Source organism: Streptomyces sp. NBC_00287 (assembly GCF_036173105.1).
Lineage (GTDB): Bacteria > Actinomycetota > Actinomycetes > Streptomycetales > Streptomycetaceae > Streptomyces.
The window spans coordinates 734,050-1,654,896 of sequence record NZ_CP108053.1; the positions used below are offsets into that span (position 1 = coordinate 734,050).

At 70.4% G+C, this 920,847-nt stretch carries 740 protein-coding genes, 1 tRNA gene, 3 rRNA genes, 23 pseudogenes, 2 CRISPR repeat arrays and 4 riboswitches (1 of these 773 only partly in view); of the genes and pseudogenes, 367 read left to right on the top strand and 400 right to left on the bottom strand.

Features of this window, described 5'->3' with window-relative positions; genetic code table 11:
- The first annotated feature begins 84 nt into the window (after window positions 1–84).
- Genes OHT76_RS03655 through OHT76_RS03665 form a run of 3 tightly spaced genes read left to right on the top strand, consistent with a single transcriptional unit; the run spans window position 85 to window position 2,053 of the window.
- Window positions 85–690: a sulfite oxidase-like oxidoreductase gene (locus OHT76_RS03655; RefSeq protein ID WP_328869261.1), complete on the top strand. Its 606-nt coding sequence runs from the start codon at window positions 85–87 to the stop codon at window positions 688–690.
- On the top strand, window positions 683–1,438 hold the full coding sequence (locus OHT76_RS03660; RefSeq protein ID WP_328869262.1) for a ferredoxin reductase: 756 nt from the start codon (window positions 683–685) through the stop codon (window positions 1,436–1,438). Before OHT76_RS03655 ends, OHT76_RS03660 begins: the two co-directional genes overlap by 8 nt.
- Before the next feature lie 33 nt (window positions 1,439–1,471).
- Window positions 1,472–2,053 carry an Rv1733c family protein gene (locus OHT76_RS03665; RefSeq protein ID WP_328869263.1) on the top strand — a complete coding sequence of 194 codons (582 nt, stop codon included), beginning with the start codon at window positions 1,472–1,474 and terminating at the stop codon, window positions 2,051–2,053.
- On the opposite strand, the gene OHT76_RS03670 is transcribed toward OHT76_RS03665, so the two are convergent.
- A complete protein-coding gene (locus OHT76_RS03670) occupies window positions 2,054–3,433 on the bottom strand; it encodes an 8-oxoguanine deaminase (RefSeq protein ID WP_328869264.1) in 1,380 nt (459 codons plus the stop codon). It abuts the gene before it with no gap.
- Between the two features lie 104 nt (window positions 3,434–3,537).
- On the opposite strand from OHT76_RS03670, the gene OHT76_RS03675 reads away from it, so the two are divergent.
- On the top strand, window positions 3,538–4,506 hold the full coding sequence (locus OHT76_RS03675; protein ID WP_328869265.1) for an acetylxylan esterase: 969 nt from the start codon (window positions 3,538–3,540) through the stop codon (window positions 4,504–4,506).
- Between the two features lie 17 nt (window positions 4,507–4,523).
- Here the strand turns inward: OHT76_RS03675 and OHT76_RS03680 are convergent, their stop codons facing one another.
- The gene (locus OHT76_RS03680) at window positions 4,524–5,411 is read right to left on the bottom strand and encodes an aldo/keto reductase (protein WP_328869266.1); all 888 of its coding nucleotides are present in this window, start codon (window positions 5,409–5,411) and stop codon (window positions 4,524–4,526) included.
- A gap of 31 nt (window positions 5,412–5,442) precedes the next feature.
- Entirely contained in the window at window positions 5,443–6,477 is a 1,035-nt protein-coding gene (locus tag OHT76_RS03685; protein ID WP_328869267.1) for a zinc-dependent alcohol dehydrogenase family protein, read from the bottom strand.
- Window positions 6,478–6,808: 331 nt separating this feature from the next.
- Here OHT76_RS03685 and OHT76_RS03690 point away from each other — a divergent pair.
- A pseudogene (locus tag OHT76_RS03690) lies at window positions 6,809–7,462 on the top strand (MmyB family transcriptional regulator); the annotation flags it as partial.
- On the opposite strand, the gene OHT76_RS03695 reads toward OHT76_RS03690, so the two are convergent.
- Entirely contained in the window at window positions 7,451–8,365 is a 915-nt protein-coding gene (locus OHT76_RS03695; RefSeq protein WP_328869268.1) for a helix-turn-helix transcriptional regulator, read from the bottom strand. The pseudogene OHT76_RS03690 and the gene OHT76_RS03695 sit on opposite strands and share 12 nt — an antisense overlap.
- Window positions 8,366–8,537: 172 nt before the next feature.
- Here OHT76_RS03695 and OHT76_RS03700 point away from each other — a divergent pair, with 172 nt between their 5' ends.
- The 5 genes from OHT76_RS03700 to OHT76_RS03720 all read left to right on the top strand — a co-directional run bounded on the left by OHT76_RS03700 (window position 8,538) and on the right by OHT76_RS03720 (window position 13,651).
- A complete protein-coding gene (locus tag OHT76_RS03700; RefSeq protein ID WP_328869269.1) occupies window positions 8,538–9,941 on the top strand; it encodes an MFS transporter in 1,404 nt (467 codons plus the stop codon).
- A gap of 36 nt (window positions 9,942–9,977) precedes the next feature.
- A complete protein-coding gene (locus OHT76_RS03705; protein WP_328869270.1) occupies window positions 9,978–10,826 on the top strand; it encodes an aldo/keto reductase in 849 nt (282 codons plus the stop codon).
- A 13-nt stretch (window positions 10,827–10,839) separates the two neighbouring features.
- Entirely contained in the window at window positions 10,840–11,514 is a 675-nt protein-coding gene (locus OHT76_RS03710) for a flavodoxin (RefSeq protein WP_328869271.1), read from the top strand.
- Between the two features lie 147 nt (window positions 11,515–11,661).
- Window positions 11,662–12,936 (top strand): FAD-binding oxidoreductase, encoded by a 1,275-nt coding sequence (locus tag OHT76_RS03715; RefSeq protein WP_328869272.1) that lies wholly within the window; start codon window positions 11,662–11,664, stop codon window positions 12,934–12,936.
- A gap of 16 nt (window positions 12,937–12,952) precedes the next feature.
- A complete protein-coding gene (locus tag OHT76_RS03720; RefSeq protein WP_328869273.1) occupies window positions 12,953–13,651 on the top strand; it encodes a flavodoxin in 699 nt (232 codons plus the stop codon).
- A gap of 58 nt (window positions 13,652–13,709) precedes the next feature.
- Here the strand turns inward: OHT76_RS03720 and OHT76_RS03725 are convergent, their stop codons facing one another.
- The gene (locus OHT76_RS03725; RefSeq protein WP_328869274.1) at window positions 13,710–14,726 is read right to left on the bottom strand and encodes a LacI family DNA-binding transcriptional regulator; all 1,017 of its coding nucleotides are present in this window, start codon (window positions 14,724–14,726) and stop codon (window positions 13,710–13,712) included.
- 217 nt (window positions 14,727–14,943) lie between these two features.
- Here OHT76_RS03725 and OHT76_RS03730 point away from each other — a divergent pair, with 217 nt between their 5' ends.
- A complete protein-coding gene (locus OHT76_RS03730; RefSeq protein WP_328869275.1) occupies window positions 14,944–16,683 on the top strand; it encodes a cellulase family glycosylhydrolase in 1,740 nt (579 codons plus the stop codon).
- A 79-nt stretch (window positions 16,684–16,762) separates the two neighbouring features.
- On the opposite strand, the gene OHT76_RS03735 is transcribed toward OHT76_RS03730, so the two are convergent.
- From OHT76_RS03735 to OHT76_RS03760, 6 genes are all read right to left on the bottom strand, one after another.
- A complete protein-coding gene (locus OHT76_RS03735) occupies window positions 16,763–17,428 on the bottom strand; it encodes an NADPH-dependent F420 reductase (RefSeq protein WP_328869276.1) in 666 nt (221 codons plus the stop codon).
- Between the two features lie 135 nt (window positions 17,429–17,563).
- Window positions 17,564–20,704: a family 78 glycoside hydrolase catalytic domain gene (locus OHT76_RS03740; RefSeq protein WP_443049709.1), complete on the bottom strand. Its 3,141-nt coding sequence runs from the start codon at window positions 20,702–20,704 to the stop codon at window positions 17,564–17,566.
- Window positions 20,701–23,886 (bottom strand): family 78 glycoside hydrolase catalytic domain, encoded by a 3,186-nt coding sequence (locus OHT76_RS03745; RefSeq protein WP_328869277.1) that lies wholly within the window; start codon window positions 23,884–23,886, stop codon window positions 20,701–20,703. Before OHT76_RS03745 ends, OHT76_RS03740 begins: the two co-directional genes overlap by 4 nt.
- A gap of 63 nt (window positions 23,887–23,949) precedes the next feature.
- Complete coding sequence (locus OHT76_RS03750; RefSeq protein ID WP_328869278.1) at window positions 23,950–25,221, bottom strand: ABC transporter substrate-binding protein; 1,272 nt, start codon at window positions 25,219–25,221, stop codon at window positions 23,950–23,952.
- Between the two features lie 49 nt (window positions 25,222–25,270).
- Window positions 25,271–26,092, bottom strand: coding sequence for a carbohydrate ABC transporter permease (locus OHT76_RS03755; protein WP_328869279.1), 822 nt, complete (start codon window positions 26,090–26,092; stop codon window positions 25,271–25,273).
- Complete coding sequence (locus OHT76_RS03760) at window positions 26,089–27,036, bottom strand: carbohydrate ABC transporter permease (protein WP_328869280.1); 948 nt, start codon at window positions 27,034–27,036, stop codon at window positions 26,089–26,091. Before OHT76_RS03760 ends, OHT76_RS03755 begins: the two co-directional genes overlap by 4 nt.
- Before the next feature lie 317 nt (window positions 27,037–27,353).
- On the opposite strand from OHT76_RS03760, the gene OHT76_RS03765 reads away from it, so the two are divergent.
- The 3 genes from OHT76_RS03765 (at window position 27,354) to OHT76_RS03775 (ending at window position 30,310) form a co-directional block, all read left to right on the top strand.
- Window positions 27,354–28,391, top strand: a complete 1,038-nt coding sequence (locus OHT76_RS03765) for a LacI family DNA-binding transcriptional regulator (RefSeq protein ID WP_328869281.1) — start codon at window positions 27,354–27,356, stop codon at window positions 28,389–28,391.
- 169 nt (window positions 28,392–28,560) lie between these two features.
- Window positions 28,561–29,706, top strand: coding sequence for an ABC transporter substrate-binding protein (locus OHT76_RS03770; RefSeq protein WP_328869282.1), 1,146 nt, complete (start codon window positions 28,561–28,563; stop codon window positions 29,704–29,706).
- A 13-nt stretch (window positions 29,707–29,719) separates the two neighbouring features.
- Entirely contained in the window at window positions 29,720–30,310 is a 591-nt protein-coding gene (locus tag OHT76_RS03775) for a response regulator transcription factor (RefSeq protein ID WP_328876446.1), read from the top strand.
- Window positions 30,311–30,435: 125 nt separating this feature from the next.
- Here the strand turns inward: OHT76_RS03775 and OHT76_RS03780 are convergent, their stop codons facing one another.
- Window positions 30,436–30,831, bottom strand: coding sequence for a hypothetical protein (locus OHT76_RS03780; protein ID WP_328876447.1), 396 nt, complete (start codon window positions 30,829–30,831; stop codon window positions 30,436–30,438).
- Between the two features lie 58 nt (window positions 30,832–30,889).
- On the opposite strand from OHT76_RS03780, the pseudogene OHT76_RS03785 reads away from it, so the two are divergent.
- The 7 genes and pseudogenes from OHT76_RS03785 to OHT76_RS03815 all read left to right on the top strand — a co-directional run.
- A pseudogene (locus OHT76_RS03785) lies at window positions 30,890–31,156 on the top strand (DUF2199 domain-containing protein); the annotation flags it as partial.
- Window positions 31,157–31,189: 33 nt separating this feature from the next.
- Window positions 31,190–31,681, top strand: a complete 492-nt coding sequence (locus OHT76_RS03790) for a DUF6228 family protein (RefSeq protein ID WP_328869283.1) — start codon at window positions 31,190–31,192, stop codon at window positions 31,679–31,681.
- Between the two features lie 373 nt (window positions 31,682–32,054).
- Complete coding sequence (locus OHT76_RS03795; protein WP_328869284.1) at window positions 32,055–33,344, top strand: MFS transporter; 1,290 nt, start codon at window positions 32,055–32,057, stop codon at window positions 33,342–33,344.
- 91 nt (window positions 33,345–33,435) lie between these two features.
- Window positions 33,436–35,103: an IclR family transcriptional regulator domain-containing protein gene (locus OHT76_RS03800; protein WP_328869285.1), complete on the top strand. Its 1,668-nt coding sequence runs from the start codon at window positions 33,436–33,438 to the stop codon at window positions 35,101–35,103.
- A gap of 116 nt (window positions 35,104–35,219) precedes the next feature.
- Window positions 35,220–35,546: a carboxymuconolactone decarboxylase family protein gene (locus OHT76_RS03805; protein WP_328869286.1), complete on the top strand. Its 327-nt coding sequence runs from the start codon at window positions 35,220–35,222 to the stop codon at window positions 35,544–35,546.
- A 13-nt stretch (window positions 35,547–35,559) separates the two neighbouring features.
- Window positions 35,560–35,979, top strand: coding sequence for a (R)-mandelonitrile lyase (locus OHT76_RS03810; RefSeq protein WP_328869287.1), 420 nt, complete (start codon window positions 35,560–35,562; stop codon window positions 35,977–35,979).
- A gap of 288 nt (window positions 35,980–36,267) precedes the next feature.
- Window positions 36,268–37,011: a GntR family transcriptional regulator gene (locus OHT76_RS03815; protein WP_328869288.1), complete on the top strand. Its 744-nt coding sequence runs from the start codon at window positions 36,268–36,270 to the stop codon at window positions 37,009–37,011.
- A 56-nt stretch (window positions 37,012–37,067) separates the two neighbouring features.
- On the opposite strand, the gene OHT76_RS03820 is transcribed toward OHT76_RS03815, so the two are convergent.
- Both OHT76_RS03820 and OHT76_RS03825 read right to left on the bottom strand, forming a co-directional pair.
- Window positions 37,068–37,793 carry a class I SAM-dependent methyltransferase gene (locus OHT76_RS03820; protein ID WP_328869289.1) on the bottom strand — a complete coding sequence of 242 codons (726 nt, stop codon included), beginning with the start codon at window positions 37,791–37,793 and terminating at the stop codon, window positions 37,068–37,070.
- A 5-nt stretch (window positions 37,794–37,798) separates the two neighbouring features.
- Window positions 37,799–38,362, bottom strand: a complete 564-nt coding sequence (locus OHT76_RS03825; protein WP_328869290.1) for a PadR family transcriptional regulator — start codon at window positions 38,360–38,362, stop codon at window positions 37,799–37,801.
- 69 nt (window positions 38,363–38,431) lie between these two features.
- On the opposite strand from OHT76_RS03825, the gene OHT76_RS03830 reads away from it, so the two are divergent.
- The 4 genes and pseudogenes from OHT76_RS03830 to OHT76_RS03845 form a co-directional block, all read left to right on the top strand.
- On the top strand, window positions 38,432–38,830 hold the full coding sequence (locus tag OHT76_RS03830; protein WP_328869291.1) for a nuclear transport factor 2 family protein: 399 nt from the start codon (window positions 38,432–38,434) through the stop codon (window positions 38,828–38,830).
- A gap of 41 nt (window positions 38,831–38,871) precedes the next feature.
- Window positions 38,872–39,699, top strand: coding sequence for a class I SAM-dependent methyltransferase (locus tag OHT76_RS03835; RefSeq protein ID WP_328869292.1), 828 nt, complete (start codon window positions 38,872–38,874; stop codon window positions 39,697–39,699).
- Between the two features lie 233 nt (window positions 39,700–39,932).
- Window positions 39,933–41,060 (top strand): transcription termination factor Rho, encoded by a 1,128-nt coding sequence (rho, locus tag OHT76_RS03840; protein ID WP_328869293.1) that lies wholly within the window; start codon window positions 39,933–39,935, stop codon window positions 41,058–41,060.
- An 84-nt stretch (window positions 41,061–41,144) separates the two neighbouring features.
- A pseudogene (locus OHT76_RS03845) lies at window positions 41,145–41,981 on the top strand (D-alanyl-D-alanine carboxypeptidase family protein); the annotation flags it as partial.
- 86 nt (window positions 41,982–42,067) lie between these two features.
- Here OHT76_RS03845 and OHT76_RS03850 read toward each other — a convergent pair.
- The gene (locus OHT76_RS03850; protein WP_328869294.1) at window positions 42,068–43,423 is read right to left on the bottom strand and encodes a glycosyltransferase 87 family protein; all 1,356 of its coding nucleotides are present in this window, start codon (window positions 43,421–43,423) and stop codon (window positions 42,068–42,070) included.
- Window positions 43,420–44,814, bottom strand: a complete 1,395-nt coding sequence (mptB, locus tag OHT76_RS03855) for a polyprenol phosphomannose-dependent alpha 1,6 mannosyltransferase MptB (RefSeq protein ID WP_328869295.1) — start codon at window positions 44,812–44,814, stop codon at window positions 43,420–43,422. The genes OHT76_RS03850 and mptB overlap by 4 nt, the downstream gene beginning before the upstream one ends.
- Before the next feature lie 168 nt (window positions 44,815–44,982).
- Here mptB and OHT76_RS03860 point away from each other — a divergent pair, with 168 nt between their 5' ends.
- Complete coding sequence (locus OHT76_RS03860) at window positions 44,983–45,804, top strand: MOSC domain-containing protein (protein ID WP_328869296.1); 822 nt, start codon at window positions 44,983–44,985, stop codon at window positions 45,802–45,804.
- Between the two features lie 68 nt (window positions 45,805–45,872).
- Here the strand turns inward: OHT76_RS03860 and OHT76_RS03865 are convergent, their stop codons facing one another.
- A complete protein-coding gene (locus OHT76_RS03865) occupies window positions 45,873–46,556 on the bottom strand; it encodes a TetR/AcrR family transcriptional regulator (RefSeq protein WP_328869297.1) in 684 nt (227 codons plus the stop codon).
- 99 nt (window positions 46,557–46,655) lie between these two features.
- Here OHT76_RS03865 and OHT76_RS03870 point away from each other — a divergent pair, with 99 nt between their 5' ends.
- From OHT76_RS03870 to OHT76_RS03895, 6 genes are all read left to right on the top strand, one after another.
- Window positions 46,656–47,594, top strand: coding sequence for an NADP-dependent oxidoreductase (locus OHT76_RS03870; RefSeq protein WP_328869298.1), 939 nt, complete (start codon window positions 46,656–46,658; stop codon window positions 47,592–47,594).
- Window positions 47,595–47,644: 50 nt separating this feature from the next.
- Entirely contained in the window at window positions 47,645–48,325 is a 681-nt protein-coding gene (locus tag OHT76_RS03875) for an SDR family NAD(P)-dependent oxidoreductase (protein ID WP_328869299.1), read from the top strand.
- Window positions 48,326–48,415: 90 nt separating this feature from the next.
- A complete protein-coding gene (locus OHT76_RS03880) occupies window positions 48,416–48,787 on the top strand; it encodes a DoxX family protein (protein ID WP_328869300.1) in 372 nt (123 codons plus the stop codon).
- A 41-nt stretch (window positions 48,788–48,828) separates the two neighbouring features.
- Entirely contained in the window at window positions 48,829–49,011 is a 183-nt protein-coding gene (locus OHT76_RS03885; RefSeq protein ID WP_328869301.1) for a hypothetical protein, read from the top strand.
- A gap of 26 nt (window positions 49,012–49,037) precedes the next feature.
- Window positions 49,038–49,676 carry an NAD(P)-dependent oxidoreductase gene (locus tag OHT76_RS03890; RefSeq protein ID WP_328869302.1) on the top strand — a complete coding sequence of 213 codons (639 nt, stop codon included), beginning with the start codon at window positions 49,038–49,040 and terminating at the stop codon, window positions 49,674–49,676.
- Window positions 49,677–49,739: 63 nt separating this feature from the next.
- Window positions 49,740–50,789 carry an LLM class flavin-dependent oxidoreductase gene (locus OHT76_RS03895; protein WP_328869303.1) on the top strand — a complete coding sequence of 350 codons (1,050 nt, stop codon included), beginning with the start codon at window positions 49,740–49,742 and terminating at the stop codon, window positions 50,787–50,789.
- A 37-nt stretch (window positions 50,790–50,826) separates the two neighbouring features.
- Here OHT76_RS03895 and OHT76_RS03900 read toward each other — a convergent pair whose 3' ends face one another.
- Window positions 50,827–52,131: a hypothetical protein gene (locus OHT76_RS03900; RefSeq protein ID WP_328869304.1), complete on the bottom strand. Its 1,305-nt coding sequence runs from the start codon at window positions 52,129–52,131 to the stop codon at window positions 50,827–50,829.
- 62 nt (window positions 52,132–52,193) lie between these two features.
- Window positions 52,194–52,847: a DNA-binding response regulator gene (locus OHT76_RS03905; RefSeq protein WP_328869305.1), complete on the bottom strand. Its 654-nt coding sequence runs from the start codon at window positions 52,845–52,847 to the stop codon at window positions 52,194–52,196.
- Between the two features lie 74 nt (window positions 52,848–52,921).
- Here OHT76_RS03905 and OHT76_RS03910 point away from each other — a divergent pair, with 74 nt between their 5' ends.
- On the top strand, window positions 52,922–53,782 hold the full coding sequence (locus tag OHT76_RS03910; protein ID WP_328869306.1) for an aldo/keto reductase: 861 nt from the start codon (window positions 52,922–52,924) through the stop codon (window positions 53,780–53,782).
- A 10-nt stretch (window positions 53,783–53,792) separates the two neighbouring features.
- Here the strand turns inward: OHT76_RS03910 and OHT76_RS03915 are convergent, their stop codons facing one another.
- The 13 genes from OHT76_RS03915 to OHT76_RS03975 all read right to left on the bottom strand — a co-directional run bounded on the left by OHT76_RS03915 (window position 53,793) and on the right by OHT76_RS03975 (window position 66,998).
- Window positions 53,793–54,734: a glutaminase gene (locus OHT76_RS03915; protein ID WP_328869307.1), complete on the bottom strand. Its 942-nt coding sequence runs from the start codon at window positions 54,732–54,734 to the stop codon at window positions 53,793–53,795.
- Between the two features lie 88 nt (window positions 54,735–54,822).
- Window positions 54,823–56,235: an aspartate ammonia-lyase gene (gene aspA / locus OHT76_RS03920; protein WP_328869308.1), complete on the bottom strand. Its 1,413-nt coding sequence runs from the start codon at window positions 56,233–56,235 to the stop codon at window positions 54,823–54,825.
- 140 nt (window positions 56,236–56,375) lie between these two features.
- Entirely contained in the window at window positions 56,376–57,392 is a 1,017-nt protein-coding gene (locus OHT76_RS03925) for an asparaginase (protein ID WP_328869309.1), read from the bottom strand.
- Between the two features lie 43 nt (window positions 57,393–57,435).
- The gene (locus OHT76_RS03930; RefSeq protein ID WP_328869310.1) at window positions 57,436–58,893 is read right to left on the bottom strand and encodes an amino acid permease; all 1,458 of its coding nucleotides are present in this window, start codon (window positions 58,891–58,893) and stop codon (window positions 57,436–57,438) included.
- Window positions 58,890–59,567 carry a FadR/GntR family transcriptional regulator gene (locus OHT76_RS03935; RefSeq protein ID WP_186284096.1) on the bottom strand — a complete coding sequence of 226 codons (678 nt, stop codon included), beginning with the start codon at window positions 59,565–59,567 and terminating at the stop codon, window positions 58,890–58,892. Before OHT76_RS03935 ends, OHT76_RS03930 begins: the two co-directional genes overlap by 4 nt.
- 159 nt (window positions 59,568–59,726) lie before the next feature.
- On the bottom strand, window positions 59,727–60,563 hold the full coding sequence (locus OHT76_RS03940; protein ID WP_328869311.1) for an undecaprenyl-diphosphate phosphatase: 837 nt from the start codon (window positions 60,561–60,563) through the stop codon (window positions 59,727–59,729).
- Window positions 60,564–60,627: 64 nt separating this feature from the next.
- Window positions 60,628–60,987, bottom strand: coding sequence for a fluoride efflux transporter CrcB (gene crcB / locus OHT76_RS03945; protein WP_328869312.1), 360 nt, complete (start codon window positions 60,985–60,987; stop codon window positions 60,628–60,630).
- Window positions 60,984–61,340, bottom strand: coding sequence for a DUF190 domain-containing protein (locus OHT76_RS03950; protein ID WP_328869313.1), 357 nt, complete (start codon window positions 61,338–61,340; stop codon window positions 60,984–60,986). The genes crcB (OHT76_RS03945) and OHT76_RS03950 overlap by 4 nt, the downstream gene beginning before the upstream one ends.
- Window positions 61,337–61,798 (bottom strand): fluoride efflux transporter CrcB, encoded by a 462-nt coding sequence (gene crcB, locus OHT76_RS03955; protein ID WP_328869314.1) that lies wholly within the window; start codon window positions 61,796–61,798, stop codon window positions 61,337–61,339. The genes OHT76_RS03950 and crcB (OHT76_RS03955) overlap by 4 nt, the downstream gene beginning before the upstream one ends.
- A gap of 60 nt (window positions 61,799–61,858) precedes the next feature.
- Complete coding sequence (locus OHT76_RS03960; RefSeq protein WP_328869315.1) at window positions 61,859–62,812, bottom strand: SMP-30/gluconolactonase/LRE family protein; 954 nt, start codon at window positions 62,810–62,812, stop codon at window positions 61,859–61,861.
- A gap of 2 nt (window positions 62,813–62,814) precedes the next feature.
- Window positions 62,815–63,102 carry an ArsR family transcriptional regulator gene (locus OHT76_RS03965; RefSeq protein ID WP_328869316.1) on the bottom strand — a complete coding sequence of 96 codons (288 nt, stop codon included), beginning with the start codon at window positions 63,100–63,102 and terminating at the stop codon, window positions 62,815–62,817.
- 195 nt (window positions 63,103–63,297) lie between these two features.
- Complete coding sequence (locus OHT76_RS03970; RefSeq protein ID WP_328869317.1) at window positions 63,298–64,857, bottom strand: glycoside hydrolase family 53 protein; 1,560 nt, start codon at window positions 64,855–64,857, stop codon at window positions 63,298–63,300.
- 119 nt (window positions 64,858–64,976) lie between these two features.
- Entirely contained in the window at window positions 64,977–66,998 is a 2,022-nt protein-coding gene (locus OHT76_RS03975) for a beta-galactosidase (protein WP_328869318.1), read from the bottom strand.
- A gap of 184 nt (window positions 66,999–67,182) precedes the next feature.
- Here OHT76_RS03975 and OHT76_RS03980 point away from each other — a divergent pair, with 184 nt between their 5' ends.
- From OHT76_RS03980 to OHT76_RS04000, 5 genes are all read left to right on the top strand, one after another.
- Window positions 67,183–68,502 (top strand): ABC transporter substrate-binding protein, encoded by a 1,320-nt coding sequence (locus OHT76_RS03980; protein WP_328869319.1) that lies wholly within the window; start codon window positions 67,183–67,185, stop codon window positions 68,500–68,502.
- Window positions 68,499–69,422, top strand: coding sequence for a carbohydrate ABC transporter permease (locus OHT76_RS03985; RefSeq protein WP_328869320.1), 924 nt, complete (start codon window positions 68,499–68,501; stop codon window positions 69,420–69,422). Before OHT76_RS03980 ends, OHT76_RS03985 begins: the two co-directional genes overlap by 4 nt.
- Entirely contained in the window at window positions 69,419–70,324 is a 906-nt protein-coding gene (locus OHT76_RS03990; protein ID WP_328869321.1) for a carbohydrate ABC transporter permease, read from the top strand. Before OHT76_RS03985 ends, OHT76_RS03990 begins: the two co-directional genes overlap by 4 nt.
- Window positions 70,321–71,352, top strand: coding sequence for a LacI family DNA-binding transcriptional regulator (locus OHT76_RS03995; protein WP_328869322.1), 1,032 nt, complete (start codon window positions 70,321–70,323; stop codon window positions 71,350–71,352). The genes OHT76_RS03990 and OHT76_RS03995 overlap by 4 nt, the downstream gene beginning before the upstream one ends.
- A gap of 64 nt (window positions 71,353–71,416) precedes the next feature.
- A complete protein-coding gene (locus tag OHT76_RS04000) occupies window positions 71,417–71,656 on the top strand; it encodes a Scr1 family TA system antitoxin-like transcriptional regulator (protein WP_328869323.1) in 240 nt (79 codons plus the stop codon).
- A gap of 143 nt (window positions 71,657–71,799) precedes the next feature.
- Here OHT76_RS04000 and OHT76_RS04005 read toward each other — a convergent pair whose 3' ends face one another.
- The gene (locus OHT76_RS04005) at window positions 71,800–72,330 is read right to left on the bottom strand and encodes a hypothetical protein (RefSeq protein WP_328869324.1); all 531 of its coding nucleotides are present in this window, start codon (window positions 72,328–72,330) and stop codon (window positions 71,800–71,802) included.
- Window positions 72,331–72,332: 2 nt separating this feature from the next.
- Entirely contained in the window at window positions 72,333–73,256 is a 924-nt protein-coding gene (locus tag OHT76_RS04010) for a hypothetical protein (RefSeq protein WP_328869325.1), read from the bottom strand.
- A 250-nt stretch (window positions 73,257–73,506) separates the two neighbouring features.
- Between OHT76_RS04010 and OHT76_RS04015 the strand changes: the two genes are divergently transcribed.
- On the top strand, window positions 73,507–74,478 hold the full coding sequence (locus OHT76_RS04015; protein WP_328869326.1) for a helix-turn-helix domain-containing protein: 972 nt from the start codon (window positions 73,507–73,509) through the stop codon (window positions 74,476–74,478).
- Window positions 74,479–74,611: 133 nt separating this feature from the next.
- Here the strand turns inward: OHT76_RS04015 and OHT76_RS04020 are convergent, their stop codons facing one another.
- A complete protein-coding gene (locus OHT76_RS04020; protein WP_328869327.1) occupies window positions 74,612–75,307 on the bottom strand; it encodes a flavodoxin family protein in 696 nt (231 codons plus the stop codon).
- Window positions 75,308–75,490: 183 nt separating this feature from the next.
- On the opposite strand from OHT76_RS04020, the gene OHT76_RS04025 reads away from it, so the two are divergent.
- Window positions 75,491–76,387, top strand: a complete 897-nt coding sequence (locus tag OHT76_RS04025; RefSeq protein ID WP_328876448.1) for a LysR family transcriptional regulator — start codon at window positions 75,491–75,493, stop codon at window positions 76,385–76,387.
- A 22-nt stretch (window positions 76,388–76,409) separates the two neighbouring features.
- Here OHT76_RS04025 and OHT76_RS04030 read toward each other — a convergent pair whose 3' ends face one another.
- From OHT76_RS04030 to OHT76_RS04040, 3 genes are all read right to left on the bottom strand, one after another.
- Complete coding sequence (locus OHT76_RS04030) at window positions 76,410–76,565, bottom strand: hypothetical protein (protein WP_328869328.1); 156 nt, start codon at window positions 76,563–76,565, stop codon at window positions 76,410–76,412.
- Window positions 76,566–76,623: 58 nt separating this feature from the next.
- A complete protein-coding gene (gene rox / locus OHT76_RS04035) occupies window positions 76,624–78,114 on the bottom strand; it encodes a rifampin monooxygenase (RefSeq protein ID WP_328869329.1) in 1,491 nt (496 codons plus the stop codon).
- 193 nt (window positions 78,115–78,307) lie between these two features.
- The gene (locus OHT76_RS04040) at window positions 78,308–78,466 is read right to left on the bottom strand and encodes a hypothetical protein (protein WP_328869330.1); all 159 of its coding nucleotides are present in this window, start codon (window positions 78,464–78,466) and stop codon (window positions 78,308–78,310) included.
- A 184-nt stretch (window positions 78,467–78,650) separates the two neighbouring features.
- Between OHT76_RS04040 and OHT76_RS04045 the strand changes: the two genes are divergently transcribed.
- From OHT76_RS04045 to OHT76_RS04055, 3 genes are all read left to right on the top strand, one after another.
- The gene (locus OHT76_RS04045) at window positions 78,651–79,001 is read left to right on the top strand and encodes a VOC family protein (protein ID WP_328869331.1); all 351 of its coding nucleotides are present in this window, start codon (window positions 78,651–78,653) and stop codon (window positions 78,999–79,001) included.
- Window positions 79,002–79,073: 72 nt separating this feature from the next.
- Window positions 79,074–79,463 carry a MarR family winged helix-turn-helix transcriptional regulator gene (locus OHT76_RS04050; protein WP_328869332.1) on the top strand — a complete coding sequence of 130 codons (390 nt, stop codon included), beginning with the start codon at window positions 79,074–79,076 and terminating at the stop codon, window positions 79,461–79,463.
- Window positions 79,464–79,554: 91 nt separating this feature from the next.
- Window positions 79,555–80,538, top strand: coding sequence for an AraC family transcriptional regulator (locus tag OHT76_RS04055; protein ID WP_328876449.1), 984 nt, complete (start codon window positions 79,555–79,557; stop codon window positions 80,536–80,538).
- 238 nt (window positions 80,539–80,776) lie between these two features.
- On the opposite strand, the gene OHT76_RS04060 is transcribed toward OHT76_RS04055, so the two are convergent.
- Complete coding sequence (locus tag OHT76_RS04060; RefSeq protein ID WP_328869333.1) at window positions 80,777–81,178, bottom strand: SseB family protein; 402 nt, start codon at window positions 81,176–81,178, stop codon at window positions 80,777–80,779.
- Between the two features lie 167 nt (window positions 81,179–81,345).
- Between OHT76_RS04060 and OHT76_RS04065 the strand changes: the two genes are divergently transcribed.
- Window positions 81,346–81,939 carry an AMIN-like domain-containing (lipo)protein gene (locus OHT76_RS04065; protein WP_443049712.1) on the top strand — a complete coding sequence of 198 codons (594 nt, stop codon included), beginning with the start codon at window positions 81,346–81,348 and terminating at the stop codon, window positions 81,937–81,939.
- Between the two features lie 4 nt (window positions 81,940–81,943).
- Here OHT76_RS04065 and OHT76_RS04070 read toward each other — a convergent pair whose 3' ends face one another.
- Window positions 81,944–82,417, bottom strand: a complete 474-nt coding sequence (locus OHT76_RS04070; RefSeq protein WP_328869335.1) for an SRPBCC family protein — start codon at window positions 82,415–82,417, stop codon at window positions 81,944–81,946.
- Window positions 82,418–82,577: 160 nt separating this feature from the next.
- Here OHT76_RS04070 and OHT76_RS04075 point away from each other — a divergent pair, with 160 nt between their 5' ends.
- Window positions 82,578–83,783: a glycosyltransferase gene (locus OHT76_RS04075; protein ID WP_328869336.1), complete on the top strand. Its 1,206-nt coding sequence runs from the start codon at window positions 82,578–82,580 to the stop codon at window positions 83,781–83,783.
- 96 nt (window positions 83,784–83,879) lie between these two features.
- Here OHT76_RS04075 and ribB read toward each other — a convergent pair whose 3' ends face one another.
- Entirely contained in the window at window positions 83,880–84,545 is a 666-nt protein-coding gene (gene ribB / locus OHT76_RS04080; protein ID WP_328869337.1) for a 3,4-dihydroxy-2-butanone-4-phosphate synthase, read from the bottom strand.
- Window positions 84,546–84,664: 119 nt separating this feature from the next.
- Window positions 84,665–84,793, bottom strand: a riboswitch (FMN riboswitch).
- A 145-nt stretch (window positions 84,794–84,938) separates the two neighbouring features.
- Window positions 84,939–85,553 (bottom strand): NAD(P)H:quinone oxidoreductase, encoded by a 615-nt coding sequence (wrbA, locus tag OHT76_RS04085; RefSeq protein ID WP_328869338.1) that lies wholly within the window; start codon window positions 85,551–85,553, stop codon window positions 84,939–84,941.
- Between the two features lie 162 nt (window positions 85,554–85,715).
- Between wrbA and sigJ the strand changes: the two genes are divergently transcribed.
- Complete coding sequence (gene sigJ / locus OHT76_RS04090) at window positions 85,716–86,654, top strand: RNA polymerase sigma factor SigJ (RefSeq protein ID WP_328869339.1); 939 nt, start codon at window positions 85,716–85,718, stop codon at window positions 86,652–86,654.
- Between the two features lie 8 nt (window positions 86,655–86,662).
- Here sigJ and OHT76_RS04095 read toward each other — a convergent pair whose 3' ends face one another.
- Both OHT76_RS04095 and OHT76_RS04100 read right to left on the bottom strand, forming a co-directional pair.
- Window positions 86,663–87,433 (bottom strand): isoprenyl transferase, encoded by a 771-nt coding sequence (locus OHT76_RS04095; protein WP_328876450.1) that lies wholly within the window; start codon window positions 87,431–87,433, stop codon window positions 86,663–86,665.
- A gap of 175 nt (window positions 87,434–87,608) precedes the next feature.
- Window positions 87,609–88,325 (bottom strand): AfsR/SARP family transcriptional regulator, encoded by a 717-nt coding sequence (locus OHT76_RS04100; RefSeq protein ID WP_328869340.1) that lies wholly within the window; start codon window positions 88,323–88,325, stop codon window positions 87,609–87,611.
- Between the two features lie 279 nt (window positions 88,326–88,604).
- Between OHT76_RS04100 and OHT76_RS04105 the strand changes: the two genes are divergently transcribed.
- The 7 genes from OHT76_RS04105 to OHT76_RS04135 all read left to right on the top strand — a co-directional run bounded on the left by OHT76_RS04105 (window position 88,605) and on the right by OHT76_RS04135 (window position 94,656).
- Window positions 88,605–91,091, top strand: coding sequence for a S8 family serine peptidase (locus OHT76_RS04105; RefSeq protein ID WP_328869341.1), 2,487 nt, complete (start codon window positions 88,605–88,607; stop codon window positions 91,089–91,091).
- A 274-nt stretch (window positions 91,092–91,365) separates the two neighbouring features.
- The gene (locus OHT76_RS04110) at window positions 91,366–91,557 is read left to right on the top strand and encodes a hypothetical protein (protein ID WP_328869342.1); all 192 of its coding nucleotides are present in this window, start codon (window positions 91,366–91,368) and stop codon (window positions 91,555–91,557) included.
- An 85-nt stretch (window positions 91,558–91,642) separates the two neighbouring features.
- Window positions 91,643–91,855, top strand: a complete 213-nt coding sequence (locus tag OHT76_RS04115) for a hypothetical protein (RefSeq protein ID WP_328869343.1) — start codon at window positions 91,643–91,645, stop codon at window positions 91,853–91,855.
- Between the two features lie 41 nt (window positions 91,856–91,896).
- Window positions 91,897–92,100, top strand: a complete 204-nt coding sequence (locus tag OHT76_RS04120; protein WP_328869344.1) for a hypothetical protein — start codon at window positions 91,897–91,899, stop codon at window positions 92,098–92,100.
- Window positions 92,101–92,165: 65 nt separating this feature from the next.
- Window positions 92,166–92,555 carry a hypothetical protein gene (locus OHT76_RS04125; RefSeq protein WP_328869345.1) on the top strand — a complete coding sequence of 130 codons (390 nt, stop codon included), beginning with the start codon at window positions 92,166–92,168 and terminating at the stop codon, window positions 92,553–92,555.
- Between the two features lie 80 nt (window positions 92,556–92,635).
- Window positions 92,636–93,049, top strand: a complete 414-nt coding sequence (locus tag OHT76_RS04130) for a hypothetical protein (protein ID WP_328869346.1) — start codon at window positions 92,636–92,638, stop codon at window positions 93,047–93,049.
- A complete protein-coding gene (locus OHT76_RS04135) occupies window positions 93,049–94,656 on the top strand; it encodes a trypsin-like serine peptidase (protein WP_328869347.1) in 1,608 nt (535 codons plus the stop codon). The genes OHT76_RS04130 and OHT76_RS04135 overlap by 1 nt, the downstream gene beginning before the upstream one ends.
- A 25-nt stretch (window positions 94,657–94,681) precedes the next feature.
- Here the strand turns inward: OHT76_RS04135 and pdxR (OHT76_RS04140) are convergent, their stop codons facing one another.
- Window positions 94,682–96,193, bottom strand: coding sequence for a MocR-like pyridoxine biosynthesis transcription factor PdxR (gene pdxR, locus OHT76_RS04140; RefSeq protein ID WP_443049713.1), 1,512 nt, complete (start codon window positions 96,191–96,193; stop codon window positions 94,682–94,684).
- 30 nt (window positions 96,194–96,223) lie between these two features.
- On the opposite strand from pdxR (OHT76_RS04140), the gene OHT76_RS04145 reads away from it, so the two are divergent.
- Window positions 96,224–97,162 carry a DMT family transporter gene (locus tag OHT76_RS04145; RefSeq protein WP_328869349.1) on the top strand — a complete coding sequence of 313 codons (939 nt, stop codon included), beginning with the start codon at window positions 96,224–96,226 and terminating at the stop codon, window positions 97,160–97,162.
- 208 nt (window positions 97,163–97,370) lie between these two features.
- On the opposite strand, the gene OHT76_RS04150 is transcribed toward OHT76_RS04145, so the two are convergent.
- Window positions 97,371–98,570 (bottom strand): serine hydrolase domain-containing protein, encoded by a 1,200-nt coding sequence (locus OHT76_RS04150; protein ID WP_328869350.1) that lies wholly within the window; start codon window positions 98,568–98,570, stop codon window positions 97,371–97,373.
- A gap of 333 nt (window positions 98,571–98,903) precedes the next feature.
- On the opposite strand from OHT76_RS04150, the gene OHT76_RS04155 reads away from it, so the two are divergent.
- Complete coding sequence (locus OHT76_RS04155) at window positions 98,904–99,611, top strand: methyltransferase (RefSeq protein ID WP_328869351.1); 708 nt, start codon at window positions 98,904–98,906, stop codon at window positions 99,609–99,611.
- 27 nt (window positions 99,612–99,638) lie between these two features.
- Here OHT76_RS04155 and OHT76_RS04160 read toward each other — a convergent pair whose 3' ends face one another.
- The 7 genes from OHT76_RS04160 to glyA form a co-directional block, all read right to left on the bottom strand.
- Window positions 99,639–100,031 (bottom strand): VOC family protein, encoded by a 393-nt coding sequence (locus OHT76_RS04160; RefSeq protein WP_328869352.1) that lies wholly within the window; start codon window positions 100,029–100,031, stop codon window positions 99,639–99,641.
- 137 nt (window positions 100,032–100,168) lie between these two features.
- The gene (gene purU, locus OHT76_RS04165; RefSeq protein ID WP_328869353.1) at window positions 100,169–101,032 is read right to left on the bottom strand and encodes a formyltetrahydrofolate deformylase; all 864 of its coding nucleotides are present in this window, start codon (window positions 101,030–101,032) and stop codon (window positions 100,169–100,171) included.
- Window positions 101,032–101,646 carry a sarcosine oxidase subunit gamma gene (locus OHT76_RS04170; protein ID WP_328869354.1) on the bottom strand — a complete coding sequence of 205 codons (615 nt, stop codon included), beginning with the start codon at window positions 101,644–101,646 and terminating at the stop codon, window positions 101,032–101,034. Before OHT76_RS04170 ends, purU begins: the two co-directional genes overlap by 1 nt.
- A complete protein-coding gene (locus tag OHT76_RS04175) occupies window positions 101,639–104,476 on the bottom strand; it encodes a sarcosine oxidase subunit alpha family protein (protein WP_328869355.1) in 2,838 nt (945 codons plus the stop codon). The genes OHT76_RS04170 and OHT76_RS04175 overlap by 8 nt, the downstream gene beginning before the upstream one ends.
- Complete coding sequence (locus tag OHT76_RS04180; protein WP_328869356.1) at window positions 104,473–104,754, bottom strand: sarcosine oxidase subunit delta; 282 nt, start codon at window positions 104,752–104,754, stop codon at window positions 104,473–104,475. Before OHT76_RS04180 ends, OHT76_RS04175 begins: the two co-directional genes overlap by 4 nt.
- A 10-nt stretch (window positions 104,755–104,764) precedes the next feature.
- The gene (locus OHT76_RS04185; protein ID WP_328869357.1) at window positions 104,765–105,985 is read right to left on the bottom strand and encodes a sarcosine oxidase subunit beta family protein; all 1,221 of its coding nucleotides are present in this window, start codon (window positions 105,983–105,985) and stop codon (window positions 104,765–104,767) included.
- Window positions 105,982–107,286: a serine hydroxymethyltransferase gene (gene glyA / locus OHT76_RS04190; RefSeq protein WP_328869358.1), complete on the bottom strand. Its 1,305-nt coding sequence runs from the start codon at window positions 107,284–107,286 to the stop codon at window positions 105,982–105,984. Before glyA ends, OHT76_RS04185 begins: the two co-directional genes overlap by 4 nt.
- Before the next feature lie 95 nt (window positions 107,287–107,381).
- Between glyA and OHT76_RS04195 the strand changes: the two genes are divergently transcribed.
- The 3 genes from OHT76_RS04195 to OHT76_RS04205 all read left to right on the top strand — a co-directional run bounded on the left by OHT76_RS04195 (window position 107,382) and on the right by OHT76_RS04205 (window position 109,860).
- Window positions 107,382–108,047 carry a GntR family transcriptional regulator gene (locus OHT76_RS04195; RefSeq protein WP_328869359.1) on the top strand — a complete coding sequence of 222 codons (666 nt, stop codon included), beginning with the start codon at window positions 107,382–107,384 and terminating at the stop codon, window positions 108,045–108,047.
- Between the two features lie 172 nt (window positions 108,048–108,219).
- Window positions 108,220–108,354 carry a hypothetical protein gene (locus tag OHT76_RS04200; protein ID WP_328869360.1) on the top strand — a complete coding sequence of 45 codons (135 nt, stop codon included), beginning with the start codon at window positions 108,220–108,222 and terminating at the stop codon, window positions 108,352–108,354.
- A 330-nt stretch (window positions 108,355–108,684) separates the two neighbouring features.
- Window positions 108,685–109,860: a cytochrome P450 gene (locus OHT76_RS04205; RefSeq protein ID WP_328869361.1), complete on the top strand. Its 1,176-nt coding sequence runs from the start codon at window positions 108,685–108,687 to the stop codon at window positions 109,858–109,860.
- A 125-nt stretch (window positions 109,861–109,985) separates the two neighbouring features.
- Here OHT76_RS04205 and OHT76_RS04210 read toward each other — a convergent pair whose 3' ends face one another.
- From OHT76_RS04210 to OHT76_RS04225, 4 genes are all read right to left on the bottom strand, one after another.
- Window positions 109,986–110,555 (bottom strand): hypothetical protein, encoded by a 570-nt coding sequence (locus OHT76_RS04210; protein WP_328869362.1) that lies wholly within the window; start codon window positions 110,553–110,555, stop codon window positions 109,986–109,988.
- A 235-nt stretch (window positions 110,556–110,790) separates the two neighbouring features.
- A complete protein-coding gene (locus OHT76_RS04215) occupies window positions 110,791–111,267 on the bottom strand; it encodes an acyl-CoA thioesterase (protein WP_328869363.1) in 477 nt (158 codons plus the stop codon).
- A gap of 2 nt (window positions 111,268–111,269) precedes the next feature.
- Window positions 111,270–111,656: a nuclear transport factor 2 family protein gene (locus tag OHT76_RS04220; RefSeq protein ID WP_328869364.1), complete on the bottom strand. Its 387-nt coding sequence runs from the start codon at window positions 111,654–111,656 to the stop codon at window positions 111,270–111,272.
- A 136-nt stretch (window positions 111,657–111,792) separates the two neighbouring features.
- Complete coding sequence (locus OHT76_RS04225) at window positions 111,793–114,519, bottom strand: ATP-binding protein (RefSeq protein ID WP_328869365.1); 2,727 nt, start codon at window positions 114,517–114,519, stop codon at window positions 111,793–111,795.
- Window positions 114,520–114,698: 179 nt separating this feature from the next.
- On the opposite strand from OHT76_RS04225, the gene OHT76_RS04230 reads away from it, so the two are divergent.
- Genes OHT76_RS04230 through OHT76_RS04245 form a run of 4 tightly spaced genes read left to right on the top strand, consistent with a single transcriptional unit; the run spans window position 114,699 to window position 116,968 of the window.
- Window positions 114,699–115,640: an SDR family NAD(P)-dependent oxidoreductase gene (locus OHT76_RS04230; RefSeq protein WP_328869366.1), complete on the top strand. Its 942-nt coding sequence runs from the start codon at window positions 114,699–114,701 to the stop codon at window positions 115,638–115,640.
- A gap of 9 nt (window positions 115,641–115,649) precedes the next feature.
- Window positions 115,650–115,796 (top strand): hypothetical protein, encoded by a 147-nt coding sequence (locus tag OHT76_RS04235; RefSeq protein WP_328869367.1) that lies wholly within the window; start codon window positions 115,650–115,652, stop codon window positions 115,794–115,796.
- A 31-nt stretch (window positions 115,797–115,827) separates the two neighbouring features.
- Window positions 115,828–115,998: an ester cyclase gene (locus OHT76_RS04240; protein WP_328869368.1), complete on the top strand. Its 171-nt coding sequence runs from the start codon at window positions 115,828–115,830 to the stop codon at window positions 115,996–115,998.
- A gap of 52 nt (window positions 115,999–116,050) precedes the next feature.
- Window positions 116,051–116,968, top strand: coding sequence for an NADP-dependent oxidoreductase (locus tag OHT76_RS04245; protein WP_328869369.1), 918 nt, complete (start codon window positions 116,051–116,053; stop codon window positions 116,966–116,968).
- A 46-nt stretch (window positions 116,969–117,014) separates the two neighbouring features.
- Here OHT76_RS04245 and OHT76_RS04250 read toward each other — a convergent pair whose 3' ends face one another.
- Window positions 117,015–117,872: a helix-turn-helix transcriptional regulator gene (locus OHT76_RS04250; RefSeq protein ID WP_328869370.1), complete on the bottom strand. Its 858-nt coding sequence runs from the start codon at window positions 117,870–117,872 to the stop codon at window positions 117,015–117,017.
- Between the two features lie 225 nt (window positions 117,873–118,097).
- Between OHT76_RS04250 and OHT76_RS04255 the strand changes: the two genes are divergently transcribed.
- On the top strand, window positions 118,098–119,468 hold the full coding sequence (locus tag OHT76_RS04255; RefSeq protein ID WP_328869371.1) for an MFS transporter: 1,371 nt from the start codon (window positions 118,098–118,100) through the stop codon (window positions 119,466–119,468).
- A gap of 63 nt (window positions 119,469–119,531) precedes the next feature.
- On the opposite strand, the gene OHT76_RS04260 is transcribed toward OHT76_RS04255, so the two are convergent.
- The 4 genes from OHT76_RS04260 to lnt (OHT76_RS04275) form a co-directional block, all read right to left on the bottom strand.
- On the bottom strand, window positions 119,532–121,454 hold the full coding sequence (locus OHT76_RS04260; protein ID WP_328869372.1) for a helix-turn-helix domain-containing protein: 1,923 nt from the start codon (window positions 121,452–121,454) through the stop codon (window positions 119,532–119,534).
- Window positions 121,455–121,522: 68 nt separating this feature from the next.
- Window positions 121,523–122,323 carry a 3-hydroxybutyrate dehydrogenase gene (locus OHT76_RS04265; RefSeq protein ID WP_328869373.1) on the bottom strand — a complete coding sequence of 267 codons (801 nt, stop codon included), beginning with the start codon at window positions 122,321–122,323 and terminating at the stop codon, window positions 121,523–121,525.
- 54 nt (window positions 122,324–122,377) lie between these two features.
- Window positions 122,378–122,857, bottom strand: coding sequence for an NUDIX hydrolase (locus OHT76_RS04270; RefSeq protein ID WP_328869374.1), 480 nt, complete (start codon window positions 122,855–122,857; stop codon window positions 122,378–122,380).
- A 10-nt stretch (window positions 122,858–122,867) separates the two neighbouring features.
- Entirely contained in the window at window positions 122,868–124,478 is a 1,611-nt protein-coding gene (gene lnt, locus OHT76_RS04275; protein ID WP_328869375.1) for an apolipoprotein N-acyltransferase, read from the bottom strand.
- Between the two features lie 224 nt (window positions 124,479–124,702).
- Here lnt (OHT76_RS04275) and OHT76_RS04280 point away from each other — a divergent pair, with 224 nt between their 5' ends.
- Window positions 124,703–125,770, top strand: coding sequence for an O-antigen ligase family protein (locus OHT76_RS04280; protein WP_328869376.1), 1,068 nt, complete (start codon window positions 124,703–124,705; stop codon window positions 125,768–125,770).
- 2 nt (window positions 125,771–125,772) lie between these two features.
- Here the strand turns inward: OHT76_RS04280 and OHT76_RS04285 are convergent, their stop codons facing one another.
- Both OHT76_RS04285 and OHT76_RS04290 read right to left on the bottom strand, forming a co-directional pair.
- Complete coding sequence (locus OHT76_RS04285; protein WP_328869377.1) at window positions 125,773–126,318, bottom strand: hypothetical protein; 546 nt, start codon at window positions 126,316–126,318, stop codon at window positions 125,773–125,775.
- Between the two features lie 88 nt (window positions 126,319–126,406).
- On the bottom strand, window positions 126,407–127,192 hold the full coding sequence (locus OHT76_RS04290) for a glutamate racemase (protein WP_328869378.1): 786 nt from the start codon (window positions 127,190–127,192) through the stop codon (window positions 126,407–126,409).
- Between the two features lie 39 nt (window positions 127,193–127,231).
- Here OHT76_RS04290 and OHT76_RS04295 point away from each other — a divergent pair, with 39 nt between their 5' ends.
- Window positions 127,232–128,413 (top strand): glycosyltransferase, encoded by a 1,182-nt coding sequence (locus OHT76_RS04295; RefSeq protein WP_328869379.1) that lies wholly within the window; start codon window positions 127,232–127,234, stop codon window positions 128,411–128,413.
- Here the strand turns inward: OHT76_RS04295 and OHT76_RS04300 are convergent, their stop codons facing one another.
- Window positions 128,414–129,673, bottom strand: a complete 1,260-nt coding sequence (locus OHT76_RS04300; protein WP_328869380.1) for a TerD family protein — start codon at window positions 129,671–129,673, stop codon at window positions 128,414–128,416. It abuts the gene before it with no gap.
- A gap of 300 nt (window positions 129,674–129,973) precedes the next feature.
- On the opposite strand from OHT76_RS04300, the gene OHT76_RS04305 reads away from it, so the two are divergent.
- The 4 genes from OHT76_RS04305 to OHT76_RS04320 all read left to right on the top strand — a co-directional run bounded on the left by OHT76_RS04305 (window position 129,974) and on the right by OHT76_RS04320 (window position 134,633).
- Complete coding sequence (locus tag OHT76_RS04305; protein ID WP_328869381.1) at window positions 129,974–130,402, top strand: DUF6643 family protein; 429 nt, start codon at window positions 129,974–129,976, stop codon at window positions 130,400–130,402.
- A gap of 42 nt (window positions 130,403–130,444) precedes the next feature.
- Window positions 130,445–131,272: an MOSC domain-containing protein gene (locus tag OHT76_RS04310; RefSeq protein ID WP_328869382.1), complete on the top strand. Its 828-nt coding sequence runs from the start codon at window positions 130,445–130,447 to the stop codon at window positions 131,270–131,272.
- Between the two features lie 161 nt (window positions 131,273–131,433).
- A complete protein-coding gene (locus tag OHT76_RS04315; RefSeq protein WP_328869383.1) occupies window positions 131,434–132,042 on the top strand; it encodes an Rv1733c family protein in 609 nt (202 codons plus the stop codon).
- A 152-nt stretch (window positions 132,043–132,194) separates the two neighbouring features.
- Window positions 132,195–134,633, top strand: a complete 2,439-nt coding sequence (locus OHT76_RS04320) for a right-handed parallel beta-helix repeat-containing protein (RefSeq protein WP_328869384.1) — start codon at window positions 132,195–132,197, stop codon at window positions 134,631–134,633.
- Here OHT76_RS04320 and OHT76_RS04325 read toward each other — a convergent pair.
- Window positions 134,603–136,936 carry a hypothetical protein gene (locus tag OHT76_RS04325; protein WP_328869385.1) on the bottom strand — a complete coding sequence of 778 codons (2,334 nt, stop codon included), beginning with the start codon at window positions 136,934–136,936 and terminating at the stop codon, window positions 134,603–134,605. The genes OHT76_RS04320 and OHT76_RS04325 overlap by 31 nt on opposite strands.
- A 279-nt stretch (window positions 136,937–137,215) precedes the next feature.
- Between OHT76_RS04325 and OHT76_RS04330 the strand changes: the two genes are divergently transcribed.
- Window positions 137,216–138,046: a DeoR/GlpR family DNA-binding transcription regulator gene (locus tag OHT76_RS04330; RefSeq protein ID WP_328869386.1), complete on the top strand. Its 831-nt coding sequence runs from the start codon at window positions 137,216–137,218 to the stop codon at window positions 138,044–138,046.
- A gap of 52 nt (window positions 138,047–138,098) precedes the next feature.
- Window positions 138,099–138,575, top strand: coding sequence for an SRPBCC family protein (locus OHT76_RS04335; protein ID WP_328869387.1), 477 nt, complete (start codon window positions 138,099–138,101; stop codon window positions 138,573–138,575).
- A 1-nt stretch (window position 138,576) separates the two neighbouring features.
- On the opposite strand, the gene OHT76_RS04340 is transcribed toward OHT76_RS04335, so the two are convergent.
- Entirely contained in the window at window positions 138,577–139,701 is a 1,125-nt protein-coding gene (locus tag OHT76_RS04340; protein WP_328869388.1) for a PLP-dependent cysteine synthase family protein, read from the bottom strand.
- Between the two features lie 317 nt (window positions 139,702–140,018).
- On the opposite strand from OHT76_RS04340, the gene OHT76_RS04345 reads away from it, so the two are divergent.
- On the top strand, window positions 140,019–140,342 hold the full coding sequence (locus OHT76_RS04345; protein ID WP_328869389.1) for a hypothetical protein: 324 nt from the start codon (window positions 140,019–140,021) through the stop codon (window positions 140,340–140,342).
- Between the two features lie 186 nt (window positions 140,343–140,528).
- Complete coding sequence (locus OHT76_RS04350; protein ID WP_328869390.1) at window positions 140,529–141,068, top strand: ATP-binding protein; 540 nt, start codon at window positions 140,529–140,531, stop codon at window positions 141,066–141,068.
- 322 nt (window positions 141,069–141,390) lie between these two features.
- On the opposite strand, the gene OHT76_RS04355 is transcribed toward OHT76_RS04350, so the two are convergent.
- From OHT76_RS04355 to OHT76_RS04365, 3 genes are read right to left on the bottom strand one after another with little or no spacing between them, the layout of a single operon-like run.
- Window positions 141,391–143,952, bottom strand: coding sequence for an ABC transporter permease (locus tag OHT76_RS04355; RefSeq protein WP_328869391.1), 2,562 nt, complete (start codon window positions 143,950–143,952; stop codon window positions 141,391–141,393).
- The gene (locus OHT76_RS04360; RefSeq protein ID WP_328869392.1) at window positions 143,949–144,698 is read right to left on the bottom strand and encodes an ABC transporter ATP-binding protein; all 750 of its coding nucleotides are present in this window, start codon (window positions 144,696–144,698) and stop codon (window positions 143,949–143,951) included. The genes OHT76_RS04355 and OHT76_RS04360 overlap by 4 nt, the downstream gene beginning before the upstream one ends.
- On the bottom strand, window positions 144,695–144,976 hold the full coding sequence (locus tag OHT76_RS04365) for an SHOCT domain-containing protein (protein WP_328869393.1): 282 nt from the start codon (window positions 144,974–144,976) through the stop codon (window positions 144,695–144,697). Before OHT76_RS04365 ends, OHT76_RS04360 begins: the two co-directional genes overlap by 4 nt.
- Before the next feature lie 164 nt (window positions 144,977–145,140).
- Here OHT76_RS04365 and OHT76_RS04370 point away from each other — a divergent pair, with 164 nt between their 5' ends.
- From OHT76_RS04370 to OHT76_RS04385, 4 genes and pseudogenes are all read left to right on the top strand, one after another.
- Entirely contained in the window at window positions 145,141–145,716 is a 576-nt protein-coding gene (locus OHT76_RS04370; protein WP_328869394.1) for a TetR/AcrR family transcriptional regulator, read from the top strand.
- An 8-nt stretch (window positions 145,717–145,724) separates the two neighbouring features.
- Window positions 145,725–146,291, top strand: coding sequence for a DUF4865 family protein (locus OHT76_RS04375; protein WP_328869395.1), 567 nt, complete (start codon window positions 145,725–145,727; stop codon window positions 146,289–146,291).
- A pseudogene (locus OHT76_RS04380) lies at window positions 146,288–146,516 on the top strand (hypothetical protein); the annotation flags it as partial. The gene OHT76_RS04375 and the pseudogene OHT76_RS04380, both read left to right, overlap by 4 nt.
- Before the next feature lie 158 nt (window positions 146,517–146,674).
- Window positions 146,675–146,863, top strand: a complete 189-nt coding sequence (locus OHT76_RS04385) for a DUF1272 domain-containing protein (RefSeq protein ID WP_328869396.1) — start codon at window positions 146,675–146,677, stop codon at window positions 146,861–146,863.
- Between the two features lie 11 nt (window positions 146,864–146,874).
- Here the strand turns inward: OHT76_RS04385 and OHT76_RS04390 are convergent, their stop codons facing one another.
- Both OHT76_RS04390 and OHT76_RS04395 read right to left on the bottom strand, forming a co-directional pair.
- Window positions 146,875–147,324: a nuclear transport factor 2 family protein gene (locus OHT76_RS04390; protein ID WP_328869397.1), complete on the bottom strand. Its 450-nt coding sequence runs from the start codon at window positions 147,322–147,324 to the stop codon at window positions 146,875–146,877.
- A gap of 85 nt (window positions 147,325–147,409) precedes the next feature.
- Complete coding sequence (locus OHT76_RS04395; RefSeq protein WP_328869398.1) at window positions 147,410–148,870, bottom strand: ketol-acid reductoisomerase; 1,461 nt, start codon at window positions 148,868–148,870, stop codon at window positions 147,410–147,412.
- Window positions 148,871–148,953: 83 nt separating this feature from the next.
- Here OHT76_RS04395 and ilvY point away from each other — a divergent pair, with 83 nt between their 5' ends.
- Entirely contained in the window at window positions 148,954–149,832 is an 879-nt protein-coding gene (gene ilvY, locus OHT76_RS04400; protein ID WP_328869399.1) for an HTH-type transcriptional activator IlvY, read from the top strand.
- Here the strand turns inward: ilvY and OHT76_RS04405 are convergent.
- A complete protein-coding gene (locus OHT76_RS04405) occupies window positions 149,799–150,506 on the bottom strand; it encodes an SDR family NAD(P)-dependent oxidoreductase (RefSeq protein WP_328869400.1) in 708 nt (235 codons plus the stop codon). The genes ilvY and OHT76_RS04405 overlap by 34 nt on opposite strands.
- Window positions 150,507–150,609: 103 nt before the next feature.
- Here OHT76_RS04405 and OHT76_RS04410 point away from each other — a divergent pair, with 103 nt between their 5' ends.
- Window positions 150,610–151,449, top strand: a complete 840-nt coding sequence (locus tag OHT76_RS04410) for a helix-turn-helix domain-containing protein (RefSeq protein WP_328869401.1) — start codon at window positions 150,610–150,612, stop codon at window positions 151,447–151,449.
- Here OHT76_RS04410 and OHT76_RS04415 read toward each other — a convergent pair.
- Both OHT76_RS04415 and OHT76_RS04420 read right to left on the bottom strand, forming a co-directional pair.
- A complete protein-coding gene (locus tag OHT76_RS04415) occupies window positions 151,435–152,679 on the bottom strand; it encodes an ROK family protein (RefSeq protein ID WP_328869402.1) in 1,245 nt (414 codons plus the stop codon). The two genes, OHT76_RS04410 and OHT76_RS04415, sit on opposite strands and share 15 nt — an antisense overlap.
- 36 nt (window positions 152,680–152,715) lie before the next feature.
- Window positions 152,716–153,387, bottom strand: coding sequence for an alpha-ketoglutarate-dependent dioxygenase AlkB family protein (locus tag OHT76_RS04420; RefSeq protein WP_328869403.1), 672 nt, complete (start codon window positions 153,385–153,387; stop codon window positions 152,716–152,718).
- Window positions 153,388–153,445: 58 nt separating this feature from the next.
- Here OHT76_RS04420 and OHT76_RS04425 point away from each other — a divergent pair, with 58 nt between their 5' ends.
- Window positions 153,446–154,579 carry a methyltransferase gene (locus OHT76_RS04425; RefSeq protein ID WP_328869404.1) on the top strand — a complete coding sequence of 378 codons (1,134 nt, stop codon included), beginning with the start codon at window positions 153,446–153,448 and terminating at the stop codon, window positions 154,577–154,579.
- Here OHT76_RS04425 and OHT76_RS04430 read toward each other — a convergent pair.
- Together OHT76_RS04430 and OHT76_RS04435 are read right to left on the bottom strand one after the other, a co-directional pair.
- Entirely contained in the window at window positions 154,569–155,423 is an 855-nt protein-coding gene (locus OHT76_RS04430; RefSeq protein ID WP_328869405.1) for a class II fructose-bisphosphate aldolase, read from the bottom strand. The two genes, OHT76_RS04425 and OHT76_RS04430, sit on opposite strands and share 11 nt — an antisense overlap.
- A 110-nt stretch (window positions 155,424–155,533) precedes the next feature.
- A complete protein-coding gene (locus tag OHT76_RS04435) occupies window positions 155,534–156,415 on the bottom strand; it encodes an SIS domain-containing protein (protein WP_328869406.1) in 882 nt (293 codons plus the stop codon).
- A 127-nt stretch (window positions 156,416–156,542) separates the two neighbouring features.
- Here OHT76_RS04435 and OHT76_RS04440 point away from each other — a divergent pair, with 127 nt between their 5' ends.
- On the top strand, window positions 156,543–157,322 hold the full coding sequence (locus tag OHT76_RS04440) for a DeoR/GlpR family DNA-binding transcription regulator (protein WP_328869407.1): 780 nt from the start codon (window positions 156,543–156,545) through the stop codon (window positions 157,320–157,322).
- Window positions 157,323–157,399: 77 nt separating this feature from the next.
- Window positions 157,400–159,238 carry a glycoside hydrolase family 15 protein gene (locus tag OHT76_RS04445; RefSeq protein WP_328869408.1) on the top strand — a complete coding sequence of 613 codons (1,839 nt, stop codon included), beginning with the start codon at window positions 157,400–157,402 and terminating at the stop codon, window positions 159,236–159,238.
- A gap of 2 nt (window positions 159,239–159,240) precedes the next feature.
- On the opposite strand, the gene OHT76_RS04450 is transcribed toward OHT76_RS04445, so the two are convergent.
- Entirely contained in the window at window positions 159,241–160,191 is a 951-nt protein-coding gene (locus OHT76_RS04450; protein WP_328869409.1) for a hypothetical protein, read from the bottom strand.
- Between the two features lie 169 nt (window positions 160,192–160,360).
- On the opposite strand from OHT76_RS04450, the gene OHT76_RS04455 reads away from it, so the two are divergent.
- The 3 genes from OHT76_RS04455 to OHT76_RS04465 all read left to right on the top strand — a co-directional run bounded on the left by OHT76_RS04455 (window position 160,361) and on the right by OHT76_RS04465 (window position 164,029).
- Window positions 160,361–160,582 (top strand): heavy-metal-associated domain-containing protein, encoded by a 222-nt coding sequence (locus tag OHT76_RS04455; RefSeq protein ID WP_328869410.1) that lies wholly within the window; start codon window positions 160,361–160,363, stop codon window positions 160,580–160,582.
- A 29-nt stretch (window positions 160,583–160,611) separates the two neighbouring features.
- Window positions 160,612–162,837, top strand: coding sequence for a heavy metal translocating P-type ATPase (locus tag OHT76_RS04460; RefSeq protein WP_328869411.1), 2,226 nt, complete (start codon window positions 160,612–160,614; stop codon window positions 162,835–162,837).
- Between the two features lie 139 nt (window positions 162,838–162,976).
- Complete coding sequence (locus OHT76_RS04465; RefSeq protein ID WP_328869412.1) at window positions 162,977–164,029, top strand: glycerophosphodiester phosphodiesterase family protein; 1,053 nt, start codon at window positions 162,977–162,979, stop codon at window positions 164,027–164,029.
- Between the two features lie 114 nt (window positions 164,030–164,143).
- Here the strand turns inward: OHT76_RS04465 and OHT76_RS04470 are convergent, their stop codons facing one another.
- From OHT76_RS04470 to OHT76_RS04480, 3 genes are read right to left on the bottom strand one after another with little or no spacing between them, the layout of a single operon-like run.
- On the bottom strand, window positions 164,144–164,896 hold the full coding sequence (locus OHT76_RS04470) for a cupin (RefSeq protein ID WP_328869413.1): 753 nt from the start codon (window positions 164,894–164,896) through the stop codon (window positions 164,144–164,146).
- Entirely contained in the window at window positions 164,890–165,801 is a 912-nt protein-coding gene (locus OHT76_RS04475) for a PmoA family protein (protein ID WP_328869414.1), read from the bottom strand. Before OHT76_RS04475 ends, OHT76_RS04470 begins: the two co-directional genes overlap by 7 nt.
- Window positions 165,798–166,913: a Gfo/Idh/MocA family protein gene (locus OHT76_RS04480; protein ID WP_328876451.1), complete on the bottom strand. Its 1,116-nt coding sequence runs from the start codon at window positions 166,911–166,913 to the stop codon at window positions 165,798–165,800. The genes OHT76_RS04475 and OHT76_RS04480 overlap by 4 nt, the downstream gene beginning before the upstream one ends.
- A gap of 308 nt (window positions 166,914–167,221) precedes the next feature.
- Between OHT76_RS04480 and OHT76_RS04485 the strand changes: the two genes are divergently transcribed.
- The 3 genes from OHT76_RS04485 to OHT76_RS04495 are packed head-to-tail and all read left to right on the top strand — an operon-like array spanning window position 167,222 to window position 168,976.
- Window positions 167,222–167,431, top strand: coding sequence for a hypothetical protein (locus OHT76_RS04485; protein WP_328869415.1), 210 nt, complete (start codon window positions 167,222–167,224; stop codon window positions 167,429–167,431).
- On the top strand, window positions 167,409–167,984 hold the full coding sequence (locus tag OHT76_RS04490) for an RNA polymerase sigma factor (RefSeq protein ID WP_328869416.1): 576 nt from the start codon (window positions 167,409–167,411) through the stop codon (window positions 167,982–167,984). Before OHT76_RS04485 ends, OHT76_RS04490 begins: the two co-directional genes overlap by 23 nt.
- Window positions 167,981–168,976, top strand: coding sequence for a hypothetical protein (locus OHT76_RS04495; protein WP_328869417.1), 996 nt, complete (start codon window positions 167,981–167,983; stop codon window positions 168,974–168,976). The genes OHT76_RS04490 and OHT76_RS04495 overlap by 4 nt, the downstream gene beginning before the upstream one ends.
- A gap of 3 nt (window positions 168,977–168,979) precedes the next feature.
- Here OHT76_RS04495 and OHT76_RS04500 read toward each other — a convergent pair whose 3' ends face one another.
- Together OHT76_RS04500 and OHT76_RS04505 are read right to left on the bottom strand one after the other, a co-directional pair.
- Window positions 168,980–170,209 (bottom strand): DegT/DnrJ/EryC1/StrS family aminotransferase, encoded by a 1,230-nt coding sequence (locus tag OHT76_RS04500; protein WP_328869418.1) that lies wholly within the window; start codon window positions 170,207–170,209, stop codon window positions 168,980–168,982.
- Window positions 170,210–170,508: 299 nt separating this feature from the next.
- Window positions 170,509–171,630 (bottom strand): GNAT family N-acetyltransferase, encoded by a 1,122-nt coding sequence (locus tag OHT76_RS04505; protein WP_328869419.1) that lies wholly within the window; start codon window positions 171,628–171,630, stop codon window positions 170,509–170,511.
- A 259-nt stretch (window positions 171,631–171,889) separates the two neighbouring features.
- Here OHT76_RS04505 and OHT76_RS04510 point away from each other — a divergent pair, with 259 nt between their 5' ends.
- Window positions 171,890–174,109 (top strand): WD40/YVTN/BNR-like repeat-containing protein, encoded by a 2,220-nt coding sequence (locus OHT76_RS04510; protein WP_328869420.1) that lies wholly within the window; start codon window positions 171,890–171,892, stop codon window positions 174,107–174,109.
- On the opposite strand, the gene OHT76_RS04515 is transcribed toward OHT76_RS04510, so the two are convergent.
- Window positions 174,088–176,181 (bottom strand): glycoside hydrolase family 36 protein, encoded by a 2,094-nt coding sequence (locus OHT76_RS04515; RefSeq protein ID WP_328869421.1) that lies wholly within the window; start codon window positions 176,179–176,181, stop codon window positions 174,088–174,090. The genes OHT76_RS04510 and OHT76_RS04515 overlap by 22 nt on opposite strands.
- Window positions 176,182–176,251: 70 nt before the next feature.
- Between OHT76_RS04515 and OHT76_RS04520 the strand changes: the two genes are divergently transcribed.
- The 5 genes from OHT76_RS04520 to OHT76_RS04540 all read left to right on the top strand — a co-directional run bounded on the left by OHT76_RS04520 (window position 176,252) and on the right by OHT76_RS04540 (window position 182,971).
- Window positions 176,252–177,283, top strand: a complete 1,032-nt coding sequence (locus OHT76_RS04520) for a LacI family DNA-binding transcriptional regulator (RefSeq protein WP_328869422.1) — start codon at window positions 176,252–176,254, stop codon at window positions 177,281–177,283.
- Window positions 177,284–177,338: 55 nt separating this feature from the next.
- Window positions 177,339–178,661, top strand: coding sequence for an ABC transporter substrate-binding protein (locus OHT76_RS04525; RefSeq protein ID WP_328869423.1), 1,323 nt, complete (start codon window positions 177,339–177,341; stop codon window positions 178,659–178,661).
- Between the two features lie 2 nt (window positions 178,662–178,663).
- Complete coding sequence (locus OHT76_RS04530; RefSeq protein ID WP_328869424.1) at window positions 178,664–179,587, top strand: carbohydrate ABC transporter permease; 924 nt, start codon at window positions 178,664–178,666, stop codon at window positions 179,585–179,587.
- Window positions 179,584–180,411 carry a carbohydrate ABC transporter permease gene (locus tag OHT76_RS04535; protein WP_328869425.1) on the top strand — a complete coding sequence of 276 codons (828 nt, stop codon included), beginning with the start codon at window positions 179,584–179,586 and terminating at the stop codon, window positions 180,409–180,411. Before OHT76_RS04530 ends, OHT76_RS04535 begins: the two co-directional genes overlap by 4 nt.
- A gap of 85 nt (window positions 180,412–180,496) precedes the next feature.
- The gene (locus tag OHT76_RS04540) at window positions 180,497–182,971 is read left to right on the top strand and encodes a CBM35 domain-containing protein (RefSeq protein ID WP_328869426.1); all 2,475 of its coding nucleotides are present in this window, start codon (window positions 180,497–180,499) and stop codon (window positions 182,969–182,971) included.
- Between the two features lie 48 nt (window positions 182,972–183,019).
- Here OHT76_RS04540 and OHT76_RS04545 read toward each other — a convergent pair whose 3' ends face one another.
- Window positions 183,020–184,639: a thiamine pyrophosphate-binding protein gene (locus OHT76_RS04545; RefSeq protein ID WP_328869427.1), complete on the bottom strand. Its 1,620-nt coding sequence runs from the start codon at window positions 184,637–184,639 to the stop codon at window positions 183,020–183,022.
- A complete protein-coding gene (locus tag OHT76_RS04550; protein WP_328869428.1) occupies window positions 184,639–185,421 on the bottom strand; it encodes a cyclase family protein in 783 nt (260 codons plus the stop codon). Before OHT76_RS04550 ends, OHT76_RS04545 begins: the two co-directional genes overlap by 1 nt.
- A gap of 111 nt (window positions 185,422–185,532) precedes the next feature.
- On the opposite strand from OHT76_RS04550, the gene OHT76_RS04555 reads away from it, so the two are divergent.
- Together OHT76_RS04555 and OHT76_RS04560 are read left to right on the top strand one after the other, a co-directional pair.
- Complete coding sequence (locus tag OHT76_RS04555) at window positions 185,533–186,066, top strand: hypothetical protein (protein WP_328869429.1); 534 nt, start codon at window positions 185,533–185,535, stop codon at window positions 186,064–186,066.
- Window positions 186,067–186,133: 67 nt separating this feature from the next.
- The gene (locus OHT76_RS04560) at window positions 186,134–186,640 is read left to right on the top strand and encodes a hypothetical protein (protein ID WP_328869430.1); all 507 of its coding nucleotides are present in this window, start codon (window positions 186,134–186,136) and stop codon (window positions 186,638–186,640) included.
- Here the strand turns inward: OHT76_RS04560 and OHT76_RS04565 are convergent.
- The 6 genes from OHT76_RS04565 to OHT76_RS04590 all read right to left on the bottom strand — a co-directional run bounded on the left by OHT76_RS04565 (window position 186,635) and on the right by OHT76_RS04590 (window position 196,308).
- A complete protein-coding gene (locus tag OHT76_RS04565; RefSeq protein ID WP_328869431.1) occupies window positions 186,635–187,231 on the bottom strand; it encodes a TetR/AcrR family transcriptional regulator in 597 nt (198 codons plus the stop codon). The genes OHT76_RS04560 and OHT76_RS04565 overlap by 6 nt on opposite strands.
- 29 nt (window positions 187,232–187,260) lie before the next feature.
- Complete coding sequence (locus OHT76_RS04570; protein WP_328869432.1) at window positions 187,261–189,318, bottom strand: galactose-binding domain-containing protein; 2,058 nt, start codon at window positions 189,316–189,318, stop codon at window positions 187,261–187,263.
- Between the two features lie 75 nt (window positions 189,319–189,393).
- Window positions 189,394–192,549 carry an amidohydrolase family protein gene (locus OHT76_RS04575; RefSeq protein ID WP_328869433.1) on the bottom strand — a complete coding sequence of 1,052 codons (3,156 nt, stop codon included), beginning with the start codon at window positions 192,547–192,549 and terminating at the stop codon, window positions 189,394–189,396.
- A 108-nt stretch (window positions 192,550–192,657) separates the two neighbouring features.
- Entirely contained in the window at window positions 192,658–193,299 is a 642-nt protein-coding gene (locus OHT76_RS04580) for a Rid family hydrolase (RefSeq protein ID WP_328869434.1), read from the bottom strand.
- Window positions 193,296–194,906: a flavin monoamine oxidase family protein gene (locus tag OHT76_RS04585; protein ID WP_328869435.1), complete on the bottom strand. Its 1,611-nt coding sequence runs from the start codon at window positions 194,904–194,906 to the stop codon at window positions 193,296–193,298. Before OHT76_RS04585 ends, OHT76_RS04580 begins: the two co-directional genes overlap by 4 nt.
- 253 nt (window positions 194,907–195,159) lie before the next feature.
- A complete protein-coding gene (locus OHT76_RS04590; protein WP_328869436.1) occupies window positions 195,160–196,308 on the bottom strand; it encodes a DNA gyrase subunit B in 1,149 nt (382 codons plus the stop codon).
- Window positions 196,309–196,622: 314 nt separating this feature from the next.
- Here OHT76_RS04590 and OHT76_RS04595 point away from each other — a divergent pair, with 314 nt between their 5' ends.
- The 3 genes from OHT76_RS04595 (at window position 196,623) to OHT76_RS04605 (ending at window position 200,964) form a co-directional block, all read left to right on the top strand.
- Entirely contained in the window at window positions 196,623–197,267 is a 645-nt protein-coding gene (locus tag OHT76_RS04595) for an RNA polymerase sigma factor (protein ID WP_328869437.1), read from the top strand.
- Window positions 197,264–198,250 (top strand): CU044_5270 family protein, encoded by a 987-nt coding sequence (locus tag OHT76_RS04600; protein ID WP_328869438.1) that lies wholly within the window; start codon window positions 197,264–197,266, stop codon window positions 198,248–198,250. The genes OHT76_RS04595 and OHT76_RS04600 overlap by 4 nt, the downstream gene beginning before the upstream one ends.
- 83 nt (window positions 198,251–198,333) lie before the next feature.
- Window positions 198,334–200,964: an NACHT domain-containing protein gene (locus OHT76_RS04605; RefSeq protein WP_328869439.1), complete on the top strand. Its 2,631-nt coding sequence runs from the start codon at window positions 198,334–198,336 to the stop codon at window positions 200,962–200,964.
- Between the two features lie 30 nt (window positions 200,965–200,994).
- On the opposite strand, the gene OHT76_RS04610 is transcribed toward OHT76_RS04605, so the two are convergent.
- Both OHT76_RS04610 and OHT76_RS04615 read right to left on the bottom strand, forming a co-directional pair.
- Entirely contained in the window at window positions 200,995–202,473 is a 1,479-nt protein-coding gene (locus OHT76_RS04610) for a glutamate--cysteine ligase (RefSeq protein ID WP_328869440.1), read from the bottom strand.
- Window positions 202,474–202,598: 125 nt separating this feature from the next.
- Window positions 202,599–203,039 (bottom strand): helix-turn-helix domain-containing protein, encoded by a 441-nt coding sequence (locus OHT76_RS04615; protein ID WP_328869441.1) that lies wholly within the window; start codon window positions 203,037–203,039, stop codon window positions 202,599–202,601.
- Between the two features lie 74 nt (window positions 203,040–203,113).
- Here OHT76_RS04615 and OHT76_RS04620 point away from each other — a divergent pair, with 74 nt between their 5' ends.
- The gene (locus OHT76_RS04620) at window positions 203,114–203,965 is read left to right on the top strand and encodes a class I SAM-dependent methyltransferase (RefSeq protein ID WP_328869442.1); all 852 of its coding nucleotides are present in this window, start codon (window positions 203,114–203,116) and stop codon (window positions 203,963–203,965) included.
- Window positions 203,966–204,061: 96 nt separating this feature from the next.
- Window positions 204,062–205,222 (top strand): MFS transporter, encoded by a 1,161-nt coding sequence (locus tag OHT76_RS04625; RefSeq protein ID WP_328876452.1) that lies wholly within the window; start codon window positions 204,062–204,064, stop codon window positions 205,220–205,222.
- A gap of 80 nt (window positions 205,223–205,302) precedes the next feature.
- Here OHT76_RS04625 and OHT76_RS04630 read toward each other — a convergent pair whose 3' ends face one another.
- Window positions 205,303–205,842: a DM13 domain-containing protein gene (locus OHT76_RS04630; protein ID WP_328869443.1), complete on the bottom strand. Its 540-nt coding sequence runs from the start codon at window positions 205,840–205,842 to the stop codon at window positions 205,303–205,305.
- 138 nt (window positions 205,843–205,980) lie between these two features.
- Here OHT76_RS04630 and OHT76_RS04635 point away from each other — a divergent pair, with 138 nt between their 5' ends.
- Window positions 205,981–206,715, top strand: coding sequence for a maleylpyruvate isomerase family mycothiol-dependent enzyme (locus OHT76_RS04635; RefSeq protein WP_328869444.1), 735 nt, complete (start codon window positions 205,981–205,983; stop codon window positions 206,713–206,715).
- A 12-nt stretch (window positions 206,716–206,727) separates the two neighbouring features.
- On the opposite strand, the gene OHT76_RS04640 is transcribed toward OHT76_RS04635, so the two are convergent.
- The gene (locus tag OHT76_RS04640) at window positions 206,728–207,105 is read right to left on the bottom strand and encodes a MarR family winged helix-turn-helix transcriptional regulator (protein ID WP_328869445.1); all 378 of its coding nucleotides are present in this window, start codon (window positions 207,103–207,105) and stop codon (window positions 206,728–206,730) included.
- Window positions 207,106–207,190: 85 nt separating this feature from the next.
- Between OHT76_RS04640 and OHT76_RS04645 the strand changes: the two genes are divergently transcribed.
- Together OHT76_RS04645 and OHT76_RS04650 are read left to right on the top strand one after the other, a co-directional pair.
- Complete coding sequence (locus OHT76_RS04645; protein ID WP_328869446.1) at window positions 207,191–208,675, top strand: MFS transporter; 1,485 nt, start codon at window positions 207,191–207,193, stop codon at window positions 208,673–208,675.
- A gap of 275 nt (window positions 208,676–208,950) precedes the next feature.
- A complete protein-coding gene (locus OHT76_RS04650; protein WP_328869447.1) occupies window positions 208,951–209,235 on the top strand; it encodes a DUF6332 family protein in 285 nt (94 codons plus the stop codon).
- On the opposite strand, the gene OHT76_RS04655 is transcribed toward OHT76_RS04650, so the two are convergent.
- The 3 genes from OHT76_RS04655 to OHT76_RS04665 all read right to left on the bottom strand — a co-directional run bounded on the left by OHT76_RS04655 (window position 209,196) and on the right by OHT76_RS04665 (window position 211,902).
- Window positions 209,196–209,861 carry a response regulator transcription factor gene (locus tag OHT76_RS04655; RefSeq protein WP_328869448.1) on the bottom strand — a complete coding sequence of 222 codons (666 nt, stop codon included), beginning with the start codon at window positions 209,859–209,861 and terminating at the stop codon, window positions 209,196–209,198. The genes OHT76_RS04650 and OHT76_RS04655 overlap by 40 nt on opposite strands.
- On the bottom strand, window positions 209,858–211,075 hold the full coding sequence (locus tag OHT76_RS04660; protein ID WP_328869449.1) for a sensor histidine kinase: 1,218 nt from the start codon (window positions 211,073–211,075) through the stop codon (window positions 209,858–209,860). Before OHT76_RS04660 ends, OHT76_RS04655 begins: the two co-directional genes overlap by 4 nt.
- Before the next feature lie 92 nt (window positions 211,076–211,167).
- Window positions 211,168–211,902, bottom strand: a complete 735-nt coding sequence (locus OHT76_RS04665) for a TetR/AcrR family transcriptional regulator (protein WP_328869450.1) — start codon at window positions 211,900–211,902, stop codon at window positions 211,168–211,170.
- Window positions 211,903–212,088: 186 nt separating this feature from the next.
- Between OHT76_RS04665 and OHT76_RS04670 the strand changes: the two genes are divergently transcribed.
- Together OHT76_RS04670 and OHT76_RS04675 are read left to right on the top strand one after the other, a co-directional pair.
- Window positions 212,089–212,538: a nitroreductase family deazaflavin-dependent oxidoreductase gene (locus tag OHT76_RS04670; RefSeq protein ID WP_328869451.1), complete on the top strand. Its 450-nt coding sequence runs from the start codon at window positions 212,089–212,091 to the stop codon at window positions 212,536–212,538.
- A gap of 67 nt (window positions 212,539–212,605) precedes the next feature.
- Window positions 212,606–212,920: a DUF6980 family protein gene (locus OHT76_RS04675; RefSeq protein WP_328869452.1), complete on the top strand. Its 315-nt coding sequence runs from the start codon at window positions 212,606–212,608 to the stop codon at window positions 212,918–212,920.
- Window positions 212,921–212,960: 40 nt separating this feature from the next.
- Here OHT76_RS04675 and OHT76_RS04680 read toward each other — a convergent pair whose 3' ends face one another.
- Window positions 212,961–214,199, bottom strand: coding sequence for a geranylgeranyl reductase family protein (locus OHT76_RS04680; RefSeq protein WP_328869453.1), 1,239 nt, complete (start codon window positions 214,197–214,199; stop codon window positions 212,961–212,963).
- 193 nt (window positions 214,200–214,392) lie between these two features.
- Here OHT76_RS04680 and OHT76_RS04685 point away from each other — a divergent pair, with 193 nt between their 5' ends.
- A complete protein-coding gene (locus OHT76_RS04685) occupies window positions 214,393–215,748 on the top strand; it encodes a dipeptidase (protein WP_328869454.1) in 1,356 nt (451 codons plus the stop codon).
- Between the two features lie 10 nt (window positions 215,749–215,758).
- Here OHT76_RS04685 and OHT76_RS04690 read toward each other — a convergent pair whose 3' ends face one another.
- From OHT76_RS04690 to OHT76_RS04705, 4 genes are all read right to left on the bottom strand, one after another.
- Window positions 215,759–216,796 (bottom strand): NUDIX hydrolase, encoded by a 1,038-nt coding sequence (locus tag OHT76_RS04690; protein ID WP_328869455.1) that lies wholly within the window; start codon window positions 216,794–216,796, stop codon window positions 215,759–215,761.
- Window positions 216,797–216,932: 136 nt separating this feature from the next.
- Window positions 216,933–217,124 carry a hypothetical protein gene (locus tag OHT76_RS04695; protein ID WP_328869456.1) on the bottom strand — a complete coding sequence of 64 codons (192 nt, stop codon included), beginning with the start codon at window positions 217,122–217,124 and terminating at the stop codon, window positions 216,933–216,935.
- A gap of 44 nt (window positions 217,125–217,168) precedes the next feature.
- Window positions 217,169–217,312 (bottom strand): hypothetical protein, encoded by a 144-nt coding sequence (locus OHT76_RS04700; protein ID WP_328869457.1) that lies wholly within the window; start codon window positions 217,310–217,312, stop codon window positions 217,169–217,171.
- Between the two features lie 719 nt (window positions 217,313–218,031).
- A complete protein-coding gene (locus OHT76_RS04705) occupies window positions 218,032–218,979 on the bottom strand; it encodes an ROK family protein (RefSeq protein ID WP_328869458.1) in 948 nt (315 codons plus the stop codon).
- 192 nt (window positions 218,980–219,171) lie between these two features.
- Here OHT76_RS04705 and OHT76_RS04710 point away from each other — a divergent pair, with 192 nt between their 5' ends.
- Window positions 219,172–220,221 carry a LacI family DNA-binding transcriptional regulator gene (locus OHT76_RS04710; RefSeq protein ID WP_328869459.1) on the top strand — a complete coding sequence of 350 codons (1,050 nt, stop codon included), beginning with the start codon at window positions 219,172–219,174 and terminating at the stop codon, window positions 220,219–220,221.
- A gap of 7 nt (window positions 220,222–220,228) precedes the next feature.
- A complete protein-coding gene (locus tag OHT76_RS04715; RefSeq protein WP_328869460.1) occupies window positions 220,229–221,020 on the top strand; it encodes a hypothetical protein in 792 nt (263 codons plus the stop codon).
- Here the strand turns inward: OHT76_RS04715 and OHT76_RS04720 are convergent.
- Complete coding sequence (locus tag OHT76_RS04720) at window positions 220,966–222,531, bottom strand: protein kinase domain-containing protein (RefSeq protein WP_443049907.1); 1,566 nt, start codon at window positions 222,529–222,531, stop codon at window positions 220,966–220,968. The genes OHT76_RS04715 and OHT76_RS04720 overlap by 55 nt on opposite strands.
- Window positions 222,532–222,696: 165 nt before the next feature.
- Window positions 222,697–223,983, bottom strand: a complete 1,287-nt coding sequence (locus OHT76_RS04725; protein ID WP_328869462.1) for a DUF6986 family protein — start codon at window positions 223,981–223,983, stop codon at window positions 222,697–222,699.
- Window positions 223,984–224,185: 202 nt separating this feature from the next.
- Between OHT76_RS04725 and OHT76_RS04730 the strand changes: the two genes are divergently transcribed.
- Entirely contained in the window at window positions 224,186–225,091 is a 906-nt protein-coding gene (locus tag OHT76_RS04730; RefSeq protein WP_328869463.1) for an endonuclease/exonuclease/phosphatase family protein, read from the top strand.
- A gap of 62 nt (window positions 225,092–225,153) precedes the next feature.
- On the opposite strand, the gene OHT76_RS04735 is transcribed toward OHT76_RS04730, so the two are convergent.
- The 4 genes from OHT76_RS04735 to OHT76_RS04750 form a co-directional block, all read right to left on the bottom strand.
- Window positions 225,154–226,116 carry an electron transfer flavoprotein subunit alpha/FixB family protein gene (locus OHT76_RS04735; protein WP_328869464.1) on the bottom strand — a complete coding sequence of 321 codons (963 nt, stop codon included), beginning with the start codon at window positions 226,114–226,116 and terminating at the stop codon, window positions 225,154–225,156.
- Window positions 226,117–226,170: 54 nt separating this feature from the next.
- The gene (locus OHT76_RS04740; protein ID WP_328869465.1) at window positions 226,171–226,959 is read right to left on the bottom strand and encodes an electron transfer flavoprotein subunit beta/FixA family protein; all 789 of its coding nucleotides are present in this window, start codon (window positions 226,957–226,959) and stop codon (window positions 226,171–226,173) included.
- A 219-nt stretch (window positions 226,960–227,178) separates the two neighbouring features.
- A complete protein-coding gene (locus OHT76_RS04745; RefSeq protein WP_328869466.1) occupies window positions 227,179–227,688 on the bottom strand; it encodes a flavin reductase family protein in 510 nt (169 codons plus the stop codon).
- Between the two features lie 115 nt (window positions 227,689–227,803).
- On the bottom strand, window positions 227,804–228,211 hold the full coding sequence (locus OHT76_RS04750) for a thioredoxin family protein (RefSeq protein ID WP_328869467.1): 408 nt from the start codon (window positions 228,209–228,211) through the stop codon (window positions 227,804–227,806).
- 174 nt (window positions 228,212–228,385) lie between these two features.
- Here OHT76_RS04750 and OHT76_RS04755 point away from each other — a divergent pair, with 174 nt between their 5' ends.
- A complete protein-coding gene (locus OHT76_RS04755) occupies window positions 228,386–229,114 on the top strand; it encodes a lysophospholipid acyltransferase family protein (RefSeq protein WP_328869468.1) in 729 nt (242 codons plus the stop codon).
- On the opposite strand, the gene OHT76_RS04760 is transcribed toward OHT76_RS04755, so the two are convergent.
- From OHT76_RS04760 to OHT76_RS04780, 5 genes are all read right to left on the bottom strand, one after another.
- The gene (locus tag OHT76_RS04760; protein WP_328869469.1) at window positions 229,111–229,803 is read right to left on the bottom strand and encodes a B3/B4 domain-containing protein; all 693 of its coding nucleotides are present in this window, start codon (window positions 229,801–229,803) and stop codon (window positions 229,111–229,113) included. The genes OHT76_RS04755 and OHT76_RS04760 overlap by 4 nt on opposite strands.
- Before the next feature lie 13 nt (window positions 229,804–229,816).
- Window positions 229,817–230,389, bottom strand: a complete 573-nt coding sequence (locus OHT76_RS04765) for a transglutaminase-like domain-containing protein (RefSeq protein ID WP_328869470.1) — start codon at window positions 230,387–230,389, stop codon at window positions 229,817–229,819.
- Window positions 230,390–230,464: 75 nt separating this feature from the next.
- Window positions 230,465–231,535, bottom strand: a complete 1,071-nt coding sequence (locus OHT76_RS04770) for a threonine aldolase family protein (RefSeq protein WP_328869471.1) — start codon at window positions 231,533–231,535, stop codon at window positions 230,465–230,467.
- Window positions 231,532–232,284, bottom strand: coding sequence for an SDR family oxidoreductase (locus tag OHT76_RS04775; protein WP_328876453.1), 753 nt, complete (start codon window positions 232,282–232,284; stop codon window positions 231,532–231,534). The genes OHT76_RS04770 and OHT76_RS04775 overlap by 4 nt, the downstream gene beginning before the upstream one ends.
- 35 nt (window positions 232,285–232,319) lie before the next feature.
- Window positions 232,320–233,717: a DUF6421 family protein gene (locus OHT76_RS04780; RefSeq protein ID WP_328869472.1), complete on the bottom strand. Its 1,398-nt coding sequence runs from the start codon at window positions 233,715–233,717 to the stop codon at window positions 232,320–232,322.
- A 393-nt stretch (window positions 233,718–234,110) separates the two neighbouring features.
- Here OHT76_RS04780 and OHT76_RS04785 point away from each other — a divergent pair, with 393 nt between their 5' ends.
- On the top strand, window positions 234,111–234,794 hold the full coding sequence (locus tag OHT76_RS04785; protein ID WP_328869473.1) for a glycerophosphodiester phosphodiesterase: 684 nt from the start codon (window positions 234,111–234,113) through the stop codon (window positions 234,792–234,794).
- A 3-nt stretch (window positions 234,795–234,797) separates the two neighbouring features.
- Here OHT76_RS04785 and OHT76_RS04790 read toward each other — a convergent pair whose 3' ends face one another.
- On the bottom strand, window positions 234,798–235,334 hold the full coding sequence (locus tag OHT76_RS04790; protein ID WP_328869474.1) for a GNAT family N-acetyltransferase: 537 nt from the start codon (window positions 235,332–235,334) through the stop codon (window positions 234,798–234,800).
- A 73-nt stretch (window positions 235,335–235,407) separates the two neighbouring features.
- Between OHT76_RS04790 and OHT76_RS04795 the strand changes: the two genes are divergently transcribed.
- Window positions 235,408–235,800 (top strand): VOC family protein, encoded by a 393-nt coding sequence (locus OHT76_RS04795; protein WP_328869475.1) that lies wholly within the window; start codon window positions 235,408–235,410, stop codon window positions 235,798–235,800.
- Between the two features lie 76 nt (window positions 235,801–235,876).
- Complete coding sequence (locus OHT76_RS04800; protein WP_328869476.1) at window positions 235,877–236,644, top strand: VOC family protein; 768 nt, start codon at window positions 235,877–235,879, stop codon at window positions 236,642–236,644.
- 62 nt (window positions 236,645–236,706) lie between these two features.
- Here the strand turns inward: OHT76_RS04800 and OHT76_RS04805 are convergent, their stop codons facing one another.
- Window positions 236,707–237,225 carry a MarR family winged helix-turn-helix transcriptional regulator gene (locus OHT76_RS04805; RefSeq protein WP_328869477.1) on the bottom strand — a complete coding sequence of 173 codons (519 nt, stop codon included), beginning with the start codon at window positions 237,223–237,225 and terminating at the stop codon, window positions 236,707–236,709.
- A 150-nt stretch (window positions 237,226–237,375) separates the two neighbouring features.
- Between OHT76_RS04805 and OHT76_RS04810 the strand changes: the two genes are divergently transcribed.
- Window positions 237,376–237,903 carry a DUF5134 domain-containing protein gene (locus OHT76_RS04810; protein WP_328869478.1) on the top strand — a complete coding sequence of 176 codons (528 nt, stop codon included), beginning with the start codon at window positions 237,376–237,378 and terminating at the stop codon, window positions 237,901–237,903.
- Between the two features lie 33 nt (window positions 237,904–237,936).
- Here OHT76_RS04810 and OHT76_RS04815 read toward each other — a convergent pair.
- Window positions 237,937–239,152 (bottom strand): annotated as a pseudogene (locus tag OHT76_RS04815) (RNA-guided endonuclease InsQ/TnpB family protein).
- 347 nt (window positions 239,153–239,499) lie between these two features.
- On the opposite strand from OHT76_RS04815, the gene OHT76_RS04820 reads away from it, so the two are divergent.
- From OHT76_RS04820 to OHT76_RS04830, 3 genes are all read left to right on the top strand, one after another.
- Complete coding sequence (locus OHT76_RS04820; protein WP_328869479.1) at window positions 239,500–240,210, top strand: phosphatase PAP2 family protein; 711 nt, start codon at window positions 239,500–239,502, stop codon at window positions 240,208–240,210.
- Between the two features lie 9 nt (window positions 240,211–240,219).
- A complete protein-coding gene (locus OHT76_RS04825) occupies window positions 240,220–240,942 on the top strand; it encodes an HAD family hydrolase (RefSeq protein ID WP_328869480.1) in 723 nt (240 codons plus the stop codon).
- 158 nt (window positions 240,943–241,100) lie between these two features.
- Window positions 241,101–241,778: a TetR/AcrR family transcriptional regulator gene (locus OHT76_RS04830; RefSeq protein WP_328869481.1), complete on the top strand. Its 678-nt coding sequence runs from the start codon at window positions 241,101–241,103 to the stop codon at window positions 241,776–241,778.
- Window positions 241,779–241,780: 2 nt separating this feature from the next.
- On the opposite strand, the gene OHT76_RS04835 is transcribed toward OHT76_RS04830, so the two are convergent.
- Entirely contained in the window at window positions 241,781–242,263 is a 483-nt protein-coding gene (locus OHT76_RS04835; RefSeq protein ID WP_328869482.1) for a DUF6214 family protein, read from the bottom strand.
- Between the two features lie 198 nt (window positions 242,264–242,461).
- Between OHT76_RS04835 and OHT76_RS04840 the strand changes: the two genes are divergently transcribed.
- On the top strand, window positions 242,462–243,805 hold the full coding sequence (locus OHT76_RS04840; RefSeq protein ID WP_328869483.1) for an FAD-dependent oxidoreductase: 1,344 nt from the start codon (window positions 242,462–242,464) through the stop codon (window positions 243,803–243,805).
- A 72-nt stretch (window positions 243,806–243,877) separates the two neighbouring features.
- A complete protein-coding gene (locus OHT76_RS04845; RefSeq protein ID WP_328869484.1) occupies window positions 243,878–245,209 on the top strand; it encodes a nucleobase:cation symporter-2 family protein in 1,332 nt (443 codons plus the stop codon).
- Here the strand turns inward: OHT76_RS04845 and OHT76_RS04850 are convergent.
- The 3 genes from OHT76_RS04850 to OHT76_RS04860 all read right to left on the bottom strand — a co-directional run bounded on the left by OHT76_RS04850 (window position 245,206) and on the right by OHT76_RS04860 (window position 251,393).
- Window positions 245,206–249,480, bottom strand: coding sequence for a cation-translocating P-type ATPase (locus OHT76_RS04850; protein WP_328869485.1), 4,275 nt, complete (start codon window positions 249,478–249,480; stop codon window positions 245,206–245,208). The genes OHT76_RS04845 and OHT76_RS04850 overlap by 4 nt on opposite strands.
- An 8-nt stretch (window positions 249,481–249,488) precedes the next feature.
- Window positions 249,489–249,947: a hypothetical protein gene (locus tag OHT76_RS04855; protein ID WP_328869486.1), complete on the bottom strand. Its 459-nt coding sequence runs from the start codon at window positions 249,945–249,947 to the stop codon at window positions 249,489–249,491.
- Window positions 249,948–250,091: 144 nt separating this feature from the next.
- Window positions 250,092–251,393 (bottom strand): extracellular catalytic domain type 1 short-chain-length polyhydroxyalkanoate depolymerase, encoded by a 1,302-nt coding sequence (locus tag OHT76_RS04860; protein ID WP_328869487.1) that lies wholly within the window; start codon window positions 251,391–251,393, stop codon window positions 250,092–250,094.
- Window positions 251,394–251,695: 302 nt separating this feature from the next.
- On the opposite strand from OHT76_RS04860, the gene OHT76_RS04865 reads away from it, so the two are divergent.
- Window positions 251,696–252,469 carry a pectate lyase gene (locus OHT76_RS04865; RefSeq protein WP_328869488.1) on the top strand — a complete coding sequence of 258 codons (774 nt, stop codon included), beginning with the start codon at window positions 251,696–251,698 and terminating at the stop codon, window positions 252,467–252,469.
- 63 nt (window positions 252,470–252,532) lie between these two features.
- Here the strand turns inward: OHT76_RS04865 and OHT76_RS04870 are convergent, their stop codons facing one another.
- Window positions 252,533–253,291: a PaaX family transcriptional regulator C-terminal domain-containing protein gene (locus OHT76_RS04870; protein ID WP_328869489.1), complete on the bottom strand. Its 759-nt coding sequence runs from the start codon at window positions 253,289–253,291 to the stop codon at window positions 252,533–252,535.
- A gap of 75 nt (window positions 253,292–253,366) precedes the next feature.
- Between OHT76_RS04870 and OHT76_RS04875 the strand changes: the two genes are divergently transcribed.
- On the top strand, window positions 253,367–255,022 hold the full coding sequence (locus tag OHT76_RS04875; protein ID WP_328869490.1) for an acyl-CoA dehydrogenase family protein: 1,656 nt from the start codon (window positions 253,367–253,369) through the stop codon (window positions 255,020–255,022).
- A gap of 93 nt (window positions 255,023–255,115) precedes the next feature.
- Complete coding sequence (locus OHT76_RS04880) at window positions 255,116–257,086, top strand: HEAT repeat domain-containing protein (RefSeq protein ID WP_328869491.1); 1,971 nt, start codon at window positions 255,116–255,118, stop codon at window positions 257,084–257,086.
- 57 nt (window positions 257,087–257,143) lie between these two features.
- Here OHT76_RS04880 and OHT76_RS04885 read toward each other — a convergent pair whose 3' ends face one another.
- Entirely contained in the window at window positions 257,144–257,707 is a 564-nt protein-coding gene (locus OHT76_RS04885; RefSeq protein WP_328869492.1) for an Rv1733c family protein, read from the bottom strand.
- 214 nt (window positions 257,708–257,921) lie between these two features.
- Here OHT76_RS04885 and OHT76_RS04890 point away from each other — a divergent pair, with 214 nt between their 5' ends.
- The 4 genes from OHT76_RS04890 to OHT76_RS04905 all read left to right on the top strand — a co-directional run bounded on the left by OHT76_RS04890 (window position 257,922) and on the right by OHT76_RS04905 (window position 261,831).
- A complete protein-coding gene (locus OHT76_RS04890) occupies window positions 257,922–259,064 on the top strand; it encodes a WD40/YVTN/BNR-like repeat-containing protein (RefSeq protein ID WP_328869493.1) in 1,143 nt (380 codons plus the stop codon).
- Window positions 259,065–259,137: 73 nt separating this feature from the next.
- On the top strand, window positions 259,138–259,815 hold the full coding sequence (locus OHT76_RS04895; RefSeq protein WP_328869494.1) for a uracil-DNA glycosylase: 678 nt from the start codon (window positions 259,138–259,140) through the stop codon (window positions 259,813–259,815).
- Complete coding sequence (locus tag OHT76_RS04900) at window positions 259,812–260,789, top strand: N-acetylglucosamine kinase (protein WP_328869495.1); 978 nt, start codon at window positions 259,812–259,814, stop codon at window positions 260,787–260,789. The genes OHT76_RS04895 and OHT76_RS04900 overlap by 4 nt, the downstream gene beginning before the upstream one ends.
- A gap of 118 nt (window positions 260,790–260,907) precedes the next feature.
- On the top strand, window positions 260,908–261,831 hold the full coding sequence (locus tag OHT76_RS04905; RefSeq protein WP_328869496.1) for a sirohydrochlorin chelatase: 924 nt from the start codon (window positions 260,908–260,910) through the stop codon (window positions 261,829–261,831).
- A 66-nt stretch (window positions 261,832–261,897) separates the two neighbouring features.
- Here OHT76_RS04905 and OHT76_RS04910 read toward each other — a convergent pair whose 3' ends face one another.
- A complete protein-coding gene (locus tag OHT76_RS04910; RefSeq protein ID WP_328869497.1) occupies window positions 261,898–262,923 on the bottom strand; it encodes a lactonase family protein in 1,026 nt (341 codons plus the stop codon).
- 61 nt (window positions 262,924–262,984) lie between these two features.
- Window positions 262,985–264,220, bottom strand: a complete 1,236-nt coding sequence (locus OHT76_RS04915) for an MFS transporter (RefSeq protein WP_328869498.1) — start codon at window positions 264,218–264,220, stop codon at window positions 262,985–262,987.
- Window positions 264,221–264,320: 100 nt separating this feature from the next.
- Here OHT76_RS04915 and OHT76_RS04920 point away from each other — a divergent pair, with 100 nt between their 5' ends.
- On the top strand, window positions 264,321–265,406 hold the full coding sequence (locus OHT76_RS04920; protein ID WP_328869499.1) for a helix-turn-helix domain-containing protein: 1,086 nt from the start codon (window positions 264,321–264,323) through the stop codon (window positions 265,404–265,406).
- A gap of 66 nt (window positions 265,407–265,472) precedes the next feature.
- On the opposite strand, the gene OHT76_RS04925 is transcribed toward OHT76_RS04920, so the two are convergent.
- On the bottom strand, window positions 265,473–266,966 hold the full coding sequence (locus tag OHT76_RS04925) for an FUSC family protein (protein WP_328869500.1): 1,494 nt from the start codon (window positions 266,964–266,966) through the stop codon (window positions 265,473–265,475).
- Between the two features lie 195 nt (window positions 266,967–267,161).
- Between OHT76_RS04925 and OHT76_RS04930 the strand changes: the two genes are divergently transcribed.
- Genes OHT76_RS04930 through OHT76_RS04940 form a run of 3 tightly spaced genes read left to right on the top strand, consistent with a single transcriptional unit; the run spans window position 267,162 to window position 269,168 of the window.
- A complete protein-coding gene (locus tag OHT76_RS04930; RefSeq protein WP_328869501.1) occupies window positions 267,162–267,638 on the top strand; it encodes an Lrp/AsnC family transcriptional regulator in 477 nt (158 codons plus the stop codon).
- A gap of 19 nt (window positions 267,639–267,657) precedes the next feature.
- Entirely contained in the window at window positions 267,658–268,350 is a 693-nt protein-coding gene (locus tag OHT76_RS04935; RefSeq protein WP_328869502.1) for an HAD family hydrolase, read from the top strand.
- A 59-nt stretch (window positions 268,351–268,409) separates the two neighbouring features.
- Entirely contained in the window at window positions 268,410–269,168 is a 759-nt protein-coding gene (locus tag OHT76_RS04940) for a hypothetical protein (RefSeq protein WP_328869503.1), read from the top strand.
- Between the two features lie 144 nt (window positions 269,169–269,312).
- Here the strand turns inward: OHT76_RS04940 and OHT76_RS04945 are convergent, their stop codons facing one another.
- Window positions 269,313–270,098 carry a LysR family substrate-binding domain-containing protein gene (locus OHT76_RS04945; RefSeq protein WP_328869504.1) on the bottom strand — a complete coding sequence of 262 codons (786 nt, stop codon included), beginning with the start codon at window positions 270,096–270,098 and terminating at the stop codon, window positions 269,313–269,315.
- A gap of 83 nt (window positions 270,099–270,181) precedes the next feature.
- On the opposite strand from OHT76_RS04945, the gene OHT76_RS04950 reads away from it, so the two are divergent.
- Together OHT76_RS04950 and OHT76_RS04955 are read left to right on the top strand one after the other, a co-directional pair.
- Window positions 270,182–270,577, top strand: coding sequence for a DUF5997 family protein (locus tag OHT76_RS04950; RefSeq protein WP_328869505.1), 396 nt, complete (start codon window positions 270,182–270,184; stop codon window positions 270,575–270,577).
- A 153-nt stretch (window positions 270,578–270,730) separates the two neighbouring features.
- Window positions 270,731–272,896 carry a hypothetical protein gene (locus tag OHT76_RS04955; RefSeq protein ID WP_328869506.1) on the top strand — a complete coding sequence of 722 codons (2,166 nt, stop codon included), beginning with the start codon at window positions 270,731–270,733 and terminating at the stop codon, window positions 272,894–272,896.
- Window positions 272,897–273,041: 145 nt separating this feature from the next.
- Here the strand turns inward: OHT76_RS04955 and paaE are convergent, their stop codons facing one another.
- Genes paaE through paaA form a run of 5 tightly spaced genes read right to left on the bottom strand, consistent with a single transcriptional unit; the run spans window position 273,042 to window position 276,740 of the window.
- Window positions 273,042–274,148: a 1,2-phenylacetyl-CoA epoxidase subunit PaaE gene (paaE, locus tag OHT76_RS04960; RefSeq protein WP_328869507.1), complete on the bottom strand. Its 1,107-nt coding sequence runs from the start codon at window positions 274,146–274,148 to the stop codon at window positions 273,042–273,044.
- Window positions 274,148–274,654, bottom strand: a complete 507-nt coding sequence (gene paaD / locus OHT76_RS04965; protein ID WP_328869508.1) for a 1,2-phenylacetyl-CoA epoxidase subunit PaaD — start codon at window positions 274,652–274,654, stop codon at window positions 274,148–274,150. Before paaD ends, paaE begins: the two co-directional genes overlap by 1 nt.
- A complete protein-coding gene (paaC, locus tag OHT76_RS04970; protein ID WP_328869509.1) occupies window positions 274,648–275,475 on the bottom strand; it encodes a 1,2-phenylacetyl-CoA epoxidase subunit PaaC in 828 nt (275 codons plus the stop codon). Before paaC ends, paaD begins: the two co-directional genes overlap by 7 nt.
- A 9-nt stretch (window positions 275,476–275,484) precedes the next feature.
- A complete protein-coding gene (paaB, locus tag OHT76_RS04975) occupies window positions 275,485–275,775 on the bottom strand; it encodes a 1,2-phenylacetyl-CoA epoxidase subunit PaaB (protein ID WP_328869510.1) in 291 nt (96 codons plus the stop codon).
- On the bottom strand, window positions 275,772–276,740 hold the full coding sequence (gene paaA, locus OHT76_RS04980) for a 1,2-phenylacetyl-CoA epoxidase subunit PaaA (protein WP_328869511.1): 969 nt from the start codon (window positions 276,738–276,740) through the stop codon (window positions 275,772–275,774). The genes paaB and paaA overlap by 4 nt, the downstream gene beginning before the upstream one ends.
- Before the next feature lie 162 nt (window positions 276,741–276,902).
- Here paaA and paaI point away from each other — a divergent pair, with 162 nt between their 5' ends.
- Both paaI and paaK read left to right on the top strand, forming a co-directional pair.
- Window positions 276,903–277,316, top strand: a complete 414-nt coding sequence (gene paaI, locus OHT76_RS04985) for a hydroxyphenylacetyl-CoA thioesterase PaaI (protein ID WP_328869512.1) — start codon at window positions 276,903–276,905, stop codon at window positions 277,314–277,316.
- Window positions 277,313–278,626, top strand: a complete 1,314-nt coding sequence (gene paaK, locus OHT76_RS04990) for a phenylacetate--CoA ligase PaaK (protein ID WP_328869513.1) — start codon at window positions 277,313–277,315, stop codon at window positions 278,624–278,626. The genes paaI and paaK overlap by 4 nt, the downstream gene beginning before the upstream one ends.
- Window position 278,627: 1 nt before the next feature.
- On the opposite strand, the gene OHT76_RS04995 is transcribed toward paaK, so the two are convergent.
- From OHT76_RS04995 to OHT76_RS05100, 22 genes are all read right to left on the bottom strand, one after another.
- On the bottom strand, window positions 278,628–279,515 hold the full coding sequence (locus tag OHT76_RS04995) for a peptidoglycan-binding protein (protein WP_328869514.1): 888 nt from the start codon (window positions 279,513–279,515) through the stop codon (window positions 278,628–278,630).
- Window positions 279,515–281,062 (bottom strand): DUF6519 domain-containing protein, encoded by a 1,548-nt coding sequence (locus OHT76_RS05000; RefSeq protein ID WP_328869515.1) that lies wholly within the window; start codon window positions 281,060–281,062, stop codon window positions 279,515–279,517. Before OHT76_RS05000 ends, OHT76_RS04995 begins: the two co-directional genes overlap by 1 nt.
- A 54-nt stretch (window positions 281,063–281,116) precedes the next feature.
- A complete protein-coding gene (locus tag OHT76_RS05005) occupies window positions 281,117–283,240 on the bottom strand; it encodes a hypothetical protein (protein ID WP_328869516.1) in 2,124 nt (707 codons plus the stop codon).
- Window positions 283,240–286,920 (bottom strand): putative baseplate assembly protein, encoded by a 3,681-nt coding sequence (locus OHT76_RS05010; protein ID WP_328869517.1) that lies wholly within the window; start codon window positions 286,918–286,920, stop codon window positions 283,240–283,242. The genes OHT76_RS05005 and OHT76_RS05010 overlap by 1 nt, the downstream gene beginning before the upstream one ends.
- Window positions 286,917–289,991: a putative baseplate assembly protein gene (locus OHT76_RS05015; RefSeq protein ID WP_328869518.1), complete on the bottom strand. Its 3,075-nt coding sequence runs from the start codon at window positions 289,989–289,991 to the stop codon at window positions 286,917–286,919. Before OHT76_RS05015 ends, OHT76_RS05010 begins: the two co-directional genes overlap by 4 nt.
- A complete protein-coding gene (locus OHT76_RS05020) occupies window positions 289,988–290,368 on the bottom strand; it encodes a GPW/gp25 family protein (protein WP_328869519.1) in 381 nt (126 codons plus the stop codon). The genes OHT76_RS05015 and OHT76_RS05020 overlap by 4 nt, the downstream gene beginning before the upstream one ends.
- On the bottom strand, window positions 290,365–290,700 hold the full coding sequence (locus tag OHT76_RS05025; RefSeq protein WP_328869520.1) for a hypothetical protein: 336 nt from the start codon (window positions 290,698–290,700) through the stop codon (window positions 290,365–290,367). Before OHT76_RS05025 ends, OHT76_RS05020 begins: the two co-directional genes overlap by 4 nt.
- A 20-nt stretch (window positions 290,701–290,720) precedes the next feature.
- Entirely contained in the window at window positions 290,721–291,257 is a 537-nt protein-coding gene (locus tag OHT76_RS05030; RefSeq protein WP_328869521.1) for a phage baseplate assembly protein V, read from the bottom strand.
- Between the two features lie 33 nt (window positions 291,258–291,290).
- Window positions 291,291–292,430 carry a hypothetical protein gene (locus OHT76_RS05035; RefSeq protein ID WP_328869522.1) on the bottom strand — a complete coding sequence of 380 codons (1,140 nt, stop codon included), beginning with the start codon at window positions 292,428–292,430 and terminating at the stop codon, window positions 291,291–291,293.
- Window positions 292,423–292,782, bottom strand: a complete 360-nt coding sequence (locus tag OHT76_RS05040) for a hypothetical protein (protein ID WP_328869523.1) — start codon at window positions 292,780–292,782, stop codon at window positions 292,423–292,425. The genes OHT76_RS05035 and OHT76_RS05040 overlap by 8 nt, the downstream gene beginning before the upstream one ends.
- 9 nt (window positions 292,783–292,791) lie before the next feature.
- Window positions 292,792–293,478, bottom strand: coding sequence for a hypothetical protein (locus OHT76_RS05045; RefSeq protein WP_328869524.1), 687 nt, complete (start codon window positions 293,476–293,478; stop codon window positions 292,792–292,794).
- On the bottom strand, window positions 293,475–294,176 hold the full coding sequence (locus OHT76_RS05050; protein WP_328869525.1) for a hypothetical protein: 702 nt from the start codon (window positions 294,174–294,176) through the stop codon (window positions 293,475–293,477). The genes OHT76_RS05045 and OHT76_RS05050 overlap by 4 nt, the downstream gene beginning before the upstream one ends.
- Window positions 294,173–300,883 (bottom strand): eCIS core domain-containing protein, encoded by a 6,711-nt coding sequence (locus OHT76_RS05055; protein WP_328869526.1) that lies wholly within the window; start codon window positions 300,881–300,883, stop codon window positions 294,173–294,175. The genes OHT76_RS05050 and OHT76_RS05055 overlap by 4 nt, the downstream gene beginning before the upstream one ends.
- A complete protein-coding gene (locus OHT76_RS05060) occupies window positions 300,880–301,158 on the bottom strand; it encodes a hypothetical protein (protein WP_328869527.1) in 279 nt (92 codons plus the stop codon). The genes OHT76_RS05055 and OHT76_RS05060 overlap by 4 nt, the downstream gene beginning before the upstream one ends.
- Window positions 301,149–303,086: an ATP-binding protein gene (locus OHT76_RS05065; RefSeq protein ID WP_328869528.1), complete on the bottom strand. Its 1,938-nt coding sequence runs from the start codon at window positions 303,084–303,086 to the stop codon at window positions 301,149–301,151. Before OHT76_RS05065 ends, OHT76_RS05060 begins: the two co-directional genes overlap by 10 nt.
- 34 nt (window positions 303,087–303,120) lie before the next feature.
- Complete coding sequence (locus OHT76_RS05070) at window positions 303,121–303,900, bottom strand: DUF4255 domain-containing protein (protein ID WP_328869529.1); 780 nt, start codon at window positions 303,898–303,900, stop codon at window positions 303,121–303,123.
- Between the two features lie 42 nt (window positions 303,901–303,942).
- On the bottom strand, window positions 303,943–304,683 hold the full coding sequence (locus OHT76_RS05075; RefSeq protein WP_328869530.1) for a hypothetical protein: 741 nt from the start codon (window positions 304,681–304,683) through the stop codon (window positions 303,943–303,945).
- A complete protein-coding gene (locus tag OHT76_RS05080; protein ID WP_328869531.1) occupies window positions 304,676–305,386 on the bottom strand; it encodes a T4 family baseplate hub assembly chaperone in 711 nt (236 codons plus the stop codon). The genes OHT76_RS05075 and OHT76_RS05080 overlap by 8 nt, the downstream gene beginning before the upstream one ends.
- A 21-nt stretch (window positions 305,387–305,407) precedes the next feature.
- The gene (locus OHT76_RS05085; RefSeq protein ID WP_015662275.1) at window positions 305,408–305,932 is read right to left on the bottom strand and encodes a phage tail protein; all 525 of its coding nucleotides are present in this window, start codon (window positions 305,930–305,932) and stop codon (window positions 305,408–305,410) included.
- Between the two features lie 20 nt (window positions 305,933–305,952).
- Complete coding sequence (locus OHT76_RS05090) at window positions 305,953–307,818, bottom strand: phage tail sheath subtilisin-like domain-containing protein (RefSeq protein ID WP_328869532.1); 1,866 nt, start codon at window positions 307,816–307,818, stop codon at window positions 305,953–305,955.
- 489 nt (window positions 307,819–308,307) lie between these two features.
- Window positions 308,308–308,748, bottom strand: coding sequence for an RpiB/LacA/LacB family sugar-phosphate isomerase (locus OHT76_RS05095; RefSeq protein WP_328869533.1), 441 nt, complete (start codon window positions 308,746–308,748; stop codon window positions 308,308–308,310).
- A 14-nt stretch (window positions 308,749–308,762) separates the two neighbouring features.
- Window positions 308,763–309,335: a rhodanese-like domain-containing protein gene (locus OHT76_RS05100; RefSeq protein ID WP_328869534.1), complete on the bottom strand. Its 573-nt coding sequence runs from the start codon at window positions 309,333–309,335 to the stop codon at window positions 308,763–308,765.
- Window positions 309,336–309,419: 84 nt separating this feature from the next.
- Between OHT76_RS05100 and OHT76_RS05105 the strand changes: the two genes are divergently transcribed.
- Window positions 309,420–309,707: a metal-sensitive transcriptional regulator gene (locus tag OHT76_RS05105; RefSeq protein WP_328869535.1), complete on the top strand. Its 288-nt coding sequence runs from the start codon at window positions 309,420–309,422 to the stop codon at window positions 309,705–309,707.
- Here the strand turns inward: OHT76_RS05105 and OHT76_RS05110 are convergent, their stop codons facing one another.
- The 3 genes and pseudogenes from OHT76_RS05110 to OHT76_RS05120 all read right to left on the bottom strand — a co-directional run bounded on the left by OHT76_RS05110 (window position 309,708) and on the right by OHT76_RS05120 (window position 312,136).
- On the bottom strand, window positions 309,708–310,460 hold the full coding sequence (locus OHT76_RS05110) for a sulfite exporter TauE/SafE family protein (RefSeq protein WP_328869536.1): 753 nt from the start codon (window positions 310,458–310,460) through the stop codon (window positions 309,708–309,710).
- Complete coding sequence (locus tag OHT76_RS05115; protein WP_328869537.1) at window positions 310,457–310,843, bottom strand: rhodanese-like domain-containing protein; 387 nt, start codon at window positions 310,841–310,843, stop codon at window positions 310,457–310,459. The genes OHT76_RS05110 and OHT76_RS05115 overlap by 4 nt, the downstream gene beginning before the upstream one ends.
- Window positions 310,776–312,136 (bottom strand): annotated as a pseudogene (locus tag OHT76_RS05120) (MBL fold metallo-hydrolase). The gene OHT76_RS05115 and the pseudogene OHT76_RS05120 overlap by 68 nt, the downstream one beginning before the upstream one ends.
- A gap of 130 nt (window positions 312,137–312,266) precedes the next feature.
- Here OHT76_RS05120 and OHT76_RS05125 point away from each other — a divergent pair.
- Window positions 312,267–313,322: an NAD-dependent epimerase/dehydratase family protein gene (locus OHT76_RS05125; protein WP_328869538.1), complete on the top strand. Its 1,056-nt coding sequence runs from the start codon at window positions 312,267–312,269 to the stop codon at window positions 313,320–313,322.
- Here the strand turns inward: OHT76_RS05125 and OHT76_RS05130 are convergent.
- Genes OHT76_RS05130 through OHT76_RS05140 form a run of 3 tightly spaced genes read right to left on the bottom strand, consistent with a single transcriptional unit; the run spans window position 313,316 to window position 316,164 of the window.
- On the bottom strand, window positions 313,316–313,741 hold the full coding sequence (locus OHT76_RS05130; RefSeq protein ID WP_328869539.1) for a CBS domain-containing protein: 426 nt from the start codon (window positions 313,739–313,741) through the stop codon (window positions 313,316–313,318). The two genes, OHT76_RS05125 and OHT76_RS05130, sit on opposite strands and share 7 nt — an antisense overlap.
- 10 nt (window positions 313,742–313,751) lie before the next feature.
- On the bottom strand, window positions 313,752–315,473 hold the full coding sequence (polX, locus tag OHT76_RS05135; protein WP_328869540.1) for a DNA polymerase/3'-5' exonuclease PolX: 1,722 nt from the start codon (window positions 315,471–315,473) through the stop codon (window positions 313,752–313,754).
- Window positions 315,474–315,501: 28 nt separating this feature from the next.
- The gene (locus OHT76_RS05140; protein ID WP_328869541.1) at window positions 315,502–316,164 is read right to left on the bottom strand and encodes a dienelactone hydrolase family protein; all 663 of its coding nucleotides are present in this window, start codon (window positions 316,162–316,164) and stop codon (window positions 315,502–315,504) included.
- Between the two features lie 63 nt (window positions 316,165–316,227).
- Here OHT76_RS05140 and OHT76_RS05145 point away from each other — a divergent pair, with 63 nt between their 5' ends.
- From OHT76_RS05145 to OHT76_RS05170, 6 genes are all read left to right on the top strand, one after another.
- Complete coding sequence (locus OHT76_RS05145; RefSeq protein ID WP_328869542.1) at window positions 316,228–317,328, top strand: CapA family protein; 1,101 nt, start codon at window positions 316,228–316,230, stop codon at window positions 317,326–317,328.
- Window positions 317,329–317,423: 95 nt separating this feature from the next.
- A complete protein-coding gene (locus OHT76_RS05150) occupies window positions 317,424–318,278 on the top strand; it encodes a DUF4132 domain-containing protein (protein ID WP_328869543.1) in 855 nt (284 codons plus the stop codon).
- A complete protein-coding gene (locus OHT76_RS05155; protein WP_328869544.1) occupies window positions 318,275–323,245 on the top strand; it encodes a hypothetical protein in 4,971 nt (1,656 codons plus the stop codon). The genes OHT76_RS05150 and OHT76_RS05155 overlap by 4 nt, the downstream gene beginning before the upstream one ends.
- A 46-nt stretch (window positions 323,246–323,291) precedes the next feature.
- On the top strand, window positions 323,292–324,461 hold the full coding sequence (locus tag OHT76_RS05160) for an ATP-binding protein (RefSeq protein ID WP_328869545.1): 1,170 nt from the start codon (window positions 323,292–323,294) through the stop codon (window positions 324,459–324,461).
- Between the two features lie 4 nt (window positions 324,462–324,465).
- On the top strand, window positions 324,466–327,993 hold the full coding sequence (locus OHT76_RS05165; RefSeq protein WP_328869546.1) for a vWA domain-containing protein: 3,528 nt from the start codon (window positions 324,466–324,468) through the stop codon (window positions 327,991–327,993).
- Window positions 327,990–329,714 carry a hypothetical protein gene (locus OHT76_RS05170; protein WP_328869547.1) on the top strand — a complete coding sequence of 575 codons (1,725 nt, stop codon included), beginning with the start codon at window positions 327,990–327,992 and terminating at the stop codon, window positions 329,712–329,714. The genes OHT76_RS05165 and OHT76_RS05170 overlap by 4 nt, the downstream gene beginning before the upstream one ends.
- Before the next feature lie 203 nt (window positions 329,715–329,917).
- Here the strand turns inward: OHT76_RS05170 and OHT76_RS05175 are convergent, their stop codons facing one another.
- Window positions 329,918–331,468 carry an MFS transporter gene (locus OHT76_RS05175; RefSeq protein WP_328869548.1) on the bottom strand — a complete coding sequence of 517 codons (1,551 nt, stop codon included), beginning with the start codon at window positions 331,466–331,468 and terminating at the stop codon, window positions 329,918–329,920.
- Window positions 331,469–331,708: 240 nt separating this feature from the next.
- Between OHT76_RS05175 and OHT76_RS05180 the strand changes: the two genes are divergently transcribed.
- Window positions 331,709–332,887: a hypothetical protein gene (locus OHT76_RS05180; RefSeq protein WP_328869549.1), complete on the top strand. Its 1,179-nt coding sequence runs from the start codon at window positions 331,709–331,711 to the stop codon at window positions 332,885–332,887.
- 56 nt (window positions 332,888–332,943) lie between these two features.
- Here the strand turns inward: OHT76_RS05180 and OHT76_RS05185 are convergent, their stop codons facing one another.
- Window positions 332,944–333,246 (bottom strand): DUF6355 family natural product biosynthesis protein, encoded by a 303-nt coding sequence (locus tag OHT76_RS05185; protein ID WP_328869550.1) that lies wholly within the window; start codon window positions 333,244–333,246, stop codon window positions 332,944–332,946.
- 184 nt (window positions 333,247–333,430) lie between these two features.
- Complete coding sequence (locus tag OHT76_RS05190; protein WP_328869551.1) at window positions 333,431–334,084, bottom strand: maleylpyruvate isomerase N-terminal domain-containing protein; 654 nt, start codon at window positions 334,082–334,084, stop codon at window positions 333,431–333,433.
- 78 nt (window positions 334,085–334,162) lie between these two features.
- Between OHT76_RS05190 and OHT76_RS05195 the strand changes: the two genes are divergently transcribed.
- Entirely contained in the window at window positions 334,163–334,549 is a 387-nt protein-coding gene (locus tag OHT76_RS05195) for a hypothetical protein (RefSeq protein WP_328869552.1), read from the top strand.
- Here the strand turns inward: OHT76_RS05195 and OHT76_RS05200 are convergent.
- Genes OHT76_RS05200 through OHT76_RS05210 form a run of 3 tightly spaced genes read right to left on the bottom strand, consistent with a single transcriptional unit; the run spans window position 334,524 to window position 337,823 of the window.
- Window positions 334,524–335,480, bottom strand: a complete 957-nt coding sequence (locus OHT76_RS05200) for a GNAT family N-acetyltransferase (RefSeq protein ID WP_328869553.1) — start codon at window positions 335,478–335,480, stop codon at window positions 334,524–334,526. The genes OHT76_RS05195 and OHT76_RS05200 overlap by 26 nt on opposite strands.
- Window positions 335,473–336,246, bottom strand: a complete 774-nt coding sequence (locus tag OHT76_RS05205) for a response regulator (protein WP_328869554.1) — start codon at window positions 336,244–336,246, stop codon at window positions 335,473–335,475. Before OHT76_RS05205 ends, OHT76_RS05200 begins: the two co-directional genes overlap by 8 nt.
- Complete coding sequence (locus OHT76_RS05210) at window positions 336,243–337,823, bottom strand: sensor histidine kinase (protein ID WP_328876454.1); 1,581 nt, start codon at window positions 337,821–337,823, stop codon at window positions 336,243–336,245. Before OHT76_RS05210 ends, OHT76_RS05205 begins: the two co-directional genes overlap by 4 nt.
- A 234-nt stretch (window positions 337,824–338,057) precedes the next feature.
- On the opposite strand from OHT76_RS05210, the gene OHT76_RS05215 reads away from it, so the two are divergent.
- From OHT76_RS05215 to OHT76_RS05225, 3 genes are all read left to right on the top strand, one after another.
- Entirely contained in the window at window positions 338,058–339,044 is a 987-nt protein-coding gene (locus OHT76_RS05215; protein WP_328876455.1) for a Bug family tripartite tricarboxylate transporter substrate binding protein, read from the top strand.
- Window positions 339,045–339,166: 122 nt separating this feature from the next.
- Entirely contained in the window at window positions 339,167–339,706 is a 540-nt protein-coding gene (locus OHT76_RS05220) for a tripartite tricarboxylate transporter TctB family protein (RefSeq protein ID WP_443049717.1), read from the top strand.
- Between the two features lies 1 nt (window position 339,707).
- Window positions 339,708–341,189 carry a tripartite tricarboxylate transporter permease gene (locus tag OHT76_RS05225; RefSeq protein ID WP_328869556.1) on the top strand — a complete coding sequence of 494 codons (1,482 nt, stop codon included), beginning with the start codon at window positions 339,708–339,710 and terminating at the stop codon, window positions 341,187–341,189.
- A 27-nt stretch (window positions 341,190–341,216) separates the two neighbouring features.
- Here the strand turns inward: OHT76_RS05225 and OHT76_RS05230 are convergent, their stop codons facing one another.
- A complete protein-coding gene (locus OHT76_RS05230) occupies window positions 341,217–341,702 on the bottom strand; it encodes a carboxymuconolactone decarboxylase family protein (RefSeq protein ID WP_328869557.1) in 486 nt (161 codons plus the stop codon).
- A gap of 182 nt (window positions 341,703–341,884) precedes the next feature.
- Between OHT76_RS05230 and OHT76_RS05235 the strand changes: the two genes are divergently transcribed.
- Window positions 341,885–342,778 (top strand): RNA polymerase sigma-70 factor, encoded by an 894-nt coding sequence (locus tag OHT76_RS05235; protein WP_328869558.1) that lies wholly within the window; start codon window positions 341,885–341,887, stop codon window positions 342,776–342,778.
- Between the two features lie 47 nt (window positions 342,779–342,825).
- Here the strand turns inward: OHT76_RS05235 and OHT76_RS05240 are convergent, their stop codons facing one another.
- On the bottom strand, window positions 342,826–343,668 hold the full coding sequence (locus OHT76_RS05240; RefSeq protein ID WP_328869559.1) for a maleylpyruvate isomerase family mycothiol-dependent enzyme: 843 nt from the start codon (window positions 343,666–343,668) through the stop codon (window positions 342,826–342,828).
- A 91-nt stretch (window positions 343,669–343,759) separates the two neighbouring features.
- Between OHT76_RS05240 and OHT76_RS05245 the strand changes: the two genes are divergently transcribed.
- Both OHT76_RS05245 and OHT76_RS05250 read left to right on the top strand, forming a co-directional pair.
- Window positions 343,760–344,494 (top strand): class I SAM-dependent methyltransferase, encoded by a 735-nt coding sequence (locus tag OHT76_RS05245; protein WP_328869560.1) that lies wholly within the window; start codon window positions 343,760–343,762, stop codon window positions 344,492–344,494.
- A gap of 200 nt (window positions 344,495–344,694) precedes the next feature.
- On the top strand, window positions 344,695–345,123 hold the full coding sequence (locus OHT76_RS05250) for a VOC family protein (RefSeq protein WP_328869561.1): 429 nt from the start codon (window positions 344,695–344,697) through the stop codon (window positions 345,121–345,123).
- On the opposite strand, the gene OHT76_RS05255 is transcribed toward OHT76_RS05250, so the two are convergent.
- The gene (locus OHT76_RS05255) at window positions 345,095–345,844 is read right to left on the bottom strand and encodes an IclR family transcriptional regulator (protein ID WP_328876456.1); all 750 of its coding nucleotides are present in this window, start codon (window positions 345,842–345,844) and stop codon (window positions 345,095–345,097) included. The two genes, OHT76_RS05250 and OHT76_RS05255, sit on opposite strands and share 29 nt — an antisense overlap.
- Before the next feature lie 107 nt (window positions 345,845–345,951).
- On the opposite strand from OHT76_RS05255, the gene OHT76_RS05260 reads away from it, so the two are divergent.
- Both OHT76_RS05260 and dmpG read left to right on the top strand, forming a co-directional pair.
- A complete protein-coding gene (locus OHT76_RS05260) occupies window positions 345,952–346,878 on the top strand; it encodes an acetaldehyde dehydrogenase (acetylating) (RefSeq protein ID WP_328869562.1) in 927 nt (308 codons plus the stop codon).
- Window positions 346,875–347,951 (top strand): 4-hydroxy-2-oxovalerate aldolase, encoded by a 1,077-nt coding sequence (gene dmpG, locus OHT76_RS05265; protein ID WP_328869563.1) that lies wholly within the window; start codon window positions 346,875–346,877, stop codon window positions 347,949–347,951. The genes OHT76_RS05260 and dmpG overlap by 4 nt, the downstream gene beginning before the upstream one ends.
- Here the strand turns inward: dmpG and OHT76_RS05270 are convergent.
- Genes OHT76_RS05270 through OHT76_RS05280 form a run of 3 tightly spaced genes read right to left on the bottom strand, consistent with a single transcriptional unit; the run spans window position 347,845 to window position 351,316 of the window.
- Window positions 347,845–348,852, bottom strand: coding sequence for a VOC family protein (locus OHT76_RS05270; RefSeq protein WP_328869564.1), 1,008 nt, complete (start codon window positions 348,850–348,852; stop codon window positions 347,845–347,847). The two genes, dmpG and OHT76_RS05270, sit on opposite strands and share 107 nt — an antisense overlap.
- Window positions 348,849–349,721 carry an alpha/beta fold hydrolase gene (locus OHT76_RS05275; protein WP_328869565.1) on the bottom strand — a complete coding sequence of 291 codons (873 nt, stop codon included), beginning with the start codon at window positions 349,719–349,721 and terminating at the stop codon, window positions 348,849–348,851. The genes OHT76_RS05270 and OHT76_RS05275 overlap by 4 nt, the downstream gene beginning before the upstream one ends.
- The gene (locus OHT76_RS05280) at window positions 349,718–351,316 is read right to left on the bottom strand and encodes a bifunctional 3-(3-hydroxy-phenyl)propionate/3-hydroxycinnamic acid hydroxylase (RefSeq protein WP_328869566.1); all 1,599 of its coding nucleotides are present in this window, start codon (window positions 351,314–351,316) and stop codon (window positions 349,718–349,720) included. The genes OHT76_RS05275 and OHT76_RS05280 overlap by 4 nt, the downstream gene beginning before the upstream one ends.
- 122 nt (window positions 351,317–351,438) lie before the next feature.
- On the opposite strand from OHT76_RS05280, the gene OHT76_RS05285 reads away from it, so the two are divergent.
- Complete coding sequence (locus tag OHT76_RS05285; protein WP_328869567.1) at window positions 351,439–352,080, top strand: TetR/AcrR family transcriptional regulator; 642 nt, start codon at window positions 351,439–351,441, stop codon at window positions 352,078–352,080.
- Here the strand turns inward: OHT76_RS05285 and OHT76_RS05290 are convergent.
- From OHT76_RS05290 to OHT76_RS05305, 4 genes are all read right to left on the bottom strand, one after another.
- Window positions 352,070–352,366 carry a hypothetical protein gene (locus tag OHT76_RS05290; RefSeq protein WP_328869568.1) on the bottom strand — a complete coding sequence of 99 codons (297 nt, stop codon included), beginning with the start codon at window positions 352,364–352,366 and terminating at the stop codon, window positions 352,070–352,072. The genes OHT76_RS05285 and OHT76_RS05290 overlap by 11 nt on opposite strands.
- Before the next feature lie 98 nt (window positions 352,367–352,464).
- A complete protein-coding gene (locus OHT76_RS05295) occupies window positions 352,465–353,112 on the bottom strand; it encodes a TetR/AcrR family transcriptional regulator (RefSeq protein ID WP_328869569.1) in 648 nt (215 codons plus the stop codon).
- A 100-nt stretch (window positions 353,113–353,212) separates the two neighbouring features.
- Window positions 353,213–354,736: an SPFH domain-containing protein gene (locus OHT76_RS05300; protein WP_328869570.1), complete on the bottom strand. Its 1,524-nt coding sequence runs from the start codon at window positions 354,734–354,736 to the stop codon at window positions 353,213–353,215.
- Between the two features lie 55 nt (window positions 354,737–354,791).
- Complete coding sequence (locus OHT76_RS05305; protein WP_328869571.1) at window positions 354,792–355,289, bottom strand: hypothetical protein; 498 nt, start codon at window positions 355,287–355,289, stop codon at window positions 354,792–354,794.
- Window positions 355,290–355,645: 356 nt separating this feature from the next.
- Here OHT76_RS05305 and OHT76_RS05310 point away from each other — a divergent pair, with 356 nt between their 5' ends.
- A complete protein-coding gene (locus OHT76_RS05310) occupies window positions 355,646–357,583 on the top strand; it encodes an ATP-binding protein (protein ID WP_328869572.1) in 1,938 nt (645 codons plus the stop codon).
- Here the strand turns inward: OHT76_RS05310 and OHT76_RS05315 are convergent.
- From OHT76_RS05315 to OHT76_RS05330, 4 genes are read right to left on the bottom strand one after another with little or no spacing between them, the layout of a single operon-like run.
- Window positions 357,481–358,734, bottom strand: coding sequence for an FAD-dependent oxidoreductase (locus tag OHT76_RS05315; protein ID WP_328869573.1), 1,254 nt, complete (start codon window positions 358,732–358,734; stop codon window positions 357,481–357,483). The genes OHT76_RS05310 and OHT76_RS05315 overlap by 103 nt on opposite strands.
- 23 nt (window positions 358,735–358,757) lie before the next feature.
- On the bottom strand, window positions 358,758–359,426 hold the full coding sequence (locus OHT76_RS05320; RefSeq protein WP_328869574.1) for a maleylpyruvate isomerase family mycothiol-dependent enzyme: 669 nt from the start codon (window positions 359,424–359,426) through the stop codon (window positions 358,758–358,760).
- Window positions 359,426–360,265, bottom strand: coding sequence for a fumarylacetoacetate hydrolase family protein (locus OHT76_RS05325; protein ID WP_328869575.1), 840 nt, complete (start codon window positions 360,263–360,265; stop codon window positions 359,426–359,428). The genes OHT76_RS05320 and OHT76_RS05325 overlap by 1 nt, the downstream gene beginning before the upstream one ends.
- Window positions 360,262–361,431 carry a cupin domain-containing protein gene (locus tag OHT76_RS05330; protein WP_328869576.1) on the bottom strand — a complete coding sequence of 390 codons (1,170 nt, stop codon included), beginning with the start codon at window positions 361,429–361,431 and terminating at the stop codon, window positions 360,262–360,264. The genes OHT76_RS05325 and OHT76_RS05330 overlap by 4 nt, the downstream gene beginning before the upstream one ends.
- Window positions 361,432–361,505: 74 nt before the next feature.
- Here OHT76_RS05330 and OHT76_RS05335 point away from each other — a divergent pair, with 74 nt between their 5' ends.
- The 4 genes from OHT76_RS05335 to OHT76_RS05350 all read left to right on the top strand — a co-directional run bounded on the left by OHT76_RS05335 (window position 361,506) and on the right by OHT76_RS05350 (window position 366,960).
- On the top strand, window positions 361,506–362,282 hold the full coding sequence (locus OHT76_RS05335) for an IclR family transcriptional regulator (protein WP_328869577.1): 777 nt from the start codon (window positions 361,506–361,508) through the stop codon (window positions 362,280–362,282).
- Window positions 362,283–362,386: 104 nt separating this feature from the next.
- A complete protein-coding gene (locus OHT76_RS05340) occupies window positions 362,387–364,078 on the top strand; it encodes an ABC transporter ATP-binding protein (RefSeq protein WP_328869578.1) in 1,692 nt (563 codons plus the stop codon).
- Entirely contained in the window at window positions 364,075–365,853 is a 1,779-nt protein-coding gene (locus tag OHT76_RS05345; RefSeq protein WP_328869579.1) for an ABC transporter ATP-binding protein, read from the top strand. The genes OHT76_RS05340 and OHT76_RS05345 overlap by 4 nt, the downstream gene beginning before the upstream one ends.
- Window positions 365,854–365,889: 36 nt before the next feature.
- On the top strand, window positions 365,890–366,960 hold the full coding sequence (locus OHT76_RS05350) for an iron-siderophore ABC transporter substrate-binding protein (RefSeq protein WP_328869580.1): 1,071 nt from the start codon (window positions 365,890–365,892) through the stop codon (window positions 366,958–366,960).
- A 47-nt stretch (window positions 366,961–367,007) separates the two neighbouring features.
- On the opposite strand, the gene OHT76_RS05355 is transcribed toward OHT76_RS05350, so the two are convergent.
- On the bottom strand, window positions 367,008–367,217 hold the full coding sequence (locus OHT76_RS05355) for an MbtH family protein (RefSeq protein WP_328869581.1): 210 nt from the start codon (window positions 367,215–367,217) through the stop codon (window positions 367,008–367,010).
- Window positions 367,218–367,238: 21 nt separating this feature from the next.
- Window positions 367,239–385,886, bottom strand: a complete 18,648-nt coding sequence (locus OHT76_RS05360) for a non-ribosomal peptide synthetase (RefSeq protein WP_328869582.1) — start codon at window positions 385,884–385,886, stop codon at window positions 367,239–367,241.
- A 178-nt stretch (window positions 385,887–386,064) separates the two neighbouring features.
- Between OHT76_RS05360 and OHT76_RS05365 the strand changes: the two genes are divergently transcribed.
- The 3 genes from OHT76_RS05365 to OHT76_RS05375 all read left to right on the top strand — a co-directional run bounded on the left by OHT76_RS05365 (window position 386,065) and on the right by OHT76_RS05375 (window position 389,166).
- Window positions 386,065–387,105: a FecCD family ABC transporter permease gene (locus tag OHT76_RS05365; RefSeq protein ID WP_328869583.1), complete on the top strand. Its 1,041-nt coding sequence runs from the start codon at window positions 386,065–386,067 to the stop codon at window positions 387,103–387,105.
- Window positions 387,106–387,194: 89 nt separating this feature from the next.
- Entirely contained in the window at window positions 387,195–388,298 is a 1,104-nt protein-coding gene (locus OHT76_RS05370; RefSeq protein WP_328869584.1) for a FecCD family ABC transporter permease, read from the top strand.
- 4 nt (window positions 388,299–388,302) lie between these two features.
- The gene (locus tag OHT76_RS05375) at window positions 388,303–389,166 is read left to right on the top strand and encodes an ABC transporter ATP-binding protein (RefSeq protein ID WP_328869585.1); all 864 of its coding nucleotides are present in this window, start codon (window positions 388,303–388,305) and stop codon (window positions 389,164–389,166) included.
- Between the two features lie 12 nt (window positions 389,167–389,178).
- Here OHT76_RS05375 and OHT76_RS05380 read toward each other — a convergent pair whose 3' ends face one another.
- On the bottom strand, window positions 389,179–390,126 hold the full coding sequence (locus OHT76_RS05380) for a methionyl-tRNA formyltransferase (RefSeq protein WP_328869586.1): 948 nt from the start codon (window positions 390,124–390,126) through the stop codon (window positions 389,179–389,181).
- 122 nt (window positions 390,127–390,248) lie between these two features.
- Between OHT76_RS05380 and OHT76_RS05385 the strand changes: the two genes are divergently transcribed.
- From OHT76_RS05385 to OHT76_RS05405, 5 genes and pseudogenes are all read left to right on the top strand, one after another.
- Window positions 390,249–391,574 (top strand): lysine N(6)-hydroxylase/L-ornithine N(5)-oxygenase family protein, encoded by a 1,326-nt coding sequence (locus OHT76_RS05385; protein ID WP_328869587.1) that lies wholly within the window; start codon window positions 390,249–390,251, stop codon window positions 391,572–391,574.
- A gap of 9 nt (window positions 391,575–391,583) precedes the next feature.
- The gene (locus OHT76_RS05390; protein WP_328869588.1) at window positions 391,584–392,357 is read left to right on the top strand and encodes an ABC transporter permease; all 774 of its coding nucleotides are present in this window, start codon (window positions 391,584–391,586) and stop codon (window positions 392,355–392,357) included.
- Window positions 392,358–392,690: 333 nt separating this feature from the next.
- Complete coding sequence (locus OHT76_RS05395; RefSeq protein ID WP_328869589.1) at window positions 392,691–394,190, top strand: SulP family inorganic anion transporter; 1,500 nt, start codon at window positions 392,691–392,693, stop codon at window positions 394,188–394,190.
- A 90-nt stretch (window positions 394,191–394,280) separates the two neighbouring features.
- On the top strand, window positions 394,281–394,610 hold the full coding sequence (locus OHT76_RS05400; RefSeq protein ID WP_328869590.1) for a TfoX/Sxy family protein: 330 nt from the start codon (window positions 394,281–394,283) through the stop codon (window positions 394,608–394,610).
- A 140-nt stretch (window positions 394,611–394,750) separates the two neighbouring features.
- Window positions 394,751–394,888 (top strand): annotated as a pseudogene (locus tag OHT76_RS05405) (thioesterase family protein); the annotation flags it as partial.
- A gap of 16 nt (window positions 394,889–394,904) precedes the next feature.
- On the opposite strand, the gene OHT76_RS05410 reads toward OHT76_RS05405, so the two are convergent.
- Entirely contained in the window at window positions 394,905–395,120 is a 216-nt protein-coding gene (locus OHT76_RS05410) for a hypothetical protein (RefSeq protein WP_328869591.1), read from the bottom strand.
- Window positions 395,121–395,337: 217 nt separating this feature from the next.
- Window positions 395,338–396,234, bottom strand: a complete 897-nt coding sequence (locus tag OHT76_RS05415) for an alpha/beta hydrolase family protein (RefSeq protein WP_328869592.1) — start codon at window positions 396,232–396,234, stop codon at window positions 395,338–395,340.
- Between the two features lie 147 nt (window positions 396,235–396,381).
- Between OHT76_RS05415 and OHT76_RS05420 the strand changes: the two genes are divergently transcribed.
- Window positions 396,382–396,972 (top strand): TetR/AcrR family transcriptional regulator, encoded by a 591-nt coding sequence (locus OHT76_RS05420; protein WP_328869593.1) that lies wholly within the window; start codon window positions 396,382–396,384, stop codon window positions 396,970–396,972.
- A 178-nt stretch (window positions 396,973–397,150) separates the two neighbouring features.
- Window positions 397,151–398,653 carry an FAD-dependent monooxygenase gene (locus OHT76_RS05425; RefSeq protein ID WP_328869594.1) on the top strand — a complete coding sequence of 501 codons (1,503 nt, stop codon included), beginning with the start codon at window positions 397,151–397,153 and terminating at the stop codon, window positions 398,651–398,653.
- Between the two features lie 166 nt (window positions 398,654–398,819).
- Here OHT76_RS05425 and OHT76_RS05430 read toward each other — a convergent pair whose 3' ends face one another.
- Window positions 398,820–399,545 (bottom strand): TetR/AcrR family transcriptional regulator, encoded by a 726-nt coding sequence (locus OHT76_RS05430; protein WP_328869595.1) that lies wholly within the window; start codon window positions 399,543–399,545, stop codon window positions 398,820–398,822.
- 690 nt (window positions 399,546–400,235) lie between these two features.
- Window positions 400,236–402,176: direct repeats of the CRISPR family, unit length 29 nt; unit sequence GTGGTCCCCGCGCATGCGGGGTTGGTCCC.
- Window positions 402,177–403,032: 856 nt separating this feature from the next.
- Between OHT76_RS05430 and casA the strand changes: the two genes are divergently transcribed.
- The 16 genes and pseudogenes from casA to OHT76_RS05510 all read left to right on the top strand — a co-directional run bounded on the left by casA (window position 403,033) and on the right by OHT76_RS05510 (window position 426,052).
- The gene (gene casA / locus OHT76_RS05435) at window positions 403,033–407,751 is read left to right on the top strand and encodes a type I-E CRISPR-associated protein Cse1/CasA (protein ID WP_328869596.1); all 4,719 of its coding nucleotides are present in this window, start codon (window positions 403,033–403,035) and stop codon (window positions 407,749–407,751) included.
- Window positions 407,752–407,986: 235 nt separating this feature from the next.
- Window positions 407,987–408,718, top strand: coding sequence for a type I-E CRISPR-associated protein Cse2/CasB (gene casB / locus OHT76_RS05440; protein ID WP_328869597.1), 732 nt, complete (start codon window positions 407,987–407,989; stop codon window positions 408,716–408,718).
- Between the two features lie 28 nt (window positions 408,719–408,746).
- Complete coding sequence (gene cas7e, locus OHT76_RS05445; RefSeq protein WP_328869598.1) at window positions 408,747–409,952, top strand: type I-E CRISPR-associated protein Cas7/Cse4/CasC; 1,206 nt, start codon at window positions 408,747–408,749, stop codon at window positions 409,950–409,952.
- Window positions 409,949–410,701 (top strand): type I-E CRISPR-associated protein Cas5/CasD, encoded by a 753-nt coding sequence (gene cas5e / locus OHT76_RS05450; protein ID WP_328869599.1) that lies wholly within the window; start codon window positions 409,949–409,951, stop codon window positions 410,699–410,701. The genes cas7e and cas5e overlap by 4 nt, the downstream gene beginning before the upstream one ends.
- A complete protein-coding gene (cas6e, locus tag OHT76_RS05455) occupies window positions 410,701–411,420 on the top strand; it encodes a type I-E CRISPR-associated protein Cas6/Cse3/CasE (RefSeq protein ID WP_328869600.1) in 720 nt (239 codons plus the stop codon). The genes cas5e and cas6e overlap by 1 nt, the downstream gene beginning before the upstream one ends.
- Window positions 411,417–412,364: a type I-E CRISPR-associated endonuclease Cas1e gene (gene cas1e, locus OHT76_RS05460; protein ID WP_328869601.1), complete on the top strand. Its 948-nt coding sequence runs from the start codon at window positions 411,417–411,419 to the stop codon at window positions 412,362–412,364. The genes cas6e and cas1e overlap by 4 nt, the downstream gene beginning before the upstream one ends.
- A complete protein-coding gene (gene cas2e / locus OHT76_RS05465) occupies window positions 412,361–412,726 on the top strand; it encodes a type I-E CRISPR-associated endoribonuclease Cas2e (RefSeq protein WP_328869602.1) in 366 nt (121 codons plus the stop codon). The genes cas1e and cas2e overlap by 4 nt, the downstream gene beginning before the upstream one ends.
- Before the next feature lie 129 nt (window positions 412,727–412,855).
- A CRISPR array of direct repeats spans window positions 412,856–414,044; the repeat unit is 29 nt; unit sequence GTGGTCCCCGCGCATGCGGGGCTGGTCCC.
- A gap of 639 nt (window positions 414,045–414,683) precedes the next feature.
- A complete protein-coding gene (locus OHT76_RS05470; RefSeq protein ID WP_328869603.1) occupies window positions 414,684–415,331 on the top strand; it encodes a hypothetical protein in 648 nt (215 codons plus the stop codon).
- Between the two features lie 95 nt (window positions 415,332–415,426).
- Window positions 415,427–415,747, top strand: coding sequence for a pilin (locus OHT76_RS05475; RefSeq protein ID WP_328869604.1), 321 nt, complete (start codon window positions 415,427–415,429; stop codon window positions 415,745–415,747).
- Window positions 415,748–416,061: 314 nt separating this feature from the next.
- Window positions 416,062–417,651 (top strand): hypothetical protein, encoded by a 1,590-nt coding sequence (locus tag OHT76_RS05480; protein ID WP_328869605.1) that lies wholly within the window; start codon window positions 416,062–416,064, stop codon window positions 417,649–417,651.
- Complete coding sequence (locus tag OHT76_RS05485; protein ID WP_328869606.1) at window positions 417,648–418,739, top strand: PrgI family protein; 1,092 nt, start codon at window positions 417,648–417,650, stop codon at window positions 418,737–418,739. The genes OHT76_RS05480 and OHT76_RS05485 overlap by 4 nt, the downstream gene beginning before the upstream one ends.
- On the top strand, window positions 418,736–420,646 hold the full coding sequence (locus OHT76_RS05490; RefSeq protein ID WP_328869607.1) for a VirB4 family type IV secretion system protein: 1,911 nt from the start codon (window positions 418,736–418,738) through the stop codon (window positions 420,644–420,646). Before OHT76_RS05485 ends, OHT76_RS05490 begins: the two co-directional genes overlap by 4 nt.
- A gap of 83 nt (window positions 420,647–420,729) precedes the next feature.
- Window positions 420,730–421,498 (top strand): annotated as a pseudogene (locus OHT76_RS05495) (GP88 family protein).
- A gap of 262 nt (window positions 421,499–421,760) precedes the next feature.
- The gene (locus tag OHT76_RS05500; RefSeq protein WP_328869608.1) at window positions 421,761–424,025 is read left to right on the top strand and encodes a helicase HerA domain-containing protein; all 2,265 of its coding nucleotides are present in this window, start codon (window positions 421,761–421,763) and stop codon (window positions 424,023–424,025) included.
- A gap of 29 nt (window positions 424,026–424,054) precedes the next feature.
- Window positions 424,055–425,104: a replication-relaxation family protein gene (locus tag OHT76_RS05505; RefSeq protein ID WP_328869609.1), complete on the top strand. Its 1,050-nt coding sequence runs from the start codon at window positions 424,055–424,057 to the stop codon at window positions 425,102–425,104.
- 6 nt (window positions 425,105–425,110) lie between these two features.
- Entirely contained in the window at window positions 425,111–426,052 is a 942-nt protein-coding gene (locus OHT76_RS05510) for a C40 family peptidase (RefSeq protein ID WP_328869610.1), read from the top strand.
- A 9-nt stretch (window positions 426,053–426,061) separates the two neighbouring features.
- Here OHT76_RS05510 and OHT76_RS05515 read toward each other — a convergent pair whose 3' ends face one another.
- From OHT76_RS05515 to OHT76_RS05565, 11 genes are all read right to left on the bottom strand, one after another.
- Window positions 426,062–426,562: a hypothetical protein gene (locus tag OHT76_RS05515; RefSeq protein ID WP_328869611.1), complete on the bottom strand. Its 501-nt coding sequence runs from the start codon at window positions 426,560–426,562 to the stop codon at window positions 426,062–426,064.
- Between the two features lies 1 nt (window position 426,563).
- A complete protein-coding gene (locus tag OHT76_RS05520; protein ID WP_328869612.1) occupies window positions 426,564–426,803 on the bottom strand; it encodes a hypothetical protein in 240 nt (79 codons plus the stop codon).
- Window positions 426,804–426,928: 125 nt separating this feature from the next.
- Window positions 426,929–427,291, bottom strand: a complete 363-nt coding sequence (locus OHT76_RS05525; protein WP_328869613.1) for a DUF932 domain-containing protein — start codon at window positions 427,289–427,291, stop codon at window positions 426,929–426,931.
- Window positions 427,245–428,117, bottom strand: coding sequence for a DUF932 domain-containing protein (locus OHT76_RS05530; protein ID WP_328869614.1), 873 nt, complete (start codon window positions 428,115–428,117; stop codon window positions 427,245–427,247). Before OHT76_RS05530 ends, OHT76_RS05525 begins: the two co-directional genes overlap by 47 nt.
- Window positions 428,118–428,345: 228 nt before the next feature.
- Window positions 428,346–428,418, bottom strand: a tRNA-Ile gene (locus OHT76_RS05535).
- 98 nt (window positions 428,419–428,516) lie between these two features.
- A complete protein-coding gene (locus tag OHT76_RS05540; protein WP_328869615.1) occupies window positions 428,517–429,131 on the bottom strand; it encodes a DUF7178 family protein in 615 nt (204 codons plus the stop codon).
- 451 nt (window positions 429,132–429,582) lie between these two features.
- Window positions 429,583–429,948, bottom strand: coding sequence for a hypothetical protein (locus OHT76_RS05545; protein ID WP_328869616.1), 366 nt, complete (start codon window positions 429,946–429,948; stop codon window positions 429,583–429,585).
- 121 nt (window positions 429,949–430,069) lie between these two features.
- Window positions 430,070–430,540 (bottom strand): hypothetical protein, encoded by a 471-nt coding sequence (locus tag OHT76_RS05550; RefSeq protein WP_328869617.1) that lies wholly within the window; start codon window positions 430,538–430,540, stop codon window positions 430,070–430,072.
- Window positions 430,541–430,830: 290 nt separating this feature from the next.
- Complete coding sequence (locus tag OHT76_RS05555) at window positions 430,831–431,457, bottom strand: hypothetical protein (RefSeq protein WP_328869618.1); 627 nt, start codon at window positions 431,455–431,457, stop codon at window positions 430,831–430,833.
- 623 nt (window positions 431,458–432,080) lie between these two features.
- Window positions 432,081–432,881, bottom strand: a complete 801-nt coding sequence (locus OHT76_RS05560) for a winged helix-turn-helix transcriptional regulator (protein WP_328869619.1) — start codon at window positions 432,879–432,881, stop codon at window positions 432,081–432,083.
- Between the two features lie 36 nt (window positions 432,882–432,917).
- On the bottom strand, window positions 432,918–433,415 hold the full coding sequence (locus OHT76_RS05565) for an ATP-binding protein (protein WP_328869620.1): 498 nt from the start codon (window positions 433,413–433,415) through the stop codon (window positions 432,918–432,920).
- A 377-nt stretch (window positions 433,416–433,792) separates the two neighbouring features.
- Here OHT76_RS05565 and OHT76_RS05570 point away from each other — a divergent pair, with 377 nt between their 5' ends.
- The 5 genes and pseudogenes from OHT76_RS05570 to OHT76_RS05585 form a co-directional block, all read left to right on the top strand.
- Window positions 433,793–434,626 carry a helix-turn-helix domain-containing protein gene (locus tag OHT76_RS05570; protein WP_328869621.1) on the top strand — a complete coding sequence of 278 codons (834 nt, stop codon included), beginning with the start codon at window positions 433,793–433,795 and terminating at the stop codon, window positions 434,624–434,626.
- Window positions 434,623–434,853 (top strand): DUF397 domain-containing protein, encoded by a 231-nt coding sequence (locus tag OHT76_RS05575; RefSeq protein WP_328869622.1) that lies wholly within the window; start codon window positions 434,623–434,625, stop codon window positions 434,851–434,853. The genes OHT76_RS05570 and OHT76_RS05575 overlap by 4 nt, the downstream gene beginning before the upstream one ends.
- A 54-nt stretch (window positions 434,854–434,907) precedes the next feature.
- Window positions 434,908–435,705: an SAM-dependent methyltransferase gene (locus OHT76_RS05580; RefSeq protein WP_328869623.1), complete on the top strand. Its 798-nt coding sequence runs from the start codon at window positions 434,908–434,910 to the stop codon at window positions 435,703–435,705.
- A 344-nt stretch (window positions 435,706–436,049) separates the two neighbouring features.
- Window positions 436,050–436,373, top strand: coding sequence for a winged helix-turn-helix transcriptional regulator (locus OHT76_RS44090; RefSeq protein WP_443049908.1), 324 nt, complete (start codon window positions 436,050–436,052; stop codon window positions 436,371–436,373).
- A 501-nt stretch (window positions 436,374–436,874) separates the two neighbouring features.
- Window positions 436,875–437,300 (top strand): annotated as a pseudogene (locus tag OHT76_RS05585) (transposase); the annotation flags it as partial.
- A gap of 3 nt (window positions 437,301–437,303) precedes the next feature.
- Here OHT76_RS05585 and OHT76_RS05590 read toward each other — a convergent pair.
- A complete protein-coding gene (locus OHT76_RS05590) occupies window positions 437,304–438,563 on the bottom strand; it encodes an IS110 family transposase (RefSeq protein WP_328869624.1) in 1,260 nt (419 codons plus the stop codon).
- 459 nt (window positions 438,564–439,022) lie between these two features.
- Between OHT76_RS05590 and OHT76_RS44095 the strand changes: the two genes are divergently transcribed.
- Window positions 439,023–440,089 (top strand): IS630 family transposase gene (locus OHT76_RS44095; RefSeq protein ID WP_443049720.1). Its coding sequence is split into 2 segments (ribosomal slippage): window positions 439,023–439,466 and window positions 439,469–440,089, totalling 1,065 coding nucleotides; the frame shifts between segments, so codons are not numbered across the junction.
- Window positions 440,090–440,353: 264 nt separating this feature from the next.
- On the opposite strand, the gene OHT76_RS05605 is transcribed toward OHT76_RS44095, so the two are convergent.
- The 8 genes and pseudogenes from OHT76_RS05605 to OHT76_RS05640 form a co-directional block, all read right to left on the bottom strand.
- Window positions 440,354–441,733 carry a hypothetical protein gene (locus OHT76_RS05605; RefSeq protein WP_328869627.1) on the bottom strand — a complete coding sequence of 460 codons (1,380 nt, stop codon included), beginning with the start codon at window positions 441,731–441,733 and terminating at the stop codon, window positions 440,354–440,356.
- Complete coding sequence (locus OHT76_RS05610; protein ID WP_328869628.1) at window positions 441,733–443,010, bottom strand: MFS transporter; 1,278 nt, start codon at window positions 443,008–443,010, stop codon at window positions 441,733–441,735. The genes OHT76_RS05605 and OHT76_RS05610 overlap by 1 nt, the downstream gene beginning before the upstream one ends.
- The gene (locus OHT76_RS05615) at window positions 443,007–444,035 is read right to left on the bottom strand and encodes a ThiF family adenylyltransferase (protein ID WP_328869629.1); all 1,029 of its coding nucleotides are present in this window, start codon (window positions 444,033–444,035) and stop codon (window positions 443,007–443,009) included. The genes OHT76_RS05610 and OHT76_RS05615 overlap by 4 nt, the downstream gene beginning before the upstream one ends.
- Window positions 444,036–444,062: 27 nt before the next feature.
- Window positions 444,063–445,988, bottom strand: coding sequence for a B12-binding domain-containing radical SAM protein (locus OHT76_RS05620; protein WP_328869630.1), 1,926 nt, complete (start codon window positions 445,986–445,988; stop codon window positions 444,063–444,065).
- A complete protein-coding gene (locus tag OHT76_RS05625; protein WP_328869631.1) occupies window positions 445,988–446,677 on the bottom strand; it encodes a 2OG-Fe(II) oxygenase in 690 nt (229 codons plus the stop codon). The genes OHT76_RS05620 and OHT76_RS05625 overlap by 1 nt, the downstream gene beginning before the upstream one ends.
- A 58-nt stretch (window positions 446,678–446,735) precedes the next feature.
- The gene (locus OHT76_RS05630) at window positions 446,736–447,890 is read right to left on the bottom strand and encodes a hypothetical protein (RefSeq protein WP_328869632.1); all 1,155 of its coding nucleotides are present in this window, start codon (window positions 447,888–447,890) and stop codon (window positions 446,736–446,738) included.
- 239 nt (window positions 447,891–448,129) lie between these two features.
- The gene (locus OHT76_RS05635) at window positions 448,130–448,261 is read right to left on the bottom strand and encodes a hypothetical protein (protein ID WP_328869633.1); all 132 of its coding nucleotides are present in this window, start codon (window positions 448,259–448,261) and stop codon (window positions 448,130–448,132) included.
- 586 nt (window positions 448,262–448,847) lie between these two features.
- Window positions 448,848–449,544: pseudogene (locus OHT76_RS05640) on the bottom strand (transposase); the annotation flags it as partial.
- A 299-nt stretch (window positions 449,545–449,843) separates the two neighbouring features.
- Here OHT76_RS05640 and istA (OHT76_RS05645) point away from each other — a divergent pair.
- From istA (OHT76_RS05645) to OHT76_RS05665, 5 genes and pseudogenes are all read left to right on the top strand, one after another.
- The gene (gene istA, locus OHT76_RS05645) at window positions 449,844–451,262 is read left to right on the top strand and encodes an IS21 family transposase (protein ID WP_328869634.1); all 1,419 of its coding nucleotides are present in this window, start codon (window positions 449,844–449,846) and stop codon (window positions 451,260–451,262) included.
- Window positions 451,259–452,029: an IS21-like element helper ATPase IstB gene (gene istB, locus OHT76_RS05650; protein WP_328869635.1), complete on the top strand. Its 771-nt coding sequence runs from the start codon at window positions 451,259–451,261 to the stop codon at window positions 452,027–452,029. The genes istA (OHT76_RS05645) and istB (OHT76_RS05650) overlap by 4 nt, the downstream gene beginning before the upstream one ends.
- A gap of 234 nt (window positions 452,030–452,263) precedes the next feature.
- Window positions 452,264–453,509 (top strand): annotated as a pseudogene (locus OHT76_RS05655) (IS256 family transposase).
- 494 nt (window positions 453,510–454,003) lie between these two features.
- Window positions 454,004–455,266 carry a serine/threonine-protein kinase gene (locus OHT76_RS05660; protein WP_328869636.1) on the top strand — a complete coding sequence of 421 codons (1,263 nt, stop codon included), beginning with the start codon at window positions 454,004–454,006 and terminating at the stop codon, window positions 455,264–455,266.
- Between the two features lie 5 nt (window positions 455,267–455,271).
- Window positions 455,272–455,994: a hypothetical protein gene (locus tag OHT76_RS05665; protein WP_328869637.1), complete on the top strand. Its 723-nt coding sequence runs from the start codon at window positions 455,272–455,274 to the stop codon at window positions 455,992–455,994.
- A gap of 81 nt (window positions 455,995–456,075) precedes the next feature.
- Here the strand turns inward: OHT76_RS05665 and OHT76_RS05670 are convergent, their stop codons facing one another.
- The 15 genes from OHT76_RS05670 to OHT76_RS05740 all read right to left on the bottom strand — a co-directional run bounded on the left by OHT76_RS05670 (window position 456,076) and on the right by OHT76_RS05740 (window position 470,539).
- On the bottom strand, window positions 456,076–458,676 hold the full coding sequence (locus OHT76_RS05670; RefSeq protein WP_328869638.1) for a BTAD domain-containing putative transcriptional regulator: 2,601 nt from the start codon (window positions 458,674–458,676) through the stop codon (window positions 456,076–456,078).
- Between the two features lie 12 nt (window positions 458,677–458,688).
- Window positions 458,689–459,141 (bottom strand): pilus assembly protein TadG-related protein, encoded by a 453-nt coding sequence (locus OHT76_RS05675; RefSeq protein ID WP_328869639.1) that lies wholly within the window; start codon window positions 459,139–459,141, stop codon window positions 458,689–458,691.
- Entirely contained in the window at window positions 459,138–459,554 is a 417-nt protein-coding gene (locus tag OHT76_RS05680) for a TadE family protein (RefSeq protein ID WP_328869640.1), read from the bottom strand. Before OHT76_RS05680 ends, OHT76_RS05675 begins: the two co-directional genes overlap by 4 nt.
- A 38-nt stretch (window positions 459,555–459,592) precedes the next feature.
- Window positions 459,593–459,991 (bottom strand): TadE/TadG family type IV pilus assembly protein, encoded by a 399-nt coding sequence (locus tag OHT76_RS05685; RefSeq protein ID WP_328876457.1) that lies wholly within the window; start codon window positions 459,989–459,991, stop codon window positions 459,593–459,595.
- Window positions 459,992–460,212: 221 nt separating this feature from the next.
- Entirely contained in the window at window positions 460,213–461,106 is an 894-nt protein-coding gene (locus OHT76_RS05690; protein WP_328869641.1) for a type II secretion system F family protein, read from the bottom strand.
- Window positions 461,103–462,026, bottom strand: a complete 924-nt coding sequence (locus OHT76_RS05695) for a type II secretion system F family protein (RefSeq protein WP_328876458.1) — start codon at window positions 462,024–462,026, stop codon at window positions 461,103–461,105. Before OHT76_RS05695 ends, OHT76_RS05690 begins: the two co-directional genes overlap by 4 nt.
- The gene (locus tag OHT76_RS05700) at window positions 462,011–463,339 is read right to left on the bottom strand and encodes a CpaF family protein (protein WP_328869642.1); all 1,329 of its coding nucleotides are present in this window, start codon (window positions 463,337–463,339) and stop codon (window positions 462,011–462,013) included. The genes OHT76_RS05695 and OHT76_RS05700 overlap by 16 nt, the downstream gene beginning before the upstream one ends.
- Window positions 463,340–463,452: 113 nt before the next feature.
- A complete protein-coding gene (locus tag OHT76_RS05705; RefSeq protein ID WP_328869643.1) occupies window positions 463,453–464,271 on the bottom strand; it encodes a hypothetical protein in 819 nt (272 codons plus the stop codon).
- The gene (locus tag OHT76_RS05710) at window positions 464,268–464,789 is read right to left on the bottom strand and encodes an SAF domain-containing protein (protein ID WP_328869644.1); all 522 of its coding nucleotides are present in this window, start codon (window positions 464,787–464,789) and stop codon (window positions 464,268–464,270) included. Before OHT76_RS05710 ends, OHT76_RS05705 begins: the two co-directional genes overlap by 4 nt.
- A gap of 209 nt (window positions 464,790–464,998) precedes the next feature.
- Window positions 464,999–465,472 (bottom strand): hypothetical protein, encoded by a 474-nt coding sequence (locus OHT76_RS05715; RefSeq protein WP_328869645.1) that lies wholly within the window; start codon window positions 465,470–465,472, stop codon window positions 464,999–465,001.
- Window positions 465,473–466,035: 563 nt separating this feature from the next.
- Window positions 466,036–466,599, bottom strand: a complete 564-nt coding sequence (locus OHT76_RS05720; protein ID WP_328869646.1) for a hypothetical protein — start codon at window positions 466,597–466,599, stop codon at window positions 466,036–466,038.
- A gap of 204 nt (window positions 466,600–466,803) precedes the next feature.
- On the bottom strand, window positions 466,804–467,526 hold the full coding sequence (locus tag OHT76_RS05725; protein ID WP_328869647.1) for a 5-formyltetrahydrofolate cyclo-ligase: 723 nt from the start codon (window positions 467,524–467,526) through the stop codon (window positions 466,804–466,806).
- Window positions 467,527–467,542: 16 nt separating this feature from the next.
- Window positions 467,543–468,700, bottom strand: coding sequence for a helix-turn-helix transcriptional regulator (locus OHT76_RS05730; protein ID WP_328869648.1), 1,158 nt, complete (start codon window positions 468,698–468,700; stop codon window positions 467,543–467,545).
- A gap of 210 nt (window positions 468,701–468,910) precedes the next feature.
- Complete coding sequence (locus tag OHT76_RS05735) at window positions 468,911–470,047, bottom strand: helix-turn-helix domain-containing protein (protein WP_328869649.1); 1,137 nt, start codon at window positions 470,045–470,047, stop codon at window positions 468,911–468,913.
- A gap of 54 nt (window positions 470,048–470,101) precedes the next feature.
- Complete coding sequence (locus tag OHT76_RS05740) at window positions 470,102–470,539, bottom strand: NUDIX hydrolase (protein WP_328869650.1); 438 nt, start codon at window positions 470,537–470,539, stop codon at window positions 470,102–470,104.
- Between the two features lie 201 nt (window positions 470,540–470,740).
- Between OHT76_RS05740 and OHT76_RS05745 the strand changes: the two genes are divergently transcribed.
- The 13 genes from OHT76_RS05745 to OHT76_RS05805 all read left to right on the top strand — a co-directional run bounded on the left by OHT76_RS05745 (window position 470,741) and on the right by OHT76_RS05805 (window position 483,711).
- Complete coding sequence (locus OHT76_RS05745; RefSeq protein ID WP_328869651.1) at window positions 470,741–471,541, top strand: TauD/TfdA family dioxygenase; 801 nt, start codon at window positions 470,741–470,743, stop codon at window positions 471,539–471,541.
- A gap of 55 nt (window positions 471,542–471,596) precedes the next feature.
- Complete coding sequence (locus OHT76_RS05750) at window positions 471,597–472,307, top strand: HAD family hydrolase (protein WP_328869652.1); 711 nt, start codon at window positions 471,597–471,599, stop codon at window positions 472,305–472,307.
- Window positions 472,304–474,091, top strand: coding sequence for a hypothetical protein (locus tag OHT76_RS05755; protein ID WP_328869653.1), 1,788 nt, complete (start codon window positions 472,304–472,306; stop codon window positions 474,089–474,091). Before OHT76_RS05750 ends, OHT76_RS05755 begins: the two co-directional genes overlap by 4 nt.
- Entirely contained in the window at window positions 474,088–475,044 is a 957-nt protein-coding gene (locus OHT76_RS05760) for a thymidylate synthase (protein ID WP_328869654.1), read from the top strand. The genes OHT76_RS05755 and OHT76_RS05760 overlap by 4 nt, the downstream gene beginning before the upstream one ends.
- Before the next feature lie 6 nt (window positions 475,045–475,050).
- Window positions 475,051–476,766: a carbamoyltransferase family protein gene (locus tag OHT76_RS05765; protein ID WP_328869655.1), complete on the top strand. Its 1,716-nt coding sequence runs from the start codon at window positions 475,051–475,053 to the stop codon at window positions 476,764–476,766.
- Entirely contained in the window at window positions 476,763–477,812 is a 1,050-nt protein-coding gene (locus tag OHT76_RS05770; RefSeq protein WP_328869656.1) for a glycosyltransferase family protein, read from the top strand. Before OHT76_RS05765 ends, OHT76_RS05770 begins: the two co-directional genes overlap by 4 nt.
- Before the next feature lie 90 nt (window positions 477,813–477,902).
- The gene (locus OHT76_RS05775) at window positions 477,903–478,415 is read left to right on the top strand and encodes a topology modulation protein (protein ID WP_328869657.1); all 513 of its coding nucleotides are present in this window, start codon (window positions 477,903–477,905) and stop codon (window positions 478,413–478,415) included.
- 34 nt (window positions 478,416–478,449) lie between these two features.
- On the top strand, window positions 478,450–479,298 hold the full coding sequence (locus OHT76_RS05780; protein ID WP_328869658.1) for a class I SAM-dependent methyltransferase: 849 nt from the start codon (window positions 478,450–478,452) through the stop codon (window positions 479,296–479,298).
- Window positions 479,295–480,056 carry a phosphotransferase gene (locus OHT76_RS05785; protein ID WP_328869659.1) on the top strand — a complete coding sequence of 254 codons (762 nt, stop codon included), beginning with the start codon at window positions 479,295–479,297 and terminating at the stop codon, window positions 480,054–480,056. The genes OHT76_RS05780 and OHT76_RS05785 overlap by 4 nt, the downstream gene beginning before the upstream one ends.
- Complete coding sequence (locus OHT76_RS05790; RefSeq protein ID WP_328869660.1) at window positions 480,053–480,709, top strand: histidine phosphatase family protein; 657 nt, start codon at window positions 480,053–480,055, stop codon at window positions 480,707–480,709. The genes OHT76_RS05785 and OHT76_RS05790 overlap by 4 nt, the downstream gene beginning before the upstream one ends.
- Window positions 480,706–481,539 carry an aminoglycoside phosphotransferase family protein gene (locus tag OHT76_RS05795; protein WP_328869661.1) on the top strand — a complete coding sequence of 278 codons (834 nt, stop codon included), beginning with the start codon at window positions 480,706–480,708 and terminating at the stop codon, window positions 481,537–481,539. The genes OHT76_RS05790 and OHT76_RS05795 overlap by 4 nt, the downstream gene beginning before the upstream one ends.
- Window positions 481,540–481,567: 28 nt before the next feature.
- Window positions 481,568–482,563 (top strand): NAD-dependent epimerase/dehydratase family protein, encoded by a 996-nt coding sequence (locus OHT76_RS05800; protein WP_328869662.1) that lies wholly within the window; start codon window positions 481,568–481,570, stop codon window positions 482,561–482,563.
- A gap of 26 nt (window positions 482,564–482,589) precedes the next feature.
- The gene (locus OHT76_RS05805; RefSeq protein WP_328869663.1) at window positions 482,590–483,711 is read left to right on the top strand and encodes an adenosylhomocysteinase; all 1,122 of its coding nucleotides are present in this window, start codon (window positions 482,590–482,592) and stop codon (window positions 483,709–483,711) included.
- A gap of 253 nt (window positions 483,712–483,964) precedes the next feature.
- On the opposite strand, the gene OHT76_RS05810 is transcribed toward OHT76_RS05805, so the two are convergent.
- From OHT76_RS05810 to OHT76_RS05820, 3 genes are all read right to left on the bottom strand, one after another.
- A complete protein-coding gene (locus OHT76_RS05810; RefSeq protein ID WP_328876459.1) occupies window positions 483,965–484,942 on the bottom strand; it encodes an IS3 family transposase in 978 nt (325 codons plus the stop codon).
- Between the two features lie 30 nt (window positions 484,943–484,972).
- Window positions 484,973–486,226 carry a group II intron reverse transcriptase/maturase gene (gene ltrA / locus OHT76_RS05815; protein WP_328869664.1) on the bottom strand — a complete coding sequence of 418 codons (1,254 nt, stop codon included), beginning with the start codon at window positions 486,224–486,226 and terminating at the stop codon, window positions 484,973–484,975.
- A 572-nt stretch (window positions 486,227–486,798) separates the two neighbouring features.
- A complete protein-coding gene (locus OHT76_RS05820) occupies window positions 486,799–487,095 on the bottom strand; it encodes a transposase (RefSeq protein ID WP_328869665.1) in 297 nt (98 codons plus the stop codon).
- A gap of 144 nt (window positions 487,096–487,239) precedes the next feature.
- Here OHT76_RS05820 and OHT76_RS05825 point away from each other — a divergent pair, with 144 nt between their 5' ends.
- A complete protein-coding gene (locus OHT76_RS05825; RefSeq protein ID WP_443049721.1) occupies window positions 487,240–488,913 on the top strand; it encodes a glycosyltransferase family 2 protein in 1,674 nt (557 codons plus the stop codon).
- 18 nt (window positions 488,914–488,931) lie between these two features.
- A complete protein-coding gene (locus tag OHT76_RS05830; RefSeq protein WP_328869666.1) occupies window positions 488,932–489,300 on the top strand; it encodes a hypothetical protein in 369 nt (122 codons plus the stop codon).
- 31 nt (window positions 489,301–489,331) lie between these two features.
- Here the strand turns inward: OHT76_RS05830 and OHT76_RS05835 are convergent, their stop codons facing one another.
- From OHT76_RS05835 to OHT76_RS05845, 3 genes are all read right to left on the bottom strand, one after another.
- Window positions 489,332–489,925: a WhiB family transcriptional regulator gene (locus OHT76_RS05835; RefSeq protein ID WP_328869667.1), complete on the bottom strand. Its 594-nt coding sequence runs from the start codon at window positions 489,923–489,925 to the stop codon at window positions 489,332–489,334.
- A gap of 192 nt (window positions 489,926–490,117) precedes the next feature.
- Window positions 490,118–491,263: a DUF2637 domain-containing protein gene (locus OHT76_RS05840; RefSeq protein ID WP_328869668.1), complete on the bottom strand. Its 1,146-nt coding sequence runs from the start codon at window positions 491,261–491,263 to the stop codon at window positions 490,118–490,120.
- The gene (locus tag OHT76_RS05845; protein WP_328876767.1) at window positions 491,173–491,601 is read right to left on the bottom strand and encodes a hypothetical protein; all 429 of its coding nucleotides are present in this window, start codon (window positions 491,599–491,601) and stop codon (window positions 491,173–491,175) included. Before OHT76_RS05845 ends, OHT76_RS05840 begins: the two co-directional genes overlap by 91 nt.
- Window positions 491,602–491,741: 140 nt before the next feature.
- Here OHT76_RS05845 and istA (OHT76_RS05850) point away from each other — a divergent pair, with 140 nt between their 5' ends.
- Together istA (OHT76_RS05850) and istB (OHT76_RS05855) are read left to right on the top strand one after the other, a co-directional pair.
- Window positions 491,742–493,247: an IS21 family transposase gene (gene istA / locus OHT76_RS05850; RefSeq protein WP_328869669.1), complete on the top strand. Its 1,506-nt coding sequence runs from the start codon at window positions 491,742–491,744 to the stop codon at window positions 493,245–493,247.
- On the top strand, window positions 493,247–494,038 hold the full coding sequence (istB, locus tag OHT76_RS05855; protein ID WP_328869670.1) for an IS21-like element helper ATPase IstB: 792 nt from the start codon (window positions 493,247–493,249) through the stop codon (window positions 494,036–494,038). The genes istA (OHT76_RS05850) and istB (OHT76_RS05855) overlap by 1 nt, the downstream gene beginning before the upstream one ends.
- Before the next feature lie 422 nt (window positions 494,039–494,460).
- Here istB (OHT76_RS05855) and OHT76_RS05860 read toward each other — a convergent pair whose 3' ends face one another.
- Both OHT76_RS05860 and OHT76_RS05865 read right to left on the bottom strand, forming a co-directional pair.
- Window positions 494,461–495,915, bottom strand: a complete 1,455-nt coding sequence (locus tag OHT76_RS05860; protein ID WP_328869671.1) for a recombinase family protein — start codon at window positions 495,913–495,915, stop codon at window positions 494,461–494,463.
- A 148-nt stretch (window positions 495,916–496,063) separates the two neighbouring features.
- Complete coding sequence (locus OHT76_RS05865; protein ID WP_328869672.1) at window positions 496,064–496,486, bottom strand: secondary thiamine-phosphate synthase enzyme YjbQ; 423 nt, start codon at window positions 496,484–496,486, stop codon at window positions 496,064–496,066.
- Window positions 496,487–496,609: 123 nt separating this feature from the next.
- On the opposite strand from OHT76_RS05865, the gene OHT76_RS44100 reads away from it, so the two are divergent.
- The 5 genes from OHT76_RS44100 to OHT76_RS05885 all read left to right on the top strand — a co-directional run bounded on the left by OHT76_RS44100 (window position 496,610) and on the right by OHT76_RS05885 (window position 500,507).
- A complete protein-coding gene (locus OHT76_RS44100) occupies window positions 496,610–496,693 on the top strand; it encodes a putative leader peptide (RefSeq protein WP_313884353.1) in 84 nt (27 codons plus the stop codon).
- A gap of 80 nt (window positions 496,694–496,773) precedes the next feature.
- Window positions 496,774–497,649, top strand: coding sequence for an ABC transporter permease (locus tag OHT76_RS05870; RefSeq protein ID WP_328869673.1), 876 nt, complete (start codon window positions 496,774–496,776; stop codon window positions 497,647–497,649).
- Window positions 497,622–498,356: an ABC transporter ATP-binding protein gene (locus tag OHT76_RS05875; protein WP_328869674.1), complete on the top strand. Its 735-nt coding sequence runs from the start codon at window positions 497,622–497,624 to the stop codon at window positions 498,354–498,356. The genes OHT76_RS05870 and OHT76_RS05875 overlap by 28 nt, the downstream gene beginning before the upstream one ends.
- A gap of 24 nt (window positions 498,357–498,380) precedes the next feature.
- Complete coding sequence (locus tag OHT76_RS05880) at window positions 498,381–499,394, top strand: ABC transporter substrate-binding protein (RefSeq protein ID WP_328869675.1); 1,014 nt, start codon at window positions 498,381–498,383, stop codon at window positions 499,392–499,394.
- A gap of 42 nt (window positions 499,395–499,436) precedes the next feature.
- On the top strand, window positions 499,437–500,507 hold the full coding sequence (locus OHT76_RS05885; RefSeq protein ID WP_328869676.1) for an NAD(P)-binding domain-containing protein: 1,071 nt from the start codon (window positions 499,437–499,439) through the stop codon (window positions 500,505–500,507).
- A gap of 12 nt (window positions 500,508–500,519) precedes the next feature.
- On the opposite strand, the gene mltG is transcribed toward OHT76_RS05885, so the two are convergent.
- Both mltG and OHT76_RS05895 read right to left on the bottom strand, forming a co-directional pair.
- Window positions 500,520–501,371, bottom strand: a complete 852-nt coding sequence (gene mltG, locus OHT76_RS05890) for an endolytic transglycosylase MltG (protein ID WP_328869677.1) — start codon at window positions 501,369–501,371, stop codon at window positions 500,520–500,522.
- A gap of 43 nt (window positions 501,372–501,414) precedes the next feature.
- A complete protein-coding gene (locus OHT76_RS05895; RefSeq protein ID WP_328869678.1) occupies window positions 501,415–503,217 on the bottom strand; it encodes an ABC transporter ATP-binding protein in 1,803 nt (600 codons plus the stop codon).
- Between the two features lie 93 nt (window positions 503,218–503,310).
- Here OHT76_RS05895 and OHT76_RS05900 point away from each other — a divergent pair, with 93 nt between their 5' ends.
- Window positions 503,311–503,775, top strand: coding sequence for a MarR family winged helix-turn-helix transcriptional regulator (locus OHT76_RS05900; protein ID WP_328869679.1), 465 nt, complete (start codon window positions 503,311–503,313; stop codon window positions 503,773–503,775).
- 92 nt (window positions 503,776–503,867) lie between these two features.
- Here OHT76_RS05900 and OHT76_RS05905 read toward each other — a convergent pair whose 3' ends face one another.
- Window positions 503,868–505,256 (bottom strand): cation:dicarboxylate symporter family transporter, encoded by a 1,389-nt coding sequence (locus tag OHT76_RS05905; protein ID WP_328869680.1) that lies wholly within the window; start codon window positions 505,254–505,256, stop codon window positions 503,868–503,870.
- A gap of 182 nt (window positions 505,257–505,438) precedes the next feature.
- Window positions 505,439–507,046 carry a peptide-N4-asparagine amidase gene (locus OHT76_RS05910; RefSeq protein ID WP_328869681.1) on the bottom strand — a complete coding sequence of 536 codons (1,608 nt, stop codon included), beginning with the start codon at window positions 507,044–507,046 and terminating at the stop codon, window positions 505,439–505,441.
- 235 nt (window positions 507,047–507,281) lie between these two features.
- Between OHT76_RS05910 and OHT76_RS05915 the strand changes: the two genes are divergently transcribed.
- The 4 genes from OHT76_RS05915 (at window position 507,282) to OHT76_RS05930 (ending at window position 512,356) form a co-directional block, all read left to right on the top strand.
- A complete protein-coding gene (locus OHT76_RS05915) occupies window positions 507,282–509,156 on the top strand; it encodes an ABC transporter ATP-binding protein (RefSeq protein ID WP_328869682.1) in 1,875 nt (624 codons plus the stop codon).
- Window positions 509,153–510,970: an ABC transporter ATP-binding protein gene (locus OHT76_RS05920; RefSeq protein WP_328869683.1), complete on the top strand. Its 1,818-nt coding sequence runs from the start codon at window positions 509,153–509,155 to the stop codon at window positions 510,968–510,970. The genes OHT76_RS05915 and OHT76_RS05920 overlap by 4 nt, the downstream gene beginning before the upstream one ends.
- 621 nt (window positions 510,971–511,591) lie before the next feature.
- A complete protein-coding gene (locus OHT76_RS05925; protein ID WP_328869684.1) occupies window positions 511,592–512,062 on the top strand; it encodes a DUF5709 domain-containing protein in 471 nt (156 codons plus the stop codon).
- Between the two features lie 33 nt (window positions 512,063–512,095).
- Window positions 512,096–512,356 (top strand): type B 50S ribosomal protein L31, encoded by a 261-nt coding sequence (locus OHT76_RS05930; protein ID WP_328869685.1) that lies wholly within the window; start codon window positions 512,096–512,098, stop codon window positions 512,354–512,356.
- 20 nt (window positions 512,357–512,376) lie between these two features.
- On the opposite strand, the gene OHT76_RS05935 is transcribed toward OHT76_RS05930, so the two are convergent.
- Window positions 512,377–513,171 (bottom strand): metal-dependent hydrolase, encoded by a 795-nt coding sequence (locus OHT76_RS05935; RefSeq protein WP_328869686.1) that lies wholly within the window; start codon window positions 513,169–513,171, stop codon window positions 512,377–512,379.
- Between the two features lie 145 nt (window positions 513,172–513,316).
- Between OHT76_RS05935 and OHT76_RS05940 the strand changes: the two genes are divergently transcribed.
- Both OHT76_RS05940 and OHT76_RS05945 read left to right on the top strand, forming a co-directional pair.
- Window positions 513,317–515,830 carry a DEAD/DEAH box helicase gene (locus OHT76_RS05940; RefSeq protein WP_328869687.1) on the top strand — a complete coding sequence of 838 codons (2,514 nt, stop codon included), beginning with the start codon at window positions 513,317–513,319 and terminating at the stop codon, window positions 515,828–515,830.
- Window positions 515,831–515,849: 19 nt separating this feature from the next.
- A complete protein-coding gene (locus OHT76_RS05945; RefSeq protein ID WP_328869688.1) occupies window positions 515,850–516,719 on the top strand; it encodes an acyl-CoA thioesterase in 870 nt (289 codons plus the stop codon).
- Between the two features lies 1 nt (window position 516,720).
- On the opposite strand, the gene OHT76_RS05950 is transcribed toward OHT76_RS05945, so the two are convergent.
- Together OHT76_RS05950 and OHT76_RS05955 are read right to left on the bottom strand one after the other, a co-directional pair.
- Complete coding sequence (locus OHT76_RS05950; RefSeq protein WP_328869689.1) at window positions 516,721–517,593, bottom strand: DUF6397 family protein; 873 nt, start codon at window positions 517,591–517,593, stop codon at window positions 516,721–516,723.
- 126 nt (window positions 517,594–517,719) lie between these two features.
- A complete protein-coding gene (locus OHT76_RS05955; RefSeq protein WP_315883858.1) occupies window positions 517,720–518,133 on the bottom strand; it encodes a roadblock/LC7 domain-containing protein in 414 nt (137 codons plus the stop codon).
- Between the two features lie 97 nt (window positions 518,134–518,230).
- Here OHT76_RS05955 and OHT76_RS05960 point away from each other — a divergent pair, with 97 nt between their 5' ends.
- Window positions 518,231–518,659 (top strand): PPOX class F420-dependent oxidoreductase, encoded by a 429-nt coding sequence (locus OHT76_RS05960; protein ID WP_328869690.1) that lies wholly within the window; start codon window positions 518,231–518,233, stop codon window positions 518,657–518,659.
- 6 nt (window positions 518,660–518,665) lie between these two features.
- Here the strand turns inward: OHT76_RS05960 and OHT76_RS05965 are convergent, their stop codons facing one another.
- The 5 genes from OHT76_RS05965 to OHT76_RS05985 form a co-directional block, all read right to left on the bottom strand.
- Window positions 518,666–519,271 (bottom strand): GTP-binding protein, encoded by a 606-nt coding sequence (locus tag OHT76_RS05965; RefSeq protein ID WP_315883856.1) that lies wholly within the window; start codon window positions 519,269–519,271, stop codon window positions 518,666–518,668.
- A 171-nt stretch (window positions 519,272–519,442) separates the two neighbouring features.
- Window positions 519,443–519,856 carry a DUF742 domain-containing protein gene (locus OHT76_RS05970; RefSeq protein ID WP_328869691.1) on the bottom strand — a complete coding sequence of 138 codons (414 nt, stop codon included), beginning with the start codon at window positions 519,854–519,856 and terminating at the stop codon, window positions 519,443–519,445.
- Between the two features lie 22 nt (window positions 519,857–519,878).
- Window positions 519,879–520,316, bottom strand: a complete 438-nt coding sequence (locus OHT76_RS05975; RefSeq protein WP_328869692.1) for a roadblock/LC7 domain-containing protein — start codon at window positions 520,314–520,316, stop codon at window positions 519,879–519,881.
- Window positions 520,313–522,832: a sensor histidine kinase gene (locus tag OHT76_RS05980; RefSeq protein WP_328869693.1), complete on the bottom strand. Its 2,520-nt coding sequence runs from the start codon at window positions 522,830–522,832 to the stop codon at window positions 520,313–520,315. Before OHT76_RS05980 ends, OHT76_RS05975 begins: the two co-directional genes overlap by 4 nt.
- Before the next feature lie 42 nt (window positions 522,833–522,874).
- Window positions 522,875–523,648, bottom strand: coding sequence for an MHYT domain-containing protein (locus tag OHT76_RS05985; RefSeq protein ID WP_328869694.1), 774 nt, complete (start codon window positions 523,646–523,648; stop codon window positions 522,875–522,877).
- Between the two features lie 173 nt (window positions 523,649–523,821).
- On the opposite strand from OHT76_RS05985, the gene OHT76_RS05990 reads away from it, so the two are divergent.
- Window positions 523,822–524,421, top strand: coding sequence for a class I SAM-dependent methyltransferase (locus OHT76_RS05990; protein ID WP_328869695.1), 600 nt, complete (start codon window positions 523,822–523,824; stop codon window positions 524,419–524,421).
- 3 nt (window positions 524,422–524,424) lie between these two features.
- On the opposite strand, the gene OHT76_RS05995 is transcribed toward OHT76_RS05990, so the two are convergent.
- Window positions 524,425–525,180, bottom strand: coding sequence for an alpha/beta fold hydrolase (locus tag OHT76_RS05995; RefSeq protein ID WP_328869696.1), 756 nt, complete (start codon window positions 525,178–525,180; stop codon window positions 524,425–524,427).
- Between the two features lie 104 nt (window positions 525,181–525,284).
- Between OHT76_RS05995 and OHT76_RS06000 the strand changes: the two genes are divergently transcribed.
- The 4 genes from OHT76_RS06000 (at window position 525,285) to OHT76_RS06015 (ending at window position 528,775) form a co-directional block, all read left to right on the top strand.
- Window positions 525,285–525,815: a PadR family transcriptional regulator gene (locus OHT76_RS06000; RefSeq protein WP_328869697.1), complete on the top strand. Its 531-nt coding sequence runs from the start codon at window positions 525,285–525,287 to the stop codon at window positions 525,813–525,815.
- Between the two features lie 109 nt (window positions 525,816–525,924).
- Window positions 525,925–526,221, top strand: coding sequence for a hypothetical protein (locus OHT76_RS06005; RefSeq protein ID WP_328869698.1), 297 nt, complete (start codon window positions 525,925–525,927; stop codon window positions 526,219–526,221).
- Window positions 526,222–526,356: 135 nt separating this feature from the next.
- Window positions 526,357–527,226: a hypothetical protein gene (locus OHT76_RS06010; protein ID WP_328869699.1), complete on the top strand. Its 870-nt coding sequence runs from the start codon at window positions 526,357–526,359 to the stop codon at window positions 527,224–527,226.
- Window positions 527,227–527,389: 163 nt separating this feature from the next.
- Window positions 527,390–528,775, top strand: coding sequence for a tannase/feruloyl esterase family alpha/beta hydrolase (locus tag OHT76_RS06015; protein WP_328869700.1), 1,386 nt, complete (start codon window positions 527,390–527,392; stop codon window positions 528,773–528,775).
- Between the two features lie 67 nt (window positions 528,776–528,842).
- On the opposite strand, the gene OHT76_RS06020 is transcribed toward OHT76_RS06015, so the two are convergent.
- On the bottom strand, window positions 528,843–529,025 hold the full coding sequence (locus OHT76_RS06020; RefSeq protein WP_328869701.1) for a hypothetical protein: 183 nt from the start codon (window positions 529,023–529,025) through the stop codon (window positions 528,843–528,845).
- A gap of 273 nt (window positions 529,026–529,298) precedes the next feature.
- Here OHT76_RS06020 and OHT76_RS06025 point away from each other — a divergent pair, with 273 nt between their 5' ends.
- The 3 genes from OHT76_RS06025 to OHT76_RS06035 all read left to right on the top strand — a co-directional run bounded on the left by OHT76_RS06025 (window position 529,299) and on the right by OHT76_RS06035 (window position 534,935).
- Window positions 529,299–532,208 carry a DEAD/DEAH box helicase gene (locus OHT76_RS06025; RefSeq protein ID WP_328869702.1) on the top strand — a complete coding sequence of 970 codons (2,910 nt, stop codon included), beginning with the start codon at window positions 529,299–529,301 and terminating at the stop codon, window positions 532,206–532,208.
- Window positions 532,205–533,458, top strand: a complete 1,254-nt coding sequence (locus OHT76_RS06030) for an SWIM zinc finger family protein (RefSeq protein ID WP_328869703.1) — start codon at window positions 532,205–532,207, stop codon at window positions 533,456–533,458. Before OHT76_RS06025 ends, OHT76_RS06030 begins: the two co-directional genes overlap by 4 nt.
- A 151-nt stretch (window positions 533,459–533,609) precedes the next feature.
- Window positions 533,610–534,935: an esterase-like activity of phytase family protein gene (locus tag OHT76_RS06035; RefSeq protein ID WP_328869704.1), complete on the top strand. Its 1,326-nt coding sequence runs from the start codon at window positions 533,610–533,612 to the stop codon at window positions 534,933–534,935.
- A 56-nt stretch (window positions 534,936–534,991) separates the two neighbouring features.
- On the opposite strand, the gene OHT76_RS06040 is transcribed toward OHT76_RS06035, so the two are convergent.
- Together OHT76_RS06040 and xylA are read right to left on the bottom strand one after the other, a co-directional pair.
- Window positions 534,992–535,426 carry a hypothetical protein gene (locus OHT76_RS06040; RefSeq protein WP_328869705.1) on the bottom strand — a complete coding sequence of 145 codons (435 nt, stop codon included), beginning with the start codon at window positions 535,424–535,426 and terminating at the stop codon, window positions 534,992–534,994.
- A 160-nt stretch (window positions 535,427–535,586) separates the two neighbouring features.
- The gene (gene xylA, locus OHT76_RS06045) at window positions 535,587–536,753 is read right to left on the bottom strand and encodes a xylose isomerase (protein ID WP_328869706.1); all 1,167 of its coding nucleotides are present in this window, start codon (window positions 536,751–536,753) and stop codon (window positions 535,587–535,589) included.
- A gap of 149 nt (window positions 536,754–536,902) precedes the next feature.
- Between xylA and xylB the strand changes: the two genes are divergently transcribed.
- From xylB to adh, 6 genes are all read left to right on the top strand, one after another.
- On the top strand, window positions 536,903–538,348 hold the full coding sequence (xylB, locus tag OHT76_RS06050) for a xylulokinase (protein WP_328869707.1): 1,446 nt from the start codon (window positions 536,903–536,905) through the stop codon (window positions 538,346–538,348).
- Window positions 538,349–538,375: 27 nt separating this feature from the next.
- Entirely contained in the window at window positions 538,376–539,563 is a 1,188-nt protein-coding gene (locus OHT76_RS06055) for an ROK family transcriptional regulator (protein WP_328869708.1), read from the top strand.
- A 207-nt stretch (window positions 539,564–539,770) separates the two neighbouring features.
- The gene (locus tag OHT76_RS06060) at window positions 539,771–540,784 is read left to right on the top strand and encodes an acetamidase/formamidase family protein (protein WP_328869709.1); all 1,014 of its coding nucleotides are present in this window, start codon (window positions 539,771–539,773) and stop codon (window positions 540,782–540,784) included.
- A gap of 24 nt (window positions 540,785–540,808) precedes the next feature.
- Window positions 540,809–541,408, top strand: a complete 600-nt coding sequence (locus OHT76_RS06065; protein WP_328869710.1) for an N-acetylmuramoyl-L-alanine amidase — start codon at window positions 540,809–540,811, stop codon at window positions 541,406–541,408.
- A gap of 131 nt (window positions 541,409–541,539) precedes the next feature.
- The gene (locus OHT76_RS06070) at window positions 541,540–542,844 is read left to right on the top strand and encodes a GAF domain-containing protein (RefSeq protein ID WP_328869711.1); all 1,305 of its coding nucleotides are present in this window, start codon (window positions 541,540–541,542) and stop codon (window positions 542,842–542,844) included.
- A 296-nt stretch (window positions 542,845–543,140) separates the two neighbouring features.
- A complete protein-coding gene (adh, locus tag OHT76_RS06075; protein WP_328869712.1) occupies window positions 543,141–544,664 on the top strand; it encodes an aldehyde dehydrogenase in 1,524 nt (507 codons plus the stop codon).
- Between the two features lie 1,627 nt (window positions 544,665–546,291).
- Here the strand turns inward: adh and OHT76_RS06080 are convergent.
- Window positions 546,292–546,615, bottom strand: a complete 324-nt coding sequence (locus tag OHT76_RS06080) for a hypothetical protein (RefSeq protein ID WP_328869713.1) — start codon at window positions 546,613–546,615, stop codon at window positions 546,292–546,294.
- A gap of 16 nt (window positions 546,616–546,631) precedes the next feature.
- Between OHT76_RS06080 and OHT76_RS06085 the strand changes: the two genes are divergently transcribed.
- The 3 genes from OHT76_RS06085 to OHT76_RS06095 all read left to right on the top strand — a co-directional run bounded on the left by OHT76_RS06085 (window position 546,632) and on the right by OHT76_RS06095 (window position 549,107).
- Window positions 546,632–546,790, top strand: coding sequence for a hypothetical protein (locus OHT76_RS06085; protein WP_328869714.1), 159 nt, complete (start codon window positions 546,632–546,634; stop codon window positions 546,788–546,790).
- Between the two features lie 119 nt (window positions 546,791–546,909).
- Entirely contained in the window at window positions 546,910–547,602 is a 693-nt protein-coding gene (locus OHT76_RS06090) for a response regulator transcription factor (protein WP_328869715.1), read from the top strand.
- The gene (locus OHT76_RS06095; protein ID WP_328869716.1) at window positions 547,599–549,107 is read left to right on the top strand and encodes a HAMP domain-containing sensor histidine kinase; all 1,509 of its coding nucleotides are present in this window, start codon (window positions 547,599–547,601) and stop codon (window positions 549,105–549,107) included. Before OHT76_RS06090 ends, OHT76_RS06095 begins: the two co-directional genes overlap by 4 nt.
- Window positions 549,108–549,162: 55 nt before the next feature.
- On the opposite strand, the gene OHT76_RS06100 is transcribed toward OHT76_RS06095, so the two are convergent.
- Together OHT76_RS06100 and OHT76_RS06105 are read right to left on the bottom strand one after the other, a co-directional pair.
- Window positions 549,163–551,319 carry an MMPL family transporter gene (locus OHT76_RS06100; RefSeq protein ID WP_328869717.1) on the bottom strand — a complete coding sequence of 719 codons (2,157 nt, stop codon included), beginning with the start codon at window positions 551,317–551,319 and terminating at the stop codon, window positions 549,163–549,165.
- Window positions 551,320–551,405: 86 nt separating this feature from the next.
- Entirely contained in the window at window positions 551,406–551,861 is a 456-nt protein-coding gene (locus OHT76_RS06105; protein ID WP_328869718.1) for an aromatic-ring hydroxylase C-terminal domain-containing protein, read from the bottom strand.
- A gap of 11 nt (window positions 551,862–551,872) precedes the next feature.
- Here OHT76_RS06105 and OHT76_RS06110 point away from each other — a divergent pair, with 11 nt between their 5' ends.
- Both OHT76_RS06110 and OHT76_RS06115 read left to right on the top strand, forming a co-directional pair.
- Window positions 551,873–552,106, top strand: coding sequence for a DUF2568 domain-containing protein (locus OHT76_RS06110; protein ID WP_328876461.1), 234 nt, complete (start codon window positions 551,873–551,875; stop codon window positions 552,104–552,106).
- Between the two features lie 143 nt (window positions 552,107–552,249).
- Window positions 552,250–552,525, top strand: a complete 276-nt coding sequence (locus tag OHT76_RS06115) for a hypothetical protein (RefSeq protein ID WP_328869719.1) — start codon at window positions 552,250–552,252, stop codon at window positions 552,523–552,525.
- 841 nt (window positions 552,526–553,366) lie between these two features.
- Here OHT76_RS06115 and OHT76_RS06120 read toward each other — a convergent pair.
- Together OHT76_RS06120 and OHT76_RS06125 are read right to left on the bottom strand one after the other, a co-directional pair.
- Window positions 553,367–554,734, bottom strand: coding sequence for an RICIN domain-containing protein (locus tag OHT76_RS06120; protein ID WP_443049725.1), 1,368 nt, complete (start codon window positions 554,732–554,734; stop codon window positions 553,367–553,369).
- Window positions 554,735–554,766: 32 nt separating this feature from the next.
- The gene (locus OHT76_RS06125) at window positions 554,767–556,197 is read right to left on the bottom strand and encodes an endo-1,4-beta-xylanase (protein ID WP_328869720.1); all 1,431 of its coding nucleotides are present in this window, start codon (window positions 556,195–556,197) and stop codon (window positions 554,767–554,769) included.
- Window positions 556,198–556,819: 622 nt separating this feature from the next.
- Between OHT76_RS06125 and OHT76_RS06130 the strand changes: the two genes are divergently transcribed.
- The 4 genes from OHT76_RS06130 (at window position 556,820) to katG (ending at window position 563,125) form a co-directional block, all read left to right on the top strand.
- The gene (locus tag OHT76_RS06130; RefSeq protein ID WP_328869721.1) at window positions 556,820–558,295 is read left to right on the top strand and encodes a non-reducing end alpha-L-arabinofuranosidase family hydrolase; all 1,476 of its coding nucleotides are present in this window, start codon (window positions 556,820–556,822) and stop codon (window positions 558,293–558,295) included.
- 354 nt (window positions 558,296–558,649) lie between these two features.
- Window positions 558,650–559,657: an NADP-dependent oxidoreductase gene (locus OHT76_RS06135; protein ID WP_328869722.1), complete on the top strand. Its 1,008-nt coding sequence runs from the start codon at window positions 558,650–558,652 to the stop codon at window positions 559,655–559,657.
- Window positions 559,658–559,683: 26 nt separating this feature from the next.
- Window positions 559,684–560,736 carry an alcohol dehydrogenase catalytic domain-containing protein gene (locus OHT76_RS06140; RefSeq protein WP_328869723.1) on the top strand — a complete coding sequence of 351 codons (1,053 nt, stop codon included), beginning with the start codon at window positions 559,684–559,686 and terminating at the stop codon, window positions 560,734–560,736.
- 199 nt (window positions 560,737–560,935) lie between these two features.
- Window positions 560,936–563,125 (top strand): catalase/peroxidase HPI, encoded by a 2,190-nt coding sequence (gene katG / locus OHT76_RS06145; RefSeq protein ID WP_328869724.1) that lies wholly within the window; start codon window positions 560,936–560,938, stop codon window positions 563,123–563,125.
- A gap of 99 nt (window positions 563,126–563,224) precedes the next feature.
- On the opposite strand, the gene OHT76_RS06150 is transcribed toward katG, so the two are convergent.
- The 4 genes from OHT76_RS06150 to OHT76_RS06165 all read right to left on the bottom strand — a co-directional run bounded on the left by OHT76_RS06150 (window position 563,225) and on the right by OHT76_RS06165 (window position 569,692).
- Window positions 563,225–566,158: a hypothetical protein gene (locus OHT76_RS06150; RefSeq protein ID WP_328869725.1), complete on the bottom strand. Its 2,934-nt coding sequence runs from the start codon at window positions 566,156–566,158 to the stop codon at window positions 563,225–563,227.
- Between the two features lie 2 nt (window positions 566,159–566,160).
- The gene (locus tag OHT76_RS06155; protein ID WP_328869726.1) at window positions 566,161–567,999 is read right to left on the bottom strand and encodes an HSP90 family protein; all 1,839 of its coding nucleotides are present in this window, start codon (window positions 567,997–567,999) and stop codon (window positions 566,161–566,163) included.
- A gap of 106 nt (window positions 568,000–568,105) precedes the next feature.
- Window positions 568,106–569,095: a hypothetical protein gene (locus OHT76_RS06160; RefSeq protein ID WP_328869727.1), complete on the bottom strand. Its 990-nt coding sequence runs from the start codon at window positions 569,093–569,095 to the stop codon at window positions 568,106–568,108.
- A gap of 123 nt (window positions 569,096–569,218) precedes the next feature.
- Window positions 569,219–569,692, bottom strand: a complete 474-nt coding sequence (locus OHT76_RS06165) for a GbsR/MarR family transcriptional regulator (protein ID WP_328869728.1) — start codon at window positions 569,690–569,692, stop codon at window positions 569,219–569,221.
- A 169-nt stretch (window positions 569,693–569,861) separates the two neighbouring features.
- On the opposite strand from OHT76_RS06165, the gene OHT76_RS06170 reads away from it, so the two are divergent.
- Window positions 569,862–570,791, top strand: a complete 930-nt coding sequence (locus OHT76_RS06170) for an ABC transporter ATP-binding protein (protein WP_328869729.1) — start codon at window positions 569,862–569,864, stop codon at window positions 570,789–570,791.
- Window positions 570,788–572,395, top strand: a complete 1,608-nt coding sequence (locus OHT76_RS06175) for an ABC transporter permease (protein WP_328869730.1) — start codon at window positions 570,788–570,790, stop codon at window positions 572,393–572,395. Before OHT76_RS06170 ends, OHT76_RS06175 begins: the two co-directional genes overlap by 4 nt.
- A 144-nt stretch (window positions 572,396–572,539) precedes the next feature.
- Here OHT76_RS06175 and OHT76_RS06180 read toward each other — a convergent pair whose 3' ends face one another.
- The 7 genes and pseudogenes from OHT76_RS06180 to OHT76_RS06210 form a co-directional block, all read right to left on the bottom strand.
- Window positions 572,540–573,463: an SDR family NAD(P)-dependent oxidoreductase gene (locus OHT76_RS06180; protein ID WP_328869731.1), complete on the bottom strand. Its 924-nt coding sequence runs from the start codon at window positions 573,461–573,463 to the stop codon at window positions 572,540–572,542.
- 65 nt (window positions 573,464–573,528) lie between these two features.
- Window positions 573,529–581,253: pseudogene (locus OHT76_RS06185) on the bottom strand (beta-ketoacyl synthase N-terminal-like domain-containing protein); the annotation flags it as partial.
- 46 nt (window positions 581,254–581,299) lie between these two features.
- A complete protein-coding gene (locus tag OHT76_RS06190; protein ID WP_328869733.1) occupies window positions 581,300–594,082 on the bottom strand; it encodes an SDR family NAD(P)-dependent oxidoreductase in 12,783 nt (4,260 codons plus the stop codon).
- Between the two features lie 10 nt (window positions 594,083–594,092).
- Window positions 594,093–604,229: a type I polyketide synthase gene (locus tag OHT76_RS06195; protein ID WP_328869734.1), complete on the bottom strand. Its 10,137-nt coding sequence runs from the start codon at window positions 604,227–604,229 to the stop codon at window positions 594,093–594,095.
- 28 nt (window positions 604,230–604,257) lie between these two features.
- Window positions 604,258–617,007 carry an SDR family NAD(P)-dependent oxidoreductase gene (locus tag OHT76_RS06200; RefSeq protein ID WP_328869735.1) on the bottom strand — a complete coding sequence of 4,250 codons (12,750 nt, stop codon included), beginning with the start codon at window positions 617,005–617,007 and terminating at the stop codon, window positions 604,258–604,260.
- A gap of 57 nt (window positions 617,008–617,064) precedes the next feature.
- Window positions 617,065–622,533, bottom strand: a pseudogene (locus OHT76_RS06205) (SDR family NAD(P)-dependent oxidoreductase); the annotation flags it as partial.
- 90 nt (window positions 622,534–622,623) lie between these two features.
- Entirely contained in the window at window positions 622,624–658,056 is a 35,433-nt protein-coding gene (locus tag OHT76_RS06210; protein WP_328869737.1) for a type I polyketide synthase, read from the bottom strand.
- Between the two features lie 339 nt (window positions 658,057–658,395).
- On the opposite strand from OHT76_RS06210, the gene OHT76_RS06215 reads away from it, so the two are divergent.
- Both OHT76_RS06215 and OHT76_RS06220 read left to right on the top strand, forming a co-directional pair.
- Window positions 658,396–658,833, top strand: a complete 438-nt coding sequence (locus tag OHT76_RS06215) for a nuclear transport factor 2 family protein (RefSeq protein WP_328869738.1) — start codon at window positions 658,396–658,398, stop codon at window positions 658,831–658,833.
- A gap of 48 nt (window positions 658,834–658,881) precedes the next feature.
- The gene (locus OHT76_RS06220) at window positions 658,882–659,298 is read left to right on the top strand and encodes a nuclear transport factor 2 family protein (RefSeq protein ID WP_328869739.1); all 417 of its coding nucleotides are present in this window, start codon (window positions 658,882–658,884) and stop codon (window positions 659,296–659,298) included.
- On the opposite strand, the gene OHT76_RS06225 is transcribed toward OHT76_RS06220, so the two are convergent.
- Window positions 659,267–660,664 (bottom strand): FAD-dependent oxidoreductase, encoded by a 1,398-nt coding sequence (locus OHT76_RS06225; RefSeq protein WP_328869740.1) that lies wholly within the window; start codon window positions 660,662–660,664, stop codon window positions 659,267–659,269. The genes OHT76_RS06220 and OHT76_RS06225 overlap by 32 nt on opposite strands.
- Before the next feature lie 513 nt (window positions 660,665–661,177).
- On the opposite strand from OHT76_RS06225, the gene OHT76_RS06230 reads away from it, so the two are divergent.
- Window positions 661,178–663,973, top strand: a complete 2,796-nt coding sequence (locus tag OHT76_RS06230) for a helix-turn-helix transcriptional regulator (RefSeq protein WP_328869741.1) — start codon at window positions 661,178–661,180, stop codon at window positions 663,971–663,973.
- Between the two features lie 8 nt (window positions 663,974–663,981).
- On the opposite strand, the gene OHT76_RS06235 is transcribed toward OHT76_RS06230, so the two are convergent.
- The 4 genes from OHT76_RS06235 to OHT76_RS06250 form a co-directional block, all read right to left on the bottom strand.
- Window positions 663,982–664,767 (bottom strand): thioesterase II family protein, encoded by a 786-nt coding sequence (locus OHT76_RS06235; RefSeq protein WP_328869742.1) that lies wholly within the window; start codon window positions 664,765–664,767, stop codon window positions 663,982–663,984.
- A 141-nt stretch (window positions 664,768–664,908) separates the two neighbouring features.
- On the bottom strand, window positions 664,909–666,171 hold the full coding sequence (locus OHT76_RS06240; protein WP_328876463.1) for a phytase: 1,263 nt from the start codon (window positions 666,169–666,171) through the stop codon (window positions 664,909–664,911).
- Between the two features lie 143 nt (window positions 666,172–666,314).
- Entirely contained in the window at window positions 666,315–667,205 is an 891-nt protein-coding gene (locus tag OHT76_RS06245) for a dioxygenase family protein (protein WP_328869743.1), read from the bottom strand.
- 25 nt (window positions 667,206–667,230) lie between these two features.
- Window positions 667,231–667,665 (bottom strand): VOC family protein, encoded by a 435-nt coding sequence (locus tag OHT76_RS06250; protein WP_328869744.1) that lies wholly within the window; start codon window positions 667,663–667,665, stop codon window positions 667,231–667,233.
- A gap of 224 nt (window positions 667,666–667,889) precedes the next feature.
- Here OHT76_RS06250 and OHT76_RS06255 point away from each other — a divergent pair.
- From OHT76_RS06255 to OHT76_RS06265, 3 genes and pseudogenes are all read left to right on the top strand, one after another.
- A pseudogene (locus OHT76_RS06255) lies at window positions 667,890–668,360 on the top strand (nucleotide triphosphate diphosphatase NUDT15); the annotation flags it as partial.
- A gap of 78 nt (window positions 668,361–668,438) precedes the next feature.
- Window positions 668,439–668,798 (top strand): DUF779 domain-containing protein, encoded by a 360-nt coding sequence (locus OHT76_RS06260; protein WP_328869745.1) that lies wholly within the window; start codon window positions 668,439–668,441, stop codon window positions 668,796–668,798.
- A gap of 75 nt (window positions 668,799–668,873) precedes the next feature.
- Complete coding sequence (locus OHT76_RS06265; RefSeq protein WP_328869746.1) at window positions 668,874–670,109, top strand: phosphodiester glycosidase family protein; 1,236 nt, start codon at window positions 668,874–668,876, stop codon at window positions 670,107–670,109.
- A gap of 18 nt (window positions 670,110–670,127) precedes the next feature.
- On the opposite strand, the gene OHT76_RS06270 is transcribed toward OHT76_RS06265, so the two are convergent.
- The 6 genes from OHT76_RS06270 to OHT76_RS06295 all read right to left on the bottom strand — a co-directional run bounded on the left by OHT76_RS06270 (window position 670,128) and on the right by OHT76_RS06295 (window position 675,341).
- Window positions 670,128–670,322: a hypothetical protein gene (locus OHT76_RS06270; protein ID WP_328869747.1), complete on the bottom strand. Its 195-nt coding sequence runs from the start codon at window positions 670,320–670,322 to the stop codon at window positions 670,128–670,130.
- Window positions 670,323–670,432: 110 nt separating this feature from the next.
- Window positions 670,433–671,296: a phosphatidylinositol-specific phospholipase C/glycerophosphodiester phosphodiesterase family protein gene (locus OHT76_RS06275; protein WP_328869748.1), complete on the bottom strand. Its 864-nt coding sequence runs from the start codon at window positions 671,294–671,296 to the stop codon at window positions 670,433–670,435.
- Between the two features lie 180 nt (window positions 671,297–671,476).
- Entirely contained in the window at window positions 671,477–672,550 is a 1,074-nt protein-coding gene (locus OHT76_RS06280; RefSeq protein WP_328869749.1) for an acyl-CoA dehydrogenase family protein, read from the bottom strand.
- Window positions 672,547–673,719, bottom strand: coding sequence for an acyl-CoA dehydrogenase family protein (locus tag OHT76_RS06285; RefSeq protein WP_328869750.1), 1,173 nt, complete (start codon window positions 673,717–673,719; stop codon window positions 672,547–672,549). The genes OHT76_RS06280 and OHT76_RS06285 overlap by 4 nt, the downstream gene beginning before the upstream one ends.
- On the bottom strand, window positions 673,716–674,681 hold the full coding sequence (locus tag OHT76_RS06290) for an NADPH:quinone oxidoreductase family protein (RefSeq protein WP_328869751.1): 966 nt from the start codon (window positions 674,679–674,681) through the stop codon (window positions 673,716–673,718). Before OHT76_RS06290 ends, OHT76_RS06285 begins: the two co-directional genes overlap by 4 nt.
- A gap of 87 nt (window positions 674,682–674,768) precedes the next feature.
- Window positions 674,769–675,341, bottom strand: a complete 573-nt coding sequence (locus OHT76_RS06295) for a helix-turn-helix domain-containing protein (RefSeq protein ID WP_328869752.1) — start codon at window positions 675,339–675,341, stop codon at window positions 674,769–674,771.
- 64 nt (window positions 675,342–675,405) lie between these two features.
- On the opposite strand from OHT76_RS06295, the gene OHT76_RS06300 reads away from it, so the two are divergent.
- The 8 genes and pseudogenes from OHT76_RS06300 (at window position 675,406) to OHT76_RS06335 (ending at window position 683,011) form a co-directional block, all read left to right on the top strand.
- Complete coding sequence (locus tag OHT76_RS06300) at window positions 675,406–676,329, top strand: NAD(P)/FAD-dependent oxidoreductase (protein ID WP_328869753.1); 924 nt, start codon at window positions 675,406–675,408, stop codon at window positions 676,327–676,329.
- A gap of 30 nt (window positions 676,330–676,359) precedes the next feature.
- Window positions 676,360–677,898, top strand: a complete 1,539-nt coding sequence (locus OHT76_RS06305; protein WP_328869754.1) for an ATP-dependent DNA ligase — start codon at window positions 676,360–676,362, stop codon at window positions 677,896–677,898.
- Window positions 677,895–678,356 carry an NUDIX domain-containing protein gene (locus OHT76_RS06310; protein ID WP_328869755.1) on the top strand — a complete coding sequence of 154 codons (462 nt, stop codon included), beginning with the start codon at window positions 677,895–677,897 and terminating at the stop codon, window positions 678,354–678,356. Before OHT76_RS06305 ends, OHT76_RS06310 begins: the two co-directional genes overlap by 4 nt.
- Before the next feature lie 69 nt (window positions 678,357–678,425).
- The gene (locus OHT76_RS06315) at window positions 678,426–679,820 is read left to right on the top strand and encodes an NADP-dependent succinic semialdehyde dehydrogenase (protein ID WP_328869756.1); all 1,395 of its coding nucleotides are present in this window, start codon (window positions 678,426–678,428) and stop codon (window positions 679,818–679,820) included.
- 25 nt (window positions 679,821–679,845) lie between these two features.
- Window positions 679,846–680,082 carry a DUF6213 family protein gene (locus OHT76_RS06320; protein WP_030041549.1) on the top strand — a complete coding sequence of 79 codons (237 nt, stop codon included), beginning with the start codon at window positions 679,846–679,848 and terminating at the stop codon, window positions 680,080–680,082.
- 112 nt (window positions 680,083–680,194) lie between these two features.
- Window positions 680,195–681,271 (top strand): annotated as a pseudogene (locus OHT76_RS06325) (type III polyketide synthase).
- Window positions 681,268–682,482: a cytochrome P450 gene (locus OHT76_RS06330; RefSeq protein ID WP_328869757.1), complete on the top strand. Its 1,215-nt coding sequence runs from the start codon at window positions 681,268–681,270 to the stop codon at window positions 682,480–682,482. Before OHT76_RS06325 ends, OHT76_RS06330 begins: the two are co-directional and overlap by 4 nt.
- Window positions 682,483–682,489: 7 nt before the next feature.
- On the top strand, window positions 682,490–683,011 hold the full coding sequence (locus OHT76_RS06335; protein ID WP_328869758.1) for a cupin domain-containing protein: 522 nt from the start codon (window positions 682,490–682,492) through the stop codon (window positions 683,009–683,011).
- Here OHT76_RS06335 and OHT76_RS06340 read toward each other — a convergent pair.
- Window positions 683,008–684,234 (bottom strand): acyl-CoA dehydrogenase family protein, encoded by a 1,227-nt coding sequence (locus OHT76_RS06340; protein WP_328869759.1) that lies wholly within the window; start codon window positions 684,232–684,234, stop codon window positions 683,008–683,010. The genes OHT76_RS06335 and OHT76_RS06340 overlap by 4 nt on opposite strands.
- Window positions 684,235–684,406: 172 nt before the next feature.
- Between OHT76_RS06340 and OHT76_RS06345 the strand changes: the two genes are divergently transcribed.
- A complete protein-coding gene (locus tag OHT76_RS06345) occupies window positions 684,407–685,051 on the top strand; it encodes a TetR family transcriptional regulator (protein WP_328869760.1) in 645 nt (214 codons plus the stop codon).
- A 1-nt stretch (window position 685,052) separates the two neighbouring features.
- Here OHT76_RS06345 and def read toward each other — a convergent pair whose 3' ends face one another.
- Window positions 685,053–685,592 (bottom strand): peptide deformylase, encoded by a 540-nt coding sequence (gene def / locus OHT76_RS06350; protein WP_328869761.1) that lies wholly within the window; start codon window positions 685,590–685,592, stop codon window positions 685,053–685,055.
- Window positions 685,593–685,675: 83 nt separating this feature from the next.
- Between def and OHT76_RS06355 the strand changes: the two genes are divergently transcribed.
- The 6 genes and pseudogenes from OHT76_RS06355 to OHT76_RS06380 all read left to right on the top strand — a co-directional run bounded on the left by OHT76_RS06355 (window position 685,676) and on the right by OHT76_RS06380 (window position 691,805).
- Window positions 685,676–686,914, top strand: coding sequence for a MurT ligase domain-containing protein (locus tag OHT76_RS06355; protein WP_328869762.1), 1,239 nt, complete (start codon window positions 685,676–685,678; stop codon window positions 686,912–686,914).
- 23 nt (window positions 686,915–686,937) lie between these two features.
- A complete protein-coding gene (locus OHT76_RS06360; RefSeq protein ID WP_328869763.1) occupies window positions 686,938–687,666 on the top strand; it encodes a type 1 glutamine amidotransferase in 729 nt (242 codons plus the stop codon).
- Between the two features lie 215 nt (window positions 687,667–687,881).
- Window positions 687,882–688,907 (top strand): 6-phosphofructokinase, encoded by a 1,026-nt coding sequence (locus tag OHT76_RS06365; RefSeq protein WP_328869764.1) that lies wholly within the window; start codon window positions 687,882–687,884, stop codon window positions 688,905–688,907.
- A gap of 103 nt (window positions 688,908–689,010) precedes the next feature.
- Complete coding sequence (locus OHT76_RS06370; RefSeq protein ID WP_328869765.1) at window positions 689,011–689,961, top strand: cytochrome c oxidase assembly protein; 951 nt, start codon at window positions 689,011–689,013, stop codon at window positions 689,959–689,961.
- 59 nt (window positions 689,962–690,020) lie between these two features.
- Window positions 690,021–691,621, top strand: a pseudogene (locus tag OHT76_RS06375) (protein kinase domain-containing protein).
- A gap of 13 nt (window positions 691,622–691,634) precedes the next feature.
- Window positions 691,635–691,805: a hypothetical protein gene (locus OHT76_RS06380; RefSeq protein WP_328869766.1), complete on the top strand. Its 171-nt coding sequence runs from the start codon at window positions 691,635–691,637 to the stop codon at window positions 691,803–691,805.
- Window positions 691,806–691,808: 3 nt separating this feature from the next.
- On the opposite strand, the gene OHT76_RS06385 is transcribed toward OHT76_RS06380, so the two are convergent.
- From OHT76_RS06385 to OHT76_RS06400, 4 genes are read right to left on the bottom strand one after another with little or no spacing between them, the layout of a single operon-like run.
- Window positions 691,809–693,014: a sensor histidine kinase gene (locus OHT76_RS06385; RefSeq protein WP_328869767.1), complete on the bottom strand. Its 1,206-nt coding sequence runs from the start codon at window positions 693,012–693,014 to the stop codon at window positions 691,809–691,811.
- Window positions 693,011–694,738, bottom strand: a complete 1,728-nt coding sequence (locus OHT76_RS06390; protein WP_328869768.1) for a sodium/solute symporter — start codon at window positions 694,736–694,738, stop codon at window positions 693,011–693,013. Before OHT76_RS06390 ends, OHT76_RS06385 begins: the two co-directional genes overlap by 4 nt.
- A gap of 6 nt (window positions 694,739–694,744) precedes the next feature.
- Window positions 694,745–695,134, bottom strand: a complete 390-nt coding sequence (locus tag OHT76_RS06395) for a hypothetical protein (protein WP_328869769.1) — start codon at window positions 695,132–695,134, stop codon at window positions 694,745–694,747.
- Between the two features lie 2 nt (window positions 695,135–695,136).
- Window positions 695,137–695,886, bottom strand: a complete 750-nt coding sequence (locus OHT76_RS06400) for a LytR/AlgR family response regulator transcription factor (RefSeq protein WP_328869770.1) — start codon at window positions 695,884–695,886, stop codon at window positions 695,137–695,139.
- A 78-nt stretch (window positions 695,887–695,964) separates the two neighbouring features.
- Here OHT76_RS06400 and OHT76_RS06405 point away from each other — a divergent pair, with 78 nt between their 5' ends.
- The 6 genes from OHT76_RS06405 (at window position 695,965) to OHT76_RS06430 (ending at window position 703,351) form a co-directional block, all read left to right on the top strand.
- Window positions 695,965–696,468 (top strand): Lrp/AsnC family transcriptional regulator, encoded by a 504-nt coding sequence (locus tag OHT76_RS06405; RefSeq protein WP_328869771.1) that lies wholly within the window; start codon window positions 695,965–695,967, stop codon window positions 696,466–696,468.
- A gap of 122 nt (window positions 696,469–696,590) precedes the next feature.
- Window positions 696,591–697,403: a dimethylargininase gene (gene ddaH, locus OHT76_RS06410; RefSeq protein ID WP_328869772.1), complete on the top strand. Its 813-nt coding sequence runs from the start codon at window positions 696,591–696,593 to the stop codon at window positions 697,401–697,403.
- Window positions 697,400–698,617 carry an ornithine--oxo-acid transaminase gene (gene rocD / locus OHT76_RS06415; protein ID WP_328869773.1) on the top strand — a complete coding sequence of 406 codons (1,218 nt, stop codon included), beginning with the start codon at window positions 697,400–697,402 and terminating at the stop codon, window positions 698,615–698,617. The genes ddaH and rocD overlap by 4 nt, the downstream gene beginning before the upstream one ends.
- Window positions 698,618–698,727: 110 nt before the next feature.
- The gene (locus tag OHT76_RS06420) at window positions 698,728–701,175 is read left to right on the top strand and encodes a SpoIIE family protein phosphatase (RefSeq protein WP_328869774.1); all 2,448 of its coding nucleotides are present in this window, start codon (window positions 698,728–698,730) and stop codon (window positions 701,173–701,175) included.
- A gap of 63 nt (window positions 701,176–701,238) precedes the next feature.
- Complete coding sequence (locus OHT76_RS06425; protein ID WP_328869775.1) at window positions 701,239–702,468, top strand: PP2C family protein-serine/threonine phosphatase; 1,230 nt, start codon at window positions 701,239–701,241, stop codon at window positions 702,466–702,468.
- Window positions 702,469–702,625: 157 nt separating this feature from the next.
- The gene (locus tag OHT76_RS06430) at window positions 702,626–703,351 is read left to right on the top strand and encodes a lysophospholipid acyltransferase family protein (RefSeq protein ID WP_328869776.1); all 726 of its coding nucleotides are present in this window, start codon (window positions 702,626–702,628) and stop codon (window positions 703,349–703,351) included.
- A gap of 1 nt (window position 703,352) precedes the next feature.
- Here the strand turns inward: OHT76_RS06430 and OHT76_RS06435 are convergent, their stop codons facing one another.
- The 7 genes from OHT76_RS06435 to OHT76_RS06465 form a co-directional block, all read right to left on the bottom strand.
- Window positions 703,353–704,114: an urease accessory protein UreD gene (locus OHT76_RS06435; RefSeq protein ID WP_328869777.1), complete on the bottom strand. Its 762-nt coding sequence runs from the start codon at window positions 704,112–704,114 to the stop codon at window positions 703,353–703,355.
- Entirely contained in the window at window positions 704,111–704,791 is a 681-nt protein-coding gene (gene ureG, locus OHT76_RS06440) for an urease accessory protein UreG (protein WP_328869778.1), read from the bottom strand. Before ureG ends, OHT76_RS06435 begins: the two co-directional genes overlap by 4 nt.
- A 160-nt stretch (window positions 704,792–704,951) precedes the next feature.
- The gene (locus OHT76_RS06445; protein ID WP_328869779.1) at window positions 704,952–705,626 is read right to left on the bottom strand and encodes an urease accessory protein UreF; all 675 of its coding nucleotides are present in this window, start codon (window positions 705,624–705,626) and stop codon (window positions 704,952–704,954) included.
- Window positions 705,626–707,347, bottom strand: coding sequence for an urease subunit alpha (locus tag OHT76_RS06450; RefSeq protein WP_328869780.1), 1,722 nt, complete (start codon window positions 707,345–707,347; stop codon window positions 705,626–705,628). Before OHT76_RS06450 ends, OHT76_RS06445 begins: the two co-directional genes overlap by 1 nt.
- Window positions 707,340–707,651, bottom strand: coding sequence for an urease subunit beta (locus OHT76_RS06455; protein ID WP_328869781.1), 312 nt, complete (start codon window positions 707,649–707,651; stop codon window positions 707,340–707,342). Before OHT76_RS06455 ends, OHT76_RS06450 begins: the two co-directional genes overlap by 8 nt.
- A gap of 11 nt (window positions 707,652–707,662) precedes the next feature.
- The gene (locus OHT76_RS06460; RefSeq protein WP_328869782.1) at window positions 707,663–707,965 is read right to left on the bottom strand and encodes an urease subunit gamma; all 303 of its coding nucleotides are present in this window, start codon (window positions 707,963–707,965) and stop codon (window positions 707,663–707,665) included.
- 130 nt (window positions 707,966–708,095) lie between these two features.
- Window positions 708,096–708,725 (bottom strand): TetR/AcrR family transcriptional regulator, encoded by a 630-nt coding sequence (locus OHT76_RS06465; protein ID WP_328869783.1) that lies wholly within the window; start codon window positions 708,723–708,725, stop codon window positions 708,096–708,098.
- 138 nt (window positions 708,726–708,863) lie between these two features.
- Between OHT76_RS06465 and OHT76_RS06470 the strand changes: the two genes are divergently transcribed.
- A complete protein-coding gene (locus tag OHT76_RS06470) occupies window positions 708,864–709,829 on the top strand; it encodes an ABC transporter permease (RefSeq protein WP_328869784.1) in 966 nt (321 codons plus the stop codon).
- Here the strand turns inward: OHT76_RS06470 and OHT76_RS06475 are convergent.
- Window positions 709,826–710,113 carry a type II toxin-antitoxin system Phd/YefM family antitoxin gene (locus OHT76_RS06475; RefSeq protein ID WP_328869785.1) on the bottom strand — a complete coding sequence of 96 codons (288 nt, stop codon included), beginning with the start codon at window positions 710,111–710,113 and terminating at the stop codon, window positions 709,826–709,828. The two genes, OHT76_RS06470 and OHT76_RS06475, sit on opposite strands and share 4 nt — an antisense overlap.
- Window positions 710,114–710,210: 97 nt before the next feature.
- Between OHT76_RS06475 and OHT76_RS06480 the strand changes: the two genes are divergently transcribed.
- The 3 genes from OHT76_RS06480 (at window position 710,211) to OHT76_RS06490 (ending at window position 712,173) form a co-directional block, all read left to right on the top strand.
- Complete coding sequence (locus OHT76_RS06480) at window positions 710,211–710,837, top strand: ATP-dependent Clp protease proteolytic subunit (RefSeq protein WP_328869786.1); 627 nt, start codon at window positions 710,211–710,213, stop codon at window positions 710,835–710,837.
- Window positions 710,838–710,844: 7 nt separating this feature from the next.
- Entirely contained in the window at window positions 710,845–711,153 is a 309-nt protein-coding gene (locus OHT76_RS06485) for a hypothetical protein (protein ID WP_328869787.1), read from the top strand.
- 416 nt (window positions 711,154–711,569) lie between these two features.
- A riboswitch (cyclic di-AMP (ydaO/yuaA leader) is annotated at window positions 711,570–711,696 on the top strand.
- A 3-nt stretch (window positions 711,697–711,699) separates the two neighbouring features.
- Window positions 711,700–712,173, top strand: a complete 474-nt coding sequence (locus OHT76_RS06490) for a C40 family peptidase (RefSeq protein WP_328869788.1) — start codon at window positions 711,700–711,702, stop codon at window positions 712,171–712,173.
- 55 nt (window positions 712,174–712,228) lie between these two features.
- Here OHT76_RS06490 and OHT76_RS06495 read toward each other — a convergent pair whose 3' ends face one another.
- Window positions 712,229–712,843: a LysE family translocator gene (locus tag OHT76_RS06495; protein ID WP_328869789.1), complete on the bottom strand. Its 615-nt coding sequence runs from the start codon at window positions 712,841–712,843 to the stop codon at window positions 712,229–712,231.
- Window positions 712,844–712,933: 90 nt separating this feature from the next.
- Between OHT76_RS06495 and OHT76_RS06500 the strand changes: the two genes are divergently transcribed.
- The gene (locus OHT76_RS06500; RefSeq protein ID WP_328869790.1) at window positions 712,934–713,857 is read left to right on the top strand and encodes a LysR family transcriptional regulator; all 924 of its coding nucleotides are present in this window, start codon (window positions 712,934–712,936) and stop codon (window positions 713,855–713,857) included.
- Here OHT76_RS06500 and OHT76_RS06505 read toward each other — a convergent pair.
- The gene (locus tag OHT76_RS06505; RefSeq protein WP_328869791.1) at window positions 713,802–714,287 is read right to left on the bottom strand and encodes an ATP-binding protein; all 486 of its coding nucleotides are present in this window, start codon (window positions 714,285–714,287) and stop codon (window positions 713,802–713,804) included. The two genes, OHT76_RS06500 and OHT76_RS06505, sit on opposite strands and share 56 nt — an antisense overlap.
- A gap of 212 nt (window positions 714,288–714,499) precedes the next feature.
- Between OHT76_RS06505 and OHT76_RS06510 the strand changes: the two genes are divergently transcribed.
- Together OHT76_RS06510 and OHT76_RS06515 are read left to right on the top strand one after the other, a co-directional pair.
- Window positions 714,500–715,366 (top strand): helix-turn-helix domain-containing protein, encoded by an 867-nt coding sequence (locus OHT76_RS06510; protein WP_328869792.1) that lies wholly within the window; start codon window positions 714,500–714,502, stop codon window positions 715,364–715,366.
- 9 nt (window positions 715,367–715,375) lie between these two features.
- On the top strand, window positions 715,376–715,603 hold the full coding sequence (locus OHT76_RS06515) for a DUF397 domain-containing protein (protein ID WP_328869793.1): 228 nt from the start codon (window positions 715,376–715,378) through the stop codon (window positions 715,601–715,603).
- An 82-nt stretch (window positions 715,604–715,685) separates the two neighbouring features.
- Here OHT76_RS06515 and OHT76_RS06520 read toward each other — a convergent pair whose 3' ends face one another.
- Window positions 715,686–716,813 (bottom strand): 8-amino-7-oxononanoate synthase, encoded by a 1,128-nt coding sequence (locus OHT76_RS06520; RefSeq protein WP_328869794.1) that lies wholly within the window; start codon window positions 716,811–716,813, stop codon window positions 715,686–715,688.
- 147 nt (window positions 716,814–716,960) lie between these two features.
- Between OHT76_RS06520 and bioB the strand changes: the two genes are divergently transcribed.
- The 3 genes from bioB to bioD are packed head-to-tail and all read left to right on the top strand — an operon-like array spanning window position 716,961 to window position 720,085.
- On the top strand, window positions 716,961–718,100 hold the full coding sequence (gene bioB, locus OHT76_RS06525; protein ID WP_328869795.1) for a biotin synthase BioB: 1,140 nt from the start codon (window positions 716,961–716,963) through the stop codon (window positions 718,098–718,100).
- Complete coding sequence (locus OHT76_RS06530; protein ID WP_328869796.1) at window positions 718,093–719,373, top strand: adenosylmethionine--8-amino-7-oxononanoate transaminase; 1,281 nt, start codon at window positions 718,093–718,095, stop codon at window positions 719,371–719,373. Before bioB ends, OHT76_RS06530 begins: the two co-directional genes overlap by 8 nt.
- A 1-nt stretch (window position 719,374) precedes the next feature.
- Window positions 719,375–720,085 carry a dethiobiotin synthase gene (bioD, locus tag OHT76_RS06535; protein ID WP_328869797.1) on the top strand — a complete coding sequence of 237 codons (711 nt, stop codon included), beginning with the start codon at window positions 719,375–719,377 and terminating at the stop codon, window positions 720,083–720,085.
- Window positions 720,086–720,089: 4 nt separating this feature from the next.
- Here the strand turns inward: bioD and OHT76_RS06540 are convergent, their stop codons facing one another.
- The gene (locus OHT76_RS06540; protein ID WP_328876464.1) at window positions 720,090–722,393 is read right to left on the bottom strand and encodes a helix-turn-helix transcriptional regulator; all 2,304 of its coding nucleotides are present in this window, start codon (window positions 722,391–722,393) and stop codon (window positions 720,090–720,092) included.
- Between the two features lie 170 nt (window positions 722,394–722,563).
- On the opposite strand from OHT76_RS06540, the gene OHT76_RS06545 reads away from it, so the two are divergent.
- Together OHT76_RS06545 and OHT76_RS06550 are read left to right on the top strand one after the other, a co-directional pair.
- The gene (locus OHT76_RS06545) at window positions 722,564–723,250 is read left to right on the top strand and encodes an esterase/lipase family protein (protein ID WP_328869798.1); all 687 of its coding nucleotides are present in this window, start codon (window positions 722,564–722,566) and stop codon (window positions 723,248–723,250) included.
- A gap of 91 nt (window positions 723,251–723,341) precedes the next feature.
- Window positions 723,342–724,028 (top strand): class I SAM-dependent methyltransferase, encoded by a 687-nt coding sequence (locus OHT76_RS06550; RefSeq protein WP_328869799.1) that lies wholly within the window; start codon window positions 723,342–723,344, stop codon window positions 724,026–724,028.
- Here the strand turns inward: OHT76_RS06550 and OHT76_RS06555 are convergent, their stop codons facing one another.
- Both OHT76_RS06555 and OHT76_RS06560 read right to left on the bottom strand, forming a co-directional pair.
- Window positions 724,029–724,403, bottom strand: coding sequence for a fic family toxin-antitoxin system, toxin component (locus OHT76_RS06555; RefSeq protein WP_328869800.1), 375 nt, complete (start codon window positions 724,401–724,403; stop codon window positions 724,029–724,031).
- Window positions 724,404–724,407: 4 nt separating this feature from the next.
- On the bottom strand, window positions 724,408–724,635 hold the full coding sequence (locus tag OHT76_RS06560; protein WP_186282588.1) for an antitoxin: 228 nt from the start codon (window positions 724,633–724,635) through the stop codon (window positions 724,408–724,410).
- Window positions 724,636–724,767: 132 nt separating this feature from the next.
- Between OHT76_RS06560 and OHT76_RS06565 the strand changes: the two genes are divergently transcribed.
- Window positions 724,768–725,586 carry an ABC transporter ATP-binding protein gene (locus tag OHT76_RS06565; RefSeq protein ID WP_328869801.1) on the top strand — a complete coding sequence of 273 codons (819 nt, stop codon included), beginning with the start codon at window positions 724,768–724,770 and terminating at the stop codon, window positions 725,584–725,586.
- A 4-nt stretch (window positions 725,587–725,590) separates the two neighbouring features.
- Window positions 725,591–728,158, top strand: a complete 2,568-nt coding sequence (locus tag OHT76_RS06570; RefSeq protein ID WP_328869802.1) for an ABC transporter permease — start codon at window positions 725,591–725,593, stop codon at window positions 728,156–728,158.
- 112 nt (window positions 728,159–728,270) lie between these two features.
- Here OHT76_RS06570 and OHT76_RS06575 read toward each other — a convergent pair.
- From OHT76_RS06575 to OHT76_RS06645, 15 genes and pseudogenes are all read right to left on the bottom strand, one after another.
- A pseudogene (locus tag OHT76_RS06575) lies at window positions 728,271–728,474 on the bottom strand (dihydrofolate reductase family protein); the annotation flags it as partial.
- Window positions 728,475–728,675: 201 nt separating this feature from the next.
- Complete coding sequence (locus tag OHT76_RS06580; RefSeq protein ID WP_328869803.1) at window positions 728,676–729,335, bottom strand: hypothetical protein; 660 nt, start codon at window positions 729,333–729,335, stop codon at window positions 728,676–728,678.
- A 70-nt stretch (window positions 729,336–729,405) separates the two neighbouring features.
- Window positions 729,406–730,236 carry a glycoside hydrolase family protein gene (locus OHT76_RS06585; protein ID WP_328869804.1) on the bottom strand — a complete coding sequence of 277 codons (831 nt, stop codon included), beginning with the start codon at window positions 730,234–730,236 and terminating at the stop codon, window positions 729,406–729,408.
- A gap of 18 nt (window positions 730,237–730,254) precedes the next feature.
- Window positions 730,255–730,752 carry a CAP domain-containing protein gene (locus OHT76_RS06590; RefSeq protein ID WP_328869805.1) on the bottom strand — a complete coding sequence of 166 codons (498 nt, stop codon included), beginning with the start codon at window positions 730,750–730,752 and terminating at the stop codon, window positions 730,255–730,257.
- Window positions 730,753–730,818: 66 nt separating this feature from the next.
- A complete protein-coding gene (locus OHT76_RS06595) occupies window positions 730,819–732,087 on the bottom strand; it encodes an ROK family transcriptional regulator (protein WP_328869806.1) in 1,269 nt (422 codons plus the stop codon).
- A gap of 88 nt (window positions 732,088–732,175) precedes the next feature.
- Window positions 732,176–732,874 carry a response regulator transcription factor gene (locus OHT76_RS06600; protein WP_328869807.1) on the bottom strand — a complete coding sequence of 233 codons (699 nt, stop codon included), beginning with the start codon at window positions 732,872–732,874 and terminating at the stop codon, window positions 732,176–732,178.
- A 49-nt stretch (window positions 732,875–732,923) separates the two neighbouring features.
- Complete coding sequence (locus OHT76_RS06605) at window positions 732,924–733,328, bottom strand: winged helix-turn-helix transcriptional regulator (protein WP_328869808.1); 405 nt, start codon at window positions 733,326–733,328, stop codon at window positions 732,924–732,926.
- Between the two features lie 97 nt (window positions 733,329–733,425).
- Window positions 733,426–734,313: an AraC family transcriptional regulator gene (locus tag OHT76_RS06610; RefSeq protein ID WP_328869809.1), complete on the bottom strand. Its 888-nt coding sequence runs from the start codon at window positions 734,311–734,313 to the stop codon at window positions 733,426–733,428.
- 142 nt (window positions 734,314–734,455) lie between these two features.
- On the bottom strand, window positions 734,456–735,943 hold the full coding sequence (locus OHT76_RS06615) for a sensor histidine kinase (protein ID WP_328869810.1): 1,488 nt from the start codon (window positions 735,941–735,943) through the stop codon (window positions 734,456–734,458).
- 161 nt (window positions 735,944–736,104) lie between these two features.
- On the bottom strand, window positions 736,105–737,523 hold the full coding sequence (locus tag OHT76_RS06620) for a sulfatase family protein (RefSeq protein WP_328869811.1): 1,419 nt from the start codon (window positions 737,521–737,523) through the stop codon (window positions 736,105–736,107).
- A 281-nt stretch (window positions 737,524–737,804) separates the two neighbouring features.
- Window positions 737,805–738,833: a trypsin-like serine peptidase gene (locus OHT76_RS06625; protein WP_328869812.1), complete on the bottom strand. Its 1,029-nt coding sequence runs from the start codon at window positions 738,831–738,833 to the stop codon at window positions 737,805–737,807.
- A 35-nt stretch (window positions 738,834–738,868) separates the two neighbouring features.
- Entirely contained in the window at window positions 738,869–739,612 is a 744-nt protein-coding gene (locus tag OHT76_RS06630; protein ID WP_443049909.1) for a chitinase, read from the bottom strand.
- Window positions 739,613–739,674: 62 nt separating this feature from the next.
- On the bottom strand, window positions 739,675–740,091 hold the full coding sequence (locus OHT76_RS06635; RefSeq protein ID WP_328869814.1) for a cysteine/serine endopeptidase inhibitor: 417 nt from the start codon (window positions 740,089–740,091) through the stop codon (window positions 739,675–739,677).
- Between the two features lie 100 nt (window positions 740,092–740,191).
- Window positions 740,192–741,400 (bottom strand): beta-1,3-glucanase family protein, encoded by a 1,209-nt coding sequence (locus OHT76_RS06640; RefSeq protein WP_328869815.1) that lies wholly within the window; start codon window positions 741,398–741,400, stop codon window positions 740,192–740,194.
- Between the two features lie 238 nt (window positions 741,401–741,638).
- A complete protein-coding gene (locus OHT76_RS06645) occupies window positions 741,639–742,646 on the bottom strand; it encodes a methyltransferase (protein ID WP_328869816.1) in 1,008 nt (335 codons plus the stop codon).
- A 220-nt stretch (window positions 742,647–742,866) separates the two neighbouring features.
- On the opposite strand from OHT76_RS06645, the gene OHT76_RS06650 reads away from it, so the two are divergent.
- Window positions 742,867–744,006, top strand: a complete 1,140-nt coding sequence (locus OHT76_RS06650; protein ID WP_328869817.1) for a helix-turn-helix transcriptional regulator — start codon at window positions 742,867–742,869, stop codon at window positions 744,004–744,006.
- Window positions 744,007–744,013: 7 nt separating this feature from the next.
- Here the strand turns inward: OHT76_RS06650 and OHT76_RS06655 are convergent, their stop codons facing one another.
- Both OHT76_RS06655 and OHT76_RS06660 read right to left on the bottom strand, forming a co-directional pair.
- Window positions 744,014–744,874: an SDR family oxidoreductase gene (locus OHT76_RS06655; RefSeq protein WP_328869818.1), complete on the bottom strand. Its 861-nt coding sequence runs from the start codon at window positions 744,872–744,874 to the stop codon at window positions 744,014–744,016.
- Window positions 744,875–745,514: 640 nt separating this feature from the next.
- Entirely contained in the window at window positions 745,515–745,682 is a 168-nt protein-coding gene (locus OHT76_RS06660) for a hypothetical protein (RefSeq protein WP_328869819.1), read from the bottom strand.
- A 262-nt stretch (window positions 745,683–745,944) separates the two neighbouring features.
- Here OHT76_RS06660 and OHT76_RS06665 point away from each other — a divergent pair, with 262 nt between their 5' ends.
- Entirely contained in the window at window positions 745,945–746,118 is a 174-nt protein-coding gene (locus OHT76_RS06665; protein ID WP_328869820.1) for an IS3 family transposase, read from the top strand.
- Window positions 746,119–746,141: 23 nt separating this feature from the next.
- Here the strand turns inward: OHT76_RS06665 and OHT76_RS06670 are convergent, their stop codons facing one another.
- Window positions 746,142–746,588, bottom strand: coding sequence for a hypothetical protein (locus tag OHT76_RS06670; RefSeq protein ID WP_328869821.1), 447 nt, complete (start codon window positions 746,586–746,588; stop codon window positions 746,142–746,144).
- A gap of 30 nt (window positions 746,589–746,618) precedes the next feature.
- Here OHT76_RS06670 and OHT76_RS06675 point away from each other — a divergent pair, with 30 nt between their 5' ends.
- The 7 genes from OHT76_RS06675 to mug all read left to right on the top strand — a co-directional run bounded on the left by OHT76_RS06675 (window position 746,619) and on the right by mug (window position 753,218).
- Window positions 746,619–747,170, top strand: a complete 552-nt coding sequence (locus tag OHT76_RS06675; protein ID WP_328869822.1) for a hypothetical protein — start codon at window positions 746,619–746,621, stop codon at window positions 747,168–747,170.
- Window positions 747,171–747,296: 126 nt separating this feature from the next.
- On the top strand, window positions 747,297–747,716 hold the full coding sequence (locus OHT76_RS06680; RefSeq protein WP_328869823.1) for a GNAT family N-acetyltransferase: 420 nt from the start codon (window positions 747,297–747,299) through the stop codon (window positions 747,714–747,716).
- Between the two features lie 248 nt (window positions 747,717–747,964).
- Window positions 747,965–749,302 (top strand): hemolysin family protein, encoded by a 1,338-nt coding sequence (locus tag OHT76_RS06685; protein ID WP_328869824.1) that lies wholly within the window; start codon window positions 747,965–747,967, stop codon window positions 749,300–749,302.
- Entirely contained in the window at window positions 749,299–750,312 is a 1,014-nt protein-coding gene (locus OHT76_RS06690; protein ID WP_328869825.1) for a hemolysin family protein, read from the top strand. Before OHT76_RS06685 ends, OHT76_RS06690 begins: the two co-directional genes overlap by 4 nt.
- A gap of 67 nt (window positions 750,313–750,379) precedes the next feature.
- Window positions 750,380–751,168, top strand: coding sequence for an SGNH/GDSL hydrolase family protein (locus OHT76_RS06695; RefSeq protein ID WP_328869826.1), 789 nt, complete (start codon window positions 750,380–750,382; stop codon window positions 751,166–751,168).
- A gap of 59 nt (window positions 751,169–751,227) precedes the next feature.
- Window positions 751,228–752,670, top strand: coding sequence for an adenylosuccinate lyase (purB, locus tag OHT76_RS06700; protein WP_328869827.1), 1,443 nt, complete (start codon window positions 751,228–751,230; stop codon window positions 752,668–752,670).
- On the top strand, window positions 752,667–753,218 hold the full coding sequence (gene mug, locus OHT76_RS06705; RefSeq protein WP_328876465.1) for a G/U mismatch-specific DNA glycosylase: 552 nt from the start codon (window positions 752,667–752,669) through the stop codon (window positions 753,216–753,218). Before purB ends, mug begins: the two co-directional genes overlap by 4 nt.
- Here mug and OHT76_RS06710 read toward each other — a convergent pair.
- Genes OHT76_RS06710 through OHT76_RS06720 form a run of 3 tightly spaced genes read right to left on the bottom strand, consistent with a single transcriptional unit; the run spans window position 753,196 to window position 755,283 of the window.
- Complete coding sequence (locus OHT76_RS06710; protein WP_328869828.1) at window positions 753,196–753,582, bottom strand: hypothetical protein; 387 nt, start codon at window positions 753,580–753,582, stop codon at window positions 753,196–753,198. The two genes, mug and OHT76_RS06710, sit on opposite strands and share 23 nt — an antisense overlap.
- Before the next feature lie 56 nt (window positions 753,583–753,638).
- The gene (locus OHT76_RS06715) at window positions 753,639–754,361 is read right to left on the bottom strand and encodes an ABC transporter permease (protein ID WP_328869829.1); all 723 of its coding nucleotides are present in this window, start codon (window positions 754,359–754,361) and stop codon (window positions 753,639–753,641) included.
- 1 nt (window position 754,362) lies between these two features.
- Window positions 754,363–755,283, bottom strand: a complete 921-nt coding sequence (locus OHT76_RS06720; RefSeq protein WP_328869830.1) for an ATP-binding cassette domain-containing protein — start codon at window positions 755,281–755,283, stop codon at window positions 754,363–754,365.
- A gap of 109 nt (window positions 755,284–755,392) precedes the next feature.
- Here OHT76_RS06720 and OHT76_RS06725 point away from each other — a divergent pair, with 109 nt between their 5' ends.
- The 3 genes from OHT76_RS06725 (at window position 755,393) to OHT76_RS06735 (ending at window position 758,503) form a co-directional block, all read left to right on the top strand.
- The gene (locus OHT76_RS06725) at window positions 755,393–756,547 is read left to right on the top strand and encodes a sensor histidine kinase (RefSeq protein ID WP_328869831.1); all 1,155 of its coding nucleotides are present in this window, start codon (window positions 755,393–755,395) and stop codon (window positions 756,545–756,547) included.
- A gap of 14 nt (window positions 756,548–756,561) precedes the next feature.
- Window positions 756,562–757,224, top strand: coding sequence for a response regulator transcription factor (locus OHT76_RS06730; RefSeq protein ID WP_328869832.1), 663 nt, complete (start codon window positions 756,562–756,564; stop codon window positions 757,222–757,224).
- Window positions 757,225–757,345: 121 nt separating this feature from the next.
- Complete coding sequence (locus OHT76_RS06735) at window positions 757,346–758,503, top strand: ROK family transcriptional regulator (protein WP_328869833.1); 1,158 nt, start codon at window positions 757,346–757,348, stop codon at window positions 758,501–758,503.
- A gap of 63 nt (window positions 758,504–758,566) precedes the next feature.
- On the opposite strand, the gene OHT76_RS06740 is transcribed toward OHT76_RS06735, so the two are convergent.
- Both OHT76_RS06740 and OHT76_RS06745 read right to left on the bottom strand, forming a co-directional pair.
- Window positions 758,567–759,328, bottom strand: coding sequence for a GntR family transcriptional regulator (locus tag OHT76_RS06740; protein ID WP_328869834.1), 762 nt, complete (start codon window positions 759,326–759,328; stop codon window positions 758,567–758,569).
- A 155-nt stretch (window positions 759,329–759,483) separates the two neighbouring features.
- Window positions 759,484–760,368, bottom strand: a complete 885-nt coding sequence (locus tag OHT76_RS06745) for an RNA polymerase sigma-70 factor (protein WP_328869835.1) — start codon at window positions 760,366–760,368, stop codon at window positions 759,484–759,486.
- A gap of 196 nt (window positions 760,369–760,564) precedes the next feature.
- Between OHT76_RS06745 and OHT76_RS06750 the strand changes: the two genes are divergently transcribed.
- Entirely contained in the window at window positions 760,565–761,395 is an 831-nt protein-coding gene (locus tag OHT76_RS06750; RefSeq protein WP_328869836.1) for an alpha/beta fold hydrolase, read from the top strand.
- A gap of 117 nt (window positions 761,396–761,512) precedes the next feature.
- Here OHT76_RS06750 and OHT76_RS06755 read toward each other — a convergent pair.
- A pseudogene (locus OHT76_RS06755) lies at window positions 761,513–762,301 on the bottom strand (DMT family transporter); the annotation flags it as partial.
- 599 nt (window positions 762,302–762,900) lie between these two features.
- Between OHT76_RS06755 and pdxR (OHT76_RS06760) the strand changes: the two are divergent.
- The 5 genes from pdxR (OHT76_RS06760) to OHT76_RS06780 all read left to right on the top strand — a co-directional run bounded on the left by pdxR (OHT76_RS06760) (window position 762,901) and on the right by OHT76_RS06780 (window position 771,319).
- Window positions 762,901–764,271: a MocR-like pyridoxine biosynthesis transcription factor PdxR gene (gene pdxR / locus OHT76_RS06760; protein WP_328876466.1), complete on the top strand. Its 1,371-nt coding sequence runs from the start codon at window positions 762,901–762,903 to the stop codon at window positions 764,269–764,271.
- Window positions 764,272–764,423: 152 nt separating this feature from the next.
- Window positions 764,424–765,557 (top strand): alkaline phosphatase D family protein, encoded by a 1,134-nt coding sequence (locus OHT76_RS06765; protein ID WP_328869837.1) that lies wholly within the window; start codon window positions 764,424–764,426, stop codon window positions 765,555–765,557.
- A gap of 120 nt (window positions 765,558–765,677) precedes the next feature.
- Window positions 765,678–767,096, top strand: a complete 1,419-nt coding sequence (locus tag OHT76_RS06770; RefSeq protein WP_328869838.1) for an SWIM zinc finger family protein — start codon at window positions 765,678–765,680, stop codon at window positions 767,094–767,096.
- Complete coding sequence (locus OHT76_RS06775; protein WP_328869839.1) at window positions 767,093–769,717, top strand: DUF7824 domain-containing protein; 2,625 nt, start codon at window positions 767,093–767,095, stop codon at window positions 769,715–769,717. The genes OHT76_RS06770 and OHT76_RS06775 overlap by 4 nt, the downstream gene beginning before the upstream one ends.
- A 186-nt stretch (window positions 769,718–769,903) precedes the next feature.
- Window positions 769,904–771,319: a GNAT family N-acetyltransferase gene (locus OHT76_RS06780; protein WP_328869840.1), complete on the top strand. Its 1,416-nt coding sequence runs from the start codon at window positions 769,904–769,906 to the stop codon at window positions 771,317–771,319.
- Here the strand turns inward: OHT76_RS06780 and OHT76_RS06785 are convergent.
- On the bottom strand, window positions 771,316–772,539 hold the full coding sequence (locus OHT76_RS06785) for a trans-sulfuration enzyme family protein (RefSeq protein WP_328869841.1): 1,224 nt from the start codon (window positions 772,537–772,539) through the stop codon (window positions 771,316–771,318). The two genes, OHT76_RS06780 and OHT76_RS06785, sit on opposite strands and share 4 nt — an antisense overlap.
- 60 nt (window positions 772,540–772,599) lie before the next feature.
- Between OHT76_RS06785 and OHT76_RS06790 the strand changes: the two genes are divergently transcribed.
- On the top strand, window positions 772,600–773,091 hold the full coding sequence (locus tag OHT76_RS06790) for an Lrp/AsnC family transcriptional regulator (RefSeq protein WP_315887615.1): 492 nt from the start codon (window positions 772,600–772,602) through the stop codon (window positions 773,089–773,091).
- A 32-nt stretch (window positions 773,092–773,123) separates the two neighbouring features.
- Entirely contained in the window at window positions 773,124–774,812 is a 1,689-nt protein-coding gene (locus OHT76_RS06795) for a DUF885 domain-containing protein (protein WP_328869842.1), read from the top strand.
- A 94-nt stretch (window positions 774,813–774,906) separates the two neighbouring features.
- Here the strand turns inward: OHT76_RS06795 and OHT76_RS06800 are convergent, their stop codons facing one another.
- Both OHT76_RS06800 and OHT76_RS06805 read right to left on the bottom strand, forming a co-directional pair.
- Window positions 774,907–775,410 (bottom strand): immunity 21 family protein, encoded by a 504-nt coding sequence (locus tag OHT76_RS06800; protein ID WP_328869843.1) that lies wholly within the window; start codon window positions 775,408–775,410, stop codon window positions 774,907–774,909.
- A gap of 68 nt (window positions 775,411–775,478) precedes the next feature.
- The gene (locus OHT76_RS06805; RefSeq protein ID WP_443049729.1) at window positions 775,479–775,979 is read right to left on the bottom strand and encodes a rhodanese-like domain-containing protein; all 501 of its coding nucleotides are present in this window, start codon (window positions 775,977–775,979) and stop codon (window positions 775,479–775,481) included.
- Between the two features lie 104 nt (window positions 775,980–776,083).
- Between OHT76_RS06805 and OHT76_RS06810 the strand changes: the two genes are divergently transcribed.
- Window positions 776,084–776,530, top strand: a complete 447-nt coding sequence (locus tag OHT76_RS06810; protein ID WP_328869844.1) for an Lrp/AsnC family transcriptional regulator — start codon at window positions 776,084–776,086, stop codon at window positions 776,528–776,530.
- On the opposite strand, the gene OHT76_RS06815 is transcribed toward OHT76_RS06810, so the two are convergent.
- From OHT76_RS06815 to OHT76_RS06850, 8 genes are all read right to left on the bottom strand, one after another.
- The gene (locus OHT76_RS06815; protein ID WP_328869845.1) at window positions 776,524–779,517 is read right to left on the bottom strand and encodes an SMC family ATPase; all 2,994 of its coding nucleotides are present in this window, start codon (window positions 779,515–779,517) and stop codon (window positions 776,524–776,526) included. The genes OHT76_RS06810 and OHT76_RS06815 overlap by 7 nt on opposite strands.
- Window positions 779,514–780,677 carry an exonuclease SbcCD subunit D gene (locus tag OHT76_RS06820; protein WP_328869846.1) on the bottom strand — a complete coding sequence of 388 codons (1,164 nt, stop codon included), beginning with the start codon at window positions 780,675–780,677 and terminating at the stop codon, window positions 779,514–779,516. The genes OHT76_RS06815 and OHT76_RS06820 overlap by 4 nt, the downstream gene beginning before the upstream one ends.
- Window positions 780,678–780,775: 98 nt before the next feature.
- A complete protein-coding gene (locus OHT76_RS06825) occupies window positions 780,776–781,402 on the bottom strand; it encodes a YigZ family protein (protein WP_328869847.1) in 627 nt (208 codons plus the stop codon).
- Window positions 781,403–781,426: 24 nt separating this feature from the next.
- Window positions 781,427–781,969: a SixA phosphatase family protein gene (locus OHT76_RS06830; RefSeq protein WP_328869848.1), complete on the bottom strand. Its 543-nt coding sequence runs from the start codon at window positions 781,967–781,969 to the stop codon at window positions 781,427–781,429.
- On the bottom strand, window positions 781,966–782,691 hold the full coding sequence (locus OHT76_RS06835) for a hypothetical protein (protein WP_328869849.1): 726 nt from the start codon (window positions 782,689–782,691) through the stop codon (window positions 781,966–781,968). The genes OHT76_RS06830 and OHT76_RS06835 overlap by 4 nt, the downstream gene beginning before the upstream one ends.
- A gap of 120 nt (window positions 782,692–782,811) precedes the next feature.
- Window positions 782,812–783,582: an ABC transporter ATP-binding protein gene (locus OHT76_RS06840; protein WP_328869850.1), complete on the bottom strand. Its 771-nt coding sequence runs from the start codon at window positions 783,580–783,582 to the stop codon at window positions 782,812–782,814.
- Entirely contained in the window at window positions 783,579–784,595 is a 1,017-nt protein-coding gene (locus tag OHT76_RS06845) for a FecCD family ABC transporter permease (RefSeq protein WP_328869851.1), read from the bottom strand. Before OHT76_RS06845 ends, OHT76_RS06840 begins: the two co-directional genes overlap by 4 nt.
- A complete protein-coding gene (locus OHT76_RS06850; RefSeq protein ID WP_328869852.1) occupies window positions 784,592–785,611 on the bottom strand; it encodes an ABC transporter substrate-binding protein in 1,020 nt (339 codons plus the stop codon). The genes OHT76_RS06845 and OHT76_RS06850 overlap by 4 nt, the downstream gene beginning before the upstream one ends.
- Window positions 785,612–785,695: 84 nt before the next feature.
- A riboswitch (cobalamin riboswitch) is annotated at window positions 785,696–785,855 on the bottom strand.
- Window positions 785,856–785,948: 93 nt separating this feature from the next.
- Here OHT76_RS06850 and OHT76_RS06855 point away from each other — a divergent pair.
- From OHT76_RS06855 to OHT76_RS06865, 3 genes are read left to right on the top strand one after another with little or no spacing between them, the layout of a single operon-like run.
- Window positions 785,949–786,356: a CoA-binding protein gene (locus OHT76_RS06855; RefSeq protein ID WP_328869853.1), complete on the top strand. Its 408-nt coding sequence runs from the start codon at window positions 785,949–785,951 to the stop codon at window positions 786,354–786,356.
- Between the two features lie 46 nt (window positions 786,357–786,402).
- Window positions 786,403–787,320, top strand: coding sequence for a formylglycine-generating enzyme family protein (locus OHT76_RS06860; protein WP_443049731.1), 918 nt, complete (start codon window positions 786,403–786,405; stop codon window positions 787,318–787,320).
- Window positions 787,321–787,327: 7 nt separating this feature from the next.
- Window positions 787,328–788,545: a 4-hydroxybenzoate 3-monooxygenase gene (locus tag OHT76_RS06865; RefSeq protein ID WP_328869854.1), complete on the top strand. Its 1,218-nt coding sequence runs from the start codon at window positions 787,328–787,330 to the stop codon at window positions 788,543–788,545.
- On the opposite strand, the gene OHT76_RS06870 is transcribed toward OHT76_RS06865, so the two are convergent.
- The gene (locus OHT76_RS06870; protein ID WP_328869855.1) at window positions 788,542–788,901 is read right to left on the bottom strand and encodes an ArsR/SmtB family transcription factor; all 360 of its coding nucleotides are present in this window, start codon (window positions 788,899–788,901) and stop codon (window positions 788,542–788,544) included. The two genes, OHT76_RS06865 and OHT76_RS06870, sit on opposite strands and share 4 nt — an antisense overlap.
- Window positions 788,902–788,960: 59 nt before the next feature.
- On the opposite strand from OHT76_RS06870, the gene OHT76_RS06875 reads away from it, so the two are divergent.
- A complete protein-coding gene (locus OHT76_RS06875) occupies window positions 788,961–789,977 on the top strand; it encodes a cation diffusion facilitator family transporter (protein WP_328869856.1) in 1,017 nt (338 codons plus the stop codon).
- A gap of 2 nt (window positions 789,978–789,979) precedes the next feature.
- Here OHT76_RS06875 and OHT76_RS06880 read toward each other — a convergent pair whose 3' ends face one another.
- Together OHT76_RS06880 and OHT76_RS06885 are read right to left on the bottom strand one after the other, a co-directional pair.
- On the bottom strand, window positions 789,980–790,537 hold the full coding sequence (locus tag OHT76_RS06880; RefSeq protein WP_328869857.1) for a YbaK/EbsC family protein: 558 nt from the start codon (window positions 790,535–790,537) through the stop codon (window positions 789,980–789,982).
- A gap of 30 nt (window positions 790,538–790,567) precedes the next feature.
- Entirely contained in the window at window positions 790,568–791,140 is a 573-nt protein-coding gene (locus OHT76_RS06885; protein ID WP_328869858.1) for a cupin domain-containing protein, read from the bottom strand.
- A gap of 105 nt (window positions 791,141–791,245) precedes the next feature.
- On the opposite strand from OHT76_RS06885, the gene OHT76_RS06890 reads away from it, so the two are divergent.
- The gene (locus OHT76_RS06890; protein ID WP_328869859.1) at window positions 791,246–792,103 is read left to right on the top strand and encodes an EamA family transporter; all 858 of its coding nucleotides are present in this window, start codon (window positions 791,246–791,248) and stop codon (window positions 792,101–792,103) included.
- Window position 792,104: 1 nt separating this feature from the next.
- Here OHT76_RS06890 and OHT76_RS06895 read toward each other — a convergent pair whose 3' ends face one another.
- Complete coding sequence (locus OHT76_RS06895) at window positions 792,105–792,869, bottom strand: acyltransferase (protein WP_328869860.1); 765 nt, start codon at window positions 792,867–792,869, stop codon at window positions 792,105–792,107.
- Between the two features lie 108 nt (window positions 792,870–792,977).
- Between OHT76_RS06895 and OHT76_RS06900 the strand changes: the two genes are divergently transcribed.
- Window positions 792,978–793,487, top strand: a complete 510-nt coding sequence (locus OHT76_RS06900) for a gamma carbonic anhydrase family protein (protein WP_328869861.1) — start codon at window positions 792,978–792,980, stop codon at window positions 793,485–793,487.
- 3 nt (window positions 793,488–793,490) lie between these two features.
- Here the strand turns inward: OHT76_RS06900 and OHT76_RS06905 are convergent, their stop codons facing one another.
- From OHT76_RS06905 to OHT76_RS06930, 6 genes are all read right to left on the bottom strand, one after another.
- Window positions 793,491–794,135 (bottom strand): DedA family protein, encoded by a 645-nt coding sequence (locus OHT76_RS06905; protein WP_328869862.1) that lies wholly within the window; start codon window positions 794,133–794,135, stop codon window positions 793,491–793,493.
- Between the two features lie 75 nt (window positions 794,136–794,210).
- Entirely contained in the window at window positions 794,211–795,758 is a 1,548-nt protein-coding gene (locus OHT76_RS06910; RefSeq protein ID WP_328869863.1) for a carboxylesterase/lipase family protein, read from the bottom strand.
- Window positions 795,755–798,202: a beta-glucosidase family protein gene (locus tag OHT76_RS06915; RefSeq protein WP_328869864.1), complete on the bottom strand. Its 2,448-nt coding sequence runs from the start codon at window positions 798,200–798,202 to the stop codon at window positions 795,755–795,757. Before OHT76_RS06915 ends, OHT76_RS06910 begins: the two co-directional genes overlap by 4 nt.
- 220 nt (window positions 798,203–798,422) lie before the next feature.
- Window positions 798,423–799,835 carry an RICIN domain-containing protein gene (locus tag OHT76_RS06920; protein WP_328869865.1) on the bottom strand — a complete coding sequence of 471 codons (1,413 nt, stop codon included), beginning with the start codon at window positions 799,833–799,835 and terminating at the stop codon, window positions 798,423–798,425.
- Window positions 799,836–800,063 (bottom strand): hypothetical protein, encoded by a 228-nt coding sequence (locus OHT76_RS06925; RefSeq protein ID WP_328869866.1) that lies wholly within the window; start codon window positions 800,061–800,063, stop codon window positions 799,836–799,838.
- 365 nt (window positions 800,064–800,428) lie between these two features.
- Window positions 800,429–800,866: a DUF4442 domain-containing protein gene (locus OHT76_RS06930; RefSeq protein WP_328876469.1), complete on the bottom strand. Its 438-nt coding sequence runs from the start codon at window positions 800,864–800,866 to the stop codon at window positions 800,429–800,431.
- Window positions 800,867–801,055: 189 nt separating this feature from the next.
- On the opposite strand from OHT76_RS06930, the gene OHT76_RS06935 reads away from it, so the two are divergent.
- Window positions 801,056–802,060, top strand: coding sequence for a hypothetical protein (locus OHT76_RS06935; RefSeq protein WP_328869867.1), 1,005 nt, complete (start codon window positions 801,056–801,058; stop codon window positions 802,058–802,060).
- Window positions 802,061–802,097: 37 nt separating this feature from the next.
- Window positions 802,098–803,423 (top strand): MFS transporter, encoded by a 1,326-nt coding sequence (locus OHT76_RS06940; RefSeq protein ID WP_328869868.1) that lies wholly within the window; start codon window positions 802,098–802,100, stop codon window positions 803,421–803,423.
- On the opposite strand, the gene OHT76_RS06945 is transcribed toward OHT76_RS06940, so the two are convergent.
- The 3 genes from OHT76_RS06945 to OHT76_RS06955 all read right to left on the bottom strand — a co-directional run bounded on the left by OHT76_RS06945 (window position 803,385) and on the right by OHT76_RS06955 (window position 806,482).
- Window positions 803,385–804,224 carry a spermidine synthase gene (locus OHT76_RS06945; RefSeq protein ID WP_328869869.1) on the bottom strand — a complete coding sequence of 280 codons (840 nt, stop codon included), beginning with the start codon at window positions 804,222–804,224 and terminating at the stop codon, window positions 803,385–803,387. The genes OHT76_RS06940 and OHT76_RS06945 overlap by 39 nt on opposite strands.
- Window positions 804,225–804,337: 113 nt before the next feature.
- Window positions 804,338–805,507, bottom strand: a complete 1,170-nt coding sequence (gene tuf / locus OHT76_RS06950; protein WP_328869870.1) for an elongation factor Tu — start codon at window positions 805,505–805,507, stop codon at window positions 804,338–804,340.
- 252 nt (window positions 805,508–805,759) lie between these two features.
- Window positions 805,760–806,482, bottom strand: a complete 723-nt coding sequence (locus OHT76_RS06955) for a DNA alkylation repair protein (RefSeq protein ID WP_328869871.1) — start codon at window positions 806,480–806,482, stop codon at window positions 805,760–805,762.
- A gap of 49 nt (window positions 806,483–806,531) precedes the next feature.
- Between OHT76_RS06955 and OHT76_RS06960 the strand changes: the two genes are divergently transcribed.
- Window positions 806,532–807,281, top strand: a complete 750-nt coding sequence (locus tag OHT76_RS06960) for a TVP38/TMEM64 family protein (protein ID WP_328869872.1) — start codon at window positions 806,532–806,534, stop codon at window positions 807,279–807,281.
- A gap of 4 nt (window positions 807,282–807,285) precedes the next feature.
- Here the strand turns inward: OHT76_RS06960 and OHT76_RS06965 are convergent, their stop codons facing one another.
- Window positions 807,286–808,455, bottom strand: a complete 1,170-nt coding sequence (locus tag OHT76_RS06965) for a thiolase family protein (RefSeq protein ID WP_328869873.1) — start codon at window positions 808,453–808,455, stop codon at window positions 807,286–807,288.
- Window positions 808,456–808,548: 93 nt separating this feature from the next.
- Between OHT76_RS06965 and OHT76_RS06970 the strand changes: the two genes are divergently transcribed.
- Window positions 808,549–809,022, top strand: a complete 474-nt coding sequence (locus OHT76_RS06970) for a winged helix-turn-helix transcriptional regulator (RefSeq protein ID WP_328869874.1) — start codon at window positions 808,549–808,551, stop codon at window positions 809,020–809,022.
- On the opposite strand, the gene OHT76_RS06975 is transcribed toward OHT76_RS06970, so the two are convergent.
- Window positions 809,023–809,814 carry an alpha/beta fold hydrolase gene (locus OHT76_RS06975; RefSeq protein WP_328869875.1) on the bottom strand — a complete coding sequence of 264 codons (792 nt, stop codon included), beginning with the start codon at window positions 809,812–809,814 and terminating at the stop codon, window positions 809,023–809,025. It lies immediately after the preceding gene.
- Between the two features lie 168 nt (window positions 809,815–809,982).
- Here OHT76_RS06975 and OHT76_RS06980 point away from each other — a divergent pair, with 168 nt between their 5' ends.
- From OHT76_RS06980 to lnt (OHT76_RS06995), 4 genes are all read left to right on the top strand, one after another.
- Window positions 809,983–810,858 (top strand): undecaprenyl-diphosphate phosphatase, encoded by an 876-nt coding sequence (locus OHT76_RS06980; protein WP_328869876.1) that lies wholly within the window; start codon window positions 809,983–809,985, stop codon window positions 810,856–810,858.
- A 90-nt stretch (window positions 810,859–810,948) separates the two neighbouring features.
- On the top strand, window positions 810,949–811,128 hold the full coding sequence (locus OHT76_RS06985) for a hypothetical protein (RefSeq protein WP_328869877.1): 180 nt from the start codon (window positions 810,949–810,951) through the stop codon (window positions 811,126–811,128).
- Window positions 811,129–811,188: 60 nt separating this feature from the next.
- A complete protein-coding gene (locus tag OHT76_RS06990) occupies window positions 811,189–811,656 on the top strand; it encodes a nuclear transport factor 2 family protein (RefSeq protein ID WP_328869878.1) in 468 nt (155 codons plus the stop codon).
- A gap of 79 nt (window positions 811,657–811,735) precedes the next feature.
- The gene (gene lnt / locus OHT76_RS06995; protein ID WP_328869879.1) at window positions 811,736–813,310 is read left to right on the top strand and encodes an apolipoprotein N-acyltransferase; all 1,575 of its coding nucleotides are present in this window, start codon (window positions 811,736–811,738) and stop codon (window positions 813,308–813,310) included.
- Here lnt (OHT76_RS06995) and OHT76_RS07000 read toward each other — a convergent pair.
- Window positions 813,234–814,139: a Gfo/Idh/MocA family protein gene (locus tag OHT76_RS07000; RefSeq protein ID WP_328869880.1), complete on the bottom strand. Its 906-nt coding sequence runs from the start codon at window positions 814,137–814,139 to the stop codon at window positions 813,234–813,236. The genes lnt (OHT76_RS06995) and OHT76_RS07000 overlap by 77 nt on opposite strands.
- A 143-nt stretch (window positions 814,140–814,282) precedes the next feature.
- On the opposite strand from OHT76_RS07000, the gene OHT76_RS07005 reads away from it, so the two are divergent.
- Both OHT76_RS07005 and OHT76_RS07010 read left to right on the top strand, forming a co-directional pair.
- Window positions 814,283–814,792 (top strand): DinB family protein, encoded by a 510-nt coding sequence (locus OHT76_RS07005; RefSeq protein ID WP_328876470.1) that lies wholly within the window; start codon window positions 814,283–814,285, stop codon window positions 814,790–814,792.
- 112 nt (window positions 814,793–814,904) lie between these two features.
- A complete protein-coding gene (locus OHT76_RS07010; RefSeq protein WP_328869881.1) occupies window positions 814,905–815,387 on the top strand; it encodes a hypothetical protein in 483 nt (160 codons plus the stop codon).
- A gap of 3 nt (window positions 815,388–815,390) precedes the next feature.
- Here the strand turns inward: OHT76_RS07010 and OHT76_RS07015 are convergent, their stop codons facing one another.
- From OHT76_RS07015 to fabG, 5 genes are all read right to left on the bottom strand, one after another.
- Window positions 815,391–815,921 carry a hypothetical protein gene (locus OHT76_RS07015; protein WP_328869882.1) on the bottom strand — a complete coding sequence of 177 codons (531 nt, stop codon included), beginning with the start codon at window positions 815,919–815,921 and terminating at the stop codon, window positions 815,391–815,393.
- Between the two features lie 106 nt (window positions 815,922–816,027).
- Window positions 816,028–816,711: a uracil-DNA glycosylase gene (gene ung, locus OHT76_RS07020; RefSeq protein ID WP_328869883.1), complete on the bottom strand. Its 684-nt coding sequence runs from the start codon at window positions 816,709–816,711 to the stop codon at window positions 816,028–816,030.
- 95 nt (window positions 816,712–816,806) lie between these two features.
- On the bottom strand, window positions 816,807–818,390 hold the full coding sequence (locus OHT76_RS07025; protein ID WP_328869884.1) for an ABC transporter substrate-binding protein: 1,584 nt from the start codon (window positions 818,388–818,390) through the stop codon (window positions 816,807–816,809).
- Window positions 818,391–818,599: 209 nt separating this feature from the next.
- Complete coding sequence (locus OHT76_RS07030) at window positions 818,600–819,358, bottom strand: SDR family oxidoreductase (protein ID WP_328869885.1); 759 nt, start codon at window positions 819,356–819,358, stop codon at window positions 818,600–818,602.
- A 12-nt stretch (window positions 819,359–819,370) separates the two neighbouring features.
- Window positions 819,371–820,132 carry a 3-oxoacyl-ACP reductase FabG gene (gene fabG, locus OHT76_RS07035; protein WP_328869886.1) on the bottom strand — a complete coding sequence of 254 codons (762 nt, stop codon included), beginning with the start codon at window positions 820,130–820,132 and terminating at the stop codon, window positions 819,371–819,373.
- Between the two features lie 272 nt (window positions 820,133–820,404).
- Between fabG and OHT76_RS07040 the strand changes: the two genes are divergently transcribed.
- Complete coding sequence (locus tag OHT76_RS07040) at window positions 820,405–820,833, top strand: excalibur calcium-binding protein (RefSeq protein ID WP_328869887.1); 429 nt, start codon at window positions 820,405–820,407, stop codon at window positions 820,831–820,833.
- Between the two features lies 1 nt (window position 820,834).
- Here the strand turns inward: OHT76_RS07040 and OHT76_RS07045 are convergent, their stop codons facing one another.
- Window positions 820,835–821,251: a DUF3037 domain-containing protein gene (locus OHT76_RS07045; RefSeq protein WP_328869888.1), complete on the bottom strand. Its 417-nt coding sequence runs from the start codon at window positions 821,249–821,251 to the stop codon at window positions 820,835–820,837.
- Entirely contained in the window at window positions 821,248–822,003 is a 756-nt protein-coding gene (locus OHT76_RS07050) for a HipA family kinase (RefSeq protein ID WP_328869889.1), read from the bottom strand. Before OHT76_RS07050 ends, OHT76_RS07045 begins: the two co-directional genes overlap by 4 nt.
- A gap of 89 nt (window positions 822,004–822,092) precedes the next feature.
- On the opposite strand from OHT76_RS07050, the gene OHT76_RS07055 reads away from it, so the two are divergent.
- Complete coding sequence (locus OHT76_RS07055; RefSeq protein WP_328869890.1) at window positions 822,093–822,521, top strand: Rieske (2Fe-2S) protein; 429 nt, start codon at window positions 822,093–822,095, stop codon at window positions 822,519–822,521.
- Here the strand turns inward: OHT76_RS07055 and OHT76_RS07060 are convergent.
- Window positions 822,508–823,146: a cysteine hydrolase gene (locus tag OHT76_RS07060; protein WP_328869891.1), complete on the bottom strand. Its 639-nt coding sequence runs from the start codon at window positions 823,144–823,146 to the stop codon at window positions 822,508–822,510. The genes OHT76_RS07055 and OHT76_RS07060 overlap by 14 nt on opposite strands.
- A gap of 135 nt (window positions 823,147–823,281) precedes the next feature.
- Between OHT76_RS07060 and OHT76_RS07065 the strand changes: the two genes are divergently transcribed.
- Window positions 823,282–823,749, top strand: a complete 468-nt coding sequence (locus OHT76_RS07065; protein WP_328869892.1) for a pyridoxamine 5'-phosphate oxidase family protein — start codon at window positions 823,282–823,284, stop codon at window positions 823,747–823,749.
- Here the strand turns inward: OHT76_RS07065 and OHT76_RS07070 are convergent.
- Complete coding sequence (locus OHT76_RS07070; RefSeq protein WP_328869893.1) at window positions 823,727–824,650, bottom strand: LysR family transcriptional regulator; 924 nt, start codon at window positions 824,648–824,650, stop codon at window positions 823,727–823,729. The genes OHT76_RS07065 and OHT76_RS07070 overlap by 23 nt on opposite strands.
- Before the next feature lie 74 nt (window positions 824,651–824,724).
- Between OHT76_RS07070 and OHT76_RS07075 the strand changes: the two genes are divergently transcribed.
- A complete protein-coding gene (locus OHT76_RS07075; RefSeq protein ID WP_328869894.1) occupies window positions 824,725–825,675 on the top strand; it encodes a DMT family transporter in 951 nt (316 codons plus the stop codon).
- Here the strand turns inward: OHT76_RS07075 and OHT76_RS07080 are convergent.
- Window positions 825,672–827,003: an aminotransferase class I/II-fold pyridoxal phosphate-dependent enzyme gene (locus OHT76_RS07080; RefSeq protein WP_328869895.1), complete on the bottom strand. Its 1,332-nt coding sequence runs from the start codon at window positions 827,001–827,003 to the stop codon at window positions 825,672–825,674. The two genes, OHT76_RS07075 and OHT76_RS07080, sit on opposite strands and share 4 nt — an antisense overlap.
- Window positions 827,004–827,038: 35 nt before the next feature.
- On the opposite strand from OHT76_RS07080, the gene OHT76_RS07085 reads away from it, so the two are divergent.
- On the top strand, window positions 827,039–827,716 hold the full coding sequence (locus tag OHT76_RS07085) for a pyridoxamine 5'-phosphate oxidase family protein (RefSeq protein ID WP_328869896.1): 678 nt from the start codon (window positions 827,039–827,041) through the stop codon (window positions 827,714–827,716).
- Between the two features lie 101 nt (window positions 827,717–827,817).
- Here the strand turns inward: OHT76_RS07085 and OHT76_RS07090 are convergent, their stop codons facing one another.
- Window positions 827,818–828,819: an EamA family transporter gene (locus tag OHT76_RS07090; protein ID WP_328869897.1), complete on the bottom strand. Its 1,002-nt coding sequence runs from the start codon at window positions 828,817–828,819 to the stop codon at window positions 827,818–827,820.
- 63 nt (window positions 828,820–828,882) lie between these two features.
- On the bottom strand, window positions 828,883–829,422 hold the full coding sequence (locus OHT76_RS07095) for a Clp protease N-terminal domain-containing protein (RefSeq protein ID WP_328869898.1): 540 nt from the start codon (window positions 829,420–829,422) through the stop codon (window positions 828,883–828,885).
- A gap of 197 nt (window positions 829,423–829,619) precedes the next feature.
- On the opposite strand from OHT76_RS07095, the gene OHT76_RS07100 reads away from it, so the two are divergent.
- Together OHT76_RS07100 and OHT76_RS07105 are read left to right on the top strand one after the other, a co-directional pair.
- Window positions 829,620–829,808 (top strand): hypothetical protein, encoded by a 189-nt coding sequence (locus OHT76_RS07100; RefSeq protein ID WP_328869899.1) that lies wholly within the window; start codon window positions 829,620–829,622, stop codon window positions 829,806–829,808.
- A gap of 108 nt (window positions 829,809–829,916) precedes the next feature.
- The gene (locus OHT76_RS07105; RefSeq protein WP_328869900.1) at window positions 829,917–830,345 is read left to right on the top strand and encodes a type II toxin-antitoxin system Rv0910 family toxin; all 429 of its coding nucleotides are present in this window, start codon (window positions 829,917–829,919) and stop codon (window positions 830,343–830,345) included.
- A gap of 57 nt (window positions 830,346–830,402) precedes the next feature.
- Here the strand turns inward: OHT76_RS07105 and OHT76_RS07110 are convergent, their stop codons facing one another.
- Window positions 830,403–831,008 (bottom strand): PadR family transcriptional regulator, encoded by a 606-nt coding sequence (locus OHT76_RS07110; protein ID WP_328869901.1) that lies wholly within the window; start codon window positions 831,006–831,008, stop codon window positions 830,403–830,405.
- A gap of 140 nt (window positions 831,009–831,148) precedes the next feature.
- Here OHT76_RS07110 and OHT76_RS07115 point away from each other — a divergent pair, with 140 nt between their 5' ends.
- Window positions 831,149–831,958, top strand: a complete 810-nt coding sequence (locus OHT76_RS07115) for a PhzF family phenazine biosynthesis protein (RefSeq protein WP_328869902.1) — start codon at window positions 831,149–831,151, stop codon at window positions 831,956–831,958.
- Window positions 831,959–831,998: 40 nt separating this feature from the next.
- Here OHT76_RS07115 and OHT76_RS07120 read toward each other — a convergent pair whose 3' ends face one another.
- Window positions 831,999–832,799 carry a CPBP family intramembrane glutamic endopeptidase gene (locus tag OHT76_RS07120; RefSeq protein ID WP_328876471.1) on the bottom strand — a complete coding sequence of 267 codons (801 nt, stop codon included), beginning with the start codon at window positions 832,797–832,799 and terminating at the stop codon, window positions 831,999–832,001.
- A gap of 90 nt (window positions 832,800–832,889) precedes the next feature.
- Entirely contained in the window at window positions 832,890–834,407 is a 1,518-nt protein-coding gene (locus OHT76_RS07125; protein WP_328869903.1) for a glutamate--cysteine ligase, read from the bottom strand.
- Between the two features lie 549 nt (window positions 834,408–834,956).
- On the opposite strand from OHT76_RS07125, the gene OHT76_RS07130 reads away from it, so the two are divergent.
- From OHT76_RS07130 to OHT76_RS07140, 3 genes are all read left to right on the top strand, one after another.
- Window positions 834,957–835,541 (top strand): hypothetical protein, encoded by a 585-nt coding sequence (locus OHT76_RS07130; RefSeq protein ID WP_328869904.1) that lies wholly within the window; start codon window positions 834,957–834,959, stop codon window positions 835,539–835,541.
- Between the two features lie 328 nt (window positions 835,542–835,869).
- Window positions 835,870–836,076: a DUF5999 family protein gene (locus tag OHT76_RS07135; protein WP_328869905.1), complete on the top strand. Its 207-nt coding sequence runs from the start codon at window positions 835,870–835,872 to the stop codon at window positions 836,074–836,076.
- Window positions 836,077–836,286: 210 nt separating this feature from the next.
- Window positions 836,287–837,309 (top strand): LacI family DNA-binding transcriptional regulator, encoded by a 1,023-nt coding sequence (locus OHT76_RS07140; protein WP_328869906.1) that lies wholly within the window; start codon window positions 836,287–836,289, stop codon window positions 837,307–837,309.
- Here the strand turns inward: OHT76_RS07140 and OHT76_RS07145 are convergent, their stop codons facing one another.
- The 10 genes and pseudogenes from OHT76_RS07145 to OHT76_RS07190 all read right to left on the bottom strand — a co-directional run bounded on the left by OHT76_RS07145 (window position 837,310) and on the right by OHT76_RS07190 (window position 847,772).
- Window positions 837,310–838,347: an endo-1,4-beta-xylanase gene (locus tag OHT76_RS07145; RefSeq protein WP_328869907.1), complete on the bottom strand. Its 1,038-nt coding sequence runs from the start codon at window positions 838,345–838,347 to the stop codon at window positions 837,310–837,312. It abuts the gene before it with no gap.
- Between the two features lie 54 nt (window positions 838,348–838,401).
- The gene (locus tag OHT76_RS07150) at window positions 838,402–839,166 is read right to left on the bottom strand and encodes a carbohydrate ABC transporter permease (RefSeq protein WP_328876472.1); all 765 of its coding nucleotides are present in this window, start codon (window positions 839,164–839,166) and stop codon (window positions 838,402–838,404) included.
- A 68-nt stretch (window positions 839,167–839,234) separates the two neighbouring features.
- Window positions 839,235–840,233 carry a carbohydrate ABC transporter permease gene (locus OHT76_RS07155; RefSeq protein ID WP_328869908.1) on the bottom strand — a complete coding sequence of 333 codons (999 nt, stop codon included), beginning with the start codon at window positions 840,231–840,233 and terminating at the stop codon, window positions 839,235–839,237.
- 6 nt (window positions 840,234–840,239) lie between these two features.
- Complete coding sequence (locus OHT76_RS07160) at window positions 840,240–841,535, bottom strand: extracellular solute-binding protein (RefSeq protein WP_328869909.1); 1,296 nt, start codon at window positions 841,533–841,535, stop codon at window positions 840,240–840,242.
- A 183-nt stretch (window positions 841,536–841,718) separates the two neighbouring features.
- Window positions 841,719–842,985, bottom strand: a pseudogene (locus OHT76_RS07165) (family 43 glycosylhydrolase).
- Window positions 842,986–843,098: 113 nt separating this feature from the next.
- On the bottom strand, window positions 843,099–843,731 hold the full coding sequence (locus OHT76_RS07170) for a potassium-transporting ATPase subunit C (protein WP_328869910.1): 633 nt from the start codon (window positions 843,729–843,731) through the stop codon (window positions 843,099–843,101).
- Between the two features lie 6 nt (window positions 843,732–843,737).
- The gene (gene kdpB / locus OHT76_RS07175) at window positions 843,738–845,855 is read right to left on the bottom strand and encodes a potassium-transporting ATPase subunit KdpB (RefSeq protein WP_328869911.1); all 2,118 of its coding nucleotides are present in this window, start codon (window positions 845,853–845,855) and stop codon (window positions 843,738–843,740) included.
- On the bottom strand, window positions 845,852–847,516 hold the full coding sequence (gene kdpA / locus OHT76_RS07180) for a potassium-transporting ATPase subunit KdpA (RefSeq protein WP_328869912.1): 1,665 nt from the start codon (window positions 847,514–847,516) through the stop codon (window positions 845,852–845,854). The genes kdpB and kdpA overlap by 4 nt, the downstream gene beginning before the upstream one ends.
- An 8-nt stretch (window positions 847,517–847,524) precedes the next feature.
- Window positions 847,525–847,614 carry a K(+)-transporting ATPase subunit F gene (gene kdpF, locus OHT76_RS07185; protein ID WP_016434100.1) on the bottom strand — a complete coding sequence of 30 codons (90 nt, stop codon included), beginning with the start codon at window positions 847,612–847,614 and terminating at the stop codon, window positions 847,525–847,527.
- The gene (locus tag OHT76_RS07190) at window positions 847,611–847,772 is read right to left on the bottom strand and encodes a hypothetical protein (RefSeq protein WP_328869913.1); all 162 of its coding nucleotides are present in this window, start codon (window positions 847,770–847,772) and stop codon (window positions 847,611–847,613) included. The genes kdpF and OHT76_RS07190 overlap by 4 nt, the downstream gene beginning before the upstream one ends.
- 403 nt (window positions 847,773–848,175) lie before the next feature.
- On the opposite strand from OHT76_RS07190, the gene OHT76_RS07195 reads away from it, so the two are divergent.
- The 6 genes from OHT76_RS07195 (at window position 848,176) to OHT76_RS07220 (ending at window position 854,071) form a co-directional block, all read left to right on the top strand.
- Window positions 848,176–850,131 carry an APC family permease gene (locus OHT76_RS07195; RefSeq protein WP_328869914.1) on the top strand — a complete coding sequence of 652 codons (1,956 nt, stop codon included), beginning with the start codon at window positions 848,176–848,178 and terminating at the stop codon, window positions 850,129–850,131.
- Between the two features lie 184 nt (window positions 850,132–850,315).
- Window positions 850,316–850,714: a TOBE domain-containing protein gene (locus OHT76_RS07200; protein ID WP_328869915.1), complete on the top strand. Its 399-nt coding sequence runs from the start codon at window positions 850,316–850,318 to the stop codon at window positions 850,712–850,714.
- 171 nt (window positions 850,715–850,885) lie between these two features.
- Window positions 850,886–851,707: a molybdate ABC transporter substrate-binding protein gene (modA, locus tag OHT76_RS07205; RefSeq protein WP_328869916.1), complete on the top strand. Its 822-nt coding sequence runs from the start codon at window positions 850,886–850,888 to the stop codon at window positions 851,705–851,707.
- On the top strand, window positions 851,704–852,534 hold the full coding sequence (gene modB / locus OHT76_RS07210; RefSeq protein WP_443049735.1) for a molybdate ABC transporter permease subunit: 831 nt from the start codon (window positions 851,704–851,706) through the stop codon (window positions 852,532–852,534). The genes modA and modB overlap by 4 nt, the downstream gene beginning before the upstream one ends.
- On the top strand, window positions 852,531–853,592 hold the full coding sequence (locus tag OHT76_RS07215) for an ABC transporter ATP-binding protein (protein ID WP_328869917.1): 1,062 nt from the start codon (window positions 852,531–852,533) through the stop codon (window positions 853,590–853,592). Before modB ends, OHT76_RS07215 begins: the two co-directional genes overlap by 4 nt.
- Window positions 853,593–853,651: 59 nt before the next feature.
- Window positions 853,652–854,071 (top strand): TOBE domain-containing protein, encoded by a 420-nt coding sequence (locus OHT76_RS07220; protein ID WP_328869918.1) that lies wholly within the window; start codon window positions 853,652–853,654, stop codon window positions 854,069–854,071.
- Window positions 854,072–854,131: 60 nt separating this feature from the next.
- Here OHT76_RS07220 and gcvP read toward each other — a convergent pair whose 3' ends face one another.
- Window positions 854,132–857,017: an aminomethyl-transferring glycine dehydrogenase gene (gene gcvP, locus OHT76_RS07225; protein WP_328869919.1), complete on the bottom strand. Its 2,886-nt coding sequence runs from the start codon at window positions 857,015–857,017 to the stop codon at window positions 854,132–854,134.
- A 174-nt stretch (window positions 857,018–857,191) separates the two neighbouring features.
- Window positions 857,192–857,288: riboswitch (glycine riboswitch) on the bottom strand.
- A gap of 114 nt (window positions 857,289–857,402) precedes the next feature.
- On the opposite strand from gcvP, the gene OHT76_RS07230 reads away from it, so the two are divergent.
- Window positions 857,403–857,780 (top strand): PRC-barrel domain-containing protein, encoded by a 378-nt coding sequence (locus tag OHT76_RS07230; RefSeq protein WP_328869920.1) that lies wholly within the window; start codon window positions 857,403–857,405, stop codon window positions 857,778–857,780.
- 255 nt (window positions 857,781–858,035) lie between these two features.
- Here OHT76_RS07230 and OHT76_RS07235 read toward each other — a convergent pair whose 3' ends face one another.
- The 13 genes from OHT76_RS07235 to OHT76_RS07295 all read right to left on the bottom strand — a co-directional run bounded on the left by OHT76_RS07235 (window position 858,036) and on the right by OHT76_RS07295 (window position 873,349).
- Entirely contained in the window at window positions 858,036–859,406 is a 1,371-nt protein-coding gene (locus tag OHT76_RS07235) for a DNA polymerase IV (protein ID WP_328869921.1), read from the bottom strand.
- A 69-nt stretch (window positions 859,407–859,475) separates the two neighbouring features.
- Window positions 859,476–860,120 (bottom strand): MerR family transcriptional regulator, encoded by a 645-nt coding sequence (locus OHT76_RS07240; RefSeq protein ID WP_328869922.1) that lies wholly within the window; start codon window positions 860,118–860,120, stop codon window positions 859,476–859,478.
- A gap of 206 nt (window positions 860,121–860,326) precedes the next feature.
- Entirely contained in the window at window positions 860,327–860,800 is a 474-nt protein-coding gene (locus OHT76_RS07245; RefSeq protein ID WP_004002801.1) for a bifunctional nuclease family protein, read from the bottom strand.
- 108 nt (window positions 860,801–860,908) lie between these two features.
- The gene (gene ftsR / locus OHT76_RS07250; protein WP_328869923.1) at window positions 860,909–861,646 is read right to left on the bottom strand and encodes a transcriptional regulator FtsR; all 738 of its coding nucleotides are present in this window, start codon (window positions 861,644–861,646) and stop codon (window positions 860,909–860,911) included.
- Window positions 861,647–861,666: 20 nt separating this feature from the next.
- The gene (locus tag OHT76_RS07255; RefSeq protein ID WP_328869924.1) at window positions 861,667–862,626 is read right to left on the bottom strand and encodes an FHA domain-containing protein; all 960 of its coding nucleotides are present in this window, start codon (window positions 862,624–862,626) and stop codon (window positions 861,667–861,669) included.
- A gap of 61 nt (window positions 862,627–862,687) precedes the next feature.
- Window positions 862,688–863,521 (bottom strand): DUF881 domain-containing protein, encoded by an 834-nt coding sequence (locus OHT76_RS07260; protein WP_328869925.1) that lies wholly within the window; start codon window positions 863,519–863,521, stop codon window positions 862,688–862,690.
- A gap of 5 nt (window positions 863,522–863,526) precedes the next feature.
- Window positions 863,527–863,859: a small basic family protein gene (locus OHT76_RS07265; protein WP_003988855.1), complete on the bottom strand. Its 333-nt coding sequence runs from the start codon at window positions 863,857–863,859 to the stop codon at window positions 863,527–863,529.
- Window positions 863,856–864,767 carry a DUF881 domain-containing protein gene (locus OHT76_RS07270; protein WP_328869926.1) on the bottom strand — a complete coding sequence of 304 codons (912 nt, stop codon included), beginning with the start codon at window positions 864,765–864,767 and terminating at the stop codon, window positions 863,856–863,858. Before OHT76_RS07270 ends, OHT76_RS07265 begins: the two co-directional genes overlap by 4 nt.
- Window positions 864,768–864,865: 98 nt before the next feature.
- On the bottom strand, window positions 864,866–867,361 hold the full coding sequence (locus tag OHT76_RS07275) for a mannose-1-phosphate guanyltransferase (RefSeq protein WP_328869927.1): 2,496 nt from the start codon (window positions 867,359–867,361) through the stop codon (window positions 864,866–864,868).
- A 114-nt stretch (window positions 867,362–867,475) separates the two neighbouring features.
- The gene (locus tag OHT76_RS07280) at window positions 867,476–868,084 is read right to left on the bottom strand and encodes a CDP-alcohol phosphatidyltransferase family protein (RefSeq protein ID WP_328869928.1); all 609 of its coding nucleotides are present in this window, start codon (window positions 868,082–868,084) and stop codon (window positions 867,476–867,478) included.
- A 109-nt stretch (window positions 868,085–868,193) separates the two neighbouring features.
- Window positions 868,194–868,310: ribosomal RNA gene (gene rrf / locus OHT76_RS07285) — 5S ribosomal RNA — on the bottom strand.
- 84 nt (window positions 868,311–868,394) lie between these two features.
- Window positions 868,395–871,517: ribosomal RNA gene (locus tag OHT76_RS07290) — 23S ribosomal RNA — on the bottom strand.
- Between the two features lie 306 nt (window positions 871,518–871,823).
- A 16S ribosomal RNA gene (locus OHT76_RS07295) occupies window positions 871,824–873,349 on the bottom strand.
- The 16S, 23S and 5S rRNA genes sit together here, the layout of an rRNA operon.
- A 553-nt stretch (window positions 873,350–873,902) precedes the next feature.
- Here OHT76_RS07295 and OHT76_RS07300 point away from each other — a divergent pair.
- Together OHT76_RS07300 and ptsP are read left to right on the top strand one after the other, a co-directional pair.
- Window positions 873,903–874,352, top strand: a complete 450-nt coding sequence (locus OHT76_RS07300; protein WP_328869929.1) for a PTS sugar transporter subunit IIA — start codon at window positions 873,903–873,905, stop codon at window positions 874,350–874,352.
- Between the two features lie 79 nt (window positions 874,353–874,431).
- The gene (gene ptsP, locus OHT76_RS07305; protein WP_328869930.1) at window positions 874,432–876,102 is read left to right on the top strand and encodes a phosphoenolpyruvate--protein phosphotransferase; all 1,671 of its coding nucleotides are present in this window, start codon (window positions 874,432–874,434) and stop codon (window positions 876,100–876,102) included.
- Between the two features lie 71 nt (window positions 876,103–876,173).
- On the opposite strand, the gene OHT76_RS07310 is transcribed toward ptsP, so the two are convergent.
- Both OHT76_RS07310 and OHT76_RS07315 read right to left on the bottom strand, forming a co-directional pair.
- Window positions 876,174–877,067: a hypothetical protein gene (locus OHT76_RS07310; protein WP_328869931.1), complete on the bottom strand. Its 894-nt coding sequence runs from the start codon at window positions 877,065–877,067 to the stop codon at window positions 876,174–876,176.
- A gap of 133 nt (window positions 877,068–877,200) precedes the next feature.
- Entirely contained in the window at window positions 877,201–879,168 is a 1,968-nt protein-coding gene (locus tag OHT76_RS07315; protein ID WP_328869932.1) for an acetoacetate--CoA ligase, read from the bottom strand.
- Window positions 879,169–879,381: 213 nt separating this feature from the next.
- Between OHT76_RS07315 and OHT76_RS07320 the strand changes: the two genes are divergently transcribed.
- Complete coding sequence (locus OHT76_RS07320) at window positions 879,382–881,748, top strand: glycoside hydrolase family 31 protein (RefSeq protein ID WP_328869933.1); 2,367 nt, start codon at window positions 879,382–879,384, stop codon at window positions 881,746–881,748.
- A 2-nt stretch (window positions 881,749–881,750) separates the two neighbouring features.
- On the opposite strand, the gene OHT76_RS07325 is transcribed toward OHT76_RS07320, so the two are convergent.
- Window positions 881,751–882,287: an NUDIX domain-containing protein gene (locus OHT76_RS07325; RefSeq protein WP_328869934.1), complete on the bottom strand. Its 537-nt coding sequence runs from the start codon at window positions 882,285–882,287 to the stop codon at window positions 881,751–881,753.
- A 159-nt stretch (window positions 882,288–882,446) separates the two neighbouring features.
- Here OHT76_RS07325 and OHT76_RS07330 point away from each other — a divergent pair, with 159 nt between their 5' ends.
- From OHT76_RS07330 to glpK, 5 genes are all read left to right on the top strand, one after another.
- Window positions 882,447–882,869: a Zn-ribbon domain-containing OB-fold protein gene (locus tag OHT76_RS07330; protein ID WP_328876474.1), complete on the top strand. Its 423-nt coding sequence runs from the start codon at window positions 882,447–882,449 to the stop codon at window positions 882,867–882,869.
- 4 nt (window positions 882,870–882,873) lie between these two features.
- Window positions 882,874–884,064 (top strand): lipid-transfer protein, encoded by a 1,191-nt coding sequence (locus tag OHT76_RS07335; RefSeq protein ID WP_328869935.1) that lies wholly within the window; start codon window positions 882,874–882,876, stop codon window positions 884,062–884,064.
- A gap of 121 nt (window positions 884,065–884,185) precedes the next feature.
- Complete coding sequence (locus OHT76_RS07340; protein ID WP_328869936.1) at window positions 884,186–885,844, top strand: GGDEF domain-containing protein; 1,659 nt, start codon at window positions 884,186–884,188, stop codon at window positions 885,842–885,844.
- A 331-nt stretch (window positions 885,845–886,175) separates the two neighbouring features.
- Window positions 886,176–886,901, top strand: a complete 726-nt coding sequence (locus OHT76_RS07345; RefSeq protein ID WP_328869937.1) for an MIP/aquaporin family protein — start codon at window positions 886,176–886,178, stop codon at window positions 886,899–886,901.
- Window positions 886,902–886,923: 22 nt separating this feature from the next.
- Window positions 886,924–888,435: a glycerol kinase GlpK gene (gene glpK, locus OHT76_RS07350; protein ID WP_328869938.1), complete on the top strand. Its 1,512-nt coding sequence runs from the start codon at window positions 886,924–886,926 to the stop codon at window positions 888,433–888,435.
- 78 nt (window positions 888,436–888,513) lie between these two features.
- Here glpK and OHT76_RS07355 read toward each other — a convergent pair whose 3' ends face one another.
- Genes OHT76_RS07355 through OHT76_RS07375 form a run of 5 tightly spaced genes read right to left on the bottom strand, consistent with a single transcriptional unit; the run spans window position 888,514 to window position 896,430 of the window.
- Entirely contained in the window at window positions 888,514–889,119 is a 606-nt protein-coding gene (locus OHT76_RS07355; RefSeq protein ID WP_328869939.1) for a GTP-binding protein, read from the bottom strand.
- Window positions 889,100–892,717, bottom strand: coding sequence for a hydantoinase B/oxoprolinase family protein (locus OHT76_RS07360; protein ID WP_328869940.1), 3,618 nt, complete (start codon window positions 892,715–892,717; stop codon window positions 889,100–889,102). Before OHT76_RS07360 ends, OHT76_RS07355 begins: the two co-directional genes overlap by 20 nt.
- Window positions 892,718–892,741: 24 nt before the next feature.
- Window positions 892,742–893,137, bottom strand: coding sequence for a DUF742 domain-containing protein (locus tag OHT76_RS07365; RefSeq protein WP_328869941.1), 396 nt, complete (start codon window positions 893,135–893,137; stop codon window positions 892,742–892,744).
- A gap of 9 nt (window positions 893,138–893,146) precedes the next feature.
- A complete protein-coding gene (locus OHT76_RS07370; protein ID WP_328869942.1) occupies window positions 893,147–893,584 on the bottom strand; it encodes a roadblock/LC7 domain-containing protein in 438 nt (145 codons plus the stop codon).
- The gene (locus OHT76_RS07375; protein WP_328876475.1) at window positions 893,581–896,430 is read right to left on the bottom strand and encodes a nitrate- and nitrite sensing domain-containing protein; all 2,850 of its coding nucleotides are present in this window, start codon (window positions 896,428–896,430) and stop codon (window positions 893,581–893,583) included. Before OHT76_RS07375 ends, OHT76_RS07370 begins: the two co-directional genes overlap by 4 nt.
- A gap of 420 nt (window positions 896,431–896,850) precedes the next feature.
- On the opposite strand from OHT76_RS07375, the gene OHT76_RS07380 reads away from it, so the two are divergent.
- The gene (locus OHT76_RS07380) at window positions 896,851–897,450 is read left to right on the top strand and encodes a hypothetical protein (RefSeq protein ID WP_328876476.1); all 600 of its coding nucleotides are present in this window, start codon (window positions 896,851–896,853) and stop codon (window positions 897,448–897,450) included.
- 109 nt (window positions 897,451–897,559) lie between these two features.
- On the opposite strand, the pseudogene OHT76_RS07385 reads toward OHT76_RS07380, so the two are convergent.
- Window positions 897,560–898,630 (bottom strand): annotated as a pseudogene (locus OHT76_RS07385) (NAD(P)/FAD-dependent oxidoreductase); the annotation flags it as partial.
- Here OHT76_RS07385 and OHT76_RS07390 point away from each other — a divergent pair.
- The 6 genes and pseudogenes from OHT76_RS07390 to OHT76_RS07415 form a co-directional block, all read left to right on the top strand.
- Window positions 898,624–899,103: pseudogene (locus OHT76_RS07390) on the top strand (glycine cleavage T C-terminal barrel domain-containing protein); the annotation flags it as partial. The pseudogenes OHT76_RS07385 and OHT76_RS07390 overlap by 7 nt on opposite strands.
- A 9-nt stretch (window positions 899,104–899,112) precedes the next feature.
- Entirely contained in the window at window positions 899,113–899,268 is a 156-nt protein-coding gene (locus OHT76_RS07395; RefSeq protein WP_328876768.1) for a hypothetical protein, read from the top strand.
- Window positions 899,269–899,314: 46 nt separating this feature from the next.
- Window positions 899,315–900,441, top strand: a pseudogene (locus tag OHT76_RS07400) (aromatic ring-hydroxylating oxygenase subunit alpha).
- Window positions 900,422–901,891, top strand: a complete 1,470-nt coding sequence (locus tag OHT76_RS07405; RefSeq protein WP_328869943.1) for an aldehyde dehydrogenase family protein — start codon at window positions 900,422–900,424, stop codon at window positions 901,889–901,891. The pseudogene OHT76_RS07400 and the gene OHT76_RS07405 overlap by 20 nt, the downstream one beginning before the upstream one ends.
- Window positions 901,892–901,971: 80 nt before the next feature.
- Window positions 901,972–903,519, top strand: coding sequence for an APC family permease (locus OHT76_RS07410; RefSeq protein WP_328869944.1), 1,548 nt, complete (start codon window positions 901,972–901,974; stop codon window positions 903,517–903,519).
- 11 nt (window positions 903,520–903,530) lie between these two features.
- Window positions 903,531–904,955: pseudogene (locus OHT76_RS07415) on the top strand (GMC family oxidoreductase); the annotation flags it as partial.
- Window positions 904,956–904,959: 4 nt separating this feature from the next.
- Here the strand turns inward: OHT76_RS07415 and OHT76_RS07420 are convergent.
- From OHT76_RS07420 to OHT76_RS07435, 4 genes are all read right to left on the bottom strand, one after another.
- Entirely contained in the window at window positions 904,960–909,693 is a 4,734-nt protein-coding gene (locus OHT76_RS07420) for a hypothetical protein (RefSeq protein ID WP_328869945.1), read from the bottom strand.
- A 37-nt stretch (window positions 909,694–909,730) separates the two neighbouring features.
- Window positions 909,731–910,621: a hypothetical protein gene (locus OHT76_RS07425; protein ID WP_328869946.1), complete on the bottom strand. Its 891-nt coding sequence runs from the start codon at window positions 910,619–910,621 to the stop codon at window positions 909,731–909,733.
- A gap of 31 nt (window positions 910,622–910,652) precedes the next feature.
- The gene (locus tag OHT76_RS07430) at window positions 910,653–912,179 is read right to left on the bottom strand and encodes a hypothetical protein (RefSeq protein WP_328869947.1); all 1,527 of its coding nucleotides are present in this window, start codon (window positions 912,177–912,179) and stop codon (window positions 910,653–910,655) included.
- 89 nt (window positions 912,180–912,268) lie between these two features.
- On the bottom strand, window positions 912,269–912,976 hold the full coding sequence (locus OHT76_RS07435) for a GntR family transcriptional regulator (protein WP_328869948.1): 708 nt from the start codon (window positions 912,974–912,976) through the stop codon (window positions 912,269–912,271).
- A 132-nt stretch (window positions 912,977–913,108) separates the two neighbouring features.
- Between OHT76_RS07435 and OHT76_RS07440 the strand changes: the two genes are divergently transcribed.
- From OHT76_RS07440 to OHT76_RS07460, 5 genes are read left to right on the top strand one after another with little or no spacing between them, the layout of a single operon-like run.
- A complete protein-coding gene (locus OHT76_RS07440) occupies window positions 913,109–914,398 on the top strand; it encodes an MFS transporter (protein WP_328869949.1) in 1,290 nt (429 codons plus the stop codon).
- Entirely contained in the window at window positions 914,395–915,225 is an 831-nt protein-coding gene (locus OHT76_RS07445) for a putative hydro-lyase (RefSeq protein WP_328869950.1), read from the top strand. Before OHT76_RS07440 ends, OHT76_RS07445 begins: the two co-directional genes overlap by 4 nt.
- Window positions 915,226–915,235: 10 nt before the next feature.
- On the top strand, window positions 915,236–915,994 hold the full coding sequence (locus tag OHT76_RS07450; RefSeq protein WP_328869951.1) for a LamB/YcsF family protein: 759 nt from the start codon (window positions 915,236–915,238) through the stop codon (window positions 915,992–915,994).
- A complete protein-coding gene (gene pxpB / locus OHT76_RS07455; RefSeq protein WP_328869952.1) occupies window positions 915,991–916,608 on the top strand; it encodes a 5-oxoprolinase subunit PxpB in 618 nt (205 codons plus the stop codon). Before OHT76_RS07450 ends, pxpB begins: the two co-directional genes overlap by 4 nt.
- Window positions 916,605–917,474, top strand: coding sequence for a biotin-dependent carboxyltransferase family protein (locus tag OHT76_RS07460; RefSeq protein ID WP_328869953.1), 870 nt, complete (start codon window positions 916,605–916,607; stop codon window positions 917,472–917,474). The genes pxpB and OHT76_RS07460 overlap by 4 nt, the downstream gene beginning before the upstream one ends.
- A gap of 59 nt (window positions 917,475–917,533) precedes the next feature.
- Here the strand turns inward: OHT76_RS07460 and OHT76_RS07465 are convergent, their stop codons facing one another.
- The 4 genes from OHT76_RS07465 to OHT76_RS07480 all read right to left on the bottom strand — a co-directional run.
- Entirely contained in the window at window positions 917,534–918,385 is an 852-nt protein-coding gene (locus OHT76_RS07465) for an SGNH/GDSL hydrolase family protein (RefSeq protein WP_328869954.1), read from the bottom strand.
- Window positions 918,382–919,542 (bottom strand): glycosyltransferase, encoded by a 1,161-nt coding sequence (locus OHT76_RS07470; protein ID WP_328869955.1) that lies wholly within the window; start codon window positions 919,540–919,542, stop codon window positions 918,382–918,384. The genes OHT76_RS07465 and OHT76_RS07470 overlap by 4 nt, the downstream gene beginning before the upstream one ends.
- Window positions 919,539–920,669 carry a glycosyltransferase family 4 protein gene (locus OHT76_RS07475; RefSeq protein WP_328869956.1) on the bottom strand — a complete coding sequence of 377 codons (1,131 nt, stop codon included), beginning with the start codon at window positions 920,667–920,669 and terminating at the stop codon, window positions 919,539–919,541. The genes OHT76_RS07470 and OHT76_RS07475 overlap by 4 nt, the downstream gene beginning before the upstream one ends.
- Before the next feature lie 139 nt (window positions 920,670–920,808).
- A protein-coding gene (locus OHT76_RS07480) for a HEAT repeat domain-containing protein (RefSeq protein WP_328869957.1) crosses the window boundary here: on the bottom strand, window positions 920,809–920,847 show its 3' end. It continues 1,380 nt past the right edge of the window; 39 of the gene's 1,419 nt are visible here — the last part of the coding sequence; its start codon lies beyond the right edge, outside the window; its stop codon occupies window positions 920,809–920,811.

The following is a 920,847-nucleotide window of genomic DNA, read 5'->3' on the forward strand; positions in this document are numbered from 1 at the left end:
TCCCCTACGTTCGGACCAGTACGGTTGAATGCGCAACGTACTGATCACGGCCGTCGCGCACGGCGGTCTGGAGGCACCACCCGCATGAACGTCACCCGAGGCTTCACCGGACGCCCCCGCGTCCAGAATTCCGGCCTGCCACCGGGCCAGTACGACGCGGGCGACGACTGGCCCGTCCTGTCCGCCGAGGTCACGCCGGATCTCACGCCCGGGGAGTGGACATTCCGCGTCGACGGCCTGGTCGAGGAGCCCCGCACCTGGAACTGGGACGAGGCCCACGCGCTGCCCGGATCGGTGTACGCGGGTGACATCCACTGTGTGACGAGCTGGTCGAAGTTCGGGGTGCGGTTCGGGGGCGTGTCCCTGGACGCCTTCCTGAGTGTGGTCCGGCCCCATGCCTCCGCCACCCACGCCGTGGCCTACTCACACACCGGGTACACCACGAACCTCCCGCTCGCGGACCTCACCGGCGGGCGGGCCTGGATCGCCTGGGAGTACGACGGCCAGCCGCTCGCCCCGGAGCACGGCGGCCCGGCGCGGCTGCTGGTGCCGCATCTGTACTTCTGGAAGAGCGCCAAGTGGATCGCGGGCCTGAGGATCCTCGACCACGACGAGCCTGGCTTCTGGGAGCAGAACGGCTACCACGCGCGTGGCAACCCCTGGGAGGAGCAGCGGTACTCCGGTGACTGAGACATTCACTCCCCCGACCCGCTTTGCCGTGCCCGGACGTATCGCGGTGAGCAATCAGACCGCGGCGGTGTGGCAGAGCGCCACCATCACCGAGATCCGGCGCGAGACCCCGCACGCGTCCACCGTCCGGCTCGCGGTGCCCGCCTGGGCGGGGCATCTGCCGGGCCAGCATCTGATGCTGCGGCTGACCGCCGAGGACGGCTACGCGGCCCAGCGCCATTACTCGATCGCGTCCGCGCCCGACGATTCCGGGCACATCGAGCTGACCCTGGACCATGTGGAGGGCGGCGAGGTCTCCGGCTGGTTCCACACCGTGGCCAGGCCCGGGGACCGGGTGGAGGTACGCGGGCCCGTGAGCGGCTTCTTCGCCTGGCCCGGGGACCGGCCCGCCCTCCTGATCGGCGCCGGATCCGGGGTCGTACCCCTGATGTCGATGGTCCGCCACCACCGGGCGCACGGGCTCGACGTACCGCTGCGGCTGCTGGTCTCGGCACGCAGCCCCCAGGAACTGATCTACGCGCGGGAGTACGGCGCGGAGACGACGCCCGTGTTCACGCGGAGCGCCCCGGAGGGTGTGCCGGTGGGACGTATGGCGGCCGCACATGTGGCGCCACTCCTGGCTGAGCAGCCGAACGGTGGGTGGGAGGCCTATGTGTGCGGCTCCAACGGGTTCGCCGAGCACGCCTCGCGTCTGCTCGTCGAGGCCGGGCAGCCGGTGGACCGGATCCGCATCGAGCGCTTCGGCTGACTTCCGCGCGCGTCGGCGGGTACCCGACCGCATGTGAGGACCCGAGTACCCGGCTGGCGTCGGCGGCCCAATCCGCTACGGCGCCGGTCGGACGTCGTGGAGGCGTGGACGGTACTGGTGGTGGCCGTCCTGCTGTTCCTGGGAGCGCCGTTGGCCGGGGCCGCGGCGGGCTGGTGGGCGCATGACGACGCCCGGGCCACGGCGACGGCCCAGCGTGCCGACCGCCACCGGGTGCGCGCGGAGGTCGTCGGTTGGGGCCGGGGCACACTTCCCGCAGTGCAGGGCGTCGAGCGCAACCAGCGCGCGACCGTGCGCTGGGCGGACCGGGACGGCAGCCCGCAGACAGGCACGGTCCTGGTCCCGGCCGGCACCCACCGCGGTGACCGGGTCGACGTGTGGCTCGACTCCGCCGGCCGCAGCGTGTCCCCGCCGCCGAGCGAGACGACGATCTGGCAGCACACCGTGACGATCGGCGCCTGCGCGACGGCCGGCGCGGCGGGCCTGGTTCTCCTCGGCCACGCCCTGTTCCGCCGCGTCGCCGCCGCACGTCGGCTCGCGGAGTGGGAACGGGAGTGGGCGCGGACCGAGCCGCAGTGGAGCCGGCGGCAGGCCTGATCAGCCGACGTCCTGCATGCGCCGCGCGATCCGCCCGTGATGCCGCAGCGCCTCCGCAAGACCCGGCAACACCGGCTCGCCCCTTTCGACCAGCACCCGGCCCCCGACCACCGTCGTCCACGCGCGGGCGGGCCCGCAGCGCAGCCACGCCTCCACCGGGTCGCTCAACGCGCCCGCCAGGGCGACCTCGTGGAGGTCCCAGACCACCAGGTCGGCGCAGGCGCCGGGCCGGAGGTGGCCGAGTTCGTCGGCGCGGCCGAGGCAGCGGGCCGAGCCGCGGGTGGCGATGTCGAGGGCGTCGCGTGCGGTCATGGCGCCGGGGCCGCCGCGGTAGCGGCCGAGCAGCAGCGCCCCGCGGGTCTCCAGCCAGAGCGAGGCGTGGTCGGTGGAGGCGGAGCCGTCGCAGCCGAGGCCGACGGGCAGGCCCAGCTCGCGCATCTCGCGCACGCGCGCGGTTCCGCCGCCGATCAGCATGTTGGAGCTCGGACAGTGCGCCACACCGACGCCCGCGGCGGCGAGACGGCGCAGTTCGGCATCGTTGGGGTAGATGCAGTGCGCGACCCAGCTGCGGTCGGTCAGCCAGCCCGTGTCCTCGAAGTACTCCACGGGCCGGCAGCCGTAGGTCTCCAGGCAGTACGTGTCCTCGTCGTGGTCCTCGGCGAGGTGGGTGTGCAGACGTACGTCATGACGCTCGGCGAGTTCCGCGGTGGCGATCATCAGCTCCCGGGTCACCGAGAACGGTGAGCAGGGGGCGAGCGCGACCCGGATGAGGGCGCCCGGTTCCGGATCGTGGTGGGCCCCGATCAGCCGCTCGCTGTCGGCGAGCACCTCGTCCTCGCTCTGGGTGACGCTCCTCGGCGGCAGTCCGCCGTCCTCGACGGAGCGGGTCATCGAGCCGCGGGTGGCGTGGAAGCGGAAGCCGATGTCGCGGGCGGCGCGGATCTCGGCGTCGACGAGGAGCGGCCGGGGATGGACGTAGAGATGGTCCGACGACGTCGTGCAGCCGCCCATCAGCAGCTCGGCCATGCCGACGTACGCCGAGACGTAGACCGCTTCCTCGTCGAGCCCGGCCCACAGCGGGTAGAGCGTGGTCAGCCAGTCGAAGAGGGAGCCGTTGACAGCAGGCCCGTAGGAGCGGGTGAGGTTCTGGTAGATGTGGTGATGCGTGTTCACCAAACCCGGGGTGACGAGGCGTCCGGCGGCGGACACGGTCCGCTCGGCCTCCGGCTCACTGCCCGCCGGGCCGACCGCGGTGACCCGACCACCGGAGACGGCCACCCAGCCGCCCGCGATCTCCCGCCCGTCGTCCACGACCAGCAGTTCCGCATCCCTGACCAGCAATTCCGCGGTTTCGACCGGACCGTGGGCGGCAGACGTCATGGCGTCATCGTAGGGCCTGGGCCGGGGCAATGACCTGGCGAAAGATCCGATCACCGTCGTACCGTGTGATCATCCGCACGTCCTCCTCTCAAAGGCGGTCATCCATGGCCCTGTTCGACCTTCCGCTCGACGAACTGCGCGAGTACCGCAGCGACTCCGTCGCGCCCGAGGACTTCGACTCCTTCTGGTTCAAGACGCTCGAGGAGGCCCGCGAGCACGATCTGGACGCCCGTTTCGAGCCGGTCGACACGGGGCTGTCCACGGTGACCGTGTACGACGTGACGTTCGCCGGGTTCGGCGGTCATCCGGTGAAGGGCTGGCTGACGCTGCCCGCGGCGGCCGAGGAACCGGTGCCGCTGGTGGTGGAGTTCATCGGGTACGGCGGCGGGCGCGGACTGCCGCACGAGCATCTGCTGTGGGCGTCCTCGGGCCGGGCGCACTTTGTGATGGACACTCGCGGCCAGGGCAGCGCCTGGGGCGGTGGCGGCGGTACGGCGGACCCGGTGGGCGGCGCGCCCGCGTTCCCCGGGTTCATGACGCGCGGTGTCGATGCGCCCGAGAACTACTACTACCGGCGGGTGTTCACGGACGCGGTGCGGGCGGTGGAGGCGGCGCGTTCGCATCCGCTGACCGACGCCTCGCGGACGGTGGCGATCGGCAGCAGCCAAGGTGGCGGGATCACGATCGCGGTGGGCGGGCTCGTGCCGGACCTGACGGCGGTCGCGCCGGACGTGCCGTTCCTGTGCGACTACCCGCGTGCGGTAACGATGACGGACCGTCACCCGTACCGCGAGGTCGCCCTCTACCTCAAGACGCACCGCGGCCGCAGCGAGGACGTGCTGCGCACCCTCTCCTACTTCGACGGCGTCCACTTCGCGGCCCGCGGCCGGGCCCCGGCCCTGTTCTCGGCCGCCCTGGAAGACCAGACCTGCCCGCCCTCGACCGTCTTCGCGGCCTTCAACTCCTGGGCGCACGACGACAAGGCGATCGAGGTGTACGAGTTCAACGACCACGAGGGCGGCGGCCCGTACCACGACGCGGCCAAGCTGCGCTGGCTGCGGTCGTACGTCTGAGGGAGCGCCGTTCTGCGTCAGCGGGTGCCGAACGTGTCCAGCCCGACGTTCTCGGGGTCGGGCCCGCTGCGCAGTCCGGTGTCGAGGGCGTCGATGGCGGCCACCTCGTCCGGCGTGAGCGTGAAGTCGAAGACGTCGAAGTTCTCCGCGATGCGGTGTGCCTTGACGGACTTCGGGATCGCGCACACGCCGTGCTCGACGTGCCAGCGCAGCACGACCTGGGCCGCCGTCTTGCCGTACTTGTCGGCGAGCGCGGTGACGACCGGCTCCTCCAGGGCGCTGCGGCCGCCGTTGGGTGCCTGGGCCCAGTAGCGGGTGATCCCGCCGATCGGCGACCAGGCCTCGGTGACGATCCCGAACTGCTCGTGCAGTTCGCGCGCTTCACGCTGGATGAAGTACGGGTGCAGCTCGATCTGGTTGACCGACGGCACGACCTCGGTCTGTTCCATGAGGGTGCGCAGCAGACCCGGGGTGTGGTTGGAGACGCCGATCGCCCGGACCCGGCCGTCGGCCAGGAGCTTTTCCGCGGCCTTGTACGCGGCGAACCAGGGCTCGGGGTCCAGTGGCGCCGGCTGGTGCAGCAGATACAGGTCGAGGTGGTCCAGGCCCAGCTTGGCCAGGCTGGTGTCGAAGGCCCGCAGCGCTGAGTCGTAGCCGTAGTCCGTCAGCCACAGCTTGGTCGTCACGAAGACCTCGTCGCGGTCCACGCCCGAACGCTTGAGGCCCTCGCCGACCTGTTCCTCGTTGCGATACGCGGCGGCGGTGTCGATCAGGCGGTAGCCGTCGCGCAGTGCGGTCTCGACCGCGGCGGCGGTCTCTTCCGGGGGGCTCTGGTAGACGCCGAGGCCCAGGGCGGGCATCTGGACGCCGTTGGTCAGCTTGAGGAGCGGGGTGGTGCCGGTCATCGCTGTTCCTTGGGGGTGCGGTGGGTGGGGGTCACGGCTGGACGAGGACCTTCAAGGCCTCACGGTCGGCCATGGCGCGGTATCCGTCCGGTACGTCGTCGAGGCTGACGGTCCGGTCGAAGACGCGGCCGGGCTCGATGCGGCCCTCCAGTACGTCGGGCAGGAGTTCGTCGATGTAGGCGCGGGCCGGGGCGACGCCACCGGTGAGGGTGAGATTCCGCATGAACTCCGGGAAGCCCAGGGGCACTTCGGTGTACTGCGGTGCGCCGACCCGGCTGACCGTGCCTCCGTCGCGCACCACGCCAAGACCCATCTCCAGGGCGGGCAGCGTCCCGACGCACTCCAGTACGGTGTGGGTGCCGTCGCCGCCGGTCAACTCCCGTACCCGCTCGATGCCTTCCTCCCTGCGGTCGGCGACGACGTCAGTGGCTCCGAAGTCGCGGCCCAGGTCGGTGCGGTCCTTGTGCCGGCCCATCAGGACGATCCGTTCGGCACCGAGCCGCTTCGCGGCCAGTACGGCGGACAGGCCGACCGCGCCGTCACCGATGACCGTCACGGTCGTACGAGGGTTGACGCCGGCCGTGACGGCGCAGTGGTGGCCGGTGCAGAAGACGTCGGAGAGGGTGAGCAGCGAGGGCAGCAGCGCGGAGTCCTCGGCCACCGGCAGCTTGACCAGCGTGCCCTGGGCCTGCGGCACACGCACCGCCTCACCCTGGCCGCCGTCGATGCCGTCACGCCCCCAGGAACCGCCGTGGCGGCAGGACGTGTGCAGCCCCTCGGCGCAGAAGTCGCAGGTGTTGTCGGCCCAGACGAAGGGAGCCACGACCAAGTCCCCGCGCTTCAGCCCGGAGACGTCCGAGCCGAGCTCCTCCACGACCCCGAGGAACTCGTGGCCCATGCGCTGGCCCTGCTCCGAGGCGGGCAGGGAGCCGTAGGGCCACAGGTCGCTGCCGCAGACGCAGGAGCGGACGACACGCACGATGGCGTCGGTGGGCCGCTGGATCGACGGGTCCGGGACGTTTTCCACCCGGACGTCTCCGGCGCCGTACATCAGTGTTGCTCGCATGAGTGGGGTTTCCTTGTATCCGAATATGACGGTCCGTCAGCAACAGCGCGGGAAGCGCGTCGAGTTCGGCGTGGGCGCCATCGGTGCCTGGCCCTTCCACGATGGGCTCGGGCGAGGTGACCGCGCCCTCGGCGTTCGGCCACTCGGCGTAGAAGGCGATGCTGGGGCACACCGACAACGCTCCCTCCCACGCGTGTCACGTGCCAGACCGCGCTGAGCCGGGGAACCGCGTTCCGGGGTAACGACAGGGCCCCCAACCGCCTACCGGCCGGTTACTTGTGACCGCACACTCAACGTCATGACACGTGAGCAGCCCATAGGCGGGGGCACCGAACACGAGCACCTGCGCCGCCTGGCCCACCGCGCCGCCCGCACCGCGCCAAACCCTCCGGCCTTGCCCAGCAGGACCGTCCGGCCGGGTGTGAAGCTGCTGCTGGAGAGTCTGCGGCCGAACCCCGCGCACGTGGTCAGCCGCACCAACGATCTGCTCGCCGCCAACCCCGGCGGGTTGAGACTGCTCGCCGGGATCGACGAGTGGCCGGCCCGGCAGCGCAACCTCGCCCGGTACGTCTTCCTGCACCCCGCCGCCCGCGACCTCTTCCACGACTGGGCCGCCCAGGTCCGCGGCTGTGTCGCCCGGCTCCGCGCCCTGGCCGGCACCGACCCCGACGCCCCCGACCTGACCCGGCTCGCCGGTGAACTCCTGCTGAAGAGCCCGGAGTTCGCCCGACTGTGGGCGCGCTACGACGTCAAGGGCCAGACCCACGGCCGCAAGACCTTCCACCACCCGGACGTCGGCGACCTCACCCTCGGGTACCAGACCATGGAGCTGGAGGGCACCCCGGGACACCGGCTCATCGCGTACTACGCCCAGCCGGGCACGCCGGAGTACGACTCGCTCGTCCTCCTCGACCTGCTCGGCGCGCAGCCGGCGCAGCACAGGGCAGGCTCGTCGCGGGACGAAACCACGTCGTCAGCCGGCTGACCCCGGCTCCGCTTTCGCTTCCGGCTGCCCGGCCGGCTGCGGTGCGGTCAGGTCGAGCAGGAGCATGGCGTCGTGGTCGGGGGTGCCGGGTTCGGCGGTGTAGACGCCGAGGCGTTGGCCCGGGGTGCCTTCGATGTGCAGGCTCTGGCCGCTGAGGGTGAGGGTGCCGACCTGGGGGTGGTGGAAGGTCTTCTGGATCTTCCCGGGTCCGACGACGTCGTAGCGCTCCCAGAGCTTGGCGAAGTCGGGGCTCTTGAGCAGGAGTTCGCCCACCAGGCTGGTGAGGTCGGGGGCGTCCGGGTCGATGCCTGCCTGGGCGCGGAGCCTGGCGACACAGCCGCGGACCACATAGGCCCAGTCGTCGCCGTAGAGGGTGCGCGCGGCCGGGTGGAGGAAGCAGTAGCGGGCGAGGTTGCGCTGAGTGGCCGGCCACTCGTCGAGGCCCGCGTACAGGGCGAGGCCGCCGGGGTTCCAGGCGAGCAGGTCCATGCTGCGGCTGATGACGTAGGCGGGGTTCGGCCGCATCGTCTCCAGGACCAGCTTCAGGTGCGGGCGCACGGTCCGGCTGGGCGGCGGTGGGGACTCGGGGGCGTACCGGGCGGCCCGGGCGGCGAGTTCGCGCAGGTGCTGGTGCTCGGCGTCGTCGAGGCGCAGGGCGCGGGCGAGGGCGTCGAGCACGGAGGGGCTGGGGCGGGTCTCCTTGCCGCGCTCCAGACGGACGTAGTAGTCGATGCTCATGCCCGCGAGCGTGGCCAGCTCTTCGCGGCGCAGACCGGGGGTGCGGCGCAGGCCGCTGCCCACGGTGAGGCCGACCTGGTCAGGGCTGGTCTGGGTGCGGCGGGCGCGGAGGAACTGGCCCAGCTCCATGCCTCCGCCGCCGCTGCTGCTCTGCTCGGATGCCATAGCGTCAGTGTCACACCGCTCTGACCTGCATGGCAGACGTGTGGGGGCCCTGTCGTTACCCCTGAACGCCACCCCCCGGCATGGCCCGGCCTGCCACTGGGCCGGAAAGGGCGCGAGGCTCGATCTCTGTCAGCCCCCGCCTTTCCAGTTTTCCAGTGCAGGAGATCGTCCCGTGTCCGTGTCCGCCTCGTCCACCTCACTGCGCGCCGGAGCAGCTGGTCTGCCGCCGCGGAGCCGGTCCGGTGGGCGGATGGCCTTGGCCGCCGTACTGCTCGGATTCTTCACGATCATGGTCGACGCGATGATCGTGAATGTGGCCCTGCCGTCGATCGGGGACGGGTTCGGCAGCGGGATGACTGGGCTGCAATGGGTCGTGGACGGGTACACGCTCACCTTCGCCGCGTTCCTGCTGTCCGCCGGTGCGATCAGTGACCGCATCGGGGCCCGTCAGGCGTTCGCCGTCGGCCTGGGCCTGTTCGTGGCGGCGTCCGTGGTGTGTGGGCTGGCACCGGATCTGGGCGTCCTGGTGGCCGCGCGGCTGGTGCAGGGAGCCGGGGCCGCGATGGTCGTCCCGTCGTCTCTCGCGCTGCTGCGGGAGACCTTTCCCGACCCGGCGGAGCGCGCGAAGGCCATTGCTCTGTGGGGTGTGAGCGGCTCGGTCGGCGCGGCGGCAGGTCCCGTGGCCGGCGGGCTGCTGACGGTCATCGACTGGCGGATGATCTTCTTCGTCAATCTGCCCGTCGGCGCGGTGGCCCTGGCACTCCTCAAGCGGGCCCAGCCCTCCCCACGGCGGGAGGTGCCCTTCGACTGGACCGGCCAGGTGGCCGCTGTCGCCGCCATGGGTGCGCTGACGTACGCGGTCATCGAGGCCGGCGCGGAAGGAATCGGCACTCCACGGGTCCTGGTCGCCTTCGCCGTGGCGGTCGTGGCGGCCGTCGTCTACCTGGTCGCGCAGGCCCGTGGCCGGCATCCGATGACGCCGCTGCCGCTGCTGCGCTCCCGCACGATGTCGCTCTCGGTCGCCATCGGGTTCGCCCTGAACGTCGGCTTCTACGGGATGATCTTCCTCCTGGGGCTGTATCTCCAGCAGGTGCACGGCCTGAGCGCGCTGGCCACCGGTGTGGGGTTCCTGCCGATGACCGTGCTCACCTCCTTCATGGGCCCAGTCGCCGCCCGGCTGGCGACCCGGTTCGGTGCGCGGATACCGGTGATCATCGGTCAGAGCCTCATGGCGGGCGGTCTGCTGGCGATGGTGGCGGTGCCCGGCGGCGCCCCGGTCTGGCTGTCGGTGGTGCTGATGGTGCCCGTCGGCGCCGGTGGCGCGATGGCCGTGACCGCGCTGACGGCGCTGCTGCTGGAGACGGTGCCCGCCGAGCGGGCCGGTGTCGCGAGCGGTGTGCTGAACGCGGCCCGTCAGCTCGGTGGCGCCCTGGCCGTCGCCGTCTTCGGCGCGCTGGTCGCCGACCGGACCGGGTTCGTCTCCGGCCTGCACAGCGGTCTGCTGATCGGCGCGGCGGTGGTGGCGGTGAGCATCGTGGCCACCTGGCTGCTCGAACCGGTTCGGCGCACGCGCTGACCGCCCCCAACTTCGTACGCAAGAAAGGCAGTTCCCATGCAGTACGTCACGCTCAACAACGGCCTCACGATGCCGATCCTCGGCTTCGGCGTCTTCCAGATCGCCCCGGAGCAGACCGAACAGGCCGTCACCGAGGCCCTGGCCGCCGGCTACCGGCTCATCGACACCGCCGCCGCCTACGGCAACGAGGAGGCCGTCGGCCGCGCCATCAAGCACAGCGGCATCCCGCGCGAGGAACTGTTCGTCACCACCAAGCTGTGGGTGCAGGACACCGGCGAGGAGAACACGCGGCGCGCCTTCGAGACTTCGCTGGCCAAGCTCGGACTGGACTATCTCGACCTGTACCTGATCCACCAGCCCTACGGCGATGTCCACGGTTCCTGGCGTGCGATGGAGAGCCTGAACCGCGCGGGCCGGGTCAAAGCGATCGGGGTCTCGAACTTCTACCCCGACCGGCTCGTCGACCTGATCGACCGCAACGAGATCACGCCCGCGGTCAACCAGATCGAGACCCACCCGTTCTTCCAGCGCACGGACGACCAGGAGTTGATGCGCGAGCGTGGCGTGCAGATCGAGTCGTGGGGCGGCTTCGCCGAGGGCAGGAACAACCTCTTCACGCACCCGGTGCTCAGCGGCATCGCCGAGCAGCACGGCAGGTCCGTGGCGCAGGTGGTGCTGCGCTGGCTGGTCCAGCGGGACGTCGTCGCCATTCCCAAGTCGGTCCGCGCCGACCGGATGAAGGAGAACCTCGACGTCTTCGACTTCGAGCTCACCGACGACCAGATGGCGGCCATCGCCACCCTGGACACGGGCGGTTCCCTCTTCTTCGACCACCGCGACCCGGCGCAGGTCAGCCGGATCGGCAATGTCCGCATCCACGACTGACCAGGACTTCACCATGACCCAGAAGCAGCACATCACGCCCGGGCGGCGCACGCTCCTTCGCGGCGTGCTCCTGGGAGGAGCGGCAGTCGTGACCGGCTGTTCCACGGCCTCGCCCGACGAGAGCGAGCCGGAGACCACCGACCGGGCTTCCTCGGCGGCTTCACCCGGAAAGCGGGTGCTGCTGGCCTACTACTCCCGGCCGGGCGAGAACTTCTCCTACGGCGAGCGCACCAACCTCAAGGTCGGTAACACCGAAGTCCTCGCCGGGATGATCAGCGAGCGCATCGAGTGCGACGTACACCGCATCGAGGCAGTCGATCCCTACCCCTTCGGCTACGACGAGACGGTCGCGCGCAATGTCCGCGAGCAGGACGCCGATGCGCGGCCGGCCATCGTCGATCTCCCGTCCTCGATCGAGCGTTACGACACGGTGCTGCTCGGCAGCCCCATCTGGAACGTCCGGGCACCCATGATCATGTCGACCTTCGCCGAGAGGTACGACTTCGGCGGCAAGACGGTCTTTCCGTTCACGACGCATGCGATGAGCGGTCTTGGCTCCACCGATCGTGACTACAGGGCGACTTGTCGGGGCGCGACCATCGGCGAGGGGCTAGCGGTACGCGGCGAGGAAGTCCGGGACGCCGATGGTGCCGTCCGGTCGTGGCTGCGCCGTGTCGGCCTTCTGTAGACATCAACCAGGAACAGGGCGTCCGTGTGAAGCCGAAATACAAGGTGATCGCTCTGATCACCGTTGCCGTCTTGACCATGGCGGCACTCATCTACGTCAACCTGCAAAACGTTCGGGACACGCGCCCGCCCGGCTGGAGTTCTGGCAATGCTGCGTAAGCTGCTGTTCTGGAGTCTGGCGGTGGTGTTTCCTTTCCCGCTGGTGCAGACCTACGACTCCTTGTCCGATGATCCCGGACCCTTGAAGTTCTACGTATTCCTCGGTCTGATCGCCTATACCTGGTGGCTGTTGTCCATCGTCCTCAGCGTGAGACCGTTCTGGGTGCACCGTTTCGTGGGGCTGCCGGCTCTGTACGGCCTGCACGGGATGCTCGGCGTGTTGGCGATCGTCGCGGCGTATGTGCACCGCGAATACTCCTACTCGCCGAGTGGTCTGGCCCGGGACCTGGGGGATTGGAGTTTCTACCTGTCGCTCACCGTACTGTGCTTCGCGGTGTTCTTCATGAGCGGATGGCTGGTCGACAGATCGAGACTGCTCCTGCGGGCCAAGGGACTTCTGGAGAAGGTCTTCCGCCGCCAACTGTCCGTCTGGATTCATCGGCTCAACCTGGTCGTCGTGGCAATGATCTGGCTGCACGCCCACCTGCTCGTGAGAGTGAACCAGTACTTCGCGTTCATGGTGCTCTTCGATCTCTACACGGTGACGGCGCTGGGCCTCTACGCCTGGAAGAAGTGGATCGCGCCCGATACCTATCTGATGGGCAGCGTCATCAGCAATGACGCGCGCGGCGGTTCAACCCGCAGGGTGTCCATCGGCCTCGACAGCAAGGCAGCGGCCCTGCAACCCGGCGACTTCTTCTTCCTCCGCTTCGAGGGGTCCTCCGCGGTGAGCGGGGAATGGCATCCCTTCTCGGTGACCGACGCCGACCAGAAGACACTGACCTTCACGATTCGCCAGCACGGCGACTTCACCCGCCGCCTCGACGGCGTCGAAGTGGGAACCCGCGTGCGCCTGGAGGGGCCGTTCGGCCGCTTCGAGTCGATCATCCAGGGTCAGGACCGTGCAGCTCCGCTCGTCCTCGTCGGGATGGGCGCGGGGGTCGCGCCGCTGCTCAGTCTGGCCGCAGCGCATCACACCACGCGAAGGATTCACCTGCTGTGGGCCGTGCGCAGGCCGGAGGACGCCTACTACCGCGACGTGCTCGAGGAATACCAGGCGGCGTCCGGTAACCGTTTGCAGGTCACCATCAGCGTCGGCCGATTCCGCCGCGAAGACCTCGCCAACACGCTTTCCGCAAAGGCGATCGCGACGGGCGCGTTCTTCATTGTGGGCCCCAACCCTGCCGTGCTGGCAAACCAGCGCCTTTTGCGGCGAATTGGGGTCTCCGGACGACGAATACACCAAGAACGTCTCACCATGTAGATACGGAGTTCATACGATGACAAACACCACACGCCGCAGTTTTCTTGCGCTGGCCACCGTCGCATTGGCGGGCAGCAGCGTCGCAGGCTGTTCGATCATAGGAGGAGCAGGCGAGGCCCTCACCGACGATACGGAGTCCACGGAAACCGTCGCCCCGCTGGATAAATCGCGCACTTTGGTCGCCTACTTCTCGTTGCCGGAGACCGATGACCCCAACGGCATGAGCGAAGACGAGTCGAACAGTACGCACGTCGTTGATGGAAAGGTTCTCGGAAACACTCAGTACGTCGCCCAAATCATCGGTGAGCGCACTGGCGCCGAGGTGTTCCGTATCGAGACGGCGGAAGAGCTTCCCCTCGATCATGGAACGCTCGAAGATCTCGCACTCGAACAGCAGGAAACGGATGCGAGGCCGAAGCTCAAGGCGCTGATCCCGAACCTTGACGACTACGACACCGTGTTCATCGGCTATCCGATCTGGTGGTACGACCTGCCGATGCCGATGTACACGTTCCTCGAGCAGCACGACTTCTCCGGCAAGAACATCATCCTGTTCAGCACCCACGGCGGAAGCCGTCTGTCGGGAACCGTTGACACCATCACCGGAACCCTTTCCGACGCCAACGTGATCGGCAACGCGCTCACGATCTCGCGGGACGACATGGACAGCGCCGAAGGAGAGGTGGCCGACTGGCTCGACCGCCTCGGTCAATAGGTCGTCACCCCTTGATGGCAGCCTGGAAAGTTTCTCTGTTTCGAGTGCGACAGTTTCGTCAGTTCTTCGGCGGCGCGGTGCTGGCGCGGACGGTCAGGGTCGTCCCGATCTCCAGGCGAGCCTGCGGAGCGTCCTCGCCGCGGCCGAGGGCGAGTGCCATCTCGGTTGCCGCGACGGCCATTTCGGTCAGCGGCTGATGGACGGTGGTCAGGGGCGGTTCCACCCACGCGACCACCGGCAGGTCGTCGAAGCCGACCACGCTCAGGTCCTCCGGGATGCGCAGTCCGGCATCGCGGGCGGCTCGGTAGACGCCCAGTGCCTGAAGGTCGTTGGCCGTGAAGATCGCGGTGGGCGGCTCCGGAAGGGAGAGCAGTGCGCCGGCCGCGGCGCGGCCGTCCTCGCGGGTCAGGCCGGTGTGCACGACGAGTTCGGGATCGAGCGGCAGGCCCGCGCTCTGCAGTGCGGAGCGGTAGCCGTCCATGCGGGCGCAGCAGCACAGGACGGTCTCGGGCCCGCTGATCATCGCGATGCGTCGATGCCCCAGCTCGACCAGGTGCCGGGTCGCGGCCCGTCCTCCGGACCAGTTGGTGGCGCCGACGAACGGGACGTCGTCGGGAAGCTCGACGGTCGGATCGAAGACGACGAACGGGATCCCCTTCGCCCTCAGCTGCTCCCGCTCGGCCTCGGACAACTGGGCGACGGAAAGGACACAGTTGGGGCGCCGGGACACGGTGTCGTCCCAGGTCGCCGGGGTGCTGTCATGCAGGCCGAACTTGGAGACCAGCACGCCGACGCCATGCCGACGGGCCACCCGCTCCACTCCGCGGATGACCTCGACCGCCCACATGCTCTCCAGCTCGCGGAAGACGAGTTCCACGGTGTTGTTGCGGTTCGCGCCGGCGGGCTTGCGGTAGCCGTATCTGTTGACCAGTTCCTCGACCCGGGCGCGCGTGTCCGCGGACACCCCCGACTTGCCGTTGATCACCTTGGACACGGTCGGCACCGACACCCCCGCCGACTCGGCGATATAGGCGATGGTCACCGGCCGGGCCCCGTCGGTTCCGCGGTCCGCCAAGGTGGTCCTCCCCCCTCTGCGTGTACGGCAGCAGTCTGGCACTTCGTCCGGTCGGACAGGTAGCTAACAGCACGCCTCCTTGTTACATTCTCCGGCGCGTTTGACGAAAGTTTCCTGCGCGCGGATTCGACACGCAAAGCTCACGCGTACGACCCCCGCTTCAACTCGGCACGTCCTGCAAGCCCTTCGCCGTCCCCCACCGTGAAAGGCCCACGTGATGACGAGATTGGCAAGACTCCTGGCCCGGCGACGCGGATCCTCAAGACCCGTGCGGCGTCTGGCGGCACTCGCTCTGGCGATCGTCCTGCTTCCCCTGGTACCGGTCGCCGCGCACGCCGATACGCAACCGTCGGCGTCGGCCGGCTCCCCCGCGGCACGCAGCGCGGTGGCGGCCATGCAGCCCGGCTGGAACATGGGCAACACCTACGACGCCATCCCGGACGAGACCTCCTGGGGCAACCCGCCCGTGACCCAGGCGCTCCTGAAGAAGGTCAAGTCGCAGGGGTTCAAGAGCATCCGGCTCCCCGTCACCTGGGGCATCCACCAGGGTCCGGCGCCTGCCTACACGATCGACGCGGCCTGGATGGCGAAGGTCAAGCAGGTCGTCGACTGGGCGCAGGCGGAGGGCCTGTACGTTCTGCTCAACATGCACCATGACTCATGGATGTGGGTCAACCAGCTGTCGACCGACCACGACACCGTCCTCGCCCGGTACAACGCCATCTGGACCCAGATCGCGGCGACGTTCCGGGACACGTCGTCCAGGGTGGTCTTCGAGAGCGTCAACGAGCCGACGTTCAGCGGCACTTCGGGCGACGACGAGAACTACCGGCTGCTCAAGGAGCTCAACAGCGAGTTCCACCGGATCGTCCGCGCGTCCGGCGGCAACAACGCGAGCCGTCTACTCGTCCTGCCCACGCTCTACACCAACGCGGACCAGTCACGACTGGACGCACTGGCCGCCGAACTGACCGCCCTCAACGACCCCATGGTGGCCACGACCGTCCACTTCTACGGGTTCTGGCCGTTCAGCGTGAACATCGCCGGGTACACCCGTTTCGACGCCACCTCGGAGCAGGACCTCACCGGCACCTTCGACCGGGTCTACAACACCTTCGTCGCGCAGGGCATCCCGGTCATCATCGGCGAGTACGCCCTGCTCGCCTACGACCACAACCGTCTCGGCATCATCGAGCCCGGGGAGCAGCTCAAGTACTTCGAGTTCCTCGGCAATTACGCCCGCCAGCGCAAGTTCACCACGATGCTGTGGGACGCCGGTCAGTTCCTGAACCGCAACACGCTGCAATGGCGTGATCCGGCGCTGTTCGCCCAGATCAAGTCGAGCTGGACCACGCGTTCGGGAACCGCCTCCAGCGACCGGGTGTTCCTCCCGAAGTCGGGTGCCATCACCAGCAAGACGCTCACGCTCAACCCCAACACCACCGACTTCCAGGGGCTTTGGCACGCGGGCAGCGAGCTGCTCAGAGGCACCGACTACTCGGTCTCCGGCAACCAGCTCACCCTGACGTCCACCGCACTCACCCGGCTGGCCGGCGACCGGGCGTACGGAGTCAACGCCACCCTGGAGGCCAGGTTCTCCAGGGGCGTCCCCTGGCGGATCGACGTGATCACGTACGACACCCCCGTGCTGTCGAACGCCACCGGCAACACCAGCGCGTTCAGCATCCCCACACAGTTCCGTGGCGACATCCTGGCGACGATGGAGGCCAGGTACGAGGACGGAACCAACGCGGGCCCGGCCAACTGGACCTCGTACCAGCAGTACGACACCGCCTTCTCGGCCTACACCGCCGACGCCATCAAACTGACCCCCGAGTTCTTCAACTCGGTCAGGGACGGCTCGCGCATCACGCTCACATTCCACTTCTGGAGCGGCGCCACGGCGACGTACCACGTCACCAAGTCCGGCATCTCGGTGACCGGCACGACCGCCTGACCACAGCGCACGGGCGGCCGCTTCGACGACGGTGTCATTGTCGCGGCCGCACTGCTCCATCTGGGTGCCGTGGTACCGCCTACGGAAGCACGATCTTGATACCACTCATCCAGTTCGACCCGAGACTGCCCTGTAGGGCCATGTGGAGGAACTGGAAGCCCTCCAGTTCGCGGGCGCGGGCGAGCGGACCGGCGTCGATGACGTGCATGCCCCCGTCCCGGCCGATGCGGGCCACCTGCCCCTTGGCCTCCTCGTCATCACCCGCCAGGAACAGGTCCAGAGGAACGCCGTCGGGCAATGAGCCCGCGGCCAGGGTTCCGGCGAAGGTGGTGTTGAAAGCCTTGACCACGTGCGCGCCCGGCGCCGAGGCGGCGATCTCTTCGGCGGCGGAGGTGCCGGCCGGGACCGTGAGGCCGGTCCAGCCCGCGTAGTCCACGGGGTTCGTGATGTCGACCACGGTCTTGCCGTCCAGGACTGCCGCGTGCGAGGCGGCCACTGCCTTGGCGGCTTCGAAGGGCAGGGCCAGGACGACGATGTCGGCGGCGGCGACGTCCTGTTCGCCGCCCACGCGGACGTCGGCGTCCGGGGCGGTGCCGGCCAGGTCGGCGACGAGCTTCTCGGCCTTCGCGGTGTCACGCCCCAAGATCCGGACCGTGTGCCGGCCGGCCAGGGCGCGGGTGGCAATGCCGCGGGCCATGTTCCCAGCGCCAACGAGGGTGAGTCGCTGGGGGGTGGCGGTTGTCATGAGGGGCCTCTCGGGTCGTTCGCGGGGTGGAGGTCGGCCAGGCACGGTCGGAATCAGGTGCCCATTTGTGAGTTATCGACTCACAAATCAGTTTTAATGGATATTCCGACCGTGCGTCCTCTCAGCCGCCGCCCGTCACCGCAGCTTGGCGGTGATCCGGTATCGGCCCGACGCCAACCGGCAGACGTACTCGCCATCGGTGTAGTCGATGAAGCGCACGCCCTCCGCCCGTGCCAGTGGGGTCCGTCCCTCACGAACCGAATCGGCCGACGCCGCCGGAAGGCGCAGTACCGCCTCGCTGTTCGCGGGCACGACCACGTCGTACACAAGGTCCCTGCCGCTGTCCTCCAGCTTCCATTCGCTCTTGATCAGGCCGTACGGCGACTCGTACGAAGCCGACACCTGGGTGATCCCGCCGGTCGGGTCGATGTGGGGTTGGAGCAGGAAGCGCTTGAAGCCGGGGCTCTCCGGGTCGCGGGCGATGCCGGCCATGTACGCGTACATCCACTCCATGATGGCGCCGTAGGCGTAGTGGTTGAAGGAGTTCATGCTGACCGGGCCGAAGCCGTCGTCCTGAGAGTAGGAGTTCCAGCGCTCCCAGACCGTGGTGGCACCGTTCCGCACCGAGAAGAGCCAGGAGGGCAGGGCGTCCTGGTGGAGCAGCTTGTACGCCAGGTCCGCGCGGCCCTCGTCGGTGAGGACGGGGGCGAGGACGTTGACGCCGAGGAAGCCCACGGACAGCGTGTTCTCGGCGTACCTGACCCGGCTGCTGTTCGGGTGGGCCGCCTTGTAGGCCGCGTCGTTGCCGATGCTGTCCGCCAAGTGACCCACCAGCGTGCGGCGTTGGGCCTCTGTCTCGTAGAAGCCGAGCTTGAGGACCCACAGCAGCGCTGTCTGGCTGTTGTCCTCCGTCTTCTGGTCGGGGTCGGCGCCCGGTTCGATCGGGGAGGCCTCGCCCAGGCTGGACTTCACCGTGACGGTGCCGCCCTCGGTGCTCAGGTACTTGGTGATGAACGCCTGCCTGATACGTCCGAAGAGCCCCTCGTACTCTTCCCCTTCCGCCTGCCTGCCGGTCGCGCGGGCCATCTGGGCCATGAGCTGGGCGATGTAGCCGTAGTAGACGTCGCTCATGAGCTGGGCGCTGGTCTTCTGGGGCGCCAGCCAGTCGCCGGTGAGGGAGCCCTGGCCGGCGTAGGTGTCGCCGGTCTGCTGCCGGATCCAGTCCAGGTAGCGGGTCATCGCGGGCCAGTTGGCGTTGACGACGGTCGCGTCACCGGTCATCTGCCACACGGTCCAGGGGACGATGACACCGGCGTCCGCCCAACCGCTGCCCCCGCCGGGGAAGTTGTAGCGTCCGCCCGGCGCGACCCCGGTGAACTGCGCCTTGTCCGCGCCGTAGATGATCGCGGAGTCGACGACGGTGTCCTGGAAGTGGCTGAGGAAGACTCCGGCGTCCGCGTTGTAGAGGCCGGTGGTGGAGAAGACCTGGGTGTCGCCGGTCCAGCCGAGGCGTTCGTCGCGTTGCGGGCAGTCCGTGGGCACCCAGAGGTAGTTGCCGCGCTGGCCCCACCGTATGTTGCTCGCCAGTTGGTTGATGTCGGGGTCGTTGGTGGTGACGGTGCCGGTCTCGCGGATCGCGGAGGTGGCGACCTTTCCGGTCAGGCCGGTGATCGTGACGGTTTCCGTCGTGGTGACGGATACGTAGCGGAAGCCGTAGAAGGTCAGGGAGTCCTGGTGGGTCTCGCCCTGCCGGTCGCCCTTGAGGATGTACGTGCTGGTGGCCTTGGCGCTGCGGAGGTTGGCCCGGTACAGCGAGCCCTCCGGGCCGTCGGCGCCGGCGCTGTCGTCGTTGAGCATCTCGCCGAACCTGAACTCGACCTGCGCTCCGGCCGGTCCGCGCAGGTTGTAGCGGGCCACGCCGACCATGTTCTGGCCGAGGTCGAAGACGGCGGTCTCGCCGGCGCCGATCGTGACCGAGGCGGTGGCCGCCTTCGCGGGGTCCGTCACTGTGCGGGCCGGGTCCACGACGAGGCGCCCCCTGCCGTGGGGGCTGCCCTCCTGGCCGGTCACTCCGGTGACGACGGTGACCGACTGCGGTCGGCGGTCCCAGCGGGTCATGAAACGGGCGGTCTCGGCCGGGTGGGCGAGAAGCTGCACGTCCGGGTACTTGTCCTCGAACGCCACCCGTTCCACGTCCGACCAGGCGGAGTCGTCGAACCCGGGGGCCGTCCAGCCCGAGAGCTCCTTGCGGGCGTCGTAGGTCTGGCCGTCGTAGATGTCGTCGGCCCGGTAGGGGCCGGTGTCCGTGGTCTTCCAGCCTCCGTCCGGACGGGTGACGACCGTCTGCGACGAGCCGTCGGTGTACCGGATCAACAGCTTGGCCTTGAGGGCCAGGGCGTTTCCGTCACTGGAGTAGTAGGTACTGCCCTCGGAAGCACGGCTGTTGTACCAGCCGTTGCCGAGGACGGCGGCGAGCGTGACGGCTCGCTCCCGGGTCGCGAGGTCCGTGACGTCGTAGGTCATGTAGTTGACGCGGGCGTCGTAGTTGGTCCAGCCCGGGGGTAGCAGTTCGGTCGTGGTGCCGCCGTCCTGCGGGACGGTGACATGGCGTCCGTTGACGTAGGCCTCGTACACGCCGAGGGCCGAGACGTACAGCCGTGCCTCGCTGACCCAGTTCTTGAGGGTTGCTTCCGTCCGCAGCATGGGTGCGCCGGCGGAGTTGGGGGTCTTGCCCTTCATCCCGATCCACTGCGCCCCGTCCCATCCGGCCACGCCGTCCGTGGTCATCAGGCCGGTCTCGAAGAAGCCGGGGGACGCGGTGCCGACCTGGCGGCCTTCGGCGTCCCAGACGGTGACGGTCCAGTGATAGCGGGTCGAGGGCCGCAGGGCCTTGCCCGCGAAGCGGACGGCCACCGAGTCGGGAGAGGTGACACGGCCGCTGTTCCATACGTCGGCACGGGCACCCGTCAGCCGGTCCGGGGAACTCGCCACGAGGATCTCGTACGCGCCCTGGTTCCGCCCCCGGGCCGCGGACCGCATACGCCAGCCGAAGCGCGGCTGGGCGGCGTCCATGCCCAGGGGATCGGTGCGGTGTTCCACGGTCAGCCCCGACACCGCGCCACCCTCCGCGCGAGACGGCGCTTCGGCCGCCGTACTCGTTCCGCCTCCCATGGCACCCGCTCCTATGGTCACGGCGCCGGCCGTCGCGGCGAGCACGGTACGGCGACGGATCGCGCCGTCCGCGATGCCTTCCGCACTGCTTGCTTCATGGCTCACACCGTCTCCCTCTGGGCTTCGCGGGCCGTGAACGTGTACCGCCCCGAGGCCACGGCATAGGTGGCACGGTCGCCCCGCACGCCCCGGAACTCTGCGCTGTCACCGGACACTTGGGCCGTACGTCCGCCGGTGGGCACCCGAACTTCCGCCGTGGTGTTGGGCGGGACCTCGATGTCGAGCCGGAACGTGCCGTCCTTGCGGGTCCACTCCGCGGACACCAGCCCGTGCGGAGTGCGGTAGCTGCCCTCGACACGGGTCAGTCCGCCGACCGGGCGAGGGTCGATCACCAGCTCGCGGTAGCCGGCCTTGCCGCGCTCCTGGCGGATGCCGGCCAGGCCGCTGTGGAACCACTCCTCGATCTGGAGCAGGATCATGTGGTTCTTGGAGTTGCCCATGTCCCACTGCTCGGGAACGGTCGTCAGCCCGCCGGGGTTGGCCGCCGTGGGCGCCATGAAGTAGCCGTAGCTGGGACGGGTGTCCTCCTGGAGGACCTCCCAGAGGACATCGTCCCGGCCGCCCTCGTGCAGCGCCCTGACGATCGGCGCGAGACCTATGGTGCCGCCGCTGAGGTGCGGCCCGCCTCCGAACGGCTGGTGGGCACGGACCAGTTCGACCAGCGCGTCGAGGACCCTCCCGCGTTCGCCTTCCGGTACCAGTCCCTCGTCCAGCGCGAGCGCCTGCGCGGCCTGGGTCGCCCCGGCGCTGCCCCGCTCGCCCTCGGCGGTGTAGCGGCCGAGCGAGGAGTTGTAGAAGGCGTCGTTGAACGCGACCCTGATGTTGGCAGCGAGGCTGCGGTACTCGGACGCGTCCGCGTCGCGCCCGATGAGCGCTGCCATCCGGGCCATACGGTCGGCGATCTGGTAGTAGCCCCAGGTTCCCGTGATGCGGCCCGAGGTGTTCTCACTGGCGATCCAGTCGGCCAGGGCGGCGTTCACAAGGTAGGCGTCCGCGCCGGTGCCCACCTTCCTGGTTCTGATGAAGTTCAGAAAGGCCTGCATCTGCGGGTAGTAGCGGCTGATCAACTGCGTGTCGCCGTACGTCTCGAACAGCAGCCACGGCACCAGGACGATGCCGTTGCCCCAATTGATCTCGTCGCCGAACCGGCCGGCGTACCCCCAGTCGTACACGGGCGCCTTGAGCGCCACGTTGCCGATGTTGTCGCCCGCCCTGGACTGGCCCTCCGCCAGGTGCCGTTGCATGGTGCGCAGGTAGGCCGAGTATCCGAAGGTGCGGTGCAGGGAGCCGAAGGGCTGAACGTAGTCGGCGGGGTAGGCGAGCTTTTCGCGGCCGGGGCAGTCCGTGAAGGTGGACATGGTGTTGCTCATGGTCGAGTAACGGGCCATACGGTGAATGCGGTTGATCCGGTCGTCGGAGGTCCGCAAGGAACCGGTATCCGGCACGTCCGCGTGGATCTGTAGGCCGGTGACCGTGTCCCGGGTCGGTACGTAGCCCTCGGGCAGGCCGGTCACCTGGAGCCACTGCATGCCGAAGTAGTGGAACTGCGGGTGCCAGCTTTCGCCCCGCTCGTCGCCGTACGTCGTGTAGGCGGCGAAGATGTTGGTGCCGCGGTTGGCGCCGCCGCCCATGATCGAGGCCTGGTGGACGGTGCCGTCGGCGTTCAGCGACTCGGCGGGGTACAGCTTGACGGTGGTTCCGGCCGGGAGCGGGCCGTCGAGCCCGATCTGCGGCCAGCCGGCGAAGTTCTGCCCGAAGTCGAAGACCCACACGCCGGGTTGGGGCTGGGTGACGCTGACCGGGCGGATCCTGTCGACGACCTTGAGCGGCTCGGCCATACGCCAGACCAGCTCGGTGGTCAGGTTCGGCGGCGGGGCGATTCCGGCGTCGACCCAGCCCGTGGCGGAGCCGTCGCGCCGCCTCGCGGATGCGCCGAGGTCTGCGCCGGGGGCGGTCCAGGCGGGCTGCTCGCGGCGGGCGTCGTAGTCGGAGCCGGAGTACCAGTTGGCGAGGGTGGTCGGGCCGAGGGCCGTCTTCCACGAGCGGTCGCTGACGACGGTCTCGACCGTCCCGTCGGCCTTGGTGAGCTCCAGACGGGCGATCAGGCGTGGGGGGACGGCCGCGCCCGCGCTCGGGTCGGTGCTCGCAAGGGAGTTGCCGGAGGCGGTGACGGTGGCGCCGCTCTCGTGCCCTGAGGTGAGGCCGGGCTGGAAGCTGATGTCGGTGCTGTCGATCGCGGTGATGGTCCGCGACTCCAGGCGCTCGCCGCCGTCATCGGTGTCGATGTTGACGGTGCCGCCGACGTGGTAGTTGGCCACGCTGCTCACCTTGACGCTGGTGGCGCCCTCGGCGGCGGGCGCGACGAGGGTGCCGCTGCCCTTGAACTGGCTCTGCCACCAGCTGTACGGGGCCGTGCGGCCGGTGGCCGGGTTCGTCACGGACCTGGTCACCAGTGCCGTGCCATGGCCCAGTTCGACGCCCAGGGTGTTGTCACCGGGTCGGACGAGGCGAGTGACGTCGTAGGCCCTGTATTCGGTGGAGAGCTGGTAGTTGGAGTTGCCGGGAGCGAGCACCTCGTCGGTGACGGGCTTGTCGTTGAGCCGGGCCACGTGCAGGCCGACGCCGGAGAGGTACAGCCGCGCCCTGACGACCCTGCCCCGGTCCACCCGGAAGGCTCGGGCGAAGACGGGCAGCGGCTGGTCGACCGTGCGGCCCGGGTACTCGATCCACCGGGCCGCGCCCCAGTCGGAGCGCTTGAGGAGCCCCATCTCCCAGGCGGCGGAGCGGCTCCACGGTGTCGCGTCGCCGTCGGTGCTCCAGGCCCGCACCTGCCAGACGACCCGGTCGCGCGAGGCCAGGGCGGGACCGTGCCAGGCGATGTCGGCCTGGGCCGAGGAGCGGACCTTGCCGCTGTCCCACAGCAGCCGGCCGCTGTCGAGCTCCTCCTCCGTGCGCGCCGCGCGAATCCGGTACGCGGACTGGGTCCACCCCGCGTCGGCGCCCACCACCCGCCAACTCAGCCGCGGGGCGGGGTCGTCGACGCCGAGCGGGCTGTCCGCACGGCCGTCGACGGCGAGACCGGTGACCTTCGCGCCCCGGCTGTCGCCCGCCTCGTCGGCGTAGGCGGCCTGTACGGGGACGAGGGGCAGAGCCAGCCCTGCCGCGGAAACGGCCATGGTGCCCACCACCTGTCTACGGCTGAGTGCTCGGTTGGTGTTTTCGGGCATGACTAAACCTCCGGTTGTGCGATTCAGCTTCCGAGTGCTGTGTTGGAAAGCGGGAGAAGGGGGTCAGCTGCCGGCCTTGTAGTCGGCGTCCATTTCCTTGAGGAGCTCGTCGGGGGTGGACTGGTCGCTGAAAATCTCCTGGAGCCCGCTGAGCATGGTCTGCTGGACCTTGGCGTTGGGCCACAGCTGGTCCATGAACGGCACCGTGCGGTCTGCCCTGATGAACGTGGAGAGTTCGGTCAGGGACGGGTCGACCGCGTAGCCCGTGTCGGACAGTGCGGGCAGACCGCCCTGCTTCTCGGCGAACAGGTTCATGCCCTCGGGCGACATCACGAAGTTCACGAACTTCAGCGCGAGATCCTCGTTCTTCGCCTTGGCGTTCACGCCGTAGCCGGCGCCGGCGGCAGCCGGGATGAGGGTCGCCGAGGTGTCGTCGGTGGCGGGCAGGGCCTTGAAGGTGAACGTGCCCTGCGGGTTCTTGCCCTTGAGGAGGGCGATCACCCAGTTGCCCTGGACGATGCCGAGCGTCTTGCCGGTGGCGGCGAGCTGCTGGCTGGCCTCGTAGTTGGTGCCCAGGGGGTTCTCCTGGAAGCAGCCGGTCTTCTCCATCGTCAGGTACTTGTCCAGGGCGGTGGTCCACTGCGACTTGGCGAAGGTGGCCTCACCGGCCTGCATCTTCTGGTCGAAGTCGCGGTCCTTGCCGTAGACGGTGGTGGCCACCAGCGCGTACTGGACCAGTTGGGTCACCCAGTTGTCCTGGTTGCCCAGCGCGAAGGCGGGGGTTCCCTTGGCCTTCGCGTCCCGGCAGAACGCCAGGAGTTCGGTCCAGGTGTCGGGTGGGGTGAGCCCCGCCTTCTCCATGGCCTGCTGGTTGTAGACCGCGCCGATGCCGTTCTGGCCGAAGACGGCGTTGTAGGTCTTCCCCTCGTACTGGGCGACGGTCTTGATCGCGTCGGGCAGCTCGGCGGCCCAGGGCTGGTCGGAGAGGTCGCGCAGATAGCCGGGTTCGGCCAGGACGTAGGTGGCGGCGGGGTTGCCGTTGCCCGGCCAGACCGACATCACGTCGGGGGCGGTGCCCGAGGAGAGCTGGGTCCGTATCTGCTGCTGGTACTGGTCGGCGCCGCTGGTGGTGTGGCGGACCTTGACACCGGGGTTGGCCTTCTCGAACGCCTTGACGATGTCCTCGACGGAGCCCTGGTCGACCGAGGCGAGGGTCAGGGTCTTGGAACCTCCTCCGTCGCCGGAGTCGCCCGTGTTGGTGCCGCCGCTGCATGCGGCCAGCAGGGAGGTGGCTGTCACTGCGGCCAGCAGGGCCGCTGATGTGCGTGTCTTCATGATGTCTCCCTCGGAGAAGAAGCCGTGGGTGTCGGGTGGGAGTTGCGCGTCATCCCTTCAGCCCTCCCGCGAAGCCGTTGATGATGCTGCGCTGGAGCAGGAAGTAGACGACCAGGACCGGCACGATGCTGATCACCAGCGCGGCGAAGATGAGGTTCCAGTCGGTGACGTACTGACCGACGAACCCGGAGATCGCGACCGGCATGGTCTGCTGGGCGCTGCCGCTGAGGTACAGCAGCGGGGTGAAGAAGTCGTTCCAGACGGCGACCGTGTTGAGCACCAGGGCCGTCACGGTGACCGGCTTGAGCATCGGCAGCACCACGTGCCGGAACCCCTGGAGCGGTGTGCAGCCGTCGATCAGGGCGGCGTCCTCAAAGTCGCGGGGCAGCGCGCGCAGGAAGCCGACGTAGAGGAAGACGGTGAACGGCACTTGGAGACCGGAGTAGAAGAGGACCAGCGCCCACGGGGTGCCGAGCAGGCCGAGGTCCCGCATCGTCTGGTAGAGCGGCAGCGAGGCGAGCTGGAAGGGCAGCACCAGGCCCAGCAGGACCACCAGGTACGTGCCGCGTGACCAGCGTGCCGTGACCCGGGCCAGTGGATAGGCGGCGAGGGAGGACACGGCCAGCACGACGGCGACGCTGCACACCGTCACCAGCACGCTGTTGGCCAACGCGCCGCCGAGTGCGCCCTGTTGCCAGGCCTGCGTGAAGTTGTCCAGGGTCGGCGAGGTGGTCGGCGCGATGGGCGAGGAGCTGTCCGATGTTGGCCGTACGGCCAGGTTGACCAGGACGTACACCGGGAAGCCGACGAAGAGTGCGCATGCGATCATCGCCAGTTCGAGGGCGAGGGTGCGCGGGCGGTAGCGGTTCATGACACGGCCCTCTCGTTGCGGGCCAGCACGAGGTACTGCCCGGTGGACGCGACCGCGACGATGATCGTCAGCACCACGGCAAGGGCGATGCTGTATCCGAACTCGCCCAGGGTGAAGGCGTCTTTGTAGATCAGCGTCGAGATGGTGTCGGTCGCGTGCCCCGGTCCGCCGCCGGTCAGGGCGTAGACCTGGTCGAAGAGTTTGATGCCGCCGATGATCGACAGCATCAGGTTGATCGTGATCGCCGGTGCCAACAGGGGCCGGGTCACGGACCAGAAGCGCCGTACGGGACCGGCCCCGTCGATCTCCGCCGCCTCATGGACCTCCTTCGGCACCGACTGCAGTCCGGCGACGAAGATGACCATGGAGTAGCCCGCGAACTGCCAGACGATCACCGCGACCACGGACCACAGCGCGAGGCTCGGGCTGCCGAGCCAGTCCTGTCGCCAGCCGTCCAGGCCCACCGCACCCAGCAAGCTGTTGACAGCCCCCTGTGGGCCGAGCAGGTTCCGCCACAGGTACGCCGTGACGATCGGGGTGATCACGGCCGGGGCGAACAGGAACACCCGCAGCAGGTTGCGGGACTTGATGGCCGTGTTGACCCCGAGGGCCAGCGCCAGGCCCAGCGCGTTCTGGATGAACGTGATCGATACGGCGATCAACAGCGTGTGCCAGATCGCCTGTTTGGCGTCGGCGTCGCTGAACATGTCGGCGAAGTTGCCCAGTCCCACGAAGGAGAAATCGGGGTTCAGGCCGTCCCAGTCGGTGAAGGCGTAATACACGCCGCGAGCGCTCGGCACCAGGACGACGAAGGCGAACAGCAGCAGGGCCGGCAGCGCGAACCACCAGGGCGGGGTGGTGCGGGGTCGGCGGGTCTTGGCCACCGGTGTCGTGCGCGGTATTCGGTCGTGGTCCGGAAGGTGCTCGTGCGGGGCGAGGGTCACAGGCGGACCTCTTCCTTGAAACGTTTCAATCATTGACGCGACAGGAGCTTCGATCGGCTCGCCGACGTACGACAGCGAGCTGGTTTCTGCATCTAGGGGATGCGCTCCGACACGGGGTGCTGGCCTGGTCGTGGGTAACGTTTCCCACGAGGTGCTGCCAGACCTTAGAGAGCGTCCCGCATGACGTCAAGATGCCGCGCACGCTGCACTTCTGTTACGACTCGAGGGCAGCCCGACCTCGGTCATCGCCTTACTGATCTGTGCCTTCGTCCGTACACTCTGCGGCAACGTTCCCCACTACGCCGGAGGGCGCCCGGATGGAGCCGCCAGCACCGCAGCGTCGCGTCACGATCGTCGACGTGGCGCGTCACGCCAAGGTGTCCACGACCGCTGTCTCCAAGGTGCTGCGCAACGCCTACGGAGCCAGTCCCGAGATGCGCGCGAAAGTACGCCGGGCGATCGACGAGCTGGGCTATCGGCCGTTGACCGCCGCTCGGGGTCTGCGCGGACAGACGTACACCATCGGCGTGATGCTGCCCGACATCCGCAACCCCTTCTTCCCCGAGATCCTCGACGGGGTCACCGGCCGGCTCGCAGACACCGACTACCAGGTCTTCCTGGGCCCGGGCTGCAACGGCGAGAAGGAGGAGGCACGCGTCACGGAAGCCATGATCGACCGTGGGATGGACGGCATCATCCTGATCGCCCCTGTGTCATCGCGCGCCCATCTCGAGCACGTTGCGTCCGCCGTGCCCACGGTGGTCGTCGGACGCCACGGGCATTCCCCGGTGTACGACACCGTGACAGACGACGACGTGGTGGGCGCGTCCTTGGTCGTCGGGCATCTCGCCGGTCTCGGGCACCGCCGGATCGCCCATATCGAGCACCACGAGACCGACCCGACACGGATCGCGGAGATGCCCAACGCCCAGCGCGCGGACGGCTATCGGCAGGCCATGCGGGCCCACGGACTCGCGGAGGAGATCGACATCGTCTCCACCAGCTACACCCAGCCGGGCGGTTATGACGGCGCCAAAGAGCTGCTCGCGCGTCCGCACCCGCCCACTGCCGTGTTCGCCGGTGCGGACATCGTGGCCATGGGGGTGCTGGAGGCCTTCACCGAAGCCGGGTTGTCCGTTCCCGGGGACATCTCGGTGGCCGGCTACGACAACACGACCTTCGCCGCCTTCGGTCCGATCTCCCTCACCAGCGTCGACCAGGCGGGCGCCGAGATCGGCGACAACGCCGCGCGTCTGCTCGTCGAGCGGATCGCGGACCGTCACAGGGCATCCGTACAGGTCAAGCTCTCTCCCACGCTGGTGGCGCGGCGGACCACCGCTGCTCCTCCCGAGTAGACCGCCTGGAAGCCGCGTTCAACCGTTCGGTTGAACGCGGCTTCCACCTCTTCGGGGCCGCTTCGCTCCGTACGGACGACGCGAAGCCGAGTCCGGCCGCACCAGAATGACCATCGCCCGTGGCGCGCGCCGGGCCTTCTGAGCCACCCCCTGAGAGAGGTCTCTTCGCATGCCCAGTTTCCCCAGCAGACGACGTGTCCTCGCCGTCGGTGCCGGTGCCGCGCTCGGCGCCGGTGCGTTCGGTACGCCTCCGGCGTCGGCTTCTCCCGCCTCGTCGGGGCGTTCGGCCGGACCCTCAGCCGGGCGCGAGGAGACCAGGTCGCTCGACGAGCTCTACCGGGCCGCCCTCGCTGAGGGCGGGAAGCTCGTCGTCTACGCCGGTGGTGACACGCCGACGCAGCAGGACGGCACCAAGGCCGCCTTCAAGGACCGCTTCCCGGAGATCGATCTGACGCTGATCGTCGACTACAGCAAGTACCACGACGTCCGCGTCGACAACCAGTTCGCCACCGACACCCTCGTCCCGGACGTCGTGCAGTTCCAGACCCTTCAGGACTTCGACCGCTGGAAGCAGCAGGGCCGCCTGCTGCACTACAAGCCCGCCGGGTTCTCGAAGATCTACGACAGGTTCAAGGACCCGCAGGGCGCGTGGGTGGCCACGGGAGCCATCGCCTTCAGCTTCATGTACAGCACGGCGACGGTCGGCTCGGACGTACAGCTCTCCCCGCGCGACCTGATCGACCCGAAGTGGAAGGGCAGGATCGCCTCGTCGTACCCGCACGACGACGACGCGGTCCTCTACCTCTACGCGCTGTACGCCCAGAAGTACGGCTGGGACTGGGTGGCCGAACTCGCCGCTCAGGACGTGCAGTTCGCGCAAGGCAGCAACTCCCCGGGCGAGGCCGTCTTCGGCGGGCGGAAGGCGATCGGCGTCGGCACCGCAGGATCGGCGGTCGGGTCGTCCCCGGTGAAGTTTGTGATCGCCGAAGGGCACCCGTTCATGGCCTGGGGCCAGCGGGCCGCGATCCTCAAGCAGGCCAAGAACTCCACGGCCGCCAAGCTCTTCCTCAACTGGCAGGTGCCCACCGAGCGCCAGCAGCGGTCCTTCAACGGCTGGTCCGTGCGTACCGACGTGACTCCCCCGGCCGGTCTGAAGCAGATCTGGGAGTACCCCGACGCCCACGTGGACGGTTTCCCCCGCTTCATGGCCGACCGCGCCGCGGTGGAGCGCTGGAAGCAGACCTTCGCCCTGTACTTCGGCGAGGTCAAGGGCGACCCGACGCCCGGCTGGCTCGGGCTGCACCCGGGCTCGTAGGTGCCGGCAGGGGCTGCCGTTCCACCCGCCGGAACGGCAGCCGGACCTCGATGTGATCGCGGAGGCCGGCAGCGGCGAGGAAGCCGTACGCCTGGCGCTCGAACTGGCACCCGATGTCGTGCTGATGGACCTGCGCTTCGCGGGCACGGGCGCCGGCATCGACGGCGTCGAAGCGATCCGCCGCCTCACCGCCAAGGCTCCGGGCATGCCCGTGGTGATGCTGACCAGCTACTCGGGACGGGCCGACGTCGTACCAGCCCTCGAGGCCGGCGCACGCGGCTACGTCCTCAAGGCGGGGCCGCCGGAGGACCTCTTCCGGGCCGTGCGCAGCGCCGCCGAGGGCGGCCTGGGCCTCGCGGCAGAGGTGGTCGGCGACCTGGTCGGGCAAGTCGTCAGTCCCGCCCCGGAGTTGACCGAGCGGGAGCGGGAAGTCGTCCGGTCGATGGCCGACGGCCACAGCAACCGCGCCATCGCGGACGCCCTGTACCTCGGCGAGGCAACCGTCAAGACACACCTGGTACGCATCTACCGGAAACTCGGCGTCGACAACAGAGCGGCGGCGGTCGCGGAGGCGGTGCGGCGGGGGCTGCTGGAGCTCACCTAGTGAGCCGGTTCGGAGATGCGGGAGCAGTAACGGCGGGAGCGCTGGCTCTCCGCCTCCACCAGTTCAAACGCCTCGCCGTGCGCTGGGACCGACGCCTCGAACTCACCGGACTGAGCACAAAGGATCTACGGTGCGGACGCCTTGGTGAGCACCAGGGCCGGCGGCTCATCCGGATCGTCCTGGAAGTACACCGACTTCGGGCCCTTCGGCCAGAGCTGGACGCCACCGATCCTGCCGAGTCCGCCGTCATCGACCGTCAGGTAGATGAAGTCGCTGGCCCCCTGGCTCTCGACGAACTCCCATCGGCCGCTGAAATCGGCGGAGCCGGAGGATCTGTCGGTCGATACGTCGGTGGCGGAGAACGTCCCGTCGGACTCAAGTCGGAGCTTGCCGCCGGTCGCTTCGTTGCGGTACACGCCGGGCAACTCGTCGGTGTCGACCGAGTCCGTACACCCTGAGATGAATACCGCAGCAGCGGTCAGTGCGGTGACGAGCCACCGTCCGCGTTTCCCCCTGATCATCACGGCCCCAGCGTAGCGGCATGGCGAACAGCCGAATCGTCCTACCCAGCCCAGCCCCCGCGCAGCGGACCTATGGGACACGCCGGGACGCGAGTCTGAGAAGCCGTACTTCGGCTGGCTCACCACCGAGCTGCCGATCTACTCCCCGAGCACCATCAACCTGAAGACGAACGTCCACATCCGCCCGGTCGGCGAGCGTCCCCTCGTCGAGCTCGAGCCCACCGACCACCCGCTCGCTGTCGAACAGCGCGTCGGCATCACCATGGACCGTGTGCGCGAAATCGCCGAAGCCCTGTTTCACGGCGACGGCGATGAATCCGGATGACGATCAAGGCAGCACTGACCTAGCGTTCCGTGCATGACATCCCCGGACGGCGACCTCGATGACAAGGCCCGGGTGACCATCCGCTGCCAGGACAACTCATCCGTGGGCATGACGTTCTGCGACCGGTTCAGCTTCGACCAGGACTCCGTCCACTACACCGTAGAAGCCCGGGCACCTGGCCTGACCGCCCGTGTCACCGAGGTGGTCGCCTGGATCTGGGACAACGACCTCACCACGTTTCTGGAGGAGCTGGCCGCGGACTACCGGGGCTGGGAAGGCGAGCGGACCTGGCACACCATGGACCGCGACCTCGCCGTCTCCGCCGTCTGCCGCTCCGGCGGTTACATCGGCCTGACCTGGACTATTCGTCCCTGGCGGAGCGCGGCGGGCGACTGGAACACCTCGGTGACCACGTGGTTGGAGGCGGGCGAGCAGATGTCGTCCTTCGCAGCCGATATCCGGCACTTCCTCGCCTGGGAGCGCGCCGCCCACCCATCAGTTGATGACCTACCGCCAGGCCGATGACGCCTGGACCCCGCCAGATCGTGGCTATCGAAGTTCAGCAGTCCCACTCGTACCTGACCGCCATGCTTCCTGGCTGAGAGACGCTGCAAGTCCCCCCTCGACCAGGCCCGCGCCACCGACGAGGCCTTGACACGGTGCAGCGCGGTCCGCAAACTCACACCCCAGCGTCAGCGAAACGAATTTCGCCAGGCGAACAGGAGGGCTCGCCCCGCCGCCCAGGCGGGCGTTTCCTCGTTCGCCGCCGCGCATGCTCGTCCGCCACCGTCCCCCACCGCTCCCCTCGCTCCCCTCGCTCCCCACGACGTCGTGGGAGAAAGTGAGCAGTCCCTTGACCGCCTCCGGTTCCCCCCATGCGCCGCGCACCTTCAGAGCAGTGGCTCCGATCCTGGCTCTGTGCTGGCTGGTCGTCTTCTTCGACGGCATGGACGTCAACATCTACGGTGCCGTGATGCCGCACCTGCTCGGCGATGCGGAGCTCGGCTTCAGTACGTCCACGGCGGGCAGCGTCGGTTCGTGGACCACCTTCGGCATGCTGATCGGCGCCCTGGCCGCGGGTACGGCCACGGACTGGCTGGGCCGCAAGCCGCTGGTCACCGCGAGTGTGGTGCTGTTCTCCGCGGGCTCGGCCGTGTGCGCCCTCGCCCCGAGCGCGGGTGTGTTCGGCGCGGGGCGCTTTCTCGCTGGTCTCGGCCTGGGCGGTCTGATGCCCATCGGTCTGGCCATCGTCGCCGAGTTCGCGCCGCCGCGCCGGGCGGCGTTGGCCACGGGCCTGATGATGACCTCGTACCACGCGGGCGGCATGGCGGCCACGGGCCTCGGCCTCGCCATCGCCCCCGAGCACGGCTGGCGCTGGGTGTTCTGGGCCGGCGTCATCCCCGCCGTCGTAGCCGTTCCGCTGGTGCTCAAGTGGCTGCCGGAGTCGCCGCGCGTGCTCCTGGCCAAGGGGCGCACGGCCCAGGCGTACGAGGTCGCGGACCGGTACGGTCTGGTGCGGCCCGACGCCGAGGACGCCCCGGCGGCCGGCGCCAAGGGACGGCTGTCCACGATCGGCGCCCTGTTCGCGCCGGGCAACCGCTGGGCCACGCCGCTGTTGTGGGTCGCCTCGTTCGCCGGGCTTCTCCTCGTCTACGGCGTCTCGACCTGGCTGCCCGAGCTGATGCGCGCCTCTGGCTACAGCCTGTCCTCCTCGGTCACCTTCCTCATGGTGATCAACGCGGGTGGCATCGTCGGCATGCTGGTGGCCGGACGGGCCGCGGACCGGTTCGGTGCGGTGCGCATCTCCGCGATCTGGTTCGTGCTCACCGCCTGCGGGGCCCTGCTGCTCAAGACGCAGATGCCGCTGGGCGTCGCCTATGCGGTCGTGTTCATGACGGGCATCTGGCTGTTCAGCGCCCAGACGATGGTGTACGCGGCCACCGCCAAGGTGTACGCCCCGGCCCAGCGCGCCACCGGCCTGGGCTGGGTCGCCGGTATCGGCCGTACCGGAGCGGTGGTCGGACCGTGGCTCGGCGGGGCGGTCATCGCGGGCGGCAACCCCTCCCTCGGCTTCACCACCTTCGCCGTGGCGGCCGTGGTCGCCGCCGCCGCGATCACGCTGGTGCCGATGGCCGGGCGGTGGTCGGCGCCGCGCAAGGCGCCCGTCCTCGCGGCCGCCGTCGACTGACGCCCCCCGCCCTCGGGCGCAGAAGTACGGTGCCCGGCCGACCGGCCGGGCACCGACGTTAGGGTGGCGGCACCACCGCCACGGAGAGCCCATGACGACGCCCCTCGCCCCGCCCGCGACCTCGACGGTTCCGCCGGAGGCCGTCACGCCTCTGATCCGCGGGATCCGCGTGCTGCGGCACCTCGCGGACTCGGACGGCGAGGTAAGCCTGCGTGACCTCTCCTTCGCCACCGAGCTGCCCCGCTCCACCGTGGACCGGATCGCCGCGACCCTCGATCATCTGGGCCTCATCAGCCTCAACGGACGGGCCGTCACCCTGTTGCCCAAGGTCATGGAGTTCGGCAACGCCTATCTCGCGTCCGTCCGGCTGCCCGCCCTGCTCGGCCCGCACGTCAAGCGGCTGGCCGACGCGCTCGACGAGTCGGTGTCCCTGACCGTGCCGGACGGCGACGGTCTCCGCTTCATCCACCAGGTGACCCACCGCCGCGCCATGACGCTCAGTTTCCGCATCGGCGACCTGCTCCCCATCGAACGGATGGCCCCCGGGCCGCTGTTCGCCGCCGACTGGACGCCGCGGCAGTGGGCCGACTGGCGTGCACGGCTCGCCGCCGACCCCGCCCACCACGGGTTCCCCTCCGTGCCGCCCCGGCAGGACCCGGGAGGCGGCGGGGCCGCACTGGAGGAACGGGCCGACGCGGCCCGGGAGCGCGGCTGGGCCATCGACGACCAGATGCTCGAGCCGGGCCTGATCGCCATCGCGACGGTCGTGCGCGACGCCGACGGCCGCAAGGTGTGCGCGCCGAGCGTGGTCAGCCACACCAGCAGACACACCGTCACCTCGCTGCACGAGGCCGTGCTGCCCCAACTGCGCGCCGCCGTCGCGGAGATGGAGCACACGCTGCGTGAAGCGCCGCCCGCCGTCCCCGAGCCCGTGCCCGCCCCGGACGCCCCGCGCGGAGGAGCCGGGAAGCAGGAGGTGGGCCGGGAGTTCGTGGAATCGCTGGCCCGCGGCCTCGGCGTACTCACCGCGTTCGGCGAGGGCCGCGACACCCTGCCCCTGACGTCGATCGCCGAGGCCACCGGCCTGGCACGGGCCACAGCACGCCGGTCCTTGATCACCTTCGAGCACCTCGGCTACGTCACCAGGGACGAGCGGCACTACCGGCTCACCCCGCGCGTCCTCGACCTCGGCTTCGCACAGCAGTCCCGTACGACGCTGTCGGGGCTGGCCGCACCGCACCTCGCCGCGCTCATGCGGCAGGTCGTCGACTCGGCCTCGCTTGCGGTGCTGGTCGGGGACGACATCCAGTACATGGCGCGGGCAGCCGCGAGGCGGGTGATGAGCGTCGACATCCACGTCGGCACCCGCCTGCCCGCCTACGCCACCTCCATGGGGCGCGTCCTGCTCGCCGGTCTCTCCCCGGCCGAGCGGACCACCGCGCTCGACCGCACCGAACTACGGGCCCTGACCGACGCCACCCTCACCACCCGGCCCGCCGTCGACGCACTCCTGGACCGGGTGCGCGACGAGGGATACGCCCTGACCGACGGCGAGTTGGAAGCCGGACTGCGCTCCCTCGCCGTCCCTGTGCACGACCGAGCGGGCCAGGTGATCGCCTCGATCAACGTCGCCATGCACAGCACCCGGCGGACCCTCGACGCATGCCTCACCGAGGTCCTGCCCGCGCTGCGCGCCACGGCCACCGGGATCGAGCGGGACCTGTGGACGGCCTCCCGCTTCGTCCAGATCCCCACCTGAGCCGACCTGGGCGGGCGTGGCGAGCCAGGGAACGACAGGGCCCTCCCGGCTGGCCGGGGCGCTGGCCTGCAGCAAGACTGACTGACACCGATGCGTCCTGCTCGAAGGAGACATCCGTGTCCGATCAGCCCAGCCGCGCTCAGCAGCTGCTCGGCGATCTCGCGCCGAAGATGGTCCAGCTCACCGATGACGTGCTCTTCGGCGACGTATGGAAGCGCGAGGGCCTGTCCCCTCGTGACCGCAGCCTGGTCACCGTCGCGGTGCTCGCCGCCACGTACCGGCCGGGCCAGCTCGACAGCCATCTGAAGATCGCGCTGGAGAACGGGCTGACCAGGGACGAACTCGTCGAGGCTCTCACCCATGTGGCGTTCTACGCCGGGTGGCCCAGCGGCATGGGCGCGCTGATGCAGCTCAAGGACATCGTCGAGGACGAGAAGGCGTAGGGAGGCCACGGACATGGAACTCCTCGCGCGGAGCGCCACCGGCAAGGCCCCGGCGGAGCGGTTCACCGGCGATGTCTGGCTGACCGTGCTCACCGACGGGCAGGCACCGTCCCTGCTGACCGCCGCCCTCGTGCGGTTCACGCCGTGTGCCCGCACCGCCTGGCACCGGCACGCCCTGGGTCAGACGCTGCACGTCACCGAGGGCGTCGGCCTGGTGGCGACACGGGACGGCGCGGTCATCGTGATGCGGCCGGGCGACACCGTCTTCACCCCGCCGGGCGAATGGCACTGGCACGGCGCAGCTCCCGACCACTTCATGGCTCACCTGGCGATGGCGCAGGGCACCGGCGATCCGGAGGCCCCCGCCGTCGAGTGGGGTGAGCACGTCACGGACGACGAGTACCGCGTGGTGGCCACGCAGGCGGCGGTCTGACGGACGTAGTAGTCAATTGATGGTCAACGGCGAGCGGCACACCGTCACGGTCGACAACCGGACCTCGCTGCTGGACCTTCGAGGTATCCCAAGGAGACGGCCATCTCCCTCACCACCGAGATCATCGCCCACACGAACCACGGCGCTGGTTCCATCCACCGGACGTGACGCGGGCTGGTTTCGGCCGAACCAGCCCGGCACCCTTCCCTGCTGGTTTAGACCAATGCTAGATCTGGTGGCGCAATGAGTCGACATGGCTACGGCACGTCACCAACAGGAGGGCGCGGCATGGCCCGCACCACCCCGCACGACCACCCGCTCACCGAGGCACAGCCCCTCTACTGGCGCATCGCGACGCAGTTGCTCGGCGAGCTGAGCGACGGCACGATCCCGCCCGGCGAACGGCTGCCGGGCGAACGGCACTTGGCGCGGCAATACGGGGTCAGCAGGGAGACCGTACGGCAGGCGCTGGAGGTGCTGCGGCACGACGGCCTGGTCGCCACCGACCGGCGCGGCAGCCACGCCACGCTGCCCGGGCTGCCGGTCGAGAACCCCGCGGCGCTCACCTTCCCGGTCGGCGCCCGGGCCGCCGATCCCGGCGCCGTCGACCGCACGACGGTGACCTGGGAGACTCCCCCGCCGGGCCACGCCGAGGCCCTGGGCCTCGCCCCGCACCGCCGCACCCTCGTGCACCGCTACGAGTCCGCGGGCGCCGACGGACGCGGCCACCGTACGGCCGTCACGTCGTTCTCCGCCGTCGCACTGGCCGAGGTCCAGGAACTGGCCCGCTACCGGGACCGCGCCGACGGCTCCACCTCGGCCCAACTCCGCCGCGCCTACGACTGGATGCGCAAGGCGGGTCTGACCCTGCATCACCGGGACTCCATCACCCCGCTCGCGGGCGCACCGTCGGTACGGGTCACGCGATGCGTGCACGACCAGTACGCCCGCCCACTGGAGATCACCGAACTGGTCGTTGACGCCCGACAGGACGCACTGGTCTACGAGTTCACCCTGCCGGCGGCAGTCTGAAGGCGCCCGCTTCCGAGGGCAACGCCCGGATCACGGCGGAGATCTGGGTGTTGCCCTCAGGTCAGCCGACGCGCCACGATCATCCGGACCCGCGGACTCCCGTCCCGCCGTCGGCCGAACTCGGGAAGGGGCTCCAAGGCCACGGAGAATCCGGCGCGCTCGAGGTCCGGCACCACCTCACCCAGCCGGAACGCCCGGTAGTACATGACGAACGGCGGACGCCACACGGCATTGCGCACCCGCATCACCGCGTCGAAGCCCCACAGCATCCAGTACGCCCACGATCCCGGCCGCGGCGGAGCGACGACCGGGAAGACGAACGCCCCGCCGGGCCGCAGGACGGAGTGCACCTGGGCGAACAGCCCCGGCAGCTCGCGCGGCAGAAAGTGCCCGAAGGCGCCGAAGCTCACCGCGAGGTCGAAGGCGGGCGCGAAGGGGAGAGCGCGGGCGTCGGCACGGACGTACGACACCGGCGGCTCGGCCTTGGGCGTGCGCTCGCGCGCGACCGCCAGCATGCCCGCGCTGAAGTCGATCCCGGCGACATGGTGTCGGCACACGCGCGTGAGGACATCGATCCCGGCGCCCGTGCCGCAGCACAGGTCGAGACCGGCATCGAAGGGTCCCATGCGCTCCAGTGCCTCGGCGACGGCGTCGAGTACCGAGTCGGGGGTGCGGAAGGGGGTGTGGTCGAACTTCGGCGCGAGCAGGTCGTAGCCGCGTTCGACGGACGACAGCGCCTGGACGGCGAGTTCGCGCAGGGTGGGGCCTTCGGGGCTGAACATCGGCGTCAGCTTAGGGGAGTTCGCTGTTTGAGGACCGTGAGAACGCGCTCGCACCAGCGCCGGTTCTCCTCCTCGTAGGCGATACCGGCCAGGAGCGTGAGGTACGGGCCGACGCGGTCCGCCTCGCGCAGATAGTCCTCCTCCGTGCGTCCGGACAGGAGCCTGTCGCGGACCCGCTCGTAGCGGGCGAGTTTGCCGAGCGCCCAGGACATGCGCTCCTCGATCAGCGCGATCGTCGGCCCGGGCTCCGAGTCGTCCATGGCCTGAATCTTGATCATCAGTTCGTCGCGCATCGCCGCCGGGCGGCGTACCGGCGCGGCGGCGAAGGAGCCCAGCTCCTCCCGGCCCGCCTCGGTCAGCGTGAACATCCGCTTGTTGGGCCGGCGTTCCTGCTGCACCACCCGGGCCTCGATCAGACCGTCCTGCGTCAGACGCTCCAGCTCCCGGTAGAGCTGCTGCGGCGTCGAGGCCCAGAAGTTCGCGAACGACACATCGAACACCTTGGACAGCTCGTATCCCGACGCCTCCCCCTCCAGGAGGGCGGCCAGGACGGCGTACTTCAGCGACATATGGACACGCTAGCAGGAGGTGATTATTCTCTTCCGCACCTACTCAACAAATTTACTATGGAGGCTGCGATGCAGGCGTTCCGCGAGGCGATCGAGGCATGGGACCTCGACGCCGCCGAGGCTCTGCTGGCGGAGGACGTCGTCTTCACCAGCCCGGTGGTGTTCAAGCCGTACCCCGGCAAGGCGATCACGGCGGCGATCCTGCGCGGGGTGGCGCGGGTCTTCGAGGACTTCCGCTATGTCCGGGAGATCAACGACGCGAACGGCCGGGACCACGCACTGGTCTTCACCGCGCGGGTCGGCGACCGGGAGATCCAGGGCTGCGACTTCCTCCATGTCAACGAGGACGGTCTGATCGACGAGTTCACGGTGATGGTCCGTCCGCTGTCGGCGGCGCAGGCGCTGGCCGCCGCGATGGGCGCGCAGTTCGAGCAGATCGCCAAGGAGGCGGAGGCGCGTTCCGCCTGAGTCCCCGCCCATTCCGCGCCAGTTCGCGGTTGGATGTCCTCATGAGCACCGACGAGCACGCACGGCTGATGCGGGCCAACCAGGCGAACTGGGACGCCCGCACCCCCGTCCACCTCGCCAGCCGCTTCTACGGCCTCGACCAGGACCTCGACCCCGCCCGCTGGTTCGCCACCTTCGAATGGACGGACCTCGGCGACCTGTCCGGCCGTGATGTGCTCCACCTCCAGTGCCATCTGGGCACCGAGACGATCGCCCTCGCCCGGCGCGGGGCCCGGGCGGTCGGCCTCGACTTCTCCGCCGCCTCCGTCGCCGCCGCCCGCGACCTCGCCGCCAAGACGGGCGCCGACATCGGCTACGTACAGGCGAATGTGTACGACGCCGTGGAGGCCCTGGGCCGGGAGCAGTTCGACGTCGTGTACACCGGCAAGGGCGCCCTGTGTTACCTGCCCGACCTGGACCGGTGGGCCGGTGTCGTGGCCGAACTGCTGCGCCCCGGCGGCCTGTTGTACCTCGTCGAGTTCCATCCGCTGCTGAACTCCCTCGGCCCCAAGCCCGCTCCGGGCGAGGGGCCCGAGCTGCTGCTCCGGCACGACTACCTGGGCGGCGGCGGTCCCGTGCACCGGGACGCGACGCACACCTACACGGACGGTCCGGCCGTCGAGGGCGCCACCGACAGCTTCGAGTGGATGCACGGAATAGGAGAGGTCGTCACCGCGTTGACCCGAGCAGGACTGAGCATCCGGCGGCTCCGCGAGAGCAATGAGCTGCCGTGGCCGCGCTGGCCGCAGATGGTCCGCACGCCGTCCGGCTGGTGGCGGCTGACCGAGCCGCGCATCCCGCTCCTGTACGGAATCCTCGCCACGCGCTGAATCCCCGTGGTATCGTCCGGTTAGCACTTGTGTACGCCCAGTTCTGGGCGCCGGTGCCAGTTCTCCTTCAGTTCAGCCGGTTGCTTACCGGCTTTCTCACCACCTCGTGGCCGGCGATCCGGCCTTGTCCGAGGTTCTCCGCCGCCCGAAGGCGCCTTTGACCGCCTCGTTCCCGCGGCATCCCCTCCCTTCCGCATGTCCCATGCCGTACGTCCGTGAAAGGACCCACTCCCATGACCACCACACTCGAACCCCCAGCACAGAAGTCCACGCCCCAGACCGTCACCGGTGTGCTCGACATCGACGCGAGCGGGAAGGGCTACCTTCGCGCCGCCGACAGCCTGCTGCCCACGTCCTCCGACCTCCAGGTCTCCCCCGCCCTGATCCGCCGCCACGGCCTGCGCAAGGGCGACCTCGTCGAAGGCCTGCGAGGCGACCGGCGGACCCTCACCGAGATCGCCCGCGTCGGCGGCCGCGCACCCGACAAGAACCGCCGGCACTTCGGCGACCTGACGCCACTGCACCCCAGCGAGCGGATCCGCCTCGAACACCCGGCGGCCGGGCTCACCGGACGCGTCGCCGACCTGATCGCACCCGTCGGCAAGGGCCAGCGCGGGCTGATCGTGGCGCCACCCAAGACCGGCAAGACGGTACTGCTCCAGCAGATCGCCGCCGCGGTGGCCGGCAACCACCCCGAGGCCCGCCTGATGGTGGTGCTGCTCGACGAACGCCCCGAGGAAGTCACCGACATGCGGCGCTCGGTGCGCGGCGAGGTGTACGCCTCGACGTTCGACCGGGCGCCCAAGCAGCACATCGCGCTCGCCGAACTCGTCATCGAACGGGCCAAGCGTCTGGTCGAGGCGGGCGAGGACGTCGTGATCCTGCTCGACTCCCTGACCCGGCTGTGCCGGGCGCACAACAACGCGGCCGCCGCCGGTGGCCGCACCCTCAGCGGCGGCGTCGACGCCTCAGCGCTCATCGGCCCCAAGCGCTTCTTCGGCGCCGCCCGCGCGGCCGAGGAGGGCGGCTCGCTCACGATCCTCGCCACCGCCCTGGTGGAAACCGGCTCCCGCGCCGACGACTTCTACTTCGAGGAGCTCAAGAGCACCGGCAACATGGAGCTCCGCCTGAGCCGCGAACTGGCCTTCCGCCGGGTCTTCCCGGCGATCGACATCAACCCTTCCGGCACGCGCCGCGAGGAACTGCTCCTGAACGCGGCCGAGTTGACCGCAGTCCGTGGCCTGCGGCGCGCCCTGCAGAACAAGGACGGTCTGGAGACCCTGCTGGAGCGCATGCGCCAGACACCGGACAACGCCACCTTCCTGCGCCTCATCCAGCCGACGCTGCCGCAGGAGGCCTGAGCACACTGCGGCATCCGGGTGCTCGCACGCGACGCTCCGTCCGGGCAGCGAGGTGTGTCGGCGCGCCCTTCCTACGTTGATCATATGAAGATCGGATTCTCTTCCCGGGTGACCGTCTCCGCCTGCGCGCTCTGTGTGACGGGCCTGCTGGGACTCGCGCCCGCCGCGGTGGCCGACCGGGATGACACAGGCCCCGGTGGGGCGGAGCGGACGGGGGTGACGGCCCTTCCGCGGGCGTCGTTGCTGCATCGCTCCGGTACGCATGTACGGCTGCGCTCCGGCGCGCCCCGGGTGCCGCGGGTCTCCGCTCTGTCGTGGGTGGTCGCCGACGCCCGCACGGGCGAGGTGCTCGCCGCGCGCGACGCGCACCGCAAACTGCCGCCCGCCAGCACCCTCAAGACCCTCTTCGCCCTCACCGTGCTGCCCACCCTGCCCGGCGGGATCCCGCACAAGGTCGACGAGGAGGAGCTGTCGGACATCGGTCCGGGCAGCAGCCTGGTCGGGGTCGCCGAAGGACGTACCTACCGGGTCGCCGATCTGTGGCACGGGGTCTTCCTCAACTCCGGCAACGACGCCGTGCACGTCCTCGCGGGGCTGAACGGCGGCTGGCGTGCCACGGCCAAGCGAATGCAGGCCAAGGCCCGTGCGCTCGGCGCCCTCGACACCCGGGTGCTGTCGCCGGACGGCTACGACACACCCGGCCAGGTGTCCTCGGCGTACGACCTCGCGGTGTTCGGCCGGGCGGGGCTGCGCAACAAGGAGTTCGCGCGGTACTGCGCCACCGTCGAGGCCAGGTTCCCGGGCGGCGGCGGATGGTCGTACCCCATCCGCAACACCAACCGGCTGCTGACCGGCGCCGACGGAGTCGACCCCTACCCCGGCCTGATCGGCGTCAAGAACGGCTACACCAGCAACGCCGGCCACACCCTGGTGTCCGCCGCCCGCAAGGGCGGCCGGACCCTCGTCGTCACCGTGATGAACCCTCAGTACGGCGGCGGCCTCGCCGTCTACGAGGAGGCTCGCGAGCTCTTGGACTGGGGTTTCGCCGCGGCGGCCCGGGTTGATCCCGTGGGCTCGCTGGACGCCCTGCGGGCCAAGCCCCGTCCGGGCCCGGACGTCGTGTCCGCGGCAGCCGTCGCGGCGCCCGTGGCCGAGGGTCCGGGCTGGGCGGAGGCCTGGATGGTGGCGGGTGCCGCCGGGCTCGGTGCAGGTGCCGTAGCTGTCACGCTGCGTCCCAGAAAGAGCCGCCCGGCGGAGAGTTGACCCACCGGCAGCCACAAAAGCAGGCCGAGCGTGATCCAGACGTAGGTGTTGGAGCCGATGAACCCGTCGACGCCGGAGGCGTCGTCGAACCACAGCCACACCACGCTCGTGCACATCAGCGCGTACAGGACGGCCGCGGTCCGCGCCCGCCCGGCGCGGATCAGCACGGCGAACGACGGCAGCAGCCACACCAGGTGGTGCACCCAGGTGATGGGGCTGACCAGACACGCCGTCAGGCCCGTCAGGGCGAAGGCCGCGATCCACTCCCCGGCGGCGATCGCCCGGCCAGCCCGCCACGCCCACACGCACAGCACCAGGACCACGGCAACCGCCCACGGCGCACGGTCCGGTTCGCCGAGCCGGGCCAGGACGCCCTGGAGGGACTGGTTCGACACGTAGTCCAGGCGGCCGATCCGGGTGGTGTCCCACAGGGCCCGTGTCCAGTAGAAGCGGGAGGCGTCCGGGGTCACCCAGGCCGCCAGGGCCGTGGCGCCGACGGCCACGGCCGTGGCGACGCCGGCCGCCCGCCACCGGCGGGCCAGCAGGAGCAGGCCGATGAAGATGGCGGGCGTGAGTTTGATCGCGGCGGCCAGGCCGATGCCGTAACCCACCCAGCGTTCCCGCCCGGTGGCCAGCAGCCAGGCGTCCGTCAGGACCAGGGCCAGCAGCAGGACGTTCACCTGGCCGAAGCTGAAGGTGTCGCGCAGCGGCTCGAACATCGCGAGCGCGCAGGCGCCGAGGGCGCAGCCGAACCAGCCGTAGCGCCGCCAGTCCCGTCCGGCCAGGATGCGCAGGACCACGGCCAGCGCGCCCAGGTTGAGCAGCAGGGCGACGGCGATGGCGACGGGCAGGTCCAGCAGGGCCATCGGCAGCATGGCGACGGCGGCGAACGGCGGGTAGGTGAAGCCGTACGTCGTGCCGGGGACCAGATAGTCGTAGATGCGTCCGCCGTGGTGGATCCAGCTGTCCACGGTGCCGTGGTAGACGCGCAGGTCGAACCAGTCGCGCAGCAGCGGCACGGTCGCGGTGAACGCGGTCACGGCGGCGACGAGGATCAGCGTCAGCAGCAGTCGGCCACGGTCGGTGCGGGGCAGTCTCATGCGGTACGCCCCCAGGCCGGCGCGAGTTCCGCCTGGTGGGCCTGCCACAGCACGACCACGGCGAGCACCCCGCCGGAGACAGCGAGCACCAACTGGCCGGTGTCCGCCGGTCCCCCACTGGGCAGCGTGGCGAGCGCCAGGACGCCCGTCACGGCCGCCACCCGGTGCCGTACCGAGGCGCTGGGCGCGGCGGCGGCGATGAGGAACAGGCCCCACAGGGCGTACCAGGGGCGGATCGCCGGGCCGAAGGCGGCGACGGCGGCGAGGCTGAGGCCGAGCGCGTACACCGGGCGCACCCTGAGCCGTAGCCATATCACCGCTATGGCGACCACGGCGGCGGCGATGCCGAGCGCGTGCCAGGCTGGTACGGCGAAGGGTGCCAGGTCGCTGCCGAGCCCCTCCAGCAGGGCACGGGTGGCACGGCCGAGGAGACTGGTGAGCGCCCAGTTGTGCGGGGAGACGGGCGTGTTGAGGGCGCCGATCCAGCCGTATCCGGTTCCGGCGACGGCGGTCGCGGCGACCGTCGTGGCGGCTGCCGCCGCCGTGGTCGTCACAACGGCCCGGGCCGGGGAGCGGCCCGCCCGCACCTGGAGTACGACGACCGCGGCCAGGCCGAGCACCGCGGGCGCCTTGACCAGGGCGGCGAGGGTGACGAGTACGGCGCCCACGACCGGCCACCGGCCGAGCGCGGCGACCAGGCCCAGGCCGAGCAGGCCCAGCATGACGGCGTCGTTGTGCGCACCCGCCACGAGGTGCAGCAGGACCAGCGGGTTGAGGGCGCCGAGCCACAGCGCGGCGGCCGGGTCGGCGCCGCTGTGCCGGGCGAGCCGGGGCAGCGCGGCCGCCATCAGGGCCACCCCGAGCAGCGCGACGAGCCGCATCCCGAAGAGGCCCGCGGGGAGTTCACCCCTGGTGAGCGCGGACAGTCCGGAGGCGAGAGCGAGGAAGACCGGTCCGTACGGCGCTCCCGTGTGCTGCCACAGTGGGGCGACCTCGTCGGCGAGCGGGCCGCCGAGTTGGGACGGCCCGTGTGCGTAGACGTCGATGTGGGCGTCCACCATGGCGCCCTGCGCGAGATAGCTGTACACGTCCCGGCTGAACAGCGGCGGGGCGAGCAGCAGCGGGGCCGCCCACACGGCAAGGGTGACCAGCAGGGCGCGCGGTGTCGGCGGCTCGTCACCGAGCAGAAGGCGGCCCAGCAGCGCCCAGGCCGCTATCAGCAATACGACGCCGAAGTACACGCCGATGAGACCGAGGGCGGCCTCGGCGGACGACGGCGCGAGGAGATCCCGGACGGGGAGCGCTCCTGCGGTGCCACCGCCTGCCGCGAGGAAGGCGGTACCGGCCAGACCGAGCACCTGGCAGCGGCGGAGATCGACGGGGAAAGCCATGGCCAACACTCGGTCAGCGTGTCAACGCCGGGTGGCCGGAAATCGACGCGGGGACCTCCGGGGGGAAGCCGAAGTGTGTCCGGTGCGTGGCTGGTTTGGGGGTGTTGAATCGGAACGGCGAACAGGCACCGGCGTTCTACCCTGGCCGCCGACCGAAGGAGGCGGCACATGGCCGATGTCGTGGATCTGATCTGCTACCCCGTCAAGGGATGCGCGGGTACGTCGATGAGCGACGCGCTCCTCACTCCGGCGGGGCTCGCGCACGACCGCAGTTTCCTGGTCGTCGACGAGGACGGGGTATACCGGACCCAGCGCCGCCATCCCCTCCTCGCCCTGATCCGACCGACCATCAGCGCCGACGGCAGCCGGCTCACGCTCGACTCGCGCGGCACGTCGGTGCACATCGACGTCACGACAACCGCGCCGCGCCGGGATGTCGACCTGTTCGGCGAGGCCTTTCAGGGGATCGACCAGGGCGACGAAGCCGCCGCCTGGCTCTCGGAGTTCCTCGGCACCCCCAGCCGTCTGGTCCGCGTGCCCCCGGAGCACAACCGGATCGCCGACGGCTGGACCCCTGGCCCGTCCGGCTACGCCGACAGCAGTGCCGTACACCTGCTGACCCGGTCCTCCCTCGCCCTGCTCAACCAGCGGATGGCCGAGCCCCTCCCGATGAGCCGCTTCCGCCCGAACATCGTCGTCCACGGCGGCGACTGGGCCGCCGAACCACACGCCGAGGACCGCGCGCGCCGCATCACCATCGGCGGCACCGAACTCGGCTACGCCAAGCTCGCGGTGCGCTGCGCGGTCACCCTGGTCGACCAGGAGGCCGGGGCACGGCAGGGCAAGGAACCACTGCGCACGCTCGCGAGCTACCGGCGCGCGGCGAGTGGAGGTGTGGTGTTCGGCGCCAAGTACTCCGTGGTGCGGCCGGGGAAGCTGTCCGTCGGGGACAAGGTGGTCGTCGAGGAGTGGGGCGACGCCGAACTCTAGAGACCACCACGGCTACGTGTGGCGCGTGACCTGGTAGATCGTCTCTGACGAGAAGAGCGCGATGTGGTTCAGCTGGGGCGGGTGATGCTGACCATGGCCCGGTAGAGGGCGGTGGGTGTCGGGGCGTCGGGGAGTGGGGGCAGGGGTGCGCCGGGGGTGGCGAAGGAGCGGATCATGTGGCCCACCAGTCGGCGCCAGGTATCGGGGGCGGCGTCGCCGGCGGCGTTGATGACGCCGGCGTTGGCCATGAGCAGGATGGGCATGTCCCGGTCGTCGAAGTCCTCGCGCAGGTAGCCAGTGGCCCGGGCTCGGGCGATGAGGTCGATGAAGCCGTGGTACGCCTCGGCGCGGCGCTTTTCCAGTGCCTTGGCGGCGGGGAACGTCATGGTGAGGACGTCGGCGAAGCCACGGTCGGCAGCCTGCATCGCGCACACGGCCGTTATGTACCCGGTGAAGCCGTGCCAGGGGTCGGGGTCGGCGAGCGCCTCGGTGACGGCGTCGGCGTAGGCGTCCATGCGGTCGGCAAAGACGGCGTTGATCAGCTCCTCGCGGCTGGCGAAGCGGCGGGAGAGGGTGGCTTTGCCGACGCCGGCCTCGCGGGCGACGGACGCCATCGAGACGCCGAGTCCCTCAGTGGCGTACAGGCGGCGGGCGGCGGCCAGGATGCGGTCGCGGTTGCGTTCGGCGTCGGCGCGCAGCCCCGTTTCGGGCGTGCGGCCTGGGGTTTCGTCGGTGGCTGCGGTGTCGCTCATGCCTCCACCATATCGAACTGGAACAACCTTCCCAGTTGTGTTGTTACGCTGGGCAGAGTGGAACGGGAAGGCCGTTCCACATAGGGAAAGGTGTATGCCATGCGTGCTGTCGCACTGAACGAAGTCCCCTCCGCTCCGGCTGTGGCCGAGGTCGACACTCCCCGCCCGGAGGCGGGTGAGCTGCTGGTGAAGGTGGCGGTGTCGTCGGTGAACGGCTTCGACGCCGCGACGGCGGCGGGCTACCTGCAGGGGATGATGGAGCACCGGTTCCCGCTGGTGGTCGGCAAGGACTTCGCGGGGACCGTCGAGGCGCTCGGCGAGGGCGTGGAGGGCTTTGCCGTCGGGGACGCGGTCTTCGGCGTGGTGATGAAGCCGTTCCTGGGCACCGGCTCGCTCGCCGAGTACGTCACCGTCTCCGCCGCATACGGCGTCGCCCACGTCCCCGCGGGCCTGGACCTCAAGGACGCGGGTGCGCTGGGCCTGGCCGGCACCGCCGCCTTCGACAGCCTGACCGCCCTGAACATCGGCAAGGACGAGACGGTGCTGGTCTCCGGCGCCACCGGCGGCGTCGGCGCGCTGGCCGTGCAGCTCGCCGCCGCCCGCGGCGCGAAGGTCATCGCCACCGCCCGCCCCGGCGCGGAGGCCGACTTCGTCACCGGCCTGACCGGCGCCGACGTCGAGGTGGTGGACTTCACCGGCGACCTCGCCGCGCAGGTCCGCGCGCTCGCGCCCGAGGGCGTGGACGCTGTCGTGCACCTGGCCGGTGACGGCGCGGCGCTGGCGGGCCTGCTCAAGCCCGGCGGGCGGATCGCCTCCACGCTCGGCCTGGCGAAGGACGCCGTCGACGGCCAGGACGTCACCGTCCACTCGGTCATGGCCGACGCCAACGCCCAGACCCTGACCACGCTGGCCGAGCAGGTGGCCTCCGGCGCGCTGCGCGTTCCGGTCACCACGACCTTCCCGCTGGCACAGGCCGACGAGGCGTTCGCCGCCTTTGGCTCCGGCGCGCTCGGCAAGATCGCCGTCACCTGCTCCTGATCACTCCCGCCCCACCCGTTCACCCAGCTCCACGAGAGAAAAGACAGATCGTGTCCACCATCGCCATCATCGGCGCCGGCCCCGGCATGGGCCTGGCCATCGCCCGCACCTTCGGCCGCCGCGGCTTCGACGTCGCCCTGATCTCCCGCACCCAGGACAAGCTCGACGCCCTGGCCAAGCAGCTCGGCGAGGAGGGCATCACCGCCCAGGGCTTCGCCGCCGACGTCATGGACCGGCCCTCCCTGACAGCCGCGCTGGAGGCCGCCAAGGCCCGCTTCGGCGCCATCGACGTCCTGGAGTACTCCCCGGCCCCGCACACCCCGAGCCCCGGCATCACCATCGTCGCCCCCTCCGAGGCGACCGTGGCGAACCTCCAGCCACAGATCGAGTACAACCTCTACGGCGCCGTCGAAGCCGCGCGTGCCGTGCTGCCCGCGATGCGTGCGGCCGGCACCGGAACGCTGCTGTTCACCACCGGCGGCGGCTCCGTCGACCCCATCCCGATGCTCGGCAACGTCAACGCGTCCGCCGCGGCCCTGCGCAACTGGGTCATCAACCTGAACAAGGAACTGACCGGCAGCGGCGTCTACGCGGGCCACATCGCGATCGGCGTGTGGATCGGCGACGGCGGCCCCGAGGGCATCCCCAGCGCGACGCCCGAGCAGATCGCCCCTCTGTACTGGGAGCTGCACGAAGCCCGCGACCGCGCCGAGGCCGTTTTCACCGGCTGACCACAGCCGCACCCCCTGGGAAGGGGCCGCCTCACGGCGCCCCTCCCGGCACAGCTCCTTCCTCCTCTGATCTCTTGAGGACCTCGTGCTGTGAACGTCTTCCTGTGGATCGTGCAGGCCGTGCTCGCGCTCATGTTCGCGATGGCCGGTGTCATGAAGTCCACCCAGCCCAAAGCCAAGCTCGCCGAGAAGCTCCCCTGGGTCAGTGACTACTCGGCCGGCACCGTCCGCTTCATCGGCGTCGTGGAGCTCGCCGCCGCGCTCGGGCTGATCCTGCCCGCGGCCACCGGCATCGCCCCGGTCCTGACTCCGCTGGCCGCGACCGGTCTGGCCGTGGTCATGGTCCTGGCCATGGTCGCCCATGCCCGCCGCAAGGAGCCGCAGGCGATCGGCTTCAACGCCGTCCTGCTGATCCTGGCCGCCCTGGTGGCCTGGGGCCGCTTCGGCCCCTACAGCTTCTGACCCGCCGCTATATCCCCGTCACCGTCACCCTGGGCCGGCACATGTCCGACACCCTCATCTCCTTCTACATGCGCTCGCCCACCGGCTTCGACATCGAGTTCGGCGCCGGCGGCGAACTCCTCCCGGACGACTTCGTGCAGACCAGCCCCTCCACCTCCGAAGCGTGGGGCCACAAGTGCGTCGCCGACGGCTGGGCCCCCACCGTCCGGCCCCTCACCCTCTGACCCCCACACCTCAGGAGCAATTCCTCATGCGTGTCACCGTCTTCGGCGCCACCGGCGCCATCGGCCGCCACGTCGTCCAGCAGCTTCTGGACGCCGGCCACCAGGTCACCGCCCTCGCCCGCAACCCCGACAAGTTCACCCTCAACCACCCCGGGCTCACCCTCATCACCGGGCAGCTGTCCGACCGCACCGCGCTCACGAAGGCGGTCACCGGCGCGGACGCGGTCATCAGCGCGCTCGGCCCCTCGCTGAAGCGGTCCGCGACCGGCACCCAGCTCGCCGACGGCGCCCGCACCCTCGTCACCGTCATGGACGAGCAGAAGGTGACCCGGTTCATCGGCCTGGCCACCCCCTCGCTCGCCGACCCGCGTGACAAGCCGCACTGGAAGCACAAGGTGCTGCCCGTCATGGCGAAGTTGATGTTCCCCAACGCCCTGCGCGAACTGGAGGGCATGACCGCAGCCGTCACCAGCTCCGACCTCGACTACACCATCGCCCGCATCTCCAACCCCACCAACAAGCCCGCCACCGGCAGCATCAAGTCCGGTTTCCTCGGCCACGACAAGGTCGGCTCCGCGATGACCCGCGCGGACATCGCCGCCTTCCTCGTCTCCCAGCTCACCGACACCCGCTACCAGCGGGCCATGCCCGCCATCAGCAACTGATCCCTTCTCGCGTGGTGCCCGACACCGGGCACCACGCCCCCCTCTCCCCGTGAGGAGCGTGCCGTGGAACTCGGCATCCTGTCCCTGTCCGACCTGCAGACCGACCCCACCACCGGCCGCCTTCACGACCCGGCCCGCCGTACCCGCGAGATCGTCTCCTACGCCATCGCCGCCGACCAGGCCGGCCTGGACGTCTTCGGCCTCGGCGAACACCACAGTCCCGACTTCTCCGTCGCCAACCCCGCCGTCCCGCTGGCCGCGATAGCCCAGGCCACCACCCGTATCCGCCTCACCAGCGCCGTCTCCGTCCTCTCCACCCTCGACCCCGTCCGCCTCCACCAGGACTTCGCCTCCCTGGACCACCTCAGCCAGGGCCGAGCCGAGATCATCGCCGGACGCAGCGCCTTCCTCGAAGCCTTCACCCTCTTCGGCGTCGACCCCGCCCACTACGACGACGTCTTCGCCGAGAAGCTCGACCTGCTCCTCGCCATCCGGGAGAACAAGCAGGTCACCTGGTCCGGCCGGCACCGCCAGGCTCTCGACAACCTGCCCGTCCCGCCCCGTCCGCAGCAGGAGACGCTGCCGCTGTGGCTCGGCGTCGGCGGCACCCCCGCCAGCGCCGAGCGGGCCGCCCGACTCGGCCTGCCCATGGTCCTCGGCCTCATCGGCGGAGACATCCGCCGCGCCCTCCCCCTCACCGAGCACTACCGCGCCGTCGGCCAGGCCGCCGGGCACACCCCCGACACCCTGCGCCTGGGCGTCACCAGCCACTTCTACGTCGGCAAGACCTCCCAGGACGCGCGCAAGGACCTCTACCCGTACTACCGCGAGTACCTGCGGCCCAAGACACCCGGCGGCCGCGGCTGGCTCATCGACTCCGCCCAGTTCGAAGCCGTCGCGAGCCCTCTGGGCGCGCTGATGACCGGCAGCCCGCAGGAAGTCATCGACAAGATCCTCACCGAACGCGAACTCCTCGGCATCACCCGGTTCATGGGACAGATCGACTTCGGCGGCATGCCCACCGGCATGGTCAACGACTCCATCGAACTCCTCGCCACCGAAGTCGCTCCCGCCATCCGCAAGGAAGCCGCGACCGGCGTTGCAACCGCCTGACCGCGCACCGAACAGGACTTTCGCCCGCTTGGCCCGCTCAGACGAAGCGGGAGCTCGGCACCGGTCCCGACGACGACAGGTGAGCGCGGTCCCCCTGGAGCCAGGTGGCGCGTACGGCCGTGACGAACTCCGTGAGTCGCTCGTCCGGGTCGGCCGGTGCTTCGCCGTCGCCCTCGTCCGGGGTCGGGTCGGCGGCGACGATGTCCGCGGCGATCTCGGATTCCGGGCGGTCGTCGGGGGCCGAGCGCTCCACTCCGCCGTCGTCCGACTGCTGGAGTACGCCGTCCCACGGTGCCGTCGCCGACTGGTGGAGCAGCGTGATGGTGTCGGCGGTGACGGCCGGGGGGTCGGTCCAGCAGCTCGCGTGCTCGTGCAGGATCTGTCCGGGCGTCCGCTCGAAGAGCCGGCCGATGATCTCGGGATCCACGTCGTTCAGGTCGTAGGCCACGACCACGGTGTCCGCCCGCTCGGGGTCGAAGGGCAGCGCGGGAAGTCCGAGCACCTCGGCCGCGGCCAGGCCCAGGATGTGGCTGCCGCGGTCGGGCAGCAGGGACACGGACGTCGGCCGTACCCCGGCGGCTTCCAGCACCGTCTTCAGGCGCAGCAGACCGCGCAGGCACTGGTCGTGGGTGTCCTGGAGCCAGGCGTACCGGCCGGTCATGCCCGCGCCGAAGCCGTACGGTGACAGCGTGCCGAGGACGGTGCCGCCCAGGACGTACTGCCAGCCCCGCAGATCCGTCCGGTCCAGCGCGCTGACCGCCTCCGCGCTCGCCGCCCGCTCCAGCATCCGGCTCTGACGCGCCTGCGCCGACAGCCACTGCTCGTCCTCCGGGTCCGGCAGCAGGGCGTGCTGACGGCGTGCCAGGGGGAGGTCGCCAGACATAAGAGCGTTGTAGACAACGAGATAGCGGTCCGGCCAGTCGGCGAGGTCACCCTCGTACGCGGTCAGTGCCTCTACGGCCTCGCTGTGCCGCCCCTCGCGCTCGTAGGCGGAGACCAGCTCGCGCAGCGCCGCCATGGAACCCGGAACCAGACGCAGCGCCTCCCGCAGGGCGGGGATCGCCAGATAGGACACGCCGCGCTCCACGCACGCGTACCCGAAGTCGTAGAGCTCCTGCGGCTTGTCGGGACGGGAGGCGAGCGCCTCGGCCGCCTGCTTCAGGTCGTCGAACCCGGCGGCATCGGCCGCGCGGGCGACCACCAGGGCTATCTCCCCGAGGGGCAGGTCGTCGGTACCGGACCGCAGCTGGCGCAGGGCGCCGGGGATGTCCCCGGAGTCCAGGGATTCCCAGGCCTTGAGGAGTTCGGGGGACTTGGGGCGGCGGGGCTTGCGCGAGAACATGAGAGCGATCTTCGCCCGGGACGGGGCACGCTCTCAACCGTAATTAGGCGTTGGCCGACCGCTCAGCCGCTCAGCCCCAGCTCACCCGCGCGCATCCCGGCCTGGAAGCGCGAACCCGCGTCCAGGGTGTCGAGCAGTTCGGCGACCCGTCGGCGGTAGGTCCGCAGGGACATGCCGAGTTCGCGTGCGGCTGTCGCGTCGGTGACGCCCGAGCCCAGCGCGCGCAGGACCGTCCGGCTCTCCGCGTCGAGTTGGGGACGTTGCGCGCGCAGGAAGCCGTCGAGGTCGGTGGCGGCCTCCCAAGCGGCTTCGAACAGTGCGTGTACTCCGCCGACCAGGGTGGATGCGGTGGTCACGGTGTACTCGCGGCCGCCGGGGGCGCTCACGCCGGCGAGGATCGCGTACCGACGGTCGATGATGATCGTCTCGTGGGGCAGAGCGGTGGCCGCGATCCGCACCTGGGCGCCCAGGGCCACGCGCTCCTTCAGGTGCTCGCGGCTGTGCTCGTCGGCCAGCACGGCCGGGCTGTACAGCTTGCGGATCCGCTGGGTGCCGCTGTGCCGCACCCGGTCGCGAGCGGCCTGCCGGGCGCCGTGGTGAGGCCAGGTGTCGAGGTCGCGGGCGGCGCAGACGAACTCCTCGCGGACCGAGGAGAACAGATGCCCGGTGCGGGCGAGCAGCTCCAGATCACCGCGGATCGTCAGGGTCTCTGCCACGCCTTCATTCTGCCCGATGGCAGCAAACTGCCACGGGCTCGCCGTACGACCGCCCCGCCGACCAGGCTGGATGCATGAGCGAACACTTCCACCTCGGTGGCGACCTCCCGATCAACCGGTTGGGCTTCGGCGCCATGCGGCTGCCCACGAACAGCTTCCACGGCCCGGCCCGCGATCCCGAGACCGGCCGAGCCGTCCTGCGCCGTGCGGTCGAACTCGGCGTCAACCACATCGACACCGCCGCCTTCTACACCAGCGGCGACGGCACCGTGAGGGCCAACTCCCTGATCCGCGAGGCGCTTTACCCCTACCCGGCCGGTCTGGTCATCGCGACCAAGGTCGGCCCGGTCTTCACCCCCGACGGCGGCGTGGGGGCCTCCCACGCGGCAGACCTTCGCTCGCTGGTCGAGGAGAACCTCGACACCCTCGGCGTGGACCGCCCCGATCTGGTCTATCTGCGGATCGGCGGCGTCGAAGGGCCGCCGCACGGTGAGTCCGTCGCCGCACGCTTCGCGGCGCTGGCCGCGATGCGCGACGAGGGGCTGATCCGCCACCTCGGCCTGAGCAATGTCGATGCCGACCACCTCGCCGAGGCCCGTGCGATCGCACCTGTCGCCGCGGTCCAGAACCACTTCCACGCCGCCAAGCGCGATGACACCGAGGTCCTGGCCGCCTGCGAGGAGTCCGGCATCGCCTATGTGCCGTACTTCCCGCTGGGCGGCGGCATCAGCGACCTCAGCGGTGAGCGCATGTCCAAGGTCGCGGCCCGGCATGGCGCGACGGTTCCGCAGATCGCCCTGGCCTGGCTGCTCGCCCGCTCTCCCGTCGTCCTGGCCATCCCCGGCACCGGCTCCCTCTCCCATCTGGACGAGAACACTGCCGCCGGGTCGATCGTCCTCACCGATGAGGATCTCGCCGACCTCACGGCGGAGTAGGCCTCGCCGTTCAGAACACCGACAGGCCCGTGAGCGTGGTGAAGCGGTCCAGGGCCGCCACGCCTGCCACCGAGTTGCCGCGCTCATCCAGGCCGGGGCTCCAAACGCACAGCGTGCAACGGCCGGGGACGACGGCGATGATGCCGCCGCCCACGCCGCTCTTGCCGGGCAGGCCCACCCGGTAGGCGAAGTCGCCCGCCGCGTCGTACGTCCCGCAGGTCAGCATCACCGCGTTGACCTGCTTGGCCTGGCTGCGGGTCAGCAGCCGGGAGCCATCGGCGCGGACGCCGTGGCGGGCGAGGAAGCCGGTGGCCAGGGCGAGGTCGGCGCAGGAGGCGCGGATCGAGCACTGGCGAAAGTACTGGTCCAGCAGGACCGGCACCGCGTTGTCGATGTTGCCGTAGGAGGCCATGAAGTGGGCCAGGGCGGCGTTGCGGTCGCCGTGCGCGGACTCCGACGCGGCGACCTCCTTGTCGAAGTCCAGGGTCGGGTTGCCGCTCTCCTCGCGCAGGAAGGCGAGCAGTTCACCTGCCGCGTCGCCAGTACGGGTCTGCAGGCGGTCGGTGACGACCAAGGCGCCGGCGTTGATGAACGGATTGCGCGGGATGCCGTTCTCGTACTCCAGCTGCACCAGGGAGTTGAAGGGGTTGCCGGAGGGCTCGCGGCCCACGTGCTCCCACAGTTCGTCGCCCTCGCGGGCCAGGTCGAGGGCGAGGGTGAAGACCTTGGTGATGGACTGGGTGGAGAAGGGCTCGCGCCACTCCCCCACGCCGTACACCGTGCCGTCGAGCTCGGCGACGGCCATGCCGAAGCTGCGCGGGTCGCAGGCCGCGAGCGCCGGGATGTAGTCGGCGGCGCGGCCGCTGCCGGGGGTGCGCCCGATCTCGTCGGCGATGCGCTCCAGGACCGGCTGGAAGGTCTGGGACGACGGTGCAACACTCATGATCACCATTGTGCCTCCGGGCCGGTCCTGGCGCGCATTCGCAGATCAGGCGAGCAGGTCAGACGAGCGGGTCAAGCAAGCGGGTCAAGCAAGCGGGTCAGGCAAGCGGGGAGCCGCTGCCCGCGAGCACCTCGGGACGCAGCAGGCCGGCGAGCCTCTCGGCGGGCAACAGGCCCTTCTCCAGGACGAGTTCGGCGACTCCGCGGCCGGTGGCGAGGGCCTCCTTCGCGATGTCGGTGGCGGCCGTGTACCCGATGTGCGGGTTGAGGGCCGTGACCAGACCGATGGAGTTCTCCACGGTCCGGCGCAGCTCCTCGGTGTTGGCGGTGATGCCGTCCACACAGCGCTCGGCGAGGGTGAGGCAGGCCGCGCGCAGATGGGTGATGGACTCCGACAGGGAGTGCAGGATGATCGGCTCGAAGGCGTTGAGCTGGAGCTGTCCGGCCTCGGCGGCCATGGTGATGGTGACGTCGTTGCCGATCACCTCGAAGGCGACCTGGTTGACGACCTCGGGGATCACCGGGTTGACCTTGCCGGGCATGATCGACGAACCGGCCTGCACGGGCGGCAGGTTGATCTCGCCGAGGCCGGCGCGCGGACCGGAGGACAGCAGCCGCAGGTCGTTGCAGCTCTTGGAGAGCTTGACGGCGATCCGCTTGAGGACACCCGACATCTGGACGAACGCGCCGCAGTCCTGGGTGGCTTCGACCAGGTTGGCGGCGGTGACCAGGGGCAGTCCGGTGATCTCGGCGAGGTGGCGGCGGGCCGATTCGGCGTAACCGGCCGGAGCATTGAGTCCAGTCCCGATGGCTGTAGCGCCGAGGTTGATTTCATGGATCAACTCGACAGCCTCGTCAAGACGGGACCGATCCTCGTCAATCATGACGGCATACGCCGAGAACTCTTGACCCAGCGTCATGGGGACCGCGTCCTGCAACTGTGTACGGCCCATCTTGAGCACATCACGGAACTCGACGGCCTTACGGGCGAAGGCATCCTGCAGTACAGCCATCGCCTTGAGCAGTCCACGTACCGCGAAGACCGTCGATATCTTGACGGCGGTCGGGTAGACGTCATTGGTTGACTGACCGAGGTTGACGTCCTCATTGGGATGCAGGTACTGGTACTCGCCCTTCGCATGCCCCAGCAGCTCCAACGCCCGGTTGGCGATGACCTCGTTGGCGTTCATGTTGGTCGAGGTACCGGCGCCGCCCTGAATCACATCGACGACGAACTGCTCGTGCAGCTTGCCCTCCCGGATCTCCCGACAGGCCTCGACGATGGCGGCGGCCTTCTTCGCCTCCAGCAGACCGAGCTCCTCATTGGCAAGGGCAGCGGCCTCCTTTACGGCGGCCAGGGCGTCGATCAGATGCGGGTACGCGGAGATCGGGGTGCCGGTGATGGGGAAGTTCTCGGTGGCACGCAGGGTGTGAACACCCCAGTACGCGTCGGCGGGGACATCACGGTCGCCGAGCAGATCGTGTTCGCTACGGGTGACGGCGGCGGTCATGGAAGAAGGTCCACTTTCTGAGAAGGGTGAAGGTGAGCTACGTAAGGGGCGCGGGGCGTTATCGATTTGCGGCTACCGCCGCGTGGGCGCGACCAGCCACGACGGACCCGCAGCCGCATGACGGAATGTGCGGCACATTCCTAGGCGCACGGAGCAACAGCAACGGGCTCCAGCGAACGAACCGGCCGCACGAAACCGACCGGCTGCCCACCTCCGAGCAGCGCCTCTCCCTGGAACTCGGTGAGCAGCTCAGGATCAACGCCAGCCCGAGCAAGCGCCGCCGCCCCGACAGGGATCCGCGCCCGGTTGGCCCCATCGGCAATCTTCACGGCAACGGAACGCCCATCAGCCAGCGCAGCAACCTGCACCCCCTCAAAGCCGTCCTTCGCCAACAACCCCGGCACAGCCCGCATCAACGCCGCCACATCCCGCCCGGACCCGGAGGCCATCTCGGCATGCTCCCGCATCGCGTCAGCGACCCTGGCCTCGGGCGTACCGGGCGCGGCGGTGGTGATACGAGCCGCGGCTCGCGCAAGCCCGTGGAGCGAGACGGAGAACAACGGAGCCCCGCACCCGTCAACGGTCACCTGCGCAATGCGCTGCCCCGTAAGGTCCTCGACGATCTCGGCGATCGCCTGCTGCAGCGGGTGACCGGGATCGAGGTAGCCCTCCAGCGACCACCCGTTCAACCGGCAGGTGTACAGCATCGCCGCATGCTTGCCGGAACAGTTCTGGGCGAGCCGGGAGGGCAGACGCCCCTCCCGCACCCACGCGTCCCGGACGACGGGGTCGTACGGCATGTCGGTGACGTTGCCCAGGTCGTCCTCAGAGACACCCGCCAACTCCAGGATCCGCCGGGTACCGGCAAGGTGCCGCTCCTCGCCGGAGTGGCTGGCCGCGGCGAGGGAGAGGAGTTCGCCGTCGAGCGGCAGTCCGGCGCGGACCATGGCGACGGCCTGGACGGGCTTGAGAGCCGAGCGGGGGTAGAACGCGGCCTCGATGTCGCCGAGCTGGAACTGGACGTCGCCCTCGGTGCCGAGGACGACGACCGAGCCGTAGTGGATCCCTTCCACGACCCCGCCGCGTATGAGGTGGGCGACGGGGGCGTGGAGGGGTTCGCGGACGAGGGGTGCCGCCGCGAGCGAACTGCTGTACATCACTGCCTGATTCTTGGGGTGGTGGGTGTGAGCCGGGCGCGGATCACGCGTCGGCCTTACTGGATTGCGTGCGTGCGGCCCGGCTGCGGATGGCGTACCAGCCGGCGACGAGCGCGGCGACGATCAGCGGCAGGCACAGCACGGTGGTGCGGCCGGCGCCTCCGTCGGCGTACATGAGGACCAGGACGGAGGCGAGGAAGGCCAGCGTCACGAGTTCGGTCCAGGGGGAGCCCGGCAGTCGGTAGTCGGGGCGGGTGAGTTCGCCCTTCTGGGTCTTCTGCCAGAAGAGCAGGTGACAGACCATGATCATGCCCCAGGTCGCGAGGATGCCGATCGCCGCGAAGTTGAGGACGATCTCGAACGCGTCGGCGGGGACCACGAAGTTGAGGCCCACGCCGAGGACACAGATACCGCTGGTGAGCAGGATGCCGCCGTACGGGACCTGGCTGCGGCTCATCACGCCGGTGAACTTCGGGGCGGAGCCGGACATGGCCATGGAGCGCAGGATGCGGCCGGTGGAGTACAGGCCGGAGTTGAGGGAGGACATGGCCGCGGTGAGGACGACCAGGTTCATCACGCCGCCGGCCGCCGGGATGCCGATGTTGGAGAGCACGGTGACGAAGGGGCTCTCGCCCGCCTTGTACGACGACCAGGGCAGCAGCATCGAGAGCAGGACGACGGAGCCGACGTAGAACAGGCCCACGCGCCACATGATCGAGTTGATCGCCTTCGGCATGATCTTCTCGGGGTTCTCGGTCTCGCCGGCCGCGACGCCGACGAGCTCGACGGAGGCGTAGGCGAAGACGACGCCCTGGATGATCAGCAGCATGGGCAGCAGGCCGTTGGGGAAGAGGCCGCCGTGGTCGGTGATCAGGGACGGGCCGGGGGTGGTGCCGTCGACGGGGTGCTGGGTGACGAGGAGGAAGATGCCGATGCACATGAAGATCACGAGTGCGCTGACCTTGATGATGGCGAACCAGAACTCCAGCTCGCCGAACATCTTCACCGAGATCAGGTTCACGGTGAGGACGATGGCCAGGGCTATCAGGGCGAGCACCCACTGCGGGATGTCGGAGAAGATGCCCCAGTAGTGGGTGTAGACGGCGACGGCGGTGATGTCGGCGATGCCGGTGGTGGCCCAGTTGAGGAAGTACATCCAGCCCGCGGTGTAGGCGCCCTTCTCCCCCATGAATTCACGGGCGTACGAGACGAAGGCGCCGGACGAGGGCCGGTACAGGACGAGTTCGCCGAGGGCGCGCACGACGAGGAAGGCGAAGATTCCGCAGACCGCGTAGGCGATGAAGAGGGAGGGGCCGGCGTCGGCGAGGCGGCCGCCGGCGCCGAGGAAGAGGCCGGTGCCGATGGCGCCGCCGATGGCGATCATGTTGACGTGCCGGGACTTCAGGGACTTGCTGTAGCCCGCGTCTCCGGCGTCGACATGGCCGGAACGTTTCTGCACGCCTTCGTTCTGCACGCCGTCGTGCAGGGACTGCTCGCTCACGCCTCGGGTCCGCCTTCCGTGGTGGTGCTCGTGCGCGCGGGGCGCACGATGTCGGTGAGGGTGGTCTCGACGCGGTCGAGGTGGTGCGCCATGGCCTCGGTCGCGTCGTGCTCGGAACCGTCGATCAGCGCCTCGACGATCGCCCGGTGCTCGCGGTTGGACTGCTCGCGGCGACCGCCCAGTTCGTTGAGGAAGGCCGACTGACGCGCCAGCGCGTCCCGGATCTCCTCGATGACCCGGCGGAAGACCGGGTTCTGGGCGGCCTCGGCCACGGCGAGATGGAAGAGGGTGTCCATCGCGACCCACGCAGTGGTGTCCGTCTCGCGTTCCATACGGTCGAGCAGATGGGCCAGGTGGTCGAGGTTCTCCGGGGTGCGGCGCACCGCCGCGTATCCGGCGACCGGGATCTCGACGTGCCGGCGCACCTCCAGCAGATCGCTGGCCGCGTAGTCGCCGAAGGTGGGGTCCTCGACGGTGCTGGCGACGACGAAGGTGCCCTTGCCGGTCTTGGAGACGGTCAGGCCCATGGTCTGCAGGGCCCGCAGGGCCTCGCGCAGCACCGGGCGGCTGATCTCCAGGGTGCGGCACAGCTCCGCCTCGGAGGGGAGCTTGTCGCCCACGGCGTACTCGCCGCGCTCGATGGCGGCGCGCAGGTGCGCGAGCACCGCTTCCATGGCGCTGATGCGCCGGGGCGGCTGTCCGGCTGTCCGGCTGTCTGACAGGTTCACGGGAGTGATACTCCGGGTGCCGGGAGGCTGCTGTCAAGGCGGGTGAAAGGAAAGTTTCAGCCCGTGCCGGGAGTGAAAGCCGGAGTGAAAGCCACCCTCACCTGGTCAGCTGTTCAGCGCGCCGGTGCCGAGCAGCGCGAACAGCAGCAGGCCGACGACGATGCGGTAGACGACGAAGGCGTTGAAGGTGTGCTTCGCCACGAACCGCAGCAGCCAGGCGATGGAGGCATAGGCGACGACGAAGGAGACGGCCGTACCGGCCACGAGCGGCGCCACGCCCGCCCCGGCGCCGAGGGCGTCCTTGAGCTCGTACAGGCCCGCGCCGGTCAGGGCGGGGATGCCGAGGAAGAACGACAGGCGGGTGGCGGCGACCCGGTCCAGGTCGAGGAGGAGGGCCGTGGACATCGTGGCGCCGGAGCGGGAGAAGCCGGGGAAGAGCAGGGCGAGGATCTGGGAGCTGCCGACCAGCATCGCGTCCTTGAAGGAGGTGTCGTCCTCTCCCCTCTTGTGGCGGCCGAACCGGTCCGCCGCCCACATCACGCCGCTGCCGACGATCAGCGAGCCGGCGACCACCCACAGCGAGGCGAGCGGCCCCTTGATCAGCGGCTCTGCCGCCAGACCCACGGCGACGACCGGGATCGTCGCCCAGATCACCCACCAGGCGAACCGGTAGTCATGGACGTACCGCTCCTCGGGGTGGCGCAGCCCGCGCACCCACGCCGAGACGATCCGGACGATGTCCTTGAAGAAGTAGACGAACACGGCGGCGATGGCGCCGACCTGGATGACGGCGGTGAAGCCGACGACGGCATGGTCGTCGACGGGGATGCCCATGAGCCCCTCGGCGATCTTCAGATGGCCGGTGGAGGAAATGGGCAGAAACTCGGTCACCCCCTCGACGGCTCCGAGGAGGACGGCCTGACCGACGGTGATGGCGCTCATGGGATCCAGTTCCGGGGAGGGGCAGTACGGTGCACTGTCCTACCGCGCGCGGGTATGGACCGCCCTAACCCCACACCGCTTCGGCGAGCCATACGCCCGTGAAGGCGGCGCCGATCCCCACGGTCACGCTCCCGACGACGTTGCCAAGGGCGTACAGCCCCGCCCCCGTCTCGGCCAGCCGCAGGGTCTCGTAGGAGAAGGTCGAGTACGTCGTCAGGGCCCCGCACAGACCGGTGCCAAGCAGCAGCTGGACGTGGGAACTCACACTGCCGGTGAGCAGGCCGAGGATCAGACAGCCGGTGACGTTGACTGCGAAGGTGCCCCAGGGGAAGACGGAGTCGTGCCGGGACTGCACCGCGCGGTCGGTGAGATAGCGCAGGGGGGCGCCGACCATGGCGCCCGCGACGACGAGCAGCCAGTTCACGGCGAATTCCCACCTTCCTCGCGGCCGACATACCGGATGACCTCGCAGTCGTCGAGGATCACCAGGCCTTCGGTGACGAGTTCGTCGAGCTGCGGCAGGAAGGCCCGCACCCGCTCCTCGGTGTCGACGATCACGATCGCGACCGGGAGGTCCTCGCTCAGAGACAGCAGTCGCGAGGTGTGGATCAGGGACGAGGCGCCGAAGCCCTCGATGCCGCGGAAGACGCTGGCGCCGGCGAGCCCGGCGGCGTGGGCGCGGTGCACGATCTCGCTGTACAGGGGCTTGCGATGCCAGGTGTCGTGCTCGCCGACGAAGACGGTCACGCGCAGGGCACTTCCGGTCAGTCGTGTCATGACTGCCTCCGCTTCAGAACGCGGCGGGTGGTCGTCGCGGCGAGCCACACCGCCGTGAGGGCCGCGAGGAGGGTGGCTGCGAGGTAGGCGAGGCCGGTGCCGGGGTGGCCGGAGTCAACCAGCTTCTGGATGTCGACGGCGTAGGTGGAGAAGGTGGTGAAACCGCCGAGGACGCCGGTGCCGACGAAGGGGCGGACCAGGCGGTGGGCTGCCCATACGTCCGTGATGACCACCATGAACACGCCGATGACGGCGCAGCCGACGACGTTCGTCCAGAAGGTCGCCCACGGGAATCCGCCGGGCTGGAGGGGCCACCACAGGGAGAGTGCGTAGCGGGCCGTGGCTCCGAGGGCGCCGCCGAGTGCGACCGCGGTGACGACGGGTGCCTGGCCGCGCAGGACGGGCTGCCGCGTGGGGCGGGGCCGGGCGGGCAGGCTCTCGGTGTCGGGGGCTGTCATGGTCGTACGTCTCCTGCCGGGACGGCCTGATCACGGCCGGTCAACAGGGTAACGCCGGGCTCATTTCACGGGCGGCTCGCACAACGCCACCCCGTGTTCCCACAGGCTGCCGAGGACGAGGTGCCCGGCGGCCTCGCAGACGCTGGTGACCATGCGGAAGCGGGAATGGCGGCGGGCCAGGTGGTGGACGATCGCGCCGGTGTCGTCGACGGCGAGGACGCCGATGGTGCCGGTGGGGCGGAAGGGGGCGCGTACGGCGACGCGGGCGGCGGCGCGGCGAACCGCGGGTGTGGCGCGGTGCAGCAGGTCCAGGGGTGGGACGCGAGGGCCGGCGAGGGCGACCCAGACGAGGCCATCCGGGGTGCCGCGCCAGAGGTTGTCGGGCATGCCCGGGAGGTTCTCGACGAAGGGTTCGGCCTGGCCCTCCTTGGGACCTGTGAGCCAGTAGCGGGTGAGGCGGCAGGCGCCGGTCTCGGCGACGACGAGGAAGGACTCGTCGGCGCTCGGTGCGAGACCGTTGGCGAACTGGAGGCCCTCCAGGAGGACTTCGGGGGTGTCCGCGCCGGGTGCGAGGCGCAGGAGGCGGCCCGCTCCGGTGTGCTCGGCAAGGTCGCCGATCCACTGCTCCAGCGGGTAGCGGCGGCTGGAAACGGTGAAGCAGACGCTGCCGTCGGACAGCGCGACGGTGTTGCTGCAGAACCGCAGCGGCTCCCCCGCCACCGAGTCGGCGAGGATGCGCACGGTGCCGTCGGTGAGGTCGACGCGGAGCAGTCCGCGCTCGGCGTCGCACACCAACAGGGCGTCGTCCGTGAGGAGTTCGAGGCCGAGGGGGCGGCCCCCGGTCTCGGCGAGCACCTCGACGCGGGCGTCGTCGGGTTCCGTCAGTCCGTCGAGCCGCAGGATGCGCCCGTCCTCGACGCCGGTGAGCACCCGGCCGCGGGCGTCGGCCACGACGTCCTCGGGACCGCGGCCGCCGATCGCGACATACCGGCGCGGAACGAGAGCCTGGACCACCGCTACCAGCCCTTCTCAAACATGCGCGCCACCTCGGCGATGCGCACCTCTTCGCGCCGGTAGTAGACGCGCCGCCGGATCCGCCGGGCACGCAACAGGCCGATGCCGGCGAGCAGGTTCAGATGCATATCGGCAACCGCCCGGGGCACCCCGAGCTTCTGCGCGACGGCATCGACGGTGACGCCGTCCTCGACGAGGTCGCCGTGGCGCTGGGGCGGGAAGTGCGTGGCCGGATCCTTCAGCCACTCCAGGATGTCCAGACGCCTCTCGCTCACCGGTGTCCTCAACATCGCCTGCTCCTCCGTCCGATCCTCCTCGTTGCGCGTGTTCCCCACTGTCCCGCAGTCGATGCCGATATGTCCGGCACTCTCCGCGTCTTGGCCGGTACCGAACTGCCGTGCGAGACATGGCCGTTCGGGTGCGGTACGACGTGCGGGGCCCGGCCGCGCGTTCCCGCGGCCGGGCCCCTGTCTGTCATGGCGGGGTCAGCGGTGGCTGAACCACGCCATCGCCGGCAGCGCCTTGTCGTCGTAGCCGAACAGGGCCTGGTTCTCCCAGCCGTTGCCGGAGGAGGCGTCGGTGGGGTCCCAGCCGTTGCCGTTGACGGCGGTCCAGGTCGACTCCCAGTAGAAGACGCCGAGGCCGCGGCCGTTCGGGACGGCCTCCACGATGCTCGCGATGTCGTTCATCCAGCGGGTCTGGCCGGCCGTGGTGGCGGGGTAGCCGGAGACCAGTTCGCTCTCCAGGTTGATGATGTTCTCGTGCGAGTCCTCGCTGTCGAGACGGAAGGGGTAGGCCGTCTCGGCGACGAAGACCGGCTTGCCGTAGCGGGTGGCCGCGTCGTCCAGGGTCGTCTGGAAGTCGTAGAGCGTGCCGTGCCAGTAGCCGTAGTACGACAGGCCGATGACGTCGAACTTCACGCCGTTGGAGACCGCGCTGTCGAACCACCAGCGGGTGCCCGTCAGGTCACCGCCCTTGGCGAGGTGCAGGGCCACGGTGGTGGAGGAGTTGACCGCCTTGACCGCGTCGTAGCCGGAGTTGAGGAGACCCGCCAGCTGCGACCAGTTGCTCGTGGAGCCCTCGTTCCACAGCATGCCGCCGTTGATCTCGTTGCCGACCTGGACCATGTCGGCGGTGGTGCCCTGCGCCTTCAGCGCGTTGAGGACGTCGTACGTGTGGTTGTACACGTCCGTCTTCAGCTGGGTGTAGCTGTGGCCCGCCCATGCGGCCGGCTTGCTCTGGGCGCCGGGGTCGGCCCAGGTGTCCGAGTAGTGGAAGTCGACCAGCAGCTTCATGCCCTGGGCCTTGATGCGCTTGGCCAGCGCCAGGACCTCCGCCTTGCCGTTGTAGCCGTCGGCCGCGTTCACCCAGACCTTGACGCGCGCGTAGTTCTGTCCGGCGGACTTCAGGATGGCAAGGGCGTCGCCGGTCGTGCCGGAGCTGTTCTTGTACGTGCCGCCGAGGGCCTCGCTCTTGGCGAGCGAGGAGACGTCGGAGCCCTTGATGGTCGTACCGCCAGTGCCCGACGCGAAGGTCAGGTCGTCAACATTGATCCAATTGCCCGCGTTCGCGTCACTGTTGATGCTGATCGTGCACTGGTTGTTGGTGACGCTGACCGGCACGACGATCCGGATCCAGCCGCTGGCCGAGACCGGGAGGTTGGTGCGCTGTTCGGCGCCGCCGCAGTTCTTCAGGGCTATGTAGGCGGAGTTCTGCCCGCCGCCGGAGCGGACCCAGGCGGTGAGCTTGTAGTTGCCGTTGGTGAGCCCGGACAGGTACTGGTACGTCTCCACCTGGTAGGCGGAGGACGACCAGTGGCTCAGACGGTAACTGCCGCCGTGGCCACCGGACTCGGAGAACGAGGCGGCGGTCGTGCCGTACTCGGACCAGCCGGCCGGCGCGGCGGCTCCCGCGCCGTCGGACTCGAAACCGCCGTTGGTGAGCGTGCTGGCCGCCTGGGCGGTCTGCGCGGGCAGGGCGGTGAGGGCGAGCCCGGCGGCGAGCGGAAGCAGCAGGGCCTTGAGGGTGCGTCTGGGATGGAACATCGTCGTCCGTCGTCCCTTCGACGTGAATGGGGATGGGGGTACCCCTCGACCGAGCGGCCGGTGAGGGGTTCCCCTCCGCCCGCGGCTCTCGTGGCACGCGCGGGCGGAGGGGAGTCTGGTCAGCCGTCGAGCCGGACGACCCGGACGGCTCCCGCGGGCACTTCGAGGCGCCCCGCGGCTCGTTCGCCCGTGAGCAGTTCGGTGCCGTGCGCTTCCAGCGGCACCTTGGCGTCCGACGGGCTGTGGTTGATGGCGAAGAGGAAGGTGCCCGACTCGCCGGTGCGGCGGACCACTTCGACGTCGTGCGGAAGGTCGGCGCGCGGCGCGATGCTCGCGTCCTCGGCGGCCCAGCCGAGCAGGGCGTCCAGGCCGTGCGCGTCGAGGCGGGTCGATACGTACCAGGCGGTGCCCTCGCCGAGGCGGTGCCGGGTGACCGCGGGGCGGCCGGCGGTGAGTCCGTCGGCGTACGTCCACACCGTCTCGGCCTCGCCCGGCGTCACGAACTCGGTCCACACGTCGCCGGTGAGCTCGGAGCCGTCGGGGCCGGTGATCCGGACCGTGTCGCCCTTCAGCAGCGGCGAGAACTCCTCGACGGTCAGGCCCAGGACGTCGCGCAGCGGGCCGGGGTAGCCGCCCTCGTGGACGGCGTCGTGCTCGTCGACGATGCCGGAGAAGTACGACACGACGAGGGTGCCGCCGCCTGAGACGTACTCCTTGAGGTTGTTCCCGGCTGCCTCCGTCATCAGGTACGACGCGGGCACGACGACAAGGGGATAGGCCGACAAGTCGGCTTCCGGGTGGGCGAAGTCGACCGTGAGGTGGCGGTCGTAGAGGGCCTCGTAGAAGGAGTCGGCGCGTTCGCGCGGGTCGTGGTCCTCGCTGGGGCGCCAGTCGAGGTCCTGCGCCCACCAGGAGTGCCAGTCCCACAGGACGGCCACGTCGGCCTGGGTGCGGGTGGCGCGGATCGGGCTCAACGAGTCGAGACAGGCGCCGAGTTCGACGACCTCGCGCCACACCCGGGTGTCCGTGCCGCCGTGCGGGAGCATCGCCGAGTGGAACTTCTCGGCGCCGCGCCGGGACTGGCGCCACTGGAAGAACATGGCGCCCTCGGAGCCGCGTGCCACATGGGCGAGGGAGTTGCGGGCCATCTGGCCGGGGGCCTTGGCGGGGTTGCGGGGCTGCCAGTTGACGCCCGAGGTGGAGTGCTCCAGGAGGATCCAGGGCGCTCCGCCGGCCACCGAGCGGGTGAGGTCGGCGGCCATGGCGAGGTTGACGTGGGTGCGGCGGCCGTCGGTGATCAGGTAGTGGTCGTTGGTGACGAGGTCGACCTCGCGGCCCCAGGCCCAGTAGTCGACCGAGTCGCACTGGCTGAGGGCGGTCATGAAGTTGGTGGTCACCGGGATGCCCGGGGTGAGGCGGTGCAGGATGTCCCGCTCCATGACGAAGTTCTCGCGCATGGTGGCGTCGGCGAACCGCTTGTAGTCCAGCGCCTGGGCCGGGTTGCCGACGGTCGGTGTGGTGCGCGGCGGGTTGATCTGCGCGAAGTCCGTGTAGCGCTGGCCCCAGAAGGCGGTGCCCCAGGCCTCGTTCACGCCGTCGACCGTGCTGTACGTGGTCTCCAGCCAGCGGCGGAAGTGGGCGGCGCAGGAGTCGCAGTAGCAGGCCGAGACGGGGACGCCGTACTCGTTGTGCACGTGCCACATGGCCAGGGCCGGGTGGTCGGCGTAGCGCTCGGCGAGCTGGGTGGTGATGTTCGCGGCGGCGGCGCGGTAGTCGGCGTTGCTGTGGCAGATGGCGCCGCGGGAGCCGAATTCGTAGCGCACGCCGTCTTCGGTGACCGGCAGGGCCTCGGGGTGTTCCCGGTAGAACCAGACCGGCGGGACCACGGTGGGGGTGCCGAGGTCGACGCGGATGCCGTGGTCGTGCAGGAGATCGAGGAGGCGGTCCAGCCAGCCGAAGTCGTAGACCCCGCGTGCTGGCTCCAGCAGCGCCCAGGAGAAGATTCCGGCACTCACCATGGTGACGCCGGCCTCCCGCATCAGCCGGACGTCCTCGTGCCAGACGCTTTCCGGCCACTGCTCGGGGTTGTAGTCCCCACCGAAGGCGAGCCTGGTGAGGCCCCTGGGGGTGGTCTCCGGCATGGAATCTCTCCCGGGTAATCGTTCATTTGGGAACGTGCACACACAGCGGCGGCGGTGCGAGCCCAACATAACCGCACAGCAACAACCATTGACAAGTGTCCGGGATGTTTCTCTACTGTGAACGCTCACAGAAGCATGGCAGGTTCTCGCAGCAGGCGGGAACCCCAGGTCAGGGGAGAGATCCATGCCCATCACGAAGCGCAGCCGCGTCGTGGCATCCACCATCGCTGTTGTCCTCGGAGCCACCGCCCTCGCCGCGTGCGGCTCGTCCGACGACGACACCGAGGCCGAATCCGGACCGGTCTCGCTGACGTACTGGACCTGGACGCCCGGCATGGACAAGGTCGTCGACCTCTGGAACAGCGGGCCGGGCAAGCAGGACCAGATCAAGGTCACGGTGAAGAAGCAGGCGTCCGGCGACACGCTGGTCACCAAGATCCTCACCGCGCACAAGGCCGGCAAGGCCCCGGACCTGGTCCAGGCCGAGTACCAGGCGCTGCCCACGCTGGTCAGCAATGACGCGCTCGCGGACATCTCGAAGGAGACCGGCGAGGCGAAGAGCAAGTTCGCCGACGGTGTGTGGCAGCAGACGACGCTGGGCACGGACGCGGTCTACGCGGTCCCGCAGGACATCGGCCCGATGATGTTCTACTACCGCGAGGACCTGTTCAAGAAGTACAAGCTCGACGTGCCCAAGACCTGGGACGAGTTCGCGGAGACCGCCCGCAAGCTGAAGAAGGCGTCCCCGGAGACCGACCTCACCACCTTCTCCGCCAACGACTCCGGTCTCTTCGCGGGCCTGGCCCAGCAGGCCGGCGGCCAGTGGTGGACCACCGAGGGCCAGCAGTGGAAGGTCGCCATCAACGACACGGCGACCCAGAAGGTCGCCAAGTTCTGGGGCGACCTCGTCGAGGAGGGCGCCATCGACAACCAGCCGATGTACACCCCGGCCTGGAACAAGGCGCTCAACACCGGCAAGCAGATCGCTTGGGTCTCCGCGGTGTGGGCCCCGGGCACGCTGACCACGGCCGCGCCCGACACCAAGGGCAAGTGGGCCATGGCCCCGCTCCCCCAGTGGTCCGAGGGCGAGAACGTCACCGGCAGCTGGGGCGGCTCCTCCACCGCCGTCACCACGGACTCCAAGCACCAGGCCGCCGCCGCCAAGTTCGCCGCCTGGCTGAACACGGACGGCGCCGCCCTGCAGGCGCTGGCCAAGGAGAGCGGCATCTACCCCGCCGCCACCAACGCCCAGACGTCCGGCGCGTTCACCAGCCCGCCGGAGTACTTCTCGAACCAGGCCGACTTCTACACCCAGGCCGCCGAGATAGCCAAGAGCACCGCTCCGTCCGCCTGGGGCCCGAACGTGAACGTCGCCTACACGACCTTCAAGGACGCTTTCGGCAAGGCAGCCAAGGACAAGTCGGACTTCGTCGCCGCCCTGAACACGATGCAGGACGACACCGTCGCCGACATGGAGAAGCAGGGCTTCGAGGTCTCCGAGTGACCAGCGCACGCCGGCAGTCGTACGGGGTCAAGGGGGCCCCGTACGCCTTCCTCATTCCCGCGACGATCCTCTTCGCCCTGTTCTTCGCGCTGCCCATCGGGTACGCGATCTGGCTGAGCTTCCGCAAGGTGCAGGTCTCCGGGCTCGGCCTCGGGGCCGGCGCCCGCTCGGAGGTCTGGGCCGGTTTCGAGAACTACACCGACGCCCTCACCGACAGCGAGCTGGTCGACGGCGCGCTGCGGGTGCTCGGCTACGGCTGCATCGTGGTGCCGGTGATGCTGGGCCTCGCCCTGCTCTTCGCGCTGATGCTCGACTCCGACAAGGTGCGGCTCGCCCCCTTCACCCGGCTCGCGATCTTCCTGCCGTACGCCATTCCCGGCGTGGTGGCGGCGCTGCTGTGGGGCTTTCTGTACCTGCCGGACGTCAGCCCCTTCTACTTCGTGCTCGACAAGCTGGGCCTGCCGCAGCCGGATCTGCTCGACGGCGGTCCGCTCTACCTCGCCCTGTCGAACATCGCGGTCTGGGGCGGCACCGGCTTCAACATGATCGTCATCTACACCTCGCTGCGGTCCATCCCGGCCGAGGTCTACGAGGCGGCCAAGCTGGACGGCGCCACCCCGCTGCAGATCGCGCTGAAGATCAAGATCCCGATGGTGGCGCCCTCGCTGGTGCTGACCTTCTTCTTCTCGATCATCGCCACGCTCCAGGTGTTCAACGAGCCGACCACCCTCAAGCCGCTCACCAACTCCGTGTCCACGACCTGGAGTCCGCTGATGAAGGTGTACCAGGACGCCTTCGGCAAGGGTGACATCTACGCGGCCGCCGCCCAGGCCGTGATCATCGCCCTGGCCACGCTGGTGCTGTCCTTCGGCTTCCTGCGGGCCGCGAACCGTCGTCAGAAGCAGGAGGCAGCACGATGAGTTCTCTTGCCGTCCGCAAGGCCGGACCGGCGGCGGGCACCACGCCCGGCACCGCCCAGGGCCCGCCGCTGCGCAGCCGGATCGCCCTGCTGCCGACGATCACACTGCTGCTCGGCGCGATCTACATGCTGCTGCCCGTCGCCTGGGTGGTGATCGCGTCCACCAAGTCCGGCAGCGAGCTGTTCTCCACGTTCACCTTCCTGCCGGGCTCGGGCTTCACCGACAACCTCAGCGAACTGAACTCCTACCGCGACGGTGTCTACTGGCAGTGGATGGGCAACTCCGCCCTGTACGCCGGTCTCGGCGCCCTGCTGTCGACCTGTGTCTCGGCGTTCAGCGGTTACGCGCTGGCGATCTACCGCTTCCGCGGCCGGGAGACGATCTTCAACGTCCTGCTGGCGGGCGTGCTGATGCCGCCGATCATCCTCGCCGTCCCGCAGTACCTACTGCTGGCCGAGGTCGACCTGACGGACTCCTACCTGTCCGTGCTGCTGCCGCAGATCCTCTCGCCGTACGGCGTCTACCTCGCACGCATCTACGCGGCCGCCGCGGTGCCCGCCGATGTGGTCGAGGCCGGGCGGATGGACGGCGCGAGCGAGTGGCGGATCTTCAGCCGGGTCGCGCTGCCCATGATGATCCCCGGCATGGTGACGGTGTTCCTCTTCCAGTTCGTGGCGATCTGGAACAACTTCCTGCTGCCGTACATCATGCTCAGCGACGACGAGAAGTTCCCGATCACGCTCGGTCTGTACACGCTCCTCGAACAGGGCGCCAACACCCCGGCGCTGTACACCCTGGTGATCACCGGAGCGTTCCTCGCGGTCTTCCCGCTCATCGCGCTCTTCCTGGTCATCCAGCGGTTCTGGAGCCTTGATCTACTGTCCGGGGCCGTAAAGTCATGACCATGAGCAATACGGGTGGCCGACGCAGACCGCCGACGATCCACGACGTGGCGCGCGAGGCCGGAGTCTCACGGGGCACCGTCTCGCGTGTGCTCAACGGCGGCCACTACGTCAGCCCTGCGGCCCAGGAAGCTGTCAACGCCGCGATCCGCAAGACGGGTTACGTCGTCAACCGGCACGCCCGCTCACTGATCACCGGCCGCTCCGACTCGATCGGCTTCCTGCTGACCGAGCCGCAGGAGCGGTTCTTCGAGGACCCCAACTTCAATGTCCTGCTGCGCGGTTGCACCCAGGCGCTGGCCGCGCACGACATCCCGCTGCTGCTGATGCTGGCGGGGACACAGGACGAACGGCGACGCATAACGCGCTACATCACCGCCGGGCACGTCGACGGCGTACTGCTGGTCTCCAGCCACTCCGGTGATCCCGTGGCCGAAGAGCTCCGCGAGGCCGGCGTCCCGCTGGTCGCCTGCGGCAAGCCGATCGGGCTGGGCTCCAAGGTCAGTTACGTCGCCGCGGACGACCGGGACGGCGCCCGCGACATGGTGCGCCACCTGCTGTCCCTCGGCCGCCGCCGGATCGGCGTGGTCACCGGTCCACTGGACACCCCCGGCGGTGTCGAGCGACTGGCCGGCTACAAGGAGGTCCTCGCCGACGCGGGCATCGAGCTCGACGAACGGCTGATCGTCTCCGGCGACTACAGCCGGTCCAGCGGCGAGGCGGGCGCCGAGCAACTGCTCGCCCAGGCCCCGGACATGGACGCGGTATTCGTCGCCTCCGACCTGATGGCACAGGGCGTACTGACGACCCTCGAGCGGTCCGGCCGCCGAGTCCCCCAGGACGTCGCGGTCGGCGGCTTCGACGACTCCCCCGCGGCCCTGGCCGCCCGCCCCGAGCTGACCACGATCCGCCAGCCCTGGGACCGCATCAGCACCGAGATGGTCCGCGTGCTCCTGGCCCAGATAGGCGGCGACGACCCGGCCGCGGTGATCCTCCCTACGGAACTGGTGAAACGCGAGTCGACCTGACGGTCGCCCGTCGCGATGAACCCGCGCGAGCGCGCTGCCCGGCTGTCCGGCCGGCGGCGCGCTCTTGCGTTTACGGCCGGCGAGCGACATCCGAGGCTACGAGCCGCACGTCGTTCCAGGGCTCCTCCAGACCCAGGACTACGCGAGCGCGGTCCTGTCTCTCACGAAGCGGTCTACAAGGCCCGGGCTCGCATTGCCTACAGGCCCTGCTGCCCAGCGAGACGCTGCTCCTCGCACCCACGGGGGATGGTCCCGCGGCCCAGGCTTCTGGGCGATGCGGTGCACGGCGGCAATGGCCGGGTAGGAGGCCAGGCGGGCGCTGTCCTCCTGATCTTGCGAGTGGAAGCACACGATCATGATGTGCCGCGCCCGTCCGGGTTCACCCGGCCACGCCCGCCTACTGACCAGGCGGCACGACCGTGCCGAAGGGTGTGGTGCCAGGGAGGGTCACACTGCGAGGGCCGAGCATGCAGTCCTGTCGACCCACCGGTGCGAAGCTATGGCGTTGTTGACGGAGCCGAAGTTTCTTTCTCCGAGCCAGTAGTCGTCGGTGAGATTGCTGACGAATCCCTCGGCACGGGTGAGGCAGATGTGGAAATTGTGGTTCGCTCCCGTCCCCAGGTAGAACTTCACCTCCGAGTAGTTCCCCTTGTTGACGGCAGAGCTGGCCTGGTTGGCGTCACTACTCTGGAAGCTGCCGGAGCTGTCGCCCCAGTTCAGGTCGTTTCCTTCAGCCAGGCCGAGAAAACCGTCACAGTTGATCGATGAGTAGGCGGACATGTAACCGCTGACCATGTTCTCGTAGTTGTCCCAGCAGGTCCCGGGGGTCGAGGCGGAGGCACTGGGGCCGAAGCCGAGGACCGCGACCCCGGTCAGGGCCGCCACGGCGGCAGCCGAACCGAATTTAGACATGCGCATGCCAATCTCCTCTGTAGCAGGTGTCTGCTGTCCCGGCAGTCGGATGTCTGCCGGAGTCATGGTCAGGACAGGACGTCCTGGGCCTGCCGCAGGGCGTGCAGGCGCATCTTCCGGTAGGTGTCCCACTGTTCGCTGTACGGCTTCAGGGTCCTGACCCGGTACTCGCTCTCCAGGTCACGGAGCACCTTGCCCAGGGAGGACTCCACAGCGCAGGTCGCCTCGGTGACGGCGAGTTTCCTGTCGAAGGCGTCGGCTTCGGCATCCGGCATCTTCTCGACAGCCGCCGCCCTCTTCTGCCGGAGATCGTCGGGGCTGTCGAAGGACCGTCCGGCTCTCGTCATGCAGTCGGCCCACCGACGGAGCGCCTTCGTGAAGCGTTCGTCCTGCTTGAGGGCCTGGACGTAGAGGGGGAGGGCGCTCTCCACGGTCCGGCGTGCGGTGTACCAGATCGCGGCATCGCCGTAGAGTTCGGCGCGCGCTTCATTGGTGCATCCCCCGCGTGGGGATTCCACCTTGCCAAGTTTTCCGGGGAGTTTGACTGTCATCCTGTCCCTGTAGTCGCCGTCGAGAGCCCGGGTGTAACTGACACGTCCCCCCTTGGGCAGTTCATTTTGGTATATGACGGTCCGATGGGAGGTTCGGATCTTTTCGCCGCGCTCTTCGAACTCTCGACCGTATCCGTACGCCTTGGCCCACCGCACGGACTCGATGACGTAATTGCCCGACTTTCGCTCGTCAATGCTGGGCACCGGGAATTCCCAGTAGGGGAACCCCTCATCCCTCATGCATGCCTTGATGAGCTTCTGCTCGGCCCGCTCGATCTCGACGACTTCCTTGTTGGTCAGATCCCGCACCCTGGAGCCGGAGATGTCCTCCCACGGTCGCGGTTCATCAGCGCAACCTGCGAGCAGGAAGAGAACCGTCACCGTGAGCATGGCCGAATACTTCCGCCTCACCGATGTGCACCTTTCTCTGGCCTCGCCCATGGACCATAGGGTCATCGTGGGCTACGGACTTTGTCATCCGTGCAGGGACCTTTGTCAGTAGTGCACTGCCTCAAGGTGACGCCGCATCCGGCGAGGGCCCTGCACGTGCCCGTCGAAGCCGTTGTACAGCGAGATCAACTCCCGCCAGACTGATGTCGGGAACCGTCCGTGTTCGAGGGGGACTTGTGGGGGAACGGGCAGAAGTACTGCCAGGCCGGCTCTGTGACCGATGCAGACGAAGGTCTGCCTCATGAGCCCGGTCCTGGACACCGCGTTCATACCGCCGCGGGATCGGGAGGAAGTGATCCGCAACGCGGTGTGGAAATCCATGGTGGCGGTCGATATCGACCACCGTCCTGCGGCCGAGGACATCTCCGTTCGCATCGGGCTCGGCACCGTGGGGCCCATCAGGATCTGTTCGGCGCGGGCGACCGCGGTCACCCTCCGTCGCACGGAGCGGCTCGCCCGGGAGGACGAGGAGCCGGCCGTCACTCTCGGGGTTCAGATGACGGGCAGCAGCGTGGTGGTGCAGAACGGTCGCGAGTGCCTGCTGAGGCCGGGGGAATTCGCCGTCTACGAATCGATCGCTCCCTACACACATCTCTTCGAGGAGGGAGTCGACTACCGCTTCATCCGTTTCCCCCGCGCGGCACTCGCCCTCCCTGACCGGTTGCTCCGCGACATCACCGCGGTCCCGCTGGGATCCGACAATCCCGTTGCGCGCCTCGCCTTCACCTACTTCTCCCAACTGGCCGTCAGCGACGAATTACACCAGGGTGGGCACGCCGACGCCGTCGTGGAACCCAGCATCGAACTCCTGCGTGCCGTCCTGACGTCCCAGCACGGCAACGCCAGCCTGGCCAGAGCACCGTTGGAAGCGACCCTCAGCCTGCGGATCACTCAATACATCCGGGAGCACCTGGCTGATCCCGATCTGTCGGCGGCACGGATCGCCGCCGCACACGACATCTCCGTGCGTCATCTCTACGCGGTGCTGTCCCGGTCGGGCATCAGCCTCGGAGACTGGATCCGCACACGCCGCCTGGCCGCATGCAGGCGAGAGCTGGCCGGCCCGAACGGCCAACGGCTGACCATCGCGGCGATAGGACGGCGGTGGGGCTTCGCGGACGCCACCCACTTCAGCAAGGTGTTCAAACAGACGTACGGAATCTCGCCCCGGGCCTGGCGCGACCAGAACCACCCCCGCACCTCCGCGAGATGACCTCCGCGCGGCCGCGTTCCGCGTGACCGCCCTCGGACGTTCGGCCTGGGGCTGCGGTCAGGCGACATGAAGTGCTGGGCCGACAAGAGCTACCGGGGCGCCGGCGAGACTGCGGGCGGGGTGATCTGCGGGGTTAGGCGCCAGTCAGTGCTGCCGGTGCGTCGTCTGTCTCCCTGAGGGAGGCAGACAGGGCGCGGGAATCGTGTTCGGTCATCCGGGGGGTGTCGTACGGCACGGCGTTGACCCAACGCTGAGTCAGCCGGGCGATCCGCTCGCCGTACCGCTTCGCGGTGATCCGGTCGCCGCGCGATCCGGCCTGCTCCTCCCCCTGGTCGGCGTGGCTCTGGCTCATCAGACCCAGCCACGAGCCCAGCCGGTTCACATCGTCGCGGGTGCCGCCGCTCCAGTTGTTGCCAGGCATGTCGCCCACGCCGATCCACTGCATGCCCAGTTGCGCGCCGAAGACCGCCAGTTGCTCCAGGACCGCCAGCTTGTCGCCGCTCTGCGAGGCGGACATGGTGAACCCACCGGCCAGCTTGTCCTTCCACGCCTGCGTCGTGAACGGCGTGAACGCCGCCTCCATGAACGCCTTGAACACCGCCGACACGCTGCCCATCAGCGTCGGGCAGCCGAAGACGATCGCATCGGAGCGCTCGAGCAGCGCCAGCACCTCCGCATCGTGCCAACGGCCCGCGATGACGTCCTCGGGCCGAATCTCGACGAGATGTACCTGAGCGCCCGGCACCAGCCGCGCCCCGTCGGCGAGGTGTTCGGCCAGGACCCGGGTGTGCCCGTGCACCGAGTGGTAGACCACGGTCACCGTGGCCATCGGCGCATCGTGCTCACGGTCAACGTCATTGACTGTCATGTTCTCTCTTCACTACTTCCGGTCGTGAGGATCCCTGCTTGCCCAGCCATCACAACCTGCGTACGGCACGGCATCAACGCCGAACTTCACCGTGCAGCGATCGGTCACACCGATCGATCGCGTTAGCCTGGCCCCGTGGACAGGATGGAACTGGAAGCATTCGTCGCGGTCGCGGAAGAGCTCCACTTCGGCCGCGCCGCCGCGCGCCTGCACCGGGGGCAGCCCACCGTCAGCGACGCCGTCAGGCGCCTGGAGAGCGCGCTGGGCGGGCGGCTGTTCCACCGCACCAGCCGCCGGGTGTCACTGACCGATCTCGGCGAAGCGCTGCTGCCCGACGCTCACGCCACCCTGGCCCAACTACGCCGCTTCCAGCAGCGCGGACGCTCCCTCGCCGCCGGCGACCGGACTCGCACGACTCTCGTCGTCGCCCACGCCGAATACACCGGCCACCAGCTGCTGTTGCACTGTCTGCCGCAACTGCGCGACCGTTTCCCAGACGTGACGATTGTGCCGGAAGCCATGCCGACCACAGCCATCGTCACCGCTCTGCGGGCGGAGACGATCGGCCTTGGGATCGGCTGGGCGACCGGCGACGTCACCGGCGTGACCGCGAGGGTGCTGTCCACCGAGAGGTTCATGGCGCTCGTACCCGCGGCCCACCCCCTCGCCGGGCACGCCGAGCTGAGCGCGTCCGAACTGTCCACCACCGGCCTGCTCACCTGGCCTCACCAGATCAACAGCGGTCTCTGCGACCGCCTCCTGTCCGCCTTCCACATCGGCGGAGCCGACCTGCGCATCATCAGAACCGCCGACAGCGTGCACGCCATCGCCGCTCATGTCGCCGCGGGAACGGGCATCGGCATCACCGTCGAATCCGCACTCGACCACCAGCCACCCGGCCTGCGCATCATCCCCCTCACCGGCCCTTCGACCACCGCCGACCAGGTCGTCCTCACCCCCACCGAGCCGTCGGACACCGCCACGGCACTGCGCGACCTACTGCTGCACGCCTCAGCGGAGTCGCCCTCCACCGATCACTGAGCGGTGTGCATCGTGAAGTGGCTCAGCGGGGGGCGAGTTCCGCCGCGTAGGCGGCTCCGTAGCCCCGGTTGTCTCGTTGCCACTGCTCCGCGGTGGTCTGGTCGAAACCGAGCAAGCGGCTGATGACGTAGGCAGGTAGGTCCCAGGCGATCTCAATCAGGGCGGAGCGACGTGCCACTCGGCAGCGGATGTCGAGGGCCTTCAGGCGTGCGGCCAGGGAGCCAATCTCGTGACTGTCATCGTCCTCGCCGCCTGGTGGGCTTGCCGAACCAGCGGGAGAGGTGGTCGGCCAGGTCCTGCTGGTCGTCGCCGATCCAGGTGACGTGGCCGTCGGGGCGTAGCAGGACGCACGGAACATCCAGTGCCGCAGTGGGATCCGCGAGGTAATCGACCCGGTCCGACCAGCCGCCGACGGTCAGGCGTTCGGTGCGGTCCAGGAGCAGGCCGCGGCCGCGATGCAGCAGACCGTAGAGGTGGCCCTGTTTCACGTCGACGTCGGGCAGGCGGCGGCCGAGCAGGTCGGGGCCTGCGCCGAAGTCGTAGCGGATGCCGATCGCGGTGATCTTCTCGATCAGATGGCGGTTCACCTCGTCGAAGCCCATCAGTTCGGTGAGCAGCCTGCGCACGGCCTGCGGGCCCGGTTCGATGGACAGCAGTTCCGTCTGGGCGCGGGTGTTGTCCAGCACCTCCTCGGCGACCGGATGACGTTCGGCCTGGTAGGTGTCCAGCAATGTTTCCGGCGCCCAGCCGCGGACCTGGGCGGCCAGTTTCCAGCCGAGGTTGAAGGCGTCCTGAACACCGAGGTTGAGGCCCTGTCCGCCGATGGGTGGGTGGATGTGTGCCGCATCGCCGGCCAGCAGCACCCGCCCGACCCGGTAACGCTCGGCCAGCCGGGTGGCATCGCCGAAGCGGGACAACCAGCGCGGGGAGTGCACGCCGAAATCGGTTCCGGCGATGGCGCGCAGCTGTTGCTTGAAATCCTCGAGGGTGGGCGGCTGCGCGCGGTCGCTGACTCCCGCGGCGGGGACTAGGACGCTGTAGACCCCTTCGCCGAAGGGCCGGAGCCAGAATCGCTGAGGGGTCTCGCGGAGTTCGGTCGCCTTGGCGGCGATCTCCTCCTGCGGCACACCCACTTCCATCTCGCCCATCAGCGTCTCGGTCCGCGAGGGCTCGCCGGGAAAGCCGACGCCGAGCAGTTTGCGCACCGTACTGCGCCCGCCGTCACAGCCGACGAGATAGCGCGCACGCAGCAGTTCGCCGTCGGCCAGCTCGACGGTCACACCCTCGTCGTCCTGCTCGAAGCCGGCTACCGCGCAACCGTGCCGGACCTGCGCACCCATTGCGAGCGCATGCTCTTCGAGCAGGTGGACGATGACCGGCTGCGGGATGCCCAGAAGATAGGCGTGCGCGGAATCCAGGCCCTTGGGTGCGGGTTTGGGGATGGCGGCGAAGAATCCGGCGGCCGGACGCTGTCGTCCGTGTTCGAGCAGGCGATCCAGCAGTCCGCGCATCGCCATCAGCTCGAGACTGCGCATATGCAGACCGACGATGCGGACGAACGAGACCGGCTCGGTTTCCTTCTCCAGAACGAGTACCCGCACATCGTGCAGCCGTAGTTCGGCGGCCAGCATCGCGCCGGTCGGCCCGCACCCGGCAATGATCACGTCGAAGTCGCGCTCGACCGTGTCGCTCGGCGACGGCTCGGCGGTGAACTGCGAAGAGTCCATAGGTGTTGCCTTTCGGGAGTGCCTTGTTGTCGAGGCGCTCCCGGCGACACCTACGTCAATCGCCGGCCGTGACGGGAAGGAGGAGCACCCACATCGATACAGCGTTCATGGGTCTCACCTCCTCGGGCGGTGTCGCGGTCCACTGCAAGCTACAAGCCGAGCATCACCCCGTCCAACCCTTTCCCGTCGCCCGCTACTCCTCGTCCCCCCGCTCCCCCTCCGCCTGTGACGGCTCGGTCCTTGCGACGTCCGGGTGCTGCTCCTTCGCCGGACGTTCGCTCGCTTCGTCGCGTTCGCCTTCGGCCTGGGACGGCGTGCGCGAGTACCACATATCCGAGGCTCCGGATGTCATGGCGGGCCTCCTTCGTCGCTCAGCTTCCATGCTCCGCCTCGACGGGCGTGATGGCGAGACCAGGCTTGACAGCGATGCACCGGTGGAGCAAGCGGTCAGTTTCGGAGAAGCGTGCGGGGCGGCCCCGCCCTAGCGTGAAAGCACCGACGAGACGCGTCGGATCTGATCTCCCAAGGAGTACGCCATGACCGCCGGTGTTCAGACGATCATGTACCCCGTGAAGGACCTCGCCCGGGCGAAGGCCATCTTCGGCGCTCTGCTGGGCGTGGAGCCGTATGCGGACGAGCCGTATTACGTCGGCTACAAGGACGCCGGGCAGGACGTCGGGCTCGACCCCAACGGGCATGCGAAGGGCATGACGGGGCCGGTGCCGTACTGGCACGTCGAGGACATCCGAGTGACCCGCACGGCTCTGCTGGAGGCCGGTGCCGAGTCGCTCCAGGATGTGCAGGACGTGGGCGGCGGGCGGCTGATCGCGTTCCTGAAGGATCCCGAGGGGAACATGATCGGGCTGCTCCAGGACACCGAGAAGTGATCGGTCCCGGGCTGTTGCACATGCACTAGTTGCATTGTAAACAAATGGCCGCTTCGGTGCTACCGTGCAGTTATGGCAGCGAAGACGGCCGGTGCAGGGCTAGAGGAACGGTGGCGGGACATCCTGTCCGTGCACGCGCGCACGATGTGCGAGATCGACCGCGTGCTGCATCCGCACGGGCTGGGAGCGAGCGACTTCGAAGTGCTCGACATCCTCGCCACCGCCTCGCCCGAAGAGGGCGAGCAGTGCCGGGTGCAGAACCTCGTCGGACGGGTGCATCTGAGCCAGAGCGCACTGTCCCGGCTGATCGGCCGGCTGGAGAAGGAAGGCCTGGTCCAGCGGTCCATCTGCGTCGAGGACCGGCGCGGCGTCTACGTCACCCTCACCGCCAAGGGCCGTGATCTGCACGCCGAGGTGCTGCCGCTGCAGCGGGACGTGCTGGCCCGTATGCTCCACGGCTGACCCGGGGCCCGGCGGACCGTTCTAAATCCCGGCCCCCTGGGCATCATCACTCCCAGAAACCCTGTGGGGACGGGGAGACACCGACTTGGCCGTGGACGAGGACGGTACCGCCGAGTTCATCACGTACACGACGCGTTCAGTGGAGGAGAGCCACGACGCCATAGCGGCCCACTACTACGACCTCCGTCTCGAAGTGGCCGGTCCCGCCTCGGAGTTCTGCACCACCCTCGGCGTCGTCGACCTCGGCTCGCTGGTCGTGGGCGATGTGTCGTTCGGCACCGACGTGCGGATGAGCTTCGGCGAACCGGGCGTCTATCACGTGGCCGTGCCACTGGAGGGCGGCTTCCGTCTCCAACAGGGCCGCGGCGACGCCCTGTTCGCCACCCCGCAGCGGGCCCTCTTCTTCGATCCCGTATACGGCATCGCCGTCGACGACTGGGCGCCCGACTGTCACTCCCTGACCGTGAAGATCGACAAGGCGGCCGTGCTGCACAGCCTGGAGAGCCTGCTGGGCAGACCGGTACGCCGACCGCCGCGCTTCGAGCCGTACATCGACGTCAGCCGCGGACCCGGCCGCAGCTGGGCCCAGCTGGCGCGGTGGTTCCTGCTGGACAAGGAGCTCGCCCACGGACTGCTGCGCCGCCCGCTGATCCGCGGACGCCTCGAACAGACCCTGCTCGAAGGGCTGTTGCTGGCCGCCGACCACTCCTACCGGGCCGAGCTGGAGGGCCCGCCGCCACCGATGCGGCCCGCCGCCGTGAAGCGGGTCATGGACGCCGTACAGGAACTGCCCGCCGAGCCGTACGACGCGGCGCGGCTCGCGGACATCGCTCAGGTGAGTGTGCGCACGCTTCAGGAGGCGTTCCGCAAGCATGTCGGAGTGCCGCCGATGGCGTACGTCAGTGAGGTGCGGCTGGACCGCGTCCACGGTCAGCTCAGGGCGTCCGCGCCGGGCTCGACGACCGTGGCGGAGGTGGCGTACGAGTGGGGCTTCGCGCATCTCGGCCGGTTCGCGCGGCGCTATCGGGAGCGGTTCGGGGAGACGCCCTCGCAGACTCTGCGCACCTCGGGCTGAGCCCGGCCGCGCTGTTCCGCCGCGTTTTGCGGACAGACATCGCGCAAGAGGGAGCGACGCCGCCCCGGGACGGTCCTATCGTCAGGGGATCGGCGATCGTGACGCGCGGACCGAGCGGAGTCGGTGCCACTCGGACCTGCGCGAACCCATCGCCGGGACGGCCCGGCCGCTCCCCCTCCGACGCTTGGTGGCCGGGCCAGGCCCGGCCTTTGCTCTCAGGAGCCGACCCGGCCTCGTCTCAGGGCCTGGCCAGCAGCGTGCGTACGCCCTCGGAGGTGAGCGTGAGGGGGTGCGGGGAGCCGGCGTCGATGGTCAGGGACAGATCGTCGGCAGGCCACTGCGCGGCGAGCGCGCCCAGCGGCACCAGACGGTAGCGGCCGACGAACGGCAGCAGCTCGGCCATCGCGGGCTCCGAGGTGAACACCGGCACCACAGGATCCCCGTCCGGCTGCTCCAGCACGGGCAGCGCGACGGCGGCCGGGTCGGTGGCGTCCTCCTCACTGGCATCGTCCGGCACGGGCACCAGCACCTCACTCCCGGCGAGCGTGTCCAGCGCCGCGATGTCCTCATGGTTGTCGGCCAGCGCGTCCAGCGCCTGCCGGGCCGGCGTGGCGGTGTAGCGGTTCGCGGGTGTCTCCATCACAGATCCCCTGGTAGCGGCGGCGGTCGTGGGGGCCGCGTACCCGATCCGGAGCGGGACATTCATCCGGGACGTCGACATGGGAATCTTTTAGGATGTACCGCAACCATTCCCCCAAGACGGTTGTCTCCCCTGATACCAGAACCACGCACACGTCGGGGGACGCAATGCGAAGAATCAGAGCAACAAGAGTCAGAACGACCTGGATGGCACTCGCGGTCATCGCCGCCCTCGGGGCGCCGGCACTGCCCGCCGCCACCGCCTCGGCCGCCACCGCGCAGACCACGGCGTGCCCGACCGGCTGGGGCAGCCAGCCCAAGGTCCGGTCCGTCTCCACGGCGACACCGGTCGAGAACATCCGCACCGGCCGCCACGCCTGCTACGACCGGATGGTCGTCGACGTGCCGGGCGCGGGCAAGGCGGGCCTCGGCTACTCGGTCCGGTACGTCGCCCGGCTGTACCAGGACGGCTCGGGCAATCATGTACCCGTCGGCGGCGGTGCCGTCCTGGAGGTCAGGGTGGCCGCGCCCGCCTACGACCCCGAGACCGGTGCCCCCACCTATCCGGGTCGGGTGAACAGGCCCCTGCCGGGTGTCGACCTCACCGGCTATCGCACCTTCCGGGACACCCGGTTCGCCGGCAGCTTCGAAGGGGAGACGCTGGTCGGGCTCGGGGTCCGCGCGCGGCTGCCGTTCCGCGTGCAGGTGGTGACCGACCGGATCGTCCTGGACGTCGCCCACAACTGGACCGGCGCCCGCTGATCGCTCATCCGGGGCCCTGACGGCCCTCCACGAGCCCGGCGAGCCTCGCCAGGGCCATCCGCGTGCCCGTCTCGTTGTCCGCGGCGGGCACCGCGTCCGGAAGTCCCTCGTGCACCACGAGGATGTCCGTACCGCCGCCGTCCGCGTCGCTGAGGCTGGTGGTCATCGTCATCGTGCCGCGCAGCGCGGGATCCGAGGTCTCGAACTCCAGCTCCTCCACCACCCGCTCGTCCGGCACCAGCTCGGTGAAGTGCCCGTGGTAGGTATCGGTGTTCGCTTCCGACTTCCCGGCAGCTGTGGGCACGTCGTAGGTCAGCGACACGCGAAAGGCGCCGCCCACCCGCGCCTCGAAGCGGTGCACCCGCGACGTCATCCCGTCCGGCACCCGCCACCGTTCGACCGCGTCCGCGTCCAGCAGCGCCCGGTACACGGCCGCGCGCGGTGCGTTCACATGCCACGAGACGCTCGTCGAGTACATGGCCCGAACATAGCGCGAGGCGCTCATGAAAAAGGGCAAGGCGTCCTTCCTCCTTGCCATGATCAATGTATAGCCCGGTGGGGGGCTTGCGGCAAGGCCCCGTCGGTGACGCAGAATCGTCGGCCTGAGCCGGGAACTGCTGAAACGGGTGATTGACCAAGTGCGTGCGCTGTTGTCGACCTACGGGTCACGGGGGGACGTAGAGCCGCTGGCCGGACTCGCGTTGCGGTTGCGGGAACTGGGCGCGGAGGCCGTGGTGTGCGCGCCGCCGGACGAGGACTTCGCGCGGCGGCTGGCCGGGATCGGGGTGCCGATGGTGCCGGTCGGTCCGTCGGCGCGGGAGCTGACGCGCCAGGTGCCGCCGCCTTCCATGCCGCAGCGCGCGGCAGAGATCATCGCGAGCCAGTTCGAGTCGGTCGTCGCGGCGGCCGAGGGGTGCGATGTCCTGGTGGCGACCGGCGCGATGCCCGCCGCGGCCGGTGCGCTGTCGGTGGCCGAGAAGGTGGGCATCCCCTCCGTGTCGGTGACCTTCCAGCAGATCACCCTGCCGTCGCCGCACCGCCCGCCGCTGGCGTACCGGGGTCGGTCCTTCCCGCCGGAGGTGACCGACAACCGAGCGCTGTGGGACCTGGACGCCCAGAGCGTCGACGAGTTGTTCGGCGAAGCGCTCAACACGAACCGGGTGGCCAACGGCCTGCCGCCGGTGGACGGAGTCCGCGACTACGTCATCGGTGACCGCCCGTGGCTGGCGACGGACCCGGTGCTGGATCCCTGGAACGGGGCGCCCGAGCTGGACGTCGTCCAGACCGGCGCGTGGGTCGTGCCCGATCTCGCGCCGCTCCCGGCCGAGTTGACGGCGTTCCTCGACGCCGGGGCTCCGCCGGTGTACGTCGGCTTCGGCAGCATGCCCATGCACGGCTCGGCGGATGTCGCCCAGGTGGCCGTCGAGGCGGTCCGGGCGCAGGGCCGCCGCTTGCTGCTGTCCCGCGGCTGGGCCGACCTGACCTCGGTCGACGACCAGGACGACTGCTTCGTCGTCGGCGACGTCAACCACCAGGCACTGTTCGGTCGGGTGGCCGCCGTCGTGCACCACGGCGGCGCGGGCACCACGACGACGGCCACGCGGTCCGGCGCGCCTCAGGTGGTGGTCCCCCAGCTGGCGGACCAGCCGTACTGGGCGGGCCGGGTGGCCGACCTGGGCATCGGCGTCGCGCACGACGGCCCGACTCCGACCTTCGAGTCCCTGTCGGCCGCACTTCAGGTGGCCCTGGCGCCGGAGACGACCGCACGGGCGAAGGATGTTGCCGAGAGGGTCCGCACGGACGGGACGACGGCGGCGGCGAAGCTGCTGCTCGACGCCGTCTGAGGCGCGCGCCGGTCACTCTCGGCTCCCGCTGAGCCGGATCACGTCGGGCGGCGCCACGGCCGAATCCGTGGCGCCGCCGATGAGCCCTACGACGGCTCAGCGGGCGGCACCCACGGCCAGGTCGCCGGGGCGGGGGGCGTCGTGTGTGTCGCCGATCTTGTGGCGGTACTGGACCAGTTGGGCGACGGTGATCAGCGGTAGTCCGAACTCGTCTGCGAAGCGGCGCAGATCGGGCAGGCGCTTCATGGAGCCGTCGTCGTTGACCAACTCGCAGAGCACACCCGCCGGGCGGCAGCCGGCCAGGCGTACGAGATCGAGCGTCGCCTCGGTGTGTCCGGTACGGCGCAGCACGCCGCCCGGGGCGCCGCGCAGCGGAACCACATGGCCCGGTCGGCACAGGTCGCCGGCCGAGGTACCCGAGTCGGCGAGCAGCCGGATGGTGTGGGCGCGGTCGGCGGCCGAAATTCCGGTGGTGACGCCTTCCCGGGCATCGACGGTCACTGTGTACGCCGTGCCGCGCCGGTCCTGGTTGACGGAGTGCATCGGCGGCAGTTCGAGGCGGTCGCAGTCCTGCGGGGTCAAGGGAGCACACACATATCCCGAGGTGTGGCGCACCATGAAAGCCAGCAGTTCCGGCGTGGCGTGCTGGGCGGCGAAGATCAGGTCGCCCTCGTTCTCCCGGTTGTTGTCGTCCGCCACCACGACCGGCCTTCCGACCCGCACGGTGTCGATTGCTTCCTCGATGGTCTCGAGTGGGAACATCCCCGTCTCCTCCTCCGACATGGCCTGCACCAAGCGCGAACGAGGTCAGGAGCGGAAGAGCGCGACAGCCCAGGGCGCACCGGACGCGTGAACGCGCCGGTGAACGCCAGAATGCCACTACACGCAAACTCCCATCCGGACTTTAACCGTCGGCCCCGAAATTCCATCGGGTCAACCGGTCGATGGCTTCGACCGGGTCGCGGGCTTTCACCGCCGGTTCGGAATTTCACCGAACCCCGCTTGCGTTGTGTGGATCAAATTTGGCGGCTCCATGCTGCCACGGCCCTATCTGCCGCGCCAGTCTCTTCCACACCGCTTCGGCTCATAAACGCAACTTCTCAGCCGATTCCGGGTATCGCAACGGGGTTGGCACTTCCCCCCGTCTGCCGGCATTCAGGCCGCCGCGCGACCTGCCTTGAGTGCCGCCGCGATCTCCACGGTACGGCGGGCCTGGTGCCGGGCCGCCTGCAACTGGACGTCGCCCGGCGCACCGTCGCCCGCCACATGGGACGTGCCGTAGGGGTTGCCCGACTGGAACTGAACGGGGTCGGTGTAGCCGGGGGGCACGATGATGCCGCCCCAGTGGTAGAAGGTGTTCCCCAGGGCCAGCAGGGTGGATTCCTGGCCGCCGTGGGCGGTGTTGGAGGCGGTGAAGGCCGAGTACACCTTGCCCGCGAGCTTGCCCTGGAACCACAGCGGTCCCGTGCTCTCCATGAACACCCTCAGCTGGCTGGCCGGGTTGCCGAAGCGGGTGGGCGTGCCGAAGAGCACCACGTCGGCCCACTCCAGGTCGTCGTGGCTCGCGTTGGCGACCTCGGCGGTGTCCTGAAGGTGTTCAACCCACTCCTGCCGGAGGTTGATCACCTCCTGCGGGGCCGTCTCGGGCACCTTGCGCAGCCGCACCTGTGCGCCGGCCTTCTCCGCTCCCTCAACTGCCGCCTGCGCCAAGGCGTGCACGGTGCCCGTGGCGCTGTAGTAGATGACCGAGACATGCACGGATTCCGACATCGGTTCCCTCCCTCGGCCCGAACCGGGCCTGGCTAGCGTTGTGTTCATCGGGTACGACGACACAGCCCTGCGCGATGTGAGGCGACCGGCCCACCTCACAGTTCGCCGCCGTATCTCGTCGAACTGAAGGGGGACCGAGTGACCGAGGGAGTCGGCGAGACCATGACCCACGCATCCGGGGCCAAGCACACGCGGCCCGACGATCCGAGCCTGAGCGCGATCATGAGCGAGCGGCGACAGCTGATCAATCTCACCTACCGGCTACTCGGCTCGGTGACCGAGGCCGAGGATGTCGTACAGGAGACGTACACACGCTGGTACGCCATGACCCCACAGCAGCGGGAGGCCATCGAGTCGCCGGGGGGCTGGCTGACCACGGTCGCCAGCAGGATCTGCCTCGACCTGCTCGGCTCGGCACGCGCCCGGCGGGAACGCTACGTCGGCGAGTGGGTTCCGGAGCCGCTGCCCGGCCGTACCGAGTGGATCAGCGGGCGGCCGGGTGCCGCCGTCGTCGACCCGGCCGACCGGGTCACCCTCGACGAGTCGATCAACATGGCCTTTCTCGTCGTACTGGAGCGCATGACTCCGGCTGAACGCGTCGCGTTCATCCTGCACGACGTCTTCCGCTACTCCTTCGCCGAAGTGGCCCCGATCGTCGGCCGTACGGAAGCGGCGTGCCGGCAGTTGGCCTCCTCGGCCCGCCGTCGTCTGCGCGCGTCGCAGTCGGAGGCGGTCCCGGCGGCCCGGCGCGCCGATACCGTGCGGGCCTTCAAGGCGGCATGGGAGGCCAAGGACATCGAGGCGCTCATCGGGCTGCTGGCCCCGGACGCCACCGCGACCGGCGACGGCGGCGGACTCGTACAGGCGGTGCTCCGCCCGATCGAGGGTGCCGAGGCGATCGCATGGTTCTTCGCCGGGCGCAGGGACGCGGTGCCCGACCTGACACTCGTGGAGAGCATGGTCAATGGTCAGCCCGGTCTGGTCGCTCAGCTGGACGGCGTGCCGGTGTCGGTGCTGGCGTTCGACATCGCCGGTGACCGGATCAAGCAGATCTGGTCGGTGCTCAATCCCGACAAGCTCCGGCTGTGGAGGGACAGTTGACGCTCATTTCACCTGCCGTAGCGCCGGTCCCGCACCGCGTACGAACGCAACGCGCGCAGCAGGTCTATCTCACGGAAGGCCGGCCACAGGACCTCGACGAAGTGCACCTCGGCGTAGGCGGACTGCCAGAGCAGGAAGCCGGACAGCCGCTGCTCGCCGGACGTGCGGATGATGAAGTCGGTGTCGGGGCCCGCCGGGGAGTAGAGGTTGTCGGAGATGTGCTGGAGGTCGAAGTTCTCGGCCAGTTCGAGCGGGTCGCCTCCGGCGGAGACGTGCTTGTCGAAGGCCGACCTGACCGCGTCGATGATCTCGCGGCGCCCGCCGTAGCCGACCGCGACGTCGACCTTGAGGCCCGACCTGCCGCTGGTACGCGTGACGGCGTCCTTCAGGGACCGTGCGGTCTCCCCCGGCAGCAGGTCCAGCGCGCCGATGACCTCGACCTGCCAGTCCTCGTCGGCGGCGCAGATGCTCGCCACGGTCTCCTCGATGATTTCGAGCAGTGGCCCGAGTTCGGCCGGGGGCCGGTGGAGATTGTCGTCGGAGAGCATCCACAGCGTGACGTGCTCGATGTCGGCGGCGTCGCACCAGCGCAGGAAGTCGCCGACCTTCGCACCGCCCACCCGGTAGCCCTCACGGACGTCGTCGTGCCCGGCACCGCGGGCCCAACGGCGGTTGCCGTCCAGCATGATGGCGACGTGCCGTGGACGCGGCTTGCCTTCCAGCTTGCGCGCCAGCCGTCTGACGTACAGGGCTTCCAATGCCGACCGAAGCGCCCTCAAGGCCACGTGCCATGTCCCTTCGTCCCCACCAACCGCTAGTGGGGGCCACCGTATCGCCCGGCACGGAGCTTGAGCCATCGGCGCTGTTCGGGCGCCTGTGGGGGGGACTTGCGCGAGCGCCGGAACGGGACTTCAGCTGCTCGGACGATTGAGCCGTGCGGGCTGTGGCACCCCCCTAGGCCGTCGTCAGCTCCCGGATCAGCTCGGTCATCCGCTGGGACGGCGAGACCCTGAGTTCCTGTTGCAGAAGTCTGCGGTAATCCAAGTAGTGCTTGACCGCGCAGGCGACATTGCCCTCTGCCGCGTGGACCTCGATGGCGATGCGGTGGGCGGTCTCGCGATACGGGTCGACGGCGGTCGCGGCGAGGGCAGCCTGGTGCGCGGCCAGGAACCTGTCGAGGGCCAGGAAGTGCTGCGCCAGGCTCTCCAGCGCGTACAGACGCATCTGGTCCCAGCGTTCGCGTTCGAGTATCAGCCACTCGTCGTCCCACCCCAGCAGCAATGGCCGGCCGAGATCCTCGACCAGCCGGTCGAGGTCTGCGGGGGTGGCCTGCAGCCCGTCCTCCGGCTCCAGGAGTTGGCGAGCGGATGCGCACACCTCCCAGTGATCCACGGAGACGCAGGACGACAGCGCGAGACGGTGACCTTCACTGACGACCACGGTCTTCGGGCCGATCTTCCGGCTCTGACACAGGGCCGACCTCAGGTTGGCCGCGGCCCGCAGCGGAGTGCACTCCGGCCAGAGCTGCTCCGCGGCAGCCCGTCTGTGAATCCCTTCACCGCGCACGGCGAGCAGGGCGAGCAGACGCTGAGCCCCCGCCGGGACGGCGACCGAACGCCCTCCACGGATTAATTCAAATGGACCCAGGATTTCGACACGTACCGCGTTCATCACAGCTAACACTGTGCGCGACGCGTTTTTCCGCTGCAACCGCTGTAACCCCGTCGGACCAGGCACGCCCGCCGCATCAGGTACTTCAAGAATCATCGATCCGAGACCCGATAAATAATTTCGCGACACACCGAAAACGCATTCTGAACGCTCCGCGAACGCCCAAAAGATGCGCCATCAATAAATGTTCCATATTCCATCGAATATCCGAGGAACATCTTTGTGGGAAACCTGACTCGCAACGGAAAGCATCACGAGGTCTGGGGAACGGAGGATCGGATGGACGTCCGGTCGGTACTGCGCGCGGTTCCCGGTGAGGCCGGACTTCTGGGCACACCGGCGGTCACCGTCGCCGTGCTCGACGGGCCCGTCGACTTCGCGCATCCGTGTTTCGCGGGAGCGGATCTCACCCGCCTGGCCACGCTCGTGCCGGACGCCGCCGGTTCCGGACCGATGTCGTTGCACGGCACCCATGTCGCCAGCCTTCTGTTCGGACAGCCCGGATCTCCGGTGGCCGGCCTTGTGCCGCGGTGCCGCGGTTTCGTCCTCCCGGTGTTCCGGGAGTCCCCGGACGGAGGTGTGGCCCGGGTGCCACAGCTCGACCTCGCCCGGGCGGTCGAACAGGCCGTGGAGGCGGGGGCCCACGTCATCAACATCAGCGGCGGCGAGCGCAGTGCGGACGGCAGGGCGGAGGCCATGCTGGAGCGGGCACTTCGACGGTGCACGGAGAACGGGGTGCTGGTGGTCGCGGCGGTCGGCAACGACGGCTGCGACTGCCTCCAGGCTCCGGCCGCCACGCCGTCCGTGCTCGCCGTCGGGGCGACCGACGCCGCCGGCGAACCGCTGGACATCAACAACTGGGGGCCCGCCTACCGGACGAACGGCGTCCTCGCTCCCGGCCGGGACATCGAGGGCGCGGTCCCCGGCGGCCGAGTCGCCGCGCTGACCGGCAGCAGTTTCGCCACCCCGGCGGTCACCGGGGTCGCGGCACTGCTCGTGGCCCAGCAGATCGCCGAGGGCCGTGAACCGGACCCGCTCGCCGCCGGCCGGGCCATCCTCGCCTCCGCGAGCCGCCCGCCGTGCGCCCCGGACGACGCGCCCAAGTGCCGTCGACTCCTCGGCGGCCGGCTCGCGGCAGCGCGCGCCTTCGACCTCATCAGGGAGAGGGGCTCGGTCGTCCCCCAGGAGGTGCGGGGCGACCCCGTGAGCATCACCGTCGGCCCCTCGACGCCTCGGACGACCTACGCCGAACCGAAAGGAAGAGCCATCGTCATGGACACGAACGCCGTACACGCGCACGCCGGGGAGACGCCCGAGGGCCTGTCCGCGGCCGCGGCCCCGCCTCCTGCCACCACGGTCACACCGCCTGCCGAGCCGCCTCCGCCGCCCACGCTCCCTCCGCCGGTTCCCCAGACGGCCCCCGCCGTCCCCCAGGCCGCGCCGGCATTTCAACAGGCAATGCCGCAGGCGCCCCAGCAAGTCGCGGCGCCGGCATTTCAGCAAGCGGTGCCGCAGGCCGGAGTCCAGCCCGCCGTGCAGGCGATGGCACCGCCTGTTCCCCAGGGCGACGTCGCTCCGGCACCGCCAGTGGCTCAGCCCCCCTCACCTGCGCCCGTCCCGGTCGAGCAGGGCGTACGTCCCTCCTGCCCCGACTGCGGCGGCACCTGCGGAGGGGGTACGAGCGGGGCGACGGCGGCGACCATGAGCGGTCCCGTGAGTGGTCAGGGACGCCAGCTCATCTTCGCGATCGGCACGATCGGCTTCGACTACCGGACCGAGGCCCGCCGGGACAGCTTCCGGCAGCAGATGCCGGTCGAGTTCAGGCCGGCCACCGCCGACCACCCGGAGCAAGAGGTCCAGCCGAACGTCTACGACCCCAACCAGCTCCACGCCTACCTGTCGAAGAACCCATGGGCGTGCGACAAGCTCACCTGGACGCTGAACATGGACGCCACACCGCTCTACGCGCTTGAGGCGGAGATGCCGGTGGGGATGGACTGGACGCGGCCGATCATCACGGACCGCGGTGCAACGCCAGACGTGGTGCGAAGCAGCGCCGAGGCGGCCACGAGTGACAAGAGGGACCAACTGGCGGACATCGTGGACACCCTGTCGTATCCACCGGTGTCCACCGTCTACCGAACCTTCCGGGACGCCCTCGTCGGGCAGGTTCAGGACCGGAAGAGCGAAGCGTACGTCTCGCGAGTGTCGATACCGGGCGTACTGACCGACCGGACGGTGCGCCTGTTCTCCGGCCAGGTGGTCCCGGTGGTCGAGGTGAAGAGCCGCGGTCTCTACACCTGGAACGAGCACGTCTTCGTCCAGTCGGTCATGCAAGCCCTCCAGCTCAGTCCCGCGATGGAAGGCGGGTCGGCAGATCTGGAGGTGGAGAAGATGGTCCGCACCTTCCTCGACAAGATCTACTGGGAGTTCCGCAACCTCGGACAGAGCTCCGCCGACCGGGCGCTGAACTTCGCCGGCACCAACGCCTTCGACGTCGGCAGGGAAATGGCCGAAGGGATGGCGGCCAAGGACGTACCGGGCCGTGGCAGGGCCGACGACGAACCGCTTTACGCCCTGGACACCATCAACGTCTCCAAGAGCCCGTTCTGCCGCCCCGGTTCCGACTGTCAAGACGTCGTCATGACCTTCTTCGACCCGGAGAACGACCGCAGGGCGAAGCGCTCCGTCCTGTTCACCTACGACGTGAGCGACGAACTCCCGGTCAGCCTCGCGCCGCCGCACATCTTCATCGGCGGCTACTGACCCCGTACGACACACCGGATCAGGGAGACCTCATGTACAAGACACCGACTCGCCCGGCACTCAACACTCCCCTTCAGACCCCGGCGGTTCACCGCAATCCCTGGGAGGCACCGGCCGACAGGTCCGAGAACCGGGGCGCGGAAGCAGCCAGGTCGATGTGTGGGGACCTGACCGGCTCCGGCCGTGAGCTGTGCCGGGCCCTGCAGCGCGATTAGCGCCGACAGACCACCGGCGGCTCTCTGTCGTCGGCCCCCACAGGTGAGAGGAGAAAACGATGAACGACACGCGGTTCACCATCGAGGAGAAGCCCACGCGGCCCACGGCACTGCAGACGCCGTTCCAGACACCCGGGATCGACCGGAACCCCACCGTCACCCAGGGCGCCGACGGAGGCGACTCGGGCGGCGTCGAGGCCAACTTCGGCCTGCCCGACATCCTGGGCGCGGCGGCGAAGTTCCTGTTCTGAGGCTCCTCATCCCCAAGCCTCTGCGCGTCGGTGAGCGGGGCCGCACGCCCCGCCCATCGGCACAGGATCGGAAAGGACGCGCGACATGACTGACACCGACAAGTGGCGTGAGAGCTCCACCTCATCGGCCACCGCACTGCGGACGCCGTTCCAGACGCCCGCGATCGACCGGACCCCCGTCGGCTCGGCCGGCCACGGCGCCGACACCGACGGTGTCGAAGCCAACTGGGGCTGGTCCGACATCCCGTGGACGTCCCTGGGCAAGGCTGCGCGGGGTGCCCTGGACGCCGTGCTGTAGGAGCACGTGTTCCGCCAGAACCACATTGAGAGGACAGCGTCATGAACGACGAGTTCACACCGCGGCGCCCCGGCCCCGGGCCGGTCACCGCACTCCGCACGCCTTACCAGACGCCCGCTGTCGACCGGATTTCCACCGGCGTCCACGGGCAGCGGGACGACACCGACGGCGTCGAGCCCAATGTGCTGCCCATCCTGCCCCTGCTCGGCCTGGCCGGCTCGGCGATCGGCTCCCTGTTCGACTGAGTTCCGTGTCCCGGCGGCGCGGCCTGGCGGCCCACCGCCGGGACGGCGGCTGAAAGGACATCAGGATGAACAAGGAACCCAGCCCGCAGAACCGGAAGACGTCGCCGCCGCCACACGGAGCGGCACCCCGACGTGCCGCTCAGGGCATGGAGCGCGCCGAACGCGGCCGTACCCACGCCGAGGCCGCAGGTACTGCGGGCATACGGCTCGACCTGCCCATCCAGGGCGCGACCATCGAGCGCAGATGGGACCTTTATCAGCCCTATCTGCGGGTGACGGGGACGTATCAGCCCGTTGACCAACCCGAAGGAACCGTAGGCGAGTTCCTGGAGGAGCCGGGGCCGAGGTCCATGACCGGTCACGTCCCAGCGGACCCCGCCCCCTCGGCCGGCCGCGACGCCCGCGGCTGGGCCTGCCCGCCCAGCGGCCCTTGTACATGGGTCGGCCTCGTCTAGGCGGCTGAAAAATCCAGGCGGCAGGCACGGCGCCGGAGTCCCCGGCCCCGTGCCGCCGCTCCATACGGAGGTGGGAGAGCATGCCCACGATAGACGCGCCAGAAGTCGAGCAGTCCCACGAAGAGCAGCGCCGCCAAGTCGCCGACGCGGCCCGGCGCTACCGCGATTCGGCGCAGGAACGCGAGCAGGCCGAGGCTCGCACCGCGGAGGGCGTGCCCTTCCCCGACACACCGCAGGCTCTGGCCGCCCGGGCCGAGCGCATCCTCAGCCGTGGCGGCGTTCCGGCCACGGCCGTCGTCGCCCAGATCCACGCCGAACCGCTGGATCTCCCGCAGGCCCATGAGCGCATCATTGGCCTGTCCAACGACCTGCAGGCAGCGAACTTCCTGCCTCGCGGCGCCCGTGCGTCCCGTACGGTCGCGCGGATCACCCTGCGCCGCGACGGCCGCGAACTACCGCTGGGACGGGCTTTCTGGTGTCCCCTCGGCTCCTGATGACCAATCACCATGTGCTGCCGGACGCGGACTTCGCCGGAACGTGCCTCGCCGAGTTCGACGCGCAGGTCGGCATCGACAACTCCCCCGACGACATCGTCCGGGTGGAGCTCACTCCCGACGAACTGTTCATCGCCCACGAGCCGTTGGACTACGCCCTGGTGGCGCTCGCCCCGGTCGACGGGGACGTATCGCCCGGTGAGGTGTTCGGCTGGAACCGGCTCAGCGGCCGCACCGGAAAGCTGGTCGTCGGCGAACTGGTGAACATCATCGGCCACCCCGACGGCCGCCTGAAGGAGATCGCACTGCGCGACAACAAACTGATCACGCGCCTGGACGACTTCCTGCACTACCGAACGGACACGGAGCCGGGCAACTCGGGCTCCCCGGTCTTCAACGACCAGTGGGAAGTGGTCGCCCTCCATCACATGGGCGTCCCGGACACGGACGCGAGCGGACGGCCGCTGCGCAGGGACGGCACGGTGTGGCAGCCCGGCGACGGCGAGGCCGCTCTTTCCTGGGTGGCCAACGAGGGCGTACGCATCAGCTCCGTCCTGCGGCATGTGGCGTCCTCGCGCCCGACGCCCACGCAGCGCGCTCTGCTCGCCGAGATGGGTCCCGAGTCGGGGCTCGGCAGCCATGTGCCGCATGAGGCAGCGGGGCCCGAGAGCGCGCGGCCCACTGGCCTCGCCGTGACCGAACGCCGGGCCGCGACCGGCCTGCGCGCCCGGGACGGCGCCTTCGGCGGCCACCGTCACCTGGTGTATCTGCACGGCAGGAGCCAGCACGGGAAGGACCCCGAGGCGCTCCGCCGCGAGTGGGCCGCCGGCCTCAACAAGGGCCTCGCGGCTGTGGGACTGCCCATGGTCGACCCGGCCAACGCCTGGTTCCCGTTCTACGGCGATCTGATGGCCGAGTTGATGGGCTCGAAGGAGTCCCTCGGCGGTGTCCCGTCGGCCCCGGACTCCATAGGATCGGAGACCAAGGCGTACGAGCAGATGCTCTTTGAGGCGGCGGCCAGGGTCGGCATGCCGGAGGACGCCTTCGAGGGGCAGGAGGCCATGGCGGCCGAGGAGGGCCTCGACGGCGCAGTCCGTACGTTCCGGCGCGCGCTGGGCTGGGTGGCGGCCAGATCGGATCTCGACGAACGGACCATTGACGCGTTCTTCCGGGACGTGGCGAGGTATCTCAGCGACACGCGCGTGCGGGAGGCGGTGTTGGACGTCGTGTCCGCGACCATGCCAGACCGCGGCGAACTGGTCTTCGTCACGCACAGCCTGGGCACCGTCGTAGGGGTCGACCTGATGAGCCGGCTGCCGTCCGGGATCGACCGGGCCGTACTGGTGACCGTGGGCAGCCCGCTGGGCATGGACGCCGTTAACGACGGGCTCCTGACCGCCGGTCCGCACCGGCCGGGGAACGTCCGTACATGGCTCAACGCCTGGTGCCCGGCGGATGCGGTCGCCATCGGCTGTCCGCTGCGCGACAGCCGCTGGGGCAGGGTCGACCAGCCGGAGGTCGCCAACGGCAAGGACAGGGCGCACAACATCGCCGAGTACCTCGCCCACGCGAGCGTGGCGGGACCCATTGGCCGTGCACTGCGCTGACCGGCGGCTGCCGTTGCGGGGCTGGTCACCCGCTAGGGTGCAGGGTGCGCAGTGCTTCTCCGATGACGGCGATGCCCTCGTCGATCTCATGGGCGGGACCGGCCGCGTAGCCGAGGACCAGGCCGGGCGGGCCGGGGCTGATCCGGTGCCAGGACAGCGGATGCACCTTGATTCCCCGGGTGAGCGCGGCCGCGGCGAGGTCGGTGTCGCGGAAGTCGCCTGATGGGGCGTCGAAGGTGACCATCAGGTGCAGGCCGGCGGCCGCCCCGTGGACCCGGGCGCCGGGCAGGTGCCTCTCCATGGCTCGCAGCATCACGTCCCGGCGTCGCCGGTGGCGTTGCCGGACATGGCGCAGATGCCGTTCCAGTTCCCCTGAGTCCATGAGCCTGGCGAGGATCAGCTGGGTGAGGATGCCGTTGCCGAGGTCGGCGTACCGTTTGGCGGTCACCACGGCGTCCAGTCGGTCCGGTGGTACGAGGAGCCAGCCCACCCGCAGCGCGGGTGCGAGGAGTTTGGACACGCTGCCCGCGTAGCAGACGCCGTCGGGCAGCAGTGAGCGCAGCGCCGGCACCGGCGGCCGGTCGTAGCGGTGCTCGGCGTCGTAGTCGTCCTCGATGACCACCCCGCCGTCGGCCGCCCAGCTCAGCAGTTCGCGACGGCGTTCCCCGTCGAGGACGACGCCGGTGGGGAACTGATGCGCCGGCGTCAGCAGCACCGCGCCGACGCCACTGGCACGCAGCGCCCCGACGTCGAGGCCGCCCGCGTCCACGGGGACGGGGACGATCGTATGGCCGCCGTACTCCAACTGCTGGCGCGCTCCGAGGGATCCGGGGTCCTCGACGGCGATACGGCGGATCCCGTCCGCCCGCAGGAGTTGCCCGAGCAGGCTCAGGGCCTGCGCCACGCCCGCGACCACCACCACCTCGTCCGGGTCGGCACGGATGCCGCGATTGCGGGCCAGCCAGCCGACGACGGCCCGGCGGAGTGCGGGGGCGCCCTGGGGGTCGCCGTATCCGAAGTCGCCCGGGGTGACCCCGGCGAGGACAGCGCGTTCGGCGCGCAGCCAGGCGGTGCGGGGGAAGGCGGCGAGGTCGGGGACGCCCGGCGAGAGATCGATACGGCAGGGCAGGGTGCGCAGCACGTCGACGGCGCCCTCGTTGGGCGAGTCGAAGAGCGCGGGCCCGGGCTCCGCTCGGCCGTCGGCGCGCGGGCGGGGCGCAGCAGGGGCAGCCACGACCACCGTGCCGCGTCGGCCGCGACCGGCGATCTGGCCGGACTCGGCGAGCCGCCGGTAGGCCTCGGTGACCACGCCCCGGGTGACGCACAGCTCTTCGGCCAGGACTCGGCTGGCGGGCAGCCGTGCTCCGACGGGCAGCCGGCCGTCGGCGATGGCCGACCGCAGCCGGCCGGCGAGCCAGGCGGTACGCCCGCCGGGCGGCGCCTGCCCGATGTCCAACTGGAGGAAGTCCGAGCCGACCGCAACCGTGGCATACGGGTTTTTGGACCCCTTGCCGGGGTGCTCTGTGGACCTGCCCATGGCATCCATTGTGCGGCCAGGGTGGACGGTATGGACACACCTTCCGCTTCGTTCGTCCGGCTCGTCCCCGGCATGATCGGCATGGCGCTGGTCGGCAGCAGCGTCACCGTCTCGCAGGCGCTTGTCGAGGCTCCACTGTTCACCACACAGGCCGTCCGGTATCTGGCCGCGACCGCGATCCTCCTGGTCATCGCCCGGCTCGCCGGTGCGCGTCCGGTGCGGCCGCGCGGACGGGAGTGGCTGTGGCTGGCCGGGATCGCGGTCACCGGTCTGGTGTTGTTCAACGTGGCCGTGGTCCGGGGTGTCGCCCATGCGGAGCCCGCGGTGGTCGCCGTCGCGGTGGCGTGCGTTCCGCTGGTCCTGGGGGTGGTGGGTCCTCTGCTGGAGGGGCGCGGGCCGAGCCGGCAGGTCCTGCTGGCGGCACCTGTCGTGATGGCGGGCGCGGTGCTGGTCGAGGGGACCGGCCGGACCGACGCCGTCGGGGTGGCCTGGGCGGCGCTCGCCCTGGGCTGTGAGGCCGCGTTCACGCTGCTCGCGGTGCCGGTGCTGCGACGGCACGGCCCGTGGGGAGTGTCCCTGCACGCGACATGGCTGGGCGGTGTGATGCTGACCGTTCTCGGGGTGACGCTGGAAGGGCCTTCGGCCGCCCGGGAGGTGTCCGGGGCCGAGTGGGCGGCTGCCGGCTACCTGGCGCTGATGGTGACGGCGGTCGCCTTCGTCCTGTGGTACTCGACCGTACGCTCCGCGGGGGCCGGACGAGCCGGACTGCTGACCGGGATCGCTCCGCTCGCCGCAGCGGCGGTGAGCGCCGCGGCGGGCACCGGCATGCCGGGGCCGTGGGTCTGGCTGGGCATCGCCGTGGTGATCGTCGGCTTGGTCGGCGGCCTGCGGCCGGGAGGTGTCCCGGCGTCTGCTCGCGTGGTCGCCAAGTCACCTCTCCCCACCCGGGCATGGCGGCCGCACACATAGCCACGGGCCCCGACAATGGTGGCCCATCACAGGCGCGGATCAGCCGAAGTTGGGGGATGGGGTGGTCCGGGGCGAGCGCGGCGGCGATGCGCTGGGCGATCCAGTCGTCCAGGACGAGCACGCCCTTGCCGTAGTGCGTGGCTTCGGTCTGCGCGATGCAGACCTTGGCCTGGCGCTTGCTTGGCCGTGGGACGACCGGCCCGGGCCGCTAGCGCGGCGGGACCGGGCGGTCGTACACGTTCTTCGGGGTCACGATCTGGGTGATCGCCCGGGCGACCAGCGAGGACGGCTCCTGGCCCTGGTAGGTGATGTCCGTGTTCATCATCAGCACCAAGGTCGCCTTCTTCGAGGGCAGGTAGACGGTCACCGTCTCGTAGCCCGGGATGGAGCCGTTGTGCCCGATCCAGCCGCCGCTGTTGAGGATGCCCAGGCCGTAGCTGGTCCCGGGGAAGCCCGTCGGCAGCGTCTTGAGTCGCTCCGCCTGGGTCTTGGGGCTCAGCAGCGTGCCGGTGGCGACGATCTTCGCCCAGCGCCGCAGGTCGTGCAGGTTCGAGATCATGGCGCCGGCCGCCCAGGCCCAACTGGGGTTCCAGTGGGTGGCGTCGGTGACCTCGCCGCTCAGCGTTTGGTTGGTGTAGCCCTGCGGGTGCGGGTCGGGGATCTCGGCGTTGTCCGGGAAGAGCGTGTCACGCAGGTGAGCCGGGCGGAGCACTCCCTTGTGGATGACCTCGGCGAGCGGACGACCGGTGACCTTCTCGATCACCAGGCCGAGGAGGATGAGGTTGCTGTTGGAGTACTGGAACTTCTTGCCCGGGGCGGACGTGTTCTTGTGCTTGTAGCCGTAGGCAAGCAGCTCATGGGGCGTGTACGTGCCGTTCGGGTCACTCAACAGGTCGTGCTGGAAGTCGGCGTCGAAGGTGTAGGGGTACAGGCCGCTGCGCATCTCGGCGAGGTGACGCAGGGTGATGTTGCGGCCGTTCGGCACGCCCTTGACGTACTTCGAGATCGGGTCGTCCAGGCGGATCCGGCCGGCGTCGACGAGCTTGAGCAGCGCGGTGACTGTGAAGGTCTTGGTCTCGCTGCCGATGCGCACGTACATGTCACTGGTCATCGGCCGTCCGGTGGCGGTGTCGGCCACGCCGGTCGCGCGGACGTAGCTTCCCTTGCCCGGCATCCACAGTCCGACGACGACGCCGGGGATGTCGGCCTGCCGGCGGACGTCCTCGATGGCCTTGTCCAGCCGGGCAGTCAGCTTGGGTCCCAGACTGTGCTGCGGGCAGTCGTCCGTGCCGTGCCGGTCGACGCACGAGACCTGCACGGCCGCGGCGGGAGTCACCGTCATGGGGGCGATCACGGACGCCACGAGCAGGGCCGTGGCGAACAGACGGCGGGTGGGGGTACGTCGCATGACGGGGCGCCTCTTCCAGTTCAGGGGGCTTCAGACCGCAACATCACCATCGGTGCCCGGCAGAGGTCCCCGCTCCCGCACCCGTTCAGGCGAGTCCACTCGATCGGAGCCACAGGGGTCGCCGAGGCGGCCCTGTGCCCCGACCAGTGCTCACGCAGGCCCTCCCCGATGGCCGCACCCAAGCTGCGGCTCTAGCGTCGGATCACGCCCCGGTTCTTCCCGGGCCGCCGACATGCTTGGAGAACGGCCATGACTGACCCACCTGGCCACTACGGGCAGGACCTGTTCGACCCCGGCCACCCGCGCGAGTAGGAGCGGATCGACGATGCCGCGGTGGTCTACGACCCCGTCACCACCCACCGGCTCCGGGCGCTGGGAGCCGGTCCTGGCCTGCGCTGCCTGGAGGTGGGGGCGGGCACCGGCACCGTGGCGCGCTGGCTGCTGCGGGAGGCGGGCGTCGCGGAGGTGGTCGCTGTGGACCGGGACACCGGCGCGCTGGACGAACTGGCGGACCCCGGCCTGCGGGTGGTCACCGCGGATCTCACCGACGACAGCCTGAACCTGGGCACCTTCGACCTGATCCACGCCCGGTTCGTGCTGATGCACCTGCCCGAACGGCGCCGCCTCGTCTCCCGGCTGGCGAGCCGGCTGAACCCGGGCGGCCGGATCCTGCTCGGCGACGCCGTGGAACTGCCCGACGGCCTCGATGTCTCCTCCGCCTACCGGCGGACCATGGACGCCATGTGGGAGGCGCTGCGCACGACGATCGGCACCGACATCTCCCCCGTACCGGCATACCCGCACTTCCTGCGGGAGGAAGGCCTGGCGGACGTCGCCGCGGAGCTGTACTGCCCGCCCCTGGTCGCCGACGGCCCGTTGGCCCGCTTCTGGTCGGGGACCTGGCAGCGGATGCGCCCCGCGCTGGAGGCGACCGGCCGGGTCGATGCCGCCACCGTCGAGGAGGCCCTGGCCTACTTGGCCTCGCCCGGGCTCGCCGAACTCGGCCCGGGCATGCTCATGGCCTGGGGGCGCCGACCCTGAAACGGCGGCTCAACGCTCGATGGTCAGTCAGTTCTCCTGGAGCACGGAGAGAACGTTTCCGGCCGGGTCCGTAAACCACGCGATCGCCGCGGGGCCGCCGTTGCCGACCCGCACGATGCCCTTCGCGTCGTGGTCGAATTCGGAGTAGCGCTCAAGGGTCACGCCGCGGCGCTCCAGATCACCGACCGCGGTCTCGATGTCGTCCACCGGGAAGTTGAGAATCGTGAACGACGCGGGGGTGTGCGTTTCCTTGGGGTAGACGAAGACCTTGGCGCCGCTGCCGAGCTTGATGGTCAGCATCCGCATGTCCCCCTGCCCCTCCTCCGCCACCTCGAGACCGAGGGTCTCACCGTAGAACTGGCGGGCCTTGCCGAGGTCATCGACGGAGAAGCCGCTGAACGCCTGCGATTGTCCGAACATGCCGTGTGTCTCCTTCACGCGTGTGCCGACCTGACGTCTCAGGGCACACCACGCCCGCCACGGCCGGACGCACGCCGCGCGGGCGGCGTCCGGATGACCGCCCGAACTTCACCCGCACGAAGCGCCCCCGGACAGCGTCAGCGCAGCACCACCGTCCGCCTGCCCTGGACGAACACCCGGCCCTCGCAGTGCCATCGGACCGCCCGGGCCAGCGCCGCGGACTCCGCGTCGCGGCCGATGGCGGCCAGGTCGTCGGGCGTGTGGCTGTGGTCGACGTCGATGACCTCCTGGGCGATGATCGGGCCTTCGTCGAGGTCGGCGGTGACGTAATGGGCGGTGGCGCCGACGAGTTTGACGCCGCGGTCATGTGCCTGGTGGTAGGGCTTGGCCCCCTTGAAGCTCGGCAGGAACGAGTGGTGGATGTTGATGACCCGGCCGGCGAGCCGGGTGCACAGGTCGTCGGAGAGCACCTGCATATAGCGCGCCAGGACCACCAGGTCGGCGTCGAACGAGTCGACGATCTCCAGGAGTCGGGCTTCGGCCTCGGTCTTGGCCGCGGCGGTGACCGGCACATGGAAGAACGGGATGCCGTGCCAGGCGACGAGCGCCTCATGGTCGCGGTGGTTGGACACCACGGCGACCACATCGATGGGCAGGTCGCCGCTGCGGGCGCGGAAGAGCAGGTCGTTGAGGCAGTGGCCGTAGCGGGACACCATGATCAGCACGCGGGGCCGGGCGCTGGTCGGTTCGAGGTGCCATCGCATGGCGAACGGGGCGGCCACGGCGGCGAAGTCGCGCCGCAAGGTCTCCACCGTGTTCTCACCGCCGAGGGTGGCAGCGAAATGCACCCGCATGAAGAAGTGACCGTCGCGGCGGTCGCCGAACTGCTGGTTGTCGATGATGTCGCTGCCGTGTTCGAGCAGGAATCGCGAGACGGCATGGACGATGCCGGGCGCCTCGGGGCAGTCGAGAGTGAGTACGTGCTCGACCGGCGCCCCCATCAGTCCACCTCCGGACCGCGGTACTCGCTCATCGCGTCGATGAGCCAGCGCGCCAGGTAGTCGGCGAACGAGGACCGTGGCAGCAGGCGGTATGTCGGTACGTCGTCGACCTGCCAGAGCAGCACGGCGACGGGTCCCACCGTGGTGGACACCGCCCGGCCGGGGCCGAAGGCCCGGGGGTGCAGGTCCAGCGGGCAGCCCTTCTCCAGCGCCTGCCGGGCGGCCGGGCCGGTCAGCTCCAGCGTGGTGCGGTTCGCCGAGACGTCCACGACCGAGCCCGGGTCTGCGCCGAGTGCCTCCTTCAACTCACTGGCCACAGAGGCCCCTTCGGCCAGGACGAGCCACTCGTCGGGGCCGAGCCAGAGAACCGTACGGGGGCCGGCCGCAGTGGTACGGCCGCACTGCCGAGGGAGCGACGCTCCCAGCGCCTTCTCCATGCGGTCGGCCGCTTCGGAAGCGGGGTCGACACGCAGGTTCACCATCGTGAGGAACGGCCGCTCGGTCAGCGCGACGCCGCGGGCGCCCGTGACCGTCGCGGCGCGCATCCGCTGCTCCAGATGTGCCAGCGGGCTGCGGCGCAGATGCACCGGCCCTGCCTCGGTCAGCTCAGCCATCGCGCTTGGTCCCTTCGGGGTCGTAGAGGACGAAGTCGGTCACCTCGACGGGCACCAGGTCCTGGCCCACCGGGGCGAGCAGGGTCTCGCCGATCCTTGCCCGCCCGTCGGCGACGAGGGCGAGAGCGAAGGGGCGGCCGAGGGCCGGGCTGTGGTAGCTGGAGGTGACATGGCCGAGCATCGGCACGGGCACCGCCTCCAGGGTGACGTCCGGGGCGACGAGCTGGGTGCCCTCGGGCAGCCGGGTCGTACGATCGCTCGGTAGCAGTCCGACGAGTTGCTTGCGGTCGGTGCGGGCGGTGTCGGTGCGGGCGTAGGACCGCTTTCCGATGAAGTCCTTCTGCTTCGAGACCACCCAGGACATGCCCGCGTCCTGTGGAGTGACGGTGCCGTCGGTGTCTTGGCCGACGATGATGTAGCCCTTCTCGGCCCGCAGGACGTGCATGGTCTCGGTGCCGTACGGGGTGATGCCGTACGGTCGGCCGGCCTCGTGGACCTGCTCCCAGACGGCCAGGCCGTACCACGCGGAGACGTTGATCTCGTAGGCGAGTTCGCCGGAGAAGGAGATCCGGCAGATGCGGGCCGGGATTCCGGAGGCCAGGGTCGTCTCGCGGAAGGCCATGAAGGGGAACGCCTCGGCGGACAGGTCCACGTCGGGCGCGAGTTGGGCGACGACCTGGCGCGACCGGGGGCCGACCACGGCGATCGTCGCCCACTGTTCGGTCACCGAGGTGCAGTGGACGTCGAGTTCGGGCCACTCGGTCTGCAGCCATTCCTCCAGCCAGTCCAGGACCTTGGCGGCGCCGCCGGTCGTGGTGGTCATGAAGTAGCGGTTGTCGTCGAGGCGCAGGGTCACGCCGTCGTCGAAGATCATGCCGTCGGGCTTGCACATGACGCCGTAGCGGGCCATGCCGGGCTTGAGCTTCTTGAAGGCGTTGGTGTAGATGCGGTTGAGGAACTCGCCCGCGTCCGCGCCCCAGATCTCGATCTTGCCGAGGGTGGAGGCGTCCATGAATGCCACGCCCTCGCGGGCCGCGCGGCACTCGCGGGCCACGGCCGTGTCCATGTCCTCGCCCGGCTGGGGGTAGTACCAGGGGCGCTTCCACTGTCCGACGTCCTCGAACAGCGCCCCGTGGGCGAGGTGCCAGGAGTGGATGGACGTCGTCCGCTCCGGGTCGAACAACTCGCCGCGCTCACGCCCGGCCAGAGCGGCGAACGCCACCGGCGTGTACGGCGCCCGGTAGGCCGTGGTGCCGATCTCTCCCGGTGCTCCACCGAGGAACTCGGCGATCACGCCGATCGCGTTGACGCCGGAGGTCTTGCCCTGGTCGTTGGCCGTGCCGAGCGAGGTGTAGCGCTTGACGTGCTCGACGCCTCGCATGCCGGCGCCGGTGGAGCGCAGGACGTCGCCGGCGGTGACGTCGCGTTGCAGGTCGACGTAGTGGGTGTCCCAACTGCCGGTTGGGGAAGGCACCAGCCACAGGGCGCGCATCGGGCCTGCTTCGCGCCGCGCAACAGCAGACGGCAGGGCGACCGGGAACCCGGCGTCCGTCGCGGCGCGTGCACCGGCGCGGGCTCCTTCGGCTCGGCAGCCGTCGAGGTCGTACGTCCCATGGGCGGCACCGACGACCTGCTGGTTCCGTACGGCGCCGTCGGGGACGAAGGCGACCAGGTCCTCGTCCCAGCGCAGCCGTCCCTGACGCTGGCTGTGCAGGTGCACCACCGGGCTCCAGCCTCCGGAGACGGCGAGCAGATCGCAGTTGAACGACTCCGGCTCACCGGTGAATTGGCCGTCGCCGTCGAGGGCCTGGACGGTGACGCCACTGAGCCGCCTCTCCCCCGCGGTGTCGACGACCGCACTGCCGGTCAGCATCCGCACTCCGGTCGCCGCGGCGACCTCCGCGGCCCGGTCGGACAGCTCCGGGCGCGCGTCGACGACAACGGCGAGGTCGATCCCCGCGGCGTGGAGATCGGCGACCGTGTCGTAGGCGCTGTCGTTGGTTGTGCTCACCACGGCACGCGAACCCGGGGCCACGGCGTACCGGTTGAGGTATGTGCGCACGGCCGCGGCGAGCATCACTCCGGGGCGGTCGTTGCCCGCGAAGACCAGCGGACGCTCGTGAGCGCCGGTCGCCAGGACCACTTGGCGGGCCCTGATGTGCCACAGCCGCTGGCGTGAGACGCCGTCGGGAGCAGCGGTGCCGAGGTGGTCCGTACGCCGTTGCAGTGCCAGCACGTAGTTGTCGTCGTACGACCCGAAGGCTGTGGTGCGTTGCAGTACGACGACCTCGGGGGCGGCGTCGAGGGCCGCGCGGACGTCGGCGACCCAGGTGACGTCGGTGTCGGCGAGCAGTGAACCGCCGGGCTCGGGCTGGTCGTCGACGAGGATCACGCGGGCACCGGAGTCCGCGGCAGTGGCGGCGGCCGCGAGCCCGGCCGGGCCGGCGCCGACGACCAGGACGTCGGTGTGCGCGTACTTCTTGTCGTAGACGGCGGGGTCGGGGGTGGGGTCGAGCCGTCCCATCGCGGAGAGGGTCGTGGCGGTCAGTCCGTCGTACAGCTCCACGGTCGTCGCCGGCAGCATGCCCTCCGAGCACGAACCGTCGAGCTGCAACAGGGCATTGGGCTCCTCGACGCCCGCGGAGACGATGCCGCGCGGGCGGCCGCGGTAGAGCGACGGGGCGACCTCGACGAGGCCGTTCGCCAGCATGGCCGAGGCGACGGTGTCACCGGGGTGCCCGGTCAACTCCCGCCCGTCGACGGTGAACCGGAGCACGGTGCCGCGGTCGATGCGGCCACCCTGCTCGAGCCGGAAGTACTGGTCGGTCATCGGGTCCCTCCGGGGCGGGGCTCGTCGAGCCGGTAGGCGGCGAGCACCTCGTAACTTGCGGTGTCGCGCAGGACGTTGAACCAGCGGCGGCAGCCGGTGCTGTGCATCCACCGCTCGGCGAAGGGGCCCTTGGGGTTGTCGCGGTAGAAGACGTACTCGGCCCACTGCTCGTCGGTGAGGTCCGCGGGGTTCTCGGGGTAGGGGACGTGGGCCTGTCCGCCGTAGTGGTACTCGGTCTCGTCCCGCGGTCCGCACCATGGGCAGGTGATCAGCAACATGGTGTCCTCCTCAGTGGGCCACGGCCGCGGCGCCGTGTTCGTCGATCAGTGCGCCCGTGGTGAAGCGTTCGAGGGCGAAGGGGGCGTTGAGGGGGTGCGGCTCACCGGTGGCGATGGTGTGCGCGAAGGTCCAGCCCGCGGCCGGGGTGGCCTTGAATCCGCCGGTTCCCCAGCCGCAGTTGACGTACAGGTTCTCGACGGGCGTGGTGCCGATGATCGGGGAGGCGTCCGGGGTGACGTCGACGATGCCGCCCCAGGTCCGCAGCACATGCGCGCGGGCGAAGACGGGGAACAGCTCGACGGCGGCGGCCATCTGCTGCTCGATCACGTGGAAGGAGCCGCGCTGCCCATAGCCGTTGTACGAGTCGACGCCCGCGCCCATCACCAACTCGCCCTTGTGGGCCTGGGAGACGTACACGTGGACGTGGTTCGACATGACGACGGTGGGGTGCACCGGCTCGTGCAGCTCGGAGACCAGCGCCTGCAACGGATGCGACTGCACCGGCAGCCGTACGCCCGCCCGCTCGGCCAGCACGCTGCTGTGCCCGGCGGCCGCGAGGCCGACCCGCCCGGCGAGGATCCGGCCGCGATTGGTCTCGACGCCCACGACGCGGTCGCCGTCCTTGAGGAAGCCGGTGACCTCGCAGCCCTGGATCAGGTCCACGCCCATCTCGTCGGCCCGGCGTGCGAGCGCCCAGGCCACGTGGTCGTGCTTGGCGATGCCGGCCCGTGGCTGGAAGGTGCCGCCGAGGACCGGATACCGGGTGCGCGACGAGACGTTGAGGATGGGGCAGACCTTGGCGACCTCGTCCGGTTCGAGCCACTCGGCGTCGACTCCGTTGAGGCGGTTGGCGCTCACGCGACGCATGCCCTCGCGGACGTCCTGGAGGGTGTGCGCGAGGTTGAGAACGCCGCGCTGGCTGAACAGGAAGTCGTAGTCCAGCTCCTCGGGGAGCCGCTCCCACAGCTTGAGGGCGTGCTCGTAGATGGCCGCGCTCTCGTCCCACAGGTAGTTCGAGCGGATGATCGTGGTGTTGCGGGCCATGTTGCCGCCGGCCAGCCAACCCTTCTCCAGGACGGCGACATTGGTGATGCCGTGGTTCTTGGCGAGGTAGTAGGCGGTGGCCAGGCCGTGGCCGCCCGCGCCGACGATGACGACGTCGTACGAGGGGCGCGGGTCGGGGTTGCGCCAGAGCCAGTCCGGGTGCTCCGGCAGCGACTCGGTGGTCATGCCGCTTCTCCGTTCAGGTGGGGGTAGAGGGGGAAGGCGGCGGCGAGCTTCTCGACCCGGGCGCGCAGTTCGTCGTCGGGCTGTTCGCCCTTCAGCGTCTCGGCGATGATGTCGGCGACCTCCCGGAACTCCGCCGCGCCGAAGCCGCGGGTGGCCAGGGCGGGGGTGCCGATCCGCAGGCCCGAGGAGACCATCGGCGGGCGGGGGTCGAACGGCACCGCGTTGCGGTTGACGGTGATGCCGATGCGGTGCAACCGGTCCTCGGCCTGCTGTCCGTCGAGCGCGGAGTTCCGCAGGTCGACCAGGACCAGATGGACTTCGGTTCCGCCGGTCAGCACGGTGATCCCGGCCTCGGCCACGTCGTCGGCCAGCAGTCGCCCGGCGAGGATGCGGGCGCCGTCCAGGGTGCGCTGCTGACGCTCCTTGAACTCCTCGCTCGCCGCCACCTTGAAGGCGACCGCCTTCGCCGCGATGACATGCTCCAACGGGCCGCCCTGCTGCCCCGGGAAGACGGCGGAGTTGATCTTCTTGGCCAGGTCGGCCCGGCTGAGGATCACTCCGCCGCGCGGACCGCCGAGGGTCTTGTGCGTGGTCGTGGTCACGACATCGGCGTACGGCACCGGGCTCGGGTGCAGGCCCGCGGCCACCAGACCGGCGAAATGCGCCATGTCCACCATCAGATACGCGCCCACCTCGTCGGCGATCCGCCGGAACGCGGGGAAGTCCAGCCGACGGGGATAGGCCGACCAGCCGGCGACGATCAGCTTCGGCCGGTGCGCGAGAGCGAGCTGCTCGACCTCGTCCATGTCGATGCGCAGGTCGGACTCGCGCACGTGGTACGGCACGACGTTGTACAGCTTGCCGGAGTAGTTGAGGCGCATGCCGTGGGTCAGGTGGCCGCCGTGCGCCAGGTCCAGGCCGAGGATCGTGTCGCCGGGCTTGAGCAGCGCGAACATCGCCGCCGCGTTGGCCTGGGCTCCCGAGTGCGGCTGCACGTTCGCGGCCTCGGCGCCGAAGAGTTCCTTCACCCGGGCGATGGCCAACTGCTCGATGACGTCGACGTGTTCGCAGCCCCCGTAGTAACGACGGCCCGGGTAGCCCTCGGCGTACTTGTTGGTCAGCACCGAGCCCTGCGCCTCCATCACGGCGGCCGGGGCGAAGTTCTCCGAGGCGATCATCTCGAGGGTCGACTGCTGGCGGTGCAGCTCGGCGTCCACCGCGGTGGCGACATCCGGGTCGAGCTCGCTGAGCGGGAGAGCGAGGGAGGAGGTGAATGTGCTGGTCGACGAGTTCGTTGCCATCTGAGCACCATTCTGAGAGCCAACTAATGAGCAACTGATATATCAGACTGTGCGGTAAGGTATGTGAGCTTGCCGGTCAGGTCAAGGGGGCCTTCATGCAGCACGTGGCGACCGAGCCCAGCAGCGAGGAGCTGTCCCTCGCCGAACGCGCTTACCGTGTCATCCGCGACCGGCTCGTCATGCTCGAGATCCGCCCGGGCGCGCCGATCAACGAGGAACAGCTGGGGCAGTCCCTCGGCGTCGGCCGGACGCCGGTGCGCGAGGCGCTCAAGCGGCTCCAGTACGAGCGTCTGATCACGACCTACCCCCGGCGCGGCACCTTCGCCACCGACGTCAACATCACCGACCTGGCCCACATCTCCGAGGTACGCCAGGAGTTGGAGCCCCTGGCCGCAGCCCAGGCCGCGCGGCGTGCCACGGCCGCGGACCGCGCGGCCCTGACGGCCGTACTGCGGGAGTTGGAGAGCGTGGACTCCCGTCGGCGCGACGCCGCCGAGCTGATGCGCCTGGACCTTCAGGTCCACCGCGCGATCTACGCCGCCACGCACAACCCGTACCTGGAGGACACGCTCGTCCGCCACGACAACCTGGCCACCCGCATCTGGTGCCTGTTCATCGACCGCCTGTCCGACATGGCCGGCCACGTCGAAGAGCACGGACCGTTGATCGAGGCGATCGTCGCCAGTGACCCCGACAAGGCGGCACAGCTCGCCCGCGGGCACGTCGAGGGCTTCGAACGGGCCATTCGCGACGCCATCTGAGGCGCGCGCCCGGGACGCCTTTTGAGGCGCGCGCTCGGGCAGTCAGTGCGCGGCGCTCCGCGCATCCTCCGGGCGCAGTCGGGGCCTGCCCGCGAGCGTGGTCCACAGGTGCGGTGCGACGTCGTCCTCGGGAAGCTGGGCGATCATGTATCGGACGCAGCGGAAGTGTGAAGTGACGGCTGACGAGCCCCTGTTGAGCCGGCTCGCCCTCAAGAACCCCCGACTCTGGGCGTCGGTATGCACTGCGATCTCGGTGAGCAAGGTCCGCGAGTCGGCGCACCGAGCCTTCGCCAAGGCGGCCGAGTAATGAGTGCTGCAGGACTTCGTCGACGTCGTACAGCGCTGCCGGTCCGCGGGGTCTCGACGAGTTCGTCGCGGTGCGGACAGCGCAACAGGGCGTCCTCGGTGCCGACCCGGACGTGCAGGCCGAGCAGCATGGCGGCGGTGGCCGGAACGCGCCGGCGCCGACGGCCTGCGCGCTTCCCTCGGCACCCAGAAGATCCAGATCCGGCGGCTGCCGGGCAAGGCCTGAACCCTCCCACCCTTCTGCTCCCCGACGCTGCCGGGCGAGCACAGGGGTGCGGCTTGTTAGCCTCGATGGTGTGATCGATTTCCTCATGCCCGGCCGGACTGCCCGATGAGCGTCGTCTCATCCTTCCCGCTCGGTGCCGCGACCACCCTCGCCGAACTCGCCGAGGACCCGCATCCGCGACTGGCGCTCCTCCGCGCGCAGGAACCCGTGTCCTGGCTGCCCGAGCTGGGCGGCTGGCTGGTCACCCGGCGCGACCTCGCGTTGAGCGTGATGCGGGACACCGAGACCTTCACCGTCGACGACCCCAGATTCTCCACCGCTCAAGTCGTCGGCCCGAGCATGCTGTCCCTGGACGGTGAACAGCACACCCACCACCGTGAACCCTTCGCCGCTCCCTTCCGCCCCCGGGCGGTGCGCGAGGGATTCGGCTCCTTCATCGAGCTGGAGACCGACAGGCTCATCACGTCCTGGGAACCCGCAGGCAGTGTCGAACTGCGGCGCGCCTTCGCCGGACCGCTCACGGTCGCCGTCGTCACCGAGGCCCTGGGACTGGTCGGCGCCACCGCGGACACGGTGCTGTCCTGGTACGACGCCATCGTGCAGTCGGTCTCGGACATCACCGCGGGGCATACGGCCGGGGCAGCCGGTGCCGCGGCGTACGCGCAGCTGCGCACCGCCGTGGAGTCCACCGTCGCCGACCAGGACGCTTCCTCGCTTCTCGGCGCAGCCGCCGGGCGGCTGGCGCTGCCCGAGGTCGCCTCCAATGCCGCGGTCCTGATGTTCGGCGGCATCGAGACCACCGAGGCGATGATCACCAACGCGCTGCTGCACCTGCTGCGCCACCCCGACCAACTCGCCCTTGTCCGCACCGAACCCGACCTGCTGGACGGCGCGATCGAGGAGTCCCTGCGCCTCGAACCCGGCGCCGCGGTCGTCGACCGCTACGCCACCCGCGACACCGTCCTGGGCCCGGCCACGATCCGCCGGGGCGACCTGGTCACCGTCTCCCTGACGGGCGCCAACCGCGACCCGGCCGTCTTCCCCGACCCCGACCGGTTCGACGTCCGCCGCGAGAACGCGCGCCTCCAACTGGCCTTCGCGCACGGCCCGCACCACTGCCTGGCCGCACACCTGGCCCGCCTGGAGACCCGCATCGCCCTGCAACGCCTGCTCGAACGCCTCCCTGCCCTGCGCCTCGACCCGGACCGCCCCACCACTCCTTACGGTCTCGTCTTCCGCAAGCCCGCCACCCTCCATGTGCTGTGGGACCGATCTGCCTGACGCGGCGTCAGCAATCGTGTTCCAGCAGGTGAGCAACACCGCTCCCGCACGCCTTCCCGTGCCCAACCAATGCGGTGACCGCATGGGTTCGCCTGTTGTCAAGCTGCGGCTGCGAGCGGGATTGCTCAGTGGTCTTCGGTGATCTTGGTCGCGATGCCGTTGGCGACCACGACCTCGGCGCTGAGGCGGTCCCCCTTGGCGGCCCTCTCCAGTTCCGCCTCGGTGCACTCGATGCCGCCCTGTCCGCCCTCGCCGGTGTTCGAGTCGCCGCAGATGACGCCGTAGCCCCAGATCTCGGTGTCCGCGGCGAGGAAGAACTGCTGCTCGGTGCCCTTCAGGTCCGAGATCGTGAACTTGCCCGGGGCCAGATACCTCACCTGGCCCAGCCAAGTGCCGTTGACGCCCTTCCCCTTGTTGACGCCCTCGATCGTCCCCTCGGGATCTTCCGAGCCCTCCGTGCCGCCGCCGGTGCTGCCCTGGGACGTGGCCTCGGACGGGCTCGGGCCACCGCTGCCCGGCGACTTGCCGCTGCCGCTCAGATCCGCGGACGCGGACGGCATGGCGGAGGCGGAGGCCGTGGCCGAAGGCCTGGCGTCGCCGGCCGCCTCCTGGTCCGAGCTCCCACAGGCCGTGAGAGCGAGGCCTGCCGCGAGGGCGGCGACGGTAAGGGTCGTGCGGTTTCGGTTGGTGCGCATGGTGAAGCAACTCCCCGTTTTCATCGTGTGGTTGTGCAGTGTCGGCGAACCTACGGCGCCGACGGGATTGCACGGCAACCGGCGAACCGCCCGCAGTGGTCCCGCCCCCGGGATGTGGATCGTGCCCGACACCGCGACGGAGGCCGTGGCGCGGCAACGGCATCGGCATCGGCATCGGCGCGAGGACACGCCGGCGATCGGTGTCGAGAGCGGCGGCGCGCCCGGGCGCTGCAGGTCAGGTCGCCGGGGCCCGGTCAGGCATTCGTTCTTGGGCACCCGCCGAGTCGGCCGGGGTGGGGATACCGAACAGGGTCACGGCCAGTTCCCTGGTCTGCTCCGCCCAAGGTGCGGTCGTGAGGGTCTCCATGTCGATGTTGACCTCGACGCGGGTGCCTTCCGCGTGGACCGTCCCGCCGTCGGTCGACAGGACCCGGAACGCGTAGACCATGCTGCTACGCCCCAGTTTGGTCAGTTTGAACTCGACGTGCACGGGGCCGACCCTGCGGACCGGGGTGAGGTAGCGGTAGGTCTGCTCCAGTACTGCGTGCATCACGTCCGGGTGCGTCGGCACGCCGTCCACCATCGCGTACCCGCCCCGCGCCCAGACGCTGACCAGCGCCCGCTCGACCAGCAGCGGATAGCGGCCGTTGTGCAGATTGCCCATGAAGTCGAGGTCGTCGAGAAAGACCTCGGACGGTGCGATGCAGTCCATGGTCACTCCCCCGTCTCCACCATGACCTGGGTGTCCGCGATCGTCTCGAAGCGGACCGGTACGCCGTTCCGCAGCTGCCATACGTGCGCGCAGCGGGCCCACAGTGCCTTGCCGGTCTCGCGGCGGCGTCCCGCATAGTGCCCGATGACCACCACGATGTCCCCGCCGGGGACGAATGCGTCGGGGAGTACCTTGAGGTCCGCCCACTCGGTCGCGTAGCGCTCGAAGATCTTTCCCACCGCCTCGCGACCGGTGAAGCTCCCGCCGTACCAGAGGCTGCGCGGCACGACCCATTCGATCTGTTCGTCAAGACTGCAGACCAGGGCCTCGATGTCGCCCTCGGCCAGGTCCGCGTAGATCTTGGCCACTACGGCTTCGTTCGACTGCATGACACCAACTGCCTTCCCACTCCGATTTGTTCTGGGAGTTGCTGACGCAACCCGCCCAGAACCCGCCCGGAACGCGTTCGGAACCGGTTCGGCCATGCTTGCCGGTGGCCGCGAGGGCACGCATCGGTCGAACGACCTACCGATGACCGTCCGGCAGGAGTCCGTGCTCCATGGCGAACACCCCCAGACCGGCCCGCGTCCGGTGGCCGGTCTTGTCGTAGATGTGGGCCAGGTGGTGGCCCACGGTCCGGTCGGAGATCGAGAGCCGCATGCCGATCTCCCGGTTGCGCAGCCCTCGCGCCGCGAGCACGAGGACTTCACGCTCCCGCTCTGTCAACTCCTGGTCCGTACGGCTGCGTTGCTTGCCTGCTGCGCGTAGCTCGGCCGCCGCGCGGGCCGTGAACCGCTGGGCGCCCATGGCCGCCAACATCCCGTGCGCTGTGGTCAGTTGCACCCTGGCGTCGGTACGGCGGCCCTGGCGGCGCAGCCACTCGCCGTACAGGAGGTGGGCGCGAGCGAGGGAGGCGCGCATCCGGGTCCGGCCCAGGCGTTCGATTGCCGTCCGGTACAGCTCCTCCGCCGCTGTGTCGTCGGCGACCAGGGCCCTGGTGCCCGCTTCGACTCCGAGGGCCCAGTCGGTGCCGCAGGGGCGGGTCCGTGCGGAGAGTTCCTCGGCCGCGGCGAGCGCCACGTCCCGCTGTCCCAGGCGGCAGGCCGCCTCGACGACCTCCGGCAGCGCGAACACCCCGAACGCCGAGATCCGAATCTGCGCCGCCGCCTTCAGTGCCGCGGCGAGGGCAGCTTCGTAGTCGCCCGTGCCGTTGTGCAGGACCGCGCCGGCGAGTTCGGTGATCGTGACCGCGGTGGCTTCGCCTCGTTCGGCCGCCTCGCGCGCCCCGGCCTGCAGCGTCCGCGGCGCTTCGTCGGGATCGCCGCGCCAGCCTGCCAGGAACGCCGAGCCGTACGCGGTGCGCGGCGCCCCGGTCGCGTCGGCGACGGCGTCGGCCTCCGTGATGAGCGCGGCCGCCTGGTCGAAGCGCCCTTCGTGCAGGCACAGCCACGCATCGAAGTTCAGCCCGACCGGCAGCACGGCGAGCGCCCCGGCCTGGCGGGCCGCGCCGGTCAGCCGGGCGGTGAGGACCGCGAGCGCGTCGTCGTCCCAGACGCCCCACGCGGCGCGGCAGGCGAGCGGCAGCGCCCGTACGTCGTCCGCGTCCGCGTAGGCGGCGAGCGCGGCCCGGATGTCGGGAACCGCGGCGGCGAGGCCCCGCGTGAAGAGCTTCACCATGCCGTCGAGCAGGAGGTCGGCGGCGCGCGGCCGGGCCGGGCAGGGCACGCGCGGCAGCAGCGCCTCGACCTCTCCGACGACCGACTCGGCGCCGCCGAACCGCCCGGTCCACGCCGCTGCCCAGAGCACTTCGAGGAGGGTTTCGCGGGCGAGTTCCGGAGCGGACTCCGCGAACAGCCGCGCCGCCACCAGCAGTAGCGGCGGCGCCCCGCTGCCCCGCTGCACCGCGAAGGAGATCCGGCCGCGCAGCAGGGCGGCGCGGGCGCGCTGGAGACCGTCGAGCCCGGCGGCGTCGATGGCGGCGAGCAGGGTCAGCGCCTCGTCGGGGATTCCGGCGTCGTGCTTGGCCTGGGCGGCCGCAAGGAGCCGGGCGTCGCGGCGGGTCCGGTCAGGCGTCAGGGCAGCGGCCTTCTCCAGGAACGCGGCGGCCGCGGCCAGACCGCCGCGTGCCTGTGCCCGTTGCGACGAGCGCTCCAGTGCGGTCGCGACCTCTTCGTCGACGCCCGCGACGGCTTGGGCCCGGTGCCAGGCGCGGCGGTCGGGATCCGTCCGTTCGTCGGTGGCCGCGGCCAGCGCGGAGTGGGCGGCCCGGCGTGCGCGCACCGGAGCCGATGTGTAGACGGCGGAGCGAACGAGAGGGTGGCGAAACCGTACGCGCGCGCCAAGCTCGATGAGCCCTGCCGCTTCTGCCGCGGCCGCGGGGCCGAGGTCGCCGCAGGCCCGCTGCAGGAGCGCGGGATCGCCGACCGGTTCCGCCGCGGCGATCAGCAGTAACTGGCGTGCGTCGGGCGGAAGTTGGCGCACCTGGTCGAGGAAGCCCTGCTCGATCCTGGTGCTGAGGGTGTCGGGAAGGGCGTAGCCGCCCGCGAGGGACGCTGGGCCGGCGCCGCGGGCCAGTTCGAGGAGGGCCAGGGGGTTGCCGCGCGCCTCGGCGAGAATCCGTTCGCCGACGGCCGCGTCGAGCGGTGCGAGCACCTCGTCGGCGAGCATCAGCCGCGCCTCGGCCTCGGGCAGGCCGCGTACGGCAAGAGCGGGCAACGCGCGCAAGGCTTCCTGCCCGGTACCGTCCCGCAGTCCGAACGTGAAGGCCACGGCAAGGGATTCAATCCGCCGGGCGAGGAAGGCGACGACCCGCGCCGATGCGCTGTCGAGCCACTGGGCGTCGTCGACGACGCAGAGAACGGGGTGTTCGCGGGCGGCCTCGGTGAGCAGCCCGAGCACGGCGAGCCCCACCCGGAACAGGTCGGCCGTCACATCTGCGCGCAGCCCGAACGCGGCCTCGATCGCCTCGCGTTGTGTGTCCGGGAGCCGATCGACGTGCGGCAGCAGCGGCCCGCAGAGCTGATGCAGCGCCGCGAACGGCAGATCCATCTCGAACTCCACGCCTGTGGCTCGCAGTTGCTCGAACCCCGACGCCACCTCGACGCCGTGGGCGAGCAGCGCGGTCTTGCCGATCCCGGCCTCACCCACCAGGACGAGGGCCCCGCCCCGCCCCGACCGCGCCGCCGCGACGAGCCCTTCGACGGCTGCCCTCTCGCGCGTACGGGCGCGCAGCCGCACCCGGTCTTTCCCCATCGAGTCCCCCGTCGGCGTTGTCGGACCGTGCGACGCGGTCCAGCCTAGCCACGGGCCGCCCGGGCGACCGTCTCAGCGTGGTGCCGCCGTCACCAGCGTGAGCTCCGCCTTCTCCCGCCGACGGCCACGGACGCATGGTGATGTCCGTGGGGCCGAGGCATACAGACAGGGGCGCGAGCATGGAATCCCAGCAGATGACCGGGGCCGCCGGTGGTTCGGGCCAGGTCGTCGTCGTGACGGGCGCGGGCAGCGGTATCGGCCGCGCCGTCGCCGTGGAACTCGCTCGCGCCGGACATGTGGTGTACGCCGGTCTGCGCGAGGTGCGGGGCAGCCGGCGCGCCGCCGATCTGCGCCAACAGGCCGAGACCGAGCAACTCAGCCTGTCACCGGTCGAGTTGGATGTGCTCTGCGACACCGGATGCCGCAGCGCCGTCGACCTGGTCCTGGCGGAGCGCGGCCGGATCGACGTCATGGTGAACAACGCCGGGATGCTCATGACCGGTGTCGCCGAGGCGTTCACGCCGGAGCAGTTCCTGCGGATCCTCGACACCAACGCCGTGTCCTGGCTGCGCGTGAACCGCGCCGTGCTGCCGGTTATGCGCCGCCAGGGCTCGGGCACCCTCGTCCACGTCAGCAGTACGACCGCGCACATCGCCGAGCCATTCATGGCGCCGTACATCGCGAGCAAGGCGGCGGGCGAGTGCCTCGCCGAATCGATGGGCCTGGAGGTCGCGCCGTACGGCATCGACACCGTCATCGTCGTACCGGGCGCGTTCACCGAGGGCACCGAGCACTTCGCGCACAGCACCCCGCCAGCGGACGCGGCCGTCGTCGCCCAGTACGGCGAACTGCCCGACCGTGCAGACCAGTTGGCCAGCCGCCTGCACGCCATCGACATCGCACACTCGGGCACGGCCGCACGCGTCGACTCCGTCGGCACGGCCCTGGCCGACGCGCTCCGTGCCCCGCTCGGCAAGCGGCCGCGGCGCCTCTTCGTCGACCCGCAGCACAAGGGTGTCGAGGACTTCGACTCCGTACGACAGGCGAAGCAGCGCGCGTTCTTCCAGCGGCTCGGCATCGCCGACCTGCTCCAGACCACCACACGCACCACCCCGCCTTAGGAGTGAGCCATGAGCGACCGCACCACCGACGTCGAGAAGCTGATCGGAACGTTCTACGAAGCGTTCAGCGGCAGGCCCGAACTCCTCGACTCCATCGTCGCTGACGACTGGGACGACATACCCCGCGTTCAGAATCGTCGACGGGCGTGGGCCTGACGGCGACGGGTTCATCGGCGTACGCGGGGAGATGCGCGGCACGCACACCGGCGAGCTGTTCGGGGTCGCTCCGACCGGCCGCGCGTGCGCCGTACGGATCCACGAGTTCCACGAGATCAGCGGCGGCCGCGTCGTCCGCACCTGGCACCTGGAGGACTGGCTCGACTGGCTGCGGCAGGTCGAGGCCCTGCCCTCGCACTGACACCGCTGAAGAACACTCACGAACGCCCAAGAGCACAGAGAGAAGCCCAGACATGAAGTCGCTGCAGTACACCGCCTACGGAGTGCGCCCGGTCGTCGCCGACATCCCCAAGCCGTCCCCCGGACCGGGCGAGGTCCTGATCCGGGTCTCCGGAGCGGCCCTCAACCCACTGGACGTCAAGATCGGCGCAGGCCAGGTCCACGACTACTTCCCCATCGCCTTCCCCTCGGTGGTGGGTACCGACCTCGCAGGCACCATCGAGCGGATGGGGCCCGGTGTCGCCGGACGGAAGGTCGGCGATGCGGTCCTGGCCCGCACCGATCCGGCGTCCGGCGGAGCTCTCGCCGAGTACGCCGTCGTGCCCGTGTCGAGCCTCGTGGCCGCTCCGGGCGCGGTGCCGTTGCCCGCCGCGGCGGGTCTGGCGACCGCGGCCGCGACGGCGTGGCAGGTCGTGTTCGAGGTGGCGGACGTACAGCCCGGTCGTACGCTCCTCGTGCACGGCGGGGCCGGCGGCGTCGGCGGGTTCGTCGTCCAGTTCGCGCGCAGGGCAGGCGCGCGGGTGGTCACCACGGCGTCATCGGCCGGCGCGGCCCTCGCCGGAAAACTCGGCGCGCACGAGGTGATCGACTACACCACGACGGATTTCCGCACCATCGTCCCGCACGTCGACGTGGTCGTCGACCCGGTCGGCGGCGCCACCGAGGCCGCGTCGCTCGACGTGCTCGGACCCGGCGGGCTGCTGATCGCCCTCAACGTCCCGCCCAACGCCGAACGGGCCGCCGCCCGTGGTATCCGCGCCGAGTTCCTCTTCCACACCTCCGACGCCGACCGCCTCGCGAAGGTCGCGGCCGCGGCCGACGAGGGCCTGGAGATCGTCGTCGACCGTACGGTCCCCCTCGAGGACGCCGCCGCGGCGTTCGACCATCTCGCTCAGGGGCATGCGAAGGGCAAGGTGATCGTCCGCCCCTGAGCTCCAACGCCCGCCCCGGACAGGGGAGTTCACCGCCCCGGGGAGTTCAGCGGCGCAAGGAGATGTCCGTAGCGACATCCTGACCGCCCAGAACATCAAGCAGCGCGAGCTTCTCCGCCGACTCCCCGCCGAGCGGAGCGGTGAACCACAACAGCCGCTGCGTCCCGTCCTCACTGAGCAGACTGAGGCAGTCGAGGGTGATGACGCCGAGTTGCGGATGCACGAGCCGCTTACGGTCGGACCGGCGTACGGCGACTTCCTGGCGCGCCCACAGACCGGCGAACTCCTCACTCGACGACAGCAACTCACCGATCAGGCCCGCGACTTCGGCGTCTTTGCCACGCCGGGCCGCCACCGCCCGCAGGTCGGCCACGAAGACACGTGACTGGTGGTCGTGTTCGTCCGGGTGATACCGGCCGCGGGCATCCGGGTCGGTGAACCAGCGGTACACGAACCCGGCCTCACGGCCGGTTGCCGCACCGGCCGGCCCGAGCAGCGCGGTGGCGAGCCGGTTCTGGACGAGGGTGGCATGCAGATCGGTGATCACCGCCGCGGGCGTCGCGGGCAGCCGCTGAAGGAGATCCAGCATGCCGGGATGTACATGCGCGGCCAAGCTGTGCCGCGGCGGCACCGGGCGGCCGGCCAGGAAGTACAGATGCGCGCGCTCGTCCCGTGTCAGCCGCAGGGCACGGGCGAGCGCCGCCACGATCTGCTCCGAAGGCTGCGCACCGCGCCCCTGCTCGAGCTGGTTGTAATAGTCGACCGACACCCCAGCCAGTACGGCCACCTCGTCCCGGCGCAATCCCGGGACCCGGCGTCGGGCGCTCACCGGCACACCCACCTCATCGGGCTGGATGCGGTCGCGCCGCGACCTCAGGAACTCACCGAACTCACGCAGGTCCATGGCAGCCATTGTGAAGCGGTGCCGAGCCGGAAGGGAGGCGGCGCCTTCACCACCCAGCCGGAAAGCCGACGGACTTCTCAGCAGACGAAGAACCTGCTGGCATAGTGGTCCGACGCATAACCCGGCCCCGAACTATGTTGTCCCACCACATGTGCGCCTGACCTGCGTGTTTCTACGGTGTGCCGACACGTACCCGTCCCCACCGCACACGAGGAAGTGGCGCACATGGCCTCCGCAGCATCCGCTCCCCCAACTCCAGCCAGTCTGAAGCGCATCGTCGCCGCCAGCCTCATCGGCACAACTATCGAGTGGTACGACTTCTTCCTCTACGGTGCCGCCGCCGCACTGGTCTTCAACACGCTCTTCTTCCCCGACTCCGACCCCCTCGTCGGCACCCTGCTCTCCTTCCTCACCTACGCCGTCGGATTCGCCGCCCGGCCCATCGGCGCGCTCGTGTTCGGGCACTACGGGGACCGGCTGGGACGCAAGAAGCTGCTCGTCCTCAGTCTGCTGCTGATGGGCGGCGCCACCTTCGCCATCGGGCTGCTGCCCACCCACGAGACCATCGGCAGCGCCGCTCCGGTGCTGCTGACCGTGCTGCGGCTGGTCCAGGGCTTTGCGCTCGGCGGTGAGTGGGGCGGTGCCGTGCTGCTGGTGTCCGAGCACGGGGACGCGCGGCGGCGCGGCTTCTGGGCGTCGTGGCCGCAGACCGGGGCGCCCGCAGGTCAGCTCCTCGCCACCGGCGTGCTGGCCGCCCTGACGGCGCTGCAGAGCGACGCCACGTTCGAGTCCTGGGGCTGGCGCGTGCCGTTCCTGCTCTCCGGCGTACTGGTGATCGTCGGGATGTGGATCCGGCTGTCGGTCGACGAGTCACCGGTGTTCAAGGCGGCGCTGGCGCAGGCCGAGGCGCGCAAGGCCGAGCAGATCGTCGAGAAGATGCCGCTGGTCGCGGTGTTGCGGCACCACTGGAAGGACGTGCTCATCGCGATGGGCGCGCGGATGGCCGAGAACATCTCGTACTACGTGATCACGGCCTTCATCCTGGTGTACGCCGTGGACCACACCGGTCTGGAGAAGCAGACCGCCCTGAACGCCGTCCTGATCGCCTCCGCGATCCACTTCGCGGTGATCCCGGGCTGGGGCGCACTGTCCGACCGCTGGGGCCGCCGTCCGGTCTATCTGCTGGGCGCGATCGGGATGGGCGCCTGGGCATTCCCCTTCTTCGCCCTCGTCGACTCCGAGAGCTTCGGCCTGCTGATCGTCGCGGTGACGGTGGGCCTGATCTTCCACGGCGCGATGTACGCGCCGCAGGCGGCGTTCTTCTCCGAGATGTTCGCGACCCGCATGCGCTACTCGGGCGCGTCGATCGGCGCGCAGTTCGCCTCCGTCGCGGCCGGGGCTCCGGCGCCGCTCATCGCGACGGCGCTGCTGGTGGAATCCGACGGCTCGACCCTGATCTCGCTGTACCTGCTGGCCGCGGTGGCCATCACGCTCGTCGCCCTGGCGGCGGCCCGTGAGACGCGGCACCGCGATCTGTCGCAGATCGGCGCCACCGACTCTCCGCAGGACGCCACGGACCCGGCCTCGGTCCGCTGACCTTGAGCGGCTCAGCCCCCGACCGTCACCTCGGTCGGGGGCTGATTCATGTTCCTGAACCGCTCACCCCGCCAGCCGGTGCAGCCGCAGCGCCAGCTGGATCTCCAGGGCGCGGGCCGGGCTCTGCCAGTCGTCGCCGAGCAGACGGCCGACGCGCTCCAGGCGCTGGGCGACCGTATTCACATGGACGTGCAGGTCGTCCTTGGTGCGGGCGGGGCTCATCCCGCTGGCGAAGTAGGCGTCGAGGGTGCGCACCAGATCGGTGCCGCGTCGTTCGTCGTAGGCCACGACCTGGCCGATGGTGCGCTCGACGAAGCCGGTGATGTCCCGGTCGCCGGCCAGCAGCAGTCCGACGAAGCCGAAGTCCTCGGCCGCGGCACCGTCCCCGCGGCGCCCGAGCAGCTGTAGGGCGTCCAGGCAGCGGCGGCCCTCCTCGTAGGCGGCGGCCACGGCGTCGGGGTAGGTGGCGAGGTCCTCGACCGGGGCGGAGGCGCCGACGGTGACCGGCTCGTGGACGGCGGTGCCCAGGTGGTGGGCGGTGCGGCGGGCGGTGTCGGTGGCGGTGTCGCCCGCTTCCAGGGGCAGCAGCAGGACAGTGCCGCCGTCCCGGGCCGCGGCCAGGCCGTGCCGGGTCGCGGCAAGATGCGAGGCGGCGGACCACAGGCGCCGACGGGCGTCGGCCTCCTGGTCTGCGCCTGCCGGGGGGCCGTCGAGGCGGGCGGCGAGGACCACATGGGTGGCGTCCAGGTCGGCCTCGAGCCGGGCGGCACGCTCGCGCAGCAGGCGCGGGTCGCGGTCACGTCCGTTCAACAGGTCGTCCAACAGCTCGCCGCGGACCCGCTGTTCGGCCTCGGCGGCCGAGCGCCGGGCGAGCAGCAGCAGCGAGGTGACCATGGCGGCGCGCTCCAGGGTGCGCTGGTCGACAGGGTCGAGTCCGGGGTGGCCGTGCAGCACGAGCGCGCCGAGGAGTTCACCGCCCGCGGCCACGGCCGCGATCCAGTCGTCCTGGTGCCGTACGGCGTGGCCTTCGGCGCGGGAGGTCTCCAACGCGCGGGCCGGGGCGCTCTCGGTGAACTCGACGGTGCCGTCGAGGACTTCGGCGACCGCGGCGGCCACGTCGTGTACTCCGCCGCCGCGCAGCACGAGTTCGGCGAGCCGGTCGTGGACGTCGGAGGCGCGCTCGATGACGCCGCTGCGGTCCCGGATGATCTCGTTGGCCCGCTCCAGATCCGCCAGGGCCGAGCGGGTCTCGGTGAGCAGGTTGGCGGTGTCGATGGCGGCCGCGGCCAGGGCGGCGAAGGAGCCCAGCACAGCGATCTGCTCCCGCTCGAAGACCCGGGCCCGCCGGTCCGCCGCGAACAGCACGCCGATGACGTGGTGCCCCAGCATCAGCGGCACCCCGCAGATCGCCACCAGGCCCTCGTCGCGCACACCGGAGTCGATGCTTTGGGTGTGCCGAAACCGGTCGTCCTGGAAGTAGTCGTCGGTGACATAGGGGCGCGCCGTCTGGGCGACGAGGCCGCCGAGCCCTTCCCCCATGCCGAGGCGCAGTTGCTGGAAGCGAGCGGCGACCGAGCCCTCGGTCACCCGCATATAGGTGTCGCCGCGCTTGGGGTCGTTCAGGCTGAGGTAGGCGACATCGGTGCCGAGCAGCGATCGGGCACGCTGCACGATCGCCTGGAGTACGGCGTCCAGGTCCCGCAGGCCCGCCAGGTCGTGCGCCGTCTCGAACAGCGCCGACAGTTCGGCCTCGCGTCGACGTCGTCCCTCCAGCTCCGAGCGGACCCGCAGCGCGAGCAGCTTCGCCGCCTCCAGCGCGGCGATCCGCTCGGCGGGCTGTCCCTCGGCGCGGGCGAGCAGCACCGGCTGCTCGTAGGCGTCGGCCGAGGCGCCTCGGGCCAGCAGTTCGAGGAACGGTGCCTGGGCACCGCCGTCCGGCGAAGGGCCGGCGGAGCGCTCTGCGGACTGCACGTGATCGCGGGACATGCTCACAGGATTCCTCATCACACCGCCACCGGGTCAGCCCCTGTGGACAACCCGGGGCGCGCGACCGCTCAGTGCGCCGTCCAGCCGCCGTCGAGAACGAGCGACGTGCCGGTCACGAAGGAGGCCTGCGGACTGCACAGATACGCCACCGCCTCGGCGACCTCGTCCGGCTCGATGAGCCGCTTGAGCGCGCTGTCCTGCAGCATGACGTCGGTCAGGACGCGCTCTTCGGGGATGCCGTGGGCCCGGGCCTGGTCGGCGATCTGCTTCTCGACCAGGGGGGTGCGCACATAGGAGGGGCACACACAGTTCGAGGTGACGCCATGGGGGGCGCCCTCCAGGGCGGCGGTCTTGGACAGACCCTCCAGTCCGTGCTTGGCGGACACATAGGCCGCCTTGTAGGCGGAGGCCCGCAGCCCGTGCACGGAGGACACATTGACGATACGGCCCCAGCCCTGGCCGTACATATGGGGCAGGGCGCCGCGGATGAGCCGGAACGGTGCCTCCAGCATCACGGTGAGCACCGTGTGGAAGACATCGGGCGGGAACTCCTCCAGAGGGCGCACCAGTTGCAGTCCGGCGTTGTTGACGAGGACGTCGGTGCCGGCCGCGGCGAGTTCGGCGGCGTCGAGGTCGGTGAGGTCGAGGGGGTGCGGCTCGACCGTGCCCGCGAGGCCCCGGCACTGCTCGGCGAGCGCCTCCAGGCCCGCGGCGTCCCGGTCGACCGCTCTGACCTTGGCCCCGGCGGCCGCGAGCCGAAGCGCACAGGCGCGGCCGATGCCACCGGCGGCGCCGGTGACAAGGGCGGTGCGGCCGCCGAGGTCGAGCGAGGGAGCGGGGGGTGCCGGGAAGGCGTTGGACGCGGTCATGCCCCGACCCTAGGCAGCGCTTGCGCCTCGACCCATGTGGTCAGCACCCATACTTCAGTCGGAAGTCGTGGTCTCGAACCATGTGGGTTCGTCGGACAGGGCCTGTTTGATCCGGAACAACTGGCGTTCGCCCATCGTGGGCAGCCCATCCACGTCGAACCAGCCGACCTGCAACGACTCGTCATCGTTCACACGCGCCTCGCCGCCGACGGCCCGGCAGCGAAAGGTGATGTCCATGAACTGGCACTTGTCGCCGTTGGGGTAGGCGACCTCTTTCCCGGACCGGACAAGGACGACGCGTTCGACGACGCAGTACACCCCCGTCTCCTCGTACACCTCCCGCACGGCAGCGGTCGCGGGCTGCTCACCGGGGTCCGGGATCCCCGAGATCACCGTCCACTGGTGGTTGTCCGCCCGCTGCCCCAGCAGGACCCGGCCTCCGTCGTCGAAGACAACGGCGCTCACTCCGGGCAGCCACAGCAGCTGGTTCCCGGCGGAGGCCCGGATCGTACGAATGAAGTCAGGTGTAGGCATGCCCTCGACCCTAACGGGCCGGTGCGGCCTGCCTCTTGCGCAAACCGGCGCCGATCGCCCAGCCGAGTCCGCCCGCGGCGACCAGCACCAGGGCGATCTCCGGCAGGATGCCGAGCCGTGTGGCGGGCGTCTGGGAGGAGCGCAGGGGCACCTTCTGCACCAGGGAGTCGGCCACGAACATGCCGGTCTTCTGGGTGATGGTGCCGTCCGGCATGATGATCGCGCTGACGCCGCTGGTCACCGGGACCGTGACGGTCCGGCTGTGCTCCACGGCCCGCACCCGGGACATGGCGAGCTGCTGGTAGGTCATCTCGCTGCGGTCGAAGGTGGCGTTGTTGCTCGGCACGGAGATCATCTGCGCGCCGTCGGTGACGGTGTCGCGCACCGCCCAGTCGAACGCGGCCTCGTAACAGGTGGCGAGGCCCACCTTGGTGCCGTCGATGGTGAACACACCCGGTGTGCTGCCCCGGCTGAAGTCCTGGCGGACCATCGACGTCCACTCGGAGTTGATCGCCCCGATCATCGACCGCAGCGGCAGGTACTCGCCGAACGGCTGGATCTGCCGCTTGTCGTACGTCTGGAGCGGTCCCTCGACCGGGTCCCACAGGATCTGCTCGTTGAGCAGCTTGCCGTCGCGTTCCACGACTCCGCCGACCGAGATCGGCACCCCGATGGCCTTGGCTGCCGTATCGATGACCACGCGCGCGTCGGGGTTGGCGAAGGGGTCGATGTCGGAGGAGTTCTCGGGCCACAACACGAAGTCGGGCTTGGCGACCTTGCCGGCCTTAATCTCGGCGGCCAGCCGCTCGGTCTCCCGCGCGTGGTAGTCGAGCACGGCCCGGCGCTGGGAGTTGAAGTCAAGACCCGCGCGCGGCACATTGCCCTGGATGACCGCCACGGTCACCGTGCCGTTCTCGGCCTTGTCGCTCACCAGCGGCCGGGCGGCCAGCGCACCGGCGAAGGGAACGGCGACGCTCAGCAGCGCCACAGCCGCGGCGGACCGCTGCACGGCCCGGGTGCGCCGCTGGTCCGCGGCGAGCCGGATCACCTCGCACAGGCCGAAGCCGCACAGGACGACCGCGAACCCGAGCACCGGGGTGCCGCCTACCGCGGCGAGCGGCAGGAAGACGCCGTCTGCCTGACCGAAGGCGATCTTGCCCCAGGGGAAGCCGCTGAACGGCGCACGCGCGCGTGCCGCCTCCCCGGCGATCCACAGGGCCGCGGCCCACACGGGCCAGCCCGGCAGCCGGGAGACCGCGGCGACGCCCGCGCCGACCAGCGCGACGAAGATCGCCTCGATGACGACCAGCGCGATCCAGGGACCGGGGCCGACCTCCACGCCCGTCCACACCAGCAGGGGCAGCAGGAAGCCCAGGCCGAAGAGGTAACCGAGACCGAGGCCCGCCTTCCAGCTGCGGCCGCGCAGCAACCAGCCGAACCCCGCGAAGGCCGGCACGGCCAGCCACCACACAGTGCGTGGCGGGAAGCTGACGTAGAGCAGCACTCCGAAGAGCGCCGCGGCGAGAGCCGGAAGCAGGCGCGCGAGCCACACCCGGCGCGGGGCGGGCGCGAGCGGATTCACCTGGTCCGACTCGTCCACGGAGGTTGCGGTGACGGTCACTGTGGGAGTGTACGGCGGTTGACCTTGGCACCGACAGCGCGGTCCAGGGGGCGGCGGCGCCCTGTGTGCCGCATCGTTCCTGCCCAAGACGTCCACAAATCGTCCATCAGCCGTTACGGTGTGCCGGAGCAAGTGTCGTACGAGCCGGTCAGGGCCGTGTCGTAACGTTTCGTCACGGTTGTGGGGGCGACCGGGTAGCGGGGGTCGGGGTGGGTGCCACGGGGATGACGTCTGCGGCCGGTTCTGAGGGCGCCAGAGACATCGGAGAAAGACGAAACGTTTCTGACGCGGCGGGCGTCGTGGTGCTCGGCGCCTGCGCCACCTGGTCCCTGGTCACGGCCGCGGTCCAGGACGGCCGGCCCGAGGGCGTCCTGCTCGCGATCCTGGCGGTCGCCGCCGGTTACGCGGCGGGCCGGATCGGCGGAACCCTGCTGCCGGTCGCCGTACCCTGCGCCGCGGCGCTGGCCGGAGTGGCCCTGACGGTCACCCTCCCCCGGCTCGGCCCGGACCCCGAGATCATCCCGCCGCTCGGCCACGCCGGTGCCACCGCCGCCCTGCTCACCCTCTCCGCGGGCGCCGCCTGCTGCGCCGCCTGGGCCACCACCACCCCTGCCCTGCGGCTCGCCCTGCGCCTGCTGGCCGCCGGCATCGCGGTGACCGCGGCCGCCCTCGGCTCCACCACCGGCTTCGTCGTCTGCTCCGCGGTGCTGCTGTGCTCCCTCGCCGCCGACCGAATGCCCCACCGCGGTGTCGGCATCGCCGGACTGGCCCTGACCACGGCCCTGGTGACCGGCCTGACCTGGGCGGTCGCCGGAAAGGCGGTGCCGGACGGGCTCACCGCGTCGCTGGAGGGCCAGCTGACCGGGCACCGTCTGGACCTGTGGCACGACGCCCTGGACCTGGCGCGCCAGGACGCCGCCCTGGGCGTGGGCCCGGGACGGTTCGGGGAGCTGAGCACGACGGCGACCAGCACCCTGCTCTCCGACGGCAAACCGCACTCGGCGCCCTTGCAGCAGGCCGCCGAGCAGGGAGTCGTCGGAGTGGTGCTGCTGGCGGCGGCGTTCGGCTGGGTGCTGTTCGCGCTCTGGCGGGCTCCCCGCCCGACCCCGGTCGTACTCACCGCGGGCGCGGCCCTGACGGGTCTCGCGGCGATCGCCGCGGTCGGCAACGCGCTCAGCTTCACCACGGTGTCCGTCGGCGCGGGACTCTTGGCCGGGCTGGCCACGGCCCGCCCGATGCCCGACGCGTCAGCCGCCGACGTGCCGGAGGCACGCCCCCACCGCGCCGTGTGAGCTCAGTGCGCCGCGCCGGGAGTGCCCGCGCGCAGCCGGTCCCTGATCACCCGCACCGCGGCCTCGGCGTCGTCCACGGTGATCGTGAACGTATGCCCGTCCCACAGCCGCAGCACCACACCCTCACCACGCCGTACGACGACCGCGGTGCCCTTCTCGGGCCGCCAGCGGTAGCCCCAGCCGCCCCAGTGGCGCGGGGTCACCAGCGGGTCGAAGTCCGCGCCCGCGACATGCGACAGCGGGATACGGCGGCGCGGCACACCCATGTGGCCGCAGCGCACCTCGAGGCACTCCTTGTCGACCTTCAGGGCGACATGCACGAACGCCAGGGTGCCGAAGAGCACCAGCAGGCCCGCCGCGATGCAGCCGACGACGGCCATCGCGAGCGGGGCGACGCCGGAGGTCCAGGCCGAGTCGACGGCCAGCTCGATGCCGAGCGCCATGCAGGCGGCACCGACCAGCGCCAGCAGCCATTGGACGCGGTTGGTGGCGCGTCCGGTCCAGACGTCGGGGTGCGGCGCGTGTTCGCCCTGGGGGTGCTCCCTCATGGCAATGAGGTTACTCAGGTTTCGCTGCGCGGGTACCTCGTTGCGCAGGGTGACTGGTCCGGGTGGGCGTCCTTCTGCCGGCCGTCGGTCACCGAGTCGGGGTGACCGTCCGGAGCAGTTGGCCTTCCTCGTAGGCCAGGGCGGGCTCGGGCAGGGTGCCCTCGCGTCCGCTCAGCAGCACCGTGAGGCTGCCGCTGACGTCGGCCTCGGGCGCGGGTTGCGCGCCGATCCGGCGCAGCGCCTGGGCGGCGACCGCTCCGGCGGAGCCGTGCAGGACGAGCGGCGGCAGGCCGGGGCGCTGCACGGCGGCGCGGATGCGCTCGGCGACCAGCTCGTAATGGGTGCAGCCCAGGACGACCGTCGTCACGTCGTCGGGGGTCAGGGCGGCGGCCGCGGCGACGGAAGCGGCGATGGCGTCCTCGTCCGCGTGCTCCACGGCCTCGGCGAGCCCGAAGCAGGGCACCTCGGTGACCGTCACACCGTCGGCGAAGTCCTCGATGAGGCCCCGCTGGTAGGCGCTGCCGGTGGTGGCGGGCGTCGCCCAGATCGCGACGGGTCCGCCGCCGGCCGCGGCCGGCTTGATCGCGGGGACCGTACCGACGACCGGAATGGCCGGTTCCAGGCGGGTGCGCAGGGTGGGCAGCGCGTGCACGGTCGCGGTGTTGCAGCCGATGATCAGGGCGTCGGGCCGGTGCGCCGCGGCGGCCTCGGCGACGCCGACGGCGCGCTGGATGAGGTCCTCGAGGGTCCGCTGACCCCAGGGCATGCCGTCCGGGTCCAGGGAGAGGACGAGATCTGCGTCGGGCCGCAGCCGTCGTACCGCGGCCGTGGCCGCCAGCAAGCCGATTCCGGAGTCCATCAGCGCGATCTTCACCCGGCCACGATAGACGATGGCCCCTTGCGGGCCCCTCCCGTGGGGCAGACTGCGCGAGTGAGCGCCTTCGTGTGGATCGCCGTCGGATCACTCGCCGCCTGGCTGTGGCTGCTGCTCTGTCAGGGCTTCTTCTGGCGCACCGACATCCGGCTGCCGCCCCGGCGCGAACCACGCGCGTGGCCGTCCGTCTGTGTCGTCGTACCCGCGCGTGACGAGGCGGCCGTGCTGCCCGACAGCCTGCCCTCGCTGCTCGCCCAGGACTATCCAGGGCGGGCCGAGATCTTCCTCGTCGACGACGGAAGCTCCGACGGCACCGGGCAACTGGCCCGCGAGCTCGCCGAGCGGCACGGCGGACTGCCGCTGACCGTCACCTCCCCCGGTGAACCACCGGCGGGCTGGACCGGCAAGCTGTGGGCGGTGCACCACGGCATCGGCCTGGCACGCGCGCGTGCACCCGAATATCTGCTGCTGACGGACGCCGACATCGCGCACGCGCCCGACAGCCTCAGACAGCTCGTCGCGGCGTCGGACACCGGCGGCTTCGACGCAGTCTCGCTGATGGCCCGGCTGCGGGTGGAGAGCGTCTGGGAGCGGCTGGTCGTGCCCGCCTTCGTCTACTTCTTCGCGCAGCTGTATCCCTTCCGCCGGATCGGAAAGAAGGGGACACGCACCGCGGCCGCGGCGGGCGGCTGCGTCCTGCTGCGCACGGAGGCGGCCGAGCGGGCCCGGATCCCGGACGCCATCCGGCACGCGGTCATCGACGACGTGGCGCTGGCCCGGGCCGTGAAGAGCGGCGGCGGGCACATCTGGCTCGGTCTCGCCGACCGGGTGGACAGCGTGCGGCCGTATCCGCGCCTGCACGACCTGTGGCGGATGGTCTCCCGCAGCGCGTACGCGCAACTGCGCCACAACCCGCTGCTGCTCGTCGGTACGGTCGCCGGGCTCGCGCTCGTCTACCTGGTGCCTCCGGTGGCCCTGGTGGCGGGGGATGCGACGGCGGCGACGGCCGGTGGGCTCGCGTGGCTGGTGATGACCGGGACGTACCTGCCGATGCTCCGCTACTACCGGCAGCCGCTGTGGCTCGCTCCCCTGCTGCCGTTCACCGCGTTCCTGTATCTGCTGATGACGGTCGACTCCGCGCTGCAGCACTACCGGGGGCGCGGTGCGGCCTGGAAGGGCCGCACCTACACCCGCCCGGATGCCGTGCCCGACGAGGGCTGACTACTTGCGTCCTGGCGTCCAGTTCATGCCCCAGCCGTACGCGTAGTCGACCGTCCGCTGCGGGCTCACGCCACGCTCGGGCACCAGATAGCGGGCCTCGCGCTGGACGACGAGATCGCTTCCGGTGTTGGTGATCAGGGCCAGCGCGCACACCGTCGAGGGGACCGTGCACTCGTCGAGCGAGAAGTCGACCGGGGCGCCGAACTGGGGCGTGAGGGTGACCGTGGCGTGCAGGTCGGCGAAGGAGCGCGCCCCTTCGTAGATGGTCACGAAGACCAGGATGCGCCTGAAGGCCCGCTGCTGGTCCAGGTTGACGGTGAGGTTCTCGCCGGTGGACACGGCTCCGGTGCGGTCGTCGCCGTCGAGGTGGATGTACGGCGGCTGGTGCAGGGAGCCGTAGGCGTTGCCGAGGGCCTGGACGACGCCCTTGCTGCCGTCGGTGAGCTCGTACAGGGCGCACAGGTCGAGGTCGAGGTCGTTGTGCATGGCGACCGGGCGGCCCAGCTTGCTCGCCCAGCCGGAGAACTGCTTGCGCACCTCCCAGTTGAGGTTCACACGCAACGCGCCCGAGGTGCCACCCTGCTTGGTCAGCGAGACCGCGGGGGCCGCCTTGGTGAGCGTCACCTTGCTGAGGCTGACCGGGGGTGCCTGGGGCGGGGGCGGGGCGGCCGGCGGCATCGCGGGCGGCGGAGGCATCGTCACGGCGGGGGTGACGGGCGGTGCGGCGGGGGCCGCCTGCTGGGGCTCGTCCACCGTGATCCCGTAGTCGGTGGCCAGGCCCTCCAGGCCGCTGCTGTAGCCCTGGCCGACGGCGCGGAACTTCCACGCGCCCTGCCGGCGGTAGAACTCGCCCAGCACGAAGGCCGTTTCGACGGTGGCACCGGTGCTGTCGAAGCGGGCGACCGAAGTGCCCTGGGCGGCGTCCTTGACCTCGATGGCGAGATCGGGGACCTGGCCGAAGGAGCCGCCGTCCGAGGAGGCGGCGAGGATGACCGTCTCGATCGCGGGCTCCACGCGCGCGAGGTCGACCAGCAGGCTGTCGGTCACCCGGCCGCCGGCGTCCCGCTTGCCCTCGTGCCGGACCGCGCCCGAGGCGTGCACGGCCTGGTTGTAGAAGACGAAGTCCGCGTCGGAGCGGACCTTCCCGCCGACCAGCAGCAGCGCCGAGGCGTCCGCGTCCGGCACCCCCGGCCCGGAACGCCAGCCCAATTCGACGCGAAGCGCCGTCGTCGGCACCGGAACATTCGATCCTTTCGGCATTGACATGTCCGCCCCCATCACGTGTCAGCGCGCCAGGTCACACCCCGGCTGGTCCATTCGGTTCTGTACAGGGTCAACCTATTCCCCGCGCGCGGGGAACATCCACGAGAGGCCCGCGAAGATCGCTGGCCAACCGCCGGTAACCCGCCAGGAACTTGGCCTTTACAGGATCAGAAGGCCATTCGGCGCCCTTTTTTGCCAAGTTCGCTCGCATTGGGGATCCCACGTCACCGCGGACACGGAAAACAACCCTCTTATCGGTCTCCCCAACCAGCACATCGTGGGCTTAACTTATGTGCCATGACCTCCCCCCGCTCCACCTATGGCGGCGGCTACTACTCCGCCTCCTTCCCGGACACCCCGATCTACGACTCCCTCGTCGCCGAGCGGGGTACCCCGCAGATCGCCCCGATCCGGGTTCCCGCCGCCTACGACGCCCCGGGCAGCCACCTGCCCGCGCTGCCGTCGGCACTGCCGGCCCTCCCGGCCGCACCGTCCCAGCCCTCCTACGGCTACCCGCATGCGCAGCAGCCCGCGCCGCTGCAGCAGGCCCCCGCGGCGTACATCCCGCAGCAGGCGGCCGCGCCCCGCGGTTATCCCGGTCCGCAGCCCCAGCAGCCGCGCCCGGCGGCTCCCCAGGGCTACGAGGCGATGCGTCCCGCGGCGCCCCGGCCCGCGGCGCCGGTGTACCAGGACCCGTACAACAACCAGCAGTACCGCGGCTACTGAGCCGTTCCCCGGCCGGTCGGTGCCACCTGGCACGATGACCCCATGGGGAATACGCGACTGCAGTCGATACACGTTCATCCGGTCAAGGCGTTCCGGGGCACCGCGCCCCGGGAGGCCGTCGTGGAGCCCTGGGGGCTGACCGGTGACCGTCGCTGGATGCTGATCGACGACGGGGGAAAGGTCGTCACACAACGCCAGCAACCACGCCTCGCGTTGGCCGCCGCCGAGCTTCTGCCCGGCGGCGGCCTTCGGCTGTCCGCGCCGGGGATGGACCCGCTGACCGTTCCGGTGCCCAGGCCTGCCGCGACCGTCACCGTGGAGATCTTCAGCGACAAGGTCGAGGCCGTGCCCGCCGAGGACGCCGCCGTGCACGCCTGGTCCAGCGCCTACCTCGGCATTGACGTACGCCTCGTGCACATGGACGACCCGGCCACGCGTCGGCCCGTCGACCCGGACTACGCACTGCCCGGTGAGACCGTCAGCTTCGCCGACGGCTACCCGCTGCTGCTCGCCTCGACCGCCTCCCTCGACGCCCTCAACTCCCTGATCGCCGAGGGCCGGCACGCGGACGAGGGTCCGCTGCCCATGAACCGCTTCCGGCCGAACGTCGTCGTGTCCGGCACCACTGCCTGGGCCGAGGACGACTGGTCCCGCCTCGCCATCGGCGAGGTCGCCTTCCGCGTCGCCAAGATGTGCGGACGGTGCGTCGTCACCACCACCGACCAGGGCACCGCCGGGCGGGGCAAGGAGCCCCTGCACACCCTCGGACGGCACCGCCGCATCGGCGGCAAGCTCGTCTTCGGGCAGAACCTGGTGCCGCTGACCGGCGGCACGATCCGGGTCGGGGATCCGGTCGAGATCCTCGCCTGACCCCTTCGGCGGGAACCCCGGGCACCGGCCTGCGCGTTGAGCGTTTCGCGAGTAGTTCATGAGATTCTCGGGCGCAGGTGATTTCGCTCTCTCTTCGGCCGAGATCGCGCGTGAGCGGCTCCCCGGGGGGTTATCACGGAGCGGGAAGGGGGTGCGGGAGAGTGCGAGCGATCAGCGGGCTGTGGCGCTGGCAGCACAACCCACTGCGCCGGGCGACCGATCTGGCCGAGGCCTGGGTGGCGCTGACCGCCCTGCTGCTCATCCTCGTCCTGGCCCCCGTGGCCGCCACCGCCGTCGGCACCCTCGCGCAGGACGCGCTGCAGGAGTCGGTGCGCGAACAGCGCGCCTCCCGGCACCTGGTGACCGCCACCGTCGCCGACACCCTGGGCGACTCCCCGCTGGAGACCGACCCCGAGACCGCCGCCTCCGGCCGGGAGGTCCGCACCCGCGTGCTGGCCGACTGGACCGCCCCGGACGGCACCCGGCGGCACGGCGCGGTCACGGCACGGATCGACGACCCGCAGCCCGGCGACCGCTTCACGATCTGGACGGACCGTCAGGGCCGCCTGGCGGCCCGCCCGCTGGACTCCGCGACCGCCACCACCCATGCCGTGCTGGCCGCCTTCGGCGCGGCTCTGCTGGTCATAGGCATGGTCGAGTGCGGCAGACGGCTGATCGTCTGGCGCATGGTCCGTCGCCGGTACGCCCGTTGGGACCAGGCCTGGGACCGGGCGGGACCGGACTGGGGCCGCACCGGCGCCGGCAGCTGACCGCCTTCCGCCTCTGGTCAACCCGAGACCTGCGCGCACGCTACGGTGGACCGGCCGAGTCTTCGGCGACGACCCGCGCGAGCAGGGGTGGCCGACGCGCCCCGAAGGCGAACGAGCCATCAGTACGACCGAGGTGGGGGCACAGCAACGCCATGGCACAGGGCACGGTCCAGGTGACGCACACCGGCACATCGCGGTGGCGGCGCCGCACGGGTGAGTACGCATCGCTCGCCGCAGCGCTTCAGGCCGCGGCCGACGGCGACGTCCTCACCGTCGCGCCCGGCACCTACCGGGAGAACCTCGTCGTCGAGCGGCCGGTGACCCTGCGCGGACCCGAGGGCTCCCCCGGCTCGGTGCGGATCGCTCCCCTGGACGGTGTGCCGCTGACCGTGCGCGCCTCGGCGGTGATCCAGGACCTGCATGTGGAGGGCCAGGACTCGGCCGCGCCCGCCCTGCTGGTCGAGGACGGCGCGCCGGAGCTGGTGGACATCCGTGTCGTCACCCGTTCCGCGGCCGGTATCGAGGTGCGCGGCGCCGCCCGGCCGACCGTGCGGCGCTGCACCGTCGACAACCCCGCGGGCATCGGCATCGCCGTACTCGACGGCGGGGGCGGCGTGTTCGAGGAGTGCGAGGTCGTCTCGGCCGGCCAGTCCGGGATCGCGGTGCGCGGCGGGGCCCACCCCCGTCTGGAGCGCTGCCGGGTGCATCACACCTCGGGCGCGGGCCTGACCGCGACCGGGGAGAACTCCGCGCTGGAAGCGGTCGGTTGCGAGATCTACGAGGTCCGCGGCAGCGGGGTGCAGATCACCGGCCGGGCCACCGCACACCTCACCGACTGCGATGTGCACCGCACCACGGCGGACGGGGTCACCCTCGACACGGACGCCGTGCTGACCCTCGCCGACTGCCGTATCCACGACATCCCGGAGAACGCGGTCGATCTGCGGTCCCGTTCCGTGCTCACCCTGACCCGTACGACGGTGCGGCAGTTCGGGCGCAACGGCCTGTCGGTGTGGGACCCGGGCACGCGCGTGGACGCCAACCAGTGCGAGATCTTCGACAGTACCGGCGACTACCCGGCCGTCTGGGTCAGCGACGGCGCCACCGCCGTACTGGACTCCTGCCGGGTGCACGACGTGCCGGACGCCCTGTTCGTCCTCGACCGGGGCTCGCGCGCGGATGTCGTCGACAGCGACCTCTCCCAGGTACGCAACACGGCCGTGTCGGTCAGCGACGGCGCCACCGCCCAGCTCGACGACTGCCGGATCCGGGACGCGGCCACCGGCGCCTGGTTCCGCGATCACGGCAGCGGCGGCACCCTCGCCAACTGCACGCTGGACGGCGTGCAGACCGGCGTGATCGTCACCAAGGGCGCCGACCCCACCATCGAGCGCTGCACGGTCGACTCCCCCGCGGAGGCCGGCTTCTACGTCTCCGCGGGCGGCCGAGGCAGCTTCCTGAACTGCCGGGTCACGGGCAGCGCGGGCTACGGCTTCCATGTGCTCGACGGCTGCCGGACGACGCTCAAGAAGTGTCGTACGGAGCGCTGTGCGCGTGGGGGTTACGAGTTCGCGGACGGCGGCGCCGACGCGGGCTCCGGGACCGGGCCCGTGGTGGAGGAGTGCACGAGCGACGAGAGCGCCGGGCTGCGGCAGCCGAACGCGCCCCGCGAGCCGGCCGTGCAGACGGCAAGTCAGTCGCCGGGCCTGCTCGGCGCGATCCCCGGCCAGCGGGCCACCGAACAGGAGCCGCTGATCGCCCCGGTGGCGCCGGAGCCGTCACGGACCTCCAAGGCTGTCCTTGGTGAACTGGACGCGCTGGTGGGCCTGGACAGCGTCAAGCGCGAGGTGCGCGCGCTCACCGACATGATCGAGGTGGGCCGGCGCCGCCAGCAGGCGGGCCTGAAGGCCGCCTCCGTCAAGCGGCATCTGGTCTTCACCGGCTCCCCCGGCACCGGCAAGACGACCGTCGCCCGGCTCTACGGCGAGATCCTCGCCTCCCTCGGCGTCCTGGAGAAGGGCCATCTCGTCGAGGTGTCCCGGGTCGATCTGGTCGGCGAGCACATCGGCTCCACGGCGATCCGCACCCAGGAGGCCTTCGACAAGGCCCGCGGCGGGGTGCTGTTCATCGACGAGGCGTACGCGCTCTCACCGGAGGACTCCGGCCGGGACTTCGGCAAGGAGGCCATCGACACGCTGGTGAAGCTGATGGAGGACCACCGGGACGCGGTGGTGGTGATCGTCGCGGGCTATACGGCGGAGATGGAACGGTTCCTTTCCATCAACCCCGGTGTGGCCTCCCGCTTCTCACGGACCATCACCTTCTGCGACTACAACCCCGAGGAACTGCTGCGGATCGTGGAGCAGCAGGCCGAGGAGCACGAGTACCGGCTGGCGCAGGGCGCCGCCGAGGCCCTGCTGAAGTACTTCACGGCGCTCCCCAAGGGTCCTGCGTTCGGCAACGGCCGCACCGCGCGGCAGACCTTCGAGGCGATGGTGGAGGCGCACGCGAGCCGGGTCGCCCAGCTGGAGGAGCCCAGCACGGACGACCTGACGCTGCTCTACGCGGAGGACCTGCCCGGGTCGTCCTGAGCGCGCGGGGCGGGCAGGCCGGGCCGCAGGCGGGCCAGCAGGCGTTCGCGTTCCTCGGCGAAGGCCGGGTCCGCCTGGTAGTCGGAGTGGCCGAGGATCGGCGCGGGCAGGGGATGCAGTTCGGTGCGGCCGTAGGCGAGGGGGTCCTTGAGGGCCTCGCGGTCCACCTCGGGGCCGCACTCGCCGGGCAGCAGGACGGGGCCGCCGATCGGGTCGGTGGGCCGGTGCAGATTGCGCCAGCAGTCCACGTCGTGGTGCAGGGCGCTGAGCGCGGCCGGGCCGAAGTGGGCGGGGAACCAGCGGCCGTAGAGGCGCTCCAGGGGTGAGCCGTAGGTCAGCAGGGCGACGCGTTTGCGGACGGACGGTTTCAGCTGCCAGGCGGCCGCCGCGGCGAGGACGCTGCCCTGCGAGTGACCGGACACGACGAGCCGTCCGCCCGTGGCCTTTGTCCAGCTCGCCATCCGCCAGGTCAGGTCGGGCACCGCGCGCTCGGCGTAGCAGGGCGGGGCGAAGGGGTGGGCGGCGCGCGGCCAGAAGGTGCCGACGTCCCAGAGGATGCCGATGGTGCGGCGGGCGGAGGCGTCCTTGTAGGCGCGCCGGCCCCAGGTGACGAACAGTATGAAGCCGAGGCCGATCAGCCAGGAGCCGAGCGCCTGGGCGGTCTCGGCGCCGCCCTGGACGAAGGCGTGCGCGGGCTCGGAGGCCTCGGCCGGGGTCTTGTCCGTGGTCAGCGCGCCCACCAGGGCTCCCGCACCCAGCAACAGGGTCGCGGTGGAGACGACACCCACGAGGAGCGGGCCCCGGTCGGTGAGGGTCGCCATCGCGCGCGTGCGGGCGATACGGCGGCTGCGAGTGCTGTCCTTGGGCTCACCCTGGTAGTCGCGATCCACCGTGGCCCGTTCGATGCGGGCGAGCCGCGCCGTGCGCCAGCCGAGCCAGCCGCACAGCAGCAGGACCAGGACGAGCAGCGGTGGGATCACGGAGGCCTGCCAGGTCAGCAGCACCGGCGGACCGGGGATCGACGCGCGCGTGCCGTCCAGCCAGTCGGCCACGCGCTGGGCGACGCCGCCCGACATCACTCCGCCCAGGGCGCAGGCCAGCATCGCGACGGCCGGCCCGCCCAGGCCCCGCATCACGGCACGGCGATCGGGGTGGGTGCGATGCAGGGCGTAGGCGATCACACCGAGGACGATCACGAGCAGGCCCTGGACGAAGGCGAGGGCGCCGAAGGTGGCGTCGCCGGGGAGTCGGCCGCTCGACGTCCACTCCCGCCGCTGCCAGGCGGCGTAGAGCAGGGTGAGGGCCAGCAGGGCGAGCGAGGCGAGCGGCAGGCGCCGTACGAGATGGTCGTCGAGCTGCTGGTCGAGGCGGTGCTCGCTGCGGCCCCGGCGGCAGACCACCCAGACCACGACGGCCGCCGCCACCAGGAGCACCGCTTCCAGGAGGCGGCCGAGGGCATCCAGGGCCGTGGGACCGCCGGAGTCGTGGTCGAAGCGGGCCGCGGGCAGGCCGGTCGCGGCGGCGACCGTCAGCAGGCCCGCCGCGGTGTGCGCGGCGCGCAGGCGGGCGACCAGGCGGCGGCCGTACCAGAAGCCGGGGCGGCCAAGCGCGGTGCGGTCGGTGTCCTCGTCGGGCTCCCGGCCGCGGGTCAGCGGCTCCTGGGACTCGTACGCGCTCCAGGTGCGGTGGGAGAGATACCAGAGCAGGCCGGTGAGGGCGAGCGGCACCAGCGCGGCGAGGGCGAGGCGGCGGCCGGGCAGGCTCCACCAGCCGGAGTCGGAGGCCTCGGGCGACAGGAAGCCCAGCCAGGAGTGCCGCTCGGCGCACGCGCGGGTGCCCGCGCATTGCCAGGCGGTCAGATCGAGGGCCACCTCGCAGGCCGCCGCGACGAGCAGCACCGTCAGGGACAGTCCGGCGAGCCGCACCAGCAGGCCGTAGAGGCGGACCGTGCGGACCCGGCCGCGGGCGCTGGGGCGCATCCAGTGGGCGAGGTTGACCACCATGAACGGCAGCAGCAACAGCCACAGGGCGCGGGCGCCGTTGCCCGAGGTGAGGTTGCACCAGACGTAGGCCTCGGGGACCGGTCGGTCACGGTAGTCGTCGGGGCGGGACTCGGCGTCGACGTCATCAGCGCGCCGGAAGACGGCCGCGGTGTCGTCGCCGGTGATCCGCTCCGTGCGGGGATCGCCGAGCATGTCCTCGGGCGTGGTGCCACCCACCCCGTGGACCAGAAGCTCCAGGGCGATGTTCGCTTCCTCCGGCCGCGCCGCGGCGGCCGAGGCACGTTCTGGCGCGCGCTCCACTGTTCGCACTTCCCCCGTGACGAGCCGTCGGCTTGTGTCCGTGCGGGCACCAGGATCTCCGCTCGGCGGGCGGCTCACACCCCTCGTCACGGAATCTCCCCGATCCGGGTGACAGGTGAGGTGCGGGTGACATGCGCGCGTCGGGCCGGTCGGTGGCGCATGCCGTGCGACGGCGTGCAAGGATGAGACGTCCGTGCACCGGAACGGGGAGAACATCCTTGTCGCAGCGGGTGCACAGGGCGGGTCGAACAGCTTGAGGCGAAAGGAACCGGAGCGTACGTGAGTGAGAATCAGAACCTCCTCGCGGAGCAGCGCCGCGCCCTGATCCTGGACGAGGTCCGGCGCCGCGGCGGGGTCCGGGTCAATGAGCTCACCCGCAAGCTCGGCGTGTCGGACATGACCGTGCGCCGCGACCTCGACGCGCTGGCCCGCCAGGGCGTGCTGGAGAAGGTGCATGGCGGCGCGGTCCCGGTGATGGAGGCGAGCACCCACGAGCCGGGCTTCGAGGCCAAGTCGGGCCTGGAGCTGACCGCCAAGGAGGACATCGCGCGGGCCGCGGCCGAGCTGGTGGCCCCGGGCGCGGCGATCGCACTGTCGGGCGGTACGACGACGTACGCCCTGGCCCATCAGCTGGTGGACGTGCCCGACCTCACCGTCGTCACCAACTCGGTGCGAGTGGCCGATGTCTTCCACGTCGCGCAGCGCACCTCGGGACCGCGCCAGGGCGCGGCCACCGTCGTACTGACCGGCGGCGTGCGCACCCCCTCCGACTCACTGGTCGGTCCGGTGGCCGACCAGGCCATCGCCGCGCTCCACTTCGATGTGCTGTTCCTCGGTGTCCACGGGATATCGGTGGAGGCCGGTCTGTCGACACCGAACCTCGCCGAGGCCGAGACCAACCGCCGTCTGGTGCAGTCGGCGCGCCGGGTCGTGGTGATCGCCGACCACACCAAGTGGGGTGTGGTGGGGCTGAGTTCGTTCGCGGCCCTGCACCAGGTGGACACGCTGGTGACGGACCGCGGATTGGCGGCCGAGGCGCGTGCGGAGGTGTCGGAGCATCTGCGGCGGCTGGTCGTCGCCGGTGAGCCCGAGGACACTACAGACAGCTGACGCACCGTCAGCTAGATTGACGCTTCCGGCCATTGCCAAGGGGGTTGCGTCCATGCTCCGCCGACTGCGGCACGAGGGACTCGACTTCGTCGAGACCGCTCCGGTACGGCTCGTCTTCGCCCGCGAGATCTCCGCCCCGCCCGACGCCGTCTTCCACGCCCTCGCCGAGGACGTGCCCGGCTGGGCGGAGTGGTTCTCGCCGGTCACACAAGCCGAGCCGGTCCAGGACACGCGGCCCGGACGCCGGATCCGCCTACGGGGAGGCATCCGCTTCCAGGAGACCGTCCTCGCGGCCGACAAGCCCGAGGTGTACGCCTACTGCGTCGACGCGACCAACGCGCCGGGCCCGCGCGCCCTGGTCGAGGAGTGGCGCCTGGCCCCGGCCGGGACGGGCACGCGCGTGCAGTGGACGTTCGCGGCGGACGGCTCGGCACCCTTCCGGATGGTGCTCAAGGCCGCGCGGCCCGGTCTGGGCCGAGCGTTCCGCGACGCCGTCAACGCGCTGGACCGACGGCTGGCGAAACACTGAGTCAGGAGGGCCAGACGCCCGTCTCCAGCAGCGACTCGATCGCCTCCGTGTACGGCTGGATGTCCAGTCCCTGCTCGGCGAGCCAGGCGTCCGAGTAGTACTTGTCGAGGTAACGGTCGCCCGGATCGCACAGCAGCGTCACCACGCTCCCCTGCCGCCCCTCGGCCACCATCTCAGCGACGATCTTCAGCGCGCTCCACAGCCCGGTACCCGTCGAGCCGCCCGCCTTACGGCCGATGGCCTTCTCCAGCGCCCGCACGGCGGCCACACTCGCCGCGTCCGGGACCTTCATCATGCGGTCGATCGCCCCGGGCACGAAGCTCGGTTCCATCCGAGGTCTGCCGATGCCCTCGATCCGCGAGCCGCAGTCGCAGGTGACGTCCGGATCGCCGGTGGTCCAGCCCTCGAAGAAACAGGAGTTCTCCGGATCGGCAACACAGATACGCGTGTCGTGCTGCGTGTAGTGGACGTACCGGGCGATGGTCGCCGACGTACCGCCGGTGCCGGCCGTGGCCACGATCCACGCGGGCACGGGATACCGCTCCAACTCCAGCTGGCGGAAGATCGATTCGGCGATGTTGTTGTTGCCGCGCCAGTCCGTGGCCCGTTCCGCGTAGGTGAACTGGTCCATGTAGTGGCCGCCGGTCTCCACCGCGAGACGGGCCGACTCCTCGTACATCGTGCGCGGATCGTCCACGAAATGGCACTGCCCGCCGTGGAACTCGATCAGACGGATCTTCTCGGCACTCGTCGTGCGCGGCATGACCGCGATGAAGGGCACGCCGATCAACTTCGCGAAGTACGCCTCGGACACCGCAGTCGAACCACTGGACGCCTCGATCACCGGACGGCCCGGCCGGATCCAGCCATTGCACAGACCGTAGAGGAAGAGCGAGCGGGCCAGACGGTGCTTGAGGCTCCCTGTCGGGTGGGTCGACTCGTCCTTCAGGTACAGGTCGATGCCCCACTTCTCCGGCAGCGGGAAGCGGAGCAAATGCGTATCCGCCGAGCGGTTCGCATCGGCCTGAACTTTGCGGACGGCCTCTTTCAGCCAGGTCCGATAGACGACGTCGGTGTGGTCGACATCGAGGGTTTCGCCGGTCCGGGTCTGCTGGGGGGTGCTCACGGCGGGCTCCTTACGCTTCGCGCCGACGGCGCCGCGCGCGGCCGACGCCCCGATCATAGACACCTTCCGCACGCTTCTCACCTGCATAAACACACCTTTGGGAACCTCAAAGACCACCCTGGGGACAGCCGGGTGGGGGCGCATTCACGTGAGTGCTCCGGGCCCTGCTCCCCCACCTCGCCGTACGCACTGGTGCTCCACGCCGGGTGCGGGCAGACTGCACCGAGGGCGCACACTGGATCACGAACACGCGCCGGACCTCGCCCACGCAGGCCCATCGGTCCGGCGGACCGACACGCACAAGGGGGCGGGGCGGCATGGCGGAGCCGGAGTTCACGGCCACGGGCGTGCGGATCGGGAAGCGGCTGCGCTCGCTCACCCGGGCCGGACAGGTCCGGATCAGCGGCGGCCGGCTTGAGTTGCTCACCAGCTACGGCAGCGAGATCGACAGCGCGCCGGTGCAGGCGGTACGGGCGTCCAAGCCCTGGTTCGCAGCGGACGACCGGGCACTGGCGGACCTCAACGGCAAGCGGTACCTGCTGACCCTGGGCGACCACGACCCGGCGCCCGGCGAGCCCGGTCCGCCCGCGGCACGCCGGTTCATAGAGGCGGTACGGAAGGCAGCGGGGCGTAACCGCTGACGTACGGCGAGTTGCGGTACCGCACCCCCTGCGTCACGCTGGTCTCACGTCACTTAGGGTTTACCGGCGATAACGCTGCGAACCAGCCCGCCGGCCACGACAGCAGGCGGCCGTTGTACGCAGGCACCCTGCTGGATCGATCCGAATCCCGTGTTCTTCCGGACCTCAAGTCGGGGAGTCGCAGCCGTGATCAGTCACCCAAGCAGGCACTGCACGGTGGAGCTCCAAGCCCTGCCGTCGCGGATCGGCCAGGTCCGCAGAATCGTATCGGCGCAGTTGCGCTACTGGCATCTGGATCCCCTGATAGACCGGGCGGCGCTCGGTGTGACAGAGCTGTTGACCAACGTCCACCAGCACGCACAGCCCGACAAGACGTGCACCGTGGAGATCGAGCTGCTGCTCGACCGGCTCATGGTCTCCGTGCACGACCACGACCCGCGTCTGCCGGTCGTGGAGGACATCGATGCCGTCGCACCGCTCGCCACCTGCGGGCGGGGGCTGGCGATGGTGGCCGCGGTCAGCGACAGCTGGGGCGTACGGCCGGACGGCGAGTCGGGCAAGGCCGTGTGGTTCACGCTGCCTACGCCGGCGTCGGCGCGAGCGGCGGCGCGTCCGCTACGACGGGCCGTGCTGGACAAGCCCGCCCACCGGTTCACGGATGTCGGGCCGCGTGTCGACCTGCGTCGGCCCGAGCATGCTCCCGCCCGATCGGCCGTTGTCGGCTGATCGGGCGGTGAGAGGTTTTGCCGGTGAGAGGTTTTGCCGGTGAGAGGTTTTGCCGGTGAGAGGTTTTGCCGGCGGTGAGAAGTTTTGGCTGACCGTGTGAAGTTTGGCTGACGGTGAGGGGTTTTGCGTGCCGTCAGCCACTTTGGGTCGGTCGCCTTCGGGGCGCTTTTTGCCGGTGTCGAGAAGGCGATCGTGCTCAGCCCTTCGGGCCTCCGCGCTCCCCCAGAGGGGGTACCCCCAGCCTTCTCGACACCGGCGCGCCCCTGCGGCTCCCTCCCGGCCGGTGGCCGGGATATCGGCGCCCTTGGTTGGCTTCTTGGCCTTACTCCGTGGCTATTGCTCGCAGTACGTCCAGTCGTGCCGCTCGCCTTGCCGGGCGTAGGCCTGCCAGGGCACCTGCCGTGACTCCTACCAAAGCCACTATGGCCAGTTGGAGTGGTGGCATGGCGAAGGCGAAGGCGCTGTCGCTTGCTCCGTCCGAGGCCTTGACCAGGACCCAGCCCAGGAAGGCGCCTAGGGCCAGGCCGCCTGTTGTGCCGAAGGCGGCCACGAGGACCGACTCCCAGCGGACCATGGCGCGCAGTTGGGAGCGGGTCTGGCCTACGGCCCTCAGCAGGCCCAGTTCGCGGGTGCGTTCGTGGATCGCCAGGGTGAGAGTGTTGGCGATTCCGAGCAGTGCGATGAGGACCGCGAGGGCCAGGAGCGCGTAGACCAGGGTCAGCATCATGTCGATGGCGCCTGCCGAGGACTGCGCGTACTCGTCCCGGGTCTGGACGTCTGGGTTGCCGTAGTCGGCCGCTACCTTCTCTACGGCCGTCTTGCCCGCGTCCTTGCTCACGCCGTCCGCGAACGAGACGGCCACGAGCGTGTCGGCGTCCTGGGTGCGGTGTGGGGCCCAGGCAGCGCGGGTGATGACGTAGTCACCGGCCAGTTCGGACTGTCCGTAGACCGCTCGGACGGTGAAGGTCTCGGTGCGGCCGTCGGTGAAGGTCAGGCGGGTTGTGTCGCCCGTGGTCAGGTGCTGTTTGTCGGCCTCGTTCTCGGTGATGGCGATGCCGTCCGTGCCCAGGTCGCGCAGTGAGCCGCGGATCTCGCCGAGGTCGAAGGTGCGTTCCAGGGCCATCGGGTCGGTGACGGTCAGCGCGCGTCCCTTCCCGTCGACTTCCGCCACTCCCCGGCCGAGCCCTACCGCGGTGTCCACCTCGGGCAGTTGCTGCACCGCGTCGGCGAGGCGAGGGCTCAATCCGCTGCCGCCCGCGCCGAACGAGGGCGCGCTGACGGCTACGTCGCCCGCGAAGGAGCGGGAGACGGTCTGGTCCATGGTCGCCTTCAAGGAAGCCCCGAACACCGTGAACAGCGACACCACGGCCACGCCGATCATCAGGGCGCTGGCGGTGGCGGCCGTTCGCTTCGGGCTGCGCAGGGCGTTGCGGCGGGCCAGGCCGCCGGTGACTCCGCGCAGTCGGCCGAGGGGGCCGCCGAGGATCCGGATCGCCGTGGTGGAGGCGACCGGGCCGAGGACTACGAAGGCGGTGAGGGCGAGGATGGCGCCTATGCCCGCCAGCCAGATGTTCGGCGACAGCAGGACGCCGTTGAGGGTGACTCCGATCGCCAGGGCCGCCAGGCCCAGGCTGGTGACCGCGCGGACTCGGGAGGCTCCGGAGGTGTCGACGGCCGTCTCGCGCAGGGCGGCCAGGGGTGCGGTGCGGCCTGCTCGGACGGCGGGCAGGAGCGCGGAGCCGAGGCAGACCACTACGCCGACCGCGAGCGGCAGTGCCATCGAGACTCCGCTGATCACCAAGTCGCCCTCGGGGAACGGGAATCCGATCGCCGGGAAGAGTGCCTGGAGTCCGGCCGCGATGCCGATGCCGCCGGCCAGGCCCGCCAGAGATGCGGTGACGGCGACGGCGGTCGCCTCGACGAGGGTCGATGCCGTGACCTGGCGGCGGGAGGCGCCGAGGGCGCGCAACAGGGCGTTCTCGCGGGTGCGTTGGGCGACGACGATGGCGAAGGTGTTGTGGATGGAGAAGGTCGCTACGAGCAGGGCGACGCCGGAGAAGACCAGGAGGAAGGTGGTGAAGACGGTCAGGAACTGGCCGGAGATCATGTCGGTGTTCTCCTCGGCCGACTCCTGACCCGTGATGGCCTCAACTCCCTGCGGCAGGGCGGGAGTCAGCCGGTCCACCAGTTCCTGCTGACTTACGTCGGGTCCGGCCCGGACGAGAATGGTCGCTGCCTCTCCGGGGCGGGCGGTGAGGTATTTCTCGGCGTCGGCGCGGGTCATGCCGGTGTAGGTCACCTGCGCCATGCCTTCCTCGCCGCCGAAGGTCGCGAGGCCGACGATGGCGACCTCGACCGGGTCGGGCGTGCGCAGGGTGGTCGTGTCGCCGATGTTCAGGTCGCCGCGCTCGGCGGTCCCCCGGTTGACGACCACCTCGCCGGACTTCTGCGGGGCACGGCCCTCGGCGAGTTGGTACGGGTTGAGCTTCGGGTCGGTGATCCAGTTACCGGCGAGGGTGGGCGGGCCCTGGCCGCCGATGGGGTCGCCGTCGCGGCCGATGAGCTGGCCCGCGCCCTCGATGTCGGGCTCTGCGGCGGCCACGCCCGGGACCTGTTCGAGGGTGTCGGCGAGGTCGGTGGCGACCGGTTCCCGTACGCCCTCGCTCTCGCCCGGTGTGGTGATGGCGTCGGCGCTGCGGACGACGGCGTCCGTGCCGCTGGTGGCGTTGCCGAACATGGTGTCGAAGCTGGCGCGCAGGGTGTCGCCCATGACGAGCGTTCCGGCCAGGAAGGCGACGCCCAGGAACACCGCGACGAACGTACCGGCGAAGCGGCGCTTGTGGCTGCGCAGGGAGGACGCGCTGAGGCGGACGGAGGCGTTCATGAGGGCACCTCGAAGGCTTTCATGCGGTCCAGGACCTTGTCGGCGGTGGGCGCGGTCATACGGTCGACCAGGCGTCCGTCGGCGAGGAAGACGACCTCGTCGGCGTGGGCGGCGGCGACCGGGTCGTGGGTGACCATGACGACCGTGCGCTGCGTTTCGCGTGCCGCGCGGCCGAGCAGGCCGAGGACCTCGCCGCCGGAGCGGGAGTCGAGGTTGCCGGTCGGTTCGTCGGCGAAGACGATGTCGGGGCGGCCGGCGAACGCCCGGGCCACGGCGACGCGTTGCTGTTGTCCGCCGGAGAGCTCGGCGGGCCGGTGGTGGAGCCGGTCGCGCAGGCCGACGACGTCGATCAGCGCGTCGATCCACTCCGGGTCGCCCTTGCCGCCCGCGAGGTCCAGCGGCAGCGTGATGTTCTCCGCGACGGTGAGCGTCGGCACCAGGTTGTACGCCTGGAACACAAAGCCGACGCGGTCGCGGCGCAGCAGGGTCAGGCGCCGGTCGTCGAGGGTGCCCAGCTCGGTGTCGCCGATGTGGGCGGCGCCCGAGGTGAGGGTGTCGAGACCGGCGGCGCAGTGCATCAAGGTGGACTTGCCGGAGCCCGAGGGGCCCATGATCGCGGTGAAGCGACCGGCCGGGAAGTCGACGCTCACCCCGTCCAGGGCCCGGACCGCGGTGTCGCCGCTGCCGTAGACCTTGACGGCGTCGACGACCCGGGCGGCCGTGCGTGCGAGGGTTGTGGCGGTCATGCCGCACCGCCCTTGCCCGTACGGCCGAACTGCTCGTCCAGGACGGACAGCCGGCGCCAGTACTCGTCCTCGTCGATCTCGCCGGAGGCGAAGCGGTGGCCGAGGACGGTGATGGGTGAGTGGTCGTCGACGGAGGGCCTGCGGGGGCCGCCTCGGCCGCGCCAGACGGTGCGACGCAGGAACGTGATGCCGCCGATGACCACAGCAGCCCAGATGAGCGGGAAGAACAGGATCCAGGGGCCGGGGCCGCCGTCCGCGAAGTGCGCCAGGGTCTGCATCTCTAGTCATCTCCCGAGTCGGTACGGATGGGTCTTTCGGTGATGTCTCGAGACTCCCGCCGGGGAGGGGGTCGGGTCGTCGTACGGGCAGCGGCAGTGCGCGTACCTCGCGGGGAGTAGGTGAGGGGTTGGCCGCTGCTCCCTGGATTCCTGTAACTACTAGTATGTACAGTGAGCGTATGAGCACCCCAGAGCGACTGATCGAGGCCACGCGTGAGCTGCTGTGGGAGCGCGGCTACGTCGGTACGAGCCCCAAGGCGATCCTCGAGCGCTCCGGCGCCGGGCAGGGCAGCATGTACCACCACTTCAAGGGCAAGTCCGACCTCGCCCTGGCCGCGATCCGGCGGTCCGCCGAGGAGATGCGGGCTACGGCGGAGGGAGTACTCGGTTCGCCCGGGACGCCGTACGAGCGCATCGAGGCCTACCTGCGGCGCGAGCGTGATGTGCTGCGCGGCTGTCCGGTCGGGCGGCTGACCATGGACCCGGAGATCGTCGCCAGTGACGAGCTGCGCGCCCCGGTCGACGAGACCCTCGACTGGCTGCGCGAACGCCTCGCCGGGATCGTCGAGGAGGGCAAGGAACAGGGGCAGTTCGCGCCCGGTCTGGACGGCGAGGAGATCGCGGCGGCGATCGTGGCGACCGTCCAGGGCGGCTATGTCCTGGCCCGCGCGTCGGGGTCACCGGCCGCCTTCGACACCGGGGTCCGGGGGTTGCTCGCCCTGCTCCGTCCTGCCGACTAGGGGGTTTTGTGCACGCCATGCAGTACGAGATCACGCTGCCCGCCGACTACGACATGGGCGTCATCCGACGGCGTGTTGCCGACCGGGGGCATCTGCTCGACCGATGGGAGGGGCTCGGTCTGAAGGCCTACCTGATGCGGGAGCGCGGGGTGCACGGCTCGATGGTCAGTCAGTACGCGCCGTTCTACCTCTGGAACACCGTGGAGGGCATGAACTCCTTTCTGTGGGAGGGGGGTTTCCAGGGGATCTGCGACGACTTCGGGCGGCCTTCGGTGCGCGGGTGGACCGGGCTGGCGTATGAGGAGGGCGGCGGCTCCCGCGCGTGTGCGGCGGTTCGGCGGCGGCAACCGGTGCCGGACGGGGTGCCGTTGGCCGAGGTCGTCGAGGATGCGGTGAGCGAGGTACGGCGGCTCGCGGCGCAGGAGGGCGTGGTGCTGGCGGCGGCCGGTGTGGACACCGGGGCCTGGGAGTTCGTGCACTTCTCGCTGTGGGAGCAGGAAGCGCCCACAGCTGAGGGGGACTTGTTCGAGGTATTGCATCTGTCGACGCCCGAGCGGGATCGTCTGGCGCGGTGAGCGTCGTGCGGGCCGTGCTCGGGGATGTGGCGCCCGAGCGGCTCGGGGGTGTGCGAGGCGCACGAACATCTGTTCCTCAGCAGTCCCCGGCTGCCCGGGGAGGTCTGCGTCGGCGAACTCACCGCGGGCATCGGCACATCAGGGGTCCGGGCAGGGCTGGTGAAGGTCGCCGGTGGCGACCTTCTGTGCGGGGAGTTGGAGGTGCCGCCGCGGGTGATCCCTGGTCCGGGGGATGCTCGTCGAGAATCCGGCGCGGGCCTTCGTCGTCGACTGGTCTTGAGCGTGGCCCGATCGTGTTGATCTTTGTCCCGCCGAACACTTTCGGCCACGCCTGGCGCGCGGAGGATGGAAGGCGACAGACGAAGCCGAGGAAAGGCGCGAACATGGCCCTGGAAATGCGCGACCGCTGCGAGCGCTGTGAGACGGCGGCTCTGCCCGCCGACGGGCCCGCCCGCATCTGCTCCTACGAGTGCACCTTCTGCGTGCCGTGCGGCGAGGCCATGCGGGATGTGTGCCCCAACTGCGGTGGCGAACTGGTCCCGAGGCCCCGCCGCGCAGCTCCCTCGGCGTAGGGCCGTCGATCTCAGTCTGTCGGGGTTGGCACAGCGCAGGCATCGGCGATGGCTCGCGTGTCCCAGTAGAACGGACGGACTTCGCTGATCCGCCCGTCCTTGACCGTGATCGCTTGCAGAATCGGGAAGTTGAGTTCGCGGCCGGTCGCGCGAGCGCGAGCATGGACCTGTGTGAGCACGACCGCAGTCTCGCCCGTGGCAAGAAACTCCTGCTCCACCATGTCGAACGACTCCCACACCTCTCCCATTCTGAGGAAGAACTGCGTCATGCCGTCGTGCCCGCGCCAAGTGCCTCCATAGGGCAGAGCATCTGCTTGATGCAGTTCGACATCCGGCGCAAAGAAGGGGGCGAGCAGGTCGAACGAAGCCTCGCCAGGGCCTCCTGCCGCCAGGTACTCCGCCTCAGCCGCATACATACCGTTGAGAACGGTCGCTGACTCCGTAGTGGATGACATCGTCATGCCACCAGCATGAGCACCACAGCAGGCCCTCGCTGGCGGCCATCAGACGTCGTTGTGCTGCGCGGTCGGCAGGTCCGCAGCACGCCTAGCCCACCGCAATGTCCACGGCCGGCCTGAGCTTCGCTGCCGCGGCCAGGGCCTGATGGACGGGGTGGGTGTCGAAGGTCGTCAACAGGGCGGGGTCCGCCGGGTGTTGAGAGGCCGGGTAGGCGATCTGTTCGTATGCCGACTGGAAGCGCGGGCCCCAGCGGCGGGCGCCGAGGCGGGCCGTGCGGGAGCAGTTGTCGACCATGTGGGCGACGTCCCGTGCGTGCATGTAGGGCAGCAGGGAGTCGACGGCCTCGATGACCGACTCGTTGACGATCTCCGACCAAGGGTGACCGCGTTCGGCGAATTCGTCGATCTGGGCCAGCATCGTGGCGACGAACACCCCCGCAGTGAACGGCTCGACAGGCAGCGGGTGTTCGGCTCTGCGGGCGCGCACCTGGTCGCCGTACGACCACATCGGTGCGCCGCCGATCTCGCTCATCGGGCGTGAGCCCAGGCGTCGTTCGGCCAGGATGACGCTGCGCAGTTCGGTGCCGTCGGCGACTTCGTCGTAGATCTCGGCGATGATTTCGCGCGCGGGGGCATAGGTCGCTGTGTACGCGCGGTCGAAGATTTCCCGCCCGTCGGCGTCCAAGTCCTCGCGCACCGCCCGCAGTCCGGCGCGCGAGATCGTGCGGGCGATCGGGCCGGTCACGTTCTCGCAGGACTTCTCGTACGCGCTCACCTCGTCGTCCCCGGCCAGCCGGAAGCGCGTGAACAGGCTCTCCACCATGCCGTGCACGGCGCCGAGCAGGATCGCGCGTTCACCGACGATGTCGGAGAGGTACTCGCTGTCGAGGGTGGTGCGGAAGGTGTACGGCGAGCCGAGCGCCACCGACCAGCCGAGCGCGAGGTCGACAGCGCGGCCGTCGGGGTCGGCGTGTACGGCGAAGCTGCTGTTGATTCCGGCGCCGTTGATCTCGGCGCCCTGCTGGTAGAGGCGGCGCACCGAGTCGCCCATGCCCTTGGGGCAGACGGCGATGACCGGGTGTCCGGCGGGGAAGTCGCCGCCTGTTTCCCGCAGATGGCCGAGGAGGAAGCCGTGGGAGAGGCCGATGGCGGCGCCCGGCTTCAGGGCCGCGAAGATCTCCGGGTGGTGGGTGGCGAGTGCGGCGTCCGCGATGAGCAGGATCACCAGGTCGCTGTCGGCTGCCACCGCGAGCCAGTCGCCGAGGGTGCCGTCGTCCTCGGTGAAGCCGTGGGCGCGGGCGTCGGTGGCCGAGCGGGAGCCGGGGCGCAGGCCGACGGTCACGCGAATGTCCGTGCCGGATAGGGAGTCGCGCAGGTTGAGAGCCTGGGCGCGGCCCTGGGGGCCCCAGCCGATGACGCCGATCCGGTCGACGCCCGCGAGGGCCTGCGGCAGGAGCGGGAAGAGGTGTCTGCCGCCGCGCAGGACGGTCTCGGTGCCGCCGGGCACGTCCATCGTTTCGAGGGGGAAGACGCGGGAGGTGTAGGTCATGGTCGAGTTGTAGGCTCCGCCCGAGCGTTGCGGCAAGCGCAACTTCTGCAGCGCGGTGTTGCGGATAGCGAAAGGCGCAGGTCATGCGGGACGATCACCGGGAGCTGCGGCTCTTCCTTCACCTCGCGCAGACCCTGAACTTCGGGCGGACCAGCCTCGACTGCCATGTCAGCCCGGCGACGCTGACCCGGACGGTGCAGCGCCTGGAGGCCGATCTCGGGCATCGGCTCTTCGACCGGGGCCCGCGCGGCGTCTCGCTCACCGCCGAGGGGCACCGCTTCCGGGAGTACGCCGTCCAGGCGCTGGAGTTGTGGCGCGCCTACCGCGAGGAGCATCCCGACCCGGCCGAACTCACCGGCCGCGTCGCCCTGTTCGCCACCGTGACGGCCTGCCAGGCCCTGCTGCCCGACCTGTTGGCGCCGTTCCGGGCCGCCCATCCCCAGGTACGGCTGGATCTGCGCACCGGTGACGCGGGGGCGGCGCTGGCCCGGCTGGACGAGGGTGAGGTCGACGTGGCCGTCGCGGGGATCCCGGCGCGGTTGCCTGAGGCGCTGGTGAGCCGGACGGTCGCGGTCACCGAACTGGCCTTCGTCACCGCCCGGGACCGACCGGATCCCGGGCTCGACGGCCCGTTCGTGCTCCCCCACCGCGGGCTCGTCCGGGAGGCCGCCGACCGCTGGTTCCGGGCCCGGGGCACGGTGCCCGACGTCGCCTGCGAGCCGGACGGCCACGAGGGCCTGCTGACGCTGGTCGCGCTGGGCTGCGGCACGGGCGTGGTCCCCCGCCTCGTACTGGAGCACAGCGCGGTCCGCGACCGGCTGTCTGTCCTCCCCACCGATCCGCCGCCGGAGGACTTCCCGATCGGGCTGTGCGTACGGCGGGCGGATCTGCGGCGGCCGTTGGTGGCGGCGCTGTGGAGCCTCACGGCCTACCAGGGCAGCGGGCCGTCCGCGGAGAAGTAGCCGCCGGTCGGGCCGTCCGCCCTCAGCTGGGCCGCCCTGACGATGATCTCGGCGCCCTGCTCGACGGTCTGGGTGCCCGTGCGCCCGTTGAGGTCCGTAGCGGTGAAGCCGGGCTCGACGGCGTTGATCCGCATCTCGGGGAACGCCTTCGCGTACTGCACGGTGATCATGTTGATGGCCGTCTTCGAGGCCGGGTAGGCCACGCCCGGATAGAAGTGCGACGGTGAGGCCGGGTCGGACAGCAGGGACAGGGAGGCCAGGCCGCTGCTGAGGTTGACCACGACCGGCGCGGCCGAGCGCTGGAGCAGCGGCAGGAAGGCATGTGTGACGCGGACGACGCCGAAGACGTTCGTCTCGAACACCTTCCGCAGCTCTTCGGCCGTGGTGTCCGCCGCGCCGATGACGCTGTTGTTCTCGCCCCTCCCCTCGATGCCCGCGTTGTTGATCAGGACGTCGAGTCCGCCTTCGGCCTCGATGGTCTTGGCCGCCGCCGCGACGGACGCGTCGTCGGTGACGTCGAGCTGGACGAACCGTGCGCCCAGTTCTTCGGCCGCCCGGCGTCCGCGCTCCTCGTCGCGGCTGCCGATGTAGACGGTGTGGCCTGCTGCGACGAGTCGGCGGGCGGTCTCGAAGCCCAGGCCCTTGTTCGCTCCGGTGATGAGTGTGGTGGTCATGCCCTCAAGACTCCGGCGCGGCGGCGCGGACAGCCAGCCGTCCCCTCTTCCTGGGACTGGCGGTACCAGGCAGCCGTTCCGCGGACGGTGTTCACTGGAGGGCATGACGGCAACGGAGTTCGGGCAGGCGCTGCGGCGCTGGCGGGACCGTGTCGCGCCGGGTACGGCCGGGCTGCCGGTCGGCGGACAGCGGCGGGCGGCAGGGCTGCGCCGGGAGGAGCTGGCGCTGCTCGCGGGGATCTCCGTGGACTATGTGACCCGCCTCGAACAGGGCCGGGCCGTCAATCCTTCGGCGCAGGTCGTGGAGGCGCTCGCGCGGGCGCTGCGGCTGTCGGCGCAGGAGCGGGCGTATCTGTTCCGGCTGGCCGGTCTTGTGCCGCCGGGGCCCGAGACGGTGCCCGCGTATCTCACGCCCAGCGTCCAGCGGCTGCTGGACCGGCTCGTCGGCGTTCCCGTGGGGGTCTACGACGCCGCGTGGACCCTGCTGCTGGCGAACCCGCTGTATGCGGCGCTGATGGGCGATCCGTCGGGCCGGCGGGGGTTCGAACGCAACGGTGTGTGGCGCAACTTCCTCGGCTCGGGAAGCCGGGTGCGGCAGACGCCCGAGGAGCGGCGGGAGTTCGAGGCCCTGCTGGTCGCCGATCTGCGGACGACGGTGGCCCGGTATCCGGCGGACCGCCAACTGCGGCGGCTGGTCAACGAGTTGCGCGCGCACAGCGAGCGGTTCGCCGAGCTGTGGGACACGGGCGTGGTGGGGACGAACCCCGGCGGGCACAAGACGATCGAGCATCCGCAGGTGGGCCCCTTGACCCTGGACTGCGACATCCTCGCGGTGACGGGCAGCGATCTGCGGATCATGGTCTATACGGCCGAGCCCGGCACCGAGGACGCCGAAAGGCTCGCGCTGCTCGATGTCGTCGGCACCCAGTCACTGGTGGGTTAGTGCCCCCAGCGGATCGTCCAGCACCGGCTGCCAGGCCAGCTCGGCGGCGCCCACCAGGCTGTTGTGGTCGAGTGTGCAGGCCAGGATGGGGACGCCGCCGCTCTGCCCCCACAGGCTGCGGTCGGCGACCACCGCGCGCAGCCGGCCCGGGTCGGCGTCCAGGAGGGTCCGGTGCAGGCCGCCGAGGATGATGCGGTCGGGGTTGAGGATGTTCACCAGGCCTGCCAGTCCGAGGCCGAGGCGGTCGATCAGTTCCTCGGTGGCCGTGCGGACGGTCCGGTCGTCGTAGTGCTGCCGGATCAGGTCGTTGGCCTGTTGCAGCAGCGAGACCTCGGGGCCCGGGTCGCGGCCTGCCGCGGTGAGCAGGGCCAGCGGATCCGCCTCGACGTCCAGGCAGCCTCGGCTGCCGCAGTGGCAGGGGCGGCCCTCGGGGTTCACGGTGAGGTGGCCGACCTCCAGGGCGAGCCCCGAACTGCCGGTGTGCAGCCGCCCGTCGAGCACCAGCGCGCCGCCGACGCCCCGGTGTCCGGTGGCCACGCACAGCAGATCCCGGGCGCCGCGGCCCGCGCCGTGCCGGTGCTCGGCGAGCGCGGCGAGGTTGACGTCGTTGCCCGCGAACGCCGGGCCGGTGAGCCCGGCGGCGCGTACGCACTCCGCGAAGATCCGGCGGACGGGCGCGCCCACGGGCCAGGCCAGATGCAACGGGTTCAGGGCCAGACCGTCCGGTTCGGCCACCGCGGACGGCACGGCGAGCCCGGCGCCCACGCAGCGCCGTCCTGTCGTACGCAGCAGATCCGCGCCCGCCTCCACGACGGACCCGAGGACCTTCGCCGGGTCGGCGTCGACGGTCTCGCAGCCCGGCGCGGTGGCGACGATCCGCCCGCCGAGGCCCACCAGCGCGGCGCGGAATCCGTCGGCGTGCACCTGGGCGGCGAGGACGACGGGGCCGTCCTCGGCGACTTCGAGACGGTGCGAGGGGCGGCCCTGGGATCCGGCCGCCGCGCCGGGCCTCGCGTCGACCCGGATCAGCCCGAGCGCCTCCAGTTCGGCGGCGACCGCGCCGGCCGTGGCCCGGGTCACGCCGAGCTCCGCGGTGAGCACGGCCCGGGTGGGGGCGCGTCCGGTGTGCACGAGCTCCAGCGCGGGCCCGAGCGCACCGCGTCCCCGGTCCAACCGCGTCCTTGAGGTGGTCCCTTCCCCCGCCGGCCGGGGGTCAGCCTTGCCGCTCATGAGGGCGAGTCTCCCATGATCCGTTGCAGCTCATGCCTACAGGCCGCTCACTCTGAGCGTGATGTTCAACCGCCCGCTCAGCCCCAACTCGGGCGGCGCCGTGCCCGGGTACACCTTGGGCACCCCGTGATACGCGAGCCGCGACGGTCCCCCGAACACGAACAGATCCCCGCTGCGCAGCTCAACATCCGTGTACGGGCGGGCCCGGGTCTCGGTGTTGCCGAAGCGGAAGACACAGGTGTCGCCGAGGCTCAGGGAGACGACCGGAGCGTCCGATTTCTCGTCGCTGTCGCGGTGCATGCCCATGCGGGCGTCGCTGTCGTAGAAGTTGATCAGTGCGATGTCGTACGGCGCTGTCTCCGCGCTCGGGGCGATGTCGTACGGCGCCGGCCCCTCCCCCAGCGCGTCCCGCACCGCCTCCCGGCCCAGCTCCCCCAGCCAGTCCGGGAAGGGCTTCACCGGGGCGCCGTCGCCGTCGACGACCGTGCGGGCGTAGCCGTACGGATACCAGTGCCGGCCCAGACAGACCTGCCGCGCGGTCATGGTGCCGCCGCCCGGGGTGCGGACCGTGCGCAGTCCGGCGGGTGGGCGGGCCCAGTCCCGGCAGGCCGCGAGCAGCTCGCGCTGCCGGTGCGCGTCCAGCCAGTCCGGTATGTGCACCGCGCCCGGCGCGACCGTGGTGCGGGCCCTGGGGAACAGCTCGTCCATCTCTCCATCGTGCCCTGAGCTGCGGCTCGGCTAGCCTGGTCGCACGATGAACGACCGTATGACGACTCCCTGGGGCGAGCTCGCCCTGGCCCGCTTCCCCGAGGACCCGCGCAACCGGCTCCGTGCCTGGGACGCCTCCGACGAGTACCTCCTCCGGCATCTCGCGGACCAGGAGATCCCGCTGTCCGGCACGGTTGTGGTGGTCGGGGACCGCTGGGGCGCGCTGGTCACGGCGCTGGCGGGGCACCGGCCGACGCAGATCACCGACTCCCACCTCGCCCAGGAGGCGACCCGGGCGAACCTGGCGCGGGCCGGTGTGGAGCCCGGTGCCGTGCGGCTGCTCACCACGCAGGACCCGCCGCCCGAGCGGATCGATGTGCTGCTGGTGCGGATCCCGAAGAGCCTGGCCCTGCTGGAGGACCAGCTGCTGCGGCTGGCGCCCGCCGTGCATGCGGACACGGTCGTGGTCGGCACCGGGATGGTGAAGGAGATCCACACCTCGACGCTGAGGCTGTTCGAGCGGATAATCGGCCCGACCCGGACCTCCCTCGCCGAGAAGAAGGCACGGCTGATCTTCTGCACGCCCGATCCGGCGCTGGAGCGCGGCGCCAATCCCTGGCCGCACAGCTATGAGCTGCCCGACGGTATCGGGGCGGTCTCCGGCCGTACGGTCGTCAATCACGCGGGCGTCTTCTGCGCGGACCGGCTCGACATCGGCACCCGGTTCTTCCTGGCGCATCTGCCGGACAGCCGCGGCGGCCGACGGGTGGTGGACCTCGGCTGCGGCAACGGCGTGGTGGGTACGGCGGTGGCGCTGGCCGACCCCGAGGCCGAGGTGCTGTTCGTCGACGAGTCCTTCCAGGCGGTGGCGTCTGCGGAGGCGACGTACAAGGCGAACGGGGTGCCGGGGCACGCCGAGTTCCGGGTGGGCGACGGTCTTGCCGGGGTGCCGGCCGGCAGTGTCGACCTGGTGCTGAACAACCCGCCGTTCCACTCCCACCAGGCGACCACCGACGCCACGGCGTGGCGGATGTTCACCGGGGCGAAGCGCGCGCTGCGGCCGGGTGGCGAGCTGTGGGTGATCGGCAACCGGCATCTCGGGTACCACGTGAAGCTGAAGCGGCTGTTCGGGAACTGCCAACTGGTGTCCGGGGACCCGAAGTTCGTGGTGTTGAAGGCCGTCAAGCGCTAGTCACCGTGCGGATGATTCCGGCCACCGCCCGCACCATCGCCTCCCTTCCGACGCTCAGGTAGGTGCGCGAGTCGACCGCCTCGGGGTGCGCCGCGAGGTAGGTGCGGATGGCCCCGGTCATCGCGATGTTGAGGGCCGTGCCGATGTTGACCTTGGCGATGCCTCCGGCGACGGCCGTGGTGAGTTCGGCGTCCGGTACGCCGGAGGAGCCGTGCAGGACGAGGGGGACGTCCAGGGTGGCCGCGAGCCGTTTGAGGCGGTCGTGGTCGAGGGTGGCGGTACGGGTCGTCATCGCGTGGGCGCTGCCGATGGCGACAGCCAGGGCGTCCACTCCGGAGTCGGCGACGAATGCGCGGGCCTGGGCGGGGTCGGTGCGGGCGCCGGGGGCGTGGGCGTCGAGGGCGGGCTGTCCGTCCTTGCCGCCGATCTGGCCCAACTCGGCCTCGATCCAGAGCCCTTGGGCGTGCGCCCAGTCGGCGGCGGCCCGGGTCGCGGCGAGGTTCTGGGCGTAGGGCAGCCGGGCCGCGTCGTACATCACGGAGCTGAATCCGGCACCGGGTGCCTGGCGCAGCAGGTCGTCGCTCTGGACGTGGTCGAGGTGCAACGCGACGGGTACGGCGGCGCGTTCGGCGGCGGCGACGGCGGACCGGGCGAGCGGGAGCAGTCGGCCGTAACGGAACTTGACGGCATTCTCGCTGACTTGGAGGACGACGGGCGCCTGCGCGGACTCGGCGCCGGCGATGACGGCCTCGATGTGTTCGAGCGTGATGATGTTGAAGGCGGCGACGGCGGAGTGCTGTGCGGCGGCGCGGGTGACGAGCTCGCCGGTGGTGACGAGGGGCACGGCTGGTCCTTCCGTGGACGTCGGGGATGTCCGCGTGGTCGGGGATCGCTGCGACGTCCGGGATGTCGGCGGCGTCAGGGATGTCGGCGGCGTCAGGGATGTCGGCGGCGTCAGGGAGCGAGGATCACCGAGCGGGTGAGGTGGCGGGGTCGGTCCGGGTCGAGGCCGCGGGCCCGCGCGACGGCGACCGCCAGGCGCTGGGCGCGGATGAGTTCGGCGAGCGGGTCGAGGGTGCCCGCCACCCACGTGCCACCGGTGGCGCGGACCTGTTCCTCCAGGCCCTCGGGCGGTTCGCCCAGCATCCAGGTCGCGGTGCCGTGGGTGGTGATGCTGATGGGGCCGTGCCGGTACTCCATCGCCGGGTAGGACTCGGTCCACGCCTGCGCGGCCTCCCGCATCTTCAGCGCGGCCTCATGGGCGAGACCCACGGTCCAGCCGCGTCCGAGGAAGGTGAACTGCGTGCTGTCGACGAGGCCTTCGGGCAGCGGAGCGTCGAGTGCGGCGCGGGCGTCGGCGACGACTGTGTCGGTGTGCAGGCCCAGGTGGGCGCGGAGCAGGGTGAGCGCGGTGGTCGCGAACCGGGTCTGTACGACGGACCGTTCGTCGGCGTAGTCGAGGACGACGACGTCATCGGCGGCCGCCATGACAGGTGTCTCCGGGTCGGCGGTGATCGCGGTGGTGCGCGTACGGCCCCTCAACTCCCTCAGCAGTTCCAGCACTTCGGTCGTGGTGCCGGACCGGCTGAGGGCGACGACCCGGTCGTAGGCGCGCAGTCGCGGGAACTCGGACGCGGCGAAGGCGTCCGTCTCGCCCTGGCCCGCGCCCTCGCGCAGGGCGGCCGCCGACTGCGCCATGAAGTACGAGGTGCCGCAGCCGACGATCGCGACTCGCTCCCCCGGTGCCGGCAGCGCACCGCCGTGCGCCGCCGCCTGTGTCGCGGCCCGTGCCCAGCACTCGGGCTGGCCGGCCAGCTCCTCTTCGACGTGGGTCATGCCCACCCCTCCCCTGGTTTGATTTGATTTTTCTTGCAAGATATAGCGAGTTTTCGAGCAGAATCAAGCATTCACGCGAAGTGGGGGTGCGCTAGGGTCGCCGGGAGATCGAGGAACGGAGGTGCGGATGTCGCGCGACGCCCGCTGGAAGTCACTGCTGGAACTGCTCGTCGAGCGCGGCCGTCTGGACGTCGAGGAGGCCGCCGCCGAGCTGGCGGTCTCGGCCGCCACGATCCGGCGCGACTTCGACCAGCTGGCCGAGCAGCAGATGCTGGTGCGCACCCGGGGCGGCGCGGTCGTCCACGGGGTCTCCTACGAGCTGCCCCTGCGCTACAAGACCGCCCGGCACGCCTCGGAGAAGGAGCGCATCGCCAAGGCGGTGGCCGCACTGGTCGCACCCGGCGAGGCGGTGGGCCTGACCGGCGGCACGACGACGACCGAGGTGGCCCGCGCGCTGGCCGTGCGCGGCGATCTGGCCTCCGGTTCGCCCGCGCTGACCGTGGTCACCAATGCGCTGAACATCGCCAACGAGCTTGCCGTACGCCCCCAGTTCAAGATTGTCGTGACCGGCGGGGTCGCGCGCCCGCAGTCGTACGAACTCATCGGGCCGCTCGCGGACGGGGTGCTCGGGCAGATCACCCTGGATGTGGCGGTGCTCGGTGTCGTCGCCTTCGATGTGGCGCACGGGGCGGCGGCCAACGACGAGGCGGAGGCCGCGATCAACCGGCTGCTGTGCGAGCGTGCGGGGCGGGTGATCGTCGCTGCCGACTCCAGCAAGCTGGGGCGGCGGGCGTTCGCCCGGATCTGTGCGGCGGACGCGGTGGACACGCTGGTCACCGACACGGCCGCCGGTCCCGACACGGTCCGGCGGTTCACGGAGGCGGGCATCGAGGTGGTCACGGTCTGACGCCGTTGCGGGCCACACGGTGCCCCCTTTCCGCCTAGGCTGGTGCCGTGGCGGTGTCGGGGGCCAGGGAGGCTGCGATGAGCGGAACAGGACCGAGCGACCAGGACGCCCCAGGGGCTTCGCGCTATTTGCCGATCGCCGAGCACGGTCTGATCGGCGATCTGCGCAGCGTGGCCCTGGTGGGGACCGACGGCACGATCGACTGGTACTGCTGCCCGGCGTTCGACGCGCCGAGCGTGTTCGCCGCGATCCTCGACTCCGAGCGCGGCGGGGCCTTCGAACTGGCGGCGGCTGTACCGGCCCGGACCAAGCAGTTCTACTTCCCGGACACCAACGTCCTGATCACCCGGTTCTTCACCGAGGACGGCGTCGGCGAGGTGCAGGACTTCATGCCGGTCGACGGCGACTCGGTGGAGACGGAGCGCCATCGGCTGATCCGGCGTGTGCTGTGTGTCCGCGGCTCCATCCCGTTCCGCACCCGCGTGGCCCCGCGTTTCGACTACGGCGCCCAGCCGCACTCCGTCCGGATGGCCGGGGACGTGGCGGTGTTCGAGTCGGCCAAGCTGTCGCTCGGGCTGACCGCGACGGTGCCCCTGGAGGTCGACGGCCTGGATGTGCGGGCCGAATTCAAGCTCGCCGAGGGCGAGTCGGCGGTGTTCGCGCTGGACCAGGTCGGCGGCGAGGTGACACCGCGCCGGTGCGCCCGTACCGAGGCGGAGGAGCAGTTCAGCACCACGGTCGCGTACTGGCGGCACTGGCTGTCCGCGTCCAAGTACCGGGGCCGCTGGCGGGAGATGGTGCACCGCTCGGCGCTCACCCTCAAGCTCCTCACCTACGCGCCGACCGGCGCGATCGTCGCCGCGCCGACGACGAGCCTGCCCGAGCAGCTCGGCGGCGAACGCAACTGGGACTACCGGTATGTGTGGGTGCGCGACGCGGCCTTCTGTGTGTACGCGCTGCTGCGTCTTGGCTTCACCGGCGAGGCCGAGGCGTTCATGAACTTCGTGACCCGGCACGTCAGTCCGGGCGACGGCAAACCCTCGGGACCGTTGCAGATCATGTACGGCATCGACGGCCGCACCGACCTGGCCGAGCGCGAACTCGACCATCTGGAGGGCCACCAGGGCTCCGCGCCGGTCCGTATCGGCAACGCCGCCGCCGAACAGCTCCAACTCGACATCTACGGCGCCCTGATCGACTCGATCTACCTCTACGACAAGTGGGCCAAGCCCATCTCCAGCGACCAGTGGGACGATGTGTGCGCGCTGGTGGACTGGGTGTGCGACCACTGGGACCAGCCGGACGAGGGCATCTGGGAGACCCGGGGCGGCCGTAAGAACTTCCTTTATTCGCGCCTGATGTGCTGGGTGGCGATCGAGCGGGCGATCCGCATGGCCAACCGGCGTGGCCTGCCCGCCGACATCGTCCGCTGGCGCAACTGCCGGGACACCATCTACCGGCGCATCATGAGCAAGGGCTGGTCGGAGTCGCGTCAGGCGTTCGTGCAGCACGAGGACGACGACGTGCTGGACGCGGCCGTACTGATGATGCCGCTGACGAAGTTCATCGCGCCGACGGACCCGAAGTGGCTGTCCACCCTGGACGCGCTGACCCAGGATCTGGTGTCCGACTCCCTGGTCTACCGCTACGACCCGATGGCCAGCCCCGACGGACTGCGCGGCGACGAGGGCACGTTCTCCATCTGCTCCTTCTGGTACGTCGAGGCCATGGTCCACGCCGGCCGCGTCGACGAGGCCCGCCTGGCCTTCGAGAAGATGCTCACCTACGCCAACCATCTGGGCCTGTACGCCGAGGAGATCAGCCACACCGGTGAGCAACAGGGCAATTTCCCGCAGGCGTTCACCCATCTCGCACTGATCAGCGCCGCTTTCAATCTCGACCGGGCGCTGGGCTGACATCAGTGGCCGTGCGCGGGTGCCTCCTCGTGCGGGGCGGCCTCCTCCGACGCCGCGGCCGCTCCGGTGCGGACCGTGAACGCCGCGGTGCGGACCTCCCCGTCGTGCTTGAAGTCCAGGAAGAGGCGGTAGGTGCCGCTGCTCGGCGCGGTGGCGGTGAAGGAGACTCCGGGGCCGGGCTTCGTCTTGCCGTCGCCGGGTTCGCCGTTCGGGTGGACGTGCAGGTAGGCGAGGTCGCCGGAGCGCAGGGCGACCAGGTGGCCGTAGGCGCCGAGGTAGGGCTGGAGGTCGGTGACGGGCTTGCCGTCGCGTGAGACGTTCAGCTTCAGCTCGCTCGCCGCGCCGAGGCGCAGGGCGCCGTCCAGGCGGACCTCGTAGCCGTCGACCTCGGCCGTGGCCTTCGGGGCCGGGAGGTTCTGGGGCTCGTACGAGCCGGAGGCGGCGAGGTCGGCGCCGAGGGTCAGGTTCTCAGCGCCCTTCTTCCCGGGGGTGAAGTCGGCGAAGACCCGGTAGCCGCCCGCGCGGGGCAGGTCGACGGGGGTGCTCCAGGTGCCGTCGGCGGCGCGGGTCGGGTGCAGATGGCGGTAGGTGACGAGGTCGCGTGAGGCCACGATGAGGTGGAGTTCCTTGTCGTGCTCGCGCTGGTAGGCGGTCACCGCGCGGCCACTGTCGTCCCGTATGACAAAGCGCAGGTCAGCACGGTCGCGGGCGGCGACGGTCGGGGTCTTCAGATCGAGGGTGTAACCGCCCTCGGAGATCTGCAGGCCGCCGGCTGCCGCCTCTTTCTGCCCGCCGTCTCCCGCCGGGCTCGGTGACGCCTCACTGTGGCTCTCGTGCCGTGCGGGCGCGGGATCCTCCCCGACGGGTCCGACGCCCTTGCCCACGCCGTAGGCGGTGCCGAAGGTGGCGGCCAGGCCGGCGGCGAACGCGGTGATCTTCAATCCTGCATGCATGACGAGCTCCTCGGTCTCAGGTCTCTATGCCACCTCACGATACCCCTGGGGGGTATGAAGTCAACCTGGGATCCCGCTTGCTTTCGATACCCCCCATGGGTATACATGGAGTCGTCGGCGGGGGTACCCCCACCCGGTATATCGGCCAGATCCTATCCAGGAGGCACCCATGTCCACCCAGACGATCACCACGTACGCCGTCTCCGGCATGACCTGCGGCCACTGCAAGGCCACCGTCACCAAGGCCATCGGCGAACTGGACGGCGTGACCGGCGTCGAGGTCGACCTGGAGAAGGGACAGGTCACCGTCAGCAGCAGCACCGAGCCGGACGACACGCGCGTCGCCGAGGCCGTCGACGAGGCCGGTTACGAGCTCACCGGCCGCGCCTGATCCCGCCCGCCCCACACGAGGAGCAGTCAATGACCACCACGACCGACACAGAACTCACCATCGGCGGCATGACCTGCGCCTCGTGCGCGGCGCGCATCGAGAAGAAGCTCAACCGCATGGACGGCGTCACCGCAACCGTCAACTACGCCACCGAAAAGGCGAAGGTCACTTACGGCGGTGACGTCTCCGTCGACGATCTGATCGCGACCGTCGAGGCCACCGGGTACACCGCCCAACCGCCCACGCCCGAACCGGAAAAGGCTCCCGAGCACGACGAACTCCGGCCGCTTCGGGAGCGGTTGGTCACCGCCGTCGTCCTGGCCGTCCCCGTCATCGCGATGGCCATGATCCCCGCCCTCCAGTTCGAGTACTGGCAGTGGCTGTCCCTCACCCTCGCGGCGCCCGTCGTGACGTACGCCGCCTGGCCGTTCCACAAGGCCGCGTTCACCAACGCGCGGCACGGCGCGGCCACCATGGACACCCTGATCTCGGTCGGCACCTCGGCCGCATTCCTGTGGTCGCTGTGGGCGCTGTTCTTCGGCACCGCGGGCCAGCCGGGCATGACGCACCCCTTCGAGCTGACCATCTCCCGCAGTGACGGCTCCGGGAACATCTATCTGGAGGCGGCGGCCGGGGTCACCGCCTTCATCCTGGCCGGGCGGTACTTCGAGGCCCGCTCCAAGCGGAAGGCGGGCGCCGCGCTGAAGGCGCTGCTGGAGCTGGGCGCGAAGGATGTCACCGTGCTGCGTGACGGACGTGAACAGAGCGTCGCGGTCGGCGAGTTGAAGGTCGGCGACCGGTTCGTCGTACGGCCGGGCGAGAAGATCGCCACCGACGGCGTGGTCGTCGAGGGCTCGTCCGCCGTCGACGCCTCGATGCTCACCGGCGAGTCGGTGCCGGTCGAGGTCGGCGTGGGCGACGGTGTCACCGGTGCCACGATCAACGCGGGCGGACGCCTCGTCGTCGAGGCCACCCGAGTCGGCGCCGACACCCAACTGGCCCGGATGGCCAAGCTGGTGGAGGACGCGCAGAACGGCAAGGCGGCGGCACAGCGGCTCGCCGACCGGATCTCCGCCGTCTTCGTCCCGATCGTGATCGCCCTGTCCCTGGGCACCCTCGGCTTCTGGCTCGGCAGCGGCTCCGGCGTGGCCGCCGCCTTCACCGCCGCGGTCGCCGTACTGATCATCGCCTGCCCCTGCGCCCTGGGCCTCGCCACACCCACCGCGCTGATGGTCGGCACCGGGCGCGGCGCCCAGCTCGGCATCCTGATCAAGGGACCTGAGGTACTGGAGTCCACCCGCAAGGTCGACACCGTCGTCCTCGACAAGACCGGCACCGTCACCACCGGCCGGATGACCCTGCTCGCCGTGCACACCGCCGACAACACGGACGAGGCCGAAGTCCTGCGGCTGGCGGGCGCGTTGGAGCACTCCTCCGAGCACCCGATCGCCCGAGCCGTCGCGGACGGCGCCCTGGAGAAGCTGGGTTCACTGCCCGTGCCGGAGGACTTCGCGAACGTGCCGGGGCTCGGTGTGCAGGGCATCGTCGATGGCCACGCGGTCCTGGTGGGCCGGGAGCGGCTCCTCGAGGAGTGGGCCATGGAACTGCCGGCTCAGCTGGCGCGGGCCAAGTCCGAGGCCGAGGCGGGCGGTCGTACCGCCATCGCCGTGGCATGGGACGGGGAGGCACGGGCGGTCCTGGAGGTCGCAGACGCCGTGAAGGAGACCAGCGCGGAGGCGATAACCCGGCTGCGGGCGCTCGGTCTGACGCCGATGCTGCTCACCGGGGACAACCGGGCCGTCGCCGAGTCGGTCGCACGGCAGGTGGGTATCGCGCCCGAGCACGTCATCGCGGAGGTGCTGCCGCAGGACAAGGTGGACGTCGTCAAGCGGCTGCAGGGCGAGGGCCGTTCGGTGGCGATGGTCGGCGACGGCGTCAACGACGCGGCCGCCCTGGCCCAGGCCGACCTCGGTCTGGCGATGGGCACCGGCACGGACGCGGCGATCGAGGCCGGCGACCTGACCCTGGTCCGCGGTGATCTGCGGGCCGCGGCGGACGCCATCCGGCTGGCCCGCCGGACGCTGGGCACCATCCGCTCCAACCTGTTCTGGGCCTTCGCCTACAACGTCGCTGCCCTGCCGCTCGCCGCGGCCGGACTGCTCTACCCGATGCTCGCCGGAGCGGCCATGGCCTTCTCCTCGGTCTTCGTGGTCGGCAACTCGCTGCGGCTGCGGTCCTTCCGGGCCACTGCCTGACGACGGGAGCCTGCGCCCTCCGCCCCACCGGGCGGAGGGCGCTTCAGCGTTCGCCCAGCATTCACTCCTGGGCTGTTGAGCGCTTCTGCCGTAGAAATAGCGTCGTCTGGTCGTCCGAACCCACACGATCGAGGTTGCGATGTCCTCAAGACATGTCCTCGCCGGCCTGGCGCTGGTGCCGCTGCTCCTCTCCCCGGTGGCGGCTCACGCCACGACGTACGATGCGCAGAAGACGCGGTTCGACCTCCAGGCCCACCGCGGCGGACTCGGTATGACGACCGAGTCCTCGCTGGAGGGCTTCGCCAAGGCCCTGCGCCTCGGTGTGTCCACGCTGGAGCTGGACACCCAGATCACCAAGGACGAGAAGGTCGTCGTCACCCACGACCGGCAGGTCAGCGCCACCAAGTGCCGGGACACCGCGCCCCTCGTGCCGGGCGACCCGATGTATCCGTACGTCGGCAAGTACATCAAGGACCTGACGCTGGCCCAGATCAGGACCATGAACTGCGGCTACCAGCAACTGCCGGGACACCCCGAGCAGGAGCAGATCGACGGGCTGCGGATGATCGAGCTGAAGGACGTCCTGAACCTGGTCAAGCGCTCCAAGGCCCGGCAGGTCACCCTCAACGTCGAGACGAAGGTCGAGGCGGGCGCCCCCGAACAGACCGCGCCCCGCGAGCTGTTCGTGCGCCGGGTGTACGAGGAGATCCACCGCTCCGGCATCGAGCGCCAGGTCACCATCCAGTCCTTCGACTGGGGCGCGCTCAAGGCCATGCACAAGCTCGCGCCCAAGTGGCCGCTGGTGGCGCTCACCAACTACGACTTCCTCCAGGTCGGCAAGCCCGGTGCCTCCCCCTGGCTGGGCGGGATCGACGCCGACGACTACGACGGCGACTTCGTGAAGGCCGCCGACTCGCTCCCCGGCGTCACCACCCTCTCCCCCAACTACGGCTTCCCGCAGAGCGGCAAGGTCGGCGACCCCGGCTTCCGCTTCTACGCCGACGCGGCGATGGTCGAGGCGGCACACGCCCGGGGCCTGAAGGTCGTCCCCTGGACCTGCGACGACCCGGCGACCGTGGAGGCGCTGATGGACGCCGGTGTCGACGGCATCATCACCAACTACCCCAACCGGGTACGGGAGATCATGGCCGAGCGTGGGATGCGCCTGCCGAAGGCCTATCAGCCGCGCTGACCCGTAACCCCACCGCCGTGAACAGCACCAGCGCGCTGCCGCCCGGGTCCCGTACGGCCTCCCGGGCGGCCTCGCGCACGGCCGCCCACTTACTCACGGCCCCCCAGGTGCCGGTTACTCCCCCTGGTACGGCAGCGTCGTCCCCGGCAGCGCGTACTCGTCCCGTCTGCCGCACATCCCGAAGCCGCCGAGCCGGGTCGGCGCCGCCTCGTGCGCGGTCGCCTCGCCCAGGTACGCCGGTTCCCCCTCGGCCAGCGCGTCGAGTTGGGCGCCGGTGCGTTCCGCCGTGGCCAGGGCCCCTGCCCGCCACAGCTCGCGCCAGGTCGGCACCTTGTCGCGCACCAGTCGGGCGGCGGCGCGCTGGAACTCCAGGTACGGGCCGTTGTCGCCGGCGACGAGGGCCTCGCGCAGGACGAGGTAGCCCTCGACGGCGAGGTCCCTGCGGCGCCGGGCGGCCTCGGCCGTGTCGACTCCCGTACCGGGCGGGAGCGTTGCGGCCGCCGCGTACTTCTCGGGGTCTGCGAGCACCGCAGGCGGGAAGGTGAACACCGCGTCCCCGGCCTCGGGCAGGCCGCTGTTCTGCATCAGCACGGTGATGCGCAGGTCCCCGCCCTGGACCATGCGGTGCACGGTGCCCGGCGTGAACCAGGCCACCGAGCCGGCCTCCAGCGGGATGTCCCGGTAGCCGTCGGGGCTCAGGGTCTGGACGGCGCCCCGGCCGCCGGTGACGACGTACGCCTCGGTGCACACCAGATGCAGATGCGGGCTGCCGCCGCAGACCCCGTCGGCGGCCTCCCAGTCGTAGGCGCTGAGGTGGGACAGGCCGACGGCGCCGGGCAGCGGATGGGGCAGTTCGGGTTTCACCACGGCAGGCCCTCCAGATGCGCGGCCACGCGCTCGGAGTCCCAGGCCCCGTCGGCGATCACCACCCGGTAGCGGTAGCCGAAGGACTCGCCCGGCGGCAACTCGAACTCCTCGAAGAACGCCCAGGAGAACGCGACCGTGGGAAACGGCTCGGAGCGCACGAACCAGTGGGACTCGTGGATCGCGTCGAGGTTCTCCGGCGCGTGCGCGAAGACGATCGTGGAGTGCGCGTCGACATCGTCGTGCTCGGTGCTGAAGGCGAGCCAGGGGCCCTGGGAGCCCATCAGCTTCTCGGAGTCGGTGCCGGGCGCGAAGACCGTGCCGCCGGTGAAGTCACGCGGTCCGCGCCACTGGAGTCCGGTGTAGCCGGCCATCTCGCGGCCCGCCGTGGTCGGGGAGCCGAAGGCGAGGGGCTCGGCTCGGGTGTTGGTGAGCTTGATCGACCAGTCGAGGGCCCAGGCCCCCACCTCCTCGTCCACGGAGTGGACGCTGAGCCCGCGCTCTTCCCGCGCCCACTCCTGGCCGTCGTTCGCGACCCAGGTGAGGTCCTCCGCGACAGTCAGGCGGTCCTCCTCGACCGCGAACACCGGGAAGCCGTCGTGCCGCATCGAGCCGACCCGCTCCGGCAGCCGCAGATAGCCCTCCCCGTGGACATAGCAGTTGCCGCCCCAGAAGTTCTGCCCGGACAGATGGCTCGCGGTCATCTGCAGGCCCTTGTGCCAGCGGTGGTCGCTGGGCCGGTATCCGGTGACCGTGTTCCCGGCGAGGGTGCGCAGCGGGTGGGCGTACGGCTTGCGGGACTCGAAGGCGTCGGGGTCGGGGCGGTAGACGTAGCGGAGGATCTCCGTGCCGTTCGCCGCTGCGACCGCGATGTGCTCGCCGTACGCGTGGCTGACTCGGATGCTCATGCTCGCTCCTTGGGGGCCCAGTCGGGATCTTCTCCGTGCATCGCCGCGTAGAAAGGATCACCCGGCTCGATCTCGCCGGAGCGGACCGGCAGGCCGGTGAAGGCCGACTTGTACAGGGCGGCGGCGAATTCGAGCGTGGCCCGGGCGTCGGGGCCGCTGCCGGGGGGCCGTACGTCCGCGTCGTACGCGTCGAGCAGGCCGCCGAGCTGGGCGGTGTGGGAGCTGGGGACGTCGGCGGCCGGGGTGCGCCAGGCGTCGGCGCGGTCGGCGGTGACATGCGGGGCCGGGGTGTAGACCCAGTCCTCGTTGCGGTGCCCGTACAGGTGGGTGAGCTCGACCGTCGCGTCCGAGCAGTCGACGCGGATGCGGCTCACCTCGTGCGGGGACAGCACGCTGTTGACGACGGTGGCGAGGGTGCCGTTGGCGAAGCGGACGAGGGCGGTGGAGACGTCCTCGCTCTCCGTGTCGTGGACCAGCCGTGCCGCCATGGCCCGCACCTCGTCCCACTCGCCGAGCAGATGCAGCAGCAGGTCGTACTGGTGGATGCCGTGGCCCATGGTCGGACCGCCGCCCTCGCTGGCCCAGCGGCCGCGCCAGGGCACCGCGTAGTACTCGGCGTCCCGGTGCCAGGTGGTCTGGCAGTGCGCGACCAGCGGGGTCCCCAGCTCGCCCTTGGCGATCAGCTCACGGGCGTGCACGGCCCCGGAGCCGTAGCGGTGCTGGAAGATCACGGAGGCGTAGGCACCGTGGGCCTTCTCGGCCGCCGCGATCTCGTCGTACTCGGCGAGGGACAGGGTGAGCGGCTTCTCGCACAGCACCCAGGCCCCCGCCTCGAGCGCGGCCACCGTCTGCTCCCGGTGCAGGGAGGGCGGGGTGCCGATGAGGACCAGGTCGGGGCGTTCGGCGTCCAGCATGGCGGCCATCGAGGTGTACCCGGTGACCGTGCCGCCCGCGAGCTCCTGGAAGGCCTCGAGTCTGGCCGGGTCCACGTCGACGGCGGCGACCAGTTCCGTCCGGTCGGCGTGGGCGGTGAGCGCGGGCAGATGGCTGCCGCTGACGATGGCACCGGTGCCCACGACGGCGACGCGGCGGCGGACGGGGTCCCCGGAAATCACGGACATGCGGCGCTCCTCGAACGGCCGACGGACATGCCAACAGAAAGCGCTTGCTCCCGAAGGGAGACCTTAGGCGCCGACGCATTGTCCGGACAACCCCTCGCAGGGACATCGACGAGGCTTTTTCCCAGGCCATCGGACTCGTCGATCACCTCGTCGACCAGCACGTGGTGCCACCCCTGTCCCCCCGGAACCACGGCCGTGACCAGGCAGATGTCACAACTCCCGGAAGAATCAGCACTGTTGTGGTGCGTGCGAGGCGCGGGGTGTACCCGAGCAAGCCATCCGGAAGGGGAATGTGCGGAATGGATCCTGTGATCGTCGGAGCGGTGGTGACCGTGGCCGTCAGCGTCGTCAACGGCCTGGTGAAGGTCGCCCAGCGGCGTCTGAACGCCGAGGTCGAGATAGCGCGCATCACCGAGACCGGACAGACCGACCGGATCCGCTGCACCGCGCGACCAGTACCGGCCCACCGGGACGGGGGTGGGCGCCATGGAGGACGCGCTCAGTACTGAGGTCGGCCTTGCCGACGACGTCGAGACCACCTCGGCGCCCTTACCGGGCATCGAACTCGCCGAGGCGCTGCACCACGAGCAGTACCCGGCGCTGGTTCGCTTCCTGCTGCTGCACGGCGCGTCCTGGGCGGAGGCGCAGGACGCCGCTCAGGACGCGTTCACCCAGATGTGCGCGCCCGGTCTGTCCTTGACCCACCCGCGCGCGTGGCTGCGCACCGTGGCCTGGCGGTCCTGGGTGAGCCAGCAGGTCAAACCCGAGGACGCCTGTGCGGAGATGCCCGAGCCCCGGGCCTCGCTCCGCTGGCAGACGCCGGCCCACGCGGCCGAGCTCGGAGAGGAGGAGCGCCGGGTGATCTCCCTGCTGCTGGAGCTTCCCGCCAAGCAACGCGCGGCCATGGCCTGGCACCTGGACGGCTTCACCACCGAGGAGAGCGCCCGCGCGATGGGCACCACGCAGGCGGCCGTACGTCAGAACCTGGCCCGCGCCAGAGCGGCACTCAGGCAGGGCCTGCGTCTGGAAGGCCGTTTCGACGAGGAGAGGAGGGCGACATGACGGACCATGATCCGCGTACCCCCGGGTCCGAGGGCTGCTGCGACACCATGCTCGACGCGCTGCTGGCCAGGGCCCATGAGCGGCTGGGCACCGCCGTGACCGACCGTATCGCCGCGCAGGGCGGGACTCCCGAGCTGCGCCCACCGGACCTCGCTCTGGACCGCCTCCTGGCGGCCACCCACCGCTCCCTGGGAACCGCCGTGACCCGCCGCCGCTCCCGGGAGGCCCGCGCCGCGCTGGGCCGGCGCAACGCGGCGCTCGAAGCGCGGCTGGAGGAACGGGGCCCGCTCTCCAACCGGCCCTCGCAGGTGCGGGTCAAGTACCGTCAGGAGGCCCTGCGGCTCGCCCACCGCTACTGGCCGGCCGATCAGGCCGAGGGCATGCGGGCCGCCGTACGCCTCGTGCAGCACCTCAGTGACCTCTTGGAGGACACCACGCAGCCGGTCGCCCACGCGGGCGTGGTGGTGAGACAGCTCAGTGGGCGGCTGCGCGAGCTGACCCGACTGCCCGAGCCGAAGCGGCCCCCGGTCACGCTGACGGGACTCGACTACCTCACGGCGGTCGAGTCGGCCCTCGCCGAGCCCGCCGAGCGGCTGCTGCACGACCTGCGCCGCATCCGGCAACTGCTCGACGAGGAGCTGGAACCGGCGATCGCCGGCCTCGAAACCTCCTCTCCCGCCGGGTTGTTCGGCGTCGACACCGTCGCGCAGGACCTCATCGACGATCTGGCCCAGGGATGCGACCAGGCCGACGCCCTGGCCAGGGTCGTCGCCGAAGTCGAGCGGGCGAGCAGCGACTTCGTGGGGGCGGACCTCAGCGGCGCCAAGCTCGACGGCGTGCTCCTGGAGGGGATCCTGTGGGACGACACGACCGTCTGGCCGGAGAACTGGGAGACCCTCATCCGTCGTGCCTCACTGCCGTCCGGTGCGGAACAGGGCGTGCTCATCGTCGCCGCCGAACCGTCGGACACCGCCGTCCACGCCCAAGCATGAGCTCTACTGCCCCAAGGGCGCCGGCGGTGTGGCGTCCTTGACGGCCGCGGGGAACGAGGGGCGCGCCGCCGCCACCCGCTCCCGGGTGAGGGCACCGGTCATCCGGCGGGCCAGGAGTGGGTCGGCGGGCAGGACATGGGAGGCGAACCAGCGGGCCGCGGAGGGGTCGGGGGACGGTTCGACGAACTCGGCGCCCGCGTAGTCGTCGAGCGGTGGGTCGTAGACGTATCCGCAGACCATGCCGTGGTCCACGAGGCGTTCCAGGAGGGTGTCGCGGTCCTGGACCAGGAGTGGGACCCGGAACAGCGGGAGGGGTCCGTCGTGGACCGCCCGTTCGCGCAGGGCGGCGGACGCCCAGGCGGTGCCCGTCAGCAGCGCGACTCCGGCCCGGCGGCGGGTGAGGTCGTCGTCGAGGCGGGACATGCGCAGGTTCAGCTGGCCACGGACCAGGGCGCCGTGGCGGACCCGGAAGCCGTGCAGGTCGACGCGGACCCAGGGCTCGTAGGCGGTGAGGCTGGGCGCCGAGCGGGCGGAGGCGGTCAGGCGCGGCGCGTGCAGGGCCATCCGGAACTCGTCGCGTTCCAGCAGGCCGAGGCGCTGCATCGTGCGCCATACCGGGCGTACGAGGTGCAGGGTGCGGACGGTGGAGCGGGCCAGGGGGCGCAGGGTGACATTCAGGTCGTCGCGCAGGCGGCGCGGGGTGAGGAGGTCGTCGCGCAGCAGCTCCAGCTCGCGCCGGGTGCGCGCGTCCTCGACGGCGAGGAATCCCCCGGCCGTCGCGGCCACATGCTTGGAGAGGCTGAACGCGGCCGCGGTCCCGAAGGTCCCGACCGGCTGCCCGTCCACATGGGTGCCGATGGCGTGGGCCGCGTCCTCGATGAGCGGAATGCCCAACTGCTCGCAGCGCCGGCGCAGTTCCAGGACGCGGTCGGGGATGCCGTAGAGGTTGGTGGTCAGGACGGCGTCGATGTTGCGCCAGGTGGACTCCGGTACGGCGGCCGGGTCGATGTTGCCGTCCCACACGGAGACGGGGGCCTGCACCGGGCGGCAGCCGGCGGCCAGGACCACGAAGAGGATCACGTCGTCGTTCACCGGCGACATCAGCACCCGGGCACCGGGCCTGCACCAGCGCCGCAGCGCCAGATAAAGGGCCAGCCGCGCCGAGGGCGTGTAGACGCATTCGCGTCCGAGCCGCCGCGTCATCGTCGCGGCGAGCCGCGATCCGTACGGCATCGTCACTTCTTCCGTCGAGGGTGGGACGGAGCGTCGTCCGTCGGGGGGCGGGACGTGTGGAGCGGGACGGAACGTCTTCCGTCGCGGGTGGGACGGATGCGGCGCGGCGGCTGGTCGGTGTCGCGCCGGTCGGAGCCGGAAGGATTACGGCAGCCGGTCGGAGCCGGGAGGCTTACGCACGGCGGGCATGTCGTCGCGAGGACGGACCGGAGGCCTCGCGGCCGGCCCTGGTGCGGGCGGACCGGAGTCCTCGTGGCCGGCCCCCCGGTGCAGACGTGAAGGGGAACGGAACGGTCCGCTCAGTGCGTACGCGCCCCGAGACCACCGGACCGCAGCGCGCCCACCGTCCTCAGCAACCGGTCCGCGGGTTCCCGCAGGCCGGGGTGGGCGAGGACCGTGTTCCGCAAGCCGCGCACGGGTCTGCGCCACATCCGGTGTGCCGCCGCCACGGGGTGGGGCCGGGTCGCGAAGCCCTCGCCCACCCGCAGCTCACGCGTCTTGAGCCAGTCCTTGTACTCCTTGTCGCCCCGCCCGAGGTCGATCAGCCGCACCCCGTGCCGGGCCGCCCCCTCCGCGGTGCGCAGATGCATCATCAGCCCGGGCGAGTAGTAGTGGAACTCCGGGTCGTAGGCAGTGAACCAGGCCGCGAGGACGGTGCGCGACCTCGGCCCGAAGTGCGCGGCCACGGGACGGTCACCGGCGTAGAGCACGGACAGCACCCCGGTGAAGTGCTCCTCGCGCAGCCGGAACAGATGGTCCACCAGGTCCACGATCCACGGCCGGGCGAACCGGTCCATGCGGCCGGTCCTGCGGTACTGGGCGGACTTCCACTCCATGAGCCGCCGTAAGATCTTCGGGTCCCGCTCGTCGAAGACGAACCGCACCTCACCGATGTCGCGCCCCAGCCGGCGTTCCTTCTTCAGCGTCGTCTTGGCCTGGCCCGGGTAGGTGGCCCGCAGCCACTGCGCGTAGTCGCCGTCGCCCGGCTCCAGGTCGATCACCGGCGAGGCGAACATACCGGTGACGTACCGGCCGAACGGCTTCTGTTCCTCGACGAGATGGTCGAACTCGAAGCTGGCGAGACCGCAGCCGCGCAGCAGTTCCTCGGTGTCCCAGATGATCCCGGGCCGGTGCACGAGGGCCTGGCGGTCGGAGAGTCCGAGTCCGATGGCCCGGCCGACGCCGAGGATATTGCGTTCGTACGGCAGGAAGCCCACGGGCTCGCCGTGTTCGTGCAGGACGCCGATCTCCACCCCGCCCCGGTGTGCGCCGACCCCGACGGCGAACTCCGGTGCCAGGAACGGGTTGGCGTACTCGGGCGACTCGTCCATCGCACGGTGCCAGGCCGCCCTCAGCGGCTCGTTCAGTTCGTCGGGTCTGTGGACGGTGATGTGCGTGTCTGTGCTGCTCATGGATCGCATGGGCGACCGCTCCCCCCAAGTTCCCCCCTGCGACGCGCGGTGCGCGTCACGCCCCTTCAGTGCCGCCCTGAGCGACCGAGATCGGAACAGTTCGGCAAGGATCAAACGTGGCGAAACCGCACGCAGACTGTCAAGACCGTCGCTCGTAAAGGAACGGCATGTTTCGGATGTTCCGCTTCCGGCGGCGCCCTTCTGCTCAACTCACCTCTCCCGTACCGTCGTTGCCGATTGACGCGGGCATGACTACGAAGGGGTTCTCATGGGCAGAGGTCTGCTGTCGCTGATGCTTGCCGCGGTCACCGGAGCCGCCCTGCTCGCGGCACCGGCGTCCGCGGCACCACCGCCCCCGCCGACCGATGTGTACCGGCCGGTCCGGGGTCCGGCCGCACCGGCGGAGTACCGCTACCTCCAGAAGACCCTGCCCGGCGAGTCGATACCCCGGCACGCCCATGACCTCGCGGCGGCCGAGGCCCGCGAACTGCCCACCGTGGGCGGGCGCTGGAAGAGCGTAGGCCCGACCAACATCGGCGGCCGGATCGTCTCCCTCGCCCTCGACCCCAAACGCGCGGACACCCTGTACGCGGCGGCCGCGAGCGGCGGCCTGTGGCGCAGCACCGACGCCGGGCAGACCTTCCACTCGGTGTGGCCGGACAGTTGGACGCAGGCCATGGGCGCGGTGGCGACCGCCCCGGACGGCACCCTGTACGTCGGCACCGGCGAGCCCAACCCGGGCGGCGGCAGCATCACTTACGAGGGCACGGGCCTGTACCGCAGCAAGGACGGCGGCCGCAGCTGGCAGCCGCTCGGCCTGCGCGACTCCGGCGCGATCAGCGCCATCACCATCGACCCGGCGAACCCGCGCCGCATCTACGTCGCCGCGGCCGGCTCGCTCTACAACGGCGGCGGCGACCGGGGCGTCTACCGCACCGAGGACGGCGGCGCGACCTGGGAGCGGATCCTCGCGGGCGCGAACGAGTTCACCGGCGCCACCGAGATCATCAAGGACGGCGACCGCCTCTACGCCGTGCTGTGGGACCACCGCCGCCGCCCCGACCTTCGGACCTACGGCGGTGTCGGCTCGGGCGTCTTCCGCAGTGACGACGACGGCGCGACCTGGCAGCGGCTCGGCGGCGGACTGCCCGCCCAGGGCCCGGACGTGGGCCGCATCGGCCTCGCCGTGGCCGGGGACCGCCTCTATGCCATCGTCAACAAGGCGAGCGGCCCCTTCGAGGGCTTCTACGCCTCCTCCGACGGCGGCGACAACTGGACGCGCACACCGGACAACGCCGCCCTCACGGCCTCTCAGTCCAGCTTCGGCTGGTGGTTCGGCAAGGTGTGGATCGACCCCAGGAACACCGAGCACGCGCATGTGGCCGGTGTCGCCCTGCTCACCACGAAGGACGGTGGTGGCACCTGGACGGCGGACGACACCAGCATCCACGTCGACCACCACGCCATGGTGTGGGACCCGCGCCACCCGGGCCGCGTCTACCTCGGCAACGACGGCGGCGTCTACCGCTCCGACTCCGACGGCGACGGCGGCTGGGTCAAGGCCCGCCACGAGCCGTACACCCAGCTCTACAGCGCGGCCATCAGCCCCCAGGACGTCACCCGGATCTCCGGCGGCTCCCAGGACAACGGCTCACTGCGCTCCTGGGGCGGGGACGGCTTCAACGAGTACCTCGGCGGCGACGGCGAGGAGAACCTCATCGACCCGACCGACGTGAACAAGGTCATCGCCTGCTACCAGTACGGCAATTGCTTCCGCTCCACCGACGGCGGCGACACCCTCACGTACTTCGCGAACGGCACGACCTTCAAGCGCCGCAACTGGTTCACCCCGGTCGTCCACGACCCGCGCGACCCGAAGATCCTCTACTACGGCGCCGAGGTGCTCAACCGCTCCACGGACGGCGGCGAGACCTGGCACCCCATCAGCCCGGACCTGACAGGCGGCCCCGGCGCGGATCCGATCTACACCAACTTCGGGACCATCACGTCGATCGCGCCCGCCTCGGACGGACGCACGGTGTACGTCGCCACGGACGACGGCCGCGTCTGGGTCACCAAGGACCTCGGGGCGACCTGGACTAAGCTCGCGGAGGGACGGCCCTGGGTGACCCGGGTGGTCGTCGATCCGAAGAACCCCGACCGCGTCTGGACGACCCACTCCGCTTACCGCTCCGGCTCCCCGCTCCCCCACGTCTACGGCAGCACCGACGGCGGCGCCCACTGGCGCAACCTCTCGGGCAACCTCCCGGCGGCCCCCGTCAACGACCTCGTCGTGGCCCGGGGCGGCGTCCTGTACATCGGCACCGACCAGGGCGTGTTCGCGAGCTTCACGGGCGGCGGCCACTGGATGCGCCTTGGCCGGGGCATGCCCGCGGTGCCGGTGGACGACATCGAGTACGACGCGGGGCATCGGCGGCTGGTGGCGGCGACGTTCGGGCGGGGGTTCTACGAGCTGACGGTCAGCTGAATCAGCAGCACACCGGGCGCGTGCGGCACGGACACCCTGAGCCCCTCCCCGTCCCAGTCGGCCGAGCCGGCGTCGGGGCGGGAGGGGTGGAGGATGTCCGGCCGTACCGTCCGGCCCGCCAAGTGAGCTACAGGGAAACGGAGTTCGGCCGGACCGCCTCGACGCCAGACCGAGACGTAGGTAGTGCCCTCGGTGCGCAGACCTAGCGCCAGCCACTCGTCCGTCCAACCCGGCAGACCCAGCGGCCAGAAGGGCACCGATCGCGCCAGGTCCCCACGGATCGTCTTGTACGTCGTCACCGCGTCCCGGACGAGGGCGAGTTGAGCCTCCGTCATCCGATTCAGATGGCCGGAGAGATGAATACGCCCCAGCAGCGCCCCGCCGAGCGTGACGGCAATCAGGTCGTCGTCGAACTCGGCCTGCGGGTAGGCCCAGACGGCACCCTGTTCCGGCGGCACCGCCGTCGGCGCCGCGGCCGCGATCGGCGGGTAGCGCAGGGGGTCCTGCTGGTCGCTGGTGGACTGGAGTTGGATGACGGCGAGCGTGGCGCCGTCCATGCGCATCCCGCCCGAGGCGCAGTTCTCGATCACCAGCTCGGGGTGGCGATCCAGGACGCCGGTCAGCCAGTCGAGGTAGGCGCGGGCGTGGCCGAGGAGGCCGGCGCCGGGTGCCAGGTCGTCGGGGCCGCAGGTGCCGGGGTCGACGGCGATGTTGTAGTCCAGCTTGAGATAGCCCACGCCCCAGTCGCCGACCAGACGGTCCACCGTCTTGTCCAAGTGGGCGCGGGCCGCGGGGTGCCGCAAGTCCAGCTGGTGGCGGCCCTGTTCGACGAGGCGGACACCGTCACGCTGGAAGAAGGCCTCGGGCGGAAGCGCGTCCGCGACCGGGCTGCGCACGCCAACGACCTCCGGCTCCAGCCACAGCCCCGGCACCATGCCGCGCTGCCGGATCCGGTCCAGGACCACCCCGATACCGCCGTCCGGAAACCGGCGTGAGGACGGCAGCCACTCCCCGACGCTGTCCCACCAACCCTCGCTGTCGTCGTACCAGCCGGAGTCGATGCAGAAGTACTCCGCCCCGGCCTCGGCGGCGGCGTCGATCAGCGGCAACAGCTTCTCGGTCGTCGGGTCGCCCATCAGAGTGTTCATGTAGTCGTTGAAGACGACGGGCAGGCGCGTGTGGTCAGGGTGCGGGCGGCGGATCGCACGGCGGTACGCCGTGAGCGCGCCGAGCGCCTCGTCGAACCCGGAGCCGACCGCCAGCGCGGCGGGCACGGTGGTGAACTCCTCGCCGGGCGCGAGCCGGACCCGCCACTGGTGCTCCGCGTCCGTGGGGCCGTTCAGCGCCAGATGGGTGCCGTGCGCCCACTCCCCCAGGTCCCAGCGCCAGCCGGCCGGGGACTCGATCTGCCACAGCCAGGCCCGGCCACTGTCCCGGTCCGTGACCGCGCCCATCGCCAACTGGCCGTCGGTGGGCCAACTGCCGCGCCCAGTACAGACAAGCGCTGCCCGGCTGTCGTGCTGATGGACGTCGACATTGATGTCGGCGACGGTGGCGCGCAGGGGCTCGGTGTACCAACGGCACTCCGCTAGCCAGTCGTTGCGTGCCCGGTGGACGTCGAGGGTGTCGGCAGCCGGCAGTCCGCCCAGCAGCAGGCTGCTCACGGACTGCACGATCAGGGGGCCGGCGCCGTCGTTGCGGAGCCGGACGCGGGAGCGGAGTACGGGCACTCCGGCAGGGCAGGACAGTTCGGCGAACGCCGTCAACCCGGTTGCCGGGTCGTGGAGTTCGACGGTCAGCCCATCCCCGCCGGTCCGGTGTCCCCGGTAGCGAAGGCGCGCGCCGAGGGCCGTACCGGTGAAGCGCGGTCCGGACCAGCCGCTCCCGTGACCGAAGGCGGTGAGCTCGACGAGAGGGAGGGCGGCCTCCGGATCGACGGCACCGGTGTCCCCCAGCCGGACCGTCCGCAGTGTCCCGTCGGAGGCGACGGCGAACTCGGTCTCCAGGGCTGAATGACCCCAAGTGAACGTAGTTTGCGCGCCGTTGGGATCCGCGTCCGCCGTACCGGTCAAGGTGCTCCCCCTTGTGAATCCCTCGTTACGGTCTCTTGACGGCCCATATGTGACCGGTCACAATCCTGGCATGAATGTGACCGGTCACACAAGGCGCCCGGCGAGCATCCGGGACGTCGCGACCGCCGCCGGCGTCTCGTACCAGACCGTCTCCCGGGTCATCAACGGCCACCCCAGCGTCAAGCCGTCCACCCGGGATCGTGTGCTCGCGGCCATCGACGAGCTGGGGTTCCGCCGCAACGCCACCGCCCTGGCGCTCGCCAGCGGGCGCAGCCGGGCCGTGACCGTGCTCACCGCCAACACCACGCACTACGGCTACGCCTCCATCCTCCAGGGCATCGAGGAGGCCGCCCGCGCCGCGTCCTACGCGGTCGGGATCGGCGTACTCGAATCGGCGGAGGAAGCCGCGGTCGCCGCCGAGGTACAGCGCGCGGCGGACGCGGGCGGCGGGCTGATCGTGATCGCCTACGATCCGGCCGGCGTACGGGCGTTGGCCTCCGTCCCCGCCGAACTCCCGGTCGTCGGCGTCGTGGAGACCCCCGCGAGTCCGCCGAGCGAGGACCACCCCTGGGTCTGGACCGACGACCGCGAGGCCGCCTACCAGGTGACCCGGCATCTCCTCGCCCTCGGCCACGAGACCGTGCACTACGTCGCCATCCCCTCCAGCACCCGCCGCACCAGCGCACGGACCAGCGGCTGGCGGCAGGCACTCAGGGAGGCCGGAGCCCCCGAACCGCGCCCCCTCCAGGGGAGTTGGGGCCCGGCGGGCGGTCATACGGCGGGCCGCAAGCTCGCGAAGGACTCTGCCGTCACCGCGATCCTGTGCGGCAACGACGACCTCGCGCTCGGCGTGCTGCGCGCCCTGCACGAGGCCGGCCGCGCGGTCCCGGACGAGGTCAGCGTGGCCGGGTTCGACGACGCCCCGCACTCGGCGTATCTGACGCCGTCGCTGACGACCGTACGCCTGGACTTCACCGGCCTCGGACGGGCCGCGTTCGCCCTGCTGCACGGGGCGGTGGAGGAGTCCGCCCAGGTCGCGCCGCATCCCGTCTCCGTACCGGAGTTGGTGGTGCGGGAGAGCTCGGGGCCGCCGCCCGCGTGACCGTAGTGCAGTTGCGAGTCCCCCTTCCTGAACCACCTGCTCCGAAAGGCTCGTGATGAAGAGAAGAGCACTCCCCGCACTGGCGCTGATAGGCGCCCTCGCCCTGGCCGCCACCGCGTGCAGCGACCCCACGGCCTCGGAATCCGACTCCGACTCCAAGCAGTCGGCGGTCGACCCGACCGCCCGTCTCGACGGCGTGAAGCTGACCATGTGGACCGCGCAGAACACGGTCAACGCGCCGAAGCAGGTCATCGACGCCTTCGAGAAGGCCACCGGCGCCGAGGTGGAGACGCAGGCGATCCCGGACCTCTACGAGCAGAACGTGCCGACCAAACTGGCCTCCGGCGACCGTCCGGACCTGATGTTCTGGCAACCGTCCATCTCCACCTTGCCGTTCGTGCAGCCGCAGCAGAACCTCCTCACCCTCGACGGCGAGGAGTGGGTCGGGAAGCTCGGCGACACGGAGAAGTCGCTCGGCGTCATCGATGGCAAGCGCTACGCGGCGATCGTCACCAGCCCCGCCATGCTCGGCGTCTACTACAACAAGGACGTCTTCGAGCAGGCCGGACTCACCGAGACGGACTTCCCGAAGTCCTACGACGAGCTCCTCGCCTTCGGCGACAAGGTCGTCGACGAGACGGATGCCGCCGCCTTCTACGAGGCCGGCGGCGACAAGTGGCCGCTCCAGTGGCAGATGCAGGTCCAGCTCACCGACCTAGAAGCGCAGTGGTGGGACGGGCTGAACCAGAACAAGGAGAAGTGGACCGACCCGGTCGTGGTCGGCGCGGTCAAGAAATACAAGGAGAAGCTGCTCGACGCCGGGCTCGCCCAGAAGAACTACCGGACGGGCACGTTCACCGGTCAGGCCGACGCCCTGTGGAAGGGCGAGGCCGGCATGGTCCTCAACGTCACTTCCTTCCAGAGCCAGTTGCAGGCCAAGTACTCCACCGCCGAGATCGACGAGAAGATCGGCTGGTTCCCGATCGCCAACTCCTCGGCCACCGGCATGTACTCCCCCGACCAGACCAACGGGGTCGTCGCCTTCAAGACCGGTGACGAGAAGCGGCAGAACGCGGCCCGGCAGTTCTTGGCGTTCTGGCTCGGGCCCGACTACGCCGACTACATCAAAACGATGAAGATCCCGTCCGTGCAGCCGTCGGTGCCCACGCCAGAGGGGCTGCCGCAGACGTCCCAGGCCCAGGTGGCGGCGCTACCGAAGGCCATCGGGGTGTTCCAGGCCAAGGCGATCGTCGCACCGGACACCCATCTCTACCTCGCCGACATGATCTTCGGGAAGAAGAGTCCGCAGCAGGTCGCCCAGGCCATCCAGGACCAGTTCGCCCAGGTGGCCAAGGCGCAGGGCGCGTCCGGGTTCTAGCGATGGCGGACACGGTCGTGCGCACAGAGTCCGCGCCCGCGAAGGGCGCGCCGAGGAACAAGCCCGGGCGGCTGCCACGCGCCGCCGTGCACCATCCCTGGTGGTTCGCGCTCCCCGCGATCGCCGTCTTCGCGGGGTTCTTCCTGGTGCCCAACCTGCTGAACTTCTATTATCCGTTCACCAATTGGTCCTCGTACCACGCGGACATCGCCTTCACCGGCCTCGACAACTTCAAGACCATCGCCGACGACGGCTCACTGCTGCGCGCGATCCGCACGACGCTGCTGTACGCGCTGCTGGCGGCGCTGTTCCAGAACGGCTTCGGTCTGGTGCTCGCGCTGCTGCTGGAGGCCGACACCCGCTTCAACCGATTCTTCCGTGCGGTGTTCTTCCTGCCAGTGCTGATCTCCGCACTGGCCACGGGTTACGTCTTCCAGGCGCTGCTCGACCAGGACGGTGCCGTCAACTCCGTGCTCGGTACGGACGTTCCGTGGCTCGGGTCGACGACGTGGACGCTGGTCGTGGTGACCCTCGTTCACGGCTGGAAGTGGATGGGCCTGGCCATGCTGATCTATCTGGCTGGGCTCAAGGGCATCCCGGGCGACATGCTGGAGGCCGCCCGGATGGACGGCGCGGGGCCCTGGCGGACGTTCTGGTCGGTGCGCTGGCCGATGCTCGCGCCGGCGGTCACCTTCAATGTCACCACGGCGCTGATCGGCTCGATGAACACCTTCGACATCGTGCAGGCGACGACGGGCGGCGGGCCCGCGGCCTCCACCGAGGTCTTCAACATCTACATGTTCCGGATCTTCGGACAGGGCCTGTACGCCCAGGCCTCCGCGATGAGCCTCGTCCTGTTCCTGGTGGTGGTCGCGGTCGCGATCCCGCTGGTCGTGGGGCTCCGCCGAAGGGAGCAGCTGCTGTGACCCCGGTGCTGTGGCGCTACGGCCGCCCCGCGATCGTCCTGCTGCTCGCCGGGCTCGCGGTCGGCGTGCCGTTGTGGCTGGTCGCGGTCACCTCGGCCAAGTCTCAGGCGGAGTCGATCAAGCCGAATCTGGACCTGCCGGACCACTGGCAGCCCGGCGCCAACTACGAGGACGCCGTCGACCAGGGCGAGATGCTGCGGGGTTTCGTCAACTCCCTGCTCGTCGTGGTGCCTTCGGTGCTGCTCGTGCTGCTTCTTGGCGCGGGTGCCGCCTGGGTCTTCGCGCGCCGGAAGTCGAAGCTGGTGTCGGCCGCGTACGCGCTGTGCATCAGCGGACTGCTGCTGCCCCCGGCGGTCATCACCATCGCGATGGAGCTCAGGCAACTGGGCCTGGCGAACTCCCGGCCCGGGATGATCGCCGTCTACACCGGCATGTATCTGTCGACGTCGATCTTCTTCATGACCGGTTTCATCCGCGCCATCCCGCTGGAGCTGGAGGAGGCGGCCCGGATGGACGGGGCGTCACCGGCGCGGATCTTCGCGCGGATCGTCCTTCCGCTGCTCAGGCCGGTGATCGCCACCGCGACGATCATGGTGATGCTCTATGCCTGGAGCGATGTCTTCTACGCCTTCTTCGTCCTCGGCGGCGGCGACCGCGCCACCCTGCCGCTCAACCTCTACCAGGTGGCCAGCGCCCAGCTCTACCTCAACAACTGGCATCTCGTCTTCGCGTATGTCGTGGTGATGAGCCTGCCCATGGTGGCCGTGTTCCTCGTCGGCCAGCGAAAGATCGTGTCCGGAATCACCAGTGGAGCCGTCAAATGACCGGAGGTCCAGCGTGATCACCCCCACCCGCACGAGATCCCGTTTCAGAACCGCCCTGATCACAGCCGCACTTGGAGTAGCCGCCATGGCAGCCACCCTCCCCGCGTCCGGACCGGCGGCCGCGGCCGCCGACCCCCAGCGCCTCACCGTCGACCTCGCCGCCTCCGAAGGCCCGGTGATGCTCGGCGCCAACGGCGCCCTGTACGGGCTCAGCGACGACGGAGTGCCCAGCGACGCCATGCTGGAGCCGCTGAAGCTCACGAGTATCTCGCAGAAGCCGGAGGGCGGCGCCCAGCACCCCAACGGCGACGCGCTCACGGTCTCGAAGTCGTTCTTCCGCAACGGCGGCGGCGAGATCAACGTGATGATGCAGGACGTGTACGCCAAGTGGCCGTACGAGGACCTCGGCATCGACGACTATCTCCCCAAGGTCGACAAGATCACCAAGGAGATCGCCGCCGACCCCAACAGCGACCGCTTCGTCTACATCCCGTTCAACGAACCCGACTTCATCTGGTACAAGCTCAACCTCCCCGACCAGGCGCAGTACGAGGTCGAGCGGGACCGGTTCCTCGCGCACTGGAAGACGGTGTACCAGCGGATCCGCGCCATCGACCCGGACGCGGTGATCGCAGGACCCAACGAGACCGGCTACTACCCCCGCTTCCTGCGGGACTTCCTCACCTTCGCCAAGCGCGAGAACGTCCTGCCCGACATCATGACCTGGCACGAGCTGAGCTCGGGCTCGCTGCGCGACTTTCAGGGGCACTACGACAACTACCGTGCGCTCGAGCGCGAGTTGGGCATCGGCCCGCTGAAGATCAACATCGATGAGTACGCCAACCGCCGTGACCTCTCCGTGCCGGGCCAACTCGTGCAGTGGGTCTCGATGTTCGAGCGGAACAAGGTGTACGCCAACCAGGCGTACTGGGACGCGGCCGGGAACCTGGACGGCAATGTGGTCCGCTCCAACATCCCCAACGGCGGCTGGTGGTTGTTTCGTTGGTACGCGGGTCTGACGGGCGACACCGTGAAGGTGACCCCGCCGCAGCCCAACACCATAGACACCCTTCAGGGCCTGGCCTCCGTGGACACTTCCCGTCGCCAGGCGCAGGTGCTGCTGGGCGGCTCGGCCGGTGACTCGGACGTCGTGGTGCGCAATGTCTCCCGCTCCGTCTTCGGCGGCACCGTCACCGCGACCGTCGCCGAGGCCGCCTGGTCGGGCTACGAGGGACAGCACGTGGCGCCGAGGGTGCTGACCCGCACCAAGCTGCGCGTGGCCGAGGACGGCTCGGTGACCGTCCCGCTGCGCGGCATGCACAAGATGTCGGCGTACCGGATCGTGCTTACGCCCGGCGGCTCGGGCACCCCGTCCACCGCTTCGGTGCCGTGGTCGGCGTCGTACGAGGCCGAGGAGGCGGCCATCACCGACGGCAAGGTCTACACGCAGGGCACGGTGAGCAACGCCAACGGCTACGCGGCGTCCGGAACGAAGGACGTGGGCTCCCTCAACCAGGCCACCAGCAAGGTCGACTTCACGGTGACGGTCCCCCGGGACGGCTCGTACGACCTGGCGATCCTGTACGGCAACCAGTCCGGCGCGCCGGCGACGCAGAAGCTGTCGGTGGACGGCGGCACCCCGGTGACGGTGACCTATCCCTCCACCGAGAACTGGACCTACCGCGCCAAGAAGGACGTGACCGTCTCCCTCAAGGCCGGCACCCACGTGCTGACCCTGGCGAAGGGCGACGCCGAGGTCACCCTGGACCGTATCGACCTCACCGCGCGCGAAGGTGCCGCCTCCGCGTCGTACGAGGCCACGCTCGCGGACGTCAGCGGCAAGCCGTCGTACGACTACTCCTCGTCGGCCGGAGTCGGCACGGGCGCCCTGGTCCTGCGCTCGGGCGACAAGGCGGTGTTCGACGTGTACGCGCCGCGCGACGGCTACTACACGGTGACGCCGAGGGCGTCGGCCGCGGTGAAGCTCGCTCTGCACGGCGAGACGGTGACGGCGGCTCCGGGCCGCCCGCTGCGGCTGTATCTCGCGGCGGGCAACAACCGCGTGGCGATGACGTCCCCGCACGCCTCGGTCCGCTCCCTGGACGTCTCGGGTGAGGGCTCGACACGAGGTGCCCTCTCCTACGAGGGTGCGTCGGCGGTCCTCGCGGGCGGCGCCAAGCTGGTCGACTCCGCGTACGCCTCGGCCGGTTCCTATATCGGCTGGCTCGGCAACGGCCCTTCCAGCACGGCCGAGTTCACGTTGGCCGCCCCCGAGGCGGGCCGCTACCTCCTGGTCGTCCACTACGCCCACAACGACCGCCGCGACAACGGCCACGCCTACAACACGGACATCATGTCCCGTACGGCAGACGTCACGGTGGGCTCCGAAACCCCGAAGAAGGTCACCTTCAAGAACACCTGGAGCTGGGACGACTACTGGACGGTGGCCGTGCCCGTGGACCTGAAGGAAGGCGCCAACAAGGTGACGTTCGGCAACGCGAGCGCCTGGGCGCCGAACATCGACCGGATCGAGCTGGGGCGTGTGGTCGGCCGGCCGTAATCGCCGGCTCCTCGAACGGTGCGCCTGGTTTCGGCCAGGCGCACCGGCCTAATGGCCCCGGAATGCCTCCTCCAGCCACCAACTCCCCTGCTCGGCCACCACTTTGGCGTCGACGAGCAGCGGCGCCGACCGCGGCCCCGCCATCCAGTCCGACACGGCCTTCAGATCCGCCCGCGTCCGCACTGTCACCGCCTCGAAGCCGTAGCCGCGTGCCACGGCCGCGATGTTCGTCTCGGGGAAGCGGACTGTGTCGAGGGGGTGCCCCTCGGGGCCGAAGTGGTGGACCTCCGCGCCATAGGCGTCGTCGTTGTAGACGACGACCACCATCGGCAGCCCGAGCCTGTGGACCGTGTCCAGTTCCGCCGCTCCCATCAGCGCGCCGCCGTCGCCCAGGGCGGCCACCGTGAGGCGGTCCGGGCGGGCCAAGGACGCGCCGATGGCGGTGGCGAGACCCAGGCCGATGGACTGGAAGGCCTGGGTGAAGCAGAGGCCTTGTTCGTCCGGGACCGAGAGGTACATGATCGGGTAGCCCATGAAGTTGCCGGAGTCCACGGCCACGACGCGCTCGGTGGGCAGGATGTCGTCGAGTGCGATGCTCAGGGTGCGGGGGTCGATCCGGTCGCGGGTGCTCGTGTCCTCGTACGGGATGTCCCGCCAACGTAGGCGTGCGGCCAGGGCCTCTGCGTTCTCGGGGGTCCGGTAGCCCTCCCGTGGGCTGCCGCTCGCCTCCAGCACCCGCCTCGCCGTGAGCTCCACATCGCCGGTGACCCCCGGGTCCCTGAGTGCGTCGTCGTCGACCCGTACGACCGTGGCTTCGGCGCCGATCAGGCGGCCGTGCCGAGTCGTCCACCCGGTGAGTGTGCAGCCCCAGGCCACGATCGTGTCGGCGCCCGCGATCAGCTCGGCCGCCAGTGGCGAGGAGAATCCCCCGGACACGTCCAGCGACCACGGACTGCCCCGGAACAGGCCCCGCGCCACGGCCGACGTCGCCAGCAGGGCCCCGCAGTGCTCCGCGAGCGCTTCCAGTGCGCCCCGCGCACCCGGCGAGCGTGCGCCACGCCCGGCCACGAACACCGGGCGCCGGGACCGGGCGAGCACCCGCGCCAAGTCCTCGACATCGGCAGCCGTTGGCTCGACCACCACCCGCGGCGGTGGCGGACCGGCTTGAGCCAGCGCATCGGCCGGGACGTCCGAACTCTGCGCCTCCAGAGGGAGGTTGAGGACCAGTGTCCGCCGCTCGTGCAGAGCCCGTCGCACCGCCTCGCAGGCCTGCCCGACCGCATCCTCCGCCGACGCGACCCGGATCGGCACCGCACCCACCGCCCGCGCCAACGCCTCCTGATCGACATGGAAGTTGGAGCGCTGGTCCGTCACCTCGGCCGCCAGCACCAGCAGCGGCGTAAGGCTCTTCGCCGCCTCCGTGATGCCCGTCAACGCATTGGTCAGCCCGGGCCCTTGATGCACCGTCAGCGCCGCCACGGTGCCGCTCATGCGGGCGTACGCGTCGGCCATCGTCGCCGCGCCTCCCTCATGCCGGGCGGCGACGAACCGTGCCCCGGCCGCCACCATGGCATTGGTCAGATGGAAGTTCCCGGACCCGACCACCCCGAAGACCTGTCCGACCCCGGCCGCCACCAGCGCCCGTCCAACGGCCTCGGCGACCTTCATCAGCGCTCCACCAGCGCCAGCACCCGCGCCGGGGATCCGGACCCGGTGACGATGGGCAGCGGTCCCGCGATGAGGACACAGCCCGTCGGCGGCAGCGAGGCGAGGTTCTGCAACTGCGTCAGGCCGTACTTGTCGTTGCCCATGAGGTACGAGTGGCAGGGGAAGGCCGGATCGAAGGCGTGCCCGCGCCCCGCGTCCGTCCCCACCGTCTCGACGCCGAGCCCGATCACCGGCGACTCCTCGGCCACCCAGCGCGCGCACTGCGGCGACAGACCCGGCGTGTGCGGGCCGCTGTCGTCGGCGTTCAGGAACTCCTCCTGCGAGTTTGCCCGGGCGTCCCAGCCGGTGCGCAGGAGCAGCCACCCACCGTCGGGCAGCGGCCCGTGCTCCGCCTCCCAGGCCTTCACATGGTCCACTTCCAGGAGGAAATCCGGGTTCTGTTCCGCCTCGGCCGTGAAGTCCAGCACCGCGGCGGGCGCGATGAGTCTGCGCGCCGGTACGGACGCCACGTCGTCGAGGTGGCGTCCGGTCACCCAGTGGTTCGGGGCGTCGAAGTGGGTGCCGGTGTGCTCGCCGGTGCGGAAGTTGTTCCAGTACCAGGCGGGCCCCCGGCCGTCGTACCGGCTGATCTCCTGGAGTTCGAAGGCCGCCGTCTGCCCGAATTCTGACGGCAGTTGGATCAGTGGAGTCGCCGCCGACAACGGCGCCGTGAGGTCGACTACTTCGATCGTCCCCTCCCGCAGGGCCGACACCAGCGAGGCGAGGACGGACGGTTCGGGCATGAGGGGCCTCCAGACGCCTCCGGACATCACGACGTGACGCGGAACTCCCAGGATGGATCGATTCCGTGGTATCCACCATGTGGCGGAGACGATCGGCCGAGTGGGGGAACGGTGATCGGAAGACGTACGTCGGCGACGGCGGCGCTGGTGTGCGTGGCCGCTCTGTCCGGCTGCGCCGACGAAGGCCCGGCGGCGGCCCCGACGCCATCGGCGGTCACCGCGGCTTCTCCCTCACCGTCGCCCGACGAGCCCACACCCAACCCCTCGCAGGCGTCCTCCAGGCCCCCGACCCCCGTCCCCACCACCGGCCGATCCGACCCGAAGCTCGTGGTCATGACCGTCACCGGGGGCTTCACCGGCGTCCACCAGACGGTGATCCTGCGTACCGACGGCACCGTCTACACCAGCGAGAAGGGCGAGCCGAACGTCCGCCGCACCACGAAGGCCCAGTTCACCGAACTGCGCACCCTGCTCGGCGATCCCGCCCTCGCCGAAGTCCCCAGCTTCACGATGGACATGGACGCGAAGGACATGTTCCAGTACACCCTGCGCATCGACGGCCGTACGGTCATCACCGACCGCTCCACCGTGGAGCCCGCCCTCGATCGGCTCATCGACGCTCTCGACGACTGGCTGCCCCGCTGAGCCGTACGTGCAACCAGGCGCTCCCTCCCGTCGTCTCACAGGCCGAGACAAGCACGAGGAGGAACGCATGGCCATGGTCGGCCTGTTCTGGATCACCGAGGGCTCGGTGTACATAGGCGCCGAGCCGGTGGGAACGGCGGCCGGGGTACGGCTGTCCAAGGACGGTGTCGAGGCGTTGGGGATCGAGCACGGGCGGTCCTGGAGCTGGGACGAGGTGCAGCGGATCGAGGTCGCCGACGTACCCGTACGGTCCGCCTCCCGTCGCCGGTTCTCCCAGGCCTTCGACGCGGTGGTCGTCGCGCTCACCGGTGGCGGGGATCTGCCGCCGGCGTTCACGGTACGGATCGGGGCCGCCGAGGAGACGGTCGAGGTGAGCGTCCTGACGCCCATCGCTGGAGGGATCTACGGTCCGGTGGAGTACGAGCTCTCCCGCACACTGCTGAACCGGCTCGTCGACGGCCGCACCGCCCTTGACGACCTCCTCCTGTGGCGCCGCGACCTTGTCGGCGACGCCAACCCCGGCCGCGAGGAGCGCGAGGCGCTGATGCTCAAGTGGGTCGACGATCCGTCATGACCCGTCCACGAGCCCCGCGATGTGCGCGATGACCGTATCCAGGACCCCAGCCCAGGCCTCCTCGTCGCCCAACACCAGGTAGTTCAGAGTGAGTCCGTCGGTCATCGCGGCCAGATAGCGCGCCAACACCGATACCGGCACCCGCAGTCGAAGGTCCATGGTCGTGCGCAACTGCTCGATCAGCTCGGCATAGGTCTCGCGGTACAGCTCGTGCTGCCGTCGGGCCAGATGCTCGAACCCCGGTTGGCGCAGGGCGTATTGGGTCAGTTCGTAGGTGAGCATGTGCTCGTCCGGGTGGGCGCGGACGTGGTCCCAGTACGCCTGGAGTCCGGCCCGGACGGTCTCCTGGAGCGTGGCCCTGGGGACCAGGGCCTCCTTCACCAGGGTCACGTAGTGGTCGGTGATGGTCGTGATGACGGACTCGACCAGGGCCTGCTTGGAGTCGAAGCAGTAGTGGAAGACGCTGAGGGACACGCCGGCTTCGGCGGCGATGGACCGGGTCGTCGTCCTGGCGACGCCGTCCCGGGCCATCGCCCTGATCGCCGCTTCCGTCAGCTGCAGGCGCCGTTCTGCCGACGGCATGCGTGCCATGTGCGTGTCCCTCGTGCTCGTGGCGGGCTTCAGTTGCTGTGGACGCTCACCTCGTGCAGCGAGTACCCCCATTCGGTGCCGCGTTCCAGACCCAGGACGCGGACGTAGCGGGCGGGGGTGCCGGTGAACCGGGCGGTGTCCAGGCCGCCGTCGCCGGATGTGGTGGACCAGGCGGTCTTCCATGCCTGACCGTCGGTGGAGAGTTCGACGCGGTACGCCTTGCCGTAGGCGCGCTCCCAGTCGAGGGTGACCCTGCCCACCCGGTGGGTGGCGCCCAGGTCGATCCGCAGCCACTGGTCGTCGCTCCAGTCGCTGGCCCACCGGGTGCCCCGGTCACCGTCGACGGCCCGGCCGGGCGCGTAGCTGGTGAACGGGTTCCACTCCGCCGAACTGGCCGTCGAGGGCGCGTTATTGGCGAGATTCACCGCGGACTGATGCTGCTCGGAGGCTCCCCAGGTGTCCAGGTAGGACTCGGCGCCCCGGAAGAGGTCGTCCACCACCTCCTGGCCGCCGACGCGGCGGATGTCCTCGATCCAGTCCGGGACGAGGCCGTAGTGGGCGGCGCCGTCGGTGTTCAGGTCCCAAGTGCGCTGTCCGGTGGTCTGCTTGTCGATGACGGTGCCGCCGTCGACGCTCGTGAAGGGGTACGTCACCTTGTTGGGGGCGTCCGCTCCGCGCGGTCCCGGCCAGCCGCCGACGCCGTTCATGTCGGTGCCGTAGCCGTAGCCCACGCCGTACTTGTCGCGCAGCGCCTCCGTGCGGTCGGCCTCCGCGATGAAGCCCTCGGAGCCGTGCATGTACTGGCCGATGAAGCCGCCGAGGCCGTAGACCCGCGCGGTCCAGTCCATGTCCATCCAGCTGTGCGAGGAGAGCACGCCGGGGTAGGACTCGGCCTCGAAGATGTCGAGCACCCGGCCGGTGGCCTTGACGCTCATATGGTCGATCTCCAGCATCATCCCGCGATTCATCATGCCCCGCGCCGCGTACTCACCGAGTTCGGTCAGCCCGCGCACATTGCACTGCGCGCCACTGGCGTACGACGGCACGTCCACGCCCGCCGGGAGCTCCGCCTCCGCCTCGGCCGCCGAGGCGTTGCCGATGGGGTTGTCGTGCTGCGGGCCGGTGCACTCCTCCGTCTTCCAGAAGGTGCCGGTGGACAGGAACTGGCCGACGTTGATGGCGGTGCCGAGCGTGCCCGAGTCGAAGCGGACGCCGCAGAGGGCGTTGTCGAACTTGTGGCACAGGAACATGCTGCGCACGCCCAGGTCGTACAGCTCGTCCAGGCCCTTGTCGATGTCCGCCTTGCTGCACTGCGCGATGTCGAGGATCTGCTTGCAGCCGAACGGTTCGGAGGTCTCGACCCCGAGGACGACCGCCAGCTTGCCCTGCTCGATGACCTGGCGGGCCTGGGCGCTGTCGGTGACGATCCGGAACCAGCCCTTTCCGGTGCCGCCGTACATCTTGTCGATGTAGGCCTGGAGGTCGTAACTCAGCTTCGCCTGGAGGCGGATCGACGTCATCTCGTCGCAGGAGCGGTCCTTGAAGAAGTAGACCGAGCAGATCACACCGTTGGTGACGAGGTCGTTGACCAGGACCCGCTGGCCGCCGCGCCAGGCGCGCTCCACCCAAGCGTAGTAGTTCTGCTGGTGGGTCAGCGAGTCATGGGCGGGCCAGTCCTTGAAGGTGGGCCAGCCGACCGGGTCGTGCCTGCCGTCACCGCCGTTGGTGATGAAGTCGAAGATCGCCAGGGAGCCGTCGGGGTAGTGCTCGGGGCAGTCCTTGAGGGCGTCGCCGATACCGGCCCCGGAGAACACCTTCCCGCAGATGAGCCGGCCGCCGAACGCCTCGTTGGAGAACAGGTGGTTGTGGACGTCGGCGAAGCCGCGCACCTCGCCCTGGGCGTTGGTGCCGGTGAACGGCTCGCCGGTGACGTTGATCTGGGAGTCCGGCGCGGGCCGGGCGGTCGGCAGCCACCACTCGGTCCCGGCCGCCGAACTCGGCACGGGGCCGAGCAGCAGGGCCAGGACCAGGAGAAGCAGCGACGCGACGGTGACATCCTTGCGTCTGCGGTACGGGAGTCGAGCCATGGACCCACCCTCCTGGAACGCCATGACGGCATTGTCATGACCAGCCCAATGTGTGGGTCGAGGATGACGAGTGGGTCAATCCGAGTCAAGAGTCCGGGACAAGTGACCTGATGTGGGATCGCAGCATCCATCGCGCCGCAACTGACGGCTGACCTCGTGCCAGTCCCCTGCGTACGACACCTGCTCGAAGGCGTCGACCAGCGCAGACTGCTCGAAGTGCACACCGCCGCGCAGCACCGCCACGGTCCGGACCAGGCTGTCGAAGTCGCTGAACGGATCCCCGTCCACGACCGTGAGATCGGCCAGCTTGCCCTCCTCCAGCGTGCCGAGGTCCGCGTCGGCGCCGTACACCCGGGCGGGCAGCACGGTGGCGGTGCGCAGCGCCTCGGCCGGGGACAGTCCCGCGCGGTGCAGTGCCCGCAGCGCCAGGTGCAGATGCAGTCCGATGGGGACGATCGGCTGATCCGTGCCCAGAGCAACGAGGCCGCCGCCCGCGAGGATGCGCCGGTAGATGGCGAACTCACGGTCCAGCGTGGCCAGTTGCGGTGCGGTGGGCGGATGCGCCGCCTGCTGGCGGACCAGCACGACGTCCCACGGCGGCATGAGGGTGGTGACGCGCGGGTCCTCGGCGAGCGCGGGATCGGAGCCCAGCAGGGGGAACGCCGTGAACGGGGTGGCGACGAGATGGAAGCCGGCCTTGGTGTAGATCTCCTCGACGTCCTGGTACGCCCGGCCCCCGGCGGAGGTCGCGTGCCCGAACTCCAGCCGCTGCGTGGCTTGCAGATGGGTCGTCAAGTCCTGCCCGAGCTGTACGCCTGGGGTGCACAGATGGCTTCCGCTGCGCACCCCGAGCCGCTCGTGGGCGAAGTCCGCGGCCTCTTTCATCATCCAGCCGGGGGCGCGTACGTACGTCTTCACTAAATCCCAGTCCAGCGCCGCCGCACGGGCCAGCGTCCGGTGCAGGCCCTCGCGGGTGCCGTGGGCGCGGCCCATGCTGTAGGCGACGCGGGCCCCGTCGAGGAGTTCGCCGGTGGCCAGCAGCCGCGGTCCGGCGAGCACTCCCGCGGCGACGGCCTCCCGGATCCGGGCCTGTTCGTAGGCGAAGCCACCGAGCGAGACGGCGGTGGTGATGCCGTAGGCGAGCTGAAGCGCGCACTGCCGGCCGCCGTAGGTGGACTGCCAGGGGTGGGTGTGCGCGTCCCACAGGCCCGGAAGGACGGTACGGCCGGAGGCGTCGACGTGTCGTGCGGCGGGCCGTTCGCCGCGGTGCGCGGAGACCTCGGCGATACGGCCGTCGCGTACGACGACATCGACATCCTCGCGGACCTCGTCGCCGGTGCCGTCCCAGAAGCGGCCCGCGTGCACGACCGTGTCGGCGGGCGTCGGTCTGCGGTAGTCGAGCGGGACCCGGACGGTACGGGCCGTGCCGGACTCGATGTCGATCAGGCGCAGTTTGCCTGCCGAGAGGTAGAGCAGGGTGCGGGAGTCGCCGGACCAGGAGGGGTGGTCGGCGGATTCGGTGGTCAGTCGGCGCGGTTCCCCGTCGGGGGTGCCGTCGGCGCGGACCGGCAGCAGCCACAGCGCCGACTCGGCGATCACGGCCATCCAGCGGCCGTCCGGAGACCAGACCGGCCCTGAGTCGTAGCGGTCGGAGAGCGAGGTGTGCGGGGCGAGGGCGTGCAGGACGGCGGTCTTGGTGGTCGTGTCGACGACCCGGATGAGGTTGTAGCCCTCACGGAAGCGCTGGTTGAGGCGATTGCGGTCGCACAGAGCCACATACCGTCCGTCCGGCGACCAACTGGGGCGGCCGGGGATTCCACCCCCTCCCAGCGGCGCCGCGAGAACTTCCTCAGCGCCGTCGGGCAGATCCCGCACCACCAGGTTCCCGGACATGTCCAGACAGGCCAGCCTCCTCCCGTCGGGCGACAGCGCGGGGAAGACGCGGCCGCCCTCGGCGAGGACCGTCTCGGCGCCCGAGTCGAGTTCACGGCGGCGCACAGAGAAGAGGCCGTCGCGGTCGTCGGCGTACAGCAACGCATCGCCGTCGGGCGTCCAGGTCGACGCCAACACATAGCGGGTGGGCGGGACTTGGAGGATCTTCCGGGGTGCGCGTCCGTTCTCGGTGTCGGCGATCCAGAGGGCGTTGAGCGCGGCGAACGCCACGCTGTGACCGTCGGGTGAGAGGGCGGGGAGGTGCAGCGCGCGCACGGGCCGGGTGCCGGCGCCTTCGAAGTCGTACTTCTTGCCGCGGTAGTGGGGCCGTCGCACCGGCATCGAGGCGGTGAACGGGATCTGCTCGCCGGCTGCGGGCGCCGCGGGGTCGAGGAGGCGGAAGTGGCCGTCGACGTTCAACAGCAGCCGTTCGCGGTCCGCCCAGCGGGGCGGGGCGGGCAGGACGTCGCCCTCGACGGCGACCGGTTCGCCGGCCACGACGAGCGTGCAGGAGGCGGCGGGCGAGGCCGTCGTACGCAGATAGGCGAGGCGGCCGGACGGTGACACGGCCGGGGTCATGACCTGGGCGCCGGAGTCGTCGGTGTGCTCGGTGGTGACCGGCCCCGAGCCGTCGGCGGCCACGGAGGCGACGGTGGAGGCCCGGAGGGCGCCGGTCGCGGTGACGGTCGCGCGGACGAACAGCACGCGCTCGCCGTCGGACGACCAGGTGGGGTCGAAGTCCTCCCAGGCGCCGTCGCGTCCGGTGAGCCGGGTGAGCGCGCCGGTGCGCACGTCGACGACCCAGATCCGGTACGGGCTGCCGGTCACGGTGTCGCCGCCGCGCTCGGAGGCGAACGCGATCCGGGTGCCGTCCGGCGACCAGGCCGGGCCGCGGTCGTCCCAAGGTCCGTCGGTGAGTTGACGCAGATCGCTGCCGTCGGGCCGCAGCGTCCAGAGGTGGAACCCGCCGCCACGGTAGGCGCAGACGACGAGACGGCTGCCGTCGGGCGAGTACTGCGGCCGGGTCGGTTCGAGGCCGGGCGGGGTCAGCGCAACGGCGGTGCCTCCGGTGCGCGGCACGGACCAGAGGACGTTCTGGACTTCGGCGACGAGCGTGTCCCCGGAGGGCGAGAGGGTCGCGGAGCCGCCCGTGGCGGCGGTGAGGGAGAGGGTCGTCGCAGGGGAGGCTTCGGCGGCTTCGGCGGGGGTGCCGATGGTGACCAGCGCGGTGGCGGTGGCGCCGGCCTGGAGGAATCGACGGCGGGAGAGAGGAGAGGCTGAGGTGTCTTCGACGTCCAAGAGAACTCCCGGTGGACGGAGTTGAGGGGCAGGACGGATGGGGGAAACGTACGGGGCGGGACCCGGCTCGCGGTCCCGCCCCGGCGTTTCTCGGCCGATCTTCACCCGTCAGCGTTTCCGGTACGCCGCCGTCACCTCGACCTCGACCAGCCAGCCCTTGACCGCCAGCGAGGCGACCTCCATCGTGGCCCGCGCGGGACGGGCCTTGTTGGCAAGCAGCGGTGCCTTGGGCGTCGAGGTGCCCATCGGAACGGCGACCACTTGATGAGTCGTCAGGTCGATGTTGGCGAAATACTGCCGGTACGCGCGGTTCCAGCCCGCGTAGTCGGCGGTCTCGGCGCCGGGCGGCTTCATCAGATAGCACTTCATCGTGATGACGTCGGCCGGGGTGAGCCCCGCGGCCTCCAGATTGGTCCTGATGTTGCGCAGCACCACGAGCGCCTGCGCCTCGGTGACCGTGACACCCTGGGCGCCCTCGGTGAGCGACGGGTCGGTCCAGCGCTCCGGACTCCCCTCCGGCGCCGCGGGGTTGAGCGCGGAGGGCCCGAGACCGCTGCTCTGGTAGAGGGCCACTTCCCCGCCCGTCGCCACGCCGTTCGCGATGGCCGGGTTGGACTGTCCGTCGGGCAGCATCACGCGTACGTCCTTCGGCCCCGGCCACCAGCCGCGGGCATCGGCGAGCGCGGTGCCGCCGGTGAGGAGCGACGCGGTCAGCGCCGTACCGATGACGACCTTCGTACGTCGCTTCATGCGGCCATCACCCTCTCGTGGATGTCGGTCACGACCTTGCGGGCCGAGCTGAACGCGCCGTGCTGCCAGGCGATGACATGGCTGAGCCAGTCCCCGGCGAAGTAGACATGTCCGGCGGGCTGGTTGAGGAGCCGGTACTCCGGGCCGTTCTGCGAGGCCCAGCCGACCCAGCCGCCCTCGATGTACGGGGTGCGGTGCCAGGCCACGCTGAAGGAGTGGTCGAGCTCTGTGCGATACTTCTCACCGTGGATCTTCACACCCCGGCTCACCGCCCGGGCGAGCCGCTCCTCGTGCGGCAACGCGCTGTAAGTCAGGGCGTCCGCACCGAAGTTGTAGTAGCCGACGAGGGTGCCGCGGCGACCGTGGTAGCCGTAGGACGGGTACCAGATGGTGGCCAGGTCGGTGTCGGTGGGCGTGATGCCTCCGTATATGTGCTCGTCGGTCTCCCACCAGCGGCTGCGGTACTCCAGGCCGATCTTGCCGACGGGTGTGGCGGTGGGGTACTTCAGCGCGGCGGTGACGTCCGCGCCGAGGTTGTGCTTGATACGGGCCATCACCATGGGCGGTACGGCGGCGACGACGAAGTCCGCGTGCCGGGTACGGGTGCGGCCCTGGGCGTCCCGGTAGGTGACATCGGCGCCGTCCGCCAGATTGGTCACCTCCAGCACCTCGGCGCCATAGGTGATCCGGTCCGGCCCGATGGCCTTGGCGAGGGCGTGGGGGATGGCGTCCATGCCGCCGACCGGCTGGAACATGAGCATGGCCTGGTCGTAGCCGAATTCGAAGGAGAAGCGCTGTCCTACGCCGCTTGCGATGACGTCCGACAACGATGGCACCGGGCCGAGCATCGTGCCCGCTTCGAAGGCGGCGCCGGGCTCGACGGAGTAGCCGCGGCGGTCGCTGCCGGTGTAGGCGTAACCGTCCGCCTTGCCCTTGATGGCGCCGAAGTTGCGCAGGAAGGCGATCAGCCGCTCCTTGTCGGCGCCGGTGAGTTCGGCGTCCAGGGCGCCCTGGTCGGTGGCCTTGGCGAGCAGCTCGGAGACATAGCCGTAGACATCGGCCTTCGCGGTGCGCCAACGCATCGGCTGCCCGGCGAGGGCGGCGCTCTTCTCGTGGTAGATGTACGCGTTGGCGTTCTGGTTGGTGAACACCTCGATGGGGACGCCCAGTTCGCGGCAGTACTCCAGCGTGACATGCGACTGGGGCAGCCGGGCGGGCCCGGCGTTCATGTACTGCCCCTTGCTGAACGAGGCCGTCTGCGCACGCCCGTCCAGGTCGGTGAGACTCGTACCGCCGCGCACGGTCCAATTCCGCCCGCCGGGCCGGTCCTTGGCCTCCAGGACCCGGCAGTCGTAGCCGGCCTTGCCGAGTTCGTACGCGGTGGCCAGACCGGCTATACCGCCCCCGAGAACGAGCACCTTCTTCCCACTGCGCCCACTGAGCGCGAAGTCCCCGGCCTGCGGCGCCCGATACTCCGCCGCCCGCACCTCGGGCACCGGCGCGAGCCCCAACGCCCCCATCGCCGAATAGAGCACTCCCGCACCGCCGGCGACCCCGACGGACCGCAGGAAGTCACGCCGCGATCCCGTAGTTCTCTCCGCAGCCATCCACTCCTCCTCACCCGCGCCCGGCCCGACCGGCCCAGGGCGCGACGTCCTGTCAACCCGGTCACCTGTGGGGGGTGAGTTGCTCGTGAGACCGGACGTGCCAGTCGAGGGTCCGTCAGGAGTGTTACGGAGGAATGCCGATGACGTATCCGTGCCGCGTCCGCCTGGGCGGCACGCGCTGTACGCCACAGGCCGACCACAAGCGCGCAATCCCCGGCCGGCCGACGCGGCTCGCGAGGGGTGACGGCGTCGGTCAGTCCTGGTGGATGACTCGGACGATGCGGTCCACGATCTCCGCGGCCCGCTCCGGGTGGTCCTCGAACCAGGTGCCGAGGTGATCCCGGACGGCCTCTCCGACACAGCCCCGTACCTCGGGGTTGCCCAGCAGCCCGCGCGTGGCGCCGAGGAATTCAGGATGGTCGAGCTTCACCGACACGACGGCCGTGAGACCCTCGCCGAGCAGATCGGCGTAGGGCTCGAAGTACGCCACCAGCGCCCCCCGTTTCCGCCCGTACGCGGTGATCGCGGCCGCAACTCCGTCTCGGAAGCCTTCCACGTGCGTGCCGCCCTGAGGAGTAGCCCGGCTGTTGACGAAGCCGCGTATGCGCTCCTCGCCGGAGCCGCTCCACAGCAGGGCCACTTCCATCGTCCCCGCCATCTTCGGCTCCTCCCGCTCGAAGCCGATGACGTCCGGATCGATGGCCGACCCCGTCTCCGCGTCGAGGGTGGCCACGAAGTCCCGCGCTCCCTCCGGGAAACGGAACCGCACCATCCGGGCCTCGCCCGCCGGGCGTTCGTCGGTCAGCGAGATCCGCAGGCCCCGGTTGAGAAAGGCCACCTGCCGGAAGCGCTCCGCCAGCACGGTGAACGAGCACCACGTCGTCTCGAAGATCTCCGTGTCGGGCCAGAAGGCGATGGTCGTCCCGCTTCCGGTCGCCGCGCCGATGGCAGCGGGCGGGGCAACCGCGACACCACGCTCGTACTCCTGGATCTCACGGACACCGTCGCGCTGCACCTCGGCCGTCAGCCGGCTCGACAGGGCGTTGACGACGAAGAGCCCACCGATGTGATCACCCACGGCCGCGATGTGCCGGCCACTGGGCTCGGACCCGGCGTGGAGGCTGGTCAACTGCGCTTCGACAGCCGGGTCGTCGGTGTCTGCGGTGGCCACACGTGCACGTCGCGACCCCTCGTCGGTGACCCGAACTCCGCCGTCGGACGTGAGCGTGACGTCGACGGAGCCGCTGCGGTTCACCGCCCGGCCCACGACCTCGAACACCAGGTGATGCAGACCGCGTTCGCCGACCGAGCCGGCCCACATCCCGGGCCGCTTCCGAACGGCTTCCCGCCCCTCCAGCACTTCGATCCGGGCAGCGTCGTACCCCGTGCCTTCTCCACTCACGAAGACCCCTCCCATGGCGTCCGGCAGACCTCCCCAGCCTAGGCGGAATCCAGGAAAACACCAGGTCAGAGCCGCTCCGACGAGGTCATGGACGGGCGGGTGAGGGCACGCCGGGAAGCGGGTGACCCGGAGGCCGCGCACCACACCCGGAACGTGTCCAGGGGCCCGCCGAGGTCGCGGAGGACCCCTCTGCCGACGCCCCTGAGGCCATGAGTTCACTCACCGCACTAAGTTGAGTCGATGAACGACGACGGCACGCTGCCCATGTGACGCGCATCACCGCAGCGCACCCCCCGCCCAGGACAGGGAACAGTGTGGAACTTTCACTGCGCGCCCGCATACGGGCCGGGGATCCGGACGCGTTCGGGCAACTCTTCGATGAGCACGCGTCGGTGGTGCACCGGCATGCCGTCCGGGTGACGGGCAACTGGAGTGCGGCCGACGACATCGTGTCACTGACCTACCTGGAGGCCTGGCGCCTGCGCGAACGGGTGCTTCCGGACGGCGACAGCCTGCGCCCCTGGCTGCTCGGCATCGCCACGAACGTCCTGCGCAACACCTCGCGAGCCGCCAGACGTCACCGGACCGCACTCGCCCGGCTGCCACCCGCCACCCCCGTACCGGACTTCGCCGACGAGGTGACCCAGCGCCTGGCCGACGCCGAGGAACTGGCCGCCGCGCACAAGGCGTTGAGCCGACTGCGCCGGGGCGAGCGGGAGGTGTTCACGCTCTGCGTCTGGGAGGGCCTGGACGCCGCCTCGGCGGCCGAGGCACTGGGCGTGGCCGTCGGCACCGTACGCGCCAGACTCTCGCGCGCCAGAAAACGGCTGCGCAGACTCACCGAGCTCGAACTCGACCGGGCAACAGGGCCGAGCGGGACGCAACGCCCCCCGGCGACCGGACAGATACCGGGCAGCCGCCACCAGGCGGCTCGGTCCCCGCAGGAGAAGAAGCGATGAACACCGACCCGCGACGCCGCAACGAGCCTGCCGAATACGCCGATCTGGCCGAGCTGCTGCCCGCCCCGGGCAACCCGGTGCTCCCGCAGGACCGCCACACCGTCCTCAAGGAACACCTGATGCGCCAGTTCACCGAAGAACAGTCCCCCGCGCCGAAGCCGACCGCCCGCGAACTCCTGGAACGCCCCCACTCCCCCCGCCGACGGATCGCCCTGCTCGCGGCACCACTGGCGCTGGCGGCGGCGGTGACCCTGGGAGTGGTGGCCCTGGACGACGACAACCGCCCCGCCCCCGTCACCGCGGCCCAACACCGCGAAGCCGTACAGCTGTTGGACCGTATCGCCACGGTGGCCGCCGAACGCCCGGCGACCAAGGTACGGAACGACCAGTACATCTACACCAAGACCCGGGGCTCCGGCTCCGTCCTCGGCATCAGCAAGCACGTGATGCGCGACGCCGTGCAGCGCGAGGAGTGGAACGCGGTCGACGGCAAGCGGGACGGCTGGATCCGCGTGGACCCGCTGCCGTCCAACGCCGACTCGACCACGGCCCCCGACACCTCCCAGCGGGTCGAAGGCCCCGTGTACGGCGCCCCGTACCTCACCTACCGCGAACTCCAGTCCCTGCCCACCGACCCCGACGCCCTGCGGAAGAAGCTGTACGGCGATACGAACGACGTGGAGTCCAGCCAGGAGGAGGCGGTCTTCGAGTACATCGAGACCGTCCTCGAGGAGGCCACTCTCCTCCCCGACCTCAGCGCGGCCCTTTACCGAACGGCGGCCCAGATGCCCAGCATCCGAGTCGACCACGAGACCCAGGACGCCGCCGGCCGCAAGGGCATCGGCCTGACCTACACGGACGCCTCGACGGGCGACCACACGTGGGTCTTCGACCGCACGACACTGGAGTACCTCGGGACGACGAAGACGGCGTTCCTCGAGATAGGGGTGTCGGACCGGTCCCGGCAGGCGCCCACCGGATAGCGGACTGCCCCGAAGTCACTCATCCGTGGGGCGAAACCCCTGTTCCAGCGCATCCGATGGGTCCGCGGCCCGAAAATCCGGCCATGGGGACTGGTTGGCGGACTCGTCGGGTCGGTGCGCTCTATCTCGTGCTGTCGGTCGGCGGCATGGCGGGGGCGGTGTGCATCGCCGTCCGTTTCGATCTGCGGATGGCCGAGACGGTGGCCGCTCTGCTTCCGTCCGTGGGCGGCATGTATCTGTCCTGGGCGACATTGCGCGTCGACCGGCGCGAGACCGCCGGGGGCGACGACCTGGCCCGCGTCGCCGACCGACTGGCGGTGGCCGTACGGCAGCAGTGGGAGTCCGAGGCCCGGGTACGGCGCCTCAACGACCCCTATCCGCTGCCGGTCTCCTGGCAGGCGGCGGATGCCCGGTACGTCGAAACCTGGCCCCTGTTGCGGGAGTTGGCCGACGAGCGGTCGGCATCCCGTACCGGCTGGGCCACCGGACCGGACGGCCTGAGCGGCACCGGCGCAGAGATCACCGAGGTGTTCCTGGAGCGCGTGCCGACGCGCCGCCTGGTCGTCCTGGGCGGGCCGGGCAGCGGAAAGACGATGCTGCTCATCCGTCTCCTCCTGGCCCTCACCACCGAACGGGCACCGGGCGGCCCCGTCCCGGTGCTGTTCTCGCTCGCCTCGTGGAATCCCGAGGAGCGGACGCTGGAATCCTGGATGGCGGAACGGCTCACGCGCGACTACACCGGTCTCGGTGATCCCGAGGCGGGCCACGGGCGACGGCTGCTGGAGCACCGGCTGATCCTGCCGATCCTCGACGGGTTCGACGAACTACCGCAACCGTGCCGCGCGATGGCCCTGGACGCCATCAACACCGCGCTGCCGCCAGGCCGTCCACTGGTGCTGACCAGCCGACTGACGGAGTACGGCGACACACTCGCCCCGGCCCACGGGGTACCGGTCAAGCTCAGCGGTGCCGCCGCCGTCGAACTGCGCCCTCTGGAAGCCCCGGCCATCGCCGCATACCTGCAACGGGACGCGGGCGGCCAGGACTCCGCGACGGCCCGTTGGGCTCCGGTGATCCGTCTGCTCGGCACCGACGCCCCCGTGGCCCGCGCGCTGACCTCACCGTTGATGCTGTTCCTGGCCCGCACGGTGTACAACCCCCGCCCGGGAGAGCGGGTGACCGAGCTGCCCACCCCCGCGGACCTGTGCGACGAGCTCCGCTTCCCCGACACCGCGGCCGTACGGTCCCACCTCTTCGACGCGTACGTACCGGCCGCCTACCGCCCGCACCCCAGCTATCCGTGCCGGTGGTCCGCCGAGCAGGCGGAAGAGGCTCTGCGCTGTCTCGCCCGCCACCTTCAGCACACCTTGGGCGGCAGCACCGACCTGGCCTGGTGGCAGTTGCGGCGGGCGTTGCCCCGGCGGTATGCCCAGGTGGTGACGGGAGCCGTCCTCGGTGTCGTGGCCTGGGGCGCCGCCACCGTCGTAGGCAGGCTCACGGCGCTGTTCGCCGGCCTGGACTCCGGCTGGCTGACGGGTCCGCCCGCGGCCATGGTCGCGGGCCTTGCCGGAGGGATCGCGGGCGGGATCGGCTGCGGTCTTGTCGCCGGCCTGACCGGAGGCGCCGCCGAGGGGCTGACCCATGTGCTGGCCACGGGTCAGTGGCAATGGCCGGCGGCCACCACCGCCAACGGGCTCGCGTACGGCTTCGTCGGCGGCATCGTGGGCGCGCTGGCCAGCAGACTCGCGAACTCCGGCCCCCGTCCTCGCTGGTCCTGGGACCACCGCATGTGCGCCCTCGGCTTCACGACCGGGGCCGCCCTCTTCTTCTCGTACCGTCTCAATCACCCTCCGACGGCCGCGGCCGTGGGCGCCCTGGCCGCCGCCGCGGTGTACGCGCTGGCGGGCGGCGCGGTCGGCGACCGGGCCGGGCGGCTGTCCGCACGCCGCCCGGGCGCCACCCCGACCGTGCGCACACGCTGGTCCTGGGACTGGCGGGGTTTCTTCACGGGGCTCGCCGGCGGCTGTGCCGTCGGCGTCACCCACTGGGCGGTCCTCAGGCTCCAGTCGCTCCTCAGCCCCGCGTCCTCCTACCCCGTCACCACGATGCTCGCCTTCTCGTGCGCATTCGGCCTCGCGGTCGGAGTCGCCCACGGCCTCACCGGAAAACCGGCCGACCTCACCGCCCCGACGGCCCCGGTCACACTCCTCCAGCAGGACCGAAGAATCCTCGGCCGGCTCTGGATCGCCGTAGGCATGGCGATCGCCGCCGCCTTCACCCTCTGCTACGGCATCGACTACGCAGCCCAGGACGGGCTCTTCTACGGCCTGGGCCGGGGCACCACCGACGGACGGCCCATCGCGATGACCCCGGCCCATATCCTCGACCGCGCTCTGGCCTACGGCGTCACCGTCGGCCTGGCCGCGGCGCTCAGCCACAACGCCTGGTGGTACTACACGCTCACCCGCCACCACCTGGCCGCCCGCCGCCAACTCCCCCGCGACCTGACGGCCTTCCTCACCGACGCCCACGAACACCGCGGCGTACTACGGCAGACGGGGGCCGTGCACCAGTTCCGGCACATCGATCTGCAACACCATCTCGCGGCAGCCCCGGAGCGCTCGCAGGAGTCCGACGCGCCGCGGCCGGGCCCGCCCTGGCCTTGGATCCCGCGTCGTCGGCACACGGACGCCGAGCGGATGACAAGGGCGTGACGACAGGTCGCCCCGCCGAGGCCGCAGCGGTCAGTCCACGGGCCATGTGTGTGCGGGCGCGTTGAGATGCATGTAGTCCATGTACGCCGTGGTCATCTGCCGCAGCGCCTCGCTCCGGTCGGTGGAGGCGGCCTTCTGGAGGTGGTGGACCGTCTCCGCCTGCCACAGGGCGCCGTTACGGGCGGTGACGCAGCGCTGCTCGATGACGCCGAGCAGGGGCTCGCGCCACTCCGCGTCCATGCCGGCCAGCTCAAGGCCCCGGTGGGCCAGGGGCAGCAGACGCCGCAACACCAGTTCCGCGACCGGTACTTCGCCCGTACCGGGCCAGTACAGACGGGCGTCGATGCCGTCGCGGGCCGCGCTGTGCAGGTTCTCCTCGGCGACCGTGAAGGACATCCGCGTCCAGACCGGACGGTCCTCGTCGACCAGGGCGCGGGTCAGGCCGTAGTAGAAGGCGCCGTTGGCGATGATGTCGGCGACGGTGGGTCCTGCGGGCAGGACACGGTTCTCGATGCGCAGGTGCGGGCCGCTGTCGGTGACGGCGTAGATCGGCCGGTTCCATCGGTAGATCGTGCCGTTGTGCAGCGTCAGTTCGCCCAGCTGGGGTGCCCCGCCGAGGTCGAGCGCCTGCTGCGGGTCCTCCTCGTCGCACAGCGGCAGCAGGGCCGGGTAGTAGCGCACGTTCTCCTCGAACAGGTCGAAGACGCTGGTGATCCAGCGCTCCCCGAACCACACCCGGGGCCGTACTCCCTGCGCCTTGATCTCCTGGGGGCGGGTGTCGGTGGCCTGCTCGAACAGGGGGATACGGGTTTCGCGCCACAGCTCCCGCCCGAAGAGGAAGGGCGAGTTGGCGGCCAGGGCGATCTGTACGCCCGCGACGGCCTGGGCCGCGTTCCAGTAGTCGGCGAAATCCTTCGGTGAGACCTGCAGATGGAACTGGGTGCTGGTGCAGGCGGCCTCGGGGGTGATGGTGTCGGCGTACGTCGACAGCTGCTCCACGCCGTCCACCCTGATCCGCAGGTCCTCGCCCCGTGCCGCGAAGATCTGCTCGTTGAGCAGCCGGTAGCGCGGATCGCCGGACAGGGCGGACTCACCCACGTCCGACTCCCCCAGGGTCGGCAGAATGCCGATCATGATCAGGTGCGCGCCCACGGCCGAGGCGCGTTCCTCGGCGTGGTTGAGTGCTGCGCGGATCGCCTGCTCCCAGTCGCCGGGGCCGCCGGCCGTCAGCCGCCGGGGCGGGATGTTGATCTCCAGGTTGAAGCGGCCCAGCTCGCTCGACCAGGCGGGGTCGGCGATGGCCTGGAGCACCTCGGTGTTCCGCATCGCGGGCAGTCCGTCCTCGTCCACGAGATTGAGTTCGATCTCAAGACCGACCTGGGGGCGCTCACTCTCGAAGCTCGACTCGCGCAGCATCTGCGCCAGCACATCGAGGCAGGAGTGCATCTTCTCCCGGTACCGACGGCGGTCCTCGCGCGTGAACACCAGGGCCGGCACGTCACGTCCCATCGCGACCTCCCGAGTCCCCTCGGCGGATACCTGCCCCTCAAGCGTCGCACCAAGGGCGTGGGCCGCACAGTCGGCCGGCGGACGCGGTGCCCCGAGGACGGCGCTCGTGCGTCAGAACCCCTCACTCAACGTAATGATGATCTACGGGAGCCCCGTCTCCTCGGTGTCCCGACGGCGCCGGACGCCGCGGCCTTGAGGAGGCGGCGGAAGGTGGGGCATTCGAGGTGGCTCGGTGCGGGGCAGGCGGCGGCGTGCCGGAGGGAGTCGCGCAGGACACTCAGTTCGCGGATCCGTCTCTCCAACTCCTCCGCCTTGGAGGCGAGCATTTGGCGGTCGATGCGTGGCTGTCCGTCCGGCGCGAACATGCTCGCGATCTCGTCGAGGGAGAACCCGGCGGTGCGGCCCATCGCGATCAGCCCGAGGCGCTCCAGTACGGCGGGATCGTACTGGCGGCGCAGGCCCCGCCTGCCGGTCGAGGCGATCAGTCCCTTCTCCTCGTAGAACCGCAGGGTCGAGGCGGGAACGCCCGCGCGTCGCGCCACCTCACCGATGTCCAGGTCTGTCATCTTCTTGACCTCAAGTCGACTTGAAGTAGCAAGCTGTCATCCCCAGCCGCGGATAGCAAGCACGGGAGGCGATCATGGATGTGAAACACCTGGCCGACGACGATCAGGCGGCCCGCTGGAAGCGCGCCGGCCACGCCTGGGTCGAGACACAGGAGTTGCTGGACGCGATGCTCAGGCCGCTGGAGGAGCTGCTCCTCGAGAGCGTGTCCGCCGGGCACGGAGACCAGGTGCTCGACGTCGGCTGCGGCACCGGCAGCACCACGCTGGCCGTCGCACGGCGGCTCGGTCCCACCGGTCGTGCCGTGGGCATCGACATCTCCGAGACGATGATCGCCGCTGCCCGGGAGCGGGTCGCGCGGGAGGGCGGGGCGGCGACCTTCATCCTGGCCGATGCCGAACATCACGCGTTCGAACCCGCCGGCTTCGACGCCGTCGTCTCGCGCCTGGGCGTCATGTTCTTCACCGACTCCGTCCGGGCCTTCGCCAATCTTCGGCGGGCCGCCAAGGACGACGCCCCGCTGCGGTTCATCGCCTGGCGCGGCGCCGCGGAGAATCCGTTCATGACGACGGCCGAACGCGCCGCGGCCCCCCTCGTACCGGACCTTCCCGCCCGACGACCGGACGGGCCGGGCCAGTTCGCCTTCGCGGACCCGGACAAGGTCCGCGGCATCCTGACGGAGAGCGGCTGGGCCGAGATCGACATCCGGCCGGTCGAACTGTCCTGCGCCCTGCCCGAGAGTGAGCTGGTGGGTTACTTCACCCGGCTCGGACCGCTCGGCCTGATCCTCCCCGACGTGGACGAAAAGATCCGGCCACGCGTCATCGAGACGGTCCGCGCGGCCTTCGAACCGTATGTGCAGGGCGCGGAAGTCCGCTTCACCGCGGCCTGTTGGCTGGTCGACGCCAGGGCGTCAACCGCGCCGTAGCCACGGACGAGCACCACCGAGGGCCTTGCCCCCACCCCACCCCAGACCTAGCCTGACTTTGTGCCGCAAATAAACAAACCCCGCTCGCACAAGGTCGTGCCGGGCACGACCACCGACCTCACCCGCCTCCGCATCGCCCTGACCATCTTCTTCGCCCTCGACGGCTTCGTCTTCGCCGGCTGGGTCGTCCGCATCCCCGCCATCAAGGAACAGGTCAACGCCTCCGCCGGCGCCCTCGGAGTCGCCCTCCTCGGCGTCTCCGCGGGCGCCGTCATCACCATGACGCTCACCGGCCGCCTCTGCCGCCACTACGGCACCCATCCGGTCACCGTCGTCTGCGCCGTACTGCTCTCCCTCAGCGTCGCCCTCCCCCCGCTCACCCACTCCGTCCCGGCACTCACCGCCGTGCTCCTGCTGTTCGGCGCGGCCTACGGCAGCATCAACGTCGCCTTCAACAGCGCCGCCGTCGACCTCGTCGCCGCGCTCCAGCGGCCGATCATGCCCACCTTCCACGCGGCCTTCAGCCTGGGCGGAATGGTGGGCGCGGGCCTTGGCGGGCTGGTCGCCGGAAGCCTCTCCCCCACGCGGCACCTGTTCGGCCTCACCGTCGTCGGGCTCCTGGTGACCCTCTTCGCGGGGCGCGTCCTCCTGCGGATCGAACCGCCGCAGGTGGCGCGACCACGGGAGGCGAGCCCACGGCGCCTGGACCGCCGTACCCGTGGACTCGTCACCGTCTTCGGGCTGATCGCGCTGTGCACGGCGTACGGCGAGGGCGCGATGGCCGACTGGGGTGCCCTGCATCTCGAGCAGGACCTGGACGCCTCGCCGGGACTCTCGGCGGTGGGCTACTCCTGCTTCGCGCTCGCCATGACGCTCGGCCGGCTGACCGGGTCGACGCTCCTCCAGCGGCTCGGCCGCACCCGTACCGTCGTGGTCGGTGGCGCCACCGCGGCCGCGGGCATGCTCCTCGGCTCGCTCACCCCCTCCGTATGGGCCACGCTGGTCGGCTTCGCCATCACCGGCCTCGGACTCGCCAACCTCTTCCCGGTCGCCATCGAACGCGCCGGCGCCCTCGCCGGCCCGAGCGGCGTCGCGACCGCCTCCACCCTCGGCTACGGCGGCATGCTCCTCGGACCGCCCGCGATCGGCTTCATGGCCGAGTGGTCCTCCCTGCCCATGGCCCTGACCAGCGTCGCGGTCCTGGCCGCCGTCGCCGCGGCCATCGGCTTCGCGACCCGGCACACGGCAAGCGGCTGACGGCGACTCTGCGCGTACGGCGGGCTCAGGCCGCCATGAGCGCAGAGTCCTGCCGGGCTGCGGTAAGGCCGACCGGAGGCTCAGGCCTGCGCAAGCTCCGCCGCTCCGAACGAGACGTCGAACCGGTCGCACCAGATGCTGACGCTGCTGTACCGCGTCAGATCGAGGTCGGCCGGGACGATGTAGTTCTGGCTGCCCTTGTTGCCCTTGAGCTTGCCGAGGCTGACGTACTGCCCGTCGTCGAAGACGCGCCAGCCGGCGGTGCCCTCCTTCACGGGGGCGTCGGTCAGCCAGACGCGGAGGTCGGGGCCGTTGCTGGTGTCGAGGTTCTCCAGCCGGACGACATGGGATCCGTCGGCCAGCCGTACGAGCTTCACACTGCCCGAGGTGTCGTGTTCGTGGCTGATCAGCTCGCCGCGGGCCAGGATCCGTGGACCGGCCGGCGCGGACGGATCCGCGGTCGCGGGTGGCGCGGAGGTCCCCACCGCCACTGGCAGCGCCTCGTCCACCGTCTCGTCCTGCCACAGCTTCCACGGCTGGAACCAGTACAGCCCGAGCCCGACCCCGGCGACGGCCACCACCAGCACCCCGACGATCAGCGACTTCCGTACGCGCCCCATAACCTTCCCCCGATCCCTGAGAGTTCCTGTCGGCTCTCATTCCAACGGATCACCGACGCGTACGGCATCCCTGAACCGATGACGAAACCCTTACGGCCACTACCCTTCGACCGCACTCCATCGGGCACACTCGGCCCCATGGAGACTGCCGAGTTCATCCACGTCCTGGACCGGGAGGGCGAGTTGCTCGCCGAGGCGGCCGAGCGGGCCGGGACCGAAGCCAAGGTGCCGACCTGCCCTCAGTGGCAGGTGCGTGACCTGCTGCGGCACACGGGCAAGGTGCACCGCTGGGCGACCGCGTTCGTCGCCGAGGGACACACCGCCTTCCAGCCCGCCGCGGGTCCGCCCGACCTCGACGGCACCGAGCTCACGGCCTGGTTCCGCGCGGGACACCGCCGGCTCGTCGACACCCTCACCGACGCCCAACCCGACATCCAGTGCTGGCACTTCCTGCCCGCGCCGTCCCCGCTCGCCTTCTGGGCCCGCCGTCAGGCGCACGAGACCACGATCCACCGCTTCGACGCGGAGGCGGCACGCGGCGGTACGCCGACCGGGATCGACGCCGCCTTCGCCGCCGACGGCATAGACGAGCTGCTCCTCGGCGTCCACGCCCGCGACAAGAGCCAGGTCCGCTGCGCCGAGCCCCGGGTCCTGCGGGTGCGGGCGACCGACATGGACGACGCGGTGTGGACCGTACGACTGTCCCAGGAGCCGCCGGCGGCGGTGCGGGAGGACGTCGGGGAGGCCGACTGCGAAGTGGCCGGGCCGATCGCGCAGCTGTATCCCGCGCTGTGGAACCGGCTGCCGCTCCCGAGCGTGCACGGTGACGCCGCGGTGGCAGCGCTGTGGCGGGAGAAGTCCGCCGTCAACTGAGGCTGACCGCGTTCAGTTCGACAGCATCCGGGTCAGCACCGCGCGCTGCACCGGCAGCACCTCGCCGTGCAGCGCGCGCCCCTTGTCCGTGAGCGCGACCTTCACCCCGCGCCGGTCCTCGGGGCACATGTGGCGACCGACGAGGCCGTCCTTCTCCAGGCGCGCAATCAGCCGCGACAAGGCGCTCTGGCTCAGATGGACATGCTCGGCGATCTCCTGCACACGCTGCGCGCACGCGCCGACCGCCAGCACGTCCAGCACCTCGAAGTCGCTGCCGCACAAGCCGTGTTGATGCAGCGCACGGTCGAGTTCGCACTGCGTGCGGGCGTGCAGCGCCAGGATGTCCCGCCACTGGTCCACGAGCGCCTGCTCGGCCTTCTTCGCCGCCATGGCCGCACCGTAGCAGAGAAACAAGTTTGTTGCATCGGACTTAAATGCATTTGCATCCGATGCATGCGCATGTAGTGTCTGCGACATGACCTCTCCGCTCACCACCCCCACGTCCGACGGACGTTGGACCCCCCGGCTGTGGGGCACCCTGCTGGTGCTCTGCGCCGCGATGTTCCTCGACGCCCTGGACGTCTCGATGGTCGGCGTCGCCCTGCCGTCCATCGGCGCCGACCTGGGCCTTTCCACCTCGACGCTGCAATGGATCGTCAGCGGCTACATCCTCGGTTACGGCGGACTGCTGCTCCTCGGCGGACGCACCGCCGACCTGCTGGGCCGGCGGCAGGTCTTCCTGGTGGCTCTCGGCGTCTTCGCGCTCGCCTCCCTGCTCGGCGGGCTCGTCGACTCCGGTCCGCTGCTGATCGCCAGCCGCTTCATCAAGGGCCTGAGCGCGGCGTTCACGGCCCCGGCCGGTCTGTCGATCATCACCACGACCTTCCCCGAGGGCACGCTGCGCAACCGGGCCCTGGCCATCTACACCACCTGCGCGGCCACCGGCTTCTCCATGGGCCTGGTCCTCTCCGGACTGCTCACCGAGGCCAGTTGGCGCCTGACCATGCTGCTGCCCGCGCCGATCGCCCTGATCGCCCTGGTGGTGGGCCTGAAGATGCTCCCGCGCACCCCGCGCGAGAAGGACCACAACGGCTACGACATCCCCGGCGCCGTCCTCGGCACCGCCTCGATGCTGCTGCTGGTGTTCACGGTCGTCCAGGCTCCCGAAGTCGGCTGGGCCTCCGCCCGGACACTGCTGTCCTTCCTCGCCGTGGCCGTCCTGCTGACCGCCTTCGTCCTGGTCGAACGGCGCTCGCCCGGCCCGCTGATCCGGCTCGGCGTGCTGCGCTCGGGCAACCAGATCCGCGCCCAGCTCGGCGCCATCGCGTTCTTCGGTTCGTACGTCGGCTTCCAGTTCCTGACCACGCTCTACATGCAGTCGCTGCTCGGCTGGTCCGCGCTGCACACGGCGCTCGCCTTCCTGCCCGCGGGCGCGCTGGTCGCGCTCTCCTCGACGAAGGTCGGCTCGATCGTCGACCGCTTCGGCACCCAGCGGCTGATCGCGGTGGGCTTCGCGCTCATGGTCGTCGGCTACGCCCTGTTCCTCCAGGTCGACCTCGACCCGGTGTACGCGGCGACCATCCTGCCGTCGATGCTGCTGATCGGCGCGGCCTGTGCGCTGGTCTTCCCGTCGCTCAACATCCAGGCCACCAACGGCGTCGACGACCACGAGCAGGGCATGGTCTCCGGTCTGCTGAACACCTCGGTACAGGTGGGCGGCGCGATCTTCCTCGCTGTGGTGACCGCGGTCGTGACCGCCGGGGCACCCGACAGCCCCACCCCGCAGGGTGTCCTCGACAGCTACCGTCCCGGCTTCGTGGTGGTGGCGTTCGTCGCCCTCGCGGGCCTGCTGATCACACTCACGGGCCTGCGCGGGTCGCGCCCGGCCCAGCCGTCCGTGGTGGTCGCCAAGTCCACCGTGCGGGAGGCGGAGGCGGACCGGGTTCCGGTCCGCGACTAGGTCCTGTCGTCACATTCCCGTCGTCCGCCCGAAGGGCGGGCCCGGCGGGGTCTGGCGCGTGCGATCGCAAGGCGCCGGAGCGCCCTCGTGGCGGAGCCACGTGGGCGGTTCGGCAACGCGGCTGGGGGTCCCCCCTCTGGGGGAGTGCGTGCCAGACCCCGCCGGGCAGGCGGGAATGTGACGACAGGACCTAAGGGGGGATCGCCTCCACGCGTGTGCCCGGCCGGGGTCGCTGTCGCTTGCCCGGCCGGGCACACGCCTGTTTCACTCCGTACATGAGTCTTCACGGGGGTCGGCGCACCAAGGACGAGCAGGACGCCTTCGTCGTCGAGTTGGGGTACGCGCTGTTCAGCGCGGTGTTCGCGGCGGGGGTGGTCTTCGGGGCCGTCGTCGGTCCGGCGCTGCTGTTCGATCTTCCGGGGGCCGTGGAGTCGCTGCTGTGGCAGGGCGGGAAGTGGCTCGCCGTGGTGCTCCTCGCCGCCCGTGTGATCAGCGTGCTGATGCGTTTCCGGCGGGCGGCTCAGCCCAGCCAGCCCGGCCGTACCAATCCCGACTCGTAGGCGAGAACGACCAGTTGGGCCCGGTCGCGGGCGCCCAGCTTCACCATGGTTCGGCTGACGTGGGTCTTGGCGGTGAGAGGGCTGACGACGAGACGGCGGGCGATCTCCTCGTTGGACAGGCCGATCCCGACCAGGGCCATCACCTCCCGTTCCCGCTCGGTGAGTTCGGTGAGGGCGTCGGCGGCCGCGGGCTCCTTGGAACGGGCTGCGAACTCGGCGATCAGCCGTCGGGTCACCCCCGGTGAGAGCAGCGCGTCCCCGCCGACCACCGCCCGTACGGCGCGCAGGAGTTCATCCGGTTCGGTGTCCTTGACCAGGAAGCCGGAGGCCCCGGAGCGGATCGCCTCGAAGACGTACTCGTCGAGCTCGAAGGTGGTGAGCATGACCACCTTCACCTCCTTCAGCCGGTCGTCCTCGGTGATCCGCCGGGTCGCGGCCAGCCCGTCCAGCACCGGCATCCGGATGTCCATCAGCACGACATCGGGGGCGAGTTCACGCACCGCGCGCACCGCCTCCTCGCCGTCGGCGGCCTCTCCGGCCACCTCGATGTCGGGCTGCGCGTCGAGCAGCGCCCGGAAACCGGCCCGCACCAGTGACTGGTCGTCGGCGAGCAGTACGCGGATCACCGGTCGTCCTCCTTCACGCTGAGCGGCAGTACGGCGAGCACCCGGAAACCGCCGTCGGCGCGCGGGCCCGCCTCGATCGTGCCACCCAGGGCGGCGGCCCGCTCCCGCATTCCGGCGAGTCCGTTGCCGCTGCCGCCCGCGTCGGCGCCGGTCGCGGGCCCGTCGTCGTCGACGCGGATCCGCAACGCCCCGCCCTCGTGCTCGAGGTGCACGCGCGCGTGCCGCGATCCCGAGTGCCGTACGACATTGGTGAGGGCTTCCTGCACGATCCGGAAGGCCGCGAGGTCGGTGCCCGGCGGCAGCGGGGGCGGGGTGCCGTGCACCTCGACGGTCAGGCCCGCGCCGGCGGCCTGGTCCACGAGTTCGGGGAGCCGGTCGAGCCCGGGCGCGGGCGCGCGCGGCGCGTCACCCGGCGCGCGGAGTGTGTCGAGCACCTGCCGCACCTCGCCGAGCGCCTCCTTGCTCTGGGCCTTGATGGTGGTCAGCGCCGTCCGGGCCTGCTCGGGATCGGAGTCGAGGAGCGCGAGTCCGACGCCCGCCTGAACGTTGATGACGGAGATACTGTGCGCCAGGACGTCATGCAGCTCCCGCGCGATCCGCAACCGCTCCTCGTCGGCCCGCCGCCGAGCCGCCTGCGCCCGCTCGGCCCGCTCCTTGGCCCACTGCTCACGCCGGGTCCGTACCAGCTCCGACAGCGCCACGATGGCCACGACCCAGGCAGCGACCACACCTTCCTGTCCCCAGGGAGCGGCGGAGTCCCCGGAGGGCGGGAGCCACTGGTAGAGCCAGTGGGCGACCAGCACATGCCCGACCCACAAGGTGCCCATGGCCGCCCAGGCGGCCCGTCGATGCCCGGCGACGATGGCGTTGAAGCAGCTGATCGCCACGGTGAGGAAGACGGGCCCGTACGGATATCCGGCGCCGAGGTAGACCATGGCGGCACCGGCCGTACCGAAGGCGACGGCGACGGGATAGCGATGCCGCCACAGCAGCAGAAGCCCGGCCACGAGCAGCAGCACGCGCGCGAAGGCATCGAGGTCGGCCCGCTCGCCCACCTGTTCCTTGGCGGCGAAGTTCGACCCGAGGAGCACGAAGGCGGTGACGACAACGGTGGACCGCCAGGGCCACCGCCCCTGCTCTTCCTGCCTCCACCACGACGGCCCGCTCCGCCACCACTGCGGCGGACCGACCACGGGCACACGCTGCTCCTCCATGCCCGCCACGCTAGACGCCACCACCGCCGGGCCGCGTCACCCGGGCGAGGTGATCACGCGTACTCCCGGCGAAGTACGCCGCCGAACGGCCGTCACTTCCCCGAGCCGGCCGGTCCGGTCTGCGGATACACCAGGCCCACGCCCTGGGCGAGTTGGCTCACGGCATGCCGGAAGAACCGCTCGCGGTCCTCGACCACCCGGTGGAACTGGCCGAACAGCTCGAAGCCGACCAGACCATAGAGCTGGGCCCACGCCGCGATGAGCGCCGCCATCGTCTCCGGGGGAAGGTCGGGGGCGAAGTCGGCGGCCATACGTTCGGCCTCGGGGCGCAGTTCGGCGGGCAGGCGTGGCTTGGCGAGGCCGAGGCCCTTGTGGGCGTCGCGCAGGATGCCGATGAACACCTGGCCGACCCGGGACGCGGCCGGGACCGTGGTGTCGGGGGCGGTGTAGCCGGGCACCGGTGAACCGTAGATCAGCGCGTACTCGTGCGGATGCGCCAGCGCCCAGCCCCGTACGGCCTCGCACACCGCGATCCAGCGGTGCCCGGGGCCGGCGTCGGCGAAGGCGTCGCGCGCGGCCTCGGCGCTCTCGCCGACGGAGTTGTAGGCGTCGATGATCAGCGCGGTCAGCAAGTCGTCGCGGCTGGGGAAATAACGGTAGAGCGCGGAGGAGACCATGCCGAGTTCGCGGGCCACGGCGCGCAGCGAGAGCTTGGCGGCGCCGTCGGCGGCGAGCTGTCTGCGCGCCTCGTCCTTGATGGCCGCCGTGACCTCGATCCTGGCCCGGGCCCGGGCTCCCTGTGGGGTGCTGCCGTGTGCGGTGCTCATGCGGGGCAGTGTCGCATGAAAGCGAGAGCAGTGCACACAAACAAGAGCAGCGAACACAAAAGAGAGCACTGCTCTTGCTTTGGATCACTGATCTCGTCCACACTGAAGCGACAGCGGCGAGATCAGCGCTCACAACAAAGAGCACCGCTCTCCAAAGAGAGCAGTGCTCGGCCTACCGGAGGTCCCATGTCCACGCACGTCAAGAAGCCCGGCTGGTTCACCGTCAACGTCTTCAACCGCACCGTGGCCTGGCTGACCCGCCGCGGCCTGAGCGTGTGGGGCTCCCGCGTCCTCGCCGTCCGCGGCCGCAAGAGCGGCCAGTGGCGGACCACCCCCGTGAACCTCCTGACCGTCGACGGCCAGCACTACCTCGTCGCCCCGCGCGGCCACGTCCAGTGGACCCACAACATGCGCGCCGCCGGCGGCGGCGAGCTGCACCTCGGCAAGAAGGTGGACGCCTTCACCGCGACCGAGATCGCCGACGACGACAAGGTGCCCCTGCTCCGCGCCTACCTCAAGCGCTGGAAGGCCGAGGTCGGCGTCTTCTTCAACGGAGTCGGCCCCGACTCCCCCGACGCCGACCTGCGCCGGATCGCCCCGGACCACCCGGTGTTCCGGGTCACGATCAAGAGCTGAAGTCCGCGTCGAACGCCGACCATGATCTACTTCCGGTCATGGTGCCGATCGACGAGAAGCCGAGGTCATGACCGATCACTGCTGCCCGGCGATGACCAGCCGGGTGAACGTGCGGTGCGACCAGCACGACGACCCCTTCGCCTGCCCGGACGCCCTGGTCGGCTTCAGCGCCAGGTTCCAGGAGTACGGGCTGATCATCCATGACGGCGGCGCGTCGAGCATCACGATCGACTTCTGTCCCTGGTGCGGACAACGCCTTCCCGAGTCGCAGCGGGACCGTTGGTTCGACGAGCTCGAGCGCCGTGGGATCGATCCGTGGGAGGACGAGGTCCCGGCCGAGTTCCAGGACGACCGCTGGCTCGACCTCCCGCGTCAGGAGTGACGAACCAACGGCGTCTCAGGACCCTTCTGGAACCTGCCCTCTAGGACTCGGCCCCGGACTCGCCGCCCACCGTCCGCCGGTCCATCGCGGTCAGGGCGCGCTGGGCCATCGGATGGCTGCGCACCAGCTCGCCAAGCGACGAGGACCCGCGGGTGATGCCCATGAACGCCCGCCACGCGGGCCGGAACCCGGTCAGCGCGGCATGGAACAACCCGGGGCGCCGCTCGAACACGGCCAGCAGCCGCTTGCCGACGCTCATCTCGACGCCGAGCCCGGCCTTGACCGCGAACGCGTAGTTCAGGGCCTGGCGGCGGGTGTCCACCGCGTCGTTCGCCTCGGCGATCCGGACCGCCCACTCCCCCGCGAGCCGTCCCGACCGCAGCGCGAAGGAGATGCCCTCCCGGGTCCACGGCTCCAGCAGCCCCGCCGCGTCCCCGCACACCAGGACCCGCCCGCGCGACAGCGGCGAGTCGTCGGCCCGGCAGCGCGTCAGATGGCCGGAGGAGATGCTCGGTTCGAACCCGGCGAGCCCGAGCCGCCCGATGAACTCCTCCAGATACCGCTTGGTGGCCGCGCCCTCGCCGCGCGCGGAGATCACCCCGACTGTGAGGGTGTCGCCCTTGGGGAAGACCCAGCCGTAACTGCCGGGAATCGGCCCCCAGTCGATGAGCACCCGCCCCTGCCAGTCCTCGGCGACGGTCTCCGGCACCGGGATCTCCGCCTCCAGGCCGAGATCGACCTGGTCGAGCTTCACCCCGACATGCGCTCCTATGCGGCTGGCGCTGCCGTCCGCGCCGACCACCGCCCGCGCGAGCAGTGTCTCGCCGCCCTGCAGGACCACGGCGACCGTGCGCCGGTCCGGCACCGCCGAGCCGTGCTGCTCGACCCGCTGCACGGTGACGCCGGTGCGCAGTTCGGCGCCCGCCTTCTGCGCGTGCTCCACGAGCTGCTGGTCGAACTCGGGCCGGTTGATCAGCCCGAACAGCATCTGATTGGAACGACGGGTGCGGCTGAAGCGGCCGTTGTGCGAGAACGTCACCGCGTGCACCCGGTCGCGCAGCGGCAGCTCGAAGCCGGGCGGCAGGGAGTCGCGCGAGGGGCCGATGATTCCGCCGCCGCAGGTCTTGTAGCGCGGCAACTCGGCTTTCTCCAGCAACAGCACACGCCGCCCCGCGACCGCCGCCGCGTACGCGGCCGAGGCCCCCGCGGGCCCCGCGCCGACCACGACGACGTCCCACACCTGCCGCACGTCGTCCGCCGAAGAGTTCTCGCTGCTCACGATGGTCTACTGCTCCCGATCAAGCCGCCTGCCGCTGCTGTCTCCCGCATCCTACGGCGGCGGTCACCGCAGGCCGCTGTGGGAGGATCGGCAGCGTAGGTGCCCACCCCACCCGGCGGGACCTACGCTCGCACGATCAGCCGTACACAGAAGTACGCACACGTACAACGTCGCACCTACAAGGAGCGTGCCCATGTCGTCGAATCCGGTCGCCGAGACCGTCGCCTCGCTGATGCCGAGGGCGAAGCGAGAGCTCACCGAACTGGTGGCGTTCAAATCGGTGGCGGACTTCGACCAGTTCCCCCGCAGCGAGAGCGAGGGCGCCGCGCGCTGGGTCGCGGACGCGCTGCGCGCCGAGGGCTTCGAGGACGTGGCCCTGCTCGACACCCCCGACGGCACTCAGTCGGTGTACGGCTACCTGCCCGGCCCGGCGGGCGCGAAGACGGTCCTGCTCTACGCCCACTACGACGTGCAGCCGCCGCTGGACGAAACCGCCTGGCGGACCCCGCCGTTCGAGCTGACCGAGCGCGACGGACGCTGGTACGGGCGCGGGGCCGCCGACTGCAAGGGCGGCCTGATCATGCACCTGCTGGCGCTGCGCGCGCTCAAGGCCAACGGCGGCGTCCCGGTGCACATCAAGGTGATCGCCGAGGGCTCCGAGGAGATGGGCACGGGTGGCCTTGAGCAGTACGCCGAGGCACACCCCGACCTGCTGAAGGCCGACACGATCGTCGTCGGCGACGCGGGCAACTTCCGGGTCGGTCTGCCGACGGTCACCACGACGCTGCGCGGGATGACCATGCTCCGGGTGCAGATCGACACGCTGGCGGGGAACCTCCACTCGGGCCAGTTCGGCGGCGCCGCCCCGGACGCACTGGGCGCCCTGATCCGCGTACTGGACTCGCTGCGCGCCGAGGACGGTTCGACGACGGTCGACGGGCTCGCGCCGGAGTCCGCGTGGGACGGACTGCAGTACGACGAGGAGCAGTTCCGCAAGGACGCCAAGGTGCTGGACGGTGTGGAGCTGATCGGTTCCGGCACGGTCGCGGACCGCATCTGGGCGCGGCCGGCCGTCACGGTCCTCGGCATCGACTGCCCGCCCGTCGTCGGCGCGACCCCGTCCGTGCAGTCGAGTGCCCGCGCGCTGATCAGCCTGCGGGTGCCGCCGGGCGTGGACGCGGCCGAGGCGACCAAGCTGCTCCAGGCTCACCTGGAAGCGCACACGCCCTGGGGTGCGCGGGTGCGCAGCGAGCAGGTCGGGCAGGGCCAGGCGTTCAGCGCCGACACCACGAGCCCGGCGTACGAGGCGATGGCCCGGGCGATGGCCGTGGCCTACCCGGGCCAGGAGATGCAGTACGCCGGTCAGGGCGGCTCCATTCCGCTGTGCAACACCCTCGCGGCCCTCTACCCGGAGGCGGAGATCCTGCTGATCGGGCTGAGCGAGCCGGAGGCCCAGATCCACGCGGTGAACGAGAGCGTGTCGCCCGAGGAGCTGGAGCGGCTTTCCGTGGCGGAGGCGCTGTTCCTGCGCAACTACGCGGCGAGCTGAGCACCGCCGGTCACGGGGTGGGAATCCCCGCCTCCAGATAGAGCGCGGCCCCGCGTTCCCGGGCGCGCAGGGCCCAGCGCAGGCGCTCGTAGCGGACGGGCGGCAGCAGGTCGGCCGCCTCCTGTTCGGTCACGAAACGCCAGTCGCGCAGTTCGGGGCCCGGCAGCAGCAGGCTCCCGGCCCGGGCGGAGTCGAGCCGGCCGCCGTCGAAGAGGAGACGCAGTCCGCCGTAACCGGGAGGTGCGGGCGGTTCCCAGTCGACGACGAGGAGGCGGGGTACGTCCTCCAGCCGGATGCCCGTCTCCTCGGCGACCTCCCGCATGCCCGCGCGCGCGGGCGCCTCTCCGGGTTCGACGACCCCGCCTGGGAACTCCCAGCCGGCTTTGTAGGTGGGGTCGACGAGCAGCACCCGGTCCTGCTCGTCGAAGAGGAGCACTCCGGCGGCGAGCGTCTCGGCGGTCGGCTCGGGCGTCTGCACGATGTCGCAGACCGGCACCTCTCCGGAGGCGACGGCTTCGGCGATCCGGGCGGCCGTCTGGTACGGGGTGAGCCGGCCGCTGTCCACGGGGTGAGCGTCGGCGGTGAGCCAGGAGGCGAGGGCGGAGCGGTAGGGCTCGATGTGGTCGTACGCCCATTGCTGGGTCCGTAGCTCGCCGTCGGGGACGTCGGGGACCTCCCGATGCGCTATTCGCTCGCGCAGTATCGTTTCCGCCGGGGCCAGGAGAATGTGCCGTACGGCGATCCGGCGCGCGGCAAGGCCGCCGAAGATCTCGTCGCGGTACTCCTGGCGCAGCAGGGTCATGGGGACCACGAGGGTCCCGCCGAGTTCGGCGAGCATCGCGGCCGCCGTGTCGATCACGAGTCGTCGCCAGATCGGCAGATCCTGGAAGTCGCCGACCTCGGCGAGGTGTTTGGGCGGGAGCAGGTGCGGCAGTGCTCCGCCGATGACCTCGGGGTCGAAGAGCGTGCTGTTCGGGATCAGTTCGATCAGTTCCCGTGCGGTGGTGGTCTTCCCCGCACCGAACGCGCCGTTGATCCAAACGATCACGTGTCCCCCTCTTCTGATGGCCCCCTGTGGCTTGCCCGCTCCACCCTGCCACGGAAACCAGCCCCAGTTGAGGGTGCACGCACGACGGCGCCGGTGCCCCTGGAACAGGGGCACCGGCGCCGTGCCGTCGGCCTCGTCAGTCGTTCTGCCCAAGGGCGTTGTCCTCAATGGCCAGACTGTCACTGGCGACCGTGTCGTCGAGGGTACTGAGGGTCTTGCCCACGTCCAGGTCGGTCAGGTCACTCCCGAGCGAGTGGGACGGCGTGACCGCCGCGACGACAAAACCGGTGGCCAGGGAGGCGATGGCGAGCATGCTGCGCTTCTTCATGACCGGTTCAACTGGCAAACCGCCCATGGGTCACGGGCGCCGTCTCACCGCGACCGCCCCAGCAGCGTATCCAGTACGGCCATCGCGGCCGCCCTGCGCTCCGGACTGCGTGACCACACCGCCGGCGCCACGGTGACCATGAGTACGGTCAGCAGGGCGGCGGCGACGGAGACGGACAGGTACAGCACCGTGTGATCGCGGAAAGCGAGAGCGAGAATCGCACCGCTCAGTGCGGCACCGAAAGGCGCGACGGCTGCTCGGCTCGAATCCGATGACGTGGTTTCTTCTGGAGGCTCCGGCCCCGTAGTCTGGGTATTGATGATTCCTCCTTGAGCAGAGCGAATTGTCTCGCGGCTCCTCGTCGACAGCGGGGAGCCGCATTTCCATTCTGGCGCCCTGCTCAGGTCACCCCTGTCAGATCACGACAGGCGGGTCCGACAGTCGACAACCGCGCTCGCCGACGCTTTCCTGCGGCCCCACTTGGCGGTGTGACAGGGATCGGGAAGGGTATCCTCATATCGCACTTCACCTGCGGGAACAGCCCTCGACGCCGCTTGGCTGCCGGCCTTGGGACCTGGGCCAACAACCAAATAAGACAACCAACTTGAAAACACATGCCCCCGCTTGGCCGCCAACTCACAAAGCTTGTCAGGCGATCGGGATCACGACAAGGGATCACCAGGGGCCCGCGCCGCGCCGCACACCTGCGAGATTGCCTTGATCCTTCAAAGGTGGCCTCCAGCTCCACGACTTCTCGCGTCGAGTTGGCAACCACCGCGATGATCGCCTGAGCCAACTCAAAAGCTTGGTGCAGCTTGTCATTTGGCCGGAATTAATCGCCGCCAATTGATCGACTCGCCCGCACAAGGACGAGCCGAGTCCGCCGGAACGTTCCTGCCGAGGGCAGTCAGACCCTGGCCGCGTCCTTCCGCCAGGCGAGCGCCGCCGCTGCCGCCCCCACGAGCCCCGCGTCCGTGCCCATCTGAGCCGGTGTCACCACCAGGCGCTGTACGAAGGAGAGCGTGGCGTAGTCGCCGAGGGCCTTGCGCAGGGGGGCGAACAGGACCTCGCCCGCCTTGCCCACTCCGCCGCCGATGACGGCGATGTCGATCTCGACCAGGGTCGCGGTGGCCGCGATGCCGGCGGCCAGGGCTTGTGCGGCCCGCTCGAAGGAGGCCACGGCGACCGGGTCGCCGGCAGTGGCGGCGGCGGCCACCGCGGCGGCGGAGGTGTCGCCGTCCGCGCCGGGCAGCCAGCCGTTCTCCAGGGCGCGCCGGGCGATGTTGGGGCCGCTCGCGATGCGCTCCACGCAGCCGCGCGCCCCGCACGGGCACGGGTCACCGTCGAGATCGACGCTGATGTGGCCGATGTGGCCGGCGTTGCCCGTGGGGCCGGGGTGCAGCCGTCCGTTCAGGACGAGACCGCCGCCGACACCCGTGGACACCACCATGCACAGGGCGTTGTCGTGGCCACGCGCGGCGCCCTGCCAGTGCTCGGCCGCCGTGATGGCCACCCCGTCGCCGATCAGCTCGACCGGCAGTCCGCCCGTCGCCTCCCGGACCCGCCGCACCAGCGGATAGTCGCGCCAGCCGGGCACGTTCACCGGGCTGACCGTGCCGGCGGAGGCGTCCACGGGGCCCGCGCTGCCGATCCCGAGGGCCGTCGCCCGCGTCCACAGGGGGTTCGCGGTCAGTTCGCCGAGCACCGCCTCGACGGCGCCCATCACGGTGTCACCGTTCTCCCGCGCCGGGGTCGGTCGCTGGGCGCGCGCCAGGATCCGGCCGTGGCCGTCCACAAGACCTCCGGCGATCTTCGTTCCGCCGATGTCGAGCGCGGCCACGAGGTCGGTGTGCATCAGAGTCAGATCTCCCGGTCAACCATGCGGAAAAGGGCAGGCCGGTCTCGCGGTGGGGCGCAGGCCGGAGAGTGCGGTGGACAGTGTCCCTTGCATCTGACAACGTTGTCCAGGCTCTATGCTCGACGCCACATCCTCATACAAACTGTGGATCGCCGCATCCCCGTGGACGAACAGGACAGGACCCGCATCGTGCCCGAGACCATCCGCCGCGCCGACCGCACCCCCGGGAACCGTTACGGCAACCGGCCGACGATGAAGGACGTGGCGGCTCGTGCGGGAGTGGGACTGAAGACGGTCTCGCGGGTCGTCAACGGCGAGCCGGGTGTCACGCCCGAGACGGAGCGCCGCGTCCAGGAGGCCATCGACGCCCTGGGTTTCCGCCGCAACGACAGTGCCCGGGTGCTGCGCAAGGGCCGTACCGCCAGCATCGGCCTGGTCCTTGAGGACCTCGCGGACCCGTTCTACGGCCCGCTCAGCCGCGCGGTCGAGGAGGTGGCCCGGGCGCACGGCGCGCTGCTGATCAACGGCTCCAGCGCCGAGGACCCGGACCGTGAGCAGGAGCTGGCGCTGGCGCTGTGCGCGCGGCGGGTGGACGGTCTGGTGGTGATTCCGGCCGGGGACGACCACCGGTATCTGGAGCCCGAGATCAGGGCGGGCGTCGCCACGGTGTTCGTGGACCGTCCGGCCGGGAAGATCGACGCCGATGTCGTGCTGTCGGACAACTACGGCGGCGCCCGGGACGGAGTCGCCCATCTGATCGCCCACGGGCACCGCCGGATCGGCTTCATCGGCGACATGCCCCGCATCCACACCGCCGCCGAGCGGCTGCGCGGCTACCGGGCGGCCATGGAGGACGCGGAGATACCCGTGGCGGACTCCTGGATGTCCCTGGGCGTCACCGGCCCCGAGCGGGTGCGCAGGGCCGCCGAGGAGATGCTCGCCGGCCCCCAGCCGGTCACCGCGATCTTCGCGGGCAACAACCGGGTGACGGTCACCGTGATCCGGGTCCTGGCCGAGCATGCCCGCCGGGTGGCGCTGGTCGGCTTCGACGACCTGGAACTCGCCGATCTGCTGCAGCCGGGCGTCACGGTCGTCGCGCAGGACGCGGCAGCCATCGGCCGGACCGCCGCCGAGCGCCTGTTCCGGCAGCTGGACGGTAGCCTGGTGACGCCCGAGCGCATCGAGCTGCCGACCCGGCTGATCACCCGGGGCTCGGGCGAGCTGCCCCCGGCGGACTGAGCGAGCGATGGACACGCGCACCCTTCAGGCACTGGGCCTCGCGATGGCGCCCCGCGACCATCCGCTGCTCTACCCCGGCACCTGGCCCGCGGATTCCGGGCTCCTGGACGGCGAGCGCTTCCTTACCCTGGACCGGCTGACCCACCCGGACCGCACCCCCGTACTCGCGATCGGCTCCAACGCCTGCCCGGGCCAACTGCGGCACAAGATGGCCGAGTCCGGCATCGCCTCGCCGATCCCCATGGTCAAGGTCCGTGTCACGGGCCTGGAAATTGGTGTGTCCGCACATGTGAGCCGACTCGGATATGTGTCGGCATCACCCTTCCATGCGCCCAAAGCCGTACGGGAGTTGTTCGTCCTGTGGCTCGACGCCGAGCAGCTCGCCGTGATCGACGCCAGTGAAGGCGTACCGCTGCCGTACGGCAACTACCGGCGCGTCTGGCTGCCCTCCCCCGAGGTACGGATCGACCTGGCGGACGGCACCACGCTCCCGGGCGTCTTCTCGTACGTCAATCGCCGTGGCGTTCTGCACAACGGCACCGAAACTCCGCGCACCCACCCCGGACAGCGGAAGCTGCTCACCGAACTGCTCCTGGGGTCCGCCCGGTTGAGAGAGCTGTTCGGGGTCACCCCGGAGGAGTTCTGCACGCGGGCACGCGCGGACCGGCGGCTGTGCGAGCGCGGTACGCGGCTGTTCGCGCGGGAGAAGCTGGTGACCGTGCACGGTCTGGAGCGGTACGTCGTTCAGCAGACCGGGAGTCCGGGCACCGGCTCGTCGTTGTCGCCGCCCCTGACGTAGACGTCGCTGACCCAGACGTCCGCGTTGCCGCTGTCGTCGTCGGTCTTGGCCCACCAGACGTTGGTCCACTCGCCGGAGGTTTCGCGGCGGCCCAGGTTCTGCTGGCAGTAGAAGTAGTTGGTACCCGCGCCCAGAATGCCGACCTCGGTGCCGTCGGCGGTGTAGGACTTGGCGGTGCGCCAGACCTCGCAGTTGTACTTGCCGCCGCCGATGGGGTTGCAGGCCGCCGCCGGGGTCGTGGCGCCGCCTCCGCCGGAGGTCTTGCTCGGCGTGGGAGTGGGCTTCGCGGACGGCTCGGTCTCGGTGCTGCGGCTCGGCGAGCTGCTCGGGGTCGGGCTCTTCTCGTCGCCCTTGCTCGGTTTCGCGTCGGCCGAGCCGTCGGGGCTCGCCCCGCCACCGGTCCGCGAGGGTGTCGGGGTGGCGGAGCCTGCGCTCGAGGTGGGCTGTCCGGCCGCCTTGGGTTCGTCGCCGTTGCTCAGCAGGGCGACGGTGACGCCGGCCGAGGCGAGGACGACGGTGACGGCAGCGGCGGCGAGCAGGGCACGGCTCTTGCGGCGGGAGGGGCCGGGGTTGTCCATGGGGCTGGTCGCGCCGGGCCCGGAGGGGGCGACCTGGCCGGGCGTGCCGGGGGTGTTCGTGGGAGGCCCGAAACCCGGCGGCACCATCGGAACACTGCGCTCCGTCACCGCCCGTTCCGGCGCCGGAGCCGGTCCGCGCAGGGTCGTCGTGGGCGTGTCCCGGCCGCCCGAGTCGGCGACCGCCTGGAGGAGTTCGCGGGCCTCCTCGGCCTCCGGGCGGCCCTCGGGGCGCTTGTCCAGCAGCCGCTGGAGGACCGGGGCGAGCGGTCCGGCATGGTGCGGCTCGGGCAGCGGCTCGGTGACGATCGCGGTGAGCGTGGAGAAGGTCGAGGTCCGGCGGAAGGGCGACGTGCCCTCGACGGCGGCGTACAGCGTGGCGCCCAGAGCCCAGACGTCGGAGGCCGGGCCCGGGTCCGCGCCCTGGGCGCGTTCGGGCGCCAAGTAGTCCAGGGAGCCGACCAGTTCGCCGCTGCGGGTCAGGTGGGTGGCGGAGCCGTCGCCCGGGTCCTCCATGGTGGCTATGCCGAAGTCGGTCAGGACCACCCGGCCCGAACGGTCGAGGAGGATGTTGCCCGGCTTGACGTCGCGGTGCAGGACTCCGGCGCGGTGGGCGGCGGCCAACGCCTCCATGACCTTGGCGCCGATCCCGGCCGCCTCGCGCGCGTCGAGGGTGCCGCGCTCGCGCAGCACGTCGTCCAGGGAGGGACCGTCGACCAGCTCCATGACGATCAGCGGACGCCCGTCGACCTCGGTGACGTCGTGCACGGCCACGACTCCCGGGTGGCGCACCCGGGCCGCCGCGCGGGCCTCGCGCTGCATCCGCACCCGCAGGCCGTCGAGTTCGGGGCCGTCGGCGTCGGTGTAGGTGCGCAGTTCCTTGACCGCGACCTCGCGGCCGAGCACCTCGTCGACGGCCCGCCAGACGACGCCCATGCCGCCGCGCCCGAGCTGGGCCAGGACGCGATAGCGCCCGGCCAGCAGCCGGCCGACCCCGTCCGTCTGTCCGTACTCCCCCGACACCGCTGCCCCGTTCCTGTGGCCCACCAATGCGTGCCGTACAGACTAAGGGTCAGCGGTGACAGGGCAGACCGACACCCCTCACGGCGTCAGGTCACCGCGCCGGGGCGAAGCGAAGCCCTCCAGATCGGCCCGCGTAAGACCCGTGAGCCGGGCGACCTCGCCCGTGTCCAGCGCCCCGCAGTCCAGCCCGCGCAGCAGATAGCCGCTGAGCGCCTTGGCGGTGGCCGGCTCGTCCATGACGTCGCCCCCGGCCCGGTTCGCGTAGCGGGCAAGACGCGCGGCGGCCTGTTCGAAGCCCTCGCGGTAGAAGGCGAAGACGGCCGCGTACCGGGTCGGGATGTGGCCGGGGTGCATGTCCCAGCCCTGGTAGTAGGCACGGGCGAGGGCGCGGCGGGTGAGGCCGTAGTGCAGCCGCCAGGCGTCGTGGACCTTCTCCGTCGTACCGACCGGAAGAACGTTGGTCGATCCGTCCGACACCCGGACCCCCGTCCCCGCCGCGGCGACCTGCATGATCGCCTTGGCGTGGTCGGCGGCCGGGTGGTCGCTGGCCTGGTAGGCGGCCGAGACGCCGAGACAGGCGCTGTAGTCGAAGGTGCCGTAGTGCAGGCCCGTGGCGCGGCCCTCGGCGGCCTGGATCATCCGGGCGACGGTGGCCGTGCCGTCGGTGGCGAGGATGGACTGGCTGGTCTCGATCTGGATCTCGAAGCCGAGCCGACCGGGCTCCAGACCGCGCGTCTTCTCGAAGGCCTCCAGGAGCCGGACCATGGCGGTGACCTGCTCGGGGTAGGTCACCTTGGGCAGCGTCAGCACCAGCCCGTCGGGCAGACCGCCCGCCTCCACCAGACCGGTGAGGAAGATGTCGAGGGTGCGGATGCCGCGGTCGCGGACGGCGGCCTCCATGCACTTCATGCGGATGCCCATGTACGGCGCCGCCGTGCCGTTCTCGTACGCCTCGGCGATCAGCCGGGCCGCGCGGGCGGCGTCCCGGTCCTCGTCCTGGCCCTTGTAGCCGTCCTCGAAGTCGACGCGCAGGTCCTCGATGGGCTCGCGCTCCAGCTTGGCCCGCACGCGCGCGTAGACGGGTTCGGCGAGCTCGTCGGTGAGGCCGAGGACGGCAGCGAAGGAGGCGGCGTCGGGGGCGTGTTCGTCGAGCGCGGCCAGGGCCTGGTCGCCCCAGGAGCGGACGGTGTCCGCGGCGAAGACCTCGCCGGGGACGTAGACGGTGTGGACGGGCTGGCGGGTGCCGGGGTCTCCGGGGTAGCGGCGCTCCAGCTCGGCGTCGACCGGGGCGAGGGAGGCGCTGATCTCCTCGCTGACGGCGCCCGCGAGGCTCGTCGCCACCTTCTCCTGCTGGCCCTGACCCATCCCACACCCTCCTGTTTTCCGCTGTACGGAATCAACAATCCGTAGAACGAAGTTATCCGGGGACCTTCCGGATGGTCAACACCATGTCCACGGGGAGCCACCCCGCCATCTCGCCATGTTCACGTCCACCTCATGGCACGCTATGACACTCATTGGGCACGTCCGCACGACTCGTCCGGCAGATCCCACCGAAGGAGCCCCCGTGCCGCACCACAGCCGAGTCACGCGCCGTCTGGGCCTGAAAGCCGCGTTAGCCGCCGCGGCCACCATGCCCCTCTCCAGTACAGCACTGACCTCCGAATCCGCCGCGGCGGAGGAACGCCCACGCCGCCACCTGGAGATCATGTCCTTCAACCTGCGCTTCGCGAGCACCACCGAGCCCAACAGCTGGGCTGTCCGCAGACCGGTGATGCGCGAGCTGCTGCGCCGCGAGGCCCCGCACGTCATCGGCACCCAGGAGGGCCTCTTCCCACAGCTGCTCGACATCGACGCCGACCTCGGCCGCCACTACGACTGGATCGGCACCGGCCGCCTGCACGGCAGCGCCGACGAATCCATGGCGATCTTCTACGACACCCGCCGCGTCCGCCCTCTTGAGTACGAACACTTCTGGCTCTCCGACACCCCGTACGTGATCGGCTCCAACACCTGGGGCGCGGCCTTCCCCCGCATGGTCACCTGGATCCGCTTCCGCGATCTGCGCGACGGCGACCGGGAGTTCTACGTCATGAACACCCACTTCGACCACCGCGGCCAGCCCGCGCGCGAACGCAGCGCCGCCCTCATCGCCGAGCGGATCAGGGACTTCAACCCCGCCCTGCCGGTCGTGGTGACCGGCGACTTCAACGTGGCCGCGCACAAGAACGTCGTCTACGACACCCTGCTCGGCGCCGGTCTGCTCGACACCTGGGACACGGCTGCCGAGCGCGGCGCCCAGTACGCCACCTTCCACGGCTACCGTCCGCTGGTCCCGGACGGCGACCGTATCGACTGGATCCTGACCACGCCGGGCGTCACCGCGCACCGGGCGACCATCAACACCTTCGCCGTGGACGGCCAGTTCCCCAGCGACCATCTGCCCGTGCAGGCCTCGCTGACCCTGGGCTGAACGCGCCGAGGCCCCCGCGGCCGTCGGAACGGTCGCGGGGGCCTCGGTGAGCCTTCGGACGATCAGCCCTTGCGGGTCTTGATCTCCTCGGTGAGCTGCGGGACGACGTCGAAGAGGTCGCCGACCACGCCGTAGTCGACCAGGTCGAAGATCGGGGCCTCGGCGTCCTTGTTGATCGCCACGATCGTCTTCGAGGTCTGCATACCCGCGCGGTGCTGGATCGCGCCGGAGATACCGGAGGCGATGTACAGCTGCGGCGAGACCGACTTGCCGGTCTGGCCGACCTGGTTGGTGTGCGGGTACCAGCCGGCGTCGACGGCGGCACGCGAGGCACCGACGGCCGCGCCGAGGGAGTCGGCGAGCGCCTCGATGATCGCGAAGTTCTCGGCGCCGTTGACACCACGGCCGCCGGAGACCACGATCGCGGCCTCGGTCAGCTCGGGGCGGCCGGTCGACTCACGCGGCGTGCGCGCGGTGACCTTGGTGCCGGTGGCCTTCTCGGAGAAGGTCACGGCGAGGGCCTCGACCGCACCGGCGGCCGGGGCGGCCTCCACGGCGGCCGAGTTCGGCTTGACCGTGATGACCGGGGTGCCCTTGGCGATACGGGACTTGGTGGTGAAGGCGGCGGCGAACACCGACTGGGTGGCCACCGGACCCTCGTCGCCGGCCTCCAGGTCGATGGCGTCGGTGATGACGCCGGAGCCGATGCGCAGCGCCAGACGGGCGGCGATCTCCTTGCCCTCGGCGGAGGACGGGACCAGCACGGCGGCCGGGGAGACGGCCTCGTAGGCGGCCTGCAGGGCCTCGACCTTCGGTACGACGAGGTAGTCGGCGTACTCGGAGGCGTCGTGGGTGAGGACCTTCACCGCGCCGTGCTCGGCGAGGACGGCGGCGGTGTCGGCGGCGCCGTTGCCCAGCGCGACGGCGACGGGCTCGCCGATACGGCGGGCCAGCGTCAGCAGCTCCAGGGTGGGCTTGCGGACGGCACCGTCCACGTGGTCGACGTAGACGAGAACTTCAGCCATGGGATTGCTCTCCTGCGGAATGCGAAGTCTGAGGGGGCGGAAGGGTGTTGGGCCTTAGATGAACTTCTGGCCCGCGAGGAACTCAGCGAGCTGCTTGCCGCCCTCGCCCTCGTCCTTGACGATCGTGCCGGCGGTACGGGCCGGACGCTCGGCCGCGGAGTCGACCACCGTGTAGGAGCCCTCCAGGCCGACCTCGTCGGCCTCGATCTCCAGGTCCTCCAGGTCCCAGGACTGAACCGGCTTCTTCTTGGCCGCCATGATGCCCTTGAAGGACGGGTAACGCGCCTCGCCCGACTGGTCGGTGACCGACACGACCGCCGGGAGGGAGGCCTCGAGCTGCTCGGAGGCGGCGTCGCCGTCGCGGCGGCCCTTGACCGTGCCGTCCTCCACGGAGACCTCGGACAGCAGGGTGACCTGCGGGACGCCCAGACGCTCGGCGAGCAGCGCGGGGACGACGCCCATGGTGCCGTCGGTGGAGGCCATACCGGAGATGACCAGGTCGTAGCCGGCCTTCTCGATCGCCTTCGCCAGCACCAGGGAGGTGCCGATGGCGTCGGTGCCGTGCAGATCGTCGTCCTCGACGTGGATCGCCTTGTCGGCGCCCATCGAAAGGGCCTTGCGGAGCGCGTCCTTGGCGTCCTCGGGGCCCACGGTCAGAACGGTGATCTCGACGTCGTCGTCCGAGTTCTCGGAGATCTGCAGCGCCTGCTCGACGGCGTACTCGTCGAGCTCGGAGAGCAGACCGTCCACGTCGTCCCGGTCGACGGTCAGGTCATCGGCGAAGTGCCGGTCGCCAGTGGCGTCGGGCACGTACTTCACAGTGACAACGATCCTCAAGCTCACGCCGGCTCTCCTACTGCGTCGACATTTCTCTGCTGCCTACTTGCAGGCAGCATAGGCGCCTGAAGCGGCCGTTCCCGATCGGGGCGACCTGCGCTCCGAACGAAATATTACTCGTCAGTACACCCAGTTCGTTCCCGCTAAGCAAGCGCTTTGAACTGTGACCTTCGCAACGCAGCGTAATCGGAACTGGACGACTTCGCAGAACTGTCCGATACCCGGTCAGTCGCGCAGGCCGGTGAACCGGCCCTGGTGGTACAGCAACGGCCGTCCGGGGCCGGTGTGGTCGCCGAGGAGGACTTCCGCGAGGACGATGCGGTGATCCCCGGCGGGCACGCGCGCGTGGATCCGGCAGACCAGCCAGGCGGGGACGTCGTCGAGGACAGGGACACCCTCGGGACCCTCGTGCCAGGCGGTGGGTGCGGCGAAGCGGTCGGCGCCGCTGCGGGCGAACGTGGCGGCCAGGTCCCGTTGGTGCTCACCGAGCAGATGCACGCCGACATGGTCGGCCCGCGACAGGGTGGGCCAACAGGAGGACCCCGTGCCGATACCGAAGGAAAGCATGGGGGGCTCGGCGGAGACGGAGGTCAGGGAGGTGGCGGTAAAGCCGACGGGGCCGTTCTCGCCGCGGGCGGTGATCACCGCGACTCCCGCGGCGTGCCGCCGGAAGACGGAGCGCAGCAGTTCGGGAGAGGCGAGCCGGGTGGCGTCGACGTCGGGCGTGGCGGTCATGAACACCTGGGGAGATGGGGCGCCGGGGACATCCGGTCAGGCTGACGATGGATGGTCCGTACAGTCAAGTGCGCGAGGGGATGTGGGAGATGACTCACTGTCGGATGCACGGCCGTCACACCGCCTCGCCGAGGGCCGCGATGACATCCGCCTTGCGCGGCTGTCCGACGGCGCGGCGCACCACGCGCCCGTGGGCGTCGAGGACCAGCACCGTGGGTGTCTTGAGGATCTCCAGCTCCCGCACGAGCTCAAGACGGGCCTCGGCGTCGATCTCGACATGGGCGACACCGGGCACCATCCCGGCCACTTCCCCGAGGACACGCCGCGTGGCCCGGCAGGGCGCGCAGAAGGCGCTGGAGAACTGCACGAGGGTGGCCCGCGCGCCGAGTTGCCCGCCCAGTTCGTCCGGCCTCAGCCGCCTGTCCTCGTCCCGCACGCGCACCCGTGGCCTCCTCCGGTCGTCCACTGCTCCAGCATTCGCGGGAGCGGAAAGATTCCCCCCTGCCACCCTCCGCGGCGCCATTTGCCGAGGTGGATCAAGGTGTGACGTGACGAGGATCTCGCCGTACACCGGCACCAGGACTGGCTACCCGTCCGTTCTTGGGGCACGATCTGCGAAAGCCGTAAACCTACGGCTGCGTAACTTTCCCGCCGGGAGCCCCCTTCCCCGGCAGAGAAGGAAGGGTTCACCCCGTCCATGGCAGAGCTTGTCTACCGTCCCGTCGTCGGTCTCGCCCTCACTTTGTTCAAGGCGTGGGACCTGAAGATCGACTGCAAGGGATCGGAGAACATTCCGCGCTCGGGCGGTGCCGTGCTGGTGAGCAACCACATCAGCTACCTGGACTTCATTTTCGACGGCCTGGCGGCGCTCCCCCAGAAGCGCCTGGTGCGCTTCATGGCGAAGGAGTCCGTCTTCCGGCACAAGATCTCCGGTCCGCTGATGCGCGGGATGAAGCACATCCCGGTGGACCGCAAGCAGGGCGAGGCGGCCTACCAGCACGCGCTGGAGTCGCTGCGGTCCGGTGAGATCGTGGGCGTCTTCCCGGAGGCGACGATCTCCCAGTCGTTCACGCTGAAGAGCTTCAAGTCGGGTGCCGCCCGGCTCGCCCAGGAGGCCGGCGTCCCGCTGATCCCGATGGCGGTGTGGGGCACCCAGCGGCTGTGGACCAAGGGGCAGCCGCGCAACTTCAAGCGCAGCCACACCCCGATCACGATCCGGGTGGGCGAGGCCATCGAGGCATCCAAGGACAAGTACGCGGGCGCGATCACCCGCCAGGTGCGCGAGCGGGTCCAGGAGCTCCTGGAGGCCGCCCAGCGCGCCTACCCCGTACGCCCCAAGGACGCGAGCGACACCTGGTGGATGCCGGCGCACCTCGGGGGTACGGCGCCCACTCCGGAGCAGGTCCGCGAGGCCGACGCGCGTTAGACAGCCCCGCGCACCGCGATCCGCGCCCCCGGGCTGAACTTCTCCAGCAGTTCGGCGAGTTCGGCGCCCGCCCGCTCGACGTCTGCGACCGGCATGGGCGCGAGGCTCTCCAGGAGGAAGACCGCCGAGACGCTCTCCTCGGTGAGCCGGGTGCGCGGTCCCTGGCGCCAGTTCCAGCGGCGGCAGGTCACACCCGCGTCGTCGCACCACACCACCTCGCCGGCGTCGGGGTGTTCGACGGTCTCGGCGCCGTCGGCGACGGTCACGAAGGGCTCGTCGCCCGTGGCCCGGATCAGCCGCATACCGCCCTGGATGCGGTCGAGGTCCTCGCCGCCGACAGGGATCAGATGCGCCACGCTGATCGCGTTGTAGAGGTCGACGAGCAGGTTGATCCGGGGCAGCCCGGCACCTGACAGAGCTCGCTTGGCCAGCGCCTCCGCCGAGTTGCGGGTGCGCGACGGCTTGGACCCGAAGGCCGTGTACGCCTCCCGCCAGGCCGCCATGTGCGGGTCCTCGTGCGGGGCACGGCCGTCCAGGCGCAGCGCGAGCCGGCGGGCCGCGTCGTCGAGGAGTTCGGAACTGCCGGTGGTGCTGGGCCCGTTGACGAGTCCGTGGGCCTCGACGGCGAGGTGCGTGAAGCCGGGCGCGAGGGCCCGCACCTCGTCGGACACGGTCAGCGTGAGGGTCATGGTCGGCCTTGCCTCAGAGTGCGGTCGGGAGCGTCTGCCACAGGTGCGGCCGGTCGGTCGCGCCCTGGAGGGCAGCGAGGACGGCCGGGTGTGGTTTAGCGTACAGGACCGGATAGTCCAACTCATTGGACTTGGGGTCGACCGGGAAGGCCAGCTGTTCACCGTCGAGGGAGAACTGCGCGTCCACGCCCGGCTTGTTCCCCCGGGGGTCCTGTCGGTGCCAGGCGCCGTTGAAGCGGACGGCCACCAGACCGTGCACCACATCGAACTTCTGGTAGCACAGCGCCGTCGGGATGTCCTCGGCCCTCAACAGGGCCGTCAGCGCATGGGACTTGGCGTAGCAGATGCCCGTGCCCTGCTCCAGCACGTCCGAGGCGCGCCAGGTGACGCGCAGGTCGCCGGAGTCCTGGGAGTGCGGGATGGTGTCGCGCACGAACTCGAACGCCAGCCGTGCATAGGCATACGAGTCCTCGGCCTGCGAGGCAAGCCGCGCGGCCCGCTGCCGGACCACCGGGTGATCGTGGTCGATGACCTCGTCAGCGGCCAAGTATGCGGAGAGGTCGGGGGTTTCCTGGATGAGCTCCATGGCGGCAGAGCATAGGAAAGCGATCACCCGAGAGTCAATTCTTTTTCGGGTGACCGCATACCTATGCAGAGCTGCCTAGCGCGCCATCTCCTCCTTGAGCGCCGCCACGAAGGCGTCCACGTCCTCCTCGGTGGTGTCGAAGGCGCACATCCAGCGCACGACACCGGCGGTCTCGTCCCAGAAGTAGAACCGGAACCGCTTCTGAAGACGCTCGCTGACGTCGTGCGGAAGCTTGGCGAACACGCCGTTGGCCTGCACCGGGTAGAGGATCTCGACGCCGTGCACCGCGCGGACGCCCTCGGCGAGCCGCTGTGCCATCTCGTTGGAGTGCCGGGCGTTGCGCAGCCACAGGTCCTTGGCCAGCAGCGCCTCCAACTGCACCGACACAAAGCGCATCTTGGAGGCGAGCTGCATGGACAGCTTGCGCAGATGCTTCATGTGGCTGACGGCGTCCTGGTTGATCACCACGACCGCCTCGCCGAACAGGGCACCGTTCTTGGTGCCGCCCAGGGAGAGGATGTCGACGCCGACGGCGTTGGTGAAGGTCCGCATGGGGACGTTCAGCGAGGCCGCCGCGTTGGCTATCCGGGAGCCGTCGAGGTGCACCTTCATGCCGCGCGCGTGGGCGTGCTCGCAGATGGCGCGGATCTCGTCGGGCGTGTACAGCGTGCCGAGCTCCGTGCTCTGGGTGATCGAGACGACCTGCGGCATCGCGCGGTGCTCGTCCTCCCAGCCCCAGGCCTGCCGGTCGATCAGCTCAGGGGTGAGCTTGCCGTCCGGCGTGGGCACGGTGAGCAGCTTCAAACCGCCCATGCGCTCGGGGGCGCCGCCCTCGTCGACGTTGATGTGCGCGCTCTCGGCGCAGATCACCGCGCCCCAGCGGTCGGTGACCGCCTGGAGCGCGACGACGTTGGCGCCGGTGCCGTTGAAGACCGGGAACGCCTCGGCCGTAGGACCGAAGTGGCTGCGGATGATCCCCTGGAGGTTCTCCGTGTACACGTCCTCGCCGTAGGCCACCTGGTGGCCGCCGTTGGCCACGGCCAGGGCGGCGAGCACCTCCGGGTGGGCGCCGGCGTAGTTGTCGCTGGCGAAACCCCTCAGCTCCGGGTCGTGGTGGCGACGCGCATCGGTCTTCGGGGGGTTCACGGCTTCTCGGTGAGCCACAGACGCTGTCCGTTCACTTCCGCGGCGGGCTTGTCCCAGACGCCGGCGATGGCCTCGGCGAGGTCCGTGACGTCCGTGAAACCCGCGAACTTCGCGTTGGGCCGCTCGGCGCGCATCGCCTCGTGCACCAACGCCTTCACCACCAGGATGGCAGCAGCCGACGTCGGCCCCTGCTCACCCCCGGCCTTCTTGAAGTAGTCGGCCATGGCCAGCGTCCACGCCTCCGCGGCGGCCTTGCCCGCGGCGTACGCGGCGTTGCCCGCGGTCGGCCTGGTCGCGCCGGCCGCACTGATCAGGACGTACCGGCCCCGGTCGCTGCGCTGGAGCGCCTCGTGGAAGGCGAGGGAGGTGTGCTGCACGGTGCGGATGAGCAGCAGCTCCAGGAAGTCCCAGTCGTCGAGGCTGGTCTTGGTGAAGGTCTCACTGCCGCGCCAGCCGCCGACGAGGTGGACCAGGCCGTCGACGCGGCCGAAGTCCTTCTCGATGCGGGTGGCCCACTCGTTGGTGGACTTCAGGTCCAGCAGATCGACCGTGTCGCCGACGACAGTGGCGCCGCCGTGCGCATAGCTGGCCGCGTCCACGGCCGCCGCCAGCCGCTCCGGATCGTTGTCGGAGCCGACGACGGTCGCACCCGCCTCGGCCAGTCGCAGCAGCGCCGCCCGGCCTGCGGGTCCGCCCGCACCGGCCACCGCGATCACCGCACCGCTGAGCGGCCCGTTCCCGTTCGCCATCTTGCCCTCCTGAGCCAGGTCCTCGGTACGGTCGCTCACGCGGCGACCCGCTCGGCGCTGTCCGCCGTGATGCCCTTGGTGGAGGCGATCACGTTCTTGAGCTTCTTGGACAGGGCCTCATAGAACATGCTCAGCGGAAACTCGTCCGGAAGCACATCATCGACGAGCTTGCGCGGCGGCTGGGTCAGGTCCAGGGCGTCCGGACCCTTGGCCCACTTGGAGCCCGGGTGCGGGGCGAGGTAGGTGGAGACCAGCTCGTAGCCGGCGAACCAGTGGACGAGCTTGGGGCGGTCGATACCGTCGCGGTACAGCTGCTCGATGTCGGCGCACAGCTGGTTGGTGACCTGCGGGGCGCGCTGCCAGTCGATGAACAGCTTGTTGTCGGTCCAGCGCACGACGTCGTGCTTGTGCAGGTAGGCGAAGAGCAGCTGGCCGCCGAGACCGTCGTAGTTGCGCACGCGCTCGCCGGTGACCGGGAAGCGGAACATCCGGTCGAAGAGCACCGCGAACTGCACGTCACGGGCTTGCGGGACGCCCTCGGCCTCCAGCTTCACGGCCTCCTTGAAGGCGGTGAGGTCGCAGCGCAACTCCTCCAGGCCGTACATCCAGAACGGCTGGCGCTGCTTGATCATGAAGGGGTCGAAGGGCAGGTCGCCGTGGCTGTGGGTGCGGTCGTGGACCATGTCCCACAGGACGAAGGCCTCCTCGCAGCGCTTCTGGTCGTGGACCATGGCGGCGATGTCCTCGGGCAGCTCAAGGCCCAGGATGTCGACGGAGGCCTCGGTGACCCGGCGGAAGCGGGCGGCCTCGCGGTCGCAGAAGATGCCGCCCCAGGTGAAGCGCTCCGGCGCCTCGCGCACGGCGATGGTCTCCGGGAACAGCACGGCGGAGTTGGTGTCGTAACCGGCCGTGAAGTCCTCGAACTTGATGCCGCAGAACAGCGGGTTGTCGTAGCGGGTGCGCTCCAGTTCGGCCAGCCAGTCGGGCCAGACCATGCGCAGCACGACCGCTTCGAGGTTGCGGTCGGGGTTGCCGTTCTGCGTGTACATCGGGAAGACCACCAGGTGCTGGAGGCCGTCCGCGCGCTTCGCGGCGGGATGGAACGCCAGCAGCGAGTCCAGGAAGTCCGGCACCTCGAAGCCGCCCTCGGCCCACCGGCGCAGGTCCTTCACCAGGGCCGCGTGATAGGCGGCGTCGTGGGGCAGCAGCGGGGAGAGCTCCTCGACGGCCTCCACAACACGCCGTACGGCGGCCTCGGCGCCCGAGCGCTCGGGCGCGCCCTCAGCCGCGAAGTCGATCGACCCGTCCTTGGACTGCCATGGCCGGATCTGCTCCACCGCATCCTTGAGCACGGGCCATGCCGGGTGCTCCACCACCCTGGCCGCAGGAGGAACCTGCTCCCCCACACCCGACTGCACAAGAATTTCCGTCATGTCCCATCCTCCACGGGAGAACCGCTCGTAAGGACACCGTATGCGTGCGAGGTTCCTTCCAGCAAGAGGAGCCTCGGGAAATTATCCTGCGCGACCCCCATCGTCACCGAATTTTTTCCTGTCTGATCGAGTAGAGGCACTCGTGCGGGGTATGCACAATGATCCGGCCGGTCAATGTCCGCGAGACTCGCCCACGGCCGGGTGACCGACCGCCCGGGGCACACGCGAACGCCGACCAGGTACTGGCCGGATCCTTACGTCCACCGGGCTGATCCCGGTTGTACGCACGGGTTTCATCCGGTCCCCCGGCGGTTAGGCTGCGGCCCTGCCGCGCGAACGTCTCGCTCCGGTCGCGCGCGTGCCGAGCCGCCGTCGACGGAAGCGAGTCGAACCTTGAACTTCCTTACCATCGGTCACCGCGGAGTGATGGGTGTCGAACCCGAGAACACCCTCCGTTCCTTCGTCGCCGCCCAGCAGGCCGGCCTCGACGTCATCGAACTCGATCTGCATCTGAGCAAGGACGGCCACCTCGTCGTGATGCACGACACCGACGTGGACCGTACGACCGACGGCAGCGGCCCGATCGCCGAGAAGACACTCGCGGAGCTGCGCGCCCTGGACGCGGGCAAGGGCGAGCGCGTGCCGGTCTTCGAGGAGGTCCTGGACGCCGTGGCGGCACCGCTGCAGGCCGAGATCAAGGACGTGGCCGCGGCACGGGCACTGGCCGAGGTGATGGGGCGGCGGGATCTGGTCTCGCGCGTCGAGGTGTCCTCGTTCCACGACGAGGCGGTCGCCGAGATCGCCCGGCTGGTGCCGGGGGTACGCACCGCGCTGATCGGCAGCCGCTACGGCACCGACATCGTGGAGCGGGCCGTCGAGGTGGGCGCAGGAACGGTCTGCCTGAACATCCGCCGCCTCACCCTGGAAGTCGTCGAGGCGGCCCGCGAGGCGAACCTGAAGATCATCGGCTGGGTGGTGAACACCCAGGACCATCTGCGTCTCGTGCGCGCCCTGGGCCTGGACGGCGCGACCACCGACTACCCGGAGATCAAACGCACGGGACGCTTCACGGCCTGACGGTCAGCCGAGCTCCTTGGTCAGCAGCTCGAACTGGAGGTCCTCGCGCTGCGGGATCCCGAAGCGCTCGTCGCCGTACGGGAAGGGGGTCATCTTTCCCGTACGGCGGTAGCCGCGGCGCTCGTACCAGGCGATGAGGTCGTCGCGTACGGAGATCACGGTCATGTGCATCTCGGTGGCGCCCCAGCCCTCGCGGGCGGCCCGCTCGGCCTCCGCGATGACGACCTTGCCGAGGCCCGCGCCCTGGAGGACGGGGCTGACCGCGAACATCCCGAAGTAGGCGTGGGTGCCGCGGTGCTCGAGCTGGCAGCAGGCGACGACCCGGCCGTCCCGCTCGACCGTCAGCAGCCTGCTGTCGGGAGCCTTGATGACCTCCAGCACGCCCTGCGGGTCGGTGCGCTGTCCCTGCAGGATGTCCGCCTCGGTGGTCCAGCCCGCCTTGCTGGCCTCACCCCGGTAGGCCGACTCGATCAGCGCGACCAGCGCGTCGACATCGGCGTCGGTGGCGTCACGGAAGGTCAGTCCGGCGGCGGTCTCCATGGGGCGCGTCTCCACTTCTCGGCACTGCGCGGGCAGGGACGAGAGTAACGCGCGGCCGCTACGCTCCGGGATCATGGTGCATGTACTCAGCAGCAGAATCCTGCTCCACCCCGTCGACCCCGACCGCTCGCGCGCCTTCTACGGCGATCAGCTGGGCCTCGCCATCCAGCGCGAGTTCGGTACGGGCCCGGAGCGCGGCACCGTCTACTTCCTCGGCGGCGGCTTCCTGGAGGTCTCGGGCCGCTCCGAGACCCCGCCCTCCCCCGCGCTCCAGCTCTGGCTCCAGGTCGAGGACGCGCAGGCGACGCACGAGGAACTGCGCGCCAAGGGCGTCGAGATCGTACGGCCGCCGGTGCGGGAGCCGTGGGGGCTGATCGAGATGTGGATCACGGATCCGGACGGCACGCGGATCGCCCTGGTGGAGACTCCGAAGGACCATCCGCTGCGGTACCGGCCGGGGATCTAGCGCGGCTCTTCCGATGGCCCGGGTCCGGTGCGGGGCTTAGCGTGCTGGAGGGGGTCTGCCTCTTGGAAGGAACGCCATGAAGCTCGACAGGCCGGTGACCGGCGGGCCCTGCTGGACCGAGCTCGGGACCAGTGATCTCGACGCCGCCAAACGGTTCTACACCCGGCTCTTCGGCTGGCGCCCCGAGACGGACCCGCGCCAGGAGGCGGGCGGCTACACGATGGCCCACCTCGGCGACAAGGCGGTCGCCGCGCTCACCCCGCTGTACCAGGAGTCGCAGCCCGTCGCCTGGAACGTGTCCTTCCTGGCGGCCGACGTGGACGACACCGCGGCGCGGGCCGAGGCATCCGGTGCGACGGTGCTGGTCGGCCCGATGGACGTCTTCGACGTGGGCCGGTTCGCGGTGGTCCTCGATCCGACCGGGGCCGCCTTCCAGCTGTGGCAGGCCCGCAGCTTCCCGGGCGCGGGCCTGTTCAACGCGCCCGGATCCCTGGGCTGGGTGGAGCTCATGACCCGCGCCCCCGAACGGGCCGTGGCCTTCTACACCACCCTGTTCGGCTGGAGCGTCAACGCCTCCGAGCACTACACCCAATGGGGCATCGAGGGCGCCGACTTCGGCGGCATGGTGACGATGGACGACAAGTTCCCGCCCGAGGTGCCGGCGCACTGGCTGCCGTACTTCGCCGTGGCGGACGTCGACGACGCCGCGGCCACCGCGACCGAGGCGGACGGCACCCTCCTCATGGAGCCGACCTCGGTGCCCGAAGGACCGCGGATCGCGGTGCTGCGGGATCCGCAGGGCGCGGTGTTCGGGGTGTATCGCGCCTCGGACTACGAGGACTGAGGCGCCTGAGCCGCCTTCCTACCGCCGCTGCACCCACAGCCGTACCGAGCGCACCCTGAGCCTCACACGCGCAGTGCCCCGAGCCGCCCCTCCAGCTCCATGAGCAACTCGCCGAGCCGCGTGGCGAGTTCACCGCGTCCGTCGCGGTCGATGCCGGACAGTACGGCCGTCTCGTAGGCGAGTTGCTCGGGCAGGATGCCGTCGACGAGTTCGCGCCCCGCGTCGGTGAGGCGGACATGGGAGACGCGGCGGTCGCGGGCGTCGCCGCGGCGCTCCACCAGGCCGCGCTCGGTGAGCTGCTTGAGGCGCTTGGTGACGGCCGCGCCCGAGGAGAAGGTCTCGCGGGCCAGCTCGCCGGGGGTCAGTTCATGCCCGGTGCGGCGCAGCGCGCCGAGCAGGTCGAACTCGGGGCGACTGAGCCCGGCCCGGCGCAGCGGGGCGTCCTCGGCCTGCTGAAGGAGGGCGGCGCAGCGGTTGATACGGCCGATGATCTCCATGGGGCCGGGGTGGACGGACCGCCACTGCCGGACGACGGCGGCGACCGTGTCGTCCCGTGCGCTTCCCGCTTGGGGTGCCGTCATGGTCGTACGCCCTCCGTAGTGCGGTGACCTGCCGTGCTCCCATGAATGCTCCCCGTGTACACCCTTGCGCTCGCGTGCGCGCCGCATTGGCACGGGCATCCTCCGACCGACCGCGGGCGACTGCCCGGCACCGTCGAGCGGGGAGGACGCGTGCATCTACCGGCTTCGCCCGGCTGGCTGCTGGTCGCGCTGTGCGCGGCGACCGGGGCCTACTGTCTGCTGCGCATGCGCAGCAACGTCGAGGAGCAGCGCCGGGCCGCGGGCGGCGAGGCGTTGATGGGCTTCGGCATGGCCGCGATGGCCGTGCCCGCCGCGGTGTTCACCCCGCCTTCGTGGACCTGGCCCGGCTACGCGGTCGTGTTCGGCGTGGCGGCGCTGCGCGCCCTGTGGGCGGCGCGGGCGAGCGCGCACCACCTCCACCATCTGGTGGGCGCCTCGGCCATGGTCTACATGGCGGTCACGATGTCCGCCTCCCCCGGCCACGGCGCCTCCGGCGTCCCGCTGGTGACGGGCACACTCCTGCTCTACTTCACCGGGTACGTACTGCTGACCGGCGTCCGGCTGGTCCCCGTCACCGCGGGCGGCGGCGCTGTACGCCTGGGTGACCGGCCTGAGTTGGCGCGGGCGTGCCGGCTGTCGATGGGGATCGCGATGCTCGCCATGCTGCTCACCATTTGAATCCTCCCCTCCCTGAGGGAGGGGATTCCTGGCTCAGGCCGCCTCCCGGAGCAGCGCTCCAGGAGGTCTTCCGCCATCAGCACCAGCCGGGTTGAGACCAGCCCGGACGAGCATCACGCGCGCGGAGTTCTTGTCCCGTGGGGACACGGCTCCGCACGCCGTGCAGGTGTAGGTGCGCTCACCCAGCGGCAGTGCGTGCTTGGCTCTCGCATCGCAGTGCGCGCAGTCCATCGTGGTGTGCGCGGGATGTACGAGGCGGATGTCCCGCCCGTGCTTGCGGCCCATCTCGGTCAGCGCCGTCTTGGTGGCGCCGATGGCGGCGTCAGCGGCCTTGCGGGCCATGGTCGTTTTCGCGAGGAACTTCGGCCGGAAGTCCTCGACAGCAATGACGTCGTGGTCGCGGACCACCTTCTTGGCCCACTTACGGCCGGTGTCCTCACGCTGCCTCGCGACCTTCTTGTACGCCTTCGCCCGCAGCCTCTTCGCCTCGCGGTAGCCCTTCGATCCCGGCTGCCCCTTCATCGGCTTACGGCGGGCCATCATCCGGTCGTACCGGGACAGTTCCTCCTTCGCCTTCTTGCCGTGCTCGGCGTGCGGGAGGTCATGGCCGTTGGACGTGGTGGTGGCGGTCTCCTTCACGCCCCAGTCGATGCCGAGCACACGGCCGGTCGACGGCAGCGGCTGCACCTCGACGGGCACGACGAACGAGCAGTACCAGTGCCCCAGGATGTCCTGGTACACGCGCACCGAGGACGGCGCGGCCGGCAGGTCGCGCGACCACACCACGGTCAGGATGATGCCCCCGGCCAGATGCAACTGGCCGCCCTTCAGCCGGAACCCGCGCTTCGTGTAGTTGAGGGTGGGCCGCGCCTCGCGCTTCTTCTTGTGCCTCGGCATCCCGGCCCGCTGCTTCTGCGGCAGGCGTTCCCTGATGTCCTTGTGCGCCTTGGCGCGGGACCTGCCGAAGTCGCGGATGACCTGCTGCTGGGGAACCGACGAACCCTCACAAAGCCACGGCGTACGGGCGCGGGCCTCGGTCAGCATCCTGTCGAGCTGCGCCGGACCACACGTCTGCTTCTCCCCGGTGACCTGGTTGTGCAGGTGTACGGCTTTTGGACTTGGCGACGCATTCGTTCCACACCCACCGACACCTGCCCCACTCCGCCGTCAGGGCGGTGCGTGCGGTGGACGACACGCGCAGCCGGTTCGTGTAGCGGGCATGCCCGGCCCCCGCAGCAGCAGCCCTCACCTACGCCATCTCGCCCCCCTCACAGTCCCCTGCCGGGACGCCCCGGCATCCCGAACCCTCCGAAGGACCATACGTACGACAGCCGTACACACGTGCACCGATCCCACAGCCGCCACCCCAACCAGCGATCACAGGCACACGCGTTCGCACAACCTCGGCGGTGCCCACAGGGTTCAGGGCGCTTTCTGCGCCCTGAACCGGATGTGGCGACATTTTCCGCGTCGCAACACCCGGATGCGATTCCTCCCCCGCATGAACACCGGGGCATCCTCGCAAGAAACTGGTGAGGCCCTCGGCTCGCGGTCCGGCATTGGCCTCCCGCCCCAGGAGTCGGCGAGTATCGCAGTATGCACACCCAGTCCGTCGACTCCCCGACCCGACCGCAGGGTCAGAGGCCCGCCGCCCGCTGGGCCGGCGCGCTCGCGCTGTGCTCCGCGCTGCTGCTGGCGCTGGTCGCGGTCCGCTGGCACCCGCTGCTGACCCTCGACGGCGACATCGCCGAGACCACGCACCGCTGGGCGGTCGACGAGTCGGGGCTCACGCACACGTTCCGGATCCTGACGGACTGGGTCTGGGATCCGTGGACCATGCGTATCCTCTGCGCGGTCGCGGTGCTGTGGCTGCTCTGGCGGCACGCGGCGGTCTGGACGGCCCTCTGGCTGGCGCTCACCACTGCACTGGGCGCCGGGCTGCAACAGGGCCTGAAGGCCGCCGTGGACCGCTCCCGCCCGGTCTGGGAGGACCCCGTCGACTCCGCTCACTACGCGGCCTTCCCCTCGGGCCACGCCATGACCGCCACGGTAGTGTGCGGCCTCCTGTTGTACCTGCTGCACCGCGTGGGCGTCGGCCGCGCGCTCTGGCGTACGGCCGTGGCCGTGGCGGTGGTCTCCGTGGCCGGCGTCGGTCTGACCCGGGTGTGGCTGGGCGTCCACTGGGCGTCGGACGTCGTCGGCGGCTGGCTGGTGGGCGCCGCGCTGGTGGCGCTGGCGGTGATCGCGTACGAACGGTGGCCCGTGCGTTGGACCGACCTCCCCGCGCGGGAGATCACCTCCCCGTAGGATTCGAAAATGACCGCAGTCCTGTTCGACTTCTCCGGCACCCTGTTCCGTGTCGAGTCCACCGAGAGCTGGCTGCGCGGGGCGCTCGCCGAGCGGGAAGTGGAGCTGTCCGAGCCTGAGTTGGCCGGGGCCGCTCAGGCGCTGGAGCGGATGGGAGCGCTGCCGGGCGGGCCGAGTCCGGCCTGGCTGCCGGAGGAGGTCGCGAGCGTCTGGGGCGTGCGGGACAAGAGCCAGGAACTGCACCGCGCCGCGTACACCGGCCTGTCCCGGCAGGTCCCGCTCCCCTACGAGGGGCTGCACGACACGCTCTACGAGCGCCATATGACGCCCGCCGCCTGGGCTCCGTATCCCGACGCGGCCGAGGTGCTCGGCGCGCTGCGGGAGCGCGGGATCGGGGTCGGTGTGGTCAGCAACATCGGCTGGGACCTGCGCCCGGTCTTCCGGGAGCACGGCCTGGACCGGTATGTGGACGCCTACGTCCTGTCCTTCGAACACGGCATCCAGAAGCCGGATCCCCGGCTGTTCCGGGCCGCCTGCACCGAGCTCGACGCCGATCCGCGCGAGGTTCTGATGGTCGGCGACGACCGCCGGGCGGACGGCGGGGCCGCGGCGCTGGGCTGCGGGGTGCATTTCGTGGACCATCTGCCCGTGGCCGAACGGCCGGACCAACTGCGGCCGGTACTGGAGCTGATCGAGCACCGCCGGTCCGAGGACTCCGGCATCGGCGCCTGAGAAGTCGCCCGGGGCCACCATCCGGGAGAGTGCACGCCTGCCTTAGGCGATCCCCCGCGTCGCCCAAGGCAGGCGGCAACCCGAACCCGGTCGCGCAGAGCTCGACCGGACGCGCTGAGTATAGTTGGCTGGCAGCCAGTCAACGCAGGAGTTACAGCATGTCCCCGCGCAGCGCCTCGGTCAATGAAGAACTGCGGCGGCGTTCTCGGGAGCGGCTTTTGCAGGCGGCGGTCGAACTCGTCGGCGAGCACGGCTACGAGGCCACCACGCTGGGCGACATCACCGACCGGGCCGGTTCGGCGCGCGGTCTGGTCTCGTACTACTTCCCCGGAAAACGCCAGCTCGTCCAGTCCGCGGTGCACCGGCTGATGCACCGCACCCTGGAGGAGGCGCTGGAGCGGGAGCCGCACACCGAGGACGGCCGGGAGCGGATGGCCAGGGCCATCGACGCGATCCTGGGACTCGCCCGGGACCGGCCGGTGCTGATGCGCCAGCACATGGCCGGCATCCTCCAGGCCGAGGGCTTCGTGCAGTGCCCGGAACAGCGCCGCCTCGCCGAACTGCTGCGGGACACCTGCGCCCGGCACGGCTCGATGAACGTCGACACCGACTACCCGATGCTGCGCGCCCTGCTCATGGGCGCGGTGTACGCGGCACTGGTCCCGGGGGTGCCGATGCCCGTGCCGGTGCTGCGGGCCGAGCTGTTCAAGCGCTACCGGCTCGACTGGGAGATGGGAGTCCCGCCGGACACGGAGGCCGTGCCCGGCGGTACGGACGACACGGATCTGTCGCGGTTCTTCGCGACCGGGGACGAGCCCTCCGCGTCCGGGAGTTGAGCTCAGCGCCGGGCGTGACGCGGCGTCAGAAAGCCCGCGTCGCGCGCCTGGGAGATCAGCCTGAGTGACTTGCGGCGGCTGTGCCCGGTCGCGCACATCACCGCGAGGACGGGGTCGAACCCTTCCTCCTGGGCGGCCCGGTACTCCTGCGCGACCAGCCACCGCCCCTCGAGGCCACGCGGCCAGGCGGGCCGGGCCCGACGGGGCCCGACCAGCTCCTCCTCGACACCGTCGACCTCATTCTGCGATTCCTCCGCCACCAGCCCGCAGGCCTCGAACAGGGGCTCCTCGATCCAGTCGGCGAGCACCGTCAGATCGGCCAGGGACAGCGGCGGCTGCGCCCGTACGTCCTCGATGGAGACGCACCCGTCGGCCACCACGGCGAGCGCCTCGACCCGGGCACCGTCGGCGAATGCGAGCCGTACCTGGAACCACGAGGTCGCGCCCTCGCTCTCCTGCACTTCCCACGCGGGCCACACGGACACCTGGCCATCCGTCGGACAACGATCAGAAAGATTAAGAAAGGATGCTTCTAGCACACACGGAACGTAACCGCATCATCACATTCCATGAGAATGGACACGCAAGGCCACTGTGCGCGGCACCCTGTCAGCGCAGCACCGCGGATGCGATGCTGGAAGCACCAGCGCTCTCCTGAGATCCCACGGGTGAGGAGTTCCGCCGTGCTGCATGTCGCCGTCGTCGGCTCAGGGCCGAGCGGGTGTTACGCCGCGCAGAGTCTTGTCCAGCAGGATCCTGCGGTGCGCGTCGACGTCCTGGACCGTCTGCCGTGCCCGTACGGCCTGGTCCGGTACGGCGTGGCGCCGGACCACGAGAAGATCAAGTCCCTGCAGAACAACCTGCGGACGGTGCTGGAGCACGAGCGGGTGCGGTTCCTCGGCGGGATGCAGATCGGCCCGGACGGGATTCCGGCCGCCCGGCTGCGCGAGCTGTACCACGCGGTCGTGTACTGCGTGGGCGCCGCCACCGACCGGCACCTCGGGATCCCCGGCGAGGATCTGCCGGGCAGCTGGTCGGCGACCCAGTTCGTGTCCTGGTACAGCGCCCATCCGGACGCCGTCGACGACGGTTTTGTACGCGGCGCACAGTCAGCCGTGGTCATCGGCGTGGGCAATGTCGCGGTGGACGTCGCCCGCATGCTGGCCCGGGGTGCGGCGGAACTGTCCCCGACGGACATGCCGCAGGCGGCGCTGACCGCGCTGGGCGCGAGCCGGGTGACCGACATCGCCATGGTGGGCCGGCGCGGCCCCTCACAGGCCCGTTTCACCACCAAGGAGCTGCGTGAGCTGGGCTCCCTGCCGGACACGGACGTCACCGTGGACCCGGCGGAGGCCGCCCTGGACCCGGCCTGGGCCGACCCCTCCGCCCTGCCCGGCGCCCAGCGCCGCAATGTGGAGGTACTGCGCGGCTGGGCCGAGACCCCGGCGAGCGACGCGACCCGCCGGATCCATATGCGGTTCTTCCTGCGCCCCGTCGAACTCCTCGCCGAGGAAGGCCGCGTGGGCGCCGTCCGCTTCGAGCGGACGCTGCCGGACGGCCAGGGCGGAGTAACGGGAACCGGCCAATTCGAGGTGATCGAAGCCCAGTTGGTCCTCCGCTCGGTGGGCTATCGCGGAGTACCACTGGAGGGCCTGCCGTTCGACCCGGCGACCGGCACCGTGCCTCACAGCGCGGGCCGAGTCCTACGGGACGGCGTGATCAGCCCCGGCGAGTACGTGGCCGGCTGGATCAAGCGGGGCCCGACGGGAGTCATCGGCACGAACAGGCCGTGCGCGAAGGAGACGGTGACGTCGCTGATCGAGGACGCCGACCTGCTCGTAGGCAAAGAGGTGCCCGAGGATCCGCTGACCGTGCTGCAAGCGGAGGGGATCGAGCCGGTGCAGTGGGAGGGTTGGCAGGCGATCGAGAAGGCGGAGGCGGAGCTGGGGGCAATGCTGGGCAGGCGAGTGGTGAAGCTGGCGGACTGGCAGTCACTGCACGACGCCGCGCACGGGGGCGCGGGCTGACCCCGTAGCGAGACACAGAGCAGCAACATCCTGGAAATCAACAAACTGTTCAAGCCGCTTACGGTCTCGCCCATGACCTCCACGCACCCCGTCGACGAAGTCCCACCCGCCCGCCAACTGGCCGCCTTCGGCCTACAACACGTCCTCGCGATGTACGCAGGCGCAGTCGCCGTCCCGCTCATCGTCGGCGGCGCGATGAAACTCCCGCCCGCAGACCTGGCGTATCTCATCACCGCCGACCTCCTGGTGTGCGGCATCGCCACCCTCATCCAGTGCATCGGCTTCTGGCGCTTCGGCGTCCGGCTGCCGATCATGCAGGGCTGCACCTTCGCGGCCGTATCGCCGATGGTGATCATCGGTACGACCGGCGGCGGGCTCCCCGCGATCTACGGCTCGGTGATCATTGCGGGACTCGCCATCATGCTGCTGGCGCCGGTCTTCGGAAAACTGCTCCGCTTCTTCCCGCCGCTCGTCACGGGCACCGTCATCCTGATCATCGGTATCTCCCTGCTGCCGGTCGCGGGCAACTGGGCGGCGGGCGGCGCCGGTTCGGAGGACTTCGGGGAGCCGAAGAACCTCGCGCTCGCGGCGTTCGTGCTGGCGGTGGTCGTGGGCGTGCAGAGGTTCGCGCCGGTTTTCCTGAGCCGGATCGCCGTGCTGGCCGGCATCGTCGTGGGGCTCGCCGTCGCCGTGCCGTTCGGGTTCACGGACTTCGGCGGGGTGTCCGACGCGGATTGGGTGGGGATCAGCACGCCGTTCCACTTCGGCGCCCCGACCTTCGAGGTGTCGGCGATCGTCTCCATGCTCGTGGTGGCCCTGGTGTGCATGACCGAGACGACCGGTGACTTCATCGCGGTCAGCGAGATGACCGACCGCAAGGTGGACGCACGGTCCCTGTCCGACGGACTGCGTGCGGACGGCCTGTCGACCGTGCTCGGCGGTGTTTTCAACACCTTCCCCTACACGGCGTACGCGCAGAACGTCGGCCTGGTCGGTATGACCCGGGTGCGCAGCCGCTGGGTCGTCGCCGCGGCGGGTGGCATTCTCGTCCTGCTCGGGCTGCTGCCCAAGCTGGGCGCGGTGGTCGCGGCGATACCGGCGCCGGTGCTGGGCGGTGCGGGTCTGGTGATGTTCGGCACGGTGGCCGCGAGCGGCCTGCGGACTCTCGCTCAGGTCGACTTCCAGGGCAACAACAACCTGACGGTGGTGGCGGTTTCGGTCGCCATGGGTGTGCTGCCGGTGGGCGTGCCGACGCTCTACGACGAGTTCCCGGACTGGTTCCAGACAGTGATGCACAGCGGGATCAGCGCCGGGTGCCTGACGGCGATCGTGCTGAACCTGCTCTTCAACCACCTTCCCTCGAAGGCGTCGATCGAGGTGGCGGCCCGGGAAGAGGTGGCCTAACGGCTCAACCGCAATACAGCCTGCTCCAGTTGCGGCAGGGCCCGCTGGCTCGCCACCGCCGCCGCGATCGCCGCGGCCACCCCGGCCCAGGCGATCGGGCCGAGCGGCGTACAGCCGAACAGTCGGCTGACGCCCGGGGTCTGGACCAGGGCCACCAGGGCGGCGGCGGAGCCAAGGGAGGTGACGCGGACCAGGGGGCTGTCGCGGCGGTCGGCGAGGGTCTGGGCGAGCTGGGTGCCGACCACGGCGCACAGGGCCATCGTCGTGGAGCGGCGGGCCGAGCCCGGGGTGAACCGGCCGATCAGCCAGGCCGCCACCGCACCCAGGGTCGTGGTCATGGCCCGGTGGCGGATCTGTTCCATCAACGGTGCGCCGAGCAGGGAGGTGCCGAGCGGCTTGTTGTCGCGGGTCTCTTCGTCGCTCGGGTCCTGGTGCGCGGTGACCGCGACGGCCATCGCCGGGAACAGGTCCGTGAACAGGTTGACCAGCAGCATCTGCCGGGTGGACAGCGGCGCGGACCCCGCGAGGAGCGTGCCGATGATGCCGAAGCCCACCTCGCCGGCGTTGCCGCCGATGAGGATGGCGATGGCGTCGGCGACGCTGTGCCACAGTTCGCGGCCCTCGGCGATCGCCTCGATGAGGACGGTGAGGTCGTCGTCGGTGAGCACCAGGTCGGCCGCGTTGCGGGCGGCGGCCGAACCCCGGGCGCTGATGCCGACGCCGATGTCGGCGGCGCGGATGGCGGCCGCGTCGTTGGCGCCGTCGCCGACCATGCCGACGACCCGTCCCGCATCCCGCAGCGCCTCGACGACCTGGAGTTTCTGCTCCGGCGCGACCCGGGCCACAACACCTGCGTCGCGCAGCATGCGGGCCCGCTCCGAGCGGTCCGCCTCGGCCAGTTCATCGCCGGTCACCACGGCCGTGTCCTCGGGCCAGCCCAGTTCCACGGCGATGGCGCGGGCGGTCTGCGGATGGTCGCCGGTCAGCATCACAGGACGTACGCCTTCCTCGCGCAGCCCGTGCACCAGCGCCTGCGAGGTCTCGCGCGGTACGTCGGCCAGGGCGAGCAGTCCGGTGAACTCCAGGTCCCGCAGGGGTTCTTCGAGTACGGCCGCGTCTTCCGTGTCCTGCCCGCGCTGGGCGACCGCCAGGACGCGCAGTCCGTCGCGGGCCAGCGACTGGGCGGCCTCGGTGGCATGGTCCGGCAGGTCCCGGCAGGCGGGCAGGACGGTTTCCGGGGCGCCCTTGACCACCATCACGTGGACGCCGTCCTCGGCGTGGCCGACGGCGGCCGCGTAGCCGCGGGCGGCCTCGAAGGGCAGCTCCTCGGTCTGTGTCCAGTCCGGATCCTTGTCGGCCGCGTCCAGGACCGCCTCGTCGGTGGCGTGCACCGGCCGGTCCGAGCCGCCTTCGTCGCGTTCCGGGCAGGCGCGCGCCGCGACCCGGAGCACGTCCGCGCTCGTCTTCTCGTCCGGCTTTCCCGTGTTTCCCTCGGCGTCGGTGACACGGACCAGGCGCAGGCGGTTCTCGGTGAGGGTGCCCGTCTTGTCGAAGCAGAGGGTGTCCATCCGGCCGAGGGCCTCCAGCGTGCGCGGGGCCCGCACCAGAACGCCCCGCTGGCTGAGCCTGCGTGCGGCGGCCAGTTGGGCGGCCGTGGCCACCAGCGGCAGCCCCTCGGGGACGGCGGCCACCGCCACCGCCACGCCACCGCTGACCGCCTGCCGGATCGGGGCGCCGCGCACCAGGGAGAGGCCGGTCACCGCGGCGCCGCCCGCCATGGTCAACGGCAGGGCCTTGGCGGTGAGTTCCTGGAGCCGGGCCTGCACTCCGGCCGACGGTGGCTTGCGGGCGGCGAGGGAGACGGCACGGGAGGCCTCGGTGCGGTCGCCGGTCTCCACGACCACGGCCCGAGCCTGTCCGGCGACCACGGTCGTACCTTCGAAGACCATGCAAAGGCGGTCGGCCACGGGCGCGTGCGGAGTGGGGGCCGTCTGCTTGTCCACGGGCAGCGACTCGCCGGTGAGCGCGGACTCGTCGACCTCCAGGCCGTCCTCCCAGAGGAGGCGCGCGTCGGCGGGGACCACGTCGTCGCCCTTGAGTTCGATGATCTGGCCGGGGATGAGTTTGGCGGCGTCGACGGTGCGCGGGGACTTCGCCTCGTCCTGTGGCGCGAGGCGGGCCTTCTGCTTCTGCTCGGCCAGCAGCCCGGCCAGGGCACGCTCGGCCCGTAGCCGCTGCAGGCCGCCGACCAGGGCGTTCAGATCGAGTGCGCCCACGACGAGCAGCGCGTCCACCGCGGAACCGAGAATCGCCGAGGCCGCCGAGCCGACCGCCAGCACCGGGGTGAGCGGATCGTCCAGCTCGCCGCGTACCGCCCGGGCCAGCTGCACCGACCAGCGGGCCGGGGCCAGCACGGGGACGCGGCCGGCCGCGTCGGCCGCCCGGTGGACGCGGGTCGTCGCCTGCTCCACGACCGACGGCTCCCCCTCGGTGCGGCGGCGCAGCCGGGACCGTACGTCGGAGGGCCGCAGGGCGTGCCAGGCCACGCGCGCGCGTGGGTGCGGCGCGGGCGTCACCGCCACGCCGAGGGCGGCCCGCGCTCCGGACCCCAGCGCGAACGCGGCGCTGAGATCGACGGGAGCGTGCCGCAGCCCGGGGATGGCGGCGCGTCGGCCGCGCCGGGACTCGCCGATGGCGACCAGCAGCCCGGAGAGCGCGGCGCCGGACCGGGCCAGCGTCTGCGACCTGCGGCCCACCTTGCGGGCGGCGGGCACGGAGGTGAGCAGTCGCCATACGTCGGCGAGGCCGCCCGGGGCCACGACGTCCGCACCCCACACCACGGCCGCGTCGCGGTCCGCGAGCGCCACGGCCACGTCGGAGCCCAGCAGCCCGTTCAGGATGTCGGTGTCGGCGGCCGAGCCCGGCCGGGCGACCGTGATGACGCCGCCGTGTTCCCGCAGCGACTCGACCACGTCGGCAAGCGGCCGATCGTGCACGACGCGGTCGGCGAGGGCGGTGAAGTCCTCCAGGGCGGGATGGTCGACGACCACGACACGCAGCCCGGCGTGGCGTGCGGCGTCCAGGACGGCCTCGGTCCACGCGTCCGCGCCCGCGTCCTCGTCGTCGGTGCACAGGGCGCTCGGGTGCAGTACGAGTGTGCGGGCGGTCTCGAGGCGGCGTACCCGTTCCGGGTCGCGGACCAGGACTCCGGTGCGGGCCAGTGCGCAGCCCAGGACGGCGTTGAAGGCGGCGGGTCCGTAGCGGGCGGCCTTGGGCGAGCCCGCGAGCACGGCCTCGGCGGCCTCGGCGGCGTCGTGCTTGACCAGCAGGGTCGCGGCGGCACCGAGCACGCTGCCGGTCTCGGCGTGGTTGGCGTACTCGTGGGCGGGCGTGGCACGCAGCGGCGGGCGCGGGCAGACGTCCGGCGCCACATCGGAGCGGTCGGGTACGCAGAGCCGGTCGTGGACCGCGTCGAAGGCGGCGGCCCGTGCGACGGTCTCCGCGAGCTGGAAGGCGCGCAGGGTCCCGTCGAGCAGCAGGGAGGTCGGTGTCTGTCCGGCGCCGTGCGCGGCGGCGTTGGCGCAGGCCAGGAGCAGGTCGGTGCGGGAACGGCCGTAACGGTCGCGCAGCAGGCTTCGGAAGCGCGGGTTCTCGCGCAGCAGGGTCATGGCCGCGGTGACGAAGCGGGGCGAGGGCGGCAGCCGTAGCGCGTACGCGGTGAGCGCGGCGCCGGTGCCGACGGCGTCGGCCAGGAGTGCCGCCGCGGCGGTGCGGATGCCGGCGGGGTCGCCGGGGTGCGTGAAGTCCTCGATCTCGTCGTCGCTCGGGCCGAGTCCGTGCCGTTCGGCGAGGGCGGCCGCCTTCTCCAGCACCCGGTCCGTGACGGCTTCCTCGCGCGCGGCCACGACGAGTCGGGCCAGTCCGCCGTCCCAGTAGGCGTACGCCACCTCCGGATGCTCCGCGAGGGCCGCGGCCACCCGCCGCGCGGCGCGTGCCGTCCCGCCCTCCCGCCGCACCCGGTCCGACGCGGGCCGCAGTGCCAGATGCGCTCGTCGGCCCGAGCGCCAGTGGTCCTCGCCGCCCGGCAGCGCGTTACGGGCGACGCGGGTCACCCTGACGACGGCGTCAGCGCTCCTCACCCCGGCCCGCGCCGTCCCGGCCACCGCGCCGGCCGCGACGCCCACGGTGGGCGCAGCTCCGCGCGCCAGCAGGCGGGGGCCGGCCAGCACCAGTGCGGCCGCGGCGGCCGAGGGGCCTGTCAGCAATCCCATGGCAATCCTCAGCTGGTGGTACGACTGCCGCGGCGGGCGGTGGACGACTTCGCGGACGACTTACCGGTCGGGGCCTTCTTCGCGGGGGCCTTCTTGGCCGGAGCCTTTCTGCTCGACGCCTTCTTGGTGGGCGCCTTCCTTGTTGCTGTCTTCTTGGTGGCTGTCTTCTTGGTGGCCGAACTGCTCGTCGTCCCCGGCTCCTCGTGCTCCTGCGGTCGTGGCTGGGTCAGCCAGGCCACGGCCGCCCCGGTGACGGCGACGGGCCACTCCACCAGGCCCGCGACGCCGAGCAGACCGGCTCCGGTGTAGACCGCGATCCGCCGTCCGCGCGGCGACACGGTGCCGATCGCGTCGAGCGTGCCCCCGGCCGCCTTGCCCACGGCCGTGGCACCGGGCACCTTGCCGAGTGCCGAGGCGGTCGTGCGCAGAGGCTGGGGCAGCGTGGTCGACGATGTCTCGTGTGCCATGACTCTTCTCGCCTCCCGAGCGGATCTCCGCAGACATCTGCGGATCACTTCTTGATCCGGCGGGTTCCCGGTATTCGGATTCCGAAAAGGAGACGGGGGCGGGTTCCGGCCGTCGGGGACACTTCGCCCCCGACGGCCGTGGCATCACCCCACCGTGCAGGCGGTGCCGTTCAGCGTGAAGGCCCCCGGGGCCGCGCTGTTGCCCGTGTGGGTCGCCTGATAGCCGATGTTCACGCTGGCGCTCGGCGCGAGCGTGCCGTTGTACGAGGCGTTCGTCGCCGTGACCGCACCGGAGGCCGGGGTGTACGTGGCGTTCCAGCCGTTGGTGATCGTCTGACCCGTGGGCAGAGTGAAGCCCAATTTCCAGCCGTTCACGGTCGTCGTGCCGGTGTTGGTGATCGTCACGGAGGCGGTCAGGCCGGTGTTCCAGGCGTTGGTGGTGACGCTGACCTTGCAGGGGCCTGCCGGGGGCTGGGGGGCGGGGCCGTCGTCGTCCAGGCCGAAGAAGGCGATGGCGAGCGGGCCCATGACGCCGTAGCTGTAGAGGTTGTGGCCGACGCCCTGGAGGCCGATCGCCTCGACGGGGGCCTGGTCACCGGTGCCGCCGTAGCGGGTGCGCGTCCAGCCGGACTGGGGCGAGTCGGTGGCGGCCGGGGTCTGGCCGAGGCCGAGCACGTTCGTCCACTGCTTGATCTCCTCCCCGAAGTTGGGGTATCGCAGGACGTCGTCCTCGGTGCCGTGCCAGAGCTGCATACGGGGCCGGGGGCCGGTGTAGCCGGGGTACGCGGACCTGACGAGGTCGCCCCAGGCCTGCGGGGTGCGGGTGATCGTGCCGTTGGCGCAGGCGCTGTTCCACTCGGAGCCGTCGGTGGTGGCGAAGCAGCCGAACGGGACGCCCGCGAAGGCGGCACCCGCCTTGAAGACGTCGGGGTACACGCCGAGCAGGACGTTGGTCATCATCGCGCCGGAGGAGATACCGGTGGCGTAGATCCGCGCGGTGTCGGCGTCGTAGGTGCCGGTGACCCAGTCGACCATGGACTTGATGCCGACCGGGTCGCTGCCGCCGCCCCTGGTCAGGGCCTGGGGCGAGGCGACGTCGAAGCACTTGCTGGCGCGGGTGACCGAGGGGTAGATCACGATGAAGCCGTAGCGGTCGGCGAGCGAGGCGTACTCGGTGCCGGAGTGCATCGCCGGGCCGGATCCGGTGCAGTAGTGCACGGCCACCAGGACCGCGGGATGGTCGGTCACGGTGTCCGGGACGTACACGTACATCTGCAGATTGCTGGGGTTGCTGCCGAAGTTCGTCACCTCGGTGAGCGTCGCGGTGGGGACGACTTCGGCGGCCTCGGGGCGGGCGGCGGCCGAGGCGGGGGCGGTGACGAACAGCGCTGCGAGCGCCGCTAACAGGGCGATCAGGATCAGCGGTCTTCTGGTGGGGGTGGGCACGTCCTTGTCCCTTCTGGTGACGGCTCGTGTGGCGATCGTGGCATGGACACGCCCGCCATGGAAGCGCTCCCACGCCATGACATGGAGAGCCCTTGCCCCCTACCGGCCTGACCGATTTCTTTTGCGCGAAGCGTTGACCAGAAAGCGCTTGCCCCCTACGTTCCGTTCAGGAGTGTGACCGAGCCGCGATGCAACTCCCCCAAACGGTCACCCTGCCCGTGGACGGCGTTCTGCACGACAAACAATGTTCACAAACATGATCTCGCAAGATCTGACCCCCACTCAGAAGAAGGCATCGGGACATGACTTCACGGAACACCAGGCGTCGCGCCCTGATCGGCGGGCTCGCCTCACTCGGCGTCACGGTTGGCATGATCACGACAGGTACGGCACCGGCGGCCCACGCGGCCACCTGGCCGACGCCCACGAGCAGCCAGCCCGTCAGCGCCACCATCCCCGTCTCCGGCACGGTGGACGGCGGGATGAAGCGGTACTACGGCAGTGGCGACCTGGCAGGCGACGGCCAGGAAGAAGGCCAGGACCCCATCTTCAAGCTCGCGGCCGGCGCGACGCTCAAGAACGTCATCATCGGCGCGCCCGGCGCCGACGGTATCCACTGCGAGGGCAACTGCACCCTCCAGAACGTCTGGTGGGAGGACGTCGGCGAGGACGCGGCCACCTTCCGCGGCGGCTCCACGTACACCGTGACCGGCGGCGGCGCCAAGAAGGCCGCCGACAAGGTCTTCCAGCACAACGGGCCGGGCACGCTGAACATCTCCAACTTCGCCGTAAGCGAGTTCAAGACGCTCTACCGCTCGTGCGGCGACTGCTCCACGCAGTACACGCGCAAGGTCAACCTCAGCAACATCGAGGTGACCGGCACGGGGACCACCGCGCGCCTCGTCGGCATCAACGTCAACCGGGGCGACGTGGCGACGCTGCGCGGCATCACGATCCTCAACGACGCGAGCCGCAGGGTCATCCCCTGCCAGAAGTACAACAACAACACCGCGGTCGGCACGGGCCCGGACAGCACCAACTGTCTGTACTCGACCTCGGACATCACCTACCGCTGATCCCCACGCGGTGAAGGCGGCCGTACGAAGCGTCCCCGCACGGCGCTTCGCACGGCCGCCGTGTCATTCCCGCTCGGCACGCGCGCGTACCTGCTCGGTCACCTCGCGCTGGTAGCCGGTGTAGGCGGCGCGCAGCCGTGCGCCCGGCCAGTCGGCGGGCAGGAGTTCGGGCGGCAGTACCGGATCGGCCAGCAGATGGCGTACGACGGCGGCGAAGGCCGTGAACCGGTCGGCGGGGCCGTCCGCCTCGGCGATGTGCGCGAGCAGTGCCCGGGCTGTCGCGGCCCAGGCGTCCAGCGGCCACAGGGCCTGCGCCAACTCGCGTGCGGGAGCGGCCGGTCGTGCGGTGTAGTGCTGGGCCACCGGGTCGAGGTCCGTCGGCAGGGGGCGGGTCAGGTTGGCGGGGCGCAGCCAGACGCCCTCGCGGAGTTCGGCCAGGCGCAGGGCGGTCAGCCGGGTGCGCAGTTCGGCGCGTTCGGCGGGGCCGCGGCCGGTCGCGGTGATCACGACCATCTCCCAGTCGCCGTCCCACGCGTGCGTGCGGGGACGTACGGATTCGTCCTGGCGGCGCTGGCGCTCCAGCAGCCGGTTGCTGAGCCGGTAGACGGTGTCCGAGCGGTGCAGATCCCCGGCGGCCACCATCCGGCTGAGCGCGGCCCGAACCGTCGATCCGCCCACCCCGAACGGCTCGACCCCGCGCACGAGGTCCTTCACCGGCAGCTCGGGCGGATGGCTGCCGAGCAGCAGGCTCAGGACGACTGAGCGCGCGGACAGTGGGCGCAGGGCGAGCTCTCCCGTCTCCGCCGTCTCGTTCGTCCGCATGGCCACGTACTGTACGGCGCCGATCTTCATGTTGCACTATTGCTGCGACTGTAGCTGAAGTGCAACACTCACCGTATGGTCCCGACACCCGAGCACGAGCCGTACGCCACGCACGACGTCACCAACCAGCCCCCTCCCCTGGCCCCTTACGACGCCTCCGAGGACGCGGCCCTGTTCGAGGGGCTGCGGCGCGAGGGCGCCGGGTGGGCCGAGGACGACCTGCGGCGGCTGGGCCGCGAGGCCGGTGGTGCCGCGGCCCAGGAGTGGAGCGAGCAGGCCAACCGCCATGAGCCGGAGCTGCGCACGCACGACCGGTACGGCCATCGCGTCGACGAGGTGGAGTTCCACCCGAGCTGGCACGACCTGATGCGGGTCGCGGTCACCGAGGGGCTCGCCGCGGCGCCCTGGGCGGACGAGCGGGAGGGCGCCCACGTCGCCCGTACCGCGGGCGGTCTCGTGTGGGGGCACACCGACGCCGGGCACGGCTGCCCGACCTCCATGACCTACGCCGCCGTCCCCGCGCTGCGCGCCCAGCCGGAGCTCGCCAAGGTCTACGAACCGCTACTGACCAGCAGGGAGTACGACCCGGGACTGCGTGTGCCGACCGAGAAGCGGGGTCTGCTCGCGGGCATGGGGATGACCGAGAAGCAGGGCGGCTCCGACGTCCGGACCAACACCACCGCGGCCACGCCCACCGCCGAGCCCGGTGTGTACACCCTGCGCGGCCACAAGTGGTTCACCTCGGCGCCCATGTGCGATGTCTTCCTGGTGCTGGCGCAGGCGCCGGGCGGTCTGTCGTGCTTCCTGGTGCCGCGCGTCCTGCCCGACGGCACCCGCAACACCTTCCGCATCCAGCGTCTGAAGGAGAAGCTGGGCAACCGCTCCAACGCCTCCTGCGAGCCGGAGTTCGACGGGACCGTGGCCTGGCTGGTGGGGCCGGAGGGCCGGGGTGTGAAGACCATCATCGAGATGGTCAACTGCACGCGTCTGGACTGCGTGATGATGTCGGCGGCCCTGATGCGCAAGACGCTGGTCGAGGCCGGGCACCACGCCCGGCACCGCAGCGCGTTCGGCGCGCGGCTGCTCGATCAGCCGCTGATGCGCAATGTTCTGGCCGACCTCGCCCTGGAGTCCGAGGCCGCCACCACGCTCACCCTGCGGCTGGCGGGAGCGGCCGACCGGGCGGTGCGCGGGGACGCGGGCGAGATGGCATTCCGGCGGATCGCGACCGCCGTCGGCAAGTACTGGGTCACCAAGCGGGGTCCGGCCTTCACCGCGGAGGCCCTGGAGTGCCTCGGCGGGAACGGCTATGTCGAGGAGTCGGGCATGCCGCGCCACTACCGCGAGGCGCCCCTGCTGTCGATCTGGGAGGGCTCGGGCAATGTCAACGCCCTCGACGTGCTGCGGGCGCTCGGCAGGGAGCAGGGCGCGGCCCAGGCCCTGTTCGACGAACTCGCCCTGGCACAGGGGGCGGACGCCCGTCTTGACGCGGCCGTGACCCGACTGAAGGGCATGCTCTCCGAGGCCTCGCAGAGCGGCGCCCGGCGCCTGGTGGAGCTGATGGCGGTGGCGCTCCAGGCGTCCCTGCTGGTCCGGTACGCCCCGGCCGCCGTCGCCGACGCCTTCTGCGCGACCCGTCTGGGCGGCGACTGGGGCCACGCCTTCGGCACCCTGCCCGACGCCGCGGACCTGGGCACCATCCTGGACCGGGCCCTGCCCGCCCCGCACTGACCGGATCGCACACAGTCACGCCTCGATTCCGCCCCGTTGTCAGTGCCGTGGTGCAGACTCCGAACCAGGTGGTACTTGCCTGGGGAGGACTACGTGTTCACGGGGATCGACGAGGTCGACTGGGCCTCGATGCGACATGCGTACGGCAGCGCCGAGGACGTGCCCGCACTGCTGAGAGGCCTGGCCTCGGCGGACCCCGTCGAGCGTGAGATCGCGCTCGACGGGCTGTACGGCGCGGTGCACCACCAGGGAGACGTGTACGACTCGACGCTCGCCTGCGTTCCGTTCCTGTTCGCGCTGGCGGCATGTCCCGAACTGCAGGACCGGGGTGCCGTCGTGGAGCTGCTGGTCAGCATCGGCGGGGAAGGCGACGGTCCGTCCGCATTACGGGCCGCTTTACGGGCGGGCGCCGAGGTGTTCGCCCAGCTCACCGCGGACCCGGATCCCGGCGTGCGCCGGACGGCTCCCGGCGCGCTCGTACGCTTCCTGGACCAACCGGCCCGTGTGCTGGACCTGTTACGGGGGCGGATCACGGTGGAGCGGGACGACCGGGTGCTGCTCGCCCTCACCGAGAGCCTGGGCCTGTTCGTCCGGAGGAACCCCGCGCATGCCGACGCCGCGGTGGACCTCCTGGCAGCACAGAGCGCACCGCCGTACGGGCCGGAGCTACGGCTGGCCGCGCTCGGCCAACTCGCCGGGTGCGCGCCCGACCGCATACCCACCGACCTGGTCCCCACCGCCGTCCGACTGCTGCGGGAGCGGTCGGAACAGCGGGCCCGCCGAGCGGTGCTGTGCGCCCGCCCGCACTCCGACACGCTTGTCGGACATCTGCGCCGGCTGCGGCCGTCCGACGAGGAGGGCTCCCAGCTGCTGCGCACCCTGCACCACGCGCTGGACGGCCGGGTCACCGACCGGATCGCCCTGCTGGTCGGGCAGTTGAGCAGCCCCGGCTGGGCGGACCGGTGCAATGCGGTGTGGATGTCCGGCGGGCTGTTCCGTACGTGGCGTGCCGACTTCAGCGAGCCGGTCGCGTTGATCGGGGCGCAACTGGCCGCGGAGGAGGACCGGTTGCGGGACGCGGCGGTGTCCGCGCTGAAGCAGCTCTTCGGTCTTGCGGCGCCCGCGGCCGACGGTCTGCACACGCTGGTGACGGCCCGTCCCGAGCTGTGGGTGCGGCAGTGGGAGCGGGGTGCGCCGACGTTGGGTGATCCGCTCAGGGCTCTGATCAGGTGCGGCGATCCACGGGCCGTGCCGGTGCTCGGCGAGGTGCTGGCCGGGGCCGTGGTGCCGGACGACCTGGGCCATGAGATCTCCTGGCTGGGCACTGCCGCAACACCGCTGGCCCCGGCGCTGCGGCGCCGCCTCGGCTCACTCGCCCTCGACGATCCCGGGACACCGGGGCGGGCCGCACCGCTGCTGCGGGCGCTCACCGTGCTGGGCGACACGGAGGCGGTGCCCGAGACGCTGCGGCTGCTGGAGGGCAGCGGGGTCGTCGAGTACGCGGTCCCGGCACTCGGCGCCTGGGGACCCGCCGCGCGGGATGCGATACCGGTGCTGCTGCGGCTGCTGGACACGGAGCACGCCGTCCTGGCGGCGGCCGCCCTCTGGTCGGTGCAGCAGGACGCCTCCGCTGTACTGCCCGTCCTGCTCGGGGAGTTGGCGGATCCGGACGCCCGCCGGTGGGGCGTGGCCGTGGAGGCCCTGGGGCGGATGGGGTCGGCGGCCCGTGTTGCGCTGCCGGAGTTGCGGCGGGCGACCGAGTCCGCAGGGTCGGCGGAACGGCGGGCGACGGCCGCGTGCGCGCTGTGGCGGATCGGCGGCGAGGCGGAAGCGGTCCATCTCGCGCTGCGCGCCGGGTGGGTGGAGAGGCCGCACCTGCGCCGTTCCATCGCCGCGTGTCTTCGCACGATGGGTCCCGCGGGCGCGCCGCTACGGGATCTCGTGGAGACGGAACTCGCCGCGTCCCGGCGGCACACGGCCCGCTCCGACGGTTACGGCAGCCATGACATTCCGCATGACGAGGAGCTGCTGCGGGTGTGCCGGGAGGTGCTGGTGGAACTCTAGGAGCGAGGAGTTGCTGATGGTGCACCGAGGAGTTGCTGAGGGTGCCGGGAGGCTCCTTCACCCCGTCGTGCGCCCCCACAGCGGCCCGAACCGAGCCCACTCGGCGTCCCACTGATCGATCCGCCGCTGTTCCAGGCGCCCGCGCAGCATCCGGCCGCCCGCGAACGGCGCGATCGCCGCGCACGCCCCCACCAGGCCACCGGCGAGCGCGGCTCGCAAGCGGGCCTGGGTGGGGGACGCGGGCTCGGTGACCAGGCGGCCCGTGCGGTCCGTCCAGATGGTGACCGCCGTCCCGGCCTCGCTGCCCGGGCGGACCCGGGCCTGGCCGGTGCGGTGGGAGCCGTCCGGGGCCGTCCAGCCGACCTTCGCCCACATCTGCTCGCCGTTCGAGACACCGGGCGCGTGATCGGTCAGCCGGGCCTGGACGGGGCGCCACTCGGCGCGCTCACGGGCCAGGCCGTGCTCGACGGAACCGGCCGTCGCCAGGCCTACGCTCACCCCCACGAGGACGGTGACCGCCCAGGCCCCGAGCAGCACCCAGGACTCCACCGCGTCGGCGCGACGCTTGAGCGGATTGCGCCGCCAGCGCCATAACCACACCCTCGGACCTCGCAGCGCCATCGCGGGGCTCCTCCTCATGCGCACACCCACCTGCCGGACCGCCCTCCCATACGACGGGCGGCGTTCCGATGCTCACTACATCTGCCGGTCCCCGACGGTCGCACGCGCCTCGGGCCCGCACTCGCGTCTTGCGGAAACTGCCGCGCCCGCCCGGACGGCGGGCTATCATCGCCGCCCTGACCTGCGATGAAGCCGTTTCCAGAGGTGACTGTCAGTGCCGGGGTGCAGACTGGCCGGTGACTGGGACAAGGACGTCGCGGAGGTGTTCGGCATGACCGAGGTACTGCTCGCCGTGGGCACACGCAAGGGCCTGTTCATCGGGCGGAAGCGGGGTGACGCCTGGGAGTTCGACGAGAGCCCCTACTTCAACGCACAGGCCGTGTACTCGGTCGCCATCGACACCCGCGGCGAGTCTCCGCGGCTGCTGGCCGGCGGGGACAGCGCGCACTGGGGGCCGTCGGTGTTCCACTCCGACGACCTGGGCCGCACCTGGACCGAACCGCCCCAGCCGGCCGTCAAGTTCCCCAAGGACACCGGGGCTTCGCTGGAGCGGGTGTGGCAGCTGCACCCGGCGGCGGCCGAGCCGGACGTGGTCTACGCAGGCACCGAACCGGCCGCGCTGTACCGCTCGGAGGACCGCGGCGAGAGCTTCGAGCTGGTCCGCCCGCTGTGGGAGCACCCCACCCGCTCCCAGTGGGTGCCGGGCGGCGGCGGAGAGGGCCTGCACACGGTGCTCACCGACGAGCGCGACCCGCAGTCGGTGACGGTGGCGGTCTCGACCGCGGGCGTCTTCCGCACCTCGGACGGCGGCGCGAGCTGGACGCCCTCCAACTCCGGTGTCTCCGCGGTGTTCCTGCCCGACCCCAACCCGGAGTTCGGCCAGTGCGTGCACAAGGTGACTCGCGACGCGGCCACCTTGGACCGGCTGTATCTGCAGAACCACTGGGGTGTGTACCGCAGCGATGACGCCGGCGCGACCTGGACGGACATCGGCGAGGGGCTGCCGTCCACGTTCGGCTTCGCCGCGGCGGCCCATCCGCACCGCGGTGACACGGCGTATGTGTTCCCGATCAACGCCGACGCCGACCGGGTGCCCGCGGGCCGGCGGTGTCGGGTCTTCCGTACGGCGGACGCGGGCAAGACCTGGGAGGCACTGTCGGCGGGGCTGCCGCAGGAGGACCACTTCGGCACGGTGCTGCGCGACGCGCTGTGCACCGACGACGCGGACCCGGCGGGCGTGTACTTCGGCAACCGCAACGGCGAGGTGTTCGCCTCCTCCGACGACGGCGACAACTGGCGGCAGTTGGCCTCGCATCTGCCGGATGTGCTGTGCGTGCGCGCGGCGGTGGTCGGATGAGCCGCACCGGGTTAGGCATGAGCCTTGGCCACTGGTTGATCTCCGCCGTGTGTACGGCAGTAGGGTGACGCCCGTGGCACCACGACCCTTGCATGAAATCGTCGAACCGGGCTGGGCGAAGGCCCTGGAACCCGTCGCCGGACGGATCGCCGAGATGGGCGACTTCCTGCGCGCGGAGATCGCCGCGGGACGCACCTATCTGCCCGCCGGACCGAATGTACTGCGGGCCTTCCAGCAACCCTTCGACGAAGTGCGTGTCCTGATCGTCGGACAGGATCCGTATCCGACACCGGGACACGCGGTGGGACTGTCGTTCTCGGTCGCGCCCGAGGTGCGTCCGCTGCCCGGCAGCCTCATCAACATCTACCGCGAGCTGAACACCGACCTCGGGCTGCCGCAGCCGTCCAACGGCGATCTGACACCGTGGACGCAGCAGGGCGTGCTGCTGCTCAACAGGGCGCTCACCACCGCCCCGCGCAAACCCGCAGCACACCGCGGCAAGGGGTGGGAGGAGGTCACCGAGCAGGCGATCCGGGCGCTCGCGGGGCGCGGCAAGCCGCTGGTGTCCATCCTGTGGGGCCGCGACGCCCGCAATCTGCGCCCGCTGCTCGGGGCCCTGCCGTCGGTGGAGTCCGCGCACCCCTCCCCAATGTCGGCCGACCGCGGCTTCTTCGGCTCACGGCCGTTCAGCCGGGCCAACGACCTGCTGATCAGGCAGGGGGGTCAGCCGGTGGACTGGCGCCTGCCGTGACCGCGGCCCGCGGACTCCTCGCCGTCGACTCCGGGGGCTCCGGGCTGCGGGTCGTCGTCGGCACCGTCGAACGGGGCGTGCTGGCCCAGCGGGAGTCTCGTGAGCCGGTGCGCACCGGAGCGCACGGGATCGACGCGGGGCACTTCATGGAACAACTGGTGCCCCTGGTACGGGAGTTGATCGCCGAGGCTCAACTCGCCGAGGTGCACACCGCCGCGATCGGGGCCGCGGGGCTCGCCTCCCTCGGGGACGCCCTGCGCGCGGAGCTGCCGGGCGCGCTGGGGCGGGAGTTCGGCATCCGCAGGGTCGCGCTGGTCGCCGATGCCGTCACCGCCTACACCGGCGCCCTCGGACTCCGGCCCGGCGCCGTCCTCGCGGCCGGGACCGGGCTGATCGCCATCGGCACCGACCTGAAGTGCTGGCGCCGGGCCGACGGCTGGGGCCATCTGCTCGGCGACTGCGGCGGCGGGGCATGGATCGGCCGGGCGGGCCTGGAGGCCGCGCTGCGGGCGCACGACGGGCGCCCCGGTGGGTCGGACGGCCTGCTGGCCCGCGCCGAGGAGCTGTTCGGCCCGATGCCCGGGCTGCCCGGACAGCTGTATCCGCGGCCGGACCGCCCGGCCTTCCTTGCCTCCTTCGCTCCCGAGGTAGCCGCCCGCGCCGAGGGCGACCCGGTCGCGGCCGGCATCATGCGCGAAGCAGCCCGGCACATGGCCGAGTCCGCGGCCGCCGTCTGCCCGGCCGAGGGAGAGCCCCGAGTCGCGTTCACCGGCGGGCTGTTCAAAATGGGGGACCCCCTTCTCGTACCCCTGGAAGAGGAGTTGTCGCGACGCATGCCGCACGCTCGGCGCGTGGTGGCCGACGGGGATCCGCTGCACGGGGCTGTCCGGATCGCGACGGAGCTGGCATCGGGAGCACTCACTCTGCCGAGTGACAAGGCGATGCTGTACGTGGTCACCGACATGAAGGACTGATCGCCTACGCCGCCCGGTTCCGCAACGCGCGTAACTCATCAGACAAAACCGGACGGATACCGCTCACCTGCACCCTCCCCGAACAGGGGAGCCCAGGAAGCCAGTAACATGCGTCGCCATGAGCTCCCCCACTGGGCCCGCGTCCGGCCTGCCAGTACGAATGCCGCGACCTCGTCAGCCCGGGCGGCACCGCCGACCCGAGCCCCTGGCGGCTCCCGAAGGCGCGCCCGCGCTCGTTCTCGCGGTGCCGGGCACGCCTGGCGTCGCCACGCGCAGCCTTGCCGAGGAGGTCGTGAGCATCGCCCGCTCCGAGCTGCCCGGCCTCGACGCCCGGATCGGGTACCTCGACGGGGACGACGCGGAGTTCCCCACCCTCCAGACCGTGCTCGTGCGCACCGCCCAGGAGCGCACCGCCCGTTATGAGCAGGCGATCGCCGCGGGTGTGGAGGCCAAGGCGCCCGAGGGTCCGGTGGCCGTGGTGGTTCCGCTGCTCGCCGGTCCGGACGGCGCGCTGCTGCGCCAGGTCCGCCAGGCCGTGATGGAGAGCCGGGTCGCCGCCGATCTGACCGACGCGCTCGGCCCGCACCCGCTGCTCGCCGAGGCGCTGCACGTGCGTCTGTCGGAGGCCGGTCTGGCCCGCGCCGACCGCGCCCGGCTGTTCACCGTGGCGACGGCCGCGGACGGCATCATCCTGGCCTCCGTGGGTGGCGACGAGGCCGTGCAGGCGGCCGGAATCACCGGCATGCTGCTCGCCGCGCGCCTGGCCGTACCGGTGATGGCCGCCGCCCTCGACCAGGAGGGCTCGATCGCCTCCGTCGCCGAGCAGCTGCGCGGCTCCGGTTCGCAGCAGCTGGCGCTCGCGCCGTACCTGATAGGGCCGGAGATCGACCCGGCGCTGATCGAGGACGCGGCCAAGGAGGCGGGCTGCTCCGCCGCCGAGCCGCTCGGCCCGTACCCGGCCATCGGCAAGCTGGCCCTGGGCAAGTACACGACGGCGCTGGGCATCGCGCCCCAGCAGGCGCAGGGCACGCCGGTGCGCTGAACGCCGTACGACGGAAAGGGCCCGCTCCACGCACCGGAGCGGGCCCTTCGTCATATCCGGGGTGCCTCAGCCGATGACCACGCAGGACGCCGCCGGCACCTCGATGGAGCCGCCGTAGCGTGGCAGTCCCGTGGCCGGGTCCACCGCGAACCAGGCCACGTCGCCGGAGCGCTCGTTGGCGGCGTACAGGAAGCCGTTCGCCTCGGTGAGGGCTCTGGGCCAGTGGCCGCGGCAGGGCACGGTGCCGAGCAGCCGGAGCGCATCGCCCTCGACGGCGAACGCGGACAGGACGTCCTCGCCTCGGGTCGCGGTCCACAGGAAGCGGCCGTCGGGCGAGACGACGATGCCCGAGGGGTAGGCGTCGCCCGCCGGGGCGCCCGGCAGCACCTGAGTCTCGGACAGCGGCTTCAGGGAGCCGTCGGTGGCGTCCCAGCGGCAGACGGTGACGGTGGGGGTGAGCTCGTTGATCACGTACGCGTACGAGCCGTCCGGGTGGAAGGCCAGGTGGCGGGGGCCCGAGCCGGGGCGCAGCGCGTACTCCCCGTGGACCTCCAGGCGGCCGTCCGTCAGGGTGCACACCCGTACCGAGTCGGTGCCGAGATCCACGCTGACGGCCCAGCGGCCGCCGGGGTCGGCCTGCACATGGTGGACGTGCGGGCTCTGCTGGCGGGGTGTGTGCGGGCCGGAGCCGGTGTGAGGGAGGACGCAGGACGGGGCGTCGGCGAGGGAGCCGTCGGGTCGCATGGGCACGGCGCTGACGCTTCCGGTGCCGTAGTTCGCGGTCAGGACGTGTCCGGCGTACAGGCCGAGATGTGTCGGGCCGCTGCCGGACACGGGGGTGGGTGAGCCGATGAGCTCGGGCTCGGCGCCGTTCACGCGGTACGCGGCCACCGCGCCCTCGGTCGTCTCGCTGACCGCGTAGAGCGTGCCGCCGTCGGGCGCCAGGGCCAGGTAGGAGGGGTCGGGCAGGTCGTCCGCGCCGGCGAGGACGGCCAGTGCCCCGCTGTCGGCGTCCACGGCCGCCGCCACGATCCCCGGCCCCCCGGCCGCCGTGAACGACCCGATGAAGGCCCGCTTGCCACCGTCTGCCACCGCTGTCCCCTTTCGGTCGGGTGCCGTCCGGTCGTGACGGTAGCAGTCGATCACGCGCGGTCTAGACCAAGTCACCCACATGCGGCGACGTGCGCCGCGCTGAACCGTCCTTCTCGGTGGCGACAGCGGACGCGGAGACGAGTGTCGCGGCGGCGAGGCTGCCCCACAGGGCGGTCGGGCCGTACGGGGCGAGAGCGGTGATGGCAGCCGGGGAGACGGCGAGGCCGAAGCCTGTGGAGAGTTCGAAGCGGGCGAGGGTCCGGCCCAGGAGCCGGGGCGGGGCGAGAGCGGTGACCAGCGCGGTGGCGCTGCCTGCGTAGACGATCTCGCCGAGGGTGCAGAGCACGGACACCGCGGCGACGGCGGGGGCGGCCCAGCCGTGTCCCAGCGAGGTGGCCGCGAGGAAGCCGAGGTAGGACGCGGTGAGCACCACTCCGGAGAAGGCCAGCACGGTCCGCCGGGAGTAGCGGGACAGCAGGACGGTGAGCGGGACCTGGAGGGTGACCACCAGCACCGTGTTGGCCACGAAGATGGCCGCCGACCAGACCGGGGACGCATGCAGCTGGGTCACCAGGACCAGGGGGAGCGCGATTTCGGGGACGTTGAGGCAGAAGACGTAGACCACGTTGGCGGCGAGCAGCGCGCGCATCCGGGGTGCGGGAACGTCGTCCCGTTCCTCGGCCGGGGCGGCGGCGGGGCGCGCGTGCAGGTGGACCGACCACACCAGGGCCGCCGCGGTGAGGTAGGCGAGCCCGGTGACCGCGGCCAGCGCCTGCAACGCGGTGGTGCCGCCCGCAAGGCACACGGTGGCTATGAGCGCGCCCACGCCCAAGCCGGCGTTGCGCAGGGCGCGGCCTGCCGCGAGGGCGGCATCACGTTCCCGGCCGTGGGCGACCGTGGCCACGAGGGCCGCGTGGGCGGCCGGCCATGCCTGGTTGCCGATACCGAGGAAGAGCGCCGCCGCCGCGAACTGCCAGGCGCGCCCGGCCGGGGTGGCCAGCAGCAGCGCCACGCCCACCACCCGCACCAGCATCGACGCTGCCACGACCGTGCTGCGCGCGCCCCGGTCCAGCCATCGGCCCACCGCGGGCATGCACACCAGACCCGCGACGATGCCGACCGTCATGGCGATGCCGGTGGTCGGCGCGGACAGCCGCAGCACCGTCACCCCGTAGAGCAGCAGGAAGGGCCGTAGCAGGCCGGTGCCGAGCGCGTCCACGGCCAGGGCGACGGCATAGCGGGGACCTCCGGAGGCGCGGACGAGGGCGCGGGGCTGGATCTTGGTGATGGTTGCCATGGCGTCAAACGGTGCGTACGGCCGCCGGGTTGGGCACGTCGGTTGACGGACACCGTCAATCGACGCCGCCGTAGGCCATCGGGGCAGTGATGATGAGGAGGTGACCTTGAGGATCGACATCAGCGGACTGGCGTCCGAGCGAGTGCGGTTCGCCGCCTCCCCGCTGGCCGAGCTGACCGCGATGCTGCACGTGCTGGCCGAACCCGGGCATCATCCGCAGCTCGCCGGCTGGGCCGGGGACGTCTGGGCCGGGCTGCGGCCGGAGCTGGCCGAGCGGCTCAGGGAAGCGGAGTTCCTCTGGCGTTCCTCACAGGCCGACTTCCTGATCCCCGCCCGGCCCCGGCCGACCCTCGCCGAGGAGCTGGACGACCTGGACCGGATCGACGACGAGACGTACGTGACCGCCGCGCTCGTCACCACGTGCGGCAGCAACCGGGTCCACTTCGGCGCGCCGTCGCCGCTCACCGACACGACCGCGCGCGAACGGGCCCTGGACCTGGCCCAGGCCCGCGGCGCGCAGCAGGAGGCCTTCGCGGAACGACTGCTCGCGGACCCGGCCGCGGTGCGGGCGCGGGTGCGCCACACTCTCGAACAGTGCGCCGAGGCCTTCTTCGACGCCGCCTGGACGGGCGTCGCCGTGCAGTTGGCCACCGATCTGCGCCTGAAGAACGACCTGCTGAAGCGGCAGGGCGTCAGGGCGGCCCTCGCCTCGGTCTCCGGCGCGGTCACCCTGGCACCGGACGGCGACTGCATCATCGTGGACAAGCTGCAGGACAAGGCGACCGCCGCCCGCGGCACCGGCGTCACCTTCATCCCCAGTGTCTTCGGCAGCCCGCACCTGGTGGCGGTCCACGCGCCCGGGTGGCAGCCGGTGGTGCAGTACCCCGTGGCCGAGCCGAGTCCGTCGGAGCCGGTGTCGCTGGACACGGTCACCCTCCGGCTGGAGGCTCTCGCGCATCCGGTACGGCTGCGGCTGCTGCGCACCCTCGCCCGCGGCCCGCACACCACCCGTGAGCTGGCCCATGCCTGGGAACTCACGCCCCCGGAGGTCTCCCGCCACCTCGCGGTGCTACGCCGCGCGGGCCTGCTCACGTCCCGGCGGCAGGGCCGTTACGTCCGCTACAGCCTCAACCTGCCCGATCTGACGACGCTGGGCACCGATCTGTTGGCGGCGGTACTGCGCTGAGGGCTTGGAGGCGCCGGCCGGCAGGCACCCGGACCTCGGGCGCCGACCACCAAACACCCCCCGATCTCAGGCACCCACCAGCGGAGACCCCGAAGCCGTCCTGAGCGGTGTCGCCAGATCCGCCAGGGCCCGTTCCAGGCCGTGCAGATGGGTCAGCGCGGGATCTGCCGCCGACGGCTGCTCGGCGGGCGCGGTGCTGATGTCCGTACCGCCGGTGAGCGCCTCGACCGCGGCCTCGACGCGCCAGCACGCGGCGGCGAGGCGGGCGTCGTGGGAGGCCACGGGGTCGGCGGCCACCGCGACCAGGCCGCGGATCTCGCGGGCGCAGTCGTCGAGCAGGGCGAGGACCCGGCGGGCTCGGCGCTTGCGGCCCAGCATCGGGTTGAACGGGTGGACCAGCGGGGCGACCGACAGCCGTACCCGGCCGAGGAGCTGCTCCAGTTCGGCCACCCGGGGGGCCGGGTCGGCGGTCGTGGAGCCCGCGAGGCGGGCGGCGGCCTCGGCGGTCGCGGCGTGGACGCAGCGCAGGGCGCGCTGGATCCAGGCGTCGGTGATGGCGTGGGTGGTGACGGGCAGCACGAACAGCACGGCGAGCACAGCGCCGAGCGCGCCCACCCCGGTCTCCGCGAGCCGCAGCGCCAGCAGCGCGGGATCGAGGACGCCGAGCAGGCCGTAGAGGAGCTCGGCGAGGAGCGTGACGCAGAGCATCATCCAGGTGTACGAGACCGCCGCCGTGTAGAAGATGCCGAAGACGCAGACGGCGAGGATGAAGGCCGTGGGCACGGGCGCGCCGGCCACGGGGACCGCGATCGCCAGGCCGAGGCCGATGCCGATCACCGTGCCGAGAACCCGGCGGAAGCCGCGGACCAGGGTCTCGCCGCGGGAGGTGGTGTTGACGAAGACCCACCAGGTCGCGCCGACGGCCCAGTACCAACGCTCGCCGGAGACCAGCTGGCCCACCACGAGCGCGAAGCCCGCGCCGACGGTGGCCTGGACGGCCTGGCGCGTGGTCACACGGGCAAGGCCCGAGCCGCCCGGCGCGGCGGGCACGGCGGCCGGGGGCAGACGGCGCTCGTAGCACCACAGGCCGAAGCGCACCGCAGCGGCTACCAGGAGGGACAGGAGTACGGCGGCGTAGAGCTCGGGGAGGTGGCGCGGGGTCGCCTGGAGGAACTGCGCCACGAAGTACGTCATGAATGCGAAGACACCGAGGCTGTGCCCGCGCGGGCCCCAGCGGCGGGCGTACACGCCCGCGCCGACGACCGCGAGGAAGGTGAGGTCGCGGGCGAGCGGCTGGTCGTGCAGCTCGGCCGCGGCGGCGAGCACGGGCAGGCCGACGAGGGGCAGCAGGGCGGTGGTGACCGCCTGGCCGCGGACCGTGGAGTCGGTGACCGTGAACAGGGCGAGCAGCGCGGCGAGGCCGCCGGTGACGGCGCCGACGAGGGAGTGCCCGGCGAGGCCGCAGACGACGACCGCGAGACCGATCCCGAGGACGGCGCGCGCGGCGAAGCGCAGCCGCGCACGGCCCGGGTCCGGCGCCATGAACACCCTCTTCAGCACTGCTTTCCGCCCCCTGCTCAGACTTGGCATGAAAAAGGCGCCGCGGGGTCCGCAGCGCCATCGACGGTCTCATTGCAGCATCAGCCCGACTGCTGGCTCAAGTCGTCTCGAATATGCTGGTCCATTGGCACAGAACCATCGGTTCCGGTCCGCCCACCGGCGGGCCAACGGACCAGGTACGAGGAGGCCGACCCGATGGCCGTGGACGAGCTCGACACCCGCATCCTGCGGCTGCTGCTGGAGCAGCCGCGCACCAGCGTGCGCGAGTACGCCCGCATCCTCGGGATCGCCCGCGGCACTCTCCAGGCCCGGCTCGACCGGCTGGAACGGGACGGCGTGATCACCGGCACCGGCCCCGCCCTCTCCCCCGGCGCCCTCGGCCACCCGGTGCTCGCGTTCGTGCACATCGAGGTCACCCAGGGCCACCTCGACGACGTGGGCGACGCGCTGGCCGCCGTACCGGAGATCGTGGAGGCGTTCTCGATCACGGGCGGCGGGGATCTGCTGACCCGGGTGGTGGCGCGGGACAACGCGCACCTGGAGGACGTGATCCAGAAGCTGATCAGCCTGCCCGGCGTGGTGCGCACGCGTACCGAGGTGGCCCTGCGCGAGCGGGTGGCGTACCGGCTGCTGCCGCTGGTGGAGGCGGTGGGCCGTTCGGCCCGCAGGTGAGCTTGGCATGCTGGACGTCATGAGCAATCTCGGCGGCATCTCGATCATCTTCGATCTCGACGGAACGCTCGTGGACAGCGAGCCGAACTACTACGAAGCGGGTCGGCAGACCCTCGCCGAGCACGGCGTGCCGGACTTCTCCTGGGCCGAGCACGAGAGTTACGTCGGTATCAGCACCCTGGAGACGGTCACCGACTGGAAGGCGCGCTACAGGCTGCGGGCCTCGGTGGAGGAGCTCCTCGCCGCGAAGAACCGCCGCTATCTCGACCTCGCCCGCGTCTCCACGCGCGCGTACCCGGAGATGCGGAAGTTCGTGGAGCTGCTGGCCACCGAGGGCATCCCAATGGCAGTGGCGTCGGGGTCGTCGCGGGAGGCGATCGAGGCTGTGCTCGTAGGCACGGGCCTGGACGCCCACTTGCGCACAGTGGTCTCCGCGGACGAGGTCGACCACGGCAAGCCCGCCCCCGACGTCTTTCTGGAGGCCGCCCGCCGTCTGGGCGCCGAGCCGGCCGACTGTGTGGTCCTCGAGGACGCCGCCCCGGGCGCCGCCGCCGCGCACGCGGCCGGGATGCGGTGCGTCGCGATCCCGTACGTCGCCGCGCAGGCGACCGCGCCCGAGTTCGCGACCGCCGGGCTCCTGCTGTCCGGCGGTCAGACGGAGTTCACGGCGCGGGCGGCGTACGAATGGCTCAGCGCGGCCGGGCAACCCTGAGCCGTTCTCGATGGTCATGATGGCGTGATCCAGATACTCAACGCCGTCGAGCTGCCCCGATGAAGGCGCAGCAGGGTGAGCTGATCCGCGTGTATCAGCTCCACCGACTGCACACGAGCCGTGGACGCGCCGAGCGGACCGGGCAGTTGTTCACCGTCGCCGCCCGGCTGGCCGCGGGCGCCGCGGTGTTGCTCGGGTGGCTGGCCGGGGCCCTGCTGTGGTGGCAGCCCGACCCGGCGGGGCTGCGGCGGGCGCTGGTGCTCGGCGGCGCGGGACTCGGCTGTGGAGTGCTGTGGGCGGTGCTGCTGTGGTGGGCCGCCCGCTGGCTGCGCCACGGCATGATCGCCGACGCGGGCAGCAAGCGGCCGAGAGTGGCCGGGCTGGTTCCCGACAACTGGGGCGAGCCCGAGTGGCTGTGGGACACGCTGCGGATCGCGAACCTGGTGCTGATGGGCATCCCGATCGCCGGGCTGGTGCTGGCAGGACTTGGCGCGGCGGCCTCGGCGGAGGACGCCGACGTGGGGCTGGAGCTGCGGTGGGCGGCTGCCGGGTGCGCCCTCCTGCTGACCGGGCTCATGGGCGGGATCGTCGGCGGTCTCTCCACCGGCTTGGGCGCCGAGACGGAGGAGTGCTGGACACCGCGCGGGGCCGTGGGCTGGCTGATTGTCTACGGGGTGCCGTTCCTGCTCGCCGCGCCATGGCTGTCCGGCCGCTACGAGAGCTGGGCCGGCTGGCTGGTCGCATTGGCCGTGGTGTGGCTGCTCATCGCGCCCGTGAACAAGGTCGCCAAGGGCCTTCCGAGCGTCTCCTCCGACTGAACGGCCGGAACGCACATCGTGGCGGGCCAGCCACTGCGCTACACCCTGAACGGCACCGAGTTCGCGCCATTCTTCGAGGGCACCGAGGACCCGACGCACGCCTACTTCCGGCGGGCGGAACCCCGGGTGGCGGTGGGCGCGCGCCTACGACCGGCGGCGGGGCTTGCCGGCGCGCCGGGCGCCACCGCCCTTGCCCGCACCCGCGCCGCCCTTGCCCGACCCGCCGCCGGCCCGCTGTCCCTTGCCGGCGGCGGGCTTGCGGCGGCCGTCGCCGCCTTCGGGGCGCTTGCGCTTCGGCTGCTCCTGGGGCTGGGGAGTGGAGCGGCCCCGGGTGCTGTTCGCCGTGCGCCCGCGGACGACGCCGATGAAGTCCTCGACGAGGTCGGTGGTGGCCTCCTCCGGCCAGGACAGGGCGATGTCCGACTGGGGGGCGTCCACCAGGGTGCGGTAGGTGAGGTCCTTGCGGTGGTGGAGGCGGGCCAGCGACTGGGGGACGACCAGGAGGCCGACGCCCGCCGCGACGAGCTCGATGGCGTCCGCGGTGGTGGCGGGGCGCTCGAAACCGGGCTGTCCCGGCGGCTGCTCCCAGCCGAGCACGTCGTCCAGCGGATGGAAGACGACCTCGTCGGCGAGATCCTCCGCGGTGACCTCCTCCACGGCCGCCGCGGCGTGGTCCTTGGGCACCACGACGACGGTGGTCTCGGAGTAGAGGGGGATCGCGCTGAAGAACGTACGGTCGACCGGCAGCCGGACGAAACCGGCGTCGGCGCCACCATTCCGCAACACCTCGGGCGCCTCGGCCGCGGTGACCGGGAGGAGCTCCAGAGGGACACCGGGGTAGCGCTCGTTCCAGATCCGCACCCACTTCGAGGGTGTCACTCCGGGAACGTACGCGAGCCGGAACGATGGGGGTGCTTCCGAGCCTGTCACCTGGCCAGGTTACCGGCCGTGGTCGGCGGGCATGGTCGGCAGTCGTGGTCAGCGGTCGTTCACCCACTCGATACCCTTGACCCATGACGTCGCACCAGACCACCCAGACGATGAAGCCCGCCACCGCGGCCAAGAAGCTGGGTGTGTACCTCGAGGCCACCCCCGCCGAGTTCCAGGAGGGCGTGGTCTCGCGCGCCGAGCTGAACGCCCTCCAGGCGGACCCGCCCGAGTGGCTGCGTGAGCTGCGCGCCAAGGGCCCGCACCCCCGTCCGGTGGTCGCGGCGAAGCTCGGCGTCTCCATCGCGGGCCTCGCCCGGGGCGGGGTCACCGAGCCGCTCACCACCGAGCAGATCGAGGCGCTGAAGCAGGAGCAGCCCGAGTGGCTGCAGAAGGAGCGCGCCACGCAGGCCGAAGTCCGCAAGGAGACGGTCCGCATCAAGGAGAAGCAGGCCGAACGGGCGGCCCGACAGGACTCCTGACCTCGCTCTCCGGCATCGCCGCGAGCCGCTCCTGCAACCGTGCGGGCGGGAACTGGTACACACGGCTGCCAGGGCCCATAACCCGCGCCGCAACGCTCTTGCCGCACCGAAACCCAAGTGCGTACACGCGTGCGGTTCTGGGAGCATCCCGGCATGGATCGCAGCCTGGAATCGCTGGTCATCCGGCACACCCACCGTCTCCCCCGGCCCTCGGGACCCGAGGGCGCAGGCGAGGTCGCGGCGCGGCAGTTCGACGCCGCGCTGATGTCCGTGGGCTTCAAGCTCTCGGCGGAGTTGCTGGAGCACCTGTCGGGGCTGTCCGCGGACACGGTCGTCGAAACCGCCGAGCGCACGCTCGACACCGTCCGCGAGATGGTCGGCGACCACGTCCGGCACAACGTCTACTTCGTCGACTTCCCGGCGAACGTGCCGGACACCCTCGACTTCTGGCGGGACTGCATCGTCCAGGCCCTGGCCGACGAGTCGGTACGGCCCGAGATCCTCGCCCAGCTGAGCAGCGGAGTGGTGAACCTGCTCACGCTCCCTTCGTACGGCCGCTACCAGCACTCGTACGCCGAGATGCTCGCCGCCCACGACGAGCTGATCGCCGCCGGCGGTGACCGGGTGACCGTGCTGCATCTGGGCGGTGAGCTCTCGGACGAGGTCGGCGGCCTGTATGTCGCGCTCGCCGGGTCCACCACACCGCTGGGCGACGAGCGCCTCGGCGACCTCGCGATCCTCGTCGGGATCTGTGCCGACGGGCCGCAGCCCGAGGCGATCCCGGTGCGGGAGAACCGGGCCGTGGTCAACCGGGCCCGGCTGCAGGCGGGGTCCGGGCTGCGGTTGGACACGGTCACGGACGTACTGCGGCTGGCCTGCGCACTGTCCGACGGTGATGTCACCCTTCAGGAGCCGACCCGCTTCCGGGCGCTGTCGCGTCCGGCGCGCCGTGCGCTGCTCGCGGGGCTCGACTCCGTCGTGGCCGAGGCGCCCGGCAAGCTCGCCGACGTACCGGTGCACCGGGAGGCGTTCAAGCGGCTCGGTGAGCGGCTGCATCCGCACGAGTATCCGCAGTGGCCGCACGCCGCCGAGGTGTTCGCGGTGGCGCGCGGCGAGCGGAAGGCGCCGTCCTTCGACCGCCGGGTGGAGGAGCTGCTCGGCGCGGACGATGTCGCAGGGGCGGCGGAGTTGCTGAAGGCTGCGCCCGGTCGGCTGTTCCGGTCGCTGGACCGGCTGCTGCGTACGTGCCGTACACAGGAGGAGCGGGACGCCGTCGTGGCCGCCGCCGAGGCGGTCGCCCCGGAGGTTTCGGGGCGCGTCCTGCTGTCGGTGCGCGAGCATCTGCACAACCGGGCCGAAGAGACGGGCCGGCGCCGGGTGTTCATCAACCGGCTCGGACGTGCCTGGGTGACGGACGATCTGCGCGCGCCGGTGCCGGTGCCCGAGCGCGAGCGTCTGATCGGCGCGCTCGACGCCGAGATCCGCCGTCGGCTGCCGGACCCGGGACATCTGCTCGTCGACCCGGACGTCCTCGATGTCGCACTGCCCCTCAGCGGTCGGGCCACGGCGGCCGGGCTCGGTGTGCTGCCCCGCGGTTCCCTCTCGCCGGTCGAGGGCGAGCTGCTGCGGTTCTTCGTGTACTGGAAGCAGCGGCGCCGTGACACCGACTACGACCTGTCGGCGCTGATGCTGGACGCCGACTACGAGACGGTCTGCTGGCTGTCGTACACCAACCTCACGGAGGTGGAGGGCGAGCACTCCGGTGACATCACCGAAGCGCCCGACGGGGCCTCGGAGTTCATCAACCTGCGGCTGGGGGCCGTGCGCGGGACGTTCGTCGTGCCTGAGGTCAACCTCTACTCCGGGGAGGGCTTCGAGGAGGTCGCGGAGTCGTTCTTCGGGTTCATGCTGCGGGAGGGCGAGCAGCAGGGGCGGCCGTTCGAGCCGCGGACCGTGCGGATGAAGTCGGAGCTGCGCGGTCCTGGCCGGGTGGCTCTGCCGCTCGCGTTCCTGCGCGGGGCCGACGGGCAGTGGCGGGCCAAGTGGCTGCACCTGTACTTGAGGGGCACGCCGCACTACAACCGGGTCGAGGGCAACAAGGTGTCGGTGGCGACGCTGCTGCGGGGCATCGTGGAGCGCGAGCAGTTGACGGTGCGATACCTGGCGGAGCTGATGGTCGGCGGTGATGTGACTGTGTGGGACGGGGAGAAGGTCCCGGACGGTCCCGTCACCTACATCGGGCTCCAGCGGCCCGAGGGGCTGCACCCGGACTCGCGGATCGTCACCCTCGAAAATCTGCGCGACCTGATCCCGGAGTGACTGATAGCGTGAGCCGTGGCGAGGCCATGAAGGGGCTTCCTTCTACCTCCGCGAAAACGGAATTCGATGATAGTCCCATCGCTTTCCTCGCCCTCGGCTTGAGGCCTCCGGCCGTCCCCTCACGCGGGACGGCCGGAGGCCTTTTTCAGCTGTCGTAGTCCACCGTCAGCGTCTCGGACACCGGGTACGACTGGCACGTCAGGACGTACCCCGCGTCCACCTCCGCCGGTTCGAGGGCGAAGTTGCGGCGCATGTCCGCCTTGCCGTCGGTGACCAGGGCCCGGCAGGTGCCGCAGACGCCGCCCTTGCAGGCGAACGGCAGGTCGGGGCGGGTGCGTTGGGCGCTGTCGAGGATGCTCCGCTCCCTGGAGAGAGCGGAGGTGGTGGAGCGGCCGTCGAGGACGAGGGTGACCTGGCTGACGGGGCCGGTCGGTCCGGACTCCGTGTGGTGCACCTCGCGTACGGGCTCGTCGTCGGCGTAGAAGAGCTCCTGGTGGACGCGGTCGGCCGGGACACCGAGTCCGTCGAGGACGCGCTGGGCGTCGCGGACCATGCCGTGCGGGCCGCACAGCCACCAGTGGTCGGCCGTCGTGACATCGACCAGGCCGTCGATGAGCGCCGAGAGCCGCTCGGCGTCGAGGCGGCCGGAGAGCACCTCGGCCTCCCGGGGTTCGCGGGAGAGCACGTGGGCGAGCTGGAAGCGGCTCGGGTAGAGGTCCTTCAGGTCGGCCAGTTCGTCGGCGAACATCACCGTGCCGCTGCGGCGGTTGCCGTAGAAGAGGGTGACCGTGGAGCGGGAGTCGGCGGCCAGGACGGACTCGGCGATGGACAGCATGGGAGTGATGCCGGAGCCGGCGGCGAGCAGCACATGGTGGCCGGGGGTGGTCAGGTCGGGGGTGAAGTTGCCGGTGGGGGCCATCACTTCGACGGTGTCGCCGGGGCGCAGCTCGTTGACCAGCCAGGACGAGAACAGGCCGCCGGGCACCACCCGTACGCCGATGCGCGGGGCCGTTCCGGCGGGGGTGCAGATCGAGTACGAGCGGCGCTCGTCGCGGCCGTCGATCTCGCGCCGCAGGGTCAGGGACTGGCCGGGCGCGAAGGCGAACTCCTCGGCCAGCTCGGGCGGGATCTCGAAGCCGACGGCGGCGGCGTCCTCGCACAGCGGCTGCACCGCGGCGATCCGCAGCGGGTGGAAGACCGGGCGGCGGCGCGGGCGCGGCTTCAGGGCCTCGGCGGGGGCGGTCGGGGCCATCAGATCTCCTTGACGTACTCGAACGGCTCGCGGCAGGCGCGGCAGCGCCAGAGCGCCTTGCAGGAGGTGGCGGCGAACCGGGAGGTCTCCTCGGTGTCCGCCGATCCGCAGCGCGGGCAGTGCACTGTGCGCCGGGTGGGTGCCAGCGTGAGCGGCACCGGGCCGCGCGGGGCGGCACCGGGCGGGGCGATGCCGTGCTCGGCGAGCTTGCGGCGGCCTTCCGGAGTGATCCAGTCGCTGGTCCACGGCGGGTTCAGGACGGTGCGGATCTGCACGCGCGCGTACCCGGCGTCCCGGAGCCGGGCGGCGACGTCGGCGCGCATTTCGGCCATGGCGGGGCAGCCCGAGTAGGTCGGGGTCAGTTCCGCGACGACGGTGCCGTCCTCGGTGAGCGTCACCTCGCGCAGGACGCCCAGGTCGGCGAGGGTCAGCATGGGCAGCTCGGGGTCCGGCACCTGCTCGGCGATGTGCCGTGCGTGCCGTGCGTCGAGCTGGAGGGTCACCATGTCGCCCCCGGGAGGGCGCGGGCCACGCTCTGCAACTCGGCGAGGAGCGGGGCGAGATGCTCGGTGTGCTCGCCGTCGCGGCCGGAGCCGGGGGACGGCCGGTACACCGGCATGGGCAGTCCGGCCTCCTCCGTCACCTGGCGCAGCACGGCGACGACCTCATCGCGTACGTCGTAGGCGGTGAACAGCTCGCCGAGGTACGGCGCGACCTGCTCGACGGCCTTGCGCATACGGCGGTGGGACTCCTCGGTGCCGTCACCCAGGCGGACGGCCCATTCGGCGGCGTACTGCCGGTGGTAGGTCAGCTCCTTGACGCCCTTGGCGGCGACGGCGGACAGCACCGGGTCGGGGTGGGAGACGAGCCGCTCGAAGTGGGCGAGGCGCCAGCTGGACAGGACCAGCAGCCGGACGATGGAGAACGCGAAGTCGCCGTTCGGGAGTTCGGCCAGGCGGACGTTGCGGAAGTCGCCGGCGTCGCGGAAGTAGGCGTAGGCGTCCTCGTCACGGTCGGTGCCGTCGGCCTGTCCGGCGCGGGAGTAGAGCAGACGAGCCTGGCCGAGCAGGTCGAGGCCGATGTTGGCGAGCGCGACCTCTTCCTCCAGCTCGGGGGCGCGGGTGATCCACTCGGCGAGGCGCTGGGCCTCGATCAGGGCATCGTCGGCCAACGCGATGCAGGACGCCGCGAGTTCACCGGCGTCGACGCCCTCGGGCACGGTCGTGTCGACGCCGTGCAGGGGGTCCTCGAAGCCGGTGCCGTACGCCCAGCGGCTGTCGTCCTCGTGGCCCTCGGCGAGGGTCAGATAGACGTGGTCCTCACTCATCCCCGGCTCCTAAATGTGCGGGACATCGTCGGGGATGTCGTAGAACGTCGGGTGGCGGTACACCTTGTCCGCGCTGGGGGCGAAGAAGGGGTCCTTCTCGTCCCGGGTGGAGGCGGCGATGTGCTCGGAGCGCACCACCCAGATCGACACGCCCTCGTTGCGCCGGGTGTACAGGTCCCGCGCGTGGGTGAGGGCCATCGTGTCGTCGGCGGCGTGCAGCGAGCCCACATGGACGTGGTTCAGGCCGCGCTTGCCGCGCACGAACACCTCGTACAGCGGCCAGTTCTGCGAGCTGCTCATGCCGCCGACTCCTTCCGGGCCCGCTTGGCCGCGTGGGCGGTGGCCGCCTCGCGCACCCAGGCGCCTTCCTCGTGGGCGCTTCTGCGCCGTTCCATCCGCTGGGCGTTGCACGGTCCGTCGCCCTTGATGACCCGCATCAGTTCGTCCCAGTCCGGGGTGCCGAAGTCGTGGTGGCCGCGCTCGGCGTTCCACTTCAGCTCCGGGTCGGGCAGCGTCACGCCGAGCTTCTCGGCCTGCGGGACGGTCATGTCGACGAAGCGCCGGCGCAGTTCGTCGTTGCTGTGCCGCTTGATCTTCCAGGCCATCGACTGCGCCGAGTTGGGGGAGGCGTCGTCGGGCGGGCCGAACATCATCAGCGAGGGCCACCACCAGCGGTTCACCGCGTCCTGCACCATCTCGCGCTGGGCGTCGGTGCCGCGCATCATCGTCAACAGCAGTTCGTAGCCCTGCCGCTGGTGGAAGGACTCCTCCTTGCAGATGCGGACCATCGCGCGCGCGTAGGGGCCATAGGAGCTGCGGCACAGCGGGACCTGGTTGCAGATCGCGGCGCCGTCGACGAACCAGCCGATCACACCGACGTCGGCGAAGCTCAGCGTCGGGTAGTTGAAGATCGACGAGTACTTCTGGCGGCCCTCGATCAGCCGGTCCGTGAGATCCGCGCGGTCCGCGCCGAGCGTCTCCGCCGCCGAGTACAGATAGAGCCCGTGTCCGGCCTCGTCCTGCACCTTGGCGAACAGGATGGCCTTGCGGCGCAGCGACGGCGCGCGGGTGATCCACTCACCCTCGGGCTGCATCCCGATGATCTCCGAGTGGGCGTGCTGCGCGATCTGCCGGACCAGCGTCTTGCGGTAACCGTCCGGCATCCAGTCGCGCGGCTCGATCCGCTGGTCGCGCGCGATCGTGGCGTCGAAGTGCTCTTGCAGGGCGTCCGGGGGCGAGGCCTCGGCGAGGTGTGTCGTGGTCATCTGCACCAGCTTCCCAACCGACCATTCGTTCGGTACCAGTGTGACGCCTTTTCCGGCCCTCGGCAAGACCCTTCGCCGCCCTTGACAGGCGGTGACAGGGCTGGTTGTTTGGCCGGTGCCACAGGGTGACCGAATGGTCGGTTGGGACGCGAGGTGGTGGAGATGCCCACGACAAATCCGGCCGAGGCGATGTTCGCCGCGGACGAGGCCTCCCAGGGTCTCGGGATCGAGCTGCTGGAGCACGGCGAGGGCACGGCCGTCCTGCGCATGACCGTGACCCCGGCCATGGTGAACGGCCACGGCATCGCCCACGGCGGCTATGTGTTCCTACTTGCCGACACCGCCTTCGCCTGCGCGTGCAACAGCCACGGCCCGGTGACGGTCGCGGCGGGCGCCGACATCACCTTCGTCGCTCCGGCGCACGAGGGGGACGTCCTGGTGGCCCGCGCCGAGGAGCGGACCCGGTTCGGCCGCAGTGGTATCTACGACGTGAGCGTCCTGCGCGGCGACGAGGCGATAGCGGAGTTCCGCGGTCGCAGCCGCACGGTCCGGGACACGACGAAGGAGTCGCGATGAGCAACCTGGGCGAACCCCTCCCCCACGACCTGCTGGACGACGGCGAAAGACTCACCCGCGAGCAGCTGAGGGAACTCCAACTCGACCGTCTGCGCTCGACGTTGCGACACGCGTACGACAACGTCGAGCTGTACCGCAAGAAGTTCGACGAGGCCGGGGTCGCCCCGGACGACTGCCGCACGCTGGAGGACCTCGCCCGGTTCCCCTTCACCACCAAGGCCGACCTCAGGGACACCTATCCGTTCGGCATGTTCGCCGTGCCGATGTCCGAGGTGCGGCGCGTGCATGCCTCCAGTGGGACCACGGGCCGTCCCACGGTCGTCGGCTACACCGAGAACGACCTGTCGATGTGGTCGGACGTCGTCGCCCGCTCGATCCGTGCCGCGGGTGGCCGCCCCGGCCACAAGGTGCACATCTCCTACGGCTACGGCCTGTTCACGGGCGGACTCGGCGCGCACTACGGCGCCGAACGGGCCGGCTGCACGGTGATCCCCGCCTCCGGCGGAATGACGGCACGCCAGGTGCAGATCATCCAGGACTTCCGGCCCGAGATCATCATGGTCACCCCGTCCTACATGCTCACCCTGCTGGACGAGTTCGAGAAGCAGGGCGTCGATCCGCGCGAGACCTCCCTGAAGGTGGGCATCTTCGGCGCCGAGCCGTGGACGGAGGAGATGCGCCGCGAGATCGAGGAGCGCACGGCCATCCACGCCGTGGACATATATGGGCTGTCCGAGGTGATCGGCCCCGGTGTGGCGCAGGAGTGCGTGGAGACCAAGGACGGGCTGCATGTGTGGGAGGACCACTTCTACCCGGAGGTGGTCGACCCGGTCACGGACGAGATCATGGCCGAGGGCGAGGAGGGCGAGATCGTGTTCACCTCGCTCACCAAGGAGGCGCTGCCGATCATCCGCTACCGCACCCGGGACCTGACCCGGCTGCTGCCGGGCACCGCCCGCCCCGCCTTCCGCCGGATGCAGAAGGTCACCGGCCGCTGCGACGACATGATCATCCTGCGCGGGGTGAACGTCTTTCCCACCCAGATCGAGGAGATCGTGCTGCGCACCCCGGGTGTCGCCCCGCATTTCCAGATCCAGCTCACCCGGCGCGGCCGCATGGACCATATGACCGTCCGCGTCGAGGCGCGCCCCGACGCCGGCCCCGGGCAGCGGCAGGCGGCCGCAGGGGCCATCGCCCAGGGCATGAAGGACGGCGTCGGGGTCAGCGTCGACGTGGAGATCGTCGAGCCGGAGACCCTGGAGCGCTCGCTCGGCAAGCTCAAGCGCGTCAAGGATCTCCGTCAGGAATAGCTCAGTTGGGCCCGTTCGGCACCTTCAGCCGCTCCCAGGTCACCCGGCCGGGAATGCCGTCCGCGTCCTTGCCCTTGAAGCCCTGCTTCTGCTGCCAGGCGGCGTACGAGCGACGGTCGGCCTCGGTCCACTCCGGACCGGGGCCGTCCTCGTACCGCCCACAGCCCTCGGCGACCAGTCGACGGCCCATGGCCGTGATGATCGGCGACTTCTGCCCGATGTGGAAGAAGCCGCTCCCCGGAAAGGGCTCGTACGACGGCTTGGGCGGGGCGGGCTTCGGGTCGGGCTCCGGGGCCTTGCCGCCGAGGCGTCCGGCGATGCGCTTGCGCATGCCGTCCATCGTGAAGCCGCGCGGGTCCGTCTTGCCCGGCTGCCACTCCTTGTGGCCGATGACGGACCGCTCGCTCCAGCCGTGGTGGCGGCAGATCGCGGCGGCCACCTTCTCGATGGCCTCCTTCTGCGCTTCCGGCCAAGGGTCCCTGCCGTCCCCGAGGTTGATGCACTCGAAGCCGTAGAAGTGCCGGTTGCCGTCGGTGTCGGCCTCGTTGTCGGCGGGCAGTTTCGTCTCGTTGATCACGGCGCGCAGGACGTCGCTGTCGCCGAGCCCGGCGTGGTTGGCACGGCCGTTGCCGACGAGGTGGATGTGGCCCTTCTTGTCGATGACGCCGTGACAGAGCGGCCCCGGCAGGCCGGAGTAGCCGTCGTAGCAGATGTCGACGGAGGCGTTGGTGCCGGAGGTGACGGTGTGGTGGATCATCACGCCGTTCACCGGGCCCCAGGGGCCCTTGCTGTTGCGGTTGTGGGTGCGCCAGCTGCGTACCTCGTGGACCGTCAGGCCCTCCGCGCGCAGGATCTCCACCATCTTGGACGCGCTCAGCGGCTTGGCCATCACTCGTCTCCTTCCGCCGCGGCCTCGGCCTCGGCCGTGGTCTGCGACCGGCCACCGGAGGGGTCCTCCGCGGCCTGTTCCTCGCGGCGGGCCTGTTCCTCCACGGCGAGCGTCGCCTCGTCGGCCGCCGGGACGCTGCTGGCCAGGGGGCTGAAGGCCAGACGCAGATCTACGGCGCCGTACTCGCCCTTGACCAGGGCGAGCGGGGCGAAGTGGCGGGCGATGCCGGTGGGTGCCTGGAGCAGCGGGCGGCGGGCCGGGTCGACGGGCCACTCCACGCTGCCGGTGGCGGTACGGGCCGGGATGATCCAGTGGTCGCCGGTGCGGTAGGCGCCGTCCTTGGCGAAGTAGACCTCGACGCCGTCCTCCAATGGCAGCCACTCCCCCTCCGCGACGGGAACTGCACCGCCGCGCAGGGCAGTTGTACGGCCCTTGCGCTTGGGGCCCTCGTGGTGGTCCCAGCGGCGCAGGAACGGGTTGAGGTGGGGCAGCCGCCCGACGCCCGCATCCGGCTCCGCGCTCAGGCGGACGCGACGGCCCGGCAGGTCCAGCTCTTCAACTCGCAGCAGCGGGAGGGGTTCCAGCCGGGAGGCGTAGGCGGTGTCCGTGAACTCGACGAGGTCGCCGACGTCCAGGTCCAGCTTGGCGTCGTGGCCGAGGGACGCCAACTGCACCCAGGTGCCGTCGAGTTCGTCGACCGGGAAGACCACCGAGCCGTTCTCGCGGGACCACTTGAAGGTGGCGTCCTTCGCGGCTCCCCCGGCGTGGATCTCGACGCGGTACAGCTGGTTCTCCGGGCCGCGGTAGCGGGCGTCCGGCTTGACCAGGCAGGGGTCCTCGTCGGCGTGGTCGGGCCGTTCGCTGCGGGCGGCGAGCCGGGCGGAGGGGGCGGACCGGCGGGCGGCCCACTTGTCGAAGGCAGCGCGCACGACCTCCTTGGACGGTTCGGCGTCCTCGATGTCCAGCGCGGCCAGCGACAGCGGCAGCACCTGCCAGACGATCTTCATGCGGGCGGTGGTGTCCGGCAGGGCGGCGCCGAGGGCGACCTCGCGCAGCGCCGGGTCCTCGGCGGCGCTGACCGAGCGCTCCCACACCTTCAGATAGACGACGAAGGGCGACTGGGCGGGCGAGGGCAGCCGGTCGCCGGGCCGCTCCGGGTCCAGGTACGCGTCGGGCTGGTCCCAGTACGTCCAGTGCGTGGGCGGCGCCGCGGTGTCCTGCTCCTCGGCCTCCTCGTCGGGCACCGGCACGCCGGGCGCCGGGCGGTCGGCGTCGCACAGGATGCCGTCGACGTAGTAGCGGCCGCCGTGGATGAACAGGGTGTCGATCTCGTGCCGTCCGCCCACGTACTCGATGCGGAAGCCTGCGGCGTCGCGCGGCCCGCCGTGCCGGCCGATCAGATCGGCGGCGAGGGTGCGGGCCTGGTGGAGCTGGATCGCGGTCTGCTCGTTGGTGTCGGCGTCGAGCTGGACGCGGCCCTGCTGGGCGATCACCGCCGAGTAGTGCCGCTCCGGGCGGAACGTGAGGCGGGAGAGGTCAGCGTGCATGAAGGGGGTCCCCCTGGTTCAGGAATGTGCGGTTCACGTCGGTGTCGGTGCGGCTCACGTCACGAAGACGATCCCGGCGTCGGTGCCGGCCGGCGTGTACTCCGCGAGCCGCGCCCGCAGACCGTCCTCACGCTGCGGCCGGTACAGATCGTGGAAGGCGCCCAGCTCGGCGCCGTCGTCGGAGCCGCGCCTGATCTCCTCGGGGCACCGGTCGGCGAGCAGCCCGTACCAGGGCGTGCCGTAGCGCTCGGAGACGAACAACGGCCGTACGTCCGTGACGCATCGGTACCTGCGGGGCGTACGGGATCCGGCGGGGACGTACGAGTGGCGGAGGCAGCCGATGCCGCGCCGGGCCACGTGCAGCCTGCCGGTGATGATCGAGTTCTCGGCGATCTCGACGGCGTGCGTGTGGATCTCGCCGATCACCGTGGTGCGGTGCAGATGCAGTACGGCGTGGGCGTGCCGGCAGTCGGGCGCCGAAAGGGCCTCGCGGTCGTGGCCGGTGGCGTCGAGGACGCTGTCGCGCAGATGGATGTCGAGGGGGTCCTCGCTCACCTCGTCGCCGATGACCTCGATGGTGCCGAGGATGCTGTGCTCGACCTGGAGACAGGCGGTGGTGCGCTCCAGGACGATGCTGGGCTCCTCCGGAGAGTGCGGCACGCACTCGGGCTCCAGCGACCAGCCGGGCACGAGCGTCGAGTGCCGTACGACCACGGCGCCCATGGGGCCGGTGACGTTGATGCCGCGCCCGGCGACGAGGAGTCCGTCGAGGGTGATCCGCGGACGCTCGTGCGGGGCGCAACTGTCGTCCACGGCACGGATGTTGAGGGCGTCGGGCCGGTTGCTGTACCAGTCGAGCAGCCGGATCACCGGCCGCGTCCCCTCGGCCGCCCGCAGTTCGAGTCGGTCGCCGGGGTCGAGGTCGAAGTCCAGCTGCTCCTGGTAGGCGCCGCTGTGGGTGATCTCGATGACGCCGGCACGCTCCGGGCCGCGTTCGCTCTGCCAGGCCCGGTAGGCGTCCATGATCTGCCGGTACGGCTGCCCCGGTCCGACGCGGTAGACCTCGGCGTCGGGACGCGCGACCCGGTCGTGGCGGTCGTATTCGCCGCCGCCCATGTCTGCGGCGGCCGCGTAGTGGTAGTCCACCCAGACGCCCTGCCGGGGCGCGGACCGGGCCCCGAAGGCGATCCGGCCGAGCTCGGGGTCGACGGCCACCTGCCCGCGCTTGGGCCGGTAGCGCCACTCCGACAGGTCGGCGACCACGATGTCGGACGGCGGTACGGGCTTGTCCTCGCCGTCGCGCCGGATGACGAAGCTCTTGCCGGGGCCGTAGTAGTCCAGCAGCCGGTCGTGGAGTTGTCGGCGGCGAATGAAGGCGGGGACGTTGTCGATCGTCGCGATGTGGGTGGGCGACGGTTCCGGGAACGGCTTGGTGACCAGCGGGGTGTCGTTGCCGAGGATCGAGAAGGTGTAGAGGTTGCGGGCGCGGTCGATGCAGTACGCCGGGGAGGACGTCAGCGAGTGCGCCTTGAGCCGCCAGACGAAGAGGGCGACTCCGGCCGGGCTCAAACCGCCTTGATTCTTGGGGGAATTGGCGCGCCGGACGTCGACCGTGTGGGCCGTAGCACCGAAGGGACCGCCCGCGAGGTCGAGTGCGGAGTTGTCCCGGAGGTCCAGGAGCCGACCTCGGCCCGTGTCCCGGTGCAGCTTCACCGACTGGTTGTGGGCGACCATGCGGGACAGCTCCACGGCCCGCGCGGGCCAGCCGGCGACCTGCTCGGAGATCTCCTCCAGCAGATGCAAAGTGCCCTTGCGGCGGCGGTTGCCGACCGTCGCCGCCACATCGGAGCGCGGGGCGACTGCCTTGGCGAGTGCGGCGCGGCCACCGTCGTGCAGACCGGTGGTGAGAACGCGCTCGTAGCCGGGCAGGGTGCGATAGCCGACCAGGTCGCCCAGGTACGGCAGCACCCAGGGAGCCGCGGTCTCCACGAACAGGTCCTCATAGCCCTGCTCGACACCGTCACGGACCTGGTCCAGCTGCTCGGCCATGACCGCCAGCAGCTCACGCAGGGCGCCGCCCGCTTCGGCGTCGCGCAGGAGGTGCCAGCGGGGCAGCAGCGCGGCAAGACCGTCCGGCTCCCTGGTCACGGCCGTCTCGAACCGGACGTCCTGGGGCATCACTTGACCTCCGTCAGAATCAGCGTGTCCACGGCCTTCGGCGACAGCAGGGCGAGCTGGGCCGGGCGGATACCGCGGAAGACGAACACCGACCGGCCTTTGGGCAGGCGCCGGGTGTCGGTGATGTCGGGGTTGAGGCGCAGGAGTTCGGCGAGCGGGACGCCGTAGCGGCCGGAGATCTCGGACAGCGTCTCGCCGTTCTCGGCGCGGACGGTGTGGATCTTCTCGTCGTACGTCGCCGGGTGCGCCGGGACCGAGGCCTTGGGCGGGCCGGGGTCGGTGAGGATGCCGGTGAGTTCCTCGGGGGTGGCCGAGGCGGGGACGCCGGTGAAGACATCGACGTCCACATAGTCGACGCCGGGCACGGAGTGGGCCGTGGCGAGGATCTCGGAGAGCCGGGCCGGTCGCCCCAACTCGCGGCCCTCGTAGCCGAGTCGGCGCAGCAGCGCCTGGCGCAGCCGGGGCTCGACGATCTCCCAGGCATGGTCAGGAGCTACCTTCACCCGGGCGGCAAGGAGGAGCAGGACCAGTTCGCGGGCGTCCACGCGGACGGGGAGGTTCGGATCCCCGTATGCGGTGAGCGCACCGCGCAGCGCATCCAAGGTGTCGGAGCTGTCCAGCGGCACATCGTCGGCACCGGCCACGGTGACATGCAGGACGCGTCGTCGCCCGTCGAAGAGTTCACGCGCGGTGGCCCGGCCGATGCCGGCGCGGGAGCGGGCGAAGTCCTCGTAGTCGGCGGCGGACACCAGCCGGTCCAGGGCGGAGACGGCGAGCGGGATCGTACGGCGGGTCAGACCGGGCCCGTCCGCATCCGAACCGCCCTTCGCGGCCAGGGGGTTGGTGACCCTGGTGACGCCGAGCGGCCGGGTGAGCGGCTGGGTGATCCGGTCGGCGGCGACGTTTGCGGCCTTGCCGGTGCCGAAGCGGTAGCGGGCGCGGATGTTCTCGTGCCCCGAGGGCAGTCGGGCGCCGTGCACACCGTCGCCGAAGGTCACCGTCGTACGGCCGTCGCCGGTGGAGCCGGTGATGTAGACACGCTCGGCCGGGCCGCGTCCGGCGAGGCTGTCGACCTCGTGCCACAGGACGCCGTCGACGCGGATCTCCAGGACCGCGGTGGCGCCGAGGGGGTTGTCGTCGGCGAGCCAGGTGAGCGGGGACTGCCACAGCGCGAACGTCTGGTTCACCCGGTCGGAGTCGCCGCTGCCGATGGCCTCCTCGCGGCTCTCACCGTGGCTGGCCTCGACGACATTGCCGAGGATCCGCACGCTCTCGCGGCGATAGCGGTGAGCGAGTCCCGGGGTGAGGGTGAGCCGGGTGTGGAGGCGGTCGCCCGGGAGTTGGGTGTCGACGGCCGGGTCGGCGGTGGCGACGGTGACGACCTCGGTGGCCGGGACGCCCGCCGTGCCGGGGATGTCGCTGCGCTCACCGGTGACGATCAACGTGCGGCCGGGCCGCAGACCGTCGTACAGCTCGGCGAGTTCGATCTCGTCGCCGTGCACGTCCTCGCCGAGGGGTTCGTCGGCCAAGCGCAGCGGCTCGCCCGCGGCATGCACAGTCGTGTCGCGGATGTGCGAGAGCAGTACGTCGAACTCGTCCAACCACGGGTCGGCGAGGGTGAGTTCGGTGCCCCGGCCGGTGATGCCGTAGTTGGTGTACGCCGCCGTACGCGCCGCCACGACCTGGGTGGTCACGAAGGCCAGCTTGGCGTCGCCGGGGACCCCCTTGCCCTTCGCCGGGCGCTGGATCGCCACCCAGCTGCCGACGGTGATCCCGGCGTGCACGGTGTCTAGCTGGAGGACGCGGCGGTTGACGGGTTCGGGCTTGGAGGCGATGACGACCTCGACGTTGGGCTCGGTGCTGCCCACCGTGTACCGGACGCTGATCTCGTACTCGCCGTGCGTGAACTGCTCACTGGCGCCGGGCCGCATGGGTACCTGCTGGGAGGTGCCGTTGTGGATGCCGACCTGGATCAGACCGTCCTCACCGGGCCGGGAGACGAACAGCGTGCGCTCGGGCAGCCCCGAGTGGAAGCGAGCGGTGACGCCGGGCTCCTGGGAGTCGGCCGGCCTGCGGTTGAGCCAGTTCAGATCGCGGTCCTGACCGGAGCGGACGGACAGATCGACCTGGCCGGTGCCGAGCACGAACTGCACCGGCTGGGTGACCGGCAGGTTCTCACTGCGCTGATCGGAGCCGCTGCCCTCGACGTACTGGAACTCGGCCCGTACCGGCACCTTGCCCGCCGGATCGAACACGACCCGCATGCTCGCCAGCACGGCACCGGTGAGCGGCCAGTCGGCGGTACGGATGACCCGACCGCGGTCGTCCTGGACGGGCTTGAGAGGTGCGGTGGCGCCGAAGGGGGCGGCGGTGACGCGCATGGCGAGGAGTTCGCGAAGGAGGCGGGGGTTGGTGGGGGCGGCGGCCTTTCGCCAGGCGGGGTAGAGGCTGGGGTTGAGAGCGGCGAGGAGTCCGACGGGGTCGGTGCTGGGGCGTGCGGGGGTCGCCGAGCCAGGGGTGGCACGGAGGGCGGGAAGCAGAGCGCTGAGGGCCTGAAATGCAGCGGCACGCGAATCGCCGCCCAGGGGCGCGGCCGGCCCCCGCGGCGCCGCAGCCGAATCACTCTGCGCCGGAGCCAACTCCAAAGCACGCTCGGCGATGTCCGCCAGAACGGCCTCCAACCGCTCGAACCAAGCGGCCACCTCCTCATACGCCGCAGCCAACACCTGAGCCTCACCAAGCCGAGCAACCGGCTCCGCAAGACGAGCCGCAAGCCGCTCGGGACTGCTGATCCCATCAAGATCGCCCCGAAGCGGCGCAAGGACCTGATCCTCGAAGTCCTCGATCAACCGACTGACCGGCCGCGGCTGTTCAGATCCGGTCCACCGCCGAACCTCATCAACGAGCTCCTTCAAAGTAGGCGGCGGTGACTTGGGCAAAGAGATCGCGGTGATCTCGTCGTCCCGGTCGACACGCGCCTTGGCGACCGGAAGCAACAGCCGCTCTCCACCCGCCTGCTCACCGAAGACGAAGAGCAACTGGTCCCCGGTCTGAAGGGAGTTCGCCGTCCCCTCGACAAAGATCTCGGACCGCCGCTCAAGATCCGAGGGGGTCAGCAGTGAGGGCCGACGGCGCCGCACCTTCAGCTCGTTGAAGTCCCACCGAGCCAGCAGATCCCGGCTCGTCTCGAAGGTCAGCGACTCCTCGTCGGCAGACGCGGGCACGCTGTGGCTGCGCGCGCCGCGCGGGATCAGCACGGGCAGCGCCTCGGCGCGCGGATCGCGTTCCAGGGTGTACGCCAGATGTGTCGCCGCGGCGACACCGGGCCGCGGCCGGTGGCCGACGAGCCGGCCCAGCAGCGCCAGCGACCGGTGCTCGTTCGCCGTACGGAGATACGCCTCGTCGGCGATCCGCTCGGAGTGGAAGGTGAGCAGGTCGCCGAGGACCGCGGTGGCGTCGAGCAGGCCGATCGCCGGGTCGTCGGGGGTACGGACGGTCAGCCCGTCGAGCGCGGGGTACGCCGGTGAGGCCAGCCGGTCGAGGAGGGCGGCCAGGAAGGAGCCGTACTCGCCGACGCGGTAGTCGAGCGCGGTGCGGCCGGGTGGGTTGTGCAGCGGGTCGGGGGCGAGCCGTTCGTCGTGGCCGCCGCACGCTCCGCCGCAGGAGCACGCCTGGCTCATCGGGCACCTCCCAGGGATATCGCCAGTCGGCCGTTCTCCGGCCGGTCGGGGTCGTTGTCGCAGGTGGCGATCTCCAGCGGGCCGAGCCGCAGCACGCCGTCCTCCCTCTCTCCTCGGTCCTGCTCGAACAGCCGTCGCAGCCGGGTGACTTCGACGCTCTCCACGCCCTGCACCGCCGCCGCCACCGCGACCAGCCGACTGAGCCGGACCGGGTCGCCGAAGGTCTGGGCGTCCGGGTGGAAGAACCCGCCCGGGCCCGCACCGAGCACGCGGTACAGCTCGGCCAGGATCTGGCCGTGCTGGTGGCCGGGCAGGGCGCACACGGTCAGCGCGATGTCCAGCGGGACCAGCCGGGCGGGGCCGACGACCAGGTCGTGGCCGATACGCCGGTACGCCTCCAGGGACTGGGTGACCTCGGCGAGCAGTTCGGCCGTCGGTGCGCCGCTGCCGAGCGCGTCGATGGCGATGTGCGCCTCCTGGACACTGCCGGTCCAGCGGAGCTCGGCTGCGGCGCGCTGGACGCCGGGGAGTCCACTTGCGAGGGCTGCGTAGTCCTCCGCGGTGACCGCGCGCAGCCGGGTGCGACGCAGGTCGAGCGGGGCCAACTGACGTACCTGCTGCAGCGGTTCGGGGTCGGTGCCACCGGTGGCGGGCAGCGGGTTGCGGACCACGGCGGCGGGCGGCGGCTCGCAGTCGGCGGCCACGACGAGGTGGTTGATGGCCTCGGCGCCGACGTTGCCCCCGGTGCCGCCACCGAGCCGGTACCCCACAGCGAGCCGCGCGCCCGGGGCCGGCCGTGCATCACCGAAGCGCAGGGCAAGTCGCCCGTCGTCCTCCAGCTCCCCCACGAAATGCCGATCGCGGGGACCATTGTCCAGCAGGTCGCGGCGCGGCCGCCACACGGCGTCCTCTTCGAGGAGGCGTACGGCGGGCAGGGCGCGGCGCGGGTCCTGGGCGAGCCCGGCGGTCGCGGAGCCGCGCAGCACGGGCTCGTCGGGGTGCAGTCCTGCCGCGTAGGCCGGGCCCCAACTGTGCGCGATCTCCCAGGCGATGTGCCCGTCGAGGACGGTTCCGGCGCGGGCGCGTGCCGTGAGCACCTCGATGCGGCGCAGCTTGCCGTCGAGCAACCGGTCGCTGCGGTGCAGGAGTTCACGCAGGGCGCGCACCGGATGGCGGCGCAGTTCGAGGCGCTCCAGCGTCTTCAGGCCGTAGACGACGGTCAGTTCGGCGATCTCCTCCTCGCCGAGCCCGTCCCGGTCGCGGGCGCTGCGCCACAGGTCGACCAGGCGCTGCCGGATCCGGCCGGGGATGGCGGCGATGCGCTCGGCCTGCCCGGCGGCGACCGTCGCGGGGTCGGGGAAGGGCACGGCCTGGGCGACGGGCGTCCGACCGAGGACGGGGCGGAAGCGGGGCCGGATGCCGGGGTACACGGACTGGGCGAGCAGTCGGCGCAGGGCGGCGGCCTGGGCGTACGCCGTGCCGGGGACAACCTGTTCGTGCCGCTGTCCGGCGCGTTCGAGGCCGAGTCCGGCGCGGGTGGTGGCGCTCTCGCCGACGACGTCGAAGAGTTCGCGGATGTCGTCGGGGCGCAGGGCCCGGCCGGATTCCGTCTGGTCCGTGAGCGAGTTGATGAGCCTTGCGGGCGCGTTGCCCTCGTCGCGGTCCCAGCAGCCGAAGGCGGGAGGGTCGCAGGGGGCGACGACGGCGGGCTCTTGCGGCACGGTGAACGTCTCCGGCAGGCCGGTCAGGGTGCGGCCGTGGTCGACGAGGACGACATTGCCGCGGGCCAGGGTCACGTCCTCGACGGGCAGGCAGTCGCGTCCGCCGCGGGTGGTGAGGCACAGCGGGAAGCGCAGGGCGTCCTCGGCGGCCCAGGTGACCTCCAGGACCGGCTGGTCCTCGATGCGGTCGACGGCGGGGGTGACGGTGGTCAGGCGGACGGCCTGGCGGTGGGCTGGGTCGGCGTCGCCAGGCGTGCCGGTGCGCGGGCCCTTGACCTCCTCCAGGATCAGCACGTCACCGGGCCTGAGGTCGAGTCGGCGGCCTTGGCAGGTCTCCGGGTCGACCCACTCGTCGCGCAGGGTGGCGGCGGTGGCGCCCTTGGGGAGAGTGCGGGTCTCGCCTCCCCAGGTCCACAGGCGGATCGCGTTGTGGGCGACGCGCAGTTCGAGGGGGTCGGCGGTGACGACCGGTTCGAAGACCTCCACCGAGCCGCGCTCGTCGAGGTCGCCGAGGTCGCTCTCGTCGACGACGGTGCCGGGCTCCGGGCGGTCGTGCGGGTCGAGGGTGCGTACGTCGACGGAGGCGAAGCGGTAGGTGCCGGGGGCGAGGGTGTGATCGCCCGCGGTCTCCACCGAGACGTACGCCCGTGCCGTGCAGCCGTCGTGCATCGCGTAGTCGATGAGCCGGACATGACGGCGTACGGAGACCCGGCGGCGCGCGGTGTCGAGGTAGGCCTCGGTGGCGACCGCGTCCTGCTGGTAGCTGATCTGGTCGCCGGTGTGGGCGAGCAGCTCGACCAGGGTCATGCCGAGGTCGGCGGGGTTGCGCTCGATCCAGTCGGGGGTGGTGAGCGCGAGCCGGTCCAGCAGGAGTTTGCGGATGGTGTCGTAGTCGCGGGCCGTGTAGTCGATGACGGGGGCGGCTGGGAAGTCCGAGGTGTGCGGCTCTTCTTCCTTGCAGTCGAAGGGAGTTGGGCAGTCGGGCAGGAAGGCGAACTCCGCGCTGTGGTAGCGCTGGTCGAAGCCGCGGAAGGGTTCCGTGCCGGGGCGGCCGTAGGGGTCGGCCTCGACCAGGGAGAGCCGGTAGCGAGAGGTGTCGCCGGACTTGTCGAGGGTGACGTAGAGCCGGTCGTCGAGCTCGGGGTCCTCCTCGCGTTCCACGCTGACGTCGACGGCGGTGATGCCGGTGATACGGCGGCCGCCGTCGATGCGGACGTTCTCGGGGCCGAGGCCGTGCGGGGCCTTGCCGAGGAAGGTGACGGTGAGCAGCAGGCCGTCGTCGCCGACCTCGACGGCGTCGACTCCGTTGAGCTGGGCGGCGCGCACCTTGCCGCGACGGGAAGTGATCACGCGGCGGCCCTCCCTTCGAAGACGTCGTCGCGGCGGGCGCCGGTGGCGCGCAGCACGTAGGACAGGTACACGCGGACGGTGTTGTCGTCGCCGACCACGTCGAGCGCCTCGACCTCGATGAGGTCGCCGAGCCAGCGCTGGAGCGAGGCCTGGACGGACAGTTCGAGGGTGCTGACGAGTTCCGGGCTGGTCGGGGCGAAGACCAGGTCGAGCAGTCCGCAGCCGAAGTCGGGGCGCATCACGCGCTCGCCGGGGCTGGTGAACAGCAGCTGTTCGATCAGGTCGTGGACGTGCTCGCCGTGGCTCGCGTGCCCGGTGCGGCCGCGGCGGTCGGGCCGGAAGGGGAAGGCGAGGTCGCTGCGGGTGCGTGGGCTCATCGGACGGTGACCTTTCGCTGCGCGGCCTGGACGACAGGCGGTCCCTGCGGGACGAAGGCCGCGCTCAGGCACTGGGCCGCGGAGGTGTCGAGCAGCACGGGTGCGCCGTCGACGGTGACGCCGCTGCCGTCGGCGGTGAAGCGGACGGTGACGCACGGCGTGGGTACCCCGTTCACGGTGTGCGGGCAGCCGGTGACGGCGTAGGTGTGCGCGGCCGTCGCGACGGCCCGGCCGTCGATGAGCACGGCCGCGGTGGGTGTGGTGGCGGCGCTCGCACGACCGCCGTGCGGGCAGCCGATCACGGCACCCGCATCGAGCAGACTCCCGGACAACTTGGTTCGTCCCCCGTCTTCTATCGCTTCGAGAGCACGGTCAACTGGCCCTCGTTGATGGTCACTTCACGGCCGCGCAGGATGACCTCGGCGCCCGCGCCGGTCGCGATGACCACGGCTTCCTGGGTGATACGGATGTATGCGCCGCCCTGGGCCTGCAGGAGGATCCCCTGGTCGGCGCCGGGCGTGTCGTTCATGACGAGCTTGTGCGCCCCCGGTGTCTGCACGACGACCGGCTTGCTCGGCGAGTTCGCCTGGAGCTCGCGGCGCGCGTCGGGCGGCAGCTCCTCGGCGGCGCCGTACCAGCACCCGGTCCACACCGGGAAGCTGGGATCGCCCTGCTCGAACTCCACCCAGACGCCGGTGCCTGGCGGCGGCACCACGAACTGGCCCGCTTCGGGCCCGGTGAACGCCAGACAGGGCAGCGCCCAGGTGGACGGCTCGTCGCCGAGCACGTCCGGGACCTCGACGGTGATCCGGCCGATGCGCAGCGGATCGTCGTTGTCGACGACCCGGCCGCGGAACTTGCCGAGGTAGCGATTGCTGGGTGCCGCCATGGTGGTGAGCTCCTGGTGGGTGAATCGAGGGTGTTACGGCCGTACGTAGTCGCTGCGGGCTTCGAGGCCCTCGCGGGAGAGGGTGAAGTTCTGCTGGTACGAGCCCGGGCGCAGGTTGTGGGTGACGGATTTGACGTAGTAATCGCCGTCGTACGCCCGTCCCGCGCCGCGCACGCCGACGAGCTGGCGGGGCTGCAGGATGTAGCCGTGCCGGTTGACGTCGAGGGAGCCGGAGCCGGAGACGACGTCGGCGGAGACGGCGGCGCGGGCCAGCAACTCCGCCTCGGCCTGCTCGCGTTGCTGCTTGGCGGTGCCGGCGAGGGTCCTGCGTTTGAGGGCCGGGGTGGGCCGCTTGCCGAGGGGCGGGCGCAGGGGGCTGATCGACGGCTGCGGGAGCAGGGCGGACTGCCGGGTCTCGGGGTTCTGCCAGCGGGCCTGCGGTTCTTCGCGCGCGGTTCCGTCGTAGGCGAACGTCAGTTGGTCCACCGTGGAGTTGGCGTCCATGTTGACGTTGAGGGCGTGCTGGCGGATGCCGAGGCGGACCTCGGGGCCCCAACGAGCCGAGGACTGGCCGGGGCCCGGGCCGGGCTCCAGATAGAAGGTGTAGCCGTTGGCGCGGGCGAGTTCGGTGACGTACTGGAGGTCGGTGCCCGTCTGGTAGTGGACACGGAGGTCCTGGTGCGGGGGTTGGGCGACCTTCTCGGTGTAGACGTCGGGGCGGATGCCGTAGTCGGAATAGCGGCGCAGGATGGCCAGCACCCGCTCGGAGGGCGGCAGGTTCGGGTAGCGGGCGGTGCGCTCCTCCAGGTCCATCAGCAGCGTGAGGTCCTCGCCGGTGACGGTGAGGGTGGAGTGGCCCGGCCGGTTGCTGGCGCCCACCTCGTGGCGGACGATCAGGCCGTCGAAGAGCACGTCCGGGGTGCCCTTGACGCTGACCGTGACGATGATCCGGGTCTTGGGGTCGAAGAAGCCCTCGGGCAGCAGGCGTCGGCTGATGATGCCGTTCTTGGTGAGGTCGAAGGCCAGCTGGAAGCCGCTGCGTTCACCGGCGGTGGCAGTGATCTGGGCGGTCAGCAGCGCCTCGGTGACCTCGGCGGGGACGGGCCGGGCGAGCTTGGGTCCCATGAGGAGGGTGATATGGACGGGGCCCTGCCCCACGGGCAGATCAAACACGCCGGTCTCCACGGGGGAATCCGCCGCTGAGCGGGATGTCGACGACGTGTCCGGGCTCGTCGGTCAACTCCCGTGGATCAAGTACGGGGTTGGCGTCGGCGATCTGCCACCACTGGCCGGGGTCGCCGAAGTAGCGCTGCCCGAGCAGATCGGGCCGCTCACCTGCGGCGACGGTGTGCCCCTGCGTCTCCTGCTCGTCGAGGGGAGGCAGCAACCGCCGCTTGGTGTACCGGACTTCGGTCCCGTCCGGGCGCCGGTGGATACCGATCTCAGCGTCGTGGTACCGGCTGGTCCGCGGATACGGATGCGCGCCCGGTATCGCGTCGAAGGCGTTCTCGTACGGCTCAAGCATGGGCGCTGCTCAGCCCCTTCCGTTCACGGCGTTGGTTCCGGCGAGCCCGAGCCCGCTCATGCTGCCGCCCCGCGCGGCGGCGGCGAGCCGCTCCTTCTGCGCGAGATGGGCGAGATAGAGGTCCGCGCCGCGGTGTCCGGCCGGCAGATCGCTCACGGTGAGGATCTTCATGCCGATGCTGAGGGAGGCACGGATGGGGTTGAGATTGACGTCGAACGCGGACTCATTGACGGACAGTTCCGTGAGCCGCACCGGCATGACCCGCTTGCTGCCCCAGGTGAACAGGGTGAGCGGCATCTCGATCGGGCTGATCTCGATGGCGCCCTTCTGCGACAGACGGCTGGCGGCGCGCAGTTGGGCGGTGGTGGGCTGCACCAGCATTTCCAGCGTGGCCAGTTGCGGATGGATCCCGTCGGGCGCGGCGATCTCGAACTGGTCGGTGGCGTCGATCTCGGCGGTGAACTTCCAGGTCTCCTGGGCGGGACCCTTGAGCCGGAGCGCCTCGTTACGGTCCCCGCTCCCGGTCCCTCCGCCACCGGCGTCACCGCTGTCCCCGGCGGACTGCGGCGAGACACTGCGCTCCAGGGTGTCCGGGTTGAACTGGAGCACGATGACCCGCTGGGGGGCGCCGGTGTCGGGGTCGACGACGACTATGCCGGAGCGGATGGGTTTGGGGATGTCGGCGTAGCGGGTCACAGGCGTTCCTCGAGTCGGGCCCGCAGGTCCGTGTAGTCGTGGTCGGGGAAGAGGCGGGGGAAGACGTCGAGCATTTCCTTGAGGCCGTCCTCCAGCGGGAAGAAGCCCTCACCGCACCGATCCGGCTCGCAGTACAAGTACTGCCAGCCGATCACGCCCTTGGTGACCATCAGGGTCTCCACATAGGCCGGGTAGTCCAGCTCCATGGGCATGGCGCCCTGACGCATGTCGAAGAACCAGACCTCGGGGTCGGTGGCGCCCGGGGTGGCGCGCAGCAGGGACATACGGCCGGAGCCGGTCTGGGGGGTGTCGTCGATGATGCGGAGGTCCTTGTAGAGGGCGCGCTCCTCGTCGTCCTCGCCCTTCCAGTACCGCGTCATCCGCATATTGCCGACCGCGCTCATGATGTGGTGGAGCTTGAACTCGCCGACAAGTGCCGTGTCAGGGCGCCGGGACCGCCAGGCCGCCTCGACCGCGCCGTAGCGGAAGAAGTACTCCTGGATCCGGCGGCTCAGCGGTAGGTCGTCTTCCTCCGCGAGTTCCTCGAAGACCGTCTCGGCGACGTCGAACAGGGAGACGATCTCGTCGAACTGCGCCAGGTGCACATCGAATTCGGCGGTCTCCCTGATCTTCTGGAGGAGCTTGGCGCAGCGCTCTTCAAAGGGGTACCGGAATTCTTCTTCATTGTTCGCCGTCATGACACCGTCCAGCTCACTTCGCTCTCGTCCATCAACTTTTCGTAGTTGGCCACCATGAGGTCCAGACCCTCCAGGGAGATATTGGTTCCCTTGGCGTAGTCCTTCACCATCTTCCTCAGCTCACGCCCGCCGCCTGCCTTCGTCAGCTTGCCGCCCGATCCCAGCAACTTGGTGCGGGCCTTGACGAAGTGCTCCGCGAGGCGCGGGTGCTTGCCGCCGAGCAGCCTGACCTGGACGGTGGGGGCGCCGACGACGTTGATGGACAGGCGGGTCTTCTCGTTCGCGGCAATCGGATCGGGGTTCTGGGACCAGGGCTTCGTCAGGCCCTTCTCCCGCCAGTCGTCCGGGCTCTTGCCAGTTCCGCCGACCTTTTCGTAACCGCCGAATTTCGCATAGATGTGGCTCGGCAGATGAGGCCAGTCGGCGTGGTTGAACTCAGCGCCGGAGTGATACCAGATGAGGGTTTCCGAGTCCCCGATCGCCTTGTACGCCTGATCCTCGATTTCCTCCCGGGCTTTGATGTTCGTCTCCGGACCGCGCGCCGGCACCAGGTTGTTTCCGGTGGCCTGACCGCCGATCCGCTCGGGCAGCAGATGCATACGGACCCAGCGAGATCCTTCGCTCAGCCCTCGGTTCACCACATCGAGCCAGCCGGGCGGCTGTCCCCAGGCGGCCTTGTTGGCGTCCTGCCCGCCGCCCCCGAAGACCGTCTTCGATGGCGTGCCGATGAACTTGGACTCATGGGCCTCGTCCGATCGCCGCTGCTTGGGGCCGAGCGAAAGGTCGGCAAAGGTCTGGAGTTGTTCCTCGGGGATGTCGAAGTAGAGCCGGTTGCGGGCCTGGTTGGCGAACTGCTTCAGCTGCCGCGCCAGATCTCGCTTGTTCTTGTCGACCTCCCGTTCTCGCTTCTTCTTGTCGGTCTCCGCCGGGATCCGCGCCTGGATCTTCAGCGCTTCCTGGTACTCGTTCTCGGCCGAGTCCACGTACTCCTGCTGCTTCACCCTGTCCTTCTCGGCCTCCGGCTTCTGAAGGTCCTTGCGCCACTCCGCCATGAACGGCGGCACTTCCTTCGGCGTGCTGTGGATGTACAGGGGTGCGCGCGGGCCCCGGCCGTGGAAGCGCAGCGTGTGCCGCTCACCGTCGTCGGCGTCGGCATACCGCACCTGCGGCAGGTCCACCGGTTCCTTGGTGTCGTCGCGCCGGTCCCGGCGACGGTCCCGGCCCGGACGGCGCCCGCGGTCGTCGCGCATCCGGTCCCGGCGCTTGCGCCACCGGTCGCGCAGCCGCCGCAGCCGGTCGTTCAGACGGCCGCCGAGCCGACGGCGTGCCTTGCCGTAGAGCTTGCGAGCGGCCCGACGGGCCCTGTTGGCGGCCGACTTGAGGGTTTGGCGGGCGCGACGGACGCGGCGGGGGCGGTCGTCGCGACGGCGGTCGTCGGTACGACGGTCCCGGTCGCGGTCCCGGTCGTCGCGGCGGCGATCGTCCGTACGGCGGTCCGGCCGCGTGTTCCTTGGATCGCGATCACGGTCCCGGTCACGGTCGCGGTCGTCCTTGCGCAATGTGTCCCGAGCCGGCCCCCGACGTACGGGCGCGCCGGTGCGGTCGTCCCGGTCCTGATCACGGGTCCTGCGCTCCGCGTCCCGCGCCCGCCGCCTGGCCGCGTTCACATCGCGGCCCTCCTCGCGGCGTTCGTCGTCATCGCGGCGCTTCTTCGGCCGGGTGGTGTGGGAGGGGCGCTGCTTCTTCTCGGGCGAGGAGCGCTTGCCGGGGCGAGGCTTGGACTGCGGGCGGGACGTCTTGTTCGGGGACGGCTTGCGGGGGGCCGGGCGATCGGCCGGCTTGTCCCTGTCCTTGGGGTCCTCGTCCTTCGGCTTGTCGTCCTTGGGCTTGTCGTCCTTGGGCTTGTTCGGCGCGGACGGCTGACCGGGCGCGTCCGGCTGCTCCGGCTTGTCCTTCTTCGTACGGATCTTCTTCAGCATGTCGCCGAGCCGGTCCGCGACCTTGCCCATGAAGCGGCCGACGCCCTCGATCAGGAAGGTGTAGACCAGCTCCAGCAGCGCCACGACTCCCGCCGCGACCGCCTTGGCGAAGGGAAGGGCTCCATTGCCGCTTTTCACCGACTTCAGGAAGTCCATGAAGAGCCCGAAGGCAGCAAGAATCTCGCTGAGCGCACCCCACGCGGTCTGCAGCGCGTCGATGATCGCCATCACCCAGCCGGCGCCGGGGATCAGCTTGGCGACAACCTTCTCCACGACCAGCACGCCGATGATGACCGGGAGTTGGGGCACCGCCTCGTCCCAGGCCATCTGGGCCATCTGATCGACCGTCACACCGCCGTCGATCAGGGCCTGGAAGTCCTCCATCGGGATGCCGATGATCTCCTGGACCTTCTGGTTGAACCAGGCCTTGACCGCGGTCTTGACCTCGTTGAAGAGGTGTTCCTTGGCCCCGGTCTCGGCCGCGGCACCCGCCTTGCTGATCCAGTCGCCCGGGTCGGAGACGATGTCATTGAAAATGGCGGCCCACTCGCCGAGAGCCGCGACAGCGGCGGCACCGAACTCCAGCGCGCCGACGGTGACGGACTCGGCGATGTCGACGGCCGCCAGCAGCCCGGTCTCCAGCAGATCGAGCCCGGCGAGCAGCGCACCGCACAGACCGTCGAGCAGCTTCCCGGCGACCTCCTTGAGGGCGTCGGCGAACTCGTTGACCTTCTGTACGGCCCAGTCGCGCGCCCCGTCGATCGTGTTGCGCCACTTGTCGCGCATCGCCGGGTAATCGGCCAGGAGTTCGTCGCCGAGGGCGATCAGGGCGTCGGCGAAGGTGTTGATCTGGTCGATGACCCAGTTGCGGGCGTCGTCGATGAGCTTGAAGACCTGCTGCTTGAACTTGTCGATGAGGTCGGTGACGGCCTGCCGGGCCTTCTCGAAGATGCCCTTGATGGCGTTCTTGATGCCTTCGAAGAACTCCTTGAGCTTCTCGATGGCCTCTTCGAGCCAGTTGTCGGCGTCGTCCTTGCCCTCTTCCTGCTTCCTCTCCGCGTCCCGCTCAGCGTTGGTCTGCTCGGTCTCGATCTTCTTGTTGTCGTCCTCGGTCCGCTTGTCGACGTCCTTGTCGGTGTCCTCCTCCTTCTTCTTGATGTCCTTGCGGACCGCGTCGTACTTCTTGCCCTTCTTGTCGTCGATGTCCGCGACCTTGTCGTCCTGCTCCTTGCGCCACTTGTCGCGGGAGTCGGCGATGTCGGAGCGGCCCTTGTCGCGGGCGCCGGCCTGCTTCTCGCTGCTGGCGGCGACCTCACGCCGGAGGTTCTCGTCGTAGCCCTTGCGGTCGTCCGCCGCCTTCTTGTCCTTGGCCTGGCGCTCCTGCCCCATCTTCTGCCGGCCCTCGGCGAACCCGGCCTGGATCTGCGGGCCGCGGTCGTGTTCGGCGACGGCGGACGCGGACTCGATGGGCACACCGCCGGACACCGACCTGGGGCCGCTCGCCTTCGCGCCGCCCTTGCCGCCGGGCACCTTGCCGGTCAGCGTCTCCTGGGGGACGTCCGGGTAGATCTGGTCCTCGCCCATGGGGCGGGCGGCGTCCTCACGGCCCGATCGGTGCAGTTCGCCCTTGCGCTCGTCGAGTTTGCCGCTCTGCTCGTCGGTGCGCTGCGGGTCGGAGTCGTTCTCCAACGGCAGACGCGGTGCGTCGCCGACCTTCGCGCCTCGCAGGCCCTCGTCCTTCGTGGGCAGCCCCAGGATCGAGTCGATCAGGTCGTCGAGCGGCAGGATCTCCTTCAGGAGCTTGCCGAACAGCTGGGCGGCCATGGTCAGGCCGATGTCCCACCAGCTCGGCTCGGGCACGTTCGCACCCGGCACCTCGCCCTCCGGCTTCTGCTCACCGGCGATCTCGGGCGTCTTTCCCGCGGCGGCCTCGGTGCGCGCCACCTTGGCGTTGGTGTAGGCGCCGGGCGCGGCGGGCGTCGGGCCACCGGGAACGGTGCGCGGCGAACCGGACGGCCGCTGTGTCTTCGGCGGCGCCTTGCGCAGGGCGGTCCGCTCCTTGGCGACGGAACGGCCCACGGCGCCGTCCACACCCTTCAACGTCTCCAGCATCTGGTGCGGCTTGAGCGACGCCGCCGTCGCCAGACCCGACTCGGGCGTGGCGCCCGAGACGTCCGGCGCGGGCGCCTCCTTCTTCGGCCTGGACCCGCCGGCAGGGGCGGTACGGCCACCGCCACGGCCGCCGGTTCGTACGGGGGCGGGTGCGGACGCCGTACGGCCGCCACCGCCGGCACCGCTGCGGCGAGCGGTCTTCGCGGTCTGCCGCGCCGCCTGCCGCTTGTTGCCCGTCGGCCGGGGGCGCGAGCCGGTGGCTGCCGGTGCCTGCGCGCCCTTGGGCGCGTTGGTCGCGGCCTCCGGTCCGGCGGACAGGGGTGTGGGGCCGTTGCCGGGCGCCAGTTTCGGGGCGGCGGCGGGGCCCGGAGTGGACACCTTGTCCGGGCCGGTCACGGGTCCGGGGATCGTCGCGTCGCCCTTGCCCTCGGTGGCGCCTTGGTCGCCGGGGGCGCTCTTGTCCGTGCCCTTGTCCGAGTCCTGCTCCGCAGGCTTGTCCGTGTGCTTGTCCGTGGGCTTGTCGGCGGCCTTGTCCCCTGCCTTGTCCGCTGCCTGCTCCGCGCCCTTGTCCGTACCCTTCTCGGCCTGCCGCCCCGACGGCTCCTTCGCGCTGCCGCCGTCGGCCTCCGCCGTACCCGCTTTCGCGCCACGGCTCCCGCCGTCCGCCCCGCCCTGCGCGCTCGCCGTCTGGGTACGGGCGTCCTCGTCCGCCTTGGCGAGCTGCTCGGGTCCGGCCGTCTCACCGGGCGCGGGCGCGGTGTCCGGTCCGGCATCGTCGGCGTTGCGTGCCTCCTCGTCGCGCCGTGCGGCCTCGGCGTCCTCCTGGCGTTCCCGTCCCCGCTCGTTGTCCGCGTCCGTCGCCGGGAGCGTCGTGACCGCGCCCGCCGCGCCGAGCCCCGGCGTCGCCGCGGCCCCGCGCTGCCCGTCCCCGTCCGCCGCGGTGTCCGGGTCCGCGGACAGGACGTCCTCCAGCTCCTGGACGGCCCGCTCCTCGGTCTCCTCCTCGTTGGTGCGTACGGCGGTGTCCTCGCCGGCCTCGGGCTCCGCCGTCTCCTGAACCTCGTCCGTGCCCGACCGGCCGCCCGTGAACGAGAGGCCCGGCGCACGCGGCGCCGACTTCTTGCGCCGCTCGAAGAGTCGTGGGTCGTTCGCCGTGCCGTCGTCCGACGCGGGCTCGGCATCGGGTGCGCGACCGCTCGTCCCCTCGTCGGCCTCCGAATCGGGGTCGGTGTCCTCCTCCGCGGACTCCGCATCCAGGCCCAACGGCTCGTCGTCGGCGTCCTGTTCGTTCTCCGGGTCGCCGACGGTACGCGCCGCGCGTGTGTCGTCGCCGGTGCGCTGCCGCTCCCCCGGCTCCGCGCCGCTCCGGTCCACCGGGGAGGGGGTCGCGACCTGCCGGGCTGCCGCCCCGGCCTGCTGCGGCTCCTGCTCGTCGGCCTGCTTCTCCGGCTCCGGGGCGGGCTCCTCCTGGGCCTCTTCCTCCCGCTCCTCGCCCCGGTCCTGGTCCCGCTGCTCCTGCTGGGCGCCCGCCGCGTCCTTGCGCTCGTCCGCAGAGCCCTGCTGCGCGTCCCGGCCGGAGGCGTTCTGTTCCTCCTGCCGGTCCTGGGACCGTTCCTGCTGCTGTCCGGCCGACTGCTCCCGGTCGCGAGCGGCGCCCTGCTGCTCACCGGCGGGCCCGGGGTCCTGATCCGTGGAGTCCTGCTCCTCCTCGCGGGCATCGTCAGGCGCGGGCCGCTCCTCCTCGGCGGGCTCCCGCTCCGCAGGCTCCCGCTCGCGCTCCTCCTCGACCTCCTCCGCCGCTCCCGGAACGGCCAGCGGCGCCGCCACGGACTCCATCGGGAGCGGGCCCGCTTCCTCTGTCTCCTCCACGGCCTGCAGCAGCTGGTCGAGTACGGGCGTGGGCAGCCTCAGTTCCAGCCGGTCGAGCACGACGTCCTGTACCTGGGGCGCCATCCGCGCCAGTTGCAGCCGCACTCGCCCCGACCGGTCCTCCGGGTCACCGCGCAGGGAGCGCAGGAGCGTGTTGGCCATGCGGTCGACGACGGTCGCCGGGTCCAGTTGCTCCATACGACGCCGGTCGGCGTCGACCGTGGCGTACCGGAGCCAGCCGGGGGTGGCCTGGCCCTCCTGCACCTCTGCCGCACCGGCCTCCGGCTGCCGTACCAGATCCTGGGCCGCCGACTCCGCCTCCAGCTCGATGGCCTGCTGCGGCAGGCTCACCGCACCGAGTTCCCGCCCCGCCCGCAACGTGCCCAGGCCGTGCGGGTTCTGGACCGTGTGCAGAAGTTCATGGGCCAGCAGCCGCAGCCCCTCCTCGGTGCCCGGCTTGAAGGCGCCCTCGCCGAAGAAGACGTCCTGGCCCACCGCGACCGCGTCCGCGCCGAGCAACTCGGTCAGCTGCCCGGCGTCGCGGCCGGTGTGCAGCCGTACCCGGCTCAGATCATGGCCGAGCCGCTCCTCCAACTGCCTGCGCACGCCTGGGTCGAGGGGCTGTCCGGCGCCGCTGACGATGTCCTTGGGCTCCGGCGTACGGGACTTGGCGGCCCGCTCCTTGCGCTTGCGGCGGCGCTTCTCGGCCGACTGCTCCGAACGGGCCTCCGGGGAGGGCGAGTTCACCGGGTCACCTCCCCGTGACCGCTCAGGCCTTCGTGCACCGCGCGGGCGAGTTCCTGGCCGAGCCGGCGGGCGGAGAGCCCGGCGGGCAGCGGCGGCAGTCCGTTCAGCGCGTCGAGGGTCACCGCGCCGTCGTCGGCGAGCGGCACGCCGTGGACGCGGATCAGCCGGGTCAGCTCGTGCTCGAACGCGGCCGAGACCCGCTCGGGGTCCACCCGGAATCCGTTCAGGGCGAGTTCGCCCACCTCGACGCGGATCTCATGCGGTGTCACACCCATCCGCGGACCTCCGTCGGGGTCAGGGACCGCTCCAGCTTCAGATACTCCGTGCGGGCAGCCGCGAGCATGTGCCGCATCTGCAGGCGGTCGCCCTCCTCAGCTGCGAGGAACGCCCCGGACAGGGCGATGTTGCGGATCGAGCCACCCGCCACGGTGAGTTGGGCCAGGAGGCCCGGGTCGAGGTCCTTCACCGGAGCCTGGGACGGGATCACGCGCCGCCAGATCTCGGCGCGCTCGTGTTCCGCCGGGAAGGGGAAGTCCACGACGAAGCGGATGCGGCGCAGGAAGGCCGTGTCGAGGGCCTTCTTCATGTTGGTGGTGAGGATGGCCAGGCCCCGGTATGCCTCCATGCGCATCAGCAGATAGCTGACCTCAAGGTTGGCGTACCGGTCGTGGCTGTCCTTGACCTCGCTGCGCTTGCCGAACAGGGCGTCGGCCTCGTCGAACAGCAGCAGCGCGCCGCCGCGTTCGGCGGCGTCGAAGACGCGGCGCAGGTTCTTCTCCGTCTCGCCGATGTACTTGCTGACCACCTGGGAGAGGTCGATCACAAAGAGATCCAGGCCGAGTTCCTTGGCCATCACCTCGGCGGCGAGTGTCTTGCCGGTGCCGGAGCCGCCCGCGAACATCGCGGTGACGCCGAGGCCGCGACGCAGGGTGGAGGCGAATCCCCACTCCTGGTGGACGGTAGCCCGCTGCCGGACATGCGCGACGATCTCGCGCAGCACGCCGGTCTGGCGTTCGTGGAGGACGAGGTCGCCCCAGCCCGCCTGCGGTTGGATGCGTCGGCCCAGCTCGTCCATGCCGACCCGGGCCTCCTCAAGACCTGCCCGCCAGGCAAGTTGGGCGGCGTCGAGGCGGTCCTCGTAGGGCAGGCGGCGGTGCACGGTGGCGGCGGTGGCGCGTACGACGTGCGGCGGCAGCTGGAACTGGGCGATCAGGGAGCGCAGTTCGGTGTCGTCGAGGTCCGCCACTGGCTGGAAGGCGTCGGCCCACAGGGCGAGTTGCTCCTCGTCGTCCAGTCGCGGCACGGGCACGCGCGCGGCGTGGGCGCGGTCGGTGCGCAGCGGGTCCTCGCTCGACACAGCGACCGGGACGGCGGCACCGGCCAGGAACGCCTCGGTGGCCGCCCGCTGGTCGCGGTCCAGGTCACCCACCTCCACGAGGAGCGCGGCGGGCAACAGGATCGCCTCGCGCTGCCACAGGCGGGCGAGCGCGTCGCGTTCGGCGGGGTCCGCCGGGATGTCCTCGGCGCCCGCGGTGTACAGCCCGAGCCCGGCCCGGGCGGCCGCCGCCGCGGCGATCTCGGCCCGGCTGCGCACGTCGCCGCCGGTGAGCTCGACGACCGGCGGGATGTCCGGCCCGCTGACCGGCGTCCAGCCCTCGGCGACCCGGCTCGCGGCGAGGTCGTACGACGGTGGCAGGCGGTCCGGGACGGGGGTGCGGCGCAACAGGCCGTGCAGCCGGGCGTCCAGGTAGGGGGAGCCCAGCAGGAAGTGCAGGATGCGCTCGTCGAGCCGCAGCCGGGTCGTGGTGAGCCGGGCCTCGTCGTCGAGCTCGATGATCCGCCAGCGGCGCAGCGGGGCGACGGGGGTGAGCGCGCTCCAGTGCGGCTCGGCCAGGGCGGCCAGGGCGAGCGAGAAGGTCGGATACGCCCGCTCGGGATCACCGCCGGCGGCGGCGCACCGGGCGGCGGTCGTGGGGTCCAGCTCCTGGGCGGCCGCGAGCAGGAGGAGGTCCCGCTCGAAGGGGGTGAGCCCGAAGCAGGTGACGAGCGCGTCGAGGGGGGCGGTGCCGGGGCCGGTCGGGGCGGGGGTACGCGCGGGCGGCTCCGGTTCCGGCGCGCCTGTCGCATGGGCGTCGACGCGGGCCAGGACGCGCCGGATCTCCGCGGTCAGCGACGGGCTCTCGGCCCGGGTGTCCTTCGTCATGTCCTCACCTGCCCCCGTTGTCCTGTCCGTCGTCTCAGTTCTGCCTGCCCTCGCCCTTGTCCGGGCGGGGCGCCGTGCTCTTTCTGCGGGTCCGGGCCGGTGCCTTGGCCACGGTCTTCGCCGGGAGCCTCGCTGCCTTCTTGGCAACGGACTTGACCGGCGCGCTCTCTGCATCGGCCGAGGGTTCCGGCGGTTCCGCCCCCGGCGCCCCGAACGGCACCACCCGCACCGCGGGCCGCTCCACCGGCTTCGCCGGGACCGGCGTCTCACGGCCGTCGACGAAGACCAGGGACGCCTGGTAGACGACCGACAGCGAATAGGGGGTCTGGTGGAGCATCCCCCAGAGCTTCGACGCCTCGTCGATGTCCATCACCGTCGGCGAGAAGCGCACCCGCTGCACCGCCTCGGCGAGGTCGCTGCCCGCCAGGTGGGGGCGTTCACCGGCCTGTTCGATGACGTCCTTCGGCAGCACCGGTATCTCGTGCAGGGCGCGCACGACGGCACCGATCAGCCGCTGCCCGACCAGCTCCGTCTCCTCGCCGTAGGCGCTGATCAGGTAGTGCAGGTCCAGGGCCGCGGCGGGCCGCTTGACCAGCGTGCCGTCGGACGCCCGGGTCGGCAGGTCGTTGTTGCGCTGCGAGGTGTTGGGCGCGACCTGGTACAGGAACACGGTGATGGTCGGCTCGGCCGGCGGCTCGGCGGGCGGCTTGCGGGGCTCCACCTTGACGGCCGCGCCGAACTCGGGGCCCAGGTTGGACTCGATCAGCAGGGCGAGGGCCTGGGTGACATGCGCGATGACGAGTGCGTTGCTCATGACGTCCGTTCCTCGGTTCCCTCGTGTGTTTCGTGCCGCATGTCACTCCCGCCCGCGCGCCAGATAGTCCGCGAGGCTCAACGTCGCCCCGGCGCGGCTGTGTTCGGGTGTGCGCTGCCGGGTGCCGCCGGACGGCGCCGGTCCGGCCGTCACCTCCAGCCGGCCGATCTGCACCTGCACCACCTGCTCCGGCTGCCGCGACGGCCGACGGGCGGCGGCCTGTCGTACGGCGTCGCGTGCCGCCGCCGTGTCCGCGGCGCTGGGCCGGAGGGGGGAGGACACGGCGGCGGGGCGAACGGCGTCCGCACCCGGGGGGACAGGCCCGGACGCCACGCTCCGGGCGGTTCCCCGCTCCTGCCGCTCCGTGCCGGGAGTGCGCCGCCCGGTGTCGGGCACGGCTCGCGGCACCGCTGCGAGCGGCGCGACGGGGCGCAGCAGCGGCACGTCCCGCTCGGGCGCTGGGGCGGGCCTCGGTGCCAAGTCCCCGTCGGATGCGGCCTGTTCGGTGCGTACGACGGTCCGCTCCCGTTCCGTGTGGGTGCGCACCTGCGCCGGACTCGGGGCGCTGCGCTCCGGCGCCGCGGCGGGGGTGTCCGACGGCCACAGCGGGCCCTCGTCCGCCTCCGGCGCCGTACCCCGTACCGCCTCGACGCGTTCGAACGGGCCGGGCAGCCGCGGCCGTACCCGCACCACGCCCGGGCGCGGACCGGGGGCCGGGGTGTGCCGGGCGAGCAGCCGGTCGAGGAAGTCCGGGACCGGCTCACCCGCGAAGGAGTCAGACATCGGCACACAGCTCCAGGTAGTAGCGGCGGCGCAGCGGGCTGAGCGCCAGGATCTGCGGCTCGCTCCAGCCGTAGGCGGTGGCGAGCAGATGGACGTCGAGCAGGACGTCGCGCGCCCAGGCGTCCAGTTCGGTCCAGAGGTAGGAGGCGATGTCGAGTTCGGCCCGGGTGGCCTGCCCGCAGTCGGGGCAGGCCACGTTGAGCGTCACATCGGCGCCCGGGTCGGCGGCCTCGACCGCCTCGGCGATCCGCCGCTGGACGGGGGCGGGCAGGGCGTCGGCCGTGGCCGCGGAGCCGTCCTGCACCGCGGAGACCAGGCACCGCTCCAACAGAGCCGCGCGCGGGTCCGCCGCCCGGGCCGCCGCCGTGAGGTCGGCGACGCCGGGCAGCCGGAACTCGATCTCCCAGCCCCCCTCGTGGACCCGTACGACGGAGTCACCCGGCACAGCGGTGAACTCCTCCGCGTCCAGGTCGAACTCCATGTCCGCGTCGCAGGCCGCGCACTCGAGGCGCACCTGCATCCGGTCCCCGAACAGGGCCCGGCGCAGCGCGAACAGGTCCGCCTCGCGCCGGCCCACCGGCACCGCCGTACCGTCGAGGTCCGGCCGGGCGGCGCGATGCAGCAGCAGCGCGCGCCCGGCCTGTGCCTCGGCGAGTCCGGCCTCCCAGGTGGCCAGCAGTTCGGCCGCCCCCGTGCTCGTCATGTCCCCCGAACCCCCTTACGCTCAGGCCGGGTTGAGGAAGGAGGGCTCCTCGGGCTCGGGCACCTCGTAGTCCCGCTCCCAGCCCTCGCACTCCAGCTTCAGCGTCTGGATGGCCACCGCGTTGGCGTTGGCGTCCAGTTCGCCGAGGACCTGGTACTCGCTCGGCCAGGTCCGGTACAGCTTGTGCGAGACGGCGACCTGGCCGGCCTCGTTGAGGACCTGGATGACGATGTCCTTGCGGAAGTCGGCGAGGGAGACCTCGGAGCCCAGGCCCGCGCCGACCTGCCAGACCTTGTTGGCCCAGCGGTCGAACTCGGGGTCGTGGGTGACCCCGCGCTCCAGGGTGATGCCCTCGAACTCCGAGCGGCCCGGGGACTTGCGGGGCGAGGAGGGGTCGCCGCCGTGCCGGTGCTTGACGACCTCCGTGGTCCGCTTCAGCGGAGATATCTTGCTGATGCCCGCGACCGTCCGACCGTCCCACAGGACCAGGAACTTGAAGTTCTTGTAGGGGTCGAAGCGATGGGCGTTGACCGTGAACTCAGCCATCGAAATGTCCTCGGGATTCCTTAGAGCTCGAACTGCCCGGACGTCTGCTGGATCTTGACGATCACGAACTCGGCGGGCCTGACCGGCGCGATGCCGACCAGGACGTTCACGATGCCGTTCGCGATGTCCTCGTCCGTGGTGGTGTCGCTGTCGCACTTGACGAAGTACGCCTCGCGCGGGGTGCCGCCCTTGAAGGCGCCCTGGCGGAAGAGGGTGTGCAGATAGGAGGAGGCGCTGAGGCGGATCTGCTGCCACAGGTTCTCGTCGTTGGGCTCGAACACCACCCACTGCAGACCGCGTTGGAGGCTCTCCTCCACATGCAGGGCGAGCCGGCGCACCGGCACGTACTTCCACTCGCTGTCCAGCGCGTCCGAGCCCTGGAGCGTGCGCGCGCCCCACACCGTCGGTCCGGTGACGGGGAAGGTGCGCAGGCAGTTGACGCCGAGCGGGTTGAGCTGCCCGGTCTCGCGGTCGGTCAGGTCGACGGTGAGCGAGCGCACCCCGGCGAGCCGGGCCTCGGTGCCGGCCGGAGCCTTCCACACCCCGCGCTCGGAGTCGGTGCGGGCGATGACGCCGGCGACCGCGCCGGACGGCGGGAAGGCACGCAGCCGCCCGGTGAGCGGGTCGGTGAGCTGAATGTGCGGGAAGTACAGGCCCGCATGGTTGCCGCGGACGGCGTCGAAGGCGGCGAGCCCGGCGCGTGCGGTGTCCACACTGACCCAGGTGCTGGGCGCGTCGACGAGGAGGAAGATCCGCCGCTCCTCGCACAGCCGTTGCGCGGCCGAGACGACGGTGAGCATGTCCTCGGTCTTCTCGTACGCCGAGATCTCCGGCAGCGCGAGCAGATTGACGTCGGCCACGGCACGCAGCGCCTGGATACCGGTCTTCCCGGCCTCGCTGCCGATGAGGTCGCGCGGTCCGGGCGCCTCGCCGTCCTCGCCGCCCTCCAGCGGGAACACCGGCGGGTTGACGGAGGCCTCGAGGCCCAGGTCGTTGGCGCACTCCCCGAGGAAGCGGACGACGTCCTCGGGGTCCGTGGAGCCCGCGACGACCTGGATACGCCGGCCGAAGGAGGCGACCTCGGCGCCCCCGAAGGCGTGTTTGCCGGGGGCGTCGGGCAGGGCGCGCAGCTTCCGCTCCAGCAGCAGCGCCAACTCGGCGACCGTGCAGGGTGCTTCGCCGTCGCAGTCGGGGTCGTAGAGCGTGAACTCGCGCTCCACGTCGCCGATCTTGACGGTCAGGTCGACGGCCAGGTCGGGCAGTTCGTCGCCGAAGGGCTTGGAGACGGTGCCGGACGGGTCGGGGCGGCCCTCGCCGAGGACCTCGACGCGGATCAGCCGGGAGCCGGCGTTGATCACGGTGGGCGCGTAACGGCCGTCGGAGGCGTCCATCGACAGGCTGGTGAAGCTCTCGCGGGCCTCACCGCGGGCGTCGTACACCCGCAGGTTGAACGTGTCGTCGGGGCACTGCGTGTCGTGGTCGACGGCGACCCGCAGGCCGTTGCCCCATACGCCGGGTTCCTTGGCGTGCACATCGAGGACGCGGGCCTCGCTGTGACCCTCGGTGGACTCCAGGGTGACGCAGGCGGCCTTGCCGCTGCCGGACTTGGCGACGCGGACGATGACGGCGACGGTGCCGCCGTTGCCGAAGAACTGGTGGACCGCGTGACCGACGGCGCTCTGCGCGCTCAGACCGCCGAAGCGGCGCTCGAACTCCGTGAAGCTCGTGACGCGCACGGGCTCGTTGAGCGGACCACGCCGGGTGTGGCCCACAAAGGCGGTCACGGACGTGGTCAGGGTCGAGATCGTGCGGGTACTGCTGGGAAGCTCTTCGACGTAGACGCCGGGATACGTCGGCTTGGCGGCGCTCACCGCGCTCATCGGCATTCCCCCTCCTATCCCTGTCTCGGGCACCGGGACGAAGGCACCAAGAGACGGCGGAGGGTTACGTTCCGTTTGCGGTGCGCGAAGGGGCCCGTCCTGGTCGGCGGCGGCCGCGCGCACCACATCAAGTTCCCCCGTCAGTGCCCCGGGCGGATCGGTTCGCCCGGGTCAAGCAGCGCGCTTGTGACTCCTGATGCTCAAGTGCTCAATCCACCTTGGTGTGTTTCGAGTTGACGCAACAAGGCACCTTCAGGCCACCCCGGAAGGGGGTTTGGTGAAGGCGGCGGTGCCGCATCCACACACCGCGCGTGCGTGCCCCGGCCAGGTGGTTCACAGCGCCTTCACAGCGAGTCCGGGGCCACGGCACATACGGCCGCCGAAACGCCCTACCCGCGTGCCGAGGCCCGCCGTACGCACGTACGACCTCCCCGAGTCGTACACAATCCTTCGTTGGCCGATTTCACCGGGGTGACTCGAACATGCTGTCCCGAGCTACTGATCGAGCCGGCCGATGTGCGCCACGTTCTGAAGATCCTCGGTGTCCTGGCTGGCCTCGGCCGTGAACCAGGCGTCGAGGATCTCCTTCAGCAGGGGCTCGGAGGTCAGGCGCAGGCTGAGGGCGAGGACGTTGGCGTCGTTCCAGCGGCGCGCCCCGTCCGCCGTGTAGGCGTCCGTGCACAGCGCCGCCCGTACGCCGGGCACCTTGTTGGCGGCGATGGAAGCGCCGGTGCCGGTCCAGCAGCAGACCACGGCCTGGTCGGCGGTACCGGCGGCGACCTCACGGGCGGCCGCCTCGGAGCAGACCGCCCACTGCGGGTCGTCGCCGGCCCGCAGCGCCCCGTGCGGCACGACCTGGTGACCGCGCCGCTGAAGCTCCGCGAGGAGGAAGCGGGCGACGGGTTCGTCCATGTCGGAAGAGACGGAAATCCGCATGTTCGCGAGCCTACTCAGCGCTCTCGCAGGGCCGCCAGCGTGGCGTTCAGGTCGGCCGTGCGGGGCCGGTTGTGCGGAAGCCTGGCGAGGACGGCCGCCATGCCGCAGGTGTTGGTGAGCGCGGAGAAGACCAGGCCGCCCGCGATGCCCGCCGCCAGCAGCTGGAACGCGGGATGGATCAGCACGCCGAGCAGCAGGCCGAGGAGCACCAGGGCGCCGGCGGTGAAACGGACCTGGCGTTCCATGCCCCAGACGGTCCGGGCGGCCTCGGGGTGCTGGAGGGCGTTCCCCTCGGCCGCCCAGGCGGCGGTGCCGCCGGCGAGGGTGGCGGCCGGGATGCCCTCGGCGGCCAGGATCCGGCAGGCGTTCTCCGAGCGGGCTCCCGAGGCGCACACCACGAGGAGCTCGGGTGCCTGCCGCAGCTCGGGCAGGGCGCCGCGGAGCCGGTCCAGCGGGAGGTTGAGGGCCCCGGGCAGATGGCCGGAGGCGTATTCGCCGGGTGTCCGTACGTCGATGACGGTGAACTCGGCCAGCCGGGCGTGGGCCTGGCCGGGGGTGAGGGTGACGGGGGTGAGTGGAGCGGTCATGGCAGATGTGATCCTTGGTGGTCGTCGACGTCGTCCCGAACTGGGACGTAGAGTACCCCTAGGGGTATTTCTGGAGGAGTGATCGTGGAACTGGACCTCGCGGGTGCCGACCTCAAGGCCGTGCTGAACCGGCTGCGCCGGGCGCAGGGCCAGATCTCGGGTGTGATCCGGATGATCGAGGAGGGCCGGGACTGCGAGGAGGTCATCATGCAGCTCGCCGCCGCCTCGCGCGCCCTCGACCGCGCCGGGTTCGCGATCATCGCGACGGGTCTTCAGCAGTGCGTGACCGACATCGAGGCCGGCCGCACCTCCGGGGAGGACGCCGAGCAGATGCGGGCCCGGCTGGAGAAGCTCTTCCTGTCGCTGGCCTGATCACAGCACCGCGTCCAGCAGCATGACGGCGGCCACCGCGAGCAGCGCCAGCGCGAAGATCCGCTGAAGGGCGCCCCCGGACACCTTCGCGGCCAGCCGTCGCCCGTCCCAGGCACCGAGCACCGCCGCCCCGGCGAAGGGGGCGACGAGCGCCCAGTCCAGGCCCTCGATGCTTCCGGCGCGCAGTGTGAGCGCGGCGACCGCGTTGACGGTGATGACCAGCAGACTCGTGCCCACCGCGGCCCGCATCCGCATCCCGAGGCCGCCCACCAGCGCCGGCACGGCGAGGAAGCCGCCGCCCACGCCGAGGACCCCGGTGACCGTACCGAGCCCGGCGCCGACCGCGGCGGCCCGGCGGGGCCGTAGGGGGCGATCCCCGACGACCGGGCCCGGTCGGCTCGTACGCAGCATGCGGGCCGCGACCACGGCCGCGAGGACGGCGAAGGCCGCGGTGAGCAGTGCCTGCGGAATCCGTCCGGCGACGGCTCCGCCGAGCAGCGCGGGGCCGATGCCCGCCGCCGCGAACGCCAGCCCCGCACGCCAGCGCACCCGGCCCTCGCGGGCGTGGGCGCACAGCGCCGTGGCGGAGGTGACGATCACGATGACGAGGGAGGCGGTGGTGGCCGCGGCCGGGCTGAAGCCGAGCAGATAGATCAGCGCGGGCACGGCCAGCACGCTGCCGCCGCCCCCGAGCGCACCGAGCGCCAGACCGACCACGGCCCCGGCGGCCAGGGCGAGTATGAGAGCACTCACCCGACGTCCACCAAAGGCAGTCCGGCCCGCGCCCACTCGATCATCCCGTCCATCACATCCACGGCCTCGATCCCCTGGGCAACCAGTAGTTCGGCGGCCTGCCGGGAGCGGTTGCCGGAGCGGCACACCAGCACGAGCGGACGTCCCGCCACATCGGGCGGCAGGGGCCCACCCAGTGCGGACAGCGGCAGATGCACGGCCCACGGGACGTGACCTGCCTGCCATTCATCCGCCTCCCGCACATCCACCAGCAGGGCCGAACCCCCGTTCCTCGTCCGCTCGGCCGCCTCCTGGACGGTGATCCGACGCGCCATGTCAGGCGGCCCGGACGACGAGTCCGGCCCGTTCCGCGGCGTCGAACCCGTCGTCCACCGCGACGACATCCCGTCCGGACGCGTCGAGCAGGGACGCGGCGATGGCTGCCCGCATCCCACCGGCGCAGTGCACCCACACCTCGCCCTCGGGGAGCTCGTCGAGCGACGGTGCAGGCTGTGCAGAGGGATGTGCAGCGAGCCGTCGACGAATCCGCCGGAGCGTTCGGAGGCACGGCGCACATCGAGTACGACGACCCCCTGGGCCGGGTCGCGGCGCGCGAGGTCGGCGAAGGTTGCCCGAGGGAAGGCGGCCGGGGTCTCGCCCTCACGGACCCAGTCGGAGGGTCCGCCGGTGGCCGCGGCGGCCGGCCGGTCGATGCCGACCCGCACCAACTCACGCTGGGCATCGGCCAGTTGCTCGGCCGATTCGGCGAGCAGCGTCACCGGCTTGCCCCACGGGATCAACCAGGCGAGGTAGGTGGCGAGTTGACCACCGGCCTCGAAGTTGAACGAACCCGCGAGATGCCCCTCGGCGAACGCGACCCGGCTGCGCAGGTCCACCACCCACTCCCCCGCGGCCAGCCGCGCGGCGATCTCCTCGGCGTCGGCCACAGCGGGCGGAGTGAGGTCGACCGGCTGAGGGCCATTGGCGTTCAGCGGGCCCATGTGGGTGTAGTACGCGGGTATGTCGTCCAGGCCGGCCAGCAGTTCGGCGACGAAGGTGTCGACGTCGCGGGTGAGCGCCTCGTTGTACGCCTTCTCCTTGCCGATGGTCGTGGCGTCGCCGTCGGCCTGGGTCGAGGAGCAGAAGCTGCCGAAGCCGTGGGTGGGCAACACCTGGGCGTGGTCGGGGAGTTCGGCCGCGAGGCGATGGGCCGAGGCGTGCTGGGCGCGGGCCAGTTCCTCGGTCAGCCGTGGCTCGACCAGATCGGGTCGGCCGACGGTGCCGATGAGCAGCGAGCCGCCGGTGAAGACGGCGACCTCCGTCTCGTGCTGCTCCAGGACGTAGGAGGTGTGGTGCGGGGTGTGCCCGGGCGTCGCCAAGGCGCGCAGGGTCAGCCCGGCGTCCACGACCACACGGTCCCCGTCGCGCACCGGGGTCCGGTCGAAGGCGACCCGGGCACCGGCCGGCACCAGATAGGCGGCGCCCGTCAGCCGGGCGAGCTCCAGGCCGCCGGAGACGTAGTCGTTGTGCAGATGTGTCTCGACGACCTGCGTGATCCGCACCGCCCGCCGGGCGGCCGCCGCCAGCACCCGGTCGACGTCACGCGGCGGATCGACCACCACGGCCGTCCGCTCACCGCCCGCCAGATAGCCGCGGTTGCCGAGTCCTGCCACGTCGAGGGTGTCGATGAAGAACACGTCGGCGCTCCCTTTCGCTCCGAAATTACCCCCCGGGGTATATAGGAGACAGTAGCACAGGTACCCTCCGGGGTATTTCCGCTCACTCCCGGATGCCCGACCCTGAAGGCCGGGCCGAAGGAGAGGGATCATGGGCGCTGACGGATCGACGACCGTGCTGGTGACCGGGGGCAGCGGGTTCGTCGGCAGCCATCTGGTGAGACGGCTGCTGGAGCGCGGCTACCGAGTCCGCGCCACCGTGCGCAGCACCCGTCATGCGGCCAAGGTGCGGCCGCTGTACGCCATGGGCGAGGAATTCCCCGGCCGCCTGGAACTGTTCGAGGCTGACCTGCTGACGCCTGGCTCCTTCGACACGGCGATGAGCGGCTGCACGACCGTCTTCCACGTGGCGTCGCCGTTCCTGATGCCGCAGAAGATCAAGGACGGCCGACGGGACATGGTCGACCCGGCGCTGCTAGGCACCCGCAACGTCCTGGACAGCGTGGAGCGGACGCCGACCGTGGAGCGCCTGGTCTTCACCTCCACCGTCGGCGCGATCTTCGGCGACTACGCCGACGTGCGGGAGATGGACGGCCGCACGCTGTCGGAGAAGTACTTCAATACATCGAGCACCGTGGAGAACAACCCGTACCACTACGCCAAGACGCTCGCCGAACGCGCCGCCTGGGACGCGGAGGCGGCGCAGGACCGCTGGCGCATGGTGTCCGTCAACCCCGGGCTGATCCTGGGCCCTTCGCTCACCCCCGCCTCCGAGTCCGGCAGTCTCTTCCTCCTCGACGAGCTGTTCAAGGGCTACTTCTTCTACGGCGCACCGGACTTCAGCTTCACCACAGCGGACGTCCGCGAGGTGGCGGACGCCCACATAGCGGCGGCGGAGCGGCCGGGCGCCCACGGCCGCTACATCGTCGCCGCGCCGACGATGACGTCCTTCCACGACATCGCCCGTATCGTCCGCACCCGTCACCCCCGCGATCTCCGCCTGCCCCGCACCGGGCTCCCGCACTGGCCGGTCCGGCTCCTGGGCCCCGCGTTCGGACTGACCCAGGAGTACATCCGACGGCACCTCGGCATTCGCTTCCCCGTGGACAACAGCCGCAGCGTCAAGGAACTCGGCATCACCTACCGTCCGATCGAGGAGACGGTCCTGGATCACCACGAGAGCTGGCGGAACCGGCGCCGTCAGTGATTCGGGGCTGCCTTGCTGATGTCCGCCAGCGCGGTGCGCGGGTCCTCGGTGACGGCGAGGTCGCCGAGGCTGACCATGCCCACCGGGCAGCCGCCGTGCTCGACGACCGGCAGCCTGCGTACCGCGTACTGGCGCATCAGCTCGATCGCGTGGTCGGTGGTGTCGTCGGGGCTGATGGTGACGACCGGCGGCCGGCTGCACACCGCCCCGACGGACGTGGTGTGCGGATCACGGCCGTCGGCCACGGCCCGGACCACGATGTCACGGTCGGTGAGCACTCCGAAGAGATCACAGTCGTAGGCGACCAGGACGTCGCCGACGTTCTGCTCGCTCATCACGCGGGCCGCCTTCTCCACCGTGGTCATCGGCTCGACGGCCACGGCTCCGGGCGACATCACGTCACGTATCCGATGGGTCATGGGGCACCTCCTATGTCCTGCCCTTGCGCAGGAAACGGCGCAGGCGGGTCAGGGTCCAGGTGTTGATCACGTCGTCCTTGGTCAGCCAGCCGCGCTGGGCGGTGGCCACGCCGTGGCGCAGGTTGGCCAGGTGCGGTACGGCGTGGGCGTCGCTGTCGATCGCGAACCGCACGCCGTGCCGCTTGGCCCGCAGGATGTGCTCGTCGCCGAGGTCGAGCCGGTCCGGGTGGGCGTTGATCTCCAGGGCGGTGCCGGTGCGGGCGCAGGCGGCGAAGACCTCGTCGAGGTCGGCGTCGATGCCCGGCCGTTTGCCGATGAGACGGGTGGTGGGGTGGCCGATGATGTTGACGTACGGGTTCTCGCAGGCCCGCACGAGCCGCCGGGTGAGCGCCGCCCGGCCCTGGTTGAAGTGCGAGTGCACCGAGGCCACGCACAGGTCGAAGCCGTCCAGGAAGTCGTCCGGCCAGTCGACGCCGCCGTCCGGGTCGATGTTCAGCTCCACCCCGTGCAGCAGCCGCATACCGCGCTCGGGCTTGAGCTTGCGCACCTGCTCGCGCTGGGCCAGCATCCGCTCGTCGGTCATGCGCTGCATGTACAGGTCGGGGCCGTGGTCGGTGATCGCGTAGTAGGCGTAGCCGCGCTCGGCGGCCGCGGCGACCATGTCCTCCAGGGCGGCGAGCCCGTCGGTGAGGTCGGTGTGCGTGTGCAGATCGCCCCGTACGTCCGCCTCGGTCACCAGCTCGGGCAGCTCGCCGCGCAGCCCCGCCTCGATCTCCCCGCGGTCCTCACGCAGCGTGGGCGGGGTCCACGGCAGCCCGAGCCGCTTGTACACGTCCTCCTCGGTCCGGGAGACGATCTTCTTGCCGCTCTCGGCGTCGAACAGGCCGTACTCGGAGAGCTTCAGCTTCTTGTGGACGGCAATTTCCCGGACCCGGATGTTGTGCGCCTTCGACCCGGTGAAATACAGCAGGGCCGCGCCCCAGGAGTCCGGCGGGACGACGCGCAGGTCGACGGCGAGGCCGCGGTCCGTGCGCACGGAGGTCTTCTTCTCGCCCTGGACGATCACTTCGGCGACGTACGGCAGCTCGGTGAAGGCCCGCATCACCGGCCCCGGCCGGCGGGCGGTGGCGAGGACGTCGATGTCGCCGATGGTCTCGCGGCCCCGCCGCAGCGATCCCGCGTACTCGCATCGCTGGACGCCGCTGACCTCGGACAAGGCGGCGACGACCTCCTCGGCCAGATCGGTGGCGACGTCGATCAGCACCCGGCCCCCGGAGGCGCGCAACAGGTCGATGCCGTGCAGGAGCTTCTCCTCGGTGCGCGGCCCGAAGCCCTTCAGATCGCGCAGCCGCTCCTCGTGAATGGCGTCGGCCAGCTCGTCGATCGAGGAGATGCCCAGTTCCTCGTAGAGCATCAGGGCCTTTCGGGGGCCGAGGGAGGGGATGGCCGTCAGCCGGCGCACTCCGGCCGGGATCTTGGCCCGCAGTTCCTCGACCGCGGACACGCGGCCACTGCCCAGGTACTCGACGACCTTCTCCGCGATCGACTTGCCGACCCCGGGGATCTCCTGGAGCCCCTTGGCGTCGAGCTGGGAGACATCGGCGTGGTGGCCGCCGATCGCCCGGGCGGCCTTCTCGTAGACGCGTGCCCTGAACGCGTCTCCTCCGGTGATCGAGATCAGGTCCGCGTACTCCTGGAAGAGCGCGGCGACCTCGTCGTTGGCACGAGCCACACGTTCAGGGTAGGCACGCGGCACGGGTTCAGTCCCCCGCGGCGGCCCGGACATGGTCGGCGCACCACTGCCGGGCCGCGTCGGCCACCTCCTCCAGGGCGCCGGGCTCCTCGAACAGGTGAGTGGCGCCGGGCACGACATGGAGCGTGCAGGGCACCCGCAGCCGCCGCGCCGCCTCCTCGTTCAGCCGCAGCACCTCCCGGTCCCGCCCGCCCACGATCAACAGCACGGGCGCGCGTACGGCGGGCAGGGCGTCCTCGGCCAGGTCGGGCCGACCGCCTCGGGAGACCACGGTCAGCACGCGCGCGGGACGCTCGGCGGCGGCCACCAGGGCGGCGCCCGCCCCAGTACTGGCGCCGAACAGCGCCACGAGCAGCCCCCGCGTGTCGTCCCGCTCCGCGAGCCAGTCGATCGCGGCCACCAGCCGCCTCCCGAGCAGCGGAATGTCGAAGCGGTGCTCGCGTGTGAGCTCGTCCTGACGTTCCTCCTCCTCACTGAGCAGGTCCATCAGCAGGGTGCCGAGCGCGGCGGTGCGCAGGGCCTCGGCGACCTGCCGGTTGCGGGGACTGTGCCGGGAGCTGCCGCTGCCGTGCGCGAAGAGCACCACCGCGCGCGCGGAGTCCGGTACGACCAGGTCGCCCGCCAGTTCGATGCCCGGGCCCGCGGGCACAACGACCGAGTGGGAGATCATCACCATCGCCTCCGCTGACCGAGTTCCTCCGATCCGGCCGGGCAACCGGCCTACCGTGGAGATATGGCCGGCGACGCGGTGACGCTGTTCCTGTGCGGCGATGTGATGCTCGGGCGCGGCGTCGACCAGATCCTCGCGCACCCCGGCGACCCGGCCCTGCGCGAGCCCTACGTCACGGACGCCCGCGACTATGTCCGGCTCGCGGAGTCGGTGAACGGCCCGGTCCCCGCCCCGGTACCGCCCTCCTGGCCATGGGGCGAGGCCCTACGAGTCCTCGACGCGACCGCGCCGGACGCGCGGATCGTCAACCTGGAGACGTCGGTCACCGGCGACGGCACCTTCGCACCCGGCAAGGAGATCCACTACCGGATGCACCCCGCCAACCTGCCCGCCCTCACGGTGGCCCGGCCCGACGTCTGCGTCCTGGCCAACAACCACACGCTGGACTTCGGCCGCGCCGGACTGGCGCAGACGGTGGATTCCCTCGCCCGCGCGGGGCTGCGGACAGTGGGCGCGGGACGGGCCGCGGACCAGGCGTACGCACCCGCGGTGGTCCCGCTCGACGGCGGTGGCCGGGTGCTGGTGTTCGCGCTGGGGATGCGGTCGAGCGGCGTCCCGCCGTCATGGTCGGCGGGGCAGGACGAGTCCGGGGTGGCGTACGCGCCCGCGCCGACGCCGAGCGTGGCCGCCGCACTGCTGGATCGCGTACGGCGGGTCCGGCGCGCCGGTGACCTCGTGGTCGTGTCGGTGCACTGGGGCTCCAACTGGGGGTACCGCGTGCCCCGGGACCAAGTCGTCTTCGCCCGCGCCCTGGTGGACGGCGGGGTCGATGTCGTCCACGGACACTCCTCGCACCACCCGCGTCCGGTGGAGGTGTACCGAGAGCGGCTGATCCTGTACGGCTGCGGCGACTTCGTCGACGACTACGAGGGCATCGGCGGCTTCGAGCAGTACCGGGACGATCTGCGGCTGATGTTCCTGGTCTCGCTGGCGGCGGACAGCGGCCGGCTGACCGGGCTGCGGATGGTGCCGTTGCGAGTCTGCCGGATGCGGCTGGAGCGAGCGGGGGCACCGGACCGGGAGTGGCTGCGGGCGACGGTCGAGGGGATCAGCGAGGGCGTCCATGTCGAAGCGGCTGACGACGGGTCACTGACGCTGGGGTGAGCGGCTCCTGCGCAGCCGGAGGCCCGGGCGGGGCGTTGTCAGTGGTCTCGCCTAGAGTTCCGGTCACTTGATCACTGGAGTGCGGGGAGGCACCTGTGGGGTGGGTGACGGCCGGCGACTACGAGGTCGCGCTGGACGCAGGGAAGGTCGTGTGCCGCAACGCGGCCGGGCGGCGGCTGAAGTCGGTACCGGCCAAACTCGCGGACGATCCCGCGGTGGTGGGGTTGCGTCAGCTCGCCAAGTGGCTGGAGCGGCACGAACGGCAGTGCCTGGCCGACGTGGAGCGGTGGATGGTGCGCTCGCTTCCGGTGCCGCTCGCGGTCATCGCCCGTGTGTGGCCCGACCCGGCCTGGCAGCGCGCCCTGCGCGACCTCGTCGTCACCGGACCCGACGGTGAGGTCGCCGGATTCCTCCGGGACGCCGACCTGGACCGCGGACTCGGGCTCGTCGACCTCGACGGCGACACCGTGCGCGTCCGTCCCGAACTCGTCCGCATCCCGCACCCGGTGCTCCTCGACGACCTGGAGGAGCTGCGGGAGTTCGCCGTCGAGCTCGGCGTGGAGCAGCGGGCCCAGCAGCTCTTCCGCGAGGTGTGGCTCCGCCCGGCCGGTCTCGACTCCGAGTCCACGGTCGTCGACGACTACGCGGGCGGGGTGTTCAAGGAGCTGCGGTTCCTGCACGGCAGGGCCACCCAGCTCGGCTATCGGGTGCGCGGCGGCGACGCGGTCTGCTCGCTGCGCGAGGACGGCCGCGCGATCGAGGCCCGGGTCTGGATCGGCGACTACGAGACCTACATGGAGACCGAGACCGGCCCCCTGAACTGGACGGACGGCGCGGGCCGCGTACTGAAGCTCGGTCAGGTCGGGCCGGTGGCCTGGTCGGAGGGCATGCGCATGGCGGCCGCGCTGTACGCCGGGCGCGACATCGAGGACGAGGAGAAGGCCGCATGAGCACGTACGACGAGACCATCGCGGCCGCGCTGCTGGAGGCGGGCGCCGTCCTGCCGCCGGGCACCACGACCCGCGAGGACGCGGACACCCTCACCGTCCGCACGTACACCCACCCCGCCCTGGACGACCGGTGCGTGGTCCGGCTCGTGCCCGGCACCCTCGGCGAGGCCGAGGACCTGGCCCTGGAGTTCCTCGGTCTGGCCCGGGAGCCGGAGGCGCCCGAGGTCGGCCAGGTGCGCCGCGAGACGCTCGGCTTCCCCGCGTGGGCGCTGGTCCACGACCCGGCCAACGGCCACCACGCACTGGCCCTGGTCAAGGACGTCGAACGGCTCGCCCGCCAGGCCAAGTCCCGTCCCGGCACCGCCAAGGAGGGCTTCGAGGAGCTCGGCGAGCGGCTCGGCCGGGCCGTCCCGCACTTCCTGCCGACCTTCTACGAGCAGGCGGCGCGGATCTTCCTCCAGCACGAGAACACCACCTACGCGGCGGCCTTCTTCGGCAAGGCACGCGAGGCGGAGCGGGTGCACGCCCTCGCCGTGGACGAGGACCGGCAGCGTGCGGTGTTCCTGGAGTTCGCCTTCGCGGGGGCGCTGACGGTCAAGGCCCTCAAGGAGCATGTGAAGGACCTCGCCCGCCGGCTCGACCCGGGTGCGGCGTGGGCGCAGTACCGGCAGTTGACGGTGGAGCGCTGCGCGGCGGGCATGCCGCCGTACGCCTCGCTGCCGCAGGACGCCCGGAGCCTGATCAAGGCGGCCGGTCTGTCCCGGGTCACCGAGGAGTGCGAGCTGGTCGCCGACCTGATCGCCTCCCCGGCGGCCGTGCGCGCGCCGGCCTCCTTCTGGAACACCTACCGGGCCACCCTGTCCGCCCTCGCCGAACAGCGCCCGGTCGTGCGCGTGCGGCTGTTGGAGATCATGCCGGGCGGGCTGGGCCGTACCGTCGAGGACGACGAGTTCTGGCTGGGGCTGCTGGCGGAGAGCGGGGCGGACCGGCTGCTGACCGGCGAGGACACCGGCGCGGCGGGCGAGGTCGGCGCGGCGGACTGGCTCGGCCGCTGGGCGACCCACCGCAAGCACGGCGCCTCGGTTTCCGGGCGCTCGCCCGCCACCCTCGCGCTGGTCGCGCGCATGGCTGAGCGGCTGCGGGCCGACGGCCGGGCGGTCGACCTGTTCACGGGGCGCTGGCACGCCGGTGCCGATCTGGATCTGCTCGACCTGTGCGCGGCGGAAGGGGTGCCGCTCGCGGTACCCGACGCGGAGACCCCCGTCCACCTGGGCCTCGACCGGTGGCTGCGCGACGAGCGCGCCGGTCGCCGCGACCTGACGGCCGCAGCCGCGGATTCCCGGCTGCGGCGCCTGCTGTACGAGGCCATCGGCACCCTGGGCCGCGATCGAGCCACATCCGAGCTGCTGGAGGCGCTCGCCGTGCACCCGGTGCTGGGCGAGGTGCTGCGCGAGTGGATCGCCGACAGGGCCGGGGAATTCACCCGGGCGACCGGGCTGCCCGGTGCCCGCGCGGCGCTGGACCGGCTGCGGACGTTCCGCTCGGTGGCGTCCCGCGTCGATGCCGACGCGGTCGCCCGGGTCGCCGCCCACGAGATCGCACCGGTGCTCGGCCGCACGCTGCGCGCGGGCATCCTGGACGAGCTGGGCTGGCCGGCCCTCGACGAGGCGCTGCGGCTGCTCGACTCCGAGACCCGTGACAAGGGCCACCTCAACGAGCTGGCGGTCAACGAGGCGTGGCCCGCGCTGATCGTCTCCCGGGGGCACAAGGCGGTCGTCGTCGGCCCGGAGAAGGTGCTGCTCGAGCACGACCTGCGGCTGCCCGTGGAGCTGGACCGCTGGAGCCGCCCGCAGTTCCGCTACACCGACGGCGAGCTGCTGGTGATGTGGCGGCACGAAGGCAAGCAGTTCGGCTACTGGTCGGCACGGCCGTCCGAGGTGTTCACCCTGGGCGGGGAGCAACTCGGCTACTGGTACGGCCACCATGTCGGCTCCCCCTCGATTCCGCTGCCGGCCGGCGGCCGGGCCACCGGTGGCCGCACACTGCACGCCGGTGACACCGTCCTGCCCCCGAACCGAGCCGTCATCGGCGACGGCACCACGTGCTGGCGCCAGGGCCGACAGGGACGGCAGCAGCTGTGGCTGGAGTACGACCCGGCGACCGGCACGCACGGGCGTGCCTCGCTGCCCGCCTTCCTGCGGTCCGGGATCCGCGAGGACGCCACACTCCAGCAGGATCTGTGCGACGTGCTGCCTCTCCAACCCGGCCTCGAACACAGCCCGTTCGGCACCGACGGCACCGTCCTCGGCCGCTGGGTGCGCACCGAGACGGAAGAGGGCGAGACCCTGCGGACCGCCGGCACGCCGGACGGCCGTACCGTCACCCTGCGCGGGACCCGCGGCCTTCCGCTCGGTGCGCTGCGGCTGCCCGGGGGCGCCGAGCCCGTCGCGGCGATCGTCGACACACATGTCGCCCTCTTCGCGGCCGACGACACCTCCGAGGCCGGTCTGCTCGGCCGGGTGTCGCTGGGCGACCGGGGCAGCGAGTACGCCGCCGGCACCCGGTACGTACCGCCGGTCGCCTTCTGGCACGCCCTGCGTCCCCGCGACGAACGGGGCTCGGCCGTGCTACGCGCCCTGAGCGACGAGCGCGCGGCCGACCTGCTGCGAGCGGGAGCGACTGCCCTGGCCGAGCACCGGGCGCAGCTCGCCGCGGCGCCGGACGCCGAGGCCCGGGCCAAGGTCACGGGCGCCGACGAGTCCGTCCAACGGGCCGTGGCGTCGGCCCTGCCCGAACTCACCGACGAGCGGCTGCTCATCGGCCTCTCCGCGCTGATCCGATCGGCACTGCGCATCACCGAGTCGGCGACCGCTCTCGCGGCCCCGCCCGTCGAGCACGCGCGGCCGGACCGGCGCCGCACCGAGGGCATGTTCGCGGACTACAGCCCCGCGCACGGCGACGACCGGACCCTGAACGACGCCACCGGCGGCGTCGCCTCGCTGTGGGGAGGCTGGGGCAGCGAGGAGCGGTGGACCGTGCTCCGCCAGATCCGCGCGGTGAACCACGTCCTGTCCGGGCAGCCGGCCGACGGCAAGCCGCTGCCCGCCGAGCGCGGACGTCCGGCCCCGCTCGGGGACGGCTGGCTCAGTGAGGAACTCACGATCCCCAGCATCGGCACGGTGTGGCCGTCGCTGCTGGGCGTGGTCCGGCCGCTGGCCTACCGGGCCGCGCTGCCGACCGTGTCCGACGCCCAACGGGAGGCGCTGCTCCTGCTGTTCGAGGCGCTCGCCGAAGGTCCGCTCGCCGCACCCGGGGACAGCCTGCGCGAGGTGGTCCTCGGCGAGCCGCACGAGAACCAGCAGCGCGTCGGCCAGGTACTGCGCCGCGACGGCCGTACGGTCGTCGTCCTCGGCTGCCAGAACGTCGACACCGCGCGCGGGCGGGTGAACTGGCTCGCCCTGGACCACGATCCGTCCGGCGCGTTCGGGGCGGTCGCCCACTTCACGCTGGAGAAGGAGACGCGGCACGGGCAGGCGTTCCCCGCCGACGGGCTCGCCGCCGTCGCCCGGCTGATCCGGGACAAGGGCGCCGCTCCCTGGCGGCCCGAGGCGCACGAGGCGTTCGCCGCCGCGACGCGGGACGGGCTCGGCCCGCTCCAGGCGACTCTCCTGCTCGCCGCCCAGCCGCGCGGTCGAGACGAGCAGACGCTCGCCGTGATGGGCTTGAAGCCACGTCAGATGGACCAGGCGAACGGCATGCTGGGCTCGCTCTCGGCGCAGGACCGCACGGCGCTCCTCGGCGCGCTGCTCCCCTCCGAGCCCGCCGACCTGTGGTCGACCGGCCCGGACCTGGAGGCCGCGGGCCGGGTGTGGGCCGAGCGGCTGGGCTCCGTCGTCCGGGTGCCCGAGGACCTCTCGGCGGACCTCGCCGGACTGCCTTCCGCCTCCGCCGAGGTGGTGCTCAACCCCGGCCGCACGCCCTGGATCAGCCGCACCACGGCCTTCCACTTCGACAAGGACGGCAACTGGGTCCCGGAGGACCCGGCCGCCCTGCCCAGCCGCTACGACCTGGGCGGAGCCGTCGCCGCCCTGGCCTCGCTCGCCTACGCCCTCCCCTACGGGCACCCCCTGCGAGTCCTGCTCCCGGAGAGCCTCGCCGCACTGCGGCGCCGGTTCGCCGACCCGGAGCTGATGCTTCCACTCGACGTCGAATGGACGGAGAAGGGGAGTCCCACGGCCGTGGAGGTGCGCAAGGCGTACGGGCTTCCGGAGACCGGAGGGGCCGACGCACAGGGCCTGATCCGCGTCGGCGAGGCGCTGGTCCTGCGCCCGTGGCACGGCGACAGCGAGATCACCCTGGTCCGCCCGGCAGGCCTGACCGGGCCCGACGACACCGTGTTCGGGCTCCTGGAAGGACTCACGGGTCCCCAACGAGGCGCAGGCCTACGGTCGTTGCGCGCACTCCTGGGCGACGACCTCGCCCGAGCGGTCGCCGCCGACGGTCCGGTCGGCCATGCCCAGGACCCCATGGTCAGCGTGCCGGAGCTGGTCACGGAGGTCGCCGCGGCCCACGGTCTCGGCGAGGACGCGGCGGCGCTCTACCTCCAGCTGCTCGCCCTGCCCGACCCGACGGACCGCAACTGCGCCCGCTGGACCGGCTGGAAGCCCGCCCGGCTGAAGAAGGCCCGCGCCGAGCTGGCGGCGACCGACCTGGTCGTCGAGGCCAAGCGGCCACGCGCCGGGCGCACCTTCTTCCTGCCCGGCGGCTGGCGCGACCTCAAGGGCTCCGCGCTGCCGGTGGAGAGCTGGAAGGAAGGCCTCTACCCGATCCACGACCGCATGCGCGCCGTCCCCGACCTTCCGCTGCCCGAACTGTTCGCCCGCGCCTGGGAACGCGTCCAAAGCGGCGACGCACCGGCGTACGAGGAACTGATCACGCGGGTCACCCGGAAGGGGCGCCGCCGATGAGGGCCCAGCTCACCCCTACCCGAACCGACCGGAAGAACCGTCGCCGATGACCAGCACCCTGCCCTCCGCCCCGACGCGTCAAATCGTCCCGCCCGAGGAGCTGTACGCGACCGAGCTGGCCTTCCTCGCCGCCTACGACGAGGGGCCGCGACCGCCCGCGTGGTGGCTCACGCCCCGTGCCGTCGTCACGTTCGTCATGGGCAGCGGCGGCCGGGCGCTGAAGCTGCCCGACGCTGCCGAGGCGCCGGACGGCGTGCCGCGACGCCTGGAGGTGTCGGCCAAGTTCGTCGGCGACCGGGCGCTGGTGGAGCGGTGTGTCGTCACGCTCGCGGGCGAGCGCGGCCTGCTCCTGGTCGGCGAGCCCGGCACCGCCAAGTCCATGCTGTCCGAGCTGCTGTCGGCCGCCGTGTGCGGCACCAGCGGCCTGGTCGTCCAGGGCACCGCGGGCACCACCGAGGACCAGCTCAAGTACGGCTGGAACTACGCCCTGTTGCTCGCCCAGGGCCCGAGTCGGCAGGCGCTGGTGCCCTCGCCCGTCCTGACCGCCATGTCCCTGGGCGCCATCGCCCGGGTCGAGGAAGTCACCCGCTGTCTGCCGGAGGTGCAGGACGCCCTGGTGTCCCTGCTCTCCGAGCGGCGTATCGCCGTACCGGAACTGGCGGGCGGCGAGGACTCGTTGGCGCACGCCGCGCCCGGCTTCAACCTCATCGCCACCGCCAACCTGCGCGACAAGGGCGTCTCGGAGATGTCCGCCGCGCTCAAGCGCCGCTTCAACTTCGAGACGGTCGGCCCCATCGCGGACCTCGACGCCGAGACCGCGCTGGTGCGCAGTCAGGCGCGGGCGTCCGTGGAGCGGGCGGGCGCCGCCTTCCAGGTGGACGACGCGGTGCTGGAGGCGCTGGTGACCGCGTTCCGTGATCTGCGGGAGGGGCGGTCGGCGGAGGGCTGGGAGGTGGAGCGGCCGTCCACGGTGATGAGCACCGCGGAGGCGGTGTCGGTGGCGGGCGCGCTGGGTCTTGCGGCGGCGTACTTCCCGGGCGACCGCGATGTGCTCGGCCTCCTGCCGGGCCATCTGCTCGGTGTGGTCCGCAAGGACGACCCCGCCGACGCGGCCCGGCTGCGCGGCTACTGGGACGGTCCGGTCCGGCGGCGTGCCGAGCAGGGCTCCGCCACCTGGCGCACCCTGTGGGACCTGCGCACGGTGCTGGAGGGCTGACGCCGTGCCCCTCACCCCCGACGAGGCCGTGGCGGCCCTGACCGACCCGGCGGCGCCGTACCTCATCGGCGTACGGCATCACGCGCCGTCCCTGGCAGCGGCCATGCCCGCGCTGCTGGACGCGGCGAAGCCGGACGTGGTGCTCGTCGAACTCCCCGCGGAGATGCAGGAGTGGCTGCCGTGGCTGGGCCACGAGGAGACACGGGCACCGGTCGCGCTCGCGGCGGCGCCGCCGGACGGGGGCGGCGGACCGGCGTTCTACCCGTTCGCCGACTTCTCGCCGGAGCTGGCCGCCGTGCGCTGGGCGGCTCGGCAGGGGGTTCCGGTCGTGGCCTGCGATCTGCCGCTCGCCGACCGCGCGTGGGGCGAGGGGCGGGATTCGGCGGGGTCGGCGTCCGTCGGTCCCGGGATCGCCGACGCGTTGCGGGCCCGGCTGACCGGCCGCCCGGGGGACGACCTGTGGGACCGGCTCGTGGAGGCCACGGCCCCGGGATCCCCGCCGGAGGCGTTGCGCCGGGCCGCACTGCTCACGGGGTGGGCGCTGCGCGAGGACGCGGCGGGCTCGGGGGGTGTTCCCGAGCTGGATCTGCGGCGCGAGGCGTGGATGTGTGAGCGGCTGGCGGCGGCGACCGCAAACGGGGAGCGTGCGGCGGTGGTCGTCGGTGCGTTTCATGCGCCGGCGCTGGTGTCCGGCGGGCCTTCTCTCAGCGTCGGCACGCTTGCGGTGAGCGGGAGTTGGATCACCTCGCTCATCCCGTACACCTACGCCCTGCTGGACGAACGGTCCGGATACCCGGCCGGGATTCGGGATCCGGAGTGGCAGCACCTGGTCCTGCGGGCGGCCGGGGATCCGGCCGCGCTGGAGGAGGCGCTGACGCGGGCGGCTGTCGAGGTGTGTGCCGCGCTGCGGTCGCTCGGGCATCCGTCGGGGCCCGCCGACGCGCGGGAGATCAGCCGCCTGGCCGGTGATCTGGCCCGGCTGCGGGGGCTGCCCGCGGCGGGGCGCGGAGAGCTGGTCGAGGCCGTGCAGACGGTCCTCACGCAGGGCGAACCGTACGGCAGGGGGCGGGCGGTGGCCCGGGCGATGGAGCGGGTGCTCGTCGGAACCCGCACCGGACAGCCCGCGCCCGGGGCGCCCCGCAGCGGCCTCGCCCCGGCGGTGGAGGCGCAACTGGCGGAGCTCGGCCTGCCGGGCCCGGGAGCCGAGAGCGCATCGCGTGATCTGCGGCTGGATCCACTGCGTTCGGATCTGGACCGCCGACGCGAGCTGCTGCTGCGCCGGCTGACGGTGTGCGGGGTGCCGTACGCACAGGCCCAGGAGGTGGCCGGGGCGGGCGGGGCCGACGCGCTCACCTCGCGGTGGGAGGTGCGCTGGACTCCGGCCACGGCGGCCATGGTGACCGCTGCCGGGGTACGCGGGGTCACCCCGGCGCAGGCAGCCGAGGGTGTGCTGCGGGAGCGTCGGCGGGTGGAGCGGGACGAGGGCGGGAGTACGGCCGACCAAACGCTGCGGGGCCTGCGGGAGGCGGCGGAGTGCGGCCTGCCCGCGCTCGCGGACGAACGGCTCACCGATGTCGCCGACGTGCTGCCCCACTCCGGCACACTCCCCGAACTCCTCGCCGGTCTCGCCCTGTTGGACCGGTTGCAGGCGGGTCACATCCCCGGGCTCGGCGCCGACGAGGACAGTAGGACCCGGGCCGCCGCGGTGGCCGAGCTGCTGACGGCCGCCGCGGTGCGCCAAGTCGACGGCCTCACAGGTTCCGAGGATCCGGCCGACGCCCACGCCCTGCTCGAACTCGCGCACCGCGCCGACGTGTTGGGCGGAATCCGGCTCACCGACGCGCTGGCCCGGCTGGCCGCCGACGGTTCGCCACTGATGCGGGGCGCCGCGGGGGCCGTACGCGTGCTCCTCGGGCACGAGGCGCCCGATGCCCTGGGCGGCCGTATCGCCTCCTGGGTCGACTCGGCCACAGGGCCGGAGTCCAGGTCGGCGCTGACCGCGCGGCTCACCGGAGTGCTGACTGCGGCAGGACCGCTGCTGGAATCGGCGTCCGCAGCGCTGGAGCCGCTGCTGAGCCGGGTGGTGGAGCTGCCCGACCGGACGTTCCTCGATCGGTTGCCCGCCCTGCGAGGAGGTTTCGACACGCTCAGCCCGGCGGCCCGTGAGCGCCTGCTCACCGCCGTCGAGGAGCGTCTTGGCACCAGCGGAGAGGTCACCGACACCGGCGGGTTCGACCCGGCCGCGCTCGCCGCGTGGACCCGCGCGGATCTTGCGGTCCGGGCGGACCTGGCGAGGCTCGGACTGCTGCCGTCCCCTGTCGCCACGGTTGCGGGCGGACGCGCCGCCTCCCCACCGGAGTCCCAAGAAGCCGCCCCGTCGGCCCCCGAAGAACCCGAGCCCGCGCCACTCTTCGACGAGCGCCGCCTCTCCCCCACCGACCGCTGGCGGCTCGTGCTGGGTCGGCGTTCGGATCAACTGGCGCGTTCCGCCGCCGGGTTGGCGACCGCGTTGGACGAGCTGTACGGCGCCGGGCGGGGTGAGGGCAGTCGAGGTGGGTTGCCTGGAGCGGGTGGTCGTGGCGGGGGGCGGGAGGCACCGTACCCCGGGGTGCGGGAGTGGTCCGAGGAGCTGGCGGCGCTGTTCGGGCCGGGGATCCGGGAGGAGGTGCTGGCGGCCGCGGCGGCGTCGGGGCGTACCGATGTGCTGGCCGAGCTCGATCCGGACCGCGTGCGGCCCTCGGTGGACCTGCTGCGGACGGTGCTCCGGCACGCGGGCGGCCTGCCCGAGGCCCGGCTGGCCGCGCTGCGTCCGCTCGTGCGGCGCCTGGTGGACGCGCTGACCAGGGAGTTGGCCACACGGCTGCGGCCCGCCCTGCACGGTACGGCTCTGCCGCGCCCCAGTCGGCGGCCGGGCGGCGGCCTGGACCTGCCGCGCACCCTGCGCGCCAACCTGGCGACCGCGCGGCGCGGCCCGGACGGGCGGATCGTGGTCGTGCCCGAGCGGCCGGTGTTCCGTACGCGGGCGAAGCGGGCCGCCGACTGGCGGCTGATCCTGGTCACGGATGTGTCGGGGTCGATGGAGGCGTCCACGGTCTGGGCCGCGCTCACGGCCTCGGTGCTCGCGGGGGTGCCGACCCTGTCCACGCACTTCCTCGCCTTCTCCACGGAGGTCATCGACCTCACGGGCCATGTCGACGACCCGCTGTCCCTGCTGCTCGAGGTCAGCGTGGGCGGCGGCACGCACATCGCTGCGGGCCTGCGGCACGCGCGGGAGCTGGTGACCGTACCGTCGCGGACGCTCGTCGTGGTCGTCAGCGACTTCGAAGAGGGCTATCCGCTCGGTGGACTGCTCGCCGAGGTGCGCGCCCTGGTCGGGGCCGGCTGCCAGGTGCTGGGCTGCGCGAGCCTCGACGACGCGGGCCGTCCCCGCTACTCCACGGGCGTCGCCGGACAGCTCGTCGCCGCGGGCATGCCGGTGGCCGCCCTCAGTCCGCTCGAACTCGCCCGCTGGGTAGGAGAGAAAATCGCATGAGTCCGGTCCTTCCACCGGTCGCGCCCGACGTCACCGCGGAACTGGTCGGGGCGTTGTCGCCCCGGCTGCGCAAGCGGCTGGACGCGGGGATCGCCAAGCTGGCCGTGCGGCCGGTCGTCGTGGACGGCGACACCGTACGCCTGGCTGTGGACGACGACACCGACCTCGAACTGCACGCCCCGGGCGGGGCGGTGACGAGTACGGACGCGATCCGGTGCGGGTGCCTGCTGGCACCGGACTGTCTGCACCGAGCGGCGGTGGCATCGGCGGCCCCCGTCGCGGACACGGCCCCGCCCACCCCTGCGCCGATCCCCGAGCCGACAGCAGCCCCGGACCCCGAGCCCACGGCAACGCCCGACCAACGCAGCGCCGCCCACACCCTTCACGCCGCCGCGGCCGCCGTACTCGACGCGGGTACGGACGGCGCCGGAGCCGTCCTCCAGGCGGAGTTGTTGCGCGCGGCGCACACCGCGCGGCTCGCCGGGCTGCCCCGGGCCGCAGCCTCGGCTGTCGCCGTGGTCACCGGGCTGCGCGCGGCCCGCGGCGCGGATCCGTCGTATCGACTCACCGACCTCGTCGCCGCGCTGCACGGCGTCCTGGGCGCGGCACACCGTCTCCCGCACGCCACCGGACCCGAACTGGCCGCGCTGCGCGGCAGCGTGCGGCAGCCGTACACCCCGGACGGCTCCCTGCGGCTGTACGGGCTCTTCTCGGAGCCCGTCCTCACCGCGACCGGCTACGCAGGCGCCGTGACCTGGACCGCCGACGCCGAAGGCCGTCTGTACACGGTGTCCGACGTGGCGCCGGGCGGTTCGGGGCGGGCGGTGGGGGCGGCCGAGCGTGCCGTACGCGTCGGTGACACGGCGCTGTCCCATCGGGAGCTGTCCCGGGCGGGGCTCGCGGTGTCCGGGGCGACTGTGTCGCCTACGGGACGGCTGGGCGCGGGGAAGGGAGTACGGGCGGTCCGCGCGTCCGGCGTGGCCTGGGACGGCGATCCCCTGGACCGGCTGTGGGCCGTGCCCGCCGCCGAGCAGGCGGTACGCGCGCTGTCCGACGACGGGCACGGCTTGCTCTTCCTGGACGTCACGCTGGTCGGTACGGTCCGTGAGGCGGCGGGCGACTGTCTGCTCGCCGACTGCGACGGCGTGATGATCCGGCTGGCCGCCGCCCACGACCATCCGGCGCTCCCCGACCGCGACAACCTCCGCCTGCTCGCCACCGCCCCGGGCACCCGGCTGCGTGTCGTGGCCCGACTTGCCCCGGCCCCGCACGCCCGTGCCCTGCTCCTCGCCATCAGCCACCCCGCCGATCCCGAGGCCCGCCTGGACCTGGGCTTCGACCGGCTCCAGCACGCCGACCTGCCCAACGGCAGCTCAGCCGCGCCCGGGGGCCCTCCGCCCGCCGCCGACGAACCGCCGCTGCACCTCCTGCGCCGCCGAGTCCACCAGGCCGCCTCCGGAGGCCGCCGAGTCCTGGCCTTCCCCGGCGACAGCACCTCCGACAGCCGGCGCCTGCACCGCCTCGGCCTCACTACGGCAGCAGCCCTCCTCGACGAACTGCGCGCAGCCGCCACCGACCGCGACCGCGACACCTTCGGCCGCCTGATCCCGACGGATGTGGCCCGCTTCGCCCGCGCATGGCTGGCCGCGGCGCACTACACGGCGGAGGTCGATCGCGCGCTGTGCGCGGCGGCGTGGGGAGCGGAGCCCGGAACCATGTGACGCGACGGCCCTCAAACCGGCCCGGCACGACCCGCCCCTTCGCGCGCGGTGCGCGGCAGCGTGAACCCGGAACCACTTGACACGACGACCCTCAGACCAGCCCGGGCACGACCCGCCCTTCGCGCGCCGTGCGCAGCAGCGTCGAGAGCGGAACCCGGAACCACGTGACACGACGAACCTGCGTCCATGTAACGCGACGGCCCTCAAGCCGGCCCCGGCATCGACCCGCCCTTCAGCCGCTCCAGATCCGACGAACGGACCTGAATGGCGAGGACCGCGATCAGCGCGGCGACCACCGTGAAGATCGCGGCCATGATGAAGGCCGACGAGACTCCGGCGGTGAGGACCTCGTCCGACCAGGGAGGTGGCAGATCGCCGGTGCGCTCGAAGCGCAGGCGTTCGGCCGGGGTGGCCTGGGCCAGGAAGTCCGGTATCTGCTTCTCCGCCTCGTTCCTGCTGGCCGTCCCGTACATCGTGACCAGGATGGACAGGCCGAGCGAACCGCCGACCTGCTGGGTGGCGTTGAGGAGTCCGGAGGCCGCGCCGGTCTCCCGGACGGGGACGTTGGACAGCGCCATCAGCGTCAGCGAGACGAACTCCATGCCCATGCCCAGGCTGAAGACGAGCATCGGCCCGAGGACACTGCCGGCGTAGGTGGAGTTGATGTCGGTCAGGGTCAGCCAGCTCAGGCCGGCCGCCGCGAGGATCGCGCCGACGACCATGAACGGCTTGGGCCCGTACGTGGGCAGGAACTTCGAGGCCAGCCCGGCGCCGATCGCGATGACCGCGCTGACCGGCAGGAAGGCGAGGCCGGCCTGCAACGGGCTGAAGTCCAGCACGTTCTGCACGAAGAGCGTCAGGAAGAAGAACATGCCGAAGATCGCGGCGGCCAGGCACAGCATGATGCCGTACGTGCCCGCGCGATTGCGGTCGGCGAACATGTGCAGCGGCGTGATGGGCTGGGTGGACCGGCGTTCCACCAGGATGAACACGGCAAGTATGACTATGGCCGCGGCGAACGAGGCCAGCGTGAGCGGGTCCCGCCAGCCGTCCTGCGCGGCCCGGATGAAGCCGTACACCAGGAGCACCATGCCCACGGTGGAGGTCAGTGCGCCGGTGATGTCGAAGTGCCCGGGGTGGCGTTCGGACTCCTTGATCCACTTGGGTGTGGCGAGCGCGATGAGCAGGCCGATGGGGACGTTGACGAAGAGCACCCACCGCCAGTTCAGCCACTCGACGAGGATGCCGCCGGCCAGCAGTCCGATCGCGCCGCCGCCCGCCGAGACCGCGGCGAACACGCCGAACGCCCGGTTGCGTTCCGGGCCTTCGCGGAAGGTGGTGCTGATCAGGGCGAGGGAGGTCGGTGAGGCGATGGCGCCGCCGACGCCCTGCAGGGCGCGTGCGGCGAGGAGTTGGGCCTCGTTCTGGGCGAAGCCGCCGAGCAGGGAGGCGAATACAAACAGCAGCACGCCGAAGATGAACACCCGTCGTCGGCCGAGGATGTCACCGGCCCGGCCGCCCAGCAGCAGCAGTCCGCCGAAGGTCAGCGTGTAGGCGTTGACCACCCACGACAGGCTGGTGGTGGAGAAGTCCAGGGAGCGCTGGATGTCCGGCAGCGCAATGTTCACGATGGTGATGTCCAGGACCACCATCAACTGGCACGAGGCGATGACGAACAGTGCCATCGCGTTTCCGCCACCGCCGTTTTCCTTGGCGGTGGTCTGCGGGGATGTGGGCTGCGGGCTGCTGCTCATATTCGTGTCGCACTCTCGGGGCTTTCACCCACGCGAGGGGTCAGTGAACGACGGCGTCCACTGTCGGTCCACCGTTCGACGGTACGCCCGAGCCCGCACGGTCACCACTCGATCAGCGGTACCGCTCATGGACCACACCCCTTGACGCCCGGGAGGGCGGTTGGCACACTCGCGGGCCAATCACAGAAAACGCTTGCTATATCACGCCCCGCGTGTGAATCGATTCAATCGGGAGCCGAGATGCAACACAGAGCCGCAACAGGCCGCCGCAGGCGTGCCGTTGTCACCGCCGCCTGCGCCACCGCCCTGCTCACCGGCGCCGCATTACTGACCCAACCCGCGAGCGCGGCCGCACCGCGTCTGGCCGCGGCCTGCGGTGAGGGCGCCTACCAGGCGGAGGCCGTGCTCAGCGGCAGCACCTGGACCGCCCGCCGCGGCAGTTCCGTCGTGTACACCGGCACGGACATGCGCGCGGCGATGCAGGCCGCCGTCAACAGCCTGACGGCGGGCCGCACTTCGAAGGAGCGGGTCGTCGTGCACGGATCGGGATCGATCAGCGCCGGGTCCCGGGTCTCCCTGCCCAGCTACACCGTCCTCGACGTCTGCGGCACGATCAACGTCACCGGAACGGGCTCCGGCGACCAGGCCCCGGTCTACGCCCGCGGCGTCCGCGACATCGAGGTCCAGCACCTCAACCTCACCGGCGCACCGCTCTACGGCGTCTTCATGCGCAACGTCCAGAACGTCGTGCTCGGCCAGATCGACATGCGCCTGTCGGCCGGCCTCGGCGTCCGCATCGACAACCGCGGCGACACCAGCCAGTGGACACGCAACGTCCGGATCGACAACGTGTACGTGTCCGGGGCGAGCAGCCACGCGGTGGAGACGTACGGCGTCGACGGCCTCACCGTCGGTACGGTCACCGCGCGCAATGTGGGCGAGTCAGGCCTGCTGCTGAACCAGACCATCAACGCCACCGTCACCAAGGTCGACGCCGACGGCGCGGGCACCGGCACGGGCTACGCGGCCTTCCGCATGGCCAACCGCAACGGCCGGGTGGGTAGTTCGTACCCCACCAACATCCGCGTGGGCGAGGTGATCGCGCGCGGCGGCGGACGCGGGGTGTTCTGCGTGTCCGAGAGCGGCGGCGCGGTCATCGACCGGGTCAACCTCTCCAACACGGGCAACAACTCGATCCTGATCGAGAACTGCTACAACGTGAACATCGCCGCCCAGAGCGGCAGCGTGACCGGCGGCGGCGAGATCCGGCTCGCGGCCCGTTCGGAGTTCCCCAACAACTCCGACATCACCATCCAGAACCTCACGGTCACCAACTCGGCGATCAACGAGAACCCGTGCGGGACCAACACCACGTTCCGGAACAACACGCTGGTGAACAGCCGGCAGACCATCTGCTGAACCAAAGAAGGGGGCGGACGAGCCGCTCGGCCCGTCCGCCCCTTCGTCTTGCTGCGTCAGCAGGTGCGGCCGGTGTAGTACGCGCCCTCGATCTTGCTTGCGGAGCCCAGCCAGGACTTGCCGGGACCGACACACCGCTCGTAGTCGGCCTGCCAGGCGACCTCGACCTTGATGACGATGTTCGAGCCGTCCGAGGTGCAGTGGTGGTAGAAGGCGTCGGAGCCGGTCTCGTAGAAGCCGCACGGGTCGGCGGCGGCGGCACCGGCGGCCGTGGTGACCACGCCGAAGGAGGAGAGGACGAGGGCCGCGCTGCCGAGGGCGCCGGTCACGAAACGACGAACACGCAAGGGGAACTCCATACCGCTGAGGGGATCGGACCCGGCCGATCCGTTGATCAATGCCGACCCAGGATCACCGCTCCGCACCCCCGAGTTGATCAAGTGGCGGCCTCCTTCACCCGGCGGATCGATTTGTCGTTACGCCGACCGGTTGACGTCCGTCGGATCGCCTGCGGCCAGCATCAGGCGGTGGCCCTGCTGTTGCTCAGCCCACCGCGAGCGGCAGCCGTTGAGCGAAGTCGCCCAACGCGGCCTTCTCCGCGTCCGTCGGCTTACGGCGGCCCGTGCCGATCAGCAGGGCGTCCTTGTCGGAGAGGGCCGCCGGGAACGGCGTCCCCGCGAGCTTCTCCAGCAGTTCGCGGGTCGCCGCGAGGGTCTCGGCCGGCGGTTCCGGGGCGGACGGGAGGTGGGCGATCAGGTCGAGGTGGTGCAGGGTCCATTCGAGGACGTAGGCGTGGAGGAAGTCGCCGACGGTGAGTACCTCGTCGCGGGTGCTGACGCGGGCGGCGGGGTCGGCGAGTTCGGCCGCGCGGCCGGTGGCGGAGCCGACGTCGTCGAAGTGGAACTTCAGCCACTTCGGCTCGCCGTACGCCGCGGCCAGCCGAGGGATCAGCGCGTCGAGCGGGTCCTCGCCGGTCGGGGGCTCGACAAGCTGCCAGTAGGTGACCGCGTTCACGGTCGGTTCGGTGTCGGCGGGTGTGACCAGCGTGATCAGGATGTCCTGGGCGCCGATGACCAGGTGACACACGAGGTCCCGCACCAGCCAGCCGGCGCAGCCGGAGGGCCGCTCGAAGTCCTCGTCGGGGAGGTCGGCGACAGCGGAGCGCAGTGCCGTCCATGAACGTGAGAAGAGATCCACCGCTCGACGGTAGGTCCGCGGAGGGAGGGCCGACAAACTCATTCCCGTCCAGGCCGGTCAACGGTCTACGGTGACCCCATGGGCAACGACCGACGCATCCGCCGCCTCGTGGTCGACGGGACTGTGTGGCACTGGACGGTCCGGCAGCGGGTGAAACCCGACTACGCCGACTGCCGGTTGACGCTCTCCCTGTTCACGGAGGAGCCGCAACCGGGCGCTCGACGCCGACTGTCCCTGGTCTTCGCCCCGGGCCCGGAGAGGATCATCTCCAACTGTTCCTTCGAGCAGGGCACGGTCGTACGCCTCCCCGACCGCGACTGGCTCAACCTCTATGAGCCGGGCACGGTCCGGCGCCTGCTCGACGCGGCCGCGCCCGTTCTGGAGACGCGGCCACGGGAGCAGAACGTGGAAGTGGACGGCTGGCCCTACTTCGACGCCGTCAACTGCCCCAGCCCACGGTCTTGATGAGCGGCACGTCGTGGGTGAACCGACGGAACCCCACGCTGTAGTACAGCCCGCACGCCGCGCGATGCCCCGGTGCGCCCAGACAGGCGACCGTCATGTGACGGGCCCCGGCCTCCCGTGCCAGATGCATCCCGTGCAGCAGTATCGCCCTGCCGAGACCGAGACGCCGGTAGTCCGGATGCGTTCCGACCGGCTCGAATTCGGCGGTCTTGTTGGCCTCGTCGAGCCACATGATCGTGGACGCGGCCATGGTTCCGTCGGGCGCCTCTACCAGGATGTGCAGATCGCCGCGGTACGGCGGGGTCCGCCGGACACCCTCGTAGGCCTCCGCCGAATACGGTGACGGAGCCCAGGCGTCCACATGGGCCTGGACCACGGCCTGCCGTCCGGCCTCGTCGGCGGTGCGGAAGCGGAATCCGTCGGGGAGCACCGGCTGTTCCACGTCATCGAGGTCCCGCTCATTGAGCTGAGTCCAGGAACCGGTGTCGCCGAGCGAGGCCGGATCGGTCTCATAGCCGTACGCCGCCCAGCGCTTCAGGGCGAACTCGTCGGCGGCCTGCGCCACGACCGTACGCTCGACACCGACCGTCACACCGTCGAACCAGTCGATCACCTCGTCCACCAGCTCACGGTGGTCGGGATGGACCTGATACGCGAGATAGGCGCCGGCGACGTCCTTCACCGACCCGTCGCTCCGCCGCACCCGGTGGGGCAGCTGGGCCCAGCCCCACGCGACCAACTCGTCACCGGAGAACCACAGTCGGCGCAGCCAGCTCTCGCCGTTGCCGACGTGCCCCTTGCCCCAGTTCCAGGCCAGTTCTCCGTACGACGCGTCGCTGTTGACCAGGTCGGGGCGGACCGCGGTGACCCGCTGCGCCAGGGCTTGCATGAGCTGTACGTCCGCAGCGGTCAAGAGCTCGGAGTCATCCATGGTGCGCCACTGTGCCAGGGCTCCGCGAAGCCATCGACCCATTTTCGGCAGCGCTGCCCACGCCCTCCCCCCGCCCGCAGAGCCCGTACCGCCGCTCCGGCCGTCCCGTCGCGCCGTAGCGGAGGGAGACGTCGGCGCGGCCGATGGTGTGGAAGTGCTCCAGGTAGCGGCGGGCGCTGACGCGGGAGATGCCGGTGAGGGCGGCGCACTCGGTGGCGGAGAGGGTGCCGGGGCAGTCGCGGAGGGTGCGTTCGATGAGCTCGGCGGTCTCCACGCTCATGCCCTTGGGCAGCGCGCCGGCCACCGACGCCGGTGCCGCTGCGCCCGCCAGCACCCGGTCCACGTCGGCCTGGCTGCGGACGACGGCGCCTCGTAGTCGGCCGCGCTGGTCGGCGTAGCGCTCAAGTCGCAGTCGCAGGTCCTGGAACTCGAACGGCTTGAGGAGATAGTCGACGACGCCGTGGCGGACGGCGCCGCGTACCGTGTCGGCCTCCCGGGCCGCGCTGATGACCATGACGTCGCAGTCGTGCCCGGCGGTGCGGAGCCTGGGAATGACGTCGAGGCCGAAGATGTCGGGGAGGTAGAGGTCCAACAGCACTACGTCGGGGCGGAGTTCGTCGACCGCCGCGATGGCCTGTGCGCCGGTGCTGGCGACGCCGACGACCTTGAAGGGCGGGACGCGTTCGACGAAGGCACGGTGGACACGGGCCACCATGAAGTCGTCGTCCACGACGAGGACGCCTATCTCGTGCCGTACGTCGGTCATGTCGCTCCTTCCGCCACCGCGTCGGTGAGGTGGCTGACGGTCATGCGCGCGGTGAACATGGCCCCCTCGGGGGTGTTGGTCACCGAGATCTCACCGCCGTGACGTTCGCAGACGAGCCGGGTCAGCGCCAGGCCCATACCGCGTTCGCCCTCCTGGGCGGCCTTGGTGGTGAAGCCGTGGGAGAAGACCTCCCGCGCGAGTTCCGGTGCCACGCCGGGACCGGAGTCGCGGACCACGATCTCCACGCTGGAGGCGTCCTGGCGCAGTTCGACCTCGACCCAGCCGTCGTGGGCGGCCGCGTCCACGGCGTTGTCGACGAGGTTGCCGACCACGGTCGCCACGTCGGCGGCGTCCTCCGGGGTGAGCCGGTCCAGCGCGGTGTCGTCGGAGATCCGGAGGGCGACCCGGCGCTCTGCGGCGAGGGAGGCCTTGGCCATCAGCAGGGCTGCCACGGCGGTGTCGCGGACACGGCGGCTGAGGGTGATGTCCAGGGACTGGCGATGGCGGCTCAAGGCGCGGATGTAGTGCACCACCTCGTCCTGTTCGCCGATCTGGATGAGCCCGGAGATGGTGTGCAGCTGGTTGGCGAACTCGTGGGCCTGGGCGCGCAGCAGTTCCGTGGAAGAGCGGAAGGAGCCGATCTCCCGTTCCAGACGGGCGAATTCGGTGCGGTCGCGCAGGGTGGTGACCGAGCCGAGCGCGCGGCCGTCCTTGGTGACCGTCATCCGGTTCATCACCAGGACCCGGCCGTGCCGGACGACGACCTGGTCGGGCCGGTCGTCCGCGGTCCCGGCGAGGACGTCCCTCAGCCGTCCCTCGATGCCGAGTTGGGCGAGGCTCTGGCCCACACAGTCCTCGGGCAGGTCGAGCAGGCCGCGGCCCATCGCGTTGACGAGGGTCAGCCGGTGCTGCGGGTCCAGCGCGACGACGCCCTCGGCGATGCCGTACAGCATCGCCTCGCGGTGTTCGGCGAGGCCCGCGATCTCGCGTGGCTCCAGGCCGAGGGTCTGGCGTTTGACGCGCCGGGCGAGCAGCCAGGAGCCGGCCACGCCGAGGCCGCTGGCGATGCCGAGGTAGGCGAGGAGATAGGAGGAGGCGCCGCTGAGGCGCTGCCACACCGTCGGGTCGGCCACGCCGATCATCACGGTGCCGAGGTGGCGGCCCAGGTTCTCCCGGGCGGCGCCGAGGACGGGGACCTGGGCGACGCGTTCGCGGCTGCCGTCCAGGGTGAGCGGTCCCGACCAGCCGCGGCCCGCCGCCGCGCCCGCGCCGAGCGGCAACCGGTCGCCGATGACGGTGGGGTTGGTGGAGCTGACGATCCGGCCGCCCGCGTCGGCGATGGTCACGGACGTCACCCCGGACTGGGTCTGCATGGAGTTCACCAGCGGGGCGAGCGCCTCCTGCGGCACGGGCTGCGTGAGCTGGCTGCGGACAAGGGGAGTTGCGGCGAGTTGTTCGGCCAGGGCGCCGACCCGGCGGCCCTCCACGCGGTTGAAGGTCGCCTCGGACTGGGCGAGCGAGACCGCGGCGACCGCGAACAGCACCATCACGACGATGGCGAGCTGCAGGAGCAGCATCTCGCCCGCGAGGGTCTGGCGGCGGAAGGGGGCGACCACGACGTACTCAATCTCCGACCTGGTGATTCCGGGTGCCGGGTCGCCCCATCATCGCCTCGGCCCGTGGCTGGGAAAAGACGTGCGCCGCTGACACAAAGACCAAAACCTCCGTTGGTTCCGCAAGCGAGACAGGCCGACGCCACGCATGCACGCTGTGGCCCACATCACGCTCTCGACCGACAGGTGGTGGCACTCGTGCGCCTGCGCACTCCCCTCGCCCTGTTCGGGGCCGCCGTGCTCGTCCTCGTGGGACCGCCGCTGCTGACCACCGGCAGCGGTTCCGAGACCGGCACCCAGATCCCGGGCCTGCGCCTCATGGTCCCCAACACGCCCGGCGGAGGTTACGACATCACGGCCCGTACGGCTGCGAAGAACGCCGAGGACGCCGGACTCACCCACAACATCGAGGTGTTCAACCTCCCGGGCGCGGGCGGCACTGTCGGTCTCACCCGGCTGGTGAGCGAGCACGGCAACGGCAAGCTCGCGATGTCCATGGGCCTCGGCGTGGTGGGCGCGGCCCGCTCCAACCACGCGCCCAAGACCCTGGCCGACACCACGCCCATCGCCCGGCTCACCGAGGAGCAGGACGTCGTGGTCGTCGCCAAGGAATCGCCGTACAAGACGATCGACGAGCTGATCGAGGCCTGGAAGGACGATCCCGGAAAGCTGCCGGTGGGCGGGGGGTCCTCGCCCGGCGGGCCGGATCATCTGGCGCCGATGCTGATGGCGCGGGCGGCCGGGATCGCGCCGAAGGAGGTCAACTACATCCCCTTCGACGGCGGTGGTGAGCTGCTCGCCTCGATCCTCGGCAACAAGGTCGCCTTCGGGGTGTCGGGGGTGGGCGAGTACCTGGACCAGATCAAGGCGGGTGAGCTGCGGGTGCTCGCGGTCACCGGTCCGGAGCGGGTCGGCGAGCTGAAGGACGCGCCGACGCTGAAGGAGTCCGGGTACGACGTGAGCTTCACCAACTGGCGCGGCATCGTCGCCCCGCCCGGCCTGACCGAGGCCGAGCGCGACAAGCTCACCCGGCTCGTGCGGGAGCTGCACGCCTCGCGCGAGTGGCAGAAGTCCCTGGAGCAGAACGGCTGGGAGGACGCCTTCCTGACCGGCGAGAAATTCGGCGACTTCCTCGCCAGTCAGGACAAGCGCGTTGTTTCGGTGCTGAAGGAGCTGGGACTTTGACTCCTCTCCGCCACGAAGTACGGGGATTCCTGGCTCACGCTGCTCTCTCGCTCTGCGAACGATCGAGTCTTACGCGATCAACGCCAGCCGGGTTGAGACCAGCCCGGACAAAGCTACGAATTATGGGATCTGACATGCGTGCTTGGCTCTCGCTACGCGGTCGACGACTCTACCACTGGATGCGTGAATTCTCCGAACTCGGTGTGTGCGTCCTGCTGTTGGCGCTCGGAGTGCTGGTACTCACCGACGCGCTCACCATGGACGTGGACATCGCCCAGCGCGGTCCGGTCGGTCCGAAGACCGTGCCGATCGTCGTCGGTATCGGGCTGCTGGTCATCGCGGCGCTGCTCGCCGTGGACGTCCTGCGCGGCGGCCGGGGCCAGGCGGAGACCGGCGAGGACATCGACCTGTCCGAGCCCGCCGACTGGCGCACGGTGGCGCTGCTCACCGGGGTGTTCCTCGGCGCGGCCGTGCTGATCGAACCGCTGGGCTTCCCGGCGGCCGGCGCCCTGCTCTTCTGGGGCGCGGCCTTCGCCCTCGGCAGCCGCCGTATCGACCGCGACCCGCTGATCGCGGCGGTGCTCTCCCTCCTCACCTACGTCGTCTTCAACAACCTGCTCGGAGTGCCGCTGCCCGGCGGTCCGCTGATGGGAGCGCTGTGACATGAACGCCCTCAACTCCCTCATGGACGGCTTCGGTACGGCCCTCACCCCGCTCAACCTCCTGTGGGCGGCCCTCGGAGTGCTGCTCGGCACCGCGATCGGCGTGCTGCCGGGCATCGGCCCCGCGATGGCGGTGGCGCTGCTGCTGCCGGTGACGTACGGGCTCGAGCCGATCGGCGCGTTCATCATGTTCGCGGGCATCTACTACGGCGCGATGTTCGGCGGCTCCACCACCTCCATCCTGCTCAACACCCCGGGTGAGAGCGCGGCGGTGGTCGCGGCCATGGAGGGCAACCCCATGGCCAAGTCCGGGCGCGGCGCGCAGGCTCTCGCGGCCGCCGCCATCGGGCACTTCGCGGGCGGCATGGTCGGCACGCTGCTGCTGGTGGCGCTGGCGCCGACGGTTGCCGACCTGGCCGTGGACATCGGCGCGCCGGACTACTTCGCCATCATGGTGCTGGCGTTCATCGCCGTGACGTCGGTGCTGGGTTCGTCGCGGATCAGGGGTCTCGCCTCGCTGCTCATCGGCCTCACCCTCGGCCTGGTGGGCCTGGACCAGATGACGGGACAGCAGCGGCTGACCTTCGGTTCGCTCCAACTCGCCGACGGTATCGACGTGGTGATCGTGGCGGTGGGTCTCTTCGCGATCGGCGAGGCGCTGTGGGTGGCGGCGCATCTGCGGCGCAGTCCGGGTGAGGCGATCCCGGTGGGGCGTCCGTGGCTGGGCAAGGACGATGTCCGGCGCACCTGGAAGTCGTGGGCGCGCGGCCCGTTCATCGGCTTCCCGTTCGGCGCGATCCCGGCGGGCGGCGCGGAGATCCCCACCTTCCTCTCCTACGTCACCGAGAAGCGGCTGTCCAAGCACAAGGACGAGTGGGGCAAGGGCGCGATCGAGGGCGTCGCCGGACCGGAGTCGGCGGCCTCGGCCTCGGCGGCGGGCACCCTCGTCTCCATGCTCACCCTCGGCCTGCCGACCACCGCGGTCGCCGCGGTGATGCTGGCCGCCTTCCAGCAGTACGGCATCCAGCCGGGCCCCCTGCTGTTCGAGCGCGAACCCGACCTGGTCTGGGGCCTGATCGCCTCCCTCTTCGTCGGCATGGTGCTGCTCCTCGCCCTCAACCTGCCGCTGGCGCCGGTATGGGCGAAGCTGCTGCGCATCCCGCGGCCGTATCTGTACGCGGGGATCCTGTTCTTCGCGGCCGTCGGCGCGTATGCGGTCGGCGGTGAGGTCATCGACCTGGTGATCCTGCTGGTGATCGGCCTGATCGGGTTCGGCATGCGGCGCTACGGGCTGCCCGTCCTGCCCGCCGTCATCGGCGTCATCCTCGGCCCCAACGCCGAGCAACAGCTGCGCCGCGCCCTGCAGATCAGCGACGGCAGTGTGTCCGGGCTGGTCAACACGCCGTTCTCGGTGACGGTGTACGCGGTGGTGGCCGTGCTCCTGGCCTGGCCGCTGCTGCGCAAGCTCCGCGCCGGGGCCTGAGTTCAGGCCCCGGCGTTCGCCCACCGTTCAGTTCGTCATGCTGGTGAACGCGCCGGGCTGGTAGGAGCCGCCCTGGTTGTTCAGGATCACGCCGAACCGGTTGGCGGCGTTGATCATGGCGACCAGGGCGACCAGCGCGGCGACCTGGTCGTCGTCGTAGTGCTTGCGCACCTGTGCCCAGGTCTCGTCGGACACGCCCTGGTGGGCGTCGGCGAGCCGGGTGCCCTCCTCGGCGAGCGCCAGCGCGGCCTGCTCGGCCTCGGTGAACACGGTGGCGTGCCGCCAGGCGGCGACCAGGCTGAGCTTGACCGTGCTCTCACCGGCCGCGGCGGCTTCCTTGGTGTGTACGTCGACGCAGAAGCCGCAGCCGTTGATCTGGCTGGCGCGCAGGCTGACCAGCTCCTGGGTGATCTTGGGCAGCGACGACTGCTCGATGACCTGGCTGACGCTGTAGGTCCGCTTGGCGATCTTGGAGCCGATCTCGTTGGCGAGAAGGTTGAAACGGGGTTCCATGGCTAGGTCCTCATCCGTGAACCGGTGCGCCGTTGCGGCGCGCTGACAATCACGAGATGCCGAGGCCCCGGTTCCTGTGACAGCTCCCCCCGAGTGACGAGCGGCACAGCCTGTGGATGTCACAGATCGCCGTCGGCCGGTGTCCGGTGTGCGACACAGTCGAGAGTGCGGAGGGACCACGCATGGCAGGCACCACACAGACGGGCGACCCCGCCACGCGGGCCTTCGTCGCCCATCGAAACCTGCTCTTCACCGTGGCCTACGAGATGCTCGGCTCGGCCGCCGACGCGGAGGACGTGCTCCAGGAGACCTGGCTGCGCTGGGCCGGCGTCGACCTGGACGCCGTACAGAATCAGCGTGCGTACCTGGTACGGATCGCCACCCGCCAGGCGCTGATCCGGCTGCGCACGCTCGACCGCCGCAAGGAGACCTACGTCGGACCCTGGCTGCCGGAGCCGCTGCTGACGGCGCCGGACGTGGCGGAGGACGTGGAGCTGGCGGACAGTGTCTCGATGGCGATGCTGCTGGTGCTGGAGACGCTAACGCCGACCGAGCGGGCGGTGTTCGTGCTGCGCGAGGTGTTCGCCCTCGACTACGACGAGATCGCCGAGGCCGTCGACAAGAACCCGGCGGCGGTACGGCAGATCGCCCACCGGGCACGGTCACATGTCGGCGCGCGCCGCCCGCGCGGGGATGTCTCGGCGGCCGAGACCCGGGCCGCGCTCGGGGCTTTCCAACGCGCGGTCGAGACAGGTGACTTGCAAGGTCTGCTCGACATTCTCGCGCCGGATGTGGTCTTCCTCGGGGACGGCGGCGGGGTCGCGCAGGCCGCGCTGTCGCCGATCGTGGGCGCGGACAGCGTGGCGGCGCTGCTGGCCGGGTCGCGGCTGGCTTCCGCGGCCCCGCTTCAGCCGGCCCAGGTCAACGGCTCCCCGGCACTGGTCCTGCGGCTCGACGGGGAGGTCGACACGGTGCTGGCGCTGCGCATCGACGAGGGCCTCATCACGGGGCTGTACGCGGTGCGCAACCCGGAGAAGTTGGCGCGCATGGAGCGGGAGACGGAGCTGCGGCGCTGACCTCCGGCGGCCAGGGCGCAGCAATTTGAGGCCGGGGCGGAACGTGATCAGTGGACGACGGACACGATCTGGCACGCGGCTGTGGCGAGTCGCTGTTCTCCCTGGATATGGGCTCGGCCGAGGGCTGTGGCGGGATCGATGCCACGGGTGCAGAGGCGCCAGGCGGTCTCGGTGTCCAGGAACACCGAGGCGGCCGGGCTGCCGCTGGGCGGTGCGGCGAGCGTCCAGCGACCCGCCCTGGCGCTGGCAGTGGCGGTGGCGGTGGCGGTGGCGGTCCATCTGCCGCCGCCCTCCCCCTCGGCGATCACTTCGATCTGGGCGCCGACCGGTGCGGTGGTGTGCCGCAGGGTGTGGGGCAGCGCTCGTATGAACGTGTCCAGGACCGTGGAGAGTGCGTGCGGGTCGGGGTCGGTGGGGAGGCCGACGGCATGGCGGATCTGCTGTCGGTGGGTCCAGTACTCGGTGAACTCGCGGGCGATGTCCAGCCACGCCGGGGCCGGATCGACTCCCGCCCATGACACACCCAGGGCGGGCGCGTCGAGTTCGGCGGCGGCGAACCGCTCGGTGACTTGGGTCCCGGCCGACTCCAGGGCGTCGATGAGTGAGGCCGGGTCGTCGGTGGCGTGGCGGTCGACGAACTCCTGATTGGTGCGGTGGATGAAGGCCGTGAGGGTCTCTCCGGGGAGGAAGGCGCCTCGGTTGTCGCCCAGGCGGCCTTGGAGGTCACCGAGGATGTGGGCGGCAAGGTCGTGCACGGTCCAGCCGGGGAGTGCGGGCTTGTGCCATTCGGCGGGCCGAAGCCCACGCAGGGTCCGGAGCAACACCTCCAGCTCCGAACCGAACAACGGGCGGGCGTCGATCGGTTCACCCAGCCAGGACACGTCATTCATGGCCACAGCCTGTCAGCCGGGATCAACGGCCTGCCGGGCTTGAGCGAAACCCAGTAGAGCCTGCGCGCGGCAGATGCATACCTTCACCTGCATGGCTGACGAATGCTTCGGACTGCCCCGGCTCGCCGCGATCTACGACCAACTCGACGCTGATCGCCGCGACCTGGACGCGTACGTCCGCATGGCGGAGGAGTTCAAGGCGCGTCGCGTGCTGGACATCGGCTGCGGGACAGGGGTGTTCGCCCTCCTCCTGGCCGACCGGGGTATCGAGGTGGTCGGGGTCGACCCCGCGGCCGCGTCCCTCGACGTGGCCAAGGCCAAGTCGGGGAGCGAGCAGGTGCGTTGGATCTGCGGTGACGCAACCGCCCTGCCACCTCTGCAAGTTGATCTGACGACGATGACGGGGAACGTCTCCCAGGCCATCGTGGACCCGGAGATCTGGCAGCGCACCCTGCGGACGGGCTACGAGTCCCTGCGTCCGGGCGGGCGCCTCGTCTTCGAGACCCGGGATCCCGCCAGGCGCGGCTGGGAGGAGTGGAACCGGCAGGACTCGTACGTCGTGACGGAAATCCCCGGCACCGGGTCGGTCGAGAGTTGGGTCGAGGTGACCGACGTACGCTTGCCGCTGGTGACGTTCCGCTGGACCTACCTCTTCACCGCGGACGGGCAAGTACTCACGTCCGATTCGACGTTGCGTTTCCGTGAGCGGGAGGAGGTCGAGGCGGACCTGAACGGACAGGGGTATGTCATCGAGGACATCCGCGACGCTCCGGACCGTCCGGGCCGGGAGTTCGTGTTCGTGGCACGGCGTCCAGAGGCAGGCTGACACTTTTCCGGACCCCCACGCACTAAGGTGGTTCACGTGACTGCCGGGTCGGCCATGGGCCACGCACGAGTGAGGTTCCCGGCCTCGGCGTGAGCGCGAGGCGGGCCAGAGCCCCGCCCTCCCCTCCGAGCCCCTCTGCCGGCGCCCCGCATACGGCGCCCCTCCCAGCGGATACCGAGACCCGGAGACACACACCACCCATGCCGAACGAACAGCAGCACCCGCACGCACCCGAACTGCCGACGACCTCCGTCCAGTTGAACCACACCGCCGTCTACGCCCGCGACCGCCAACTGTCCGCCGAGTTCCTGGCCGCGATCCTGGGGCTGAAGGTGGGCGCCCCCTTCGGGCCCTTCCTCCCCGTCGACCTCGGCAACGGCGTGACGCTCGACTACTACGAGATGCGTGACGAGCCGATCCAGTCGCAGCACTACGCCTTCCTCGTGCCCGACGAGCAGTTCGACGCAATGATCGCCCGTCTGAAGGCGGTCGGGGTCACCTACTACGCCGACCCCAGCCACACCGAACCCGGGCAGATCAACCGCCTGTTCGGCGGACGCGGCGCCTACTTCGACGACCCGGACGGACACAACATGGAGATCATGACCCGGCCGTACGTCCGCCCGTAGCCCCGTTCCCCCGCAGTACTCGCGACAGCCCCAGCGCCGCCGTCCGTACTGCGGGGGCGAGCTGCGCGGGGCTGAAGCGCTCCCGCGGTACGGCCACCGAGAGGGCCGCCACCGCGGTGCCGCCGGAGAAGACGGGCGCCGCGATACAGCTGACCCCCATCGCCGCCTCCTGCTCCTCGTAGGCGAGCCCCGAGACCTGGATCTTCTCCAGGGCCGTCCGCAGCCGCGCCGGGTCGGTGATCGAGTACGGCGTCAGGCTCGGCAGCGCCTCGGAGAGCACCTCCTCCACCAACTCGGCGTCGGAGAGGGCGAGCAGGGCCTTGCCGACAGCCGTGCAGCTCAGCGGCAGACTGCCGCCGATGCGGGACGGCAGCCGGAGTGCCTCATGGCCATGGATGCGTTCGAGGTAGACGACCTCCATGCCCTCACGGATACCGAGGTGAACGGTCTCCCGGGTCGCCTCGAACAGGTCCTGCAGAAACGGCAGCGCCGTCTCCCGCAGATCGAGCCGGTGCGGGACCAGCGAGCCCAGCTCGAAGAGCTTCGCGCCCAGCCGGTACCGGGTGCCCGACCGTTCCAGCCATCCCAGCCGGACCAGATCCGCCGCGAGCCGGTGCACCGTCGGCTTCGGTAGACCGGCTCGCTCCGAAAGTTCCGACAGACGGAATGAACCACCGCTCGGACTGAAGCACTCGACGATCAAAGCAGCCTTCTCGAGCATGCTGCCGCTCTCACTGTTCCGTGTCACGGAACAAAGTTTGTCGTCCGGCACGGGCGATGTCTATATCGATGTCAACCCGCCGTTCCACCTTCCCCAGGAGACATCCCGTGACGAAGGTCGCCATCATCGGCTCCGGCAATATCGGCACCGACCTCATGATCAAGGTGCTGCGTCTGTCGGAGTCCCTCGAAGTCGTCGCCCTGGCCGGCATCGATCCCGGCTCCGACGGCCTGGCCCGCGGCCGCCGCCTGAAGGTGGCCACCACCCACCACGGCGTCGAAGGGCTCATCGCCCTCGACGAGTTCAGCGACGTCGACCTCGTCTTCGACGCCACCTCGGCCGGCGCCCACCGCCACCACGACGAGGTCCTGCGCCCGCTGGGCCGCACACTCGTCGACCTCACCCCGGCCGCCCTCGGCCCCTACGTCGTCCCACCGGTCAACGGCGACGCACACCTCCACTCCCCCAACGTCAACATGGTCACCTGCGGCGGCCAGGCCACCATCCCGATCATCGCCGCGATCAACGCCGTCACGCCCGTCCACTACGGCGAGATCGTCGCCTCCATCGCCTCCCGCTCCGCGGGCCCCGGCACCCGCGCCAACATCGACGAGTTCACCGAGACCACCGCCGCCGCCATCGAGCAGGTCGGCGGCGCCGCGAAGGGCAAGGCGATCATCGTCCTCAACCCCGCGGAACCCCCGCTGATCATGCGGGACACCGTCCACTGCCTGGTCTCCGACTGCGCCACCGAGGCCGTCACGGCGTCGGTCGAGGACATGGTCGGCCGCGTCCAGGCGTACGTCCCCGGCTACCGCCTCAAGCAGAAGGTGCAGTACGACCGTGTCGCCGCCGACGACCCCCTGCGCACCCTCGCCCCCGAAGGCGCGCTGAAGGTCTCGGTGTTCCTGGAGGTCGAAGGCGCCGCCCACTACCTCCCGGCCTACGCCGGAAACCTCGACATCATGACCTCGGCCGCGCTGCGCACCGCGGAACGCATGGCCGCGCACCACACCACGGAGGCCGCCAAGTGACCACGCTCTACGTCCAGGACGTCACCCTGCGGGACGGTATGCACGCCCTGCGGCACCGCTACACCGTCGACCAGGCCCGCACCATCGCCGCCGCCCTCGACGCCGCCGGAGTGGCCGCCATCGAGATCGCCCACGGCGACGGCCTGTCCGGCTCCAGCGTCACCTACGGCGTCGGCGCCCACACCGACTGGGAGTGGATCGAGGCCGTCACCGGAGCGGTACGGCACGCGATCCCCACGACCCTGCTGCTCCCCGGCATCGGCACCGTCCACGACCTCAAGCAGGCCCACGCCCTCGGCATCCGTTCCGTGCGCGTCGCCACTCACTGCACCGAGGCCGACATCGCGGCCCAGCACATCGCCGCCGCCCGCGAGTTGGGCATGGACGTCGCCGGGTTCCTGATGATGTCCCACATGGCCGAACCGGCCGAACTAGCCCGCCAGGCCCAGCTGATGGAGTCCTACGGCGCCCACTGCGTCTACGTCACCGACTCCGGCGGCCGTCTCACCATGGACGCCGTCCGCGACCGCTTCCGCGCCTATCGCGACGTACTCGACCCGGCGACCGAGCTCGGCATCCACGCCCACCACAACCTCGCCCTGGGCGTCGCCAACACCGTCGTGGCCGTGGAGAGCGGCGCCCTGCGCGTCGACGCCTCCCTCGCCGGCCAGGGCGCGGGCGCCGGCAACTGCCCCCTGGAGGCGTTCGTCGCGGTCGCCGACCTGATGGGCTGGGAGCACGGCTGCGACCTGTTCCCCCTCATGGACGCCGCCGACGATCTCGTACGACCGCTGCAGGACCGTGAGGTACGGGTGGACCGCGAGACGCTCACCCTCGGCTACGCGGGCGTCTACTCCAGCTTCCTGCGGCACGCCGAGGCCGCCGCCGCGCGGCACGGTCTGGACACCCGGAGCATCCTCGTCGAGGTCGGGCGGCGGGGCATGGTCGGCGGTCAGGAGGACATGATCACCGACGTCGCCCTGGACCTGGCGCGCCGCTCAGGGCGGGAACCGTCTTCTCCGGCCGGGTCAGGGAACGAGCCCCCAGCCGGAACTGGTCCAGCTTGTCGATGATCGTCTGGCCGACCGGGGTGTGGCCCCAGATGCTGATGCCCTGATGGGTGGCCGGCTCCCAGGTGGACTCGTCCACCACGATGGGGTTCCAGCCGACCTCCCACTCGAAGCCCGAGGGGGTGCGGGCGTAGTACGACAGCTCCTTGTCGTTGGTGTGCTGACCGACCGACAGGGCCATGTCGAAGCCGAGTTCGTGCACCCGCTGGTAGCTCCGCGCCAGGTCGTCCAGGCTGTCGGCCTGGATGTTCAGATGCTGGACCCTGGTGCGGACCGGGTCGATCGGCAGGCCCCGGACGGCGGCGACGGCGATGGAGTGGTGGCGTTCGTTGACGCGCAGGAAGCGGACCTTCAGCTTGACGCCGCTGATGGTCTCGTCGATGAAGTCGGTGAGCCGGGCGTCGAAGACGGTGTCGAAGTAGCCGCGCAGCCGCTCCGGCTTCGTGGACGTGATCGCCACATGGCCCAGGCCCGCGTCGCCCGTGACCCAGCCCGAGGAGACCATGAGCAGCGGCTCGGCCGACTTCAGCGGGGTGGTGTAGATCTCCTGGGTGATGCCCTTGGGGCCGGGGAAGCGCAACAGGCGTTCCACGCCGCGCAGTTCGGCTTCCTCAGCACTGCCGCGGACGACGGGGACGCCGTGGGCGCGGATACGGGCCTCGATCTGCTCGAAGGAGGCGTGGTCGTCGATGTGCCACCCCGTCGCCACGACATCCTCGGCGGGGCCGCGCCGCAGCAGGAACCGGCACTCCTGGTCGTCGAGCCGGAAGCGCATCACCCCGGAGCCGAGGTCGTCGCGGTGCATGCCGATCGCGTCGGTGCCGAAGCGGGCCCAGTCGGAGAAGCGCTGGGTCTCGATGACGAGGTAGCCGAGGTGGACCGCGCCGAAAACGGAGGTCTTCATCGCCGGCCCGCCAGGAAGTCGGCGCAGAGGCGGTTGAACAGCTCGGCGCGTTCGAACTGGACCCAGTGGCCCGTGTTCGCGACCAGGTACAGATCGCAGTTGGGCAGGCGCTCGGCGAGCATCCGTCCGCCGCTCGGCCGGTTGACCTTGTCCGCCGCACCCCACAGCACCAGCGTGGGAACCGGCAGCCGGGACAGCCGTCGATCGCGGGTGAAGTCCATTTTCCAGAGCGTGCGCAGGGCGTTCGGGCCGGACGGGCGGCGCAGCGGCGGTGCGGCGACGACCTCGGGGTCGATGCTGTCCCGGTAGCGGGCGTCGATCACGGAGTCGGGAATGTCCGCGGCGTTGAAGACCAGGTACTGCCGGATGAACTTCTCCAGCTTCAACCGCGAAGGCCCGTCCCCGGAGTAGTAGTTGAGCAGGCTGTTGAGGCCGGGCGTGGGCAGGGCGCGAGTGGTGCCGATGCCGCCGGGGCCCATCAGCACCATGCGGTCGACGCGGTCCGGGGTGTCCAGGGCGAGACGCAGGGCGCAGGCGCCGCCGTAGGAGTTGCCCACCAAGTGGGCCTTGTCCAGGTCGAGTCGGTCCATCAGACCCCTGATCCCGTCCGCCAGGGATCCGAACGGGTCGGCGCCGTCGATACCCTTGGTACTGCGGCCGTAGCCGGGCAGGTCGGGCACGATGACCCGGTGGTCCTTGGCCAACTCGGCTATGTTCCGGTAGTAGTTGGACACGCCCGAGGCGCCGGGGCCGCCGCCGTGCAGCATCAGGACGGGCGGGCCGTCGCCGGTCTCGGCGACGAAGATCTTCTTGCCCGCGACGTCCAGCAGGCGCTCGCGCAGGGAGGCGAGTTCGGTTTGCGTGCTCATCGGGTCCTCACGGGGATCTGGTCGAGGGCGGGGGTGAATCCGCTGGGCGGTGGGGGGAGTTGGGCTCGGGCGGTTGCGGCGGCGTAGACGTAGGCGTCCGGTCGCAGGGCGAGGGTGGCCGCTCGGTGCTCGCGCATCCAGCGCAGCAGGACACCGTCGCTGTCGACGAGGGTGCCCTCGGCGGGCCGGGAGCCGGCCGGAGTGACGGTGAGCGAGGGGACGCCGAGGCGGTCCCACGCGGGCTGCGGCCCTGCCGGTCCGGCGTGCAGCAGCAGCCAGCGGCTGCCGAGCGCGTCGTCCAGGCGGACCCGCTGCCCGTCGGAGCCGGTCACCCATGGCTGGGGTATCTGGCGCCCGGACGCCTTGGTGCGGGGGCGGGCCTGGAGACCGTCGGCGTAGTGCGCGACGGGTATCCACTGGGAGTCCTGCAACCACTGGCTGAAACCGGGCACGCGGTCGAGGAGCCGCAGTCCCTTGTCGCGGATCCGGGTGATGGCCCGCCGCCGTTCGGTGATGATCCGGCCGACGAACACCGCCCGCTTGGTCACCTCCTTCACATGCGGCTTGCGTTCGGCCTCGTAGCTGTCGAGCACGCTCTCCGGCAGCTCGCCGCGCAGCACGGACGCGAGCTTCCAGCACAGGTTGGCCGCGTCGCGCACGCCGGCCGCCATGCCCTGCCCGATCCACGGCGGCATCGCGTGGGCGGCGTCCCCGGCGAGGAAGACCCGGCCGACCCGGAAGCGGGCGGCGAAGCGGACGTGATGGCTGTAGACGGTGGCCCGCAGGATCTTGATCTGATCCCGGCCGATCCCGTAGCCGGACACCATCGCGTGGATCGCGTCGTCCGTCGTCAGATACGTCTCGTCGTCCCCGGGCAGGATCGGGAACTCCCAGCGGTGATGCCCCAGCGGCGTCGGACAGTCCACGGCCGGGCGGACCGGATCGCAGCGGAAGCGCAGCCGGTCGTGGCCGGGCCACGGCTTGAGCATCTCGGTGTCGATGACCACCCAGCGGTCCTCGTACGTCCGCCCCTCGTACCCCACGTTGAGCTGGGCACGCGTCAGGCTGGAGCCGCCGTCGGCCGCGATGACGTACGCGGCACGCAGCCGCCGTAGGGAATCGTCGGCGCCGACCACGGTCAGCTCCACGCCCTGCGCGTCCTGGCGCAGCCGCACGCACTCGTGCCGCAGCAGCACCTCGACGTTCGGGTAGCGGTCGACGCCCTCGCGCAGGACCTGTTCCAGCGCGGGCTGGTAGATGAACATCTGCGGCGGATGGCCGTGCCCGCGCGGGGTGGGGTGCGCGCTGATGAAGGCGCGGCCCCGGTCGTCCACGAAGTCCAGCGGGCGCTCGGCCAGCATGTCCCGCTTCAGCCGGTCGGCCAGGCCGGTGCGCTGCCAGATCCGTACGACCTCCTCGTCCGTGGAGATCGCCCGCGCGCGGGAGAAGACCTCGGCGTCACGCTCCAGCACGACGACCCTCAGGCCCATCGCCCCGAGCAGGTTCGCCGCGGTCACGCCCGTGGGCCCGTATCCGATCACCGCCACGTCATAGGCGCCGTCGTCGGCTCCGCCCACGGCGCTGATTTCATTCATCAGGCCACCTCACTGTGTCCCTGTCGGCTCTTGTTGTAGCGATCGCTCCAATTGGAATAGACGCTACGGTAAGCTGGGCATCCGAGGTGGTCAAGAGCCGTGGCAGACGGGAGACAGCGCGCATGAGCGGGTCGCGCAAGAAGCGCGCCAATGGGGTGGAGTCACGCGAGCGCATCCTCGACGCCGCCGTGGAGATCGCGGGCGAGCGCGGGTACGACGGCACGTCGATCGCGGCCGTCAGCGCCAAGTGCGGACTCCCGGCCAGTTCGATCTACTGGCATTTCAAGGACAAGGACGACCTGATCGCCGCGGTCATCGAGCGCAGTTTCGAGACCTGGCTGGCGGCCCTCGAACTCCCGGGTCCGGAGGCGGGCACCCCGCTGGAGCGGGCCACCCTCATGGCGCAGAACGTCGCCGCGTCACTCGTCGACGCCCCGGACTTCCTGCGCCTCGGCCTGATGCTCGCCCTGGAACGACGTCCCACCGAGCCCCGCGGCCGGACAGTGTTCCTCCAGGTCCGCGCCATCGCCGCCCAGCGCGTGGCCGCCATCATCAAGACCCTGACCCCGGACCTGGACGAGGACGCGGTACACACCCTCACCGCCTACGCCGTGGCCGGCGCCGACGGCCTGTTCGTCCACCGGGAGATCCACGGCGACTCCGTCGACCTGGCGGCGATGTTCGAACTCCATGTACGGCTCGTCCACGACGCGGCTCTCGGCATGGCGGCAAGATCCGGGGCCGCGCGGATTCCTAGCGGGTGACGACGGTGTGCGTCGGGTAGATCCTCGGCTGTGCATCAGGGACGCCGAGCTCCTGCAGGACGGGCAGGATGATCTCGCCGAACTGCCGGAACGCCTCCTCGGACTCCCATACGTCGACCACCAGCCAGCCGTTGGGGGTGGGGGCGGACGTGTGCGAGATGAGGCCGGCCACCGGCCAGTCCGAGGGGCTTGTCACACCGCCGGTGCGACCGGACACCTTCTCCGCGCTCTGCTCGTACTGGGCCTGGGTCATCCCCGGCAGCTCGAAGACCACGACGACGGACATGCTGAACTCCCCTTCAGGGCGGTACAGGGTCGGGCCCAGTCGACCATCCCGTCGAGCCGCGGGCCCGTCGGCCTGAGCCGTACGGGGCACACCTCGGCTCAGTCGTCGGCGTCGGGCTCCCGCGTCACCGTCGGCGCGATCTCGGCGACCACGCCGCTCGCCCGCTCCTCGGGCACACCGGCCGCGATCAGCGTGGCGACCGCCGTACTGACCCCGTCGTCCTCCAGCGCCCCGGTGTTGACCTGCTCCAGCAGCGCGAAGTGCATGGCCTCGAGGCCGGCGCTGAGCACGGCGGGCGACAGGTGCGTGTGGAAGACACCGTCCCGCTGACCCCGGTCCAGGATGGCCGTGACGGCGGAGCGGGCCGGGGAGAGGATCTCGGCGACGCGCTCGACACCGAGGTCGCGCTGGGCGAGGGCCAGGAGCATCCGGTAGCGGTCGCCCACCGGCCACATGGCGAACACGAAGTGCGCCAGCGCCCGTTCGGCCGGCTCCTCGGGCCGCACCGCCTCGGCCATCGCGACACGCAGCGCCTCGGAGGCCTCCTCGGCGAGCGCCTCCAACAGCGCCGCACGCCCGGGGAAGTGACCGAACAGGGTCCGTCGTACGACACCCGAGGCCCGCGCCAGTTCCTCCAGCGTGATGTCCGGGTTCCGGCCGAGTTCCTGCCGGGCGGTGGCCAGGATGCGCGCCCGGTTGGACCGCGCGTTGCGTCGCTGCGGCACGCGGGCCACGGGCTTGGTCACGGGAAACCTCGGTGAAGCGGTACGGGAAACGGCGGGGTCCGAACACGGTCGTAGCCATTCTGGCACGGCCGAATCGGACCCCGGACGGGTAGCACATACGTCAGCCGGTGATCTCCACCTTGCCGTTGACCTGCGCGGGCTGCTCCTGCTGCGGAGCGCCCTGCCGCGTGATGCCCTTCAGCAGTTCGGCGAGGTCGACGCCGGTGGTGGAGCCGAGGAGTTCCAGGCCCTGGGCGACGTTGTCGGCGACGGCCCGCGGGATGCGGGCGGCGCCGTCGGTGGAGATCACGGTCATCTTCTCCACCGCGCTGAGCGGCTCGGAGGCCTTGGCCACGACCTGCGGGAGTACCTCGACGAGCATCTGCAGGATCGCCGCGTCGCCGTACTGCCCGAACGCGTCGGCCTTCTTGCGCATCGCGTCGGCCTCGGCCGCGCCCTTGGCGCCGATCGCCGCAGCGTCGGCCTCACCCTCCAGCCGGACCGCCTCGGCGATCGCCGCACGCCGGGCCCGCTCGGCCTCACCCCGCCGCAGCCCCTCGACGGCCTCGGCCTCCGCCAGCGCGCTACGGCGCTGCTTCTCGCCCTCACCGGTCAGCCGGGCCGTCTCGGCCTCCGCCTGCGCGGCCGCGATACCCGCCGACTTCTCCGCCTCGGCCTGCTTGACCCGGGCCACCCGCCGCGCCTCGGCCTCCTGCTCGGCCGCGTACCGCTGGGCGTCGGCGGGCTTGCGGACCTGGGTGTCGAGCTGACGGTCGGTCAGCGCGGCCTGTCGCTCGGCGACCTTCTCCTGCTCGGCGAGGATCTCCTGCTGCCGGGCCGCCTCCGCCAGCGGACCCGCGGCGGCCGCACGGGCCCCGGCCTCGTCCGTCTCGGCCTTGATCTCGGCCTGCTTGAGCGCGAACGTCCGCTGCGCGACGGCGATTTCCTCCTCCGCCTTCAGCCGGGCCTGCTCGGCCGCGCGCCGGGCCACCGCCTCCGCGATGTCCGCCTCCTGCTTGGCGCGCGCCGCCTCCGGCCGGCCGAGGTCCTCCAAGTAGGAGCCCTCGGTGGTGATGTCCTGGATCTGGAAGGCGTCCAGCACCAGGCCCTGCCCGGACAGGCTCGCTTCCGCCTCCTCGGCGACCTGACCGGCGAACGCGGCACGGTCGCGGATGATGTCCTCCACCGACATCCGGCCGACGATGGCCCGCAGCGCGCCGGACAGCACCTCCTGCGTGAAGCCGACGATGCCGTCCTGCTGCATCAGGAACCGCTGGGCCGCGGCCCGGATGGAATCCTCGGTGCCGCCGACCTTGACGATGGCGACACCCTCCAAGTTGGCCTTGACCCCGCGCAGCGTGACCGCGCCCCGCACCGCGACCGGGATGTGCCGGGAGGACAGGTCGAGGCTGAACTTCTGCTGGACGAACGGCACGACGAACACCCCGCCGCCGACCACGACCTTCTGCCCGCTGTTGTCGGTGAAGACCTGTCCGGTCTCCGGGTCCGTGGCCTTCTTCCCGCGCCGGCCGGTGACGATGAAGGCCTCGCTCGGACCCGCCACCTTGTAGCGGGTGATCACGACGAGTGCCAGCAGCACGAGGAGTACGACGACTCCCACGGCGGCGATGACGACAGAACTCATGGCAGTGCCCCCGAATCGAACATGTAAGAGAAGAGAAGCGAAGAGAAGGGGTGGCTCAGTGGACCACTGGGCGCACCACGACCGACGTGGCGGACGGCGCTGCCTCCACCCACACTTCGGCGCCCCGGGCCACCGGCACCGCGCTGCGGGCCGCGAACTTCACCGGCTGACCCGCGAGTTGGAGCAGCACCTCACCGAATCCGTCGGCCGGGATGGCGGTCACCACGTTGCCCGAGGTGCCCACGAGGTCGCCGCGGCGCGGGGTGACGGCCGTCTGATCGCGCATCAGAGCGCGACCGAAGCGGTACGTCAGCCAGGCCGTAACCGCACCGCAGACGGCACCGGCCGCGGTGGCGAGCCCGGGGCCCGCGTCCACCGTGCCGGTGGCGATGGCCCCGCCGAAGCCGGTCATCGCCGTGAACCCGGCGACGACCGGCAACGACATTCCCCCGTCGAGGAAGCCGTCCGGCGCACCGTCCAGCATCCCGTCGAAGACCAGCGACAGGGCGAGCAGCACGACCCCCGTGATGCCGATTCCGAGAAACCAGGCCATGCGTGCCGTCCCCCTCTCGCCCGTCGCCGACCTCCGACTTGATGAGATCCTGACACCCGGGCGGCCACCGTTCATTGCCTGGTTCCGGCAATCTTTACGCGCATTTGATGCCGCATCACAGCGGGAGCCCCATCCGCCGCGGCCGGAGGACGGGCGTTCGGGTTGTCGCTGTGGCGTGTGGTCCGGCCCGAGGTGTCGCCACCTCGGTGCGCGTACCGCGTTGGGGTTGCCGTGACACCACAGCAGTGACGGTTCTGCTATCCGGGCTGCCGACCTCCGGGCAGGTGTCATCGATCGCTGTAGTCCGAAGAGTGCGGGAAGCCATGAACGTGTGGACATGTGTCGGCTGCTCTGCGATGCCGGGTCGGTGCCACGGCGCACCGGCTGAAGGCCTGATCGGCCGGGCGCGGGAGTCGGCCGTCCTCAAGGGGCTGCTGGCCGAGCATCGTCTGGTGACGGTGACCGGCCGGGCGGGCGTCGGCAAGAGCCGGACCGCGGCGGTCGCGGGGGCGCGAGGGCCGTGGCGGGTGGTCCATGTGCACGGGCAGGGCCACCGGGCCGGGGCGCCCGGGGCGCTGGCCTCGGCCGTGCGCCGGGCGCTCACGCGGGTCGGGGGCCTGGCGGCCGGTGACACCCTGCTGTTCCTCGACGACGTGGACCCGGTCCATCAGGAGGCCGTGGGAGTGGTGCAACGTCTGTTGGGGACCATGCCCGGGCTGCGGGTGCTGGTGACGTCAAGGCAGGTGCTGGGACTGGGTGAGGAGCGGGTACTGCGTCTTGCACCGCTTCCGCAGCTGCCCGCGGCGGTGGAGCTGTTCCTGCGGCGCGCCGAGGACACGGTGCAGGACTTTCGCGCCGAGGGCGCCGATCTCCGCGCGGTGGAGGCGATCTGCCGGTCCCTGGAAGGTGTCCCGCTCGCCATCGAGCTTGCCGCCGAACAGGTGGCGCACCAGCCGGTGCAGGACCTTGCCGCGGCGCTGGACGTCCACCAGTGCTGGCTGCGCGGCGAGCGGCCCGCGCTGCGCCGGCACCACTCGCTGCGGGCCACGGTCGGGGCGAGCTACGCGTTGTGCGAGCGTGAGGAGCGGATCGTGTGGGGCAGGGCGAGTGTCCTCGCCGGCGCCTTCAACGAGTCCACCGCGGCCTTCCTGTGCGGCGGCGGGGGTGTGGAGCCCCAGCGGGTGCCCTCCCTGCTGGCCCGGCTCGCCGCCATCAACGTACTGGAGCCCGTCCGTGACCCGGGCGGACCGCGCCCTCCCCGGTACCGCATGACGCGGGCAGCCCGGGACTTCGGGACCGAACGGCTGCGTGCGGCGGGCGAGTGCGAGACGGCACTGGAACGCCGTGCCACGCACTGCCGGCAGGTCGCGGAGACAGCGCGGAACCTGTGGGCGACCGGCCTCCAGAGCCAGGCCCTGGCGCTCGTACAGGAGGAGCGGGAAGAACTCACCGCCGTACTGCGGCAGTCGGCGCACCGCACCGACCAGGCCGGTACCGCCCTGGAGACGGTCGTCGCCCTGTGGTTCTGGTGGGTGGTGTACGGCAGGGCCGAGGAGGGACGCGCTCATCTGCTGCGGCTGCTGCCGCTGTGCCCGGCGGACAGCCCGGCGGGACTGCGCGGGCGGTGGCTGGCGGCCTGGCTCGGCGCGGACCGCGATCCGCAGGCCGCTCGCGCGCTGCTGGGCCGGGCCTGGCCGCAGGCCGTCCTGACCGGCGACGCCGCCGCCGTCGGTCATATCGCCCACGTCCAGGGCCTGATCGCCCTGCACGAAGGCGATCCGCGGGCCGCCGCCGAGCACTTCGAGGAGGCAGCCCGCACGATTCCGCCCCGCCCGGCGCACGGCCCCTCACCGGCCGTGAGCCTGGCCGCCCAGGCCGTGGCCCAGGCCGCCTACGCGCCCGGTGCCGCACGCCGCGCGGCACGACGTGCGGCGGGCCGGCCGGGCGTCCGCGACGACAACTGGGCCACGCTCCTCGCCCGCTACGCCCTGGCGTACGTCGACCACCACCACGGACGCGGCAACCGCGCCCTGCGCCGCGCCCGCCGCGCACTGGCCGCCCTGGACAACTCCCTTGCCGCCCCGCAGGGTCACGAGGCGCTGCGCACGCTGATCGCGGACATCGAGGCTAGTGCGCCCGGGCGGCCGCCGTACACCTTGTGGCGTGACGGCGGGACCGCCCCGGGCGCCGCTCAGGATGTGGCCGCGGTCGACAGTGGGATCGGGGTGAACATGGGCGGTTCCTCGTCCGGGGTGAGCGCGGTCGGGCCGTACACCCAGTCGGTGAAGGAGTAGTCGTACGGGTCCCGCGCCCGCATGATCGCGTTGCGCCGCAGCCGGGGCTCGCCGTCGAGGTGCCACAGCTCGCCCCAGGCGCGGGCCGTGGTCTGCACCCGGCGGCAGTGCTCCACGCGGACCGCCTCGTACGCGGCGAGCACGGCGTCCCAGGCCTTGGTCCTGTCTTTGTCCTTGGCCGGCCGTGTGTAGTGCTGGGCGAGCACCCAGCCGTCCTCGATGGCCATGATCGCGCCCTGCGCCATGTACTGGAGCGGCGGATGGGCGGCGTCGCCGAGCAGGGCGATACGGCCGTGCACCCAGGTCTCGACGGGGTCGCGGTCGAGCATCTGCCACCAGCGGTCCCGCCACATCAGCGGGATGCCCTTGCGTACGGTGTCGCAGGTGGCCTCGAAGGCCGCGTCCAGCTCGTCGGGGGTGCCCCAGTCGGCCTGCCCCGCCAGGGCCTTGGGCGACTCGAACACGGCGACCTGGTTGAACATGTCGCCGCCGCGCAGGGCGTACTGGACGAAGTGGCAGCGGGGGCCGATGTAGACGGTGACGTCCTTCTCCGCGATGCCGTTCTCCCGGACCTGCTCGATCGGAACGGCCGCGCGGTAGGCGACGTAGTCGGAGCTGACGACGTCGTCGCCGACCAGCAGGCGGCGGGCCGTGGAGTGCAGTCCGTCGGCCGCGACGACGAGCGGGGCGGACTCGGCGCGCCCGTCCGCCAGGAGGACCCGGGCGCCGTCCGCGGTGTTCTCGTAGCCGACGACGGTCCGGTCGGTCAGCAGCTCGACGCCGGCGCGTTCGCAGGCGCGCAGGAAGATGCCGTGCAGATCGCTGCGGTGGATGACCATGTACGGGAAGCCGTACCGGCGTTCGAGGTCGCGCAGGTCCAGGCGGGTCAGCTCCCGGGAGTCGAGAGCGTCGCGCATCACCATGTTCTCGGGGAGGACGCCGAGCGTCCTGGCCTCCTCCAGCAGTCCGTACTCGGCGAGGATGCGGGTGCAGTTGGGGGCGATCTGGAGGCCCGCGCCCACCTCGCCGAACTCCTTGGCGCGTTCGAGGACGCGCACGCGCAGTCCCTGCCGGGCGAGGGCGAAGGCGGAGCTGAGGCCGCCGATGCCGCCGCCGACCACGAGGACGTCGGGGCTGGATTCAGGGTTCATGATCTGTTCCTTCGGTCGCCGGGTCAGAGCCAGGCGCCCAGAGTGGGGGCGGACGGGATGGCCTCCCGTCCGGTCAGGTAGGCCGCGAGGGTGGGCAACTCGCCTGTGACCAGGGCGGCTTCGCCGTTGCCCGGCAGTTCCCAGGCGGCGCCTGGGGCCCGTAGCGAGACGGCCGGGCCGGGGGCCGCGGCGCGTTTGGCCACGACGTCGTCGCACAGGGCGGTGAGGAAGTCGGCCGGGAGATCGGCGAAAGACACGCCGTTCGCCAGGTCGACGGCGTGGACGCACACCTCGCGGGCACGCATCCACGGCAGTTCGGCGGCCTGGACGGTACGGCCCTGGGCGGTGACCACCTCGGCTCGCCACTGGCCGTCGGTGAGGTCGTCCATCCCGGTGGCGAGCGAGTCCGCGGACTGCCGCAGCCAGGCGAGGAGTTCGGCCTCGGGCAGCCGGGCGCCCTTCTCGATCCCGGCGGCGCGCTCCTCGGGGGAGGAGTACATCGGTGTCGGCTCGCCGGTGGCGGCCCAGTGGACGAGATTGCCCAACGCGTCGGCGTTGGCCGCCACATGGGCCACCACATGCCGCCTGCTCCAGCCGGGCAGCGCGCTGTCCCCATCGAGGTCGGCGGCCTTGAGGAACAGCTCCGTGCCGAGCCGGGCCCAGCGGCGGGCGTCGTCGAGGGTACGGGTCATCAGTCGGACTTCTCCTTGACGACCCGGTTCTCCAGTCGGCCGATGCCCTGGATCTCGGTGACGACCGTCTCGCCGCCCAGGAGGTAGCGCTCGGGCCTGCGGGCGTGGCCGACGCCGCCGGGGGTGCCGGTGGCGATGATGTCGCCGGGGTTGAGGCGGACGATCGTGGAGACGTACTCGACCAGGTCCACCGGGTCGAAGAGCAGGTCACCGGTGGAGTCGGACTGCATGACCTCGCCGTCCACCAGCAGTTTCACGTCCAGGGCCGGACGGACACCGCCGGGCAGCTCGTCCGGGGTGACCAGGTAGGGGCCGACGGGTGTGGAGGAGTCCCACATCTTGCCCTGGAGCCATTCACGGGTGCGGAACTGCCAGTCGCGGCAGGTGATGTCGTTCAGCACGGTGAACCCGGCGATGGCCGCCTCGGCCTCGGCACCCCGGGCGCGCCGCGCGGGTGAGCCGACGACGACGGCGAGTTCGACCTCCCAGTCGAACTTCCCCGTCTCGTCCGGGCGCACGATGTCGTCGTGGGCGCCGATCAGACAGTCCGCGAACTTGGCGAACAGCGTGGGGTGTTCGGGCAGGTCGCGGCCCATCTCCTGGATGTGGTTGCGGTAGTTGAGGCCGACGCAGACCACCTTCGACGGGGCGGGGACCACGGGCGCGAAGTCGGCGCCCTCGACCGGGTACGTCGTACCGGCTGCCGAGGCGGCCAGCTCCTGCCAGCCGTTCTGCCCGAGCAGCGCGCCCACGTCGGGGAACCCGAGGTCGACAAGACCTTCCCCGTCGAGCCGTACGGCCCTCGTCGTACCGCCGGTGCGGATGGTGGCGAGCTTCATCGGGTGGTTCCTTCCACATGGGTGCGGTCGAGCCGCAGGGCTTCGAAGACGGGCGCGTCGCTGAACCGGAACAGGTCCAGGGCGCCGGAGTCGGAGTCGGTGGCACCGGCCTCGGAGCGGGCCGAGAGCGGCTGCCAGGAGGGGACGACGAACAGGTCGCCGCGGGTGACCGACCAGGTGGTGTCGCCGACGGTGACGGTGCCGGAGCCGTCGAAGACCTGGTAGACGGACGAGCCCGTCTCGCGCACCGGAGCGGTCTCGGCGCCGCGCGCGATGCGGTGCATCTCGGCCCGGATGGTGGGCAGCACGTCGGATCCGGTCGCCGGGTCGGTGAACCGTACGGCGGCGTGGCCGGGCTCGACCGTGCCGCCGTATCCCTCGGATTCGAGGGCGAGCTGGTCGGCGAGGGCCCGGTCGGTGGGCTCCCAGCGGTAGGCGAGCAGCGGCGACCCGGGGCCGGTGGACCCGGCGGACACCGGGCGCAGGCCGGGGTGACCCCACAGCCGCTCGGAGCGTGACCGCTCGGGCGTGGTGCGCTCGGCGTCGCCGATCTCGTCGCGGCCGAACTCGAAGAACTGTGTCTCCATGGCGTACTGGAAGGGGATGTCGAGGCCGTCGATCCAGGCCATCGGTTCGGCGGTGGCGTTGTGGTGGGCGTGCCAGTTCCAGCCGGCCTGCGGGAGGAAGTCGCCGCGCCGCATGGCCACCGGGTCGCGTCCGACGACCGTCCACACGCCCTCGCCCTCGACGACGAAGCGGAAGGCGTGCTGGGTGTGCCGGTGCTCGGGGGCGTCCTCGCCGGGCATGAGGTACTGGATGGCCGCCCACAGCGTCGGTGTGGCGAAGGGCCTGCCGCCGAGGGAGGGGTTGGCCAGCGCGATGGCCCGGCGCTCACCGCCGCGGCCGACGGGGACCAGGTCGCCGGCCCGGGCCGCCAGCTCCCGCAGCCGCTCCCAGCGCCACAGGTGCGGTAGGGCCCGGGAGCGGGGGTGGGCGGGCATCAGGTCGCCGATCTCGGTCCACAGCGGGACGAGCAGTTCCTGTTCGAAGCCTCGGTACAGCTCTTCGAGCGCCGGGGTGACCTCGGGCTGCCCGTCCGCGGAGACGGCCTGGAGGCGGACCGGGGAACCCGTGGCGGTGTCGTGCGCGATGGAGGACTGAGTCACAGACCTCAGCGTGCGCCGTGTCCGAATGGAGGACAGGTAGATTCTGCACACCAGAATCTGATGACGGGCATACCATGGACAAACCCCTCAAGACCCCGCCGCCCTACCCCATCGCCAGCGTGGACCACGCGCTGCGGGCGGCGACCATCCTGCAGATGGAGGGCGGCGCGACCGTGGCGCAGCTCGCCGAGCGGCTGGGCGTCGCCCGGTCGACGGCCCACCGGGTCCTCGCGATGCTCGTCTACCGGGACTTCGCCGTGCAGGACGAGGACCGCGTCTACCGTGCGGGGCCGGTATTGGAGCTCGCCGCGCACTCCCAGTCCCTCGTGTCCCGGCTGCGCGCGGCGGCCCTGCCTCATCTGCACCGGCTCGTCGACCTCCTGGACGAGACCACGAATCTGATCGTGCGCACCGGGGACACGGCCCGGTTCATCGCGAGCGTCGAGTGCCGGCAGGCGCTGCGGGTCGGCTCCCGGGAGGGCATGGTGTTCCCGGCGCACCGCACGACGGCAGGACTGCTGCTGCTCGCCGAGCTCTCCGACGAAGAGCTCGAGGAGGTCTACGCCCCCGAGCGCTACCGGGACCGCCCGGCCGACCGACCCGAACTCTCCGGCCTGCGCACCGAGTTGAAGCGCCTACGCCGCAACGGCTTCGCCGTCAACCGGGAGCGCTCCGAGCGTGGCCTGGTCGCCGTCGGCGTCCCGGTGCGCGACCAGGACGGCACCGCGCTGGCGGGCCTGTCGGTGTCCATGCCCAGCGTCCGCTACGACCCCCACCAACTCCAGCCCCTGGTCGCCACCCTCAACGCCACGGCCCACGCACTGGAGAGGGACCTGGCCGCGCAGCAGTGAGCGCTGCGTCCGCCAAAGGGGTAGCAGTCCAAGCCAGTTGTGGTTAGCCTTACCTAAGTTGTGAGCACGGTTTCTGGGCGCTGTGTATCCGCTCCGGAGGATGCGTGAGGAAAGCGGACCTGCCGGGACGGAATGTCCTGTGGCGTGCGGTGGGCGGGCAGCGCCGGGACGTCGTTCTCGGCGCGGTGCTGGGCATGGGCCATCAGACGGGCGAGGCCCTGGTGCCGCTCGTCATCGGACTCGCCATCGAGCGCGGTGTGGTGGACGGCGATGCCCAGGGCTTGCTGCTGTGGCTCGCTGTCCTGGCGCTCGTCTACGTCGGCCTCTCCTTCAGCTTCCGCTTCGCCGCCCGGGCCGGTGAACGCGCCTCGGTGACCGCCGCGCACCATCTGAGAACCGAACTGGTCGAGCGGGTCCTCGCCCCCGAAGGCGGTGCGGCGGACGGACGGTTACCCGGGGAGCTGGCGAACACCGCCACCGAGGACGCCAAACGGGTCGGCGCCGTCGCGATGGCCCTGATCGTCGGCATCGCGGGCGCGACCGGCCTCGCGGTCGGAGCAGTCGTCCTGTTGCGGATGTCCCTTCCCCTCGGTCTCCTCGTCCTGCTCGGCACACCACTGCTGCTGTGGCTGGGGCATCTGCTGAGCAAGCCCCTGGAGCGGCGCAGCGAGACCGAACAGGAGCGCGCGGCCCGGGCCTCGGGCGTCGCGGCCGACCTGGTGGCCGGACTGCGGGTGCTCAAGGGCATCGGCGCCGAACCGGCGGCCGTCGCCCGCTACCGCCGGATCAGCCAGGACTCGCTCACCGCCACCCTGCGCGCGGCCCGGGCCGAGGCCTGGCAGAGCGGCGTCGTGACCATGCTCACCGGCGCGTTCCTGGCCCTGGTCGCCCTGGTCGGCGGACGGCTCGCCGCACGCGGTGACATCAGCCTCGGCGAGCTGGTCTCCGCCGTCGCGCTCGCCCTCTTCCTCATCGGCCCGCTCTCCGAATTCTCCTGGGTCAACGCCGAGTTGGCGCAGGGACGTGCCTCCGCCGCCCGGATCGCGGACGTCCTCGCCGCCGAACGTGCCGTGACACCGAACGACGGTGTACTGACCCGCGTCGAGGGCCGGTTGCGGTTGCGCGGCCTGTCGTACGGCCCCCTGCGGGAGCTGGAGCTGGACATCGCGCCCGGCGAGACGGTCGGCGTCGTCACCACCGACCCCGCCGACGCCGCCGCCCTGCTCCACCTCCTCGCCCGCCACGCCGACCCCGACGAGGGCGCCGTCGAACTCGACGGCACGGAGCTGACCGAACTGGGCCTCTCCGAGCTGCGGGCCGCGCTCCTCGTCGCCGAGCACGACGCGGACCTGTTCGAGGGGAGCCTCCGGGACAACGTCACCGCGGCCGCCGGACCGGACGCCCCCGTCGCCGCCGCGATCACCGCGTCCGGCACCGACGAGGTCGTCCGCACCCTGCCCGACGGCGCCGACACCGCCGTCACCGCCCGTGGGCGCTCGCTCTCCGGAGGCCAGCGGCAGCGGGTGGCACTGGCCCGGGCGCTGGCCGCCGACGCCCCGGTCCTGGTCCTGCATGAGCCCGCGACGGCGGTCGATGCCGTCACCGAGGTCCGGATGGCGGCCGGTCTGCGGGAACTGCGCGGCGGCCGTACCACGGTTCTGGTGACCAACAGCCCGGCCCTGCTCGCCGTGACCGACCGGGTCGTCCTCCTCGACCGGGGCTCGGTCGCGGCGGCCGACGTGCACGAGCGGCTGGTCCACCGGCACGGCGCCTACCGTACGGCGGTGCTGGCATGAGCGAACCCCGGGTCACGACCCCCTCCGAGTCCGCGCTGCTTCCCGTCGCGACCACCGCCCGAACCCGTGCCGCCGTCGGGCAACTGCTGTGTCCGCAACGGACGTTGGCCCTGACCGCGTTCGCTGTCATGGTCGGCTCCACCGCCGTCGGCCTGCTCGCCCAGCCGCTGCTGGGCCGGATCGTCGACCTGGCTGCCGATCGCGGGTCCGTCGACGCGATCACCATCACGGCCGCGCTGCTCGTGGCCGTCGCCGTGGCCCAGGGCGTCACCGCCGGGTTCGGTCTGTCGCTGATCTCCCGGCTGGGCGAGACCACGCTGGCCCGGCTGCGCGAGCAGTTCGTCGAACGGGCCCTCGGCCTGCCGCTGGAACGGGTGGAGCGGGCCGGTGCCGGTGATCTGACGTCCCGGGTCACCGCCGATGTCTCCCTTGTCGCCGACGCCGTGCGCAACGCCCTCCCGGAACTGGCCCGTTCGCTGCTGACCATCTTCCTCACGCTGGCCGCGATGGCCTTGCTCGACTGGCGGTTCCTGCTGGCCGCGCTACTGGCGGCGCCCGTGCAGGTGGCCACCGCGCGCTGGTACGTGGCCCGTGCCGTCCCGCTCTACGCCGAGCAGCGCGTGGCCGCGGGCGCCCAGCAGCAGCAACTCCTCGACACCATCGCGGGCCACTCCACCGTGCGGGCGTTCCGGCTGGAGCGGGAACACACCGAGCGGGTCACCGAGCGGTCCCGGTCCGTGGTGGCGCTGACGATGCGCGGGGTGCGGCTGGTCCTGGGCTTCTACAGCCGGCTGCACATCGCCGAGTACATCGGGCTCGCCGCCGTCCTGTTCACCGGGTACTGGCTGGTCCGCCAGGGCTCGGCGTCCATCGGTACGGCGACCGCCGCCGCCCTGTACTTCCACAGCCTGTTCACCCCCATCAACGCCGCCCTCGTCCTCCTCGACGACGCCCAGTCCGCGACGGCGGGCCTGGCGCGGCTCGTCGGCGTCACCGAGCAGCCGCAGCCCGCTGAGACTGCGCGGCCGGGCGGGACGGGACGGGTCGAGGTCATCGTGCGCGGACTGCGGCACGCCTACCGGCCCGGCCATCCGGTCCTGCACGACATCGACCTGACGATCCGTCATGGGGAGCGGGTGGCCCTCGTAGGCGCGAGCGGAGCGGGTAAGACGACCTTGGCCAGACTCGTCGCCGGTATCCAGCCGCCCACCGCCGGCACCGTCCTGGTCGACGGCGTCCCGCCGACCGAGCTCGGCCCGGCCGCCGTCCGCCGCACCCTCGCCCTGATCACCCAGGAGACCCACGTCTTCGCGGGCCCGCTCGCCGACGATCTCCGGCTGGCGAAACCCGACGCCACCGACGACGAACTGCGCGCCGCTCTCGACCGCGTAGACGCCCTGGCCTGGGCCGAGGCACTGCCCGAGGGCCTGGCCACGGTCGTCGGCGACGGCGGCCACCGGCTCACCGGCGACCGCACCCAGGCCCTGGCGCTCGCCCGGCTGATCCTCGCCGACCCGCCCCTGGTGATCCTCGACGAGGCCACCGCCGAAGCGGGCAGCGCCGGGGCGCGGGCGCTGGAGAAGGCGGTCGCCCGCGCCGTGGACGGCCGTACCGCGCTGATCGTGGCCCACCGGCTCAGCCAGGCGGCGACCGCCGACCGGATCGTCGTCATGGACTCGGGACGCGTCGTCGAGACCGGCACCCACGACGAACTGCGTGCCGCCGGCGGACGCTACGCCACCCTCTGGGAGGCCTGGTCCGACACCCGCTCCTAGCCGCACCTCCACCGCAACCGAACAGAAGGACCACCGATGTTCCGCTCCCGCAGAGCCCCCCGGCTCGCCGCCGCGCTCGCCTCCTCCCTGCTGCTCCTCACCGCCGCCACGGCCTGCGGCGACGACGACTCGGACGCCGACACCTCGGGCACCGACCCGAAGGCAAGCGCCTCCGGCGGCGCCGCCTTCCCGGTCACCATCGCGCACAAGTACGGTAGTACGACGGTCGAGTCCGAGCCGAAGCGGATCGTCACCGTCGGCCTCACCGACCAGGACTCGGTCCTCGCCCTCGGCAAGGTCCCGGTCGGCACCACCGAGTGGCTCGGCGGCTACAAGGGCGCCGTCGGCCCCTGGGCCGAGGACAAGCTCGCCGGGGCCGAGGCGCCGACCGTGCTCAAGGACACCGGCACCGGGCCGCAGGTGGAGAAGATCGCCGCGCTCAAGCCGGACCTGATCCTCGCCGTGTACGGCGGGCTCACCAAGGAGCAGTACGAGTCGCTGTCCAAGTTCGCCCCCGTCGTCGCCCAGCCCAAGCAGTACAACGACTACGGCGTGCCCTGGCAGGAGCAGACCGAGACGATCGGCAAGGCGCTGGGCAAGCCGGAGGAGGCCACTGCGGCCGTCAAGGAGACCGAGGACACGATCGCGGCAGCCGTCAAGGAGCACCCCGAGTTCGCGGGGAAGTCGGCCGTGATGGCGACGCCGTACGAGGGCATGTTCGTCTTCGGGAGCCAGGACCCGCGCTCGCACCTCCTCACCGACCTCGGCTTCTCGCTGCCGAAGGATCTGGACAAGGCGATCGGCGACCAGTTCGGCGCGAACATCAGCAAGGAGCGCACCGACCTGCTCGACCAGGACGCGATCGTGTGGCAGGTCGCCGACGTGGTCAAGGACGCCGACAAGCTGCACAAGGACGCCTCGTACAAGGATCTGGGCGTGGTCGGGGAAGGCCGCGAGGTCTACGTCGACGAGGCGAGCGACTACGGCAACGCGCTCTCCATGGGCACGGTCCTGAGCCTGCCGTACGTCGTCGAGCGGCTGGTCCCGCAGCTCGCCGCGGCCGTCGACGGCAAGGCGGACACGAAGGTGGACCAGCCCGCGTCCTGACCCACATGAGGGGGGGCGGCCCCGCGGCCGCCCCCCTTCTCACGCGCTCAGCTGTCCATGGCCTCGGCGAGGCTCCGCGGCCGCATGTCGGTCCAGTGCGTCTCGACGTACTCCAGGCAGGCCTGCCGCGCCGCGGGCCCGTGGACCACCCGCCAGCCGGCCGGTACGTCGGCGAAGTCCGGCCACAGGCTGTGCTGGTTCTCGTCGTTGACGAGCACCAGGTAGACGCCCTCGGGGTCCTCGAAGGGATTGCTCATGCTCTTCCTCTCCTCAGGGTCCTACGGTCGACGATTGCGCTCTGCCCGTGCGACGAGCCCTTCCAGCGCCCGGAACCATGTCTCGGCGAGGTCCTGAACCGTCTCGCGCGCCAGCAGGCCTTCCAGATAAGACCAGTGGGCGGCCAGCACCGGCCCGTCCGCCCGGTCCTCGGTCACCACGTCGACGGTCAGGGCGTGGCCCTGCCGCATCGCGGGCCCGGGTCCGATGTCGGCCGCGTCCTCCTCGGGCGCGTACGACCAGTCCGTCTCCTCGGGGATGCCGAACCGGCCCAGGTAGTTGAACTCGACGCGGGCCGGTTCCCGGGCGGCCAGCACCTCGCGGGTGCGGGGGTTGAGGTGGCGCAGCAGGCCGTAGCCGACGCCGTTCGCGGGCAGCGACGCCAGATGCTCGCGCACCCGGCGTACGGCGTCCTCGGCCGCCTGTCCGCCCGCGAAGGCCTCGGCGGGGTCGACCGGTCCCGGAGCGAGCCGTACCGGGAAGACGCTGGTGAACCAGCCGACCGTACGGGAGAGATCGGCGCTGTCCCCGGCCAGTTCCTCCTCGCGGCCGTGGCCCTCCAGGTCGATCAGGACCGAGGTGTCGGTTCCGCCGGCGCGCCGCCGCCAGTCGGCGAAGGCGAGCGCGAGCCCCGCGAGCAGCACGTCGTTGACCCCGGCGCCGAACACCGCGGGCACGGCGGACAGCAGCGGTCCGGTGTGTTCGGCAGGCAGCCGCAGGACGACCTCCCGCTGGGTCGCGGTGGTGTCGCGGTCCGGGTCCAGGGCGCGGGCGAGCGGGAAGGGCTGGGTGCCGCCGTCCAATACGGCTGTCCAGACCGGGAGTTCCGCCTCCCGGGCAGGCTCCTGCGCCCGCTCGGTGAGCAGCCGGGCCCAGCGGGCGAAGGAGGTCTCCACCGGGTCGAGCCGCACCGCGCGCCCGGCGGACACGTCCTGCCAGGCCGCCGCCAGGTCCGGCAGCAGCACCCGCCAGGACACCCCGTCGACGACGAGATGGTGGGCCATCAGCAGCAGCCGTCCGGGCGCTTCGCCCGCGTCGAACCACACCGCCCGCACCAGGGCGCCCGCGTCCGGATCCAGCAACGCCCGTGCCGCATGGGCGTGTTCGCGTACGGCATCGCTCAGAGCCTCGGCATCGAGCCCGGCCACGTCCACCCGGTCGAGCCACCCGGCGGCGTCGACCGCGCCGACCGGCGGGACGTGCAGCGACCAGTCCTCGGTGGTCTCCCGCGAGGGCCGCACCAGCCTGGCCCGCAGCAGGTCGTGCCGGTCGGCCAGGGCCTGGAGCACGGCGGTCAGACCCGCCAGGTCCAGCTCCGCGGGCGTACGGACGAGCGCGGACTGGTGGTACGTCGAGAAGGGGCCGCCCAGTTCGCGCAGCCAGTGCATGACCGGCGTGAGCGGGATGGTTCCGGTGCCGTCGTCCTCAAGGCGCGGCGCGGCGGTGTCGGCGACCGTGCTCAGCGCGGCGACCGTGCGGTGCCGGAAGACGAGCCGCGGAGTGATCCGTACGCCCGCCGCCCGGGCCCGGCCGACGAGCTGCATCGCCACGATGCTGTCGCCGCCCAGAGCGAAGAAGTCGTCGTCCACGCCAACCTGTTCGAGCCCCAGCACTTCGGCGAAGACCGCGCAGAGCGTCTCTTCCACGGGCGTGGCGGGCCCGCGCCCGGAGGACAGGGCGGAGAAGTCAGGTGCGGGCAGGGCGGCCCGGTCCAGCTTGCCGTTCGCCAGTTGCGGGAACCGGTTCAGCGCGACGACGGCCACCGGGACCATGTGGTCGGGGAGCCGGCCCGCGACATGGCCGCGCAGCTCCGCCGGGTCCGGTACGGCGCCCGGGGAGGCGACCACGTACGCCACCAGCAGCTTGCGCACGCCCTCTTGACGTACCGTCACCAGGGCCTGCCCGACCGTCGGATGAGCGGCGAGTACGGACTCGATCTCGGCCGGTTCGATGCGGAAGCCGCGGATCTTGACCTGGTCGTCGGCCCGGCCGAGATAGTCCAGGCGCCCGTCGGCCGTCCAGCGGGCCAGGTCGCCGGTGCGGTACAGGCGTGATCCGGGCGCGCCGAAGGGGTCGGCCACGAACCGCTCCGCCGTCAGCGCGGGAGCGCCCAGGTAGCCGCGGGCCAGTCCGCCGCCCGCGAGGTACAGCTCGCCCGTCACGCCCGGCGGCACCGGCTGCAGCAGCCCGTCCAGGACGTAGGCCCGAGTACCGGCCACCGGCCGCCCCACCAGCGGCCGTTCACTGTCGCGCACCCGCGCCACCAGGGCGTCCACGGTCGACTCCGTCGGCCCGTACAGGTTGAACGCCTCGGTGCCGCGCAGCTCGGCCAGCCGCCGCCACTGGGCGACCGGTACCGCCTCGCCGCCGACGCCGACGACCGAAAGCGGGCAGTCGTCGCCTTCGAGCAGTCCGCTGTCTGCCATCTGCGCGAACAGCGACGGCGTGACCTCCAGGAAGTCGAAGCGGTGCTCGCGCACGGCCGCCGCGAGCAGTTCGGGGTCGCGCCGGACCTCCTCGGAGACGATGTGGACGCAGTGCCCGTCCAGCAGCCACAGCTGGGGCTGCCAGGAGGCGTCGAAGAAGAACGACCAGGCGTGTCCGGCCCTCAGATGCCGCCGTCCCGTGGCCTCGATGGCGGATCGGTACAGCGTCTCGCGGTGGCTGTGGAAGAGGTTGCCGAGGGTCTCGTGGGTGACCACGACTCCCTTGGGACGGCCGGTCGAGCCGGAGGTGTAGATGACATAGGCGGGGTGACGGGGCCTCAGCAGGCGGGTCCGGTCGAGGCCGGTCGCGTCCTGGGCGGCGATCCGCTCGGTCGTGCTGGGCTCGTCCAGGACCAGCCGCTCGGTGCCCGTGGGCAGGATGCCCGTGAACTCGCGGGTGGTGAGCGTCACTACGGGGCGGGCGTCGTCGAGGACGTCGGCCGTGCGTTCCCGCGGCGCGTCCGGGTCGAGCGGCAGATAGGCCGCGCCCGCCTTGTGCACCGCGAGGACGGCCACCAGGAACCGTGCGGTGCGCGGCAGCGCCAGCGCCACGAACCGCTCGGGACCCGCGCCGAGTTCCACCAGCAGCCGGGCGAGCCGGTTGGCCTCCGTGTCGAGCTCGGCGAAGGTGAGCTCGACGCCGTCGGACGCCGCCGCTGGCAGCTCGGGGCACTCGCGCACCCGCTGCTCGAACAGCGCGGGCACGGTCGTCGGCGCGCCAAGGGCAGGCCTGCTGTGCCAACCCCCTTGCAGGCGCTGTCGTTCGTGCGCGTCGAGGATGTCGATCCGGCCCACGGTGACGTCCGGGTCAGCGGCCACGGCTCGTAGGACGCGCCGCAGCCGGTCGGCGAAGGACTGCGCGGTGGCGTGGTCGAACAGATCGGCGCTGTACTCCAACACGCCGTCGACACCGCCGCTGCCGTCGGCGCGCTCCACGAAGTCGAAGGACAGATCGAACTTGGCCGTCGTCTGCGCCACGTCGTCCCGGCGGGCGCGCAGCCCGTCGAGCCCCGCGTCCTCCTCACCGGCCGCCAGATACACCACCATCACCTGGAACAGCGGGTGCCGGGCGAGCGAGCGGGCCGGATTGAGCACCTCCACCAGCCGCTCGAACGGGACGTCCTGGTGGTCGAAGGCCGCGAGATCGCTCTCCCGCACCCGGGCCAGCAGCTCCCGGAAGGTGGGGTCGCCGGAGGTGTCGGTGCGCAGCACCAGGGTGTTGAGGAAGAACCCGACCAGGTCCTCGAGGGCCGCGTCGGTGCGCCCGGAGATCGGGCTGCCGATCGGGATGTCGTGCCCGGCGCCCAGCCGGGTGAGCAGGGTCGCCGCCGCGGCCTGGAGCACCATGAAGACGCTGACGCCGTTGTCGCGGGCCAACCGGTGCAGTTCCGCGGCCAGTTCGGCGTCGAGGGAGAGATCGGCCGAGCCTCCCCGGTAGCTGGCCTCCAGCGGCCGCGGCCGGTCGGCGGGCAGCGCCAGTTCCTCGGGCAGCCCGGCCAACGCCCACTTCCAGTAGGCGATCTGCTGCTCACCGACCTCGGCGAGCAGCTGTTCCTGCCACAGCGTGTAGTCGGCGTACTGAACCGGCAGCGGCGCCCACTCCGGCGCCCGCCCCCGGGTACGGGAGGCGTAGGCGAGGGCCAGATCCCGGTTCAGGGGGGCGTCCGACCACTCGTCACCGGCGACGTGATGCAGCAGGAGCAGCAGGGTCCACTGATCCTCACCGGTGCGGAACACATGGACACGCAACGGGGGTTCGCGGTCCAGGGCGAAGCCGTACGCCCCCGCCTCCGCCAGCCGCTCGGCGAGCTGCTCCTCGTCGGTGTCCGCCACCTCGAACGGGATGTGGACCTCGTCCGGTGCCAGCACCCGCTGATACGCCCGGCCCTCCTCGTCGGGGAAGACCGTGCGCAGCGTCTCGTGCCGTACGACCAGATCGTGCACCGCGGCCCGCAGCGCCTCGACGTCCAGCGCCCCGGTCAGCCGCCAGGCCGAGGGGATGTTGTACGTCGCACTGGGGCCCTCCACCTGGTACAGCACCCACAGCCGCCGCTGGGCCGAGGAGAGCGGCAGCCGCTCGGGGCGCGGGCGGACCGTGAGCTCCGGGCGGGCGGCGGCGGGAGCCGTACCGGTCTGCGCGAGCCGGGCCACCGTCCGCGCCTCGAACACCGTGCGCAGGGACACCTCGACGCCGAGTGCGGCACGGATCCGCGCGGCCAGTCGCATGGCCAGCAGGGAGTGACCGCCCAGGGCGAAGAAGTCGTCATCGACGCCGACCCCGGGCAGGCCCAGGGCGTCGGCGAACAGGCCGCAGAGGATCTCCTCGCGGGGTGTGCGCGGCCGCCCGCCCACGGAGCTCTCGGCGGCGAAGTCGGGCACGGGCAGGGCACTGCGGTCCAGCTTGCCGTTGGGCGTGAGCGGCAGCGCGCACAGGGGGACGAAGGCGGCGGGGACCATGTGCTCGGGCAGGGCGGCGGCGCTGTGGCGGCGCAGCTCCGCCGGGTCCGCGGTGTCTCCGGCGGCCGGTACGAGGTAGGCCACGAGCCGCTGTTCGTGCGCGACGACGACGGCGTGCCCGACGGACGGATGCCGGGCGAGGACCGCCTCCACCTCGCCGGGTTCGATGCGCATACCGCGGAGCTTGACCTGGTCGTCGGTGCGGCCGAGGAAGTCGAGCGTGCCGTCGGGCAGCCACCGGGCCAGGTCGCCCGTGCGGTACATCCGGGCGCCGGGCCCGCCGTACGGGTCCGCGACGAACCGCTCGGCGGTGAGACCAGGGCGGTGGAGGTAGCCGCGGGCGAGCTGGACGCCCGCGAGGTACAGCTCCCCCGCGACACCCGGCGGCACCGGGCGCAGGGCGGCGTCCAGGATGTAGGCGCGGGTGTTCCACACCGGGCGGCCGATGGTCACCTGGCCGACCCCGGTGGGCACCTCGGTCGCCGTGACGTCGACGGACGCCTCCGTGGGGCCGTACAGGTTGTGCAGCCGGGCGGGCAGGCGACGGTGGAAGCGCTCGGCCACCGCGAGCGGCAGCGCCTCGCCGCTGCACATCACCTGGCGCAGTCCCATGCAGTGCGCGGCGGCCGGCTCCTCCAGGAACACCTGGAGCATCGAGGGCACGAAGTGCGCGGTGGTGACGCCCTGTTCCTGGATCAGCGCGGCCAGGCGGGCCGGGTCCCGGTGGGCCTCCGGCGGCGCAACCACCAGCGTGGCTCCGGTGATCAGCGGCCAGAAGAACTCCCACACCGACACATCGAACCCGGCCGGGGTCTTCTGCAGTACCCGGTCCTCGGCCGTGAGTCCGTAGGCGTCCTGCATCCACAGCAGGCGGTTGGCGATGCCCTCGTGCGGGACGACGACTCCCTTCGGGCGGCCCGTCGACCCCGAGGTGTAGATGACATAGGCGGGACTCAACGGGTCGTATGCGGCGGGGAGTTCACCCTCGGCGCCGCCCGGCAGCGCGTCCCGGATCACGCACACGGGCCGCGCGTCGTCCAGCGTGAACGCCAGCCGCTCCGCCGGATGGCCGGCGTCCAGCGGCAGATACGCCCCACCGGCTCTGTGCACCGCGAGCAGCGCCACCACCAGCTCGACCGACCGAGGCAGTGCCACGCCCACTGTGCGCTCGGGGCCGACGCCCATCCCGGCCAGGACCCGTGCCGTGTGCTCGACTCGGGCGTCCAACTCGGCGTAGGTCAGGCGCTGTTCGCCGAAGACGAGGGCAAGGGCGTCCGGTGTGCGGGCGGCCTGGGCGCGGAACAGTTCCGGCAGGGTCGTCGGAGCGACCTCGTGCGCGGTGTCGTTCCATCCCTCGATCACCAGGTGACGTTCGTCGGCGTCCAGGAGGTCCAGGTCACGGACCGGCAGGTCCGGATCGGCAGCCACCTGTTCCAGCAACCGGATCAAGTGCCGCGCGAGCCGACGCGCGGTCGCTTCGTCGCACAGGTCGAGCGCGTGCTCCAGGAGCAGCAGCAGACGGCCAGGACCGGTCTCGTCCACGAAGGTGAAGTGGAGGTCGAACTTGGCCGTCCCGGTGTCCATGTCGAACCACTCGGTGGGCAGTTCGAGCACGTCGGGGTCGCCGTCGGGCCGGTAGTGGTAACCGAGCATGACCTGGAAGAGCGGGTTGCGGCCGGTCACCCGGGGCGGGTTGAGTGCCTCGACGACGTGGTCGAAGGGCAGGTCCTGGTGCTCGAAGGCCGCCAGGTCGCCCTCCCGCACCCGGGCCAGCAGCTCCCGGAAGGTGGGGGCGCCGGAGGTGTCGGTGCGCAGGACGAGGGTGTTGACGAAGAAGCCGACCAGGTCGTTGAGCGCCTCGTCGGCGCGGCCCGCGACGGGGGCGCCCAGCGGGATGTCCTCCCCCGCGCCCAGCCGGTGCAGCAGCGCGGCAGTGGCGGCCTGGAACAGCATGAACATGCTGGTGCCGGTGGCGCGGGACAGTTCGCGCAGGGCGCGGCCGGTGCCGGGGTCCAGCTCCAGGCGGACCCGGCCGCCGCGTCCGGTGGGCTCGTCCGGGCGGGGCCGGTCGAGGGGCAGGGGCAGTTCCTCGGGGAGTTCGCGCAGGGTCTCGGTCCAGTGGGCGAGTTGTCCGGCGCCGACCTGGCCGAGCAGCGTGTCCTGCCAGAGCGTGTAGTCGGCGTACTGGACCGGAAGCGGGGCCCAGTCGGGTGCGCGGCCCTCGCGGCGGGCCAGGTAGGCGGTGGTCAGGTCGGTGAGGAAGGGCCGGTCGGACCACTCGTCGGTGGCGATGTGGTGCAGCATCAGCGCCACCACATGGTCGTCCGGACCGAGCCGCAACACCTCCGCACGCACCGGGAGTTCGGTGCTCAGGTCGAAGGGGCGGCGCTGGGTGGCCTCGATGCGGGCGGCCAGTTCGTGCTCGGAGCAGTCCGCGACGAGGAACTCGGGCTCACCGGCACCTGCGATCCATTGGTATGGCTCACCGTCCTCCTCCAGGATCCGGGTGCGCAAGGTCTCGTGACGGCCGACGACGTCGCTCAACGCGGCACGGAGAGCGTCGAGATCGAGGGCGCCACGCAGCCGGAAGACGAGCGGGAACTTGTACGCGACCGAGCCTCCGGCGATCCGCTCGACCAGCCACAGCCGACGCTGGGCCGCCGACAGCGGGATCCGCTCGGGACGTTCGGCCGCGGGCGCCAGCGCGGGGCGAGCCGGGCGCCCGGCCTCCGCGCGCAGGGCCAGCGCCTCCGGCGTCGGGGCCTCGAACAGGTCCCGGATCGCCAGCTCCGCACCCAGCTCGGTCCGTGCCCGGCTGATCAGCCGGGTCGCGAGCAGCGAATGACCGCCCAGGTCGAAGAAGTTGTCCTCCGCGCCGGTGCGGGGCAGCCCCAGCACCTCGGCGAAGAGCCGGCACAGCACCTCCTCCACAGGCGTGCGCGGCCCGCGCCCCTCCGACAGAGCAACCGCGGGCTCGGCATCCGGCAGCGCCCGTACATCGAGCTTGCCGTTGTCGTTCATCGGCAGCCGCGGCAGCACCACGAAGGCGGCCGGGACCATATAGCCGGGCAGCCTCCGCCCCAGGTCGTCCCGCAAGCGCCGCACCAGCGCGCCCTGACCACGGGTGGCGGTCGGGGTGTTGGCGTAAAGGATCGCCCCGTGGGGGCGATACAGACCCAGAGTGCGGCCAGTCCGTTCGGCGGGCACGAACACGGCGTCGAAGAAACCCGGCTCGTCGGACCATGTGGTCAGCACGCGATAGCCGTACGACTCCCCCAGCTGCCGCAGATCCTCCGGCTCCTCACCGGTGTCCGGCAACGGCTCCGAGTCCATGGCGCGCATCGCGGCCAGGTCGCCCGCCGTGCGCGCGTCAGGGATCCGTCGGACCCGGAACGGCCCGGACCCGTCCAGGTGCCCCCGCAGAGCGCCACGGTCCAGCTCGGGAACCCCATCCAGTCGGACGGCATCCGTCGTGTCGGCGTACAGCACCACGTCGTACCGGTATCGCGTCAGCTCGTTGTGGTGCCGCCCCGCCTTCGTGCGCAGTTCGACGCCGACGCCGAGGGTGGTGAACCAGTCGGGGTCGACGAGGAGTTCCTTCTCCAGGGCAAGTCCGCGGTCCACGGCCCGGCGCAGGGCCTCGGGATCCGCGTCCGTGCGGGCGACCTGGATACCGGTCTGGAACACCCGCGCCTGGCGCAGATCCCGGACATCGCCGAGGAACAGCGCCCCGCCCGGTGCGAGCAGCTCCAGCGCGCCCCGGATCACCTTGCGCAGATGGTCCAGGCTCGGGAAGTACTGGACGACGGAGTTGATGACGACCGTGTCGAAGTACCCGGTCGGCAGTCCGTCCGTCACCTCAGCGGCCTGGCAGCGCAGTTCGACCTTGCGGGCCAGCTCCGGGTCGGCCTTCAGCTCCTCACCGAGCTTGCGGATCACGGGCGCCGCGAAGTCGGTAGCCCAGTACGCCGCGGCGTCCGGGGCGAGTTGAGACAGCAACAGGCCGGAGCCTACGCCGATCTCCAGGACGCGCCTCGGCCCGAGCTCGCGGATCCGCTCGACGGTCGCCTCGCGCCACTCCCGCATCTGCTCCACGGGGATGGGAGCCCCGTCGTAGGAGCTGTCCCAGCCCGCGAAGTCCTCGGTGAAGACGGCGGTGCCGATCTCGGTGTACTCGGCGGAGTAGATCTCCCGCCACTCGCCGATCTGCGCCCGTTCGGCCGCCTGTTGGGCCTCGGCGTCGGGTTCGGCGGGGACGACGTACCCCACGAGCCGCTTCGTGCCGGGCGCGGAGGTGTCGTCGCGGGCGATCACGGCGGCCTGGGAGACCTCGGGGTGCTGGGTGAGCGTGGTCTCGATCTCGCCGAGCTCCACCCGGTGGCCGCGGATCTTGACCTGGTCGTCGGTGCGGCCGAGGAAGTCCAGGTTGCCGTCCGGGCGGCGCCGTACCAGGTCGCCGGTGCGGTACATGCGCTCGCCGGGCTGCCCGTACGGGTCGGCCACGAACCGCTCGGCGGTCAGTGACGGCCGGTCGAGGTAGCCGCGGGCCAGGCCCACTCCGGCGATGTACAGCTCGCCCGCCACGCCCTCCGGCACGGGCCGCAGCCAGGTGTCGAGGATGCGGGCGCGGGTGGCACGGATCGGGCGGCCGACGGTCGGGGTCGCGCTGTCGTGGGTGCCGCCGCCGAGGGTGTTGATCGTGTACTCGGTGGGCCCGTACAGGTTGTAGCCGTAGGTGCCCTCGGTGTCCCGCAGCGTGTTCCACACCGTCTCGGTGACCGCCTCGCCGCCCAGCAGCACCAGCGGCGGACGGTGGCCCTCCAACAGTCCCTCCTCGATGAGGAGATGGGCGTACGTCGGGGTCACGTTCACCACGTCGACGCGGTGCTCCTCGCAGTAGGCCACCAGCGCGGTCGCGTCCCGGCGCAGCTCCTCGTCGCAGATGTGCACCTCGTGGCCCTCGACGAGCCACAGCAGCTCCTCCCAGGACATGTCGAACGCGAACGACACGGTGTGCGCGATGCGCAGCCGCCGTCCGCCGGCCGCGGCGATCGCCGGGGCGAAGATCTCCTTCTGGTGGTTGAGCTGCATGTTCGTCAGGCCGATGTACGGCGTGACGACACCCTTCGGGCGGCCGGTCGAGCCGGAGGTGTAGATGACGTAGGCGGGGTGGTCCAGGCTGAAGTCCCGGGCGACCGGTTCGGTGGAGCGGCCCCTGAGCGTGCCGGGGTCGTCGAGCAGCACGCGCGGGGTGTCATCCGTCAGCGTCCGGGAGACCGCCTCGGTCGTCAGCAGGAGCAGCGGGCGGGCGTCGGCCAGCATCAGCGAGAGCCGTTCGGCCGGGTGGTCCAGCTCCAGCGGCAGATACGCGGCACCGGTGCGCAGCACCGCGAACAGCGCCACCACCGTGTCGATCGAGCGCGGCAGCCCGAGGGCGACGACTTTCTCGGGTCCGGCGCCACGGGCGATCAGCAGCCGGGCCATGCGGTTGCAGCGGGCGTCGAGTTCGGCGTATGTGACGGTCCGGTCGCCGAAGACGAGGGCCGTGGCGTCCGGGGTACGAGCCGCCTGGGCGGCCAGCATGTCCGCCACGGTCTCGTGCGGCACGGGCTGCCGGTGGTCGGCCTCCTCGCGGGCCAGCGCGTCGACCTCGGCGGGCAGCAGCGCGGACAGCGAGCCGACGGCGGCTGACGGGTCGGCCACCAGCCTGCCGACCAGCAGCACGAACCGGTCCAACAGGCCGCGCGCATACGCGTCGTCCAGCAGATCGGGGCGGTAGGCGAGGGTGACGCGCACCCGCTCGCCGGGCGTCACGACAAGGTTGGCCGGGTAGTGGGTGGCGTCCACATTGGCCACCGCCGTCGCTCCGTGCCGCTCGCGCAACTCGGCGAGCCGCTCGTCGGTGTCGGCGTTGCGGAGCACGAACAGCGTGTCGAACAGCCGACGATGCCCCGTCTCGGCCTGGAGGACACCCAGGCCCAGGTACTCGTACGGCATGACCTCCAACCGCTCGCCCTGGACGCGGCGCAGCAGGTCCAGCACCGGCTCCCGCGGATCGAAGGCGATGCGGGCAGGCACGGTGTTGAGGAACATGCCGATGACGTTCTCGACGTCCGGCACCTCGCTGGGCCGCCCGGCGACCGTCGTACCGAACACGATGTCGCTACGGCCGGACGCGCCCGCGAGGACCAGGCCCCAGGCGGCATTCAGCACCGTGTTGAGGGTCAGGCCGTGCTGACGGGCGGTGTCCCGCAGCCGCTCGGCGGTCTCCGCGTCGAGGACGGCGTCCAGGTGCTGCGGGATCACAGGTTCGAGGCCGCGGTCGTCGACGGCCGGCACCAGCAGGGTGGGCTCCTCGAAACCGGCCAGCGCGGCACGCCACGCCCGGGTCGCCTCGGCGTCGTCCTGGCGCTCCAGCCAGGTCAAATAGTCGCGGTACGAGCCGGGGCGGGCGAGGTCGGCGGGGTCGCCGCCGCTCTCGTACAGGGCGAACAGCTGGTCCAGGAACAGCCAGGCCGACCAGCCGTCCCACAGGATCAGATGACGGCCGATCACGAGCCGGTCGCCGCGCCCGTCCCCGAGCCGTACGAGCAGCATCCGGAACAGCAGCGGGCGAGTCAGGTCGAAGCGCTGGGACCGCTCCTCGCCCATCAAGTCCCGCATCCGCCGGTCCTGTTCGGCTGCGGGCAGCCCTGACAGGTCCACCTCGGTCAGCGGGATCTCGGCATCCCGCACGATGAACTGCACCGGCTGGCGCAGCCCTTCGCTGGTGAACCCGGCGCGCAGCGAGGGGTTGCCGGCCAGCAGGGTGCGGATCGCGGCCCGCAGGCGCTCGGCGTCCACACGTCCGGTGAAGTCGAAGGACTCGTGGACGGTGTAGACGTCCAGGGCGCTGTCGTCGTACGTGGAGTGGAAGAACAGGCCCTCCTGGAGAGGGGCGAGGGGCCAGACGTCCTCGATCAGGCCGGGGGCCAGCCGCTCGACACCGGCCCGATCCTCCTCGGTGAGGCTGAACTCGGACGCCAGCGCCTTCGAGGGCTCGGCCAGGGTCGCGGCGGTCGCGAGCGCGGCCGGGGTGCGGTGCTCGAAGACGTCACGCGGGCCGAGCACCAGTCCGGCCCGGCGGGCCCGGCTGGCGACGGCAATGGAGCTGATGCTGTCGCCGCCGAGCAGGAAGAAGTCGTCGTCGACACCGACGTCCGGCAGCTTCAGTACGGCGGCGAAGATCTCGGTGAGCAGCTGTTCCCGGGGGTTCTGCGGTGCCCGGGCCGCGGCTCGTTCCGCCTGCGGGGCCGGCAGCGCGTTCCGGTCGAGCTTGCCGCTGGGGGTCAGCGGCAAGGCGTCCAGGACGACGTAGGAGGCGGGCACCATGGGCGCGGGAAGCGAACCCGCGAGGGCCTCGCGCACTCCGGCCGGGTCGAGGGACGCGCCTGCCTGTGGTACGAGGTAGGCCACGAGCGCGTTGTCCCGTACCGTCACCGCGGCCTGGGCTACGACCGGCAGCCGGGTCAGCGCGGCCTCGATCTCGCCGGGCTCGATGCGGTTGCCGCGCAGCTTGACCTGCCGGTCGGTGCGGCCCAGGTACTCGATCACGCCGTCGGGGCGGCGCCGGACCAGGTCTCCCGTGCGGTACATGCGGCTGCCGGGCGGCCCGTAGGGGTCGGCGGTGAAGCGCTCGGCGGTCAGTGCGGGGCGGGCGTGGTAGCCGCGGGCGAGTTGGACGCCGGTCAGGTACAGCTCGCCGGGGACGCCGTCGGGGACCGGACGCAGACAGACGTCCAGCACGCGCAGGGCGGTGTTCCACACCGGTCGGCCGATGGGCACGGAGGGGCCCTCGTCGGTGCCCTCGCAGGGGTGGTGGGTGACATCGACGGCGGCCTCGGTGGGGCCGTACAGGTTGTGGAGCGGTACGCCCGTCAGCTCCCGCCAGCGGTGGGCGGCACCGGCCGGGAGCGCCTCGCCACTGCTGAACACGCGGCGCAGGGAGGCTGCCCAGGTGGGGTCGGCGGTCACCTCGTCCGACTGGAGGAAGGCTTCCAGCATGGACGGCACGAAGTGCAGGGTGGTGACGCCCTGTTCACGGACCAGCGTGGCCAGGTAGGCGGGGTCGCGGTGTCCGTCGGGACGGGCGAGGACCACGGCCGCGCCTTCGAGGAGCGGCCAGAAGAACTCCCACACGGAGACGTCGAAGCTGGACGGCGTCTTCTGGAGAACCCGGTCGTCGGGCGCGAGCCCGTACTCGCCCTGCATCCAGGCGAGCCGGTTGACGATGGCGCGGTGGGTGACGATGACGCCCTTGGGGAGGCCGGTGGAGCCGGAGGTGTAGATGAGGTAGGCGGGGTCGTCGGGGTGGGGGGTGTGTGCGGGGGCGGGCTCGGCCGGGTCTTCTTCGGCGTCCAGCAGCAGCACCGCATTGGCCGCCCGCTCCGGCAGCCGTTCCGCGTCCGCGGACAGCGTGACGACCGTCGTGGCGCCGGAGTCGGCGAGCATGTGGGCGATGCGGTCGGCCGGGTAATCCAGGTCGACCGGCAGATAGGCGGCGCCCGACTTCAGTACGCCGAGCAGCGCCACCATCAGCTCGGCCGACCGGGGCACGGCCACCGCGACGAAGGTTCCCGGACCGGCACCGCGGCCGCGCAGCCGTACGGCCAACTCCTCGGCGCGTGCGTCGAGTTCGGCGTAGGTCAGCCGCTCGTCCGCGAAGACGACGGCCGTGGCGTCCGGGGTCCGGGCGACCTGCGCCGCGAACGCCTCGGGCAGGGTGATCGACGGGACGAAGCGCTCCTCCCCGGCCGGGTGGGCGCGCAGTGCCTCGTCCGGTGACAGGAGGTCCACGGCGGCGGCCGGGCGTGCCGGATCGGCAGCGAGGGCCTCCAGCATGCGCGCCAGCCGGTCGCCGAGCAGGCGTACGGTGTCGCCGTCCAGGCGCTCAGCGTGGTGCTTGAGCCGCAGATCGAGCCGCTCCCCCGGCTTGACGACAAGGGCGAGCGGATAGTGGACGGTGTCATGGAAGGCGTCGCCGGTGATGCGGACGCTGCCCGAGGCGTCGCGCAGGTCCGTCTCCGCGGGGTAGTTCTCGAACACGACCAGGGTGTCGAAGAGTTCGCCCTCTCCCGCGTGCCCGACGAGCCGCTGGATCTCCGCGAGACCGAGGTGCTGGTGGTCGAGCAGCCGTGCCTGCTCCTCCTGAAGGCGGGTCAGCAGCTCCCCGAGCGCCTCGCCCGAAGCCCAACGCAGCCGGGTCGGAAGGGTGTTGATGAACAGGCCCACCATGGACGCGATGCCGTCGACCTCGCCGTCCCGGCCGGAGACCGTGGTGCCGAACACCACGTCGTCACGCCCGGTGAGACGGCCGAGCAGCAGCCCCCACGCGGCCTGCACGACGGTGCCGAGAGTGACACCGTGCTCGCGGGCGCGCTCCACCAGCCGCGCGGTGGTCCGCTCGGGCAGCTCCACGCGGACATGCGCCGGGTGCACCGGGGCCACGGGGGCGGGGGTGTCGACGAGCCGGGTGGGTTCGTCGAGCCCGGCGAGCGCCGTGCGCCAGGCTTCACGGGCCGCGTCCCGATCCTGTACGGCAAGGCGGCGCAGGAAGGCGCGATACGGGGTGACCTCGGGGAGCGGCGGGGTGTCGGTGCCGTAGCAGGCCATCAGTTCGCGGTGCAGGACGGGCAACGACCAGCCGTCGGCAACAATGTGATGGAACGTCAGGATGAGGCGACTTCGTCGGCCTCCGAAGCGGACCAGGGCGCAGCGCAGCAGTGGTGGTGCGGTCAGGTCGAAGCCCGCGGTCCGTTCGTCCGCCGCCACCGCCTCGCCCAGCGCGGCCCGGACCCCACCGTCCTGCGCCGAGAGGTCGACCTCCCGCCAGGGCAGTTCGGCGCGCCGGGTGATGATCTGCACAGGGGTGCCGTCCGGGCCCTGGCGGAAGGCGGCCCGCAGCGGTGCGTGCCGGTCCAGCAGGTGCTGTGCGGCGCGGCGCAGGGCGGTGCCGTCGACCGGTCCGGACAGATCGAGCACCTGCTGGACGACGTAGAGGTCATCGCGCGTGCCGCTGGTCAGCGAGTGGAAGAAGAAGCCCTGCTGGAGCGGGGTCAGCGGGAGCAGCTCCTCGATGTCGAGGGGCTGCCTGCCCTGGATCTCGGCCAGTTCGGCGGGAGCGACCTCCAGCAGCGGGGCCTGCTCGGCGTGTTCCTCGACGCGCTCGACGGCCGCCTGGGCGAGTGCCTCGACGGTGCGGTGCCGGAAGACATCACGGGTGGTCAGTCCGAGCCCCGACTCCCGTGCACGGATGAGGAGTTGGATGGCGGTAATGCTGTCCCCGCCGAGGGCCAGGAAGTCGTCCTCGGCCGTGACCGAGTCCAGGTCGAGCACCTCGGCGTACAGGCGGCACAGCAGCTTCTCGCGCGGGGTGCTCGGTGCCCGCCCGGAGCTCATCGCCCCGTAGTCCGGGGCGGGCAGCGCCCTCGCGTCGATCTTGCCGCTCGGGGTGATCGGCAGCGCGTGCAGCGGCACCAGCGCCGAGGGGACCATGTAGTCGGGCAGCCATTCGGCGGCGTGTGCGCGCAGGGTTCTCATCAGCGCGGTCACGTCACGGAAGGGGGCGGGGCGGTTGGCGTGCGGGTAGGCGCCGGCGGTCCGGTACAGGCCCGCGTGCGGGTCGGTGAGAGCGAGGACCGCATCGAAGGCGCCGTCGTCGGCGGTGCCGTTCCAGGTCAGCGCCGCCCGGTAGCCGTGCTCGGCGGCCAGGGCGTGGATGTCCTCGGGGTCGACGCCGGGTGCCGGCTCGCGGCTGCTGCCGTCCAGCGTCCGCAGGTCCGCCAGGTCGTCGGCGAGCCGGGCGTTGGGGATGCCGGTGACCCGGATCCGCGGGGGCCGTTCGGTGAACAGTACCTCCAGCCGCCCGACCTCCGCCCACGGGATCTCGCGCTCGTCGGGACCGAGGGCCCGCGGCCCGGGGCACAGCACGACGTCGTACCGGTACCGGTTCAGCTCATTGTGATGGGCGCCCCGTTTGATCCGGATCTCGGCGTCGAACCCGTCGAGGGCCGCGAAGTAGTCCGGATCCAGCAGCAGTTCGCCCTCCCAGCGCACCGACTGCTCCACGGCGGCGCACAGGGCGCTCTTGTCGTCGGTCGCGGCGCGCCGAGTCTCGACGGCCGCGCGCAGGGTGCGCAGCAGCCGCAGATTGCGTACGTCGCCGACGAAGATCCGCCCGCCGGGGGCAAGGAGCCCGGACACCGCGCGCAGGACGTCGGTGAGGTAGTCGGCACTCGGGAAGTACTGGGCCACGGAGTTGAGGACGACGGTGTCAAAGTAGTGGGCGGGCAGTCCGGTCGTGTCGTGCGCGGGCTGGGCGCGCAGTTCCACCCCGGCGATGTCCACTTGGGCACGCAGCGCGCCGATCGCCTCGGAGGAGAGGTCGGTGCCCCAGTAGGCCTCGCAGTCGGGCGCGATCCGGGAAAGGATCAACCCGCTACCGACGCCGATCTCCAGCACCCGGCGGGCCGGACCGAGTTCGCGGATGCGCTCGACCGTCGCCTCCCGCCACTCCCGCATCTCCTCGACGGGAATGGGGAGTCCGTCGTACATGCTGTTCCAGCCCGCGAAGTTCTCCTGGGAGCCCTCCGAACCCGCCGCGCTGTAGAGGAGTTCGTGGACCTGCTTCCACTCCTCCACGTGCGTGCCCGAGCCGTCCAGGTCGGGCACGACGTACGCCACGAGCCGCCGGTCGCCCGGCCGGTCCTCGCGGGCGACGACCGTGACCTGGTCGACGGCCGGGTGGCCACGCAGCACCGACTCGATCTCGCCCGGTTCGATACGGAAGCCGCGGATCTTGAGCTGGGCGTCGGCGCGGCCGAGGAACTCCAGTCGTCCGTCGGCCCGTCGGCGCACGAGGTCGCCGGTGCGGTAGAGCCGCTCGCCGGGTGCGCCGAAGGGGTCGGCGACGAACCGTTCCGCGGTCAGGTCCGGGCGGCCCAGGTAGCCCCGGGCGAGGCCCGCGCCGCCGAGGTACAGCTCGCCGGTGAGGCCTGCGGGAACGGGACGGAGGTTGGCGTCGAGGACATAGGCCCGGGTGCCTGGGTCGGGCACTCCGATCGGCACGATCGCTCCGGCCGGGATGTCCGGGTCGCACAGCCCGAGCGTGGAGTTGGTGGTCGCCTCGGTGGGGCCGTAGGCGTTGAACATCATCCGCCCGCGCGCGTAGCGGCCCACCAGTTCCGGGGAGACCCGCTCGGTGCCCGCCAACAGGGCCGCGGTCGGCGGCAGTTGCACCTCGTCCGGCATCGCGGCGAGCAGCGCGGGCGGCAGGATCATGAAGGTGATGCCGTGTGCGTTCGCGTAGTCGGCGAGCGGCGCGCCCGGCACCCGGCGCTCGGCCGGTACGACGACCAGTCGGCCGCCGGAGAGCAGACCGAGGCACAGGTCCCAGAAGGCGACGTCGAAGCTCGGCGAGGCGAACTGCAGCACCCTGCTGTGCGGGCCGATGCCGAACCGTTCCGTCTGGGTGGCGACGAGCTTCGCGACACCACTGTGGGCGAGGACCACGCCCTTGGGGCGGCCGGTCGAGCCCGAGGTGTAGATGACGTAGGCGGCGCTGTGCACGGTGATCGGTGCGCCGGGATCGTGGGCCGGGCGCCGCGCGAGCTCGTCGGCCGTGCCGGGCGTGTCGAGCACCAGCAGGGCCATGCCGTCCTGCTCGGGAAGGTCCCCGGCGGTCTCCTCGGTGGTGACCATGCAGACGGGTGCGGCGTCGCCGAGCATGTACGCGATGCGGTCCGCCGGGTAGTCGTGGTCGATCGGCAGATAGGCGGCGCCGGACTTGAGGACGGCGACCTCGGCGACGATCAGCTCGATGGAGCGCGGCAGCGCCAGGGCGACGATCCGCTCGGGTCCTGCTCCGCGCGCGAGCAGGGCATGGGCGAGCCGGTTGGCCCGCTCGTCCAGCTCGGCGTAGGTGAGTTCCTGGTCCTCGAAGACGAGGGCGACGGCGTCGGGGCGGCTACGGACCTGCTCGGCGAACATCGCGGGCCAGGTGGCCGCGGGGACGCTGTGCTCGGTGGCGTTCCAGTCGAGGACGACCTGCCGGTACTCCGCCTCCCCCATCAACTCCAGCCGGTCGACGGCGGTTTCCGGGCGGTCGAGTGCGTCGGTCAGCAGGGTCAGGTAGTGGCCGAGCAGCCGGTCGACGGTCGCGCTCTCGAACAGGCGTGGATCGTACGTCGCCCGCGCCTGCCCCTCGCGCACCTCCACCAACAGGTCCACCGGGCCGGGCAGTTCGCCGACGGGCCGTGCGGCCGTGGCGAACGCGGTGTTGAAGAACAGCCCTCCGCCGCGCGTGGGCCGGGGGTGCAATTCGTCGATCAGCATGTCGACGGGCAGCCGGTGGGTTTCGGCGTCCTGCCACGCCTGCTCCACGCGTCGCTGGAGCCCTTGGAAGGTGGGCTCGTGGTCGACGGACACACGTAACGGGATCCCGTCGTGGCCCACGGTGACATCGGCCGTGCCGGTGTAGCGGTGCAGCAGGGCGACGTAGGCGGTGAGCAGTTCGGTGTCCGTGGCGTCCGGGACGCCGGACAGGGTGCGGGTGGCCCGGCCGGGGTCCGGCTCGGGCGGGTGCGGCCGGTCGACGGGCAGCGAGATCTCCAGCGGAAGCGGTGTCAGCAACCGCTGCCAGTAGGCCAGGACTTCCTCGGAACCGCACACGGCAGCGCGCCCTCCCAGGCAGGTCGTTCCCGGCCTGGGCCGGGGATCGGCGCCATAGTAAGGTAAGGGTTACCTAATTTAATAGGCCGCGCACAGATTTGCCCAAGGGGATGGGACCGTGGCCGAACTCGCCCTACAGTCCAGACAGTTAAGGCAAGGCTGACCAAAGGAAGTGGACGTGGGGACCTCTGCGGTCAGGGCGGCGAAAGGCCCCCGCGCGGTACTCCTGCTCGCGCTGTCCGGCGCGGCGCTTCTCGCGCTGTGCGGTCTGTCCATGGCGTTCGGCGCGCTCAGCGTCCCCCTCGACCAGGTCTGGCACACACTGCTCGGCGATGCGCCCAACTCCCGTATCGACAACGTGATCTGGTCGGTACGGCTGCCCCGCACCGCCCTCGGACTCGCCACCGGCGCCGCGCTTGGCCTGTCGGGCGCGCTGATGCAGGCGCTGACCCGCAACCCGTTGGCCGACCCCGGCATCCTCGGTGTCAGCGCGGGCGCCGCCTTCGCCGTCGTCCTGTCCGTCGGGGTCCTCGGCATCGGCTCGGTCTACGGATACATCTGGTTCGCGTTCGCCGGGGCGTTCGCCGCCAGCGTCCTGGTCTATCTGCTGGGCGGGCTCGGCCGGTCGGGCACGACGCCGGTGAAACTCGCCCTGGCCGGCGTCGCGGTGACCTCCCTGCTGTTCTCGCTGACCAGCGCGATCGCCCTGACCGACCCGGATGCCCTGAACCGCTACCGCTTCTGGTCCGCGGGATCCCTGGCCAACCAGAACGAGGAAGTCCTGCTGCGCGTCCTGCCGTTCCTCGCGGTCGGCGCCGTCCTGGCCCTGGCCGCCGCGCCCGCCCTGAACCGCCTCGCGCTCGGCGACGACGTCGCCAGGTCCCTGGGGCTCAGGCTCGGACTGGTCCGTGTCCAGGGCGTGGTGGCCGTCACCCTGCTCACCGGCGGCGCCGTCGCCGTCATCGGGCCCGTCGTCTTCGTCGGCCTGGTCGTCCCGCACATCGCCCGCATCCTCGCCGGGCTCGTCGGCATCGGCCCGGACCACCGCTGGCTGCTGCCCCTGTCGGCCGTGCTCGCGCCCTGTCTGCTGCTGGCCGCCGACATCGCGGGCCGACTGATCGCCAGGCCGGTCGAGATCCAGGCCGGCATCCTGGTCGCCTTCCTCGGCGGCCCGTTCTTCATCGCGCTGGTACGCCGCCGACGACTCGCGGAGCTGTGAGCCATGACGACCTGGTACGCCGCCGACGAGCCGCGGAGCTATGGCCATGACCACCCGGTACGCCGCCGACGACCCGCGGAGCTATGGCCATGACCACCGAACTCGCGCCCGTGCCGGGCGGGAAGGACTCCGCGGAGCGGCCCGCCCGCCGCACCGCCGACCGCGTCACCTTCCGGCTCACCGTCCCGCCGGTCTCCGGGCTGCTGCGGCCCCGGCTGCTGGCCGTGTGCCTGGGCCTCGCGGCGGCCGCCTTCCTGCTGTTCACGGTGGAGACCTCCATCGGGGACATCTCCCTGCCGCTCACCGATGTGATGCGGGCCCTGGTGGGCGCGGGCGACCCCGGCACCGAGCTCATCGTCCACGAACTCCGCCTGCCCCGGGCCCTCGCGGGCCTGCTCGTCGGCATCGCGTTCGGCATCTCCGGCGCCCTGCTGCAGACCCTTACCCGCAATCCGCTCGCCAGCCCGGACATGATGGGCATCACCCAGGGCGCGGGTACGGCTGTGGTCGCCGGCATCGTCCTCGGCTGGGACGGCGGTCTGAGCACCCAGGCCCTCGGTCTGCTCGGCGCGCTGGTGGCGGCGCTGCTCGTGTACGCGCTGGCCTGGAAGCGGGGCACCAGCGGCTACCGCATCGTCCTCGTCGGCGTGGGCGTCGCGTGGATCTGCACCAGCGCCACCGACTACCTGATGGCCCGCGGGCAGCGCTTCCAGGCGCAGGCCGCGCTGGGCTGGCTGGTCGGCAACCTCAACGGCCGTACCTGGCAGCAGATCACCCCGCTCGCGGTAGCGATGGCCGTACTGGTCCCGCTGGCGCTGCTGCTCGGCCGACTGATGCGGACCCTGGAGCTCGGCGACGATGTCGCCCGGGGGCTCGGCACACGCGTACAGACCGTTCGCGTCGCCGTACTCCTCGCCGCCGTAGGTCTGGTGGCCTTCGGGACGGCGACCGCGGGGCCCGTGGCCTTCGTGGCGCTCGCCGCACCCCAGGTCGCCCAGCGCCTGGCCGGTACGGCCTTCCCGCCGCCCCTGGGCGCCGGGCTGACCGGCGCCGTGATGGTGCTGGGATCCGATCTCGTCGCCCGCAAGCTCCTGGACACCGAGCTTCCGGTCGGGATCGTCACGGGTGTGCTGGGCGCGCCCGTACTGCTGTGGCTGCTCGTCCGCGCCAATCGCGCAGGTTCAGGAGGCTGAAGACGTGTCGAAGAAGGACCCCGCACCGGTCGGCGGCCCCGACCTGCGCGCCGAGAGCCTACGGCTGGCGTACGACGACCGGGTCGTCGTCGAGGATCTCGACCTGGTGGTGCCCACCGGCCGGATCACGGTGATCGTCGGGGCCAACGCATGCGGCAAGTCCACGCTGCTGCGCGCCCTGGCCCGGCTGCTGACCCCCAAGTCCGGTGCCGTCCACCTCGACGGGCGCTCGATCCATGCGATCCCGACCCGTGCCCTCGCCCAGCAGCTGGGCATCCTGCCGCAGTCCCCGGTCGCCCCCGAGGGGCTGACCGTCATCGACCTGGTGGGGCGCGGCCGTTCACCGCACCAGACCTGGTGGCGGCAGTGGTCGTCCGCCGACGAGGAGGCGGTGCACGAGGCGCTGCGGGCCACCGACATGACCGACCTGGCGCACCGGGCGGTGGACGAGCTGTCCGGCGGCCAACGGCAGCGGGCCTGGATCGCCATGGCGGTCGCCCAGGGCACCCCGGTGATGCTGCTGGACGAGCCGACGACCTACCTCGACCTCGCCCACCAGATCGACGTACTCGACCTGATCACCGATCTGAACCGGCATCAGGGCCGCACGGTCGTGATGGTGCTGCACGACCTCAACCAGGCCTGCCGGTACGCCGACCACATCGTCGCGATGAAGGCGGGCCGGATCGCAGGCGAAGGCTCCCCCAGCGAGGTCGTCACCGCGGCGATGGTGGAGGAGGTCTTCGGACTGCGGTGCGTCGTCGGTACGGATCCGGTGAGCGGGACGCCGATGGTGATTCCGATGGGCCGGCACCACGAGGGGGTCGAGGACGCGGCGCCGGTCGCCGTCCCGCATGCCACCGGATGAGGTGGCGGGGCCCTACGGACGTGCCGTCAGATAGCCCCCCATCGTGCGGAAGTACTCGGTGGCCGGGTACTCGGTGCCGTCCTCGGTCCGCACCCGCTGGACCAGCAGACCGGGCAGCCGTCCGGAACGCGCCCCGGCGCCGGCCACGATGACGATCCCGTCTCCCTCGCGGATGAAGATCCGCCCCGGGGTGCCGCCATAACGCCCTTGGGAGACCGCCGCCTTGACGATCCGGAGGCGCTCGCCGCGGTGGTGCGTGAAGGCGTTCGGGTACGGATCCGACTGGGCCCGCACCAGCCGCTCCAGGTCCTCGGCGGGCCAGGTCCAGTCGATGCGGCTGTCCTCCAGGGACCGCTTGTGGAAGAAGCTCGACCGGGAGCGGTCCTGTGCGATCCACTCGGCCTTGCCGGAGGCGATGAGGTCCAGGGACTCCCGGACCACGGGGCCGATCAGATCGACCGTGCGGTGGAACAGGTCGGTCGCGGTGTCGGCGGGGCCGACGGGCACCGCGCGCTGCAACAGGATGTCGCCCATGTCGAGTTCGGCGTCCATGCGGTGGGCGGTGACGCCGACCCGCTGCTCGCCGTTGATGAGCGCCCAGATCAGCGGCGAGAATCCGGCGTAGGACGGCAGCAGCGAGTCGTGGATGTTGAGCGTGCCGTGCGGGGGCAGATCGAAGATCTCTTCGGGCAGCCAGGTACGCCAGTTGTTGGCGACGATGATGTCCGGCTCGGCGTCCTTGAGCGTCTGAAGGAGTTCGTCGTCGCCAGGGCGGCTGCGCAACAGCACCGGTACGCCGTGCTTTTCGGCCAGGTCGGCGACCGAGTCGCTCCAGATCCTCTCGTAGACGTGGTCGCTCTTGGGGTGGGTGACGACCAGGACCACTTCGTGCTCGGAGTCCAGCAGAGCCTGCAGCGTCCGGTGTCCCCAGGTCTGGTAACCGAACATGACGACCCGCATATAAGCCCTCCTCAGCCATTGCTAGGTAAGGCTAACCTTATCTAGCATGTGCCTGCTCGGGGGAGCCTGTGGCATCCATTGGAGAACGCTGTGCGCTCCCCCCTACAGGAGGCGATGACGCGGTGACGACGCTTCACTCTGGGCCGGACTCCACCTACGACGTGCTGGGCATCGGCTTCGGCCCGTCCAACCTCGCACTCGCGATAGCGCTCCACGAACATGGCGTGACCTCACGCGAAGGGGACGGATTCCGCGCCGGATTCCTGGAGCGGCAACCGCGGTTCGGGTGGCACCGCGGCATGCTCATCGACGACGCCACCATGCAAGTGTCCTTTCTCAAGGACCTGGTGACGATGCGTGATCCCACCAGCGACTTCAGCTTCCTGTGCTATCTGCGCGACCGGGGGAGGCTCGTCGACTTCCTCAACCAGAAGACTCTCTTCCCGCTGCGTATCGAGTTCCACGACTACTTCGAGTGGGCCGCCGCCCGTGTCGGCCACCTCGTCGAGTACGGCGCCGAGGTGGTCTCCGTACGGCCGGTCACCGAGGACGGTGAGGTCCGCTGGTTCGACGTCACCAGCCGCGACCCCGCCGCCCCGGAGCGCACGACCGTACGCCGCACCCGCACCCTGTGCGTGGCCACCGGCCTGGAACCCCACCTGCCGCCCGGCGTCGCGCTGTCCGAACGCGTCTGGCACAACAGCGAGTTACTCCCGCGCGTAGATCAACTCCTGCGCGCGAGCACACCAGTTCGCCGTGCCGTCGTCCTCGGCGCCGGCCAGAGCGCCGCCGAGGCCGTCGACTACCTCCACCGCAGCTTCCCCGGGGCCGAGATCTGCTCCGTGTTCGCCAAGTACGGCTACACACCGGCCGACGACAGCCCGTTCGCCAACAGGATCTTCGACCCCGAGGCCGTCGACGTGTACTACGGGGCGCCGCCCCAGGTGAAACGGTCGCTGTACGACTACCACCGGGGCACCAACTACTCGGTCGTCGACATGGAGTTGATCGAATCGCTGTCGCGGACCATGTACCAGGAGAAGGTCCAGGGCAGAGAGCGCCTGCGGATGATGAACGTCTCCCGCATCCGCGAGGTCGCGCAGGGCACGGACGAGCTCCGGGTGACGGTGGAGTTCCTGCCGACGGGGGAACGCGAGGTGCTCAGCTCCGATCTCATTGTCTACGCGACCGGTTACCAGCCCCGGGGAATCGGCGACCACCTCGGCGAGATCGCCAAACTCTGTCTGCGCGACGACGAGGACCAGCTCCGCGTCGGACGCGACCACCGCGTGGAGACCGCCGCGCACGTCACCGCGGGCGTCTACCTCCAGGGCGGCACCGAGCACACCCACGGCCTCACCTCGACCCTGCTGTCCACGACCGCCGTACGCGCCGGGGAGATCTGCTCCTCCCTCCTCGCGCAGAACGCGGGCAGCCTGCGGGAGTAGACACGACCCGTGCGTCACCTCGCTGCCGACACGCTGCTGCCGGTCAACACGACGCTCGCCGTCGCCCTGGCCGTTCTGCTGCTCGCGGCCACCGCCGTGGCCGCCGTCTTCCGGCTCTCGCCGGACGAGTCGTACGGGCGGGCCCGCGAGGTCGTGACGGCGGGCGTCCGGGCGGCCCTTCAACTGGCCGCGGTGTCCCTGGTGATCGGCTGGGCCGTTCACCACACCGCGGCCCTGATCGGGTTCCTGTTCCTCATGTTGGCCGTCGCGACCCGTACCGCGGGGCGGCGCATCACACCCAACGGCACCTGGTGGTGGGCGGCCCTGCCGATCGCGGTCCCGGTGGTACCGGTCATCGCCGCGCTGGTCCTGACCGGGCTGCTGACCGTGCCCGGCATCGCCGTCGTCCCGGTGACCGGCATCCTCATCGGCGGGGCGCTGACCGCGACGGTCCTCGCCGGACGGCGCGCGCTGGACGAGGTCGCCGGACGGTTCGGCGAGGTCGAGGCCGCCCTGTCGCTGGGCTTCCTCGACCGCGACGCCCATCTCGAAGTGGCCCGCGGCGCCGCCTCGGACGCCCTGCTGCCCGCTCTCGACCAGACGCGCACGGTCGGCCTGGTCACCCTGCCGGGCGCCTTCGTCGGCATGCTCCTGGCCGGCGCCTCCCCCGTGCTCGCCGGCACCGTCCAGGTCTTCGTCCTCATCGCCCTGCTCGCGGTCGAGGCACTGAGCGTGGCCCTGACCGTCGAACTCGTCGCCCGCCGCAGACTCCATCGCTCCTGACGGCGGCCGCGCACCAGCAGGGGCGGGCCCCCTCGGCCCCGGAAGGTAAAGTTGCTCCGTCATCGGTCCGGCCGTCCGCCGTGCCGGGGCCGACGAAGCCCCCGGCGAAGACCGACGCCCAGGAGAGCGGGAGAGAGCGTGCGCATGTCCATGGTGCCCGGCGCCGCCGCCTACCCACCGTGAGTCTTCGCCCCCGCACAGCGCCCGGTCGCTTCACCGCCGCCCCCTGACCACGAGGTCCGCCGCGCGCGTTGGGCGGCCACCCCCGCCCGCCCCTCCCCCGCACGCCCGCCGTGATGCCGCGCGTGCCCGAGCACGACAGGTCCCCTCGTCTTGTCCTCCTCCGCACTGTCGCCCGCCGTCTGGCTGCGCGGCTCCCGACGCCCGTCCTGGCTGTCCGATCCGAAGGTGCTGCGCACCGAGGTGCTGGGCGGTCTCGTGGTCGCCCTCGCGCTGATCCCGGAGGCGATCTCCTTCTCGATCATCGCCGGGGTCGACCCGGCCATCGGTCTGTTCGCCTCGTTCACCATGGCCGTCACCATCGCCGTCGTCGGCGGCCGACCGGCCATGATCTCCGCGGCCACCGGCGCCGTCGCCCTGGTCATCGCCCCGCTCAACCGCGAGCACGGCTTCGGCTACCTCATCGCGGCCGTGATCCTGGCCGGCGTCTTCCAGATCGTCCTCGGCGCGCTCGGCGTCGCCAAGCTGATGCGGTTCGTGCCGCGCAGCGTGATGGTCGGTTTCGTGAACTCCCTCGCCATCCTCATCTTCATGGCGCAGGTGCCGGAGCTGACCGACGTGCCCTGGGCCGTCTATCCGCTGTTCGCCGCCGGTCTTGCGCTGATGGTGTTCCTCCCGAGGATCACCACCGTGATCCCGGCGCCGCTGGTGTCGATCGTCGTCCTCAGCGTCGTCACCCTCGCGGCCGGGATCGCCGTGCCCACGGTCGGCGACAAGGGCGCACTGCCGTCCTCACTCCCGGTTCCGGGCCTGCCGGACGTGCCGTTCACGCTGGACACCCTGACCACCATCGCTCCGTACGCGCTCGCCATGGCGCTGGTCGGCCTGATGGAGTCGCTGATGACCGCGAAGCTGGTCGACGACATCACCGACACCCGCTCCTCCAAGACCCGCGAGTCCATCGGCCAGGGCATCGCCAACATCGTCACCGGGTTCTTCGGCGGCATGGGCGGCTGCGCCATGATCGGCCAGACGATGATCAACGTACGGGTCTCCGGCGCCCGCACCCGTCTGTCGACGTTCCTCGCGGGCGCGTTCCTGATGGTGCTGTGCATCGCCTTCGGCCCGATCGTCTCCGACATCCCCATGGCGGCGCTGGTCGCGGTGATGGTCATGGTCTCGGTCGCCACCTTCGACTGGCACTCCATCGCCCCGAAGACGCTACGACGGATGCCCGCCGGGGAGATCACCGTCATGGTCGTCACCGTCACGTGCGTGGTCGCCACCCACAACCTCGCCATCGGCGTCGTCGTCGGATCGGTCACCGCGATGGTCATCTTCGCGAAGCGCGTCGCCCACCTCGCCGACGTCACCGCCGTCCTGGACCCCGACGGCACCACCGTCGTCTACCGGGTGACAGGTGAGCTGTTCTTCGCCTCCTCCAACGACATCGTCGGCCGCTTCTCCTACGCCACCGACCCCGAGAAGGTGATCATCGACCTGTCCGCCGCCCACATCTGGGACGCCTCCTCGGTCGCCACCCTGGACGCCATCGAGACCAAGTACGCCCAACGCGGCAAGACCGTGGAGATCACCGGCCTCAACGACCGCAGCGCCCACCTGCACGACCGCCTCAGCGGCCAACTCGGCTGAGAGGTCGTCGAGCGCAGTCGGGCGCCGACTGGGATCCTGGCGCCGTACACACGGTTGGACTGACCTCGGCATCCGTGAAGGGACAGCCTGATGGCGTACGACGAGGGACTCGCCGAACGGATCCGCGACCGGCTCGGCGCTGATCCCGACATCACGGAGAAGCGCATGTTCGGCGGTATCGCCTTTCTCCACGGCGGGAACATGGCCGTCGGCGTGACCGGCGACGACCTCATGGTCCGCGTCGGCCCGGACGCGACCGACGAGGCACTCACCCGTCCCGGCACCCGCATCTTCGACATGACCGGCCGCCCGATGCGCGGCTGGGTGGTGGTCGAGGGCTCGGCCGTCACGGAGGACGAGGAACTGGACGCGTGGGTGGAGCGGGGCCGCGCCTTCGCGGCGGGCCTGCCACCGAAGTGACGGGCTGGTGACACCGCTTGGCGCCACGTGGTGCCACTAGGTGCCACCTAACGGCACCTCAACACACATGACGCCACAACGACCGGGCCCGACACCATCACGTTTCCCCAGGTCAGACCAGTCACGCACCACACCGCGCCACCTGGACGGGACTGGACACCACGGTCACCTTCGGGCCCTCCGGCCAGGGCCTGACCAGCACGGTCCTGCACGACGTCCACGGCCCGGTGGGACAGGCCCAGCAGAGCCTGACCGTCCGCCCCCAGCCCGGGCGATGACAGCCACGGCTTCGCCTCACTGCTCCCACATGTCCGGGCCGCCACCCCGCCACTCGACCACCCCGGACTGGCGCACCCACTCCTCCTCGACGTCCTCCAGCCCGGCCAGGCGCAGAAACTCGACGATGTCGAGCAGCCCGTACGCCATGCCCACGAACCGGTCGTGCACCCGGACCCGCCGGCCGCCGTCTTCGCCCGGCGGGTAGATCACGATGAGCTGCGCGCTGGTCATGGGACCAGCGTGCGGCCCGGTGCGTGTGCGCGCATGTGGGGCGTCGGTGCGATGTGGTCGGCGGCGGCTCGTGCCTGCCGGAGATACGGCAGTTGACGATGTCGATCCCCGTGGTGTCGGCGAGGAATGCGCCTGTCGTACGCCCCACTCCTGCGCCGCCTGTGCGATGTTCAGCAGCCCGGCGAGCCGCCTGCCGCGCACATGTGCGCGCAGGCGTTCACTTGCTCTGGAGCGAGCCGAGCGGTTCGGGGTCGTTCTCCAGCGCGGTGGCCGCCGTCTTCCAGTCGCTGTCCTCGCCGAGGAGAGCGCTGCGGAGGAACGCCGTGCTGAGCCGTTGGATCAGGGCGACGCGCGCCGGGCTCTCGTCCGTCGTCTCGGCGACCTCGTATCCGGGGATGCCGCCGAGCGAGTGCTCCGCTCCGAACAGGGTGAGCAGGTGCTTGGTCCCCGGGCTGTGGGTGTACGGGTCGGTGAACCAGTCCGGTCCGCGGGTGGACAAGTGGGACTGGTCGTTGTCCCCGGCGACGACGAGCGCCGGCGTCGTCATCGCGGCGAACGACGGCTTCATGAAAGGGAAGTGCTCGGCGGCGAAGGGGGTCAGGTCATCGCCGAGGCCGGTCAGGGCTAGCAGCACTCCCGCCGTGACACGGGGGTCGGCCATGTCCTCACCGGGTACGCCGTCGGATCCGAGGACGCGCGCCCCCAGCAGCGCGCTCGCCGTCTGGGCTCCCCAGGAGTGGCCGGCCACGGCGATGCGGTCACGGTCGAGGCGGCCGCCGAGTCCGGGCACGGAGGCCTCCAGGACGTCGAGCCCGTCCAGTACGCGCGCGAGGTCCTCGATGCGGAAGCGCCATATCCGCGGTGTACGAGGGTCCTCGGCGGGGATGCCGAGGGACCGGGAATCAAGGTGAGTCGGCTGGATGACCACGAAGCCGTGTGCGGCCCAGTGGTCCGCCAGTGGGGCGTAGCCGTTCATCGACCAGCCGTAGCCGTGCGAGAAGACGACGACCGGCAGATCGCTGCCGGTCGCGGGGGCGGAGACGCGGACCTGGAGGTCCTCGCCGCGACCCGGGGCGGCCAGGACGACCGGCTTCGCGGATATCACTGTGGACATGGAAGTGCCTTCCGTTCAGGACATGGCTGCCGGTCCCCCGGTCTGCCATCATGGATGAAACGGAACCTTGCTCCACTTACGATACGGAACACCGTTCCGCTTTTCAAGGCTGTTCACGGCAAGGCTGTTCACGAAAGGAGCGCTGCGGTGAGCGACAGCGGCAGGATCCCGGGAAGCTCGGCAGGGTCCAAGCGCAAGGACGCCCGGCGCAATCAGCAGACCCTGCTGGACGCGGCCGCCGCGGTCTTCGTCACCTCGGGCGTGGAGGCGCCGGTACGCGACATCGCGGCCAAGGCGGGCGTCGGGGTGGGCACGGTCTACCGCCACTTCCCCACCCGGGCGGACCTCGTCATCGCCGTCTACCGCCACCAGGTCGATACCTGCGCCGAAGCGGGCCCGGCGCTGCTGGCGGCGAGTCCCACACCCCACGCCGCCCTGGAGCAGTGGGTCGACCTCTTTGTCGACTTCTTGGTCACCAAGCACGGCCTGGCCGCCGCGATGCAGGCCGACAGCGCCGGCTTCGAGGCGCTGCACGCCTACTTCCTGGAACGCCTCCTGCCGGTGTGCACCCAGTTCCTCGACGCCGCTGCCGCCGCCGGCGAGATACGCGCCGACCTCGACGCCTACCACCTGATGCGCGGCATCGGAAACCTCTGCGTCGGCGCCGACAGCGACCCCCGCTACGACGCCCGCCGCCTGGTCGCACTCCTCGTCGCGGGACTGCGCCAAGCGCACTGACCATGACGCCCGCGACCTGAGGGCCTGCCGCTCACGCCAGAGCGCACCTGGGTTGCCCGCTCTCCAATTAATGGCTACGTTGTAACCGAAATGCAACGGCTACACCGTAGCCATTACTCGGGCGTAACGCAGCGGGCAGGCCCACCGTGCCCGAAAGATCCCATTGAGGTCGATCACCATGACAGAACTCCACGACATCGACGTCCTCGTGGCCGGAGCCGGCCCCACCGGCTCCGCCCTCGCCGCCGACCTGCTGCGGCGCGGCCTTCGCGTCCGTGTCGTCAACAAGGCGCCGCACGCCTTCGAGGGCTCACGCGCCAAGGGCATCCAGCCCCGCACCCAGGAAGTCCTCGAGGACTTCGGCGTACTGCATGAAGCACACGCGGAGGGCGGCCCCTACCCGCTCGCGGGACTCCACCTCGGGCCCGTCACCGCCCCCTGGAAAATGCAGCAGCGCAGCAAGCCCACCCCGGACGTCCCCTACCCGAACATCCTGCTGCTGCCCCAGCACCGCACCGACGCCATCCTGCACCGCCTGCTCGAACGCCTCGGACTGCACATCGAGTACGGAGTCGCACTGGAGGGCTTTGACCAGGACGCGGATGGCGTCACGGCGACGCTCTCCACCGGCGAGCGGGTGCGCAGCAAGTACCTCGTCGGCGCCGACGGCGGCGCGAGCGCCGTCCGCGCGGCCACCGGTCTCGGATTCGTCGGGGAGACCGACGACTCCGACAAGACCCTCATCATCGACTGCACGATCGACGGACTGTCCCGCGACCGGTGGCACATGTGGCCCCGCGCGTCCGCCGGAGCCTGCCCGCTGCCGCACTCCGACCAGTTCCAGGTGATGGTCCGGCTGAAGCCCGGTGACACCCCGAACCTCGACCATGCCGCCCTGGCCGACCGGTTCCACGCGCTCACCGGCCACAAGCTCCGCGACATCACCTGGACCTCGGTATTCCGGCCCAACGTCCGCCTCGTCGAGCACTACCGCCAGGGCCGGGTCTTCCTGGCCGGCGACGCCGCCCATGTGCACACCCCGGCCGGTGCGCAGGGTCTCAACACCGGTGTGCAGGACGCCTACAACCTGGGCTGGAAGCTCGGCCAGGTCATCGCCGGCGCACCGGACAGCCTCCTCGACAGCTACGAGGCCGAACGGCTCCCCATCGCCGCAGGCGTCCTCGGCAAGTCCAGCGAGCTCTACCAGAGCCTCAGCAACCACAAGGTCGCCGGCCTCAAGCGCGGAGACGAAGAGCGACAGCTCGCCCTCACCTACCGTGGCGGCCCGCTCGCCCCCGCCGACGCTCCGGCCACCAAGACGCTCCACGTAGGCGACCGCGCACCGGACGCACCCTGCACCGCACCCGGCACCAGCCGCATCTTCGACGCCTTCCAGGGCCCGCACTTCACCCTGCTGGCCTTCGGCCCCCACGCCACCGAGGCACTGCCCAACCTGCCCTGGCCGACCGACGGCGCCGAACTGCACCGCTACGCCGTCCGCTCCGGGCGCGGCATCGACAGCGGCTACCTCACCGACCCCACCGGCCAACTGACCCGCATCTACGGCGTCGTAGGCGACGCGCTGATCCTGATCCGGCCCGACGGATACATCGGCGGCATCATCACCACCGACTGGACGGCCTCCTTCGCCACCGCCGCCAAGGCGTTCGCTCCGAGGTAACCCGTCACATCATGAGGAGCTTCACGATTACGCGGATGCCGTCGATCTGCGTGCCCGCGCCTCGACTGCTCATGGCGCCAGGCGGTGACGATGTTCACCGAGGAACTGCCCTGGCTGCGCGGCCGCGACCTGGAACTCGTCATGGGCCGTGCCGTCGCCGACTGGATCAGCTGGCACTGAGCAGTCTGGCCTTCTCCAGCCCGTCGAGGAGCAGGTCCAGGCCGAACCGGAACTCGTCATGCAGCGGTACGGAAGTCAACTCGTCGGCCACGGCCAACGTGGCCGGATAGGCGGCCGGGTCGAGCGAGTGGTAGTACTCCCGCAGGTGCGTCTCGTCCTCGGGGCTCGGCGTGCCGGGGCCGTGCTGCTGGATGGCGAAGCCGATGACGTAGTGACCGATGGCCGTGAAGGCACGCACGGCCAGGCCGACCGGGAACCCATGGCTCAGGAAGAGTGCGATGAGCCGTTCCCGGCCCCGCAGAGCGTTCGGCCCGACGGGGACCTGGGCCGCCAGCAGGGACAGCGCGTTGGGGTGCCGGGACAGGGTGGCGTAGAAAGCCTCCGCCGCGACGGTCACCGCATCCCGCCAGTCCAGGCCGTCCAGTTCCTCGGGTGGGACACGGACCTCGCCCAGGATTCTGTCGGCGACGAGAGCGAGAAGCTCGTCCTTGCCATTGAAGTGCCGGTAGAGCGTCGCCGTACCCGAGTTCAGGGATTCGGCGAGCATACGCAGGGTCAGCGCCTGGATGCCGACTTCGTCGATGAGCTTCAGGGCCGTGTCGACGATCCGGCCGACGTCCATCGGGGGGCGTCCGCGCCGGTACGCGGGGGCGGACGTACGGCTCGCCCACCAAGCGGGACTTCCCGGAACCGGCTGGGCCTCCGAAGCCATGAAGCGGTCACCTCTCGGCCACATCTACTGCGGACAGGTATCCAAAAAGCAGGAGTTTCGGCTATATGGTATCCGTTTTCGACCCGCGTCCCGCCGGTGGATTACGACGCTCCCGCTCACCCCAGAAAGCTCAGCCGAACCTTCCGATGCGGATTGTCCCTGTTCGTATCCGCTAATCCCCTTTAGGGCAACTCCCAGCCTAGCCAAGGTCGACGACACGTCCACAAGGAATCGGTAGGTACGCTGCCAGCAGGCGAGCGTGGTGACACCGTCGTAGTTCCCGCGCATGTCGGTGCGTCCTGCCTCCGGCTCACCGCCGTCGGTAGTGCGGTCCCGACGCATGACAGGACGGCTGGTTGAGGGCTCCGGGTCGGCGATGCTCCTCATGCGCTCGATAGTCTCAGGCCGCGTTGGTGGTCGGTCGCACGGCGGCGAGGTGCGGTGCGGTGCAATTCGTTCCGCTCAATCGACTGTCTGAGTGGATGCCGCCCCACACCCAGCATCACTTCGAGCAACCCACGAAGCGCTGGTGACACAATCGCCCCGGCGATGGGCGGGGATGAGAGGGAAACAATGAGCGGACGTGAAGTCAAGCACCGGACGACTACCCTCGCGCTCCGAGTGAGGATCGGGCACAGCCAAGTAAGCAAAAACCTGCACCTCGCCGACTGAAACCGCTGGTCGCGCCCTGTGGTCCCCGCGCATGCGGGGTTGGTCCCGTCTTGATCGGCTTGTCGCCGAGCCGTGTTCCGTGGTCCCCGCGCATGCGGGGTTGGTCCCTGCGATGGGATGTCCGTGGGTGGCGGCGCTCGGTGGTCCCCGCGCATGCGGGGTTGGTCCCTCCACCGACTGCCCGACGGTGACGACAACGGAGTGGTCCCCGCGCATGCGGGGTTGGTCCGGTGAGGCCGCCGAGGAGGTCCGCCACCAGGGCGTGGTCCCCGCGCATGCGGGGTTGGTCCCGCGGAGTGGACCGCGCGCGCGGTTGAGCTGCTGTGGTCCCCCCGCATGCGGGGTTGGTCCCCCCCGTACAGGGCACGGGCGTTGTGTGGTGGAGTGGTCCCCGCGCATGCGGGGTTGGTCCCCTCGGCCTAGGCACGGCCGCCACCAGGAACGTGTGGTCCCCGCGCATGCGGGGTTGGTCCCGCGGCGAGCAGCCCGAGGGCCATGACGACGTTGTGGTCCCCGCGCATGCGGGGTTGGTCCCCTCACCCGGCCGCATGGGCAGATGGGTGATGGGTGGTCCCCGCGCATGCGGGGTTGGTCCTTGGTTCCGGGCGCCACGCAGTTCCCCGTGCCCGTGGTCCCCGCGCATGCGGGGTTGGTCCCTCGGCGAGATACTCGTCGGTGAGGCCGTGGACGTGGTCCCCGCGCATGCGGGGTTGGTCCCGTCACCGCCGAACGAATGGCGCGCGTGATCGGGTGGTCCCCGCGCATGCGGGGTTGGTCCCTCATCGCCTCCGAGGCGGCCTACGACTCCGGCGTGGTCCCCGCGCATGCGGGGTTGGTCCCCGGGCGCCCGTACCCACCAGCGCGCGACAGCTGTGGTCCCCGCGCATGCGGGGTTGGTCCCGGCCGTCTGGTTGCCCAGTGGCACCGGGAGGAGTGGTCCCCGCGCATGCGGGGTTGGTCCCCATCGAGCTGTGCCCGCCCGTCCCACTTGCGCGTGGTCCCCGCGCATGCGGGGTTGGTCCTCACCAAGGACGAGAACCAGCAGGAGGCGTACGTGGTCCCCGCGCATGCGGGGTTGGTCCCGCGGCCCGCGCGTCCCTCGGCGACTGGATCGCGTGGTCCCCGCGCATGCGGGGTTGGTCCCTGCACATGCGGGACGCCACCTACCGGCTCATGGTGGTCCCCGCGCATGCGGGGTTGGTCCCGCGACGGCGAGCATTGCCGCGATCGCGAGGAGGTGGTCCCCGCGCATGCGGGGTTGGTCCCTACGCCCTCACCTGGACAGGACCTGACGGCACGTGGTCCCCGCGCATGCGGGGTTGGTCCCACCGTGACGGTCGACGCGTGGACGAAGCCGTTGTGGTCCCCGCGCATGCGGGGTTGGTCCCGTTCAGATGGGCCGCCTCGACATGGGCGACGTGTGGTCCCCGCGCATGCGGGGTTGGTCCCACCCTCCTGTCGGCCGTCGGCGTCGCCATGGTGTGGTCCCCGCACATGTGGGGTTGGTCCCGCAGGACGGGAGTAACGCGTGAGCGAGTACAGGTGGTCCCCGCGCATGCGGGGTTGGTCCCTGCTGCGGGGTCAAGGTCTGGCCCCAGTACTTGTGGTCCCCGCGCATGCGGGGTTGGTCCCCAGCTCGCGGGGATCCTCGGGCGTATCCCGTCGTGGTCCCCGCGCATGCGGGGTTTGTCCCGACTTGGTGCAGCCCGGCAAGGCGCTGGAGGTGTGGGGTCCCCGCGCATGCGGGGTTGGTCCCTTCCTCGGCCAGATCTGCCGGCGGGACTGCGTGTGGTTGCCGCGCATGAGGGGTTGGCCCCGTCTCACCATCTTCGGGCCAAACGCCGTACAGTAGCCCCCGCGAACGCGGGGTTGGTCCCGATGAGCTGAAGGCCACGCCGTAGCAATCGGCAAGAGCTTCGGGCCAACCCGAGTGGTCCCCGCGCACGCGGGGGTGATCCCTAGGTGCACGGGCCTTCAGGGAGACAGAGATCATGATCCCCGCGCATGCGGGGGTAGGTAGTTCCCACGCCATGGTGAACTAAGACTCGTGGCAGTTGTGATCCCCCCTCGCAACGGGGACCATCTGCCAGGCCACCATGCACGCAACGGGAGCGGATCCGCGCGCCTTCAGAGAGCCATCCAATGGCGCTCACGCACGCCCTGCTCCATACACGTGGCCACGCGCAAGCCACTGCAGCTTCCTCGGCAGCGACAACATTCCGGCGTGTGGAGGTCGAGGCAGTCAACAAGCATGATTCTCAACTAGGTACACGGTCATTCCGGCAGTCTTTTTCCCAAGACAACGCAACGAGCGAACAGAGATGGCGAGTTGGGTCTACGTTACTCGGGAGACGACATGAACCAAGAGGAACGAAAACGGCCGGGCCCGCTGTCCCTTCCCGGGGCTACGGGAAGAGCGGGACCGGCCTGTCTCACTTTGATCAAGACCACGATCAGTAAGACAAGGAGCACGATAACGTGCAGTTATCCACAGCGCCCACCCCGCAGCCGGATCCAGGCAGTCACGATGCCGCTCTGATTCTCGGAGCCCTCGCCGCCTGCGCGAGCGCCCCAACCCCCCACACACCCTGGGTCTGGATCACCGTCGTGATTGTCATCGGGGTTGGGTCAAGGCCCCTCCGACCCAAGCGGAGGTGCAGCGCCACCTGAGCTCCACACCCGTGGGGCGTCAACGGGCGCCCCACGGGCCCATCATCGCGCGGGCACAAGGGGGCCCATACACCACAGCCCGCGAACAACCAGGTCTTTTGCCGTACCTCATTCTTGAAAGGCCAACGGAGTGTTCCCCACTGGCATGGTTTCGCTGTCTCCCGAGGGGACGTCTCCGTTCAACCGCCTGTCGCAGGCAGCGCGCTCAGCTTGGGCCAAGCACGACCGCAAGACGGACGCTTGGTTGCCCTTGTGGCGGCACATGGCCGACAGCGGGGCTGTGGCCGGCATGCTGTGGGAACACTGGGTTCCTCAGTCCGTTCGTCGGGCGGTGGCCGACGTACTGCCCGGCGGGCCAGCGGATGCAGAGCGACTCGTGCTTTTTCTTGCCGCCGCGCACGACTCTGGTAAGGCAACTCCCGCCTTTGCATGCCAAGTTGAGTCACTCGGCGAGGTCATGCGCCGGGCGGGCCTCGATATGCACACCCTCAAGGAGTTCGGCGAGAGCCGTCGGCTCGCGCCCCATGGGCTGGCCGGGCAGCTATTGCTTCAGGAGTGGATGCGAGAGCGCCATGGACTCAGCTCGCGCGTGGCCGGGCAGTTCGCCGTCGTGGCGGGCGGGCATCACGGCATGCCTCCAGATACCCAGCAGATCCATGATCTTCAGCTCCGGCCCCATCTTCTACGGCACCCCGGACCGAGTGAGGAATCCTGGCGCCGGGTGCAGTACGAGTTGATGGACGGGTGCGCCGAACTCGCCGGCGTACGGGATCGACTTGGCACGTGGGAGGACGTACGGCTGCCGCAGACGGTGCAGGTGCTGTTGACGGCTGTTGTGATTCTGGCGGACTGGATAGCCAGCGCGCCCGAGTTGTTTCCGTATGCCCCTGAGAGCTGGCAGCCCCTTGGGCCCACGGGCGAAATCCGGCGGCTGCGTGCCGCTTGGGAAGGACTCGACCTTCCCGCACCGTGGATGCCCAACGAGCCGGTCGGCTCTGCGGAGGAGCTGTTCACCGAGCGCTTTCCCAAGTTCAGGGGCACCGCGATACGGCCCGTTCAGGCTGAAGCAGCTCGTATCGCACAGGAGATGGAACCCGGCGGGTTGCTCATCATCGAAGCGCCCATGGGTGAGGGGAAGACGGAGGCCGCGTTCCTCGCCGCAGAGATTCTCGCGGCGCGTTCGGGCGCCGGCGGCGTGTTGTTCGCTCTCCCCACGCGGGCCACGGTCGACGCGATGTTTCCCCGGCTGCTGAGCTGGCTGGATCAGCTGCCCGACGAGGGCTCAGGGCCACGTTCGGTCGTGCTGGCTCACGCCAAGGCCGCGCTCAATGAGGAGTGGTCCGGTCTATTGCGCGCCGGTTCACGGTCGTTGGCAGCCGTGGACCCGGACAGCGCGTCAACGGGGTTCACAGATGGTGCGCAGACTCCTCGGATCCGTCCCGCCGAGTTACACGCGCATCAGTGGCTGCGTGGCCGGAAGAAGCAGTTACTCGCGTCGTTCGCGGTCGGGACAGTCGATCAGGTGCTGTTCGCCGGCCTCAAGAGCCGGCATCTTGCCCTGCGACACCTGGCAGTGGCCGGCAAGGTCGTCGTGATCGACGAGGTGCACGCCTACGACGCTTACATGAACCGTTACCTCGACCGGGTGCTGGAGTGGCTCGCTGCGTACCGGGTGCCCGTGGTGCTTCTCTCTGCGACGCTGCCTGCCGAGCGGCGCCGGTCCCTGGTCGCGGCATACGCCGGGGCTGCGGCCGGGGAGAACACAGAGACCTCCTCGCAGGCGTATCCCTTGATCACAGCTGTCGCTCCGGGGAGGCCCGTCCTCAGCGCTCGGCCGGAGGCCGCTTCGGGGCGGCGTACGCAGGTGTCGGTGGAGGCCATGGCGGACGACCTGGACTCGCTCACGGACCGTTTGGATGCCGAATTGTCGGGGGGCGGCTGCGCTCTGGTCGTCCGCAACACCGTGGATCGCGTACTGGACACCGCCGCGGTGCTGCGCGAACGCTTCGGAGAGGAGAACGTCACCGTCGCGCACTCCAGGTTCGTGGCCGCGGACCGTGCCGCCAAGGATGCTGAACTACGTGGGAGATACGGGCCAGATGTCGAGTTGCGGCCCGACCGGCACGTCGTGGTGGCGAGCCAGGTGGTGGAGCAGTCGCTGGACGTGGACTTCGATCTCCTCGTCACCGATCTGGCGCCGGTGGACCTCATGCTCCAGCGCATGGGCCGTCTCCACCGACACCCGCGGCGGCGGCCCGCAGGTCTGGCCCGCGCCCGCTGCCTGGTGACCGGCGTGGACTGGCAGGCGGAGCCCCCCGAACCGGTGGCGGGATCGCATGCCGTGTATCCGGGCAGATGGACGCTATTGCGGGCGCTTGCCGTGTTGGAACCGCATCTGAACGGCCGGCCTGTGGAGTTGCCGGCCAGCATCAGTCCGCTCGTGCAGGATGCCTATGGCCCAGAGCCAATTGGGCCTGCCGCCTGGGCTGCCGCCATGGCCGAAGCGATGCGGAAGCATCGTGCGCTGCTCGACGAGAAGCGGCGTAAGGCAGAGGGATTTCTCCTTGGCCCGGTACGACGGGCCGGAAGGCCCGTCTACGGATGGCTGACAGCCCACGCGGGGGACGCCGAGGACAGCAGGGCGGGCCGCGCCCAGGTCCGGGACAGTGACGAGACCATCGAGGTACTTGTCGTTCAACGGCTGCACGACGGCCGCCTGGCGACTCTGCCGGAGCTCACACGCGGCCGTGGAAGCCTTGAACTGCCCACCGATTTCCCGCCCGACCGACGAACCGCGGAGACGGTGGCTGCGAGTGCGCTCACGTTGCCGGGCCGGTTCAGTACGCCGTGGCGGATCGACCGCACCATTGCCGAGCTCGAGCGAGAGCTCATACCTGCCTGGCAGGTCAAGGAATGCCCTTGGCTGGCTGGGGAGTTGCTGCTCGTTCTCGACGGGAATTGTCAGACCCGTCTGTCAGAGTTCGACCTGAGCTACAGCGCCGCAGAAGGACTGCGGATGACGTCCCCTGGTGTGCGCGGGGGCGGATCTGGCGACGGCGAGCACCGAAAGGACGACCATGATGCGCGTTCCAACGGGGGCACGGAAGATTCCCTTACCGCATGGCGCGGGGACTCGGGGGGTGCCGCGATGACCCAAGCCGTGACGGACGTGGCGGGTCGAGCGACCACAAAGCCGGTTCAGGGTGAAACAGGCGGCCCTCCTTCCTTCGACCTGGTCTCCCAGCCGTGGCTACCGGTGCTCCACAACGACGGAACCGTAGAGGAGGTGTCCCTCCTCAAACTCTTCGCAACCGCCGGCGACTGTCGACGCCTCGTCGGTGACCTGCCTACTCAGGAAGCGGCCCTGTTGAGGGTTCTTCTCGCCATCCTGTACGACGCGCTTGAGGGCCCCGCCGAGATCGAGGACTGGGAGAAACTGTGGCCCGCGGCCGATCCGTTTGCCGAAGTGCCCGCATACCTGGAGCGCCACCGCGAGCGGTTCGCGCTCTTTCACCCTGCACGGCCCTTCTTCCAGGTAGCCGATCTCCGTACCGGTAAGGATGAACTGGCGCCGCTCAACCGGATCGTCGCCGACGTGCCCGCCGGCTCGCCCTTCTTCTCCATGCGGCAGCCCGGGGTCGAGCGCCTCTCCTACGCCGAGGCAGCCCGCTGGCTCGTGCACACGCACGCCTATGACACCTCGGGTATCAAGTCCGCGACGGTCGGCGACCCGCGAGGCCGCAGCGGCAAGGTGTACCCGCTGGGTGTGGGCTCGATGGGGAGCCTTGGCGGGATCTTCGCCGAGGGCGCGAACCTGCGGGAGACGTTGCTGCTCAACCTCATCGCCTTCGAAGACGCCTATGGCAGCGAGGATTTCGGAGATGGCAGTCGGCTGGACCTTCCGGTGTGGCGCCAGGAACACCCGCTGGGTGCGGGACCTCGGGGCGAGGAGGCAGGTGGGCCCGAACCGGCCGGCCTGCGGGACCTCTACACGTGGCAGTCTCGGCGGTTACGACTGCACGCGGAGGGCGGCTGCGTAACCGGAGTTGTCCTCGGCTACGGCGATCCGCACGTCTTGTCCGCCCCATGGAAGCTCGAGCCCATGTCGGGTTGGCGCCGTAGCCCGACGCAAGAGAAGAAGCAGGGGCGCAGTCCCGTATATGTACCAGCGCGCCATGATCCGAGCCGAGCGGCCTGGCGTGGGCTGGCCGCGCTGCTGCCCTCCCGAGGCCAGGCCGGGGAAGTAGGGCGGCACGGCGAGGCGGCCGAGGTCCTCAGGTCGGGTGTCACCCAATGGTTCACTCACGTGCTCACCACGACAGAGGAACTTGATGTCCAAGGGTTCGTGCGCCTGCGGCTCATCGGTGCCGTCTATGGCACCCAGCAGTCCGTGATCGACGAGATCATCGACGATTCCGTTGTACTGCCGGTCATCACCCTGCACGAAGAGCAGCCCCTCTATGGGGCAGCCGCCGTGGACGCGGTCAGCGACACCGAATCGGCCGTCTCGGCCCTCGGGCAATTGGCCGCCAATTTGGCCCGGGCAGCGGGAAGCGACCCGCTGGGTCCCGCATCAACCGCTCGCGACATGGCTTTCGGCATCCTGGACGGCCCCTACCGGGCCTGGCTGCGGAACCTGCTCGAGTTCCCGGATCTGCACACGGCCCGGGAGGCGTGGCACACCACCGCACGGCACCACATAACGCGTTTGGCGGAGCAGTTGCTCGGATCGGCTTCTGCCGCGGCCGCCGAGGGGCGGCTCGTAGACATGCCCGGGGCCGGGAAGCGCCTGATCGACGCGGGGCGCGCCGAGCAGTGGTTTCGCGCTCGGCTCGCCAAGGCACTTCCCCTCGCCAGAGCCTGACCGGCCCGTCGTAGCGAAGCCTCGAGCAGTCAGCCCGTTGCGAACCGCTCTCGCTCGCATCCCCGACGACTCCTCAGCACTGGAGAACAAGCAAATGGCAACAGGCACATCACCTTCCACGGGAGCAACGGCCCCTCCCCCACTACAGGTCAGAAGCGCGGGCCACGCCTTCTCTGTCCCCCGACAGGCCGCGCTCCAGACCATCGGGCGCCTGCAGTCCGGCTACGTACAGGACGTGCCGGCAGCAGTAGCCGCGGTGGCACGGCTGCGGCGCGAGGCGGGCCGCACCTCTCTCGCTGACCCGGCGAGCTGGGGACTCGACGACGCCGAGGAGCTCACTCGGGTACGCGAGAAGCGGCTCATCGAGAAGCAGCTAGAGCAGGAAGGCCAAGCTGCCGACCCCTCATTCTTCTCCTCGGCTGCCAGGCGGCGGCGCGAGCAGGCCGACGAACAGGAGGAGATCGCGGTCCACATCGCGGTCACCCTGTGGGCCCTGCACCAGCAGTCCCTGCGTGATGAACCAATGCACCGGCCGGGCTGGCCGCTGGGCCGCGCTGTGCGGCGCCTGGCCCACGGAATGACCGGCGTACATGACCCATCGACGCCCCCGGAGAACTCAGCGGCCGGAGACCGCGACGCGGCACCTGCGAATCAGGCCGTCGAAGAAGCTTCGGAGACGATCCGCAAACGCTTCGTCCGCATCGGGACCGCTTCACACATCGACCTACTGGCCGTCCGGCTGCGCGAGATGGTTCTCCTGCTGCGCGGCGCCCGCATCCCGCTGGACTACGGACTGCTCGCCGACCAGCTCTTGCGATGGCAAGACCAGACCCGGCGGGCCGATGTCTGCCGCGCCTGGGGACGCGAGTTCCATGCGGTGTACCGGAGCCGGACGGCCGACATGGACAAAGTCGGCACCGTCAGCCCGTCGGCCGAAGACCACGTAGAAGCCGACGCGGGCGACTGACCACAGTTCACACGAGAACGGAATGCACATGACTCGAACCATCCTCGACATCCACATTCTTCAGAATGTTCCGCCCAGCAACCTCAACCGGGACGACACCGGAACCCCCAAATCCGCCATGTACGGCGGCGTCCGCCGCGCACGCGTGTCCAGCCAGGCCTGGAAGCGAGCCACCAGGACGGCGTTCAATGAACTACTTCCTCCCGAGGAACTCGGCGTCCGTACCAAGAAAGTGGTCGAGGCGCTGGCGGAGCGGATCGCTGCCCGCAACGAGAAACTGGCCCCGATGGCTGTGGGGCTGGCAGCCGAGACGATGAAGGCAGCTACCGGCATCGCAATCGAGGTGCCCAAGCGAAAGGCGAAGAACGACGCCGACGGCTCGGTGACTCCCGAATCCCCCTACCTGATGTTCCTCAGCCGACGGCAGCTCGATGCCCTCGCCGAACTCACCGAAACGGTCATCGCCGACAGCCCGGGCGACGAACTACAGGCATTGGCGAAGCACTTCAAGGACCGCTCGAACAAGGCCGAGGCTCGGCAGGCGCTCGACACCCGGCACTCGGTGGACATCGCGCTCTTCGGACGGATGGTGGCGGACTCCGCCGACCTCAATGTGGATGCTGCCGCCCAGGTTGCACACGCCTTGAGCGTGCATGCGTCGGATGTCGAGTCGGACTACTACACGGCCGTGGACGACCGCAACGAGGACGCTGAGACGGGTGCCGGAATGATCGGCACCGTGGACTTCAACTCCGCGACCCTGTATCGCTATGCCGCGGTCGATGTCGACGAGCTCCACCGCAACCTCGGACTCGGTCTGCGAGACGGGGAATCCCCGAGCACTCCGACGGAGAAAGCGATCGGCGCTTTCCTGGAGGCCTTCATCACCTCGCTGCCGACCGGGAAGATCAACACCTTCGGCAATCACACCCTGCCTTCGGCCGTGATCGTGAAGGTACGGAATCGCTGGCCGGTCAGCTTCGTCAGCGCCTTCGAGGAACCCGTGCCGAAGAGCCAGACCGGAGGCTTCCTGCGAGAAAGCTGCGTCCGGCTCGCCGACCATGCAACCGAACTCGAAGAGAAGTACGGAATCAAGGAATCAGGCCCCAGCTGGGTCTTCCGCGTCGGCCCGGAGACCGCGTCCCTGCACACCCTCGGTACCGACGTCTCCCTGAAGACCCTGATCGGCGAGGTGAAGGACGAAGTGTCACGACGGCTGGAGCCCGGCGCATGACGGCCCTCCTCCTGCGTCTGGCTGGGCCCCTTCAGTCCTGGGGATCGGCCGCCCGCTTCGCCCGCCGCAGCACGGAGAACGCCCCGACCAAGAGCGGCGTGCTCGGCCTCCTGGCCGCCGCCGAAGGCCGCCCGCGCACCGCCGACCTCTCCGACCTGGCCGCCCTGCGCTTCGGCGTGCGCGTCGACCAACCCGGCACCCGGATACGGGACTTTCAAAAGGCCCAGCACGCCGACTCCGGCAAGGTCATGCCGGTGTCGGAGCGCTTCTACCTCTCGGATGCCGTGTTCGTGGCGGGTGTCGAGGGCGAGGAGTCACTGATCGAGCGCCTGCACCTGGCGCTGGATGCTCCCCGATATCTGCCCTATCTGGGCCGCCGCTCCTGCCCACCATCCCAGCCTCTGCTCATGGGTCCGCCTAAGGAAATCCCCCTGCACGACGTCTTGCGCGAAGCGCCATGGCAAGCCTCGCGCTGGTATGTGAGGCAACTGACCCGCATGGCACGGACCACGGGTTCCGCGCCCGGGCCGAACTCCCTGGACATCCTGATCGACTGCTCACCAGGCGAGACACCGCACCTGTCGCTGCGCGACACCCCCGTCAGCTTCGACCCCCGCCACCGGCAATACGCGATGCGCGGCGTGCGAACCGATCATGTCGACCTCCCATCGCACGACCCCACCAGCGTCCTGCGCCCCGCTCAACCGCCGGGAGGAGCCCCCACACATACGTCCCCGAGGGAGCCGTGATGTACCTGACCCGTTTCCCCATCAACACCGCCCGTACTCAAGCCCGGCAGCTGCTGGGGTCCCCCCATCGATTGCACGGCGCCGTGAACATGGCCTTTCCACAACTGCCGGCCGAGACAGGCGAGGGACCCAGGGTGCTGTGGCGTGTGGACCACACCCCGACCGGGCGCACCAATCTCTTCATCGTCAGCCCCACACAGCCCGACCTGACACACCTCAAAGAGCAGGCGGGCTGGCCAACATTGCCGGATGCAGGATGGACGACCTTCGCATACGACGAATTCCTGAACAGCTTGAAGGAGGGTGACGTCTGGGCATTCCGCCTCACTGCGAATCCGATGCATCACATCCGCAGGGAGACCGATCCCCCAGGCAGCCCCACGAAGCGGGCGGCGCACGTCACCCCCCGACACCAGATCGGCTGGCTTCTCAGCCGCCAACAGCGGGCCGGATTCGAGGTGACGAGCAAGCCCGCCGAGCAACGACTGCTGCCGGAAGGTGACAAGTACGAGGTCACCGTGCACAACCAGCTCCCGCAGAATTTCCGTAAGCCGGACGGCAACGCTCAACACAACGTCCGCTTCGCAAAGGTCACCTTCGACGGCCGGCTGCGCATCACAGACCTACCTGCCTTCCACCGCACCCTCACACATGGACTGGGCAAGGCGAAGGCGTACGGCTGCGGCCTGATGACTCTCGCCCCATTGGGCGGCCGATGAGCACGGTCAGCCAACGAAGCGCCTCCTCACCGCGCGAACTCAACCGGGTGGGAGACCGAGTCTCCTTCATCTACCTGGAACGATGCACGGTCCACCGCGAGGACAACGCGATCACCGCAACGGACACCGACGGAGTGACGCACATCCCGTCAGCCACCATCGGCACCCTGCTTCTGGGCCCCGGCACCCGCGTCACCCACCAGGCGATGTCCGTACTTGGCGAATGTGGTGCCGGAGTCGCATGGGTCGGCGAGCAAGGCGTCCGCTTCTACGCCGGTGGACGTGCCCTCACCCGCTCCTCGGGGCTGGCCGAGGCACAGGCCACAGCGTGGGCAGACCGCCGCACCCGCCTCGAAGTGGCACGTGCCATGTATCGCCTGCGCTTCCCCGACGACGATCCTTCGGACCGCACCCGCCAGCAGCTGCTGAACATGGAGGGCCGTCGGCTCAAGGAGTGCTACCGGCGGGAGTCGGCTCGCACGGGAGTTCCCTGGCACCGACGCGAGTACCACCGCGGCGATTTCGCAGCCGGTGACGCCCCGAACCAGGGCGTCACCGCGGCAGCCCAGTGCATGTACGGAATCGCCCACGCCGTCGTCTCCGCTCTTGGCTGCTCGCCGGCGCTCGGCTTCGTCCACTCCGGTCACGAGCAGTCCTTCGTCCTGGACGTAGCCGACCTGTACAAAACCGAAGTAGCCATCCCTGCAGCCTTCGACGCAGCAGCGCTGGGCGGGGAGGACGTGGCCACGCGCACCCGCCGTGCTCTGCGGGACCGCATTAACAGGACAGACCTACTTAGCCGCTGCGTCCGTGACATCAAGAGCGTGCTGGGCTACGACGCCTCGCGCGACCCAGCCGACGCCCGGGACCACGTATCCCTGCAATCAGACGGCAATCGCCACGTAGACGGCGGCCGCAACTACGGTGACGAGCCAATCTGGTGACCGTCCTCGTGCTCGCCGCATGTCCCGCCGGCCTCCGCGGCTTCCTCACCCGCTGGCTCCTGGAGATCTCCCCAGGAGTGTTCCTAGGGAACCCCTCAGCCCGGGTCCGCTCCATCCTTTGGGCCGAAGTCTGCCAATATGCAAGCAACGGCCGCGCGCTGCTCGCGTATCAGACAGACAACGAGCAGGGCTTCACTTTCGAAACCCATGAACACGCCTGGCACCCCACCGATCATGAGGGGGTGACCTTGATCAGACGCCCCTCCCCGAACACGGAGGGCACCTCGTCCAGGTCCCCTTCCACCCCGCCACACCAGGGCTGGAGCAAAGCGGCCCAGCGCCGACGGTTTGGGCGGGGGTGAGGGCGAGCGATGAGCGGACGTGAGCATGAAAGAGAGCGAGCGGCGATTGTCCTTGCGCTTCAAGTGACCAGGTACAGAGAAGTAGGCAAAATCCAGCACCTGGCCGACTGAAACCGCTGGTCGCGCCGTGTGGTCCCCGCGCATGCGGGGCTGGTCCCACCACGATCGCCACCGGCATCCCGGCGTCGCTGTGGTCCCCGCGCATGCGGGGCTGGTCCCGGCGTGCGGAAGGTCTTCGGCTCTCTGGCCTGGTGGTCCCCGCGCATGCGGGGCTGGTCCCCCTGTCCGGTGACGGACCGTCAATCTTCAGACGTGGTCCCCGCGCATGCGGGGCTGGTCCCTGCGGGCCGCGCAAGAACGGGTGCTCGCCGTAGTGGTCCCCGCGCATGCGGGGCTGGTCCCGGGGGCAGGTCGATATCGCGCGCGGACTTGTCGTGGTCCCCGCGCATGCGGGGCTGGTCCCCGCCAGTTCCGACGCCCGCCGCCTACGGGCCGGTGGTCCCCGCGCATGCGGGGCTGGTCCCCGCACCCCGCTCGTCACGATCCACCCCAACGGGTGGTCCCCGCGCATGCGGGGCTGGTCCCGTGTACAGGGCCCTCGGCGCTCGGTCCGGAGCGTGGTCCCCGCGCATGCGGGGCTGGTCCCCTTCCCGGCCAGGTGGCCGAACTGCACGAAGGGTGGTCCCCGCGCATGCGGGGCTGGTCCCGAGACCGCGCTGCCCGCGGACAACGAGGCCAGGTGGTCCCCGCGCATGCGGGGCTGGTCCCGGTCCAGTACCGGTGCTCCTTGCCGGACCCGAGGTGGTCCCCGCGCATGCGGGGCTGGTCCCTGGCTCTCCAACCCGGACAACTGGGTGCGTATGTGGTCCCCGCGCATGCGGGGCTGGTCCCGTTCGCACCGGGCGAACGCTCGGCGAGCGCCTGTGGTCCCCGCGCATGCGGGGCTGGTCCCCTGCTGCGCATCAGTCCGGCCGAGCATCTCGGGTGGTCCCCGCGCATGCGGGGCTGGTCCCAGTCGCTATACGGCCTTCCTGGTGGATGAGCTGTGGTCCCCGCGCATGCGGGGCTGGTCCCGGTCGCCCTCGCGACAGGCTTCACCGTGATCGGTGGTCCCCGCGCATGCGGGGCTGGTCCCGATCGTGCGCTCAGCTCGGGTCATGGTGTGGGGTGGTCCCCGCGCATGCGGGGCTGGTCCCAGGCTGCGGCCCTGGGTGTGGTGGACCCAGGCGTGGTCCCCGCGCATGCGGGGCTGGTCCCTGGCCGACTGGTTCGACACCGCCCTGTGGGCTGTGGTCCCCGCGCATGCGGGGCTAGTCAACCTCGCCGACGACAGCGTAGGGGCGTTGGTATGGTCCATCTGCTTCATGTCGTCGTGGTCAGGACGCCGGTGCTGAACACACAGGGTCCAATTGGTCCTCAGAGGTCCGGATATCTGTGTGGCACCAGGGCCGGGCCATCAAAGCAGCCCAAATAGCCGGGCCCGGTCCCGTTAGTCGACGCTTAATCAGCCTGTAGGTCCGTGGGCCACACCCAACTGCCCTGTCTTGGCCTTTCCTTGTCACTCCTCTGGATCCATAGCGGCGTCCTACTCCGCCTGGTGAAGGAGTTGCCTGACATGGCTGACAGGCATCACGCTCGCCAAACTCACGTCATAACCCAACCGTTGCCGCTGGACACCGCGCGGCAGTGCTTCGCGATGCTGGCGACCGGCCCGAACCCGCTCTCCCTGGACGGGCAAAGCTTCCGCGGCCTTCCCAATCGACCTATCCCGCTGGATGAGTTGCGGCGTCGACTGCTGGGGCGCCGCTGCTCGCGGAGCACACGGGACGAGGTCTGGGCTCACCTTGTGCGCCAGTCCAGGGAGCATGGGGCCACATGGACTCTCGCGTGCGCGGGCATGGCGCTGCCAGCTCTTGCCGGAGTGACCCGATGGATGGCACCTCGGTATCCCGGCGATGTGTTCGACGTCCAGGCTGAGGTGCTTTCGGGGTTCCTCAGCGCCCTGGCAACGATCGACGTGGACCGGCCCCGAATCCTGGTGCGGCTCCGTTGGGCCGCGTACCGTGCCGGGTTCGCAGCACTGTCCGAGGCGTTAGACGCGCCCGTGCCGGTCGCGGGCGAATTCCGGTCCACGCCGCCGAAGGCACCTTGGGGGCACCCGGACTTGGTGCTGGCGCGCGCAGTCCGGCACTCGGTCCTGACCTCGACTGAGGCGGACCTGATCGGGTCCACCCGACTCGAGGACACCCTTGTCGCCGACTGGGCCGAGCGGCACGGCACCACCTCCGCCGCCGCGTACAAGGCGCGCCGGCGCGCAGAGCAACGCCTGGTCGCGTTCCTGGGCGACGAGGCCGAGCAAACCAGCCCAGAGGACCCCGTTGCTGCGTACGTCACCGAAGGGCTCGCACCCTCCGCCTCTCGGGCGCGTCCCTCTAGGCATTCGCGCGGCGCCACCTCGACGGGGCAGCCGCATCGCGAATGGCTCCAGGCGAAATCCTCGGCAGCACTGTCCAAAGACAGCGCTGATTCGGGCCTTCTCGGGCGCGGGGGATCCCCGAACGCCCCCGCCTCCCAAGCGAGTTCGGAGGTGCACCCATGCGCCTGACCCTGCCCAGCACCCGCCACCGTCGTACTCCTGCCAACAGCCGCCGCGACCAACCCGGACGTGGTTGCCGGAGCAGCTGGTTACGGGGAGGGGCAGTGCTGTTTGGCCTCTCGCTGTTGGCCCCCGCCCTCCTTGAGACGGCCACGCTCGCCGCAGCCCAGCCGACGCACGTCCTGGCGCTCGAAGAATCCGTGGACGCCGTGTTGGACAACATCCGGAACTGGATCATGGGCATCCTCGCCGGGCTGGCCACGGTCTTCCTGTCCATCGGCGGCGTGCGTTACATCGTGGCCGGGGGCGACCCCAGCGAGGTGGAGAAGGCCAAGACCGCCTTCCGCGGCGCCGGTTGGGGGTACGGACTGGCTGCGCTGGCTCCGTTGGTGGTGGAGATCCTGAAAGACATCGTGGGGGCCTGATGCCTACCGCACAGGACACCACGGGCGTCCACGCCCACTGCCTTCCCAGTCCGACGGCAACCCTTCACCCGACGCTATCGGGCCGACGCCGTCGTCGACGCCTCGCCTTCGTGCTCGGCGCCGCGACTCTCCTCGCGCTCGTCTCGGTGTTCGCCGCCCATGCCGACCCGAGCCCCACACCCGCCCCGACGCCCCTCCCCCCTTCATCCAGCGCACCCGCCCCAACGCTGTCGGCGACCCCTTCGCCGTGCTCAGGACCTGACTGCATCCCCCAACCCAGCGCAACAACCTCGGGAGCGCCCGCTCCGACCACCATGCCTCCGGCCGAGATCCCCGACGACGGCGGCCCCGGCGGCGTGGCCGGCTGGATCGCCAAGGGCGTCACCGCCGCGATCACCGGGTTCTTCAAGTCAGTGATCAACTTCGCGCTCAACCCCCTGTTGGATTTGATCAGCGGCACGGTGCTGACGACCCCAAGCCCCGCCTCCCTCCCTCGCGTCGGAGAGCTGTGGGCAAATTCCTGGGAGATCGCACTTGCGGGCTACGGGCTGCTGGTCGCCCTCGGCGGGATCGTGGTGATGAGTCACGAGACGGTCCAGACCCGCTACTCGATCAAGGAGATTGCTCCCCGGATCCCCGTGGCCTTCCTCGCCGCCGCTCTGTCGCTGTTCATCACCAGTAAGGCCGTCGACCTCGCCAACGCCCTCTCCCACGCCGTCATGGGTGGCGGTGTCAACGCCAGCACGGCCGGGCCGGCCCTGCGGGACTTCGTCCTGAGTTCCTTCAGCTCGGCCAGCGGCAACCTGTTCGCCGTCCTCATGTGGCTCGTGGTCATCGTTGTCCTGGTCGCCCTGCTTCTGACGTATGTCGTGCGCGTGGCCCTGACCATCCTCCTGATCGTCGCGGCTCCTCTGGCGTTGGTCTGCCACGCCCTGCCGCAGACGGACGGTGTCGCGCGCTGGTGGTGGAAGGCGTTCGGCGGCGTCCTGGCCATCCAGATCGCTCAGTCTCTGGCCCTGATCACCGGGGTGAGAGTGTTCTTGACTCCGGGCGGCTTCGGTCCCAACGGGCTGTTCGGCCTTACCGAGAACGGTCTGGTCAGCGTGCTCATCACACTGGCGCTGCTGTACGTCGTCTTCAAGATCCCGTTCTGGGTTCTCGGGTCGATCCGGTTCAGTCACGGTCGGTCGTTCGTCGGCAGCGTTGTCCGTGGCTACGTCATGTACAAGACGTTCGGGCTATTGCGTGGCGTGGGCGCGCGGGGCGCCGCATCCCGAGGTGGCCGTCGTCCTCCGCCCTCCGGAGGTCCCAGCGGGACCCGGCGTTCCCCTTATCCGGGGCCCCAACCGTCGTCTGGGGGTGCGGGAGGCCGCCACAGCGGCCGGCAAGGCGGCCCTGCTCCCACCGTGGCCGGCACGATAGGCAGCGGCACCCGGCGTCCGACACGTACACCGCGAGTCGCATCACACACAACACCCACGTCCTCCACATCTACGACGAGCGGAAGCTCCAGCCCGGCACAGCCGACGATCTCCACTTCCCGGCGCACACAAGGCATCTCCTCCGGAGCTACGCCTGCTACTCCATCGATACAGGCCTCGCAGTCTCGCCCGTCGGTGGGCAAGGCGCAGGGCAACAACCCCAGCTCCGCCCCGGTTGGCGGATCCAAGGGGCGGACGCATCCCCAGCCGCCCACTGCACAGCCTCACGCCTTCCGGAATCCCGCCCAGCGCCCCGCCATTGGGTCCCCCCGCTCAGCACAGCCCCTGCCCGGGACGACTCCAACCCGTCAGCCTCATCCGGGCCCGCCGCCTTCGATCCCCCACAAGACCAGGGTCACCAGGCCACCACTTCCCCCACCTCGCCGTCAGAGCGGGACTCGGCCGGGAGGTGACTCCCCATGACCCAGCCCGTCCGCATCCCCGCCGACGTCGATCGCGAGGACACCGTTCTCGCCAACCTCACCGCCCATCAACTGCTGATCCTCGCCCTGACCGGCATCACGTTGTACGGCCTTTGGTCCATCACCCGGCCTCTCGTGCCGCTGCCCGTCTTCCTCATCCTGGCGGTTCCCGTCGGGGCCATGGCCGCCTTCCTCGCCCTGGGCAAGCGCGACGGGGTACCGCTGGACCGGCTGCTCCTCGCCGCCCTGCGTCAGCGCATGACACCTCGTCACCAGATCAACGCGCCCGAAGGCACCCATCCCGCACCCACCTGGCTCGCCGCCCAGGCCGTCGGGCACGGTCACCTAGCCAGCAGTACCACCCGTGCAGCAGTTCGGCTGCCCGCCGACAGCGCGAGCGAGACAGGGGTCGTCGACCTCGGCCCCGACGGAATCGCGGTGGTGGCTGTGTGCAGCACCGTGAACTTCGCGCTGCGCACGCCTGCTGAACAGGAGGCTCTGGTCACAGCGTTCGGCCGATACCTCCACTCGCTCACGGCCCCAGTACAGATCCTCGTGCGGACTGAACGCCTCGACCTGTCGAGTCAGATCGGAGAGCTGCGCCAGCGCGCCCCCTCCCTGCCCGACCCGTCCCTGGAGGCCGCTGCCCTTGCCCATGCCGACTTCCTGGACGAGCTCTCCCGAGGCGACCTCCTGCGCCGCCAGATCCTGCTCGTCCTGCGCGAGCCCCAAGACTCCGGCGCCCCAATGGACACCCTGGACAGTGGGTCGCCGCTGGCTGTGTTCGCTCGCCGGAGGAGGTCCCAGGCCAGGAGCGGACCCAAGAGCCCCGCTGCCCTCCGCGCTGCCGAAGCTCGTCTGGTGCGCCGTTTCGGTGAAGCAGCCGAGCTACTCGGCCCCTTGGGCATCCTCGTCACACCGCTGGACGCCGGGCAGACCACCACCGTGTTGGCCGCCGCATGTAATCCGGACTGCCTTCTGCCTGTGTCCTCCGAACTCGCTGGGACGGACGACATCATCACCAGCTCCATGCCCGATGCCTCATGGCCCGGCCCCTCGGCCGAGGAGGATCGGAGGTTCGCGCCATGAAGCGCTCACGTCGGCGACAGGACACATCCTCGGCCTCGGGCGAACACCGGCAACGCGCTGCGGCATTCACCCCGGACTCCCTGACTATCGCTCCCCGGCACCTGGAGGTGGGCGGTGAATGGCTGGCGTCGTTCGCCGTCACCGGCTATCCACGCGAAGTCCATCCGGGCTGGCTTCAACCTCTGCTCACCCACCCCGGCCGGGTCGACGTCAGTCTGCACATCGAGCCCATCGATCCGGTCACCGCCGCCCAGCGACTCAGACGACAGCTGGCGCGGCTCGAATCCGGTCGCCGGCACACCCACGAACACGGCCGACTGGCCGATGCCCACGTCGAAGCCGCCACTGAGGACGCCTACGACCTCTCCTCCCGCGTCGCCCGCGGCGAAGGCCGGCTCTACCGCTTCGGTCTCTACCTGACGGTCCACGCCTCCAGCCACGAGGACCTGGCCGATGAGGTCGCAGCCGTACGAGCCCTGGCTGCGAGCCTGCTCCTGGACGCCAAGCCCACTACGTACCGCAGCCTCCAAGGCTGGGTGACGTGCCTGCCGTTGGGCCTGGATCCGATCAAGATGCGGCGCACATTCGACACTGCGGCGCTGTCGGCGGCTTTCCCCTTCACCAGCCCTGACCTGCCTCCGCCAGATCCCACCTCGGTCGCCGCGCCTTCCGGCGTGTTCTACGGCTACAACATCGGGAGCCAGGGCCTGGTCCACTGGGACCGCTTCGCCTTGGACAACCACAACTCCGTCGTGCTGGGCCGCTCTGGTGCGGGCAAGTCCTATCTGGTCAAACTCGAGTTGCTTCGGTCGCTGTACCGGGGAATCGAGGCGTACGTCATCGACCCCGAGGACGAATACACCCGCCTGGCCGCCGCAGTCGGCGGCACCTGCATCCACCTTGGCGGGGAGACAGCCCGGCTCAACCCGTTCGACCTTCCTCTCCATCGCCGTCCCGACGGACGCCGTACGGCGCCGAAGGACGCGCTGGTCCGAAGAGCCCTCTTCCTGCACACCGTCGTCTCCGTACTGCTGGGCTCGGCGTTGTCGCCCACCGAGCGCGCGGTGCTGGACCGGGCGATCGTCGCGACGTATCAGCAAGCGGGCATCACAGCCGACCCTCGCACCTGGACGCGACCTGCCCCGCTGATGGTCGACCTCGCCGGACTCCTACGCCGTTCGAAGAGCAAGGACGCCGACGAACTGGCAGCCCGACTGCACCCGTTCGTCGACGGGGCCTTCTCCGAGCTCTTCTCCGGGCCTACCACCACCCACCCGGACGGCCACCTTGTCGTGTTCTCGCTGCGTGACCTGGCCGATGAGCTCAAGCCCATCGGGACACTCCTGACGCTCGACACCGTCTGGCGCCGGGTGTCCAACCCGGCGTCGCGTCATCCCCGCCTGGTGACCGTCGACGAAGCATGGCTGCTGATGAAGGAGCGAGCCGGCGCAGAGTTCCTGTTCCGGATGGCCAAGGCGTCCCGAAAGCTCTGGGCCGGTCTGACGGTTGCTACGCAGGACACCTCCGATCTCCTCGGTTCCGATCTCGGCAAGGCCGTTGTGGCGAACGCCGCCACCCAGATCCTGCTACGCCAGGCGCCTCAAGCCATCGACGAGATCACCCGTGCGTTCGATCTCTCCGAGGGTGAACGCCAATTCCTCCTCACGGCCGATCGTGGCCAGGGACTGCTCTCGGCCGGGACGCAGCGCGTCGCCTTCGAATCTGTGGCCTCACCGACCGAGCACTACCTGGTGACCACCGACCCCGCTCAGCTCGCTGCCTACGCCGAGAGCAGTCCCACCACAGCAGACGACGCGGCTCGCCTTCCCGACGTCGAGGTGACGGCCTCCCTCGACGACGCGTACGACGTCGCCTCCGACAACGAGGTCGATGTCGACACCGCGTAACGGCATTCCTCCATCCCTTACGCCGGCCAGGCCTCCGATCTCGACCTGGCCGTCGCGCCCCCTTTCTTCCTGGGGAGTTCCCCATGCCGACAAACCCCTCGGCTTCAGCTCTCGTCCTCCCACGGCCAACCCAACTGCTCACGCAGAACCGCGAAATGCGCGCGATCGGCGTCTGGAACTGGACGCTGCCCGCCTGGGCTGGCCGCTTCCCCGACGGACAGACCTACAACACCTGTCCATCGGCCGGGATCTGCCGCCTCGTCTGTTACGCGCGACATGGCACGTATACCTGGCCCACGGTGAAAGCCAAGCACCAGGCCAACCTGCGCTTCGTTCTCGACGACCTGCCCGGCTGGCAACAGGCCATGATCGCCGAACTCCAGAAGCGAAGGTTCCATGGCATCTGGGTGCGCATCCACGACTCCGGTGACTTCTTCAACGACCGCTATCTCCGAGCGTGGCTCAGCATCATGCGCGCTCGGCCGGACACGAACTTCTATGCCTACACCAAGGAAGTCGGCCGTTTCCGGAGCCTGGTGGAACCCCACCCTCCCGACAACTTCCTGTGGGTCTACAGCTTCGGCGGCCGTCAGGATTCACGGCTCGACATCGGCCGCGACCGTGTAGCAGACGTCTTCCCCGACGAAGCGTCCATCGCTGCGGCCGGGTGGCACGCAGGAGGCCAACGACCTCCTGGCCGTCCTTGGCCCGCACCTGGTCGGAATCCCGGCCAACCGAATCCCGCACTTCCTCAAACGACTGGGCGGTCGCACCTTCCGCTCGTGGCAAGCCGAGGTCGACGCCGAGCGGCGCAGCCGACCCCAGTGGCACTCCCCCGGCCGTGCTGCCTGACCTGACACCACTACACCCTCTGTTGCCTGGAGACTCCATGCTTACCGGGCTGCTGCCCCCGCTGCACCACGCTGCCCCGGAAACCGCCGATTCACCCTTGACCGACTACCTGCGTGATCCAGGTGGCGCGCTGAGCACACTTCTCTCCCACGCGACACAGTGGCTCAGCAACTGGTGGCCCCTCGCCAGCGCCGTCTCCGTCCCCGCAACTGTCCTACTTTGCGGGACCCGTTGGTGGTGGCACCGCCGCTGCCGCCAGGTCATGCACTCCAACGCCCGGATCATCAGCGTGCTGCCACCGCCCATCGCCGACCCGGCAGGCGCCGAAGCGCTCTGGGCCAACCTGCTGGGGCTGCTACGACCAGCCTGGCGCCGCATCCTCACCGGCCAGCCACACGTGACATGGGAGTACGCCTTCGACCGCGAGACGATCCGCATCCGCCTCTGGGTCCCGGGCACCGTCCCGCCGGGGATGGTCGAGCGCGCGATCGAAGCAGCGTGGCCGGGGTCCCGCACCCGCACCGCCCCTGTTGCGCCGGATGCCTCGCCTGGCAGGCGACGCCTCGACGCAGGAGGCGAGCTTCGTCTGGCCCGCACGGAGGCACTGCCGATCCGCAGCCAGTTCCCGGCCGACCCGATTCGTTCCCTGCTCGGCGCCCCGGTCGGCCTCGGAGCTCACGAGCAAGCCACCGTGCAGATCCTTGCCCGCCCTGTCACAGGCCGCCGTATCGCCAGGGCTCGGCGAGCTGCTCGTCGAGGCGGTGCCGGGCAATCCGCCCGTCCCGTCAGCCGCCTGCTCGATCTGCTGACCCCTGGCTACCGGGTCCCGCGCTATCGCCGTGCGGTCCCGGTCAAGAATCGGCAGACGGCGATGGAAGCATCCGCCGAGGACAAGGCGATCGTGACCAAGCAGCGCGGTGCCCCGTACGAGACGCGCATCCGTTACGTGGTCACGGCGACCGTGGCCACTCCTCCGGACAGCACGCAGCGTGCCGCGATCCGCGACCGACTTCGAGGCCGCGGACACGCCATCGCGAGCGCGTTCGCCGCCTTCACCGAGCACAACTACTACCGGCGCGCACGACTCCGCCGTCCCTCGCGAGACACCGCCGAACGGCGTCTGGGGAAAGGGGACTTGCTGTCGATTCGCGAGCTGGCTGCCGTAGCTCATCTGCCATGGGACGAGGCCATACCTGGACTCCAGCGTGCTGGTGCCCGTGCTGTCCCACCGCCGCCGGGTATCGCGACCGTCGGCCCGGCTGTCAGGCCCATCGGCCTCAGCGACACCGGTCACGCCCGACCGATCGGCCTGCGCGTACCGGATGCCCGTCACCATCTGCACATCCTGGGCGCCACCGGCTCAGGCAAATCCGAGCTGATGGCACGCATGATCCTTGCCGACGCTGATGCTGGTCGGGGACTCGTGGTCGTCGACCCGAAGGGCGACCTGATCACGGACATCCTGATGCGTCTGCCGGAAAAGCTCGGGCACAAGGTGATCCTTTTCGACGCGCACAGCAAGACACAGCCGCCAGTCCTCAACCCGCTGGAAGGGGACGACGCCGCACACACAGTCGACAACCTCGTATCGATCTTCTCTCGCGTCTACGCCTCCTCCTGGGGGCCGCGCACCGACGACATCCTGCGCGCCGGCCTGCTGACGCTCCGCGCTCAAGGCGGCACACCGGTTCTCACTGATCTACCCAAACTGCTGGGCGTCCCGTCCTTCCGCCACCGAGCGGTCCAGCAGGTCGACGACGAAATACTGCGTGGCTTCTGGTCCTGGTACGACAGCCTCTCCGCGCCGTTCCGCGCCCAGGTCACCGCGCCCCTGATGAACAAGCTCCGCGGAGTCCTGCTGCGACCGTTCGTCCGCTCCGCCCTCGCCAGCGGCGCCTCCACGATCGATATGGACAGCATCCTCGACGGCGGGATCTGCCTGGTCCGGATCGCCAAGGACGCCTTGGGCACGGAGACGTCCCACCTCATGGGCTCCATCGTCGTCGCCCGTACGTGGCAGGCCGCCACCCGCCGGTCCCGCCTCCCACAGGGACAACGGCGGGACGCCGGCCTGTACATCGACGAGGCGCACAACTTCCTCAACTTGCCCTACCCCCTGGAAGACATGCTGGCCGAGGCTCGCGGATACCGGCTCTCGATGACCCTCGCCCACCAGTACCTGCGCCAGCTGCCCAAGGATCTGGAGGAGGGCGTCAGCACCAACGCCCGCACCAAGGTCTTCTTCAACGCCTCCCCCGAGGACGCCCGCCACTTGGCCCGCCACACCGAACCTCGGCTGACCGCTCACGACCTGTCCAACCTCGACGCGTTCCACGTCGTCGTCCGCCCGGTCCTGCACGGCACCGAAGCGCCCGCGTTCACCGCCGTCACCCAGCCGCTGCCGCCGCCCGTCCCCGGCCGCGCCAAGCGGATCCGCGCCGCCGCACGCCGCAACGCCAACCCGGGCCCGGCAGCCGTACACGGAAGGCGCTCAAGGCCCCCCTCGGACCCGCGCCGCCTCACCTGACTCTGCTTTCTGTCCGGAGGTACGCCATCTTGATCACCAACCCGACTCCCCAGCGCTCTCTGCGCGGACATCGCCCCCAACGGCCCAGCCCACGCACAGCCGCCACCAGCGGGTACGCCGCCACCCTCGCCGCCCACCTGACCGAGCGCGACCGCTGGCTGACCCGCATGCTCTACGAGCACCGAGTCCTGACCACCCACCAGATAGTCGAAATGGCCTGGCCCTCCGCCCGGGCCGCGAACACGAGGCTGCTACGGCTGTACCAGTGGCGTCTGATCGACCGCTTCCAGCCCTTCATCACACACGGCTCGGCTCCCATGCACTACCTGCTCGACGTCGCCGGGGCCGCCGTGCTGGCCCGCGAGGACGGTCTCGAACCGCGCGAACTCGACTACCGGCACGACCGGGCGATCGGCATCGCCTACTCCCTCCACCTCGCCCACACCGTCGGCACGAACGGCTTCTTCAGCGCGCTCGTGGCGCGCTCCCGTCGTCCGGGTGCCACCGGTCGGCTCGCCGTCTGGTGGTCGGAGGGCCGCTGCGCGCGGCACTTCGGGGACATCGTCCGCCCGGATGCGTACGGCATCTGGCAGGAGAACTTCCCCACGCCCTCGGCGCTCGAATGGTTCCTGGAGTTCGACTTCGGCACCGAACGGCCGGACCGTCTGGGCCGAAAGCTCACTGCGTACGCCAAGCTCGCTCAGACGACCGGCATCGCGACTCCTGTGCTGATCTGGGTGCCCACCACACGGCGGGAAGCCGCTGTCCGCCGAGCCCTCGCCGCCGCGCTGGCTTCCATCGACGACCCGTCACTCGTTCCCCTGGCCACGTCCAGCGCCGACTTCCTCAATGGGCAGCACGACGACCCTACGGCCGCCTGCTGGCAGCCCTTGGATGCCCGAGGGCCCAGGACCGGACGGCTGCGCCTCACCGAACTGCCGAGCGCCTGGCCGTACTTGCCTCCGCTCGGCACCTCATACACCGACCCCACCCGGACCGGCTCAGCCCTACCGGCCAGCGGCCCGCCGCCGCCCGTCCCACTGCCACCGGACCCGTCAGACCGTCGCCGCCCGGGGTGATCGGGTATGGGAAAGATCACCGCCATTGCGTTGGGGCTGGTCATGATGATCGCCGTACTAGGCGGTGTCGGAGCCGGCGGTGTGTTCTCGGCCTTCGGCAGCAGCGGCACCCAGCCCAGTGCGACCGCTCTCACCGACGTCCCGTCCGACTATCTCGCCCTGTACATGGACGCCGCAGCCACCTGCCCCGGGCTGACCTGGCCGCTCCTGGCCGCCATCGGCAAAGTCGAGTCCGATCACGGACGGTCCACCCTCCCCGGAGTCCACAGTGGCAGCAACTACGCCGGAGCACGCGGCCCCATGCAGTTCCTGCTGCCCACGTTCACCAGCGTCGTCGCCAAGCGCCCTCCGCCAGAAGGCGGGGAGCAGCCTCCCTCGCCGTACAACGCGCACGACGCGATCTTCACTGCGGCCGCGTATCTCTGCGACTCCGGTGCTCGGGATGGCAAAGACATCCCTGCTGCCGTCAGGGCCTACAACCCCGATGACGCATACGTCTCAGCAGTCCTCACACAGGCGCAGACCTACGCCGGCGGCACGAAGTTCGGTGCGAACGCCTCCCCCACGGCAGCCCTCCAAGCGATCAACTACGCCCAGGGGCAGCTCGGTCTCCCCTATGAGTGGGGCGGCAACGGTCCCGGCTCCGGCGACGCCGGCTTCGACTGCTCCGGCCTCACAAAGGCCGCGTACGCCGCTGCCGGGATCACGTTGCCGCGTACAGCACAGGGGCAGTACGACATCGGCCCTCGCGTCCCGGAAGGCGAGCAACTGAAGCCTGGAGACCTGGTCTTCTACGGCAATCCGGGAGGCGGCATCCACCACGTCGGTCTCTACATCGGAGGCGAGCAGATGATCGACGCGCCGCGCCCCGGACGCTCAATCAGGATCGAGCCCTACCGATACCGAGGGGACGACTTCGCGGGCGCCACGAGGCCTTCTGGCAACTGAAGCCGCCGGTCACTCACCGCTCGCCCCTTTCGTGCCTTCGAGCAAGGTCCGGAGCAACAGCCGACCCGGTGCTGAGCCCGCGGGAGCCACCGGCGCCGAGAAGATCTCGATGTCGGCGAAGACCGGTTCCCCCGTGGGGCGACGCGTATAGGGCACGAGCCCGTAATCCACGCCGTCTTGAGCGTCGTAGCTCATCCATGCGATCACCTCACGCTCGCCGGGCCGCAGGGGATGGTTCGAGACTGCTCGTGCGTACACGCCATCCTCGGTGTCGACCCAGACCTGCGGGACGGCAAAGACGAAGCGGTTGGCGTGGATCTCCAGTGCCTTGTCGGCGGCGCGCTCCTCGAAGGCATGGGCCGCAATCTCGTCGCGTAGGTAGTCGTAGTCGGACAGCACGAGGGTGCGGTCACCTTGCAGTGCCACCATCGCCGGGCAGTCCCGCTCGACGATGGCCCGCTCCAGCCGGCCGGCGATGTCGCGCAGCAGCCTCTCGGTGTCCGGGTTCACCTCAGTGCTCTCCACCGGAAGCGGCGCTGTCGCGTTCCTTGAACGCGTGATAGACGTCCATGATCTCGACGGAGGCACGGTTACCGAGGTGTGACAGGCGCAGCAGAGTCCGGCTGGTGTCGCTGTTCTTACGGCGCGCCTCGCGAGTCGGTGTCTCGATCACTTCCGTCCCGTCGAGCGCTTCCAATGCCTCGGCCAGCGCCTGCACGGTGGCTCGCGCTTGGGCCAGATCAATCCTCACGATCTCTACCTCCAGGCTCCCAGGCAGTCTCCCGTATCTGGGAGGCCCGCGGAGCCTGGCGCGGCAGGTCGCTCGCCCAACTCGGCCAAAGGGAGCTCGACCGGTCGGCCTGGGCGTAATCGGCGTCACCGCGTCCGCAGGAGCATCAACTGGCGGTGCGCAGCGGACTTGATGGCGTCGTCAGTACCCTCGATCAGCCGCAGGCCACGAGCACCCGACAGGTTGCCCTGCACACCGGAGGCTGCGCTCGGGCGGATCGGCGCGTAGTGGTCCACGTAGTCCGTGACTGCCCGTTCCGCGGCGTACGCAGTACGCCCGGTGCGCCGCATCTCGTCGGCGAAGAGGGCATGAAGGCGGTCGCGACGTGCCTCGCTGTTCCGTGTCGAACGCGTTCCCGCGTTCTCGTCCGGGGACCACAAGGTGTCGATCAGCTCATTGAACTCATCGATGGCGACATCGGTTCGGGCAAGCGCCGACTCTTCGTCCATCTGTCCACCGGTCGTAGTACTTGATCGACAGGCCGAGCGTCCGGCGGGCGGCCTTGATGTGATCTGTGGCCCTACGCGTGTGGCGGACGGTCCAACGGGTCAGGGCGTGCTCCACGGCGAGGCGTTCGGTGTTGCCGCAGACAGGACGCCAGGGAGTGGTGACGACTTGGAAGGACGAGCGACCGTCGTGACTGTTGATCGCCACGATGAAGGGCACGATGCGATCGTTGATCCCGTTGGGGTCGATCGTCACGTGCTGCGGGAGGCGCATGGCGACGAACGCCCTCTTCCCGCCGCGCAGAGCGCCGGCCGACTCCCAGATCACCTGGTCGTCGTTGACGAGTTCCTGGAGGAACTCGAAGGCCCGGCGGTTCTGAATGATCTCGTACCCCTGACGCACCGCTCCGAGCGAGGCCCCGGTGTCGGTGCGCACCGTGTGACGGACATCCGGGTCCACTCGCGTCGCGCCCTTCCACGCATACAGGGCAGGTGTGGTTTCCACTTCGAAGTCGATGCCGCCGAGGTCGAGGACGGTGTCGATGTCGCTGGTACCACCAGGGATCACGCTGCCCAGGCTGTGCCACGCCGGAACAGCGGAGTAGAGGGCCGCCCTCCCGAGGGAGACGTCGAGGCCGTGCTCGGGAACTCCCGTGGGGCTGAGGATTTCTCCATCATCCCAGCCGCTCAGGACTCGGTAACGTCCATCGGACAGGCGCTTCACTGTTCCTGCCTCGAGGCGGCGTTGAAGTTCCTCCTCCCAATTGCGGGCCGCTTGCAGTTGATCACTGCGCTGCGCCGCAAAGGACTCGTTGACATCCAAGCTCATGCGTCACCTCTCTCTTCGGGGTAGCAGATATCGGCGTGATCGTCAGTTGTTGCGTTCGCAGACCCACACGTCCGGCCCATGAGCGACGCGGAGGGAAAGGGCGGACGTGTGGGCGTGCGATCCGCAACGCTTTCCAGAACCCCTCCCGGCTCTGTCACCGGGAGGGGCTGCGATCCTGGAAGGACCCGCAAATCCGACGGCATGGACTACAGAAAGCGCCGCCGGGCGTGGTTGCGGCGGGACTCGAACCCGCGACCTCAAGGCTTATAAGACCCGTGCTCTGCCACTGAGCTACGCAACCAGGTAGGAGGTGCTACTCAAATACGGGTACGGAACGGCCCCGATTACCGACCTAGGGCAGTGGAACTGTCATTGTTCTTCGATCCATCGGCCATTGGCTCAGGCGGCGCGAAGTCCGCTGGGAGAGCCATCGACACCCGATAGACGCTCAGTGCGAGCAACCCAGGTAACCGCCTGTACGGTGCTGGGGAGCTCCCCAAGACGCCGAGCGGCCTCGCGGTAGCAGTCAGCTAGTAAGTCGTAGCGGCGGGCACTGGAGAGGCCGCGGTCACGCTGGCCGTACGTCTCACCCACTGCAATGTCGTGAGCGTGGCGGTCTACCACAACGACGTTCGGATCGTTCGGTTCGGCGATGAGCTGAAAGAAGTGGCCCGTCTTGCGGTCCATCGGGAGTACTTCGGTAGGATCTGTTCCTGCCAGGATCCGGGCCACCTTGTTCAGCGCGTCGGAGAAGTGGCCGGAGTACAGCCCCGTCTCACATGCCTGACGTGCCAAACGAAGGGTCTCGGCCCACGATTTGTTGGCAGACAAGGCCGCGAGAACGCCGGCTCCAGCCCGGGAGTCACCGGATGTCATGGCTGACGCGAGTTCGTGAGCGGTGCGGTACCAGGTGCGCCCGCGCTGCTGTTGTTCCGTCGTGGCGGAGTTCCACTCAGCAATGATGTTGCGAACGAACCCCTCCCGCGTTTCCGGGGACACGGAGACAGGGATCATGGCTACCTCCCTCCAGAGGTGAGCAGTGCAGGAAAATTGGTGCTCTGACATAGCCAGTTGGCCTCGCTTGCTCAGAAATCGCCTTCGCGACAGAGGCATTGCGAGCCGGGACGCACATGCACGGGGTCGACTCCCAGAACAGCTGCCAACCTCCCCCCAGCGCGTATGACGTTGGCAGCGGTAAAGGGAGGCGCAGGGAGGTTCGCCGTACACTGCTGAGGCAACTGGTGTGCATTTGTCGCACGTTCAGCGATGGTCATCATCAGGCCTTCGCAGATGGATAGGTGGCCCGCGGCGCCGAGGTGCGGGGACTCCGCCCGGAGACCAGGGGCGGAGTCCCCGCTGCCGCACCGCCCAGTGGGGAGCTGCGTGGCGATGCGGCCGTCATCGGGTATGGATGATCTTCAATGCCGTGATGGACATCAAGCACATCCGCCCAGAGGCCCCAGGCTCAGGCAATGCGCTCCCATGCCCTCTGCCCCTCCGGTCGATGAGGGTGGAAAGGGGCCTGCATGTCCGGCCCAACCCGAAAGAACTCGCGGCACTCGTGGATCTCCAAATGGATGACCCACTGCATCATCGCGGCGTACAACTCATCGGCGGTGACGAATTCATCGGCGTCGATGATCACCTCCCGCGAAAGGAGGATCTCTTCCGGGTAGCCCTTGAGGGCTTGGTCCCGGTTGGAGTTGACGGTCTCGACCAACGCTTGAGCAATCACGCAGGGCGCCCCGTCCACCATCACACGGGCTTGGAACCGCCACCCCGGGCGAAAGCTGATCCCGTTAATCAGATCGGCAACTTGCTGAGCCTCCATTTCCTCGCTCCTCCATCCCTCGGTCATGCATCCGCATCAGCATGCGGCCAACACGGACGTGCTCTCGTCTGTAAGAGCAAGGGGGCGCACCCGTGCAGGGTGCGCCCGATGCTCCGGCAGATCAGTGGCCGCCGAGGCCAAGGGCAGAGGTGATCGCTTCGCCCAAGTGGTATTGCTCGAAAAACGCGAGCGGCACCAGCGCGAAGACACCTGCGAGCAAGTAGTCGTCGGCTTTCGTCCATGCATGGTGAACCGCCGCGCGAATGTTCTGGCGCCAGGCGATCTCGGTCGTTATCTCACAACCGAAGGCACCCGGGTGGTATTGCTGGGATATGCGCCCCAACTTCGCGCTTAAGCGCGTGACGTGCACTAAGCAACTGCCGTCTGGCCGCTCGACGATACGCTCAAACCGCCATGCAATGCCGACGAACCGACCGGATTCCATCCGAAGCGTCGAGCCGGGCGCGATCTCCTGACCGGTGGCACACGAGACGAGTTTCATGATTCCCTCCGCGGATCTCGTCTGGTCTTCCCCGCCGTCAACGATGCTCAAATTTCCGTTGACCACGGGCACGATCAGATACTGATCCATGCGGGGGATACGCCGTAATCAGCTCTCACTTAAATACGGATCCCGAGAGGCTTCAATTACCGATCACGGAGCAGAGTATCCAAGATTCTTTCCGCACTCGGATACGCCGCAAAATGCGGACCACAGAAGCGCTCTCACATAGATACGGAAAGCCAGACACCCCAATCCCCGATCACAGGGAAATGGATCTAGGATTCTTTTCGGGGCTACATTCAGAACTAGGCGATAGCCACGGATCAAAATGCGTTGGGGCCCCGGGAACAACGCCCCGGGGCCCGACTCCTGTCACGTCACTGACTGTGGTTCGCCGCCGCTCCTTGGTAGATCAGTTCGTCTCGTACGGCGTCAAGAGACGCGCTCAGCTGGCGCCATTCCTTGACGGCCGTGTCGCGAGCACGCTGGACCTTGGAGGAGGAGTGGCGTGGCCCGCCGTAGAGTTCTTGAGCCGTGCGTCCCAGCACACTGGTTCGGCCGAGATCATCCGCATGCGTAGCAACGTCGAGGATCTTGCTCAGGACCGGGAACTCGCTCCCGTCGCCCCATGCGGTCCTGAAGATCGTCTCGCTCTGACCCGACAGATACGGCGTCACGGCCAGGGTCGACAACTTGTCCGCGTGCGGGAGCCCCCGAGTGGTCTGTGCGCCCGGAATGGCGTCTGTGGGATCCGGGTGGGTGTCCAGCCGGTACCCGTTCCGTGCGGCGGCATCCCGGATGGCCCAATAGTGGAGCGTCTTCCGGCTCACGACAATCGTCTCGCCGTCTTTGCGCACGTATTGCCAGGCGCACGGCTCACGGGTTTCCACCCACACGGCCGAGATTTCACACGTAGAGACGATTTCACGCAGCCGTTTCGCGAAGATCAGAACAGCGTCCTGCGCGACATCGTCGCTTACGTCATCGGTTCCGTAGGGCGCCACCTCTCCGCGTGATACGGTCGCGCTCCCGTCCATGCGCTTGCGCGACCGAGTTGAATCCACCCTGCGGCAGTATCCGCGCGCTACCTTTCGCAGCTCTGCAAAATCTGCTGACGTCACCCTCTTCATGTCTTCAGCCGTGACGTCACCGACAGCCTTTCGCTCCCGTACCTCTATAGCGGGTAGATCACCCACAATCCTCTCCGATCAGCCGCGACGCGTACCCTATGTACCGCGTCCCCACTCCTCCATTTTCTCGCATTCGACGCCCAATTCAAGAGGAATGGACGTCATTTCTCGTAAATATCAATTGCAACGAAAGGCGGAGGCATCCGCGAAACAGGAAAGTTAATCCCGAAAATATTGCACTGTGAACACGTGGTCATTAATTCCTTACCGTAAATATCCCAGAAGAAATCCCCCTCGCTATCTATCGCCTTCCCGCCTCCCGCATCGCCGTTTTGTGGGACGCCCACGGGCCTCTCAGTTGCGGAGTACGCCGGAAGGCCGTGAAACGCCTCATACCTGCACCGATGACCTGCTTTGGGGGTTACCGATCTAATCGGCCAACCCATTGGCAAGTAGGCAGGAAGTCAGAGGGGAACGGCTGTTGGACCCGCCTGGGGCTAGGTCAGCCCTCGGCGCCGACGAACGACCGCGGTCAGGTGCGTCTCGTGCTCAACGGCCCAGTTACCAATCGGGGCGAGGGCCGCCAGGAGCGCGTAGCCGGACGGCGTGAGGGTGCACTGGGCCGTGGATGCGAACTGGCCTACCCTCGGCTGGTGGTTGATGAGGCCGACCTCGATGAGCCGATGCAGGGTGTCCCAGAGGACCTTCTCGGACAGCGAGCGCCTGCCGGCGATGTCCCGGTTCCTCGCGATGCCGGCGTTGATCGCAGCGGTGATCCCCGTCGGATGCTGCGGGCCGTGGCTCAGCTGGCAGAGTACGGAGAAGGACCATCGCAGTCGCAGAGTCACCAATGCCATTCCCACACCGCGCCAATGTTCCCGGTCCGGGCGCAGAGTCGAGGTACCGGCCGACACGGACTCGCCGGATCCAGCGCCTGGTTGTGGCAGGCCCCGGCGCTTGCGAAGTGCGGTCGCTAGTTCTTCGCGATGCACGCTCGCCCATGCTGCGATGCGGTCCAAGGCGGCCAGAAGACCTCGGCTCATCGCCGTCAGGTCACGCGGGGCGACACCGTTCGGCGAGCAGAGGTCCGTCCTGCGGACGATAAGTCCCTCGGCCTCCATCCTCTGAAGCGTCGTAAAGAGCGACCTCTCATGGAGGACGCGGGGACCTACAAGATCGACGTTGCGTTCGATCCCTTCGGTGATGGCCTCAAGTAGTTGGGCCGGGCGAAGCGGTGCGTCCAGGAGAGCGACGAGGAACGGGTAGGTCCAGCGGTTCCGGAGAAGCTCGAGGGTCATGCCTGTCCCCCGGAGCCGTCTTAAGTCTGCGTCCATTCAGGTCCAACGCCTTTCATCGGCATTCGCCAAGTGGTCGCTTCGTCGCGCCCGGTGTGCGCGGAGCACGGCCCACACGATGCGTCCTCGTCCGTTCTCCGACGAGCCCAGGCCCCATCGCCGGGACACAGCCTTGACCAGCATCAGGCCACGGCCGCCCTCGTCATGAGGGTGCGCTCGCTGAGGAGTTGGGGTGGAGCGACCTGTGCCGTCGTCCTCGATCTGGATCAGGAGCTGTTCCGGGGTGTCACCTAAACGGCAGGCGATGGTTTGGCTGCTGGTGTGGATCACAGCATTGGTGAACAGCTCGCTGACCACGAGAGCAGCCGTGTCGCAGTCCTCTGGATGGACGTCCCAGCCTTTGAGCTGTTCGAGGACCAAGTGACGGGCTTCACCCACCGCCTCGCCATCAGCACGCAGGACGAAGACGGCACGGCGCGCTTCAGCGTCCAGGGCGGGAGGCCGATCTCCGGTGGTAGTGGCGTTGGTCGGGGCCACGGCAGATTCCTCACGGTAGGGCGAATGCCGGGCGCGACTGTGCGTGAAGGGTTGGGACGTGTAACGCCGTCACCTGAGTTGGATCTTGCGTGCATGGTGACGCGACGTAGGCGAGACGCACGGCATCCGGGGCGGGAGTACCCGGCAACGGGGCTCAGCTGCTTGCAGCCTGCACCTGCCGTTCAACGCGGGCAGCTTGGTCACGTCGTCACTATGCGCGCCCCATCCGTCACTTGGCAACCCCTCACTTCGCACAGTGCAGAGTTTTGTTGTACAGACTGTCCGTGATGCGAGGGTCGTGGCAAACTGCTGGTCGACCGGGCTTCGAGGAGGCATGCGACGTGAGCGCACCGCGGTCTGCCCCGACCGTTCTGCAAATGGTGCTCGGCAGACGCCTTCAGGAGCTGCGGCGCGCCGCGAACCTCTCGGCACAGGAAGTCGGCCAGCGACTGCACATGGCTCACACGACCGTCATCCGGATGGAACAGGCCAAGGTCGCCTTGAAGTGGGCAACCGTGAAAGCGATGTTGGAGATCTACGGCGTCGGGCAGCAGGAAGCCGAGGAGTTCCTCACGCTCACCGTCAAAGCCAACGAGTCCGGTTGGTGGCAGGGTTACCGCGACGCGCTTCCTGAGTGGTTCGCCGTTCACGTGAGTTTGGAGAACTCGGCCAGCCACATCCGGGGCTACGAGCCGCACGTCGTCCCGGGTCTCCTCCAGACCGAGGATTACGCGGGCGCCGTCCTGTCCCTCAGTCGACCACGCCCCAAGCCGGATGAACTGGATCGGCGCGTAACCCTCAGACTGACGCGCCAGGCGCTGCTGACCCGTCCCGATCCGCCGCCACCACAGCTATGGATCATCATGGACGAGACCGTGCTGCGTCGACCGGCCGGCGAACCCGCCGTGATGCAGGCACAAATTGATCACCTCATCGAGGCGATGGATCTCCCCCATGTGACCCTCCAGGTGATGGCCTTCACCGCGGGGCTGCATCCCGGTGCATTCGGCCCCTTCACTCTCTTCCGGTTCCCGATGCCGGACTTCCCCGACATCGTCGGCATCGACAGTCTCAGTAGCGCCAAGTACACCGAAGACGAGGAGGAAGTCGCGCTGCACCGTGAGACGTTCGACCGGATGAGCGCTCAAGCAATGTCTCAGGGACGCAGCAGGGAGTTCCTCATGAGCGTCCGCAAGGAGCTAGAGAAATGACGCACGTTGCAAACGCCGCCAAGGACTTGGGACTTGAAGGTTGGCACAAGCCATGGAGTGGCAGTAACGGTGGCAACTGTGTCGAGGCGAAAGTACTCGACAGCGGTCAGGTCGCACTGAGGCAGTCCACTGACCCTCAAGGCCCTGCCCTCATATGCACCACCCCAGCGATTGCCCAGTTCGTCGAGGCCGCCAAGTCCGGCATGGCCGACTTCTTGGTCGCGTGAGGTTTACATGCTGAAGAACTTACCATCCGATCGAATCGTCAACGGAGCATCGAAGTGACGGACAGTGGATTCAGCCCGGACCAGATCGACACCAGCACGCCTCACTCGGCACGCATTTACGATTGGTTCCTGGACGGAAAGGATCACTACCCGGTCGATGTCGAGGCAGCTCAGAAGATCATAAAGATCTTCCCCGGGGTCAAGGAGACGGCCTGGGCCAACCGTGAGTTCATGCAGCGCGCCACTCGGTTCTTAGCCGAGCGGGGCGTGAATCAGTTCCTGGACATCGGTACGGGAATCCCCACCGAGCCGAACCTCCATCAGATCGCCCAGGAGGTAGCACCGAGTACTCGTGTGGTGTACGCGGACAACGATCCCATCGTCCTTCGGCACGCCGAAGCACTCCTCAGGGGCACGCTGGAGGGGCGTACCGCGTACATCCATGCCGACGTCCTAGATCCGCAGACCATCCTGCGCTACGCACGCGAACACCTGGACTTCAGCCGCCCCATCGGACTGTCGCTGGTTGCCCTCATGCAGTTCGTGACCGACGAGCAAGGTCCCTACGACATCGTACGAACGCTGCTGGAACCGATGGTCTCCGGCAGCTACCTGATGCTGTCCCACGTCACTTATGAATTCAACCCGGAAATCTGGGACACCGTGGACGCCATCTACCGCGCCGGCGGGACCCCGGTCAGGGCCAGGGCACACGGCGAAGTTGTTGAATTCTTCAAGGACCTCGAAGTATGCGAGCCCGGCGTCGTGGTGGCGACCCACTGGCACCCCAACTCCGCGATGCGAATTCGCGAGGAGCAACCCCTCTACGTGGGGGTGGGGCGCAAACCGTGAGGGACCGCGGGCACTGACCTTGAAGTGACGTCGCAGTTGTGGTGTATCTCAGGGGCAGAAGTGGCGCACCAGACCTCCGCTCTGCCTCTGGGGTCGTCGTCGACGACTCCGTTGTAGCACCAACGCGTGGCGAACTCTTCCTGAGGGAGTATCAAGTGCCCAACCGCAAAAACCGTTGGCGACGAAGTAGTTCGGTTAGCAACAACTCCGCGCGGCAGTCGAACTGGCCTGGGGAGGAGAGGAAAAACCACCCCATCCTCGTGGAACCTGAAGGTGATCGCTTCCTCCGAGGCATCCACAATGTCCGCCACTTGGTAAATGGCGAATGGACCTGGGACGTCCTCGTGGCCCTCCACAACGGCCCACTCCAATACACAAACCTGCTCAACACGATTCGCGCACAGGACACCGACACCGGATGGCCGGTACGGAAGCACCGACGACTTCAGGACAGCCCGTTGAATCGGACTCTGCGGCGCCTGGAGCAGGGCGAACTCATCAGGCATAGCCGTGAACCTGCGTTCCCGTACAGGGCTACCTATGAACTGTCGCCAGCTGCTAGGGAGTTAGTGGCCGCAGTAGGGCCGATGGTCCTGTGGGCTGAGCAGCATGTCGACCTTCTTGACCGAACCAAACAACGACGACGCGAAGAGGATCGGAGCCGCTGAGCGACCGTACACCTGCGCCCACGCGGGTTCTCGGTAACGCCTCGCCACCGAGGTCGTCAATTTTCCCAGCCCATCCCATCAGGTGAAGCGGGCATCGCGGGCGTGCTCGCTGTAACGAGCGACAAGTCGTCGGTCGGTGACTACCTCGTCCCGCGAACTCCGGACAGGGCGGCCAATATCTGTGTCAGGCGCTGAGGCGGCTCACATCCCCAACCGCACAGTGCCGTCAGTGCTGACGGTGGCCAGCCTGGTGCCGTCCGCGCCGAAATCCCTTGCCTTAGTGGGCATTTGGAGATGGTCTATGTCGGTAAGTAACTTTCATGACCGTCAGGCTTGAGGTGTTTGCCCCATACGTGCACCCTCGCGTCCATCGAGCTGCGAACCTGGCCGCCCGTTTACTCCGGCTCTCGTGCACGAAGTCCGTCTGGTTTGAAGATCAGGCAGAAACGCGCATCAGCAGCGGAACAGCACCGTCCGCCGCGTCCATGATCACGCTACGGCGTGAGCCAGCGGAAGCCGTACCCCAGCGACCTGTCCGACGCCCGATGGGCCTTAATCGAGCCGACGTTGACGGCCTGGAGAAAGGCTCGGCTCGACCGCAGGCCCACCGGGCAGCCAGCCAAGGTCGACCTGCGCGACGTATTCAACGCACTCCTCTACATCAACTGCACCGGAATCCCCTGGAAATACCTCCCGCACGACTTCCCCAACCACGGCACTGTCTACGCCTACTACGCCGCCTGGCGTGACGAGGGAATCCTCACCCACCTCAACTACGACCTGACCGGCCTGGCCCGCGTGAAGGAAGGACGCAAGCCCGAACCGACCGCTTCCGTGATCGACACCCAGAGCGTGAAGACCTCCACCAACGTGCCCCTGACCAGCCAGGGAACCGACGCCGCCAAGAAGACATCCGATGCGAAGAAGGAGTCAAGCGGCCAGGGCGAGGTGGGGTTCTCGTGTGGTTGGGAAGGCCACGGCCTCGTTGAACGGGACGCGGTGGGAAAGGCAGTGGTGAAGGCAGCCGATCATCCGGTTGAACAGGTTCCTCTGGGCGGCCGTGTGTCGATCTCCGGCCTCACGTCGACGGTCGTAGTGGGCTCGGGCTCCCTCCGAGTGGGCCATCGCTGAGAAGGCCCACATGTAGCCGACGCCGGCCAGCCTCTGGTTCTTCACCCTGCGGGCCGCGACGGACACGCTCTTGCCGGAGGCCCTGGTGACGGGAGCGGATCCCGCGTACGCCTTCAGACCTCTGGCGTCGGCGAACCGGGTCCGGTCGTCGCCGATCTCGGCCAGAACTCGGGCCCCGCTGAGCGGGCCCAGCCCGGGAAAACTGGTGATGATCTCGGCGTCAGCGTGGGCTTCGAACGCCTGCACTGCGGCTTCGGCGAGATCATCGGCACTCGCGCATGCGGCCTCCAGCTGCCGAAGCAGCGCAACTGCCTGGCGTCCCATGGCCTCCTCGACAAGGGGAAGATGGCGCATCTGAGAAGCGCGTAGCGCGCCATGCAAACGCTCGACCTCCCTGTCGATGGTGTTCTTGCGGCCGGCCTTCTTCAGCACGGCCCGCAGCTGCGCCCGGGTCAGCTTGGCCGCCTGGCGCGGGGTGGGCGCCGCGGCCAGGAGAGCCCGGGCTATGGCGTGATCGATGCCCTCGCGGCGGTGTCCGACGGCGGCCAGATAGCTGGGGAAATACTCGCGCAGGTGGGAGGTCAGCTTGTTGCCGGCCTGGGTTCGGTCCCAGACGGCGTCCTGCTGGGCACGGGCAAGGACCGCGACGGCCTGGGCCACTTCGGAATCTGCGGGAAGCATGCGGTGAGCTGCGGCATCGGTGCGGAGGATGTTCGCCAGCACCATGGCGTCCAAGTGGTCGGACTTTTTGCGGGAGACCGTGTGCCGGTCCCGGCACCGGGCGGCGGCCATCGGATTGATGGCGTAGACGGGGCGGCCCGTCGCCCGCAGGCAGGCGACCAGGAGTCCGCGAGAGGTCTCGATGGCCACCGGAACGGGATCCTGCAGAGAGTCGCCGTGCTCGGCGAGCATCCGAAGCAGCTGGTCGAGCCCTTCCGCGGTGTCATCGATGCGAGCCCGGGCAAGCAGTGAACCCGTTTCGTCGACGACGGCTATGTCGTGGTGGTCGCTGGCCCAGTCGATCCGCAGAACGCTCTCACTCGCCTCACGCTTTCTCATCGCACCTGTGTTTTGGCTGGTCATAGCCGTGCAGGGCATGCGTCTCTCTAATGGAAGGGCTCGGTGGCCCGACATCCGATTAGCCGTTCATGACCCCAGCGACCTGCGGGGCCCTCGGTCTTGATCGGAGCTGGATGGCTCCCGAGCACGTAAGAGGTAGTTCCCGCAGGGGGCTTGGACCACGATCATCATCGGTGATCAAGTGATCGCTCTCGACGCCGACTGCGAGCGTCAGCACACGTCAGTCTTCTTTGAGGGCTCAAGGCCCGGATCGTCGGCAGACGTTGTGCTGACGCCGGCGGCCGGCGCCGAGGAGGCGCCTTCAGCGACCTCAGCTACCGCCCATTAGATCGTCGGCAGGAAACGGGGCATCCTCACCGACACGATCGGACTTACTGAGATTGAACTCGGGTTGTCGCAGTTGCTGACAGGGCTTGATCCTCGCGGTATTCCGTTGTCATGAGGTACGCGCAGGGCGGCGGTCTGTCGGACGAGCGCCGGCAGTTCCGCGAGGGGATCCGCATGATGGCCGCAGAGCGGTTCGCCGCTGGTGAGCCGAGTTCGGCGATCGCGGCGGAGTTACGGGTCAGCGTCCGGTCGGTGCAGCGGTGGCGGCGGTTGTGGGACAAGGGCGGCCCGCGGGCCCTGCGGTCAGCGGGATCCGCCTCCGTTCCCCGGTTGAGCGATGCCCAGTTCGCCCAGCTGGAGGCGGAGTTGGCGAAGGGGCCGGTGGCGCACGGCTGGCCGGACCAGCGCTGGACACTGTCACGGGTGAAGACCGTGATCGGCCGGCGTTTCCATAAGAGCTACACCCTGCAAGGGGTGCGCAAGCTGCTGATCAGGCATGGCTTCTCCTGCCAGGTGCCGACCAGACGGGCCGTCGAACGCGACGAGGAGGCCATCTGTGGCTGGGTGAAGGAGACCTGGCCGCACGTGGAAACACCGCGGCGGCGCTCGACGCATGGGTCGTCTTCGAGGACGAAGCCGGCTTCTCGATGACGCCGCCCACCGCACGCACGTGGGCCAGGCGCGGCCACACCCCGGTGATCAGGGTGCGCGGCCGCACCTCGCGCCAGCTGTCCATCGCCGCCCTGGCCTGCTACAAGACAGGCCAACCCTCCCGCCTGATCTACCGGCCCAAGCGGCATGGCAGCCGACGTGAGGGCCGCCGGAGCTTTGCCTGGACGGACTACCGAGACCTCCTGATCGCCGCTCACCGTCAGCTCCGCGCCCCCATCATCCTTATCTGGGACAACCTCGGCACTCATCTCTGCGCGGACATGCGCCGCTTCATCGACGGCCAGAACTGGCTGACCGTCGTCCAGTTACCCGCCTACGCTCCCGAGCTCAACCCGGTCGAAGGCATCTGGTCGCTGCTGCGACGCGGCTACACCACCAACGTCGCCTTCACCAACACAGACCACCTCATCCGCACCGTCCGCCAGGGACTCCGCAAGATCCAGTACCGGCCGGCCCTCCTCGACGGCTGCCTCGCAGAAACGGGACTCACCCTCCACCCCTCATAACCCAATACGACAACCCGAGTTCAAGCTCAGTAAAGCACCCCAACTTTCGCCAACGTGTGCGAAGTTCATTCCTTCGGGCGTAGATGAGCCACGAGAGGTGCTCAACCAACTCGTACGGAACATCGAGCATGGAAGGATACGGAACCAACGAAGCCCCCGGCCGATGGCGTGCTGAGTGAGATCACCACACCAACGACGAGGGGCTTCGCCGTGTCACTCCACCTGACCAACCGATTTCATCCCCAGGCGCAGGATGAAAGAGGCTCAATAAGACTGTCCACTGCACACCGGTGAAACACCGTGCAAACCTGCACCCGGCCACCACGATGTCGCCAAAGACAAGAGTTCTGCGAGTCTGTCAGCATGGCGAGCTCCTCGGAATATCTCCTCCAGCCCGAGACCAGTGATGATCCCGCCGTCCTGCGTCGACAGCCAGAGCAGACAGGACGGTGTGCGGTCCCGGCTCTCGCAAACTCGACCGTCTGGTTTCACAACAAGCCATTTACCCACAACCCGCCTACCGGGATTCGCATGCGTCGAGAGGCCCATAGATACACTGCGGCGCTCACGAAGTGCAGCGTGCGCCCGAAAACCAGTGCCCTCGATATCCGCTTCCTGTAGCACACGACCCACTGCCAGGGCGTTGACGACACTCCAACTGGCGCCAATGCCAGCCCCGATGGCGTGACGGTGCGCACGTGTAGTCCGCGTCGTCAGGCGCGAGGGGGTGAAGGCTCCTCTTCTAAGCCAGCCACCAACGCTGAATGCGCCCTGGAATGAATGATGTTCCCGCAGAACGGCTCCCACTTGTATTGCCGTCCTCCGGAGAGTTTCCTCGTCCTGCCCGGATAGCGCTAGCGTCGAACAGGACGCATGCCATAGTGCCCCGCTGCTTCGGTCGAAGACCAGCCCTTCCTCCTGCGGCCGCAGCGTGACAACACGCTCACCGATCACCATCCCAGACGTGGCCACAGGCACACCTGGCAACATCGGCTGGACGACAGCCCGCTCAGAGGTCAGATGCAACCAAGCACTCGCCTGCCCCGCGCCCACCGGATCACGGACGACGCGCACGGACTCCAGGGCTTCTTGCACGGGGAGCCGACGATCTCCAAAGCACAGGACGCCGTAACCCATGTCAATGTCCGCACACGCCTGCGAAAGATCGTTGAACGGTGCCAGAACCTCCCGAGTCGGCGTCGTAACCAGTCCAGCTCGTCTCCATACCTCGGTGACCGCACCGGGGTATTCGAGACGTGCCAATTCCTGAGACCGCGAGTCAAGCACCCGCCTGCCATCGAACGCGGGGGCTACCACGTTGGAATCTGAGATCACCAAGGCTCGACGGCGCGGATCGAAGCCGGCCAATTGTGCGACTACCGCGGGAGGAGGATCGGTCAGCACCGAATGAAGCGCATGGAAGATGCCGGTCGGGCTGGTGTACCCCAGCGCCACGGAACCCCGGTCAGCATCGCCGGTCCATGAGTGTTCATTCGCGATGATATGCAGGCTCTTCCCCAAGTTTTTCTCGATAACCCGCGCCAGAGACCGAAACTCGTCTTTCGGCCTGCCGATCAAGATGATTCCACGATCGCCCAGGACGCCGCTGACCTTAGACCAGTCGAGAGAGGATTCCGTGGTCATCAGGCCGCACCAGCCTCCGCTTTGGGCGGGGACTGGCCCAATTCGAGGTCATCGAGCGTACGAATACGACGAACCTGTCGGGACAACGGCCAGAGAGTGGATGTCACCAGCCCAACGGAGGCAAGAACAAGCGTTCCACGCAAACCCAGCAGGGTGGAAGCAAGAGCACCTCCCAGGAGGGCACCGATCGGATCTGCTCCGGAGGAAAGGAACCTTAGAGAAGACGTCACCCGCCCCAGCAGTGGGTCCGGTGTCCGTACCTGCTTGATGGACTCGCTCACCACCAGGTTGACGACGACGACAATGGTCCAGAGGAACTCGCATACGGACACGACTACCAGGGAGAGCCACTGATTCCCCGCAGGCAGCATGGGGATAACAACGGCGATAGCTCCAGGCAGAGCGTAGACAGCAACCATGACGCGCCCGTATCCGAGACGATCGGCGATCCAGGTACTGGCCGATACAGCCAAAATGCCGGCAATTCCTGTGCAGGTTCCGGCGATACCGAGCTGAAGCGGGGTCAGGTGCAGTTCACGCAGAGCGAAAAGGGTGAAGACAGCGAAGAACATAGCGTGGAACACGTTGTAGTGACCCGCCGCCAGGGCCAGTGGGCGCTGCACCGAGTCCCGCCACAGATAGCTGAAACCACGCCGAATTGCGCTGAAGTGGCCCTCGGAGTGCTCCTCCCGCTCTGGAGGCACACGCGGCGTGCCCTGTAGAAATATTACGCCAATCAGGTAGCTCGCTGCATCAGCAAGCAGAGCAAGCGGTGCTCCAAGTATCTGGACGAGGACCCCCGCCAGCCCCGGGCCCGCCACATCGGCTGCGGCCACACTTCCCTGCATCCATGAGTTCGCTGTCGTCAGGGAGCCTCGTTCTACGAGCCTGGGTACGACTGCAGCCTTCGCACTGTCGTACACGAGTGTGAGAGCACCCACTGCGAATGCAGCCACGCACATGACGGGAACGGAGACATAATCTACCGCGTACAGCAAGGGGATCGAGCCGATCACGGCCAGACGCAACACATTGCACACCTGCATGAGCCGTATGCGTTCGAACCTGTCGGCCATGACGCCGGCAGAGAGCCCGAACACAAGGTTGGCGGCCGATCCCGACGCTGCCAGGACCCCCATCTCCCACGCACTCACATCGAGTGTTACGGCTGCAACCAGCGGCAAGGCGAAGAGGGTCACCTGGGACCCCGCCAGTGACGCGGTTTCCGAAACCCAGAGCCGCGCAAAGCCCGGGCCTACCGAGCGGATACTTTTCACGTCCGCGCTCCCACAGAACAGTGCCCCTCACAGGCTCGTACAGGTGGCTGCACCGAACGCCTAACAGCGGGTGTGCCGAAGTCAACAGTTACTCGGGCATTCAGCGACACGGGGGTGTCCCCGCACAAGTATTGGACGATGTCGTGTGCCCCCCACGCGGACACGACAGTATTGGTCGGGCCGAAGGACCAGGGTGTCGGCTGCCGGAGTTCCCTCTCCAACTGTTGCTCCAGATCGCTCAGCTGCCCCAGACGCCACTGATCGAAGCACCCCAGACAGTGTCCCAACCCTGGATCAAGCAAAGGCCCCCAGTAGCCCTCCTCATGGCCCACTGCGGCACGCATCCAAGGTGTGCCACTGGCCAGGCACCATTTCCATGCGATGGTTCCAACCTCGCCGGGAGTGTCAGCGCACACGACGAGCATGTCGACCCTGGAGACGTCAGACAGGTCGTCCGGCACCTCTACTTTGCGGTGGATCGTCCGTACCTGCAGCTCAGGGTCAAGAGCGCGCAGCCGAGACGCCAGCGCCTCAGTCTTGGGCCGTCCTATGTCCTCACCCGTGAACGCCAACTGGCGGTTAAGGTTGTGGATTTGGACTTGGTCGTAGTCGATCAAAACGAGAGACCCGACGCCGGCGGCCACGAGATGCTGGGCGACCACAGCGCCCACACCGCCGACTCCCAGCAGCGCGACCGACGCCCTCATGAGCCGATCGGTCATGGCATCGGGATCCGCACCGAACAAGGTCAGATATCCGAACTGTCGCTCCAAGCGCGGTGGCACCGACACGACTGTGGACGACTTACGGAGCCAGCCCATGCGCTCGAGTTCCTCGACGAGTTGCAGGAACTGGCGTCCGCCGACCGCGTCCCAGCGGTCGTGCAACAGCCAGCCCTGACGCAACTGAGCGAGTGTTTTCTCTGACCACGCACGGGGCGCGCGCACGCGAAGGGACTGCCGCCCTTGAATGAGCACAAACCCGTCGTCGACCAGCGTCGAGGAAACAGTCTCGAGGAGACGCACAACACCTTCGGACATCCGGACCTCGCACTATTCCTCTACCGGCATTACGATGCCCGCATCAATAAGATTCCCCAGGAGCTTTCCGGCTTGGCGGCCTAGCCTCGTGACTTCCTGGAAATCCGAGAAACTAAACCGCCGACCATCTACCAGGGGTTCGACAAGTCCATCGATCCGGTGGGATATCCGGGCCACTTCTCGCCGTCGCACCTGTGTGACGGTGAGAAGCTCAGCGTAAACATGCCAGTCGAACTCCTCGACAGCGAAACGGAACATACGACTGGGCCGGTCCTCGACGAGTTGCGGCGAGGCTACCTGTACAGATTCCGACGAGGTCGCGCCTTCGGCGCGCTCGCGGTTCAGTTCCCGGGAGAATCTGTTATAGACCTCATGGACTTGCATGCGCTCGTGGGGCGTCATCGCTGGATCGACCAGCCCCGCGTTGTTAAGTGTGTACTGGGCCTGGCCGCCGATGAGTGAACTCGCTTCGACTATCAGACCAAAGTTCTCTGGCGAACGGCCAACCTTGGATGATTTCGTGGCCTCGAACGGGAATACCGACACTGAATCGATGCAGTCGCTGTACTGCTTGATATCACTCAGTGCACTGATCGCTTCTTCATACGTAGTCGACGGCAGGTCCGGGATCAGGTTGATTCCCAGCTTGATTCCGGTATCGCGAGCCTCTCTAAGGAAGCGAATATTCTCCTCGCGATCCGCGGATTTATGCACGAGCTTCAACACTCGACTGACCATGGTTTCCATACCGATGATCAGCGCGGTACACCCCGCGTCTGCCATTAGCTGGAGCAGCTCGGCGTCGAAGCGCCGGTCAACCATGGCAAAGGAGTCCCATTGGAACCGCAGTTCGCGCGCCAACAGGGCACTGCTCATCCGTCGAGCAAAAGCCGGAGGTATCGACTCCGTAACGAGGGTGAACTTAGTGGCGCCATAGCGGCGGTTGAGTTCGATCATCTCCTCAACGACTGCATTCGGTTGGCGCCCCCGGTATGGCGGGCTCCCGTCGTAGAGTTCGACGAAGTCGCAGTAGTCGCACTTCCCCCAATAGCAGCCACGAGCCTGTGTGACGCTGAAGACCGGCTCCGGAATACGGCGGAGTATGTCCTCGTCGTACCGAGGACATACGAGTTCAGACATCCGAAGCCCCGGGCCAGGCGGGACAACAGTAAAAGCCCCACCTTCGTCAATGAAGGTGCAACCGGCGACATCGGCAGGAACCCAGATTTCAGATGCGGTCTGCTGCGCCAGCTTCAGCAATGGCATCTCGCCATCAAAGCGAACTACGGCATCAACAGCTCGGTTCGACCGTAGAAGCCGCTCAAGGTCGTCGTCGTCCATCAAGCTTAGGGCCGGGCCCCCAAGGATGATGCGTCCGGAGAACCCGGCTGCGCGTGCTGCCTCCGCCATCAAAAGGGCAGGGATGATTTGCGGCCCCATGGGGACGGAAATACCCAATAGGCGGACGCTCTGGGGCAACACGACGTCCCATCGACGGGACTGCATGAACCTGGAGTGCCACTGCCTAGCCCACTCCGACGCTTCAGTGTGCGCCAGCCCGAATAGCTCCTCGGGCGTCGGGTCGAGGAGGAAGGGACGGGCTATTTCCTCCATGACGTAGCCAAGAGGGGCAGTCCGACCGAAATGAAAGACCCCATGTGCGTCAATCAGCTGGTCGGCGTTATTCTGAGCCCATCGGGCCAGGGCTGCGGGCAGGCTGTCCGGAGCCACGTTTGGAGCAACGCCCGTAGCCAAATCCGACAACGCACCCGCGGCCAGAATGAATTCTGCAAATTCCGCGTTAAGGTCCGCCTGTCGAGAGATGACGCCGTGTTTGAGCAACCACCCGTCCAGCATCGCCAGTGAGGGGTAGTAGCCGCCCAGGCTCGTCTCGACCAACGGTGGGAAGACCAATGAGACTGTGGGATCCACCGTCATCATCCCTCCCCCCGGGCACGGTTTTGCCCGACACTGATAGTGAGCCGCCCACGGCCAACCCCTTGGAACTCCTCCACCCAGTGGAATGAGTCCTTCTGGATAGGGAGGATCGACACCGAATTGAAGAGAGGATCTACGTACGAGACTTCGCCTTCTTCGTTCCGATAACCGAGACGGCCGCCGGAACCCACGGCATAATGCGGGTCAAGGTAGAAGTTGACAGCGAAGACGCGTTCTTCGATGCGGTCCTGGTGCTCACCAAGACAGTCCCCCGCACTGTAAGCAGCCAACTCGAAAGTACCCCTGTCATCGAGTTCGACTCCGGTCGCAGCCGAAAGCCATGCAGTCAAGGGCCCACCTAGAGTGGAGAACGCGAGGATCTGCTCCAGCGTCCTTCGGTTCCGGTCGGTAAGCACTCCGCTGTGGAGGGCCTTCTCTAGGTTCGAGCCGCCGGCCAGCCAGCTACGGGCCCACTTGAGTGGGCTCTTTTCCCACTCCTCTTCAGTGACTGCACGATCGGAGTCCGCACCATCGTAGATGCGACAAAAGCGGGTCCACACGGGCAGCGTAGCAAGGAGATCAGCCAGACGTGCCGCCCATTGTTCCTTCAGAAAATCTACCAGATGAAGCGGCTTCGACGGAACGGACTCATGCCAGTTGGAGACCTCCTTCAATGCCTGCTCGGTCATATAGGCAGCATCTATAAAATGCCGGGCCTGATCCATTTTCGTCTGATTGACAATCACTTCACTGCCCCTTCGCGTAGCTCTCCACCCGAATAGCCCCCATGCCCGTGAAAGATATATGTGACCAGCTGGGGTCGATCAGGAATTTTGAAATAGTCTGAGTGAGCGGTATCCTAGGAATTACTTCACGCAAACGGCGACTGGCGGCATTCCAACACTCTCCCTGACCGTCACGAACAGCCGCCGCAGATTCCAGAATTTCATCCAGTCGCGCGTCGGAAAATTCGGCCCCTCGTGCGGCAGTACCCCTGGAATGCCAAGGCATCAGAGCCGCAGCCGGATGTTCGAACTCTGGAACCGTGAGAGTGTAGGCGAGGGCGAAATTTGAACTCGCCATCCTGCGCGCATATTGCGGTAGCGACAACGCCTCAGGATGCAGGCTTACCCCGAATTCACTTCGAATTGTGCTCACGACCGCGGAAACGATGCCTCCGTTGGGCGGGAAGTCGGCATAGATGATGCGGTTTGCCTTAGTAAGAGCCTTGCGAATCTTCCTTTTCGTTGCTTGATCTGGTGTTTTCTCTGCGTGAAGTGATTCTGGATGGCCGATCAGTAGATCTGGTGCCACATCCGCCAGTCTCCTGCAGTCGAGCACCCTCGCAATACCTATTCTCAATTCAGCATCTGAACGCAGCGATGCTGAATGGGCGCCGAATTCAAGGTTTCCGAATATGGACAGAGCGCGTGAAGTGAGCCGGGGGTGATCACGCAGCTCCTGTGCCGCCACCTGCCCAAGCCCTGTGGTCGAGGTCATGTCCAATTCTCCGCGTTCGAAGAGCGCGAGCGCGTGATCATTGTCCTTGATCACCCGCATCTCAACACTGTCCGGAAAGCGCCCCTGGGATATTGCTTCATTAGGCGTGAGAATATAGGAGTCCTTTTCTTGGCGGGTCAGGAAGAAAGGCGCGATTCGCCCCTCTGTTCCACCTTGAGGAGGGGGCGACACATAGGGTAGGCCAAGCAGGTGGGGGAGAAACGTCACAGGGCGGGACAGGGCGATCCGTATGGATCTGCCCTGAACAGAAACCTGAGTGTGCAGCGGAAATGGGATGTGCCCTCGCCGATACCCGAAGCCGTTCGGGGAAAAGTACCCTCGTATCGCGTGCGCGATCTGCTCGACATCTGCCTTGGTTGTGACACCGTAGGTCGAACGCACTACGAGTTCCCATGCAGTGTCTGAGTGGTGGTACAACGAGCCGAGAGACACATCGATCTCACCGGTTCGGCACGCACGGAAAACAGGGGCCACTAGATGGTGACTTAGGAAGTACCCGTTGTGATCAACCGGGCGACGCCATTCTGAATGCAACGGAGGCGCGTCCAGCGCAATTCTCAAATTCATCACCCAACGACCTGTGCCCGACAGTGCCCTGCCGGGCACACGCCATAAAATGTCTAGCTCCTGTGCACAACCTCGAGCACGTCACCAAGCCGCTCGCGGTCAAACTCAAGCTCGAAGTCGCTCAGCTCCTCCGTCTCGGAGGCGATTTCCGCCCGAACGTCATCTTCCATGATGGTGGGTTCCATGCCCGCAATCCCTTCTTTAGAAGCCTTGGCTTCACGGTTTCAGGACTCATCCGTCCGGTTCCATGCAACAGGAAAGAGAACCACCGGATGATCAGTGATCATCACAGCCGTTAAAGCGCGCGTCAAGGGCCGGATTCCGGTCATTTCAAGCAGGATGGCGGGGCTTCGAGCGGCGCCTCGCCATCTCAGGTGCCCGATTGGGGCTGGTTTGAATGTAAATCATCGCAAGCTCTTGAATACTCCACTTTCCGGCACAGTAGCCAAGCTGTCCCCCTTGTGATTAGAACCTCTTCAGCGGTGCCGACAAGGGATGAGGATGGCTTTGGCTATTGACTTCATGCGGTTCGGGCCAAGCGGGCATGACGGGGGATCCATCAGGACCTGAACCGTGCCGCGCCGCCGGTGCCCGCGCCGTGGACGACGCGCGGCTGACGGGAAGTCCTCTACGTCACCGGTAGGGCGTCCGACATGACCTGGCTCCCTCGCAGCAGCCATGACTTACTGGCCCTCACAATGCCTCTGGACGTGTCGGTGGGTGATCAGGCAGACGGCGAGTCCGAGGAAGACACCTCACGACCCCAAGTCGTCAAGCCGCAGCGGCCACGGCAGTTGGGAATGCGGTGTTCTCCTCAAACAGTTCGCGTCGCTGGAGGCAGTGGAACATCTGTCCGAGCATGCGGTTGAAGAGGTTGCGCTGGGCGGCAGCGTGCCAGTCCCCGTGCTCGTCGCGGCGGCGACGGTAGTGGGCCATGGCTCCGGGCGAGGCCCGGAGGGCGGAGAAGGCCCAGAGGTAGCCGACGTGGTTGAGGCGGTCGTTCTTGACCCAGCGGCGGGTGCTGCTGGACTTCTTGCCGGAGGCCCGGGTGATGGGCGAGGAGCCGGCGTATGCCTTCAGGCCGCGGGCGTCGACGAAACGGCTGCGGTCGTCCCCGATCTCAGCGAGCACCCGGGCGCCGAGCTGGACGCCGAGGCCGGGAAAACTGAGGATGATCTCAGCGTCCGGATCCTGAGGGAAAGCTTCCTCCACCGCCTGGGCGAGGTCGTCGGTAGCCGTGCAGGCGGCCTGGAGCTGGACCAGGAGGGCGAGCATCTGCTTGCCGAGGGCGTCCTCGACGAGGGCAGGATAGTGGGTGCAGTCCTCGCGGAAGACCTCACGAAGGGCGTTCGGTCTCGGCTTCGATGCCGCGTTGGCGGCCGGCTCGCTTGAGGGCGGCTTGGAGCTGGGCGCGAGTCAGCCGAGCAGCTCGCGTGGGAGTTGGAGCCAGTTTGAGGACTTCGTGGGCTGTCCGTCACGCCGTCAGAGGGCACTGCCCGCAGAGCCAGCGAGGGCAACGCTCTGGCCGTTGCGGCTGACCGCCATGGCTCGGGCTGCGCCCTACAGGCCGTCCGGCTTCTCGGTGGGCAACAAGCGGATGCTGTTCACCAATCTGGGCAGTTCGTAGCGCTACACCTCTCTAATGTCCGCGTACAAATGAACGTGCACCACCTCGTACGGATGAGAGTGCACCAAAGTTGATGCGGTGACGGGTGGGTGCCGCGAGTCTTCTGTCGTCGGTTTCGGGGTGGCAGAGGGGCGGCTGAGGTGGTCTTGGACCCGCATCGCTGGCTGGAGTTGAGGCGGTTCCGCGGTCTGTACGAGTCCGGCGCGATGAGCCTGCGGGAGATCGCCAAGGAGACCGGACTGAACCGCCGCACGGTCACGAAGTACTTGTCGGGCGAGGCTCCCGTCGCGCCGCCGAAACGGACGGCCGAGGGACGGCAGCATCGGCGGGCAGTCGATGAGGTCGCCCCGCTCATCGACGCGATGCTCAACTCGGAGATCCTTCTGAAGGCATCCGTGATCCACGAGCGCCTGGCCTCGGAGTACGGGGTCACCATCAACTACCAGCGGGTCAAGATCTATCTCCAGGAGGCCCGGCCCCGCATCGCCGAGGAACTCGGCATCAGCCCGGGCGAACTGGCGGGCCTGCACCGACGGTTCGAGGTGATCCCAGGCGCCCAGGCCCAGGTCGACTGGGGCGACGAAGGCAAGATCCTCGCCCACGTCGGGATCCCGAAGGTCTACTCGTTCCACATGACGCTGTCCTACTCACGCGATCCGTTCTGCTGCTTCACCACCAGCCAGGACCTGGCGAGTTTCTTCGACTGCCACCGGGCCGCGTTCGCACACTTCGGCGGGGTGCCGATGACGATCGTCTACGACCGCACCAAAACCGTCGTGCGCCGGCACGTCGCGCCGGGCGAGGCGGTCCCGCTGCACCCGGAAGCCGTCGCGTTCTCCGGGCACTACGACTTCGACATCGACGTCCTGGCCGCCTACCGGCCCCAGGGCAAGGGACGGGTCGAGCGCCAGGTGTTGATCGTCCGCGACCATGTGCTGTCCGGACGGGCTTTCTCCTCGATCGACGAGATGAATGCCGCCTTCGCGGCCTGGGTGCCGCTGCGGCGGGCGAAGGTGCACGGCACCCACGGCGAGATCATCGGCCACCGGGCAGTGCGGGATCACGTGGCCCTGCGGCCACTGCCGCCGACTCCGTATGCGGTCGCCCAGCGGCATCTGCGGCACGTCGGAAAGGACTGCCTGGTCGCCTTCGACGCGAACCTCTACTCCGTGCCCGCCCGCAAGGTCCGCCCACGCCAGCTGGTCGAGATCCGGGCGACCAGGTCGCAGGTCACACTGCACTCCACTGTCCCGGGCGCCGACGGGGAAACTCTGCTGGCTGCCCATCCGAGGGCGGTCGGCCGCGGCGCCCGGGTCGTGGACGAGAGGCACTGGGACGGCTTGCCCACCGGAGCCGGACGCCGCGTCACCACCGGCGATGTCTTGCCCCCGCCCCGCCGTGACCAGCCTCTGGGGCCCGAGGCCGGTCCGCTGCAAGCCCTGTTGAACAGGGCCGCTGCCGCCAGTGTCGAGGTCGGCCGCCGCCCGCTGTCCGTCTATGACGAACTGACCGGCACCCGCCCCTTCACCACCAACCAAGCGACGAGGAAACCCTCTTGAGCCAGCTGACCGGCAACCGCATCCGCACCACGGCCGGCAAGCTCGGCCTGCCTCATCTCGCGGAGACCATCAACGAGTTCACCCGCCGGGCCGACGAGGCGAAGATGGGCTACCTCGACTTCCTCGACCTGGTCCTCTCCGAGGAACTCGCCGTCCGTGAGGACCGCCGGTTCCGCAGCGGACTGCGGACCTCGAAGCTCCCGCACCACAAGACGCTGGATGAGTACGACTTCTCCTTCCAGCCCGACCTCGACCCGCGCAAGGTCAAGGACCTCGCCACCCTCTCGTTCGTCGAGGCCAAGGCCAACGCGGCTCTGCTGGGGCCGCCCGGGGTCGGCAAGACGCATATCGCCGTCGCCCTGGCGGTCGCGGCCTGCCGGGCCGGCTACTCGATCTACTTCACGACCCTCGACGACATGGTCCGCAACCTCAAGACCGCCGAGGCCGCCGGACGGCTGGTCAACAAGCTCGGCACCTACCTGCGGCCCAGCGTCCTCGTGGTCGATGAGGTCGGCTACCAACCCCTCGAACGCGCCGAGGCGAACCTGGTCTTCCAGGTGATCTCCAAGCGTTACGAGAAGGGCTCGGTCATCCTGACCTCGAACAAGACCTTCAGCGAATGGGGCCAGGTCTTCGGCGACGAGGTCCTCGCCACCGCCATCCTCGACCGCCTCCTGCACCACTGCGAAGTCGTCTCCATCAACGGCAACAGCTACCGGCTGAAGAACCGCCTTCAAGCTATCGAGCGGGACACCGACGTGGCCTGAGCAGTGGTGCACATAACTCTGTACTTGATGGTGCACTCAGACGAGTACGGGGACATCTAATGCCGTTGCGCATGATGATGGCGTCCCATGAAGTGGTGTAGCCGGGCCCGGTCCCGGAACGCGCGGGTGTCTGCTCGGGGCGTGCATCCGCTGACCGTGCATGCTCCCTGAACAAGGGCAGGCCATCGCGCAAGTCTCCCTGGTGAACGGGCAGTTCAACCGGAGGAGCACGCGATGGCCTTGTCCCAGTCTGAGCTGATGCGGCTGCTGGAGTCACTACGTCGGGCCGATGGAGTTGAAGCAATCAGGGTGGTGTGCGAGCGCATCCTGCAGGAGCTCATCGAGGCCGAGGCCACCGACGTGATCGGCGCCGCCCCACACGAGCACACCGACAAGCGCACGGCCTGGCGCAACGGGCACCGCGACCGCCTGCTGACCACGCAGGTCGGCGACCTCGACCTGAAGATTCCCAAGGTGCGGACCGGGTCGTTCTTCCCGTCGCTGCTGGAGCGGCGCCGGCGCATCGACCGGGCGTTGTTCGCCGTGGTGATGGAGGCATACGTGCACGGGGTCTCGACCCGCTCGGTCGACGACCTGGTCAAAGGACTCGGTGCGGACAGCGGGATCTCCAAGTCCGAGGTCTCCCGGATCTGCGGCGAGCTGGATGAGGAACTGACCGCGTTCAAGGAACGGCCGCTGGATCACACCGTCTTCCCCTACGTCTTCCTGGACGCGACGTACTGCAAGGCCAGGGTGAATCACCGGATCGCTTCGCAGGCCGTGGTCATCGCCACCGGGATCTCCGCCACCGGGCACCGCGAGATCCTCGGTGTGATGGTCGGCGACAGCGAATCGAAGCCGTTCTGGACGAAGTTCCTGCGCTCGCTGCGGGCCCGCGGCCTGGAGAACGTCCAGCTGGTCATCTCCGACAGCCACAGCGGCCTGGTGGCCGCGATCCGCACCGTCTTCCTCGGTGCGGCCTGGCAACGCTGTCGCGTCCACTTCGTCCGGGACGTCTTCGCAGTGATCGAAAAGGGCTCGGGAGAGATGGTCGCGGCCACCATCCGCACCATCTTCGCGCAGACCACCGCCTCGGCCGTCCGCACCCAGCTGGACGTGGTCGCCGACATGCTCGGACGGCAGTTTCCGCAGGTCAAGAAGATGTTGTTGGATGCCGCAACAGACATCACGGCGTTCGCGGACTTCCCGTCGGCGCACTGGAAGAAGATCTGGTCGACCAACCCGCTGGAACGGCTGAACCGGGAGATCAAACGACGAGCCGACGTCGTCCAGGTCTTCCCCAACCCCGCCGCCCTGGACCGGCTCGCCGCCGCGGTCCTGGCCGAACTCCACGACGAATGGCAGGTCTTCGACCCGCCGCTATCTTTCCGAAGCCTCCATGGCCGAGCTCTTCACCACCCAACCGACCCCGCCCGAACCGCAGATCACCCCACAACCGGAATCGAAACAGCTGCCGTGACTACACCACCCAGCGGGACATGACCGCATGATCACGTCTCCGTCCGGGAGGAATGTGAGCGACATCGCTGGATAACCAGCGTGATCCGGCTCCGCTGACGTCGGCTTCGTGACGCGGCCCTCGGGGTCAACGTGCTTGCTTACAGGCTGAGTGACAGGACAGGCAGCGAAGCTTGCCGCCGAGCGATGCATCCTCGGCCAACCCATGCCAGCGACGGCTACGAGCGGTCAGCGACCGGCCTCGGGTTTCCGGGCAGAGGCCACCGCATGCGGCTGCTTCACTGCCGGTGCCATCCATCCGTTGCGGCGACTGGTTGGCCTCTACTGGCTGAGACGTTGGACAGATAGCATCCAGCCTCACGTTCCTCCCTGTACTGATCGATCGGACAATCTGTGAGCGCTGCTGGTTCCGGCGGGCGGATCCAGCCCGCTCACCCCGGTGATCCTTCCCGTGTCGGCCCCTACCATGTGGTCGGCCGACTCGGTGCGGGCGGCATGGGAACCGTGTACGCCGCGCTGACCGACGCCGGGGAACGGGTGGCGGTGAAGGTGATCCATCCCGTTCAGGCTGGCGACCCGGAGTTCCGGGCCCGGTTCCGCCGTGAGGTTCGGCTCTCGGCCCGGGTGCAGGGCGCGTTCCTGCTGCCCCTCGTGGCGGCGGACCCCGATGCCGACGCACCCTGGCTGGCGACCGCCTATGCGCCGGGGCCCACCCTGGCCCAGCACCTGGCCGCCTATGGCCCGCTGACCGGCGGCACCCTGTACGCCTTCGCTACCGGTACCGCGCAGGCCCTCGCGGCGATCCATGCCGCGGGCGTGGTGCACCGGGACGTCAAACCGCAGAACGTGCTGCTGACCCCGGCCGGCCCCCGCGTGCTGGACTTCGGCATCGCTCACGCCGCCGACGGCACCAGCGTCACCCGCACCGGCGTACTGACTGGCACCCCGGGCTGGATCAGCCCCGAGCACTACCACAGCGGCGTCACCGCGACGGAGGGCGACCTGTTCGCCTGGGGCGCGCTCGTTGCCTATGCGGCAACCGGCCGCCTCCCCTTCGGGGGCGGTGCTCCCGAAGCAGTGGCCTACCGCGTCACCTCGGGCCAGCCAGACCTGGAGGGCATACCCGAGGCACTGAAGGAGGTCCTGGAACAGGCCCTCGCCAAGGAACCCGCCGAGCGGCCGGACGCCGCCGAGGCGGCCGATGCCTGCGCAAGGCTGCTGGCCACCGAGTCCACTCAGGTACTCAACGACCGCACAGCGGCAGAAACGGGCAGCGACCCGACGCTGATCGGAGCGTTGGTCACGGCGCAGTGGTCCATGCCCGCCCCGGAAGACCCCTCCTGGCCCCAGCCTGCTCCCACCCTTCGCAGATCCCGGCGCCGGGCCGTTGTAACCGTCCTTATCGCGGCAGCCGTTGTCGGTGCAAGTGTGGGCGGAGCGATGGCTTTCCGCCCTGACGGGCGTCGTGCGCCAGGCGATTCCGAGACCGCCACCGCGGCGGCGGCCGCAGGAACTCGTGACTCCGCCACCGCAGCCGGTCGAAGGCCCTCCGCGCCACCCGGCACAGACGAGACCAGCCAGGCAGCATCCGACCCGCGCGCGATACCCGTCCCCGCCGACCCGCTGGCAGGCGTGGCCGATCCAGCCTTCACCCGCTCGGACGACGAGACTCAGCCCGTCCCAGGCGAGTGGAGCGCCAGCCGGGACGCCGACGGCACGGCGAGCAGGACGCCGCAGCTGCCATCCGCGATCAGCTGACGGCCATGCTCGCCACAAAAGACATGTCCTTCATGACGCCCTCGGTGACGTTCAACCGGCAGGCGCAGACCGTGGTGGTGACCGGCGGTCCCATCTCCACCCTGACCGATGATTACAAGGAGGTCTTCCGCCGGGCCGGCGAGATGGCCGCTTGCATCACCCTGGCCCACCGGCTCAAAAGCGCGCCGACCAGCTGGCCGTACGGCCGGTTCTCCGTCTACTGGAAGGACCACGACGGCCAGGACGAGGCCACCATCCTCGGCTTCGGTAAAGCCACCGAAGGCTGCTACACCGAGGAAGCCGGACGACGCCAGGGCACGGACGAAGGCATCGCCACCGCCGAGATGCCCAGCAGCGACAAGAACGAGATCCGCATCGCCACCGGCACGGTAAAGGCGATCACAGCCGCCTGGAACACACGCGTCGCCGAGGGACACGGCCTGGAACCCTTCGACCGCGACGATGCCATCACCCTCGGCTTCGACCCCGTCGAAAGGACGATGTATGTGTGGGCCTGGGACGGCTCGGGCGCCCTCGCCGGACGCGCCCAGCAATCCCACTTCCAGGACGTCGTTACCAAAACTGCCTGCCCCAAGCTGCTGGCCGAGTACAACACCAACAAGAACTGGAACTACACCCACTGGGCCATCGCCGCCTACCAGGGAAACAGCGCATGGCCCCAGCTCTTCACCTCCGGTGACTGCCTGCCCACGGAACATCGGCCATGACACTCCTGCAATGTCTAGCAGGACAAGTCGGCGGGATGCCGGGAGCGGAGCCAGCGACCACTTCGGAGACTGAGAACCCGCTCAAGATGACAGGCGTTGAAGAGACATGAACAGCGACGTCGTCTCCGCACTTGGCTGCTCGTCGATCTCCACAAGCCTGGTCTTCAGCAGGTGGAAGGTGCGCCGGACGGCGTCGTACTGGCCCAAGTGTGCCTGGAACCGGCCGATGTCTCGATAGATGGCCTCGTTGTAGGGATCCAGCGGCCGTACGCGCTCCAGCACCGCCAGCGCCTGCTCCGGCTCCTCACGCAGCATGCGCACCAAGGAGCTGACAGAGTCCAGAACATCCCGCCGGAGGGCTTCTCGCGGTGCCTCAGCCCATTCCGCGGTGAGATCGCTGGCGAAGTCGCCCGAATAGAGATCGAGTATCCGCTCGACGAACCTGCGGTACTCCTGCCCTGCGGGGCTCCGACGGCTCGCCTCCAGAGTGTCCATGAGGTGCCACAAGTCGACGTCGACCTGGGCGGCGTCCAGCGCATAGCGGCCGTCCCAGTGGGCCGTTACGTCACTGACTGTGTCGTGCGTCGCCGTACGCAAGGCCCGCCGTAGTTGACTCAGCGTGGCGTGGAAGCTGTTGTACGGGCGGTCCTGTGGAGCATGAGGCCAGATGGCTGCGGCAAGGCCTTCGCGTCGAACGCCATCGGCGTGCAGGGCGAGAAAGGCGAGGATCTCGCGCTGCTTCGGCGTCAAGGCGGCGCTCAGGTCCGCGTGCTGATGTCCGTCTCGTTGATGGTGAGCAAGGCGAACGGGCCCAAGGACAGTGAGGTTCAACGGCTTGAGACGGGAAGCAACTTCGTCATGGCCACCGCGCTGCAGCGCGACTGAGCGTTCCGGGGACCCCCGTTCGGAAGGTGCTGAGGCGGGCTTCTGACCGGATGGAGTCGGCTCTGCAGGCAGGCCACCCGCGTCCGGGTCGTGGTCCGTGGCAGGCGATGCCGTCTCGACGTCGAGGAGAAAGTCGATCAGGGTTCGGGCGTCATCGGCCGGCAGCGTGAACAGCCTTGCTCCGACTAGGGCGTTCGCCTCGCGAGTGCTGGTTCCCAGTACGGTGCCGTCCGTTCCGACACGGAGCGAGGTGCCAGGCCTCCAATGCCCGACCAGGATGCCGACCAGGCCGCAGGACGAACCGCTGTCCAGGATTGCTCGCAGCCGTGCTTCGATGTGCGGGCTTGGGGTGGCTACCAGTATCAGATCAGCAGACTGCGGACTGGCAGCACTCGACACCCGATGCGTGCTGTCCTGAGTTCGAGTACGCGTCAAGAGCTGCGCTTCCATGTGGTCCAACGCGACGTCGACGTCCTCCACGACGCGTAACCGGGCGGAGGATTCAACACTCCTGCCAAGCAGTGCGAGAGCTTCCGATGCCGGGATCAGGACCTCTGGGGAACCCTCAGCCGGACCGTGCGGTCCAGCCAGGTGGCTGATCAACAGTGCTCGCACGGCGTCGAGGCCTCCGGGCCCAACGAAGCCGACTCCCCGGGCACGTGCGAGGTCCCAGGCGAGTGCCCGTCCTTCCCTGACCCCGATGACATGGCCACCCTGCTCTGGGCCGGCTGAAGCAGGCTGGTCGAGCTCGTCGGTGCCGGTCGCGTTCTCATTTGCGAGGCGTAAGGCACGTATCACGGGTGCCAAGTCGAGGTCATCGCGTACCCCGCTTCCGGGGCGATAGCGCGCCCGCCGCCGTCGGTGGGCCACGACCAGAGCCGCCGTGATCACGCTGGCAAGGCCGATCCCGACGAATGCCCCGCTGGGCAGAGTGATTCCCGGTCCCCTATCGGACTCGTCGGAGGGTTGAGACGGAGCGCTCTCAGTCGCGCTGGGTCGAGTGGTCGGTGCGCTGCTGTCCGGTCTGGGACTCGGCGTGGCTTGGTCCCAGCTGTACGACGGATGCGGAGCCGGAGTCCTCGGCTCACGATGGCTCGGCGGTCCAGTTTCCGGTGGGGAGGAGCTGTGGCTCGGCAGGCGCAGAATCCAGCCAGGGCGGATCAGGTCGGGGTCGGCCAGGGCGTCTCCGTCGGGCTGGCGTACTCCGCGGTTGAGGGCGTAGAGCTCGGGCCATCGGTTGCCTTCGCCGAGGGAACGTTCAGCGATTCGCCAGAGGTTGTCGTGGATCCCGTCGCGGGGTGGATCGACTTCGATGGTGTCCTGCATTTCGAAGGGGCCGTCTGACATCGCCACAGCGGGCTTTGCCTCGTGCAGCACCTCGCTCCGCTGAGCGAGAAGAGCCACAACGATCGTTCCGACTAGTGCAGCCGCCAGGGTCCCGAGCGGACCGGGTCTCGGCGTCACGGGTCGCGGCAACGCGCGGATCTCGTCCCACACGGCACCCGAGACACCGACAACAAAGGCTGCCCAGACCGGCCACAGCGCACAGGCCACCATGCGGAGCATGAACCCGGTGGTCATCGGGGCTAGCAGGACCACCTCCGCCTTCGACCAGCTCGGCCAACTCCGTGGGAGCGGCCAGCCCACGTAGTGGATCAGGGCCCAGGGCGTACCGCAGACCAGCGTCGTCAACGTCGCGGCGGCGAGCAGTCCACGCAGGATGCCGAGCCAACGGAGCAGCAGACCAGTGCCGATCCGCGTCGGCCGAGTGGGACGAGAACGGTGGCGTGCGGGCATGGCCGGATCACGTCAGGGTTCGGGGGAGGTGATGCCGAGAACGGGGTGGGCGGAGCCGACGCCGGTGACCGTCAGCGTTTGTATGCCGAACAGATCGAGGAGTTGGGTCTCGTGGTGGGCTGTGACGGTCACGGAGACCGCGTCCTCGGCAACGGTGACGATGCCCGAGTCCCCGGTGGTGGCGAGGTAGCCCTGGGCGAGCGTCCTCGCCTGGCCGGGAGCCAGGCGCAGGGTTCCGTCCGCCCGATACGCCTCCACGTCGATGGCCTGGGCACCGCGCCGGGCGGCTTCCTCCGCCTCTCCGATAGCTCGAACCCGCGCGGCGAGGGCCATACCGCCGTCCAGGACGAGACCGGCGAACATCAGGACGGCCACCGCGATGACGACGACGAACACGGTGACCTGGCCATCGTCCCGCTCGGCTGTACGACGTTGGTCAGATACACAAAGGCGGAGCCAGTTCACAGATCCTCGCCTCCTTGGATGGCTGTCCTGGTCGACGTGCCGCGGTACACGTCCACTGGCGAGGCGAAGTCGCCCGTGAGCGTGACAAAGCCGGGTATCTGAAGGAGCGCGAGATCGCTGAGGTCGACGTGACAGGCTATGGCTACCGTCACCGTTCCACCGGGTCGAACGCTGCCCTGAACGTCCACATCCAGGGCCTGGCAAGAGACGCCAGCATTCCCGAGCGCCTCAGTTGCCGCCGCCCGAGCACCAGCACCTGCGCTCACCATGTCGCGCTGCTGGCTCGCTGCTCTCGCCGCCTGGTGCGCGACGTCCGCGATGCGCAGCCGGGAGTCTGCCGTACGTCCGCAAACGACCAGAAACCACAGCATGACGATCAACACCGGAGCGATCACCACCAGTTCGGCGGTCACCGACCCTTCGTCGCGTAAGCGTTCCAGGGGCCCGAGTCTCATGGCGCTGGCTCCTGGGCGGCCTTGAACTCTTCCACCGGTCCGGCCGAGCGGGCTCGCACTGGTAGCTCCAGGAACGGCAGGATGCCGCTGACGGTCCCGTGGACGCTGACTTCGGCCTGTTCGGCGTTCCGATGGGCAGCGACACGCGCGTTGCGTAGCGGACCTCGTCCGAGCTGGGTCAGGACCCGATCCGCCTCCGATCGGCCCTCAGGCGCCGTTCCGCCTTCCACCCGGGTCGCGGCCAGGGCGTGCGCCGCGGTCGCCTGAGCGATGTGAGCGGCGTGCAGGTACAGGGCGGCTTGGGCCAGCATCAGGACCAGGGTCAGCACGAGCGGCAGGACGATAACCATTTCGACCGTGCCTGCGCCCTTGTCCGAAGGGCAGGTCCGTCCTATTTGAGGGTGATGCTGCGCGCGGCATCCAGGATCTGCGGGCCGAAGAGGCCGGTCACGGTGAGCGCGAGCGCCGCGAGGAAGCCGGTCCAGATGACCTGCTCCGTGGTCACGCCTCGGTCGTCGCGGGCGGCCGCCCGAACCACGGTGAACAGTCGCGTCTGTAGACAACGGTAAGCCCGGGTCGGAGACATGGTCGGTTCCCTCCAGGGACGGATTGAAAGTCATAGCGAGGCGTTGATCTGTATGAGTGCCGGATAGAAGACGAAGATCACGAAACCGAAGGCCATCAACATCCCTGGCAGGGCCATGCGTTCGGTTGCCGCATTCGCCAGGCCCTCGGCCTCGGCGGCGTCGCGGCTGCGCAGCGCTGCCGCCTTCGCAGCCAGTGACGCCCGTACTTTCGCTCCCTCGGTGCCGGCGAGCGCGAGGGCTGCCGCCAGCTCCGTCAGCTCGCCGACATGGAGCTCCTCGCCGAGCTGTCCGAGCGTCGACCAGGGCGAAGTACGGGTTAGCCGGGCGGTGTTCAAGGCTCGGCGCAGCTGCTGGAAGGACCACCCCTGACCGACCTCGGCGGCATCGGCCAAGGCGCCTTCCAGGCCGGCACCCCCTGCGAGCAGGATGTGGACCAGGTTCAGGTATGCGCTGAGAGCGTGACGGAAGGATGCTCGCCGCCGCTCGGCCTCGGCCCGGGCAGTCACGTCCGGTAGGACGAAGCCGACTACTGCCAGAGCCAGAGAAGCACCCAGCGGAACCACCCACGGCAGGGCGCGGCCGCCCAGGCTGAGAACGAGCGCCATGCCACCGGGCAGGAGCAGTCCCGTCGCGGCGAGCGCCGCCTTCTCCGCCAGGTGGGTCTCGAGCGAGCGGCCGACAACGGCCAAGTCCTGGCGAACGCGGACGGTGGGGACGCCCAGCGCCCGCAGCACGCCCGTGAAGGGTCTACCGATGCGTACGGCCCAGCCGCCTTGCTCAGCGATCAGAAGGGGCGAGGAAGCCGGGGTCGCGCTGAGGCGGGAGATCAAGGCCGACAAGGGCGCCCTTGGAGGAACCAACCCCACCATCAGTGCCCACAGCCCCAAACCGATGCCGACGGACAGGAGTGCGATGACGTTCACGGGGCCACCTCCCTGGGTGCGCCGTTGACTGTGCCTGGCACATCCCCGATCGTCTCCAGAGCCGTGAGGAAGCGTTCCGGTTGCTCGATCCGGGCCAGCCGGTGGAGCCATGCGAAGGCGACGGCGAAGAGGGCACCAATCAGCAACAGGACCAACTGTCCGGCCGGGGTGTCGTACGGGGTCAAGAACACCGGGTTGAAGAGGACCAGGCCGCCGGCGAACAGCAGCGTGGTGCTCACGACCACGCGCATCGTCGTACGAGCACGAGCCCGGCTCGCTTCGACACGCTGCCGCATCTCGACCTGGGCTCGCGCTGCCGATGCCAACTCACCAAGGACGATGGAGAGTTGGCGGGCCTGGTGTTCTGAGGCGAGGATCAAGGCGGCGATCACCAAGTCGGCCGCCGGGTCGGCCAGCTCGTCCGCGAGGCGCCGTAACGCCCTGGCGAGCCGTTGGCCACCGGCGAGCCTCACCGCAAGGGTCTGGACTTGCCGACGCACCGCCTTGGGCGCGGTGTGCGCGGTTGCCATGATGGCCTGTTCGAGACCGGCAGCGGCGGCCAGTGTGTCGCGGAGCATCTCCGTCCAGCCGGCTATGCCTTCGACGCGCTCAGTCTCCTGGCGATTGGCGGCACTTCCGCCGAAGGCCCGTGGAAGAGTCCACGCCGCTCCCGCCGCCAACAGGCCAGCGACGGTCCAGCCTGTGATCAACGCCGTCACGAACCCCGCGAGCCCCGACCAGACCAGCCATCGCCCCCATTGATCGTGGAGCTGGAGAAGCCGCGGCACCCGAATCTGCCTCGAAGTTGCCGTTGAGTCGGAGGCTTTTCGGATCGAACGGATCAGCACCACGATCCCGGTACCGAAGCCGACGCCGAGAAGACCCAGTAAGGCGATGTATCCAGTCATGCGCTTCGCCACCAATGGTCGGCATGCAGCATGGCGGGGTCGAATCCTGCGGCGACGAGGTCCTCAAGCGTCTCCACACGCAGGGGGACACCGGGTACGGCACGTAGATCCGAGGCTGGGTGGAACACCTCATTGGAGACGATCTGCCTGTCGTCGGCGTCGACGACCTCACGAATTGAGGACACCACCCGTTGGCTGTGATCGTCCCGCGGCCTGTCCAGGTGGACGACGAAGTCCAGTGCGGACGCGACGAGCAAGTTCGTTGCCTCGAGGGGCAGGTGCTCGGGCCCTTGAACGGCGTATGCGGCCAGTTTCGTGAAGGCTCCACGGCTGGTGGAGGAGTGGAGGGTGCCCATGGAGCCGTCGTTGCCCTGGCTCATCGCGTTGCACATCGGGATCACCTCCGACCCGCGCACCTCTCCGACGATCACCCGGTCCGGCGACATGCGCAGCGCCCAGCGCACGAGTTCTGTCTGGCTCACAGCCCCCTGTCCCTCGATATTCGACTCGCGGGCCTGCATCGACACGACATCCGGATGCGCCTTGGGATCGGCATCGAGGCCGAGTTCGAGGACATCCTCGATAGTGATCAGACGCTCCCACGGTGGGACCTCCGCTGCCAGCGCGCGGAGCATCGTCGTCTTGCCGATCCCGGTGCCACCGGTGACCAGGACGTTCTTGCGCGCCCGGACCACCGCTCCGAGGAACGACTCCAGGCCCCGGTCGATCGTGCCGGCCTGGCGTAGCTCGGCGAGGGTCACGCGTTGGAAGCGGTGCCGACGGATCGAGACCGAGGGACGTGGGGTCACCGCCATGACGGCGAAGACGCGTTCACCGCCTGGAAGTTGGAAGCTGACGCCCGGGCTGCCGCGGTCGAAGCGGCGCTCCTCCACTCCCGAGCGCGCCGCCAACCCTCGGATGAGGTCGATCAGTTCGGCGTCGGAGTCAACAACTGGGGGCAGGCGGTCACGTCGACCGTCGGCGTATCGGACGAAGACCCGGATGCCGTTGATGTTGATGTTCTCGATCTCGGGGTTTTTGAGGAGCGGCTCCAAGCCGCCCAGCCCGAGCACCTCGTTGACCACGGAGGCGATGACGAGTTGCTCGGCCTCCGGTTGCACGACCTCCTGGCCGTGCGTGAGCATCACCTGCGTGTGCTCCTCGGCGATGTCCACGAGGAGCTTCTCCACACGCGAGCGGCGCTCGGCTTCCGACATCGTGGGAAGGCCCTGGGCCTCGTCGGCTCGTATCTGCTCCGAGAGCCGCCTCGGTAACTCCTCCCTCAGCCTGCGTCGCAGCCATTCCGCCGGCGTGCCGAACGTCATGTCGGCGTCATCGAGTCTCGCAGGGCCCGTTGAGCCGTTGCCTATTGCTTGCAGTCCAGACGGTGTGCCCGAGGAGATGACACCGCCGTACGAGGCAGGTCCGCCCGGGTCCGTCATCGCGGTGCCCCTTTCCATGGAGTTCGAACGACATTCCGTTCCGCGGTGGACGAACGAGGTTTTACGGAATATGCGGCGTCTGGCCTCTCCTCTGACACGGAGGCACGAGAAGCTGCTGCGTCCGCCAGCCCCGTCAGGGTCCGTCCCAGCAGTGACTTGGCTGGCCCAGTACGCCGCTTGGTCCGCCCGGACAAGGCAGCAGCGCCCGCACGGTCGTACGGAAGTCGACCCAGGACCTCGATGCCGAGCGTCCGGACGACTTCTCTGGAGGGGTAGCCATCACCCACCAGGACGAAGGAGGAGCGAGGGGACCAACGCCGGACCCGGTCCAGGCTGACGGCCAGATGGGACAGGCCGTCATCGTGTGCCCGTACGAGGACCAGCGCCAGGTCCGCGATCCTCACAACGTCCAGCGCCGCGGAGCCGGGAGCGATGCGCCCGCAGTCGGCAATCACCACCGACCCCGGACGATCACCTACACGACGCAGCGGCGTCTCTCCAACCCCGGTGATCTGTGCCAGCGCCGCAGATGCCTGCTCGGCACCAGCTGGTCCGACGACGACAGGAAGACCACCAGGAAGCCGTTGCGTGTGCTGCCAGAGCAGTCCGGGCGGGGTCTCGTGGCGCGACGCGGCGGCGAGGGTCACCAGGCCGGGCGTCATGTCCAGGCGGTAGCGGGCGAGCAGGTCGCCGCCAGCCGGATCGCATTCCACGACGACGGGGCTCTCTTCGGCCGGCCATCCGGATGCCAGGCCCAGCGCGGCGGTCGTCACGCCGGGGGATCCCTTCAAGCTGTAGAGGGCGATCAGGGTCACTCCCCTCCCCCCTCGACTACGACGAGGCTGATCCGGTCGGAGGGCTTCGCGGCCAGCTCACGTGCGTCGGCCTCCGCCATCTGGAGGGAGACCTCCGTAAGTCGTTCGCCGGCGTTCGCATGTACGTCCGTCACCGTGGCGCGCCAGGCGGACGATCCGGCCTTTCGCGCTCCGGTCGCCGCATCAGTCGAGGCGGCGACCACGGTGACCCAGGCGCCCGCGCGCAGTTCATGCGGGTATTGGCCGGCCTTCAGCGCCACCGCGGCCACGGCCTGGCCGACCGGCGGAGTCCTCGGTGCGCCGAGCACGTCCTTCGTCAGCAATGTCCCGGCGGGCAGCGTGTAGGCGGCGCTCCGTCCCACCACGTCGGGTCTTGACCGGGCGGAAATCGCCGCGAGGTTGCTGTCGGCAGAAACGCTGATGTCGTGCAGGTCCTGCTCCGACAGCTTCTGTCCGACGGTCACGGGCCCGGCCAGAACGAGCACGCTCTCTCGGTCCGAGATGTGCGTGGCCGCCACCACGCCTCCGGCTGCGCATCCGAGGACGAGGAGCACGCCCAACAGCAGGTACGGCAGGCTCCGGTTCCGGGAGGCCGCGATCAGCCGTCCAGGGGTTGGAACGTCACGGCGTCGGGTCCAACGCCCGGCCTCATATGTGCCAGCCGCGGTATCAGGGGCCGTATGGGCTGGCCCGCGGGAACTCATCAACTACCTCCTCGGCGTCGGAATCAACCCTCGTTATTCAGGGCCTGGCTCTCGGCCACTCGAAAGGCGGCGTACGACGTCGTCGTCAGGCCGGGAAAGACACCGCTCTCGCCGGCACCGGCCCACGTCACCGCCCAGTGCACGGTTGCCGACACCGGGAACGCGCTGCTCCGTTGCCCGGCGGACGATGTGCGGTAGGTATGGCCGCAGTCCGGCGACTCGCCCTGAGGGCCCCCAGGAGTCCGCGACTTACCGGCCGAGCCGTACGGGGTACCGGGGCCGTCACACCGCACGGTGCTGCCGTCACCCATCGCCCACTCCACTCTCGCGGGACGAGCCACGGCTCTTACCGAGACGCCGGGCACCGAGGCGACGGCCGACACCGGCCCCCAGGCACCGTCGTCCAGCCACAACCACGTGGGCAGGCCGACAAGTTGGTCGCCCTCCGGGTTCGCCTCGATCTGCGGGGACGGGAGCCTCAACTGATCGTGCGCCATTTGGGCCAACTGGGCCGGACTGGGTTGCGGAGCGGCGGCTTCAGCCTCTGGTGCATCGGGGATCCACACGGGCGGCCGATACAGCGCGTCACGCACGCCTCCGGCGGCGCACTTGTACACGTACCAGGCTCCGGACTCCCCCGGTTGCGGATCGGCCACGGGCACTGGAGGGCTGGACGTGTCAGAGGGGTATACGGCCATCTGCGCCGGGGCCATTCCACCCGGCGGGGCGTTGTACGAGGTCTGCACAAGCGTAGGTGGGGGCGTGTAGTCGCTGCGCTCATAGGAGCAGTTCGCTCGATTCAGGTCCGGGTTCCGGTACGTCGGCGCCTTCTGGCCTTCGCCTCCGCCCCCGCTCCCGCCCGTCCCGCCCCTGTCCGACGGCGCCCCACGCCCGTCGTGCCGCGGGGCGCCGCCCTGACCGCCCGACCCAGCGGACAGTTCGCAACCGGGAAGTGGGTTCTGAGAGCAGTCCGCTGCTCCCCACCCGTCGCCGGCGGCGGCCGTACCCGCTCCGGCTAATACGACAGTCAGCGACAGGCCGACGAGACCTGCGGATCGCCTCAGCATGATCCCAGCCTCTCGACGGCGAAGCGCGTCACCTTCCAGGTGCCGTCTTCCATTCGCTTCACCTCGGCCGTGATGGCTCGTCGGCCACCTGGCTCGTCGTCCGCGAGCTCCCCGGTGTCCTTCCGGTACTGCAACCAGTCCGTGGAGTCCCCGCAGTCCGAGATCATCACGGTGCTCGGCCGTGCCGACGGGCTGGCCAACGTGACCTCTGGATGGTTCTTCGGCCCTCCCTTGCTGACCAACCCATTGCGGTGATCGGCATACAGCACGCGGGACATCACGGACAGCGCGTCACCGGTGGCGTGCGTAGCAAGTTTCGGTGACCTCCAGTCCGAGGTTCGCCCTGCCTGAGCCATGTCCTGCCACATCGCGACGTAGGCCGCCTTGGCTTGCTCCTTGGCGGCGTACGCCAGCGGCACAGAGGACGGCAAGCCGGAGGTCGTCCCGCTCTCGGCCCTGCCGGAGGTTGCATCGCCGCTGGCCGGCTCGGAACCTGTCGTGCCGGAGGCGCTGCAACTGGCGAGCAGCAGGGCGGTTGTAGCGCCCCAGCCGGTCACAACTGCGCGCCATCTGGTGCGAGCGCCTACTCCTATGGACGTCACGAACTCATCACCCCGCAAGAGCTGTCGACAAGGCCGCCCGGGGAATGGGCGGGCTTTACGTCTACAGCGGGGATTCGTTCCTATTGCAAGGTGCGAACGTGGTCCGACATCTAGGTAGGAGCGACCACTTGACCCACTCTTTACCTTCGATGGAAGGGCTCAGCGTCCCTTACGCGCCTCAAGGGCCGGAATCGCGGCAACTTTCGCCGCGTCGAGGTGGTTCCAGAGGATGCCGGCCGGGCGGAACGGCGAGCTGCACGTGATGACCTCGTCCGGTGTGACGATCACATCCACGTTGACGTCGTGCTCTGTCGTCGGGATGGGCGTGTCAATCACCTGGAGCTCATGGACAGTGGTGACGATAAGCGTGTCGGCGTTGACCAGTCCGGCCTCACTCAGCAGGGCGAACTCGATGTCGGAGTAGCCCGCACCTTTGCCGATGCGCGCGCCGGAGCGGTTGACCGCGACGCTGCCGAGGACCACGACGTCGATGGGGCGCAGTGCGTCGACGTCGGCGGTCGGGGCGACGGTCGACGCAACTCGGCTGGTGGCCGCCTCGTACGGGGGAACATCGAGGGCGGTCGGATCGAGGACGTAGAAGGGCTTGGCCGTGGCCAGCTTCGGTACCGCCATGTAGAGGACCTTGCCGTCCGCTAGGGCGCGTGCACGTACCGGCAACTGAGCCTTGTCCGGAACCGCCTTGATCACCCTGGCGCTTTTCCAGGCATCCAGTTCCGCGAGACGGTCCGCTGCTTCCTCGGCGCCCTTGAAGTGGGGGATGCGTCCGTGCGCCGTGTCGTTGTGGACTGCGCCGGCCGCGTCGAGGGCATCCCATACCTCAGTCCGTACGCGTTGCTTCGCCTTGTCGTGCGTCGCGGCCACGAGGGGCTCTCCTCACCTAGGCCGTGGCCATGAGCGCGAACAAGCGGTCATGGACATCGGCGACGATCGTCTCCTGCCTCCACGGCCGTAGTTCCCGGGCCGCTGTGAAGACAACGTTCAGTCCTCCACCACCTCGGGTCTGCTCCAGTTCGGCGATCGCCTCGGTTATGGCGACCACGGCGCCATCGACCTCACGCTGGCGGATGTAGGCGAGCGTAAGGTTTCCGAGCACGATTGCGCGTGACTTTCGGCGATCTTGGAGCTCTGCGGCTGTCGTCTCCAGGATCCGCTGGGCACGCCGATGCTGGCCGAGGGACAGGTAGCACGATCCGGCAAGCCGACCGAACTGCGTTGAGGAGACCAGGTCCGCCGCGGCGTCGATCGCATCGGTCCGTTCCAGCTGGTGCTGGGCGTCGGCCAGTGCCTGCTCGCAGTCGCTCGCCTCACCCAGCATGGCGTGCGCCTCGCCGGCGTGCAGGAGCGCCAGTCCTGTCACCGCTGGGCTCGTCGACCGCGCCGTGTCCGCGGCGCGCAGAGCCAGGTCCAGGCCACCTCGCGGATCTTGGGCGCCGTAGAGTGCGACGTAGCTCGTCCTCAAGAGGGCATGACCCTCCAAGGTGTGATCGCGCAGGCGTCGGGCGATCGTCGCGCTGCGGTCGTAGTAGTTGCGTGCTGTCGCGTGGTCGCGCCGCTGCGAGGCATCCCAGACCAGTTGGCCCATGAGAGTGCAAGCGTCAGCCTGCAAGGACAGCAGCTCCCGCTCCGCTCGCCCTCGGCGAGTCTGCCGGGTCATGAAAGTGATGGTGTTGAGCTGCTCGCCACCTTCAGCCAGGAGGCTGGCCGAGGGGTCGTGGTCGTACCTGGCGGCGAGGCCGTCGAATTCGTGGCGCAGCTCGGCCGCAGTGGTCAGAGTGGTCACTGCCCGCTCGTGCCCGGATTCTCGGCCCTGCGTGCCCAAGGGGTCAGGGACGTCCGACAACAGCTCGTTCAACTCGTCAACCGAGATGTCCAGTTCCGCGGCCAGCCGCGGGCGCATCCACGGCTGCGGAGACGCGGTGCCCGCGTCCCAGCGCACGACCGTGGAGCGGTCCACGCCCAGGCGCTCGGCCAGGGCTTCCTGAGTCAGGCCAACGATTCGGCGTCGCTCAGCGAGACGCGACCGTCTGCGTGCCATATCTCCTGACCCCCGGTTTCCTACTTCTCGATTCCCAAGCCCTCTGGTCACGGCCTCTGTTGCGTCGGGGATGCATCACTGATGCATCCATTCTGCTCTGGGAAGGCGGCAGTTGGCCCGGTTGTGTGGAGTTCGGCATTCCTCCCTGATGAAGGGCCACGACCGATGACTGAGTACGCATCCGTTGGTGCTCCTCCCCTACGAGGGCGGCTACGCAGCCATCTCTCCGCGGATGCGATCCAGTGCCCGCGTGGCGGCCTCATGCGCAGAGGGCAGTTCCGTCCGCGTGGCCCGCATGATGCGCTGCAATTGGTGCGGGAGGTTCTGCATCACCGCTTCCCGGACAGCGACGTCCAGGGACTCCGCCGCGCCGCTGCGATCACCGGCGAGAAGCTGGACGTGCGCCACGGTGACCAGCTGGATGACGTGCCATTGCGGTGCCACGGTCGTGGTGGGCGTGGGCCGGTGTTCCACCAGCCGTATGGCAGCGCTCGTACGGCCGGTCGCCACCAGGCCTCGCAACCGAATCTCGTACAGCGAGAACGGGTTGAACAAGCTGGTGTGTTCCACGGACGAAATCAGAGCCTCCGTTTCCCTCATCACCCGGTCGAACAGCTCACCGTTGCCGAGTGCGCCGGCCGCGCGCGCCAGCAGCGGCAGGGCGGCGGCACGTCCATCGACGTCCGGAGCCAATGCTGCGGCCCGGCACAGCCGTTGCACAGCAGCGCCCCGGAGCCGGGCCTTGCGCAGCTCGTTCCCGTGCATGCGCAGGGCGTACGACGTCATGGCCGGGTCTTCGAAGTAGTCGACGAGGGCGAGGGCTTTCGCCGTCCAATGGGCAGCGGTGCTCAGCCTCTCCTCCGGCAGGACGTTGCCCAGCGCCACACCCAGCCCGACGCGCGCTCGGGCCAGCAAATGGAGAACGTCTCGTTCCGCGTGTCCGTCCTCGACTCGGGCTTCGAGACGGCTGACCAGCGGCCAGAGCTCGGAGACTGCCTCAGCTGCGTGGCCGGACTGGCGGGCGAGTTCGGCAAGCCGGACCGTGGATTCGCCGAACTGAAGCATCGCCCGGTGGTCGGTGTCGGCCGCGTCCGTCACGCCGAGCACGTGGGGTGGCAGCTGCAGTCGATCGCAGAGGTGGCGCCGGGAGCTGATGTCCTCCAGGCTCCGTTTCCCGAGTTCGAGGGCGGAGATGTAGGTCTTGTCGTATCCCAGGAGTTCACCGAGGCCGGTCTGGTTAAGGCCGTGCACTCGGCGGTAGAAACGCAGGATCCCGCCCAAGTCCCGGCTGGACAGGAGCAGTTCGGCCTGCGGGGTGGCCCAATGCCACTGGGCGAGGCGTGTCACCGAGCCTCCCACCACGTCAGCGCCCTCCGCGAGGGGCCTTCCGGCCACAGGCGCCTACTGCCGCTCGTAGTCATCCCGGGCCGATGCGGTGCCTCGTCGGTACCAGGCATCAATGGCTTGCTTGTATCCGTTCGGCATCCTCAGTCCCGGCACTTCGTCAGCGGTGAACAGGCCGAGCTGCTTGTGCTCGTGACTGACGACCGGCGGCCGGTCGCGGGTCAGCACGGCACAGCCGTAGGTAACGATCAACACCCTGCGCCCCGGAATCGGCTCGTAGATCCACACACCGCCATCGATCAAAGGACCGGCCTTCACCGCCCAGCCGGTCTCCTCCTCGATCTCCCGCTGGAGTGCAGCCTCCGGACTGGTGTCAGCCGGTACGGACCCGTCCGCGCTTCCGGTTTCAAGGCGCCCGCCGGGCAGCTCCCACTCGTCACGTTCGTTCTTCAGCAGCAGAACGCGGTCCTGCGCGTCGAGTGCGACGCCCTTCACGGAGACGGGCCAGAGGGGCGGGGTGTACGTCATCACGGTCCTAGTCCTGCGGTGTACGTCCCGGGCTTTCGGAACGTAGCACGGCCCGCCCAACACAACGCCGACCCAGGCGAATTGCCCGAGTCGACAATCAGTCGCTTTACCCCACTCCTCGCGGCTCCCCAATCTGACCGCACCGACCTCGCTCGAAGGAGTACCGCGATGCGCACCTCACCTGCACGCCCAGGGACGCTCTTCACGTCCCACTACGTCGACATCCGCGGCCCGAGCGCCGCCGCGTCCATCACCACCCGGCTCCGGGAGAGCGGCCTCGTCACCGTGGACGGACTGATGTCCCGTCGCGAGGTCCTGGCCTTCGCCTCCAACATCATGACCATCGAACCTCACCCGCACAGTGCGCCGGACGGACTGACGACGATCCACGACACCGGCACCCAGGCCCACCGGGCCGGCTTCGCCGGACTGGGCCGCGGCGCCCTGGAAGCCCACACTGAGCGAGCCGGCGTTCCTGAACCGCCGCGCCTGCTGCTCCTGGTCTGCCTCCGACCGGCCACGGAGGGCGGCGACGCGCTCCTGGCCGACGGCGTCGACGTGCTGGCCGGACTGTGCGGCAGAGGCCGGGAGACGGCCGTCGCACTCGCCAGACCCCGCACGGCCTACTTCGGCGCCGGTGCTGGTCACCCCTCCCAGGTATTCACCGCCCACCCGGAGAGGCGAGTGTCGGTCCGGCTACGCCAGGACGGTCTCGCGCGGTGGAGCCCCGTCGTCCAGCCGTACCTCTCCACGCTCCGGAGTGCCATCGCAGGCTGCCAGCGCAGGCTCCGGCTCGGTCCCGGTCAGGGTTACCTGCTGGACAACCACCGCTGGCTGCACGCCCGCACGGCCTTCTCCGGTGATCGCCTCTGCCTTCGGGCGCTCGGCCATCCGCACGTTCCGCTTCTCGCCGGCTTCGCACCGGACTTCCCGACCGTCCTTCTGCCCCAGGCCAACGAAGCCGTGTGATCTCGCAATCCGACACCCCAGTGGCCCCTTCTTCTCACGTCAGGAGGTGATCCTCATGTCTGCTCTACATCCGCCCTCCCCCATCCACACCCGCGATCTGGACTCCGACACCGAGGCCCAGCGCGTGCTCCTTCTCGATCTCGACGGCGTGCTCATGGACACCCGGCCGGTAATGGAAGAGGCGTGGCGGGCCGTCCAAGCCACGCACGGCATCCATGTACCGTTCAAGGCCTACCAGCAGTGCCTGGGGCGACCGTTCGGCGACATCATGGACCGTCTCTCCATCCGCGACACCAACCGCGTGCATACGACGTACTCGCAAGCAGCCAAGGACGCCTCCCACCTGGCACGACCGTTCGACGGCATGTCCGAGACACTGCACGTCTGCGTCGCCGCGGGCTGGCTACTCGGCGTCGTGACATCGAAGCCGCTCGATCGGGCTGTGCCGCTGCTGGCCCAGCTCGGATGTCCCTTCGGCACCGTCCGTGCCCCGGGCGGGCCAGGACGCGGAAAGCCCGCACCGGACCCGATCCTGCTCGCCCTCGTCGACCTCGCCGCGGACCCGGCCGACGCCGTCTACGTCGGTGACATGGAAGTCGACCAAGAAGCCGCTCGCCGCGCCGGGGTCGCATACGTTCACGCAGGTTGGGGGTACGGCGCACCTGGCTGTCCGGCGCCGGAGACTGCCCACTCCCCCCTCGGCCTTCTGCCGCTGCTCGGCGTGCGTACCCCGCCTGCCCCGTTTATCGAGGGAGGCCTGCTGTGAACCACCCTGAGCACGCGCTCGAAGTGCTGCACACCCGGGTCAAGGGGCAGAACGTATGGACCCTGATCACGGAAGGCGCACTCGCGAAGGTGCGGGCCGACCGCATCTCCACCGTCGTTCTCGAATCGTTCCCCGTCAATCGTCGCGAGGTAGCCGCACACGTCGAGAACGTGATGTCGGCGTTGGAACACCACAGTTCCCGTCGCACGGTGACGCCGGGCGGGGCCGACTGGCTGCACGTGCATCACGTTCCGGTCAGGCGCCTCGTCACGCAGTTGGTGCGCAGGCTACTGGTGCTCAGCGCTTGGGAGCCTTTCGCGAGGTCTCCCGGCCCCCTCGCCCTCTCACCGAACGAAGGGCTGATCGGAATCCGGGAGATCGGGTCTCGGGAGTACCGCTCCTACACGGTCACCTGGTCCGGCGTCGCTTACGCACTGGGGGCTTCGGCTCCCCACAATCCCATCCACAGCCTGCGACTCCGGCAGCTGTCGCCTCGCAGCCCCCAAGGCAACGCGCTGACCGGCCAGCCTGTGTCACTCGTGCCGCCGACCGACGTCGTCGCCCTTTCGTGGTCGTCTCGACACTGGCGAACCATCCTGCCTGTCCTGGAAGCCCTCGGCCGTGAGGGGCATCGGAGCATGCTCGTCGACCTCGCCACCGATCGAGCCGATCGGTGCACGGCCCCCATGCCCAAGGGCACCGCGCTTCTGTCCGCGCCCTCCGCTTTGTTCACCGCCTCCGGGCCTGTACCAGTTACGGATGTGGACACGGATGGGCCTGCTATCCAAGTCGGTGTACATGCACTTCAGTTGCGTCGGCTGGAGCGCCTGGCAGGTGGACTCTTGGAAGTATCCGGCGGATGCACGCAGCCCTCGTGGCACGCCACCCTGCTCATCGAACGCTGGCTGGACGAGGTCCTCGATGCCGTCCGCCCGCATACCGTCGTTGGCAGCAACGACACCAGCCCTCTGGGTGCGTTGGCCGTCCACGCGGCCGAACGGCGCGGGATCACCTCGGTGTACGTGCAACACGGTGCGTGGGTCGAGGAGGCCGTTGCCCGGCCCGCTCTCCACAGCCGCCACATCGTCGTCATGGGCGAGCGCGACGCAGAACGCGCCGAGGACTGGTCCCGCCATCCCGACACAGAGATCCACGTGCTCGGCCAGCCCCGCTTTGATGCACTGGCCCACGTAGACCGTGCGGAGCATCGGCGGAGACTTCAGGAGTTGCTCAGCACCCCGTTCATCCTCGTGTGGGCGTGCCAGCCCTACGGTCCAGGGCGGCTGAAGGCCCAAGCCGATCTCCTCCTCGAGGGCATACGAAGAACTTCGGGAAACTGGGGGTTGGCCATCGCCCCGCACCCGGCCCAGCGCGTTGACGTTTTCGACGATGTGCTCCAGCGGGACACCGAAGGCCCGGTTGCCGTCGTCGACCCCCGTGTGGGCGCGCGCGGCTGCGTCGCTGGCGCCGACGGCGTGGCCAGTGTGTCGTCAACCTGCGGCATCGAGGCCGTACTCCTCAACGTTCCGGTCCTCGAGATCGCGGTGCACGGTGAGCCCACACTCGGCCTCGCCGCCCACGGACTCGCGAACCGATGCGGCACCGCCGACGACATCGCCAGTGCCCTGACAGCGGTCAGCACCGTCCGCCCGTCACGCCCGCCGTCGGCCACGGATGCGGTGTGCCGATGGCGCGGCTCGAGTGCCCGCGACATCGCACAGATGATCGTCAACGAAGCCCAGGTCCACCACGAAGCGCACGGCAAGGGAGGCCTTGTCCGATGACGACCCTCAGCGCGGACAGCGTCGCCGAGCTCTTCGCCGGGGCGCTGGCCCTGGCCCAGAACGGGGAGCCGGTCAGCCCTCGCGGGATGCAGACCCGAGAGGTCCTCGACGTCCACATGACGCTCACCCAGCCACGGGCACGGCTGCTGCACGCACCGCCCACCCGGGTTCTCAATCCCGCATTCGCTGTGGCGGAAACCGTCTGGCACCTCTCCGGATCAGACGCTCCATGGATCTTCGGCTACAACTCCAAGTTACGGCAGTACGCCGACGACGGTGTCCTGCGAGGCGCGTACGGACCGCGCATGCGGAACTGGGCCGGCCACGTGGACCAGCTTCGCCGTGTCGTCGAGATCCTCAAGGAGGACCCCGACTCCCGTCGAGCGGTGATCCAGCTCTACGACCCGTCCCAGGATGCCGCCGGCCATAAGGACGTACCCTGCACGCTCGGCTTCCGCTTCCATCTGCGCGCCGGCCGCCTGCACATGGCAACCACCATGAGGGGCCAGGACGTGTGGATCGGGATGCCGTACGACCTGTTCTTCACCACGACCCTGCACGAACTGGTCGCAGGGTGGCTCGGCGCCGAACTCGGCCCTCACCACCATCACGTCGGCTCGCTTCACATCTACGAGCGCGATCTCCCCCAGGCTGTTGGGCTCTCCGAGGTCGCCGCGAGCCCGGTCATGCCGCCCCTCACCACGCCGTGGGAGAGCTTCGATCATCTTCTCCATCAGGTCGAGGTCGGCGAGCCCGTGAACCATCCCGGCTGGAAGGCGATGGCCGAGACGATGCGCAGCTACCGCCTGTGGCGGAACGGACAGCGCAGGCAGGCGTTTCAGGTCGCCGACCACATCGCCGGACCACTGCGACCGGCCCTGATCAGCTGGTACGGCAGATTGCGCCAGCGCGGCGCGGCGCTCGGCACAGGGGTCTCCGAGGAAGCGAGCTGAATCCTCATGGACCACTCCAACGTCATCCTCGGAGTCTGCTCATATACGCACGACTCCGCCGCCGCCCTCCTCGTGGACGGGCAGCTGATCGGCTTCGCTGAGGAGGAGCGGCTCAACGGGCGCAAGCACACCTCCGACTACCCGGGCCGTTCCGTCGACTGGCTGTTACGCGAGGCCGGAATCACCGCCGGCGACGTGGACGCCGTCGCGTACAACTTCCAGCCCGTCGGATACCTCTACGAGTCTCCCGCCGCCCTGCGTCTGGTGTCTTCGGCGACGACGCGTGACCGGGCGATAGCTCGGGCTGTCGGGTTCGCCAGGGTTGCCTGCCGTACCCGACGCCGCCTCAGGGCCTTGAGCCGGCGGTTCCCCACCGCACGGGTCTCGGCCGTCCAGCACCACAGGGCGCACCAGTTGGTGGCCTTCGCCGCGTCCGGCTGGGAAGAGTCCGCCGTGCTCGTCGTCGACAGCCTGGGCGAGCGTCAGACCACCACCATCGCGCATGCGCACGATGCCTTCCGCCCTGTCGCGCGCACTCTGCACTCGATCAATGACCCGGCCTCGCTGGGCTACGCATACGGCGCGGTGACCGAGCACCTCGGCTGGCGACGGGGTGACGAGGAAGGCACGGTGATGGCACTCGCGGCGCTCGGCGACCCCGACCGATTCCGGCACCTTTTCGCAAGGGCTGTCCGGACGACGCCCACAGGATTCGCGCTGGACCCCGCCTACTTCCCGCCTCGCGTTCTCATCTCCGGCTATCCGAGGACCTCGCATCGCTTCATTGAGGAGACCTGCCCCGAGCGTCATCAGAGCGAGCCGGTTCTGGATGTTCATCGGGACCTGGCAGCAGCGCTACAGGAGCGCACCGACCAGGTGATGCTGCATCTGGCTCGTCGGGCGCGGGCAGTCACCGGTTCACGGCGACTGAGCGTGGGCGGCGGCGTGGCGGCCAACTGCGTCAGCATCGGTCGGATCGTCCAGGCGGGCATCTTCGATGAGGTCTTCGTGCCGCCCGCACCCGGCGACGCCGGCACAGCCATCGGTGCCGCGATTGCCATACACGCTGACAGCCGCAGCCGACGCCCGCTATCGAGGATCGCCCGCACCTGCTACCTAGGTCCGTCCTTCAGGGACCAGCACCTCGATCTTTCCCACTGGCCGGGGCTCCAGCAGAAGTTCTTGGGCATCGAGGTCGCCGAGTTCCTCGCCGACCAGTTGTCCCACGGAATGATCGTCGGCCTGTTCCAGGGACCTGTGGAAGCTGGCCCGCGCGCTCTGGGGAACCGGTCAATCCTCGCCTCGCCCCTGCAAGCCGACATCGTCGACAGGCTCAACGCCACGGTGAAGTTCCGGGAGCCGTTCCGGCCCTTCGCCCCGGTGGTTCTGGCCGGGCGTGCCGAGGAGTTCTTCACCCTCGGCCAGGAGGCGCCGTACATGTCCATCGCCTCCGGCGTGACGGACCTGGCCCGCCAACGCATCCCCTCGGTCGTCCACGCCAACGGCACCGCGCGGCTTCAGACCGTCACACAATCCCAGAATCCCTTCCTTTGCGACGTCCTGCGGGCGTTCGCCCGCCGCACCGACGTGCCCGTACTGATCAACACGTCCCTCAACATCAAGGGCATGCCGATCTGCGGCACTCCGGCCATGGCCCTCGACTGCCTGGCGAACTCCGGGCTGGACGCACTACTGCTGGAAGGCCGGTGGATCACGAAATGAGGATCGGCTACAGCTTCTGGGGCTTCCTGGGCAACGGCATCACCGACACTCCTGACGGAGGTCGCAGTCACCGCCGCCCGCTGGTTGACGCCCTCCTTGCCCGCGGCCACGACGTGGTGTTCCTCCAGGCCAACCGCGATCTCCTCGAAGCCGGTGACGACCTCGGCTACGCCTACGAATTCAACATGGGTCTCCCGGAGATCGACGTACTGTTCCTCGAATGGCGCTGGGCAATCAGCGCACGCAACACGACCTGCTGCGGCAGTGTCGGTCACGCCTGCGACCTGCACCGTCAGGCCGAACTCCTGAAGCACTACTCCGTGCGGCACCTCACACCCACGGTGATCTGGGACAAGGACCGACAGCTGCCTCCCGGTAGCGCGTGGCGCCGCGCGAAGAGGACGGCTGTATGCGAGGCCGCTCTGGCCCCCTCAGCCGACGCTCATCAGCTCCTTTTCCCCGTTGACGACCGCCTGATGGCACAGGCTGATCCGAAGGGCCTCGCTCGAAAGCCACGAGCGCTCGCGTTGGGATACGTCGGCAACCAGTACGACCGCGACGAGCACTTCGACCGCTTCTTCGCCCCGGCGGCTGCCAGTTTCGAGCACCAGGTCGGGGGCAAGTGGCCGAGGACCGCTCGCTGGCCACATGTGTCCTTCCTCGGAAGAATCCCCTTCGAGCAAGTGCACCATCTGTATGGCAACGCCCTGGCCACCGTGCTGCTGTTGCCCCAGCGGTACGCCGTCGTCGGCCAGATGACGCAGAGGATCTTCGAGGCCGCGCTCGCCGGCTGTCTGCCCCTCGCCCCAGCGGACATCCGTCACGCCGACCGGTTCGTACCGAGGGACCTCGTCGTCGAGTCCAGCGATCAGGTGATCGAGCGGATCAGGCACCTGCAAAGGATCGCTGGCTCGCCGGAGCACGCGGACCTGGTCGCCGCGTGCATAGAGCGCCTGGACCTGTTCCGTCTGAGTCATCAGGTCGACGTCCTGGAGGACATCCTCCACAGGGTCGCAGGTGCCGAGACACGGCGAGGTGCAGTCTGATGACCTTGCCCATGCTCCTGTGTGGATCATCCGTACGCGTCCTGGCGGTCGAGACGTCCGGGCGTCCGAGGGCCTCTAGGGTGGAACACCATGAAGAAGGTCGCCATCGTCGGCTGCGGAGGCAGCGGCAAGTCGTATCTGGCCCGCGAACTGGGCCGGATCCTCGACGCCCCGGTGACGCATCTGGACGCCGCCTTCTACGACGAGGACTGGCACGAGCTTCCGATGGAGGAGTTCGCAGAGCTACAACGTCGGCTGGTCTCGCAGCCGCAGTGGGTGATCGATGGCAACTACAACTCGACGTTGCAGATCAGACTCGAAGCCTGCGACACCGTGATCCTCATGGATGTGTCCACCGTGGCCGCCCTGTACGGAATCCTTGCACGGCAGATCCGACACGGAGCCGGACACAAGGGCAACGGCGTGCACAACCGCATTCACTCGGGCGTGATCAAGTACGTCGCGACGTACCGGCGCAAAATGCGTCCCCGCGTCATGGCCAAGATCGAGCAACACGCAGCCGGTCACGCGAACGTGGTCCTGTTGACCAACCGCAGGCAGACTCGACGCTGGCTCCGGAAGGTCTCGGCCGAGCAGCGCTGAGGAATCTGCTCCACCCATTTCGGGGGTGGAGCGCATGACCAGCAACCCCTTCCTCGACCCGGCTCGGACCAGCCAGCTGTACGGCGACGCGTCCCGCCTGGCGAACCGCTCCAGCGCACTGATGCGTGCAAAGACGGCCGGCCGCCCGGTTCCCGAGACGATCATCGACCTCGTCCGCCGCCACCGGACCGATCGCTCGGGTCGTCTGCGGCGCGTGCTGGACGTCGGCTGCGGACGGGGCGGCACCAGCCGGGCCCTCGCCAAGGGACTGCGACCGATCCACCTGGTCGGAATCGACGCCGCCCCCGCGCTGCTGACCGCGGCGAGGCAACGCGTGATTCGCGTCGACGGTGTCCGCTCGGACTTCGTGCAGGCCGACTTCCACCAGCTTCCGCTCGCAGCTGGGTTCTGTGACCTGGCCATTGCCGCCTTCTGTCTCTACCACTCGGCCCGACCAGCCGATGTCGTTGCGGAGATCGCGCGCGCCCTGGCGCCGGACGGACTCGCCGTCCTGGTCACCAAGTCTCTCGACAGCTATCGCGAACTGGACGTCCTCGTGGCCTCCGCCGGTCTCGATCCGTGTGCCAATCAGCACGAGAGCCTCTACACCACGGCGCACAGCGGCAACCTGGCCCGCCTCGCTTCATCCCATCTCAACGTCCTGGCGACCCATCACGAAGAGCACCGGTTCACCTTCGCCGGACACGAGCACGCCGCCGAGTACTTGGCCACGACCCCCAAGTACGCCTTCTCCCCCGGCCTGGATGGCAACCCGATCGCAATCTCGGCGGCACTGCACAGCGCTCGGCCCGACCGCCCGGTCACGACAAGCTCCACCGTCACCTACGTAGTGGCCCGGGCCCGAGGAGGCAGGCCTGAATGACCACCTACTTCACGAAGCACTACGCCACCGATGAGCAAGCCGGTCAGGCGGCACGACACTACGGTTGGCTCGCCACCCACGCGCAGCCGTTCCGGCAGCCGACGCTCACGGTTTCCGGGCCGGCCGCGCTGTCCTTCACCTGGGTCCAGGGCCGACACGCCGAGCAGAGGGATCTGCCCGAGCTGGCAGCTTTGTTGGGCGACGCCCACGGGGCGGCCTGGGCCAGCGATCTCCACGGCGCCGAGTTGACGAGAGCGCACCAGTTCAGTGACGGCACCGAGTTCAGCAGCTATCTCGGACTGCGGGAGGAGGCGCTGCGCCGTCGCAGACAGCAGGGCTTTCTGCCCACTGACCGGGCGCTGGACATGATGCTGGCGATCTTGAATAGGACAGCCGAGGGCCCCACCGCTTTCTACAAGGACAGCAACCTGCGGAACTTCCTGTTCACGGACGACGGGACGGTGTTCGTCGTCGATACCGACCACCTCTCGCTCGCCCCGTTCGCATACGACCTGGCCAAACTCGTCACGTCGCTGATCATGACGCACGGTCCGCTCCCTGATCACAGCCTGGACGGGGCGCTGGGTGCCTACAACGAGGCGGCTGCCCGCCACGACGCACGCCTCGGTGCCACGGATCGCGACCGCCTCGACGACTTCCTGGCGCTGCACGCCGTCCTCACGGCCCCGTACAGCGGCCGCCACGGATATCGGCACGCCGACCCCATTGCCTCCCACGGTCCGGAAAGATCATCATGATCACCACAGAGCTCGTCTTCGTCCGACATGGGGAAGCCCAGTGCAACGTCGACGAAGTCGTAGGCGGTCCCGACACCTGCACCGGACTCACCGATCGCGGGTACGCCCAGGTTGAGGCGGCGGCTGACCGGCTAGCCGCAGAGCACGCTGCCAAGCCGTTCACCGCGCTATACGCGGGACCGCGCCTCCGCCTCCGGCAAACGGGCGAGATCCTCTCCCAGGCGCTCCGGCTGCCTCTGCGAACCGAGCCGGGCCTCGACGGGCCCATACATGGAGCGGCCGATGGGAAGCTCTGGCACGAGGTGAAGACAGCGGCCGACGGAGGACCACACGCCCACCCGGACACTCCCTGGGCGGAAGGATCCGACACATGGTCTGGCTATCTCCGGCGGGCGTCTGCCTTCCTGCGGAAGCTCATTGACCAGTATGAGGGCAACCGCGTCCTGTTCGCCGCTCATGGTGAAACCGTCATCGCAGCGCACACGCTCCTCCTCCCTCTTCCCCCAGGACAGCCCACCGGCTTCGCGGTGGACCACGCCTCCATCACCCGCTGGCAACACCACGGGAACCGACTCGGCCAGCGCCGGTGGATCCTCGACCGCCACAACGACACGGCCCACCTGATCGTCCGAGAACTGGGAGGCGAGACGTGATCACATCACTGGCCGACCCTCGCCTCACGTTGGCGCGCCAGGCCGTAGGGGCGGTTCGCGTCGTGGCCGATCCAGGGCTTCCGCCGCATCTCGTCCGCCTCGTCGACGTCCGCGAAGCCTCCTACGTGGCCAAGCAACACCACCGACAAGACCGGTACACGCAGGAGTTGCACGCCTATTCGAGCTGGGGCCGCCACCTCAGCGGCTACGCCGCCCAGCTCGTCGCGCATGACGACTCCACGGACACACTGCTGTTCACGGCCCTGGAGGGAGCCAACGCCTGCACGGCGCGGCTCAGCCCGGCGGAGAGAGAGCGGATGTACGAGGCGGCGGGTTTGGTGCTCGGCAGGCTTCACCGCGCGACGGCCGAAGGTCCCGCCCCCAGCAGCGAGTTGGCGACCCGCCTTCTGGGCTGGATCGCAACGGCTGAACAGGGCGGCCTGATCTCCGCGGACGAGCGCCGGATTCTCCAATCGCACGGTGATGTGCTGGCCGGCACCGTGATGGACCGAGCGGTGTGCCACCTCGACTACCAGCCCAGAAACTGGCTCGTCGACGCCGAGCAGTTCCGAGTCTGCGACTTCGAACACATGCGACGGGACGCCCGAGTCCGGGACTTCGCCCGGCTCGAGTTCCGTCACTGGCAGTCCGAACCTCGTCTCCGTGAGGCCTTCTTCACGGGCTACGGCACCCAAATGACGGATGCCGAGCGGCAGTTGCTGGTGTCCTTCGGCGCCATCGAGGCCGTCACTGCCATCGTCCGCGGCCATGAGCGGAACGCCACCGCCCTCAGCGCCCATGGCCGAGCCGTTCTGGCTCGCCTGGCCTGACCGACCAACAACTTCCGAGGAGCATCCTGTGGCAGCAAGTTCTTCCGGCCCGGCCACGCGGAGAGTGCAGCGTGCCCTGGTGACCGGCTCGGCCGGCTTCATCGGTTCCCACCTGGCCGAGACCCTGGCACGGTCCGGAACCACCGTGATCGGCGTCGATCGACGCGATCCCGCCACCGACCGTACGGCGGCGGCCAACCTCACCTCTCTCCATGGCCTGCCGTCGTACACGCACATCACGGCCGACCTGGCCACCTGCGCAATCGACCCACTGCTGATCGACGCTGACGTCGTCTTCCATCTGGCAGGGATCCCCGGCGTCCGGCCGTCCTGGGGCCCGCGGTTCGTCGATTACGTCAACTGCAACATCTTCGCCACGCAGCGACTGATGGAATCCCTGACACGGATGCACGTTCCCCGGCTGGTCGTAGCGTCGTCCTCCAGCGTTTACGGCGCGGCCGTCGGCGGACCGAGCGTCGAGAGCGATCCACCGCATCCGGTATCGCCGTACGCGGTCACCAAACTCGCGGAGGAACAGCTCTGCCTGGCCCACAGCACCCGCAGCAACTGCCCCACCCGTGTCGTCGCCTTGCGCTACTTCACGGTCTACGGTCCGAGGCAGCGCCCCGACATGTTCACCCACCGCGCCCTCGAGGCCGCCCTCACGGGGCAGCCTCTGCGTCTCTACGGCAACGGTCACCAGCGCAGGGACTTCACCTACATCGACGACGTCGTCAGCGCGACCATGGCTGCCGCGACCACGCCCGAGGCCCAGGGCGTGATCAATGTGGGCGGCGGCGCCAACACGTCCCTCCTGGAGGTGATCAACGCCGTGAAGCGCGTCGTCGGCAGCGACATCCACATCCACCTGGCAGGCCCGAACGACGGCGACGTCCCCGCTACACGAGCGGACCCGAGCAGAGCCCGCCAGCTCCTCGGCTGGCAGCCGAGAGTCGAACTGCACAGCGGTTTGCACCACCAGATGTTGGCCATGGCCCAACCCGTGCATGGCACTGCCGCCTAACGCCCGGACATCTCTCCGGAGTTGCCGTGGAGAGCCCAGAACAGGCACGGTTCGACGCCTACTTCCGCCGCATCACCGGCGAATTCCCCACCACCGGTGACGTCTCATCCTTGATCATCACCCATCTGCTGCCTGAGCGCCCTGCCTTCCTGTCCGCGATGGCCCGCACCACCGTGGTCGCTGCCGTATTGCCCAAGCCCAGATCCATCAACCCAGCGACCCTTGCCGACATCCAACACACCTACCATGTCGTCGATCTCAGCCGAGAGACATTCGCCGACCCGACCACGGCGCTCGGCTTCCTGGAGGACACCGTCGCCGGCCGAGACGTCGTACTGCTCGACATCGGGGGCTACTTCGCGCCCAGCCTCTACACGCTCGTCGCCAAGTTCTCAGGAAGGATCCGCGGAGTCGTCGAGGACACCGAGAACGGCCACCAGCGCTACGAGGCACTCGGCCCGCTCCCCTGCCCCGTGTTCTCCGTCGCCCGCTCCCCGCTGAAGCACTGCGAGGACCACCTCGTCGGCAGGTCCATCGTCTTCTCCACCGAGGCACTCGTACGCACGCGGGGCGACATCCTCACCGGCCGAGCCGCCTGCGTCATCGGGTTCGGCAAGGTGGGACGCGCCATCGCCCAAACCCTGCGCGCCGACGACCTGCGGGTGACCGTCTTCGATACCGACCCGGTACAGCGAGTACTGGCAACCTCCCAAGGCTTCCGTACGACGGCATCGCGCACCGAGGCCCTCCATGACGCCGAGCTCGTGCTCTGCGCCACCGGCAATTCAGCACTGCGGCAACGCGACTTCGCGGCCCTCCGAAACGGTGCGTACGTCGCGTCGGTGACCTCGTCCGAGGACGAACTCGAACTGGGAACGCTCGCAGGGCTCTACCAACGCACCACGGTCAGCCCTCAGCTCACTCGGTACGAGATGACCGGCCACTACTTCTACGTCCTGGCGGACGGAGGAGCCGTGAATTTCACCCATGGCGCGTCCGTAGGCACATACATCCACCTGGTCCAAGCCGAGATCATCGCCGCCACAGCAGCCCTGTCTTGCAGCGACCATGCAGCAGGGCTGCACAAAGTCCCGCCGTCCGAACGCCGCACGATCGCATCGATCTGGCTCGACCACTTCACCGGGTGATCACATGACGGTGCCCCGTACCCACCTCCGCGGCGCGACTATCGCGTACCTGCACCGCCACCCCCACGAAGCCGGAACACTCACGTCGCCGTTCAACGCCCTGTCCGACCCCACATCCCGTACTACGTATCCCGCACACGTGACGTGTCGTGCTGTGGTGATCAACGACGACGACCTGGTGCTGCACATTCACCACAAGGCGACGGGAATTGAGGGGCCTCGCGTTTTCCGGACAGGCTTCTGACCGTCTATTTCACGCGGCGGTTCGCAACTTCTCGTACTCGGCGTGGACTTCGCGCGGAGGGCGGTAACCCACCGCCGAGTGAAGGCGCTTGCGATTGTACCAGAATTCGATGTAGCGAGTGATGTCCCGCCGAGCGGCCTCGCGAGTCAGGTAAGTCACCCTTGATACACGCTCGTTCTTCAGGGCGCCGAAGAATGATTCGGCCATGGCGTTGTCGAAACAGATGCCGGTGCGGCCGGCAGATCTGCGGAGACCGAACCGGTCGAGTGTCTTCCCGAACTCGGCTGACATGTAGTTGCTTCCGCGGTCGGAGTGAAATATCGCACCCTTCGAGAGGTTCCTGTTCCGTGCCGCGTTGCGGATCGCCCTGGATATCAGCGGGGTTTGGTAGTGGTCGTCCATCGCATAACCGATGATTTCCTTCGTGCAGCAGTCGATGACCGTTGCGAGGTACAGCCAGCCTTCCCCGGTCGCGATGTAGGTAATGTCGCCGACGAGTTTTTCGCCGGGTGTGTCAGCGGTGAAGTTGCGGCCGACGAGGTCCGGCACCTGGCCGGTCGTGGCCTGGGTGAGGCTCAACCGCTTCGGCCGCGGCTGGCAGGGCTCAAGGCCCAGCTCGCGCATGAGCCGGCGGACCAGTTCCAGGCCGGCGGTGACGCCCCAGCGGACCAGCTGAGCCTGGACGCGTCGGTGCCCGTAGGTACCGTCGGACATGTCGAAGGTTTTCTCGATGAGCAGTTTCAGTTCCTCGCGCCGCTGGGCCGTCGCGGATTCCGGGCGGGATCGCCAGTCGTAGTAGCCAGATCTGGAGACGCCGAGCCGGCCGCACATGAACTCGACGCTGTATGCGCACTCCGTAGTGTCGAGCCGCATCTCGTCGATGAACTCGTACTTGCTTGCTACCGGGGATCCTTCGCGAAGTACGCTGCGGGTCGGGTGGCCCGGGGGAATTTCACCCCCGGGCTCCCACAGATCCCGGCGTGACAGTCTCCCGTCACCGGGCTCCTATTATCCTGATCACCAGATCGAGTGGACCCATTTCCAGTGGGCGAAGAAGAGCGGGTACGCGGTGGTGACCTGCTTCCATCGCCGGTGGAAATTCTTGAAGGTCTTCAGCCGCCGATATTTCTTGCGGACCCAGCGCATCAGGTAGTAGTTGATGCGCTTGAGGAGGGGATACAACTCGGTGCGATAGAACGCACCGTAGTACTGCATCCAGCCGCGGATGATGGGGTTGAGCCATCGCGCGAACTCGCCGAGGGTGTAGCCGATGTGCATGTGGAGCCGCCAGGAGCGGACCTCCGTGCTCATCTTCTTGAGGGCGTCCTTGCTGGGCGCCGGAAGGAATGAAGTGAAGATCTTTCCGTTCCGGTTTCGCGCTGGACGACGCTGGAACGTGAAACCGAGGAAGGTGAACGACGTTGCCGCGACCCCGTCGTGGCGCCCGTCTCTTCCGCAGTACACGATCCGGGTCTTGGCCGGGTGCAGTTGCAGGCCGACCTCTTCCATCCTGTCCCCGATCGCCTTCAGGACCGCACGGGCCCGGCGTTCGGAGTCGCAGTGCACGACTGCGTCATCCGCGTAGCGTTCGAACTGGACGTCCGGAAAGTTCCGGGAGAGCCACAGATCGAATGCATAGTGCAGAAACAGGTTCGCCAGCACGGGAGAAACCGCTGAACCTTGTGGGGTTCCGCGATCTCGCTGCCGCAAGGTGCCGTCGGGAAGTTGCAGTGGAGCGGAAAGCCACCGCTTCACATACAACACGACCCACGCGGCATCGGTATGGGTTTCCACCGCCTTGATGACGAGGTCCCAGCGGACGCTGTCGAAGAATTTGGAGACATCGAGATCGACGGCCCACTTCTTCTTCCAGCACCGCCGCCGGCATACCTCAACCGCGTTCAGAGCCGACCTGCCCGGCCGGTAGCCGTAGGAGTCCGGGTGGAACACCGGCTCCACCCGCTTCTCCAGATGAGCGGCCACCACCGTCTGGGCGATTCTGTCCGCGACCGTGGGCACACCGAGCAAACGAACCCCATCGCCGTGCGACTTCGGGATTTCCACGCCTTTCACCGGAGGAGGAAAGTAGCTTCCCGAGGACATCCGATTCCAGATCTTATAGAGGTTCCCCTTCAGATCCTTCTCGAACTCCTCGATCGTGCAGCCATCCACCCCCGGAGCACCCTGATTGTCCTTGACCTTCAGGTACGCCTCCCAGACCTCTGTCTTTGATATCTCGAACGACTTGATCTGTGACTTCAGCTCGCCCACGCAGCTCCTCCCAGGGAACTCCTGGTTGACCGAACAAACGAACCACGGACAATCCGGCCCCTTCGCTCCGCTCCCACCGCGCCCAGCAGGAGGTTCACCGCTACTACGAACCGGTCCGCCAACACACCTCGCATCGGTACTCAGTTCCTCGCGGGTTGTCCGCTTGGAAGGCTCCCTTTCACAACACCGCGTGAAATACGCAGAGTTGAGGCATCGAAGTGTGCCTTCCCACGTTCCGCACGAAAGCAGCAGACCAGATTCACGTCGCCTCCACGCCGGGCACCACCTGGCCAGTAAACGGGTTTCCGCCAGACTCATCCCGGGCCAAAAAGTAACACCCGGTTCTGATGCCATTTCATCAATAACGACGCGTCAACAGCGATCCCCTGCAAGGGGACTGCGCTCCGTCTCCCTGATCCCCACCTGACGCCTCACGGGCGCCTTTTCCACAGTCGCTCACCACGGTCGCGTCACCGCTTCCGCAGCATGTGGCGGTTTGAAGCCTCCCCCCGCAGGGCGACTCCGAAGGGCCGAAAGTCCTTCATCTCTCGTGCAGCACCGCGTTCAGCTACTCAACTACCGCAAGCAGCCTCCCGCGTTCGTGGCACACCTTTTTTCAGGAAGGTTACTTCCATCTCCAGCTCGCGGTTGCGTCGTTCGAGTTCCTTCAGGCGCGCCCGCTCGTTCACCGTCAGTTCCGCATCGGGAGCCGGTTCCTGCTGCTTCTGGTGCTTCTTGACCCAGCCGCGCAGTGTCTCCGGGTTCAGTTCAAGCTCCCGGGCGACTTCGGAGATCGTCTTGCTCGACCTCAACGCGATCTGGATGGCTTCCTCGCGGAACTCCGGCGAGTACTTACTGGGTGGCGCCACTTCTTCCTCGTTTCCTGTTCAGGACAACCCTATTGGGTCCGTGTCCGGAAACTTCGTGGCCCCCCAAAACCCTAGAAACTAGAGGCCTTCTTCCTGGACGCAGATGACTATCTCGGTCCGGAGGCCTTGGAGCGCATGGTGGCGATGGCCGACGAGAACGGCACTGACATAGTCCTCGGCAAAATGGTCGGCGTCGGGGGGCGCGGGGCACCCACTTCAATGTTCCGGCGCAACCAGCCGAAGACCGACGTCTTCTCGTCCCGCGTGTACTGGACGCTCAACCCCATGAACCTGTTCCGTCGGGAACTGCTCGAACGCCACCACCTCAGGTTCCCCGCGGATCTCTCAATCGGCGAGGACCAGCTGTTCGTCGGCGCGGCCTACCTGCAGGCGTCCGGCATCTCCGTGCTGGCCGACTATGACTGTCTGTACTGGGTGCTGCGGGAAGACGAGGGCAACATCACTCGTCGAACCTCCGGCTCGGAGCCCCGACTGCGGTTCCTGCCGCATGTGATCGACATGATCCTCGACAACGTGCCGCCCGGTGCAGACCGCGACCACCTGGCGCACCGCCACCTGACCGTGGAGGTCCAGGAGGCTCTGTGCAGTCAGCTGGTGCACGAATCACGCGAGATGCAGCTGAAGATGCTGCGGCAGTTCGCCGAGATCATCGAGCCGCTCTGGCACGAGGGCATGAATGACCGACTCTCGGCCATGGCCCGGCTGCGACTGCACCTGATTCGCCATCTCATGCTCGACGAACTGCTCGACGTCATCTCCTTCGAGGAGGGTCTCGCCGAGAGCAAGGTCGCCACACCCGTAATGGTCGACAACGGTAGGGCGCTCGCCCGATACCCGTTCCTCCGCGACCCCGACCGCGCCATCCCGGACGTTTGCTACGACGTCACCGCCCAGCTCGCCGCTCGCCACCACGTCACGCGTGCCGACCTCCGCGGTACGACGCTTTACCTGGCCGGTCACGCCTACCTCCACCGCGTCGAAACTCGCGACGTAACCACGGAGCTCGTCCTGCGGGAGCGCGACAGCGCGATGGAGTTCCGGCTGCCCGTCACGCACACCGACTCCCCCGGCGTCGGAGCCGACGAAGACGAAGGACGGTTCACATACGACCGAGCCGGATTCGACGTCGCCGTCGACGTGCTCACAGCCGCCGAGGGCCGCCCACTTGAGGACGGACTGTGGGACGTCTCGCTCGCCATCGGCGCACAGGGCGTCACTCGCGAGGTTCGCATCGGCAGCAAGCGAGCTGCCCAAGTCTCAGCTAAAGCAGCGACACACGTGGTCAACGCTCTGGAAGAGCTCCGCGCTGTCACCGCCTACACCACCCGCCCACATGGCAACTTCACCCTCGATCTCGGTGAACGAAAGCACGAGGTGCTGCCGCTGCTTGAGATCGACGACAGCGTCCGCTGGGCCCCGGAGGTACCCACGGAGCTGGAGTTCACCGGCCGGTGCAAGCTCGCCGCATACCCGGAGGGCACACTCAACGTGGTCCTGAAGGACGACTGCGGCGCCACAGCCCTCTTCCCAGCCTGCCAGCTGCACGAGGGGGGAGAGGACTTCGTCGTACGGATTCCGGTGAACACTCTGCCCACTGGTCTGTGGAGGGGTGAACTCCAGCTCGGGAAGTGGACTTTGCCTCTGCCTGAGCTGCCAGGCGGTCTGGCACCGGCCAAGTGGCGCCGTCGAGGCCTGCCCTGGTACGCCAAGCCCGCCCGCGACAGCGGTGGCACCTTTGTCCTCCAGGTGGCTAGGACAGACCTCGTCAAGGCGCTCACCCAGCGCATCGCTCCCTGAACACCGCCCGGCGCCCCAATGGCCGCCCGGGCCCTGCTGCGCCACCGCGCGTCCTTCGTCGGCGATCCCGAGGGGTTGGCCGGACACCGGTCGATCCTGGCGGTAAACGCCGTCATGGCGGGCACCGACGCCGAGACACGGCACCTGAGTTGGTCGATGCGAGCCCTGCTCGCCCGCCTGGCCCGCACCGGTGCCGCTCCAGACGTACCGCCCGTGGACGTGGCCGCACGTGAGCGGACCCAGGCCGAGAAGGACACCCCGACGGTCATCACCGACGGCCAGTGGCCGCCCTCCAAGAGGAATACCCGCGATGACCGCTATGCCCCCACCGGAACCGAGTCAACTCAGCCAGTGACTACACCTTCACCGGACGTAGCCATCGTCTGACTTCACGTAGACCGCTCCCCCGGCCGGCACTCTACGACCCATCACTGCGCACCAGAGCCTCGTTTCGGTTCCGGATCTCCCGGCGGGTACGGCGGTACAGCTTGCCTGCGTGCTCCTCTGAGACTTGGAGAAGCCAGGCCAGTCGTGCGACCGGTACACCAGCCTGGTAGGCGGCTTGCACTGCGGCCTGGCGCTCAGCGCTCGTGAGGAAGATGTCCCGGCCTTCCAGCACCGCGTTTACGCGAGCGCGGTTCAGACGGTACTGAAACACGCGGTGAAGTGGCTCCCGTTCCTCCTCTGTCATGCCGCCCCAGATACCGTCGCGGTCGCCGTTCTCGAGGGCCGCTTGGAGGCACACACCTCGCACAGTGCACTGCCCGCACAGAGCCTTGGCTCCACGGATACGGTCCACGTCATCAGGCTTGGGAAAGAACATCATCGGGTCGACAACCTCGCCGCCCGTCGAACGGCATGCAGCTTGGTCGTGCCAAGCGTGATCTCCGCGGCGGCGTATCAACCCTTCACTGCGGGCATCGCCATTGAGCACGGCTGACGAGGGTTCGGTTGTGGACTCAGCATCCCCGACGACGAACGTGAGCAACACGGTCGGACGCGGTCGGGACATACCGGCTCCCCATGAGACGCAGGTCTAATGTCGCGGGCATCTCAAAAGGCCGAGATCCGACTCAGTTTTGGTCAGGCGGTCATCAAGATCCGTTGGCCCAGGCGGCACTGGCGGCATGCGTACGGCATCAACACCTGGTGTTGGCACGGCAGCTCAGCGCCACAGGCGGTCAACGCCTCATTGCCCCCGCACTCATTCGTCTGCTCCAGAAGGAATGCGACCCGTACGCCGCCATTGCCTCAGCACGGCTCGACCGTAGTTGTTCGTGCCCGCTACCCGGTCCAGCTCCGTTCCTGTGGGCGTGCGCCCCGCGGCCTGTTGGGATTGGAAGTACTCCCACATCCGCTGCTCTGCGTTCCGACGAGTAATTGGCGCTCTGTCCCGAGACGAGGTTCGAGAACCGCTTGTCCCGCTCTCGCGCCCGCCGCGAGAACCTCGCTCTGCCGAGGCAAGCTCGTCTCCCTCGCCCTGTCTCGCCTCCGGCTCTCGCGAACCGTCCGGGCTCAGCGGCTGGTCCGATGGAATGGTCTCGGTCGGCAATCCGTCGCCGGACCGGTGCGCGAGAAGTTCCACCGAGAAAAGCAGGGCAACCGGCGGCCATCCCGCGACCAGTACCGGCTTCCACGTAAGGGCAGGCGCGGCGGCGATGTTGGCCGCAAGGGACACGCTGATGCCGAGCAGGAACGCGATCCACACCACTGCGCGCGCCCGACGCCCAACCTGATGGGCGGGCTTGAGCAACCCAACTGTCGCCAGGAGCAGCAAGCCGTCGACCGACAAGGGCCACAACGTCGCGCTCGCCGGATCTGCTCCTCCCTGAAGGGCAAAGGACCGCTGGTGAATGTAGGACGCGTACGCAGCTACGGAAGCGACCACGAGGCAGCAGCCGCGCCGAAGCCACGTCTCAGAGTCAGTCCTGCGCGCAGCGCGTTGGCGCGGCTCTGGAACGGCCTTGGCGTCAGCGCCAATTGCCCGACTGGTGCCCCCTTCTTTCTGATCTTCATGGTTTCGATGAAGCAAGGCCCCTCCTTCCGCTACTCCAGTGCCTCGGTGCTCAGTTAGCTGCCAATTGGAGATCCGTGAGCTGTTGAACTGGCCGACCTCCAGAGCGGCTGATGGATGGGCCGGCCGCGAGATCGCCCCACCGGCCCTCTCACTGAGCGAGAGCACGAACGTCCTCGCCTCTCGGAGACGGTGCTCACGGCAGCAGCAAGTGACGTCTCGCAGATGAGACTCCGCTCCGCATCTCAGGTCGCAACGACCAGCTCTGGCCAGGCATAGCTCACGACCAAACCGGATCGAGTTGTATGAGCCGTATTGCGCAGCACCAATTTCCACTGCACGCCGTCCCGATCTGCCGCGGCGTTCAGAGCTGCACGCACCGAATCGAAGCATTGCCAGGAATGGGAGATAAGGGACACCAAACCGACTTCCGGCTCCTCAGCCAACCGGAAGCGCAGGCAGACGTCCGGCTTTGGCCCAGTCCCCAACCTGCTTGCCGTCATCTGGTCGTTGCGTGCCTTCGGGCAGCCGCATGGGGCGCCAGCCCGGACCATTGGCTCCAGAAAGACAGTCCCGTCGCAGACATGAACAGGCTCTTCACCGCTTCCTGACATCAGTCGCCCGACGACCACGCTCTCTTTATCCAGGCAGATGGGGATGCTGGCCGTTCCCATCACTATTTTGACGGCGGAAATGCAAAGCTCCCTGCAGGCGGTCTGATCGGCTCCCCGCAGGCGGACACGAGATGTCCCCGCTGATGGACGCGTGATCCCTCTTGGCTGTCTAGACCACACGGCCTGTTCTCTTGGCCAGTGTGAAGAGCAAAGAGGAGATCATGGAGATTCTTGAGGCGTACGACCTCACGGGCAGTTACCGTGCGGCGGCCGAGCTGGCCGGGTGCGACCACCACACCGTGAAGCGGTATGTCGAGCTTCGCGACCAGGGCGGGGACGCGACGAAGCGCCTGCCGCGACCGAAGATGATCGACGACTACCTGCCGAAGGTCGAGGAACTCGTTGAACGCTCCGGCGGCCGAATCGGGGCTGACCGAGTGCACGACAAGATAAAGGCGATGGGCTTCACCGGCACCGACCGGACCACGCGGCGGGCGGTCGCCGCGGCGAAGGCGTCCTATCGCGCCGGCCACCGCCGTGTGTTCCGCCCGTGGATTCCAGAACCTGGACTTTGGGTCCAATGGGATTGGGGCGACGGCCCGAAAATAGCAGGCCGAAGAACGTGGCTATGGTGCGCCTGGCTGGCCTGGTCGAGATTCCGGGTCGTGATCCCGGTGCTCGACAAAACCCTGCCGACCATCGCGAGTTGTCTGGATGCGACGCTGCGGCAGATCGGCGGAGCCCCGACCTATGCGCTGACCGACAACGAGCGGACGGTCACCAGCGACCATATCGCGCGAATACCGGTCCGCAATCCGCAGATCATCGAGATCGGCCACCATTACGGCCTGACGATCCGGACCTGTGTCCCCGCGGATCCGCAGTCCAAGGGCGGCTCGGAGGCGACGGTGCGGATCGCGAAACGGGATCTGGTGCCCACCGATATCAACTTGCGGCCGGCTTATCGGGACTTCGCGGAACTCGAGGACGCCTGCCGCCAGTTCACCGCGGAGGTGAACAACAAGGTCCACCGGGCGAGCCGACGCCGGCCGATCGAGGCGCTCGCCGAGGAAGCCCACCGCCTGCACCGGCTGCCGGAGAATCCGTTCACCGCGGCCCTGGGCACCACCCGCAAGGTCGCAGGCGACGCGACGATCTCGGTGGATTCGGTGCGGTATTCGGTCCCGCACCAGCTGGCCGGGCAGACCGTCTGGGCCCGCATCCACGGCGACGAACTCGTCGTCACCGCGGTCACCGAGGACGGCGCCGTCGAGGCCGCCCGCCACCGCCGGTCCACCCCGGGCAACCCGTCAATCAAGGACGAGCACTATCCGCCACGGGAAGACAAGGCAGGTGAACGAACCCCGAAGGCCGCATCGGCCGAGGAAGCCGCGTTCTTGCAGCTCGGTCCCGGGGCGGCGTCCTGGCTGGTCGAGGCCGCCGCCTCAGGGGCCCGCAGGATGCGGCCGAAGATGGCCGAGGCCGTCCAACTCGCCAAGCTCCACGGGACCGCCGAGGTCGACCGGGCCCTGGGGACCGCGGCGATCGCCGGCCGATTCGCCGAGAACGACCTCATCTCGATCCTCGATCACCACATCGGACGTCAGGTTGCCGAGCCGACCCGCGCCTCCGAGGACCACAGCCTCCAGCCGGGCACGTCCGCCTGGTCCCGATTCGGCGTTGCCCCTGAAGGAGACGAAATCTGATGGCCACCCCTCTTCGCAACATTTCAGGCTCGAACGGCGATCCGCTCGCCGAGGCGATTGAGCTGACCCGCAGGCTCAAGCTCCCGCACATTCGCCGGTCATTGACGGATCTCATTCCCACCGCGAAAGCTCAACGCTGGGACCCGGCCGAGGTCGTCCGAGTGCTGCTGGCCGAGGAAGCTGCGGGACGGGACGCGGCGAACCTCCGCACTCGCCGAAAGCGGGCCGGGTTTCCCGCCGGGAAGACATTCGGCGACTGGGATGAAGGCGCCTCCTCCATCACCCGACAGGTCCAGGATTCGCTGAAGACGCTGGAGTGGATTTCCCGCAAGGAGAATCTCTGTGTCTGCGGACCGTCCGGCACTGGAAAATCGCATTTCACAGAAGCATTGGGGCAGGCTGCGGTCGAGGCCGGCATGACAGTTGCCTGGTTCGCGATCGAGGATCTGGGCGCCCTCGTTCGCCGCCACCGCGTCGACGATTCTCTCGCCCGGGCGATGACCCGGCTGATCCGAAGTGACCTCATCATTGTCGACGACATCGGTCTGCTGCCCGTTTCCGCGGACGCTGCTGAGGGCTTCTTCCGGCTGGTGGATGCCGCCTATGAAAGACGCGCAATGGCGGTGAGTTCGAACCTTCATCCGTCCGGATTCGACGAAATCATGCCCAAGACCCTCGCCACCGCGACCGTCGACCGGCTGCTTCACCATGCTCATGTCGTGGTCACTCAGGGTGATTCGTTCCGGCTCACCGAGGCGACCTCGGGCAAGGGAGTGAGGCCGCTGAACTGAGCCCGCTCCAGGAGGGATCACGCGGACCAGGCGGGGAGATCCGCTGTCCGCGGGGAGTCCGTGGGGAATTCTCGTGTCCGCCAGTGCATGGGTTCAGCCGTCCGCCACCGGGGGTGAACTCGTGGCCATTGACACTATTTCCTGACCGCGCGCCGATCGGCACGTCCTCCGCTGTTGCCCCTCATATCGCCGAGCCACGACCTCCGCGACGCCGTCGTCCTCCGTCACGAACAGCCACCTCGGCAACGGCACGGAAGGAGCGAGCGGTTCCGCTGCCCAGAGACGGCCAACCACCGCGCTGTCCATTGACGTCTGATTCACGCCCACCCTCCCCGTCATCGGGAATCGTGGGCTCAAGGTTCAGATGGGCGGCCGACTTGGCTGTGCCGGGGTTTTCGTGTATCGCCGAGGTGTGGCCGCTACTAGGCGGCACCCATCGGCGGGCGCTCCGGCCCATGCATGACTCCCACAACCCAGCGAACCGGAGACTTGGCCGGGAACAACATCACCCGCACGCCGAAGTCGAGCAGGATCTCCTTCCGTGCCTGCACATCCGGAGCGCTGTGCCAGCGGTCCGTGACCGTCTCCCCAGTAGGCCGCTGAACCATTCCTGGAGACCGCTGAGGCTCCCGCTCCATTGCGGCCAACTCCTGCCCCAGCAGCGCGTATTGCTTGCGGAACCACTCCGCGTCGTCCGGCGCGTCGTAGAGGCCGGCCTGTCGGTCGAGACGAAGCCGCTCCCTGCTCGCCCTCAGTTCGGCGATGCGTTCCGCCACCCCGTTACCAGGGTCGAAGACCGTCTCGAGGATCATGCCGTCCCCGAACTTCTCCAGGAACCAGGCCTCCACGACCGCGTCCAGGATCTGCACGCGCATCAGCGGTGCAGGGCGGCACTCCCGCGCGCTCTTCCACCCCTTGTTCCGAGCGGTGCACGCGTACCGAGGCGGCACGAGTTTTGAGGTGTAGGTGAAGAGACGATTGTGACAGTTGCCGCAGATAGCCAGCTCGGTGAGTAAGTACGGTCGATTGGATCGGCGATGGCTCATGGGGCGCGAATAGATGGCCCCCTTCAAAGCCTCGTGGGTCCGTCTGTCCCACAAGCCCTCACACAGGCGTACCGGATTGCCCTGACGGTCGATCACGGGCTTGTGCTGGTGCATCAGGTAGCCCAGTGCCGCTTCTGACACGAGGATGTCGCGCAGGCTCGCCGGGTACCACGGGGTGTGCCGGACCGGCTTCCCGTACATGACCGCGAGGTGATCGGCCGGCGAGAGTTCCCCCGCTCGGTTGAGGCGCGCTGCCTCGCTGCTCGGGGTGATGTTCTCCGGGTCGGAGAGGATCCGCCGAGCCACGTTGCGGATCACCTCAGCCGCATGCGGGTGCAGTTCGACGCCATCGACCCTGCCGCCCATGACGCTGCGGACATGCCGGAATCCGTACGAGGGCTTCCCTTTCGGTCGCCCGGCGGCCCGCATCTTGACCGTCGTGTCGCGGTTCCGGCGCTGGATCGCCCGCAGCTCCATCTGGGCACCCCACGCTTCGATCGTGAAGCGGTTCTCGTCTGCCGGATCATCCAGATCCCACGGCCCGTCATGGCCGTACGTGACGAGTACCTTCTTCTCGTCCCGCATCTTGTAGCCGGTGTTCAGGCAGTCCACGACGTTCCGGCCCAGGCGGTCGACCGCAGATGCGACGAGCCCGTCGTACGGGCCACGCTCATCCCGCAGCCAGGGGCCCAGCTTGGGCCGCGTCACCGGGTCGGTGGCACCCGAGACCTCCCAGTCGTCGGCCCAACCGATGATGTGCCCGCCGACGGCCTCAGCGGCAACGAGAACGTCCTCCCGTTGACGCTCGGGAGAGGAGGTGGCGGCCCGCACACGTGACAGCCGCCGCACTCCGAGCAGGCACTTTCCACATCCGTCGTAGGGTCGCTCGATCTCGCTCCTGGTTGCAGCGCGCATCGCCTTCTCCTGTCCCGCGCACACGGTAAGGAGATTCGGCGGCCACACACAGAACGATCTTGTTCTATCCCAGGAAGCTCAACCGCACCTCACGGTTGGTATTAGAGATGTTGGTGTCCACCAGGCACACCGACTGCCACGTCCCCAGCTCCAGTCGCCCGTTCAGCACCGGAAGCGTCGCGTGCGGAGGCACGATGGCCGGGAGGACGTGGTCGCGGCCGTGGCCGGGGCTGCCGTGGCGGTGTTGCCAGCGGTCGTCGGCGGGGAGCAGGGTGTGCAGGGCGGCCAGGAGGTCGTCGTCGCTGCCGGCGCCCGTTTCGATGACGGCGATGCCTGCCGTTGCGTGGGGGACGAAGATGTTCAGCAGGCCGTCCCTGCCCGCGGCCGCCTCCCGCAGGAAGGCCTCGCAGTCGTGGGTGAGGTCGACGACCGTCTCCGTGGAGCCGGAGGCGACCTGCAGAACTCGGGTGGTGAAGGCGTCTGACATGCCTTCCATCCTCCTGCATCCGACGGTCGGCGTGTGGCACGTCGCGGCCCGAGTGTGACACCGGCATGAAGTTCTGCGGACCCCCGTTGACCAGGGCAGCGGCATCTCATTACGGTCAGCGGCATGTTGCGTTCAGCCCTGCTCACCACGCGCGGTCATATCGACCTGCTGCGGGTGGCCTCCGCCGCGTGTCGCCGCGGTCGCTGACGCCCCTCCCCCGTTCTTGCGTGCGCGCCCAGGCGCGTTCACCTCCCCTATCGGCCGCTCTTGCCGGCGTGAAGCACCCCATGAGCATCAGTCATGCCCCACCCAGCCCCGACAAGGCTGATATATCCCCCGTATCCGGCCCTGGTCCCGCACTCGATCTCGTCCCCCTCCTCCCCGCCTCCGACCGCCGCACCCGCCTCCCCCGCTGGCTCCGCCGCACCACCGGCCCCCTGCTGCTGCTCGCCCTGTGGCAACTCCTCAGCAGCACCGGTGCCTTGGCCCCGGATGTCCTCGCCTCGCCCGGCCGGATCGCCGACGTCGGCGCTGATCTCATCGGCGACGGGTCACTCACCTCCGCCATGGGCGCCTCGCTTCAGCGCGTCGCGGGCGGACTGCTCCTCGGCACTGTCATCGGCACCGGACTCGCCCTCGTCTCCGGGCTGTTCAGGATCGGCGAAGATCTCGTCGACGCCCCCGTGCAGATGCTGCGGACCGTGCCCTTCGTGGGGCTCATCCCGCTCTTCATCATCTGGTTCGGGATCGGAGAGGCCCCGAAGATCGCCATCATCACCCTCGGTGTCACCTTCCCGCTCTATCTCAACGTCTACGCCGGAATCCGCGGCGTCGACGCCCAGTTGATCGAGGCCGGCGAGTCGCTCGGGCTCTCGCGATGGGGTCTGGTACGGCATGTCGTGCTGCCGGGAGCACTGCCCGGCGCCCTGACCGGACTGCGCTACTCCCTCGGCATCGCCTGGCTCGCCCTCGTCTTCGCCGAGCAGGTCAACGCGGACTCCGGCATCGGGTTCCTGATGGTGCAGGCCCGGGACTTCCTGCGCACCGATGTGATCGTCGTCTGCCTCATCGTCTACGCCTTCCTCGGCCTGCTCGCCGACCTCGTCGTCCGTACCCTCGAAAGGCTGCTGCTGCAATGGCGACCGACGTTCACCGGCCGGTGACCACCAAGGCCGCACAGGCCGTGCATGTCAAGGGGCTGACCCGCTCCTTCGACGGGCGCCCCGTCATCGACCGGCTTCAACTCGACATCCGGCCCGGCGAGTTCGTCGCCCTCCTCGGCCGCAGCGGCTGCGGCAAGTCCACGCTGCTGCGCATCCTCGCCGGGCTCGACCGCGAGATCGAGGGCACCGTGCTGGTGCCGCGCCGCAAAGCCGTCGCCTTCCAGGCACCCCGTCTGATGCCATGGAAGCGGGTCTGGCGCAACGTCCTGCTCGGCCTGCCCGGCAAGCCCGAACGCGCCCTCGCCGAGCGGGCCCTCGACGAGGTCGGCCTCGGCCACCGTACGACCGCCTGGCCCAAGACCCTCTCCGGCGGCGAGGCCCAACGCGCCTCCCTGGCCCGGGCGTTGGTACGCGAACCCGATCTACTCCTGCTCGACGAGCCGTTCGGCGCGCTCGACGCGCTGACCCGGATCACGGCCCAGCGGCTCGTCGGGGAGCTGTGGCAGCGCCGCGGCTGCGCCGTGCTGCTCGTGACGCACGACGTCGAGGAGGCCGTCCTCCTCGCCGACCGGGTGCTCGTGATGGACGACGGTGTCATCGCCCACGAGCAGCGCATCGACCTCGACCGGCCGCGCGACATCACCGACCCCCGGTTCGCCGCACTGCGCGCCGGACTCCTTCGGCGCCTCGGTGCCGAAGCCGCCTGACCCATCCCCGAGAACGGAACCACCATGCGACGACGCCTCGTCCCCGCCGCTCTGCTCCTCCCCTTCGCCCTCCTGCTCACCGCGTGCGGCGGGAACTCGGCCGCCTCGACCTCGACGGACACGGACGGGCAGGGCTCTCTCACGCTCAACGTCGGTGACCAGAAGGGCGGTTCGGAGGCCATCCTGCGGGCCGCCGGAGAACTGAAGAACCTCGACTACAAGATCAAGTGGTCCACCTTCACCTCCGGTCCACCACTCCTGGAAGCCGTCAACGCCGGGGCCGTCGACATCGGCGGGGTCGGCAACACCCCGCCGGTCTTCGCGGCCGGCGCCGGCTCGAAGATCAAGGTGGTGGCCGCCTTCCACGGGACGTCCAAGGGTGACGCCATCCTCGTACCGAACGATTCGAAGCTGACGAAGACCGAGCAGCTCAAGGGGCGGTCCATAGCGGTGGCGCAGGGGTCCTCCGCCAACTATCAGCTTGTCGCCTCGCTCAAGGCGGCCGGGCTCAAGCTCGATGACGTCGACGTCAAGTATCTGCAACCGGCCGACGCGCTCGCCGCGTTCACCTCCGGCAAGGTCGACGCCTGGGCCGTGTGGGACCCGTACACCTCTCAGGTGCTCCACGCCAAGCAGGGGCGGATTCTGACGACCGGCGACGGGGTCACCAACGGTCTGACCTTCCAGGTGGCTGCGCCTGCCGCGTTGGACGACACGAAGAAGGCCGCCGCCATCGAGGACTATCTCGAGCGGCTTCGGCGCGCCACGGCCTGGGTCCATGACCACCAGGAGGAGTGGGCCGAGGTCTGGGCGAAGGACACCGGGCTGCCCTACGAGGTCGCGCTGGCCTCGGTGCGGCGGACCAACGCGTCGCGGATCTCCGTCGCGGTCGACGAGCCGCTCATCGCCTCCGAGCAGGAGATCGCCGACGCCTTCACCGAGCTGAAGCTCATCCCGAAGAAGGTCGACTTCGCCGACTTCGTGGACCGGCGGTTCAACGGCGACCTCCCGCCGTCGACCACGCCGGCCAGGCAGTGACCTGCCGGGAAGATCTCCGGCCCCGGTGCGGTTAGTGGAAACGTGAACAACACCGAGGTAGTCGTCATAGGCGCCGGACAGGCAGGACTGGCCGGCGCCTATCACCTGCGGCGCTCCGGGTTCGAGCCGGACCGCGACTTCGTCGTGCTGGACCACTCCCCCGGTCCGGGCGGCGCCTGGCAGTTCCGGTGGCCTTCGCTGACGTACGGCAAGGTGCACGGGATGCACGCCCTGCCGGGCATGGAGCTGACCGGGGCCGATCCGGCGCGGCCGTCCGCCGAGGTGATCGCCGGATACTTCGCCGACTACGAGCGCACCTTCGATCTGAAGGTGCGTCGGCCGGTGGAGGTGAAGGCGGTGCGCGAGGGGGACGGCGGGCGACTGCTCGTCGAGACCTCGGCCGGGGTCTGGTCGACCCGGGCGCTGATCAACGCCACCGGCACCTGGGACCGGCCGTTCTGGCCCCGCTACCCCGGTCAGGAGACCTTCCGGGGGCGGCAGTTGCACACCGCGCAGTACCCGGGGCCCGAGGAGTTCGCGGGGCTGCGGGTGGTCGTCGTGGGCGGGGGTGCGTCCGGGACCCAGCACCTGTTGGAGATCGCCCCTTACGCCGCTTCCACCACCTGGGTCACCCGGCGGCCCCCGGTCTTCCGCGAGGGGCCCTTCGGCGAGGACGCGGGGCGGGCGGCGGTGGCGCTGGTGGAGGAGCGGGTGCGGCAGGGGCTGCCGCCGAAGAGCGTGGTGTCGGTGACCGGGCTGCCCCTCAACGACGCGATCCGTCAGGGCCTCGCGGACGGGGTGCTCGACCGGCAGCCCATGTTCGACCGGATCACTCCGGACGGCGTGGAGTGGGCCGACGGCCGGCGCGTGGAGGCCGACGTCATTCTGTGGGCGACCGGTTTCCGGGCCGCCATCGACCATCTGGCGCCGCTGAAGCTGCGGGAGCCGGGCGGCGGTATTCGTATCGAGGGGACCAGGGCGGTCGCCGATGCGCGGATCCACCTCGTGGGCTACGGTCCGTCGGCGAGCACCATCGGCGCCAACCGGGCGGGCCGCGCGGCCGTACGGGACATCAGGCGGCTGCTGGCAAAGGAGCAGCCGGTGGCCGCGTGATGTCCCGCCCGGTCACTTGGCCTTCGGCGAGCTGCTCTGCTGGTTGCGGTTGAACTCGGCGACATTGCGCTGGTGCTCGGCGTAGTCGGCGGTGAAGCGGGTGTCGCCCGGCTTGACCGTGACGAAGTACAGCCAGTCGCCCGGCGTAGGGCTGATCGCGGCGCGCACTGCGTCCTCGCCCGGGCTGTCGATCGGGGTCGGGGGCAGCCCCATGCGCTGGTACGAGTTGTAGGGACTCTCGATCCGGGTGTCGGCCACCGTGGTCTTCAGCGTTGAGCGGTTGAGCGCGTAGTTGATGGTGGAGTCCATCTGAAGCGGCATGCCGCGCTCGAGCCGGTTGAAGACGACCCGGGCCACCTTGCCCATGTCGGCCTTGGTCGCCGCCTCGGCCTGGATGATGCTCGCGATGGTGACCGCCTGATAGACGTTCATCGCGTTGCGCTGGGCACCCGCGGCGATCGGGGCGCCGTTGAACTTCTTGTTGGCGGTGTCGACCATGGACGACAGCAGTTGCTCGGGCGTCGCCTTCTTGCCGTTGGTCTCCAGGGGGTACGTCGCCGGGAAGAGATAGCCCTCCGGGTTGCCCTCGGCGTCGTTCGGCAGCTTCAGAGCCGCCTTGGCCAGGGACTTCTTGGTGGTGCCCGCGGGCAGGGCGAGCGCTTTGTCGACGGCCTCGTAGACCTGGCCGGACCGCCAGCCCTCCGGGATCACCAGGGTGGTGGGCTTCTCCTCGCCCTCACTGCCCGCGCTCAGCAGCGGCACCGCCACGGCGGTGCCGGCCACGACGGCCCCGGTCGCGATGAGGGCGATTCGGCCCCGGCGCGTCAGTCGAATCGTGCTCCGTGACGGAGTGTTCATGTGCATGCGGGCACGGTAACCCGCTAAAGCTCACAAACCCGGCATATCTTCATCTTGTCGGCTCCAGTTGGGCGTCCCGGCGGACCAGCGCCGCATATCGCCCGTCCCGCTCCAACAGCTCCTCGTGCGTACCGCGTTCGACGGTCCGTCCGGAGTCGAGGACCACGATCTGGTCGGCACCCCGAATGGTGGACAGCCGGTGCGCGATGGTGAGCGTGGTGCGGTCGGCCGAGAGCGCGTCGATGGCCTCCTGCACCGCCCGCTCGGTACGGGTGTCCAGGGCGCTGGTCGCCTCGTCGAGGATCAGCACCGGCGGATCGCGCAGGATGGTCCGGGCGATGGCCAGGCGCTGCTTCTCGCCGCCGGAGAAGCGGTAGCCGCGCTCTCCGACGACCGTGTCATAGCCGTCGGGCAGCGAGGCGATGTGGTCGTGGATCTGCGCCGCCTTCGCCGCCTCGTGCAGTTCCTCGTCGGTGGCGTCCGGCTTGGCGAAGCGCAGGTTGTCGGCGACCGAGGCATGGAAGAGGTACGTCTCCTGCGAGACGACGCCGATCGCACGGGCCAGGGTGTCGAAGTCCAGGTCGCGTACGTCGACCCCGTCGAGGGTGACCCGGCCGCCGGTCACGTCGTACAGCCGCGGCACCAGATGGCCGAGCGTGGACTTGCCGGCGCCGGTCGGGCCGACCACCGCGAGCGAGCCGCCGGCCGGGACGGTGACGTCGACGCCGTCGAGGATGGGGGCGCCTGCGCCGTCGTAGCGGAACTCGACGTTCTCGAAGCGGACCTCGCCCTTGATCTTGTCGAGGTGGATGGGGCCTTTCGGTTCGGTGATGTCGATCGGCAGGTCGAGGTACTCGAAGATGCGCTGGAAGAGTGCGAGCGAGGCCTGGATCTGGACGCCGGTGCCGAGCAGGCTGACGGCCGGGCGGAACAGGCCCTGCTGGAGCGAGACGAAGGCGACGATGGTGCCGAGCGAGACCTCGGGGCCGCCGACCTGGAGGGCAAGGCCCGCGGTCCAGTAGATGACGGCGGGCATCGCGGCCATGACGATCGTGATCACGGCCATGCGCCAGCGGCCGGCCATGTTCGAACGCACTTCGAGGTCGACGAGTTCCTCGGACTCCGTGGCGAATGCGCTGGTGAGCGAGTCGGAGCGGCCCATCGTGCGACCCAGCAGGATGCCGCTGACGGAGAGCGACTCGGTGACCGTGGCGGCCATCGCGGCCATCTGCTTCTGGCGCTGGGTGGTGATCTTCTTGCGTTCGTTGCCGACCCGACGGCTGATCCACACGAACACCGGGAGCAGCAGCAGCGAGACCGCGGTCAGCCGCCAGTCGAGGACGAGCATCGCGATGATCGTGGCGACCACGCTGGTGAAGTTGGCGACCAGTGAGGTGGCGGTGGAGGTGACGGTGGCCTGCATACCGCCGATGTCGTTCGCGATGCGGGACTGCACCTCGCCGGTGCGGGTCCGGGTGAAGAAGGCGAGCGACATGCGCTGGAGACGGCCGTAGACGGCGGTGCGCAGGTCGTGCATGACGCGCTGACCGACGGTCGTGGAGATCAGGGTCTGCAGAACGCCGAAGACGCTGGTGAGCACTGCACTGAGGATCATGCCGAGCGCGAGCAGGCTGAGCAGCCCGGTGCGGCGCTCGGGAATGGCGACGTCGAGGATCGCCTTCAGCAGGAACGGGGTCGCGACGGACACCAGCGACGCGGCGCCGACCAGCAGGCCGACGACGGCGAGGCGGCCGCGGTAGGGACGGAACAGACGCAGGATGCGGCGCACCTGCCGGGGCTGCTCTTCGGTATCGGCCGGCGGTGTCCAGGCGGGTTCGTGATCGGGATGCATGGGCTCCTACGGGAGGGGTGAGGACGGGACTGACGGAGCTTAGCTCATTGTTACCTATACTCACAATGAACTTGCTCCTGATATTGTTCCCGTATGACCTCCCCCGATCCCGTGACCGCCTCCGATACCGACGACGGCCCGCTCGCCGAGCAGCTGCTGCGGTTCACCCGGCGTGTGCACCGGATCCAGAAACGGCACATCGAGCAGTCCGGGCTGGGTGTCACTCCGGCCCAGTCCCGGCTGCTGCGCACCCTCGCGCACTATCCCTCGCCGCCCCGGATGGCCGACCTCGCCGAGCGCCTGGAGGTGGTCCCGCGGGCCGTCACCTCGCTGGTCGACGGGCTGGAGGCTAGCGGCAAGGTGCGCCGGGCGCCGGATCCGACGAACCGGCGGGTGATCCGGATCGAACTCACGGACGACGGCTTGAAGGCGCTGCGGGCGCTGCATGGGGCGCGCCGGTCGGCGGCGCAGGAGATCCTGGCGCCGCTGACTGATGAGCAGCGCGCGGTGCTTGGGGGGCTGTTGGACACGCTGGTGGACGGTGAGGGGCGCTGCTGAGCGTCAACCCTGCGGTGCGGGTGGGGTGCGGGGCAGCCTGCTGAGCGTCATGGCAACTGCCGTACGGCCGGTGGCGGCCGGCCGTACGATCGTCAACTGGCCTCTGAGACCGACTCCTTGGCCGGCTGCTCGGCCGGCTCCTTGACCGGCTTCTCGGCCGGTTCCGTGACCGGCTTCTCGGCCGGTGCCGCCACTTCCCCGTCCAGGGTCCTCTTCGCCTGGGCCAGGTCCAGCGCCCCCTCCCAGCGGGACACCGCGAACACGGCGACGCAGTTGCCGAGCAGGTTCGTGACGACGCGCATCGAGTCCATGATCCGGTCCACGCCCAGCAGCAGGGCGACGGCGCCCGCCGGGATCGCGCCGAGCGAGGAGGCGGTCGCGGACAGGGCGAGGAAGGCCGAACCGGGGATGCCCGCCATGCCCTTGCTGGTCAGCATGAGCACCAGGATCACGGTGATCTGCTGGCCGAGACTTAGGTCGACGCCCACGGCCTGCGCGATGAACAGCGTGCCGATGGAGAGGTAGAGCGAGGCGCCGTCGAGGTTGAAGGAGTAACCGGTCGGCAGCACCAGGCCGACGGCGTCGTCGCGGGCACCGGCCTTGCGCAGCTTCTGCATCACGCGCGGCATGACGGACTCGGTCGAGGCGGTGCCGAGCGCGAGGAGCATCTCCTCGCGGATGTAGCGCAGGAACTTCCAGAGGCTGAGCCCGGTGAGCACCTTCAGGGCGACGGCGAGGAGCGCGATGAAGAGAGCCGCGGCGGCGTAGCACAGGACGATCAGCTTGGCGTAGGTCTCGATCACACCGAGGCCGTACTGGCCGATCAGGACGGCCATCGCGCCGAACACGGCGATCGGGGCGAGACGCATGACGAAGCCGACGATCGCGAAGATGATCTCCTGGGCCTGCTCGATGGCGGGCAGCACCTGCGGCACCTTGGTGTGGCCGAGGTGCAGCAGCGCGGCGCCCACCAGACAGGCCAGGATGAGGACTTGGAGCAGGGAGTTCTCGGCGAAGGCGCCGATGAAACTGGTGGGCAGCGCCTCCAGGGCGAACTCGGTCGTCGACGGCAGTGAACCGCCGCCCGTCTTCGCGTCCACCGCCGAGGAGTCGAGGGTGGCCGGGTCGACGTTCATTCCCGAGCCCGGCTGGACAACGTTGGCGGCGAGCAACCCGATCAGCAGTGCGAGGGTGCTCGCGACCTCGAACCAGATCAGCGCCTTGAGCCCGATCCGGCCAAAGGCCTTGAGGTCACCGGCTTTTGCGATGCCGACGACGACCACACAGAACACCAGCGGCGAGATGATCGTCTTGATCAGCCGGGTGAACCCGTCGCCGAGCGGCTGGAGTTCGGCGGCGAAGCCGGGCCACAGCTTTCCTACGGCGATTCCGAGCACGAGCGCGCAGGCGACCTGCGCGAAGAGAGAGGTACGCAGTATGCGTGCGACGCGTCGCGGCAGGGACGGGACGGACGGCGGCACGGGCACTCCTTGGGGACGAGCGGCGGCGCACAGAAGCCGGGGCGGTACTTCTGCGATACGGAAAGCGGCTTCCGTGGAGATCACTTTGGCCGTGCTGTTGATCGCGCAGAAAACCGCCGCGTTGCCGCCGTGTAAATCACGCCTCCCGTGACGCGTCGCACACCACTGGGCTCAGCCCGGCCTCAGCAGACCTCGCGGTCCTCCGTGAGCACGCCCTGCTCGGTGGCCAGCGAGCGGTCGTAGCAACCGCCGGAGATGTGCGAGCCGTACAGCCGGTAGCGCTCGCTCGACGTGCCGACCGCATGGCGCTGATCGCGCGGGACGTTCACGGTCCAGGTCGCGTCACCGGTGTAGGTGTCGTCGAGCCTTGACCAGGCGGTGCGCCGCCCGTCGCTCGTGGTGGCGGCCGAGGCCCGGTCGCCGAGGGTCAGCACGGTGCGCAGCCGGTCGTCCGCGCCGAGCGTGGTGGTGCCGTCCATCGTGTACGTCCGTTGCGTGCGCGTCGTCTTCGCCGGTCCGCGTCCGTCTACCGTGACCGACTCGTCGTCGCGCCAGGTCGCGTCGAGTGCGTCCATGGTCTCGCCGTCGGTCCAGCGATGGGCGGAGGTGTGCGCCAGCGACCGGCGGACGGTGGTGGTCACCCGACCGTGCGAGGTGTCGACGTATCCGGCGACGGTCAGCCGGTGCCCGCTCTCGGTGTCCACCTGGTGCTCCGAACCGGGCGTGTGGGTCGAGGAGTTGGTGAGCCCCTTGTCGTGGTGCGCGGTGAGCGCTCCGCTGACGTGTGCGCGGCCCTCGTCCTGCCAGACGAGGACGTTGACGGGGGCGCTCCAGCCGGGCCGGCCTTCGGGCAGTCCGGCGACGGAGATCTGGATGTCGTGCGGCCGACCGTCGTTGAGGATCCCGGCGAACGGCGTCAGGTCGTATTCGATCGGCTTGACATCGAAGGCGCGCGGCCCCGGAACGACGTACCAGAGGAAGGGGTTTGACCAGCCGCCGGTCCACACATGCGGGAACGGCGCGGCGACACCGGCCAGTTGGCCGTCCACCCTGATCTGCACCTCGCGGTAGGGGCCATCGGCGGCCTGGCAGGAGTACGGCGCCGAGTCGGGCACCGTCAGATACCAGTACTCCTCGCAGCCGCCGCCGGATCCGGTGGCGTACACCTCGGCGACGATGCGTTCGCTGTTGCGCGGGGTGGTGAGGGTGGTGCCGTCGGTCAGGGGGAGGACGCGGTCGGGGGTTTGGGCGGTCTTGCCGGTGTAGAAGGTCAGGGTGACCTTCACGTCGATGATCCCGGTGTAGGTGTCGTCGACGACATTGCCGATGAGCATCTCGACGTCCTGGCGCTCGCGGAGGGTGTCGCTGTAGCGCGTGACGTCCTTCTCGACGGACCATGCGATGCCGTCCGGTGAGGGCTGCGGGGTCGACGTACGGAAGATCTCGACCCCACCCACGCTGACATGGCCGAGGCGGTCGTACTGGCGGCCCTTGACCTTGCCTTCGAGGCGCAGCACGACCTTGTTCCAGCGGTCGCCACAGCCCTCGGGCGGGGTGTACGTCCCCCGGTACGGCGTGAAGTCGCGGAACTGCGCCTCGGCCAGGGTCACTTGGCAGGATCTGGTGTCCGGGGCGGTGACGGGCGGGGCGGCGGTGACCGGGTCGTGCCAGTCGGAGCCGAACTCGGCGGGGACGTCGACGTGTTGGGCGGACGCGGGGTTCGCCCCGAGGAGCGTGCTCGCCAGGAGGGTCGCTCCGGCGAGCATGGACATGACGATCCGTCTCTTCATGGCCGTGTTCTACGGGGGTGTTGGGGGACCGCGCAATGGGGCCTCGTACGACGTCATGTCCGGGGCGTGCGGAGTCCCTGGGTCCGGTGGGGCCGATGGTGACAGCCGGATCGTCTCGCCCATGTGGAAAACCGCTTGCTTCCGACCACGCTGCGACGCGAACCTGTCACGGTTTGCTGCCGCCGAAAGCGGTGGCTGCCTCCCTCCTACCCCCGACCCGAGCCACTGGGACGTCATGCAGATTCAAGACCTTCCGTATCCCGACCCGGGCGTCCCGGACGCCCGCTCGGGGCCCCGCTTCCTGTGGTGGCTCTTCCGAAACCAACTCGGCGGACAACTGAAGGCCCTGGCCTGGGGCCTGCTGCACTTCGTGTCCGTCGCCTCTCTGCCGTTCTGTGTCGGACTCGCCATCCAGGCCGTCGTGGACCGCTCCGGCAGCCGGCTCGCGATCGCCGGCGGGCTGCTGGCGCTCGCCTGCGCCGGCAACGCCCTCGGCGACACCTTCCTGCACCGCGCCGCCGTCACCAACTGGATCGGCGCCGCGGCCCGCGTCCAGCAACTGCTGGCCCGCAAGGCCGCCCTGCTCGGCTCCGCGCTGACCCGGCGCGTCGCGGCCGGCGAGGTCGTGGCCGTCTCCACCGGTGACGTCGAGAAGATCGGCTGGTTCGTGGAGGCCGTCTCCCGGTTCACCGCGGCCGCGGTCACCATCGTGCTGGTCTGTATCGGCCTGGTGATCTACCAGCCCGCGCTCGGCGTGGTCGTCGCGGTGGGCCTGCCCGTCCTGGCGCTGGCGGTCCTGCCGCTGCTGCCCCGGGCGACCCGACGAGCCGACTTCCAGCGCGAGAAGGCGGGCCGCGCCACCGAACTGGCCTCCGACACCGTCGCGGGCCTGCGCGTACTGCGCGGTATCGGCGGCGAGGAACTCTTCCTCGACCGCTACCGCAGCGCCTCCCAGGAGGTCCGCCACGCCGCCGTGCGCAGCGCCAGGATGTGGGCCCTGATCACCGCGATCCAGGTACTCCTGCCGGGCCTGCTGCTGATCGCGGTCGTCTGGTACGGCGTCCATCTCGCCCGCGACGGCCGTATCGCCGTCGGTGAACTGGTCACCGCCTACAGCTCGATCATGCTGCTCACCTACCCTCTGCGGCACTTCGAAGAGATCGCCATGGCCTACTCCTTGTCGCGCCCCTCGGCCCGGCGGGCCGCGCGGGTGCTGTCGCTGGAGCGAGCCGTGGACGACCGTGGCACCGACGGCTCGCGCGCGGCGGACCTGCCGTCCGGCGATCTGTACGACCCGGCCACCGGACTGCTCGCGCCCACGGGCCGGTTCACCGCCGTGGTGTGTGGTGACCCGGACGCGGCCGGACGGCTGGCCGAGCGGCTCGGTGGCCACCCCTCCGAGGCCGGCACCTCGGTCCGGCTGGGCGGGGTGGCGCTGGACGAACTGCCTCTCGACACCGCGCGCACTGCAGTCCTCGTCCAGGACAAGGACCCGGTACTGCTCTCCGGCACCCTGCGCGAACTGCTCGACGTACCCAAGTCGGGCGCGGTCGGCTCGACGGAGGCGCTCGCGGCGGCGCAGTGCGAGGACGTACTGGCCGCGCTGGCCCAGGGTTCGCTCGACGCAGCGGACCCGATGGACGCCCTCATCACCGAACGCGGCCGCTCCCTGTCCGGCGGCCAGCGCCAGCGCCTGGCACTGGCCCGGTCGCTGGTCACGGATCCGGAGGTGCTCGTCCTGGACGAACCCACCTCTGCCGTGGACTCCCACACAGAGGCACGGATCGCGGGTGGCCTGCGGGATCTGCGCGAGGGGCGCACCACCGTGGTGTTCACCTCCTCCCCGCTGCTCCTGGACCGCGCCGACCGCGTCGTCCTCGTGCACGAAGGCGAGGTCACAGCGGTCGGGATGCACCGGGAGCTGCTGCACAAGGAGCCGTTGTACCGGGCCGTGGTGACTCGGGAGACGGATGAGGAAGCGGCGCTGCGCGACGCGGCACGGGTGGACGGGGACTCCCGGCTGGACGGGGATTCGCGACGGGCCGGGGATTCACGACGGGCCGGGGACTCGCGACTGGACGCACTGGAAGAGATCGAGGAGAGCGCATGATCGGCGTGGCGCCACCGGCCTACGACCCCGCGGCCCCGACGACGGCGAACACGCTGCCCGTCGGCGCCCCGGCCACCGTACGCGCCTACGTGATCGAACTGTTCCGCCGGCACCGCCGGGCCTTCCTGATCCTGATCGCCGTCAACACGGCCGCCGTCATGGCCTCCATGGCGGGGCCGTGGCTGCTCGGCGGCCTGGTCGAGCGGGTGTCGGACGGTGCGCTGGAGCTCCATCTGGGGCTCACCGTCTCGCTGTTCCTGGTCGCGCTCGTCATCCAGGCGGTGTTCGTCCGGGAGGTCCGGCTGCGCGGCGCGATACTCGGCGAGCGGATGCTGGCCGACCTGCGCGAGGACTTCCTCGTCCGGTCCGTCGGGCTGCCGCCCGGCGTGCTGGAGCGCGCCGGGACCGGCGATCTGCTGTCCCGGATCACGACCGACATCGACCGGCTCGCCAACGCCATGCGCGAAGCCGTGCCCCAGCTGGCGATCGGCGTGGTGTGGGCGGCGCTGCTGCTGGGCGGACTGGTGATCACGGCGCCGCCGCTGGGCGCCGCGGTGCTGGTCGCCGTACCGCTGCTGGTCGTCGGCTGCCGCTGGTACTTCAAGCGGGCGCCCGCCGCCTACCGCTCGGAGGCCGCCGGGTACGCCGCCGTGGCCGCCGCCCTGGCCGAGACGGTGGACGCCGGCCGCACGGTCGAGGCCCACCGGCTCGGCGAGCGCCGTATCGACCTGTCCAAGCAGCGGGTCAAGGAGTGGACGGCCTGGGAGCGCTACACGCTCTGGCTGCGGTCGGTGCTCTTCCCGGTCATCAACGTCACCCATGTCACCGTCCTCGGCTCGGTCCTGATGCTCGGCGGCGTGTTCGCCCTGCAGGGCTGGATCGGGGTGGGCGAGCTGACCACGGGCGCGCTCATCGCGCAGATGCTCGTCGATCCGGTGGGCCTGATTCTGCGCTGGTACGACGAGCTCCAGGTCGCCCAGGTGTCGCTGGCCCGCCTCGTCGGCGTCCGGGACATCGAGCCGGACGCCGGGGACGCCTCGCTCGCTCCCGACGGACGCGACGTGCACGCCGACCGGGTGCACTTCGGCTACGTCGACGGCGTGGACGTCCTGCGCAAGGTGTCCCTCGAGGTGGCCCCCGGCACCCGTCTCGCGCTGGTCGGCCCGTCCGGCGCGGGCAAGTCCACGCTGGGCAGGCTGCTCGCCGGCATCTACGCGCCCCGGGAGGGCCGGATCGCCCTCGGCGGTGCGGAGCTGTCCCGGATGCCTGCCGAGCGGGTCCGCGAGCACGTGGCCCTCGTCAATCAGGAGCACCACGTCTTCGTGGGTTCCCTGCGCGACAACCTGTTGCTCGCCCTCCCCCACTCCCGGCTCCCGTCGAGTGCGGGGGCGCCGGACGACGCCGTCGACGCCGAGCTGTGGGCGGCGCTCGGGGCGGTGGACGCGGACGGCTGGGCACGCGCCCTCGACGACGGCCTGGACACCGAGGTCGGCTCCGGCGGCTTCGCCCTGACCCCGGCGCAGGCGCAGCAGATCGCGCTGGCCCGACTGGTGCTGGCCGACCCGCACACCTTGGTCCTGGACGAGGCGACGTCCCTGCTCGACCCACGGGCCGCCCGCCATCTGGAACGCTCCCTGGCCCGCGTCCTGCACGGCCGCACGGTGGTGGCCATCGCCCACCGCCTGCACACCGCCCACGACGCCGACGTCATCGCCGTCGTCGAGAACGGCCGGATCAGCGAGCTGGGCAGCCATGACGAGCTGGTCGCGGCGAAGGGGGCGTACGCGGCGCTGTGGCGGTCCTGGCACGGGTGAGGTGAGGGGGCGGTCCTGGTAGAGGGCGCGGGGTGCGTGTGACGTGGGGCGGTGAGGGGTCTTCCGGCTCGGGGGCGCGGACCTGGGTCGGCGCGGGTGCTCTCCCGTCCCGCGGGGCGTGGAACTGGGGCGGCGAGGCTGGTCTCCCGGCCGGCGGGGCACCGACGCGGGTCGGCGAGGCTGGTCTCCCAGTCGGCAGGGCACCGACGCGGGTCGGCCAGGCTGCTCTCCCGGCCCGCGGGGCGCCGACCAGGGTCGGCAAGGGTGACTTCCTGGCCCTAGGACCACGGACCCGGGTCGGCGAGGGTGACCTCCGCGACCGGGTCCACGGTCGGCGGGCATGCGTGCGCCCGGTTGGCGCCGCGGCCCGTCGGCCCTGCCGCCCCGCCCTCGCGGCGCCGGATTTCCCGGCCGGAGACCGGCTCCCGCGGGCGTCTCGGCGACGCCCCGGCCTCGTGGCGTTGCGCTGGGGCGAACAGGGGTGGAAGGCTGGATAGCGGCACCGGTTCGGGGAGCACCCGGGAAGCATGCGGCAAGCGTCGGGCGCAGCCAGTGTCCCGCGCGCCGGCCCGTCGTCGATCGCGGTGACGACGGGCTCGTCCCCACCCACTGGAGGTACCCGTGAACAGCGCCGACGGATGGGGTGACGACGTCTACCAGCCCGACGCGTCCGAAGTCCAGGACGACGCGGGGCTGCTCGACGCCGAGGACACCCTGGACAACGACGGCGTCGGCGACCCTCTCGACCGGGGCTGGTCCCCGCCGGAGCGACCATGGGCGGTGGAGCGCAGCGGTGTGACGGCCGCCGAGCGCCACCAGGGCGAGACGCTGGACCAGCGGCTCGCCGAGGAGCTGCCCGACCTCGAGACTCCCGACGGCGACGGCATCGGCGACGTCGAGGGCACCGACGGCGAACTCCTCGACAACGAGGTCGGCGCGGCCCGCTCCGGCCGGCTCGTCGCCCCCGACGAGGGCGCGCACGAGGACGAGGAGAGCGCGCTGGTCGCCACGGACGTCGGTATCGACGGCGCCGCGGCCTCGGCCGAGGAGGCCGCCATGCACATCGTCGACGAGGACGCCCTGTCCGGCTGAAGCAGCCGGCACAGCGTTCTGCGAGGAGCCTTCATGCAGCAGGACAAGCACCCCGACTACCACCAGGTCGTCTTCCGGGACCGCGCCGCCGGGTACGCCTTCCTCACCCGGTCCACCGCGACCAGCGGCGAGACCATCGAGTGGGACGACGGCGAGACCTACCCGGTCGTGGACGTGGAGATCTCCTCGGAGAGCCACCCCTTCTACACCGGCAAGGCGCGGACGGTGGACACGGAGGGCCGCGTCGCCCGCTTCGAGCGGCGCTACGGCGGCGCAGGCGCCGACGACTCCTGACGGGGCCGCGCCGCCCTCGCTCAGATCACGTTGAGCGCCGCCGCGCAGCCCACGCCCCCGAGCAGCATGAACACGGGCATCAGCACCTTCAGCTCCACCCAGCTGCCCGCCCGGAAGCGCATGGCCTTCGGCGGGCCGATCGGGTACCAGCGCTTGCGGCCCACCGGGATCGGCCACAGGATCGGGCAGCCCGACACCGTCAGCGCGTCCCCGATGTCGTGCACCAGCGCGCCCAGCACGATCGGCAGGCCCAACCACAGATACTCCTGGCCCGGCGCCGTGAACAGCCAGTCCGCGCCGTTGCCCGGCTTGTCCAGCACGCCCGCGAGGATCCACGCACTGGTCGCCGCCAGCAGCCACACCAGCACGTCGGCGCTGGAGCCACGGGTCGCCCGCCACAGCAGGCCCTCGATGGCGAGCACTATGTGCGCGAAGAGGATGCCCAGCACCGCCCAACGCCCCCCGGTGATCGCCAGCACCGAGGCGCCGGCGCCGATCAGGACCGCCCACAGCCAGGTGTGCGTGAGCGTGCGGTGGCCGCCGGAGCGGCGCGGGTCGCCCTGCTTCCTGGTCGCCTTGTAGACGGCGTAGGAGAGCTTGTCGACGATCTCGCACAGCCCCCGTGAGAGCGGCCCGAAGGCCCGGGAGATGGTGGCCGCCTTGTGGTCGAGGTCCGGGGCCAGAGCCGCGCCGGCGCAGATCAGCGCGCCGACCAGGACGACGGGCCAGGGCATCGGACGTCCGGCCGCCGCGGCCGCCGCCCCTACGCCGAGCCAGGCCGCGGCGCCCGACAGTGAGTGTGCTGGTCCCATCATGGCCGTTGCCCGCCCCATTCCTCGTGTGCCGCTGTCCAGTTGACGGTGTGCGCTGACGTGTCGTCGGCGACACAGCGTAGCGTTCGCGATCTTCGTGTGGGCAGCCGATTCCCCCGTCGGCCGGGACGCCAGGCAAGATGGGTGGGTGACCCTCATCGATCAGCTGCCGCCGACCGCCGACCCCGACGCCCTCTACGAAGCCTTCGAGTCGTGGGCCGAGGAGCGCGGCCTGACCCTCTATCCCCACCAGGAGGAGGCGCTGATCGAGGTGGTCTCCGGCGCGAACGTGATCGTGTCGACGCCCACCGGCTCCGGCAAGAGCATGATCGCGGCGGGAGCCCACTTCGCCGCGCTCGCCCGGGACGAGGTCACCTTCTACACGGCTCCGATCAAGGCGCTGGTGTCGGAGAAGTTCTTCGAGCTGTGCAAGATCTTCGGCACCGAGAACGTCGGCATGCTCACCGGCGACGCGTCCGTCAACGCCGACGCCCCGGTCATCTGCTGCACCGCGGAGGTCCTCGCCTCGATCGCGCTGCGCGACGGCAAGCACGCCGATGTCGGGCAGGTCGTCATGGACGAGTTCCACTTCTACGCGGAGGGGGACCGCGGGTGGGCCTGGCAGATCCCGATCCTCGAACTGCCGCAGGCGCAGTTCGTGCTGATGTCGGCCACGCTCGGCGACGTCTCGATGTTCGAGGAGGACCTCACCCGGCGCACCGGCCGCCCGACGGCCGTGGTCCGCTCGGCGACCCGTCCCGTGCCGCTGTCCTACGAGTACAAACTCACCCCGCTCACCGAGACGCTGACCGAACTGCTGGAGACCAAGCAGGCGCCGGTCTACATCGTGCACTTCACGCAGGCGCAGGCCGTGGAGCGGGCGCAGGCGCTGATGAGCATCAACATGTGCACGCGCGAGGAGAAGGACCAGATCGCCGAGCTCATCGGCAACTTCCGCTTCACCACCAAGTTCGGCCGCAACCTCTCCCGTTACGTCCGGCACGGCATCGGTGTCCATCACGCCGGCATGCTGCCCAAGTACCGCCGGCTGGTGGAGAAGCTCGCCCAGGCCGGTCTGCTGAAGGTCATCTGCGGTACCGACACGCTGGGCGTGGGCGTCAATGTCCCCATCCGCACAGTGCTGTTCACGGCGCTGACGAAGTACGACGGCAGCCGTGTCCGCACCCTGCGCGCCCGTGAGTTCCACCAGATCGCGGGCCGGGCCGGTCGTGCGGGCTTCGACACGGCGGGCTTTGTCGTCGCCCAGGCACCCGAGCATGTCATCGAGAACGAGAAAGCGCTGGCCAAGGCCGGCGACGATCCGAAGAAGCGCCGCAAGGTCGTCCGCAAGAAGGCGCCCGAGGGCTTCGTCGGGTGGACGGACAACACCTTCGAGAAGCTCATCGGCTCCGAGCCGGAGCCGCTCACGTCCCGCTTCCGGGTGACCCACACCATGCTGCTGTCGGTGATCGCCCGGCCGGGCAACGCCTTCGAGGCGATGCGGCATCTGCTGGAGGACAACCACGAGCCGCGCAAGCAGCAGCTGAGGCACATCCGGCGCGCGATCGCCATCTACCGCTCGCTGTTGGACGGCGGCATCGTCGAGAAGCTCGACCAGCCGGACGCCGAGGGCCGTATCGTCCGGCTCACCGTCGATCTCCAGCAGGACTTCGCCCTCAACCAGCCGCTGTCCACCTTCGCGCTGGCAGCGTTCGAGCTGCTGGACCCGGAGTCGCCTTCCTACGCCCTGGACATGGTGTCCGTCGTGGAGTCCACCCTGGACGATCCCCGGCAGATCCTCGTCGCCCAGCTGAACAAGGCCAAGGGCGAGGCCGTCGCCGCGATGAAGGCCGACGGCGTGGAGTACGAGGAGCGCATGGAGCGCCTCCAGGACATCAGCTACCCCAAGCCCCTGGAGGAGCTGCTCTTCCACGCGTACGACACGTACCGCAAGAGCCACCCCTGGGTCGGTGACCATCCGCTCTCGCCGAAGTCCGTCATCCGCGACATGTACGAACGGGCGATGTCCTTCACGGAGTTGGTGTCCCACTACGAGCTGGCCCGCACCGAGGGCATCGTGCTGCGCTACCTGGCGAGCGCCTACAAGACCCTCGACCACAACATCCCGGACGATCTGAAGTCCGAGGACCTGCAGGACCTGATCGAGTGGCTGGGCGAGATGGTCCGCCAGGTCGACTCCAGCCTGCTGGACGAGTGGGAGCAGCTCGCCAATCCGGAGGAGATGACCGCGGAGGAGGCCCAGGAGAAGGCCGACGAGGTCAAGCCGGTCACCACCAACGCGCGCGCCTTCCGTGTCCTGGTCCGCAACGCGCTGTTCCGCCGGGTCGAGCTCGCCGCCCTCGACCATGTCGAGGAGCTGGGCGAGATGGACGCCGACGCAGGCTGGGACGCGGACGCCTGGGGCGAGGCCATGGACAAGTACTGGGACGAGTACGACGACCTCGGCACCGGCCCCAATGCCCGCGGCCCGAAGCTCCTGGTGATCGAGGAGGAGCCGGCGAACCGTCTGTGGCGCGTCCGCCAGATCTTCGACGACCCGAACGGGGACCATGACTGGGGCATCAGCGCGGAGATCGACCTCGCCGCCTCCGACGCGGAGGGCCGCGCGGTGGTCCGCGTCACCGACGTAGGCCAGTTGTGAGCACAGGAGAATCCCACCCATGACGACGAATCCGGCCGAGAGGCTCGTCGACCTGCTCGACCTGGAGCAGATCGAGGTCAACATCTTCCGTGGCCGCAGTCCCCAGGAGTCCCTGCAGCGGGTCTTCGGCGGGCAGGTGGCGGGCCAGGCGCTGGTCGCCGCCGCGCGCACCACGGACGGCGACCGTCCGGTGCACTCGCTGCACGCGTACTTCCTGCGCCCGGGCCGGCCGGGCGTTCCGATCGTGTACCAGGTCGAACGGGTGCGGGACGGGCGGTCGTTCACGACCCGCCGGGTCACCGCAGTGCAGCAGGGCCGCACGATCTTCAATCTCACCGCCTCCTTTCACAAGCCTGAGCAGGGGAGCTTCGAGCACCAGCTGCCGCCGGCCCGTAAGGTCCCGGACCCGGAGTCGCTGCCGACGGTCACCGACGAGATCCGGGAGCATCTGGGCGCACTGCCGGAGCAGTTGGAGCGGATGGCTCGCCGCCAGCCCTTCGACATCCGCTATGTGGACCGGCTGCGCTGGACGCCCGAGGAGGTCAAGGACGCCGAGCCGCGCAGCGCGGTGTGGATGCGTGCGGTCGGGCCGCTCGGGGACGACCCGGTCGTGCACACCTGCGCGCTGACCTACGCCAGTGACATGACCCTCCTGGACGCCGTGCGCATCCCGGTCGAACCCCTGTGGGGCCCGCGGAGTTTCGACATCGCGTCGCTGGACCACGCGATGTGGTTCCACCGGCCGTTCCGCGCGGACGAGTGGTTCCTGTACGACCAGGAGTCGCCGATCGCCACGGGCGGGCGTGGTCTGGCCCGTGGGCGGATCTATGACCTCCAGGGACGGCTGCTGGTGTCGGTCGTCCAGGAGGGGCTGTTCAGAGCCCTGTAGGTCAGGCGCTTCTGCGGCGCAGCCAGCCGAGCAGTCGGTGCGGGGGCCGGGGTTCGTCGGGTACCGGCGCGGGGGTGGCCGGCTTCGCCGTGGGGCGCGGCGCGGGCCGGTGCTCGCGCGCCTCGTCCACCGCCTGTGCGAGGTCGGCCCGCAGCCAGCCGATCTCGTCCGCGTCGTCCGCCGTCATGATCTGCTCGCACAGGCGCGCGGCCGGTGAGCCCGGTGTTCCGTGCGCGGGCGGGCCGGGCCGGAAGCGGTTCAGATGGGAGCGCTCGTAGGGGTCGGTGACGATCTCCGCGATCTGGATGGGGTCGAGGAAGGCTGCCACGGCTCCGGCCTGCTGCCACGGGTCGTCGGTCTGCCGCAGCAGGTATCCCAGATGGCGTCCGCGCCAGTTGCGCGGGCGCAGATCCAGGCCGGCCTCCAGTTGGTCGCGCAGCCCTTCGGGGGTACGCGCCTTCAGCAGCGGGGTGTTCTCCTCGTCGGCCGCGAACTGCCTCAGTTCCTCGGCCAGATACATCCAGACCACGGCCCGGTAGCGGTTGAGATAGAAGGTCACGGGCACCACCAGGCCGAGGCGGGCGAGGCGGGTGAACCGGCCGGGTGGCACCTGCATCAGGGTGGCGCCTTCGGTGGTGCCAACGGTTCGCACCCGCTCCAGCAGCGACTCGGGGAAGCCGTCCGAGGCCCGCACGCGCTCGATCTCGGAGCGGGCGACGCGGCGGGCTCCGCCTCCTCCTTCGTCGGGCACGGTCCGGATGTGGCCGAGGTGGACGGCGAGGTCGAACTCGCGTCGCTTCAGCCCCAGTTCCCGGGCGGCGCGTCCTGGCGTGCAGGAGGTGCCGTGCGGTTGTGTGATCGTGTCGCCTGTCATGGTCGCTCTCCCCCGTGGAGTCGGATGCTCACGCTGTGTGCGTTCGCCGTGACAGAACCGTAGCCAATCCGGCCGATCTCGGCGCGAGCCTGTGGATAACTCCACGGGGAAGCGAAAACGCGCAGGTCAGAGCTCCGTGGTGGAATCCCGCTCGGGCTTTCGCGCATCCACCGCGAGGTGCTCGCCGACCCGGTTGACGAGCAGGGTCATCTCGTAGGCGATCTGGCCGATGTCGGCCTCCGCTCCACTGAGGACGCACAGGCAGCTGCCGGTTCCGGCGGCCGTCACGAACAGGACGGCGTCGTCGAACTCGACCATCGTCTGGCGCACCCTGCCCGCGCCGAAGTGGTGGCCGGAGCCCTTGGCGAGGCTGTGCAGCCCGGAGGAGACCGCGGCCAGATGCTCCGCGTCCTCGCGGCGCAGCCCGGTGCTCGCGCCGGTCACCAGCCCGTCGTTGGACAGGACCAGCGCGTGCCGCACATGCTCCACACGCTCCGTCAGATCGTCCAGCAGCCAGCCAAGTCCTTGATTCTGCGCCATGTCCTGTCTCCCCGTGAGATGTCTCCCCCCTGGCCGAGGGAGGATCTGCTCGCCAGCCTTCCGGACAAGCCGGGCTCCGGGCAAGGAGGATGGGGGCATGGCACAGAAGATGACCGACACGGAATGGCGGGAGTTCGTCTCGCACGGCACCCGTACCGCGAAGCTGTCGACGGTCCGGGCCGACGGAAGTCCGCACGTGGCCCCGATCTGGTTTCTGCTCGACGGGGACGAGGTGGTGTTCAACACCGGCAGTACCAGCGTGAAGGGGCGCAACCTCGCCCGCGACGGCCGCGTCGCGCTGTGCGTGGACGACGACCGGCCGCCGTTCGACTTCGTCGTACTGCAGGGCAAGGCCCAGATCTCGCAGGATCCCGAGCAGCTGAGGCACTGGGCCGCGCGCATCGGGGCCCGGTACATGGGCGAGGAGCGCGCCGAGGAGTTCGGGGCCCGCAACGGCGTTCCGGGTGAACTCCTCGTCCGCGTCGCGATCGAGAAGGTCCTGGCGCACAAGTCCGTCGCGGACTGAGCCCGTTCAGCCGACCGAGTCGAGCAGCCGGGCGGTGTGCATCCGCCCGGCGTACTCGACGAGCCGGATGAGCACCTCCTTCCCCGAGTCGCGGTCCCGGGCGTCGCAGAGCACCACGGGTGTTCCCTTGTCGAGGTCGAGGGCGCGCGAGACGTCGTGGGCGCCGTAGGCGCGGGCGCCCGCGAAGCAGTTGACGGCCACCACGAACGGGATGTGCCGGTGCTCGAAGTAGTCCACGGCGGGGAAGCAGTCCTCCAGGCGCCGGGTGTCGGCGAGGACGACGGCACCGAGGGCTCCCTGGGAGAGTTCGTCCCACAGGAACCAGAAGCGGTCCTGGCCGGGCGTGCCGAACAAGTAGAGCGAGAGGCCGGAGCGGATGGTGATGCGTCCGAAGTCCATGGCCACGGTGGTCGTGACTTTGTGATCCACGCCGTCGGTGTCGTCCACCAACTGACCCGCCTCGCTGAGCAGTTCCTCGGTGCGCAGCGGCCTGATCTCGCTGACCGCGCCCACCAAGGTCGTCTTGCCCACGCCGAAACCGCCGGCGACCAGGATCTTCAACGCCAGGGCGGCCGTCTCGCCGCCCGGGTCAGCGGAGTTCTCGGAGACCATCGATCACTTCTCTCGGGAGTGCCGGCAACGGTCGAGGCCGTCGGGTGTGCACCGCGCGCTCACGGAACGTGCGTACGCGGCTTCAGTGCGTGTGTGCGAAGGCAGCATCATGACAACTCCGGCGCCCTCCCGAAGGATTCGACCGCTTTTTACCTGGTTGTGAACTGTCATCTACAGCGCCCGCAATCCTTCGATCACTTCGCGCAGAATCCGTTCGTCAGGAAGCTGCGCGGGCGGCACCGGGCGACTGACGGTGACACAGCCCATTTCCAGGAGGTCGCCGAGGAGCACCCGGACGACGCCCACCGGAAGGTCGGCGCCCGCGGCGAGTTCCGCGACCGACTGCGTCTCCGGCCGGCACAGCTCGATCAGCGCCCGGTGTTCCGGTCCGAGCGCGGTCTCGTCGTCGGGGCCCGGCGCGCCCGCGTCCAGCGTGACGAGCGCGATCAGGTCGAAGCGGACTCCGGTGGGGCCGGGCTTGGTGCGCCCGCCCGTCATGGCGTACGGGCGGACGAGGGGCCCGGCCTCGTTGTCGTACCACTGGCTGCCCTGCTCGCGCGGGGCGCCCGTCAGGTCTTCGTTCATCGGTACGGATCGCCTTCTGACCTCAGCCTGCGGCGGGCGGCCGCGCACCGATGCGCGGCGCGGTGAAGAGGTGCTCGCCGACACGTTTCACCAGACGCGCCATCTCGTACGCCACCAGGCCGATGTCGGCGGTCACGGCGGTGAGGACGGCGAGGCAGGAACCGTCGCCCGCGGCGGCCACGAACAGGAAGCCGTCGTCCATCTCCACCATGGTCTGGCGCACGCCACCGGCCCCGAAGTGCCGGCCCGCGCCCTTGGCCAGACTGTGGAAGCCGGACGCGACCGCCGCCAGGTGTTCGGCGTCCTCGCGGCTGAGATCGGTGGACGCGCCCACGGCGAGCCCGTCGTTGGAGAGCACCACCGCATGGCGCACCTCGCTCACGCGCAGCACCAGGTCGTCCAGCAGCCAGTCGAGTTCGCCGGACCGCTGGGCGGCCCTCATGCCGGGATCCTGGATCATGCGGGGTCTCCTTCGCTGCTGTCACTGCGCACTGTCGAATCCGGGACGGCACCACGGCCCGGTTTCCGCCCGCCGCCGCGCGTCCAGCCGTCGCGGTACGCCGCCATGCGGTCCCGTACGAGCTCGGGTGTGCGCCGGTCGTCGCCCCCGTTGGCGGCCGTCCGGTCCGGCGCCTCGGTGTGTTGCTCGCGCAGTTGAGGGGCGAGGCTCGCCTGGCGGACGCGGCGGGGCAGGTCGTCGGAGCCGTCGGAGTCGTCCGGGGGGCGGTGCAGTCGCAAGGCGGTGACTCCGGGGGGCGGTTTTTCGGTTGTGGTGTTCGCGGCCACGGGTGCAGGGGCGGGGGCCACCAGTGCGGGCCGGTCGGCCGGTGCCTCGACCGGCTCCTGGTGCGCGGCGCCGCCGGGCACACGCGCGTACTCGCGCTCGACGGCCTGGGGTACCTCGGCCGCCTTGCGAGGGGAACGTTCCGCCGCCCCGCCGTGCAAGAGCGAGGTGGGCAGCAGAACGACCGCGGTGGTGCCGCCGTAGGGCGAGGTGCGCAGGTGCACCTTGATGCCGTGTCGCGCGGCGAGCCTGCTCACCACGAAGAGACCGAGCCGGTCGCTGTCGAACAGGTCGAGCGCCTCGGACTGTTCGATACGGCGGTTGGCCTCGGCGAGAGTCTCCTTGCCCATGCCGAGCCCGCGGTCCTCGACTTCGACCGCGTAGCCGTTGCCCACGGGTTCGCCGGTGATGCGCACGCGTGTGTGGGGCGGCGAGAACTGGGCGGCGTTCTCGACGAGTTCCGCCAGCAGGTGCGTGAGGTCGGCTACGGCCGCGCCGATGACGGCCGCCTCGGGCAGTTGTCGTACCTCCACGCGCGCGTAGTCCTCGACTTCGGAGACGGCCGCGCGCACGACGTTGGTCAGCGAGACGGGCATCCGCCAGGCGCGGCCGGGCGCCGCGCCGGAGAGGATGATCAGGCTCTCCGCGTGGCGGCGCATCCGGGTGGTGAGGTGGTCGAGCCGGAACAGGTCGCTCAGTTCGTTCGGATCGTCCGAGCGGCGCTCCATGCTGTCCAGCAGGCTGAGCTGACGGTGCACCAGGACCTGGCTGCGGCGGGCGAGGTTGACGAAGACCCCGGAGATGCCGCTGGCGAGTTCGGCGCGCTCGACGGCGGCGCGCAGGGCGGCGCGGTGGACGGTGCCCAGCGCCTCGGCGACCTGTCCGGCCTCGTCCTCCGCTCGCGGCCCCGGCGGGGCCTCGGCACGGATGTCGATCTCCTCCCCCGCGCGCAATCTCCGCATCGCCTCGGGGAGTTTGCGGCGGGCGATCTCCAGCGCGCTGTTGCGCAGGCTCACCAGCTCGACGACCAGGCCGCGACCGATGCGTACCGAGATCACCAGCGAGGCGGCGACGGCGGCGAGACCGAGGAGCACGGCGGCGCCGGCCGGGGTGAGCAGTCCGCGGGTGAACGGGTCGGCCCGGTCCGCGACTCCGCGTCCCGCGTCGGCCTCGATGGTGCGCATCTCGTCCTGCACGCGCGCGAGTGCCCGGTCCCACGCGGCCTGCGGGGCGGCGTCGACCGCGCGTGCCCCGGGGGCGGCGGCGAGGACCGCGTCCTCCGCGGCGCCCACGGCGGCGTAGTCACCGCCGGCGGCGAGCTTCTGCCAGGCGGTGCGCTCGGGGCCGCGCAGGTCGGCGACGGCGCCCTCGGTGAGGGTACGGCGGGTCTCGACGGCGCCGGAGAACAGCCACAGTCGCTCTCCGTCGAGCTTCCCGGCCACGCGTGCGCCGACCAGTACCGCGTCCTCCTGGGCCAACGCCTCGCCCGCGCGGGAGAACTCGAGCAGCACGCGCGCGTCGGAGCCGAGGTCGGCGTCCTGGATGCCGGTGAGCGCGCCGCCCACGGAGAAGGCGGCCGCGATGGTCTTCGTGTACCGCTCGTAGGTCTGGTCCCAGCCTGCCCTGCGGTCGAGCACGACGGTGCGCAGCGAGCCGAGCCGCTCGGCGCCGGTGACGAACTCCTCCAGGCGCTGGGCCACGCCGGCAGGTAGTTCCTCGGCGTCGGCGACGGTGTTGCTGTCGCCGAGGCGCAGTTCGGCCACGGCCGCGTCGGTGCGTTCGGAGAGCTTCTTGTAGTCGCCGCCCGGCACGGCGGAGGGATCGGTGGCGAGCCGTACCGCGGTCGCGCGCTCGGCCTGGAGGGCGGCTACGGCGGCCGCGACGGGGGCCCTGATCTCGGCGTCGACGCGTTGGACCTGCCGCAGCCTGGAGACGTCCTGTGCGGTGGTGACGGTGGCGTAGGCCCACAGGGCCAGCAGCGAGACCACCGGCACCATCAGCAGGCAGACGATCTTGGCCCGGACGGTGCGCGGCCGTATCCGCCAAGGCCCTCCGCGCGCGGGTGCGTCCTCGGGCACCGCGTCGGCCGGCTCGTCCGGGATTTCGTCGGCGGGCGGTCCCGCGTGGGCGCGACGGCCGCGCACGGGCGGCGTCTCGGCGCCGGGTGGGGTGGTCCTACGGGGTGTACGCATGGCCTCCTCGCTCGGAAGTGGTTCGTCGGGGCGTGCCGGTGGCTAACGGGCGACGCTCTCGACCGGCCGCTGGGCGGAGGCGGAGGCCTCGCGCTCCCCTGTCGTCGGGGACAGGGCGACGAAGGCCGAGGTCAGGAAGAGATAGGACCCGAGGCCGACGGCGAGGGGGAAGATGAACTGCATCGCCGTGGCCCCGGGCAGGACGTCCCCGCCGGGCGTGACCCGTACGCTCACCGCGAACATCCCGGTGTAGTGCATGCTGCTCACCGCCGCGCCCATGATCAGGGAGGCGACGGTGACGGCTACGGGTGACTTGATGTTGAGCGCCGCCCACAGTGCCGCCGTCGCGGCGACGACGGCGATCAGCACCGAAAGGCCGACGAGGACGGGGTCGTAGTCCACGTCGCCGTGCAGGCGCACCGCCGCCATGCCCAGGTAGTGCATGCTGGCCACGCCGAGCCCGGTGGTGAGGCCGCCCAGAAAGAGCGCGCGCGTGCGGTCGCGGCTGTAGCCGACGGCGAAGACGCCGGCGCAGACGACGGCCATGGCGACGAGCAGGCTCGCGATGGTGAGCGGCACGTCGTAGCGGATGTCGGTGCCGCTGACGCTGAAGCCCAGCATGGCCACGAAGTGCATGGTCCAGATGCCGGTGCCGATGGCCGAGGCGGCGGTGACGAGCCAGTTGCGGCGCGAACGGCCGGTGGCGCCGAGGGCGCGGACGGTGCAGCGCAGACCCAGCGCGGCGCCGATGCAGGCCATGGCGTACGACAGCGCGGGGGTCAGCCACCCCAGGGCGGCGTGGTCCAGGTGTCCCATGGCCCAGGGACGCTAGTCGGGGCATGGGCGCACAAAGGGGGCGCATTTCGAAAGGTGTTGGAATATGACACGAATGCTTCCCTGAACGATCGCCTCCCGCTCGAACGTGTGCGCCGCTGCATCATCCCTTTCGGTGAGTCCGTCACCCTCGCCGGTGAGGGATCATGCGGAACATGAGCGACGACCACACACATGTCCAGGAGTTCTTCGCCGCCCGCGCCGCCGACTGGGACAACAGGTTCCCCGACGACGGCCCCGCCTACGCGGCCGCGGTCGCCGACCTCGGACTGCGCGAGGGGGACCGTGTACTCGACGCCGGCTGCGGCACCGGACGGGCCCTGCCGCCCCTGCGTGCGGCCGTGGGGCCCTCGGGAGTGGTCCTCGGGGCCGATCTGACCCCGGCCATGCTGGAGGCCGCCGTACGGGCGGGACGGCACCGGGACGGGCAGCTGCTGCTCACCGACGTGGCCGCACTCCCGCTGCGCTCGGAGTCGCTGGACGCCGTCTTCGGAGCGGGGCTGATCGCCCATCTGCCCCATCCGGCGGAGAATCTTCGGGAGTTGGCCCGTGTGGTGCGCCCGGGCGGCACGCTGGCGCTGTTCCACCCGATCGGCAGGGCGGCACTCGCGGCCCGCCAGGGGCGGCAGATCACCCCGGACGACCTGCGGGCGGAGCCCAACCTCCGCCCGCTGCTTGCCGGTTCCGGGTGGCGCATGACGTCGTACGTCGACGAGGACGACCGCTTCCTGGCGCTCGCGGTACGGGAAGGCTGACCCTCACGCCTGCCCGGCGACCGCGGCGGCGAAGACGTCAGGGTTGTCGAACATGACGTTGTGGCCGGCGCCGGGCACCGTCACCACACGCACGCCCGCCGCCTCCAGGGCTTGCCTGCCCTCCAGTTCACCGCTCAGCTCGCCCTGCAAATACACGCGCTCGACCGGCAGGCCTTCGAGGATGTCGCGCATCACGGGCTGCGAACCACGGATGAGGCCGATCGCGGTGCGGTGCAGTGCGCGTGGGTCGGCCAGGCGCATCGTGGCCGCCCACAGCGGTCCGACCTTCTCCAGCACGCGCGCGTGGGCGCCGTCGACGAACGCGTCCTCCTCATGGGAGGCGATGCCGCTGCTTCCCGCGGTGGGCAGCGGGAAGGCGTCGAGGTTGGCCTCCGTCAGGACAAGCCGGGAGACGAGTTCGGGGCGCCGATGGGCGAGCACGATGGCTACGGCGCCGCCCATGCTGTGCGCGACCAGCTCGGCGCCGGCCAGTTCCGCCGTGTCCAATACGGCCGCCAGGGCGTCGGCGTGCTCCTCCAGGGTGTAACCGAAATGCTGGGGCCGATCGCTGATGCCGTGCCCCGGCAGATCGACGAACAGGCTGCGCCGGCCCGCGAGTTCGGGACGAGCGGCGATGTGCGCGTGGTACACGGACGACACCGACCCCAGCCCGTGCACATACACACGCGCGGGATCATCGCCCGGCGTCTCCGTCCATCGGACACAGCTCCCCTTGCCGTCGAACTCGGCCTGCTTCATCGCGTCACCCTCCCCGTGCACCAATCGCCACCAAGGAGAATACATCGGAACCGATGTATATCCAGAGCGATGCATCACCCGTGCGGTTGCGCGAAGATGTGGCCATGCTGGAGCTCGCCATCCTCGGTTTCCTCTACGACGCACCCCTGCACGGCTATGAGCTGCGCAAGCGCATCACCGCGCTCACGGGTCATGTGCGCCCGATCGCGGAGAGCACGCTCTATCCGGCGATCAAGCGCCTGGAGACGGCGGGCCTGATGGAGCGCACCACCGAGCCCGGCGCCGTGGCGGCCCCCCGCCACGTCCTGACGCTCACCGAGGAGGGCAGACGGGAACTGCGGCGACGGCTCGCCGAACCCGTCCAGCGCGACATCACCGATGAGAACCGCTGGTTCACCGTGCTGGCCTTCCTCCGGCACCTGGACGACGCAAAGGCCCAGACGGCCGTGCTGCGGCGCCGCCTTGCGTTCCTTGAGGAACCCGCCAGCCTCTTCTACGACGGCGACCGGCCGCTCAGCGCCGAGGAGTTCGACGACCCTTTCCGGCGCGGCATCCTCACCATCGCGCGCGCCACCTCGCGGGCCGAACTGGGCTGGCTCCGGGAGACGATCGCCGCGCTCGAAGCGGGCATCTGACGCGGTTCACCGCGCCGTCCCCCTTCTGCCGCCGGAACTCCAACTCTACGTTGAACAGCAGGAGATGGACGATCAGCCATGGCAACCACACAGGGGGAAGGTGGTCAGCATGTTCGGCAGGGTCCGACAGTCCTGGGGGAGAGTCCTGGATGCCTGGCGCACGGAGTCGCACGCCGATCAGGACGGGCGTACACACAATCTGTTCGAAGCCGCCGCGGCCTACGTCTCGGCCTGCGCGGAGGACGACCAGGAGCGCATCGACGAGGTCGCCGGGTGGGTGTCGCCGGAGGCGCTGTCGTTCGGGGTGAACGAGCTGGCGTGCCGGGCCGTCATCGCCCTCGCACGGGAACGCGACGAGTCCCCCCGGACCGTCGCGCGGAACCTCCTCGGCCTTCCGGCGGCCTGACCCGCCCCGCGAAGGAGGGGCGATTTCACCCCGTCCAGCCGAAAACTGCAGCTCCGGGTGGCTGGGGAGTCGTGACAAGGGCCTTCCGCTCGCACTAGGGTGCGCGCCGATGGACGAACCGATGGGGAGGCTGGGATGGCCGGGACGGACGAGGGCGCCGTCGCCGCCGAGGACGACGCGCTCTATGTGCTCACGGCGGTGCTGCTGACGCCGGCGAAGTTCCCGAGCGTGCTGGGCGACGACTATCCGGAGGCCTGCGCGGCGCTCGGCCTCGCGCCGCTCGCCGACGGGTACGGGCTGGTGATCGGCCAGGACGGCGAGGGCTGCCGCTGGACGGTCGTCATCGACGACGTCTCGCTGGTCGCGGTCGCCATCGCGTCCTGGGACTGCGGCATGGAGTACGACCTGTCACCGGACGAGCGCACGGTCGTCGCCGCCCTCCCCGGCTGGCCCCTGGCGGTCGCCGTCGCGGCCCCCAACGTGCCCCCGCCGCACGACCCCGGCCCCGACGTCGCGGAGGGCCCGCCCCTGGCGCCGCCGGACACCTCCGTCTGGGGCCCGGCGCAGCGTCGGCTGGGCGCCGACGAGATCGCCCTTCAGTGGGCCCTGTGGCGCGAGCAGATCGACGATGCCGACTTCCCGAGCCCCGGGGGTGGCTCCGAGGCTGCCGAGGCGCAGGAAGCCCCACAGGAAGCCGCGGAGGAGGCCTCGGACGCGGGCGAGCCGAAGCCGAAGGGACACAGCGGCATCCGCCGGGTCCTCGCCGAGGCACGCGCGTACGTGGACACCCCGCCGCCGCTCGGGCGGGTCCGGTCCGCCTTCGCGTCGGGGGAAGCCCGCACCCTGCGTGCCGACGGCCCCGGCTGGTCGCTCGTGGCCAGGACCGACGACATCGCCTTCGTGCTGCTCGACGAGGAGCCCGGCGAGGTCCTGCCGGTGGGCCGCGGTCCGGAGCTGCCGGGTCTCCTGGAGGCGCTCGACAAGATGGCCGTACGCCCCAGCTGAGGCCGTACGCACCGGGAATGCTCGGGGACGCCTGTCTTGGTCCCCCATGCGACGGCACTTATCCATGTGGCCCCAACCCATGGATGAGGCGGATGAGAGACCGCACCATGGGGCAGCTCCGGCTGCCGCCCCCTCTCGTCAACTCCCGTGCCTGGAGGCCGTCATGCGCCTGTCCCGAGGTGTTCCATTCGTCGCCGCCACACTGATGGCGGCGGCGCTCACCTGGCCGACACCGGTCGGGGCCACGCCCGTTGGGGAGGACCACTGCGCGCGCCAGGAGCGGGTGCGGATCCCTGGCGCGGCGCTTCAGCAGAGCGCCTGTCTCCCGGACCTGACCACAACAGGCCTTGCCGGCACCCCGTACACCGACATGGCCGACCAGGCGGGGCTGACGGCAGCCGGCACCCGGGTGCCGTCCGGGGTGCCCGGGATCCAGATCGACGGCTACTTCCCGGACTCCTCGCGCTTCAACGCCACGCACGGCTGGAAGCACGACGCGCAGTTCGTCGTCCGGCTGCCGGACCGGTGGAACGGCGGCCTGGTGGTCACGGGCGCGCCGGGCACGCGTCGGCAGTACGCGACGGACAAGGCGATCTCGGACCAGGTGCTCGCCCAGGGCTACGCGTACGCGGCGACCGACAAGGGCAACAACGGTTCCGACTTCTACCGCGACGGGACCCGGCCCGGTGACGCGGTGGCCGAGTGGAACACCCGCACCACGCAACTCACCCGCGCCGCCCGGCAGGCCGTGGCCCAGCGCTACGGACATCTCCCGCGCCGCACGTACATCACCGGCATCTCCAACGGCGGCTACCTCACGCGCTGGCAGCTGGAGAACCATCCGGAGCTGTACGACGGAGGCGTGGACTGGGAAGGGGCGCTGTGGACCGCGGACGGCCCCCATCTGCTCACCTCGCTCCCCACGACCGTGGCGCGCATGGCCGGCTCGGCGCGTGATGAGGATCTGTACGCGGTGGGCTTCGCGCGTGGCTCCGAGTTTCTGTGGCCGTACCACGAGAAGGCGTATTGGGGCGTCACACAGAAGATCTACCGCGCCGAGTTCGACCCGTCGTACGCCCCGGGCTGCCCCGGTCCGTCCGCCGGCACCACCCCGGAGCAGATTCTCGCGCCCTGCGCCGAGGACGCGACGTACGACTACGCGTCGCGTCCGGACTCCGTCCGTCGCGCGGTGGCCAGGGTGGCACTGACCGGGCGGATCGGCCGGCCGCTGATCACGCTGCACGGCGATCTGGACGCGCTGCTGCCGAAGGCGGCCGACTCGGATGTGTACGCGCGGATGGTCGGCTCCGCCGGTCGGGGCTCACTGCACCGCTACTACACGATCGAGGGCGGCACCCACGTCGACGGGCTGTACGACAGCCATCCGGACCGGCTGCGGCCCATCCTGCCCTGCTACCGCTCGGCGTTCGAAGCGCTGGTCTCCTGGGTGGAGCGGGACGTCCGGCCGCCCGCGGACCGAACCGTCGGCAGGCCCGCGAGCGGCGATGTGGTCGACTCCTGCGCGCTGTCGGCCCCGGCCAGGCGCTAGGGCCCGGCCGGGCGCCGGGACCTGGTCGGCGGATCATGCCGGCATCCACTGGCCAGGCCCCGGTGCCTCAGCGGCCGAGTTCCTTGCGGCCGGCGCGGCGCAACCTGCGCCGCTGTGAGGGGTCGAGTGCGAGGTAGGCGGCGGCCGGGACGCCCAGAATGATCAGAAGCGCTGCCCACCAGGGCAGCCAGATGAGCAGAATGATCCCGACCGCCGCACCTCCTGCGGCGATCTTGTGGTTCCTCGTCATATGTGTCGCCTCCTCCGCGGCGCACTGCCGCTCTCTGCTCTCAAAACGGGCCCGCGCTTCCCGCGGTTCCGAACCGCGACCCTGAGACGTCCCTGAGGTGTTCCCCCTACTGGTTCTCCTCTTGGCCCACTCCCTCGGATTGCCCCACTCCCTCGGACCACTCGCTCCGGAGGGGCTCGCCGTGTGCGCGAGCGGCGTCCGCGCAGGGGCATACCTACCCTCCCACGGCAGTGATGCGGAACACAGTCCTGTCATGCCGGATCGATCCATCCGATGCTGTACCCTCGGCGACTCGCCCCGGTAGTCAAATTTGAGGAACTCACCATCGCTGTGCAGAAGGTTCCCCCGGCAACACCCTCCGAGATCTTCGAACTGGCCCACTGCAGTGCCGTGTTCATGCCCGGTGATCCGGCACGCACCGGCAAGGTCGCCTTCTGGCACCCCGACGGCGATGCCCTGCCCTTCGTCGAGGCGGGGTCGACCGGGGACCTGACCCTCGTCGTGCCCGGCGGTGACCGCGTCGAGCCCACGAGCGTCCCCGCCGTGCTGCTGCCCCTGCGCGCGGCCCTGCCCGTCCTGACCCGCGCGCGTGCCTCCGGCCACGCGCATCGAGGGTCCGAGTTCTGGGGCGCGGCGGCTGTGCTGGCGCTGCAGTTCGCGGCGCGAGGACTGCTGTTGCCCGGACTGTCGCCGACCGACCACGACGCCTGGCGCACCGGCCCACTGAGCACTACGGACCTCGAGCACATGCGACGGCTCGCCGCGGCGATGCCGCCCGAGGCGCACGCCGTGCCACTGAAGACCACCGGCCCCCTGCGGCTGCCCGACCCCGAACGGCTGCTGCGCGCCTTCCTGGACGCCGTCGCGGACACCCTGCCCCGCACATCCGCGGCCCCCTTCGTGACCGGCGGCCCCGCCTACGCCGCGCCAGAGCCGCAGCAGCTGCCCGAGCATCGCGCATGGGCGGCCGATGTCGCCGCGGGCCACGACGCCGGGGTGCGGCTCTCCCTGCGCGTCGAGGTTCCCGGCCTGGCCACCGTGACCGAGGAGGATGCGGCGCCCGCGTTCCGTGCCGTGCTCCAGGTGCACAGCGTGAGCGATCCGGCGCTCGTCGCGGAGGCCGCCCAGGTGTGGGCCGGGGCCTCCGCCTTCGGCTCCCGCGCGCGGATGGACGCCCTGCTGGCGCTGCGCCGCGCGGCACGCGCATGGCCGCCGCTCGCTCCCCTGCTCTCGGCCACGGTGCCGGACGCCGTCGAACTGGCCGACGAGGAGGTCACCGACCTGCTCTCGCACGGCGCCCGGGCCCTGACCGGAGCGGGTGTCGACGTGCACTGGCCCAAGGAGCTGGCCCACGAACTCACCGCCCGCGCGGTGGTCGGCCCGCCCGACGACGAGACGGGCCCCGCCGACCTGTCCTCCGACACGCCGTCGTTCCTGTCCGCCGACGCCCTGCTCGCCTTCGACTGGCGGTTCGCGCTGGGCGACCAGCGGCTCACCCGTGAGGATCTGGACCGTCTGGCCGAGGCCAACCGGCCGCTCGTGCGGTTGCGCGACCAGTGGGTCCTGGTCGATCCCGAGGAGGTGCGCCGGGCTCGCGGGCAGCGGGACCGCAAGGTGACGCCCGTCGACGCGCTGAGCGCCGCTCTGACGGGCTCCACCGAGGTCGACGGCCGCCGGCTCGAAGTGCAGCCCACGGGGTGGCTGGCGGCCTTGCGGGAGCGGCTCGCCGACCCGGAGGGGCAGGAGCCGGTCCCGCAGCCCGAAGCGCTCGCGGCGACCCTGCGCGACTACCAGCGGCGGGGCCTGAACTGGCTGGCCCGTTTGACCTCGCTGGGCCTGGGCTGCTGTCTGGCCGACGACATGGGACTCGGAAAGACGATCACGCTCATCGCGCTGCATCTGCACCGGCAGACGGACGACTCGTCGGCCGGTCCCACGCTGGTGGTGTGCCCGACCTCGCTGATGGGCAACTGGCAGCGCGAGATCGAGAAGTTCGCCCCCGGAACGCCCGTGCGCCGCTTCCACGGCGCCCGGCGCGACCTCGACACCCTCGCCGACGGGGAGTTCGTGCTCACCACGTACGGCACGATGCGCCTGGACGCGCGCCGGCTCGCCGAGGCGCCGTGGGGCATGGTCGTGGCCGACGAGGCCCAGCATGTGAAGAACCCCTACTCGGCGACCGCGCGGGAGCTGCGCTCCATCGGCGCACGCGCGCGTGTGGCGCTCACCGGCACCCCGGTGGAGAACAACCTGTCGGAGCTGTGGGCGATCCTCGACTGGACGACCCCGGGACTCCTCGGCCGCCTCGGCACGTTCCGCACCCGGTACGCGCAGCCCGTCGAGGGCGGTCAGGATCCGGCCGCCGCCGAGCGGCTCGCGCGGCTGGTCCGCCCGTTCCTGTTGCGGCGCCGCAAGTCGGACCCCGGGATCGCACCGGAGCTGCCGCCGAAGACCGAGACCGACCGCGCCGTGTCGCTCTCCAAGGAGCAGGCGGGTCTGTACGAGGCGGTGGTGCGCGAGACGCTCGCGGAGATCGCCGAGGCCGACAGCATGGCGCGGCGCGGACTGATCGTGAAGCTGCTCACGGGCCTGAAGCAGATCTGCAACCACCCGGCGCAGTACCTCAAGGAGGAGCGGCCGAGGATCGCCGGGCGCTCCGGGAAGCTGGAGCTCCTGGACGAACTGCTCGACACTATCCTCTCCGAGGGGGCGGGCGTTCTGGTCTTCACCCAGTACGTGCGCATGGGGCGCCTCATCGAACGGCATCTGGCGGCCCGTGGCGTGAACTCCCAGTTCCTGCACGGCGGGACGCCGATCGCCGCGCGCGAGGAGCTGGTGCGCCGGTTCCAGGAGGGTGAAGTCCCGGTCTTCCTGCTGTCGTTGAAGGCGGCGGGCACGGGCCTGAACCTCACGCGGGCCGAGCATGTCGTGCACTACGACCGCTGGTGGAACCCTGCCGTGGAGGCGCAGGCCACCGACCGCGCGTACCGCATCGGTCAGACGCGGCCCGTGCAGGTGCACCGGCTGATCGCCGAGGGGACGATCGAGGACCGTATCGCCGACATGCTGAGCCGCAAGAAGGAGCTGGCCGATGCCGTGCTCGGCTCCGGTGAGGCGGCGCTCACGGAGCTGACGGATGCGGAACTGGCCGATCTGGTGGAACTGCGAGGGGGCGCACGATGAATCGCTACGACGGTGACGAGGACGTGGAGCGCACGTTCGCTCCGCTGCCGCCCGCGCACGGGAAGGGCTTCGCGCAGACGTGGTGGGGCCGGGCCTGGATGAAGGCGCTGGAGGACACCGCGCTCGACTCCCAGCAGCTCAAGGCGGGCCGCAGGCTCGCCCGCGCGGGAAGCGTGGGCGCGGTGTCGGTGCGCCCGGGGCGCATCACGGCCGTCGTGCAGGACCACGACCGCACACAACACCGGGCGGACGTCCTGCTGGCAGAGCTGTCCGACGAACAGTGGGACCGGTTCCTGGACATGACCGTCGAGCGGGCCGGGCATGTCGCGGCGCTGCTGGACCGCGACATGCCGCCGCACCTGGTCGAGGACGCGGCGGCCACCGGCGTCGACCTGCTGCCCGGCATGGGCGACCTGGAGCCCGAGTGCGACTGCGGGGCCTGGGACCACTGCAGGCACACGGCGGCCCTGTGCTACCAGGTGGCGCGGCTGCTGGACCAGGATCCGTTCGTGCTGCTGTTGATGCGGGGACGGGGTGAACGGGCCCTGCTGGACGACCTCCAGGCCCGCAGCACCGCACCCACCGAGGCGGCGTCCGAACCGGAGGGCGTGGACGCCGCTGAGGCGTTCGCGGCCGGGTACATCCTGCCGCCGCTGCCGGACCTCCCCGAACTCCCCGAGGAGCCGGGTGTACCGCCGTCCCTCGACACCGAGACGCCTCCCCCGTCCGATGTCGACCCCGTCGCCCTGGAGTACCTCGCCGCCCGCACCGCGGCGGAGGCGCACCATCTGCTCGTCGACGCGCTGCGCGGAGCGGCGGAGCGCCCTGACCTGCCGCCGGAACAGGACGCGGTCCGGCTCGCCGCCGGCATTCCCGCGGAGGCCGTGATGGAGCGCCTCGCCGAAGGTTCGGGGCGCAGCCGGGAGCAGTTGGCCCTGGCGGTACGGGCCTGGGAGCTCGGCGGGACGGCCGCGCTGTCCGTACTGGAGGACGAGTGGGCCGTAGAGGGCGAAACCCTCGTACGCGCGCGTGCGGCTCTGGAGTCGGCCTGGGACGAGGGCGAGCGTCCGTCGCTGCGGGCCAAGGGCAACCGGTGGACGGCCGTCGGCACGGCGGGGCAGGTGCGGCTGGGGCTGGACGGCCGCTGGTGGCCGTACCGGAAGGAGCGGGGCCGCTGGGTGCCGGCCGGCGGGCCCTCCCAGGACCCGGCCACGGCACTTGCCTCGGCGGAGCCCGGGTCCGACGGGTAGCGCCCTGCGCGAAGTCCGCCCGGGGATCATGGTGTTCGGGACGTCGGCTCGACGAGCGGCCGACGTCCCGGGTTCATCCGTTGGTCGCGCCGCGTTCCGCGCGGGGCCCAAATCTGGCCGCTGTCAGCGAACTTGCTCCTCAGGAGGCCCGATGTCCCCGCGCCGCGTCCACCGTTCCGTCGCAGCGGGCGTACCCCTTGCCGTCATGGCCGTCCTGGCGGCAACGGGTCCGGCCGCGGGCACACCGTCCGAGGACGCCCGGGTCATCGGCACCGCCACGCTCGGCGACATACCGCTCGCCGCGTTCAGCAACGCCCTGCTGCCCGGCACGGTCGCCGACGACCGGGGTGTCGATCTCGGTGGCATCGGCAGCGACATCTACCCGACGGGCCGCAAGGGCGAGTTCTGGACCGTCACCGACCGCGGGCCCAACGGTCAGATCAAGGTGGACGGCACCAAGCGCCGCACCTTCCCGGTGCCCGGTTTCGACCCGGCGATCGTCAAGATCCGAGTCTCGGGCGACTCGGTGCGGGTCATCGACGCGATCCCGCTGACCACCTCCTCCGGCAAACCCGTCACCGGGCTGTCCAACCAGGAGGGCCGCGACGAGGCGCCGTACTCGTACAACGCGAGCACGCCGCTGTCGTACAACCCCAATGGTCTTGACACCGAGGGCATCGTGCGGGCCAAGAACGGGAGTTTCTGGCTCGTCGACGAGTACGGGCCCTCGCTCGTGCATGTCTCCGCGCGCGGGAAGGTCCTCACGCGCTACGTGCCCGAGGGGCTGAACCTCACCGGCGCCGACTACCCGGTGGTCGAGGCGCTGCCCGCCGTCCTGCTGCACCGCAAGACCAACCGCGGTTTCGAGGGGCTCGCCCAACTTCCCGGCGGCGACCTGGTGATGGCCGTGCAGAGCCCGCTCTCGCTGCCCGACGCGGACGTCGGTGAAGCCTCGCGCACCACTCGTCTGCTGCGTTTCTCGCCGAAGAAGAAGGCGGTCACCGCCGAGTACGCCTACCGCTTCGACCCGGTGAACGTGGTGGACCCCAGCGAGGACGACACCTCCGAGCTGAAGATCTCCTCGGTGGTCGCCGTCGGCGGCAACCGGCTGCTGGTGGAAGAGCGCACCGACAAGGCGGCCCGGCTGCACCTGGTACGGCTGGACAAGGACGCGAACATTCTCGGCGGTCCCTGGGACGACGACACGACGTCGCCGTCGCTGGAGGAGCTCGACGATCCGGCCACCGCGGGCGTGCCCGTCCTCCCCAAGAAGCTGGTCGTCGATCTCGGCACGGTCGCCGGGGTGCCCGGCAAGATCGAGGGCGTCGCGCGCGTGGACCACGACACCCTCGCCCTGATCAACGACAACGACTTCGGCATGACCGACGGGACGGGCGCGTTCGACGCGCAGGGCCGACTGGTCGACAGCGGGATCGAGACGAGGGTGACGTACGTCCGGCTGCCGCGCGGCATCTGACAGCGGCCTGCACGCGTGCGTGGTGGTTCATCTCCGCCACGCATGCGGCCGTTGCCTTACGGCAGTTCGACCTCGTCAAGGTCCGGCAGCAGCGACTCGATCTCACTGGGAAGGTCGCTGGGGAGCTCGCTTGGCAACTCACTGGGGAAACCCGACGGCAGTTCGCTCGGCAGTCTGCTGGGCAGTTCGGTCGGAAGGCTGAACGACGGCCTCGGCGACGGGCTCTCGCTGCTCTCCGCGGGCGCCTTCTCCTCCGGCGACTCGTCGCTCCCCGAGGCCAACAGCACCACCAGAGCGACGGCCACGCCCGCCACGATCACGGCGAGCAGGGCGAGCAGAGGACCGCGTCGCCTTCTCGGGCCTCCGCCGGGCGGCGGGTCGTACGAAGGTGGTCCGAAGCCGTCGGTGGGCGGTCCGAAACCACCGCCCGGGGGCGGCGTGTCGCCCGGCGGTGGACCGGGCGGCTGGGGCGGTACGGGCGGGATGGCCATACCGCCCAGAGTCACCTCCCGGCGGTGATCACGCGAGGCCGTTACGGAAGTTGATACCGGCCCATGCCGTGGACGGCACAATTCCGGTGCATTCCCTGCGGCATGACGTGCGCCGCGCGCGGGACGCCACCGAACGGCAGCGCCCCACGCGCGTGCTCGTTCAGCCCCGCGCCCCCAGCAGATGGTCCATGGCCAGCTGGTCAAGGCGCTCGAAGGCCATCCCGCGCGTGGCGGCAGCCTCGGCGTCGAAGTCCTCGAACGCGGCGCGGTCGGCGAGCAGGGACTGCAGACCGTCGGCCGCGGTGGGCTGCGCGAGTTCGTCCAGGCGCGAGGCCCGCAGCGCCTCCTGGACCTCCGGGTCCGCGCGGAAGGCGGCCGCGCGCTCCTTGAGGATCAGGTAGTTGCGCATGCAGCCCGCGGCCGACGCCCACACGCCGTCCAGGTCCTCGGTCCGCGGCGGCTTGAAGTCGAAGTGGCGCGGTCCGGCGTATCCGGCGCTCTCCAGCAGGTCGACGAGCCAGAAGGCGGCGCGCAGGTCGCCGGCGCCGAAGCGCAGGTCCTGGTCGTACTTGATGCCGGACTGGCCGTTGAGGTCGATGTGGAAGAGCTTGCCCGCCCACAGGGCCTGCGCGATGCCGTGCGGGAAGTTCAGTCCGGCCATCTGCTCGTGGCCGACCTCGGGGTTGACGCCGTACATCTCGGGGCGCTCCAGGCGCTCGATGAATGCCAGCGCGTGCCCGACGGTGGGCAGCAGGATGTCGCCGCGCGGCTCGTTCGGCTTGGGCTCGATGGCGAAGCGCAGGTCGTAGCCCTGGTCGATCACGTACTCGCCGAGGAGGTCGAAGGCCTCCTTCATACGGTCCAGCGCGACGCGCACGTCCTTCGCGGCACCGGACTCGGCGCCCTCGCGGCCGCCCCAGGCGACGTAGATCTTCGCGCCCAGTTCGGCCGCGAGGTCGATGTTGCGGATCGTCTTGCGCAGGGCGTAACGGCGCACGTCACGGTCGTTGGCGGTGAACGCGCCGTCCTTGAAGACGGGGTGCGTGAAGAGGTTCGTCGTGGCCATCGGCACGGTCATGCCGGTCGCGTCGAGAGCCTGCCGGAAGCGCTTGATGTGCGCCTCGCGCTCGGTGTCCGAGGATCCGAAGGGGATCAGGTCGTCGTCGTGGAAGGTGACCCCGTGGGCACCGAGCTCGGCCAGGCGCTGCACTGTCTCGACCGGGTCGAGGGCGCGGCGGGTGGCGTCGCCGAAGGGGTCCCGTCCCTGCCAGCCGACGGTCCACAGGCCGAAGGTGAACCTGTCCTCGGGGGTGGGCTGGTAGTTCATGCCGCGGCTCCTTGGCTGCTGCGAGTTGCTTGCTGCCGACTATTTCGTCATGGCGATTTACAAATTAGTATGCACAGGCATCTCTGGGAAGAGAACAGTTGTCCCCGGGAAGGGACACGAGCCGCACAGCCGCACAAGAGGAGAGCCCGATGTCAGCAGCCGAAGGACCGCTCGTCGTCGGCGTGGACACGTCCACCCAGTCCACCAAGGCCCTCGTCGTCGACGCGGCCACCGGGCAGGTCGTCGCGAGCGGCCAAGCCCCGCACACCGTGTCCTCGGGGGCGGGCCGTGAATCCGACCCCCGCCAGTGGTGGGACGCCCTGTGCGAGGCGCTGCGGCAGTGCGGTGACGCGGCGCACGAGGCCGCCGCGGTGTCGATCGGCGGCCAGCAGCACGGCCTGGTCACCCTGGACGAGCGGGGCGAACCGGTCCGCCCGGCGATGCTGTGGAACGACGTCCGCTCGGCGCCGCAGGCCCGCCGTCTCATCGAGGAACTGGGCGGCCCGAAGGCCTGGGCCGAGCGCACCGGGAGTGTGCCCGGCGCGTCCTTCACGGTGACGAAATGGGCCTGGCTGGCCGAACACGAGCCCGAGGCCGTCCGCGCGACCAAGGCGGTACGACTCCCCCACGACTACCTCACCGAGCGCCTCACCGGACAGGGCACGACCGACCGCGGCGACGCCTCCGGCACGGGCTGGTGGGCGTCCGGGACGGAGTCGTACGACGAGGAAACCCTGGCGCATGTGGGCCTCGACCCCGCGCTGCTGCCCCGGGTGGTCCGGCCCGGCGAGGTGGCGGGCACCGTACGCACCCACCACGACCTGCCGTTCTCCAAGGGCACCCTGGTCGCTCCCGGCACCGGCGACAACGCAGCCGCCGCGCTCGGCCTAGGCCTGCGCCCCGGCACCCCGGTGCTCAGCCTCGGCACCTCCGGGACGGTGTACGCCGTCTCCAAGCACCGCCCCGCGGACCCGACCGGCACGGTCGCGGGCTTCGCCGACGCGCACGGCGACTGGCTGCCGTTGGCCTGCACCCTGAACTGCACACTCGCCGTCGACCGCGTGGCCGCGCTGCTGGGCCTGGACCGCGAGGCGGTGGAACCGGCCGCCGACGTCACGCTGCTGCCCTACCTGGACGGCGAACGCACCCCGAACCTGCCCAACGCCTCGGGTCTGCTGCTCGGCCTGCGCCACGACACCACCGCCGGCCAGCTCCTCCAGGCCGCCTACGACGGCGCCGTCCACTCCCTGCTGGGCGCGCTGGACCTGGTCCTCGACGCCGAAGCGGACCGCTCGGCCCCGCTGCTGCTGATCGGCGGCGGCGCGCGCGGCACGGCCTGGCAGCAGACCGTACGTAGGCTGTCGGGCCGTGCCGTACAGGTGCCCGAGGCCAAGGAACTGGTGGCGCTCGGCGCCGCGGCCCAGGCGGCCGGCCTGCTGACCGGCGAAGATCCGGCCGCAGTCGCCCGGCGCTGGAACACGGCCGCGGGTCCGGTGCTGGACGCGGTGGAGCGGGACGAGGCGACCCTGGCGCGGATCGCCGGGGTACTCTCCGACGCGGCCCCGCTGCTGGAGCGGGGGACGAAGGCCCAGTAACCGCACCGATCGAGGACTGACGGAGGAATGACCGCACCGCTTCCCGGACGGGCGCTGCCCGACACCCAGCAGGGCATGCGCCGCCGCAATCTGTCCCGGGTGATGCACACCGTCAGCGCGGAGGGCCCGCTGTCCCGCGCCGCCGTCGCCTCACGGATCGGTCTGACGCGTGCGGCAGTGTCGACCCTCGTGGACGAGCTGATCCGTTCGGGCCTGATCGAGGAGCTCGGCCCGGAGCGGCCGGGCCGGGTGGGGCGCCCAGGTTCAGCGCTCGCCGTCAGCGCCCACGGCCCGGCCGGCATCGGCGCCGAGATCGGCGTCGACCACCTCGCGGTGTGCGCGGTCGATCTGCGCGGCGCGGTGCGGGCCAGGGCCGTGCGGCACGGCGCGAACCGGGGGCGCTCCGCCGAACCGGTGATCCGGGAACTGACCGAGCTGGTGCGGACGGTCGTGGCGGAGGCGGAGCGCGAGGGGCTGTGGCCCGCCGGACTCGCGGTGGCAGTGCCCGGCCTGGTCGCACGCGACGGCCGTACGGTCGTCCGCGCGCCGAACCTCGAATGGCACGACGTCGACCTCGGGGCCCTGCTGCCCGCGGAGTTCGCGCCGGCCGTGGACAACGAGGCCAACTTCGGCGCCCTCGCCGAACTCTGGCTCGGCGAGGGGACCCCGCGGGACTTCCTGCATGTGTCCGCGGAGATCGGCATCGGTGCGGCCGTGGTCGTGGACGGACAACTGCTGCGCGGAACCCGGGGATTCGCGGGGGAACTGGGGCATGTGCCGGTCCGCCCCGAGGGGCCGCCGTGCCCGTGCGGGGGGCGCGGCTGTCTGGAGCAGTACGCCGGCGAGGAGGCCGTGCTGCGGGCGGCCGGCCTGGCACCGGGCGAGGACCGCGTCGGGCTGCTCGCGGGTCGGGCGGCCGAGGGGGACGAGGACGTACGAGGTGCTCTGCACGACGCAGGCGAGGCGCTCGGCGTCGCGCTGACCGGGGCGGTCAATCTACTGGACCCCGAGAGCGTGGTGCTCGGCGGTGCGCTGGCCGGGCTCGCGCCCTGGCTGCTGCCCTCGCTGGAGGCCGAGTTGGACGGGCGTACGGCGGGCGCGGCGTGTCCCGTGTCCGTGTCGCGGCTTGGGCCCGAGGGGCCGCTGCTGGGTGCCGCGCACTGGGTGGTGCGAAGAGTGCTGGACGATCCGGCGGCGGTGGGCGAACGGGCCTGATTCCAGGCGGGCTTCGCTGGGACGAACAGACCTGATCCCAGGCGGGCTCCACTCGATCGAGTGACGGAGTTTTCCACAGTTCGACCACCGTCCACGGAAACACAGCGCCCCCTTCGGCCCAACCCCTCCGCGCCGTACCGTGATTCACGCGAGGGCGCTCCCCGCCCCTCCTCCCCGTGACCTGTGGCAGAACGGAGCTGAGCGGCGATGAGCGACCCCCGGATCCTGACCGTCCGACCCCAACCCGACGAATATGCCTGGACGTTCGGCGGCGCCCCGCCCCTGGCGCACATCGCACCGGGCACGGTGCTGGACCTGTTCACGGAGGACTGCTTCGGCGGACGGGTGCGCTCCGAGAAGGACTTGGTGTCCGAGGTCTGCGAGTTCCCGTACCTCAACCCGCAGACCGGCCCGTTCCACATCGAGGGTGCGGAGCCCGGGGACACCGTCGCCGTGCACTTCGTCTCGATCGAACCCGCCCGTGACTGGGCCGCGTCCACCACCGTCCCGCTGTTCGGCGCGCTCACCTCGACCCACACCACGGCCACGCTCCAGCCGCCGCTCCCGGAGACGGTCTGGATCTGGCAGCTCGACAGAACCCGGCGGACAGCCCTGTTCCGCGCGCACGACAGCAACTTCGAGGCCGAGCTGCCGATCGATCCCCTGCACGGCACGGTGGGGGTGGCCCCCGCCAATCTGGAGGTCCGCTCGGCGCTCGTACCGGACGCGCACGGCGGGAACATGGACACGCCCGAGATGCGGGCCGGCGTCACCTGCTATCTCGGGGTGAATGTCGAGGGAGCGCTGCTCAGTCTGGGCGACGGACATGCCCGTCAGGGCGAGGGCGAGACCTGCGGTGTCGCGGTCGAGTGCGCGATGAACACCGTGGTGATCGTCGAGCTGCTCAAGGGGCTCGCCACACCCTGGCCGCGCATCGAGTCGGACACACACATCATCTCGACCGGATCGGCACGCCCCTTGGAGGACGCGTTCCGGATATCCCAGCTCGACCTGGTGCAGTGGCTGGTGCGCGACTACGGCTTCAGCGAGTTGGACGCGTACCAGTTCGCAACCCAGGCCGTCGAGTCGCCATTGGCCAATGTGTGCGACACCAACTACACATGCGTGGCCAAACTCCGCAAGGAGTGGCTGCCCCGGCGCGAGACGCACCGCGGAGTCCACGCCCGCCTGCGCGACACCGCATCGACGCTCCTGCGCTGACCCAACAGAGAGGCACCACCCCGGATGGAACAGGCACGACCACTGACCAACAGACGCCTCCTGCTCAAGGGCGCCGCCCTCGCCGCCGTGCCGTACGGACTGCTCCCCGGCCCACAGGCCGGCGCACAGGTCCAGGCACCCGACCACCCGACCGCCGAATGGCAGCGAGCGAACAGAGCCAACTTCACCGACGCCCGCAGACCCGTGGAGTACACCGTCGACCTCGTGATCGTCCATGTCACGCAGACGACTTACTCCGGCACCCTGGCCGTCTTCCAGAACCCGAAGAAGAAGGTGTCCGCGCACTACGTCGTCCGCTCCGCCGACGGACATGTGGCGCAGTGCGTGCGGGAGTCGGACATCGCCTGGCACGCGGGGAACTGGGACTACAACACCCGCAGCATCGGCATCGAACACGAGGGCTGGGTGGACCGGCCCGCCTACTTCACCGACGCCCTGTACGAGCGGTCGGCCGCGCTGACCGCGGCGATCTGCGCCAGACACGGCATCCCGAGAGACAGGAGGCACATCATCGGCCACCATGAGGTGCCGGGCACGGACCACACCGATCCCGGGCCCCACTGGGACTGGGGGCGCTACATCGGACTCGTCAAGGCCGCCTGAAGCTCGTCAGGCCGCCGGAGGATCGTCAGGGCCGCCGGAGGATCGTCAAGGCCCGCCGGATCGAGACATCCGGCCAGTCGTTCGGGTGACGGCAGTCGAAAAGGTTGTCCGCGCGCGTACCCGGAGTGACGATGTCCCCAGCCGTATCGCCGTCCGGGGAGGCCGAGTTGACCGATCCGTGGGTGGCCCTGGAGCCGGGGGCCGACCCTGCCGAGCGTGCGCGGATGCTGCTCCGTGCCCATGAGACGTTCACGGCGGCGGGCACCGTGCCGAAGCCGGTGCGTGCCGTGGTGGCCGACTCGTGGCGGCGTTCCGCGAGAGCGGGTGTCGGGCCCGACGGAACGGCGAGCGTGGAACTCGCGGACGGCGACCTCGGCGCCTATCGCGCGGAGCATCCGCTGGCCCGGGTGATGCCGCTGTTCCGTGAGCTGATGGGCTCGTTCGCGGCGGACGGCGAGCATCTGCTCGCGGTGTGCGACGCGCACGGCAGGCTGCTGTGGGTCGAGGGGCATGCCTCGACCCGGCGGCAGGCGGGCCGGATGAACTTCGTGCCCGGCGCCCGGTGGTCGGAGACGGCGGTCGGGACGAACGCGCCGGGCACGGCGGTCGCCGTCGACCGGCCGGTGCAGGTGTTCGCGGCCGAGCACTTCATCCGGCGGGTGCAGCCGTGGACGTGTGCCGCGGCGCCGGTGCACGACCCGCGTACCGGGCGGGTGCTCGGGGCCGTGGACATCACCGGCGGGGACGGGCTTGCGCATCCGCACAGCCTGGGCTTCGTCCAGGCGGTCGCGCGGGCGGCCGAGTCCCAACTGGCCCTGCTCACCCCGGCGGGCCCGGCCGCGGACACCCATGAGTTGTCCGCGCTGGGACGGGACGAGGCACAGCTGCTGACCGGTGGCCGCAAGGTCAGGCTCAGCCGCCGGCACAGCGAGATCCTCGTGCTGCTCGCCCGCCACCCGGAGGGGCTGACCGGCGACGAGCTGTCGTGCGCGCTGTACGAGGACGAGTCGGTGACTCCGGTAACGTTGCGGGCCGAACTGGCCCGGCTGCGGCGGCTTCTCGGTCCGGGGCTGCTGGCCTCGCGGCCGTACCGGCTGACCGTGCCGGTCGAGTCGGATGTCGACGTGGTCGAGCGGCGGCTGGCGGCGGGGGCGGTCAGCGCGGCGGCGACGGCGTACACCGGTCCGCTGCTGCCCGCCTCCCAGGCGCCGGCGGTGGTGCGGGTCAGGCGGCGGCTCGCCGACGGGCTGCGTGCGGCGTTGATCGCCCGCCGGGACCCCGACCTGCTGGCGGACTGGGCGCACGCGCCCTGGGGCGAGGACGACCTCGAGGTGTGGCGGGCGCTGGCCGCCGTACGCCCGACGGGCCCGGTCCGCTCCCGTCTCGCCGCGCTGGAGTCGGAGCTGGCGGCGCCGCCGGGCCGGGGGCCGCGCTGACCGGAAGATGCCCCGACCAGTCAGAGCTGACCGCGCCACCGGAGCGCCTGCCCACGCTGACGGGAAGGCGCCCCGAACGGCCAGAGTTGACCGCGCCACCGGAGCGCGTGCCCCCGCTGCCCGTAAGGCGCCCCGAACAGTCAGAGTTGACCGCGCCACCGGACCGCGTGCCCACGCTGCCCGGAGGCCGCCCCGACCCCCGGACCCGCGCAACGTCCTTGCAACCTCCCGCTCCCTAGCCTCGCGCCGAGAGCTGCCCAACGGCGGGCAGCGCTGTTGCAGGGAGGCAGGCCGGCATGACCCGTTACGCGGCACCCGGGACCGAGGGCGCGATCGTCTCCTACCAGGCGCGCTACGACCACTTCATCGGCGGCGAGTACGTGCCGCCGCTTCGGGGGCAGTACTTCGAGAACCCGTCCCCGGTGAACGGGCAGCCGTTCACCGAGATCGCGCGCGGCACGGCGGAGGACGTGGAGCGGGCCCTGGACGCCGCGCATGCAGCGGCCCCGGCCTGGGGCCGTGCGTCGGTGACCGAGCGCTCCGACATCCTGCTGAAGATCGCCGACCGGATGGAGGCGAACCTGGAGCAACTCGCGGTCGCCGAGAGCTGGGAGAACGGCAAGCCGGTACGCGAGACGCTGGCGGCCGACATCCCCCTTGCCGTCGACCACTTCCGTTACTTCGCGGGCGCGATCCGCGCCCAGGAGGGCTCGCTCGGCGAGATCGACGACGACACGGTGGCGTACCACTTCCACGAGCCGCTCGGGGTCGTCGCGCAGATCATCCCGTGGAACTTCCCGATCCTGATGGCGACCTGGAAGCTCGCTCCGGCGCTGGCGGCGGGCAACGCGGTCGTGCTCAAGCCGGCCGAGCAGACCCCCGCCTCCATCCACTACTGGCTGAGCCTGATCGCCGATCTGCTGCCGCCGGGCGTGATCAATGTGGTGAACGGCTTCGGTGTGGAGGCGGGCAAGCCGCTGGCGTCCAGCCCGCGGGTGGCGAAGGTGGCGTTCACCGGCGAGACCACGACCGGCCGGTTGATCATGCAGTACGCCTCGGAGAACATCACCCCCGTCACCCTCGAACTCGGTGGCAAGTCCCCGAACATCTTCTTCGAGGACGTCTGGCGGGCCGACGACGACTTCCGCGACAAGGCCCTCGAAGGCTTCACGATGTTCGCGCTCAACCAGGGCGAGGTGTGCACCTGCCCCTCACGGGCGCTGGTCCAGCGCGGCCACTACGGCGAGTTCATGGAAGCGGCGGTCGCCCGCACCGAGCTGATCAAGACCGGTCATCCGCTCGACACGGACACGATGATCGGCGCCCAGGCCTCCAACGACCAACTGGAGAAGATCCTCTCCTACCTCGACATCGGCCGGCAGGAAGGCGCCCGGATCCTCACCGGCGGCGAGCGCATCGAGCACGACGGCGAACTCAAGGGCGGCTACTACGTCCAGCCGACGATCTTCGAGGGCAACAACCGGATGCGGATCTTCCAAGAGGAGATCTTCGGCCCGGTCGTCTCGGTGACCTCCTTCGACGACTTCGACGACGCCATCAAGATCGCCAACGACACGCTGTACGGCCTCGGCGCCGGCGTGTGGACCCGCGACGCCAACACGGCGTACCGCGCGGGCCGCGCGATCCAGGCGGGCCGCGTCTGGACGAACTGCTACCACGCCTACCCGGCCCACGCGGCGTTCGGCGGCTACAAGGGCTCGGGGATCGGCCGGGAGACGCACAAGATGATGCTGGAGCACTACCAGCAGACGAAGAACGTTCTTGTTTCATACAGTCCGAAGAAACTTGGGTTCTTCTAGAGCCACAAGTCGCATGCCCGGCGGGAGCTTTCGCCCTCCAGGCACCCGGGACTCGGAGTCACGATTTGTGAACATTCAGATACAGAGCGGAGTAATCCACTCGCTTTCTGCGTGACTCCCGGACCAGACACGGGCCAACCGGCGCCTCGCATGCGAGAAATCGCCAGCCACGGAGCCCCGAAACGGGGTGGCAGAAGTTGGGGCACCCTCCGGGCAACCCGCGCGAAGCGTACCCACTGCTGCAGTGAAGCACTGTAGTCGGGCGGTTCTTCAAGAACCGCAGTCTGGAAGGAGTCGACTCAGCAGTGCTTGGCGATGAACCCACGGATCCGGTTGTGCGGTGAGTGTCGAGATTGCCCCCAGTCGGGAACGACCGGAGCGCCGAGGTGAAGGTGCGCGACGATGAACAGGTCAGACGCACAGCCCTCCACCAAACTATCGGCGAGTTCGTCGGCACCTCCTCGGTCTTCGCGCCATCACCTATCGGACCCTTCCGGATGCCTCGCCGAGCACTGCTTTACGCACCGCCCTGGAGACACGGGCCCTCGCGCTACGTGCCGTGGAGGACATGGCACTACCTTCATGGTCCCTGGTACCGGCCTCGCTGCAGTACCAGGACAGGGCTGGGTTGAGACAGCCGCGAGGATCAACCGACGGTCGTCGCAGTCAAGTGCGCGGCCTGCACGAAGCCCAACGCGCCGCATCCTGGCATCACACCAAGCGGGAAGGCGAAGACGAGCACGGCGCGAGACCAACCCCGCGGGAGCGGGGAATTCAGCTCCACACCGGCCTGTGGCCAGCCCCGTGACGGCACGTCTGAGCACGGGTCACCGACGCCTTCGAGGAGGCATGCCAAGCAGTAGTTCGGTCATGGCACGGGCATCCCGCCGCCGATCTGGCTTCGCAGACCAGACGCCAGGGACAACGACGCAGGCCAGTATGGCCAGCGCACTGAACAGGGGGATGAGAGCAACCCACGGGTAGGCCACTGCGACGGGTATCAGAGCGCCCCCTGAAACCAGGCCGAGCAGCGGCCGCGCCCTCACGGGTCGATAGTGCTCGCCATGCGCACAAGGTCCTCTCGGTCCAGGGAGCTTCGGGCTCCAACCGCCTTCCACAACGCGTTACGCCGGCACATCTCCGACGTCGTTTATGGAAGCGCCTCGCATCCGACTTTCTCGGCTGGCGAACCCGAGTTCGTGCGGGGAGGGGCGTCCAAATCCCCCGAGCGGAATTGAAGCCATTGTGGCGTACGAAGCTCACCAGGTGAAGACCTGTCAGCGGCGCGGAAGTAGCTCCGACAGGCGACCCGTTGTGGAACACTCGGCGGTCGTTTCGCTGCTTAGGGTCAAGCTGACCAGCGGCGGCCACACCCGCGCCCGCCTCGACCATTGCTACGAGGGCCGCGTACGGCTTGCGTCCATCGCGCCAGCTCGGAGGAGGGTCCCGAACCCGCGCGCAGCGGATTCCCCTTCCAACGCACAATGGCTCCACCCCAGCAGTCGGGGCAGAGCCTTCTACGACCGATGTCGTTGGCCAAGATGTCTCCAGAGGGTGGTATGAGACCTGATGCCCGATTCTTCGTTTCGTGCGGGACGAGCGGGGAAGTCGTGGCGACGCCGGTCGGCTACGGCCGAGGCTGGGCGAACAAGCCTGGCTCGGTCTCGGTCAGGATCCCGCGGCCGGCCAGCCGCTTGAGCTTGAGGCGGACGTTGTGCATGTTGTTGGGTGCGACCGCCAGGTCCATGGGCTCGCACACCTGCCGGGCCCGCAGCGGGTGTTCGGCCGCGGTGAACACCGCCATGATCTGCTGGTAGGCCGGATGATCCGGCAGCTTCGGTGCCGGCGGCGCGGGCAGCCCCAGCAGTGTCGTGCGGGTGATCCGGACTTCCTCGGCGGCCCGGCCGGGTTCGTGGAGCTGTGCGGTCAGCTGCGCGACCTGTTCCCGCATCGTCTCGGCCTGTGGGGTGCTCCTCCAGCCGCGCCAGCACCGCGCCGAGCGTCAGCTCCCCGCCGGTCATGCGGTGCGCCAGGCCGATGTGGTCGTCCCGGTAAGCCGACGCAGCATCACCGCGGCCATCGCCCAGTACACCCGCGACTCCGAACTGCGGGGCAGATGCTCGTAGTAGGTTCCATTTCTTAGGTATCCGTAAGAGCGCGGTCCCCAACAACGCTCTAATCCTGGCCTCAGGTTGATCGGGGACAATGAGCGGCAAAAACATCGACTGGAAGGGGGCGGGCCGGCGTGCGGATCATGATCGCGGATGATGAAGCGGCCATCCGGGATTCGCTGGAGCGGGTGCTCCAGGTCGAGGGTTACGACACCAGCACCGTCGCCAACGGTCTCGCCGTGCTCGACGGGGTCGGTGGGGCCGACGGTGACACGCTCGATCTGCTGATCCTCGACGTGATGATGCCCCGCCTCGGCGGGTTGGAGACCTGCCGGCGGTTGCGGGCCGCGGGCCGGGATCTGCCGGTGCTGATGCTGACCGCCCGTGACCAGGTCTCCGACCGGGTCACGGGGCTGGACGCGGGCGCCGACGACTACCTGCCCAAGCCGTTCGCCACCGAGGAGTTGCTGGCCCGGGTGCGGGCCCTGCTGCGCCGGCGCACGCCGACCGACGAGGAGTCGCAGATCCTGTCGTTCGCCGATGTCCGGCTCGATCCCGACAGGTTCGAGGCGTGGCGGGGCGGACGGCCGCTGCGCCTGACCCGGACCGAGTTCTCCCTCCTGCAGGTCCTCATGAGCAACGCCACCCGGGTCTTGACCCGCGACGCGCTGTTCGAGGCGATCTGGGGCTTCGACATGAGCGCAACCGCCAACAACCTCCAGGTATACGTGAGCTACCTGCGCCGCAAGATGGAGGCCGAGGGTGAGCCGCGATTGATCTACACACTGCGCGGCCTGGGATACACGTTGCGGGAGACTCCTCCGTGAGCAGGCCCGCCGGCCGGGAACCGCGCCGGCTGACCCGATGGTGGCGCCGGCGGTCCCTGCGGAGCAGGCTGACGGTGATCGCGGCGACGGCCATCGCGGTCAGCGTGTTCGTGGCCTTCCAGGTGGCCAGCCAACTACTGGGCTGGGAGCTGCAGGACAGCGCCAAGAGTCAGCTGCGCGCCGACTCCCGCGTCCTGGTGACGAACGCGCAGCGCGCCGGTCTGGCGCAGGTACAGCTACCGCCGTATCCCGGATCCGGTCGGCTGGTGCGGGTCATCCTGCCCGACGGCTCGACCCGGACGCCGGCCGGCCAACCCGCGCTGCCCCCGGTCAGCGAGCACGCCGGGCGCGTGGCGCAGGGCGCGTCGGCCGACCTGATGGAGTCGAACGACAGCGACGAGGACGGCTACCTCATCTACACGCTGCGGGCGGGCGACGGCGCGGTCCAGGTGGCCCAGGTCGCCGACGACAGCCCGATCAACCAGTTCGGGTTCGGCATGCTGCTGATCGGGCTGCTCTGCGTGGTCGGTGGCGCCCTTGTCGGGCGGACCGTGGCGCGGACCGGGCTGGCACCGATCGACCGGCTGACCGCCGCCGCGGTACATGTCGCGCACACCCGGGATCTCGACGCCGACATCCCGGATGAGGGCGGTGGGGAGATCAGGCGGCTGATCCAGTCGATCAACGACATGCTCGCCGCGCTCCGGGACTCCCGGCGGGCCCAGCGGCTGCTCGCCGAGGACGCCGCCCACGAGCTCAAGACCCCGCTCACCAGCCTGCGCCTCAACGTCGAGCTGCTGATCCGGCTCGATCGGCGCGGCACCCTGGACAGCGCACTGCCGGCGGAGAGCCGGACCAGGCTGCTCAACGATCTCGGCGCCCAGGTGGCCGAGTTGAGCACCCTTGTCGCCGAGCTGACCGACCTGGCGCGCGGTGACGTCAGCGACGAGAACACCGAGCTGCTCGACCTCGCCGACGTGGTGGCGGCCGCCGCGACCCGGGCACGTTCCCGCACGCCCGACGTCGAGGTCGCGCTCGACGTGACCTCCGTGTGGGTGAGCGGGCGTCCCGCTGCGCTCGAGCGGGCGGTGCTCAACCTCATCGACAACGCCGGCAAGTGGTCTCCCGCGGACCAGCCGGTCCAGGTCCGGCTCCGTACCGAGGGCGCGTCGGTGGTGCTCGAGGTCGACGACGCCGGGCCGGGCATCGACGCCGCCGACGTACCGCGGGTGTTCGACCGGTTCTACCGTGCCGACAGCGCCCGGGCGTTGCCGGGATCCGGTCTGGGGCTGTCGATCGTGCAGCGGGTCGTCGACGCCCACGGCGGCCTGGCCACCGTCGCCCGCTCCGCACGCGGTGGCGCGCTGCTTCGGGTCGACCTTCCGGCCGCGGCCCCGCCCGCCCCGATCGCGCGGCTCACCGCCCAGGAGGACACCGCGATGCGCCGGCCACAGCCCCGGCCGCACGGCTCAGGACCAAAGAGCGACAGCCGTCGAGCCCTATGAAAAAAATCCGGGACGGGCCTGGGGCCCGTCCCGGATCTCGTCCGTGCCGCCGCGCTCACCGTTGCAGCGCGGGCTCCTCATCGTCGGCGAGCGGCTGTTGACCGTCCGGCAGCTTTGCCGCTGGACGCGACAGCCGGCTCGGCCACCACATCCGTCGGCCGATCAGCAGGGTGAGGGCGGGCACCAGGACCGACCGCACCAGCAGGGCGTCGAGCAGCACGCCGAAGGCGACCAGGAACCCGACCTCGATCAGCATCACCAACGGAAGTGTGGCGAGGACCGCGAACGTGGCCGCCAGGACCAGGCCTGCCGAGGTGATGACGCCACCGGTGGCCGAGAGGGCTTTGAGCATGCCCTCTCTGGTGCCGAGACGCACGGTCTCCTCCCGGGCCCGGCTGGCCAGGAAGATGTTGTAGTCGACGCCGAGCGCCACCAGGAACAGGAATGCCAGCAGCGGCACCGAATAGTCGACACCCTTGAACCCGAGGATCGTGTCGAAGACGAACACGCTGCCGCCGAAGGCCGCGGCGAATGAGACGATCACGGTGGCCATCAGGACCAGCGGGGCCAGGATCGCGCGCAGCAGCAGCCCTAGGACGATCAGGACGACGGCGAGCACCAGCGGGATCACCAGCTTCTCGTCGCGCTTGATGGTCACCTCGGTGTCGAGGTTCTCCGCACTCGGCCCGCCGACGATCGCCTCCGCCCCGCTCACCGCGTGCACGGCGGTACGCACCCGCTTGATCGTGTCGTACTCCGCGACGGTGTCCGGCGCGTCCTTCGGGAACACGGAGATGTTGGCCCAGCCACCGCTGGTCTGCTCCGGGATGGCCAGGGCCACACCGCGAGTGTCCTTGACGATGTCGAGCACCCGCTCCTGGTGCGCCGGCCGCGTGAAGACCGTCATCGGCTGGCCGCCGAGCTCCGGGAAGTGCTGGCGCAGAACGGTGAAGCCGGTGACCGACTCCGGCGCGGAAAGGAACTGGTCCTGCTCCCGCAGGGCGCCGGTGTTGCCCGCCAGCCCGAGGGCGAGCACGCCGAGGACTCCGAACGAGCCGAGCGTCGCCACCCACCGGCGACGGCTGATGGCGGTGCCGAGCCGTCCCCACAGCCCCGGCTTCTCCTCCACGGCCGTGCTGAACCGCGGGATGGCCGGCCAGAAGATCCGCCTGCCGAGCACCACGAGCACCGCCGGGAACAGCGTCAGCATGGCCACCAGCGCGCACAGGATGCCGGCCGCACCGATCGGGCCCAACCCGCTGGTGCTGTTCAGGTCCGCGACGAGCAGGCAGAGCAGGCCGGCGACCACGGTGGCCGCGGACGCGACGATGGCCGGCGCCGCGCCGCGTAGCGCGTGGACCATCGCGACCCGGACGTTCTCATGGTGGTGCAGTGCCTCCCGATATCGAGCGATGAGCAACAACGCGTAGTCCGTGCCGACGCCGAAGACCAGGATCGTCAACAGCGCCGAGTTCTGGTCGTTGACCACGATGCCGAAGCCCTTGACGAGCAGGTAGACGGTCCCCATCGAGGTCAGTGCGGCCGCGCCGACGGCCACCAGCGGGATGATCCACAACACCGGGCTGCGGTAGGTGAGGATGAGCAGGAGCGTGACGACGACGATGGTGGTGAGGAGGACCTGCACGTCGATGCCGTCGAAGACGGCATCCATGTCGCCGTCGATCGCGCCCGGGCCGGTCACGTCGAGTTCCAGGCCGGAGGGGCGGTCCTTCGCAGCGTCACGTAACGGGCCGACGATGTCCTCCGGTGCGCCGTAGGCCGTGCTCACCTCGAGGGTGAACATCATCGCCTTGCGGTCGGTGGAGGGGCTCGTCGGTGAGCCCTCGTCGTCCTCGCCGGCCGCCGCCGTCGCCTTCGCCTTCGGCGGGTACCGCTTGGCAAGGGTGTTGTAGTGGCGCTCGACCGTCGCGCGGTCGGCGTCGGTCATGCCGTCGGCTCGGTGGTACACGAAGACGAACGTGTTGTTGTCACCGCCGGGGAGACTGTCGTCCAGCACCGCCACCTTGGTGGACTCGGCACTGGCCGGCAGGGTGTCTACGGCGCTGTCGGTGGTGACCGAGCTCAACTTTCCGCTCAGCGGCACCATGCCCGCCGCCAGCACCAGCCACAAGCCAATCACCAACCACGGCACCCACCGGCCTGCCAACCGACCGGCCGGCGCTTCCCCGGACGGCGCTGCGTTGACTGCCATCACTAGCCTCCTACATACGAGTTGCCTCGCTCATCTGGACGCCTACTTCATACGGAGCGAACCTGAGACGACTGTTAATGCGGTGCTCAGGCCGGTTGGCCGCACCATGTGCCCAGCGCACGCACCAGCGTGGTGGCGGCGAGGCCCTGCCCGGTAGGCAAGACCCAGGCGACACAGCCGTCAGGCCGGATGAGCAACGCGTCGACGTCCACCCGGTCCATGCGGGCGGTGACGGTGTTGACCCGTCCGGTCCACGCGGCCGCGGCGTCGCGGACCTGCGCGCGGTCGACGAGGTCGAGTAGGAGCCCACGACCCTCACGCAGCAGGTCCGCCGACCGGGTCACCGCGGTGCCGACGTCCGGGTCGGGCCGCTCCAGCGTCAACTTCATGTCCGGGCACAGGGTGCCGACGAGCCGGTGGTCGTCGCCCAGGTCGTACCGGACGTCCATGCCGGCGAGCATGTCGGCGACGTACCGGTGGGCGTCGCCGAGGGTCCTGGCGCAAGGTCCCCTCTCCGTGGCGCTGGCTGCCGGTCGTCGCATTACCCGTGGCTGTGGGCTGGGCGGGGGGTTCCTTCGCCGTGCCGGATGACCCGTCCCGTTCTGGCGAGAGCGATATCCACACCCCCGGACCAGTGCGCCTACTCCTCGAACTCACTGTGTTCTTCGGCGCGGTGGCCGCGCTCAACTTCGCCGGCCTGCCCCGCGCGGCCCGCCGGCTCCTTGTGATCATGGTCGGCTACCAGGTCCTCGCCTACGACCGAATCGGCTGGCTGCTCAGCCACTGATCCGCCTCCGATACGTTCGCGCCGTTGGCCGAATGTGCGCCGGCGGAGCCATCCCTCCCACAGAGCCACACCCAACTTCGACTTCCTCAAGCGCGCCCGCGAGGCAGACAAGCTAAGGGAGGTCATCGCCCCCACGATCACCGATGGCGACGGTCGGCGCCCCCGCCACCTGGGCCCTCTCCAACCACGACGAAAGCCGCCACGCCACCCGCTACGGCCGCACCCACACCGGCATCACGACCCCGCTGCGCGACCAGGGCCACCCCACCGACCTCACCCTCGGCACCCGCCGAACCCGAGCAGCGGCCCTGATGATGCCGGCCCTGGAGGTCCGTCACGAGAACGCTTTCCCCGTAGCGGACCAACGCCTCGTAGTACCTCGCGGCCACGACTCGCAGCCTCGTGATGCGACTCCTTGAGAAGTTCGGCCGTCTTCAGTACGGGCCGTTAAGCCCGTCGCTCCGGCCGACCTCAGCAGCGGCTCAGTGATCAGCGAAGCCGAGGCCCAACCTCGCGCCACCCCACCACTCGGATGCCCCTGCCCAGCCTTGGCGGGCATCGACGGCACGGCATCGGAACGGACACCCGTTTCCCTGTGTCCTGCCAGCGTCCCGAATTCGACGTCCAGCCGCTCACACCGGCCATATTCAGCAACGTCCCCGACCGCGGCGGCAGCACATCTATGCAGGTCAGGCCAGTTCGAAGAGCCACCGACAGCCACAACACCAAACCCGCGAGCAACGGATTCAGTCCGTTCAGGCAGAGTTGATGCTCCTCCACCCGAAAGAATGAACGTTTCCGCAGGTCAGAGACCTGCGCAGGTGGGCGGGTGGGACTCGAACCCGCGGCCGACGGATTATGGGTCCGCTGCTCGACTCAACGACGAGGTTCGCTCCCTCGCCGCTCTTCGGCCGCCGACGACGTCCGGAAGCCCGCTGCTGAACCGAACGTTGTCTTTGCTGCACCCCGCCGAAGCTTGACGACAAGCGGCAGCTGCGCCTGTGAACGTCTCGCACTGAGGAGGCCGAAGGGTAGTCCGGGTCACATGTCCGAGACCAAGATCCGGGCCATTCCCGGACCACGTTGCCATCCGCCCGCCGACAGCGCACCGTCACCGCAGGTCAACGTGGGTACTGCTCGTGTACCACCAAGAGACGAAGAACCTCCTGTGTTCCTACAGCCCTCGGAAGCTCGGCTTCTTCTAGACGTCGACGGAGTGGAGCCAGGATCGTCCTGGCTCCACTCCGCTGTGCGGGCGGGTCACTGGAGCTGTGCGAAGAACCTCCAGATCTCTGCTTTGGTCCAGGTGGCGACGCCGCTTTCGTTGGGGGAGCCGTCGACCGGACCGGGTATGTGGCCTCCGTCGAACGCGGCCCATTGGACCGGGTATCCGGCACGGCAGCCCGAGTAGGTGGTGGTGATGTGCGTTCGGCTGCCCGGGGCGGGCTCGCGCGGGCTTTGGGCGGTGCAGCCGTTGTTGGCGACGAACTTGTCGCGCAGGGATCGTCCTTGCCCGATGTTGAGGACGTTGTCGCTGATGCCGTGGATTCCGAAGTAGGCGATGGGCTGGGTGCCGCCGCTGCACCCGCTGATCTGAGCGCCGGAGATGACCGCGACGGCCCTGAAGACGTTCGCCCGGCTGCATGCGAGTGCGTAGCTCATACCGCCGCCCCAGCTGAATCCTGTGGCGAAGCGCTGTGCCGGGTTGACACAGAGTCCGGCCTCGATGCGCCGGATCATGTCGTCGACGAAGGTGACGTCCTCACCGCCCGAATTGGCCCAGCCGTTGCCGAGGCCCTGGGGGGCGACGAGGATCGCGCCGTTGTTCGACTGTTCCTGTTGGCCGTAGTAGGACCAGGCGTTCCCGCTCGTGCCGCCCGAGGCGACGTCGCCGGCGGTTCCGCCCCGCCAGTGGAACGCGAAGATCAGCCGGTAGCGGTGGCTGTTGTCGTAGTTGGCGGGAACCCTGAGGATGAAGCTGCGGCTCTTGCCGCCGCTCTGAATCGTGTGCGTACCGCTCGCCAGAGACGGGGCGCTGCCGCATCCGCCGCCACCGGACGACAGTTTGATCATCTGCCATTGCTGGTTGGCGCCGCCCCAGTCGGAGTACTGGACGACGTTGGCACCGTCGGCGGTGGAGGCGCCCTGCACCTCGACCGCCTTGCTGCTGGTGCGGTTGATCAGCCGGACGTGGCCCGCGTCGGAGTCGGCCAGGCGGAACTGCTGGTTGGCCCCGTTGTGGTCGGCCCACTGCTGGATCGCGGCACCGTCTGCGGTCGAGGCGCCGGCCACGTCGAGAACCTTGTCCGAATGCCGGGCCTTGAGGCGGTAGAAGCCACCGCCGGAGTCCACGAACTGCCACTGCTGGTTGGCTCCGTCGTGGCGCGTCCACTGGCTGACCCGCGCGCCGTCGGCGGTGGATGTGCCAGAGACGTCCAGCGCCTTGCCGCTGTTGCGATTGACCAGGACGTACCAGGCATTGGTGTCCACCGTCGCCGCCTCGGCGGGCGCCGGATTCACCACGGCGAGCATGCCGATCGCGAGGGCCGCCGCCACCACGGCGGCGACCCGGGACCACCAGCGATGTCTGCGTGGAGGGGCGGGGGAAGCCGCACCGTAGGTCTTCATCGGTTCACCCCTTTCGTTTGTGGCAGGTCCCATCAGGTGCGGGTCCAGCGCTGGTTGCTGCCGTTCGAGCAGGAGTAGAGCTGGATCAGGGTGCCGTTGGCGGTGCCGGCTCCGACGGCGTCGAGGCAGAGGCCGGACTGGACGCCGACGATGGATCCGTCGGAGTTGAGGCGCCATTTCTGGTTGTCGCCGCCCCAGCAGCTGTAGATCTGGACCTTGGCGCCGTTGCCGGTGCCGGCGGCGTCCAGGCACTTGTTGCCGTAGACCCTGAGTTCACCGGAGGCGGTGTGCGTCCACTGCTGGTTGGTGCCGCTGTGGCAGTCCCACAGGTGGAGCTGGGTGCCGTCGGTGGTACTGCTGCCGGGCACGTCAAGGCAGCGGCCTGAACCGACGCCCTTGATCTGTCCGGAACCCGGAGGGGGCGTAGTGGAGCCGCCGTTGAGTGCGTTGAGGACGGCGGTGTAGGCGGGCTTCTTGCTGCCGTCGGAGTTGAACAGCAGCGGCGTGTGCTGCGGTCGCCAGGAGTCGCTGTCGCGCACACCCCAGACGGTGATGCCGAGGCAGCGCGGGACGGCCAGGCAGTCGTTGGTCACGTTGGCGTAGGTCGTGGGCGAGGCGCCCTGGATGTCGAGCTCGGTGATGGCCACATCGACGCCAAGGGCGGCGAAGTTCTGCAGGGTGGTGCGGAAGTTGCTGTTGTACGGGCTGTCGTTGTTGAAGTGGGCCTGGAAGCCGACGCAGTCGATCGGGACGCCGCGCTGCTTGAAGTCGCGGACCATGTTGTACATGGCCTGGGTCTTGGCCCAGGTCCAGTTCTCGACGTTGTAGTCGTTGTAGCAGAGCTTGGCGGCCGGGTCGGCGGCGCGCGCCGTGCGGAAGGCGACCTCGATCCAGTCGTTGCCGGTGCGCTGCAGGTTGGAGTCGCGCCGGGCTCCCGAACCGCCGTCGGCGAAGGCCTCGTTCACGACGTCCCACTGGACGATCTTGCCCTTGTAGTGGGTCATCACGCCGTTGATGTGGTCGATCATCGCCTGGCGCAGGTTGCTGCCGCTGAGGCTCTGCATCCAGCCGGGCTGCTGGGAGTGCCAGGCCAAAGTGTGGCCGCGCACCTGCTTGCCGTTCTGCACCGCCCAGTTGTAGACGCGGTCACCGGCGGTGAAGTTGAACTGGCCCCGCTGCGGTTCGGTGGCGTCGATCTTCATCTCGTTCTCGGCCGTCACCGAGTTGAACTCGCGGCTCGCGATCGACGTGTACGCCGAGTCGCCCAGCCTGCCCGAGGCGATGGCGGTGCCGAAGTAACGGCCGCTCTGCGCCGCCGCGGCGCCGAGCGTACTCTCCGCGGCGTGTGCGGGCGGCGGCGCGGCCAGCGTGCCGGCCGCACCGAGGCCGCCGACGACCAGCGCCAACAGCAGACCGCGGATCTTCCGGCGGATAACGGGTCTGGGAAGGGCATACGAGCCCATGGCTGTGCCTCCAAGGTAGAAATCACGGAAGGACTGAAGCGCAGGGGAATGCGTCGTCCGCTCCCACTCGGCAGACGGACCGGGCGGGCCGGGACCCGGGCAGCACGGAATCACCGGACACCGCGGTCATCGGAGTGCAGCTGTGCGTGGATCTGCCGTGCAGCACAGATTGCTCAGGGGCCGCCAAGGTTCGATATCTCGAACCTTGGCCGGTTTCCCAGACAGGGAGATTGAAGTATTGACGATGGATCGTCAATACTCTCCGCCGAAAAAGTTTCCGTTCCTCGCCCGAAACATTCTGAAATCCCGGCGAGCCGGACGGCGAACCCCGGCGCCACCGTCGGCGGACGCCGCAGGGCCGGGGCCGGGACGAGCGCGCGGGCGCCGCTTGCTCGACTTTTGCCCTCCGCGCGGACGCCTTGGACTGGCGAGCTGTACCGCAAACTCCGGGGTTTTTAGTCGGCGTGACAGCTTGTCAACCCCAAAGGGGAGGCGCTGTTTGTAGACAGATCGGTGACAGGCCTTGACCAGAGAGCCCCGCATTCCTAGCTTGTGGCGTCGAAGCATTCGGAAATTCTTCGAAACATTTCGAGATGCCCCTGCCCCCAAAGGAGGCCCTCCAGTGTGGTTTCGCCGCCCGTCCCCGGTCCGTCCAAGACGCTTACTCGCCGTCCTTGCACCCTTGCTGCTCGCGGCTACCTTCCTCGGTGCCCAGCCCGCCGACGCGGCGACCGTAGACCCCAACGCCTCGTATGTGCTGGTCAACCGCAACAGCGGCAAGGCCCTGGACGTCTACAACCTGGCGACCAACGACGGCGCCCGCATCACCCAATGGACCAGGAACGATCAGAACCAGCAGCAGTGGCAGTTCGTCGACTCCGGCGGCGGTTACTACCGCATCAAGTCCCGCCACTCCGGCAAGGTGCTGGACGTCCACAACTTCTCCACCGCCAACGGCGGCTCGATCGTCCAGTGGGCCGACCTGAACGGCACCAACCAGCAGTGGCGACTGGCCGGCAGCTCGGACGGCTACGTGCGGCTCATCGCGCGCCACAGCAACAAGGCCCTGGAAGTACAAGGCGGCTCCACCGCCGACAACGCGAACATCGTCCAGTACGACGACTGGGGTGGCGCCAACCAGCAGTGGCAGCTCGTCAAGGTCGGCAGCGGCAACCCTGGCCCGTGCGATCTTCCGTCGACATACCGCTGGACATCAACGGGCGCGCTGGCGCAGCCCAAGGCTGGGTGGGCCTCGCTCAAGGACTTCACCGTCGCCCCCTACAACGGCAAGCATCTCGTCTATGCGACGACGCACGGCGCGGGAGCGGGAACGGGCTGGGGTTCGATGAACTTCGGCCTGTTCACCAACTGGCCGGAGATGGCCTCGGCCAGCCAGAACACGATGTCGACTTCCACTGTCGCGCCCACGCTTTTCTACTTCGCGCCGAAGAACATCTGGGTGCTCGCCTACCAGTGGGGAGGTGGGAGCGCCTTCTCCTACCGGACGTCGAGCGACCCCACCAACCCCAATGGCTGGTCAGCACAGCAGGTGCTCTTCTCCGGGAGCCTCCCCGACTCCGGAACAGGACCCATCGACCAGACGCTCATCGCTGACGGCACGAACATGTACCTGTTCTTCGCCGGTGACAACGGCAAGATCTACCGGGCCAGCATGCCGATCGGGAACTTCCCGGGCAGTTTCGGCTCGACCTACACAACGATCATGAGCGATACGACGAACAACCTGTTCGAAGCCCCGCAGGTCTACAAGCTCCAGGGCCAGAACCGCTACCTCATGATCGTCGAGGCGATCGGCTCGCAGGGCCGCTACTTCCGCTCGTTCACGGCCACCAGTCTGAACGGCTCATGGACACCCCAGGCCGCGACCGAGAGCAACCCCTTCGCCGGCAAGGCCAACAGCGGCGCCACCTGGACGAACGACATCAGCCATGGCGAACTGATCCGCACCAGCGCCGATCAGACCTTCACCGTCGATCCCTGCAACCTGCAGTTCCTCTACCAGGGACGCGACCCCAACTCCGGCGGCGACTACGGCCAATGGCCCTACCGTCCGGGTCTGCTGACACTGCAGCGCTAACGGCGTGCCACGAGTCCGGCTCCGGTGTGGAGCCGGCGCGGCGGGCTCGGCGGAAGGCCGAGCCCGCCCGGGCGCAGACCACCCGCGGGGTGGACCTACGATTCAACCGGGAAGAAGTCGGGCTTCCCCTGGACACCGGAAGCAAGGCGCGGCTGGTCTCATGGCTCGCCGAGCGACGAGGGCGTCAACGCGTTCTGCGAGTGACGGAACTCCGCGCCTGCGACGGGAGCCGCACGCTTACGCCGTACGCCGCGTCAGCCCCTCTTGCCTCCTGCGGGACGGCACCGTACAGTCACCGACCATACCGACTGGACGGTATGCACGACAGCGCGACCGTCGAAGGAGCCGCCGGAGATGAGCAGAAGCAACCACCAGGTCCGCCTGGCCGCACGTCCCGTGGGAGAGCCGCGGCCCACCGACTGGGAGCACGTCGAGGAGCCGGTCGGGCAGCCGGGAGACGGGGAGTTCCTGGTGCAGGTGCTCTGTCTGTCGATCGACCCGGCGATGCGCGGCTGGATGAACGCGGGCAGGTCCTACATCCGCCCGGTGGAGATCGGTGAGGTGATGCGCGCCGGTGCGGTGGGACGCGTGATCGCCTCCCGGCACTCCGGGTTCGCGGTCGGGGACCATGTGTCCGGCTCGTTCGGCGTGCAGGAGTACTGCGTGTCGGACGGGCTCGGCGTGACCAAGGTCGACCCGGCGGCGGCCCCTTTGCCGACGTATCTCGGCGCTCTCGGCATGTCGGGTCTGACGGCCTACTTCGGCCTGATCGACATCGGGCGTCCCGAGCCGGGGCAGACGGTCGTCGTCTCCGGTGCGGCGGGGGCGGTCGGCAGTGTCGTCGGGCAGATCGCCAAGATCCTGGGCTGCCGGGTCATCGGCATCGCCGGCGGCGAGGCCAAGTGCCGGATGGTGGTCGACGAATTCGGGTTCGACGCCGCGATCGACTACCGGAGCGAGGACATCCGCAAGGCGCTGCGCGAGTACGCTCCCGACGGCGTCGACGTGTACTTCGACAACGTCGGCGGCGACGTCCTGGACGCCGTGCTGCTGCGGCTGGCGCGCGGTGCCCGCGTCATCGTCTGCGGCGCGATCTCCCAGTACAACAGCACCGAGCCGCAGGGCCCCGCCAACTACCTGTCGCTGCTGGTCAACCGGGCCACCATGACGGGCATGGTGGTCTTCGACTACGCCGACCGCTACGCCGAGGGCATCGCGCAGATGGCCGCGTGGCGGGAGCAGGGCCGGCTGACGTCCCTGGAGGACGTGGTCACCGGTGGAGTGGCGGACTTCCCCGACACGCTGATGCGGCTGTTCCGTGGGGAGAACCACGGCAAGCTCGTGCTGAAGATCGCGGACTGAGCGGGCAGAGGGGAGGGAGCGATCCGATGAAGGCACTGAGCTACCACGGCCGTCACGACATCCGCTACGGCGATGTCCCCGACCCGGCGGTGACCAGCCCCACCGACGCGGTCGTCCAGGTGACCACCGCCGGCATCTGCGGCAGCGACCTGCACATCTACCAGGGCAACCCGTTCAGCCCGGAACTTGGCTACACACCGGGACACGAGTGTGTCGGCGTGGTCGTCGACACCGGCGACCAGGTCACCCGCTTCAAGCCAGGCGACCGGGTCCTGGTGCCCGCCTCGGCCGGCTGCACACTGTGCCGGTCGTGCGCGGCCGGGTTCACCGCCCGGTGCGAGCGCGCCAAGTCCAGTACGGAGCTCTGCTACGGCGTGAGCCCCCAACTCCCCGGCAGCCAGGCCCAGGCACTCTCCGTGCCGTACGCCGACATCAACCTGGTGCCCCTGCCCGAGGGCATCTCCGACGAGGCCGCCGTCGTCCTCACCGACAACGCCCCGACGGCCTGGTACGGCTGCCGCCGCGCCCGCATCCAGCCCGGCGAGACCGTTCTGGTCATCGGCCTCGGCCCGGTCGGCCTGATGGCCGCCCAGTCCGCCTTCGCGATGGGCGCCGCCCGCGTGCTCGGTGCGGACCTGGTCGCGGAGCGCCGCGCCTTCGCCGCCGGCCTGGGGGTCGTGCCGGTCGAGGGCGAGGACGCGAAGGCCGCCGTGCGGGACATGACCGGCGGACGCGGACCGGACGCGGTGGTGGAGGCCGTGGGTTCGGACGCCACCATCGAGCTCGCCCTCAAGGCGGTCCGGCAGGCCGGCCGGGTCAGCGTCATCGGGGTCAGCCACAACAAGGCGTTCCCCTTCCACATGGGACTGGCGCAGATCAAGGAATTGGAGTTCGCCATCGGGCTCTGCTCGATCCACTACGAACTCCCCACCCTGATCGCCCTCACCCGTGCCGGCCGGATCAAGCCGGAGGCGGTCGTCTCCCACCGCTTCGCCCTCTCCGAAGGCCCGGCGGCGTACGAACTGTTCGCCAACCGCTCCGACGGCGTCCGCAAGATCCTCCTGGACCCCACCCGCTGACCCTGTTCCACAAAGGAAGACAAGGCTTCCTCCCATAAAAGGCACTTCCTGGCGCCCCCGCTTCGAGAAATCCGTCTCTTCTCGTCCGTTTGTCATGCGGGGGCGCTCTGCGTGTTTCGTGGCGATGCCACCTGCGGTACGCGACCATACGGACGCCGACCCAGCACAAGGAAACACGGAGACAGGAAGAAGGACGGGCATGTCCGGCAGTGAAAGCGAAAACCCAGCAATCCCCTCCCCGACTCCCACGCCGACTCGGCCCAAGACGAACCGGGACTGGTGGCCGAATCAGCTGGACCTTCAGATTCTCCACCAGCATTCGTCCCGCTCCAATCCGATGGACGAGGATTTCGACTACGCGACAGAGTTCGCCACCCTCGACGTCGACGCGTTGAAGCAGGATGTCTTCGAAGTGATGACGAGGTCCCAGGACTGGTGGCCGGCCGACTACGGTCACTACGGGCCGCTGTTCATCCGGATGAGCTGGCATGCCGCCGGGACGTACCGCATCGCAGACGGCCGGGGTGGCGGCGGCAGCGGAGCGCAGCGCTTTGCCCCGCTCAACAGCTGGCCGGACAACGCGAGCCTCGACAAGGCGCGCCGTTTGCTCTGGCCGGTCAAGCAGAAGTACGGCCGGAAAATCTCCTGGGCCGATCTGCTGGTCTTCGCCGGCAACTGTGCCATGGAATCCATGGGGTTCAAGACGTTCGGGTTCGGCTTCGGGCGCGAGGACATCTGGGAGCCCGAGGAGATCTTCTGGGGGCCCGAGGACACATGGCTCGGAGATGAGCGATACAGCGGCGACAGGGAACTCGTGGGTCCTTTCGGTGCCGTACAGATGGGACTCATCTACGTCAATCCCGAGGGACCCAACGGCAACCCGGATCCGATGGTTGCCGCCAGGGACATTCGAGAGACATTCGGGCGCATGGCAATGAATGACGAGGAGACGGTTGCGCTCATCGTCGGCGGCCACACCTTCGGCAAGTGCCATGGTGCGGTCGACGCCAGCTACATCGGCCCGGAACCCGAGGCAGCCCCCACCGAGCAGCAAGGTCTCGGCTGGAGGAACACGTACGGCAGCGGCAAGGGCGCCGACGCGCTCACCAGTGGGCTCGAGGGCGCATGGACCTCCGCGCCGACCCAGTGGGACAACGGATACCTGGACAACCTGTTCGGGTACGACTGGGAGCTGACGACGAGCCCCGCCGGCGCGAAGCAGTGGACTCCCACGGATCCCTCGGCCAGGGGCACCGTGCCCGATGCTCATGATCCGTCGAAGAAGCACGCTCCCATGATGCTGACGACGGACCTCGCGCTGAAGCTGGATCCGGTCTACGGGCCGATCGCAAAGAGCTTCCACGAGAACCCGGACAGGCTGGCGGTAGCGTTCGCCAAGGCGTGGTACAAACTGCTGCACCGCGACATGGGACCCGTCTCCCGTTACCTCGGCCCGTGGATCGCCGAGCCCCAGCTGTGGCAGGACCCGGTTCCCGAGGTTGATCACGAGTTGATCGGGGACGAGGACATCGCTGCCCTCAAGGCCGGGATCCTCGCCTCGGGGCTGTCCATCTCCCAGCTGGTCACCACCGCTTGGGCGGCAGCGGCGAGTTTCCGTGGCACCGACAAACGCGGCGGGGCGAACGGGGCACGGATTCGGCTGGCACCGCAAAAGGACTGGGAGGTCAACAACCTGCCCGAGGTGGCCGAGGTGTTGCAGACCCTGAAACGGATCCAGCAGGACTTCAACGCCTCACAGACCGGCGGAACGAAGGTTTCACTCGCTGACCTGATCGTCCTGGGCGGGTGCGCGGCCGTCGAGCAAGCCGCGAAGGACGCCGGGCACGACATCACCGTTCCGTTCTCTCCCGGGCGCACGGATGCCTCGCAGGAGCAGACCGACGTGGAGTCGTTCGCCGTGCTCGAACCCAAGGCGGACGGTTTCCGCAACTACCTCCGGTCGGGGGAGAAGTTGTCGCCGGAGACTCTCCTGCTGGACCGCGCCAACCTGCTGGCGCTGACTGCTCCCGAGATGACGGTTCTGATCGGCGGCATGCGGGCCCTGAATACCGGATTCAAGCGATCCCCGCACGGAGTCTTCACCGACCGCCCGGAGACATTGACAAACGACTTCTTCGTCAACCTGCTCGACATGGGCACGGAGTGGAAGGCGTCCACCTCGGACGAGAACGTTTTCGAGGGTCGGGATCGCACCACGGGTGAGGTCAAGTGGACAGCCACCGCCGTCGACCTCATCTTCGGTTCGCATTCCCAGCTCCGAGCCGTCTCGGAGGTCTACGCGTCCAAGGACGCGGGAGAGAAGTTCGTGCGTGACTTCGTGGCCGCATGGGACAAGGTGATGAACCTCGATCGGTTCGACCTCTCCTGAGCCCGAGGTCCCGTTCGGGGCAGTGACGCGGGGTCCCGTGTCGAGGGGCGCCTGACCGGGGCAGTTGCCCCCGCCAGGCGCCCTTTTCAGCGTGCCGCGTCAGCCCTCGTCGCGCAGTCGGGCCGCCAGGGAGGTCAGCGCCTCGGTCTCCTCGGTGTGGCCGAGCGCGCTGAGGCGGGAGATCGCCGCGTCGAGGCGGGTGAGCGCGGGGGCCGGGCGTTCCAGGTAGATGCCCTCCACGGCACCGGCGAGGCGGACACACTCGGCCCACTCGCCGGCGCGGTCCTCGTCCGTTCCCGGCTCGCCGAGCAGAGCGAGGGCCTTGTCCACGGCGGTCAGGGCGTCCTCGTACTCGCCGGCGTAAGCGTTGACCCGTCCGTGCTCATAGGCCAGGGCCGTGTCCAGGGAGCGGCCGTGGGCCTGGTACTCGGCGGCGCGGGCCTCGTCGGCGATCCGGCCCGCGTCCGTGAGGAAGACGCGGGCGCCTGCCAGGCCGTCGGGGCCCTCCTGCTGGGCCTGGAGGCGGGCGAGTTCGCGCAGGCAGTTGCTGAGCTGCTCGTAGCGCGGGGCCCGGGCGTGGGCGGCGAGCGCCTGGTCCGCGGCCTCGCGGGCGCGGCCGAACTCGCCGGATTCGCCGAGGAGTACGGCCGTCTCCGCGGCGATCATGGCGTGGCTTCCCGGGTCGTCGTCCCAGCCTGCCGACTCGGCCGCGAGGGCGACGAACTCCGCCGTGGCGGCCTTGAGGTCCTCCCCCGTGTGCAGTGCGCGGGCACGGGTCAGGCGCAGTTGAGCGACGATCCGGTCGTCCAGCTCTCCGGCGGTGACGTCCGGTTCCGCCAGCAGGGAGTCGAGCAGAGCGATGCAGTCCTCGACGCGGCCCAGGTCGAGGGTGAGCTGTGCCGCGTTGCTGTAGGCACAGAACGCGTCCGTCCGGCTGCCGCTGCGCAGCTCCAGCTCCGCGGAGCGCGTCAGGTGCCGCAGGGCCTCGTCAGGGCGGCCCAGGTGCATACAGACCTCGGCCAGATCACCGTGCAGCCGGGCGGCGTCGACCGCGTCGGCCGGCCAGTCGGCGGCCAGCCGCAGGCCCTCGGTGAGGTTCGCGTGCGCGGTCTGCGCGTCCCTGAGGGCGAGTTGGAGTCGGCCACGCAGTCCAAGGGTGCGGGGCAGGTGCCAGGCAGGGCCGTGGGCCTTCAGACGGTCGAGGAGGGCGTCGATCTCGGTGACCGCGGCGGGCAGGTCGCCGGAGATGGCGTAGGCGCTGGTCCGTAGCAGCAGGGCGCCGGAGATCGGGCCGGCGATCTCGTGCCGGGTGGCGAACGCGAGCAGCCGGTCCACCTCGGCGAGCGCCGCGGCGGCGTGCTCCTCGCTCGGCGAGGTCTGCAGGCGCAGGCCGAGTGCGGTCGCGCGCGATCGCAGCAGGCGGGCCTCCTGGTACGGGGCGAGACCGGTCGTCTCCTCGTGCAGGCGGACCATCGCCGTGTGGGCGGCGGTCAGCGCGGCGGCCTTCGCCTCGGTGTCGGCGGCGTCCTCCCCGGGAATCTCGGCGGCGGCGAGCAGGGCGCTCGCTCGTGCCAGTGCCGCGTAGCCGGGAACTCCCGCGTCGTCGTAGAGGGCCGCGGCCTCCTCGAACAGGGCGGCGGCGTCGGCGAACTCGTCCTTCTCCCCCGCCCGGCCCGCCTCTTCGGCCAGCAGATCCGCACGCAGCTGGTCGAGCGGGCCCACGGCCGGGTCCTCGGGATGGGCGTAGTCGCGGGCGGCGACGAGCGTACGCAGCCGTGCCCAGCAGGCCAGTGCGTCCGGGTGCCCCTGCTCGTGCAACTCCCGTGCTCGGAGGATGAGTTCGGGCAGGGAGTCGGGGACGGCGGCGGCCGTAGCAGCGGCGGAGGCGGCGACCGGGGTGGCCGGGGCCACGTCGTCGAGGGCGCGGGTGCGCAGGGTCAGTTCCAGCGCGTCCACGAGCGGGGCGCGGTCGAGGCGGGCCTTGCGGCGGTCGGTGTGGGCCGTGGTTCCGTTGCGGGTGTCGAAGCGGGCGGCGAGGTCGCCGGCGCGGCCGCGCACCTCGGCGCGCAGGCCGGCCACCGTCCAGGTGCGGCCCGCGTACCCGGCGGCGGGCAGTTCGCCGTGGCCGAGGAGTTCGACGCGCTGGAGGAGGACCTCCACGCCGGTGAGGAAACCGAGCAGATCCAGCGGCGAGTCGACCTCGTCGAACAGGTTCCGGTTCTCGGCGAGCAGTTCCAGGCCGCGTGCCTCGTTGCCGGTCAGTGCGCAGAACTCCAGGTGCCGGCCGACCTCCTGGGCCATCGAGGGGTTGCGGCGGCAGCCTCGGTAGCCGGCGAGGTGCAGTTCGCGGGCCCGGTCGGTGCTGCCGGTGCGCAGCAGGGGCAGCAGGGCGTACGAGACGGAGCGGGCGGGCTCCTCCTGGCAGGACTCCTTCCCGGCCAGGACCGGCTCCCAGGTGCGCAGCGCCCGCTCGTCGTCGCCCGCCGTGAGGTGGTACAGGGCGCGCTCGCAGATCTCACAGGCCTCGCAGTCGCTGAGCCTGGTGCGGGTGCGGCCCGCCCACAACTCGTAGGCGACGGTGGTGTCCTCGCCGACATGGGCGGCCAGCTGGTAGGCCTGTCCGTAGTACGGCTGGAGGCCGAGGTCGGCCTTCTCGTACCGGTCGCGCATCTCCGTCAGCCACTGGCGCATGCTCGCCAGCGGTATCTCGGGCAGTGCGCGCAAGGCGTTGGCCACCCACTTGAAACGCCAGAACAGCATGTGGCGCAGACGCTCGTCGAAGACGTCGGGCTGCTCGTCGAACAGGGTGAGCAGGCGCGCGAAGACCACCGGCGACTTCCGGGGTTCGGAGCCGTAGGTGTACGCCTCCTGGAGTTCGAAGAGCGCGTGGACGAGCGGGACGGGGTCCGCGAACTGCTCGGCGGCGTCGACGAGTTCCTCGGCCGTGACGGTGCGGGTACGGCCGTAGGGACGCCGGTCGTTCTCCTGGAGCGCCTGGAGCAGCTCGTCTGTGGTTTGGGGTGCGGTCGGCATCGTCAGCTGTCCTTGCGGAGGGCGTGGGCGAGAAGGTCGAGGAAGGAGCGGTTGATCAGGCTCGATTCGGCGGGCCTGAGCGGTCGCCGGGACAGCATCGCGGCCTGCCCGTAGAGGGCTTCGGCGCTGGTGCGGGCCAGTTCGGGCTCGTCGATGGCGACGGCGGTGCGGACCAGCGGATTGAGCTGGTTGAGGATCAGCTGGGCCCGCGGGGCCTCCTGGCGCAGGGCGCCGAGGATGTCGCCCCACAGGCCGCCCTCCTGCTCACGGGCGAGCTGGGAGCGGGTGCGCTCGTGTCGGGCCTCGCGGCTGTCCACCAGGAGGGCGGGGGCGGAGGCGGGCTGGAAGGTGCGCAGCGCGACATCGCAGTCGAAGACGGCGAGGGCGTCGCGGGCCTGGGCGAGGTAGGCCGCTGCGGCCAGTTCCGTCTCCCGGTCGACGGGGTCGAGGTGGGCGGTGAGGGTCGCCGGGTCGAGGTCGGCGACACTGGCCTCGGGCCTGATCTCGGGCAGCCGGTGGACCAGTTCACGGTCGTAGGTGTAGCCGCCGTTGACGACGCCGAGCCCGGCGGCCGAGGCGATCGCCGCGACCTGCCGGAACTCCTCCACGCTCGACGTCACGAGCACCGTGCGGTGGGTGCGCGCGAACTCGTCGAGGGTGCAGTGCCCGTCTGTGGTCTCGAACGGCAGCCAGGGCAGCAGCATCCGCAGGATCTCGTCGTCGTGCACCGCGAGCGACTTCACGGCCAGGTGGTGGGCCTGGAGGAAACGATGGAGCAGGTCCGGGTCGCTGGCGGCGGCCCGGGCGATCCACGCGCGCAGCCGCTCGGCCAGGGCGTCGCGTACGGCGGCGAGGGTGTCGTCCTCGTACAGGGACTCGCGGGACGCCGTCGGGCGCAGGCTCTCGGCGTCGACGACGCAGCGGACGAAGAAGGCCCACTCGGGCAGGATCTCCTCGGCCTGCTCGGACAGCAGCATGCCCTTGACGTGCACACGGTGGCCGTGCCGGCGACCGGCCGGCACCGCCTCGGGCAGTACGCAGGCGATGCCCTTCAGGCCCACGGCGGGCAGGTCCAGCTCGATGGTGTCCAGCGGCGTGAACCCGAAGACCTCCTCGCCGTACGCGGCCAGCGCTCGGGATCGGGCTCCCGGCGTGGGATGCGTACGCGCCCACGGTGCCGGGTCGGGGTTGACGGGCGCGCCCGGGCCGCCTGTGCCGTCGTCGAAGGTCACTGGGTGGCGCAGCAGGGAGCCGAAGTGCCGGGCCAGCGCGTGCACCTGTGCCGGGCGGGTCCACTCGCCCGCGTCGGCGCGCGGGGTCAGCGTGACGGTGGTGCCGGGCCGGGGGCGGGCGGAGGCGGGCAGGGTGCGGACGGTGTAGCTGCCGTCGCCGCGTCCGCGCCACTCCACGGCGGGGGCGTCGGGGGTGCGGGCGGAGCGGCTCAGGACATGGATCTCGTCCGCGACCAGGAAGCAGGAGAGCAGGCCGATGCCGAACTGGCCGATGAAGTCGCCGCGTTGCTCGGCGATCTTCTCGGCGCGCTTGCTGCTGCGGCCGATCGTGGCGAGGAAGGTGTGCACATCGGCCTCGGTGAGACCGACGCCGTCGTCCTCGACGCGTACGGTTGCGCCGTCCGCGTACAGCCGGATACCGAAGGCACCCTGGGGCTCGATGGCGTGCCGTGCGGTGAGGGCGTCGACCGCGTTCTGCAGGAGTTCGCGCAGGTAGACGCGGGGGCTGGAGTAGAGGTGGTGGGAGAGGAGGTCCACCAGGCCGCGGAGGTCGACCTGGAAGGTACGGTCGGTGGCGGCTTGGTGGGCGGAGGTGTCACGCAGAGGCATGGGGCAGTCCGGGGTGAAGGAAGCGGCGGGGGTGGGCGGTGGTCCGCGGGACCGGCCGGAGACGGGCGCTGACGGTGTGGCCGGTGCAGCCGGTATGGCGGGTGGCTCAGAAGGCCTTGCGGAAGCGCGCGTACGCCTTCTCGGGGTCCGCCATGAAGGTCCACGGCCACTGGGTGATCACACCCTCCAGCTCGCGGAAGACATTGGAGGCAGTGCTACTGCCCGCCAGCGAGAGGGCCATGGCGAAGATGTTGTAGTCGCCCTGCCAGCCCAGGCGGCGCTCGTACGCGTGGTGCAGGATGCTGCGCTCCGCGGCCGCTCTCAACTCGGTCCGGATCCGCGGCTGCTGCAGGCATTCGCGGTCGTCGGACTCCACCCAATCCTCAATGTGTGCCATGGCGACGACACAGCCGAGCCGGTGCCCGTCGGGCGCGGCGGCGAAGGCCTTCCGGGCGAACTCCAGGGCCTGGCCCGGCTCTCCGCCCCAGCGGGGCTGCAGGTGCGCCACCCACTCCAGGTGGATGTCCAGGTTCAGCGGATCACGGCGCAGACCGGCAGCGAGCCGGGCTTCCTGGACGCTGTCGTCGACGGACATGCCGCGTCCGGAGGTGAGCAGATGGCGCCACGGCGTGGCCCAGTCGGGCCGCAGCTCGGCGGCCTCGAGCAGATGGTCCTCGGCGATGCGCAGCCGCTCGTAGAAGGTCTGCCACTGCTCACGGCTGACGTCCACGGCACGGGCGGACGTGCGCGCCTCCCAGCCCCAGGCGACATGGCGGGCACCCGATATCAGCAGTGCGGTCGCCCGAAGCTCCTTGTCGTCCTTGTCCTCCTCGGCGGCCCGGACGATCCACTCCTCCACCCCGTCCACATCGGTCAGTTGCCCCAGAACCGCCTGCTCACGGCCGAGGTCGAAGGCTGCCAGCGCCGCCTTGACCGCCTGCCAGTCACCCGCGTCGGCCGCCTCGACCAGCGCGAGCACCCGCGTGTCCCCCAGCGCGCGCAGCGCGTACGTCCCGTGCTTCTGCTTGCGCGGGGCAAGGGCATGCGGATGCGCCGCCGATCTCTCCGCACCTCTCCCGAACAGCTTGCCCAACATGCCGCGCCCTCCCCTGGTACCGCGTGATCGTCCGGTGCAGCATAAAGGGCCCCACTGACACCGCTTCCACAGGGTTTTCACCAGCGCTTCACGGTGCCCGGCCGGGCAGGGCAGCAACCGGGTTCAGGCGCTGGAGCCTTCGGCGTCGGAGGGGTCGGCGGGGTCGGCGGCCCGGTACTCCCGCCAGTCGACCACGATCTGTTCCAGCTTGGGCATGACGAAGAGGCCGAAGTCCCGCATGTCCATCAGGCGGGCGCGGCCGCCGGTGTTGGACTCGTCGAGGAGTTCGATGTCCTCCATGGCGCCCTTCGCGAACTCCCTCAGCCACAGGCTGCGGATGGCGAAGACGTCGGGCCAGGGATCCTCGCGGACCCGGTAGAGATCGCGGCGGGAGCCGGGCTGGTTCTCCCGGTTGAGGAGACCGATACGGACGAGGCTCTGGACGGCGGTGGAGACGGTGCCGGAGCTGATGGAAAGAAACTCGCCGATTTCAGCTGCCGTAAGCGCGCCGCTCGGGGAGACGAGGACGGCGGCGAAGACCCGTGCGGACATACGGGGCAGCCCCGTTTCGGCGAACCGGCTCGCGAGCCGTTCCACTGCTCGGGCCTCACCTCCCGCCGGCCCCTCCGTCGCCGTGGGCACTTCGCCCGCTGACTCTGCTCTGCCTGTGGACACGTGTTCCGTACCTCCTTCAATCACCCTAACCGGCCATTCACTCTTCTTCCAGTTCTCGCAAATTTCAAAATGTTCAAGTAGTCTTAAAATCATGACGCCACCGATCTCAATCTCCTCACTGGTCAAGACGTTCGGCCCCACCCGAGCTCTTGACGGGCTGGATCTCGGCGTGGAGGCCGGGGAGGTGCACGGGTTCCTCGGCCCCAACGGCTCGGGCAAGACGACGACCATCCGCGTCCTGCTGGGGCTGCTGCGGTACGACAGCGGCGAAGTGTCGCTGCTCGGCGGCGATCCGTGGGCGGACGCCGTGGAGCTGCACAAGCGGCTCGCCTATGTCCCCGGTGATGTGACCCTGTGGCCGACGCTCTCCGGTGGCGAAGTCATCGACCTCCTGGGCCGGTTACGCGGCGGAGCGAGCAGGAAGCGGCGGGACGAGCTGATAGAGCGGTTCGAGCTGGACCCCAAGAAGAAGGGCCGCGCCTACTCCAAGGGCAACCGGCAGAAGGTGGCGCTGGTGGCCGCCCTCGCCTCCGATGTCGAACTGCTCATCTTCGACGAGCCCACCTCGGGTCTGGACCCGCTGATGGAGTCCGTCTTCCAGGACTGCATCGACGAGGAGCGCAACCGCGGCCGTACGGTGCTGCTCTCCAGTCACATCCTGTCCGAGGTCGAGCGGTTGTGTGACCGGGTCAGCATCATCCGCGGCGGCCGTACGGTGGAGTCCGGCACCCTCACCCAGCTGCGCCATCTCACCCGCACCTCGATCCACGCCGAGCTGACCGAGGCCGTCGAGGGCCTCGCGCGCCTCCCCGGTGTGCACAACGTGCGGATCGGCGGCGAGGACCGGCGCACGGTCACCTTCGACGTCGACTCCGGCGACCTCAACACCGCCGTACAGCATCTGACGACCCTCGGACTGCGGAGCCTCGTCAGTCAACCGCCCACCCTTGAAGACCTGTTCATGCGGCACTACACCACCGTCCGGGACAAGGAAGGCGACCGGGCGGAGGCCTCGCGGTGAAGGACTACGCCGGCACCTGGACGCTGCTGCGCCTCGCCCTCCGGCTCGACCGGGTCCGTGCCACCGTCTGGATCCTGGGCATCGTCCTGTTCACCACAGCGTCCGCCCAGAGCAACAACGACCTGTACAGCACGGCCGAGGAGCGGGAGAACCTCGCCGAGACGGTCGAGACCAACCCGGCCATGCTCGCGCTCGGCGGACGCGCCTTCGACCTGACCACGACCGGCGGCGTCAACGCCTACCAGCTGGTCGCCTTCATGGCCACGATCATCGGCCTGATGAGCATCCTGATGGTGGTACGGCACACCCGCGCCGAGGAGGAGAGCGGCCGTGCCGAGCTGGCCGGTTCTGCGGTCCTCGGCCGCAAGGCCTGGCTCGCCAGCTCGCTGCTGCTGGTCACCGGCATGAATCTCGTCATCGCGCTGCTCCTAGGGCTGGGCCTGCGGAACACCGATCTGCCCGCCACCGGCTCCTGGGCCTTCGCGCTCGGCTGCGCCGGGGTCGGTGTCTTCTTCGCCGTCGTCGCGGGGATCACCGCCCAGCTCACCGACCATGCACGCTCCGCCAACGGCATCGCGTGCGCCGTCCTCGGGCTCGCCTATCTGCTCCGCGCCACCGGTGACGCGGCCAGCGCCTCCGACGGCGGCCTGTCCTGGCTGACCTGGCTCTCGCCCATCGGCTGGGCCGAGATGATGCGCCCGTACACCGAGGAAAGTTGGGCGGTGGGTCTGCTGTTCGCCGGCGCCGTCGTCGTCCTCGTCGCCGCGGTCGGTGTGCTCGTCGGCAGGCGGGACATCGGCGCCGGTGTGCTGCCGCCCGTCCTCGGGCCGGTCGAGGCGTCCCCCGCGCTGCGCTCCCCCTTCGCCCTGGCCTGGCGGCTGCAGAAGGGCTCCATGCTGGGCTGGGCGCTCGGCTTCCTGGTCGTCGGCGCCGCGTTCGGCGGGGTCGCGGACGGCATGGTCGACGTGGCCGAGGACAACCCGAACATCGACGAGTTGCTGCGCGACCTCGGCGGCAGCGGCAGCATCGTGGACGTCTTCCTGGCCACCATCACCTCGCTCATCGCCGTCGTCGTCGGCGCCTACGCGGTCCAGGCGACGCTGCGCCTGTCGGGCGAGGAGTCCGCGCACCGGATCGACCCGGTGCTGAGCACCGCCGTGGACCGGATGAGCTGGGCGGGCAGCCATCTGACGGTCGCCGCCCTCGGCTCGGTCGTGATGCTCGGCTCGGCCGGTCTCGCGGCGGGACTGGCCCACGGCCTCAACAGCGGCGACGTCGCAGGCGAAGTGCCGCGGGTGCTGGGCGCCGCGCTGGCCCAGGTGCCCGCCGTATGGACGCTGATCGGTCTGTGCGCGCTGCTGTTCGGGCTGCTGCCGCGGTACACGGCCGTCGCCTGGGCGGTGCTGGCCGTCGCCCTGGTCATCGGCCAGTTCGGCGAGGTGCTCAAGCTCGATCAGACCGTCATGAACCTGTCCCCCTTCACCCACATTCCGGACCTGCCGTCGGCGGACTTCCGGGCGACACCGCTCCTGCTGCTGGTGCTGCTCACCGCCACCCTCACCGCGGTCGGTCTGGGCGGCTTCCGACGCCGCGACATCGCCTGAGACCCGAGCGTCGCCCGAGCGGTTCACCGCCGGGCGGTCCAGCCGGTGCGGCCTACCTCCCCCGGGGTCGCAACGGCGCCGGGGCCACCACGCGGGCTCCCCCGCCTCGTGTGGTGGCCCCGTTCTGCGCCGACGCGCCACACCTCAGTGGGTCTTGCTGCCCGACCGGGCGGCCTCCCGCATCTGCGCGGCGACATGGCGGGCGATCCGCCGGTCGTTCTCCGTCTCCGGCGGCAGCGCTACGAACAGCGCCTTCGACCGGGCGGCCAGCGGCTCCGCCACCCCACGGTCGGTGATCACATACGGCTTCCCGGACCGTACGCCCTCGATCAGCATCTCCCCCACGGCGTCCGGGGAGAGCCCGAGTTGCCGCAGATAGAAGTCCTGCTCGGTGAGGAGCCGCTCCCGGTCCTCCTCCTGTGCGGCGGTGAGCCCGAGATCGCCGGTGATCCTGCGGCGCGCCGCCCGGCCGGTGGCGACCATGTTGGTGGCCACCAGGCCCGGACAGAACACCGTCACCCCAATGGGATGGCCCTCGTGGGCCAACTGCCGGGACAGCCCCTCGGAGAGACCGATCACCCCGGCCTTGGTGCCCTCGTACATATAGCCCGCCTGCCCGCCCTGGGGCGCGAGCCCCGCGGTGGAGGCGGTGTTGACGATATGGGCCGGCTCCCCGCGAGCGATCATGCGGGGCAGGAAGGTCTGCAGGCCATTGACCACACCGCCGATATTGACCCCCACGAACAGATCCCACAGTGCGTACGTCATCGCGCTGACCGGATAACTGCCGCCGACGCCCGCGTTGTTGCACAGCAGCGACACCGGGCCGAGGCGCTCCTCGGCCTCGTCGGCGACCCGGGCGTAGGCGTCGCGGTCGGTGACGTCCAGGGCGAAGCCGACCGCTTGGGTGAGCTCCGACAGCTCGGTCCCGGCCGCGGCGAGCGCGTCCGCGTCGATGTCGGCGAGGGCGAGCCGTACGCCCTCCTTGGCGAGTGCCCGGGCCAGGCCGAGGCCGATGCCCTGGGCGCCGCCGGTGATGAAGGCGGTCCGTCCCGCGAGTTCGAACACTGCCGCTCCTCTCGTGCGTAGGGGGATTACGGGCGTACGGAAAGCTCCGTCAGCCAGGTGTCGACGGCACGGGCGGTCCCCGCGGCCTTCCCCGGCTCCATCAAGGTGAAGTGGTCGCCAGGGACCTCGATCGCAGTGTGCTCGTAACCCCAGTCGGCGCGCCGCCGGGAGCCCTCCGGACCAATCGGGTCGGCCGCCCGCACCAGCAGGGTGGGAGCCGCCAACTCCGCCTGGCGGAAGTCCAGATACAGATAGCGGGCGCGGGCGGTGACCCAGGCGTCGCCCCAGTTCTCGCCCTGGTGCTCGCTCTCCCCGACCCGGTTCAGCAGCCCGCTGAGAACGCTGGTGGCCCACGGGTCGAGGTCGAAGCCGCCGGCCGTGTCCCACCAGTGGGTGTCGACCATCACCAGAGCCGCCGGGCCTGCGCCCGTCTCCTCCAGATGGCGGGCGACCGCGCTCGCGATCAGCCCGCCGCTGGAGTAGCCGAGCAGGGCGTACGGCTCCTCCCCCGCGTTCTGCCGGATCGCCTCGGCCAGCGTGCGCGTCAGCGCGTCCAGGTCGGCGGGGATCGCCTCGCCGGTCATGAAGCCCGGCAGGGAGAGGGCGGAGACGGTACGGGTGTCACCGAGCGCGGAGGCGAACGGCAGGTACTGGTACACGCTGGGCTTCCAGGCGAAGGTCGGGAAGCAGATCAGCTGGGGCGCCCGGCTACCCCGTGCCAGCGGGGTGAGCTGCGGCAGCTTCGCCAGCTCGGCCGGGCCGGTGAAGGAGGCGCGGAAGTCGGCCGCCGTCCGCAGCACCGTACTGATCTCCGCGAACCGGCCCTCGCGGCAGGCGCGGACGAAGATCCCGCTGAGCGAGTCGGGGTCCGCGGCACGTGGCTCCACCGGAGCGGCTCCTGCCACGGCAGCGCCCTCCAACTCCTGGGAGAGGTAACGGGCCAGCGCCTCCGGCGTACGGTGCTCGAAGATCAGCGTCGCGGGCAGCGCCAGACCGGTGACGGCGCCGAGCCGGTTGCGCAGTTCGACGGCGGTGAGCGAGTCGAAGCCCAGGGAGGGGAATTCGCGGGCCATGTCGAGGACGGCCGTGTCGGCGTGGCCGAGGACGGCGGCGACATGGCTACGCACCACCTCGCGCATCACCTCGTCCCGCCCGGCCCGGTCCCGTCCGGCGAGCCGCCCTGCAAGACCGGAGGCCGACTCGACCACGTCGTTGGCCGCGGTGCCGCGCCGCCGTCGGGCGACGGTGACCAACTCCCGTAGGAACGGCGGCACATGCCGGTCGGGACGGTCGCGCAGCCCTGCCGGGTCGAGCGCGGCGGCCACCGCGACCGCGCCGTCCATGCGGGTGGCCGCGTCGAAGATTGCGAGCCCACGCTCCGTGCTGAGCGGCAGCATGCCGCCCTGGGCCATCCGCGCCTGCTCCCTGTCCCCGAGGTGGCTGGTCAGGGCGCTGGTCTGCGCCCAGAAACCCCAGGCCAGGGAGGTGGCGGGCAGTCCCTGGGCGCGCCGCTGGTGGGCGAGGGCGTCCAGGAAGGTGTTGGCGGCGGCGTAGTTGGCCTGGCCGGGTCCGCCGAAGATGCCGGAGGCGGAGGAGTAGAGGGCGAAGAGGGCAAGGTCGGAGTCGCGGGTGAGTTCGTGGAGGTTGATGGCTGCTTGGGCCTTGGGGCGCCAGACGGTGGTGAGCTGGTCCGGGGTGAGGGTGGTGATCAGTCCGTCGGCGAGTACGCCCGCCGCGTGGACGACGCCTGTGAGGCGCCGTCCGTCGAGCAGGGCGGTGAGCTGGTCGCGGTCGGCTGCGTCGCAGGCGGATACTTCTACGGTTGCGCCCAACTCGCTTAGCTCTGTGGTGAGTTCGGCCGCGCCGGGTGCCTCCAGGCCCTGGCGGCTCGTCAGCAGCAGATGCCGTACCCCATGTCCGGTGACCAGGTGGCGGGCGAGGAGTGCGCCGAGCGTGCCGGTGCCTCCGGTGATAAGGACGGTGCCTTCGGGGTCGAGTGTCGGCGGCATCGTGAGCACGACCTTGCCCGTGTGCCGGGCTTGGCTCATGAACCGGAACGCTTCCCGGGCCCTGCGCACATCCCACGCCCGCACGGGGAGCGGCTCCAGCACCCCCGCCTCGAACAGGCGCATGAGCTCACCCAGGGTCTCCTGGATCCGTTCGGCACCGGCATCGCTCAACTCGAAGGCGGCGTAACGGACTCCGGGCCGCTCGGCGGCGACCTGTTCGGCGTCCCGGATGTCGGTCTTGCCGAGCTCCAGGAAGCGACCACCGCGCGGCAAGAGTTCGAGGGAGGCGTCGACGAACTCGCGGGCGAGGGAGTTCAGTACGACGTCGACACCCGCTCCGTCCGTGGTGGCGAGGAACTTCTCCCGGAAGTCGAGGTCGCGGGAGGAGGCGATCTGGTCGTCCGTCAGGCCGAGGCGCCACAGTGCATCCCATTTGCTGGGGCTGGCGGTTGCTAGGACGGTGGCGCCGAAGTGCCGGGCGAGCTGGATTGCCGCCATGCCGACGCCACCGGCGCCCGCGTGCACCAGGACGGTGTCGCCCTGCTGGACGGAACCGAGGTCGACGAGACCGTAGTACGCGGTCAGGAAGGCGACGGGGACGGACGCCGCTTGTTCGAAGGACCAGCCCTCGGGGATCGGTACGACGAGCCGGGCGTCCGTCACCACACGGGGGCCGAAGCCCTCGGTCATCAGGCCCGTGACACGGTCGCCGGGAGCGATACGGGTGACTCCCTCGCCGACCTCCACGACCACACCGGCCGCCTCGCTTCCGAGGATCGGGCGGCCCGGGTACATGCCCAGGGTCAGCAGCACATCGCGGAAGTTGACGCCCGCGGCACGCACGGCGACACGGATCTCGCCCGGCGCGAGCGGGGCGTCCGCCTCGGGTGCGGGCACGAGGTCCAGCCCTTCGGGGGTGCCGCTGCCCGTGGCGTCCAGCCGCCAGGGACCCCCGTCCGCGGGCGGTACGAGGGCGCCCTCGGCCTCGGGCCGCACCAGCCGGGGCGCCAGGGTGTTCCCACCGCGCACCGCAATCTGGCCCTCCCCGGCGTCCAGCGCCGCCGTGACGGCCGCCGGGAGCAGCTCGGCGTCCGTGCCGCCCGGCTGCTCCGCCGGGTCCAGGTCGACGAGCAGGAACCGGTCCGGGTGCTCCGACTGCGCGGAGCGGATCAGGCCCCATACCGGGGCGGTGGCGAGATCGGTCAGCGTGTCGTCGCCGCCTGCAGGCACGGCTCCCCGGGTGACGAACACCAGCCGGGAATCGACCAGGGCCTCCTCGGCGAGCCACTCCTGGACTACGGCGAGGACACGGGCTGCGGTTTCCTCGGCGGTGGTTGATGCGGGGGCGGAGGGCGCCGCGGCAGTCGCCTCGGCGGCGGTCGATTCGGTGGGGGTCGGCTCGGTGGCGGACGGCCCGGCGGCAGTCGACTCGGCAGCAGTCGGCTCGACGACGGAGGGCGCCGGCGCGGTCGATTCGGAGGCGAACGCCTCGACGGCAGTCGGCTCGGCGGCGGTCGACTCGGCGGCAGTCGGCTCGGTGGCGGACGGCTCGGTGGCGGTCGGCTCGGTGGCGGACGGCCCGGCGGCAGTCGACTCGGCAGCAGTCGGCTCGACGACGGAGGGCGCCGGCGCGGTCGATTCGGAGGCGAACGCCTCGACGGCAGTCGGCTCGGTGGCGGTCGGCTCGGTGGCGGACGGCCCGGCGGCGGACGGCCCGGCGGCGGACGGCCCGGCGGCAGTCGACTCGGCAGCAGTCGGCTCGACGACGGAGGGCGCCGGCGCGGTCGATTCGGAGGCGAACGCCTCGACGGCAGTCGACTCGGCGACAGTCGACTCGGCGACAGTCGACTCGGCGACAGTCGATTCGGTGGGGGTCGATTCGGTGGGGGGCGGCTCGGCAGCGGACGGCTCGGCGGCCGTCACCGCGAACAGCGCGACCTGAGGCGCGGGCACCCCCCACTCCAGAACGGCGCGGACACCCGCCACGTCCAGATACGCGTCGGCCGCCAGACCCGCACCCTGCACCGCCGCGCCCAGACCGTACGGGTCGTCCCCGATCACGGCCCAGGTGGCGTGGCGCACGGCCTCGGGGTCGCAGGGCACAGGGGTCCAGCGGACCCGGAACATGTCGTACGTCCGTGGCGCGCGGGCCGCCGCGAGTTGTGCCGCCGTCACCGGGCGAACCAGCAGCGAGTCTACGGAGGCGACCGGCGCGCCGGTGCCGTCGGCGAGGTCGAGCCGGACCGCGTCGGCAGCCTCGGCACGGAGCCGGACCCGCAGCCGGTCGGCGCCCGTGGCGAAGAGAGTCACTCCGGTCCACGCGAAGGGCAGCCGCAACGCCCCGGCGGTCCCTTCCTCCTCCGGCTCTGCGGGGCCGCAACCGTGGGCATGCAAGGCGGCGTCCAGCAGCGCCGGATGGAGGCCGAAGCGGGCGGCATCGCCCTTCTGGCCCTCGGGGAGCGCCACTTCGGCGAAGATCTCGGCGCCGCGCCGCCAGACCGCGCGCAGGCCCTGGAATGCGGGGCCGTACGCATACCCCGCTGCGTCCGCGGCGCCGTAGAAACCGGAGACGTCGACGGCTTCGGCACCGGTCGGCGGCCACGCCTCGGTGAACAGCCCCGGAGCGGACGGCTGTTCAGGCAGGAGCGTGCCTTCCGCGTGCAGGGTCCACTCCTCGGCGGGAGTCTCGGGGTCCTCGGGCCGGGAGTGGACGGAGACGGCGCGCCGTCCGGATTCGTCGGGCAGTTCCACGAAGACCTGCACCTGTACGGCGCCCAGTTCGGGGAGGATCAGCGGCGCCTGGAGGGTGAGTTCGGCGAGGTGGCCGCAGCCGACCTCGTCCCCTGCGCGGATGGCGAGTTCCACGAAGCCGGTGCCCGGGAAGAGGACCGTTCCGGCCACGGCGTGGTCGGCGAGCCAGGGATGCGTACGGGTGGAGAGTCGTCCGGTCAGCATGACCCCGCCGTCGGCGGCGAGGCTCACTGCGGCACCGAGCAGCGGGTGGTCGGTTGCGGCCAGACCGGCGCGGCTGACGTCGGCGGTGCCTGTGGTGGACTCCAGCCAGTAGCGGCGGTGCTGGAAGGCGTACGTCGGGAGGTCGACGCGGCGCACGGTGCGGTCCGCGTATACGGCCGACCAGTCGATGTCAGTGCCGGTAACCCAGAGTTCGGCCGCGCTCGCTATGAAGCGGGCGTTCTCATCCTCGTCCCGACGGAGGGTACCGACGACCGTGACCGGCTTCTCCGCCGCCTCCGCGATTGCCTGCACGCCCATGGTGAGCACCGGATGCGCGCTGACCTCGATCAGGCGGGAGTGTCCCTGGACCAGCGTTTCTTGGATCGCCTCGGTGAAGCGCACGGGCCGGCGCAGGCCTTCGTACCAGTACGAGGCATCCATCGTCGTCGCGTCCAACACCCCACCAGTCACTGTGGAGATGATCGGAATACGCGAGGTGCGGGGCGTCACCGGGGCAAGAACGTCGAGCAGTCGCTCCCGGATGTCTTCTACTTGCGCCGAGTGCGAGGCGTAGTCCACCGGGACGCGGCGGGCACGGACGCCCACAGACTCCGCCAGGGCCGCGATCTCGTCCAGCGCCTCCGGGTCACCGGCGACGACGGTGGCATCGGGCCCGTTGTAGACGGCTACCGACACGCGATCTCCGTACGTCTCAACCCAGGACGATGCCTGTTCAGGTCCCGTCGCCAGCGACAACATGCCGCCGCGACCGGCCAGTTCATCCCGGATCGCCGCTGAGCGAAGAGCAACAACCCGGGCCGCATCCTCCAGGCTCAACGCACCCACGACCGCCGCAGCCGCGATCTCACCCTGCGAGTGACCGATCACCGCGGCCGGTTCGATACCCAGCGACTCCCACACCGAGGCAAGCGACACCATCACCGCCCAGAGCACCGGCTGGACCACATCCACCCGCTGCATCCACGCGTCGTCATCGGCCTTCAGCACCTCGGTCAGCGACCAGTCCACAAAAGACCCAAGTGCCGCCTCACACTCAGCAATCCGCGCCGCGAACACCGGCGAGGACTCCAACAACCCCCGCCCCATCCCCAGCCACTGCGACCCCTGCCCCGGAAACACAAACACCGGCGCATCGACACCCGAACCCGACGTGCCCGTAACGAGGTTGGGCGCGACCCCGCCGGAGGACAGCGCGCGCAGGCCGGTGAACAGCTCCTTCGTCTCCGAACCCCACACCACCGCACGGTGGTTCAGCGTGGCGCGAGTGGTCAGCAGGCTCCAGCCGGCGTCGACGGGGTCGGTGTCGGCCACGGCGTCCGTGAGGCGCTCCGCCTGGGCGGCCAGTGCCTCGGCGGTACGGGCCGAGACCAGCCAGGGGACGATCGGGGAGCCGACGCCCGCGACCGCATCCGGGCCGGGCTGCTCATCTACGGGGGCCTGCTCCACGACGACGTGGGCGTTCGTCCCGGAGATACCGAAGGAAGAGACGGCGGCGCGGCGGGGCCGGTCGTCGACCGTCGCCCATGCGCGGGCCTCGGTAAGGAGCTTGACCTGGCCCGCCGCCCAGTCGACGTGCGGGGTGGGCTCGTCGACATGGAGGGTCTTCGGCAGTACGCCCGCTCGCAGGGCCATCACCATCTTGATGACGCCCGCAACACCCGCCGCGGCCTGGGTGTGCCCGATGTTCGACTTCACCGAGCCGAGCCAGAGCGGCCGGTCCGGATCCCGATCACGGCCGTAGGTGGCAAGCAGCGCCTGGGCCTCGATCGGGTCACCCAGCGTCGTACCCGTACCGTGCGCCTCCACCACGTCCACATCGGCGACCGTCAGCCCGGCGGCGCCGAGTGCCTGCTGGATGACGCGCTGCTGGGACGGGCCGTTGGGGGCGGTGAGGCCGTTGGAGGCGCCGTCCTGGTTGACGGCGGAGCCTCTGACCACCGCGAGGACCGGGTGGCCGTTGCGGACGGCGTCGGTGAGGCGTTCGACCACGAGGACGCCGACGCCCTCCGAGGGGCCGAAGCCGTCGGCGGCGCCCGCGAACGCCTTGCAGCGGCCGTCGGCCGACAGCCCGCGCTGGCGGCCGAACTCCAGGAAGGTCGCAGGTGTCGGCATGACGGTGACACCGCCCGCGAGCGCCAGCGTGCACTCGCCCTGGCGCAGCGCCTGGATCGCGAGGTGCAGGGCGACCAGCGAGGAGGAGCAGGCCGTATCGACAGAGACGGCCGGGCCCTCCAGACCGAGGGTGTAGGCGACCCGCCCGGAGGCCACGCTGACGGCATTGCCGGTGCTGATGTAGCCCTCAAGGCCGTCGGGGACGCTGTTCAGTCGTGACACGTACTCGGACGACGGGGCGCCGGTGAACACGCCCGTCGGGGTGGAGCGCAGCGATCCGGGGTCGATGCCCGCGCGCTCGACGGCCTCCCAGGAGGCTTCGAGCAGCAGTCGCTGCTGCGGGTCCATCGCCAGGGCCTCGCGCGGCGAGATCCCGAACAGCTCGGCGTCGAAGTCGCCAACGGCGTCCAGGAAGCCGCCAGCAGTGACGTAAGTCTTGCCCTCGGCGTCCGGATCCGGGTCGTAGAGGCCGTCCAGGTCCCAGTCACGGTCCTCGGGGAAGGGGCCGATGGCGTCCTCACCGGCGAGGACCAGCCGCCACAGGTCCTCCGGCGAGGCGACGCCGCCGGGGTAGCGGCAGGCCATGCCGACGATCGCGATGGGGGGCTGTTCCTCCAGATGCTTGATCCGACGGCGGGCCTGGCGGAGGTCGGCAGTCGCCCGCTTGAGGTAATCGCGGAGTTTCTGCTCGTTGTTCATCGAGGGTCTCCCGTCGGCCCGTCGAGTCGGCTGGATCGGTTCACGCTGTCCCCAACTCGCTGTCGAGGAGGTCGAACAGTTCGTCGTCGGTGGCGCCGTCCAGGTCGTCGTCATCGGCCGCGTCAGCCGCGGACGCCGCGCCCTCCAGGGCCGTGAGCAGCGCCCGGAGCCGGTCGGTGACACGGTGGCTGACGACGTCGTCGGAGCTTGCGGTGCCGATGACTCGCTCCAGCCGCTCCAGCTCCACGGCGAGGGTCGGAGCCGTGTCGGCCGCCTCCGCCACGAGGATCTGCGAGCGGATCTGGTGGGTGAGGGCGGTGGGGGTGGGGTGGTCGAAGACGAGGGTGGCGGGCAGTCGTAGGCCGGTTGCCGTGTTGAGGCGGTTGCGCAGTTCGACGGCGGTCAGCGAGTCGAATCCGAGGTCCTTGAACGGCCGCTCGGCATCGATGGTCCGCGGGTCGGCGTGGCCGAGGACTGCGGCAACATGCGAGCGGACCAGGTCGAGCAGGAACCGCTCCCGCTCGGGCTCGCTGAGCCGTGCCAGCCTCTGCTCCAGCCCGCCCGAGCCACCGGCCGACCCCGCTGAGGCCACCATCCGCCGTGCCGCGGCCGATGCACGCACCAACCCCCGCAACACCCCCGGCAACACGCCACGTGCCGCAAGTCCGCGCAGCTCGGCCAGATCGACTGGGCTGGCCACCACCAGCCCCTCATCCAGAGCAAGGGCCCTGTCGAACAGGCCAAGCCCGTGCTCCGAGGACAGCCCGACAAGGCCGCCCTGGGAGAGCCGGGCCCGGTCACGGCCCTCCATATGGCCGGTCATGGCGCTGACCTGCTCCCAATAGCCCCAGGCCAGCGAGAGCCCGGGCAGACCCTGGGCGCGGCGATGCTGGGCCAGAGCGTCCAGGAAGACATTCGCGGCGGCGTAGTTGGCCTGGCCCGGGCCGCCGAAGATGCCGGAGGCGGAGGAGTAGAGGGCGAAGAAGGCGAGGTCTGCGTCGCGGGTCAACTCGTGGAGGTTGACGGCTGCTTGGGCCTTCGGTCGCCAGACGGTGGCGAGTTGGTCCGGAGTGAGGGTGGTGACCAGCCCGTCCGCGAGTACGCCCGCCGCGTGGACGACGCCTGTCAGGTGCCGTCCGTCCAGCAGGGAAGCGAGCTGATCGCGGTCGGCTGCGTCACAGGCCACCACCTCTACGACAGCACCCAACTCACCGAGTTCCGCTACGAGTTCGGCCGCGCCCGGCGCCGCCAGCCCCTGCCGACTGGTGAGCAGCAGATGCCGTACCCCATGCCCGGTCACGAGGTGGCGGGCGAGGAGCGAGCCGAGCGTGCCCGTACCACCGGTGATCAGGACAGTGCCCTCGGGATCCAGCACCGGCGGCATCGTGAGCACAACCTTGCCCACATGCCGCGCCTGGCTCATGAACCGGAACGCCTCCCGAGCCCTGCGCACATCCCACGCCCGCACCGGCAACGGCTCCAACACACCCGCCGCGAAGAGCGACAGCACCTCGGTGAGGATCTCGCCCATGCGTTCCGGCCCGGCCTCACCCAGCTCGAACGGTGCGTACGTCATCCCGGGGTTCGCCTGTGTCAGCTGCTCGGGGTCGCGCAGGTCCGTTTTGCCCATCTCCACGAAGCGGCCCTGGGGGGCGAGGAGTTCGAGGGAGGCGTCGACGTACTCGCGGGCAAGGGAGTTGAGGACGACGTCCACACCCGCTCCGCGGAACTTGTCTCGGAAGTCGAGGTCGCGGGAGGAAGCGATCTGGTCGTCGGTCAGGCCCAGGCCCCGCAATTTATCCCACTTGCCGGGGCTGGCGGTTGCGAGGACAGTCGCGCCGAAGTGCCGGGCGAGCTGGATCGCCGCCATGCCGACACCGCCGGCACCCGCATGCACCAGAACCGTGTCACCCTGCTGGACGGAGCCGAGGTCGACGAGCCCGTAGTACGCGGTCAGGAACACCACCGGCACCGACGCCGCCTGCTCGAAAGACCACCCCTCGGGGACGGGTGCCAGCACACGGGCATCGGCGACTGCCAAGGGAGCGAACGCGTGCTGCACGACACCCATGACGCGGTCGCCGGGAGCGAGATGCGTGACGCCTTCCCCGACCTCGACCACCACGCCTGCGGCCTCGCTGCCCAGGATGGGCTGCCCCGGGTACATCCCGAGGCTGATCAGAACGTCCCGGAAGTTGAGTCCTGCGGCTCGGACGGAGACCCGGACCTGCCCGGCGGCGAGCGGCGCCGTGGCCTCCGGGAACGGCAGCAGAGCCAGCCCGTCCAGGGTGCCGGAGGCCACCGTGTCCAGTCGCCAGGCCCGTTCACCAGCCGGAGGCACGAGCGCCGCGCCCGAATCAGCACGGGCCAGCCTCGGCACGAGAACATCCTCGCCCCGCAGGGCCAACTGCCACTCCCCCGCCGCCAGCGCAGCCGAAACCCCTTCGGCGACAAAGTCGGCGCCCGACTCCGGGTCCACATCCAGCAACACAAACCGGCCCGGATTCTCCGACTGCGCGGAGCGGATCAGACCCCACACCGGAGCGGTGACCAAGTCGGTCAGCTTGTGGTCGCCGCCCGCAGGCACGGCGCCCCGGGTGACGAACACCAGCCGGGTGTCGTTCAAGGCGTCGTTCGCCAGCCACTCCCGCAGGAGAGTCAGCGCATCCGTCGTGGCCTGGCGGGCGGCCTCGGCTAGCCCTTCGCGGCTGTCCACCGATGGGACGGAGACCAGTACCACCTCGGGTGCCGGAACCCCTGCGTCCAGGACCGCGCGTAGGCCGTCGAGGTCCAGATGCGAGTCCACCGCGATCCCGGCGCCCTGCACGGCAGCGGCGACGTTGTACGGGTCCTCCGTCCCGAGAACAGCCCAGACCCCCGCCCCTGTGACCTCCTCGGCAAACGGCAGCGACGCCCACTCCGTACGGAAGAGGTCATCGGCCTCAGCACCCCGGGCACCGCCCAGCGCCGCAGCCGGACGCAGCACCAATGAACGCACCTCAGCAACCGGCTGACCCGTCCCGTCGGCAACCTCCACCGCAAGAGCGTCGTCTCCGGCCGCCGTAATCCGCACCCGCAGGCAGTCGGCACCCGCCGCGAACAACGACACACCCGTCCAGGCAAACGGCAACCGCAACGCCCCTCCATCGCCGCCGAAATCGCCGTACCCATTCGCATGCAACGCCGCATCAAGCAACGCCGGGTGAATCCCGAACCGGCCCGCCTCCGCCCGCTCGGACTCCCCCAACTCGACCTCGGCAAAAACCTCACCGCCTCGCCGCCACACGGCCCGCAGACCCTGGAACGCAGGGCCGTAGCCGTAACCGGCCGCCTCGGCGCCCTCGTAGAAGCCGGACACATCGAGGGGGTCGGCGCCCTGCGGGGGCCAGACGGTGAGATCGGTCGCGGGCGGCTCGACGGCCTCAGCCCCGAGAACACCCTCGGCGTGCCAGGTCCACGGGGCGTCCGCCTCCCCGCCGTCCGGGCGCGAGTGCACGGTCACTTGTCGGTCCCCGCTCTCGTCGGGGGCGCCGACGACGACCTGGAGCTGGACGGCGCCCTGCTCGGGCAGGACCAGGGGGGCTTGGAGGGTGAGCTCGGTGAGGTGTCCGCAGCCGACTTCGTCGCCGGCCCGGATCGCCAACTCCACAAAGCCGGTTCCTGGGAACAGGACGGTTCCCGTGACGGCGTGGTCCGCGAGCCAGGGATGCGTCCGCAGCGAGAGTCGGCCGGTCAGGACCAGCCCCCCGTCGGCGGCGAGGCTCACGGCGGCACCGAGCAGGGGGTGGTCTGCGGCGCCGAGACCCAGTTCGGCGGGGTCGCCGGTGGTGCCGGATGCCTCCAGCCAGAAGCGCTCGCGTTGGAAGGCGTACGTGGGGAGGTCGACGCGCTGCACAGCACGCCCCGCATAGACGGCAGACCAGTCGATGTCCGTGCCGTGGACCCAGAGTTCGGCCGCGCTCGCGATGAAGCGGGCGCTCTCGCCCTCGTCCCGGCGGAGCGTACCGACGACCGTGACCTGCTTCTCCGCCGCCTCCGCGATGGCCTGCACCCCGGTGGTCAGCACTGGGTGCGCGCTGACCTCGGTGAAGCGGCTGTGACCTTCGGCAAGAGCGGTAGTCATCGCTTCGGTGAAACGCACTGGCTTGCGCAGACCCTCGTACCAGTACGAGGCATCCATCGCGGCCGTGTCCAAAACCCCACCAGTAACAGTGGAGATGACCGGGACGAGGGACGGCCAGGGAGTCACCGGAGCAAGGGCCTCCAGCAGTCGCTCCCGGATGTCCTCGACCTGCGCGGAGTGCGAGGCGTAATCCACGGGGACCCGGCGGGCACGAACGCCAGCGGCCTCCGCCACCCTGGCGATCTCATCCAGCGCCTGCGGATCACCGGCCACCACCGTGGCATCGGGCCCGTTGTAAACGGCGACGGACACCCGATCGCCATACGGCTCAACCCACCCCGACGCCTGCTCAGCACGGGTCGCCAACGACAACATGCCGCCGCGACCGGCCAGTTCATCCCGGATCGCCGTCGAGCGCAGAGCCACCACCCGGGCCGCATCCTCCAGACTCAACGCACCCACGACCGCCGCAGCCGCGATCTCACCCTGCGAGTGGCCAATGACGGCAGCCGGTTTGATCCCAAGCGACTCCCAGACCGCAGCGAGCGACACCATCACCGCCCACAACACCGGCTGGACCACATCCACCCGCCGCATCCAGGCATCGTCATCGCCGCTCAGCACCTCGGTCAGCGACCAGTCCACGAAGGACCCGAGTGCCGCCTCACACTCACCGATCCGCGCCGCGAACACCGGCGAGGACTCCAACAGCCCCCGCCCCATCCCCAGCCACTGCGACCCCTGCCCCGGAAACACAAACACCGGCGCACCAGAACCCGAAGCAATCCCCGAGACCACGTGAGCCGCGGGAGCACCTGATGCCAGAGCTTCCAGCCCCGCCGTCAGCTCACCGCTCTCCCGGCCCCAGACCACCGCCCGATGCTCCAGCGCCGTACGCGAAGCCCACAGACTCCACCCCACATCGACCGGATCGCCCGACAGCCGCGCCAGTCGCCCCGCCTGCGCGCTCAACGCCCCGGCACTACGCCCCGACACCACCCACGGAACGACGGGCGAAGCGGACAGGCCCTCGGGACCGGAGACGACGACCGGCGCCGAATCGACGCCCTCAGCAGGCGCCTCCTCCACGATCACGTGCGCATTCGTGCCGGAGATACCGAAGGACGAGACGCCGGCGCGGCGTGGGTGGCTGTTCGCCTGCCACTCCCGTTCCTCGGTGAGGAGCTTGACCTCGCCCGAGGTCCAGTCGACGTGCGGGGTGGGCTCGTCCACGTGCAGGGTGCGCGGCAGGACACGCGCCTGCATCGCCATCACCATCTTGATGACGCCCGCGACACCGGCGGCGGCCTGAGCATGACCGATGTTGGACTTCACCGAACCGAGCCAGAGCGGCCGGTCCGCGTCCCGGTCACGGCCGTAGGTGGCGAGCAGCGCCTGGGCCTCGATCGGGTCACCCAGTGTCGTACCCGTACCGTGTGCCTCCACCACGTCCACCTCGGCGGCGGCAACTCCGGCGTTGGCAAGGGCCTGCCGGATGACGCGCTGCTGGGACGGACCGTTCGGCGCCGTCAGGCCGTTGGAGGCCCCGTCCTGGTTGATCGCCGAGCCGCGCACAACGGCGAGGACACGGTGGCCCTTGGCGCGGGCGTCCGACAGCCGCTCGACCACGAGGACACCGACGCCTTCCGCCGGGCCGAAGCCGTCGGCGGCGCCCGCGAACGCCTTGCAGCGGCCATCGGCCGACAGCCCGCGCTGACGGCTCAACTCCACGAAGCCGGTCGGGGTGCACATCACCGTCACACCACCCGCCAGCGCCAAGTCGCACTCCCCCTGCCGCAACGACTGGGCCGCGAGGTGCAGCGCCACCAGCGACGACGAACACGCCGTATCGACCGTGACCGCCGGGCCCTCCAGACCCAGCTGGTAGGCGATGCGCCCGGACGTGACGCTGGACATGTTGCCGGTGCCGAGGAAACCCTCGGTGCCGTCCGGTACAGCGTTCAGCCGGGCCACGTACTCGGAGGCAAGGGCACCGGCAAAGACGCCGGCCCGGGTGCCGCGCAGGGAGCCGGGGGCGATGCCGGCGCGCTCGACGGCCCCCCAGGAGGCTTCGAGGAGGATCCGCTGCTGCGGGTCCATCGCCAACGCCTCGCGCGGCGAGATCCCGAAGAACTGAGCGTCGAACTCGGCCACGTCCGCCACGAAACCGCCGCCCCGGACATAGGTCTTGCCCTGGGCTTCGGGGTCCGGATCGTAGAGGTCGTCGTCCCAGTCGCGGTCCTTCGGGAAGGCGGTGATGGCGTCCTCCCCGGCCAGGACCAGCCGCCACAGCTCCTCCGGGGATTCGATGCCGCCGGGAAAGCGGCAGGCCATGCCGACGATCGCGATCGGCTCGTCCGCCGGGCGGGCAAGGGTGCGTTGTTCCTGGGGGGCGTCGGGCAGCCCGGAGACCTCCGAGCGGATGTGCCGGGTGAGGGCGGTGGGGGTGGGGTGGTCGAAGACGAGGGTGGCGGGCAGCCGTAGGCCGGTTGCCGTGTTGAGGCGGTTGCGTAGTTCGACGGCGGTCAGCGAGTCGAATCCGAGGTCCTTGAACGGCCGCTCCGCGTCGACCGCGCCCGGATCGGCATGGCCGAGGACGGCGGCGACGTGCGAGCGAACCAGGTCGAGCAGGAACCGCTCCCGTTCCGGTTCGCTGAGCTGTGCCAGCCTCTGATCCAGCCCGCCCGAGCCACTGGCCGCCGCTGAGGCCACCATCCGCCGTGCCGCGGCCGGTGCACGCACCAACCCCCGCAACACCCCCGGCAACACGCCACTCGCCGCAAGCCCTCGAAGCTCGGCCAGATCCAGCGGACTGGCCACCACCAGCCCTTCGTCCAGACCCACAGCCCTGTCGAACAGGCCAAGCCCGTGCTCCGAGGACAGCCCGACAAGGCCACCCTGGGAGAGCCGGGCCCGGTCACGGCCCTCCATATGGCCGGTCATCGCACTGACCTGCTCCCAATAGCCCCAGGCCAGCGAGAGGCCGGGCAGCCCTTCAACACGGCGGTGCTGAGCCAGCGCGTCCAGGAAGACATTCGCGGCGGCGTAGTTGGCCTGGCCCGGGCCGCCAAGAACGCCGGAAGCGGAGGAGTAGAGCGCGAAGAACGCGAGGTCGGCATCACGGGTCAGCTCATGCAGGTTCACTGCGGCCTCGACCTTCGGCCGCCACACCGTGGCCAACTGCTCCGGGGTGAGGGACGTGACCAGTCCGTCGGCGAGTACGCCTGCCGCGTGGACGACGCCTGTCAGCCGCCGTCCGTCCAGCAGGGCGGCGAGCTGATCGCGGTCGGCTGCGTCACAGGCCGCCACCTCTACGGCAGCACCCAACTCACCCAGTTCCGCTACGAGTTCGGCCGCGCCCGGGGCCGCCAGCCCCTGCCGACTCGTCAGCAGCAGATGCCGTACCCCATGCCCGGTCACCAGGTGACGGGACAGGAGCGAGCCGAGCGTGCCCGTACCACCCGTGATCAGGACGGTGCCCTCGGGATCCAGCACCGGCGGCATCGTGAGCACCACCTTGCCCACATGCCGCGCCTGGCTCATGAACCGGAACGCCTCCCGAGCCCTGCGCACATCCCACGCCCGCACCGGCAACGGCTCCAACACACCTGACTCGAAGAGGGAGACGATGGTCCGCAGAATCTCGCTCGCGCGGTCCAGGCCGCCGTCGCCGGGGCTGTAGGCGCGGTAGGTGACACCGGGCCGCTCGGCGGCGACCTGTTCGGCGTCCCGGATGTCGGTCTTGCCCAGCTCCAGGAACCGGCCGCCGCGCGGCAGGAGGTCGAGGGAGGCGTCGACGTACTCACCCGCGAGGGAGTTGAGGACGACGTCCACACCCGCTCCGCGGAACTTCTCCCGGAAGTCGAGGTCACGGGAGGAGGCGATCTGGTCATCTGTCAGGCCCAGGCCCCGCAATGCATCCCACTTACCGGGGCTGGCAGTTGAGAGAACCGTCGCACCGAAGTGCCGCGCGAGCTGGATCGCCGCCATGCCGACACCGCCGGCACCCGCATGCACCAGAACCGTGTCACCCTGCTGGACGGAAGCGAGGTCGACCAGCCCGTAGTACGCGGTCAGAAACACCACCGGCACAGACGCCGCCTGCTCGAACGACCACCCCTCCGGAATCGGCACCGCGAGCCGGGCGTCGGTGACTGCGAGCGGACCGAGGCCGCCCGTCACAAAGCCCATGACCCGGTCGCCGGGGGCGAGATGGGTGACCCCTTCGCCAACCTCGACCACCACGCCCGCCGCCTCGCTGCCCATGACGGTCTGGCCCGGGACCATGCCGAGCCCGATGAGGACGTCCCGGAAGTTGAGTCCTGCGGCTCGGACGGAGACCCGGACCTGCCCGGCGGCAAGCGGCGCCGTGGCCTCCGGGAACGGCAGCAGAGCCAGCCCGTCCAGCGTGCCGGAAGCAACGGTGTCCAGCCGCCAGGCCCGTTCACCAGCAGGAGGCACGAGCGCCGGACCCGAGGACACACGCGCCAGCCTCGGCACAAGAACGTCCTCGCCCCGCAGGGCCAGCTGCCACTCCCCCGCCGCCAACGCAGCCGAAACACCCTCGGCGACAAAGTCAGCGCCCGAAGGATCCACGTCCAGCAACACAAACCGGCCCGGATTCTCCGACTGAGCCGACCGGATCAGACCCCACACCGGAGCCGTGCCCAGATCCCGTACACCCTCCCCGTCACGCGCAGCGACAGCACCCTGCGTCACCACCACCAACCGGGTATCGGTCAAAGCCTCGTTCGCCAGCCACTCCCGAACCAGCATCAAAACACCCGCCGTTGCCCGGCGCGCGTCCTCGGCCAGCCCCTCGCCACAGTCCGCCGACTCAACGGAGACGAGCACCACCTCGGGTGCCGGAACCCCTGCATCCAGGACCGCGCGCAGCCCGTCGAGGTCCAGGTACGAGTCGACCGCAACCCCGGCGCCCTGCACGGCAGCGGCGACGTTGTACGGGTCCTCCGTCCCGAGCACCGCCCAGACCCCCGCCCCCGTGACCTCCTCGGCAAACGGCAGCGCCGTCCACTCCGTACGGAACAGGTCATCGGCCCCCGCACCCCGGCCACCGCCCAGCACCGCAGCCGGACGCAGCACCAATGAACGCACCTCAGCAACCGGCTGACCCGTCCCGTCGGCAACCTCCACCGCCAGAGCGTCGTCTCCGGCCGCCGTAATCCGCACCCGCAACTGGTCAGCACCCGCCGCGAACAACGACACACCCGTCCAGGCAAACGGCAACCGCAACGCCCCTCCATCGCCGCCGAAATCGCCGTACCCATTCGCATGCAACGCCGCATCAAGCAACGCCGGATGAATCCCGAAGCGCGAGGCCTCGCCCTGCTGTCCCTCCCCCAACTCGACCTCGGCAAAAACCTCGCCGCCACGCCGCCACACAGCCCGCAGACCCTGGAACGCAGGGCCGTAGCCGTAACCGACCGACTCGACGCCCGGGTAAAAGCCGGACACGTCCACGCTCTCGGCGCCCGCCGGGGGCCAGGCCGTGAGCCCGGCGCCCGGTGAGGTGACCGGCTCCGGGCTGAGCAGCCCCTCTGCGTGAAGGGTCCACTCCTGGTCGGGCGGGGAGTCCTCGGGGCGGGAGTAGACGGTGAGTCCGCGCTGCCCGTGTGCATCGAGGGCGCTGACGACGACCTGAAGGTGGACGGCCCCCTGCTCGGGGAGGACCAGCGGGGCCTGAAGGGTGAGTTCGGTGAGATGCCCGCAGCCGACCTCGTCCCCTGCCCGGATCGCCAGCTCGACAAAGCCGGTGCCGGGCAAGAGGACCGTGCCCGCAACGGCGTGGTCCGCCAGCCAGGGATGGGTCCGCAGCGAAAGGCGGCCGGTCAGGACCAGCCCTCCATCGGCGGCGAGGCTCACTGCGGCGCCCAGCAGCGGATGGTCGGCGGCGGCCAGACCGGCGCCGCTGACGTCGGCGGTTCCCGTGCCGGACTCCAGCCAGTAGCGCTGGTGTTGGAAGGCGTACGTGGGCAGGTCGACGCGCTGCACAGCCCGGCCCACGTAGACGGCGGACCAGTCGATATCGGTGCCGTGGACCCAGAGTTCGGCCGCGCTCGCGATGAAGCGGGCGTTCTCGTCCTCGTCGCGGCGCAGCGTCCCGACGACCGTGACCTGCTTCTCCACTGCCTCCGCGATGGCCTGAACACCCATGGCCAGCACCGGATGCGCGCTGATCTCGACAAGGCGGGTGTGACCTTCGGCCAACACCTCATGGACTGCGTCGGTGAAACGGACCGGTCGGCGCAGACCCTCGTACCAGTACGAGGCATCCATCCTCGCCGTGTCCAACACCCCACCGGTCACCGTGGAGATGACCGGGATACGCGAGGTGCGCGGCGCCACGGGGGCCAGCGCATCCAGCAACTGCTCCCGGATGTCCTCCACCTGCGCCGAATGCGAGGCATAGTCCACCGGAACCCGCCGCGCCCGCACTCCAGCGGCCTCCGCCGCCGCGGCAATCTCGTCCAGCGCCTCGGGATCACCGGCCACCACCGTGGCATCCGGCCCGTTGAACACAGCCACCGACACCCGCTCGCCATACGGCTCAACCCAGGCCGACGCCCGCTCAGCACCCGTCGCCAGCGACAACATCCCACCACGACCGGCCAGTTCGTCCCGTATCGCGGCCGAGCGCAGCGCCACCACCCGAGCCGCATCCTCCAGACTCAACGCACCGACCACCGCCGCAGCGGCGATCTCCCCTTGCGAATGACCAATCACCGCCGTGGGAGTCACTCCGAACGACTCCCACACCGCCGCCAGCGACACCATCACCGCCCACAACACCGGCTGGACCATGTCCACCCGCTGCATCCACGCGTCGTCCTCGCCCCTCAGCACCTCGGTCAAAGACCAGTCCACAAAGGGCCCAAGCGCCGCCTCACACTCGGCAATCCGAGCGGCAAAGACGGGCGAGGACTCCAGCAACCCCCGCCCCATCCCCAACCACTGCGCGCCCTGCCCCGGAAACACGAACACAACGCCCGCGCCCGAACCCGCCACGCCGGCCACGGCGTTGCCCGCCACGCCACCCGATGCCAGAGCCCCCAGCCCCGCCGTCAGCTCAGCGCTCTCCCGGCCCCAGACCACCGCCCGATGCTCAAGAGCCGTACGCGAAGCCCACAGACTCCACCCCACATCCACCGGGTCACCCGAAACACCCGCCAGCCGCCCCGCCTGCGCGGCCAACGCCCCCGCACTGCGCCCCGACACCAACCACGGCACCACCGGCGACCCCGACAACCCCCCGGATCCAGAGACCACGACCGGACCCGACTCAACGCCCTCAGCAGGCGCCTCCTCCACGATCACGTGTGCGTTCGTCCCGGAGACGCCGAAGGACGACACCGCGCCCCGGCGGGCCCGGTCGCCCTGGGTGACCCACTCGCGGGGCTCGGTGAGGAGCCGTACATCGCCGGAGGTCCAGTCGACGTGCGGGGTGGGCTCGTCCACGTGCAGAGTGCGTGGCAGGACGCCCTCGCGCAGGGCCATCACCATCTTGATGAGGCCCGCCACACCCGCGCAGGCCCCCGAGTGGCCGATGTTGGACTTGATCGATCCCAGCCACAACGGCCGGTCCGCCTCCCGACCTTGGCCGTAGGTAGCGAGGAGCGCCTGCGCCTCGATCGGGTCGCCCAGCGTCGTACCCGTGCCGTGGGCCTCCACCGCGTCCACGTCGCGCGGGGTGAGGCGGGCGCTGTCCAGGGCCTGTTGGATGACGCGGCGCTGGGCGAGTTCGCTGGGGGCGCTGAGGCCGTTGCTGGCGCCGTCCTGGTTGGTGGCGGAGCCGCGGATGACAGCCAGTACCCGGTGGCCGTTACGGCGGGCGTCGGAGAGGCGTTCGAGGAGCAGGACGCCGACGCCCTCGGACCAGATGGTGCCGTCGGCGGCGGCCGCGAAGGCCTTGCAGCGGCCGTCGCGGGCGAGTCCGCGCTGGCGGCTGAAGCCGACGAAGCCCGAGGGAGTGGGCATGACGGTGACGCCGCCCGCGAGGGCGAGGTCGCACTCGCCGTTGCGCAGGGCCTGGACGCCGAGGTGAGTGGCGACGAGGGAGGAGGAGCAGGCCGTGTCGATGGTGACGGCGGGGCCTTCCAGGCCCAGGACGTAGGAGACGCGGCCGGAGACCACGGCGGTCATGTTGCCGGTGACGAGGAAGCCCTCGATCTCCTCGGGGACGGTGTCGAGGCGTGCGGCGTAGTCGGAGGCGACGGCGCCGGCGAAGACGCCGGTGCGGGTGCCGCGCAGCGCTGCGGGGACGATGCCGGCCCGCTCGATCGCCTCCCACGACGCCTCCAGCAGCAACCGCTGCTGCGGGTCCATGGCGAGGGCCTCGCGCGGCGAGATACCGAAGAACTCGGGGTCGAAATCGGCGGCGTCGTGCAGGAAGCCGCCCTCGACGACGTAGCTCTTGCCGTAGGCGTCCGGGTCCGGGTCGTACAGGTCCTCGGCCCAGCCCCGGTCGGTGGGGAAGGGGGTGATGCCGTCGATGCCCTCGGCCACCATGCGCCACAGGTCCTCGGGCGAGGCGACGCCACCGGGGAAGCGGCAGGCCATGCCGACGACCGCGACGGGGTCCTGGTCCTTCGCCTCCAGTTCGCGCAGCCGCTGGCGTACCTGGGAGTAGTCGGCGGTGACGCGCTTGAGGTATTCGCGGAGCTTGTCTTCGTTGTTCGGCATCTGAGGGCTCCTAGGCTCCAAGCTCGCGGTCGATCAGGTCGAACATCTCGTCGTCGGTGACGGAGTCGAGGGCGCCGCCGTCGAGGACGCCCTCGCCGGAGCCGTCGGCCGTGGGTGTGGTGGTGCTGGTCCAGCGCCAGAGCACCGACTCCAGCCGCTTGACGACACGGGCGCGGGCGGCGTGGTCGCCGAGGCCGGGTTCGACGGCGGCGAGGGCGGTGTCGAGCCGTTCGATCTCGGCGAGGACGCGGTCGGTGTCGTCGGCGGTGCCCGGGGCGCCGTCGGCGAGGCGCAGCCGCTTGTCCAGGTGGGCGGCGAGGGCGGTGGGCGCGGGGTAGGTGAAGACCAGGGTGGCCGGGAAGGAGAGTCCGGTCTCCGCGCTGAGGCGGTTGCGGAGCTGGACGGACATCATCGAGTCGAAGCCGATGTCCTTGAACTTCCGTTCGGCGTCGACGGCGTCGGCGGAGTCGTGGCCGAGGACGGCCGCGGCCTGTCGGCGTACCAGGTCGGCGAGGTGGCGGAGGCGTTCGTCGGGGGTGAGGTCGGCAAGCCTGCGGGCGAGGGCGTCGCCTACGGCCGGGTCGGTGCCCTGGGCGGCGCCCGTAGCGCTGCGGCGGCGGGCCGGACCACCGGGTACGAGGTGCCGCAGCTCCGGCGGGAGGGTGTCGGCGGCGGCGCGGCGGCGCAGGTCCGCCGGGTCGAGGCGGGTGGCGACGAGGGGCGGCAGGCTCAGGTCTAGGGCCGTGGCCAGGGCGCGTGCTGCGGACGGGGCCGCTGCGGGCTCCCCTGGAGCCTTGGAGCCTTGGTCCCAGGGGGCTCCGGTGACGAGGGTGACGGGCAGTCCGGCTGCGCGGCGGTGGTGGGCCAGGGCGGTGAGGCGGGCGTCGGGCAGGGGGGCGAGCACGGCGAAGGCCGACAGTGCGCTGTCCTCGGTCAGTTCGTGCAGATGGGCGGTGGTCGTGGGGTCGGCTGCGGTGTCGATGACGGCGGTGAGCGGCCGGCCGGTGAGGAGTTCGGCGAGTCGGCTCCGGTCGGCGGGGTCGGCCGTGGCCCGGTCCAGGGTCGCCCCGTTGGTGCGGAGCAGTTCGCCGAGGTCGCCGTCGAGGGCGGTGGTCAGCTCGGTGAGGGGATCGGTGGCGGGGGCGACGACCAGCAGCGAGCGGACGGCACGATCGGCCACCAGGTGGTGGACGAGGGCGGCTGCGGGAGCGCCGTCTCCGGCGGCGGTGAGCAGGACGGTGCCGTCGAGCGGCGCGTACGCCTCGGGCTCGGGCAGACGCCGGGCGCGTGGCACGAGGAGGGTGCCGTCGCGCAGGGCGAGGGTGGATTCTCCGGTGGTGTGCGCGGTGTGCAGAGCTGCGGGGACGTCGGGGTCCGGGGCAGTGTCCAGGTCGAGATGGACGACGCGGCCGGGGTGTTCGACCTGGGTGAGGCGGACGAGGTGGTGTACGGCGGTGCCCAGCAGGTCGGCCGGGCCGCTCTCGTCGTCGGTGGCGACACCGCCGCGGGTGACGACGGCGAGCCGTACGCCGCTCAGCCGTTCGTCGGTGAGCCAGCGGTCCAAGAAGGCCGCGGTTTCTACGGTGTCGGCGGCTGTGGGTTGGGCGACCTGGTCCGGATTGCGGGTGCCGCAGGGCAGCAGGACCCACTCCGGGGCGGGGACGCCCGCGTCGAGGACGGCGAGCAGGCCGTCGAGGTCCAGGTGGGCGGTGACGGCGTGGCCGCTCTCCTGGACGGTGGCGGCGAGGTCGAGCGGGTCGTCGCCGAGGACGGCCCACGTGGCGAACTCGTCTCCGTCCTGGGCCGGTTGGTGCCCTGTCAGCGGCGTCCACTCGATGTGCAGCAGGGCGTCCGCGGCAGCCGTGGAGGCGAGTTGTCCCGCGTCGACGGTGCGCTGGATCAGCGCGGCGACCTCCCCGACGGGGCGTCCGGCCGGATCCGCGAGCAGGATGCGGGTGCCGTCGGGGCCGGCAGGGGTGAGGCGGACGCGCAGTTCGGTGGCGCCGGCGGCGTAGAGCCGTACGTCGGACCAGGCGAAGGGCTGGCGCAGCGCGGCGGTGTCGGCCGCGCGAGACAGGCCACCGGCGTGGAGGGCGGCGTCCAGCAGGACGGGGTGGAGGCCGTAGCGCTGGGCCTCGGCGCGCAGGGTTTCGGGGAGGGCGACCTCGGCGTAGATCTCGTCACCGAGGCACCAGGCGGCGCGCAGTCCGCGGAAGGCGGGGCCGTAGCCGTAACCGGCCACCTCGGCCCCGGCGTAGAAGCCTGAGACGTCGACTGGTTCGGCGCCGAGCGGGGGCCAGGCGGTGAGGCCCGCCGTCTCCGGTTCCGTGCCGGTCTCCGGGAGCAGGGCGCCCTCCGCGTGGCAGGTCCAAGGCTCGTCGCCGTGGTCGGGGCGGGAGTGGACCTCGACGGTGCGTTCGCCGTCGGCGGCCGGGGCTCCTACGGTGACCTGGATCCGTACGCCGCCCCGCTCGGGCAGGATCAGCGGGCTGCCCAGCACCAGTTCGCGCAGCCGGCCGCAGCCCGCCTCGTCACCGGCGCGTACCGCGAGCTCCACCAGGGCCGAGCCGGGCAGCAGCGAGGTGCCGAGCAGGCGGTGCTGGCCGAGCCAGGGGTGGCCGTGGGCGGTGAGTCGCCCGGTGAGCAGCAGTCCGTCGTCGTCGGCCGGGTGGACCACGGCGCCGAGCAGCGGGTGTCCGGTGTCGGTGAGGCCGAGGCCTGCGGGGTCGCCCGCGGCGCCGGCGGGGGCGGTGAGCCAGTAGCGGCGTCGCTGGAAGGGGTACGTGGGCAGGTCGACCCGTTGCGGTTCGCGGCCTCCGTGCAGGGTGGTCCAGTCGACGTCGGCACCGGCAGCCCACAGGGTGGCGGCGGCGGTCGCGAATCGGTCGGGTCCGCCCTCGTTGCGGCGGAGGGTGCCGGTGACGACGGCGCCGCTGGCGGCCGCTGCGGCGGTGTCCTCCAGCGCGGCGACGAGCACGGGGTGGGCGCTGACCTCGACGAGGGTCGTGTGGCCGAGGTCGAGGGCGGTCTCCACGGCGGCGCGGAAGGCCACCGGCTCGCGCTGGTTGCGGTACCAGTAGGCGGCGTCCAGGGCTGTGGTGTCGTAGAGCCCGCCGGTCACGGTGGAGAGGAAGGCGGTGCGGCCGGGGCGGGGGTGTACCGGTCCGACGGCGGCGAGCAGTTTCTCCTTGATCTCCTCCATCTGGGGGGAGTGGGACGCGTAGGAGTGGGCGACGCGGTGGTACCAGACGCCGTCCGCCTCCAGCTCGGCGATCAGTGCGTCCAGCGCCTCGTGGGTGCCTGCGACGACGGTGGAGGAGGGGCTGTTGACGGCCCCGACGGTGAGCGTGCCGTGACGAGCTGCCAGCCGCTCGGCGATCCTCTCGGCGCCCTCCGCCACGGACACCACCCCACCGCGGTGGGTGAGCGTCGCGCCGATCGCCGCGCGGGCGGTGATGACGCGGGCGCCGTCATCGAGGCTCAGCGCTCCCGCCACGACGGCGGCGGCCAGTTCGCCCTGGGAGTGTCCGACGACGGCGGAGGGGGTGATGCCGAGCGACTCCCAGACGGCGGCCAGCGAGATCATGACCGCCCACAGCACGGGCTGGATGATCTCGACGTGCTCGGTCCACTGCGCCCAACGGGAGCCCGGTTCCGGGCCGTTGAGCAGCTCGGTGAGGCGCCAGTCGACGTACGGAGTCAGGGCCGTTTCGCACTCGGCGATCCGGGCGGCGAAGACGGGGCTGGAGGCGAGGAGTTCACGGCCCATGCCGAGCCACTGCGAGCCCTGGCCGGGGAAGACGAACGTGACGCCGGCGGCGGCCTTGGCCCGACCGGTGACGATCCGCCCGGCGGAGGCCTCCGGGACGTCCGTGCCCGCGGCCAGGGCACGGGCCGCGCCCAGCAGGGCGGTGCGGTCCGGGCCGAGGAGGACGGCGCGGTGTTCCAGGGCGGCGCGCTGGGTGACGAGGGCGAAGGAGATGTCGGCCGGGTCGGGGGCGTCGGACCCGACGGACACAGAGACTGCTCCGGATTCTCCTGAGGCCCCGAAATCCTCTGAGGCTCCGGACTCCAGATGGTCCGCCAAGCGCCCCGCCTGCGCACGCAGCGCCTCGCCGTCGCGGGCCGACAGGACCCACGGCACGGGCCCGCCCCGCCAGACCGGCTCCCCGGAGACGGGCGTCAGTGTGGCCTCGGACGTGGGCTCCGGCGCCTCCAGGATGATGTGCGCGTTGGTGCCGCTGATGCCGAAGGAGGAGACACCGGCGCGGCGGGCGCGGCCGGTCTCGGGCCAGGGGGTCGCCTCGGTGAGGAGGGCGATGTCGCCGCTGCTCCAGTCGACATGCGGGGTGGGCTCGTCGATGTGCAGGGTGCGCGGCAGTACGCCTTCCCGCATCGCCAGCACCATCTTGATGATGCCGGTGACTCCGGCGGCGGCCTGGGTGTGACCGAGGTTGGACTTCACGGAGCCGAGCCAGAGCGGACGGTCCGCCTCCCGGCCCTGTCCATAGGTGGCGAGGAGCGCCTGCGCCTCGATCGGGTCGCCCAGCGTCGTCCCGGTCCCGTGGGCCTCGACGGCGTCGACGTCGGCGGTGGTGAGCCCGGCACCCGCGAGCGCGGCGCGGATGACGCGCTGCTGGGACGGGCCGTTTGGAGCGGTGAGGCCGTTCGAGGCACCGTCCTGGTTGATCGCCGAACCGCGCACGACGGCAAGGACGCGGTGCCCGTTGCGACGGGCGTCGGAGAGCCGCTCCAGGAGCAGCATGCCGACGCCCTCGGCGGGCGCGAAGCCGTTCGCGTCGGAAGAGAAGGCGCGGCAACGGCCGTCGGCGGAGAGCCCGCGCTGACGGCTGAACTCCAGGAAGATGGAGGGCGACGGCAGGACGGTCACACCACCGGCGAGCGCGAGCGAGCACTCGCCGCCCCGCAGGGCCTGCGCGGCGAGGTGCAGTGTGACCAGTGAGGACGAGCAGGCGGTGTCGACGGTGATCGCCTGGCCTTCGAGGCCGAGCGCGTAGGCGACGCGACCGGAGGCCACGCTCGCGGAGTTGCCGATGCCGAGGAAGCCCTCCAGGTCCTCCTGCCCTGGACCGTAGGCGCCCGCGTAGTCGAAGGCGACGAGGCCCACGAAGACACCGGTCCTGCTGCCCCGGAGCCGGTGCGGGTCGATCCCGGCCCGCTCGATGGTCTCCCAGCTCGATTCGAGGAGCAGGCGCTGCTGCGGGTCCATGGCCAGCGCCTCGCGCGGCGAGATCCCGAAGAATCCGGCGTCGAAGGTGTCCGCGCCGGTCATGAAACCGCCCGCACGTCCGTAGGTGCTGCCGGGCCGCTCGGGGTCGGGGTCGTAGTAGTCCTCGATGTCCCAGCCGCGGTCGTCGGGGCAGGGGGTGATGGCGTCCCGGCCGTCGGCCAGCAACTCCCACAGCGCCTCCGGGGAGTCGACCCCGCCGGGCAGCCGACAGCTCATGCCGATGATGACGACGGGGTCGTCGTCGGTGTCGCCGCCCGGCCCTGCGGCCGGTACCGCGGCGGCGGTCTCCTCCGGCTCCGGGAGGAGGCGGGTGAGGAGATGGCGGCCGAGCGCGGTGGTGGTGGGGTAGTCGAAGACGAGGGTGGTGGGCAGCCGAAGACCGGTGTGGGCGATCAGCCGGTTGCGCAGGTCGACGGCCGTCAGCGAGTCGAAGCCCAGCTCCTTGAAGGGGCGTTCGGGATCGACCCGCTGGGGGGAGGCGTGGCCGAGCGCCGCGGCGACCTGGGCCCGTACGACCTCCACCACGGCCCGTTCCCGGTCGCGGGCGGGCAGCGCGCTGAGCCGGGCCGCCAGGTCCTGCGCGTCGGCCGTACGGTCGCCGCCGGACGCCCGGTCGGCGAGGGCCCGGCGCACGTCGGGGAGGTCGGCGAGGAGCGGGCTGGGCCGGTTGCCGGTGAAGGCGGCGGCGAACCGGTCCCATTCCACGTCCAGTACGGCGACGCTGCCGGCGGAGTCGGTGCCGCCGAGCACGGCCCGGCGCAACGCGGCGACAGCGCGCGCCGGGTCCAGCGGCACGAGACCGGCCCGCCGGACCCCGGTCTCCACGACCTGCTCGCCCGCCATGCCCGCTCCGGCCCAAGGGCCCCAGGCTACGGAGGTGGCGGGAAGACCGGCGGCGCGCCGTCGCGCGGCCAGCGCGTCGAGGGAGGCGTTGGCGGCGGCGTAGGCGGCCTGGCCGAGGGTGCCGACGGTGCCGGAGACGGAGGAGAACAGGACGAAGGCGGCGAGGTTATGGCGGGCTGTCAGTTCGTGGAGATGGTGGGCGGCGGCCGTCTTCGGGCGCAGCACCCGGCGCAGCGTCTCCTCGGTGAGGGATACGGCGATGCCGTCCTCGACGATTCCGGCGGCGTGGACCACGGCGGTGAGCGGCAGTTCCTCCGGTACGCCGGCCAGCACCTCGGCGAGCCCGTCCCGGTCGGCGGCGTCGCACGCCGTGACCGTGACCCGGCTGCCCGCCGCGCGCAGTTCGGCGGCGAGGGCGTCGGCGCCCGGCGCCTCGGGACCCCGGCGGCTGAGCAGCAGCAGATGGTCGGCGCCCGCGTCGGCGAGGGAGCGGGCGACATGAGCGCCGAGCGCCCCGGTGCCACCCGTGATCAGGACGGTGCCGCGCGGCGGCCACTCGCCCTCCTCGCGGGAACCGACGGCGGCCCGGACGAACCGACGGGCCAGCAACCCGGCCGGGCGGATGGCGAGTTGGTCCTCGCCGTCGGCGCCGCGCAGGGCGGCGGCGAGCAGTCGTCCGGTGCGCTCGTCCAGAGTCTCGGGGAGGTCTACGACACCTCCCCACAGGTCGGGCAGTTCCAGCCCTACGACCCGGCCGAGGCCCCAGAGCGCGGCGCCGCCCGCGTCGGGCGCGGCGTCGGAGGGCGCCGCGGTGACGGCGCCGCGGGTGGCGCACCACAGGGGCGCATCGGTCCCGGCGGCGGTGAGGGCGTGCAGCAGGGCGAGCGTGGCGGTGACAGCGGGTGCGAGCCCGTCGGCGTCGGGGGTGATGACGGCAGGGTCGCAGGCGAGGAGGGAGAGTACGCCGGTGTACTGCGCGGAGTGCTCGGCCAGACGCTCCACGAGACCGGCGCCGGGAGTGCCGGTGAGCGGGACGGGCAGGGTGACCGGCTCGATCCCGGCCGCGGTGAGGGCGGCCAGGGCGGCGGACAGGAAGGCCGGTTCGCCGGGATCCTCGGGCACGGCGACGAGCCAACGGCCGTTCGTCGTCGCCTCCGTGGCGGTCAGGGGCTTCCAGGTGACCGTGTAACGCAGGCTGTCGACGGTGCTCTGTTCACGGCGACGCCGACGCCAGGCGGCCAGCGCGGGCAGCGCCTCGCGCAGAGCGTCGTCGTGCCCGGCGTCCAGCGCGTGAGCGAGCGCGGCGGCATCCTCCCGCTCCACGGCCTCCCAGAACCGGGCCTCCTCGGCGTCCACGGGAGCCGCCTCAAGGGTGCGGTCCAGCCAGTAGCGCTCGCGTTGGAAGGCGTACGTGGGCAGGTCGACGCGGCGTGGATTGCGGCCGGTGAAGAGGGCGGGCCAGTCGACATCGACGCCGCTCGCCCACAGACGAGAGACGGCGGTGGTGAACGTCTCCACCTCGTCGTGGCCACGACGCGTCGCCGGGACGAACAGACCCTCCGCGCACTCGGCGCCCATCGCGGTCAACGTCGCGTCCGGACCCAGCTCCAGGAACCGGGTCACCCCCGCGTCGGCAAGCGAGGCCAGGCCGTCCGCGAAACGCACCGCCTCCCGCACATGGCGCACCCAGTAGTCGGCGGTACGTATCTCCTCACCCGCCACACGGCCGGACACATTCGACACGACAGGGATCCGCGGCTCGCCATACGAGATCTCAGCGGCGACCCGCGCGAAGTCCGCCAGCATCGGCTCCATCAACGAGGAATGGAACGCGTGCGAGACCGTCAGCCGACGGCACTTGACCCCCGCAGCCGTCAAACGCTCCCGCACCGCCTCCACTTCCGCCTGGGGACCCGAAACCACCACGGACGTCGGCCCGTTCACCGCCGCAACATCAACCGAGGCGACAACCTCCTCGACCTCGGCCAAACCAGCCTGCACCGCGAGCATGGCCCCGCCCTCGGGCAACGCCTGCATCAACCCACCACGGGCCGCCACCAAACGACAGGCGTCCTCCAGCGAGAAAACCCCCGCCACATACGCGGCAACCAATTCACCCACCGAATGACCCATCACAAAGTCCGGGCGAACACCCCACGACTCCGCCAACCGGTAAAGAGCCACCTCCACCGCGAACAACCCGGCCTGCGTGAACACCGTCCGATCCAGCTCCTCGGACGACAGCGCCTCCGCCAACGACCCGGGCAGCAGCCCTTCAAAGGCCGTACAGACTTCGTCCAAAGCACGTGCAAACACCGGGAATTCAGCAGCAAGCCCCGCACCCATCCGCGCCCGCTGCGATCCCTGCCCCGTGAACAACACGGCCAGTCGGCCATCGGCCACCGCACCGGAGGACCCGACGGAGGCCAGCCGCGCCCGCAGCTCGTCAGCGTCCCTCCCCCAGACGACCGCGCGATGCCCCAACCCGGCCCGACCAGTCGCCAACGACCAGCCCACATCCACCGGTTCGAAAGAACCAGCGACCTCCGACAACCGCCCCGCCTGCGCCACCAACGCCTCAGCAGAACCGGCGGACAACACCCACGGCACCAGACCACCCACCGGAACCGAAGGCCCAACCGCCTCCGCCTCCGGCGCTTCCTCCAAGATCACATGCGCGTTGGTTCCGCTGATCCCGAACCCCGAGACCGCCCCCCGCCGGGGCCGCTCGCCCCGTTCCCACCGGACGGACTCCGTGAGCACCTCGACCGCGCCGGAGGCCCAGTCGACATGTGGCGTCGGCTCGTCGACGTGCAGGGTGCGCGGCAGCACACCGGCCCGCATCGCCATCACCAGCTTGATGACACCCGCCACACCGGCCGCGTACTGCGTGTGGCCGATGTTCGACTTCACGGAGCCCAGCCACAACGGCCGATCCGCCGCACGCCCTTGGCCGTACGTCTCCAGCAGCGCGTGCGCCTCGATCGGGTCGCCGAGGGCGGTGCCGGTGCCGTGTGCCTCGACGGTGTCGACATCGGTGGCGGTCAGTCCGGCGTTGGCGAGGGCGGCACGGATGACGCGTTGCTGGGCCGGACCGTTCGGCGCCGTGAGGCCGTTCGACGCGCCGTCCTGGTTGACGGCGGAGCCGCGTACGACCGCCAGCACCTGGTGGCCGTTGCGGCGCGCGTCCGACAGGCGCTCCAGCAGCAGGACGCCGACGCCCTCGCCCCAGCCGGTGCCGTCCGCCGCCGCCGCGAACGCCTTGCAGCGGCCGTCGGCGGCGAGTCCGCGCTGGCGGCTGAACTCGACGAAGGCGAACGGGGTGGACATGACGGCGGAGCCGCCCGCGAGCGCCATCTCGCACTCGCCGTTGCGCAGCGCCTGTGCGGCCATGTGCAGCGTGACCAGGGAGGAGGAGCAGGCCGTGTCGACGGTGACCGCGGGGCCCTCGAAGCCGAAGGTGTAGGCGACCCGACCGGACATGACGCTGGAGGTGCTGCCGGTCAGGACGTACCCCTCGGCGCCCTCGGGCAGCCGCGCGCCGCCGGTGCCGTAGCCGGAGTGCCCGCTGCCGACGAAGGTGCCGACCGGCCTGCCGCGCAGGTGTGCCGGGTCGATTCCGGCGCGCTCGAGCAGCTCCCACGACGTCTCCAGCAGCAACCGCTGCTGGGGGTCCATGGCCAGCGCCTCGCGCGGGGAGATCCCGAAGAGGTCGGCGTCGAACTCGGCGGCGTCGTACAGGAATCCGCCTTCGCGGACGTACGAGGTGCCCGCGCGGTCCGGGTCTGGGTCGTAGAGCGCGTCCAGGTCCCAGCCGCGATCGGCTGGGAAGGCGGACATGGCGTCCGTGCCCGTCTCCACCAGCCGCCACAGGTCCTCGGGCGAGCGGACGCCGCCGGGGTAGCGGCAGGCCATGGCGACGATCGCGATGGGTTCCCGGGCGGCGTCGAGGAGCTGCCGGTTCTGCTTGCGCAGCCGTTCCGCCTCGGTCAGCGAGGCCCGCAGGGCGGCAACGACCTTGTCGTTCTTGTCATTTCCGGTCGGATTGGTCATGACGCCTCCTCGTCTCGGGTCTGTCGTCTCAGGAGTCGGAGCCGGCATCCCCGAGGGCCATCCGGACGAGGTCGTCGACCTCCATGTCCGCGATGGCTTCGGTGGTTCCGTCGTCGTCGCCGGGGGTGTTGGGTTCCGCTTCGGCCCGGGCGAGCCGCAGCAGGGTGTCGGCCAGGCCCGCCTCGCGGAGGCGGTGGAGCGGGATGGCGGCCAGCGCGCGGCCGAGTTCGGCGTCCCCGGCCTCCGTGGGCGCCGGATCGCTGTCCGGCGCGATCTTGGCGAGGAGGTGTCTGCTGAGGGCGAGTGGGGTGGGCTGGTCGAAGACCACGGTGGTGGCGAGTCGGACGCCGGTGGCGGCGCCGAGCCGGTTGCGCAGTTCGACAGCGGTCAGTGAGTCGAAGCCGAGGTCCTTGAAGGGCCGTTGGGCCTCGACGGCCTGGGTACCGGTGTGGCCGAGGACCGCGCTCGCGTGGGTACGGACGAGGTCCAGCAGTCGGTGTTCGCGCTCGGGGGCGCTGAGTCCCGCGAGGGCGGCGGTGAGGGAGGCACCGTCCGCACCCGGCCGGGCGTCGGCGGCCCGGCCCCGCCCGGTGACCTTGACCAGTGCGCGGAAGAGCGGCCGGACGTCGGCGGTGGTGCGGGCGCGGGCGCGCATCAGGGGGAGGTCGAGCCGGATCAGTACGGCCGGCGTCTCGTCCAGGCGCCGGGCCGCGTCGAAGAGGGCGAGGCCGGTGTCGCTGTCCATCGGCCTGACCAGACCGCCCTGGCGGGCCCGCTCGGCGGCGGCCCGGTCGAGGTGGCCGGTCATGGCGCTGGCCTGCTCCCACAGGCCCCAGACGAGGGAGAGGGCGGGCAGTCCCTGGGCGCGCCGCTGGTGGGCGAGGGCGTCCAGGAAGGTGTTGGCGGCGGCGTAGTTGGCCTGTCCGGCGCCCCCGCCGACTCCGGCGGCGGAGGAGTAGAGGGCGAAGAGGGCAAGGTCGTGGTCGCGGGTCAGCTCATGCAGATGCATCACCGCCTCGGCCTTGGGACGCCACACCCGGGCCAGCGTCTGCGGCCCGTGCGCGGCGAGCACTCCGTCGGCCAGGGCACCCGCGGCGTGGACGACGCCGGTGAGCGGATGCGCGGCGGGAACGGCGGCGAGGGTACGGGCCAGTTGCTCGCGGTCGGCCACGTCGCAGGCGACGATCTCGGTGGCGGCGCCCAACTCGGTCAGTTCGGCGAGGAGGTCGTCGGCGCCGGGGGCGTCCGGTCCCTGTCGGCCGGCGAGCAGCAGGTGCCGTACACCATGGCGGGTGACCAGGTGGCGGGCGAGGAGGGCGCCGAGGGTGCCCGTGCCGCCGGTGATCAGGACGGTGCCCTCGGGGTCGAGGACGGGCGGCATGGTGAGCACGATCTTGCCGACATGCCTCGCCCGGCTCATGAAGCGGAACGCCTCCGGGGCCCGGCGCACGTCCCAGGCGGTCACGGGCAGCGGCCGGAGCGCGCCGGTGGCGAAGAGCCGCAGGATCTCGGTGAGCATCTCGCCGATGCGGTCGGCTCCGGCGTCGGCGAGGTCGTATGCCGTGTAGGAGACACCGGGGTGGTCCTCGGCGACTTGGGCGGGGTCGCGCCGGTCGGTCTTGCCGAGTTCCAGGAAGCGTCCGCCGCGTGGCAGCAGGTCGAGGGAGGCGTCGATGTACTCGCGGGCGAGGGAGTTGAGGACGATGTCGGCGCCGGAGCCGTCGGTGGCCGCCTTGAAGGTGCCGGCGAAGTCGAGGTCGCGGGAGGAGGCGAGGTGCTCCTCGTCGACGCCCAGGTCCCGCAGGGTGTCCCACTTGCCGGGGCTCGCGGTGGCCAGCACGGTGGCGCCGAAGTGCCGGGCGAGCTGGATCGCCGCCATGCCGACGCCGCCCGCGCCCGCGTGCACGAGGACTGTCTCGCCCGGCTGAACGCGGGCAAGGTCGACCAGTCCGTAGTACGCGGTCAGGAAGGCCACGGGGACGGACGCCGCCTGCTCGAAGCTCCAGCCCTCGGGCACGGGGGCGAGAACCCGCTCGTCGGTGACGGCGAGGGGGCCGAGGGCGCCGCCCATGAGGCCGAGGACACGGTCGCCGGGGGCGAACCGGGTGACTCCGGGGCCGACTTCGGTGACCACTCCGGCGCCCTCGCTACCCATGACGGTCTGGCCGGGGACCATGCCGAGCCCGATGAGAACGTCACGGAAGTTGACACCCGCGGCACGGACGGAGACCCGGACCTGTCCGGCGGTGAGCGGCTCGGTGGCCTCAGGGAACGGCAGCAGGGCGAGCCCCTCCAGAGTGCCGGAGTCGGCCGTGTCCAGCCGCCAGGCGGCGCCCGCGGGCGGGACCAGCGCTCCCCCGCCGCCGGGGCGCACCAGACGGGGTGCCAGCGGGGTGCCTGCGCGTACGGCGATCTGGGTTTCGCCGGATTCCAGAGCGGCGGCGAGTGCCGCGGCGGCGGCCGGCTCGTCGTCCGGGGTCAGGTCGAGCAGGAGGAAGCGGTCCGGGTGCTCCGACTGTGCGGAGCGGATCAGGCCCCAGGCGGGCGCGGTGGCCAGGTCGGTGAGGTCGGTGTCCCGGCCGGTGGAGACGGCACCGCGGGTCACGATCACCAGCCGGGAGTCCGCCAGCCGCTCGTCGGCGAGCCACTCCTGGGCGAAGGCGAGGACGTCCTCGGTGACCCGCCGCGCCGTGTCGGCAGGGGAGCCGGTACCGGCGGCGGGCGGGGCCCACAGGACCACCTCGGGCACGGGGTCCACCGCCGCAATCAACGCCTCGAGGTCCGAGTGGGAGGCCGCACCGGCGGGCACGGGGACCGAATCACCGAGCACCGCCCAGCGCTCCGCCCGCACGACGGCCGGGACGGGCACCGGAATCCAGTCGAGGACGAACAGGGAGTCGGCCTCCGGCGCGTCGGCGGCGGCGAGTTGATCGGCGGAGACGGTCCGCAGGACGAGCGAGTCCACGGCGGCGACAGGGGCGCCGGTCGCATCGGCGACCTGAACGGTCAGCGCGTCGTCCCCGGCGGCGGCGATCCTGACCCGGAGCCGCTCGGCACCGCCCGCGAACAACGACACACCGGTCCAGGCGAACGGCAGCCGCAGAGCGGCCGGATCGCCGCCGAACGAACCGAAGCCGATGGAGTGCAGAGCGGCATCGAGTAGCGCCGGATGGACACCGAAGCGGGCAGCCGCCGCATGCTCAGCCTCCGGCAGGGCGACCTCGGCGAAGACTTCCTCTCCACGCCGCCATACGGCACGCAGGCCATGGAAGACGGGCCCATAGCCGTATCCAGCGGCTGCGGCCGTCGGGTAGAACGCGGACGCGTCCACCTGCTCGGCACCGGGCGGCGGCCAGACGGTGAGGTCCGACGACTGTCCGACGGACTCCGCGCTCAACAGGCCCTCGGCGTGCCGCAGCCACGGCTGATCGTGCTCGGAGCCTTCGAGTCGGGAGTAGACGGCCAGTTCGCACAGACCGCGCTCGTCCGGAGGACCGACGACGACCTGCACCTGTACGGCGCCCTGCTCGGGTAGGACGAGGGGTGCCTGGAGGGTGAGTTCGGCGAGGTGTCCGCAACCGACCTCGTCCCCGGCCCGGATGGCCAGCTCGACAAAGCCGGTGCCCGGGAAGAGGACGGTTCCGGCGACGGTGTGATCGGCGAGCCAGGGATGCGTCCGCAGCGAGAGCCGCCCGGTGAGCATGACCCCGCCGTCGGCAGCAAGGCTGACGGCAGCGCCGAGCAGCGGGTGGTCGGCGGAGGCGAGCCCGGCGCCGCCGACGTCGTGGGCTCCGGCGGGCTCCTCCAGCCAGTAACGCCGGTGCTGGAAGGGATACGTGGGCAGGTCGACGCGGCTGATGGGGCGGCCGGAGTAGACGGCGGACCAGTCGATGTCGGTGCCGTGGACCCAGAGTTCGGCTGCGCTCGCTATGAAGCGGGCGTTCTCGTCCTCGTCGCGGCGGAGGGTGCCGACGACTGTCACCGGCTGCTCGGCGGCTTCCGCGATGGACTGCACGCCCATGGTGAGCACCGGGTGCGCGCTGACCTCGACGACACGGGTGTGGCCTTGGGCCAGCGTTGCTTGGATCGCCTCGGTGAAGCGGACGGGTCGGCGCAGGCCTTCGTACCAGTAGGAGGCGTCCATGGTCGCCGTGTCCAACAGCCCGCCCGTCACTGTGGAGATGATCGGGATACGGGATGGGCGCGGCTTCACGGAAGCCAGCACGTCCAACAACCGCTCGCGGATGTCCTCGACCTGGGTGGAGTGCGAGGCGTAATCCACCGGGACCCTCCGCGCACGGACGTCGGCTGCCTCCGCCAACCCGGCGATCTCGTCCAGAGCCTGCGGATCACCTGCGACAACCGTGGCATCGGGCCCGTTGTAAACGGCGACGGACACCCGATCGCCATACGGCTCCACCCAGGCCGATGCTCGCTCGGCACCGGTCGCCAATGACAACATCCCACCACGACCGGCGAGTTCATCCCGTATCGCGGCAGACCGCAGCGCCACCACCCGAGCCGCGTCCTCCAGGCTCAGGGCACCGGCGACCGCCGCAGCCGCGATCTCACCCTGCGAGTGACCGATCACCGCAACCGGTGTGACCCCGAAGGACTCCCAGACGGCCGCCAGCGACACCATCACCGCCCACAGCACCGGCTGGACCACATCCACCCGCTGCATCCAGGCATCGTCCTCGCCGCGCAGCACCTCGGTCAGTGACCAGTCGGTGAAGGAGCCCAGCGCCGCCTCGCACTCAGCGATCCGGGCGGCAAACACCGGTGAGGATTTGAGCAGCCCCCGCCCCATCCCCAGCCACTGCGACCCCTGCCCCGGAAACACAAACACCGGCGCACCAGAACCCGAAGCAATCCCCGAAACCACATGCGCCGCTACGCCACCGGACGCCAAGGCCTCCAGCCCCGCCGTCAGCTCAGCCGTCTCCCGCCCCCAGACCACAGCCCGTTGCTCCCACGGCGAGCGGACCGAAGCGAGCGCCCACCCGGCGGATACGGGATCGGCGTCCATGAGGGTTCCGGCGAGGGACGCGGCGCGGCCCGCGAGTCCGGCGGTGCCGCGGGCGGAGAGCGGCCAGGGCAGGACGGGCGACCCCGACAGCCCCTCAGGGCCGGAGACCACGACCGGCCCCGGCTCCGCCTCAACAGGCGCCTCCTCCAAAACGACATGCGCGTTCGTGCCGGAGATTCCGAAGGAGGACACACCGGCGCGGCGCGGATGGCCGTTCGCCTGCCATTCCCGCTCCTCGGCAAGGAGTTTGACCTGGCCCGTCCAGTCCACGTGCGGGGTGGGCTCATCCACATGCAGGGTGCGGGGCAGCACGCCCTCCCGCATCGCCATGACCATCTTGATGACACCCGCGACACCGGCCGCGGCCTGGGTATGACCGATGTTGGACTTGATCGACCCCAGCCAGAGGGGCTGATCCGCCTCGCGCCCCTGCCCATAGGTGGCCAGCAGAGCGTCCGCCTCGATCGGATCACCCAAGGTCGTCCCCGTGCCATGCGCCTCCACCGCATCCACCTCAGCGGCCGACACACCGGCATTGGCGAGCGCCTGCCGGATGACGCGCTGCTGGGACGGGCCGTTCGGGGCGGTCAGCCCGTTGGACGCACCGTCCTGGTTGACGGCGGAGCCCCGGACGACGGCGAGGACGCGATGGCCCTTGGCGCGGGCGTCCGACAGTCGCTCGACCAGCAGCATGCCGACGCCCTCCGCCGGGCCGAAGCCGTCGGCGTCGGTGGAGAAGGCGCGGCAGCGGCCGTCCGGGGAGAGGCCGCGCTGACGGCTCATCTCCACGAACCCGGCCGGGGTGCAGACGACGGTCACGCCGCCGGCGAGGGCGAGGTCGCACTCGCCGCTGCGCAGCGACTGGACGGCCATGTGCAGGGCGACGAGTGACGAGGAGCAGGCCGTGTCGACGGTGATCGCGGGTCCCTCCAGACCGAGTTGGTAGGCGATGCGGCCGGAGGTGACGCTGAGCATGTTGCCGGTGCCGAGGAAGCCCTCGACGTCGTCGGGGACCGCGGTGAGCCGGGAGAGGTACTCCGAGTTGAGCGCCCCGACGAAGACACCGGTCTGGCTGCGGCGCAGGGAGGCCGGGTCGATGCGGGCCCGTTCGACGGCCTCCCAGGAGACCTCCAGGGCGAGCCGCTGCTGCGGGTCCATGGCGAGGGCCTCGCGCGGCGAGATTCCGAAGAAGTCGGCGTCGAATCCGGCGATGTCGGCCATCAGTCCGGCGCCGCGCAGATAGGTCTTGCCGCGGGCGTCGGGGTCGGCGTCGTAGAGGGACTCCATGTCCCAGCCCCGGTCCTCGGGGAAGGTGCCGACGGCGTCCTGGCCCTCGTCGACGAGCCGCCACAGTTCCTCGGGCGAGCCGACGCCGCCGGGGAAGCGGCAGGCCATGCCGACGATCGCGATGGGCTCGTCGGCCGAGCCGCCGTGGGCGACGGCGGTGGCGGACTCGCCCCGTACGCCGGACAGTTCCCCGGCGACGAGCCGGGCCACGGCGGCCGGGGTGGGGTGGTCGAAGGTGAGGGCGGCGGGGAGGCGGAGGCCGGTCGCGGCGTTGACGCGGTTGCGGAGTTCGACGGCGGTGAGCGAGTCGAAACCGAGGTCCTTGAAGGGCCGTTCGGCGTCGACCGCGCCGGACTCCGCGTGGCCGAGGACGGCGGCGACATGGGAGCGGACCAGGTCGAGCAGGAAGCGCTCACGCTCGGCGGGCGGCAGTCCGGCGATCCGCCCGGCGAGGGTACCGGTGCGTTCGCCGGTCTCGACGGTGCGGCGGGCGCTGGCGCGCACGATGCCGCGGAGCAGCGGCGGTACGGGCCGGCCCGCGACGGCGCCGCGCAGGGCGGCGGTGTCGAGTTCAGCGGCGACGAAGAGGGCGCCGTCGCGGGCGATGGCGGCGTCGAAGAGGGCGATGCCGGTCTCGTCGGTGAGGGGCACGAAGCCGTTCCTCGCGACCCGGTCGATATCGCCCTCGGCGAGGTGTCCGGTCATGGCGCTGGCCTGTGCCCACAGGCCCCAGGCCAGGGAGGTGGCGGGCAGGCCCTGGGCGCGGCGGTGCTGGGCGAGGGCGTCCAAGTAGACGTTGGCGGCAGCGTAGTTGGCCTGGCCCGGGGCGCCGAAGACGCCGGAGGCGGAGGAGTAGAGGACGAACATGCCGAGGTCGGCGTCGCGGGTGAGCTCGTGCAGGTTGACGGCCGCGTCGACCTTGGGCCGCCAGACGGCGCCGAGTTGGTCCGGGGTGAGGGAGGTCAGCACACTGTCTGCGAGGACGCCTGCCGCGTGGACGACACCCGTCAGGCGCCGCCCGTCCAGCAGAGCGGCGAGCTGCTCCCGGTCGGCGGCGTCACAGGCCACCACTTCGGCCTCTGCCCCCAACTCCGCGAGTGCAGTTATGAGTTCGGCCGCTCCTGGTGCCTCCAGCCCCCTACGGCTGGTGAGGAGCAGGTTCCGGACGCCGTACCCGGTGACCAGGTGGCGGGCGAGGAGCGAGCCGAGGGTGCCGATGCCGCCGGTGATGAGGACCGTGCCGTCCGGATCGAGCGCGGGAGGCATGGTGAGGACGACCTTGCCGGTGTGCTTCGCCTGGCTCATGTGCCGGAACGCCTCGGGGCCGCGCCGGACGTCCCATGTCGTGATCGGCATGTGCCGCAGCGCGCCCCGCTCGAACAGGTCAAGCACCTCGGCCAGCAGTTCGCCGCAGCGCTCGGCTCCGGCTTCCTTCAGGTCGTACGCCTGGTAACCGACGCCCGCGTGGTCGCGCGCCACCTGTTCGGGGTCACGTTTGTCGGTCTTCCCCATTTCCAGGAACCGGCCGCCACGCGGCAGGAGTTCGAAGGACGCGTCGACGAACTCGCGGGCAAGCGAGTTCAGTACGACATCCACCCCCGCTCCGCCCGTAGTGGCGAGGAACTTCTCCCGAAAGTCGAGGTCGCGGGAGGAGGCGATCTGGTCGTCCGTCAGGCCAAGGCCCCGCAGCACATCCCACTTGCCGGGGCCGGCGGTGGCGAGGACAGTCGCGCCGAAGTGCCGCGCGAGCTGAATCGCGGCGATCCCCACACCACCCGCGCCCGCATGGACGAGAACGGTCTGCCCCGGCTCCAGGCCCCCGAGGTCCACCAGCCCGTAATACGCGGTCAGATAAGCCACCGGCACGGACGCGGCCTGCTCGTACGACCAGTCCTCGGGCACCGGAGCCACCATCCGCGCGTCGGCAACGGCCAGCGGGCCGAAGCAGCCGTCGACGATGCCGACGACGCGGTCACCAGGGGCGAAACGGGTGACCTCCGCGCCCACCTCCAGCACAACGCCCGCGCACTCGCTGCCCATCACGGTCTGGCCGGGGACCATGCCCAGGCCGATCAGCACGTCCCGGAAGTTGACACCCGTGGCGCGGACCCCGATCCGGATCTCTCCGGGCGCGAGCTCGGCCACCGCCTGTGGGGCGGGCAGCAGCCGCAGGCCCTCCAGGGTTCCGGAGGCGGCCGTGTCCAGCCGCCAGGCCCACACCCCGGCCGGGGGCACCAGCGCACCGCCCGTGTCGGCCGGGGCCAGCCGGGGCGCCAGAACCTCCCCGGAGCGGACCGCGACCTGCGACTCGTCCGCGGCGAGCGCGGCGGCGACGACGTCGGTGATCTCGTCGACGGCCCGCTCGGCGGGGTCGAGGTCGATCAGCAGGAACCGGCCGGGGGCCTCGGTCTGCGCGGTACGGACGAGACCCCAGAGAGCGGCCGACGCCAGATCCGTGATGTCCTCGTCCGCCCGGGTGGCCACAGCGCCTCGGGTGACCACGGCGAGCCGCGAGTCCGCCACCGCCTCGTCGGCCAGCCATTCCTGGAGAAGGGCGAGCAGCGCGGCCGTCACCGTCTCCGCGTCCCTGGCCTGGCCCGCGCCGGAGGGAGCGGGCGGCACCCACAGAACGGTGCCCGGCGCCGGGACCCCGGCGTCCAACACGGCCCGTAGCCCACAGAGGTCCGAGTACGAGTCGACGGCCACCCCGGCGACCTGCGCGGCGGCGGCCAGACCGAGGGTGTCGTCCCCGATGACCGCCCAAGAGGCCTTGGTGTCGGGCACCGGTGCCGGGACGGAGGCCCAACGGAGCGCGAAGAGGGCGTCGTTGCGCTGATCCATGGCCGCCGTGATCTGCTCAGGGCGGACGGGCCGCAGCTCCAGGGAGCCCACGCGGGCCACGGGTCGGCCCACCGCGTCGGCGACGTCGATCGTCACGGCGTCCGGGCCGACCGGGGACACGCGCACTCGGGCCGCCGCGGCGCCGACAGCCGCCAGCGCCACATCGGACCAGGCGAACGGCAGCCGCAGCGCGTCGGCGCCGAAGCGGCCGAGCCCGATCGCGTGGAGCGCCGAGTCGAGCAATGCCGGGTGAATGCCGAAACGCGCGGCGTCCGCGTGCTGTTCCTCCGGCAACTCCAGTTCGGCGTAGACCGCGTCACCGAGCCGCCAGGCCGCGCGCAGACCGCGGAAGGCGGGGCCGTAGCCGTATCCGGCCGCCTCGGCCTCGGCGTAGAAGTCGGAGACGTCGACGGCTTCGGCTCCCTGTGGGGGCCAGACGGCGAGCTCCCCGGCCGGGACCTGTGCGGCCTCGGGTGACACCGTGCCCACGGCATGTGTGGTCCACGGTGCCTCGATTCCGGTGTCGTCGGGGCGTGCGTGGATCGTCACGGCCCTGCTGCCGGTGGCGTCGGGGGCGGTGAGGACGACCTGGAGCTGGACGGCGCCGTGCTCGGGGAGGACGAGGGGGGCCTGGAGGGTGAGTTCGGTGAGGTGGCCGCAGCCGACCTCGTCGCCGGCCCGGATGGCCAGCTCGACGAAGCCGGTGCCGGGGAAGAGGACGGTGCCCGCGACGGCGTGGTCGGCGAGCCAGGGATGCGTCCGCAGCGAGAGCCGGCCGGTGAGGGCCAGTCCCCCGTCTGCGGCGAGGCTTACGGCGGCGCCGAGGAGGGGGTGGTCCGCGGCGCCGAGACCCAGGTCAGCGGGATCGCCCGTGGCGCTGGATGCCTGCAGCCAGAAGCGCTCGCGCTGGAAGGCATACGTGGGCAGGTCGACGCGCTGCACAGCGCGCCCCGCGTAGACAGCGGCCCAGTCGATATCCGTGCCGTGGACCCACAGTTCGGCGGCGCTCGCGATGAAGCGGGCGTTCTCGTCCTCATCCCGGCGGAGTGTTCCGACGACGGTGACCGGCTTCTCCGCCGCCTCCGCGATGGCCTGGACCCCTGCCGTCAGCACCGGATGCGCACTGACCTCGACAAGACGGGTGTGACCTTGGGCGAGCGCTTCCTGGATCGCGTCGGTGAAGCGGACCGGCTGCCGCAGGCCCTCGTACCAGTACGAAGCGCCCATCGTCGCCGTGTCCAACACCCCACCAGTAACAGTGGATATGAGCGGGACACGGGACACCTGCGGTGCCACGGGCGCCAGGACATCCAGCAACCGCTCCCGAATGTCTTCCACTTGTGCCGAGTGCGAGGCGTAATCCACCGGCACCCGACGGGCCCGCACACCTGCGGCCTCCGCCACCCCGGCGATCTCATCCAGCGCCTGCGGATCACCGGCAATGACCGTGGCATCGGGCCCGTTGTAGACGGCGACCGACACACGATCGCCGTACGACTCCACCCAGGCCGATGCCTGCTCGCCACCGGTCGCCAGCGACAACATCCCGCCACGACCGGCGAGTTCGTCCCGCACAGCGGCGGACCGCAGCGCCACCACTCGAGCCGCGTCCTCCAGGCTCAACGCACCGACCACGGCCGCGGCGGCGATCTCACCCTGCGAGTGACCGATCACGGCAGCCGGTTCAATGCCCAGCGACTCCCAGACGGCCGCCAGCGACACCATCACCGCCCACAGCACCGGCTGGACCACATCCACCCGCTGCATCCACGCATCGTCATCAGCCGTCAGCACCTCGGTCAGCGACCAGTCCACAAACGGACCGAGTACGGCCTCGCATTCAGCGATCCGGGCGGCGAAGACCGGCGAGGACTCCAACAGCCCCCGCCCCATCCCCAACCACTGCGCCCCCTGCCCCGGAAACACAAACACCGGCGCACCGGAGCCCACAGCAGTACCCGAGACCACGTGACCCGCAACAGCACCAGCCGCCAAGGCCTCCAACCCCGCCGTCAGCTCAGCCGTCTCCCGGCCCCAGACCACAGCCCGATGCTCCAGAGCCGTACGCCCCGAAACCAGCTCCCACCCCACATCAACCGGATGAGCCACCACACCCGCCAGCCGCCCCGCCTGCGCACCCAACGCCCCGGCGTTGCGACCGGACACCAACCACGGCACCACCGGCGACCCCGACAACCCTCCAGGACCGGAAACCACCACCGGCCCCGACTCGGCGCCCCCCTCCAAGACCACATGCGCATTCGTCCCGGAGATCCCAAACGAGGAAACAGCCGCCCGCCGCACCCCGTTCTCCCCTTGGACTTCCCAGTTCCGGGACTCGGTGAGGAGGGAGACACCCCCAGTCGCCCAGTCGACATGCGGGGTCGGCTCATCCACATGCAAGGTGCGCGGCAGCACACCCGCCCGCAGGGCCATCACCATCTTGATCACACCCGCGACGCCCGCCGCGGCCTGGGTATGACCGATGTTCGACTTCACCGACCCCAACCACAACGGCCGGCCCGCCTCCCGGTCCTGACCGTAGGTGGCGAGCAGTGCCTGCGCCTCGATCGGGTCGCCCAGCGTCGTACCCGTGCCATGCGCTTCCACCACGTCCACCTCGGTGGGCGAGAGGCGGGCGTTGTTCAACGCCTGCTGGATGACGCGCTGTTGGGACGGGCCGTTGGGTGCGGTGAGGCCGTTGGAGGCGCCGTCCTGGTTGACGGCGGAACCACGTACGACGGCGAGGACGCGATGGCCCTTGGCGCGGGCGTCCGAGAGGCGCTCCACCGCGAGGACGCCGATGCCCTCGGACCAGCCGGTGCCGTCGGCCGCCGCCGCGAACGGCTTGCAACGGCCGTCCGCCGAGAGCCCGCGCTGCCGGCTGAACTCCACGAAGACACCGGGGCTCGGCATGACGGTGACACCGCCCGCGAGGGCGAGGTCGCACTCACCGTTCCGCAGCGACTGCACCGCCAGATGCAGGGCGACCAACGATGACGAGCAGGCCGTATCGACGGTGACCGCGGGGCCCTCCAGACCCAGCGTGTAGGCGAGGCGGCCGGTGAGCACGCTGGTGGCGTTGCCGGTCAGGGAGAAGCCGCTGACCTGCTCCGGGACGTTCAGCATGTCGGTGAGGTAGCCGAAGCTGGAGGCACCGACGAAGACGCCCGTACGGCTGCCGCGCAGTGAGCCGGGGGCCAGGCCTGCGTGTTCGAACGCCTCCCAGCCCGTTTCCAGGAGGAGCCGCTGCTGGGGGTCCATGGCCAGGGCCTCGCGCGGTGAGATGCCGAAGAACTCGGCGTCGAACTGGTCGGCGTCGTGCAGGAAGCCGCCCTCGACGACATAGCTCTTGCCGTACGCGTCCGGGTCGGGGTCGTACAGGTCCTCGTCCCAGCCCCGGTTGACCGGGAAGGGGGTGATGCCGTCGCCCCCGTCCGCGACCAGCCGCCACAGATCGTCGGCCGAGGAGACGCCGCCGGGGAAGCGGCAGCCAATGCCGACGATCGCGATCGGCTCACGGCTCTTGGCCTCGGTCCGCTGGAGGCGCTGACGGGTCTCCTGGAGGTCGGCGGTGACCAACTTGAGGTACTCGCGGAGCTTGGCTTCGTTGCCGGACATCTGCCTTCGTCTCCAGGAGAGGTGTGGGCGGCGGGAGGGGTGCAGGGTGTTCGGCGGTCAGCCGATGCCGAGTTCCCTGTTGATCAGGGCGAACATCTCGTCGTCGGAGGCGGTGTCGAGTGAGGCGGAGGCCTCCTGCGGGGTATCGGCCGGTTCGGCGCTGTCCCCTTCTCCGGCCGTTTCCAGGCGCCAGACCAGGGACTGGAGCCGCTTGAGCAGCGCGGAGCGGCCCTTGGCGGTCGGCGGTGCGGCGGCGAGTGCCGCTTCCAGCCGCTCCAGTTCGCCCAGGGCTCGCCCGGTTTCCTCGGGTGCGATTCGGCTCTCCAGGTGGGCCGCGAGCGCCCGGGGACTGGGGTAGTCGAAGACGAGGCTGGTGGGCAGCCGCAGTCCCGTCACACCGCTGAGCCGGTTGCGGAGTTCGACGGCGGTGAGCGAGTCGAAGCCGAGGTCGGCGAAGTCGCGGTCGGCGTCGAGGGCGACGGAGCTGCCGTGTGCCAGCACCTCGGTCACGTGGCGGCGTACCAGCTCCTGGAGGACGGCCTGGCGTTCCTTCGCGTCCTTGCCCGCGAGTTGCTCGGCGAGGGTGGGGCCGCCGCTGTCGGCGGTCCGGGCGGAGGCGCGCCGTGCCGGAGTGGGGACGATGGCGTCGAGGAGGGGTGGCACCAGGCCTGCCTGGGCGTTCCGTCGGAGGGTGGGCATGGTGATCTCGACGGCGACGAGCAGGGCGTCGTCGCTGGTGCCCGCCGTGTCCAGGAGGGAGAGGGCCACCGGGGAGGAGAGCGGGGCCAGTCCGGAGCGGGTGATGCGGTCCAGGTCGGTCCGGTCGAGTCGGCCGGTCATGGCGCTGGTGTCGCCCCACAGGCCCCAGGCGACGGAGGTGGCGGGCAGCCCGTGGGCGCGGCGGTGGTGGGCGAGGGCGTCCAGGAAGGCGTTCGCGGCGGCGTAGTTGGCCTGGCCGGGGCCGCCGAAGACGCTCGCGGTGGAGGAGAAGAGGACGAAGGCCGAGAGGTCCAGTTCGCGGGTGAGGGTGTGCAGGGTGAGGGCGGCGTCCAGCTTGGGGCGCAGTACGGCCTCCACCTGTTCGGGGGTGAGGGCGGACAGGACGGCGTCGTCGACGACTCCGGCGGCGTGGACGACCGCGGTCAGCGGGTGCTCCGCGGGGATCTTGTCGAGCAGGGCGGTCAGCGCACCGGGGTCGGCGACATCGCAGGCGAACACCTCGGCGTCGGCGCCGAGCCGGGCGAGGTCGGCCACGAGTGCCTCCGCACGGGCCGAGTTGGAGCGGCTGGTGAGCAGGAGCCGGCGGACACCGTGCTCCCCGGCGAGGTGGCGGGCGACGAGGGTGCCGAGGGTGCCCGTGCCGCCGGTGATGAGCACGGTGCCGTCCTTGCGCCAGGCGGAGTCCCCGGCACGGGTCGGGGGCCGACGGGCGAGCCGCGGCACGAGAACCCGCTCCCCGCGCAGCGCGGCCTGCGGCTCACCCGCGGCGAGGGCGGCTCGTACGGCCTCCGCCAACAGTTCAGGGTCGGCGGAAGCGGCGGCGTCCACGAGCAGGAAACGGTCGGGATGCTCGGTCTGGGCGGTGCGTACGAGCCCCCACAGCGGGGCATGCGCGAGGTCGGTGACGTCCTCGTCGGCACGGGTGGCGACGGCGCCGGCGGTGACGACGACCAGCCGGGTCTCGGCCAGTCGGGGCTCGGCGAGCCATTCCCGCAGGGTGGCGAGGGTGCGCTGGACGGCGTCGTGCGCGGTCCCGGGGTCGTGCGCCGCCGGGGCGCCGGGGGAGGCGCAGGAGAGCAGCACAACGGGGGGCGCGGGAACGCCCGCGTCGAGTACGGCGGTGAGGGCGGCCAGATCGTCGTAGGCGGAGACGGTCGTACCGGCGTATTGGAGGCCCGCGGCGAGTGCCAGTGGGTCGGGACCGACGGTGGCCCAGGCCTCGTCGTGGACGGTCTCGGGGGCGGTGACGTCCAAGTCCCGCCAGTCGAGGCGGAAGAGGCGGTCGCCGTGGACGGGGGCGGCCGGGAGCTGTTCGGTGCTCAGCGGGCGCAGGGTGAGGGAGGCGGCGGTGAGTACCGGGCGGCCGGTCGGGTCGGTGACGGTGACCGTGGGGGACGTGCCGCCGGGGGTGAGCGCGACCCGGACCTGGCCGGCTCCGGCGGCGTGCAGGGTGACGTCCTGCCAGGCGAAGGGGAGCCGGATGGTGTGGGTCTCGGCGTCGGCGAGGACGCCGAGCGGGTGCAGGGCCGCGTCGAGGAGGGCGGGGTGCAGGCCGTAGGCGTCTGCCTCCGCGCGAATGGCTTCGGGAAGCGCGATCTCGGCGAAGACCTCGTCGCCCCGCCGCCAGGCGGCGGTCATGCCCTGGAAGGCGGGGCCGTAGCCGTAACCGGCGGCCTCGGCCTCGACGTAGAAGCCGGACACATTCACCGGCACGGCGCCGACGGGCGGCCACACCGACAGCTCAGCGGGAGCCGGGGCCGGGGCGTCGGTCAGGATGCCTTCCGCATACGGGATCCAGGGAGCAGCCGACTCTTCGGGACGGGAGTAGACGGCGAGGGGGCGATGTCCGTCCTCGTCGGCGGCGCCGACCACGACCTGAACCTGCACACCGCCCTGCTCGGGAAGGACCAGCGGCGCCAGAAGCGTCAACTCCCGTACGCCTCCGCACCCGACCTCGTCGCCGGCCCGGATCGCCAACTCCACGAAGCCGGTGCCGGGGAAGAGAACCGTGCCCGCGACGGCGTGGTCCGCGAGCCAGGGATGCGTCCGCAGCGAGAGCCGGCCGGTCAGGACCACTCCCCCGTCGGCGGCGAGACTCACGGCGGCGCCTAGCAGCGGATGGTCGGCCCCGCCCAGACCGAGCCCGGCAGGCTCTGCGGAGCCGCCGTCGACCTGGAGCCAGTAGCGCTCGCGTTGGAAGGCGTACGTGGGCAGGTCGACGCGGCGCGGATTGCGGCCGTCGAAGAGCGCGGCCCAGTCGACGTCGACGCCGCTCGCCCACAGACGGGAGACGGCGGTGGTGAACGTCTCCACCTCGTCGTGGCCACGACGCGTCGCCGGGACGAACAGGCCCTCCGCGCACTCGGCGCCCATCGCGGTCAGCGTCGCATCCGGACCCAGCTCAAGGAACTTGGTCGCTCCGGCCTCGGCCAGACGACCGATCCCGTCGGCGAAGCGCACGGCATCCCGCACCTGCCGCACCCAGTAGTCGGCGGTGCGTATCTCCGCGCCCGCCACCCGGCCCGACAGGTTCGACATCACCGGTATCCGCGGCTCGCCGTACGAGATATCCGCGGCGACCCGCTCGAACTCCCCCAGCATCGGCTCCATCAGCGAGGAATGGAACGCGTGGGAGACCGACAGCCGACGGCACTTGACCCCCGCCAGCCCGAAGCGTTCCCGCACCACCTCGACATCGCCCTCGGCCCCCGAAACGACCACTGAGGTCGGTCCGTTGACGGCAGCCACATCCACGGCACCGCCGACGGAGGCGAGCACGGTCTCGATCTCGGTCACACCGGCCTGCACGGCGAGCATCGCGCCACCGGCGGGCAGCGCCTGCATCAACCCGCCACGGGCCGCCACCAGACGACAGGCGTCCTCCAGCGAGAACACCCCAGCCACATACGCGGCGACCAACTCCCCCACCGAATGACCCATCACGAAGTCCGGGCGAACACCCCAGGACTCGGCCAGCCGGTAGAGAGCCACCTCTACGGCGAACAAGCCCGCCTGCGCGAATACCGTGCGGTCCAGCAGCGCCTCGTCGACCGACAGCGCCTCCGTCAGCGACCCCGGGAGAAGCCCCTCGAAGGCGGCGCACACCTCCTCCAACTCCCGTGCGAACACCGGGAATTCGGCCGCCAACTCCGCACCCATCCGAGCCCGCTGGGAGCCCTGCCCCGTGAACAGCACCGCAAGACGGCCATCGGCCACCGCACCGGAGGACTCGACGGAAGCCAGCCCCGCCCGTAGCTCCTCCGTGCTCCTCCCCCAGACCACCGCACGATGCGCCAGCCCTGCCCGCCCGGCCGCCAACGACCAGCCCACATCCACCGGTTCAAGCACGTCGGCGACCTCGGACAACCGCCCCGCCTGCGCCACCAACGCCTCAGCAGTAGCCGCCGACAACACCCACGGCACCACGCCACTCACCGGAATCGGAGGCTCCTCCGTTTCCTCCGCCTCGGGCGCCTCCTCCAGCACCAGATGCACGTTCGTTCCGCTGATGCCGAACGCGGAGACGGCGCAGCGGCGCGGGCGGCCCGTCTCGGGCCATGGGGTCGGCTCGGTGAGAAGGGCGATGTTCCCGGCGGACCAGTCGACGTGCGGGGTGGGCTCATCCACATGCAGCGTGCGGGGCAGTACGCCCTCCCGCATCGCCATGACCATCTTGATGACGCCCGCCATACCGGCGGCCGCCTGGGCGTGGCCGATGTTGGACTTGATCGACCCCAGCCACAGCGGCCGGTCCGCCGCTCGGCCCTGGCCGTAGGTGGCCAGCAGGGCCCGTGCCTCGATGGGGTCGCCGAGCGGGGTGCCGGTGCCGTGGGCCTCGACGGCGTCCACGTCGGACGGGTTGAGGCGGCAGTTGAGGAGTGCCTGCCGGATGACGCGCTGCTGGGCGGGGCCGCTGGGGGCGGTCAGACCGTTGGAGGCGCCGTCCTGGTTGACCGCCGCACCGCGGACGACCGCGAGCACCCGGTGGCCGTTGCGGCGGGCGTCGGAGAGCCGTTCGAGGACGAGGACGCCGACGCCCTCGGCGAGCCCCATGCCGTTGGCGTCGGCGGCGAAGGCCTTGCAGCGGCCGTCTGTCGCGAGTCCGCGCTGTCGGCTCCAGCCGGTGAACTCGTCGGACGTGGCCATGATGGCGGTGCCCGCGGCGACCGCGAGGCCGCACTCCTCGCGGCGCAGCGACTGCGTGGCGAGGTGGAGGGCGGTCAGCGAGGAGGAGCAGGCGGTGTCCAGGGTGACGGCGGGGCCTTCGAGGCCGAAGGTGTAGGCGATACGGCCGGAGACGATGCTGCTGGCGCTCCCGGTGACGAGGTGGCCCTCGAAGCCCTCGGGGACCGCGTGGATGCCGGATCGGTAGTCGAGCGGGTTGCAGCCGACGAAAACCCCGGTGGCGGTACCGCGCAGGGAGGTGGCGGGGAGACCGGCCCGTTCGAAGGCCTCCCAGACGACCTCCAGCAGGATCCGCTGCTGCGGGTCCATGGCCAGCGCCTCGCGCGGCGAGATCCCGAAGAGCCCGGCGTCGAACCGGTCGGCGTCATGGAGGAAGCCGCCCTCACGGACGTAGGTCTTGCCGTGCCGGTCGGGATCGGGGTCGTAGAGGTTCTCCAGGTCCCAGTCGCGGTTGCCGGGGAGCTCGGTGATGGCGTCGCCGCCTTCGGTGACGAGCCGCCACAGGTCCTCGGGTGAACCGATGTCTCCGGGGTAGCGGCAGGCCATGCCGACGATGGCGATCGGCTCGCGGTCCTTGTCCTCCGCGGCGGCCAGGCGGTTCTGGGCCTGGCGCAGGTCGGCGGTGACCCGCTTGAGGTATTCGAGGAGCTTCGCTTCGTTCTGCGCCATCGTCGACATCTCCACGGTGCTGGGGGGGTCGGGGGCCAGGGGTCAGGAGCTTCCGAATTCGCGGTCGATCAGGGCGAACATCTCGTCGGCGGTGGCCGCGTCGAGGTCCTCCTCGTCGACGTCGTCGGTGCCGCCCGCTGCGTCGTCGGTCAGCCGGACCAGCAGCGTCTGGAGCTGCCGGGTGAGCTTGATGCGGGTGTCGGTGTCGGGGGTGGACGCGGCCAGCGCCGCTTCGAGCCTGTCGAGTTCGGTGAGGGCGTCTCCGGTGCCGCCGTCGAGCGCCATCTCGTCCCGGAGCAGGGCGACGATGTCGGTGACGGTGGGGTGCTCGAAGACGAGGGTGGTGGGCAGGGCGAGGCCGGTGGCGGCGCCGAGCTGGTTGCGCAGTTCGACGGCGGTCAGCGAGTCGAAGCCGAGGTCGCGGAAGGCGCGGTCCGGTTCGATGGTCGCGGGGCCGCTGTGGCCGAGGACGGCCGCCGCCTGGCCGCGTACCAACTCCCGTAGTTCACGGTCCTGTTCACCCGGCGGCAGGCCGCGCAGCCGGGCGCGGAGTTCGGAGGTGCCCGCCTCGGTGACGACGGCGGTCTCCCCGGCCTTAGGGAGGTACGGCCGCGCCTGCGGGAGGTCGTCCAGGAAGTGGGTGTCCCGGGCGGAGGTGAAGAGCTGGGTGAAACGCTCCCATTCGATGTCGGCGACGGCGACAGTGGCCTCGTCGTGGTCGAGCACCTGCTGGAAGGCGGTGAGGGCGAGTTCGGGGTCGATGAGCGGGAGTCCCTGGCGCTGGGCACGCCGGTTGAGGACGGGTCGTTCGGCGGCGTCCCGGCTGTCCCGCTCGTTGACGGCGTCCCAGATGCCCCAGGCGACGGCGGTGACAGGCACCCCACGGGCCCGCTGGCCGAGCGCCCAGGCGTCGAGGTGGGCGTTGGCGGCGGAGTAGGCGCCGTGGTCGCCGCTGCCCCAGAGGGCGGCGACGGACGAGTAGACGACGAAGGCGTCCAGCTCCCGCTCGCCGAGCAGTTCGGCGAGCATCCGGGCACCGGTGATCTTGGCGTCGACGACGTTGGCGTACTGGGCGACGGTGGTGTCGGCGAGGGCGCCCAGCTCATAGAGGACCGCGGTGTGGAAGACGGCACGGATGTCGTCGCCGGCCGCGTCGAGTCCGCCGATGAGCGAGGCGAGCGCGGCGCGGTCGGTGACATCGCAGGCGGCAATCGTCACCCTGGCTCCCAACTCCTCCAGCTCCGCGCGCAGTTCGGCGGCGCCGGGGGCGTCGGTGCCGCGCCTGCTGGTGAGGACGAGGTGCTCGGCGCCGTTGCGGGCGAGCCAGTGGGCGAGGATGCCGCCGAGCAGCCCGGTGCCTCCGGTGACGATGGCCGTGCCGCGCGGCTTCCAGTCCCGCACCGGCCCGTCGGCGGGCAGCGGCGCGGGCACCATCCGACGGGCGAGAAGCCCGACGGTCCGTACGGCGACCTGATCGTGCTCGATGCGGTCGCGCTGGGCGAGCACGGCCACGATCCGGCGCCGGACCCGCTCGTCCTCCAGATCGGCGGGCAGATCGACAACGCCGCCCCATTGCTGCGGCAGTTCGAGCGCGGCGACCCGGCCCATCCCCCAGACCTCGGCCTGGACGGGGTGCGTGATCTCGTCGCCGTAGCCGGTGGCGACGGCGCCCCGGGTGACGCACCAGACCCGGGCGTCGAGTCCGGTGTCGGTGACCGCCTGAATCAGGGCGAGGGTGGCGGCGACGCCCTCGGCGACCATGGGGTGACCGTCGGCGGGCCGCTCGTCCGCCAGCGCCAGGGAGGAGAGCACCCCGGTGACTCCCTGCTCCCCGGCCGCCTCGGTCAACAGCCGGGCGAGCAGCGCACGATCGGCGCCACCGGACGGCACGGGCACGGTCACCACATCGGCGCCGCCCTCCCCGAGCAGCCCGGTGAGGCCGGTGTGCCAGTCGTCCCCGGCGCCCTCCGAGGTCAGGTGGAGCCAGCGACCGGACAACTCGGCGGACGCGGCGGTGTCGGGCTGCTGCTTCCAGACGACCTTGTAGCGCCAGCCGTCGACGGTGGACAGCTCACGGTGGCGACGCCGCCAGGAGGCGAGCTCCGGCAGAACCGCCCGCCACGCGTCCTGCTCGCCTCCGAGGCCGGAAAGCACCGCCAGGTCCTCGCTCTCGACGGCTTCCCAGAACTCGGAGTCCAAAGGGGAGCCATCGGTGGGGGTTTCGGGCGCGGGCTCCAGCCAGTAGCGGCGGTGCTGGAAGGCGTACGTCGGGAGGTCGACGCGGCGCACGGTGCGGCCCGCGTATACGGCGGACCAGTTGATGTCGGTGCCGTGGACCCAGAGTTCGGCGGCGCTCGCGATGAAGCGGGCGCTCTCGTCCTCGTCCCGACGGAGCGTGCCGACGACGGTGACCGGCTGCTCGGCGGCTTCCGCGATGGACTGCACGCCCATGGTCAGGACGGGGTGGGCGCTGACCTCGATGAAACGGGAGTGGCCCTGGGCCAGCGTTGCTTGGATCGCGTCGGTGAAGCGCACGGGCCGGCGCAGGCCTTCGTACCAGTACGAGGCGCCCATCGTCGCCGTGTCCAACGCCTCGCCGGTCACGGTGGAGATCAGTGGCACCCGCGATGCGCGCGGCGCCACCGGGGCAAGGGCGTTGAGCAACCGCTCGCGGATGTCCTCGACCTGGGCGGAATGCGAGGCGTAGTCGACCGGCACCCTCCGCGCGCGGACGCCGGCGGCATCCGCCAACCCGGCGATCTCATCCAGCGCTTCCGGATCACCGGCAACGACCGTGGCATCGGGCCCGTTGAAGACGGCGATGGACACCCGATCGCCATACGGCTCAACCCACCCCGATGCCTGCTCAGCACCGGTCGCCAACGACAACATCCCACCACGGCCAGCGAGTTCATCCCGGATGGCAGCCGAGCGAAGAGCAACAACCCGGGCCGCGTCTTCCAGGCTCAGGGCACCGGCCACGGCTGCGGCGGCGATCTCACCCTGCGAGTGACCGATCACCGCAGCCGGTGTGACCCCAAAGGATTCCCAGACGGCCGCCAGCGACACCATCACCGCCCACAGCACCGGCTGGACCACATCCACCCGCCGCATCCAGGCATCGTCATCGCCGCTCAGCACCTCGGTCAGCGACCAGTCCACGAAGGACCCGAGTGCCGCCTCACACTCACCGATCCGCGCCGCGAACACCGGCGAGGACTCCAACAACCCCCGCCCCATCCCCAACCACTGCGACCCCTGCCCCGGAAACACGAAGACCGTGCCGCCTGCCTCAAGGGCGGTGCCCGTGACGGCGTGCGCCGAGGAGGTCAACGCCCTCAGAGCATCGGCAAGTTCGCCCACCTCGGACCCCCACACCACCGCGCGGTGCTCCAGCGCGGACCGCGTGGTGAGCAGGCTCCATCCGACGTCGACCGGATCGCGGTCGGTCAGGGCACCCGCGAGGTGCTCCGCCTGGGCGGTCAGCGCCTCGGCGGTGCGGGCCGAAACGGCCAGCGGCAGCACAGATGAGCCGGGCAGACCTGCGGGGCCGGACACAACCGCCGGGCCCATGGGCGCGGAACCCGGCGGTGCTTCCTCCAAGATGACGTGGGCGTTCGTCCCGGACATGCCGAAGGCGGAGACTCCGGCGCGGCGCGGTCCGGTCCGGCCCTGAGTCCAGGGCACGGGCCGGTCGAGCAGGGCGACGGTGCCGTCGGACCAGTCGACGTGGCTGGTGGGCTCCCCGGCATGCAGGGACGGCGGCAGGACGCCCGCTCGCATGGCCATCACCATCTTGATGACACCGGCGACACCGGCGGCGGCCTGGGTGTGACCGAGGTTGGACTTCACCGACCCGAGCCAGAGCGGCTGTTCGGCGTCCCGATCACGGCCGTAGGTGGCGAGGAGCGCCTGCGCCTCGATCGGGTCGCCCAGGGTCGTACCCGTGCCATGGGCCTCGACGGCGTCGACGTCGGCGGCGGTGAGCCCGGCGCCCGCGAGCGCGGCGCGGATGACGCGCTGCTGCGACGGACCGTTGGGAGCGGTCAGCCCGTTCGACGCCCCGTCCTGATTGATGGCCGAACCGCGCACGACCGCCAGCACCTGATGGCCCTTGCGGACCGCGTCCGACAGCCGCTCGACGACGAGCACACCGGCGCCCTCCGACCAGCCGGTGCCGTCCGCCGACTCGGCGAAGGGCTTGCAGCGGGCGTCGGCGGCGAGGCCGCGCTGTCGGCTGAACTCCACGAAGGCACCGGGCGTCGACATGACCGTCACACCGGCCGCGAGCGCCAGCTCGCACTCGCCGTTGCGCAGTGACTGGACGGCCATGTGCAGGGCGACCAGGGAGGAGGAGCAGGCCGTGTCGACGGTCACCGCGGGCCCCTCCAGGCCGAGCGCGTAGGCGATCCGTCCGGAGACCACGGCGGCGGCGCTGCCGGTGGCCTGGTAGCCGGCGACGGCTTCGGGCGAGCGGCCCAGCAGGGTGGCGTAGTCCTGGCCGTTGGAGCCGACGAACAGCCCGGTCGTGGAGCCGTGCAGCCGCGTCGGGGGCAGTCCGGCGCGTTCCAGGGCCTGCCAGGACAGCTCCAGCAGCAGCCGCTGCTGGGGGTCCATGGCCTGGGCCTCGCGCGGCGAGATACCGAAGAACTCGGCGTCGAACCCGGCGACGTCGTAGAGGAAGCCGCCCTCGCGGACGTAGGAGGTGCCGGGGCGCCGTCCCTCGGGGTCGTACAGCGCCTCGACGTCCCAGCCCCGGTCGGCGGGGAAGGCGCCGATGGCGTCGCCCTCCTCGGTGACCAGCCGCCACAGGTCCTCGGGCGAGCTGACCCCGCCGGGGTAGCGGCAGGCCATGCCGACGATCGCGATCGGCTCGTCCGCGCGCACCCGGGTGGCGGGCAAGGCCGACTCGGGGGCGGCGCCGAGGAGTTCACCGCGCAGGTACGCGGTGAGGGCGGCGGGGGTGGGGTGGTCGTAGACCAGTGTGGACGGCAGCCGGAGCCCGGTGGCGGTGGTGAGGCGGTTGCGCAGTTCGACGGCGGTCAGTGAGTCGAATCCGAGGTCCTTGAAGGCGCGAGCGGGCTGGAGACCGGCGGTGCCGCTGTGGCCGAGGACGGCGGCCACCTCGGTGAGGACGGTCTCGGTGAGCAGGCGGTCCTGCTCCTCGGGGATACGCCCGGACAGGTGGCGGGCGAGGTCGCTGTCTTCCGGGGCGCCCTGCTCCGGCCCGGCCAAGTGCGGCAGGGCGTCGGGCAGTTCGCCGATGAGCGGCCGGTGCCGGGTGGCGGTGTAGGCGGGGACGAACCGCTCCCAGTCGACGTCGGCGACCGTGACGTTGGTGTCCCCCCGGTCCAGCGCCTGCTGGAGCGCGGCGACGGCCAGTTCGGGCCGCATCGCACGGATGCCGCGCCGTGCCAGGTGGGCGGTCATCTCTTCGTCGGCCATGCCGCCGTCGGCCCAGGCGCCCCAGGCCACCGCGGTGGCGGCGAGGCCACGGGCGCGCCGGTCCTGGGCGAGGGCGTCGAGATGGGCGTTGGCGGCGGCGTAACCGCCCTGGTGGCCGCTGCCCCAGACCCCGGCGATGGAGGAGAAGAGCACGAAGGCGTCCAGCTCGCGGTCGCCGAGGAGGGCGTCGAGGTGGTCGGCGCCGTCGGCCTTGGCGGCCAGTACGTCCGCGAGTTCCTCCTGCGTCAGCTCCGGTACGGCGGTGAAGTGGCCGATGCCCGCCGCGTGCACGACGGTGCTGAGCGGCCGGCGTCCGGGCAGTGTGTCGAGGAGCGTGGCTACGGCGTCCCGGTCGGCGATGTCGCAGGCGACGACGGAGACTTGGGCGCCGAGAGCGGTCAGCTCGGCGGCGAGTTCGGCCGCGCCGGGGGCCTCGGGGCCACGGCGGCTGGTGAGGACGAGATCCTCGGCGCCGTTCCGGGCCAGCCGGCGTGCGATGTGCGCGCCGAGTCCACCGGTACCGCCGGTGATCAGGACGGTGCCGCCGGGCTTCCACTCCGTACCGGGGTGGGCGCCTGCGGTGGCGCGGGTGAGGCGGCGCAGGAAGGTCCCGGAGGCGCGGACGGCGCACTCGTCCTCGCCGTCGGTCCCGGCCAGGACGGCGGCGAGGCGGAGGGCGGCCCGCTCGTCCACCGCGGCCGGGAGGTCGACCAGACCGCCCCAGAGCGGGGCGTGCTCCAGCCCGAAGACCCGGCACAGGCCCCACACTTGCGCGAGGGCGGGGTCGGCGATCCGCTCGTCGGGGGTGACGGCGACGGCGCCGCGGGTGACGCACCACAGCGGGGCGTCGAGCCCGGCGGCCACGTGGGCCTGGAGCAGGGTGAGGGTGACGTCGAGCCCATGGGCCCCGGGGAGCAGAGAGAGGACGCCCGAGACGCCCCGCTGCGGCGCGGCGTCCCGCAGCAACCCGGCGACGTGCTCGGCGCCGAGTCGCGGTGCGTCTTCTCCGAGACGGAGTTCCACGACGTCGGCGCCGAGGGCGCGCAGGGCGTCGAGCACCTGAGGCTGAGCAGGGTCCGGGGCTGTGGCGCCGTCGGCCGGAAGAACGGCCAGCCAAGTGCCGTCGAGGCGGCCGGAGTCCAGGGCGGTGACGGGCTTCCACACCGTGCGGTAGCGCCAGGCGTCCAGGGTGGAGCGGTCCCGCTCGCCGCGCCGCCACGAGGCGAGGGCGGGGAGCAGGGTGTCGATGCCGCCGTCGCCGTCTGTGCCGAGGTCAAGGGCGGCGGCGAGGGCGGAAGCGTCCTGGTTCTCGACCAGTTCCCAGAAGCGGGCCTCCGCCGAGTCGGGGGTGGCGGCGGCACCCTTGCGGGCGGCGGACTCCAGCCAGAACCGTGAGCGCTGGAACGGGTAGGTGGGCAACTCGACCCGGTGGGCGGCGCCGCCGTCATGGAGCGCGGCCCAGTCGACGGTGCCGCCGTGGACGTACAGGGTGGCAAGGGCACGGAGCAGGGTGGCCGGCTCGGGCTGGTCCTTGCGCAGGGCGGACAGGAGCAGAGCGGGGGGCGTTGCTTGCGTCGCGGGGTCGGCGAGGCAGTCGTCGGCCATGGCCGTCAGCACCCCGTCGGGGCCCAGCTCCAGGAAGGTGGTCACGCCCTGGTCGCGCAGCCAGCGCACGCCGTCGTGGAAGCGGACGGGCTCGCGGACATGGCGTACCCAGTAAGCGGCGGCGCCCAGCTCACCGGGTGCCGCGCCCGCGCCGGTGACATTGGAGACGACCGGTATACGGGGCTCGGCGTACTCAAGACCGGCGGCTACGGTGCCGAACTCGTCCAGCATCCCGTCCATGTGCGGGGAGTGGAAGGCGTGGCTGACGCGGAGGAACTTGGTCTTGCGGCCGCGCTCGCGCCACAGGCCGTCGAGTGCGGTGACGGTCTCCCGGTCCCCGGCGATGACCACGGACGCCGGGCCGTTGACGGCGGCCAGGCTTACGGCGCCCTCGTGGCCCGTGAGCGTCTCCCGGACCTCGTCCTCGCCCGCCTGGACGGAGAGCATGGCCCCGTCAGCCGGCAGCGCCTGCATCAGCCGTCCGCGCGCCGTGACGAGCGCGGCGGCGTCGGCCAGCGAGAGCACCCCGGCGACATGGGCCGCGACCAGCTCACCGACGGAGTGCCCGGCGACATGGTCGGGGCGGACGCCCCACTGCTCGACCAGGCGGTAGAGGGCCACCTCGACGGCGAAGAGCGCGGGCTGGGCCCAGGCGGTACGGTCCAGCAGGGCCGCGTCCTCGCTGCCCGGCTCCGCGAACATCACCTCGCGCAGCGGCCGTTCCAGGTGCGCGTCGAGCGCCTCGCAGACGGCGTCGAGCGCCCGCGCGAACGCCGGGTACACGCCGTACAACTCGCGCCCCATGCCGACCCGTTGGCTGCCCTGGCCGGTGAAGAGGACGGCGACGGGCCCGGCGGAGGCGGCGACGCCGGTGACGACCTCGGGCCCGCCGCTGCCCGCGGCGACGGCCGCGAGTCCGCGGGCGAACCCGGCGCTGTCGTCGGCAAGGACGACGGCCCGGTGATCGAGGGCGGCGCGGGTCGCGGCGAGCGACAACGCGATGCCGGCGGCGGGGAGTCCTGGCCGCTCCGCGGTGAACGTGGCGAGGCGTTCGGCCTGGGCGCGCAGGGCGCCATCGGTACGACCGGAGAACGCCCACGGGGTGGGGGCGGCCGGCTCCGTGACGGGGGGTGTGTACGGGTGGGCGGGCTGCCCAGGCTCCGTGCCAGGGGGCACGTACGGGTCGGCGGGCTGCCCAGGCTCCGTGCCAGGGGGCACGTACGGGTCGGCGGGCTGCCCAGGCTCCGTGCCAGGGGGCACGTACGGGTCGGCGAGCTGCCCAGGCTCCGTGCCAGGCGGCACGTACGGGTCGGCAGGCTGCCCAGGCTCCGCGTCGGCCGGTTCCCCCGGCTGCGTGCCAGGGAGCGCGTACGGCTCGGCGGGCTCCGGGGCCTGTTCCAGGATGACGTGTGCGTTGGTGCCGCTGATGCCGAAGGAGGAGACCGCGGCGCGGCGGGGGCGACCGTCGGTCGGCCACTCCCGTACCTCGGTCAGCAGCCGTACACCGCCCGCCGTCCAGTCGACGTGCGGGGTGGGCTCGTCGGCGTGCAAAGTCTTCGGCAGTACGCCCGCCCGCATCGCCATCACCATCTTGATGACGCCCGCGACACCGGCGGCGGCCTGGGTGTGCCCGATGTTCGACTTCACCGAGCCGAGCCAGAGCGGCTGTTCGGCGTCCCGATCACGGCCGTAGGTGGCGAGGAGTGCCTGCGCCTCGATCGGGTCGCCCAACGCGGTGCCCGTGCCGTGCGCCTCCAGGGCGTCGACATCGGCGGCCGCCACCCCGGCCTTGGCGAGCGCGGCCCGGATGACGCGCTGCTGGGAGGGGCCGTTGGGAGCCGTCAGCCCGTTCGATGCCCCGTCCTGATTGATGGCCGAGCCACTCACGACAGCGAGGACCCGGTGACCATTGCGACGAGCGTCCGAGAGCCGCTCGACGACGAGCACCCCGACACCCTCGGACCAGGCGGTACCGTCCGCACCGGCCGAGAACGCCTTGCAGCGGCCGTCGGCGGCGAGTCCGCGCTGACGGCTGAACTCCACGAACATGTACGGCGACGGCATCACGGCGACACCGCCCGCGAGAGCGAGGTCGCACTCACCTTGCCGCAGCGACTGGGCCGCGAGGTGCAGCGCGACGAGCGCCGAGGAGCACGCCGTGTCGACGGTAACCGCCGGGCCCTCCAGGCCGAAGGTGTAGGCGAGCCGCCCGGAGGCCACGCTGGAGGTGTTGCCGATGCCGAGGTAGCCCTCGACATCGCCGGGCACCTCGTCCAGCCGCGCCGCGTAGTCGGTCGCGACCACACCGGCGAACACACCGGTACGGCTGCCGCGCAGCGAGGTCGGCGGGAGACCCGCCCGCTCGAACGCCTCCCAGGTCGTCTCCAGGAGCAGCCGCTGCTGCGGGTCCATGGCAAGGGCCTCGCGCGGCGAGATACCGAACAGCTCGGGGTCGAACTCGGCCGCGTCGTAGAGGAATCCGCCTTGTCGGGTGTATGTGGTGCCGGGGTGTGCCGGATCGGGGTGGTAGACCCCGTCCAGGTCCCAGCCGCGGTCGGCGGGGAAGGCGCCGATGGTGTCGACTCCCTCGGCCACCAGTCGCCACAGGTCCTCCGGGGACGCCACGCCGCCGGGGAAGCGGCACGCCATGCCGACGATCGCAATGGGCTCGTCCGTCGCCGCCGCCGCCGTCGTCGCAGGGGCGGTCGTCTCCTTTTCCGTCCCCCACAGCTCGGTGTGGAGGTAGCCGGCGAGCGCGGTCGGGGTCGGGTGGTCGAAGACGAGGGCGGTGGGGAGCCTTAGCCCGGTCGCCGTGTTGAGGCGGTTGCGCAGTTCGACTGCGGTCAGCGAGTCGAAGCCCTGCTCCTTGAAGGAACGCTCGGCATCGACGGACTCTTCGGAGACATGCCCCAGAACGGCGGCGACCTGTCCGCGTACCAGCTCCACAAGCCGCCGCTCCCGCTCGGGCCGACTGAGCCCGACCAGCCGCTCGGTGAGCGCGTCGGTGGAAGCTGCGCGGGCGGTACGCCGGGTCGGCGCGGCGCGGACGAGTCCGTTCAGTACGGCGGGGATGGTTTCGGCGGCGCGCAGTCCGGCCAGGTCGAGGCGGGCGGGCACGAGGGCGGCCTCGGCGGTGGCTACGGCCCGGTCCAGCAGGGCGAGTCCCTCGGCCGAGGGCAACGGGGCCAGCCCCATCCGGCTCAGCCGCTGACGGTCGGCGCGGCCCAACTCGCCTGTCATGGAGCTGGCTTGTTCCCACAGCCCCCAGGCCAAGGAGGTCGCGACCAGCCCCTCAGCCCGTCGACGGTGCGCCAGCGCATCCAGGAACGCGTTCGCTGCCGCGTAGTTGGCTTGGCCGGGGCCGCCGAAGATGCCGGAGGCGGAGGAGTAGAGGGCGAAGAGGGCAAGGTCGGAGTCGCGGGTCAACTCATGGAGGTTGATGGCCGCTTGGGCCTTGGGGCGCCATACGGTGGTGAGCTGGTCCGGAGTGAGGGTGGTGACCAGCCCGTCGGCAAGTACGCCTGCCGCGTGGACGACGCCTGTGAGGCGCCGTCCGTCGAGGAGGGCGGCGAGTTGGTCGCGGTCGGCTGCGTCGCAGGCGACCACCTCTACGACGGCACCCAATTCACCGAGTTCTGCTACGAGTTCGGCCGCACCCGGCGCCTCCAGCCCCTGCCGACTCGTCAGCAGCAGATGCCGTACCCCATGTCCGGTGACCAGGTGGCGGGCGAGGAGCGAGCCGAGGGTGCCGGTGCCTCCGGTGATCAGGACGGTGCCCTCGGGGGCGAGTACCGCGGGCATCGTGAGCACAACCTTGCCCGTGTGCCGGGCCTGGCTCATGAACCGGAAGGCTTCCCGGGCCTTGCGCACATCCCACGCCCGCACCGGCAGCGGCTCCAACGCCCCCGCCTCGAACAGGCCCATCAACGCCCGCAGCATCTCGCCGATCCGCACCGGACCCGCATCCAGCATGTCGAAGGCGACGTACTCAGCGGCAACCTGCCCGGCATCCCGGATATCGGTCTTGCCCATCTCCAGGAACCGGCCACCGGACGACAACAGGTCGAGAGAGGCGTCAACGAACTCGCCGGCAAGGGAGTTGAGGACCACATCCACGACCGCGTCAGCGAAGGTCTCCCGGAAGGTCAGATCACGGGAGGACGCGATCGAGGCATCATCCAGCCCCAAGCCCCGCAACGTGTCCCACTTGCCAGGGCTGGCCGTGGCGAGGACAGTCGCACCGAGGTGCCGGGCGAGCTGGATCGCCGCCATACCGACACCACCGGCCCCCGCGTGCACCAGGACGGTGTCGCCCCGCTGGACGGAGCCGAGGTCGACCAGCGCGTAGTACGCAGTCAGGAACACCACCGGGACGGACGCGGCCTGCTCGAACGACCACCCCTGCGGCATCGGTACGACCACACGCGCATCCGCCACCGCTATCGGACCGAAACTGCGCGGTACGAGGCCGAGGACTCGGTCGCCCGGGGCGAACTCAGTGACGTCCTCGGCGGTCTCCACGACCACTCCGGCGATCTCACTGCCGATCCATGCCTCGCCCGGGTACATGCCGAGACCGATCAGGACGTCGCGGAAGTTCACACCGGCCGCTCGGACGGCAATCCGGACCTGACCGGGCTCCAGCAGTGCGGAAGCCTCCGGCGCCGGCACCAGCGCAAGGCCGTCCAACGTGCCGGTGCCCGAGGTGTCCAACCGCCACGCGTCCGCCTCCGCCGGAACCGTAAGACCCTCGCCGGAACCAGCCGCACGCACCAGACGCGGCACCAGCAACCGGCCGTCGCGGACCGCCATTTGCGGTTCGCCACCGGCCAAGGCTGCCCGTACGACGGCGTCGTCGTTCTCGTCTTTGGTCGGGTCCAGGTCGAGGAGGACGAAGCGCTCGGGGTACTCGGACTGCGCGGACCGGACGAGACCCCAGACGGGTGCGGTCGCCAGGTCGGCGATGTCGCCGCCGTCGGTGGCCACGGCACCGCGCGTCGCCACTACGAGGCGGGACCCGGCCAGCCGCTCATCGGCCAGCCAGCCCTGCACCAGCGCCAGCACCTCGGCGGTGGTTCCCTCGGGGTCGCCACCGGCGGGCGGGGCGAACAGGACCAGTGAAGGTACGGAGGACTCGCCGGCCAACAACCTGGTGAGGTCGGTGAGTGACCCATCCGGGCCGATTACGGCCCAGTCGGCCACCCCGTCCAGGTCGGCGGCCTGCGGTGCGTTCTCCCATATCAGCCGGTAGAGGGAGTCACGCTCGGCGGAGAGGGAGGACGCCAACTGCTCTGTCGTAACGGGCCGCAGGGTCAGGGAGTCGGCCACGGCGATGAGCTCGCCCGTGCCGTCGGCGAGGAGCAAGGAGAGGGTGCCGTCGGTGCCAGAGGTGATGCGGACGCGGGCGGCGGTGGCGCCGGACGCGAGGAGGGACACGCCCTCCCACACGAACGGCAGCCGCAGCCCTGTTCCGGCCTCCGAAGCCAGCACCGCATGCAACGCCGAGTCCAGCAAGGCCGGATGCACCCCGAAGGCACCCGCTTGGGCATGCCGCTCCTCCGCCAACTCCACCTCGGCGAAGACCTCATCCCCCCGACGCCACAAAGCCCTCAAGCCCTGGAAGGCGGGCCCATAGCCGTAACCAGCGGCCTCGGCCTCCGCGTAGAAGCCGGACACATCCACCGGCTCGGCGCCCACGGGCGGCCAGACCGTGAGATCGGCGGGGTGCGCGGCCGGAGCGTCGTTCAGGATGCCTTCCGCGTGCTGGACCCAGGGAGCGTCCAACTCCTCGGGACGGAAGTAGACGGCAAGAGACCGCTGCCCGTCCTCGCCGGCCGAACCGACCACGACCTGAACCTGCACACCACCCTGCTCGGGGAGTACGAGGGGGGCTTGGAGCGCGAGTTCGGTGAGGTGGCCGCAGCCGACCTCGTCCCCGGCCCTGATCGCCAACTCGACGAAGCCGGTCCCCGGGAAGAGGACCCTGCCCGCAACAGCGTGGTCCGCAAGCCAGGGATGAGTGCGGAGGGAGAGCCGACCGGTGAGAACGGCACCGCCATCGGCTGCGAGGCTTACCGCGGCACCCAGCAGCGGGTGATCCGTCGTGGCGAGACCGGCGCCGCTGACGTCGGCGGTTCCCGTGCCGGATTCCAGCCAGTAGCGCTCGCGTTGGAAGGCGTACGTGGGCAGGTCGACGCGGCGTGGATTGCGGCCGGTGAAGAGGGCGGGCCAGTCGATGTCGACACCGCTCGTCCACAGTCGGGATATGGCGGTGGTGAAGGTCTCTACCTCGTCGTGGCCACGCCGCGTGGTGGAGACGAACAGGCCTTCTGCGCACTCGGCGCCCATCGCGGTCAGTGTCGCGTCCGGGCCCAGCTCAAGGAACTTGGTCACTCCGGCGTCGGCCAGCGAGGCCATGCCGTCGGCGAAGCGGAGGGCCTCCCGTACATGCCGCACCCAGTAGTCGGCGGTGCGTATCTCCTCATCCGCCACGCGGCCGGACACGTTCGACACGACCGGTATCCGCGGCTCGGCGTAGGCCACACTCGCGGCCACCTGCGCGAAGTCCGCCAGCATCGGCTCCATCAGCTTCGAATGGAACGCGTGCGAGACCGCCAGCCGACGGCACTTGACCCCCGCAGCCGTCAAACGCTCCCGTGCTGCCTCGACATCGGCCTCAAGGCCCGAGAGGACCACGGACGTCGGCCCGTTCACCGCAGCGATGTCCACGCCAGCACCGACAACCTCGTCCACCTCAGCCGCGCTGGCCTGCACGGCGAGCATGGCCCCGCCTTCGGGCAATGCCTGCATCAAGGCGCCGCGGGCTGCCACCAGGCGGCAGGCGTCCTCCAGCGAGAACACTCCCGCCACATACGCGGCGACCAGTTCACCGACCGAATGACCCATCACAAAGTCCGGGCGAACACCCCAGGACTCCGCCAACCGGTAAAGGGCCACCTCCACCGCGAACAACCCCGCCTGCGTGAACACCGTCCGATCCAGCGCCTCGGACGACAGCGCCTCCATCAGCGACCCAGGCAGCAGACCCTCGAACCCGTCACATACCTCGCCCAACACCTGAGCGAACACCGGGAACTCAGCCGCCAGCCCCGCACCCATCCGAGCCCGCTGAGACCCCTGCCCCGTGAACAACACCGCAAGACGGCCATCGGCCACCCCGGAGGACTCGACGGAAGCCAGCCCCGCCCGCAGCTCCTCAGCACCCCTCCCCCAGACCACCGCCCGATGCCCCAGCCCGGCCCGACCAGTCGCCAACGACCAGCCCACATCCACCGGTTCAAAAGACCCCGCGACCTCCGACAACCGCCCCGCCTGCGCCACCAGCGCTTCCGCAGAACCGGCGGACAACACCCACGGCACCAGACCACCCACCGGAACCGAAGGCCCAACCGCCTCCTCCTCCGGCACCCCCTCCAAGATCACATGCGCATTCGTCCCGCTCGCGCCGAAGGACGAGACACCCGCTCGCCGCACACCGTTCGGCGACTCCCAGGCCTGCTCCTCCGTCAGAAGGGAGACATGCCCTGCGGACCAGTCGACGTGCGGGGTGGGCTCATCCACGTGCAGGGTGCGCGGCAGCACACCCGCCCGCATCGCCATCACCATCTTGATGACACCCGCCACACCGGCGGCGGCCTGGGTGTGCCCGATATTCGACTTGATCGACCCCAGCCACAAGGGCCGGTCACTCTCACGCCCCTGCCCATAGGTGGCCAGCAGGGCCTGAGCCTCGATCGGATCACCCAACGTCGTCCCCGTGCCATGCGCCTCAACCGCATCCACTTCGGCGGCGGAGAGCCCAGCGCTGGCCAGCGCCTGCCGGATCACCCGCTGCTGCGAAGGACCGTTGGGAGCAGTCAGCCCATTCGACGCACCGTCCTGATTGACTGCGGAGGCGCGCACAACTGCCAACGCCTGATGGCCATTTCGCCGCGCATCCGACAACCGCTCCAGCAGCAGCACCCCCGCACCCTCACCCCACCCCGTCCCGTCCGCAGCGGCAGCGAACGGCTTGCACCGGCCGTTGGCGGCAAGCCCCCGCTGACGGCTGAAGTCGATGAAGGTGCCCGGAGTCGGCATGACGGTGACACCGCCCGCCAGGGCAAGGTCGCACTCGCCCTGCCGCAGCGACTGGGCCGCGAGGTGCAGGGCGACGAGCGAGGACGAGCAGGCCGTATCCACGGAGACCGCAGGTCCCTCAAGACCAAAGGTGTAGGCAAGGCGACCGGAGACGACGCTTCCGGAGGTTCCCGTGCCGATGTAGCCCTCGATGTCCTCGGGGATGCTCGGAAGCCGGCTGGCGTAGTCGTGGTACATGACCCCCGCGAAGACACCGGTACGGCTCCCCCGCACCGAGTCCACCGCGATACCCGCCCGCTCGAACACCTCCCACGACGTCTCCAACAACAACCGCTGCTGCGGATCCATCGCCACCGCCTCACGCGGCGACACCCCGAACAACCCCGCATCAAACTCAGCAGCTTCATAGAGGAAGCCGCCCTCATTCGCATACGACTTACCGAACGCGCCCGGATCCGGATCAAACAGCCCCTCCAGATCCCACCCACGATCGGCCGGGAACGGACCCACCGCATCCCGGCCCTCCACCACCAGCCGCCACAACTCCTCCGGCGACCCCACCCCACCCGGATAACGACAAGCCGCCGCCACAATGACCACCGGGTCATCCACCACAGCCGCAGTCACCGGACGGGCAACGACCTCCGCAGAGGACGACCCCTCCACCTCATCCACCAGCAGACCCGCCACCGCCACCGGCGTCGGAAAATCAAACACCAACGTCGCCGGAAGCCTCAGCCCCAACGCCTCACCCAGCCGATTCCGCAGCTCCACCGCCAACAACGAATCAAAACCCAACTCCTTGAACGTCCGATCGGCCCCGATCAGGGCCGTTCCCGCATGTCCGAGGACGGTCGCAACGTGGGTACGGACGACATCCAGAGCGACCGGCCCGCGCTCCGTCGCAGGGAGCGACAGAAGTCGGCGTGCCAGCGTGGATCCGCCGGACTCGGCGCGATCGGCGTGGGCGACGCGGCGGACCGGCGCGGGCACGAGGGTGCGCAGCAGCGGCGGCAGTGCACCCGTGCCGGCCTGGGTGCGCAGCGCGGCACGGTCGAAGGCGACCGGCACCAGGTGCGCGTCATCGTGGGTCATGGCGGTGTCGAGGAGGGCCAGTCCCTCGGCGGTGGTCAGCGGGGTCATCGCCAGCCGGGCGACGCGAGCCCGGTCGGCCTCGGTCATCGCGCCCGTCATCCCGCTGGCGCCGGCCCACAGCCCCCACGCCAGGGAGATCGCGGGTAGCCCCTCGGCCCGGCGCCGCTGGGCGAGAGCGTCCAGGAAGGTGTTGGCTGCCGCGTAGTTGGCCTGGCCCACTGTGCCGAAGACACCGGCGGCTGAGGAGAAGAGGACGAAGGCGGAGAGGTCGAGTTCGCGCGTCAACTCATGCAGATGTACGGCGGCATCCACCTTGGGACGCAGGACGGCCTCGAGTCGATCCGAGCTCAGCGTGGTCACGACCCCGTCGTCGAGAATGCCCGCGAGGTGCACCACACCCGTGACCGGATGCTCGGCGAGCACTGCGGAGAGCGCCTCACGGTCGGCAACGTCACAGGCCACGACCTCGGCATGTGCACCCTCGGCCGCCAGCTCAGCCACCAACTCCACCGCACCCGGCGCCTCACCACCACGCCGACTGGTCAGCACCAGCCTGCGCACCCCGTGCTCCACCACAAGATGCCGCGCCACCAACGCACCCAGCGTCCCCGTACCACCCGTGACCAGCACCGCACCATCACCGAAACCGGTGGAGGCCTCGGACCCGGAGGCGGTGGAGCGGGCCAGGCGCGGCGCCAGCACCTCACCGCCGCGGATCACGATCTGCCACTCGCCCGCGCCGAGCGCGGTGAGGGCGAGCGGGAGTCCGTCGGCGTCCTCATCGAGGTCCAGCAGACCGAACCGGCCGGGATTCTCGGCCTCGGCCGACCGAACCAGACCCCACACCGCGGAGGCAGCGAGATCAGTGGGACCCTCCGTGCCCGTGCCCACGGCACCGCGCGTCACGACCACCAGACGCGACCCGGCGAACCGCTCGTCCGCCAGCCACTCTTGCAGCATGGCGAGCACGGCACCCGTCACGGCAGAGGTCGTCGACGCCAGCCCGTCGCCTTGCGGTGCGGGCGGCGTGCAGAGCACCAACGCGGGTACGCCATCCCCGGCCAGCGCGTTAAGCCCCTCATGCAGGGTGCCGCCCAAGGCGAACCGGTCCTCCGCGCCAAGCAGCGCCCAACCGAGCTCGCCGTGCGTCGGAGGAGCGGTGACGGGAGTCCATTCCAACCGGAACAGGGAGTCCCGTACCGCCGATGCCGGCGCACTCAACTCCCGCACATCGACGGGACGCAGCACCAGCGACTCCACGAACGCCACCGGAGCACCCTCGACATCGGCCACCAACACCGACACCGCATCCCCACCAACAGGAGCCAACCGCACCCGCACAGCCGACGCACCCACCGCCGACAACGACACACCCGACCACACAAACGGCAGCCGCGTCTCACCCCCACCCACCGGCAACACCGCATGCAACGCCCCATCCAGCAACGCCGGATGAACCCCAAACCGCGAAGCCTCAGCCCGCTGCCCCTCCTCCAACACCACCTCGGCAAAGACTTCGTCACCACGCCGCCACACGGCACGCAGCCCTTGGAACACCGGCCCGTAGTGGTAACCGGAGGCGACGGCGGCCGGATAGAAGTCGGAGACGTCGACGGCTTCGGCACCCTGTGGTGGCCATACGGCGAGCTCCCCGGCCGGGACCTGTGCGGCCTCGGGTGACACCGTGCCCACGGCATGTGTGGTCCACGGTGCCTCGATTCCGGTGTCGTCGGGGCGTGCGTGGATCGTCACGGCCCTGCTGCCGGTGGCGTCGGGGGCGGTGAGGACGACCTGGAGCTGTACGGCGCCGTGCTCGGGGAGGACCAGGGGGGCCTGGAGGGTGAGTTCGGCGAGGTGGCCGCATCCGACCTCGTCCCCGGCGCGGATCGCCAACTCCACAAAGCCGGTACCTGGGAACAGGACGGTGCCCGCGACGGCATGGTCCGCCAGCCACGGATGAGTACGGAGGGAGAGCCGGCCGGTGAGAGCCAGTCCCCCATCTGCGGCGAGGCTTACGGCGGCGCCGAGCAGGGGGTGGTCCGCCGGGCCGAGACCCAGGTCGGCGGGATCGCCTGTGGCGCTGGATGCCTGCAGCCAGAAGCGCTCGCGTTGGAAGGCGTACGTGGGCAGGTCGACGCGGGTGACGGGACGGCCGGAGTAGACGGCGGACCAGTTGATGTCGGTGCCGTGCACCCAGAGTTCGGCGGCGCTCGCGATGAACCGGGCGTTCTCATCCTCGTCGCGGCGAAGAGTGCCGACGACCGTGACCCGGTTCTCCGCGGCCTCCGCAATGGCCTGCACACCCATGGTCAGCACCGGATGCGCACTGACCTCGACAAGACGGGTGTGACCTTGCGCCAGCGCCTCTTGGACCGCCTCGGTGAAGCGCACCGGCTGCCGCAGGCCTTCGTACCAGTACGAGGCATCCATCGTCGCCGTGTCCAACACCCCACCGGTCACAGTGGAGATCAGCGGCACCCGCGATGCGCGCGGCGCCACCGGGGCAAGAACGTCGAGCAACCGCTCCCGGATGTCCTCCACCTGCGCCGAATGCGAGGCGTAATCCACCGGCACCCGACGGGCCCGCACACCTTCGGCCTCCGCCACCCCGGCGATCTCATCCAGTGCCTGCGGATCACCGGCGACCACCGTGGCATCGGGCCCGTTGTAAACGGCGATGGACACCCGATCGCCATACGGCTCAACCCAGGCCGATGCCAGCTCGGCACCGGTCGCCAACGACAACATCCCACCACGACCGGCGAGTTCATCTCGGATGGCCGCCGAGCGAAGAGCAACAACCCGGGCCGCATCCTCCAGGCTCAACGCACCGACCACCGCTGCAGCGGCGATCTCCCCCTGCGAATGACCAATCACCGCAGCCGGTTCAATGCCCAGCGACTCCCAGACGGCCGCCAGCGACACCATCACCGCCCACAGCACCGGCTGGACCACATCCACCCGCCGCATCCAGGCGTCGCCCTCGCCCCTCAACACCTCGGTCAGCGACCAGTCCACCCACGGTCCAAGCGCCGCCTCACACTCAGCAATCCGGGCGGCAAAGACTGGCGAGGACTCCAACAACCCCTGCCCCATCCCCAACCACTGCGCACCTTGGCCGGGGAACACAAACACCACACCGGCACCCGAACCCACCGCACCGGACAGGGCGTTCCCAATCACGCCACCAGAAGCCAGAGCCTCCAGCCCCGCAGTCAGCTCAGCCGTCTCCCGGCCCCAGACCACAGCCCGGTGCTCCAACGCCGAACGTGAAGCCCACAGACTCCACCCCACATCAACCGGGTCATCCGTCACACCCGCCAGCCGCCCCGCCTGCCCAGCCAACGCCCCCGCACTACGCCCCGACACCAACCACGGCACCACCGGCGACCCCGACAACCCCCCAGGACCGGAAACCACCACCGGCCCCAACTCGGCACCCTCAGCAGGCGCCTCCTCCAAGATCACATGCGCATTCGTCCCGGAGATACCGAACGCCGACACCCCGGCCCGTCCCGGGCGCCCTTCGGGACGCAGGTCCACCGGAGCGGTCAGCAGCGCGACCTGGCCCGCCGCCCAGTCGACGTGCGGGGTGGGCTCATCCACGTGCAGGGTGCGCGGCAGGACGCCCGCCCGCAGGGCCATCACCATCTTGATCACACCGGCGACACCGGCGGCGGCCTGGGTATGACCTATGTTCGACTTCACCGACCCCAGCCACAACGGCCAATCCGCCGCACGCCCCTGCCCATAGGTGGCAAGGAGAGCATCGGCCTCGATCGGATCACCCAACGTCGTCCCCGTGCCATGCGCCTCCACCGCATCCACCTCAGCGGCCGCGACTCCGGCATTGGCGAGCGCGGCCCGGATCACCCGCTGCTGGGACGGACCGTTCGGCGCCGTGAGCCCGTTCGACGCGCCGTCCTGATTGATCGCCGACCCGCGCACGACGGCGAGAACACGGTGCCCCTTGGCCAGGGCATCCGACAGCCGCTCGACCACGAGGACACCAGCGCCCTCGGACCAGCCCGTGCCGTCGGCCGCCGCCGCGAACGGCTTGCAGCGGCCGTCCGCCGACAGCCCGCGCTGCCGGCTGAACTCAAGGAAGAGGCCCGGGCTCGGCATCACCGTCACGCCGCCCGCCAGCGCCAGGTCGCACTCACCGTTCCGCAGCGACTGCACCGCCAGATGCAGCGCCACCAGCGACGAGGAGCAGGCCGTATCGACAGTGACCGCGGGACCCTCAAGACCGAACGTGTACGAGAGACGGCCGGAGACCACGCTCGCCGCGTTGCCGGTCAGGGAGAACCCCTCCACGACGTCCGGCGTGCGCTCCAGGTCGACGAGGTAGCTCGGGTATCCGGCGCCGACGAAGACGCCGCTGTTCGACCCCTTCAGCGAAGCGGCGGCGATACCGGCGCGCTCCAGCGCCTCCCAGGTGGTCTCCAGAAGGAGCCGCTGCTGCGGGTCCATGGCCAGCGCTTCGCGTGGTGAGATGCCGAAGAGATGCGGGTCGAACTCGGCGGCGTCGTGCAGGAATCCGCCTTGGCGGGTGTAGCTGGTGCCGGGGTGTGCCGGGTCGGGGTGGTAGAGCCCGTCCAGGTCCCAGCCACGGTCGGCGGGGAAGTCCCCGACCGCGTCGGTGCCCTCGGTGACCAGCCGCCACAGATCCTCCGGCGAAGTCACGCCACCGGGGTAACGACAGGCCATACCCACGATTGCGATGGGCTCGTCCGTCGCCGCCGCCGTCGCCGCCGTCGTGGCAGGGGCGGTCGTCTCCTTATCCGTCCCCCACAACTCGGCGTGGAGGTAGCCGGCGACGCGCGCGGGAGTGGGGTGGTCGAAGACGAGGGCGGTGGGGAGTCGTAGCCCGGTCGCCGTGTTGAGGCGGTTGCGCAGTTCCACGGCGGTCAGCGAGTCGAAGCCCTGTTCCTTGAAGGAACGCTCGGCATCGACGGACTGTTCGGAGGCATGCCCCAGAACAGCGGCGACATGGCCACGTACCAGTTCCACGAGCCGCCGCTCCCGCTCAGCACGGTTCAGCCCGCCGAACCTCTGGGCCAGGGAGCCGACTTCCCGGGTCTCGGCGGTCGTGCCGACCGCGCGCCGGGTCGGCGAGGTGCGGACGAGTCCGTTCAGTACGGCGGGGATGGTTTCGGCGGCGCGCAGTCCGGCCAGGTCGAGGCGGGCGGGCACGAGGGCGGCCTCGGCGGTGGCTACGGCCCGGTCCAGCAGGGCGAGCCCTTCGGCCGAGGGCAACGGGGCCAGCCCCATCCGGCTCAGCCGCTGCCGGTCGGCTCGGCCCAACTCGCCTGTCATGGAGCTGGCTTGTTCCCACAGCCCCCAGGCCAAAGAGGTCGCAACCAGCCCCTCAGCCCGTCGACGGTGCGCCAGCGCATCCAGGAACGCGTTCGCTGCCGCGTAGTTGGCCTGCCCCGCACCACCCAGCACACCCGACACCGACGAGTACAGCGCGAAGAACGCCAGGTCTGCGTCACGGGTCAACTCATGCAGATTTACGGCCGCTTCGACCTTCGGCCGCCAGACGGCTTCGAGTTGGTCGGGCGTGAGGGAGGTGATCAGTCCGTCGGCGAGCACGCCCGCGGCATGGACGACGCCCGTCAGCCGCTGCCCTTCGAGGAGGGCGGCGAACTGATCGCGGTCGGCTGCGTCGCAGGCGGCCACCTCTACGGCGGCACCCAACTCACCGAGTTCTGCTACGAGTTCGGCCGCACCCGGCGCCTCGAGCCCCTGCCGACTCGTCAGCAGCAGATGCCGTACCCCATGCCCTGTGACCAGGTGGCGGGCGAGGAGCGAGCCGAGCGTGCCGGTGCCTCCGGTGATCAGGACCGTCCCGTCCGGATCCAGCGGCACCGGCATGGTCAGAGCGACCTTGCCCGTGTGCCGGGCCTGGCTCATGAACCGGAACGCCTCCCGAGCCCTGCGTACATCCCACGCCCGCACAGGGAGCGGCTCCAGCGCCCCCGCCTCGAACAGACCCATCAACGCCCGCAGCATCTCGCCGATCCGCACCGGACCCGCATCCAGCATGTCGAAGGCGACGTACTCAGCGGCAACCTGCCCAGCGTCCCGGATATCGGTCTTGCCCATCTCCAGGAACCGGCCACCGGACGACAGCAGGTCGAGAGAGGCGTCAACGAACTCGCCGGCAAGGGAGTTGAGGACCACATCCACGCCCGCGTCAGCGAAGGTCTCCCGGAAGGTCAGATCACGCGAGGACGCGATCGAGGCATCATCCAGCCCCAAGCCCCGCAACGTGTCCCACTTGGCAGGGCTGGCCGTCGCCAGCACCCGAGCACCCAAATGACGCGCGAGCTGGACAGCCGCCATGCCGACACCACCGGCACCCGCGTGCACGAGCACCGTCTCGCCAGCCCGCAACCGACCCAGATCGACCAGCCCGTAGTACGCGGTCAGGAACACCACGGGCACCGACGCCGCCTGCTCGTACGACCACCCCTCCGGGATCGGTACGACCACACGCGCATCCGCCACCGCCACCGGCCCGAAGCTCTCCAGAACCAGGCCCATCACCCGGTCACCGGGAGCGAAGTCGGTCACTCCCTCGCCGACTTCGAGAACCACGCCTGCGGCCTCGCTGCCGAGCACCGGGCGGCCCGGGTACATCCCCAGGCTCATCAGAACGTCGCGGAAGTTCACACCGGCCGCTCGGACGGCAATCCGGACCTGACCGGGCTCCAGCAGTGCGGAAGCCTCCGGCGCCGGCACCAGCGCAAGGCCGTCCAACGTGCCGGTGCCCGAGGTGTCCAACCGCCACGCGTCCGTCTCCGCCTCCGCCGGAACCGTAAGACTCTCGCCGGAACCAGCCGCACGCACCAGACGCGGCACCAGCACCCGGCCCCCACGAACCGCCACCTGCGGCTCATCACACGCCAACGCCGCCCGCACCGCGGCGTCATCGCCCGCGTCGACGGACGGATCAGCGTCGACCAGCACAATGCGGCCAGGGTGCTCCGACTGCGCCGACCGGACGAGACCCCACACGGGTGCGGTCGCCAGGTCGGCCACGTCACCGCCATCGGTGGCCACCGCCCCACGCGTCACCACCACGAGCCGCGATCCGGCCAGCCGCTCATCGCCCAGCCAGCCCTGCACCAGCGCCAGCACCTCGGCAGTGGTCCGAGCGGAGACGTCGACAAGCTCCGAGCCGGCACCGGAAACCTCGACCAGCGCCACCTCCGGGGCCGCGTCACCCGCGTCAAGAGCGGCGCGTACGGCGCCGATTCCGTCGTACGGCGTCACGTCCATGGAAGCGGCGTCGGCGACCGGAGCGGCCGTCCAGTCCAGCCGGTAGAGGGAATCCGGGCCGGTCGCGGTGGCCGCGGCCAGCTGATCGGCGGCCACCGGTCGCAGCATCAGGGACTCTGCGACGGCGATCGGCGCGCCGGTCACGTCCGCCAGCTCCACGGAGAACGAGTCCCCGCCCACAGGCGCGATGCGCACGCGGGCAGCAGTGGTCCCGGACGCGAGGAGGGACACACCCTCCCACACAAACGGCAACCGCAGCCCTGCTCCGGGTTCCGAAGCCAGCAACGCGTGCAACGCCGAGTCCAACAACGCCGGATGCACCCCGAAGGCACCCGCTTCGGCATGCCGCTCCTCCGCCAACTCCACCTCGGCGAAGACCTCATCACCCCGACGCCACAAAGCCCTCAAGCCCTGGAAGGCGGGCCCATAGCCGTAACCAGCGGCCCCGGCGTCCGCGTAAAAGCCGGACACATCCACCGGCTCAGCGCCGACGGGCGGCCAGACCGTGAGATCGGCGGGGTGCGCGGCCGGAGCGTCGTTCAGGATGCCTTCTGCGTGCTGGACCCAGGGAGCGTCCAACTCCTCGGGACGGGAGTAGACGGCAAGAGACCGCTGCCCGTCCTCGCCGGCCGAACCGACCACGACCTGAACCTGCACACCACCCTGCTCAGGAATGACCAACGGTGCCTGAAGCATCAACTCCCTTACGCTCCCGCACCCGACCTCGTCACCAGCACGTACTGCCAGTTCCACGAAGGCCGTACCCGGCAGCAACACCGTCCCCGCCACGGCGTGATCCGTAAGCCAGGGGTGCGTACGAGTCGAGAGCCGTCCCGTGAGCAGCACACCGTCCCCGGCCGCGAGCGGAACCGCCGCGCCGAGCAACGGATGCCCCGCCTCACCCAGACCCAGCCCGGCAGGATCAGTCGGCGTGACGCCATCGGTCAGCCAGTAGTGGTCTCGCTGGAAGGCGTACGTGGGCAGGTCGACGCGGTTCGGATTGCGACCGTCGAAGAGAGCGGCCCAGTCGACATCGACGCCGCTCGCCCACAGACGGGACACCGCCTGGGTGAACGTCTCCACCTCGTCGTGGCCACGCCGCATGGCGGAGACGAACAGGCCCTCGGCGCACTCGGCGCCCATCGCGGTCAGCGTCGCATCCGGGCCCATTTCAAGGAACTTGGTCACTCCGGCGTCGGCAAGCGAGGCCAGGCCGTCCGCGAAGCGGACGGCCTCCCGCACATGGCGCACCCAGTAGTCGGCGGTGCGTATCTCCTCGCCCGCCACGCGGCCGGACACGTTCGAGACGACCGGTATCCGCGGCTCGCCGTACGAGATCTCAGCGGCGACCCGCGCGAAGTCCGCCAGCATCGGCTCCATCAACTTCGAATGGAACGCGTGCGAGACCGCCAGACGACGGCACTTGACCCCGGCCGCCGTCAAACGCTCCCGCACCGCCTCCACTTCCGCCTGGGGACCCGAAACCACCACGGACGTCGGCCCGTTCACCGCCGCAACATCAACCGAGGCGACAACCTCCTCGACCTCGGCCAAACCAGCCTGCACCGCGAGCATGGCCCCGCCCTCGGGCAACGCCTGCATCAACCCACCACGGGCAGCCACCAAACGACAGGCGTCCTCCAGCGAGAAAACCCCCGCCACATAGGCGGCGACCAGCTCCCCCACCGAATGGCCCATCACAAATTCCGGGCGAACACCCCACGACTCCGCCAACCGGTAAAGAGCCACCTCCACCGCGAACAACCCGGCCTGCGTGAACACCGTCCGATCCAGCGCCTCCGACGACAGCGCCTCCATCAGCGACCCAGGCAGCAGACCCTCGAACCCGTCACACACTTCGCCCAACACCTGAGCGAACACCGGAAACTCAGCCGCCAGCCCCGCACCCATCCGCGCCCGCTGAGACCCCTGCCCGGTGAACAGCACCGCAAGACGGCCATCCACCACACCACCCGGCGACACCACACCCAAGAGTCCCGCCGCCAGCTCCTCCGCGTCCGTGCCCCAGACCACCGCCCGATGCCCCAACCCGGCCCGACCAGTCGCCAACGACCAGCCCACATCCACCGGATCAAGCGCCCCGGCAACCCCCGACAACCGCCCCGCCTGCGCCACCAACGCCTCAGCAGAACCAGCGGACAACACCCACGGCACCAGACCACCCACCGGAACCGAAAGCCCAGCAGCTTCCACCTCCGGCGCCTGCTCCAGCACCACGTGCGCGTTGGTCCCACCGATACCGAACGCCGACACACCAGCCCGACGCGGACGCCCGGTCTCGGGCCAGTCGATGCCTTCGGTGAGCAGTTCGACGGCACCCCTGGTCCAGTCGACATGTGGGGTGGGCGCATCGACGTGCAGGGTGGGCGGCAGCACACCGGCCTGCATCGCCATCACCATCTTGATGACCCCAGCGACACCAGCCGCGGCCTGGGTGTGCCCGATGTTCGACTTGATCGACCCAAGCCAGAGCGGCTGTTCGGCATCCCTGCCTCTGCCGTAGGTGGCCAGCAGCGCCTGAGCCTCGATCGGATCACCCAACGTCGTCCCCGTGCCATGCGCCTCCACCGCATCCACATCGGCGGCGGAAAGCCCAGCACTGGCCAGCGCAGCACGGATCACCCGCTGCTGCGAAGGACCGTTGGGAGCCGTCAGCCCATTCGACGCACCGTCCTGATTGACCGCCGAACCACGCACAACCGCCAACACCCGATGGCCATTTCGCCGTGCATCCGACAACCGCTCCAGCAGCAGCACCCCCGCACCCTCACCCCACCCCGTGCCATCCGCAGCGGCAGCGAACGGCTTGCACCGGCCGTCGGCGGCAAGCCCCCGCTGACGGCTGAACTCCAGGAAGGTGCCGGGGGTGGGCATGACGGTGACACCGCCGGCGAGTGCCATGTCGCACTCGCCGTTCCGCAGCGCCTGTACGGCCATGTGCAGGGCGACCAGCGAGGACGAGCAGGCCGTATCGACAGAGACCGCAGGCCCTTCAAGACCGAAGGTGTAGGCGAGACGGCCCGAAAGGACGCTGGCCCAGCTTCCGGTGCCGAGGTAGCCCTCGACCTCCTCCGGCACGTTGTGCAGTCGGCTGGCGTAGTCGTGGTACATCACCCCCGCGAAGACACCGGTACGGCTCCCCCGCACCGAGTCCACCGCGATACCCGCCCGCTCGAACACCTCCCACGACGTCTCCAACAACAACCGCTGCTGCGGATCCATCGCCACCGCCTCACGCGGCGACACCCCGAACAACCCCGCATCAAACTCAGCAGCTTCATAGAGGAAGCCGCCCTCATTCGCATACGACTTACCGAACGCGCCCGGATCCGGATCAAACAGCCCCTCCAGATCCCACCCACGATCGGCCGGGAACGGACCCACCGCATCCCGGCCCTCCACCACCAGCCGCCACAACTCCTCCGGCGACCCCACCCCACCCGGAAAACGACACGCAGCAGCCACAATCGCCACCGGGTCATCCACCACACCCACAGCCGCAGCCGCAGCCACAGGACGGGCAACCACCTCCGCAGAGGACGACCCCACCACCTCATCCACCAGCAGACCCGCCACCGCCACCGGCGTCGGAAAATCAAACACCAACGTCGCCGGAAGCCTCAGCCCCAACGCCTCACCCAGCCGATTCCGCAGCTCCACCGCCAACAACGAATCAAAACCCAACTCCTTGAACGTCCGGTCCGTGTCGACCACGCGGTCCGCGGCATGGCCCAGGACTAGCGCCACGCTGGACCGGACGACGCCCAGGAGTTCGTGCAGCTGCTCCTCGCGGGAGAGCCCGGCCAGCCTGCGCGCGAGCGAGCCGGCAGCGTCGCCGCCCTGGAGGCCGCTGGCCGTACGGCGGGCGGTGCCCCGGACGAGACCTCGCAGGGGCGGTGGTACCGCGGCCTGGGCGCGGACGGCGGAGGTGCTGAGCCTGGCGGTGACGAGCAGCGGTTCGTCCGTGGCGAGGGCGGAGTCGAGAAGGGCGAGGCCCTGGTCGGCGGGGATGCCGACGATCCCGGCGCGCGCCATACGGGCGACAGCCGTCTGGTCCATGTGGCCGGTCATCCCGCTGGCGTCGGCCCACAGCCCCCAGGCCAGGGAGATCGCGGGTAGCCCCTCGGCCCGGCGCCGCTGGGCGAGAGCGTCCAGGAAGGTGTTGGCAGCGGCGTAGTTGGCCTGGCCCGGACCGCCGAGTACGCCGACGACGGAGGAGAAGAGGACGAAGGCGGAGAGGTCGAGTTCGCGCGTCAGCTCGTGGAGATTGACAGCCGCGTCCACCTTGGGACGCAGGACGCGGTCGAAGTGCCCCGGGGTGAGCCCTGTGACCACGGCGTCGTCGAGGACGCCGGCGAGGTGCACGACGCCCGTGACCGGATGCTCGGCGAGCAACGTCGCCAACGCCTCACGGTCACCGACATCACACGCCACCACCTCGGCATGCGCACCCACGTCCGCCAGCTCGGCCACCAACTCCACCGCACCCGGCGCCTCAGCACCACGCCGACTGGTCAGCACCAGCCTCCGCACCCCGTGCTCCACCACCAGATGCCGCGCCACCAACGCACCCAGCGTCCCCGTACCACCCGTGACCAGCACCGCACCATCACCGAACGAGATCGCCTCATCGGAGGCGGCGGAGCGGGCCAGGCGCGGAGCAAGCACGTGATCACCGCGTAAGGCGACCTGCCACTCCCCGGCCGAGACCGAAGCCAGGACTCGTTCCACGGCCAGGTTGTCGCCGCCCGTCGGGTCCAGGTCCAACAGCCCGAACCGGCCGGGATTCTCGGCCTCGGCCGACCGCACCAGACCCCACACCGCAGAGGCGGCGAGATCAGTGGGACCCTCAGTGCCCGTGCCCACGGCACCGCGCGTCACGACCACCAGACGCGACCCGGCGAACCGCTCGTCCGCCAGCCAAGCGCGGGCCGTCTCCCAGGTGTTCAGCACCGTACGGTGCACGGCTTCGGCGGATCCGGAGCCGCCGCCGTCAACGGGGAGGACCACCACGGAGGGCGGCTCATCCAGGCTCCCGAGGAAAGGCAGCCCGAGGCCGAACGGATCGGCATCACCGAACAGCGCCCAACCGGACTCGCCCTGCGTCGCAGGGGAAGCGACGGGAGTCCATTCCAACCGGAACAGGGAGTCCCGTACCGCCGATGCCGGCGCACTCAACTCCCGCACATCTACGGGACGCAGCACCAGCGACTCCACGAACGCCACCGGAGCACCCTCGACATCGGCCACCAACACCGACACCGCATCCCCACCAACAGGAGCCAACCGCACCCGCACCGCCGACGCACCCACCGCCGCCAACGACACACCCGACCACACAAACGGCAGCCGCGTCTCACCACCGTCCACCGGCAACACCGCATGCAACGCCCCATCCAGCAACGCCGGATGAACCCCAAACCGCGAAGCCTCAGCCCGCTGCCCCTCCTCCAACACCACCTCGGCAAAGACCTCATCGCCGCGCCGCCAGACGGCACGCAGGCCCTGGAACACCGGCCCGTAGTGATAACCGGAGGCGTGAAGACGGTCGTAGCGATCAGCGATGTCCACCGGCTCGGCACCGACGGGCGGCCAGACCGCCAGGTCGATGGAGGGGGCATGCGGCCCATCGGTGCCGAGGGTGCCCTCCGCATGAAGGGTCCACTCCTGGTCGGGTGGGGAGTTCTCGGGACGGGAGTAGACCGAGACCGACCGCTGCCCGTCCGCCTCCGGGCCGCCGATGACGACCTGCGTCTGTACGGCTCCCTGCTCGGGGAGGATCAGCGGGGCCTGAAGGGTGAGTTCGGTGAGATGCCCGCAGCCGACCTCGTCCCCGGCCCGGATGGCCAGCTCGACGAAGCCGGTGCCGGGGAAGAGGACGGTGCCCGCGACGGCATGGTCCGCCAGCCACGGATGAGTACGGAGGGAGAGCCGACCAGTCAGAACGGCGCCGGCACCGGCGGCGAGGCTCACGGCGGCACCGAGCAACGGGTGATCGGCAGCGGCCAGACCGGCGCCGCTGACGTCAGCTGTTCCCGTGCCGGACTCCAGCCAGTAGCGCTCGCGTTGGAAGGCGTACGCGGGAAGATCGACGCGCTGCACAGCGCGCCCCGCGTAGACAGCGGCCCAGTCGATATCGGTGCCGTGCACCCAGAGTTCGGCGGCGCTCGCGATGAACCGGGCGTTCTCATCCTCGTCGCGGCGAAGAGTGCCGACGACCGTGACCCGGTTCTCCACCGCCTCCGCAATGGCCTGCACACCCATGGTCAGCACCGGATGCGCACTGACCTCGACAAGACGGGTGTGACCTTGCGCCAGCGCCTCTTGGACCGCCTCGGTGAAGCGCACCGGCTGCCGCAGGCCTTCGTACCAGTACGAGGCGCCCATGGTGGCGGTGTCCAGCACCGCACCGGTGACCGTGGAGATCAGCGGGACACGCGATGCCCGCGGCGCCACCGGAGCAAGGGCATCCAGCAACTGCTCCCGGATGTCTTCTACTTGCGCCGAGTGCGAGGCGTAGTCCACCGGGACGCGGCGGGCGCGGACACCGACCGACTCCGCCAGGGCCGCGATCTCGTCCAGTGCCTCCGGGTCACCGGCAACGACCGTGGCATCGGGCCCGTTGTAGACGGCGATGGACACCCGATCGCCATACGGCTCAACCCACCCCGATGCCTGCTCAGCACCGGTCGCCAACGACAACATCCCACCACGACCGGCGAGTTCATCCCGGATGGCAGCCGAGCGAAGAGCAACAACCCGGGCCGCGTCTTCCAGGCTCAACGCACCGACGACCGCCGCGGCGGCGATCTCACCCTGCGAGTGACCGATCACGGCAGCCGGAGTGACCCCGAAGGACTCCCAGACCGCCGCCAGCGACACCATCACCGCCCACAGCACCGGCTGGACCACATCCACCCGCCGCATCCACGCATCGTCATCGCCGCGCAGCACCTCGGTCAGCGACCAGTCCACGAAGGACCCGAGTGCCGCCTCACACTCAGCAATCCGCGCCGCGAACACGGGCGAGGACTCCAACAACCCCCGCCCCATCCCCAACCACTGCGACCCCTGCCCCGGAAACACAAACACCGGCGCACCAGAAGCGACAGCGCTCCCCGAGACCACGTGACCTGCAACAGCACCAGCCGCCAAGGCCTCCAGCCCCGCCGTCAGCTCGCCGGTCTCCCGGCCCCAGACCACAGCCCGATGCTCCAGAGCCGTACGCCCCGAAACCAGCTCCCACCCCACATCAACCGGATCACCCACCACACCAGCCAGCCGCCCCGCCTGCCCAGCCAACGCCCCCGCACTACGCCCCGACACCAACCACGGCACCACCGGCGACCCCGACAACCCCCCAGGACCGCCGACCACCACCGGCCCCAATTCCGCCCCAGCCGGCGCTTCCTCCAGCACGACATGCGCATTCGTCCCGGAGATCCCAAAGGAGGAAACAGCAGCCCGGCGCGGCCGATCCTGGACCGCCGCCCACTCCCGCACTTCAGTGAGCAGCCGGACATCACCGGAGGCCCAGTCCACGTGCGGAGTGGGCTCATCCACATGCAGGGTGCGGGGCAGCACACCCTCCCGCATCGCCATCACCATCTTGATGACGCCCGCCACACCCGCCGCGGCCTGGGTATGACCGATGTTCGACTTCACCGACCCCAGCCAGAGCGGCCGATCCGCCGCACGCCCCTGCCCATAGGTGGCCAACAGAGCATCGGCCTCGATCGGATCACCGAGCGTCGTCCCCGTCCCGTGCGCCTCCATGGCGTCGACATCGGCCGCGGTGAGCCCGGCGCCCGCGAGCGCTGCTCGGATGACCCGCTGCTGGGACGGACCGTTGGGGGCGGACAGGCCGTTGGAGGCGCCGTCCTGGTTGATCGCGGAACCGCGCACGACCGCCAGGACCTGGTGACCGCTGCGGACCGCGTCCGAAAGGCGCTCCACGACGAGGACACCGACACCCTCGGCCCAGCTGGTGCCATCGGCTCCCGCCGCGAACGCCTTGCATCGGCCGTCCGCCGACAGCCCGCGCTGGCGGCTGAACTCCACGAACATGCCCGGGGTGGGCATCACGGTGACACCGCCGGCAAGGGCGAGGTCGCACTCACCGTTGCGCAGCGACTGCACCGCCAGATGCAGGGCGACCAGCGACGAGGAGCAGGCCGTATCGACGGTGACCGCAGGCCCCTCAAGACCGAAGGTGTACGAGAGTCGGCCGGAGACCACGCTCGTCGCGTTGCCGGTCAGGGTGAAGCCCTCGGCGGGTTCGGCGGCCTCGTGCAGCCGGTCACCGTAGTCCTGGGACATGGCGCCGGCGAACACACCGGTCAGGCTGGAGCGCAGGGAGCCGGGGGCGATTCCGGCGCGTTCGATCGCCTCCCACGAAGTCTCCAACAGCAACCGTTGCTGTGGGTCCATGGCCAGCGCCTCGCGTGGCGAGATCCCGAAGAACTCGGCGTCGAAGGCTGCGGCGTCGTGCAGGAAGCCTCCCTCGCGGACGTAGCTGGTGCCGTGGTGGGCCGGGTCGGCGTGGTAGAGCGCGTCCAGGTCCCAGCCCCGGTCGGTGGGGAAGGGTGCGATGACGTCGAGTCCGTCGCGGACGACCCGCCACAGGTCTTCCGGGGAGGCGATGCCACCGGGGTAACGGCAGGCCATGCCGACGATGGCGATCGGCTCACCGGTGTGGGTGGCGGCGGCGCGTGTGGTGCGGGGCCCGGGGGTGTCGCCGAGGAGTTCGGCGCGGAGGTGGTCGGCGAGGACGGCGGGCGTGGGGTGGTCGAAGAGGAGGCCTGCGGGCAGGCGCAGGCCGGTGGCGGCGGCGAGCCGGTCGCGAAGTTCGACGGAGGAGAGGGAGTCGAAGCCGAGATCCTTGAACGACCAGGTGACGTCGATGCCCTCGAGCTCGTCGGCCGGGTGGCCAAGGACCATCGCGATGTCCTCACGGACCTGGTCGAGGACGGCGCGGGTCTGCTCGGCGGTGCCGGCGAGGCCGGTGAGACGGTCACGCCAGCCGGCCGCGGGGCCTTCCCGGCCGTCAGTGGCTGCGGGGCCGTCCCCGGCATCCGTGGCTGCGCGGCCGTCCCCGACATCCGTGGCCGCGAGCCCGTCCCCGGCCTCCATGTCCGGCTGCGTCTCAGCCGTCCCCTCCTCCAGGACCGTGGGGGTCTCCGCCCCCGCCAGCCAGTACCGCTTGCGCTGGAAGGCATACGTGGGTAGCGGTACACGGCGCGCCCCGGGCCCGTCCGCGAAGGCGGGCGATGCCGGGGCAGCGCCCCGTACATGCAGTCCCGCGACGGCGGCCAGCAGGGTCTGGGCCTCGGCGCGGTCGCGGCGCAGCGCGGTGAGGAAGCCGACGTCGGCGGGGCGGCCGTCCTCGGGGCGGGCGGCGAGGCATTCGCGGGCCATGGCCACGAGAGCGCCGTCGGGGCCGAGTTCCAGGAAGGTCGTGACGCCCTGGTCCAGCAGCCAGTCGACGCCGTCGGCGAACCGTACGGCCCGGCGCACATGCCGCACCCAGTAGTCCGGGTCGCACAGCTCCTCGGACGAGGCCGGCCAGCCGGTCAGGTTGGAGACGACGGGGATGGCGGGCGGGTGGAAGGTGAGCCCCTGCGCGACGGCGCGGAACTCCTCCAGCATGCCGCCCATATGGGCGGAGTGAAAGGCGTGGCTGACCCTCAACGCGTGGGTTTTGCGGCCGCGTTCGGCCCAGGTGGCGGCGTAGGCGGTGACGGTGTCGGCGTCGCCGGAGACGACGCAGGCGCCGGGGCTGTTGACGGCGGCGATGGTGATGTGGCCGTCGATGGCGTCGAGTTCGGCGTTGACCTCGGCCTCGCCGGCTTCCAGGGCGACCATGGCGCCGCCCTCGGGCTGGGCCTGCATCAAGCGCCCACGCGCGGTGACGAGGGCGCAGGCGTCGGCGAGGGAAAGGACTCCGGCGACATGGGCGGCGGCCAGTTCGCCGACGGAGTGGCCGAGCAGCTGGTCGGCGACGACGCCGAGGGATTCGGCGAGCCGGTAGAGGGCGACCTCCACGGCGAAGAGCGCGGGCTGCGCCCAAGCGGTGCGGTCCAGCCGGGCGGCGTTCGCGGCCGTGGGCTCGGCGGTCAGCAGCAGTTCGCGGAACTCGGGGTCGAGGTGGTCGCAGACGGCGTCGAGCGCCCGTGCGAACGCGGGCTGGGCGGCGTACAACTCCCGTCCCATGCCCAGGCGTTGGCTGCCCTGGCCGGAGAAGAGAACGGCGGTGCCGCCCTCGGTGACGGTGCCCCGGACGACGTCGGCCGAGGGGCGGCCCGCGGCGAGCGCGGCAAGCGCCTTGGCACCGCCGTCGCGGTCGGCGGCGAGGACTACGGCGCGGTGGGCGAACGCGGTACGGGTGGTGGCCAGGGCGTGACCGAGGTCCGCGGGGGTGTGGTCGGGGTGGGTGTCGAGGTGCTCGCGGAGCCTACGGGCCTGGGCACGCAGGGCGGTGGCGGTACGGGCGGACAGCGGCCAGCCCTGAAGGGCGGGCGCAGCGCCGACGGGACGCTCATCCCGTACAACAGCCCCCGCCCCCGCCACCTCCCCAAGAACCACATGGCAGTTGGTGCCCCCCATCCCGAAGGAGCTGACCCCCGCGAGGAGCCGTTCATCCGGCCGGGGCCACTCGCTCAGCCCGGTCTGGACGCGCAACCCCAGTTCGTCCAGGGGGATTTCGGGATGGGCCTGTGCGAAGTTGAGGCTGGTGGGCAGTTGGCGATGGCGTAGGGCGAGGACCGTCTTGAGCAGGCCCGCGATGCCCGCCGCGCCCTCCAGGTGCCCGATGTTGGTCTTGACGGAGCCGACGGCGACGGATCTGCCGGCGGCGCGGGCGGCTGCGCCCACGGCGGCGCCGAGTGCGGCGGCCTCGACCGGGTCGCCGCGCCGGGTTCCGGTGCCGTGCAGTTCGACGTACTGGATGTGGGTGGGGTCGATCCCGGCCCGCCGGTGGGCCTGGGTGAGGACGCGGCGCTGGCCCTCGGGGGTCGGGACGGTCAGGCCCTCGCCGCCGCCGTCGTTGCCGGTGGCGCTGCCCGCGATGACGCACAGGACGTGGTCGCCGTCGGCGAGGGCGCGGGAGAGGGGTTTGAGGACGACGAGTCCGGCGCCCTCGCCTCGTACATAGCCGTTGGCGCGCGCGTCGAAGGTGTAGCAGCGGCCGTCGGGGGAGAGGGCGCCGAACTTGGCGGCGCTGATGGTGCTTTCGGGGACCAGGTTGAGGTTGACGCCGCCCGCGAGGGCGATGTCGCTCTCGCCGCTGCGCAGGCTTTCGCAGGCGAGGTGGACGGCGACGAGGGAGGAGGACTGGCCGGTGTCGACGGTCATGCTCGGGCCGCTGAGCCGGAGTGAGTACGAGAGGCGGTTGGCGATGATGCTGCGGTGCAGCCCGGTGACGCTGTGCGCGCCGATGGCCGTGGCGCCCTGGCGCTGCAGCAGGGCGGCGTAGTCGTCCCAGATGGCGCCGACGAAGACACCGGTACTGCGGTCGCCGAGGGTGTCGGGGACGATCCCGGCGTCTTCCAGGCTCTCCCAGCCGAGTTCCAGCATCAGGCGTTGCTGGGGGTCCATGGCGGCGGCCTCGCGGGGCGAGATGCCGAAGAAGGCGGGGTCGAAGCGGTCGACGTGGTCGAGGTAGCCGCCCCGCCGGGTGTTGATCTTGCCTTTGGCCGTGATGTCGGGGTCGAAGTGGGCGTCGGCGTCCCAGCGTTCGGGCGGCGTGGTCGTGACCGCCTCGCGGCCTTCGCGCAGCAGTTCCCAGAACGTGGCCGGGTCGGGGGCGCCGGGGAGCCGGCAGGCGAGGCCGATCACGGCGATCTGCTCGGGGTGTGCCGCGAGTGCCGCCCGCGCGTCGGCGGCGTGCGTGCGTCCGACAGAGCTTCCCGTATTCGCCACCAGGTCTCCCTTTTGACGCTCGGCTCCCGATGAAGCGGAGCCGAGTACCGGTTCGGACCGGGGTCGGGGTGATGTGTCCGGGGAATTCCGCGACTTCTCCCCCGCGCTGCGTCAAACGGCGGTCCGTGGTCCGGCGTTCTCGTCACCCCGCGCTCCGGGCCAAGATGACGTCAACAGTAGGAACGCCGACGGGATGGCCCAACCCCTGACCTCCGTACCGGCGCCGCTTACAGGGGCGAGGGGAATAGGGGGTGGGGGCGGGTAGGGGTACCGCCGCTCGCGGCGGGGCTGTGACACTGCTCCGGTCAGTGTGCTGCCGAGCGGTGAGGGACGAGGACCGTGCCCGACGAAGCGACGCTGAAGGCCCTGGCCGTGGCGCACTGCGAGCGCATCAACGCCGGTGATGTGGAAGGGCTGTTGGCGCTGTACTCGCCCGCCGTTCGCTTCGAGGATCCGGTGGGTGCCGGTCCGCGCGTCGGGCATGGCGCGCTGCGTTCGCATATCGCGGGCGCGGTGGCGGCGGCGGTCCATGACGCGTACGGGGAGCCCGTGGCGGCGCCCGACGGGCGGCATGCCGCCGTTCCTGTCACCTCCACGATGAATTTCCTTCCGAACGGGCCGTTGATGGTGCGTTACGGAATGCTGGACACTCCGGAAGAACCACAGAACGCGCGCATGGAGTTCACCTGCATGTTGGTCGTCGAAGTCGGCCCGGGCGGGTTGATCGAGGAGATGCGCGCTTACTGGGGCCGGTCGGACGTTCGTTTTCTGGACTGATTCCAAGGAATTCGAGTCGGACCCGAGCATTTCAGGAGGGTGTGCGCGGTGGTGGACGAGGAGAAGCGCAAAGCGGTGGTTCTTGAGTATTGCCGGCTGCTGAACGCCGGAGATCTGGACGGTGTCCTCGCCCTCTTCTCTCCCGATGTGCGGTTCCAGGACCCGGTGGGCACTGAGGCGTTGGTGGGGCGGGCGGCAGTGCGCCGGCATCTGGGGGCGGCCGTCGCCGCGGGCATCCAGGAGACCCCGGGCACCCTCACGGCGGCTCTGGACGGGGCGAGCGTGACGCTGGAGGTCTCGGGGACGATGGCCGTGCCGGGCGCCGACGACGGCAGCCGGGTGGCCTTTCGGCTGGTCAGCCTGATGCGGGTGGATGGGGCGGGGTTGATCTCCGACGTCCGCGTGATCGCGGGCCGGTCCGACTTGGCGCCGGTCAGCGCAGCAGCGCCCACTCCTGCGCGGTGAGCGGCGGCTCGGTGAGCGCCGGCTGCGCAGGACCCGACCGCAGCGCGCCCAGCACCGCGGGTGACTGAAGGCTGGAGACGGGGGCCGCGAGCGTGGTCACGCCCGCCGACGCCGCGCTGACCACCGGGTCGGACAGCCCGACCGTACCGACGCGTTCGGAGAAGTCCTGGCGGCTGTGCAGCTCCTCGGAGAGCCGCGGGTCCTTCGCCTCGACCCGGCAGCCGGGGTAGAAGACGTCCTGCGAGGCCGCGAGGATCCAGGGGTCGTCGATGGCCGCGGCGATCCCGCGCATCGCGGTGCCCGCCAGGTCGGGCTTGCCCCGGTGGCGGCGGAGGGTGCGGTCGAGTACGGCGACCGCACGGGCGGCGGAGCTCATGCCGTGGCCGTAGACGGGGTTGAAGGCGGCGAAGGCGTCGCCGAGCACCACCAGGTTGTCCGGCCAGCGGTCCAGGCGGTCGTAGTGGATGCGCCGGTTGGCGGTGCTGCGGGAGCCTCGGACCGGGCCGAGCGGCTCGGCGGTGGCGAGCACCTCGCCCACCAGGGGGTGGCGCAGCCCTTCGGCGAAGGCGGTGAACCCGGCCTCGTCGGTGGCGGGTTCGGCGCCCCGGGTGCCGGAGAGAGTGACGATCCACCGGCCTTCCTCGATGGGCAGGATCAGCCCGCTGCGGCCCGGGACTCCGGCCCGGAAATCGGCGTACACACTGACCATGGGGAACCGGGCGGCGGCCCGTTCGGGGGCGCGGTAGATCCGGGTGGAGTAGGTGATCCCGGAGTCGACGACGTCCTCCTCCGGCTCGGGGATGCCCAGCGGGGCGACCCACTGGCGGAGCCGGGAGCCGCGTCCACTGGCGTCCACGACGATCTCGGCGTCCAGTTCGGTCACTTCGCCGCCGTCGAGGTCGCGGACGGCGATGCCGTCGAGGTGCCCACCACTGCCCCGCAGTTGATGGACCTCGGTCCGGGCGAGCACCGTGATGCCCTGGTCGGCGAGGACCTGGTCCCGGACGATCCAGTCCAGCAGCGGCCGGCCGACCGCGATGAGGAACTGCGTCTCGGGGAAGCGTCGTTGCCAGCCGTACGGGGACATGTTGACCAGGTCGGACTGGACCCCGATGCGACGGGCGCCCGCGGCGCGCAGGCGTTCGACGGTGCCCGGCAGCAGCGACTCCACGATCCGCGCGCCGCCCGACCACAGCAGATGGGCATGGCGGGCCTGGGGGACGCCCTTGCGCGGCTCGGGGCCGCCCGGGAGGTCGTCACGATCGATGACGGTGACCCGGTCGAGGTGTCTGCGCAGGGCCCGTGCCGTGAGCATGCCGGCGAGTCCGCCGCCGATCACGGCACCGTGGCTGGGCTTCGTCGACACTGGAGGTTCCCTTCCGCCGGCACCCGGACCAGGCCTCGAAATGTAGGGATCCAACACCCGGCCGACCAACCCCTAATCAACGGTGGACCGGCATGCCGGGGCGTCAACCCCTAAGCCGGACAACAGGGGTAGGCACTCCGCTCGGCAATATCCGGAATATGTCATGCCGGTATAGCGGGAGGTCGGAGGGGGGCGCCTTGGGAAAGTCACAGGGAGCGCTGTGGGAAGCCGTAAGTCGGCAAAGATTCGGCAAGAATTGTGCCCTTGATCTGTCGTAAGCTGTCGGCTCGGATCCGCCGTAACCGTCGACGTGTACGCGAGCACCCGCCGCTCCGGTTTCGACCGAGGCTCCACACGCGAGGACTACCTTCAGCCCATCGGAGAGCCACGACACGCCCCCTCTGACAGGAGGCGCCGGTCGTCACAGGGCGGCCGAAAACAAAGGCAAACGGCAATGCACTGGGAAAACGCCGATCTGTTCCATGACATCGCGTTCAAGGGAGACCGACGCGAGTGGCACTGATACAGCGGGAAGCACAGCTCGACCGGCTGCGCACGGCATTCCACAACTGCGGCGACCAGCACGGCGGGCAGGTCTGTCTGATCACCGGCGGGGTCGGCAGCGGCAAGACCGCGCTGCTGGAGGCCTTCGCCGACTATGTGACCCAGCGCTCGGCCCATCTGCTGCGCGCCGTCGGCTCACGGGCCGAGCGCAATCTCCAGTTCGCCGTCATGGACCAGCTCATCGACAGCTCCGGACTCGGGCGGGCGTCGATACGCCAGGTCGCCTCCGCCGTACGACATCTCGCCCGCACCGCGCCGCCCACGCCGCCCGGCGACGACCTCGCGGGGCTGACCACCCCGGAACCGGAGGGTCCCCCCTACCCGGGGCCCGCCACCGCCGAACAGCCGCTGCCGTCCACCGTGCACGGCAGACTCGCCGCCCTGCTCGATCTGGCCCGGCCCGCGCCCCTGGTGATCGCCATCGACGATGTGCACCATGCCGACCAGGCGTCCCTGCAGTGTCTGCTGTACGCGGTGCGCAGGCTGCGGCACAAGCGGATGATGGTGGTGCTCACCGAGTCCCCGGCGCTGCGCGCCCCGCATCCGCATTTCCGGGCCGAGCTGATGAGCCAGCCGTGCTTCTCCCGGATCGACCTCGCCCCGCTCACCGACGAGGCACTGGGCATGCTCGCGGAGACCCACCCGGTCCCCTCGGCACGTGCCCGTATCGCCCGCCGGGCGCCCGCGCTGACCGGCGGGAGCCCGCTGCTGATGCGCGCCCTGCTCGAGGACCCGACGGCAACCGGCACCGCGCCCGGAGGCGGCAGCGACGCACCGCTGGCCCAAGCCGTGCTCTGCTCGCTCTACCGGCACGAGCCCGAGGTGCGGGCCACCGCGCAGACCCTCGCCGTGCTGGGCCGTCCGACCCCGATGCCGGTGCTGGCCCGGCTACTCGCCCTGACCCCGGACCTGACCGCCCAGGCGCTCCAACTGCTGGGCCAGTCCGGGCTGGTGGACGGCGACCGGATCAGGCGTCCGCTGGTCGCCGCCGTCCTCGCGGACCTGCCCGCCGAGGAGCGGCGCCGGCTGCACCGGAGGGTGGCCGCGGTGCTGCACGAGTTCGGCGCCGAGCCGGAGGTGATCGCCCGTCATCTCATCGGCGCCGACTGGGCCGAGCCGGACTGGGCGCAGCCCGCGCTGCATCGGGCCGCCGCCCAGGCGCTGGACTCCGGCCGCCCCGACCTCGCCTGCGCCTGCTTACGGCTGACGCAGCGTCAGGCTCCGGGCGGCCAGGGGTGGACCTCGTCCGACAGCATGCTGCTGCGCTCCCGTTGGCAGCTCAACCCGCTGTCCGCCACCACGGACCTCGGGGCGCTTGCCGCGGCCGAGGGGCCCGACGGTTACCCGCCGGCCGCGCTCACGGGCGTACCCGCGCTGCTGTGGCAGGAACGCAGTGACACGGCCTGCGCGATCGTCACGGCCGTCGCCCGGCGGCCCGACCTCGACCCCAAGACCCGCGCCCGGCTCGCCGCGGCCCGCCTGCTGATCTCGCTCTGCCGCCCGGACCACTACCCACAGGCCCGCACCGAGGCCCGGAGCAGCACGGACTCCGGTACGGCCACCTCCGTCACCGGCCGCCATCTGGACGCGCTCGCACTGCTCGCCGACACCCTCGCCCCCGAGCGGGGTGGGCGGGACGCGGCGGCGGACGCCGAGTCGATGATCCAGCGCTATCTCGCCGACGACGGCGCGCTCGGCCTGCTGGCGGCCCTGCTGCTGGTGATGGTGTACGCGGGACGGCCGGGTCCGGTCCGCGAGTGGACGCGGCTGCTGCTGGCCCGGCCCTCGGTGGGGTACGCGCCGAGCTGGAAGGCGGTCCTGCACGCGATCCGGGCCGAGGCGGCGCTCCGGCTCGGCTGTCCGCAGGAGGCCGAGGAGCAGGGGCGGGCCGCGCTGACGGTGATCACGCCGCAGGCGTGGGGGGTCGCGGTGGCGGCTCCGCTCGGCACCCTGGTGGCCGCGGCCACCGAGGCGGGCCGGTTCGAGGACGCCGACCGCTGGCTCGCCCGGCCGGTCCCCGCGGAGTCCTTCCGTACGCCGCTCGGACTGCACTATCTGGCCGCGCGCGCCCGCTATCAACTCGCCATCGGCTGCCGCCGGGCCGCCGCCGACGATCTGCGCTGGGTCCGCCGGGAGATGGCGGCCTGGCGGATGGACTCCGCGGCCCTGGTGCCGTGGCGCCTGGACCTCGCCCGGGTGCACATCGCCCTCGGGCAGCAGCGGGAGGCCGTACGGCTGCTGGAGGAGCAGCTCGATCCCGCCCGGCCCGTGGACGAACGCACCCGGGGCTCAGCGCTGCGGCTGCTCGCCGGTCTTGTGCCGCCCGAGCAGGGCCGTCAGTTGCTGGTTCGGGCGGTGAAGCTGCTGGAGAACAGCGGGGACCGGCGCGAACTGGCCCGCGCGCTGTCCGACCGGGCACGGTCGCTGCGTCAACCCACCGGTCCGGCCCCGGTGGTGGCTCGCCGCGCCCATTCCCGGGCGCCTGCGGAGGAGTCGCTCTGCCCGGAGCGACCGCGGCGGCAGCGCCCGGAACGCGCCGAGCAGCTCGGTGCCTTGAGCGAGGCCGAGAGCAGGGTCGCCGCGCTCGCCGCGCAGGGGCACACCAACCGGCAGATCTCCAGCAAGCTGTTCATCACGGTGAGCACCGTGGAGCAGCATCTGACCCGGATCTACCGGAAGTTGGATGTGAAACAGCGCACCGATCTCGCCACCCGGCTGGCCGCCGTGGGCGCGCTCGGCAAGTAGGGCCCCCTTTACGGCGAGGTCGGCGCGGCGGCGGAGCGGAAGGCCCCGACGCTCTCCCGGATCGCCGCCGTCACCTCCGCCGGCCGGCCATTGAGGTAGAAGTGGCCGCCCGGGAAGGACCGGAGGCGGAAGGTCCCGCTCGTCAACTCCTCCCATGCCCGGGCGTCGTCCGCGCTCACCCGCGGGTCGCTCTCACCGGTCAGCACGGTGACGGGCGCGCTCAGCGGGGCGGCGCCGGGTGTCGTCCGGTAGGTCTCCACCGCCCGGTAGTCGGCGCGCAGCGCGGGCATCACCATGCGCAGCAGGTCCTCGTCGGCCAGCGCTCCCGGGTCGGTGCCGCTCAACTGACGGATCTCGGCGATGATCCCGTCGTCGTCCCGGAGGTGGACGGTCTCCTCGCGGTACCGGTGCGGAGCGCGCCGCCCGGAGGCGATGACGCCCAGCAGTTCGCCCCCGCCGGACTCCTCCAGCCGACGGGCGATCTCGTAGGCGAGGACGGCACCCATGCTGTGCCCGAAGAGCACCACGGGGCCCACCGGGACCGAGACAAGTGCCTTGTACACCTGGTCCGCGAGCTCCCGCAGTTCGGTGGGCACAGGCTCGCGGTACCGCTCCTGCCGGCCCGGATACTGCACGCACAGCACATCCAGCTCCGGCGCGAGCGCACGGGCCAACGGCACGAAGTAGGGCGCGGAACCACCGGCATGCGGCAGCGCGACGAGCTTCACGGCACCGGGCGAGCCGGGCTCGTACCGGCGGAACCAGGTGTCGTACGGACCGGATGCTGCCGACATGACGGGCGGTACCTCCGCGTTCGCTTCAGAGCGAGACAGTTGGCTCGACGACACGACAATTCGCACCCTACGAGCCGTACCAGGCACCGCAGAACCCCTTACGACCCCTAGAAACCACTGCGCCGCAGCGCATCCGTCAGCTCAGTCCTCCAGGGCGTCCATCACATCAGCGAGGTCGACGAACTTGAAGCCGGTGGCCGTACGGTCGTCGCTCTGCGGGGTCTCGTCGCCGTCCTGGACGACCAGCAGACCGTTGGGGTAGCGGCGGCCGAGCGGGGCGTTCAGGACCGCCGCTCCGTCGCACTCCTCGGAGCCGTCGAGGGTCGCGGAGGCGGCCGTGACCCGGAAGCCGCCCTCGTACTCGTTGTTCTCGTCGAGCTCGCGGTCGTACGCGGCGAAGGTGTTGTCGCCCTGGCTGGAGGCGAGGAGGTAGCCGTCGCCATCGGCCTCGGGGAGCAGGGTCAGGCCCTCGACATCGGCGGAGATACGGGTACCGCCGTAGCCGGGGTCGGCGCCCGGGGTGCACTCCTCGGTGGCCTCGTCGTAGGTGCCGGGGACGCCGAACTCACGGACCTTGTCGAGGAGCTTGGGCGTGCCGGTGAGGTCGGCGCGCAGGCGCCAGATGCCGACGTCCTCCTGGCCGGCGTAGAGCACGCCGTTGGCGGGGTCGACCACCATGCCCTCGATCTGGGGCAGTTCACCGGGCTCCAGGCAGGGGGTCCAGGACGTGCCGTCGGGGAGGCGGAAGGCCGAGGGCAGGTCGATGGTGCGGATCTTGCGGTAGCCGACGGTGCCGTTCCGGCCCGGGAGCAGTTCCAGGAGGGCGACACTGGTGGTCTCGCGTCGGCTGACCAGCGCGTACGAGCGGCTCGTCGCGCGGTCGGTCCAGGTGGCCAGGCCGTAGGCGGTGCGCTGGTCGTTGATCTCTTCCTGGTCGGCGTTGAAGACGGGCGCTGCGGCCGGGTCGGTGACGTCGGTGAGCGGGCCGTCGGCGCGGTCGCGGTCGATGCGGTAGAAGCGCAGCCGGTCGTTGCCGCGGTCGCTGGTGACGGCGAGGTCGGCGCGGCCGGTGGACAGCTTCAGGCCCTGCACCAGGTCGACGTTGTTGAAGCGGCCGGGGGCGTCCTCGGGCGTCGGTCCTGCCGGGGCGGGCACGGACTGGATCTCGCGCGCGTCGAGGTCGTAGACCCGAAGTCCGCCCTCCTTGGCCGTCGCGACGACCAGGCTGCGGCCCGGGTCTGCGGCGTTGCGCCAGATCGCCGGGTCGTCCGCGTCGGAGTTGCCGCCCGCCTCGTCGTCGTAGAGCGGCGCCGTCTCGGCCCGGGGGGTGAGCGCGGGCAGGTCGGACGACGCCTGCGCCTGTGCGGGCAGCGTCACGGCGAGTGCCACCAGCGTGGCCGTCATCAGGAAGACGTGCGATCGGCGGTTACGGAACTCGGGCACGGACGCGCTCCTTAGGCTCATGATCGGATGCGTGTCGCAGCTTTTCGGGCGCGTGTGAAGGGTGAGCGTCCGTCACTTGCCGGGAGATTTACGTGGCATGAACACTACACACTCGCGTCGCGACGGATAGTGACCGGAAAGTCCACGTGCCGGAAGGGGTTCGGCAGTCCGTGCTCGGCGGCCCGATCCGGATCGTCGACCCTGGCGAACGTACGGATCAGGCTCGCCTTCACGCCGAACACCGCGTCGGAGTCCAAGTAGGGCGAGTCGTCGGCGAACAGATGGGTCGTCAGGGTGCGGATGCCGGGCCCCGACACCTGGAAGTGGATATGGGCGGCGCGGTTGGCGTGGCGGCCGGTCGCCCGCAGGAGGGCGCCGACCGGGCCGTCGGTGGGGATCGGGTAGTGACGCGGTACGACGGTACGGAACCAGAACCGGCCGTCGGCATCGGCGGTGAACAGCCCGCGCAGATTGCCGCCCGGCACCTCGCCGGGCCGCTGCACGTCGTAGAACCCGTCCGCGTCCGCCTGCCACACATCCACCCGCGCCCCGGCCACCGGCGCCCCGGAGGTATCGGTGACGCGCCCGGTGACCAGACAGGGCTCGCCGCCCTCCCCGATGGCGTCCCCGAGTTCTCGCTCGGGCGAGTCGACCAGGTGGAAAGGGCCCTCCACGGTCGCCTCGGTGGACTCTCCGTCGGCCGGGTTGTTCAGCGACTCCACCAGCATCGACACCCCGAGCACATCGGAGAGCAGGATGAACTCCTGCCGTGTGGCATCGCACTTCCGGCCGGTCTCGGTGAGGAAGCGGATCCCCGCGGCCCACTCCTCGGCCGTCAGGCCCACGTCCTTGACGAAGGCGTGGGCATGCCGCACCAGGGAGGTGAGGATCTCGCGAAGCCGCTCGTCCTCGGCACCGGCGAAGGAGGCGGCGACGATCTCCGCGGACCGTTCGGCCGCGAAGAATCCGGACGGTTCGCGGGATTGCTCGGTCATCGGTCCGCCTCCTTCACCGCCGCGGTCAGTTCACGGCCGCGCCCGGCACCTCTTCGGTGACCCCGTTCAGCTCCGAGGTGGGATCGGAGCCGTAGGGGCGGGTGAGTGCTTCCATGCCGTGTCCGGACGGATCCCGGAAGTACACGCCCCGGCCGCCGTCGTTACGGTTGATCCGGCCCGGGTGCTTGCCGTGCGGATCGGCCTGGATGGGGACCCGCGCCGCGACGAGCCGGGCGAGGATCTGTTCGAACTCCTCCTCGGAGACGAGGAAGGCGTAATGCTGGGTCGGGACGTCGTGGCCGACGGTCGCGAAGTCCAGTGTGACGCCGTTGGCGGTCTCGACGGGCAGGAACGGCCCGGCGGGTTCGCCGACTTCGAGGCCGAGGATCCCGGCGAGGAAACGGGCCGACTCCTCGCGGTCCCGGCAGGCAATGACGGTGTGGTTGAACTCGACTGACAAGGTGAATGCCTCCACAGGCAAACTCCGCGGCACCTCCATGCCTCACCCGGCCGGTGACCGACACGCGATGCCGCAACGATCACCCTAGACAGACGGTCGCCGCCTGAGCGAGCGGTTTTGAGCCGTCCGGTGCGAGCTGTCCCTCCGGCGGCTCGGGGTGCGCGTGGTCCGACACCATAGGTAGGCCAAAAGACCCACCTACGAAGGTCCGGAGCCCGATGACCCGCGTTTCCTCCCGCCCCCGCACTCCCCGCCCACCCGTCCCCCAGACGGCACTCGGCGTCGGCGCGATCCTCCACGGCCCCCGGGGCCTGCTCCTGGGCCGCCACCGGTACGGCACCTGGGAGCTGCCGGGCGGCATGGTGGAAGCCGGGGAGTCGCTCCAGGAGACCGTGGTCCGCGAGCTCGCCGAGGAGACCGGCCTGACGGCCCGAGCGGCGGACGTACGACTTCTCGGCACCCTCCTCGACCGGGTCGACGGGGTCGTACGGGTCACCGTCGCCGCCCAGGTCACCGCCTGGCACGGCGAGCCCGCCGACCAGCCCGACGAGAAGGTCGGCGACTGGCGCTGGTATCCGCTGGACCGGCTGCCGCAGGAGCTGTTCGTGTGCAGCGCCCAGGCCCTCACCGCCTGGCGCCCCGGCCTGCCGATCGACCACACGCCGGCCCACTTCACTCCGTACGCGACGCCGTAGTGCAACCCTCTCGCAACCTCCGGTGTGGTGCCCTCGTCCGTCCGTGACCCGGATCCGGTTCCCCTGGGGATGGTTGGCATGTACGAGGAGATCCCGCGCGTCGAACTCACGCCCGCGGCCGCCGATCTGCTGCGGCGGCTGCACGCGGCGCACGGCCCGCTGATGTTCCACCAGTCCGGCGGCTGCTGCGACGGCAGCGCGCCCATGTGCTATCCGGAGGGCGAGTTCCGCACCGGCGGCTCGGACGTCCTGCTCGCGGAGCTGTATGTGGACGGCGTCGAGGAGCCGGTCGGCTTCTGGATGTCCCGCAGCCAGTACGAGGCCTGGAGCCACACCCGGCTGATCGTCGACGTGGTCGAGGGCCGGGGCAGCGGCTTCTCGCTGGAGGCGCCCGAGGGGGTGCGTTTCCTCATCCGTTCTCGCGTCGTCGGCGCATAGCCACCCCGTCGTCCGCCTCGATCTGATGCACTTCCCCTGAGTCCTGGGACAGTTGACGAGCCCTCAGGGGGGACTGTGACACGACGTCAGAAACGGTTCACGACAGGCAGAACAGCACTGACCTTTCTCACCGCACTCGGCGCGCTGGCCGGTACCGCCCTGGTGGGGGCGGCACCGGCCAGCGGCGTTCCCGGCGCCACCCGGCTCGCCCCGGGCGTCGTCTACGAGCAGTTCGACATCCAAGGCGCCCGCGGCACCGCGCACGGCCATCTGCTGCGCGTCGACCTGACCGACCCGCATGTCACGCTGGACCTGCTGTACCCGGGGAAGGTGTCCGCACGGGCACCCATCTCCCGCCTCGCCGACGCCCAGGGTGCCGTCGCCGGGGTGAACGGCGACTTCTTCAACATCACCGAGACCCAGCACCCGGGCGTCGAGGCGACCGGCGCGAGCGTCGGACCGGCCGTGGCCAGCGGCCGTACCCTCAAGGCGGCCGTCCCGAACGGCCAGCGCTTCGGGCCCGCGCTGCCGCCCGGCACCTCCACCGAGGACGTCATCGGCATGGGCGTGGACCGCAGGGCCCGGCTCGACGACATGGCGCTGGCCGGCTCGATCCGCACCGCCACCGGGAACTTCAAGCTCGGCGGCCTCAACCAGTACGCGCTGCCGGTGAACTCCATCGGCGCGTTCACCCCCGAGTGGGGTTTCGCCTCCCGGGTGCGCGCGACCTGCGGCACCGACACCGACCGGGCGGCGCCGTGCAGCGGCGACACCCATGAGGTGACAATCCGGGACGGCCGGGTGGTGTCGACCGCCGACAGCCCGGGCGGCGGTGTCATCGAAGCCGGGACCACGGTGCTGGTGGGCCGGGAGGCGGGGGCGCAGGAGCTGCGGAAGTTCGTCATCGGTCAGCCGGTGAAGGTACGGCACCGGCTGGTGGCGGCCGCCTCGCGGGTCGCGTACCGGTTCGCGGTCGGCGGGTACCCGGTGCTCTCCGGAGGGCAGCCGCTGCCCGGACTGGACAACAACACCTCCGCGGTGCGCAGCGCCGTGGGCATCGGGGGCGGCGGGAAGCAGGTGCTGCTGTTCTCGCTGGACGGCGGATCGGCGTACCGCGGTCTGACCATCGCCGAAATCGCCGACACCATGCGGAGGTTGGGTTCGGCCGACGCCTTCAGCCTGGACGGCGGCGGATCCTCGACCCTGGTCGCCCGGGCTCCGGGGGCCTCGGCGGTCACGGTCCGCAACCATCCCTCGGGCGGCGTGGAACGGCCCGTCCCGAACGGCATCGGGGTCTTCACGACCCCCTGACGTCGTACCGGGGCGGCCTCACGGTCTCAGACTGCTGACGATGTCGGCGGTGGCCGTGAGGCCGCTCTGGATGGTGGGCGCGATGCTCGTGCTGGCCATGTAGAAGCCGAGCAGCGCGCACACCAACGCGTGGGAGATCTTCAGCCCGCCGTTGCGCAGGAAGATCACCGCAAGGATCAGGAGCAGCAGCACCACAGAGATGGAAATCGCCATCGTCAACCTCCTCCGCCACGCCGTCACGTCCGGTTCACGGCGTTCGGCCGCAAGTGTGGCGTAGCGGAGGGTTCGTCCGGGCGGCTGACCTGTCCGCCGAACGTGTGGTGTCACATGCGGTCGTTCGCCTCCAGGAAGGCCTGCAGGCCCGCGAGGTCGTCGGTGTTGAGGTGGTCGACGTCGGCGGCGACGAGTTCGGTCCACAGCGCGTCGCGCTCCGGGCCGGGGAGATCCGGGGTGGCCCAGAAGCGCACCCGCTGCCCGCGGGAGTGCGCCGCCTGCATGATCGTCGTCAGCCTCTGCCGCTCGGCGTCGGGGAAGGCGCCGATGCCCCGCCAGGTGAAGTGGTTCGTCCAGTTGTCGCTGATCAGCGGGATGAACGAGGCGGGGGCCGCGCTGCCGAGGTCGGCGAGCCGGCCGTCGTAGAAGGCGCGGCGCACGCTCTGCGCCTCCATCGGCACGCGGGCGGCGCGGTCGCCGGAGATCACGGCGGTCACCGGTCCGGGCAGGACGCGGCCGTGGGCGTAGGTGGTGAACAGGTGCTTGTAGCGCTTGAGGTGCCGGTCGAGTTCGAGGTACGTCGAGGAGCCCTCGGTCTTGATGTCGATGAGGAGCTGGAGCGGCCTGCGGTAACCGCGGTACACGGAGCCGTGGTTGGCCTTGACGCGGGCGGCGAGCGGGTCGAGGTAGAGGGATTCCAGGGTGCGCGCCGGGTCGAGGTCCTCGGGGTCGTGGGCGACGAGCAGTTGGTCGCCGACGAGGAAGATGTCGGCCTCCAGGCTGCCGAACCGGTGGTCGAGGGCGTCGAGGAGGGGGCGCGGGTGCTCGTAGTCGTTGTGGGCGTGGGCGCGCCACAACGGGCGCGGACGGTGCTTGTTCTCGGTCGCGAACGCACTGCCGACGGGCGGGGCGAGGACGCCCGCGAGTGCGGCGCCGACCGTGGTGAGGGCTCTGCGACGAGTGATGAGCGCCATGTTCTGCCTCCCTGTGGGCCGATCTGAACCACAGGGAGTATGAAGCGGTCGGGCCCTCAAGGAACCTGTACATGCCAGGAGTTGGCCGGACTGCCTCTGCCCGTTCACTCCTTCCGCCCCGCCGCACGAAAAAGCCCGCCCCAGGCAGGGCGGGCTTTCCCCGGTGAACTTCGGTCTACGTCAGGGCGCCTGGAGGTCGACCAGTTCGGCCAGCGCCGCCCGGTGGGCGCCCGCCGTGCCGTACGCGATGGAGTCCGTCTTGGCCCGCTTCAGATACAGATGGACCGGGTGCTCCCAGGTCATCCCGATACCGCCGTGCAGTTGCAGCGCCTCCTCGGCGGCATGGACGGCAACCGGCGCCGCGTACGCCTGGGCGACGGCGACCGCGACGGCCGTGTCCTTGCCGGTGGCGAGGGCGTCCGCCGCATTGCGGGCGGCGGCACGCAGGTTGACGACCTCCAGCCACAGCTGGGCGAGCCGGTGCTTGAGCGCCTGGAAGCCGCCGACGGGCCGGTTGAACTGCTTGCGCTCCTTCAGGTACCGGACGGTCTCGGTCAACGTCCAGTCGGCGAGCCCGAGTTGCTCGGAGGCGAGCAGCCCGGCACCGGCGCGCAGGGCCCGGCGCACGGCGGGTTCGGCGTCACCGAGGAGACGGCCGGAGGCGCCGTTCAGGGTCACGGTCGCGACGGGCCGGGTCAGGTCCAGGGACACCTGCGGGGTGACGGTCACGGCGTCGGCGTCCACGGCGTACAGCCCACCGTCGTCCGCGGGCACGAGCAGCACATCGGCGACGGCGGCGTCCGCGATGCCGGTCAACTCCCCGTGCAGAGCGCCGTCTTCATGTCGTACGACCTTGTAGGCGCCGCCTGTCGCGACGTTCAGGGCGACGGCGAGGGCGCCGATGCGCCGGCCGGAGGCGAGGTCGGCCAGGAGGTCGAAGGCGTCGCAGGCCAGCAGCGCCTCGGTGGCGACGACGGCGCTGGTGAGGTAGGGCACGGGGGCGACGGCGCGCCCCAACTCCTCCAGGACCACGGCTGCTTCACGGTGCGTGGCGCCCTGGCCGCCGTGTTCCTCGGGCACCAGGAGACCTGCGAGGCCCATGCCGTCGGCGAGCGCCTTCCAGGCCTCGAGGTCGTGCGGGGTGTCGGACTCGGTGCGCGCGATGACGCCGGGCGCGTCGCAGTGGTCGGCGAGCAGGTCCCGGACGGCGGCGCGGAGGGCCTCTTCCTCCTCCGAGTAGAGAAGATCGGTCATCGGGCGAGGTCCTTCCAGGCGACGTCCTTGTCGGTGCGCGGCTCGCTGGGCAGGCCCAGGACGCGCTCGGCGACGATGTTCAGCAGGACCTCGCTGGTCCCGCCCTCGATGCTGTTGCCCTTGGAGCGGAGGTAGCGGTAGCCGGCGTCACGGCCGGTGAAGTCCACCAGCTCGGGGCGGCGCATGGTCCAGTCCTCGTACAACAGGCCCTCCTCGCCGAGGAGTTCGACCTCCAGGCCGCTGATCTCCTGGTTGAGGCGGGCGAAGCCGAGCTTCATACCTGCGCCCTCGGGTCCGGGCTGGCCGTGGACGAGCTGCTGGCGCAGGCGTTCGCCGGTAAGGCGGGCGACCTCGGCGTCGACCCACAACTTCAGCAGGCGCTGGTGGAGTTCATGGGTGCGCAGCTCGGGCCGCTCGCGCCAGGTCTTCGAGACCGGGCCGATCATGCCGCCCTCGCGGGGCAGCCGCATACCGCCGATGGCGACGCGCTCATTGTTCAGCGTGGTCTGCGCGACCCGCCAGCCGTCGCCGACCGCGCCGAGGCGGCGGGAGTCGGGGATGCGGACGTCGGTGAGGAAGACCTCGTTGAACTCGGCTTCGCCGGTGATCTGGCGCAGCGGCCGTACCTCGACGCCCGGGTCGGTCATGTCGCAGAGGAAGTAGGTGATGCCCGCGTGCTTGGGCACGTCCGGGTCGGTGCGGGCGATGAGGATGGCCCAGCGGGCGAGATGGGCGCTGGAGGTCCACACCTTCTGCCCGTTGACGACCCAGTCGTCGCCTTCCCGTACGGCCCGGGTGCCGAGCGCGGCCAGGTCGGATCCGGCGCCGGGCTCGCTGAAGAGCTGGCACCAGACCTCCTCGCCGGTCCACAGCGGCCGGAGGTAGCGCTGCGTCTGCTCCTCGGTGCCGTACTTGAGGATCGTCGGTGCGGCCATGCCGAGGCCGATGCCGATCCGGCGGGGGTCGTTGTCGGGGGCGCCGGCCGCCTCCAGCTCGGCGTCCACGACGGCCTGGAGGGAGCGCGGGGCGCCCAGGCCGCCGAGGCCCTCCGGGTAGTGCACCCAGGCGAGTCCCGCGTCGAAGCGGGCCCTGAGGAAGTCCAGGCGGTCGGTGGTGGCCGGCGGATGTGCGGCCAGGAAGTCCTGGGTCAGACGGCGGACGTCGGTCATGCTGCTCCCTCCATCACCACGGCGACCCGGCCGGTGGTGACACCGTCGCCGACGCGCTGCACGGCGGCCGCGGCCTCGCCGAGGGGCACGCGCTGGCTCACCAGTGGCTTGATCGCACCCCGGGCGGCCAGTTCGGTGAGCTGCTCGTGGCAGTGCTGGACCAGCTTGGGGTTCTTGGTGTTGTACAGGCCCCAGTGCAGGCCGAGGATCGAGTAGTTCTTCACCAGCGCGTGGTTGAGCCCCGGGCTGGGGATCGTGCCGCTGGCGAAGCCCACGACCACGATCCGGCCCTCGAAGGCGACGACCTTGGTTGACTGGGTGTACGCCTCGCCGCCGACGGGGTCGTAGATCACATCGGCGCCCCGGCCGCCGGTGGCCTCCTTCACGGCGGCGATGACGTCCTCGGCGCGTCGGTCGATGACGACATCGCAGCCCAAGTCCCTTGCCACGGCGGCCTTGTCGGCACCGCCCACGACACCGATGACCGTCGCTCCGGTCGCCTTCCCTAGTTGCACGGCCGCGCTGCCGACCCCGCCCGCGGCGGCGTGCACGAGCAGCGTCTCCCCGGCTTCGAGCCCGGCCCGGCGGTGCAGACCGAACCAGCCGGTCTGGTAGCCGATGTGCAGGGCGGCCGCCTCGGCGTCGTCCAGCGAGTCGGGCGCGGGCAGCAGGGCGGCGGCGTCCGCGACGGTGTACTCGGCGAAGCCGCCGTGCGGCAGCGCGGGGTTGGCGAGGACGCGGCGGCCGTCCTCGGTCTCGCCGCAGATCTCCACGCCCGGGGTGAACGGCAGCGGCGGCCGGACCTGGTAGTGGCCGCGGCACATCAGCACGTCCGGGAAGTTGATGTTGGCGGCGCGCACCTTCAGCAGGACCTGGCCGGCACCGGGCGTGGGCCGCTCGACGTCCGCCAGCCGCATCACCTCGCTCGGCTCGCCGTTCTCGTGCACTTGCCATGCCTGCATGCGGAGCCTCCACGGGACTGCGTCGTCTGACCGGGGTCGGTTCGCATACTAAGCGGTCGCTTGCCGATCAGGGAACAGTCGCGTGGGTCACGCCTGCCGGGGCTTCGCGCGTACGTGCATCCGCTCCCCCTGCGGCCCGAACAGACTCAGGAACTCCGCGGGCCCCTCCCCCGTCGAGCCGAACCAGTGCGGCACCCGGGTGTCGAACTCGGCCGCCTCCCCGGCGGCCATCACCACATCGTGCTCGCCCAGCACGACCCGCAGCCGCCCGGACAACACGTACAACCACTCATAGCCCTCATGGGTGCGCGGTTCGGGCTGCTCCTCGCGCTGCGGCACCAGCACCTTGAAGGCCTGGAGACCGCCGGGCTGCCGGGTGAGCGGCCAGTAGGTACGCCCGTGTTGTACGAGCGGCTTGCTCCGTACCCGCGGGTCCCCCACCGGCGGTGTCCCGACCAGTTCGTCCAACGGCACCTGATGGGCCTGCGCGATCGGCAGCAGCAGCTCCAGGCTGGGCTTGCGCAGCCCGGACTCCAGCCGGGAGAGCGTGCTCACCGAGATCCCGGTGGCCTCGGACAGCGCTGCAAGGGTCACCTCCCGCTCCTTGCGCATCTGCTTCAGCCGCGGGCCCACGCCTGCCAGGACTTCTTCGGTACTCATACTCGTATTGCAGTTTCGGCAAAGTTGTTTGTCAATCCCGCGGCTGCGGAGCAACCGTGTCGGTATGACCGAGACATACGAAGTGATCGTGATCGGCGGCGGCGCGGCGGGCCTGTCCGCGGCTCTGGTTCTGGGCCGTGCCCGGCGTCGCACCCTGGTCGTCGACGCGGGTGAGCCGCGCAATGCGCCCTCCGCCCATATGCAGGGCTATCTGTCGCGGGACGGCATGTCGCCCGCCGAGTTCCTGGCGATCGGGCGCGAGGAGATCGCCCGGTACGGCGTGGAGCTGGTCCGGGACCGGGCGGTGGATGTCACCGAGGGCTTCACGGTGACTCTGGAGAGCGGCCGCACCGTGCAGGCCCGCCGCCTGGTCGTCGCCACCGGCCTCAAGGACGAGCTGCCGCAGGTGCCGGGGCTCGCCGAGCGTTTCGGACGGGATGCGCTGCACTGCCCGTACTGCCATGGCTGGGAGGTCCGCGACCAGGCCTTCGGGGTGCTCGCGACGAGCCCGCTGAGTGTCCACCAGGCGCTCATGGTCTCCCAGTGGTCCAAGGACGTGACGCTCTTCCTGCACGAGGTCGACGAGAGCGAGCTGTCGGACGACGACGTGCGCCGGCTGGCCGCGGCGGGGGTGAAGGTGGTCCCCGGCGCGGTCGCCGAGGTGCTGGTGGAGGACGACCGGCTCACGGGCGTACGCCTGGCGGACGGCTCTTCGCACGCGCGTGAGGTGCTGTTCGTGGCGCCCTGGGCCGTTCCGCAGACGGACCTGCTTGAGCGGCTGGGTGCTGACCTGAACGAGACGCCGTTCGGTGCGTATCCGGTGGTCGATCCGACTGGTCTGACGAGCGTGCCCGGCGTGTGGGCGGCGGGCAATGCGATGGGGTTCGGGGAGCAGGTCGTGAATGCGGCGGCCGGTGGATACCGGGCCGGGGCCACGATCAATGGGGAGCTGCTCATGTCCGACCTTGATGCGGCCGTCCGGGTGTAGACCCGCCGCCCCGGGTGCACCATGGGCTGCATGCTGTTGACCCGGCTGGCCCGTGTGTCCCAGGAGGTGGCCGCGACCTCGGCGCGGTCCCGGAAGGTCGCTCTGCTGGCGGAGCTGTTCCGGGACGCCGAGGCCGCGGATGTGCCGATCGTCATCCCGTATCTGGCCGGACGGTTGCCGCAGGGGCGGCTCGGCGTCGGCTGGAAGGTGCTGAGCCGGCCGGTCGCGCCGGCCGCCGAACCGACCCTGACAGTGGCCGGGGTCGATGCCCTGCTCACCGAGCTCGGCAAGGTGTCGGGGGCCGGATCGCAGGCCGAACGGGCCCGGCTGGTGGCCGAGTTGATGGGCGTCGCCACGGCGGACGAGCAGCGGTTTCTGTTCGGGCTGATCACCGGTGAGGTAAGGCAGGGCGCCCTGGACGCGGTGGCCGTGGAGGGGCTCGCGGAGGCTACCCGCGCGCCCGCCGTCGACGTACGGCGGGCGGTGATGCTGGCCGGGTCGCTCCAGACCGTGGCCGAGGCCCTGCTCGCCGACGGCCCCGGCGCCCTCGACCGGTTCCGGCTCACCGTCGGCCGCCCGGTCCTGCCGATGCTGGCGCACAGCGCGTCCTCGGTGTCCGAGGCGGTCGAGAAGCTCGGCGCCTGCGTGGTGGAGGAGAAGCTGGACGGCATCCGCGTCCAGCTCCACCGGGACGGCGAGGTCGTACGGGTCTACACCCGCACCCTCGACGACATCACCGACCGACTGCCCGAACTGACCTCCGCGGCACTGGAGTTGAGGGGCGAGCGGTTCATTCTGGACGGCGAGGTCATCGCCTTCGACGAGGCGGGGCGGCCCCGCTCCTTCCAGGAGACGGCGGGCCGCGTCGGCTCACGGGTGGACGTGGTGACGGCGGCGCGCGCGGTCCCCGTCTCCCCCGTCTTCTTCGACGCGCTCTCGGTCGACGACCGCGATCTGCTCGACCTCCCCTTCGCCGACCGCCACGGGGAACTGTCCCGGCTCGTCCCGGAACCGATGCGGGTCCGGCGCACCCTGGTCGCCGGGCCGGAGGACGTCCGGCAGGCCGAGGACTTCCTGGCCGAGACCCTGGAGCGCGGCCATGAGGGCGTGGTGGTGAAGGCCCTCGACGCCGCCTACAGCGCGGGCCGCCGTGGCGCCTCCTGGCTGAAGGTCAAGCCGGTGCACACCCTCGACCTGGTCGTCCTGGCCGCCGAATGGGGCCACGGACGACGCACCGGCAAGCTCTCCAACCTCCACCTCGGTGCCCGCACCGCCGACGGCTCCTTCGCCATGCTCGGCAAGACCTTCAAGGGCATGACCGACGCGATGCTGACCTGGCAGACGCAGCGTCTGAAGGAGCTGGCGGTCGAGGAGAGCGGCTACGTCGTCACCGTACGTCCCGAACTCGTCGTCGAGATCGCCTACGACGGCCTGCAGAAGTCCACCCGCTACCCGGCCGACGTCACCCTGCGCTTCGCTCGCGTGGTCCGCTACCGGGAGGACAAGCGCCCCGAGGAGGCGGACACCGTGGAGACCCTGCTGGCGGCCCATCCCGAGGTGAAGCCGTGAAGTACAGCGCGGGCCTGCTGCTGTTCCGCCGGACCGGCCAGGGCGTCGAGGTGCTCCTCGGCCACATGGGCGGCCCGTTCTTCGCGCGCCGCGACGCGGGGGCGTGGGGCGTACCGAAGGGCGAGTACGAACCGGAGTCGGAGACCGCCTGGGAGGCGGCCCGGCGCGAGTTCCAGGAGGAGCTCGGACTGCCGCCGCCCGACGGCGACGCCGTACCGCTCGGCGAGGCCCGCCAGTCGAACGGCAAGCTGGTCACCGTGTGGGCGATCGAGGCCGATCTTGATCCGGCGACCGTCACCCCCGGCACCTTCCTGATGGAGTGGCCGCCGAAGTCCGGGCTGACCGAGGAGTTCCCGGAGCTCGACCGGGTGGCATGGTTCCCCCTGGACCGCGCGCGGGAGGTGATCGTCAAGGCGCAGGGCGCGTTTCTGGACCGGCTGGCGGAGCACTCGGGCTGAACCGCCGCGTTGCGGCCACCGGCGACGCGCGGGAAGGTCGAAGCACATCAGCTCCCCGGGAGGTCAGTCATGCCCATCGCAACGGTGAACCCGGCGAACGGCGAGACACTCAAGACGTACGAGGCCATGGGCGCCGAGGAGACCGAGCGCCGCCTCCAGCTCGCCGAGGCCACGTTCCGCACGTACCGGACGACGGCGTTCGACGAGCGGGCACGCCTGCTGAACCGGGCCGCGGACCTCCTGGACGAGGACCAGCGGGACATCGCCCGGGTGATGACCACCGAGATGGGCAAGCCGATCAAGCAGGCCCGCGCCGAGGCCGCCAAGTGCGCCAAGGCGATGCGCTGGTACGCCGGACACGCCGAGGCACTCCTCGCCGACGAGGAACCCGACGACTCCGACGTTCAGGACTCCGGCGCCTCCCGGGTCCGCGTCCGCTACCGGCCGCTCGGCCCGGTGCTCGCGGTGATGCCGTGGAACTTCCCGCTGTGGCAGGTGGTGCGCTTCGCCGCGCCCGCGCTGATGGCGGGCAACGTCGGCCTGCTCAAGCACGCCTCCAACGTGCCGCAGACCGCGCTGTATCTGGAGGACCTGTTCCACCGGGCGGGCTTCCCGGAGGGCACGTTCCAGACGCTGCTGATCGGCGCCGGCGCGGTCGAGGAGATCCTGCGCGACGAGCGCGTCAAGGCGGCCACGCTCACCGGCAGCGAGCCCGCGGGCCGGGCGGTCGCCTCGGTCTGCGGGGACATGGTGAAGAAGACGGTGCTGGAGCTGGGCGGCAGCGACCCGTACGTCGTCATGCCCTCGGCCGACCTCGACCGGGCCGCCGCGGTCGCGGTCACCGCCCGGGTGCAGAACAACGGGCAGTCGTGCATCGCCGCCAAGCGGTTCATCGTGCACACCGAGGTCTACGACGCCTTCGCCGAACGGTTCGTGGCCGGTATGAAGGCGTTGAAGGTCGGCGATCCGATGGACGAGGAGACCGAGGTCGGGCCGCTCTCGACCGAGCAGGGGCGGTCCGATGTGGAGGAGCTGGTCGACGACGCCACGCGCAGTGGCGCCACGGCGCTGTGCGGCGGCCACCGGCTGCGCCGGCCCGAGCTGCCCGGCTGGTACTACCCGCCGACCGTGCTCGCCGACATCACCCGCGAGATGCGCATCCACCGCGAGGAGGCGTTCGGTCCTGTCGCCACGCTGTACCGCGCGGGCGACCTCGACGAGGCCGTGCTCATCGCCAACGACTCACCGTTCGGGCTGAGTTCGAATGTGTGGACGCGCGACGAGGCCGAGGTCGACCGGTTCGTACGGGACCTGGAGGCCGGCAGCGTGTACGTGAACGGGATGACCGCCTCCCATCCGGCGTTCCCGTTCGGCGGGGCCAAGCGGTCCGGGTACGGGCGTGAGCTGTCCGGGCACGGAATCCGCGAGTTCTGCAACATCACGACGGTTTGGCACGGGGCGTGACCGCTGCGCGGCTACCATCCCGTTTGTGAACCGCGAAGTGACTCTGCCTCTGATCGTCGACGACCGCGGGACCTTGCAGGTGGCTGCCGCCGATGTGAGCAAGTTGTTGCGAACCGTGGGTGGGCGGTGGCTGCATCTTGTCGAGGCCGGGGAGGACGGGCTCGACGAGGACACCGTGGCCGCGCTGACGATCGAGCTGGCCAAGCTGGCCGATCGTATCGATGTGGCGTGCATTGCGCACAGCAGTGGCAGTACGCCGTAGGGCTTGAGGTACGTGCAGGCGTCGCGCGTTCGGAGTATCCCCGCGCGAAGTCGTCGCTCTCTCGGGTGATCGTGGACTGGACCACCCTCTGAGGCGAAAGCAGGCACGGTTCATGGCGACTTTGTGCAGACCCTCGGTGTCCGTTCCAGAGCACTTGATCACGATGGAGGAGACGCTGGAGCTGGCGCGCTCCCGCCACGCCCGACCACCCCCAACTGCCGCTGGCGCTCCGGCTGATCGAGAACACGGGTGTACGCACCCGGCACATCGTGCAGCCCATCGAGGAGACGCTGAAGCATCCCGGCTTCGAGGAGCGCAACAAGATCTATGTGTCCGAGGCGAAAGCCCGGGTCCCCTCCGTCGTCCAGCGGGCGCTCGACGACGCGGAACTGCTCACCAGCGACATCGACGTGATCATCTACGTCTCGTGCACGGGCTTCATGATGCCCTCGCTCACGGCCTGGCTGATCAACGAGATGGACTTCGACGCCACCACCCGCCAACCACCGGCCAGATACCCATAGCCCAGCTGGGCTGTGCGGCAGGCGGCGCGGCGATCAACCGGGCGCACGACTTCTGTACGGCCTACCCGGAGGCCAACGCGCTCATCGTGGCCTGCGAGTTCTGCTCGCTGTGCTACCAGCCCACCGACATCGGCGTCGGCTCCCTGCTCTCCAACGGCCTGTTCGGCGACGGGATCGCCGCGGCCGTGGTGCGCGGCCGGGGCGGCGAGGGCATCGTGCTGGAGCGCAACGGCTCGTATCTGATCCCCAAGACCGAAGAGTGCATCATGTACGACGTCCGGGCCACCGGCTTCCACTTCCTGCTGGACAAGCGGGTGCCGGCCACCATGGAGCCGCTCGCCCCGGCGCTCCAGGACCTCGCGGGGCTGCACGGCTGGGACGCCGCCGACCTGGACTTCTACATCGTCCACGCGGGCGGCCCCCGAATACTCGACGACCTCAGCAAGTTCCTGCAGGTCGACCCGCACGCCTTCCGCTTCAGCCGGTCCACGCTCACCGAGTACGGCAATATCGCGAGCGCCGTCGTCCTGGACGCGCTGCGCCGGCTGTTCGACGAGGGCGGGGCCCGGGACCGGGCGCGCGGGCTGCTCGCCGGGTTCGGTCCCGGCATTACCGCCGAGATGGCTCTCGGCCGCTGGCAGCGCATGGACAAAGAGGCGGCATGACCGAAGAGACGCTCACCGAGATCCTCCCCCCGATCCGGCACTGGCCGGCGCTCGATCTGACCGGAGTCGGCTTCGACCCGGTGCTGACCGAGCTGATGCGGGAGGGCCCCATCACCCGGATCCAGCTGCCCAACGGCGAGGGCTGGGCCTGGCTGGTCACCCGGTACGACGACGTACGCATGGTGACCAACGACCCCCGGTTCAGCCGCGAGGCGGTCATTGACCGGCCGGTCACCCGGCTCGCCCCGCACTTCATCCCGGCCCGCGGCGCGGTCGGCTTCCTCGATCCGCCGGACCACACGCGGCTGCGCCGCTCGGTGGCGGCCGCGTTCACGGCCAAGGGCGTGGAGCGCATCCGCGACACGTCCCGCCGGATGCTGGACGAGCTGGTCGACGAACTGCTCCAGGACGAGCCGCCCGCCGATCTCACCGCGACGGTCCTCTCGCCCTTCCCCATCGCGGTGATCTGCGAGCTGATGGGCGTGCCGGCCGTGGACCGCCACATCATGCACACCTGGACCCAGCTGATCCTGTCCTCCGCGCACGGCGCGGACGTCAGCGAGAAGGCCAAGAACGAGATGGGCGCCTATTTCGCCGATCTCATCGGGCTCAGGGAAGGCAGCTCCGCCGAGGACGTCACCTCGCTGCTCGGCGCCGCCGTGGGCCGGGGCGAGGTGACGCTGGAGGAGGCCGTGGGGCTCGCGGTGCTCCTCCAGATCGGCGGCGAGGCGGTCACCAACAACAGCGGGCAGATGTTCTACATCCTGCTGACCCGCCCCGACCTCGCCGAACGCCTGCGCGCCGAGCCGGAGATCCGGCCGCAGGCCATCGACGAGCTGCTGCGCTACATCCCGCACCGCAACGCGGTGGGCCTGTCGAGGATCGCCACGGAGGACGTGGGCATCCAAGGCGTACGGATCAGGGCCGGGGACGCGATCTACGTGTCGTACCTGGCCGCCAACCGTGACCCGGACGTCTTCCCGTTCCCCGAGACGATCGACTTCTCGCGCTCGCCGAACCCGCATGTGTCCTTCGGCTTCGGTCCGCACTACTGCCCCGGCGGCATGCTGGCCCGCATGGAGTCGCAGCTCCTGGTCGACGCGCTGCTGGACCGGCTGCCCGGGCTGAAGCTGGCCGTGCCGCCGGAGAAGGTGCCGTTCAAGAAGGGCGCGTTGATCCGCGGGCCCGAGGCCCTGCCCGTGACGTGGTGAGCGGCCGATGACGGCGACGGAAGGGCTGCTGGTGCCACCGGGTCACGGCCGGGTCGTCCAGACCCCGGCCCAGCATGTGACCTTCAAGGTCACCGGCTCGCACTCCCGCATGGCGTCCACGTTCGAGATGATCGTGCCCCCCGGCTTCGACGTGGGCGCCCATGTGCACACCCGCAGCGAGGAGTTGTTCTACGTACTCGAAGGCGAGCTGGACGTGCTCGCCTTCGAGCCGAGAATCCGGACCCCCGACAACTGGCAGCGCTGGGAGTCCGGTTCGGGCAACCGGGTGGTACGAGCGACACCGGGCACGGTGATCGTCGTACCCCCTGGCTGCCCACACGCGTTCGCGAACCCGACGGACGAGCCCGCGAAGATGTTCTTCCAGGCGAGCCCGCCACCGGACCATGAGCGCTACTTCGACGAGCTGCTGGAGATCCTGGGCAACGGGGGCCCGCCGGACCATGCGGCCATCGAAGAACTTCGTAAGAGGTACGACATCGAGCAGCTGACGCCGCTCAGACATCGTTAGCGGATCGGCATGCCCGAGAGCGTCCGCGCGATCACCAGGCGCTGGATCTCGCTCGTCCCTTCGAAGATCGTATAAATCGCCGCATCCCGGTGCATCCGCTCCACCGGGTACTCCCGGGTGTAGCCGTTACCGCCCAGGATCTGGATCGCCTGGCCCGTGACCTTCTTGGCCGTCTCGCTCGCGAAGAGCTTGGACATGGAACCCTCGGCCGCCGTGAACGGCTTGCCGTTGATCGCCATCCAGGACGCCCGCCACACCAGCAGCCGCGCCGCGTCGATGGACGTACGCATATCGGCGAGCTGGAAAGCCACACCCTGGTTGTCGATGATCGGGCGGCCGAACTGCTCACGGGTCGTCGCGTACTCCAAGGCCACCTCGAACGCGGCCCGAGCAGTGCCCACCGCCATCGCACCGACGGCCGGGCGTGACGCCTCGAACGTGGCCATCGCCGCGTTCTTCACCCGCTCGCCCCCGGACTTGGCCCGCTCCCGGGCACGCGCCAGACGCTCGTCGAGCTTCTCCTTGCCGCCGAGCAGGCAGGAGCCGGGGACACGCACGTTCTCCAGGACGACCTCGGCGGTGTGCGAGGCGCGGATGCCGTGCTTCTTGAACTTCTGGCCCTGGGAACAGCCCGGCGTGTTCGGCGGAATGATGAAGGACGCGTGGCCCTTGGAGCCGAGCTCGGGGTCGACGACCGCGACGACGACATGGACGTTGGCGATACCGCCGTTGGTCGCCCAGGTCTTCGTGCCGTTGATCACCCACTCGTCCTTGGCCTCGTCGTACACGGCACGCGTACGCATGGAGGCGACGTCGGAACCGGCGTCGGGCTCGGAGGAGCAGAACGCGGCGACCTTGACGTCGTTGGCGTCGCCGTACATCTGGGGAATCCAGGTGCCGATCTGCTCCTCGGTGCCGTTGGCGAGGACACCGACGGCGGCGAGGCCCGTGCCGACGATGGACAGGGCGATGCCCGCGTCGCCCCAGAACAGCTCCTCCATGGCCATCGGGATACCGAGGCCGGTGGGGTCGAAGTACTGCTGGGCGTAGAAGTCGAGGGAGTAGATGCCGACCTTCGCGGCCTCCTGGATGACCGGCCAGGGAGTCTCCTCACGCTCGTCCCATTCGGCGGCCGCGGGTCGGATGACATCGGCGGCGAAACCGTGCAGCCAGTCCCGGACCTCCTTCTGTTCGTCGTTGAGCTCCATGGTGAACTCGGCCATGTCCCCTCCAGCGGCAGCGCACGTGCATGTTACTTGCGGTAACCGCAGTCTGTTACCGGCGGGTAGGAAAAGTCAACTCCTGATGACCGGTCGGCAGCCCGTTCGATGTCAGCAGCGTGTTGAGTGTTAGTTTGCGCAGGCGTCACCGAAACAGCACGGGTGGGGAGAGCACATGGACACCACACAGCGGACCGAGCAGCAGCGGTCCGCGGATCGCCGTCGGCGCGAGCTGCTGGAGGCCGCCGACCGGGTGGTGCTGCGCGACGGGCCGCAGGCCTCGATGAACGCCATCGCGGCGGAGGCCGGCATCACCAAGCCGATCCTCTACCGGCACTTCGGTGACAAGGGCGGACTTTACGCCGCCTTGGCCAAGCGGCACACGGACGCGTTGCTGGACTCCCTGCGGGCGGCGCTGGACGCTCCGGCGGAGAGACGGGAGCGGGTGGAGGCCACGCTGGACACCTATTTGGCCGCGATCGAGGCACGGCCTCAGGTGTACCGGTTCCTGATGCATCCGGCCGATGGCGGGCAGACGGGGGACCACGGGTTCGACGTCGGCAAGCACTCGGCTCCTCTGCTGCGGCGGATGGGCGAGGAGTTGGCGCAGGTCATCGAGGAGCGGCTGGATCTCGGGCCGGGGAGTCAGCAGTTGGCTCGCGTGTGGGGGCACGGGATCGTCGGGATGATGCACGCCGCGGGTGACTGGTGGCTCGGGGAACGACCTTGTTCCCGGGCCGAGTTGGTGCGGAGTCTGGCGGATCTGTTGTGGGGTCGCCTCGCGGCGGCCGGCGACAAGATGGGTGGCCCCGGTTTCTGAGTCACCGGCTCCAGGAGGCTCGCGACACCTGGCGCATCAGCCTCCTGTGCCGCCAACCCGTCACACGGTCCGCGTACACCTTCCCCTCCACGTGGTCGCACTCATGCTGCAAACACCTCGCGAAGAAACCCGTACCGTGCACCGTCACCGGCTCCCCCGTCACCGTGAACCCCTCGACCACGGCATGGTCGTAACGTTCCGTCCCCGCCTCCAACCCCGGCAGGGACAGACAGCCCTCGGGACCGCGGATCACCACCCCGTCGGCCTCCACCAGCCGCGGGTTCACCACATGGCCCAGATGCCGTACGTCCTCGTCGTCAGGGCAGTCGTAGACGAACACCCGCAAGGGCTCGCCCACTTGGCTCGCCGCGAGGCCCACGCCCTGTGCCGCGTACATCGTCGCGAACATGTCCTCGACGAGCCCGGCCAGTTCGGGACCAAAGTCGGTGACCTCCTTCGCGGGGGTGTGCAGGGCCGGGTCGCCGAGCAGGGTGAGGGGCCGGACACGCCCTTGGGCGCCCGGAATCGAGCCGTGTCGCATGGGCGCAAGACTACGGCCGATTCGGGAGTGCGAATGGATCTCGATAGGCTGACCACCTACGACGTTGGGAGGATCGAGGACTGATGGCAGGCAACTCGGACCCGCTCACTCCGCGGGCCAAGATCGCCGTTACCGCGGGCAAGGCGGTCGCGGCGGCTTCGCGCGCCGCTGGGCGCGGCAGCGGTTCGGTGATCGGTGGCCGGGTGGCGCTCAAGCTCGACCCCGACCTTCTCGCACGGCTCGCGCAGAACCTGGACGTGGTCCTGGTGTCGGCGACCAATGGCAAGACCACGACCACCCGGCTGATCGCGGAGGCGCTGCGCGCCGCGGGCCCGGTCGTCTCCAACGCGCTCGGCGCCAACATGCCCGCCGGTATCACCTCCGCGCTGGCCGGTGGCTCCGAGGCCCGCTACGGCGTGATCGAGGTCGACGAGAAGTACCTCGCCGGCGTCGCCCGGGACACCGACCCGAAGTGCATCGCGCTGCTGAACCTCTCCCGCGACCAGCTCGACCGCGCCGCCGAGACCCGGATGCTCGCCGAGAACTGGCGTGAGGGGCTCGCGGGGTCGAAGGCCGTGATCGTCGCCAACGCCGACGATCCGCTGGTGGTGTGGGCCGCGTCCTCCTCCCCCAATGTGATCTGGGTCGCCGCCGGGCAGATGTGGAAGGACGACGCATGGTCCTGTCCGTCCTGCGGTGGCGTGATGCAGCGGCCGGGCGACGACTGGTTCTGCGGTGAGTGCGGTTTCCGGCGGCCGACGCCGAGCTGGGCGCTCAACGGGGACCACGTCCTCGATCCGCACGGCTCCGCCTGGCCGATTCACCTTCAGCTGCCGGGCCGCGCCAACAAGGCCAACGCCGCCTCCTCGGCCGCCGTCGCCGCCGTGTTCGGGGTGCCTCCGCAGGTCGCCCTGGAACGCATGTACCAGGTGCAGGCCGTCGCCGGACGCTATGACGTCGTCCAGTTCCAGGAGCGCGATCTGCGCCTGCTGCTCGCGAAGAACCCGGCCGGCTGGCTCGAAACGTTCTCCCTGATCGACCCGCCGCCCACCCCGGTGATCCTCTCGGTCAACGCGCGCGGCGCCGACGGCACCGACACCTCCTGGCTGTGGGACGTCGACTACACGCGGCTGACCGGACACCCGATCTGTGTCATCGGCGACCGCAAGCTCGACCTCGCGGTGCGTCTGGAAGTGGCGAACCAGCACTTCCAGGTCTGCGAGAACCTCGACCAGGCCGTGCAGCTGTGCCCGCCGGGCCGGATCGAGGTCATCGCCAACTACACCGCGTTCCAGGACCTGCGCCGCCGGGTCGGCAACTGAGCACGAGACTTCAGGGGACTTAAGTGAGCGACAACCAACTGCGGGTCGTCTGGATCTACCCGGACCTGCTCAGCACCTACGGCGACCAGGGCAACGTCCTCGTCGTGGAGCGCCGGGCCCGGCAGCGCGGCCTGGACGTGGCCCGGCTCGATGTGCGCAGCGACCAGCCGATCCCGACCTCCGGGGACATCTATCTGATCGGCGGCGGCGAGGACCGGCCGCAGCGGCTCGCGGCCGAGCGGCTGCGCCGGGACGGCGGTCTGCACCGGGCCGTGGGCAACGGCGCGATCGTCTTCTCGGTGTGCGCCGGCTACCAGATCCTCGGCCACGAGTTCATCAACGACCTCGGCCAGCGCGAGCCCGGCCTCGGTCTGCTGGACGTGGTGTCGGTGCGCGGCGAGGGCGAGCGGTGCGTCGGTGACGTACTCGGCGACATCGACCCGCGCCTCGGCCTGCCCCCGCTGACCGGCTTCGAGAACCACCAGGGCATCACCCACCTCGGCCCCACCGCCCGCCCCCTCGCCCAGGTCCGCCTCGGCAACGGCAACGGCACGGGCGACGGCACCGAGGGCGCGTACAACGACACGGTCTTCGGTACGTACATGCACGGCCCCGTGCTCGCCCGGAACCCGCTCATCGCCGATCTGCTGCTGAAGCTGGCGCTCGACGTCAACGCGCTGCCGCCGACCGACGACCGCTGGTACGAGGCGCTGCGGGGCGAGCGCATCGCGGCGGCCGAGCAGCCGGCGTGACGCGCGGACTCCAGAGGTACTGAAGCCGCCTTCCAGCGCGTGCTGCCACCGTGCTCATCGGGCCCGCCTGACGGGGTGTCCGCTCACATGTGCGGGCGCGTCCAGCAGGCGGACGCCCGGTACGGTGCCACCCCCTCACGCCGGTAGGGTGACCGGGATCAAGCCGGACAGCGCGGTCCGGACCCCGGCCCACGTTGAGAAGGTATTTCGGGCTTATGCGCATTGGTGTCCTCACGTCCGGCGGCGACTGCCCCGGCCTGAACGCCGTCATCCGGTCCGTCGTGCACCGTGCCGTCGTCGACCATGGCGACGAGGTCATCGGTTTCCGGGACGGCTGGAAAGGCCTCCTGGAGTGCGACTACCTCAAGCTCGACCTCGACGCGGTGGGCGGCATCCTCGCCCGCGGCGGCACGATCCTCGGTTCCTCCCGGGTCCAGCCCTCGCATCTGCGCGACGGCGTGGAGCGGGCCAAGGGCCATCTCGCGGAGCTCGGGCTCGACGCGATCATCCCGATCGGCGGTGAGGGCACGCTGAAGGCCGCCCGGCTGCTGTCGGACAGCGGTCTGCCGATCGTGGGCGTGCCGAAGACCATCGACAACGACATCGCCGTCACGGACGTCACCTTCGGCTTCGACACCGCGGTCGGTGTCGCGACCGAGGCGCTCGACCGGCTCAAGACGACCGCCGAGTCGCATCAGCGAGTGCTGGTCGTGGAGGTCATGGGCCGCCACACCGGCTGGATCGCCCTGCACTCCGGCATGGCGGCCGGCGCGCACGCCGTCGTCGTCCCGGAGCGGCCCTTCGACATCGAGGAGTTGGCCCGCAAGGTCGGCGAGCGGTTCGAGGCGGGCAAGCGGTTCGCGATCGTCGTCGCGGCGGAGGGCGCCAAGCCCGCCCCGGGCTCCATGGAGTTCGACGAGGGCGGCAAGGACATCTACGGCCACGAGCGCTTCGCGGGCATCGCGCGCCAGCTCTCCATCGAGCTGGAACACCGGCTCGGCAAGGAGGCGCGGCCGGTGATCCTCGGGCATGTGCAGCGCGGCGGTACGCCGACCGCGTACGACCGGGTGCTCGCGACCCGCTTCGGGTGGCATGCGGTGGAGGCCGTGCACCGCGGTGAGTTCGGGATGATGACGGCACTGCGCGGCACGGACATCGTGATGGTGTCCCTGGCCGAGGCCGTCGAGACGCTGAAGACGGTGCCCGAGGACCGGTACGCCGAAGCGGAGTGCGTCCTGTAGTACAGCCGAGAACAACCCGCCCCCGGTCACGAGCGTGGCCGGGGGCCGTTCTAATGTGGGGCCGGACAGACTTGCACAACCCCCACGAAACAGGAGCCGTCGGATGGATCACAGCGGCCACGGCATGACGATGGATCTGCCGCCGTTCACGCTGGGGCGGGGGCTCCAGTGGTCGCCGGATCCGTTCTTCCTCGTCGCCTGTCTGCTCGGGCTCGCCCTCTACGGCTGGGGGGTCGTACGGCTGCGGCGGCGCGGGGACTCCTGGCCGGTGGCCCGTACGGTGTCGTACGTCGCCGGTGTGCTGACCGTCGCGCTGGTGATGTGCACCCAGCTGAACGACTACGGCATGGTCATGTTCAGCGTGCACATGGTGCAGCACATGGTGATCAGCATGCTGTCGCCGATCCTGATCCTGCTCGGCGCCCCGATCACCCTGGCGCTGCGCGCGCTGCCGGTCGCGGGCAAGGGCCGCAAGGGGCCGCGTGAGCTGTTGCTGGCGCTGCTGCACAGCCGCTACATGCGGATCATCACGCACCCGGCCTTCACCATTCCGCTGTTCATCGCGAGCCTTTACGCGCTGTACTTCACTCCGCTCTTCGACTTCCTGATGGGCTCCAAGGTGGGGCACATCGGAATGATGGTGCACTTCCTCGCCGTGGGTGTGGTGTTCTTCTGGCCGATCATCGGAGTGGACCCGGGGCCGCAGCGGCCGGGGTATCTGATGCGGATGCTGGAGCTGTTCGCGGGTATGCCGTTCCACGCGTTCTTCGGGATCGCGCTGATGATGGCGTCGGCCCCGATGGTCGAGACGTTCGAGAACCCGCCCGCCTCGCTCGGCATCGACGCGCTCTCCGACCAGAACGCCGCCGGCGGGATCGCCTGGGCGTTCAGCGAGATCCCGTCCGTGCTGGTGCTGATCGCGCTGCTGTTCCAGTGGCACAGCTCGGAACAACGGCAGGCGAAGCGCAAGGACCGGGCCGCCGACCGCGACGGCGACAAGGAACTCGAGGCGTACAACGCCTATTTGGCCTCACTGAACGCGCGGAGCAACTGACCGGATTTTCCGTTCAGTAGCATAAGGAGCGTCGGGGGAACCGCCCGGGGGGAGCGGTGATGACTTCGCACGCGTCGGGAGTGGGCCGGGTCATCGCCGGCCGCTATCTGCTGCTGCACCGGCTCGGGGGCGGTGATTCCGGGCAGGTCTGGCTCGCGCACGATCAGAGACACGGCCGCGAGGTCGCGCTGAGGGAGATCGTCGCCCGGGACCGTTTCGAGTCCCGGCACGCGACCGTGCTGCGTGACCATCCGCATGTGGTGACCGTGCATGACGTGCTGGAGCACGAGGGGCTTCCCTGGATCGTCATGGAGTACGTGGCGGGCGCGGTGGACCTGCGGGATCTCGTCCAGCAGCGCGGCCCGCTGGCCCCCGCGGAGTGCGCCCGTGTCGGGCTCGCCGTGCTCGACGCGCTGACCGCCGGACACGAGCGGGGCATCCTTCACGGGGATGTGAAACCGGCGAACATCCTGCTCGCACCGGACCGCACGGGCGCGCCGTACGGGCGGGTCCTGCTCACCGGCCATGGCATCTCAGTGCGGCCGGGCGGGCCGCCCACACCGGCGGCGGATCTGTTCTCGCTGGGGTGTGCGCTCTACTTCGGCGTCGAGGGGCAGGGGCCGTTCGTCCGGGAGTCGCAGGAGCCGCGGCCCGCCGTGCGCGCCGGTGCGCTGGGGCCCGTCGTACACGCGCTGCTCGCGAAGGATCCGGCGTTACGGCCGTCCGCGGCGGAGACGGAGGCGGCGCTGTCGCGGATCGTCGTGCCGCAGAACGAGGAGTACTCCCGGACGCAGAGCGACTTCGGGTCCCAGCCGCAGTGGGCGGCACCGCACCCGTCCGCGCCGCCGCGCGCCCGACGGCGGGTCCTGCACGCCGCGCTCACCGGGCTGCTGGGGGTGGCGCTGGCCGGGGGCGGGGTCTGGTACGCCGTGGCCGGGCAGGCGGTCGGGACCGCGTCGCCCTACGGCGCGGGCGTCGGGCTCGCGCGGGCGCTGAAGGACGGGGACTGTGTGCTCGCGGACTGGCCGGGGGCCGTGGCCTTCCGGGGGACGCCCCGGCTGACCCTGGATCCGAGCTGCGCGGACAAGGCGCCGGACGGGCAGGTGATGGCGTTCGTCGAGGCCGCGTCCGCCGAGGAGGCGCGGGAGGAGGGGCCCGCGCGGTGCGAGGAGCGGACGCAGGAGTTACGGGGCGGGCTCGCGGATGTGCGGGCCTTCGCGGTGGTCCCGACCGACGCGGGGTTCGAGGCGGCCGGGCGACGGACCGCCTGTCTGGTGCTGGGCGCGCACGGGCCGGTGTACGGGCCGCTCGGCGGGCACCGCAAGGTCGGTGCGGCCTTCGCGGACACGGCGACCATGCAGCGACGGGACTGCCTGGACGTACGTTCGAATCAGGAGGCGCGTCTGGTGTCCTGCACGGGCCCGTACGACGAGCAGGTGCTCGGATTCACCCGCCTCGACGACGATGTCACGCTCGCCGAGGCGCGTAGCGAGTCCGATCCGGCCTGTGCCCGTGAGGTGCCGCCGCGTGACTACGGATTCGACCCCTCCGTCCATACGGGTCCTGGACCAGCCAGGGGCCCTGGAAATCGGGCACACATTTCGTCGTGTGCACCGTCCGGAAGCAGAACGGGGGCACCATGGAGGGGGACGAACCATGAGGAGGGTGTTGCGATGCCCGGTTCTACGGACGGTTCTACGCGGACGATGGGGGTGCTCACCGTCGGCGGACTTGTCGCGGTGACTGCCTACACGGTGGCGCTCGGCAGCAATGGCTGGCTGTGGTTCGGCTGGGTCGTGCTCGGGCTGATCACCCTCGGCATGGTGGTGACCCGCCCCACGTGACGCTCAGGCGCCGGTCAGCCGGCCCGCGGAGTGCACGCCCGGCTGGTACTTGGGCAGCCGGGCGGTGACCTTCATGCCCGCTCCTACGGCGGTCTCGATGACGAGGCCGTAGTCGTCTCCGTAGACCTGACGGAGCCGGTCGTCGACGTTGGACAGGCCGATCCCGCCGGACGGGCTGACCTCCCCGGCGAGGATGCGGCGCAGCAGGACGGGGTCCATGCCCACGCCGTCGTCCTCGATGACGACCAGCGCCTCCGCCCCCGCGTCCTGTGCGGTGATGCTGATCCGGCACTTGTCGGTCCTGCCCTCCAGGCCGTGTTTGACGGCGTTCTCGACGAGCGGCTGGAGGCAGAGGAAGGGCAGGGCGACCGGCAGCACCTCGGGGGCGATCTGGAGGGTGACGGAGAGCCGGTCGCCGAAGCGGGCGCGTACTAGGGCCAAGTAGTGGTCGATGGCGTGGAGTTCGTCGGCGAGGGTGGTGAAGTCGCCGTGCCTGCGGAACGAGTAGCGGGTGAAGTCGGCGAACTCCAGGAGCAGTTCGCGGGCGCGCTCGGGGTCGGTGCGGACGAAACTGGCGATCACCGCGAGTGAGTTGAAGATGAAGTGCGGGGAGATCTGGGCCCTGAGTGCCTTGATCTCGGCCTCTATCAAGCGGGTTCGGGACTGGTCCAGGTCCGCGAGCTCCAACTGGACGGAAACCCAGCGCGCGACCTCTCCGGCCGCCCGTACCAGGACCGCGGATTCACGGGGCGCGCAGGCGACGAGGGCGCCGTGGACGCGGTCGTCGACGGTGAGGGGGGCGACGACCGCCCAGCGCAGGGGGCAGTCGGGGGTGTCGCAGGTCAGCGGGAACGCCTCGCCGCGGCCCGACTCCAGCGGTCCCGCGAGCCGTTCCATGATCTCGGCGCGATGGTGGCCGCCGACGCCGTCCCAGGCCAGCACGTCCTTCTGATCGGTGAGGCACAGAGCGTCCGTGCCGAGCAGGGAGCGCAGCCGGCGGGCCGACTTACGGGCGGTCTCCTCCGTCAGCCCCGCCCGCAACGGGGGCGCGGCGAGGGAGGCGGTGTGCAGGGTCTCGAAGGTGGCGTGCTCGACGGGCGTCCCGAGGCCACCCTGGCTCTCGGGGCGCGCGGTACGCCGGCCGAGCCAGAAGCCCGCGGCCAGCAACGGAAGGACGGCCACGCACAGCCCGGCGATGAATCCACTCATGCCTTCACCTCCGTCCTGACCTGTCCGCCGGCCAATTCCTCCGGCAGATGGAATCGCGCCAGGATCGCCGCTGTCCCGGCCGGGACCCTGCTCGGGGTGGCCAGCGAGACCAGGATCATCGTGAGGAAGCCCAGCGGTACCGACCAGAGGGCCGGCCAGGCGAGCAGGGCGTGCAGGGCGCCGGTGCCGGGGAAGCCGGCCATCGTCGCGGCGACGGCGAGCAGCGCCGAACCGCCGCCCACCAGCATTCCGGCCGCGGCGCCCTGCGGGGTGAGCCTGCGCCACCAGATGCCGAGCACCAGCAGCGGGCAGAACGAGGACGCCGATACGGCGAAGGCGAGCCCTACGGCATCGGCCACCGGCAACCCGCCGACCAGGGCGCTCGCCGCGAGCGGTACGGCCATCGCGAGGAGCGTGCCGAGCCTGAAGTGCCGTACTCCGCGCGACGGGAGGACGTCCTGGGTGAGGACGCCCGCGACGGCCATGGTGAGCCCCGAGGCGGTCGACAGGAACGCGGCGAAGGCACCACCGGCCACCAGCGCGCCCAGCAGATCGCCGCCCAGGCCGCCGATCATGCGCTCGGGCAGCAGCAGTACGGCCGCGTCCGCGTCTCCGGTGAGGGTGAGTTCGGGGGCGTACAGGCGGCCGAGCGCGCCGTAGACCGGGGGCAGCAGGTAGAAGGCGCCGATCAGGCCGAGGACGGCGACCGTGGTGCGGCGGGCGGCGACGCCGTGCGGGCTGGTGTAGAAGCGCACGACGACATGGGGCAGGCCCATGGTGCCGAGGAACGTGGCGAGGATCAGCCCGTACGTGGCGTACAGCGGGCGTTCGCCGCGGGTCTCGGCCTGGGAGGGCGACAGGCCGCCGTCGCCGTCGCGTTCGGCCTCGGGGACGGCGGCGCCCTCGGCGAACGTCAGCCGGGCGCCGGCCTCGATGCGGTGGGTGCCGACGGGGAGTTCGAGCTGCTGGTCCTCGTGCGGGCGGCCGTCGACGGTGCCGCTCACCGTGACGGTCAGCGGTCGTTCCAGACGGAGCTCGAGGCTGTCGTCGACGCGGACGGAACGCTGTTCGCGGAAGTTGGCGGGTTCGTCGAAGGCGTGGTGCGGGGCGCCGTCGCTCCGCCAGGCAAGCACCAGGAACAGGGCGGGCACCAGCAGGGCCGTGAGCTTCAGCCAGTACTGGAAGGCCTGCACGAAGGTGATGCTGCGCATACCGCCCGCCGCGACGATGGCCACCACCACGACCGCCACGATCACCCCGCCCAGCCAGTCGGGCGCGTCCGTGAGCACGGTCAGCGTCAGTCCGGCGCCCTGGAGTTGGGGCAGCAGATAGAGCCAGCCGACCCCGACCACGAAGGCTCCGGCCAGCCGTCGTACCGCCGAGGAGGCGAGCCGGGCCTCGGCGAAGTCGGGGAGCGTGTAGGCGCCGGAGCGGCGCAGCGGGGCGGCGACGAACAGGAGCAGGACGAGGTATCCGGCGGTGTAGCCGACCGGGTACCAGAGCATGTCGGGGCCCTGGACGAGGACGAGGCCCGCGATGCCGAGGAAGGACGCGGCGGAGAGGTACTCGCCGCTGATGGCGGCGGCGTTCAGGCGGGGGCCGACGGTGCGGGAGGCGACGTAGAAGTCGGAGGTGGTGCGGGAGATGCGCAGGCCGAAGGCGCCGACGAAGACGGTCGCCAGGACGACCAGTGCGACGGCGGGGACGGCGAAGTTCTCGTTCACGGCACCTCAGCGGTCCTGGTCCTCGACGAGGCGGTCCTGGTCCTCGACGAGCCGGACGAAGTCGCGCTCGTTGCGTTCGGCGCGCCGTACGTACCAGCGGGCGAGCAGCACGAGCGGGGCGTACAGACAGAAGCCGAGGACCGTCCATTCCAGGCGGTCGGAGTCCGGGATGGTGGCGAACAGCAGCGGCAGGGGGCCGATGAGGAGTCCGAGGACGGCGACCACGGCCAGCGCGGCGCGTAGTTGGGAGCGCATCAGGGAGCGGACGTAGGTGTGGCCGAGGGTGGTCTGCTCGTCGATCTCGGTGCGCGGGCGGTAGTAGCCGAAGGTGGGTCGGGTGCGCCGGGGCGGTCCGGTGACGACGACTCGGCGCTCGGTGGGGTCCTGGTTCGGCACTGTCAGGGCCTCCTCATCAGCAGGTCCCGCAGCTCGCGCGCGTGGCGCCGGCTGACCTGGAGTTCCTCGGAGCCGACCACGACGCTCACCGTGCCCGCGTCCAGTCGGAGTTCGCCGATGTGGCGCAGGGCGACCAGATGGCGGCGGTGGATGCGGACGAAGCCGCGGGAGCGCCAGCGCTCCTCCAGGGTGGACAGCGGGATACGGACGAGATGGCTGCCCTTGTCGGTGTGCAGACGGGCGTAGTCGCCCTGGGCCTCGACATGGGTGATGTCGTCGACGGAGACGAACCGGGTCACCCCGCCGAGCTCGACGGGTATGTGGTCGGGGTCGGGCTCGTGCACGGGTATGCGCGGGCCGGTGTCGATGAGTTCGGCGGCCCGGCGTATGGCCTCGGCGAGGCGCTCCTTGCGGACCGGCTTGAGGACGTAGTCGACGGCCTTGAGGTCGAAGGCCTGGACGGCGAAGTCCTCGTGGGCGGTGACGAACACGACCAGCGGCGGCTTGGCGAACCCGGTGAGCAGCCGGGCGAGGTCGAGGCCGTCGAGTCCCGGCATGTTGATGTCGAGGAAGACGACATCGATCGCCTCGGGCCCGGCGGGCCCCGATTCCAGCGCCCGGTTGATCCGGCGCAGCGCCTCGGTGGCGTCCCCGGCACCCTCCGCGCTGCCGACTCGGGGATCGGCGTTCAGGAGGTACAGCAGTTCCTCCAGCGAGGGGCGTTCGTCGTCGACAGCCAGGGCGCGCAGCATGAACGTGGAGTGTAGGAGCAATTCGTACGCCTGCACACGGGCCCAGGTGCGGACGTTTCCGCTGGATAGGGTGCCGCCATGAGCAGCAGGCCCACGCCGTTCGACGAGCTCGACCGGAAGATCATCATCGCCCTGATGGCGAACGCCAGGACCAGTTTCGCCGAGATCGGCGCGGCCGTCGGACTGTCCTCCACGGCGGTCAAGCGGCGCGTGGACCGGCTCCGGGAGGCCGGGGTGATCACCGGGTTCACGGCCACGGTGAAGCCCTCGGCGCTGGGCTGGCGCACGGAGGCGTACGTCGAGGTGTACTGCGAGGGCGCGGCCCCGCCGCGGCGTATCGCGGAGGTGGTCCGCAACCATCCGGAGATCACCGCGGCGATGACGGTGACGGGCGCCGCGGACGCGCTGCTGCACGTCAGGGCGCGCGATGTGGAGCACTTCGAGGAGGTGCTGGAGCGGATCCGCGTGGAGCCATTCATCCGGAAGACGATCAGCGTGATGGTGCTGTCCCATCTCCTCCCGGAAAGCCCGGAGGCGGGCGCGAGCCACGCCGCCCCGGACGGCGCAGCAGACCTGCGCTGAGCAGCGGAACAACGCAGCATTCCTGCGTGAACACGCAGCCCTTGTTCCTTGTCGGGCGTCCCGGTCACTTCCTACCTTGGTGTCAACCCAGTCAACACCGCAGGAAGCGGAGGAACCCCTCTGTGCCCGAAAGCCGTGTGCCGCGCCTTCGGCGCTTTCTCGTCTGCGAACCCAGACATTTCGCCGTGCAGTACGCGATCAACCCCTGGATGCGTCCCGACACCCGGGTCGACGTCGATCTGGCCCAGGAGCAGTGGCAGTCACTGATCCGCGCCTACCGCTCCCACGGCCACACCGTCGACACGGTGGAGCCGGTTCCGGGCCTGCCCGACATGGTCTTCGCCGCCAACTGCGCGGTCGTCGTGGACGGCCGTGTCTTCGGCTCCCTCTTCCACGCGTCCGAGCGCCGTCCCGAGTCCACCCACTACGAGACCTGGTTCAAGTCATCCGGATTCGATGTCTACCGCCCGGAGTCGGTGTGCGAGGGCGAGGGCGACCTGGTCCCCACGGGCCGGTATGTGCTGGCCGGTACCGGCTTCCGCACCACCCGCGAGGCCCATCGCGAGGTGCAGGAGTTCTTCGGCGTCCCGGTGATCAGCCTGACGCTGGTGGATCCGTACTTCTACCACCTCGACACCGCGCTGTTCGTGCTGGACGACGACAACATCGCCTACTACCCGGAGGCCTTCTCGCCGGGCAGCCGCGAGGTGCTGCGGCGCCTGTACCCGGACGCGGTGCCGGCGACCCGTGAGGACGCGATGGCCTTCGGCCTGAACTCCGTCTCCGACGGACGGCACGTCTTCATCGCGCCGGACGCGACCGCCCTTGCCGACCAGCTGGCCCAGCGAGGCTACGTCCCCGTCCCCGTCGACCTGTCCGAGCTGCGCAAGGCCGGCGGCGGCATCAAGTGCTGCACCCAGGAGATCCGCTCATGACCGCACCCGCCCGCACCCGTTCGTCCGCCGAGCTGATCCGCGCGGAGGAGCCCGTCCTCGCGCACAACTACCACCCGCTGCCCGTGGTCGTCGCGCGCGCCGAGGGCGCCTGGGTGGAGGACGTCGAGGGCCGCCGCTACCTCGACATGCTGGCCGGTTACTCGGCGCTCAACTTCGGCCACCGCCACCCCGGTCTGATCGAGGCGGCCCACCGTCAGCTGGACCGGCTCACGCTCACCTCGCGCGCCTTCCACAACGACAAGCTCGCCGAGTTCGCCGAGCGCCTGGCCGCGCTCACCGGCCTGGACATGGTGCTGCCCATGAACACCGGCGCCGAAGCGGTCGAGAGCGCCGTCAAGGTGGCCCGCAAGTGGGCGTACGAGGTCAAGGGCGTCCCCGCCGACCAAGCCACCATCGTGGTCGCGGCGGACAACTTCCACGGCCGTACGACGACGATCGTCAGCTTCTCCACCGACGAGACCGCCCGCAGCGGCTTCGGTCCCTTCACTCCGGGCTTCCGGATCGTGCCGTACAACGACCTGGCCGCGCTGGAGGAGGCCGTCGACGACACCACGGCGGCGGTGCTCATCGAGCCCATCCAGGGCGAGGCGGGCGTGCTCATCCCGGACGACGGCTATCTCGCCGGGGTGCGGGAGCTGACCCGCCGCAAGGGCTGTCTGTTCATCGCCGACGAGATCCAGTCGGGCCTCGGCCGCACCGGCCGTACCCTCGCCGTCGAGCACGAGTCGGTCGTCCCCGACATGCTGCTCCTCGGCAAGGCGCTGGGCGGCGGCATCGTCCCGGTGTCCGCGGTGGTGGCCCGGCGGGATGTGCTCGGGGTACTGCGGCCCGGCGAGCACGGCTCGACCTTCGGCGGCAATCCGCTCGCCGCGGCTGTCGGCACGGCGGTGGTGGAGCTGCTGGAGACGGGCGAGTTCCAGCGCCGGGCGGCCGAGCTGGGCGCCGGACTGCGGGACGGGCTGACGGAGCTGGTCGGCAAGGGCGTCGTCGGCTTCCGGGCGCGCGGCCTATGGGCGGGCGTGGACATCGATCCGGCCGTGGGCAGCGGGCGGGAGATCGGTGAGCGGCTGATGCGGGAGGGTGTGCTGGTCAAGGACACCCACGGTTCCACCATCCGGCTCGCACCACCGCTGACGATCACCGCCGAGGAGCTGACGGCGGCGCTGGCCTCACTGGAGAAAGTGCTGGCCTGACGCGCGGTGGCCGTCCGTCGTCTCCACTGCGAGGGTGAACACTGGGGTCTGAGGTGGTAGACCACTGACGTGGACCGCTCTCAGCGACCCCAGCAACGGAGAGGTCGGCCGTGGGCACACAAGAGGAGCACGCCGCGGAGCGGCATCGGTTCGATGTGGCCGATGCCGCGCCCGTGCTGCTCGACGCCCAGGGACTGGTCACCTGCTGGACCAGCGGCGCCCAGCGGCTGCTGGCGTACGGGGCGGCGGACGTGGTCGGCAGGCCGGTCGCCGTCCTGCTGTCGGCCGAGGACGCGGCGCGCCTCCCCGAACTGGCCGAACGCTGTCGCCGGGACGGCGGCTGGGCGGGGCTGCTGACCGCACGGCGCGCCGATGGCGCCGAGGTGCGGGTGATGGTGCGGGTCGTGGCGGCGCCCGAGCCGGACGGTCCGGCGCGCTGGCTGGCGCTGCTGTCGGAAATGGAGCAGGCGCCCGGCTGGGACATGAGCCGGACGGTGCTGGAGCAGATGGTGGCCCGCTCGCCCGTCGGCATAGCGATCGTGGACACCGACCTCAGGTTCGTCTGGTCCAACGCCGCGCTGGAGCAGTTCGGCGGCGGACCGGCATACCAGCGCCTGGGGCGGCGGCTCGCGGACATACAGCCCGGGCTGGACGCGGCGGGCGTCGAGACGCAGATGCGGCGCGTGCTGGAGACCGGCGAGCCGGTGGTCGGGTACGAGCATCTGGGCCGGGTGCGCTCTGCTCCGCACCGGGAGACGGCGCACATGATGTCGTTCACCCGGCTCGACGACGACCGGGGCCGGGCGATGGGCGTGTACTACACGGTCGTCGACGTCAGCGAGCGGCACCGGGCCCGCCAGCGGCTCGCCCTGCTGGACCGGGCGGGCCGGCACATCGGCCGCACCCTGGACGTGGTGCACACCGCGCAGGAGCTGGCCGATGTGGCCGTGCCGGGCTTCGCCGACCTGGTCTGGGTGGACCTGCTGGAGTCGGTGCTCAGCGGCGGGGAGCCCCCGGCCGGACCGCTGAGCGACCGCGAGCCGGTGGAGCTGCGCCGGGCGGGCCACCGCTCGGTGAACGAGGACGAGGCCGTCGGCATCGGATCGGTCGCCACCTACCTGGCCGGATCGCCGCCGATCCGCTGTCTGACCACCGGCAGTTCCTGGCGCGCGGAACAGCTCGATCCGCTCGCCCGGGAGTGGGCGACGGACGTGCTGGGCCGGGAGGCCACCTTCCGGGAGCTGGGGCTGCACAGCGTGATGATCGTGCCGGTCCGCGCGCGGGGCGTCACCCTGGGCATCACCACGTTCTTGCGGCGGGGCCGCAAGGAGCCCTTCGACGAGGACGATCTGCGGCTCGCCGAGGACCTGGTGTCGCGGGCCGCGGTCTGCGTGGACAACGCCCGCCGCTACACCCGCGAGCGCGACGCGGCCCTGGTCCTCCAGCGCAGTCTGCTCCCGCACCGGCTGAGCGACCAGGACGCCGTGGAGGTCGCCGCCTGCTACCGGCCCGCCGACGAGCTGACCGGCCTCGGCGGCGACTGGTACGACGTGGTGCCGCTGTCCGGGGCGCGGGTCGCCCTGGTGGTGGGCGAGGTGCCCGGGCACGGTATCGGCGCGGCGGCGGCCATGGGACGGCTGCGTACGGCCGTACGGACGCTCGCCGCGCTGGATCTGCGGCCCGAGGAGGTGCTGGCCCATCTCGACGACCTGGTCGGGCGGTCGACGCGGGAGGACGGCGTGGCACCCGACACGGAGGGTGCCGACAGCATGCGGGCGGTGGGGTCCGGGTGTGTGTACGCGGTGTACGACCCGGTCGACGGGCAGTGCACCATCGCCGCCGCGGGCCACCCTTCCCCGGCCGTGGTGCTGCCCCACGGCGAGGTCACCTTCACCGATCTGCCGCAGGGCCCGCCGCTCGGTGTCGGGGGTCCGCCGTTCGAGTCGGTCGAGATGGTGCTGGCCGAGGGCAGCGTCCTCGCCCTGTACACGGACGGTCTGCTGGCCCGCGGGGATTCCTGGACCGTCGACGTGGACCCGGACCGGCTGCGGCCGGCGCTGGAACGTCCAGCGGCCTCGCTCGCGCTGCACTCGCGGGCCGTGGTCGACGCGCTGGTCCCGGTGCGGCCGCACGACGACGTGGTGCTGCTGATGGCCCGCACCCGGCTGCTCGGCGACGACCAGGTCGCGGACTGGGACCTGCCCAGCGACCCGGCCGTGGTCGCTGATGCCCGCAAGAGCGCCACCCGCCAACTGACCGAGTGGGGCCTGGAACCGCTGGCCTTCACCACCGAGCTGGTCGTCAGCGAGCTGGTCACCAACGCCATCCGGCATGCCACCGGGCCGATCCGGTTGCGGCTGATCAGGGAGCGCTCACTGATCTGCGAGGTCCTGGACGGCGGCGCCTCGGCACCGCATCTGCGTCATCCCCGCGCCACCGACGAGGGCGGCCGCGGGCTGCTGCTGGTGTCCCAGTTCGCCCAGCGGTGGGGCACCCGGTTCGCCTCCGAGGGCAAGATCATCTGGGCTGAGCAGTCACTCACGGAGCCGGGGGAGTGAGCATCGGTATATCTGTCACATCACATGCCAAACTGGTGTGATCCCGGTGGTGAGGCGGGAGCCATGAACGACACGGCGATGGACTACGCGGCGGTCTTCCAGGCCCTGCCCGGCATGGTGGCGCTGCTGACGCCCGAGCTGGTCTATGCGGACGTCAACGAGGACTTCCTGCGCGCGGCAGGCCGCAAGCGCGAGCAGGTGGTCGGCCGCCACATCTTCGACGTCTTCCCGGAGAACCCCGACAATCCGTCGGCCCAGGGCATGCGCAATGTGGAGACCTCGATGCGCCGGGTGCTGGCCACCGGCGAGCGCGACACCATGGCCCTGCAGCGGTACGACGTCGAATACCCCGACCGCCCGGGAGAGTGGGAGGAGCGCTACTGGAGCCCGGTCAACGCCCCGGTCTTCGGACCCGACGGACACGTCGTGCTGCTGGTGCACCGGGTCGAGGAGGTCACGGAACTGATCCGGGCCCGCGGCGGCCCGACCGGGAGCCGCGCCCGGGTCATGGAGGCCGAGCTGTACACCCGCGCGCGGGAACTCCAGGAACTCAACGAACAGCTCCGCCAGGCCCACGCCCGCGAACGGGAGGTGGCGCTGGCCCTCCAGGAGGCGATGCTCCCCGCCCGCCACCAGGTCCGCCACCAGGCAGCCGCCGTGCGCTACCGGCCCGCGGTGGGCGCGCTGAACGTGTGCGGGGACTGGTACGACATGGTCGAACTGGTGGGCGGCAACCGCATCGGGGTGTCCGTCGGCGACGTGGTCGGGCACGGCCTGGCCGCCGCCGGTGTCATGGGCCAGCTGCGCAGCGCGCTCAGCGCCGCCTCGCGGGTCGCCGAGGGGCCGGCCCAGGCGCTCGACGTCCTCGGCCGGTACGCCCATGTCGTGGACGGGGCCGAATCGGCCACCGCGGTCACCACATTCGTCGACTTCGACCACCGGACCATCGCCTACAGCAGCGCGGGCCACCCACCGCCCGTACTGCTGCACGCCGACGGCCGCGTGGAGTTCCTCGACCGGGCCACCGACCCGCCGCTGGACGCCCGCCCCGATCCGGTCCCCAGACCCCAGGCGGAGACGCGGTTCACCGAGGGCGCCACGCTCGTGCTGTACACCGACGGACTCGTCGAGCGCAGACGGGAGGACATCTACGCCGGTCTCACCCGGCTCGCCGACTCCCTGGTCACCCACTGCCACGACGACCCCGAGATCCTTGCGGACGCGGTCCTGCTGGACCTGCTGCCACCGGGCGGCGCCACCGACGACACGGCACTGGTGGTCGTACGGCTGTGAGGGCGCTGTCAAGGTCACCGGAAAGGTCTGAGCCACTCGCCCCGGGCACGGTTCCGGCCTCGACCGCCTCCCCCTACACTGGCACCCCCACAACACGCCGGTTGACCTGCCGGAACATGGCAGTTGAGCCGATCCGCCGGAGTAGAGGAGCGACTCCTTGTTCTACTACCTGCTCAAGTACGTGTTGCTGGGCCCCCTTTTGAGACTGGTCTTCCGTCCCCGCACCGAAGGTCTGGAGAACGTTCCGTCGTCCGGAGCGGCCATCGTCGCGGGCAACCATCTCTCCTTCTCGGACCACTTCCTGATGCCCGCGATCCTCAAGCGCCGCATCACCTTCCTGGCCAAGGCCGAGTACTTCACCGGCCCCGGCCTCAAGGGCCGCCTCACGGCGTTCTTCTTCCGCAGCGCCGGCCAGATCCCGGTCGACCGCTCCGGCAAGGAGGCCGGCCAGGCCGCGATCCGCGAGGGCCTCGGGGTGCTGAGCAAGGACGAGTTGCTGGGCATCTACCCGGAGGGCACCCGCTCCCACGACGGCCGTCTGTACAAGGGCAAGGTCGGGGTCGCGGTGATGGCGCTCAAGGCCGGGGTGCCGGTGATCCCCTGCGCGATGATCGGCACCTTCGAGGCCCAGCCGCCCGGCAAGGTCATCCCCAACATCCACCCCGTGGTCATCCGCTTCGGCAAGCCCCTGGACTTCTCCCGCTACGCCGGAATGGAGAACGAGAAGGCGATCCTGCGCGCCATCACCGACGAGATCATGTACGCCATCCTGACCCTCTCCGAGCAGGAGTACGTCGACGAGTACGCGGCCGTCGCCAAGGCGAAGCAGGCCGCGGCGGGCGAGCACAAGTCCCGCAGGTTCCCGAAGATCCCGCTGGGCTGATTCAGGGAGCGACAGCCGTGAGCGCCTGGTCCAGCACCTGACGCAGCACGCGGGCGTCCGGCGCGACGGCGGTCACGAGCGCGGCCGGCCCGGGCAGGGGAACCAGTACGGCGTTCTCGGCGAGGCACCGAGCGATCACCGGCTCGTCCGCGAACTCGGGCCGTACGACGACGAGTTGCCCGACCGCGCGATGCCCCGCCAGCCCGGCGGGCCCGTCCCAGCCGCCCGGTGCCCCGGGTCCACAGGCCAGTTCCTGATCGAGGACCGTCCGCCCGGCGATCCGGACAGTGAGCCGACTGGTGAGCCGACCCGGCTCCTCCCCCACCCGCCCGAGCACCTGCTCCTCGCGCAGGACGAGCCGGGCGGTCGCACCGAGGTCGACATGTGTGGTGACATACAGATCGCTGCCACCGGCGGAGATCAACTGCTCGGGCAGCCAGCGCAGTTCGCCGCCGTCGGCCACGGTGAGCCGTACGTCGTAGCGAGCGTCGCCCTTGGCCTGTCCCGGCAGGGCGATGGTCGCGGCGGCGGACCCGACATGCAGCCGGGCCCCCTCCGCCACATCGGCCTCGACGGCGAACCGATCACCGCCGAGCGGCCCGCTCATCGCCCCGACGAGCATGGCCCGAGCCTCGCTGCCGCTCCCCCGGGTCCGCCGCAGTGCGAGGGGCCCGTCCCCCTCCAGCACGGGCAACGCCGTGCCGCCCCTGCCGTCGCCGCGAGCACCGATCCGTGCCGTGGCGGCGACTCCGGTCACGATCACGCCGACCACGCGGCGAGCTGCGCACGCACCCACTCGGCGACGTCCCGCACCCCGTCCTCGGAACGCAACGACTGAAAGACAACCGGCAGTTCGGCACGTTGCGCCTTGGCATCGGCCGCCATGCGGGCGAGATCGGAGCCGACATAGGGGGCGAGGTCGGTCTTGTTGACGACGAGCAGATCGGCGGTGGTGACCCCGGGCCCGCCCTTACGCGGAATGTCATCGCCGCCGGCGACATCGATCACAAAGATCTGCGCGTCCACGAGCCCCTTGGAGAAGGTGGCGGTGAGATTGTCCCCACCGGACTCCACGAGGATCAGCTGCAACGGCCCGACCTCGTCCTCGAGATCCTCGACGGCTTCGAGGTTGGCGGAGATGTCGTCCCGAATGGCGGTGTGCGGACAGGCACCGGTCTCGACGGCGGTGATCCGCTCGGGCGGCAACACGGCCTCACGCAGCAGAAACTCGGCGTCCTCCCGCGTGTAAATGTCATTGGTAACGACCGCGAGGGACAACTCGTCGCGCAGGGCCCGACAGAGCGCCGCAACGGTAGCGGTCTTCCCAGACCCCACGGGCCCACCGAGCCCGATCCGAAGAGCACGCCGGGAGCCGTCGGGGCGACGGGCGTCGGCGCTGAGGGCGGGGGTGGCGTGGGTGTGAGAGTGGTCAAGATGCATGGAAACGGCTCCGTTTGCTTACGTTCTTCAGCCCGTCCGGGGGTTGCGTTTTTTCAGCCCGTCCGGCGTTTGAGGACGAGGCCCCTTCAGGGCCGAACGGGGGTCTGGGGGCGGAGCCCCCAGGGGTCGGGATTGGGAAGGGGCGTCGGGGGCGAAAAACTCATGACGCGAACAGCCGCACCGCCCACCCGGCATGCACCTCCGCCCCGATCTCCAACAGGGGCGAGGACCCAGCGGGCAGCGCATCAACCCCCTCGTCGACAACCCGCCGCGCCGCCTCCACCGCCAGATCCACCACAAGGTCCATCTCCGGCGCCAACCGAGCCAACACCGCCGTAGCCTCGAACGGATCCAGGCTCAACAACCGCACGGTCGCAGACGCAGGCCCACTGACGCTCTCGTACACCGCGCAGTACGCCGCATCCACCGGCCCCAGCCCAGCCGCCCGAGCCACCACCCCCAACACCACCGGCTGATGCGCCCCCTTGGGAAACGCAAGAGCCAGAGCGTCAAGCTCACCGGACGGCCAGACAGCCCGAGCGGCCCGCATCAGCTGCCGCCCCAACTTCCGCGCGGCACCCCGCAATGCAGGGGACGGAGTCCGGGCATCAGCAGCCGAGTCCAGCGAAACCGGGTCGACCCCCAGCGCGGCAGCCGCAGCAAGCGCCGCGGCCACTCGCCCCGCCGTATGCAACCGCCCTCGACAGAAGTCCTCCAGACTCGCGGCCCCGGTGACCCGACCCGCCTTGACGGCAACCTCGGCCCCACCGGAGTGCGCATGCCCCCCGGCGGGAAATCGCCCGTCGGCCAGTACAAGAAGCGCTGCCCTGGACATCAGAAGAGGAAGTACCGCTGGGCCATGGGCAGTTCGGCGGCGGGGCTCGCCTCGACGAGCTCCCCGTCGATGTGCACGGCGAAGCTGTCGGGGTCGACCCGCACCTCGGGCCGCGCGTCGTTCTCCCGCATGTCGGCTTTGGTGACACCCCGTGTGGACTCGATGCCCACGAACCTCTTCCCGAGCTGAAGCCGCTCGGGCAGTCCGTCCTCGATCGCCAACGGCGCCACGAAGTTGACCGAGTTGGCGGCAGGCGCCCGCCCGATCGCGCCGTACATCGGCCGCGGAAGGATCGGCTGCGGCGTGGGGATCGACGCGTTCGCGTCGCCCATCTGCGCGTACGCGATCTGCCCGCCCTTGATGACGAGGTGCGGCTTTACGCCGAAGAACGCGGGCTCCCACAGCACCAGGTCGGCGAGCTTGCCGGTCTCCACGGACCCGACCTGGCCCGCGATCCCCTGGGCGAGGGCGGGGTTGATCGTGTACTTGGCGATGTACCGCCGCGCCCGCAGATTGTCCGCGAGCCCGTCCCCCGGCAGGGCCCCGCGCCGCCTCTTCATCACATGCGCGGTCTGCCAGGTCCGCATGATGACCTCGCCGACCCGGCCCATGGCCTGCGCGTCGGAGGAGATGATCGAGATGGCGCCCACGTCGTGCAGTATGTCCTCGGCGCCGATCGTGGAGGGCCGGATCCGGGACTCGGCGAAGGCGAGATCCTCGGGCACGGCCGGATTCAGGTGGTGGCAGACCATCAGCATGTCGAGGTGTTCCTCGGCGGTGTTGACGGTGTAGGGCCGCGTCGGGTTGGTGGAGCTGGGCAGCACATGCGGTTCGGAGACCACGGTCATGATGTCGGGCGCGTGCCCGCCGCCCGCACCTTCGGTGTGGTACGCGTGAATGCCGCGCCCGCCGATGGCCGCGAGGGTGTCACCGACGAACCCGGCCTCGTTCAACGTGTCGGTGTGAATGGCGACTTGGATGCCGGTGCGATCGGCGACGGTCAGCGAGGCATCGATGACGGCGGGCGTGGACCCCCAGTCCTCGTGCAGCTTCAGCCCCATCGCGCCCCCGCGGATCTGCGACAGCATCGCCTCGTGCGAGACGGTGTTGCCCTTGCCGAGGAAGCCGATGTTGAGGGGGTAGGCCTCCATCGCCTCCAGCATCCGCGCCAGATGCCACGGCCCCGGCGTCACGGTGGTCGCCTTGGAGCCCTCGGCGGGCCCGGTGCCGCCGCCGATCAGCGTGGTGACACCTGCGGACAGCGCTTCGTCGGCGATCTGCGGGCAGATGAAGTGGACGTGCGCGTCGATGGCACCGGCCGTGAGGATCCGCCCGTTGCCCGCGATGATCTCGGTCTCGGGGCCGATGACGAGATCGGGGTGGACCCCGTCCATCGTGTCGGGGTTGCCCGCCTTGCCGATACCGGTGATCCGCCCGTCGCGGATGCCGATGTCGGCCTTGACGATCCCCCAGTGGTCGATCACGACCGCACCGGTGATGACCGTGTCCGGGGTGCCTTCTGCGCGCGTAGCACGCGACTGTCCCATGGATTCGCGGATGACCTTGCCGCCGCCGAACACGGCCTCGTCACCGGCGAGTCCGGGGCCGCCGGAGCGGTCCTCCTCGATCTCGACCAGCAGATCGGTGTCGGCGAGCCGGATCCGGTCGCCGGTCGTCGGGCCGAACAGGTCGGCGTACGCGGCACGCGAGATCTCAGGCATCGAGGGCACCTCCGGTCTCCCCGCGCAGTCCGGGCACGACACGCGCGCCGGCCAGCGGGACGAGTTCGACGTCGACGGGGATCCCGGGCTCGAAGCGCACGGCGGTGCCGGCGGCGATATTGAGCCGCTTGCCCCGGGCGGCGGCGCGGTCGAAGTCCAGACCGGGGTTCGCCTCGGCGAAGTGGTAGTGGGAGCCGACCTGGACGGGCCGGTCGGCGGCGTTGAGGACGGTCAGCCGGGTGACCTCACGGCCCTCGTTGAACACGACGGGCTCGTCCGCGAAAAGGATCTCTCCGGGAATCATCGACATACCCCTCAGACGATCGGCTCGTGGACGGTGACGAGCTTGGTGCCGTCGGGGAAGGTCGCCTCGACCTGGACGTCGTGGATCATCTCCGGGATGCCGTCCATGACGTCGTCCCGGGTGAGCAGCTTGCGCCCGGAGGCCATGAGCTCGGCGACCGTACGGCCGTCGCGCGCGCCTTCGAGGATGTGCGAGGTGATGAGCGCGATGGCCTCGGGGTGGTTGAGCTTCAGCCCACGGGCCCGGCGCTTCTCGGCGACATCGGCCGCCACATGGATCAGCAGCCTCTCTTGCTCGTGCGGGGTCAGTTGCACGTCCCACCTCACAGTCCTCGCTCCGGACCGTGCGGGGCCCGGGTGCCGCAGCCACGGGCAAAGTCCCTGGTGGCGTGGAGGGAGGCTAGTTGGACCGAGTTTCAAGCAAGTTAACCGAGCTGTGATCCGGTCACGCCTGCGACTGCGGCCCCGCCATGCTCATCACGGCGCGCAGACCGTTCTGGAGGACCTCGACCGGGACCGGCCCGAACAGGGACTGCTGGGCGATGAAGCCCTGCACGGTGGCGACCATGGTGCGGGCGACATGTTCGGCGGGGATGTCGGCCCGCATCATCCCGGCGTCCTGGTAGGCCTGGGCCACCCGGATCCAGGCCGTGGTCACCACGCCGTAGACCTCGTCCATGACCAACGCGAGTTCCGCATTGCGCACGGTCTCCGCCCACACCTGCATGATCAGCCGCGGGAAGGCCGGCTCGTCGTCGACGGTCAGGCTGTCCCAGATGCCGAGCGCGCGGGTGAGCACCTCGCCGACCAGCACGTCCGGTGTCGGGGGCGGGCTCTGCCGGGTGACCTCCTCGAACGCCGCGCGGATCTCGGCGAGGACGCCCTTGACGATCGCGGCGATCAGCTCGTCCTTGCCGCTGAAGTAGCGGTAAACCGCTCCGGCCGAGAGGTCGACCTCCTTCAGCACGTCCTGCATGGAGGTGGCATGGAAGCCGTTGCGGGCGAAGCAGCGGGCGGCGCCTTCCAGGATCTGGCGGCGGCGGGCGTCGAGGTGTTCCTGGGATACGCGGGCCATGGTGAGGAATGTAAAACGAACGTTCCTTCTTGACAAGGGCGCGGGGCGAGCGGGACGGTGGTGTCACACCTAAAACGAATGATCGTTCTCTTTAAATCCCACACACGCAAAGCGCCACCGCACACGCAAGGGGAAGTCATGTCCACCCGCCGCCGACTGATAGCGGTCGTCGTCCTCGTCCCGCTCCTCGCGGCCCTCGCCCTGTGGGCCTTCGCCTGGCCCGCCGCCCGCAGCGCACCCCGCGACCTGCCGCTCGGCGTGGCAGGGCCGGCCACCGCCACGGCTCAGCTGGAGGAACGACTCGGCCGGCACGAGGGAGCGTTCGAGATCCACCGCTACGCCGACGAGGCCGCCGCCCGCGACGCCGTCGAGGACCGGTCCGTATACGGCGCGATCGTCGTCACCCCCGAGGGCACCGAGCTGCTCACCGCCTCCGCGGCGAGCCCCGTCGTGGCCCAGTTGCTCCAGGAACAGATGGGGCGGCAGGCCGACGCGACCGTCGACGTGGTGCCCGCGTCCGAGCACGATCCGCGGGGCGCGGCCCTGACCGCGAGCGTGCTGCCGCTCGCCCTGGCCGGTATCGCGGCCGGTGCGGTGGTGACCCTCCTCGGGCTGCGCGGCGCCCGGGCGGCGGCGGCCCTGGTCGGTTCCGCCGCGCTGGTGGGCGTTGCCGCCACCGCCGTGGCGCACAGCTGGCTGGAGGTCATCGGCGGCAACTGGTGGGCGAACGCAGGGGTGTTCGGGCTGGCGACGCTTGCGGTGAGCGCTGCCGTCGCCGGTATGGCGGCCCTGCTCGGGCCCGCCGGGATCGGGATCACCTCGGGCCTGGTCATGCTGTTCGGCAACCCCTTCTCCGGGGCGGCCTCGGCGCCGGAGATGCTGCCCGAGCCGGTCGGCGCGATCGGGCAGTGGCTGCCGCCGGGCGCGGGCGCCAGTGCGCTGCGCTCGACGGCCTTCTTCGACGGTGCCGCGGCGACCGGCCCCGCCCTGACCCTCACCTGGTGGGCGGCGCTGGGCCTGGGCGCCGTCATGCTCGGCGCCCTGCTGAAGCAGCGGAAGGCGAGTGAACCAGCACCCGAGCGGGAACTCGCCGAGGTCTCCTAGGAAGCGCCCGGCCCCCTGTGCTCGGCGGCGATTCCGAAGCGCCGGCGTTCGCGGGGGGCCGAAGCGACCTCACGGACGCTGGAAACCGCGCTGATCACCTGCTCCTCCGGAACATCGGCGGGATCCGCGAGCTGTTCGAGCCGTTCGAGGTCAGCGGCGGACACAAGGGCGACGAGGGGCTTGCCGTGGCGTGTCACGACGACGCGCTCACCGCCGTAGACCACCCGGTTGATCAGGTCGGCGAGCTCAGCCCTGGCTTGCGTCACCGGAATCTCGTAGGCCATGGACCCATCATAACGTCATGTACGTCCTGTACATTTTTTACAGAGACAGCTGGGAGACAGCCCGGAGAGACAGCTCTGCCGCGAGGAGGGGGTCCCCATGACCCGACCGTCCACACCGTCCGCCCGCCATGTCCTGCCCGAGTTCACCGAACGCACCAGCTCCGGAACCCGGACGCTGGATCCGTACTCCAAGCTCCTGGAGGAGCGGATCGTCTTTCTCGGGACGCAGGTGGACGACACCGCGGCCAACGACGTGATGGCGCAGTTCATGTACCTGGAGCACCAGTCCCCCGACCGGGACATCTCGCTGTACGTCAACTCCCCCGGCGGCCCGTTCAGCGCCATGTCCGCGATCTACGACACGATGCGGTACGTCACCTGTGACGTGGAGACGATCCTGCTCGGCCAGGCCGGACCGACCGCCGCCGTGCTGGTGGCCGCGGGCACGCCGGGCAAGCGGTTCGCCCTGCCGGGTGCACGCGTGGTGCTCAGCCAGCCCTCGCTGCCCGAGCCGATCGAGGGCCAGGCCAGCGATCTGGCCATCCAGGCCGAGGAGTTGACGCGCATTCGGGCCCGCCTGGAGGAGATGCTCGTACGGCACACCGGGCGCGACCCCGAGCAAGTGCGCGCGGACATCGAGCGGGACAAGGTGCTCGACGCCCGGGCGGCCATGGAGTACGGCCTGGTGGACGCCCTCATCCCGAGCCGCAAGGCCATGAGGTGACCCGCGGATGCTGCCACCGGAGCTGCCGCCCCTGCCCGCCCTGACGCGCGCCGAGGGCGAGTTGATCGACCGTTACCTCGATGTGGTCGATCTGCTCGGGCGGATCAACCCCGCGCACCACGGCGACACCTACCGCGGGCTGCGCGCCGCCCAGGCGTTGGTCACCAAGGCGGCCGAACTGCGGGACGCACTGGCGCTCATGCACCAGCGGGGCGAGACCGAGGTGCACGCCCCCACGCTGGCGCGTGCGCTGCGTGTGCTGGACGGCGAACGCCGCACGGCTCGTGTCACGGTGCCGCCGCGCTCGGACAGTTGACGCACGTGGGCCCGGTCCGGACATCTCGCGGTGGCGACGAGGCGTCCGGGCCGGAGTTGAAACGGACCAAACGAGGTACCCCCTTTCGGCGTAGCCGTGTCTCCTTTTGCCGGCCCGTCAGGGTTGCGCAACGCGCGTAGCCTCAGAACCGAAACAGACGTTCCGATGCTGGTCCGGGCATCCCCCGGCGCCTCGACGCTAGTTCGAACGGAGCAGCGTCCACCCGAACGGGTGAGTGGTGAGTAACGCCACAAATCCCCGGTTCCGTTGGGATTTTCGGACATCCGTGAGCCAAGATCCCTGTCTGACGACAAGCCCCCGCCACAGCGGCGGGGCGGTCCGGGCGGACGCCGAGTCCTGCCGCCGCCCGGATGACCGGTCGACAGGAGTGGATCGGCAGGAGTGGAGGACCCGAGCACGACGGGTCGCCGGCACGGAAGTCCGTGCCGAGCAGCCCTTGGGGTGAAGCCGCGTCAGCGGCCGGGCAACTTCGCCAGCCCGAATCCGACAGGTCATCCTTCACAGGCGGCTGACGAAGGGTTGCGCATGACTGCGCTCAATCGTGTCCCGTCGCTGATGGCCCGGGCCGGTACGGCCTCGGCTCTCACCATCGCCGCCGTGGGCGGCTCGATCGTGGCCCCTGGCCTCTCCGCCGAAGCGGAGGCGGCCACACCGGCGACGAAGGCACTCCAGGTCGCGGCCTCCAAGCAGGGCTCCCCGTACAAGTGGGGGGCTGTCGGACCGCACCGCTTCGACTGCTCCGGGCTCACGCTGTACTCGTACAAGAAGGCGGGCAAGAAGCTGCCTCGTACGGCGGCCCAGCAGTACAACAAGTCGCGCCACATCTCCGCCAAGAGCCGCAAGGCGGGCGACCTCGTGTTCTTCCACTCGGGGTCGAACGTCTACCACGTCGGCATCTACGCCGGGAAGGGGAAGATCTGGCACGCCCCGAAGTCCGGGGACGTGGTGAGGCTGCAGAAGATCTGGACCAAGAGCGTCTGGTACGGCCGGGTGAGCTGACCGGCTGCCCCGACGGGCGGCGGCGTCCCTGACACGCCGCCGCCCTGACGGGTGCTCAGGCCGCCGCCTCGAGCAGCAGCAGCGCGCCCAGGGCCGTCAGCGCGGTGCCGGTGACGGTCTCGACGAGCCGGGCGGCGCGCGGTCGGCGCAGCCGGCGGCCGAGCCGGTCCACGAGCAGTGCCACGGCCGGGAACCACAGCAGGGCGAGCACCACCACGATCAGCGCCAGGAGCAGCGTGCGCGGCAGCGCGGGTGCGCCGGCGGGCACGAACTGCGGCAGCAGACTGAGGAAGGTGATCGGCGCCTTGGGATTGAGGGCGTTGGTGACGAACCCCTGCCGCAGCGGACGCGCGGCCGTCGCCGCCTCCTCGACAGCGGCCGTCCGCGGTCGGCGCAGGGCCAGCAGAGTCCGTATACCCAGGTACAACACATAGGCGCCACCCAGCAGTTGGAGCGTCCGGAACAGTGCAGGCACCGCGGCCAGGACCGCGGCGACCCCCGCGACCGCCAGCGCCGTGTGCAGCAGCAGCCCGCCCGCGACGCCCAGGGCGCAGGCGATCCCGGCCCGGCGCGAGACGAGGGCGTTGCGTACGACGACGGTGAAGTCGGCCCCGGGCATGGCGACCATGCCGGCGGCGACCCCGGTGAAGGCGAGGAGCTGTCCATCCATGGCAGCCAGCCTGCCGCGACTGAGCCTTCAGCAGGTATTTCGAATATCCTGGGTCTCCCTTAAGCAATGCTTTAGGCAGGTGCCAGGACCATGTACGACCCCACCCGGCTCGCGGCGCTCGTCGCGGTCGCCGAGGCCGGTTCGATCACCCGGGCCGCCGAGCGGCTCGGCTACACCGCTCCCGCACTCTCCCAGCAGCTGGCGAAGCTGGAGCGGGAGGCGGGCACACCCCTGCTCGTCCGGCACCATCGCGGCGCCCGGCTCACCGGCGCGGGCGAGCTGCTGGTGACGCGGGCCCGCCGGGTGCTGGACGAACTGGACCGCGCCCGGCATGAACTGGCCCGCCTCACCGGTCTGTCCGGGGGCACGCTCCGGCTCGGCACCTTCCAGACCGCGGGCGTCCATCTGCTGCCGCCGGTGCTCAGCGCGTTCCGCCGGGCCCACCCGGATGTGGAGCTGACCGTCGCCAACCACGAACCGCCCGCCGGGGTCGCCGCGGTGGCCGCCGGGGAGATCGATCTGGCGCTGACGCACACCTACGAGCCGGCGGAAGCGGTGGCGGTGCCGGCCTCCGTCACGCTGGAGCCGGTGCTGGTGGAGGAGCTGGTCCTGGTGACCGCCCCCGGGCATGCCCTGGCCGAGGGGACCTCGCGGCTCCCGCTGAGCGAGCTCGCCGGGCAGCCACTGATCAGCATGGCGCCGGATCATCCGGCCCGGCAGGGGGTGGAGGCGGTACTGGCCCGGGCCGGGGCCACGCCGTCGGTGCTGGTGGAGACCCCGGTGTACGCGCTGGTGTGCGCGCTGGTCAGTGCGGGGCTCGGGGTCGGTGTCGTACCGGAGATGGTGGCGCGGACGGCGGTCACGCCGGTGGGGATGCGGGCGCTGGAAGGGGGCGAGTTGCGCCGTACGATCTCGGTCGCCCGGCGGTCGGAGGGGGCGGCGCCTGCTGTGGACGCCTTCAGGGCGTTGCTGCGGGGGGCGTTTGCCAAGGCTCCTGCTGGACCACGGTGGTGACCGGGCGGGCCGGTACGGTCCAGGGCAGTTCGATGGAGACCGTCTTGCCGCCCTCGCGGGTGGGCCTGACTCTGAGTCTGCCGCCGCACTCGGCGGTCAACCAGCGGATGATCACCAGGCCCCTGCCGTTGTCCTGCTGGACGGCGGCGGGCAGGCGTTTGGGGAACCGCGGGTGGCTGTCGGTGACCCCGATGCGCAGTTGTTCGTCATGGTGGAGCTCGATGTCCACCGTGAAGGTGGGTGACTGGCCGAGGGTGTGCTGTACGGCGTTGGTGGCGAGTTCGGAGACGATGAGCCGGATGGTGTCGGCCTCGTCCGTCTCCGCGGGCAGCCCCCATTCCACGAGGGTGCTGACCACATAGCCCCGGGCCGCGGAGACCGAGGCGGGATCGCTCGGCAGAGTGACGGATGCTTCCAGATGGTCTGCCATGGCGACGTCGTCCCTTTCCCACGGGACCGCAGTCCGACACGGAGCGGATGGTTCGAGTACGGTCCCGGACTGGTGCTTCGTCGCCAGACTGCCATTACCGCGCCGGTCACGGTGGCGATCCACCAAGATATGCATATATCTGTCGCTCAAAGCGGTGAACTCTGCTACGCGAGACCGTATTTGGGCGGCCCGGTTGGAGTAAGGAGTAGCGCATGCAGCACGGTCCCGCAGTACGCCGCCGAAAGCTGGGCGCCGAACTGCGTGCGTTGCGCACCGGTGCGGGGCTCACCAGTGGTGAGGCGGCGCGTCTGGTGGGCTGGCACCAGTCGAAGGTGAGCCGGATCGAAACCGGCGCCAGCGGGGTGAAACCGGCCGATGTGCGGTTACTGCTCGACGCCTACGGCATCGCCGACTCCCAACTACGGGAGTTGCTGCTGGTGTTGGCGGGGTCCGACGTCGGTGCCGGCCGGCACCACTGGTGGCACGCGTATCGCGGGGTGCTGCCGCCGACCTACCGGGACTTCATCAGCCTGGAGTCCCAGGCGAGCGCGATGAGCACGCTGGAGACCTCCGTGGTGCCGGGGCTGTTGCAGACGCCCGAGTACGCGCGGGCGGTGACCCGGGCCGCGGTGGGCGGCCTGGACGAGACGGACGAACGCCTTGATGCGCTGGTCGAGGTGCGCCTGGCCCGCCAGGACGTGCTGCGCGGCGAACCGCCGCTGGAGCTGAGCGCCGTGCTGGACGAGGCGGTGCTGCGGCGCAGGATCGGTGGTCCGGGGGTGATGGCCCGACAGCTGTGGCGGCTGGTGGAGGCGGGGCGGTTGCCGCAAGTGCGGTTGCAGGTCCTGCCGTTCACGGCCGGGGCGCACGTCGGCATCACCGGACCTTTCGTTATCTTCTCATTTTCGCGCACTTCTGATCTGGATGTGGTTGTTCTCGACCACTTGACGAGTAGCCTCTACCTCGAACGGAAAGAAGACCTCCAGGCGTACACGGAGGCCTTCGCCACCCTTCAGTTCCACGCCCTTTCGCCCGAGGAATCGTTGGACTACATCGCCGGGATAGCTGACGGCGCGTAAGGAGGCACCATGTCTGCACTGCCTCGGAACGTACCTTCCAGTACCGAACTGCATGACGTGCGCTGGCTGCGCAGCAGCTACAGCACGGGCGCGAACAACTGCGTGGAGACCGCTCGGCCGCTGACCGGTCCCTGGGCCGGACTGCTCGCCGTACGCGACTCCAAGGCCCCGGCCGGGCCCGCGCTGCTCTTCTCCCCCGAGAGCTGGGCGGACTTCACGGCCGCGATCCAATCCTGACCGTTCTGATCAAGTTCCGATCAACTTCCGTTCAGTATCGATCAGTTCGCCAGCCGCGCCGGCAGGGCCGTGTCACGCCGACTCATGGTCGTGTCTCGCCGATGACCCGTACAGCGCGTTCGATCTGCCCGTCCGTGAGGTCCGCGCGGGCGGTCAGCCGCAGCCGTGAGATGCCGTCGGGCACGGAAGGAGGACGGAAACAGCCCACGGCGAGGCCCGCCGCCCGGCAGTCCGCCGCCCAGCGCACGGCCCCCTCCGGGGAGGGCGCGCGCACGGAGACGACCGCCGCGTCCGGACGCACCGCCTGATGGCCCGCGGCCGTCAGGCGGGCGTGCAGTTCGCCTGCCACCGCACGCGCCCGGGCCGCCCGCTCCGGTTCCCGGCGCAACAGCCGCAGGGCCGAGAGGGCGGCACCGGTCGCGGCGGGCGCCAGACCGGTGTCGAAGATGAACGTCCGTGCGGCGTTGACCAGATGGTCGATCACCCGGGCCGGACCGAGCACGGCACCGCCCTGGCTGCCCAGTGACTTGGACAGCGTCACCGTGACCACCACGTCGTCGGCGCCCGCGAGCCCCGCCGCGTGCGGGGCGCCCCGGCCGCCGTCGCCGAGAACACCCAGGCCGTGCGCGTCGTCGACGACGACTCCCGCGCCGTACTCCCGGCAGGCCGCCGCCAGCTCGGCCAGCGGGGCGGCGTCGCCGTCCACCGAGAAGACGGTGTCGGAGACCGCGACGGCCGGTCCGTCATGCGTCTGGAGCGCCTTGCGCACGGCCTCCGGCTCGGCGTGCGCGACCACCTGGGTCGTACCGCGGGCCAGCCGGCAGCCGTCGATCAGCGAGGCATGGTTGCCCGCGTCGGAGACGATCAGTGAGCCGTGCGGCCCCAGCGCGGTGACCGCGGCGAGGTTGGCGGCGTAGCCGGAGGAGAAGACCAGCGCCGCCTCGAAGCCGCAGAAGTCCGCCAGCTCCCGCTCCAGCTCGCCGTGCAGCTCCGTCGTACCGGTGACGAGCCGGGAGCCCGTCGCGCCGCCGCCCCAGGTCCGCGCCGCCCGGGCCGCGCCCTCGGTGACCTCCGGATGGTGGGCCAGGCCCAGATAGTCATTGCTGGCCAGATCCAGCAGCGGCGAGTCGGCGGGGCGAGGGCGCAGCGTCCGTACGAGTCCGGCGCGGCGGCGCAGCTCCGCCTGCTCGTCGATCCAGCCGAACGCCATGGGTCCTCCGGGGATTTTGTAGGCAGCGCACAGACACTAGCGGGACGACCAGGCACCCAGGGTGTGGCAATACCCACACGTCGAAGCGCCCGAGTTGTACGAACTCTCCTTGGCCGGGGACCACTCCTTAGGACAGGATCAGCTCTCATGGACCTGCTGAACACGCTGCTGGACAAGGGGCTGCGGCGCGAGCTGCCGACCCGCGAGGAGGCCCTGGCCGTCCTCGCGACCTCCGATGACGACCTGCTCGATGTGGTGGCCGCGGCCGGCAAGGTGCGCCGGCACTGGTTCGGCCGTCGGGTGAAACTGAACTACCTCGTCAACCTCAAGTCCGGCTTGTGTCCGGAGGACTGCTCCTACTGCTCGCAGCGGCTCGGCTCGACCGCCGGGATCCTGAAGTACACCTGGCTCAAGCCCGACGAGGCGTCGAAGGCGGCGGCCGCGGGGCTCGCGGGCGGCGCCAAGCGCGTCTGCCTGGTGGCCAGCGGGCGCGGCCCGACCGACCGTGATGTGGACCGGGTCTCGGACACCATCAAGGCGATCAAGGACGAGAACGAGGGCGTCGAGGTGTGCGCCTGCCTCGGGCTGCTCTCCGACGGCCAGGCCGAGCGACTGCGCGAGGCGGGCGCCGACGCCTACAACCACAACCTCAACACCTCCGAGGCCACCTACGGCGACATCACCACCACCCACACCTACGCCGACCGTGTCGACACCGTGCAGAAGGCGCACGCGGCCGGTCTGTCCGCCTGTTCCGGTCTGATCGCGGGCATGGGCGAGAGCGACGAGGACCTGGTGGACGTCGTCTTCTCGCTGCGCGAGCTGGACCCGGACTCGGTGCCGGTCAACTTCCTGATCCCGTTCGAGGGCACCCCGCTGGCCAAGGAGTGGCACCTCACCCCGCAGCGCTGTCTGCGGATCCTGGCGATGGTGCGGTTCGTCTGCCCGGACGTCGAGGTGCGCATCGCCGGCGGCCGTGAGGTGCACCTGCGCTCGATGCAGCCCCTTGCGCTGCACCTGGCGAACTCGATCTTCCTCGGCGACTACCTCACCAGTGAGGGCCAGGCCGGCAAGGCCGACCTGGACATGATCGCGGACGCCGGGTTCGAGATCGAGGGCGCCGACGAGGTGACGCTGCCGGAGCACCGGGCGGGTGGTGGCTGCGGCTCCCACGAAGGTGGCGGGGTATGTGGTTCCGCCGAGCAGTCCGAGCCCGGCGAGGTCCGCACCGACCTCGTCGCCGTCCGCCGCCGGGGCGCCGGAACGGACCTCGCGCCCAATGCCTGACCTGAGCGTGCCCGAGCTGCTGGACCTCGACCGGAAGCATGTGTGGCATCCGTACGGTCCCATGCCGGGCCGACAGGAGCCGCTGGTCGTGGAGTCGGCGAGCGGGGTGCGGCTGCGTCTCGCGGACGGTTCCGGCGAGCTCGTCGACGGGATGTCGTCCTGGTGGTCGGCCATCCACGGCTACAACCACCCGGTGCTCAACGAGGCGGCGCGCGAGCAGCTCGGCCGGATGAGCCATGTGATGTTCGGCGGGCTCACGCACGAGCCCGCCGTACGCCTCGCGAAGCACCTTGTCGACATGTCGCCCGACGGTCTGGAGCATGTGTTCCTCGCCGATTCCGGGTCGGTGTCGGTCGAGGTCGCGGTCAAGATGTGTCTGCAGTACTGGCGCTCGCTCGGCCGCCCTTCGAAACAGCGCCTGTTGACCTGGCGGGGCGGCTACCACGGGGACACCTGGCAGCCGATGTCGGTGTGCGATCCCGAGGGCGGGATGCACGAACTGTGGACCGGCGTGCTCCAGCGCCAGGTCTTCGTCGGGCCTCCGCCGGCCGCCTACGAGGAGTCGTACGCGGACGAGCTGCGCTCGGTGATCGAGCGGCACGCCGATGAACTGGCCGCGGTGATCGTCGAGCCGGTGGTGCAGGGCGCGGGCGGGATGCGGTTCCACTCCCCCGCGTATCTGCGGGTGCTGCGCGAGGCGTGCGACGCGCACGGCGTGCTGCTGGTGTTCGACGAGATCGCGACCGGGTTCGGGCGCACCGGCGCCCTGTTCGCCGCGGACCACGCGGCGGTGACGCCGGACGTGATGTGTGTCGGCAAGGCGCTGACCGGCGGATACATGACGATGGCCGCCACCTTGTGCACCTCGCGGGTGGCCGACGGGATCTCGCGGGGCGAGGTGCCGGTGCTCGCGCACGGTCCGACATTCATGGGCAATCCGCTCGCCGCCTCGGTGGCCTGCGCCTCGATCGAGCTGCTGCTCGGCCAGGACTGGCTCGCGGAGGTCAAGCGCATCGAGGCGGGACTGCGGGAGGGGCTGACCGAGGCCGCTGCGCTGCCGGGCGTCCGTGACGTCCGGGTTCTCGGCGCCATCGGCGTCGTCCAGCTGGACCACCCGGTGGACATGGAGGCGGCGACGGCTGCCGCCGTGCGCGAGGGCGTGTGGCTGCGGCCGTTCCGCGATCTGATCTACACGATGCCGCCGTATGTCACGGGCGACGCCGACCTGGCGCGGATCACGCGTGCGGTGTGCGCGGCGGCTCGGGAGGGCTGAGATGACGGTTCTGGTGATCACGGGCACCGGCACGGAGATCGGCAAGACGATCACGACCGCCGCTGTCGCCGCCACGGCCCTCGCCTCCGGGCGCACGGTGGCCGTGCTCAAGGCCGCGCAGACGGGGCTACGGCCGGACGAGCGCGGGGACGCCGACGAGTGCGCGCGGCTCGCCGGTGGTGTGACGACCGCCGAACTCGCCCGCTATCCCGAGCCGTTGGCCCCGGCGACGGCGGCGCGCCGGGCGGGCCTGCCTCCGGTGCGCCCGCACGAGATCGCCGAGGCCGCCGCGAAGCTGGCAACCGAGCACGATCTGGTGCTGGTGGAGGGGGCGGGCGGCCTGCTCGTCCGCTTCGACGACGAGGGCGGCACGCTCGCGGACGCGGCCGAACTGCTGGCGGCGCCGGTGTTGGTGGTGGCCCCGGCGGCGCTGGGCACGCTGAACTCCACGGAACTGACGGCCCGTGAACTCCGTTCCCGCAGACTCGACTTGCGGGGTGTGGTGATCGGCAGCTGGCCCGACGCGCCTGATCTGGCCTCGCGTTGCAATGTGGCGGATCTGCCGGAGGTGGCCGGGGCACCGCTGCTGGGGGCGCTGCCGGCCGGGTCCGGGGCGCTGGCACCGGCGGACTTCCGTGCGGCGGCGCCGAGTTGGCTGGCTGCCGAGCTGGGCGGGACGTGGGACGGCGTGGCCTTCCGGGACCGCGTCTGAGGCGTCAGGCCTTCTCGGCGAGCAGACGCACCAGCTCGATCCTCGACCGGATGCCCAACCGCGTGAACACACCACGCAGATGGTGGTCGATCGTCCGGGGGCTCAGGGCGAGCCGTCCCGCGATCTCACGGTTCGTGGCGCCCTCGGCGGCCATCGTGGCCACCAGGAGCTGTTGCGCGGTGAGTCGGGCGGTGGGGTCGTCGGGGCCGGTGGGCGCGGGTTCCGCGGGGGCGCCGAGGGCGCGGAGTTCGGCGCGGGCCCGGGCGGCGCAGTGGGGGGCGCCGAAGTGCTCGAACGCCTCCAGGGCGCTGTGCAGACGGTCCCTGGCTTCCGTACGGCGGCGCAGTCGCCGTAGCGCGCCGCCGAACAGCAGCTCCGTGCGGGCGCGTTCGAAGTCGCGGGTGCCTCGTCCGTGCAGGGCGAGTGCGGTGCGGTAGTGCTCGACGGCCTCGGCGCCGGGCGCGAGCAGGGCGCGGCAACGGGCGCTCAGGGCAAGGTCGTCGGCGCTGCCCACGACGGTGGCCCAGTGGTCGTAGTCGGCGTGGGCCACCCGGGCGATCCTGGTGTCACCGGTCCGTACGGCGGCCTCGACATAGTGCGGGGTGGCCAGGTGGCGGATCGCCCGATGGCCGTGGCCGGGGCCGAATCCGGCCAGCGCCCGCAGCCGGGCCGCCGCCGCGGCGAACCGGCCACTGCCCAGGTCCAGGAAGGCGAGCGCCCACTGAGCGAGGGCCGCGGGCAGGCCCAGGCCATGGGTGAGGGCGTACGACCGTGCCGTGGCGGCGCGTTCACGGCAGACGTCCGTATCGCCGGTGAGCGCCGCGAACATGGCGAGGGCGGCCTGGAGATGGCAGGCGCCGTTGTCCTGGCCGGTGGCGTGGGCCTGCCACAGGGCGTCGGTCGCGGCGGCCTCGCCGGCGCGGGGGCGGCCGGTCCAGAAGTCCGCGTACGCCCGGAACTCCATCGCCTGTGTCACGGCGACCGTCGTGCCCCGGGCGCGCGCGGAATCGGCGGCACGGACCGTGGCGCCGACAGCGCGGGTGTGGTCGCCGAGGAGCAGGGCGGCGATACCGCCGTGGATGAGCAGCGTGGGGTCGCCGCCGGGACCGCAGCGTCCGGCCGCCGCCTCCAACAGGTCGCGCGCATCGGCGTACCGGCCCTCGAAGGCCGCCACCAACCCGCCGAGCGTGCCGGGCACGGCGACGCCGAGCCGCTCGGCAACTCGGGCGGCCTCCCGCAGTCGACGCAGATCGCCGGTGTAGATGGCGGCTTCGGTGGCCCGGGCGAGGAGATGCGTGGCGCGCCCGCCCTGCTCACGTCCGGCCTCGCCCAGCAGGGCATCGAAGGCATGCGTGGCGTTCCCTGCTCTCAGCGCCAGGACGCCGGTCAGCGAGACATCGGCCGCGCGCCTGCCTTCCCCCGGCAGAACATCGCAGGCATCCGCCGCATCCCCTGCTCTCAGAACCAGATCGCCGGTCAGCGAGACATCGGCCGCGCGCCCCGCCTCCCCCAGCAGTGTGTCGAAGGCATCCGCCGCATCCCCTGTCCTGAGAGCCAGCACTCCGGTCAGGGAAGCGTCGGCCGTGGCCGTCGTCAGGTGGCGTGCCCGGTCGCCGTCCCCCGACTGCCAGGCATATTCGGCCGCTCGGGCCAACAGGGCTGTCTGCTCCGGCGGCTCGGGGCAGAGCATCGCGGCGCGTTCGGCCAGCGCCCGTGCCAGCGTGAGGCGGCCCGTTTGTTCCGCCGTCCGTGCCGCCTCGCCGAGCTCCGCCGCCAGCCGCCCGCTCGGCCCGAGCGCGCCCGCGCCCCGGTGCCAGGAACGCCGGGGCGTCTCCCCGTCGCCGTGCAGCACCCGGGCCAGCAGCCGGTGCACATCGCGCCGGTCCGCCGGGCTCCCCGTCTCGTAGGCGGCGATCCGGGTCCACGTGTCCCGGAAGACGACCCCGGCCGCCCCGGCATACGCGACACCGGCCGCCTCGGCGGCTTCCAGCGGGCGGGTGTCGAGGCGGGCGGCCGTGACGGCGCGCAGGAAGGCGTGGGTGGCGACCGGATACTGGTCGGCCGCCGCCAGCAGCAACAACAGGCGGGTGTCGTCGGGCAGGGCGCGGATCTCCGCTCGATGCGCGTAGAGGAACGCGGGCGCCAGTTCGGCGGGTTCCGTGGGGAGCGGGTCGAGGCCTGCCGCCTGCCGCGCCGTCAGTCTCGGTACGACCTCGGCGGCGGCGCGCGGATCGCCGTACACGGAACGCAGCACCCGCACTCGGACGCGCTCGGGGAGGGTCGGGGCCAGGTGCTGCCACGCGTCCATGAGCTGCGGTGTCGAAGTGCGGTCGAGAGGCGGGGGGTTCACCGGGGTCACCACACAAATGACGTTACTGGCGAGTTAATTGACGAGTAAAGACCGGCGATTTCACCGATGCGGCGCGCGTAGACCCTGCCCGACACTCCAGGCGACCCCACATGCCTCAGGAGGCACCCATGCAGCGCACCGCGCGTCGCATCGCCACGGCCGTCTCGGCCGCGGCCGCATCGCTCCTTCTGGCTCTCTCGCTCTCCCCCACACCCGCCCAGGCGGCGACCCACAACCCGGTCGTCTTCGTGCACGGTCTGAGCAGCTCGTCGAGCAGCTGGGACGACTGGATCGCCGACTTCAAGGCGGACGGCTACACCTCCTCCGAGCTGTACGCGTGGTCGTACAGCTGGTCCCAGTCGAACGTCACCACCGCCAACCAGCTCGCGAGCTACATCAACACCGTGCGCGCGCAGACCGGGGCCGCGAAGGTGGATCTGGTCGTCCACTCCATGGGCGCGCTCAGCTCCCGCTACTACCTCAAGAACCTCGGCGGGACGGCGTACGTCGACGACTTCGTCTCGACCGCCGGCACCAACCACGGCACGACCACCGCCTCGTGGTGCTCGTGGCTGTACACCTCGTGCGCGGAGATGTACACCGGCAGCTCCTTCCTCACCGCGCTGAACTCCGGCGACGAGACCCCGGGCAGCGTCTCGTACGCCAGCTACTGGTCGAACTGCGACGACGCGCTCACCCCGGACACCACCGCGATCCTGAGCGACGCGACGAACGTCGAGGTCGGCTGCATCTCGCACACCGACATGAACAACGACTACGGCGTCTACGAACAGGTGCGCGACTTCATCGCCTGATCCGAAGGCCTCAGGGGGCGCACAGCGGGGGTGCGCGGGGGCGGTCGGGGGGACAATCGGGGTACGGCCCCGTCCTGCCCGGGAGGTCCCCATGCCGCTTCGGTCCGTCGGCACACGCAAGGTGCCGCGGGATGCCGTGCACCATCCGCTGTTCGCCCGTTACTACGCCCGTTTCAGTGTGAACGCCGAGACGAAGCTGGGCATCGGCGTCCTGCGGGACCGCATGCTCGCCGGTCTGTCCGGACGGGTGATCGAGATCGGCGCGGGCAACGGTCTGAACTTCGCCCACTATCCGGGCACCGTCTCGGAGGTCGTGGCGATCGAGCCGGAGCGGGTGCTGCGGCAGTTGGCCGTCGAGGCGGCCGTGCGCTCCGAGGTACCGGTCGATGTGGTGCCCGGCGCGGCGGAGGCCCTGCCGGTCAAGAGCGAGGCGTTCGACGCGGCGGTGGTGTCGCTGGTGCTGTGCAGCGTCCGCGATGTGCCGCGCGCGCTGTCGGAGATCCGGCGGGTGCTGCGGCCCGGCGGTGTCGTGCGGTTCTTCGAGCACGGCCGGGGCGGCGGACGCGTGATGACCTTCACCCAGCAGGCCCTGGACCGGACGGTGTGGCCGCTGGTGAGCGGCGGCTGCCATGTCGGCCGGGAGCCGGTCGAGTCCTTGCGCGCCGCCGGGTTCGAACTCGGCCCCTACCGGCGGATCATGATCCCGGAGAAGGGACCGACGCTGCCGACGTCGTACTGCGTACTGGGCACGGCGTGGCGGCCCGCGACCAAGGACTGATCACTCGCACCACTGCCGCAGCTCGTCCGCGATGTCCTGCACCGTGGCCTCGCCGCTCTTGACCAGCCGGGCCAGGTCGCGGACCTGCACCGGCGAGGTGACGACCTTCAGGCCGCCGGCCACCAGATAGGCGTACGCCACGGCGGAGGCGAACAGCGCGTTGGACCGCTCCAACGCCGGGACGTGGATGAGCAGTTGCAGCAGGGCGGCGGCGCGGGCGTACGGGGTGTCGTAGACGGGGACGTCGAATATCTCGGCCTCGTGGCGGGCGACGGCGGCGATCAGCGCGCCCCAGTCGGTGACCTGCGGGTCACCGGGGGTGTTCTGTTCGGCGAGCATCAGCAGCCAGGCGAGGTCGATCCTGAGATTGCTCAAGGGATCAACGACGGCCTTCGCGCTCGGCGCCGAACTCCTCGGCGAACACGGACTCGTACTGCTTCATGAAATCGGCCGCGGCCTCCACGAAGGTGTGCCCGACCTCGCCGGTGTCCTGTCGGACCAGTTCCTCGATGTAGCGGTTGACGCTCATCCCGCGCGCGAGGGCACGTTCGCGGGCCGCGCGGGCGGTTCCCTCGTCCACACGGACATTCAGCTGAGTCTTCGCCATGTATCGAAGCTAGCGCCGAGACGCTAGCAGAAGCAAGAGGGTCATTCCTGGGGTGGAGGTCGACCAGGACCCCAGAAGGATGTCCGGTGTGCACCTGGTCACACTACGCTCGGCCCTGACAAGGAAGTCGCGATGTCCAGGATCGAGGAGGCAGCCTTGTCCACACCTGCTGCGGTGCACGACTCGGCCGACGGGATCGCGGCCCGGGCTCGCGGTCTGACCAAGGCGTACGGCTCGGGCGAGACTACGGTGCTGGCTCTGGACGCGGTGGACGTGGACATCGCGCGCGGCCGCTTCACCGCGGTCATGGGCCCCTCGGGGTCCGGGAAATCCACGCTGATGCACTGTCTCGCCGGGCTCGACAATGTCTCTGCCGGTCAGGTGTGGCTCGGGGACACCGAGATCACGGGCCTGCGGGAACGCGAGCTGACGCGGCTGCGCCGGGACCGGATCGGGTTCATGTTCCAGTCGTTCAACCTCATCCCGACCCTGAATGCCGCCGAGAACATCACGCTGCCCATGGACATCGCCGGCAAGAAGCCCGACGAGAAGTGGCTGGACCAGGTCATCGACACACTCGGTCTGCGGGACCGCCTCAAGCACCGGCCCGCCCAGCTCTCCGGCGGCCAGCAGCAGCGCGTCGCCTGCGCCCGCGCCCTCGCCTCCCGCCCCGAGCTGATCTTCGCCGACGAGCCCACCGGCAACCTGGACTCGCGGGCCGGTCTCGAGGTGCTCGGCTTTCTGCGCGACGCCGTGGACCAACTCGGGCAGACCGTCGTCATGGTCACCCACGACCCCGGCGCCGCCGCCCACTCCGACCTGGTGCTCTTCCTCGGGGACGGACGGATCGTCGACGAGATGGCCAGTCCTACGGCAGAAGCGGTGCTGGAACGCATGAAACGGTTCGATGTGATCCGCGGCGCCGCCGACGGTGTCGCCGAGGAGGACTGACCCGGTGCTGAAGGCGACCCTGCGCAGCTTCCTCGCCCACAAGGGACGGCTGCTGCTCTCCGCCCTCGCGGTGATCCTGTCCGTCGCGTTCGTCGCGGGCAGCCTGATCTTCTCGGACACGGTCAGCCGTACCTTCGACCGGCTCTTCGCCTCGACGGCGGCCGATGTCACGGTCAGCCCGAAGGAGAACCTCGACGAGGCGCTGCCCTCCGGATTCACGCCCACCCTGCCGGCCTCGCTGGTGGACCGCGCAGCCAAGGTCGAGGGCGCCGAGACCGTACGTCTCGATGTCGATGTGGAGGGCATCACCGTCGCCGACGAGGACAACGAATCCGTCGGCCCCACCACCGGCGCCCCCACCATCGGCACCAACTGGAACCCCACCGAGCGCAGTCCGGTCGAGCTGACCTCCGGTCACGCCCCCGAGGGTCCGGACCAGGTGCTGATCGACGCGGACACCGCCGACAACAAGGACGTGGGCATCGGCGACACGCTCACGATCATCGCCGCCCCCGGCTCGTTCGAGGTCGAGGTCGTCGGCATCGCCACCTTCACCACCACCAACCCCGGTGCCGCGCTGATCTTCTTCGACACCCCGACCGCGCAGACCAGGCTGCTGGGCGACGCGGACTCCGCCACCAGCATCTCCGTCGACGCGGCGGAGGGCGTCAGCGACCCCCAGCTCAAGCAGCGGGTGGCCGCCGCGCTCGGCGCGGACACCTACGACTTCCGCACGGCCGACGAACAGGCCGAGTCGGACGTCGAACAGCTCGGCGGATTCCTCGACATCATCAAGTACGTGATGCTCGGCTTCGCCGGGGTCGCCGTGCTGGTCGGGGTGTTCCTGATCGTCAACACCTTCTCGATGCTGATCGCCCAGCGCACCCGCGAGCTGGGCCTGCTGCGCGCGCTCGGCGCCGACCGGCGCCAGGTGCGGCGCTCGGTCCTCACCGAGGCATTTCTGCTGGGCCTGGTCGGCGCCTCGCTGGGCCTGGCCACCGGCATCGGTCTCGCCATCGGGCTGATAGAGCTGATGGGCCTGCTCGGCATGAACATCCGCTCGGCGGACATGGTGATCGGCTGGGCGACACCGGTTTCGGCGTACGTCGTCGGCCTCGGCGTCACCTTCGTCGCGGCCTACCTCCCGGCCCGCCGTGCTGCGGCCGTCTCCCCGATGGCGGCGCTGGCGGACGCCGAGATCGCCGGGGTGGGCCGGCCGCTGCGGGTGCGCGCGGTGGTGGGCACGCTCGTCGGGGCACTCGGCGCGGCGGCGCTCGTGGGATGCGCCACCGCCTCCGAGACGTCGTCGGCCGCTTCCCTGCTCGGCCTCGGCGTGCTTCTGACCCTCATCGCGACCGTCATCGCGGGGCCGCTGCTGGTCCGGCCCGTGATCCGGGTCCTGGGCGGGGCGTTCCCGGCCCTGTTCGGCTCGATCGGCCGGATGAGCCAGCGCAACGCCCTGCGCAATCCACGCCGTACGGGCGCCACCGCGGCCGCGCTGATGGTGGGGCTCGCGCTGGTCGGCGGGATGTCGGTGGCGAGTGCGTCCATGACCAAGTCGTTCGACGAACAGATCGACAAAACACTGGGCGCCGACTTCGTCGTACAGAACACGAATTTCGTGCCCTTCCCGCGGGAGATCACCGAGAAGGTGCGCGACACCGAGGGCGTCGGTCTCGTCGTGCGCTCCCAGCTCGCGCCGATCGCGGCACGACTCCCCGACGGCGACCGTGTCGAGACGACCGCCGCGGGCTACGATCCGCCGCTCGACGAAGTCGCCAACATCACCTACGCGCAAGGCGATACGGCCGCCGCGCTGGCCGACGGTCGCATGGCCATGGACCGCGAGTTCGCGCAGGACCACGGTGTGCGCGTCGGCAGCACCATCCCGATCGAGTTCCAGGGCGGGCGCACCGGCGAACTGACGGTGGCGGCGCTGACCGACCAGGACTCCGCCGACGGTTTCGGCACCCAGGGCGGCATGTACTTCGGCCTGGCCACGCTGGAGCGGTACGCACCGGGCGGCCAGGAGTCCGCGGTGTACGTCAACGCGGGCTCCGGCACGAGCGCCGACGAGCTGCGCGCGAACCTGGAGAAGACGCTCGATCCGTATCCGCAGGTGCAGGTCCGGGACCTGGCCGACTACAAGCAGTTGGTGCGCGACCAGATCGCCGTCCTGCTGTACCTGGTGTACGCGCTGCTCGGGCTGGCGATCGTCATCGCGGTGCTCGGTGTGGTCAACACCCTTGCCCTGTCGGTCGTGGAGCGGACCCGGGAGATCGGACTGCTGCGGGCGATCGGCCTCTCCCGGGTCCAACTGCGCCGGATGATCCGGCTGGAGTCGGTGGTGATCGCGGTGTTCGGGGCGGTGCTGGGGCTCGCGCTCGGACTGGTGTGGGGGGTGTGCACCCAGCAGGTGCTGGCCTTGCAGGGCATGAACGCGCTGGCGATCCCCTGGGGCACCATCGTCGCGGTGGTGATCGGCTCGGCGGTGGTGGGCATCGTGGCGGCCCTGCTGCCCGCGCTGCGCGCCTCGCGGATGAATGTGCTGGCGGCCATCGCGCACGAGTGAGCCCCGGTTCCGGATTCCGGAATTCCGGAATTCCAGGAAGCCACGGAGGTAGACGACTCGCGAGCTGAAGGTGCGGGTCTCGACGAGTTCCCGGGTAGACCATGACCCGTTACTCGTCGATCAGACCCGACGCGGCCGCCTCGGCGGCGAGAGTCGCGCCGCCAATCGCGATATCGCCCTCCCCCGGCTCGGCCCGCAACCGCTCGATCTCCTCCGCCAGGCCGCCGGATACCAGGCGGGCATTGCCCTGCACCGCCGACAGCGTGGTGGAGAACACCACCTTGGGGAGCGGCTTCCAGAGCGCGGCCCACTCGAGCCAGGTCACGCTGCGCATCAGAAGTCCTCCTCGGTAACGGGTTCGACAGTACGGCGCCGGACGCCGCAGAACTCATCGCGGGCTCGCGGGATCCTGCCGATCGCATCTCCGGCGTCTCCTCACGGAGCGCCCCACCGCACCACACCGCGATGGCGGGGCCGGCCTCCCTGGGAGGCCGGCCGTGTGACTACGGCCGCCGTGCTAGCAGCCCATCGACTTCACCTGGTCGGCCAGGGAGTCCAGTAGCTTGCGCTCGCCGGCCTTGGTGTACTCCTTGTTGTCGAACGCCAGGAACGAGTTCCTGCCGAACTCGATGGAGCGGTTCTTCACCTCGAGCAAGAGGCTGAACCTGGACGGAACAACCCCGTTGTCGTTCTTCTTGTAGTAGGCGGCGACACCGAGGTTGACGATCTTGTAGCTCGCGTTGCACCGCAGCGTCTTGCTCTCCACGGTCTTCAGGATCCTGTCGGCCGACTTGGTGACCGGCACGACATTGGCGCGGTGCGCCGCACCTCTGACGCCGGCCGGAATCATCCGCGCGCCAACGTGCCCGGGACCGCCCCACTCACCCACGATGGTCTCGCACCGGCCGGGCTTCGGGTCCCGATCCACAGCCCCGACCCGGATGGCGGCGCTGGCGGGCCTGCCCAGCTTGTCCGTCTTGTAGGTCTGCCAGGAGGGGCCCGCGGGGTCCGTCCGATAAGTGTGCTTCTTCTGGAGGTACTTGGCGCAGGGGATCTCCGCCGCCGCCGAAGACCCGGTGTCGGCGTGGGCCAACGAGCCGACGCCCGCCGTCACGGCGAGAGAGGCAGTGGCGGCCATTACCGCCAGGACACGCCCCGTGGGCTGACGATCGCGCATTTCGCGTCCTTCCTGAGAAGAGAAGAGAGGGGAATGAAAAGAAGGGGGAATCTCGTTGAAGGGGAATCTCTTACCGCGCAGCGCGGTAGGCGGCACCCACGCGGTTGGCCCTCGCGCCGTTGTAGAGGCCGGTGCCATGACCGCGCTGCGTGGAGAGCGTGAACCACGCATACCGCTTGACGTACGGCAGTTTTTCCAGCATGGCGGTCGACTTCTTCACGAAAGCGGCCTGCCGCGCCTTGGTCGGATACTTCGGCGTGCCGGTGGAGAAGTCGATCAGCGCGTACTCCGTGAGCCAGATGGGCTTCTTGTAGCGCTGGTGCACGGCACGGAGGTAATTCTTCAAGTGACCGGTCGCAGCTTGGGCGTTGAAGTCCGAGCCGTACCAATGCAGGGGAATGAAGTCGACCCGGTAGCCGCGGGCGGCGGCGCCTTTCATGAAGCGGTCGAGCCAGCCGCCGGCCAGATCACCGCCGGTGGCCACCGCGGGCGCTCCGAGGCGCATTCCGGTCGACTGCAGCCGGGGCCACAGGTCGAGCGCCTCCTTCACGGACATCTTCGCCTGGTCCGCCCGGTCCGGTTCGTTGAATCCGAGCAGGTTCTTGCCCTGTGCCTTGGCCCGTTTGAGATGGGCGTCGGTCACGAAGTCGCGGCCCCAGATCATGGGCACGAATTCGACGCCCGGCGGGGGCTTGATCTTCTGCTTGTCCGAGGCCCAGGTGTAGAACCAGCCGACCTTCGCGTCGGCCATTGCCCCGGTGACCCCGTTGAATTTCCAGGCGCTGATGCCCTTCTTCTTCACCGCGGCGGCGGATGCGCTCGCGTCGGCCTGGTTGCTCCCGGTGGAGGCGAGCATGGTCAGGACGGCCAGCAGCACCACGAGTAAGCGCAGCTTCCGCATGGCTTCCACGCTCCCGTGTCAGAACTTTGCGCCGAAGTCCTGCGTCCAGTAAGTCCCGTGCGTGGTACCGGACTTCTTCACGTAACCGACGCCCAGGTGCTTGAGCGAGCAGTTGAGAATGTTGGCCCGATGCCCCGGGGACTTCATCCAGCCCTTGACGACCGCGGCGGCGCTCTTCTGACCCGCGGCGACGTTCTCCGCGAGCGAACTGAAGCCGGTGTAGCCCGCCGCCCTGGCCCTGGTCACCATCGTGCTGCCGTTGGAGCCGTCGTGGCCGACGAAGTTGTGCCTGGCCATGTCGGCGGAGTGCCGCTGGGCGGCCTTGGCGAGCGCGGAGTTGTTCTTCAGCTTGGGGCAACCGGCCTTGACCCGTTCGGCGTTCGTCAGCTTGAGCACGCCGGCTCGCAGCGATTCGGGGGACGGTGCCGCCGATGCGGAGGTGGCGGAGGTGGCCGAGAAAGCGGTGGTGGCCGCGGTGACCGTCAATGCCGTGGCAAGGTACCTGGATATGCGCATTCTTTCCGTTCCCAACTGGTCGGAGTTTTCGACTCACTTGAGCCTTCCATTCCAGATGGAATGCGGTCAATTTAATCCGGTTCTACCGGCTTTTAATTCGCTTCCGACGGAATGTGAAGGAGCCCTGCCGGGCTGCCGCAGGAGTGACGCGGCCCCGAGGGCGGCGGCGTGGTCGCCCAACTCCGCGGGACGGACGAGCAGTGAGGGCCGCGAGCCACACCGCACAACGTTCGCCAGCAGTTCACGCCGCACCGACTCCATCAGGGTCGGACCGGCCGTGACGAGTTCACCGCCCACGACGACGATGCCGGGTTCAAGCGCGTTGACCAGACCGGCCAGCACCCTTCCCACGTGGGTGCCCGCCCGGCGTAGCACCGCATGGGCGGCCGGATCTCCGGAACCCAACGCGGCCATCAAGTCCGGTAAGTCCGCCCCGGGTCGGTACGCGTTCAGCATGGCCGAGGTCGAGGCGACGGTCTGCAGACAGCCCTGGCCACCGCAGGGGCATGGCGCGCCTCCGGGCTCGGCGGTGATGTGCCCGAACTCCCCCGACCGGCCGTGTGCGCCACGATGCAGCGCGCCACCGCTCACCAGTGCCCCACCGACAGGGTTGGAGAGTTCCAGGTAGAGCACGTCTCGCTGTCCCTGGGCCGCACCCCAGACCGTCTCGGCGAGGGCCGCGAGCCGTACGGCGTTGTCGAGCCGCACCCGGGTGCCGAAGCTGCGACCCATCATCACCGCCAGGGTCCGCTGGTCGAGCGCGGCGGGCGAGTCGGCTGCCGGGCCCGTCACCGCGACTCCCACACCGTTCAGGGCGTCGAGTCGCAGACGTCCACCGGTCAGGGTGTCGGCGAGCCTACGTGCGAGGGCGATACGGTCCGGCCAGGGGGCCGTGGGGGAATGCGCTTCAGTCGCCGTACTGATGGCGTCGTGCCCCAAGCCGTGGCGCTCCAGGCCGTGGTGGTCCAGGTCATGGCGCTCCAGGTGATGGTGCCCCAAGTGGTCGCGCCGCGAGTCGGCGTGGTCCCCCGCCACCGCGACCACGCGAACAGCCCGCCGCCCGAAGTCGATCCCGAGCACCCGGCCGGCGTCCGGGTTCACAGCCAGCTTCTCCGCCGGGCGCCCCCGCCTGCGCGGAGTGCTGTCCGGCACCGCGGCGATCACCTGGCCACTGTCCACGAGCCTGCTGACGACCTCGTACAGCGTGGTGCGCGACAGTCCTGACAGCTCCCCCAGCTCGCTCCGTGTCAGCGGGCCGAACTGGCGCAGCAGGCGCAGCATCTGGTCCCCGTACTGTCCCCGTGCCCATGTGGTGTTGTGTGTAGCGTTCGGCACTTCTGTCCCCCTTCCTTGCGGCAGACCCGGCCTGCCGCAACGAGGAAAGTAGGGACCGTTCTTGTGGAATCTTTGTGATCGTGACCGTTCAGGCCGCGCCGTTGTCCACGCGCAGCACGAATCCGACACCGCGCACGGTGTGCAGGATGCGGGGACGCCCGTCCGCCTCCGTCTTTCGCCTCAGATAGCTGACGAACGTGTCCACGGCGTCCGTACGGACGCGGGCGTCGTAGCCCCAGACGTGTTCGAGCAGCTGGCCGCGGGTCAGGACCAGGCCCGCGTTGCGCGCCAGCATCTCCAGGAGGTGGAACTCGCGGGGCGTCAGGTGCAGGAGCTGTCCGTCCAGCCATGCCTGGCGGGCGGATGGTTCCACGACCAGGCCGCCGACCCGGACCCGGTCCGTCGCGGTGGGAGGGCGGCGCCGCAGGAGGGCGTGCAGGCGCAGCGTCAGTTCCTGGAGTGCGAAGGGCTTGACCAGGTAGTCGTCGCCGCCGGCCTCCAACCCGGCGATCCTGTCGGCCACTTCGTCCAGTCCGGAGAGCATGAGAACGGGCACGTCGTCCCCGTTCTCGCGCAGTGTCCGGCACACGTCGATGCCGCTCAGGTCGGGCATGCAGACGTCGAGGACCAAGATGTCCGGACGGAGTCTGTTCATCGACTCCATCGCGGAACGGCCGTCATCGGCAAGCGTGACCTCGAAGCCCCCCAGCCGGAGTCCGCGTTCCAGCGAACGCCGCGTGCTCACGTCGTCGTCGGCCACGAGAACTCGTCCGGCCCTGGCGGCCATGCGTCGCTCCTTTCAAGGCGTTGCCCGTTGGTCCGAGGCCGCTCGCCACTCAGCCCGCCGACCGGCCGGACGCCGTATCGCCGCGGCTGTCGTAGGCCGCCCGCGCCTCCATGACGTCCCTCATATGACTGATCGACCAGTTCTTCAACGCCACCAGCGGCTCGCGCAGAGTGGCGCCCAGTTCGGTGATCTCGTACTCGACGCGGGGCGGGATCTCCGGGTGGATGGTCCGGCGGACCAGACCGTCCCGCTCCAGCGCGCGGAGTGTCTGCGTGAGCATCTTCTCGCTCACACCCTCCAGCTTCCTGCGCAGAGCGGTGTAGCGCTTGGCACCGGATTCCGCCAGCTCCCCGAGGACGAGCACGGTCCACTTGTCGCCGATGCGGTGCAGGACATCGCGGGACGGACAGCCGCCGGCGTACGGGTCCCAGTCGGTACGCGATTCGTTCGTCATACCCGCACCCGTCATGCCCTCACCTCTCGTCGCGTGCGCGTCCCGCTGCCGCGGTAAGCGTATCCAGGGGAGGCAACTCTCCAGAGCGATGGGCACTCTACGCCGGAGAGTGCCCGGTCGCGCGCGACTCGGGCCGCATCGTGCGGTACTGCGACGGTGTGCAGCCCATGACCCGGCGGAAGCTCCGGGAGAAGTGCTCGGAGCCCGAGAAACCGCAGCGCTGGCCTATGGCCGCGATGGTCTCGGTGCCGTTCTCCAGGTGCGTTCGCGCCGACGCGATCCTCAGCTCGGTGAGATACCGGTAGGGCGTGACGCCCGTGGCGTTCTTGAAGCAGCGCAGGAAGTGGAAGCGGCTGAAAGAGACCAGGGCGGCGAGATCGTCCAGCGTGATGGGGTGCGCGAAGTTGGCTCTCATGTACGAGGTGATGGTCTCCAGTTGCTGCTGGGTGAGACCGCCCGCCGGCTCCTTCGGGGCGGCGGCACGCGACCGCGGAATGCGGAGATGGGCGAGGATGAAACGCGCCGCCGAGTCCGCGTACACGTCGTCGGCGCCGAGTTCACTGGCGGCCACCACCGCCTTCACCATTTCGGCGAGCACAGGGTCGGAGGTGACAGCCGGACAAGGGTGCGAGGACTGGCGCTCCCCCATCCGGTCCCCCATCCGGAATTCCTCTCCGAAGAGCCTGCGCACCATGGCTTCGGGAATGGCGAGGGACGCGATCACGGCGGGCCTGTCCCCTCTCGGGGACACGACCAGCGGTCGGTTCGGTTCCGCGGGAGTGACGCAGACGTCCTCCGGCAGCAGGATCGTCTCACGCGTGTCCCCGCGGCCTCCGTGGACGGCGAGGATGCCGCTCACGTGCACACTCAGCCCGATTCCCGTCGACGGCGGCACCGGAAGCGTGTGCACGCCCTTGCCCAGCGTCCGCTTCCACACGTGCAGAGCACGCCACATCGTGTGGGCCACCGCGGTGGTTCCGTTCAACGTCGGCTTTCCTCTCATCCTCGGGTCCGACAGTTCTCTCCGGAACCATGACAAGGAGAAGATGCCGTTCTCAAGGAATCCCTACGGGAATAATCGACGCCAGGCGGGATTAATTCAGCGCAGGAATTCGAGCCAGCAGGAATCAGCCGCGGGCGGGATTTATTCCGGACGCCTCCGCCGTGCCGCTCAGCCAGTCGCGGCGCAGCAACGGCAGTGTGTGCTCGAACTCCCGCACGCCGGTCAGCGGCAGCCGCACCTCACAGCGGGTGCCGCGCTGTCCGTCCGGGCGGTCCGACATCGTGACCTGCCCCTGGTGCAGGGTGATCTGCTGGGCGACGAGGGTGAGGCCAAGCCCGGAGCCGGGGCTGTCCGGACCGTGCCAGAACCGCTCGAAGATCTTCTCCCGGCGTTCGGGCGGGATGCCGGGGCCGTCGTCGTCCACGGTGAGTACGGCGATCCGCTCGTCCGGCCGGTCGGACTGCCGCAGGGTCACCGCGATGGTGGCGGCACGTTCGCCGACCCTGCCGTGCACCCTGGAGTTGGTCAGCAGGTTGTCCACCGCCGAGCGCAGCCCCTCCGCCCAGCCGTGCACGATCAGTCCCGACGCCGCCCGTACGGACACCTCGGTCGCGGGGTGGGCGCGGCGCAGTCCGGCGACACAGGAGTGCACCAACTCCCCCAGGTCCAGCGGCGCGAACGCCTCCGCCTCGACCAGATCGCCCTGCGCCAGAGTGCGCAGCATCGTGAGCAGGCCGACCAGCCTCTCCTGCTCGGCCACCAACTCGGCCAGCACCTCCGCCCGTTCCGCCGGGTCGAGCTCGAACGGGCCTGCCAGGACATCCAGGTTGGCGCGGATGCTCGTCAGTGGCGAGCGCAGCTCGTGGGAGGCCGCCGCCGCGAACGACCGGGCCGTGGCCAAAGCCTCCCCGGTACGTGCCACCTGCTCGTCGTAGCGGTTGAGCACGGTCTGCAGGGTGAGCGCGAGGTCGTCGACCTCGGCGATGCGGGTGGGACGGTGCTCCAGCCGGGCGGAGCTGGTGCGCGGGTCGAGACCGCTGGTACGCCGTTGCAGCCGCCGCAGCGGCAGCACCGCCCGGTTGGCGATGGCCCAGGCCGCCGCTCCCGCCAGTGGCAGGGCCAGCGCGGCCCCGGCGTAGACACGTCGGCGCACCAGCGCCAGCTCCTCCTCGACGGTGTCCGGTGAGAACAGCCAGAGGTTGGGCCGGTCCCTCGTCCGGTCGATCGCGACGGGCAGCGACAGGACCAGCCAGTCCCGGCCTTCGAAGGTGACCTGCAGCGGTTTCGGGGCACTGTACGGCAGCTGCTCGGGCGGGAGTTGAGGGCCGGCTCGCAGTGTGCCCGTGGGTCCGGTGACCCATACGCCCATGCCGCTGGTGGACTTGATGAGCCGCTGCCGACGGACCTCCTCGAGGACCGGCTGGTCGGTCCCGGCCGCGTCCAGGTAGTTCTTGGTGTTCTTGGCCACGACGGTGGCACGGGCCTGCAGTTGGGCGTCCTGCTGCCGGCGGAGGTCATCGGTGATCAGGCTCAGCAGCAGCCATCCGCAGGCCACGATCAGCACGGGTACGCCACCGCCGACGGTGAAGGCGAGCCGGGTGGAGAGCCTCACCGGCCGCCACCGGTCGTCCGCTCGCCGGCATCCGTACGCAGGACGAATCCTCCGTCGACCATCAGCACTCGTCACCCGCACTCCGCCGGTCCTGGCCCGTCCAGTGCGTGCGGACGGCCCCCGCCAACACTACGCGGCGGGGGCGTCTACGGAAAAAGGATCTACGGGTTTCCGGCGCTCCAACAGCCGTCGCCGCGGCAGTTCTTGAGCCGCGTCAAGGTGTCGTGCAGGTTCTCCAACCGGGCGCCGCTGAGCTGCCTCACGGTGTTGTGCAGCTGGTAGGGGTCGGTGCGGAGGTCGTAGTACTCCTTCGCCCCGCTGCCGTACTCGACGTAGGTGTAGGAGTTGGTGCGCAGGGCGTGGTAGTTCGGCGGGCTGATGCTCTCCCCGCCGTTGTTGTCGGGGTCGCCCGGCGAGGAGGCGGCGTGGCGGTGCTCGATCAGGTTGGTCGTGCGCCAGTTGGCGTCGGAGCCGCCGTCCAGGAGTGGAAGCAGGCTGTGCCCGTCCACCCGGGACGACACCGGGGCGCCGCCGATCCGCTGGAAGGTGGGCGCGAGGTCGATGTTCGACACCTGGGCGTCGCTCGTCCGGCCTGCCGTGACACCGGGTCCTGCGATCACCAGCGGTACCCGGACGTCGGTGTCGAAGGCGGTCTGCTTGCCCGCCTTGAGGCGGTACTCGCCCAGGTGGAAGCCGTTGTCGGCGCCGAAGACGATGTAGGTGTTGTCGGCGACGCCGGCCCTGGTCAGGGTGTTGCGCAGCTTCCCGATCATCTCGTCGACCGACTGGAGCGCCTGGGCGCGCTTGCGGAACTTCCGGTCGATCGTGTTCTTCTCGCGCTGAGTCAGCCGGTCCTGCCCAGCCAGCCACGGCGGGGCGTTGGTCGGCAGCTTGTCGAACGCGGGGCTGCGCGGGGCATCGAGGCCGGGGAAGGCGTTCTCGTGGCGGCGCGCCGGCGTGGAGGGGCCGTGCGGCGTGAAGAGCGCGATCTCCAGCAGGAACGGCTTGTTCGCCGCCGCGGACTTCCTGACGAACTCCGTGCCCTTCTCGCTCAGCACGTCGGTCAGATAGTCCTTGGGCCGGTCGCCGTACGACTCGATCCTGTGGTTGTGGGCGAGCTTGTAGTCGTAGCCCTGGTAGCCGCCGCCGACGACGTCCCACTGGTTCCAGCCCGGCGGTACGTACGGCTTCTGGCCCGCGACGGTGTCGGTGGGGCTGTAGCCGTTCAGGTACTTGCCCATCATGGCGGTGCGGTAGCCCTTGGCCTGAAGGGCCGTGGCGAAGGTGTCCCGCTCCTCCCCGCCGCGGTGGAAGGCGCCGAACCCGCCGTTCGGACCCTCGTTGCTGAGGACGCCGGTGTTGTGCGGGTACCGGCCGGTGAAGATGGACGCCCGGGACGGGCAGCAGAGCGAGTTGCTGACCACGAAGTCGCTGAACGTCGTGCCCTGCCGCTGGAGTTTCCGGACCTCCGGCATGTACGGCAGGAGGTTCGAGGACATGTCGTCGGTGAGGACGAAGACAATGTTCGGCTTTTCCGCCGCGGCCGCGACCGGCTGTGTGGTGACGGCGGGACTGTTCATTGCCCCGGCCATTCCACTCGGAGCCGCCAGAGCCAGTGCCGCTCCGCCGACTATCAGGGCCAGCAATTGACGAGTACGAATCATATCGAAAGCGTGGCAGCCGGATTCCGCGCCGGTCAACACCCATAATTGCTGGGGGATTTATTCCGGCTCTGCGGCCAATTGATCCGGCATGCAAAAACACGAACACCGGGCGCCGGCACGAAAACCCGTGACGGCGCCCGGTGTTCCGGGGAGCCCAGAGGCGGGGAAGGGAGGGGAACGCCGCCCCCGGGCGGGGATCAGGCCCTGCTCGCGGCCTTGTAGAGCTTGCGGGCGCGGTCACCGAGACGCGGGTGGTACTCGCTGACCTCCGTGCCGACGGCGATGTTGCCGACCAGCACACCGACATCCTTGTCGGCCTTGAACTCGGCGAGGAAGGCACCGCCGCTGGATCCGCCGGTCTGCACGCAGTCGATGCCCCACATCGTGGAGCCGGGGCGCCCGAGGTCGCGGTGTTCCTTGCCCTGGCAGTGGTTCAGCCGCTCGCCGTTGCCCTCGGCGCGCGAACTGCCGTAGCCGAAGGAATGGACGTAACGCCCGTTCGGCGCGTTGAACTTGATGCCCTGCGCGCCACCCACGATCTTGGCCAGCGGGCGGCCGTCGCGCCCCCGCAAGGTGGCGAACGCGACGTCCCAGTTGGCGTTGCCCTGGCTGGACACGTACGACTTCAGGTGGAAGAGCTTCTTCGCGGTGAAGGTGCCATGCGGGCGCTTGCCCTTGTGGTAGCCCGGGATGAAGATCCACTTGCGGTAGACCTCGCCGGTGCGGGCGTCCACCACACAGTGCCCGGCGGTGAGGACGACCGACTTGTTCTTGCTGTTGGCGACGGTGGCCGAGCAGGCGAACACGCCGCCGGCGGCGTTCTCGAAGAACACCTTGCCCGCGGTCCTGCTGATCAGCCCGCCCCGCTTCCAGGGCTTCGGCTCGGAAGCGAGCGTGGACACCGGCGTCTCGTCGGCGGCGGACGCGGTGGTCTCCGCGGCCGGGAAGACCACCGGCGGGACGGACAGTTGCGGCCCGCCGTCGTCATCTGTCACGGACGACGTGACGGCCGGAGCCTCGGGGGCGGCGGCGGGCGCGGTCATCTCCTTGGCGGCTTTCAGCCGTGCGTCGGTCCAGAACTCCAGGGCGGTGTCCTGCTCCTGGTCGGAGAAGGCGGTGGCGCGGGTCTCGGTGTCGGCGGGTGCGGGCCCCGCCTGCGCCGGCGCGACGGTGGCGCCCAGGGCGGCGAGGCTGAGGGCACTGACCAGCAGTGCGGCACGTCTCATGGATTCGGCTCCGAAGAAGGTGGGGGGTCAACGGGTCAGCAGCTGAGGTTGTTGCCCGGCTTGACGTCGAGGATCTTGGCGAACTTCTTGTACGTGTTCACCCGGCTCTGCACCTGGGCCGGGTTGCCGCCGTTGCACTCGATGGCGCCGTTGATGCTGCGGATCGTCTGACCGAAGCCCTTGCCTTGGACCATGGCCTTGTGCGGAATCATGGAGCCCGCGCCGGTCTGGGTCATCCAGAACCACAGCCCCGTCTTCCACGCCAGGACGGGGTTCTTCTGCACCAGCCCCGGCTTGTGGAGCAGGTCGACGCCGAGCGCGTCACCTGCGGCCTTGTAGTTGCCGTTCGTGCTCAGCTGGATCGGCCCCCGACCGTGGTACGCGGACTGCCCCGCCGGGCATCCGAACGGCAGCCCGGGGTCGCAGTACGACGGCCAATTGGCCTTGTTCTGCTCGACGATGTAGCGCCCGCCGCCCGTCTCGTGGTGGACGTTGGCGAGGAAGGCGGCCGCCTCACGCTTCTTGGTCTTGGCGTTGCCCTTGTCCGCGAAGGCCGGGTACTTCTTCATCGCCTTGACCAGGGCCTCGTAGTTGTAGAAGGCCTTGTGGTTGGGGAACATCTTGTTGTACTCCGCCTTGCTGACGACGAAGTCGCCCTGGGCGGCGGGCGCGGCAAGTTCGGCGGGCGCGGCAGGCGTGGCGGAAGCGGTCGCCGCGGTGAGGCCGGCCCCGGTCGTCGCCAGCAGCACGGCGGTCAGAAGGGCGTGAGCGGTACGCATCTTCGGCATGGTGGAAACTCCTCGATTGAATGGATTCTTGACCGACGGAATGAATCGGCGGGTCAACGGACGAACTTCCACTTGACCTTGTGAATAACGCCCTTGGAGGGAGCGGCCAGCTTCGCGAATGCCGGCTGGCTGAGGTCGATGTGCTTGGGACCGCATTCCATGCACTTGTCCCGGACCGGGACGGTGATGGTCTTGCCGCGGAAGGTCAGCCGGACCTTGACCTTGCAGAGCGGGTCGTGGTTGGGGTTGGCGGCCTTCCAGTACTTCGGTGAGACCGCCACGAGCATCTGGGTCGAGGCGTCGAGCGGCTTTCCGCAGGCGCCGGTGCCGGCGTCGTTGTAGTAGGTCGCCTTGCCCTGGCGAACCTTGCCGATCGGGACGGCGGAGGCGGACGACGCCTGGGCGACACCGAGAACGGCCGCCGCCATGGTCATGGCGAGGACCGACTGCGTACGACGGGAAACGGGCATGACTGATCACCTTTCGTCGGAGGAAAGGAAGAGACCGGAATGGATCGGAAGGGATCCGAAATCGGAAGGGATCGAAAAGGAGAGCGGCCGTACCTGCCCGTCAGAACGGGGTCAGCGTCAGGTGCATGGTCTGCGGCCGGCGGTCCTCGATGTACGGCGCCCAGTCGGCGACGTCGTCGAAGGCGAAGCCGTATGCCTTGCCGTTGCCCATCTGGGCGTGGATGGCCCGCGCGTAGTGGTTGGTGATCTCCGGCTTGTAGAAGGTCGCCGCGCGGGTGGTGGGCTGCTTGGGATGGCTGAGCAGCGTGGAGCGGTTGAATGCGGCACCCACGATCGCGGCGACGGGACCGCGAACCCCGTCGTTGGGGGCGGCGAGCGCGCCGTCGCAGAACAGCACGTCACGCGTGGACGGCTTGGCGATGGAGACTGTCGCGGGGCCGTGGAAGGTGAGCCTGCCGTTGTCGACCCGGCCGGTGAACGCGCCCTCGGTGGTACGGACATGGAGCGGCTGCTGCCGGTAGGCCCGCCAGACCTTGTCGATGTACGGGTCGAAGTAGTGCTTGCCGAACCGGCCCGCGTCGAGTCCGTGACTCGGCGCGATGACCCGCCGTTCGCCGACGGCCAGCCTGCCGAAGCCGGGGGTGTTCTCCATGGCCCGGAAGATCCTGGCCCGGCCGCCCTGCCGCATCCTGCCGGTGGTCTGGTCCCGGTTCCCGGACAGCCGGATCATCAGCGGCACGCTGAACATGTCGACCGTCGTGGTGTTGCAGAACATGCCGGACGCGTTGTGCGTGAACTCCACGAAGTCGTGCAGCACGGGGAAGTTGGGGTCGGACTCCACCCAGCCCGCCGGGTGCTGGAGCGCGGGCCGCCCGGCCCCGTCCTGGACGACCTTCAGCTTGAGCTTGCCGCCCAGGGAGACATAGATCCGGCCGGACATCTGCGGCAGCCGGATCCGCGTGGTGCCGCGGGCGTCGAGCGGTATGGCGTAGTCGGTGAAGCCGTTGTCCTTGTTGTCGGAGACCTTGACCGGCTCAACCGTGCCGCGGGGTGTGACCCGGACCTGACGGTCGCCCCGGCTGCCCACTATGTAGAGGTGGATGTTGCGGTTGGCGAACTCACCGCTGTTGTTGTGGATGACCAGAGGCAGGCCGCCGGCGCGATCCTCCCGGAGGGCGGCCGGGCCGTCCTCGTCCGCGGCGAGGGCCGGACGCGCGCCCGCGGCGAGCGCGGCGCCGGCCACGGCGGCACCGGCCAGCGAGGTGAGCGCCCTGCGGCGGGAGAACACCGGTGAATCAAGCGGCACCATGCGAGAATTCCCCTTCTTTTCCATGGGACATGTCCGTTTCCTTTCTCGAACACTCCTTGCGTGAACGCGATCAAACCTAGCCAGCGGTGACGCGCGACGGTCATCAAAAGTTGCTGCGGGAGGGACAGTTGTTGCGGGGACCGCGAACGAAAAAATGGGCTGTGCCTGCCCGACGTTTTCGGCGAAACTTCGGGCAGGCACAGCCCAGGGAAATGCGTTTGAAAGGGGTGGACCGGATTCAGCGCAGGGTCGCCTCGATGAACGAGAACGGCGTTGGGGTGGCGACGATTCGATCCAGGGTGAATCCGGCCGCGTCCAGCAGCGCCTCGTACTCCTCGGCGGTGCGCTCCCGTCCGGTCAGCATGGCCAGCATGGTCAGGTCGACGAACTTGGCGGGGTGCGGGGCGTCGCCGGGTGGGATCACGGACTCGACGAGCACGACACGCGCGCCACGAGCGGCCGCCGCCTTGACCGTCCGCAGGATCCGCAGACAGGACCCGTCGTCCCAGTCGTGGAGGATGTAGGACAGCACGTACACGTCCGCCTGGGGCACGGACTCGAAGAAGTCCCCGGCGACGACGTCCACCCTGTCCGCGAGCCCGTGTTCGGCCAGCACCTTCCGCGCCGCGGGCACCACCTCGGGCCGGTCGAAGACGATGCCCCGCCGGTCCGGTTCACCGGCCAGGAACTGGCAGATCATGGCCCCGTCAGCCCCTCCGACGTCGGCGACGACACCGCCTTCCGGCAGCGAATAGTCATCGAACATCCCGGCTCGCAGGCCCTTGGTGACACCGGCCATGGCCCGGTTCTGCGTCTCGACCTGGGCCGGGAACCTGGAGATCCAGTCGAAGAACGGCTCACCGTAGTAGTGGCCGGCGGCGTTCTCACCGGTCAAGGCCGTGTGCAGGAGTGCGCCGAAGGGCGCGTAGTGGGTTTCCATCCAGAACAGCGCCAGGTCACGGACCGAGCCGGGCTCTCCGTCGGCGAGGGTCGCGCCGAGATCGGTGACCTCGACCAGATTGTCATCGGTCCGGAAGACCCCGAGCGGCGCGAGCGCACGGACGATACGCCGGAGCACATCGGCGTTCGTGCCCGTCGCGGAAGCGAGCTCCTCCAGGGTGAGCGGGCCGTCCGCGAGGGCGGTGGACAGGCCCTGTTTGGCCACGACATACAGCGCCTGCGATATCTGGAAGCCCGCGAGCAACTGGAGCATCTGCACAGGCTTTGGCACTTCTTCGGTGGACATGAGGATGTGTTCCTTGTCTTCCTGTTCGGCGGAGGGCGAGAGCCTCCGCACAGCGATAAACCGCGGTTCTTCCATGTGAATACGTGAATTCGTGGTGCGCCCGACGCGGGCCGCAAGAACGCTACGGAGGGGAAGGCACTGGCGTGTATCCCCAATTTCTGGGATCTTCACCGCCCGGTAGCATCACCGGGCCGGGGTGCCGAGGAAGGGGAGCTGCCGGATGAGGCTGTCCACCGCCCAGCGCGAAGCGGTCCGCGATGTCGAGGCGATCTGCTCGCAGGAGGCCGATTCGCGTCAGCTGCGCCGCCGGGTCGCCGCCCGGCTGTCCCGCCTCGTGTACTGGGACGCGGCCTGCTTCGGCACGATCGACCCGTGGACGCTGCTCATCACCGACGACGTCTCCTTTGGCGTCCCGCCGCACGTCTACGCGCTCGCCGCGCACAACGAGTACATGGTCGACGACGTGCACAAGTTCGTGACGCTGGCCAGGTCCGGGGCAGGCGTCGGCATCCTGAGCCGGGCACCGGGCGAGCTACGGCAGGCCAGTCGCCGTCTGCGCACCGTTCTGCCGACGTTCGACGCCCGTCACGAAGTCCGCGCTGCCTGCGTCACCGACGGGCAGTGCTGGGGCGCGATCGCACTGTTCCGCAACGGCGACCAGCCCGACTTCTCTTCCGCCGAGGCAGCCCTGCTGAGCGCGGTGTCCGGACCGCTGGCCGCGGGGCTGCGGCGAACGGCCTACCGTCCGGGCGCCGGTGTCGGCATCACGGCCGACAGGTCGGGGCCGGGCGTCCTGATCCTCGGCCCGCGCAACGAGACCCTGACCATCAATGACACCGCCCGCCGATGGCTGGACGAGCTGACGCCCTCCCTGCCCCGGCACGGCAGCGAACTGCCGTACGCCATCCACCAGGTGGCGGCGAGAGCCCAGGCCCGCGTGGGTGAACCGGACCACACAGACCCCCACACAACCGAACCGACGGGCCCGCCCGTCCCCCGGATTCCGGAGGCGTACGCCCGGATACGGACCCGGTCCGGACGGTGGCTGACGGTGCACGGCTCACGGGTCGAGGGCGCCCTCACGCCGGACAAGGGCACCGCCGTCGTCATCGAGGCCGCCCCCGCCTCCGACATCGCCGAGGTCCTGATGCTCGTTCACGAGCTGACCCGACGCGAGCGACAGGTGCTCCAGCGGGTGATCGCCGGAACCCCGTCGAGTGCCATCGCCACCCAACTGCACATCTCCGTCAACACTGTTCAGGACCATCTGAAGTCGATCTTCTCCAAGGTCGGTGTCCGCAGCCGTGGCCAGCTGGTGGCCCGCCTGCTCGGGCAGCACTACCTGCCGGACCCGGGCTGACGCCGAGTCAGGACTCGATCGCGCCAGTGAGCACATCGGCGAGACCGGTCGGAGGCCGACCGATCAACCGACGCAGATCCCCACGGCTGGTGAACAACTCGCCGCGCTTGAGCCCGAGGTCGGAGTCGGCGAGGACTTCGGCGAGTTCGGCGGGCAGCCCGGCGTCGAGCAGCGCGGCACGGTACTGCTCTGCAGGAAGGTCGCTGTAGATGACCTGCCTGCCCGAGGCGTCGGACAGCGCGGAAGCCAACTCGGCGAGCGTGAAGGCGTTTTCCCCGCCCAGCTCGTACACGGCCCCCGCGTGCCCCTCGCCGGTGAGAACGGCCGCCGCGGCCTCCGCGTAGTCACGCCGGGAGGCGGCGCTGACCCGGCCGCCGCCGGCGCTGCCCGGCACGACGCCGGTCTCCAGGTAGAGCGGGAACTGAGACGTGTAGTTCTCCAGGTACCAGCCGTTGCGCAGGACGACGAAGGGAACGCCGCTGTCGCGCAGATACTGCTCGGTCTTCGCATGAGCGTCGGCGAGCATCATGCCGGCGGTGCGGGCGTTGAGCGTGCTGGTGTAGACGACGAGTTCGGCACCGGCGTCCTCGGCGGCGTCGATGGCCCGCACATGGTTGTCGTACCGCTCACCCACGGTCGTCGTCGACACGATCAGCACCTTCCGCACCCCCTGGAAGGCCTGGACGAGACTCCCGGAATCGGCGAAGTCGGCCCGCCGCACGTGAACGCCCCGCTCGGCCAGATCGGCCAGCCGGTCGGTGTTCCGCCCGGTGGCGACGATGTCCCGCGACGCCACTCCGCGCCGCAGCAACTCCTCCACAACGAGCCGGCCAAGCTGCCCGGTCGCTCCGGTAACGGCGATCGACATGTCTCACTCCTGGTACGTAGGTCTGGGAGGCCTCGAGCGCCCCGCCAGCAGTACACAGAAGCAACTCCCCATTGGGAAGTGACCACTTTCTAGTTAGTCGACTCCCCAAAAGAGAGTAAGCAGTTCAGGGAGATGCCGGGTGTTTAACCGCCGTCTCACCGGCACGGAAACCGGTCGCCGGACAGGCCGACGCCAACCAGGATTCGACGGCTGGCGCCGCCAGAAAGACCAAGCGTCCGCAGGGCGGTGGCGGACGGGTAACCGAGAGTTCCGCGCCGCGAACATCGCGGTGAGCGCCGCGCGTCCGCTCTCGACGGCAGCGTCTGTCTTTGGGACGCGGAAGTCACTGGTCCGTCGCTCGCGCCGGTCCGCGGCGGTGCGGGCAGCCCGGTCGTGTCAATCTCCGTCGTACCGTCCGCCACCGGTCCCCTCGTGGTCATCGTGGACGAGGCGGGCACGGTGAGTGTCCGTTGACCTGGACGGACCACCGGACGCACCCGGCCGGGAGCTTCATCTTGCGCAGTCACTGCCAGCCGGGACCGTACGGTCCGATGCTGGAGCCTGGCTTCGGCGTCCACGCCGTCCGGTGACCGGCAGACCGAGCCGCTGCCCGGTCATCTCCAGCCGGTGACCGCCGTTGTCACGGCACATCGGAACGGAGTCCCCGGTTCTGATCAGCGCGGCCGAGGACGGTGTTGTACAGCTGCGGAAGCTGTGGTCCGGGCGGCTCGTCCACGAGCCCCTGCAGGCCGGTCACACTGGCGGTCCTGGCCTGGTCTCCGGGGACGACGACGGCGAGATCCGCCATTGGGACGTCGGCTCCCGGCGTTCTCTCGATGTGCTGCGCGGGCACACCGGATCGCTGCCCTGGCGGGACCCGACAATCCTGTCCTCGCGCTGGCGGCAACCGGCGAAGCCGGAACCGCGCCGCTCTTCGCAGCCGCGGGCAGCGACCGCACCGTACGTCTCTGGGCTCTCCACGAGGCCGGGCCCACCGCGCTGGACTCGCTCATCTGTATTCGCCGTCAGAGGGCGTCAGAACAGGTAGTGCGGACATTTATCCAGCGGGTGTGAGAGAAGGACTCGATACCCCACCAACCCTCGAAGCGGCCGTTCGGCAGCAGCTCATGCCGCTGATCGAACAGGTCCACGCCCGGTCCGGCGGCACCAATGGCACCCGCCGGATCACCCGCGCACTGCGACGCAAGGGCGTGCAGTGGCCCGCCGCACCGTCGAGCGGCTGATGGCCGAGCTGGGCATCGGGGTGTCATGCGCGGACAGCGGCGCCGGACGACCGTGCCCGAGCCGCCGACGCCTCGCCGCCGGACCTGGTCGACCGGGACTTCACCGCAAGTCGGCCCGACCGGCTCTGGGTGGCGGACATGACATATGTGCGCACCTGTGTGACCAGCGGCCTGCCGATGCTGAACTGGTACGTATGTCCACAAGCAATCCGCCCCAGCCGCACCGCTGGGACCTGCTGCGCCCTGACCAGCTCGGCACGCTGCTGGATGGCGTTGAACAGCCGGACCTCTGGTACCTGGACGAGCTGACGGTGTGTGCGGCGAAGGTCGTCGCCCGCTCCGGTGGCGCGGACCTGCGGGTTTGTCGGACGGTCGGCGGACAGTGTCTTCGACCTGCTCGGTGGTGCGCTCGCGGAGACCTCCTGGTCCGGGCGGCTCGGTCGCCTGCCGCTGTCGTGCGCCGGTGGCACAGCGGGGCTGTCGCGGCGTGACTTGGCCGGATGCGCGAGCACCTCGCGGCTGCGGGGATGGCCCCGTGCGACCTGGCACGACGGCGGCGCCCCCTGGCCCTGGTCGACCTGGTCTGGGCCGGGCGCACATTCACCACTCTGCACACGGTCCTGCGCAACTGGGTCGAGGACTCTCGGGAGCCCTGGCCAGTCGTTCGGAGCAGGCTTCGCTATCTGGGCATCACCGCGCGCACCGAGACGAGCCCCAAGACCTGGCGCCGGCAGCAGCACCACCCTTGGACAGGGGATCTGCCGGCGAGAGCGGTACAGAACGTCTCCCTCGACCGGAGCATGTGGCATCTGTTGGGTGACCGCGAGCCGAAGACCGCGCCCTCCTTCCCGCCCCAGCGCTGGCACGACGACACGGTGAGCGCGCCCGTCCGCGGGGAGGGTCCCACGCGCGCCCTCGCCACCGCCGTCGCCCTGGTCGAGGCCGGGCGGACACGGTCGGTGCGGCAGCGTCTCGTTCGGACCTTCAGCTCGGAGCCAGCCTTCGCTGAGCCCTGGCTGCGCAGCCTCTCCCACGAACTCAGGCCGAGGTAAACCCATTTATGTTCATCTGACGGGCTCGTGGCTTGTACGAACCGTGGAGCAAGCCCGCCCCTCCCTCGCTTCCCCGGCACGGAAAACCGTTCGCCGGACGGGCGAGCGCTCTGCTTGGCTCACCCTATGAGTGATCTTCGCATCCGCTGCGCCACCCTCTCGGACATCGACACCGTGCTGCAGTTCTGGCGCAACGCCGCGGAAGGAACGAGCATCAGCGACGACCACCTCGGAGTCGCCCGACTCATCTCACGAGACCCCGAAGCCCTGCTCCTCGCAGAGCGCGACGAAATCCTCACCGGAACCGTCATAGCCGGCTTCGACGGATGGCGATGCTCCGCCTACCGACTGGCCGTACACCCCGACCACCGTCGGCAAGGCATCGCCACCGCCCTACTGGAAGCAGCCGAACAACGCTTCGCCGCCCTCGGCGGACGACGCGTCGACGCCATGGTCCTGGAAGCCAACGAACAGGCCCACCACACCTGGGCCGCGGGCGGCTACCATCGCGAAGACCACTGGCGACGCTGGGTCAAGCCCCTATAGACACGGGCAACGAGCGGGCGCAGCACGCGTGGCGCGCGGCGGGTTACGCCCCGGAGGAGCACTGGCGGCGCTGGGTCAAGCCCCTCACCGACTGACCCCCTTTGCTCGTCCTTTACCCTTGGAGAGCCCACTGTGTTCAAGGCCCTCTGATGAAAGGTGTGTGAGCGTCCGCCCATGGGCGAGCCTCCCAGTACGCGACATCGCGCGCTCCTTCCCACCCTGTCCGATCATGGGACGGAGGTGACCCGATGACCGAAGTGCTCCTGCTGCTGGTGGCGATCCTGCTCTCGCTGGCCTGTGGTGCCTTCGTCGCCGCCGAGTTCTCGCTCACCACCGTCGAGCGCGGCGAGCTCGAAGCGGCCGTGGAGCGCGGCGAGCGGGGCGCGTCCGGGGCCTTGAAGGCCGTACGGAATCTGACGTTCCAGCTCTCCGGCGCACAGCTCGGCATCACCGTCACCAACCTGGTGGTCGGCATGCTCGCGGAGCCGTCCATCGCGCGGCTGCTCGCGGGGCCGTTGGAATCGCTCGGTGTCTCGGAGTCGACGGCGAGTTCGATCGCTCTTGTGATCGGCACCGCGCTGTCCACGGTCGTCCTGATGGTCGTCGGCGAACTGGTGCCGAAGAACTGGGCGATCTCCTCGCCACTGGCCGTCGCCAAGACGGTGGGCAACGCGCAGCGCTGGTTCAGCGCCGCCTTCCGCCCCTTCATCACCCACCTGAACAACACCGCCAACCGGATCGTGCGCCGCTTCGGCGTGGAGCCCGCCGAGGAGCTCGCCTCCGCGCGCGGGCCGCAGGAGCTGGCGGCGCTCGCCCGGCACTCCGCCAAGCAGGGCGCCCTGGAGGCGGACACCGCCGAGCTCTTCGTGCGGACCCTGAACCTCGCGGACCTGACCGCGGAGAACGTGATGACCCCGCGCGTGCAGGTCATCGCCCTTGAGGCGTCGGCAACCTGCGAGGACGTCGCGAACGCCACGCGCGCGACCGGCCTGTCCCGGTTCCCCGTCTACCGCGGCGGCCTCGACTCCGTCGTGGGCACCGCGCACATCAAGGACGTCCTGGCCGTGCCCGCCGCCCGGCGGCCCCGGGTGCGGGTCGCCGAGCTGATGCGCGAACCGCTGCTCGTACCGGAGTCCCTGACCGTCGACCGGCTGCTGGACCGGCTCTCGGGCAAGCGCACCATGGCCGTCGTGATCGACGAGTACGGCGGTACGGCGGGCGTGGCGACGCTGGAGGACATCGTCGAGGAGGTCGTCGGCGAGGTGCGCGACGAGCACGACCCGCACGAGACGCCCGACCTCGCCCCCGCCGGCAGCGACGACTCCGGCCGGGCCCTGTTCTCGGCCGACGGCTCGGCCCGCGTCGACCAACTCGCCCGGGTGGGCCTCCGGGCACCCGAGGGGCCGTACGAGACGCTCGCCGGACTCGTGGCGACCGAGCTCGGCCGGATCCCCGAGGTCGGTGACCGCGTACAGGTCGCCGGATGGCAGCTGGACGTCACGGACGCCTCGGGGCACCGGGCGGCGCGGGTGCTCATGCACGCGCCGCTCCTCGACGCCTCCGACGACAAGGGGGAAACGCTGTGACCGCGATCCAGTTGCTGATCGGTCTGGCGACCCTCGTCGTCAACGCCTTCTTCGTCGGGGCCGAGTTCGCGCTGATCTCGGTGCGGCGCAGCCAGATCGAGCCATACGCCGAACAGGGCGACCGGCGTGCGAAGAGCGTGCTGTGGGGCCTGGAGCACGTGTCCGCGCTGATGGCCGCGGCCCAGCTCGGCATCACCCTGTGCACGCTGATCCTGGGTGTGGTCGCGGAGCCCGCCATCGAACACCTGCTGGAGCCGGTGTTCCACGCCCTGGGTGTGCCGGAGGGTGCGGGGCATGCCGTGTCCTTCGTGATCGCGCTGTCCCTGGCGACGTATCTGCACATGCTGCTCGGCGAGATGGTGCCGAAGAACATCGCGCTCGCGGAGCCGGTGCGCAGCGCGCTGCTGCTCGGGCCGCCGCTGGTGACCCTGTCCCGGGCGCTGCGTCCGGTGATCTTCACCATCAACGCCTTCGCGAACGCCCTGCTGAAGCTATTGCGCGTGGAGACCAAGAACGAGGTCACCGCGACCTTCTCGGACGCCGAGCTGGCACGCCTGGTGCGGGACTCCGGCGAGGCGGGCCTGATCGACGAGCGCGCCCGGGAGCGGCTGCACGACGCCCTGGAACTGGGCCGCCGGCCCGTGCAGGACGTTGTGCTCCCGCTGGAACGTGTCGTCTACGCGCGCGTGGGCGTCACGCCGGAGGAGCTGGAGGGCCTGTCGGCCGAGTCCGGGTTCTCCCGGTTCCCGGTGGTGGACGAGGGGCGCCGGATCGTCGGCTACCTCCATGTGAAGGACGCGTTGGACGCCTCACCGCGGGATCTGCCGTTCCGGGTGCCGGACATGCGGCCCATCGCGCGCGTACGGGAGAGCACACCGCTGGACGACGTGCTCACCGCGATGCGGGGGAGCCGTACGCATCTCGCGGCGGTGCTCGGGGACGACGGACGGCTGTCGGGGCTTGTGACCATGGAGGATGTGTTGCGGGAGCTGTTCGGGCAGCGGGCCTGAGGCCTGACAGGGGATCCCGGGGCGACCGACCGACGGGTATGCGCCTCGGGATACCATTTGCCTCGCCATGCACACGAACCCCGCACACACCAGCCTGGTCGCCGTCGGCGACTCCTTCACCGAAGGCATGTCGGACCTGCTCCCGGACGGTTCCTACCGGGGCTGGGCCGATCTCCTCGCCGCGCGGATGGCGGCCAGGTCGCCCGGCTTCCGGTACGCCAACCTCGCGGTGCGGGGCAAGCTGATCGGGCAGATCGTCGAGGAGCAGATCGAGGTCGCGGCGGCCATGGAGGCCGACGTGGTGACGCTGGTCGGCGGTCTGAACGACACCCTGCGGCCCAAGTGCGACATGGGCAGGGTGCGCGGGCTGCTGGAGGAGGCCGTGGAGCGCCTCGCGCCGTCCTGCAAGCAGCTGGTGCTGATGCGCAGCCCGGGTCGTCAGGGCCCGGTGCTGGAGCGGTTCCGGCCGCGTATGGAGGAGCTGTTCATCTGCGTCGAGGAGCTTGCCGAGCGGCACGGCGCACTCGTCGTCGACCTCTACGACGCCCCGTCGCTCGGCGATCCGCGCCTGTGGGACGTGGACCGGCTGCATCTGACCGCCGAGGGCCATCGCCGGGTCGCGGAGGCCGTGTGGCAGACGCTCGGCTACGAGCCGGAGGACCCGGAGTGGCGCACTCCGCTGCCGGCCTCGCTGCCGCCGGGCTGGGCCGCCCGGCGGGTCGCGGACGCCCGGTTCGCCCGGCAGTACCTGCTGCCGTGGATAGGCCGACGGCTGACCGGGCGCTCCTCGGGCGACGGCCTGCCGCCGAAGCGTCCTGAGCTGCTGCCGTACGAGGGTCCGGAAACGGTTTCGTAGGTTCCGCCAAACCACCCGGTGGCGCTGGCCTGCACAAACCGCCAGTAGAATCCGTACACGTGACTTCAGCGCCCGCCAAGCCCCGCATCCCGAACGTCCTCGCCGGACGCTACGCCTCCACCGAGCTCGCCACGCTCTGGTCCCCCGAGCAGAAGGTGAAGCTGGAGCGTCAGCTCTGGCTCGCCGTGCTGCGGGCCCAGAAGGACCTCGGGATCGAGGTGCCGGACCAGGCGCTCGCCGACTACGAGCGTGTCCTCGACCAGGTCGACCTGGCCTCCATCGCCGAGCGCGAGAAGGTCACCCGGCACGACGTGAAGGCGCGGATCGAGGAGTTCAACGACCTCGCCGGGCACGAGCACGTCCACAAGGGCATGACCTCCCGCGACCTCACCGAGAACGTCGAGCAGCTCCAGATCCGGCTCTCGCTCGAGCTGATGCGCGACCGTACGGTGGCCGTGCTGGCGCGGCTGGGCAAGCTGGCCGGTGAGTACGGCGAGCTGGTCATGGCCGGCCGCTCGCACAACGTGGCCGCGCAGGCCACCACTCTCGGCAAGCGCTTCGCGACCGCCGCCGACGAACTGCTCGTCGCCTACGGCCGTGTCGAGGAGCTGCTGGGCCGCTACCCGCTGCGCGGCATCAAGGGCCCGGTCGGCACCGCGCAGGACATGCTGGACCTGCTCGGCGGGGACGCCGCCAAGCTCGCGGAGCTGGAGCAGCGGATCGCCGGGCACCTCGGCTTCGCGCAGGCCTTCACCTCGGTCGGCCAGGTCTACCCGCGCTCCCTCGACTACGAGGTCGTCACCGCGCTGGTGCAGCTGGCGGCGGCGCCGTCCTCGCTCGCGAAGACGATCCGGCTGATGGCCGGGCACGAGCTGGTCACCGAGGGCTTCAAGCCGGGCCAGGTCGGCTCCTCCGCGATGCCGCACAAGATGAACACGCGGTCGTGCGAGCGCGTCAACGGCCTGATGGTCATTCTGCGCGGGTACGCCTCGATGACCGGAGAGCTGGCGGGCGACCAGTGGAACGAGGGCGACGTGTCCTGCTCGGTGGTGCGCCGGGTCGCGCTGCCGGACGCCTTCTTCGCGCTGGACGGTCTGCTGGAGACCTTCCTGACCGTGCTCGACGAGTTCGGCGCCTTCCCGGCCGTCGTCGCCCGTGAGCTGGACCGCTACCTGCCGTTCCTCGCCACCACCAAGGTGCTGATGGGCGCGGTGCGCGCGGGCGTCGGCCGCGAGGTCGCGCACGAGGCGATCAAGGAGAATGCGGTCGCCTCCGCGCTCGCCATGCGTGAGCAGGGCGCCGAGCGCAACGAACTGCTCGACAAGCTGGCGGCGGACGAACGCATTCCGCTGGACCGCGCTGGGCTCGACGCGCTGATGGCCGACAAGCTGTCCTTCACGGGCGCCGCCGCCGACCAGGTGGCCGCCGTCGTGGGCCGTATCGAAGAGATTGTGAAGCAGCGCCCGGAGGCGGCCGGTTACACCCCCGGAGCCATCCTCTGACGCGCTTCACTCCCGCGGAGCTGGAGGCCGCCCGCGACCGTCTCGTACCGGACGTCGTCGCGGACGGCCTCCGCGTGCTGTTCTGCGGTATCAACCCCGGGCTGATGACGGCCGCCACGGGCCACCACTTCGCCCGTCCCGGCAACCGCTTCTGGCCGGTGCTGCACCTGTCCGGGTTCACCCCGAGGCTGCTCAAGCCGTCGGAGCAGGGGGAGTTGCTGTCGTACGGGCTCGGCATCACCAATGTCGTGGCGCGGGCGACGGCTCGCGCGGACGAGCTGGGGGCCGAGGAGTACCGGGAGGGCGGGCGGCTGCTGGCCGCGAAGGTCGACAGGGTCCGGCCGAGTTGGCTGGCGGTGGTGGGGGTGACCGCGTACCGCGCGGCCTTCGACGACCGCAAGGCCCAGGTGGGGCCGCAGGAGCGGATGATCGGGGACACCCGGGTGTGGGTGCTGCCCAATCCCAGTGGGTTGAACGCGCATTGGACGGCTCAGACGATGGCGGAGGAGTTCGCGCGGCTGCGGGTCACAGCGGATCCGTCGTCGTGACCACGACGTACACCTGGGGCAGTTCCTCGCTGTCCCCGTCGATGACCGTCATGGTGACCCAGCGAGCGGACGCTTCCCATGTGAGCAGTTCGGTCGCGCACTCGCTCAGCCACGCCCACGGCTCGGGTATTCGCTCACCACGCGCGCCGCGCTCGATGAGCGTGGTGGTGCCCCACCGCGACGGTTCTCCCCACCGTTCGGTCAATCGCTCGGCCATGGCCGCCTCGTAGGCGTAGCAGTCCTCCGCGCTCGGCCAATGGCGCAACCCTAAGACGGCCTGCAGGTACCCGTCTCCGCCGGGCTCCGCGGGAATGGCCCGGGTGCGGAGCCCGTCGATCAGGGCGAGGTCCTTCGCGATGTCCATGTGATCCAGTAAACCGGTCACCACTGACAATTGGCGGGGCGTCAGTCGACCTTCGGTCAGGCGTCCCGCCGACGGACGCTCCACGCCCCGGCCAGCAGGGCGCCCACGGTCCACAGCGCGGTCACCGCGAGCCCGGACCACGGGCCGAGCGTCCCGTCGTGTGTCTCGTACAGGACCACCTGCCCTGCCTTGTCGGGCAGGAAGTCGGTGACTCCGCCGGCCGCGTCGCCGATGACGAAGGAGACGATCAGCACGAACGGGATCAGCAGGGAGAGCGTGGCCACGCCGCTGCGCAGCAGGGCCGTGAGTCCGGCCGCGAACAGGGCCATCAGCGTGAGGTAGAGCGCGGATCCCAGGACTCCGCGTACCTGTTCGGCTGTGGTGAGGCCGCTCGCCGCGTCGCCGAGTCCGGCGCGTCCCACGGCGAAAGCGGCGAGGGTCGTGGTCAGTCCCACGATCAGGGCCGGTACGGCGATCGCCGCCACCTTGGCCGCGAACCACCGTCCGCGCTGCGGAACCGCGGACAGCGACAGCCGCAGCGCGCCCCCGTGATACTCGGCCGAAACGGCCATCGCGCCGAAGCTGATCGCCGCGATCTGACCGGGCAGGACTCCGGACAGCGCCGTGAACAGCGGGTCGAGGTCCGGCTCCGAGGTGGTGGCTCCGGCCAGGGCCGAGAACGCCGTCGTCGCGGCGAACAGCGCCAAGAGCGTGCCGCACAGGGAGCGCAGGGTACGGATCTTCAGCCACTCGGCGTGGAGTGCGGGTGCGAACGCCATGTCAGGCCTCCTGCGAGGGTGCGGTGAACTCGGTTTCGTCCGACGTCAGGTCCAGATAGGCCTGCTCCAACGTGCCCTCCTGCGCGGCCAGTTCGAGGAGGGGGACGCCCGCGGCGGAGATGATCCGGCCGATCTCGTCCACGCGCGCGTGGTGCACCGTCCAGTGCCCGTCCGTGTGCTCGGCGGCGTCGTGGCCGTGCTGGGCCAGGGCGGCTTTGAGGGCGGTGGGATCCGTGGTGCGGATCCGTACGCTCGGCTCCACGCGCGCGTGGATGAACTCCCGCATCGGAGTGTCGGCCAGGAGTCGCCCTCTGCCGAGCACCACGAGGTGGTCGGCGAAGGAGGCGGTCTCGTTCATGAGATGGCTGGAGACCAGGACGGTGCGGCCTTCCCGTGCGAGGCGGCGCAGCAACTCGCGGATCCAGATGATGCCTTCGGGGTCCAGGCCGTTGGACGGCTCGTCGAGCATGATCACCTCGGGGTCGCCGAGCAGGGCGGCGGCGATGCCGAGGCGCTGGCGCATGCCCAGGGAGTACGTCTTCACCCTGCGCCGTGCGACGGAGGCGAGCCCCGTCTCCTCCAGCGCCTCCTCGACCCGGGCGCGAGGGATGCGGTTGGCTGCGGCGAGGATGCCCAGGTGGTCGCGGCCGGTGCGGGACCCGTGCGCGGCCTGTGCGTCGAGCAGGGCGCCCACGCGGCGCAGGGGTTCGTGAAGGTCGGCGTAGGGGCGGCCGCCGATGGTGGCGGTGCCGGAGGTCGGCCGGTCGAGGCCGAGGACGAGCCGCATGGTGGTGGACTTCCCGGCGCCGTTCGGGCCGAGGAAGCCGGTGACCCGGCCGGGGAGCACGCTGAAGGTGAGGTGGTCCACGGCTCGGCGAGTGCCGTACTCCTTGGTGAGGGCTTGGACTTCGATGCTGGTCATGGCATGCAGCGTGGCTGTTCGCGGGGCGTCGGGGCCTCCCCCGCGCGTGGAGATCCTCTCCCCCGGGCGGGGGAGGCTCGTTGTCAGTGGCGGCTGGCACGATGACGAAATGACCCGCTTCCTGCGCCCGTTGCTCCGGGGGACGACGTACACACGCCTGCTGCACCTGTGGGTGCCGATGCTGATGGTCAGCGTGTGGATGTTCATCGACCCGTCGACTCCCTGGGTGCCCGCGCTGGTGCTGCTCCCGGTCGGTCTGATCACGGCCGTCCGCAGGGGTGAGGGCGTGCAGGCGCGGCTGCTGCTCATGCCGGGCGACGAAGAGTCGGTCATCTCCGTGAAGCCGTCGATGAACTGGCGGGACCGGCTGCGTACCGTGCTGTGGCTTCAGGCGCGCATGGTGCTGGGTGCGGTGGCGATGTTCGCCACCGTCTGGCTGCCCATCCTCGTGTTCGAGCTGGTGCAGATCGCGGTTGGCGGGCATCCCGGTGACACCCCGGTGCTGCGGGACGTGCAACCGCACTGGGCGTACGCCCTGTTGGCGCCGGTCCCGCTCGTCGTGCTGTACGGCGTCGTGATCGGGCTCGGCGAACTGGTCACCGCGGTCGCCCGGCGGCTGCTCGGCCCGTCGGCCGCCGAGCGGCTCGCCGCCTTGGAGGAGCGCACCGAACAACTGCTGGAGCGCAACCGCATCGCGCGTGAGCTGCACGACTCGATCGGTCATGCGCTGACCGTCGCCGTCGTCCAGGCGGGGGCCGCGCGTGCGGCGGGCGATCCGGCCTTCACCGACCGGGCGTTGGAGGCCATCGAGGAGACGGGCCGGGCCGCGCTCGAGGATCTGGAGCGCGTCCTGGGCATCCTCCGGGAGTCGGACCGGCCCGCGAGCAGCCGGCCCACCCTGGTGGACGCCGACCGGCTGCTGGAGTCTGCCCGCACCGCCGGGGCGAAGGTCGACACCGAGTTCACCGGCCCGCTGGACACCGTGCCCGGACCGGTCTCGCGCGAGGGTTACCGCATCCTCCAGGAGTCGCTGACCAATGTGCTGCGGCACGCGGGTGCCGTCCCCGCCGGGGTACGCGTCGACGTCACGGACCGCGCCCTTGTCCTGGAGGTGCGCAATCCACTGACGGCCGAGATACCCGGTCCCGGCCGGGGCAGCGGGCTGCGGGGCATACGTGAGCGGGCCGCCCTGCTCGGCGGGCGGGCGCGGACCGGTCCCGCCGACGGTGACTGGCAGGTGCACGTCGAGCTGCCGTTGCGCTGATCTACGCTGGCCGGATGCCGGTCACCGTTCTCCTTGTCGACGACGAACCCCTCGTACGCGCGGGCCTGCGGGCCGTCTTGGACGCGCAGCCGGACATCGAGGTCGTCGGGGAGGCCGCCGACGGGGCGGCGGTCATACCGCTGGTGCGGAGCCTGCGGCCGGACGTGGTCGCGATGGACGTACGGATGCCGCTGCTGGACGGGATCGAGGCCACGCGCGCGGTGCTGCGGACGGTCGACGAACCGCCGAAGATCCTCGTGGTGACGACGTTCGAGAACGACGAGTACGTCTATGAGGCATTGCGGGCCGGGGCCGACGGGTTTCTGCTGAAGCGGGCCCGGCCCGCCGAGATCGTGCACGCGGTCCGGCTGGTCGCGGAGGGCGAGTCGCTGCTGTTCCCGGCGTCGGTGCGGCAGCTCGCCGCCGAGCACGGCGAGAACGGCGGCAACCCCGCCGCGCGCGCCGCGATGGAGCGGGCCCGGCTGACCGAGCGGGAGGCGGAAGTGCTGCGGCTGATGGCGCGCGGGCTGTCGAACGCGGAGATCGCGGCCCGGCTGATCGTCGGCACGGAGACGGTGAAGTCGCATGTGAGCGCCGTACTGGCGAAGCTGGGAGCCCGGGACCGTACGCAGGCGGTGATCGCGGCGTACGAGTCGGGGTTCGTGGCGCCGGGGTGACCGGGCGTCCGGGACGGTCTGGACGGACCGGTCGGTAGGCCGCCGGTCGCCCGGCACTCGCCGGGGTCCGCAGGGCCGAGTACGATCCGGCCAACACGCGCACAAGCTGGGAGGACGGACGGTGGGGCGGCTGACCGGCGGGGATCCCTCGCTGCTGCGAAGGATCAACTCCGCGGTGGTGCTGCACGCGCTGCGTGCCACGGACTGCGCGACGCTGACCGAGATCACCCGGGTGACCGGACTGTCCCGGCCGACCGTCGAGGGTGTCGTCGAGGACCTCATCGAGGCGGGTTACGTCGTCGAGAAGGCCGCCGACGAGGGCGTCGCGAGGCGTCAGGGGCGGCCGGCCCGGCGGTACCGGTTCCGGGCCGAGGCCGGTCATCTGCTGGGTCTGGACATCGGGCCGCACCGGGTCGCCGCGCTCCTGTCCGACCTGGACGGCCGGGTGCTCGGCTCCATCGCCAAGGACGTCGAGGAGACGGCCACCGCCGACGAGCGGCTGGAGAAGCTGCGTACCGCGGTCGCCGAGCTGCTGCGCCGGGCCGGGGTGGCACGCGGCTCGCTGCGGGCGGTGGGCGCGGCGACGCCCGGGATCGTCGAGGCGGACGGCACGGTACGGCTGAGCACGGCGCTGCCCGAGTGGTCGGGGCTGCCGCTGGGCGAGCGGCTGAGCCGGTCCTTCAAGTGCCCGGTGCTGGTCGAGAACGACGCCAACGCCGCCGCGGTGGCCGAGCACTGGAAGGGTGCCGCGACCGAGTCCGACGACATCGTTTTCGTGCTGGCCGGGCTGAGCCCGGGCGCCGGTTCGCTGATCGGCGGGCGATTGCACCGGGGGTTCGGCGGGGCGGCCGGTGAGATCGGCGCGCTGCATCTGCTGGGGCGTGAGGCGACGCCGGAGACCCTGCTGTCCACCACGGACGAGCCGCTGCATCCGCTCGACGAGCAGGCGGTCGCCGAGGTGTTCGCCAAGGCGCGCGAGGGCGACCAGCGGGCCCGCGCGGCCGTGGAGCGGTTCATCCAGCGGCTCGTCCACGATGTGGCCGCCCTGGTGCTGGCCCTCGACCCGGAACTGGTCGTCGTGGGCGGCTGGGCGGCCGGTCTGGACGGTGTACTGGAGCCGCTGCGCCGGGAGTTGGCGCGCTACTGCCTGCGGCCGCCGAAGGTCGCACTGTCCCTCCTCGGCGAGGCGGCCGTCGCCACGGGGGCGCTGCGGCTGGCCCTGGACCATGTGGAGGAGCAGCTGTTCGCGGTGGAGGGGACGGTCACGGCGCGCCGTTGACGGTACAACGCCTCGCGCCCCGGAAGAGTTTCCGGGGCGCTCGCGCTGCGGGGGCTGCTGGGCTCAGGACGCCTGGCGTTCCGGGCCCTCGTGGATCTCCACGCTGCCGGAGTCACCGAAGGTGAGCCGGCAGGTGTCCGCACGGTAGGTGGCGACGGAGAGGGCCGCGGTGCGGCCCTCGGTGAAGTAGCGCGTGGTGACGACGAGGACGGGCGCGCCGGGGAGCCGGTCCAGCTGCTTGGCGTCGTCCGCGCGGGCCGAGCCGAGTTCGACGGCGCTCTCCTGGCCGTCCAGTTCCAGGCGCTGAAGCTCGCGCAGCACGGCACGCGCGCGTGCCGCCCCGGCGGGCGCGTCGATGGCGGACAGGTCGGGCACCGAGGTCGCGGGCACGTAGAGCAGCTCCGCGGCGACGGGCTGGCCGTGCGACACCCGCGAGCGGCGCACCAGGTGCACTGCCTCGTCGGCGCCGGTCTCCAGGACTGCGGCCACGCTCGCGGGCGGGACCTCCAGCGTGCTGTCGGCGGGCTGCCAGTCGTCCCCGGCCGCCCCCGGCCACAGGTGCTGCTCGGTGCCGACCGCGACCCCCACGCGCGGCGGCGCCACCGTCGTACCGACACCGCGGCGACGCTGCAGCCGGCCTTCCAGTTCAAGCTGTTCCAGAGCCTGGCGGAGCGTGGCGCGGGCCACGCCGAAGCGGGCGGCGAGATCGCGTTCGTTGGGCAGGATCTCGCCCACGGCGAACTCGGAGTCCAGCGCCTCGCTGAGCACGGTCTTGAGATGCCAGTACTTCGGTTCCGGCACCGATTCCAGTTGCGTGGTCCCCACCCTGTCCTCCGCAATCGCCGTGTTCCGGCGGCGTTTTAGCGCCCTTGTTTATTAAAGGTTGTTGCACTTCTCTGCGACCATAGGGCGGCCCCCACCCTTGGTCAAGACCAATCCTCGATCCCTTGTGCGCGGTGCGCCGGGGTGCCGTAGGGCGCCTAGTCGAGGTCCAGGGACCGCAGCTTGTCGGGGTTGCGGATCACGTAGATGGACTGGATGTGACCGTCCAGGATCTCCAACTGGAAGACACTGTCGGGCCTGCCGTCGACGGTGGCGAGCAGGGCGGGACCGCCGTTGACCTCAAAGAAGCGGAAGGACACTTCGGGTACGCCCTTTTCCGCGGCGCCGATGAGGAAGCGGCCCACCTTCTCGGCGCTCTCCACGATCCGCAGGGGCGCCCTGGTCTTGCCGCCGCTGTCGCCGACCAGGCGGACATCCGGGGCGAGCAGCGACATCAGGCCCTCCAGGTCGCCCTCGGACGCTGCGGCGAGGAAACGCTCGGTCAGGTCGCGGCGCTCGACGGGGTCGACGTCATAGCGGGGTTTGCGCTCGTCGACGTGTTTGCGCGCCCGTCCGGCCAGTTGGCGGACCGCCGGCTCGCCCCGGTCGAGCATCGTGGCGATGTCGGCATAGGGGTAGCCGAAGGCCTCCCTGAGCACGAACACCGCCCGCTCCAGCGGCGAGAGCGACTCCAGGACGACGAGGACGGCGAGGGAGACGGTGTCGGCGAGGACGGCCCGTTCGGCGGTGTCCGGAACGGTGTCGCCGAAATCGGTGACGTACGGCTCCGGCAGCCAGGGGCCGACGTATGCCTCGTTGCGGGCCTTGACCTGGCGCAGCCGGTCGATGGCCAGGCGGGTCGTGACGCGTACCAGGAAGCCGCGCGGGTCGCGCACCTCGGCGCGGTCCCCGCCCGTCCAGCGCAGCCAGGCCTCCTGGACGACGTCCTCGGCGTCGGCGACGCGTCCGAGCATGCGGTACGCGACTTCCAGGAGGACGGGGCGGTGCTCTTCGAAGACGTCGGTCACGATGTCGGTGCTCACGGCATCCATCCCAGCCGACGCGCCGGGCCGTGTCCAGGCGAGCCGTCGCAGACGCAAAGAACAGCACTCGAATCGCGCCGGGTTGCGACTCCTTCCAGGGCCGTCCGGGTCTTGGGTGCCCATCTGGTCTACCCGCCGGTAGCAATTGCTGACAAGCTGTCTACGACGTCCGACGAGTCCCATACGAGGAGCGCCCATGTCCGCCACCGTCTCCTTCGAGGTCCCCTCCCCCCGGGGTCTGCGGTCCGTGACCCTCTCCTACGCGCGCGTGGGGCGCGGCGAACCGCTGCTCCTGCTGCACGGCATAGGTCACCACCGGCAGGCCTGGGACCCGGTGCTGGACATCCTCGCGACCGAGCGTGATGTGATCGCCGTCGACCTGCCCGGGTTCGGCGCGTCCCCGGCGCTGCCCGACGGGCTGCCGCACGACCTGCCCACGATGACCGCCGCGCTCGGTGCCCTGTGCGAGGCGCTCGAGATCGACCGGCCGCATGTCGCGGGCAACTCGCTGGGCGGCCTGCTCGCCCTGGAGTTGGGCCGCGAGAAGCTCGTACGGTCCGTCACCGCGCTGTCCCCCGCCGGGTTCTGGACGCAAGCCGAACGCCGTTACGCCTTCACCCTGTTGCTGTCGATGCGAAGGATCGCCCAGAGCATGCCGCTGCCGCTGGTGCGGCAGTTGTCCCGCACGGCGGCCGGCCGCACCGCCCTGACGAGCACCATCTACGCCCGGCCCGGCCGCCGTTCACCCGAGGCCGTGATCGCCGAGACGCTGGCCCTCGCGAACGCCACGGGCTTCGCCGAGACCCTCCGCGCGGGGAACACCGTCCAGTTCACCGACGACATCCCCGGTCTTCCGGTCACCGTGGCCTGGGGCAGCAAGGACCGGGTGCTGATCCGCCGCCAGGGGGTCCGCGCCAAGCAGATCATCCCCCGGGCCCGGCTGATCCGGCTGCCCGGCTGCGGTCATGTCCCGATGAACGACGACCCGGCGCTCGTCGCGCGGGTCGTCCTCGACGGCAGCCGCTGAGACGGCGGCCGCTGAGCGGGTGGCCGCTGAGCCGCGTCGGGCCAACGCGCCGGACCCCAGGGCGACTCCGGCGCCCACGAGGGCGCTGCCCGCGGCCTGTGCGGCGCCGTAGGAGCCCGTTCCGACCAATGGTGCGGTGCAGGCCGCGGCGACCGGGATGAGGCCGGAGAACAGCGTGGCGCGCTCCGCGCCGATCCGCTGCATGCCCATGTACCAGCACACGAAGCCGATCACGGTGACGATGACCGCCTGCCACAGCAGCGCGGCCGTCTCGGTGGCGTCCGGCCGCCGCAGCCATCCGGCGCCGTCGGCTAGCAGTCCGGCCACCGCCGACTCCACGGCGGCGACACCGCACACCGTGGCGGACAGCAGCCGGGGGCCCAAGGGGCGCAGTACGGGCACGGCGAGGACGGCGAATCCCACCTCGCCGACCAGCGCGCACGCCGAGAAGGCGATGCCCGCCCCGTCCGTACGGCCCCAGCCCTGGACGGTCAGGGCACCGAGGGCGACGAGCGAGGCGCCGTACAGCACGACCCGTTGCGGACGGCGGCTGTCCAGAAGCGGAACGACGACGGCCACGACCACCGGCGCGCAGCCCACCAGTACGCCCGGGACGGCGGGTTCCGCGGTGCGTTCCGCGGCGATGACGGCCAGGTTGAAGCCGACCATGCCGACGGCCGCGAGCAGCGCGAGCCGCATCCACTGGCGGGCGGTGAGCGCCCGTAGCCGGGCCGTCGCGCCCCGCCCGGCGAGTGGGACGAGCAGCAGACAGGCCAGGCCGTAGCGCAGGAACTGGCCGCCCGCGTACGGATAGTCGCCGAGGACGCTGTTGGCGGTGAAGGACCCTCCGACGAGGACACAGGCGAGCGCGGCGAGCAGAGCCCCGCGCGTGGTGGTGGCGTTCATGGGAGCGACGCTAGGAAGCGAGGCGGTCCGGATTAAGGTCCACTTTCATGACGGTGTCGCAGACCAATCCGGATGGGGATGAGGGCGTGGGTTCGGGAGGCGGGGGGCCGGTGGGCGGGGGGTCGCTGGGCGCGGGGGCGGCGGACGCGGGGTCGGCAGGCGCGGGGCCGGCGGGCGCGGGGCCGGCGGGCGCGGGGCCGGCGGGCGCGGGGCCGGCGGGCGCGGGGCCGGCGGGCGCGGGTTCACTCGACGCGGGGCCAACAGGCGCGGGTTCGGGAAACGCGCGGCTCGCAGGCGCGGACTCGCTCGACGCGGGGTCAACAGGCGGGGACTCGCTCGGCGCGAGGCTGGCAAGCGGAGGCTCGGGAAACGCGCGGCTCGAAGGCGCGGGCTCGCTCGATGCGAGGCTGGCAAGCGGAGGCTCGGGAAACGCGGAGCTCGAAGGCGCGGGCTCGCTCGGCGCGACGCTGGCAAGCGGGGGCTCGGGAAACGCGCGGCTCGCAGGCGCGGACTCGCCGGACGCGGCGACAGCGGGCTCGGGCTCGCCAGGCGCGGAGCCGGAGGGCGGCGGCTCGGGCGGTGGTTCGGTTGCGTGGGAGCTGTTGTTGCCGGCCGCCTCCGCGCCGGCACGTGCGCGTGGGCGGGCCTTGCAGGCCGCGTTGCGGGAGGCGGTGCGGGCCGGGCGGCTCGTTCCGGGGACGCGACTGCCGTCGAGCCGGGACCTCGCCGCCGACCTCGGTGTGTCGCGCGGGCTGATCACCGAGGCGTACGAGCAGCTCACGGCGGAGGGCTATCTGCGCAGTGGCCGGGGTGCCGGCACCTGGGTGGGCGGTGCCGTACGGTCGTCCCGGCCACGCGCGCGTGACCTCGCGCCGCGCTCCCCGGGCGCCCGCGCCGACTTCGTGCCCGGGACGCCGGATCTGTCGCTGTTCCCGCGGGCCGCCTGGGCCGCGGCACAGCGCGGCGTACTGGCCGAGCTCCCGCACCAGGACCTTGGCTACCCCGACCCGCGCGGCCTGCCCCGACTCCGTACGGCGCTGGCCGAACTGCTGGCCCGCCGCCGGGGCGTGGTCGCCGACCCGGAGCGGATCGTGGTCGTCTCCGGGGTGGCGCAGGCGACGACACTGCTCGGTTTCGCGCTGCACGCGCGCGGGATGCGCACGGTCGGCGTCGAGGACCCCGGCAGTCCTCAGCACAACGCGCTCTACGCCGCCGCGGGCGTCTCCACGGTGCCGCTCCCCCTGGACGACGAGGGCCTCGCCCTCGACCCGCTGCGGACCTCGGACGTACGGGCCGTCGTGACGACCCCGGCCCACCAGTACCCGACCGGCATCGCGTACTCCGCGCGACGTCGCGCCGAACTCCTGGACTGGGCACGGTCCGTGGACGGATTCGTCCTGGAGGACGACTACGACGGCGACTTCCGCTACGACCGCGCTCCCGTGGGCGCGCTCCAGGGCCTGGACCCGGAGCGCGTGGCCTACGCCGGCTCGGTCAGCAAGTCACTCGCGCCGGGGCTGCGCCTCGGCTGGCTGCTCGTCCCGGAGGCACTGGCCGACGAGGTCGTCGAGCGCAAACGGACGATGGATCTCGGCCATCCCACCCTCGACCAGGCGCTGTTCGCCCGGTTCGTGGAGCACGGGGACTACGACCGGCAGTTGCGCCGCTGCCAGCGCGCGTACCGGGAGCGGCGCGACGCCCTGGTCGCCGCGCTGGAGGAGTACTTCCCGGGCTCCCGGGTTTCGGGCATCGCCGCCGGACTCCATGCGATCGCCGTACTGCCGAAACGGTTCGGGCCCGAGGAGGACTTCCGGGCGGGCACGGCCGCGGCCGGGGTGGCGGTGCGCCTGCTCGCGGACTGCACGCACGCGCGTGTGGAGCACGACGACGTACGGCTGGTGCTGGGATACGCGCATCTGTCGCCGACCCGGATCCGTGAGGGCGTACGGCTCATGGCCGAGGCGGTGTGACGGGTCCGGGATCCGGGGCTGCCCGCGGCTCCGAGGGCATCGGTTCCCTTGCCCCGTCGGTCGGTTGTTCACTTGTGGTTTCCGTGTGCGCTGCGGCGCACCAGTAGTTGTGGCACTGCACACTGGCCGGATCCCGTCCTGGAGGCCCACCCATGTCACACCGTCCGTTCCCCGGCCGCCGCAGTGTTCTGCGCGGCTCGCTCGCCGCCTCCGCGGCCCTGACCCTGCCCACCGCGCTCGGCGCGGCGCCCGCGTTCGCCCTGTCCGGGCGGCCCAAGGCGGGCTGGGGCGTACAGACGGGAGACGTGACGACCGACTCGGGTCTGGTGTGGGTGCGCTCCGACCGGCCCGCCCGGATGATCGTCGAGACGTCCGCCACCGAGTCCTTCCGCAACCCGCGCAGATGGCACGGTCAGAACCTGCGCGCCTTCAACGCCCAGGTCCCCTCCATCATCCAGTGGGACGACCACGAGGTCACCAACAACTGGTACCCGGGCGAGATCCTCGGCGACTCCCGCTACACGGAGAAGAACGTCGACGTGCTCGCCTCCCGCGCCCGGCAGGCGTTCTCGGAGTACTACCCGATCTCCACGCTGCGCCGCCCCGACGGCCGCGTCTACCGGACGCAGCACTACGGCCCGCTGCTGGACGTGTTCGTGCTGGACATGCGCACCTACCGCAACGCCAACTCCCCGGACAACCAGACCACCGACCCGGTGGGCATCCTCGGCCGGGAGCAGCTGGAGTGGCTCAAGCGCGAGCTGTCCCGTTCGCGGGCGGTGTGGAAGGTCATCGCCTCCGACATGCCGATCGGCCTGGTCGTGCCGGACGCCGGAGACGGCAAGCCGAACCTCGAGGCGGTCGCGCAGGGCGACCCGGGCGCCCCGCTCGGCCGTGAGCTCCAGATCGCCGAGCTGCTGCGGTTCATCAAGCACCGGCGGATCACCGGCACGGTGTGGCTGACCGCCGACGTCCACTACACCTCGGCCCAGCACTACCAGCCCTCACGGGCCGCGTTCACCGACTTCGAGCCGTTCTGGGAGTTCGTCTCGGGTCCGCTGAACGCCGGCGGCTTCCCGGCCAACGCGCTCGACAACACCTTCGGCCCGGAGCGGGTGTTCCTCAAGGCGCCGACCGTCGCCAACGTCTCCCCCGCCGAGGGCTACCAGTTCTTCGGAGAGGTCGACATCGACGGCGACAGCGGCGAGCTGACGGTACGGCTGCGCGAGCAGGACGGCACCGTGCTGTTCACGCAGGTGCTGCAGCCGGGGCGGGTCGGCCAGTAACCTTCACAGGTGTCGCGCTCCGGCGTCATCCCCCGGCGCGCGACACCTTCAACTCCGCCTCACCGAGTGCGTTTTCGCAGGTCGGAGCCGATTGTCAGTGGTCGCGTCTACGGTTTTTCCATGACGCGATCACTGCAGGCAGTGGCCTATCGCCGACCCTCCGCGCTGGACTCCACCGCGGACGGCCGGCGCCTGGGACTGGAGACCTCACGGGGTGCGACGCCCACGGGCACCGCCGACCATCCCCGTTTCTTCGCCGGGTTCCTGACGGCACCTCAGGCAGCATCCGCCGGGCTGCTGGCGGTGGCCGACGTGGCGGCCGCGCGGTACTACCAGCGGCAGCTGCGCGCCTCACTGGACCCGGTGGTGACCGGCAACGGCGACCGGCTGCGCTTCGAGTCCTTCTCCGGCTGCGGCGGGGTGTACGCCCGTCTGGACGTGCTGACGGCGGGCCTCGACGGCGACGAGGTCGGCCACGGCACGACGAACGTCGACGTCAACAACCCGCTGCGCGAGGCGCTTTCGAGGATCGGCACGGATGATCCGCTGCACCTGCGCGTGGGGCCCGACGATCTGACGGTGACCACCCTCGACGGCCCGGTGGTCGAGAAGAAGGTCCCGCTCCCCGACCGCTGGCTGCGCGGCTTCGCGGAGTCCCAGGTGATCGCGGCCGGCTTCGACCTGCGCGCCGAACTCCCCGCCGCCGAGGCGGTCCGGTTCCTGCGCGCACTGCCGAAGGCCGGAGCGCGGGGCGCCGCGGGAGGTCCGCGCTGGCTGGTCCCGGCGGGCCGCGCCCTGCGCCCGACCACCCGCGCGGTGCCCGGCGCGATCTGTCTGCCCGGCCCGGAGCGGCTGATCGCGCTCCAGCGAGTGCTACGGCACGCCACCACCCTGAGGGTGTACGGCCCCGCAGTCGGCCCGGGCGCGGCGGCGACCGCCAGTGCCTGGGAGATGGTGCTGCCGGGCATGCGGCTCACCCTGACTCTGTCGCCCGACGCCTCCCGCGGCTTCTCCGGCGAGGGCGGGGTCCTCGAGGCGCTCGCCACCGACGAGGCCGCCGAAGACGCGGAGCTGATCTCGGTGCTCCTCGCCTGGGAGCCGCGCATCGACGTCACCGACCTCGCCGCCGCCTCGGGCCTCACCCCCGAGCGCGTGCGCGCGGCCCTGGTCCGCCTCGGCACCTCGGGCCGGGTCGGCTATGACACCGCGGAGGCGGCCTACTTCCATCGGGAGCTGCCGTACGACTCCGCGCGCGTGGAGCGGCACAACCCCAGACTGCGCTCCGCCCAGGCTCTGGTGGCGGCCGGCGCCGTAGCCGTGGACGGCGCGCTCGGCACGGTGACCGCGGAGGACGGCCATGTGCACCGCGTGCGGGACGAGTCGGGGGCGCTCACCTGCACGTGTCTGTGGTGGGCGAAGTACCGGGGCGGGCGCGGGCCCTGCAAGCACGCCTTGGCGGTACGGATGGTGCGGCGCGGCGCCGCGGCGGAACAGGAAACGGCAACGGCAACAGCACGAGTCGACGGGGGTGTGCGATGAGTTCGCTGATGGACGCGGTACGGGCGGGACGGATCGCCGAGGTGGCGAGCCTGCTGGACGGGATGACGGACGCCGAACGCCGGGCGTGCTTCCCCGAGTTGAAGGCGCTGCGCAAGGAGCTACGAGCGGACCGCTGGAGCGAGCAGGGGCGCCAGGTTCTGCCCGCCCTGCATCTGGCCGGCGCGGCCTGCCAGACCGGTGCGGCGGCCGTGGCGAACTGGCTGGCGGCCACCGACTTCACCTGGGCGCCCGCGTCGCCGGGCCGGCTGATCGACACCCTCGCCGACCGGGATCTCGCCTGGATCGCCGATGTGACGCATCGGCTCGCCCAGCGGCCGGTCAGCGCGCGCGTGCCGTTCGAGCTGATGACCGGCCTGGTACGGCTGTCCGCCTGTCCGGTGCCCACGACGGACGCCTATGTCCAGGGCTGGCTGATGCACATCGGCAGCACCTGGGCACGCTCGGGCTCCCTTGTCGACCGACTCCGTCAGGAGCCGCAGCTGGCCGAGCTGGTGGCCGCTCTATTCGAGATCGACGACATCGGCTCGGTGTTCGGCTGGGTGGCGGGCGAGGGGCGCAACAGCTGGCCCACCTCTCTCGCCCGTCTCACCGAGGAAGGCACCTTGGACCGGAAGTCGATGGTGGACGGCTGCGTGGCCCGCCTTCTGCGGGGCGGCCGGGCGTCCGATGTCCGGGTGTTCCTCCAGCTGTTGCAGGCGCTGGCCCCGACCCGGGAGGAGGAGCGGGAGCGGGTGGCCGACTGGACGGCGCTCGCCGCGGACGCCGCCTCTCCGGTCGCCGCGCACGCCCAGTCGGTGCTGGCCGGGCTGGCCCTGGACGGCGAACTCCCGCCCCGCAGGCTGGCCGAGATGTCGGAGGCGGTGCTGTTCCGCACCGAGAAGAAGCTGCTGCGGACCCAGCTCGTCCTGCTGGGCAAGGTGCTCGCCCAGGACGCGGCCGGTGTCGACGAGCTGCTGCCCTGCCTGGCACAGGCCCTCGGCCACACGGACTCCGAAGTGCAGGAGCGTGCGGTCAAGCTGGTGGAGCGGTATGCGCCGAAGATCGGCGACCCGGGGGTCCAGGACGTACTCGCCGCCGGTGCCGAACAGTCCAGTCCCGTCCTGCGTGCCCGTGTCGCCGAGGCCCTGGGCGTGATCCACGTGACGGCGGAGGTGTACGAGGAGGCGTTGCCACCCGCTCCGGTGCCGGTTCGACTGTCGCCCGCTCCGGAGTCGGTGGCCGAACTCGCCGAAGAGGTAGGGGCGTTGCTGGCGGGGTCCGGTAGCGATGTGGCCGCCTTCGAGCGCACCCTCGACGGCCTGGTCCGCCACGCCCACCAGGATCCGGACGCCCTGCGGGAGGCGCTCGAACCCGTAGCGAGCCGACTGCGCTGGTTCACCGCCGACACCGTGTATCCGAGCGACTTCTTCGGCCTGCGCCATCTGGAGCTCATCCTCGCGGCCCTGCTGAGGAAGACACCTCCCGAGGGCTTCCACACGCCGCTCCAGGACCCGCTGTCCGTGGCGGGCTGCGTGCACAGCCCCCTCGGCCGGGCCTTCAACTCCCGCATCTGGGAGATCGCGCACCGCATCCACGCCGATCCGCCGCCCTTCCTCCTGTCCACACCCACCTGGAACACCGGCATCCTCGAACCGGACGAGCTGGTCACCCGGCTCGACGCCTACCGCGACCTGGGCGTCCGGGTCGCGCCCACCGACTTCGCGCAAGCGCTGCTGCGGGTCCGGCGCCAGGACCGTGCGGCGGCCGAGGCGGCCGCGGAGCGTGCGGCGGCGCTGGGCACATCCGAGGGCACCCGGCTCGCACATTGGCTCACCGCTGACACCCCGGCGCTGCCACCCGTCAGACGGCGCACCGCGGGCCCCTGGGTCCTGCTGGCGTACGGCGAACTCGAAGAGCTGCAGCAGGATTTCCCGCCGGACTTCCACCCCTTGGGCAGGCCGGTGTCCGTGTACAGCGACCGGTGGCGCTGCTACCACTGGGACGCCGACCTGCGCCCGCACTGGACGGCGTTGCTGCCCGAGCGGCGCGAACTGGTGGCGGTGCGGCTGCTGCGGGACTTCTCCTCGCTGGCCGTGGACGACACCCGGGGAGCCGCCGAGATCCTCCCCCGGCTCGCCGAGTCGGACGGAGCGGCGGGTCCGGCCCTCCACCTGGGCCTGGCGTACGCGCTCGGCGCCCGGCACGAGGAGGACCGGCTCGCCGCCGTGGACGCCCTGTTGGTGCTGGCGGCGCGTGAACAGCTCGACGCGGAGCGGCTGGGCACGGACCTCGGGGAGCTGGTGGGCAGCGGGGCGGTAAAGCCGGCGCGGCTCGTGGAGTCCGTACGGACCGCGGCGGCCACCGGGGCGAACGCCACGATCTGGGAGATGCTCCGGCACACCCTGCCCGCTCTGCTCGGGGACCTCACCGGCGACCGGCCGCCCACCCCGCCCCGTGGGCTCGGGGATCTGGTGGCCGTGGCGGCGGACTGCGCCGAGCGGTCCGGTGCGCGGGGCGAGGTGCCGCACCTGGCGCAGATAGCGGAGCGGCGTGGCTCCTCCCGGCTGGTGGCCCAGGCCCGTCGGCTCCGCAGCACGCTGGTCGCGGAGGTGGCCGCCTGACGTAGTCCCGTACGCCGTACGTCCTACACCCCGGGGTGACGCGGACGGTCGACCAGGCAGGACACACGGTCGTCCGGCGCCAGCAACGCAACCGTTAAAGAAACGACAAAAGGTGCAGAAGCGATCTTTACCGCCCGGTCACAAAGCGTTCGTGATCACGCAACACCGTTCCTTCACAGTGGCTGCATGAGTCGAGACATGTCTGATGTGACGCGTGCGAAGCACGGGCGTCCCGTCCACCACTGGCGGCGGGACGTCATCGAACTCGCCGCGCTCTTCACCGCGGTCGCGGTGGCCGACGCCGTGGCCAATCTGGTCGGGCACGGCCCGGACGGACCGGAGCTGCTGCTGGTGTCAGCAGTACTGCTGATCGCCACGGCCGCGTTCCACACATGGTGGTCACGCCGCCACGGTCACGCACCGCCGACAGACGATATCGGTGCCCGGCCCGCCGCTGAGCGGCAGGCCGGGCCGTCGGACGCATCGTCGCAGCCGGCCGGGGCCACCCCCGGCGACAGCACGCTGTGGCGGATGCGGACGACCGTGCAGGACGAGCCGGGATCGCTGGCCGCGCTGTGCACGGCCCTCGCCGAGCGGCGCGTCGACATCCTGAGCCTGCAGACCCATCCGCTGGGCAACGGCACAGTGGACGAGTTCCTGCTGCGCGCCCCGGGCGAACTGGCCGTCGCCGAGATCACCAGGGCCGTCGCCCAAGCGGGCGGCACCAGCACCTGGATCGAGCGCGCCGACGCCCATGACCTCGTGGACGCACCGACCCGGGTGCTGGGCCTCGCCACCCGCACCGCCCTCGACGCGGCGGAACTGCCGCTCGCACTCCGGCAGTTGCTGGGCCGCTGCACGATCCGCCAGCTGCCCGGCGCGCCGATCGCCGGACGGGCGCCGGAGGGCGTTCCCGTGGAGGGCGTTCTGGAGGACACCGTGATGCGGTTGCGGGCACCGGAAGGCGGAGTGATCACCGTGGAGCGGCCGTATCTGCCGTTCACACCCACCGAGTTCGCGCGGGCGCGGGCCCTGGTTGAGCTGGACGCCCGGCTCGGCCCGCGCGTGCCGAGCAATGAGGACGTGCTCACGCTGCCGGAGGGCAACGACATCACCGTACGGCGGGCCGACGTCAGTGATGTCGATGCCGCCAAGGCCATGCATGAGCGGTGCTCTTCGCGGACGTTGAGCATGCGGTATCACGGGCCCGTGGGGGATGCGGACCGGTATCTGAACCACCTGCTCAGCCCTCGCTTCGGGCGGACGCTCGCCGTGCAGTCCGCGTCCGGGCGCATCGTGGGGCTCGGTCACCTCCTGTGGGACGGGGACGAGACGGAAGTGGCGCTGATCGTCGAGGATGCGTGGCAGCGGCGCGGGGTCGGTGCGGAGTTGCTCCGCAGGTTGGTGGGGATGGCTGTTGAGGCCGGGTGCGAGAGTGTGTATGCGGTGACTCAGTCGTCCAACACCGGGATGGTGGCCGCGATGCGGGGGCTTGGGTTGCCGCTCGATTATCAGATCGAGGAAGGCACGCTGGTCATCACGGCCAGGCTCGCCTCGCAGGTGCCGGTGGGTCTGGAAGAGGCGACGCGCCGTAGGGGCTAATGCCGGCCGGCCACAGCGGGTTCGTTGTGGCCGGCCGCGCCCCGCGGCGGAGCCGCATATCGATGCAGCCCCGCGCCCCTGGGTGGGATCCCGCCGAGGGCGTTGTTCAGATCTGCCCACAGATCCTCTACGTCCTCCAGGCCTACCGACATGCGCAGCAAGCTCTCGCTCACCCCGGCGTCCCGTCGGTCGTCCGCGTTCACGATGCGGTGGCTGATGGACGCCGGGTGCTGGATCAAGGTGTCCACGCTGCCCAGGCTCACCGCCGGGGTGATCAGGCGGACCCCTGCGATGACCTCGTGGGGGTCTCCAGCCACCTCGAAGGCGACCATCGCTCCGCCGATGCTCGGGTAGTGGACCCGGGTCACGCGCGGGTCGGCGGCGAGGCGGTGGGCCAGTTCGGCGGCGGTCGCAGAGGCCGCGCGGACCCGTACCGGGAGGGTCGACAGGCCGCGCAGCAGGAGGTAGCCGGCGAGCGGGTGCAGGACGCCGCCGGTGGCGAACCGTATCTGACGCAGTCCTCCGGCCAACTCCTCGTCGCAGGCCACCACGCCCGCCATCACATCGCCGTGGCCGCCGAGGTACTTCGTCGCGCTGTGCAGCACCAGGCGCGCGCCCTGCTCGGCGGGGCGCTGGAGCACCGGGGTGGCGAAGGTGTTGTCCGCGAGCAGCGGGACCGAGCCGCAGGCGTGGGCGACGGCGCGCAGGTCGACCTCGGCGAGAGTCGGGTTGGCGGGGGACTCCACCATCACCAGACCGGTGTCGGGGCGCAGCGCGTCCGCGATGCCGGCCGGGTCCGTCCAGGTCACCTCCGAACCGAGCAGTCCGGCGGTCAGGAGGTGGTCGCTGCAGCCGTACAGGGGGCGCACGGCGACGACATGGCGCAGGCCCATCGAGGCCCGTACCAGCAGCACCGCGCTCAGCGCTGCCATGCCGCTCGCGAACGCCACCGCCGACTCGGTGCCCTCGAGACGGGCCAGCGCGGTTTCGAAGCGGGCGACGGTCGGATTGCCGAGGCGGCCGTAGACGGGCGGGCCGTCCGGCTCCGCGCCGGTTTCGGCGAACGCGTCGATCCGGGCGGCCTCACCGCGACTGTCGTAGGAGGGGTAGGTCGTGGACAGGTCGATCGGCGGGGCGTGCAGGCCCAGACCGGCGAGGTCGTCGCGGCCGGCGTGCACGGCTTCGGTGGCCAGCGCTCTTGAGCGCACAGGGGTCTCCATGGGCGGAAGAGTGAACGCCGACCGGGTCACAGGAATCGAACACCGTGCTACGTTCGGCCAGTGGCCGAATCTGTCGTACTGGATCCGGTGGATCTTCACCTGTTGCGGCTGTTGCAGAACGACGCCCGGACGACGTACCGGGACCTCGCCGCGCAGGTCGGAGTCGCACCGTCGACCTGCCTTGACCGGGTGACCCGGCTGCGGCGGGCCGGGGTGATTCTCGGCCATCAATTGCGGCTGGACCCGGCGAAGCTGGGGCGTGGGCTCGAGGCGCTGCTCTCCGTGCAGGTCAGACCGCACCGGCGGGAGTTGGTGGGGCCGTTCGTGGACCGGATCCGGGCCCTGCCGGAGTCGCGGACGGTCTTCCATCTGACCGGTCCCGACGACTATCTGGTCCATGTCGCGGTGGCGGACATGGCCGATCTCCAGCGGCTGGTTCTGGACGAGTTCACCTCGCAGCGGGAAGTGGCGCGCGTGGAGACCCGGTTGATCTTCCAGCAGTGGGACTGCGGCCCGCTGCTACCGCCTTCGCCCTCGGCTCAATCCGGCTGACGCGCGGCGGGCGTCGTACGAGGATGGACCGCATGTCAGAGACCAAGAGCCCGCTGCCCCGCGAGGTCGCCGACGCCTATGTCGACGACCTCATCGCCCTCGATCCCGTGACCGGTACCTATCTCGGCGTGAAGGAGAGTTCGAGCAGACTGCCCGACCTTTCGCCCGCGGGCCAGGAAGCGCTGGCGGAGCTGGCCCGGGCGACGCTGGTGCGGCTCGACGCGGCCGAGCGGCAGCCCGGCGCGGACAGTGACATCGAGCGCCGGTGCGCACGCCTGCTGCGCGAGCGGCTGACCGCCGAACTCGCCGTGCACGAGGCCGACGAGGGCCTGCGCGCGGTCGGCAACCTGGCTACCCCCGCGCACTCCGTGCGGGAGATCTTCGCCATCACCCCGGCCGACACCGAGGAGGACTGGGCCGCCCTCGCCGAGCGGCTGCGCGCCGTGCCGGCCGCACTGGCCGGCTACCGCGAGTCCCTCGCGCTGGGTCTGGAGCGCAAGCTGTACGCGGCACCCCGCCCGACCACCACCTTCCTGGATCAGCTCACCGAGTGGGCGGACACCGGTGAGGGCCGGGGCTGGTTCGAGGACTTCGCCGCGGCGGGCCCCGAGGCAATGCGCGGTGAGCTGGACAAGGCCGCCCGCGCGGCGACCGGGGCCGTGGTGGAGCTGCGGGACTGGATGCGGGACGTGTACGCGCCTGCCGTCGAGGGCGCCCCGAACACCGTGGGCCGGGAGCGCTACGCCCGGCTCTCGCGCTACTTCAACGGCACCGACCTCGACCTGGACGAGGCGTACGCGTACGGCTGGTCCGAGTTCCACCGTCTCCTCGGCGAGATGAAGCGGGAGGCGGAGAAGATCCTCCCCGGCGCCGAGACGCCGTGGGTGGCGCTCGCGCACCTCGACGACCATGGCCGGCACATCGAGGGCGTCGACGAGGTGCAGACCTGGCTCCAGGGCCTGATGGACCGGGCGATCGAAGAGCTGGACGGCACACACTTCGAACTCGCCGAACGGGTGCGGAGGGTGGAGTCCTGCATCGCCCCGCCCGGCGGCGCCGCGGCCCCCTACTACACCGCCCCGACCGAGGACTTCTCCCGTCCGGGCCGCACCTGGCTGCCGACGATGGGGTCGACCCGCTTCCCGGTGTACGACCTGGTGTCGACCTGGTACCACGAGGGAGTCCCGGGCCATCACCTCCAGCTCGCACAGTGGGTGCACGTCAAGGACAGCCTCTCCCGCTACCAGGCCACCATCGGCCAGGTCAGCGCCAACTGCGAGGGCTGGGCGCTGTACGCGGAGCGGCTCATGGACGAACTCGGCTTCCTCGCGGACGCGGAGGAGCGGCTCGGCTATCTGGACGCGCAGATGATGCGCGCGACCCGGGTCATCGTCGACATCGGTATGCACCTGGAGCTGGAGATCCCGGCGGACTCGCCCTTCCACCCGGGTGAGCGCTGGACGCCGGAGCTGGCCGAGGAGTTCTTCGGGGCGCACAGCAGCCGCCCGGCGGAGTTCGTCAAGAGCGAGCTGACCCGCTATCTGACGATTCCGGGCCAGGCGATCGGCTACAAGCTGGGCGAGCGGGCCTGGCTGCTGGGCCGCGAGAAGGCGCGCGAGCGCCGGGGCGACGCCTTCGATCTCAAGGCCTGGCACATGGCAGCGCTCTCGCAGGGCTCGCTGGGCCTGGACGACCTGGTCGACGAACTCGCCCAGCTCTGACCCTTGTTGAGCGGCGGCAGCCGATCACCTGACCAATGGCCCGGTCCGCCTCGTCTGAGGCGGACCGGGTCGTCCGGCATGCACCGACGCTGTACTACTCGGCCAGTCGCCGGAGTTGGACCAGCCCGAGCCAGGTCTCCGGGCCGGGCCGGGACCAGGCCGCGCGGACCGCGTACGGGCCCGGGGCCAGGGCGACGCGCAAGGGGTCGGCCTGGCCGGTCTCGGTGCCCGGCCAGGCGGAGTCGAAGAGCAGCACCGGACCCGGCACCTTCCAGCGCATCTCCTCGCCCCACTCCGCGGTGGCGAGGGCGGCCGGTACGCCGGAGAGGAGGTCGGCCTCGGAGTCGGCGGCGCACCAGCGTACGAAGGTGCCGTGGTCCGGCAGATAGGCGGTGGAGGCGGGCTCGTCACCGAGGACCAGGGCGGCGCTGTCCCCGACGGGGAGCAGGCCGACGGGGCCGTCCAGCTCGCAGGCCCGGTCGTAGTCGGAGGCGGTCTCGTCGCCGTCGGCGCCCGCCCAGAACGGCAGCACCGTCTCCGGCACCGCTATGAGCGGCCCGCCGCCCGACTCCACCCACTGCACCCTGTGTCGCACCATGGCGCAGAAACCTACACGCACAGCCGACGCACAAGTTCGGTGTCCCCGGCACCTATTCGTAGGCGCTGTCAGCAGCCGCAGTCCTCGCTGTCCACCGGCGTGACCAGCGCATCGCCGGCGCGACGGGCGGCGCCCTCCCAGGTCTCGTACGCGAGGCCCTCGCGGGCCCAGTACTCGAAGCCGCCGAGCATCTCCTTGACCTGGAAGCCGAGTTCGGCGAGGGCGAGGGCGGCACGGGTGGCGCCGTTGCAGGCGGGGCCCCAGCAGTACGTCACGACGGGCACGGACTTGTCGAGGAGCTGCTCGGCCTGCTCGGGAATGAGCGCGGTCGGCAGGTGGATCGCGCCGGGGACGTGGCCCTGGTCCCAGGATGCGGTGGACCGGGAGTCCACGACCACGAAGCCGGGGTCGCCGTCAGCGGCAAGCGCGGCGGCCACGTCGGACACGTCGGCGTGGAAGGCGAGGCTCGCGCGGAAGTAGGCGGCGGCCTCGGCCGGGGCTGCCGGGGCCACGCCCAGGACGGGGTGGACGGCGGTGGCGATGCTGCTCATGGTCTGGCCTTTCTGCATGGGCTCCTTATGGCCAAAAATCTAATCCTGAAGATCAACTACCTGAAGAGGTGATCCCCGGCACTCCTCTTGATCGGCCGGGGATTCCCCTGTTAGCTCTCGCCATGACCACGTATTCACCGGACGCCACCGACTGGCGCATCCTCGATGTCCTCCAGCGCGAGGGCCGGGCCAGCTTCGCCGAGCTGGCGCGGGCCGTGTCGATGTCCGCGAGCGCGGTCACCGAGCGGGTGCGCCGGCTGGAGGAGGCCGGTGTCATCCAGGGCTACTCCGCCGTCGTGGCCCCGGAGCGGCTGGGCCTGCCGATCCTGGCGTTCGTACGGCTGCGCTACCCGACCGGCAACTACAAGCCGTTCCACGACCTGGTCGCGGCGACGCCGGAGATCCTGGAGGCCCACCATGTCACCGGCGACGACTGCTTTGTGATCAAGGTCGCCGCGCGCTCCATGCGGCACCTGGAGGAGGTGTCCGGAAAGATCGGGACGCTGGGCTCGGTCACGACCAGCGTCGTCTACTCCTCCCCGCTCCCCCGCCGCCCGCTCGGTCAGTGACCGCGCTGCCGCAGCGTCGACCCGGATCTTCCCTTCACGACCTCCAGCTGGGCGTGGATGCGCCGCCGCAGATCGGCGACATGGCTGACGATGCCGACGCTGCGGTCGCGTTCCCGCAGGGAGTCGAGGACGTCGAGGACCTCGTCGAGGGTCTGGTCGTCGAGGCTGCCGAAGCCCTCGTCGATGAAGAGGGTGTCCAGACGGACCCCGCCGGCCTCGTCGGTGACGACGTCCGCGAGGCCGAGGGCGAGCGCCAGCGAGGCGAAGAAGGTCTCGCCGCCGGAGAGCGTCGCGGTGTCTCTCTCGCGCCCGGTCCAGGCGTCGACGACATGCAGCCCGAGCCCGCTGCGGCCGCGTCCGGCGCGGTCGTCGGAGTGGACGAGGGTATAGCGGCCCGACGACATACGCCGCAGCCGTACGGTTGCGGCGGCGGCCACCTGCTCCAGGCGCGCGGCGAGGACATAGGACTCCAGGCGCATCTTGCGCTCGTTGTCCGCCGAGGTGCCCGCGGTGAGCCCGGCCAGGCGGGCCACCCGGTCGTACTGGGCGCGCAGCGGAGCGAGCCGCCGTACGCCCGCCACCGACCGGGCGGAGAGGCGGTCGAGTTCGGTGCAGCGCCGGGCGGCGGCGTCCCGTGCGGAGGCGGCCTCGCGCAGCCGTCGGCCCGACTCCGCGGCGGCCGCTTCCGCCGCGGCGACATCGACGGGCGCCCGCTGAGCGGCGGCCGCGGTGTCGGCCTCGGCGAGCACGGCGCGCACGGCGGCTTCCTCGGACTGCCAGGCGTCCAGGCGCCGTTGGAGTTCGCGGTGGGCCGTGTCGTCGAGCAGGGCGTCGGCGGCGGCCTGCGGGGTGTCGAAGCCGGCCCGGAACGCGGCGTCCGCGAGGCGCGCGTCGGCGTCCTTGAGCCGCTGGGCGCTGTCCTCGGCGGCGCGAGCGCTGTCGGCGGCGTCGGTGAGCAGCGCGACCTGGCGTTCCAGCTGGGCCGAGCGGGCGGCCACACTGTCCAGGGCGCCGCGCGCCTCCGCCAACTCCACTTGCAGAGCGGCCCGTTCACGGTCCAACCGCTCTCGGTGGCCGACCCGTGCGGCGGTTCTCACCTCCGCCTGCTGCCGGGCCGTGGTGCGCCGCTCGTGTTCCTGTTCGGCGCGGCGCAGTTCCTCGTGCGCGGGGTGCAGCGCGGAGGCGTCCCGGCGGGCCTCGGTGAAGAGCCGCTCCAACTCCGCGACCTCGTCGGCCAGTTTTCCGGTGGGGGTGTCACCGGCCTCGGCGGTGGCGGCGGCCAGCGCCTCGCGGACGACGCCGAGGTGCCGCTCCCGCTCGGCCTGGCGTTCCTCCGCGGCCTGGTAGGCAGCAAGGGCCTGCTCCTCGGCCTCGCGGTCGACGTGTCCGGCGTCCTTGCGGGCGGGCTCGGGGTGTTCGGTGGCGCCGCAGACGGCGCAGGGTGCGCCGTCGGTGAGCTGGGCCGCGAGTTCGGCCGCGATGCCGTTCAGACGGCGCTCCTTCACCTCCAGCCAGTGCGCCTTGGCGGTCAGCGTTTCCTCCTGCGCGCGGCGGGCCCGGTCGGCGGCGGTGTCGGTGTCCCCGGCCAACTGGTCGCGCATCCGGGCCGCCTTGAGCCGCTTGGCCGCGGGGTCCCGCTGGACGGCGAGCTGTTCGGCGCGGGTGGCGGCCTCCTGGGCTGTGTCGATCCGCGTCTGCAGTCCCGCGCGGGTCGCGTCCCACCCGGCGAGCCAGGACTCGGCCTCCTGGAGGACGTCTTCGTCGGCCCGCTCCTGGCGGTCCAACCCCCTGCGCTCTTCGGCCAGTTCACCCAGCCGCAGCTCGGCCCGCCGGGCCGACTCCAGCCCGCCCAGCTCCTCGGCGGCCCGGCGTGCGGCGGCCGCGAGCCCTGCGGCACCGGCGTCGGCGAAGGTGCCCGGCAGCAGGCCACACGCGCGTGCCCGAGCGGCGGCAGCCCGTCGGTGTTCCGCGTCGGCGGCGTCCCGCAGCTCCAGGGCGGGCGCCACCGCCTCGGCCTTGCGGGCCCGCTCCATCCGCGCCTGTGCCTCGCGGTGACCGCCGGCCCGCTCCTGAAGTACCCGCGCCCGCTCCCCCGCCTCGGCGAACCTCCGCTGCAACCGGGCGGTTTCGCGTACGTCGGTCAGCGCTCGCTCCGCCGCGGCCTGGGCGGACTCGGCCGCGGCGAGGCGGCAGTGGGCGACGGTCAGCTCCTCGCGCGCGGTGCTCCGGGCCACGGCGGCGGCGCTCAGCACGGTCTCGGCGAGCCCCGGTTCGCCCGGCGTCAGCTCGGGCAGCTCCATGGCGCCGCCCGCCGCCTGCTGCATACGGTGCGCGTCGGCCAGCAGCGCGGCGTCGCCCTCGCGCACCTCCGCCTCGGCCGCCCGCCGACGCTCCGCGAGGCGCTTCTCCACCTCGGCGAAGCGGTGCGTGTCGAAGAGCCGGCCGAGCAGTCGGCCGCGCGCTTCGGCGTCGGCACGCAGAAAGCGGGCGAAGTCGCCCTGGGGCAACAGGACGACCTGGCAGAACTGTTCGCGGCTCATGCCGAGCAGCTGCGTGATCTCCTCGCCGATCTCCTGGTGGGAGCGGCTGAGGTCCTTCCAGGCGCCGGTTGTCGCGTCGTGCTCGCGCAGCCAGCTCTGCGCTTTATCGACAGTCGTCCCCGACCGGTTGCCCTTCTTGGGGCGCTCCCAGGGCGGCTGCCGGGTGATCTCCAACCGGCGTCCCGCGACGGTCAGTTCGAGGGTGACCGTCGTCCGAGTGCCCGGCGCGGCGTGGTCGCTGCGCAGGGTCAGCCCCTGACCGCTCTGCCGGGCTCCGGGCACCGAGCCGTACAGGGCGTAGCAGACGGCGTCCAGGACGGAGGTCTTACCGGCGCCGGTTGGACCGTGCAGCAGGAACAGTCCGGCCGCGGACAGATCATCGAAGTCGACACTCTGGAAACCGCCGAAGGGCCCGAAGGCCGTGACATCGAGTCGGTGCAGCCTCACCGCGCCACCTCCCGCACCACCGCGTCCGCCCGCACCCCGTCGAAGGCGTCCCGCAACACGCCCTGCTCGTCCTCGTCCGGTCCGGCGCCGCGCACATGGGCGACGAAGTCCTCGGCGATCTGCTGGTCGCTGCGTCCCGCCAGCCGCCTGGCGTAGGACACGTCCGGGTCGTCCGGGGCCCGGTCGGGGTCGAAGACGAGGCTGAGGGTGTGCGGGAAGCGCTCGGTGAGCCGGGCCATGGGGTCGGCCGGGCGGACCGCGTCGGTGAGGGTGGCCTCGACCCACGCGTCCTCGTGCCGGGCGAGGGCGGGATCGGCGAGCAGCTCCTCCAGCGGCCCCCGGATCCGGGCCAGCGCGCGCGGGGCGGGGCAGTCGATCCGCTCGGCAGTCACCGCACCCTCGGCGTCCAGGTCGACCAGCCACATGCTCTTCCTGTGATCGGCCTCCGAGAAGGAGTACGCCAGCGGGGAGCCGGAGTAGCGCACACGGTCGGTGATGGTCTGGCAGCCGTGCAGATGCCCGAGCGCCGTGTAGTCGACGCCTTCGAAGACGCCGGCCGGCACCGCGGCCACCCCGCCGACGGTGATGTCCCGCTCGCTGTCGCTGGCCTCGCCGCCGGTGACGAAGGCGTGCGCCAGGACGACGGAACGGGTGCCCCGCGCGCGTGCGGCGAGATCGGCGCGGACACGCTCCATGGCGGCGGCGAGGACGGCCTCGTGGCCCGCCTTCTCCACCCCGAACTCGTCCTTCACCAGGGCGGGTTCGAGATACGGCAGACCGTAGAAGGCCACGTCGCCGAAGGCATCGGCCAGGACCACCGGAGTACCGCAGACCGCGGGCTCGGTCCGCAGGTGGATGCCCGCCCGGTCGATGAGGCCCGCGCCCACGCCCAGTCGGCGGGCCGAGTCGTGGTTGCCGGAGATCATCACCGTGGGCACACCGAGGTCGGCGAGCCGGTGCAGGGCGTCGTCGAACAGCTCCACGGCGGCGAGCGGCGGCACCGCGCGGTCGTACACGTCTCCGGACACGACCACCGCGTCCACCTCGCGCTCGCGCACGGTGGTGACGAGCCGGCCGATGAACTCGGCCTGGGCGCCGAGCATGTTCACGCGGTGGAACGCCCGGCCCAGGTGCCAGTCGGAAGTGTGCAGGAGCCTCATGATCCCCGAAGACTAACGGCCGGGTCTGACATCACGGGCGGTTACTCCCGTATCGACCGTCATGTCCCCACCGGAGCTTGCCCGTTATGACCGGTTCGTCATGCGTCGCCGTATGCCTCGCCGCCCAGTTCAAAACCGGCGGTTCCGGCCGTGGCGTCGGCGAGCCAGCCCCGGAAGGCGTCCACGTCGGCGTCCGGCAGGCCGATCTCGATGGTGACGGCCTCGCCGTAGCGCACGTCCCGTACTTCGCGTCCGGTGGCGCGCAGATCGTTCTGGATCTTGCCGGCCCGCTGGTGGTCGACGGTCACGGTGGCGAGGCGGAAGCGGCGGCGGGTGATCGTGCCCAGGCTGTCCAGGGCCTCACCGACAGCGCCGCCGTAGGCCCGGATGAGGCCGCCCGCGCCGAGCTTGACGCCGCCGTAGTAGCGGGTGACGACGGCGACGACGTACCGCATGTCGCGGCGCAGCAGCATCTGGAGCATGGGGACGCCGGCGGTGCCGCCCGGTTCGCCGTCGTCGCTCGCCTTCTGGATGCCGGCGTCGGCGCCGATGACGTAGGCGTAGCAATTGTGGGTGGCGTCCGCGTGCTCCTTGCGGACGGCCGCGAGGAAGTCCTGGGCCTCCTGCTCGGTGGCCGCCGGGGCGAGGGCGCACAGGAAGCGGGAGCGGTTGACCTCGGTCTCGTGCACGCCCGCGTGGGCCACTGTGCGGTACTCGTCCTGCATCCGGCCAGCCTATGTCAGGGGCCGTCAGCGCTTCTTTCCCCGGGGCACGGTGAACCAGGTCAGCAGCGCGGTGCCGGGAGCGAGCGCGCTCCAGGCGGTGCCGCGCCAGGCCAGGACCGCGACGGCGGAGGTGGGGAACTTCACCCGGACCTGCTCCAGCGCGTCGTCGAGGCTGTCCCCGGCCAGCTCGACCACCAGCTCCTCCAGGCCGGGGTTGTGCCCGATCAGCAGCAGCGTCTCCACCTCGGCGGGCGTCGCGTGCACGGTGGCGAGCAGCTCCGGGACCTCGGCCGCGTACAGCTGCGGGTCGTAGCGCACCGGCGGTGGAGTGCCCCATTCGGCGGAGGCCAGTTCCCAGGTCCGGCGGGCGCGTACGGCGGTCGAGCACAGGGCGAGGTCGGGCAGCAGGTCGGCCTCGGCCAGCGCGCGTCCGGCGGCGGGGGCGTCCCGCAGGCCACGCGGGGCGAGGGGGCGGCGGTGGTCGGCGACCCCTTCGGGCCAGGCCGACTTGGCGTGCCGCAGCACGATCAGGCGGCGCAGCGGGCCGGTCCCGGCGCGCGCGATCATGCCGGGGATCCCAGGTCGCGGGTGAGGTCGAGGCCGAGCAGCCGATCGGCGTAGGCAAAGGTCTCGAAGCGGGCGCCGTCCGGCAGCTCCGGTTCGGTCTCGACCCGGGCCAGCAGCCGCAGTACGCCGGGCACGTCCAGGTCGTCCTCCCAGGCCCCGCGCAGTTCCGTGCGCACATCGTCGGGGATGGGCCGCGAGGGGTGCCGCGCCCAGGCGGCGACCGCCTGCCGCCAGCGTACGAGGGTGTCGTGGGCCTCGTTCAGGGCGGCCGTGTCGAGCCGTACCGGCCGGTCCCGGGGCGGGGTGAGCAGGGCGAGGCGGAGGGCGACGGGGTCGGCGCCCGCGAGCGGCGCGGGCGACACGGCGTGGACGGGCGCAACCGCGACACGGACGCCGTCCGGGGTCGGGCCGTCCTCCGGCACGACATGGATGACCTGTTTCTCACCGAGCCCATGGCCGACCTCTCGGCTGTCCTCCAGGGGCCGGATTCCGAGGGCCGCGGCACCGGCCCGCAGCTCGGGCTGGTCCCGTTCGCCGTGGAGCACGGCCCAGACCGGGGTGCCGCCGAGTTCCAGGGCGCGCACGAGGAGATCGGTGACGAGGAGCACGCGCAGAGCGCCGGTGTCGAAGCCCGGCGCATGGGCCTCGACGCGAGTCAGACCACGCCGGGCGAGCACGGCGTCGACGGGGACGCCCGTTCGGGCGTCGATGATGCGCAGCACTCCCCGAGCCTAGGCGGGCGCGCGCCCGGGCGCAGCACACGGCGCGGTTTCCGGACAGCGGTCGGCCCCGAGATGCCGATTCCACACAGCCCTCAGCGCTCATCCCTCAGCCCTCATCCCTCATCCCACCGTCCCGAGAAACCGCACATGGGCCCTGCGCCCGTCCCCCTCCCGGCTCACCGAGGCCCGCACCCCGTACACCTCGGCGATCAGCTCCTCGGTCAGCACATCACCAGGAACACCGCCCGCCACCACTCGCCCCGCGCGTAGGACGACGATCCGGTCGCAGTACATCGCGGCGAGGTTGAGGTCGTGCAGGGCGACCACGGTGGTGACCGGGAGGCTGGTCACGAGGGTGAGCAGGTCGAGCTGGTGGTGGATGTCGAGGTGGTTGGTGGGTTCGTCGAGGAGCAGCTCGCGGGGTTCCTGGGCGAGCGCGCGAGCGATCTGCACCCGCTGGCGCTCACCGCCGGACAGGGTGTGCCAGGGCTGCTCCGCGCGGTCGGTGAGGCCGGTGCGGTCCAGGGCGGCGCGCACGGCCCTCTCGTCCTGTGCCGAGGCGGGCGTCCAGGCGCGGCGATGGGGGACGCGCCCCAGTCGCACGACGTCCAGGACCGTCAACTCGACCTGGGTGTCGACCTGTTGCTCGACGACGGCGAGACGCCGGGCGATCTCCCGGCGGGGCCGTGCGGCCAGCGGTTCGCCATCGAGGGTGACGACTCCGGCCGTGGGGCCGAGCAGCCCGGCGAGCAGCCGCAGCAGGGTGGACTTGCCGGAGCCGTTGGGGCCGAGGAGGCCGACGGTAGTGCCGGGTTCGGGCACGAGGGTGACGCCGTCCAGGATCAGCCGCCCGTCGGCCCGGCGGCTCACACGGTCCGCGCGCAGGCTCATCGCACCCTCCGCGTCCGATACAGCACCGCCACGAAGGCGGGCACTCCGATCAGCGAGGTCACGACGCCCACGGGCACCTCCTGGGGGTCGAGAACGGTACGGGCCAGGGTGTCGACCCACACCAGGAACACCGCGCCGGCCAGCGCGGCGAGCGGCAGCAGCCGAGTGTGGCCGGGGCCGACGAGGGCGCGGGCGGCGTGCGGCAGGACCAGGCCGACGAACCCGATGGCACCCGCCGAGCTGACCAGCGCGGCCGTGAGCAGGGCGGTGACGCACAGCAGCACCAGACGGGTGCGGGCGACCGACACCCCGAGGGCGGCCGCGGCGTCCTGTCCGAAGGCGAAGGCGTCGAGGGTGCGGGCGTACGACAGACAGACCGTGAGCGCCACGGCCAGTACCGAGAAACACACCCACACATCGGTCCAGCCCGCGCCGCCGAGCGAGCCGAGGAGCCAGAACAGCACCCCGCGCGTGGTCTCCGCGTCGGCCGCGGTCATCACCACGAAGGAGGTGAGCGCGGAGAAGAGCTGCATGGCGGCGACCCCGGCCAGCACGACCCGGTCGGTGGTGCCGCCCAGGGTGTGGCTGAGCAGCAGCACCAGCGCGAAGGAGACCAGCGCGCCCACGAACGCGCCCGCGGGGACGGAGATCGCGCCGCCCCCGACGCCGAGGACGACCACGACGACCGCTCCGGTCGAGGCGCCCGAGGAGACGCCGAGGACGAACGGATCGGCGAGCGGATTGCGCAGCAGCGACTGCATCACCGCCCCGCACACGGCGAGCCCGGCCCCGCACACCGCCGCGAGAAGCGTGCGCGGCAGCCGGAGCTGCCAGACGATGCCGTCCCGGATCGGCGTCAACTCCGAGCTGCCGAGGCCGAGATGGGCAAGGACGGTGGACCAGACGTCGGCGACCCGGATGTCGGCGGGCCCGATGGTGATCGCGACGGCGAGGGAGCAGCACAGCAGGACAACTCCGGCGGCGCCGAACAGGAGGGTGCGCCGGACACTCACCCCGCGAGCCCGAACTCACGCAGTGCGGCGGCGACTTGTTCCACGCCCTCCACCGTGCGGATCGTCGGGTTCATCGCCTGGCCGCTGAGCAGGACGTACCGCTTGTGCTTGACGGCGTCCATGTTCTTGGTGACCGGGTCGGACTCCAGGAAGGCGATCTTCTTGGCGGCGGATTCGGCGGTCTGCGACTTGCGGGTCAGGTCGCCGATGACGAGCACGTCGGGGTTGCGGTCGGCGACGGTCTCCCAGTTGATCTGGGGCCACTCGTCGTGCGTGTCGTCGAAGACGTTCTTGGCGCCGAGGGCCCGGGTCATGACGCCGGGGGCGCCGCAACAGCCCGCCATGTACGGCGACTCGGCGTTGGCGAACCAGTACAGAAGGGTGACGTCCGAGGCGTCGATGCCCGAAGTGGCCTTCGCCATCCGCTCCTTGAGGGAGGCGACGAGCTCCTCGCCCCGCTGCTTCACCCCGAACACGGCGGCCAGATCCCGTACTTCGCCGTAGATGTCGTCCATGGTCAGCGGAGTGGTCCGCGCCCCGTCGCCGTCCCCGGAGTTGTCCTTGCCCGCGCTGTCGGACGGGGAGACATAGGTCTGCACGCCGAGCTTCTCGAACTGTTCACGGGTGGCGACTCCGCCCTTGCCGAGGGTGGAGACGAAGGAGGCGGCGACGAAGTCGGGGTCGGCCTCCAGGACCCGCTCGTAGGAGGGGTTGTTCTCGGCTATGCGCGGGACCTCGGCGTTCGCCTTCTTCAGCCCCTTCATCACGGGGTCGGTCCAGGTGGCCGTCCCCGCCATGCGGTCGGCGAGGCCGAGGGAGAGCAGGATCTCGGTGGTGCCCTGGTTGAGGGAGACGGCGTGCGTGGGTGGTTGCTCGACGCGGACGGTGTGTCCGCAGTTGTCGAGGGTCACGGCGGCCTTGGCGTCGGTCGTGGAAGCCTGGTCCGCGCAGCCGGTCAGCAGCAGGCCGGTGGCCGTGAGCAGGGCAGCGGGGCGGGCGAGACGTGCGATGGGCACGGGTGCGGTTCCTCAGTCGTCGAGGGCTCGAACGCGGAGCCCGGTCGTACGGTGCTCCCCCGCCGTCAGCCGACCGCGGGGGCCGCCAGCAGGTCTTCGGACTCGGGGTCGTCCGGTCGGGGCGCCTTCCCAGACGGCTCGTACGCCGTCCAGTGGCCGAGGCCCCGCCCGTCACCCTCACCGCTGCGCGTCAGCTCCGGATTCGCACCGGATTCCCTGACCCAAGAGCATGGGTTCGACTGGCCTCGGCAAGCTACCACGCGCCCATCCGGGAATCTCCACGCGCCCTTGGCCGTTGTCGGGAGAACAGGCATGTCATGAGGTCGAGGAGGCCCCGGTGTACGGCGACGAAGCGACGATCCGCAAGATCCTCACCGAACTCGGCGACACCTGGGCCGTGGTCGGCCTGTCGTCGAACCGGCGGCGCGCGGCGTACGGCGTCGCCCAGGTCCTCCAGCGCTACGGCAAGCGCGTGGTGCCCGTGCACCCCAAGGCGGAGACGGTGCACGGCGAGCAGGGGTACGCCTCGCTCGCGGACATCCCCTTCGATGTGGACGTCGTCGATGTCTTCGTCAACAGCGAGCTCGCGGGGCCCGTGGCCGACGAAGCGGTCGCCAAGGGCGCGAAGGCCGTGTGGTTCCAGCTCGATGTGATCGACGAGGCCGCGTACGACCGGACCCGGGCGGCGGGGCTGGACATGGTCATGGACCGGTGCCCGGCCATCGAGATCCCCCTGCTGCGCTGAAGCACATAGGGTGTCGCACGCACCGCACGTCCACGAGAAAAGGCCCATGTACGAGCCCCGGTCGCCCGCCCCCTGCTGCATGCCGTCGTCCAAAGCCGGTGCGGACAAGCCGACGGTCGAGGCGACCCCCGTCGCCACCGGCCCCGTCGCCACCGACGGCATGGTCCTGCTCCCCGGTGGCGAGTTCCTCATGGGCACCGAGGACGCCGAGGGCTTCCCGGACGACGCCGAGGGCCCGGTAAGGGCGGTGCGCGTCAACGCGTTCCGCATCGACGCCTGCGCGGTGACCAACGACGACTTCGCGGCCTTCGTCGCCGACACCGGCCACATCACCGACGCCGAGCGCCTGGACTGGTCGTACGTCTTCGCCGGGTTTCTGCCCGCCGCCCTGCGCCGTGGCGCCCCGCGGCCCGAGCGGACGCCCTGGTGGTGCGCGGTCGAGGGCGCGGCCTGGGACCGGCCGGAGGGTCCGGGCAGCGATCTCGCCGGGCGCGGGAACCATCCGGTGGTCCATGTGTCCTGGTACGACGCCACCGCCTACGCGGCCTGGGCGGGCAAGCGGCTGCCGACCGAGGCGGAGTGGGAGTACGCGGCCCGCGGCGGCCTGGAGCAGCGGCGCTATCCCTGGGGCGACGAACTCGATCCGGACGGCGAGTACCGCTGCAACATCTGGCGCGGCACCTTCCCCACCAAGAACACCGCCGCCGACGGCTACCGGGGCACCTCGCCCGTGGACGCCTTCAAGCCCAATGGCTTCGGGCTCTACAACACCTCGGGCAATGTCTGGGAGTGGTGCGCGGACTGGTGGTCCACCGAGCAGGACGGCGCCAAGGTGATCCGCGGCGGCTCCTACCTGTGCCACGCGTCCTACTGCAACCGCTACCGCGTGGCCGCCCGCAGCGCCAACACGCCGGACAGCTCCAGCGGCCATGCGGGGTTCCGCTGCGCGCTGAGCGCCACATAATGCTCGGGTGACCTCCACCACCCCCAACTCCACTGCTCCAGAACGCTTTCCGGTCGTCATCATCGGTGCCGGACCCGCCGGGCTCACTATCGGCAACATCCTGCGGGCAGCCTCCGTCGACTGTCTGGTCCTGGAGATCGAGAGCCGTGAGTTCATCGAGCAGCGGCCGAGGGCCGGCGTCCTGGAGGAGTGGGCTGTACGCGGGCTCGAACAGCGCGGTCTCGCGGAGAACTTGCTGGCGCGCGGCCAGGTGCACAACGAGTGCGAGTTCCGCTTCGCCGGGCAGCGCTACCGGTTCGAGTACGCGGAACTGACGGGGCATCACCACTTCGTCTATCCACAGCCGTTGCTGGTGACGGACCTGGTCGCGGAGTACGCGGACGTACGGGGCGGCGTCATCCGCTTCGGCGTACGGGACGTAGAACTGCACGACCTGGACTCGGACCGGCCGTCGGTGTCGTACACCCACCCCGAATCGGGTCAACGGCACACAGTGCACTGCGACTTCATCGCGGGCTGTGACGGCGCCCGCGGAGTGTCACGCACCGCGGTACCGCCAGGGCGCGCTCATGTCTCGCGGTACGACTACGGCATCGGCTGGCTGGCGCTGCTCGCGGAGGCGCCACCGTCCAACGACTGTGTGGTGTTCGGCGTGCATCCGCGCGGCTTCGCCGGGCACATGGCCCGCAGCCCCGAGGTCACGCGCTACTACCTGGAGTGCCCACCGGGCGACGACCCGGAAAACTGGTCCCACGAGCGAGTCTGGCGCGAGCTGCAAGAACGACTCGGAGCGGCCGGCGCTCCCCCGCTGACCGAGGGGCGGCTGATCGAGAAGCGCGTGCTGGACATGCACAGTTACGTCGTGGAGCCCATGGCGTTCGGCCGGCTCTTCCTGGCCGGGGACGCCGCCCATCTCACCGCGCCGATCGCGGCCAAGGGCATGAACCTCGCCCTGCACGACGCCTTCCTGCTCGGCGACGCGTTCATCGCCCACCTCACCAAGGGCGACCGAACCGGCCTCGACGGCTACTCGGCGGCCTGCCTCGGCCGGGTCTGGGACTACCAGGAGTTCTCCCAGTGGCTGTCGGAGGTGTACCACGGCACCTCCTCGGGCAACCCGCACCGAGCGGGCACCACCCTCGCCCGCCTGCGCCGCCTGTTCGGCTCCCCGACCGCGGGACTCGCCTTCGCGGAGCAGTACTTGGGCAAGAACGCCGACTACTAGTCGTGCAGCGGCCGGTCGCTGAGCCGGTGGTCCGCCACCTTCAGCGCCTCGTCCACCAGCCGCCGCAGATGGCCGTCGCGCAGGGAGTAGATCACCCGGCGGCCTTCTTTGCGTGTGTTCACCAGTCCGGCGAGGCGCAGCCGCGCCAGATGCTGGCTGACGGCGGGCCGGGCCGCCCCGCACGCCTCCGTGAGCGTGCTGACGTCAGCCTCTCCGCTGGTCAGCGCGTGCAGCAGCGTCAGCCGGGTGCGGTCGCCGAGCAGGGCGAGGAGTTCGGCGGCGAGGGCGAACTGTTCCTCGCCGGGGGTGCGCGGATGCGCATCATGTGCAGGTGATAGGTGCATGCGTGCGCTCATACGCACATAATGGCGTCGTGGACCCAGCAAGTCCACCACCGCCACCGGAAGGGGGACCCGTGACCCACCCGCACCACCATCGTCACCACCACCCGCTCCGCCACCGCCTCGCCCACCTCCTCAAGCCCCACTCCCACGACACCGCCGACAAGCTCGACAGCGCCCTGGAGTCCTCGGCCCGCGGGATGCGCGCGCTGTGGGTCTCGCTCGCAGTGCTGGGTTCAACCGCACTCGTCCAGGCGGTCGTCGTGGCGATGTCCGGATCGGTGGCCCTCCTCGGCGACACCGCGCACAACACCGCCGACGCGCTGACCGCCGTACCCCTCGGCATCGCCTTCGTGCTCGGCCGCCGCGCGGCGACCCGGCGCTTCACCTACGGCTACGGCCGCGCCGAGGATCTGGCGGGACTGGTGATCGTGCTGACCATCGCCGCGTCGGCGGCGTTCGCCGCGTGGACGGCGGTCGACCGGCTGCTCGACCCGCGCGACGTCGATCATCTGCCCGCGGTGGCCGCGGCCGCGCTGGTGGGGTTCGCGGGCAACGAGTGGGTGGCGCGCTACCGGATCCGGGTCGGCCGGGCCATCGGCTCGGCGGCGCTGGTGGCGGACGGTCTGCACGCCCGTACCGACGGATTCACCTCGCTGGCGGTGCTGTTGGGCGCGGGCGGTGCGGCGCTCGGCTGGCAACTGGCCGACCCGATCGTGGGGTTGGCGATCACCGCGGCGATCGTGCTGGTGCTGCGGGACGCGGCGCGCGAGGTGTTCCGGCGGGTGCTGGACGCCGTGGACCCGGCCCTGGTGGACCGGGCCGAGCAGGCGCTGCGAGAGGTTCCGGGAGTGCGCGGGGTGGGCGAGCTGCGGCTGCGCTGGATCGGGCACCGGCTGCGGGCGGAGGTCGCGGTCGTGGTGGACGGCGAGGCGACGGTACGACAGGCCCACGCGATCGCCGTCGACGCCGAGCACGCCCTGCTGCATGCCGTGCCCCGTCTCACCGCGGCCCTGGTCCACGCGGACCCGGCGCCGGTGCCCGGCGAGGCGGACCCGCATGTGGCGCTGGCCCACCACACGGCGGCCTGAGCTCAGACGAGCCCGAGGCCTTCCAGTACGACGGCCCCCGGCAGCTCGGCGAAGGCCTTGCCCGGGACCAGCAGCTTGCCGCGCCGGCGTCCGCTGCCGACGAGGACGTAGGGCAGGTCGACCACGGCGGAGTCCACCAACACCGGCCAGTCGGCGGGCAGTCCGATCGGGGTGATGCCGCCGTACTCCATGCCGGTCTCGCCCGTCGCGGTGTCCATGGCGGCGAACGAGGCCTTGCGGGCGCCGAGTTGACGGCGGACGGCGCCGTTGACGTCGACGCGAGCAGTGGAGAGCACGACACAGGCGGCGAGCGTGGTCTCGCCACCGCGCTTGCCCGCCACCACCACACAGTTGGCGGACTGTTCCAGCAGCTCCCGGCCGTAGTGCTCGACGAACACGGCGGTGTCGGCCCACTGCGGGTCGGTGTCGACGTAGACGATCTGGTCGGCGGGGACGCTGCCGCTCCAGTGCCGTACGGCGTCGGCGACCGGGGCGGTCAGTTCGTCGAGGGCGTCGGGGGCGGGGAGGGCCCGGTCGAAGTGTCCGATGGGTGCGCGCATGGCCGCACCGTAGCAACCGCGCTCCACCGCTCAGTGCACGGGCGGGACGGAGACCGCCATCACCATCCGCATCGGCACCTCACCGGTATTGCCGTACGTGTGCGGGGTGTTGGCCTCGAAGGAGCCGCTCGCGCCCGCCGGGACGTGGTACTCCACCCCGTCCACGGTGAGCGTCAGCTCGCCCTCCAGGACATGGAGCAGTTCGGCCGTGCCCGTCGGATGCGGATCTGACGAGCTGCTCTCGCCCGGCATCAGCCGCCACTCCCACAGCTCCAGCGGCCCTGGCGCCTCGGTGCCGGCGAGCAGGAGGTTGTAGCTGCCTGAGTCGGTGTGCCACAGCCGTACGGCCTGGTCGGCGGGGACGATACGGACCTGCGGGCCCTGTTCGTACTCGAGCAGCGTGGTGATGCTGATGCCCAGCGCGTCACCGATCTTCACGACCGTGCCGAGGCTGGGGTTGGTGCGCGCCTGCTCGATCTGAATGAGCATCCCGCGGCTGACATTGGCCCGAGTGGCGAGCACATCCAGGGTGAAGCCGCGCACCGCACGCCAGTGCTTGACGTTGCGGGCAAGGGACTGGGTCAGCAGGTCGAGGTCCGACACATTCCGTCCAACGTCTTGGTCCAATATAACGAATAGAAAAGTTCACTTCGTTGCACTACGGTGAGGTGCACCTGATCGTGCACCGAACTGTACTGCGAGGCGACCGTGACAGCACTCTTCGCCCTGGCCGCCAGCCTGCTCTGGGGTCTGGCCGACTTCGGCGGCGGGCTGCTGACCCGGCGCACCCCCGCGCTCACCGTGGTGGTGATCTCGCAGACGATCGCCGCGGTCGTGCTGGGTGCGATCGTGGTCGCGACCGGCGGCTGGACCGAGTTCGGCCCCCAGCTCTGGTTCGCGGTCGCCGCCGGTGTGGTCGGCACGGTGACGATCCTCGCCTTCTACAAGGCGCTCGCCCTGGGCCCGATGGGCGTGGTGTCCCCGCTGTGCTCGCTGAGCGTCGCCGTCCCGGTGGGCGTGGGCGTCGCGCTGGGCGAGCGGCCCGGGATGTTCCAGCTCGGCGGGATCGCGGCGGCCGTCGTCGGCGTCGTGCTCGCCGGCGGGCCGCAGGTCAAGGGCGCCCCGGTGCAGCGCCGGGCCATCGTGCTCACCCTGCTCTCGGCGCTCGGTTTCGGCACGGTGATGGCGCTGATCACCGAGGCGTCGACGACCGTCACCGGCCTCTTCCTCGCCCTGTTCGTGCAGCGCGTCACCAATGTCGTCGTGGGCGGCACGGCCCTGTACGTCTCCGTACGGCGCGGCTCCCCCGCCCTCCCCGAAGGCGGCTTCCCCTGGCGTGCGCTGCCCGCGCTCGGCTTCGTCGGACTCGCCGACGTCGCGGCGAACGGCACCTACTCGATCGCCGCCCAGAACGGCCCGGTCACCGTGGCCGCCGTCCTCGCCTCGCTGTTCCCGGTGGTGACAGCGCTGGCCGCGCGCATGGTCCTCGACGAACGTCTGCGCGGGATCCAGGCGGCGGGCGCGGGGCTGGCACTGGCCGGCACCCTGCTGCTCGCCACCGGCTGACTCAGGCCTCCGCGTCCAACTGCGCCAGCCGCGCCGCCGTCTCCTCGTCCAGCTCCGCCAGCGCCGCGAGCTGTTCCGGGGTCACGCCGTCCGGTATCGGCACCGGCGCGGGCGTCCTGAGCGGCGGCTGCCAGCCGTCGGCGGGCGTCCAGCGTCGTACGACCCGGGCGGGCGCGCCCGCCACGACGGCGTGGTCGGGAACCACGCCCCGGACCACGGCACCGGCCGCCACGACCACGTTCCGACCGATCCTCGCGCCCGGCAGGATCACCGCACCGGTGCCGATCCAGCAGCCCGAGCCGATCGACACAGGCTCCATCCGCGGCCACTGCTTGCCGATGGGCTCGTGCGGGTCGTCGTAGGAGTGGTTCGTGGAGGTGACATAGACATACGGGCCGAAGTAGCAGTCGCTGCCGATGGTGACCGTGGTGTCGGCGATGACATGGCTGCCGCGGCCGAGGACCACACCGTCGCCGATGCGCAGGATCGGTTCCGGACCGAGGTCCAGGTCGGGCATCAGGCCCGCGGTGAGCGTGACCTGTTCGCCGACGATGCAGTGCGAGCCCAGATGGATCCAGGGCTCGCCGAAGACCGTGCCGAGCGGGAACGCCAGGCGGGTGGCCTCGCCGATCGCGCCGAAGTGGAAGCGGCCGGGGCTGTCCTTCGTCACCGAACCCGTGCGCTGCACCCAGGCCCAGCCCGCGTGGACGGCGCGCTGCGCCAGGCGGTGTCGCCAGGACGAGAACGTGTTCTTACTCTTCGGCACGCGTTCACCGTACTGAGCGTGCGGCGCCCTTATCGCTTGAAGGGGCTGTGATCTTCGCCCCAACAGGTGGCGGTACGGTGCCGTGTATCACGTGATCAGGAGGCGAAGATGATCAAGGGCATCGGTGGCAGGGAGCCGAAGGTCGACGCGGACGTGTTTGTGGCGCCCACGGCATCGGTGATCGGGGACGTGACGCTGTCGGCGGGGGCGAGCGTCTGGTACGGGGCCGTGCTGCGGGGTGACGTGGAGCGGATCTCCGTGGGGGCGCAGAGCAATGTGCAGGACAACTGCACGCTCCATGCGGATCCCGGGTTTCCGGTTTCTGTGGGGGAACGTGTTTCCATCGGGCACAACGCCGTGGTGCATGGGGCGACCGTGGAGGACGACTGCCTCATCGGGATGGGGGCGACTGTGCTGAATGGAGCGGTGATCGGGGCGGGGTCGCTGGTTGCCGCGCAGGCGTTGGTGCCGCAGGGGATGGTTGTGCCGGCGGGTTCTCTTGTGGCGGGGGTGCCTGCGAAGGTCAAGCGGGAGCTCACGGAGGAGGAGAAGGCCGGGGTTTCGCTCAACGGGACCATGTATGCGCAGTTGGCTCAGGCCCATCGGGAAGAAGCCTGAGGGCTACTCCCCCGCGCTCACGAGCTCCGGCTCTGCTGCCTGAGCCTGCGCCTTCTTCGCCTTCCTCTTCAGGATCAGGAACGACGTCAGGCCGATCAGGACCGCTGCCACCAGGCCCAGCCACGAGAAGCGCTTCAGCCAGGACTCGGCCACCACGCCCACGTAGTAGATGACCGCCGTCGTGCCGCCCGCCCAGAGGATGCCGCCCAGGACGTTGGCCGTGAGGAACTTCCAGTACGGCATCTGCAGGACGCCTGCGAGGGGGCCGGCGAAGATGCGCAGAAGGGCTACGAAGCGGCCGAAGAAGACCGCCCACATGCCCCACTTCTGGAAGGAGCGCTCGGCGGTGGCGATATGGGCCTCGCTGAAGTGCCTCGGGAATTTGGCGCCCAGCCAGGCCAGCAGGGGGCGACCGCCCTTGCGGCCGATGGCGTAGCCGATGGAGTCGCCGATGATGGCGCCCGCGGTGGCGCAGGCGCCGAGGATCACGGGATCGATGTCACCGTGCTGCGAGGCGAGCAGCGCCGAGGAGACCAGGATGATCTCGCCGGGCAGCGGGATGCCCAGGCTCTCCAGGCCGATGACCAGGCCCACCAGCAGATAGATGGCGAGCGGGGGCACCGTTTCGAGCCATTCCTGGACGTGCAACGCCGCTTCCTCTCACGTGCTGGGCTGTTCCGGCGCGCGCTCGTCCGTGAGCGCGCGCCGGGGCAGCCTACCTGCTCACGGTGACTCGTCCGCGTCCCACAGGTCGCACTGGTGGTCTCGGTGCACGGATGTGCTCGGGGCGTTACCGCCCGCGGACGCCGTCCGCAGCGAGAGCACCCGCTCCGGGCCGCCGCCGGGCATGGCGGGCTGTCCGTCGGCACGGGGCACTCCGGTGCGGACGAAGGAGCCCCAGTACTGGACCATCTGCCGCGCCAGCGTCCGCTGCTCGGCGTTCAGCGGGGTCTTCAGGCCGAAGTGCTTGAAGAGGTACTGCACCTCGTTCACATGCGTCGCGCCGAAGTCGAAGTCCGTACCGAGGTCGCGCAGCGAGGCGAAGGGCGGTGAGGTGCGGTCGGCGAACTCGTACGCGTACACCGGGCCGCGTCCGGCCAGCGTGCCGTCGAGTCGGAGCGCGGGACAGGCGAACAGCATGTCGCCGAGGGCGGTGCCGAAGGCGATCGTCGGGGAGGGGTGGGCGGTGAGGAGGTAGCGGGTGAGCACATCGTCGCCGAATGCGCCTCGCATCACCGACGGGTACTGCTCGGCCGTCAGCGGGCCGCCCGCCCCGTCGAACTGGCCGAAGGCGAACAGCCGCCCCTCGTCCAGATTGGCGCCGTTCATCACCGGCACCCCGGCCGCGGCACCGGACGCGAAGGCCTCGGCGGGCTGTACGGGCAGGAAGGCGCCGCCGGTCACCGGTCCCCAGTCGAAGCCGCGCTGCGCGGCAAGGATCTCGGCGGACGTCTTGCCGCGCAGACACGCCACCGTCGTACAGCCGAGCTTCTCGGCGAAGGAGGCTCCCTGCGAGACCGCGGTCTCGTGGGTCCTGGCCGCGCAGTCCTCGTAGGCGCCGCTCTGGATGACGCCCGCCCGGAACAGGCCCTTCGCGGTGGGTGAGGCGAGCTGGGCGCAGACCGAGCGGCCGCCCGCGGACTCGCCCGCGATGGTGACGCGGCCGGGATCGCCGCCGAAGCGGCCGATGTTGGCGCGCACCCAGCGCAGCGCGGCCTGCTGGTCGAGCATGCCGAAGTTGCCGGAGACACCGTCGGCGGCCTCGTCGTCGAGGCCGGCGGTGGCGAGGAAGCCCATCGCTCCGAGGCGGTAGTTCACGGTCACGACGACCGTGCCGGTCTGCCGGGCGAAGGTGTCGGGGACGATGTCCTGACCGGCCCCCGCGGTGAGCCCGCCACCGTGGAACCAGACGAGGACCGCGCGCCGGTGGGAGCCCTCGGGCACATACACATTCAGGTCGAGGCAGTCCTCGGTGTGGCTGGGCTGCTCGTAACCGGGGTCCCAACTCGCCCCCTGCACACACTTATTGCCGAAGTCCCGTGCGCCGCGCACTCCTTGCCAGGGCCGAACCTTCTTGGGCTCCTTCCAGCGGAGCTCTCCGACGGGCGCTTCGGCGTACGGGATGCCGAGGAACTGCCGCCCCTCGGCAGTCACTTCGCCGCGCACCAGGCCCGCCTCCGTGCGGACAACCTGCTCGTCTGCCTGCGCCGGGGCAGGTGCCGCCACCGCGGCCGCGAGGGCCACCAGTGCGATCACAACACGCCGTATCATCGGGCCACCTCCACACTCGTACGCAGCCGCAGATCGCCTGCGGACGCCCCTACCCACACACTCCGGCGCCCGGTGCCCAGCATCCAGTCATGGCGGTCCGGATCCCAGGACGACAAGGTCCGCGCCGCCACCCGCACAGTCACCCTCCGCCGCTCCCCCGCCTTCAGGGAAAGTCGCCGGTAACCGCCCAACACCTGTGCCGCCTGGTCCAGTTCCAGCTCGGGCGAAGGACCGACGTACACCTGCGGCACCGCGATCCCGGCGCGCCGCCCGGCGTTGCGGACCGTGAACCGCACGTCGAGGCCGTGCCGGTGCCAATGCGCGGACACCTCGCCGTAGTCGAAGAAGGTGTACGACAGCCCATGCCCGAACGGGAACAGCGGGCGCTCGTCCTCGGCGTCGTACCAGCGGTATCCGGCGTGGATGCCCTCCGAGTAGACCTCGGTGCCGTCGACGCCCGGGTAGCGGCGCGGGTCTCCGGCGACGGGATGGTGGTCGTCGTCCACCGGGAAGGTCTGGGTGAGCCGGCCGCCGGGGTCGCACTCACCGAACAGGACGGCTGCGGTGGCGGCCGCGCCCTCCTGGCCCGGGTAGTACATCTGGAGCACGGCGCCGGTGCGCTCCAGCCAGGGCATCGAGGTCGCTGACGAGGTGTTGAGGACGACGGTCGTGCGCAGGTTCACCGCCGTCACGGCCTCGATGAGCGCCGCCTGGTGGCCGGGGAGATCGATCGTGGTGCGGTCCTGGCCTTCGGTGGCGTCCTCGTAGGCGAACAGGACGACCTGGCGGGCGGCGCGCGCGGCCCGTACGGCCTCGGCCACGACCCCCGCCCGGGTCGCGCTGGTGATGCGGCGCAGCCGGAACTCCTGCCCCGTGTCCCCGCCCTGCGCGGTGATCTCCAGTTTGTGCGCGCCCTTGGTCAACGTGAGCGTCTTCCGGCGTACGGACATCCCGTCGGCGGCGGTGGTGACGTACCCGCCCATGAAGTACTCGCCCCAGCCGGGCACGAGCGGGAAGAGCTCCGCACCGTCGAGGACCACCTTGGGCCGGATCGTCGGCGCACCGGAGTAGTGGATGACGAACGTCCACTCGTCGGCCTCGTCGACGGTGAGCGTGCCGTCGTAAGTCCAGGTCCGCCCGGCCTCGACCCGCAGGCCCTCGCTGTCGAAGCCGGGGCTGAGCGCCGAGGCGGGGACGGCCTTGCCGAAGATGTCCTCGCCGAGGGCGTAGGTCACGTCGCCGCCGCGTGCGCGGAGGGCGTCGAGGGGGCTGTCGGCACGGTCGGGCACGACATGGGCGCTGCCGCCGCCGCTGACGAAGGGCAGGGATCCGGGCTGGCCGATCACGGCGATGCTGCCGCTGGTCAGCGGGAGCGTGCCGCGTTTGTTGCGCAGCAGGGTGGCGCCCGCCTTGGCGACTTCGAGGGCTACGGCCGCTCCCGCCCGGGTGTCGCGTTCGGGCCGTGGCGGTGCGCTGCCATCGAGGAGGCCGAAGCGGTCCATCACGGACAGGATCCGGCGTACGGCCCGGTCGACGTACCGCTCGGAGACGCTGCCGTCACGCACGGCCCGCTTCAGGGCGGCACCGAAGTGGGTGCCGTCCGGCATCTCCAGGTCCAGGCCCGCGGTGAGGGCCTTCTGGGTGCTGTGGGCGGCGAACCAGTCGGTCATCACCAGGCCCTCGAAGCCCCACCGTTCGCGCAGGATGTCGGTGAGCAGGGTCTTGTTCTCGCAGGAGTAGGTGCCGTTGACCTTGTTGTAGGCGCCCATCACCGCGCCCGTGCCGGCTCCGACGGCGGCCTCGAAGCCGCGCAGTTCGACCTCGTGCATGGTCTGCTCGTCGGCACGCACGTCGATGGTGTTGCGGTCCTTCTCCTGATTGTTGAGGGCGTAGTGCTTGACGGTGGCGACGAGCCCCTCGCCCTGGATGCCCTCGATCTCGGCTGCCACCAGGTCGGAGGCGAGCAGTGGATCCTCGCTGAAGGTCTCGAAGTTGCGCCCGGCGTACGGGGTGCGGATGAGGTTGACCATCGGGGAGAGCAGGACGTCCTGGCCGAGGGCGCGGCCCTCGTGTCCGATGACCCGGCCGTAGCGGCGCGCCAGTTCGGGGTCGAAGGCGGAGGCCAGCAGGACGGGGGCGGGCAGGGCGGTGGCATGTGCGGTGACGCGGACGCCGGCCGGGCCGTCGGCCAGCCGCAGCGGCGGGATGCCGAGGCGCTTCACTCCTGCGACATAGCCCGCCTGGCCGAGCGGGGTGGGGTCGGTGGCACCGCGCAGGAGGGAGATCTTCTCGTCGAGGGTGAGCTCGGCCAGGAGCCCTTCGACGCGCGGTCTTCCCTGGGCGTAGGCACTCGGTGGGGTCAGTCCGCCGGTCGCCGCGGCGGCGACGGCGACGGCGCCGCCCACCAGACGCAGGGCGGATCGCCGGGAAACAGTGTCGGTCATGGCAGCCGTCACTCCTTCGGTGTGCGGGCACGACGATGTGAACCGCAGGTGCACGCGGTGGCGCCCCGGACTGTGTTCGCCTTCTGAACGCACTATGCGTCAGCCGGACTTGACACCCCGTGAGAAACGCCACCGGCGCGTCGGAAACGTAGGACCGGCGGTGACTCGTGTCAATGACTTGAACAAAAGCAGGGCCACCCTGGCGGGGTGGCCCTGCGGGCTAGGAAAGCAGCTCGGTGACCGTGGAGACCCTGTCCAGCGCATCGGCCGGGAGGGACGCGGCCTGTTCCACGGGGTTCGGTTCGGGTTGTGTACGGCTGTCGACCTGGGCGACGCGTGTCTCGTACGGTTCCTGTTCCTCCGCCTGCCTCTTCTTGGGCTCGGCCTCTTCGGCCTTCCCGGCATCGAACTGCCACTGCTGCTCGGCGGACCCGTCCCGTTCCTCGACGGTCACTTCCTTACCGTGACCGGGCGCGACCACGCGCTCCTTGCCGCTGCGGAGCAGGAGTTCACCGTGCACGGTGAGGTCGTAGCGCACCTCGCCGGCGTGCACCAGGCAGTCGGCGAGCACGACCGCGCCTTCATCGGCAGGGGAGTCCAGACAGAGCATGGGGTCGTCGGCGCTGCGGAGCAGTCCGTCGTTCTGGTACGACCACTGCTGTGATCCGGCGGTCGAGCAACCCGCGAGCACGGTCGCCGCGCCGGGCCTCGGCACTCCGCCCCGGAGGTCGAGGCAGAGACCGGTGCCGAGGTTGCGCAGCCGTCCGTGGCCCAGTTCCACGGAGCGGCTCGCGGAGGCGGCCGAGGCGGGTGCCGACGGTTTGGTGACCGCGCTCGGCGCGCCCCAGGTGGCGTGCGGGTCGGGGACACCGTTGTCATCGGACCAGCTCCTGCTCACCAGCACGGTCGCGAGCAGGGCGAGGGAGGTCAGGCCGACACCGACGACGACCTTGGTGCGGCCACGGAGCGCCGTCGACTGCCGGGCGGGGAGGGGGCGATGACGTCCGCCACGCGCGCGTGCGGGCGTGGCGGCATGCTCATCGGCGCGGCCGGGGCGCGAGTCCAGATAGCGCCGGGCTCCCCAGCCGAGCACCGTCTCGGCGAGCAGCTCCTCCAGGCCACCCTCGAAGTGGCTGAGCTGTTCGGCGGCGTGCCGGCAGTAGCGGCACTCCGTCAAGTGCCGCTGGACGTCGGGCAGCAGTGATCCGCCCCGACGGATCGGGACGTCGAGCAGGCGGTTGTAGAAGCGGCATTCCCGGCTGGGCGCGAGTTCGTGGTGGGCGCGTACACAAGCCGTACGGAATTGTTCGCGCGCCTGCTCCAGGGCGGCTGCCGCCGTAACGGTGTCGACACCCAGCAGACCGGCCGGTACGGTTATCGTTTCCGCCTCGACCTCGGTGTGCCACAACAGGCATTGCGAGGCGCCCGGAAGGGCGCGGAATGCGCGTTCGGCGAGCCGTCGCCTTTCGGGTGTCACGGACCTCGCCGCGCGCAGTCCACGAGCGCCGGTCGGTTTGCGGAGTTCCGGCAGTACGGCGGAAATTCTTTGGTCGGCAGCCCACTCCTTGACCGTGTCCCGTACGGCCATGAGGAGTTGGGGGCGCAAAGCTCCGCCGGACGGCTTGGCGAGCACTCAATGGAAGGCGTTCGCGGTCACCATCGACGCCGAACTCCCGGCCGTGGCCAGGCAGATCACGGCGTACTCATGGGCGGCCCGCCAGTGCCGGGCCATCAGCAGCGGAACACCGTCGGCACCGGCGCCGGACGGCCCGAGACGGGCGACGAGATCACGGTCGGAGTCTTCGAGGCTCGCTCCTGGCCGTGGCGGGTACGGGGGGCGTGGGGGGTAAGGGGAGTGCACTGAACCATTTCCTTCCAAGCCGCTGGACGACCAGCGGAATGGCCGTCCGTCGGAAAGCAGGTGCGTGATTGGTTCATACCTGCACCGCGTGAGCTGCGGCACACCCGGTGAGGGGGCGCTCACTTTCGCACAATTGACTCACAGGAAACAAGGAGTTCGAGTGACTCTTGTTCAAGGCGCCGGAAATTCAGAATAGTTACCGCCGGTATCCGCACCGACATTCGAAGCCACGGCCCGAGCCGGGCGCCAAGTTGTGTACGCGGCAAGGCGATTGCGACACGGAATCTCCAACACCCGCCCCGCCCATAGCACCGGAAACAGCACAGAGGGCCCCGATCAGGGGCCCTCTGTCAAAACCTGCGCGCTCAGCTGTTGGGACGCAGCGTCCACACAACGGTCATCTCGGTCGTGACCGCACCGTCCTCCCGCTGGATGGCGACAGCCACCGGAAACTCCGGCCGCTGCCCCGCGTCCAGCTCGGCGACGACCTCGTCGATCGGCCGCCCCAGCGTCGCCGTCGCGGTCACCGAACCGAGGGCGATCTTCTTGAACGCGATCTCCGCGGTCACCGGCAGCGGCACAGCCCGCGACAGCTGGTCCCCGAAGGCCGCGAGCACGATGGCACCGCTGGCCGACTCCCCCAGCGTGAACATGGCCCCGGCGTGCGGGCCGCCGACATGGTTGCGGTACTCGCTCTGGTCCGGCAGGACCAGTACGGCCTTCTCCGGGGTGGTCTCCAGGTACTGCAGGTTCAGCGTCCGAACCATCGGCACCGTGGCGGCGAGCAACTCGCCGATCGACATCTGATCTGCGCTCATGGCGGCATGTTACCCACGAGTAGCCTCCACTGGCCAGATTCGCGCCCTGATCGTCGTCATGACGCGGCCCACACCGTGCCGGCCATGCCCGGCCGGACCGCTCGCTGATTTGCTACGTCCCTGACAAGGCCCGGTGACCGAATCGTGTCCCTGGCGCCGCTAGGGTGGCTGCTCATGTGGCCAGGACAGCAGCCGCCCGGGGGCGAGCAGAACCCGCAGCAGAACAACCCGTACCAGCAGCCGGGGTACCAGCAGCCGAATCCGTACCAGCAGCCCGGCTATCAGCAGCCCAACCCCTATGGGCAGCAGCCGCAGTGGGGTGCGCCGACTCCGGCGGGGACGCCGGCACCGCAGGGCGGTGGTGGCGGGAACCGGACCAAGCTGGTCGCGATCGTGGCGGCCACGGCCGTGGTCGTGGCGGCCGGTGTCACCGGATTCCTGGTGCTGGGCAGCGACGACAAGGACGACAAGGCGGACGGCAAGGCCTCCGCGAGCCCGACCGTGAGCAAGTCGGCCGAGCCGACCGCCACCGAATCCGGTTCGGGCGGCGATTCGCGCGGCAACGACGAGCTGAAGCCGACCGTCGAGGGCTGGAAGGTCGTCGTCAACCCTCGCTTCGGCACGATGTTCGACGTGCCCGCCGACTGGGAGATCGACGGCGCGGACACGAGCGTCGGCTTCGAGTGGGAGGAGAAGGACGGCAAGCTCGACCGCACCACCGTCACCGCTCCCGCCTACCTCAAGTCCAAGTGGTGCACGGTCGACTCGGACAAGGACGGCCGCACGGAGGACACCGCCCTGGTCACCGCCGGTACCCGTGGTGAGAACGGCGCGAAGGACCTCGCCGAGGCCGCGGAGACCCGGGTGCCGTGGTGGATCTTCGGCGGCTACACCCAGCCGGACCGCAAGAGCGTGAAGTACGACAAGCCCAAGTCTTACACCACGGCCTCGGGCATCAAGGGCAGCGTCGCCACCGCCCACTCGGAGAACACCCCGCAGAACGGCAAGTGCGACAGCGAAGGCAAGGCAATCACCTTCGCGTTCGAGAACGGCGCGGGCGACTTCGTCACCTGGAACCTCTTCGGCGCCAAGGGCGTCAAGGAGGAGATCCCGGAGGCGACGATCCAGAAGATCCTGAGCACCGTACGCCTCACGGAGGCCATGCCGACCGACACCTAGCCGCAGGTGGCGGGGCCGAAATTGCCCGGGAATGCATTTGGCAACTCGGCCCCGCCGCGGCGATAGTCGCGAGGTGAAGCCCACCATCCCGCTCCGCCGCCCGACCTGGGCGGGCCGCAACTACTCCCTGCTGACCGCGTCCGCGGTCGTGACCAACCTCGGCAGCCACGGCGCGCTCATCGCCGCCGCGTTCGCCGTACTGGAGGCGGGCGGGGACGGCGGCGACGTGGGCCTGGTGGCGGCCGCCCGGACTCTGCCGCTCGTGCTGTTCCTGTTGATCGGCGGAGCCGTGGCCGATCGGCTGCCCCGGCACCGGGTGATGGTCGCGGCCAACGCCCTGAACTGTCTGTCGCAGGCCGCCTTCGCGGTGCTGGTCCTGACCGGCGAGCCGCATCTGTGGCAGATGATGCTGCTGACCGCGCTCGGCGGCACCGGCCACGCGTTCTTCTCCCCCGCGGCCGAGGGCATGCTGATGTCGTCGGTCAGCGGCGAGCAGGTGAGCCGCGCGTTCGCCGTCTTCCGGATGGCCATGCAGGGCGCGGCGGTCGGCGGCGCCGCGCTGGGCGGTGCGATGGTCGCCGCGATCGGGCCCGGCTGGGTGCTCGCCGCGGACGCCGTCGCCTTCGCCGTCGCCGGCTCGCTGCGCGCCTTCCTCGACGTCGGCCATATCGCGCCGCGCGCACCGGGCGGCGGTCTGCTCTCCGATCTGAGGGAGGGCTGGCGGGAGTTCACCGGCCGGCCGTGGCTGTGGGCGGTCGTCGTGCAGTTCTCGATCGCGAACGCGGTGGTCGGCGCGGCGGACGCGGTCTACGGTCCGCTCGTCGCCCGGGACCATCTGGGCGGCGCCGGACCCTGGGGCCTGGCCCTGGGCTTCTTCGGCGCGGGCACGGTCGCCGGCGCCCTGCTGATGACCCGCTGGAAGCCGCGCCGTCTGCTCCTCGCCGGCACCCTGTGCGTCTTCCCCCTGGCCCTGCCGTCGGCGGCGCTCGCGATCCCCACCTCGGTCGGTGTTCTGTGCGCCGTGATGTTCCTCACCGGCGTGACCCTGGAGGTGTTCGGCGTCAGCTGGATGACCGCCCTCCACCAGGAGATACCGGAGGACAAGCTCTCCCGGGTCTCCGCCTACGACTGGTTCGGCTCGGTCGCCCTGGTCCCGCTGACCACCGCTCTGGCGGGCCCGGCGGAGTCGGCGTTCGGGCGGACCTCGGCGCTGTGGGGCTGCGCCGTACTGGTCGTCGTGGTCACGGCGGCGGTGCTGTGCGTACCGGACGTACGGAATCTGCGCCGCCGTACCAAGCAGGTGACCGCGGCCGCCGCACAGCCGTCAGCCGATGCTGAAAGCCCCGTCGGGGGGCTCGGGTGACGGAACGGCGTCCTCGTCCCGCACCGGCCGCGCCCCACCGATGAACTCCCGCAGGCCCGGCCCGTGTTCGACCCGCGCCGGAAAGGCGTCCGAGGCGGTGAGCCGGGTCAGGGCGGCGAGGTCGACGGGCTGCTGCGAGGCCACGAGCACGGCATTGCCGAACCGCCGCCCCCGCAGCACCCCCGGCTCGGCGATCAACGCCAGCTCCTCGAACACGGCCGCGAAGGTGGCGAGTTGGGACCGCAGGAACCCGAAGGGCGCGGCATCGGCGAGGTTGGCGAGATAGACCCCGGTCCCCCGCACCACGCGCTCGGCCGCACGGGCGTAGGCCAGGGACGTCAGATGCGCCGGAACGCGGGATCCCCCGAAGACATCGGCGACCAGCACGTCCACGGAGTCGGCGGGCGCGGCCTCGATCCAGGCCCGGGCGTCCGCCGCATGCAGCGCGATCCCCTCGGGGACGGGCAGCTGTTCGACGACGAGCTCCAGCAGCCCCCGATCCGCCTCGACCACATCCTGCCGGGACCCCGGCCGGGTGGCGGCCACATACCGAGGCAGCGTGAGCGCCCCACCCCCGAGATGCAGCACGTCCAACGCCTGCCCCGGATCGCCGACCACATCCAGCACATGCCCGAGCCGCCGCGCGTACTCGAACTCCAGATGGGTCGGCTCGTCGAGATCGACGTACGACTGAGGCGCCCCGTCGACGGTGAGCAGCCAGGCCCGTTCACGGTCGATATCGGGCATGAGCTTGGCGGTTCCGTGGTCGACGGCCCTGGTCACAGGGAGAGATTCGGTCACCTCACCATTGTGCGGCGCACTAGACGCGGTCAGGGGCGCGGGGCTGCATCGATATGCGGCTCCGCCGCGTGGGCGCGACCAGCCACAACCGGCCGGCAGTCCCCCACGAAACCTCATACGACGCCGGTCACGGTCCCCGCACCGACAGTCCGCCCACCCTCACGGATGGCAAATCCAAGCCCGGGCTCCAACGGAACCTCACGCCCCAGCTCAACAGTCATCGTGACGGTGTCCCCAGGCCGAGCAACGCCCACCTCACCGAGATCGACGTCCCCGACCACATCCGCCGTACGAATGTAGAACTGCGGCCGATACCCCGTGGAAACCGCAGTCGTACGACCGCCCTCACGAGCCGACAGCACATACACCCGCGCCGTGAAACGACTCCGCGGCACCACAGTCCCCGGCGCGGCCACCACATGCCCCCGCCGAACGGCATCCCGAGGAACCCCCCGCAGCAGCAACGCCACGCTGTCCCCGGCCTGCGCCTCCTCCATCGGCTTCCCGAAGGTCTCGACTCCGGTGACGACGGTCTCAAGCCCGGCCCCGAGCACCTCGACCCGGTCACCGACCCGCACCGTGCCCCGCTCGACGGCGCCCGTGACGACGGTCCCCCGCCCAGTAATGGTCAGCACGTTCTCGACAGGCAACAGAAACGGCCCGTCCACATACCGCTCCGGCAGCGGAACGTACGTGTCCACCGCGTCCAGCAGCGCCTCGACGGCCGCCGTCCACTTGGGGTCCCCCTCCAGCGCGCGAAGCCCGGAGACCCGTACGACAGGCGCGGTGTCACCCCCGTACCCGTGCGCGGTGAGCAGGTCACGAACCTCCAGCTCGACCAGTTCCACGAGCTCCTCGTCCGCCGCGTCCGCCTTGTTCAGCGCGACGACCACGTGGTCCACGCCCACCTGGCGGGCGAGCAGCACATGTTCGGCTGTCTGCGGCATGATCCCGTCGAGCGCGGAGACGACGAGGATCGCCCCGTCGAGCTGCGCGGCGCCGGTGACCATGTTCTTGACGTAGTCGGCATGGCCCGGCATGTCGACATGGGCGTAGTGCCGGGTGTCGGTCTCGTACTCGACGTGCGCGATGTTGATGGTGATACCGCGCGCGGCCTCCTCCGGGGCGCGGTCGATGCGGTCGAACGGCACGAAGGTGCCGCTGCCGCGCTCGGCGAGGACCTTGGTGATGGCGGCGGTGAGGGTGGTCTTGCCGTGGTCGACATGGCCCATCGTGCCGATGTTGAGATGCGGTTTGGTGCGGATGTAAGCCGTCTTGGACATGGCGGTACCTCGAAGCGTCAGAAGTGAAGGTGGGACCCCGGGGACTGGCCGACCCTCCCCCTGCGGGGTCCGCCGGACGATCCGGAGAGGGTCAGCTTCGGGCGCCGTCGACTGCGGCCGGGAAGACGAGAACGGCAGCCTTCGGGGCATCCGCGACTGCGGATGCTGCGAGGGCGAAGGCGTGCCGGAACATGACGTCGATCATTGTCGACGCGGTGTCCGACGTCGAATGGTTTTTGGTGGTACGGGACTTCAGGCGCCGATGTTCTTGAGGGCCTCCCGCACCGACAGCGGCGCGAATCGGCCGTTCTCCCGGGCGAGGAAACCCCTCACCGCCTCCGGGTCGGTCTTCGCGTACTCACGCAGTGCCCAGCCGATCGCCTTGCGGACGAAGAAGTCGGGGTGGCCGGACTGGCGCAGGCAGTAGGTGAAGAGGCGCTCGGTGTCGGTGCGTTCCTTGTAGCGCAATTGGTGGAGCAGGGCAGTGCGGACGATCCAGAGGTCGTCGTCCGCGCTCCAGGCGTCCATGTCGGCGGTGAGCTCGGGGTCGGCTTCGACGAGCGCGCCGACGACATGGACGGCGAGCAGGTCGACGGTGTCCCACCAGGGGACGGTGGAGACCAGGTGCCGGGTCACGGGCAGGAAGGCGGAGGAACAGCGTCCGGCGTGGCGGCGCAGATAGTCGACGGCGAAGTAGTGGTACTCGCGCTCGGGCAGCCGCCAGCAGCGCAGGGCCACGGCGGTGCAATCGGCCTCGTCGGGGCGGGGCGTACCCGCCAGAACCGTGCGGGACAGGGCGCGGCGCACGGGGGTGGTGAGGCCGAGGAAAGGGGCCACGTCCTTCATGTACGTCCGCATGGGCGCGGCCCGTTCCGGATCGGCCGCGGCGCCGTAGGCGGTGATGAGCCGTTCCAGCAAGGTGTCGGCGAGGGCGCTGTCGGGGACGTCCAGGGTTCTCGCGCCTGTCACGCTCATGAGACGAACCATACGGCGATCACACACATTGGTCGGTTAGTGTCACCGGATGCTCGATGCCACCACCCGCTCTGGGGGCACCGCCACGGAACTCGCTGTTTCCGTCCCCGTACCCGTGCCCATGGGCTTCGCCGCGCGCTGTACGAGAGCACTGCTCTCGCCGTGGTCGCGGCTGTCCCTGCTGGTCGCCCTGCTCGTCTCGGCCGGGGCCGCCGTGCTGCTCTTCGAACCGCAGCGGCTGCTGTCGGACGGCTGGCCACCGCAGGTGAGCGGCGCCGCGGCGACGGTGGTGTTCGCGGTGGCGTACGGGCTGTGCACGGTGGCGTTCGTGCCGCGGCCGCTGCTCAATCTCGGGGCGGGTGCGCTGTTCGGATCCCAGCTGGGCCTCGCCGCCTCCCTGGCGGGGACGGTGCTCGGGGCGGGGCTGGCCTTCGGGCTCGGCCGGATCCTCGGGCAGCAGGCGTTGCGCCCGCTGCTGCGGGGGCGCTGGCTGAAGGCGGCGGACGGGCAGCTCTCCCGGCACGGCTTCCGCTCGATGCTGGCGGTGCGGCTCTTCCCCGGGGTGCCGTTCTGGGCGGCGAACTATTGCGCCGCCGTCTCCCGCATGGGCTATGTGCCGTTCCTGCTGGCGACGGCACTCGGCTCGATCCCGAACACCGCCGCCTATGTCGTGGCCGGCGCGCGTGCCTCGGCGCCGACGTCGCCGGCCTTCCTGATCGCGCTGGCCTGTATCGCCGTACCCGCTCTCGCGGGTGTGGTGGTGGCCTGGCGCAAGCGCCACCACCTGCGCGGCAACTGAGCCGTTACACCGCTTCCAGGATCATCGCGTTGGCGAGGCCGCCCGCCTCGCACATCGTCTGCAGGCCGTAGCGGGCGCCGCGCTCGCGCATCGCGTGGACCAGGGTCGTGGTCAGGCGGGTTCCGCTGGCGCCGAGCGGGTGGCCGAGCGCGATGGCGCCGCCGTTGACGTTCACCTTCGCCAGGTCGGCGCCGGTCTCCTGCCGCCAGGCCAGGACGACGCTGGAGAAGGCCTCGTTGACCTCGAAGAGGTCGATGTCGTCGAGGGTGAGCGAGGCCCTGCGCAGCACCTTCTCCGTGGCCGGGACGACTCCCGTGAGCATCAGCAGCGGATCGGAGCCGGTGACGGCGAAGCTGTGCAGCCGGGCCAGCGGGCGCAGGCCGAGCCGGGCCGCCGTCTCGCTGGAGGTGATGAGTACGGCCGAGGCGCCGTCGTTGACCGGGCTGGCGTTGCCCGCGGTGACGTTCCACTCGATCTGCGGGAAGCGCTCGGCGAAAGCGGGGTCGTGGTAGGCGGGCTTGAGACCGGCGAGGACCTCGGTGGAGCTGTTGGGTCGTACGCACTCGTCGCGGGCGACCCCGTCCAGGGGCGCGACCTCGGCGTCGAAGAGGCCGGCGGACCAGGCGCGGTCGGCCTTCCGGTGCGAGGAGACCGCGAAGGCGTCCATCTGGTCTCGGGTGATCGACCACTTGGCGGCGATGAGCTCGGCGCTGATGCCCTGCGGGACCAAGCCCTCGGGGTAGCGCTCGGCGACGCCCGGGCCGAAGGGGTCCTTGCCGGGCGGCACGTTGGACCACATCGGCACCCGGCTCATGGACTCCACTCCGCAGGCCACCACCAGGTCGTAGGCGCCGGCGATGACGCCCTGCGCGGCGAAGTGCACGGCCTGCTGGGAGGAGCCGCACTGGCGGTCCACGGTGGTCGCCGGCACCGACTCGGGGAATCCGGCCGACAGGGCGGCGTAGCGGGTGGTGTTCATGGCCTGCTCGCCGACCTGGTCGACGGTGCCGCCGATCACGTCGTCGATCAGCGCCGGGTCGACGCCGGAGCGCTCGACGAGGGTGCGCAGGGTGTGGGCGAGGAGCTCGACGGGGTGGACGTGGGCGAGGGCGCCGCCCGGCTTGCCCTTGCCTATGGGGGTGCGTACGGCTTCGACGATCACTGCGTCACGCATGGTGCGGCCTCCGCGGCTACCGGTCAGTAGGAAATCCAAACTCACCATAGCCCCGCGAGTTGGAAATTCAAACCCTCCCCTAGACTGAGCGTCATGCCCGCCCCGAAAGACCCGCGCCCCTGCTCCATCGCCGACGCCCTGGCCCTGGTCGGCGAGAAGTACTCCTTCCTGGTCCTGCGGGAGGTCTGTCTCGGCAACGGCCGCTTCGACCAGCTGGTGCGCAATATCGGCGCCCCCCGCGACATCCTGGCCACCCGGCTGCGCCGCCTCGTCGACGCCGGGATCCTGACCAAGCGGGCCTACAGCGAACGCCCGCAGCGGTTCGAGTACCGGCCCACCCAGGCGGGCCTGGAGCTGGAGCCGGTGCTGATGACCCTCATGGCGTGGGGCGACCGGCATCTGCGCGGGGACGAGAACCGGCCGATGGTGATCGAGCACGCCTGCGGCAATGAACTGCTCCCGGTCGTCACCTGCTCGGTCTGCGGCGACGCGGTGCGCCACGAGGACCTCAGCGCCCATCCGCAGGCCGAGGGCTGGACGGTGAAGGGACCGACAACGGCGGCCTGATCACGCGTGCGCGCGACAGAAGGCGCGTACCGCCCGCGTGAAGCCGTCCGGGTCGTCCAGATTACTCATGTGCCCGGCGCCCGGCAGCACCACCAACCGTGCGTCCGCGATCTCCGCCGCGAAGTCCCGGGCCACGCCCAGCGGCGACCGTACGTCGGCCTCGCCCCACAGGAGCAGCGTCGGCACCGCGATGGCGGGCAACACCTCGCGGAGGTCGGCCTCGGCCATCATGTAGAGCTGCGGCCCCATGGTCTGCGGGCGCACCTCGCGCTGCATCGCGTCGAACAGGGCCGCGAACTCGGCGGGCGGAGCGCCTCCGGCGAACAGCCCCGGCAGCGTCGGGTCGAACGTCGGCGCCGCGAGCATCCGCTCGGCGCCCACGACCCGCGCGGCCACCTCGTCGGCCGGCAGCGAGCCCTTCCAGCCGGCGTAGGTGTCGACCAGGAGCAGCGTCCTGACCAGCTCCGGGCGGTGCCGGTACAGCTCCAGCACGACGGTGCCGCCCCAGGAGAGCCCGGCGACATGGGCCGGGCCGAGCGCCAGGTCCTCGATGACGGCGGCCAGACAGCGGGCGTAGTCGGCGAGGCCGAACCCGGCGGGCACATCCGACGACCGGCCCGCGCCCGGCTCGTCCCAGGCGACGACCGTGAAGTCGTCGGCCAGCGCCTCGATCTGCGGCTGCCACATCCGGCCGTCCAGACCGGCCCCGTGCACCAGGACCAGGGGCGGCCCCGGGTGGTCGCCCACGCGCGCGTAGACAACGTCCACGCCGCTGACCCGCACGGTAGCCATGAATCCAGGCTAGCCATGGGCGAGGTGGGGCGCTCACTGCCAAACCCCTGTGCCATGGCTGTCGTCGAGGGGCGCTACGCTGCCACTCGACCACTGTGATCACCGTGCCCCGGCGGCTCGGTGTGCCCGTTCGCGCCTACACCACCAGCACTTGGACGTCGTAACTTCATGTCTTGGTTTGAATCCCTCATCCTCGGACTCGTCCAGGGGCTGACCGAGTTCCTCCCCGTGTCCTCCAGCGCGCATCTGCGGCTGACCGCGGCGTTCTCCGGCTGGGAGGACCCGGGCGCGGCCTTCACCGCGATCACCCAGATCGGCACGGAAGCGGCCGTGCTGATCTACTTCCGCAAGGACATCGGGCGGATCATCCTGGCGTGGTCCAAATCGCTCACGAACAAGGCGATGCGCCGCGACCACGATGCCCAGATGGGCTGGCTGGTGATCGTGGGCTCGATCCCGATCGGTGTCCTGGGAGTGACGCTGAAGGACCAGATCGAGGGCCCCTTCCGCGATCTGCGCATCACCGCGACCATGCTGATCGTGGTCGGCATCATCATCGGCGTCGCCGACCGCCTGGCGGCCCGCGACGAGAGCGGCGGCCGGCACCGTGCGGCCAAGCAGCGCAAGGAACTTCAGGACCTCAACGTCCGCGACGGCCTGATCTTCGGCCTCTGCCAGTCCGCGGCCCTGGTCCCTGGCGTCTCCCGCTCCGGCGCCACCATCAGCGGCGGCCTGTTCATGGGCTACAGCCGCGAGTCGGCGGCCCGTTACTCCTTCCTCCTCGCGATCCCCGCGGTCCTCGCCTCCGGCCTGTTCGAACTCAAGGACGCGATGGAGGGTGGCCATGTCTCCTGGGGCCCGACGGCCTTCGCGACGGCCATCGCCTTCGTGACCGGATATGCCGTCATCGCGTGGTTCATGAAGTTCATCTCGACCAAGAGCTTCATGCCGTTCGTCTGGTACCGCATCGCCCTCGGCATCCTGATCATCGTGCTGGTGGCCACCGGTGCGCTCAGCCCGGACGCGGGCGAGTCCGCGCACTGACAACGGCCCGGAAAATCCGTGACCCATCACATACGGGATGCGTAGCCGTTCGGTAGCGCAGTGTCAGTTCTTGCCCCTAGGCTTGGCGCCATGGCCCCCGATTCCTTAGCCCGTGGTTCCGTGCGCTCTGCCGCCGAGGTGAACGAGCAGATCCGCGCCCTGTGGGTGCGCGCGGGCGGCACCCTGTCGACGCAAGAGCGTGCGGAGTACGAACTGTTGGTGGTCGAATGGGCGGCCGCGATCCGCAGTGAGGTCATCGAGGCGGCCTAGGACGACGGATGTCACCGCACGCCTCTTGGCGTCGTTCGCCCCATGCCCAACACTGAGCCGATGACGCAGCGTGTGGAGCTCGCGACCGTGATGGACCGGCTGGCCGTCGACGGTCTGATCACCGAGTACGCGGTGGCGGTCGACGACGGTGACTGGGAGGCGTACCGCGGGCTGTTCGCCCCCGACGGGCGCGCCGACTACCGTTCGGCGGGCGGCATCGAGGGCGACGCCCGGCAGGTCGCCGACTGGCTCGCCGAGAGCATGCGGCTGTTCCCGATGCGCCAGCACCTCATCGTCAACCGCCGCCTGCGCTTCGGGACCCTGGACCAGGACACCGGCGACACCGCCCACGTCCAGGCGGACTACGTCAACCCGATGCGCCTGGCCCGCGAAGACGAGGGTTCGACCACCCCCGACTTCGTCTGCGGCGGCCGCTACACCTTCGGTCTGACCCGCACGAATGACGGCTGGAGGCTCGACCAGGTCGTCGTACGGGAGAAGTGGCGGCGACTGCCCGCGACACGATGATCAATTCGGTACGGGCGCTCTGTTGCCGTGTCGATCTCAGCGCGCACACTGGAGGGACCACGGGGCAGGGAGGCGCCGCATGCAGAGGTTCGGCCACTGGCTCGTCACCCCGTGGCGGCGTTCACTCGTCGCCGCACTGGCCGGGGCCCTGCCCGTGCTCGCCTTCCCGGCCCCCTCCCTGTGGTGGTTCGCCTACGTCGCCCTGGTCCCCTGGATCCTCCTGCTGAGGACCGCCCCGACCGGACGCCGGGCGCTGTACGACGGCTGGTGCGGCGGCTTCGGGTTCATGCTGGCCATGCACCACTGGCTGCTGCCGAACCTGCATGTCTTCACCTTCGTCCTCGCGGCGCTGCTCGGTGCCCTGTGGGCCCCGTGGGGATGGCTGGTGCGCCACTTCCTCGCCGGGACCCCCGGGCCGGCACGGATCGCTGCCGCCCTCGCGGTCCTGCCGTCGGGCTGGCTGCTGGTGGAGCTGGTCCGCTCCTGGGAGGGGCTCGGCGGCCCCTGGGGGATGCTCGGCGCCAGCCAGTGGCCGGTGGAGGCGGCGCTGAGGCTCGCCTCGGTCGGCGGGGTCTGGCTGCTCAGCTTCCTGGCGGTGGCGCTCAACGTCGCGGTCGCCACGCTCGCCTCGATCCGCAGCGCCCGCGTGCCCGCCGTGGCCGGGCTGGTCGCCACGGCCACCGTCACCTCCGCGGCCTGGGTCTGGTCCCCTCGTCCGGACACCGAGGGGCGGACCCGTATCGCCGTGGTCCAGCCGGGCGTCATCCAGGGCGCCGGCAGCGGCGACCGGCGCTTCGCCGCGGAGGAGCGGCTCACCCGCGAACTCATCGGCCAGGACCTGGACCTGATCGCCTGGGGCGAGAGCAGTGTCAGCTTCGACCTGACGCGCCGCCCCGACCTGGCTACGCGGCTCGCCGCGCTCTCGCGCGAGACCGGCGCCGGCATACTCGTCAACGTCGACGCCCGGCGCGCCGACAAGCCCGGCATCTACAAGAGTTCGGTCCTGGTCGGCCCCGACGGCCTGACCGGCGCCCGCTACGACAAGATGCGGCTCGTCCCCTTCGGCGAGTACATCCCGGCCCGCTCCCTGCTCGGCTGGGCGACCTCGGTCGGCGAGGCGGCCGGCGAGGACCGGCGGCGCGGCTCCGAACAGGTCGTGATGCAGGTCGGAAACGGCCTCCGGGTAGGCCCCATGGTCTGCTTCGAGTCGGCGTTCCCCGACATGAGCCGCCATCTCGCCGAGGACGGCGCCGAGGTGCTCATCGCCCAGTCGGCGACCTCGACCTTCCAGCAGAGCTGGGCCCCCGAACAGCACGCCTCGCTCGCCGCCCTGCGCGCCGCGGAGACCGGCCGCCCGATGGTGCACGCGACGCTGACGGGCGTGTCCGCCGTGTACGACCCGAGCGGTCAGCGCGTCGGCTCCTGGCTCAGTACCAGCACGAGCACGGCGCGGGTGTACGACGTACCGCTCGCCCAGGGCACCACGCCCTACGTCCGGTTCGGCGACTGGCCGGTGCAGGCGGCGCTGCTGATCATGGCCGCCTGGTGTGTGGGCGAGGGCGTACGGACCCTCAGGGTCAGGCGGCCCGCTCCTGGACCGCGCGTACCACTCGCTCGCACAACTCATGAGTCGCCAGCGCGTCCCGGGCGCTGAGCACCTTGCCCGCGCGCACCGCGTCCAGAAACGCCAGCACGGCCTGCTCGATCCCGCGCTGCCGGGCCACGGGCACCCAGTCACCGCGCCGGCGCACGGTCGGCTGCCCCTTGTGGTCGATCACCTCGGCGAGGTTGAGCACCTGACGCTTGGTGTCCTGGCCGGACACCTCGAGGATCTCCTCGGCCGAACCGCTGAGCCGGTTCATCACCCCGAGGGCGGTGAACCCGTCACCGGCGAGCTGCAGCACGACATGGTGCAGCAGACCGCCCTCGGTGCGGGCCCGCACGGTCACGTCGTCGACCGGCCCCGGCACCAGGAACCGCAGCGTGTCCACGACATGGATGAAGTCGTCCAGGATCATCGTGCGCGGCTCCTCCGGGAGCCCGATCCGGTTCTTCTGCATGAGGATCAGCTCGCGCGGATGGTCGGCGCACTGCGCGTACCCGGGGGCGTAGCGCCGGTTGAAGCCGACGGCGAGGCTCGTCCCGCGCTCCTCGGCGAGCTCCACCAGCCGCTCGGACTCGGCGAGTTCGTACGCCAGCGGCTTGTCGACATACGTCGGCACGCCCGCCTGCAGCAGCCGCGTCACGATCTCCGGGTGGACGACGGTGGGCGCGTGCACGAAGGCCGCGTCGAGGCCTTGGGCGAGGAGGGAGTCGAGGTCGGTGTGGCGCTGCTCCGCCGGGAGGCGGAGGGTGTCGGCGACCCGGTGGAGGGTGGCGGGCGTGCGGGTCTGCAGATGCAGCTCGAGGCCGGGCTGCCGGCCGAGCACGGGCAGGTAGGCCTTCTGCGCGATATCGCCGAGTCCGATGCAGCCGACCTTCACTGTTGCTCCCTACGGTGTGCCTGGGTGTGACACGACCGAAGCATACGGCCGCCGCCGAGGCCGCCGGCGAGGGAGCGGCCCGGGATCTGCGGACCCTCGCAAAACCGCTGGTGGGGCCGGGCGAGTTGGGCCAGGATGCGTCCATGACCATTGAGCGCCGTGAACCCGCCCTCAACGCCGACGAGCGCACCATGCTGGAGGGCTGGCTCGACTACCACCGGCAGACCCTCGCGTGGAAGTGCGAGGGCCTGACCGACACCCAGCTCAGGACCGCCTCCGTGGCGCCTTCCGAGCTGACCCTGCTGGGGCTGGTGCGGCACCTGGCGGAGGTGGAGCGCTACTGGTTCCACGAGGTGCTCCTCGACGAGGACCTCGGGGTGCTCTACTCCTGCGAGGAGGACCCGGACGCCGACTTCCACTTCTCCGACACGGACACCTGGGAAGAGGCGCACACCACCTGGCAGGCCGAGATAGAAAGGGCCCGCCGCAACACCGCGGGGCTCGGCCTGGACGACCTCTCCAAGGGCACCAGCCGATCCGGCGAAGTCTTCAACGTGCGCTGGATCTATACGCACATGATCGAGGAGTACGCCCGCCACAACGGCCATGCCGACCTGCTGCGCGAGCGCGTCGACGGGTCCATCGGCGACTGACGTCACCCTCGGCGGGCACCCGGCCTCCGTACGGGGGCGGAGATCACCCTTGCGGGGCATCCTGCGCTTGTCCGCTGTCCCGAAGGGGCCCTGAAGCAGCAGAGTTGCCCGAGTGCATCGAACGACGACCACCGCAACGCTCCTGGTCACCGTGGCTGTCTCGGCCCTCGCGGGCTGTGTGACGATCCAGCGCCCGCCCGCGCCGGGGCCGGTCCGGGCGCCCGCCCAGCCGTCCGCGCCCCGGTCGGACGGCCGGGCGGCGCCGCAGATCGTGCAGGCGCCGGCCCAGGAGGCGCTGGAACTCATCGGCCCACCCCGCCGCCCGGAACACAAACCACCGGCGCCCCAGCGACCCACTCAGTCGGCCCCGGCACCGGCGGCCCCGCCCGCCCAGCCGCCCACCCCACGCAGTCACCCCCGCCCGGCACACCCGCGCCCCGAACGCCCCGCGAAACAGCGCCCCCGGGTCGAGCTCCCGGACGTCACGGAGTCGGTGCGCGAGAACGCGGACGTCTGCGCCCTGGGCAAGAAGTACGGCGGCTGGCGGGGGGACAGCCCGGAGGCGAGGATCTGCGAGCAGACGTACGGGCGTTGACCGTCAGGGCCGCTGTCTCGGCGGCCCCCACCCACCGGAGGAGTCCCCCTCCCCCGAGTCCCTCTCCCCCAGCCGCAGCTCCAGCCGGCTGATCGCCGCCCGCACCCCGTCCCCGTAACTGTCCTCGGCGAGCGCGTCGGCCGCCGTACGAGCCCTCCGCAGATGTGTCCGTGCCGCCTCCGAGCGGCCCAGCTTCACATAATCCGCGGCCAGGTTCAGATGCAGCGAGGGATACAGCGCCCGTACCGCGAGCGCACCCTCGTGTTCGGCGAGGCGGTCGTCGGTCAGCTCCTCCGCCGCCGTCAACGCCCTGAGGTCCCAGGCGAGTTCGTCGACCGGCTCGTCCTGGGTGTCGGCCAGGTAGTGGGCCAGGGTGCAGCGGTGGAGCGGGTCACCGTCCTCGCCGATCTCGGCCCACAGGTCGAGAAAGCGGTGCCGGGCCTCCTCGCGGTCCCCCGCGTGATGCAACATGACGACCTGCCCGATCCGTGTCATCACGGCATCCGGCGCCGTCCGCTCCTGTCGCTCCGCCACCGCGTCCTCCACACCCTCACCGGCCCTGGTCGCCCCCGACGCTAACCGCAGCCACCGACAATCCCGGCGAGGCGGGGCCGACCCGAGGGAGCGGCCCCGCACCAGGTCAGCCCAGGTTCGGCAGCCGCCAGTCGATCGGCTCGTGGCCCTGCGCCGCGACCGCCTCGTCGATCTGCGTGAACGGACGGGAGCCGAAGAACTTCTTCGCCGACAGCGGCGAGGGGTGCGCGCCCTTGACCACCACATGCCGCGACTCGTCGATCAGCGGGAGCTTCTTCTGCGCGTAGTTGCCCCACAGCACGAACACCGCCGGGTCGGGCCGACCGGCCACCGCGCGGATCACCGCGTCGGTGAACTTCTCCCAGCCCTTGCCCTTGTGGGAGTTGGCCTCACCGGCACGGACCGTGAGGACCGCGTTGAGCAGCAGGACGCCCTGCTGGGCCCAGGGCATCAGATAGCCGTTGTCCGGGATGGGCAGGCCCAGCTCCTGCTCCATCTCCTTGTAGATGTTGCGCAGCGACGGCGGGGTCTTCACACCGGGCCGGACCGAGAAGCACAGGCCGTGGCCCTGCCCCTCGCCGTGGTACGGGTCCTGACCGAGGATCAGGACCTTCACCTTGTCGAAGGGCGTCGCGTCCAGCGCGGCGAAGACCTCCTCGCGCGGAGGGTAGACGGGACCCTTCGCTCGCTCGTCCTCGACGAACTCCGTCAGCTCCTTGAAGTAGGGCTGCTGCAGTTCGTCGCCCAGAACCCCGCGCCAGGACTCGGGCAGCATGGCGATGTCGGTCACGTCAACTTCCTTCGGTGTGCGGTCACTACGACGTGCGTCGCTTCCTGACCACAGAACCTACCGGCGACCACTGACAACGCGCCCCGCCGACGGCCCTACCAGCTGGTCTTGCGGTACAGCGAGCCCATCATCATGATCGTCGACGGGTCCAGCGCCCGCTCCGCACCGGAGATGTCGTTGTTGGCCGCCACGTACTGCCGCCCCTGCCACAGCGGAATCAGCCGGGCGTCGTCGACGAGGATCTTCTGAGCCTCCTCGAACTCCTTCTCCACGTTGGCGCGGTCACTCTCCTGGCGCGAGCGCGGCAGCAGTTCGCCGGTGATCTCGGGGGCCGGGTAGGGCGTACCGAGGGCGTTCTGGTCGCCGACAAAGGGGGCGATGAAGTTGTCGGCGTCGGGGAAGTCGGGGGACCAACCGCGGCCGAACACCGGGTACTCGCCCTTCTGGTAGCCCGTGACGTACGTCTTCCAGGGGCGGCTCTTGAGGGTGATCTCGAACAGGCCGGACGCCTCGAGCTGCTTCTTGATCTCCTCGAACTCCGCCTTGGTCTCCGAGCCGTAGCGGTCGGTGGTGTACCAGAGCTCGAGCGGCACCGGGTCGGTGATGCCGTCCTCGGAGAGGATCTGGCCGGCCTTGGAGGTGCTGGGCTGGCCGTAGTCGTCGAAGAAGCCGGTGGTGTGTCCGGTCAGGCCCTTGGGGACCATGGAGTACAGCGGCTCCACGGTGTCCTTGTAGACCTTGTGCGCGATGGCCGGGCGGTCCAGGACCTGGGCGACGGCCTTGCGGACGGCGGGCTTCGCGGCCCACGGGTCCTTCGGGTTGAACACCAGGTAGCTGATGGAGGTGCTGACGCTCTCGACGACCTGGAAGTCCTTCTGCGCCTCGTGCGTCTGGAGCTCGATGATGTCGTCGGCGGCGATACCGCGGAAGGCGACGTCGAGCTCGTGCTCGCGCAGGGCGCCGATCATGTCGCCGGAGTCCTGGAAGTAGCGGATGGTCACGGCGCCGTTCTTGCGCTCCGCGTACCCGTCGTAGCTGTCGTTGCGGACCAGCTCGGCCTGCTTGCCGTCCTCGTACGCCTGGAGCGTGTACGGCCCGGATCCGACGACCTGGCCGTCCTCGCGCAGCTCGTCGGCCGGGTAGCTGTCCGGGTCGACGATCGACATGGCGGGCGTGGCGAGCACGAACGGGAAGGTGGCGTCCGGCTTGTTGAGATGGAAGACGATCTCACGGTCGCCCAGCGCCTGGACTCGGTCGAGGCTGCCCAGCAGACCGGCGGGACCGCCGTTGACGTTGATGTCCCGGATCCGGTCGATCGAGTACTTGACGGCCTGGGCGTCCAGCGTGCTGCCGTCCGAGAACTCCAGGCCCTCCCGCAGTTCACAGCGGTAGGCCGTGTTCGTGTTGTCGGTGAAAGCGCACTTCTCGGCCGCGTCGGGCTCGGGCACGCTCGCCCCGGCGGGGTAACTGAGCAACGTCTGGTAGATGTTGCGGAACAGTTCCCAGGAGCTGTCCCACGACGCGGCGGGATCCAGTGTGCTCGGCGCACTGGTGGTGCCCACGACGATCGGCCCCTCCTCGTCCGAGGAGTCCGAGGAGAGAATTCCGCATCCAGCCATCAGGGACGATATGGACGCGATGGCCGCTACCTGCCGCAGGCATCGGTTCCGGTTGAACACGCGCACGCTCCTCGATCTGCCATACCAAGGGTCGGCAGACCATACCGCAGAGGTTGGCGGATTGAACCGGTGTCTCACAAGGGTTCTTGATCGATAAACCTTTGACTACGTTGTCAACGGTCTGTGAATGCATTCGGTTGGGACGTGTCGACCGGCTCTGTACAGATTCGGGCCCGTGCCCCCGCCGGGAGACACGGGCCCGACGTATGTCAGCCGACGCCGGCGTTCAGGAAGATGCCGCCGTCGACGACGAGCGTCTGACCGGTGACCCAGTCGGACTGCTCGGAGGTGAGGAAGGCGGCGGCGCCCCCGATGTCGGAGGGCACACCGAGCCGGCCCAGCGGGTATGCGGCGGCCGCCTCCGCCTCCCGGCCCTCGTACAGCGCCTCGGCGAACTTGGTCTTCACCACGGCCGGGGCGATGGCGTTGACCCGCACCTTGGGCGCGAACTCGTGCGCGAGCTGCTGGGTCAGGTTGATCAGCGCGGCCTTGCTGACTCCGTAGGCGGCGATGAAGGGCGAGGGCGCGATGCCCGCGACGGAGGCGATGTTGACGATCGCGCCGCCGTTGTCCTTCTGCCAGGCGTGCCAGGTCTTCTGCGCGAAGCCGAGCGCCGAGATCACATTGGTCTCGAACACCTTGCGGGCGACACCCAGGTCCAGGTCGGCGATCGGCCCGAACACCGGGTTGGTACCGGCGTTGTTGACGAGGAAGTCGACGCGGCCGAAGGCCTCCATGGTGCGCTCCACCGCGAGGGCCTGGTGGGCCTCGTCATGGGCCTTGCCGGCGATGTAGATCGCGCGGTCGGAGCCGAGCTGCTCGACGGCCTCCTTGAGGGCGTCCTCGCCCCTGCCGGTGATGGCCACGCGGTCGCCGCGCGCGACGAGCGCCTCGGCGACGCCGAATCCGATACCGCGGCTGCCGCCTGTGATCAGGGCGACCTTGCCGGAGAGTTCCACCGATGTCATGTGTCTGATCCCCTAGTCGAGCGGTCCGCCGGCGACGTACAGCACCTGGCCGGAGACAAAGCCGGCGTCCTCGCCCGTGAAGAAGGCGATGGCGCCCGCGATGTCCTCGGGGTAACCGACGCGCTGGACCGGGATCTGGGTGGCGGCCGCGGCCTTGAAGTCCTCGAAGCCCATGCCGACGCGCTCGGCGGTGGCCGCCGTCATGTCGGTGGCGATGAAGCCGGGGGCGACGGCGTTGGCGGTGACGCCGAACTTGCCGAGCTCGATGGCGAGGGTCTTGGTGAAGCCCTGCATACCGGCCTTGGCGGCGGAGTAGTTGACCTGGCCGCGGTTGCCGAGGGCGGAGGACGAGGAGAGGTTGACGATCCGGCCGAACTTGGCGTCCACCATGTACTTCTGGCAGGCCTTCGACATCAGGAAGGCGCCGCGCAGGTGGACGTTCATGACGGTGTCCCAGTCGGAGACGCTCATCTTGAACAGCAGGTTGTCGCGCAGCACGCCCGCGTTGTTGACCAGGATCACCGGCGCGCCGAGCTCCTCGGCGATGCGCGCGACGGCCGCCTCGACCTGTGCCTCGTCGGAGACGTCGCAGCCGACCGCGAGGGCCTTGCCGCCCGCCGCGGTGATCTTCTCCACGGTGTCCTTGCAGGCCGCCTCGTCGAGGTCGACGACGGCGACCGCGCGGCCCTCGGCCGCCAGGCGTACGGCGGTGGCGGCGCCGATACCGCGCGCTGCGCCGGTGACTACGGCGACCCGCTGGTCGGTGGTGGACATGGCTGCTTCTCCTCGCCCTTGGGGGTGCGGCTCCACGGCCCGCTCATCGATGAGCGACCGCTTAGTACCTTAAGCAGACGTGACGCTAGAAGCCCTGGCACGCGGTGTCAACGGCACTCCGCCACGTGTGATCCATTACCTGGTCCCGCAGCCGTCATCTTCCCGCACCACCACTGGCCGGGCACCCGATCAGCCCTTCTCCACGCGTCCCCGCGCCGGGCCGGACCTAGCGTCGACCGAGGGCCACCCCGTGGCCGGAAAGGAGGCGCACCATGCGCCGTCGCACCGCAGCCGCCGGCACGCTGATCGCCATAGCCGCGATCGTGCCGCTGGCCGATATCGCCCACGCACAGGACCTGGACTGCATTCACTTCTCCTCCCAGGAGGAAGCGCAGGCCGAGTACAACCGCGACCCCAGTGATCCGCACGGACTCGACGAGGACCAGGGCCCGGACGACGGCATCGCCTGCGAGGTGCTGCCCCGGCTCGGGACCGCCACCAGTACCGTCAGGCCCACCACGCCCACGCCCACCTCCACGCCCACCCCCACCGTCACCGCCAGCCCGACGCTCGGCGTCCGTGGCGGTCTGGGCGGCGCTGCGGACTCGGGGTTCAGGGGCTGGGAGGCCGCGGCCGGGCTGGTCTTCGTCGCCGGTGGTGCCGTTGCGGCCGGCTACGTGGTGAAGCGGCGCCGCGGCTGAGTCACCGTACGAGCAGGTCCAGGAGCCGTTGCGTCTCGGCTGCCGGGTCGGTCGTGAGGCCGGTGTGGACGGGGCCCGGCTGGACGATCGTGGAGCGGGGGGCGATGAGCCAGCGGAAGCGGCGGCCCGCGTCGTCCGAGCCTGCCTGACCTGCCGCTTCGCCGCCGGAGCAGACGCGTTCCACCGCCCCCAGCGCGGCCCGTACCCCGGCCAGGTCGACCTCCGGGTCCAGGGCCAGCAGGCGGCTCTCGTCGAGATGGGTGCGCGCGCCGACGTACGCCTTCGCGCGGCAGTAGACGAGCACCCCGGCGTTGATGCACTCGCCGCGCTCCACGCGAGGCACGACGCGCAGGACGGCGTACTCGAAGACCTCGCGCTCGGTCGGGCCCCCCTTGATGAAGTGGCGGTCGTCGCTCACTTGGTGCCCTCGATTCGCTCGTGGATGACGGCGGCCCGGGCCAGAAGCGGGCGCGCGTAGGCCCGTCTGAGGTCGTCCGGGGTGTCGAAGCCGGGTTCGTCGGCCAGCCAGGCGTCCGGGATCTCGGCGGTGACCTCGGCGAGCAGGTCCTCGGTGACACGGGGCGCCAACTCGGCCGCGGCCGCGGCCACATCGGGCCCGAAGGGGGCGAGAGCGTGGTCGGAGGCGTCGTAGGGGCGGGCCGCGGAGGCCTCGGCGCCGGGCCAGTTGTGCTGCCAGATCATGGTGGCGCCGTGGTCGATGAGCCACAACTCGCCGTGCCACATCAGCAGGTTGGGGTTGCGCCAGGAGCGGTCGACGTTGTTGACCAGGGCGTCGAACCAGACGATCCGCCCAGCCTCCGCGGGGCTCACCGGGAAGGCGAGCGGGTCGAAGCCGAGCGCGCCGGACAGGAAATCCATGCCCAGGTTGGTGCCGCCGCTGGCCCTGAGCAGCTCCTGCACCTGCTGATCGGGTTCGCCAAGACCGATCACCGGGTCGAGTTCCATCGTCACGAGCCGGGGCATCCGGAACCCCAGCCGACGGGCGAGTTCCCCGCACACCACCTCGGCGACCAGCGTCTTGCGGCCCTGCCCCGCGCCGCGGAACTTCATGACGTACGTCCCGAAGTCGTCGGCCTCGACGAGTCCCGGCAGCGAGCCGCCCTCACGCAGCGGCGTGATGAACCGGGTCGCGATGACTTCCTTGAGCATCGCCCCAGGTTACTGGCGCTCTGAACGGCACACGCGCGCCGCCCGTACCTGAGGGCGCAAGGCGTACCTCCGTGGAAGGGAAGTCCGGCATGACCAGCGAACCGCTCCACCCCGTCGCGGCCCCGAGCCGCCGTACCGTCGTGGCGGCGGTCGGCGCCGTGGGCCTCACCTTCGCGCTGAACGCGTGCGGGTCGGAGGACGAGGAGTCATCGGGGGCGTCCGGGTCCGCCGGGACCGTCGTCGCGCAGACCTCGGACATCCCGGAGGGCGGCGGGAAGATACTCAACGACCACAAGGTGGTCGTCACCCAGCCGACAGCGGGCACCTTCAAGGCCTTCTCGTACGAGTGCACCCATCAGGGGTGCCCGGTGACGGGTGTCTCCGACGGCGCCATCACCTGCCCCTGTCACAACAGCCGGTTCTCCATCGAGGACGGCAGTGTGCAGAAGGGGCCCGCCACTCAGCCGCTGCCCTCGCGGGAGGTCACCGTGGACGGGGAGTCGATCACGCTGGCCTGACCCGGAGGGCGGCCAGCAGGTCGGCCGTGGTGGTCAGGGTGGCGACCAGCGCGAGGGTGTTGCGGATCATCGCGGGGGTGTACTCGGAGGGCACCCCGGCGATCGCGTCGGTGGGCACCACGGCGGTGTAACCGCGGTTGACGGCGTCGAACACGGCGGCCGGGATCGCCACGTTGGCCGAGACGCCGGTCACGACCAGCGTGCGGCAGCCCAGATTGCGCAGCAGGGCATCGACGTCGGTGCCCTGGATCGGCGACAGGCCGTGCAGCCGTCGTACGACGAAGTCCTCCTCGGTGACCTCGATCGGGGCCGCGACACGGACCGCGGTGGTGCCGGACAGCTGCTGGACGGGGAGCCGTTCGGCGGCCCGGAACAGACGGGCGTTGCGGTTCGCGCCGCGGCCGTCGGGGCGGCGCTCGGCGATCGCGTGGATCACCTGCAGCCCGCACCCGTGGGCGCCGGCCACCAGCCGGGCCACATTGGCGAGGGCACCGGAGGAGCGGGCCTCCTTGGCCAGTTCGGGCAGGGCGCTGTCCGGTCCGACCACCCCCTGCTGGCACTCGACGGTGAGCAGCACGGTGGTGGCGGGATCGAGGAGCTCGCGGAGCTGGTCGTACGACGGCATGGTTCCCCCTTGTCGCCGACGGTCTGGAGCGGGCGAGAGTAGCCACCATTGCGCACGGACGGAAGACGACCCATTCTTTTCTGACGTGATGTCAGAGGATCTCCTCTGGCACGACGTGGGAGAAGAGGGGGACGCATGACCGTCACTCAGCGCCGGGGCCGGAAGATCATGATGACACCGAGTGAGCTGGACGAGTTCCTGGCCACCCAGCGCACCTGCCGGGTCGCCACGGTGTCGGCGGACGGCGCACCGCATGTGAGCACCCTGTGGTTCGCCTGGGACGGCACCTCGCTGTGGCTGTACTCGGTGGTGCGCAGCAGGCGTTGGACGCAACTGCGGCGCGACCAGCGGGTGGCCGTCGTGGTCGACACGGGCGAGGAGTACGACGAACTGCGCGGCGTCGAGCTGTCCGGGACCGTGGAGTTCGTGGGCGAGATCCCCCGCACCGGGGAGCTGCGTGCCGAACTCGACGTCCCGGAGACGCTGTTCGCGCGCAAGAACTTCGGCCTGGAGGAGATGCCGCACGACGGCAGGCACGCGTGGATGCGGCTGACGCCGGAGAAGATCGTGTCGTGGGACTTCAGGAAGCTGTCGTCGCCGTAGCGCCCACGCGCTCCCCCGCCGCCCGCAGCGCCTTGACCGCCGCCCGGATCGACGGCCGGCGGTCCGCGTCCGCGCGCCAGATCACGTAGACATGCCGCCGCACCCGCTGCTTGAGCGGCACGGTGACGACTCCGGCCGGCATCGGATGGCGGCCGAGGAGGGGGACGACGCACACGCCGAGCCCCGCGGCGACCAGACCGAGCTGGGTGTGGGTCTCGGCGGCGCGGTGGCCGACGATCGGCTCGATGCCCTTGGAGCGCAGGGTGAACATCAGCCACTCGTGGCAGAACTCGCCCTGGCCCCAGGTGATCCACTCGTCCTCGGCGAACTCGGCGAGGTCCACCTCGTCGCGGCCCGCGAACCGGTGGTCGACCGGCATCGCCACATCGGCGGGGTCGTCCAGGATCGGCGCCTTGACCAGACCGTCCGGCAGCGGCATCGGCTTGTTGTACCAGTCGAGCACCACGGCCAGGTCCAGATCGCCGCGCACCACCCCGGCGACGCCCTGTTCGGGTTCCAGCTCGCTGGAGCGCAGCCGCAGGCCCGGGTGTTCGGCGCGCAGCGCGGCGAGAGCGGCCGGGAAGAGTCCGCGCGCGGCGGTCGGGAACGCCGACACTCTGAGTTCCCCCGCGACTTGACCGCGCTGTGCCTCCAGGTCGGACTGGGCCAGTTCGACCTGCGACAGGATCCGCGCCGCATGCTCCGCGAGGAGCCGTCCGGCGTCGGTGAGCCGGACCCCCCGGCCGTTCTTGGCGAGCAGTTGCTGGCCGACCTCCCGCTCCAGCTTGGACATCTGCTGGGAGACGGCGGACGTGGTGATGTGCAGCCCCTCGGCCGCGCCGCTGACCGAGCCGTGCCGGGCGAGGGCGTCGAGGGTGCGCAGGCGCTCCAGGTTCAACATGTAAGCAATGCTACGAGATAGCACTGACAAAATCTCGATTGTGCTACGAGATTGTGGTGCCGCACCCTGATCCCATGACCCGCTCTCGTTCGCTGCTCGACTGGCGGCTCCGCTTCGCCGTCCTCTCCCTGATCTGGGGCTTCAGTTTTCTGCTCATCAAGGTGGGCACCGAGGGATATGCGCCCTTCCAGGTCACCCTCGGCCGACTGCTGTTCGGTACGGCGGTACTCGCGGTAGCCATGGCGGCCCGGCGGGAGCGACTCCCGCGCGGGGCGCGCACCTGGGGGCATCTGACGGTCGCCGCGCTCCTGCTGAACGCGCTGCCCTTCTCCCTGTTCGCCTACGCGGAGCTGACGATCCCCTCGACGCTCGCGGGCATCTGCAACGCCACCTCACCGCTGTGGGGCATGGCCCTGTCCATGGTCGCCCTCTCCGAGGACCGGCCGACCCGGCTGCGGGTCGCGGGGCTCGGCGTGGGCTTCCTCGGTGTCCTGACGGTCCTCGGCGCCTGGCAGGGCTTCGCGGGTATGGACGCGCGGGGCACCGGCATGGCCCTGCTGGCCTCGCTCTGCTACCCGATCGGCTGGATCTACGTCCGCCGCACCCTGGCGGGTTCCCGCTCCTCGAACCTGTCCCTGACCGGCGCCCAACTCCTCCTCGCCACGCTCCAACTGGCCGTCGTCACCCCGCTGTTCACCACGGCCCCGACCGACTTCCCGCTGCTGCCCCTGCTCGCGGTCGCTGCCCTCGGCGCCCTCGGCACCGGCGTCGCGGTGCTCCTCCAGTACGGCCTGGTCGCGGAGGTCGGCCCGACGACGGCCCAGATGGTCACCTACTTCATCCCGGTCATCGCGACGGCGGCGGGCGTGGCCCTGCTCGGTGAGTCGCTGAGCTGGTCGACGCCGGTGGGCGCGGTGATCGTGCTGGTGGGGGCGGCGCTCACACAGATACGGCCACGCGCGCGTGGGGCCGTCCCGGCCGACGGCGACCGCATCGCGCGGGAGCCCGCGAAGGCCGCGTCCTAGACACCGCTCCGGCCGGGGGACGGCCGTACGGCCGAGGCGATGGCGTCGGCCAGGGCCAGCGTCTCCGTCTCGGTCAGCGTCGAGACCGTGATGCGCATGCCGGGGCTGGTGTTCATGCGGAAGCGGGCGCCTGGGGCGACGGCCCAGCCGGCGTGCAGGAGGCGGGAGACGGCGCCGGTCTCGTCGGGGACGGGGATCCAGACGTTCATGCCGGTACGGCCCGTTGCGGCGATGCCCCGGTCGGCGAGCGCGCCGATGAGCCGGTCGCGGCGGCTGCCGTACGCGGCCGCCACCGCCTTCGGGTCGACCGAACCGTCGGACCACAGCCGGACCACGGCCCGCTGGACGATCAGGCTGACCCAGCCGGGCCCGAGGCGCTGTCGGCCGCGGACTCGGTCGACCGTCACATCGTCGCCGGTGAGCACCGCGAGGCGTAGATCGGGGCCGTAGGCCTTGGCGGCGGAGCGGGTGAAGGCCCAGTGGCGGGTGGTGCCGGCCAGGGGGTGCAGCGGGACGTCGACGATGGCGTGTCCGTGGTCGTCCTCGATCAGCAGGGTGTCCGGGTGCTCCCGGAGCACGGAACGCAGCGCACGCGCGCGCGTGGCGCTCACCGCGGCGCCGGTCGGGTTCTGCGCCCGGTCGGTGACGATCAGGGCGCGGGCACCGGCGCCGAGCGCCCGGCGTACATCGTCGGCGAGCGGCCCTTCGTCGTCGACGCCCACGGGTGCGATGCGCAGCCCGAGCGCCGGGACGAGGTCGAGGACGCTGCCCCAGCCGGGGTCCTCGACGGCGACGGTGTCCCCCGGCTTGAGATGCGCGGCGAGGACACGCTCGATGGCGTCCAGCGAGCCGGAGGTGACGACGAGGGGCCCGTCCGGTACCCCGTCCCGGTCCAGCTCGGCGCGTGCGATCCGGGCCAGCTCCGGGTCCATGGGGTCGTCGCCGTAGAGGACCGGCGTCCGGTCCCCCTGTTCCGCCGCCGCCGCGAACGCCGGGGCGAGCGGGGGCAGCAGCGCCGGGTCCGGATTGCCGTTCGCCAGATCCCGCACTCCGGCGGGGACCTCCTCCCGGACGTACTCCCGCGCGGTGGTGGCCGGCTTGGGCCGCACCCGGCTGCCCCGGCGTCCGGCGGTCTCGATGACACCGCGCTCTCGCAGGGTCCGGTACGCGGCCGCGACCGTATTGGGATTCACGCCCAGTTCGACCGCCAACTCCCGCATGGGCGGCAGCAGTTGTCCCGGCGCCAGCTCCCCGGAGCCGACCGCCGCCTCGATGCCGGCCGCAATCTCAGCTGCGCGCCGGCCCGTGATCCGATATTCTCCTAGCACAAACCAGATTGTGCACTAGTGCAATGGAGATCGCAATGCAGGGGACCCAGCCGCCGATGTCGCAGCCCACCGCCTACACACCGACCGACCGCACGGTTCCCACCCGCTCCGCCGAGCGGGCGTCGTACGACAAGGAGCTGGTGCACTCGATACTCGACGAGGCCTATGTCTGCCATCTGGGCTTCGTCCGGGACGGTGCGCCGGTGGTGCTGCCGACGCTGTTCGGGCGGGTCGGCGACCGGCTCTATGTCCATGGCTCGACCGGCTCGCGTCCGCTGCGGATGACGGGGCAGGCCGACCCGGGGCTGCCGGTGTGCCTGACGGTGACGCACGTGGACGCGCTGATCCTGGCCCGCTCGGCCTTCCACCACTCGATGAACTACCGGTCCGTGGTGGTGCACGGCGTCGCCCACCAGGTGACAGACCCCGAGGAGAAGCGGATCGCGCTGGACGCGCTGGTCGACCATGTCGTGCCGGGCCGTTCGGCGGACTCCCGGCCCGCCAACAAGAAGGAACTGGCCGCCACCGCCGTCATCCGCCTCGACCTGAACGAGGTCTCCGCGAAGCTCCGCACAGGCGGAGTGAACGACGAGCCCGAGGACCTCGCCCTCCCGCACTGGGCCGGAGTGGTCCCGCTGCGGAAGGGGTACGAGACGCCGATCGACGACCCGGACCTGACGCCCGGCACGGAGATCCCCGCATATCTGAGGTGACGGCTCCGAAGCGCCCTAAAGGGGCGCTGGGAACTGCGCGACCAGCCACGACACCGCCGCAGACGAACGACGACATCGGTGCGGCACTTCAAGGGGAGCGCTCACGTCGTCCCCCGGGCCGACAGCTCCCGCTCCACCCCGCCGGAGGCGACGGGCTCCGCCGAACCCTTGCTCGGTGCCGAGGACTGGGCGATGAAGGCACCGAGCAGGACGATCGCGCCGCCGATGATCTGCGGAGCGGAGAGGTGCTCGCCGAGCAGGACCCAGGCGAGGACGGTCGCGATGACCGCTTCGAGGCAGGCGACCACGCCCGCGACCTGCGGCGAGAGCCGGCGTACGGAGACCACGCCGGTGACATAGGCGACGACCGTGGCGATGAGGACGATCCAGGACAGCAGCAGCGCGGCCGCGACCGGGGTGCCGTTCATGTCCGCGCTGTCGGCGAGGACGGCCCAGTCCATGGACCAGGGCCGGGCCACGACGGTCAGCACGGCAGCGCCGACGAGCAGGCCGTAGGCGATGACGCCGAGCGGGTCCGGCGCCTCGTCGGCCGAGTCGCTGCCCTGGTCGGACAGGACGAAGTAGCCGACCTGACAGCAGGCCGCGCCGAGCGCGAGAAGCAGCCCGAGGGCGTCGAAGCTGAGCCCGGCCCAGACCTCGACGACACAGGCGAGTCCACCCACCGCGAGGACCACCCCGAGCGCGGCGGCCCGGGTCACGGGCCGCCGCTGCACGAACCGCACCCAGCCCAGCACCAGCGCGGGCGCGAGGTACTCGACGAGCAGCGCCACGCCGACCGGGATACGGGAGATGGAGGCGAAGTAGAAGGCCTGGACGCCGGCCACCCCGAGCAGTCCGAACCCGGCGAGCAGCGCGGGGCGGCGGCGTACCAGCGCGCGATGGCGCAGGGCGAGCGGCAGCATCACCAGCGCCGCCCCGGCCACCCTCAGCCACACCACGTGCAGCGGGTCGAGGCCCGCCTCGATCAGCGGCTTGGCCGCGACACCGGATCCCCCGAAGGCGAGCGCGGAGGCGAGGGCGAGACCGAGCCCCATCCCCCTGCCGTGACTGCCCTGACTGCTCTCTGACGTACGCACCGGCACATGATGACAGGCGATGACATGAGCGTCATCCCCGATGACACCTGTCTCAACGAATGGACGGCGTCAGCCTTCGCCGACGTAGCTCTCGGGCCGGCTGTCGATCCGGGCGTACACCTCACCGGCGTCGATCCCCGCGCGGGCGAGCACCTCGACGGCCCGCGCCTCCTTGTCGACGACGATCGCGGCGAGCAGGTCGACGCCACGGGCGGGTTCGTCGCCGCGGCGGGCGGCGCGGGCGCAGGCGTACTCCAGCGCGCCCGAGGCCAGCGGGGAGAAACCGTCGGCCTCGGTCACCACGGGTACCGCTCCGGAGTCCTCGACACTGCCCTGCCAGCGCAGGCCGTAGCCGATGCTGCGCTGGACGAGATAGCCGAGCAGCCGGGCGATCTGAGGTGCGCCGTCGAAGACGTCCCGCACCTCGGGGTCGTACTCGAGCAGGGAGTGCAGCAGATGGGCCGTGTCGACCTGGCGGTCCGCGTCCCGCACCGCGCGTCGACGGGCACCGGAGATCACCGCTGCCAGTTCGGCACTGAGCCGGGCATCGTCGTCCGGGCGCCCTCCGGCCTGGTCGTGGTCCGGCCGGCGGGGATTACGGGATTGCACACCCTTACCCCATCAGTCTCCGCCGGGCAGGTCATCCCCGGAGGGATGCATCTTGGCGTCCCACGGAGAGTGGACTCGGCGGTGCGGAATCTCCTCCTTGGGGATGAGATCACGCCCTTCTTCCCCGAGGGGCGCGCGCCGCCTTGAGTCGCGCCCCGCGCGCAACCACGGCGCGCTCTCGTACGTCCAACAGGTGCATGGAGAGCAGGTGCTGGCTGGTGGCGTTGCCGGCCGTCGACGGCAGACAGTACGTGTACCGGGTGTACGCCCCGGAGGACGCACTGCCCGCCGATCTGTTCTGGGACGCCTGGCACTGCCACGACGAGAGCGCCTTCCCGCGCGCGTGGGACCTGTTCGACGCGGCGGTGATACGGCTGGTCGTCTGAGCCCCGTCCCGGCGGCTCCACACTTTCTGACGGTTCATCAGTATTGAATGTTCCAGGCCCTGCGGCTACGTTCCGCGACACCGTAGCCCGAGACGAAGGGGTGGTCGCATGGCCGAAGTCAGCGCGGAGGCACGGATCGGGGCACCGGCCGACAAGGTGTGGGCGCAGCTCACGGACTGGCCCGCGTACGGCGAGTGGAACGCGACCCACACCAACTTCCCGAAGGGCGGTCCGACGGCCCTCGAAGTGGGCGGGACCTTCCAGGAGAACATGAAGCTGATGGGCTTCCCCGCCGAGGTCGAGTGGACGATCGAGGAACTGGAGCCGGCGCGGGTACTGACCCTGCGCGGCAAAGGGCCGATGGCCGTGAGCGTCGCCACCCGCTACACGCTGACGCCGGACGGGGACGCCACGACCGTCCGTATCGACGGGGAGTTCACCGGCGCCGCGGTGTCGTTGATGGCGGGCCGATTGAAGGACTCGGGGACGGCCGCCCTGAACGAGTCGCTGCGCAAGCTGGCCGGTCTGGTGACCTGACGGCGGCACAACAAGAAGGGCGCCCCGAGGGGCGCCCTTCTCACGGCGGGGAGGCCGTCAGTCCTCGTCGGCGAGGATCAGATACAGCTTCTTGCGCGCCTCGTTGATGACGGCGAGCGCCTTGTCGCGCTGCTCCTTGCTGCCGGTCTTCCAGACCTGACCGAAGGCCTCCATCAGACCGAAGCCGGCCTGGCGGATCTCACTGAGAGCCTCCCAGTCGACGCCCTTGGAGGCGTCCTCCCAGGGCGCCTCGGGGCCCTCTTCGGCCGCGGTGCGGCCCGCCTCGGTGAGGGAGAACAGCTTCTTGCCACCCTCGCTCTCACTGGCGATCAGGCCCTCGTCCTCCAGCAGTTGGAGGGTGGGGTACACCGAACCGGGACTGGGCTTCCACGCCCCGCCACTGCGCTCGGCGATCTCCTGAATCATCTCGTAGCCGTGCATCGGCCGGTCCTTGAGCAGGGCCAGGATCGAGGCGCGTACATCACCGCGCCGTGCCCTCCCCCTGGGACCTCCGCGGCCCCTGGGCCCCCAGTGCCCCGGACCGAAGCCGGGTCCGCCGAAGCCGGGACCACCCGGCCCGAAGGGCCCGAAGGCGGCACGCCCACCCTCAAAACCACCTCGGCCGGGACCACCGTGTCCACGTTCGAATCCATGGGAACGCATCGCAATCACTCCATTCCATCGTTGATCTGTCGCGATGCCTCAACGATATATCGGAATAGTTCGCATGACAAGCCTCGGTCGGTCCAGTAACCCGGAATTGGCCTTGGCCTGCGCCTTTGTCGGCCCTCTAACGTCGACGCATGCGCATCCGAATCGTCGACGCCTTCACCGACCGCCCCTTCGCCGGGAACCCCGCGGGGGTCCTGCTCCTCGACGCCTTCCCCGCCGACGACTGGCTCCAGCAGGTCGCCATGGAGGTCAACCACGCCGAGACCGCGTTCGCCCACCGTCTGTCCGAGGACGCGGAGGCCGACTGGGCGCTGCGCTGGTTCACGCCCGCCGCCGAGGTCGCGATGTGCGGCCACGCGACGCTCGCCACGGCCCATGTGCTGCACACCACCGGCGCCCACGAGGGCCCGGTGCGGTTCGCCACCCGCAGTGGCGTGCTGGTCGCGACGCCCCGCGAGGACGGCTCGTTCACCCTGGACTTCCCGACCGCCCCGCTCACCGCGACCGAGATCCCGGACGGGGTCGCCGAGGCACTGGGTGCCGAGCCGCTGGCCGTCTTCGACACCGGCCCGAACGTGGGCGACCTGCTGGTGGAGCTGGCCGACGAGAAGACCGTCCGCGCTCTGACCCCCGACCACAAGGCCCTCGGCGCCTTCTCCGAGCGCGGCATCATCGCCACCGCCCGGGCCGAGGACCCCGCGCGGGGCTACGACTTCGTCTCCCGCTGCTTCTTCCCGAACGTCGGCATCGACGAGGACCCGGTCACCGGCAGCGCCCACACCGCGCTGGCCCCATTCTGGTCACAGCGCCTCGAGCGCCCCGACCTCACAGGGCTGCAGGCCTCTCCCCGCTCAGGTTTCGTCCGCACGGAGGTGCGCGGCGACCGCACCCTGCTGAGCGGCCGCGCGGTCACGGTGATCGACGGCGAGCTGCTGGCCTAGTGCACCTGTAGGGGCGTACGGATCCTTTCGTGCGCCCCTGTCAGGCTGTCGGCAGCCAGTCGACCTTCCCTGCGAGCAGCGCGTATCCGACGAACGCGCCGATGTCGAGCAGCGAGTGCGCCACCACCAGCGGGCCGACCCGGCCCCAGCGGCGGTAGAGGTAGACGAACACCACGCCCATCACCATGTTCCCGATGAAGCCGCCGATGCCCTGATAGAGGTGGTACGAGCCGCGCAGTACGGAGCTGGCCATCAGCGCGGTGCCGGGCGTCCAGCCCAACTGGTGGAGTCGGCGCAGCAGATAGCCGACCACGATGACCTCTTCGAGGATCGCGTTCTGCAGTGCCGACAGGACCAGCACCGGGTACTTCCACCACACCTCGGGCAGCGCCTCGGGGACCACGGTCAGGTTGAAGCCCAGGCCCCGGGCGGCGAGATAGAAGGCGATGCCGCTGCTGCCGATGACCGCGGCGACGGCGGCGCCTCGGGCCAGGTCCGGCCAGGGGCGGGTGCGGTCGAATCCGAGGGCCCGCAGACCGCTGCCCTCGCGCAGCAGGAAGTGCGCGACGAGGAGCACGGGCACCAGGGACGTCGTGATCCCGAAGAGCTGCCAGGCGAGGTCCAGCCAGGGGCGGCCGGGTGCGGCGGAGGCGTTGAGGGTGGCCGCCTGGTCCTTCAGGCCCCCGGGTTTGGTGACCGAGCCGATGAAGCTGATCAGTGCGGAGACACCGCTCGCCCCGAGCGAGACGCCCAGGACCAGCAGCAGTTCGTCACGGAGGATCCGGCGCGAGGGCCCCTCCTGCGGGAATGAATCGGCCGCGGGACCCGCCTCCGCCTGCACACTGCCTCCCAGGGGCACCACCGTCATAGGACGTCACAGCTTGCCCGACCAGTATGAGGCGGACGGCGGCGACCCCCGTTCAGGCGCCCCTCAGCCCAGCGGCACGGCCTCCGGAAGCCCCACCGGCCAGGTGTGGACCGGATCGCCCAGGCGCATCAGATCTCGGTAGCGGCGGGTGGTGGCGGCGAGGGCGGCGTCCCGGGACAGCCCCTTTTCGAGGGCCCGATGGAAGGTGGCGGACTGCCAGGAGGCTCCGTTCGCGCGGCGCCGGCAGCGCTCCTCGATGACCCCGAGATACAGGTCCCGGTCGGCGGGCTCGACTCCCCACGCGTCAAGACCGGCCTCGGCGAGCGGCAGCAGTTCGTCGCGTACGAGGGTGGCCGCGTCGATCTCCGTGGTGCCGCCGTAGCGTCCGCGCCGGGGCCACTGGAGGCGGGCGTCGATGCCGTGCCGGCAGGCGGTGTCGAAGTTGGCGGCGGCCGCCTCGAACGGCAGCCGGGTCCACACCGGGCGCGGCTCCTCGGCGAGGGCGCGGATGACGCCGTAGTAGAAGGCCGCGTTGGCGATGACGTCGGTGATGGTGGGGCCCGCGGGCAGGACGCGGTTCTCGACCCGCAGGTGCGGGACGCCGTCGGCGATGCCGTAGACCGGGCGGTTCCAGCGATACACCGTGCCGTTGTGCAGGACGAGTTCGGCGAGCGAGGGGATGCCGCCCTCGTCGAGCACCTGGAGCGGGTCCTCGTCGTCGCAGATCGGCAGGAGGGCGGGGTAGTAGCGCAGGTTCTCCTCGAAGAGGTCGTAGGCGGAGGAGATCCAGCGCTCCCCGAACCAGGTGCGCGGGCGGACGCCCTGGGCCTGGAGTTCGGGCGGGCGGGTGTCGGTGGACTGGGTGAACAGCGGGGGGCGGGACTCGCGCCAGAGCTCGCGGCCGAACAGGAAGGGCGAGTTGGCGCCGACCGCGACCTGGGCGGCGGCGACGGCCTGGGCGGCGTTCCAGACGTCGGCGAAGCGGGCCGGGGTGACCTGGAGATGAAGTTGGACCGAGGTGCAGGCGGCCTCGGGCGCTATCGACTTCGAGGTGCAGGTGAGATGCTCCACGCCGTCGATGTCGAGAACGAAATCCTCGCCGCGGGCGGCCACGATCTGGTCGTTGAGCAGCGTGTAACGATCGACATCGGAGAGGTTGGAAGAGACCAGGTCGTCCCGGTCGAGAGTCGGCAGAATGCCGATCATCATGATTCCCGCGTCGAGCTCACCGGCTTTCCGATCGGCATATGCCAGAGAGGTTCGGAGTTCCTCGGCGAGCCGATCAAAAACGCGGCCACCCAGCCGGTGTGGGGCTATGTTGACTTCCAGGTTGAACATGGCGAGTTCTGTTTGGAAATCCCGACTCGCGATCCGCTCGAGAACCTGTGCATTCAACATTCTCGGCATGCCGTCGGCTCCAGCGAGATTCAATTCGATCTCGAGCCCCATGAGGTTCTTCGGGCGATCGAACCGCTTCTCCGCCAGAAGCCGCTCCAGGCCCGCCAGACACTTCCGGAGCTTGTCGCGGTAGTGCTGGCGGTCGGACAGATCGAACCGACCTGCCACGACCTTCTCCCCCATCGAAGCTTCCCTCCTCGATTGGGCGGGCCGAAGATCCGGCCGCCGGTGTCCCGGGTCAGGTGGGATGATGCCCAGCCGAAGCGATCGATAACGTCACGGCGCGGCCTGCCGCCCGCTAGGCTGTCGGACGTGACCGGCGGCACATTCGCCAGGCATGGGGCAGAGCGCAGTTTCGAGCAGCCGACGAACTCGTGAAAAACGCCGACGAGAATTGGCCGACCGCTTCTCGCGCATTTCACGAGGTCATCGCCTTACACTCCTTCTGAAATCGGGATCATTCCCGCGGATCGCCGTCCGAATGCGCCCTTGCCGAGTGCGCCGGAAGCGGCTAGACGAAACACTCACTGAACACATGTCGTATAAACTCCGCGGACAAGGCAGAAGGTTGGCGCCCGGTCGGAGGACCTGCCGTAGAGATGGACGTACGGCAGGCCTCACGCACACCCACGCACCCTGACCTCGGCCCACGCCTCTTTGCCCCCGCGAGCTGACAGCGCCGTCCGCCCCGCCCTCGCGCCACCGTGCCTTTTGAATGAGAGGCGACCCACCATGCCGCTGCATGTCCCCCCGGCTCCCGCGCCCGCACTTCGCTCCGTCCTCACCGCACTCGGGTCCCCCACCGCGGTCCGCGAGGCCCGAACGCCCTCCCTGCGCGCCGCACAGGGACCCGCCACGCCCGAACTGCCGTTGCCGGTGCATGTCCTGGACGGCATCACCGCCACCGGCCCCTCCATCACCCGGCTCGCCGGCTGGCGGTTCCTGATCCGCTGCGGCGACCGTGCCGTCGCCGCCGCCGAGACCCGGCTGACCCCCGACGGCTGGGCCTTCTCGCACTTCTTCGAGGGCCCGTACATCACCTCCACCGAGCGCGCGCTGCGCCAGGCCGAGACGATGCCGCAGTCCTACCAGCCCCGACTGCTGTCCGTCCCCGGCCTGTACATGCTGACCCTGTGGCTGCACGGCGACACCGCCGCCGACGCCTCCGCCGGCCATCCCCAGCCCACGGACCTGCTGGTCCCGCTGGCCCCGGCACCGCCCGGCATCGCGGCCCACCGACCCCACCAGGTCGCCGATCTGCTCCCGGTGCTCACCCACCGCGTGACTCCTGCGCCGCTGCTCGGCTCACCCGCCTGACGCGCGCCAACGACGTCTCCGTACCCCGCCGCCGGTCGCCGGCCGCGGGGTACGGCGGTGTGTGCGGAACCCACTCGCTCGTACGAGCGCAATCCCGCTCCCAAGAGCCCCCGACCTGCATGGACTAGCCCCATCCGGCCCCCCTGAACCACCCGAAATGACAGTGCAGTTGGGCTGAACCGTCCGCGCGAGTGATGCGTCATCAACCTGTGAGAAGCGGTGCAGCGAAATCCCTGCGGATTGACGCCCGTGGGGCAACACTGGGTTCGAACCACTTGTCGCAACGGGGGCGGCCATGAACATCACGTCAGAGCGAAAGATCCCATCCATGTGCCAGCACCAGCCACCGTGTCCCTCCGCAGACTCCGCCGACCGGGAGGGCGCCCGCCTCATGGCGCACCACCCGGAACAGGGCTGGTCCCTGCTGTGCAACGGCGTTCTGCTCTTCGAGGACACCGGTGAGCTCCTGCCCGACGGCCAGATCATCGCCCCGCACCGCCCACTGGGCGCCGAACAGGTGATGACCGCGGCCTGAGCGCGGCCGGGCGGCCGATCGGCCGCCCGGAGATTTTGGGGGCCGGCCGCAGACCCGTTCTGCGCACCGGCCCCGACGCATGTCCGAGCGTGGTCACTCCCCGTAGTCCCCCGTGTGTGCTGCGGTCCGGGTCGATTCTCCCTTCCACGAGCCCCGGTTTTCCGGAAGACTTCTGGAAGTTTTCGGCAACGGGTCGACGGAGGTGGGCAGTTGTCAGAGGAGCGCGCCGAGGGCCGGGTCACCATCACGGAGATCGCCCGGCAGGCCGGGGTCTCGGTACCGACCGTGTCCCGGGTCGTCAACGGGCGGTCCGACGTGTCGCCGCGGACCCGCGCCCGCATCGAGGACCTGCTACGCACCCACGGGTACCGGAAACGGGCCTCCGCGGCCCCCGCCGCCCTGCTCGACCTGGTCTTCAACGACCTCGACAGCCCCTGGGCCGTGGAGATCATCCGTGGAGTGGAGGAGGTCGCGCACGCGGCCGGAGTCGGCACCGTGGTGTCGGCGATCCACGGCCGCTCGGGCGACGCCCGGGAGTGGATGCGCAATCTGCGGGCCCGCGCCTCCGACGGCGTCGTCCTCGTCACCTCGGTCCTGGAGCCGGTGCTGCACGAGGAGTTGCGGGCGCTCGGCGTCCCGCTGGTGGTGGTCGACCCGGCGGGCTCCCCCGTCCTGGACGTGCCCACGATCGGCGCCGCCAACTGGTCCGGCGGCCTCGCCGCCACGGAGCATCTGCTGGCCCTCGGCCACCGCAGGATCGGCCTGATCGCGGGCCCGCCGCGGCTGCTGTGCTCCCGGGCCCGCTTCGACGGCTACCGCGCCGCCCTGGAGGGCGCCGGGCTCGCGGTCGACGACTCCCTGGTCGTCCCCGGTGACTTCCGCCCCGAGTCCGGCTGTACGGGCTGCACCGCGCTGCTGGATCTGCCCGAACCTCCGACCGCCGTGTTCGCGGCCAGCGACCAGATGGCGCTCGGCGCGATCGAGGCGCTGCGCCGGCGGGGCCTCAGGGTCCCGGAGGACATGAGCGTGGTCGGTTTCGACGACCTTCCGGAAGTGCGCTGGTCGGCGCCGCCGCTGACCACCGTCCGCCAACCGCTCGCCGACATGGGCAAGCTCGCCGTCCGCACGGTGCTGCGGCTGGCCGCCGGAGAACAGCCGGACTCGCCTCGGGTGGAACTGGGCACGGAGCTGGTGGTGCGGTCGAGCACCGCACCACCGTCCGCTCGACGATGACTACTTGAGCGCCTCCCGGATCGCGTAGTACGCGGGCTTGGGCTGGAGCTGCTCGTCCCACGGCAGCGCCGCGCCCTCGCCCTCGAAGAAGGCCGGGATCCACGAGTACTTGTCCGTGTAGTCCCAGAGCGTGATGCCCACGCATCGGCGCACCGCCAGGCACGCCTCGGTCAGATCCCGGTACCACTCGGCCTGCGTGGCCAGCTTCTCCTCGTCCGCGGGGACGTACATCCGGATGTCGACCTCGGTGAGCGAGGTGTCGAGACCCAGCTTCGAGAAGCGGCGGAGGTTGTCCTCCAGCGTGGTGGGATAGCCGTACTGGAGCGCGAGATGGGCCTGGAGGCCGATGCCGTGCAGTGGCACGCCCTGCGCCTTCAGCTCCTTGGCGAGCTTGTAATAGGCGTCGCTCTTCGGGCCGATCGACTCGACGTTGTAGTCGTTGAGGTAGAGCTTCACGCGCGGGTCGGCCTGGTGGGCCCAGCGCAGGGCGTCGGCGATATAGCCGGGGCCGAGCGTCTTGTAGAAGATCGTCTCCCGGTAGGTGCCGTCCTCGTTGAACGCCTCGTTGACGACGTCCCAGGCGAAGACCTTGCCGCGGTAGTGCCGTACCTCCGTCTGGATGTGCTTCTTCAGTACGGCCCTCAGCTCGGGCGCCGTCCACTCGCGCTCGGTGAGCCAGCCGGGCAGCTGGCTGTGCCAGACCAGGGTGTGGCCGCGGACCTTCTGGTGGTTGGCGCGGGCGAGGTTCACGATCTCGTCGCCCTGGGAGAAGTCGAAGACGCCCTGCTGGGGCTCGGTGGCGTACCACTTCATGCCGTTGCCGGGGGTGATCTGGTCGAACTCGCTGCCGAGGAGCGAGACATACGGCGCGTCGGTGAGCTCGGGGTTGTCGGTGGCGCTGCCGAAGTAGCGGCCGTGGCGCTGGGCGAGCTCGGCGAGTGTGGGCGGCTCGTCGTCATGGGCCTGGGCGGCCGTGCCGGTGACGGCGACCAGCAGGGCGGCGACGGCGCCGACGAGTCTGAGGCGGTTCTTGCGCATGGTGCGACTCCTCACGGAACAGGGGTGGGTGAGCCGTACGTCCGCGGGCGCGGGTCATCCCTTCGTGGCGCCGGCGGTGAGACCGCCGACGAGCTGACGCTCGGCGACGGAGTAGAAGGCCAGGGCGGGGACCATGGCGAGGACGAGATAGGCGAAGACGCGGGCCGTGTCCGCGGAGTACTGGCCCTGGAACTGCTGGACGCCGATGGGGATGGTCCACCACGTCGAGTCGGTGAACACCAGCAGCGGCAGGAAGAAGTTGTTCCAGCTGGTCACCACGGCGAGGACCGAGACGGTGCCGAGCGCGGGCCGTGCCATGGGCAGCAGCACCCGCCAGAAGAACCCCAGCGGACCGCAGCCGTCGAGTGTGGCCGCCTCCTCCAGCTCACCGGGGATCTGCCGGAAGAAGCCGCGCAGGATGATGATGGTCATCGGCAGCCCGAACGCGGCCTGCGGCAGGATCACACCGAGCGGGTTGTCCAGCAGGTTCATCGAACGCAGCAGCAGGAACAGCGGCAGCGCCGCCACGGCGAAGGGGAACATCAGCCCCATGGTGAACAGGGTGAACAGGACCTCCCGCCCGCGGAAGGCGAACCGGGCGAAGGAGAAGGCGGCGAGCGCCGAGGCCGCGACCACGATGACCGTCGTGCCCACGGCGATCAGGGTGCTGTTGCCGACCAGCCGCCAGAAGTCGCTGGAGGCGAGGATGTCGGTGTAGTTGCCGGTCGCCCAGGGGTCGGGCAGCCCGATGGGGTTGCGGGAGAGCTGATCGGTGGACTTGAAGCCGGAGAGCACCGCGTAGAGCAGGGGCAGGCCCATCACCGCGCCGGCCGCGATCAGTACGAGGTGCAGCGGCAGCGTTCCCCTGCGGGTCTTGTGTCGTACCGTCACTTGCTGCCTCCCCGCATGGTCGTGGTCGCGCCTTCCAGGTCCCGGCGGAGCACGAACCGCTGGTAGGCGAGGGCGAAGACGAGGCTGATGCCGAACATGACCACGCTGATCGCGCTGGCGTAGCCGACCTGGTAGCGCTTGAAGCCGAACTGGAACATGGTCACGGCCATGGTCTCGGAGTGATGGTCGGGGCCGCCCGCGGTGATCACCCACACCAGGTCGAAGAGCTGGATCGCCCCGATGACGGACAGGAAGACGCTGATCCGCAGGGTCGGCGCGAGCAGCGGCAGCGTGACATTGCGGAACCGCTGCCAGGGCCCGGCGCCATCGATCAGCGCCGCCTCCTGCAACTCCCGCGGGATGGACTGGAGTCCGGCCAGGTAGAGCATCATGTGGAAGCCGAAGTACTTCCAGGTCATGACCAGGAACAGGGTCGCCATCACCATGTCCGGGTCCGCGAACCACTCACCGCCGAGACCGTCGAGGCCGACCCCGCCGAGAATCTGGTCGGCGAGGCCGTCGTCCGGGGCGAAGATCATGGCGAACAGCACGCCGGTGATGGCCTCGGAGAGCACGTACGGCGCGAAGAAGAGCATCCGGTACATGGCCCGGCCGCGCATGCGCTGGTTGAGCGCGACGGCCATGGCGAGCGCGAACGGGAGTTGCAGCGCGAGCGAGAGCACGACCAGGACCAGACAGCGCCACAGGTCGCCGAGGAAGACCGGGTCGTCGAAGAGCCGGGTGAAGTTGTCGACGCCGATGTAGTCGGAGGGCATGCCGAAGCCGCCCCACCGGAAGAAGGCGGCGTACAGCGCGAACAGGATCGGCAGCAGGACGAGGACGCCGAACAGTATGAGGGCGGGCACCTGGAAGGAGACCGCGGTGAGCCAGTTGAGCGCCCGCCGCCGGGCCCGCCCCCGGGCCACTTCCGCGGCCGGGGGCGGGAGGTCGGCACCGGGGCCGGTCCGTTTGTCCGGAAGGAACGTGGAGGTCATCGGGGCCTACTGCTCTTCCTTCGCGGTCTGCGTGATCGACTCGGTGACCTGCTCCGGGGACTTGGAACCGGCGATCAGGGCTCCCACGCTGTCGTTGACCTCCTGGCCGAGGGCGGGCGCGTACGCCTGGTCCAGGTAGAGCTGGAAGCCGGTGGAAGCCTTCAGCTGCGCCTGTACGGCCTTGATGTTGGGGTCGCTGATGGCGCTCTCGGCGCCGGGCACCACCGGAAGGACGCCGGTCTTCTTGACCAGCTCCAGGTCGGTCGCCTCGGAGGCGAAGAACTTCAGGAAGTCGACGGCGGCCTGCGGAGCGCCCTGCCGAAGGGCATGTCCGCCGCCCCCGCCGAACACCTCGGTGATGGCGCCCTTGCCGCCCTCGACCGCGGGGAACGGGAAGAAGCCCAGGTCGTCGCCGAGGCCCTTGCCGGAGTCCGCCTGGACCACCGGCGCCCACTGGCCCATGAGTTCCATCGCCGCCTTGCCGTTGCCGACGGCGGCGGCCTGGCCGGTGGGGCTGGAGTAGGCGGCGCCCAGGAACCCCTTCTGGAACGGCTGGAGGTCGACGAGTTCCTTGAGGTGCTCACCGGCCTGGACGAAGTCGGCCCCGCCGAAGTCCTTGTCCTCGTTGGCCTTCTCCAGCGCTTCGGCGCCCGCGGTCCGCATGGCGAGGTACGCCCAGTAGTACATGCCGGTCCAGGTCTCCTTGCCCGCGAGGGCGAGGGGCGTGATTCCGGCGGACTTCAGCTTGCCGACCGCCTCCAGGAAGCCGCCCCAGGTGTCCGGGGGCGCGCTGATGCCCGCCTTCTTGAAGAGCGCCTTGTTGTACCAGAAGCCGATCATGCCGATGTCGAACGGGATGCCGTAGAGCTGCTCGTCGATCAGGTACGGCTCCTTCGCGACCGGCAGCAGGCCCTCGGCCCAGTCCTTGGTGCGGTCCGTCAGGTCCTCGACGAGCCCCGCGTCGACCTGCTGCTTCAGCACTCCGCCGCCCCAGGTGTGGAAGATGTCCGGGAGCTTCCCGGAGGCGGTCAGCGCCGTCATCTTCGACTTGTAGGCGTCGTTCTCCAGCTGGACGATCTTTATCTTGACCTTGGGGTTCTGGGCCTCGAACTTCCGCGCGAGACCTGCCCAGACATCCTTCGTGGGCTGAGTGGTGGAGATGTTCCACCACTCGATCGTGGTCGTGCCGTCGGACGACCCTCCGTCCGAGTCGCCGCCGCAGCCGCTCAGTGCCGTCATGCTCAGACCGGCGGCGGCGGATGCCGCCAGGAAGCCGCGGCGGGACAGTGCCGGGTCGCCCATCATGCGCTCCTTGAGATCCGGGACGGCGCGTCCACTCCGTCCACCAGCGATTTCGAAAGTTTCGGTGTGAATCCAGAAAGCTTCGCTGCTGCCGCACCCTAGAGACAGCTCCTGATGGGTGGCAACCCCTCGTACACGGGGAATCGCGGCGGTGACCCGCCCGCGGTCGAAAGGGAGTTGGGATCAGCGGGTCCCGGAGTCCCGCTCCAGGTACTCGAACCAGTCCAAAGCCGCGCCGCCTTCGGTGACGTACATGCCGATCACCCGCCCGGTGAAGCCGCCCGCGACCTGGGTGGAGAGATAGCGGCCGTCGAGTTCGGCCGGCGTGCCGGCACCTTCAGGGTTTTCGACCGAGAAAGCGATCGTGTCGGGTCCGCCAGGGCGGACGCCCTCCGCGGGCGGCGGTGCGTCGGCCGTACGGAAATCGACGGCCAGGGTCACGGGCCCTGCCGGTACGGCGAGTTGGGCCACCAGCTGGCTCAGCGGGCCGATCCGGGCCGGCACGCCGACCGTGCCGTCGTGCGACTCGATGTCGTAATGGTGGGCCTCATCCATGCGGACCGACAGGCCTGCGCGGCTGCCGCTTCCGGCCTCCACCCTGGCCGCCACCCGGCAGTCGTGGTGCCGCTCCCGACGGCCGACGAAGGTGTGGCCCGGCCGGTCGAGGCCGTCGCCGGTGGCGTGCAGGGTGAGCCGTCCCGGGCGCTCGGACAGCGACCACGAGCCCTCGGGGCGAAGTTCCACGTCCTCGGCCGGGAGACGTTCCTGGCCCCGGTGGAGTGGGTGGACGGCCGGCCGCACGTCGGCACCGTACGGGAGCGGTACGAAGCGAAGTAGCCGCGCGGGCGGGTCCCGAGCAGCACCATCCACCAACTGCCGTCGGCCGCCTCGACGAGGTCCGCGTGCCCGGTGCACTGGATCGGAAGTCCGGTGCTGCGGTTGGACACCACGGGGTTGTGCGGGGCCGGTTCGAAGGGCCCTCGGGGCGAGCGCGCCCGGGCGATCAACACGCTGTGCCCGTCCGCGGTGCCGCCCTCGGCGACCATCAGGTACCACCACTCGCCGATGCGGTAGAGGTGCGGCGCCTCGGGATCCGCCATGCCCGTCCCGGACCATACGGGGAACGGCCCTTCGAGCACCTTCCCGGCCACGGGATCGATCCGCGCGAGCCCCACACCGGCGGCTGCACTCCAGCACATGCCGTCCTCGTCCCACGCCACGTCGGGGTCGATGCCGGGCAGATCGATCCACACCGGGTCACCTCGAACTGCCCAGGCCAGTCGAGGACGTTGCCGATCTGCCGCCAGTTGACGAGGTCACGGCTGTGGAAGATCGGCACCGCGGGGAAGTACTCGAAGCTGGAGCAGACGAGGTAGCAGTCCTCGCCGACCCGGCACACACTGGGGTCGGGGTGGAAGCCGGCGAGGACGGGGTTGTCGTACGTCCGCATGCGTCAGCCCTTCCGGAGACCGAGCGAAACATTCGGTCCAGATAACGAACATTACGGAACGGACTGCAGGCAGAGCCTGGGGGCGTAGCAAGATCCGGGGAAAGCCCTTTCCGTCAGGTGGCGTTGGTCAGTTCCTTGAGCGCGATGTTGAGTTCGAGGACGTTCACGCGGGGCTCGCCGATGAAGCCGAGGGTGCGATCCTCGGTGTGCTCGTCGACGAGCCGCTGGACCTGCGCGACGGACAGGCCGTTGCGCTCGGCGACCCGGTGGACCTGGAGGTCGGCGTAGGCCGGGGAGATGTCCGGGTCGAGGCCGGAGCCGGAGGAGGTCACCGCGTCGGCGGGTACGTCGGACGGCTTCACCTTGTAGTCGGCGGTCGAGTTCTCCTTGACGACCTTGACCTTGGCCTCCGTGACCCACTTGATGAGCTCGAGGTTGTCCGCGGAGCGGTTGGTCGCGCCGGAGAGGATCAGCCGGTACTGGGTGTTGACCGAGTTTTCACCCAGTCCGTTGGCGGGGCGGGGCTGGAAGTAGTCCAGGCTGTAGCCCTGTTGTCCGATCAGTGCCGAACCGACGACCCTGCCGTCCGCCTTCACCTCCGAGCCGTTCGCCTTGTTGTTGAAGAGCGCCTGCGCCACACCTGTGACGGCCAGCGGATACAGAACGCCTGTGAGCACGGTCAACACAAGCAACGCCCGAAGCGCCGCGGCCAGCAACCGCCCGGTGTTCACAACAGAGTTGTTCATGATCCTTCACCCGATCCCGGGGATCAGCGAAATGAGCAGGTCGATGATCTTGATGCCGATGAACGGGGCGATCAACCCGCCCAGGCCGTAGACGCCGAGGTTGCGGCGGAGCATCCGGTCCGCGCTCATCGGCCGGTACTGCACACCCCGCAGGGCGAGCGGCACCAACGCGATGATGATCAGCGCGTTGAAGATGACCGCGGACAGGATCGCGGAGTCCGGCGAGGACAGCCCCATGATGTTGAGCTTGTCCAGGCCCGGATAGACCGCCGCGAACAGCGCCGGGATGATCGCGAAGTATTTCGCGACGTCGTTGGCGATCGAGAAGGTCGTCAACGCACCCCGGGTGATGAGGAGTTGCTTGCCGATCTCGACGATCTCGATCAGTTTCGTCGGGTTGGAGTCGAGGTCGACCATGTTGCCGGCCTCCTTGGCGGCCGACGTACCCGTGTTCATCGCCACGCCGACGTCCGCCTGCGCGAGGGCGGGCGCGTCGTTCGTACCGTCGCCGGTCATCGCGACCAGCTTGCCGCCCGCCTGCTCCCGCTTGATAAGCGCCATCTTGTCCTCGGGAGTCGCCTCCGCGAGAAAGTCGTCGACGCCCGCCTCCTCGGCGATCGCCTTGGCGGTGAGCGGGTTGTCACCCGTGATCATGACGGTCTTGATGCCCATGCGGCGCAGTTCGTCGAACCGCTCGCGCATACCGTCCTTGACGACGTCCTTGAGGTGGATGACGCCCAGGACCCGGGCGCCCTCCGAGTCCTCCACGGCGACCAGCAGCGGCGTACCGCCGGCCTCGGAGATCTCGTTGGCGAGGATGTCCGCGTCGTCCGCGACCCGGCCACCCTGCTCCTTGACCCAGGTGAGGACCGAACCGGCCGCCCCCTTGCGCACCTTGCGCCCGTCGAGGTCCACGCCCGACATCCGGGTCTGGGCGGTGAAGGCGATCCACTCGGCCTGCGTCAACTCGCCCTGGTGCCGCTCCCGCAGCCCGTACTTCTCCTTCGCCAGTACGACGACGGAACGGCCCTCGGGCGTCTCGTCGGCGAGCGAGGAGAGCTGGGCGGCATCGGCGACCTCGGCGGCGGCCACCCCGCTCACCGGCACGAACTCGGACGCCTGACGGTTGCCGAGCGTGATGGTGCCGGTCTTGTCGAGCAGCAGGGTCGAGACATCACCGGCGGCCTCAACTGCCCTGCCGGACATGGCGAGTACGTTGCGCTGCACCAGCCGGTCCATGCCCGCGATGCCGATCGCGGAGAGCAGGGCGCCGATGGTGGTCGGGATCAGACAGACCAGCAGGGCCACCAGCACGACCACCGACAGATCCGAGCCGGCGTAGTCGGCGAAGGGCGGCAGCGTGGCGACGGCCAGCAGGAAGACGATCGTCAGCGACGCGAGCAGGATGTTCAGCGCGATCTCGTTCGGCGTCTTCTGCCGCGCGGCGCCCTCGACCAGGTTGATCATCCGGTCGATGAAGGTCTCGCCCGGCCTGGTCGTGATCTTGACGACGATCCGGTCGGAGAGGACCTTCGTCCCGCCGGTGACAGCGCTTCGGTCACCACCCGACTCCCGGATGACCGGAGCCGACTCTCCGGTGATCGCCGACTCGTCGACGCTGGCCACGCCCTCGACGACGTCACCATCGCCGGGGATGATGTCGCCCGCCTCGCAGACGACCAGGTCGCCGACCTTCAGCTCGGTCCCTGCGACCACGGTCCCGTCGACCTTACGGGCCGCCGTGTCGGTCTTGGCCTTGCGGAGGGTGTCCGCCTGCGCCTTGCCGCGGCCCTCGGCAACGGCCTCCGCGAGGTTCGCGAAGATCACCGTCAGCCACAGCCAGGCGCTGATCGCCCAGCCGAACCAGTCGCCGGGGTCCTTGAAGGAGAAGACCGTCGTCAGCACGGAGCCGACAAGGACCACGAACATCACGGGCGACTTGATCATCACCCGAGGATCGAGCTTGCGGAACGCGTCCGGCAGCGACTTCAAAAGCTGCCCGGGGTCGAAGAGACCCGCGCCGACCCGGCCCTCGGGAGCCTTGTGCCCGGTCGGCGCGTCCTGGTGGGGCGCGAGGGTGGAAGTGGACATGGAGTCCTCGTGATTCGTCACGTTGGTGGTCATGCCGCCAACCCCTCGGCCAGCGGGCCCAGCGCGAGGGCCGGGAAGTAGGTCAGACCGGTGATGATCAGGATCGCGCCCACCAACAGGCCGGTGAACAGCGGTTTCTCGGTGCGCAGGGTGCCCGCGGTGACCGGCACCGGCTTCTGCTCGGCGAGCGAGCCGGCCAGCGCCAGCACGAAGACCATCGGCAGAAAGCGGCCGAGCAGCATAGCCAGACCGAGCGTGCTGTTGAACCACTGCGTGTCCGCGTTCAGACCGGCGAACGCCGAGCCGTTGTTGTTCGAGGCGGACGTGTAGGCGTACAGGATCTCGGAGAAGCCGTGCGCCCCGCTGTTGGTCATCGAGTTGCCCGGGGTCGGCAGGGCCATCGCGGCGGCGGTGAAGACGAGCACCAGCGCCGGAGTGATGAGGATGTAGCAGGCCGCCAGCTTGATCTGGCGGGTGCCGATCTTCTTGCCCAGGTACTCGGGCGTCCGGCCGACCATCAGACCGGCGATGAACACCGCGATGATCGCCATGATCAGCATGCCGTAGAGGCCGGAGCCGACACCGCCGGGAGCGATCTCGCCCAACATCATGCCGAGCATGGTGATGCCGCCGCCGAGTCCGGTGAACGAGGAGTGGAAGGAGTCCACGGCGCCGGTCGACGTGAGCGTGGTCGACACAGCGAAGATCGACGAGGCGCCGACCCCGAAGCGCGTCTCCTTGCCCTCGTACGCCCCGCCGGCGATCTCGAACGCCGGGCCGTGGTGGGCGAACTCGGTCCACATCATCAGGGCGACGAAGCCGACCCAGATGGTCGCCATCGTGGCGAGGATCGCGTAACCCTGCCTCACCGAGCCGACCATGACGCCGAAGGTCCGGGTCAGGGAGAGCGGGATGACCAGGATCAGGAAGATCTCGAAGAGGTTGGAGAAGGGCGTCGGATTCTCGAACGGGTGGGCGCTGTTGGCGTTGAAGTAGCCGCCGCCGTTGGTACCGATCTCCTTGATGGCCTCCTGGGAGGCGACCGCGCCGCCGTTCCACTGCTGCGAGCCGCCCATGAACTGCCCGACCTCGTGAATGCCGGAGAAGTTCTGGATCGCGCCGCACGCCACCAGCACGACCGCGGCGATCGCGGCCAGCGGCACCAGAATGCGTACGACACCCCGCACCAAGTCGGCCCAGAAGTTGCCGAGTTCACCGGTACACGAGCGCGCGAAGCCCCGTACGAGTGCCACCGCGACCGCGATGCCCACGGCCGCCGACACGAAGTTCTGCACGGTCAGACCGGCGGTCTGCACGACATGGCCCATGGCCTGCTCGCCGTAATACGACTGCCAGTTGGTGTTGGTCACGAAGGACACGGCGGTGTTGAACGCCTGGTCCGGGTCGATCGACGCGAAGCCCAGCGAGCCGGGCAGGACGCCCTGGAGCCGCTGGAGGGCGTAGAGGAAGAGGACGCCGATCAGGGAGAAGGCCAGCACCCCACGCAGATACGCGGGCCAGCGCATCTCTGTGTCGGGGTTGGCTCCGATCCCCTTGTAGATCCACTTCTCGACGCGCCAGTGCTTGTCGGAGGAGTAGACCCTGGCCATGTAGTTGCCGAGGGGGATGTAGGCGAGCGCCAGCGCCGCTATCAGGGCGAGCAGCTGGAGGATGCCTGCGAGTACGGGACCCATGGCTGCTCTCAGAACCTCTCCGGGAAGATCAGGGCGAGGACGAGATAGCCCAGCAGGGCGACGGCCACGACGAGGCCGACGATGTTCTCGGCGGTCACAGCTTCGTCACCCCCTTGGCAACGAGGGCCACCAGCGCGAAGACCGCGACCGTGGTGACGACGAAGGCCAGATCGGCCATCGTGAGCTCCCGGAGTGAGGTTCGGTTGATCAGGGACGGCTCGAGGAAACCTCTTGTCTGGCCGGAAACGACCGCCATTGACGGGTCCCTTACGGGGCGCTGCGCGGCTTTGACGGGTCTCTTACGGCACCGACCTGCTGGCACCGGCTCGCCGAGGGCGCCCAGGTTCCGTGACCGCCGGTTCCCTGCTGGACTAGGTCGCCGCGGTCATCAGGACGGCCCCACACCGATACGCGCTGCCCCCATCGCCGTACGCCATGACGCTGGGTGTCCGTTCCTGATCACCGCAACCCCTCCCCCGAACCCCCGAAGAGCCTCCTTCTCGATGCTCCGGCCACGCCCACCCGGCCAGTCTTAACGGAAGCTTGACGCCCGCACCCCCTTCATCCGAGGGCCCAGGCGTCACTCTCCGCTTACGCTGATGCCGCCATTCGCGTGATGGCCGAAAACGCACGCTGACCAGCGCATCAGGAGCCCGCCGATGGCCACCACGGAACACCCCCAGCCCAGTCGCCTGCGCGCCTGGATGCTGGAGGGCCTCTCCGACATGGGCAAGGGCCACGGTCGCCAGGGCCCGCACGCCGAACCCGAGCCGGCCCACAAGGGCCAGCCCTGGTACCGGGTGATGTGCCTGACCGGCGTCGACTACTTCTCCACCCTCGGCTACCAGCCGGGCATCGCGGCCCTCGCGGCCGGCCTGCTCTCGCCGATCGCGACGATCGTGCTGGTGATCGTCACCCTGGCGGGCGCCCTGCCCGTCTACCGACGGGTGGCCGAGGAGAGCCCGCGCGGCGAGGGCTCGATCGCGATGCTGGAACGGCTGCTCTCCTTCTGGAAGGGCAAGCTGTTCGTCCTGACCCTGCTCGGCTTCGCCGCCACCGACTTCCTGATCACCATCACGCTCTCGGCGGCGGACGCCTCGACCCACCTGGTCGAGAATCCGCATCTGAACAGCGCCCTGCACGACAAGCAACTGGTGATCACCCTGGTGCTCGTCGCCCTGCTCGGCGCGGTGTTCCTCAAGGGCTTCCTGGAGGCGATCGGCGTCGCCGTCGCCCTGGTCGGGGCCTATCTCGCGCTGAACGCCGTCGTGGTGATCGTCGGCCTGTACCACGTCATCACCGAGGGCCATGTCATCACCGACTGGACCGATGCTCTGACCGCCGAGCACGGCAATGTCTTCGTCATGATCGGTATGGCCCTGATCGTCTTCCCGAAGCTCGCCCTCGGCCTCTCCGGCTTCGAGACCGGCGTCGCCGTCATGCCGCACGTCAAGGGCGACGAGGGGGACACCGAGGAACACCCGAAGGGCCGCATCCGCGACACCAAGAAGCTGCTCACCGCCGCCGCCCTCATCATGAGCTGCTTCCTGATCTGCACCAGCTTCATCACCACGCTGCTGATCCCCGAGAAGGATTTCGAAGAGGGCGGCCCGGCCAACGGCCGCGCGCTCGCGTACCTCGCGCACGACTATCTGGGCGGCGCCTTCGGGACGATCTACGACGTCTCGACCATCGCAATCCTCTGGTTCGCCGGCGCCTCCGCGATGGCCGGCCTGCTCAACCTGATGCCGCGCTACCTGCCCCGCTACGGCATGGCCCCGCACTGGGCCAGGGCCGTCCGCCCGATGGTCATCGTCTTCACCCTGGTCGGCTTCCTGGTCACCTGGATCTTCGACGCCGACGTCGACGCACAGGGCGGCGCCTACGCCACCGGCGTCCTGGTCCTGATCAGCTCCGCCGCCATCGCCGTGACCATCGCCGCCCGCAAGGCAGGGCAGCGGAACTGGACCATCGCCTTCGCCGTGATCTCGGTGGTGTTCCTCTACACGACGATCGTGAACGTCATCGAGCGCCCGGACGGTGTGAAGATCGGCGCCTGCTTCATCGCGGGCATCATCATCCTGTCCCTGGCCTCCCGGCTGGCCCGCGCCTTCGAGCTGCGTGTGACCAGCGTGACGCTGGACGACATGGCGGAACGATTCATCCGGGACATCGCCAGCCGCAAGATCCGGTTCATCGCCAACGAGCCCGACGCCCGTGACATCGCCGAGTACCGGGACAAGGTCGAGCAGATCCGGCAGGACAACGACCTCTCCGAGCAGGACGACTTCGTCTTCGTCGAGGTCACGGTCACCGACCCGTCCGAGTTCGAGTCCGGCCTGACCGTACGCGGCGAGGTCATGCACAACCGCTACCGCGTTCTGACCGTGGAGTCCTCCTCCGTCTCCAACGCCCTGGCCGCCCTCCTCCTGCACGTCCGTGACACCACGGGCTGCACCCCGCACATCTACTTCGAGTGGACCGAGGGCAACCCCTTCGCCAACTTCCTGCGCTTCTTCCTCTTCGGCCAGGGCGAGGTCGCCCCGGTGACCCGAGAGGTCCTGCGCGAGGCAGAACCGGACCGGGCCCGCCGCCCGCGGGTCCACACGGGCTGACGTCCGACGGGCCCGCCGCCCGCAGGCCCACAGGAGCTGACGTCCAACCGGACCCGCCGCCTCGCGAGTTCACACCGGCGGACGCCCAACCGGACCCGCCGCCTCGCGAGTTCACACCGGCGGACGCCCAACCGGACCCGCCACCCCGCGAGTCCACACCGGCGGACGCCCTATCGTGACCGGCATGCAGTCCTACACGATCGGCCAGGCCGCACGACTTCTCGGCGTCAGCCCGGACACCGCCCGCCGCTGGGCGGACGCGGGCCGAGTGGCGACCCACCGCGACGACAGTGGCCGACGGCTCATCGACGGGCGGGATCTGGCCGCGTTCTCGGTGGAGCTCGCCAAGACGGCGGCCACGCCCGAGGAGGAGGCGCCGTACACCTCCGCCCGCAACGCCTTCCCCGGCATCGTCACCGCGATCAAACTCGGCGACGTGGCTGCCCAGGTCGAGATCCAGGCCGGCCCGCACCGGCTCGTCTCCCTGCTCACCCGGGAGGCCGTGGAGGAGCTGGGCCTGGAGGTCGGCATGGAGGCCACGGCCCGCGTGAAGTCGACAAACGTACACATCGACCGCACGTAACACCCCTCTCGATCCGCACATACGAATCTCCAGCCGCTTATCCCCTCGCTCATGCGAAGAGCCAGAAGACTTACGCCTTGCATATGCGTCAGTATGATCGGCGTATGCGAGGGGGAGCCGGCGGTCAGGCCCGGCGGCTTCCTCCCCAGGAGACGAGGGAGTGGACCAGTGATGACCCGTTACGCCCGCCGGAGTCGCCGTACCGCTGTCCAGGCGACCGGCGCGGGAGTCGCCGTACTGCTCCTGCTGAGCGCCTGCTCCTCCTCGTCCGACTCCGAGACGTCCACGGCGTCGGATTCCTCGGGCTCCCCGAAGCTCTCCGGCACAGTCACCGTCTTCGCCGCAGCCTCCCTCCAGGAGAGCTTCACCGAGCTCGGCAAGCAGTTCGAGAAGGAGCACCCGGGAACCAAGGTCACCTTCAGCTTCGGCGGCAGCGACACCCTCGCCGCGAACATCACGGGCGGCGCCCCCGCCGACGTCTTCGCCGCCGCCAGCCCCAAGACCATGGCGATCGTGACGGACGCGAAGGACACGGCCGACACCCCGGTCACCTTCGTCCGCAACCAACTGGAGATCGCCACCCTGCCGGGCAACCCCGACAAGATCTCCTCCCTCAAGGACCTCGGCAAGTCCGGCCTGAAGGTGGTCCTGTGCGACAAGACGGTGCCGTGCGGAGCCGCGGCCGACAAGGCGCTGACGGCGGCCGGACTCAAGGTCACGCCGGTTTCGTACGAGCAGGACGTCAAGGGCGCCCTGACCAAGGTCGAGCTCAAGGAGGCCGACGCCGCCCTCGTGTACCGGACGGACGTGAAGGCGGCGGGTGACAAGGTGGAGGGCGTGGACTTCCCCGAGGCGGCCGACGCCATCAACGACTACCCGATCGCCCTCCTCAAGGACGCGCCCAACCCGGACGCGGCCAAGGCGTTCATGGAGCTGGTGCGCTCCGCGGAGGGCCAGGAGGTCCTGACCGAGGCCGGGTTCCTGAAGCCGTGACGAGTACCGCCGAGACGTTGGAGGGCGGCAGCAAGCGCCGCGTCCGGCCCCGTATGGTGCCGCTGCCGCTGCTGCTCCCCGCCCTCCTGGGTCTGGCGTTCCTGGTGGTCCCCCTGATCGCCCTGCTGGTCCGCACCCCCTGGCGCACCCTCCCCGACCAGCTGACCAGCCCAGAGGTATGGGACGCCCTGCGCCTGTCCCTGCTCTGCGCGACAGCGGCCACGGCGCTGAGCCTGGTCCTGGGCGTCCCGCTGGCCTGGCTGCTGGCCAGAACGGACTTCCCGGGCCGCGGCCTGGTCCGAGCCCTGGTGACCCTGCCCCTGGTCCTCCCCCCGGTGGTGGGCGGAGTGGCCCTCCTCCTCGCCCTCGGCCGCAACGGCGTGGTCGGCCAGTGGCTGGACGACTGGTTCGGCCTCACGCTCCCGTTCACTACAGCGGGCGTGGTGGTGGCGGAGACCTTCGTGGCGATGCCGTTCCTGGTCATCAGCGTGGAAGGCACGCTCAGAGCCGCCGACCCCCGCTACGAGGAAGCCGCCACGACGCTGGGCGCGTCCCGCTTCACGGCGTTCCGCAGAGTGACGCTGCCCTTGATCGCCCCGGGCATCGCGGCCGGAGCGGTCCTGGCCTGGGCCCGCGCCCTGGGCGAGTTCGGCGCCACCATCACCTTCGCGGGCAACTTCCCGGGCCGAACCCAGACCATGCCCCTCTCGGTCTACCTGGCCCTCCAATCGGACCCGGCAGCCGCCATCGCCCTGAGCCTGGTGCTCCTGGCGGTATCGATCACGGTATTGGCAGCACTGCGCGACCGCTGGATGGCAACCCCATGACCGCCTTCACCCAAGGCGACCAGGGCCTGGACACCCACCTGATCGTCGACCGAGACAGCTTCCACCTGAATGTCAGGCTCAAGGCCGCCCCCGGCGACGTCCTGGCCCTGCTCGGCCCCAACGGCGCAGGCAAAACGACCGCCCTCCGCGCCCTCGCCGGCCTGATCCCCCTCACCGCCGGCCACCTCCGCCTGGACGGCACCCCCCTGGACCGCACACCCCCCGAAAACCGCCCGGTGGGCGTCGTATTCCAGGACTACCTCCTCTTCCCCCACCTCACCGCCCTCGACAACGTCGCCTTCGGCCCCCGCTGCCAAGGCGCCACCAAGGCCGAGTCCCGAGCCCAGGCCCACACCTGGCTCAACCGCATGGGCCTCACCGACCACGCCACCGCCAAGCCCCGCCACCTCTCCGGCGGCCAGGCCCAACGCGTCGCCCTGGCCCGAGCCCTGGCCACCAACCCCCGCCTGCTCCTCCTCGACGAACCCCTGGCAGCCCTGGACGCCCGTACCCGCCTGGAGGTCCGAGCCCAACTCCGCCGCCACCTCGCCGAGTTCGAGGCAGTAGCGGTCCTGGTCACCCACGACCCCCTGGACGCCATGGTCCTGGCGGACCGCCTGGTGGTCATCGAACACGGCCGAGTGGTCCAGGAAGGCACCCCCGCGGACATCGCCCGCCACCCCCGCACGGACTACATCGCCCAACTGGTGGGCCTGAACCTCTACAAGGGCAAGGCGGAAGGCCACACGGTCCACCTGGACGCGGGCCCCACCATCACCACCACGGAAGACCTCACCGGCCCGGTGTTCGTCGCCTTCCCCCCGGGCGCCGTGACCCTGTTCCGCGACCGCCCCACCGGCGCCAGCGCCCGCAACCTCTGGCAGTGCCACGTCGAAGGCCTGGAAACCCACGGCGACCAGATCCGCGCGGACCTCACCGGCGAACTCCCCCTCGCCGCCGACCTCACCACAGTCGCCGCGGCGGAACTCGACCTCCACCCCGGCGCCCCGGTCTGGGCAACAGTCAAGGCGACGCAAACGCACGCGTACCCGGCATAAGCCCACCGCCCGACTACCGTGGGACGCCCCACCGACCCACCCCGAACCAGAGGCGTCCCATGCCCCTCAGCATCCGCAACCAACTCCCGGGCACCGTCACCGCCATCACCCCCGGCGAAGTCATGGCCACCGTCAAGGTGGACCTCTCCGGCGGCCACCACCTCACCGCCGCGATCACCAGGGAAGCAGCCCAAGACCTGGCCCTCACCCCAGGCTCCGAAGTACGGGCCCTGGTGAAGTCGACGGAAGTCGCACTCGCCACCGCCCCCGTCACCGGCCTCTCGATCCGCAACCAACTACCGGGCACGGTAAGCGAGATCGCCACCGGCGAAGCGATGACCTCGATCAAAATCACGGTCGCCGGCGGCGAACTGACCTCAGCGATCACCACGGAAGCAGCCACCGACCTGGGCCTGACCCCCGGCACCCCCGTGATCGCCCTGATCAAGTCGACCGAGATCTCCCTGGCAACCCCCTGACACAAAAAGGGCTCCACCCGAGCCGTACAGCCCGGGCGGAGCCCTGTTTCCTACGCCTGATCAGTCGTCGTACGCGTCCAACGGCGGGCAGGAGCACACCAGGTTCCGGTCGCCGAAGGCCTGGTCGATACGGCGCACCGGCGGCCAGTACTTGTCCGCGGCCGAGACCCCATCCGGGAACACGGCCTCCTCACGGCTGTACGCGTGCTTCCACTCCCCGCCCAGCGAGTCAGCGGTGTGCGGAGCGTTCCGCAGCGGGTTGTCGTCCGCGGCCCACTCCCCGGAACCGACCTTCTCGATCTCCGCGCGAATGGCGATCATCGCCTCGCAGAACCGGTCCAGCTCGATCAGGTCCTCGGACTCGGTCGGCTCGATCATCAGCGTGCCGGCCACCGGGAAGGACATCGTCGGCGCGTGGAAGCCGTAGTCGATGAGCCGCTTGGCGACATCGTCGACGCTCACACCGGTCGCCTTCGTCAGCGGACGCAGATCGATGATGCACTCGTGCGCGACGAGCCCGCCGGGACCGGTGTACAGCACCGGGTAGTGCGGCTCCAGCCGCTTGGCGATGTAGTTGGCGCTGAGCACCGCGACCTGCGTGGCCCGCTTGAGCCCCTCGCCGCCCATGAGCCGGACGTACGACCACGAGATCGGCAGGATCCCCGCGGAGCCCCACGGCGCCGCCGAGATCGGCCCGACACCCGTCTCGGGACCGGCCGCGGGCTGCAGCGGGTGGTTCGGCAGATACGGCGCCAGGTGCGCGCGCACACCGACCGGACCGACACCCGGACCACCGCCGCCGTGCGGGATGCAGAAGGTCTTGTGCAGGTTCAGATGCGAGACGTCACCGCCGAAGTGGCCCGGCTTGGCAAGCCCCACCAGGGCGTTGAGGTTGGCGCCGTCGACGTAGACCTGCCCACCGGCCTCGTGCACCTGCGCACAGATGTCGGCGACATGCTCCTCGAAGACACCGTGCGTCGAGGGGTACGTGATCATCAGCACCGACAGTTCGTCGCGGTACTGCTCGATCTTCGCCCGCAGGTCCTCGACGTCGATCTCGCCGTCCTCGGCGGTCTTGACGACGACGACCTTCATGCCGGCCATCACGGCGCTGGCGGCGTTGGTGCCGTGCGCGGAGGACGGGATGAGGCAGACGGTGCGCTGCTCGTCACCGTTGGCCCGGTGGTAGCCGCGTACGGCGAGCAGACCGGCCAGCTCACCCTGCGAGCCGGCGTTCGGCTGCAGGCTGACCTTGTCGTACCCGGTGACCTCGGAGAGACGTTCCTCCAGCTCACGGATGAGCGTGAGGTAGCCCTGCGCCTGCTCGGCGGGCGCGAAGGGGTGCATCTGCCCGAACTCCGGCCAGGTGACCGGCTCCATCTCGGTCGTCGCGTTGAGCTTCATCGTGCAGGAGCCCAGCGGGATCATGCCGCGGTCGAGCGCGTAGTCACGGTCGGCCAGCCGGCGCAGGTAGCGCAGCATGGCGGTCTCGGAGCGGTGCTGGTGGAAGACCGGGTGCGTCAGGACCTCGTCCCCGCGCAGCAACGCCTGCGGCAGCGCGTCCTCGACCCCGGCGTCCAGCGCCTCGATGTCCCCGTCGACCCCGAAGGCGCTCCACACGGCGCCCAGCTGAGCCCGGCCGGTCGTCTCGTCACAGGCGACGGAAACGTGGTCGGCGTCGACAAGACGCAGGTTGACACTGTTCTCCCGCGCGGCGGCGACGACCTCGGCTGCCCGCCCCGGGACCCGCACGGTGAGCGTGTCGAAGAACGAACCGTGCACGACCTCGACTCCGCCCGCGGTGAGCCCCGCGGCGAGGATCGTGGCGTACCGGTGGACCCGCGCGGCGATGCCCTTGAGCCCCTCGGGCCCGTGGTAGACGGCGTACATCCCGGCCATGACGGCGAGCAGCACCTGCGCCGTACAGATGTTGCTGGTGGCCTTCTCACGACGGATGTGCTGCTCACGCGTCTGCAGTGCGAGCCGGTAGGCCCTGTTCCCGTCGGCGTCCACGGACACGCCCACCAGCCGCCCGGGCAGGCTGCGCGCGAACTTCTCGTGTACGGCCATGTAGCCGGCGTGCGGACCGCCGAAGCCCATCGGCACACCGAATCGCTGGGTGGTACCGACCGCGATGTCCGCGCCGAGCTCACCCGGCGACGTCAGCAGCGTCAGCGCGAGCAGATCGGCGGCGACGGTGACCAGCGCGCCGAGCTCATGGGCCTGCTCGATGAGGGGCTTGATGTCCCGTACGGCACCGGAGGCGCCCGGGTACTGGATCAGTACGCCGTTGATCTCGCGCTCGGCGATCTCGGCCGGAATGCCGTCGCTGAGGTCGGCGACCACGACCTCCACGCCGGTCGGCTCGGCCCGCGTCTCGATCACGGCGATGGTCTGCGGAAGGGCGTCCGCGTCGATCAGGAAGAGGCCCTTCTTGTTCTTGCCCATGCGCCGGGACAGGGCCATGGCCTCGGCCGCGGCCGTCCCCTCGTCGAGCAGCGAGGCACCGGAGGTGGGCAGCCCGGTCAGGTCGGCGACCATGGTCTGGAAGTTCAGCAGGGCTTCGAGCCGCCCCTGGGAGATCTCGGGCTGGTACGGCGTGTAGGCCGTGTACCAGGCCGGGTTCTCCATGACATTGCGCAGGATGACGGGCGGGGTGAAGGTCCCGTAGTACCCGAGCCCGATCATGGAGTCGAGCACCTGGTTGCGGTCAGCGAGCGACCGCAGCTCGGCGAGCACCTCGGCCTCGGTACGCGCGCCCGGCAGGTCGAGGGCGTCGGCGTTCTTGATCACATCCGGCACCGCGGCGGCGGTGAGCTCGTCGAGCGAGCCGTAGCCGACCTGCGCGAGCATCTTGGCCCGAGCCTCATGATCAGGACCAATATGACGCTGCTCGAAGGGGATCCCTTGTTCGAGCTCGGAGAGCGGAATGCGATGGGCGGTCATTGCGGAGGCCTCCTGGTCGACACGACCTTCGAGGGGCACCACGGCGCGGGTACCCGGACGGCCTCCCCCTCTGTCATCTCAACCTGAGAGCTTCACCGGACGCCCGAGGGCACCCGGCTTTCACCGTCGGTGAGAGCGGAAGCCGTGGACATCCGCTCTGCTTTCCAGAGTGACCTCGTCCGTGCGGTACGTGGGCCTGAGAGATTCCGGGGAGGATTTGCTCCTTCGGCGCCTCCGGATGGTGTTCGGAGGACTCTCCCGCACGGGGTCAACAGCCGCCTGAAAGCCTACCAGCGAGGTCAACGCCCAGGCGTTCGAGTGGCCGCTTGCCCCAATGTGCTCTTTCGTAGTGCTTACGGATGAGTTGCGACCAAGTGGAGGGCCCGTGCAGACCGACATCGATCCGCGCAACCTGATCGGCCGCAAGGCGTTCGACCGTAACGGTACGAAGATCGGCACGATCGACGAGGTCTACCTCGACGACGCGACCGGCGTACCGGAGTGGGCAGCCATACGCACCGGCCTGTTCAGCAGAGACGCGTTCGTCCCCCTGGAGCCCAGCGAACTCGTGGAAGGCACCCTGCACGTCCCCTTCGACCGCTCCCTGATCAAGGACGCCCCCGACTTCGGAGTAGGCCGCCACCTCTCCCCCGAACAAGAACTCCAGCTCTACCACCACTACGGCCTGGACATCACCGCAACACCCCCACCCCCAGACCACGACTTCGGCAACTTGGCAGGCACGGAGGACGCGGACACCTGATCGAGTGCCACCCCTGAAACGGCCGCCGCCCTAAACCCACGCAGCTGCGGGCAGTCGTACCGCCGGAACCGGCGCCCTACCCACCCAGCAGCGGGCAGTCGTGCCACCGGAACGGCGCGCAGCGAGGCAGCGGCTGCAGCCCACCTGCCGCCGCTGCGGGCAGTCGTGCCGCTGGGGCGGCACCCGCTGCCAAAGAGAGCGGCACCCCGCAAGCGCGGGCGAGCGAAACCCACCCGACGCCAGCCCGGGCAACGGTCACGCCCGAACCCCGTCCACAGAAGCCCCAGGTCTTCGCGGCACCAGCGGCAACGGCTCCGCCACCGACAACTCAGGATCGTCCACCAAAAACGTCCGCACCCGCCCCGGCCCAGAATCCGGCGTCTCGAACCGCACAGTCACCCGCCCCACCCCACTCCCCTGCACCCACCCATGCCCGAACTCGGCATGCCGCACATCATGCCCCGCAGCCCACCGCCGCTCCCCAGGCAACACAACCTCCCGACCAGCAGCCTCAACCTCCCCCTCCTCCCCCACGTCATCCGCCACCCCCTCCCCCGCGGCCTGCGCGAAAAGATCCTCCTGCGTGAAGTCGGCAAGCCCACTGACCCCCACCCCCAGCAACCGCACACCCCCGGTCGTGTCCACCGACTCCAACAACCGAGCCGCAGCCTCCCGCACGACCGCCGGATCATCCGTAGGCCCACGCAACGTCTCGGACCGAGTCAGCGTGGAAAAGTCGTACCGCCGCACCTTCAACACGATCGTCCGCCCGGACAACCCGGCCCCCCGCAGCCGCCGCACGCACCGATCCGCCAGCCGCGCCACCTCAAGCCCGACCCGCACCCGATCATGGATGTCGACGTCGTACGTGTCCTCCACGGACACCGACTTCGTCTCCCGCTCGGCCACAACGGGCCGCTCGTCCCGCGCCAGCGCCATGGCGTACAGCGCATGCCCATGCGCCTTGCCCAGCAGCCGCACGAGCTCGTCCTCCCCCGCCTCGGCCAGCTCATCGACCGTATGGATCCCGGCCCGCCGCAGATGGTCCCCCGTAGCCGGCCCGACCCCCGGCAGGGTCCGCACCGACAGCGGCCCGAGCAACGCCCGCTCGGTCCCCGGCTCGATCAGCACAAGACCGTCCGGCTTGGCCTGCTCCGAGGCGATCTTCGCCAGCATCTTGGACGCCGCGAGCCCCACCGACCCCGTCAGCCCCGTGACCGCCCGTATGTCGGCGCGCAGCTTCACCCCCGCCAGCCTCGCCGACTCCGCGTCCCAGGCCGTACCCCCGGCCTCCAGGTCCACGAAGGCCTCGTCCAGGCTGAGCGGCTCCACCAACGGCGACAGCGCCCCCAGCAGCTCCATGACCTGCTCACTGATCGAACGGTAGAAGCTGAAGCGCGGCACGAGATACGCGGCGTTCGGCGCGAGCCGCCGGGCTTGCGCCATGGGCATGGCCGAATGAACACCAAATACCCGTGCCTCGTACGAACACGTCGCCACCACACCACGAGGCCCGAGCCCGCCCACGATGACGGCCTTCCCGCGCAGACTCGGCTTAGACGCCTGCTCCGCCGAAGCGAAGAAGGCATCCATGTCGAGATGCAGGATCGTGGGCGCGTTTCTCACATATCCGATGCTGCCCTACGCCACTGACAATGCCCCCGAGCCGACCCCGCGCACGGCCCCGACCGGGCCTCAGACCGCCCGGTTCCGCCGCCGCGCCAGCTCGTCCGCCGGGTTGTGGCCGACCAACGTCTCCCCGGTGTCGATCCGCTCCCCGTGCAGCTGGGACAGCGCGCTCTCCACGTCCCGCCACACCACACCGACGGCGATCCCGAAGACGCCCTGCCCGCCCTGGAGCAGCGCATGGACCTCGTCCGGCGAGGTGCACTCGTAGACCGTGGCACCGTCGCTCATCAGCGTCATGCGCTCCAGGTCCCGAAACCCTCGCTCCCGCAGATGCTGCACCGTGGTACGGATGTTCTGCAGCGAGACACCGGTGTCCAGGAACCGCTTGACGATCTTCAGGACGACGACGTCCCGGAAGCTGTACAGCCGCTGCGTCCCCGAACCGTAGGCAGGGCGCACACTCGGCTCGACGAGCCCGGTGCGCGCCCAGTAGTCCAGTTGCCGATAGGTGATGCCGGCGGCCGCGCAGGCCGTAGGCCCGCGATAGCCGATCTCCTCGGACGCCATGGGCGCCACCCCTCCGCCGCTCGGCACGGCCGCCGGTCGCTGCGGAGCGTGGTCGGCCGCGCTGCCGTGAAGCGGGTACGGACCGCTCGCCCCGAGACCGCGTCCGGGGGCACCCCCAGCCGTACCGTCGCCGCTGCTTCTCACGCCGACCTCCGTCCTTGACCTGCCTTCTCGACGGTAGGCAGTCACCAGGGGTGCGTCAACGATCGCCACACTCGGCACGCCGAGTGATAATCACCCTAGGAGTGGTTTCCCGCACCCCACCGCGGGGAAAGGCTAGCCGAATGCGCTGGGAGCAGGCCGCAGGACGCTCTCACTCGCCGCTGGCAATTGCCGAGGCCCGAGCCGTCTCACTGGCTGCTGGTGCCGAAGTCCTCGGGCGAGATCTGGTCGAGGAACTCGCGGAACTTCTCCACCTCGTCCTCCTGCTCGTCCGGAATCGCGATGCCCGCGTCGTCGAGCACGCCGTCGCTGCCGTAGATCGGCGTTCCGGTGCGCAGGGCCAGCGCTATGGCATCGGACGGGCGGGCGCTCACCTCGACCCCGCTGGCGAAGACCAGCTCCGCGTAGAAGACGCCTTCACGCAGGTCCGTGATGCGCACTTCGGTGAGCTCCTGGCCGACGGCCTCCAGCACGTCCTTGAACAGGTCGTGGGTCAGCGGTCGCGCGGGGGCCATGCCCTGCTGAGCGAAGGCAATGGCCGTCGCCTCCCCCGGGCCGATCCAGATGGGGAGGTAACGGTCGCCTCCCACTTCGCGCAGGAGCACGATCGGTTGGTTGGAGGGCATTTCGACCCGGACACCTACGACATCGAGCTCGTTCACACAGCAACCCTAGGCCGTGCCCGGGACGTTTGGGTAGTCGGGCAGGAAACGGGCGGCCGATCCGGCCTTCCGAGGCCCTCCGGCCCCGCTCCCGGCCCCGGCCCCGGCTCAGGGCAGCCGTACTCCGAGCGCGGTCTTCACGAGCGCGGCGTGCAGTTTCACCGTGAGCCCCGCCAGCTCCTTGGTACGGGCCTCGGCATGCGCCCTGGTCTGCGGGTTGCGGTGGCGCCTGAGCGGTGCCACGACCTGGTCCACGAGCCCGGCCTCACGGTCCGCTGCGGCCTTCATCACCCGCAGGTGCCGCGGTTCGATCCCGAACCGCCCCAGCTCGGCGACGAGCGAGGCCACAGTGACCGCCTCGGCGTCATACGCCCCGTCCGGCAGCGGAGCGATCAGCCCGTACGACTCCCACTCCTCAAGGTCCCGCTCGCCGATCTCGGCGGCGGCCAGCAGCTCGCTCCGCCCGATCCGAGCAGCCGTGGGAGCCTCGGAGAATTCCGCTACGGCCTCCCCGTCGCGCTGTCGGCCCACGGTGGGCAGGGGTACGGCCTCGCCCCGCTCCATGGCGTCGAGGTGCTCCCGGATCACCTTCAGGGGCAAATAGTGGTCCCGCTGCATCCTCAGGACATGGCCGAGTCGCTCGACGTCGTCCGCGCTGAACTTGCGGTACCCCGACGGGGTCCGCTGCGGCTCGACGAGGCCCTCGGACTCCAGGAAACGGATCTTGGAGATGGTGACTTCGGGGAACTCGTCGCGCAGCACGGTCAGCACCGTGCCGATGCTCATCAGCCCACTGTCCGTGGCGGCGGTGCCGTGTCCGGCACCGCCGCTCGGTGTTTGAAGCATGGACCTTCTCCGGGGGAGGGTCAGTAGCCTCGCTGGCTCGCGTAGAAGACCAGCCGGTACTTGCCGATCTGCACCTCGTCGCCGTTCGACAGAGCGACCTGGTCGATGCGCTCGCGGTTGACGTACGTACCGTTCAGGCTGCCCACGTCGGCCACCGTGAACGAGCCGTCCTGGCTGCGGCGGAACTCCACATGCCGGCGCGAGACGGTGACGTCGTCCAGGAAGATGTCGCTCTGCGGGTGACGGCCGGCGGTGGTCAGGTCACCGTCCAGCAGGAAGCGGCTGCCCGAGTTCGGCCCACGGCGCACCACCAGGAGCGCGGAGCCGAGCGGCAGCGCCTCGACGGCGGCCTGCGCCTCGGGGGACAGCGCCGGCATCTGCGTCTGACCGGTGGCCTCGGCGTCGTAGGCCTCAAGACCGGAGATGGAGATCGTGGACGTGGTCTCGGACGGACGCTCGGGAACGGCACCCGCCCGCAGCGGAGCACCGCAGTTGGAACAGAAGCGACTGTTCTCCGCGTTGCGGTTACCGCACCTCGTGCACACCAGGGCCGACATGGACGGATCCTCCTGCCGCGGCTGCCCCGACGGGGCATTGGACGCGTACGGGTCGGCGGAGAACCCTCCACCCGTACTTGAGGTTGACGGTTGCCCGAAACCTATGCCTCCGGACTGGGCAGGGTCAACAGACGGCGCGCCCTGACCTCCGGAAATGTCACCGCCCGGACCACCCACCTGGTCACGGAACAACGGCCGCTGGCCCTCTGCGTCAGGCTGCGCGCGGTGCCGGGCGGTGGCATTTTCGTTGCCCTGCCGCGCGCTCTTGCCGAACAACTTCGCAAACAACTTCACGGGCGATTCCCCTTGACTGAAACAGACCCGCCCGTGGGGCAGGACGAACCCTGACTGCACACTCCGGCCGACCCGGACATCCTCACAACGTCCGTATCCACCAGACAGTTTCCACCACGCACCACCCATTCGGTGCGCCGACCCCCCGCAACCTCATGCCCTCGCCGGACGTCCCCCATGCACCCCCGATTCACCGCGAGGACGACCGAGCGTAGTCAGGCTGCTCCGCGGCTCGCAAGGCGTCCACAACGATCTTGTCCGACCGCTCGACGGTGACGGTGGCCTGCTCCTTCTCAAGAGTCTGCACCACGCCTCCAGGGATGTTGAGCGCCGGTTCGAGGTCCTGCGGCTTGCCGATGACCTTGAAACGATAGGGCGCGTTGATCTTGTTCCCGTCGACGCTCACGGAGTTCCCCGAATCCGTCAGATAGGTACCTGCCACCACGCGTACCCCGTTCACCTGGATTGCCTCCGCCCCGGCCGCACGCAACTCCTGAATGGCGTCGAGCAGCATGTCCGCTTCGACCGTCCCCTTCGTGTCGTCGATGGTCACCGTGATGCCGGGTCCCTGTGCGGCCACCGTGCCCGCCAGGATGCCGAGTTGCCGCTCCTTCTCGACCGTCTGCTTTCGAGCCTCCTCGGCCTGGTTCGAGCTGTTCTCCAGCTCGTCCCGCTGCTTCTCGAGTCCCTGCTTCTCGTCCTCAAGACGCTGTGTACGGTCATCCAGTTCATCGAGGATCCGGACAAGATCCTCCTGACGCGCGCCGCGCAGGGCGTCGTCCCCGTCGCTGTTGGAGGCGACCTGCACGGCCAGGCCGAAGCCGAGGCCGAACAGCAGCAGGGCGACGATCAGTTGGGCCCGGGTGACACGCGGCGGCCACAGCCCCTTGACGAGCCGCTGCCGACCGGTGAGCACCGGCTGGGGCTCCGGCTCTTCCCCAGCTGCCTCGGCAGCCGCGGGCGGGACCTCGTCGGGCAGTTCCTTGCGCAGCCTGTTCTCGGCCGTCTCGTCCTGGTTACTCATCGGCCTCACGCCCGGAACACATGCCGACGGATCGCCGCGGCGTTCGAGAAGATGCGGATGCCGAGGACCACGACGACACCGGTGGACAACTGCGCCCCCACGCCCAGCTTGTCGCCCAGGAACACGATCAGCGCGGCGACGACCACATTGGACAGGAACGACACCACGAAGACCTTGTCGTCGAAGATGCCGTCGAGCATGGCCCGCAGACCACCGAAGACGGCATCCAGCGCCGCCACGACGGCGATCGGCAGATAAGGCTCGACGACCGCCGGAACCTCAGGCCGGACCAACAGGCCGGCCACGACTCCCACGACGAGGCCCAGTACGGCGATCACGATGTGCCCTTCTCGGTTTTCTCGGTGCTCGGCTGTGCTGTTCGTACGGTCACACTGGGTGCTGCGGGCAGCCGGAGTTCCCCCTCCGTGGAGATGGCGGTCCGGATGCCGAAGTTCTCCTGCAAGGCATGCAGATACAGCCCGTCGGCACTGTCCTGGAACCTGGTGCTCAGCCGCTCCCCGTCCCCCACCGCGAGCACCGTGTACGGCGGTACCAGCGGCTTGTTGTCGACCAGTATCGCGTCACCCGCGGCCCTGATCGCGGACAGCGCCGTCAGCCGCTGCCCATTGATGGAGATCGCCTCGGCCCCCGACTCCCACAGCCCATTGACCACACGCTGCATGTCCCGGTCGCGCACCCGCCCGGTGTCGGAGAACCCGGACGTCTCGCGCGGGTCCCCGTCACCACCCCCGGTGGCTTCCTTGGCATCGTTCACCACCAGTTTCACGCCAGGACCGTGTACCTCGACGGCCCCGGAGAGGATGCCCACGAGCTCGGCCTGCTCGCTGCCGCCGCTCTCCTTGAGCGCCTCGCGCTGGCGCGCGCTCACATCGTCACGCAGCTCGTCGACACTGTCCTCAAGCTTGTCCGCGGCCTCGGTCTCCTGATCGATCCGGTCGATCAGCTCCTCGCGCTCCTTCGCTACGACGGGGGCCGCGACCCTCGCCTGGGCCGCACCGACCGTGACGACGAGGGCAGCCAGCACCAGTCCGGCCGCGAGCCCGAGCTTCGCCCTGAGGGTCTTGGGGAGACCACCGTCCGCCGCCTTCTTCCGGGCCGCCGCCTCGGCGTATCCGTCGTCGAGGCTGTGATCCATGACGTTGGTGAGCAGCGACATGGATGCATCCGGGCGCGAGGGGCGCGTAGGAGTGCTCCGAACGGGGGGCTGCTGCGGCATGCCGCACATCGTCGCACGTCGCGCCCGGTACCTCCGAATGGCCCCACCGGCGTGCCGGACAGGCCCCCTTGGGGACACTTGTCCGGCACGCGCGCGTGCTGGGGATTTCAGCGCCCTGCGCTGTCCACCACTGCCGACCACTCGTCGAGCAGGGCCTGGGCCGAGGCGTCATCGGGCCCCTCCGCCCACAGATGGGTGACGGCCTCGGCCGGGTCCGGCAGCACCATCACCCAACGCCCATCGGTCTCCACCACCCGCACACCGTCCGTGGTGTCCACGAAACGGTCGCCGGCAGCCTCCACGACCCGCCGCATCACGAGCCCCTTGACCGCCCAGGGTGTCGCCAGGTCCCGCTTGAGGACATGCGCCCGCGGAATCCGCGCGTCGATCTGGCTGAGGGTGAGCTGCGTCCGGGCGACAAGACCGATCAGCCGTACAAAGGCGGCCGAACCGTCGAAGACACCGCTGAACTCCGGGACGATGAACCCGCCCTTGCCGTCACCGCCGAAGATCGTGGTGTCGTCCCGCCCGACCCGCGTCAGGTCGTCGGGCGAGGTCGTCGTCCACTCCACCTGCGTCCCGTGGTACGCCGCCACCTGCTCGGCGATCCGGGTGGTGGTCACCGGCAGAGCCACCCGCCCACTGCGTCGCTCCGCGGCCACCAGGTCGAGCATCACAAGCAGCGCACGGTCGTCCTCGACGATCCGCCCCTTCTCGTCGACCAGGGACAGCCGCTCACCGACGGGATCGAACCGCACCCCGAACGCGGCCCGCGCGGAGGCCACGATCTCCCCCAGCCGCACCAGCCCCGAACGCCGAGCATCCGCCGTCTCGGTGGGCCTGGACTCGTCCAGACCGGGATTGATGGTCAGCGAGTCCACACCGAGCTTGCCGAGCAGGCTGGGCAGCACCAGGCCTGCACTTCCGTTGGACGCGTCCACGACGACCTTGAGCCCGGACTCGGCGATCCCGGTCGTGTCCACGTTCCGCAGCAGCGATCCCGTGTACGAGTCGAACACGCTGGCCGGGAAGTGCAGGTCCCCGATCTCACCGGGGAACGCCCGCCGGTACTCCTGGCGCGCGAACACCCGGTCCAGCTTGCGCTGGCTGCCTTGCGACAGATCGGCACCCCGACCGTCGAAGAACATGATGTCCACGGAATCCGGCACACCGGGCGTCGTCCGGATCATGATCCCGCCGGCGCTACCACGAGCGGTCTGCTGCCGAGCGACGGGCAGCGGTACGTTCTCCAGGTCGCGTACGTCGATGGCGCTCGCCTGGAGCGCCGAGATCACCGCCCGCTTCAACGCCCGAGCACCACGGGAGTGGTCACGGGCGGTAGTGACGGTCGACCCCTTCTTGAGGGTCGTCGCATAGGCGCCGGCGAGACGCACGGCCAGCTCCGGCGTGATCTCGACATTCAGGATTCCCGAGACCCCACGGGCCCCAAAGAGATGTGCCTGTCCCCTGGACTCCCAGATCACCGACGTATTGACGAAGGCGCCGGCCTCAATGATCTTGAACGGGTAGACCCGCACATTGCCCTGAATGATCGACTCTTCACCGACGAGGCACTCGTCGCCGATGACAGCACCGTCCTCGATTCGAGCCGCACGCATGATGTCGGTGTTCTTGCCGACGACACAGCCCCGAAGGTTGCTGTGCTGCCCGACATACACGTTGTCGTGCACGACGGCCTTGTGCAGAAAGGCCCCGCTTTTCACGACGACGTTCGAGCCGATCACGGTGTGCTCGCGGATTTCGGCACCGGCCTCGACCTTGGCGTAGTCCCCGATGTAGAGCGGACCACGGAGAACAGCGTCGGAATGCACCTCCGCGCCCTCGGCCACCCACACGCCCGGCGAGATCTCGAACCCGTCGAGCTCGACGTCGACCTTGCCCTCCAGGACGTCGGCCTGCGCCTTCACATAGCTCTCGTGGGTGCCGACATCCTCCCAGTAGCCCTCCGCGACATACCCGTAGATCGGCTTGCCCTCCTTCATCAACTGAGGGAAGACATCGCCGGACCAGTCGACGGGCACATCGGCCTCGACATAGTCGAAGACCTCGGGCTCCATGACGTAGATACCGGTGTTCACCGTGTCCGAGAAGACCTGGCCCCAGGTCGGCTTCTCGAGGAAACGCTCGACCTTGCCTTCCTCGTCGACGATGGTGATTCCGAATTCCAAAGGATTCGGCACACGCGTCAGACAGACAGTGACGAGCGCGCCCTTCTCCTTGTGGAAACGGATCAGGTCGGTGAGGTCGAAGTCGGTCAGGGCATCGCCGGAGATCACAAGGAAGGCATCGTCCTTCAACGCCTCCTCGGCGTTCTTGACGCTTCCGGCGGTACCGAGTGGCTTCTCCTCGTTGGCATAGCTGAGCTCCATTCCGAGCTCTTCACCGTCACCGAAGTAGTTCTTGACCAATGAGGCCAGGAACTGGACAGTTACGACGGTCTCGTTCAGCCCATGCCTTTTGAGCAGCCGCAGAACGTGCTCCATGATCGGCCGGTTGGCCACCGGCAGGAGCGGCTTGGGCATGCTTGAGGTCATGGGGCGAAGGCGTGTGCCTTCGCCTCCGGCCATCACGACGGCCTTCATGTCGGAAGCGTCCTCCTCGAAGAGACGACGGTCTAGCCGACTTCACCCGTCCAGATTGTCCCGCACTTTTCTGCAGCGGGCCATCGAGCCGCTGGATCGCATCAGGGGGCGAGTTCAATCGGCCATGGTGTCCGCACGGACCAAGCGGCGGACCTGTACCACGTAGAGGACTCCTGCCCACCAGTAGAGCGTTGTACCCCATCCGGCGAACGCCCATCCGAAAATAGCAGCAAGTGACGGGAGCCACCCGCTTCCGTCGCTGAGCAGGAGCAACGGGAAGGCATACATCAGGTTGAAAGTAGCCGCCTTCCCCAGGAAGTTCACCTGGGGCGGCGGATAGCCATGACGCCTGAGGATGCCCACCATCACCAGTAGAACCAGTTCTCGCGCAAGAAGTACGGCAGTCAACCAGATCGGAAGAATCTCGCGCCAGGTCAGTCCGACCAAAGTCGAGAGAATGTAGAGCCGGTCTGCAGCCGGGTCCAGGAGCCGGCCGAGGTTGCTGATCTGGTTCCAGCGCCGCGCGAGCTTGCCGTCCAGGTAGTCACTGATCCCGCTCAGCATCAGCACCAACAGGGCCCAGCCGTCGCTCTTCGGCCCTCCGAACTCCGGCCAGAGGATCAGCCACAGAAACACCGGCACACCAACGAGCCGAGCCATGCTGAGGATGTTGGGGATGGTGAGGACCCTGTCCGTCTGGACACGGGTCTCCTGGACCTCCACCCGGGGGCCTCCTGAGGGAAACGTGCGAACGATGCCCCCTGACCTTACCCCAACGCAAAAAAGCTCTGGCCCCTGGGCAGTATGCCCAAGAGCCAGAGCTGTAAAAGGAGTTCGGCGGCGTCCTACTCTCCCACAGGGTCCCCCCTGCAGTACCATCGGCGCTGTAAGGCTTAGCTTCCGGGTTCGGAATGTAACCGGGCGTTTCCCTCACGCTATGACCACCGAAACACTATGAAACTGACAACCGGGCCATGTGTGGCACATGGGGCTGTTCGTGGTTTCAGAACCAACACAGTGGACGCGAGCAACTGAGGACAAGCCCTCGGCCTATTAGTACCGGTCAACTCCACACGTTACCGTGCTTCCATATCCGGCCTATCAACCCAGTCGTCTACTGGGAGCCTTACCCTCTCAAGGAGGTGGGAATACTCATCTCGAAGCAGGCTTCCCGCTTAGATGCTTTCAGCGGTTATCCCTCCCGAACGTAGCCAACCAGCCATGCCCTTGGCAGGACAACTGGCACACCAGAGGTTCGTCCGTCCCGGTCCTCTCGTACTAGGGACAGCCCTTCTCAATATTCCTACGCGCACAGCGGATAGGGACCGAACTGTCTCACGACGTTCTAAACCCAGCTCGCGTACCGCTTTAATGGGCGAACAGCCCAACCCTTGGGACCGACTCCAGCCCCAGGATGCGACGAGCCGACATCGAGGTGCCAAACCATCCCGTCGATATGGACTCTTGGGGAAGATCAGCCTGTTATCCCCGGGGTACCTTTTATCCGTTGAGCGACGGCGCTTCCACAAGCCACCGCCGGATCACTAGTCCCGACTTTCGTCCCTGCTCGACCCGTCGGTCTCACAGTCAAGCTCCCTTGTGCACTTACACTCAACACCTGATTGCCAACCAGGCTGAGGGAACCTTTGGGCGCCTCCGTTACTCTTTAGGAGGCAACCGCCCCAGTTAAACTACCCATCAGACACTGTCCCTGATCCGGATCACGGACCCAGGTTAGACATCCAGCACGACCAGACTGGTATTTCAACGACGACTCCCCCTGAACTGGCGTCCAGAGTTCACAGTCTCCCAGCTATCCTACACAAGCCGAACCGAACACCAATATCAAACTGTAGTAAAGGTCCCGGGGTCTTTCCGTCCTGCTGCGCGAAACGAGCATCTTTACTCGTAGTGCAATTTCACCGGGCCTATGGTTGAGACAGTCGAGAAGTCGTTACGCCATTCGTGCAGGTCGGAACTTACCCGACAAGGAATTTCGCTACCTTAGGATGGTTATAGTTACCACCGCCGTTTACTGGCGCTTAAGTTCTCAGCTTCGCCACCCCGAAGAGTGACTAACCGGTCCCCTTAACGTTCCAGCACCGGGCAGGCGTCAGTCCGTATACATCGCCTTACGGCTTCGCACGGACCTGTGTTTTTAGTAAACAGTCGCTTCTCGCTGGTCTCTGCGGCCACCCCCAGCTCGAGGAGCAAGTCCTCTCACCAGTGATGGCCCCCCTTCTCCCGAAGTTACGGGGGCATTTTGCCGAGTTCCTTAACCATAGTTCACCCGAACGCCTCGGTATTCTCTACCTGACCACCTGAGTCGGTTTAGGGTACGGGCCGCCATGAAACTCGCTAGAGGCTTTTCTCGACAGCATAGGATCATCCACTTCACCACAATCGGCTCGGCATCAGGTCTCAGCCTTGATGTGCGACGGATTTGCCTATCGCACGGCCTACACCCTTACCCCGGGACAACCACCGCCCGGGCTGGACTACCTTCCTGCGTCACCCCATCACTCACCTACTGCAAGTCTGGTCCGTCGGCTCCACCACTCCCCTTTGCCCGAAGGCTCCGGGGCGGCTTCACGGACTTAGCATCGCCTGGTTCAGTGTTTGACGCTTCACAGCGGGTACCGGAATATCAACCGGTTATCCATCGACTACGCCTGTCGGCCTCGCCTTAGGTCCCGACTTACCCTGGGCAGATCAGCTTGACCCAGGAACCCTTAGTCAATCGGCGCACACGTTTCTCACGTGTGTATCGCTACTCATGCCTGCATTCTCACTCGTGAACCGTCCACCACTGCCTTCCGGCGCGGCTTCACCCGGCACACGACGCTCCCCTACCCATCACAGCGGGCGTTGGCCCTATTGCTGCAATGACACGACTTCGGCGGTACGCTTGAGCCCCGCTACATTGTCGGCGCGGAATCACTAGACCAGTGAGCTATTACGCACTCTTTCAAGGGTGGCTGCTTCTAAGCCAACCTCCTGGTTGTCTGTGCGACTCCACATCCTTTCCCACTTAGCGTACGCTTAGGGGCCTTAGTCGATGCTCTGGGCTGTTTCCCTCTCGACCATGGAGCTTATCCCCCACAGTCTCACTGCCGCGCTCTCACTTACCGGCATTCGGAGTTTGGCTAAGGTCAGTAACCCGGTAGGGCCCATCGCCTATCCAGTGCTCTACCTCCGGCAAGAAACACGCGACGCTGCACCTAAATGCATTTCGGGGAGAACCAGCTATCACGGAGTTTGATTGGCCTTTCACCCCTAACCACAGGTCATCCCCCAGGTTTTCAACCCTGGTGGGTTCGGTCCTCCACGAAGTCTTACCTCCGCTTCAACCTGCCCATGGCTAGATCACTCCGCTTCGGGTCTTGAGCGCGCTACTATACCGCCCTATTCGGACTCGCTTTCGCTACGGCTTCCCCACACGGGTTAACCTCGCAACACACCGCAAACTCGCAGGCTCATTCTTCAAAAGGCACGCAGTCACGAGACACCAAGCAAGCTTGATGTCCGACGCTCCCACGGCTTGTAGGCACACGGTTTCAGGTACTATTTCACTCCGCTCCCGCGGTACTTTTCACCATTCCCTCACGGTACTATCCGCTATCGGTCACCAGGGAATATTTAGGCTTAGCGGGTGGTCCCGCCAGATTCACACGGGATTTCTCGGGCCCCGTGCTACTTGGGTGTCTCTCAAGCAAGCCGCTGATGTTTCGACTACGGGGGTCTTACCCTCTACGCCGGGCCTTTCGCATGCCCTTCGCCTACATCAACGGTTTCTGACTCGCCTCACAGCCGGCAGACTGTGAAAGAGAGATCCCACAACCCCCACGACGCAACCCCTGCCGGGTCTCACACGTCGTAGGTTTGGCCTCATCCGGTTTCGCTCGCCACTACTCCCGGAATCACGGTTGTTTTCTCTTCCTGCGGGTACTGAGATGTTTCACTTCCCCGCGTTCCCTCCACATACCCTATGTGTTCAGGTATGGGTGACAGCCCATGACGACTGCCGGGTTTCCCCATTCGGAAACCCCCGGATCAAAGCCTGGTTGACGACTCCCCGGGGACTATCGTGGCCTCCCACGTCCTTCATCGGTTCCTGGTGCCAAGGCATCCACCGTGCGCCCTTAAAAACTTGGCCACAGATGCTCGCGTCCACTGTGCAGTTCTCAAACAACGACCAGCCACCCGTCACAGCCTGAAGAATCAGACTTTTACCGGGGCCGGCGACTGAGGAAAAACCATTCCCTCAGACACCCAACAACGTGCCCGGCACACTCCCCGCTCCCCTCAACGTTCCACACTCTTGCGAGCAGTACTGGAAGGAGAAGACGATCAAGTGTGCCGAATAGTCAACGTTCCACCCATGAGCTAACCACCGTCGATCATTCGCCGACGTAGTGGCTCTGGACCACCAAGCAAGCTTGGCGGCCTAGATGCTCCTTAGAAAGGAGGTGATCCAGCCGCACCTTCCGGTACGGCTACCTTGTTACGACTTCGTCCCAATCGCCAGTCCCACCTTCGACAGCTCCCTCCCACAAGGGGTTGGGCCACCGGCTTCGGGTGTTACCGACTTTCGTGACGTGACGGGCGGTGTGTACAAGGCCCGGGAACGTATTCACCGCAGCAATGCTGATCTGCGATTACTAGCAACTCCGACTTCATGGGGTCGAGTTGCAGACCCCAATCCGAACTGAGACCGGCTTTTTGAGATTCGCTCTACCTCACGGTTTCGCAGCTCATTGTACCGGCCATTGTAGCACGTGTGCAGCCCAAGACATAAGGGGCATGATGACTTGACGTCGTCCCCACCTTCCTCCGAGTTGACCCCGGCGGTCTCCTGTGAGTCCCCATCACCCCGAAGGGCATGCTGGCAACACAGGACAAGGGTTGCGCTCGTTGCGGGACTTAACCCAACATCTCACGACACGAGCTGACGACAGCCATGCACCACCTGTACACCGACCACAAGGGGGGCACTATCTCTAATGCTTTCCGGTGTATGTCAAGCCTTGGTAAGGTTCTTCGCGTTGCGTCGAATTAAGCCACATGCTCCGCTGCTTGTGCGGGCCCCCGTCAATTCCTTTGAGTTTTAGCCTTGCGGCCGTACTCCCCAGGCGGGGAACTTAATGCGTTAGCTGCGGCACCGACGACGTGGAATGTCGCCAACACCTAGTTCCCACCGTTTACGGCGTGGACTACCAGGGTATCTAATCCTGTTCGCTCCCCACGCTTTCGCTCCTCAGCGTCAGTAATGGCCCAGAGATCCGCCTTCGCCACCGGTGTTCCTCCTGATATCTGCGCATTTCACCGCTACACCAGGAATTCCGATCTCCCCTACCACACTCTAGCTAGCCCGTATCGACTGCAGACCCGGGGTTAAGCCCCGGGCTTTCACAATCGACGTGACAAGCCGCCTACGAGCTCTTTACGCCCAATAATTCCGGACAACGCTTGCGCCCTACGTATTACCGCGGCTGCTGGCACGTAGTTAGCCGGCGCTTCTTCTGCAGGTACCGTCACTTTCGCTTCTTCCCTGCTGAAAGAGGTTTACAACCCGAAGGCCGTCATCCCTCACGCGGCGTCGCTGCATCAGGCTTTCGCCCATTGTGCAATATTCCCCACTGCTGCCTCCCGTAGGAGTCTGGGCCGTGTCTCAGTCCCAGTGTGGCCGGTCGCCCTCTCAGGCCGGCTACCCGTCGTCGCCTTGGTGAGCCATTACCTCACCAACAAGCTGATAGGCCGCGGGCTCATCCTTCACCGCCGGAGCTTTTAACCCCCGCCCATGCAGGCAGGAGTGTTATCCGGTATTAGACCCCGTTTCCAGGGCTTGTCCCAGAGTGAAGGGCAGATTGCCCACGTGTTACTCACCCGTTCGCCACTAATCCCCACCGAAGTGGTTCATCGTTCGACTTGCATGTGTTAAGCACGCCGCCAGCGTTCGTCCTGAGCCAGGATCAAACTCTCCGTGAATGTTTACCGGTAATCCGGTTGACACCACGAGAGCGGTGCGAGAGGAGGAATAATCCCCTCGCACACAGCGTCCTCGCTGTGTTATTTCAAAGGAACCTCGACCATCGGAGTATTCCGACGGACGGGGTATCAACATATCTGGCGTTGACTTTTGGCACGCTGTTGAGTTCTCAAGGAACGGTCGCTTCCTTTGTACTCACCCTCGCGGGCTTTCCTCCGGGCTTCCCTTCGGTGTTTCCAAACTCTATCAGGGTTTTTCCGACTCCCTGACCACTATCCTGCGGGCATGCAGAAAGTGACCCCGAGATAGGATCTGACAAGTTGGGTGCTGCCAGGCAAAGACGCTTGGTTCGCGTCGCTCAGCCTCAAGCAGGAGTACGACTGTACACGGGGCCGTGGAGCGGGTGCAAATCGTTTGGGGTTATGGTCTAGACCACCGGACGGCTCCTCTCAAACGGAACCCGTACTTCATATGACATACCCTGCTGAACAGTGCGCCGTCCGGTACAGGCAGTGACGGCCCATATGAATCTCCACCCCTGGGAGGCTTCCCATGACCACCGTGACGTCCCCGCTCGCAGGACGCGCCATCGGACTGGCGGCAGTGCCGGATCCAGTCTTCTCCGGGGCCATGGTCGGCCCGGGTACAGCGATCGACCCCGTCCGTGAGCCTTCCGAGGCCGTATCCCCCGTGGACGGAGTCATCGTTTCCCTTCACCCACACGCGTTCGTAGTAGTGGACGAGCAGGGCCACGGCGTTCTCACTCACCTGGGTATCGACACCGTGCAGCTCAACGGCGAAGGCTTCGAGCTGCTCGTGAACAAGGGCGACACCGTGACCCGCGGCCAGAGCGTGGTGCGCTGGGACCCGGCCGCCGTCGAGGCCGCCGGAAAGTCTCCGGTATGCCCGATCGTCGCCCTTGAGGCCACCGCCGAGGCCCTTGCCGATCTCCGTGACGAGGGCGATGTGAAGGCCGGCGACAGCCTCTTCCTCTGGAAGTGACGTCAGCGCCGTCCGGTGACGGCAAGTAGGGACAACCATCGCGGCGGCGGGACCCGCCGCACTAACGGAGACGGGTGAGATGGAGACAACGCTGCGAGGCGTCGGCGTGAGCCACGGTGTGGCGATCGGCGAGGTTCGGCACATGGGAACGGCGGTCCTGGAACCGCCGGCCAAGCAGATCCCGGCGGAGGAGGCGGAGCGTGAACAGGGGCGCGCCCGCAAGGCCGTGGAGGCTGTGGCAGCCGACCTGATTGCGCGCGGCAATCTGGCGGGGGGCGAAGCCCAGGCGGTACTCGAGGCCCAGGCCATGATGGCCCAGGATCCCGAACTGATGGCGGATGTGGATCGCCGTATCGCCGTCGGCAGCACGGCCGAGCGCGCGGTGTACGACGCATTCGCGGCGTACCGCGAGCTGCTGGCGAGCGCCGGTGAGTACCTCGCGGGACGCGTGGCCGATCTCGACGACGTGCGGAATCGTATCGTCGCGCGTCTGCTCGGGGTCCCGATGCCGGGTGTCCCGGACAGCGACGAGCCTTACGTCCTGGTGGCCCGTGACCTCGCGCCTGCCGACACGGCCCTGCTGGACCCGACGCTGGTGCTCGGCTTTGTCACCGAGGAAGGCGGGCCGACCAGCCACAGCGCGATCCTGGCGCGGGCTCTCGGTGTCCCGGCCGTTGTGGCGCTGCCCGGTGTCGGTGAGCTCGCCGAGGGCACGATGATCGCCGTCGACGGCAGCACCGGCGAGATCTTCGTGAACCCGAGCGAGGAGAAGAAGGGACAGCTGGAGGCCGCGGCCGCCGAGCGCAAGGCCGTGCTGGCGGCCTCGACCGGTCCCGGCGCCACTGCCGACGGTCACAAGGTGCCGCTGCTGGCCAACGTCGGTGGCCCGTCGGACGTGCCGGCCGCGGTCGAAGCCGGTGCCGAGGGCGTCGGTCTCTTCCGTACCGAGTTCCTCTTCCTCGACGACAGCAAGAACGCGCCGTCGGAGGAGAAGCAGGTCGAGGCCTACCGTCAGGTGCTCGAGGCCTTCCCCGAGGGCCGTGTCGTCGTGCGGGTGCTGGACGCGGGTGCGGACAAGCCGCTGGACTTCCTCACTCCGGCCGACGAGCCGAACCCGGCCCTGGGCGTGCGTGGGCTGCGGACGCTGCTCGACCACCCGGAGATCCTGCGCACCCAGCTGACCGCGCTCGCCAAGGCGGCCGAGGGTGTTCCGGCCTACCTCGAGGTCATGGCCCCGATGGTGGCCGACCGAGCCGACGCCAAGGCCTTCGCGGACGCCTGCCGGGCCGCCGGGCTTCAGGCGAAGTTCGGCGCGATGGTGGAGATTCCGTCGGCGGCGCTGCGGGCTCGCTCGATCCTTCAGGAGGTCGAGTTCCTGTCCCTGGGCACCAACGACCTCGCGCAGTACACGTTCGCCGCCGACCGTCAGGTGGGCGCGGTGTCCCGTCTGCAGGACCCGTGGCAGCCGGCACTGCTGGACCTGGTTGCGCTGTCCGCGGAGGCGGCGAAGGCCGAGGGCAAGAGCTGTGGTGTCTGCGGTGAGGCCGCGTCCGACCCGCTGCTCGCGTGTGTGCTGACCGGTCTGGGTGTCACCTCCCTTTCCATGGGTGCGGCGTCGATTCCCTATGTGCGGGCGACCCTCGCCAAGTACACGCTGGCGCAGTGCGAGCGTGCCGCGGCGGCCGCGCGGGCGGCGGACAGCGCCGAGGAAGCACGCAACGCTGCGCAGGCCGTACTGTCCGGCGAGTAGTCGGTCCCTGGGCGCTGTTCGCCCCGGTCTTGAGGGGCGCTCCACCTACGGGTGGGGCGCCCCTCCCGCGTTCAGTGCGTGTGTCCTGAGGCCGCTCCCGCTTCTCCGAGGTCCGGCGGGACGGTGTAGTCGACACCTGACTCCGGGGAGATGAGGTCGCCGGACTCGACGTCCGTGCAGTAGGCGTCGAAGACCTCGCCGGCGGTGAGGGGTTCCAGGCCGTCTCCGCGCAGGCGCCAGCCGTAGATAGTGTCGGTGGCGCCGGGTGTGCTGGTGCGCATGACGAGTCCGCCGGCGCTCTGGGTGGCGATGCCCAGAGCCAGCACCGTCGTGAATTCGAGGGCTTCGGCCTCGTCGAGTTCCGTGGTGCCGCCCGTGTCCTCGTCGGCGTGCAGGACGGAGACCAGTGCTTCCGGTGTGGCGGAGACGCTGCAGACGAGGTGTCGGTGGCCGGGCCGGGCTGTGTCGAGGATGCGGACGAGCAGGGACGAGGCCCGGGCGAATGCGGCGCGGCCGATGTCCTCGCCGCAGGTGGCGCATGTGCCCAGGCGGGCCAGGAGGGTGGATGCATACTCCCAGGTGGCCTGGCGGACTGCCTCGTCGATGAGGTCCGGGACGAGGTCGGCCAGGGGCTGGCCGTCGTAGGGGAGGCTGGGGCCGGTGGTCGCGAGTTCGGCGGTGAAGCGTGTGCGGCTGGACGGGTTGTCGGGGTCCAGGCCGGTGTCTGTGCAGAAGTCGGCGTACTCCTGCGGGTCGAAGAGGGCCACTGTGGTGTGGCTGCCTTGGGAGGCTCGTGTTTTGAGAAGGGCCTCGACCTGTTGGAGGTAGATGGTGTGGTCGTCGAAGGTGAAGCTGCGATAGCGCCGCATGGTGCGGAAGTCGTGCTCGTCGGTGAGCAGGCCGATGGTTCCGGCGATTTCGCGGCGCAGGACGCGTCGCATGGTCGGGTGGTCGGTGTGCGCCATGTTTCCCCCTGTGCACGGTCGATCAATGCTCACTCACAGTAACCGGCGGCACTGACAATGGGCCTGGCCTCGGACTTTGCCGGTTTGTTCGGCGTCCGAGGCCAGGGCGCGGGGCTGTTCCGGCGCGGGTCGATCAGGAGCGCTTGCGGGCGAGGTCCTCGTAGAAGTGCAGGAGGTCGAGGTTGTCGATGGAGCCCGGGTTGACGGCCTTGTCCAGGGGGGTGCCCTGGAGGAGGCGCTTGACGGGTACCTCGATGCGCTTGCCGGTCAGGGTGTGGGGGACGCCCGGCACCTCGATGACCTCGTCGGGAACGTGGCGCGGTGAGAGCTGTTCGCGGATGGTCTGCTTGATGCGGTTCAGCAGGGCCTCGTCGAGGACCACGCCCGGAGCCAAGTGGACGAAAAGCGGCATCCAGTAGCCGCCGTCGGGCTGTTCGATGCCGACGACCAAGGATTCCTTGATCTCGGGGAGCCGCTCGACGGCTTCGTAGATATCGGCCGAGCCCATCCGGACGCCCTGGCGGTTGAGCGTGGAGTCGGACCGGCCGTGGATGACGACCGAGCCGTGTGCGGTGACGGTGATCCAGTCTCCGTGGCGCCAGACGCCGGGGTAGGTGTCGAAGTAGCTGTCGTGGTAGCGGCTGCCGTCGGGGTCGTTCCAGAAGCGGATCGGCATGGACGGCATCGGGTTGGTGACGACGAGCTCGCCGACCTCGTCGATCAGGGGCTTGCCGCTCGGGTCCCAGGACTGCAGGTCGGTGCCGAGGCTGGGGGCCTGGAGCTCGCCGATGTGGACGGGGAGGGTCGGTACGGCTCCCGCGAAGCAGGAACAGACGTCGGTTCCTCCGCTGACGGAGGCGATCCAGAGGTCCTCGCGGACTTCGTCGTGCAGCCAGCGGAAGCCGTCGGGCGGCAGGGGTGAACCGGTGGTGGCGACGCACTGCACCTTCGAGAGGTCGAAGTCGCGTCCCGGGTGCACGTCCGCTTTGCGGCAGGCCATGACGTACGCGGCGGAGGTGCCGTAGAGGGTGGCTCCGGTTCGTTCTGCCACGCGCCACTGGGCGCCGGTGTCCGGGTACCCGGGGCTGCCGTCGTAGAGGACGATCGTGGTGCCGGTGAGGAGGCCGGAGACGAGGAAGTTCCACATCATCCAGCCGGTCGAGGTGTACCAGAAGAAGGTGTCGTCCGGGCCGAGATCGTTGTGCAGGCCGAGCTGTTTGAGGTGCTCGACGAGGATGCCGCCCTGGGACTGGACGATGGCCTTGGGCAGGCCGGTGGTGCCGGAGGAGTAGAGCACCCACAGGGGGTGGTCGAAGGGCACCTGCTCGAAGACGGGTTCGGTGTCGGCGCCGGTGAGGGCCGACCATTCCAGGGCGCCGTCGCGGGCCTCGGTGCCGAGGAGCGGGATGTGGACGACGGCGCGCAGGGTGGGCAGTTCGCGGCGCAGTTCGGCGACGGTGTCGCGGCGGTCGTGTTGCTTGCCGCCGTAGCGGTAGCCGTCGACGGTGAACAGGACGACCGGTTCGACCTGCTGGAAGCGGTCGAGGACGCTGCGGGCGCCGAAGTCGGGCGCGCAGGAGGTCCATACGCCGCCCACGGCGGCCGTGGCGAGGAGGGCGACGACGGCCTGGGGGATGTTCGGCAGGTAGCCGCTGACGCGGTCTCCGGGGCGTACGCCGAGGGCGCGCAGTTCGGCGGCGAGGGAGCCGACCTGGCGGGTCAGCTCGGACCAGGTCACCGGGGTCGGTTCGTGGGTCTCGTCGACGTGGAGGAGTGCGGGTTCGTCGGCGCGGGTCGCGGCGGCCCGGAGGGCGTGCTCGGCGTAGTTCAGGGTGGTACCGGGGAACCACTGGGCGCCGGGCATCGCGCGGCTGCCCAGCACACGCGCGTAGGGCGTCGAGAACCGTACGTCGAACCACTCGGTCACGGCTTGCCAGAAGGTGTCCAGCTCCTCGACGGACCAGCGGTGCAGTGCCGCGTAGCCGCCCTCGGCCGGGGCTCCGTGGCGTTCTGCCGCCCAGGCCTGGAACTTCGTGACCTGTGCGTGGGCGATGCGTTCCGGATCCGGCTGCCAGAGCGGCTCGGGGTTCAGGGTCGACATGGGGCGGCTCCCGGACTGTGCGCGTCGTGTGCGTCGTCCGCGCACGAGCTGGGGTGTGCGCGTGACGCGGCTGATACGGACGATGCCATGTGATCGACTCCGGCACCAGGGCGCCCGCCACATAGTCCGTGTCGTGAAGATGTGGTCCCGGCACGGGTGAACGGCAGTTGAACGACACGCACGCGTGGGGCAGTCAATGGCAGGCTGAGCAGCATGGACGGTCGTGACCTGGTGCGTTCGGTGAAGGTGGTCGGTTCTACGGGGGCGGCCCAGGGGTTGCGTACCGTGCGGGCGGCATGGCGCAGGCGGCGCGCGGACGCCGCCGGGCTGCCGCCCAGGGGGGCCGAACGCGCACGCGTGCCCGGTCCCGTGCAGCATGTGGAGCCCGGCCCTGGCGGTGGCGTCCTGCGGTTCAGCCGGACTCTGCTGCGCATCACGGTGACGGTCAACGGTGCCGTGTTCTGGGGCTGGGACGGGGCGGAGGCCGAGCCGTCGTACGCGCTGGCCGGCCGTTGCCCGGAGCCGGATCCCCGGGCCGTGCTGGAGCCGGACAAGGACGGCGGCTGGCGGGTGGTGGCAGAGCGGGTGACGGTCGTGGTGTCGCGGCACGGTGCCGTCGAGGTGCGTACGCCAGGTGGCGTCACCCTGCGCCGGGATCTGCCGCCGCGGTGGTGGGAGCCGGTGGAGGGCGGGCAGGCGCGCTGGATGCAGCGGTCGGAAGTGGCCGCGGACGCGCGGTTCTTCGGGCTCGGCGGGCGGCCGTCGGGGCCCCGGCTGCGGGACGGCACGTATCACCTGTGGAACACCGACCCCGGTCGTGCCTTCGGGCCGGACGACGATCCGCTGTACATCACGATGCCGGTGCAGATGGTGGTGGCCGACGCGGCAACGCATCTGGTGTTCCACGACACCTCATGGGACGGCACCGTGACGTTGCGGGAGGGCGAGGAGGGCGCCGGTTCCGGGCACGACCGGGCGGGGACGTGCGAGGTGCGGATGGACGGCGGGCCGCTGCGCTGCTGGGTCATGGTGGGCACGCCCGCGCGCGTACTGCTCACCTGGGCCTCGCTCACCGGAGCACCGACTGTGCCGCCCGCGTGGGCGCTCGGGCACCATCACGCGCGGTGGGGTTTCGGCAGCGAGCAGGAAGTGCGGCGGATCGTTTCGGGATACCTGGAGCGCGGGCTGCCGCTGGACGCGGTCCATCTGGACATCGACCACTACGACGGCCATCAGGTCTTCACCGTCGACCACGATCGCTTCCCCAAACTGCCCCAGCTCGCCGAGGAGCTGCGACGGGACGGGGTCCGGCTGGTGTCGATCGTCGATCCGGCGGTCAAAGCCGCTCCCGGGAACGCGGTGTACGACAGCGGGTCGGCAGTGGACGCGTTTGTGCGGGACGCCTCCGGTCGGCTCGTGGAGGGGGTCGTCTGGCCGGGGGAAGCGGTGTTCCCGGACTTCACGCACGCGCGCGTGCGTGAGTGGTGGGGCGCGCTCTACGAGGAGCGGCTGGCGCAGGGCTTCGCGGGCTTCTGGCACGACATGAACGAACCCACCTCGTTCACCGCGTTCGGGGAGTCGACGTTGCCGCGTTCTGCCCGGCACTCCCTGGAGGGGCGGGGCGGCGACCACCGCGAGGCGCACAACGTCTACGCGCTGTGCATGGCCAGGGCAGCGTACGAGGGGCTGCGTGAACTGGCGCCGCAGGAGCGGCCCTTTGTCTTCTCCCGCTCCGGGTGGGCCGGTCTCCAGCGCTACGGCGGGACGTGGTCGGGTGATGTGGCGACGGGGTGGCCGGGACTACGGGCCTCATTGTCCCTGGTGATGGGGCTCGGGGTGTGCGGGGTGCCGTACTCGGGGCCGGACGTGGGCGGTTTCGACGGGAGCCCGTCTCCCGAGCTGTATCTGCGGTGGTTCCAATTGGCCGCGTATCTGCCGCTGTTCCGTACGCACGCGAGTCTGCGGGCGGGGCGCAGAGAGCCGTGGGAGTTCGGTCTTGAGGTGTTGGAGCACACGCGCGTGGCGCTGTTGGAACGCCGGCGGCTGCTGCCGTACTTTCTGACGCTCGCGCATCTGGCTCGGCGTGCCGGGGCGCCCTATGTGCGGCCGGTCTGGTGGGGCGCCCCCGAGGACCGGGCGCTGCGTGACTGTGAGGATGCCTTCCTGCTGGGTGACTGTCTGCTGGTGGCTCCGGTCCTCGATCCGGGCGCGGACCGGCGTGCGGTGCAGCTGCCGCGGGGGCGGTGGTACGACACGGTGACGGAGCGGGTGTACGAGGGGCCGGGGCAGGTGCTGGTCGACGCGCCGCTGTCCCGTATCCCGGTGCTCGCGCGCGCGGGTGCCGTCGTGCCCGTGCGCGGGGAGGACGGCGGACTGGAGCTGGAGGTGTGGGCACCGGCCCGGGGCAGGACCGGCGGCGGGCTGGTCGTGCCGGATGCGGGCGACGGCTGGGCCGAACCGGAGGTCGAACGGTACGTCGCCCGCTGGGAGGGCCGACAGGTGGTCGTGGAGCGGGACGGTGAGGGCGGCGTCACCGAGCCGCCCTACCCGGTACGGGTGCGAGGGCTCTCGCCGGCCTGAGGTCAGATGTAGCGGCCCTCGAACCAGGCCCGCACGGCCACGGTGTGCAGGGGGAAAGCGAGTTCCTCGGGGCGGCGCAGGAGGTGCCAGCCCTCCGTCTCGTCCGTCTCGGCGGACGCCGGGAGGTTGTCGGCCGGCCGCTCCGGGAGGACCCCGAAGAGCAGCAGATGGCCGTCGGGCGAGCTCATCGCGTCCACCAGCCGTACGTCCCTGGCGGCGGCGTCGATGCCGGTCTCTTCCTTGAGTTCGCGGACCAGGGCCTGCCGCCAGTCCTCCCGGTCGTCGATGTAACCGCCGGGCAGAGCGATACCCCCGCGCGCGGGAGCGACGGTGCGGGTGATGACGACCAGGGCGGTGCCCTGCGTGTCGTACACGGGCTGGAGGGCGACGGCGACCGGCAGAGGATTGCGGTAGGCCACCGTGCCGCAGACCGGGCAGGTGCGGGGCCAGCCGATGACGCCCTCTCCATAGGACGCTCCGCAGCTCGAACAGTGGGAGCCGGGCGCGGAGTTGGGGTTGGAGTGTTGAGTTTCGGACACGCGGCGGACTGTATCCGATCACCGGACGGACGTCTTCCGGGGGCGGGCGCTCCACAGCAACGCAGGGAGCGGTGCCCATTCCCGGATGACCGTGGCACACTTCTGACGTTCCGTCAGATCTGTTGCCGGGGAGGGGTTTTGTCACGTACACGTACGCCCGTGGTCGCCGGATGGTTCGCCGGGGACGGAGACGACTTCCGACTTCTCGGAACGCGCTGCTCCGCCTGCACTTCGCTCTTCGTTCCCCGCGAAGACGCACACTGCCGCAACCCTGGGTGCCCGGGCGGCGACCTGGAGGAAGTCCCGCTGTCCCGGCGGGGCCGCGTCTGGTCGTACACGGACAGCCAATACCGGCCACCGTCACCCTATGTGACCGATCCGGAACTTCCGTGGGAGCCGTGCACGTTGATCGCTGTGGAACTGGCCGCCGAGCGCCTGGTGGTGCTGGGGCAGGCGGTTCCCGGGGTCACCGTCGGCGATCTGACGGTGGGCATGGAGGTGGAGGTCGTGCCGGGCGTGCTCCATGAGGACGCGGAGGCGGTCTGGACGACCTGGCAGTGGCGGCCGACGAGGGGGCGGTGACGGCATGGCGGAGGATGTGGCGGTGCTCGGTGTGGGGCTGCACCCGTGGGGCAAGTGGGGGCGCGGCTTCGTCGAGTACGGGACCGCGGCCGCACGTGCGGCGCTTGCCGACGCGGAGTTGGACTGGCGGGACGTCCAGTCGATCGTCGGTGCGGACACCGTGCGGGGCGGCTATCCGGGGTATGTCGCCGGGGCGACGTTCGCGAAAGCGCTCGGCTGGCAAGGCGCCCGGGTCACCAGCGTGTACGCCGCATGCGCGTCCGGGGCGCAGGCCATCGGTGCCGCGCGGGCGCAGATCCTTGCGGGGCTCGCGGACACGGTGCTCGTGGTGGGAGCCGACGCCGCCCCCAAGGGCTTCTTCCGGCCGGCGGGAGGGGACCGGCCCGACGATCCGGACTGGCTCCGCTTCCGGGTCCTCGGGGCGACGAATCCGACGTACTTCGGGCTGTACGCGCGTCGGCGCATGGCCCTGCACGGGGACACGCCCGAGGACTTCGCACAGGTCAAGGTGAAGAACTCCGCCATGGGGGCGCTGAATCCGTACGCGCGCTATCGCAAGCGGGTCACGGCGGAGGAGGTGGCCGCCTCCGCGGTGGTCGCCGATCCGCTGCGGCTGTTGGACATCTGCGCGACCTCGGACGGCGGGGCGGCGCTGGTGCTGTCCAGCATGGAGTTCGCGCGCCTGCACGGCGTGGCGGAGCCGGTGCGGATCCGCGCGGTGTCCACGGTGACCCCGCGCTACCCCAACACCGTGCTCGACCTGCCGGACATCGCGACGGACTCGGCCGTCGCGGTGGAGCCGGGTGCGGAGTCCTTCCGGGCGTCGATCGCCACCGCCGCCTACGAGGAGGCCGGCATTGGACCCCAGGATCTCTCCCTCGCGGAGGTCTACGACCTGTCGACCGCGCTGGAGTTGCAGTGGTACGAGGATCTGGGGCTGTGCGCCGAGGGCGAGGGCGCGAAATTGCTGCGGGAGGGCGCGACCGGCCCGGGCGGTCGCATACCCGTGAACACCAGCGGCGGGCTGGCCTCTTTCGGCGAGGCCGTACCCGCCCAGGCAGTCGCCCAAGTGTGTGAGCTGACGTGGCAGTTGAGGGGCGCTGCGGGCGAGCGGCAGGTCGCTGGCCCGCGCGTGGGCCTCTCGGCGAACCAAGGGTTGTTCGGGCACGGCTCGGCAGTGATCGTCGTGCGTTGATGCGGGCGGTGCATGAGGGCCGAATGTGGGAGCAGTCCACGCTCTGTGACCATCCCGGAATCCTGCGTGAACGTCTCATGAACTGGGCTCGGGGGCGTGAAGGGAGCGCGATTATGCTGGCGTGCACTCCTGGTCGGATACTCTCCGCTTCGCCTTCCAGCCGGTGGTCAATCTGACGACCGGTGGAGTGGCAGGGCTGGAGGTTCTTGCCCGTCCGGAGACCGGCGACATCCTGGCCGAAGCCCGACGGGACCCCGAACTCGACAGCGGCCTCGCCGTGTCGGCGGTCCGGGCGGCGGCCCGCAAGGAGACCCTGCTGCCGCTGCACGTCAACGTCTTCGCCGCCACCCTCGCCGACCTCGGCGGACTGCCCCAACTGGCCGACGCCGTACGGGAGGCGGGGCGGATGCCCTGGGAGGTGACCCTCGACATCGTCCCGCCGTACACGCACGTGCCTCAGCAGGCGCTGCTGGAGGCGGTGGCGGCGTTGCGGGAGCAGGGCTTCCGGATCAGTGCGGACGGCGTCGGGGACGGCGACATACCCCTGCGACTGCTCGTCGATCTGGCGCCCGACCTGCTGAAGCTGGACGCGTCGACGCTGGCGCGATCGGCGGCGGTGCGCGCGATGCGGACCCTGTGCGATGAGCTGGGTGCGCTGTTGTGCGTGGAGGGTGTCGAGACGGAACTGCAGTGTGCGGCGGCGGTTTCGGCCGGCGCGCAACTGGCGCAGGGTGAGCTGTTCGCGCCGCCGGCCCGGCTGCCCGCGGCGGACGTATACGTTCCGCCCCGCCGCCCCGGCGGCGGGACGCCTCAGCGTTCGGGCCCGGCGGTGCGGGAGTTCGTACGGCCCGCCGCACTGCTGCCGGCCACCGCGTCGGCCGGTCAGGTGCGCACTCTCCTGACCGGATCACCGGACGTGTCAGGGGTACTGCTCGTCGACACGCGCGGGGTGCCCGTCCGCTCGGTGCACCGCTCCCGCTTCTTGCTGTCCATGTCGGGGCGCTACGGCCATGCCCTGTATGCCGATCGGCCGGCGTTCAAGCTCGGCGATCCGCCCCGGACGGTAGGCGTCGACGCCACCGCCTGGGAGGTGCTGGACGTCGTGGCGGTCGGCGGCCCGGACCGTACGTCCGACGACGTGGCGGTCGTGGACCGGTACGGGCGGTGTGTCGGCGTCGTACGGCTCGCGGACCTCGTACGGGCGCTCGCCGAGTCGCGTGTCGAGGAGGCCGCCGGGCTCAACCCGCTGACGCGGCTGCCCGGTTCGGATGCGATCACCGGCGAGGTGGACCGGCGGATCGCGGACGGGCTGACGTTCGCCCTGAGTTGGCTGGATGTCGACCACTTCAAGCAGGTCAACGACGGCGCGGGATTCGCGGCCGGCAACGAGTTGATCCGGGCGGTGGGGCGGACCTTGCAGCATGCGGCGTCCGGCGGCACGCGCGTGGGGCACATCGGTGGCGACGACTTCCTGGTGCTCGCGGATCCGGAGGGTCTTGATCCGCTGGCCGCCACCGTGCTGGACACTCCCTGGTCGGCGGGCGGACGGCCCGTCACACTGTCCCTGGCCACGATCCTGTGCGTGCCGGGGAGCGTGACGGACCATCGGCAGGCGGCTGCCTGTCTGGCGCCGCTGAAACAGGCTGCCAAGTCCCTGCGCGGGGCCAGCTGGGTGCTGGGCCGCGCCGGGCTGCCCGGTCACGAGATCCGGCGCGGCGCCGGAGCCGCGGCCGCGGCCGCGCAGGCGCAGTGGGCGGTCGCGGAGCCGGGCAGGGGCTGAATCCGGGCCTGTCGGTGTCATGTGCGACCGCACAGACGTCCCGTCAACCGTTGCCGTCCGCGACCTTGACGGCCTTGGGACACCGGTGAACACTTCCGGTGTCAGTCGACATCGCCGTACATTCACCGCGTACCAGGCACTGCGCCGCGCGGGCTCCGCCTGATCCAGCCACGGCCACTCCCCGGGGGCGATGCGACGACGACGGCACGCTCGTCACGGACGCCGGGCGGGGCGCGGGACACTCCCTGCCTTCGGCTGAAGTCGCCGTGGGAAACGCACCCTGCACGGAGGACCGGGGTCGATCATCCCGGGCCAGGGCCTAGGAGCCGCCATGAGCAACGGAGACATCTTCCTCGGTGAGGTCATCGGAACCGCGATCCTGATCCTCTTCGGCGCCGGAGTCGTCGCCGCCGTCGTACTGAACTACTCCAAGGCTAAGGACGCGGGCTGGGTCGTCATCGCGTTCGGCTGGGGCTTCGGGGTGTTGGCCGGGGCGTACACGGCCGCGCCGCTGTCCGGTGGGCATCTGAACCCGGCGGTGACCCTGGGGATCGCCATCGACACCGGGGAATGGGACAAGGTCCATATCTACGTCGCCGGGCAGATGGTCGGCGCGATCCTCGGCGCGGTGCTGTGCTGGCTGGTCTACTTCGCGCAGTTCCAGGCCAACGCCGAGGAGGACAAGGCGCAACCGACCCTGGGGATCTTCTCCACCTCGCCCGCGATCCGCAATCCCGTGGCGAACCTCATCACCGAGATCATCGCGACCGTCGGACTGGTGCTGCCGATCCTGGCGTTCGGACTGACCGAGGGGCTCGGCGAGTCCGGTACGGCGATCCTGATCGTCTCCTTCCTGGTGGTCGGCATCGGTCTGTCGCTCGGCGGTCCCACCGGATACGCCATCAACCCTGCCCGCGACCTGGGCCCGCGGTTGACACACGCCGTCCTGCCGATCCCCAACAAGGGCACCTCGGACTGGGGTTACGCGTGGATCCCGGTGGTGGGACCGCTGATCGGCGGGGCGCTGTCCGGGCTCATCTTCAACGCAGCCTTCTGAAGGAACCGACGAAGGGGACGTCATGACGGACAAGTTCGTCGCCGCTATCGACCAGGGCACCACCTCCAGCCGCTGCATCATCTTCGATCAGAACGGCGCGATCGTCGCCGTCGACCAGCGCGAACACCGCCAGATCTTCCCCAAGCCGGGCTGGGTGGAGCACGACGCCACCGAGATCTGGTCCAAGGTGCAGGCTGTGGTCGCCGGGGCCATCGCCAAGGCCGGGCTGCGCGCCGACCAGCTCAGCGCGCTCGGCATCACCAACCAGCGCGAGACGACCGTCCTGTGGGACCGCGCGACCGGAAAGCCCGTGCACAACGCGATCGTGTGGCAGGACACCCGCACTTCGGCGCTGTGCAACCAACTCGGCGGCTCGGACGGGCAGGACCGTTTCCGCGAGCAGACCGGGCTGCCGCTGGCCAGCTACTTCTCCGGGCCCAAGGCGGCCTGGCTGCTGGACAACGTGCCAGGGCTCCGGACCCGCGCCGAGCGCGGCGAGATCGCCTTCGGCACCATCGACTCCTGGCTGATCTGGAACCTCACGGGCGGCACGGACGGCGGCCGGCATGTCACCGATGTGACGAACGCCGGACGCACCATGCTGATGAATCTGGAGACCCTTCAGTGGGACCCCTCGATCCTCGCCGCCATGAACGTCCCCGAGGCGGTGCTGCCCGAGATCCGGTCCTCCGCCGAGGTGTACGGCACCGCAGTCGGCCAGCTCGCCGGGGTGCCGGTCGCCTCCGCGCTGGGCGACCAGCAGGCCGCGATCTTCGGGCAGGCCTGCTACGACGTGGGCACGGCGAAGAACACGTACGGCACGGGCAGCTTCCTGCTGCTCAACACCGGCAACCGGCCGGTGCCTTCGAAGAGCGGCCTGCTGACGACGATGGGCTACAAGATCGGCAGTGAGGCGCCGGTGTACTGCCTGGAGGGGTCGATTGCCATAACGGGTGCGCTGGTCCAATGGTTCCGCGACCAGCTCGGCATCATCCGCACCGCGGACGAGATCGCGTCCCTCGCGGCCAGCGTCGACGACAACGGAGGCGCGTACATTGTGCCCGCGTTCTCCGGCCTGTTCGCGCCGTACTGGCGCTCGGACGCGCGCGGGGTGGTCACCGGGCTCACCCGGTACGTCACCAAGGGGCATCTCGCGCGTGCGGTGCTGGAGGCGACGAGCTGGCAGACGCGCGAGGTGGTGGACGCCATGTTCCAGGACTCCGGGGTGCAGATCACCACCTTGAAGGTGGACGGTGGCATGACGAAGAACAACCTGCTCATGCAGCACCAGGCGGATGTGCTCGATGTGCCGGTGATCCGGCCCAGGGTGTCCGAGACGACTTGTCTGGGCGCCGCGTACGCGGCCGGGCTCGCGACCGGTGTGTGGAACGACCTCGACGAGCTCAAGGCGCACTGGCAGAAGGACGTCGAGTGGACGCCGTCGATGGAGGCGGCGGTGCGGGACCGTGAGTACCGCAACTGGCGCAAGGCCGTGGAGAAGAGCTTCGGCTGGCTGGAGGACGGCGAGGAGTAGACACGCGCGCGTGCGGAGCTCCACGAGCCGCGGCCCGTACCCCGGTCGGCGGGGGTACGGGCCGTGCGCACGGCGGGTTCAGGTGGTGACGGCCTGCCTGCGGTCGGCCGCGTAGGCCATCGCGTGCTGGACGACCCCGATGAGGACCTCCTTGACGGACTCCCGGTCCCGGGCGTCACACAGTACGACCGGCACGTCGTCGTCGAGGTCGAGGGCGCGCTGGATGTCCTCGGCCGGGTAACGGGCGGCTCCCTCGAAGCAGTTGACGCCGACCAGGAAAGGTATGGAGCGCCGTTCGAAGTAGTCGACGGCGGCGAAGCAGTCCTCCAGGCGGCGGGTGTCGGCCAGCACGACAGCACCGAGCGCGCCCTCGGAGAGCTCGTCCCACATGAACCAGAACCGCTCCTGGCCGGGCGTCCCGAAGAGGTACAGCACAAGGTCCTCGCGCAGCGTGATGCGGCCGAAGTCCATCGCCACGGTGGTGGTGTTCTTGCCCTCCACCCCGCTCGTGTCGTCGATGGGGCGGCCGGCCTCGGTGAGGAACTCCTCGGTACGCAGCGGCCTGATCTCGCTGACCGCGCCGACCAGGGTGGTCTTGCCCACGCCGAAGCCGCCGGCCACGAGGATCTTGAGCGTGACGGGCTCGACCGGGGGCTTGCCACGCTCAGAACGCCCGAAGATCATCGATCTCTTCTCCTGCTTGATGGGGGTCGGGCGACGGGGAGCCGTAGCCTCCGCCGCCGGGGGTTTCGATGACGAGTACGTCGCCGGGGCCGACGTCCGCCGCGTCGCTGCCGCCGAGTGCGATGACCGTGCCGTCCGCCCGCTCCACGCGGTTGGCGCCGAGCGCGCCGGGTTCGCCGCCGGCCAGGCCGTACGGCGGGACCCTGCGGTGCTGGGAGAGCGTGGAGACGGTCATGGGCTCGTGGAAGCGGATCCGGCGCACGGCACCATCCCCGCCGCGCCACCTTCCGGCCCCGCCGCTGCCGCGCCGGACGGCGAACTCGTCGAGCTGCACGGGCAGTCGCCACTCCAGGACCTCGGGGTCGGTCAGCCGCGAGTTGGTCATATGGGTCTGTACGACGGGCGCGCCGGGGAAGCCGTCGCCCGCGCCGGATCCGGAGGCGACCGTCTCGTAGTACTGATGGCGCTCGTTGCCGAAAGTGACGTTGTTCATGGTGCCGGAGCCCTCGGCCTGGACGCCGAGCGCCGCGTAGAGCGCGCCGGTGATCGCCTGGGAGGTCTCCACATTGCCCGCGACGACCGCGGCCGGCGGTTCGGGGGCGAGCATGGAGCGGGGCGGTACAACGATCCTCAGAGGGCGCAGACAGCCGTCGTTGAGCGGGATGTCGTCATCGACGAGGGTGCGGAAGACGTACAGGACGGCCGCGTTGACCACGGAGAACGGGGCGTTGAAGTTGGTGGTCAGCTGGGGTGACGTACCGCTGAAGTCGACGGTGGCGGAGCGGTTTTCGCGGTCCACGCGCACGCGTACCCGGATGACGGCCCCGGAGTCGGTCTCGTAGGCGTACTCACCGTCGTCGAGGGCGTCGATGACGCGGCGGACGGCCTCCTCGGCGTTGTCCTGGACGTGCCTCATGTAGGCCTGGACGACATCGAGGCCGAAGTCCTCGATCATGCGGGCGACTTCGTCGACGCCCTTGCGGTTGGCGGCGATCTGAGCGCGCAGGTCGGCGAGGTTGGTTTTCGGGTTGCGGGAGGGGTAGGGCGCCTCGGTGAGCAGACCGAGGGTCTCCTCCTCGCGGAAGCGGCCGTTCTCGGCCAGCAGCCAGTTGTCGAAGAGGATGCCCTCCTCCTCGATGGTGCGGCTGTTCGCGGGCATGGAGCCGGGGGCGATGCCGCCGATCTCGGCGTGGTGGCCGCGGGAGGCGACGTAGAAGAGGATCCGGTCACCCTGCGTATCGAAGACCGGGGTGATCACGGTGACGTCGGGCAGGTGGGTGCCGCCGTGGTACGGGTCGTTGACCGCGTAGGTGTCGCCGGGCCGCATCGAGTCGCTTCGGCGGCGGATGACCTCCTTGACGCTGGTGCCCATCGAGCCCAGGTGGACGGGGATGTGCGGGGCGTTGGCCACCAGGTTTCCGTCCGGATCGAACAGGGCGCAGGAGAAGTCCAGGCGCTCTTTGATGTTGACGGACTGGGCGGTGGACTCCAGGCGAGCGCCCATCTGTTCGGCGATCGACATGAAGAGGTTGTTGAAGACCTCAAGCAGAACGGGATCTGCTTCTGTGTCGAGATCGGAACTCTCCGTAATCGCCGCACGTTCCATGACCAGATGCCCGTCGTCGGTCGTCGCGGCCCGCCAGCCGTCGTCGACGACGGTCGTCGCGCCGGCCTCGGTGATGATCGCGGGGCCGGTGACGGATTCGCCGGGAGGAAGGTCCTCGCGGCGGTGGAGGGGTACGTCGCGCCAGGCGCCGCCCGTGTGGAGACGGACGGTGTCGGGGGCGGAGGCACGGCCCTGGTGGGTGGCCAGGGCGGAGAGATCGGGGGGTTCGGTGATGCCGGTGGCTTCGACGGAGAGGGCTTCGACGACGATCGGGCGGTCGAGGACGAAGGAGTACGTGGCGCGATGACGTTCTTCGAAGGTGCGGCGCATGGTGTCGGGCTCCGTGAGCTCGACGGTGAGAGTGGTGTCGGTGCCGTCGTAGCGAAGCTGCGCGCGACGGATGACCTTGACTCTGTCCTCGGGGACGTCCTCGGCGAGGAGTTCGGAGCGGGCGGCGGCTTCCAGGTCTTCGGCGGTCTTGAGGACGCCCGGCATCGAGGCGGCCTCCAGGGGGGCCTCGACGGACTGTTCGCGCATGGCGGTGGTGTCGGCGAGGCCGATCCCGAGCGCGGACAGGACGCCGGCCATGGGCGGGACGAGGACGGTGCGGATGCCGAGCGAGTCGGCGACCATGCAGGCGTGCTGTCCGCCCGCACCACCGAAGGTGGTGAGGGCGTAGCGGGTGACGTCGTGGCCCTTCTGCACGGAGATCCGCTTGACCGCGTTGGCGATATTGGCGACGGCGATCTGGAGGTAGCCCTCGGCGACCTGCTCGGGGGTGCGGTCGTCGCCGGTGCGGTCCCGGATCTCGCGCGCAAGGGCGGCGAACCGGTCGCGGACGAGATCGGCGTCGAGCGGCTGGTCGCCGTCGGGGCCGAACACCGGCGGAAAGTGGGCCGGTTGGATGCGGCCGAGCATGACATTGGCGTCGGTCACGGCGAGCGGGCCGCCACCGCGGTAACAGGCGGGGCCGGGGTCCGCGCCCGCCGAGTCGGGTCCCACGCGGTAGCGGGAGCCGTCGAAGTGGAGGACGGAGCCGCCGCCCGCCGCGACGGTGTGGATGTCCAGCATGGGGGCGCGCAGCCGGACACCGGCGATCTGGGTGGTGAAGACGCGTTCGTACTCGCCGGCGAAGTGCGACACATCGGTGGATGTGCCGCCCATGTCGAAGCCGATGACCCGGTCGAATCCGGCCAGCTGCGACATGCTGGCCATGCCGACGATGCCGCCGGCGGGGCCGGAGAGGATGGCGTCCTTTCCGCGGAACTGCCCGGCTTCGGCGAGGCCGCCGTTGGACTGCATGAACATCAGCCGCACACCGTGGAGTTCGTCGGCGACATGCTGGACGTAGCGGCGCAGTACGGGCGAGAGGTAGGCGTCGACGACAGCGGTGTCCCCGCGCGGGACGAGCTTCATCAGCGGGCTGACCTCGCTGGACAGCGAGATCTGGGGGAAGCCGATCCGGGTGGCCAGTTGACCGACGGCCTGTTCATGGGCCGGGTGGAGGTGGCTGTGCATGCACACCACGGCGACAGCACGGATTCCGTCGTCGTAGGCCTCTTGCAAAGGCCCGGAGAGGGCTTCCAGGTCGGGGGCGCGCAGGACCGTGCCGTCTGCGGCGATGCGTTCGTCGACCTCGACGACCCGCTCGTACAGGAGCTCCGGGAGTTCGATGCGGCGGGCGAAGATGCGGGGGCGGTTCTGGTAGGCGATGCGCAGGGCGTCGCGGAAGCCGCGGGTGACGACCAGGAGGGTGCGCTCGCCCTTGCGCTCCAGGAGGGCGTTGGTGGCGACGGTGGTGCCCATACGGACGGCCTCGACGGGCTCCTCGGAGCCGTTCATCAGTCGGCGTACGCCCGCGACAGCCGCGTCGGAGTAGCGTGCGGGATTCTCCGAGAGCAGCTTGTGCGTGAGCAGACGGCCGTCCGGACGTCGCGCGACGATGTCGGTGAAGGTGCCGCCTCGGTCGACCCAGAACTGCCAGCCAGTCACGTCACTACCCCGCTTCCGCGCTGGTCACAGCGCCCGGAGGCCGTTGATCACGTCGCGCAGGATACTCTCGTCGACCAGCTCCGCCGGGGGAACCGGCCGGTTCACATGGACGAGTTCCCCGTCCACCAGGTCCCCGACGAGTACCCGTACCACTCCGATGGGAAGATCGAGTTCGGCGGCGAGTTCGGCGACCGACTGCGGGGCGTCACGGCACAGCTCGACGATGTCCACATGTTCCGGGGACAGGGTCGAGTCCGGTTCCGGATCGTCCGCGTGCGACTCCGTCACGACCACCGCGATGAGGTCGAGGCGGTGCTGGGCCGCGCTGGTGGTGCGGCCGCGCGTCATGGCGTACGGACGGACGACCGGTCCGGCCTCGTCGTCGAACCAGTGGCTGCTTCCCTGACCGTCTGCGCTCATGTCATCCCACTACCCGCCCGCGGGCAGATCGGTGCGCGGAGCGGTGCCCAGATGCACACCGACCCGCTTGACCAGAAGCGTCATCTCGTACGCGACCTGGCCGACGTCCGAGTCGGCATCCGAGAGAACGGCCAGGCAGCTGCCGTCGCCGGCGGCCGTCACGAACAGGAAGGCGTCGTCGAGCTCGACGACCGTCTGCCGCACACTGCCGGCCTCGAAGTGGCGGCCCACGCCCTTGGCGAGGCTGTGAAAGCCGGAGGCGACGGCGGCCAGGTGCTCGCTGTCCTCCCGGGTCAGATCCTTGGACGCACCCGTCGGCAGACCGTCGCCGGAGAGCACGATGGCCTTGCGGATGCTGGCGACGCGCTCCACCAGGTCGTCCAGGAGCCAGTTGAGCTCGCCGGACGCGGTGGTCGCGGTGTGGCCGGTCGCCTTCGGTGCGGTCATCGACCGTCCCCCTTTGTCGTTCCTCGTGGTGCTGTGCCGCTGTGGGCGTCGTCGCCCGCGGCGTTCTCATCGCGGCCGCGCTGCCAGCCGCGCTGGAGCGAGGCCATGCGGTTGCGTACCTCGTCGGCGTCCCGCTCGGGGGGCTCCGTGGGGCCCTCGGTCGGTCGAGCGGGATCCCGTTTGAGCTGTGGAGCCAGGTTGGCCTGGCGTACGCGCCGGGGCAGCGGTCCCGTACCGGAGCCGGTCTGCTGCGGTACGGGGGCCGGACGTCGGTCCGGTGTGCTCGGGTTACTGGACTCGATCTCGGCGCGTCGGGTGCGCCGGGGAAGCGCCGGGGGCTCCCCCGAGAGGTCCCGGCCCGTGGCCGACCCCGTGCCGGTCGGCTCGCCGACCGGGCCTGAGGTGCCGGGGCTGCGACGCAGGGGAGCATCTCCGCGCCGCCGGGCCGGCAGCGGTGCCGGGGCGTCCGGCTCGTGGCGGCTGACGCCCGCCGGGGGTTCCTGGGCCTCGTCGCGCCGGGGGCGCTGTTCAGTGACCGGGCGCCCGTGCGAACTGACCAGCTTGGGTGCCCCGCGCCGGGGCAGCGGCACCGCGGCGCCCAGGTGGTCCCCCGGGGAGCCATGGTCCGCAGCACCGGAGTCCGGCGCCTCGTGGCGAGCGGTGGTGGTGTCGTCCGCGCGGGCAAGGTGGGAGCGGCGCGGGCGGAACAGTCCGCCGCGCTCCGCGTCCTCCTCGTCCAGCCCGTCCGGGAAGTCGTCCAGGGCGTCCAGATCGACGGGCGCCTCCAGCTCGACCGGACCGTCCAGCAGCTGGGTGGGCAGGCCGGGCAGCTGTACAGGCACCTGGGCCAGCGCGGCCCGGCGGCTCTCCTCAAGCCGACGGGTCTCCTCCAACTCGGCCTCCTTGGAGGGGCCGGGCCGGTCCAGACGGAACCCGAGACCGTTGGTGTCCGGTACGTCGTCCGTCAGCAGGGCGTCGGGGATGAACACGACGGCGGTGGTGCCGCCGTACGGGGACGGCTGCAGGGAGACGCGGACGTTCTGGCGCTGGGCGAGTCGGCTGACCACGAAGAGACCGAGCCGGTCGGTGTCCGACAGTTCGAACTCCGGGGTTTCGGCAAGCCGGAGGTTGGCGTCCAGGAGCGCGTCGGCGGCCATGCCGAGCCCGCGGTCGTGGATCTCCAGGGTGAAGCCGTTGGCGACGCGTTCGCCGAGTACTTGGACGGCGGTGTGCGGCGGGGAGAACACCGTGGCGTTCTCCAGGAGTTCGGCCACGAGGTGGGTGAGGTCCGCGACCGCCGGGCCGGTGACGGCGACCCGGGGCAGCCGGCGGACCTCGATGCGCTCGTAGTCCTCGACCTCGGCGACGGCGGCCCGGACCACGTCCATGAGCTGGACGGGTTTGCGCCACTGCCGGGAGGGGGCGGCGCCGGAGAGGATCACCAGGCCCTCGGCGTGCCGGCGCATACGGGTGGTCAGGTGGTCGAGGCGGAACAGGTCGGCGAGTTCGTCGGTGTCCTCGGTCCGGCGTTCCATGGTGTCGAGGAGGGTGAGCTGCTTGTGGAGGAGTACCTGGCTGCGGCGGGCGAGGTTGACGAAGACCTCGGAGACGCCGGCGCGCAGCTCGGCCTGTTTGACGGCGGCCTCGACGGCGGCCCGCTGGAGGGTGTTGAGGGCCTGGCCGACCTCACCGATCTCGTTCTTGTCGTACTCCAGGCGCGGGACCTCGGTCTCCACGTCGACCTGTTCGCCCGTCGACAGGCGGCGCATCACGCTGGGCAGCCGGACGCCGGACGCCTCGTGGGCCTCCAGACGCAGCTGTCGCAGGTCGCGGATGAGGCTGCGGCCGATGCGCACCGACAGGAACAACGAGACCAGCAAGGCGACGAGACCGAGCACACCGGCGATGGCTGCCTTGGCGATGACGCCCATGGCGACCGGCCGGACGCGGTCCTGGTAGCGGTCGCCCGCCTGGTCGTTGAGTTCGGCGAGCTCTTCGAGCACATTGCCGGCCGCGGTGTCCCAGCTCTTCGCCGTGACGCCGCTGGGCGTGCCGGCACCGACCGAGACGGCGGACTCCTCGGCCACGCGCAGCGGGGCGCTGGCGGCGTTCTTCCAGAAGCGCGTGAAGCGGTCTCGTTCCCAAGAGGGCAGCAGGGGGAGGTTGACGTCGTAGATCAGGTTGCGCTGGGCGGCGTAGTCGGAGACGTCGCGGACCTCGTCGCGCGAGAGCTTGCCGACAATCAGGGCGGAACCGAGGAGAGCGTCCTCGCGGGAGAGCAGTTCCCGGGCGCGCGCGAGGTTGACCAGCGCGCGGTACTGCTTGTCCATCTCCACGTTGTCCACGACGTGGAGGTTGGCGAGCAGGACGTAACAGGGGTCGACCAGGCTGTTGTAGAGGTGGAGGGCCGTGGCCCGGTTGACGGTGCCGTCGTCGACGCTGCGGCGCAGGGAGGCGATGCCGTCGAAGGCGTCCAGAACGGCAGTGAGGCGCTCGTCGGTGCCCTGGCCCATCGCGTCGCGCACGTCGGGGTTCTTGGCGTTCCTGCGGATCTCGGCGACGGCTTCGTCGGTGGCGCTGCGGCTGCGCCTCAGGGCGGCGAGCCCGTCGGAGGCGCGCGGGTCGGCGAGGTGGACGAGTGTCTGACGGCGTTCCTGCTGGAGGACACGGACCGTGTCCTCGATGGGGTAGCCGATCTTCTCCACGACGGACGACACGTTGAACAGCTGTTGTGCCTCGCGACCCGTCAGTACCGTGGCGAAGCCCCAGATCGCGGTGAGGGACACCAGCGGCACGAGAAGCAACGCCACGATCTTCCGGCGGATGGACTTCCCGCGAAAGCGCATGGCCTCCCCCAGCTCGACCCCCACCGGCCGGGGGTACACATGTGCGTCAACAAACGGCGCGAGCCTACTACCGACGCACACGTAACTCGAAGAGCCGTCCGGAAGCTGAACGTCCGCACCGGGGGCGAGACATGGGGAGTTGTCCGGTCATTGGGGGAGATTGCCTCCCGGATTCCGGCGCCGGCCGGTCGCACCGGTCCTGCTCGTCCGCAATGTCAATTGGCCGGAATTTTTCCCTCGTTGGGAATCTTCGGGCGATCTCGTTCGTCCTTCTCTATGGGAAACGGGGGCGGAATCGGCCACAGGAGCCGCATCTCGCCTCCCGGCGGCGTAAAACAGCGCAAGCCGGGCAGCCACTGGGGAGCCGGGTCTTCGGACACGGGAGCGAGCGGTCTGCTGGCGGTGGGGAGTGACACGGTGATGGGCACGGCGGAGCGGCGCGAGGCGCCCGACGACGGCGGTACGGCGGTGCGCTTGACGGTGCGCCAGGGCCCACAGGCGCCGGATCGCGACATTCCGGCGGACCGGGGTGAGGTTCTGACCGGCGCGGGCGAGAAGGCGGCGGCGTACGCGCAGGTCACCGGGTCCGATGAGAGGAGCGAGCGGGACGAGGGTCAAGAACAGGCGCTCTATCGCCCGTTGTGGGTCGAGGAGCCGGCGCGGCGGCGCCGGATGCCCGATCCGGTGCGTACGGCGGCGGTGCGGGCGGTGTTGATCATCGCTGTGACGCTGATACAGGCGATGGTGGCCTTCCTGTGCACGTTGGCCGGCTCATGGCTGGCGTTCCCGATGGTGCTGAGCAGCGTGGCCAGCACGGTGGTCGCGACCTGGGGAGCAGTAGACGTCTGGGTGACCCGTCAGGTGTGGAATCAGCGCAACGGCGTGGTCTCGACGCCGGCCAGCACGGCGCGGGCGCTGCGGCGGGAGCGGCGCAGGGCGCGGCGCCAGGCGAAGGCGACAGGGCGCGCCCAGGAGCGGATACCCGGGCGGGGTGGCGCGGGACAGCTGTCGCACTCCTGAGACGGGGCGTCGGCCCACGCCGAGTTCCGGGGCAGTCGGCCAACCGGCCCTCAGCCGACCCCCGGTCCTCCAGTCGGTCCTCGGCCGCCCTACGTCGGCCGCTGTCTCCTCAGGAGACCCCCGACCCCACCCGCCTCTCCCCTCGCCCGAGTTCCCGACGCACCTGCATAGAGGGGCGCGGTCTGTCCACCGAGAGCACGGCGGTCGTGCGACCGTCGCTCTCATACACGGCGAGGAGGCCACCCTCGGCCGGCGTGCCGTCGGTCAGACCGCCCTCGGTGAGGCGGACTGTGTCACCGTCCCGGCGGCGGCCTGCGAACTGGATGCGGGCGCCGTACTGGTCGGACCAGAAGTAGGGCAGGGACCGCACTGTCTGGGAGGTGCGCCCGGCGAGGAGGTTGGCGACGGCGACGCGGGGCTGTTCCGTCGCGGAGGTCCAGTGCTCGGCGCGGCTGCCGCCGACGCGGGCCACATCGCCGACGGCGACCACCTGGGGAAGGGCCGTCATACAGCCGTCGTCGCACTGGACACCGTCGTTCAGGGTGAGCGAGGAGCCCGCCAGCCAGGCGGTGTTGGGGGTGGCGCCGATGCCGACGATCACGACGTCGGCCGGGAGGGTACGGCCGTCGGCGAGTGCCACGCCGGTCACGGCGACCGTGCCGAGCAGCCCGGCCACGCCGGTGCCGGTGACCAGGTCGACCCCGCCCCGGCGGTGCAGGGCGGCGCACACGGCGGCCATCTCGGCGCCGAGCTGGCGTACGAGCGGCAGCGGGGCGGCTTCGACCACGGTGACCGTGTGGCCGAGGGCGGCGCACGAGGACGCGGTCTCGGCGCCGATGAAGCCGCCGCCGATGACGACGACCCGGCGCGGGCCTTGGGTGAGTTCCTCGCGCAGGGCGCGGGCGTCGTCGAGGGTCCGCAGCGTGTGGACGCCGGCGAGTTCGTCGCCCGGGAGGCGGCGGGCCGAAGCGCCGGTGGCGATGACGACGCCGTCGGTGGACACGGTGCGGCCGTCGTCCAGCAGGACGGTGCGGCCACGGGCATCGAGGCCCCGGGCGCGGGTGCCGAGGAGCCACTCGGCGTCGAGTTCGGCGGTCTCCTCGGCGTCGGTGAGGGCGAGTTGGTCCTCGTCGGCCCGGCCGGTGAGGAAGTCCTTGGAGAGGGGAGGTCGGTCTCTGGGACACCCTCTGGGAGGCAGGCCGTGACCTCGGGGTGATCGCCGCCGGCCGCTCGGCCTTCAACTCCCTGCGCCTGGAGAAGGGTTACCGGGCCTGGGGCGTCGACATGACCGACGAGCACGACCCGTACGAGGCGGGCGTCGGATTCGCGGTGCGGATGGACAAGGACGGTTTCGTGGGCCAGGAGGCGCTCCAGAACCGCCCCGCCCCCACCCGCCGCCTCACCCCGCTCCTCCTCGACGACCCCGGTGCCGTCGTCCTCGGCAAGGAGCCTGTCTACGTCGCCGGCGCCCCGGCCGGTTACGTGACCAGCGCCTCGTACGGCTACACACTGGGCCGCTGCATCGCGTACACGTGGCTGCCCATGCTCGGCACCGGCACCGCCGTCCACATCGAGTACTTCGGCGAGAAGGTGCCGGCCACGGTCGCCGAAGAGCCGCTCTTCGACCCGAAGATGACCCGCATCCGCCGATAGGAGACGCGCGTGTCCCCGACCTACGACGTGATCGTCCGCGTCCTCGACCTGGAGAAGTTCGGCCCGGTCCACAACCGCGGCTCCAGCCACGGCGGTTCACTCTCCCGTCGCGGCTTCAAGTTCGTGCCCGTGGTCGGGGAGATCCTCGCCGCCGCGCCCGCCTGAGCAGCATGCTCGTCCCTCCCGAGGAGCACACGTGACGACGACCCCCATGCCCCCGAGCCTCATCGCGACGCTGCCGGGCCACTACCACACCGACCCCGACCTCTTCCGGCAGGAGCAGGAGCACATCTTCGAGTCGATGTGGTTCTGCGCCGTCCGCAGCGCGGATCTCGACAAGCCGGGCGCGTTCCGCACGGTCCAGGTGGGCCGCGAGAATGTGTTGATCACCCGTACTCGCAAGGGTGGACTGCGCGCCTTCCTCAACGTATGCGTCATCGTGGAGCGCGACTGTGCATGGAGGACTCAGGCGAGGTCCGGCGCAACATCCAGTGTCCATATCATGCTTGGACGTACGATCTTGACGGCACATTGATCGCCGCGCCCAACTTGATCAAGATGCCGGACATTGACCGCGTCCAGTACGGATTGATCAATGTAGCCCTGCGCGAATGGCTCGGCTACGTCTGGGTGTGCCTCGCCGACGAACCCCCCTCCTTCGAGGAGACCGTGCTGGGCGCCGCCGTCGAACGGCTCGGCGACGCCGCCGCGATCGAGCACTACGGCACCGAGAAGCTCGCCCTCGGCCGGCGCATCACCTACGACGTGAAGGCGAACTGGAAGCTGATCGTCGAGAACTTCATGGAGTGCTATCACTGCGGGACGATCCACCCCGAACTGACCGACGTCCTCCCGGAGTTCGCCGACGGCTACGCGGCCCAGTTCTACGTCGGCCACGGCGCCGAGTTCGGCGCGGAGATCAAGGGCTTCACCGTCGACGGCAGCGAGGGCTTCGCGAAACTGCCGGACGTGAGCGAGGACCAGAACCGCCGCTACTACGCGATCACGGTCAAGCCGACGGTCTTCGTCAATCTCGTACCGGACCATGTGATCCTGCACCGCATGTTCCCGCTGGCCGAGGACCGCACGGTCGTCGAGTGCGACTGGCTGTACGCGCACGAGGTCGTCGAGTCGGGGGCCGATGTGTCGAAGTCGGTGGAGCTGTTCCACCGGGTCAACGCACAGGACTTTGAAGCCTGTGAGCGGACACAGCCGGCAATGGCGTCCCGTGCGTACCGCGCGGGTGGTGTGCTGGTCCCCAACGAGCATCACATCGGGATCTTCCACGCGTGGGTCCTCGACAAGCTGGGAGGCGGCCATGCCGGACCTGTTCATTGACGGCGAGTGGCGGGGCGCGCTGGACGAGCGCACCCGCGAGATCCGTTGTCCGGCCGACGGCTCCTTGGTCGGGGTGGTGGACGAGGCGGGCGGCAAGGACACGGTGGAGGCGATCGGCGCCGCCCGCCGCGCTTTCGACACGGGCCCCTGGCCCAGGACCGCACCGCAGGAGCGCGGCGACCTGCTGCTGCGCGTCGCCGACCTCCTCGTAGGCGACAAGGAGTCGATCGCCCGCGCGGAGTCGCTCGACACCGGCAAACGGCTCGTGGAGAGCGAGTACGACGTCGACGACGTGGCCAACTGCTTCCGCTACTTCGGACGGTTCGTGGCAAGCGAGGCGAGCGGGCGGGTCGTCGACACCGGCACCCGCGACATCGACAGCCGGGTGGTGTACGAGCCGGTCGGCGTCTGCGGGTTGATCACACCCTGGAACTACCCATTGCTGCAGACGGCCTGGAAGGTGGCCCCCGCGCTCGCGGCAGGCAACACCTTCGTCCTGAAGCCGAGCGAGCTGACCCCGCACACCGCGATCCACCTCATGCGGCTGCTGGACGAGGCCGGGCTGCCGTCGGGCACCGCCAATCTGGTCCTCGGCGCAGGGCCCGAGGCGGGCGCTCCGCTCGGCGACCACCCGGACGTCGACCTCGTCTCCTTCACCGGCGGTCTGCACACCGGACGGCGGCTGATGGCGGCCGCGGCCGGCACCGTGAAGAAGGTCGCGCTCGAACTCGGCGGCAAGAACCCCAACATCGTCTTCGCCGACGCCGACTTCGACACCGCCGTCGACATGGCCCTGACCGCCGTGTTCCTGCACTCCGGGCAGGTCTGCTCGGCGGGGGCACGGCTCCTCGTGGAGGACTCGCTGCACGACCGGTTCGTCGACGAGGTCGTACGGCGTGCCGCCGACATCAGGCTCGGCGGACCCTTCGACGAACGGGCGCAGACCGGACCGCTGATCTCGGCGGCCCACCGTTCCAAGGTCGAGGCGTATGTGGCCAAGGGGCTCGCGGAGGGCGCGGTACTGCGCTGCGGCGGCATCCGCCCCACCGGTCCCGGGCTCGACGAGGGCTTCTACTACCCGCCCACGGTGCTCGACGAGTGCGCCGCCGGGATGTCGTTGGTCCGGGAGGAGTCGTTCGGGCCGGTGCTCACGGTGGAGCGGTTCACCGGCGAGGACGAGGCCGTACGACTGGCCAACGACACCATCTACGGCCTCGCCGGCGCCGTATGGACGCGCGACGAGGGCAAAGCCGCGCGGGTCGCGGCCGCGCTGCGGATCGGCACGGTCTGGATCAACGACTACCACCCCTACGTCCCCCAGGCCGAGTGGGGCGGCTTCAAGCAGTCCGGATTCGGGCGCGAACTCGGCCCCTCCGGACTCGCCGAGTACCGCGAGACCAAACACATCTGGCGCAACACCAGCCCCACACCCCAGGGATGGTTCACCTGATCTCCGGGTAGCAGCACGCAACACTCGGCACCCGCACGAGCCGCTCCCTCCCCTCCCTCAGGCCCACCAGGAGTCCGCTCATGACCACGACCCACTCACCGAGAGATACCGACGACGCCGAACTCGCCGAGTTCGGCTACAAACCCGAACTCAAGCGCACCCTCGGCAACTTCCACACCTTCGCCGCCGGCATCAGCTACATCTCGATCCTGACCGGCACCTTCCAGCTCTTCTACTTCGGCTACGGCAGTGGCGGCCCCGCCTACTGGTGGTCGTGGCCCATGGTGTTCGGCGGCCAGTTCATGGTCGCCCTGTGCTTCGCGGAGCTGGCGGCCCGCTATCCCGTCGCGGGGTCCGTCTACAACTGGTCGAAGAAGATAGGCAATCCGCACCTGGGCTGGCTCGCCGGGTGGATGATGTTGATCGCGTCCATAGTGTCCATCGCGGCCGTGGCGCTGGCCTACCAGCTGACGCTGCCGCAGATCTCCGACGTGTTCCAGTTCGTGGGCGACGGCACCGGCAAGTACGACGTGGCGACCAACGCGGTCATCCTGGCCGCGGTGTTGATCCTGTTCACCACCGTGGTGAACGCCTTCGGCGTCAAGCTGATGGCCACGATCAACACGGCGGGCGTGTTCATCGAGTTGATCGCCACAGTTGTATTGATCGTCCTGTTCGCCGTCCACATCACCCGCGGCCCGCAGGTGGTCATGGAGACCAACGGCACGGGCGCGGGTTACGGCGCCGGATACCTCGGCGCGTTCCTGGTCGCCTCGCTGGCGTCGGCGTACGTCATGTACGGCTTCGACACGGCCGCTTCGCTCGGCGAGGAGTCCCTCGACCCCACCCGGAACGCGCCGCGCGCCATCATCCGGGCGATCGTCGCCTCTTTCGTCCTCGGCGGACTGATCCTGCTGCTGGCCCTGATGAGCGTCTCCAGCCTCAAGGGCGAGCAACTCTCCACGGACGGACTGCAGTACATCGTGCTGGACGTGCTCGGCTCGACGGCCGGCAAGGCGATGCTGTGGTGTGTGCTGATCGCGGTCACCGTCTGCGCGCTTGCGGTCCACACGGCCGCGGTGCGGCTGGCGTTCGCGATGGCCCGGGACAACAATCTGCCCGCGTCGAAGAAGCTGGCCAAGTGCCACCCGCGGTTCCAGACGCCGGTACTGCCGACCGTGATCATCGGGATCCTGGCGCTGGCGATCCTGGTGGTCAACATCCGTCAGCCGCAGATCTTCACGGTCGTCACCAGCATCGGCATCATCATGATCTACCTCGCCTACCTGGGCGTCACCGGCCCGATGCTGGTGGCGCGGCTGCGCGGCAAGTGGCAGCCCGCGGGCGACGGCCGCTTCTCGTTGGGCCGTTGGGGACTGCTCGTCAATGTGCTGGCCGTGCTGTGGGGCCTCGGCATGACGATCAACCTGATCTGGCCGCGGGCCTCCGTCTACAACGCCTCTGCCCCCTTCCACTGGTACCTCCAGTGGGGCGCGGTCCTGTTCGTCGGGGTCATCGCGGGCGGCGGCTTCGCCTACTACTGGTTCGTGCAGCGGCACCGCACCGGCGTTCTCGAAGAGCACCGGCTGGACTCCGACACCGCCGCTCCGGCTGCCGTAGTGGACTGAGGGAGGTCACCTTGAGCATCGATGAGTTCGACTACGTCGTGGTCGGCGGCGGCACCGCGGGCAATGTCGTAGCGGCCCATCTGTCGGAGGATCCGTCGGTCACGGTGTGCGTCCTGGAGGCCGGACCGAGTGACGTCGGTGACGAAGACGTCCTCAAACTGGAGCGCTGGATGGGCCTGTTGGAGTCCGGCTACGACTGGGACTACCCGGTCGAACCGCAGGCCAGCGGCAACAGCTTCATGCGCCACGCCCGCGCGAAAGTGCTCGGCGGCTGCTCCTCGCACAACTCCTGCATCGCCTTCTGGGGCCCCGGCCGAGGACCTGGACGACTGGGCGTCGGGCGGCTGTAGGGGCTGGAGCGCGGCCGACCTCTTCCCGCTCTACCGGCGCCTGGAGAACAACGACGCCCCCGGCGACCACCACGGCCGCACCGGCCCGGTGAAACGGCGCACGCTCAAGAGCGAGGACCCGTGCGGTACGGCCCTGTTGGAGGCGTGCGCGCAGGAGGGCATACCGACGACGGCCTTCAACACCGGCAAGACGGTGGTCCGGGGCGCCAAAACTGGTTCCAGATCAACTCCGACGAGAACAACATCCGTCAGTCGTCGTCCGTGGCGTATCTCCACCCGGTCATGGACAAACGGCCGAACCTGGAGATCCGTACGGGAGTCAGGGCCAAGAAGCTGGTGCTGGAGGGGCGCCGGTGCGTCGGCGCCGAGTACCTCGACCCCGATCTGATCCACACCCGGACGGTACGCGCCCGGCGCGAGGTCATCGTCTCCTGCGGCGCGATCGACTCCCCCAAGCTGCTGATGCTGTCGGGCATCGGACCGGCCGAGCAACTGCGCGAGGTCGGCGTCGAGGTGGTGGTGGACGCGGCCGGTGTCGGCGAGAACCTCCAGGACCACCCCGAGGGCGTCATCATGTGGGAGGCCCGGCAGCCCATGACCACCACGTCCAGCCAGTGGTGGGAGGCGGGCATCTTCTACGACACCGAACCGGGCCTGGACCGACCCGACCTGATGTTCCACTACGGCTCCGTGCCGTTCGACATGAACACGGCCCGACACGGCTACCCCACCTCCGAGAACGCGTTCTGCCTCACTCCGAACGTCACCCGGGCGAAGTCACGGGGCACGGTCCGACTCCGGACCCGCGACTTCCGGGACAAGCCGAAGGCGGATCCGCGGTACTTCACGCACGAGCACGATGTACGGGTGATGACGTACGGCCTGAAGCTGGCCCGCCGCCCAGCCGCGCAGCCCGCGCTGAGCGGCTGGGCGGGCGCCGAGCTGGCCTCCGGCCCGGACGTCCGGTCCGACGAAGAGCTCCTGGACTACATCCACAAGACCCACAACACCGTCTACCACCCGTCCTGCACGGTGAAGATCGGCGCGGACGACGACCCCACGGCCCCGCTCGACGCGCGGCTGCGGCCCCTTAAGCCTGCTGGGCCGGCGGCCGCTTGAACATCCGAGTCGCCGTGATCTCACTGTGCGCCTCCTCCGCCTGGGCCTGCTGGGGCAGTCCCGGGCGGAGGTGTTCCTCCACGCTGATGTACTTCAGGCCCGCTCTCAGGTCGGCGTCGTTGCGCAACCGGATGACCAGCGGGAACTCGGCGAGCGCGGTGGTGTCGAACAGGCCGGTGGTGTACAGGAGCTGGACACCGAGGGCGTCGGACACCGCGCGCTGGAGCTCCAGCAGGTAGGTCGCGTTGGCGCGGCCGATGGGGTTGTCCAGGAACAGCGTGCCGGCGTGGCGGTGCTTGTCCCGGCCCCGGTCGTTCGAGCGCAGGGCCGCCATCGTGCAGTACAGCGCGATGGCCGCCGTAAGGAGCTGCCCGCCGGAGAACACGTCACCCATCTGCCCGACGGGCACGCGCTCCGCGCGCAGTACCGCGTCCGGCTTGAGGATCTCGACGGCGATGCCCTTGGGCTGGAGCGCGGCGCCGACGCCCCGCAGCAGCAGGGACATTCCGTCCCGCCGCATGTCGGAGTTCTTCTTCACCGCCGCGCGCGTGGCCTCGTCGATGACCTCACCGAGCCGCTCGGTGAGCGTGGCCTGGTCGGGCTCTTCGAAGCGGATGCGCAGGAACTCCTGCCCGGACCACTCGCCCAGCCCCTCGGGCAGCCGCGACAGCCGCTGCGCGGACCTCAGCGTCGCCAGCGCCGACTCCACCAGCCCCCGCAGCCGGTCCACGATCGAGTCGCGGTTGCGCTCCAACTGCTCCAACTCGTCGGTGAGGACCCGCAGTCGGGGCGCGAAGGCGTCCGCCCACTTCTGCGCGTGCTCGGGCAGCGCGGCGGCGGGCAGTTCACGGATCTGCTGCCGCGCGGGGGTGCGCACCTGCTCGTACCGCGTGGAGTTGGCATGCCGCACGAGCACATCGCTCGCCTCGCGTACGGCGGCCTCGGCGGCGGACAGGTCGGCGGCGCAGCCGCGCAGAGACCGGCGGGCCTCGGCGGCGGAGTGCCGGGCCTCGTCCAGGCTGCCGGGGTACGGCTCGGGCTCCTCCTGGTCCTCCTCGACGGTGTGCTCGCGCAGCAGGTCGCGGAGCATCGCGGCGATCTCGTCGAAGCCGCCGGCCGCGTCCTCGGCGGCGCGGTGGGCCTCCAGCAGCTCGGCGTGCGCCTCCCTGGCCTGCCCCAACGCCTCGGTGCGCGAGGCGAGTTCGGCGGTGGCCGTGCGCAGCAGCGCCTGGGCGTGCTCGGCGTCGCGCGGCTGGAGTTCCTCGGCCAGCTCGGTGTGCGCCTCGCCGTCCTCGGGCGCGAGCCGCTCGGCCTCGCCGCGCAGCCGCCCGAGCTGCTCGCTCGCGGTCGACATCCGGGTCTCCAGGAGCTGAACGTGCTCCTCCGCGCGGGCGACGGCGGCCTGCCGGGACGGCCCGTCGGAGCCGTCGGGCGACTGAAGCATCTGCTCCGCGCGCGTACGGACCTTGTTGCTCAGCCGGTCCAGCTCCGCGCGCGCCGCGCTCTCGTCGCTCTCCGCCCGCGCCTGCTCGGCCCGTAGATCGGCACCGACGCCGACCTTCTCGTAGACCTGCGAGGCGGCCCGATAGGCCTCGCGCAGGGCGGGCAGCGACGTCTTCGGGTCGTCCGCGTCGGTCTCCGGTACGTCGTCGGGGGCGCCGGCGATCTCGGCGCGCTCGGCGCGCAGGGCGCGCGCGGTGCGGCGGGCGTCGTCGGCTCCGCGCTGGGCGGCGCGCCGGTCCTCGTCGGCGGCGCGGGCGCGCTCGAGGCAGACCTGGGCGCGGGCCTCCGACTCGGTGGCCTCGTCGGCGAGTTCGCGCAGCTTGGCCTGCCAGCCGGCCCGCTCGCGCAGCCGGAAGGCGAGTCCGGCGAGGGCGTCGGCGGCCCGCCGGGCCTTCTGCGCCCCCTCCTGCCGCTCGTCGCGCACCTGGGCGGCCTCGGCCGCGGCCTCGTCGGCCTCGGCACGCACCGTCCGCGCCTCGGCGAGCTCGGCCTCGGACTCCTCGGCGAAGGCGCGCGCCTCCCGGGCGGCCTCGGCCAGCTCCACCAGGCGTCCGGCCGGGCAGCCGGTGCGCCAGGAGGCGAGCCGCGCGGCCAGCTCCCGGTCCTTGCCGAGCCGGGCGGCGAGGGTGCGGATCTCCTCGTCCCGCTCGGTCGCCCGCGCGCGCAGCGCCTGCCGCTCTTCGTCGGCGGCGTGCTCGTCGTGCATGGCGGGGTTCGGCGGTACGAGGAAGACGTCGCCGTTCGGCGCATCGGTGCCCGGCGTCGGGGCGAGCAGGGCGGCTGCCGTGCCGACGGCCACGGCGGACCGGGGCAGCAGTGCCGCGTCGCTCAGCGCCTCGCGGGCACGCGCGTGTGTGTCGGGGTCGGTGATGATGACGCCGTCGACGAGTTCGGGCCGGGCGGCCAGCACGCGCGCGTGGTCGGCGGGGTCGACGGCCTGGGCGAGGTAGCGCCAGCCGGGCAGCGCGGGGATGCCGTGCTCGCCGAGGAACTCCACGGTGGCCAGCACGTCCGGTCCCGGCGGCAGCAGTCCGCCGTCGCCGAGGGCGCCGAGGATCCGGGAGTCGTCGGCCGCGGCCGTCCGCAGCTCGAAGAGCTGCCGCTCGGCGGAGGAGACGGTGTCGTCGAGAAGTTCCCGCAGCTCGTCGGCGAAGCGGTCGAGTTCCTCGGGTGTGAGCGTGCCGTCAGGGGCGAGGCGTGGGGCCCGGGCGGCGACGGGTCCTCCGGAGCCGGTCGTACGGCCGCGCGAGGCTGTGTCGGCGTCGGCGTGCGGGCCATTGCTGCCCGCCGGCGCCCCGGACACGGCGTCCCTCCCGGCTCGGGGCCCGGGCAGGCCCGCCCGCTCCCCGCCAGGGGCGCCCGGCAGGCTCAGCAGCTCGGCCAGCCGCCCTTCTCCCGCCAGCCCCTCGGCGAGACGGCGCTCGGCCTCATAGGCACGCTCGGTGGCGGTCGCGGCGTCGGCCGCGCGGGCCGCGGTGAGTTCCGCGCGGGACTCAGCCGAGGCCGCCTCGCGCGCGTGCTCCGACGCCCGCCGGGAGGCCTCCCGCGCGATGTCCCAGGCGGCGACGGCGCTTTTCTCGGCGTCGCTCGCGGCGAGGGCCGCGCGGGCCGGGTCGGCGTCGGGGGCGCTGTCGTCGAGCCAGCCGGCGCGCACGGCCTCGGCGGTCTCCTGCTCGACCTCGGCCAGCCGCTGCTTGAGGTGACCGATCTCGCTGCGGGCGCGCTGTGCCTCGGTGGCGGCGGAGGTGGAGTCCCGGTGGGCGGCCTCGCCGACCTCCTGGAGCGCGGCGGACCGCTCCTCCCCCTCGTTGGCGAGGGCCTCGGCGCTCTCCGCGGCCGCGTGCAGCGCCCGTACGAGATCGACGGCGGCCTTCGCGCGGGCGGCGAGGGCGGGGGCCGCGTCCCGCTCGGCCTCCTGGATCGCGGCGGCCACGCGCGCGACCCGGTCGGCGGCGGCACGGTGCCGCAGTACGGCCTCGGCGGCCTGCCAGGCGGAGTGCAGCGTGCGCGCCTCGGCGAGCTCGCGCTTCTGCGCGGCCGCCGACTTCTCGGCCGCGGCGAGGGCCAGCGAGGCGTGCCGGTAGGCGAGTTCGGCCGCGATCGACGCACTGCGCTCCCGCCCCGCCTCGGCGTGCGTAACCGCGTACGCGGCCGCGGTCACCCGCTGAGCGAGGTCCTCGGCGCGCACCCGCTCCTGGACCCCGCGCGCGGACAGCCGCCGCGCCAGGGTCCGGGTCCGCCGCTCGGCCCCGGCGTGGATGTCCCGCGCGCGCGAGCGCGCCTCGGCCGCCTCCACGATCCGCCCGAGCAGATCGACGGACCCGGCGGTGAAGTCCCGCTCGGCGATCAGCTCGGCGCGCCGACCGAGCTTGTTACCGAACCCGCTGACCAGGTCGGCGAGCCCGTCGGTGTCCCGGGTGTCGGTGACCGCGCGCAGCAGCAGGTCGGTGAAGTCGGAGTCCTTCTTCACCGCGAACAGGCCGGCGGCCTCACCCTCGTCGGCGTTCATCTCCCGCTGGTAGCGGAAGAGCTCTGGGTCCAGACCGAGGTCGCCGAGGTGCTCGATCCACCGGTCGTGGATGTCCTCCCAGTGCACCTCCAGGTGCGGGTAGGCCTTGCCCGCCTCGGTGAGGGCGTCCCGGAAGCCCTTCATGGTGCGGCGGCGGCCCTGCGCGCCGGACGCGCCCTCGACGGGCGGCCGTACGGTCGTGGACTCGGCCACCGGCAGGTTGTCCAGCGAGAGCCCGGGCCCGGGCCGGAAGGAGTACCAGGCCTCGGCGAACTTCCGCGGGTCGTTGGAGACCTGCCGCCCGCGCCACTCGCTCACCTTGCCGACCACGACGCACTCGCCGGTCAGCGTGTGCTGCCACTCCAGGGCGACATGTCCGCAGTCGTCGGCGAGCAGGAACTTGCGCAGCACACCGGAGCTGGCGCCACCGAGCGTGTTCCGGTGGCCCGGCAGCATCACCGAGAAGATCAGCTTGAGCAGCACCGACTTGCCGCCGCCGTTCTCCAGGAACAGCACTCCGGCGGGCGCGGGCCGGCGCGGCGGGCCGACGGGCTCCTCCTCGAAGAACTCCGCCTGGGCGGGCGCGGGATCGGGCACGGGCTCGCCCACGCCCCGCAGGTCAAGCACGGTGTCGGCGTAGCGCGCACCGGCGGGACCGATGGAGTAGAGGCGGACCCGGGACAGCTCGTACATGGCGGACTCTCGTAAGTCTTCGGCAGATCGGGGAAGTTCAGGACTGGGCGGGCGCGTGGAACGGCAGTCCGGCGTCGGCCACCAGGTCCAGGTCGTCGCTCTCCTCGGGCGGCAGCAGCGTCGCCGTGCCGTCGGTCACCGGGACGACGCCCAGCTCCAGCAGCTCGGCCATCGCGGCGCTGCCCGCCATGTCGCGCACCTGGAGCTGGTAGCGGGCCGTCGTGCGGTACGTACCGCCGTTGTCGTCACCCGTGCGCTGGAGGAACCCGGAGTCGGTGAGGAAGGCGACGGCCTTGCCGACGATGCCGGTGGTGGACCCGGCGAGTCTGCGGGCGTCCTTGGTGGCGCCGGTGGCGGTGCGTCTGGCCCAGATCCGCCAGGCGGCCTCCAGACCGGGTGCGTCGCTGGCCGGGTCGGTGTTCTCGCCCTGCTCCTCGGCCCGCTCCTCAAGGCGCCGACAGGCCTGCCGTACGAAGGCGTCGACGCCGTTGACGGAGACGCGCCCGATGTAGCCGTCGTCGGCGAGGTCCTCGGGCCGTGGGAACGCCAGGGCGGCGACGGCGAGGTGGGCGAGGCCGTGCAGGAAGCGGTCGCCGGAGTCGGCGGAGGTCCGCCGGGCGTAGTCGCCCATGCGGACGGCGAACACCGAGTCCTCGGCGGCGGTGACGGCCATGCCCGCGCGCGGGGACACCTCCAGCACCACGAGCCCGAGCCCGGCGGCGACGGCGTCCGCGAGCCGTGCGAAGGGCGGGTCCTCCCGGTAGCGCCGCAGCAGCTCGGTGTACTCCTGGTCCCGCGCGGGCTGAAGCTTCGGCTGGAGCCCGAAGGCGACGAGCCGTGCGGCGTCGGCGGCGTCGGCGGGCGTGACGGCGGCACTCGCGGAGGGGGCAGCGGCCTCCGGCTCACTCCACTCGACGTGCTCGGTCACGGTTGGGCTCCTTGCTGTGCTGTCACTCGACTCATGCTGCTTCCGTCCTGTCCGCCGCCATCCCCGCGGCGTCCAGCAGGGCCGTACCGACGATCAGATCCGCCCCGCCGAACTCCGGATCATCCAGCTCGGTCCCGTCGTCCACGGCGAACAACAGCTTCTGCTCGCCCTGCCGATAGGCGGTTCCGACGGCCGGACTGGCCGCGTGGACGGCCAACAGGGCCACCAGATAGGGTAGATCGGGATCCGACCGCCGTGCCTGCGCGAGCAAACCGGAGAGCCGTCTTGGCGCGTCCGCCGGCAGATCCAGCAGTTCCATCGCTGCGGCGAGCTGCTCCTCGCTGAACCGGCTGTCGTCCGGCGTGGCGATCAGATCCGGCTCGGGCATCTCCGCCCCGAGATGCTCGCGCTCCACGGGCGGCGTCAGCAGTATGTCGACCAGGTCCCCGACCCGCACGGACACCGGCGTACGCAACCCCGTCCCGCGCCCGAAGAACGCGTCCGTGACCCGGACCGCCTGCTCGACGGGCAGCGGCAGCACGGGCGCGACGAGATGGCCGTAGAGGTCTATGCCCGACGTCGTCATCGGCGTGGCGAAGGCCTGTCGGTCCTGTTCCGCGCGGAACAGCGGACCGGCCTCCAGCAGTCGCGACTGCAACTGGGTGTGCCGTCGGATGCAGTCCTTGACGATGTCGACGAGCTCGGCGGCGCGGCGCTTGTGCTCGGGGTCCTCGGACTCGTCGCGTGCCTTGCGGATGTTGGTCAGGATCGCGTTCTCGTGGCGGTACCGGTCGGCCACGTGGTCCAGTGCCTCGGCGATCATGTCGGGCACCGTCTGGAGCCAGTCCACCGCGCGGACGTTGCGCCGGGTCGCGTCCAGGGCCCTGCGCAGGGTCTCCGAGTACTGCACGGTCCGGTAGCGGGCCTGCTCGGCGGCGAGCTGCGCGTCGGCGAGGCGGCCCCGGCTGATCAGCACCTCCAGCTTGACCTCGGCGGCGATCTGGGCGCTGGTGACATCGGTGTCCAGCGCACCGACGAGGACATTGACCGCTTCGTCCGTCGTGCGGAGGTACACCGTGCCGCCGGGGCCCGGTACCTCCTCGATCAGCTTGAAGTCGTAGTCGCGGCGGACATAGCTGCCATCAGGGGCGAAAGTCCCGTAAACGGCACGGAATCCCCGGTCGACGCTGCCGACGTTGATCAGGTTCTCCAGCACCCAGCGGGCCACGCGCTCGTGCTCGGCGACGGGCCGCCGCGGGGCCTGGGCGGCGATGCGCGGGATGAGCCGGGCGACTATCTGGTCGTGGTCTGCGCCCGTGTCGAAGTCCATGTTCAGGGTGACCAGATCGATGGCGGCGAGCGCCACCTCCGCCATGCCGTACACCGAGTACTCGCCGGCCAGATTGGCCTTGCGCGCGTCCAGGTCGTGCAGCGGAGCGGTGCAGGCGAGCGCGCGCAGACGCCGCGCCAGGCCCTCGTCGGCGGCCGGGCCCAACGCGGGGCGCGGCCCCGCGCTGAGCTGGGGCGGAACGCTGTCCGTCGATGCAGGCGAAGTCACGGTGCACAGACTAGGTCCTAGGTCTGACAACGACCCAAACGACTCAGAAGCGACGGCCGTCGCAACCGCACGACAGACCGCGTGAGACCTCAGCCGAGCCCGGCTCCGTCCTCCCCCACCCGGCGCCGGTAGACCTCCACCACCCGCCGCAGCGAGTCGTCGAGATACACCGCGAGCAACCGCTCCGCCTTGTCCCGGTCCCCGCCCTGGAGAGCCTGGAGGATCTCCAGGTTCCGGACCAGATACGGCTCGTGCAGCCGCCGCGGATCGTCCACCACATGGAAGGCGAGGCGCAGTTCGGCGAAGACGCTGCGCATCAGCTCGTCGGTGCGGTCGCTGCCCGCCAGGGCCACCAGCTCCCGGTGGAAGTGGATATTGGCCGTACCCACTCCGTTCCAGTCACCTTCGCGCGCCGCCCGCTGCCCCTCGCCGACGGCTTCGTCGAGATCGTCCAGGGCGTACGGCGGCTCCCCGAGCCCTCGGACGACGGCGCACTCGACGAGGCTCCGGGTGCGGTAGATGTCCTCGACGTCCTCGACGGTCAGGACCCGGACGAAGACGCCCCGGTTCAGCTCGTGGACCAGCAGGCGCTCGTGGGTGAGCAGGCGGAACGCCTCGCGCAGCGTGTTGCGGGAGACGCCGAGGGCGCCTCCGATGCTGTCCTCCGACAGACGCGTGCCGGGCGGGAAGTACCCCTCGGCGATCCGGGTCCTGAGGATGTCCGAGACCCGCTCGGCGGTGCTGGTGCGGCCCAGGAGGGCACGGTCGTCGGCCAGACCCGTCAGCTGCTCTGCCATGCCCGGAATTCAATCGCAGATACAAGAACGAAACAACGTGGGTATTGAGGGATCGTTCAACGATCCTCTACCTTGCTACGCACGGCACGGCTCAGTCCCCAGCACCCTTCGTCCTCCCTCTGCGAGGTGCACATGAGCACGACCCCACCCACCGCCGACGCCCGTCCCACCACTGCCCAACAAGCCGACGACGAAGGCGCGTTGGGCTGGCTGCGCGCCCTGGGCCCGCGGGGCCGCCGCGCCTTCGGCGGCGCCTTCGGCGGCTATGCCCTGGACTCCTACGACTACTTCACGCTGCCGCTGAGCATGGTGGCGCTGGCCGCGTACTTCGGCCTGGACAGCGGCCAGACGGGCCTGTTCACCACCGTCACGCTCGTGGTCTCCGCGGTCGGCGGCGCCCTCGCGGGCGTGGTCGCGGACCGGATCGGCCGGGTCAAGGCGCTGATGATCACCGTCATCACGTACGCGGTCTTCACCGTCGCCTGCGGCTTCGCGCCCAACTACGAGACCCTGCTGGTCTTCCGCGCCCTCCAGGGCCTCGGCTTCGGCGGCGAGTGGGCGGTCGGCGCGATCCTGGTCGCCGAGTACGCGAGCGCCAAGCACCGGGGCCGCACCCTCGGCGCGATCCAGAGTTCCTGGGCCGTGGGCTGGGCGCTGGCCGCGATCATGTACACGCTGGTGTTCTCGCTGCTCGACGACGACCTGGCCTGGCGCGTGATGTTCTGGACCGGCGCGCTGCCCGCGCTGCTCGTGGTCTGGATGCGCCGCCGCGTGCACGACGCGCCCCAGGCGGTGGCCGTACGCGAGCACAGCGCCGAGAAGGGCTCGTTCACGGCCATCTTCAAACCGGGCCTGCTGCGCACGACGGTGTTCGCCGTGCTGCTCTCCACCGGAGTCCAAGGCGGGTACTACACCCTGGCCACATGGGTGCCGACGTACCTGAAGACCGAGCGCGACCTCTCGGTCGTCGGCACGGGCGGCTATCTGACCTTCCTGATCTCGGGCGCCTTCCTCGGCTATCTGACCGGCGGCTATCTCACCGACCGGCTGGGCCGCCGCCGCAACATCTGGCTGTTCGCCGTGCTGTCGGCGGTCTGCATCCTGGCGTACGCGAACATCCCGAGCGGCGCCAACACCCTGCTGCTGGTGCTGGGCTTCCCGCTCGGGTTCTGCATGTCGGCGATCTTCAGCGGCTTCGGGTCCTTCCTGAGCGAGCTCTATCCGACGGCGGTACGCGGCACCGGACAGGGCTTCACGTACAACACGGGCCGAGCGGTGGGCGCCGTCTTCCCGACGACGGTCGGCTTCCTGGCCGACAGCTGGGGCGTGGGCGGCGCGCTGGTCTTCGGTGCGATCGGCTACGGCCTGGCCGCGCTGGCGCTGTTCGGGCTGCCGGAGACGCGCGGGAAGGAGCTCGTGTGAACCGCACGGGCGACCACCCCTTGGTTCTCGTCGACGAGCACGCGCACGCGTGGCGGCCGGCGGACGCCCGCACCCGCTTCCGCGCGGGGCTCACGGGCCCCACCGCCGGAGTCTCCGCGGGGCACACCCAGGTCAATCTGATCTCGGTGCCCGCCGATTGGGCGTACGACATGCTGCTGTTCTGCCAGCGCAACCCCAAGCCGTGTCCCGTGCTCGACGTCACGGACGCCGGATCGCACACCACCGTCCTCGCCGAGGGCGCCGATCTGCGCACCGATCTGCCGCGCTACCGGGTATGGCAGGACGGCGAGTTGGTGGCCGAGCCAACGGATGTGCACGCGTACTGGCGGGACGATCTGGTGTCGTTCCTGATCGGGTGCAGCTTCACCTTCGAGTGGGCGCTGACCGAGGCGGGTGTCCCGATCCGCCATATCGAGCAGGGCCGGAACGTCCCGATGTATGTGACGGACCGTCAGTGCCGCTCCGCGGGGCGGCTGCACGGCCCCATGGTGGTGTCGATGCGCCCGGTGCCGCCGGAGCATCTGGCGGCGGCGATCCGGGAGAGCAGTCTGCTCCCGGCGGTGCACGGCAGCCCTGTGCACTGCGGCGATCCCTCGGTGCTCGGCATCGACGACCTCGGGCGCCCCGACTTCGGGGACCCGGTGGAGATCGCGCCCGACGACATCCCGGTGTTCTGGGCCTGCGGTGTTACCCCGCAGGCGGCCGTGACGGCGTCCCGCCCGCCGTTCGCCCTCACCCACGCGCCGGGCCAGATGTTCCTCACCGACGCCCGCGACGAGCAGTACCGCGTACTGACCGCCGCCTGACAGGAGACCCATGACCCCGATCGATCTGAACGCCGACCTCGGCGAGGGCTTCGGCCGCTGGCGCCTCACCGACGACGAGAGCCTGCTGTCCGTCGTCACCAGCGCCAATGTGGCCTGCGGGTTCCACGCCGGGGACGCGGCCACCATGCGGCGGGTGTGCGACCTCGCGGCCGCGCGCGGGGTACGGATCGGGGCCCAGGTCTCCTACCGGGACCTGGCGGGTTTCGGGCGCCGCGCGATGGACGTGCCGTCCGCGGAGCTCACGGCCGAGGTGGCGTACCAGATCGGCGCGCTGGAGGTCTTCGCCCGCGCGGCCGGCACGCGCGTGTCGTACGTCAAGCCGCACGGCGCGCTCTACAACCGCGCGGTGCACGACGAGGAGCAGGCGGGCGCGGTCGTCGACGGAGTGCTCCTCGCCGACGCCACGCTCCCCGTGCTCGGGCTGCCCGGCTCCCGACTGCTGGAGCTGGCCGCCAAGGCGGGGCTGCCGACGGTCACGGAGGCGTTCGCGGACCGCGCCTACACCGACGACGGCACCCTCGTCCCGCGCGACCAGGCGCGCGCCGTCGTCACCGACCCGGACGCCGTCGTGGCCCGCTCCGTCGCCATGGCCCGCTTCGGCGAGGTCGAGGCCCACTCCGGGGCCCGCATCCAGGTGCGCGCCCGCTCTCTGTGCCTGCACGGCGACACACCCGGCGCGGTGGACCTCGCCCGCCGGGTCCGCGAGCAGCTCCGGCGCTCGGGGGTCCGGGTGGAGGCCTTCGCATGAGGGCGCTGCGCGTCGGCGGTGACGCCCTCCTCGTCGAGGTGTCCTCGGGCGAGCAGGCCCGGGCGCTCCACGCGGAGCTGCTGCGCCGCCGCGCGGAGGGCTCACTGTCCGTCCGCGAAATCGTCCCGGCCGCCCGAACGGTCCTGCTCGACGGTGTCGCGGACCCGGCCCGGCTGGCGTCCGAACTCACCGCCGCCGAGGTGCCGGACGCGCCTCCGCGCGCGCGTGAGGTCGTCGAAGTCCCGGTGCGTTACGACGGCCCGGACCTGGCGGACGTCGCCGCGCACTGGGGGGTGTCCGCGGAGGAGGTGGCCCGCATCCACGCGGACACGGAATTCACCGTCGCCTTCTGCGGATTCGCCCCAGGCTTCGGCTACCTCACCGGTCTGCCGCCGCGCTACGACGTACCGCGCCGGGACACCCCGCGCACGGCCGTCCCGGCAGGGTCGGTCGCCCTCGCCGGCCCGTACACGGGTGTCTACCCCCGCTCGTCACCGGGCGGCTGGCAGCTGATCGGCACCACGGACGCGGTGCTGTGGGACCACGCGCGCGTGCCGGCCGCGCTGCTGGCACCGGGCACGCGCGTGCGCTTCATCACGAAGGGGCGCCCATGACGGACCGCGCCCTGGCCGTCGTCCGCGCGGGGGCCCTCACCACCGTCCAGGACACCGGCCGCCCCGGCCACGCCCACCTCGGCGTGCCCCGCTCCGGTGCGCTCGACGCGCCCGCGGCGGCCCTGGTCAACCGCCTGGTGGGCAACCCGCCCGAGGCGGCGGTCCTGGAGACCACGCTCAACGGCGTTGCCGTACGCCCGCGTTCGACGGTCACGGCGGCAGTCGGCGGAGCCCCCTGTGCGGTCACGGTCGACGGCCGCCCGGTGGCCTGGGGCGCCCCGGTGCGCGTCCCCGCCGGGGCCGTACTGGACATCGGCCCCGCAGTCGCAGGCGTCCGCAGCTATGTGGCCGTCTCCGGCGGCATCACCGTGGACCCGATCCTCGGCAGCCGTGCCACAGACCTGCTGTCGGGCCTCGGCCCCCCACCCCTGACGGACGGCACGGTTCTGCCCCTGGGACACCCGATCAACCTCCACGCGCGTGTGGACGTGGCCCCCCAACCCGCCCCGCCCGACGAACTGGTCCTCCATGTGACCCTGGGCCCCCGTGACGACTGGTTCACAGCGGAGGCCGTACGAATCTTCACCTCCCGCACCTACCGCGTGTCCCCCGCGAGCAACCGCATCGGCCTGCGCACCGAGGGCCCCGCGCTGGAGCGAGCGATCACCGGCGAACTCCCCAGCGAGGGCATGGTGCTGGGCGCGATTCAGGTCCCCCCGGACGGCAGACCGGTGGTGTTCCTGGCGGACCACCCGACCACCGGGGGCTACCCGGTGATCGCGGTGGTCCAGGCCCAGGACCTACCGGCGGTGGCCCAGGCGGTGCCAGGAACCCAGGTCCGCTTCATAACCGTACGGGCACGGTGACCCCGGTACGGGGCGCGGGGAACTGCGCGTCCAGCCCCCACGAACCCGCAGACAACCGACTACGCCGCATCCGGCTGCTGCTCCGCAACGGACAACGCAGCCAGCGCCGCCGACACCGCATGCGCCGTCCGCAGATCCAGCCGCGCGCTCGTCCCACGCGCGCGGTGCCGCATCTCATCCATGGCCAGCGTCAGAAGCTGAGGCAACAGATCAGTGCACCGCCGGACCACCCACCCCGTCCCCGCGGTGGCCAGCCACCACAGACTCGCCGACTTGGTGGGAGCCGGAAACTCGGGCTCGGGCGCGGGCGCGACACCAGTAGCCAGCCCGCCCTCCGCCAGCAACGCATGGAACCGCACCGCCAGTTGCCGATGCCCCCGCTCCCCCGGATGCAGCCGATCCGCGCTCCACATCCCACGGTCGGTGATCCAGGCACCCTCGGCCGCATGCAGATGCACCGCGTCGTACCGCTCGGACAGCGCGTGCACCACCGTGTTGACCGCCCGCTGGCGCCGGGCCAGCGGACGCGCCAGCGCCCCCGGAAGACCGAGCATCGCCCCCGGATCCGGCAGACAGGCGGTCAGCACGACCGCCCCCTGAGCGGTGAGAGCGGCGTACACCTTGTCCAACCGCGCCGCCACGGCCTGGATGTCGAAGGTGCAGCGCAGCGTGTCGTTCACGCCGACGACGACGGACACCACGTCCGGCCGCAGCGCCAGCGCGTCGGGCAGTTGTCGTTCCAGTACGTCCCCTGTCTGCGCCCCGCTGACGGCGAGGTTGGTGAAGTCCACGGGCTGTTCGGCGAGCCCGCCGGCGAGCAGCGCGGCCCAGCCGCGCCACCCGTCCCCGACGGGATCACCCACGCCCTCGGTCAGTGAATCCCCGAGGGCGGCGAAGCGCAGCGGTCTCATGCCACGCCCTCCGGCACCCGGGCTCGCCCGGGGACGGGCACGTCGTGCGCGGTGAGGAATGCGGTGACCGCGGTGTCCCAGCCGAAAAGCTCGGCACGCGCGCGTGCCGCCTCGCGCCGCTCGGCCTCGGGACGGGCGAGGAGCTTCTCCACGGCGTCGGCGAATGCCTCCCCGTGGTCCGCGGCGACGGCCCCGGCGGAGCCGATCACCTCCGGCAGCGCGGACGACGTGCTGACCGCCACGGGCGTACCGCACGCCATCGCCTCCAGGGCGGCGAGGCCGAAGGTCTCCGCGGGCCCCGGCGCCATGCACACGTCCGCCGATGCCTGGAGCGCCCCGAGCATGGCCCGGTCGGAGACATGTCCGAGGAAGGTCACCGGCAGCCCGCGCTCCCGCGCCCGCTGTTCGAGACGCGGCCGCAGCGGCCCGTCACCGGCCACCACCAGCACCGCCCGTCGCCCACGGCCGAGCAGCGCCTCCAGCGCGTCCAGCGCGGTCTGGGGCCGCTTCTCCACCGAGAGACGGGTGCAGGTGACGAGCAGCGCCTCGTCCAGGCGCGCGTGCCGGGCGCGCAGCCCCGCGTCGCGCATGGCGGGGTGCCGCTGCACCAGGTCGACGCCGAGCGGAGCGCGTACGACGTTGCGGGCGCCGATCCGTATGAACTCCCGCTCGGCGAACTCCGTGGTGCACACCACGCGCGAGTAGGTGTGGGCCGTACGGACGTTGAGGGCGTCGGCGGCGCGGCGGGCGGCGCCCTCGGGCACTCCCCAGGTGCGCAGGACGCCGTCAGCGGTCTCGTGGGAGACCATCACGGCGGGCACGCGCGCGCGTCGCGCCCACTTCCCGGTCCACCTGAGCGTCGTACGGTCGGAGACCTCCAGGCGGTCCGGACCGAGCTCCTCCAGAAGTGCGGCCACGCGCCGCTTGTCGGTCAGGACGCGGTAGCCGCCGGTGCCGGGCAGCAGCGGCCCGGGCAGGGTGATGACCCGGCCCTGCTCGGTCTCCTGGTCGGTGTGGCGCTCGCCGGGCACGATGAGCACCGGCTCGTGCCCGGCCGCCTTGAAGCCCTTGCCGAGCTCACGCAGCGCCGTGCGCAGTCCGCCGGAGGCGGGCGCGACGAAGTTCGCGAGCCGGACGATACGCAGTGACTCGTTCACGCCGCCGCCACCTTCGCCCTGCGGCCGGCCAGCACATCGGCGTAGTGGCCGATGAGCTGGTCGCCGACGGCCGCCCAGGTGCGCCCCTCGACCATCGCGCGCGCGGCGGTGCCGTAGGCCGTACGCATGGCGGGGTCGGCCTGGAGTGCCCGCACCGCCTCGCGTACGGCGTTCGCGTCACCGGGCGGGAAGAGCAGCCCGGTGTGCCGGTGGGCGACCAGGTCGAGCGGGCCGCCGGCGGCGGGCGCGACGACGGGCACACCGCTGGCCATGGCCTCCTGCACGGTCTGGCAGAAGGTCTCGAAGGGGCCGGTGTGCGCGAAGACGTCCAGCGAGGCGAAGATCCGGGCGAGGTCGTCGCCGGTGCGGCGGCCCAGGAAGACCGCGCCGGGCAGGGCCTGCTCCAGGTTGGGGCGGCTCGGTCCGTCGCCCACGATGACGACCTTGACGCCGTCCAGGCGGCAGGCGCCGGCCAGCAGTTCGATGTGCTTCTCGGGGGCGAGCCGGCCGACGTAGCCGACGATCAGCTCGCCGTTCGGGGCGAGTTCCCGGCGCAGTGCGTCGTCCCGGAGGTCGGGGCGGAAGCGGACGGTGTCCACACCGCGCGGCCACAGCTTGACCCGGGGCACGCCATGGGCCTCCAGGTCGTGCAGGGACGGGCTGGACGGGGCGAGGGTGAGGTCGGCGGCGGAGTGGACGGAGCGGATGCGGCGCCAGGCCGCGGCCTCGCCGGCGCCCACGTAGGTACGGGCGTATCCGGCCAGGTCGGTCTGGTAGACGGCGACGGCGGGGATGCCGAGCCGGGCGGCGGCGGCCATGCCGCGGACGCCGATGATGAAGGGGCTGGCCAGGTGGACCATATCGGCGTTGTGCTCGATCAGCGTCGAGGCAAGGCGCCTGCTGGGGAGGGCGACGCGCACCTGGGGGTAGCCGGGGAGCGGTAGGGAGGGGACATGGACGACGGGGCAGGGCGCGAGAGCGCCGAGCTTGCTCCCGGGAGCGGGGGCCGGGGCAACGACGACGGGGGCGTGACCGCGATCGACGAGGTGTCGGGCGGTCTGGAGCGCGCAGTGGGCCACGCCGTTCACATCGGGGGGAAAGGATTCGGTCACGATGACGACACGCATACCGGTGTTGTCGCCGTGCTGGACGTGGCCGCGTCAACGTGGATCTTTCCGAACAGGGAACGTCCCATGAGCGTTGCGCTGCACACCCGAGCAGGTCAGGCCGTGTCCATGCCCGCCTGACCCGCGGGTCACCTCTCGTTCACCCTGCGGGCGTGTCGGGCCCGATCCGGCTACGAAC

What these genes read in the sequence shown, in the direction of transcription:
- OHT76_RS04425 (WP_328869404.1), top strand. Translation starts at nt 153,446, where the DNA reads ATGACGACTCCCTGGGGCGAGCTCGCCCTGGCCCGCTTCCCCGAGGAC.
- OHT76_RS05115 (WP_328869537.1), bottom strand. Translation starts at nt 310,843, where the DNA reads ATGTCGTCGCGGTGGACGACGGGTTCGACGCCGCGGAACGGGCCGGAC.
- OHT76_RS44100 (WP_313884353.1), top strand. Translation starts at nt 496,610, where the DNA reads ATGTTGCGTTCAGCCCTGCTCACCACGCGCGGTCATATCGACCTGCTG.
- OHT76_RS06000 (WP_328869697.1), top strand. Translation starts at nt 525,285, where the DNA reads ATGCTGGAGCTCGCCATCCTCGGTTTCCTCTACGACGCACCCCTGCAC.
- OHT76_RS07110 (WP_328869901.1), bottom strand. Translation starts at nt 831,008, where the DNA reads ATGCGTTCCCATGGATTCGAACGTGGACACGGTGGTCCCGGCCGAGGT.
- OHT76_RS06080 (WP_328869713.1), bottom strand. Translation starts at nt 546,615, where the DNA reads ATGCGGGAACAGGTCGCGCAGCTGACCGCACAGCTCCACGAACCCGGC.
- OHT76_RS06880 (WP_328869857.1), bottom strand. Translation starts at nt 790,537, where the DNA reads ATGCGCGCACCCATCGGACACTTCGACCGGGCCCTCCCCGCCCCCGAC.
- OHT76_RS06010 (WP_328869699.1), top strand. Translation starts at nt 526,357, where the DNA reads ATGGCCGGGACGGACGAGGGCGCCGTCGCCGCCGAGGACGACGCGCTC.
- OHT76_RS03765 (WP_328869281.1), top strand. Translation starts at nt 27,354, where the DNA reads ATGGAGCCGCCAGCACCGCAGCGTCGCGTCACGATCGTCGACGTGGCG.
- OHT76_RS04795 (WP_328869475.1), top strand. Translation starts at nt 235,408, where the DNA reads ATGGTGCATGTACTCAGCAGCAGAATCCTGCTCCACCCCGTCGACCCC.
- OHT76_RS05545 (WP_328869616.1), bottom strand. Translation starts at nt 429,948, where the DNA reads ATGGAGGCTCAGCAAGTTGCCGATCTGATTAACGGGATCAGCTTTCGC.
- OHT76_RS05785 (WP_328869659.1), top strand. Translation starts at nt 479,295, where the DNA reads ATGACCACCTACTTCACGAAGCACTACGCCACCGATGAGCAAGCCGGT.
- OHT76_RS05975 (WP_328869692.1), bottom strand. Translation starts at nt 520,316, where the DNA reads ATGATCCAGGATCCCGGCATGAGGGCCGCCCAGCGGTCCGGCGAACTC.
- OHT76_RS06380 (WP_328869766.1), top strand. Translation starts at nt 691,635, where the DNA reads ATGCCCGGTTCTACGGACGGTTCTACGCGGACGATGGGGGTGCTCACC.
- OHT76_RS04820 (WP_328869479.1), top strand. Translation starts at nt 239,500, where the DNA reads ATGCACACCCAGTCCGTCGACTCCCCGACCCGACCGCAGGGTCAGAGG.
- OHT76_RS06035 (WP_328869704.1), top strand. Translation starts at nt 533,610, where the DNA reads ATGTCCCCGCGCCGCGTCCACCGTTCCGTCGCAGCGGGCGTACCCCTT.
- paaI (WP_328869512.1), top strand. Translation starts at nt 276,903, where the DNA reads ATGCCCACGACAAATCCGGCCGAGGCGATGTTCGCCGCGGACGAGGCC.
- OHT76_RS06900 (WP_328869861.1), top strand. Translation starts at nt 792,978, where the DNA reads ATGATCAAGGGCATCGGTGGCAGGGAGCCGAAGGTCGACGCGGACGTG.
- OHT76_RS06640 (WP_328869815.1), bottom strand. Translation starts at nt 741,400, where the DNA reads ATGGTGCCGCTTGATTCACCGGTGTTCTCCCGCCGCAGGGCGCTCACC.
- def (WP_328869761.1), bottom strand. Translation starts at nt 685,592, where the DNA reads ATGCGACACGGCTCGATTCCGGGCGCCCAAGGGCGTGTCCGGCCCCTC.
- OHT76_RS03900 (WP_328869304.1), bottom strand. Translation starts at nt 52,131, where the DNA reads ATGTTCTCGCGCAAGCCCCGCCGCCCCAAGTCCCCCGAACTCCTCAAG.
- OHT76_RS05425 (WP_328869594.1), top strand. Translation starts at nt 397,151, where the DNA reads ATGACAGAACTCCACGACATCGACGTCCTCGTGGCCGGAGCCGGCCCC.
- OHT76_RS05790 (WP_328869660.1), top strand. Translation starts at nt 480,053, where the DNA reads ATGATCACCACAGAGCTCGTCTTCGTCCGACATGGGGAAGCCCAGTGC.
- rho (WP_328869293.1), top strand. Translation starts at nt 39,933, where the DNA reads ATGACCACCACACTCGAACCCCCAGCACAGAAGTCCACGCCCCAGACC.
- mltG (WP_328869677.1), bottom strand. Translation starts at nt 501,371, where the DNA reads ATGCACATGAACACTCCGTCACGGAGCACGATTCGACTGACGCGCCGG.
- OHT76_RS04670 (WP_328869451.1), top strand. Translation starts at nt 212,089, where the DNA reads ATGTCCACGCACGTCAAGAAGCCCGGCTGGTTCACCGTCAACGTCTTC.
- OHT76_RS07440 (WP_328869949.1), top strand. Translation starts at nt 913,109, where the DNA reads ATGAGCACGACCCCACCCACCGCCGACGCCCGTCCCACCACTGCCCAA.
- OHT76_RS05185 (WP_328869550.1), bottom strand. Translation starts at nt 333,246, where the DNA reads ATGGAGTTCCCCTTGCGTGTTCGTCGTTTCGTGACCGGCGCCCTCGGC.
- OHT76_RS06600 (WP_328869807.1), bottom strand. Translation starts at nt 732,874, where the DNA reads ATGGCCGCCAGGGCCGGACGAGTTCTCGTGGCCGACGACGACGTGAGC.
- OHT76_RS06005 (WP_328869698.1), top strand. Translation starts at nt 525,925, where the DNA reads ATGTTCGGCAGGGTCCGACAGTCCTGGGGGAGAGTCCTGGATGCCTGG.
- OHT76_RS05100 (WP_328869534.1), bottom strand. Translation starts at nt 309,335, where the DNA reads ATGACCGCTCCACTCACCCCCGTCACCCTCACCCCCGGCCAGGCCCAC.
- OHT76_RS05305 (WP_328869571.1), bottom strand. Translation starts at nt 355,289, where the DNA reads ATGGCCTGGTTTCTCGGAATCGGCATCACGGGGGTCGTGCTGCTCGCC.
- pdxR (WP_443049713.1), bottom strand. Translation starts at nt 96,193, where the DNA reads ATGGGCAGGTCCACAGAGCACCCCGGCAAGGGGTCCAAAAACCCGTAT.
- OHT76_RS06955 (WP_328869871.1), bottom strand. Translation starts at nt 806,482, where the DNA reads ATGAGCGTGACAGGCGCGAGAACCCTGGACGTCCCCGACAGCGCCCTC.
- OHT76_RS05605 (WP_328869627.1), bottom strand. Translation starts at nt 441,733, where the DNA reads ATGACCACGGAATCCTCTCTCGACTGGTCTAAGGTCAGCGGCGTCCTG.
- OHT76_RS06935 (WP_328869867.1), top strand. Translation starts at nt 801,056, where the DNA reads ATGTGGCCAGGACAGCAGCCGCCCGGGGGCGAGCAGAACCCGCAGCAG.
- bioD (WP_328869797.1), top strand. Translation starts at nt 719,375, where the DNA reads ATGACGGTTCTGGTGATCACGGGCACCGGCACGGAGATCGGCAAGACG.
- OHT76_RS06115 (WP_328869719.1), top strand. Translation starts at nt 552,250, where the DNA reads ATGGCGACGGTCGGCGCCCCCGCCACCTGGGCCCTCTCCAACCACGAC.
- OHT76_RS05500 (WP_328869608.1), top strand. Translation starts at nt 421,761, where the DNA reads ATGCACTCCAACGCCCGGATCATCAGCGTGCTGCCACCGCCCATCGCC.
- OHT76_RS04585 (WP_328869435.1), bottom strand. Translation starts at nt 194,906, where the DNA reads ATGGCTGCGGAGAGAACTACGGGATCGCGGCGTGACTTCCTGCGGTCC.
- OHT76_RS05030 (WP_328869521.1), bottom strand. Translation starts at nt 291,257, where the DNA reads ATGGCGGCACCCAGCAATCGCTACCTCGGCAAGTTCCGCGGCCGGGTC.
- OHT76_RS04995 (WP_328869514.1), bottom strand. Translation starts at nt 279,515, where the DNA reads ATGGCCAAGCCGCTGAGCGCGTCCAAGATGGTGGAGATCCTGCGCGCG.
- OHT76_RS05205 (WP_328869554.1), bottom strand. Translation starts at nt 336,246, where the DNA reads ATGACCGACGTACGGCACGAGATAGGCGTCCTCGTCGTGGACGACGAC.
- OHT76_RS04070 (WP_328869335.1), bottom strand. Translation starts at nt 82,417, where the DNA reads ATGTACTCGACGAGCGTCTCGTGGCATGTGAACGCACCGCGCGCGGCC.
- OHT76_RS03990 (WP_328869321.1), top strand. Translation starts at nt 69,419, where the DNA reads ATGAGTTCTCTTGCCGTCCGCAAGGCCGGACCGGCGGCGGGCACCACG.
- OHT76_RS06315 (WP_328869756.1), top strand. Translation starts at nt 678,426, where the DNA reads ATGCCCATCGCAACGGTGAACCCGGCGAACGGCGAGACACTCAAGACG.
- OHT76_RS04345 (WP_328869389.1), top strand. Translation starts at nt 140,019, where the DNA reads ATGGCGGAGCCGGAGTTCACGGCCACGGGCGTGCGGATCGGGAAGCGG.
- pxpB (WP_328869952.1), top strand. Translation starts at nt 915,991, where the DNA reads ATGAGGGCGCTGCGCGTCGGCGGTGACGCCCTCCTCGTCGAGGTGTCC.
- adh (WP_328869712.1), top strand. Translation starts at nt 543,141, where the DNA reads ATGACCCGTTACGCGGCACCCGGGACCGAGGGCGCGATCGTCTCCTAC.
- OHT76_RS07420 (WP_328869945.1), bottom strand. Translation starts at nt 909,693, where the DNA reads ATGTACGAGCTGTCCCGGGTCCGCCTCTACTCCATCGGTCCCGCCGGT.
- OHT76_RS05320 (WP_328869574.1), bottom strand. Translation starts at nt 359,426, where the DNA reads ATGACCCGTACCCTCGACGACGCCCGCCGCTGGGCCCGGCTCGGCACG.
- OHT76_RS05020 (WP_328869519.1), bottom strand. Translation starts at nt 290,368, where the DNA reads ATGAGCCCACGCACCCGCAGCGACCTCGCCTTCCCCTTCCGGCCCGAC.
- OHT76_RS07345 (WP_328869937.1), top strand. Translation starts at nt 886,176, where the DNA reads ATGAGCAACGGAGACATCTTCCTCGGTGAGGTCATCGGAACCGCGATC.
- paaA (WP_328869511.1), bottom strand. Translation starts at nt 276,740, where the DNA reads ATGACCACGACACACCTCGCCGAGGCCTCGCCCCCGGACGCCCTGCAA.
- OHT76_RS05220 (WP_443049717.1), top strand. Translation starts at nt 339,167, where the DNA reads ATGGGATCTGACATGCGTGCTTGGCTCTCGCTACGCGGTCGACGACTC.
- OHT76_RS04845 (WP_328869484.1), top strand. Translation starts at nt 243,878, where the DNA reads ATGACCTCCACGCACCCCGTCGACGAAGTCCCACCCGCCCGCCAACTG.
- OHT76_RS03925 (WP_328869309.1), bottom strand. Translation starts at nt 57,392, where the DNA reads ATGTACAGCAGTTCGCTCGCGGCGGCACCCCTCGTCCGCGAACCCCTC.
- OHT76_RS06530 (WP_328869796.1), top strand. Translation starts at nt 718,093, where the DNA reads ATGCCTGACCTGAGCGTGCCCGAGCTGCTGGACCTCGACCGGAAGCAT.
- OHT76_RS05625 (WP_328869631.1), bottom strand. Translation starts at nt 446,677, where the DNA reads ATGACCGAGCAGGCATTGAAGGAGGTCTCCAACTGGCATGAGTCCGTT.
- OHT76_RS03715 (WP_328869272.1), top strand. Translation starts at nt 11,662, where the DNA reads ATGCTGCGTAAGCTGCTGTTCTGGAGTCTGGCGGTGGTGTTTCCTTTC.
- OHT76_RS06590 (WP_328869805.1), bottom strand. Translation starts at nt 730,752, where the DNA reads ATGCGCATATCCAGGTACCTTGCCACGGCATTGACGGTCACCGCGGCC.
- OHT76_RS05310 (WP_328869572.1), top strand. Translation starts at nt 355,646, where the DNA reads ATGCCGGGTCGGTGCCACGGCGCACCGGCTGAAGGCCTGATCGGCCGG.
- OHT76_RS06965 (WP_328869873.1), bottom strand. Translation starts at nt 808,455, where the DNA reads ATGCGTGACGCAGTGATCGTCGAAGCCGTACGCACCCCCATAGGCAAG.
- OHT76_RS05935 (WP_328869686.1), bottom strand. Translation starts at nt 513,171, where the DNA reads ATGATGGGACCAGCACACTCACTGTCGGGCGCCGCGGCCTGGCTCGGC.
- OHT76_RS04390 (WP_328869397.1), bottom strand. Translation starts at nt 147,324, where the DNA reads ATGACGATGTCATCCACTACGGAGTCAGCGACCGTTCTCAACGGTATG.
- OHT76_RS04940 (WP_328869503.1), top strand. Translation starts at nt 268,410, where the DNA reads ATGAAGGCGCAGCAGGGTGAGCTGATCCGCGTGTATCAGCTCCACCGA.
- OHT76_RS03655 (WP_328869261.1), top strand. Translation starts at nt 85, where the DNA reads ATGAACGTCACCCGAGGCTTCACCGGACGCCCCCGCGTCCAGAATTCC.
- OHT76_RS05770 (WP_328869656.1), top strand. Translation starts at nt 476,763, where the DNA reads ATGAGGATCGGCTACAGCTTCTGGGGCTTCCTGGGCAACGGCATCACC.
- OHT76_RS05400 (WP_328869590.1), top strand. Translation starts at nt 394,281, where the DNA reads ATGGCGTACGACGAGGGACTCGCCGAACGGATCCGCGACCGGCTCGGC.
- OHT76_RS06195 (WP_328869734.1), bottom strand. Translation starts at nt 604,229, where the DNA reads ATGACCAATCCGACCGGAAATGACAAGAACGACAAGGTCGTTGCCGCC.
- OHT76_RS06660 (WP_328869819.1), bottom strand. Translation starts at nt 745,682, where the DNA reads ATGGCGGATCTCGCCGTCGTCGTCCCCGGAGACCAGGCCAGGACCGCC.
- OHT76_RS06285 (WP_328869750.1), bottom strand. Translation starts at nt 673,719, where the DNA reads ATGACCGACGTCCGCCGTCTGACCCAGGACTTCCTGGCCGCACATCCG.
- OHT76_RS07105 (WP_328869900.1), top strand. Translation starts at nt 829,917, where the DNA reads ATGGCCGAAGTCAGCGCGGAGGCACGGATCGGGGCACCGGCCGACAAG.
- OHT76_RS04110 (WP_328869342.1), top strand. Translation starts at nt 91,366, where the DNA reads ATGAACGACACGCGGTTCACCATCGAGGAGAAGCCCACGCGGCCCACG.
- OHT76_RS04550 (WP_328869428.1), bottom strand. Translation starts at nt 185,421, where the DNA reads ATGCCCGAACCGTCCGTCCTCGCCTCGCTGGTGTCGGCCCTGCGGGAG.
- OHT76_RS04640 (WP_328869445.1), bottom strand. Translation starts at nt 207,105, where the DNA reads ATGGCGGCGAAGAAGGCCGAGCAGGCGCTCGTGGACCAGTGGCGGGAC.
- OHT76_RS06750 (WP_328869836.1), top strand. Translation starts at nt 760,565, where the DNA reads ATGTCCGCCACCGTCTCCTTCGAGGTCCCCTCCCCCCGGGGTCTGCGG.
- OHT76_RS03780 (WP_328876447.1), bottom strand. Translation starts at nt 30,831, where the DNA reads ATGATCAGGGGGAAACGCGGACGGTGGCTCGTCACCGCACTGACCGCT.
- OHT76_RS04735 (WP_328869464.1), bottom strand. Translation starts at nt 226,116, where the DNA reads ATGGCTGAAGTTCTCGTCTACGTCGACCACGTGGACGGTGCCGTCCGC.
- cas1e (WP_328869601.1), top strand. Translation starts at nt 411,417, where the DNA reads ATGAGCACGGTCAGCCAACGAAGCGCCTCCTCACCGCGCGAACTCAAC.
- OHT76_RS06985 (WP_328869877.1), top strand. Translation starts at nt 810,949, where the DNA reads ATGGCCCCCGATTCCTTAGCCCGTGGTTCCGTGCGCTCTGCCGCCGAG.
- OHT76_RS06725 (WP_328869831.1), top strand. Translation starts at nt 755,393, where the DNA reads ATGACCCGCTTCCTGCGCCCGTTGCTCCGGGGGACGACGTACACACGC.
- OHT76_RS06960 (WP_328869872.1), top strand. Translation starts at nt 806,532, where the DNA reads ATGCTCGATGCCACCACCCGCTCTGGGGGCACCGCCACGGAACTCGCT.
- OHT76_RS07040 (WP_328869887.1), top strand. Translation starts at nt 820,405, where the DNA reads ATGCGCCGTCGCACCGCAGCCGCCGGCACGCTGATCGCCATAGCCGCG.
- sigJ (WP_328869339.1), top strand. Translation starts at nt 85,716, where the DNA reads ATGACCCACGCATCCGGGGCCAAGCACACGCGGCCCGACGATCCGAGC.
- OHT76_RS05955 (WP_315883858.1), bottom strand. Translation starts at nt 518,133, where the DNA reads ATGGCGCAGAATCAAGGACTTGGCTGGCTGCTGGACGATCTGACGGAG.
- OHT76_RS07335 (WP_328869935.1), top strand. Translation starts at nt 882,874, where the DNA reads ATGGCGGAGGATGTGGCGGTGCTCGGTGTGGGGCTGCACCCGTGGGGC.
- OHT76_RS05660 (WP_328869636.1), top strand. Translation starts at nt 454,004, where the DNA reads ATGGGAACCGTGTACGCCGCGCTGACCGACGCCGGGGAACGGGTGGCG.
- OHT76_RS04570 (WP_328869432.1), bottom strand. Translation starts at nt 189,318, where the DNA reads ATGGCTCGACTCCCGTACCGCAGACGCAAGGATGTCACCGTCGCGTCG.
- OHT76_RS06810 (WP_328869844.1), top strand. Translation starts at nt 776,084, where the DNA reads ATGACCACGTATTCACCGGACGCCACCGACTGGCGCATCCTCGATGTC.
- OHT76_RS03705 (WP_328869270.1), top strand. Translation starts at nt 9,978, where the DNA reads ATGCAGTACGTCACGCTCAACAACGGCCTCACGATGCCGATCCTCGGC.
- OHT76_RS05235 (WP_328869558.1), top strand. Translation starts at nt 341,885, where the DNA reads ATGGCAGGCACCACACAGACGGGCGACCCCGCCACGCGGGCCTTCGTC.
- OHT76_RS04310 (WP_328869382.1), top strand. Translation starts at nt 130,445, where the DNA reads ATGGGGAATACGCGACTGCAGTCGATACACGTTCATCCGGTCAAGGCG.
- OHT76_RS06840 (WP_328869850.1), bottom strand. Translation starts at nt 783,582, where the DNA reads ATGAGCCTGCGCGCGGACCGTGTGAGCCGCCGGGCCGACGGGCGGCTG.
- OHT76_RS05065 (WP_328869528.1), bottom strand. Translation starts at nt 303,086, where the DNA reads ATGACGAAGGACACCCGGGCCGAGAGCCCGTCGCTGACCGCGGAGATC.
- OHT76_RS06970 (WP_328869874.1), top strand. Translation starts at nt 808,549, where the DNA reads ATGCCCGCCCCGAAAGACCCGCGCCCCTGCTCCATCGCCGACGCCCTG.
- OHT76_RS04285 (WP_328869377.1), bottom strand. Translation starts at nt 126,318, where the DNA reads ATGAGGGAGCACCCCCAGGGCGAACACGCGCCGCACCCCGACGTCTGG.
- OHT76_RS05290 (WP_328869568.1), bottom strand. Translation starts at nt 352,366, where the DNA reads ATGTCCGTCGTCGTGGTCTTCGAGCTGCCGGGGATGACCCAGGCCCAG.
- OHT76_RS04195 (WP_328869359.1), top strand. Translation starts at nt 107,382, where the DNA reads ATGCAGCACGTGGCGACCGAGCCCAGCAGCGAGGAGCTGTCCCTCGCC.
- OHT76_RS04115 (WP_328869343.1), top strand. Translation starts at nt 91,643, where the DNA reads ATGACTGACACCGACAAGTGGCGTGAGAGCTCCACCTCATCGGCCACC.
- OHT76_RS06710 (WP_328869828.1), bottom strand. Translation starts at nt 753,582, where the DNA reads ATGGACATCGCGAAGGACCTCGCCCTGATCGACGGGCTCCGCACCCGG.
- OHT76_RS05380 (WP_328869586.1), bottom strand. Translation starts at nt 390,126, where the DNA reads ATGCGGGTCGTCATGTTCGGTTACCAGACCTGGGGACACCGGACGCTG.
- OHT76_RS05965 (WP_315883856.1), bottom strand. Translation starts at nt 519,271, where the DNA reads ATGGTCTCCGAGAACTCCGCTGACCCGGGCGGCGAGACGGCCGCCCTG.
- OHT76_RS05825 (WP_443049721.1), top strand. Translation starts at nt 487,240, where the DNA reads ATGGCCGACGAGAACGGCACTGACATAGTCCTCGGCAAAATGGTCGGC.
- glyA (WP_328869358.1), bottom strand. Translation starts at nt 107,286, where the DNA reads ATGGCAACGAACTCGTCGACCAGCACATTCACCTCCTCCCTCGCTCTC.
- OHT76_RS04800 (WP_328869476.1), top strand. Translation starts at nt 235,877, where the DNA reads ATGAAGCTCGACAGGCCGGTGACCGGCGGGCCCTGCTGGACCGAGCTC.
- OHT76_RS05160 (WP_328869545.1), top strand. Translation starts at nt 323,292, where the DNA reads ATGACCAGCACCCTGCCCTCCGCCCCGACGCGTCAAATCGTCCCGCCC.
- OHT76_RS06645 (WP_328869816.1), bottom strand. Translation starts at nt 742,646, where the DNA reads ATGTCCACCGAAGAAGTGCCAAAGCCTGTGCAGATGCTCCAGTTGCTC.
- OHT76_RS06930 (WP_328876469.1), bottom strand. Translation starts at nt 800,866, where the DNA reads ATGTCGATCGGCGAGTTGCTCGCCGCCACGGTGCCGATGGTTCGGACG.
- OHT76_RS07070 (WP_328869893.1), bottom strand. Translation starts at nt 824,650, where the DNA reads ATGTTGAACCTGGAGCGCCTGCGCACCCTCGACGCCCTCGCCCGGCAC.
- OHT76_RS06200 (WP_328869735.1), bottom strand. Translation starts at nt 617,007, where the DNA reads ATGTCCGGCAACGAAGCCAAGCTCCGCGAGTACCTCAAGTTGGTCACC.
- OHT76_RS04415 (WP_328869402.1), bottom strand. Translation starts at nt 152,679, where the DNA reads ATGAGCGGCAAGGCTGACCCCCGGCCGGCGGGGGAAGGGACCACCTCA.
- OHT76_RS04025 (WP_328876448.1), top strand. Translation starts at nt 75,491, where the DNA reads ATGGAACTGGAAGCATTCGTCGCGGTCGCGGAAGAGCTCCACTTCGGC.
- OHT76_RS05945 (WP_328869688.1), top strand. Translation starts at nt 515,850, where the DNA reads ATGACGACGAATCCGGCCGAGAGGCTCGTCGACCTGCTCGACCTGGAG.
- OHT76_RS07380 (WP_328876476.1), top strand. Translation starts at nt 896,851, where the DNA reads ATGGGCACGGCGGAGCGGCGCGAGGCGCCCGACGACGGCGGTACGGCG.
- OHT76_RS06240 (WP_328876463.1), bottom strand. Translation starts at nt 666,171, where the DNA reads ATGACGGCCACGCTGGTGGCACTCGCCGTGACGCTGCCCGCACAGGCG.
- OHT76_RS05145 (WP_328869542.1), top strand. Translation starts at nt 316,228, where the DNA reads ATGGCCGGCGACGCGGTGACGCTGTTCCTGTGCGGCGATGTGATGCTC.
- OHT76_RS04335 (WP_328869387.1), top strand. Translation starts at nt 138,099, where the DNA reads ATGCTCCGCCGACTGCGGCACGAGGGACTCGACTTCGTCGAGACCGCT.
- ptsP (WP_328869930.1), top strand. Translation starts at nt 874,432, where the DNA reads ATGGAGACAACGCTGCGAGGCGTCGGCGTGAGCCACGGTGTGGCGATC.
- OHT76_RS04320 (WP_328869384.1), top strand. Translation starts at nt 132,195, where the DNA reads ATGGCACAGGGCACGGTCCAGGTGACGCACACCGGCACATCGCGGTGG.
- OHT76_RS03870 (WP_328869298.1), top strand. Translation starts at nt 46,656, where the DNA reads ATGCGTGCTGTCGCACTGAACGAAGTCCCCTCCGCTCCGGCTGTGGCC.
- OHT76_RS05050 (WP_328869525.1), bottom strand. Translation starts at nt 294,176, where the DNA reads ATGACGGCGAACAATGAAGAAGAATTCCGGTACCCCTTTGAAGAGCGC.
- OHT76_RS04905 (WP_328869496.1), top strand. Translation starts at nt 260,908, where the DNA reads ATGAGCTCCCCCACTGGGCCCGCGTCCGGCCTGCCAGTACGAATGCCG.
- OHT76_RS04725 (WP_328869462.1), bottom strand. Translation starts at nt 223,983, where the DNA reads ATGGGTCAGGGCCAGCAGGAGAAGGTGGCGACGAGCCTCGCGGGCGCC.
- ureG (WP_328869778.1), bottom strand. Translation starts at nt 704,791, where the DNA reads ATGCATCTTGACCACTCTCACACCCACGCCACCCCCGCCCTCAGCGCC.
- OHT76_RS04635 (WP_328869444.1), top strand. Translation starts at nt 205,981, where the DNA reads ATGGAGACTGCCGAGTTCATCCACGTCCTGGACCGGGAGGGCGAGTTG.
- OHT76_RS06500 (WP_328869790.1), top strand. Translation starts at nt 712,934, where the DNA reads ATGTACGACCCCACCCGGCTCGCGGCGCTCGTCGCGGTCGCCGAGGCC.
- OHT76_RS06655 (WP_328869818.1), bottom strand. Translation starts at nt 744,874, where the DNA reads ATGTCGATCGCCGTTACCGGAGCGACCGGGCAGCTTGGCCGGCTCGTT.
- OHT76_RS06870 (WP_328869855.1), bottom strand. Translation starts at nt 788,901, where the DNA reads ATGAGCGCACGCATGCACCTATCACCTGCACATGATGCGCATCCGCGC.
- OHT76_RS07135 (WP_328869905.1), top strand. Translation starts at nt 835,870, where the DNA reads ATGTGCCAGCACCAGCCACCGTGTCCCTCCGCAGACTCCGCCGACCGG.
- OHT76_RS06830 (WP_328869848.1), bottom strand. Translation starts at nt 781,969, where the DNA reads ATGATCGCGCGCGCCGGGACCGGCCCGCTGCGCCGCCTGATCGTGCTG.
- OHT76_RS05175 (WP_328869548.1), bottom strand. Translation starts at nt 331,468, where the DNA reads ATGAGCAGCAGCCCGCAGCCCACATCCCCGCAGACCACCGCCAAGGAA.
- OHT76_RS07005 (WP_328876470.1), top strand. Translation starts at nt 814,283, where the DNA reads ATGACCATTGAGCGCCGTGAACCCGCCCTCAACGCCGACGAGCGCACC.
- OHT76_RS04695 (WP_328869456.1), bottom strand. Translation starts at nt 217,124, where the DNA reads ATGAAGAAGCGCAGCATGCTCGCCATCGCCTCCCTGGCCACCGGTTTT.
- OHT76_RS04780 (WP_328869472.1), bottom strand. Translation starts at nt 233,717, where the DNA reads ATGACGGAAATTCTTGTGCAGTCGGGTGTGGGGGAGCAGGTTCCTCCT.
- OHT76_RS06820 (WP_328869846.1), bottom strand. Translation starts at nt 780,677, where the DNA reads ATGAGGCTCCTGCACACTTCCGACTGGCACCTGGGCCGGGCGTTCCAC.
- OHT76_RS05525 (WP_328869613.1), bottom strand. Translation starts at nt 427,291, where the DNA reads ATGGACGAAGAGTCGGCGCTTGCCCGAACCGATGTCGCCATCGATGAG.
- xylB (WP_328869707.1), top strand. Translation starts at nt 536,903, where the DNA reads ATGTCAGCAGCCGAAGGACCGCTCGTCGTCGGCGTGGACACGTCCACC.
- OHT76_RS05200 (WP_328869553.1), bottom strand. Translation starts at nt 335,480, where the DNA reads ATGGATGACTCCGAGCTCTTGACCGCTGCGGACGTACAGCTCATGCAA.
- OHT76_RS04065 (WP_443049712.1), top strand. Translation starts at nt 81,346, where the DNA reads ATGCGAAGAATCAGAGCAACAAGAGTCAGAACGACCTGGATGGCACTC.
- OHT76_RS04855 (WP_328869486.1), bottom strand. Translation starts at nt 249,947, where the DNA reads ATGGCACACGAGACATCGTCGACCACGCTGCCCCAGCCTCTGCGCACG.
- paaB (WP_328869510.1), bottom strand. Translation starts at nt 275,775, where the DNA reads ATGAGCAGCTCGCAGAACTGGCCGCTGTACGAGGTGTTCGTGCGCGGC.
- OHT76_RS04175 (WP_328869355.1), bottom strand. Translation starts at nt 104,476, where the DNA reads ATGACCGACCAGTACTTCCGGCTCGAGCAGGGTGGCCGCATCGACCGC.
- OHT76_RS03800 (WP_328869285.1), top strand. Translation starts at nt 33,436, where the DNA reads ATGACGACGCCCCTCGCCCCGCCCGCGACCTCGACGGTTCCGCCGGAG.
- paaE (WP_328869507.1), bottom strand. Translation starts at nt 274,148, where the DNA reads ATGGCCCCGACCGCCCCCGCCGAGGCCCTGAAGCCGCGCCCGCGCCGC.
- OHT76_RS05335 (WP_328869577.1), top strand. Translation starts at nt 361,506, where the DNA reads ATGGACAAACCCCTCAAGACCCCGCCGCCCTACCCCATCGCCAGCGTG.
- OHT76_RS07255 (WP_328869924.1), bottom strand. Translation starts at nt 862,626, where the DNA reads ATGGGTGGTGCGTGGTGGAAACTGTCTGGTGGATACGGACGTTGTGAG.
- OHT76_RS07270 (WP_328869926.1), bottom strand. Translation starts at nt 864,767, where the DNA reads ATGTGCGGCATGCCGCAGCAGCCCCCCGTTCGGAGCACTCCTACGCGC.
- OHT76_RS03735 (WP_328869276.1), bottom strand. Translation starts at nt 17,428, where the DNA reads ATGACAACCGCCACCCCCCAGCGACTCACCCTCGTTGGCGCTGGGAAC.
- OHT76_RS05540 (WP_328869615.1), bottom strand. Translation starts at nt 429,131, where the DNA reads ATGATCCCTGTCTCCGTGTCCCCGGAAACGCGGGAGGGGTTCGTTCGC.
- OHT76_RS06800 (WP_328869843.1), bottom strand. Translation starts at nt 775,410, where the DNA reads ATGGTGCGACACAGGGTGCAGTGGGTGGAGTCGGGCGGCGGGCCGCTC.
- OHT76_RS05350 (WP_328869580.1), top strand. Translation starts at nt 365,890, where the DNA reads ATGTTCCGCTCCCGCAGAGCCCCCCGGCTCGCCGCCGCGCTCGCCTCC.
- OHT76_RS06030 (WP_328869703.1), top strand. Translation starts at nt 532,205, where the DNA reads ATGAATCGCTACGACGGTGACGAGGACGTGGAGCGCACGTTCGCTCCG.
- OHT76_RS06190 (WP_328869733.1), bottom strand. Translation starts at nt 594,082, where the DNA reads ATGCCGAACAACGAAGACAAGCTCCGCGAATACCTCAAGCGCGTCACC.
- OHT76_RS05155 (WP_328869544.1), top strand. Translation starts at nt 318,275, where the DNA reads ATGAGCACGTACGACGAGACCATCGCGGCCGCGCTGCTGGAGGCGGGC.
- OHT76_RS07300 (WP_328869929.1), top strand. Translation starts at nt 873,903, where the DNA reads ATGACCACCGTGACGTCCCCGCTCGCAGGACGCGCCATCGGACTGGCG.
- OHT76_RS03750 (WP_328869278.1), bottom strand. Translation starts at nt 25,221, where the DNA reads ATGAAGACACGCACATCAGCGGCCCTGCTGGCCGCAGTGACAGCCACC.
- OHT76_RS05835 (WP_328869667.1), bottom strand. Translation starts at nt 489,925, where the DNA reads ATGTCCCGACCGCGTCCGACCGTGTTGCTCACGTTCGTCGTCGGGGAT.
- OHT76_RS05125 (WP_328869538.1), top strand. Translation starts at nt 312,267, where the DNA reads ATGGGCGCTGACGGATCGACGACCGTGCTGGTGACCGGGGGCAGCGGG.
- OHT76_RS06245 (WP_328869743.1), bottom strand. Translation starts at nt 667,205, where the DNA reads ATGACCGAGCAATCCCGCGAACCGTCCGGATTCTTCGCGGCCGAACGG.
- OHT76_RS04220 (WP_328869364.1), bottom strand. Translation starts at nt 111,656, where the DNA reads ATGCAGTCGAACGAAGCCGTAGTGGCCAAGATCTACGCGGACCTGGCC.
- OHT76_RS04765 (WP_328869470.1), bottom strand. Translation starts at nt 230,389, where the DNA reads ATGGAGCTCATCCAGGAAACCCCCGACCTCTCCGCATACTTGGCCGCT.
- OHT76_RS07115 (WP_328869902.1), top strand. Translation starts at nt 831,149, where the DNA reads ATGCGCATCCGAATCGTCGACGCCTTCACCGACCGCCCCTTCGCCGGG.
- OHT76_RS07355 (WP_328869939.1), bottom strand. Translation starts at nt 889,119, where the DNA reads ATGATCTTCGGGCGTTCTGAGCGTGGCAAGCCCCCGGTCGAGCCCGTC.
- OHT76_RS06825 (WP_328869847.1), bottom strand. Translation starts at nt 781,402, where the DNA reads ATGCAGGACGAGTACCGCACAGTGGCCCACGCGGGCGTGCACGAGACC.
- OHT76_RS06365 (WP_328869764.1), top strand. Translation starts at nt 687,882, where the DNA reads ATGCGCATTGGTGTCCTCACGTCCGGCGGCGACTGCCCCGGCCTGAAC.
- OHT76_RS04495 (WP_328869417.1), top strand. Translation starts at nt 167,981, where the DNA reads ATGACGGACCATGATCCGCGTACCCCCGGGTCCGAGGGCTGCTGCGAC.
- OHT76_RS07460 (WP_328869953.1), top strand. Translation starts at nt 916,605, where the DNA reads ATGACGGACCGCGCCCTGGCCGTCGTCCGCGCGGGGGCCCTCACCACC.
- OHT76_RS05275 (WP_328869565.1), bottom strand. Translation starts at nt 349,721, where the DNA reads ATGAGCACGCAAACCGAACTCGCCTCCCTGCGCGAGCGCCTGCTGGAC.
- OHT76_RS03755 (WP_328869279.1), bottom strand. Translation starts at nt 26,092, where the DNA reads ATGAACCGCTACCGCCCGCGCACCCTCGCCCTCGAACTGGCGATGATC.
- OHT76_RS06055 (WP_328869708.1), top strand. Translation starts at nt 538,376, where the DNA reads ATGACCGCACCGCTTCCCGGACGGGCGCTGCCCGACACCCAGCAGGGC.
- OHT76_RS03940 (WP_328869311.1), bottom strand. Translation starts at nt 60,563, where the DNA reads ATGAGCGCCATCACCGTCGGTCAGGCCGTCCTCCTCGGAGCCGTCGAG.
- OHT76_RS04265 (WP_328869373.1), bottom strand. Translation starts at nt 122,323, where the DNA reads ATGACCGCGTCCAACGCCTTCCCGGCACCCCCCGCTCCCTCGCTCGAC.
- OHT76_RS05730 (WP_328869648.1), bottom strand. Translation starts at nt 468,700, where the DNA reads ATGGCACGCAGACGGTCGCGTCTCGCTGAGCGACGCCGAATCGTTGGC.
- OHT76_RS06405 (WP_328869771.1), top strand. Translation starts at nt 695,965, where the DNA reads ATGAGCAGCAGGCCCACGCCGTTCGACGAGCTCGACCGGAAGATCATC.
- OHT76_RS06510 (WP_328869792.1), top strand. Translation starts at nt 714,500, where the DNA reads ATGCAGCACGGTCCCGCAGTACGCCGCCGAAAGCTGGGCGCCGAACTG.
- OHT76_RS05990 (WP_328869695.1), top strand. Translation starts at nt 523,822, where the DNA reads ATGAGCGACGACCACACACATGTCCAGGAGTTCTTCGCCGCCCGCGCC.
- OHT76_RS06560 (WP_186282588.1), bottom strand. Translation starts at nt 724,635, where the DNA reads ATGGCGAAGACTCAGCTGAATGTCCGTGTGGACGAGGGAACCGCCCGC.
- OHT76_RS04530 (WP_328869424.1), top strand. Translation starts at nt 178,664, where the DNA reads ATGGCGGACACGGTCGTGCGCACAGAGTCCGCGCCCGCGAAGGGCGCG.
- OHT76_RS05760 (WP_328869654.1), top strand. Translation starts at nt 474,088, where the DNA reads ATGACGACCCTCAGCGCGGACAGCGTCGCCGAGCTCTTCGCCGGGGCG.
- OHT76_RS07160 (WP_328869909.1), bottom strand. Translation starts at nt 841,535, where the DNA reads ATGGGCGACCCGGCACTGTCCCGCCGCGGCTTCCTGGCGGCATCCGCC.
- OHT76_RS06545 (WP_328869798.1), top strand. Translation starts at nt 722,564, where the DNA reads ATGCAGCGCACCGCGCGTCGCATCGCCACGGCCGTCTCGGCCGCGGCC.
- OHT76_RS06505 (WP_328869791.1), bottom strand. Translation starts at nt 714,287, where the DNA reads ATGGCAGACCATCTGGAAGCATCCGTCACTCTGCCGAGCGATCCCGCC.
- OHT76_RS06135 (WP_328869722.1), top strand. Translation starts at nt 558,650, where the DNA reads ATGAGCAGAAGCAACCACCAGGTCCGCCTGGCCGCACGTCCCGTGGGA.
- OHT76_RS03965 (WP_328869316.1), bottom strand. Translation starts at nt 63,102, where the DNA reads ATGTTGAGGACACCGGTGAGCGAGAGGCGTCTGGACATCCTGGAGTGG.
- OHT76_RS06765 (WP_328869837.1), top strand. Translation starts at nt 764,424, where the DNA reads ATGTCACACCGTCCGTTCCCCGGCCGCCGCAGTGTTCTGCGCGGCTCG.
- OHT76_RS03695 (WP_328869268.1), bottom strand. Translation starts at nt 8,365, where the DNA reads ATGGCATCCGAGCAGAGCAGCAGCGGCGGCGGAGGCATGGAGCTGGGC.
- OHT76_RS04685 (WP_328869454.1), top strand. Translation starts at nt 214,393, where the DNA reads ATGTCGTCGAATCCGGTCGCCGAGACCGTCGCCTCGCTGATGCCGAGG.
- OHT76_RS06550 (WP_328869799.1), top strand. Translation starts at nt 723,342, where the DNA reads ATGCCGCTTCGGTCCGTCGGCACACGCAAGGTGCCGCGGGATGCCGTG.
- OHT76_RS04180 (WP_328869356.1), bottom strand. Translation starts at nt 104,754, where the DNA reads ATGTTGCTGATCACCTGCCCATGGTGCGGACCGCGGGACGAGACCGAG.
- OHT76_RS06480 (WP_328869786.1), top strand. Translation starts at nt 710,211, where the DNA reads ATGACCCGACCGTCCACACCGTCCGCCCGCCATGTCCTGCCCGAGTTC.
- OHT76_RS06120 (WP_443049725.1), bottom strand. Translation starts at nt 554,734, where the DNA reads ATGAAGACCTACGGTGCGGCTTCCCCCGCCCCTCCACGCAGACATCGC.
- istB (WP_328869670.1), top strand. Translation starts at nt 493,247, where the DNA reads ATGGCCACCCCTCTTCGCAACATTTCAGGCTCGAACGGCGATCCGCTC.
- OHT76_RS06770 (WP_328869838.1), top strand. Translation starts at nt 765,678, where the DNA reads ATGACGCGATCACTGCAGGCAGTGGCCTATCGCCGACCCTCCGCGCTG.
- OHT76_RS03935 (WP_186284096.1), bottom strand. Translation starts at nt 59,567, where the DNA reads ATGGAAGCGGTGCTCGCGCACCTGCGCGCCGCCATCGAGCGCGGCGAG.
- OHT76_RS07310 (WP_328869931.1), bottom strand. Translation starts at nt 877,067, where the DNA reads ATGGCGCACACCGACCACCCGACCATGCGACGCGTCCTGCGCCGCGAA.
- OHT76_RS06775 (WP_328869839.1), top strand. Translation starts at nt 767,093, where the DNA reads ATGAGTTCGCTGATGGACGCGGTACGGGCGGGACGGATCGCCGAGGTG.
- OHT76_RS05960 (WP_328869690.1), top strand. Translation starts at nt 518,231, where the DNA reads ATGGCACAGAAGATGACCGACACGGAATGGCGGGAGTTCGTCTCGCAC.
- OHT76_RS03815 (WP_328869288.1), top strand. Translation starts at nt 36,268, where the DNA reads ATGGCCCGCACCACCCCGCACGACCACCCGCTCACCGAGGCACAGCCC.
- OHT76_RS05140 (WP_328869541.1), bottom strand. Translation starts at nt 316,164, where the DNA reads ATGATCTCCCACTCGGTCGTTGTGCCCGCGGGCCCGGGCATCGAACTG.
- OHT76_RS05195 (WP_328869552.1), top strand. Translation starts at nt 334,163, where the DNA reads ATGGGCAACGACCGACGCATCCGCCGCCTCGTGGTCGACGGGACTGTG.
- OHT76_RS06780 (WP_328869840.1), top strand. Translation starts at nt 769,904, where the DNA reads ATGAGTCGAGACATGTCTGATGTGACGCGTGCGAAGCACGGGCGTCCC.
- OHT76_RS06155 (WP_328869726.1), bottom strand. Translation starts at nt 567,999, where the DNA reads ATGCCTCTGCGTGACACCTCCGCCCACCAAGCCGCCACCGACCGTACC.
- OHT76_RS04185 (WP_328869357.1), bottom strand. Translation starts at nt 105,985, where the DNA reads ATGACCACCGAGTCGCTGCCGGAGCACCCGGACTGGCTCTGGCGCAAC.
- OHT76_RS06025 (WP_328869702.1), top strand. Translation starts at nt 529,299, where the DNA reads ATGCTGTACCCTCGGCGACTCGCCCCGGTAGTCAAATTTGAGGAACTC.
- OHT76_RS04630 (WP_328869443.1), bottom strand. Translation starts at nt 205,842, where the DNA reads ATGGGGCGCGTACGGAAGTCGCTGATCGTCGGGGTGCTGGTGGTGGCC.
- cas7e (WP_328869598.1), top strand. Translation starts at nt 408,747, where the DNA reads ATGACTCGAACCATCCTCGACATCCACATTCTTCAGAATGTTCCGCCC.
- OHT76_RS06300 (WP_328869753.1), top strand. Translation starts at nt 675,406, where the DNA reads ATGACCGAGACATACGAAGTGATCGTGATCGGCGGCGGCGCGGCGGGC.
- OHT76_RS05750 (WP_328869652.1), top strand. Translation starts at nt 471,597, where the DNA reads ATGTCTGCTCTACATCCGCCCTCCCCCATCCACACCCGCGATCTGGAC.
- OHT76_RS06620 (WP_328869811.1), bottom strand. Translation starts at nt 737,523, where the DNA reads ATGAACAGTCCCGCCGTCACCACACAGCCGGTCGCGGCCGCGGCGGAA.
- OHT76_RS04565 (WP_328869431.1), bottom strand. Translation starts at nt 187,231, where the DNA reads ATGGCACGCATGCCGTCGGCAGAACGGCGCCTGCAGCTGACGGAAGCG.
- OHT76_RS06515 (WP_328869793.1), top strand. Translation starts at nt 715,376, where the DNA reads ATGTCTGCACTGCCTCGGAACGTACCTTCCAGTACCGAACTGCATGAC.
- OHT76_RS04460 (WP_328869411.1), top strand. Translation starts at nt 160,612, where the DNA reads ATGACCACCACGACCGACACAGAACTCACCATCGGCGGCATGACCTGC.
- cas6e (WP_328869600.1), top strand. Translation starts at nt 410,701, where the DNA reads ATGTACCTGACCCGTTTCCCCATCAACACCGCCCGTACTCAAGCCCGG.
- OHT76_RS04305 (WP_328869381.1), top strand. Translation starts at nt 129,974, where the DNA reads ATGACCTCCCCCCGCTCCACCTATGGCGGCGGCTACTACTCCGCCTCC.
- OHT76_RS05880 (WP_328869675.1), top strand. Translation starts at nt 498,381, where the DNA reads ATGCGACGACGCCTCGTCCCCGCCGCTCTGCTCCTCCCCTTCGCCCTC.
- OHT76_RS06100 (WP_328869717.1), bottom strand. Translation starts at nt 551,319, where the DNA reads ATGGCAGTCAACGCAGCGCCGTCCGGGGAAGCGCCGGCCGGTCGGTTG.
- OHT76_RS04915 (WP_328869498.1), bottom strand. Translation starts at nt 264,220, where the DNA reads ATGGCAACCATCACCAAGATCCAGCCCCGCGCCCTCGTCCGCGCCTCC.
- OHT76_RS03975 (WP_328869318.1), bottom strand. Translation starts at nt 66,998, where the DNA reads ATGCCGGAGACCACCCCCAGGGGCCTCACCAGGCTCGCCTTCGGTGGG.
- OHT76_RS04135 (WP_328869347.1), top strand. Translation starts at nt 93,049, where the DNA reads ATGACCAATCACCATGTGCTGCCGGACGCGGACTTCGCCGGAACGTGC.
- OHT76_RS06400 (WP_328869770.1), bottom strand. Translation starts at nt 695,886, where the DNA reads ATGCTGCGCGCCCTGGCTGTCGACGACGAACGCCCCTCGCTGGAGGAA.
- OHT76_RS04420 (WP_328869403.1), bottom strand. Translation starts at nt 153,387, where the DNA reads ATGGACGAGCTGTTCCCCAGGGCCCGCACCACGGTCGCGCCGGGCGCG.
- OHT76_RS04475 (WP_328869414.1), bottom strand. Translation starts at nt 165,801, where the DNA reads ATGAGCATCCGAGTCAGCCACGCGTACGGCGAGCACATCGCGGTCGCA.
- OHT76_RS06730 (WP_328869832.1), top strand. Translation starts at nt 756,562, where the DNA reads ATGCCGGTCACCGTTCTCCTTGTCGACGACGAACCCCTCGTACGCGCG.
- OHT76_RS03970 (WP_328869317.1), bottom strand. Translation starts at nt 64,857, where the DNA reads ATGTTCCATCCCAGACGCACCCTCAAGGCCCTGCTGCTTCCGCTCGCC.
- OHT76_RS06105 (WP_328869718.1), bottom strand. Translation starts at nt 551,861, where the DNA reads ATGCGACGACCGGCAGCCAGCGCCACGGAGAGGGGACCTTGCGCCAGG.
- OHT76_RS05315 (WP_328869573.1), bottom strand. Translation starts at nt 358,734, where the DNA reads ATGAACCCTGAATCCAGCCCCGACGTCCTCGTGGTCGGCGGCGGCATC.
- OHT76_RS06465 (WP_328869783.1), bottom strand. Translation starts at nt 708,725, where the DNA reads ATGGCCCGCGTATCCCAGGAACACCTCGACGCCCGCCGCCGCCAGATC.
- OHT76_RS04760 (WP_328869469.1), bottom strand. Translation starts at nt 229,803, where the DNA reads ATGACCCTCACGCTGACCGTGTCCGACGAGGTGCGGGCCCTCGCGCCC.
- OHT76_RS04950 (WP_328869505.1), top strand. Translation starts at nt 270,182, where the DNA reads ATGACGTCGCACCAGACCACCCAGACGATGAAGCCCGCCACCGCGGCC.
- OHT76_RS04510 (WP_328869420.1), top strand. Translation starts at nt 171,890, where the DNA reads ATGGGCAGAGGTCTGCTGTCGCTGATGCTTGCCGCGGTCACCGGAGCC.
- OHT76_RS03670 (WP_328869264.1), bottom strand. Translation starts at nt 3,433, where the DNA reads ATGACGTCTGCCGCCCACGGTCCGGTCGAAACCGCGGAATTGCTGGTC.
- OHT76_RS05085 (WP_015662275.1), bottom strand. Translation starts at nt 305,932, where the DNA reads ATGGCTGAGTTCACGGTCAACGCCCATCGCTTCGACCCCTACAAGAAC.
- OHT76_RS05090 (WP_328869532.1), bottom strand. Translation starts at nt 307,818, where the DNA reads ATGCCGATGAGCGCGGTGAGCGCCGCCAAGCCGACGTATCCCGGCGTC.
- OHT76_RS04255 (WP_328869371.1), top strand. Translation starts at nt 118,098, where the DNA reads ATGGCCTCCGCAGCATCCGCTCCCCCAACTCCAGCCAGTCTGAAGCGC.
- OHT76_RS03720 (WP_328869273.1), top strand. Translation starts at nt 12,953, where the DNA reads ATGACAAACACCACACGCCGCAGTTTTCTTGCGCTGGCCACCGTCGCA.
- OHT76_RS05210 (WP_328876454.1), bottom strand. Translation starts at nt 337,823, where the DNA reads ATGCTGCTCCTGCAGCTCGCCATCGTCGTGATGGTGCTGTTCGCGGTC.
- OHT76_RS05970 (WP_328869691.1), bottom strand. Translation starts at nt 519,856, where the DNA reads ATGAACGAAGACCTGACGGGCGCCCCGCGCGAGCAGGGCAGCCAGTGG.
- OHT76_RS04930 (WP_328869501.1), top strand. Translation starts at nt 267,162, where the DNA reads ATGGCCGTGGACGAGCTCGACACCCGCATCCTGCGGCTGCTGCTGGAG.
- OHT76_RS07030 (WP_328869885.1), bottom strand. Translation starts at nt 819,358, where the DNA reads ATGACATCGGTGGAACTCTCCGGCAAGGTCGCCCTGATCACAGGCGGC.
- OHT76_RS07465 (WP_328869954.1), bottom strand. Translation starts at nt 918,385, where the DNA reads ATGAGACCGCTGCGCTTCGCCGCCCTCGGGGATTCACTGACCGAGGGC.
- OHT76_RS05865 (WP_328869672.1), bottom strand. Translation starts at nt 496,486, where the DNA reads ATGTCAGACGCCTTCACCACCCGAGTTCTGCAGGTCGCCTCCGGCTCC.
- OHT76_RS07405 (WP_328869943.1), top strand. Translation starts at nt 900,422, where the DNA reads ATGCCGGACCTGTTCATTGACGGCGAGTGGCGGGGCGCGCTGGACGAG.
- OHT76_RS06370 (WP_328869765.1), top strand. Translation starts at nt 689,011, where the DNA reads ATGGATCACAGCGGCCACGGCATGACGATGGATCTGCCGCCGTTCACG.
- OHT76_RS04050 (WP_328869332.1), top strand. Translation starts at nt 79,074, where the DNA reads ATGGCAGCGAAGACGGCCGGTGCAGGGCTAGAGGAACGGTGGCGGGAC.
- OHT76_RS04405 (WP_328869400.1), bottom strand. Translation starts at nt 150,506, where the DNA reads ATGACCACCACACTCATCACCGGAGCGAACAAGGGCCTGGGCTTCGAG.
- OHT76_RS04715 (WP_328869460.1), top strand. Translation starts at nt 220,229, where the DNA reads ATGGACACGCGCACCCTTCAGGCACTGGGCCTCGCGATGGCGCCCCGC.
- OHT76_RS07370 (WP_328869942.1), bottom strand. Translation starts at nt 893,584, where the DNA reads ATGACCGCACCGAAGGCGACCGGCCACACCGCGACCACCGCGTCCGGC.
- OHT76_RS04650 (WP_328869447.1), top strand. Translation starts at nt 208,951, where the DNA reads ATGAGTCTTCACGGGGGTCGGCGCACCAAGGACGAGCAGGACGCCTTC.
- OHT76_RS05780 (WP_328869658.1), top strand. Translation starts at nt 478,450, where the DNA reads ATGACCAGCAACCCCTTCCTCGACCCGGCTCGGACCAGCCAGCTGTAC.
- OHT76_RS06065 (WP_328869710.1), top strand. Translation starts at nt 540,809, where the DNA reads ATGGAACAGGCACGACCACTGACCAACAGACGCCTCCTGCTCAAGGGC.
- OHT76_RS06425 (WP_328869775.1), top strand. Translation starts at nt 701,239, where the DNA reads ATGAACGACACGGCGATGGACTACGCGGCGGTCTTCCAGGCCCTGCCC.
- OHT76_RS07155 (WP_328869908.1), bottom strand. Translation starts at nt 840,233, where the DNA reads ATGACCTCCACGTTCCTTCCGGACAAACGGACCGGCCCCGGTGCCGAC.
- OHT76_RS05280 (WP_328869566.1), bottom strand. Translation starts at nt 351,316, where the DNA reads ATGAATGAAATCAGCGCCGTGGGCGGAGCCGACGACGGCGCCTATGAC.
- OHT76_RS06495 (WP_328869789.1), bottom strand. Translation starts at nt 712,843, where the DNA reads ATGGATGGACAGCTCCTCGCCTTCACCGGGGTCGCCGCCGGCATGGTC.
- kdpA (WP_328869912.1), bottom strand. Translation starts at nt 847,516, where the DNA reads ATGGGTCCCGTACTCGCAGGCATCCTCCAGCTGCTCGCCCTGATAGCG.
- OHT76_RS04445 (WP_328869408.1), top strand. Translation starts at nt 157,400, where the DNA reads ATGAGCGGAACAGGACCGAGCGACCAGGACGCCCCAGGGGCTTCGCGC.
- OHT76_RS06680 (WP_328869823.1), top strand. Translation starts at nt 747,297, where the DNA reads ATGAGTGATCTTCGCATCCGCTGCGCCACCCTCTCGGACATCGACACC.
- OHT76_RS05620 (WP_328869630.1), bottom strand. Translation starts at nt 445,988, where the DNA reads ATGACGGTGGATCCCACAGTCTCATTGGTCTTCCCACCGTTGGTCGAG.
- OHT76_RS06040 (WP_328869705.1), bottom strand. Translation starts at nt 535,426, where the DNA reads ATGGCCATCCCGCCCGTACCGCCCCAGCCGCCCGGTCCACCGCCGGGC.
- OHT76_RS05550 (WP_328869617.1), bottom strand. Translation starts at nt 430,540, where the DNA reads ATGGATCAGTATCTGATCGTGCCCGTGGTCAACGGAAATTTGAGCATC.
- fabG (WP_328869886.1), bottom strand. Translation starts at nt 820,132, where the DNA reads ATGTCCACCACCGACCAGCGGGTCGCCGTAGTCACCGGCGCAGCGCGC.
- OHT76_RS07085 (WP_328869896.1), top strand. Translation starts at nt 827,039, where the DNA reads ATGCAGGGGACCCAGCCGCCGATGTCGCAGCCCACCGCCTACACACCG.
- OHT76_RS05745 (WP_328869651.1), top strand. Translation starts at nt 470,741, where the DNA reads ATGCGCACCTCACCTGCACGCCCAGGGACGCTCTTCACGTCCCACTAC.
- OHT76_RS05370 (WP_328869584.1), top strand. Translation starts at nt 387,195, where the DNA reads ATGACCACCGAACTCGCGCCCGTGCCGGGCGGGAAGGACTCCGCGGAG.
- lnt (WP_328869879.1), top strand. Translation starts at nt 811,736, where the DNA reads ATGCAGAGGTTCGGCCACTGGCTCGTCACCCCGTGGCGGCGTTCACTC.
- cas5e (WP_328869599.1), top strand. Translation starts at nt 409,949, where the DNA reads ATGACGGCCCTCCTCCTGCGTCTGGCTGGGCCCCTTCAGTCCTGGGGA.
- OHT76_RS03910 (WP_328869306.1), top strand. Translation starts at nt 52,922, where the DNA reads ATGAGCGAACACTTCCACCTCGGTGGCGACCTCCCGATCAACCGGTTG.
- OHT76_RS06280 (WP_328869749.1), bottom strand. Translation starts at nt 672,550, where the DNA reads ATGACCGATCTTCTCTACTCGGAGGAGGAAGAGGCCCTCCGCGCCGCC.
- OHT76_RS05345 (WP_328869579.1), top strand. Translation starts at nt 364,075, where the DNA reads ATGAGCGAACCCCGGGTCACGACCCCCTCCGAGTCCGCGCTGCTTCCC.
- wrbA (WP_328869338.1), bottom strand. Translation starts at nt 85,553, where the DNA reads ATGTCGGAATCCGTGCATGTCTCGGTCATCTACTACAGCGCCACGGGC.
- OHT76_RS06160 (WP_328869727.1), bottom strand. Translation starts at nt 569,095, where the DNA reads ATGTTGGGCAAGCTGTTCGGGAGAGGTGCGGAGAGATCGGCGGCGCAT.
- OHT76_RS07055 (WP_328869890.1), top strand. Translation starts at nt 822,093, where the DNA reads ATGACCAGCGAACCGCTCCACCCCGTCGCGGCCCCGAGCCGCCGTACC.
- purU (WP_328869353.1), bottom strand. Translation starts at nt 101,032, where the DNA reads ATGGGGGCGCCGGTCGAGCACGTACTCACTCTCGACTGCCCCGAGGCG.
- OHT76_RS05250 (WP_328869561.1), top strand. Translation starts at nt 344,695, where the DNA reads ATGCCGAACGAACAGCAGCACCCGCACGCACCCGAACTGCCGACGACC.
- OHT76_RS04465 (WP_328869412.1), top strand. Translation starts at nt 162,977, where the DNA reads ATGTCCTCAAGACATGTCCTCGCCGGCCTGGCGCTGGTGCCGCTGCTC.
- OHT76_RS06385 (WP_328869767.1), bottom strand. Translation starts at nt 693,014, where the DNA reads ATGAGTGGATTCATCGCCGGGCTGTGCGTGGCCGTCCTTCCGTTGCTG.
- OHT76_RS06980 (WP_328869876.1), top strand. Translation starts at nt 809,983, where the DNA reads ATGTCTTGGTTTGAATCCCTCATCCTCGGACTCGTCCAGGGGCTGACC.
- OHT76_RS06295 (WP_328869752.1), bottom strand. Translation starts at nt 675,341, where the DNA reads ATGAGTACCGAAGAAGTCCTGGCAGGCGTGGGCCCGCGGCTGAAGCAG.
- OHT76_RS03825 (WP_328869290.1), bottom strand. Translation starts at nt 38,362, where the DNA reads ATGTCGCTGAAGTACGCCGTCCTGGCCGCCCTCCTGGAGGGGGAGGCG.
- OHT76_RS05765 (WP_328869655.1), top strand. Translation starts at nt 475,051, where the DNA reads ATGGACCACTCCAACGTCATCCTCGGAGTCTGCTCATATACGCACGAC.
- OHT76_RS05635 (WP_328869633.1), bottom strand. Translation starts at nt 448,261, where the DNA reads ATGGAACCCACCATCATGGAAGATGACGTTCGGGCGGAAATCGCCTCC.
- OHT76_RS07100 (WP_328869899.1), top strand. Translation starts at nt 829,620, where the DNA reads ATGGAGAGCAGGTGCTGGCTGGTGGCGTTGCCGGCCGTCGACGGCAGA.
- OHT76_RS06650 (WP_328869817.1), top strand. Translation starts at nt 742,867, where the DNA reads ATGAGGCTGTCCACCGCCCAGCGCGAAGCGGTCCGCGATGTCGAGGCG.
- OHT76_RS04440 (WP_328869407.1), top strand. Translation starts at nt 156,543, where the DNA reads ATGTCGCGCGACGCCCGCTGGAAGTCACTGCTGGAACTGCTCGTCGAG.
- OHT76_RS05430 (WP_328869595.1), bottom strand. Translation starts at nt 399,545, where the DNA reads ATGGCTTCGGAGGCCCAGCCGGTTCCGGGAAGTCCCGCTTGGTGGGCG.
- OHT76_RS04755 (WP_328869468.1), top strand. Translation starts at nt 228,386, where the DNA reads ATGGCAGAGCTTGTCTACCGTCCCGTCGTCGGTCTCGCCCTCACTTTG.
- casA (WP_328869596.1), top strand. Translation starts at nt 403,033, where the DNA reads ATGGTTTCGCTGTCTCCCGAGGGGACGTCTCCGTTCAACCGCCTGTCG.
- OHT76_RS04215 (WP_328869363.1), bottom strand. Translation starts at nt 111,267, where the DNA reads ATGGACTGCATCGCACCGTCCGAGGTCTTTCTCGACGACCTCGACTTC.
- OHT76_RS03860 (WP_328869296.1), top strand. Translation starts at nt 44,983, where the DNA reads ATGGCCGATGTCGTGGATCTGATCTGCTACCCCGTCAAGGGATGCGCG.
- kdpB (WP_328869911.1), bottom strand. Translation starts at nt 845,855, where the DNA reads ATGACCACCAACGTGACGAATCACGAGGACTCCATGTCCACTTCCACC.
- OHT76_RS04230 (WP_328869366.1), top strand. Translation starts at nt 114,699, where the DNA reads ATGGAATCCCAGCAGATGACCGGGGCCGCCGGTGGTTCGGGCCAGGTC.
- OHT76_RS06715 (WP_328869829.1), bottom strand. Translation starts at nt 754,361, where the DNA reads ATGGCGTTCGCACCCGCACTCCACGCCGAGTGGCTGAAGATCCGTACC.
- OHT76_RS05985 (WP_328869694.1), bottom strand. Translation starts at nt 523,648, where the DNA reads ATGGGACACCTGGACCACGCCGCCCTGGGGTGGCTGACCCCCGCGCTG.
- OHT76_RS03885 (WP_328869301.1), top strand. Translation starts at nt 48,829, where the DNA reads ATGTCCGACACCCTCATCTCCTTCTACATGCGCTCGCCCACCGGCTTC.
- OHT76_RS07200 (WP_328869915.1), top strand. Translation starts at nt 850,316, where the DNA reads ATGCAGTCCTACACGATCGGCCAGGCCGCACGACTTCTCGGCGTCAGC.
- OHT76_RS04020 (WP_328869327.1), bottom strand. Translation starts at nt 75,307, where the DNA reads ATGGCCACGGTGACCGTGGTCTACCACTCGGTGCACGGGCACACCCGG.
- OHT76_RS05245 (WP_328869560.1), top strand. Translation starts at nt 343,760, where the DNA reads ATGGCTGACGAATGCTTCGGACTGCCCCGGCTCGCCGCGATCTACGAC.
- OHT76_RS06605 (WP_328869808.1), bottom strand. Translation starts at nt 733,328, where the DNA reads ATGACGAACGAATCGCGTACCGACTGGGACCCGTACGCCGGCGGCTGT.
- OHT76_RS07130 (WP_328869904.1), top strand. Translation starts at nt 834,957, where the DNA reads ATGCCGCTGCATGTCCCCCCGGCTCCCGCGCCCGCACTTCGCTCCGTC.
- OHT76_RS04260 (WP_328869372.1), bottom strand. Translation starts at nt 121,454, where the DNA reads ATGTCCCGCGATCACGTGCAGTCCGCAGAGCGCTCCGCCGGCCCTTCG.
- OHT76_RS04125 (WP_328869345.1), top strand. Translation starts at nt 92,166, where the DNA reads ATGAACAAGGAACCCAGCCCGCAGAACCGGAAGACGTCGCCGCCGCCA.
- OHT76_RS04235 (WP_328869367.1), top strand. Translation starts at nt 115,650, where the DNA reads ATGAGCGACCGCACCACCGACGTCGAGAAGCTGATCGGAACGTTCTAC.
- OHT76_RS04865 (WP_328869488.1), top strand. Translation starts at nt 251,696, where the DNA reads ATGACTTCACGGAACACCAGGCGTCGCGCCCTGATCGGCGGGCTCGCC.
- OHT76_RS07375 (WP_328876475.1), bottom strand. Translation starts at nt 896,430, where the DNA reads ATGCGCTTTCGCGGGAAGTCCATCCGCCGGAAGATCGTGGCGTTGCTT.
- OHT76_RS05075 (WP_328869530.1), bottom strand. Translation starts at nt 304,683, where the DNA reads ATGTCTGACTCCTTCGCGGGTGAGCCGGTCCCGGACTTCCTCGACCGG.
- bioB (WP_328869795.1), top strand. Translation starts at nt 716,961, where the DNA reads ATGGACCTGCTGAACACGCTGCTGGACAAGGGGCTGCGGCGCGAGCTG.
- OHT76_RS04505 (WP_328869419.1), bottom strand. Translation starts at nt 171,630, where the DNA reads ATGCGATCCATGAGCAGCACAGACACGCACATCACCGTCCACAGACCC.
- OHT76_RS06490 (WP_328869788.1), top strand. Translation starts at nt 711,700, where the DNA reads ATGACTGCGCTCAATCGTGTCCCGTCGCTGATGGCCCGGGCCGGTACG.
- OHT76_RS06565 (WP_328869801.1), top strand. Translation starts at nt 724,768, where the DNA reads ATGTCCAGGATCGAGGAGGCAGCCTTGTCCACACCTGCTGCGGTGCAC.
- OHT76_RS05070 (WP_328869529.1), bottom strand. Translation starts at nt 303,900, where the DNA reads ATGAGCAACGCACTCGTCATCGCGCATGTCACCCAGGCCCTCGCCCTG.
- OHT76_RS04955 (WP_328869506.1), top strand. Translation starts at nt 270,731, where the DNA reads ATGGATCGCAGCCTGGAATCGCTGGTCATCCGGCACACCCACCGTCTC.
- rocD (WP_328869773.1), top strand. Translation starts at nt 697,400, where the DNA reads ATGACCGCACCCGCCCGCACCCGTTCGTCCGCCGAGCTGATCCGCGCG.
- aspA (WP_328869308.1), bottom strand. Translation starts at nt 56,235, where the DNA reads ATGACCGCCGCCGTCACCCGTAGCGAACACGATCTGCTCGGCGACCGT.
- OHT76_RS04370 (WP_328869394.1), top strand. Translation starts at nt 145,141, where the DNA reads ATGTACAGTGAGCGTATGAGCACCCCAGAGCGACTGATCGAGGCCACG.
- OHT76_RS04580 (WP_328869434.1), bottom strand. Translation starts at nt 193,299, where the DNA reads ATGAAGCGACGTACGAAGGTCGTCATCGGTACGGCGCTGACCGCGTCG.
- OHT76_RS06585 (WP_328869804.1), bottom strand. Translation starts at nt 730,236, where the DNA reads ATGCGGAAGCTGCGCTTACTCGTGGTGCTGCTGGCCGTCCTGACCATG.
- OHT76_RS05000 (WP_328869515.1), bottom strand. Translation starts at nt 281,062, where the DNA reads ATGCACGCTGACCTCTCCCGCCTCACGTTCCGCCCGGAGCGGCACTAC.
- OHT76_RS04435 (WP_328869406.1), bottom strand. Translation starts at nt 156,415, where the DNA reads ATGACCCACGTCGAAGAGGAGCTGGCCGGCCAGCCCGAGTGCTGGGCA.
- OHT76_RS04500 (WP_328869418.1), bottom strand. Translation starts at nt 170,209, where the DNA reads ATGCCGTACGGATCGCGGCTCGCCGCGACGATGACGCGGCGGCTCGGA.
- OHT76_RS06450 (WP_328869780.1), bottom strand. Translation starts at nt 707,347, where the DNA reads ATGCCTGAGATCTCGCGTGCCGCGTACGCCGACCTGTTCGGCCCGACG.
- OHT76_RS05410 (WP_328869591.1), bottom strand. Translation starts at nt 395,120, where the DNA reads ATGACCAGCGCGCAGCTCATCGTGATCTACCCGCCGGGCGAAGACGGC.
- OHT76_RS06150 (WP_328869725.1), bottom strand. Translation starts at nt 566,158, where the DNA reads ATGCCGACCGCACCCCAAACCACAGACGAGCTGCTCCAGGCGCTCCAG.
- OHT76_RS05240 (WP_328869559.1), bottom strand. Translation starts at nt 343,668, where the DNA reads ATGAATGACGTGTCCTGGCTGGGTGAACCGATCGACGCCCGCCCGTTG.
- OHT76_RS05485 (WP_328869606.1), top strand. Translation starts at nt 417,648, where the DNA reads ATGACCCAGCCCGTCCGCATCCCCGCCGACGTCGATCGCGAGGACACC.
- OHT76_RS04720 (WP_443049907.1), bottom strand. Translation starts at nt 222,531, where the DNA reads ATGGGCGTCGTCTGGCGGGCCGTCGACGAGGTGCTCGGCCGCGAGGTC.
- OHT76_RS03810 (WP_328869287.1), top strand. Translation starts at nt 35,560, where the DNA reads ATGGAACTCCTCGCGCGGAGCGCCACCGGCAAGGCCCCGGCGGAGCGG.
- OHT76_RS05900 (WP_328869679.1), top strand. Translation starts at nt 503,311, where the DNA reads ATGACCTCCCCCGATCCCGTGACCGCCTCCGATACCGACGACGGCCCG.
- OHT76_RS03865 (WP_328869297.1), bottom strand. Translation starts at nt 46,556, where the DNA reads ATGAGCGACACCGCAGCCACCGACGAAACCCCAGGCCGCACGCCCGAA.
- OHT76_RS05700 (WP_328869642.1), bottom strand. Translation starts at nt 463,339, where the DNA reads ATGACGTTCGGCACGCCGGCGGAATGGCTGCGACGCAGGCTGAGGGAG.
- OHT76_RS04060 (WP_328869333.1), bottom strand. Translation starts at nt 81,178, where the DNA reads ATGGAGACACCCGCGAACCGCTACACCGCCACGCCGGCCCGGCAGGCG.
- OHT76_RS04010 (WP_328869325.1), bottom strand. Translation starts at nt 73,256, where the DNA reads ATGGGCGAGGCCAGAGAAAGGTGCACATCGGTGAGGCGGAAGTATTCG.
- OHT76_RS07195 (WP_328869914.1), top strand. Translation starts at nt 848,176, where the DNA reads ATGGCCACCACGGAACACCCCCAGCCCAGTCGCCTGCGCGCCTGGATG.
- OHT76_RS05560 (WP_328869619.1), bottom strand. Translation starts at nt 432,881, where the DNA reads ATGACCCTCGAGCTTCTCCGGAACCGCTGGACCTACCCGTTCCTCGTC.
- OHT76_RS04160 (WP_328869352.1), bottom strand. Translation starts at nt 100,031, where the DNA reads ATGTTCGGACAATCGCAGGCGTTCAGCGGCTTCTCCGTCGATGACCTC.
- OHT76_RS05575 (WP_328869622.1), top strand. Translation starts at nt 434,623, where the DNA reads ATGACGCACGTTGCAAACGCCGCCAAGGACTTGGGACTTGAAGGTTGG.
- OHT76_RS06685 (WP_328869824.1), top strand. Translation starts at nt 747,965, where the DNA reads ATGACCGAAGTGCTCCTGCTGCTGGTGGCGATCCTGCTCTCGCTGGCC.
- OHT76_RS04150 (WP_328869350.1), bottom strand. Translation starts at nt 98,570, where the DNA reads ATGCGACGTACCCCCACCCGCCGTCTGTTCGCCACGGCCCTGCTCGTG.
- OHT76_RS06340 (WP_328869759.1), bottom strand. Translation starts at nt 684,234, where the DNA reads ATGGCCGAGTTCACCATGGAGCTCAACGACGAACAGAAGGAGGTCCGG.
- OHT76_RS03980 (WP_328869319.1), top strand. Translation starts at nt 67,183, where the DNA reads ATGCCCATCACGAAGCGCAGCCGCGTCGTGGCATCCACCATCGCTGTT.
- OHT76_RS05875 (WP_328869674.1), top strand. Translation starts at nt 497,622, where the DNA reads ATGGCGACCGACGTTCACCGGCCGGTGACCACCAAGGCCGCACAGGCC.
- OHT76_RS04240 (WP_328869368.1), top strand. Translation starts at nt 115,828, where the DNA reads ATGCGCGGCACGCACACCGGCGAGCTGTTCGGGGTCGCTCCGACCGGC.
- OHT76_RS04850 (WP_328869485.1), bottom strand. Translation starts at nt 249,480, where the DNA reads ATGGGATTGCTGACAGGCCCCTCGGCCGCCGCGGCCGCACTGGTGCTG.
- OHT76_RS06805 (WP_443049729.1), bottom strand. Translation starts at nt 775,979, where the DNA reads ATGCAGAAAGGCCAGACCATGAGCAGCATCGCCACCGCCGTCCACCCC.
- OHT76_RS07050 (WP_328869889.1), bottom strand. Translation starts at nt 822,003, where the DNA reads ATGCTCAAGGAAGTCATCGCGACCCGGTTCATCACGCCGCTGCGTGAG.
- xylA (WP_328869706.1), bottom strand. Translation starts at nt 536,753, where the DNA reads ATGAACTACCAGCCCACCCCCGAGGACAGGTTCACCTTCGGCCTGTGG.
- OHT76_RS04615 (WP_328869441.1), bottom strand. Translation starts at nt 203,039, where the DNA reads ATGACAGACCTGGACATCGGTGAGGTGGCGCGACGCGCGGGCGTTCCC.
- OHT76_RS04270 (WP_328869374.1), bottom strand. Translation starts at nt 122,857, where the DNA reads ATGCCTACACCTGACTTCATTCGTACGATCCGGGCCTCCGCCGGGAAC.
- OHT76_RS06015 (WP_328869700.1), top strand. Translation starts at nt 527,390, where the DNA reads ATGCGCCTGTCCCGAGGTGTTCCATTCGTCGCCGCCACACTGATGGCG.
- OHT76_RS05830 (WP_328869666.1), top strand. Translation starts at nt 488,932, where the DNA reads ATGGCCGCCCGGGCCCTGCTGCGCCACCGCGCGTCCTTCGTCGGCGAT.
- OHT76_RS06060 (WP_328869709.1), top strand. Translation starts at nt 539,771, where the DNA reads ATGAGCGACCCCCGGATCCTGACCGTCCGACCCCAACCCGACGAATAT.
- OHT76_RS04525 (WP_328869423.1), top strand. Translation starts at nt 177,339, where the DNA reads ATGAAGAGAAGAGCACTCCCCGCACTGGCGCTGATAGGCGCCCTCGCC.
- OHT76_RS03850 (WP_328869294.1), bottom strand. Translation starts at nt 43,423, where the DNA reads ATGAGACTGCCCCGCACCGACCGTGGCCGACTGCTGCTGACGCTGATC.
- OHT76_RS05995 (WP_328869696.1), bottom strand. Translation starts at nt 525,180, where the DNA reads ATGAAGCAGGCCGAGTTCGACGGCAAGGGGAGCTGTGTCCGATGGACG.
- OHT76_RS04280 (WP_328869376.1), top strand. Translation starts at nt 124,703, where the DNA reads ATGACGTCTGCGGCCGGTTCTGAGGGCGCCAGAGACATCGGAGAAAGA.
- OHT76_RS05490 (WP_328869607.1), top strand. Translation starts at nt 418,736, where the DNA reads ATGAAGCGCTCACGTCGGCGACAGGACACATCCTCGGCCTCGGGCGAA.
- OHT76_RS07150 (WP_328876472.1), bottom strand. Translation starts at nt 839,166, where the DNA reads ATGGGCCTGCCCCTGCTCTACGCGGTGCTCTCCGGCTTCAAGTCCACC.
- OHT76_RS04750 (WP_328869467.1), bottom strand. Translation starts at nt 228,211, where the DNA reads ATGGCGCCGCGGAGGGTGGCAGGGGGGAATCTTTCCGCTCCCGCGAAT.
- OHT76_RS07315 (WP_328869932.1), bottom strand. Translation starts at nt 879,168, where the DNA reads ATGTCGACCCTGAACCCCGAGCCGCTCTGGCAGCCGGATCCGGAACGC.
- OHT76_RS04450 (WP_328869409.1), bottom strand. Translation starts at nt 160,191, where the DNA reads ATGCATGCAGGATTGAAGATCACCGCGTTCGCCGCCGGCCTGGCCGCC.
- OHT76_RS04675 (WP_328869452.1), top strand. Translation starts at nt 212,606, where the DNA reads ATGACCGATCACTGCTGCCCGGCGATGACCAGCCGGGTGAACGTGCGG.
- OHT76_RS05665 (WP_328869637.1), top strand. Translation starts at nt 455,272, where the DNA reads ATGCTCGCCACAAAAGACATGTCCTTCATGACGCCCTCGGTGACGTTC.
- OHT76_RS05950 (WP_328869689.1), bottom strand. Translation starts at nt 517,593, where the DNA reads ATGACAGGCGACACGATCACACAACCGCACGGCACCTCCTGCACGCCA.
- gcvP (WP_328869919.1), bottom strand. Translation starts at nt 857,017, where the DNA reads ATGACCGCCCATCGCATTCCGCTCTCCGAGCTCGAACAAGGGATCCCC.
- OHT76_RS07215 (WP_328869917.1), top strand. Translation starts at nt 852,531, where the DNA reads ATGACCGCCTTCACCCAAGGCGACCAGGGCCTGGACACCCACCTGATC.
- OHT76_RS05715 (WP_328869645.1), bottom strand. Translation starts at nt 465,472, where the DNA reads ATGGCGCACGATCAGTTGAGGCTCCCGTCCCCGCAGATCGAGGCGAAC.
- OHT76_RS03710 (WP_328869271.1), top strand. Translation starts at nt 10,840, where the DNA reads ATGACCCAGAAGCAGCACATCACGCCCGGGCGGCGCACGCTCCTTCGC.
- OHT76_RS03790 (WP_328869283.1), top strand. Translation starts at nt 31,190, where the DNA reads ATGACATCCCCGGACGGCGACCTCGATGACAAGGCCCGGGTGACCATC.
- OHT76_RS06345 (WP_328869760.1), top strand. Translation starts at nt 684,407, where the DNA reads ATGGACACCACACAGCGGACCGAGCAGCAGCGGTCCGCGGATCGCCGT.
- OHT76_RS07275 (WP_328869927.1), bottom strand. Translation starts at nt 867,361, where the DNA reads ATGAAGGCCGTCGTGATGGCCGGAGGCGAAGGCACACGCCTTCGCCCC.
- OHT76_RS05870 (WP_328869673.1), top strand. Translation starts at nt 496,774, where the DNA reads ATGAGCATCAGTCATGCCCCACCCAGCCCCGACAAGGCTGATATATCC.
- OHT76_RS04300 (WP_328869380.1), bottom strand. Translation starts at nt 129,673, where the DNA reads ATGCCGAAAGGATCGAATGTTCCGGTGCCGACGACGGCGCTTCGCGTC.
- OHT76_RS06260 (WP_328869745.1), top strand. Translation starts at nt 668,439, where the DNA reads ATGTACGAGGAGATCCCGCGCGTCGAACTCACGCCCGCGGCCGCCGAT.
- OHT76_RS06485 (WP_328869787.1), top strand. Translation starts at nt 710,845, where the DNA reads ATGCTGCCACCGGAGCTGCCGCCCCTGCCCGCCCTGACGCGCGCCGAG.
- OHT76_RS05930 (WP_328869685.1), top strand. Translation starts at nt 512,096, where the DNA reads ATGCAGCAGGACAAGCACCCCGACTACCACCAGGTCGTCTTCCGGGAC.
- OHT76_RS05590 (WP_328869624.1), bottom strand. Translation starts at nt 438,563, where the DNA reads ATGAGAAAGCGTGAGGCGAGTGAGAGCGTTCTGCGGATCGACTGGGCC.
- OHT76_RS04665 (WP_328869450.1), bottom strand. Translation starts at nt 211,902, where the DNA reads ATGAGCACCGCACACGGCAGCACCCCACAGGGAGCCCGGGCCCGGGCC.
- OHT76_RS05845 (WP_328876767.1), bottom strand. Translation starts at nt 491,601, where the DNA reads ATGGGAACGGCCAGCATCCCCATCTGCCTGGATAAAGAGAGCGTGGTC.
- OHT76_RS03730 (WP_328869275.1), top strand. Translation starts at nt 14,944, where the DNA reads ATGACGAGATTGGCAAGACTCCTGGCCCGGCGACGCGGATCCTCAAGA.
- OHT76_RS06140 (WP_328869723.1), top strand. Translation starts at nt 559,684, where the DNA reads ATGAAGGCACTGAGCTACCACGGCCGTCACGACATCCGCTACGGCGAT.
- OHT76_RS06910 (WP_328869863.1), bottom strand. Translation starts at nt 795,758, where the DNA reads ATGATACGGCGTGTTGTGATCGCACTGGTGGCCCTCGCGGCCGCGGTG.
- OHT76_RS05415 (WP_328869592.1), bottom strand. Translation starts at nt 396,234, where the DNA reads ATGTCCACAGTGATATCCGCGAAGCCGGTCGTCCTGGCCGCCCCGGGT.
- OHT76_RS07320 (WP_328869933.1), top strand. Translation starts at nt 879,382, where the DNA reads ATGGACGGTCGTGACCTGGTGCGTTCGGTGAAGGTGGTCGGTTCTACG.
- OHT76_RS06990 (WP_328869878.1), top strand. Translation starts at nt 811,189, where the DNA reads ATGACGCAGCGTGTGGAGCTCGCGACCGTGATGGACCGGCTGGCCGTC.
- OHT76_RS05270 (WP_328869564.1), bottom strand. Translation starts at nt 348,852, where the DNA reads ATGAAGACCTCCGTTTTCGGCGCGGTCCACCTCGGCTACCTCGTCATC.
- OHT76_RS05980 (WP_328869693.1), bottom strand. Translation starts at nt 522,832, where the DNA reads ATGCGTACACCCCGTAGGACCACCCCACCCGGCGCCGAGACGCCGCCC.
- OHT76_RS07450 (WP_328869951.1), top strand. Translation starts at nt 915,236, where the DNA reads ATGACCCCGATCGATCTGAACGCCGACCTCGGCGAGGGCTTCGGCCGC.
- OHT76_RS04485 (WP_328869415.1), top strand. Translation starts at nt 167,222, where the DNA reads ATGGATCCTGTGATCGTCGGAGCGGTGGTGACCGTGGCCGTCAGCGTC.
- OHT76_RS06330 (WP_328869757.1), top strand. Translation starts at nt 681,268, where the DNA reads ATGACCGAAGAGACGCTCACCGAGATCCTCCCCCCGATCCGGCACTGG.
- OHT76_RS07170 (WP_328869910.1), bottom strand. Translation starts at nt 843,731, where the DNA reads ATGAACAACTCTGTTGTGAACACCGGGCGGTTGCTGGCCGCGGCGCTT.
- OHT76_RS06720 (WP_328869830.1), bottom strand. Translation starts at nt 755,283, where the DNA reads ATGACCAGCATCGAAGTCCAAGCCCTCACCAAGGAGTACGGCACTCGC.
- OHT76_RS03890 (WP_328869302.1), top strand. Translation starts at nt 49,038, where the DNA reads ATGCGTGTCACCGTCTTCGGCGCCACCGGCGCCATCGGCCGCCACGTC.
- OHT76_RS03680 (WP_328869266.1), bottom strand. Translation starts at nt 5,411, where the DNA reads ATGACCGGCACCACCCCGCTCCTCAAGCTGACCAACGGCGTCCAGATG.
- crcB (WP_328869314.1), bottom strand. Translation starts at nt 61,798, where the DNA reads ATGACAGCCCCCGACACCGAGAGCCTGCCCGCCCGGCCCCGCCCCACG.
- OHT76_RS07145 (WP_328869907.1), bottom strand. Translation starts at nt 838,347, where the DNA reads ATGCGCAAGAACCGCCTCAGACTCGTCGGCGCCGTCGCCGCCCTGCTG.
- OHT76_RS05510 (WP_328869610.1), top strand. Translation starts at nt 425,111, where the DNA reads ATGGGAAAGATCACCGCCATTGCGTTGGGGCTGGTCATGATGATCGCC.
- OHT76_RS04645 (WP_328869446.1), top strand. Translation starts at nt 207,191, where the DNA reads ATGACCTCTCCGCTCACCACCCCCACGTCCGACGGACGTTGGACCCCC.
- OHT76_RS06170 (WP_328869729.1), top strand. Translation starts at nt 569,862, where the DNA reads ATGACGCCACCGATCTCAATCTCCTCACTGGTCAAGACGTTCGGCCCC.
- OHT76_RS06305 (WP_328869754.1), top strand. Translation starts at nt 676,360, where the DNA reads ATGCTGTTGACCCGGCTGGCCCGTGTGTCCCAGGAGGTGGCCGCGACC.
- OHT76_RS05530 (WP_328869614.1), bottom strand. Translation starts at nt 428,117, where the DNA reads ATGAGCTTGGATGTCAACGAGTCCTTTGCGGCGCAGCGCAGTGATCAA.
- glpK (WP_328869938.1), top strand. Translation starts at nt 886,924, where the DNA reads ATGACGGACAAGTTCGTCGCCGCTATCGACCAGGGCACCACCTCCAGC.
- OHT76_RS04790 (WP_328869474.1), bottom strand. Translation starts at nt 235,334, where the DNA reads ATGGAGACCGCCGCCGGACTGACCTTCCGTGACGCCACCGACGCCGAT.
- OHT76_RS04620 (WP_328869442.1), top strand. Translation starts at nt 203,114, where the DNA reads ATGGATGTGAAACACCTGGCCGACGACGATCAGGCGGCCCGCTGGAAG.
- OHT76_RS04105 (WP_328869341.1), top strand. Translation starts at nt 88,605, where the DNA reads ATGGACGTCCGGTCGGTACTGCGCGCGGTTCCCGGTGAGGCCGGACTT.
- OHT76_RS04660 (WP_328869449.1), bottom strand. Translation starts at nt 211,075, where the DNA reads ATGGAGGAGCAGCGTGTGCCCGTGGTCGGTCCGCCGCAGTGGTGGCGG.
- OHT76_RS06975 (WP_328869875.1), bottom strand. Translation starts at nt 809,814, where the DNA reads ATGGCTACCGTGCGGGTCAGCGGCGTGGACGTTGTCTACGCGCGCGTG.
- OHT76_RS05775 (WP_328869657.1), top strand. Translation starts at nt 477,903, where the DNA reads ATGAAGAAGGTCGCCATCGTCGGCTGCGGAGGCAGCGGCAAGTCGTAT.
- OHT76_RS06540 (WP_328876464.1), bottom strand. Translation starts at nt 722,393, where the DNA reads ATGGACGCGTGGCAGCACCTGGCCCCGACCCTCCCCGAGCGCGTCCGA.
- OHT76_RS04225 (WP_328869365.1), bottom strand. Translation starts at nt 114,519, where the DNA reads ATGGGGAAAGACCGGGTGCGGCTGCGCGCCCGTACGCGCGAGAGGGCA.
- OHT76_RS05130 (WP_328869539.1), bottom strand. Translation starts at nt 313,741, where the DNA reads ATGACCCATCGGATACGTGACGTGATGTCGCCCGGAGCCGTGGCCGTC.
- OHT76_RS05570 (WP_328869621.1), top strand. Translation starts at nt 433,793, where the DNA reads ATGGTGCTCGGCAGACGCCTTCAGGAGCTGCGGCGCGCCGCGAACCTC.
- OHT76_RS06520 (WP_328869794.1), bottom strand. Translation starts at nt 716,813, where the DNA reads ATGGCGTTCGGCTGGATCGACGAGCAGGCGGAGCTGCGCCGCCGCGCC.
- OHT76_RS07475 (WP_328869956.1), bottom strand. Translation starts at nt 920,669, where the DNA reads ATGCGTGTCGTCATCGTGACCGAATCCTTTCCCCCCGATGTGAACGGC.
- OHT76_RS06335 (WP_328869758.1), top strand. Translation starts at nt 682,490, where the DNA reads ATGACGGCGACGGAAGGGCTGCTGGTGCCACCGGGTCACGGCCGGGTC.
- OHT76_RS06675 (WP_328869822.1), top strand. Translation starts at nt 746,619, where the DNA reads ATGCGCGAGCACCTCGCGGCTGCGGGGATGGCCCCGTGCGACCTGGCA.
- OHT76_RS03950 (WP_328869313.1), bottom strand. Translation starts at nt 61,340, where the DNA reads ATGACACGACTGACCGGAAGTGCCCTGCGCGTGACCGTCTTCGTCGGC.
- OHT76_RS03685 (WP_328869267.1), bottom strand. Translation starts at nt 6,477, where the DNA reads ATGCGAGCAACACTGATGTACGGCGCCGGAGACGTCCGGGTGGAAAAC.
- OHT76_RS04250 (WP_328869370.1), bottom strand. Translation starts at nt 117,872, where the DNA reads ATGGACCTGCGTGAGTTCGGTGAGTTCCTGAGGTCGCGGCGCGACCGC.
- OHT76_RS04775 (WP_328876453.1), bottom strand. Translation starts at nt 232,284, where the DNA reads ATGGCGAACGGGAACGGGCCGCTCAGCGGTGCGGTGATCGCGGTGGCC.
- OHT76_RS06270 (WP_328869747.1), bottom strand. Translation starts at nt 670,322, where the DNA reads ATGGCGATTTCCATCTCTGTGGTGCTGCTGCTCCTGATCCTTGCGGTG.
- ilvY (WP_328869399.1), top strand. Translation starts at nt 148,954, where the DNA reads ATGCGGGACGATCACCGGGAGCTGCGGCTCTTCCTTCACCTCGCGCAG.
- OHT76_RS05325 (WP_328869575.1), bottom strand. Translation starts at nt 360,265, where the DNA reads ATGAAGCTCGCCACCATCCGCACCGGCGGTACGACGAGGGCCGTACGG.
- OHT76_RS05910 (WP_328869681.1), bottom strand. Translation starts at nt 507,046, where the DNA reads ATGAAGAGACGGATCGTCATGTCCATGCTCGCCGGAGCGACCCTCCTG.
- OHT76_RS07410 (WP_328869944.1), top strand. Translation starts at nt 901,972, where the DNA reads ATGACCACGACCCACTCACCGAGAGATACCGACGACGCCGAACTCGCC.
- OHT76_RS04540 (WP_328869426.1), top strand. Translation starts at nt 180,497, where the DNA reads ATGGCAGCCACCCTCCCCGCGTCCGGACCGGCGGCCGCGGCCGCCGAC.
- OHT76_RS04210 (WP_328869362.1), bottom strand. Translation starts at nt 110,555, where the DNA reads ATGCGCACCAACCGAAACCGCACGACCCTTACCGTCGCCGCCCTCGCG.
- OHT76_RS07365 (WP_328869941.1), bottom strand. Translation starts at nt 893,137, where the DNA reads ATGAGCGCAGACGGTCAGGGAAGCAGCCACTGGTTCGACGACGAGGCC.
- OHT76_RS06695 (WP_328869826.1), top strand. Translation starts at nt 750,380, where the DNA reads ATGCACACGAACCCCGCACACACCAGCCTGGTCGCCGTCGGCGACTCC.
- OHT76_RS04130 (WP_328869346.1), top strand. Translation starts at nt 92,636, where the DNA reads ATGCCCACGATAGACGCGCCAGAAGTCGAGCAGTCCCACGAAGAGCAG.
- OHT76_RS06445 (WP_328869779.1), bottom strand. Translation starts at nt 705,626, where the DNA reads ATGTCCAGGGCAGCGCTTCTTGTACTGGCCGACGGGCGATTTCCCGCC.
- OHT76_RS04040 (WP_328869330.1), bottom strand. Translation starts at nt 78,466, where the DNA reads ATGACATCCGGAGCCTCGGATATGTGGTACTCGCGCACGCCGTCCCAG.
- OHT76_RS06580 (WP_328869803.1), bottom strand. Translation starts at nt 729,335, where the DNA reads ATGCGCGATCGTCAGCCCACGGGGCGTGTCCTGGCGGTAATGGCCGCC.
- OHT76_RS07190 (WP_328869913.1), bottom strand. Translation starts at nt 847,772, where the DNA reads ATGGCGGTCGTTTCCGGCCAGACAAGAGGTTTCCTCGAGCCGTCCCTG.
- OHT76_RS06455 (WP_328869781.1), bottom strand. Translation starts at nt 707,651, where the DNA reads ATGATTCCCGGAGAGATCCTTTTCGCGGACGAGCCCGTCGTGTTCAAC.
- OHT76_RS03915 (WP_328869307.1), bottom strand. Translation starts at nt 54,734, where the DNA reads ATGGTGATCATGAGTGTTGCACCGTCGTCCCAGACCTTCCAGCCGGTC.
- OHT76_RS06355 (WP_328869762.1), top strand. Translation starts at nt 685,676, where the DNA reads ATGGCAGGCAACTCGGACCCGCTCACTCCGCGGGCCAAGATCGCCGTT.
- OHT76_RS06625 (WP_328869812.1), bottom strand. Translation starts at nt 738,833, where the DNA reads ATGAGACGTGCCGCACTGCTGGTCAGTGCCCTCAGCCTCGCCGCCCTG.
- OHT76_RS04870 (WP_328869489.1), bottom strand. Translation starts at nt 253,291, where the DNA reads ATGCGGACGAACGAGACGGCGGAGACGGGAGAGCTCGCCCTGCGCCCA.
- OHT76_RS05005 (WP_328869516.1), bottom strand. Translation starts at nt 283,240, where the DNA reads ATGCCCCAGGACGTCCGGTTCGAGACGGCCGTGACCAGGGAGCCGGAC.
- OHT76_RS04885 (WP_328869492.1), bottom strand. Translation starts at nt 257,707, where the DNA reads ATGGCGCTGCGAGGTCCGAGGGTGTGGTTATGGCGCTGGCGGCGCAAT.
- OHT76_RS07065 (WP_328869892.1), top strand. Translation starts at nt 823,282, where the DNA reads ATGACCGTCACTCAGCGCCGGGGCCGGAAGATCATGATGACACCGAGT.
- OHT76_RS04385 (WP_328869396.1), top strand. Translation starts at nt 146,675, where the DNA reads ATGGCCCTGGAAATGCGCGACCGCTGCGAGCGCTGTGAGACGGCGGCT.
- OHT76_RS04145 (WP_328869349.1), top strand. Translation starts at nt 96,224, where the DNA reads ATGGACACACCTTCCGCTTCGTTCGTCCGGCTCGTCCCCGGCATGATC.
- OHT76_RS04360 (WP_328869392.1), bottom strand. Translation starts at nt 144,698, where the DNA reads ATGACCGCCACAACCCTCGCACGCACGGCCGCCCGGGTCGTCGACGCC.
- rox (WP_328869329.1), bottom strand. Translation starts at nt 78,114, where the DNA reads ATGGACTCTTCGCAGTTCACCGCCGAGCCGTCGCCGAGCGACACGGTC.
- OHT76_RS07075 (WP_328869894.1), top strand. Translation starts at nt 824,725, where the DNA reads ATGACCCGCTCTCGTTCGCTGCTCGACTGGCGGCTCCGCTTCGCCGTC.
- OHT76_RS05255 (WP_328876456.1), bottom strand. Translation starts at nt 345,844, where the DNA reads ATGCTCGAGAAGGCTGCTTTGATCGTCGAGTGCTTCAGTCCGAGCGGT.
- OHT76_RS04545 (WP_328869427.1), bottom strand. Translation starts at nt 184,639, where the DNA reads ATGAAGGTCGCCGAGGCCGTTGGACGGGCGCTGGTGGCGGCCGGGGTC.
- OHT76_RS04605 (WP_328869439.1), top strand. Translation starts at nt 198,334, where the DNA reads ATGGGGACTGGTTGGCGGACTCGTCGGGTCGGTGCGCTCTATCTCGTG.
- OHT76_RS05095 (WP_328869533.1), bottom strand. Translation starts at nt 308,748, where the DNA reads ATGCGGATTTCCGTCTCTTCCGACATGGACGAACCCGTCGCCCGCTTC.
- OHT76_RS04245 (WP_328869369.1), top strand. Translation starts at nt 116,051, where the DNA reads ATGAAGTCGCTGCAGTACACCGCCTACGGAGTGCGCCCGGTCGTCGCC.
- OHT76_RS05230 (WP_328869557.1), bottom strand. Translation starts at nt 341,702, where the DNA reads ATGGAACCCCGTTTCAACCTTCTCGCCAACGAGATCGGCTCCAAGATC.
- OHT76_RS03830 (WP_328869291.1), top strand. Translation starts at nt 38,432, where the DNA reads ATGCAGGCGTTCCGCGAGGCGATCGAGGCATGGGACCTCGACGCCGCC.
- OHT76_RS03745 (WP_328869277.1), bottom strand. Translation starts at nt 23,886, where the DNA reads ATGCCCGAAAACACCAACCGAGCACTCAGCCGTAGACAGGTGGTGGGC.
- OHT76_RS04410 (WP_328869401.1), top strand. Translation starts at nt 150,610, where the DNA reads ATGACGGCAACGGAGTTCGGGCAGGCGCTGCGGCGCTGGCGGGACCGT.
- mptB (WP_328869295.1), bottom strand. Translation starts at nt 44,814, where the DNA reads ATGGCTTTCCCCGTCGATCTCCGCCGCTGCCAGGTGCTCGGTCTGGCC.
- OHT76_RS06630 (WP_443049909.1), bottom strand. Translation starts at nt 739,612, where the DNA reads ATGCGTACCGCTCACGCCCTTCTGACCGCCGTGCTGCTGGCGACGACC.
- OHT76_RS07435 (WP_328869948.1), bottom strand. Translation starts at nt 912,976, where the DNA reads ATGGCAGAGCAGCTGACGGGTCTGGCCGACGACCGTGCCCTCCTGGGC.
- OHT76_RS06475 (WP_328869785.1), bottom strand. Translation starts at nt 710,113, where the DNA reads ATGGCCTACGAGATTCCGGTGACGCAAGCCAGGGCTGAGCTCGCCGAC.
- OHT76_RS04170 (WP_328869354.1), bottom strand. Translation starts at nt 101,646, where the DNA reads ATGGCTGAGCTGACCGAGGCAGGGCCGGTGCATCTGCGCCGCAGCCCG.
- OHT76_RS05225 (WP_328869556.1), top strand. Translation starts at nt 339,708, where the DNA reads ATGAACGCCCTCAACTCCCTCATGGACGGCTTCGGTACGGCCCTCACC.
- OHT76_RS05480 (WP_328869605.1), top strand. Translation starts at nt 416,062, where the DNA reads ATGCCTCCGGCCGAGATCCCCGACGACGGCGGCCCCGGCGGCGTGGCC.
- OHT76_RS05060 (WP_328869527.1), bottom strand. Translation starts at nt 301,158, where the DNA reads ATGGGTGTGACACCGCATGAGATCCGCGTCGAGGTGGGCGAACTCGCC.
- OHT76_RS07125 (WP_328869903.1), bottom strand. Translation starts at nt 834,407, where the DNA reads ATGGGGGAGAAGGTCGTGGCAGGTCGGTTCGATCTGTCCGACCGCCAG.
- ftsR (WP_328869923.1), bottom strand. Translation starts at nt 861,646, where the DNA reads ATGCTTCAAACACCGAGCGGCGGTGCCGGACACGGCACCGCCGCCACG.
- OHT76_RS03995 (WP_328869322.1), top strand. Translation starts at nt 70,321, where the DNA reads ATGACCATGAGCAATACGGGTGGCCGACGCAGACCGCCGACGATCCAC.
- OHT76_RS06020 (WP_328869701.1), bottom strand. Translation starts at nt 529,025, where the DNA reads ATGACGAGGAACCACAAGATCGCCGCAGGAGGTGCGGCGGTCGGGATC.
- OHT76_RS04560 (WP_328869430.1), top strand. Translation starts at nt 186,134, where the DNA reads ATGGCCATGGTCGGCCTGTTCTGGATCACCGAGGGCTCGGTGTACATA.
- OHT76_RS06785 (WP_328869841.1), bottom strand. Translation starts at nt 772,539, where the DNA reads ATGGAGACCCCTGTGCGCTCAAGAGCGCTGGCCACCGAAGCCGTGCAC.
- OHT76_RS07260 (WP_328869925.1), bottom strand. Translation starts at nt 863,521, where the DNA reads ATGAGTAACCAGGACGAGACGGCCGAGAACAGGCTGCGCAAGGAACTG.
- OHT76_RS06235 (WP_328869742.1), bottom strand. Translation starts at nt 664,767, where the DNA reads ATGTCGGCAGCATCCGGTCCGTACGACACCTGGTTCCGCCGGTACGAG.
- OHT76_RS05915 (WP_328869682.1), top strand. Translation starts at nt 507,282, where the DNA reads ATGCAGATTCAAGACCTTCCGTATCCCGACCCGGGCGTCCCGGACGCC.
- OHT76_RS04805 (WP_328869477.1), bottom strand. Translation starts at nt 237,225, where the DNA reads ATGACGGCACCCCAAGCGGGAAGCGCACGGGACGACACGGTCGCCGCC.
- OHT76_RS06290 (WP_328869751.1), bottom strand. Translation starts at nt 674,681, where the DNA reads ATGCAGGCATGGCAAGTGCACGAGAACGGCGAGCCGAGCGAGGTGATG.
- OHT76_RS04935 (WP_328869502.1), top strand. Translation starts at nt 267,658, where the DNA reads ATGAGCAATCTCGGCGGCATCTCGATCATCTTCGATCTCGACGGAACG.
- OHT76_RS03820 (WP_328869289.1), bottom strand. Translation starts at nt 37,793, where the DNA reads ATGTTCAGCCCCGAAGGCCCCACCCTGCGCGAACTCGCCGTCCAGGCG.
- OHT76_RS05670 (WP_328869638.1), bottom strand. Translation starts at nt 458,676, where the DNA reads ATGCCCGCACGCCACCGTTCTCGTCCCACTCGGCCGACGCGGATCGGC.
- OHT76_RS04875 (WP_328869490.1), top strand. Translation starts at nt 253,367, where the DNA reads ATGGTCCCGACACCCGAGCACGAGCCGTACGCCACGCACGACGTCACC.
- OHT76_RS04520 (WP_328869422.1), top strand. Translation starts at nt 176,252, where the DNA reads ATGAATGTGACCGGTCACACAAGGCGCCCGGCGAGCATCCGGGACGTC.
- OHT76_RS05080 (WP_328869531.1), bottom strand. Translation starts at nt 305,386, where the DNA reads ATGACGAGCACGGGGGCGGCCGAACTGCTGGCCACCTGGGAGGCCGGA.
- OHT76_RS05895 (WP_328869678.1), bottom strand. Translation starts at nt 503,217, where the DNA reads ATGCATCCCGATCACGAACCCGCCTGGACACCGCCGGCCGATACCGAA.
- tuf (WP_328869870.1), bottom strand. Translation starts at nt 805,507, where the DNA reads ATGTCCAAGACGGCTTACATCCGCACCAAACCGCATCTCAACATCGGC.
- OHT76_RS06860 (WP_443049731.1), top strand. Translation starts at nt 786,403, where the DNA reads ATGTACGAGCCCCGGTCGCCCGCCCCCTGCTGCATGCCGTCGTCCAAA.
- OHT76_RS05170 (WP_328869547.1), top strand. Translation starts at nt 327,990, where the DNA reads ATGAGTCCGGTCCTTCCACCGGTCGCGCCCGACGTCACCGCGGAACTG.
- OHT76_RS04610 (WP_328869440.1), bottom strand. Translation starts at nt 202,473, where the DNA reads ATGGGACGTGACGTGCCGGCCCTGGTGTTCACGCGCGAGGACCGCCGT.
- OHT76_RS05040 (WP_328869523.1), bottom strand. Translation starts at nt 292,782, where the DNA reads ATGCTTGAGCCGTACGAGAACGCCTTCGACGCGATACCGGGCGCGCAT.
- OHT76_RS04100 (WP_328869340.1), bottom strand. Translation starts at nt 88,325, where the DNA reads ATGAACGCGGTACGTGTCGAAATCCTGGGTCCATTTGAATTAATCCGT.
- OHT76_RS06125 (WP_328869720.1), bottom strand. Translation starts at nt 556,197, where the DNA reads ATGGGCTCGTATGCCCTTCCCAGACCCGTTATCCGCCGGAAGATCCGC.
- OHT76_RS04825 (WP_328869480.1), top strand. Translation starts at nt 240,220, where the DNA reads ATGACCGCAGTCCTGTTCGACTTCTCCGGCACCCTGTTCCGTGTCGAG.
- OHT76_RS04005 (WP_328869324.1), bottom strand. Translation starts at nt 72,330, where the DNA reads ATGACTCCGGCAGACATCCGACTGCCGGGACAGCAGACACCTGCTACA.
- OHT76_RS03835 (WP_328869292.1), top strand. Translation starts at nt 38,872, where the DNA reads ATGAGCACCGACGAGCACGCACGGCTGATGCGGGCCAACCAGGCGAAC.
- OHT76_RS06915 (WP_328869864.1), bottom strand. Translation starts at nt 798,202, where the DNA reads ATGACCGACACTGTTTCCCGGCGATCCGCCCTGCGTCTGGTGGGCGGC.
- OHT76_RS04120 (WP_328869344.1), top strand. Translation starts at nt 91,897, where the DNA reads ATGAACGACGAGTTCACACCGCGGCGCCCCGGCCCCGGGCCGGTCACC.
- OHT76_RS04395 (WP_328869398.1), bottom strand. Translation starts at nt 148,870, where the DNA reads ATGACCTACACCTCCCGCGTCTTCCCCCTCGAAACGATGGACGTGCCC.
- OHT76_RS06470 (WP_328869784.1), top strand. Translation starts at nt 708,864, where the DNA reads ATGTCCACCCGCCGCCGACTGATAGCGGTCGTCGTCCTCGTCCCGCTC.
- OHT76_RS04705 (WP_328869458.1), bottom strand. Translation starts at nt 218,979, where the DNA reads ATGCACACCGACCTCGTGGCCGCGCTCGACATCGGCGGAACGAAGATC.
- OHT76_RS06795 (WP_328869842.1), top strand. Translation starts at nt 773,124, where the DNA reads ATGTCAGAGACCAAGAGCCCGCTGCCCCGCGAGGTCGCCGACGCCTAT.
- OHT76_RS05010 (WP_328869517.1), bottom strand. Translation starts at nt 286,920, where the DNA reads ATGAGCCAGGCGTGCTCCTGCGGCGGAGCGTGCGGCGGCCACGACGAA.
- OHT76_RS03675 (WP_328869265.1), top strand. Translation starts at nt 3,538, where the DNA reads ATGGCCCTGTTCGACCTTCCGCTCGACGAACTGCGCGAGTACCGCAGC.
- OHT76_RS05300 (WP_328869570.1), bottom strand. Translation starts at nt 354,736, where the DNA reads ATGAGTTCTGTCGTCATCGCCGCCGTGGGAGTCGTCGTACTCCTCGTG.
- OHT76_RS05355 (WP_328869581.1), bottom strand. Translation starts at nt 367,217, where the DNA reads ATGAGCAATCCCTTCGAGGACCCCGAGGGCGTCTACCTGGTGCTCGTC.
- OHT76_RS03770 (WP_328869282.1), top strand. Translation starts at nt 28,561, where the DNA reads ATGCCCAGTTTCCCCAGCAGACGACGTGTCCTCGCCGTCGGTGCCGGT.
- OHT76_RS05180 (WP_328869549.1), top strand. Translation starts at nt 331,709, where the DNA reads ATGCAACACAGAGCCGCAACAGGCCGCCGCAGGCGTGCCGTTGTCACC.
- paaK (WP_328869513.1), top strand. Translation starts at nt 277,313, where the DNA reads ATGAGCAACCTGGGCGAACCCCTCCCCCACGACCTGCTGGACGACGGC.
- OHT76_RS07060 (WP_328869891.1), bottom strand. Translation starts at nt 823,146, where the DNA reads ATGCCGTCGTACGACCAGCTCCGCGAGCTCCTCGATCCCGCCACCACC.
- OHT76_RS05285 (WP_328869567.1), top strand. Translation starts at nt 351,439, where the DNA reads ATGAGCGGGTCGCGCAAGAAGCGCGCCAATGGGGTGGAGTCACGCGAG.
- OHT76_RS04830 (WP_328869481.1), top strand. Translation starts at nt 241,101, where the DNA reads ATGTCCCCGCGCAGCGCCTCGGTCAATGAAGAACTGCGGCGGCGTTCT.
- OHT76_RS04205 (WP_328869361.1), top strand. Translation starts at nt 108,685, where the DNA reads ATGAGCGTCGTCTCATCCTTCCCGCTCGGTGCCGCGACCACCCTCGCC.
- OHT76_RS04745 (WP_328869466.1), bottom strand. Translation starts at nt 227,688, where the DNA reads ATGACCGCCACGCCCGACGTCGACGCCACCCGGCTCGCCTCTCCCGAA.
- katG (WP_328869724.1), top strand. Translation starts at nt 560,936, where the DNA reads ATGTCCGGCAGTGAAAGCGAAAACCCAGCAATCCCCTCCCCGACTCCC.
- paaC (WP_328869509.1), bottom strand. Translation starts at nt 275,475, where the DNA reads ATGAGTGAGGACCACGTCTATCTGACCCTCGCCGAGGGCCACGAGGAC.
- OHT76_RS07220 (WP_328869918.1), top strand. Translation starts at nt 853,652, where the DNA reads ATGCCCCTCAGCATCCGCAACCAACTCCCGGGCACCGTCACCGCCATC.
- OHT76_RS04365 (WP_328869393.1), bottom strand. Translation starts at nt 144,976, where the DNA reads ATGCAGACCCTGGCGCACTTCGCGGACGGCGGCCCCGGCCCCTGGATC.
- OHT76_RS06070 (WP_328869711.1), top strand. Translation starts at nt 541,540, where the DNA reads ATGTCCCCAGCCGTATCGCCGTCCGGGGAGGCCGAGTTGACCGATCCG.
- paaD (WP_328869508.1), bottom strand. Translation starts at nt 274,654, where the DNA reads ATGGTGACCCTCCAGCTCGACGCACGGCACGCACGGCACATCGCCGAG.
- OHT76_RS06635 (WP_328869814.1), bottom strand. Translation starts at nt 740,091, where the DNA reads ATGCCCGTTTCCCGTCGTACGCAGTCGGTCCTCGCCATGACCATGGCG.
- ribB (WP_328869337.1), bottom strand. Translation starts at nt 84,545, where the DNA reads ATGTTCCCACTCGAGACCATCGAGGAAGCAATCGACACCGTGCGGGTC.
- OHT76_RS04490 (WP_328869416.1), top strand. Translation starts at nt 167,409, where the DNA reads ATGGAGGACGCGCTCAGTACTGAGGTCGGCCTTGCCGACGACGTCGAG.
- OHT76_RS04600 (WP_328869438.1), top strand. Translation starts at nt 197,264, where the DNA reads ATGAACACCGACCCGCGACGCCGCAACGAGCCTGCCGAATACGCCGAT.
- modA (WP_328869916.1), top strand. Translation starts at nt 850,886, where the DNA reads ATGACCCGTTACGCCCGCCGGAGTCGCCGTACCGCTGTCCAGGCGACC.
- OHT76_RS04015 (WP_328869326.1), top strand. Translation starts at nt 73,507, where the DNA reads ATGAGCCCGGTCCTGGACACCGCGTTCATACCGCCGCGGGATCGGGAG.
- OHT76_RS05920 (WP_328869683.1), top strand. Translation starts at nt 509,153, where the DNA reads ATGATCGGCGTGGCGCCACCGGCCTACGACCCCGCGGCCCCGACGACG.
- OHT76_RS04355 (WP_328869391.1), bottom strand. Translation starts at nt 143,952, where the DNA reads ATGAACGCCTCCGTCCGCCTCAGCGCGTCCTCCCTGCGCAGCCACAAG.
- OHT76_RS04045 (WP_328869331.1), top strand. Translation starts at nt 78,651, where the DNA reads ATGACCGCCGGTGTTCAGACGATCATGTACCCCGTGAAGGACCTCGCC.
- OHT76_RS06275 (WP_328869748.1), bottom strand. Translation starts at nt 671,296, where the DNA reads ATGGCGCTCATCACTCGTCGCAGAGCCCTCACCACGGTCGGCGCCGCA.
- OHT76_RS04455 (WP_328869410.1), top strand. Translation starts at nt 160,361, where the DNA reads ATGTCCACCCAGACGATCACCACGTACGCCGTCTCCGGCATGACCTGC.